This is a genomic window from Isoptericola halotolerans (genome assembly GCF_045689585.1).
GTDB lineage: Bacteria > Actinomycetota > Actinomycetes > Actinomycetales > Cellulomonadaceae > Isoptericola > Isoptericola halotolerans_B.
Genome location: NZ_CP140108.1, coordinates 618,394 through 1,526,405, shown reverse-complemented (window position 1 = coordinate 1,526,405; position 908,012 = coordinate 618,394). Strand labels below are relative to the sequence as shown.

The following is a 908,012-nucleotide window of genomic DNA, read 5'->3' as shown; positions in this document are numbered from 1 at the left end:
GCCGCGAGGGGGTCCTCGAGGTGCGCGTGGCGGGCGAGGTGTCGCTCGACCAGGCGGCGTCCGCGTACGACCGGCGGACGGCGGGCGGTCAGAGGGGGCGGTGGCTCCTCGTACCCTGACGGCACACGCCCTAGGCTGCCGTCCATGGAGTGGCTCGCCGCGACGCTGCCCGTCGCCGACCTCGCCCGCACCGCTGTCGAGGCGCTGCGCTCCGCAGCGCGCCGTGCCGGGGCGCACGGGCCCTTGGTCGAGGCTCCGCTCGACCCGGCGCGGGTGGCTGCGGCGTTCACCTCCGACCGCCTGCTGCGGATCGACGGCGAGCCCTGGGCCGGCTTCGCACCCCACTCCGGGTTCTTCGCCACGGCCGACGGCTGGGTCCGCACGCACGCCAACTACCCGCACCACCGCGCCCGCCTGCTGCGGCTCCTCGACCTGCCCGACGGCGCCTCGCGCGACGACCTCGCGACCCGCCTCGCGCGGTCGCCCGCCCAGGACGTCGAGGACGCGGCGGCCGACGCCGGGGCGGTCGCGGTCCGGGTGCGCACCGAGGACGAGTGGCGGACGAGCGCGCCCGGCCGGGCTGCCGCCGTCGGCCCTCTCGTCGCGACGACCGTGCGGGCGGACGGCCGGGCCGTCCGCGCCACGGGCAGCCCCCTGCACGGGGCACGGGTGCTGGACCTCACCCGAGTGATCGCCGGACCCGTCGGGACCCGCACGCTCGCGCTGCTCGGCGCCGACGTGCTGCGCGTCGACCCGCCGGAGCCCGCCGAGATCGAGGCCCAGCACCTCGACACCGGGCAGGGGAAGCGGTCGACGCTGCTCGACCTGCGCCGCCACGACGACCACGCCCGCGCCCAGGAGCTCCTCGACGCCGCGGACGTGCTGGCCACCGGCTACCGGCCGGGCGCGATCGAGGCCCACGGCCTGCGGCTGCCGCCCGGCGTGGTGCACGCCCGCGTCTCGGCCTGGGGACCGGGCGGCCCGTGGGCGGGACGCCGCGGGTTCGACTCGATCGTGCAGGCGGCGAGCGGCATCGCCCTGCTGGAGTCCCCCGACGGCGCCACTCCGGGCGCGCTGCCCGCGCAGGCCCTCGACCACGCCACCGGATACCTGCTCGCCGCGGGCGTCGTCGACGCCCTCGCCGCGCGGTCCCGGGACGGCGCGGGCCGGGACGTGGCGGTCTCCCTCGCCCGCACGGCCGCCCGGCTCCTGGACGCGCCCGGCCGGGAGCCGGACCACCCGCCGGCCGCGCTGCCGCCGTCGGGCACCACCGTCGCTCACGGCCGGGTGCGGTCCGCGCGGCCGGCGCTGCCGGTCGACGACCACCCCGCGCCGTCGCGCCCCTGGGGCGGCGACCCGCCACGCTGGTGAGTCAGAGGTGGTCGAGCCGCTGCAGGATGGCGCCCTCGCGCAGCGCCCACGGGCAGACCTCGACCTCGTCGACGCCCAGGGCGGCCATCGCCTCCTGCGCGACGACCGCACCCGCCACGATCTGCAGCGCCCGGCCCGGGCCGATGCCCGGCAGCACGGTGCGGTCCGCCGAGGACAGCTTCGCCAGGCGGGGCTCCCAGTCCGCCAGGTGGTCGTGGCGCATCCGCCAGCGCTCCCCGGTGCCCATGACCTGGCGCGGCATCCCGGCGAGCCGGGCCAGGGACCGGAACGTCTTGGAGGTGGCCACCGCGTGGTCGGGCGCGGGCGCACCGGCGACGGGGCCGACGGCGTCGCGCAGCACCGACCGCGCGTGCTTGCGCAGCTTCTCCACGTCGTCGGGCTTCGGCGGGTCCGCGTCGAGGAGGAAACGTCGCGTCATGCGCCCGGCGCCCAGGGGGAGGGACAGGGCGGCGTCGGGTGTCTCGTCCACCCCGGTGGCGATCTCGAGGGAACCGCCCCCGATGTCCAGCAGCAGGAGCCGGCCGGCGCCCCAGCCGTACCAGCGCCGCGCCGCCAGGAAGGTCAGCCGCGCCTCCTCGTCGCCCGCGAGCACCTCGATGGGCACGCCCGCGCGCTTCTCCAGGTCGGCCAGCACCTCGGTCCCGTTGGTCGCCTCGCGCAGGGCGGACGTCGCCAGCGCCATCGTCTGCTCGATGCCGTGCTCGCGCCCGGCGGCCGCCGCGGCCTCGACGGCCCGGCGCAGCTCCTTGACGCCGGTCTTCGAGATCGAGCCGTCGGGCTCGAGGTAGCGCATCAGCCGCACCGTGGTCTTGTGGCTGGCCTGCGGCACCGGCCGCGCTCCTGCCCGGGCGTCCATGACGAGCAGGTGGACGGTGTTGGAGCCGATGTCGATCACGCCGAGTCGCATGGCGTCACCCTAGGCCGAACGGTGCCGAACAGGAGCTTGGGCCCGCTATGGCACTCCATAGCGGGCCCAAGCTCCTGTTCGGCACCGAGGGGTCAGGCGAGCGCCTTCGACTTCAGCGCCTCGAACTCCTCCGGCGTGATCGTGCCGTCGTCGAGCAGCTTCTTCGCCGAGGCGATGTGGTCCGCCGGCGAACCCGCGACCGTCTTGATGTAGTCGTCCGTTGCCGCCTTGGCGTCCTGCGCCGCCGCGATGTTCCGCTCGGCCATGCCGCGGCCCCGCGCGATGAGGTAGACGAGGGCCGTGATCATCGGCAGGAAGATCAGCAGGACGACCCACAGGGCCTTCCACCAGCCGTTGAGATGCCGGTCCCGGAAGAGGTCCGAGAGGATCTGGAACAGGACGATGAGGTACGCCATGAACAGGAAGATCCAGAGGAGGAACCAGACATAGCTCCAGAAATCATCCATCGTGCCCAACCTTTCGCGCCGGTGAGGAGTTTCTCCAGGCCGCATGAGCAGTGCCTGGATGCCCACGCTATCCACGAACGCACAGATCGGCCCGATATAGACCGACAAAGACTCAGTCGGTCACCGGAACAGCACGAAGGGCGCGCTCCGCACCCCTGACGACTGCCGCCTCGGCCGCCCGCGCCTCGGCCAGCGCCGTCGCACGGACCGCGACGATGCGGTCGTGGAGCGCGGCGTGCACCCGGCGGCGCACCGAACGGGCGATCTCGTCATGGTCCGATGCGGTGGGCACCTGCCCGTGCGGCGCCAGCTCGGCCGACAGCCGCGCCAGGGCGTCACCGACCTCGACGGCGACCTCCCGCTCCGCCTCGTCCAGCAGCTCGACGACGGCGGCGTCGGCCGCCCGTCCCATCCGGGTCTCCTCGAAGAGCGCCGCGGCGTCCCGCACCATCGCCCGCGCCTGGTCGACCACGACCCGTTCGGTCGCCGGGGCGTGCGTGGTGAGCGAGGCCAGGTCGTACAGCAGGACACCCTCGACGTCCGCCACCGACGGCTCCACGTCGCGGTGCAGCGCCAGGTCGAGGATCACCAGGGCGTCGGGCTCGGGCTCGTCGCCCGCCCGTGCGGCGGCCCGGTCGCGCGCGCGGGCCACGGAGGCCGCGTCGAGCACGTACGCGAGCGAGGCCTCCGCTCCGGGCACCACCTCCGCCGTCGGGCCGGGAGCCCGACGCCGGGCACCGGAGCAGGACACCACCAGGTCGGTGTCGCCGAGCGCCTCGACGAGCGACTCCGTGTCCACGCCGACCGCGCCCGTGCCGTGCGACGCCGCGAAGGACTGGGCCCGCCCCGACTGCGAGTACACGCGGATGTCGTTGCAGCCACGAGCCCGCAGCGCGGCCACGGCCGCTCCCGCGTAGGCACCGGTGCCGATGATGACCGCCCGCGACAGCGGGTACGGACGCATCGAGCGGCCGGCGAGGTCGAGCCCGACCGCCACCAGCGAGCGCCCGGCGCCGCCCAGCGCCGTCGAGCGACCGATCCGCTTCGAGGTGCGGGACGCCGTCTGGAAGAGCAGCTCGAGGGTCTTGGAGGTGGTGCCGTCCGCCCGCGACTCGGCCAGCGCCCGCTTCACCTGCCCGGCGATCTCCCGCTCCCCCACGACCATCGAGTCCAGGCCGGACGCGACGGCGAACAGGTGCTCGGCGACCTCGGTGCCGGACCGCACCGTGAAGGAGGCCGCGGCCGCCTCCGGCGTCACGCCGGAGGACTCCGCGACCAGCTCGGCGACGTGCCGGGTCGCGTGCCGCACGGTGTCCCCGTCCAGGGGTGCGTCGACGTCGAGGTAGAGCTCGAACCGGTTGCAGGTCGAGATCACCACGGTGCCCTGCACGGGACGGCAGGAGCCCACGACGGTGCGGCCCACGGACAGCGAGCCGGTGGACAGGCGCTCGAGGGCGTCGAGGTCCAGCTCGTGGTGGGACGCGGTGAGGGAGAGGAGAACCACAGTGCCCCCACTTTATGATCCGTGCCCACTCGGGGCAGAATCGTGGACCGTGACATCCACCACGGCGAACGTCAGCAACCTGCCCGCCTCCCACCCTCTGGCCGACGGGCGCACGGCGACGTCCTCGCTGGTCACCGCGCTGCGGGGGAGCCGCCCCGAGCGCACCCCTGCCTGGTTCATGCGGCAGGCGGGCCGGTCGCTGCCCGAGTACCGCGAGGTGCGACAGGGTGTCGGGATGCTGGAGTCCTGCCTGCGCCCGGACCTCGCCGCCGAGATCACGCTACAGCCCGTGCGGAGGCACGGCGTCGACGCGGCCATCTACTTCAGCGACATCGTCGTGCCCCTCAAGCTGGCCGGGGTGGGCGTCGAGATAACCTCCGGCGTCGGGCCGGTCATGGACCGGCCGTACCGCACGGCCGACGACGTCGACGAGCTGGTCGCCCGCGGCCTCGACGACGACGCCCTGGCCCCGATCGCGGAGGCCGTGGCCCGGACCGTCGAGGAGCTGGGCACGACGCCGCTCATCGGGTTCGGCGGCGCACCGTTCACCCTGGCCGCCTACCTCGTCGAGGGGCGCCCGAGCCGCGACCACCTCGCCGCACGCACCCTCATGCACGCCGACCCGGAGACGTGGCGCCGCCTGACGGAGTGGACCGCGGACCTCACGGGACGCTTCCTGCGCACCCAGGTCCTCGCCGGGGCGAGCGCCGTCCAGCTCTTCGACTCCTGGGCCGGTTCCCTGTCGCTCGCCGACTACCTGCAGCACGTGGCGCCGTCGTCCACCCGCGCCCTGCGGCACGTCGCCGACCTCCCGGCACCGGGCATCCACTTCGGCACGGGCACCGGGCACCTGCTGCCCGCCATGCGCGACGTGCTGCGCGACGCCGGCGTGACGCACCCCACGGTGGGGGTCGACTACCGCACGCCGCTCGACGACGCGACGGCGCTGCTCGGCGGCGACGTCCCCGTCCAGGGCAACATCGACCCGGCGCTGCTCGGGGCCCCCTGGCCGGCCCTGGAGGCGCACGTGCGCGACGTCGTCGAGCGGGGCCGCGCGGCGCCCGGCCACGTGGTCAACCTCGGCCACGGGGTGCCGCCCAGCACCGATCCGACCGTGCTCACGCGCGTCGTCGAGCTCGTCCACTCGCTGTGAGCCAGCAGGTCGACGCCGTCGTCGTCGGCGGCGGGATCGGCGGCCTGGTCGCCGCCCGCACGCTCATCGAGCGTGGTCTGCGCACCGTCGTCCTCGAGGCCTCCACCCGGCTCGGCGGCCCGGTGCGCGGCGGCGCGTTCGAGTCGCTGCCGCGCGTGCCGATCGACCTGGGGGCCGAGTCCTTCGCGGCGCGCGGCACCGCCGTCGGCGAGCTGGCCGACGAGCTGGGCCTCGACGTCGTCGAACCGGCCGCCGTGTCCGCCTGGGGGTACGCCGCCGGGCAGGCGTTCCCGCTGCCGAGGGCCGGCGTGCTCGGCATCCCCGCCGTGCCCTGGGCGCCCGACGTCCGCCGGGCCATCGGCTGGGCGGGCGTGGCCCGTGCGTCCCTCGACCGCGTGCTGCCACGGTCCGTCGGGGCGGGCGCGGACGACCTCGGCTCGCTGGCGCGCGCCCGGCTCGGCGTGCGCGCGACCGAGCGCCTCGTCGCCCCCGTCGCCACCGGCGTGCACTCGGCCCCGCTCGACCGGCTCGCCGTCGCGGCCGTCGCCCCCGGCCTGCGCGACCGGCTCGCCGTGGAGGGGTCGCTCACCCGCGCCGTGGGCGCCCTGCGCGCGGCAGCGCCGGCCGGTTCAGCCGTGCGCGGGATCGACGGCGGCATGCACGCCGTCGTCGAGGCCCTGGCCGGGCAGATCGCGGCGAGCGCCGAGTTCTGGACCGACACCCCCGTCACCGACGCGACCGGCCCCATCCACACCACGCTGCGGCTCGGCCAGGAGGTCGTGGGCGTCGAGCGGTCCGACGACGGCGGATGGGTCGTGCGCTCGCGGGCCACCGCCGCGGGGGTCGCCGGGGGCCGCGGGTCGCTGCACACGGTGACGGCTCCGCGGCTGGTGGTGACCACGCCCGCCGTCGGGCCGCTGCTGGAGCCCTGGACCGGCGTCGTCCCCGCGCCGGAGCCGGGGGCCGACGTCTGGCTCGTGACGCTGCTGCTGGACGCGCCCGAGCTGGACGAGGCGCCCCGCGGGTCGGGGATGCTCGTCGCGCCGGACGCGACCGCCGACGCCGGGAGGATCCGGGCCAAGGCGCTCACGCACTCCACCGCCAAGTGGCCGTGGCTGGCCGCCCGGGTGCGCGCCGCCGCCGGGGACGGGATGCACGTGGTGCGGCTGTCGTACGGTCGCCTCGGGGAGGAGACCCGCCCGCCGGACGCCGCGGAGGCCGCCCGGGACGCCTCCGCCCTGCTGGGCGTCCCGGTCACCGACCGGGTGCGCGACCACCTGCGGCAGCGGTGGGACGGTGCCCTGCCCCCGCCGACCCCCGCCTACCGGGCGGACGTCACCGCGCTCAGCGCCGCCGTCGGGCAGGTGCCCGGCCTCGCAGTGACGGGAGGCTGGGTGGCCGGCACGGGGCTGGCCGCGATCGTGGCGCACGCCCAGGCAGCCGTCGAGGGACTGTGAGCCGGCAGCCATGTCCGCCGCCACGCTCGCCGAGCTCGGGATCGTCGTCGGCCGACTCGCTCCTCAGCACGCCCGCCGGCTCGACGAACTGCTGGCCGAGTGGCAGGTCGAGATCGTCCCGCTCACCGCCTCCCAGGCGAGGATCGCGCGGGACGCCTACCGGGACTTCGGCAAGGGCACGGGACATCCCGCACGCCTGAACCTGGGCGACTGCTTCACGTACGCCCTGACGGCCGAGCGTCACGACGAGCTGCTGTCCGTCGGGGACGAATTCACGCACACCGGGGTGCGGTCGGCGCTCACCGGCCCCTGACCGCCTCGGCCCGCCCTTCCGTGGGCACCGGGAACACTTCTGCGAGGTCGCGCGTTGGACCCACGTCCAATCGTACGACGTACGAAATGAGGTCCCGTGCCCGACGCGGTCCGCACAGAGCAGCAGATCCTCGACGCCGCGTGGCAGCGCCGCGCCGGCCTGATCGCCGACATCGACGCCACGCTCGCCGCCGCCCGGGGGGACGACGACACGTCCCGCGCGCGCCTCGGACGCCTGCGCCAGCGCCGCGCGGAGCTGCAGCACGCCGAGGCGGGGCTCGTCTTCGGCCGGATCGACGGCGACGACGACGTCGTGCGTCACCTCGGCCGTGTCGGTCTGCCCGGGGACGACGGCGACGACCCGCTCGTCGTCGACTGGCGGGCGCCCGCGGCCCGCCCCTTCTACACCGCCACCCCGAGAGACCCGCAAGGGCTGCGGCGCCGTCGACACATCCGCACCCGCGGGCCGGAGGTCGTCGGGGTCGACGACGAACCGCTCGGCGACGTCTTCGGCACGACCCTCGACGACGCGGACGGCCTCGTCGGCGAGGGAGCGCTGCTCGCGGCCCTCGACGAACGTCGGACCGGACGCATGGGCACCGCCGTCGCCACGCTCCAGCGTGAGCAGGACGACGTGGTGCGTGCCGACGCTCGCACGCCGCTCGTCGTGCAGGGCGGCCCCGGCACCGGCAAGACCGTCGTCGCCCTGCATCGCGTGGCCTACCTGCTGTTCACCTACCCCCACCTCGCCGAGCGTGGCGTCCTGGTCCTCGGCCCGTCGACCCGGTTCCTCGACTACATCGGCCAGGTGCTGCCGGCGCTCGGCGAGACGGCCGTCGTCTCCGCCACCTGCGACACCCTGGTCCCCGGCATCCGCCCCACGCGGCCCGAGACCCGCGACACCGCCGAGATCAAGGGCCGCGCGCTCTGGCAGGCAGCCCTCACGCGGTACGTCGAGGCTCTCGTGCCCTTCGACGACGACCTCGACGTGACGTTCGAGGGTGAGCGCTGCACGCTGACCGCGGCCGACGTCGCCGCCGCGGTCCGCGCCGCCCGCTCCGGCGGCCACAGCTACCACCGGGCGCGGCGTCTCGCCGTCGAACGCGTCCACGACCTGCTCGCCGACGCCGTCGCAGCCCGGCAGGCCGAGCTCCTCGCCCGCGCCGAGGAGGGGTTCGAGGACGTGCTGGGCCGCGTCGACGCCTCCCTGGCGACGGCGGACGACCGCGCGGCCCCCACCGGCGCGAGCGGGTCCGACGTCGACGGCACCTTCTCGTCCGACGAGCTCGCCGCGCTCCGGACCCGGATCGCCGCCGACCGCGGCGTCGCCTCGACCCTCGAGCGCTGGTGGCCGCGTCGCGAACCCGCCGACGAGCTCGCCACGCTGCTGGGCGACGCCGACCTGCTGCGCCGCGTCGCGCCGGAGCTCAGCCCCGCCGAGGCCGACGTCGTCACCTCGGCAGCGCCGCCATCAGACACCCGGACCGGGCCCTGGGCGAGCAGCGACGTCCCGCTCCTCGACGCCCTCGCCGAGCTCCTGGGCGACAGCGACGACCCCGACGGCCGGGCCACCGGGCAGGGCGACTTCGTCGCGGACCGCGCGGCGGCCCGTCGCGACTGGGTCTACGGTCACGTCGTCGTCGACGAGGCCCAGGAGCTCTCCCCGATGCAGTGGCACATGGTGGTGCGGCGCTGCCCCACCCGGTCGATCACCTCCGTGGGCGACATCGACCAGGCCGAGTCCGTGCACCGCCACACCGACTGGGCCGACGCCGTCGGCGACGCGCTCGGCGAGCGGTGGCGGCGTGCCGACCTGACGATCTGCTACCGCACGCCCCGCGAGGTCATGGACCTCACCGCGCCCGTGCTCCGGGCCGCCGGCAGTCGCAACGACCCACCACGCGCCGTCCGCTCCTCCGGTGTCGCGCCGTGGTCGCGCGAGGTATCGGCGAGCGAGCTCCCGGACGCGGTGCGGTCGGCCGTGGAAGGTATGCGGGCGCGGTACGACGGCGGGACCGTCGGCGTCGTCGCCCCCGCCGGCCGCGTCTCCGTGCTCGCCGCCTCCCTGGCCGGCGCCACGCCGGTGCCGGAGGCGCCCGTGCTGACCGCAGCGGACGCCAAGGGCCTCGAGTGGGACGCGACCGTCGTCGTCGACCCCGCCGGGATCGCGGCCGGACCGCGCGGGTGGAACGCGCTGTACGTCGCACTCACCCGGTGCACGCAAGAGCTCGGGCAGATCAGCGTGACGTGATCGCCGCCACCGGGACGCCCCCGGCCCGACGACGCACCACGCACATGCGTGACAATGGACGGGTGACCACCCCCGCACCAGCACCCTTGCGCCTCGGCACCCGCGGCAGCGCGCTGGCGACCACCCAGTCCGGGATCGTCGCGCGCCGCCTCGAGGAGCTCCTCGACCGGCCCGTCGAGCTCGTCCGGATCAAGACCGAGGGCGACGTCAAGACGGGCTCGCTGGCATCGCTCGGCGGCACCGGCGTGTTCGTCACCGCGCTGCGCGACGCGCTCGGCACCGGCCGGTGCGACCTCGCGGTGCACTCCCTCAAGGACCTGCCGACCACGCCCCCGCCCGGCCTGACGTACGTCACCCCGGAGCGCGAGGACCCCCGCGACGCGCTGTGCGCCCGCGACGGCCTCACCCTGGACACCCTGCCGCGCAACGGTCGGGTCGGTACCGGGTCGCCGCGCCGCGCCGCCCAGCTGCAGGCCGCCCGCCCCGATCTGGAGATCGTCGACATCCGCGGCAACGTCGAGACGCGGCTCGCCCGCGCGCTCGGCCCCGACGCCGACCTCGACGCCGTCGTGCTCGCCTTCGCCGGGCTCACCCGCCTGCGCCGCACCGAGGTGGTCAGCGAGGTGCTCGACCCGCTGGTCGTCGCCCCTGCGCCCGGCCAGGGTGCGCTCGCCGTCGAGGCACGCAGCACCGACCTCGCCCCGGGGGGCAGCGCGGCCGACGGCACGGTGCCCAGCACCGCGCTCGCCGACGCCTTCGCCGCGCTCGACCACCGGCCCACGCGCCTCGCCACCACCGCCGAGCGCGCCGTCCTCGCCCGCCTCGAGGCCGGCTGCGCCGCCCCCATCGGGGCCTACGCGCGGCTGGAGGAAGGAGCGCTGGCGCTCTCCGCCGTCGTCGCCTCCCTGGACGGCACGGAGCAGCTCAAGCACACCGCACGCGTCGAGATCTCCCCCACGCTCGCGGTCACCGCCGCCGACGACGCCGCCCGCGCCCTGGGGGTCCGGGTCGCCGAGCGGCTGCTCGCCGACGGCGCCGCCCGCCTCGCCCCCCTCTCCCCCGCCGAGCCCGCACCGCCGGAGCCCAGCCGGGCGCCCACCGGGACGGACGACCCGGAGGGCGCGTGACCGACCTGACGGGGCGGACCGTCCTGCTGCCGCGCTCCCCCGGGCGCGCCGCCGGGCTCGAGGCCCTCCTGCGGCACGCCGGCGCCGAGGTGACCGTCGCCCCCGTGATCGAGCGGGCACCGGCCGACGACCCCGAGGCGCTCGCGACCGCCGTCGCCGACGTCGTGGCCGGCCGGTACACCTGGGTGGTGATCACCAGCGTCAACGCCGTCGACGCGCTCGCTGCGGCTGCCCGCGCCCCGCTGGCCGACGCGCCCGTCCGGTGGGCCGCCGTCGGACCGGCGACCGTCCGGGCCCTGGCCGCAGCCGGCATCACCGCCGAGCTCGTCCCCGACGAGGCCACGGCCGACAGCCTCGTCTCGGCGTTCGCGGCACCCTCCGGGCCGGCCCGGGTCCTGCTGCCGCTCGGCGACCTCGCCCGGCCGACGCTGCGCGACGGCCTCGCCGCGCTCGGCTGGCAGCCCGACGTCGTCACCGCCTACCGCACCGTGCGCTCCGACCTGCCGGACGACGTCGCCCGCCGCCGCTACGACGTCGTCGTCGTGACCTCCGGTTCCGTCGCCCGCGAGATCGCGGCGCAGCACGGCACCGTGACCCCGGTCGTCGCGATCGGCCGGCCGTCCGCCGAGGCCGCCCACGCGGCCGGGCTCACGGTCGCCGCCGTGGCCGACCACCCCACCGACGCCGCGATCGCGGCCGCCGTCACCACCGCTTGCGAAGGAGCGCCATGAGCACCTCCGGCATCGTCTACCGCCCTCGCCGGCTGCGGACCACACCACGGATGCGACGGCTCGTCGCCGAGCACCGCCTGCACCCGGCGGACCTCGTGCTGCCGCTGTTCGTCAAGGAGGGCATCGACGCACCCGTCCCGATCTCCTCCATGCCCGGGCAGGTGCAGCACACCGAGGCCACCCTGCACGACGCCGTCGCGGCGGCGGCGCGCGCCGGCGTGGGCGGCGTCATGCTCTTCGGCATCCCCGCCGTGCGCGACGCCCTCGGCACCCAGGCCGCGGCGGCGGACGGCATCCTGCAGCGCGGCACCCGGATCGCCCGGGAGGCGGTCGCCGCGGTCGAGGCGGAGATCGGTCGCCCCGGCCCCGTCGTCATGGTCGACACCTGCCTGGACGAGTTCACCGACCATGGGCACTGCGGCGTCCTCGACAGCGACGGGACGGTGGACAACGACGCCACGCTCGAGCGGTACGCGGCGATGGCCGTCGCCCAGGCGAAGGCCGGCGCGGACGTCGTCTCGCCGTCGGGCATGATGGACGGGCAGGTCGCCATGATCCGCGACGCGCTCGACGACGCGGGCTTCGAGTCCGTGAGCATCCTCGCGTACAGCGCGAAGTACGCCAGCGCGTTCTACGGCCCGTTCCGCGAGGCCGTCGACTCGGCGCTGCTGGGCGACCGGCGCACCTACCAGATGGACGCCGCCAACGCCCGCGAGGGGCTGCGCGAGGCGGACCTGGACATCGCCGAGGGCGCGGACATGGTCATGGTCAAGCCCGCCGGCTCCTTCCTCGACGTGCTGCGCGGCGTCGCCGACCGCTCCGACGTGCCCGTGGCGGCCTACCAGGTCTCCGGGGAGTACGCGATGATCGAGGCGGCGGCCGCGAACGGCTGGATCGACCGGAAGGCCGCGGTGCTGGAGTCGGTGCTCGGCATCAAGCGCGCGGGGGCCGACGTCATCCTCACCTACTGGGCGCTCGAGATCGCTGAGTGGCTGGACTGACTCGAGCCCCGGTCCACCACGCACGCCGCAGCAACCCCACGGAAGGACGACGATGACGGACACGGCAGGCTTCGGCCACATCGAGACGGCGCTGGTGACCAGCACGCCCCCGGCCGACAACCACGAGGCGTTCCTGCGCGCGCAGGGCGCCATCCCGGGCGGGGTCAACTCCCCGGTGCGGGCCTACGGGTCGGTCGGTGGCGACCCGCGCTTCCTGGCGTCGGCACGGGGCGCGTACGTCACCGACGTGGCGGGGCGCGAGTACGTCGACCTCGTGGGGTCCTGGGGTCCGGCCCTGCTGGGCCACGCGCACCCCGAGGTGGTCGCCGCCGTGCAGGAGGCCGCCGCCCGGGGCCTGTCGTTCGGCGCGCCCACGGTGGGCGAGATCGAGCTCGCCGAGGAGGTCCGACGGCGGGTCCCCGCGGCGGAGCGTGTCCGCCTGGTGTCCACGGGCACCGAGGCGACGATGACGGCGATCCGGCTCGCGCGCGGCGTGACCGGCCGGCCGCTCGTGATCAAGTTCGCCGGCTGCTACCACGGGCACGTCGACGCGCTGCTCGCCGAGGCCGGGTCCGGCGTCGCGACGCTGTCGATGCCGGGCACCGCCGGCGTCACCGAGGCCTCCGCGGCCGAGACGCTCGTGCTCCCGTACAACGACCTGGGCGCCGTCGAGGCGGCCTTCGCCGAGCACGGCGACCGGATCGCCGCGGTCATCACCGAGGCCGCACCCGCCAACATGGGGGTGGTGCCGCCGTCGGACGGCTTCAACGCCGGGCTGCGCCGGATCACCGCCGAGCACGGTGCGCTGCTGGTCCTCGACGAGGTGCTCACCGGGTTCCGCGTCAGCGAGGCCGGGTACTGGGGCCTCGAGAACACCGGGCGGGCCGCCGAGGACGTCTGGACGCCGGACCTGTTCACGTTCGGCAAGGTCGTCGGCGGCGGGATGCCGGTGGCCGCGCTCGGCGGGCCGGCCGCGATCATGGACCAGCTCGCGCCGAGCGGCCCAGTGTACCAGGCGGGCACCCTGTCGGGGAACCCGGTGGCGGTGGCTGCCGGCCTGACGACGCTGCGACTCGCCGACGACGCCGTGTACGCGCGGGTGTCCGAGGTGGCGTCCGCCGTCTCCGGCGCGCTGCACGAGGCGCTGGACGCCGAGGGTGTGCCGCACCGGGTCCAGAGCGTCGGTTCGCTCTTCTCCGTGTTCTTCGGCGAGGGCGCCGCACGCGACGGGGTCGCCTCGTACGCGGACGCCCAGGCGCAGGACGTGTCCCGGCACGGCCCGTTCTTCCACGCCATGCTCGACGCCGGGGTCAACCTGCCGCCGTCGGTGTTCGAGGCCTGGTTCTGCTCGGCGGCGCACGACGACACCGCCGTGAACCGGATCCTCGACGCCCTGCCGGCCGGCGCACGGGCGGCTGCCGCAGCGACCTCCTGAGCGTCCCGCGGTCCCGGCCCCGGTGGCCACGAGGCTGACCGTCGGGCCGCGGCATTACGCGGCTCACCCGCCGGGGTCAGTGACGCCGGGCGGACTTCGCGCTTCAATGGGTCGGGCACTGGCACCGGTCGCGTCGTCGATCGAGACAGGCCGGCAGGTGCCGACGACGACACCGGAGGTGCGTATGAACAAGGCAGAGCTCGTGGCGGCCGTCGCAGAGCGCGCGGACAGCAGCCCGACCGAGGCCCGCAAGCACGTCGACGCCGTGCTCGAGTCGATCGTCGACGGCGTCGCGGGGGGCGAGCGCGTCTCGCTCGTCGGTTTCGGCACGTTCGACAGCACGTCGCGCGCCGCCCGGACCGCCCGGAACCCGCGCACGGGGGCCTCCGTCGAGGTGCCGGCCGCCGTGGTGCCCCGGTTCCGGATCGGTACCGCGTTCAAGGCCAAGGTCGCCGCGGCGGACGGCCCGACGGCGGCGCGCACGCCGGGCACGGCGCGCCGGCCGGTCCCGACCGCGACCGACGAGGCGCCGACGGTGCAGTCCACGAAGGTCGCCCAGGCCGCAGACGACGGCACGGCGTCCGGCGGGAAGAAGAAGACGTCGAAGAAGGACGCCGGGAAGGGCTCGAAGGGGAGCCCGAAGAACGGGTCCAAGAAGGACAAGAAGAAGTCGAAGAAGGGCAAGAAGCCCAAGAAGAAGTGAGGCGGGTCCGGGCTCGCGGCCCGGACCGGCGCCTCTCGTTCAGCGGCCCGCGCGCGCCTCGGTCAGCAGCCGGACGGCCTTCGGGCCGACGCCGTGCAGGTCCAGCAGCTCGTCGAGCGCGGCGGGCAGGTCGTCGAGCGTGCGGTAGCCGGCATGCCGCAGCGCGCCTGTCGCCGGGCGCCCGATGCGCACACCGTCGAACACCGGGCCCGCGTCGTCGTCGGCCATCTCGTCCTCCGTCGTCCTGCCCGCCCCTGCCTGCCCGCCGTCCGGTTCGCCTGCCCCCAGGCTAGCGCCCACCTCTTGACAATGTACCCCCCGGGGGTATGGTGGCGCCATGACCGAGACCGCAGAGCACGAGCACGTCGCGTCGCCCGGGCCGCACGACGGCCCGCACGGCTACGCCAGCGACAAGGCGGCGTACCTCAAGCGCATGCGTCGCATCGAGGGACAGGTGCGCGGGATCGCGCGCATGATCGACGAGGACGTCTACTGCATCGACATCCTCACGCAGGTGTCCGCCGTGACGAAGGCGCTGCAGTCGGTCAGCCTCGCGCTGGTCGAGGACCACCTCGGGCACTGCGTCGTCGACGCGGCCCGCGAGTCCGACGACGCCGGGGCCGCCAAGGTCAAGGAGGCGTCCGCCGCGATCGGCCGCCTCGTCCGCAGCTGACCATCACCGGACGAAGGAGCACCACCATGAGCACCGTCACCACGCTGGGCGTCACCGGCATGACCTGCGGCAACTGCGTCGCCCACGTCACCAGCGAGCTCGAGTCCGTGGACGGCGTCGAGCACGTGAGCATCGTGCTCGCGGCCGGCGGCGAGTCCGAGGCCACCGTCTTCTCCGACGAGCCTCTCGACGAGCAGGCCCTGCGCGACGCGGTCGACGAGGCCGGCTACGCCGTCGCGTCGCTCACCGTGCAGCCGAACGCGCTGCGGGAGCAGCACGCCGAGCAGGCCCCGGCCCGCCAGCAGGCCCACGACGACGCCGCGCGCCGCTTCGGCGCCGACGAGTAACGACCCTCCCCCGCGGACCGCCTGCCGACCCACGGTCCGACGCCCCGCCGTCGGACCGTACAGACACTCCGCGCCGCGCCGGCCCGACCGGCGCCCCGACCCCCGACGGCCTCCACCACGGCCCGTCGCCGGTGACCTCCGCCGTACCGCACCATCCTGGAGTCACCCATGAACACCACCCCCAGCTCCTCCCCCGCCCCGGCCGTGCCGCAGGCCGAGGTCGACCTCGCGATCCAGGGCATGACGTGCGCCTCGTGCGTCGCCCGGGTCGAGAAGAAGCTCACGCGGCTGCCCGGCGTCGAAGCCACCGTGAACCTGCCGCTCGAGAGCGCGCACGTGCGCCGTCCCGACGGCGTCACCGACGCCGATCTCGTGCAGGCCGTCGCCGCGGCCGGCTACACCGCGTCCGTCACCCGGTCGCGCGCTGCGGCGCCCGTCGACGAGACCCCGTCCACGCACGACGCGCACGAGCACACGGGCACCGACGAGCACGACGGCGCCGGCGAGCACGACGAACACTCCGGCGGCCACGTGCACACCGAGTACCGCGGCGACGACCTGCGCCGACGGCTCCGCGTCGCGGCCGTCCTCACCGTGCCCGTCGTGCTGCTCTCGATGGTCCCCGCGCTGCAGTTCGCCGGCTGGCAGTGGGTCGTCGCGGCCCTGGCCCTGCCCGTGGTCACCTGGGGCGCCTGGCCGTTCCACGCCGCGGCGGCACGCGCCGCCCGGCACGGCGCCTCGACGATGGACACCCTCGTCTCGATCGGCGTGATCGCGGCGACCCTGTGGTCGCTCTGGGCGCTGCTGCTCGGCGGCGCCGGCGAGATCGGCATGACGATGCGCTTCGCGCTGCTGCCGTCCGGGGAGCACGGGGCCACCCCCGAGCTCTACTTCGAGGTCGCCGCCGTCGTGACGACGTTCCTGCTGGCCGGGCGCTACGCCGAGCACCGTTCCAAGCGGCGCGCGGGCGACGCGCTGCGATCGCTGCTCGAGCTCGGCGCCAAGGAGGCCGAGCGGGTCTCCGCGGGGCCCGACGGCGCCCCCACCCGCCGCGACGACGGCGCCCTGGTCACCGAGCGGGTGGCCGTCGCCGCGCTGCGCCCCGGCGACCTGTTCGCGGTGCGGCCGGGCGAGAAGATCGCCACCGACGGCGAGGTGGTCGAGGGCTCGTCCGCCGTCGACACCTCTCTGCTGACCGGCGAGCCGGTCCCCGTGGACGTCGCCCCGGGCGACCCTGTCACGGGCGCCACCGTCAACAGCTCCGGGCACCTGCTGGTCCGTGCCACCCGCGTCGGCGAGGAGACCACGCTCGCGCAGATCGGACGGCTGGTGTCGCGGGCGCAGACCGGCAAGGCGCCGGTGCAGCGGCTCGCGGACCGCATCTCGGCGGTGTTCGTGCCGATCGTCCTGGTGCTCGCGGTCCTGACGCTCGCCGGCTGGCTGCTCGCCGGGGCGGACGTCCAGCTCGCGTTCACGGCGGCGGTGGCGGTGCTGATCATCGCCTGCCCGTGCGCGCTGGGGCTCGCGACCCCGACGGCGCTGCTGGTCGGCACCGGGCGCGGTGCCCAGCTCGGCGTGCTCATCAAGGGACCGGAGGTCCTGGAGTCCACCCGTCGCGTCGACACCGTGGTGCTCGACAAGACCGGCACGGTGACCCAGGGCGCGATGGCCCTCGAGAGCGTGGAGCCGACCGGGGGCGTGTCCGCGGAAGAGGCGCTGCGGTACGCGGCCGTCGTGGAGGCCCGCAGCGAGCACCCGATCGCGCAGGCGATCGCCTCCTCCGAGCTGTCAGAACCTCGTGGCGCTGTACAGCGTGCTGGTTCTGACAGGTCCGTGGGGACCGGCGCCGACGGCGTCAGCATCGGCGCGCTGCAGGTGTTCGACTTCCGCTCCACGCCCGGCGGCGGTGTGGAGGCCGTCGTCCGGTCGGCCCACTCGGGGCTCGGCGCCGGCAGCACCGGGCTCGGTGCGCGGCGGGTCACGGTCGGGCGCCTGACCTGGCTCGACGACGCGGGCGTGCGCGTGCCGGACGACGTGCGCGACGCCGTCGGACGCGCCGAGGACGACGGGGCGACCGCCGTCGTCGTCGCCTGGGACGGGACCGCGCGCGCGGCGCTCGTGCTGCGCGACCCGGTCAAGCCGACCTCCGCCGAGGCCGTCGCCGAGCTGCGCGAGCTCGGGCTGCGCCCGGTGATGCTCACGGGCGACTCCGAGGGAGCGGCCCGGGCCGCGGCCGCCGCGGTGGGCATCGACGAGGTGATCTCCCGCGTCCTGCCCGCTGACAAGGCGGACGTCGTGGCTCGGCTCCAGGCAGATGGCCGGACGGTGGCGATGGTCGGCGACGGCGTGAACGACGCCGCGGCGCTGGCCACCGCGGACCTCGGGCTCGCGATGGGGACCGGCACGGACGTGGCCATCGAGGCGAGCGATATCACGCTCGTGCGGGGCGACCTGCGGGCGGCGTCGACCGCCGTCCGGCTCTCCCGGCGGACGCTGCGCGTCATCAAGCAGAACCTGTTCTGGGCGTTCGCGTACAACGTGGCGGCGATCCCGCTGGCGGCCGCGGGGCTGCTGAACCCGATGATCGCCGGGGCGGCGATGGCGGCGTCGTCGGTCATCGTGGTGACGAACTCGCTGCGGCTGCGCCGCGCCGGCTGACCCTCACCCCGCTCAGCGTCGTGGGTATGAGATCTCCCGTTCTCGCGAGCGAGAACGGGAGATCTCGTACCCACAGCGCAGGGCGAGCGGCCAGGAGGTCAGCGGAAGCGACGACCCTCGTCGCGTCGGTAGGCCCAGGCCGCCAGCACGGCGAAGACGACGGTCCACCCGAGGAGCACCGACCACGCCCACGGGTTGGCCTCCATGCCGGTGAGCGCCTGCACCAGCAGGTCACGTCCGGCGCGCGTGGGCGTGAGCTGGGACAGGGTGTCCAGCCACGCCGGGAACATCATCGGCGGCAGGAACAGCCCGCCGGCGAACGCCAGCGGGAACAGGATCACCTGGACGACCGGCAGGGCCGCCTTGGCCGTCAGCGAGTAGCCGATCCCCATGCCCAGCAGCACGAACGGCACCGACGTCAGCAGGATCATGCCGATCCCGGCCGCCAGCTCCGGCGCGGTGACCGCGGCGTCCGTGAACAGCCACGCCACCACGATCAGCGGGGCCAGGCCGAACAGCGTGAAGATCCCCCCGTTGCCCACGCGTGCCACCATGCGCGGCCCCGGCCCGGCCGGCAACGACCGCACGAACGGGTCGAACGGCAGCGCGCGGTCCTCCGCCACCCCGAGCCCGTAGGTGAACAGGCTCGCGGAGCACACACCGAACAGGGCGAGCCCCGCCACGGCCATCGTGGCGAACGCCGGGTTGCCCGCGACCTCCGGCTGCGGCACCACGAAGAACGCCATCGCCAGGGCGGGGAACAGTGCGTTGCCGATGACGGCCATCGGGATCCGTACCGTCTCGAGGAACTGGAACCTCAGGTGCAGCCACGCCAGGCGGACAGCGCTCACGGTCCGCGGCGCGGTGCCCGACGACGTCGAGTCGGGTGAGGTGGTGTGCAGGGTGGTCATCGGGCCGCTCCTTCCATCGGTGCCGGCACGTCGGTGTCGACCATCTCCGCGAACGCCTCCTCGAGGCTGGCGCCCCGGATCTCCAGGTCGCGGAAGTCGACGTCGGCGCTCACCAGGTCACGGACCAGGGCGTCGGCGTCGGGGGTGAACAACGACTGCCGGGCACCGATACCCGGCCCGGTCGCCCGCTCGGTACGGACGACGCCGGGCCACGCGGACAGGTCGGCGGCGCAGGTCAGCACCACGCGCCGCAGCGCGACCCGGTCGAGGATCGCGTCGAGCGTGTCGTCGGCGCGCACCACGCCGTGATCGATGACCACGACACGTTCGGCGAGCGCCTGGACCTCCTCGAGGTAGTGGCTCGTCAGCAGCACGGTGCCGCCGTCGGCGTGGTAACGGCGGATCGCGTCCCACAGCGCCTGACGGGCCGAGACGTCCAGCCCGGTGGTCGGCTCGTCGAGCAGCACCACACGCGGCCTGCCGACCAGCGACAGCGCGACGGCGAGCCGCCGCTTCTGCCCGCCGGAGAGCGCACCGGTCTGCTTGCGGGCCATCTCGGTGAGCCCGAACTGCTCCAGCAGCTCCGCCGTCGGGACCGGGTGGGGGAAGTGCCCGCCGACGAAGTCGACGACCTCCCCCACCCGCAGGGTCGCGGGCAGCCCGGTCTCCTGCGGGGTGATCCCCAGGCCGATCCGGCTGGCGGCGTCCCGCGGGTCGCCGCCCAGCAGGCGCACGGTCCCACGGTCGGGCTTGCGCTGGCCGCTGATCAGCGACAGCAGGGTGGACTTGCCGGCGCCGTTGGGGCCGAGGAGCCCCACGAGCTCGCCGGGTCCGACGTCGAGGGAGACGTCGTCGAGCGCGACCACGTCCCCGAATCTCCGGGTGACGCCGTCGACGGTGATGACGGTCATGCTCCTGGTCCCTTCAGCAGTGCGGTGAGGGTGGTCGTGTAGTCCTCGAAGGCGCGCCGGCCGTCCGTGGTCAGCGCGAGGTAGGTGACGGGCTTGCGCCCGGCGTGCGCCTTGGAGACGCGGACGTAGCCGGCGTCCTCGAGCTTGCGCACGTGGGTGGAAAGGTTGCCCGCGGTCATGCCGAGCAGCTTCTGCAGCCGGGGGAAGACGATCTCGTCGCCCGCCGGCAGCGCGGCCAGCGTCGAGACGACCCGCAGCCGCGCCGGAGCGTGGATGACGGTGTCGAGCTCAGTCATCGCTGGGCCCCGGCCCGACGGCGGAGGGCACGTCGGCCGCTCGGCCGCGGCGCCGTCGGCGGGCGACGAGGACGGCCTCGACGGCGCACATGACGAGGAACCCGCCTCCGCCGGCGCACGCCATGACGAGGTAGGTGGCGGGCATCCCGGCGACGGTGGCGACACCGCCGGTGAGCAGGATCCACAGGCCGAGCACGTAGAGGCGGTTGTCGCCGAAGAACGTGCCGCCGGCGAGGTACATGAGGCCGACGACGACGCACGCGAGGGCGTTGGCCACCAGGCCGATCACCTCGTCGGACGCCCCGGCGCGGGCGATGCCGCTGATGACGAACGGGTACGCGAGGAACCCGAGGGTCCAGGACCAGCCGTACATCATGCCGAGGCGAGCGCTGGGCCCGCGGGTGCCGGCACCGCGGGTGACGCTGTGCACGATCGTGATCGCGACGGCGGCGGCGAGCAGGGCGAAGAACGCGGTGAAGGCGAGACCGCTCGGCGAGCCGCCGCCCGACGGGACGCTCCTCCACAGCAGGAGGTAGCCGACGACCCACGCCACGCCCCACACGAGGTACAGCAGCCGGCCGTCGGGCTCGGTCGCGGCCCGGGCGTGCCGCTGGGACTCCTCGATGAGGCGCAGGGACTCGGCAGGGCCGAGCGCCGGGTCCTCCGCCGCCGGTGCGTCGCCGTCGTCGTGCTCGTGCGTCGCCATCAGGTTGCCTCTCTCGGTGCCTGCCATATGGTTTGCGCTGCAAACTTGTTTGTAGGCTCCCACAGGTGCGTCACGGGGCACAACCCCTGCGACCGGCGGGCGGTTCGCCTAGCGTGCGAACACACCGACGAGACGTCCACCGCCGAGGGAGTCCGGCATGGAGCTGCCGTTGTTGTACGCCACGATCGGCGTGGCGAGCGTCGTCCTGGCCCTGCTGAGCCGCCGGCTGCGATCGCTGCCCGTGACCGAACCGCTCGTCGGCCTCGTGCTCGGGATCGTGCTGGCCCGGGCCGGGATCCTGGGCGGCTCGGGCGCCCTCGGCTGGACCGAGGCGCAGCGCGACACCCTCCTGCTCGAGTCGTCCCGCCTCCTGCTCGCCGCCTCCGTCATGGCCGCGGCGCTGCGCTTCTCCACCGGAACGCTCCGTGACCTGGTGCGGCCGGTCGCCTGGATGCTGCTCGTCGTCATGCCCCTCGCCGCGGTGATCTCCGGCGCGCTCTCGCTGACCCTCGGACTGCCCCTCGCTCTCGCGGCCGTGGTCGGCGCCTGCCTGAGCCCCACGGACCCCGTGCTCGCCGCCTCCGTGGTGACCGGCGACGTCGCCGAGAAGTCCCTGCCGCAGCGACTGCGCGCGCTGCTCACGGCGGAGAGCGGCGCCAACGACGGCCTCGCCCTCCCGCTCGTCGCGATCGCCGCCTCGCTCGCCCTGACGGCGCGACACCCGGGCGAGGAGGCCCTCCACCTCGCCTGGCAGGTCCTCGGTGCCGTCGCCATCGGCGTCGTCGCGGGCGTCGCCACCGCTGCGGGACGACGGCGCGCCTCACGCGAGCACGACCTCGCGGCCGGCCCGAGGCTCGTGCTCACCCTGCTCCTCGCGCTCGCCACCCTGGGGCTCGCCCGGCTCGCGGGCACCGACGGCGTGCTCGCGATCTTCGTCGCCGGTGTCGCCTACGGCGCGCGCACGGACCGCTCGACGCGCGAGGAGCAGGACATGGTCGACGAGGCCGTGAACCGGTACGCCGTCGTCCCGTTCTTCGCCGTCGTAGGGGCGGCGCTGCCGTGGGCGGACTGGGCTGCGCTCGGGCCGCCCCTCGCGCTCGTCGCCGTCGGGATCCTGCTCCTGCGCCGGCTGCCGACGGTGCTGCTGATGGCGCCGGCGCTCGGGCTGGACCGCCGGGAGGCCGCGTTCGCGGGGTGGTTCGGACCCATGGGGGTCTCGGCCGTGTTCTCCGTCTTCCACGCCCGTGACCAGGGGGTGGACGACCCCCGGCTGGTCGCCGTCGGGATGTTCCTGGTCGCGTGCAGCACGGTGGTGCACGGCACGACGGCGGCGCCGTTCGTGCGCCTCTTCGCCCGAGTGGCTGGCTCGCGATCGCCGTAAGGTGATATCACTTTGCTATGGACGATGCAGGGGCCACCGGGCCGCGAGGAGGAAACCGTGCCAGAGACCGCCCAGCCCGTGCAGGAATCCGTCGCCGGTGAGCCCACAGGCCGACCCGTCGGCCACGCCGGCACCCGCGTCGACGTCACGGAACGGGAGGCGTGGTCGCTCGGCTCCGGTGGCGCCGTGCTGGGCGTGCTCCTCGCCGTCGCGCTGGTCGGCCTCGGCATCGTCACGATCGTCGCCGCGGGGCCCGCCGGGGTGGTCCCCGGCGTGCTGCTCACCGCGGTCGGCGTCCTGCTCCTGACCGGCGTCTCCGTCGTCAGCCCGGGCGAGACGCTCGTCGTCCAGCTCTTCGGCCGCTACCTCGGCACCGTGCGGCGCACCGGGCTCGTCCTCGCCGTGCCGGTCACCACCCGGTCCACGGTGTCCGTGCGCGTGCGCAACTTCGAGACCAGCGAGCTCAAGGTCAACGACGCCGACGGCAACCCGATCAACATCGCGACCATCGTGGTCTGGCAGGTCGCCGACACCGCCCGGGCGAGCTTCGCCGTCGAGGACTACGACGACTTCGTGGTGGTGCAGTCCGAGTCCGCGCTGCGGCACGTCGCCATGTCCCACCCGTACGACGGCGGCGACGGCGTCGAGTCGCTGCGCGGCGCCACCGAGCTCGTCTCCGACGAGATCGCCGCCGAGGTCGCCGAGCGGGTGGCCGTGGCCGGCATCGAGGTCGTCGAGGCCCGCATCTCGCACCTGGCCTACGCCCCCGAGATCGCCCAGGCCATGCTCCAGCGCCAGCAGGCCGGCGCGATCATCGCCGCCCGCGAGCGGATCGTCGACGGCGCGGTCTCCATGGTCGAGACGGCGCTGAACCGTCTCGAGGCCGAGGACGTCGTCACCCTCGACGACGAGCGCCGCGCCACCATGGTCTCCAACCTGCTCGTCGTCCTGTGCGGCGAGAGCCGTGCCACCCCGGTCGTCAACGCGGGGTCCCTGTACCAGTGACGGCCTCCCCGGACGCTCCCTCGGGCGGGGACGACCCGCCCGAGGGCTCCGGCGCGCCCGGGGCGGTGCCGCCGTCGAGCGCACGACGACCGTCCCGCAAGCAGGTGCTCCTGCGGCTCGACCCGGCGGTCCACACGGCGCTCGCCCGGTGGGCGGCGGACGACCTGCGCAGCGTCAACGCCCAGATCGACCTGCTGCTACGGCGCGCGCTCCACGACGCCGGCCGGCTGCCGCGCGACGTGCGGCCCCCGAGGCGGCCCGGCCGTCCGCCGTCGGACCCGGAGTCCTGAGCCCCGGCTCCACCCCGTCGCCGTGGGTATGAGATCTCCCGTCCTCCATCCGCGAGAACGGGAGATCTCATACCCACAGCGGTGTGCGCGCCTACGCTGGACGGCGTGCCCGACTCCACCACCCCGGCCGTGACCACCCGATGGGCCGCACCCGACCCGGCCGCCCCGGCACGTACCCGGCACGCACGCCGCCGGACGGGTGCCGAGATCTGGATCGTCCTCGGCCTGAGCCTGGGCCAGAGCGCCGTCTACGCCGTCGTCAACATCGTGGCCCGGCTGACGGCCGAGACCGCGCTGGCCGACCAGAGCGCCACGCTCAACGCGTCCCGCTCGCCGCGCCCGTACCTCGACCTGGTCTACCAGCTCCTCGGCATCGCGTTCGCGCTCCTCCCCGTGGCGCTGGCGGTGTACCTCCTCAGCGCACGGGGCCCCGGCACCCTGCGCCGCGTCGGGCTCGACGCCGCCCGGCCCGGCCGTGACACCGCCTGGGGGTTCGCCCTGGCCGCCGCCATCGGCATCCCCGGCCTGGCGTTCTACGCGCTCGGGCGCGCCCTCGGCATCACGGTCAGCGTCGAGGCCAGCGCGCTGAACGCCGCCTGGTGGACCGTCCCCGTGCTGATCCTCGCCGCGCTGCAGAACGGCCTCCTCGAGGAGGTGATCGCCGTGGCATACCTCACCGAGCGCACCACCGACCTCGGCTGGACGCGCCTGCAGATCATCGTCGCGAGCTCGCTCCTGCGCGGCTCGTACCACCTCTACCAGGGGATCGGGCCGTTCCTCGGCAACGTCGTGATGGGCGTCGTCTTCTCGTGGTTCTACACGTCCCGCTGGGGGCGGCACCGCGTGCTGCCCCTCGTCCTCGCGCACACCCTGCTCGACGTCGTCGCGTTCGTCGGGTACGCGCTGGTGCCCACCGAGTGGCGCGCGGCGCTCGGGATCACCTGACCCCTCGCACCGCGCGCCGCCCGGTCACAGGCCGCGCAACGCCTCGCGCCGCTCGGCCTGGGCCACCGGGTCCGGCACCGGCAGCGACGCGAGCAGCCGCCGCGTGTAGTCCTCCCGCGGCGCACCGAGCACCTCGGCGCCCGTCCCCTCCTCCACGAGCCGGCCGCGGTACAGCACCGCGATCCGGTCCGCGAGCAGGTCCACGACGGCGAGGTCGTGCGAGACGAACAGGCACGCGAACCCCAGCTGCGCCTGCAGGTCGGCGAACAGCTCGAGCACCTTCGCCTGGACCGAGACGTCGAGCGCCGACGTCGGCTCGTCCGCCACGAGCAGCTCCGGGTCGAGCGCCAGCGCCCGGGCCAACGACGCCCGCTGGCGCTGCCCGCCCGACAGCTCGTGCGGGTAGCGGTCGCCGTACGAACGTGGCAGCTGCACCGCCTCGAGCAGCTCGTCGACGCGGCCGCGCGCCTCCTCGGGCGAGGAAGCCCGCCCGTGCACCACCAACGGCTCGGCCACGCACTCGGCGACGGTCAGCAGCGGGTTGAACGACGTGCCCGGGTCCTGGAACACGAACCCGAGCCGCGGCCGCATCGCCCGCAGACCACGCGACCGGGTGCCGTTCATCTGCGTCCCGAGCACCTCCAGCGACCCGCCCGACACCGGCGTCAGCCCGGCGATCGCGCGGGCGATCGTCGTCTTGCCGGAGCCGGACTCCCCCACCAGCCCGAGCACCTCGCCCGGCCGGATGTCGAACGACACGTCGTCGACGGCGGTGAAGCCGGGCTGGCGGAACCGGCCCGGGTACCTGACGGTCAGCCCGGCGGCCCGGACCACCGGTTCGCCCCCGGCCCAGCCGTCGGGCCGCTGCGCCAACCGGGTGGCCGCCCGAGCCGTCCCTTCGCCCACGCGCGGGACCGACTTGAGCAGCGCCCGGGTGTACTCCGCCTGCGGGTTCTCGAACAGGTCCGTCACCGCGGCCTGCTCGACCACCTTGCCCTGGTACATGACCGCCACGCGGTCCGCCAGGTCGGCCACCACACCCATGTTGTGCGTGATGAGCACGATCGCCGTGCCGGTCTCGTCCCGCAGCCGCCGCAGCAGCTCCAGGATCTCGGCCTGCACCGTGACGTCGAGCGCGGTGGTCGGCTCGTCCGCCACGATGATCCCCGGGTCCAGCACGAGGGCCATCGCGATGACGATGCGCTGCTTCTGCCCGCCGGAGAACTGGTGCGGGTAGTGGTCGACCCGCCGCTCCGGGTCCGGGATGCCGACGCGACCCAGCACCTCGACCGCCCGACGGCGTGCCTCCTTGCGGGAGACCTTGCCGTGGGCGCGCAGGCCCTCGATGATCTGCCACCCGACGGTGTAGACCGGATTGAGCGCCGAGGACGGCTCCTGGAAGACCATCGCGACGTCGGTGCCCCGCACCTCGCGCAGCCGCTTGCCCGAGACGGCCACGACGTCGGTGCGACGCCCCCCGTGGCCGGTCAGGACGACGGCACCCCGCGTCGTCGCCGTCTCGGGCAGCAGCCCGAGGATCGTCTTCGCGGTGACGGTCTTGCCGGAACCCGACTCGCCGACGATCGCCAGGACCTCGCCGGACGCGACGTCGAGGCTCACGCCGTCGACGGCCCGCACCGGGCCGGCGTCGGTGGCGAAGGAGACCGCCAGGTCGTCGATCCGGGCGACGGGCTCCGCCCGGCCGTCGTGGGTCTCGCTCGTGGTGGTCACTTCTCGTCCTCCTTCTCCACGGAGGTCTCGGCGACCTCGCCCGCGACCTCCGACGACGCGGTCCGCGAGCGCAACCGCGGGTCGGCGAGGTCGTTGAGCGACTCGCCGACGAGCGTCATGCCCATGGCCGCCGTGACGATCGCCAGGCCGGGGAACAGTGCCGTCCACCAGATGCCGGAGGTGACGTCCGCGACCGACCGTTGCAGGTCGTAGCCCCACTCGGCCGCCGCCGTCGGCTCGATCCCGAACCCGAGGAACCCGAGCCCGGCGAGCGTGAGGATCGCCTCCGAGGCGTTGAGGGTGACGATGAGCGGCAGGGTGCGGGTCGAGTTGCGCAGCACGTGGCGCGTCATGATGCGCCACGGGCCGGTGCCCAGAACGCGGGCGGAGTCGACGAACGCCTCCGCCTTGATCCGCACCACCTCGGCGCGCACCACCCGGAAGTATTGGGGGATGAACACCACCGTGATGGACAGCGCGGCGGCGAGGATGCCGCCCCACATGCTCGACTGCCCGCCGGAGATGACGATGGCGAGCAGGATCGCGAGCAGCAGCGAGGGGAATGCGTAGACGGCGTCCGCGACGAGCACGAGGACGCGGTCCAGCCACCCGCCGAAGTACCCGGACACGAGCCCGAGCAGCACGCCCACGACGATCGAGGACACCACCGCGACGATCACGACGAGCAGCGCGGTCTGGGCGCCCCAGATCACGCGGGAGAGCACGTCGTACCCGCCGACCGTGGTGCCGAACCAGTGCTCGGCCGACGGTGGCTGCTGCGCGCCGAAGGCCTCGTCACCGGACCGCAGCTGCGACCAGCCGTAGGGCGCGATCCACCGCGACAGCACCGCGGTGAGGACGAACACGGCCGTGAGTATCAGGCCCGCGACGAGCATGAACCGCTGCAGCCCGACGCTCTGCCGGAGCTGGTGCACCACGGGCAGCCTCTTGAACCAGGCACCACGCCCGCGCAGGTGCTCGGGGGTCGCGTCGGACGCGCCGACGCCGGCGACTTCTGGAGCGGTCATCAGTACCTCACCCTCGGGTCGACCAGGGCCGCGATGATGTCGACCAGGAAGTTCGTCACGGCGACCACCACGGCCATGAGCACGACGATGCCCTGCACCGCCACGAAGTCACGGGCCTGCAGGTACTCGGCGAGCTGGAAGCCCAGGCCGCGCCACTCGAACGTGGTCTCGGTGAGCACCGCCCCGACGAGCAGCATCGCGATCTGCATGCCGGCCACCGTGATGATCGGGATCAGGGCCGGTCGCCAGGCGTGCGTGCGGACCAGGCGGCTCTCGCCGACCCCGCGCGAGCGGGCGGCGTCGATGTACTCGCGGCCCAGCGTGCCGATCATGTTGGTGCGGACCAGCCGGAGGAACACCCCGGCGGTGAGCAGGCCGAGGGCGAGCGCCGGCAGCGCGGCGTGCGAGAGCACGTCGAGCAGGACGGCGGGATTCCCGGTCTGGAAGGCGTCGATCAGCATGAAGCCCGAGTCGGCGTCGGCCATGCGCATCTCGATCTCGCCCGCCGTCGACACCCTGCCGGCCACGGGGAACCACCCGAGCCACACGGAGAAGACGAGCTTGAGCAGCAGGCCGGCGAAGAACACCGGCGTGGCATAGGCGAGGATCGCGAGGACCCGGAGCACGGCGTCGGGGTAGCGGTCACGGAAGTAGCCACTGAGCATGCCGAACGGGACCCCGAGCACCACCGCGACGAGCACCGCGTACGCGGACAGCTCCAGCGTGGCGGCGCCGTAGGTGGTGAGGATCTCGGTCACCGGGCGGTTGTCGCTGATGGTGGTGCCGAGGTCGCCGGTGAAGACGCCCGTCAGGTACTCCCAGTACTGCACGAGGATCGGCCGGTCGTAGCCGGCGGCCGCGATGCGCTCCGCGAGCTGGTCGGGCGTGAGACGACCGCCGAGGGCGGCCGTGATCGGGTCACCGGTGCTGCGCATGAGCACGAACACGGTGGTGACCAGGATGAAGACGGTGGGGATGATCAGCAGGAAGCGCACCAGGACGTAGCGTCCCAGTGCGCTCCCTGCCGCCGGTGAGGCAGCCACGTGCGGTGAACCTGTCCCGTCAGCCCTTGGCCAGTGCCGCGTAGCGGAACTTGAAGGACGCGTCGAGCGTGTCCTCGGCACCGGTGACGTCAGCACCGACGACGGCGACCTGTGCGCCCTGGAGGTACGGCACCGTGGACAGGTCCTGCGCCACGGTGTCCTGGATCTCCTCGATGACGGCGGTGCGCTCGTCCGGGTCGGTCGTGACCCGCTGCTCGCTGATCAGGTCGTCCACCTCGGGGTTCGAGTAGTGGTTGACCAGGAAGTTCTCCTCGGCGAAGAACGGCGAGAGGTAGTTGTCCGCGTCCGAGTAGTCCGGGAACCAGCCGAGCTGGTAGGCCGGGTAGACGTCGGCCGTGCGGTCCTCGCTGTACTGGACCCACTCGGTGGTCTGCAGGTCGACGGCGAACAGGCCGGACGACTCGAGCTGGTCCTTGATGAGGGCGTACTCGTCGCCCGAGGACGGACCGTAGTGGTCGTTGGAGTACTGCAGGCTCAGGCTGACCGGCGTCTCCACGCCCGCGTCGGCGAGCACCTGCTCCGCGGCGGCGGCGTCCGGGCCACCGGCCCCGTCGCCGTAGAGCTCCTTGAGGGACTCGGTCGCGCCGGTCAGGCCTGCCGGGACGTAGGAGTACAGCGGCGTGTAGGTGCCCTTGTAGACCTGCTCGGAGATCGCCTCGCGGTCGATGAGGTGGGCGACCGCCTGACGCACCGCGAGCGCGCTGTCCTCGTCGGCCTCCGGCTGGGCGGCGCCGTACGGCTGGGTGTCGAAGTTGAACACGATGTAGCGGATCTCCCCGCCCGGGCCCTCGACGACCTTGACGTTCTCGTCGCCCTGGAGGTCCTCGACGTCGGTCGACGACAGCGAGCGGAACGCCACGTCGACGGCGCCCTGCTGCACCTCGAGCTTGAGGTTCGAGGCGTCGGCGAAGTACTTCACGTTGATCGCCGGGGTCTCGGCCGGGCCGAGCAGACCCTGGTAGCCGTCGTACGCCTCGTAGGTGACCAGCTCGTTCAGGGTGTAGCTCGTGATGGCGTACTGGCCGGCGAACGCGTTGCCGTCGACGATCTCCTGGTCGGAGGTGAGCTCGTCGGCGGAGAAGACGTCCTCGTCGACGATCGGGCCGGCCGGGGACGACAGGATCTGCGGGAACGTCTGGTCGTTCTCGCTCTTGAGGTGGAAGATCACGGTGGTGTCGTCGACGACCTCGGTGCTCTCCAGGTTGCCCAGCAGGGAGGACGGGCCGTTGTCGGCGGCGATCGCGGTCTGCCGGTCGAAGCTGAACTTCACGTCCGAGGCGGTCAGGTCGTTGCCGTTGGCCCACTTCAGGCCGGGCTTGAGCGTGACCGTGTACTCGGTGGGCGCGGTGAACTCCGCGGACTCCGCGATGTCGGGTTCGACGTCAGGGCTCCCGTACGGGGTGTTCATCAGGAACGGGTAGACCTGGTTCATGACGGCGAACGAGCCGTTGTCGTACGAGCCGGCCGGGTCGATCGTCGTGATCTTGTCGGTCGTGCCGATGGTCAGCGCCTCGGCGCCGCCGCCGCCCTCGCCGTCGGCCGTGTCGGCGTCGCCCGACCCGCCGCCGCCGCACGCCGCGAGCAGGAGGGTGGCGGTCGCCACCCCCGCAGCCACGGACAGGCCGCGACGGTTCCCTCGAATGGTCCTCATGTGTGGTCTCCTCCTCGGTGCGGCCGCGGTTCGTCGCGGGCACGGTGCGGAGATGTCTAGCAGCCGCTCGTGTCGGACAGATCACGTGGATGTGTCATGTCCGGCACTCCCGCCACGACGCGGTACTTGTTGCGGGCACACTACTCCTCAGGCAGCCGTGGTCTCGACCGGCCCGGAGCGGCTCGGCCACCTAGACTCGCGAGCATGTCCCGAGCGCGTGAGGAGGCCTCCGCGAGCCGCCCTGCACCACGCCCGGTCGTGCACGAGGTCGGTTCGTTCACCGCCGAGGACCCCGCCCCGCCGACCGGTGCGCTGCGCGCCCTGTTCGTGGCGGGGGACGCGCCCGACCGGGACACCGGGCTGGTCCGCGTCGTCGACAACCCCGAACAACGGGTCCGCAACCCCTCCGACCTGCTCGGGCTGGTCCTCAGCGCCCTCGGGGTCGCCCTCGTCCTGGTGCTCTCCGTCGTCGCGCACGGCACCACGGAGGGCGTCACGCAGGACGTCCGCGCCTTCAACACCCTCCTGGGTGAGCTGCTCGTCTTCCCCGTCGCGCTCCTCGAGGGCCTGGTCACGCTCATCGTGCCGGTCGCGGTCCTCCTCGAGCTCGGGATGCGCCGGCTCGGGCGGCAGGTCGTCGAGTCGATCATGGCGGCCACCCTCGGTCTGGTGCTCGGCGTGCTCGCCCTGCTGACTCTCTCCTGGCTCGGCAGCGACGAGCTCGTCCGCACCCTGTCGGTCTTCCGCAACGGGTCCTGGACGATCACGATCCCCGGCTACGTGTCCGCCATCGCCGGCCTGCTCACCACCGCGGGGCCGCGCACCCGCCGTCGGACGGTGCGGTGGTCCTGGAACCTGCTCTACGTCGCCCTCGTCGTCGCCCTCATCACCGGCCAGGCCGCGCTGCCCGGGGTGCTGGTGGCGCTGCTGCTGGGCCGGATCGCCGGGCAGACCGTCCAGTACGCCTCCGGCGTGCGCTCCGAGCGCGCCTACGGCGGGGACCTCGTCACCGCCGTCCGGCACGCCGGGTTCCGGCCCACCGCGCTCGTGCGGGTGCGGGGCGTGTCCGCGCGGGTGGAGCACACCGACGACGGCGACGGCGACGACGACCGCGACCACGGCGACGACCACGGCGACGGCCGCAGCCACGACGACCACCGCTCGGCGCTGCCCGACGACACCGTCACGCACGTCGACGCCGCCGGTGAGGTCACCGGCCGCACCACGCTGCGCGCGATGCTGCGCCACCGTGGCCGGCCCGGCGCGCGGGGCAGCCGGGGCGAGCCCGCCGGTGCCGAGCTGCCGTCCTCGGGCGCGCTCGCCGACCCCGCCACCGTGGCCCTCACCCGCGCCGGCGACACCCGCGTGTACGCGATGTTCACCCCTGACGCCGACCGGCGCGACGTCGTCGTGCTCGACGGCGACCGGCACGTGGTGGGCATGCTGACGCGGGCCTGGCGGGCGCTGCGCCTCCGGGGCCTGGAGGGCCGCGCGCAGGTGTCGCTCAAGGCCGTCGCCGAACGGACGGCCCTGCTCACCTACGCGGCGACGGCCGCGGGGGTGCGCACCCCGCGCCTGCTGGGTGTCGGCGAGGCCGCCGACTCGATCGTGCTGGTCACGGAGCACGCCGAGGGTGCGGTCTCGTGGCGGGACCTGTCCGACGAGGACCTCGACGGCCCCGGCGGCGACGAGATCCTCGCCGCTGCCTGGGGCCAGCTCCGCCGCGCCCACGCCGCCGGGCTGACGCACCACGCGCTCACCCCCGACGTGCTGCTGGTCGGCCACGACGACGACGGCAGGCCGCAGGTCTGGCTCACCGGCTGGGAGCAGGGCGAGATCGCCTCCACGGCACTGGGGCGGCGCCTCGACCTCACCCAGCTGCTCGCGCTGCTCGCGCTGCGCGTGGGCGCCTCGCGCGCCGTCGCCTCCGCGGTGCGGGCCCTGCCCGACGCCGACGTGACCGCCGTCGGGCCGCTCCTGCAGTCCGTCGCCCTGCCGCCGTCGACCCGTGTCGCGGTCCGCCAGCACAAGGGGCTGCTGGACGCGCTGCGGCAGGCGCTGGTCGAACGGCTGCCCGAGGTGAGCGTCCAGCCGCAGAACATCACCCGGTTCGGCGCGCGCACCGTCATCATGCTCACGCTGTTCCTCGTCGTGATCACCGCGCTGGTGACCAGCATGAACCTCGACGAGATCACGGCGGCCGTCGGCCAGGCGAACCCGTGGTGGATCGTGGTCGCGTTCTGCCTCGGCGCGGTGACGTGGTTCGGCGCGGCGCTGACGTTCGTGGCGTTCTCCCCCCAGCGGCTGCCGCTGTGGCGGGCGACCCTGACGCAGATGGCGGGCTCGTTCGTGTCGCTCGCCGCGCCGGCCGGGATCGGGCCCGCGGCGCTGAACCTGCGCATGCTCACGCGGCGCGGGGTCACGATGCCCATGGCCGTCGCCACCGTGGCGCTCGTCCAGGCGTCGCAGTTCGTCGTCACGATCGTCCTGCTGGTGGTGCTGTCGATCTTCACCGGGTCCGGCGGCCTCATCGACCTGCCGTCGATCACCGTGCTGCTCGCGATCGCCGGCGTCGCCGTCGCCGTGCTGGCGACCCTCCTCGTCCCCGCCGTGCGCCGGTGGGTGTGGGAGAAGACGCGCCCGACGCTGGAGCAGGTGTGGCCCCGGCTGTCGCAGATGCTGGGCCAGCCGGACCGGCTGGCCCTGGGGATCGGCGGCAACGTCATCATGTCGCTCGGGTACGTGCTGGCGTTCGACGCGTCGCTGGCGGCGTTCGGCCAGTCGCTCCGCCTCATCGACGTCGCGGTGATCTACCTGGTCGGCAACGCCCTGGGCGCCCTCGTCCCCACGCCGGGCGGCCTGGGCGGCGTCGAGGCGGCGCTCACCGCGGGGCTCACCGCGGCAGGCATCCCGGCGTCGATCGCGCTGTCCACGACCATCCTGTTCCGCCTGGTCACGTACTGGGGGCGCGTGCCGTTCGGGTGGGCGGCCATGCGGTTCCTGGAACGCAAGGGCGACCTCTGAGGGAGACCTCTCACAGGTCCCGCAGCGTGGTTGCGCACAGGCGGTCCACGCGAGGGATCAAGCGGTCACGGAGGCCGGATCCGCGATGAGGCTCGACCGCTCGGTCCAGCGCGTCGGGGATCGTTTGCGACAACTCGCGCACGATGCCGTGGACATGGTCCGGGTCGAGCCGTGCCTGCGAGGAGAACTTGTCCCAGTGACGGCCGGTGACACGCCCGAACCTCTTCTCACCACCGATCCCCATCGCCGCTCGGTGGAGCTCGTGATCCTGCCTCGTCGGTTCGTACGGCAGTCCGGACGCCACGTCGTACAGCGGCGCGAGTCGCACCTGGGAACCGGCCAGCAGGACGGAGCAGTTCTTGGCATGAGCGTCCGGTGCGCCGACGAGGTAGTTGAAGACCAGGGCGCGGACGAACCTGTCGATGTCTGTCGCGGAGTCCGTCGCGGTCTCGCGGATCAACCGGACGACGTCGACGGCTGTCGGTCCACCACTGGCCTCGTACCTGCGGTGCGGATAGACGGAGAGCGCCTGGCAGATGTCCTCCTGGTGGACACGGATGACGCGGCCCTCTGCGTCGCGGCGGCGGTCATAGCGGGTGACCACGAGGGCGGGCACACCGTCGAACTCGAGGACCTCGCTCGGTGCGACACGAAGTCCGACGAACGCCGCTGCACGAAGACAGACGTGCTCGTTCAATGCTTGATCCTGGTAGCCCGCGACCCCGGGCTTGACGATGTGGGTCGAAGGTTCGGCTCCCGTGGCCTCGAACCACGATCCGTCCCGACGGACGAGAGCGAACTCGCTCTGCGCTCCGGCGAGGGACCACCGTTCACCACCGACCGCCCACCCGGCGGCATCACCGGCCAGCGCTCGAAGACGGGCGCCGATCTCGCCTTCGGAGAGGGGCACGACATCACCCTTGTTGCGTCCAGCGTCCCCTTCGGGCACGAACTCCACCGCGCCCGCGCAGTCACGCCCCATGTGCTCGAGGAGCGCGAACGGGTTGCTCGCACTGACGTCCCACTGCGCGCCCCAGCGTCCACGCACCGAAGCGTCGTCCGGCAGGAGCCCCAGGAGGTAGGGGTCGACCTGCCGCCCCGGGTACTCCCTGCCGCCCCGGGTACTCCCTGCCACCCACCGGCATCGCCAACGAGAGCGGCGTCGCCCCAGGGCGGTCGTCGTAGTCGGGCCGGTAGGCGAACCGGTGCGCACTCGAGCCGGTCTGTTCCAGACTGCCGATCGTCCGGTCGTAGAGCCGCACGTCGAGTCGACGGCTCACAGCTCGTCCGTCATCTCGTCGAACGTGTCGAGCGTGAACTCACCGGCCGAGTGCTCGGCAGGGTCGAGGGACAGCTCGAGGGCCCGTACGACCGAGAGGATCAACCCGATCTCTCCGGAAACGTTGCCGTTCGAGATGCGGGACAGGGTCCGCCTGGCGATTCCGGCCTGGCGCGCCAGCTCGTCCTGGCTCAGTCCGCGGTGCCGCCGGGCCGCTCGACCTGTGCAAGTACGCTCACATTTCGCCGTGTGAGCGTACGCTTCCATCCGGTCGCGAACAGAAGGACGACAAAGGGCCCGGCCTCCGCGACAGAGCGGAACCGGGCCCTTTGCCAGGCCGACCGAGGTCAGCGGGACGTCACTTGGCGACGGCCTTCTTCAGCAGCGAACCGGCGCTGATCTTCACGCCGTAGCCCGCCGGGATCTGGATCTCCTCACCGGTGCGCGGGTTGCGGCCGGTACGGGCGGCACGCTCGACGCGCTCCACCGACAGCAGGCCCGTGAGCTTCACGGCCTCGCCCTGGCCGAGCGACTCGATGAGCACCTCCTGCAGGGCGTTGAGCGCAGCCTCGGCGTCCGACTTGGTCAGGTCGGCCTTGGCGGCGATGGCCGAGGCGAGCTCGGACTTGTTCAGCGACATGTGAATCCCTTCTCCGGATCACGACGTACGAGACCCGCACGTCGTCACGTTCTCGGTCGGTCCGGCGCGAACCGGTGGACCGGGAACACACTAAGGAACATCCGCAGGTTCCTGCGACTTTTGCGCCCTTCGGCGTGGCTCGCGGACCCTGGCGGACGGTTCGTTCAGGCCTGCGGACCGTCCCGTGGCTCCTGCCCGGTGGTCTCGTGCAGGCGACGGCGCGACCGCAGCACCGTCATGGCGGCGACGCCGATCAGCGCCACCAGAGCGGCACCGTAGACCAGCGGCATGGCCCCGGTCGAACCGTCGGCGCCCTCGTCGCCGACGGGCTCTGTCGCGGACGGCGACGGTTCCGGGGCGGCCCCGAGCCCCTGGGCCTCACCCGACTCCTCGAGCTCCGCCTCCGCCGAGGCGGCCTCGCCGGGTTCGTCGGTGGGTCCGGACTCCTCCGGCGACGGCGCGGCCGGCGCGGCCACCTCGTAGGCGAGCTCTCCCTCGATCGGGTGCCCGTCGGAGGAGACGACGCGCCACTGCACGCGGTACTCGCCGCCGGCGTCGGGGGTGTCGAACGTCGCGGTGACCTGCTCGCCCTCGATCGCCACGTCCGCGTCGACGTCGCCGTCGGGCGTCGCGAGCCGCACCTGCGTGCCGTCCGCGATGATCTCGGCGCTGTACGTCAGCGTGACCTCCCCGACCGGCGCGTCGAGCTCGTCGCCGTCGGCCGGGTCGGAGGAGACGAGCTGGTCGTGCGCACCGGCCGAGGACGCACCGAGGATGCTCACCGCGGTGCCACCGACCGCCGTCAGCAGCATGGCCAGGGCCACGATCGCCGCGACGACGCGGCCACGGTTCTTGCGCACGGGGGTCCAGTCCGGGCCGGAGGCGGACGGCCGCCGGCCGGAGGGTCGGGAGTCGGGGCGGGAGCCCTCGGGTGTCTGCGCCACGGAGCGACCATATCCGTGCCGCGCCGCCTCCGACGAACACTCGGGGCGCGACGTCGGGCACACTCGGGGTGTGGACTTCCGCAACGCCTATGCCCACGGGTTCGCCCGCGTCGCCGCGTGCACCGTGCCCGTGTCCGTCGCCGACCCCGCCGCGAACGCCGCCGCGATCCTCGCCGAGGCACGCGCCTGCCACGACGACGGCGTCGCCGTGGCGGTCTTCCCCGAGCTCTCCGTGTCGGGGTACGCGCTGGACGACCTCCACCTGGCCGACACCCTCCTGGAGGCCGTCGGGGACGCGCTCGCGCAGATCGTCGAGGCCAGCACCGACCTGCGCCCGCTGCTCGTGGTGGGCGCCCCGGTCGAGGTGGACGGGCGCGTGCTGAACTGCGCCGTCGTCGTCCAGGGCGGCCGGGTGCTCGGCGTCGCCCCGAAGTCGTACCTGCCGACCTACCGGGAGTTCTACGAGCACCGCTGGTTCGCCCCCGGCGCCGACCGCCGCGGCGGCACCGTCCGGCTGCCGTTCGCCGACGACGACGTCCCGTTCGGCCCGGACCTGCTGTTCCGCGCCGCGGACGTCGCCGGGCTCACCGTGCACGTCGAGGTGTGCGAGGACATGTGGGTGCCGGTGCCGCCGTCCGCCGAGGCGGCCCTGGCCGGCGCCACCGTCCTGCTCAACCTGTCGGCCAGCCCGATCACCATCGCGCGGGCCGAGGACCGGCGCCTCATGGTCCGCTCGGCCTCGTCGCGCTGTCTCGCCGCCTACGTCTACGCGGCCGCGGCGCAGGGCGAGTCCACCACCGACCTGTCCTGGGACGGGCAGACGATGGTCTACGAGGCCGGCGACCTGCTGGCCGAGACCGAACGGTTCCCCGACGGGCCCCGCCGCGCCGTCGCGGACGTCGACCTCGACCGGCTGCGGCAGGACCGGTTGCGGCAGGGCACGTTCGACGACAACCGCCGCGCCCTGGACGACGGGGCCCGCGGCTTCCGGACCGTCGAGTGGGAGGTGCGCCCGCCGTCGGGCGACCTCGGCCTGCGCCGTGCGGTGGACCGGTTCCCGTTCGTGCCCGACGACGCCGCTCGCCTCGCGCTCGACTGCTACGAGGCGTACAACATCCAGGTCACGGGCCTGGAGAAGCGGCTGTCGGCGATCGGGCAGCCGAAGGTCGTCATCGGCGTCAGCGGAGGGCTGGACTCGACGCAGGCGCTCGTCGTCGCCGCCAAGGCCATGGACCGGCTCGGACGGCCGCGCACGGACATCCACGCGATCACCATGCCGGGCTTCGCCACGTCGGCGGAGACGAAGGACCGTGCCACCCGTCTGGCGACCGCCCTGGGCGTGCGGTTCGAGGAGCTGGACATCCGGCCCGCCGCCACGCAGATGCTGCGCGACCTCGACCACCCCGCCGGCGACGGCGAACCCGTGTACGACGTGACGTTCGAGAACGTCCAGGCGGGGCTGCGCACCGACTACCTGTTCCGGCTCGCGAACCACCGCGGCGGGATCGTGCTGGGCACGGGCGACCTCTCCGAGCTGGCGCTGGGCTGGTGCACGTACGGGGTGGGCGACCAGATGTCGCACTACGCCGTCAACACCGGTGTGCCCAAGACCCTGATCCAGCACCTCATCCGCTGGGTGGCCGACTCCGGAGACTTCCCCGCCGAGGTGGGCGACGTGCTGCGCGAGATCGTCGTGCAGGAGATCAGCCCCGAGCTCGTGCCCGTCGCGGCCGGCGAGGCACCGCAGTCCACCGAGGCCGCCGTCGGGCCGTACGCCCTGCAGGACTTCACCCTGTACTGGACGCTGCGGCACGGGCTGCGGCCGAGCAAGATCGCGTTCCTCACCTGGCACGCCTGGCGGGACGCGTCGGTCGGCGCCTGGCCGCCGAGCTACCCGCACGACGAGCGGTCCACCTACGACCTCGCGACGATCCGGCGCTGGATGCTCGTGTTCTTCCTGCGGTTCTTCGGCTCGCAGTTCAAGCGGTCGGCGCTGCCCAACGGGCCCAAGGTGTCACCCGGCGGCACCATGTCGCCGCGCGGCGACTGGCGGATGCCGTCCGACGCGTCACCCGCGGCCTGGCTGCGCGAGATCGAGGAGAACGTCCCGGAGGCCTGACCGGCGCACGGCAGAGCTCAGGCGGTACCGGTGGTCCGCCGGCGGGCGCGGCGGTACCCGACGACCGCCGCGAGCGCCAGCAGCGCCGTCGCGGTCAACGACACCGCGGCCGAGACGACGGCGATCGTGCGCGTCACCTCGTCGCCGGTGACGCTCTCCACGTCGCGCACGGCCATGACCGTCTCGACGTCGGCAGGATCGTGCAGGACGTCGAACGTCCCGGCATAGGGACCGCTGTCCACCGGACGCCATGCGCCGGACAGCTCCGCGCCGACCGACGCCGGTGCCAGGTCGGAGGCCGCGACGGTCGCTCCGTCGATCCGGAGCCGACGGTCGCCCCCGGGCAGGGCGACCCACGCCTCGACCGCGCGCTCCCGGCCGCCCGACCCCTCGGCGTCGTCGGCGGTGGTGGCCTCCCCGTGGGTGGCGAGGTGCTGGGCGGTCACGACGGTGGAGCCCGCGTCCCCGGCGACGAACGCGCCGCCGACAGCCAGGACGAGACCCACGCACACCGGCAGCAGCACCCGCCACGGAAGTGCGTCGTCGTCGACCGACATGCCACCTCCCGCCGTCCGGTCCGACGGGGCATCATGGCATGTCATGACCTCCACCACGCGGCCCGGCACCCCGGGCACCACCTGCAGCTCCGTCGCCGTCACGAACGGCTACGTCGTCCCCGTCGTCGGGGACCCGATCGACGGCGGCACCGTGCTCGTCGAGGACGGCGTCATCACGGCCGTCGGCACTGACGTGACCGTGCCCGACGGCGTCCGCACCGTCGACGCCGGCGGCCGCTGGGTGCTGCCGGGCTTCGTCGAGTCGCACGGGCACGTCGGCATCCACGAGGAGGCCGAGGGCTGGGCCGGCGACGACACCAACGAGAAGACCGCCCCGGACGGCGCCCACCTGCGGGCGCTCGACGCGATCAACATCGAGGACGAGGGGTTCCGTGACGCGCTCGCGGGCGGCGTCACCTCGGTGGTGGTCAAGCCGGGGTCGGCCAACCCGATCGGCGGGCAGACCGTGGCGATCAAGACCTGGGGCGGTCGCACCGTCGACGAGCAGCTCCTCTCCGAGTCCGTCTCGGTGAAGTCCGCGCTCGGGGAGAACCCCAAGCGCGTCTACGGCGACCGGCAGAAGCTGCCCGCCACGCGCCAGGGTGTCGCGGCCGTCATCCGGCAGGCGTTCCTCGACGCGCAGCACTACGCGGCCGCGCGCGCCGCGGCCGCGACGAAGGGCGAGCCGTTCGCCCGGGACCTCGGCAAGGAGACGCTGGCGCGCGTGCTCGACGGCGAGCTCGTCTGGGACCAGCACGTGCACCGTGCGGACGACATCGCGACCGCGCTGCGTCTCGCGGACGAGTTCGGCTACCGGCTCGTGATCAACCACGGCACGGACGGCGCGGCGGTCGCCGACGTGCTGGCCGAGCGGGACGTCCCGGTGATCTTCGGCCCGATGTTCACCACCCGCAGCAAGGTCGAGCTGCGGAATCGCGCGATCTCGGGCCTGGCACGTCTCGCCGAGGCCGGCGTCCGGGTCGCCATCACCACCGACCACCCCGTGGTGCCGGTCAACTTCCTGGTGCACCAGGCCTCGCTGGCCGTGAAGGAAGGCCTCGACCGGCAGGTGGCGCTGGAGGCGCTGACGGTGAACCCGGCGGCGTTCCTCGGGCTGGACGACCGCGTCGGGGCGCTGCGGGCGGGGCTGGACGGCGACGTCGTCGTCTGGTCCGGCGACCCGCTGGACGTGACGTCGCGGGCCGAGCAGGTCTTCGTCACGGGCACGGAGGTCTACGCGTGGGACGCCGCGGCCGACGGCGGACGGGGGGCCGCGCGCGTGACCGAGCGTGCCGCACGGTTCGCCGGCGCGTGAGGCTCGGCACAGTCGGCCGCCCCCGCTTGCCTGCTCGGGGCAACCCGTAGTCGAATCGTTCCGGCCCCTCCGCTCTCGCCGCTACCGCGGCGATCTCCGCGGCGCCGCATCCCACGGCCCGCGCCGGCCCGGACATCCCCCGGGCCGGTCATCGAGACCTCCCCGACCCGGGAGATCTCGGCGGAGACGGAAGGGTCCGCGCAGTGAGCGACCGGTGAGCGGGTCGGCGGTCCCGACCGCCGACCCGCTCACCACGTGCCGGTCGGACCTGCTCACCGTCCCGCGAGGAACTCTCCCATCAACGGGCCCGCCGTCGTCGACCCGTACTCGCCGTCCTCGACGAACACCGCCACCGCGAGGTCGTCCGCGACGGCGAGCATCCACGCGTGCTGCCGCGAACCGTCCCCGTACTGGGCCGTGCCCGTCTTGGCCCCCACGACGTCCGGGATGTCACCGAGCTCCGACGCGCTGCCCTCGCTCACCACGCCACCCATCAGCCCGAGCAGGTCCTCGGCCTCGGTGGCGGTCAGCCCGTCGCCCGCCGGACCGTCGGCGGCAGCGCTCGCGCTCGCCGACGGCGACGCGTCCGTCCCGGCCGACGGCGACGCGCCCTCCTCGGGCTCGCCGTCGGCGTCGCGGACGAGCCGCGGCTCCACCCGCTCCCCGGCGGCGACGCTCGCCGCGACCGTCGCCATGCCCAGCGGGGAGGCGAGCACCTCGCCCTGACCGATCGCCGACTCGGCGTGCCCCGTCCGCGAGGCCTCGTCGGGCACCGAGCCCGAGAACCCCGCGTCCGTCGCCGGACCGAGGCCCAGGTCGGCGGCGGCGGTGACCAGGTCCGCCTGGTCGACCTGCTCGGCCGCGCCGATGAAGGCCGTGTTGCACGAGTGCGCGAACGCCGTCGCGAAGGAGACCTCGCCGGTGGCCGACGCCGGGTAGCCGGGGACGTTGGAGTAGGTCCGGCCGTCCACCGTGATCTCCTCCGGGCAGTCGACGGTGTCCTCGGGGAACGTGTCCGCACGCAGCAGCGCCAGGGCGGTGGCCACCTTGAACGTGGACCCGGGCGCGTACTGGCCCAGCGTCGCCGTCGACCATCCCTCGCTGCCCGGACCGCTCGCCGCGGCGAGCACGTCACCGGTGGACGGCCGGATCGCGACCAGCGCGCTCGGCGACCCCACAGAGCCGAGCACGTCCTCGGCGAGCACCTGCAGGGCGGGGTCGAACGTCGTCTCCAGGTCGGCGCCGTCGGTGGCCTCGACCCGGAACAGCTCGCGCGGCTCCTCGCCGGCCTCCGCGTCGCCCTCGGACGGCACCACCCGCACCACCAGCCCGTCCTCGCCGCGGAGGTGCTCGTCGTACTGCTGCTGCAGCCCGGACAGCCCGACCACGTCGCCGGCCTCGACGGCACCCTCCGACTCCTCGATGACCTCCGCCGTGGCCTCCCCGGCCCGCCCGAGGACGGGCGCCGCGAACGACGACGTCGGCGCGAGCTCCATCGTGTCGGCGACCACGTTGACGCCGTCGACGCTGCGCGCGTCGTCGACCGAGAAGGCGATGCCCGGGTCCTCCTGGCGGACGGTGATCGCCTCGACGAAGGCCTTGTCGCCCGCGGCGGCGACACGCGCCACGTAGTCGTCGGGCTGGGTCCAGATCATCTCGCCGAGCTGGCGCGCCCGGGGCTCCCACTCCTCCGGCTCGATGAACGTCTTGTCGATGCCGACGCGCCACACGTCCCGCTCGGTCACCAGCGGCGCGCCGTCGATGTCGACGACGTCCCCGCGGCCGGGTCGCAGCGTCTCGATCTGGAGCCGTTCCCCCGCCGCGAGCTCCGGCACGGCGAGGTCCGTGTCCCACTGCGTCTCCCAGGCCCCGGTCTCCTCGGAGTCCTCGGGCGGTGGCGCCCAGACCAGCTCGGTCGTCGTCGTGTACTCCCAGGTCTGCTCCTCGGTGAGCGGCCACGACCACGCCAGCGTCACGTCGGCGCGCGGCGGCGCGTCGTCGGACTCCTCGGCCTCGGTGACCTCGGCGACGGTCACGACGGGCTCGGCACCCGCCGCCTCGGCGGCCTCCACCAGGGGTTCGGTCACCTCCACCAGGTGCGCCTGCGGGTCCGCGGAGGTATCGGTCGCGAGCGGCACGGAGGTCAGGTCGCCGGCGGACAGCGCCGCGGCGAGGACGTCGGCCGCCTCGGACGGCGGCGGCCGGTCAGGACCTGTGCAGGCCGCGAGGGCCAGCAGGGCGGCAGGGGCGAGCAGGGCGGTCACGGTGAACGATGTCCGACGGCGCACGGTCGCGAGCGTAGCGTGCCCCTCAACCGCGGGCGGGTGAATATTCGCCGATATCTGGCCCTTCCGGACTTCAAGGGAGGCGCTGACCGGTACGGTCTCTTGTGGCCAGTGTCGGCGTAGACGTGCAGGCATGCGGCGCATCCCCACGACGACGACGCGTCCACGATGCCCTGCTGTCCCACGCCGGAGCACGACAGCGGACAGGGATCGAGGACACGCATGGGATTCATCAAGGCCTTCGCGGGCGCGCTCGGCGGGACCTTCGCCGACCAGTGGAAGGACTTCCTCGTCCCGCCGTCCGGGCTGGCGCCGACGGCAGCGATCTTCCCCGCCGTCGCCCGCGGCCAGAACGCCGGCCGGGGGGCGAACACCCAGGCCTCCGAGCACATCATCACCAACGGCTCGCGCATCGTCGTGCCCGAGGGCTACGCGCTCGTGACGTTCCAGGACGGCGAGCTGACGGGCTTCGTGGGAGAGCCGGGCGGGTTCGTCTTCACGTCGGACGACCAGAACGCGGCGTCGGTCTTCGCCGGCGACGGTCTCGTCAGCTCGACGGTGAAGACGTCGTGGGAGCGGTTCAGGTTCGGTGGTCAGCCCGCCTCCCAGCAGCTCGCCTTCTACGTGAACCTCAAGGAGATCCCGAACAACCGGTTCGGGACCCAGTCGGAGATCTACTGGGACGACGCGTACCTGCGCGCCCAGGTCGGCGCGATCACGCGTGGCAGTTATTCCCTGCGCATCGTGGACCCGATCCTCCTCATCAAGAGCTTCGTGCCGCTGAGCTATCTGGGCCACGACGCGAGGGTCTTCGACTTCGGCGACCTCGACAACGACGCCGCGAGCCAGCTCTTCAACGAGCTCGTCGGTTCGCTGGCCGCGGCGTTCTCGCACTACACGAACGACCCTGCCCAGGGGAACCGCATCGCGCGCATCCAGGGCGACGCGGTCGGGTTCGCGCAGTCGCTGAGCCACGCCGTGGAGGAGGGCTACCGCTGGACGTCCGACCGTGGGCTGAGCATCGTCAAGGTGGCGCTGCAGGCGATCGAGTACGACGAGGACACGCGCAAGCTGCTCTCCGACGTCAAGAAGGCCGACGCGCTGGGCGGTGCCCGCGGCAACTCGTTCATGCAGCAGGCCGCGGCACGGGGGTTCCAGGCGGCCGGGGAGAACCCGGACGGCGGGGCCGCCGGCATGGCCTTCCTCGGCATGGGCATGAACGCCGCGGGAGGTGCCGTGGGCGGCCTCCAGCAGCCGGCGACGCCGGGCTACCCGCAGCAGGGCACGCCGCAGGCGCCACCCCCTGAGCCGACAGCGCCCGAGGAGGAGGATCCGATGGCGAAGCTCACGCGGTTCAAGGCGATGCTCGACGCGGGGCTGATCACCCAGGACGACTACGACGCCGCCAAGAAGAAGGCCCTCGGGCTGTAGGGGATGGTGGAGATGACGGGAACGGGACAGGCCGACGGGGCTCCGCGGGTCATCCGGACCGACGCGGAGACCGCCGACGGTCTGAGCAAGTGCTCACGGTGCGGGGCGACGCAGATCGCGCTGAACATCGGCACCGGCATGCTGCGGTGCAGCTTCTGCCGGCACGAGTGGTCGACGCCCGGCGCCAACGAGGCCTTCGGGCTCGACGAGGGGGTCGGTGACCTCACCGGGATCACGATGGGCTCGGGCTCGGCGGACCTCGTGCCGACGGCCGAGGTCGTGCTGACGTTCAAGTGCAGCGCGTGCGGTGCCGAGATCGTCGTCGACACCGCCAGCAGCACCCAGGCGCGGTGCCACTGGTGCCGCAACAAGCTGTCGGTGAACCAGCAGGTGCCCAACGGCGCCGTGCCCGACATGGTGCTGCCGTTCAGCCTGCCGAAGGAGAAGGCCGTCGAGCAGATCGCGCGGTTCGTGCGCAAGCGACGGTTCTTCGCGCACCCCCGGTTCCGCGAGGAGTTCAACCCGGAGAACGTCCTCGGCGCCTACCTGCCGTACATGGTCGTGGACGTCAACGCCCACGCGTCGTTCAGCGGGCAGGGCGAGCACCAGACCCGCCGGTACTCCGTGAAGGTGAGCGAGGACCGCTCGGAGACGCGCTACGACGCCGACCTGTACGACGTCGGACGGGACTTCGACCTCGAGGTCCACGACCTCGCCGTCGTCTCGTCGCGAGAGCGCCTCGACCAGCGGTCGGGCACCTCCAACAACGTCATCAACGCGATCCGGCCGTTCGACCTGGAGAACGCGGTCACCTACGACTCCAACTACCTGGCGGGGTTCACCTCCGAACGCCGCGACACCGACGTGGCCGACCTGGCGCCGATCGTCGACGCGCAGTCGACGGACGTGGCCCGCCACGTCGCCGACGACACCCTGGGCTTCTACGGCCGTGGTGTGCGGTGGGACGACGAGCGGCTCACCGTGAAGGGGCAGCGCTGGGTGTCGGCCTACCTGCCCGTGTGGCTGTACAGCTACCACCAGACGAAGCGCGACGGCGAGCCGATGGTGCACTACGTGGCGGTCAACGGCCGCACCGGCGCGGTCATGGGAAGCGTGCCGATCAACTATCCCCGGCTGCTGCTCACCTCGGCCGCCGTCGAGGTCCTCGGGATCGTCGTCGGCACCATCGTCCTCGCGCTCGGAGCACTCTCGTGACCTACCTCAGCACGGCGACGACGCTCGCCACGGGCTCCGACGGCGACTGGTCGGGCATCGGGCTGCTCTTCTACGCCGCCGGGTTCCTGTTCTTCGCCGCCAACTACCTCCGGTACCGCAACACCGACAAGCGGTACCGTCACGAGTCCCGTACCCGGACGGAGACGAGCGACCTCCGTGCTCGCGACGACTACGTCCGGTCCCTCCAGGGCCTGCGCAGCTCCACGATGCGGGGCGCGAACCATCGGACGGTCTCCGGGGCGCTGAACGGGACGGCCCGCCTCGCCGAGTCGGTTCCGGGTGGCGTCCGGCGTCTCCTCCGGTCCGGGCGGCACGGGTCCGGCTGACGGTTCCGCGGACGGCTCGCGCGTGGCCTCCGGGCGAGCGGTCTGGCAGGCTGCAGGCGTGCCTTCCACGTCCCGCCGCGTCGCGGCGGTCCTCGCCGCGACGGTCGCCACCCTGGGGACGACGACGACGGTCGCGGCCGAGCCTCCGCCCGGCGGTCCGCTCGTCCCGTCCTGGCACCGCCCGCTGCCGGAGGCGACCACGATCACCGGCTGGTCCGCGACGGCGACCCGACCGGCCACCGAGCGGTGGACGGACCTGGTGGCCGTCGCCCCGGCCCGCGGTCGCGAGGTGAGCCTCCAGCAGGAGGCGGACGGCAGCTGGGTGACCCGCGAGACGCTCACCCTCGCCCGGACCGAGGTGGACGTGGCCGAGGTGGGCCTCACCCGGCACCGGACGCACGCACCGGTCACCCGGTGGCGGCTCGCCGTCGCCGGGAGCGAGACGGCCGTGCCCGCCGTCAGCGCGACCAAGGTCGTGAAGACCACGTGGGAGCCGGGCACCCGCCCGCAGGACACCACCGTGCTGGTGAACAAGCGCAACCCCGTGACCCCTGCCGCGTGGGAGCCCGACCGGCTGGTGCGGCCGGCCATGGACACCGTGGGATCGCGCGTGCGGCTCCGCCCGGTGGCGGCCGACGCCCTGACCGCGCTCGCGGAGGACGCCCGGGAAGCCACCGGGCAGAGGCTGGTCCTCGTCTCGGGATACCGCTCGGCCCGCTACCAGGAACGGCTCTACGAGCGGTACGTCCGTCAGCACGGCGAGGCGGCCGCCGACCGCTTCTCGGCACGTGGCCGCCACTCCGAGCACCAGACGGGCCTCGCGGCCGACGTGACCCAGGCGGGGGTGCCGTTCACGCGCTTCGGGGGCACGCCGTCGTCGGAATGGGTGGCGGCGCACGCCTGGCGCCACGGGTTCGTGGTGCGCTACACCGAGGGGACCGAGGACGTCACCGGCTACTCGCCGGAACCGTGGCACCTGCGCTACGTCGGGCCGGACCTGGCGGCGTACGTGCACCACAGCGGGCTCACGCTCGAGGAGGCGCTCGGCGCCGAGGCCGCACCCGACTACCTCGGCTGACGCTACCTCGGCGCGAGCCGCGCTACCTCGGCTGACGCGGCGCTACCTCGGCGCGAGGGCCGGGGCGAGGCGGTCCACCGCCGCGGTGAGCGTCTCCGCCGACGCCGCCAGGTTGAGCCGCAGGCGGCCGCCGCCCCCGGTGCCGAAGTGCCGCCCGTCGCCGAGCGCGACCCGTGCCGTGCGCAGCACGTGGTGGTGCGGGTCGGCGCCGTCGGGCACCGCGTCCCGCACGTCCAGCCACATCAGGTAGGTCCCCCCGGCGGGATGGACCCGCACGGCGGGGGCGTGCTCGGCCAGCAGCCGCGTGACCAGCTCCCGGTTCCGCACGATCCCCGCCCGCAGGGCGTCCAGCCACGCGTCGCCCTCGGTGTACGCGGCGGCGTGCGCGAGCACCGCGAGGTGGTTGACGGCGTGACCCGCGATCTCGGGGATGCGCCGCAGGTCGTCGGCCGCCGCCGGTCCGCCCACCGCCGTCGCGGCCCGCAGCCCCGCGAGGTTGAACGCCTTCGACGCCGAGTGCACCGCGATCGCGCTCTCGCTGCCCGCCACCGTGAGCAACGGGGCGAAAGGTGTGCCGCCGTCGGGCGAGAGGTCGGCGAACGTGAAGGGTGCGTGGATCTCGTCGACCACCACGCGGACGCCGTAGCGGTCCGCGAGCGCCAGCACCGCCTCGAGCTCGGCGCGCGTATGGACCGTGCCGGTCGGGTTGTGCGGGCTGCACAGCAGCAGCACGGCCCGGCGGCCGGAGCCCGGTCCGCGGCCGTGCCCCGAGGTGCCCGTCGCGACCTTGAACGCCGCCTCGAGCGTGCCGAGGTCCAGGCGGCCGGCCGCGTCCAGCGGGGCCTCCACCACCTGGCGGCCCTCGTTGCGGCTGTACGCGTAGAACGGCTGGTAGACGGGCGGCGTGACGACGACGGCGTCGCCCGGCCCCGTCAGCACCCGCAGGATCTCGACGATCGCGACCATGACGTCCGGCAGGGTGCGGCTCGTGGCCACGTCGGGCGTCCAGCCCCAGCGCCGCTCGGCGAACGGCGCGAGCGCGGCGGCGTACCCCGTGCCGTGGTCGTAGCCGGTGTCGCCGAGCTCGAGCGCGCGAGTGATCGCGGCGACGAGGAAGGGCGCCTGCGGCACGTCCATCTCGGCGACGAACAGCGGCAGCACGTCGTCGGGGTACGCCCGCCACTTCACGGAGGTCCGACGGCGCAGGTCGTCCAGGGAGAGATGGTCCAGGGGGTTCTCGGTCACCCTCCCGTGTCTACCAGAACCTCCCCGCGGAGCACCCTCCCGCCAGCGGCTCAGCGGCTCAGCGGCTCAGCGGCTCAGCGGCTCAGCGACTCAGACCGTCGCGGGCCGGACGACCTCCGCCCACTGCTCGGCGCGCAGCTCCCCGGCGCGGGCCTCGAGCCCCGCCCACGACCGGGCGTCGTGGATCGTGGCCTCGAGCAGCTCGCGGAGCCGGGCGTCACGGTCGGGCACGTACGCCTCGCTGATGCCCTGCACCGCCGTCGACACCACGGACGGTGCGGCGTCGCGCACGAATCGCTTCGGCTTGACGTGCGTGCCCGCGCAGAAGCGGCGTGCCCACTCGGCCGTCTGGGGCGTCGCCGCCAACGCGGCCTCGCTCTCCGGGCCCAGCGTGCCGTCCGGGCGACCGTCGAGCACGTCGAGCATGCGCTCGGCCCCGAAGACGGCGACCGCGAGCGTCTGCTGGCGGTCGGCCGGGGAGACGGGCAGCGCGGCCCGGGCCGCCCGCAGCGCGATGTGCACGTCCCACCGTGGGTCGTCGCTCGTCAGGCCGATGACCGACGGGATCATCGTCGACAGGCGCGGCCGTGCGGCGTCGGACGTCAGGTCGTTGACCGCCCGCGCCAGCATCGCCAGCAGCGGATGCGTGCACTGCGGATGGTCGCTCCAGCGCTCCCCGGCGAGGAAGGACGCGAGCTCCATGAAGCACGCACCCTTCTTCGGGTTGCGGTGCTTTCCCCGCCCCAGCATGGGCAGGGCGTCGAACGTTCCAGCGGTTCCCACCACGAGTCCACCCCCGTATCGGTTCCTGCCCCCAGTGTGCGCGCGGTGTGACGTAGGTCGCAACGGCTGGCGGGAACCGGCGATCTCGGCCCCGACGACGCGGCCGTCGGCCGGGTGACTCGTGATCGCGCGGATCGGGGCCATACTGGGTCAGTGCCCGAGACGCAGGTCCTGGGTCCGCTGCTCCGTGGCGCCCCGGACGAGTCCATCGCCGACGAGGTGTTCGACCGCATCGTGCGGCTCGTCCACCGCAACCTGGGCGTGCCCTCAGCCTGCTTCGTCGTCCTCGGCGACGGGCTCCAGCTGCTTCCCGGAGCCGTGGGGATGCCCGACCCGATCCAGCAGGACCGGAGGACGCGGCTCGCCCAGCCCGCGACCTCCTTCGTCGTGGCCCAGCGCTCCGCCTTCGTGGTGGACGACACGGAGGACGACCCCCGGTTCGAGCGGCGGTTCATGGCACAGGAGCTCCGCGCCCGCGCCGTCGCCGGCTACCCGGTGGAGGACGGGAGGGGCACGGTCGTCGGCGCCCTGTGGGCGATCGACACCGCACCGCGGCGATGGACCGACGACGACCTCGCGACCCTCGGCGACCTCGCCGCGGCCTGCACCGGCGAGCTGCGGCTGCGCGCCGAGCGCGAACGCGCCCGGCGCGCCGAGCAGGTCGCGTTCCGGGCCCACCAGCGCGCCCAGTTCCTGCTCGGGCTCTCCGAGCAGTTCGCGGGGGTCACCACCCTCGAGGAGGTCGAGGAGACCATCGCCCAGGTGGTCGGCACCGGTATGGGGGCGCGCTGGTGCTCGCTGGCCCTCGTCGACGCCGACCGTCGGCACCTGCGCTACGTCACGGTGGGGCACCAGGAGCCCGGGTTCCCCGACGCCATGCGCTCGACCCGGCTCGACTCCCCCCGCCCGGACACCGCCGTCGTCCGCGAGCGCCGCACGCTCTTCTACCGCGACCAGGAGGAGATGAGCGAGGCCTACCCGGCGATGGCGTCGGTCGGGCTGATGTCCGCCGGCGCGCGCTCCTTCCTGCCGGTCATGACCGACGACGACGTGATCGGCGTGGTCATCTGCGTGTGGGAGGAGACCCGCGAGCACGACGCGGGCACCGCCGCGCTGGAGACCACCCTCAGCCGGTACGTGGCCATGTCGCTGGAGCGGGTGGCGCTGCTCGAGGCCCGACGGCGGGTGGCGACGACGCTGCAGGAGTCCCTGCTCTCCGACGCCCCGGACGTCGCGCACCTGGACATCGCGACCACGTACGCCCCGGCCGCGCGCACCGACCAGGTGGGCGGAGACTGGTACGACGCCGTGGTCCGCGACGACCGCACCGCCGTGCTGACCATCGGCGACGTCACCGGCCACGACGTGAACGCCGCCGCCCAGATGGGCCAGCTCCGCTCCATGCTGCGGGCGCTCGCGTGGAGCCACGACGAGTCGCCGGCAGCGCTGCTGTCCCGCCTCGACCGCGCCAACGCCACGCTGGGGCCGCAGGCGCTGGCGACCGCCGTCGTCGTGCGCCTCGACCACGACGAGCACCCCCAGGGCGACACCGGGCCCGACGGCACCGCCGAGCGCGGATACACGCTCACGTGGTCCGACGCCGGGCACCCGCACCCCCTGGTGCTGCGCCGCGACGGGACGGTCGAGCAGCTCGACGCCCGCACCGACATGCTGCTCGGCATCGATCCCGGGGTCGAGCGCCACGACCACGTCACCCGCCTGCTGCCCGGCGACACCCTGCTGCTGTACACGGACGGGCTGGTGGAGCGGCGGGGCGTCATGGTCACGGACCGCGTGCGCGACCTCGTCCAGGCGCTCGCCGACGCCCACGGGGAGGCGACGGCGGCCCTGCCGCGCGCCCTGGTGCGGCGGCTCGTGGGCCGCAGCCAGCGGGACGACGTCGCCGTGCTGGCGGCGCGGGCGCGCGTCCCGGCGCCGTCGGGGCCGCCCGGCGAGGACGGTCCGGCGACCGCCGAGCGCAAGGTGGCCGAGGACCTGAGCGACCTCGGGCCGGCCCGCCGGTGGGTCGACGACGTGCTCGAGTCCTGCGACGTGGACGCCGAGCAGCGACGCACGGCGATGCTGCTCGCCAGCGAGATCCTCACCAACGCCCTGGAGCACGGTGCCGGACCGATCGTCGCGACCGTCGAGGTGGACGACCGCCGCCTGCGCGTCGGGGTGCGGGACGGCTGCACCCGCCCGCCCGTGCTGCGCGCACCGCAGCCGCAGGACCTGTCCGGCCGCGGCGTCCAGTTCCTGGAGAAGCTGGCCTCCCGGTGGGGGGTCCAGCAGCACCAGGTGGGTGACGTGGTCGGGCGGCACGCGGCCGTCGGGGCCGGCAAGACGGTGTGGTTCGAGATCGACCGCACCGCCCGCCCGCTGACCGGCACGGTGCCGGTGGTGCGGCGTTCGTCGCCGGCCACCAGCTCGGTGCCGCTCGTCGAGCGGGTGCTGCCGTGGACGCGCGACGAGGCCCGCCGCCGGCGGACCTGAACCGTGCCGCGCGGGTGTCGGAGCCTCGTCCTACCGTGGGAGGCATGACGCAGACCGTCACGGACCTCGGGGGTTCGCCCGACGTGGGCGCCCGGCTCGAGGTGTACCGCCGGGAGCTGACCGGCTACTGCTACCGGATGCTCGGCGGCGCCGGGGACGCCGACGACGCCGTGCAGGAGACGATGCTGCGCGCGTGGCGTGCGTTCGACCGGTTCGAAGGGCGTTCGTCGCTGCGGTCCTGGCTGTACCGGATCGCGACGAACGTGTGCTTCGACGCCCTGGCGGCGTCCAAGCGGCGCGAGCGCCCGATGGGGATCGGCGGCCCCCAGCCGGCCGAGATCGAGTACTTCGGCGACACCCTGGCCGAGGAGCGCTGGGTCGAGCCGGTGCCCGACGACGCCGTCCTGCCGCGCGAGGGGGACCCGGCCGAGATGGCGATCGGCCGCGAGTCGGTGCGGCTCGCGTTCGTCGCCGCGCTGCAGCACCTGCCGCCGCGGCAACGGGCGGTGCTCCTGCTGCGCGAGGTGCTGCGCTGGTCGGCGGCCGAGACCGCGACCCTCCTCGGCACGACGGTCGCCTCGGTGAACAGCGCGCTGCAGCGCGCCCGCGCCACCCTCGGGGACCGTGCCCTGGACCGTGACGAGAGTCGGTGGGGGACGGTCGACGACGACCTGCTGGAGCGGTACCTGGACGCGTTCGAGCGGTACGACATGGAGGCGCTCGTCGGCCTGCTGCGCGAGGACGCCGTGCTCAACATGCCGCCGTACACGCTGTGGGTCTCGGGCCCCCGCGAGATCGCGCGCTGGATGCTCGGGCCGGGCCACGAGTGCCGCGGCTCGCGGTGCCTGCGCGTGCGCGCCAACGGCTCGATGGCGTTCGGGCAGTACCGGCCGGACCCGGGCGGCGGGTGGACCCCGTGGGGTCTGGTGGTGCTGGAGGACGACGGCGCCGGTCACGTCACGGGCATCACGACGTTCCTCGACACGGCGACGTGGTTCCCCCGGTTCGGCCTGCCGGACCGGCTGCCCACCGCGCCCGCGCGGTGACAGTGGCACCTGGCAGGCTGGGGTCATGCGCCTGATGCTGCTGGACACCGCGTCGCTGTACTTCCGGGCCTTCTTCGGGCTGCCGGACTCCCTCCGCTCGCCCGACGGCCGGCCCGTCAACGCGGTGCGCGGCCTGCTCGACATGATCGCGTTCCTCGTCACCGAGCACCGGCCGGACCGGCTCGTGGCCTGCTGGGACGACGACTGGCGGCCCGCGTTCCGGGTCGCGGCGATCCCGTCGTACAAGGAGCACCGCGTCGCCGAGCGGCGCGACGACGGCCCGGACGTCGAGGAGGTCCCCGACGGTCTCGTGCCTCAGGTTCCCGTCATCGTGGAGGTGCTGGCCGCGCTCGGCATCGCACGGGTCGGGGCCCCCGGTTTCGAGGCCGACGACGTGATCGGCACGCTGGTCGCCCGCGAGCTCGCCGCCGTGCCCGACGGTGGAGCTGCGGCCACGCCGGCGGGCACCGGACCACAGGTCGCGGTGGTCACCGGCGACCGCGACCTCTTCCAGCTCGTGGACGACGCCGCCGGGGTGGCGATCCTCTACCCGGCGCGCGGGGTGCGCGACCCCGACGTGGTGGACCAGGCGCTGCTGGCGGAGAAGTACGGCGTACCGACCGGCGCCGCCTACGCCGAGATGGCGGTCCTGCGCGGCGACCCCTCCGACGGTCTGCCGGGGGTGCGCGGCGTCGGGGAGAAGACGGCCGCCAAGCTGCTGGCGACGTTCGGCTCCCTCGACGAGGTCCTGGCAGCGGCCTCGGCGGGCGCGCCGGGGATCACCCCGTCCCAGCGCACCAAGATCGCGGAGGCCGCCGACTACCTCGCCGTGGCGCCCGGTGTCGTGCAGGTCGCCGCCGACGCCCCCGTGGGGTCGTTCGACGACGCCCTGCCGAGCGGTCCGGCGGACCCGGCGGCTCTCGACGCCCTCGCCGAGCGCTGGGGCATCCGCTCCAGCGTCGACCGGGTGCTCACGGCGCTCGCCGCGCGTTGAGCACCGCCGTCGGCGCCGTCAGGACGGACGCAGGGCAGCGGCAGCGCCGGCCGCGACCTCGGGGTCGGTGACCTCGTAGCCGACGTCTCCGCCGCCACCCGGCCCGCCGTCGTCGGCCACCGTGCGCTTGGCGGACAGGTGCACGGCGCTCACACCCGTGGCCCGCAGCATGGGGATGTCCTCGACGCGGACGCCGCCACCGGCCATGACGTGCACGGCGCCGTCGAGCTGGGTCCGGGCGTGCTCGGCGCACGAGCGCAGCTGACCGAGACCGTCGGCGCACCGAGCGGCGCCGCCTGAGGTGAGCACCCGCGTCGCTCCGGCCGACGCGAGCACGTCGAGCGCGGCCAGCGGGTCGGCGAGCTGGTCGAACGCCCGGTGGAACGTCACCTCGGCGCCCCGCGCCGCGCCGACGAGCGCCCGCAGCGCCACGGCGTCCACCGTCCCGGACCGGGTCAGCGCGCCGACGACGACGCCGCTCGCCCCGGCGCGCACGGCCGCCTCGACCTCACGCACCTGGACGTCGAGCTCTCCCGGCGCGAGCACGAACCCGCCGGGCCGCGGGCGCACCAGCACGTGGACCTCGACGGCGGAGCCCGACGGCGGAGCGGCGGCGCGCTCGACCGCGGCGGCCAGCAGGCCGGGGCCCGGCGTCACGCCACCGGTCGCGCCCAGCGCGGTGCACAGCTCCACCCGTCGTGCGCCGACGGACGCCGCGACGTCCACGCCGGCGACGTCCTGGACCGCCAGCTCGAGCGCGACCGCGGCGTCCGACACCATCACCATCAGCCCGTGTTCTGCAGGCCGGCGCTCACACCGTTGACCGTGAGCAGCAGCAGGTGACGCCAGCGGTCCTTGTACCCGCCGTCGACCCACTCGCCGTCGTCCACGGCGAGGCCCTCGCTCGCGCCCTGGGTGCGCAGCGCCCGCAGCGCACGGACCTGGAGCAGCGAGAGCGCGTCGACGTACGGCGACCGGAGCTGGACGGCCCGGCCCAGCACGCGACGGCTGGCGAGCGGCCACTCGTTGCCCGTGATCTTGAGGACCCACTCGCGCGTGAGGCGCAGCTCGTCGAGGACCATCGCGGCGAGGTCGTCGCGGTCGCCGAGTGACAGGTACTTCTGCGCGATGCGCTCGTCGGTCTTGGCGAGCGACATCTCGATGTTGTCGAGCAGCGTGCCGAAAAGCGGCCACTCGCGGTATGCGGCCCGCAGCTCCTCCAGGTCACCGAACTCGCGCAGCGCCGTCCCCAGGCCGTACCAGCCGGCGAGGTTGATGCGCGCCTGCGACCAGGAGAACACCCACGGGATCGCGCGCAGGTCGTCGAGGGAGTTCACCGACAGGCCACGCTTGGCGGGACGGGAGCCGATCGGCAGCAGGCCGACCTCCTCCAGCGGGGTGACCTCGGCGAACCACTGCGGGAAGCCGTCGGACTTCACCAGCTCGTGGAACCGGGCCCGCGACGTCCCGTCCAGGGAGGAGGCGAGCGCCGAGAACCGCTCCGCCGTGGTGGCGTTGCGCTTCTCCGTCGACGGCGCCGAGGCCAGCAGCGTCGCCGCCGCCACCTGCTCGATGTGGCGCGCCGCGATGGTCGGGTCGCCGTACCGGGCCAGGATGACCTCGCCCTGCTCGGTGAGCTTGAAGCGGCCGTCCACCGAGTGCGGCGGCTGCGCGAGCACGGCCCGGTTCGCGGGGCCGCCCCCACGACCGAGCGCGCCGCCGCGGCCGTGGAACTGCGTCAGCGTGAGGTCGTGCCGCTGCGCCCACTCCGCGATGCGCGACTGGGCCGAGTGCAGGGCCAGGGTCGCCGCGACCGGCCCGACGTCCTTCGAGGAGTCGGAGTACCCGAGCATGACCTCGACGCGACGCCCGTTCTCCGCGAGGCGCTTCTGCACCTGCGGCATCTCGAGCATCGCCTCGAGGATGTCGACCGAGTTCTCCAGGTCCGCGAACGTCTCGAACAGCGGGATCGCGTCGATGACCGGCGTGTCGTCGGTTCCCTCGAAGGCCAGCTCGGCGAGCTGGTAGACGGCCGCCATGTGCTCCGGGGCCTGGGTGAACGACACGATGTAGCGGCGGGCGGCCCGCTCGCCGAAGCGCTTCTGCACGGCGCCGAGGGCACGGAAGGTGTCGAGCACCTCGCGGGTGCGGTCGCTCAGCTCGCCGTGCACCCCCTTCTCCGCGATCTCCTCCAGGGCACCGGCGTGCACCTGGGAGTGCTGGCGCACCTCGATCTCGGCGAGGTGGAACCCGAAGGTCTGCACCTGCCACACGAGCTTCTGGAGGTCGCCGAACGCCGCGCGCTGGGCACCGGCCTCCACGAGCGAGGACTGCACGACGCGCAGGTCGGCCTCGAGCTCCTCGGGACGCTGGTAGGCGAGATCCGCGTCCCGGGTACGCGTGGCCGCGATGCGGCCCGCGATGGCGAGGACCGCGGCACGGTGCGGCTCGTTCGGCGAGTCCGCCGCCGCCGACGTGGTGAGGTCGTCCGAGAGCTGGCGGATCCGCTGCCACAGGGCCTTGAGCTCCGCCGACGCCGGCGTGCTCGCCTCCTCGAGGGTCAGCTTGCGACCGGTCGCGCGGGCGGCCTGCTCCAGCGCGGTCAGCGCGTGCTCGGCGGCGAGCGTGGCTGCCTGGCGGGTGACCTCGGCGGTCACGTTGGGGTTGCCGTCGCGGTCGCCGCCGATCCAGGACCCCAGGTAGACGAACGGCTTGGCGATCGGTGCGCGGGCACCGGCCTCGCCGTCGAGCAGCCAGTCGTCCAGCCGGCGGTACACGTCGGGGAAGGTGCTGAACATCGTGGCGTCGAAGACGCCCATGGCGGTCTTGACCTCGTCCAGGACCCGGGGCTTCGACGCCCGGATCGGGGAGGTGCGCCACATCGTGTCGATCTCGGCGAGCATGCGGCGCTCGTTCTCGGTGCGCGAGGTGCCGCCCGGACGCATCGTGTCGCGCTCCGCGAGGAGAGTCGAGATGCGGCGCACGGCACCGGAGACCGCGCGGCGGCGGGCCTCGGTCGGGTGCGCCGTCAGCACGGGGCGGAACTCCAGCTCGCCGAGCCGGCGCACGGCCTCCTCCCGGCCGACCTCTTCGGTCAGCTGGGTGAACGCCGCGGGCAGCGACTCCTCGATCGCGGCACCCGACTCGCTCTCGCGCTGGTGCAGCACGCGCACGCGGTGGTACTCCTCGGCGAGGTTCGCCAGGTGGAAGTAGCACGTGAACGCCCGGGCGACCTGCTCGGCACGCTCCAGGCTGAACCCCGCCACGACATCAGCGGCCTCCGCCAGGCTGACACCGCCGTCGTCCACCCCGTAGGCGCGGATGGTCAGCTCGCGCAGGCGCTCGACGTCGTCGAGCAGGTCCTGCCCGCCGGCCTCGCGCAGCACGGTGCCGAGCAGCCCGCCGAGGAGGCGGATGTCGTCGCGCAACGGGTCGGGCATCTCGTGCCGGGCGACGACGCGCTCGATGGCGCCCGTGCTCGGGCTCTGCTGTCCGTAGTTGTCGCTCACGCCCTAGAGACTAAGCCGAACCCCGCTTGAGACATAGTTTGCGTCCGGGGTGCGGACCGCCCGGCCGCGCCCCGGCTCAGACGTCGGCGGAGGCCAGCGGCGCCCTGGCACCCACGACGGCGATCTCCACGCGGGCGACGTCGGCCAGCGCGACCGCGGACGCGGCCCGCAGCCCGGCGGCGCGCTCCCCGGAGGATCCCCACGTGGCCGCGACCGTGCGGGTCCCGTCCCGGTCGACGACCACCAGCTCGTAGGTCACCGGCTCGCACTTCTCCGGCGGCGCGGACCCGTAGCGGCAGCTCCACTCCATGAGGGTGCACCACGGCCGGGAGGTGGCCACCAGGCTCGCGCGGACGCGGCGACGGCGAGGAGCGACCTCCGACGCGCCCGCGAGCGGCGGGCCGAGCGTGCGAGCGCGTCCGCGGGACGACGCCGGCCGGCGGCACGGGGGGCGGCGTCTCGCCCGCCAGCGCCTCGGCCTCGTCGGGCGGGAGGGCGCCGAGCAGTCCGGGCAGGCCGGCGACCTGACCGACCGCCTCGCGGCAGGCGTCGCAGCCGGCGGGGTGCGCCTCGTACTCGCGGCGGTCGGCGGGGCCGAGCGCTCCCAGGACGTAGGCGGTCCTCGTGCACCCGGTAGCCGGCGTACGAGCCGGACGCGACGACCCAGTCGCCGTCCACGTCGGCGACACCGTCCACGTCGGCGAGCGCGGGCTCGGAGGCCGTGAGCGTCGGGGCGTCGTCCGCCACGCTGTTCGCCCAGTCGGCGTACAGCCCGGGGCCGAGGACCACCGCCACCTTCACCGCTGTCCGCACGCTGCCCACCTCGTCCCTGCTCGTCACTGCTCGTCGGCTCGACGCCGCCCGGGTCGGAGGGCGCCTGATGCCCCCACGACCCCGGGAGGGACCATGCGACGCACAGTCCGGACCACCACCACCGCGCTCGCCGCCGTGGCCGCGCTCGCCGCCTTCTCGGCGTGCGGCGACCCCGAGGAGCCAGCGGCGCGGGACACCACCGGCACGACCGAGGAGTCCATGGAGGCCCCGCCGACGGGCGAGGCCGTGCTCGCCACGGCGGACAGCGAGCTGGGGGGAGATCGTCGTCGACGGCGAGGGGATGACCGCCTACCACTTCGCCTCCGAGGAGCCCGGCTCGGGCATGAGCACCTGCGAGGGCGACTGCCTCACGAGCTGGCCGCCGGTCCACGCCGGGATCGACGAGCCACCGGTCGAGGGCGTCACGGCCGAGGTGAGCACCATCACCGGGAACGACGGCGAGCCGCAGGTGACGCTCGACGGCCGGCCCGTCTACCTGTTCGCCGGAGACTCACACGGCAGCTCGGTCATGCGCCTGCGGGAGCGTAGGCCCCCTGCCAGACCGTGTCGAACGGGGTGTGCGCGGCCACGCGTCCACGGATCCCCTGGGTGACGACGTCCTTGGCGGTGCGCACCGCCGTCTCGACGTCGGCGCCCTTCGCGAGCTCGGCCGTGATCGCCGCGGCGAACGTGCAGCCGGCGCCCGCGACGCGCTCCTCGCCGATCTTCGGGGCGCGCAGCACGGTGACGTGCTCGCCGTCGAACAGGACGTCGACGGCGTCGGGCCCGGGGAGCTCCGCGCCGCCCTTGGCCGCCACGTACCGCTTGCCGTCGCCCCCGGTGGTGTCGAGCTGGGCGTGGATCCGGCGGGCCGCCTCGACGAGGTCGTCGACCGACTCCACGGCGTCCATGCCGGCGAGCGTCCTGGCCTCGAAGAGGTTCGGGGTGACCACGGTGGCGAGGGGCAGCACCTGGGCGCGCAACGCCGTGTCCGTGTCCAGGGCGGCGCCCGGCTCCTGGCCCTTGCAGATCAGCACCGGGTCGAGCACGACGTGCCGCCACGGGCGCGAGGCCAGCGACCGTGCGACGACGTCGATCGTGGCCGGGGTGCCGAGCATGCCGACCTTCACCACGTCGAGGTCGTAGGTGGCCGTGGCCGCTTCGAACTGGTCGGCGATGACCTGCGGGTCGACCGGGACGAACCGGTGCCCCCAGTCGTTCGCCGGGTCGAAGGACACGATGCAGGTCAGCGTGCCGAGGCCGTACGCACCGAGCTGCTGGAACGTCTTCAGGTCCGCCTGGATGCCGGCGCCGCCGGTGGCCTCGGAACCGGCGACGACGTACGCGAGCGGTGGTGTGCTGGGCATGTCTCCCAGCCTACGACGACCGTCTCAGAGCGTGCCGAGCAGGCGTGCCCGGGCGTCCGCGCGCTCGGCGTCGGAGATCCGTCCGGACGCGTGCAGCCGGTCGAGGTGCTCCAGGCGGGCCTCCACGGCCTGGCCCCCGACGGGTGCCGCAGCACGGCGGCGCACGGAGACCACGCCCCACGCGACGACCGCGAGGATGCCGGCCAGCGACAGGAGGAGGACGGCGGACCAGGCGAGGTCGTAGGTGGCGGGCAGGAAGACGTCGATGCCGGGCGCGGACAGCCGTTCCACGGTCGCCGCACCGGCGAGCGACAGCGCCAGCAGGGCTCGCAGCATCAGGCAGCCCTCCCAGGCTCTTCGTCGTCGGCCTCCAGGAATCTAGCAGCCTCGTGCCCGGGGCCGCCACACATCTGGCCGGTCGGCGGCGTCGGACCCTCCTCGTACGCTGGTGCCCATGAGCCTGCAGATCGGTGCCCACGTGAGCCTCACCGACACCGTCGCGGAGGCGGCGGCGATCGGTGCGGACGTCGTCCAGGTGTTCGTCTCGGACCCGAAGGCGTGGAAGGTGCCGCCGCTCGAGGAGGGCGAGGCGGAGACGTTCCGCGCGGCGACGGCGGCGGCAGGGCTGGATGTCTACGTGCACGCCCCGTACGTCATCAACGTGGCCTCCACGAACAACCGCATCCGGATCCCGAGCCGCAAGCTGCTGCAGCAGGTCATGACCCGCGCCGGGGAGATCGGCGCCCGGGGCGTGGTGGTGCACGGCGGGCACGTGACGGCCAAGGACGAACCGGCCAAGGGGTTCGACAACTGGCGGAAGGCGATCGACGCGCTGGAGACCGACGTCCCCGTCCTCGTCGAGAACACCGCCGGCGGCGACCACTCGATGGCGCGGCGCCTGGAGCGGATCGAGCAGCTGTGGACCGCCGTGCAGCAGGCCGACGGCGGGGAGGGCGTGGGGTTCACGCTCGACACGTGCCACGCCTGGGCGGGCGGGATCGACCTGGTCACCGCTGTCGCGGAGGTCCGGGCGATCACCGGGCGCATCGACCTGGTGCACGCCAACGACTCGCGCGACGACGCCGGTTCCGGCGCCGACCGCCACACCAACTTCGGTGCGGGGAACATCCCGCCGGAGCTCCTCGTGGGTGTGGTGCGCGAGGCCGGCGCACCGGTGATCTGCGAGACCAAGGGCGACGTCGGCACCGACATCGCCTGGCTGCGCGAACGTCTCTGAGCACCACCCATCGGCCGACCCTGTGGACGGCCGCCGCGCGGGGACGCCAGGGCGCGACACTGCTGCCATGCGGAGATTCTTCGATGTCCCCGACCTCGAGCCGGTCGTCGACGTGGACGACGGTGAGGGCGGCCCGGAGGGCGGTCGCGGAGCGACCGGTCGCGCGCGTCCACGACCCGCTCCCCGGATGACGCGGGACGGGCTCAGCCGAGTGGCCGCCGGTGCGGTGCGCCTCGAGAGCGCACGGCGCGGCCTGTCCCAGCAGCAGCTCGCGATCGAGCTCGGGCTCTCGCGCACGGCGGTCTCGGCCCGGTTCCGGGAGCGCGTCCCGTGGACCCTCGACGAGATCGGCCGCCTGGCGCAGCTCTTCGGCTGCCGCGTGGTCGACCTGGTCAGCGAGGCGCCCGACCGCAACGGTCGGATCGCCTGGTAGGGCGACTCCCTGCCGAAGATCGCGACGCACCAGAACGAAGGTGTCCGGTGAACAGCAATGCCGATACGGATCGCGCACGCCGCTCACGCTGTGCGTGATGCTCACGCACAGCGTGATTCGTGCGCGCTGCGATGGCGCGGTTTTCGCCAGCCGGACACGTCCGATCTCGACGGCCGGCTCTCTGCCGTGGAGGAGGACGCCTGGTCTACGCGCCTCCCGGTCCGGCGTCGTGGATCGCGATGGCGGCCTGCACACGGTTGGCCGCCCCGAGCTTGTCGAGGATCCGCGAGACGTGCGTCTTGACCGTCGGCACGCTCATGTAGAGCTCCGCCGCGATCTCGGCGTTCGCCAGCCCGCGGGCGAGCACCGCCGCGACCTCCCGCTCCCGGTCGGTCAGGGACGCCATGCGGTGCCGCGCGGTGTCCCGATCGGTGCCGTCCCGCCCGACGGTCCGCTGCGAGACCTTCGCGATGAGCTGGTCCATCACCGACGGGGACAGCGTCGGTTCGCCCGCGGCGGCTGCCCGGACCGCCGCGACCAGCCGGTCGGGCGGCGTGTCCTTGAGCAAGAACCCCGCCGCCCCGGCGCGCAGCGCCTGCAGCACCATGTCGTCGGTGTCGAACGTGGTCAGCACGATGACGCGCGACGCACCGTCGTCCTGGGACAGGAGGCGCGTCGCCTCGATGCCGTCGGTACCCGGCATGCGGATGTCCATGAGCACCACGTCGGGCCGCTCCCTCCGGACCACCGCGACGCCCTCGTCCCCGTCACCCGCGTCCGCGACCACGTCCACCTCGGCCGCGCCGCCGAGGATCAGCCGGAGACCGGCACGCACGAGCGGGTCGTCGTCGACCAGGACGACGGAGATGCGCTGAGTCATGCGTCCCACGGTAGCCAGGCCCGCACCACGAACCGGCCCTCCGCCTCGTGGGCGATCAGCGAACCACCCGCCAGCTCGGCGCGCTCGGTCAGCCCCAGCAGCCCGAGACCCGACGGGGGCGCAGCGGGCGCGCCTCGTGCGTCGACGACCGTCGGGTTCGTCACCGTCACCCACAGCCCCTGGCCACGAGCGCCCCGCAGCACCACCGACGCCGGCAGTCCCGGTGCATGCTTGCGGACGTTCGTCAGCGTCTCCTGGACGATCCGGTAGGCGGTGCGGGAGACCGCCGTCGGCAGCGCCTCCGGTTCCGTCACCCGGTCCACCAGCCGGACCGACGTCCCGGCGTCCGACGCCGCCCGGGCCAGCGCCGGCAGCTCCGCCAGCGTCGGCTGCGGACGCTCCGGCGCCCCTGGCCCGGTGGAGCCGACCGGGGCGCCGTCCGGCGCCGGCCCGTCGAGCCCGCGCAGCACACCGAGCACCTCGCGCAGCTCGCCGAGGGCCTCGTGCGCGCTGTCGCGCACCAGCGCGGCCGACTCGGCGACCTGCTCGGGCGGCAGGTCGGTCCGGTAGGCGAGCGCCCCGGCGTGCATGGCCACCAGGGACATGCGGTGCGCGAGCACGTCGTGCATCTCCCGCGCGATGAGCGCCCGTTCGTTCGCGCGCGCCTGCGCGACCCGGCTCGCCTGCTCCCGTTCCGCCGTCGCGAGCCGCTCGTGCAGGCCGGCGAGGTACTCGCGCCGCAGCCCGATGTACGCCCCGATCCACACCATCAGGGAGTAGAGGACCACACCGCCACCGAGCGTGACGGGCCAGCCCATCTGCTCCACCGGCGGGTAGAGCCGTTCGTACGTCCAGCCACCGACGACGAACACGGCTCCGACCGCGACGATGCGCCACCACCGACGGTGCGTCGCCAACGAGACCACGGCCAGCGTGATCGGCCCGACGGCGAACACCGACACCGCGCTGGCGGCGGTGACGAGCAGGGCGACCGTCGTCGGCCACCGGCGGCGCAGCAGCACGAGCCCGCAGCAGACCAGCCCCACCAGGAGGTCGAGGGCGATCTGCGCCTCCGGGACCTCCTGGTGCGCCGCCTCGGCCTCGACGAGCATGCCGCCGAGCGCCACCAGGCTGAACGCGAGCGCCACCGCCAGCCGCCACGTCTCGCCCCACACCCGGCGCCATGCCGCCCGCCGGCTCCCCAGCGGCTCGGGGCGGTACGGGACGGCGCCGTGCGGGTCGTCGGGGTCGGTGAGCACCTGCCGAGCGTAGGTCCGCACGCCCGGCCGGGCATCCGCCGTCGGGCGCTCGCGGACCGGCCCCGAGGTCCGCCGAAAGGATGACCCGGCACCTCCGTCCGGCGGTGCATCCCCTCCTTGCGGGCGATGTGCTGCCCGGGCGCGGGGCGCGAGGGTGGACCCATGATCACCGTGGAGCACCTGACCAAGAGGTACGGGCCCGTCCTGGCCGTGAACGACGTGTCGTTCACGGCCGAGCCGGGACTCGTCACCGGCTTCCTCGGGCCGAACGGCGCCGGGAAGTCGACCGCCATGCGCATGATGACCGGGCTGACGCCGCCGACCAGCGGCACGGCCCGCATCCTCGGCAAGCCGTACGGCGCGCTCGCCAACCCCGGTCGACGCGTCGGGGTGCTGCTCGACGCCTCCGCCCAGCACGCCGGCCGCACCGGTCGCGAGACCCTCGCGCTCTCCGCCCTCCTCACGGGTGTGGGCCGTCACCGCGTCGACGAGGTCCTCGACCTCGTCGGGCTCACCCCGTCCGAGGCCGGCCGCCGGGTGCGCACCTACTCCCTGGGGATGCGGCAGCGGCTCGGCCTCGCGGGCGCCCTGCTCGGCGAGCCCGACGTGCTGATCCTCGACGAGCCGGCCAACGGCCTGGACCCCGCCGGCATCCGCTGGATGCGCGACCTGCTGCGCGACTTCGCCACGGACGGCGGCACCGTGCTGCTGTCCTCGCACCTGCTGTCCGAGATCGAGCACGTCGCCGACCGGCTCGTCGTCATCGGGCGCGGCAAGATCGTCGCCGAGGGCACCAAGGACGAGCTGCTGCGCGCCGCCGGGACGTTCGTCCGGTCCACCGACGACGCCGCGCTCGACGCCGCGCTCCAGCAGGCCGGGATCGACCGGGAGCGTCAGTCCGGCGGCGGGTTCACCACCACCGCCGACGCCGAGCACGTGGCCCGCACCGCGATGGCCGCGGGAGTGCTCGTCACCGAGCTGCGCGACACGCAGTCCCGCGGGCTCGAGGAGCTGTTCCTCGAGCTCACGGCCGCCGACGCCCGAGAGCAGGTGTCCGCATGAGCACCGTCCAGCAGACCGCGCCCGCCACCCGGAGCGCCACCCTCAAGCCGGTCCCGTTCACCCGGCTCACGGCCTACGAGTGGCGCAAGCAGCTCGACACGCGCGCCGTGCGCTGGCTGTTCATCATCATCGCGATCCTGACGGCCGGCGTGCTGGCCATCACCGCGCTCGTCGGGGACGGCAACGTCTCGTTCGAGATGTTCGTGTCGAACACCTCGGCACCGCTGGCGATGCTGCTTCCCGTCGTCGCCATCCTCGCCACGACCGCGGAGTGGTCCCAGCGCACCGGTCTGACGACCTTCACGCTGGAGCCGCGGCGCCTGCGCGTCGTGTGGGCGAAGCTCGTCACCGCCGTCGGGTCCGGGCTGGCGTTCTTCGTCGTCGCGATGGTGATCGCGGCGGTGGCTCACCTGGTGGTGATCGCCTACCGCGACGCCGACGCCGACTGGGGCCTCGGCGCCCTCACCGCGGGCATGGCCCTGATGATGGCGATCTGGATGGTCCAGGGCGTCGCGTTCGGCCTCGCGCTGCAGAGCACCCCGGCGGCGATCGTCCTCTACCTCGTCATCCCGACCATCATGGCCCCGCTGACGATGCTCGTGCAGTCGTGGGCCGACGTGTGGCCCTGGATCGACCTGCAGACGGCGAGCATGCCCGTCGTGACGGGTGAGTCGATGGGTGGCGAGCAGTGGGCACAGCTCGTCGTGACCACGGCGATCTGGGTCGGCCTGCCGCTGCTGGTCGGCATCCTGCGGGTGCAGCGCGGCGAGATCAAGACCGCCTGAGCCACCAGCACCGCCTGGCACCCGCAGCCCCGGGTCGGAGGTCCCCAGGGATCGTCCCGCCGGGGCGACGGGGGCCGTCGACGGAGGGGGTTCGGAGTGGTTCCGGGGGTCTACCCGCACTCCCGGGCGCGCTCGCTATCCGACCGGGACCAGCGCGATCTCCGCGGGCGTCGTCAGGAGGGTCCAGGCCGACGGCGGACGCCGGGACGCGGTGCGCGGCTCGAGCGGTCGCCGGGGTGCGGGCCCGCGGACGTCGGCGCCGGCGAGCCGGCCGAGGTCGAGCCCGGTGAGCGTCTCGACGTCCGCGACCGGCACCTGGAACGCCCGGTACGGGCCGAGCGGCGGGACGTGGCCGACGGCGAGCGCCCGGCCGGTCGCCGTGCTCAGCTCGGCGTCCGTGAGCTGGGGCGTCTGGTCGAGCACGAACGCCGCGGACCGCAGTGCCGGCGGGACACCCGGCGTGCCGCCGTCGGGCCGGGTGCCGCCGTCGGGCGACGTCCAGGCGACGACCTTCCAGAACTGCCGGGGGATCGCCACCCCGCGGTAGACAGGGTCGGAGGCGAGGAACACGCACCCGGTCTGGACCACCAGCCGGTGCCGCCGGGCACCCGCGTACGCCAGCACGTGGTCCTCGAGCCCGTTCCACAGCTCCTTCGACTGGTTGAACTCGTCGACCTGCGGGGCGGCGTTGGGGTAGACGAAGGTCGCCTCGCCGGCCTCACGCGCCTCGGGGCCCCACATGGGGTCGAGGCGACGCACCAGGTGCCCCCGGTCGAGCGGGTTGTGGCGGTAGAGCTCGTTGCCCGCCTGCTCCTCGGGAGGGGCCTGGGGGTCGAGCCGCCACGAGCCCGTGCGCGGGAGCGACCGCAGACGGTCGCCGTCGACGGCGCAGACGGTGGCGGCGGCGAGCCGGCGCACAGGGTCGAGCAGGATGCTGAAGTGCGGGTGGTCGAGACGTCGGAGCTCGCGGTCGGCGGCGGGCAGCGGGACGTGGAGGGCGGGGTCGGTGCCGAGGAACTGGGCGTCGTAGCCGGTCACGGGTCGAGCCAACCACGTCCCTACGACGTGGTGAAGCCGGCGAGGCCCGCGGGCCACCAGCGCAGCAGGTGCCCGTCCACGGCGACGTCCACGCCCCACCCCTCCTCCGGCAGGTCCTCCGCCCACAGGGTCTCCCCCGTGGCCGCGTCGACGGCCAGCCACCGCGAGACCACCTCCGTGGCGGTGTAGGTCGGCACCACGAGCGCGATCACCGTGCCGTCGGTGAAGACCGACTGCACCTGTCCGCTCCGGCCGTCGGTCAGCGCCGCGTACGGTTCCAGCAGGTCGTCGCGCACCCACCGCACCTCGCCCGTGCCGAGGTCGAGGCCCAGCACGCGGTCACGCTCGTCCAGGACGACGGCGGTCGCACCGGCCCGGGCGAGGTAGGAGGTGGTCTCGACCTCGGCCGACCAGCCCGTCGACCCGTCCGGCCCGACGGTGCGCGTCCCGTCGGCGTCCGCCACCAGCCGCCGGTCGTCCGGCCGCCCGTCCGTGGCGCGCGGGTCCAGCAGCCGGCCCTCGACCGTGTAGCCGTACGCGCCCGCGGCGTCCAGCACCTGGAACTCCCACGCGGACCGGCCCCACGCCCCCGCGGAGACCGCGAACCCGCCGTCCGCGAGCGGCCGCACCCGCCGGACCACCTCGTCACCGGTGTCCTTCAGCCCCGTCAGGTCGAGACGCTCGCCCTCCGGCGTGAAGTACGCCAGCACCCCGCAGCCCGAGAAGCCGACCAACCGGCCGCTGACCATGTGCTCGACGTCGCCGCGCCGGTCGAGCTGCGCGTGCCGGCCGCCGGTGGACCAGCGCACGCACTGGCCCGAGTCCAGGACGGCCCCGAACGGCACGGCCTCCGACCACCGCTCGGCGCCGGTGACGGCGTCCGTGGCCCGCACCTCGAGGTCGTACCCCTCGTCGATGTCCCCCACGACGGTGAGGTTGGTCATCGGGTCGCCCCGCAGCTCGACGTCGACGTCCCCGGGGTCGCCGACCCACGCCGCGGTCAGCACGCTGCCGTCCGGTCCCGGCACCACGACGTCGTGCTCGCCGACGACGGCTCGGTGCCCCAGCACGGTGCCGTCCGGGTCGACGGTGGTCACCATCACCTCCCCCGACACGGACCGCCCGACGCAGACCACCTGCGCCGTCGAGGTCAGCTCGACCGCCTCCCCCCAGAACGCCAGCCCCGGGCCGCAGGTCGCCGCCCGGTCGAGCAGGTCCACGGCCCAGCGCTGCTGTCCCGTGGTCAGGTCGATGCCGAGCAGCTCGTCGTCGCGGTGGACGGCCGCGACGCCCCCGGCCACCGCGACGAGACCGCCCAGCGTCCGGGCCCCGTCCTCGCCCTCCAGCCGCCACTGCTCGGACGGTGGCGCGCTCAGGTCGAGGACCCCGCCGGCGGCGGCGCGCAGCTCCGCGGACCGCTGCCGGTCCATGACGCCGTCGACCACCACGGTGGTCGCGAGCAGGCTGGCGGCCACCACGACGGCGCCGAACCGGGCCCGTCGCGGCAGCCCGCGCCAGCGGCGGCCCGCCCGGGTCAGCGCTCCGGGCGGTCGGCGCGGTGGCGCCGGTGGTGGTGGTGGCGGGTCCAGCTCCGGGGGGAGGGTCCCGGCCGCAGGGGACCCAGCGGCCTCGGTGCCGTCGTCGGGCACGAGGTCGAACGTGTAGGCCCCCTCGGGGGCACGACGCCGTCGCCCCACCCTTCGACGTTAGCGCGGAGCGAGCGTGCTCACCGAGAGAAGACCGGGCTCGCCTGGGCGCTCGGAGGCGCCCTGCTGCAGCAGGACGAGATGTCCGTCGACGGCCCAGAGGTGCGACCTGGCCGGGAGCGGCGCCTGGGTGACCGCACCGCTGCCGAGGTCCACGGTGATCAGCTCCCCGGTGAGCTCGTCCGCGCTCGTCTCCGTCGCGTGCCTCGTCACCGCGACCGCGATCCGCTCACCGTCCGTCACGGCCGAGCCCAGCTGGACGAGCTCCTGCCTCTCCAGGGCGCGCACCGTGGTCCGCCACCGCTCAGCGCCGTCCTGCACGTCGAGGGCCACCAGGTCGTCGTCCGTGTGCACGACCGCCGTCCCGCCGGCCTGCGCCACCACCCGGGCGTGGGGCAGCTCTCGCTGCCAGAGCTCCGATCCGTCGGCGTCCAGACCGACGACCCGTCCCGGACGGGTCGCCAGGACGACTCCGCCGTCGATCTCGAGGGCCGCCATGGGGAGCGCGATCGCCGTGCGCGGGCTGTCGATCAGGACGCTGCCGTCGTCCGCCAGGAGCACCGAGCCGCCCGGCACGTGCTCGTCCGACACGAGATGACCGCCACCCGGGAAGGGCGCGACCGCCGACACGGCGGACGTCAGGCTTCCCTCCAGGTGCTCGGTGAACGACGTGCCGTCGGCGGACGCAGCACCGCCGACGTCGCACCACTGGTAGCTGACGACAGACGGGGAGGAGACGAGCGAGCGGTCGAACTCGATCGCCACCCGGTACGGCGCGGCCGGGTCGAACGCGCCGGGCCAGCCCGACTCCTCCAGGTTCCAGATGAAGCCGCACTCGTCCAACGCGCCCGCGGGCGGGCTCGTCGGCACCTCGAACCGCACCACACCGGTCACCGCGTCCTCCACGTGCACCGACGCCTCCCCCGGCTCGACGTCCTCGAGGACCGCACGCGCCGCCGACTCCGTCGCGTGGTCGCGGACGGCCGGCATTCCGGTGTCGTGGTCCACCACGAGGAGCCCGCCGTCCGCGGCGGGCAGGACGTCGTGGTGCTCGCCCCCGTGCTCCGTGGCCGGGAGCTCCCGGCGACCGACGACGTCGCCCGCCGCGTCGAGGACGGTCACGGTCCGCTCGTCGGCAGGACCGTGCAGGCACGTCACCAGCTCGCTCGGCATCGCCCACTCGACGCTGACGTCCGGCCGGGGCGTGGGACCGCAGGACGGGTCCGGTCCGAGGTCCGCACGCCACCGCTCCGTGCCGGACGCCGCGTCCCGGGCGACGACGGCATGGCCGTCCATCAGCACGAGGCCGCCGTCCGGGAGCACCGCGCTGATGCCCCTGACATCGTCCGCACGCCACACCTCGGCCAGCTCGCCGTCGAGCGAGAGCACACCGCCCGGGGCCGCCCGCAGCCGCTCGTCGTGGGCGTGCGACACGAGTGCGACCGTCGTGGCGGCGCCGCCGACGAGCAGCAGGGCAGCACCGCCCGCCACGCCGGCCACCCGTCGCCGCTGCCGTCGATCCGCACGACGCCACCGGTCGACGCCACGCTGCCACCACCCGGAGTGCGGGTCCGGGCGTGGCGAGGTGCCGTCGTCGTGCTCGTCCTGCTCCGCGGTGATGTCGAAGGACACCACGGCGCGGTCCTCTCGTCGCGCGCCCCTCACGAGGTCGGTCCCAGCCCGACGAGGACAGCGTCGGAGACCTGGACACCGTCGGCGATCATGTATTCCTCGTCGACGCCCAGCAGGTGGCCGTCCACGGAGAAGACCTCTCCGTCCAGCGCGCCGTGGCTCGTGCGCCAGAGCTCGACGCCGTCGCCCAGGTCGAGGGCGACGAGCTCGGTCGACTCCGCTCCCTGCACGGCAAGGAGGGCGACCGCCCCGTCCGTGGCTGCACCAGCCCACCCGTAGGTACCGACCGCGCCGTCAATGGTCCAACGCACCTTCCCCGTGTCGAGATCGACGGCGTCGAACGTCCCGTCCGCATCGTTCTGGACGACGGCCACGCCGTCGGCGCGGACCACGACCCTCCCCGTCCGGGTGTCGGAGCTCCACAGCTCCTCGCCGGCGGTGTCGTACGCCGTGATCCCGCCGCGCCCGACGAGCCACGGCCCGTCGGTGCTGTCGACCGCCACGGGATCGAGGACGAAGCCCGGCAGCGTGAAGCCGTCCTCCCCGTCCGCAGCCGGCACGACCGACCCGGCGTCGGTCGCCAGGTACGTCTCGCCGTCCACCGTCGGGGACGGGAAGCCGTCGACCACCGTGCCGTCCGCGGCCAGCGTCGTCGACGCGCCGTTGCAGACCGAGAGGTACGTGGCCGTCGTGGTGACACCGACCGACGAGACCAGCCACCGCACGGGCTCCCCGCCGGGGCCGTCGTCGGCCTCGCACCGCGCGACCTCGTGCGCCGTCCGCAGGGCGATGGTCGCCTCCCCCCGCAGCTCCCCCGTGAGGGCGTCCTCGACACGCAGCGACGGATCCTCCCAGGTGCCTGCTGCCCGACCGTCGGCGAGGGCGTCGGCGGCCTCCTGCGGGTCGAGCTCGGGGAGCACCTCGTCGACGTGGTCGAAGACGTAGACGCCGCCGTCTGCGGCGGGCCCCATCTCCGGCGGGCCGTCGACCGTGGCGGCGTACGGCAGCCTCGCCGGACCCAGCTCGTGGCGCCACACCTCGCTGCCGTCGGCGACGTCGACACCGAGCAGGTCGGTGCCGTCCTGCGTGACGACGACACCACCCGGGAACACGGCGAGCACCCCCGCGTCGGTCTCGACCCGCCAGGTCTCGGTCACCGGTTCCGACAGGTCCGCCACCCCGCCGGGCAGCGCGGCCATGCGCTCGGCGTGGGCCGCCTCGGCCCGGGCGTCCACGACGGCGACCCCCGCCACCGTGACCGCGACGACGACGGCCGCCCCGCTGACGACGCCGACCCGCAGTCGCCGCGGCATGCCTCGCCACCGCTCGCGGAGCGGCCGGGCGACCCGGGTGGCGAACCACACGGGCGGCGGGTCGACCGGGCCGTCGGTCGGCAGGCCCGCAGAGCCGTCCGGCGCGTCCGCCCAGCCACCGTCGCCGAGATCGCCGTCGTCGGGGCTGAGGTCGATCTGCAGCGGGTCACGGTCACGTCGTCGAGCCATGCGGGCAATCTATCCTCCATGATTGCCCCAAGAAAGATCACGCCTCGGCGCGCAGCGCCTGCTTCCACGAGATGCGTCCGCCGGTCTGCATGAGCGCCCCGCGGAACGCCCGCTCGGAGACCAGCAGCGCCAGCACCGCGAACGCCGCCAGGATCAGCAGCGAGACCACCGGCTCCCACCACGTCGTGTCGCCCGAGAGCACCCGCGCCGGCATCGCCACCACGTTCGCGATCGGCACGTACGACAGCACGGTGAGGAACGAGCCCGAGGCCGAGAACGTCAGGAAGTAGACGCCCATCACGATCATCGTCATCGGCGTCGACGTGTACTGCAGGTCCTCGGACCGGCTGGCCAGCGCCCCCGCCACCGCGTACAGCGCGGCCAGCGCGAGGAAGCCCACCGCGAAGAACACGACGAACCAGATGAGCGACGTCGACAGCGCGGGCAGCGCGATCGCGACGGGGCTGGCGACCACGGCCGCGAGCCCCACGCCGGCGAACAGCAGGTTCTGCCCCACGGCGATCACCGAGCTGCCCAGGATCTTGCCCGCCAGCAGCTGCCGCAGCGGCACCGCCGTCGCGATGATCTCGACCAGCCGCGACTGCTTCTCCTCGACGACCGAGCTCGCGATCATCATCCCCGAGCCGATCGCGCCGGCGAAGAAGAGGAACGACAGGGCGAAGCTCGCGAAGAACAGGGTCTGCTCGCCCATGGCCTCCGGGTCGAGCGCCTCGGTGGTCAGCGCGGCCCCCTCCGACAGCTCCGCCAAGGAGGCCCCGGCCGCCTCGGCGTTCGCCGCCAGGACCTCCTGCTCGACGGCGGTGCCCAGCAGCCGGGAGACGGTGCCGTCCGGCTGCCCCTCACCGGCCAGCACCCAGCCGTCGTCGCCCGGGTGCAGCCACACGTCCGCGTCGCCCGCGGACAGCGCGGTGCGGGCGGCGTCGTCGTCGGCCACCTCGAGCACCTCGAGCTCGGTGCCGTCGTCCTCGGCCGCGGCGAGCTCGGCGGCGGTGGCCGCCGACGCGACCGCCGTGGTGTCGCTGCCCGCCACCGCGACGGTGTACGTGTCGACCCGGCTCGACTGCCAGGTGAAGAAGGCCGCGAGCGCCGCGATCACCGCGAGGGAGACCAGGAGGCCGATGACGAACGCCTTGTTCATCACCCGCGTGACGATCTCCCGCTGCGCGACGAGGAGCCACGCGCCGCGGGTGCTGTCGTCCTGCGGCTCGTGGGCCGGTGCGCTCGGCGGACGCCGGGTCAGGGTGGTCATGCCGTCACCTCACGGTAGATCTGGGCCAGGGAAGGCCGGACGGGACTGAGCTCGCGGACCAGGCCGCGTTCGAGCGCGGTGGCGAGCAGCCGCTGGGCCGTGGCGTCGTCGGCGAGCTCGACCAGCGCCGTCGGACCGTCCACGTCGACGGCGTGCACGCCCGGGACGCCGCGCACCCAGCCGGCGTCGGCGTCGAGGACCAGGCGGTGCCGCAGCGTGCCCGCCTCCTGCAGCTCGGTGGGCGTGCCGTCGGCGACGACCTGCCCCGTGCGCAGGATGACCAGGCGTTCGCACAGGCGCTCGACCAGGTCGAGCTGGTGCGAGCTGAACAGCACCGGGACCCCGCGGGCGGTGTGCTCGCGCAGCAGGTCCACCATGCCGTCGACGGCGGCCGGGTCGAGGCCGGAGAACGGCTCGTCGAGGATGAGGGCCCGCGGCCGGCCCATGAGCGCGGCGGTGATCTGCACCCGCTGCTGGTTGCCCAGGCTGAGCTTCTCGACGTGGTCCTTGGCACGGTCGGCGAGGCCGAGCCGCTCCAGGTGCTCCATCGCCTCGGCCCGCGCGGTGACGGCCGGGATGCCCCGCAGCCGCGCGAGGTAGACGAGCTGGTCGAGCGCGGGCTGCTTCGGGTAGAGGCCCCGTTCCTCGGGCATGTACCCGAAGGAGCGGCGGTCCGCGCGGGTGACGGGCGAGCCGCCGAAGCGCACCTCGCCGGACGTGATGGCCAGGACGCCCATCATCATCCGCATGGTGGTGGTCTTGCCGGCCCCGTTGGAGCCGACGAACCCGGTGAGCAGGCCCCCGCGGGCCGTGAAGGAGACGGCGTCGACGGCGCGGCGGTCGCCGAACGTTCTGGTCAGGTCGTGGACCTCGAGCGTGGTCATGTCACCGACGCTACGGCGGACCGCCCCGCGGCGGATCCCCCCAGCGGCGGAACCTTCCGCTCCCCCGCACGGCGGACCGCCGTCGCGCTCGATCACTCATCACGCACCGATGGGTGAGCCTCCGCTACGCCGGTCCGTGACGCCGTCGCGCTCGGTCGCCCATCGGGCGACGATGCGTGAGTCTCCGCCACGTCGGTTGCCGACCCTGTGGACAGGCGGCGAACTCGCACGCGATCCGGGGTTCGATGGACGGCATGCCCAGCCGCCCTCTCCTCGTCCCCGACGCCGTCAGGTTCTTCGCCGGGAGCCAGGAGGGTCTCGTCTCCGCGCGGCAGTGCCGGCAGGCCGGCCTGACCGGTCAGCAGGTGCACCGGCTGGTGGCGGCCGGACGGTGGTCCCGGGTGCTGCGCGGCGTGTACGACACCGGCGAACCCGGTGATCTCGGCCTCGACGGGCACGACCGTCGCCGCCGGCGGGCGGCGGTGCTCGGACCTCTCGCGTACCCTGGGTCGATCGCGACGGGCGTCGCCGCCCTCGTGCTGCACGGCGTTCAGGGCGCACCCCGGCTGGTGACACCCGAGGTGACGTTCCCCGACGGCAGCCCGCGAGGTGGCGCCGGCCCCGTGGTGGTCCGGAGGACTCCCCTGCGACGACATGCCGCACCGTTCGGAGTCCCCTGCGCCGTCGTGGAGGACGCCCTCGTCCAGGCCGTCCCGACCGTGGGGAGATCACATGCCGTCGCCCTCATGGACTCCGCGCGACAGCGCCGCACGCTCGGGAGGGCCGCCTTCGAACGAGCGGCCGACCGGGCTCGTCGACGCCCCGGTGGCCTCGCGCGGGCCGGCTGGTGGCGGTCGAGCGACCCGCGTGCCGAGTCGCCGGCCGAGACCTGGGCACGACTGAGCTGCATCGACGCCGGCTTCGGGCCGGACCTGCTGCAGCTGCCGGTGGACGACGCCGCCGGGCGCGAGGTCGCGCGCGTCGACCTGGCATGGCTGCTGCCGGACGGCGGAGCCCTGCTCACCGAGATCGACGGGGAGGCCGTCCACGGGACGCTGGCAGCGCTGCACCGTGACCGCGAGCGCCAGAACCGGATCGTGGGGCGACGGACGATCGTGCAGCGTTTCACCGGCTCCGAGGCGTGGGACGGCACGGTCGCCGCACGGGTCGGGGAGGTCCTCACCGCCGAGCGGTGGCACCCGCAGGCGCCGCCGGCGGGCTTCCGGCTCCGTCTGCAGGCGTAGCGCACGATCACGCTTCACCGGCCGACGGGTGACCTTCCGCGACGCCGGTCCGTGGCACCGTCGCCCTCGGTCACCCATCACGCACCGATGCGTGAGCCTCCGCTACGCCAGACCGTGGCGGTGGACGTAGACCACCGCCTGCACCCGGTCTCGCAGGTGCAGCTTCGACAGCACGCTGGACACGTGCGTCTTGACCGTGGCCTCGCCGAGGAACAGCTCCGCCGCGATCTCGGCGTTCGACATCCCCTGCCCCACGTGGACCAGCACCTCCCGCTCCCGAGGCGTCAGGAGCTCGGCCCCCGGGGCCGACGGCGGCAGCCCGGGCGGTGGCGAGCCCACCGGCGGGCCGGCGGGCGAGTCGGCCGACGACGTCGACACCATGCGGTCCACCACCCTGCGCGTCACCTGCGGCGACAGGAGGGCCTGCCCGTCGGCGACCGTGCGCACCGCCTCGACCAGGTGCTCGGCGTCGGAGTTCTTCAGCAGGAACCCGGACGCCCCGGCCGCCAGGGCGTCGAAGACGTACTCGTCGGTGTCGAACGTGGTCAGGACGAGCACCCGGGACAGGTCCTCGGCGACGACCTGCCGGGTCGCCTCGATCCCGTCCATGACCGGCATCTGCACGTCCATGAGGACGACGTCGGGCCGCAGCTCGCGGGCGGCCTCGACGGCCCGGGCGCCGTCGGGGGACTCCCCGACCACCTCGAGGTCGTCCTCCACCGAGAGGATGAACCGGAAGCCCGAGCGCACCAGCGCCTGGTCGTCCACCAGCAGGACCGTCGTCATGGCCCCTCCACGGGCATCGGCAGGCGCACGCGCACACGGTACCCGCCGGTCACCCGCGGCCCGATCTCCGCCAACCCGTGGTGCGTGGCGACCCGCTCGCGGATGCCGACCAGCCCCAGGCCGGAGCCCGAGGAACCCGGCCGGGCACGGCCGTCGTCGACCACCTCGACCTCGGCGTACCCGCCCCGGAACCGGCGGTCGTCGGCGACCGGCCGCCGGTCGACCCGCACGGTGACTCCCGCCGCGCGCGCCGTGGAGTGCTTGCGGACGTTCGCCAGCGCCTCCTGAGCGGTCCGGTACAGGCTCAGGCCCAACGCCCCGGGCACGGATCCCTCGGCCCCCACGGGCTCCGCCACCAGCGTGTAGGACACGTCGAGCCCGTCGTCCGCGTCGACCAGCCGGCCGATGTCGGCGACACCCGGCTCGGGCGACCGGTCCTCGCCGGCCGCCGTGCCGCCGTCGTCCCCGATGTCCCGCAGCGTGCCGACCAGGCCGCGCATCTGCTCGACGGCGTCGCGCGACGCGGACTCGATCGTGGCGAGCGGCACCTGGGGGTCCTGCGTCCCGGCGTCGCCCTTGGCCAGCAGGCGCCGTGCGGCCGCCGCCTGGATGCCGATGACCGACACGTGGTGCGCGACGACGTCGTGCAGCTCGCGCGCGATGCGCAGCCGCTCGGTGACGACGGCACGGCGGCCCAGCTCGGCGGCCTGCCGCTCGATGGTGGCGGCCTGCTCGGCGAGCTGGGCCCGGCGCCGCGCGGCGTGCCAGGTCACCTGGCCGAGCGCGATGGCCCCGAGGAAGTAGGCGATGTTCGTCAGCCAGGTCTGGGCGACCATCGCGTCGAGCGGAGACAGGAAGCCCGGCGGGTCCGCGAGCAGACCCTCGCTCTCGGCGTACTCCTGCATGCCGGAGCTGACGGCCATCTGCCAGAACAGCCAGCCGAACATCGCGACCAGGCAGGCTGTGACCACGATGAGCATCGCGCGCCGGTCACGCGCCCAGGCCACGGCCGTGTACAGCGTCATGAAGTACACCACCTGCAGCACCTGGCTCATCGCCACGACCGGCACCGTCAGGCCGACCAGCAGGAAGTGCGCGTAGACCACGGCGAGCACCGCCAGGGGGTAGCGGCGACGGACCACGAGCGGCAGCGCGCCCGCCCCCGACAGCACGTAGAGCAGCCAGGCGGGGTGGTCGCCGGCCTGGACGAGGTAGCCGGCCGAGCGGGACAGCTCCATGCCGACCACCGCGAGGACGGTGAGGGTCAGCCCGAGCCACACGTCGTGGCGGTAGGAGGCGCGGGGGTCGGCGGGGGAACGCTCGAAGTCGTCGTCGACGCCGAACCACTCGGAGATCACGTCGGCGGGGCGGGCACGGAGCATCTGCTCAGCGTAGGGAGTCCCCGGCCGATCGGGATCCGTCGCACGACGGAGACGACGGGCCGGCAGCGTGCGCGGACCGGCGGCGTGCCAACCTGAGGGCATGACGAGCTTCTGGATCTGCCGCACCTGCGCCGTCGAGCACTCGACGCAGCCCGAGGTGTGCGCGATCTGCGCGGACGAGCGCCAGTGGGTACCGGCGTCGGGCCAGGCCTGGAGGACGCTCGACGAGCTGGCGGCCGAGGGCCAGCACGTCGAGGTCCACGAGCTGGAGCCGGACCTGTTCGCGCTGCAGACCACGCCGGGCGTGGGTATCGGTCAGCAGTCCAAGCTGCTCCGCACCCCGGCGGGGTCGCTGCTGTGGGACCCGTTGGGCTTCGTGGACGACGACGGCGCCGCGGCCGTGCGTGACCTGGCCGGCCCCGCGGGGGTCGTCGCCGTCGTGGCGAGCCATCCGCACATGTTCGGGGTGCAGGTCGAGTGGAGCCGACGGCTCGGGGACGGCGGCCCGGTCCCGGTCCTCGTCGCGGAGGCCGACGCCGGCTGGGTCGCGCGTCCGGACGCCGCGATCGAGACATGGTCCGGCGCGCGGGAGGTGCTGCCCGGGGTGACGCTGAGCCAGCCGGGCGGGCACTTCCCGGGCTCCGCCGTCGTCCACTGGGCCGACGGTGCCGACGGACGGGGCGTGCTGCTCTCCGGCGACACGATCTTCGCCAACCCCGACCGCACGTCGGTGAGCTTCATGCGCAGCTACCCGAACCGCATCCCGCTCTCGGGTGCGGTGGCGCTGCGGGTCGCCGGGCACGTGGCCCGGCGACCCTTCGAGCGGATGTACAACAACTTCGACGGCGTGATCCCCGCCGACGCGCGTGCCGTCGTGCTGCGGTCGGCACGACGGCACGCGGCGTGGGTGCGCGGGGACTTCGACCATCTCACGTGACCGTGGCCCCCGGCGGTGTCCGGGGCGAGACGTCAGTGGTCGTGGTCCTCGTGGTCCTCGTCCTCGTCCTCGTGACCCTCTTCCTCGTGGTCGTGCTCCTCGTCCTCGTGCGCCTCGTGCTCCTCGGGCTCGACCGGGGGCTGGCCGAGAGCGCCGGAGATCTCGTTCGGCGTGACGCCGAGCTCACCGCTGGCCCAGACCTCGCCGTCGACGACGTCGACGGCGTGGACCGAGTCGTTCGCGGGATCGGTCACGTAGACCGAGCCGTCGAGCGTGAGGACGGCCGGGCGCGGCTCCTGCCACTCCATCGGCTCCTCCCACTCGTCGACCACCGGGATCGATGCGGTGATCTCCGCCGTCTCCGGGTCGATCACCTGCAGGTCCCCGTCCGTGGTGAGCACGAGCGCCTCGCCGTCGTCGCCACGGGCGATCGACCGGAAGCTGTAGGACGCCGGCAGCTCGACGAGCTCGATGCTCGCGTCGCGGGTGTCGATCAGGCTGACCGTGGTGGGCCGCTCGAGCTCCGCGTCCGGGTCCGTCTTGTAGTCGCCGAGCATGATCGGTGACGCCTCGCTGCCGGCCTGGTTGCCGATGCGGGAGTAGTCGTCCGGGGTCTCGACCTTGGTGATCTCGCCGTCGGCGTAGACCAGCGCGCCGTCCTCGCAGCCGACGACGACCGCCTCGTCCGCGGCGACGGCCTCGCCGTGCACCCCGGGGCACTCGTCGCTCGCGGCGATCTCCTCGCCGTCGGCGTCGAGCACGCGGATGCCGGTGCGCTCGTCCTCGTCGCCCTCGGTGACCAGCAGCGAACCGTCGCTCAGCGGCACGGCGACGCCGTGGTGGGCCTCGGGGAGCTGGACCTCCTCGACACCCTCCTGGGTGGCGATCTCGGCGGAGCCGACGAGCTGGATCAGACCGGTACCGTCGTCGAAGAGCGCCGTGGTGTCGTCGTGGACGACCGCGTGGCCGGGGGTCTCGGCGGCGTACACGACGTCGGTGAGCTCCGGCGTCGTCGTGAAGTAGTGGAAGTGGTCACCGTGCCCCTGCCCGTAGGTCCCGGTGTCGAGCACCTGGAACCCGCCGGTCGTGGAGACGAGCACGTGCTGACCGTCCCCGGCGGCGTTCAGGCGGTTGAAGCCGGCGAGCTCGAAGTCGGCGACCTCCTCGAGCGTCTGGGCGTCGACCACCTTGATGCCGCCGTCGTAGGTGACGGCGAGGCGAGGGGTGCGCCCCTGCATCTCGGTGGCGGCCTCCTCGGTCGCCTCGTCCGTGGACTGCTCGGTGGACTCGGTGGCGTCGGCGGCGGGCTCGTCGGACTCGGTGCCGCAGGCCGCGAGGAGCGCGAGGGGTAGTGCGAGAGCGAGCGCCGTGCCGGCGCGAGAACGGGTGTTCATGGCTGATGTCTTTCCATCTCTGTCGGGCGCAGCACGGGACGGCCGGCTCCGGGGGCTTCCTGTCGAACTAGAATGAGAACCGTTCGCAGTCAGCGCCAGTTTGCCACGAGCGATAACGGTTATCAACTTCGTTGGTATCCCGGGCGTCGACCTTCAGTCGAGGGCACGCTGCCAGCGCCCGGCGGCCAGGCTCACGATCAGCGCCACGAAGACCACCAGGTACACCTGCCCGACGATCGCCTCACTCGTCGCGAGCAGCCGCCCCGGCGGCGTCACCGCCGCCAGGTCGCCGTACCCGAGCGTCGTGATCGTGGTGAGGCTGAAGTACATGAAGGAGGTCGTCGACTCCTCGGCGCCGAAGAACGGCTCGGTCGAGTAGGCGTCGACCGTGAGGAACGCGTAGTAGTAGGCGAGCGCGATGAGCAGGTACGCGGAGACCGCGCCGAGCAGCGTCGCCAGCGTCACGACCCGGTGGCGCACCAGCCGCCGGGCGACCACCACTGGAGCGAAGGCCGCGATCAGGAGCAGCAGCGGCGGCGCCGACGTCACCGAGTCCGGGGTCTCCAGGAGCAGAACCACCACGAGGGACAGGACGAGCAGCGCGCCGAGGAAGGCGTAGGCCCGACGGCGCCACCTCGTGCGCAGCCCCGAGGCCCGCAGCGCGAGCCCGAGCGTCGCCCCCACCGTCAGCGTCGTCACCAGACCGGCGATCTGGGCGCTCACCTGGCCCGTCGCCCCCCGGATGTCGACGAGGGACAGCAACGCCACGGTCAGCGCCACCAGGACGAGCAGCAGCCCGAACCGGTCCACCCAGCGCGAGCGCGGGTCGATGTAGGGGTCGTCCTCCGGCACCGGCTGGTGCCGGCGCGAGAAGAAGCTGCGCGGTCCGTCAGGACGCGCCGGCTCCTGGTCGGCGGGGCTGGTCACGGTCGCTCCTGCACGCGGTCCTCCACGGGTGGGTTCGACCCCATCGTGGCCGAGTCTGCGTCCGGGCGCGCGCCCTGTGCCGCAGCGAGCGCCTCACCGCCGGGCACGGTGATCGCGGCGATCGCCGTCGTGATCGGGATCGCCAGCACCAGACCGATCGACCCCACGAGGGTGCGGACCACCTCCTCGGCGATCTCTCCCGAGGTGATGGTCATCAGCGGCGACTGGTCGAGCATCCACACCGTCAGCAGCAGCGGCAGCGCCGCTCCGACGTAGGCGAACGCGATCGTGTAGACCGTCGAGGCGATGTGGTCGCGGCCGATCCGCATGGCGCGCGCGAACAGCGCTCGGCGCGGCGCGGTCGGTGCGAGCGAACGCAGCTCCCACACCGCCGAGGCCTGCGTGATCGTCACGTCGTTGAGCACACCCATCCCCGCCAGCACCAGTCCGCACAGCGCGATCCCGCGCAGGTCCACGGACGGTGCGATGATCGTCAGGTTCTGCGCCAGCTCGTCCGACGCCCCCGTGATGTGCGCCGCTCCCGTCGCCCACGCCCCGATCCCCGCCGTGAGCGCCAGCCCGGCCAGGGTGCCCAGCAGCGCGACCGTGGTCCGCGCCGTGAGCCCGTGCGCGAGGTACAGCACCGCCAGCATGACCGCCGACGACGTCACGAGGGCCACCATGAGCGCACTCTCGCCGGCGAGCAGCGCCGGGAACGTGAACCCGACGAACACCGCGAACGCCACCGCCAGGCCGGCGATCGCCGCGAGCCCTCGCCATCGCGCGACCAGCAGCACCACCAGCGCGTACGCCGCCGCCAGGAGACCGAAGGGCACGTCACGCTGGTGATCCATGAAGACGTACGGCGTCACGGTGTCCGCGAAGTCGCCGATGTAGAGGGCCGTCACGCGGTCGCCGGGCGCCAGCTCGAACCGCGGGTCGGCCTGCATGCCGGAGGTCGCGCCGTCGGGCAGGCGGATCTCCACGTCCCCGGCGGTCGCGTCCTCCATGGTGGGCCACGAGTCGTCGCCCGTCTCCTCCAGCGGCCCGACGACGGTGACCGGCACGAGCTCGCTGCCCTCGACGACGACAGGGATCCGCTCGGGGATCTCGGCCGAGGACGGCCAGAGCGACCACAGGCCGAACGCCGTGGCGACCAGCGCGGGCAGCACCAGCAGCGCCAGGACGAGGCGGGTGCGGGGCGGGGCCGGCGGGACCGGCCCGCCGTGGGAGTGTCCGTGCACGTCGGGCAGGCTGTGCTGCGCGGCGTGGCGTGCGGAGCGGCGGGTCGAGACGTCGGTCACGGTGCGATGCTCCCACCGCCGAGTGGCCGAGCCCTGCAGACCGCGCCGCCTCGCCTCTCCCCCACCTGTCAGAACGTGGCGCGGGCATGGCGCGCCCTGGTCCTGACAACTCTCGGACCCCCCGAGTTGTCAGAACGTGGTGCACGTGTTCCCGCTCCACGTTCTGACAACTCAGAGTCATAGACTCCCGAGGTGACCGCGCCAGCTCCCGTGCCCTCCCCCTCGCCCGGCAGCTCGGCCGGGACCGTGGTCGGCGTCGGTGCCGCCGTCGTCGGCGGTCTCGGCGCCGCGGTCCAGACCCGCGTGAACGGGTCGCTCGCCGAGCACGTCGGCAGCGGCTTCGGCGCGGCGGTGATCTCGTTCGGCTCCGGCCTGCTGTGGCTGACGATCGCGGTGGCCTGCTGGCCCGCCGCCCGGGCCGCCGTCGGACGCGTCGTGTCCGCGCTGCGCGAGCACCGGCTGCGCCGGTGGGAGGTGCTCGGCGGGACCGCGGGCGGCTTCTACGTCGCCGCCCAGGGGCTGACCGCCGCGACCCTCGGCGTCGCGCTGTTCATGGTCGCCGTGGTGGCGGGGCAGTCGACCAGCTCGCTGCTCGTGGACCGGATCGGGCTGGCGCCGGGCGGCGTGCGGCTCATCACCCTCGGCCGGGCGCTCGGACCGCTCCTGACCGTCGTCGCCGTGGCGGTGGCCGTGTCCGGGTCGATCGGGACCGTGCCGTCGGTAGGCCTGGCGGTCATCCCCTTCCTTGCGGGCGCGTTCCAGTCGTGGCAGCAGGCCATGAACGGCCGCGTGCGGGCAGTGGCCGCGGTGCCCGGCGACCGGTTCGCCGGGGTCGCCGCCGCCACGTTCGGCAACTTCGTCGTCGGCACGGTGGCACTGGCGGCGGCGTTCGGCGTGTCCGTCCTGGTCGTCGGGTGGCCGACCGGCACGCTGCCCACCGCGTGGCCGCTCGACCTGGTGCTCTACTCCGGTGGCCTGCTCGGGATCGTGTTCATCGCCATCCAGGCCGCCGTCGTCCACCGCATCGGCGTGCTGCTGCTGGCGCTCGGCATGATCGCCGGGCAGATCGTCGGTGCGCTCGTGCTCGACGTCGTCGTCCCCGGCGTCGCGCCCCCGGGGCCCGCGATGTACGCGGGTGCGACCCTGACGCTGCTGGCCGTGGCCGTCCCCGTCGTCGAGTCGCGCCTGGTGCGCCGCCGGCGCTGACAGCGCTGACAGCGCTGACGAGGGTCTCCGGTCTCGACGTGCAAGAAGGCGGCCTGCCCGGCACGGTGAGGACACCGACACGAAGGAGGACCCATGCAGAGCGTCACCCAGTTCATCGACGTCGACGTCCCGGTCACCACCGCGTACAACCAGTGGACGCAGTTCGAGGACTTCCCCCACTTCATGGAGGGCGTGGAAGAGGTCCGCCAGCTCACCGACACCAGCACGCACTGGGTCACGAAGGTCGGCGGCTCGGAGCACGAGTTCGACGCCGAGATCACCGAGCAGCACCCGAACGAGCGGGTCGCCTGGAGCAGCACCACCGGCCCGGACCACGCCGGGGTCGTGACCTTCCACCGGCTGAGCGACGTCCAGACCCGGGTCACCGTCCAGATGGACTGGGAACCGGAGAACGCCAAGGAGAAGGTCGGCGCAGCCCTCAACTTCGACGACCGCCGCGTGCAGGGCGATCTGGAGAGGTTCAAGTCGTTCATCGAGTCGCGAGGTGCCGAGACCGGCGGCTGGCGCGGCGACGTGAGCTGACCCCCGCGCCGCACGGCGGCCGGTCGACCCCCTCGCGACGCGGGACGGGCCGGCCGGCCGCCGTCGTGCTGCCCGCCCGGTGCGAGTCGGCGGGGTTCACGGAAGGTTTGACGAGTCACCAGGAGCAGTTCGCCGGATGTTCCCCGGGGAGTCCCAGGGTGTGAACGCGCCCGTCCGGGCGTGTTCCCCCTCGACAGGAGACTCCCGTGCCTCTCACGCCCCGCGGCCGTCCGGCCCAGGTCGGCGCCCTCACGGCCCTCAGCGGTCTGCTGACCGCCGGGATCCTCGCCGTCGGCGCGCCCGCCGCCTCGGCCACCGGCCCGGCGCCGACGGCGACCAGCGCGGCCGACGACGAGCTCGCCTCCCGCTTCACGCTCGCCGTCCTGCCCGACACCCAGTTCTACTCGCGGTACGCCGCCGACCAGTTCGTGCCGCGCTACGGCGACGACCCGTTCCACACCCAGACCACGTGGCTCGCCGAGCACCAGGACGAGCTCGACATCCCGTTCGTCGCGCACCTGGGCGACGTCGTGGACCGCGCCGGCGTGGCCGGTGAGTGGGAGGTCGCCGACCGGGCGATGTCCGCGCTCGAGGACGGCGCCCTGCCGTACTCGGTGCTGCCGGGCAACCACGACGTGCTGAACTCGAACGACGCGCTGACCGACGTCGACTACGACCTCGACGCCGAGCCGTTCCTGACGTGGTTCGGTCCCGAGCGCGCCGCCGCCCAGGCCACCTACGGGGGCTCGGACCCGACCGGCCTGAACCAGTACCACGTCTTCGAGGCCGAGGGGCAGGAGTTCATGGTCCTGGCTCTCACCTGGCGTGCCTCCGACCAGACGATCGCGTGGGCCGACCAGGTCATGGCCGAGCACCCCGACGTGCCCGTCGTCCTGACCACCCACTCGATGCTGGCCATCGGCAGCGACGCCACCTCCCCGCAGAACACCGCCTACGGCGAGAAGCTGTGGGACGAGCTCGTCCGCTCGAACGACCAGATCTTCCTCACCCTCAACGGCCACTTCCACGGCGCCACCCGGCAGACGCGGACCAACGACGCCGGGAACGACGTCACGCAGGTGCTCATCGACTACCAGATGGCCTACGACGGCGGGAACGGCTACCTCGGGCTGTTCGAGTTCGACCTCACCCACGACCGCATCGAGGTCCAGACCGCCTCGCCGTGGGTGGTCGCCAAGGACCCCGAGGTGCTCACCGCGTACGACCAGCCGTTCCTGGAGGGCGAGCACCAGCAGTACACGATCGACATCGACTTCGCCGAGCGGTTCGGTGGCTTCGACCCGGACTTCGCGGCCGGTGACGCGGACCAGCCGTCGCTCTCGCAGCGCGCCCGGGACATCCTCCTCGACGGTTTCGAGGGCACCGACCCGATCACCACCGAGCCTCCCACCTCCCGCGACGACTACCCGCAGGTCGACGGCACGCTCGCGCACTGGCGCTTCGGCGGGCAGGGCACCGGGGTCGTGGACGCCGAGACGGTCGTGCCCGACGTCGCCGGCGGCGCCGACCTGACCCGCGCGAGCAGCACCGAGAGCGGGTCGAGCACGGCCGAGCCCTCCGACGTCGTCCTCAGCGACGACGCCGCTCCCCTGTCGGCCGACGGCGCCGCCGTCTGCTTCGCGAACGCCGACAGGACCACGGGCCGGCTCAGCGACCTGCGCACCGCGGCCGACGCCGCGGTGAACGACGCGCAGCTCGCCGACGGGTACACCATCGAGACGTTCCTCAAGATCGACGGCAGCTTCACCGAGGACGCCAACGCCTGGATGAAGGCGGTCGTGCGGTCCGGGAACCGGTCGCGGCTCGACGGCATGCCCTGGTCCCGCTGGGACTACACGGCCTCCCCGGTGGCGCTCGGGCTGTCGAACCTCAAGGAGCTCCAGTGGACCGAGGTGCCGGTCGAGACCACCAAGGGTGACCGCACGTCGTGGTCCGGCGAGATCATCGTCGACCGTTGGGTGCACGTCGCGCTCGTCAACGACCCGGCCGACGAGTCCACGACGATGTACGTCGACGGCGCACCCGTCCTGCGCAACGCCACCGACACGCTCGGGCACAGCCTCGAGGAGGACATGCCCTGGCTGTTCGGCACCGACTGGGTCGACGACCGGGCCACCAACGGGTGGAACGGCTGCATCGGCGAGACCCGCGTCGTCGACCACCCGACCGGTCCGGAGCAGTGGCTGACCGCCCGCGCGGCCGAGCCGGCGCCGGCCGCCTGGGACGCCGGCACCGTGTACGACGAGGGCGACCGCGTGACGCACGACGGCGCCGTCTTCGAGGCGTCCTGGTGGACCCGCGACCAGACGCCCGGCGCCTCGGCGTACGGCCCGTGGCAGGAGATCGCGACGACCGACGACGGCACCGCGGTCTGGACGCCGTCGCGCATCTTCACCGCCGGCGACGTCGTCGTGCACGACGGCGTCGAGTTCACCGCGCGCTGGTGGACCCGGAACCAGGAGCCCGGCGCCTCCTCGTGGGGTCCGTGGGAACCGACGGCCTGACCGCTCCGGCGCCACGGCACCCGCCGTCCGGTCCTGCGGGTCCGGGCCGCGGGCGCCGTGGCAGAATCCGGGGATGGTCGCGAACCCCGACGGGCAGTCGCTCGCGGACGCGGGTCTCGACCGACCGGGAGCCGACCCGTCGTTCGACCGCTTCGCCCGCCTCGTCAGCCGCCACCTCGGCGTCTCCACCGCCCTGGTGACGTTCGTCGTCAGCGACACCCAGCTCTACCCGGGGGCGCTCGGTCTGCCCGAGCCGCTGCAGACGACGCGGCGCTCCGCCTTCCCGCACTCGATGTGCGCCGAGGTCGTGCACGCGGGCGGGCCGCTCACCTACACCGACCTGACGGCGGTACCGGGCGAGCCTGCCCGCGACCTCGTGGTGAACCTCGGCATCCGGGCCTACGCGGGGTTCCCCGTGTTCGACCGGGAGGGCAGCGCCGTCGGCACCGTCTGCGCGTTGGACGCCCTGCCGCACGAGTGGACGCGCACCGACCTCGACACGCTCGCGGACCTCGCCGAGGCGTGCTCGGCCGAGATCCGGCTGCGCCAGGAACGCCGACGGGCGCAGGAGCTGCAGGAGGTCGCGCTCCGGGCCGGCCGCCGCACCCAGCTCCTGCTCGACCTGACCGACCGGTTCTCGCGCGCGACGACGCTCGCCGACCTCGTCGTGGCCGTCGAGCGCGCCTCCTCCGCCGTCGGGGTGGCCTGGTCGGGCCTCGGGCTGCTCGACGCCACCGGCACGTCGGTGCACGTCGTCAGCGAGCTCGACGGGGTGCCGTTCCCGGCCCGCCTGCGGCTCGACGACCCGCTGCCCGGACCGCACGCCCTGCGCAGCCGCACGCCCGTCTACGTCCCGGACGGCCGCACGCTGCTGCGGGACTGGCCCGCGATGTCCCGGTGGGTCCGGCCCGAGGACGGCGCCCTGGCGTTCCTCCCCCTCGTCGCCGACGACACCGTGCGGGGCCTCGTCGCGCTCGCCTGGCGCGACCCGCAGGAGGTCGACGCCGACACGCGCGAGACCTGCGCCGCCCTGGCGGCGTGCGTGGCCACGGGCCTGGACCGCGTGCACGTGCTCGAGGACCGGCACCGCGTCGCGGCCACCCTGCAGGCCGCGATGCTCACCGAGCTCCCCGCGACGGCCGACCTCGAGCTGGCGGCCACCTACTCGACCGCGACACGGACGGACCGGGTCGGCGGCGACTGGTACGACGCCGTCGTGCGCGACGACCACACGGTGCTCATGATCGGGGACGTCACCGGGCACGACATGCAGGCCGCGGCCCGCATGGGCCAGCTCCGCTCGATGCTGCGCACCCTGGCCTGGAGCCAGGACATCTCGCCCGCCGCGCTGCTGCGCCAGCTCGACCACGCCAACCACGGCTTGGCCCTGGAGGCGAGCGCGACGGTCCTGGTGGTCCGGCTCTGCCGGCGGTCCGACCCGCCGGCCCTGAGCTGGTCCTCGGCCGGGCACCCGCCCCCGCTCGTGCTGCGGGCGGACGGGTCCGTGACGGAGCTCGCCGGCCGGCCGGACCTCCTGCTCGGGATCGACCCCGGCGCCGTCCGGGCGGACCACGCGACGCGGCTCGGTCCGGGCGACACGCTCGTGCTGCACACCGACGGGCTCGTCGAGACGCGGACCAGCACCTACTCCCACCGCGCCGCCGCGCTCCGGGCCGCGCTGGCGGAGCTGGGGGACCGGCCGACGGCGCAGCTCCCGCGGGCGCTCGTCGAACGGATGGTGCCGGGTTCGCAGCGCGACGACGTCGCCGTGCTCGCGGCGCGCGTCCGGCGACGGGCCCGGGTCGGCGCGCCGCATCTGGTGGACGCGACGGGCGTGGCGGACGCGACCGGCGCTACGGCGCGGTGACGAAGACGTCGAGCAGCTCGGGGTGGTGCCCGTGCACGAGCACCGCGAAGACGACCGCGTCGAACAGCAGGTGCACGGCCAGGACGTAGGACAGCGACTTGTAGCGCGCGAAGATCCAGCCCTGCACCAGCGCGAACGGGATGGTCAGCACGGGGCCCCACTCGCGGTACCCGAGCTCCCACAGGAACGACACGAAGACCACCGCCTGCAGCACGTTGGCCACCTGCACCGGGAAGTGCCGGCACAGCAGCGCGAAGACGGTGCAGATGAAGAACAGCTCGTCCCAGAGCCCGACGGCGTTCACCCCGACGAACAGCCGGGCGATCGAGCCCTCGGCCTCCAGCGGGGGCCAGTTGAGGTACGCCCCGGACCCGAGGAAGTACGGTGGCAGGATGAGGTAGCCGATCACCACGACGGCGCCGAGGTAGACCCACTGCCCCCGGGTCCAGCGCCGTCCCGTGGCGACCGGGAAGCGCACCGCGCCCGCGCCGTCGTCGTCCCGCAGGACGAACCGCGACAGCGCCCAGGGCACGAGGACCGCCAGCGACAGCGCGACGGTGAACCGCGTCATCCCCGCGTCCGAGAGGTCGGCCGCGAGCGGGATCGCCGAGACGATCGCCATGCCGGCGGCGATGAGCGCCAGGTGCTTGCCCAGCGCCCGGTCCACCAGCAGCCCCAGGACGACGCCGGCCACGAGCGGCAGGTAGCCCAGCGGTCGGACGTGCACGGCGAACAGCAGGACCGCGGAACCGCAGACGAGCACGGCGGCGGTGTAGCGGGCGACCATGAACAGGCACCCTACCGACGGCGGGGTCGGAGTGTCGTCAACCACGACGCACTCACCCACGCCTGGGCCCCGTCCGGCAGCGCGACCGGCTCGCCCCGGGCCAGCCGTCGCCCCCACGACATCACCTGGTCGTGCTCCGGACAGCCCGGTCGGCCGCCGCTGCCGCCGCCCTCGGGCGACCACGTGCCGTGCCAGTGCCGCCCCCGCATGACCACCACCCCGCCCAACGCCTCGAGGATCGTCTCGTCGACGCCGTCCAGCACATCCTCCGACCCGACGTCGCACGCGTCGCAGCCGCAGTCGGGCATCCGCCCCAGCTCGACGTCGGGCTCGGCCATGCTGACGACGACGGCAGGGACGTCCGCGTCGTCACCGTCGCGTTCCAGCAGCAGCAGGGGCAGCGTGCCCGGCCGCCGCGGGACGAGCCGCACCCCACGGTCGAAACGGTCGCTGAGGACATCGGCCCCGGCCGGGCCCGCGTCGACGTCCGGCAGGTCGCCCAGCACCTCGGCCCAGGCCCGGGCTCGGAGCGCGGCGACGCGGTAGCGCTGCGGGTCCGTCACCCGCGAGCACTCCTCCGGGGCCGCCTCACGGGCCGCGTGGGGGTCGGGCCACGACGGCGGGGCGGCGCGCTCGTACACGGCGTCCACCCGTGCTGTCAGGCCCGAGAGATCCACGCGTCGATCATAGGGACGACGTCGCGCTCCCGGATCCGCCGGAGCCGGGCGTCGCCGTGGCCGTGCCCGGGCGCCGGCGACGTGCCCGCCACAGCGGCCACCCGACGGCGGTGGCTGCCACGAGCACCACGACGGCGAGCAGCGACCACGGCACCGCCCAGCCGGAGGTCTCGCCGGCCGCGACCGCTGTCTGCCCTCCGCCGATCCCGACGACGACGCCGTCGACCCGCACGTCGGCACCGACCCGGACCATCGGCCGGACGCCGGCCAGCTCCACGGTCCGCTCGACGACGGAGCCCGGCAGGATCTCCTCGAGCTCGCCGCCCGCGGTGCGCGGTGCGGTGCGGTGGGCGGGGTCAGCCCGCGGTGCCGGGGTGAGCCTCGCCCAGCTCGACGAAGACGGCACGGTTGAGGCGGAAGGCCTCCTGCGCCTCCGCGACGGCGGCAGCGACGCCCACGGCGTCGAGGGCGAGCCCGTCGAGGCGCTCGCGGTACACGTCCTTGAACGGCTTGGTCTTCGGGATCTGGGGGAAGTCGTAGAACTCCAGGCCGGCGTCGCCCATGCCGTAGTGCCGCTGCATCATGCGCTGGACGATCTGCCCGCCGGACAGGTCCCCGAGATAGCGCGTGTAGGCGTGCGCGGCATACTCCGGCAGGCGGGTGCCGACGGCACGCAGGCGCTCGACGTAGGCACGCGTGGCCGGCAGGGTGCGGACCTCGCTGCGCCACGACGGACCGTAGAGGTGCGCGAGGTCACGCTCGATGGCGGGCACACGCGTCAGCTCGTCGAAGACGAGGGTCGCCCCGCGGACGTCGCGCCGGACGACCGCGCTCGCCTCTTCCAGCGCCCTGTAGACCACCAGCTGCTGCGCGGCGAGGTCGGCGTAGGCGGCCACGTCGAGCCCCCCGGACATCAGCCGGGACACGAACCCCTCGGACTCCGCGTCCTGGTGCTCGGCGCGGGTACCTTCGCGCAGCAGCACCGACAACGGGGCCTCGGGCGCGAGGGTGGACATGACGGCCTCCTGGGGTCGTGACGACCTGACAGAACGTCAGGACGTCGCCACCGTACCATCAGCGGTTAGGCTTGCCTACCCTTTCTTTCCGTCGAGGGGGCAGCGTTCAGGAGCGCGCGACGGCGACGATTCCCAGCACGGCACCCCAGAAGACCAGCGCGACACCCAGGGCGATCACCAGCCCGTGCGCGCCGGTCGACTCCGACCGGCGCGCCGTCCAGATCGCGCGCCCCGCGACGGCCGCGCCCAGCACGACCAGACCTGTCCCCCACCAGAGCATGGGCCCCATGGTGCGCGAAAATGGTTGCCCGTGCACCCTGGGCGCTATGCCCGGTTGGTCCCGGTCGACCCTGGGCGTCGTCACCTGCCCGACACACGCTCGAATGTTGCTTGCATCACACAAGCCGTATGTTGCTGATCGACCCCCGACATCGGGACCGCCACACCGCGGTGGCTCCGGTCGGGAGTCTCGTTCGACGGACCGAGACGAAGGGTGCGCTCACATGCGCTTACGGAACCACCAGTCCAGACTCCGGCTCGCCGCCATCACCTCAGGCGCCGCGCTGGTCATCACCTCTCTCACCGCCACGGGAGCCGGCGCCGCGCCGGACCCGGACGACCTCAGCCTCACGGAGGCCCAACCGACCGCGACGTCGCGGGAGGACGGCCCCAAGGCTCCCACCAGCGCGCTCGTCGAGACGCCGAAGAAGCTGCTCTCGCTGAGCTCGAGCAAGAAGGTCCCCGTCCTGGTCAAGTACGACTACGACGCCGTGGCCTCCTACGACGGCTCCATCCCGGAGTACGACGCCACCAGCCCGGCCGTCACCGGCGAGCCGCTGGCGAAGGACGCACCCGCGGAGAAGCGCTACCGCGGCTACGTGAAGAAGCAGGAGCGCTCGATCACCGCCGACGTCACCGCCGCGGTCCCCGACACCGAGGTCGTGGACAGCTTCGACGTCGTCTACGGCGGCGTCGCCGCCCTCGTCCCCGGTGACGAGATCCCGGCGCTGCTCGACGTCCCCGGCGTCGTGGCCGTGCAGGAGAACACCCTCGAGAAGCCGCTGACGGACTCCAGCACCGACTTCATCGACGCGCCCGCCGCCTACGCGGAGCTGGGCACCACGTCGGAGGCCGGCGACGGGCTCGTGCTCGGCAACATCGACACCGGCCTCTGGCCCGAGCACCCGTCCTTCGCCGACGACGGCAACCTCAGCGAGTACGACGGCCCGACCGTGGCCTGCAACTACGGCGACAACCCGCTGACCCCCGAGGACGACCCGTTCGAGTGCAACGACAAGCTGATCGGCGGCTACTCGTTCACCGACCTGTACGACCTGCTCGACCCGGAGGGGTACCTCTACGAGGGCACCGCGCGGGACGCGGAGGGCCACGGCTCGCACACGTCCGGCACCACGGCGGGCAACGTCGTCGAGGACGTCCAGACCATAGGGCCCGAGCTCGAGCGGATCCAGGGCGTCGCCCCTGGCGCGAAGATCATCGAGTACAAGGCGCTCGGCCCGGGCGGCGGCTACACCTCCGACCTGGTCGCCGCGGTGGAGCAGGCGGTCCTGGACGACGTCGACGCGATCAACTACTCGATCTCCGGCGGCAGCACCGTCACCGACCCGATCGAGATCGCCTTCCTCAACGCCTACGACGCCGGCGTCTTCGTCGCGGCGTCGGCAGGCAACGCCGGCCCCGGCGCGGCCACGGCCAACCACGTGAGCCCGTGGGTCACCACGGTCGCCGCGTCGACGCAGACGCGCGAGTTCAGCTCGACGCTCACGCTGACGGCCGACGACGGTTCCACGTTCACCGCCGACGGGGCCTCCATCGTGGAGGGGGTCGAGGAGCCGCTGCCCGTCGTGCACGCCTCGGAGGCCCCCTACTCCGACCCGATGTGCCTCGAACCGGCACCCGAGGGCATGTTCGAGGGCATGGTCGTGCTCTGCGAGCGGGGCCAGAACGCGCGCGTGCTCAAGGGCTACAACGTGCTGCAGGGCGACGCCGCGGGCATGGTCCTGTACAACCCGGCGCTCGCCGACGTCGCGACCGACAACCACTACCTGCCGGCGCTGCACCTCGCGGACGGCACCGAGATGATGGCCTGGTACGGCGAGCACTCGGGCGTCACCGCGACGTTCACCGACGGCGCACCGTCCGAGGGCCAGGGCGACGTGGTGGCGGCGTTCTCCTCCCGTGGCCCGGCCGGCCCGTTCATCAAGCCGGACATCACCGCGCCCGGCGTCCAGGTCCTGGCGGCCATGACGCCGACGCCGGAGGTCCCCGAGAGCGGCCCGTCCGGCCAGTACTACCAGGCGATCAACGGCACCTCGATGTCGTCGCCGCACGTCGCCGGCGTGGGCCTGCTGCTCCAGGCGGCGAACCCGGACTGGACGCCCGGCCAGATCAAGTCCGCCATCATGACGCAGTCGACCACCGACGTCGTCAAGGAGGACCTCACCAGCCCGGCCGACCCGTTCGACGTGGGTGCGGGGCGCGTCGACGTCGGCGAGTCCCTGACACCGCCGTTCACGATCAGCGACACCACGGAGAACTTCGCGGCGCTGACCACGGACCCGGTGCACGCGGTGGACCTCAACATCCCGTCGATCAACGCACCGACGCTGCCCGGGCGGCTGACCACCACGCGCACGCTCGAGAACACCTCGGGCCGCACGCTCGTGGTGCACCCGCGGGCGGAGACACCGGAGGGCACGAAGATCTCGTTCAGCCCCCGGATCGCGACCGTGCGGCCGGGCAGGAGCGTGGACTTCGACATCACGATCACCGACACCTCGGCCAGCGGCGAGCAGAAGTTCGCCGAGATCACGTTCCGCACCCAGCGGGGCGACGGGCACCTCCCGGTGGCGTTCGTGCCCACGCAGGGCAACGTGGCGCTGACGCAGTCCTGCGAGGAGGAGTCGATCCACTTCAAGGACGACGTGACCTGCACGGTCACCGCGTCCAACGAGTCGTTCAACGAGCAGTCGGTGTCCGCCACGACTACCGGTGAGCGGGCGCTGCGAGGCAAGCACACGGAGACGGCGACCCTCGCGGCCGCCGAGCTCGGCGTGCCGAGCGTCGACGTGCTCGACGGTTCGGGGTTCCTGGACCTCGAGGACTTCGGCATCTCGCCGGAGTCCTTCGGCGACGAGACCCTGACGACCTACGACGTGCCGGCCTACGAGTACAACGGCCGCACGTACACCTCGCTCGGCGTCGACTCCAACGGCTACCTCGTGGCCGGCGGCGGGACGTCGGAGGACAACAACTGCTGCGACCTGCCCGGCGGCGCGTCGTCGGCGCGCCCCAACTCGGTGCTGGCACCGTTCTGGACGGACCTCAACAGCGAGGCCGGCGACGGCACCGCGGCCGAGGGCGTGCGGATCGGCAGCCTCACCGACGGGGCGAACAGCTGGCTGGTGGTCCAGTGGGACATGTACGTCTGGGGCACCCAGGACGCCCGCTCGTTCCAGGTGTGGATCGGCACCAACGGTGACCAGGACATCACCTTCGACTACGCGGACGCGATGGCGAGCCCGGGCATGGCGTTCCTCGTCGGGGCGGAGAACGCCGCGGGTGACGGCGACATGGTCGCCGAGCTGCCGGACGGCAGCACCCAGGTGGTCACCTCGACCGATCCGACGCCGGGCGGGAGCCTCACGTACGACGTGACGCTTCCCGCCAAGCGGCCCGGCAAGGGCGTGGTGCACACCGAGCTGGTCGCCGACGAGGTGCCCGGCACCACGATCGTCGACACCCCGGTGCGGGTGACGGTGTTCAAGCACCGCGACTGACCCGCGGTAGGGGGTGCGGCGGCCTCGTCGCCCGGGTTGTTCCCGGGTCGGCGGGGCCGCCGTCGTCTCCCCATGGTCCCTGAGCCACCTCAGACCGGTGCGAGCCACCTCAGACCCCGCGTCTGAGGTACCCGGGCCCCGAAGGACTGGGCGACCGGACGATCCGCCGCACCCCACCTCAGCACGAGTGTGGGTCGTGCCGGAACGACCGGCGGCACGGCGAAGGGACAGATCATGCACCTGCAGGGACCCGCCTGGGAAGCAGAGCTGGCGTACCGTCGCGAGCGTGCGGCGCTCGCCTACGGGGCACCGACGGCCTGGACCCGGTTCCGGGAGTGGCGAGCGGCTCGCCGTTCGCTGCGGGCCGGCGAGCTGGCCGCCCGGACGCGCGACGCCGTCGAGCGCTTCGCCGACACGATCGACACCGTCTCGGACCGCACCGACGCCAGGGCGTGGGAGGCACGCGTCACCCGGCGGGCCGGCGAGATCGAGGCCGGCCTGGCGGCGCTGCGGTCCGCGCAGGACCACGCCCGCCGGGCCGCGTGACGGCGGCAGTTCGCTCGGCCGGTGTCGGCGCCAGGTGGGACGATGCGCAGGTGCGCCGGTCGTCCCAGATCCCCCTCATCGCCCGCGAGGACCAGGTCGCCGGATTCCGCCGGTCGTTCGACCGGGCGGCGTCCGGCGAGCCGGGAGCGCTCCTCGTCGGTGGTGACGCCGGTGTGGGCAAGACCCGGCTGGTGACCCACCTGGCCGCCACGGCCGAGCAGGCCGGCGGTCGCGTCGTCGTCGCGCACTGCGTCGACCTCGGCGAGATCGGCATCCCCTACCTGCCGTTCACCGAAGCCCTGGGACACCTGCAGCACTCGACCGACGACGACGTCGCGTCCCGCGTGGCCGAGGTCGTCGCCGGCCGCCCCGCCCTCGCGCGGCTCCTCGATCCCGCCGGCCGCCCGACCGCCCAGGGCGACCAGCACGACGAGCGCCTGCCCCTGCTCGACGGCATGGCGAGCGCACTCGCCACCGCCGGCCGGCCCGGGGCCCCGCTGGTCCTCGTCATCGAGGACCTCCACTGGGCGGACCCCTCCACGCGCGACGTGCTGCGCTTCCTCGTGACCCGCCTGCGCACCGAGCACCTGCTGCTCGTGCTCACGTACCGCAGCGACGACGTCGACCGCCGCCATCCCCTGCGGCCGCTCCTGGCCGAGCTGCACCGCTCCGGGCGCGTGGAGCACGTCGAGCTGGAGCCGTTCACCGCCGACGAGCTGCGTGCCTTCACCACCGCGCTCAACGACGGCCCGCTGCCCGACGACGACTTCGGCGAGGTGCAGCGCCGCTCGGAGGGCAACGCGTTCTTCGCCGAGGAGCTCGTCGCCGCGGGGATGGCCACCGGCACGCTTCCCTGGTCGCTCGCCGACGTGCTGCACGCCCGCATGCAGGACCTGGACCCGGGCGTGCAGCAGCTCGTGCGGCTCGCGTCGGTCGCCGGTCGTCAGGTGCGAGAGGACCTGCTGCGCGCCGCCGCGCAACGGACGCCCGGGCTCGAGGAGCCGGCGGCGGCCGCCGGCGCGCTGCGCGACGCCGTCGCCCACCAGGTCCTCGCCGTCGAGGGCCCGCACCTCGCGTTCCGCCACGCCCTGCTCGCCGAGGCCCTCTACCTCGACCTGCTGCCGGGCGAGCGCGCCGCGATGCACCTGTCCTACCTCACGGCGCTGGTCGACTCCCCCGCCCTGGGCTCCGCCGCCGAGCGCGCGCACCATGCCCAGCAGGGCCACGACCTGCCGACGGCGCTCGTCGCCTCCTACGACGCGGCCGAGTGCGCCCGCAACTTCCTGGCACCCACGGAGGAGCTGCGTCACCTCGAGCAGGTGCTGTCCCTGTGGGACTCCGTGCCCGACGCCGCCGCCCGCGTCCGGGCGGACCACGTCGAGGTCGCGCTCGACGCCGCCGCCGCGGCCTGGCGCAGCGGCCAGCCGAGCCGCGCCGTCCAGCTCACACGCGGCGCGATCGACTCGCTCCACGACGACCCGCAGCGGCAGGCGAGCCTGCGGCACGTGCTGGCCCGCTACCTCCTCGACGTCGAGGAGGACGTGAGCGAGGCCGTCCACCAGACCGACCTCGCGCTCGACGTGCTCCCGGCAGACCCGACGGAGGACCTCGCCTCGACGCTCGCCGTCCGCGGTCGCCTGGAGATGAACCGCGACCACGACGACGACGCCCGCGCCTTCCTGGAGCGCGCGGTCGACGTGGCCCACCGGGCACGGGCACCGCACGCCGAGGCCGACGCCCTGGCCTCGCTGGCGGTGATCGAGGTCGGCGACCCCGAGACGGCGGCCGGGCTCATCGAGTCGGCCATGCACCGCGCCGTCGACGCCGGGAGCCTCGGCGCCGAGATGCGGTGCCGGTACAACCTCGCCACCACCTGGTACTACGCCGGCCGGCTGGAGCTGGCGGACGACCTGCTGCGCCAGGCGCTGGCCCGCGCGGAGGAGACGGGCACGACCCGGAGCTCCACGGGCATCTCGATGCGGATGATCGCCGAGCTGCTCCGCTACGTGCGGGGCGACCTCACGGCGGCACCACCCCGGGCGGGGGTCCCGGCTCTCGAGGCCATGGTGCTCGAGAGCGCCGGCCTGTACGCCGCGGTCGCCCGCGGCGACGACCAGGTGCTCGACCGGACGGCGGCGCTGCGGGCCGACTGGGACGTCGACGGGTTCGTCGCGCTCATCTCCGGCGGGTGCCGGATCGACGCCCTCACCTTCGCGGGCCGGTACGACGAGGCGGTCGAGCTGGCGGCGACCGTCGTCGAGCACCTCGGCGCGGTGTGGAGCACCTACTTCCTCGGGCGGATCTGGATCTCCGCCCTCGCGCTGGCGGCCCTGGCCGACGCCGCGGAGGAGTCCCTCGGCGGCGACGACGCCCGCCAGGCAGAGCGCCGGGCGGCGGGTGACGAGCTGCTCGCGGTGGCTCGCGAGACAGCGGAACGCGGCCGTCCCCGCGGCGGCGTGCTCGGGCCGGAGGGCCGCGCGTGGCTGCGCCGGGCCGCGGCGGAGCACGCGCGTCTCGCCGCGGCGACGGACCGCACGCCCGCCGACCCGGCACTCTGGGAGGCCGCGGTCTGCGAGTTCTCCTACGGGTACCGCTACGAGGTCGCGCGATGCCGCTTCCGCTGGGCCCAGGCGCTGCGGGCGGCCGGGGAGCGCGCGGCGGCCGAGCTGGAGAGCCTCGAGGCCCTGCGCGAGGCGCAGGAGATGGGCGCCCGCCCGCTCGCCGACGCGGTGCTCGCCTGGGCCCGGCGAGCCCGTGTCCCGGTCCCCGGCGCGCGTCACGAGACGTCGACCCTCACCGATCGCGAGGAGCAGGTCCTGACCCTCGTCGCCCAGGGCCTGTCGAACCGGCAGATCGGCGAGCGGCTCTACATCTCCACCAAGACGGTGAGCGTCCACGTGTCCAACGTTCTCGCCAAGCTCGGGGTCTCGGGCCGGGCGGAAGCCGTCGCCGTGGCCACCCGTCGCGGCCTGCTGGTGGTCTGACCCCCGACCCGGCGAAGGAGCCCCATGAACACCCTGCCCGACACGAAGCAGATGCTGCTGCACCACCTGCACGAGGTCCGCGAGTCGCTCCTGTGGAAGACGGAGGGCCTCTCGGAGCGTGAGCTGCGGATGCCACGCACCGCCACCGGGACCAACCTCCTCGGGCTGATCAAGCACGCGGCGAGCATCGAGAGCGGCTACTTCGGGGAGGTCTTCGGGCGGCCCTGGCCGACGCCGGAGGAGGTGCCCTCGGAGGCCCAGCTCGACGACGACCCGAACGCGGACTTCTACGCGACGGCCGAGGAGTCCGCCGCGCAGATCATCGACCTCTACCGCCGCGTCGCCGTGTTCGCCGACACCACCATCGCCGAGCTGCCGCTCGACGCTCCCGGCCGCGTGCCGTGGTGGGGCGAACGGGGCGACGTCACGCTGGAGCGGATCATCGTGCACGTGATCTACGACCTGAGCCGGCACGCCGGCCACGCCGACATCCTGCGCGAGGAGGCCGACGGCGCCGTCGGCCTGATCCCGCGCGCCACCAACATCCCCGACATCGACCAGGGCGCGTACGTGACGAAGCTCCGCGCGCTCGCCGAGCGGTTCCCCGGCTGACCCGCGGGACAATGGTCCGGTGCAGTGCCCTCACTACGACGCCGGCCGGTGCCGTTCGTGCACCCTGATCCAGGTCGACCGGCCCACGCAGGTGGCCGGCAAGGAGGCGCACGTCCGGGAGCTGCTCGCGGCATACGACGACGTCACCTGGCTGCCGGCCGTCACCGGCGCCGAGAGCGGCTTTCGCAACAAGGCCAAGATGGTGGTCACCGGCACCATCGATGAGCCGGTGCTCGGGATCGTCGGCCCGCCCGGACCGTACGCCGGGCAGAGCGTCGACCTCACGGACTGCGGTCTCTACCCACCCGCCCTCCAGGCGGCGTTCGGGCCGCTGGCCGAGCTGGTCACCCGCGCCCGGCTCCAGCCGTACGACCTGTCACCCTCGGCGGAGGACGGTGGAGCGCCCGGCGCCCCGCGCCGCCGCCGCAAGGTGACCCCCCGTGACGCCGCCCGCCGCGGCGAGCTCAAGCACGTCCTGGTGACGCTCTCCCCCGACGGCGAGCTGATGGTCCGCCTCGTGCTGCGCTCCACCGAGGCGGTGGCGCGGATCCGCAAGCACCTGCCCTGGCTCCACGCCACGCTGCCGGGCCTGGCGGTGCTCAGCGTCAACGTCCAGCCCGTGCACGCCGCGGTGCTCGAGGGCGAGCAGGAGATCGTGCTCACCGACCGCGAGACCCTGCCGATGCGCGTCGACGGCATCACGCTGCACCTGCGCCCGCAGAGCTTCTTCCAGACCAACACCGAGGTCGCCGCCGCCCTGTACCGGCAGGCCCGGGGATGGGTGGACGAGGCGGCCCCGGCCTCGTTGTGGGACCTGTACTGCGGGGTCGGCGGGTTCGCGCTGCACTGCGCCGCGCCCGGTCGGTCGGTGACCGGGATCGAGATCTCGGCGGAGGCCGTGGCGTCGGCGTCCACGACGGCGGGCGAGCTGGCCGCGCTGCCGCCGGACGCCGTCGTCGGCGGGCACGACGCCGCGTGGTGGCGCGCCGCGATGGCGGACGCGCGGTTCTCGGCGACAGACGCGACCGGGTTCGCGCTCGGGACGGACGCCGATCCCGAGCTGGTGGTCGTCAACCCGCCGCGACGCGGGATCGGGCCTGACCTCGCGCACCGCCTGGAGGCCTCGGACGCGCGGCACGTGCTGTACTCGAGCTGCCACGCCACGACGCTCGCCCGCGACCTGGCCGCGATGCCGTCGCTGCGGCCCCGGCGGGCGGTGCTGCTCGACATGTTCCCGCAGACGGACCACTTCGAGGTGCTGGTCCTCCTCGAGCGCGAGGTAGCGCAGCCCGGCGCGAGGTAGCGCGTCAGCCGCGGTCCCACAGCACGAGCTCCACGCCGGGATCGGTGCCCGGCTCGCCACGCACCGTCACGTCGATCCCGCCCGGTCGCCAGCTCGCGGTCCAGACCCGCCAGTAGCCCGTCCAGCCGAACTCGGCCTTGGTCTTCCTGCTCGTCGGTGTGACGGTCACGATCTCGGCGCCGTCGGTCGGCACCACCCGGAACCACCCGATGCCCTCGACGGTGACGCTCACGGTGACCTCCACCGGCGTGGGCTGGGGTTCCGGCTCGGGCTCGGGCTCCGGCTCCGGCTCGGGTTCCGGCTCGGGCGCGGGGTCCGTCGGTGGTGTCGAGCCGGAGTCCGGGTCGGTGTCCGGGTCGGCCGGCGGGGTCTCTGGCCCGGTGCCCGGCGTCGGCTCCGTCGGCTGCGTCTCCGGCCCGGTCGGCTCCGGCTCGGTCGGCTCCTGCTGAGGCGTCGAGGGTTGCTCCGGCGGCTGCTCGTCGTCCGGCGTGGTCTGCGGGTCCGGTGCGGGTCCCGGCTCCCAGACGGTCTGTGCCGGAGGGTCGCCCGCCTCCTCGGTGGGCGCCGGGGTCGGTTCGTCCGACGGTTCCGCGGGGTCGTCGGAGGGCGTCGGTTCCGCCGGGGACGGCGTCGGGACAGGTGACGGCGTGTCCGTCGCGGCCGGGGGCTCCTCCGCGACCACGGGCGGCGGCTCCTGCGGAGACGAGCCGGTGCCCGTGCCTCCCACGAGAGCGGCCGCGGCCACCGCCACGGCGGCGACCCCCACACCGGCGGCGATACCGGCCGGCCGGCCGAACACCTGCCGCAGGCCTCGCGTGACCCACTCGCCCCCCGCCGTCAGGGTGGCACCGGCGGCGCCCCACCAGGCGACCAGCCCGGTGCCGGACGACGCCGCACCGGACGCGCCGATCACGACCGGCCAGGACGTCCCCACGGCGAGACCGCCCAGCAGCAGCGGAGCGGTGTCACGCAGCGCCCACGCGGCGTGACGGACGTCGATGAAGGCACGCATGCAGCCCGCGCACGCGAACAGGTGGTCCTCGAGCAGCTGCCGTCGCCCGGCGCCGAGGTGGTGGCGGACGTAGTCGTGCAACGCCCCCCGCGTCTCCATGCAGACCTGCTGGCCGGCTCCGCGCGCGTGCGCCGCCGTGAGAGCCCGGGCCAGCCGGTCCTCGGCGGCGCGCAGCCGGCGGGCCGCCGCCCGGGCGTGCACGCCCAGCTCGCGCGCCACGACGTCCATCGTCCGGCCGAGCACGTGCCGGTCCCACAGGAGCCGCTGGTCGTCGTGCGGCAACGTCGCCAGCGCCGTCCGGACGACGTCCTGGTCGCCGCTCCCCCGCGTCCCGGGGCCGCGCTCGGCCGCGCCGTCGTCGGAGGCCTCCACCGCGGCGAGCATGCGCCGGACGGCATCGTCGCTCGCGGGACTGCTCGACGCGGTCGAACCGTCGTCGCTCGCGGTCATGCGGTCCCTCGTTCCGTGCCGTCACCTGGGCGGTGGCACGACGCGGAGCGCTGTGCCGGCGTCATTGGGGCAGCGGGCGGGCCCCGGGCGGAAATCACCCGCCCGGGGCCACCGGAGGTGCCGTCCGTCGCCGGCCTACGGCTGCGGCGTCAGCACCTGCGCCGCCACGAGCGACCACAGGTCCTTGGGGTCCGTCGGCTCGGCGATCAGGTCGACCTGCTGGAGCAGCCCGCGGGTCGCGGGGTCCGCGAGCACGGCCGCGTGGACGTGGCGCAGCGCGGACCAGTCCTCGACGGCGAAGCCGACGGAGTCGAACACGGTGACCTGGTCGGGGCTCGTGCGACCCGGCGCGTCGCCGGTGAGGATCTCCCACAGCTCGGTGACCGCGGAGTCCGGCGGGAGCTGCTGGATCTCGCCCTCGATCCGGGTCTGCGGCTCGTACTCCACGACGACGGCGGTCCCCGGCGCCGTGAGGATGCTCGCCTCGAGCTCGGTCTTGCCGGGGCAGTCGCCGCCGATGGCGTTGATGTGCACGCCCGGAGCGGCGTCGGCGAGCATCTCGCTGGTGAGCACGGTGGCGTTGCGCTTGTCGGCGGTGCAGGTGGTGATGACGTCGGCGCCCCGGACGGCGTCGGCCGCGCTGGTGGCCTCGTGCACCTCGAAGCCGAGGCCGCGGGCGTTGCGGACGAGCTTCTCGCGCGCGGCCGGGTCGACGTCCCAGGCCCGCACGTGGGTGATGCCGAGCGCGGTCCGCATACCCAGCGCCTGGAACTCCGCCTGCGTGCCGGTACCGAGCAGGGCGAGCGTGCGCGCGTCCGGCCGGGCGAGGGTCCTGGCGGCGAGGGCCGACGTGGCCGCGGTGCGCAGCGCGGTGAGCAGCGTCATCTCGGCGAGGAACGTCGGGTAGCCGTTGTGCACGTCGGCGAGCACGCCGAACGCGGTGACGGTCTGGAACCCCCGCGCCGGGTTGACCGGGTGCCCGTTGACGTACTTGAAGCCGTACGTGACGCCGTCGGACGTGGGCATGAGCTCGATGACGCCCTCGGCGGAGTGCGAGGCGACGCGGGGACGCTTGTCGAGCTCGGGCCAGCGGCGGAAGTCCGTCGCGAGGGCGTCGGTGAGCTCGGCGATGATCCGCTCGGGGCCGCGCGCGGCGATCCACCGGGCGGTGGCGGCCACGTCCAGCAGGTCCACGGTGGTCATGGTCAGGCCTCCTTCGCGGCGGACGGGACGGGGTGCAGGGAGGGCCGGAGCTCGAGCGTGCAGCACTTCACCGAGCCGCCGCCCTTGAGCAGCTCGGACAGGTCGATGCCGACGGGCTCGTAGCCGCGCTCGCGCAGGGCGGCGTGCATGCCGGTGGCGCGGTCGGTGAGGAACACGTGCCGACCGTCGCTGACGGCGTTGAGGCCGAGCACGGCGGCGTCCGCCTCGGTGGCCTCGATCGCGTCGGGGTACCGCTCGCGCAGCACCGCCCGGGACTCCGGGGTGAAAGCGGCCGGGAAGTAGGCGATCTCGGCGCGGTCGCCACCGTCGGGCGCGCTGCCGGCGGTACTGAGCACCGCCAGCGCCGTGTCGAGGTGGTAGAAGCGCGGGTCGACGAGCTCGAGCGTGAGGACCTCGACGCCGAGCTTGTCCGCCACCTCGGCGTGCGCGCTGCGCGTGGTGCGGAAGCCGGTGCCGGCGAGCATGACCTCGCCGTCCCAGAGCAGGTCACCCTCGCCCTCGTTACGCTCGACCGCCTGGCCGAGGCTGGTCATCCCGCGGGCGGAGCCTGCGTCGCGGAGCCACGCCTCGTAGGCCTCACCCTCGGGCTGGCGCTCGGGGAACGTGAACCGGGCGGCGAGAGCCTTGCCGCCGACGACGACGCCGCCGTTGGCCGCGTAGACCATGTCCGGCAGGCCGGGGACGGGAGAGATGACGTCGACGGTGTGACCCCGGGTCTCGTAGGCCGCCTTGAGGGCCTGCCACTGGACGACGGCGTACCCGGCGTCGACCGGCACGGTGACGTCCATCCAGGGGTTGATCGCGTAGACCACGTCGAAGTGGACGGGCGGGCACATGAGGAAGTGGCGCGGGGTCGCGGTGCGGTCCGTGGGCGTCGCGGTGGTCTCGGGCAGCGGCGCGGGCGCCGCGGGAGCGGCGGAAGGTGTGATCAACGTCATGCGGCGACGGTAGGGGGCGAGCCGTTGCCCCGGATGCTCCGAATCCTGCGCATTCATGGGCACTCTTGCAGGATTCGATACCCTGTTCACAACGAATCACCACACCGACACCGAGGACGGGTCGTGGACGCCACCAACCGGAAGATCGTGGGCCTGCTGCTGCGCGACGGGCGCGCCTCCTACGCGGAGATCGGGGAGGCCGTGGGCCTGTCGGCACCGGCGGTGAAGCGACGGGTGGACCGCATGCAGGCCCGCGGCGAGATCTCCGGGTTCACCGTGCGGGTCTCCCCCGAGCAGCTCGGCTGGCGCATCGAGGCCTACGTCGAGGTGTTCTGCCGCGGCAACATCTCCCCCGCCGCGCTGGAACGGGACTTCGGCTCCATCCCCGAGGTGGTGCGCGTGGACACCGTCACCGGCGAGGCGGACGCGCTGGTGCAGATCATGGCGGACTCGATGGCCGACGTGGAACGCATCGTGGAGTCGTTCCGGGTGGGCGCGCGGGTGGACAAGACGCGCACGGCGATCGTCATGTCCCGGGTGATCGACCGCCCGGCCCGCGCCGACGCGGGGTCGGCGTGACGGTCCGCCGCGGACCCGTCCCGGCGTCCGCGGCGCTGCTCACCGCCGTGGCCCTCGGGGCGGCGGCGGGTTGCGCCCCGGCGGGGGTGCCCGACGACGTCGCCTCGAGCCTGCGGGTCGAGGTCCGCCAGGACCGCACCCAGTACGCCGCCGGCACCGCGAAGCTGCACGTGACCAACGGCTCCGCCGAGACGCTCGCACTCCTGGCAGGACGTCTGCAGGCCGACGGGTTCGGCCCGAGCAGCCTGGACGACTCCCATCGCGCCCGCACCCTGCGGCCGGGCGGCTCGCACGACGTGCGCATCGTGCTCGGCGAGGTGGACTGCACCACCGGGCCTCCGCCGTCGGGCACCCCGGGTGGGGACGACGGCGCGGGGGCCGTCCCGGCGAGCGTGACGGTCGCGCTCGGCGAGGCCGACACGCCCGGCACGCCGGCCGAGGTGGCGCTCACCGCGACCGATCCGCACGGACGCCTCGCCGCGGTGCACACCCAGGAGTGCACCCGGCGGCTCGTGGCGTCCGGGGCCACGCTGCGGGTGCTCCCGGACCTCGGGACCGAGCGGCGCCGCGACGACCTGGTGCTGCTGCTGCGCGTCCGGGTCGAGCCGGTGCCCGGCGGGCCGGCGGTCGAGGTGGAGCGGATCACGGGCACCACGCTCATGACCCCCGCCGACGGCTCCGAGGCCTGGACGGGCGACGCCGTGGTGCCGGACGGCGCGGGCGACATCACCCTCGACGTCGTCCCGCGGCGGTGCGACCCGCACGCCGTGGCCGAGGACAAGCGGGGCACCTTCACGCCGGTCCTGACCATGGTGGACGGCGTGGAGCAGCCGCTGCTGCACCTCCCGCTGCCGGAGGCGGCGCAGCCGGCGTTCTTCGACTACGTCAGCCGGGCCTGCGCGTGGGACCGGGACGACGCGCGCCCGGGGCGCTTCCTCGACCGGACCGATCGAGGAAGCGCCCCGGGCGCTCGTCCGCTGGTCGAGATCAGCCGGTGAGCTGCCAGGGGCCCCACGGCGAGTCGCCGGGCTCCTGGTTCCGCGTCCACCACTGCGCCTCGAAGGTGGCGCCGTCGTGCTCGACGACGTCACCGGCGGTGAACACCCGCGAGGAGGTCCACACGGCGGTGCCGTCGGCGGTCGCGGCGATCTCCTGCCACGAGCCCCACGGAGAGGCGCCCGGGGTCTCGGTGGTCCACCACATCGCCTCGAAGGTGGCGCCCTCGTGCTCGACCACGTCACCCGCGGTGTAGGGCTTGCCGGGCGTCCAGTCCGGCTTGCCACCCTTGGCCTGCACCTCGCCGACGACGGCCTCGGTGCCCGTGGCCTCGCCGACCAGCGTGAGCGTGCCCGCCTGCTTCTTCGGCAGCCGCAGGTCCACCGACGCGGTGCCGACCTCGTCGTACGGGTCGGAGCCGACCGTGCTGTCCACGGCGAACCGGCCGATCTCCTCGCCGTCGAGCTGGACGACCAGCTCGTCGTCGGTCACGTCCGCCTCGGTGGACATCGACCAGGAGGAGACGTCGAACGCCGTCTTCTTGCCGGCCTTCAGCTCCTCGTTGGCGGTGAACGACACGCCGACGGCACGCTGGCTCGCGTCGACCGCGAGCGGCTCGTCGGCGGCGTGCTCCGCCATGTAGTCGACGAACGCCGTCAGGTCGATCTTGCCGGTGTCACGGGCGTCGGCGCCCTCGGCGAAGACCCGGAAGTTGTCCCCACCGGCAGCCAGGAACGAGTTCACCGTGACCGAGTACGAGGCGTCGAGGTCGATCGCCTCACCGTCGAGCCACATGCCGGTGATCCGGTCGCCCTCGGCGAGCGCCGGGTCGTAGGTGTACGTGAAGCCCTCGGAGACGCCGAGCCGCAGGAACGGCCGCGACGGCACCTCGCCCGACGCGTCGCGCTGCCACTGCTGCTCCAGCGCCGTCTTGACCTGCTCGCCCGTCAGGTCCATGTTGACCAGCGTGTTGGCGAACGGCTGCACGGCCGCGGCCTGCTGGTAGGTGACGGTCCGGGGGAAGTCGGTGCCGGCCTCGCCGGTCAGGTCCGCCCGCAGGCCACCGGGGTTCATGAAGGCGATCTGCGCCGAGCCGGCCTCCTCGGCCTCGGTCGCCCACCGCTGCACCTCGGCGACGAAGTTGCCGAGCGTCGACTCGCCGCCCCGGTTCTCGGTGCGCATGGGGTTCCCGTCGGCGTCGGTCGCCGTGAGCTGCGCACGGTTGAGCACTCCGGCGATCTCGCCCAGCGGCTCGGCACCGAGCTCGTCGGCGACGTCGACGGCGTCGGCGACGATCTGCTCCACCTCGGGGTCGGCCGGGTAGTTGCCGATGAGCGGCAGCACGGCGGACTCGAGCCCGAGCACGTCGCCCGACTCGGGGTCCATCGTGAAGACGAGCTGGTTGAGGTTGACGCCGTACTCGCCCCCGGAGACGACCGGTCGCTCGGTGACCGGACGATCGGCCCAGGCGTCGACCGGGACACGGCAGTCGTACTCGAGGTGCGTGTGGCCCGAGACGATGGCGTCGACGTCGCCGTCGACGCCCGTGACGATCTCGCCGAAGGACCCCTCGGTGATCTCCGCGCAGTCGTCGGTGGCCGCGCCCTCGTGCACGAGCGCCACCACGAGGTCCACGCCCTGCGCGCGCAGCACGTCCGCCTCGTCGTTCACCGCGTCGGTGATGTCCGTGAACTCCAGGCCCTCGATCCCGTCGGGGCTCACGAGCGACGGCATGTCCTCGGTGAGCGCACCGACGAACCCGACCTCGACGCCGCCGACCTCGGTCACCCAGGACGGCGGGGTCGCGTGCTCCCCGGTCTCGGCGTCGATGATGTTCGCCGCGATGTACGGCCACTCGGCCCCGCCGTACGGGTTCTCCTCGGCGTCGTACGGCGCCGAGACCCGGTTCACCAGGTCGTCGTAGCCGCCGTCGAGCTCGTGGTTGCCGACCGCCGAGACGTCGAGGCCCGCAGCGTTGAAGGCGTCGATCGTCGGCTTGTCCTGCTGGATGAAGGACTCGAACGTGGACGCGCCGATGAGGTCGCCGGCCGACGCGAAGATCGTGTTCGGGTTCTCGGTCCGCAGCTGGTCGACCGCTCCGGCCAGGACGGCGGCCCCGGCGGCCCCGCCGTAGGAGTCCTCGAGGATGCGGCCGTGGAAGTCGTTCGTCTGGAGGATCTGGATGTCGACCGGGTCGGCGGCCTGGGCGGGCAGCGCACCGACGGTGACGACACCCGCGAGCGCGAGGCCGAGCGTGGTCGCCCCGGCCACCTGCTTGCGCATGGTGTGCATGTGTGATTTCTCCCACTGATCGAGATGGATGGAATCACAGTAGCCAGCGCCGCCGCCGTGCGGGCACCGCACGGGTAACGATCCGGGAAACTACGGACGACGCTCCGGGGCACCGGGGATCTGCGCCGGCGCGCTCAGGTGACCGGTCCGCCGCAGCCACCACTCGGCGAGCAGCGTGGTCAGGGGCGGGACGGCGGCGGCCAGCGCCACGAGGGTGCGCCAGATCCCCCAGCGGTGCCTGACGGCCACGATCAGCGCGACGATCCCGTAGGCCACGAACGCCCCGCCGTGCAGCCGCCCGAACAACCAGACCCCCGCCTCGGTGGTCTCGGTGACGTACTTGAGGAACATCCCCACCAGCAGACCCACCCACGTGAAGGCCTCGAACCAGGCGACGACGGCGTAGAGCCGGCCGAGCCCGGACAGCGGGGGCTTCCCGGCGGGTCGTGCCGTGGCGGGTCGTGCCGGGGCGGGCCGGGGGTCGGCGGGCGCAGTCATGCGAGGGGTCCTTCCGGGACGGGTGGGATCGCCGGGTCCAACGCTCCACCCGGTGTCCCGGTTCCCGGCGTGCCGGTCAGCGCTGCGCCGCCGGCCGCACCACGATCTCGTTGACGTCGACGTCGGCGGGCTGCGCGACGGCGAAGGCGACGGCCCGCGCGACGGCGTCCGCCGGGATGCTCGCCGCCCGGTAGGTCTCCATCACCGAGGCGGCGAGCGGGTCCGTGATGTGGTCCGCCAGCTCGCTCGCCACGACCCCCGGAGAGACGGTGCTGACCCGGATGCTCGGGTCCGACTCCTGCCGCAGCCCTTCGGTCAGCGCCCAGGCCGCGTACTTGGTGGCGGAGTACACCGCGGAGGTGGGGACGACCTCGTGGGCGCCGATGGAGGCGACGGTCACCACGTGCCCGCCGCCCTGGGCGCGGAAGTGCGGCAGGACTGCCGCGACGCCGTGCAGGAGCCCGCGGACGTTGACGTCGAGCATGCGGTCCCACTCGTCGACCAGCAGCGCGTCGAGCCGGGACAGGAGCATGACGCCGGCGTTGCCGACCAGGACGTCGAGGCGGCCGCGGTCGGCGACCACGGTGTCCACCAGGGCGCTGACCGCGCTGCGGTCGGTCACGTCGAGGCCGCGGGCCTCGGCACTGTGACCGCGGTCGCGCAGCTCGGTCACCACCGCGTCGAGCCGGTCGGTGCGCCGGGCGGTCAGGACCACGTGGTGGCCGTCCGCGGCGAGACGGCGGGCGGTCGCCTCGCCGATCCCGCTGCTGGCCCCGGTCACGAGGACGGTCTTGCCGGTCGAGGTCTCGGGCGTGCTCGTCGTGCTCGTCGCGTTCGTCGTGCTCGTCGTGTTCGTCGTCATGCCGTCGACCCTTCTCGTCGCCCGCCGGCCCCGGAAGGACGTGCCGTGCCTGGGAGCGGCACACCCTCCCTCGCAGGTCCGCCCCGACCTAGCATCGGGACCATGGCCTCGACCCCGCTCGGCGACTACCTCCGCGGCCGGCGCGCCCGCGTGACCCCGCAGGCGGCCGGGGTGCCGGTCGTGGGGGTGCGCCGCGTGCCGGGCCTGCGGCGCGAGGAGGTCGCGATGCTGGCCGGGATGAGCGTCGACTACTACGTCCGCCTCGAGCAGGGCCGCGAGCGCCACCCGTCGGCGCAGGTGCTGGACGCGCTGAGCCAGGTCCTGCAGCTCGACGACGACGCCCGGCTGCACCTGTACCGGGTCGCCGGCCTCTCCCCCGCCCCGGGACGGGTGTCGCTGCCCGAGCGGGTCGACCCCGGGCTGGCCGACCTGCTGGACCGGTGGCCGGACACCCCCGCGATCGTCGTCGGACGTGCCTACGACGTGCTGGCCACCAACGCCCTGGCCGGCGCGCTCTTCGACGGCTTCGAGGACGGTGCGAACCTGGTCCTCACGGTGTTCCTCGATCCCACGGCACGCACGTTCTACCCGGACTGGGACGACGTCGCGAACAGGACGGTCGCGGGCTTCCGGCTCCTGCACGGGGCCTTCCCCCACGACCCCCGGATCCGCGAGGTGCTACGCACCGTGGCGGCGCAGAGCACCGAGTTCGCCGACCGGTGGGCACGCCACGACGCGCGCGGCAAGGGGCACGGCCCCAAGCGTCTCCACCACCCGGACGTCGGCGGCCTGACGCTGCGGATGCAGGCCTTCGACGTCCCCTCGAGCCCTGGCCAGCAGCTCGTGGTCTACCACGCCGACGACGGGTCGAGCGCGGAGGCCTTGCGGTTGCTGGGGTCGCTCGCCGCCACCCGCAGCGCGTCACGGGCCCCGGTCCCGCCGGGCCGGCCGGCGTCGGACGGTCTGCCATGATTCCCCGGTGAGCGAGAGCGGAGCACGACGACGGTGGTGGCTGCTGGGTGGCCTGGGGACGGTCGTGGTGGCGCTCGGCGGACGACTACGACGTCCGCGGGGTGGACGTGTCCGCCTACCAGGGCGAGATCGACTGGCCGGTGCTGGCGGGCCAGGACCTCGACTTCGCGTTCGTCAAGGCGACCGAGGGGTCGAGCCGCGTGGACGAACGGTTCGCCGCGAACTGGACCGGTGCGCAGGAGACGGGCCTGCTGGTGGGCGCGTACCACTTCCTCAGCTTCGAGAGCCCGGGCGAGAGCCAGGCGGCGCACCTGATCGAGCAGGTGCCGGCCACGCAGGGCACGCTGCCGCCGGTGGTCGACGTCGAGTACTACGGGGACTTCGCGGCGGACCCGCCGTCGGTGGAGGACCTGCGCGGCATCCTGGACCCGATGCTCGCCGCGCTCGAGGAGCACTACGGCGCCGTGCCGATCATCTACACCACCCAGGAGGTGCGCAGCCGCTACCTGGGCGAGGACGACGACCGCTACCCGCTGTGGATCCGGTCGGTGGCGCTCGCTCCCGAGGTGCCGCGCCGCGACCGGGAGTTCTGGCAGTACTCCGACCGTGACGTGTCCGACGGCACGCTGGACGACCTGCGCGCGATGACGCTCGGCTGAGCCTGAGCCGTCCCGCCGCCCGCTCAGCGGGCGAGCGCGGCCGTCAGCTCCGCCGTCGTGGTCATGGGCCGGTCGCACACGAACCCGCGGCACACGTACGCGGCCGGGCCGCCGTCGACGAGGGGCCGGTCCGCCAGGAGCGGCACACCCTCGGCGTCGGGGGGTCCGTGGACGACGACGGTGCCCGCGGTGGCCGTGCGGCGCGCGGTCCGCGCGAGGTCGGCCGCTCCGGCGCCGCTGCCGACCACCGCGACCTGCAGCGGCCCGGCCGCCAGGGCCTCGGCGGCGGCGAGCGCCCAGCCGGCGAAGCGCGGCGCCTGCCGGGCGAGCGCCCCGGAAGCCTCCACGGCGGCCTCGGCGGCGGCGCGGTGCCGCGCCGAGCCGGTCAGCGCGGCGTAGGAGACGAGCGCGGCGGCCAGCGCCGACTGTCCCGACGGCTCGGGTCCGTCGCTGGGGTCGCGGGGCCGCACCACGAGCCGCTCCGCGTCGTCGGCGACGTCGAAGAAGCCGCCTCCTCGCGGATCGCTGAAGTGGTCCAGCGCCACGTCGAGCACCTCGCCGGCAGTCGTGAGCCAGCTCGCCTCTCCCGTGGCCTGGTGCAGGGCGAGCAGCCCTTCGGCGAGGTCGCCGTGGTCGGCGGCCACCGCAGCCGGGGCACCGACGACGCCGTCCCGCGACGCGCGCCGAAGCCGCCCGTCGACGACGTGCCGGTCGAGCAGCAGCTCCGCACACTCCCGGGCCGCGCGCACCCAGGCGTCCTGCTCGAGGAGCACCCCGGCGTCGGCGAGCGCCGCGACCGCGAGCCCGTTCCACGCGGTGACGACCTTGTCGTCCCGGGCGGGCTGGGGGCGCTGCTCCCGCGCGGCGTGGAGCCGGGCACGGACGTCCGCCCACCAGGCGGGATCAGGGTCCTCGGGCAGCTGGAGCGTCGAGGTCCCGCCCTCGAAGGTACCCGCCTGGGTGACCGCGAGGACCTCCGCGGCCCGGGCGCCGTCGTCGTCCCCGAGCACGTCGCGCAGCTGCGCGGGCGTCCAGGCGTAGGTGAGGCCCTCCACACTGTGTCCGTCGACCACCGTGTCGGCGTCGAGGGCGGAGGCGAAGCCGCCCTCGGCCGTGCGCAGGTCCCGCAGCAGGAACTCCGCGGTCTCGCGGGCCACGCGCTCGGCGAGCGGCGACCCGGTCGCCCGCCACAGGTGGGCGTAGACGCGCAGGAGCTGGGCGTTGTCGTAGAGCATCTTCTCGAAGTGCGGCACCACCCAGCGCGCGTCCACGGAGTACCGCGCGAACCCGCCGGCGAGCTGGTCGTAGATCCCGCCGCGCGCCATCGCCTCGCACGTCCGCTCGACCAGCGCGAGGGCGGCATCGTCGCCCGTGCGGGCGTGGTGGCGCAGCAGGTGCTTGAGCGTCATCGAGGGCGGGAACTTCGGCGCCCCGCCGAACCCGCCGTGGACCCGGTCCGCGTCACGCGCGACGGCGGACACGGCCCCGGCGAGCGCCGCGTCGTCGAGGGGTGCACCCGGCAGCGGTCCCGTCGTGCGGGCGATCGCCGCGGTCACGGCGGCGCCGTGCTGCACGACGGCGTCGCGCCCGTCCGCCCACGCGTCACGGACCGCGCCGAGCACCCCGAGGAAGTGCTCGCGAGGGAAGTAGGTGCCGCAGTGGAAGGCCTCGCCGTCCGGTGTGAGGAACGCCGTCATGGGCCAGCCGCCCTGGCCCGTCATGGCCTGGGTGGCCGCCATGTAGACGGAGTCGACGTCGGGTCGCTCCTCCCGGTCGACCTTGATCGGCACGAACGCGTCGTTGATCACCTGCGCGACCTCGTCGTCCTCGAACGACTCGTGCGCCATGACGTGGCACCAGTGGCAGGCGGCGTACCCGACCGACAGCAGCACGGGGACGTCGCGGCGCCGGGCCTCGGCGAACGCGTCGTCGCCCCACTGCCACCAGTCCACCGGGTTGTCGGCGTGCTGGCGCAGGTACGGGGAGGTGGCGGTGCGCAGACGGTCAGCCATGGTGCCAGCGTGTCACGGCACCCGGTGTCCGGGTCGGCCGGGGTGGCTACGCGGACGCGGCGCCGCGGACGCCGCGGGCGAGGTAGACGGTGTTGCTCGACTCGCCGCCGGTGAGCAGGTTCGCGAAGGGCACCGGGTGCGACGAACGCTCGGCGAACACCTGTTCCGACTCGGCCTCGAACGCGGCGTCGGGCGGGTCGTCCGACCAGAGCGCGAACACACCGTCGTCGGTCAGGTGGCGGGCCATCGCGCGCAGGCCGGCCGCGTCGTAGAACGCGGCGTGGCTCGGGTGGAGCACGTGGCGGGGGCTGTGGTCGATGTCGAGCAGGATCGCGTCATACCGGACCTGCGGCTCCTCGCGCATCCGGTGGAAGAAGTCGCCCTGGACGAGCCGGCAGCGCGGGTCGGAGGCGAGCCCGGCGACGTCCGGCAACAGCTCACGCCGGTGCCAGTCCAGCACCGGGCCGGAGTACTCGACCACCGTCACCTCACCGACCCGCGGGTCGGTGAGCGCCGCCTGCGCGGTGTAGCCGAGCCCGAGGCCACCGACCAGCACGCGCAGCGCGGCCCCGTCCGGCGCGGTGAGCCGGTCCAGGGCGAGGGTGGCGAGCTCGCGCTCGGCCACCGTGAAGAGGCTCGACATGAGGTACTCGTCGCCCAGGCGGACCTCGTAGACGTCCTGCCGCGCGGCCGGGTCGTACCGACGGCGCAGGCTGATGTCCCCCATCGGCGTCGGCTGGAAGTCGAGCTCCTCGAATCGCAGCGGCATGGCTCAGGGTCTCACGCGGCTCCTGACCTCGATCACGCTCCAGTGACGACAGGTCTTCGAGTGTGCAGATCGAGGGTTACCGCAGTGCGTGAACGGCTCCCGCACAGCGATCGGTGATCACGTCCGACGTGATTCTCACGCTGTGCGTGATTCGGGACTGCCCAGGCATCATCGATCACGCCCTGCGGGAACCTCCGTTTGCCTCACGGACAACCGTGGCGGGCCGATCCCGCCGGACGTCGCGGCGGGCCGCGGGCGTCGGCCCTTGCGTCGTCGGCGCTCAGGCCGGCTGGCCGCCCTCCCAGGCACGCGCGCCGATCACGGGGCGACCGGCGGTGTAGTCCTGACGCATCATCGGCGAGGAGATCATCATGTCCGCCGTGGTGACGTTGCACGCCATCGGCACGTTCCACACGGCCGCGAGCCGCAGCAGCGCCTTGACGTCCGGGTCGTGGGGCTGCGCCTCGAGCGGGTCCCAGAAGAAGATCAGCATGTCGATGAGCCCCTCGGCGATCTTCGCGCCGATCTGCTGGTCGCCGCCCACCGGACCGGAGAGCAGCCGGTGGACCGGCAGCCCCAGCTCGAACTCGAGCATGGTGCCGGTGGTGCCGGTCGCCCAGAGCTCGTGCCCGGACAGGGTGCCCCGGTTGAACTCGGCCCAGCGCAGGAGCTCGACCTTCTTGTTGTCGTGCGCCACGAGGGCGATGCTGTGCCGAACGGTGTCCATGGAGCGCTCCTCACCCGGGCGCGGTCACACCCGTCTGGCGGCCATGCTTCCACGCCCGGCCCCGATCGATCGCAGGGTGCGCAGGGCCGAGCCGGGTTAGGGTTCGTCACCGTGACCGAGGCGACCCCACCCCAGCCTGCTCTCCTGCCCGTCAGGACGAGCCGCCTCGTGCTGCGCACGTACCAGGAGGACGACCTCGAGCCGCTGCTGGACTACTACGCGAATCCCGAGGTGGCCCGGTTCCTGCTCGAGGAGCCGTGGACGCGCGAGGTGGCCGAGACCCAGCTCGCGCTGCGCCGGCAGCGCACGGGCATCGACGGCCCCGCGTCCGCCCTGGCACTGGTCGTCGAGCACGAGGGCACCGTCGTCGGCGACATCGCCCTGTGGACGACCGGGGACACCGTGTCCCGCGGAGAGGTCGGCTGGGCGTTCCACCCCGGCCACGGCGGCCGCGGGTTCGCGACGGAGGCGCTGCGCTCCCTGCTCGGCATCGCGTTCGACCGGTACCGGATGCACCGGGTGGTCGCCCAGCTCGACGCCCGCAACGAACCGTCGGCCCGCCTGTGCGAGCGGGTGGGGATGCAGCGCGAGGGTCGGCTGCGCGCGGACTGGTGGTCCAAGGGCGAGTGGACCGACACCCTGGTGTACGGGATGCTCGCCCGGGAGTGGCAGCGGCCCTGAGAGGCAGCGCAAGGCCCGGTCAGGGGTAGACCTGCACCTCGCCGCCGTCCACGAACAGCTCGCTACCGGTGATGAAGCTGGACTGGTCAGAGGCCAGGAAGAGCACGGCGTTGGCGATCTCGGCAGGATCAGCGGTGCGGCCCAGGGGCGTGCTGCTGGCCATGTCGTCGAGCAGCGCGTGTTCCTGTCCCGAGTTCTTGGCAAGGCCGCGGAGCCCGGGGGTGTCGGTGGGACCGGGCACCACGGTGTTGACCCGTAGGCCGCGGGGCGCGAGCTCAGCGGCCCATACTCGGCTGAACTGCCTCAATGCTGCCTTCGTGGCGGAGTAGACGCCGAAGCCCACGACGCCGCGGCGTGCCGAGCTGGAGCCGGTGAGCACGATGCTCCCGCCGCTGTTCAGCAGCGGCAGCGCCTTCTGGACGGTGAAGACGGTGCCTCGAACGTTGATCCCGAAAGTGCGGTCGAAGGCCTCGGGGGTCAGTGAGTCCAAGGGCTGATCCGCCTCGCCCCCACCGGCGTTCGCGAAGAGGACGTCGAGCCGCTTCCCGTCGTCGGCGATCCGTTCGAACAGCTTGTCGAGGTCATCCAGGTCGGAGACGTCGTTCTGGATCGCCGTCGCCCGGTCGCCCAACACTCGGGCGGCAGCTTCGAGCTCCTGTTTGCGGCGCCCGGTGAGGTAGACGTGCGCGCCCTCGGCGACGAAGCGCTCGGCGGTGGCGAGCCCGATGCCGGTGCTCGCGCCGGTCACCAGGGCGGTCTTGTCGGTCAGCTGTCTCATGAGTGTTCGTCCTCTCTGCGGGGTGCGTCGAACCGAGGCAGGTGCCGTTCGGTCACCACACCTCACCGCGGTTCTTGACGGGTCGGTCCACAATAAGCATGGTGGACCAATCGGTCAAGAACTTCTAGGATGGGGACATGGCAAGGCCACGACAGTTCGACGAGGACGCGGTACTCCGCGCGGTGTGCGACCAGTTCTGGGACGCGGGCTACGCGGCAACGTCGCTGCAGGACCTCATGCGGGTCAGCAACCTGGGCAAGGGCAGCCTCTATGCCGCCTTCGGGGACAAGCACGAGCTGTTCCTGCGGGTGCTGCGCCGGTACGTCGCCTCGCTCGACCGCATGCTGCGCCGGTCGATCGACTCAGCACCGAACGCGGTCGAGGCGCTGCGTTCCTTCGTCATGATGCCGGTAGGTGACCCCGAAGGCGTGGCCGCCCGGCGCGGCTGCCTGCTCGCCAACAGCACCACGGAGCTGGCTGCCGCCGACCCCGTCGTCGCTGCCGAAGCGCGACAGGCCTACGAGGGGATGACGGCCGTGCTCGCCGACGGCGTGCGCCGCGCGCAGGCCCAGGGCGACATGGGGACCTCCGCCGACCCGGTCGGCACGGCCAGGGCACTCCTGGCCGCACAGCAAGGCCTGACCTTCATGGGACGCACCGGGATGGACGTCACCACGCTCGAGGCGACGGCCCGCTCGCTGGCGGCCCGGCTACTGCCTGCTTGAGGACCCCGGAGCCATGATCTGGATCGCCCCCGCCTGGCAACTCCGCCGCTGGCTCGCTGACTGAGCTCACCGACAGGCTCTGACCGCGGGCTGTCGACGGACGGCGCGTCGATCGTCCTCGCCGCACGGTCGGGGTTCACCCGGAGCCTCGTCGATGAGGCCAGCAGCGACCCTGCCGTGCACCTGGCGCCGGTCGAGGACGTCCTCGCGCCCTGACGCCGACGTGGTGAACCATGTCCCCATGGACGACGCCGCACGCTGCCCCTGCCTGACCGGTCTGCCGTACGGCGAGTGCTGCGGACCGCTGCACGCGGGTGTACGGACGGCCGGGACCGCGGAGACGCTCATGCGCTCGCGGTACGCCGCCTTCGCCGTCGGCGACGCCTCGTATCTTCTGCGGACGTGGCACCCGACGACGCGGCCGTCCGTCCTGGAGCTGGACCCGGAGCAGCAGTGGCGCCGGCTCGACGTCCTGTCCACGCTGGGCGGCGGCCCTTTCGACGACGACGGCGAGGTGGAGTTCGTCGCGACGTTCCGGTCGGCGGTGGGTGCGGGTGCGGGTTCGGGTTCGGGTTCGGGTGCGGGTTCGGGGGGAGGCCCGGCGGCCGGACGCGGGCGGCTGCACGAGAAGAGCCGGTTCGTGCGTGAGGGCGGCCGGTGGTTCTACGTGGACGGGGACGTCACCGGGTGATCTGCGGGGCGATGGGTAGTTCTGTCCATGGACGTCCCTTCCGGCACGGCCGGTCGCTCGGTACGGTCGGCATCCCGCCACCGACTACTTCCAGGGGGACACCTTCGTGACCGACCAGCCGCCGCAGCCTCAGCCCGGAGCACCTGCAGACCCGCCGTCTGACCAGAACCCCACCGAGCCGGCTGGGACTGCAGCGGCCGCGGCGCCCGCTGAGACCGCCGCGCCGGCCGAGCCCGCAGAGCCCACGGGGCCCGCGCGGCGCTCGCGCAAGGGCCTGGTGATCGGCGGCTCGGTCGCCGCCGGAGTCCTGCTCCTGGGCGGGGCCGGTGCCGCCGCCTACGCCATGCTGGACGGCGGTGGCGCTCAGCCGGAGGCGGCGCTGCCCGCCTCCACGATCGGGTACGTGCGCGTGGACCTCGACCCGTCGGCCGAGCAGAAGATCAACCTGCTGCGCCTGGCGGACCGCCTGCCCGACTTCTCCGAGGACCTGGGCGTCGAGGTCACCGAGGACTCGGACCTCAAGCAGGTCATCGTCGACGCGCTCGTCGCGAACGGCGAGTGCGAGGTCGACTACGACGCCGACGTCGCCCCGTGGATCGGTGACCGCACCGCGCTCGCCGCGGTCCCCGGCGTCGACGGCGAGCCCCAGCCGGTCTGGGTGCTGGCCGTCACCGACGAGGACGCCGCCCGCCCTGCGCTCGAGTCGGGCCTGGGCTGCGGCGAGGCCCTCGACGCCGGCCAGCTCGCCTTCACCGAGGGCTACGCGCTCATCACCGACGGCACGGCCGCGGCCGACGTCGTGGCCGACGCCGAGGAGAGCTCGCTCGCGGACGACGAGGTCTTCACCGCGGACATGGAGGCGCTCGGCGACGCGGGGCTCGTGTCGTTCTGGGCCGACGCCGAGGCCGCCCTCGACTGGTCGCTCGACGCGGTTCCCGAGCTGACCGAGGGCGCGCTGGCCGAGAGCGACCTGGAGGACCTGGAATCCCTCACCACCATGGCCGGCGCCCTGCGCGCCAACCCCGACGGGATCGAGCTGGAGACTCTCTCTGCCGGCGACGAGGCCGTCCTCGCGCCGTACCGGGCGACCGGCACCTCGGTGACGGCGGCCCTGCCGGACACCACGCTGGCGGCGATCTCCGGCTCCACCGCTCCCGGCGCCGTCGACGACGCGTGGGAGCAGTTCCGCGAGCTGTACGACTCCATGGCGACCCTCGGGGGCGGGGCGCTCGGCGGCGAGGCACTGATGCCGGGCACCGAGGACGCCGCCGCGACGCCTGCCGAGGTGGACCCGGAGATGCACGACTACTGCGTCCAGGCCGCGTACGACACCTTCGGTCTCACGGAGGACGCGCTCACCGCCGACGACGAGATGCTGGTCGACATCTTCGTGGACTCCTGCACCGGCGCGTCGGCGGACGTGTCGGCCACCGCCACCGACGACCCCTGGGGCGGGGCCGGCCAGCCCGACCTGGACGGCATCGTGGCGCTGCTCGAGGACGAGTACGGCATCCGGCTGCCCGACGACCTGGTGACGCTCGCCGGCGAGCAGATCGCGATCGCCGTCGACTCCCGCGGCCTCGACTCGCTGGACACGGTGGCGGGCATGTCCGACGTCTCCGTGGGCGTGCGCACCGTCGGGGACACCGCGGCCCTCGAGGACCTCGCCGGCCGCATCGATGGCCTGCTGACCGACTCCGGCACGGACCCGCTGACGACCTCGCCGGCCGACGACGGGTTCGTGTTCGCGACGAACGACGCGTACGCCACCGAGATCGCCGCGGACGGCGGCCTCGGCTCCACGGACGCCTACCGCAGCGTCGTCAGCCCCGAGGACGCGAGCGGCGTGCTGTACGTCGACCTCGACCTGCTGACGGACGTGCTGCGTCCCGTGCTGGAGTCGGACCCGGAAGCCCTCGGCTACCTCGAGCCGCTGCGCGCGGCGGGCATGACCACCAGCGCCGACGACACGCACGCGAGGGCGACGTTCCGCGTCAGCTTCGACTGACGTCGTCACCGGCCGGTCGTGGAGCGGTCCCGCGAGGGGCCGCTCCACGGCCCGGCTCGCTGGGAGACACTGGTCCCATGGGCAGAGCCCTGGAGACCGACTACCTCGTCATCGGCGCGGGGGCCGCCGGCATGGCGTTCACCGACGCGGTGCTGGACCACAGCGACGCGCACGTGACGCTCGTCGACCGGCGTGACGCCGTCGGCGGCCACTGGCGCGACGCCTATCCCTTCGTCCGACTGCACCAGGCGTCGCCGTTCTACGGGGTGGCGTCGACGCCGTTCGGCGGGGCGATCCAGACGTCCGGTCCGGAGGCCGGCCTGCACGAGCGCGCCACCGGCGCCGAGGTCTGCGACTACTACGAGCGCGTGCTGCGCGAGCGGTTCGAGCCCAGCGGGCGCTTCACGTTCCTCGGCGACCATGACGTGTCCGACGGCGGACGAGTGGTCGCGCTCGGTCCCGGCGTCGAGCGGGACGTGCGCGTCCGGCGGCGCGTCGTGGACGCCCGGTACCTGTCGCCGCGCATCCCCGCGCTGGAGCCGCCGCCGTTCGAGGTGTCCGACGGCGTCACCTGCGTGCCCGTGGGTGAGCTGCCGTTCGTGGCGGAGTCGGCCAGGTCGTTCGTGGTGGTCGGGTCGGGGAAGACCGCGACCGACGCGATCGTCTGGCTGCTGGGGCGCGGGGTGTCGCCCGAGGAGGTGTGCTGGGTGCGGCCGCGCGACCCCTGGATGCTCGACCGGGCCGTGGTGCAGCCTGACCCGGCGGTCTTCCTGGGGATGGCTGCGTCGATGATGGAGGCGGGGGCCGCGGCGTCCTCGGTGGACGAGTTCTTCCTGCGCCTCGAGGACGACGGCGTGATGCTCCGGGTCGACCGGGACGTGGTGCCGACCATGGCGCGGGTGCCGACGCTGGCACGGTGGGAGCTCGAGCTGCTGCGGACCGTGGAGAACGTGGTGCGGCTCGGGCACGTGCGGCGGGTGTCGCCGGGGCTGGTGTCGCTCGACCGCGGGGACCTGCGGATCGGGGCAGGCGCCGTCGTCGTGCACTGTGCTGCTGAAGGGCTGCGGCAGCGGCCGGCCGTGCCCATCTGGTCCGACGGACGCATGGTGCTGCAGCCCGTGCGGGCCGGGTTCCCGTGCTTCGGGGCGGCGCTGGCGGGGTACGTCGAGGCGACGCGGCCGGCGTGGAGCGATGCGGACCTGAACGCGCTGTGCCCCTCCACCCCGCTGTTCTCGACTCCGTCCGAGTGGGTCGGCGTCCAGGCAGCCGGAGCCGTGGCGACGGCGGCCTACATGGCCGAGCCGGACGTCGCCGCGTGGTCGCACTCGACGCCGCTCAACCCGACGCGGGTGACTGACGTTGATCGGGGGCGCGGTGAGGTGGTGGAGGCTGTCGGGCGGCTGAAGGTCGTGTCGGAGGCCGGGGTGCAGGGGTTGGAGCGGCTCGGCCGAATGTGAGGAGTGGGTCGGCGATCGCTGCGGATCGGCGACGCTCCGCGTGCAGAACGGCGAAACATGGCCTGCAGATCGGCGAGAACTGATGTGCAAAACGGCAAGATGCGATTCCAACGCCTACGCGGCCCGGGCTCCATCGGCGTCGTTCCGCGGCCCTCGAGACCCGCCGCGCCACTGGCTCCGGCCCTTGTCACTATGTCTTAATCATTGCGTCATCCGTGCGCGTCGTGACACTATGATTAAGTCATTGTGTCACGCGGGGAGCGGATCGTGCCCACCATCTACCGAACGCCCGAGACCGACCTCGAGGACACCGGAGTCATCGCCGAGATCCAGGACCTCCGCGACTCCCTCGCGCTGATGCTCCGCACGCCGCGCCGCTGGACGAACGGTATGCGCCGAACCACCCAGGCGCGCGCCATCCAAGGGTCCAACACGATCGAGGGCTACACCGTGTCGGACCAGGACGCTCTGGCAGCTGTGGACGACGAGCCTCCCCTGACAGCAGACCAGCGCACCTGGTCAGAGATCCTCGGCTACCGCCGCATGATGACGTACATCCTGAGGATGGCGCCCGAGCCCGGATTCGTCGTGGACTCCCAGACCTTGCGGTCGCTGCACTTCATGCTGATGGAGCACGACCTGTCGGTCGATCCTGGACGGTTCCGGCCTGGATCGATCTACGTCCGTGACGACGTGGCCGACGTGACGGTCTACGAGGGGCCACCTGCCGAGGTCGTGGCGGACCTGGTCGATGAACTCGTGGGCTCGTTGCGCACGGACGGAACCGACACCCTGGTCGATGCGGCCATGGCACACCTCAACCTGGTCATGATCCACCCGTTCAAGGACGGCAACGGCCGGATGGCTCGCGCGCTGCAGACGCTGGTGCTCGCCCAGGACCGCGTGCTCGAACCGACGTTCTCCAGCATCGAGGAATGGCTCGGCAGCAACACCGACGACTACTACCGCGTCCTGGCGGTCACCGGCGCCGGCGCATGGAACCCCCAGAACGACGCCGGCTTGTGGATCAAGTTCAGCCTCCGTGCCCACCACATGCAGGCCCAGACGTTGCAGCGCCGGTTCGACGAGGCCGACCGGACATGGGTGGCGCTCGACGAGCTCATCGCGCAGTTCAGCCTGCAGCCCCGCGTCGCCGACGCTCTGTTCGACGCCGTCCGCGGGCTACGGGTCGTCCGCCCTACCTATGTGAAGCAGAGCGGGGTCGAGGAGCAGACGGCGAGCCGTGACCTGCGAGGGCTCGTCTCGGCGGGTCTGCTCGAAGCCCACGGGCAGACGCGGGGCCGCTACTACACGGCGAGCGGGGCGCTGCGGGATCTCGGGGAGGAGATCAGGGCTGACCGGCCGGCGCTCGTCGACCCTTATCCGTGGTTGATCGGGGAACTGCGGCGGCAGGCTGCGCGGCACAGCTGACGATATCTCCAGCTCACGGGGCGCGACGCTGGTGATCGCATGAGCTGACCCATCCGGTCGCCCAGATGACGCTGGGCACATGATCGACTCCATCAACCACTACGCCGTCCACGTCGGAGTCCACTACACCCAAGTCGGCGGCGCTCTACGGGCACTTCGCGAGGCCGGTGAGGTCGCAGCGGCCGAAGGCGACGGCTGGTCCGCCTGGGGCGAGGCGCTCGGCGACGACGTGAACGACGCGACAACCTTCCACATCATCATCGAGACGACGAGCGTCGTCCGGACGCTACGGCATATGGTCACGATGGGCGTGAACCTCATGGAACTCGGAGATCGTGGCCACGCCGAGCCAGGGACCGTCGCCGTCATCACCGAGATGCATGACCACGCCGAAGACATCGCGCAGCTCGCTGAGGGGCTGCTGGCGCTCTTCACGATCGACTGGATTCGTGTCGACGAGCGCGATCACGCAGGAGGCGTCTCCCGGCCGTAGCCGAAGATATGCACGCTCAGGACGTCGATTTCACGGCGCTCATCCCCGAAGAAGGCGCCCAGACGCTGAACCACTCGAGGGAACGGCTTGTCACGGGCGGAACCGTTTTGATTCCAGTTCGCCATGGGAACCACGAGGAACAAGTGCTGCGCATCCGGCGCCACGTGAGTCTTCCACAGGTCCTTGAGGTCATGGTTGTTGAGCGTCGTCCCCCCGCGCTCCACTTCGGCAAGGATGCCGCGCCCGTCGTCCAGGCGAAAGAAGAAGTCTGGTCGCGCTCGCGTGACGAGACCGTCTTGCGGAGTAAGCACCACCTCCTGGCCGAACCTGAGGTGGCCGCAGAGTAATTCGGCGACAACATCTTGCACGTCCTTGCTCTGGGCACCGTGTACGTGGATCAGATCGATGTCGGCGGCGCGCTGGGTCAGATGGCCCCGCAACTGGCACGCGAGGCCATCGACTGTCGTCAGTTCGCGTTGCTCGGCTGCCGTCAGGTGCGCTCGGGCGTAGCGCTTGTACGGGATCGGCATGACGCGCAGCTTCGCAGAAGCCCGGCAGCTTGACCAGCGTCCCGACCGGGCGCGCACGCGGCTGGGCGGAGCGTCGCTTCGGCCGTCTGGCTGCCCGCGCGGAGCCAACCCAGTCCTCAAAGCGACCGTCATGGATGCTGTGAGCCCCAGGCTCTACCCCGGCTGGCTGGTGCAGTCTGGCGGGGCACCCCGCGCACGAGCCTGCTGATCTCTCCTGCAACCTCTGCGGGTTCTTCGTGTTCCCAGAATCGCGCAACAGTCCAGCCAGCCGCCCTGAGGCGCGCGTTGGTGTCCAGGTCCCGTCTGCGGTTCGTCTCGACCTTCTTCGCCCAGTAGCTTTCGTTGGTCCGCGCAACCGTGTGGTGGACCGGGCAGCCATGCCAGTAGCACCCGTCAACGAAGACGGCCACATGTGCTCGTCCGAACACCAGGTCGGCGCGACGATTCAAGTCCGCTAGCGGGCGGGCGTCGACCCGGTAGCGGAGCCCGAGCGCATGAACAGCCCGCCGCACGGCCAGCTCGGGACCGGTGTCACGCCCACGGTTGGCCTGCATCCCACGGCGGACTCCGGGGGACGACGCCCACGAGTCAGTGTCCACAGTTCATTCTCACAACGAGATCGCGACGTCGACCAACTCGTCGTAGTCCCGCAGCCGGCGCTGCTCGACGAGGCGCTGGAAGGTCCCTACGGTGCGCCTCGACGACTTGTCATGTTTGCCGCCGTAGACGGACTCGATAGCCAGTGTCAAAGCAGGAAGATCGAGGTGGTATACGCAGTCGACATCACCGGACCCACCGCCGAGCAGATTGAGCATGTAGGGCCGTGGTTCCATCGTGACCGCAGCGAAGTGCGGCATGCGCCCGCGGCGCAGTGCAGAGAGCTTCGCGCCTTGAGACCTGCAGTCCTGTGCCCGGTCGGTGCGTAGCGACCACTTGAGGGACAGCCCAATCTCGAGCTCTGGCAACCTGCCGTACTGCGCATCCGCAACGGTGACGTCCAAGTTCAGCAGAGACTCAGTTCCCATCTCATAGACGACTCGACGCCGGTCGTCGACCTCCGCTGCCACCGCTGCTTCGACGTCGTCGATCATCGCCGAGGCGCGCCGAACGCTCGCTGGCGGGCCGGTGACGCGCCGGGTGACCTCTAGGGTCAGCCGCTTCCAGGCCTTGAGATACCCCTTTGAAGGTTCGATTGCGAGTTCGTTCAGCGCCCCGACATGCCTGTACTGCTGGAACTCGTTGAGCGCCTGCTCGGGTTGCACTCTGTGGAGCACTCCGACGGCCCGTACCCGTTCGCGTAGATCGTCGGCGACCTTGGTGGCGAAGGGCAGCCCGGTCTCGTCCTGCCCCTGGGCGTCATGAGGGACGCCCAGGGCCTCGAAGAGCGCGATGCCCAGGGCGACCGAGTCCTTCTTGGATCGGTCTGAGGTGTTCGGCTTTCCGTGGTCGCGGTATCCGCACAGGTCCTTCGCGAACGATGCTGGCACGCGACGACCGTAGCGGATCCAACGACGGACCTGCCCGGCAGTGTGAGAGCCGCGACCCGGCGAGGGTCCCGCGGATGTCAGCGGCCGACCATATGATCACGCCATGACGAAGCCCACGATGATCGACCTGTTCGCCGGCTGCGGTGGGATGACCCTCGGGTTTGCTGACGAGGGCTTCGTCCCGGTGCTCGCCGTCGAGTGGGACCGATCCGCGGCAGCGACCTACGCGGCGAACTTCGGCGAGGAGCACGTCATCGCTGGTGACATCGCGGGGGTCCGTGACGTGGTGATCCCTCCAGCGGACCTGATGATTGGCGGGCCGCCCTGCCAGGGCTTCTCCAACCTCGGGTTGAAGCGCCTCGACGACCCGCGCAACCAGCTTTGGCGCGAGTACATGCGGTTCATCATGAAGGCCAGGCCGCAGGTCTTCGTCATCGAAAACGTCGACAGGTTCAGCAAGAGTCCAGAGTTCCAGATGCTCACGGACGAGGTTGAGAGGGGCATGCTCAAAAACTACGAACTCTCGTTCGGTGTCCTCAATGCTGCCGACTTCGGGGTAGCTCAGCGCCGACGCCGAACGATCGTCATCGGCTCCCGCGTGGGGAAGATCGAGCTTCCGTCACCTACCCACGCTCGGAGCCCCGAGCCTGGATCGGGCCTCATGCCTTGGCGTACTGTGCGCGACAGGATCGGGGGCTTGCCCACTCGGCCGGGTTCGACAGAGCTGCCCGAGTCTGTGACCGAATTCTTCGGTGAGGCAATGCCGGGCGTATTCAAGGGACTCGATATCCATTTCCGTCGCGACCCTCGTCCGCTCTCGCTCGAGAGGTATTCATACGTTCCGCCGGGCGGTGGACGGTTCGATGTGCCAACCGAGCTTCTCCCGCGTTGCTGGCGCGAGAAGCCGACGGGGACTACCGACGTCATGGGTCGTATGCGCTGGGACTTCCCATCGCATACGATTCGAACCGAGTTCTTCAAGCCCGAGAAAGGGTCGTACCTGCACCCGCAGTGGGTTCCGGATCAGCGGCGGAGAGACGACGATCGGATCTTCATCAAGGGGGACCCGAACCTCTCGGTTGACCGGGTAGTCACCCACTTCGAGGCGAGCCTCCTCCAGGACTTCCCTGAGGACTACCAGTGGGTCGGATCGAAGATCGCGATTGCGAAGCAGATCGGCAATGCAGTGCCGTCCGGGCTTGCGCGCGCGATCGCTCGTCAAGTGAGACCGTACATCGCCTGATGTACTACCACGCTGCGAGCGTGGGTGCCAGTTCGGCATACGACTTGAGTCGTCCTTGTTCGACACATTCGCGCCAGGCATCCTGCTGCTCTCGGTTACCCACTTCGGCGACCGCGTGGTCAAGAGCATCGAACGCAAGATGATAGGTCGCGTCCACCTCTCCGGTGCCTCGCGCAATCGACGCGAGCCTCGTTGGAAGGGGCTCCGCCGTCAGCGTGACGAGATGCGGCTGGCGGCCGCGACGATGACGAATCATCTGGCCGAACTCGTGCCGGATGTTCTGGACCCGATCTGACCGGATGGTCCACTTGCAGGAAACGACGGCATGGAGGAACGTTTCGACCGCGGAACCACCCGCCACCGCATCCGCCGACGATGACGCGATTCCGACCGTGACGTCGGGCTTGATCAAGTAGTCCATGCCAATCGTGACCCGCAGCTCTGGCTGAGACCTCACCAGACGGTCAAGAGCGTCCAGGTGCCGGTACTGCTCGAACCTGGAGATCAAGGTGCCGCACTCGACGGCCCAGGATCGCTCGGACGTTGCAGCATTCAGGCGCGCCGATAGATCGTCGCGCGTCATCTGCTCGAGCGCCGCGCCCGGATCTCGAGGGACGTCGGAAGCTCTCCCCCGGGCTACGCCAAGGTTGTCTATGACAGCGGCTGCCAGCGTCATCGAGGTGGCACTGGCGGTGTCGGCCGTGTTGGGAACCAGTCGTCCACGGGCCTCCTTCCACCCGAGGAGCTGGGTGGCAAACGATGCAGTCACGCGTGGACCGTACCTCCCCACGAGCTTCCCCCGCGCTTTGGCATGCGGTCTCGTGAGGCCACTTCGTTGTTGTGATCGCCGAGCTCGGCAGGACCGGGCCACACGCGACTCGCCACGATCGCGAGGAAGGCGCCCCGAGCATCGATCTCCGCCTCGTTCCAGTCTTCGACGGCGGCGATCCCCTTGTTGATCACGATTGCGCCCTGTTTCGCGAACTCCGGCCGCTTCGACTCCCACCCGCTATTCGATACGTCAAGATTGAAGGCCTGGGTGACGACGGTCAGGTTGCCCAGGCGATCCAATGACTGGCGGCGCTGCTGCACACGCTGGACGCTCTCGGCATCACTCGCCTCGGGATCGATCGACTTGCCGTCGGAGCCCCAAAGCGGCCAGTGCGCCTTCCAGCTACGCGGCAGCACATGTTCGATCTGGAGACCTTCGTACGCAATGGAGACGGGCGGTTCGTGCGGGTCCTCCAAGCGGATCTGCTCGTCGATCGCCCTGAAGAGAACGCGGATCCGATACTGCGCGACGGCGTTGTAGAACGGCCGGGTGAGGAACGCCGCGTGAACGTCCTCGTCGGTCGGCCAGGCCAGTACGCCATCTTGGAGTGCAGCGACCACAGCGTCGGCGACGTTCGCTCCGGCTACTCTCGCGGCCTGAGCCGCCCGCAGCACCCGCGCGAGGTGCGTTCCGTAGCCACGCGTCTGCCAGCCCACGTAAGAGCGCCGGAGCGCCCACGACTCCACGGCGCGGACAGCACGGACCTCGTCATCGAGGCTGATCGCGTCCGACGGTGTGATCCGCAGCCACGCGAGCAGCGGGATCGCGGTGGTGATCTCGAGGGCGTTGATCCGTTCGTACGGCGTGCGCAAGCGCGGATCGATGACCTCCGCGCCGTAGATGGCACGGTACGCCGTCGCGTATGCACTGAGCTCTCGGAGAACCTGCTCAGTGTCGGGTGCGCCGGGACCGTTCAAGTACTCCCGCGCCTGGCGATAGAGGTGGCTGACGTTCGCCTCGTAGCCCGAGACGCCGGTGAGCCAGACCGACAACAGCACGTCGCGACGTCCCCGAGCTGCGTGACCTCGACCGACCACCGCCTTCCACCAGTCGTCGTCAAAGTGCGCCCAGTACTCGTCGTACAGCCGGTCGACGTCGTCGTCAGCGAGCTCACCACGAAGGAACAGGAGGTTCTTGACCAGATCGATTGGAGCCAGCGGCGTCTGGCGACCATTGAGCACCTCGAAGATGACCTGGGCGTCGTCGTTGTCATCGAGGTCGATGACCACGAGCTTGAACAGGCTCGACAACGAGTCCGCAAATGCCTGGAGCCGCAGATGGTCCGGCTCGCCGGCGTCATTGCGCGCACCCTCTCGCACTGCCTCGGCGAAGAACCGGCGTGCCTGCAAATAGAGGTGGTCGACGCTCCCGGAATAGGCCGGGACGTCGTCCTGCATCGCGACCGGCCAGACCTCTCGATCTCGCCGGCGCGGCCAAAGTTTGTGTACCTCCTCGGGCGACTCCACGACGTCGTCGGGGTTGAAGAGCATGCGGCGTACCGACTTGCGGCGATCCGACCCGGTTTCCTGCAGAACGTCGAGCAGTCCGCGGACCAAGAGTTGTATCGTCGTCAACCGCTGCTGCCCATCGATGACGGACCGCAGGGCGACCCCTCCCGTGGCGAACGGGAGACTTGCACAAACGATCGCCCCCATGAAGTGGGGGGTTACATCCTGCTCCTTGTTTTTCAGCGCGGAAGAGCTGCCGTCTTGATGGGATCGAGCATCGAGCAATTTGTCCGCAGTGCTCTCGAGATCCTCGTACAGGAGTCTCCATTGACCTTCCAACGTCCACTCGTAGTCCCGCTGGAATGTCGGGATGATGTACCGACGCTCGGGTTTGAGGATCTCCTGCAGCGGGTAGGTCTTGGCGTCCATGCGTCTCCTTTAGATCGTCGACCGCCATGTTGCCAGAGGCTCTCGACCACGCCCGCGGTCGATGGCGGGTGAAATCACCTCGGAGCTGAGTGCCCGACGGCAGGGGTCGTCGTCGAATACGTCGTGCAGTCGGGCGCGGGGATCGACGGAGTAAGCGCCACGGTCGGTTCCTTCGTGTCCGGGCCATCGTCGGGCGTGGCGCACCAGGGTGCACCGGGCCTACGACGACTTCGCTTGTCCTCGCGCCGGTCGGCGCGTGGCCGGTCTTCCTCCTGGGGCAGCGTGCGCGAGGGGCGCGGTTGCCGGACCGGCACGCGGAGGGCGTGTTGCCGGTCACTCGTGAACTCCGACGGACCGTGCACAACCAACGGCGCCGCTCGCCACAGCCCGGCGTCGGCCCCGGCGCTCCTCACCAGGGCCGACGCGGCGGCACCACCCGCGCACGAGGTCACTCCACCGAGACCTCGACACCGCCGGAGAACATCGAGTCGTGGAGTTCGAGCGTCGCTGCGCTGGCATCGGCAGGCAGGTCGAACACGACCACGCCGTCCACGGAGTTGCCCGGGTTGATCTCGTTGAGGAAGCTGTTCGAGTCGTCGAGGTAGATCGCCGCCCCGGTGTCGGCGGAGTGGGTGCGCCCCTTGGTGTCGACGAGCTTCTGCGAGTCCCCGTCGAAGTACTGCGCCTCGTCGCCGATGTTCTCCACCGTCACGTGCACCAGCAGGAACCGCCCCTGGGCCTTCTCGTTGAGGAAGTCGTCGCCGATCTGCTGGACGTCATCCTCCAGCTCGGTGACGGTGAACTCGAACTTGCCGTCGCGCACGGGGTCGCCCAGACCGGGCAGGTCCGCGGGCGCGGGCTCCCCCGCCGCAGCGTCCTCCGCCGCAGCGTTCTCGGCCGCGGCTTCCTCGTCGTCCGCCCCATCGTCGTCGGCCGGCACGTCCGCCGCCGTCTCCTCCACGACCGTCACGTCGTCGGCCACCGTCGACTCATCCTCGCCGCCCAGCGCCGCACCGACGATCGCGACCCCTACCAGCACACCGAGACCGGTGAGCACCTTGTGTCGGGCGAACCAGTTCTTGCGCTTCTCGGGCGCGGGGGGCGGCGGCGTCCAGCCCTGCGGCGCCTGGCCGTACGGCGGCTGGGGGCCCGACAGCGGCTGCTGGCCGTACGGCGTGGCACCACCGGGCGCGGCACCGCCGGGCGGCGGGCCGAAGGACGAGGGCTGCTGCTGCGACGGGTCGGGCTGCTGCATGGACATGATGTCTCCTGCGGGTCGGGCGGGATACGAACGGCACGATCCTGCGCCGCACCACCCTGGCCACGGATCCCCCGATCAGGTCGGCCCACCGAGCCGAACGGTGGAGCCCGCACCGCCGGAGCGACCCGGACAGCGGACGCCGGGGTCGGGGGCTTCTCGTACGCTCACCGCATGCACCCGCCATCGCCTCCTCCCCCGCCCGGCGGTCCGCCGCCCGGGTACGGCGGCGGTTGGACCGGACACGGCGCCCCACCACCGCTCCCGCCGCCCGGGCCGCACCCGACCGCGCCACCGGTCGCCCCGCACCGGCCCGCGCGTCGGCGGGGACGCACCCTCGGGAACGTGCTCGGCACGGTCGGGGCCGCCGTCGTCGCCTGGTCCTGCGCGATGACCGGCTGGGCCATGGTCCCGTCGGATACCCCGACAGGCTCACAGCTGGCGGCAGATCTCCTGTGGTTCTGCGTCGCCGCCGGTGTCGCGGCGTCGATGGTGTGGCGCCAGCGCTACCCCGTCGTGGTGTGTCTCGCGACGGCGGCGGTCGGGATCGTGAGCCCGCTCGGTGCGGTCGCCCCGCTGATCGCCCTGCCCTGGGTCATTGCCCGCACCGACTGGCGTCGCAGTCTGCTGTGCGGCGCCGCCACCGCGGCCGCGCTGGTCGCCACGTTCTGGCGTGACGGCTCACGCACCGCGGAGAACGTCATCTTCTCGGCGACCTTCGAGGACGGCGGCCCGATGACGTACATGTCGCCCCTCGGCTACACGATCCTCGGGGCGCTCGTGCTCGGTCTCTCCGTCGGCGTCGGACTCCTGCGTCACCGGGCCACCCGCGCCGACGCCGACGCCGACGCCGCGCGCGCGGTGGCCGCTACCGAGGCCGGCCGGGCCGCCACCTGGCAGCAGCAGTCGCAGTCGCTGCAGACCGAGCTCTCCCGCCAGGAGGAACGCGACCTCATCGCCCGGGAGATGCACGACACGGTCGCCCACCAGCTCTCGCTGATGTCGCTGCAGGCCTCGGTCCTCGAGGTGTCGTCCGACGACGGCGAGGTCGGGGACGTTGCCCGGTCGATGCGGGCGTCGGCGCACCACGCGCTGGAGGAGATGCGCACGCTCATCACGTCGCTGCGGGAGGGCGCGGACGACTACGGCGCCCGCTCGTGGTCGCTCGACGACCTCGGCGACCTGCTCGACTCGGCTCGGGAACGCGGCGTCGACCTGGTCGCGACCGTCTTCGTCTCCGACGGGGACTCCGCGCCGGCGACGCTCACCCGCACGGTGTACCGGGTGGTCCAGGAGTCGCTGACGAACGCCGCCAAGCACGCCCCCGGCTCCCGGGTCGCGGTGAACGTCCGGGCCCGGCCGGGGGACGGCATCGACATCTCGGTGCGCAACCCTCCGACGTCGGCACCCGCCTCCGACGCGGTGCCGGGCAGCGGTTCCGGGATCCTCGGGATGCGCGAACGGTGCGAGGCGCTCGACGGCACCTTCGACGCCGGCCGGCAGGACGACGGCACGTTCCTGGTGAGTGCCCACCTGCCGTGGGCACCGACCCTGTAGGCCGTTCCGTGGGCGGGCATCGGCGATGTCGCAGGTGGGCGCTAGGGTCGACGTCGTGGTCAGGGTGCTGGTCGTCGACGACGACGCGATGGTGCGGAGCTTCCTCCGGCAGATCCTGACGAAGCGCGGGGTCGACGTGGTCGCGGAGGCGTCCGACGGCGACGAGGTGGTGCCGGCCGTCCAGGCGCACCACCCGGATGTCGTGCTCATGGACCTGCGCATGGAGCGCTTGGACGGGGTGCGCGCCACGGCGGCCGTCGTCGCGCTGCCGGACCCGCCCGGCGTCGTCGCCATGACGTCGTTCGACACCGAGTCCACGATCCTCGACGCCGTGCACGCCGGTGCCGCTGGCTTCCTCGCCAAGAACGCCGGGCCCGACGAGCTCGTCGCCGCCGTCCAGGCGGTGGCCTCCGGCGACGGCGCGCTGTCACCCCGCGCGGCCCGCGTGGTGATGGAGCAGGTGGCGGCGGCCCCGACGGCGCGTGGGCGGCGCGAGGCACAAGAGATGCTGTCCCGGCTCACCGACCGTGAGCTGGAGATCGCCCGCTGCGTGGCCGAGGGCCTGTCCAACATCGACATCGCAGCCCGGTTGTTCGTGGGCGAGGCGACGGTGAAGACCCACTTGAGCAAGGCCTGCCAGAAGCTGGGCGTGAACCGGGTCCGCCTGGCGCTGATCGTCGACCGCGCGGGAGAGTTCTCACTCTGAGCCCCCAGCTATCGGCTCATGCCCTCCGGCCATCTCCACAGCATCGCGATGGGCAACGCGTGGATCCGGTCGTCGATACGGAATGCCGCCGGCCCGGTGTGGAACACCACTCCACGCCGGAAGCGCTCTCCGACGCGCTCCTGCATCCATCGCAGGTGCCGTGCGTCCTTCTCTCCGACGCGTGCGGACGCCTTCACCTCTATGCCGAGAATGTCGCCGTTACGCGCCTCGATCACCAGGTCGACCTCGTGCTCACCTCCACGGTCGCGGAGGTGGGACATCGAGAGGCTAGGTGACGACAGACCAAGCATCGGTCGGATCTGTGCTGCGACGAAGGATTCGACGATGCGACCCAACAGATCACCTGAACCGAGGACGCCATCTGCGTCGACCCCGATCAACGAGGCGGCCAACGCTGTGTCGGTGATGTGGAACTTCGGCGACTTGACCAACCGGGTGAAGCGGTTGGAGTGCCATGCAGGGAGTCGTTCGACGACCCTGAGATCCTCCAACAGGTCCAGATGTGCCCGCGCGGTTCGCGCGTCCACTCCTGCCGCCTGGGCGAGATTCGCCTCGTTCGGCGTGCCGGCCGTGTTGTGTGCCACGGCCGCGAGCAAGGCCGCGAGACGCTCCGGAGATCGGATGTCCGCGATCTCGGCCGCGTCCCGATAGACGAGCTCTCCTCGGTACCCGTCGAGCCACGCGGACCGGGCACGCCGAGAGAGGCCGACAGCTTCCGGGAAGCCTCCCTCGAGGGCCGCCTCGACATAGTCCACGACGCTCGGTGCGCCGGGCATCGTCCACGTCGGCAGGTCGGCACCGCTCACCAGATGCCGCAGGAGGTCCTCCCCGGTCGATCCGGCCCGCTCAGCAACCGTCAGGCCGTACATCTGAACCCGTATGACGCGTCCGGTGCCTGCCCACTGGCCGACAGAGCGCCGTGCACGGACACTGCCTGTCAAGAGGAATCGGCCGCCCCCTGTCCCGGAGTCCACGGCACGTTTGACGGCACCGAGGACCTCCGGCACCACCTGCCACTCGTCGATCAGAACCGGAGGCTTCTGGACGCCCAGCAGCGCGTCCGGATCCGCACGCAGCGAATCAGCCTGCAGGGGCTGGTCGAGACGCAGCACCGACGCCGATCGCCGGAGGGCTGTCGTCGTCTTTCCACACCCTCGCGGCCCGACGAGCATGATCGCGGGGAGCTCTGCGAACAGGTCGTCGAGCACGTCGTCAACCAGTCGCGGCGTGTACGCGGCCATGCTCACCTCCTGACTGATGCGTCTTGTGCCGGATCGTGAGTGTCGCTTCTGCCGGTATTCAAATGCTCTTTCTGCCGGCCTTCTGGTGTCCTTCCTGCCGGCTGTCACCGAGTCTCGCCCGCCGGGGGCACGCGGCGCACTGTTCACTCTCGGTTGAGACGGGCGTCACAGGTGAGCGCTAGCGTGACGCCATGACGATGCGACGCCGCACCTCCCTGTCCGCCGCCACGGCGCTCGCCGTGGCCCTGTCGGCGCTCGCGCCGGCCGCCGCCGGCCACCCGGGCCAGGGACACGGCCCCGGCAAGGGCCACAGCCACGCCCACGGCCAGGACGAGACCCTCCGCGTCGCGACCTACAACCTGTCGCTCAACCGCGCCACGGAGGGCGAGCTGCGGGCTGACCTCGCCACGGGTGACGACGCGCAGGCGGCGACGGTCGCCGAGGTCATCCAGCGCGCGGACCCGGACGTCGTGCTGCTCAACGAGTTCGACTTCGACGCCGCGGGCACCGCCGTCGACCTCTTCCGCGAGAACTACCTGGAGGTCGGTCAGGGCGGTGCGGACCCGGTGACCTACCGCTTCGCCTACTCCGCGCCGTCGAACACCGGGGTCCCGAGCGGGTTCGACCTCAACAACGACGGCACGGTCGGCGGTGGTGACGACGCCTTCGGCTTCGGCCAGTTCCCCGGGCAGTACGGCATGGTCGTGCTCTCGAAGTACCCGATCGCCACGGAGCGCGTCCGCACGTTCCAGCACTTCCTGTGGAAGGACATGCCGGGCGCGCTCCTGCCGGACGACCCGAGCACGTCCGAGCCCGCCGACTGGTTCAGCGACGAGGAGCTCGAGGTGGTCCGCCTGTCCAGCAAGTCGCACTGGGACGTCCCCGTCCGGGTCGGGCGCACGACCGTGCACGTGCTCGCCTCGCACCCCACGCCGCCGACCTTCGACGGCCCCGAGGACCGCAACGGCCGCCGCAACCACGACGAGATCCGCTTCTGGGCGGACTACGTCACCCCCGGCAAGGCCTCGCGCTACATCGAGGACGACGACGGCGGCCGCGGCGGCCTGCACCCCGGCGCGCCCTTCGTGATCCTCGGCGACCAGAACGCCGACCCGCACGACGGCGACTCCTACGACGTCGCGATCGACCAGCTCCTGGAGCACCGGCGCATCGAGGACCCGCTGCCGACGTCAGCCGGTGCCGTCGAGGCCGCAGCACTGCAGGGCGGCGCGAACCTCGCCCACACGGGCGACCCGGCGCTCGACACCGCCGACTTCGCCGACACCGCACCGGGCAACCTGCGCGCCGACTACGTGCTGCCGTCGAAGCACCGGCTCCGGGTCCAGGACGCCGGGGTGTTCTGGCCCACGCTGGAGGACCCGTCGTCCGCGCTGACCGGCACCTACCCGTTCCCGAGCAGCGACCACCGGCTGGTCTGGGTCGACGTGTCGGTCTGACGCGCGTCGATCCAGTACCGTCGCCGGGGAGGCGTACCCTCGGCCGAGCGGATGTCCTGCAGCACACCGCCGCACGCCTCGATGACGGCGGCGGACCCGACGTTGTCGTCGTCGCACGTCACCAAGATCTGCTTCACACCGGCCTCGGCGAGCCGCGCCACGGAGTGCCGGAGCATCTCGGTCGCGTACCCCCGACGGCGGTGCTCCGGCGCCACGGCGTACCCGACGTGCCCGCCGACCTCGCGCAGGAAGTCGGTGAGCGAGTACCGGATCGAGACGCGCCCCACCGGCACGCCGTCGACCTCGGCGACGAGGAAGTCCGCGCGGACCCTCCCGGGCGGCAGGTCGGTCCCGGCGGCCTCACGGCGCAGCTGCTCGAGCATCTCGTCCCAGGTGCCCTCGGCCAGCAGGAACGTGAACCCCTCGGCCTCGAGCTCGGCGTGCATGCGGCACAGAACGGACTCGTCGTCAGGACGCGGTGGACGGAAGTTCATCGGCATCCTCGGATTCTGCCGAACGCCACCCGCCGACGCACCTGATTTCCGTGGTCTGGCGGAGAGCGTCGGGCCGGTCGGCCCCGCCCGGCAGGCCTCCGCCGACGTCGGCACCGGGTGCGCTGCAGGTCGCGACTGCCTAGGGTTGTGCTGACCGGACGGAGTAGGCGATGGGACGTGCGAGCACCGCCGTCGGACGACGACGCGCGGCCCCCGTGACGGTGCGCACGGTCGTCGGGTCAGACGGCACGACGCGGACTCACCATGTCGACGGCCGTCTCGCCCATCTGGAGGCGACCCCCACGGACAGCCTTCCCCAGGTGTGGAACGGGCGTTGGCACCGCAAGGCACGCAGCGCCGATCGCACCAACCCGGTAGCCCGGCGCCAGCAGGCCCTGGCCCGCTGGCTCGGCGTGCTGTTCGCCGTGGGTTCCGTGCTGTTCATCGTGGGCGGTCCGCTCTCGCTCGCCGGGGCGAGCCAGGGGACCACGCTCGACCTCCTCGGGTCGATCCTGTTCTCGGTCGGTGCGGTCACGGCACTCCTCGAGGCCGTCGGGGCCGGCCGCGCCGTCGGGGCCGGTGGCTGGTGGCGCACCGTGGCGGGCAAGGCGTCGCTCATCCAGCTCGTCGCCGCGGGAGTCGTCTTCCAGACCTCCACGATCGCGGCCCAGCTCGGAGCGACCGGAGCGGCGGCCTTCTGGACGGTGTGGTGCCCGAGCGTGCTGGGTGGTGTCGGGTTCGTCTGGTCGGGTCTGCTATACCTCGCCGAGGCACGGCCCGCGCACGACCTCGGCACCCGGGTCGCGGCGGTGAACCTCGTGGGCAGCTGGCTGTTCCTGGTGTCGGCCCTGCCCGGGCTGGTCGACCCGGATCTCGGCGAGCGGTGGGCGGACGTGGCCGTCAACGTCGGCTACACGGTCGGGTCGGTGATGTTCCTGGTGGGCGGCATCGGCGCCGTCGTCGAGGTGTCCCGGCCCCTCCCCGCCGCCGGCAGCCGGTTCCCTGCTCCCCCGCCGGACATCCCGGCGCGCTGACGGACACCGGTCGAGCCTCAGTCCGCCGTCCCGCCGTAGTGCGCGGCCAGCCTCCGCATCCCCTCGTCGATGCTCACCGCCGGGCGCCATCCGAGCTCGGCGTGAACGGCCCGCTGGTCGAACCAGTGGGCGGTGGACAGCTGCTCGGCGAGGAACCGGGTCATCGGCGGCTCGTCGGCACCGGGGCGCACCCGCCAGACGGCCTCGATCACGCCGCCGGCCGTGCGGGCCAGCCCCGCGGGCACGCGCCACCGCGGCGGCTCCACTCCGCCGGCCCGGCAGATGCCGCTGAGCAGGTCCGCCACCGTGCGCGGCTCGCCGTTGGTCAGCACGTACGCACGCCCGCGCACCACCGAGGCGCTGTCGTCCAGGCGGTCGAGGGCCGCGACGATGCCGTCCGCCGCGTTGTCCAGGTAGGTCGTGTCGATGAGGGCGGCACCGTGGCCCAGCAGCGGCAGCCTCCCGGACGACGCGCGGTCGATGACCCGCTCGATCAGCTGGGTGTCACCCGGCCCCCACACGACGTGCGGCCGCACCGCCACGACACGGAAGTCTCCGCCGTTCCGCGACAGCGCCAGCAGCTCCGCGGCCGCCTTGGTGCGCGCGTACTCGCCGCGCGCACGCTGCGGGTCGGCCGGCTCCGCGCCGACCCCCATCAGGGAGGCCCCTGCGTGCGCCACCGACGGCGAGGACACCTGCACGAACCGCCGCACGCCCGCCCGCTCGGCGGCGTCCAGCAGCGTCCGCGTCCCTTCGACGTTGACGGCGGCGAACTCCGCGGGGTCCCCCGTCAGCGACACCTTCGCGGCGAGGTGCACGACGGCGTCGACCCCGTCCAGCGCCCGGACCACGGCCCCCGGGGCGGTCACCGACCCCGTCACGTCCTGCGCCCCGGCCACGCCGGACGGACGACGCTGCAGGGTCCGCACCGCTTCACCGCGCGCCACGAGGGCCCGCGCCACCGAACCGCCGAGGAGGCCCGACGCGCCGGTGACCAGCACCGTCACGGCGCGCTCACCCGGCCGCCGGCGAGCACGCCCGACGCCCAGGCGGCCAGCCGCGCCCGGTCGATCTTGGAGTTGTGCCGCACGTCGGTCGGCATCTGGGGCACCACGAGCACCGCAGCGAGCGCCACCGTCGACGCCGCCCGCACGGCCGCGTCGAGACCGACGGGCGCGAGCCCCGGACGCCGCACGCTCTCGACCAGCTCGACCACCGCGACCGCCTGCTGCACGCCCGCCGGCCCGACGCCGACCACGGCCGCCCGGCGCACCGCCTCGACCCGCTCGATCGACTGCTCCGGACCCACCGGTGCGAGGGGCCCGTCGGCCGTGGTCAGCACGTGCGCGAGCCGCCCCTCGATCCACAGCCGCCCCTCGGCGTCCAGGTGCCCGACGTCCCCGGTGCGGTGCCAGCGCCCGGGCGGGGTGTCCCGCTCGGCGGCCCGGTCGGTGAGCCACAGCCGGTCGTAGCGCTCCTTGAGGTGCGGTGCGCGCACCAGCACCTCGCCGAGCACCCCGCGCACCTCCGGGCCCGACGACGGAGCCCCGGTCGCCGCGCCGTCGTCGTCCAGCGCGCTGATGGTCACCCCACCGGCGGCGCCGTCCGCGAAGGGCCGGCCGACGCACACGCCGTCGTCGGGCGCGTCGGAGACCTCTCGGATGCCGTCGAGGTCGATGTCGGTGACCAGGAGGCACTCCGTCATCCCGTACGGGGTGTGGGCGCTGGCGGCCGGCATCAGCGACTGCGCCGACCCGAGCAGCTCGGCGCTGATCGGCGCCCCCGTGGACAGGAAGGTCTCCACGCGCTCGAGCGCGGTCCGGTCGGCGGCCTGCAGCGACCCCGCGGTGGCGATGACGTTGAGGATCGCCGCCGGGGACAGGAACACGATGCGCGCGTCCGACGCCCGCACGGCGTCAGCCACCGCCCGGGCGGTGAGGGTGCGCGGCGCGGACACGTCCATGTCCGGGGTCACGGAGCGGGTGCCGAGCGCGGGCCCCAGCAGCGCGAACGGGGCGAACCCGGTGACGAGCCCCGACACGGGACGCACGGCGTAGTGCTCGGCCAGCACGTCCCGCAGCGCCGAGAGCTGACCGTGCGTGTACACGACGCCCTTGGCGGGGCCGGTCGACCCGGAGGTGAACAGCACCGCGGCCGGGTCCTGGGGTCCCGGTTCGGCGGGGAGGCCGAGCCCTTCACCGGCCCGGGCGACGTCGACCAGCTCGTGCTCCACGCCGAGCGCCCGGCGCGTCACGACGTCGAGCGGGTCGGCCGCGATCCGCACCCCCGGCCAGCCGCACGCCCGTGCGGCCGCCAGCGCCTTCGTCTGCCCGACCAGGTACTGCGGCCAGGCGCCCCGCTGGGCGCGGGTCAGGCCACGGACGCCGAGGCCGGCGTCGGCCACGACCACGACCGCGCCGATGCGCAGGCAGGCGTAGACGAGGGCGGTCAGCGTCGGTCCGGGCCGGACCAGCAGCGAGACCCGGTCCCCGCGGCGCACCCCGATCGAGTGCAGGCCGGCGGCGATGCGCCGCACCTGGCGGTCGAGGGCCTGCCAGCTCACGGCCGCCGGACCGGTGCGGGACATGTCGAGCACGGCGGCCTCGGTGCGTGTCGCGTCGTCGGCGGCGCGCTCGTCCAGCCCCGCCCACATCGGCCGGGACCCGCTGCCCGACGGCGGGGCGGCCGGCCCGGACGCAGCGGAGGTGCGGTCGGGCGAGTCGCGCGCCGAACCCAGCCAGTCCAGCACCGGGCCCGCGTAGTCGACGTCCTCCGCGACCAGGTGCCCGGCGCCCTCGAACCGGTGCACCCGGGCGTGCGGGAGCCGGCGGACCAGGTCGTCGAGGTACCGGTCGGAGAACACGGGGTCGCGCGGTCCCCACAGCAGCAGCGCCGGGACGTCCAGCCCCGCCACGCCGGCCGCGATCCGGTCCAGCTCCGGCCGGCTCGGGTGCGACGCCGACGCCGGGATGTCCGCGACGAACCCCTCGATCCCGGCACGGTCGTCGGCGGTCCGGTACGGCAGCCGGTAGGCGTCCGCGACATCGGCCGCCAGCCGCGGGTGAGCCAGCGCCAGGGTCGTCTCCAGGAACGCGCGGGTCGTGCTCGTCCCCAGCCGGTGCACCGGCGGGGCGAGCGCCAGCCGCAGCGGCGCCGGCACCGCCACCCCGTCGGGCTGGTGCACCGCGGTGTTGAGCAGGGCGACACCCGCCAGGAGCTCGGGGTGGTCCACGGCCCAGCCGAGGGACACCACGCCGCCCCAGTCGTGCCCGAGCGTCACCACCGGGCCGTCCAGGCCGAGCGCGTCGGTGAACGCCCCGAGGTCGGCCACCCGTTCGGGCAGGCCGCGGAACCGCCCGGAGCGGGCGGACAGACCCATCTCGAGCTGGTCGACGGCGACCACCCGCCACGCGTCCGGCACCCCGCCCGGCCGCTCACCGGTCGCGGCTGCCTCCTCGACCGCCCGGTCCGTGGCCAGGGTCACGAGGTCCCGCCACAGGTACGACCACGTCGGGTTGCCGTGGACGGCCAGGACCGTACCCACCGGCTCGATGCCGCGCGCGGACAGCTCCGGCCCGTTGTCGAGGTAGTGCCACTCGTCGCCACCGGCGGCGCTCGCCGGGGTACCGCCGTCGGACAACGCACCACGCGCCGGGGTACCGCCGTCCGGCACGCGCAGCACATGGCTGAACCGGGGGTCGAGGCCGGGCAACCCCGGCGGAACCGTCCCGGCTCCCGAGCTCACCACGCGAGCTCCATCATCGCCGTGTTGATGCCGGAGCCGACGCCCATGAGCAGCACGCGGTCGCCGGCCGTCAGCGAGTCCTGCTCCTCGACCAGCGTGAGCGGCACGGAGGCCGGCCCCACGTTGCCCAGGTGGCCGAACGTGGTCGGTACCGCCGACCGGTCCAGGCCCACGGCCTCCACGATCGCGTTCGTGTGCACGCGCGAGACCTGGTGGGTGATGTAGCGGTCCATCCCGCCCCAGCTCCAGTCCGCCGTCGCGTCCTTCCAGGCGTCGACCACCAGCTCCAGGCCACCCTCGAGCAGCCCCTGGGCGTCCGTGAACATGCCCTCCGTGCTGCCCACGCACAACAGGTGGTGCTGCGTCGCGGCACGGGTCACCCCGCCCAGGACCCGGTGCCCCTCGGGGTGCTCGTCCGCCCGGCCCAGCACCGCCGCCGCGGAGCCCGAGCCGAGGGTCAGCGAGGCGAACTCGGCCATGAAGTCCTCGCGGCCGACGCCGTCGCGCAGCAGCCGCTCCACCGTCACGTCCTGGATGTCGTCCGCGTCCTCGCCGGCGACCACCACCGCGTACCGCACGTGGCCCGACTCGATCATCCCTGCGGCGATGCTCATGCCGTTGATGAAGCCCAGGCAGGCGTTCGCCACGTCGAAGTTCACCGCCGAGCTCGGCAGCCCCAGCCCGTGGTGCAGCCCGACCGCCACCGACGGCTCCAGATGCTTGCGCGTCACGGACGTGTTGATGAGCAGCCCGACGTCGTCCGGTTCCACACCCGCGATGCCGAGCGCCTCGACGCCGGCCGCCACGGTCGCGGCGTTCGCGTCCTCGTCCGGACCCCAGTTGCGCCGCTCCTCGACGCCCGCGACCCGCTCGAGGAGCGTCGTCGGCAGCTTGAGGCGCGTCAGCGCAGGCGCGAGGCGGGCCTGGACGTCGGCCGAGGTCGTGACCCGCGAGGGCAGCCGGCTCGTCACGGAGAGCAGCGCGACGTTGCCGAACCTGGTGGTGGCGTTTCCAGACACTCGAGCTCCAGACATCCGGTCACCCACAGGGCCGGAACGACGACGGTTCACCGGTCCCTCGAGACGGGTCCGGCCTGGCGGGCGTGGCGACACCCGTCCTCGAGGTTATGACGCTCGGCGGCAGCCCGCCGTTCCGCAACCGGAGTGTGGACCTCGCCACGTTCCGGGACGGCCGCCGCTGGTGCCTACCCTGAGCGGGTGACCAGTCTTCCCCCGTTCGCCTCCGACAACTACGCCGGCACCCATCCCGAGGTCCTCGCCGCGATCACCGCGGCGAACGACGGGTTCGCCGTCGCCTACGGTGACGACCCCTGGACCGCGCGCCTCGATACCCGCGTGCGCGAGGTGTTCGGTGCCGGTGCCCTCGCGTTCCCGCTGATCAACGGCACCGGCGCGAACGTCGTCTCGCTCATGGCGCTGTCCGAGCGGTGGGGCGGCGTGGTGACCTCCGACGTCGCGCACGTCAACACCGACGAGAACGGTGCGCCGGAGCGGGTCGGCGGGCTCAAGTTGCTGCCGTGCCCGTCCACCGACGGTCGGATCGAGCCGTTCCACGTGGAACGGTGGGCCGGGCAGCGGCACGACGTGCACCGGGCGCACCCCGGCGTGCTGTCGCTCACCCAGTCGACCGAGCTCGGCACCGTCTACTCCGTGGCGGCTCTGCGGAGGCTGGCGGAGACCGCGCACGGGCTGGGCATGGCCGTGCACGTCGACGGGTCGCGGCTGGCCAACGCCGCCGCCGCGCTCGGCTGCTCCCTGCGCGCGCTCACCACCGACCTCGGCGTGGACGTCGTCTCGCTCGGCGCCGCCAAGATCGGCGGCATGATCGGCGAGGCCGCCGTCGTGCTCGGGCCGTCCGACGCGCCGGTGGTGCCCGGGTCCGGGTACGACGGCGGTGCGTGGCGTGCGGCCGCAGCGGCACGAGTCCCGTACCTGCGCAAGGCGACGATGCAGCTCGCCTCCAAGACCCGGTTCGTCTCCGCGCAGCTCCTCGCGCTGCTCGGCGAGCCCGGCACGCCGGTGGGTGCGGGCACCGCCACGGAGCCGGTGACCGCGGAGGCGACGGCAGCGACCGCCGTCGAACCGCTGTGGTGGCGCAACGCCGCCCACGCCAACGCGATGGCTGCCCGCCTGCGTGACGGCCTGCACACGGCCGGCGTGCTCGACCCTGCGTCCACCGAGGCGCACGCGCCCGCGGCGGGTGGCGGCGTGCGCGTCACGCGGCCCGTCGAGGCGAACGCGGTGTTCGCGACGCTCCCCCGCGTGACGGCCGACCGCTTGCGGGAGCAGGCCCGGTTCTACGACTGGGCGCCCGGCGAGACGTCCGACCGCGTCGAGGTGCGTTGGATGTGCTCGTGGGACACCCCGGCCGAGGCGGTGGACGCCTTCGTGGCCGCCGTCGCCGACGCCCTCCCGTGACGTTTTGCCGATGTCGGTAGAACGGTTCGAGGTCGGTAGTGCGCACTGCCGACCTCGCCACGAATTACCGACGTCGGTAGTTCGGGTCGAGGTCACGACGGCATCGGGAGTCTCGGGTCGATCCGCGCGGCACGGCGGACCTCGGGAGGGAACGCCGCCAACAGCTTGCGCGTCGCCCGCACCGAGCCGTCCTTCGCGGTGAGACGCAGGGGACGGATACCGGTGGCCGCCGTGATCGCATCGTCACGGACCTTCTCCGCGAAGCGCGCCTCGTCCGCGTCGTAGTCTGCCCCGAGGGCGCCGTCGACATACTTGACCTTGCCGTCGAACTCGACCAGCACGCCGTGCGCGGGCCAGCCGAGATCCACGCGGTAGAGCCCCTCGGCAGTGTCCACCGGCAGTTGCGTGCGCGGGCGAGGAAGGCCGGCACGCGCGCCGAGGTACCGGACGAAGGTCTCCCAGGCCGACTCGGCCCCCGGGTCGGCCAGCTCGAGGAGATGCCGCGCGACCGCGCGACCCCGCTGCTTGTTCCTGCGCTCGACGACCTCTCGCACCCGTTCCTTCGCCAGGCCGCTCGCCAGCGCACCATCGAGCAGGACCAGTCCGTCCAGCGGGGGCATCGTCCGGAGGCAGTCGGCAACCGTCTCCGCCCGGCCGGTCACCGGGAGTCCGTCGACAGTCACCACGGCCGGTGGCAACGGTCGCCGACGGACGATGTCCCGGGCGGCGGCGGCGCTGGCCCGGTATGCCTGGAGCACGTGGACCTTCGTCGGAGTGCGCCAGCACCGCATGCCCCGCACGAGTGCCGCGCTGTCGTGGCTGAAGACGTGCTCGGCCCGCAGCTGCAGGTGGACGGCGCGGACGCGATCGAGCGCTCGTCCGCGCTCCGCGACGGCACGCGGGTCGGTGTTCGGCTCCTTCACCCGGTAGGCACCGCGCCGGAGCCGTTCGATGGAGCCGTCCTGGAGTGCTTCGCGAAGCTGGAGCCGGTGGTGCTCGCGGGCGATGAGGATCTCTGTCGTCATGACGGCACCCTGATCGGTCCGGCGCGGCCGCCGCCCCACGCCTTCGCCGATCTGGGGATCACGGCCGACTGGGGGTGGCGAGGGGGCGCTGCCCTGCCTCCGTGCGGCCGACGATCCACTCCCCGGCTCGCCGTTTTGCCGATGTCGGTAGTTCGTGGCGAGGTCGGCAGTGCGCACTGCCGACCTCGCCACGAACTACCGACATCGGCAAAACGGCACCGGAGGGACGGAGGGACGGGCGAGCGGGGGCGGCCGTGGATTCGGCCTCGTCATGGGGCCCGCGTTACCGTCGTGCTGACAGGCCGCGACGGGGCGGCCCGCCCGAGCACGACCCCAGGAGCCGCCATGACCGAACACACCGACGGGTTCACCGCCACCGCGTCGACCCACGTCGCCGAGCCGCCGGAACGAGTCTGGGCCGAGCTCATGCACCCGGGCGCGCAGTGGATGCTGGGCGCCAACATCGAGACGGACTTCCGTCCGGGCAGCCCGGTGACCTTCGAGGGACACTTCTTCGGCCGCCAGTTCGCGGACAAGGGCGAGATCGTCGCCGTCGACCGGCCGCACCTGCTGCACCTCACCCACTTCTCTCCGCTCGGCGAGCTCCCCGACGTCCCGGAGAGCTACCACGACATCCGCATCACCCTGACGGCCGACGACGGCGGCACGCTGGTCACGGTGGTGCAGGGCAACATCGACACGGCCGAGCACGCCCACCGCTCCGAGCAGCACTGGCGCGAGGCGCTGTCCACGCTCGCGCACCGGGACTCCGCACCGACCTCCGGCCCGTGAGGCGCACCCGGGCGACGGTCGTCGTCGCGCTGACCTGCGCGACACTGGCGGCCTGCAGCGGCCCGGGCCCGTCGTCACCGACCCCGGAGCCGGCCCCGGAGCGATCCGCCACCGGCGGCACCGGTGCGCCACCGCCGTCGGGCAGCACGGGCGCCACCACGCAGTCCGGCAGCCCGTCGCCACGTCCGTCCGCCACCGCGTCCGACGACGGCACCCCGGCACCGCGGGACGCGGCAGCCGGGTGGAGCGTCGAGCGCAAGGTGGGCCAGCTCCTCGTGGCGGGGACCCCGGCAGACTCCGCGACCGTCAGCGACGCGACCCGCACGGCGATCGAGGATCACCAGGTGGGCAACGTGTTCCTGCACGGTCGCAGCGAGGCGGGCGTCGACGCGACCCGGTCGCTGGTGGCCTCGATGACGGACCTGGCCCCCGGCGACGCACCTCCGATGCTCGTCGCGACCGACCAGGAGGGCGGGAGCGTGCAGGTGCTGCGCGGCCCGGGCTTCTCGGAGCTGCCGGCGGCGACGGAGCAGGCCGGGTGGGAGCCCGCGGCGCTCGAGGAGGCCGCGACCGGCTGGGCCGCCGAGCTCGCGGATGCGGGGGTGAACCTCAACCTGGCGCCCGTGATGGACCTCGTCCCCGCCGACAACCAGCAGGCGAACGCCCCGATCGGCTACTTCTCGCGCAACTACGGCAACACGGCGCAGTCCGTGGTGCGCTCCGCGACGGCGTTCTCCGCGGGCATGCAGGCCTCCGGGGTGGAGCCGGTGATCAAGCACTTCCCCGGGCTCGGGCACGTCACCCAGAACACGGACACCACGGAGCACGTCACGGACGACACGGTGACCGCGGGATCCGCGTCGGTCGAGGTGTTCGCCGAGGGCATCGACGCCGGGGCTCGGTTCGTCATGCTCTCGAACGCCGTGTACACCCGGATCGACCCGGAGAACCCGGCGACGTTCTCTCCGGCGGTGGTCGACCTCCTGCGCGACGACCTGGGGTTCGACGGGGTGGTGATGACCGACGACGTCTCCGCGGCCGCCGCGGTGGAGGGCCTCGCTCCCGCCGAGCGTGCCGTCGAGGCCGTGGCCGCCGGGGCGGACCTGGTGCTGGCGTCCGCCGACCCGACCGTCGTCCCGGCGATGGCGGAGGCCCTGGTCGCGCGCGCCGAGCAGGACCCGGCCTTCGCGGGCCAGGTCGACGAGGCCGTCGCCCGGGTGCTGGCGTCGAAGGCCGAGCTGCCCTAGCTCTCCAGGTACACCCAGCGCCCGGCGCCCGGCGGTCACCGGCGCCCGGCCACCCGGTGGGCTCCTAGCTGTGCCCGCCCGCCGCGAGGAACACCAGCCCGGCGGCGACCGCCCCGACCACGGTACCGAAGCACAGCAGGGCACCGACCATCCGCCACGGCGAGGGCCGCGCGATGACGACCGGTCCCCTGCCGTCCCGCGGGGCGCGCGAGCTGCGGCGCGGCGACTCGGCGGTGCCGGCGACGAGCCGCAGGCCCAGGGCGAACAGCGCGGGGATGCCCGCACCGACGACGACGCCGGCCACGACGACCTGGCCGAGCGAGCTCCACTCGATGAGTCCGTTCATGGCTGCTCTCCGTCCGTGCCGGTGGTGTTCGTGCGCGTCGCCGAGATCGCCGGGGCCACGGAGGCGGCCAGGCGCTCCTCGACGACGGGGCCGACCTGCGGGTCGCCGACCTCGCCGGTGGTGGCCACGGTCGTCCGCAGCCGGGCGCCCTCGGCCTCGTCCCACTCCTCGTTGACGTTGCTGTGGTCGACGGGCTGACGGCGCGACGCGACCCAGATGGTCACGGAGGTGCCGACGAGCAGCGCGAAGACGAGGAACGTGCCGAAGAACCCACCGATGACGTGCTGGATCCAGAAGCAGACCGCGCCGACGAGGCCGGCGGCGGGGAGGGTGAGGCCCCAGGCGGCGAGCATCCGGCCCGCGACGCCCCACCGCACCGTGGCGCCGGGCATGCCGACGCCCGAGCCGAGGATCGACCCGGTGGCGACGTGCGTCGTCGACAGCGAGAAGCCGAAGTGGCTGGACAGCAGGATGACCGCGGCGGAGGATGTCTCGGCGGCCATGCCCTGGCGGCTGTCGATCTCGACCAGGCCCTTGCCGAGGGTGCGGATGATGCGCCAGCCGCCCAGGTAGGTGCCGAGCGCCATGAAGAACGCGCAGGACAGGATCACCCAGAACGGCACGCTGGAGTCCGCGGGGACCGCGCCGGCGGTGATGAGGGCCAGCAGGATGATGCCCATCGACTTCTGGGCGTCGTTGGTGCCGTGCGCCAGGGAGACGAGCGAGGCCGACCCGACCTGCCCCCACCGGAAGCCGCGGCTGGTCACCTCCTGCGCCACGCCGCGGGTCAGCCGCGCGACCAGGTAGGTGCCGAGGCCGGCCACCCCGATCGCGATGACGGGGGCCAGCAGGGCGGGCAGCAGCACCTTGGACAGCACCCCGGACCAGATGACGCCGGACGTGCCCGCCGCGGCGAGGACGGAGCCGATGACTCCGCCGACGAGCGCGTGGGACGAGCTGGACGGTAGTCCGAAGAGCCAGGTGAGGAGGTTCCAGACGATGCCGCCCACCAGGCCGGCGAACACCACCTCGAGGCTGATGGCGCCGGCGTCGACGAGCCCCTTGGCGATGGTCGCGGCGACGGCCAGGGACAGGAAGGCCCCGGCCATGTTCAGCACGGCGGACAGGAGCACCGCCGTCTTCGGGCGCAGGGCCCGGGTCGCGATGGACGTCGCCATGGCGTTGCCGGTGTCGTGGAAACCGTTCGTGAAGTCGAAGGCCAGCGCGGTCACGACGACGAGCACGAGGAGGAGTGTCTCGGTCACGGGACCATGGTCGCGCCCGCTCCGGGGCGATTCCGGACGTCGAGTGTCTTCCGGGTGAACTGTTCGACCAGAGTTCACCTGATGTTCACTCACGGTTCGAGTGTCGGCCGCGCGGGTCGAACGCGAGCGTCAGCTCCCCGGGCGGAGCAGCGGCGGGTTGAGGACGGCGGGGAGGACCGCGGGATCGCCCTGCTCGGCCGCGGGCCGCACCACCGGGCGGACCGCGCGGTACAGGGCCGCCGGGCGACCGGCACCGCCGGACGTCGAGCACCCGGTCGCCTCGAGCAGCCCGGGGGTGCCGAGCGCCTTGCGCGAGAAGTTGCGCGGGTCGAGCGCGACGCCCCAGACCGCCTCGTAGACGCGGCGCAGCTCGGCGACGGTGAACTCCGGGCCGCAGAAGGCGGTCGCGAGCGGGGAGTACTCCAGCTTGGCCCGCGCCCTCTCGACGCCGTCGGCGAGGATCCGGGCGTGGTCGAAGGCGAGCGGCGGCCCGCCGTCGAGCAGGTCCGCGACGGGGTGCACGTTCTGGTTCCGCCCGCGGACGTCGGTCCTCAGCGAGGTCCCGGTCGACGACCAGGAGCTGCCCGTCTTCTTCCACGCCACCACCGCCGACCACCAGGACGTCACGGTCCAGGCGAACGTCACCTACCGCTTCACCGACCCGGTCACCGCCTCGCAGCGGCTCGACTTCGCCGTCGACCCGCACGACGGCGCCACCAGCACCTCGGGCCGGGACCAGGTCACCACCATCGTGGGGCAGCTCGCACAGAGCCGCGCCGCCGTCGTCCTGGCCACGATGAGCCTGGACGAGTCGATGACGGCGGGCGTGCCGCGCGTGCGCACCCTGCTCACCGACGTGCTGCCCGCCGACCCCCGCCTCACCGCCACCGGGCTGACCGTCATCGGCGTCCAGGTGCTGGCGGTCCGCCCCGAGAAGGACGTCGAGCGCGCCCTGCAGACCCCCGCCCGCGAGCACGTCCAGGCGGAGGCCGACCGGGCCACCTACGAACGGCGCGCCCTCGCCGTCGAGCGGGAGCGCGCCATCGCCGAGAACGAGCTCGCGAGCAAGATCGAGCTCGCCACCCGCCGCGAGCGCCTCGTCGCCCAGGAGGGGGCCAACGCCCGCCGCGAGGCCGAGGAGCAGGCCGCGGCCGCCCTCGTCGAGACGCGGTCCGACGCCGAGCGCTCGCGCCTGACGAGCGAGGCGCAGGCCGAGTCGGTGCGCACCGTCGGCGAGGCCGAGGCCGCCGCCGAGCGCGTACGGATGGAGGTCTACCGCGAGGCCGGGCAGGGCACCCTGGTGGCGCTCGCCCTGCGGGACGCCGCCCGCTCGCTGCCCGACGTCGAGCACCTCACCGTCACGCCCGACCTGCTGACCGGCGCCCTCGGCTCGCTCGTCGCCGCGACCCGACCCGCCGGGGAGGCGTGATGCTGCGCCGACGTGCCGTCGTCGTGCACCGACGCACCGAGCTCGACGACCTGCTGGACCGGCACGGCACCCGCGGCCAGGCCGAGTTCTTCCTGCGTGGCCGGGGACGGGGCCTGGCCGAGGTGCAGGCGCGGCACGACGCGCTCGCTGCCGCCCGGGACGCCGTCGTCGGCGCGCTGCCGCCCGGGTGGGCCCGCGCCGACGTCGAGCGGGCGGACCTGCCGCGGTTCCTCGTCGCCCCGGAGGACGTCGTCGTGGTCGTCGGCCAGGACGGGCTGGTGGCCAACGTCGCCAAGTACCTGCGCGGGCAGCCCGTGCTCGGGGTCGACCCCGAGCCGGGGACGAACGCCGGCGTGCTCGTGCGGCACACGGTGGCCGCGGCGACGGCGCTCCTGCGCGGCCTCACGGGCGACGCGACGGGCGACCGGGCGGACGTCGCCGCCTCGGCGCCCGACCCTTCCGCGCGGCTGGCCGTGGACGTCCTCACCACCGTGCACGCAGAGCTCGACGACGGCCAGCACCTGACCGCGCTCAACGAGGTGTTCGTCGGTCACCCGACCCACCAGAGCGCCCGGTACACGCTGCGGTGCGCGGCCGGCTCGGAGCACCAGTCGTCGTCCGGCCTGCTCGTCGCCACGGGGACGGGTGCCACCGGCTGGTGGGCGTCGCTGGCGCACGACCGCGGCGGACGGCGCGCGCCCGGCCGGTCGGACGGGCGCCTCGGCTGGTTCGTCCGCGAGGCCTGGCCCTCCCCGGCCACCGGCGTGCGGTGCAACGAGGGGAGCGTGGAACCCAGCGACGACGTCGCCCTCACCGTCGCGTCCGACCGTCTCGTCGTGTTCGGCGACGGCATGGAGGACGACCGGCTCGTCGCAGCCTGGGGACAGACGGTGACCGTGCGCGCGGGGGACGAACCGTTGCGGCTCGTGCGGCCCTGACGCCGCGAGCGCCTCAGGACCCGTCGGCGAGCCCGAGCACGTCCAGCGTCCAGGCGTGCTCGAACGCGATCTCCTCCCAGCGGGCGTAGCGTCCCGACACGCCCCCGTGCCCGGCCGACATCTCGATCTTGAGCAGCGCCGGTGCCCCGGCGGCCCGCAGCCGGGCCACCCACTTGGCCGGCTCCACGTACAGCACGCGCGTGTCGTGCAACGACGTGACCGCGAGGATGCGCGGGTAGTGCGAGGCGTCGTCGGGCACGTTCTCGTACGGGCTGTACGAGCGCATGTACGCGTACACCTCCGGGTCGGCGAGCGGGTTGCCCCACTCCTCCCACTCCACGACCGTCAGCGGCAGCGACGGGTCGAGGATCGAGGTCAGCGCGTCGACGAACGGCACCCCGGCGAGCACGCCCGCGAACATCTCCGGGGCCAGGTTCGCGACCGCGCCCATCAGGAGCCCGCCGGCGCTGCCGCCGTCGGCCACCATGCGCTCCGGGGTGGTCCACCCCGTGCCGACCAGGTGCCGGGCGCACGCCACGAAGTCGGTGAACGTGTTGCGCTTGTGCTCCAGGCGCCCCTGCTCGTACCAGGTGCGGCCCATCTCGCCGCCGCCGCGCACGTGCGCGACGGCGAACACGACCCCGCGGTCGAGCAGCGACAGGCGCGGCACGCTGAAGTAGGGGTCCATGCTGATCTCGTAGGCGCCGTAGCCGTACAGCAGCAGCGGTGCCGGGTCGGCGCCGGTGCCCGCCGCGTCCAACGTCACCGCGTCGCGCTTCCAGACCAGCGAGATCGGCACGCGGGTGCCGTCCTCGGCGGTCGCCCACTCCCGGCTCTGGGCGTAGTCGCCGGGGTCGTAGCCACCGAGCACCTCCTGGCGCTTGCGCACGACACGCTCGCCGGTGGCCAGGTCGATGTCGTAGACGGTGGTCGGCGTGACGAACGAGGTGCCGTGCACGCGCAGCGCGGGTGTCGCGAACTCGGGGTTGGCAGCCAGCGCCGCGGAGTGCAGCGGCTCGTCGAACTCGAGCTCACGGGCGGTCCACGGTACGCCCGGCACGAGCCCGTCGAGCGCGACGACGGCGACGCGCGGGGTGGCGTCGCGGCGCACGCCGAGCACCACGTGCGTGGCGAACGCGTCGACCGACTCCAGCCGCACGTCCGGGTCGTGGGGGACGACGACGGCGGCGTCGGCCGGGTCCGCCGGTCCGGCGCCGGCGGCAGGCACGTCCGCCGCGACCAGCTCGAAGTTCTGCGCGCCGTCGTCGTGCAGGATCAGCAGCGCCTGCCCGCGGCCGGGGAGCACGGCCGGCTCGACCGTGTACTCGACACCCTCCCGGCGCTCCCACACCACGCGGAACTCGCCCGCGGCGTCGTCGGACTCCAGGAGCCAGGACTCGCTGGTGTTCTTGGAGCCCAGCTCGATCTGCACGAAGCGGCCGTCGCGCGAGAGCCCCGCCCCGACCCAGAACCGCTCGTCCGGCTCCTCGAACACCAGGACGTCGTCGGCGGCAGGGGTGCCGACGACGTGCCGCCAGACCCGGTACGGCCGCCACGCCTCGTCGACCGTGGAGTAGAACACGTGGCGCCCGTCCGGGGTGATGACCGCACCCGGGAACGCCTCCTCGATCACGTCGGGCAGGTCCTCGCCCGTGATCAGGTCACGCACGCGCACCGTGTACCGCTCGTCGCCCGTGGTGTCCACGGCGTAGACGAGGCGGCCCCCGTCGCCTGAGAGCGCGAAGGAGCCGAGCGAGAAGAAGTCGTGCCCCGCCGCGGCGGCGTTCTGGTCCAGCAGGAGCTGCTCACCGGCCGGCACCTCGCCAGGGGCGAGCGACGGCGGGGTCCAGTCGTCCGGACCGGTGACCGGCACGCGGGCGTGGATCGGGTACTGCTGGCCCTCGACGGTGCGCACGTAGTACCAGTACGCGCCCTGGCGGGCCGGCACGGACAGGTCCGTCTCGAGGGTGCGGTCCTTGATCTCGGCGAAGACCTGCTCGCGCAACGGCGCCAGGTGGGCGAGCCGGTCCCGGGTCCACGCGTTCTCGGCCTCGAGGTGGGCGATCACCTCGGGGTCCTCCTTGGCGCGCAGCCACTCGTAGTCGTCGACGAACGTGTGGCCGTGATGGGTCCGCTCGACCGGGCGGCGGTCCGCGGCCGGGGCGGAGACCGGGACGGCGGCCGGGACCGGCCGCGGCTCCGCGGTCGTCGGGGTGGCGGGGGCGGCGGTCTCGTCCGCCGCGGCGGACAGGGCGCGGGTGACGTCGTCAGGCACCCGCCCAGCGTACGGCGCGAGGCGAACAGCGACGGTGGACCCCCGGCGTCGGGCCCGGAGCGCTCGCGGGTCACGGCTCTGCAACAGTTTGCGATCCGTGCACGCCGAGATCCGCACGTCTGGCCCGATATCGCCCGCTCCTGGAACACGGCCGTGATCCAGGAGTGTCGTCCAGGTCACACCACGCCGCTACACTTCCCGCACGTTCGCACCGCGTGTCGGTCAATGGGGGCTTCAGCATGCCTACATGACCGTGCGGTGCGTCGCCGTCCCGGGGGTGACCCCGGACCTGACCATGACCCGACGGAGGACCCGTCCGATGACAGCGGACCGACCCACCATCACGAGCCGATGGAGCCGCCTCCTGGCGGCGCTCGCGCTCGTGCTCCTACCGGCGATGCTTGTCGCACCACCAGCGACGGCGAGCACCGACGACAGCCCCTGCGAGCCCGACGACGGAACAGCCTGCATCGCGGTGCTCGTGCTGAACGCGGACAACGACCGCCTCGGCGACGTGGCCGTGACCGTGGCCGGCGGCGGCTTCACCGCCGAGCTGACCACCCCGGCCGACGGTCCCGCGACCGTCGCCGCACCGGAGGTCGGCACGTACACGGTGACCATCGACCCGGCCACGCTGCCCGCCGACCAGCAGCTGCCCGAGGGGGCGGAGACCGAGCTCACCGTCACCGCGCAGACGGGAGCCACGGCCCGGGCGGCGTTCCGCGTCGGACCCGGCGTCGAGGCACCGGCCACACCGACCGACGACGGCGGCGCTGACGGCGCCGAGGGGGAGCCGGCCGTCCCGGACGACGGCGAGGGGGTCGGGGCCGCGCCGGAGGGCGACGCCTCCGAGCGGGCGCTCACCTTCGCCCAGGTGTGGCAGCAGATCGGTTCGGGGCTCCGCTTCGGCCTTCTCCTGGCGCTCGCGTCCATCGGGCTGAACCTCGTGTTCGGCACCACCGGGTTGTCCAACTTCGCGCACGGCGAGCAGTTCGCGCTCGGCGCTGCGGTCGGATTCATCACCATCAACCAGATGGGCATGTCGATCTGGGTCGGCGGCCTCCTGACCCTGGCGATCTGCGCCTTCACGGGCTTCGCACAGGACTCCGCCATCTGGCGTCCGCTGCGCAAGCGCAACGTGCCGGTGATGCAGCTGATGATCGTGTCGATCGGTCTCTCGATCACCCTGCAGTACGTCATCCAGCTGATGATCGGCGGCGGGTCCGAGCGCATCCTGTCCCGGAACCCGCAGCCCCTGACGATCGCGGGCATCACGCTCAGCACCGCGTCGTGGCTCTCCATGGTCGTCGCTCTCGTGTGCGTCCTGGGCATCGCGTGGTTCCTCACCCGCACCCGCATCGGGCGGGCCACCCGCGCCGTGTCGGACAACCCCGCCCTGGCCTCGGCCACCGGCATCGACCCCGACAAGATCATCCGCATCGTGTGGGTCATGGCCACCGGCTTCGCAGCGCTGGCCGGCCTGATGTGGGGCGTCTCCTTCGGCTCGTTCAACTGGCAGCTCGGTGTCCAGCTCCTGCTGCTCATGTTCGCCGCGGTGACGCTCGGCGGGCTCGGCACGGCTCTCGGCGCGTTCGTCGGGTCGTTGCTCATCGGGCAGGTCGTCGAGCTGTCCAACCTCTTCATCCCCAGCGACCTGCGGTACGCCTCGGCGCTGGTGATCCTCATCCTCGTCCTGCTGTTCAGGCCGCAGGGGATTCTCGGCCGCCGCGAGCGGATCGGCTGAAGGGAAACCCATCATGGAAGAATTCCTCCGCATCCTCACGCAGTCGCTGGGCGAGCTCCTCGCCCCGACGACAGCCGCCTACGCGATGGCCGCCATCGGCCTCAACCTGCACTTCGGGTACACCGGACTGCTCAACATGGGCCAGGCAGGCTTCATGCTGCTCGGCGCCTACGGGTTCGGCATCACGCTCACGTCGGGCGGGTCGTTCTGGCTCGCCCTGCTGGTCGCCATCGCCGCCGGGGTGCTGTTCGCCCTCATCCTCGGCATGCCGACACTGCAGCTACGCGGTGACTATCTGGCGATCGTCACCATCTCCGCCGCGGAGATCGTCCGCTGGTTCGGCCGCTCCACCCTCTGGCAGGAGTGGACCGGTGGCGCCTCCGGCCTCCAGGGTCGCTACTACAAGGAACCGTTCCAGGAGCTATCGTTCCTGCCGGACGGGCGGTGGGCGCTCGGGCCCCTCGAGTACATCAACACCGGCTCCGACTCCTGGTGGACGCGCATCGTCGCCTGGGGGCTCGTGGCCCTCGTGCTCGTGTTCGTGTGGCTCATCACCCGCAGCCCGTGGGGCCGCGTCCTCAAGGGCATCCGCGAGGACGAGGACGCCGTGCGCGCCCTCGGCAAGAACGTCTACTCCTACAAGCTGCAGGCGCTGGTCATCGGTGGCGCCATCGGGGCGCTCGGTGGCGTGATCTTCGCGCTGCCCGCGGCGATCGTGCCCGACTCCATGGGTCGCACCATGACGTTCTTCGTCTGGACGATCCTGCTGCTCGGTGGCGCCGCCACCGTGTTCGGTCCCGTCCTGGGATCGATGATCTTCTTCGCGGCCTACATGTTCATGCGCACCGGCATGCGGGCGCTGGCCGAGAACACCGGCGTGGGCGAGGTCATCACGACCACCAACGTCGAGCAGATCGGCGGCATGCTCGTCGGTGTGACCCTGATGCTGCTGGTCATCTTCCGACCACAGGGCATCCTCGGGAACAAGAAGGAGCTGGCGTTCAATGTCCGTTGACGAGACCGCGACCGGCGCAGCCGACGTGCTGCGCTCCGTCGAGCACGTCCCCGGCGCGGCCAAGCCGAACCCCTTGCTCGTGGCCGACCACGTCACCCGCCGGTTCGGCGGCATGACGGCCGTCGACGTCGACCACCTCGAGGTGCAGGAGGGCGTCATCACCGCCCTGATCGGGCCCAACGGTGCCGGCAAGACCACGCTGTTCAACCTGCTCACCGGGTTCGACCGCCCCAACACGGGCGAGTGGAGCTTCCAGGGGAGGTCGCTGACCGGCAAGAGCGGCGCCGCCGTGGCGAAGGCCGGCATGGTCCGCACGTTCCAGCTCACCAAGGCGCTGTCGCGCCTCACGGTGCTGCAGAACATGCTCCTGGCCTCGCCGTCGAACCCCGGGGAGAAGCTCGCGCTCTCCTGGCTGCCCTTCCTGTGGAAGAAGCACGAGGCCGAGACCACCGAGAAGGCGATGGAGATCCTCGCCCGGTTCCAGCTCGACGCCAAGGCGGCCGACTACGCCGGTTCGCTCTCCGGCGGTCAGCGCAAGCTGCTGGAGATGGCCCGGGCGCTGATGACGGACCCGACGATCATCATGCTCGACGAGCCGATGGCCGGGGTGAACCCTGCCCTGGTGCAGTCCCTGCTGGGCCACGTCCAGGCGCTGCGCGACGAGGGCATGACCGTGCTGTTCGTGGAGCACGACATGCATGCCGTGCGCCACATCTCGGACTGGGTCGTCGTCATGGCCGAGGGACGGATCGTGGCGGAAGGGCCACCCGGCAGCGTCATGAAGGACCAGGCGGTGGTGGACGCCTACCTCGGCGCCCACCACGACACGGACCTCGGGGACGATTCCCTGCTGGATCCCGAGATCCTGGCCCGGCTCGAGGCAGAGGAGGAGAAGCGATGAGCACCACCGCCACGGCCCCCGGGGAGAAGATGTCGGCCGCCGGTGTCCCCCAGAAGGACCTGCTGCTGCACGCGGACAACTTGATCGCCGGCTACATCCCCGGGGTCAACATCCTCAACGGCTGCTCGCTCGAGGTCGCCAAGGGCGAGCTGGTCGGCATCATCGGCCCCAACGGGGCCGGCAAGTCGACGCTGCTCAAGGCGCTCTTCGGCCTGGTGAAGATCCACTCCGGCACCGTCACGCTGAAGGGCCGGGACATCACCGGGATGAAGGCGAACCAGCTCGTCGCGAACGGCGTCGGGTTCGTCCCCCAGAACAACAACGTGTTCCCCTCGCTGACGGTCGAGGAGAACATGCGGATGGGGACCTACCTCCGACCGAAGATCTTCGCCGAGCGCTGGTCGTTCATCGGAGACCTGTTCCCCGTCCTGCACGACCGCCGGACACAGCGCGCGGGCGCGATGTCCGGCGGTGAGCGGCAGATGGTCGCCATGGCACGGGCCCTCATGATGAACCCGTCCGTGCTGCTGCTGGACGAGCCGTCCGCCGGGCTGTCCCCCGTGCGCCAGGACGAGACGTTCCTGCGCACGCGCATGATCAACAAGGCCGGTGTGTCCGTGATCATGGTCGAGCAGAACGCCCGCCGCTGCCTGCAGATCTGCGACCGCGGCTACGTCCTCGACCAGGGCACGGACGCGTACACCGGTACCGGCCGGGAGCTCCAGGCCGATCCCAAGGTCATCTCGCTGTACCTCGGCACCCTCGCCGAGGACGTCGACGACGCCGCGGTCGCCGCTGACGCCGCGGAAGCGGCCGAGGCGGCCGAGGCGGCCGACACGGACGCGAAGGCCAGGGCGGACGCGAAGGCCAAGGTCGACGCGGACGCGGACGTCGTGGCCAAGGACGAGCACGGCATCTGACAGGGCGTCGGGCACGACGTCCGACACTGACGACGACGGCGGGCGACCCGGATGACCGGGTCGCCCGCCGTCGTCGTCCGTCCGGCGCGAGGTAGCGCGAGGCAGCCCGAAGTAGCGCTGCCCCGGCGCGAGGTAGCGCTGCCCCGACGCGAGGTAGCGCTGCCGGACGCGAGGTAGCGCTGCCCCATGCGAGGTAGTAGCGGACGCCCTCCCCCGCATCACCGGCTCCCGAGCCTGTCCACAGCCGACGAGCGTCCACGTCCCGGCCGACGGCGGCTCCGTGCGCATTTCCGGAGCGGCAGAGTCGTCGCCATGACAGTCGCACCCCACGCGGCCTCGATCCGCCGGATCTCCCACATCCTCACGACCATGGGTGCCCCCGGCTCGCCGCTTCGCTCCATGATGAGCGCCGACGTCAACGACCCACCACGGGTTCCGGTACCGGCGAGCACGGAGCACGCCGACCCGGCGGTCGTGGCGGCGCGCGTCGAGAGCGGCGAGCTCTTCGCGACCCGCGGCGGGGTGATCCCCGACCTGCCGGCCGAGGAGTCGTCACCGTACTCCCGGGAGATCCTTCGCGTGGCCGGCACGCTGGCTGCCAACGTTCGCGGCATGTTCTGGTTCAGTCACGCCACCGCTGCCCACCTGCACGGCGCCTGGACGTACGCGACCCCGCTGCTGGTGCACGTGACGCACGACTTCCACCCGCACGTCGCGCGGAGCACGGAGCCGCTGGTGCGCCGCCATCACACCCGGCTACGCCCGCGCGAACGGACCGTCGCCGCCGGCGTTCCGGTGACGTCGCCCGAGCGCACGCTCGTCGACTGCCTCCGGACGCTGCCCGCCGCGGGTGCCCTCGTCGTCGCCGACTCCCTGTTCCGGCGCGGTGCCGACCCGACCGAGGTGTCGAGGATCATGAGCGCCTCGAGGGGCAAGCGGGGGATCGTCCAGGCGCGCCGGCTCCTCGAAGTCTGCGACCCACGCTCCGGATCTCCGGGCGAGACGGCCACCCGGCTCGTCGCCATCGACGAGGGGCTGCCACGGCCGGAGTGCCAGATGGAAGTGACGACACCAACGACGACGCGGTTCGTAGATCTCGGTTGGCCCGACATCGGCGTCGGCGTGGAGTTCGACGGGGCGGTCAAGTATTCCGGAGGGGAGTACGGGGACCGGGAGGACGTTCTGCTGGCGCAGCGGCTCCGCCATGACGAGCTCACGGCTACAGGCCTCACCCTCCTGCGCGCAGGGTGGCACGATCTCTCCGACCCGCTCACCCTCGGTCGCCGCATGACCGTCGCCTACTACACCGCGCGGCGCGCGCGAGGCGTCACGTAGCGCTACCTCGCACCGGGTAGCGCTACCTCGCACCGGGTAGCGCTACCTCGCACCGGGTAGCGCTACCTCGCGCCCAGTCGGGGGACGACGGTGGCCCGGTCACCGCGAGGATGACCGGGCCGTCGTCGTCCGACCTCGCCGACCTTGCGGTCAACGGCGAGGCGTCACTCGATCGAACCCTCGATCTCACGCACGAACGAGTACTCGTTGGAGTCGTCGTACGAGTAGATACCGATGAACGCGGACGACGGGTCGTTCGCCTCGTTGAGCGGACCGGTGCCCGACACGCCCTGGTAGTCGATCTCCTCGCCGGCATCGAGCGCGGCGACCGCGTCCTCGAAAGTGGACACCTCGGTGCCGCCCTCCGACCCGGACACGGCGCGGATGTTGTCGGCGATGGTCCGGCCGTCGGTGGCGCCGCCCTTCACCGCGGCGAGCGCGGCGAGCATGGTGGCGTCGTAGGACTCGGCGGAGTACGAGTAGTCGGCCAGCTCGCCGCCCTCGTTGTCCGCGTACCAGGTGTTGAGGCGCTCCTTGAAGTCGTCCTCCGCCTGGGCGCCGGGCAGCGTGCCCTGGACGCCGGCCAGCGTGCCCTCGTCGAACTGGTCGCCGTAGTTGGACAGGTTGCCGTCGCAGAAGTACGTGGTGCCGTCGAACTCCCAGCCCTGGGCCACGAGCTCGTTGACGATCGCCACCGTCTCCTCGAACGCGATGATGACGATCGCGTCCGGCTCGGCGGCGAGCGCGGCCGTCACCTGGGCGCCGAAGTTCGTCTCACCGGGAGGGAACTCCTCGCCGGCGCCGCCCGCACCGTAGACGACCGAGCCACCGCCGGCCTCGATGGCCGACTGCGTGTGGTCGCGCAGGCCGGTCCCGTACGCCTCGTTCTGGACGAGCATCGCGACGTCCATGTGACCGTCATCGAGGATCAGCGAGCCGAGCGCCGCGCCCTGGACGGTGTCCGGCGGGGCGGTGCGGGCGAAGAAGTCGCCGTACCCGGAGAGGTCGGCGGCGGTGTTCGCAGGCGAGATCTGCATGACCTCGGCCTCGGCGAACGTGTCGACGACCGAGAGCGAGACGCCGGACGAGGCGGCTCCGATGACGGCGGACACGCCGTTGCTGATGAGGTCGGTGGCCGTCGAGCTGGCGACGGACGGGTCCGTCGTGTCCCCGGAGTCGCCCCACTCGACCGTGACGTCGTTGCCGAGGACGCCGCCGGCGGCGTTGATGTCCTCGATGGCGAGGCCGACGCCTGCGATCTCGGGCGGGCCGAGGAACGCCAGGGTGCCGGTGACAGGCAGGATCGTGCCGATGGAGAGCGGCTCGGCATCGCTCGCCCCCTCCTCCGCCATCTCCTCGCCGGTCGACTCGCCCTCGGGCTCGCCGTCGGAGGCGCAGGCCGCGAGGCCCAGGCTGAGGACTGCGGCAAAGGCGATGCCCTTGGCAGCCGTCATGCGTCGATTCATGTGCTTCCCCTTCGGGGTCGGACTTCCTACGGCCACTCAATGCCGCATGTAGTGGCGCTGAACCTAACTCGATTGTGTGACGCACATGTGTCAGATCCGCCACATCGCCGGGATCGTGACGAACCTGTTATGTGTCTCACATTCGAGCCGGCCACCCGTCCCTGCCGCCCGCGCGCCGAGCCGCCCGTCAGGCCCGGAGCTGGGTGAAGACGGCGGTCTCCGGGTCGGCGCCGGTCCGTCCCCGCACGCCGGCCTCGAGCTCGACGGCGGCCATCTGGGCGTCGTCGAGCTCGAAGGAGAAAAGGAGAAGACGTCGATGTTGCCTGCCTGGCGCTGCGCGGAGAGCGACTTCGGGATGACGACGACCCCCTGCTGGACCTCCCAGCGCAGCACCACCTGTGCGGGCGTCACGCCGAGCTCGGTGGCGATCTCCGTGACGGCTGGAGCGTCGAGATCCGCGCCCCGACCGAGCGGCGAGCACGCCTCGACGGCGACACCGTGCCGACGGCACGCCGCCTGCACGTCCGCCTGCTGGAAGGTGGGGTGCACCTCGATCTGGTTGACCGCCGGCACGACCTGCGACGCGCTGACCAGGCGGTCGAGGTGGTCGGGCAGGAAGCTGGACACGCCGATCGCCCGCACGGCGCCGTCGTCGAGCAGCTTCTCGAAGGCCCGCCAGGTGTCGACGTAGAGGTCCTTGCTCGGCACCGGCCAGTGGATGAGGTAGAGGTCCACGACGTCGAGCCCGAGAGCACGCCGCGAGCTGTCGAACGCCCGCAGGGTCGCCTCGTACCCCTGGTCCCCGTTGCGCAGCTTGGTGGTGACGAAGAGCTCGTCGCGCGGCACCCCCGAGGATCGCAGTGCGGCGCCCACCCCGTCCTCGTTGTCGTAGCCCGCCGCCGTGTCGACGTGGCGGTACCCGACCTCGAACGCCTGCTCCACGTGCGCCTGCGTGCCGTCGTCGGGAACCTGGAAGCTTCCCAGGCCCACCTGGGGGATCTCGACACCGTTGTTCAGGGTGATACTGGGAACAGTCATGCACGACATCGTGTCTTGTGCTGGTGCGATGGCGCGCGCTCGCGTACCGTTGGTGCTGTTGCAGTGTGTTGCTCGTACCGGGACGGTTCGCCGTCCTGCGTCGGCGCGGACGCGTCGTCAGGATTGACGCGGTCCGTCGGCGGACCTTGGACTCTCAAGATCAAGAGTTGGCGACGAACACCGTGATGTGCGCCCCCGACAAGCGGGGACGCCGACTCTTGAAGGAGTACCCATGGCCACCGGGACCGTGAAGTGGTTCAACAGCGAGAAGGGCTACGGCTTCATCGCCCCCGAGGACGGCACCGCTGACGTGTTCGTCCACTTCTCCGCCATCCAGTCGCAGGGCTACCGCTCGCTGGACGAGGAGCAGAAGGTCGAGTTCGACGTCACGCAGGGCCCGAAGGGTCCGCAGGCGGAGAACGTTCGCCCGGTCTGATCGACCGAGTGACGGTCGCCTGACGGCGGCCCACCTCGAACGGACGGCCCGTCCCCGTCGCCTCACGGCGGCAGGGACGGGCCGTTCGTCGTTCCCGGCGCCGTCCGGTCTACGTCGCGGCCCGGGAACCGTGGCGGTGCACCGGACGTTCTCGGGACATGGGCTTCCTCGACCGACTTCTCGGCAGGTCACGCGACGAACGTTCCGACGTCCCCGGCATGACGCGCGGCAGCGCGCCGCGCGTGCACCGGTCCCCCGCCTGGACCTCTCCGGGAGGGACATACCAGCAGCCGACGACGGCGCAGCCCGCCCCGTCGCGCCCGGGCACCGCGAGCGGTGTGCCCGGGGCGGCACGCACTCCCGACGACGTGGCGGTGGACCGCTACCGGTACCTGTTGCGGACGGCACCGCCGGACGCCGTCGAGCAGGCCCACGCCGAGGCCTTCGCCCAGCTCACCCCGGAGCAGCGCCGGCAGGTGCTCGCAGAGGTCGGCGCCTCGGTCCCTGCCTCCGAGCGCGCCACGTCCGACGACCCGCGGTCGCTGGCCCGGATGGCGACCCGTGCGGAGATGCGCAACCCCGGCACCCTGGAGCAGACGTTCCGCGGCCAGGGCGGCGGAACCGGCGCGCCCGGCTTCGGCGCCATGGTCGGTTCCAGCCTGCTCGGCACGGTGGCCGGTGTGGTGATCGGTTCCGCCGTGGCGAACGCCCTGTTCGGCCCGATGTTCGGTGACCCGACGACCCCGGTCGCCGAGGACGCCGCAGCGGCCGACGGCGGGGAGGCGGGTGCCGCCGACGCAGGTGGCGACGCCGGTGCCGATGCCGGTGCAGCCGACGCCGGGGCCGACGCCGGCGGTGACGAGGGCCTCTTCGGCGGGATGTTCGGTGGTGACGGCGGCGGCTTCTTCGGCGGCGACGGCGGCGGGTTCGACGGCGGGTTCGACATCTGACCCGCTATCTCGCGGGCTCCAGGAGGCGGAGGAAGGCGCCGAGCTGCTCCAGGTCGCGCACCGACGTCGGCAGGTAGTCCGTCAGCCGCGGTGACCGGATCACGACCGCGCACCACTGGCCGCGCGAGACCGCGACGTTGACGCGGTTCCGGCTCAGGAGGAACCCCATGCCGCGCGGTACGTCCTCCGGGGAGGACGCCGCCATGGAGAGGATCGCCACGGGAGCCTCCTGTCCCTGGAACTTGTCCACGGTGCCCACCGGGACGCCCTCGAGCCCGACGGACTCCAGGGCACGCCGGACCGCCCAGACCTGCGCGTTGTAGGCGGCGACCACGATGACGTCCGCCGGCTCGACCGACCGCCCGACGGCGCCGGGCGCGTCGACCCAGGTCCGGCCGAGCACCGCGCGCACCTGCCGCACCACCTCGTCGGCTTCCTCCGCGGACGAGACGGCGCGGCCCTCGTGCGGGACGAGCACCTCGTGCACACCGGGCTCGACACCGGCCAACGCCCGGCCGTGCGCGGTCGCGTGGGCGTGCAGCCGCCCGTCGTACGCGAGGTCCGACACACCGGCGCAGAGCGTCGGGTGCATGCGCCGGGAGGCGGGCAGGAAGTACCCGAGCCCCTCGGGCAGGGTCTCGTGCCCGTCGGCCAACCACCCGAGCGCGGAGCCCGCGACCGCCGGGTCCGGATGCGTCCCCTGCGACACCTGCGGCAGCTGCTGAGGGTCGCCGAGGAGCAACAGCCTCGAGGCCGCCCGAGCGACCGCGATGGTGTTCGCGACGGCGAACTGACCCGCCTCGTCGACGACGAGCAGGTCCAGCTCGCCCTCCGGCCACCGCTCGTGCGCGAAGTCCCACGCCGTGCCGCCCAGGACGCACCCGTCACCGCCGTCCCGGGCCGTCGCGGCGAGCTTCTGCAACGCGTCGGGTGGCATCGGCTGCCAGGGCACGTCGTCCGGGTCGCCGGCGGACGACTTCTTGGCGACCTGCTCGGACGGCACACCGGCACGGAGCACCCCGCGGAGCAGGTTGCCCACCACGGCGTGCGACTGCGCGACGACGCCGACGCGCCAGCCGCTGCCCACGAGCGCGGCGACGACGTGCGACGCCAGGTACGTCTTGCCGGTCCCGGGCGGCCCCTGGACCGCGAGGTAGGACCGGTCGAGGCGACGGACCGCCTCCTCGACGGCCGCCACGACGTCGGGCTCCCCGTCGTCACCCACGACCGGTACCGGGAGCCCGCCGACGACGCGGGGCGCCCGTCGCTGCAGCAGGTCGGTCATGGGCCCGGCGGGCAGACGGTCGGCCGGCTGCGTCCCGTGCTCGGCTCCCGCACGCCATGCCTCGAGGGCCGCCGATGCCGCCTCCGCGGTCGCCCGCTCCTGCGGGCCCGCCCGCACGAACCCGTTGATAGACAGGGCCGACGGGGCGTCCGCGTGCGGCTCGTGGCCGCGGCCCACCGCCTCCCGGACGGTGAACACGTCGCGCTCGCGTCCGCCGTCGGCCACCCGGCGCACGCCGGTGATCTCGACCTTGTCGTGGCACCCGCGCACCGCGCGGGGGCCGATCTCCCCCACCACCTCGGGCCCTGGGGCCTCGTACAGCAGGAAGGCCCCCGCGCCGACCCGCAGCTCGGAGCCCTCGACCGGCGGGCACGCCAGCTCGAGGACGCGGGCGGGCGTCTTCCGGCCCGGTTCGACCTCCCAGTCGCGCACCACCCGGCAGCTCTCGACCACCGAGGCCGACCTCCGGCCGGGCCACTCGTCGGGCGGCAGCTCGAGACGGGCGTAGTGCGCGTGCCAGAACGGCTTGCCCTCCCGCCGGTGGTACCCGACCGCCGCCCCGAGCAGGCTCAGCGCGCGGGCGGCCGCGGCCTCCTGCGGGGTGTGCGGGTGGGCGTGCTCGACGGCAGCCCGCACGTCGGCCTCGAGCTGGTCGCGGGCCGCCCGCGCCTCGTCGACCGCGATCTCCTCGGGCACGGCCAACGGCGCGGCCACCGCGACCTCCACGCGACCGACCACCTGGTCGTGGGCCCACCGCAACCAGTCGAGCAGCCGCAGGGTGGAGAGGCAGTCGTACCGGTTGTACTCCAGGATCTCCCCGCGCCGGGAGGCCGCCTCGTCCTGCGCACCGGCCGCGACGAGGTCGCAGTACTCCGCGTACTCCACCACCGACGTGGCGGCGTCGGTGACCCCGGACCGCGCGGCGTCCTCCCCCATGTACAGGGGCTCGAGCTTCTTGATCGACCGCGAACGGTGCGAGATGCGCAGCCCGGACCGGACCGTCGCGTACAGGTCCACGAGGACCCCGGCCCGCAGGAGCTCGTCGACCTCCTCCTCGTAGACGCCGTGCCGGGCAGCGATGGACAGCAGGTGGGTGCGCTCGTAGGCGGCGTAGTGGTAGACGTGCATGTCCGGCCAGCGACGGCGCCGCTCGGCCATCTCGTCCACGAACTCCACGAGGGCGCGCGCCTCGTCGGCCAGCGAGTCCGCCCACAGCGCGTGGAACGCCGGCCGGCCCTCGTCGTCCAGGTCCCGCGTGACCCAGCCGAAGAGGTAGTCGATGCCCGACGCCGCGGGCGCCGCCACGCCGTCGTCGGGCGTCCACAGCGGGTCCCCCTCGAAGTCGAAGAAGACGTCGCCCGCGCTGGGCGGAGGCAGCCGCTCGACGGGCCGCGGGTCCGTCAGCGCCCAGCGCAGCTCGTCCGGGCCGTCGTCGGTCTCGATCTTCACCGCCCCGTGCCCGGGCTCGGTGCCGAGCTGCAGCCCGGCCTGGAGCCGCAGCCCGGCGAACCGGTCGGCGCTCATCCCGGCAGGCGCCTCGGTCGCGGCGGCCAGCGCCTCCCTCGTGGTGATGCCGGCGTCGCCGAGCCGCGCCCGCTGCGAGGCATGCACCCCGGCGACGAGGAGCACGTCGGAGTGCGCCTCTGCGGCCGCCGCGCAGTCGGAGCACTGCCCCAGCCGCCGGCAGGCGGTGTGCCCCGGGGCGTCCCACTCGACCGGCGCACCACGGCCGACGTGCCGTTCGACGATCTCGAGCAGACGGTCCCGGCGTGCGCGGAACACCGGCAGCACCTCGGCCAGCAGGTGGTCGGTGCGCTCACCCGTGCCGAGCACCAGGTGGGCGTGCTCGGTGGGATCGATCCCGGCGGACAGGAGCTGGTCGGCGTAGGCCGCGAGCTGCAGCACGGCCCGGACCTTCTCGCGGCGTGCCAGCTTGGTGTCCCACACGGCGTAACGGAGACCGCCGTCGCGCACCAGGAAGTCCGCGCGCACGTGGAAGCGGCCGTCGAAGAACGACGCCTGGTAGACGACGTCGGCGCCTCTCTCGAGCGCGGCGAGCGTGCGGTCGTGCGCCGCGGCGAGGTCATCGACGTCCGTCCGGCGCGGCGCCTCGATCGCGGCCACACCGCCCGGACCGTCCCCCGAGGACCAGCCGAAACGTTCGACGAGCTCGCCGAGCACGGCGCGTTCGTGGGACTCCCCCATGGCGGCCGTACGCTCGAGCATCTCGTCCGGAGCTCGGACCCGGCCGGGTGCCCTGCCGAGCACCTCGTCGAGGCGACGCAGGAGCGCGTGCTCGCACTCCGCGGCGACGACCAGGTCGCTCGCCGAGTGCACGAGCCGCAGTTCCGCGGCTCTCGTGGGCGGCGGGCCACCACCCTCGACGTCGTTCAGCAGGAACATGTCACAGGTCTATCAGCGCCCTCCGACATGGACCTCGGGCCGCGCGTCCGCCATAGTAGGGCCCGCGCGATCACGAAGGAGCTCCATGTCCGTGCGGTTCAACCCCCCTCCAGGCTGGCAGGTGCCACCGGGATTCCGGCCCGAGGCCGGCTGGTCGCCCGACCCCGCGTGGCCTCCGGCACCGCCGGGGTGGGAGTACTGGGTCGAGGAACCGGCGGCGCCCGCCCCCTCGTACGCCCCGGCCTCCGCACCGGCGGCTCCTGCCGCACCCCGGCCGTCGGAGGACGTGGGTGCGACGACGGTGCTCGCCCCGGTCACGTCGTCACCGGCCTCCGCACCGGCGCCCACCGTCCCCCCGGCGGTGCACCGCCCGGCCGACCCGGCGCCCGCACCACCGCCACCACCGGCGACGCGACCCGCCGGCCCGCCCGCGCCGTCGTCGGGCCCGGCGCACCCGACGGAGCAGGCGACGACGCCGGTGCCTCCCCCGGGCCGTGCCCAGCAGACACGCAGCACGACGGATCCCACGGAACGCCCCGCCCGCAAGCGCCGTCCCCCGACCATGCTGGTCGCGGGGGTGGCCGTCGCGTGCCTGGCGCTCGGCATCATCGTCGGGGCCGTGTTCTCGATGGGCCAGACGTCCGACGCCCGCCAGGCCGTCGCCGACGCCGACCGTGAGATCGAGGCCGCCCGGGCCCTCGAGGAGCAGCTCGAGGCCGACCGCACCGCGCTCGACGAGCGCAGCGACGCCCTCGACACCCGCGAGAACGAGCTCAAGGAGCGCGAGGCGGCGGTCGACGACCGGGACGCGGAGCTCACGAACCGCGAGAACCAGATCGCCGAGGCCGAGGAGCAGCGCCAGCAGGAGGAGCAGCAGCAACAGCAGGAGCAGAACCAGGGCCAGCAGGGCGACGGCAGCTGGTGGCACTGGGACTGCCAGAGTGCCCGGGACTCCGGGGCGGCGCCGATCCAGCAGGGTCAGCCCGGCTACCGCAACGGCCTCGACCCCAACGGCAACGGCGTCGCCTGCGAGCCCGGGGAGTAGCTTCCGATCTCGGGGTGGTCCCCGATGCCCGACCGCGGTGCCCGCCCGTACGGTGAGCACGTGGTCGACGTCCTCGGGGCCCAGCTCTACGCCTGGTCCGCCCTCATCGCGCTGCTGCTGTTCGCCCTGTTCGTCCGCCGGGCTCCGCGGCAGGGCGCGGCGCACCCGTCGCTGTCTGCGGATCCTGCGCGTCCTGGCCCAGCACGGGCTGGCGCGGTTCCTGCGGTGGACCAGGTGGTGGTGCGCGGCGTGTTCCACGTGGACCTGCACCCCGGCAACCTGCTCGTGGACGACGACGGCACCCTGGCGATGCTCGACCTGGGCTCGGTGGGCCGCCTCGGCTCCCGGGCGCGGGGCCAGCTCGCGCTGCTGCTCGCGGCGCTGCCGACGGCGGACTCGGTGGCCGTCACCGACGCGCTGCTCGAGGTGGTGGACCGCCCGGACGTGGTGGACGAGCACCGCATCGAGCAGGAGGTCGGGGAGATCCTCGCGCGGTTCGCCGGGCCAGGGGCCACGCAGGCGGCACCCGCCATGGCGGCGCTGTTCCAGCTCGTGGCACGGCACCGGCTCGGCATCCCGCCGCAGGTGGCAGCCGCCTTCCGCACCCTCGCCACCCTCGAGGGCACGCTGCAGGTCGTCTCCGCTGGGTACGACCTGGTCGACGGCGCCCGGCGGTACGCCGGCAGGGCGGCGGCCCGCGCCACCTCGCCGGGCACGGTCCGCGCGAGCCTCGAGTCGGAGCTGGCCACGCTGGTCCCGGTGCTGCGTCGCCTGCCCCGCCGCATCGACCGCATCACGACGCCGTCGAGCACGGCCGGCTCCAGGTGAACGTGCGGCTCCTCGCCGATCCCGCCGACCGGCGGTTCGTCACCCGGCTGTGGCACCAGGCGCTGCTCGTCGTGCTCGCGTGCACCGCCGGCCTGATGTCCGTGGCCCTCTACCTCGCGGCACCCGGCCCGATGGTGACCGACGACGTCGGCGTCTTCCACGTGCTGGCGACCGCGCTGCTCGCCGGCTCGGTCATCCTTGTCATGCGGCTGCTCGTGGTGATCTTCCGCGGCAGCGACGACGAGGGACCCGGCTGACCGGCGAGGTCAGACGCCCACCAGGTCGGAGCCGACCACGGCCAGCGCACCGAACAGCACGCCCCACAGGACGATCGACACGATCTGCCAGCCGATGACGGCGTTGCGCGACGCGCCGAACGAGACCATGGCCGCGGCGGTGATCTGGCTGGGCAGCACGGTCTGGCCGAGCAGGCTCACCCCGGGGACCCCGAAACGGTCGAACCGCTCGCGGAGCTTGGCGCGGCGCGGCGAGTCCGGCTTGCCGCGCCGCGTGACGGCGGCGGTCCGCACCCGGGACGTGGTCAGGACGAAGATCAGCATGGAGATCACGTTGCCGACGACGGCGGCCGCGACCGCGACCACGGGGTTCAGCCCGGCGAGGACGCCGAGCACCGAGCCCGTGTAGGACTCGACGAACGGGATCGCCCCGGCGAGCATCACCCCCACCCACTGCAGCAGCGGCGGCAGGGACTCGGTGAAGCTCTGCAGGTTCTCGATCATCGGGTGCTCCCAGGTCGTGGCGTTCGGACGTGATCCCATCCTCGGGGCGCCCGCGCGCGATGAGCAGTGCCTGGACGCACCGGTTCACGTGGCCCTCTCACGGTTGCGGGATGACATCCGTCATGCCACCGGCACCGGAGCCCTCAGGCCGCCTGGAGTCAGCCCGTGACCCGGGAAGCCGGGTCCCTCCATGGGTCCACCGTCTCGACGCCGGCGTCGGCGAAGTGCCGCATGTTGCGTGTGGCCACCACCGCGTCACAACTCCGGGCGACGGCGGCGATGATCGCGTCGAGGTCGCCGCTCGGCCGACCGGCAGCCTCCTGCTGGTGCCGCACGGCGGCGTACTCGACAGCGGCGTGCTCGTCGAAGGGCAGCACACGGTCGTGGAACCGCTCGGCCAGGATCGCGAGCACGGCCGCCTCCAGGGCGTCCCGGCGTCGCCCCGCCGGCAGCCGTGCCAGGCCGAAGAGCAGCTCGCCCACGACCACCGACGTCGTCCAGAGATCCTCGTGCTCTCGCAGCCACGCCATCACCCGGACGTCCGGTTCCCTGCGCGTGAGCTCGGAGATCACCGTGGTGTCGACGAGGTACCTCACCGGCCGAGCTGCGCGGGCGGTCGCGACGGGGATGCAGCGCGGTCCGGGATCCAGTCGTCGTCCCAGCCCGGGTCGTCATGGACCGGGGCGAGCAGGGCGCGCGCGCGCTCGATCCAGTCCTCGCCGCGCCTGCCCGAGGCATGCGCGCCGCCCGAGGGAGGTTGCCAGGACAGATCGACACCGGTCGCCGACACGCCCCGTGCCAAGATGTCGCGCGCCTCGGCCTCCATGGACCGGTGATGCTCCTTCGCCTGGTCCCTGATCCGCGCGTGCAACGCGTCTTCGAGCCCACGCACCGTGATGGTCTTGGTCATCGCGTCCTCCGTCGTGACAGCACGATGCTAGCACTCGGGATCTGACGAGGTGGTGACGGTTCCCCTCCCGGATCCCCCGAGGAGAGCTGGACGGCAGGCCGCCGCCCTACGCTGGGCGCATGGTCCGGGTCCTCGTGGTCGACGACGACACCACCGTCGCCGACGTGGTGGTGGCGTACCTGCAGCGCGCGGGGATGACGGCGGAGCACGCCGCGGACGGCAGCACCGCCCTCGCCGCCGCCTCCTCCCGGCCGCCGGACGCCGTCGTCCTCGACCTCATGCTCCCGGGGCTGGACGGGCTCGAGGTGTGCCGCCACCTGCGGGCGGACCGCCCGGGCCTGCCCGTGGTCATGCTCACCGCCCGCGGCGAGGAGGACGACCGGATCGCCGGGCTCGAGACCGGTGCGGACGACTACGTGACCAAGCCGTTCAGCCCCCGCGAGCTCACCCTGCGGGTGCAGTCGGTCCTGCGTCGCGCCGGCGCCGTCGCGGCCGGGCTCTCCCCGACCGGTCCCGGGACCACGCCCGCGCCGTCGTCGGGCCTCCTGCGCGACGGCGACCTCACCCTCGACGGCGCCGCGCACCGGGTGCTGCGCGACGGCGCGGAGCTCGCGCTCACCGCCCGGGAGTTCGACCTGCTCGCCTGGTTCCTCGCGCGGCCCGGGCAGGTGCACGACCGCGAGTCGCTGCTGCGCGAGGTGTGGGGCTGGGAGTACGGCGACCGCTCCACCGTGACGGTCCACGTGCGGCGGCTGCGGGAGAAGGTCGAGGCCGACCCCTCGCGACCGGTCCGGCTGGTGACGGTGTTCGGCGTCGGGTACCGCTGGGACTCCGGCGGCACCGAAGGCTCCGGGAGCCCGCGATGACGCCCCTCGCGGGCGTCGGCCTGGCCGCCGGGGTCGCGGCCGCCGTGGGCGCGCTGGGCGCGGCGGCCGTCGTCGCGGTCGGACGACGGCGGCCGGCGGCCGCGGCGGTGCTCGCGCCCCTGGTGGTGGTCGCCTCGGTCGCCGCGGGCGTCTACGCGAGCGCGCGGGCGATGTTCCTCTCGGAGGCCGACTCGGCGACGGTCCTCTGGCTGCTCCTCGCGACGGTGCCGGTGGCGCTCGGCGTCGGGGCGGCGCTCGGCGTCCGCACGCACCGCATCGCCACCGAGCGGACCGCGGCGCTCGCCGCCCGGGAGCGCGACCGGGAGGTCGAGGAGCACCGGCGCGAGCTCGTCGCCTGGGTGTCGCACGACCTGCGCACCCCGCTGGCCGCGGTGCGCGCCCTGACCGAGGCGATGGAGGACGGTGTCACCCCGCCCGCCGACGCCGCCACGGGGATCCTCGCCGAGAACCGCCGGATGAGCGACATGGTGGACGACCTCCTGGCCCTGTCCCGCCTGCAGTCGGGCACGCTGCGGCTGCGCCGCGAGCCGACGGACGTGGGTGACCTGGCCTCCGACGCGCTGGCCGCCGCAGGCCCGGTCGCCGACGGCGCCGGCGTCCACCTGACCGGGGACGTCGCCGAGGGGACCGTCGCCGCCGTGGACGCCCGGGAGGTCGCCCGCGCGCTGGGGAACCTCGTGGGCAACGCGGTGCGGCACACCTCGCCGGGCGGCACCGTGCGCGTGCGGGTGGAGCGCGGACCGGCGGACGACGTCGTCGTGCACGTCACCGACGGGTGCGACGGCATCCCCGAGCACGACCTGCCCCGGATCTTCGAGGCGGGGTGGCGGGGGACCACGGCCCGGACACCGGGATCCGGAGGTGCGGGCCTCGGGCTGTCCATCGTGCGGTCCGTCGCGGAGGCGCACGGCGGCCGCGTCGAGGTGGGCAACGTGACGCTGCCCGACGGCGGACGTGGCTGCCGCTTCATGCTCACCCTGCCCCGCTAGGGCTTGGCGGCCCGGGGCGGGCGGGCCGGGTGCGCCCCGCCTACCCGACCGGGACCTGCGCCGTCGTCCCGTCGGCGTACGTCACCTCGGCGGTCGTGCCCAGGGCCGAGCCGCCGGGAGCCCAGACGGCCCACCAGCCCTCGGAGACCGTGGCCTCCACCCGCTCGCCCGAGGTGAGCGTGAGCTCCACCGCCGCGACCTCGTCGCCCGCCTGGCCGAACGCCGATGTCAATGCACCCTCGGTGCCGTCGACCTCCGACCAGGTGGCCGTCCCGTCGGCCCGGGTGGTCAGCTCGCGCGCGCCGGGAGCGGGCAGCTCGGGAACCACGGCGCTCGACGTCACGACCTGGGGCTCTCCCCCGTCGCCGTCCGCGGTGACGAAGCACTCGCCGTACGCGTCCTCGCCCGCCACGACCACGTAGGTGTAGTCGCCCCGCAGGTCCGTCAGGACGGGGGCGACCGCGACCTCCTGGACGTCGGGGCCGTCCGGACCCTCCACGATCTCGGTGACCGTGCCGCCGCACGGCTCGCTGCGCTGCGCGGCCTCCGCCTCGTCGACGTCGACCGGCACCGGCACCCAGGAGGCGTAGGCCGCCGGGGAGTCGATCGTGACCGTGGTGACCACCACCGCCACGGCGACGGCGGCCGCGGCCCCGGCGACGGTCGCCGCACGGCGGGGACGCCGGGCGGGTCGACGCTCACCGGCCGGCGCGACCCGCGGCTGCGCGAGGATCTCGGCCAGGGCGTCGTCGTCGGCGCTGCCGGGTGCCCGCAGCTCGCGGGCCGGGTCGAGCGCGGCGAGCTCGGCCAGCATCGGGGACCTCATCGCGCCTCCTGGAGCTTCTGCAGAACCTCCGCCGTCTCGCTCGGCACTTCCGAGAACGCGAGCAGACGCTTGCGGGCGCGGGCGAGGCGCACCGAGAACGTGGTGGCCCGACAGCCGAGCACCTGTGCCGCCTCCACGGACGTCAGCCCGTCCCAGGCGACCAGGGCGATGACCTCGCGGTCGCCGTCGGAGAGCAGCTCCCACGCCTGGCGCAGGTCGGTGCGCTCCGCGGCGACCTCGTCGGTGCCCTCGTGCGCCGGCTCGGGCTGCTGCTCGAGCCGGACGTTGAGCGCCCGCCACCGGCCCTGCGTGCGCAGGTGCGTCGCGAGCACGTTGCGCGCCACCGTGAACATCCACGGGCGGGACTCGGCACCCTGCGGCACCTCGTCGAGCCGGCGCCACGCCACCAGGAAGCTCTCCGAGACGACGTCGTCGACCAGCTCAGGTGCCACCCGGCGCGCGACGAAGCGCGTGACCTGCTCGTGGTGCTCGACCCACAGCCCGGTCAGTCGCTCCTGCGCCTCGGCGTCGTCCACGCTCCGCAACCTTCCACCCATCACCCTGTTCATTGCCGGCAGGGACCCGATCGCTACACCGTAAGGGACGATCTGTTGCACCAGGCAGCCCGGCCGGTACGCTCGCACCCAACTCGGGCACGCGAAACCACCACCCGACACGCCGACACCGGCCCCGAGCGACGACGCTCGGGATGACGCTCGACAGGGCGAGGAGAACGACATGAGCCGCAGCACGTCCCCCCGGCCCACTGCCCGGCGCCGCACCGCCGTGTGCCTCGGCGCCGCGGCCCTGGTGCTCGGTCTGGCCGTCGCACCGACGTCCAGCGCCGTCGCGGCCGCCGAGCCGGAGAACCTGCCCGGCGTCCCGGACCGCGGCAGCCCCGCGGACGTCTGGGAGGCCTGGGCCGCCGACGAGCGCGCCGAGGCCGACGCCACCGACTGGGACGCGGACGCCGCCGCCCGCGGGTGCACGGTCGAGGAGGTGCAGGTCGTGGACGAGGTCGACGCCGACTACAACCGGGCCATGGGCGCCCCGGCCGACCTCGCCACGCACCGCGTGGAGCTCGTGGAGGACTGCTCGTCGGCGGAGGCGGAGCGCCTCATGGGTGCCGAGCAGGAGGCGTCGACCGACGTCTCCACGCTCGCGCTGTCGAGCGGGACGTCGTGCCGCTCGACGCACGGGCCTGGCACCGCCTGCGTGTACAAGAGCAGCGGGCGGATCTACGCCTCGTGGAAGTACCGCGGCTCGGGCAGCGTCAGCGGGTTCCTGCGGATCTACCAGATCCCGTCCTCGTCCTCGTCCTGCTACCGCGGCAGCACCTGGCTCACCGGCCCCTCGCGGTCGTGGAGCAGCGGGATGACGCGCAGCATCTCCAAGACGAAGACCACGACCACCGGCTACTCCGCGCACATCTGGAAGAAGGTCACGTTCGGGCACACCGACTGGGGCTCGGCCTGCTCGAAGCTCTGACCCGCGAGATCGCGGATCAGAGGACGTGCGCGAGGAACTCCTGCAGCCGCGGCTCGCTCGGGTGGTCCAGCACCTGGGCGGGCGGCCCGTGCTCGACGACGGCCCCGTCGTCCATGAACACCACGTGGTCGGCGACCTCCCGGGCGAAGCCGATCTCGTGCGTGACCACGACCATCGTCATGCCCGACGCCGCGAGATCCTTCATCACCGCCAGCACCTCCCCCACCAGCTCGGGGTCCAGCGCCGAGGTCGGCTCGTCGAAGAGCATGGTCTCCGGGTCCATCGCCAGGGCCCGCGCGATGGCCACCCGCTGCTGCTGACCGCCGGAGAGCTGAGCCGGGTAGTGGTCCACCCGGTCGGCGAGCCCGACCTGGTCGAGCAGCTCCGTCGCCCGGGCACGGGCGTCCCGCTTCGACAGCCCGCGCACCTGGACGGGCGCCTCCATCACGTTCTCCAGCGCCGTCATGTGCCCGAACAGGTGGAAGCGCTGGAACACCATCCCGATCCGTGAGCGCTGCGCGGCGATCCGGGCCGGGTGCAGCCGGTGCAGCACGCCCCGGGCGTCCTCGCGGTAGCCCAGGAGCTCGCCGTCGACGTGGACCGAGCCCGCCGTGATCTCCTCGAGCTCGTTGAGGCAGCGCAGCAGCGTGGACTTGCCCGAGCCCGACGGCCCCAGGACCACGGTCACCGAGCCGCGTGGCACGGCGAGGTCGACGCCGCGGAGCACGTGCAGGGCGTCGGCGCCGTGACCGAACGCCTTGTGGACGCCGCGGGCCTCGATCATGGGACGGTCGGCGACGGAGGGGGCGGGGGTCGGCCGGTCGTCGGTCACGGGGTCACCTCGGCAAACGGGTCGTCACGGGTGGTGCCGGCCGCGCGGATCGCGGCCTGCCGGCTCGGGCGCCCGTGGCGCCGTCGGCCCCTCCGCCGGCGCGAGGAGCCGTCGACGCCGCGTCCGTAGTACTGCTCCAGGTAGTGCTGACCGACCATGAGGACGGACGTGATGAGCAGGTACCACAGCGCCGCGACGATGAGCAGCGGGATGGGTTCGAACGTCCGCGACCCGATGGCGCTGGTGGCGTAGGTGATCTCCAGGGTGAACGGCACGGCGACCACCAGGGAGGTCGTCTTGAGCATGGAGATCGTCTCGTTGCCGGTGGGCGGCACGATGACGCGCATCGCCTGCGGCAGCACGACGCGCCGCATGATCGTGCGCTCCTTCATCCCGAGCGCCCGGGCGGCCTCGGCCTGCCCGACGTCGACCGAGCCGAGACCTGCCCGCACGATCTCGGCGAGGTAGGCGGCCTCGTTGAGCGCCAGCCCGACGAGGGCCGCCCAGAACGCGGTGATGACGGTGCGGGTGTCGAAGACCAGCAGCTCCGGCCCGAACGGCACACCGAGGCTGAGCCGGGGGTACAGGACGGAGATCAGGCCCCAGAACACGAGCTGGGTGTAGATCGGGGTGCCGCGGAAGAACCAGATGTACGTCCACGACACCCACCGCATGACCGGGTTGTCGCTGCGGCGCATCGTGGCGAGCAGGACGGCCAGCACCACGGCGATCGCCATCGAGCCGAAGGTGAGCACGAGCGTCCAGCCCACCCCTCGCACGACGTTGACGTCGCGCAGGTACAGCCAGACGGTGTCCCACCGGAAGTTCGAGTTGGTGACGAGCGCGTTGACGGCCATCGCGGCGAGCACCAGCACGACCGCCCCGGAGACCCACCGCCCCGGGCGAGGCACGGGGCGGGCGCGCAGCGGTGCGGGGACGGCGGGCGGCGCCGCCGCGGAGGTCGATCCGGCCTGAGGGAGCTCGGTCATCTCAGACACCCGGGTCGAGCTCGGCGGTCGTCAGCGCACCGTCCGCGTTGCCCCACCCCTCGAGGATCTCCGCGAGCGTGCCGTCGTCCATGAGCTGCTGCAGCGCACCCTGGACGGCCTCGGCGAGCTCCGGGTCCTCGTGGGAGACGACGGCGCCGTAGGGCGCCGCGTCGGTGATGTCGCCGAGCGTCTCGATCGAGCCGTCGGCCTGGGACACGGCGTAGGCGGTGACCGGGGAGTCGGCGTACATCGCCTGGACCTTGCCACCGGCCAGGTTGGTGGTCACGTCCGCCTGCGAGTCGTACGGCAGGACCTCGACCGGCTCGTCACCGGCGGACTCGCAGTCGGCGGAGACGTTCTCGAGCTCGCCCTGCTGAACGGTCCCGGTCTGCACACCGACGACGACGCCGCACAGGTCGGCCGGGTCGATCCCGTCGGGGTTGCCGGCCGCCACCGCGAGCTGGGAACCGGCGTCGAAGTAGCTGACCATGTGCACGACCTGGAGGCGGTCGGCGTCGATGGTGAACCCGGAGATCCCCACCTCGTACTTGGTGCCGACCGCCGGGATGATCGCGTCGAACGTGGACGGCTCCACCGCGGACTCGAGCCCGAGGGTCGCGGCGACCGCGGCGGCGATGTCCACGTCGAACCCGACCGGGGTGACGCCGTCGGGCGCGACGAACTCCGCGGGCGCGTAGGAGAGCTCCGCGCCGACGGTGAGCACGCCGTCCTCGGCGACGTCGTCGGGCACGAGCGCGGCGAGCTCGGGGTCCGCCTCGATGCCCGAGACGTCGAAGCCCTGGGTCGCCTCGGACGCGTCATCGGTGCTGCCGGCGGGGCTGCCCGAGGTCGAGCCCAGGTCCTGCGAGGCGGTGGTGCAGCCGGCGAGCAGCGCGACGACGGCGAGCGCGGACAGGGACAGGGCGGGGCGAGCACGCATCACGGTCTCCGGGGGTCGTAGGAGGGGAGGACGCCCGGACCAGGTGAGGTCGATCGGCGTCTATGCAGGAGTATGCATACCTATTCCCTCGAGGGCCAAACCGCCGGGGCATGACGTGCGTCACGCCCGTCACCGGCGCGCGGAAATGCCGATGTCGGTAGTTCGTGTCGAGGTCGGCAGTGCGCACTGCCGACCTCGACACGAACTACCGACATCGGCAGAACGGTCAGAGCAGGAGCGGAGGCCTACGTGTCGTGCTCGATGACCCCCGCGTCCTCGCGGTGGTCGTCCTCACCGCCGGCGGGCAGGTCGTGACGCTCGGGGTGCGCCCGCAGCGCCACGATGCTGACGATCAGACCTCCCCAGATGATCACCATGGCGACGGCCATCATGAGGATCGCTTCGGTGCTCATTGCTGGGCCTCCTTCGACGGGCTGGCGGTATCGATCGGCGGGTAGGGAGGCCACGCCGTGAACGCCTCACGGCCGCGCCAGCGCGGCAGGGAGAAGAGGATCGCGCCGAGGAACAGCAGGGCGACGGAGCCCCAGCCCGCGATCAGCAGGTACGTGGTGTCGTAACCCTCGTACGGCTCGCCGATCCGTGTGATGACGTACTGCACGAGCATCACGATCAGCATCACGGGCACGATCGCGCCCACGCAGGCGTACCACCAGCGGCCCACCGACGTCGTCGACACCGCGTTGAGGTGGAAACGCAGCTCCGGGCCCCCGCGGTAGAACCAGATCACGAAGACGCACATGAAGATCGCCGAGGCGACGATGCCGATGTTGTTGACGAAGGCGTCCACCGTGTCGAGCAGGATCAGGCCCGTCGTGGTGCTGAAGCCGAGCACCGAGACCACCCCGAGCACCAGACCGAGCCCGATCGTCGCGGCCCGGCGGGACAGCGCGAACTTCTCCTGCAGGGCTGCGGAGACCACCTGCAGGATCGACACCAGGGACGTGAAGCCCGCCATCACCAGGGACCCGAAGAACAGCGCGCCGAAGAACGCGCCCCCGGGCATCTCGGTGACGATCGTCGGGAAGGTCACGAACGCCAGGAGGACACCCTGGAAGTTGAGGTCGGCGACCGTCACACCCTGCTGCGAGGCCAGGAACCCGAGCGCGGAGAACACCCCGATGCCGGCGAGCAGCTCGAACCCGGAGTTCGAGAACGCCACGACCAGTCCCGGACCGGTCATGTTCGAGCGCCGGCGGCGGTACGAGGCGTAGGTGATCATGATGCCGAACGCGACGGACAGGGAGAAGAAGATCTGGCCGTAGGCCGCGATCCATACCGACGGGTCGCCCAGGGCGCTCCAGTCCGGCGTGAACAGCACGTCGAGCCCGTCGACCGCACCCTCGAGGAAGAGCGAGCGCACCACCAGGATGCCGAACGCGACGATCAGCAGCGGGATGAAGATGACGTTGGCCCGCTGGACGCCCTTGACCACACCGGCCGCCAGCACGGCGATCACGGCGACCCAGACGAGGACCAGCGGGATGAGGACGGCGGCGACGAAGTCGAAGGTGAGCCACGGGTCCGCGCCTCCGACGTCGGCGAGCTGCAGGTGCTCCCCGACGAAGAACGCCGCCGCGTCGTCACCCCAGTCCAGGCCGAACGAGTACACGAAGAAGCTGGCCGCCCAGGCGACCACCGCCGCGTAGTAGACGGCGATGAGCACGCAGATCATCACCTGGAACCAGCCGACGCTCTCCAGCCACCCCTTGACCCGACGGAACGCCTGGGGCGCGCCACCGCGGAACCGGTGGCCCAGCGCGTAGTCGAGGTAGAGGATCGGGATGCCCGCCGTCAGCAGCGCGACGAGGTAGGGGACCATGAAGGCACCCCCGCCGTTCTCGTACGCCACACCGGGAAAGCGCCAGATGTTGCCCAGGCCCACCGCCGAGCCGATCGCCGACAGGATGAAACCCACCTGTCCGGTGAACGCCTCACGTGGCGCCGCCGTGTTGTTCGCTGTACTCACGAGTCCCACACCCTCCGCGTCGATCACCGTCGAGTCAAACCGCGTCACCTGCGATCATGGGTGATGCGGCCCCCGCAGGCAACGGCTCGGCCGTGCCCGCGTCGGCAGAACCGGTGCCCGCGCCGCGGACGCGCCTCAGGAGAGGAGCCGGGCGAGGTAGCCGCCCTGCAGGCGCGCGCCCGGGTCGAAGCGCTCGGCGAGCGCCCGGAAGTCACCGAACCGCGGGTACAGCCCGCGCAGGTCCACCGGGTCGATCGCGAACAGCTTGCCCCAGTGCGGGCGGGCTCCGAGCGGCAGCAACGCGTCCTCGAGAGCGGGCAGCACGGCCGCGACCTCGGTGTACCGCTGGTGCCAGGTGAAGTGCAGGGCCACGGAGTCCTCGGGGAACGGGCTGAGCCACAGGTCGTCGGCGGCGACGGTGCGGATCTCGCAGGTCTGCAGCAACGGGGCGACCTGGGGCGCGAGACGCCGGACCCCCTCGATCGCCGCGACGGCGTGGCGGCGCGGCAGCAGGTACTCGGTCTGGAGCTCGGCGCCGGACGACGGGGTGAACTCCAGGCGGAAGTGGCTCAGCCGTTCGTGCCACGGCCCGGCGGCGCCGAGCTGCTCGGTGCAGGCGGCCGGGTCGACGCCGGGCAGCGGGTGCACCGGGACGGAGGCCCAGCTCAGGTCGGCGACGGGTGCCGGACGCTCGCCCGCACCGGCCGGCACCAGGGACTTGAACAGCGCGTGCCGGACGGTCGGCTCGTCCCAGCTCGTGAAGAGGCTGACGGAGTAGGCCGCGCCGGTGAGCGCGTCGAAGGAACCGAGCACGGTGTCCCACGGCACGTCGACGGCGACGTCCTGGCGCACGTCGAAGGTGGGCACGGTCGTCAGCTCGACGCGCGTCACGATCCCCAGGGCGCCGAGCGACACGACGGCGCCGGGGAACACCTCCGGGTCGTCCTCGCGCGTGACGCGGCGCAGCTCGCCCGCCGTCGTCATGATCTCGAGGCCGACGACGGCGCTCGCCAGGGAGGGGTTGTCGTTGCCGGACCCGTGGGTCGCCGTGGCGACGGCGCCGGCGACCGAGATGTGCGGCAGCGACGCGAGGCTGCCCAGGGCTCGGCCCTGGAGCTGCAGCGCACGCGAGAGCTCGCCGTAGCGCAGTCCGGCGTTGACCGAGACGACGCCCGTCTCGGGGTCGAGGTCGGCCGCCGGTCGCCCGTCGTCGAGCCGGTCGACCTGGATCTGCGTGCCGGTGGTGTCGGCGATGTCGTTGAACGAGTGCCGTGAGCCCAGGGGCCGCACGGGACCGGCGGCGGCAAGCACCTCGGCGAGCTCGTCGAGAGTGGCCGGTCGCGCGAGCGCCTGCGCCGCGTACTGAAGGTTCCCTGCCCAGTTCTGCACGCGCCTAGCCTGCCACGCCGCCGGCCAGGTACACCGCCAACCGGGTCGCGGCGTCACGGACGGCGTCGAGCTCGGCCGGTTCCGGCACACGCTGCCACTGCAGCTCGAGGTCGCCCCCGGCCGGCGGCCGCGCCGGCCAGCGCCACCGCGCGGCGAGCAGCCCGTCCACGGCGACGGTGTGCACGAAGGCGCCGACGCGGCCGGGCTCCGACGCCCGCGGCTCGGTGACGACGCCTCGCGTCTCCCCGTAGGAGGAGATCAGCTCGTCGTAGCCGCACAGCAGGTCCACCACCGGGCCCGACGGCGACACCGCGGCCCGCTGCGCCCCGTCGCGCCGTGCCGTGGCCCGGTCTGTCGTGGCGGCGTCGTGCACCGCGGGCGTGCTGACGAGCGTGAGCCCCTCGAGGTCGCCAGCCCCGGGGACCGCGACCGCCTCGCCGGCGTCGAGCAGGTCGGCGAGTCCGCCCCGCAGCTCGGTGAGCGTCAGCCCGCTCCACCGGCCGAGGTCCTTGACCGTCGCGTACGCCCGGCCCGGCAGGTAGCGCCGCCACAGCTCCCGGACCGCCGCCTGCCGGTCGAACCGGCTGCCGAGCGTCCCGTACCCGGCAGGGACGCGCGCGTCGAAGGCCGCGTACGTGTGGTATCCCTCCGCCGTCGGACCGCTGACGACGACCCGGCGCAGCTCGGCGTGCATGAGGACATGGGTGACGGTGATGCCGGGCGCGTCCGCCGCGACGAGGCCGCGTGCGACGAGCGTGGCGGTGAGCTCCGCGCGGCTCCGCGGCCCGGCGGTCACCTCGTCGGCGACGGCGTCGATCGCGGCGGAGGGGTCGGCGAGCCCCCACTGCTTCTCGGTCGAGGCCATGGTGCGTGCGACGCGGGCTGCGGTGAGCTCGAGGAGCCAGCGGGCGTCGTCGGGCCGCACGAGGTGCCAGGTGGGCCGCAGGACGTGGGTCCGCAGGAACTGTCCGCCATCGAGGTCCGCGAGGGCCTCCGACTCACCGGGGCGGGCGATCGGCGCGAGCCGTCCGGCCAGACCCCAGAGCGTGGGGCGCAGCTCCTGGCCCTGGACGGCGAGCAGGTGCCCGACGGCGGAGGGGACGTCGGGCAGGCCGGGCTCGCGCAGGTGCTGGGCCCGCAGCCGGGCGCTGCGGGCCGTGGCGGCGTCGACGTGCAACTCTCCCCCTCGGTCGGCCTGACCCGTCGTTGCTGCGGGCTCGTCGCTGTGGGTATGAGATCTACGTTCTGGACGGATCCAGAACAGGAGATTTCATACCCACAGCAACGACGGGTCAGGCCCCTGCGGGCTGCTCCTCACGGAGCACCGAGATGCGCCCCGACATCCCGACCATGTCGAGGACCTCGGTGACCGCCTCGGAGGGCTCGTAGAGGTGCACCGGCGAGCCGGTCTCCTGCCCGAGCATGTAGATCTGCAGGATGAACGCGACGCCTGACGAATCGAGGAACGTCACGTCGCGGACGTCCAGGACGATCGGGGTCACGGCGCGCCGCGCGACGACGGTGGACATCGCGTCGCTCGCCGCCTCGCGCAGGGCGGCGTCCACCTCGCCCCAGAGGGTGAGATAGGTCCCGTCGTCCTGGTGCTGGCACGAGATGCCTGAACCAGGGTCCGGTTCGAGTTCCGTGGTGCGGTCGGTATCCATGGGGTGTCAGGGCTCCCGTAGTGCCGTCGGCGGCCGAGCGTGGCTCTCCTCCCCCGACGAAGGCCACGGGGTCGAGTGTTCACCCGTCTCGTTGATTCGTCCAGTGGAGGATCTCGATCGTCACACGAGATTCATGCCCCGGACGGTGGGTCCGGCTCCGTGACGTCGGCGACCTGCGCCCCGAGGACACGCACCAGATCGTCGGCGTCCAGCGTCGCCGCCACCCCGGGAGCACCCGCGCCGATCGACACCTGCCCCGACCCGGGGATCGAGCCGTCGGCGACCACCGGCCACCGGGTCAGGGCCCCGAACGGGGTGATCGTGCCGCGCACGTACCCCGTGACCTCCCGGGCCACGTCGGCGTCCGGCATGGACAGCCGGTTGACCCCGAGGAACGCACGGAGCCGGGCCCAGTGGATGGCGCGACCGCCCGGGACGAGCACGAACAGGAAATCACCCTCGCCACGGCGGACCACGAGCGTCTTGAGCACCTGGTGCGGGGAGAGCCCACGAGCAGCGGCGGCCTCTGCCAACGACCCGACCCGGCCGTGCCGGGTGACCTCGAACGCGATCCCCGACGCCTCCAGACCTCGCCGCGCCCGTTCCTCGGTCTCGGACCCGGTCATGGTCGCTCGACCGGGAGGCGGCGTCGGGTCACTTCCCGTCCGCCGGCTCGCCGTCGGGGTCCTCCGGGTCCTCCTCCTTGGCGTCGTCGAGGCCCAGCAGGCGGTTGACGATGCTGCGCTCGGCTTCGTCATCCTCGGGGTCCTTCGACGGATCGTCCGTCGGCTCCGAGGACGTGCTGGGCGACGGGCTCGGCGTCGGATCCTCCGTGAGTTCCTCCGTGGGGTCCGTCGTGGGCTCCTCGCTCGGCTCGTCCGTGGGGTCCGTCGTGGGCTCCTCGCTCGGCTCGTCCGTGGGGTCCGTCGTGGGCTCCTCGCTCGGCTCGTCCGTGGGGTCCGTCGTGGGCTCCTCGCTCGGCTCGTCCGTCGGGTCCGCCGTGGGCGGGCTCGGCGTCGGAGTCTTCGAAGGTGCCGGTTCCGGGCTCGGCTTCTTGCCGCCGTTCCCAGGCGTCTTCGACCCGCCGTCGTCGTTGGTGCCGTCCTTCTTGCCGTCAGACTTCTTGTCAGTCTTCTTACCGTCAGACTTCTTGTCAGTCTTCTTACCGTCAGACTTCTTGTCAGTCTTCTTACCGTCGGACTTCTCGTCCTTCTTGCCGTCGGCCTTCTTCGTGTCGGCCGGCGTCGCCTCGTCCTGACCGCCTCCGGACGACCCGTTGCCGTCCGACGAGCTTCCGGACGTCTCGAAGTCCGCCGTCGAGGTGGCGCGGTCCGGCACCGGCCCGGCGGCGAAGAACTCGAAGTGCCAGGGCTCGGGCTTGCGGCCGTCCGGTCGCGCCCAGGTCGGGTTGTCCCAGCCGTAGTCGGGCCCGTGGACCCGGAGCCAGGCGTACTCGGCGGAGGTGCCGCCCGAGATCGGGTGGGAGAGGTCGACCGCGAGCCCCCACCCGTGGTTCGACGTCCCGGGCACCGCGGCCAGGTGCGGCTTCGCCGCCCGGACGGCGACCTGCGAGTCGTACGAACGGTACGAGTCGGTGAGAGGGATGTTGGTGCCGAAGCGGTCGCGGTACGCCTCGTTGAGCTTCTCGAACTGCACGGCGGCGTCGCAGCGGAGCATGTGACCCGGTGCCCACGGGACGTCGCACAGTACGGAGGCCGGGATCCGGCCGTTGCCGTATCCGGCCGTCGAGCCCGCGTGCTGGTCCACGACCGCACGGAGCGCCGCGGACAACGAGGCGGTCGCGGCGTCCAGCGGCTGGCCGTCGGCCGTGACCGGCGTGCCGTCGCTCAGCACGAACGTCCCGTCCTCCAGCTCGGTCACCGCCGGGCGCACGTCGACGACGTATGTCGCCGACGCCGGGTCCAGGAGCGTGGCGAGCCGCGTCGCCGCCACGACGACGTCGTCGAACGTCACCGCCGCGTGCGCGTGCCCGTGCTCCTCACCCTCGGCGGCCACAGGCGAGTCGGCGTCCGCCGTCGGGGCGTCCTCGCCCCGCTCGTCCGCAGCGGGGTGGTCCACAGCGGGGTCGTCCACAGCCGAGTCGTCCGCGACCAGGTCGTCCGCAGCGGGCTCGTCCGGCCCGCCGGTGGAGGCGTCGTGCTCGTACGGGCGCGCGACCGGCAGCGTTCCGTCGTCCGCGAGCAGCTCGTCCAGGGTGGGGAGCTCGAGGCTCGGGACCTCGACGGGCTCGACCGGCTCGAGGTCCGCCGTCGCCCGCGGCCCGTCGCCGTCCTCGTCACCAGCGGCACCGTCGCCGTCCTCGCCACCGTCGTCGGCCGGGTCCTGGTACTCGATCTCGGGCGCGCCGAGCTCGCTCTGGTCCTGCGGCCGCACCGAACCCGCGTCGGCCTGGTCGGGGTCCTCGGCCGGGTCGGCCTGCGCCGGTGGTCGCAGGTCCTCGTCACCGAGACCGTCCGTGTCGACGATCTCCTCGACGTCGTCCTCGGGTGCGCCGGCCGTCCCGGGGTCCGGCGCCTCCTCGACGACGTCGTCGCGGTGGTCACCGAGGCCCGGACGTGGGGCGAGGGACGCCTCCTGCTGGGCGACGTAGATGGTCAGGAGCGATCCGAGCTCGGCGGCGGCCTGCTGCACCTCGGGATCGAGCGAGCGCCCCGCCTCGATCGCGGCGAGCTCGGCACGCTCGATGACGTCGAGCACCTCGCCGACCGTCCTGGGGCCCGTGGGCGACGACGCACCGATGACGCCCACGACCACCGGCTCCGGCTCCACCGGCGCGGCGAACGCGGGATGCTCGGTGAACTCGTTCCACGGGACGTCGGCCATGGATCCGGCCATGATGCCCGCGGCGAGCGCGAAGGCCGCCGATCCGGCACCCAGGGTTCGCAGCACCGGGTGGATCCGTGAGGAGGACGGGGCACGCTCCGAGGAGCCGTCGTCGACGCCGTCGCGTCCGCCCAGGTCGCCATTCTTGTCGAGCGCCACGTGAACCCCTCTGCCAGCTGCTGTGCTGCCTTCCGCATCCTCGCACATGCAGGTGCCCCGATGCTCCCGGCAACTCCCCCTGTGGACAACTGTGCGGCACGAGTTCACGGCGCGCCACCCGTCGTGCGTGTTCTCACCCCGACGTCACCCGGCCGGCGCCGGGGCACACTGGGTGTCATGACCGGATCCCCGACGACGATCCCGCGGATCGACCTGAACAGCGACCTCGGCGAGGGCTTCGGACGCTGGAGCCTGGGCGACGACGACAGCATGCTCGCCGTCGTCTCGAGCGCGAACGTGGCGTGCGGGTTCCACGCCGGCGATCCCCTCACGATGTGGCGCACCGTGCGGGGCGCGGTCGCGCACGGGGTGACGGTCGGGGCGCACGTCGGCTACCGGGACCTCGCCGGGTTCGGGCGCCGCGCGCTGGACGTGCCTTCCGATGAGCTGCGCGCCGACGTGGTCTACCAGCTCGGTGCGCTGCGTGCCGTCGCCGCGGCGGAGGGGACACGGCTCCGGTACGTCAAGCCGCACGGGGCGCTGTACAACACCTCCGCGACGGACGAGCGGGTCGCGGAGGACGTCGCCGCCGCGGTCGCCGCCGTCGACCCGACGCTCGTGCTGCTGGGCCTGCCGGGCAGCGTCGCGCTGGCCGCGGGGGCCCAGGCCGGTCTGGCCACCGCCACGGAGGCGTTCGCCGACCGCGCCTACACCCCGTCCGGGACCCTCGTGCCCCGCGGCGAGCCGGGCGCGGTGCTCGACGACGCCGAGGAGGTCGCCGCCCGCACGCTGCGACTCGTGGTCTCCGGCCTGGTCACGGCGGTGGACGGGACGGACGTCCCGGTGCGGGCGGACTCGGTGTGCGTCCACGGCGACACCCCGGGCGCCGTGGCGATGGCGCGCCGGGTGCGCAGCCTCCTCGCGGAGGAGGGCGTGGCGCTGCGCTCCTTCGTCGAGGACGCATGACCGGGGGCTCCGACGACGCGACGCAGCCCGGTCGCTCCCGTCGCCCCGTGCGGGTGCTCGTCGCGCGCGACGACGCGCTCCTGGTGGAGGTCGCCGACCTGGCGGCTGCCGTCGCGCTGCACCGGTCGCTGGCCACCGAGCCGGTGCCCGGCGCCGGACAGCCCGTGCCGGGGGCACGCACCGTCCTCGTGCCGTTCGACCCCTGGGTGGTGCCGGCCGCGACGCTCGCCGACGAGCTGCGCGTCCGGGCCGGGGTGCCGCCGTCGGGCACGGAACGGCCGGGACGCCGGGTGGAGGTCCCGACGGTGTACGACGGCGCCGACCTGGACGACGTCGCGGCGCACCTCGGGTGGAGCGCGGCGGAGGTGGTGCGGCGGCACACGGCCGCACGCTGGACGGTCGGGTTCGTGGGGTTCGCCCCGGGGTTCGGCTACCTGGTCGGCGACGACCCGGGGCTGGTGGTCCCCCGCCGGGCGACCCCGCGCACGCGCGTCCCCGCGGGGGCCGTGGCGCTCGCGGGCGAGTACTCGGGCGTCTACCCGCGCGAGAGCCCCGGCGGGTGGCAGCTCGTGGGGCGGACCGACGTCGCCACCTGGGACCTGCGCCGCGACCCGCCGGCCCTGTGGGTGCCGGGCGACGAGGTGCGGTTCGTGGAGGTGCGGGAGTCGGTGCGCGGCGCCGGGCCTCCGTTCGGCATTTCCGGCGTCGTTCGGCAGTCCGTCCTGCCGAACGACGCCGGAAGTGCCGAACGCGACGGGCTGGAGGTGGCCGGACCCGGGCTGCAGACGCTGGTGCAGGACCTCGGCCGCCCGGGGCACGCCGACCTCGGGGTCACGGCGTCCGGGGCCGCCGACCCGCGCAGCCTGCGCGCGGCGAACCGCGCCGTCGGCAACCCGGCCGGCTCGGCCTGCCTGGAGACGCTCGGCGGGCTGCGGCTCCGGGCCCGCGGGGCCGGCGTCGTCGCCGTCACCGGCGCGCCGGGCACCCTCCAGGTGGTGCCCGACGGCGGTGGCCCGGTCCGCGAGCCGGCGCCCGGCACGGCGTTCGCCCTGACCGACGGCGACGAGATGACGGTCGGGCCGCCGGCTCGCGGGCTGCGACGCTACGTCGCGCTGCGCGGCGGACCCGACGTGCCGGCCGTCCTCGGCTCCCGCTCCACCGACGTCCTCTCCGGGCTCGGACCCGACCCCCTGCGTCCCCGCACGTTCCTGCCCGCCGCGACGACGACGTCGGGCACCGTCGCCGCCGGAGACTCCGGCGCACCCGACCCGCAGCACCTGCCCGCCCCGGGCGAGACCCTGACCGTCCACGTGACGCTCGGGCCCCGCGACGACTGGTTCACCGCCGACTCCCTGCGGCTGCTGACCACCCAGTCCTGGGAGGTGACGGCTCGCTCCGACCGGGTGGGGCTCCGCCTGACCGGCGACGCCCCGCTGGAACGCCGGCCCGCCGTCCGGGGCGCCGAGCTGCCCAGCGAGGCCTGCGTCACCGGCGCCCTGCAGGTCCCGCCGGACGGTCTGCCCGTCCTCCTCCTCGCCGACCACCCCGTCACCGGCGGTTATCCCGTGGTGGCCGCGGTGACGTCGTCGGACGTCTGGCGCCTCGGCCAGGTCCCGCCCGGCGCACGGCTGCGCCTGCGTGTGACGTGAGTGTGCGCAAGATCTCCACCAACTCTGTGGTGGCGACCACACACAGATCACCGGATCCCAGGCAGAATCGGGCCATGACGTCAACGACGACCAGCACCTCGACCGGTCGAGCACCGGGCCGCGCCGCCGCGGCCGGCCTGCTCGCCGTCACCCTCACCCTCGGGGCGTGCTCCGTCCCGAACGACGTCGAGCAGTACATCGCCGACGCGCAGGTGCAGGCCGAGACCCTCGACGCCGATCTTCAACAGCTCGCGGACCAGACCTCCGAGCTCACCTCAGGACTCGGGGAGGACGTCACGCACGCCGTCGACTCAGCACAGGCCGCCACCGACGAGGCGCTCATCGCGCTCGACAAGGCCGCGGAGTCCTCGGACAGCGCGGTCGTGGCGCTCGCGGACGCCCAGGTCGCGCTCGAGGCCGCCTCGGCGGAGCTGAACCACGTCATCGAGCATGCGGACACCACGCCCGAGGTCGCCACGGCGCTCACCGAGCTCCAGGAGCAGATCAACGCGCTGCGCGGCCAGACGGAGAACGCGGGCGAGTAGCGCTCAGGCGAGCCACTCCCGGGCCGCGGCGACCAGCAGGTCCACGCCCCGCTCCAGCGTCGGCTCGGGCACCGGGGCGAAGAACGGCGAGTGGTTCGGCGCGACCGCCTCCGGCAGGTTGCCCATGCTCGCCGTCGACGGGTCGAAACCCTCGAACAGCGCGGCGTCGAACCCGCCGACGAACCAGTAGACGAGCGGGACGCCGGCCCGGGTCGCGAGCACGCCGACGTCCTCCGAACCGGCCACCGGCGGCAGCTCCACGACGACGGGCCGCCCGCCCGCGGCCTCGACCCGCTCCCGCCCGGACTCCAGCGCGCGCTCCGTGTGCCTGGGCGTTCGGCGCCGGCCCGCACGTCCTCGGGCTCCAGTTCCACCTGGAGGCCGACCACACGCAGATCGAGCGGTGGTTGGTCGGGCACGCCCACGAGCTCGCGTCCGCACGCATCGACCCCGGCCGTGTCCGTGCGGACGCCGCCGCGCACGGCCCCCGGCTCGCCGAGGCCGCGGAGCGAGTGTTCGCACGCTGGCTCGACGGGATCCCGCAGACGTCTCAGTCGAAGTAGCCGGGCACGTCGATCGGGCCGCCCGCCGCCTCGAACTCTGCCTCCACGGCCGCGCGCAGGGCCGGGTCGCAGAGGTAGTCGAGGGCGACCTGGGCGAGCCCCGCGGCGCCGTCGACGGCGGCCCGCTCGGCGTCCGGCCCGCCCGCCGCCGCCGCGAACGCCTCGGTGTGCAGCGCCACGGAGGGGCCGGAGACCTGGATCAACGGGTGGATGCCCGGCACCCGGAAGCTGACGTTGCCGAAGTCCGTCGACGCCGCCAGCGTCTCGGAGACCACCCCGCCCGGCAGCACGTCGCGGCCCCGCGCCTCCTGGGCCGCCACCCACCGCCTGGTGAGCGCCTGGTTGGTGCGCACCGGCAGGGACGGGTGCGCGCCGTCGTCCCAGTCGATCCGCACCTCGGTGCCCGTCATGAGCGCCGCACCCCGGGCGACGTCGTCCAGGCGGCGGGACAGGTCGCGCAGGGTGTCCGGGTACTTGGAGCGGGCGTAGAGGTGCATCACCGCGCGCTCGGTGATGATGCTGGGCCGCGTGCCGCCCTCGACGATCGTGGCGTGCACACGGTCCGACGGCGGCATCTGCTGCCGCAGCAGCCCGATGCCCTGGTAGGCCAGGTTCGCCGCGTCCAGGGCGTTGCGCCCCATGAACGGTTGCGCCGACGCGTGCGCCGCCCGTCCCGTGAAGGTCCAGGTCAGCAGCCGACGGCCGAGCCAGACCTGGTCCGCGACGTCCACGCCGTACGGATGCACCATGATCGCGGCGTCGACGTCGTCGAACGCCCCGGCGCGAGCCATGACCTCCTTGCCGCTGTGCCCCTCCTCGGCCGGCGTGCCGAGCAGCACCACCCGGCCCGACGGCGCGTCCGGGCCGGTCATCACCCCGTGCAGCGCGAGGAACGCCCCCACGCCGGCGGCCGCGATGACGTTGTGACCGCAGGCGTGCCCGATCCCCGGCAGGGCGTCGTACTCGGCGCAGATCGCGATCGTCGGACCGCCGGCCGGACCGGGACCCGCCAGCTCCGCCCGGAACGCGGTCTCGGCGCCGTGCACCCCGAGCTCCGCCTCGATGCCGTGCCGCGCGAGGAGGTCCACGAGCAGGCGGGCGCTCTCGTGCTCCTGGAAGGCGGTCTCCGGGTGGGCGTGCAGGGTCTGCACGACCCGCACCAGGTCGGGGCCGAGGGCGGCGGCCGCCGTCTCCACCGCGGCCCGCAGCGCGGGCGGAGCCCCGCCGTCGCCCACCGGGACGGGCCGCGCGGCCTGCGCCGCGAGAGCGACACGACGGCGTTCCTCCGTCTCCTCGACGACGTGGTCGAGGTACGCGGTGCTAGGCGGGGGCAGTCCATCCACAGGCATGCCGTCATCGTACGGATCCGTCGGCAGGCGAGGGTGCCCGCCGTCCGGGACGCCCGGAACCCTGTTGCCGGTCCGGCAACGTCGTTTCCGCTGCGCGACCCGCCGGTGGAGCATGGCACCGTCCGCACGCTCAGGAGGCCCGATGTCCCGCGAAGTCCGTCTGCTCGACGACGTCCGACCGGACGAGTCCGACCACGAGTTCCTGCCCGGCATGTCCCGCGACTGGCTGATGCCCTGGTACGACCTCACCGCCCGCTTCCGGGGCCTCGGCCGCCTGTACCGCCGCACGGTCGAGCTCGCGCAGATCGGGCCTGGCGAGCGGGTGCTCGACGTCGGCTGCGGCACCGGCAACCTGTCGCGCGAGGTGCTGCGCGCCGCCCCGGACGCCACCGTCACCGGGCTCGACCCCGACGGCGACTCGCTGCGCCGCGCGGCCCGCAAGCTCCGCCGTCGCCGGCGTGGTGAGGTCACGCTGGTGCGCGGGTTCGCCCACCGCCTGCCCGTGCCGGACGCCAGCCAGGACCACGTCGTCTCGTCCCTGGCGCTGCACCACGTGCCGGCCGAGGAGAAGGAGCGCCTCGCCGCGGAGATCACGCGGGTGCTGCGGCCGGTAGGGCGGGTGACCGTCGCGGACTTCGGCGGGGACCACGCGAGCGCCCACGGTCACGGGCGCGAGAGCTCAGGGCACCGCCACGACAGCAGCGCCCACGGCGAGCACGGCGCCCGTCGGCCCGGGGACCACCGGCACCGGCCGGGAGCGCCCGGGCGACAGCCCGGGCACGGACCGGGCAGCGGCACCCACGACGCCGACAACGCCGACGGCGGGATCGAGCGGCTGCTCACGGCGGCCGGTCTGGCGGACGCACGCACGCTGGAGCGGATGTCGCTGCTCGGCGACTCGGTGGTGTTCGTGCAGGCCCGACGCCCCTGACGGGCCGTGCCTCAGCCGCCGTCCGGCGGGGCGAACTGCGACAGCACGAGCACGGCGCCCTGGGGGTCGCGGACCTCCGCCTCCCGGGTCCACTCCGTCTCGGCGGAGGAGAGCACGGTCGCGCCCGCGCTCTCGGCCGCCGCGACGGCGACGTCCCGGTCCGCGACGGCGAACGCGACCGACCACCGGGCCGGGCCGTCGTCCTCGACGACCCCGGCGACCGCGTCCGCGAACCCCGGTGGCGCGAACGCCTGCCGCTCGAAGATGTCGGGGTCCGACGTGGCGGCCAGGTGCTCGCCGTAGCCGGGGACGCGAGCCATGCCCACCGCCAGCTCCGGGTCGACCTCCCAGCCCAGCACCGGCCCGTAGAACGCGAGCGCAGCCGTCGCGTCTGGTGTGCGCAGGTTGCTGAAGTTCCACGTGCCGGGGGCGTTGACCGTCTGCGCGCCGAGCCGGGTCCCCGCCTCCCACAACCTGCTGGGGGCTCCTTGCGGGTCGCGGATCCGCGCCATCCGGCCGGCGGGCCGGTCGGGCGGACCCACCGTCTCCGGCCCGGTCTCGACCACGCCCCCGGACGCCGCGACGCGCGCGGAAGCCGTCACGACGTCGTCCACCGCCAGGTAGGTGTTCCAGGCGAGCGCGCCGCCAGCGGGGACGTCGGGGGTCGCGACGGCGGCGACCGCCGTGGCGTCCGTCCCGTCGAGCGACGCGACGACGTAGCGGCCCGGCACACCGGGTGGCAGCATCTCCGTGAAGGTCCAGCCGAACAGCGCGCCGTAGAACGCGAGCGCCGCGTCCACGTCCGGCGGCTCGAGGTCGATCCAGCACGGCACGCCGTGCGGGTAGGTGTGCGGTGTCATCGCCATGGACCCATGGTGCCGCGCGCCACCGACAGGCCGTCAGTCCGGGTCGGTCGGGTCCAGCGGCTGGTCGTGGTCGAGGTTGACGGTGCCGCGCCGCCAGTAACCGGAGATCGCGAGCTGGTCCGGGCGCGCACCCGCCTCGTGACGCAGGTACCGGCGCACGGGAACCAGCTCGCCGGCCTCGCCGAGCGCGACGAGGAGCTCGCCCTCGTCCGGGCCGCCCAGCGAGCGCACGGCCTCCTCGAGCTGACCGGGGCCGTCGGTGCGGTACAGGATCTCGACGTCGGCGTGGCCCAGCTCGGCCTCCACGAACGACTCGTCGACGTCGTCGCCGATCTCCACGACCGCCGTCACGCGGACGTCCGGCCCGACGGCCTCGACCCAGCGCGCCGCGGCGGGCAGCCCGGTCTCGTCGACGACGACGGTCAGCCGCTCGACGCCCTCCGGCACGGCGACGCTCGCCCCCGGCCCCACGAGCACCACCTCGTCGCCGACGGCGGCGCGCGACGCCCAGGCCGAGGCCGGGCCCTCGTCGCCGTGCAGCACCCAGTCGACGTCCACCTCGGCCACGCCGTCCACGGTGCGCCGTGCTCGCACCGTGAGCTCGCGCGAGATCGACACGACGCCCGTGGGTCGCTGGATCCCGCCGTCGGGGGCGACTGTCGGCGCGTGCAGCTCACCGGTGGCCGGGTCGGGCAGGAAGACCTTCACGTGGTCCTCGGGCCCCGGGGACCGCAGCGCCGCGAGCGACGACGCCGCGACCGGGTCCGCGCCGTCGGGGTCCCGGAACGTGGTGCGCACCATCGAGCCGGTGAGCCGGCGGACGGCGTGCACGCGCACACGACGGGGGACGAGGTCGAACGAGGTGCGAGATCGGGTGAACACCTCTCGATCCCATCACGGCCGGTCGTCCCCGCGGAAGGGCGGCCCTGGTGCGCAGGACCCGCGTCCGGGACACTGGGCGCATGACCGATCCGTACCAACCGCCCCAGCCGTCCTCGACGCCCGGCGGGGAACCTGCCCCCGGGCAGCAGGGTTCCGAGCAGCCGCAGGGCCCGTCGCAGCCCGCGCCCGGGTACGGCCAGCAGTCAGGCGCCCAGCCGGGTTACCAGCAGCCCGGCCCCCCGCCGGGTTCCTCCCAGCAGCCGGGCTACCAGCAGCCCGGCTATCCGCCGGCCGGGTACCAGCAGCCGGGGTACCCGCCGCCGTATCCCCCGGACCCACCGGGCAAGACGATGGGGATCATCGGCTTCGTGCTGGCGTTCGTCATCGCACCGGCGGGCATCGTCGTCTCCGCGATGGCGCTGTCGGAGTCGAAGAAGGCCGGCTACGACAACGTCCTCGGCAAGTGGGGGCTGTGGCTGTCGATCATCTTCACGTCGCTGTGCGTGCTCGTCGTGCTCGCGTACGTCGTGTTCGCCATCGCGCTGTTCGGCACGGTGGCGACGAGCGTCAACTACTGACCCACGGCTCGCGGACGGGCGGCGCCCGGAGAACCGGACGCCGCCCGTCGCCGTGACGACCCCTCAGCCGAAGAAGACCCGCAGGTCCGCCACGACGTCGTCCGGCACCTCGAGGGCGGCGAAGTGGCCGCCCCGCGGGAACTCGGACCAGTGCTCGATGCGGGCGTTGTCACGCTCGGCGAGGCTGCGGATCGTCTGGAAGTCGTCGGCGAAGACGGCCACCCCGATCCGGCCGGTGCTGACGGGACTCGCCTGCGCGCGCTGCTCGGCGTGGTACTGACGCACCGCCGTCGCGTAGGAGCTGGTCAGCCAGTACAGGGTCGCCTGGGCCAGCACCTGCTCGGGCCGCACCAGCGACGTGCCGTTGCCGAAGCTCTCGAAGAGCTCGTGGTAGGCCAGCACCGCGACCGGCGAGTCCGCGAGACCCGCGGCGATCGTCTGCGGCCGCGACGCGTTCATGGTGTTGTAGGCGCCCACCGACTGGAACCACCGCATGTGCTCCAGCGCCGCGAACTCCCGCGGACCGAAGGAGTCCATCTCGCCCTCGGCCCCGGAGGGGAACGAGAACAGCTGGAGCACGTGCGCCCCGAGGAACCCCTCCGGGTCGACGACGGCGAGCTCCCGGCCGACGAGGGCGCCGTTGTCGCTGCCGTGCACCCCGTACGCGTCGTAGCCGAGCGCGCGCATGAGGGTGTCGTAGCCCTGCGCGACCTGCGCCGTCGTCCAGCTCTCGCCCACCAGCGGCGTCGAGAAGCCGAACCCGGGCACGGACGGGATCACCAGGTGGAAGGCGTCCTCGGCCCAGCCGCCGTGGGCGACCGGGTCGACCAGCGGGTCGATCATGTCGAGGAAGTCGAGCACGGAGCCCGGGTAGGTGTGGGCGAGCAGCAGCGGCGTCGCGTCGGCGTGCGGGGAGCGGACGTGCAGGAAGTGGATCGGCTGGCCGTCGATCTCGGTGCGGAAGCCCGGGTAGGCCGCCAGTCGGGCCTCGACGGCGCGCCAGTCGAAGTCCTTCCACCGTTCGACCATGTCGCGCAGGTAGGACTCCGGCGTGCCGTACTCCCACGAGTCGCCAGGTGCGGCGGGGGCGAAGCGGGTGCGATCGAGGCGCTCGTGGAGGTCGTCCAGGTCCGGCTGCGGGACCTCGACGGCGAAGGGGCGGATCGTGAGCTGAGCGGTGGTGTCCATGGCGGTTCTCCCGGTGTCGGCGCGGGGCTCGTGCCCCGCTGCTGTCTCCGACACTAGAAGGGGTTCAGGAACGTTTCGATCCGGTATTCTGAGCCGGTCGCGACGATGTCGGAGGAACCTCATGACGGCCACCTCGGCCCGCCTGCTCGCGCTGCTCGGCCTGCTCCAGTCCCGCCCGGACTGGAGCGGTCCCGAGCTCGCCGGACGCCTCGGTGTCACCGACCGCACCGTCCGCCACGACGTCGCGCGGCTGCGCGACCTCGGCTACCCCGTCGACTCGGTGCGCGGTCCCGGCGGCCGGTACCGGCTCGGTGCCGGCGCACGCCTGCCCCCGCTCCTGCTGGACGACGCCGAGGCCGTGGCCGTCGCCGTCGGCCTCCGCTCCGCGACGGGGACCGCCGGGTTCGAGGAGTCCGGGCAGTCCGCCCTGACCAAGCTGGAGCAGGTCATGCCGGACCGCCTGCGACGCCGGCTCGCCGCCCTGCGCTCGGCCAGCACGGCCGGTCCCGCCAACACCGACTCGGACGTCGATGACCCTCCGGTCGATCCCGACACCCTGACCGCCGTCGCCGACGCGATCCGCGACCGCCAGGGGCTGCGGGTCTTCTACCAGGGCGAACCCCTCGAGCTCGAGCCGTACCACCTCGTCGCGTGGCAGCGGCGGTGGTTCCTGGTCGCCCGTGACGTCTCGGGCGCGGGCTGGGCCCCGTACCGCGTCGACTGGCTGGAGCTGCGCACCCCTGGCGGGCGGCGCTTCGCCCCGGCACCGTTCCCGGGCGACCTCACCGAGTTCGTGGTCCGCGAGGTCGCCCGGACCGGCTGGGCCGTGCACGCCCGCATCGTCGTCGACGCCACGGCCGAGGACGTGCTCGCCCGCATCAACCCGGCGGTCGGCACGGTCGAGGCGCTGCCGGACGGGCGGTCGGTGCTGGTGACCGGCGGTGACAGCGTCGAGACCGTCGCCGTGTGGAGCGGCATGCTCGGGTTCGACTTCCACGTCACCGAGCCGCCGGAGCTGGTCGAGCACGTGCGCGTCCTGGCCGGTCGCTACGCGCGGGCGGTGGCCGGCGCCGGCTGACGAGACGGGTCCCGGCGCGTCACCAGCCAGACCGCCCCCGCGCACAGCAGCGCGCCTGGAACGGCGAGCAGCCCCGGGACCTGGCCGAGCTGCAGCGCGGCCCACAGCGCGGTGACCGGCGGCGTGAGGTACAGCAGGGCGCTCACGGTCTGCGGTCCGCGACGTCGCAGCACCAGGAAGTAGCACCCGTACCCGCCGACCGTCGACAGGACGACCACCCACACCACGGCCGCCCAGAACCCCGGGGCACCCGCGGGCGGGGAGATCTGACCGGTCGCGGCGGCGAGGCCGACGAGGGCCGCGCCCGCCGCGAGGGTGTGCAGGGCCAGGTCGCCGACGACGTCCCCGCCGGCGGGCGCACGACGCTCGAGGAGCGTGCCCACGGACAGCGAGAGCATGCCGCCGAGCGGCAGCAGGTACACCCACCCCGGCGCCGCTCCCTGACCCAGGTCGCCGAGGACGACGAGCAGCACGCCGGCCAGCCCGACGACCAGCCCGACGCGCTGACCCGACGTCGTGCGCTCACCCCACACCGCCTGCGCCAGCACGGCGACCACCAGGGGCTGCAGCGCGGCGACGAGGGCCGCCGTGCCGGCGTCGACACCCAGCGCGACGCCGCCGACGATGCCGCCCAGGTAGCCGGCCTGGGTCAGCAGTCCGACGACGACGGCGTGGCGCGCGCGCCGACGGGTCATGCGGCGTCGTCGCCCGGCCAGCACGGTGAGGAGCACGAGGGCCAGCGCCCCGGCGAGCAGGTACCGCCAGGCGAGCAGGGTCAGCGGAGAGGCGTCGCGCGTGCCCAGGTCCGCTCCGACGAACCCGGAGCTCCAGAACACGACCAGTCCGACGGCCGCCAGGGTGTCTCGTCTCATGGCGTCGACATAACCATACCGGTCTGTATACTCGCAGTCCCCTCTTTCCCCACCCGCGGAGGTCACGATGACGACCGCCCTCGAGCCCCCGACCCCCGTCTTCAGCGAGCCGGAGCTCACCCCCGCCGGCCACAGCCTCCTCGACGCCGCCAGCGAGCTCTTCTACGCCCGCGGCATCCGCGCCGTCGGCGTCGACCTCGTCGCCCTCGAGGCGGGGACGACGAAGAAGACGCTCTACGACCGCTTCGGCTCCAAGGACCGGCTCGTCGCGCAGTACCTCACCCGCCGCGGCGCCCGCTGGCAGCACCATGTCCTCGAGCTGCTCGCGGCCCGACCCGACCCCCGACGACGCGTGCTGACCGTCTTCGACGCCCTGGAGGAGTGGCACGCCGGTCAGGACCGCGGGTGCGCCTTCGTCAACGCGTACGCCGAGGTGGGCGCCGGCGACGACGCGACCCGCGACGTCGTCCGCCGCGAGAAGGAGTGGATGCGCCGGCTCTTCGTCGCCCTCGCCGCCGGTGCGGGCCTCCCCGCGCCCGAGGCGACCGGCGCCTCCCTGCACCTCGTCTACGAGGGGACGTTGGTCCTCTCGACGGCCGGTGGCCGCCCGTCCGCGCTGACCGAGGCCCGCGCCACGGTCGAGGCAGTCCTGGCGGCGCCGGCGCCCACCGCCGAACGAGCGTGCGAGGACTGCGAGAATGAGGGGTCGTGAGCACTGAGCCATCCCCCGCCCCGCAGCCCGCCGACGACGGCGGTGCGCGCGGCGACCGCCCGGAGCGCCGCAGCGGTGACCAGCAGGGCGGGCAGCGCACCGGCCAGGACGGCACCCGACGACGGCGCGGCCGCGGGGCGCGGAAGTCCGGCGCGGCGCGGAACGGCGGCAACCCGAAGGGCGGGACCCGGGACGGTGCCGCGCGAGCCGGCCGCGGCCCGGCACGGGTGAGCCGCGACCAGCTCGACCGGGCAGCGGCGGCGCGGGCCGCCGTCGTCGTCCCGCACATCACCTACCCCGAGCAGCTCCCCGTCTCTGCGCGGCGCGAGGACATCGCCGCCGCGATCGAGAAGCACCAGGTGGTGGTCGTCGCGGGCGAGACCGGCTCGGGCAAGACGACGCAGCTGCCCAAGATCCTCCTCGACCTCGGCCGAGGCCGGAAGGGCCAGATCGGGCACACGCAGCCGCGGCGCATCGCGGCACGGTCGGTCGCCGAACGGGTCAACGAGGAGATCAACGGAGCTCGGCCCCAGCCTCTCGGCGGGGTCGTCGGCTACCAGGTGCGGTTCACCGACACCTCGAGCGCGGACACCCTGGTCAAGGTCATGACCGACGGCATCCTGCTCGCGCAGATCCAGCGCGACCCGGAGCTGCTCGCCTACGACACGATCATCATCGACGAGGCGCACGAGCGGTCGCTCAACATCGACTTCCTGCTCGGGTACCTGTCCCGGCTGCTGCCGCGCCGCCCCGACCTCAAGCTGATCATCACCTCCGCGACGATCGACTCCGAACGGTTCGCGGCACACTTCTCACCGGCCTCTCTGGAGCGTTGGGCCGCAGCGGAGCGGAGGGTGGAGGCCGAGCGCAGCGAGGCATCCGCCGGCAGCGGCGCGCAGGCGCAGAGCGACCAGAAGGATCGTGCGCCGGTCATCGAGGTCACCGGGCGCACCTACCCCGTGGAGATCCGGTACCGGCCGCTGTCGCCGGACACGGACCCGGGCAAGCCTCAGAAGCGCAAGGGCGAGGAGAAGGACCTCGTCACCGGGATCGTCGAGGCCTGCGACGAGCTCATGCGGGAGGGGCCCGGCGACATCCTCGTGTTCCTCTCCGGCGAGCGGGAGATCCACGACGCCGCCGACGCCCTCGAGGGCCACCTCAAGGAGCGCGCCCGCGACCCGAAGCACCCGCAGCACGTCGAGATCCTGCCGCTGTACTCGCGGCTGTCCGCCGCCGAGCAGCACCGCGTGTTCCAGCAGCACTCGTCGCGACGCATCGTGCTGTCCACGAACGTCGCCGAGACGTCGCTGACCGTGCCCGGCATCCACTACGTCGTCGACCCGGGCACCGCGCGCATCTCGCGCTACTCCAAGGCCACCAAGGTGCAGCGCCTGCCGATCGAGCCGATCTCGCAGGCCTCGGCGAACCAGCGGTCCGGCCGCTCCGGCCGCGTCGCCGACGGCGTCGCCATCCGCCTCTACGCCCAGGACGACTTCGAGAGCCGGCCCGAGTTCACCGAGCCCGAGATCCTGCGGACCTCGCTCGCGTCGGTGCTGCTGCAGATGATCTCGGTCGGCGTCGTCACCACGCCCGACGACGTCGCGAAGTTCCCGTTCGTCGAGCCCCCGGACACGCGCGCCGTGCGCGACGGCGTCCAGCTGCTCACCGAGCTCGGCGCGCTCTCGCTGCAGGAGCGCGGCGGCAGCGGGACGAGAGAGACGCGGCTGACCGACGTCGGCCGTACCCTCGCGCAGCTCCCCATGGACCCGCGCCTGGCCCGCATGATCATCGAGGGCGCCAAGCACGGCGTCGCCCGCGAGGTCGCGATCATCGCCGCCGCGTTGTCCATCCAGGACCCGCGCGAACGCCCGGCGGAGTCCCGGCCGCAGGCCGACCAGATGCACGCCCGGTTCACCGACCCGACGTCGGACTTCCTCACCTACCTCAACCTGTGGGAGTACCTGCGCTCCCAGCAGCGCGCGATGGGCTCCTCGGCGTTCCGGCGCACCTGCCGGGCCGAGTACATCAACTTCCTGCGGGTGCGCGAGTGGCAGGACGTCGTCGCCCAGCTCCGGCAGATGTCCGGCCCGCTGGGCATCGACCTGTCTCGCCCCGCGCGCGAGGCGCAGCCCGCCGACCCCGAGAACCCGGACGACTGGCGGCGCGCCTGGGACGGCGACACCGTCCACCGGTCGCTGCTCGCCGGGCTGCTCTCCCAGGTCGGCATGCAGGAGACCAGCGAGGTCAAGGCGTCCTCCGTGGCGCACCTGCGCGGCGAGACCCGTGCCCGAGCGCTGCGGCAGGCCGCCAAGCGTGCCCGCAACGAGTACCTCGGCGCGCGCGGCGCACGGTTCGCCATCTTCCCCGGGTCGCCGCTGAGCAAGAAGCCGCCCGCCTGGATCATGGCCGGCGAGCTCGTGGAGACCTCCCGGCTGTGGGCCCGCGACGTCGCCCGCATCCAGCCCGAGTGGGCCGAGGAGCTCGCCGGCGACCTCGCCAAGCGCACCTACGCCGACCCGCACTGGTCCACCAAGCAGGGCGCCGCCATGGCCACCGAGAAGGTGCTGCTCTACGGCGTACCGATCGTGGCGGACCGCAAGGTGCTGTTCGGGAGGATCGATCCGGTGGGCGCCCGAGAGCTGTTCATCCGCCACGCCCTCGTCGAGGGCAGGTGGACCACCCACCACCGGTTCTTCGCCGAGAACCGCCGCCTGCTCGCCGAGGCCGAGGAGCTCGAGGCCCGCTCCCGCCAGCGCGGGCTCGTCGCCAGCGAGGACGACCTCTTCGCGTTCTACGACGAGCGCGTGCCGGCGTCGGTGGTCAGCGCCCGCCACTTCGACTCATGGTGGAAGAAGGCCCGCCACGACGACCCCGACCTGCTGACCTTCACGCTCGACCAGCTCGTCGATTCTGCCGACACCGCTGCGCTCCCCGAGATGTTCCCCGAGTCGTGGACGCAGGGCGACGTCGCCCTGCCGCTCACCTACCAGTTCCAGCCCGGCACCGACGCCGACGGCGTCACCGTCCACATCCCGCTGTCCATCCTCAACCGGGTCGCGCCCGAGGGTTTCGACTGGATGGTCCCCGGGCTGCTCGACGAGCTCTGCGTCGCCACCATCCGCTCGCTGCCCAAGGCGGTGCGGCGCGAGCTGGTCCCCGCGCCCGACGTCGGGGCCGCCGTCGCGCACTGGCTGCGGGAGAACACGCCCACATGGGAGGACATGACGCGGGCCGGTGACATGGCGTCGCCGTTCCACGTCGAGTTCTCGCGCGCCGTACGCGCGCTGCGCGACGTCGTCATCCCCGACGACGTGTGGGACGCCGAGCGCGTCGAGCGGCTGCCTGCCCACCTGCGCATGGCGTTCCGGGTCGAGGAAGCCTCCGGCGCGGCGGGTTCGACCGGCTCATCATCGCGCGACGGGCAGGGGCGCAGCCCCGGCAAGATGGGGCGGGTGAAGCGACCTGCTCCCGTACCGCTCGACGAGTCGAGGGACCTGCTGTCGCTGCAGAAGCGGTTGGCTCCGCAGGCGGAGGCAGCAGTGCGGGCGGCGGTGAAGGGAGCTGTGGGGGTCGCGCTCGAAGAGGCGGCGCGGGCAGCGTCTGCGTCGGGTTCGGGGCCGTCGGGGTCGAGTGCGGCAGCCGGTCCGACGTCGGACACGCCCGGGCGTCCATCCGCCTCGGTCGTTCCTCCCTCGGCTCCCGCCAGGCCCAGCCAGCCGGGGCTTTCGTCCGACGCCGGACCGGCCGCCTCCGCTGCGTCGTCCCCATCCGCTGACTCCCGCCCGGGTCATGGCGTCATCGTGGCGGAGGAGACGGGGCTGTCGACGTGGCCTTCCGTGCCTGGTGGGGAGCTGCCTCGGGTGGTGTCGACCGACCTCGGGGGCGGGGTCGTGGTGCAGGGGTACCCCGCCTTGGTCGAGGAGCCGGGTGCGAAGCGCGACGCGAAGACCGGTTCCTCGGTGGCGTTGCGGGTGCTGGCCGATGCGGCCGCGCAGGACGTGGCGCACGAGCGCGGGGTGCGGCGGCTGCTGCTCACAGAGACCGCGCTGGCGACCGCGCGCATCACGTCGCGATGGTCCTCGAAGCAGTCGCTGACGCTCGCGGCGGCGCCGCACCGCAACACCGAGGCGCTCGTCGCCGACCTCCAGCTCGCTGCCGTCATCGCGCTGACCAGTTCCGACGAGCTGAAGGCTCCCGGGACGCCCACCGGTGGACCGGTCGCTGTACAGATTCGGGATGCCGAGACGTACAAGGAGTCCGTCGCGTTCGTGCGGCAGCACCTGGAGGACGAGGTGCACCGGATCGTCGGTCACGTGGTGGCCGCGCTCAGCGCGTGGCGGACAGTCGAGGGCGAGGTGCGGGCGTCGTCGTCCCTCGCGCTGCTCAACACGCTGCAGGACATCCGCGACCACGTGGCCGGGCTGATACACGACGGGTTCGTGTCCGCCACGCCACCGCGACGGGTGCCGCACCTCGTGCGGTACCTGCGGGCGGCGTCGTACCGCCTGGAGAAGGCGCAGTCGAACCCGCACCGGGACGCCGAGCTCGCCTGGAAGGTGCACGACGTCACCGAGGCGTACGAGCGGGCGCGGGCCGCGTACGCCTCCGGGGCGGCCGACCCCGCGCGGGAGGCCGAGCTCGCCGAGGTGCGCTGGCTGCTCGAGGAGCTGCGGGTGTCGCTGTTCGCGCAGCAGCTCGGCACCGACGGCGCGGTGAGCGAGAAGCGGATCCGCAAGATCCTGAACCCCGGCGGTTGGTGATTCCGTTCGGCACTTCCCGCTCCGTTCGGCAGCTTGAACTGCCGAACGGAGCACGAGGTGCCGAACGAGCGCCTACCGTCCCCACCCAGCCGACCTCACGGAGACATCTCGATGCCCGACCCGCTCGGAGACCTGCTCTGGCTCACCCCGACCGAGGCGCTCGCCGTCGTCCTCGCCACGACCGGCATGTACCTCGCGATGATGCTGCTGGTGCGGGTGATCGGGCAGCGGATGCTCGGCGCGATGTCGAACTACGACCTCGTGGCGATCATCGCGTTCGGGGCCATCCTGGGGCGGGCGGCGCTGGGCGACGTCGCCGTGCTGGGCGGCGGGCTGGTGGCGATGCTGACGCTCGTCGCCCTGCAGTCGGTCGCCGGGGCACTGATCGTGCGGCCGCTCGGCGCCCGGGCGATCACGACCCGGCCCATCGTGCTCATGGCCGACGGTCGCGTGCTGGAGGACCAGCTGCGCCGCGCGCACGTGGCCGGCACCGAGCTGGCCTCCCAGCTGCGGCTCGCGGGCGTCCACCGGCACGACGACGTCGCGGTCGCCCTGCTCGAACCGACGGGCGCGATCAGCGTCCTGCGGCGGGGGACGCCGGTCGACGCCGAGCTGCTGGAGGACGTCATCGGCGCCCACCTGGTCCCGGAGCACCTCCTGGGGCAGCACGGCTAGCGTGATCCGCAGCCCGTGCACTGACCCTCAGCGTGGCCCAGGGTCGGATCCGGGGATCGCCGGATACCGGACCACCGCCGTCGTGCCTAGTGTCGAAGCATGAGCAATCCTCAGACCGTCCAGCAGCCCCGCAAGCTCTACCGCCCCGGCAACGGCCGCGTGATCGGCGGTGTCTGCGCCGGCATCGCCGACTACTTCGGCTGGAGCCGGGGAGTCGTGCGCCTCCTGACGGCGCTCTCGATCCTCATCCCCGGGCCCCAGTTCGTCGCCTACATCGTGTTCTGGATCCTCATGCCGGACGAGCGCAAGGCCTACGGGGCCTGAGCGCTCGTCAGCGGAGTTCCGTGGGGGGCACCGCGTCCATGTCGGTGAAGTCCTGGTTCTCCCCCGCCATGGCCCACACGAACGCGTACGACGACGTCCCCACGCCCGAGTGCACCGACCAGCTCGGGGAGATGACCGCCTGCCGGTCCGCGACCACCAGGTGCCGCGTCTCGGTCGGCTCGCCGCACAGGTGCAGCACCCGGGCGTCGGCGTCGAGGTCGAAGTACAGGTAGCACTCGGTGCGCCGGTCGTGGGTGTGCGCGGGCATCGTGTTCCACATGGAACCGTCGTGCAGCCGCGTGACACCCATGACCACCTGGCAGGACTGCACGCCCTTCGCGTGCACGACCTGCTCCAGCGACCGCCGGTTCGACGTCACCTGGTCGCCCAGCTCGAGGGTGTTCCCGTCGCCGGGGAGGTTCAGCACGGTGGGGTACGAGGTGTGCGCCGGGGCGCTGAACAGGTAGAACGCGGCACCCTCGCCGGCGAACGACACGTCGCGGGTCCCGCTGCCGATGTACAGCACGGCGCAGTTCGGCAGCTCGTACGTCTCGCCGTCGGCCGTCACCGTGCCGGTCGACCCGACGTTGACGATCCCGACCTCCCGCCGCTGCAGGAAGTAGTCGGCGCGCAGCTCGGCCGGGTTCGGCAGGGCGACGGGCTCGTCCCCGGGAAGCACTCCACCGATCACGATGCGGTCGTGGTGGGTGTAGACGGTCCGGGCCTCGCCGGGGACGAAGAGGTCCTCGACGAGGAACCGGTCGCGCAGGCCCTGGGTGGTCAGGCCGGGGACCTCGGTCGGGTTGGTGGCGTAGCGCTGTTCCATGGGTGGTGCTCCGATCGGTCGTTCGGGTCAGGTCGGCGGTCGGTGCCTCAGCGCACGAGCCAGCCGCCGTCGACGGGGACGACGGCGCCGTGCACGTACGCGGAGGCGGGCGAGGCGAGGTAGACGAAGAGGCCCGCGAGGTCCTCGGGAGTCCCCCACCGGCCGGCGGGGATGCGCGCCGAGATCGACTGCTCACGCGCCTCGTCCGCCCGGATGGGTGCGGTGTTGTCGGTGGCCATGTAGCCGGGGGCGACGGCGTTGACGTTGACGCCACGACCCGCCCACTCGTTGGCGAGCGCCTTGGTCAGGCCCACGACGGCGTGCTTGGACGCCGCGTATCCCGGTACGAGGATGCCGCCCTGGAACGAGAGCATCGAGGCGACGTTGACGATCGAGCCGGCGCCCCGCTCGAGCATCCCCCGGCCCACGGCCCGCGACAGGTGGAACACGGCGTCGAGGTTCACGGTGAGGACGGTGTCCCAGTCCTCGGCGGGGTGCTCGGACGCCGGGGCGCGACGGATGGTCCCCGCGTTGTTGACGAGCACGTCCACCGGGCCCAGGCCCGCCTCGATCTCCGCCACGGCCGAGTCGAGCTCCGCCGGTGTCGCGGTGGCCAGGTCGCGCCGCACGCTGAGCACCCGCCGGCCGAGAGCCTCGATGCGGGCGACGGTCGCGGTGGGCTCGCTGCGGTCCAGCAGCGCGACGTCGGCGCCCGCCTCCGCGAGCGCCACGGCGGCCCCCTGGCCGAGCCCGCGGCTGGTGCCGGTGACCAGCGCCACCTTCCCGTCGAGCCGGAACTGGTCGAGGATCATGCGTTCTCTCCGTCCGCGCCGGCGTCGGCCCGCGTGGCGGGCCACCACGGCGAGACCCAGTCGGGCAGCGTGAGGCGGGTCAGCGCCTCGAGGTAGTAGTAGTCGCCCCACAGGCAGCCCTCGTCGACACCCTTGCCCTTGGGGGCGTCGTAGACGGCGTGCAGCAGCAGCGCGTCCGCGGCGGCGGCGTCGGCCGGGGTGTATCCGGCGACGAGCGCGGTGAGCATCTCCCGCCCGGCGGCCTCGTAGCGCGCCGCCCGCTCGGTGTCCTGCGAGACGGAGGCGAGCTCGAGCAGCCCGCAGGCCGCGATGGCCGCCGACGACGAGTCGCGCGGCGCGTCGGAGCCGTCGCCGTAGACGAGGTCCCAGAACGGCACCCCGTCGGTCGGCAGGTGGGCGAGGAAGTAGTCGGCGCAGCGCTCGGACGCCCGCAGCGAATCCGGGTCCCCCGAGGTGCGGTGGTGCAGGGCGAACCCGTAGATGCCCCACGCCTGGCCGCGGGACCAGCAGGAGTCGTCGCCCGCGCCCTGCTCGGTGGCACCGCGCAGCGGCTCGCCGGACTCCGGGTCCCAGTAGAAGGTGTGGAACGTGGAGTCGTCGTCGCGCAGCAGGTGGGTGCGCACCTGGGCCACGTGCCGGTCGACCACGTCCGCGTACCGCCGGTCACCGGTGGTCTCGGTGGCCCACGTCAGCAGCGGCATGTTCATGAGGCTGTCGACGATGGTGCGCCCGCGCTGCGCCGGGTCGGACAGGTCTCCCCAGGCCTGGATGATGCCGGCCGAGGGCAGGACCCTCGTCAGGAGGTGGTCCGCCGCGGCCAGCGCAGCGTCCCGGGCCGCCTCGTCCCCCGCCAGCCGCCACGCGTTGACGCACGACAGCGTGTACAGGAACCCGAGGTCGTGGGTGTCCAGGTCCTCCCCCGCGTGCACCCGCCGGGCGAAGTCGGCGGCGTGCCGCAGCGCCGAGGCACGCAGCTCCTCGTCGCCGGTGAGCTCGACGGCGAGCCACTGCATCCCGGGCCAGAAGCTGGTGGTCCAGTCGCGGTTGGCTCCCTCCGCGAACTCGTCCGTGGCCGGGCGCAACGGGTAACGGTCGTCCCGCGTCGTGGAGTCGGGGTACAGCGCGCCGAAGGCCGTGGCGTTGCGCCGCACCGTCGCCACGGCGGCGGCGACGGCTCCCGGGAGGACGGCCGGCAGGGCGCGTGCGGCTCCGGGCGGCGGGTCGGTGGGCGCCGTGGCGCGCACGTCGGTGGAGGACATGGGTCGATCTCGCTTTCCGGCGCACCGTGGTGCGCCTTCGGGATGGTTCAGGAGGCGGCGTCGGACGCGAGCCGGGGACCGCCGTCGGTCACGACGGACCGCAGCGCGAACCGGCACCCGCCCCAGACGACGAAGAGCAGCGGGGCGGCGACGAACCCCAGGCCGACGGCGGGCCGCGTGGCGACGATGCCGGCGAGGAGGCCCAGCACGGCCAGGGCGGAGAGGCTGAGGTACCAGCGACGCACGGCCAGGTACAGGCTGGTGCGCAGCAGGTCCCGCAGCCGGACGCCCGGCAGCTCGGGCACGGCCGCGAGCGCCACGACGGCGGTGAGCACCGTCAGGACGATGAGGGTGACGAAGACGGGGATCGCCGCCGCGCCGATGCGGGCGCCCCACACGGCGGCGACGTCGACCGCGAGGACGACGACGGCGGCGCTGGTCGTCGCACCGATCGCCAGCGCCCGCCGGGCGTGGCGGCGGTAGGCGCGCCAGAAGGTGCGCACCGCCGTCGTCGACCCGTCGGCCGACAGCGCGGCGAAGACGGCGAACGCGGCGACCAGGGCGGGCGCGACGAGCGGGGAGAGCATCGCGAGCGCCGGCCAGGACACGGTCGGGTCCGTGGCGAGCAGCAGCACGAGGACCGGCAGGCAGGCCACGACGAGCATCGCGTTGGTCGCCAGCCCGACGTACACGGTGCCGAACACCGTCTCGTACGTCTCCTGGCCGACGAGCCGACGGCGCCGCTCGGGGCGAGGGCTCGTCGCGCTCGTCCTGTGGCCCTCTGGGCTGAGCGCTGCCGTCATCCCTTGACCCCCGCCGTCGCGATGCCCTGCACGAAGAACTTCTGCCCGAACAGGAAGATCACGGCGATCGGCAGGACGGAGATGACCGAGCCCGCCATGATGAGCGCGTGCTCCGCGTTGTACTGCCCGACGAACGTCTGCAGGCCGAGCTGCAGCGTCCACAGGTCGGGGCTGCGCAGGTAGATCAGCGGCCCCAGGTAGTCGTTCCACGTGTTGACGAAGGTCAGCAGCGTCAGGCTGGCGATGGCCGGGGTCGACAGCGGCAGGATGATCCGCCGCCAGATGCCGTACTCGCTCATCCCGTCGATCCGGGCGGCCTCGCTGAGCGACTCGGGGATGGACTCGTAGTACTGCTTCATGAGGAACACGCCGAACGCGCTGAAGGTCTGCAGCGCCAGGATCGACCAGAGCGTGTTGGAGAGCCCGACGTTCGAGAGCATGACGAACTGCGGGATCATGTACGCCTGCCACGGCACGGCGATCGTGGCCACGTAGAGCAGGAACAGCGCGTCACGGCCCGGGAACCGCATCTTGGAGAACCCGTAGGCCGCGAAGCTCCCGGTCAGCACCTGCAGGAACGTCACGCCCACCGACAGGACCAGGGTGTTCTTGATCCACGTCGTCATGTCGGACTTGGCCCAGATGTCGAGGTAGTTCTGCCACACGAACGGGTCGGGGATCCACTGCAACGGCACCGTGAAGACCTGGTTGTTCTCCTTCAGCGAGGAGATCACCATCCACACGAACGGCAGCAGGATCCCGGCGGCGGCCACCGCCAGCGCGGTGTAGCCGGCCACGCGGGACACCTGGCGTCGCCACCGTGCCCGCACCTGGGCGGGCCGCAGCGGCGTGGCCGACGGGTCGACGGACGGGGAGACGGCAGCCATCAGGCGTCCCTCCTTCGGTTCCAGAGGAACTGGACGATCGTCACGGCGATGCAGAGGAAGAACAGCGTCACCGCGACGGCGGACGCGTACCCGAACTGGTTCTCCTCGAAGCCCTTGGCGTAGATGAACTGGCTCAGCACCAGCGTCGACTGCCCGGGGCCGCCGTCGGTCATGACGAGGATGAGGTCGAAGACCTTGAGGCTGTTGATCGTCAGGATCACGGTGACGAAGAACAAGGTGGGGCGCAGGCACGGGAGCGTGACGTTCCAGAACCGGGACCACGGCCCGGCACCGTCGACACGCGCCGCCTCGTAGAGCTCGGGGGGCACCGTCTGCAGCCCCGCGAGCAGGAGCAGCATGTAGTAGCCCATCTCGCGCCACACGCCGACGATGATCACCGCGGGCATCGAGGAGTCGGCCGACGTGGTCCAGCCGGGCGGGTCGTCGACCCCCAGGAAGGTCAGGAACTGGTTGATCGGCCCGTACTCCGGGCTGAACAGCATGTTCCACACCACCGCGATCGCCACGATCGACGTGATGTACGGGAAGAACGCGACCGTGCGGAAGAACGCGACACCGCGCAGCTTGCGGTTGAGCAGCAGCGCCAGGCACATCGACGCCACCAGCGTGGCCGGGATGTGCACGGCCGAGTAGTAGATCGTGTTCCACAGCGCGGTGCGGTAGCTGGGGTCGCCGACCAGCCGGGTGAAGTTGTCGAGGCCGACCCACTCGGCGCCGCCGAACACGTTCCACTCCGTCAGGGACAGGTAGAACAGCGTCACCACGGGGATGAGGGTCAGCAGCGCGAACCCGACGAAGTTCGGCAGGATGAAGCTCCACCCGATGAGGGTGTTGCGCCGCTTGAGCCGGCTGCCCGGCCGGCGTCGGCGGGGGCCAGTCGGCGCACCCGGAAGGGCACCTGGGGGACCGCTGGTGCGGTCGTCGACGGCGGTGGTCGCCATGGGGGACTCCTGTGTCTCGGCGGGCGTACCCCGATGGTGCCGCGGTCGTCGCGGCACCATCGGGAGGTGCACCTGGTGGTCGGTTCACCGCGCTGCGTCGGCGGGCCTGCCTGTCTCAGCCGACCTCGGCCGTGAAACGTTCCTCGGCAGCGGACAGGGCGTCGGCCACGGACGACGACTCGGACATGATCTCCGAGTGCGCGTCCCCCAAGATGTTCTGGATGGCGGCGGTGTCGGGGTCGACCGGGTTCTCCGGAACGGTGTCGTGGGTCGCGAACGCGAACCTCGACAGCTCGTCGGTGGGCACACCGTCCAGGCCGAAGTACGTGTCGATGACGCCGTCACTCAGCAAGGCAGGCGTGATGCCGATCTCGGCGAGCGCCGTCGCGCCGCCCTCACCGGCGGCGAAGGACAGGAAGTCCTTGGCCGCGGCGACCTTGCCCTCGTCGATGGCCGCGTTGACGCCCAGGCCGGTGGGGTCGCCGAACGTCACCGGGGTGGCGTCCATGCCGGTGGTCGAGGAGTCCACCTGCGGGATCGGCGCCATGCCCCAGTTGAACTCGTCGGCGTCGCCCGACTCCTGCTGCGCGAGGAGCGTGGCGACGTACCAGGACCCCATCGGCATCATGGCGGCCTGCTGGGTGCCGAACTGCGCCTGGTAGGTGAGCTGGTTCGTCGTGACCGTGCCATAGTCGACCTGGTCACCGCTGTCCTGCAGGTCGACGGCGCGGTCGTAGAACGGCTTGAGGTAGCCGAAGTCGCCGCTGGTCAGATCTGCCCCATCGGTCTGGGCGAGGGCCAAGCCCTGCACCACCGACTGCCACGCGTGCTGATAGGTGCCGAAGGCGTCGCTGGCCCCCTCGAGACCGCTGGTGAGGTCCTGCGCGGCGGTCGTGTAGTCGTCCCAGGTCCACGAGCCGTCCGGCTCGTCGACGCCGGCCTGCTCGAAGAGGTCCTCGTTGTAGTACAGGATCCAGGAGTCCTGCCGGTAGGGCACGGCCCAGCTGGTGCCGTCGATCTCGTAGGATCCCGTGCCGCCGGTGACCGGGTCGAGGTTCTCCGCGACGTCGCTGACGTCCAGGAGCTGACCGCCCTCCTGATAGCTCGTCAGGTTCTTCAGGATCTTGAGGGGGTAGATGTCCGGCGCCGCGCCGGCGGCGAGGTCGGCAGTGAGCTGGGTGTCGTACTCGGCGGCGTCGTACTCGGCGAGCTCGACGGTGACGTCGGGGTTCTCCTCGTGGTAGGCGTCCGCCAGCTGCTGGAACTCCGGCGTGGTGGACAGGCTCCACCCGGCCATCGTGAGGGTGACGGGCTCGCCGGAGACGGCGACCGCGTCGTCGCTCCCGCCCGTGCCTCCGCCGTTGCTGCAGGCCGTCAGGGCCAGAGCGACCGCGACAGCTGCACCGGCAGCGGTGGGTATCGTGCGCTTCATCGCTGTTCTCTCCTTCGAGTGGACGGCCCTTCGTCGGGCCGTCGTGACAGGGGTCGTACGGGTCAGACCAGTCGCGTCGTCGTGGTGACGCCGTCGGGCCAGCGGACGACGGCGTCGGTGCCGTCGAGCGTGCAGGTGGCGGGTTGCTCCGCCGCCGGGTCGGGAGTCGTGCGCCGCAGAGTCAGCAGGGCGGCGAGCCAGCGGCCCGGTTCGACCGCGCCGTCGAGGGACGGCACCCGGGCCCCGTCGCCGAGCGGGCTGGCGCCGTCGCGGGTCGCGGTGCCGCCGGTCCAGCTCCCGACCAGCGGTGCCAGCCGGGAGTCCAGCCCGTCGCCGTCGACGGTGGGCCAGCCGGTGAGTCGCAGCGCGACGGGGGCCGCGCCCTCGCGCACGTCCTCGACGCGCACGCACCGCACCTCCCAGGGCCCGCGCACCATCGAGACGGTGGTCAGGGTGCCGGCGGGCGTCGTCGCGCCGCGGCGTCCGGAGCCGTGGTCGCGCTGACCCGGCTCGGGGTCGAGCCAGCGGGCATGGGCGCGAGAGGCCGCGACCCCCACGGCTGCAGCGGCGTCGCCCTCGACCTGCGGGGCGCGGAGCACCTCGAACCCGGCCCGGTGGGAGGCGTTTCCGGCGGCGTCGAGGAGGGTCACGGACTGCTCGGCGGGCGAGGCCCAGCTCTCCTCATCCAGCCAAGGGCTGGTGGCGGTCGAGTAGCCGAGTCGGGCGTACAGCGGCGAGTCGCCGACGTCGTCGCCGGGCAGGGCATGGTCGGTGCCGTGGTTGACGACCCGCACGACGCCGTCGGCCAGCGTGCCGCTGACGATCCAGCCGGGCGCGGCGATCGCCCGCAGGACGTCGGCCTCCTGGACGGGCAGCGGCTCGGCCGGTGCGGTCCAGGCGGGGTGGTCGGCGGGCAGCGCGAGCCCGAGCATCCCTTTGCTCGCCCAGTACGGCGAGCCGGGCCCCGAGTAGGACTGCGCGATCCGCGGCCAGGCGTGGTGCCAGCCGAGGGTGAGCAGGCCGTCGTCGTCGGGGGCGCCGTGTGAGGCGAAGTGCCCGACGACGGCGGAGGCGGCGTGGCGCAGCCGGCCCGGCGAGTGCGTGGGGACCTCGGCCATCGCGCCGACCCAGAACGGCGCGGCGGCGGCGAAGCGGTAGGTCAGTGACCGGCCCTGGAGGAGCGGCGACCCTTCGCCGCCGACCAGGGCGAGCGCGTCGTGCAGGAAGCGGTCGAGCCGTTCGGCGTCCTGCGCGCGACGCGTCGCGGCGAGGTCCTCGGCTCCGGCCATCCGTGCCCACAGTGTCGGGTACAGGTGCAGCGCCCAGCCGTTGTAGTGGTCGTAGGAACGATCGGCGCCGTCGGCGAGCCAGCCGTCGGCACGGACGTAGCTGTCGTGCGTGGCCAGGTCCGCGCGCATCTCGTTGAGCGAGCAGGGGCCGCCGACCGACCGGAGAAAGGTCTGCACCACGAGGCGGAACCAGACCCAGTTGTTGCGCGGGTAGGTGTCGTCGCCGACGGCCTCGACGAGGTAGTCCACGACCTGCTCCTGGACGCGGGCGTCGAGACGGTCCCAGATCCAGGGGCGGGTCATGTCGAGCATCAGCGCGATCGAGGCGGCCTCGACCTTGGCCTGGCCGTGCTCGGACAGCCGCCGCCAGCGCTCGGGCGACGACGGTTCGGTACCGGTGGCGATCCCGGCGGCGAACCGCTCGGCGTACCCGTGCGGGTCCTCGCCGCGCTCCCCCACGAGCCGGAACCCGGCGAGCAGGAACGTACGGGCGAAGCCTTCGAGGCCATCGATCGCCCGGCCGTAGCCCCCCTCGACACCGGGCAACGTCACGAGTGCGCCGCCCGGGGAGGTGAAGGGGGACACGGCGGCCAGCAACCGGTCCGCGTGAGCGGCCCACTGGTCCCGGGAAAGCTCACCAGCCCTGTAGGCGGGTGACAGCGTCGTCGGCTCGGTCATCTCGTCCTCGTCGTCGCAGCGGGATCGCCGACGGTGGCGATCGTGATCGGTCATCCATGACCGATCACGTTCGAAGTAAATAGGTCGCATTCTCGCTGTGTCAACCATGTTGCTGTACTGTGATGATCGTTTCCGATCGTTTCGCTGCTGGAACTGATCCCGATGCCGATCTCGATGAGGAGAGATGGGGACCGACCGTCGCACCGGGCCGCTCGCCGCGGCCCTCGCCCCGAACCTGCGCCGCACCGCCGCAGCCGTCGCAGCCCGCGCCGCCCGCGACCTCGGCGCCGTCCTGGCCACCGTGGCCGACCCGCACCTCGACCTTGCGGCCGGTGACGTCGTCGCCCAGATCGCCTGGACCGACCACGTGCTCGGCGACCTCCTCGAGGTCCGCCACCCCGGGCGGCGCGCCGTCGTCTGCCCCCTCGACGGGGCACCGTCGCTCGAGCTGACCGGGCCCGTCGACGTCACCGCCACCACCGCCGAGCGGGAGCCGGACGACCCGATGCTGCGCGACGTCCGGGGTGCCCGGCTGACCCGGCTCGACCTGGACGTCACCGCACGACGCTCGCTTCGGGTGCGGGTCGCGCGGACCGGCCCGACCTCGGCGCCCGCACCCCAGGAGGTCCGGTGACCTCCGAGTCCCCGCGGGGCCCGCTGCCCGCCGAAAGGCGGGCGCACCTGCTCGACGTGCTCGACCGCGACGGCGTCGTCCGCGTCGCCGACCTGACCACCGAGCTCGACGTCACCGCGGTCACCGTCCGCCGGGACATCGCCCGCCTCGAACGCGAGGGCCGCCTCACGCGGGTGCACGGCGGCGCTGTCACTAGCGGCCCCGGTCCGGCCTCGCGGCTCACCGACCGTGGGAGCGACGACGACGGCGCCCCCACTCGGCGCACAGTGCCCCACGCCGCCACGATCGGCGTGCTCGCGCCCTCGCTCGACTACTACTGGCCCGGCGTGGTGCGCGGCATGGAGGCCGAGGCCCGCCGGCACGGCCTGCGCATCATGCTGCGCGGGTCCTCCTACCACACCGCCGACGAACGACCCGCGCTGCGCCACCTCGTCGAGGTCGACGGGGTCCGCGGCCTCATCTGCGCGCCCCGGATGGACAGCCCGACGGCGGGCGACGTCGTCGACTGGCTGGCCGTTTCGGGCGTCCCCCACGTCCTGGTCGAACGGGAGGCCACCCACGGTCCGTACCGTGCCCCTCTCGAGGCCGTGGTCTCCGACCATGCGGCCGGCGCGCTCGTGGCCGTCCACCACCTGGCCGGCTTGGGGCACCGCCGCGTCGGTCTCGTGCTCTCCCGCGAGTCGCCGACCTCGCGCAAGATCGCCGCAGGCTGGCGGGCCGCCTGCCACGAGCTGGGCCTCAAGCACTTCGAGCGGCTCGCTCCCGACCGCAACCGGCCCGAGTTCTCCAACGTGGTCGACGAGGTGGTCGACACCGCCCTCACCTCCGGGGTGACAGGGCTGCTCGTGCACTCCGACCCGGAGGCGTCCGGCGTCGCCCAGCGCGCGATGGACCGTGGCCTCTCCGTACCCGGGGACCTGTCGATCGTCGCCTACGACGACGAGGTCGCGAACCTGTTCAGCCCGGCGATGACGGCCGTGCGGCCACCGCGCGACGCCGTCGGGCACGCTGCCGTGGACCTGCTGGTGAAACGGCTCGCCGACCCGGCCCGGCCCGGCCACCGCACGGCGATCAGCCCGCGGCTCATGGTCCGCGAGTCCACAGGTCCCGTGCGCCGCTGAGTGCCCCCGTGCCCCCGTGCCGCTGTGCCCCTGTGCCGCGTCAGGGGGTCAGCGCACGTCAGCCGGCGGTCAGCTCCCAGAGACCCCCCGCGGCGACGATCTCGGTGTCGGCGGCGGGCTGCTCCTCCGCCGCGGCGGGCCCGGCCGCTACGGCCCCGGCGGGCGAAGCCGCGAGCAGTCCCGAGACGGCGGCCCGTGGCACGTCGTGGTCTCATGGTGATCCTGCCCCGTTGAAGGACCGGCAGCGGTCCGCTTCGACCGCGCCGGAGCCCGCTCGGCTGGGAGATCGCTCCTGATCACTCAGTCCCGATCCGAACAGGTTCATTCGAGATCTCGGGTGGCCCGAGGTGCACTACCCACAGAAGGGTCCGGTCCGCTCACAACCGGTCGTCGGCACGTCCGCGCGGACGTGGGACGCTGTCGGACACCGACCGAGGAGGACGAGTGAGTTCCGGGACCGACCATCGCTCCACGCTGCCCGCCGAGCGCCGTGCACGCCTGCTCGCCGCGCTGCACCGGGACGGCGTCGTCCGCGTCGCCGACCTCACGGCCGAGCTCGACGTGACCGCGGTGACCGTGCGCCGCGACATCGTCCAGCTCGAGCAGGAGGGCCTGCTGCGGCGGGTGCACGGCGGCGCGGTCCCGACCGGGGGCGACGCGAGCGACCCGGTCGGCACGACCGACTCGACGGGCACGACCGGAACGACCGAGGCGCCCGCGCCGAGCAGCGACGCGCGTAGCGGGCCCGCGGGCGCCGTCGGCATCCTCGTCCCGTCCCTCGACTACTACTGGCCCGGCGTCGTCCGCGGCATGGAGGCCGAGGCCCGGCAGCACGGCCTGCGCGTGGTGCTGCGCGGGTCGTCCTACGAGGCCGACGACGAGCGACCCGCCCTGGAGCGCCTCGCGCAGATCGAGAACGTGCGCGGGCTGGTCGTCGCCCCCCGCGTCGACGGGAGCCGCTGCGCCGAGGTCGCGCGGTGGCTCGTGGACTCCGAGATCCCGCACGTGCTCGTGGAGCGGGAGGCGACGCTCGGACCGCACCGTGAGGTCCTGGAGTCCGTCGTCTCGGACCACGCGCTCGGCGCCCTCATGGCCGTCCACCACCTCGCGGGTCTGGGGCACCGCCGCGTCGGCCTGGTGCTGTCCCGGGAATCACCGACGTCGCGCAAGGTCGCCGCGGGCTGGCGCGCGGCCTGCGCCGACCTGGGGCTGACGAGCGAGGAGCACTTCGAGCGGCTCGCCCCCGACCGGCTCTCGCCCGAGTTCCCCGGCGTCGTGGACGACGTCGTCGCCACGGTGGTGCGCTCGGGGACGACGGCGCTGCTCGTCCACGCGGACGCGGAGGCGTCGATCGTGGCCCAGCGGGCCATGGAGAGCGGCCTGGCCGTCCCGGGCGACCTGTCCGTCGTCGCCTACGACGACGAGGTGGCAGGCTTGTTCAGCCCGGCCATGACGGCCGTGCGGCCGCCACGGGACGCCGTCGGACGCGCCGCCGTGGACCTGCTCGCCAAGCGCGTCGCCGATCCCGACCGCCCCGTGCACCGCACCGCGATCAGCCCGCAGCTCATCGTCCGCGAGTCGACCGGCCCCGCCCCGGGGGAACCTCCGAGCCGCTAACGTCGGAGGGGAACGCGCAGGACGCACCCGCCGACCACCGCGAGGAGCACCGATGGACATCGACCTCGAGCACGGCGACCTCACCGCCTCCACGACCGATGCGATCGTCAACGCCGCGAACTCCACGTTGCTCGGCGGCGGCGGGGTCGACGGCGCCATCCATGCCGCCGCCGGCCCCCGGCTGCTCGACGCCTGCCGCGAGCTGCGCCGGAGCACCCTGCCCGACGGCCTCGGGGTCGGTGACGCCGTCGTGACCCCGGGCTTCGACCTCCCGGCGGCGTGGGTCGTCCACACCGTCGGCCCGAACCGGCACCGGGGCGAGACCGACCCGGCGCTGCTGGCCTCGTGCTTCACGGCGTCGCTGGCGGCCGCGGCGGACGCGAAGGCACGCAGCGTCGCGTTCCCCGCGGTGAGCGCGGGGGCGTACGGCTGGGCCGTCGAGGACGTCGCCCGCGTGGCCGTCGACGCCGTCCGGACCTGGGACGCGGAGAACCCGGCCGCGGTCGACGAGGTCCGGTTCGTACTGTTCAGCGCTCCGGCGCTGGCGGCGTTCGAGGAGGGGTGCGGGCGCTGAACCCCACCCCGAGCAGGCCGTGGCCCGCCCGGGGCGCGCCGCTGTGGCGCCGTCCTGTTGCCCGTGAAAACATGCGCACCATCGCGCAGGGGGCACCTGACGAGAGATGGAGCACACGTGCGACGAGCAGTCATCACCGGGATCGGGGCGGTCTCGCCCCTCGGACTGACGGCAACCGAGACCTGGACGAGCATGCGCCGCGGGGTCGACGGGGTGACAGCACTCAAGGAACCCTGGGCGGAGGGGCTGCCCGTGCACGTCGCCGCCCGCGTCGACGACGCCTTCGCGGACGCCCTGACGGTGCGCGAGGTGCGCCGGATGGACCGCGTCGCCCAGCTGACCCTCGTCGCCGGCCGTGCGGCCTGGGCCGACGCCGGCAGCCCGGAGATCGAGCCCGAGCGCCTCGGCGTCGCCGTCGGGACCGCAAACGGTGGGTACGGCACCACGCTGGCCCAGCACGCGCTGCTCGACGAGCGCGGGCACCGGGCGGTGTCCCCGCACGCGGTGACCATGGTGATGGCGAACAGCCCGGCGGCCTGGCTGTCGATCGACCTCGCCGCGAAGGCGGGGGCGCGGGCACCGGTGACGGCGTGCGCTGCGGGCTCCGAGGCGATCGGGACGGGCCGGCAGGCGATCCTCGCCGGCGAGGCCGACATGTACGTGTGCGGCGGGGTGGAGGCGAGCGTCCTCGACCTGGTGGTCTCGGCGTTCTCGCGTGCCCGGGCGATGTCCACGCAGACCGACCCTGCGTCGGCGTCACGCCCCTTCGACGCCGAGCGGGACGGCTTCGTCATGGGCGAGGGCAGCGCGATGGTCGTCCTGGAGGAGGAGTCGCACGCCCGCGCCCGCGGAGCACGGATCCTCGGGGCGGTCGAGGGCTTCTCCCTCACCTCCGACGCGCACGACATCGTCGGTGGCGAGCCCCGGAACCAGGCCCGCACCATCGAGCTGGCGCTGCGCTCGGCCGGGCTGACGCCGTCGGACGTCGGGCTGGTGCACGCCCACGCGACCTCGACGCCGGCCGGCGACCTCAACGAGGTGCGGGCGTTGCGCTCGGTGGGGGTGGGCGCCCCGGTGACGGCGACGAAGGCCTCGACCGGGCACCTGCTCGGCGGGTCCGGCCCGCTCGGGGCGCTGGCGGCGCTGGGGGCCATGCGCGACGGCGTCGTGCCGCCGACGCTGCACACCTCCACGCTGGACCCGGAGGCGGACCTGGACGTCGTCACCGAGGCGCGGACGACGACGGCGGAGGTCGCCCTGGTCGACGCGTTCGGGTTCGGGGGGCACTCAGCCGCGCTGGTGCTGACCCGCTCCTGAGCTCCCCGGAACCCCCGTGCCGCTGTGGGTATGAGATCTCCGAAGAACTCGCGTCGAGATCCGGAGATTTCATACCCACAGCGGCACGGGTGGCGGTTCAGGGGTTCCGCCAGGGCGGTCAGCCGGTGGTCAGCTCCCACGGACCCCACGCCGAGGCACCCGGCTCCTGGTTCCGCGTCCACCACTGGGCGGTGTACGTCTCGCCGTCGTGCTCCACGACGTCACCCGCGACGAAGATCCGCGACTCGGTCCACACCGCGGTGCCGTCGTCCGTCGAGGCGATCTCCTGCCACGACCCCCACGGCGACGACCCCGGCTCGGCGTCCCGCGTCCACCACGTCGCCTCGAACACCGCACCCTCGTGCATCACCCGGTCACCCGCGGTGTACACCGTCGAGGCGTCCCACACCGGGTGCTCCGGCGCGACCTCGACCGGTGCCGCGAGCGGCGAGACGGTGATCCGGTCGACGATCGGCGCCCACTGCGAGCGCAGCAGGTAGTCGGCCGGCCAGGTCTCGGAGGCAGAGGTCTCGCCGTCCCAGTTCGGCACCTCCTCGGCACGCAGGGCGATCGTGTTCTCGCCCCGAGTACAGGATCACGAGGTTGAACGGGATGCCCAGCCAGATGTTCGCGATCGTCACCGACAGCAGCGCCGTGTCGGGGGAGGTGAGCCAGTTGATCTGCTCGCCGCCGAACGCGGTGATCACCGAGTTGACGATGCCGTTCTCGCTGTTGAGCATCCAGGCCCAGGTCGAGGCCGACACGATCAGCGGAAGCAGCCACGGGACCAGGAACATCGCGCGCAGGGTGCTGGACAGCCGGAAGCTCGACCGGAAGAACACGGCCAGCGCGAGGCCGATCGTGAACTGGAAGGCGATCGACCCGAACATGAACACGAAGGTGTTCCGCAGGGCCGTGGGGAACGTCGAGGAGCTGAAGACGTCGACGTAGTTCTGCAGCCCGACGAACTCGGCGTCGCCCTGCACGAACGCACGGATCGTGTAGTCGTGCACGGACAGGTCGATGTTGCGCCACAACGGGTAGGCGTAGAAGAGCACGAGGTACACCAGGAGCGGTGCGGCGAAGCCCACCGCGGCCCACTGGCTCGAGCTCAGCGTCCGTCGGCGCCGGCCGCCGGGCGGCGCGGCGGGCGTGGTGCCCGCCGCGCCGCGCGGCGCTCCGCGCGACCCGACGTCTGCCGGGGTGCTGGTCATGAGAGGTCCTTCTCGACGGTCGCGCTCAGGACGAGCGCGGGTGGTGTGGCTGAGGGGCGGGGGCCCGTCAGCTCGTGGCGGCCTCGGCCTCGGACTGCGCGGTCTCGAGCGCCTCCTGCGGGGTGGCCGCACCGGACAGCGCGTTCTGCACGGCGGTCCACAGCGCCTCGGAGATCAGCGGGTAGTCGGTCCCGAGACCGTCGCTGGTGCGGCCCTCGGCGCTCTGCACGGCCTCGACCCAGGGGGTGAGATCGGGGTCCCCAGCACTCTCCGTGAGCAGCTGCTCCTGGCCCTCCGCCGTCGGCGGGATGTAGTACGCGAAGGTGTTCGCCGTCTCGACGAAGCCCTCCGGCGTCGTCATGCACTCGACGACCTGGCGGGTCACGTCGTAGCGAGCCGTGTCCTCCTGGACGGGCGCGACGATGAACTCGCCGCCGGTCGGCGCGGGGGCCACGCCACCGTCCTTGCCCGGGAGCTGGACGAGGCCGGTCTCGAACTCGGCCTCGGCCGCGCTGTTGACCTGCCAGGTGCCGTTCTCCGCGAAGGCGAAGTCACCGGTGAGGACCTCCTCCCACACCGTGTTCTGCGAGTTGTTGATGACGGTGTTGGGCGCGTAGCCCTCGTCCAGCCAGCCCTTCCACAGCTCGAGGGCCTCGACGGCCTCCGGGGAGGACAGGTCGGTGAGGTCGGCGCCGGAGCCCCAGAACCACGGGAGGAACTGGAACGAGCCCTCCTCGGTGCCGATGCCCGCGAAGGTGATGCCCTCGTGGCCGGCGTCGGTGACCTGCGCGAGCGCGGCGGTCAGCGAGTCCCAGTCGGTGATCGACGCCGGGTCGACGCCGGCGTCCTCGAGGACCTCGGCGTTGTAGTACAGCGAGAGCGTGTTGGCGCCGATGGGGATGCCGTACGCGCTGCCGTCCACGACGCCTGCGTCGAGCAGGTTCTGGTCGATCGCGGAGGTGTCCAGGCCGAACTCCTCGACCGTGGTCAGCATGCCGGTGTCAGCGAGCGTGGACACCGGACCCGTCGTCGGACGAGCAGGCGCCGAGGACTCCGACGAGGGCGAGGGCCGCTGTGGCCGAGAGGGCGGTGCGGCGGCGGGTGACGGGAATCATGTGTTCCTCCTTGAACGGAAAGGCGCGTCGAATCGGTTCGATGATGGGCGGCGAGAGAGCCACCCGGAAGGTGGTGCAGAGAATCAGTCCCCTCGCGGGGGTGCTGTGCTCCCCCGGTCGACCAGCTCGGGCGAGACGAACCGGACGACGTGCGGTTCGTCGGGGCCCGCCTGCCCCTCGATGCGCCGGACCAGCTCACGCACGGCCATGCGGCCGAGCCGGTCGGGCGCGCTCTCGATCGAGGAGTACGGCAGGGAGAACGTGCGGGCGAACTCGTCCGAGTAGCGCCCGACGACGGACAGGTCGGCCGGCGCCGTGAGCGTGCGCTCGTGGAGAACGGTCGGCAGCGCGGCGGCGGCGGCCTCGTTGTTGACGAGCAGCCCGGTGGCGTGGGGGTAGGCGTCCAGCAGACCGTGCAGGTCGCGACCGACCTCCGGCTGGTGCGCCGAGCCGAACTCGGCGTGCAGGGTGATGCCCCGCGTGCGCGCCGCCTCGACCGCGGCGTTCTGCAGGCGCCACACGTAGGCACCGCCCCGCTCGACGACGCGCTCGGGCTGCGAGACGAGCAGCAGCTCGCGGTGCCCGAGCCGGTGCAGGTGGTCCACCATGAGTCGGCCCGCGTCCTCGAAGTCGAGGTCGAAGACGTCGACGCCGGTGCAGTCGGCGGGCAGACCGACGAGCGCGCCGGGCTGGGGCGCCTCGCGCAGGATCGGCAGGCGGTCGTCGTGCTCGGCGACGTTGAGCAGCACGATCCCGTCGACCATCCGGGAGTTCGTCATCCGCCGCAGGGCGCTGCGGCCGTCGGCCTCCGTGGACAGCAGGATGTCGTAGCCGAGCTCGCGGGCCGTGTTCGAGACGCCGAGCATGTACTGCAGCATCGCGGGGGCGAACTCGTCCTCGAGGAACTGGGCGAGCAGCCCGACGACTCGGGTCTGGGAGGTGGCGAGGGCACGGGCACCGGCGTTCGGCGTGTACCCGAGGTCGCGGACGGCGGCCTCGACCCGGCGACGGACGTCGGCCGAGATGGTGCGCTTGCCGGACAGCGCGTACGACGCCGTGCTGCGCGAGACTCCCGCCACACGAGCGACGTCCCCGATGGTGGCCACCGTGCCTCCTCGACCTCGTCGTCTGAACTCTTATACGCGAACCGGTTCGACGGTACATCGCCCCACCTCGGTCACGCAAGGGTGAGGATATGGCTTGTTCCCGCCAGCAATTATTCTCTGTCATCGAACCGATTCGCGCCTCCTGTCCCGCTGTGGGTGGACGACACGCCGCTGGGTCGGTAGGCCCGGCGGCGTGTCGTCCACCCACAGCGGGAGGGTCGTTGTCGGCCTGTGGACAACCGGCGCCGCGTGTCGGTCCCCTCCGTCAGGCTGTGGGGATGACCCAGGAGACGACGACGGCCCCCGGCGCCCGATGCTTCGGCGACGGCGTTCCGCTCTACGCCGAGTACCACGACGCCGAGTGGGGACGTCCCGTGCACGGCGAGGCGGAGCTGCTCGAACGGATCGCCCTCGAGGGGTTCCAGTCCGGCCTGTCGTGGCTGACGATCCTGCGCAAGCGTGACGCGTTCCGCGAGGTCTTCGCAGGGTTCGACCCGGAGCGCGTGGCCGCCATGACGCCCGACGACGTCGAGCGGCTGCTGGGCGACGCCCGGATCGTGCGCAACCGCGCCAAGATCGAGGCCACGATCGCGAACGGGCGCGCGGTCCTGGCGCTGCACGAGTCCGGACGCACCCTCGACGAGCTCTTCTGGTCCTTCGCCCCTCCGCCCCGCGCCGAGCGGATCGCCACCTGGCAGGACGCCCCCGCCGCCACGGACGAGTCGAAGGCGCTCGCCAAGGCGCTCAAGTCAGAGGGCTTCCGGTTCTTCGGCCCGACGACGGCGTACGCGGCCATGCAGGCGTGCGGACTGGTGGACGACCACCTCGCCACGTGCCCGTCCGTCGCGGGGAGGTCACCGGCCGGCTACTGACGGCGTCACCGCTGCCACCGCGGATCGTGCGCCGCGTCCGGGTAGGGCGTCGGGCAGCCGTCCTCGGGGGCGTCGGGACGAAGCTCGAAGTGCCACGACTCGTTGCCATAGGTCTGGCACAGGCCGTAGGCGTCGCCATGCCGGGAGAGCCAGTCGATGGCGTCGTCGGGCGTGATGTCGACCGCTTCGCCGATGACGTGCGTCGACGTCTCCGCCGTCGCCACCCACCGGGCGGCCTCCTCCGCGGAGCCGTGCTCGTCGACCGCCTGCTCGCGCAGGTGGTTCTGGTAGGCGGTGGAGCGCCTTCCGATGCTGATCCAGAGGGTGTACTCGTCGTCCGCGGCGTCGGCCGTGGCCTGCCGGAGGGCGGAGAGAAGGTCAGCATCGAGACGGGCGACCCCGGGGAGGTCCTCGTCGAAGGCGGTTGCGCCAGACGGCAGCACGCCGTCCGCCGCGTCCGGCTCAGTGAATCGCCCTGGGTCTGATGGAGGCTCTGGTCATTTGATTCCGACCAGGGCTTCGTGGCCCTGCTGCTTAGCGTAGAACTTCCCTTCGAACTCGACGGGTGGCAGGTCGCCGAGGTAGCCGTGCGGCCGTCGGTGGTTGTGCCAGTGGACCCGCCCCAGCGTCGCGAGCTCGACGTCCTCCACGGTCCGCCAGGGCCCGGACCTAGCAGGCCCGCGGATGAGCTCGGCCTTGTAGTAGCCGTTCACGGTCTCGGCCAGCGCGTTACCGTACGAGTCGCCGACGGTCCCGATCAATGGCGTCGCACCGATCTCGGCGAGCCGCTCGCCGTAGCGCAGGCTCGTGAACTGGGCTCCGGCGTCCGAGTGACACCGCAGCCCGGTCAGGCGGGTGCCACGAGACCAGCGGGCCATCTCGATCGCGTCCAGGACCATCTCGGTGCGCATGTGCCCGGCAACGCGCCAGCCGACGATCGTCCGCGAGAACGCGTCGATGATGAAGCACACGTAGGACATGCCGGCGAACGTGGGCACGTAGGTCAGGTCCGTGACCCACAGCTGGTTCGGGGCCGTCGCGGTGAAGTCCCGCCTGACGAGGTCCGGGTGTCGCGCCGAGGCCGGGTCCGGGCGAGTGGTGCGCACCCGCTTCGTCCTGACCGCACCCTGGATCCCGAGGCCGCGCATGAGGCGGGCGACCTGGTCACGACCGACGTCATGCCCGGCCCTGCGTGCCGCCTTCCACAGCTTCCTCGCCCCGTAGACCCGGTAGTTGTCGTCCCACAGGGTGCGTAGCACCGGGCCCAGCTCGGCGTCCCGGACCGCACGCGCCGAGGGCGGGCGAGCCTTGGCGGCGTAGTAGGTGCTCACAGCCACCTTCACCCCTGCTGCGCTCAGCACGGTGCAGATGGACTCGACTGTGAGACGCACGCCGTCGATGACGTCGCCGCGGTTGGCGTCGATGAACGCCACTACCTCCTGTGCTGGCGGTCGAGCTCCGCCCCGAAGAAACTTGCGCCCACCGCTTGAATCCGCCATCTCGTTCGCCCGCCGCAGCTCCCGGTTCTCCGGCTCGAGCTCCCGGATCCGCCGCGCCTCCGCAGTGGTCATCCCGGGCGCGTGACCGACATCGATCTCGGCCTGCTTGACCCACTGGCGCACCGACTCCACCCCGTAGCCCAGCTGCGTCGCGACCCGCTGCACCGTGCCGTGCTCGGTCCCCGGCTCCGCCCGCAGGGTCCGCACCATCCGCACCGCGGCGGCCTTCTCCTCATCCGAGTACCGCCGCGTCTGCGGCTTGCCCGGCGTCTGCTCCTTCGGCCTGGCTCCATCCTCGATTCCAAGGTCACGAGCCTCCAACAAACCCAGGGCGATTCACTCTGCGGCTGGGCCATGCCCTCCCGGCACATCGAGGGTTCGTACACCAGGGTCAGGCGTCAACGACCATGGCTCGTGATCGGCGTCCCACGTCCCGTGAGCGGGGTGAGGAGGGCGGCGGTGAGCATCAGTCCGGCGAGGAGCCCGAAGGTGCTGGTGTAGCCGCCGAGCCATCTGGCGAGGAGGGCACCGGCCGCGGGTGCGACAGCGAGGGCAAGGGTGGCCGGAGCGCTGATGACTCCGTAGAGCAGACCAAACCCCCTGATACCCCAGCGGTCCGAGACCGCGGTGGCTTCGAGCAGGGTGAAGGCGCCCCGAGCGGCACCGAGCACGATGGTGGCGGCGAAGATTGCAACGACCGGTGCGGCGACGGCGCTGGTCACGGCGATGGCGAGCGCGCCGAGGGCGAGGATGAGCACGGTGCGCCAGACGACGCTGGTGTGCTTGTGCAGGGTGCCGTAGCCGATGCGGCCGAGCAGCTGCCCCGCCCCGCACAAGCCGAGGGCCCAGGCGGCAGTGGTGGTGTCCATGCCGCGGCCGGTCAGCAGTGGTACGAGGAAGAAGGTGGCGGCGAAAAGCGCGAATGTCGCCAGAGCCAGCACGGCGGCGAGCGCGATGAACGAGCTCGAGCGCAGCACGGATCTCGTCGTCGGTGAGGTCGGCGTGGCACTCTTGGCTGCGGCTCGGTCCCGTCGTGCGCGCTCGGACGGCCAGGGGAGGTTGAGGCCGATGGCGTGTGCGGGAATGGTGACGGCGCACATGACGGCCCCGAGAACGAAATAGGTGTCGCGCCAGGTCAAGTGCTCGGCTAGAACGGCGGTGAGCGGCGCGAAGATGGTGCTGGCCAGTCCGGCGACGAGGGTCAACGTGGTGAGGGCCTGAACTCGTCGGTCGCCGTACCAGGCGGTGAGCGCGGCGAAGGCGGGCTTGTAGAAGACGCATGCCTGGGCGACCCCGGCGAGCGCCCACGCAGCAAAGAACCACAGCGGGGTCGGAGCCAGTGCGATGGCGGCGACCGAGGCGGCCGCGAGGACCGAACCGACGGTCATGACCAGGCGCGGGCCGCGGCGGTCGAGCAGCCGCCCAGCCGGTACACCGGCAAGGGCCGACACAGCCAGGCCGGTCGAGAACGCGCCGGTGACTGTCGTGGCGGACCAGCCTGTGTCGGCGGTGATGGCGGTGTTGAGGACAGGGAAGGCATAGAAGAGCACGCCCCAGCTCATGATCTGCGTGGCGCACAGGGTGATCAGCGCGGCCCGCGGAGAGCGGTCGCGCCGATCACCCTGGCCGACGGCGTTCGAGCCCACCTGGTGCCTACACGAGGCCGGTGTGGAAGCCTGCAGCGTAGGCGGCCAGTGGCGCCATGATGTGACCGGCATCGGCGCCGACGCCGCGCAGAGTGTTGGAAGCGAAGGAGCGCTGGAACTCGAGGCCGACATAGGCCAGGCCGGGGCGGGTGGTGGAGATGCCTCCAGTGTGCCGGGGCGCGCCCGTCTCGTCGAGGGCACCGAGCCCGGAGAGGTAGCCGAGGTTCGGGCGGTAGCCGGTGGCGAGCAGGACCGTGTCAACCCTCTCGCGGGTGCCGTCGGCCCACAGGACGCCGTGCGCGTCGAATCCGGTGAACAGAGGGCGGCGATCCAGCACGCCGGCGTCAAAACTCTTGCGGTAGCCGCCGATGTCGAGGACGAGGCCACCCGTGATGAACGGGGCGAACCACTCCACCGGGAGATGATCGAATCCGGCGGTGAGGAAGTGGTGGAGGTCGCGACCGTCGCGGCGCTGGTCGACCAGGTTGATCGGCTGGCGCGTGGCGAGGGTGACCGTGGCGACCTGGGCGAGTTCGTGGCCGACCTGGACCGCCGAGTTGCCACCACCGACGACGATCACGCGCTGACCCACGTACGGTTCCGGGTTGCGGTAGTCGGCCACGTGCAGCACGTTCCCGGTGAATTCGTTCCGGCCAGGCAAGGTCGGCAGATGCGGGGTGCCGAACGATCCGCTGGCAGCGACCACGCCGACCGCCTCGATCGCCTCGCCGGTCGCGGTGTGGACGACGTACCCGTGCTCTGCAGGCTCGACATCGGCGACACGGGTGTTGGTGCGGACCTCGACGTCGATGCTTGCAGAGAACCCCTCAATATAGTCGGCGATGACGTCGCGTCCGGGATAGTCGTCGGGGTCGGCCTCGATGGGACGGTGGCCAGGGATGGCGCTGAAGCGGGCCGGGGAGAACAGGCGGAGGCTGTCGTAGTAGTTCGGCCACGAGCCGGTCGCACGGGGACCGGCTTCCAGGACGAGCGGGGTCAGTCCGGCGTCGCGTGCGGCGCGCGCGGCGGTGAGGCCGGACTGTCCGGCACCGATGATCACGAGCGGTCGATGTATGAAGGCCATGGCGGCGATCGTATCGTAACAACGCGAAATGACGAACTGATGGCGGGTTGGCGGATCCACGGTGCATCCTTGAGGCATGACTTCAGCGACCGGGCCGCTCGATGCAGAGGTGCAGGCCTTTCTCAAGGCGCTGGCCAGCCAGAAGCGCCAGGACATCATGTTCCTGTTCCAGGGCGACACAGAGCTGACCGTCGGACAGGTCGCCGAGCGCCTCGACCTGGCACAGTCGGCGACATCGGCACATCTGGCGACGCTGCGCGACGCCGGCATCCTCGTCTCGCGCCGGGAGTGGAAGACGGTGTACTACCTCGCCAACCCGAACGGGATCTTGCGCGGCATCGACGGGCTCCGCGACTACCTCATGGCCTGCTGTCCCCCCAAGCGAGCACCGGAGGGCGCCTGCACGTCCACCTCAACCCCAAGACGTGCCTCGGAAGCGGCATGTGAGCTGCAGTTTCGGCCGGGCGACATGATCGACTGAGCGCCGGCATCAGAGGCCTGCCCGGTCGCCAGGCGTTCCGGGGACATCACCGTCGGCCGATCGCCCACTCGTCCGCGCGAGTGGGCAGCCGCCAGGCCCTCGCGGGTGCGTTCGCCGACCTGGTCGGCATCCATCTGGTCGCGTGCCGCGAACATGTGCATGACGTCGTCGACCTCGGCCAGAAGCGCGAGGACCGGTCGGTCGCCTCGCCGGCCCTACGCCACCTCGACGCGCAGTGTTGCGCCCCGGGTCTGATGGAGGCTCTGGTGTGTCCCGCGTTCCGTGGAGGCGGATTACTGGATTCTTGTGCCACCTGACCCTGGAGGAGGGGCCTCGTGGGACGTCGTGGGTATCCGCCGGAGTTCCGGCGCAAGGTGTTGGACCTGCTCGAGTCGGGCCGCAAGGTCGCGGACGTGGCGCGAGATCGGGAGATCAGCGATCAGCGATCAGCGATCAGCGATCAGCGATCAGCGATCAGACGATCTACTCCTGGCGGCGCCAGGACCGCATCGACAAGGGCCTGGAACCGGGCCTGACCAGTGGGGAGAAGGCCGAGCTGACCGCCGCGAAGAAGCGGATCGCCGAACTGGAGACCGAACTGGCGATCCATCGGCGTGCGAGCGAGCTGCTGGGGAAGGTGGTGCCCCCAAACGGCGGTTCGAAGCGATCGCGGTGATGGCCGGTGAAGGGCTGCCGGTCCAGCCCGCGGTGCGGGCCCTCGGCTGCTCGGAGTCGGGCTACTACGCCTCGCTGGTGCGGGCACCCTCGGCCCGCCGGGTGCGGCACGCGCTGCTGACCGAGACCATCCGCACCATCCACACCGCCTCCCGAGGCGTCTATGGCGCCCGGCGGGTTCATGCCGAGCTGACCAAGGGCCACGGCGTCCAGGTCTGGCACCCCGCCGTGGAGATGCTCATGGCCCGTGCCGGCCTCAAGGGCATGGGCGGGCGCCCGAAGTGGCGTCGAGCCCGCCCGGACCTGATCTCCACCGATCTCGTCGACCGGCAGTTCGCCCGCGAGAGGGTCGACGAGCTGTGGGTCACCGACGCCCGCCGTGCACCCGACCAGGGAGGGCAAGGTGTACTGCACCGTCGTGCTCGATGTGTGCTCGCGGCGAGTGGTCGGGTGGTCGATCGACTCCTCACCGACAGCCGCCCTGGTCACCAACGCACTCGGCATGGCGATCGAGAACCGCCGGCCACCGGCCGGGACGATCATTCACTCCGACCACGGCGTTCAATTCGGCTCCTGGGCCTTCACCACCCGGGCCAAGGAGTCCGGCCTGGTGCCGTCGATGGGATCGATCGGCGACTGCTACGACAATGCCGTCATCGAGAGCTTCTGGTCGCGCATGCAGGTCGAGCTCTTGGATCGACGTCGCTGGCGCACCCGCCTGGAGCTCGCCAACGCGATCCTCGAGTACCTCGAGATCTTCCACAACCGCCAGCGCCGGCACTCCGCCCTCGGCTGGCTGACACCCGTAGAGTTCGAGAACGCAGCAACGATCACCGTGGCCTAGATTCCAGCAATCTGACTCCACGGAAGCCGGGGCACACCAGTTCCGCGCCCTGGCCACCCGATACACCAAACGCGCCGCCTACTACCGCTCCGAACTCACCATCGCCGCGATCCTTCTCTGGCTCCGCGATTCACCGGACACGCCCTAGCCGCCGACGTCTCCGGGCGCCACCTCGTGACCGGCACGACCGTGCGTGCGGCGCTCCTGCTTCATGCGCGCCTCGGCCAGGTGCCGCACGCCACCGGCCAGCTCGTCCCGCGCCGCCCGCTCGTGCTCGCGGAACGCGTGCCAGTACCCGTCGTCGTAGTCCTCGACGATCTGGAAGGTCCACCTGCCGGCGATGACGTTGCGCCCGACGAGGTCCTCGGTGATCCGGCGGGCGACGTCGTCGTGGCCGGCCTCGCGCAGCTTGTCCACGGCGTCCCCGAGGGCGAGGTCGGCCTCGCCCGTGAGCTGGTGGAACGTGTAGAGGTGGCCGCGAGCGCGCTCCACGGTCTCGAGCGCCTCGCTCAGCATGCCGAGGGCCTCGACGGTCGCGTCCGAGACGCCGGCGGGTGTCCGGTGGTCGCCGTCCGGCAGGTCGATGTCGCTCATCGCTGCATGCTAGGCAGCCCGCGCGCCGCTCACCCGTCGGAGCGGTCGTCCGCACGCCCGGCGCGACGCAGCGCCGACCAGGCACCCGTCGACCACAGCGCGGCGGCGATCAGCACCGCCTGGAACGGCAGGCGCGCCAGCCGCTTGGCGTCGGTGTCGAGGCCGAACCCGTCCTTGCTCTCGAGCCACTGCGCCACGTTGCCGGGGAAGATCACCACGAAGAACGCGGCCGCGACCAGACCGACGGCCACCTTCCACCGCGAGAGCACCACCAGCGACCCGCCGATCGCGATCTCGACCACGCCGGACGCGAGCACGGTGACGTCCTCGTCGACCGGGAACCAGCCCGGCACCTGGGCCTGGAACTCGTCGCGCGCCACGGTGAGGTGCGAGACGCCCGCGCCCACGAGCATCAGGCCGAGCACGATCCGGGCCAGCGTGCGCGGCAGCGACGTGCGGGGCGACGGCCGTGTGAGCACGGAGAGGTCCATGCGAGTGATCGTCGCACCGTGCGCCCGTGCCCGCTACCTGGTCTGATGTCCGCATGATGACCGAGACCCCGCACCCGTCGCAGCGCCCGCACCTGGCGGCGGTGGTCGAGGACCGCTTCTACGAGGCGGCGGGCTGGCTGCTGCGCCGCGTCGGCTGGCGGCCTCGGATCGAGACGTACTCGGGGTACGGGTCCCCGCGCAGGGTGCGGGTCCTCGCGAGGGTGCTGCTGGCACCGCCCGGCCGTGTCGCCGCGGACAACGCCTACCGCGCCGGGCGCCGAGGGTTTCGGCACTACCTGACGGTGCCTGCGCCGCACCGGCGGGTCCTGGTCCGGGTCGGAGGCGTCCACCAGGTCGTGCGCAGCGACCGGGCGGGCTATGTCGACGTCCAGGTGGACCTGCCGGCCGCCCTGCCGCTGCCGCCGGGCTGGCAGCGCGCCCGGCTGAGCGACGCCGGGGCACCGTCGGACTCGGGGCGCGCGGCCGAGCCGACGGACCCTCCGGCGCTGGAGCACACCGCCGACGCCCCGCTGCTGATCGTCGGCGACGAGACCCGGTTCGGCGTGGTGAGCGACATCGACGACACGACGATGATCACGTCGGTGCCACGCCCGCTGCTCGCGGCGTGGAACACGTTCGTCCGCCACTCCAGCAAGCGGCGGGCCGTGCCGGGGATGCCCGCGCTCTACCGACGGCTCCGAGTGGCCCACCCGGAGAGCCCGTTCGTCTACCTCTCGACGGGTGCGTGGAACACGGCGGCCACGCTGCGGGCCTTCCTCGCCCGGAACGCCTACCCCCCGGGCCCGTTGCTCCTCACCGACTGGGGTCCCACGATGACCGGGTGGTTCCGCAGCGGTCAGACGCACAAGAACGCCAGCCTCGACCTGCTCATGTCCTGGTTCCCGGACGTGCGCTGGCTGCTGGTGGGCGACGACGGTCAGCACGACACCGGCATCTACGCGCGCACCGTCGAACGACGTCCGAGCCAGGTCGCGGCGGTCGCCATCCGCCGCCTCAACCCTGCCGAGCATGTCCTCGCGGGCAACCCGCCGGACGGCGGAGCGGCGGCCGGGCCCGAGGAGTCGGAGCTCGAGGGCTGCGGCGAACGAGCCGCCGTGCCCACCGTCACCGGGGCCGACGGCTCGGAGCTGGCCCGCCGGTTGGCGGAGGTCCCCGGCCTGCTCGGCCCCTGATCTGGCGGGGGCGAGCGAGCCCGGATGCGAAGGGGCCGTCCTGGACGGAACCTGGGAGTACACGTCAAGGAGCGACGTGCTGGTCACCCGAGCATCCTGCGATCAGGAGGACACCATGACCGCCGTACCTGCCGGAAACTCCACCGCGCACCGCGACCGCCCCGCACGGGGCGTGCACCAGTACCTCGCGCTCGTCATCGGCATCGTCTACCTGCTCGTCGGAGCGGTCGGATTCGCGATCACGGGGTTCGACGGCTGGACGGTGCACGACCACTCGCAGACCCTGCTCGTCTTCGCGATCAACCCGCTGCACAACGTGGTGCACCTGCTCATCGGACTGCTCGGCGTGCTGCTGTGGAGCCGCCCGGCAAGCGCCAGGACGTATGGCTGGATCCTTGCGATCGGCTACGGTGCGGCCTTCGTCTACGGCCTGATCGTGGTGAACGACCCCGACACGAACATCCTGAACATCAACGCCGCGGACAACGTCCTGCACGCCGGGAGCACCGTGGCGGGCCTGGCGATCGCCCTGTGGCCTGCGCCTCGCGACCGCGCGACGGCGACCACGGCCACCACCCGTCCGGACGCGCGGTAGGGGCGCTCCCTACCGACGCCCCCGACCCGCCGCCGAGGGCGGTCGCGAGCACTTCGCGCTGCCTCAGCGCAGCTCGTAGAACCGCCAGAAGCCGAAGTCCTGGATCGGCAGCTCGTCGACGCTCGTGAACCCGGCATCGCGGGCGAACCGCTCCACGACGTCACGCCGGATCACCGTCCCGGTGCCCACGCTGCCGGGATGGCTGAGGCTGTCCGGGAGGCAGCACAGCGTGCTGAACCCGTACAGCGCCCGCTGGACGAGGTCGGCGGGCGCGGTGAGCACGTCGTCGGCAGCCTCGTCCATGACGACGACCGTCCCACCGTCGGCCAGCGACCTCCGCACCGCGGCGAGCACCTCAACGGGGTACGGCATGTCGTGCAGGCACTCGAAGAGGAACACGACGTCGTACGGGCCGCCCCCGATGTCCTCGCCGGCGCTGTGCACCATCTCGACGTTCTGGACCCCCGCCTCGGCCGCACGAGCGCGGGCACGCTCCACCGACGGCGCGTCGATGTCGACGCCCACCACCCTCGCGTCGGGATAGGCACGAGCCAGGGCGATCGTCGACCACCCGTACCCGCACCCGACGTCCGCCACCGCCACGCCGGGGCGGCTGAGCGTCCCGTGCAGGTGCGGCACGGCGGCGAGCTCACCGGGAAGCACCTGCTCGAACCACGGCCGGTTCATGTCGGCCTGTCCGCCGCGCGCATCGTCGCCGAGCTGCTCCCACGAGACGCCGCCACCGTCGCGGTACGCCGCGGCCAGCGCGGGAAGCTGGATCGCCGACGCCGACACGAGCCGGACGAAGGGCGCCAGGAAGTCGGTGGAGCGCGGGTCGGTGAAGACCGCGGCGCCCTCGGCGTCGAGCCTGAACCGCCGTGCGTCGTCGTCCGCGCCGGCGTCGATCGTCAGGAAGCCGGCGGCGGCCTGCTGCTCGCACCACTCCCGGGCGTAGCGGGCGTCGCTGCGCGTCCGCCGGGCGAGCTCGGCCGGCGTGAGCGGACCGGCGGCGGCCAGCTCCCCGTACCAGCCGAGGCGGTCGCCGAGATAGATCGACAGGCCCTCCATCATCGCGACCCCGGTCTCGAACACACGGTCCGCCAGGGGTGGTGTGGTCTCCATCTCTCGATGGTGCCCCGGCACGGGCGGAGCTGACCGGGACCAGCGGGTGAAATCGGCTGTCCGCGCGTTCTCACCCGTCAGGCCGGGTAGGTCACCACACCACCCGGGCCCACCGACGGCGTCGCGCCCCAGCGCCCCAGCTCGTGCGGCTGCGGGCGGCCGCCGTTCAGGAGGTGCACCACCCGCCAGCCGCGCGCCGTCAACGTGTTGGCGACGAGCAGGCGGTGGCAGCGCCAGGGCATCGGCTCGCCGCACAGGACGGCGACGCGGCTCTCACGGGCCAGGGCGGCGAGACGGGCCAGGCCGGACTCGTACTCCGGCGTCAGGGTGTGGTCGGCGTAGTTCTTGAAGCTGGTGTTCTGCCACCCGGCGTTGAGCTCCGGGTCGACGTCCCGCTGCTTCGGCCGGCGGCCGGCGAGCTCGGTGAGGTGCTGGTACCCGATGTCGGCGTCCGCGAGCCAGTCGGTCATCTCCTCGGCGTCGAACTGCGGGCTGCGGCGCGACCCGGGCATCCGGCGCACGTCGGCCACCAGCTCCACGCCGGCGCTCCCCAGGGTCTCGAGGAACTCCTCGCGCGGGCAGGTCCAGTGCCCGACCGTCCAGATCTCGCCCGACGCGTCCAACGGCGACCTCCTCATGCTGCGGCCACCTCATCGTAGGTCGGCGCCGGGCCGTTCAGCCCCGCCCGCACGCCGGGCAGGGACCACGACGACGCAGCCAGTAGGCGTAGGCCGCCGCTCCGAGCGCGAGCGACCACACCGGCCACAGGAACGCCGGCCCGGCGGCGCCCCACGTCTCGGCGTCCAGGCCCAGCAACCCCTCGGACAGACCGAGGACGATCATCGAGATCCCGGCGGGCAGCACGGCCACGGCCACGACGGTCGCGGGGACGACGGCGAGTCCCACGGGGACCTGCGTCCCGGCGAGGCCGAGAATCCAGCGCGGGAAGACGTCACCCCACCGCTGGTAGAGGCCGAGGGTGAGCACCGCGCCGAGGAGGGCGAACGTGCCGAGGCCGATCGGGCCGAGGAGGTCCACCTCGCGCATCGACTCGACGGACTCCCGGGAGAAGCCCAGCGGGATGCCGAGCGCCCATGCGATGCGGGTCAGGCCGTAGAAGGCCGGGATCGCCGCGGCCACGAGCGCCGCGATCTTGCCCCAGCGCGCCGCAGCGTCGGGCGTCGTCCAGGCCGGGTCGGCGCCGTCGTGCCGGCGGCCACAGCGTTCGCACGCCCACCGGCTGCGGCGGGCGGAGCGCACCGCCGCGACGGCGAGGAGCACCGCGCCGCACAGCACGGCCGTCTGGAGCAGGAAGTCCGGTGCCACGTAGTGGTCGAGGGAGGCGCGCACCTCGGCGTTGAACAGCGACATCACAAGGATCGCGGGCAGGTAGCCGAGCCCGGCCAGGACGGTGGCGTCGACCAGCAGGACGGCGCATAGCAGCACGACGACGGTGCCGACGGCGACGACGACGCGTGGTCCGCGCGCGGCGGACCGGCCCCAGCGCATCCAGGCGGCGAGCGCGGAACCGACGGCCGCGAACGCTGCGACGCCGGTGGTCAGCGTCTCGACCGGGACGTCCCGGAGCAGGCCGTGGTCGAGCGCCTCGGGGGCCACCACGGCCGAGCCCACGGCCCGGAGGTGGAGGAGCGCGAGGAGGAGACCGGCCGCCCACCAGACGACGGCGCGGGTCTCGGCGCGGCGGGGTGCCCGGTCGCCACGCGACGTCCGGCCGGCCGGTGGTGACGAGTGCGGAGCTTCGTGTGTGGTCATGCCACGAGCCTCGCTGCCCGCGACGGCGGCCGGATCCCCCGCCGCGACCAGGTCCCTCACCCGTGCGGGGGAACGTCAGCCGGTGCGCACGAACCCCGACGTGTAGGCGCGCACCACGGCCTGCGTCCGATCGCGCACGCCGAGCTTGCCCAGCACGTTGCCCACGTGCGTCCGCACCGTCTCGACGCCGAGGTACAGCTCCGCGGCGATCTCCGCGTTGGACATCCCGTCCGCCATGAGGCGCAGCACCTCGCCCTCGCGCTCGGTGAGCCGCGCGGAGGCCAGGGCGTCGCCCGACGGCGGACGGCCGGCGGCGAGCCGGCGCACCGCGTCCGGGAACAGCAGCGAGTCGCCCCGTGCGGCGAGCCGCACGGCCTGCGCGATCTCCTCCGGCCAGGCCCGTTTGAGCAGGAACCCCTGGGCGCCGGCCTGCAGGGCGTCGAGCACGTGGTCGTCGTTCTCGAACGTCGTCAGCACGAGCACGCGCGGCGCCGGCGCCGGACGTGACGGGTCGAGCAGGGCGCGGGTGGCGGCGATACCGTCCACGCGCGGCATCCGCACGTCCATCAGCACCACGTCCGGTCGGGTGTCGGCGACGAGCTGCAGCACGCCCGACCCGTCCTCGGCCTCGCCGACCACGGACAGCCCGGGCTCGGCGTCGAGCACCACGCGCAGCCCGGCCCGCACGAGGGGCTCGTCGTCGACGATCGCGACACGGACGCGACCGTCGTCGGGCACAGCGTCGAGCACCGCGTCGTCGGGAAGGTTCACGCGCCCGATCCTCGCGCACCCAGCGGGAGCCCCGCCCGCACGACCCACCGGTGCGCACCGTCGGGTCCTGCCGACAGCTCGCCGTCGAGGAGCCGCACCCGGTCGGCCATGCCGGTCAGACCGTGCCCGCCCGCGGGCCGGTCGGGCTGCAGGTCCGGCGCCGGGGCGCTCCCGTCGGCCGCGGACCCGGTGCGCAGCGGGTTGCCGACGGCGATCTCCAGCACGTGCCCGGGCACCGTCAGGTGCACGTCCACCGCAGCGCCGGGCGCGTGCCGGACGGCGTTGGTGAGCGCCTCCTGCACGATGCGGTAGGCCTCGCGGGACACGGCCGACGGGACGACCGACCGGAGCGCGTCCGGGTCGGTCGACAGGGTGACCTCCGTGCCCGCGTGCCGTGCGTCCGTCACCAGGTCGGCCACGTGGCGCAGGTCTCTGACGGGACCGGCGGGAGCAGCCGGTGTCGACGGTGCTGTCGTCGGCCCGCCCGCGGCCGGGCGGGTCGGCGCTCCGGACGCCGCACGCAGCAGGCCGAGCACGTGGTCGAGGTCGGCCATCGCCGCGCGCCCGGTCTCCTCCACGGCGGCGAGCGCACGCCGGGCCGCCGCGGGGTCGGTGTCCACCTGACGCGCGGCCGCGGCTGCCTGCAGCGTGGTGATCGTCAGCGCGTGCCCCACCGAGTCGTGCAGCTCGCGGGCGAGCCTGCCACGCTCCGCGGCCCGGCGGGCGTCGGCCTCGAGCTCGGCGATGCGAGCCGACTGGTCCGGGCCGAGCAGCGGGACGGCAGCCTGTCGCAGCACCCGGCGGGCGAGCGCCACCAGGTACGGCAGGGCGATCAGCAGGACGACCGCGAGGGCCAGCCAGGCCACCGGGCTGTCGCCGAACGGCGCCACGCCGCGCGGGAACGAGCGGTCCTCCCCGGCCGCGGACAGCACGAGCTGGGTGGCCACCGGGACGGCGACGAGGAGCCCCACGGTGACGGCGGCGCCGAGCGCCAGGTGCAGGGTGAACCAGGCGGCTCCCCGCCACCGCGTCGCGGCGCTCGGCGTGCCGGACGGTTCCGGCAGGTCGCGCGGGTCCACGTCGAGGAACGTGCGCACGGCCAGCACCTGCAGCGTGCGCACCGTCGCGAGGAACGGCGGCGCTCCGACGATCGCGAGGGTCACGAGCGCCAGCACCACCACTGCCGCGCGGGGGACGTCCGTAGAGGCGAACATCTGCATGAACCCGGCCACCAGCGTCAGGTACGCCCCGGCGAGGACACCACCGATGACGAGGTAGATCCCGGCACGCACGGTGGACCCGGCCACGAGCGGTCCGACGGCGCGCCGCACGCCGGGGTGCCGCCGTCGGCCCGTCGCTGTCCCCACCATGCCCGCCAGTCTGCCGAGCGGACGGCCGCCGCGCTTCCCCCGCCCGGGGGAAACCGCCGCTCGCCAGGTCCGGCGTGCCGTCAGGCGGCGAGCTCCTGGCCGCTCATGCGATGGATCGAGGTCATGACCTCGTCGGTGAGCCGGCGCCGCGCCTGGGCGGGCCGGGTCCCCGCCTCGATCTGCCGGGAGGGGTCGATGGGCGGGCCGAAGTCGACGCGGATGCCGCGCGCCGGGCGAGGCAGCCGCTTGCCGACGGGCTGGACCTTGTCCGTCCCCCGCAGCGCGACGGGTACGACGGGTGCTGTCCCGGCCAGCGCGAGCCACGCGACCCCGGTGTGCCCCTTCTGCAGACGTCCGTCTCGCGACCGGGTGCCCTCCGGGTAGATGCCGAACGCGTCGCCGCGCTGCAGCACGTGCAGGGCGTCCTCGAGGGAGCGCTGGCCGGCCCGCGGGTCGTCGCGGTCGACGGGGATGTGCCCCATGGTGGTGAAGAACCAGCGCGACACCCGCCCCTTGAGGCCGCGGCCGGTCCAGTACTCCGCCTTGGCGATGAAGGTGACGTGCCGCGGCACCACGAGCGGCAGGATGATCGAGTCGATGAACGACAGGTGGTTGCTCGCGATGATGACCGGACCGCGCCGGGGGACGTTGTGCAGGCCGCTGACCTGGGGACGCAGGAACACGTAGACCAGGAGCGACAGCACGAGCTTGAGGATGCGGTACGTCACCGGCTCATCATCCCTCAGGCGAGGGTGACGAGGTAGTCCTCGGCGTCGTCGTCCCAGGCGAGGCTGACGGCGTCGGCTGCCGCCGCGGCCTTGCAGAACTGCAGGAACCCGCCGTACCCGAGGGCCTTCTCCGAGAAGTCGGGGCGGCGCTTGCGCACGTGGTTCTTCAGACCGGACAGCGCGGCGGTACCGCCGGCCTCCTGGACCACGGCGCGCAGCAGGTCGAACGCCTTGGCGCTGTCGGGCTGCTCGGGGAGCTCGACGACGGGGTCGCCGGACGAGGGGCCCTCGGTGAGCACGACGACGTCCCGGTCGGCGAGATAGCGCAGGAACTCCCCGAAGGTGCGGAAGCCGTAGTCGGACTCGCTGAACGTGGGCTCCTTGCGCACGAGGGTGCGCTTGAGCTGGGAGGCCGTCACCGAGCCGGACGCCGACCCCTGCAGGCCGGCGAGGGTCTGGGCGACCTTGACCTCCATGGTGGGCGGCTCGCCGACGGGCGCGTCGTCGTCCTCGTCGTTCGCCGGCTCGGGCGCGCGGTCGGGCACGTCGACCGGTTCGGGCAGCGTGATCTCGGGCTTCTTGCGTCGCGTCCTGCCGCCCGACGACGGCGCGGCGGGGACAGCGTCGTCGGCGGGGGCGGCGTCGTCGGCCGGTGCGCTGTCGGTGACCGGGGCGGCCTTGGCCCGGCTGGCGCTGGTGCCCGCGGTCCGAGTGCCTGCGGACCGGCCGGAACCACCGGAGCGCTTCGAGGAGCTCTTCTTCGGCCGTGCCTCGCTCTCGTCGGGCACCTCGACGCCTTCGAGCCGGTCGTAGAAGAGGAACTCGTCGCAGGCGGACGGCAGCAGGCGGGAGGTGGACTTCTCGACCCCGACGCCGATGACGCGCTTGTCGAGCTCGCGCAGCTTGTGCACGAGCGGGGAGAAGTCCGAATCGCCTGTACACATGACGAAGGTCGAGATGTACTCACGCTCGAACGCCATCTCGATGGCGTCGACCACCATCTTGATGTCGGCGGCGTTCTTGCGGGACGCCCCCATGCGCTGCGGCATCTCGATGAGCTCGACCTGGTGACGGGTCAGCATCCGGCGGTCCTCGTCGAAGTACGACCAGTCCGCGTACGCGCGCCGCGTCACCACCCGGCCGCGCACCGCGAGGGCGTCCGCGATCGGCTGGAAGTCGAACTGCATCCCGCCCAGGTGCTCCCGGGCGCCGAGCGCGAGGTTCTCGTAGTCGAGGAAGACGGCAAGGCGCTCTTCGGTGTCCATGCCCGCCAGCCTACGTCCCGCACTGCCGAACGTCCGGGTCGAGGGCAGTACGGCGCCCAGGACGTGCCGAACCCGAACGTTCGGCGCCTGGCGGTCGATCTCACCATCCGGTCGCGCTTGTCCACAGGATGAACCGTGCGTAGAGTCGACGCCGAAGCCATCCAGAGCGGCCGAGAGTCCTGGCTCGACGACGCCGCAGCAACCCGTTCTCCGACGGAAGCCTCCCGAGGACGAAGGTGCTCAACTCCAGGCCCGATGGAGTGACGCATGGTCGCAGAGGCATACCCGCACGTCCCGGCACGACGCCACCGCCCGACGGTGAGCTTCGAGCTCATGCCGCCGCGGCGGCCCGACGCCGCACCCAGGTTCTGGGAGACGGCGCGTCGGCTGGTCGCCGCGAGCCCCGAGTTCGTCTCGGTGACCTACGGCGCCGGCGGCGGGGACCGCGCCACGGCGCGCCAGGTCGTGGCGACCCTGCTGGCAGGCACCCCCGTGCTGCCGGTCGCGCACCTGACCTGCGTGGGAGCCTCGCGCGAGGACGTGTCCGCCGTCGTCGACGAGTTCCTCGAGGCCGGCGTCCGCTCGTTCCTCGCCCTGCGGGGCGACCCGCCGCGGGACCAGCCCGACTGGCGCCCGCCGGCGGACGGCGTGCACTCCTCCATCGAGCTCGTCGCCCTGCTGCGCGAGGTCGAGGCCCAGCGGTGCGCCGCCGACCCGGCTGCCGCCGTCCGCGGCGCGGCACGTCCGCTGACCGTCGCGGTCGCCACCTTCCCCGACGGCAACCGCCAGGCGAGGACCACGCGCACCCAGGAGGTGCAGCGGCTGCTGGAGAAGCAGCAGGCGGGCGCGTCGTTCGCCATCACCCAGCTGTTCTACGCCGCGGACAGCTACACCGACTTCGTCGCCGAGGCCCGCGCGGCCGGCGTGACGATCCCGATCCTCGCCGGGCTGATGCCCACGACCGAGCCCCGCCGGCTCCGTCGTGTCGAGGAGCTCACCGGCGTCCCCGCGCCCCAGCACCTGCTGGACGCGCTGGACGCCCTGCCGGACCCCGAGGCGCAGCACGCGTACGGGACCGCGTACGCCGTCGAGCTCGCCCAGCGTGTGCTCGACGCGGGCGCGCCCGGCCTGCACGTGTACACGTTCAACAAGTACCGACCCGCTCTGGACCTGCTCGAGGGTGTTCACCTCGGCGGTCGGACGTCGCACGACGTCCCTGACCTGGCCAGAAGGCCGCTGGTACCGGGCATCCCGACCGAGGCTCCCGCCGTCTGACACGGTGCCGAGCAGGAAGTTGCACCCGCTATGCCTGATGAATCCGGGCACAACCTCCTGGTCGGCGACGGACGACGCGGGAAACCGACACCTGGAGTGCTCATGACCACCACGACCGACCTTCCGCACCCCGCCTTCCCCGGCGGCACCATCCTCGGCTACCCCCGCATCGGCCGGCGCCGTGAGCTCAAGCGCGCCGTCGAGGCGTTCTGGGCCGGTCGCACCGACGCCGTCGACCTCGAGGTCACGGCCGGCGCGCTGCGCCGCGAGACGCTGCGGCGCCTTGTCGCGCTCGGGCTGAACCCCGAGGACGGTTCCGTCCCGGGCTCGTTCTCGTTCTACGACCAGGTCCTGGACGTGGTCGCGCTGCTCGGCGCCGTGCCGGACCGCTTCCGCGACCTGATCGACGGCGAGGACGGCTCGCTCGACCTGGACGGCTACTTCACCGTCGCCCGCGGGCGCGGCGAGGACGCGCCGCTCGAGATGACCAAGTGGTTCGACACGAACTACCACTACCTGGTCCCCGAGATCAGCGAGACCACCCCGATCTCGTTCGCCGACCACCGCATCGTGCGGGAGTTCGCCGAGGCCAAGGAGGCCGGCGTCACGACGCGTCCGGTGCTCGTGGGTCCCGTGACCTTCCTCGCGCTGTCGAAGGCCGCGGAGGACGCCGGCGAGGGCTTCCACCCCCTCGACCGGCTCGACGACGTCGTCGCCGCGTACGCCGAGCTGCTCCGGGCGCTGGCCGCCGTCGGCGTGCCGTGGGTACAGCTGGACGAGCCCGTCCTCGTCTCCGACACCGTCGACGCACCGGCCGAGCGGGTCGACGCGGCGATCACCACCGCCTACCGCGCGCTGGCGACCGACCTCGCCGCCCGGTCCGCCGACGACGCCCTCGACACCGCGGCCGAGCGTCCGGCCATCCTCGTGGCCACCCCCTTCGGCGGGCTGGCGACCGGCGCTCCCGAGGGCTCCTCCGACGGCGCGGCGCACCGTGACGGTCTGGCCCTGCTCGCCGCCACGGACGTGGACGCCATCGCGATCGACCTGGTCAAGGGCGCCGTCCCGACCAGTTCCGGACCGCACGGGACCGTGCCCGGACTGGAGACGAAGACCCTCGTGGCGGGCGTCGTCGACGGGCACAACGTGTGGCGCGCCGACCTCGCCGCCCGGTTCGACCGCCTCGTCTCGTTGCGGCCGCTGGGTGCGGGTGCGCTCACCGTCGGCACCTCGACGTCGCTGCTGCACGTGCCCCACGACGTGGACGACGAGACGTGGGAGGGGCCGTCCGCCGACCGGGCCGGACGGACCCCCGAGCTGCGCCGGTGGCTCGCCTTCGCCGACCAGAAGGTCCGCGAGGTGACCGTGCTGGCCCGCGCCGCGACCGACGGTCCGGACGCCGTGCGCGAGGAGCTCGACGCGGCGCGGGCGGCGGTGGCCGAGCGCGCCGCCGCGCCGGGCGTCGTCGTCACCGAGGTCCGGGACCGCCTGACCGCGCTCACCGAGGGCGACTTCGCCCGCGGCGGGCACGACGAGCGGGTCGCCGCGCAGCGCGAGCGGCTCGGCCTGCCCCCGCTGCCGACCACGACGATCGGCTCGTTCCCGCAGACCTCGGACATCCGCAGGGCACGGTCCGACTGGGCGAAGGGCGAGCTCGACGACGCGGCGTACACCGCGGCGATGCGGGCGGAGATCGCACGCGTGGTCACGCTCCAGGAGGAGATCGGGCTCGACGTGCTGGTGCACGGCGAGCCGGAGCGCAACGACATGGTCCAGTACTTCGCGGAGCTGCTGGACGGGTTCGCGACGACGGACCTGGGCTGGGTGCAGTCGTACGGTTCGCGCTGCGTGCGCCCGCCGATCCTGTGGGGAGACGTCACCCGACCGGCACCGATGACGGTGGAGTGGACCCGCTACGCCCAGTCGCTCACCGCCCAGCCGGTCAAGGGCATGCTGACCGGCCCGGTGACGATCCTCGCGTGGTCGTTCGTGCGGGACGACCAGCCGCTGGCGGCCACGGCGAACCAGGTGGCGCTGGCCCTGCGCGACGAGGTGCGTGACCTCGAGGCCGCGGGGACCGCCGTCGTGCAGGTGGACGAGCCGGCCCTGCGCGAGCTGCTGCCGCTGCGCCGGGTCGACCAGCCCGCGTACCTGGCGTGGTCGGTCGGCTCGTTCCGGCTGGCGACGGCCGGGGCGGCGGCCTCGACGCAGGTGCACACCCACCTGTGCTACTCGGAGTTCGGCGAGGTCATCGGGGCGATCGACGGCCTCGACGCGGACGTGACGTCGATCGAGGCGGCACGCTCGCGCATGGAGGTCGTCCCGGAGCTGCACGCCGCGGGGTACGCGCGGGGCGTCGGACCCGGCGTCTACGACATCCACTCCCCCCGGGTGCCGTCCGTGGACGAGGTCACCGAGCTGCTCCGGCTCGCGGTGGGCGCCATCGACCCGGCCGTGGTGTGGGTGAACCCCGACTGCGGGCTCAAGACCCGCGGGTACGCCGAGGTGGAGCCCTCGCTCCGGAACCTCGTCGAGGCGGCCCGGACGGTGCGCGCCGGCCTCTGAGCCGCGTGAGCACGGCCGTGGCCCCGGGCGGTGAGCGACATCTCATCGCTCGGGGCAACGGCCGTGTGCCACCATGGTGGGTGGTCCTGCCGCACGGAGGACCAGCAGATCGGTACGAGGAGCGAGAGATGCAGCGCGTCGTCGCGGGGAGCGGGGTGGCCGTCGAGGCCTGCTCAGGCAACCCGTCGAACCCGGCCGCCTGCCGCTGATCCGATGTCGGACCGCGTGAGGGTGGCCGGGCTCTGCCCTGCCCACCCTCGCTCCAGGAAGCCGACCCATGAATCCCCTCACCGAACCCCAGATCCGCGCGTCCCTCGTCAACGCCACCCGCAGCGAACGGCAGCGGATGATCGTCCCCGGTCTGGCGGAGCTCCGCTGGGACCGCCTCGACTACCTCGGCTGGCGCGACCGCAAGCAGCCCCTGGCCGCGTACGCGGTCGCGGAGGTCGACGGTGAACCCGTCGGCATCATCCTGCGCGCACCGGGGACCAGCAGCCGCCGGGCGGCGATGTGCGCCTGGTGCGAGGACGTCGGCGACGGCGACGACACGTCCCTCTACGTGGCCCGGCGGGCCGGTGCGCCCGGCCGCAAGGGCAACACGATCGGCACCCTGATCTGCACGGACTTCCGCTGCTCGCGCAACGTCCGGCGTCGGCCCACCCTGGCCGAGGCGGGAGCCGACGACGACGACGCGCGCGCCGTCGTCGTCGAGCGCCGCATCGCGGGCCTGCGCGAACGCAGCCGCCGGTTCCTCGACGAGGTGCGCAGCACCGCCTGACGGGTGCCAGGAGATGCGCCTCCACCGTCTGGCCGGGGCCACGGTCCCGGCCAGACGGTGATCGAACCTGAGCCCGGGGTCCTCGACGCGTACTGGGAGGACGGCGCCGCCTCGGGCGGCCGCATCACCGACCACGCCGCGTGGAACACCAAGTGGTCCGCCGTGACGTCGCAGTACGGCTCGAACGGCCTCGTGTACTTCGAGCCGATGAACGAGCCGCACGGCTACAGCTCGACCGCGTGGCGTGACGTCGCAGCCGACTGGCTCGACCACCACTACTCGGCCGTGCCGAGCCGGGTCCTCATCGGCGGGACCGGGTACAGCCAGGACCTGCGTGACCTGTGCGCCGACTCCCGGTTCGCCGACACGCTGTTCTCCTTCCACCACTACGCGTTCATGTACGGCAGCAACACCTACGACGGCTGGGTGGATCATGTCCGGTACGGGCTCGGCGACTGCGCCTCGCGGGCCGTCGTGACCGCTCTCGGCGCACCGATGAACGACGGCCGCGACTATGCCGACGCCGGCAGCACGGACAACTTCGTGCGCCACGTCCGCGCGGTGACCCAGGTCATGCGGGACGAGGGGATGGGTGCGACCTACTGGCCGGCTCTCGGCGGCAAGCCGGGCACCATCGGCTACGACTGGTACTCGATGTACGCGAAGAGCGGCGACGGCACCGGTCTCGACCTGACGCTGCGCAACCAGACCGGCGCGGACCGGCTGCGGTACGGGTGGGGCGACGACGTCTCGGGCGGCGGACCGGGCGGCGGACCCGACGGCACGGTGACCCAGATCGTCAGCGAGGCGTCCGGCAAGTGCGTGGACGTGGTCTCCGCCTCCACGGCGAACGCCGCCGAGGTGGTGCAGTACACCTGCGGCAGCGGCACCAACCAGCAGTGGGAGCGCCGGGACGCGGGGAGCCGCTACGAGCTCGTGGCCCGCCACTCCGGGAAGTGCCTCGACCTGCCGAGCGGGTCGACGGCGAACGGCACCCGGCTGCAGCAGTACGACTGCTGGGGTGCCGCCAACCAGCGCTGGGACGTGTGACCTCCGGCGCGAGGTGTTCGCTCAGAGCGAAACGACGCCTCTTGGCACTCTGCGGGCGAGAGTGCTAAATCATGAGGTGTAGCCAGGCGACGCCGGACGGACCGGCGCGCTGATCGCGGTCGGGGCCGCAGGTTGCGGCCCTCGTCGAGGAGGTGATGCGCGATGGCTACCTACTGGGACCCGTTCCAGGAGATGGATCGACTCTTCGGGTCGCTCGCCACGTCGCGGAACGCACCGGCCATGCCGATGGACCTGTTCCGCGAGGGTGACCACTACGTCCTCGCCGTCGACCTGCCCGGCATCGACCCCGGCAGCATCGACGTCTCGTGCGAGGACCGCACGCTGACCATCCGGGCCGAGCGCACGCCGCGGTCGGGCGAGGGGCAGTGGCTCCTGCGCGAGCGCACCTCCGGGACCGTGGCACGGCAGCTCACGCTGGGCCGAGGGCTGGCGCTCGACCGGATCAGCGCCTCGTACGCCGACGGCGTCCTGACGCTGACGATCCCCGTGGCCGAGGACGCGAAGCCGCGGCGGATCGAGGTCAGCCACGAGTCCGGCCGCGAGGCGATCGAGGCCGGCTGAGTGCCGCGTCGCCCCGTCGCGACGCTTGTCCGGTCGGTGCCGGTGGGGGCGCTCAGCCCCTGCTGGCGCCGACCATCGGCAGGCCGAACGCGATCGACGCGGCCACGATGCCCCCGCCGAACACGTACGGCGCGATCGCGGGGTCGGCCGTGGCGCCGACACCGATGAGGACCAGGCCGCCGAGGAACAGCACGAACGAGACGATCACTCGGCCGAGCATCGCGCCCGGGGCGTCGTTCTGCGGGGCCGGGTTCACCTTGAAGTCGCTCATGGGGCCAGCCTAGCCCGAGCGGCTCACGGCAGCCGCGGGCGCCGGACGGCGGCGCCGGCACGCGCCGGGTCGAGCTCGAGCGGGCTCACGAGCACCGCCGGGCCGCGCCGCAGCAGCCCGTCGGTCAGCGGCGTGCAGCGCACCCCGCCCCGTCCTCGCATCGCGGCGTGCACGCCCGGGGCCAGCATCCGGTCCATCCAGGCGCACGGGTGCGCGGGGCGGCCGGCGCGCAGCGTCACGGAGTCGTCCCCGGTCCGGATCGTCAGGTCGTACCCGACCAGAGGGGCCAGCTCGGCACCGCGCAGGACCACGTTGCGCCGCGTGAGCACCTGATCGAGCGGCCCCGTGCCGAGCTCGTGCGCGATCTCCTCCAGCGCCTCGGCCGCGAAGAGGGTCACCGCGGCGTCCATGTGGGCGGCCTTGCCGAAGAACCGGTCACCCACCAGCCCCTTGCCCGCCACGACCTGGGCCGTGTCAGGGAACGACGTCAGCACGTCCGCCGCGCCGTCCCGGGGGCGACCGAAGTAGGTGTGCTCCGGCGACACGAGCAGGTGCTCGATCTCGACCGGGTACTCGAACGCCGCCATCGCCCGAGTCTGGCACCCCGCCCCGCTCGCTGCGCAGCCACGCCGAGGACTGGCTCGCGACCCGCCCTCGCTGTGGGTGCACGACACGCCACGTGGCCGAAGGCCCGGGCGGCGTGTCGTGCACCCACAGCGAGGGGGCGGCTAGCGAGGGGTGAGCCCGGCGGCGAGCGCCTCGACGATGCGGACGTCACCGTCGAGCCAGTCGACGTCCCACAGGGTGCCGGCATCCAGCCAGCGCAGCTCGTCGTGCTCGACGAGAGGCTCCGGCTCTCCGGAGCGCAGCGTGGCGAACCACAGCCGCAGGACGTGGCGTTCGGTGATGATCCATCCGCCGTCGTCCGGGCCGCGCAGCTCCTCGCCGAGCGTGACCGTGACGCCCAGCTCCTCGCGCAGCTCGCGGTGCAACGCCTCGTGCGGCTCCTCCCCCGGCTCGGCCTTGCCGCCGGGAAACTCCCACCGGCGTGCGATCTCGGCCGGACGGGAACGGCGGGCGGCGAGCAGCCGCGCGGGCCGTTCGAGCGAGTCGACGATGGCGGCGGCCACGACAAGACGACGGGTCATGGCCGCGAGTCTGCCATCCGGCCCGACGGCGCGGCCCTTCCGTCCGGCCCTGAAGAGACGTGTGCCCCGCCACCAACATCCCCCGAGTGGTGGCGGGGCCAGAGGTCGTCAACCGGTCAGGGCGTGCGCATCCCAGCGGTCCGTGCCCAGGCGACGGCGTCCGCCCGGGTCGAGACCCCGAGCTTGCGGTAGACGCTGCGCACCTGCGACTTGACCGTGTTCCGCGTGACGAACAGCTTGCTCGCGATCTGCTCGAGGGTGACTTCCTCGGACAGGTTGGACAGCACGACCTGCTCACGGATCGTCAGGCCTGGGTCGAGGACCGGACGGTCCATCTCGATTGCACTCATCGCTCTTCCTCCACGACGGCCGCCGATCGCCACGATCGACTTGGGGATCTGCCGTCACGTATGGAGAGTGGGCACGAGCGATTTCATGACGCGCACCACACGAAGCAGGTGAGGGCAACCTGACCCGGAGCGCTTCCACGACCCCCGCGGAGGCACTTTCGTCGGGACATCTCCGCAGGCCAGCGGGCTGCCGCGGGATTGCGCAAGGCAACCGACAGCCCAATGTCACGATTCGGTCACGGTTGTCAACCGGCGTGCTGGGAGTACTCCTCCGCGGACAGCAGCTGCCCGGTCCCGGTCACGTCGACCTTGAACAGCCACCCCTCCGTGAAGGGCGCCGAGTTCACCACCGCCGGGTCGTCGATCGCGGCCTGGTTGACCTCGACGACCGTCCCGGAGACGGGCGAGTACAGCTCGGAGACGGACTTGGTGGACTCGATCTCGCCGACGACGGTGCCCGCCTCGATGGTCGCGCCCACCTCGGGCAGCTCGAGGTAGACGACGTCGCCGAGCGCGTCGGCGGCGACGGAGGTGACGCCCACCGTCGCGGGGGTCGCGCCGTCGACCCACTCGTGCTCGACGGAGTAGCGCAGGTTGTCAGGGAAGTCGGCCATGGTGGTGCTCCTGTCGTGGGTTGGGCTCGCTAGATTCTGTCGGACGGCGGCGCGGCGCGCCCGCTCCGGAGGCTCAGCCGCGGTCGCGGCGGTAGAAGGGCAGCGGGACGACGACGAACGGTTCCGCCCTCCCCCGCACGTCGACCGCCAGCTCGGTCCCCTCGGCGGAGACCTCCGGCGTCACGTAGGCCATCGCGACCGGGTGCCCCAGGGTCGGCGACGGTGCGCCGGAGGTCACGGTGCCCACCTGGGCGCCCGGGGCACCGTCGGCACCGGCCCGCACCACGGCGTACCCCGCCCGGGCGGGCCGCCGCGCCGTCCCGCGCAGCCCCACCAGCACGCGGGCCGGCGCGCTCTCCCGCCGGGCCTCGAGCGCGGCGCGGCCCACGAACTCGACCGGGGTGCCGTCGTCGGACGCCTTGTCGAGTTTGACGACGCGTCCCATCCCCGCGTCGTACGGCGTCGTGGTGGTGTCGAGCTCGTGGCCGTACAGGGGCATCCCGGCCTCGAGGCGCAGCGAGTCCCGGGCCGAGAGCCCGGCCGGCACGAGGCCGTGGGGCTCGCCCGCCGCCAGGAGAGCACGCCACAGGGACACGGCACGTGCCGCGTCGACCCAGATCTCGAAGCCGTCCTCCCCCGTGTAGCCGGTGCGGGCCACCAGGACGCGTTCGTCGCCGAACCGCATCCCCAGGCACGCGTAGTACCTCAGCTCGTCGAACGCGGTGCCGCCGGAGATCTCGGCGTCCTCCGCGAGGACCTCCCGGACGATCTCCTCGGCCCGCGGGCCCTGCACGGCGATCAGCGCCTCGTCCGCCGAGACGTCGCGCACCCGGGCGTCGAACCCGGCGACCCGCTCGAGCAGCGCCCCGAGCACCGTCGCGGCGTTCGCGGCGTTCGCCACGACGAAGAACTCCTCGTCACCGGTGCGGTAGACGATCAGGTCGTCCAGCACTCCCCCGTCGGCGGCGCAGATCATCGTGTAGCGGGCGCGCATCCGGCGCAGCGCGGAGAAGCTGCCGACCAGCGCGTGGTCCAGGAACCGTGCCGCCTCGAGGCCGGTGACGCTGATCCCGCCCATGTGCGACAGGTCGAACAGACCGGCAGCCTCGCGCACGGCGCGGTGCTCGGCCAGGTCCGACGTGTACCGCAGCGGCATGAGCCAGCCGCCGAAGTCCGTCATCGACGCTCCGAGCGCCTCGTGCTCGGCGTGCAGCGGTGTCTTCTTCTCGGTCATGGGGTCCTCAGCTCTCACCGAGAGTCTCGGCGTAGGCGTCGATCGGCGGGCAGGAGCACTGCAGGTTGCGGTCGCCGTGGGCCTGGTCGATCCGGCGCACCGGGGGCCAGTACTTCGCGCGGCGCAGGCTCGCCACGGGATAGGCGCCCTGCTCGCGGCCGTAGGGGCGGTCCCAGTCGCCGCCGAGCAGCGACGCCGCGGTGTGGGGGGCGTGCCGCAGCGGGGAGTCCTCGACCGCCCAGCGTCCCGCGGCGACGGCGTCGATCTCGCCCCGGATGGCGACCATCGCCTCCACGAACCGGTCGAGCTCGGCGACGTCCTCGGACTCGGTGGGCTCCACCATGAGGGTCCCCGGGACCGGGAACGCCATCGTGGGGGCGTGGAAGCCGAAGTCGACGAGGCGCTTGGCCACGTCGTCGACGGTGACGCCGGTCTCCGAGGTGATCTGACGCAGGTCGAGGATGCACTCGTGGGCCACCAGGCCGTGCGCGCCGGTGTAGAGCACCGGGTAGTGGCCGGCGAGCCGGGAGGCGACGTAGTTCGCGGTGAGCACGGCGTTCTGCGTGGCCGCCGTGAGCCCGTCGGGGCCCATGAGCGCGAGATAGGCGTAGGAGATCGGCAGGATGCCGGCCGAGCCGTGCGGGGCCGCCGAGACGGGCGGCACTCCCCCGGGCCCGCTCGCGTTGCCCGTGCCCGACGGCGTGGGGTCGCCCGGCAGGAACGGCGCCAGGTGCTCCGCGACGGCCACCGGTCCGACGCCGGGACCACCACCGCCGTGCGGGATGCAGAACGTCTTGTGCAGGTTGAGGTGCGAGACGTCGCCGCCGAACCGGCCCGGCCGGGCCAGACCGACGAGCGCGTTGAGGTTCGCCCCATCGATGTACACCTGACCGCCCGCATCATGTACGGCGGCGCACACCTCGCGGACGTGCTCCTCGTACACGCCGTGCGTGGACGGGTAGGTGATCATGATCCCCGCCACCTGCTCGCCGTGCTGCGCGAGCTTCGCGTGCAGGTCGTCGAGCTGGATCTCGCCGTCGTCCGCGGTGGCCACGACCACGACCCGCAGCCCGGCCAGCGCGGCGGAGGCGGCGTTGGTGCCGTGGGCCGAGGCGGGGATGAGCACCAGGTCGCGCGACTCCTGTCCCCGCGAGGCGTGGTACGCCCGGATGGCGAGCAGGCCGGCGAGCTCACCCTGCGAGCCGGCGTTGGGCTGGACCGACACCGCGGCGTACCCGGTGATCTCGGCGAGCTGCGCCTCGAGGGTCCCGACCAGCTCCACGTAGCCCTGCGCCTGGTCGACGGGTACGTAGGGGTGCAGGTCCGCGAAGCCCGGCCAGCTGATGGGCTCCATCTCCGCGGTCGCGTTGAGCTTCATGGTGCACGAGCCCAGCGGGATCATGGTGCGGTCCAGCGCCAGGTCCTTGTCGCTCAGGGCGCGCAGGTAGCGCAGCATCGCCGTCTCCGACCGGTGCTGGTGGAACACGGGGTGCTGCAGGTAGTCCGTGCCGCGCAGGAGCGCGTCGCCGAGGCCGATCTCCTCGGCCGCGTCGGCCGGTGCCGCGTCGAGCAGTTGCAGCAGGGCGGCGACGTCCGCCTCGGTCGTGGTCTCGTCGCAAGCGATCTGTACATGATCCGGGTCCGCGACGTACAGATTGTAGCCCTCCTCGGCCGCCGCCGCACCGACCGCCTCCGCGCGCCCCGGTACCGCGACGCGCACGGTGTCGAAGAACGCTTCGTGGACCACCGGGGCGCCCGCGGCGCGCAGACCACCGGCGAGCGCCACGGCCCGGCCGTGCACCCGCTCGCCGATCGCGCGCAGGCCCCCGGGGCCGTGGTAGACGGCGTACATCGACGCCACGATGGCCAGCAGGGCCTGCGCCGTGCAGATGTTCGACGTCGCCCGCTCGCGGCGGATGTGCTGCTCCCGCGTCGCCAGGGCGAGCCGGTAGCCCACCGCGCCGTCCGCGTCGACGGAGACGCCGACGAGCCGCCCCGGCAGCTGGCGCTCCAGCCCCTTGCGCACCGCCATGTACGCCGCGTGCGGCCCGCCGTAGAACAGGGGCACCCCGAACCGCTGCGCCGACCCCACGGCGATGTCGGCACCGAGCTCGCCGGGGGAGACCAGCATCGTCAGCGCCAGCGGGTCGGTGGCCATCGTGACCAGCGCACCGCGGTCCTTGGCCTCCGCGACGACCCCCCGCGCGTCGAGCACCCGGCCCGAGGCTCCCGTCTGCTGCACCACCACGCCGACGAGGTCGCCCGTCGGCAGGACGCCGCCGGCTGCCTCGAACGCGGCGAGACCCGCCTCCAGGCCGTCGTCGAGCGCGACGACGACGACGGGCAGGCCGACCGCCTCGGCGCGGCCCTGCGTCACCGCGAGCGACTGGCCGAACAGCTCGGCGTCCAGCACCACGTACCCCTGCTTGGCGCGCGACGCCCGCCACATGAGGGCCACGGCCTCGGCGACGGCGGTCGCCTCGTCCAGCAGGGAGGCACCCGCGATCTCGAGACCGGTGAGGTCCTCGACGACCTGCTGGAAGTTGAGCAGCGCCTCCAGGCGGCCCTGGGAGATCTCCGGCTGGTACGGCGTGTACGCGGTGTACCAGGCGGGCGACTCAAGCACGTTGCGACGGATGACCGGGGGAGTGATGGTCGGGTAGTACCCGAGGCCGATCATCTGGCGCTTGACCTGGTTCTTCGCGGCGACCGCGCGCAGGTGGTCCAGCACCTCCGCCTCGCTGCGGGCGGGCGGCAGGTCGAGCGGCTCCCGCTCGCGGATCGACGCGGGGACCGCGGCGTCGACCAGGGCGTCGAGGTCGGCGTACCCGAGCTGGTCGAGCATCGCCGTCGTCTCGGTCCCGCGCGGGCCGATGTGCCGGTCGGCGAAGACGTCCGGGTCGAAGGGGGAGTGGGTCACGAGGAGCGCTCCGAGGGTCGGTGGACGAGGACCCTCCCCGCTCTGTCATGGGACCTGAGAGTTTTGCCGGTCCGCCTGTACGGGGCGCGCCGACTTGCACCGTCGGTGGGCCGTCCGCCCGCGGGGCGTCCGACCACTTTTCAGAGTTGCCTCGCCGCGACGGTACAGGGGCCTGAGAGATTCCCGGGGAGGGTTTGCTCCTTCGGCGCCGGCCGGGGCCGAGCTCTCCCGTCGCGGTTCGAGCGGCTGTTCGGTTGTCCGCGCAGTCTACCGCCGAGGTAGCGCTCCCCAGCGCGAGGTAGCGCAGTCTGGCGCTACCTCGGCCCGACGAGCGCTACCTCGGCCCGACGAGCGCTACCTCGGCGGGGCTCAGGCCAGCTCGAGCTGGCGCGCGACGTCGACCATCGCGTCGACGACGGCCCGCACGGCCGGGCCCGGCTCGTGCCGGGTGGCCCGGTGCCGCACGATGACCCGGCGTGAACCGAGACCGGGCATCGCCACGACGTCGACGCCGTCGGGCACCTCGCCGCTCTCGACGGCGAGCGCCGGGAGCATGGCGATGCCCTGGCCCGAAGCGACGAGCGCCAGCGCGGTGTCGAAGTCGAAGTAGGCGTGGCGGGCCTCGATGGTGGTGCCCAGCGTGCGCCCGAGCCGGCGCAGGGCGCGGTCGGCGGCCGTCCCGCCGAGGGCCCCGACCCAGGGCATGTCCCGCAGGTCGTCGAGCCGTTCGGGGGTCGGCAGGGACACGGGCACCACGAGCCGCCAGGGCTCGTCGAGCAGCGGGACGTCGTGGGCGCCACGAGGTGCGGGGGCGTCGACGTCGCCGTCGTGCTCGAGCAGGACGACGTCGAGGTCGCCGGCGCGCAGCATCCGCACGGACTCGGCCGGTTCGTGCTCGCGGACGTCGATCGTGACCCCGGGGTGCTCCTCGGCGAGCGGCCCGAGCAGGGGAGCGACGACCGCGCGGATCGCCGACTGGAAGGCGCCGACCTTCACCGTCCCGGTGACGCCCTCGCCGAGGTTCGCGATCTCCTGGCGGGCCTCCAGGAGCTCGGCCTCGATGCGTTCGGCGACGTCGGCGAGCACTCGGCCCGCGGGTGTCAGGGTGACGCCGCGCGGCCCTCTGTCCAGCACCGGGAAGCCCTCCTCGGCCTCCAGACGAGCGATTTGCTGGGACACGGCAGAGGGCGTCACATGCAAAAGATCTGCCGCGGCGAGGACGCCGCCGGCGCGGTGCACGGCAAGGAGGAAGGCAAGCCTTCGTGGGTCGGTGGCCATGTAGCGATGCTAAGCGCCATCTGCAGAAAGATTCAATTGTGCTGAACGTGTTTCGTGTCGCAGCATTGACCCCGGCGCCCGTCAGAGTCACTGGTCCGAGGCCGGCGCCATCCCACCCGAAACCCCCGTGAGGAGGCTCGTATGTTGCCGTACCTGTTGTCCGTGGTCACCGCTCTCGGTTGGGTCGGCGCCATCGTCGGCCTCGTCGCCTACTTCCAGGTGTCCCGAGGTCGCTGGGCACCCAACTCCATCCAGTTCCAGGCCGCCAACCTCTGCGCGACCTCGATGCTGTTCCTCGTCGCCGCCGTCCACGGCGTGTGGCCGTCGGTCGCCGCGAACGTCGCCTGGATGGTCATCGGGGCGCAGGCCGTCCTCATGATCGTCCGCGCCCGCCGCGACACCCGCCGACGGGCCCAGTACGAGGAGCAGGCGTACACCGAGCCGGCGGAGCCCGTCGACCACCTCACGGTGCGCACGCCGCTCGCCGTCCGCTGACCCTCCGCCCGCTCAGAGGGTCGCCTGCCAGGCCACGATCCGGTCGACGGCGCGCGTCACGACGTCCGGGGCCGCGGCGAAGGACAACCGCACCCAGTCGCGGCCCCGCTCGCCGTCGAAGTCCGTCCCCGGCGTGATCGCGACGTCGGCCTCGGCCAGCAGGCGCGAGCAGTACGTCACCGAGTCCAGGCCGAACCGGGACACGTTCCCGTACAGGTAGAAGGCGCCGTCGGCCGGGGCCACCGGCCGCCACCCGAGCTCGTCCACCCGGTCGAGCAGCGCGGTGCGAGACGTCGCGTAGCGCTCGACGTTCTCGGCCGCGGCCGCGTAGCCCGCGGCCGAGAACGCCGCGATCCCCGCGTGCTGCGCCAGGGCCGGGGGAGAGAGGGCGACGTTCCCGGCCAGGGCGTCGACCGGCCCGACCAGCTCGTCGGGCAGCACCAGCCACCCGAGCCGCCACCCCGTCATCGCCCAGTACTTCGAGAAGGAGTTGACGACGACGGCGCCCCGGTCGGTGTGCACGGCCGCGGTCGCCTGCTGGACGTCCTGGCTGTACGCGATGCCGTGGTAGATCTCGTCACTGATCAACCGCACCTCGTGCTCGTCGCACCAGCGCGCGACGGCGTCGAGCTCGGCCGGGGCGATCATCGTCCCGGTCGGGTTCGCCGGGGAGGCCACCATCACGCCGTCGAGCCCACCCCCGTAGTACGCCTCCATGAGCTGCGAGACGGTGGGCTGGTAGCGGGTCTCCGGCCCGCAGTCGAGCTCGACCACCTCGCAGCCGAGCGCGGCGAGGATGTTCTTGTAGGCCGGGTAGCCGGGGCGGGCCAGCGCGACGCGGTCGCCGACGTCGAACGCCGCGAGGAACGCGAGCACGAACCCGCCGCTCGACCCGGTCGTCACGGCGATCCGGGCGGGGTCCACCTCGACGTCGTACCAGCGCGCGTAGTGCCCGGCGATCTCGGCGCGCAACGCCGGGACCCCGCGGGCCTCGGTGTACCCGAGGTCCGCCCGGCGCAGCAGGTCCGCCGCCCGTTCGCGCACCACCTCGGCGGCGCCCGCGGACGGCTCGCCGGCACACAGGTTGAGCACGTCGTGGCCGGCGGCCCGGCGCGCGTTGGCCGCCGCGAGCACCTCCATGACGGCGAAGGGCGGGACGTGGCTGCGGCGCGAGACCTTCATGGGGACCATGATGCCGTGACGACCACGCTCACGACGCCGGCCGTCACCCGGCTCGACGAGATCACCACGACGCTGAGCGGGTGGCAGACCGCCGGCCGGCCGGGGTTCCTGCATCCCGGGGACCTCGGGTGGCACTCGACGGTCACCGTCCGAGAGGTCGGCCGCGACCTGACGACCGGTCGCGTCCTTCCCTCCGGGACGGTGACCGTCGAGGCCCGCGGCGCGCTCGCGTTGCGGGCGCGTCTCCGCGCCCAGGGGTGGGACGAGGACGAACCCTGGACGCCGCTCCGGCTCGACCTGCGCACCCCTGTCCGCACCGGTCCCCGCGACGCGGTGCTGCGGGTCGAGGAGGTCGGCCCCGACGCGGCAGCGGAATGGACGGCGGTGCACCGGTCCGCGTTCCGGAGGACGACGCCGAGCGCCGGGGAGAGCCGGGCGCTCGTCCGCCGGTGGACCACGATGGCCACGGCCCCGTTCGCGCACCTCGCCCACCACCTCGTCGGCTACGACGCCACGGACCGACCCGTAGCGGTCACCACCGTCTGGACCGCCGGCGGGGGGCGTCCCGGCCTCGTCGAACCGATGGGAGTGCACCGCGACCATCACGGCCACGGCTACGGCACGGCCGTCACCCTCGCCGGTGCGCGCGTCCTGCAGCAGCACGGCGCCTCTGCCGCAGCCGTCGTCGCCGAGAACTCCAACACCGGCGCCCTCGCCACCTACCTCGCCGCCGGGTTCACCGCGGACGAACCCGTCGCCGACCTCACGCGCAGCTCGCACCTCGCCTGACGACGTCGGTGCTGGAGGTTCTCGGTGGGACGGGCACGGTGACCGCCGGTGCGGGGCACGTCCTGCCCGCCAACGGTGCATTCGGTAGCGTGAGTCCCATGGATGCCCACTTCCATGAGCGCCCGGACGCCGGCACTCGCCCGACCGAGCAGGATCCCGCGCGCCGGGCCGCGCAGTACCGCATCGACCGCGAGGTCGCCCGCGACCAGAACCTGGGGACCGATGAGTCGGGGACCGGTGCGGCGCAGACCGGCGATGCGTCGACCGATCGGGACGCTGCCGACGAGGCGCAGCCCCGACGCCGGATGGACGACCGAGCCCTGTGGGTGGACACGGTCGTCGACCAGGCGATCCGCCGTGGCGAGTTCGACGACCTGCCGCTGCAGGGCAAGCCGCTGCCCGGCATCGGCGGGACGCAGGACCCCGACTGGTGGCTGAAGAACATGGTCGAACGCGAGCAGATCACCGGCGTCCTGCCCGCGGCGCAGCTCCGCGCGGAGCACTCGGCCATGGACGAGACGCTGGACCGCGAGCACGACGAGCAACGCGTCCGCGAGATCGTCGCGGACTTCAACGCGCGGGTGATCGACGCACGCCGGCAGCTCACCGGCGGCCCGCCGGTCGTGACGCCCACGCGCGACGTCGAGCGGGAGGTCTCCCGCTGGCGTCAGCGCCGTCTGTAGCCTCGCCCCCATGACCTGCACCGTCGCCGACCTCATGGCCCGCACGGAGTCGACCCTCGGCCTGCGGGCCCGCCCGACGACGGTGGACGGCCTCGACGCGGGCGACCCGTCCGCCGTCGTGCGCGGCATCGCCGTGACGACCCTCGCGACGCTCGACGTCCTCGACCGTGCCGTGGCGGCCGGCGCGAACGTCGTCGTGACGCACGAACCGCTCTTCTACGACCACCAGGGCGCCGCGACGCCGGAGCTGGTGCGCGAGGAGGACCCCGTGCACGCCGCGAAGGCCGCGCTGCTCGCCGAGCACGGCCTGGTCGTGTGGCGCGTGCACGACGCCTGGCACGACCGCCGTCCCGACGGCATCGACGAGGGCACCGCCCGCGCGCTCGGCTGGACGCTGGACGCCGAGGCCGCGTCCCGCGGGCTGGCGTGCTGCGACGTCGACCCGACGACGGTGTCCGCGCTCGCCGGGCACGTGGCCGCGGCGCTCGGTTCGACGCAGGCGCGGTACCTGGGCGACCCGCACCGCACGGTCCGGCGGGTCGGGCTCGACCTGGGCTTCCGCGGGTTCGCCCGCAACCGTGCGCTGCTGCGGGCGGCGGAGGTGGACGCCGTCGTGGTGGGCGAGGCGCACGAGTGGGAGACCGGTGCCTACGCCGCGGACCTCGCGCGGCTCGACGGCACGGGGCTCGTCGTGGCCGGGCACCTGCCCAGCGAGCAGGCCGGGATGCGCCTCTTCGCCGACCGGCTGCGTGCCGTCGCGCCAGGGCTGCCGGTGACGTTCCTCCCCACCCCGGACCTCTTCGTCGCGGTGTGAGGCGGGTCCGCCCGGTCGCGCCGCGTCGGCGCGCGGCCTACGTTTCCGGCATGCACCCTGCCGTTCCCCCACCCGGGCCGACGCCCGCCGGGCCGACGCCGACCGGGCCGACGCCGACCGGGCCTGCCCCGGTCGAGGGCTGGGTGCCCGACGTCCTGGACGGCTTCGAGCAGCGCTCCCTCGCCCTGGACCCGGACTTCGAGGGCGAGGTCGTGACGACGCTGGTCCGACGGCGCCGCGGCGCCCCGCTGCCGGACGACGCGGGCGTGGACGTGCTGTACGTCCACGGCTGGACGGACTACTTCTTCCAGACGCACCTCGCCGACTTCTGGGAGGGCCTCGGCGTCCGGTTCCACGCGCTCGACCTGCGCAAGTACGGTCGGAGCCTGCGGCCCCACCACACCCCCGGGTTCGTCACCAGCCTGCGCACCTACGACGAGGACATCGAGGCGGCCCTGGCCGAGATGGGGCACGGACCGCGGCGGAGCACGGATCGCCGGCTGGTCCTCATGGGCCACTCCACCGGCGGGCTCGTCCTCTGCCTGTGGGCGCACCACCGGCCGGGTCGCACCGACGCGCTCGTCCTGAACAGCCCGTGGCTCGAGTTCCAGACGCGCAAGGTCGGTCGGCTCGTGCTCGAGCCGAGCATCCGGGCCCAGGCCGCGATCGCCCCGCGCAGCCAGCTGGTGAACCTCGACCTCGGGTTCTACGCGCGATCCATCTCGGCGCGGCACGACGGCGCGTGGCAGATCGACAGCGCGTGGCGGCCCGACGCGGGGTGGCGCGCCACGCCGGCCTGGCTGGCGGCGATCTTCTCCGGGCACGACCGGGTCGCGCGCGGCCTGTCGATCGACGTGCCGATCCTCGTGCTGCTCTCGGCCCGCTCGACGCCACCGGTGCGCTGGAGCGAGGACATGATGCGCACGGACACGGTGCTCGACGTGGTCGGCATCGCCGCCCGGGTGCCGCAGCTCGGCCGCGTCACCACGCTCGCCCGCGTCGAGGGGGCGCTGCACGACGTGACGCTGTCGGCTCCCGAGGTGCGGGACGTCGTCTGGTTCGAGACGGAGCGCTGGTTCCGCGCCTACGTGCGCCCTCGCCCTGCCCCGGAGCCGGCACCGGAGCGACGCGGCTGGCGGCGCTGGCTCCCCGGACGCGCCGGCCGCGGCTAGCGGGCGCGGCTGGCGGCGCGGACGTGCTCGACGACGCCGTCGGCCGCCGCCTCGATCTCGGCGAGGCAGACCTCGAAGCCGTCCTGGTCGCCGTACCAGGGGTCGTCGACGTCGAGCACGGACTCGTCGCCGCCCGCGGGGACGGTGGGAGCGGTGGGGTCGAAGGACCTGTACATCCGGATGTCGACATCTGTACCGTCTGCGAGCACCCGCAGCGCCTGGGCGTGCCGAGCGGTCATGGCCAGCACCAGGTCCCGCTCGGCGAGCTGGTCCGCACGCACCTGACGGGCGCGGTGACCGTCGCCCGTCGGATAGCCGTGCGCCGCGAGGACCCGGCGCGCCCGGGGGTCGACGGGGTTGCCGTCCTCCTCGTCGCTGACGCCGGTCGAGTCGACCACGACCTCGTCGAGGCCCGCGGCCGCGAGCCGGTCGCGCAGCACGACCTGGGCCATGGGGGAGCGGCAGATGTTGCCGGTGCAGACGGTCATCACGCGCAAGGTCTCGGAGCTCACCGCCACATGCTCGCAGACTCGCCGGCGCGATTCGCCGTCGTGGCTCGCCCACCAGACCGCGCGGCCCGGCGGGCACACACGTAGCGTTGCTGCATGAGATGGTCTGCAGACGGTCTGATCGCGGTGACCGGCGCCTCCGGGCGGCTGGGCTCTCGCCTCGCGTTCCGGCTGGCGGCCGAGGGTGCGCACCAGCGACTGGTGCTCCGCGACCGCTCTCGCGTGCCGCGGCTCGGTGACGGCCGCCTGCTGCCGGAGTGCGAGGTCGCGACGGCCGACGGCTACGAGGACGCCGCCGGGATGCGCGCGGCGTTCGACGGCGTACGGACCGTGTTCCTCGTCAGCGCCCGCGAGTCCGCCGCCCGGGTGGCCCTGCACACCGCGACCATCGACGCTGCCGTCGCCGCCGGCGTCGAACGGCTGGTGTACATCTCGTTCGTCGGCGCCGCACCGGACGCCACGTTCACGTTCGCGCGGGACCACTGGGCGACGGAGGAGCACCTACGCCGCAGCGGGCTGCGGTGGACGGTGCTGCGCGACAACCTGTACCACCAGGCGCTCGCGAGCTTCGTGGGCGACGACGACGTCATCCGGGGCCCGGCGGGTGACGGACGCGTGGCCTCGGTGGCGCACGACGACGTCGCGGACGTCGCGACCGCCGTCCTGCTCGACGAGGACCCGCGCCGGCACGACGGCGTCACGTACGACGTGACGGGGCCGATCGCGCTGAGCCTGACGGAGGTGGCGGCGCTGCTCACCCTGGCGACCGGGCGGCAGATCACCTATCACCCCGAGTCCGTCGAGGAGGCGTTCGCGTCCCGGGCCGGGCTCGGCGCCTCGGACGTCGAGCTCACCGGCTGGGTCTCGTCGTACACGGCCATCGCGGCGGGTGAGCTCGCGCACGTGTCGCACGACGTCTCCCGGTTGGTCGGGCGCCCGGCGCGCTCCTTCGACCAGTGGATCGACGACTACCCGCGCGAGTGGCAGCACCTCCTGCGGGGCGACCAGGCCGGGCCGGGTTGAGACCGGCCCCGAAATTCCCTTGGCACGTCCCGCCGTCGGGCATAGCGTCGGGGTACGTCGAAAGGAGGTGATCCGAGAAGTGAAGACTCTTCGGACCAGCGAGGTGGTCACGGGCTGAGACCCGTGACCACCGGGACCCGCGGGTGCCGTGCCATCGTCCAGCACGGCGGGAGACCACTCCACCCCGCGGGTTCTTCTACGCCCGGTCGCAGTAGTCGATGGCGTCGGCCGCGACGTACTCGGTGACGGGGTCGGGCGAGGAGGCGCAGTCCGCCGCACCGACCTCGACCTCGTCGAACGAGGTGACGGCCGCGTCGACCGCGTCGCTGCCGTCGCCACAGGTGAGCGTGACGTTCTCGGTCGTCCGTTCGGCGAAGGCGTAGAGCACGTACGTGCCCTTCTCGACGTCCGCCAGAAGCTCCTCGGACTCGTCGACCTGCGGTGCCTCGGCCACGTCGAGGAGCCCGCCCTCGACGGCGTCGCGCACCATCGCCTGCTGGTTGTCCGTCGCACCGGACGCCGCGACCGCGCCGGCGGCCTCCCCGCGGCCCCACTCGTCGCGCATCGTCGTGGAGCCGTCGGCGGCGACGCGGACGACCGCCACCGCCGTGTAGATGTCCTCGGAGTCGACCGACCCCTCGGCCGTGAGGGCCACGCCGTCACCGCAGCTGCTCTCCGCTGCCGGTGCGGTGTCGGCCGCGGCGCTCGGGGACGCCTCGCCTCCCGCTCCGGCATCGTCGGCACCCGCGCAGCCCGCAAGCAGCAGCGCCGTGCAGCCCGCCGTCGTCATCGCCCACCGTCGTCGGCTGATCATGAAACCTCCCGCGTCGTCGCGTGTCGCAGCGCAACCTACCGGACGGAAAGCGCTTCACGACAGGATGAAGTCCTCTGGGGGGCAACGATTCGGCAACGGTGTGACACCTGTCACCCCTTGAGCCCCGAGTGCGCCAGCCCCTGCACGAACTGGCGCTGCGCGACGAGGAACACCGCCAGCACCGGGATCACCGTGAGCGTCGTCGCGGCGAGCTGGACGTTCCACATCGGCCCGCCGTACGCGTCCACGTACTGCGTCAGCGCCTGCGGCAGGGTGAAGTTCTCCCGGCTCGACAGGTACACGATCGGTTCGAGGTAGAGGTTCCAGGACTTGAGGAAGGTGAAGATCGCCACGGCGGCCACCGCCGGCCGGGCCAGGGGGAACGCGATCCGCCAGAAGATGCCCCACCGGCCCAGCCCGTCCATGCGACCGGCCTCCTCGAGCTCGCGCGGCAGCCCGAGGAAGAACTGCCGCATGATGAACGTGGCCAGCACGCTCGGCGCCCCGAAGATCGGCACCACGATCAGCGGCCAGTGCGTGTCGATCAGCCCGAGGGAGTTGACCATGCGGAACAGCGGCACGATCGTCACCTCGGCCGGCACCAGCATCCCCGCCAGCACCAGGACGAAGAGCGCGTTGGCGCCCGGGAACGAGATCCGGGCGAACGCGTAGCCGGCCAGCGACGCCACCAGGATCGTCCCGGCGGTCACCAGCGCCGCGATGTACAGGCTGTTCCAGTACTGCTGCGCGAACGGCTGCAGCGCGAACACGTCGCCGTACGCGCCCCAGGACACGTCCTGCGGCCACAGCGTGGGCGGGACGCGCAGGATCTCGCTCATCGGCTTCAGGCTCGACGTCGCCATCCACCAGGTGGGGAAGACGAACGGGACGCTCAGCACCACCAGCAGTGCGACGAGCAGGCCCCGGGCCAGACGCGGCCGACGGCGGCGCGCGACCGGCAGGTCGCCCACGGCCGGCAGGCCACCGCGTCGCGGCAGCCCCCCGCCGTCCGGGGGGTCGTCGGTCGCCGGGCCGGCGACCGGGGCGGACGTGACGTCAGACCTCATCGTGGACCCACCTCTTCCGCGTGCGCCACTGGATCAGGGTCAGCACCAGGACGATGACGAACAGGAGCACGGAGACCGCGCTCGCATAACCGAACTCGTTGAACTGGAAGGCCTGCTGGTACAGGTAGTAGACGAGCACCGTGGTCGAGGTGCCGGGCCCGCCGCCGGTGAGCACGTCGATCTGGGCGAACACCTCGAGCGACCCCACGACGGTGAGGATCGACACCAGCAGCACCGTCGGGCTGATGAGCGGCAGCGTGATCGAGCGGAACCTCCGCCACGCACCGGCACCGTCGATGCGGGCCGCCTCCTGGACCTCCTCCGGGACGCTCTGCAGCGCGGCGAGGAACAGGATCATGTTGAGGCCCACGTTCTTGAAGACCTGCACCACGATCACGGCTAGCATCGCCGTCGGTCCGCTGCGCAGCCAGTTCGGGCCGTCGACGCCGAGCATCGCGAGGAACCCGTTGATGCCGCCGTCGTCCTGCAGCAGGAAGCTCCACACGATCGTCCAGGCCACCAGCGAGACCACGACCGGCGAGAAGAAGAACGTGCGGAACGTCGTCGTTCCCGGCAGCTTCTGGTCGAGGAGCACCGCGAGGAGCAGGGCGAGGGACACGTTGAGGACCACCAGGCCCACGGAGAACCAGAGGCTGGCGACCAGCGAGTCGTGCAGGCCGGGGTCGGCGAGCATCCGCTCGTAGTTCTCGGTACCTCTGAAGGTGAACGTGCCGGCGAGCACGTTCCACTCGTGCAGGGAGTACCAGACGACGGTGAGCAGCGGCACGATGACGAACACGACCGTGCCCAGCACCTGCGGGGCCACCATGGCGTACCCCACCATGCGGTCACGCTGCGCCGCGGAGCCGCGGGTGCGCGCCGTGTGCACCCGCGGCCGCGCGGCGACCGGCGTCGAGGTCATGAGCCCGCCAGGATCGGGTCGATCGACGCGCACACGTCCGCCAGCACCGCCTCGACGTCGGCGTCCGGCGTCCACAACGGGTCCAGACCGGCACGAACCGTCTCCTGCAGCTTCGCGAAGCTCGGGTGCGCGGGCTTCGTGACGGCGTCGGCGATGCCGTCCACGACGACCGCCTGCAGCTGCTCCTCGCTGAGGAGCGGGTTCGCGGCTCCCAGGACGTCGGCCGTCAGGAGCGACTCGCGCGGCGGCGGGAAGTAGGTCGCCAGCTGCTCGGCGTTCTCCGGGTTGGTGAACCACGCCAGGAAGTCCGCGGCGTCGTCGGGGTGCTCGCCCTGGGCGAAGACGCCGATGCCCGCCTGACCGATGACGTTCTGACGGCCCTGCGGACCGGCGGGGAGCGGCACGACGTCCCAGGCGAAGCTCTCGTCGAGCGCCGAGGCGCGCGAGATCTGCGTGATCGTCATCGCGGCGTCGCCGGCGAAGAAGTCGGCAGTCGTGCCCGGACCGGGCATCGCGCCGTCGTCGAACGTCGAGTCGTGGATCCAGGTCATCGCGTCGACCATGGCGGGGTCCGTGAAGGTGCAGGTGGCCCCGTCGGCACTCCACGGGGCGGCGTCCCAGCCGTCCCAGACCGTCGACAGGTTCTCCCACACCTTGTAGTCGAAGTCGCGCACCACGAGACCCTGCTTGCCGGAATCCTCGGCGGCCGCCGCGGCGGCGTCGCGGGCGGCGTCGTACGTCCACTCCCCGGAGGCCACGAGGTCCGTGGGCGCGGGCTGGCCGGCCGCCTCCAGCTGGTCGGTGTTGACGAACATCGCGAACGGGCTGTTCGAGAACGGGTAGGCGTAGAGCGCCTCGTCCTGCTGCCACAGTGCCAGCGAGCTGTCGAGCAGGTCGTCGTAGGCGTACCCCTCGGTGCCCTCGAGGACCGGCCGCACGTCGACCAGCGCGCCGCTCTCGACGAACTCGGGGGCGTAGCTCTCGAGGATCCAGGCCAGGTCGGGGGCGTTGCCGCCGGCGAGGCGTGTGGTGAGCGACGTCGTGTAGTCGTCGAAGGGGATCGCCTCGAACGTCACCTCGGAGACCAGGTCGGGATGCTCGGCGACGTAGGCGTCGGCGATGGACTGGAACAGTGCGAGCTGTGCCTCGTCGGCCGTCCAGACGGTCATCGTCAGGGGCACCGGCTCGCCCGGCGCCTCGGGCTCGCCGGCCGTCTCCGGGTCGGACGAGCCGCAGGCCGTCAGGGCCAGGATCGCCGCTGTCGCGGTGGCCGCGGCGAGGCCGCGGCGTCGGGTGGTGTGCATCAGTGCTCCTTCGAACTGGATGGGCGGTGGGGGTGCTGCGTCAGTACGGGTGCGCGCCGTCGGCCCAGCGGATCTCGACCCCGGCGGCGACGAGCTCCCCCTGGAGGTCGGCGAGCAGGTCGGGCTTGGCGTGCACGTCGTGCGGGCGCACGCCGCGCTCGGTGCAGAACGCCGCGAGGTGCCCGGCGACCTCGCCCACGTTCCATTCCACGGGGTGCAGGCGGTAGCAGCCGTTGGTGATGTGCGTGGTGCCGATGTTCTTCGCGGCGGCCAGCAGGTTGGTGGTGCGCTCGGGCAGCAGCGCGCCGAGCGGGATCTCGAACGGGGTGGACGGCACGTCGATGTAGGTGTCGCCGCCGGTGGAGGGGTGCAGGTCGATGCGGTACATGCCCACGCCCACGCTGTCCTCGTAGCGGGTGGCGCCGCGGTCCCCGCGCACGGCGTAGGAGACGTCGTTCTCCGTCACCGTGGTGACCGCGCGGATCCGCCGGCCCTCGCGGTGGTAGGCCGCCTGGGCGAGCCCGTCGGTGGTGCCCATGACGTCGGGCCGCAGGCGCAGACCCGGGAATCCCGTGCCGCCGTCGGGCCGCGGGGCCTCCGTCTGCATCCAGTAGAGCATCGAGAGGCTGAGCTGCCGGGCGTCCTCGATCCGTGCGAGCTCCACGTCGCGCGGGACGTCGAGCACCGGCTCGAGGAAGTAGTCGATGGCCGGCCAGTTCACCAGGCAGACGTCGCCGGCGAACGCGCCGGGCTCGAACTGGTCGCGCGCGAGGATGCGACGGAACGTCCACAGGTTGCCGTCGCCGGGGTTGCGGGACTGGTCCGCCACGACCGCGCCCGCGTCGTCGCCCGGGTCCGGCGTGAAGCTGCGCACGTCCATGTCGAGCGTGCGCGGGTTGGGCGCGTGCCAGGAGAGCATCCGCTCGCCGTTCCACGGGCCGGGCCGGTAGGAGCTCCAGAAGTCGTACCGCTCGGGGCGGTCGATCGTGTGGTCGCCGTCGGTGTGCTCGACGGCGAAGCACACGCTCAGCGCCTGCACGTTCTGCGGCTGCGCCGTCGCCGGGGCGCTCGGCTCGCCGGTGGCCTCCCGCGACTCGAACCCGGTGACGTACGCGGTGCCCGTCAGAGGCAGCAGCTCGCCGGTCTCCGTGGCGTCGAGCACGTAGCCCGCGGTCACCGTGGTCCGCGAGCCGTCGAGCACGGACTCCAGCGTCACGGCACGCACCGTGTCGCCGTCGGTGTCGGCCGCGACCGGACGGACGCGCTCCAGCAGCGTGAGGCGGCCCGAGGCGCGAGCCGGCAGCAGCATCTCCTCGAGGACGCCGACGGCGACGCGCGGCTCGTGGCACAGCTTCGACACCCAGCCCGCGCCGGGGTTGAGGTCCTCGCGGGCCCGGGCTGCCGCCGTCAGCGGGTACCGGCGCCGGTACACGTCCCGGACGCCGTCGCGCACCGCGCGGTAGCGACGAGTGACGCCGAAGTCCTCCACCCAGGGGTGCTCGTCCGGCGGGACGCCCTGGGACGTGAGCTGGCCGCCGATCCACGGGTGCTCCTCGGTGAGCACGACGCGGGCGCCGCGCTCGGTGGCGGCGAGGGCTGCGGCGACGCCGCCCAGACCGCCGCCGACGACGAGGACGTCGGTGGTGAGGTCGGTCTCGGTAGTGGGCACGGGTGCGGTCCGATCTGTCGAGGGGTGGGTCACGGGACGAGGGAGTCGGGGGTCGGGAGCGCGTCGCGCGGGGCCGGCGCCGCGACGGTGGCGCCGTCGACCTCCGAGCACTCCAGGAGGCGGTGCAGCTCGTCGTCGGGGACGTCCTCGCCCGCGACGAGCCGGGACAGGAGCAGGAGCGCCCGGGCACCCATCTCCTCGCGGGGGATCGCGTACCCCGACCACTGCTGCGGGCGCCGCAGCCGGTGGTGGGGCTGGCCGAGCAGGAGGACCGAGACGTCACGGGGGACGTCGAGCCCGCGCCGGGCGAGCGCGTCGTGCAGCTCCTCCGGGTCGCGCTCGGGGGAGAGGACGACGGCACTGAGCTCCTGCTCGACGACCGCCGCGACGATCTCGTCCGGCTCCTCCTCCGGCACGAGGCGTGCGCCGAGGCCGGCGTCGCGCAGCGCGTCGCGGTAGCCCTCCCAGCGGTCGGTGGTCGGCTGGTCGGTGCCCATCGCCCCGACGTAGCCGATCCGGCGGTGGCCGAGCGCGACGAGCCGTTCGACCACGCGGCGGGTGGCGCCGGTGTAGTCGGCACCCACGTAGGGGAGCCGACCGCCCTCGCTGGACCGCTTGCCGATGAAGGCGAACGGGTAGTTGGTGTCCAGCAGGTGCTGCAGCTCGCTGCGGTCCTCGTGCTGCCCGAGCAGGAGGCAGCCGTCCGCGATGCCGAGGCGCTGCCAGCCGTCCCGGGTGAGACGGCGTCGGCCCTCGACCACCCGGGCGCTGGTGAAGAGCAGGATGTCGATGCCGAGCTGCTCGGCGGCGTGCTCGATCCCGACGAGGAACGGGCCGTAGAAGTCCCGGCCGCCGCCGGGGAACGTCGCCTCGTACGTGAAGACGCCGATGATCTGGTTGCGCCCGCCCGCGAGCCGCTGGGCCACCGGGTTGGCGGAGTAGCCGGTGATGCGGATCGCGTCGAGGACCCGCTGGCGGGTCTCCGCGCTGAGGCGGACCCCGGCGGGCAACCGGTCGTTCAGCACGAACGACACGGTGGCCTGGCTGACGCCGGCCATGGCGGCGACGTCGGCCTGGGTGATGCGACGCTTCGGCATCCGATCCTCCTCGATCCGGCGACTGTGACGTGATCGAGAGTCTGCCCGGGCCGGGGAGTCGGCAACAAGGCGATTATGCGCATTATTATCGCGCCGACGAAAGGGCCCTCAGCCGCATGCTGCTGCGGCTGAGGGCCCTTCCTGGCGCATTATCCGGGCCGACGGTTCACCCGCGGGCGCACTCTCCCGCGTCCTGCCACGGACCCCACGGCGACGCTTCCGGCTCCTGGTCCCGGGTCCACCATGCCGCGGACCAGCGGTGACCGGCGTGCACGACGACGTCACCCGCCTCGTGCACGGCGCTCGCCGTCCACGCCTCGCCGCAGTCCGAGGTGGCACCCTTCTCGGCCCACGGCCCGTGCACGCTCGCCCCCGGCACGTCACCGCGGGTCCACCAGAGCGCCTCCCACGCGGCGCCGTCGTGCGCGACCGTCGCGCCGTCGTCGTACACCGCGGTGGCGTCCCAGGTGCGGGCGTCGCACGCGGCCGACTCCTCCGGCGTCGGCGTCCACCGGAACCAGTCGAAGGCCGCCTCGATCTCGGGGGCCGACGTGGCACCACGCAGGGCCGAGACCCCGACGCCCGTCGGCGCGAGCTCGGCCAGCGGGACCGGACGGCCGACCGTCGCGAACTCCTGCCCGTCCGTCGAGGCCGCGGCGAGCACGTTCGTCCCGTCGCTCGTCAGCCGGAGCCAGACCGTCGTCCCGGTGCCGGCCGGGACCGGCGGTGTGTCGATCGAGGCGTTGCGCTCGGAGCCGTCCTGCCGCCAGATGTACGAGAAGCGCAGCCCGTTGGAACCGAACCCGTAGTCGACCTTCGCGTACGTGTCGCCCGCGGTGTGCAGGATCAGGCCGGCCTGCTGGTAGCGGGCAGTCGGGTCGACGTCCACCTCCGTGGTGACCTCCCAGGGTCCGTCCGGGACGGTCTGCACCGGGAACGCCGCCCCCGCCACGCCCGAGCGGTACGTCGGGACCGTCAGCGCGCCGTCGGCCACCTCGTGCCGCGCACCGTCGGGGTTCACGACGTCCCACCGCTCGCCGAGGCCGCCGCCGTCGAACTCGTCCGACGCCGCACCGCTGCACTGCTCGCGCAGCGGGTCCGGGTCGGGCGGCGTGGGCTCCACCCTGGTCGCGTACGCGATGGTGGCACCGAGCCGGTCCCCGGACTCGTAGAACAGGTACGTGTCCTCATCGTCCGCGACGATCTCCGGGGCGGCCACGCGGCCGACGTCGTCCCCGACGCCGGAGGCCCGGTGCAGGACCTGCTGCGGTCCGATCTCGGTCACCGCCGGGTCGATCGTGCGGGCATAGGTGACGCCCGACGAGCCGTGGTAGGTGACGTAGTCCTGCCCCTGCCAGGTGAACAGGTTGCCGCCGGAGACGTTCTGCCCGGTCTCGGCGTCCGGGACGACGACGGGGTCCGGCCGCACGTCCCAGCTCTTGCCGTCCACCGACTCCGCCATCTTGATGCGGCGGACGTCGTCGGTGCGGTTCTGCATGTAGAACATGCCCCACCGGTACGCCGAGTCCGGGTCGGGGTGCGTGAAGACCCGGGCGTACGACGTCTCGGTGGTGCCCGCGCCGCCGTCGGCGTTCGTCACCGCGACCCCCGAGTCGTCGAACGTGACGCCGTCGTCCGACGAGGCCCAGCGGGTCGTGGAGTTGCTCCCGTGGAAGTACAGCAGCACCTGCCCGGTGACCTCGTCCCAGACGGCGTCCGGCGACGAGACGTGCGGGACCTGGCCGTAGTACGGCGGCCACTCGTTGGTGACGAGCGGGTTCGCCGCGTACTCGGTCCACGGTCCCTCGAGGGAGTCCGCGTACATCAGGGAGATGCCGCCCGGGTCGTCGTGCGGGGCGTAGTACAGGTACCACTCGCCGAGCGGGTCGGTGAGGTGCTCGCCCGCGGGGAAGATGCTCGGGAAGATGAACTCGTCCGTCGGGTTGTAGATCATCGCGTCCTTGTCGATGACCCGGCCCGAGAACGCGAACTCGGGCAGCGGCGGCTCGTCGTCGGCCTCGGTCGTGGCGGCTGCGGCTGCCGGGGCCGCTGCGGCGGACGACGGCGCCACGAGAGCGCCGAGGGTCAGTACCGCTGCGGTGGCGAACGCCGCCGGTCGGCGGCCTCCGGGGGATCGTCTGCGTCTCACGTTGACCTCCGTCGGTGAGCCCGACGGCGTCGTCACCGACGGGCGCCGGGACCCGCCCGGCACCGGCAGTCTCCGGAGGCCGCGCGACTCAGGTCAACGAGATGATGCGCATTATTAGCGGGTGAACGGGTTCGACCGGTCGATCGTCGAGTCGGGGCTCGCGCTGTTCGCACCCGTGCCGGCGTCCGACCCGGCGTCGGACGACGCGGTGCGCTGCGCCCCACGGATCACCCGCAGGAACGCGATACCGGTGCCCGCCACGCACACGGCGATCACCACCAGGAAGACGCTGAACGGGATGACGTCCAGCGCAAGGAGGATCACCGCCGTGCCCAGGAGCGCGCCCTCGACCAGCGCGATCGTCAGGAAGCTCCGGGTCAGGGTGGACGAGGAGCCGGTCGAAGCCTTGTCAGCGTTCATGTCCCGAGCCTATGGCGTCGCCACGCCGCACGACGAGACCCTCCGACGTGGGCTACCCGCCCAGGACCACCAGCAGGTACGCCACGACAGCCATCAGCACGAGCGCGGCGAGCGCGGTGATCCGGTCGGAGCGCGACCCCCAGAACTGCACGACGAACGCCACGAGGAACCACACCGTGACGACGGACAGCGCGCTGCGAGGGTTGGCGAAGAACGCGTAGAGCGCCACCTCCGCGACGAGGAACATGGCTGCCCCGACCGGCACCGCGGTCGTGTTCCACGGGGCCGGTGTGCGTGCGTCGGTCATCCATCACTTCAGAGGTCGGGACAGGGTCCTGCTGTGAAGAAGTGGAAGTGCTGACCATTCGTCAGGATCGCGATCCGCGCGTTCGTGGTGGCGAAGTATCGGAACAGCTGCGACGCGTGATGGAGGGTGAGCGGGGAACCCACCGTCTTTGCCTCGATGAGGATCTGCACCTCGCCGTCGGTGACGATGGCGTAGTCGATCTTCTCGCCACGCTTCGTGCCGACGTCCGCCGTGAACTCGGGGATGACCTCGTTCGGGTCGAAGACGTCGTAGCCCAGGACCAACGAGATGAATCTTGAATTCTTGCCAGGGCTCGGCCCAGGGCTTGGCCAGGGACGAGTCAGGGAAGGCCCCGATGCGGCCCGCCGGTGCGGACTAGATGAATGGAGCCATGAACCCGCCCGCACCGGCCGCGGTCACGGACCGCCGCCGGGCCTGGAGCCTCACCGTCACGTCGCTCGCCATCGCAGCGATCGCCGTCACGCCCTATCTCACGACCTCCCTCGACGCGCTGGCCGCGGAGGACTCCGGGCTCGCCCGGGGATACGTCGACGAGCCGGTGGTCATCCTGATCGCCTTCTACACCCACGTGATGGCGGGCGGGACCGCCCTGCTCCTCAGCCCGTGGCAGCTCTGGCCCGGGCTGCGCCGTCGGCGACCGGGTCTGCACCGCTGGTCGGGGCGCGTGATCCTGTCCGCCATCGCCGTCGCCGGATTGTCCGGGCTGGTCCTGGCGCCGGTCAACCAGGCCGGCGCGGTGGGGACGCTCGGCTTCGGAGCGCTGGGCGTCCTGTGGCTCTGGACGTCGTGGCAGGGCTACCGCGCGATCCGGGCGCACGACGTCGAGCAGCACCGGGAGTGGATGACGCGCGCGTTCGCGCTGACGTTCGCCGCGGTGACGCTGCGGGTATGGACGGGTGCGCTGGTCGGCGCGCAGGAGCTGGCGCTGGGGGAGTCGTTCGACGCCGAGACGGCGTTCGTGCGCTCCTACGCGTGGGTGCCGTTCCTGTGCTGGGTGCCCAACCTCGTGGTCGCGGAATGGCTGGTGCGCCGACGCCGCAGGCGGGGCCACGCGGAACCTGACCGGTCCCACGCGGCCCCGCCCGCGGACGAGGCTGCCGCTACTACCCGAACGTGACGTCGAGCGACCCGTCGGCCGCGAACGACCAGGCCAGGTCACCGACGTACTGGCCGCACGCCGATCCGTTCGAGCCGTCCCAGAAAGAGTTCCCGCCCGCGTCGGTGCCGAGGTAGCGGTCGGTGGACCCGCTGTCGCAGGAGACGTTCCCGCTGAACACGGAGGAACCGCCGTCGAAGTTGAAGTTCCGCTCCTCGTTGCCGATCGACACGTTCCCGGTGACCGACATCGAACCGAGGTTCCGGTTGTACGTGAACCCGTGCTTGCCGTTGTCCACCGCGTACGAGTCGCGCACGACGTGGTCGACGGGGATGTCCTCGCCGCCGAGCTTGAAGCCGTTGCGGTCGCCGTTGCCGGCCTGGGATCCGTCCGACAGCGTGCCGTTCTCGAACGCCAGCGAGCTCTCGATGGTCACCTCGCCGATCGGCCCCGTCTCGGACTTGGTGTACAGGTCCCAGCCGTCGTCGATGTTGTGGTGCGCCACCGTGTCGCGGAAGACGTTCCCCGGCCCGGAGGTGAGCTTCGCGGCGAAGCCGTCGGCGTCCTCGCCGTCCGAGTCGGCGTTGTCGTGCGACTCGCTGCTGACGACGAGGTTGTACGACGGCCACTGGTCCGACGGCGCCCCCGCGATCAGGCGGGAGAGCTGCAGCCCGGTGTCGTGGTTGTAGCGGGTCACGACGCGCTCGATGACGTTGTGGTCGCCGCCGAGCAGGATGCCGTTGTCCCCGGCGTGCTGGACGACGATCCCGTAGACGTGCCAGTAGTTGCCGCCGATGGCGAGACCGCGGTTCGAGGAGTCCTCCGCCTGGGCGGAGAAGTCGAGCACCGGCGTCTCGCCCGGATAGGCGGACAGCAGCGTCCGGTCGCCCGGGAGGCCGTCGTTGCCGGGCTCGATGGTCACGGTGTCGGCCAGGTCATAGGTGCCGCCGCGCAGGAAGACCTCACCACCCGGGTTCACCCGGTCGATCGCCGCGGTGAGGGTGGTGGGGTCGCTCTCCGTCCCGGAGGCACCGGAGGAACCGCCCGGTGCCACGTAGATGGTGTCAGCGCCCGGCTGGGGCTCGTCGGTCGGATCCGGGTCCGGCTCGTCGGTCGGGTCCGGGTCCGGCGTCGGGTCGGTGCCGGGGTCTCCGGCGTAGGTCTCGAACTCGCCGACGCGGGGGGTGCCGCTCGAGGACGTGATGACGAAGTCGATCTTGCTGAGCGACGTCGTCGGGATGTCGATCACGCCCGCGCCGCTGCCGGTCGCCAGCACCTGGTCGTTGTCGTGGTTGACGACCTGCCACGAGTCGATGTTGCCCACGGCTCCCGCGGCCTCGCGGATGTTGATCGAGGACACGGTGGTGTCGGTGCCCCACTTGACCGAGATGCGGCCGGTCGAGCTCGACGGCGACCAGTAGCTGCTCATGTCGCCGTCACGCACGTTGCCGTAGCTGGTGCCGCTGGCCTTGCTCGAACCGTCCGAGCCCGCTCCGATACTGAGGTTCTCGCCGGTGGGCGGGTCCGTCGGGTCCGGGTCGGGAGTGGGGTCCGGGTTCTGCGGCGAGCACGATCCGTCCGAGACCTGGAGCCCCTTGTTCGCGCCGGCGGTGGCGGCGAGCAGGTTCGGGACGCACTGGGCGTCGTCGAGCTGGTACGAGTACGGCACGACCACCGAGGTGGTCGACGTCGGGTTCGGCCCGGCCGGGTGGTTGTCGCTGTCGTCCGAGGTCCAGGTGATGTTGTCCCAGATGTTGCCGCTGACCTCCCAGGTGCCCATGTCGTCCGTGTAGAACGTGCCGAGCGGGTCCTTGGAGTCCTCGAAGTAGTTGTTCTCGACCAGCGCCTCCGCGCCCAGCCGGGAGTTGATGCCCGACTTCACCAGCCCCACGAAGTGGTTGTTGTAGGAGTGCGCGGTCCCGGCCCGCAGCAGCGGCGTGCGCGAGTCGATGTTCTCGTAGAGGTTGTGGTGGTAGGTGACGGGACCGTTGCCGGTGTCGCCGTCGCTGGAGCCCACGAGGCCACCACGCCCGGAGTTGCGCAGGATCGAGTACGACAGCGTCACGTGCGTCGTGTCCGCCTTCATGTCGAACAGCGCGTCGTAGCCGGACGACTCGCCGCCGGAGGCCTCGAGCGTGAGGTGGTCGGCCCAGACGTTGCTGACGTCGCTCTCCATGCCGATGGCGTCGCCGCCGTTGGACGTCGGAGAGCCGGACTTCTTGACGTTCCGCACGTGCAGGTTCTGCAGGATGATGTTGTCCGCCGAGCGGACGTGGATGCCGAGCTCGTCGAACAGGGCGCCGCTGCCCACGCCGACCAGCGTGACGTTGCTGATCTCCTTGAGCTCGATCTTGTCGTCGGCGGTGTTGCAGCTGTCCCCGGACACCTTGCTGGTGTTGCCGTGGTCGATGGTGCCCTCGACCTCGATGATGATCGGGGTGTCGCTGCTGGCACGGGAGCACAGCGCCTGGTGGATCTCGGTCCCGGTGCTGGCTCTGACGGTCTGTCCGCCGGCGCCGCCGGTGGTCCCGCCGTTCTGGGTGGCGAATCCTGTGGCACTGCCGGTCGCGGCCTGCGCGTCCGTCATCCACAGGGCGGTCATGCCCATCGTGGCGGCCAGGGCCAGCGTGGCCCCTCCCGCCGTGAGCCGTCTTGCGGCTGTCGTTCTCATCGTTGCCTCACTTCGTCATCGAAATCGGGCATGCGGTTGCGGTGGTGCGACGCGTCATGGTCCGACGGCGACCGCTTCGTCGCGGTGGCCGTCGGGTGCCGCGCTGCCTCATCGAAGAGCCCCTGTCGTGCTGCCGCTTCGTCGATGAGGCGGCAGCACCCGGATGAGACCAGTCCCATCGGGAACCGATTTCTCACCCTAGAGACCGGTTTCCCAGCGCGCAAGTTCACCCGCGCTTTCATCCGCTACCAAGTTGCGCAGCCTCGCGATCTCCGGTCAGCCGAGCGCGAGCAGCCAGTCCAGGGCGACCGCCAGCGCACCCAGGACGCTGACGTGGCCGTCGCGCGGCCGGAGCCACAGCTCGCCCGCCGGCAACCCGTCGAGCAGCTGCTCACCGTGATGCTGCGGGATGACCCTGTCCTCGCCGCCCTGCACCACGAGGACCGGCACCGCGACGTCCGCGAGCGCCGTCCCCCACGGGCGGACGTACGCGACGTCGTCGTCCACCGCACCACCCGGCCACTCCTGGCCGGCGCGCACGGCGTCGTCGGCCATCCCGGCGAACCATCGCTCGGTGCCGTCGTACGGGGCGACGCCCGCGAGGGTCACCGCGCCGCGCACGACGTCGGGGCGCGACCCGGCCAGGGCGAGAGCGTGCGGTCCGCCGCCGGAGGCGCCGACGGCGTAGCACGAGCTCACGCCGAGCACGGTGAGCGCATGGCTCACGTCGGCCGCGGCGTCGGCCACGGACCTGCCCGGTACGCGCGTCGACTCGCCGTAGCCGGCGCGGGCGGGGGAGAGCACACGCAGCCCGCGCGCCGCGGCCGCCCCGACCACGGGCGCCAGCAGAGCACCGGACTGCGGCGTGCCGTGGTGCCAGACGACGGTCGGCGCGTCGGCTTCGTCCGGGCCGGTGTCGTGGACCACGAGGGTGCGTTCGTCAGGGAGGTCGATCACGTGCGACCGGTGGTGGGGTTCGACCGCCTTCTTCACCCCGTCAGTCTCGTGGCAGGCTCCCTCGTGACGGGCCGGGCACGCCGGCCCCGACGCACCTCCTCGAGGGTGTGTCGGCTCCGACCACCGAGGGGAACGTCGATGCCGCATCCCGTCCGCTGGGGCCTGGCCGCCTGCGTCGCCCTGAGCCTCACCGCCTGCACGGCGACCTCCGGGGAGCAGCCGCCGACGGCCGCGACCACACCCGGCACCACGCCGAGCCCGACCGTCGCGAGCCCGTCGCCCGCTCCCGCCGTCGACCACGCCCTGGCGGACCTCGAGGACGAGCTCGACGCCCGCATCGGGGTCGCCGCCCTCGACACGGGCACCGACGAGACCGTCGAGCATCGCGCGGACGAACGCTGGGGCTACGCGTCCACGGTCAAGGTGTTCGTGGTCGCCGAGCTGCTGCGCACCACCACCGCCGAGCAGCGCGCCGAGCAGGTGACCTGGTCGCAGGAGGACGTGGACGCCGCCGGCTACGCGCCGGTCACCGGCGACCACGTCGACGGCGGTCTCACGCTCGACGAGCTGGCCGAGGCGGCCGTCCGGGACAGCGACAACGCGGCGACCAACATCCTGTTCGAGCACATCGGCGGACCCGAGGGTCTCCGCGCGGCGTTCGAGCGACTCGGCGACAGGACGACCGAACCGGCACGCACCGAGCCCGACCTGAACACCGTCGAGCCCGGCAGCACGGCCGACACGACCACGCCTGCCGCGTTCACGGCGGACCTCGACGCGGTCCTGCACGGCGGGCGGCTCGACCCGCAGGACGTCGATCGGCTGGTCGAGTGGATGACGGGCAACGCGACGGGCGACGCTCTGGTCCGCGCGGGCGCCCCCGACGGCTGGACGGTCGCCGACAAGTCCGGTGGCGCAGGCGCGCTCCGCCACGACGTCGCCGTCGTCACGCCTCCGGGTCGCGAACCGATCGTGCTGACGGTCCTCACCGAGCGCGAGGACGCCGACGCCGGCTCCGCCGACGCGCTCGTCGAACAGGTCGCGGCGACCGTCCTGGACCGGTTCCGCTAGCAGCCCGGCTCTCGACGGGGCGACGTGCCGGGGCCGTCCGGTGTCGCGCGCAGCTCCCTGCTCAGGGCGACCGGGGGACGACGGCGGTGGTCCTGCTGGTCGACGCGGCGCGCACCGCACTCCGCGCACCGGACGTAGAGGATGCGGCCGGACGAGACCGGGTGGCTGGACTCCACGAGCCAGCCGTGCTCGTGCGCGGACGAGTGGACGGTGCGGAGGTGCTCGCCGTGGGTCTCGGTCGTCGTCATGCCCTCCAGCGTGGTGTCATGGTCTTGTGCATCTCAACCCTTACGGCGAGTACGCGGTCCTCCTCGCCGCGTCGCTGGCCGACGACTGGCCCGCCGACCGCGCCGGCATCGAGGCCCGTGCGCGCGACTTCGGCATGACGATGGCGTTCCCCGTCGCGTCCGACGACCACCCTCGGACACGGCGTGTCATCGACGACTGGCTCGGCGTCGTCGACGCCCGCGACGACGCCGAGAGGGCGCTCCTGCTCAACGCCCAGATGGCGGCCGCCGCGGCCTACCCCCGGCTCACCGACCACGACGACGAGGGCTGGCACCTGCACTACCGCGACGAGGACCAGTCGTTGCCCCACGTGCTCCATGCCGTCATCAGCGTCGGCACGGCCCTGCACCTCACCACCCGGGGCATGCATCGCCTGCGCCGGTGCGCCGCCGGGGACGAACCGGGGGACCCGTGCCGCGCCGTCGTCGTCGACGTCACCCGCAACGGTCGCCGGCGCTACTGCTCCGTGCGCTGCGCCAACCGGTCGGCGGTGCGACGCCACCGGGCGCGCATCACGGCTTGAGCAGGGGCCCCGAGCAGGGAGAGGACCGGATGCTCGACCCGGTTTGAGGAGCCCTTGAGGTCCCACATCCGGCGGTTCCCGTGCGCTCCGGGCAACCGCCCACTACCGTGGCGGGATGAGCGCTGGACCGACACCGGGCCGACCCGGCCACGACGTCGGCCGCGAGCGCACCGCAGTCATCGTCGAGGACGACGCCGAGATCCGCTCGCTGCTGGACGAGGTGCTCACCCAGGCCGGGTTCGTCACGTACACGGCCGTGGACGGGATCAGCGGTGTCGAGCTGGTGACCCGGACCGACCCCTTGGTGACGACGCTCGACGTCTCGCTGCCCGACATCGACGGGTTCGAGGTGTGTCGCCGCATCCGCGCCGTGTCGAACACGTTCGTCGTCATGCTCACCGCCCGCACCGACGAGATCGACGCCCTGATGGGTCTCGACGCCGGGGCGGACGACTACCAGACCAAGCCGTTCCGGCCCCGCGAGCTGCGCGCCCGCATCGAGGCCATCCTGCGCCGGCAGCGTCGCGACGCCCCACCGGGAGCTGCCGGCGCGGCCAGCCCGGCGGCACCTCCGGGACCGACCGTGCCGACCCCCGTGCTGCCCGACGGCTCCGACCCGGCGGCGCCGACCACCGCCGTCGGGCTGCTCGTCGACACCGCGGGACGCACGGTCAGCGTGGAGGGGTCGGAGGTCCATCTCACCCGCTCCGAGTTCGACCTGCTGGCCGCGCTCGCCCGCGCTCCCGGACGTGTCCTGGCCAAGGACACCCTGGTCCGCGTGCTGTGGGGCGACGAGTACGACGCCGGTACGCCCGTGACGCCGGCCGACCGGCGCAGCATCGAGGTCCACATGGCGAACCTGCGCCGCAAGATCGGGGACGACCCGTCCGCACCCCGGTGGATCCGCACCGTGCGCGGGGTGGGCTACCGCTTCGACCAGCGAGCCTGACCGAGAGCGGCCCGCACCAGGGCGGCGGCCGTCTGCGCCTCGTCCACCAGGTCACGCGCCAGGCTGCGCGCTGACGTCACGTCGTCGTCGCCCCGCACCTCGTCCAGCGCCGCCTGGCACCGCCACGCCGTCCGGGCGAAGTCGTCCAGACCCAGCATCACCGCCGAGCTGCGCAACGTCAGCAACCGCACGCGTGCCGACTCCCGATCCCCCCGGGCGAGGGCCCGGCGGCACGACGTGAGCCGGCGGGGCAGCAGCTCGAGCCAGATCGTGGCGAACCGGTCCACGGCCGCCTCGTCGCCGTCGAGCTCGTCGACGAGGTCCTGCCAGGCGCGCGCCACCGCGGCGACCGGCTCCGGGCCGATCATGCCCGCTCCCCGGTCGGCTCGTCCCGCACGGCCCCTCCGCGCGTCGGCAACGAGCGCTGCGGGGGCAGGACGGTCATGGCGGGCTCCAGGATCGATCGGCTTCATCACCTTCGATCGTGGGGAACCGACCTCGCGGCGGACTGCCGATCTCGGCAGGAACCGCTCAGGATTTCCTCAAGACGGGCGCACCACCGGGCCGGTGGAGCCGTCGTCCTCAGGGGCGCAGGGCGTCGACCGACTCGCGCAGCCGGTCGACGGCGGCGGGCACGCGGTCGGCGGCGCCGTCGAGGAGCACGGACTCGAGGTGCAGCGCGGCAGCCGCGAGCTCGTCGTCGCCGAACGTCCCCGCCGAACCCGCCATCGAGTGGCACAGCAGCGCGGCCTCCTCGCGGGCCTCGCCGTCCCGCCCGGCCTGCCCCCGCGGCGCCGGTCCCAGCAGCACCAGGACGCGCTCCGCGCGGGCGAGGTTGCGCCGCCGGGCGTCTCCCGCGAGCCGCGCCACGGCGTCGTCCATCGCGCGGTCGTCCGCCCGGCCGTCGTCCGCGCGCCGCTCCCCGCTCACGCGTCCCACCCGAGGACGTCAGCGAGCCGGCTCGGCAGCCCGAGCGGGTCGAAGGGCTTGGTGATCACCCCGACCGCGCCCAGGCCGTCCAGGCGCCGGATCTCCTGCGCGCCGACCTTCGCCGTGAGGAACACGACGGGCACGTCGCGCAGCACGTCGATGGTGCGCATCTGCGCGAGCACGGTCGGGCCGTCCAGCGTGGGCATCATGACGTCCAGGAGGACAGCGTCGGGCCGCAACCGGCGGGCCAGCTCGACGCCGTCGGCCCCGTCCGCGGCCGTCTGCACGTCGTGCCCCCCGACGGCGGACAACGACAGCGCCGCCACCTCCCGGATCGAGGGGTCGTCGTCGACGACCACCACGCACCGTCCGCTCGTTCCCACGCTCACCGGCCCCCGCCCCGTGTCAGGATCTCGACGACCGTACCGCGGGACGACGGACGGTGCCCGTCGCCCCGGGCCACCACCGGACGAACAGCGTCGTCGGCGCCGGTCACCTACGCTCGGCCCATGAGTGACGCGCACCGCGCTGCGGCACGAGCGCACAGGGTGTTCCTGCGCTGGTGCTGGGCCGGCGGGGGAGCACTGCTGGCGCTCGCCGTCGTGCTCTCGGGGCCGTTCGAGACGGCGGTGCGCGAGCTGGTGTCCCAGGTCGCGCTCGGCGCCGCCGCGGTCCTGGCCTCCGTGAGCTGCGCCTGGCGCGCCGCCCGTGCGACAGGTCGACGACGCCGCGCCTGGGGAGCGCTGTCCCTCGGCGGCGCCGTCGGGCTGCTCGGGAACGTCTACGCCGGGCTCGTGGGCGACCCGGCCACCGGCGACGCCGCCTATCTCGCGGCACTCGTGCTCGGCGTCGTCGGGCTCGCCCTGTTCCCCACGGTGCGGCCACGGGGCCGGGACATCGTGCGCATGCTGCTCGACAGCACGGTGGTGGGCGGGTCGGTGCTGTACATCGCGGTGTTCGCCGTCGTCGTCGGTCAGCAGGAGTGGTCCGCCCAGCCTGCGATCAGCGCCTACGCCCTGCCGGTGGTGGACGCGCTGCTGGCCACGCTCGCGGTGCTCGTCATGACACGCTCTCCCGCCGCCGAGCGCGTCCCGCTGGTCCTCGTCGGGAGCGGGTTCGTCCTGTACGCCGTCGCCGACGTCGCCTTCGCGCTGCTCTCCGCCGGCGGCTCCTTCTCCTTCGGCACCCCCGTCGACCTCGGCTGGATCGGTGGGTACCTCGCCATCGCCGTCGCCGCCCGGCACCCTGCCGCCTCCGGGAGCCCGGTCGGCGCCCAGCGCAGCGACGGATCGCCTGTGCTCGGGACCGTCGTCACGTTCAGCCTCTTCCTCGCGGCGGCGCTGGTCCGCGTGGTCCAGTCGAACGAGGTGTTCCCGTGGGCGGCGGACACCCTGTGGGCCGCGGTGCTGGTCGCGGTCGTGGCGCGGCAGATCCTCGTCGTCGTGGACAACGAGTCGCTGCGCCACGGCCTGGAGCAGCGGGTGCAGGACCGGACCGCCCAGCTGCGCGCCCTCGCCGGTGAACGGGAACGCACGCTCGAGTCCGTCGCGGACGGCATCTACGGCGTCGACGCCGAGGGCCGGCTGACCTTCGTCAACGCGGCCGGGTCCCGCACTCTCGGCGCGACGCCGGCCGACCTGGTCGGCCTGGACGCGCACGCCACCTTCCACGCGCCCACCGCGGACGGGACCCCGTACCCGGTCGCGGGCTGCTACATCACCGAGGCCGTACGTGACGGCGTCACCAGCACCGGCGAGCAGGACGTCTACCGGCGGGTCGACGGCAAGGAGGTACCGGTCGAGGTCACCGCCAGCCCGCTGCGCGACGACGGCGCGATCCGCGGTGCGGTGGTCGTCTTCCGCGACATCACCGAGCGCCGGGAGATGGAGCGCATCAAGGACGAGTTCGTCTCCGTGGTCAGCCACGAGCTGCGCACCCCCCTGACGTCGATCCGCGGCGCCCTGGGTCTGCTGGACTCCGGCGTGCTCGGGAGCGACCCCGAGCGGGCACGACGGATGGTCCACATCGCCCTGACCAGCAGCGAGCGCCTCGGCCGGCTGGTCGACGACATCCTCGACATCGAGCGGATGGCGGCGGGCTCCACGCCGCTCGACCTGGCTGACCACCCGGTGGACGCGCTCGTCGAGGCCGCCGTGGAACAGGTCGCCGTCCTTGCCGACACGGCGACCGTCACGCTGGAGAACGAGCGCTCCGCGGAGGTCGTGAACGCCGACGCCGACCGCATCGTGCAGACGCTGGTCAACCTGCTGTCGAACGCCGTCAAGTTCTCCCCGCCCGGAGCGGTCGTGCGCACCAGCGTCGTCCCCGTCGGCGACATGGTCGAGGTGCGCATCGACGACCAGGGACGCGGGATCCCCCCGGACAAGCTGGAGACGGTGTTCCGCCGGTTCGAGCAGGTCGACACGTCCGACGCCCGCGAGCGCGGCGGCACCGGGCTCGGCCTGCCGATCGCGCGCGGCATCGTCGAACGCCACGGCGGCCGGATCTGGGCGGTCAGCGACGGCGAGGGGACGGGGTCGAGCCTGCGGTTCACCCTGCGCCGCGTCAGTCCGGGAGCCGCCCCGCCGCACCATCCCGCCGACGGCGGCACGGTGGCCGGCAGGAAGAGCTCGCCCGACGTCCTGGCCGCGTCGGCGCGCACGGCGGCCGGCTCCTCGGGCCCGTTCCCGAACCGGCACCCGGCACCCGTGGACGACGGCGAGGCGGCCCGGCCCCGCGTCGTCGTCGTCGACGACGACCCCTACGTCGTGGACGTGCTGTGCACGCTGCTCGAGGAGCGCGGCTACGCCGTCGTGGGCACGACCGACGGCGACGCGGCGGTCGAGACGGTCGCCGCGGAGCATCCTGCCGCGATCGTCCTCGACCTGGCCATGCCGGGCACGGACGGTGCCGAGGTGCTGGCCCGGTTGCGACGCACGGCGGCCACGGCGCAGGTCCCCGTGGTCGTGGTCTCCGGGACGGACCCGGCCGGGGCGCGCCGTGCCGCCGCCCTGGCGGACGGGTGGCTGGTCAAGCCCGTCGACCCGCACCAGCTCGTCGCCACCGTGCGAGACGTCGCCCGCCGCCGGCCGCACCACGCGAGCGTCCTGGTCGTGGAGGACGACGACGACCTGCGCGGCGTCGTCGCGGAGGTGCTCGAGAACGGCGGTCTCGTCGTCACGCAGGCACGCACCGTCGGCGAGGCGCGGGCCGCGCTGACCGCCGTCCCGCCGGACATCGTGGTGCTCGACCTGGGCCTCCCGGACGGCTCCGGCCACGACGTCGTCGCCGACCTGCGCAGCGACGGGCGGCTGCGGGAGGTGCCGATCGTGGTCTACTCCGGCGCCCCGGTCGGAGCGGGAGAGATCGAGGGCCTCCCACCAGGCCGTACCGTCGTCCTCGCCAAGGAGCACGCGGCGCCCGACGCCCTCCTGCGGCAGGTCCTCGACCTCCTGGACGTCGTCGCCGGCCGGGCCGGCACCGTGCAACCCGTCACCCGAACCCCGAGGAACCCATGAGCGAGCCCTTGACCATCCGCGTCAGCACCGGCACCGGCACCGGCCGGACCACCCTCGCGGCCTTCGACGCCGCCCTGGTGGCCGCCGGCGTCGGCGACTTCAACCTCGTCCGGCTGAGCTCCGTCATCCCGCCCGGCAGCAGGGTCCTCGAGGTGGACGGCCCCGACCAGCTGCCCGGGGAGCACGGCGACGCCCTGTACTGCGTGTACGCCGAGGCGCACGCCTCCCTGCCGGGGCACGAGGCGTGGGCGGGCGTCGGCTGGTCCCTGCACGACGACGGCAGCGGCGCGGGGCTGTTCGTCGAGCACGAGGGACCCTCCCACGAGCAGGTCGCCACCGACCTCGTCCACAGCCTCGAGGACCTGTCCGCGGCCCGCGGCAACGCGTATCACCCGGAGGGCCGGCGGATCGCCGGCATCACGTGCGAGTCGTTGCCCGTGTGCGCCGTCGTCGTCTCGACGTTCCGGCGCGCCGGGTGGGAGGAGCTGGGCGATGCCCGCTGAGGTCACGTTCGAGACGACCGTGGGCGGCGAGGTCGTCGAACGCTTCTGGCAGCTCTACCTCGAGGCCTTCGAACCCCTGCGCACCCGCGCCGCCGCCCGTCACGTGCTGCACCGCGAGGAGTTCGACGAGGAGCTGGCCGACCCGCGCGTGCTCAAGCTCCTCGCCCACGACGACGGCGGCACCGCGGTCGGGATGACCACGCTCGCCACCGACCTCGCCGCCGTGCCGTGGGTCAGCCCCGAGTTCTACGCCGCCCGGTACCCGGAGCACGCCGCCCGCGGCGCCGTCTGGTACATCGGCTTCACGCTGGCGCACCCCGGCCGCCGCGCCACCCGCACCTTCATGGACATGATCGACGCGCTCGTCGCCCACCTCGCCGAGCACCGGGTCGTGTGCGCGTACGACGTGTCCCGCTTCAACGACGACGGCCTGCGGTTCGCGGACAACCTGCGCCGCCATCTCGAGCGCACGCAGGACGTCACGGTCGAGACGGTGGACCGCCAGACGTACTACGCGACGACGTTCCACTGACGGGCACCTGACCGGGACGTCACCGCAGGAGGAACTCGCGGACGACGGCCGCGAACATCTCCGGGTCCGTCTGGTCGGCGACGTGCTGGTGACCGTCCAGCGTCACCAGCTCGCTGTCGGGGACGGACGCGGCCGCCGCGCGGACCTTCCACCGCACCTCCTGCCCGCGCTCTACGCGGGGAACGCGAGTCGGGTGCTCGGGCTCGCGCAGTGAGGACCGCTCGCGGTCAGCGACCCTCGAGCATCTCGCGCACCGGAGCGGCGATCCGGGCCAGGGCGGCGCCGAGCAGACGCTGCTGCGCGACGGTGAGCGGGTCGACAACCAGGCTCCGCACCTGCTCGACGTGGCCCGGAGCGCTGTCCACGACCTTCTGGTAGCCGGCGTCGGTCAAGGTCGCCAAGGTGTAGCGGCCGTTGTCCGGGTCGGGCCTCCGGCTGACCCACGCATGCCCCTCGAAGCGGACCATCACCTTGGACAGTCGGGGCAGCGTGCTGTTGGTCTCGGCGGCCAGGTCGCTGAGTCGCATCGTGAGCGCCTCGCTCATCGACAGCCGGGCCAGCACGTGGTACTCGAAGTTCGATATCCCTGCGTCCCGCTGCAGCTGACGATCCAACAACGCCGGCAGGCCGATGGCGACGGTCAACAGGTCGTGCCATGCCTTCTGCTGGTCGTCGTCGAGCCATCGGGGCGCATCGCTCATGGCCGCATCGTACGTGCCTCCGCGTCGTGCGACACCACCCCGTGACTTGCCTCGGCAAGTCTGCGACTCCTCTTCGGGGTTGCCTAGGCAAGCGTCGAACGATGGTCGCGAGCCTGGCCACCGGGACCGGTCCACCATCCGGCGTGGGCCACCAGAACCACCAGGAGGAGAGCTGACGTGAAGGCCATCCGCTACCACGAGTACGGGACGACCGAGGTGCTGCGGCAGGAGGAGGTGGATCGACCCTCCCCTGGCCCCGGGCAGGTGCTCGTCAAGGTGACGTCCACCTCGTTCAACCCCGTCGACGACCACATCCGCCTCGGCGTGCTCGCCGAGGCCATCCCCGCCCTGCTGCCGATCACGCCGGGACTCGACCTGGCCGCCACTGCCCCGACCTCCGTCCCCCTGGCCGATGCCGCGGCGCTCCCGCTGACCGGGCTCGCCGCCCGGCAGGCCGTGATCGAGCTCGCCGAGGTCCGGCCCGGCCAGACGGTGCTGGTCAACGGTGCCGGTGGCGCGGTGGGCAGCATCGTCGTCCAGCTCGCCGCCGACGTCGGCGCGCACGTGACGGCTGTCGACGCGCCCCGGCACGCCGGACGCCTCCGCCGGTACGGCGCTGAGAACGTTGTCGGGCCGCTCGACCTCGACGCCGGTCCCGCCGCAGTCGATGGTCCGTTCGACGTCGTGATCAACCACGTGCGCCTGGCGCCGGAAGGGCTGGCCGCATTGACCGCCTACGTCGCCGACGGCGGGATCGCCGTCAGCTCCGCGGGGCCGGTGCCGGCCGACGAGGAGCGTTCGGTGCGCACGGCGTGCGTGTGGGTCGCCTCCGACGGATCCCACCTGGCCGACCTCGTCGCGCGGGTGGACGGGAACCGCCTCGCGGTCCATGTCGTCGACCGTCGACCGCTGGCACACCTGCCGGCCGTCCATGCCGAGTCCGCCGCTGGCACGCTCGTCGGCAAGACGGTCATCACCGTGCCCTGAACGCCGCCCGCGCGCGCAGAGGGCCGGTGGGGGACAGCTCGGCTCGGTCGGCGCGTGATCAGGCTGGTCGCACCCGACCCTCGCGCGCGGCCGGCCTGCCTATGCTCGACCCATGGCACTGGAGTGGGAACAGATCATCGTCGACTCGTCCGACCCCGTCGACCTCGGGCGCTGGTGGGCCGAGGCTCTCGGCTGGGTCGTGGTCGACGAGACCGAGGAGATCATCGAGATCCGGCCTGCGCCGGACCAGATGCCAGGACTGCTCTTCGTCCCCGTGCCGGAAGGCAAGACGTCGAAGAACCGGCTCCACCCTGACTTCCGCCCCGACGACCAGGAGGCCGAGGTCGCCCGGCTGCTCTCCCTCGGTGCCCGGCGCGCCGACACCGTGCAGGACGAGCAGTCCTGGGTGACCCTCCTCGACCCGGAGGGCAACGAGTTCTGCGTCCTGGGTGCGCGGACGAGCTGAGCGCGGACCGGGCAGTCACCAGTGCAGTTCAGTGATGCTCACGGCAGTTCAGCGAGTCGACCCGTCATCTCGTCGTGCAGCGGTCCCCTCCGTCCGGTGCGGCGACCGGACGTATCCGACGGCCCCGACAGCTGTGACGAGGACAGCCGCGACGGCGAGGGTGAACGCGAGTGCCAGGTTGCCGCTCCGCATCTGCGCGTCTGACGCGTACCCCTCGACGATCGCAGCAGCTCCCGCCGCAACGAGGAGGCAACCGCCGAGGATCATGAGCAGCGTCCACCGTCGGCGTGCGCTCGACTTCTTCGTCACGGGTGACATCGTGGCAGCAACACCTGCGCGAAGCCACCTGCCATCGCCGCGACCGCGACCGCGAAGACCAAGAGCACAAGGGGCGCCAGACAGATGCCTGGCCACCCGGCAGCGTGCCTGACCTCGCACGACGGCGGACACCCCACCGATCGCACTCGTGCCTGCCGCACTGCCGACTCGTGTGCCAGCCCGATTCCGTGCCGGAGCGACTCACCGAAGAATGGATATCGCAGACATCCCCTGAGACGAAGGATCCTCATGTCCGGCACCATCTCCCGCCGGTCGCTGAGCTCGCCCCTGTCCGCCCTCGCTCTCCTGGCCCTGGCAGCGGGCGCCGTCACTGCCTGCACCGGTCCGCAGGCCGCGTCCGAACCCGAGGCTTCGCGGTCCGCCTCGCCCGAGACCGGCCAGCCGGTGGGGGCGACGCGGCACATGATCGACAACGGCGGTCACGACCTCGCGTTCTACGTTACGCAGGGAACCGGCCCCACCAACGTCCTCGACTCCGGCGGCGGTGAGGACTCTTCCTACTGGAAGGACCTCGTCCCAGAGTTGCACGAGGCCACCGGCGCTACGGTCATCACCTACGACCGGGCCGGGCTCGGCCAGAGCGACGCCGTGCCCGGCCCGTGGCAGGTCGAGAGCGCCGTCAGCGACCTCGAGTCCGGCCTCGAGCAGCTGGGGGTCACTGACGACGTGACCCTGGTGTTCCACTCCCAGGCCGGCCAGATCGCGACATGCCTCGCGCAGGAAAACCCGGCGCTGCTCTCCGGTGCGGTCCTGGTCGACGCCAACCTGCCCCCCTTCTTCACCGACGAGCGGATCGAACGCCTGGTGGCCTTCAGCCAGCCTCAGCTCGACGCGGCGAAGGAGGACCCGGACGACCCGCAGAACCGCCAGCTCCTGTCCACCGCAGAGAGCTTCGTCGCGACCAGTACCGCCTTCCACCGGGCGACCTGGCCGGACACGGTCCCGGCGACGGTCATCGTCTCGGAGAAGACGCCGTTCGACGGATCCCCGGAGGATGTCCAGCGATGGAAGGGCGCCGCAGAGTCGTTTGTGCAGGCCGGCCCGCACCGCACGCTGATCGCCGCCGACGACAGCTCGCACGACGTCGCGAAGGACCGCCCCGACCTCGTGCTGGAGGAGACCGAGAACATGGTCGCCGCCCAGCGCTGACCCCATCAGGCGGAACATCCCGGGACTGGCAGTCGGCGTGCCACCCCTCGATGGTTCGCAGCGATGCCTGGATCTCTCTGGCAGAGAGCGTGGCCCACCGCCGCCGGGTGTGAACAGCCGCTGCGAGCTACGGTCGATGAGCGTGGGTTCGGCGACGGAGGGACGAGACGATGGATGAGCACGAGATCCTGATAGTCGGCGGCGGCAACGCGGGAGTCTCGTTGGCCGCGAAGCTGCTCCGTCAGGGTGTGCGAGACGTTGCCCTGGTGGAATCCCAAGCCATGCATCGCTATCGGCCGCTGCTCAACTATGTCGGCGGCGGACAGGCCACCATGGCTTCGCTGGAGAGGCCGGCGTCCCACGTCGTCCCGGACGGGTGCACGTGGATCAAGGACCGCGTGGTGTCGGTCGACCCGAGCCGGCCGAGCGTGCTGACCGCGGACGGCCGGCGGATCGGATGTAGGCAGCTGGTCGTTTGCCCTGGTCTCGAGGAGGACTGGGACGCCGTCCCCGGCATGGCCGATGCCTATCGGGCAGGCTGGGCGGGATCGACCTTCGACGTGGAGTCCGCTCCGCACGTGTGGCCCGCGCTCCGGAGGCTCTCCCGGGGCCGAGTGCTCTTCACCGTGCCGCCGGAGCCTGCTCCGTGCGGCGCGACCGCCCTGAAACCTCTCACCCTGGCGTGCGACCGCTGGCGACGCCGCGGCGTCCTGCAGGACCTCGACGTCCAGCTCATCCTGCCGCGGCAGTCCCCGCTCGGCGTGCCCAGGGCGGACCGGGTGCTGGAGAGCGAGCTGTCGTCGTACGGCGTGCAGGTGGTGCGAAACGCCCACGTCACAGGCCTCGACGACCACCGGGTCACCGTGACCAGCGGCGGACAGGCACAAGAGATCGACGACGTGGCGTTCGCGCACGTGGTGCCCCACTACCGAGCGCCTCGATGGGTCGTGGAGAGCGGCCTCGCCGGTTCCGCCGCGGCCGGACTGGTGGACGTCGACCCGCTCACGCTGCGCCACCGACGACACCCTGCGGTGTGGTCGCTCGGGGACGTCGCCGACGTCGCTACCCGGCCCTCGGGCGGTGCGCTGCGCAAGCAGGTGGGCGTGCTGGCCCACAACCTCACCGCTGACGACGAGGCGTCGATGCAGCAGTACGACGGCTATACGGTGATGCCGATAACCGTCGGCCGTCGCCGGCTCATGCTCGTGGAGGTCAACCGTGACGGCAGGCCTGCTCCCTCGAGGCGGTTCCCGGACCTGGTCCGACCCCGGCGGGCAACCTGGGCGTTCGATCGTTACGTCCTCCCGAAGATCTACTACCGGCGCATCTTGAGGGGCAAGGTCTGAAGGGCCTCGCGGTCGCTCTGCGGACGAACTTTGACGACCTCGAGATCGCCGCGGCCGAGTGCATCGACTGGTCGACCACCGGCGCCCCGCCCGGGCGGACAGGACGCGACCTGGTGGTGGATCCGAGACCGGCTTCACAACGCCTACCGTCTCCTGGCCCCGCTCAACACAGAGGACGTCCTGCTCACCCGCCTCGGCCCGAGCACTGGCAGCCAACACAGCCCACCACCGTTCTCGACGACGACCAGCAGGAACCCGCACGGCGCAGTACCTCGCTCTCCAGCTCCAGCAGCCGCACACGCTTGCGCGCCTCACGAAGCTCAGCCGACTCGGACGCAGCCACGCCGAGCTTGGCGCCGTCTTCGACATCAACCTGGCGCAGCCAGTTGCGTCGGCACGACTCAGAGATCCCGAAGTCATTCGCGACCTTCTTGATCGGAGCCTCGCCGCGACGGATGATCGCCACGACGTCGTCGCGGAACTCTTTGGGGAGTCTGTGCACGCGACACGTCCTCCCAGCAGCACCCGCAGGCACCACAGGTCACGCGCGATGAGGATCGGGATCACGACCAGGGTCAGTCGCGTGCCCACGAACCCGAAGACGGCGATGACCGCGATCACCGCAAGAACCTGCAGCGGCAGCGTGCCGACACGACCCGACGCGCCGGACCACAGCCGCGACGCTCCACCTTCGACCTGCACCACATGCCCGGCGCGGGGTTCCGTCTCGTGACTCGGGCGCGATGGGCGCCGTGCACGCGGCCGAAACGACCCATTCGTCAGTCTCCTGGTATTCGTCCCGGCGATCGCCGGACGCCGCGACACAACGGCGTGGAAGAGCCGGCGCACCGACGGATCGCGCCGAGACCACAACGTCCGGCTGCGGCTGTCCCGCTTGAGGCATGCGCCGGCAAGAAGTGCGGAGGGCCTCGGCCGCCAAAGTAGTACAGCGACGGTCCGCAGCGCGGCGGGCGGACGGACTCCCTACAGGGCGTTCAGCCCGCACCGATAGCCCGATCCACCCGCCGCCGGGACCTTCAGGACCGCTATCGGGTCTGCGTCCCCTTCTCGGCCTCGTCCGGAGCATCCGTGCTGCTCACGGGCAGCTTCGGCTGCCAGGTGAAGCCCACCAAGCCCACGACGATGATGCCAACCAGCCCGACGGCCCACCACGCTCCGAGCAGAGAATCGACGGCGTGGATGATGATCGCCGGGACGATCACGTCCGGGAGAGAGAACCCGAGCCCTGTTGCCCCGAGTGCACTCAGGTCGCCGAAGACCTCGAACTTGTACGCAGCACTGATGAGAATCCAGCCGAGGAAACCCCAGAGAAAGCCCCCTGCCCAGGCCCCTCGACGCCCACCCGTGGCGTTGCCGAAGATCGCCGCCGCACCGCAGGCGAAGAACGCAACGATCATGCTGGGGATCGGGACCGGCCACCCGACGGCGGCGAGCAGAGCCATGCCGGCCACCTGACCGACGACACCCGAGATCAACCCGATGACGAGAGCGTTGGGAGCGAAGGGGAAGATCACCGGCACGTCGAGGGCCGGCTTGGCGCTGGGAATGACACGGCGCGCAATCCCCTCGAAGGCGGGAACGATCTCCGCGATCAGCATCCGCACCCCGTAGAGCATGATCAACATGCCCGCGGCGAAACCGAGCGCAGCCATCATCGTGAACACGAGCCAGTTCTGGCCGCCCGAGATATCTTCGGTAAACGTCTGCATTCCGGCCTGCGACAGTGCACCCAATGCGGCCGTGAATGCCACCACAAACATCACAATGGTGGTCGACACGGCTACATCGCGAAAGAAGTTGAGCTTGGTAGGCACCTTAATGTCTTCAGTGCTCTTGCTAGGGTCGCCGATCAATTTTCCGACGCCCGCCGCAGCCATGTTCAACAGCGTCTGCCCGTGCCCGAAAGCAACGTCGTCCCGCCCGGTGATCTTGCGCATCACCGGCTGCGCAAGTGCGGGCGCGAACGTCATGTAGGCACCGTCGACGATCGAAGCCATGACGACGGTGAGCACGTCGCCGAGCCCGAGGCTGTGGAACACAATCGCAAACCCGCCCGCATGCACCCAGATCATGTGGCCGGTCAGGTACACGTACCTGGCACTCGTCACCCTCGCGAGAAGCAGGTGAAAAGCGTAGCCGAATAGCAGCGTCAGGCCGATCAGCATTCCAATTCGCTCGACATCCACCGTCTGGACGGCGCTCACGACCGCCTCGTCGAACGTAGCGAACGTCGTGACGCGACCGGTCGGCAACGCCTGTTCGAACATGGCCTGGATCGGGTCGAGCGCGTTAATCAGGACCGTGATTCCGCCCGCGATGACGAGCAGACTGAGTGTGGTCTTAATAGTACCCGAAACCGTATCCCCCAACGATTTCCGCTGAGCCAGCAGCCCGATGAGTGCAATAAATCCAATGATGATTGCTGGCACTTGGACGAGTTCGAGCAAGAAGTTGAGGACGCCCATTTACGTTCTCCTATGCGTAATTGCATGCGAACTTTGAACGCCGCATGACGGGAACCGACCCAGCGATAGTCCGGGTCAATCCGCTTCGGGAAAGGTAGTCAGGATTCGCTCGACGAGTACGGTCGACGTCGGCGCCGGAGTGGCGGGAGATCTGTCAGCTCGAGAATGAGCGAACAGCATCGAGGACCTTCGTGTTGACCTCGTCGCGGTCGACGAGGTTGTCGATCAGGATGACATGCTGAGCCGCCCCTTCGGACACCTGGTCCGCCATGTCCCGAGGGGCGACGACGATGTCGGCATGCATCGACTTGAAGGAGGCAAGATCGACCGGGTCGACACTGGCCTGGACCCCCTCGTCCGCGACGAGCTGGCGCACCTGCATCGCCAGCATCATGCTCGTACCGAATCCCATGCCACAGACAGTTGCGATCTTCATGATGAGCTCCTCGATTGGTTGATCTGGTCGTTGGTGGCTGTCAGGCCACGACGCAGCAAGATCTCATGAGCCGCGTCGTCGCTCTGGGCTGCTCGCAGCTCGGCAAGGGTCTGGCTGTCCTGGATGACTGTGACTATCTGCTGCAACGCCTGGAGGTGCGCCTGCTTGTCGAGTGCGGCGAAGGCGATCACGACGTCGACCGGGTCGTTGGTCGTGTGACCGAACTCGACCGGCTCCGCAAGCGTGATGATGGAGACCCCCGGTTCGAGGACACCGGCTTCCGGCCGGGCATGGGGCATCGCGACACCAGGTGCAACAACGATGTACGGACCGATGTCGCGCACCGCATCCTTCATGGCGGAGACGTAGGCTTCGGTGCACTGCCCGCCGCGGATCAGTAGTTCTCCTGCGGTGTCTACCGACGCCTGCCACGTGGGAGCGTCGACCTTGGCCCGTACGCGCTCGCGGGGCGCCAACGGAATTTTCCCTGAGATTGTTTCGTTCGTGTCACTCACTGTTCGTCCTCCTCGACGGCGGCGCTCGGTACATACATACGCAGGTCGTCGATCGTTGCGGAGCCCTCGTAGTAGTTGATGTGCGGGTCACCGATGATGAAGTTGTCCGGATATGCCGACCCCTCCGGCCACTGCTCCTTGCTGTAGCTACCAAAAGGTCCTGAGAAGGTCAGCGTCGAGTTGAACGCCCCGTCGTACTCGTCCGAAGTCTGGTTGTAATGCCAGATAGGCTTGCCGTCCTGGACAAAGTTGCGGTGGTAGCGGAACTTTGTGGGACCGACCCCTGCGAAGTCGCCAGCCATCTCAACGGTGTACCCGGACGAAGTGCGCTCGATAGCAAATTCGTAGGTCGCGTCGGGCATGAGTTCTGGCTGGACCTCTGCCGCCGAAACGATAGTCGCCTCGGAGTCGGAGCCGTCCTTGACCCCACACTCGGTCGGCATGATGAATTCGTTGTAGCCCATCGTCGGGTCTCTGAATCGCGAACCGTCGAAGAAGATCGAGTTGATCCCGTTGGCGGACGTCTGGTCGTACGGGATCGTTTCGCCGCTGTCGGGGTCGCAGGCCGCGTAGGAGCTCGACCATGATCCGTTGACGCTGTAGGAGTCCATGCCCACCTTGCGGTGATTGTGGATGAAGACGTTGTTGTGCGGCGCCGGGTCGTCGTAGTCCATGATCGCCAGGAAGTAGTACCCGTTCTCGGCCCGTACGTCGCCGAAGTTGCTGTTGCACCGCGCAGCGTCGCCGGAGAAGTCACCGGATCGCATCCACGGCCAGTTGGTGTTGCAGCCCTCGGAGCTGTACCCGTTGGTCCCACCGTTGTACTCCCACGAGCCGTTGCGTTTTCCCCCGAAGTCGAGAGTCTTGAGCGTGTACTCGATGCGGTACTCCGAAGGCAGATCCTCGGTGCTACGGACGATGGCTCCGCTGCCTTGGCCAGTCTCCAGCCGTCCGGAGGGCTCTCCGGCGACGTCGACGTTGTTCAGGCTGGCGGAACCGTCAGGCGTGCCGTCCTTGTCGTAGTCGCGGGTAGCCAGCTCGGCGGTGAGCCACCCATGGTCGCCGAAGGCGACCCGCTTCCGCAGGACGTCCGCGGCGTCGAGCTGCCGTTCGAAGTCGTCGCCACCCTGGACGGCGTAGAACTCACCGTCGTCGTCAAGATGATCCACGTGCCACGGGCTTTTGTCGCCGTGCGGGTCGATGACCCAGGGCTCGTCATCGATGGGCAACGGCTCGTTGAACGACTCGGAGTACATCAACTCCCAGCCCGGCTGCCGTACCACATCGGGGTCGTTGCGCTCTTCTGAGGTCGACGCACCTTCCTGGCCGTTCGACGCCTTCGACCTGTCGTCGACGATCGCCAGAGTGGTCGCGGCTGCGCCGACGACCACCAACGACACGGCGGCAGCTCGCTTGGTCTTGCGGGAGATTGCTCGATCCATTCCAACTCCCTGCTTGCGAGTGATCAAGGTTGCATTCGATCAAACAGTAGTGATCACGTGGATGTCAATGGTTCGGATGTCACGCCTGTGATGCGGTCATGCCTCGGTGAGCGTGCTTGCGCCCTCGACCGCGGGTCCGCGGCAGCCAGTTGCCTAGGAGGCGTCGCTGCTCTGCAGCGACGCCTCGGGGGCCGTCGACGGCGCCGCGAGGAGCCTCAACAAGCGTTCGACCTCGTCCGCCACGGCGGTGCGACCAGCGCCGAGGTAACCCCGTGGGTCACCACGCCGACCCGTCGTGATGGCCTCGAGCACCGCCTGTGTCATCTGCAGGTTGAGGTGCGTAGCGATGTTGATCTTCCGCATGCCGGCGGCGACGGCCGCTTGCAAGCCGTCGTCTGGCACCCCCGAGGAACCGTGGAGTACCAGTGGTACCGGCACGTCGGCCGCGATCTCTCGGATCAACGGCTCGTCCAGCCGGGCGTCACGGGTCTCCATGGCGTGCGACGAACCGACAGCCACTGCGAGCGAGTCGACGGCAGTGGTCTCTACGAATCGAGCCGCCTCGACTGGTTTGGTCCGGACGCCGGGTGCGTGCACGCCGTCCTTGCCTCCGACCTCCCCGAGCTCAGCCTCGATCGACGCGCCACGCTCGTGGCACCAGAGCGCCATCGCCGCCGTCTCTCCGACGTTGTCGTCGTGCGGCAGGCGCGAGGCGTCGAACATGACCGATCCGATGCCGAGGTCGACGGCACGACGCACAAGACTCTGGTCCGTCGCATGATCCAGGTGGACGCTGACAGGTGCACTGGACTCTTCGGCTATGCGCAGGCAGGCGAGAGCCAGAGGGGCGATGCTGCCGTGATACTGGATGGTGTTCTCGGAAATCTGCAGCACAACCGGACGCCGAGCCGCCTCGGCGCCGGCGACGATAGCTTCCGCGTGTTCGAGCGCGATGACGTTCATCGCGCCGAGTCCGGTGCCATCGGCCTCGACGCGGGCAAGCAGTTCCTCCATGGGCACGTGGGGCATGCGGTTACCTTTCGCTGCGAATGTGGTTGATACGTTCGGCCTGCAGCTGGTGGGACAAGGACCGCCTGGTGGCCAGGTCGATCTCACCCGCCGCGGGCACGACGACGGCTGCGGCTGACGTAGCGACGGCCCTGGTGAGAATTTCGGGCCAAGCGAGCTGCTCGGTGAGAGCGGAAGCGATAGCGGCCACCGCGGCATCGCCGGCTCCGGTGGGGTTGCCCTCGAGAGCCCTCAAGGGCCTGACCCGCCACGTCGCGTCGGCGTCGCTGGCGATCATTCCCTCGGCTCCGAGCGTGACGACGACGGGGGCTCCGGTGGTCGCCGCTAGCTCGCGCGACGCTTCGACGACGCCGGCACTTTCATCGCGCGCACCGAGGAGCCGCTCTAGTTCATCTCGGTTGGGGGTGAGAATTGCTTTCGCGTTCTGAGAAGCGTGCAAGAGGGCTTCTCCGTCGAGATCGAGGATGACCGGAACCGACTCCTTGCATGCCAGGTGGGCAAGCGTCGTCGGCAGCGCAGGGTCGGTCTGCGGCGCAAGACTTCCGGAGACGACGAGGGCCGTCGCGTTGCGAAGCTGTCGTTCGACGACGCCGATCAAGTCGTTCTCGCTGTTCGGTGGGCAGGCATACCCCGGCTCCCACAGGGAGGTCACCTGGCGGTCATCGTGGACAACGAGGGTCTGGCGAGTCTGGGCTAACGACTCGACGAACTCCGCGTCGACGTCCAGTTCTTCCAGCAGGCGGTTGAAACCCGGCCCGGCGAATCCTGTGGCGAGCGTAGGGCGACGCAGCTGGTGCAGCACTCGAGAGACGTTCACGCCCTTGCCGCCCGGGTACCGGAGTACCCCGCTGACTCGGTGCACGTCTCCTGGTTCCAGGCGGGACAGTCGGTAGGTGACGTCGATCGCAGGGTTGAGCGTGACGGTGAGGATCACGAGACCCACCTGCCCCTGCGCATCACGTGACGCACGTCCAGGTCATCGTCGAGTCGCAGCAGGTCGGCTCGGGCACCCTCGACGATGCTCCCGATCGGGGGCTCGCAACCGCGCCCAGCGGGATTGATTAGTTCTGCCGGGGTCTCGGTCGCCGCCTTGACTGCCGTGGTGAGGTCGGCTCCCGCGCAACTCACCAGGCGGCGCACGGCGTCCGCGAGGTGAATCGTGCTGCCGGCGATCGATATCGACTTGCCGTCGACGACGATCTCCGCAGCTCCTTCGGTCACTCGGACGTCCTGGGGCCCGAGTCGATAGGTTCCATCAGGCATACCTGCCGCGGCCATCGCATCGCTGATGAGCACGATCTGCCCAGCCGGGAGAAGAGTGAGGACGAGCCGGGCGGTGACGTCGTCGAGATGGGTGCCGTCGACGATCAGCTCGACTCGCGCGCTACGATCGACAGCGGCCGTCAGTGCAGCCGCGACAGGGCCTGGTGCGCGGTGATGAAGTGGCGGCATGCCATTGAACAAGTGCGTCGCGAGCCCGCGAATGCCTTGTGACCTGCCTCGCCGAAGCGCGATGTCTGCCGTTGCCGCGTCGCATGAGGTGTGCCCGATGGATGCGGTGATCCGGCATTCGTGCAGAACGTCGATGACGTCCAAGGCACCCGGTAGTTCTGGTGCGAGCGTCACTGCTATGAGGTGCCCGCGTCCGGCGTCGATCATCTCTTTCGTGAACCCGACGTCGGGGGCCCGCAGGTGCACAGGATCCTGTGCTCCACATCGGCTGGTACTGAGGAAGGGGCCCTCGACGAGGACACCTGCGACCTCACCGCGGTCTGCCGCCTCGGCAGCCGTCTCGATAGCCGCCAGCATTCGGTCACTGGTGTCGGTGACCAGGCCGGCAACCACCGAGGTCGTTCCCCGCCGCAGGTGGTGGTCCGCCGCTGCGGCGGTCTCCTCTGGTACCGCACTGGTGAACGATGCGCCGCCGCCCCCATGACAGTGGAGGTCAACGTATCCCGGCACGACGACCCCTGATCGGGGAACTCCTTCGTCGCCGGGACCTGCGGGGCGCACCTCAGCGATCCGTTCTGAGACGACGGTGACTATCCCGTCGTCGATCACTCCGCGCGGTGTGACGACGCGCCCACGCACCGCCTGATCGGGCCTCGTGCCGCTGGGCGGACGAACATTCTCGCCGGTCTCCATCCCTCACTCACTCACCTGAAGCGAGGATCACCGAGCGGGACAGGTTCCGCGGCTCGTCCGGGTTGAGGTGACGTCGAAGCGCCAGCTCCAGACTGAGACGGTGGACTCTCACCAGTTCGGCCAACGGATCTTTCCCATTGTCGACGAAGTGGGCTCCAGTAGCGGCGACGTCATCAGCCAAGCCGGGCACCGGCTCCCCAAGAGCCCACACCACACGGCCCGGGGCGCTGACGCTCAAGGGGCCGTGCCGGTACTCCATCATCGGGTAGGACTCGGTCCACTGCTGGGCGGCTTCACGCAACTTCAGTGCGGCTTCGTTCGCCAGGCCGACGCTCCACCCCCGTCCGACGAAGGTGAACTGCTCGGCCTCCAGCAGCGTTTGCCAGTTGCCGGGTTCGCCCTCCAATGCTTCCTGCGCGTCAGCCGCAGCAACCTGCAGGTCCTCGCCGAGGTGCGCACGAAGCAGCGCGAGCGTGGTGGTGGCGAAACGGGTCTGCACGACCGAGGCCTCGTCGAACTTGGGCGTGAGGATCACTTCCGCCAACTCGGTGACCGGCGACCCAGCCGTCGCCGTGATGACGGTGACCGGCACGCGGTCGCGAATATCGGCAAGAAGGTCAACGATCTCCGTCGTCGTACCCGACCTCGTGATCGCCAGCACCCGGTCGTAGGGGCGGTCGAGCCGCGCTTCGGTAGGGGTCCACGCGTCGGTCAGGCCGAGCCCCGCCTCTTCGCGGAGGCAGGCGTATGCCTGCGCCATGTAGAGCGAGGTCCCGCAACCGACCACGGCCACACGCTCACCGGCCGCGGGCAGCAGCAGTTGGTGACGGTCGACCTCACTGGCTGCAGACAACCAATCGGTGGGCTGAGTGGCGATCTCAACCTCGAGGTGGGTCTTGCGCACGGGAGCGGTCATCTTTCCTCCAGTCATGGGCGGCCTGCCCGAACCTTGATCCGTTTGCTCGAACCTGCTGCAGGTCGAGCCGGAACGAGCAGGTTCACGCAGCAGTAGATGGCAGGCTAGCCCACGATGCTCATTCGTGCACATCCGCTTGACATTTCGATCACCTCTCTGCAGAGTAGCGCCACTCGTTCCGCTACCTGAGGAGAACCAGATGCCCAGCCTGGCCACCACATACTTCGATGCCGCGATCGACCTCCTGGAACGGCTTCGCGACGAAGAGGTCGACCCGATCGACGAGGTCGGTGCCATCGTCGGACGGGCACTACGTACCGGCGGGCGTCTGTTCGCCTTCGGCTGCTCGCACTCTTCGCTACCGGTGCAAGACATCGTCTACCGCGCCGGCGGTCTCATGCTCGTCAACCCCATCTACGGGCCCGGCATCGCTGCGCTGGACACCCGGCCGACGACGCTCGGCACCGACATCGAGAAGCTGCCCGGGTATGCCAAAGCCCTCCTGGACAACTCGCCGCTGCGCGAAGGCGACGTCCTGATCGTCGTGTCCGTGTCCGGGCGCAACGCGGTGCCCATCGAGATCGCCCAGCTCGCCGCGGAACGCGGTGCCACCGTGGTCGCCGTGACGTCACACGAGTACACCGACGCCGTTGAGTCGCGCCACCCGTCAGGCAAGAAGATGAAGGACTTCGCGCACCACGTGCTCGACAACAAGGTCCAGGCCGGCGACGCCGTGCTGTCCCTGCCCCAGGTTCCGCAGCGGTTCTGCGCATTGTCCGGGGTCACCAGCACCGCGCTGCTGCACGCGCTCGTTGCGGCCATCATCACGGATCTCGTCGACCACGGAGAGACGCCGCCGGTCTTCCTCGCTGCCAACGTCGACGGCGGAGCCGAATGGAACGCCGAGCACCTGGCCAAGAACGCCGACCGGATCAACTACCTGTGAACCCGGCCGCCCCCAGTCCCGAACCCACACGCGTCGTCGTCCGAGGAAGTGGCGTCAGTGCGGGCGTCGGCGTCGGGCCGGTCGTACGCATGGCCGAGCCCGTCGCCGAGCCTGCCCACGAGACTCTGCCCCCGCAAGACGTCGACGTGCAATCCGCACTGCTTCAGCTTGCCGCCGCTATCGAAGGCGTCGAGGAGGAACTGCAAGAGCGCGCACGGACCGCGAGCGGAGAAGCCCGAGACATCCTGCACGCGACCGCAGCGATGGCTCGTGACTCCACGCTGCGTCAGCGCGCGGAACAGCTGATCGAGACGGGTGCTTCGCCGCAGTCCGCCGTGTGGCGCGCTTGCGGCTGGATCACCGACGTGTTCGCTGACCTCGAGGGTGTCGTCGCGCAACGGGTGCGCGACATCCAGGACGTTCGCGACAGACTGGTCAGCGCACTCGACGGACGTCCTGCTCCGGGAGTGCCGCACCGCCGCGAGCCCTTCGTTCTTGTCGCTTACGATCTGTCCCCGGCGGACACTGCGACCTTGGCCCCGGCCCAGATCGCGGCCCTCGTGACGTCGTCGGGAGGGCCCACGAGCCACACTGCGATCTTGGCGAGGTCGCTCGGCATCCCCGCCGTCGTCGCTGCACCTGAAGTCGCCGCGCTGGCGGACGAAGCGGTCGTCCTCGTCGACGGCGATCGAGGGTCGGTCGTCGCTAACCCGGCACCCGAGGAGATTGCACGGTCCTCCGAGCGAGCGAACCTCGACGCGGTCTTCGAGGGCACCCCCGCGACGGCGGACGGCCACAGGGTCCACCTGCTCGCGAACGTCGGAGACGCCGAGGCAGCCAAGGGATTCGTGCATGGAGGGGCCGAAGGGATCGGTCTGTTCCGCACCGAAGTGTGCTTCCTCAACCGCACGTCTCGGCCGGGCGTCGCCGAACAGGTCGACCTCTACCAGTCGGTGCTGTCCACGGCCGGCACCGGGAGAGTCGTCGTACGCACACTTGACGCGGGTGCCGACAAGCCCATGGCCTTCCTGCCCCACAAAGCCGAACCGAATCCCGCCTTGGGAGTGCGGGGATACCGCATGGCCCGCGCCGTCGAAGGAGTTCTCGAAGACCAACTCGCTGCGATTGCCCAGGCGGGGCAGGGCTCTCCAGCCGACGTCTGGGTGATGGCACCTATGATCTCTACTCCCGCCGAAGCGCACGACTTCGCTACGACGGCACGGCAGCGTCCGGGCATCTCGCAGGTCGGAGTCATGATCGAGGTCCCCTCGGCGGCCCTTTGTGCCGACGAGATCCTCAACGCTTGCGACTTCGTCTCCATCGGCACCAACGACCTCGCCCAGTACACGATGGCTGCCGACCGGGAGCTCGGCGACGTCGCGGCACTCAACGACCCCTGGCAGCCCGCCGTCCTGCGCCTCGTTCAGCTCGTCGCCGACGCAGGCACCCGTGCGGCGAAGCCCGTCGGAGTATGCGGCGAGGCGGCGTCCGACCCCATACTGGCTTGCGTGCTGGTCGGCATGGGCGTGACCTCCCTGTCGATGACACCACGTGCTGTCTCCCCCGTCGCCAGGCGACTCCAGGAGGTCAGTATCGACCAGTGCCGGCAGATGGCTGCGCTGGCCCTGGCCGCCAATTCTCCTACGAACGCCCGTGACTACGCTGAGCGTGCCTTCAACGCCTACATGAACACAGAGCAAAAGACCGAGAGCGAGGACTGATAGTCATGGTGGAGAAGCGCGTGATCGTAACAAACACCGAGGGTTTGCATGCCCGCCCGGCGACTGATTTTGCCGATTTAGCGGGCCGTCAGCCCGTCGTCGTCACCATTCGCAAGGACGGATCAGCCTCTCAGCAGGCCGACAGCGTTCTGGGACTGATGATGCTGGGAGTGGCCTGCGGCGACGCGGTCACCCTGAGCGCAGAGGGCGAGGGGGCCGAGCAAGCGATCACCCAGCTCGCTTCACTCCTCGACGGCGCGCACTAGTGCGAATCGGCCAACCGCAGGCGCGCAGCAGCTCAGTCACACGGCGTTTGGTATCTTCGACTCGGTTTCGCGGGGCGCACGGAACCGTGTCCGAGTGGGTTGACGAGCAGGAGCGATGATGCGATACGAGCGACTCAATGCCTTGCTCGAGTTGCTGGCCGACCGCGGTCACATGAGCGTCGAGCAACTTGCCAAGGACCTCGACGTGTCCACGGCAACTATTCGGCGCGACCTCGACCATCTGTCCGGTCAGCAGTTACTGATTCGGACGCGAGGCGGAGCGGTCGCTTCGAACGTCGCCGATCTCCCAATTCGATACAAGTCAGCCCGGCACGCGACCGAGAAGGAGCGAATTGGAGTACTCGCCGCCAGCGAACTCGTCGAGCCCGGGATGGTGGTCGGCATCAACGGCGGAACCACGACCAGCGAGGTAGCTCGAGCAATCGCGCGACGCAGCGACCTCGCTGACAGACAGGACGGCGAACGAGTCACCGTGGTGACCAACGCGGTGAACATCGCCAACGAGCTCACAGTGCGCCAGCACATCAAACTGGTCGTGGTCGGCGGTGTGGCAAGGCCGCAGTCCTACGAGCTCGTGGGGCCTCTGGCACATGCGACCATCGCACAGCTCAACCTCGACCTCGCCATCCTCGGAGTCGACGGGATCGCACCCCGGCCCGGTGCGACGACACACGACGAAGACGAAGCGAGCATCAACGCCGCCCTCGCGTCACGAGCGCCCCGCGTAGCAGTGGTCGCAGACGGCTCCAAAGTCGGCAGGGCAGCATTCGCCAGCATCTGCCCCCTCAACGCAATCGACGTCTTGATCACGGACACTTCCGCGAGCACCCAAGCGATCGCGCAGATCAACGACAACGGTGTCCGAGTTCTGACCGCGTGACTGCTGCGCCCCGGGTTCGGTGGAGGCTCTGGTGTGCCTCCAACAGACCCCGGACGATTCACTGGCTGGCAACAGATGACGCTCGCAGACGGCTCGACAAGCGCATCCTGGACCGCCTCCACGCCCTGAGTGCCATGACCGCTCAGGGCGTGGTGATCGATCATGACCACACACTGTGGGTCGACGCCGGCACCGGCGAGATCGCCCCGTGCACGTCCACTTGCCCCGCGGTGACGTTGACGCCCGAAGACGTCCACACCGCGATCGTCCAGGCGGGCCTACCCAAGACCTTCTTCAGAACGCCCTCGGTCGCCATCGATGGCACCGACGTGGAGTCCTACCATCCCGCGTTCCAACACGACGCACTCCCCGCCGACGGGAGTATCTGCGCAGACCCGGACGCGGGCTGGGTCAAGCGGAGGGCCACCCATCGCAGGCCCACCGAGTTCTGCGCCGGCTACGAGCTTCACCTGGCCACCTACGTCCCCCAGATCGACGGCGAGCAGCTGCCCGTGCTGTGTGCCGGCATGGCGCTGCGCCCCGGCGTCACCGACCGCAACGGAGCAGCCCTCGCCCTCGTCCACGCCGTCATGAACCACGGCCCGGTCCGCGAAGCGCTCTTCGACCGGGGCTTCACGATGGCCAAGGGTGAGAATTTTGCCCGGCCCCTACGCATCCTCGGCATCGACGTCGTCCTCGACCTGCACACGACCCAGCGTGGATGCCGTCCCGGCCCCGTCCCTGGCACCTTGTGGATCGGCGGCAGCCTCTACTCCGACGCGATCCCGGAGAACCTGCGACGCATCGACCCGCCCCGCATCGGTCAGACCGCCGCTGAGAGGGCCCGGATCCGCGAGCTGTTCGACGCCCGCGAGGCCTACCGTTTCACCCCGCACAGCCGGCACAACGAGACGCTGGGCACCCAGCGGTACAAGGGCCCCGCCCTGGCGGGCCACGTGCGCTGCCCCAACACGCCAGCATCCATGCGTCGCAGCCACGCCTTGCCGACCACGACGTGCGCACCCGGCTCCGAGTGCGGCTGCGGCATCACCCCGACGGTGCCCGACACCCTGCACCAGAAGGACCGGCAACGCCTGCCCTGGCAGTCGACCGCCTGGTCCCGCTCGTACCACCGCCGCAACCGCGTCGAGAACCTCAACTCCCGCATCCGCGTCCACGACGCAGACGTCAACCACGGCTTCATCCAGGTCCGCGGACTGAACCCCACCGCCCTGCTGCTCGCCTTCGCCCTGACGGCCTACAACACTCGCGAGCTGCACCGCTGGTACGTCGCTGCAGGCCTCGCTGAGCCGTGGCAAGTCGAGCTCGGCGAACCACCCGACGAGCGCCCCGTCGGCTACACCACCCGCTCACGCAGCGTCCGCCGACGAGGACCACCCGGCCAGGCCGGCACCACCAGCCACAACCAGACCACCTGACCCACCGGCACCCGCCGTCCGGACCAGCACGCCCTGAACCCGGCCCCGAGCCACCGCAAGACCCCATCCGACGCCTCCAACGCCGTCGGACCGTCCTCCGAGCCTGCATCGGCCCCACGCCCGCCGGCCAGCCGGCCGCACGAACCGCCCAGAAACGACAAAAGTCCCGGCCGGTGAACCCGGCCGGGACTTTTCGAAACTGCACCGCTCTCGAAACCGAGAACGGCCACAAGTGCGCGAGGGGGGAGTTGAACCCCCACGCCCTCTCGGGCACACGGACCTGAACCGTGCGCGTCTGCCTATTCCGCCACTCGCGCTTGCCGTAGGAGATTAGCACGCACCATCGCCCGGATCCCAACCCGATCGACCATCGGCCGCAGGGACCTGCGTCACAGTCCCGGACCCCGCACGCTCGCCAGGAGCTCGTCGTGAACCGCACCAGGACGTCGGGCGTGACCGGGCTGTGACCGGGCGTGCCACCTCTACCCGAGGGATTCGCACGAAATCCACAGGTTTCCGGGCGCGGGTGGTGCGCCCCTGCCTACGATCTGGATAGTCTGCCCGCGACAGGCACGGGTGGACGAGAGGAGGTGGCATGGGAGCGCTGGACCGCTTCGAGAAGAGCGTGGAACGACTGATGAACAACGCGTTCGCCAAGGTCGGGCGCGGCGGCGAGGTCAAGGCGGTGGAGCTGGCGAGCCGGCTGCGCCGCGAGATCGACGACCGTGCCGCCGTCGTCGGCCACGACCGGACGGTCGCGCCGAACGAGTTCACCATCGAGCTGAGCCCGAACGACTTCGGGCAGGTGCAGTCGTGGGGTGCGGAGACGCTCGCGGACGAGCTCGCGACGAACCTCACCGAGTACGCCGCGTCGCAGCACTACGCCTTCGTGGGACCGGTGAGCGTGTCGTTCGAGAACCACGAGGAGCTGTCGGGCGGCCGTTTCCAGCTGCGTTCGGCCACGGTCCGCGGCAACGTCGCTCCGGCGACGAACCCGGCGCCGAGCACCCGCCACCCCCTCATCGACATCGACGGGCAGCGCTACCTGCTGACCGGCCCCGTGACGGTCATCGGCCGTGACGCGGAGGCCGACATCGTCGTCGACGACCCCGGCGTCTCGCGCCGCCACCTCGAGATCCGGGTCGCGCCCGAGGGTGTGGTCGCGACGGACCTCGGGTCCACCAACGGCCTGTTCGTCGAGGGGCACCAGGTGCCCGCGGCGACGCTCCTGGACGGCAACACCATGACCATCGGCCGGACCCGGATCATGTTCTGGACCGGCACGTCGGCCGGCCGCCCCAACGAGGACTGGTGATCGACCGAGGATGAGCGAGCTGACGTTCACCCTGCTGCGGCTGGGATACCTGGTGCTGCTCTGGGTGTTCGTGCTCTCAGCCGTCGCGGTCCTGCGCCGCGACCTCGCCCTGCGCTCCCCCCGCTCGCGCAAGCGCCCCGACGACGGCGGCACACCCTCGGCAGCACCCGCGGCGGCGGGCAGCGGCTCGCCCCCGCCGCGCAGCTCCGGCCCCTCGCGACTGGTCGTCACGGCCGGCCCGCTGAGCGGGACGACGCTGCCGCTGTCGACGTCGTCGATCCTCATCGGCCGGGCACCGAGCTGCACCCTGGTCCTGGACGACGACTACTCTTCGTCGCGACACGCCCGCATCTTCCCGCAGGGGGACCAGTGGTACGTCGAGGACCTCGGCTCGACGAACGGCACCTTCATCGGCGACCAGCAGGTGACCTCCCCGATCCACCTCGCCCCGGGGGTCGGCGTGCAGATCGGCCGCTCCGTCGTCGAGCTGCAGGGGTGACGCCCTCGTGACCCTCGCCCTGAGGTACGCCGCGCGCTCCGACATCGGGCTGGTGCGGCAGAACAACCAGGACTCGGCCTACGCGGGCCCCAACCTCCTGGTCGTGGCCGACGGCATGGGCGGACATGCGGGGGGCGACGTGGCCTCCAGCCTCGCGATCGCCGCCCTCGCACCTCTCGACCGTTCGGAGCACGGCCCGCAGGAGGCCCTGGCCGACCTGGAGCGGACCGTCGAGCAGGCCCGTCAGGACCTGGTGCACGCCTCGGAGGTGGATCCAGATCTCGCGGGGATGGGCACCACGGTGACCGCCTTGCTGCGCTCCGGCAACACCCTGGCGATGGCGCACCTGGGCGACTCGCGCGCCTACCTGCTGCGCGACGGCTCCCTCAACCAGGTGACGGTGGACCACACGTTCGTCCAGCACCTGGTCGACACGGGCCGCATCTCGCCGGACGAGGCGGAGACGCACCCGCAGCGCAACGTCGTCATGCGGGTCCTCGGCGACTTCGACGTCGACCTCACGCCCGACATGTCGGTGCGGGAGGCCCGCCCCGGCGACCGTTGGCTGCTCTGCTCGGACGGGCTGTCGGGCTTCGTGCCGATCGAGCAGATCACCGAGGTGCTCGCCGAGTGCGAGTCGCCCGAGGAGGCTGCGGACCTGCTGGTCACCCTCGCGATGACCGCCGGCAGCACGGACAACATCACCGTCGTCGTCGCCGACGTCGTGGACCCCGACGAGGACGACGCCGATCCCCCGACGACGTCGACGCAGGTGGTCGGTGCGGCCGCCGCCGAGATGGCGCCCGAGCTGGCGCGGCCCGCGCCGGAGACCCCTGCCGACGGCCCCCGCGACGACGACGAGGAGGACGACGAAGACGAGGACGACGGCGATGCCCGTCCCCGCCGCCGGCGCCCCTGGATCGGCGTGCTCGTCACCCTCCTCGTGCTCGGTGGTCTCGGCTACGGCGCCTGGTGGGCGTACGGCTGGACGCAGGAGCAGTTCTACGTCGGCGTCGCGGACGGCCAGGTCGCCGTCTACCAGGGCATCCCGCAGAGCGCGGGACCTCTTGAGCTCTCCGAGCCGGTCGAGCTGACGGGCACTCCCGTCGACGAGCTCCCGGCGTACTGGAGCGAGCGCCTCGACGGCACGATCCGCGCGTCCTCGCAGGCCGAGGCCCGCGAGCGTGCCGACAGCCTGATCGACCAGGCGCTCCCCACCCCCACCCCTTCTCCCACACCGGAGCCGAGCGGCACCCCGTCGCCGTCGGCCACCCCCTCCGCCACCCCGTCGTCGAGCCCGGCCGCGGGTTCCGGCGCCAGCCCCGAGCCCACCGACGAGGAGGCCGAGGCGTGACGTCCCAGACCTCCGCGGTCGAGCCTCGGCAGCGCCGTCCGCTGCGGCTCGCCGAGGTGTTCCTGCTGATCCTGGCGCTGGCCGGGGGCGTCGGCGGCTTCGCGATGGTCGGCCTGTCGATCCGCGGCGAGCTGCCGGACCAGTTCTGGTTCCGCAGCATGCTGCTCGCCGCGACGGCGCTGGTGGCCCACATCGTGCTGCGGCTTCGCGCGCCCTGGGCCGACCAGGTGATCCTGCCGGCGGTCGTGCTCCTCAACGGTATCGGCCTGTCGATGATCTGGCGTCTCGAGATCTCCGACGCCGCCGGGATGGCTCCGGCGGACGCCGCCGGCAACATGCAGGCGACGCTGCTCGGCGCCATCATCGCCTTCGCGCTGCTGTGGGTCCTCAAGGACCACCGCTGGCTGCGCCGCTACACGTACACCGCCATGGTGGTCGGCCTGCTGCTCATCGCGCTGCCGCTGATCCCCGGGCTCGGCACGGAGATCAACGGCGCGCGGATCTGGATCAACGTCGGCAGCTTCTCCCTGCAGCCCGCCGAGTTCGCCAAGATCGCGTTCGCCGTCTTCTTCGCCGGCTACCTGGTCACGAACCGGGACACGCTCGCGCTCGCCGGCCCCAAGGTCTTCGGTCTGCAGCTCCCGCGCTTGCGCGACCTCGGCCCGATCCTGCTCATCTGGGCCGCGTCGCTCGCCGTCCTCGTCCTGCAGCGCGACCTCGGGACCTCGCTGCTGTTCTTCGGCCTGTTCGTCGCCATGCTGTACCAGGCGACGGCCCGCTCGAGCTGGATCGTGCTCGGCCTCACCCTGTTCGCCGCGGGCGCCGTCGCCGCGGCGCAGCTGTTCCCGCACGTCGGGGCGCGCATCGACGTGTGGCTGCACCCGTTCGACGCGTCGCAGTACGACAGGGACCCTGGCGGGTCCTACCAGCTCGTCCAGGGGCAGTTCTCGATGGCGAACGGCGGGCTGTTCGGCACCGGGTGGGGCGAGGGGCGCCCGTTCCAGATCCCGTACGCCTTCTCGGACTTCATCTACGCGGCCCTCGGCGAGGAGCTCGGCCTGACCGGTCTCACGGCGGTCATCCTGTGCTACCTGCTCATCGTGCAGCGCGGCCTGAAGTCGGCGCTGAGCGTGCGCGACGGCTTCGGCAAGCTGCTCGCCGGTGGTCTCGCGTTCGCGATGGCCCTCCAGGTGTTCGTGGTGGTCGGGGGGATCACCCGGATCATCCCGCTGACAGGCCTGACCTTGCCGTTCATGGCGCAGGGCGGCTCCTCGCTGCTCGCCAACTGGATCGTCATCGCGCTGCTGCTGCGGATCTCCGACAGCGCCCGGCGGCCGTCCGACCTCCCCGTGCGCGGCCAGGTGTCGGTGGGGCCGCCGGCACCGGAGCCGGAACCGATCCTCGTCGGTTCCGGGTCCGACGGCGGCACCCCGGCCGACGGGACGCCCGCGGCCGGCACGGCGGCGGCGGGCAACCTGCCGCGACGGCGGGTCGCGGACCGCGCACCCGGCGAGGACACCAGCACCGCCGGCTCGGCACCCACCGAGCACATCAGCACCGAGGATCCACAGCACCGAGGAGGTGAGCGCTCATGAACACGACCACCCGTCGCCTGGCCGGGATCGTCATGGTCATGTTCCTCGCCCTCCTCGTCTCCACGACGTGGATCCAGTTCTTCGCGGCGGACCGGCTCAACAGCGACCCCCGCAACGCCCGCGCGCTGTACGCGCAGTTCGGCACCGACCGCGGCCCGATCGTCGTCGACGGCGACGCCGTGGCCAGCTCCGTGCCGGTCGACGACGAGTGGAACTACCAGCGCGAGTACGCCCGGGGGCGGCTCTACGCCCCCCTGACCGGCTACTACTCCCTGGTGAGCGGCACGTCCGGCATCGAGCGCGCGGAGAACGACTTCCTCGCCGGCTCGGCCGACGCCCTGTGGGTGGAGCGCGTCCAGAACCTGCTGACCGGCTCCGACCCGCAGGGATCGTCCGTCGAGCTGACCATCGACGCGGCCGCCCAGCAGGCCGCCTGGGACGCGCTCGGCGACCAGCGGGGCGCCGTCGTCGCGCTGGAGCCGTCCACCGGCAAGATCCTCGCGATGGTCTCGAAGCCGACGTTCGACCCGAACGACCTGGCGGTCCACGACACGGGCGCCGCCAACCAGGCGTACCTCGATCTGCTGAACGACGAGGACAAGCCCCTGACCAGCCGTGCCACCGCCACCCACTACCCGCCCGGGTCCACGTTCAAGCTGGTCACCGCAGCCGCAGCGCTGGAGAGCGGCGACTACGACGAGACCACGGTGATCGACGCGCCGGTGACGTACACGTTGCCGGGAACCCGCACGGACCTGCCCAACTACGGCGGAGAGGCCTGCGCGCCCAGCGGCGAGCAGTCCCTCGCCGACGCCCTGCGCATCTCCTGCAACACGGCGTTCGCGAAGCTCGGCGTCGACCTGGGGGCGGACGCGCTGGCCGAGCAGTCCGCCGACTTCGGGTTCGGCGAGGCGCTGGACGTGCCGTTCACGGCGGTCGCGAGCTCCTACCCCGACCCGGACGAGCTCACCCCGGACCGGGTGGCGCTGTCGGCGATCGGCCAGGGCGACGACAAGGTCACGCCCCTGCAGGTCGCGATGATCTCGGCGGCGATCGCGAACGGCGGCGAGGTCATGGCGCCGTACTCGGTCGACACGATCCGGGACGCGGAGCTCGAGGTCGTCTCCGAGACCCGCGAGTCGAGCCTCGGTGACGCGGTCTCGGAGGACACCGCCTCGCAGCTCACGGACATGATGGTGTCCGTGGTCGAGAACGGTTCCGGTACCGCGGCCCAGATCCCCGGTCTCACCGTGGCCGGCAAGACGGGGACCGCCCAGACCACCTCCGAGGTCCCGCCGCACGCCTGGTTCACCGGGTTCGCGCCGGCCGACGACCCGCAGGTGGCGGTCGCCGTCGTCGTCGAGCAGGGCGGTTCCATGGGCTCCGAGGCGACGGGCGGACGGGTCGCGGCGCCCATCGCGAAGGCCGTCATCGAGGCGGTGCTCAACGGATGAGACCCTCGATCGGGCTCGCCCTGGGGGAGCGCTACCGCCTCACCCGCCAGATCGCCGTCGGCGGCATGGGCGAGGTCTGGGTGGCCGACGACGGCTACCTGGGCCGCGACGTCGCCGTGAAGGTGCTGCGCGAGGAGTTCACGGGCAACGAGGACTTCCTCAAGCGGCTGCGCACCGAGGCGCGCAACAGCGCCGCGCTGTCGCACCCCAACATCGCGCAGATGTACGACTACGGCGAGCAGGACGGTGCCGGGTTCCTCGTCATGGAGCTGGTGCTCGGCGAGCCGCTCGCGGACCTCCTCGAGCGTGAACCTGTCGTCGCGCCGCGCAAGCTGCTCCCGATCCTGTCGGCGACCGCGCGCGGCCTGCACCACGCCCACCGCACGAAGGTGGTCCACCGGGACGTCAAGCCGGGCAACATCCTGCTGGAGCACGACGGCCGCGGGGTGAAGATCACCGACTTCGGCGTCTCGCTGGCCGCCAACCAGGCGACGATGACGGCGACGGGCATGGTCATGGGCACGGCCCAGTACCTCTCGCCGGAGCAGGCCGTCGGTCAGCCCGCGACGGCAGCCTCGGACCTGTACGCGCTCGGGATCGTCGCCTACGAGGCGACGGCGGGCAAGCGCCCGTTCACGGGGTCGACGCCGGTGGACATCGCCGTCGCGCACGTGAACAACGCGGTGCCGCCGCTGCCGTCCACCGTCCACCCCGGGCTCAACGACGTCATCATGCGGATGCTGGCGAAGGACCCCAACAAGCGGCCGACGTCCGGCGCCGCACTGGCCGACGAGCTCGACGCGCTGGCCCGGGAGATCGCCGAGGACCCGCTCGGCGCCCGCTCCCGCGCCGCTCGCCGGGCTGCCCGTGGCGGCCGCCCCGCACCCGTCCGTCACGCCCGGCCCGACGACGTGCCCCCGGCCCGGTCGCCCGACCCGGTGCCGCCGTCCGGGCAGCCTGGCTCCGCGCCGTCGTCGTCCACGCCGGACCTGCCCGACCCGGTGGCGCCCCGCACCTACCCGGCTCGCCGCGACCTACGGTCGGGCGGGACCTCGCGGCCGACCCCTCCGCAGGGAGGGACGCGGGCCGCGGCACGCGACGGCACCGCCCGCAGCGACGCCACCCGGACGACGGCCTCCCACCCGTCGCGCGCGTCCTCCAAGCCCGTGCGCAGCTCCACGACGACGGGACAACGCCTCGGCCCGCTCGGTCGCCTCTCCTGGCCGCTGCTGGCCCTGCTGGGGCTGCTCGGCGTGCTGCTCGTCGCGACGCTCCTGAGCGGGGAGCGCGGCGGCGACGGCGACGACGCCGCGCTCCCCGCCCTCGCCGCCGCCGTGCTCGTGACACGACCCACGCGCCTGCGGGCGATGACCGAACCCGATTCTGGGATGATGCTCCCGGACCCGTCGCGCCCCGTCGGTGCGACAACGACCCAGAAGGACGTCTGAGTGGTGGACAACACGCCCCGAGTACTCGCGGGCCGGTACGAGGTCGGTGAGCTCATCGGCCGCGGTGGCATGGCTGAGGTGCACATCGGTCACGACACGCGCCTCGGCCGCACCGTCGCGATCAAGGTGCTGCGCTCCGACCTCGCGCGCGACCCGTCGTTCCTCGCCCGGTTCCGGCGCGAGGCGCAGTCGGCCGCCGCGCTCAACCACCCGGCGATCGTCGCCGTCTACGACACGGGGGAGGACACCTCCACCGACGCAACGGGACAGTCTGTCCACATCCCGTTCATCGTCATGGAGTACGTCGAGGGGCACACGGTCCGCGACATCCTCGCCGACGGCGCCGCGGTGCCGATCGAGGAGGCCGTGGAGATCACGGTCGGCATCCTCAGCGCGCTCGAGTACTCCCACCACGCCGGGATCGTGCACCGCGACATCAAGCCCGCCAACGTCATGATCACGCCCACGGGCGCGGTCAAGGTGATGGACTTCGGCATCGCGCGCGCGATGGCGGACTCCGCGGCGACGATGACGCAGGGCCAGGCCGTCATCGGCACCGCGCAGTACCTGTCGCCCGAGCAGGCCCGCGGCGAGCAGGTCGACGCCCGCAGCGACCTGTACTCCACGGGCTGCGTCCTCTTCGAGCTGCTCACCGGCCGGCCGCCGTTCGTCGGCGACTCCGCCGTGGCCCTCGCCTACCAGCACGTGGGCCAGGAGCCGCAGCGTCCCAGCGAGATCGCCAACGACGTCCCCGAGGTGCTCGACCGGATCACCCTGCGCTCGCTCACGAAGGACCGCGACCACCGCTACTCGTCGGCCGGCGAGTTCCGCTCCGACCTCGAGGCCGCCATGCGCGGCGGCAACGTCATGGCCCCCGCGCTCGGTGCGGCCGGTGCCGGCGCGGCCGCCGGGTACGCCGCGACCCAGGTCCTGGGCGACCCGCAGGGCACCCAGGTCATGTCCCCGGCCGGGGAGCCGTCCCCCTGGGGTCAGACCGGCCTGCCGGCGGACCAGACGGCGGTCGGCACGGCCACCGAGCCCGACGACGAGGGCAAGGGCAGCCGCAGGTGGCTCCTGTGGACGCTGATCGGCGTCGGCGTGCTGGCCCTCGCGGCGATCCTGTTCTTCTGGCTCAGCAGCGGTGAGGAGGAACCCACCCTCGTCGCCGTGCCGGAGCTGTCCGCGAACATGAGCCCGACGGAGGCAAAACGCCTCGTCGAGGGCGCGGGCCTCGTGTACTCCGAGCGCGTCGACGACGAGTCCGACGAGCCGGAGAACACTCTCACCCGGTCCGACCCCGCCAGCGGCGAGCAGGTGGAGGAGGGCACCCAGGTGCTCGTCTTCTTCTCCGGCGGCCCAGACACCTTCGGCATGCCCGACCTCACCGGGATGAGTCAGGAACAGGCCGAGAGCGAGCTGGCAGACGCCGAACTGGAGCTGGGAGGCGTCGAGGAGCAGGCCAGCTCGAGCGTCGACGGGGGCGACGTCATCTCGTCCGACCCCGGTCCCAACGAGGCCGTCACCCCGGGTGACTCGGTCACCCTCGTCGTCTCCAACGGCCAGGTCGAGCTGCCGGACCTCCTCGGGATGTCGGAGGAGGACGCCAAGGCCACGCTCGAAGAGCTCGGGCTCAGCCATGGCACCAGCAGCGAGCCGGTCCAGGACCCGAACGACGTCGGCCGCGTGGTGGACCAGTCGCCGCAGCCGGGCACGATCGACAGCGGCAGCACGGTGGAGCTCACCATCGGCGAGGAGCCCGAGGCCGAGACCGTCAGCGTCCCGGAGGTCAGGGGCATGACCGCGGACGAGGCCGAGAACGCGCTGGGCGGCCAGTCCAACCTCAACCCGATCCAGCGCACCGAGTCGTCGGCCGACTACTGCCCAGGCTTCGTGAGCAACCAGGACCCGCCGGCCGGCACCGAGCTGGAGGTGGGGTCGGACGTCACGATCACGATCTCCACGGGCGCCGAGGGCCAGGACTGCAGCGCCGGCGAGGCCACGCCGGCCCCGCCGCAGGACGACGAGGAGCCGGGGCTCGGCCTCGGTGGCGGCGACGACGAGGGCGAGAACCCCGGCGACGAGGGCTGAGGAACTTCACCCGCGGCGGGCTGAGGCCCCATCCGAGCGGCGCCGTCCTACCCGGGGCGGCGCCGCTCGGCCGTGGTACGGGCGCTGCTCAGCCCTGGTGGACGAGCGGTGCCATCCCGGCGGACCGTTCCACGGCCCCGGTGTCACCGCAGACCGTGAGCCAGTTGGCGAGCAGCCGGTGCCCGCCCTCGGTCAGCACCGACTCGGGGTGGAACTGCACCCCGTGCAGCGGCAGGTCGCGGTGCTGGACACCCATGACCACCCCGCCCGCCGTCGTGCAGGTGACCTCCAGCTCCGCGGGCACCGTCTGCGGCTCCACGGCCAGCGAGTGGTAGCGCGTCGCCGTGAACGGTGACCCCAGGCCGTCGAGGACGCCGACCCCCTGGTGCTCGACCTCGCTCGTCTTGCCGTGCATGAGCTCGGCGGCGTGCGACACGGTCGCGCCGTAGACCTCGGCCAGCGCCTGGTGCCCCAGGCAGACCCCCAGCATCGGCGTCTCGGAGCGGGCGCACGCGCGGATCACGTCCTCGGACGATCCTGCCAGCTGCGGTGTGCCGGGACCCGGCGAGACGAGGACACCGTCGAAGGGCGTGCCGTCGTCGTGCCAGAACCGGCCGGCGGCGTCGGGCTCGGGCACCGCGTCGTTGCGGACCACGGTGGTGCGGGCCCCGAGCTGGTCGAGGTACCCGACGATCGTGTAGACGAAGGAGTCGTAGTTGTCGACGACGAGGATGGAGGTCATGGGTGCGCCTCGACGGTGTTGTCGTTGATGGGGACGTAGGTGGACAACCAGGGGAAGACCCACTCGAAGCAGACCCACACGAGGGCCACGAACATCACGAGCAGGAACAGCACCCGGAACCACGCGGGTCCTGGGAGGATACGCCACAGTCCGCCGTACATCAGGCCTCTCCGTCGTCGGTGCCGCGGACCTCGACCCCGGCCTCGATCAGCTCGATGGGGGTGCCCTCCTCCACGGGAGCCCAGTAGTCCAGCTCGCCGTGGACGATGTACCGCTGGGCGGCGGAGTACATCGGGTGGCATGCCGTGAGCGTGAGGATCCGCTCGGTCAGCTCCGGCACCGGCTCGCCGGCCTGCAGACCGGGCACGGGCGCGATGACGTCGACCTGGTTCGGCCAGACGATCTCGTCCGTCGTCTTGCGGTAGACGTACCAGTTGTCGGCGGTGCGGAACACGAGGGCGTCGCCCTCCTGGAGGTCCGCGACCTGGTGGTAGGGCTTGCCGTAGGTGGTGCGGTGACCGGCCGTGGCGAAGTTGCCGACGTCGCCGGGCATCGCGGTACCGGGGTAGTGCCCCGCGCCGAGCCGGTCGAGCACCCGGGCCTTGTCGACGCCTTGCGCGACCGGGGTGACGTAGTCGGCACCCCAGCGCGGGACGTACAGCTCCGCGAACACCGTCTCGTCCGCCGGCTCGTCCATCACCGGCGGGTCCTCGCGGTGCTCGCTCGCGATCGCCGGGCCGTTCTCGGTGGCGTCCTCCACGGCGGGCGGTTCCGGCCAGTCCAGCTCGGCGAGCACCTGGGTGTGGACCCGCTCGGCCTGGACGTCGGTCCACCACAGCTGCCACACGACGAACAGCCCCAGGAGCACGCCGGCGGTGATGAGCAGCTCGCCGAATACCCCGACGACGGCGCTCACCGGACCCCCGCGGCGACGCGGACGCACGTGCCTCACGAGAACACGTCCGTTCCGTCGGGGACGCTGGCGTACCGCAGCTCCTTGCCCCCGGTGTAGGCGGGCATCTCGATCAGGTCGTGCTGCTCGACCGCGTAGCCGAGGCCGATCCAGTCGACGTACTGCTGGTAGATCGCCATCCCGGGGGATGCCTCGAGAGCGGCCCGCAGATCCTCGGGGTCGCCGATCGCCTCGATGACGTACGGGGGGGAGAACACCTTGCCGTGCAGCAGCAGGATGTTGCCGGAGCACCGGAAGGCGCTCGTCGAGGTCACCCGCTCGCCCTGGAGCGTCATCGACTCCGCACCGCCGGCCCACAGGGCGTTGATGACGTGCTGCACGTCCTGCTGGTGCACGACCAGGTGGTCCGGGCGGACGTCCGGGTTGTCGAGCGCGGAGATCGGTGCGTCCTCGAGCGCGACGCTCACGCCCTCGCCGGCGGCCGGCCATGCGCCGGTGACGACAGACTCGCGGGCCCGCAGCGCGGGGTCGCGCCGCGGGACGTCGACGTCGACCTGTGCGCTGAGGCGCGCCACCTCGTCGTCGAGGGTGCTCGCCTGCTCGGACAGCTCCTCCACGCGGGACGACTCCGCGGCGACGACCGACGCGAGGTCGCCCGCGTGCCGGCTCTCCTGACCGTCGGCGAGCCGGGCGCTGGCCGTGAAGAGCACGCCGGACAGGGCGAGCACGCACGCGACGGAGATGCCCGAACGAAGCCGTGGCGACATCGCGATCCCCCTCCTGGTGCCGATCCGGTACGACTGGCCACTACGCTAGACGAAAAACCCGTCGTCGGCGGTCGAGGACGATCCTCGGACGTCGCAGAGCACCCTGACAGGAGTCAGCCCGTGTCCGAGTCGCAGCCTGCCAAGAAGAAGTCCGACACCGGTGCGGACCCGGCCGCCCGGAAGTCGTCGGCCAACCCGCGCTGGCTCGTGCCCACGATGCTCGGCCTCATGCTCGCCGGGCTGGCCTGGATCGTCACCTACTACCTGACGAGCCAGAACCTCGGGCTGCCGGTGCCGCAGCTCGGCAACTGGAACCTCCTGGTCGGCTTCGTCCTCATCATCGCCGGGTTCTCCCTGACCACACGCTGGAAGTAGTCCGGCTGTACAAGTTCCACCGGTGTCATTCCACACCTGTGCATATCTCTGGGGATAACTCGTACGTGCCGGTTCAGAACAGCGCGAGGTAGCTCACCGACGAGTACTTCCACACCGACAGGGCGACGAGGACGACGCCGACGGCGGTCGGCAGCGCCCAGCCGACGATCCTCTGCCTCTCCCGTGGTGCGGCCGCGTACCCGGCACCGATCGCCAGGCCGACGACGAGCCCGCCGACGTGCGCCTGCCACGCGATGTTCGGGACCAGGAACGGCAGCGCCATGTTGAGGGCGATGAGCACGACGATCTGCCCGGCGTTGCGTCCCATCCGGCGCAGCACCGGGATGATGGCGCCGAAGAGGCCGAAGACGGCCCCCGAGGCACCGACGACGCCGGTGTACCAGCTCGGGTCGAGCGGGTCGGCGAGCAGCAGCACGCCCACCGAACCGCCCAGCGCCGCGAGCAGGTACAGGGCGAGGAACCGGCCCCGTCCGAACGCCTGCTCGAGGAACGGCCCCACGAGCCACAGCGCGTACATGTTGAACAGGATGTGCAGCGGTGTGGTGGAGTGCAGGAAGGCCGCCGTGAGGAACCTCCACGGCTCGTCCTGGCCGACCGACGGCGCGAAGATCCACTGGTCGGTCCAGGCGCCCGCCGTGGTGAGCTGCAGGACCCAGCTCACCACGCAGATCCCGATGATCGTCAGGGTGACGACGGGTCGCCCCCCGCGCACGGTCGCCCCGAACACGGTCCGGGCGCTCCTCGTGGTCCGGGCCGACTGCGCGACGCAGTCCACGCACTGGATGCCGACCGCGGCCGGCCGCTGGCACTCGGGACAGGTCGGCCGGCCGCAGCGCTGGCACCGCACGTGCGCCACCCGGTCCGGGTGGCGCGGGCAGACGGGGGGAGCGTCGCCCGCGGGATCCGCGGGCGGCTGCTGCGGCGTGCTGATGGTGCGCCCCTCAGTCCTCGATGGTGACGCGCTCGATGACGATGTCCTCGACCGGGCGGTCGCCCGGGCGGACCTTCGTCGAGCCGATGGCGTCGACGACGGCGCGCGACTCGTCGTCGGCGACCTTGCCGAAGATGGTGTGCTTGCCGTTGAGCCAGGAGGTCTCGGTCGTGGTGATGAAGAACTGCGAGCCGTTGGTGCCCTCGGTCTCGCCCGTCACCGGGTTGCGGCGCTTGCCGGCGTTCGCCATGGCGAGGAGGTACTTCTGGTCGAAGACGAGCTCCGGGTGGATCTCGTCGTCGAACGTGTAGCCGGGGCCGCCCGTGCCGGTACCCAGGGGGTCGCCGCCCTGCACCATGAAGTTGTCGATGACGCGGTGGAAGATGACGCCGTCGTAGAGCGGGTCGTTGCGCTCGGCGCCCGTGCGGGGGTCGGTCCAGGTCTTGGTGCCCTGGGCGAGGCCCGTGAAGTTCGCGACGGTCTTCGGCGCGTGGTTCGGGAACAGCTCGAGGCGGATGTCACCGGCGGAGGTGTGGAGAGTTGCGAACATGCGCCCATCCTCTCACCGCGGGCCCGGATGGTCGCCACCGGGCGTGTACCGGTGCGACCGTGCGCGACGAGTGGCAGAGTGGGCGCATGGTGCAGACCCCGAAGATCGACTCCGCCAAGGTGAAGGACTCTGCCGCGGAGGTCACGGCCGCTCTCGTCGGCGCGGGATCCCGTGCCGCTGACAGCGCCAAGGACGCCGCGGGACAGGCCAAGGACTGGGCCTCGCCGCGCGTGGACTCGTTCGTCGAGTGGCTCCGGCCACGCGTCGAGCTGGCGTGGAACGAGAGCGTCCAGGCCGCCGCGCCCCGTGTCGAGCAGGCCGCCGGCAGGACCGGCCCGCTCGTCGACAGCGCCCACGACAAGATCGTGGACGAGTACCTGCCGAAGATCGTCGACGTGTTCAACGAGGCGGCGTCCCGCGCCGCCCTGACGACGGAAGAGGCCGCGAAGGCCGCGAAGAAGGCGGCCAAGGCCGCGGAGAAGTCCGCCCGCAAGGTGCAGCGCCGGTCCCGCCGTCGCAAGACGTTCGTGTGGACGGTGGTCATCGGCGGTGCGGCCGCCGCGGGCTACGCGTTCTACCGCCGGGCGCAGCCGCAGAACGACCCGTGGGCCGAGCCCTGGGAGCAGTCCACCGCCCCCGACTTCGACGGCGTGGCCCGTGATGCGCGGCACGTCGTCGGCGACGCGGCCGAGGCCGTGGGGGAGGCGGCCGGTGCCGCCGTCGCCAAGGGCAAGGAGGCGACGGAGAAGCTGTCCGGCCGGGCGTCCGAGGTGAAGGACGACGTCTCCGAGGCCGTGCAGGACGCCAAGGAGAAGACGGCGTCCCGGGCGTCCCGAGCCCGGAAGTCGACCGCCGGCGCGGCCAAGGACGCGGTGGACGACTCCGCCGAGTCCGCCAAGAAGGCCACCGACGCCGCGCAGAAGAAGGCCGACGAGGCCGTCGACGCGGCGGACGATGCCGCCAAGAAGGCGACCGACGACAAGAAGTAGCTCGCGACACCAGTCCGAGCAGACGAGAGCCTCCGCCCTCCCGGGGCGGGGGCTCTCGTGCTGAGGGACCGTCAGCGGCCGAGTCACCGCCTGGTGTGCGCGTCCGCCGGGAGGAAGGTCTCGAGGTGCAGCCCCTCGAGTGCTCCATCGGTGGCGGTGGTGAGCTGAGTCGATGTACTGAAGAACCGCAGCGTGTCGTCACCGTCGACGAGGTCCAGCGAGACGACCGGTCCGGACACCGGTAGCTCGCTGCCGATCTCCCCGAGAAAACCGCGGATCTCGTCGACCAGGCGGTGGAGGCGCGGGGCGTTGGTCCGTTCGGCGCGGCGCGACACCTGGTGCCACAGAAGGCCCGCCCACCGGTCGACGTCTCGGAGCCGAGGGGCCAGGCCTTCGGGGTGCAGGCAGAGCCGGACGACGTTGATCGGTGGCTCGAGCAGGTCCGCAGCGCAGCCGCTCAGCAGGGCATCCACGGCGGCGTTGGCCTCGACGACGTCCCAGTGGTCGTCGAGCAGCAGCGCCGGGTAGGGCAGGTGTGCGGTGAGCAGCTCGCGCAGGCTGTGGAGCACCGGACCGAGAGCCGGGTCGTCGAGCCGCCGGTCGTCGTAGCGAGGGGCGTGCCCGGCGAGCACCAGCAGCCGGTTCCGGTCCCGGATCGGCAGGTCGAGATGGTCGCTGAGCTGGACGAGCATCGACGCCGAGGGTCGCGCTCTCCCGGTCTCCACCCGCGAGAGGTGCCGCGTGCTGACCGTGGACCGGTCCGACAACGCCTGCTGGCTCAGGCGGCGGTGCTCGCGCCACGACCGCAGCAGGGTGCCGGCGTGCGCAGTCTCGCGGGCGTCGGTCATCGTTCGAGGATACGGGCGTGGTGGGCCATGACCTCGGAGGTCATGGCCAGGGCGAGCATCCGGCACCAGTCTGGTACCGCAGGCACCAGACACTCGGCACGGAGGAGGACGACCATGGACGACGCTGGACACCAGCCCGCTGCGGGACCGCTGGGCTACGCGATCGCCTACCTGACCGACGTCGAGATGGGGGCGGAGAGCATCGCGTACGTCGAGCAGATCGAGGACACGTTCGCTCCGTTCGGAGGTGAGTGGCTCGTGCACGGCACCCGGCCCGTCGCCGTCGAGGGCGACGTCCCCGGCGACGTCGTCATCATCGGCTTCCCGTCCCCGGGCGCGGCCGCGGAGTGGTACCGGTCGCCGGCGTACCAGGACCTCGTCGGCCTGCGAACCGGTCACTCCCGATCGACCGTCGCGCTGCTCTCCGGGTGGCCGAGAACTACCGCGCCTCGGACACCGCCGACCGGCTCCGGGCCGCGCTGGCAGGCCGCGAGGCTCCGCAGGCTCCCGGCTCCTGAGCGGCGACCAATCGTTCATGCTGCGGCGGTTTCATCGCCCGGGGAAAGCGCCTGCCCGAGGATCGGTGAATGCCGTCGGAGCCGGCCTCGACCTCACGCTCGACGCCGAGGGTTCACGGTCGGGCGCGGAGGCGAGATTCACCGGGAGCGGCTACCTCGACATCCCGATCAACCGGCCCGGCACCGGCTACTCCGCCAACGACACCAGCGTGGGTGACCTGGACGGCGACGGCGACGCCTCGATCGCTATGAAGACCGCCGACGGCACGCGCGACCGCCAGGGGGACGTGATCGGCAGCGGTGGCGCCGACCACCGCAACTCGGGCGGCTACGTCCTGTCCGGCCCCGAGTACCTGACTGTCTTCGACGGGCGCACCGGCGCCGCGGTCGACACCGTCGACTACCAGCCGCCGCGCGGCGACGTCTCGAGCTGGGGCGACTGCTACGGCAACCGGGTCGACCGCTTCCTCGCCGGGACCGCCTACCTCGACGGGTCGGGCCCGTCCATGATCTTCGCGCGGGGCTACTACACCCGCTCGGTCGTCTGGGCGGTCGACTTCGACGGGCAGAACCTGTCCACCCGGTGGATCTTCGACTCCGACGACCGGGGTTCGCAGTACCGCGGTAGGGCGCCCACAGCCTGTCCATCGCCGACCTCGACGGCGACGGGCGCCAGGACGTCGTCGACGGCGCGATGGCGATCGACGCGGACGGCGACCCGCTGTGGAACACCCGCATGGGCCACGGCGACGCGCTGCACGTCTCCGACTTCGTGCCCGGCCGTCCGGGCCAGGAGGTGTACATGCCCCACGAGAGCAGCAGCGCCCCGTCCTCCAGCCCCGTCGGCGCGGACGGCACGGTCCTGTTCCAGACGAGCCCCGACGGCGACAACGGCCGCGGCGTCGCCGCGAACGTCACCGCTGCCAACCCCGGCGGCGAGTTCTGGTCGTCGAACGTGTCGGGGCTGCGCAACGCCTCCGGGAGCACCGTGGGCTCCAAGCCGAGCTCGGCGAACTTCCTGGCCTGGTGGGACGGGGACGGCGAACGCGAGCTGCTCGACGGCACCCCCGTGGACGACTACGACGACGGTCGCCTGCTCACCGCTTCCGGCGTCGGCACGAACAACGGCACCAAGTCGAACCCGGCCCTGTCGGGCGACCTGGTCGGCGACTGGCGTGAGGAGGTCGTCTGGCGCACGAGCGACTCGTCGGCGCTCCGCATCTACGCCACGCCCTCCGTGACGGACCTGCGGATACCCACGCTCATGCACGACCCGCAGTACCGCGTGGCGATCGCCTGGCAGAACACCGGCTACAACCAGCCGCCGCACCCCAGCTTCCACATCGGCAGCGAGGTCAGCAGCTGCCCCTGGCCGGACATCCACACCCCTTAGTCGCGGGTTCCGCGACGAAGGCCGCTGACCCCGTGGGGTCAGCGGCCTTCGTCAGGTGTGGTGGAGCCAGGGGGACTCGAACCCCCAACCCCCTGCTTGCAAAGCAGGTGCGCTACCAATTGCGCCATGGCCCCGGGAGGCGATCAGTCGAGGGAGTCGGTGACCTCGGTCCACAGGTCACGGTCGGCGGAGTCTGCCGAGACCCGGCGCCAGACGAGGTATCCCGCCGCGGCGGCGAGCAGGACGACGAACAGCTTCTTCATGCTGGACCTCCGCGTCTGCCAGGGAGTGGGGCTAGGAGGACTTGAACCTCCGACCTCTTCCTTATCAGGGAAGCGCTCTAACCGTCTGAGCTATAGCCCCTCCGCACGCGTCCGAAGAACGCGTGCAGCACGGAACATTACCGCACCGGGCGCTCCGCGCCCAAACCACGACGGGACCGTCAGGGTGTGACGTCCGTCGCGGCCTGCCGCGCCTCAGTCGTCGGTGAGGGTCAGGTGCACGCCCCCGACCAACGCCGCGGTGATGTTGTACAGGATCGCTATGATGGTGGCGATCGCCGTGAACAACACCATGTTCACCAGCGCGATGAGCGTCGACAGGGAGATCATGCGCTCGAACTCCACGAACTGCATGATGTCGATCGTCTGCGGCCCCATCGTCTCGATGAGGAACTCCTGGATGGTCGAGAACGTGCCGAGCGAGTTCAGCGAGTACCAGACCACAGCGGTCGCGACGACGATCATGATCCCGATCGCGACGGACAGCAGGAACGCGAGCTTCATGATCGACCACGGGTCGATGCGCGAGACGGACAACCGGACGCGACGGGGGCTGCCGATCTCGGCCGGCGACGCCGCCGACTGCACGCCCGGCTGGGCACCGCCACCGTACTGCGCGCCGGCCGGGGGAGCGGCCTCGGCGGTGCCGTGGACGCCGCCCGCCGAGTAGTGCATCTCGGGCCGCGGGCCGCTCTGGGAGGAGCCCGCCGTCGGCTGGGGTGCGCCCGGCGCGGTGGCGACGTCGGGCGCCTCGGACCCGGTGCTCGACGACGCCGAGGCGGCCGACTGAACCTTCTTGGCGGCGCTGCGCGCCGCGGCGAGCGCGGCTGCCGCGGCCTTGACCGCGCCGTTCTTCTCGGCGGTGCCGTTCGCGGGCGCCGCGCCGTTCGTCGCCGCTGCGCCGTTGGCTGGCGCCGTGCCGTCGGTGGGTGCTGCACCGTTCGCCCCGGCCTCGGTCGAGGCGTCTCCCTGCGCCCCGGCGGACGACGTCGACGCGGCGTCGGCGGACGTCTTGGCACCGGTGGCCGACGTCGCGCCGTTCTTCTCCGGCGTCGTCGGCGCTGCCGGCACGGGCGGCATCTGCTGCGTGCTCTCCGCAGCGTCCGTCGTCGTCCCTGCCCGTCCCGCCGTGTTGTCGCTGGCCATCAGATGTTCCCGTCTCCGGTCTCGTCCTGCTCGGGCGTGGTCGCCGCAGCGGCCCCGGCCGGGCCGCCGTCAGCGGCCTCTTCTTCCACGCTAACCGACACCACGTCCTCGCGACGCTCGACGTTCCGCGCGACGGCGATGATGCGGTCCTTCTTGTCGGGCTTGGCGAAGGTGACGCCCTGGGTCGTGCGACCCGTCAGGTTGACCTCGTCCACGCGCGACCGGACGATCTTGCCACGCTCCATGATCACCAGAACCTCGGTGTCGGCGTCCGTCACCAGGGCCCCCACAAGGTCTCCACGAGCCTCGACCAGGTTGGCGACCTTGATGCCGTAACCGTTGCGCCCCTGGATCCGGTAGTCGTCGATGCGGGTGCGCTTGGCGAAGCCGCCCTCGGTGACGACGAACAGGTCGGTGCCCGGGGTGACGACGTCGGCGTTGAGCAGCTCGTCGCCCTCGCGGAACTTCATGCCGGTCACGCCGGACGTCGCGCGGCCCATCGGGCGGAGCGTGTCGTCGTCGGCGGGGAAGCGGATCGACTGGCCCTTGCGCGAGACGAGGATGAGCTCGTCGTCGGCGTTCACCAGCCGGGCGGCCACGAGCTCGTCGGGGGTGCCGTCGTCGTCCTGGCGCAGGTTGATCGCGATGAGACCGCCGCTGCGCGGCGAGTCGTAGTCGCTCAGGCGGGTCTTCTTGACCAGCCCCCGGCGCGTGGCGAGCAGCAGGTACTCCGCGGCGTCGTAGTCGCGGACGGCGAGCACCTGGGCGATCTTCTCGTCGGGCTGCATCGCCAGCAGGTTCGCGACGTGCTGGCCCTTGGCGTCTCGCGCCTGCTCGGGCAGCTCGTAGCCCTTGACCCGGTAGACCCGCCCGGCGTCAGTGAAGAACAGCAGCCAGTGGTGGGTCGTGGTGACGAAGAAGTGGTCGACGATGTCGTCCTGGCGCAGCGTGGCGCCGCGCACGCCCTTCCCGCCGCGCCGCTGAGCCCGGTAGGAGTCGGTGCGGGTGCGCTTGGCGTAGCCGCCGTGCGTGATCGTGACGACCACGTCCTCCTCGGGGATGAGGTCCTCGATCGACATGTCGCCGTCGTAGGGGAGGATCGTGGTGCGGCGCTCGTCGCCCCACCGTTCGGTGACCTCGTCCAGCTCCGTGGCGACGATCTCGCGCTGGCGCGCCGGCTTGGCGAGGATGTCCTCGTACTCGAGGATCTCGGCCTTGAGCTTGGCGTGCTCGTCGAGGATCTGCTGCCGCTCGAGGGCCGCGAGCCGGCGGAGCTGCAGCGCGAGGATCGCGTTCGCCTGTGTCTCGTCGATCCCGAGCAGCTCCATGAGGCCGGACCGCGCCTGGTCGGCGTCGGGGGAGCGGCGGATGAGGGCGATGACGGCGTCGAGCGCGTCGAGGGCGCGCAGGTAGCCCTCGTAGATGTGGATCTTGTCCTGCGCCTCGCGCAGCAGGTAGGCGGTGCGTCGGCGCACGACCTCGATCTGGTGCTGCGTCCAGTGCCGGACGAACGCGTCGAGGCTCAGGGTGCGGGGCACCTCGTCGACGAGCGCGAGCATGTTGGCGCTGAAGTTGTCCTGCAGCTGGGTGTGCTTGTACAGGTTGTTCAGCACGACCTTCGCGACGGCGTCCCGCTTGAGCACGATGACCAGGCGCTGGCCGGTGCGCCCCGACGTCTCGTCGCGGATGTCCGCGATGCCGGCGACCTTGCCGTCGTTGACGAGGTCGGCGATCTTCGTGGCGAGGTTGTCCGGGTTCACCATGTACGGCAGCTCGGTGATGACCAGGCAGATCCGGTTCTGGATCTCCTCGACGTTCACCACGGCGCGCATCGTGATCGAGCCGCGGCCCGTCCGGTACGCCTCCTCGATGCCCTTGGTCCCCAGGATCTGGGCGCCCGACGGGAAGTCCGGCCCCTTGATCCGCTGCAGGAGCGCCGCCAGCAGCTCCTCCTTGGACGCGTCCGGGTTGGCCAGGTGCCAGCGGACGCCCTCGGCCACCTCGCGCAGGTTGTGCGGGGGGATGTTGGTGGCCATGCCGACGGCGATGCCCGCCGAGCCGTTGACCAGCAGGTTCGGGATCCGCGAGGGCAGGACCACCGGCTCCTGGGTCCGGCCGTCGTAGTTGTCCTGGAAGTCGACCGTGTCCTTGTCGATGTCCCGGACCATCTCGAGCGCCAGCGGGGCCATGCGGCACTCGGTGTACCGCGGGGCGGCCGCCGGGTCGTTGCCCGGGGAGCCGAAGTTCCCCTGCCCGGCGACGAGCGGGTACCGCAGCACCCAGTCCTGGACCAGGCGGACCAGGGTGTCGTAGATGGCCGTGTCGCCGTGCGGGTGGAACTTGCCCATGACGTCGCCGACGACGCGCGAGCACTTCGAGAAAGCGCGGTCCGGCCGGTAGCCCCCGTCGTACATCGCGTAGAGCACACGGCGGTGCACCGGCTTGAGGCCGTCACGCACGTCGGGCAGCGCTCGGCCGACGATGACGCTCATCGCGTAGTCAAGGTAGGAGCGCTGCATCTCGAGCTGCAGGTCCACCTGCTCGACCCGCCCGTGCTGGATCGCGGCCAGCGTGACGTCGTCGCCTGCCGGCACCTCCGCGGGGCCGTCGTTCTCGGGGCCGGGTGTCTCGTCCGTCACCGTGTCTCCGTTTCCTCCTGCGCCGCCCGGGCGCGGGTCCTGCCTCGATCAGTCCTGAAAGTTCTGTACAACTGCGCGCACATCGCGTGTACGCGCAGCTCCGGTCAGATGTCGAGGAACCGGACGTCCTTGGCGTTGCGCTGGATGAAGCTGCGCCGGGACTCGACGTCCTCGCCCATCAGCACCGAGAAGATCTCGTCCGCCGCGGCGGCGTCGTCGATGGTGACCTGCATCAACGTACGGTGCTCGGGGTCCATCGTGGTGTCCCAGAGCTCCGTGTAGTCCATCTCGCCGAGACCCTTGTAGCGCTGGATCCCGTTCTCCTTGGGGATCCGCTTGCCCGCGGCGATGCCCTGCTCGAGGAACGCGTCGCGCTCCCGGTCGGAGTACACGTAGTCGTGCGGGGCGTTGGTCCACTTGAGCCTGTACAGCGGCGGCTGCGCGAGGTACACGTGTCCCTGCTCGATGAGCGGGCGCATGTAGCGGAACAGCAGCGTCAGCAGGAGCGTGCAGATGTGCTGGCCGTCGACGTCGGCGTCGGCCATCAGCACGATCTTGTGGTACCGCAGCTTGGCGATGTCGAAGTCCTCGCCGATGCCGGTGCCGAAGGCCGTGATCAGCGCCTGCACCTCCGCGTTGGACAGCGCCTTGTCCAGGCGCGCCCGCTCCACGTTGAGGATCTTGCCGCGCAGCGGCAGGATCGCCTGGTGGTGCGGGTCGCGGCCACGCACCGCCGAACCGCCGGCGGAGTCACCCTCGACGATGTAGATCTCGCACGCCTCGGGACGGTTCGACTGGCAGTCCTTGAGCTTGCCGGGCATGCCGCCCGAGCTGAGGATCCCCTTGCGCCGCGTCGCCTCGCGCGCCTTGCGGGCCGCGATCCGCGCCTGCGACGCCGAGATGGCCTTGCGGATGATGTCGCGCGCCTCGTTCGGGTGGGAGTCGAACCAGTCGATCATCTTCTCGCGCACGACCCGCTGCACGAACGTCTTCGCCTCGGTGTTCCCGAGCTTCGTCTTGGTCTGGCCCTCGAACTGCGGCTCGCCCAGCTTGACGCTCAGCACGGCGGTGAGACCCTCGCGGATGTCGTCACCCGTGAGGTTCTCGTCCTTCTCCTTGAGGATCGCCTTGTCCCGGGCGTAGGAGTTGACCAGGCTCGTCATCGCCGCACGGAACCCCTCCTCGTGCGTGCCGCCCTCCGTCGTCGAGATCGTGTTGGCGAACGTGTGCACCGACTCGCTGTAGGAGCTGGTCCACTGCATCGCGACCTCGAGCGAGATCGTCGCCGTGGTGTCCTCCGACTCGATGTCGATGATCTCCGGGTGGATGATCTCCGACCGCTTCGCCGCGTTGATGTGCTTGACGTAGTCAATGAGGCCGTCGTCGTACTTGTACGTGACGGTCCGCACCGCACCGCCGTCCGACTCGGCGTCGTGCACCTCGTCGTCGGGGGACGCGGCGGCCGCGGCCGCTGCTGCCGCGTCCTCGTCGTCGAGCGCCGCCACCACCGCGGTGGTGTCCAGCGCCCCGGTGATCTCGTCCGGACCGGAGACGTGCTCGGCGCGCTCGTCGGTCAGCGTGATCCGCAGGCCCTTGTTGAGGAACGCGTACTGCTGGAACCGCGACCGGAGCGTCTCGAAGTCGTAGTCCGTCGTCTCGAAGATCGTGCCGTCGGCCCAGAACGTCTGGGTCGTGCCCGTCGCGTCCGTCGCCTCGAGCCGCTGCAGCTCGCCCACCGGCTCCCCGCCGTCGGCGAACTCCTGGCGCCACGCGTACCCGTCGCGACGCACCTCGGTGACGACCCGCGAGGAGAGCGCGTTGACGACGGAGATGCCCACGCCGTGCAGGCCACCGGAGACGGCGTAGCCGCCGCCCCCGAACTTGCCGCCCGCGTGCAGGATCGTCATGACGACCTCGACCGTGGGACGACCCTCCGTCGGGTGCATCGCCACCGGGATCCCGCGACCGTTGTCGACGACGCGGACGCCGCCGTCGGCCAGCAGGGTCACGTCGATCGTGTCCGCGTGGCCCGCCAACGCCTCGTCGACCGAGTTGTCCACGACCTCGTACACGAGGTGGTGCAACCCTCGCGCGCCGGTGGACCCGATGTACATGCCGGGTCGCTTGCGTACTGCCTCGAGACCCTCGAGGACGGTGATGTTCCCGGCGTCGTAGCTGCCGTCGGATCGCTGAGCCACAGGCTGGAGCACTCCTCGTCGTCCAGGCACGCGACGGTGTCCCGGACCGAGGTCCGGGCCGCAGCACGAGGACAGGCACGGGTGTGCCGGCTGCGGGTCGGTGCCGTGCGCCGCCGGGAGACCGTCGGGGCCCGAGCGGTCGACGACCGGCCTGGCACCTCACGGACAGGTCGGTCGGGTCGAACGTCGCGAGCCCGGATCACCACCCGGGGACACCCGCCCAGTCTACCGGAGATCCGCAGGAAATCGCGGCCACCAGGCTCTGGCGCGTGTGCCGTGCCACACGTTGTCCACAGGTTTCTCCACACCGCCCGGGACGCCGGTCAGCCGAACGTGTCGCCGGGCCCCGGGCCCCGCACCGAGCGGCGCCCCCGGCGGAAGCTCGGGCCCGCCGGACCGAGCACCGTCACCTTCTCCACGACGCCCTCGCCGACCTCCTCGTCGAGGCGGCGCATGAGGGTCGGGACCAGCAGACGCACCTGCGTCGCCCACGCCGTGGAGTCGGCGCGCACCACGAGCACCTTGTCCTCGAACGTCTCGGGCGTGCAGTGGTCCGCCACCTGGTCGCCCACCACCTCGCGCCAGCGGCCGATCACCCCGCCGACGGAGACCTCCTCGTGCCATCCCTTGTCCCGCAGCAGGCGGGCCACCACGTCGGAGACCAGGCGCGGGTCCCGCGCGTTCGGGCCCTTGCCGGGGTCCCTGCGCGGCTCGGCCAGCGCCGAACGGCGCGACGGCGACCCCGGACGCAGGCCTTTGGCCCGCGCGGCCGCCTTCGCCCGGTTGAGAGCCTCCCGGGCGACCTCCGCCGGCGGTGTCAGCTCCGTCCGCTCGACGATCGGCCGCGGGTCGCGCTCCCGGGGGAGACCTGGCAGGTCCTCGTCGTCCGCGCGCCTGCCGTCGGCACCGTCCTCAGACACGCCGCACCCGTCCGGGCGTGACCTCGAACCGGGCACCCATCAGCCGCTCCGGCACGTCCTGCGGGACCGCGGCCGTCACGAGCACCTGGCGGGCCTCGGCCACGAGCTCGGCCAGGCGTTCCCGGCGGCGGACGTCGAGCTCGGCGAAGACGTCGTCGAGGATGAGGACGGGGTCCGCGTCCGACCCGTGGTCCGGGTCCCAGAACACGCCGGCGGTCTCGATCGGCTCCGTGCCCCCTCCGAGCAGCCGGAAGGCGGCCAGCCGCAGCGCGAGCGCTACCGACCACGACTCCCCGTGGCTGGCGTACCCCTTCGCGGGGAGGTCGCCCAGGGCGAGGAGCAGGTCGTCCCGGTGCGGGCCCACCAGGCTCTGGCCCCGCTCGATCTCCTGCGGACGCTGCTCCTCGATCGCCGCGGCCAGGAGCTTCTCGAGCTCCTCCGGCGCGGCAGGGACCGGCGGCGCCGCGGGCGCCTCGGCACGGTCCGGGTCGTCCGGGAGCACCGCCGAGCGGTACCGGACCCGGGCCACGCTGTCCGCGTCGCTGACCTGCTCGTACGCGGTCGCCACCAGCGGCTCGAGCGCACGGACGAGCGCCGTCCGCCACGCCAGCACCTGGCCGCCGAGCTGAGCCGCCCGGGCGTCCCAGACCTCCAGCGCCGACAGGTCCGGGTGGCGGCCCGCGGCCCGGTGGCCGCGCAGCGACTTCAGCAGCGCGGACCGCTGGCGGACCACCCGCTCGTAGTCGGACAGCACCCCCGCGGCACGGGGGAGGAGCTGGACGACGAGCTGGTCGAGGAACCGGCGACGCCCGTCGGGGTCGCCCTTGACGAGCGCCAGGTCCTCCGGGGCGAACAGCACGGTGCGGAGGATCCCCAGCACGTCGCGCGCACGGCCGAGCTGGCCGCGGTTGACCCGGGCGCGGTTCGCCTTGCCGGCCGTGATCTCGAGCTCCACGGTCGAGGCGCGCTCACCGCGGACCACCCGGGTGCGCACGACGGCGCGCTCGGCACCCGCTCGCACGAGCGGGGTGTCGTTCGCGACCCGGTGGCTCCCGAGCGTCGCCACGTACCCCAGCGCCTCGACCAGGTTCGTCTTGCCGCGTCCGTTGCGACCGACGAAGGCGTTGGGGCCGGGCTCGAGCTCGACGTCGACGGCCTCGTAGGAGCGGAAGTCGAGCAGGGACAGGTGCGAGACGTACATGACTCCAGTGTCGCGCGGGCTACTCGGCCGAGGGCTTCGTCGCGTGCCCGCCGAACTGCTGGCGCAGCGCCGCGACCGCCTTCATGGCCGGGGAGTCGTCCTGGCGCGAGGCGAAACGGGAGAACAGCGCGGCGGAGATCACCGGCAGCGGCACGGCGTTGTCGATCGCCTCGTCGACCGTCCACCGGCCCTCGCCCGAGTCCGCGACCCAGTCGTCGATGGCCTCCAGCCGCGGGTCCTCCTCGAGCGCCTTCACCATCAGGTCGAGCAGCCACGAGCGCACGACGGTGCCACGCTTCCAGGCCCTCATCGTGCCGTGGACGTCCGTGACGACGTCGGACTTCGCCGACAGCAGCTCGTAGCCCTCGGCGTAGGCCTGCATGAGCCCGTACTCGATGCCGTTGTGGACCATCTTCGCGAAGTGGCCGGCACCGACGTTGCCCGCGTGCACGAAACCCTCGTCGCGCGGGCCCTCCGGCCGCAGGGCGTCGAAGACCGGCATGAGCAGCTCGACGTGGGCGGCGTCGCCGCCGCACATCAGGCCGTAGCCGTTCTCCAGGCCCCAGATACCCCCGGACACCCCGACGTCGACGTAGCCGATGCCCCGGTCGGCCAGCTCGGCGGCCCGCGCCTGGTCCTCCGGGTAGTGGGAGTTGCCGCCCTCGACGACGACGTCACCGTCCCCGAGGAGCCCACCGAGCTCCTGGACGACGCCTCGCGTCGGGTCGCCGGCGGGCACCATGACCCACACCACGCGTCGCGGACCGGGCAGCGCCTCGACCAGCGCGGCGAGGCTCTCGACGTCGGACACCTCGGGACGGGGGTCGTAGCCCGTCACCTCGATGCCGGCACGGCGCAGGCGCTCGCGCATGTTGTTGCCCATCTTGCCCAGACCGACCAGACCCATGTGGCTGACCATGTGGAACCTCCGAGGTGGCGTCGCAGCGAGCGTACGGGCCGGGCCGTCCCGGCGCGCGGCGACCGGGACGGCCCGGCCTCAGGACGAGAAGCGGATGGGGACGAGCAGGTAGCGGTATGCCGAGGAGTCCTCGCCGTCCAGCGACTCCTGGCCGGTGAACTCGACCGGCTTGTTCGGGTGGGTGAACGACATCCGCACGAAGTCGGTGCCCAGGGCGCCGAGCCCGTCCAGCAGGAACTGCGGGTTGAAGGCCACCTGGATGTCCTCCCCGACCAGCACGGCCTCCAGAGCCTCGGACGCCTGGGCGTCGTCCCCCTGGCCGGCGTCGAGCACGACCTGGCCCTCGGAGAAGGCGAGGCGGATCGGGGTGTTGCGCTCGGCGACGAGCGAGACGCGCTTGGCGGCATCGATGAGCGCCTGGGTGGGGACGACGGCGTGGATCGGCGTCGCGTCCGGGAACAGCCGGCGCACGGCGGGGTAGTCGCCGTCGACCAGCTGGGACGTGGTGTGCCGGCCGCCGGCCTCGAACCCGATGAGGTCCACGCCCTCGCCGGTGGACAGCCCGACGTTGACCTGCCCGCCGGCGGTGCCGAGCGACTTCGCGACGTCGTTGAGGGTGCGGGCACGCACCAGCGCCACCGCCGAGTAACCCGGGGTGGCGGGGGTCCAGGTGAGCTCGCGCAGCGCGAGGCGGTAGCGGTCGGTCGCGAGGAGCGTGATGCGTTCTCCCTCGATCTCCATCCGCACACCGGTCAGCAGCGGCAGGGTGTCGTCCCGGCTCGCGGCCACGCTCACCTGTGCGACGGCGTGGGTGAGGGCGTCGCCGGTGACGGTCCCGGAGAGCTCGGGCATCGAGGGCAGGGCCGGGTAGTCCTCGACGGGCATCGTCAGGAGGGTGAATCGGGACGCCCCGCAGGTCAGGGCGACCTTGTTGCCCTCGAGGGTGACGTCCACCGGCTTGTTCGGCAGAGCGCGCGAGATCTCCGCGAGCAGGCGTCCGGAGACGAGCACGGTGCCGTCCTCCGACACCTCGGCAGGGATCTCGGAGCGGGCGGAGACCTCGTAGTCGAAGCTCGCCAGGCCGATCGTGCCCGCGGTGCTCGCCTCGATGCGCACCCCTGCCAGGACCGGGGCCGGGGGCCTGGTGGGGAGGGTGCGGGCCGTCCAAGTCACGGCCTCGGCCAGGACGTCGCGTTCAACCCGGAACTTCATCCCACTCCTCAGTGTTCTCGTGCGGTGCGACGACATGCCTGGCAGCAGCGTCGTCGTCCGTGCAAACCCTACCGTGCCGGGGCCCGGCAGGACGGATGCCAGGTTCTGCTCGACCGCCCGTCGAAGGCGTGTGGATCCCCTCTGAAGAGAAATCCCGTTCATCGTCGTCGTAGGGGTTGTGGATCATGGGGAAAAGCGGTGTCTTGGCAGGTCAGAGCGGTCGTCTGCCTGTGGAGGGACCTGGGGGCCGACCTGTGGGCAACTCGGTGCCCCTGTGGGCGACGGATTCTGTCCCCACAGGCGTCCACCGTTCGGCTGCCGTTCATCCACCGGTTCTGCGGCGTGTTCCACAGGCATCCACAGATTTGTCCACAGGTGTGCATCGCCATTTCGGGCAGAGTGGACAAGTTGTCCACCGATCACGTCCACAGGATGGGGACGGAGCACCCGAGACGGCGGTCTGACGGGCTCCGGGCTGTGGGAAACCCTGTGAACTCCAGTTCTCCACAGGCCTGTGGAGATGTGGATCAACCGCGGTGCTGCTGCTTGATGCGGCTCGTCAGCTCCGTGACCTGGTTGTACGTCGAGCGGCGCTCCGCCATCTGCCCGGCGATCTTCTTGTTCGCGTGCATGACGGTCGTGTGGTCCCTGCCACCGAACTGCTGGCCGATCTTGGGCAGCGACAGGTCGGTCAGCTCGCGGCACAGGTACATCGCGATCTGGCGGGCGGTCACCAGCACGCGCGACCTCGACGTCCCGCACAGGTCGTCGATCGTCAGGCCGAAGTAGGCGGCCGTCTGGGCGATCACCATCGCCGGCGTGATCTCCGTGGCCTGGTCGTCGTCGGTGATGAGATCCTTGAGCACGATCTCGGTCAGCGCGAGGTCGACCTGCTGCTTGTTGAGGTTGGCGAACGCCGTCACGCGGATGAGGGCGCCCTCGAGCTCACGGATGTTCGTCGAGATCCGCGAGCCGATGTAGCTCAGCACCTCCGCGGGGACGTCCAGGCGTTCGCTCGCGGCCTTCTTGCGCAGGATGGCGATCCGCGTCTCGAGGTCCGGGGGCTGGACGTCGGTGATGAGGCCCCACTCGAACCGCGACCGCAGCCGGTCCTCGAACCCGTCGAGCTGCTTGGGCGGCACGTCGGAGGTGATCACGACCTGCTTGTCCGCGTTGTGCAGCGCGTTGAACGTGTGGAAGAACTCCTCCATCGTCTGTTCCTTGCCCTGCAGGAACTGGATGTCGTCGATGAGGAGCACGTCCACGTCGCGGTAGCGGCGCTGGAAGGCCCCGGTACGGCCCTCCCCGATGCTGTTGATGAAGTCGTTGGTGAACTCCTCGGAGTTCACGTACCGCACGCGCACGTGCGGGTAGAGGTTGTGCGCGTAGTGACCGATCGCGTGCAGCAGGTGGGTCTTGCCCAGGCCGGAGTCACCGTAGATGAAGAGCGGGTTGTAGGCCTTGGCCGGCGCCTCGGCGACGGCGACGGCGGCCGCGTGGGCGAACCGGTTGGACGATCCGATGACGAAGGTCTCGAAGATGTACTTCGGGTTGAGCCGGGTGGGTTCGGCCGCTTCCTTGCGCGCCGGGGGAGCAGGACGCACCACCTCGGCACGATCGTGGCCGGTCTCCGGCTCCTCTGGCGGCGGGGTGTAGTCCTGCGTGGGGCCGGTCAGGGACTCGTGGCTCAGCTCGGGGTCGACGGTGATGCCGAAGCGGATGTCGCGACCGAGGGTCGAGGACATCGCCGAGACGAGCTGGTCCCGCACGCTGGTCTCGAGATAGTTCCGTGTCTGCTCGTGGGGGACCGCGATGAAGACCGTGTCCTCGAGGATCGCCATCGGCTTGGCGAGCTTGATGAAGGCCAGCTGGCGCTGCGTCATGTCCGATCGCGCCTCGAGCGTCGCCAGCGTCTGTGCCCAGACCTCGGTGATGTTGGTGTCGGGCTGGGGCACGGCTGTTCCTCCGGGCGGGGCGTCGTCAGGTGGTGGCGGTCGTCGGCAGTGTCCACACAGTTTTCCACACCCTGTGGAACCTGTGGACATCGGTGTGGACGACGACGGCGACCGGTCCTGCGTGTCGCCACCGTCACGCCGGGCACAGTTGACCTGACAGGGTCCGACGGCGTAACGTCAGACAGCCGTTCCAGGTACTTTCGCGCGCCCTCCTGCGGGTGAGCAGCCTCGGGTCGGCCCGGTCGTCACACTGCCTGTGCGGGCGTCGACCTGCAACCTGACCGACATCGTCGAGGACCTGACGGTGTGCCTCCCCGACGTTTCTTGGAGTACCTCGTGAGCAAGCGGACCTTCCAGCCGAACAACCGCCGTCGTGCCAAGACCCACGGCTTCCGGCTGCGCATGCGCACCCGTGCCGGCCGCGCGATCCTGGCGAACCGCCGTCGCAAGGGCCGCACCGAGCTCGCTGCCTGAGCCGTGCTCCCTGCGGCGCGTCGCATGCGCCGCTCCTTCGACTTCGAACGAGCGGTGCGCGGTGGCGCGCGCGCAGGGCGCTCGACCGTCGTCGTCCACCTGGCCCGTACGCCCGACCGGGTGGACGGGCCTCTCGTGGGTCTGGTCGTGTCGAAGGCGGTCGGCAACGCCGTGCACCGCAACCTTGTGAAGCGCCGGCTGCGGGGGGCTGCAGCCGCGCACGTGGACGAGCTCCCCACCGACGCGCTCGTGGTCCTGCGCGCCCTGCCGGCGGCGGCGGAGGCGGACTACGCGCGTCTCGAGCGCGACGTCGGACGAGGGATGCACAAGGCCCTCGCGCGCGCGACGGAGCGTGTCCGATGAACGGATCCTTCCTCGGCCGTAGCCGGGACCTGCTCAGTGCCGTGCCCACGGCCGTGCTGGTCGGTGCCATCCGTGTCTACCAGGCCGTGGTCTCGCCGATGACCGGCCCGACCTGCAAGTACTACCCCTCCTGCTCGCAGTACGCCCTCGTCGCCGTGCGCACGCACGGGCCGCTGCGGGGGGCCGGTCTCGCCCTCTGGCGGATCCTGCGGTGCAACCCGTGGAGCCTCGGCGGCGTCGACGACGTCCCGCCTGCTCGGGTTCGCGAGCACCGAGGCGCCCGCACGCACTGACTCTCCCCGGGAGCGCGCCACCCGGGACCCGCTTTCCGACAGAGGAGACAAATGGGCTTCTTCGACACCATCCTGTTCCCGATCCAATGGGTCGTGGCCTGGATCATGTACGGGTCCCACCAGCTGTTCACCACCCTGGGATTCCAGGACGGCCCGGGCTTCGCCTGGGTGCTGTCGATCGTCGCTCTGGTGATCGTCATCCGGATCCTTCTGATTCCGCTGTTCTTCAAGCAGATCAAGGCTTCTCGTGGCATGCAGATGATGCAGCCCGAGCTGCAGGCGATCCAGAAGAAGTACAAGAACAAGAAGGATCCGTCGTCCCGTGAGGCCATGGGCCGCGAGACGATGGAGCTGTACCGCAAGCACGGCACGAACCCGATGGCGTCGTGCCTGCCGATCCTGCTGCAGTCCCCGATCTTCTTCGCGCTGTTCCGGGTGCTCTACAACCTGCAGCCGATCGCGGACGGCACGCAGGACCCGATCGGTCCGATCGACGCGTCGGTGGCCGCGGACATCGAGCACTCCTCCCTGTTCGGAGCGCAGCTGTCCGACGTGTTCATGCAGACGGACGACTGGGGCGCACGCATCACGATCCTCGTGCTGATCGTCGCCATGAGCGCCACGACGTTCTTCACGCAGCGCCAGCTGACGATGAAGAACATGCCGAAGGCCGCCCTCGAGGGCCCGATGGCGAACACGCAGAAGATGATGCTGTACGTCCTGCCGCTCATCTTCCTCATCTCGGGCGTGAACTTCCCGGTCGGTGTGCTGATCTACTGGACCATCACGAACCTGTGGTCGATGGGCCAGCAGTTCTACACGATCAAGCGCATGCCGGCTCCCGGGTCGGAGGCCGAGCGCGCCCTCAAGGAGAAGCAGGCCGCGAAGGCTGCGAAGAAGGGGATCGTGGAGGAGGAGCCGACGGAGATCGAGCCGCCGAAGCCGACCGGTCAGCGGCAGCAGCCCGTGCGGAAGAACCGCCAGAAGAGGAAGAAGTGAGGTCTGCCATGACGAGCGACACCACGCCGGACAGCAAGACGCTGGTCGCGCGCCTCGAGGAGGAGGGCGAGGTCGCAGCCGACTACCTCGAGGAGCTGCTCGATATCGCCGACCTGGACGGCGACATCGACCTGGACATCCGGCACGACCGTGCGGCGGTCGAGGTCGTGTCGGAGGACTCGCCGCGCTCGTTGGACGCGCTCGTCGGCCAGGACGGGGAGGTCCTCGAGGCGTTGCAGGACCTGACCCGGCTCGCCGTCCAGGCCAGGACGGGGGAGCGCAGCCGGCTCATGCTCGACGTGGGGGGCTTTCGGGCCGCGAAGCGTGCGGAGCTGGAGGACCTCGCCACCGAAGCGATCCAACAGATCCGGGACAGCGGCAGCACCGTGGAGCTGGCACCGATGAACGCCTTCGAGCGGAAGGTGGTGCACGACGCCGTCGCCGCGGCGGGCCTGGTCTCCGACTCGGCGGGCACCGAGCCGCACCGGCACGTCGTCGTGCACCCAGCCGCCGCCGAGGCTGCCGGCGACTGAGGGATGTCCGCGTGACGGGGCCCGTTGTTTCACGTGAAACAACGGGCCTCTTCGCGTTCCGGGAGTGGTGTGGACGTCGAGGCGGCGTCCCTGTGCAGATGACAGGATGGTAGACATGGTGGAGACGGACGACATGATCGGCACGAGCGCCGCGGTGCGCGCGTACTTCGGGGAGCACTACGAGGCGATCTCCCGGTTCCACGCGCGTCTCCGCGACGAGGGGGAGCTCCGAGGCCTGATCGGTCCTCGCGAGGTCGACCGGTTGTGGGAGCGACACATCCTCAACTCAGCGGCCGTGGTGCCGTTCCTGGCGGGCGCTACCTCGGTCGCCGACATCGGGTCGGGCGCAGGGCTCCCGGGCGTCGTCATCGCGATCCTCCGTCCGGACGCGACCGTGCATCTGATCGAGCCGATGGAGCGGCGGACGACGTGGCTCGACGAGGTCGTGGCGGACCTGGGGTTGCGGAACGTCGAGGTCAAGCGTGGGCGCGCGGAGGAGTACGACGGCGCGCTCGAGGTCGATGCCGTGACGTCGCGCGCCGTGGCGGCGCTGTCCAAGCTGGCACGGATCAGCCTGCCGCTGGTTCGGTCAGGCGGTGAGCTGGTGGTGCTCAAGGGCCGCAACGTCGATCGTGAGATCGAGCCGGCGCGCAAGGTGCTCCGGAAGCTCACCGTCGGAGAACCGGAGATCCTCGAGGGTGGGACGGTCGACGGCGTCGAGTCGACGACCATCCTGCGGATGCGCCGCCGCTGAGGAGCGAGCCGCAACCCTCCTGCCCGGCGCGTGCGGGTGGTGTTTCACGTGAAACATCTCGGCGTGCAGCGGCGCGCGGCAGCGATCCGGGTCGGTCGGCAGCAGCCGAGTGTCAGCGGCCTCCGCACCCGTCAGAGGCCGTAGAGTGAGCGCGGAACTGCATCGACGTGCGACGCGACGTGGAGGAACGATCCGTGAGCATGAACGCCGACCACCCGGACACTTCGTCGGGGACTGGTGGCTGGACCTCTCCCGAGAGCCGCCCCGACGACGTTTCACGTGAAACATCGAACGCGGGCTGGGTTGCCTCGACGCCGGATGACCGCGACCACCACCGCGAGGCACTCAAGTCGTCGGTGCCCGAGGTGGACGAGGACACGCCGCTGGCCGCCCAGCTGGCGCTGGACGCTCGCCGACGGATCGAGCTGGACGGCCGGCGCTTCCCGCGGCCGGAGAGTACCCGGATCATCACCGTCGCGAACCAGAAGGGCGGCGTCGGCAAGACGACGACGACGGTCAACGTGGCGGCCGGTCTGGCGCGTGCCGGGCTCAAGGTGCTGGTCATCGACAACGACCCCCAGGGCAACGCCTCGACCGCACTCGGTCTCGAGCACCGGGCCGGGACGCCGTCGATCTACGAGGTGCTGGTCGAGAACGAACCGATCGAGTCCGCCGTGCAGGCGTGCCCCGACGTCGACGGACTCTGGGGCGTGCCGGCGACCATCGATCTGTCGGGTGCCGAGATCGAGCTCGTCTCGCTCGTCTCTCGCGAGACGCGGCTGCGCAAGGCCCTCGACCGGTACCTGGAGGACCGCGTCTCCCGGGGGGAGGAGCGGATCGACTACGTGTTCGTCGACTGCCCGCCGAGCCTCGGTCTCCTCACCGTGAACGCGTTCGTCACGGGCCGGGAGGTGCTCATCCCGATCCAGTGCGAGTACTACGCCCTGGAGGGCCTCAGTCAGCTCCTCAAGACGATCGAGCTCATCAAGGCGCACCTCAATCCGGAGCTCGTGGTCTCGACGATCCTCCTCACGATGTACGACGGGCGGACCAACCTGGCTCAGCAGGTCGCGGCCGAGGTCCGGCAGCACTTCCCGGACCAGACGTTGCGGACCACGGTCCCGCGCTCGGTGCGGATCTCCGAAGCGCCGTCGTACGGACAGACCGTCATGACGTACGACCCCGGGTCGACGGGTGCGCTGGCCTACCTGGAGGCCGCACGCGAGATGGCCGAGCACACTGTTGAGCGCGCTGACCTGCGATGACGCGCGTAGCATCGTGGCAGCACCGTGGACCAGGACGGGCCGCGGGCAGGGATGACCACCCGGGTGCGACCGGACGACACGAGGTCCCCCCGACACTCGGACGGAACCAGGAGGCTGGTGGATCATGAGCCAGAAGAAGCGAGGGCTGGGCCGCGGACTCGGCGCGCTCATCCCGCAGGGCCCGCCGCAGGAGAAGCCGGTCGATGTCTTCTTCCCGCAGCGCGACGAGGGCCAGGACTCGCCGGGCGCCGTCATGACGGCCGACGAGGAGAGCCACGACGCCGACGGCGGCGCGTCAAACGGGGCGCCGGGTGCGGACCGGACGGCACGACGTTCGGCCTCGTGGGACTCCGCGATCGCCGGTGGTCGGCTGAGCATCAACGGGGGGAGCCGGCCGGGCGACGACGGGACCGACCCTGTCGCTGCGCTGGCCGGACTCGCCGATCGCTGGGAGGCCGAGTCGAGCGGTGCCGCCGGCACCGACCAGACCATGGTCGGCACGATCGAGATCACGGAGCGGGATGCTCCCGAGGACCTCGCCTCAGCCACCGAGACGGCGGGGGAGCCAGACCGCTCCACGGCGGCTCCTGCGCACGGGACCGACGCGGACTCGGCGGAGGACGACGGTCTCGTGCCCGTGCCCGGCGCGCGGTTCGCGGAGGTGCCGGTCGACCAGATCCGACCGAACACCCGGCAGCCTCGGACGGTCTTCGACGAAGGAGAGCTCGACGAGCTCGTCGACTCCATCGGCGAGATCGGCGTACTGCAACCCATCGTCGTTCGACCTGACCCCGACGCCTCCGACGGCTTCGAGCTCATCATGGGCGAGCGCCGGTGGCGCGCGGCGCAAGAGGCCGGACTCGCGACGATCCCGGCGATCATCCGCTCGACCGACGACTCGGACATGCTGCGGGACGCGCTGCTGGAGAACCTCCACCGAGCGGCCCTCAACCCGCTGGAGGAAGCTGCGGCGTATCGGCAGCTCCTGGACGACTTCGGCTGTACGCACGAGGAGCTGGCGGCGCGCATCGCGCGCTCGCGACCCCAGATCTCCAACACGCTGCGCCTGCTCAAGCTGCCACCTCTGGTTCAGCGGCGGGTCGCGGCCGGCGTTCTCTCAGCCGGGCATGCGCGTGCGCTCCTAGGGTTGACCGACGGGGCGGAGATCGAGCGGCTCGCCCAGCGGATCGTGTCGGAAGGGCTCTCCGTCCGCGCCACGGAGGAGGTCGTCGCGCTGATCACCGAGGGCTCGGAAGAGAAGTCGGCTCCCCGCGCGCCGCGCGCCGGTCAGCGGAGCGAGGCGATGGACGAGCTGGCGATGCGGCTCTCCGACCGGTTCGAGACGCGCGTGAAGGTGAACCTCGGCAAGACCAAGGGCAAGGTGACGGTCGAGTTCGCCTCGGTCGAAGATCTCAACCGCATCCTGTCCGTGATGGCACCGGAGGACCCGGGCTTCGGTCCGAGCTGAGTCGGCTCAGCAAGCGAAGGCCCGGCATGTTCCACGTGAAACACGCCGGGCCTTCGTCTCTCTGCACGGAGCTGCGTCCCGAATCCTCGTGCCGCGACAGTCCAGTGCCGACGCGGGGCCGTGTTTCACGTGAAACACGCGCCACCGGCGAACAGGTCGAGGCTCGCCCGCTGGTCCTGTTTCACGTGAAACACCGCTGCAGCACCAGTGTGCCGACAGGGCCCCGTAGACGACGACGGCGGCACCGGTCGTGAGAACCGGTGCCGCCGTCGTCGGGTAGATGAGGAGAGGACTCCTCAGGAGAGGATGCCGTCGATCTCCTCGGCGAGCGCACGCTTGGGACGCGCGCCGATGATCGACTTGACGACCTCGCCCCCGGAGAAGACGTTGAGCGTGGGAATCGACGTGATGCCGTAGGCCATCGTCGTGGCCTGGTTGGCGTCGGTGTCGAGCTTGACGATCTTCACCTTGCCGTCGTACTCCTCGGAGAGCTCCTCGAGGATGGGGGCAACCATGCGGCACGGGCCGCACCAGGTCGCCCAGAAGTCGACGAGGACGGGTACGTCGGACTCGAGAACCTCGGACTGGAAGGTGTCGTCGGTGACGGCGACAGTAGGCATGGACGCTCCTTCGATGTGCGTGCGGGGTGGTCAGACGGCGTCGAGAGCAGCCGGAAGCTGCTCGGGGTCGGGCGCGGTGTCCAGGTCGGCCAGCTCGGAGAGGTAGCCCTGGGCGTCGAGCGCCGCGGCGCAACCCGACCCGGCGGCCGTGATCGCCTGGCGGTAGGTGTGGTCGACCAGGTCGCCGCACGCGAAGACGCCCGGGACGTTGGTGCGCGTGGATCGCCCTTCGGCAAGGACGTAGCCCTCGTCGTCCAGGTCGACCTGACCGGCCAGGAGCTCGCTGCGGGGATCGTGGCCGATCGCCACGAACAGCCCGGTGACGTCGAGGTCTCGCTCCGTGCCGGTGACGGTGTCGCGCAGACGCACGCCCGCGACCTTGCCCTCACCCTGGATGCCGACGACCTCGCTGTTCCAGGCGAAGTCGATCTTCGGGTCGGCGAGGGCCCGGTCCGCCATGATCTTGGAGGCACGCAGACCGTCACGTCGATGAATGATCGTGACCTTCGCGGCAAAGCGGGTCAAGAAGGTCGCCTCCTCCATCGCGGAGTCGCCGCCGCCGACGACGGCGATGTGCTGGTCACGGAAGAAGAACCCGTCGCACGTGGCACACCAGGAGACGCCTCGTCCCGAGAGCTGCTTCTCCTCGGGCAGCCCGAGCTCGCGGTACGCGGAACCCGTGGCGAGGATGACGCTTCGGGAGCGGAACGTCTCGCCGCCACCGGTGATGACGGTCTTGACGTCACCCGTGAGCTCCAGCGTCTCGGCGTCGTCCCAGAGCACGCGGGCACCGAACTTCTCCGCCTGCTCACGCATGGCGTCCATGAGGTCGGGTCCCTGGATCCCGGGCGGGAAGCCCGGGAAGTTCTCGACCTCGGTGGTGTTCATCAGGGCACCGCCCGCGGTGACGGACCCCGCGACGACCACCGGCGCCAGGCCCGCTCGGGCGGCGTAGATCGCGGCGGTGTAGCCGGCGGGGCCGGAACCGACGATGACGATGTCGTGCACGGCGGCGTCCGGGCTGGCCGGGGGCGTCGGCTGGTCGCTCACATCTACTCCTGCGTCTCGATTCATGGCCGGTGCGGACCGGCATCTGGTGTCAACATCACCGGTCTCGGCAATGTTCCAGGGTCAGGACAGCGTGATCTCGTTGAGCTCGAGGCGGTAGCGGTCGGCCTCGTCGGTGCCCGGGAGCTCGGTGATCCACAGCACGAGCGAGTCCACGATGACCGGCTCGTCGAGCTCGATCGTGGTCTCCTCGGAGAAGGAACCCTCGGCCAGCAGGTCCCCGCCGGTCGGGTCGTCGAGGCTGGTCGAGCGGAGCTGCCACGCGCCGCCCTCGCCGTTGGTGCTCAGGTCGACCTGGGAGACGGGAGCGGGATCCCGGAGCTGGACACCGTAGCCGGCGCCCTCCTTGAACCCACCCCAGGCCGGGTTGTTGTGGTAGGTCAACGTGAACCAGAACGTCGACGGGTCGGCGTCGTAGGCGAGCTCGACCGCCTCGGGGTGCTCCCCGTCGCCCGCCGGGTCGAGCTGCTCGCCCGACTCGATGATCGGCCGCACCTCGGGCTCCTCGGTCTCGGTGGGCTCGGGATCCGCGGTGTCGCCCTCCGTGCCGGTCTCCTCCCCGGAGCCCTCGGTCGCCTCCTGGGACGTCTGGGCCTCGGGCGGGGGTTCGGTGCTGATCGGGGTGAAGGCCTGCGTCATCGCCCAGATGGCCGCAAGCACGACACCGACCAGCAGCACGCCCAGGACGATCGGTGTGGGGTTGACGCCACGCTTCTTCGGGGCGGCCGTGGAGGCGAAGCCTCCGGTGCTGGGGCTCGCCTCCGACGGGGGGACGCCGGGGCCGGCGGCCGGGGCCTGGCCGTACGCGCCGTTCGGTGAGTACCCGTCGGCTCCGGGCTGCCCAGGCTGCCCGGGCGGCGGGACCGGGGGCTGCGGCGGGACCGGCGGCTGCCCGTAGGCGGCGGTCTGACCGTACGGCGCGGCCGGTCCGGGAGGCGGGGGGACCGCTCCGTGGGCGGTCTGCTGCCCGTAGGCAGCACCCGCCGCCGCGCCCCCGGCGGCACCGAAGGCGCCGGCACGGGCGATGCGTCCGGTGGACGGCCGGCGCACCGGCGGAGCCGGGGGAGGGGTGCCGGGGCGCGAGCCGGGTCCGGCGGGGCTACCGGCTCCCAGCACCGACGACCTGACGGGACGTTCCGGCGGAGGCTGGACGAACTGGGGCAGAGCGGCCACGACGGACACCTGCCCCCACGGTTCCAGGGCGGCGACGACCTCGGCCGGGTCGGCGGGAGCCTCGCCCGCGTCGGAGAACGTGCGGCGGACCAGACCGTCGATCTCCGGGTCGACGTGCGGCACGAGCTCCGAGACCGGTGCGACGGCGCCGCCCGGACCGGTGCGGGCCGAGAGGGGGCGGACCGCGTCGGGAGCGATCCACGGCACCTCGAGGCTGTCGGCCGCCCACCGAGCGGTGAGCGCGTAGTAGCCGAGCGCCACCAGACCGCGAGCGTCCGAGGCTGCGGCGTCGGCGTCGGACGGCTCGATACCGGCGAGGCCGGCGTCGATGCCGAGACCGGTGACGACGACCCGGTGCCCGTCGACGCGGACGGCGTCGGGACGCAGCGCGCAGTGGTGCACGCCCCGCTGCCGGGCGGTCTCGAGGGCGGTCGCCGCCTCGCCCATGAGGGCGCGGGCCTGCTGGGCGTCGACGAGTCCGCGCGAGACGATCTCGGTCAGGGTCTCGCCGGCGAACGGCTCGGTGATGACGTAGGCGCGCTCGCCGGCACCCAGGTCGGCGGACCCGACGTCGAGCACGCGGCAGAGGCGAGCGTCGGCGACGAGGGCGGCGCGGCGCGCGGCGTCGAGCGCCGCTGCCGCCTGGGGGCCGTCGACGAAGGTGACGCGGACGGGCCGGTCGAGGATCTGGTCGTGTGCCTCCCAGGCTTCCGCCGACGCCAGGTCCGTGCTGGCAGGCCGGGTGAGCCGATAGCGATCGACCATGACGGTCCCGGGCTGGACGGTGCTCACCTGGACGCCTCCGTAGGGGTGTGGTGGGGGAGTGGGCTCCGGCCCGACGAGCCGGTGGTCCGTTCCATCGGACCATGGTAGAGGTCCGCGACCGTCATCCGCCGCTCCTGCCGACGCGGCGCAGGATCGGGGCGAGCGCGTCGTCGAGCTCTCGTACGCGCAGCAGCTTCAGCAGCCCGAGGTACACGACGGCCATCGTGGCGCCGGCCGCGGCGGTCACGAGGACGGCGTACGGCCACGACGACGACGCGGTGCCGTCCATGAGGTGGACGACGAGCCAGCCGAGGGCACCGGCGACGACGGCGGACAGGGCGGCGCGGACGTACAGGCGCAGCACACGGTGCCCGTCCATGCCGTGCAGCTTGCGGCTCATGCCTCGCACGCGCAGGAGGAGCGAGACCCACGTCGACAGGGCGAACGCACCACCGGCGGCGATCGCCCAGGCCGTGACCGGGAGCGTCACGGTGGCGGCCCACAGCGCGGCCACCAGGGAGACCGTCGCGATGATCTGGATGACGAACACGCTGCGGCCGTCCTCGAAGGCGAAGTACATGCGACGCACCAGCACGGTGGCACCGAGGGCGATGGCCCCGACCGCCATCGCCCGCAGCACGGGCGCCACCGCCTCGACCTGGACCTCCGAGGCGGACGGGAGCAACGCCTTGGTCAGGGGGAAGGCGAGCACGACGAGCGCGGTCGCGGAGAACACCGAGAACACGCCGGCCGAGCGCAGTCCGAGCGACATGTCGCGCCGCACGCCCGGGAGGTCGCCGGCGGTGACCGCCGCGCTCATCCGGGGGAACAGCACGGTGACGATGGAGACCACCACGATCGAGTGCGGCAGCAGGTAGATCGTCATCGCGTTGGTGTAGGCCGCGTTGCCGGCGGCCACCTCGCCGGCGGCGACGCCCGACTGTCCGGCGGCGCCGACGACGTTGGTCAGGTAGATGACACCGAGCTGCTCGAGCAGGACGGCGCCGACCGTCCATCCGACGACCTTGCCCGCCGACCGCAGGCCGATGCCGCGCAGGCCCAGCCGGAAGCCCCAGCGGAACCCCGCCCGGCGCAGCGCGGGGACGAGGATGAGCGACTGCGCGGCGATGCCGAGGGTGGCGGTACCGGCCAGCAGGACGGTCTGCAGCGTGGTCCACCCCCCGACGTCGGTGATGCCCTCGGCGGGCGCGTCACCGAAGAGCAGCAGGAACGCACCGAACCCGATCAGGGAGACCACGTTGTTGGCGACCGGCGCCCATCCGTACGCCGCGAACCTCCCGTGGGCGCTGAGTACCTGACCGAGCAGGGTGTAGAGCCCGTAGAAGAAGAGCTGCGGCAGGCACCAGTAGGCGAAGACGACGGCGAGCTGGCGCGCCTCGGGCGTCCAGCTGTCGCTGAGGGTCATGACGTGCACGACGGCGGGGGCCGCCGCGACGAGGACGATCGTCCCGGAGAGCAGGCCCAGACCCGAGATGGTCAGCAGCTTGTCGAGCCGCTCCCGGGCGTTCGGCGCCTGCATCGACTTCATGATCTGCGGCACCAGGACGGCCTGGAGGAACCCGGCCGAGATGAGGGCGAACAGCATGTTCGGCAGCTTGTTGGCGATGTCGAACGCGTTGGCCGCGGTGCCGACGGTACCGACGCACGCCACCAGCAGCATGGTGCGCACCAGTCCCGACGCGCGCGACGCCGTCGTGCCCAGGGACATGGCGAGCGACCCGCGACCCAGGCTGGCCTTGCGGACCCCGGGCTCGGGGTGGTCGGCGGTCATGCCTCGGGATCCTCCGGTGTGGGCGGTGTCGGTCGATGGGCGGGCGTCTCCTGCGTGATGGCGCTCTCCGCGTCCTCGGCGGTGGTGCGGCTGTCGGAGCGGCCCCGTCGGACGGTACGCCAGATACCCGCGACGAACAGCAGACCCACCGCGACGGCCATCACCGAGGTGCCGACGGTCTCCCAGCCGGCGCGGACCTGGACGGCGAACTCGGTCGGGGCGGTGACCGGGGCCCCGCTCGGTGCGAGGACCTGCACCTCCAGGTCCACGTCGCCGGAGCCGATGGCGCGGACCCGCACCTCGGCGTCGCGCGACTCCCCGGCGGGGACGACGACGGTCGGTGACGTCTCGACGATGAGGCGCGGGTCGTCGGGCTTCAGGGTCACCGTCACGGTCGCGTCGGTGGGCAGGTCGTTACGCACGCGGACCGGCAGGTTCCCGGTGTCGCTGATGAGCAGCACGTCGGCGCGGCCGATCACCCGGATCCCGGAGAGGAGCTGGTCGGCGTTCTCCGCGGCGAGGGCGGCCGCGGCCGCGCGGCCGTCCGGGTCGTCGCGGTAGGCCACCGCGAGCGGGGCGACGAGGTCCCGGTCGACGGCGGCCGTCAGCTCGGCGGGGTCGGTCGCGACCGTGGCGAACGCCATGAGGTCGTCGAGCGTGTCGACCAGGCTCCGCACGACGCCGGGTCGCAGCTCGGCGTCGTCGACAACCCGCTCCTCGAGCACGGCGCGCGGCGCACCGGCCGGTTCCTCGTCGAGAACCGCGGTGAACGGCACGGTGTCCACCCACTCCTGGTCGGCGAGGGCGGAGGTGACGGCCGCGTAGGTATCGACGTCCGGGGACCAGCCGCGCGGCATCGCCGCGACGGCGGAGACCCGCGTGCCGGACTCGGCCGCCGTGGTGGCGAGCACCGCCGTGTCGGCGAGCAGCCGCTGGGTGGCGGCCGCCGTCGTGGTCGCGCGGTCCGGGGACGTGCTCGCCGCGAGGGCGCCGCCCAGGGAGTCGTCGGCGACGACCACGGGCACGTCGCCGGCAGCGGTCGCCACGGTGTCGACGGCGGACGCCACCACGCCCACGGTGGGCTCGAGACCGTCGGTGACCAGGACCCGTTGCGCTCCGGTCGAGCGCGCGGCGGCCAGTGTCTCGAGGTCGACGGTGCCCTGGGGCCAGGAGATCGGGACGCCCCACCCGCTCGGCACGGACCAGGAGCCGGGCAGCAGCCCCGCCGACTCGGTCGCCGCCCGCAGGCCGCTGGGTTGCACGCCGGCGTGGGCCAGTGCGGCCAGGTCGGTGTCGTACGGGGGGAGGGTGACGACGTCGGCGGCCCCGGGCCGTTCGAGCCGCGCGGCCCAGGACGCGAGCTCGGGGTCGCCGGAGGTGGCCGCCGTCGCGACCATCGACGGGTCGACGGCGAGCGAGAGGCCGGCCTCGCCGGCCGCTGAGAGCAGCCGGTCGGCGGCCCCGCCCTCTTCTGTACTGTCGAACAGGGCTGCGTTGTACAACTCGGGGTCGGCCGGGTCCAGGGTCGGCCCGGTCATCGGGGCGACCACCGCGAGGGACACCGGCGCCGGGGCGCTGCGTCCCGACCCGCCGTCCGGGTCGTACATCAGGAACGAGTGCAGCACGTCGATGGTGCCACCGTCGTCCACCACCTCCACCGAGAGCTGGCGGGGGCCCCACGCCGCGTCGTCGCCCAGCTGGAGCGTGGAGATCCTCAGCTCGAAGGTCACCTCCACGGACTCGCCGTCCGGGACGTCGTCCACGGGAAGGCTGAGCTGGCGTGCCGCGGTGCGCGACGAGCCGTCGTCCGCCCAGCTCGTCACGGCGGCCCGCGTCGAGACCTCGCGCCAGCCGACCCCCAGGTCGGCGCGCACGCCCGTCAGTCGCTCCCCGGAGTCGTTGGTGACGCGGACCGTCACGTCCTGGGTGCCGTCCGGTCCCACCACCGTGGGCGTCATGTCGACGATCTCCACCGTGACGCCGTCGTCCTCCGCGGCGACCGCCCGACCGTGCAGGGACGGCGCCGTCACGAGCGTGGCGCACACCAGCAGGGCGCACACGACGACGGCGAGGGCGCGGGGCAGTGCCGCCGCTGCGCGGGGGAGGATCACGCGGTGGCCCTCACTCGACGAGGTCGGGTCGGTGGGCGAGCGCATGGATCGCCGCCACGGCGAGACGCTGCTCGTTCGGGTAGGCGAGCCGCTCCGGGAGCTCGGTGAGGAGTACCCAGCAGGCGTCCTCGGCCTCACCGTCGGGGTCCCCGGCCGCGGAGATCACGCCGCCCTCGGAGCGCAGCAGGAAGTGGTGGACCACCTTGTGGACGCGGCGGTCCTCCCCGCTGAACCAGTAGTCGATCATGCCGAGCTCGCCGCGGATCGTCCCGACGATGCCGGTCTCCTCCCGGATCTCGCGGACCGCGGCCTCCTCGGGCGTCTCGACGCCCTCGAGGTGACCTTTCGGCAGGCACATCTCGAGCCGCCCCCCGCGGTTGCGGCGCAGGATCACGGCGGCACGGTGCCCCGAGGCGTGCCGGTCCACGACGAGACCGCCCGCGGAGGTCTCGTCCACCACCGGGAGATGACCGGCCGGGGAGGACCCGGCGCCGGCCGGCACCTGGCTGCCGTGCACGCGGGCAGGGTCGACCCGCAGGGGGTGTCCGCCGGGCGGGACGGGCACCGGCACGGGCGGACGCCCGTCGGGAGCGCCTGGCGCCGGTGCCGCAGAAGACATGGCCATACCCTACCGAGTTCGTCAGGGCATCCGGACGTCCCACCCGTTGCAGCACCTCCCCGGTCACAGGATTCACAATCAGGGCAAATCGTACGCCTTCAGTCCTGGCCGGTGACCGTCGACGCGGGAGCTGCGCCGATCTGGGAGGATGGGACGTCGTGTCGACCCCTGCGAACCCCGCCCCCGCCCAGCTGCTGAGCCAGGCCCTGGACGTGCTCACCCGGATGGCCCCCGCGGCCCTCGAGCTCGGCGAGACGTTCGCCGCCGCCGGGCACGAGCTGGCGCTCGTCGGAGGCCCGGTCCGGGACGCGTTCCTGGGCCGCGCGAGCGCCGACCTCGACTTCGCGACGTCAGCGTCCCCCGACGAGACGCAGCGCCTCCTCGCCCGCTGGGGCGACGCGCACTGGGACATCGGCAAGGAGTTCGGCACCATCGGCGCGCGCCGTTCCGCGAGCGGCCCCGACGGTGCCGGGGACGTCGTGGTCGAGGTCACGACGTACCGCACCGACGAGTACGACCCCACCTCGCGCAAGCCGGTCGTGGCGTTCGGAGACTCGCTCGACGGCGACCTCTCCCGTCGTGACCTCACTGTCAACGCCATGGCCGTCCGGCTGCCCGACCTGACGTTCGTCGACCCGTTCGGCGGGCTCACCGACCTCGCCGCGCAGGTCCTGCGCACGCCGATCGTCCCCGAGCGTTCCTTCGACGACGACCCGCTGCGCATGCTGCGCGCCGCACGGTTCGCCGCCCAGCTCGGGTTCACCGTCGAGCCGGCCACCCGTGCGGCGATCGTGGACATGGCACCGCGGCTCGACATCGTCTCCGCCGAGCGGGTCCAGGCCGAGCTGTCCAAGCTGCTGTGCGCCCCGGACCCCCGGGCCGGGCTCGAGGTGCTGGTCGACACCGGCATGGCCGACCGCGTGCTGCCCGAGCTGCCCGCGCTGCGGCTCGAGATCGACGAGCACCACCGGCACAAGGACGTCTACGAGCACTCGCTCATCGTGCTCGACCAGGCCATCGCCCAGGAGACCGGGCCCGACGGTGCCGTCCCGGCACCCGACCTCGTGCTGCGCCTGGCGGCGCTCCTGCACGACGTCGGCAAGCCGCCTACCCGCCGGTTCGAGCCGGGTGGCGGGGTCAGCTTCCACCACCACGAGGTGGTCGGGGCCAAGATGGTCGCCAAGCGGCTGCGGGCGCTGAAGTTCGAGAAGCAGGTCGTCAAGGACGTCGCCCGCCTCGTCGAGCTGCACCTGCGGTTCCACGGGTACGGCGACGGCGCCTGGAGCGACTCCGCGGTGCGTCGCTACGTCACCGACGCCGGGCCCCTGCTGGAGCGTCTGCACCGGCTGACGCGGGCCGACTGCACGACCCGCAACCGTCGGAAGGCCAAGCGGCTCGCCGATGCGTACACCGACCTCGAGGAGCGGATCGCCCGCCTGCGCGAGCAGGAGGAGATCGACTCCATCCGGCCCGACCTGGACGGGACGCAGATCATGGCGGTCCTCGGCATCCCGCCGGGCCGTGACGTCGGTGCCGCCTACCAGCACCTGCTGGCGCTGCGCATGGAGCACGGGCCGCTCGGCGAGGAGCGCGCGACGGCGGAGCTCACCGCGTGGTGGGAGGCCCGCCAGGGCTGAGCGGGCCTCCTGGTCGTCAGTGCCCGGCGACCTCGGCCGGCGTGTCCGACTTCCGCAGCCGGGTAGCCAGGACGAGCGCGCCGACGACGACGACGGCCGCCACCGTGAAGGCGAGCTGCGCGCCGCCGGCCGTGGCCTCCGCGGCCGTGGCGCCCTCGTCGAGCAGCGACACCTTGCGCAGGGTCAGCAGCGCGACGAACAGCGCCGTGCCGGCCGCCCCCGCGAGCTGCTGGACCGTCGTGACCGCGGCGGAGCCGTGCGAGTACAGGGACGGCTTGAGCCCCGCCAGGGCCGACGTGAACGTCGGGGTGAAGATGAACGCCAGGCCCAAACTGAGGACGAGGTGGCCCAGCACCACCCACCACATCGGCGACGTCGGCGACAGGTTCGCGAACAGCAGCATCGCGACGCCGACGGCTGTGACGCCGGGGACCGCGAGCGGCCGCGGACCGACCCGGTCGTAGAGGCGGCCGACCACCGGTCCGAGCAGACCCATCAGCAGACCACCCGGCAGCATGAGCAGACCGCTGGTCAGGGCGTCGAGGCCCATCGCCTCCTGCAGGACGAGCGGCAGACCGATGATCATGCCGAACATCGCGATCATGCTCACCGCCATCACCGACAGGCCCACGCCGAAGCCCCGGGCACGGAAGACCCGCAGGTCGAGCAGCGCCGCGTCGGTCCGCTGCAGCACGAGCTGCCGCCACACGAAGAGCGCCAGGACCGCAGCACCGCCGACCAGCGGGACCGCCGGCGACACCGGCATGGCGTGCTGCGCCGCCTCGCCCAGCGCCGACAGCCCGTAGACGAGACCGCCGAACGCGCCCGCCGCGAGCAGCAGGGACGGCGGGTCGAGGCGGGTCTGGGCCCGGTCGGCGACGTCGCGGACGAGCAGCGCACCGAGGAGCAGCGCCACGGCGGCGATCGGGAGGACCACCCAGAAGACCTCGCGCCAGCCGAACGCCGTCACGATGCCGCCCGAGACGGTGGGCCCGAGCGCCGGGGCGACGGCGATCACCAGCGAGACGTTGCCCATCACGCGACCACGACGGTGCGGCGGGACCGTGCTCATCACCGTCGTCATCAGCAGCGGCATCATGATCGCGGTGCCGGAGGCCTGTACCACCCGCGCGGCGACGAGCAGCCCGAAGACCGGGGCGATCGCCGCGAGGAACGTGCCCGTGGTGAACAGGGACATCGCCAGGATGAACGCGCCGCGGGTGCCGAGGCGCTGCAGCAGCCACCCGGTGGCCGGGATGACGACAGCCATCGTGAGCAGGAACCCGGTGGTCAGCCACTGCCCCGAGGACTCCGTGATGTCGAACTCGTCCATGACCGAGGGCAGCGCGACGCCCATCGTGGTCTCGTTGAGGATCACGACGAACGCGGACACCAGGAGCAGCGCGATGACCCGGACGTGCTCGCGGGGAAGCCGCTCGGCGGCGGCCGAGCTCGGACCGGGCGGAACCTCGGTGGTGCGTGCGGACATGTGTCCCCTCCGGTTCGTCGAATGTGGCGACCGCGGGCGACGCTGCGCACGGACAGACCCGTCAGATCAAGCAGTCACCAGGTTGCGATATTCCGCCAGGGGATGCGACCTGTTTTCCGCGACGGACTCATCGGTCGGTCGTGCCGGGGCTGGCCGGCACGTCTCCGGTCTCGGCCGTGGGGACGTTGCGCACGACGAGGATGCAGGTGTCGTCCTCGGTGTCGCCGTCGGCGCAGACCTCGACGATCGCGTCGCGGACACCGACGGCGTCCATGCCCGTCTCGATCTCGCCCGCGCGGCGGTGCAGGTCCGCGAGCTGGAGGCGCAGCGAGCGGTCGCGTCGCTCCACGAGACCGTCGGTGAAGAGCAGCAGGGAGTCGCCCGCCCGCAGACGGGCCACGGACTCGGGGAGCTCCTCACCGATCGTCGGTGCGCCGACCGGCGTCGTGAGCGCCCCGTCGAGAAGCTCGACGGTGCCGTCGCGACGCAGGAGGAGCGGTGCCGGGTGGCCGGCCCGCGTGTACGTGACCTGGCGCGTCCCCTCCTCGTCCGGCGGGTCGAGGAGGGCGAAGACGCACGTCGCCATGTCGGCCATGCCGAGACCGCGCACCAGGTCGTCCATCCCGGTGACCACCTCGGACGGCGACCGGCCGGACCACGCCTCGGACCTCAGCACGGAGCGGAGCTGCCCCATCGACGCCGCCGCGCGGATGTCGTGGCCGACGACGTCACCCACCGACACGGCGACCTGGCCGCTCGGCAGCGGGACGACGTCGTACCAGTCACCGCCCACGTCCGCGCCGACCGACGCCGGGACGTACAGCGCCGCGCAGTCGAGACCGGGGGCCTCGACGATCTCGGGCAGCATGCTGCGCTGGAGGGTGACGGCCGCATCGTGCTCGCGGCGGTAGAGGCGGGCGTTGTCCAGGGCCAGGCCGGACCGCGCGCCGAGCGCGACGATGTCGTGGACGTCGTCGGGCGAGAAGGCGTCGACGTCGTCGGTGCTGACCACGACCAGCACGCCGATGACGCGGTCCCGGCCACGCAGCGGGACGACGATCGCCGAGCCCAGGCCGAGTCGCCGGAGCGCGGCCAGCTCGTCCGGCGTCGTCCGCGACGGCAGGACATCGACGTCGACGGCGAACGGGGCGGGGACGGTGTTCCCGTCCGCGGCGAGCATGTCGCTGATCTCGGGTGACTCGAACGCCCAACGCTGGGACCGTTCGAGCAGGGCGACGTCCCCGGCGCGGGCCGCGTCGCGGGCCGCGACGTGCACGAGACGCGGCCGGTCCTGGTCGTCGACCACCACGACCGCGCACCAGCTGCCGAAGTGCGGAGCGACGAGGTCGGGCAGCAGCGCGGCGCCCGCCTCCTCGTCGAAGAGGCTGACGAGCGCCTGGGTGATGCCCGCCAGCAGCGACAGCCGCTCGTTCTGCCGCTGGACGACGTCCAGCTCGAGCGCGCGTCGGCGGTCGTCGTGCACCCGGTCGGTGACGTCCGTCTGGATGCCGACGCGGTGGGTGACCTCCCCGGCCTCGTCAAGCACCGGGGAGATCACCACCTGGTTCCAGAACGGCGTGCCGTCCTTGCGGTAGTTCAGCAGCGTCTCGCCCACCGCCTCGCCGTCCTCGAGCGCCGACCGGATGCGCCGTGCCGAGGCGGGGTCCGTCCCCGCACCCTGGAGGAACCGGCAGTTGCGCCCGATCACCTCGTCCGCGGCGTAGCCGGTCGCCCGCGTGAACGCTGGGTTGACCCAGATCAGCGGGTCGTCGGGCAGCGACGGGTCGGAGATCGTGAAGCTCAGGTGGCTCGCGACGGCGGCGCGCATCTGCAGGCCGTCGGGCGGGGCAACGGGCCCGGCACCCTCCTGCAGTCCCGCGACCGGCAGCAGCACGACGACGGCACGGCCCGAGAGGCCCTCCGGGGCGCCGGTGAGCGGCAGGCCGACCGCCCAGGAGACGGTGTCGTCGCCCGCGCGGGTGGAGCGCAGCGCGATCCCGCGACCGTCGCGCAGAGACGCCAGGACCGCCTCGGCGGCCGGTGTCTCCTGGTCGGACAACGGGACGACGCCCGCTGCGGCGCACCAGGAGGCGAAGGAGACCGGCAGCCCCAGACCGCGCACCAGCCGCGTGGCGACCGGGTTGGCGTCCACCACCTGCTGGGCCATCGTGTCGATCAGGAGCACGGCGCTGCCGGTCGGTACCCGCGTGGTGTCCGTGACCGTCGGCAGCAGGGTTCCCGCCGTGTCGAGGAGCGACTCGGAGGTCGACGAGTTCAGGTCGTCCATGCTGTTCATCCCTCGCCCCGGTCCTGGCCGACGACGCGGCACCCTCCTGTGAGTGCTCATCATCCGGTGTGCGGCGGCGGCTGTCCAGCCTGGCCCGCACAGGAGAGTGCGTCGAGGTCAGGGCCGCGCGGGCCGCGCGGGCCAGGGGCCGGGTGCGACGTCGCGTGGCGCGCGTGCACCGCAGAACCACATCAGCGCCGCCACCCCCACGTACGCCAGCGCGAGGAGGACGAACAGCCCGCGGGACCATCCGTCGTCGGGCACCGCGAACGCCGCGAGCACGGCGGCACCGACGAACGCGGCGTTGTACATCACGTCGTAGAACGCGAAGGCGCGACCTCGGTAGTCGTCGTGCGTGTCACGCTGCACGATCGTGTCGACGGCGATCTTGGCGCTCTGCGCGGCGAGCCCGAGCAGGCCCGCGCCCACCAGGACGACCGTGCGCGTCGGCGCCGTCGCCAGCAGCAGCTGCGACGCGGCGGCCAGCAGCAGCATGCACACGATCCACCCCTGCGGTCCCGTGCGCCGCGACAGCACCGGCGTGACCAGCACCGCGCCGGCGCCGCCGATCCCCGTCATCGCGATCACCAGGGCGAAGTTCGCCAGCCCGGCCGACGTGTCACCCGGCTCGGCGAGCAGGTTGCGCGAGATCAGGATCGCCGCGATGAACACCACCCCGTACAGGAACCGGTGCGCGGCCATGACGAGCAGCCCCTGGCCCGGCGTGCGCCGTGCGACCAGGTAGCGGGCACCGTCCACCAGACCCCGCGCGACCGCCACCAGCTCGGCGCCCAGCTTCCCCCGGGTCGGGTGCTCCGGACCGAGCTGGTCACGGCCCAGCCGCAACGCCAGGAGCGCGGCGACGCCGAAGACGACCGCCGCGCACACCAGTGCCGCCGCGTCGTGCATCCGCCCCGGCGGCAGCCCGAGACCGAGGACGAAACCCACCCCGCCGCCGAGGAACACCGCACCCGCGCCCAGCGTCGGGGTCAGCGAGTTCGCCGTGAGCAGCAACGGGCCGTCGACGACCCGGGGGAGGCCCGCGCTGAGCGCCGCCAGCAGGAAACGGTTCACGCTCAGGGCCGCCAGGCCGAGGACCACGACCCACACCGCACCCGCGCCGCCGAGGCCACCGGCCAGCATCACGGCCGCCATCGCGCCCGTCAGGACCAGCCGGACCGCGTTGCCGACCACGAGCACCTGGCGCCGACGCCACCGGTCCAGCAGGACGCCCGCGAACGGACCGACCAGCGTGAACGGGGCCAGCATGACCGCGAACGCCGCCGCGACCCCCGCGGCCGTGCCGGCGCGCTCCGGGGAGAAGAACAGCAGCGAGGCCAGACCGACCTGGAACATGCCGTCACCGGCCTGCGAGACCAGCCGGACGGCGAAGAGTCGTCGGAACCCCGGTAGCCGCAGCAGGGCGACCAGGTCCCGCCCGGTCTCGGTGATGGCTCCCACGCGTGCAGCCTTTCACGTCGGCGAAGCGCTGGTCTGCGCGGGGTAGCGCTGGGGTGCGCGGGGTAGCGCTCCAGCCCTCGGAAGCCGAGCGTGCCCGACGGCGGAGGTACCGCCGTCGGGCACGGATGCGCTACGTCGTGCTGGGGTGCGCTACCTCGGCGCGACCTGCGCTCGCGGGCTCGCAAGCTCGCTCCGGACTATCGCTCCATCTGGATGGTCGCGATCGTCCTGCACTCGCAGGCTCGCTCCGGACTATCGCTCCATCTGGATGGTCGCGATCGTCCTGCACTCGCAGGCTCGCTCCGGACTATCGCTCCATCTGGATGGTCGCGATCGTCCTGCACTCGCAAGCTCGCTCCGGACTATCGCTCCACGTCACCGCGGATGAAGGCCTCGAGATGCCGGCGGCCCTCGGTGTCCTCCATCTGCACGGGCGGCGACTTCATGAAGTAGGTCGACGCGGACAGGATCGGGCCGCCGGTGCCGCGGTCCTTCGCGATCTTCGCGGCACGGATGGCGTCGATGATGATGCCCGCCGAGTTGGGGGAGTCCCACACCTCGAGCTTGTACTCGAGGCTGATCGGGGCCTCGCCGAACGCGCGACCCTCGAGGCGCACGTACGCCCACTTGCGGTCGTCGAGCCACGCCACGTAGTCCGACGGCCCGATGTGGACGTTGCGGTCCTCCGTCTTGCCACCGAGCGCGCCGGTGAGGTTGGAGGTCACGGCCTGGGTCTTGGAGACCTTCTTGGATTCAAGACGGTCGCGCTGCAGCATGTTCTTGAAGTCCATGTTGCCGCCGACGTTGAGCTGGTACGTACGGTCCAGCACCACGCCACGGTCCTCGAACAGCTTGGCGAGCACGCGGTGCGTGATCGTCGCGCCGACCTGCGACTTGATGTCGTCGCCGACGATCGGCACGCCGGCGTCCTCGAACTTCTTCGCCCACTCGGGATCGGAGGCGATGAACACTGGCAGCGCGTTGACGAACGCCACACCGGCGTCGATGGCGCACTGGGCGTAGAACTTGTCGGCCTCCTCGGAGCCCACCGGCAGGTAGGACACGAGGACGTCGACGCGAGCGTCCTTCAACGACTGCACGACGTCGACCGGCTCGCCGTCCGACTCGTCGATCGTCGCGGCGTAGTAGTCGCCGAGACCGTCGAGCGTCGGGCCACGCTGGACCATGACGCCCGTGGGCGGCACGTCCGCGATCTTGATGGTGTTGTTCTCCGAGGCGTGGATCGCCTCGGCCAGGTCGAAGCCGACCTTCTTCGCGTCGACGTCGAACGCCGCCACGAACTCGAGGTCGCGCACGTGGTACTCACCGAACTGCACGTGCATGAGACCCGGGACGGTGTCTGACGGGTCGGCGTCTCGGTAGTAGTGCACACCCTGGACCAGGGACGATGCACAGTTTCCGACGCCGACGATGGCAACGCGGACGGAGGTCATCCTCGCTCCTTGTTTCTCGGGGCCGGGACGTCGTGCGTCCCGACGGTCTTGTCGCGGCTGCTCGCGCGGTCGCGCTCGGTAATGATGAGCCCGTCGAGCCAGCGCACCTCGCGCTCGACCTGCTCCAGCCCGTGCCGTTGCAGCTCGAGCGTGTACTCGTCGAGCCGTTCCCGGGTCCGGGCTGCGGACTCCCGGACCGCCTCCAACCGTTCCGTCAGCCGGGTGCGCCGGCCCTCGAGGATGCGGAGGCGGGTCTCGGCGTCCGTCTGCGCGAACAGCGCGAACCGGACGTCGAAGCTCTCGTCCTCCCAGGCCGCGGGGCCGGAGGAGGCGAGAGTGGTCTGGAGGTGCTCCTTGCCGTCGGCAGTAAGCCGGTACACGATACGCCCGCGACGCCCGGTGAGGGGCTTCGTGCCCGACGACGGACGGCCGCTGGCGCTCGACGCGCCGGCTCGGGCGGTGGCCCGCACGGCGGTGGTCGGGTCCGGGTCGACCGTCTCGATCAACCCCCGTGTCACCAGCGACTTCAGCGCCGGGTAGAGGGTGCCGTAGGAGAAGGCCCGGAAGGACCCCAGGAGCAGGTTGAGCCGCTTGCGCAGCTCGTAGCCGTGCAGCGGCGCGGAGCTGAGCAGCCCCAGGATGGCCGTCTCGAGGACGTTCGAGCGACTGCGCACCTTGCTGCCCTCCTCCGCGTCGTCCGGCACGTGCCGGACCCGTCACCGGGTCCGGCTGCTGACTCGTTGTATCGAGTCGATACATCGTGAGGATAGGACCTACCGGCCGGTGCGAGCAACGGGACGCGGGTGTCCGCTGTCGGACACGTAGATGTGAAGGCCTCGTGGAGCCCGCCGGAGGGGGATGGGGACGGTCGGCGAGGAACCGCGTCAGACCGGGCCGAGCCTGGACAGGCTCGTAGGTCGATCCCCTAGTCTTCCCTGTGGTCACTCGTGCCCGTGGGGGCGGGACGGCTCCGAGGACTCCGCTATCGAAAGGCAGGGACGTGGCGAGCAAGGGCAGGCGTCGCTTCTGGAACTACCCCCGCCGGGGCAAGAACCCGGTGCAGCGGTGGCTGCCCTCGTGGCGTGTCGTCGTGGGGTGCATGCTGGGCTGCGTCGCCCTCGGCGCAGGGGTCTTCTTCGCCGCCTGGACGTCGACCGAGATCCCGGACAACCTCGACGACGTCAACCACCAGGCCACCACCGTCTACTACGGCAACGGCAACGAGATCGGCTCCTACTCGACGATCAAGCGCGAGATCGTCGACTACGAGACTCTGCCCTCCTACGTGGGCGACGCGGTCGTCGCCTCGGAGAACGCCTCGTTCTGGACCGACCCCGGTGTGGACATGAAGGGCATGGCGCGCGCGCTGTGGACCAACCTGACGGGCAGCGGCGGGACGCAGGGTGGGTCCACGCTCACGCAGCAGTACGTGGAGCGCTACTACCTGGGCAGCACCACGGACATCCTGGGCAAGGCGCAGGAGGGCATCATCGCCCTCAAGATCGCCCGGAACCAGTCCAAGGAGCTGGTGCTGGACCGCTACCTCAACACGATCTACTTCGGCCGAGGTGCGTACGGCGTCCAGGCGGCAGCGCAGGAGTACTTCGGCAAGGACGCCGTCGACCTGACCTACTCCGAGTCGGCGATGCTGGCCGGCATCATCCCCTCCCCGGTGAACTACGACCCCTCCGTGCAGCCCGACGTCACGCAGAAGCGGTGGGAACGCAGCATCGACCGCATGGCCGACCAGGGCTACATCACCGAGGAGGAGCGGCAGTCCGCCGAGTTCCCCGAGTTCGTGGAGAAGGAGGAGAACTCGAACAGCCTCGGTGGCCAGAAGGGCTACATCATGAAGGCCGTCAAGGATGAGCTGCTGAAGAACGGCCTGACCGAGGAGGAGATCGAGACCAAGGGTCTGCAGATCTACACCACGATCAAGCCGAAGCTGCAGCGCGAGGCTCGCGACATCGTCAAGGACCTGCCGGACGACGCCAGCAAGAAGATCCGCGCCTCGATCGTCTCGATCGACCCGTCGAGCGGCGAGGTCGTCGCTCTCTACGGCGGCAAGAACTACATCAAGCAGTCGCTCAACACTGCGACGGACGACACCGTGCAGGCCGGCTCGACGTTCAAACCCTTCACGCTCATCGGCGCCCTCGAGAAGGGGCACGAGCTCACCGAGACGTTCGACGGGAACTCGCCCGGGCACCTCGACCCGGAGGACCCCACACGTGAGTGGCCCACGAACTTCGGCCTGCACAGCTACGGACAGATCGACCTGGTGAAGGCGACCGCCAACTCGGTCAACACGGCCTATGCCGCGCTCAACATCGAGGTGGGGCCGGAGAAGACGGTCGACGTCGCGCACCGTCTCGGGATTCGCGAGGAGACCGAGATCGATGCAGTTCCGGCCAACGTGCTCGGCACCGCGGCGGTGTACCCGGTCGATCTGGCCTCCGCCTACGCGACGATCGCCGCGGAGGGCTACCGCGTCGAGCCGCACGTCGTCGACCGTGTGGAGCACCGCGACGGGTCGCTGCGCTGGGAGCCGGAGTCGACCCCCACGCAGCAGTTCGAGCGGGACGTGATGATCGAGGCCACGTACGCGATGACCCAGGTGGTCGAGCAAGGATCGGGGCGTGCCGCGCTGGAGCTCACCGGACCCGACGGGACCCGACGCCCGGTGGCCGGCAAGACCGGTACGTCGAACGACAACGTGACGGCCTGGTTCGCCGGCTTCACCCCTCAGCTCGCCACCGTGGTCAACCTGCGCCAGTACAAGAACGTCGACGTCGAGGAGGGCATCCTCGGCGGTTCTGAACCGATCGACACGTTCGGCGGGTACGACGAGATCACCGGCAGCACCTGGCCGGCCGAGGCGTGGACCGACTTCATGCAGGTCGCGCTCGACGGCCAGGAGGTCGAGGAGTTCCCCGCGTACACGCCACCGCGTCCGTCCTACTCGCCGAGCCCCACGCCGTCGGAGTCCCCGGAGGTCGAGTGGGTCGAGCTGCCGGGCAACCTCGTCGGGATGGACGTCGCCCAGGCGACGACCCTGCTCCAGGGGATGGACCTCAAGGTGTCGACGGCAGCCATCGACGACGAGTCCCCCAAGGGCACCGTGGTGGAGGTGCGCAACGGCGGTGGGCGGATCCCGACCGGTTCGACCATCACGCTGGTGGTCTCCACCGGCCAGTCCGCCGAACCCGAGACGGTGGCGGTGCCCAACGTCGCCGGCCAGGCGCGCACCGCCGCGGAGCAGCAGCTCCGGCGGGTCGGCCTCTCGCCGGGCGTCGCCGAGGAGTTCAGCGACCGGCCGCGCGGCGAGGTCATCGGGACGAGCCCGGGTGCCGGTACCGAGGTGGAACCCGGCGCGACGGTGACGCTCGTCGTCTCGCGGGGACCCGAGGAGACGCAGGAGCCCGAGCCCGAACCCACGGCGTCGGACGGCGAAGGCGATGACGACGACGGCGGCGGCGGCAACGGCGCTGACGGCAACGGCGCCGAGGGCAACGGCGCCGACGGAGCCGACGGCGGGTGACCGACGACACCGTCGAGCCCGCCGGCTCGGGTTCCCGCCGAGGTGCTCGGAACGGTACTCTGGTGGACTGGCCGTGCCTTCGACAGGCGCGGCCGACGCACGCAAGAACCCTCCTGCCACGGACAGACCGTGGCCGCTGAGACCAGAGGAGGTGGGTTGAACACATGCGTCAGTACGAACTGATGGTGATCCTGGACCCGGAGGTCGAGGAGCGCACCGTGGCCCCGTCGCTCGAGAAGCTGCTCACGGTCGTCAAGACCGATGGCGGCACCGTCGACAACGTGGACATCTGGGGCCGTCGCCGTATGGCCTACGAGATCAACAAGCGGGCCGAGGGCATCTACGCCGTCGTCGACTTCACGTCGACGCCGGACACCGCGAAGGAGCTGGACCGCCAGCTCGGCCTGAACGAGGCCGTGCTGCGCACCAAGATCCTGCGCCCCGCCGCTCGCTGAATCCGCTGAACCGAGACACCCCCGGTCCCGTGCGGTCCTCCTGTGGGAGGCTCGTGGTGGGATCTTCCCTGGACATCGAGTACAGCCGAATCTCGCGGACGAACGAAGGAGCTTGGCATGGCTGGTGAGACCGTCATCACGGTCGTCGGAAACCTGACTGCGGACCCGGAGCTGCGCTTCACCCCGTCGGGTGCTGCCGTTGCCAACTTCACGATCGCGTCCACGCCGCGCACGTTCGACAGGCAGTCGAACGAGTGGAAGGACGGGGAGGCGCTGTTCCTGCGCTGCTCCATCTGGCGTGAGGCCGCGGAGAACGTCGCCGAGTCGCTGACGAAGGGCATGCGCGTCATCGCGCAGGGCCGTCTGACGCAGCGGTCGTACGAGACCCGCGAGGGCGAGAAGCGGACCGTCGTGGAGCTGCAGGTGGACGAGATCGGCCCGGCCCTGAGGTTCGCCTCGGCGAAGGTCACTCGTGCCCAGCGCTCCGGTGGCGGCGGCTTCGGTGGTGGCGGGGGCTACGGCGGCAACGCCGGTGGCCCCGGTGGCCAGCCCGGCGGTGGCCAGGGTGGCGGTTTCGGTTCCTCCGGCGGCGGTCAGCAGCAGAACGACCCCTGGGCCACGGCCGGCCCGGCGTCGTCCGGCGGCGGGTTCTCGGACGAGCCCCCGTTCTGATCGCCGCTCACCCCCAGATCAACCCTTGTCCCGGCGGTACGCACCGCCCGGGACGATCCTGAGTAAGGAGCACTCACCATGGCCAAGCCTGTGGTGCGCAAGCCGAAGAAGAAGGCCAACCCGCTGAAGGCGGCGAAGGTCGAGACGGTGGACTACAAGGACACCGCTCTGCTGCGCAAGTTCATCTCCGACCGTGGCAAGATCCGCGCCCGCCGGGTCACCGGCGTCTCCGTCCAGGAGCAGCGCCAGATCGCCAAGGCCGTCAAGAACGCCCGCGAGATGGCTCTCCTGCCGTACTCGTCGTCGGCCCGCTGACCGGAAAGGATCCAGATCATGGCAAAGCTGATCCTGACCCATGAGGTCACCGGTCTCGGTGAGCCCGGGGACGTCGTCGAGGTGAAGGACGGGTACGCCCGTAACTTCCTCATCCCGCGTTCGCTCGCCACCCCGTGGACCAAGGGCGCCGAGACCCAGGTCTCTGCGATCCGCAAGGCCCGCAAGTCCCGCGAGATCGCCACGCGCGAGGACGCCGAGGCCGCTGCGGCCTCGATCCAGTCGAAGGCGTACACCATCGAGGCGCACGCCGGCGCCGCCGGTCGTCTCTTCGGTGCGGTCACGACGGCCGACATCGCCGCCGCGGTGCAGTCCGCCGGTGGCCCGTCGGTCGACAAGCGCAAGATCGAGATCGGCCAGCCGATCAAGTCGACCGGTGTCCACACCGTGTCGATCCGGCTCCACCCCGAGGTGTCGGCCAAGATCGAGCTCGAGGTCGTCGCCGGCTGACGCCGGTTCGATCGCCTGAAGGCCCCGGTCCACTCGCTCAGCGAGCAGACCGGGGCCTTCTGCGTGCGGGGGCGCCGCGCATGTTCGGCACTTCGTGCTTTGTTCGGCAGTTCCAACTGCCGAACGTGACTCAAGGTGCCGGACGCGATCGGGCCTGTGGATAGCGGACTCGTGATTCGGGGCGCTGGGCCAGGCTGTGAGCATGCCGTCCGAGATCCTCGTGGCCCGTGAGCACCTGCCGACCGCGCTGCGCACCGCGCGCCGGGCCGGCGAGATCGAGCGGATCCGACGCGGCGCCTACCGCGTGGTCCCGGACGACGGCAGCGGCCGGCCCGACACCTGGTCGGCGGCGCGCCGGCTCCAGGTCGACCGGGCGCGTGCCCTGGGCCGCCAGCTCCGGACGGCGCACTGGTTCAGCCACCAGACGGCGGCGATGCTGCACGGCCTGCCGCTGTGGCGGCTGCCGTCCGAGACTCATCTGCTGCAGACCTATCGGGCGTCGTCCCGTGCGGCGGCGGACGTGCGCCGGCACTTCGTCGAGGTGCGGCCGCCCGACGGTGGCGAGGTGCTCGGTCTGCCGGTCACCACCCTCGAACGGACCGTGGCCGACTGCGCGACGACGCTGCCCCCGCTCGACGCCCTGGTCGTCGCCGACGCCGCCCTGGCGCGGGGGCTCGACCGTGACCGCACCGTGCAGCTCGTGCGGGCGCGCTCGCGCGGGGCGCGGCGGGCGCTCCTCGTCCTCGACCTGGCGGACCCCGGTGCCGAGAGTCCGTGGGAGTCGTGGCTGCGCTACGTGGGGCACTGGGCGGGTCTGCCGCGTCCGCGCACGCAGGTGCCCGTGAGCACGGCGATCGGCGATTTCCGCGTGGACCTGGGCTGGGAGGACCACGGGGTGCTCGCCGAGTTCGACGGTCTCGTGAAGTACCGGGCCGGCGCGCTCGGCCCGGACCACGACCCGGACCGCGCGCGGATCGCGGAGAAGCGCCGGTCCGACGCGATCGCCGAGTCCACCGGCACGCGGCCGCTCCACGTGACGTCCCGGGACGCACCCGACCCGCAGGCCGTGGCGGACCGCCTGCTGGCGCGCTTCCCTGCCGACGTGCGGCGTGCGGTACGCAGGAATCCGCTGCTTCCCCGGCCGCGTTGAGCCCGGCACCCCTGGCGCGTTCGGCAGTTCGTGCCTCGTTCGGCAGCTCCAACTGCCGAACGTAACTCAAGATGCCGAATGGGCACCGCCGTCAGACGCCGATCACCATCCAGTGGTCGCCGCGGGCCCGCAGTCCCGTGGTGAGGGCACGGGCCAGCATGAACACCCCGGCGAACGCCGCCCACAGCCAGGCGAGCCCGACGACACCCTCGGGTGCCCAGGCGCGGACCGCCAACGCGCACGGCACGTAGAGGACCAGCGTGAGCATGCCGGCCCACGCGAGATAGCGGCCGTCACCGGCCCCGATGAGGACACCGTCGAGCACGAACACCCAGCCCGCCATCGGCATGAAGACCCCGCACACGACCAGGCCCACGGTGATAGCGACCCGGACGTCCGGGTCGGGGGAGAACAACGGCGCGATCCACCACGAGGACACCGCCAGCACGACGCCGATGGTCGCCCCGGCGCCGACACCCCACTGCAGGCATCGCCGCAGCACGGCACGCACACGTTCGACGTCGCCGGAGCCGAGCCCGTGACCGACCAGCGCCTGGGCCGCGATCGCCAGGGCGTCGAGGGCGAACGCCGCCAGCCCCCACAGGCTGTTGATCACCTGGTGCCCGGCGAGAGCCACCGCACCGAGCGACGTCGCGGTCCACACCGTCAGCAGGATCGCGAGGCGCAGCGAGACGGTACGGACGAACAGCGGGGCACCGGCGACGGCGTTGGCCCAGATCCCGGCACGGTGCGGCCGCAGCGACGCCTCCCGGGTGCGGGCCCCGGCGACCACGACGGCGGTGAGCACGACCGCCATCAGCAGCTGCGCCGTCGTCGTCGCCAGGGCGGAACCGGCGATGCCCATCCCGACGCCGTAGACGAGGGCGACCGAACCCACCGCGTTGAGGACCGCACCGCCCGAGGCCACCCACAGGGGGGTGCGGGTGTCCTGCAGGCCGCGCAGCACGCCCGTGGTCGCCAGGACCAGGAGCATCCCGGGGAGCCCGGGGGCGGACCACCGCAGGTAGGTCGTGGCGTGCAGGGCGACGTCGTCGGAGGCGCCCATCGACGTGACGGCCCACGGCGCGGCGATCCACAGGAAGGCCGCGAGGACGACGCCGAGACCCAGGGCGAGCCACATGCCGTCGACGCCGGACTGGAGCGCCTCGCGGTCGTGCCCGGCGCCGAGGCGGCGCGCCACGGCGGCGGTGGTCGCGTAGGCGAGGAACACGCACAGCCCGACGAGGGTGATGAGGAGCGTCGACGCGAGCGAGAGGCCGGCGAGCTGGGCCGTGCCGAGGTGGCCGACGACGGCGCTGTCGACGAGAACGAACAGCGGCTCCGCGACGAGCGCACCGAGGGCGGGCCAGGCGAGCGCGAGGATCTCGCGGTCGATGCGGCGCAACTCACCCCACCTTTCTTCTCTCCACAGCCTGGGTACGGCGTCGATGCAGGTCAGGGGCCGATGCAGAGTTGTACACAGGAGATGTCCCCAGTTGTGCACAGGGTTGTCCACCACCGGTGCACAGGCCTGGGCAGTCTTCCACAACCCTGTCCACAGTTGTGTCCACAGTGTCTTTTGCGTGGCGTCCCGGGCGCGCCTAGCGTCGTCCCGGGTGTCAGAGGTGGACTGTAGAACAAGGTCGTGAGGACCGGTCGAGCTGCCCGGCTCGGGTGTGGCGCCGGTGGGAGCCGGGGGAGGTGGAGACATGTCGATCGAGGAGCTCGAAGCGGACTACGCGCCGTCACGAGGAGGCTTCGACCGCACCCCTCCGCAGGACATCGACGCCGAGATGAGCGTGCTCGGCGGCATGTTGCTTTCCAAGGACGCGATCGCCGACGTCGTCGAGCAGATCCGCGGCAACGACTTCTACCGCCCGGTGCACGAGTCGATCTATGACGCGATCATCGACCTGTACGGCCGCGGTGAGCCGGCCGACGCGATCACCGTGGTCGCCGAGCTCACCAAGCGCGGCGAGATCGGGCGGATCGGGGGCGCCTCCTACATCCATGACCTCATGGCCGGGGTGCCCACGGCGGCCAACGCCGGCTACTACGCGCGCATCGTGCAGGAACGGGCCGTGCTCCGGCGACTCGTCGAGGCCGGGACCAAGATCGTCCAGCTCGGGTACGCGACCGACGGCGGCGACGTCGACGCGGTCGTCAACAACGCCCAGGCCGAGATCTACGCCGTCACCGAGCGCAAGACGTCCGAGGACTATGCGCCGCTCGCCGACATCATCGGCGGAGCGATGGACGAGATCGAGGCCGCGGGGAACCGTGGCGAGGGCATGACCGGGGTTCCCACCGGGTTCGCCGACCTCGACCGGCTCACGAACGGGCTGCACCCCGGGCAGATGGTCGTCGTCGCGGCGCGACCCGCCATGGGCAAGGCGCTCGCCCTCGACACCCCGCTGCCGACGCCGACCGGTTGGACCACGATGGGCGACGTCGCCGTCGGGGACGAGCTGATCGCTGCCGACGGGACGCCGACGCGAGTGGTGCGGGCGACCGAGGTCATGACCGGCCGGCCCTGCTACGAGGTGGTGTTCGACGACGGCACGACCATCGTCGCGGACGCGTGGCACGAGTGGGTGACGAGCACTCGCGCCCAGAGGCGGAAGGTGCGTGCTGGAACCGCGCCCGAGAGCTCGATCCACACGACGGAGGACATCCTTGGATCGCTCCGTTGCGCCACGGCTGACGGACGTGCGAATCACTCTGTTGCAACAACCACTGCACTCCAGTTGCCGGAGGCCGACCTCCCGCTAGACCCGTACGTTCTCGGGGTGTGGCTGGGTGACGGACACCTGGCGTCCGCGCGGTTCACCTCGGAGGACCCGGAGATCGCGATGCGGATCGAAGGACTCGGGTACGTGGTGGGGGAGCGCAAGAGCGCTCCCGGCTCGGCTCGGCTCTACCAGATTCGGCTGCAGCCGGACGAGCCGATCGCAGAACGTAAGTGTGTCGTCTGCGGCACCGCCTTCACGCCGCGTACGTCACAGGTCAAGACGTGCGGTCGTTCGTGCGGCGGCCGTGCCACGACGGTCTCGAACCCGACCGCGCAACCCACGTGTCCTGATTGCGGTGAGCCGAGCTCCGGTCACCGTCGATGCATGGAGTGCCACCAGCGACGAGGGTCGGTTGCCGGGATCCTCCGCGAGCTCGGCGTGCTCGGAAGCAAGCACGTGCCGCCCGCGTACCTGCGAGCGTCCGAAGCTCAGCGTAGGGCGCTGCTCGCCGGATTGCTCGACACTGACGGCACGGTGAACCGGACCGGTAGCCCCCAGATAGCTCTCACTGACAGGCGCCTCGCCGAGAGTGTGCGCGAACTTATCCATAGCCTGGGCTATCGCACTGGTTGGTGGGAGAAAAAGGTGCCAGGGCGGCACCCCGAGTCTTCTACCGCTCTCACCGTCACCTTCACGACGGATGACGATGTGTTCTGGCTGGAGCGAAAGCGCCTGGTCCACAAGGAGCGTCGCCGCCGCTCCACTGCCAAGCTGACGTCTCGCTTCGTCGTGGCCGTTCGCCCGTTGCCTTCTGTTGCCGTGCGTTGTGTTGAGGTCGATCACCCCGACCACCTGTACCTCGCGTCGCGTTCCATGGTGCCGACGCACAACTCCACGCTGGCTATCGACATCGCGCGGTCGGCGTCCATCAAGCACCAGAAGACGTCCGTCGTCTTCTCGCTGGAGATGAGCCGCAACGAGATCACGATGCGCCTGCTCTCCGCCGAGGCGCGTGTGCACCTGCAGAAGCTGCGCAACGGCTCGCTCGGTGACGACGACTGGCAGAAGCTCGCTAAGGTCATGGGCAAGGTGTCCGAGGCTCCGCTGTTCATCGACGACTCGCCCAACATGTCGCTGACCGAGATCCGCGCCAAGTGCCGGCGACTCAAGCAGAAGCACGACCTCGAGCTGGTGGTCATCGACTACCTGCAGCTCATGACGTCAGGCAAGAAGGTCGAGTCGCGCCAGCAGGAAGTCTCCGAGTTCTCGCGAGCGCTGAAGTTGCTGGCGAAGGAGATCGAAGTTCCTGTGATTGCGCTGTCGCAGCTGAACCGTGGTCCGGAGCAGCGACAGGACAAGAAACCGGCGATGTCGGACCTTCGTGAGTCGGGCTCGATTGAGCAAGATGCCGACATGGTCATTCTTCTTCACCGCGAAGATGCTTATGAGAAGGAATCGCCACGAGCTGGTGAGGCGGACCTGATCGTGGCGAAACACCGTAATGGTCCGACCGACACAATTACTGTGGCATTCCAGGGGCACTACTCCCGGTTCGTTGACATGCAGGTATGAGGCCATTTTTGTCGACGTGCAGCCTAGATTGCAAGATCCTCCATGTTTGTTACAAGGCCCCTCGGTGCGTGACGCTGGGCGGGCAGCTGTCGGCGTGGTGTGCGAGCGGTGGGTGCTCGGTGGCTCATGGCGGAACGGCAGCGTGAAGCGGGTCGACCGGAGCGAGGACTCAATGCGGGGTGACACTGGACCGTGCCTGCCTTTGACCCGGCGGAGCCGACTCCGCCGTTCGACTTCGTCCTGATGCAGAACGGGTCCGTAAATCTCTACTGGGATCTCGCGGTACTCGATGATGCGTGCACCAGGCTGTCGGCGCTCGGCTACCGCGTCGTCCGCATCGAGGCTGACGCATGGTGCGACGCGGCGTCCATGTTCGACGCCCTTGCCGTGGCGCTGGACTTCCCCGACTACTCGGGCAGGAACTTCGACGCTCTGAACGACTGCCTGTCCGACGTGGCAGCTGGGGATTTTGGCGCGCCCGCCGATGCCACGGGTCTCGCGCTCGTGCTGACCGGCTACGACTCCTTCGCCGCGGCGGATCCCGTCGCAGCCCAGACCCTGGCTGGGTGCTTCGCGGACCAGTCGCGGACCGCCCTGTTGTTCGGCCGCCGGTTGGTTTGTCTGCTCCAGAGTGGCGATCCGCGCTTCGCGCTTGCTCCGGTCGGTGCACGGGCCGCCTCCTGGAACCCAGCAGAGTGGTCGGACTCTCAGCGCGAAGTCTGAGCTGAGCGCTTACGGCGAAACTCCCTCTTGAGCCACCGATGCCTGCGCTGCCATACTGATCAAGGCCGCGTGTACTCAGCGCAGCGGTCGCGCCAGGGCTCCCAGTCAGGGCCCGCATGGTGATGCGGGGCCCGACCAACCCTGCTGATCGGATTGACCACCCGGATGAGTGGATCTACGGATCCAGTGATTCGAGTGATGTCAGTTCGAGAGCAGGTGAGGGGCATGACGGAACGCAAGACTGGATCGGTGGTGATCCGGACGGGTCGCCCGTCGACGCGCGATCGCGTCTATGCAGTCGATGACGTTGTCCGTTTCGACGCGCGCATCCCTGCCCTGCTGGCGAAGCGTCTCTACGACGCCGCACATGAATCGGGCCGTCCCGTGACGGCAGTGCACGCAGACCTCTTGGCGAAGGCTCTCGACGATGTCGATGGAGCCGCGATGGGCTGATCGCTTCGGCGCAGGACGCCGAACACGCGGCGGGTCCAGGAGCTGGAACTCCTGGACCCGATCGCCTCGCTGCAGCGGACCTACACCTCCGCTGATCTCGAAACACCCACCGCTCATTTGGGGGTACCTCTATGTCTCCAGCACGTCCAGAATTGGTTCACCCCAATGGCTCTGCGCCAGGCCGACGGCGGGCGCGACGGTCTGCGCCGTGACGAGACTGGACAGCTCCTGATCTACCAGGTCAAGTGGTCGGTAAACGGCAGGGAGAAGAACCCGGTCTCATGGCTCGAGCAGGTCGTGCGGGACGAGGAGGACAGCCTGCGCCGTCTCGCCGCAGAAGGAGTCCGCCAGACCTGATCTGCTCCTCGTCGAGCTCGTGCCCTGATGCGACCTCGCCGGCGTTCTTCACGCGCAAGCGGCTGACGACGGTCACCACGAAGGTCCTGCAGTCCGGGTCCTACCAGGCGGTGGACTCCTGGTCACTGGCGCACACGTTCCCCGACCCGGGTGACTCGGAGGACCCGATCCTGTGGCTGGACAAGATCACCCACTCGGGCAAGGTCGGCGGCACGACGACGCTGCCGGCGGTGGACTTCGGTGGCGTGCAGATGGCCAACCGAGTCGACCCGTCGGGCACCTTCATGCCGATGAACAGGTTCCGGCTGGCCACGATCCGCTCGGACTCCGGGGCGATGACCACGGTCACCTACTCGGGCGAGGACTGCACCACCGGCGACCTGCCCTCGGATCCGGCGACGAACACCCGCCGCTGCTTCCCGGTGCGCTGGACGCCTGAAGGGTTGACCGAACCGATCACCGAGTACTTCCACAAGTACCTGGTCACCGCTGTGGTCGACGACCCGCGCGGGTTACTGCCCGAGCAGGTCGAGACGACGTACGACTACATCGGCGGTGCCGCGTGGCGCTACAACGACGACCCGATGGTCAAGAAGAAGTACCGCACCTGGGGACAGTTCCGCGGATACGCCACGGTCGACGTCACCGAAGGGGAAGCGGGTAGCTCGACGCCGGGCCGCACCCGAACCCGGTACTTCCGCGGCATGGACGGTGACCGCGACACCTCGGGCGGGACGAAGTCCAAGAGTGTCGACGGCATCACCGATCGTGATCAGTTCGCCGGGATGGTGCGCGAGCAGATCACCTACAACGGCACCGGGTCCACGGTCGTGGAGAAGGTCGCCAACACCCCGTGGCGTTCGTCGCTGAAGGCGACCGACGCTGACGGGCGCAAGGCCTACCAGGCGGGCACCAGGGAGATCGTGACCACCACGGTCGCACCGAACCTGCCGGGCGGGCAGCGGGTGACCAAGAAGGTCAACACCTTCGACAGCTACGGCATGATCACCCACGTCGACGACCTCGGCGACACCAGCACCTCGGCCGACAACGAGTGCACCCGCATCACCTACAACCGCAACACGACCAAGCACATCATCAATGCCGTGCAGCGCACCGAGACCGTCGCGGTCAAGTGCGCCACCACGCCCTCGCGGCCGGCCGACGTCATCTCGGACACCCGAGACTGGTTCGACGGCTCCGGGTATGGCACAGCACCGACAAAGGGCCTGGTCACTCGCTCCGAGATGCTCAAGGCATACTCTGGCAGCACGCCCGCCTACGTCCCGGCCGCGCGGACCACATATGACGCGCTCGGCCGCGTCACGTCGGTCAAGGACGTCCTGGACCGCACCGCCAGCACCACTTACACCCCTGCCGGGGCAGGAGCGGTCACGTCGGTCCAGACCATGAGCCCCGACCCTGACGGGTCGGGGCCGCTGAGCGCGCACGTGACCACCACGGACATGAACCCGGCATGGGGTGTGCCCGTGAAGGTCACCGACCCCAACGGGAAGGTCACCCAGGCGACGTACGACGCGCTCGGGCGCCTTGCCAAGGTGTGGAAGCCGGGCCGGGACAAGGGCTCTGACACCCCGCACGTCGAGTACTCCTATACGGTGCGCGCTAGCGGCAACAACGCGGTCACGACCAAGTCGTCGGACGCGAACAACAACTACCGCACCTCGGTGGCGATCTACGACAGACTACTGCGCGAGCGGCAGACCCAGAGCGACGGCGCCAACCGCAACACCGGCGGCCGGGTCATCACCGGCACCGTGTACGACTCACGCGGGCTGGTGGAGTACGAGATCGCCGAGTGGGCCACGAGCGGGGCGCCGGCGACCACGGCAGTGGCTGCCACCGCTGCCGTGCCGACCCGCACACACTTCGACTACGACGGCGCCGGACGCGTCACCGATGAGATCTTCGAGGTCAACGAGGTCGAGCAGTGGCGCACGACCACCAGCTACGGCGGTGACCGAGTCACGGTCGACCCCCCGGCCGGCGGCACCCCGACCACCTCGATCTCCGATGCCCGCGGACGCACCACCACGCTGCGTCAGTACCTTGGAGGATCGCCCAGCGGTTCCCACCAGGACACCAGCTACGACTACGACAAGACCGGCAACCTCACCGAGGTCAGCGACGTCGAGGGCAACGAGTGGACGTATGAGTTCGACTTGCTTGGCCGTCAGATCGAGGCGACCGACCCGGACAAGGGCACCACGACGTCCACGTTCGACGACGCCGGACAGACGCTGACGACCACCGACGCGCGCGGTGAGACCCTCGCCTACGTCTACGACAACCTGGGACGCAAGACCGAGCGGCGCACCGGCTCGGCCACGGGCGACCTGCTGGCCTCCTGGGAGTACGACACCGTCGCCAAGGGTCAGGTGACCTCGAGCACCCGGCACGTCGGCTCGGCCAAGTACGTCACCGAGGTCACGTCGTACGACGACGCCTACCGCCCATCCGGGCAGAGCGTGACTCTGCCCTCGGCCGAAGGAGCCCTGGCCGGCACCTACTCGGCGAGCCTGCACTACACCGACTCGGGCCACTACCGCGGGGCCGCACTGCCAGACCTGGCGAACCTCAACGCCGAGAACGTCGTGACCTACTACGACGAGGCCGGCATGGCCGAATGGATGTCCGGCGGGGGGCGGCAAGGGCGTCTACGTCGCGACCACCCGATACACCTCGACCGGCCAGATCGAGGCGATGGACCTGGGCAACACCCGCTCCTTCGTCGTGACCAACGACTACGACCCCGGCACCCGCCGGCTGACCAGCATCAGCCTGGATCAGGAAGGCGTCTCCGGCACCGACCTGGCCGCGAGCTACACCTACGACGACGCCGGCAACGTCACCCGCATCAACAACAACCCCACCGCCACCGGCGCCCCGGCACGCGACACCCAATGCTTCGACTACGACGGGCTGCGCCGACTGACCTCGGCCTGGACCCCGTCCACCGGCTCATGCGTTACCACCAAGTCCGTGGCGGGGCTCGGCGGGCCGGCCAAGTACTGGACCGACTACACCTACGACCCCATCGGCAACCGCACCCAGGTCACCGAGCACACCACCTCTGGTGCCACCACGGCGGACTACACCTACCCCGCCGCCGGGCAAGCTCGACCCCACGCGGTCACCGAGGTCACCCAAGGCAGTGATGTCAGCACCTACACATACGACGAAGCTGGCAACACCACCGAGCGAGACCTCACAGGACAGACCGCACAGACCCTGACCTGGGACCCCGAGGGCGAGCTGACCGAGGTCACCCAATCGGGCAAGGCTGCGGCGAGCTTCGTCTACACCGCCGACGGTGACCGACTGATCCGCAAGCAGGACGACACCACGACGGCCTATCTACCTGGCGGACAGGAGCTCACCCTGACGCCCGGTGGTACCAAGAAGGCGACGCGCTACTACTCCTTCGCCGGCCAGACCGTCGCCGTGCGCGACGGCACCTCCATGGACGACGTGTCCACCCTGGTCGGGGACCACCACGGCACCGCCGGACTGTCCATCACCAACGTCAGCGCCACCACCACACACCGCTACAGCACACCGTTCGGCGACACCCGCGGCACCACCCCCGCCACATGGACCGGCGACCACGGCTTCCTCGACAAACCCGAAGACACCACCGGCCTGACCGCCATCGGAGCCCGCTACTACGACCCTGACCTGGGCAGGTTCATCTCCGTTGATCCGGTCATGGACCCTTCGGACCCCCAGCAGTGGCACGGATACGCCTATTCGAACAACAACCCGTCACTTGGTCCGACCCCACAGGGATGTGGTGGGAAGCCCTCCCGGTCGACAACCGCGTCAAGGCCGGTCCTGTCACTGCGTCGCGGGACTCCGCAGATGGTCTCCTCGGCGGGCCTTCATGCCGCTACGCGTCCTGCGACGGGCTCGCAAATGGTGGTGAATTCGAAGACCCCTACTTCAGCAACGGAGCTGGCTACGAACTCCAGCAAGCCGTAACCAAGGCGCGCAACACTCGCTTCAATGAAGAACTAACACCTGGCACCCTGGAGACCTTGGCTGACATTGCTCAGGCTCAGGCATATACCGCACCGCAATGGGTGCACACGGGACTCGACACAGTTGGATTGGTGCCAGGTGTGGGCGAGCCGACTGATCTCGTCAACTGTCTCCTTTACGGGGCAGGCGGCGACACGACCAACGCCGGAATCTCATGTGGCGGCGCGGTCACGGGCATCGGATCTGCGGCCACCGGTGGAAGACTCATTGCCAAGACTGGTGCCGACGCTGCGCTCGGCAATATGCCCGCGCTTCCCAAGGAGCTCGCCGGAGGAAAAGCCGAGGTTGTCATCTATAAAGGAATCGATGACAGCGGAACCGAGGTCTATGCCGGAATCACCAACAACTTCGAAAAGCGATCGTATCAGCATCGCGACCGAGACTTCACTCCCGCGAAGATTAGCGACGAACTTCTTACGCGTGGCGAGGCTCGTTCAGTCGAGCAAGCGCTCATTGTCCGCGCCCGAGAGGGCGGGCTGAACTATCAGAATAAGAGAAACGAAATATCGCCGAAGCACGATTACTACCTCGACGCTGTAGTATGGGGAGAATCATGGCTCCAGCAGAGAGGGTTGTAGTGGTAGACACTCGCACCAACCTCAAGGTCCTCAAGCCGTCGCGCAAGAAGGTTCGGCGTGGCGACATGTTCCGCATGCAACTTCCGGATAACACCTACCTGTTTGGCAGGGTGATCGGCACGCCGGAAGACACTGACGCGCCACTAATCGGGCCTATATACTTCATATACATCTACTCCTACCGGTCCACCACAGGAGAATTGCCTGAGCCTGGCCATTTGAGCCCCAGTGCACTGCTGATCGCACCAGTATTCACCAACAGGCTAGCTTGGACCGATGGCGTATTTGAGACTATTTGGTCTGCAATGCTAACCGACGAGGATAAACTCAATCAGCACTGCTTCTGGACTTCCAATCCTGATCGCTACTACGACGAATTCGGGAATGAGTTGGCGGAACGCTCGGAGCCATGCGCGTTACTTGGCGTGACAAGCTATAGGACAATCGACGACCGCATCAGCAAGGCGCTTGGCATTCCGCCCTTCACGGGGCGGGGCTGACTTAACCTGACGTCCGCGAGGGATTTGATGTACCTCGGTTGCCACTAAACTTGGAGCATTTGACCCTCCTATCGCTGAAGCCAATTCGCCTGCATCTGCCCAGGCACCACCCGATGGCGATGCTCTCGCGCACGAAGCCGGCGACGACCGGCTCCGCCGAGAGGCTGCAATCCTCGCCGCGACCATGGGACGTCTCGAGAATGCCCGTGTCATCGCCCGAGCGCTCGGAGATCCGTTCGTTACCCACACTGTCGAGGGCTGGTCAGCGTTCATCGACGAGGACCTCGAGCGGGCCGAGGCAGCGTGGCTGAACGCATGGGCCAACGCACCCGACGACACCGCTCGGCTCCAGACCGCCTCGTCGCTGGCGCCCCTTGGGCGGAGCCTGCCGGACCTCGGCACACTGCCGGATGGCTACGGCCAAGCAATTGAACGGATCCGCACCGTTTACGACGTCATGAGTGCTTCCGACCCTGACATGACACTGCTGCGGGCCCGAGCCTCGGATTCAGAGGAGCTCACTGTCTTCCTCGCGGAGCACCTCATCGCCCAGGACGAGCCGATCCAAGCCGCCGGAGTGCTTGAGGCTGGCGCTGCTCGATGGAACCACGCCCTGATGATGAAGATGGCCGCGTTGCGGTACCTGGCAGCCGGCTCCTACCAGAAAGCGTACGACGTCGCTGCGACCGCTCTGTCAATGGGGGGTAAGGCGTGGGCCGGCCGAGTCGAGTGCCTGTCCGTCCAGTTCAACGCCCTTGAGTCCCTCGGCGAATTCCAACGCTCGCTACCGCTCGCCCGCGAGATGGCCGCCATAGCTCCGGAGAACCTCACGATCCGCTGGGCCCTGGTCCGCGCCGGGAAGGGTCCCGACGCCTGGGCAGCGCTGACCTACAACGGGAAGGCGGCAGAACCCCGCAACGCCGATGATGCCCGGACCTGGGTCGGGCTCGCCGCCGAGAACGACGACAGCGTCGAGTTCATCCAGCGTTCCCTGGAAATGATGAGCACATGGCAGGACGAGCCCGATCTGGTTGGCGCCTTCCTCATTCAGATCTACTCCGGGCTCCAGCGCCACGAACGCGACGTCGCCGAAGCCGACCTCGCCGAACTTCACAAGGCCACCAACGAATTCACCGAGGCACATCCCGACAACGCAGTCTTCAGGAAGTTCACCCTCGACGAGGACGACCTCCTGGGCTCGGCCGATCCCGTGCGTGACCTCGGGGCGGACGCCGACCTCGACAACGTCAACTCCGTCACCAGCGACGACGTACCGGCCCGGGGAGATCCCGGATCCCCACCCGGATCACCACCCCGGGTAGGGTGCCTGCGCCTCGGACCGCCGCTGCGGGAAGGCCGCGACCGTGAGGCGACGCAGTCCGGTCGCGAGCACGCGGTGGGCGCAGAACCCTCCCGCTCGGACCCTCGAAGTCGTCACGTCGACGGTCACGACCCGGCCGGGCGCCTCGAGCAAGCGGGTGAACGTCGAGCCGGTCGGCGGCGCCCCGTCCGGCTCGGCGCCCGGACCGGTGTCTGGCTGCGTCCGTCGTCGCACCTGCCTGACCACGTCCGGGTCCAGACCGTACTGCACGTGGCACATCGGGTCGATCATGCGGCGACGATCGGCGAAGGCCGCACCGTAGTGTCGCTGCGGGTCGTGCGCCGCCAGGCCGGCCACGCCTCCGTTCCCCAGCTCAGGGGCACGCCGGATCAGGCTGTCCGGCCGCGCCAGGTCGCTCGCGGAGGCATGCTGGACCAACGCCTCCCAGACGGCGCCCTCGGCCGCGACGGCGGGGTCCTCGTGGCACGCGTACCCGAGCGCGACGACGTCCTGCTCCCGGTCGTCGGCGACGGCCAGCCGCACGGGGACGCCGGACGGCGACGGGACGGCGAGGACGCGGAGCGCCACCGGGGCGTCGTCGTCGCGCACCTGCGGCGGCAGCGCGACGTCGCGCAGGGCAGGCCCGTCGTCGTACCACCAGCGGGCCACGGCGTCCTGGGCAAGCAGCCGCCCCGCGGCCCGGTCCAGCGCCTCGCTCCGGTCCTGGCCCGCCTCGAGGCCGACCAGGTTGTGCCCGTTCGTCGCCGCCAGCCCGACGAGCCTGCTGGCGAGGTAGCCGGCGTGCACGAGGCTGAACGGGACCCAGCAGGGCGCCGTCGTCGCACCGAGGTGCTCGGTGCCCTGCAGCCACCAGGTCGGGGCACCGGGCGCGACCGGGCGGAAGGGGAAGCCGGGCAGGGTCTGCAGTGCTGGGTCGTGCGGCCGCCACTCCCGGACGCCGAGCAGTCGCTCCCCGGCATCGCGCAGCTCGCGGTCCGTCGCCCGGCGCAGCTCGCCCTGGCCGAGCCAGGCCCCGCACAGGTGCGCCAGACCGGACAGCACCGCGGCACGCTCGGCGTCCTGCCCGTCGAGCGCCCCGGCCGGGGCGAGGAGGTCGGGCTGCCACCGTGGGTCGACGCTCGCCAGGGTGGGCAGCTCGGCGTGCAGGTGCACGAAGGCCCGCGGGGCCCGCGCGTCCGGCGCCCGGCGCACCACCCGGCGGAGCAGCCCCGTCACCGGGTCGACGGTGGGTGGCGGCTCGACGACGTGCGGCTCCCAGCCGCCGGAGGTCCAGCGTTCGAGCACGCCGGGGGCGGGACCGGTCTCGGACGCGTCTGACGGCGGGGCGTGCCGTGGCGCCGCGGGTTTGGCGTGGACGACACGCACCGGGTCCTCGACGAGCGCCTCCGCCTGGTCCGCGTCGGCGATCGTCGCGCGCAGGACGGCGGACACCGTCCCGGCGAGCGCCGCGGCCCCACCCGCACGCAGGCGGAGGCGGTAGGTCGCGCCGGCGAACGGCCAGCGGACCACCCGCCCCGGTGTACCGCCTGCGCTGTCCGTGCGGTAGGCACCGTCGGCGCCGTCCCCGTCGAGCGCGGCCGCGATGCGCTCCAGGTGTCGCACGCTCGTGGCGACCTCGTCGGTGCCCACCGGAGGTCCGGCAGGCGCGGCGGCACCACCACGGTCCGCGAGGGTGGCGAGCGCGGACCGTGCCGCCTCGCCGTCGAGGTCGTGCGGGCCGACGTCGAGCACCCACCGCCGGCCGTCGTCCCGGGCGACGACCACCCGGTCGTCGCCCAGCCGGTGCACCGCCAGGCTCATGCGTGCGGGACCGGGAAGACGTTCAGCTCGGACTCTGCCAGCGCCGTCGTCCGCCAGCCGAGCTCCACCGCGAGGTCCTGCACGCGGCGTCCGCCGAGGAACGGGAACGCCGCCGGGGCGTTGCCGACCGTGCCGGGCACGATCGCCCGCACGACCCGCATGCCGGTGGAGGCGACGTCGGGGGAGGTGATGTCGACGACGACCACCTCGTGCCCCGCGGCCTCCAGGGCGGCCTGGTAGGCGGCCGGCGTGCGCTCGGTCAGGGACGGCGTGTCGGCGAGGGTGCGGGTGACGGGCCGCTCCAGCAGGGGCGCCACCCGGGCGACGGCGCGCGGGTCGAGGTGCACCTGCTGCTGGACCATGAGGTCGTCGCAGTCGCGCATGTCCGCGCGGTAGGAGTCGAGGTACCGGCGGTCGGCGCGCCACGGCTTGAACGAGCGGCTGTTCAGCTCGCCGCGTCGCATGGCGTCCCAGTGGGCGCCGTCGGCCCGCAGCAGGTCGCGGCTGCCTTCCTGCAGCGTGCAGGCCTCCGTCCAGGCCTTCGACGCCGCCGCCTCGGGGGTGTCCCGGCAGGCGAACCCGACGTTGACGAGCGTGTCGACGTCGTTGTGCAGCACGCCCGCGGCGACCGGCACGCCGAACTCGTTGTCCAGCATGACCAGGCTGGGCCGCTGTCCGTGCTCGGCCGGGACGTCGTCCCAGACGTGCGCGAGGTCACCGGGGTCGGTCGCGTCGATCGGGTGGGCGTTGAGCCACCACACCATGGTCACGTGGCGCTCGATGATCTCCTCGAGCGCGGAGGTGACCGCGTAGTCCAGGCTGGGCCCGGCGGCGATGCCCGCGAAGGGGCAGAAGTTGGTCACCGGGGCGGCGGAGTACCCGGCCGTGAACCAGTTGACGTACACCATGCTGGCGGGCACGAGGAGCTCCTCGCCGGTGGTCAGCGACCGCCCGGGCACCCAGTGCATCGCCAGGTCGGGCGCCATCCGGACGAACGGGAACCCCGGCGTGTCGTACTGCGCGTCGGAGTAGAGCACCAGCGACGCCGGGTCGAGGGCTCGCGTGCTGCGCCGGCGCAGGTTCGTGTAGCTGTCGAACGTGACCGGCAGCGTGTCGAGCAGGTTGCCGCAGTACCGTTCGGCGGCCTCGCCGACGGCGCTGGCCCGGGCCTGCACCGGATCACCGAACGCCGACCCCTGGCAGGAGGTGTTGTTGGCCCAGCGCGAGACACGACGCATGTTGCACACGTCGCTCTGGGCGGTCGCCAGCGACGGCGGGAGGCTGGGGTGGTGCGTGACGTCCCGGGTCCGTTGCACCAGGCCGGTCACCGGGTCGACGAGATCGTCGATCGTGTGCGGCCGCGAGCCGCTGAGCACGCGCGCGGGCAGCGGCAGCACCGGGTGCACGCTCACCGTGCCGTCGGCGGCGATCTGCCAGACCTGGTCGCCCACGGGGTCGCGTGGCGGGCCGTCGAGCCCCGCGCCACCGGGCTCGTCGGCGTCCCGCGGGGCCTCGTCGCGTCCCCGCGAGGCCAGCAGCGCCAGGGCGGTGCGCAGCGCGTCGCCGAGATGCCGGGGTGGGCTGCCGGCGTCGCCCCCGACGGCGGGCGACCGCAGCGCGCGGTGGGCCTCGGCGTCGTAGGCGGCGGCGGTGCGCCGGTCGGCGAGGTCCTCGTAGCTCGCGCCGAGACCGGGTTCGACGAAGGGGCCGAGCCAGATGACGGACCGCGTCACCTCGAGGGCGACCCACGGGGTGCGGGCGTCCGAGCAGAGCCGGTCCAGGGCGACGAGCGTGGCGTCGTCGCCGCCACGGACGGCGTACACGAGGAGCTCGCCGGTGCGGAAGGCCCGGTGGACCACCCGTTGCCACTCGGTCGCGGGCACGGCGCGGACCGGGAGGTCCGGCAGGTCGGCCGCACCGACGGCCTGGAGGGCGGCGACGACGTCCGGGTCGCCGGCCAGCAGCAGGTCACCGGGCCGGGCGTCCGCCCCGTCGAGGTCGTCGTCCGCGGGCGGGTGCTCGCCCAGGTCGACGCCGCGTGCACTGCTGGGGGTGAACGCGCCGTCGCGGTCCAGCACCTCTCGCAGCACGGCCGTGGCTTCTTCCCAGCCCTCCGGCAGGGCGGGGCTGGGCTGCCCGGTGGCCCAGGCGTCGATGATCTGCAGCACCTGGCCCGCCGGGACGTCGAGCACGAACGACGATCCGGCGGGCGTGGTGACGAGGCAGCGGTCCGCCGGCAGCGGGCGGACCTCCACGCGGGGGGTGAGGGTGACCGAGGGGGACGGCACGGGCGGGGTCCTTTCGGGGGCGGACGGCGGGGACGACGGCGCGGGACGGGCGGGGCGGTTGCCCCCGGCACGCGGCCGGGGGCAACCTTCACCTGGTCAGGACCAGGCGAACGCGGTCGAGACGTGACCGTGGTTGTTGGCGTTCGGGGCCAGGATCTGGTCCTCGGACCGCTCCGTCGCCACCTCGACGAGGGTGATCGTCTTCATGGGTGATCGTTCCTTCCTTCTTCTCGGGACGAGCCGACCGGGACGGCCGGCTCGGGTTCACCGGCGACGCTCTGAGCGAGCAGGCGCCGGTAGCTGGGTGAGCTCTGCAGCAGCTCGGTGTGGCGGCCGTCGGCGACGATGCGGCCGTCGGCGAGCAGCACGACCCGGTCGGCACGCCGGATCGTGGAGATGCGGTGGGCGATGACGAGCGTGGTGCGGCGCCATCTCGCGACGGTGTCGGCGAGGTCCTGCTCGCCGACGGCGTCGAGGTGCGCGGAGGCCTCGTCGAGGACGAGGACGGCCGGGTCCCGCAGGAGCGCCTGTGCGACGGACAGGCGCTGGCGCTGCCCGCCCGACAGGGTCGAGCCGCGGTCGCCCAGGGGTGTGTCGAGGCCGTCGGGCCTGCCACGGAGCGTCTCGGCGAGGCCGGCGTCGTCGAGCGCCCGCCACAGGTCGGCGTCGGTGGCCGTGGGGGTGGCGAGCAGCAGGTTGCTGCGGACGGTGCCGCGGAAGACGAACGGGTGCTGCGACACCAGCGCGACCCGGCGGCGCAGCTCGTCGGCGGGCAGGGAGTCGATGCGGCGTCCGTCGAGCAGGATCTGACCGGCCTGCGGCTCCCACAGGCGGGTGAGCAGCCGGGCGACGGTGGTCTTGCCGGCCCCGGAGCCGCCCACGACGGCGAGGTGCTGGCCCGCCTCGACCTTCAGGTCGAGGCCGTCGAGCACGACCGGCCCGTCGGCGTAGGCGAAGCGCACGCTGCTGAGGTGCAGGTGCCCGCGGGGGGACGACGGCGGGTCCGCGGACGCGCCGGGCACGTCGTCCCCGGCCCGGGCCGCGTCCGGCTCGGCCGCGGCGGGACCGGCCGAGGCCCTCGCCCGGTCGCCCTCGTCGACGAGGTCGAGCACCCGCTGCGCCGCGGCGGACATCTCGCCGAGGCGTTGCACCATGGCGAAGGCGCCGGCCGCGGGAGCGACCGCTGCGGCGACCAGCACCGTCGCCGGCGGGATCAGCACGGGGGCGAGCTCCCCGGCGAGGGAACCCTGCACGAGGGAGGCGAGGAACAGCAGGCTGGTGGCCGCCACCACGAGGTCCGCGAGAGCCGACTCGCCGGCGGAGCGCAGGGCGAACCGGAGCTTCGCGGCCTGGACCGCACGGGTGCCGGCCAGCACCTGGGCGCGGTGGTGTCGCGTCAGGTCGAGCGCGGCCAGCTCGCGCCGCGCCTGCGCCCCCTCGAAGGCGACGGCCTGCAGGCTGCCGAGCTCCCGGCGGATCGCCGTGCCCTGGCGTCGCTGCAGGCCCGCGAACAGCCAGGGGACTGCGAGCAGGAGCCCCACGCCGACGGTGACGATCAGGCCGCGCGGACCCACCATGGCCACCAGCGCCACCGAGACGAGCGCCGGGGAGACGACGGCGTTGACGCCCGCGCCGAGGGTGTGGGCGTAGAACCACTCCAGGGTCTCGACGTCGTTCATCGCCGTCCCGGCGACCTCGCCCGCCCGGCGTCGTCCCGACCGCGCCGGGACGATCTGCTCCACCGCGTCGTAGACCCGCACGCGCAGCGCGTCGATCACGCGGTAGGCGAGCACGTGGCTGAGCCAGGACTCCACCCAGGTCAGGACGGCGACGGCGACCACGGTGGCCAGCAGCGCGACCAGCAGCACCCCCACCGGCGACGTGGACGTGGACGAGGACGTCACGAGCGCGGCGACGGCGGTGCTGATCCCGGCGGCGGCGGCCGTGGCCAGCTGGAACCCGGTCATCGCGGCGGTCGAGCGCAGGAACAGCGAGCCTTCTCCGCGCACCTCACCGAGCAGGCGCAGGACGGGTCCTAGCAGGGTGCCGGTCGTGCCGGTCGTGGGTGCGGCGCTCATGCGGCGATCCCCTCGGTCTGGGCGGCGTGGAGCCGCGCGAAGAGGCCGTCGGCAGCGACCAGCTCGTCGTAGGTGCCGTCCTCCACGACGCGGCCCCCGTCGAGCACCACGATCCGGTCCGCGTCACGGACCGCGCCCAGGCGGTGGGCGATGATCAGCAGGGTCCCGGCGTCGTCCGCGCCGCGCAGCGCGGTGAGCAGGCGGCGCTCGCGGTCCGCGTCGAGGGCGGAGGACGCCTCGTCGAGGACCAGCACGGGCGAGCGGCGCAGCAGCGCCCGGGCGATCGCCACGCGTTGGCGCTGACCGCCCGAGAGCAGGCCTCCACCCTCGCCGACGGGGGCGTCGAGGCCGGCACCGGCGGGTCCGACGAGCTCCGCGGCCTGCGCCTGCCCCAGCGCGGCGGCGAGCTCGGCGTCGTCGGCCGCAGGGGCCACGACCGTCAGGTTGTCGCGGACGGTGCCCGCGAACAGGACGGGGTCCTGGGAGACGAGCGTGACCGGGGGCACGCCGTCGGCGGCGCGCACGGCGACAGTTCCGGACTCGGGTGCGAGGAGACCGAGGACGAGGTTTGCGACGGTCGACTTGCCGGCGCCGGACGGGCCGACGACCGCCGTCGTCGACCCGGACCGCACGCGCAGGGTGAGGCCGTCCACGGCGGGCTCTTCGGCACCGGGGTAGCGGACCCGGACGTCGACCATCTCGACGGCGGCCTCCGGGTCCTGCGGGGCACCGATGGCCGTGCCGGTCGGGCGCGGGCGTGACGCTGCCGCCTGCGCCGGGTCAGCAAGCTGGTCCAGCAGCCGGGAGCCCGCCGAGACGCCGAGGTAGCCGGCGTGCCAGTGGTTGGCCAGGTCCCGGAACGGGCGGAACACCTCGAACCCGATGAGCGTCACCGCGAACAGGGAGGGTGCGGCCAGCTCGCCGGTCGTGACGCGCAGGACGCCGACGGAGAGCACCAGCGCCGGGCCGGCGACGAGGAGGAACCCGGTGAGGCCGGACTCTGCCAGGGACAAGCGCAGCTGGTGCAGGGTGGACCGCAGCAGGCGTGCGCTGCCCGCGACGAGCTCCTCGCGTCGTCGGCCCGAGGCGCCGAGCAGCTTGAGCGTCTCCATCCCGCGCATCGAGTCCACGACGTCGGCGTGCATCCCGGCGTACGCGTCCCAGTGGTCGTCCCCGCGCGACCGCAGCGCCCGGTCCCACAGTCGGGGCAGGAGCGGCACGACGGCGGCGGTCAGCCCGGCGACCAGCCCGACCACGGGGTCGATCGCGACCAGGATCGCCACGGTGGCCGCGGCCGTGGCGGCCGTGACGAGCACCTGGGGCACGTAGCGGGTGACGTAGGGCTCGAGGTTCTCCACGCCGTCGACCAGCAGGGAGTGGCGCCCGCCGAGGTTCTCGGTGGGGCGGGCGAACGGGCCGCGGGCGGCGTCGGCGTCGAGCAGGGCCGCGCGCAGCCGGCGCTTGGTCCGGCCGGCGACGGCGTGGGCGCACAGCTCGCGCAGCGCGGTGGCGGCGGGCCGGAGCAGGAGCGCCGTGGCGAGGAGCGCGAACGGGCACGTCAGCGCGGCGAGATCCTGGCCCGCCAGGATCCCGGCGAACAGGCGCGACATGGCGATCGCCTGGGCGATCGCCAGGGCGCTGAGAACGAGCCCGACGACGGCGCAGAGCAGCTGGCCACCGGCGACGGACCGGGTGAGGCGGAGGAGGCGGAGGTGGATCATCCAACCCTGCTATCGTGAGACTGAGAATCGTTCCCAACTTCGGACGGAGTCCTTTGTACACGATCGACCGTGGTGCGGGCCACAGATGACGGTGACCGAGACCTCGTTGGCGGCGGCGGCCGGGGCGACACGCCGACGGCACGGCGCGCTGCTGACCGTGCTGGTCGTGGCCCTGGCCGGCGTGTCGGTGGTCGCCGTCGGGATCGGCCCCGTCACGATCCCGCCGTCCGTCGTGACCGACGTCGTGCTGGGCCACCTGGGCCTGCGCGACCCCGGCGGGACGACGGCCACGCACGACTCGATCGTCTGGCTGATCCGGGTGCCCCGCGTGATCCTGGGCGCCGCCGTCGGGGCTGCGCTCGCCACCGCAGGCGTCGTCATCCAGGCGCTGGTGCGCAACCCGCTCGCCGACCCCTACCTGCTGGGCATCTCCTCCGGGGCCTCGGTCGGCGCGGCCGCCAGCATCCTGTTCGGCGTCGGGGGAGGGGTGCTCGCCCTGACGGGCAGCGCGTTCGTCGGTGCGCTGCTCGCCATCGTCCTCGTGCTCTCGGTGGCCCGGATCGGTGGCCGGCTGATCACGTCCCGGCTGGTGTTCGCCGGGATCGCCGTCGGCTTCGCCCTGACCGCGCTGACCAACTTCCTCGTGTTCGCCAGCGAGTCCCGCGAGGGCGCCCGCGCGGTGATGTTCTGGACCCTCGGATCCCTCGCGCAGTCACGCTGGTCCGCGGTGCCCCTGGCCGTGCTCGCCGTCCTGGCCGGCGTGGTGATCTTCGTCGGCTGGGCACGGCGCCTGGACGCGCTCACCATCGGCGACGACACGGCGCTCGCGCTGGGCACCCACCCGGCGCGGTTCCGGTCCGCCGCGGTCGTCGTGGTCAGTCTCGTCGTGGCGGTCGCGGTCTCCGTCTCCGGGCTGATCGGGTTCGTCGGCCTCGTGGTCCCGCACATCGCGCGACGCCTCGTCGGCGGCAACCACCGGATCGTGCTCCCGGTGTCCGCGCTCCTCGGCGCCCTGCTCCTCGTCTGCGCCGACGCGCTGGCCCGGACCGCCTTCGCCCCCCGTGAGCTGCCGCTCGGCATCCTCACCGCGCTGATCGGCACCCCGCTGCTCATCGCGCTCGTCCGCTCGTCCCTCACCCGCTGAGGACGTACCCACCCAGAACGGAGACCCTCATGTCCCCTGCCACCCTCCGCCGCCGCGGGCCTGCCGTGCTCGGCGCGCTCGCTCTGACCACGCTCGCCGCCTGCTCGACGGACGCCGATGCCTCCGCGGGCAGCGACAGCACCGACGCTGCCTCGGCGTCCGCGGCTCCCGGGAGCACCGCCACCGAGTACCCGCTGACCGTCCAGAACTGTGGCGAGGAGCTCGAGATCACCACGGCACCGCAGGCGGTGCTCACCGTCGGCACCTCTGCCGTCGCGCTGCTCGACGCGGCGGGAGCCTCGGACCGGATCGTGGCGCGTGCCGGCGAGTTCGGCGCGGAGCTGCCGGCCGACCTGGCCGACCCGCCGACCGAGGCACCCGTCCTCGATCCGTTCGACCCGACCATCGAGGTGATCGTCGGGGCCGAGGCGGACATCATCGTCGGCTACGGGCTCTTCAACGCGGCGGTCGAGGACGTCGAAGCAGCCGGCCTGACCAACGTCGTCATCGACGGCGAGTGCAGCCACGACGCAGCGCTGACCGAGAAGACCGACTTCGAGGCGGTCTTCGACGACGTCGAGCGGCTCGCGACCGTGTTCGACACCCAGGAGCAGGCCGCGCAGAACGTCGAGGCCCTGCGCGCCGAGCTCGACGACCTGACCGCCTCGGCCGGTGAGCGGACGGTCGCCGACGAGACCGCCGCCGTCGTCTACTACTTCTCCGACGAGGCCACGATGTCCGCCCGCGGCGGCCAGGGCATCGCCGACGACGTGCTCGCCCGGGCCGGGTTCGAGAACGTCTACGGCGACGAACCTTCCGTCTACCTGGAGGCGAACGTCGAGACGCTGCTCGACGCCGACCCCGACGTCGTCGTGCTGGCGTACGGCCTCTACGGGGAGAGCTACGACGACGCCCTGGCCACGTTCCTGGGCGAGCCCGGCGCCGAGGACCTCTCCGCCGTCCAGGAGAACCGCGTCGTCGGCGTGCCCGCCGCCGACCTCGCGCCGGACCCGGGCGCGGTGCGAGGTCTCGAGGCGGTGCTCGAGGGCACCGGCGCGCTGGAGGGGTGACGCCCTCGTGATCGGCACGCGAGGGCTGACCGTCCGGTACGGCCGGACGGTCGCCGTGGCGGACGCCGACCTGGTGGCCGCCGACGGCCGCACGCTCGGTCTCATCGGGCCCAACGGCTCCGGCAAGTCGACCATGCTGCGCACCATCCTCGGGGCGATCGACGGCGAGGGGACGGTGACCGTCGACGACGACCTCGTGCGCGACCTGACGCCGCGGCAGCGAGCCGACCGGATCGCCGTGGTCGCGCAGGAGGAGCCCAGCGGACTGCCGTCCACCGCCTGGGACTCGGTGCTGCTCGGCCGGTCGGCCCGCATGTCGGGCTGGAGCCGCTACCGGCCCGACGACGAACGCGCGGCGCAGCAGGCGATGGACCGGGCCGGCGTGACCCACCTGGCGCACCGCCACGTCGACGACCTGTCTGGCGGTGAGCGGCAGCGGGTGCTCATCGCCCGCGCGCTCGCCCAGGGTTCCACCCACCTGCTGCTCGACGAGCCCACGAACCACCTCGACGTGCGGTACCAGCACGAGATCCTCGGCCTCGTCCACGGTCTCCCCCTGACCACCGTCACGGTCCTGCACGACCTCAACCTGGCAGCGCGCTACTGCGACGAGCTCGTGCTGCTGCACGGCGGACACGTGGTGGCGGCGGGGGCGCCCGCCGACGTGCTGGTGCCGGAGTTGCTCGAGCCGGTGTACGAGATCTCCGTCCGCCGGCTCGACGTCGACGGCGTGCCGCAGCTCGTGTTCGGGCTCGGCGCACCACGGCCGCAGGACCGGTGGTGACGCCCCGGTGCGGTGCGGCTCCGGTCCGCAGGTCTGGTGCCCGCCGACGTGTCGTCGCCCGGACCGGGGCCCGCCCGCACTAGCGTCGACACGTCCGGAACCTGCCGGACCGACGAGTGGGAGGACGAACGATGGGTCTCTTCGGCCGCCGGGCAGCGCGCCACGACCGTCGCCCGGTCGGGGCGGACCGCGTCGCGGGTCGCGCCCCCGCCCAGCACGAGGCGCACGGGGCGTCCAGGCTCTGGTCGGACGGGTTCGGCCGCGTGGGGACGCGGTCGCTGCAGGTCCTCGCGGTGATCGCGGTCGTCGCGGTGCTCGGGTTCGTGGGCACCCGGCTCACCCTGGTCGTGATCCCCGTGCTCATCGCGCTCGTCCTGGCGGCGGCGATCTCCCCGCTCGTCTCGCTCCTGCGCCGTCGTGGCGTGCCGTCGCTGCTCGCGACGTGGATCTCGCTCCTGGCGCTGGTCGCCCTGCTGGCGGCGGTCGTGTGGCTGGTCGTGCGGGCCGTCGTCGACCAGTGGGACGAGCTCCAGCGCCAGGCCCTCGACGGGTTCGAGTCCCTGCAGTCCTCCGTCCAGGGCCTGCCGTTCGAGATCTCCGAGGAGCAGATCACCTCGGTGCAGGAGTCCGCCGCGGGACTGCTGCAGTCCAGCGCGGTGGGGTCGGGGGCCATCGCGGGCGTCTCCCAGACCGCCGACTTCGTCACCGGCTTCTTCATCATGATCGTCGTCCTGTTCTTCTTCCTCAAGGACGGCCCGGCGATGTGGGAGTTCCTGCTGCGGCCGTTCGAGGGGCGGGCCCACGAACGTGGGTGGCGCGTCGGCACCGCCACCGTGAGCACGCTCGGTGGGTACGTGCGGGGCACGGCGATCATCGCGGTCGTCGACGCGATCGGCATCGGCATCGGCCTCGCGATCATGGGCGTGCCCCTCGTCGTCCCGCTGTCGGTGCTGGTCTTCCTGCTGGCCTTCATCCCGCTGGTCGGTGCCACGCTCGCGGGCATCCTGGCGGCCCTGGTCGCGCTGGTCGCCGTCGGGCCGGTCGAGGCGCTCGTCGTCGTCGGGATCGTCGTCGCCGTGAACCAGCTGGAGGGCACGTTCCTCCAGCCCGTGGTCATGGGTCGGACGCTGCGCCTGCACCCGCTGGTCATCCTGTTCGCCCTGACCGCCGGCACGGTGCTCGTCGGCATCACCGGCGCCGTGCTCGCCGTGCCGATCGCGGCATCGATCTGGCGCGCCATCCAGGTGTGGGACGGTCCGGACCTGCCGGCACGCTTCGCCCGGCAGAAGCGCGCCGAAGAGGTGTGACCAGCGGTCGACCGCCGGCCCACGGGAGACGGTGCACGCGGAGGGAGGGGTGACGTGAGCTCGGCGAGCGTCCCCCCGAAGAGGCGGCGTCGCCAGAGGCGTCCGCCCTCGGTGACGATCGCGGACGTCGCCCGGGCGGCCGCCGTGTCGACGGCCACGGTGTCCAACGTGATCAACGACGTGCCGCGGATGTCGCAGGAGACGCGGCAGCGCGTCCTGCAGGTGATGGACGACCTGGGCTACCGGCCCGACCCCACCGCGCGGAACCTGCGCGCCGGGCGCACCGACGTCGTCGGCCTGCTCGTGCCGGAGCTCGACCGGCCGTACTTCGGTCAGCTGGCGACGGCGATCGCCGACGGCGTCGAGGCCCGCGGCCGGCGCCTCGTGCTGCAGCGGTCCGGGACCGGCGCGAAGGAGGTCGAGGCGGCAGCGTTCGCCCGGCTGCGGATGTACGACGCGGTGATCATCAGCGTGGTGGGCCTCGACGCGGCCGAGCTGGAGCGGCTGAACTTCACCACGCCCGTGGTGCTGGTGGGGGAGCGGCCCGTGTCGCGCGGGTTCGACCACGTGATGATGGACAACGTCGCGGGGGCGCGCCTGGCGGTCGACCACCTGCTGGCGGGCGGTGCCCGGCGGGTGGCGCTCCTGGGCGGGGGTCCGGGGGACGACCCGCGGGGCATGGTCGCCCAGCGGTACCGCGGCTGGCGGCAGGCGCATGAGGTCCGGGGCGTCACGGCCGACCCGCGCCTCGTGATGACGGTCGATGCGCTCGACCTCGAGGGCGGCCGGCAGGCGGTCCACGAGCTGACGCGGGTCGGCGTGCCGTTCGACGGTGTCTTCGCCGTCACCGACGTCGTGGCCTTCGGCGCGCTGCGGGGCCTGGCGGAGCTCGGGCTACGGGTGCCCGACGACGTCCAGGTGGTGGGGTTCGACGACATCCTGGAGAGCCGGTACTGCGTCCCGTCGCTCACCACCGTCGACGCGGGGCGCGACGCGATCGCGGCCGCCGTGCTCGACCTGCTGGACGTCCGCATGCGACAGGAGCGGAAGAGCGCCGCGGGGACGCCCGGTGACGATCGGATGGCTCCGCGGGAGATCGTGGTGCCGGCGACGTTGGTCCACCGCGAGTCCACCCGCGGCTGATCTCGCCGTCGGCGGCGCGACTCTTGACAGAGCCTCCCCGGCAGTTAATCGTTACATCTACGGTTGCGCGCAGCGCCGTGCGTACCCGGCCGCCGCCGTCCGACGAAAGGTACTCATGAGCACCGTCCGCGCCGTCATCGACCTCGACCTGCCCGGCCCGCGCATCTCGCGGCACGTCTACGGGCACTTCGCCGAGCATCTGGGCCGGTGCATCTACGGGGGCTTCTACGTCGGCGAGGACTCCGACGTCCCGAACGAGCGCGGCATCCGCACCGACGTCGTCGAGGCGCTGCGGGCGCTGAGCATCCCGAACCTGCGCTGGCCGGGCGGGTGCTTCGCCGACGACTACCACTGGCGCGACGGCATCGGCCCGCGCGACGAGCGCCCGCGGATGGTCAACTCGCACTGGGGCGACGTCGTCGAGGACAACTCGTTCGGCACGCACGAGTTCATGGACCTGTGCGAGCTGCTCGGCACCGACGCCTACATCTCGGGCAACGTGGGCTCCGGCTCGGTGGCCGAGATGAGCGAGTGGATCGAGTACCTGACGCGCGCCGACGACTCGCCGATGGCGGACCTGCGACGCCGCAACGGCCGCGACGAGCCGTGGAAGGTGCCGTTCTTCGGCATCGGCAACGAGGCGTGGGGCTGCGGCGGCAACCTGCGCGTGGAGCAGTTCGCGTCGCTGGCGCGCCAGTACTCCACCTACGTGCGCGACCACGCGGGCAACGAGGTGTACCGGATCGCGGCGGGGGCCTCGGACGGCGACCTGCACTGGACCGAGGTCCTCATGCAGTCGTTCGACGCGCTCGACCGCCATGACGACGCCGGCACCCCGGCCGCTCCGTTCCAGGCCGTCTCGCTGCACTACTACACGATGACCGGGCCGTGGGCGGACAAGGGCTCGGCGACCGAGTTCAGCCAGGACGAGTGGTACCTCGCCCTGGAACGGGCCGGGCACATGGAGCAGCTGCTGACCCGGCACGGGCAGGTCATGGACCGCTACGACCCGCATCGGCGCGTGGGCCTCGCGGTGGACGAGTGGGGTACCTGGTGGAACGTGGAGCCCGGCACCGACCCAGGGTTCCTGTACCAGCAGAACACCCTGCGCGACGCGCTGGTGGCCAGCGTCCACTTCGACGCGTTCCACCGGCACGCCGACCGGGTGGTGATGGCGAACATCGCCCAGACCGTCAACGTGCTGCAGGCGATGCTGCTCACCGACCCGGAGTCCGGCGCGCTGGTCAGGACCCCGAGCTACCACGTGTTCGAGATGAACACAGGCCACCACGACGCCGACTCGCTCGACGTGCACCTGCAGGGCGTGCCCACCCGGTCCCGCGAGAAGGGCGAGCTGCCGCTGGTCTCGTCGTCGGCGTCGACCCGTGGCGACACCGCGCTGGTCTCGCTGTCCAACCTCGACGCCGACGCCGAGCGCACGGTCGTGCTCGACCTGCGCGGCCGCGACGTCGTCGGCCACCACGCCCGCGTCCTGACCGCCCCCGAGCTCGCGACGCACAACACCCCCGACGCGCCCGACGCCGTCGCGCCGGTCACGCTGGACGCCGTGCGCCCGCACGAGCGCGGCCTCGAGGTCACCCTCCCGGCGCACTCGTACACGACGGTCACCCTGGACCTGGCGGGAGCGGACGAGGCCTGATCACCGCACGGGGCCGCACGCTCCCCAGTAGCGGATTCATATAGTTGGGATGCGGTTGCTAGAAGTTGTATAACTCCCCATGCTGGGCCGCCGACCGCAGCTCCTCTCATGGGAGCCCTGCTGCTCTTCGGGACCCGCGATGCTCTCGCACGGTTCGTGCCCACGCATGAGGCCTTCCGAACGGGCTCTGCGCGAGGCCGTCGCCAACGCCCTCGTGCACCGGGACTTCACCATGACGCCCCCGACTTCTCCCGGAGCACGTCGGACGCCGTCGTCGTCACAATTCCCACCTGCGCGGCAGACGCATCACTCGCCCGATTCGTGTTCGAGCAGGAGTCGAGCCGGGGAACTCCCTTCCCGCTCGCTGATCTCCAGGTGCTGCACGAGCTCCGCCGGGAAGGTGCCCACGGGCGAATCACGCGCGGCATCACCGCGGAGCTCTGTGCGATTGCGCCCGCCGACGACCTTCGTCCGGTCGCCGGGGCACGAGCCCGGGGCTCTCATCTTCTCCTCAGAATCACCTGTCAGACTGCCTCGTCAGCCCGACAGGAGGAGCAGGATGTCCAAGCTCTCGAAGGCGTTCTCCCTGGCCGAGAAGGCGTACGACGCGCACCAGTCGTCGTCGCGAGGCTCTGGTCCCACCACGCGGTCCGGGTCGTCGGACTGGCGCTCGATGCTGGAGAGCGCCGTCGGTGGCGGCTCCCGTCCGTCGGCCGGGCCCTCCCGCCCGGCGCCCGCCCCGTCGTCGTCCGCAGGGACTCCCCGCACGAACGTCCCCGACGCGGACCGGCAGGCCATCGCCCGCTACGACTACCTGATGCGCACGGCCGAACCGCACGAGGTCGAGCAGGTCCATGCCGAAGCGTTCGAGCGCCTCACCCCGCAGCAGCGCGAGGCGGTGCTGCAGCGCATGCGGGCCGACCTGCCGGTGAACGAGCAGCCGCGGTCGGCGAGCGTGGCCGACCTGTCCCGTGCCGCCGGCCGGTCCGAGGCCCGTCGGCCGGGGTCGATGCGCTCGGTCCTCGCCAAGGCCGGTACGGGTGGGGCGGTGGCGGGTGCCGCCGTCGGCGCCGTCGGGCTCCTGGGGGTGGTCGCGGCCGGTGCCGCGGTGAGCAGCGTCGCCGGGCCGCTCCTGGCGGACGCGGCGGACCTCGGCGTCGACCTCGACTCGCTGGCCTCCGGCATCGGCGACCAGGTCTCCGAGGCCGGCCAGTCGCTGTCCGACCTCGCGGGCGGGTTCGACGTGCGCGACCTGTTCTGACGCGAGCGGCTCACGATCCCTCGACCAGCAGGTCGACGGTGACGAGCACGTAGTCCTCCTCGCGCAGGTCGTCGATGATCTTCGGCACGGCGTCCACGGTGGTCGAGTGGATGTCGTGCAGGAGCACGTTGCTGCCGTCCTGCACCTGGTTCGCCACCCGTCGGCGGATCTCCCGCGCGTCGCGGGACTCCCAGTCCCGGCTGTCGAGGCTCCACAGGACGACGTCGAGGCCGGTGCGCGTCGCGAGCGACCGGACGCGGCCGTCGACGTCGCCGTACGGGGGGCGCAGCAGGAACGGGGTGAACCCGGTGGCGTCGGTGACGGCGTCCTGGGTGCGCCGCAGCTCGTCGCGCACCTCGGCGTCGTCGAGGGTCGTGAGCTGCGGGTGGTTCCAGGTGTGGTTGGCCACCAGGTGCCCGCCGTCGACGACGGCCTGCGCGACCTCGGGCCGGGCGGCGACGTTGTCGCCCACCAGGAAGAAGGTGGCGGGGGCGTCCTTGCGCTCGAGGATCCGCAGCAGCCGCCGGGTGTCCGCCACCGGGCCGTCGTCGAAGGTCAGCGCGACGCACCTGTCCACCCGGCAGTCGACGCCGTCGTCCCGGGCGTCCGCGCGGCGCTCGTCGACGATCTGGTCCAGTCGGTCCGCCCACAGCGACTCCGTGGTGCCGAGCAGCGTGTCGCGCAGGGCGACGGCCTCGTCCGGGTCGACGGCCGCGACCCCGGCGTCGAGGACCGTCTCGGCCTCGGCCACCGCCTCCTCGAGCGGTCGGAGCGCGCCCGCCCCGACGTCCCCCTCGAGGTCGGTCGCGGCGTCTGCCGCCTCGGTGGCGGCGGTCCGGAGCTCGTCGTGGGCCCACTGCCGGCGGGCCTCGACGACGGCGTCGCGCGCCTCGGTCACGTCGTCCGCCGCGGCGTCGAGGTCGGCGGGTGCCGGGTCGGAGCTCTCGACCACCTCGACCTGCACCCGCGGCAACGTCTGCGGACGGAACGGGTTCGGCCGGGTGACCTCCTCCACGGTGCGCGTCGTGACGGGGTAGGTCACCTCGGCGTCGCGGAGCCTCTCGGCCTCGTCGAGCGTGTCGGCGAGCGGTGCGCGGACGGCGTCGTCGGGCACCTGGCCCTCGCTGTCCGCGAGCACCGGCCGGGCCGCCTCGATCACGTCGTCGAGGGCATCGAGGCTCGCGGTGTAGTCGGCCTCGGCGCGGGCGCGGGACGTCTCGGCCTCCTGGGTGACGCGGGCCACCTCGGCCTCGTGCTCCGCCACGGCGTCGACCCAGGCCCGGTGCTCGAGCACGCCGACGACGACGGCGCCCGCCGCGAGGGTGAGGACGACCGCCCCCGCGATCCACCACGCCACACGGCTGCCCCGGCCGGGCGGGCGTGCCGCCGGCAGCTGTTCAGGGTCGGGTCCCGACGTGCTCACAGGGCGATTCTCTGGCGTCCGAGCCGTTCGGGCCAGCCCGGACCTGTCACGGCACGAGCGTGGACTCCCAGTGCCACGGCTCGGGCTTGGACCCACCGGGCTGCGCCCAGTCCGGGTTGACCCAGCCGAGGGCGGGCGCATGCTCGTGGAGCCAGGTACCACGCTCGCCGGCGTAGGTCTCCGGGCAGAGGTCGACGGCGAGGCCCCAGCCGTGGTTCGAGGTCCCCGGCGTGGCGGCCAGGTACCCCTTGGCGGCCTTCGTGGCGACCTGCTGGTCGTAGGAGCGGTAGCCGTCGGTGATGCACATCGGCTCGCCGAACCGTGCGGTGTAGAGGTCGTTCAGCTCGACCAGCGAGCGGGCGACGTCGGCGCGGACGAGCACGGCGCCGTCCCACGGTGCGCAGAGCTGGTCGCCGGGCAACCGCCCGTTCGACCAGCCGCCCTGGACGGGGGTCTCGCACCCCGGCGGGTTCTCCGGCGTGGGCTCCGGGGCGGGCTGGATGGCGCGGTCCTTGCGGGGGACGCGCTCGTCCGTGCGGGACACGGCCAGGTCCCGGTCCACCGTCACCGCGGGCGCCTGCCGCGCCGCCCGCGTGGCGGCCGCCCCCGGAACGGCCGGTGCTGCCTGGACTGCCGGGGCCGCCGGCGCGGCGGGTGCGGTCGGGGCCGCCTGGGCGACGGGTGCCGGCGCTCGCGTGGTCGTCGCGCCGTCGTCGGTGGTCGTGGTGCGGACGACCGGTCCGGCCTCGGCCAGGTAGGTGCCGCCGGTGGCGATCACGAGGGCGGCGGCCGCGGTCAGGGACAGCGTGGCCCGGGGTGCCGCGGAAGAGCGTCGCCGGGGCTTCTCGGCGACGTGGCGCCCGCGGACGGGGTCGCGCCGGGACCGACGGGTGCCGGTCGGGGAAGGGCCCTGCTGTGCGTGCTTCATGCTGCCGGTCCTGAGGTCCGGCGGTGGTCCTGTCGCGCGGCTGCGCGCGGGCAGGGGTCGTTCATCGGTGCTCTCCTGACGCCTGCGGGGTTAGCTGTCGGGTTCGGGTCGGAGACTGACCCGGCCGGCGGGGCCGGCTTCACCCCGAGGGCGCTCGTGACGCCCATGAAGTGGGTCCCCCGTCCCTGTCTGGTCCTGGGGCAGCGGATGGAGACAGGGCTCGGCGGCCCATCCGTGCACCTCGCGGGCGCGAGGTGAGGCGACCATATCCCCTGCGTGCGTGATTGTCACGAATCTGTAACGGTGGGGTCAGTGCCGTCGAACCGCCGTCGAACAGCGCCCGTCCGCTCCCTGCCGGGGCCGGTCCGGGAGCGTGACGGGGGTCTCTCTTGACCTCAACGATGGTCGAGGTCCTACGGTCGAGTTCCACCCCGCCACGGAAGGACGGATCCACGATGACCGGCTACACGCTGCCTGACCTGCCCTACGACTACAGCGCGCTCGAGCCGCACATCAGCGGCAAGATCATGGAGCTGCACCACGACAAGCACCACGCCGCCTACGTCGCGGGGGCGAACACGGCGCTGGAGAAGCTGGCCGAGGCCCGCGAGTCCGGCGACCTCGCCACGGTGAACCTCCACGAGAAGAACCTCGCGTTCCACCTCGGCGGGCACACCAACCACACCATCTTCTGGCACAACCTCTCGCCCGAGGGCGGCGGCGAGCCCGACGGTGAGCTGGCCGAGGCCATCAAGGACCAGTTCGGCTCCTTCGCCGCCTTCCAGGCCCACTTCGCCGCCACCGCGACCGGCATCCAGGGCTCCGGCTGGGCCGTGCTCGGCTGGGACTCCCTCGGACAGAAGCTGCTGATCTTCCAGCTCTTCGACCAGCAGGCCAACGTCCCGGCCGGCATCGTCCCGCTGCTCATGCTCGACATGTGGGAGCACGCCTTCTACCTCGACTACCTCAACGTCAAGGCCGACTACGTCAAGGCGTTCTGGAACATCGCCAACTGGCGCGACGTCGCCGCCCGCCTCGACCGCGCCCGCACCCAGACCGCAGGCCTCATCGTCCCCGCCTGAGCCACCGCCACCGCACGGACACGAGCGTCTCTGCCCGTCCCGGATCACTTGCTGATCCCGGACGGGCAGAGACGCTCTCGCGCGTCCGCCGTCGGGTGGTGGACGGGGCTTTCCGGCCGGTGCGAGGATCCGGCCATGAAGACGACGTTCCCGGCACCGGACGCACCGTCGCCGTGGCCGTCGCCGACGTCACCGATGCCGTCGCCCGGCCGTGGGCGTCCCGGCCCGTTCCCGCGAGGACGCTCGCGCGCCTCCTGGTGGAACCGGGTGCTGGCGGTGCTGCTCGACTCGGCCCTCGTGTCGTCCGTCGCGTGGTTCGCGACCGGCAGCGCGCCGTCGTTCGCGGCCTTGCCGACGTGGGGCGCGCAGGACCCACCGCTGGCGCCGGAATCCACCGTGTGGGTGGGGTGGACGATGCTCGGGCTCGCGGTGCTGCAGGCCTACACCGGCGCGACGCCGGGCAAGAGGGTGGCACGGATCGCGGTGGTCGACGCCGGGTCGGGCCGCCCGATCGGCCTGCTCGGCACCGTGCTGCGCTGGCTGGCGCACTTCCTCGACGCGATCCTCATGCTCGGCTACCTGCGCGCGGCCTGGCACCCGGAGGGCCGGACCTTCGCCGACTCCCTGCTGGGGACGGTGGTCCAGCACACCGTCCGGCCACGGCCGCACCGGTGGGTCGCGTGGTGCCGGCAACAGCGTGACCGGCACGCTCCGTGGCTGCGGTGGCCTCCCGTGGTGACCAGCACCGTCGCGCTGGTGGTGTGCGCGGCCGCGGCGGCCGGGAGCCTGACGGCTGGCGGTGGCTCCGCGGAGAGCGCGGCGGACGCGACGACGTCGTGCGTCAGCACCGGGCCCTTCGCGGCGACGGCGATGGTCAGCAGCTCGGTGTCCAGCTCGTGGGAGTCCCGGCTGGGCGTCGAGCGGACGACGGAGCAGTCCTGGCGGGTCGCCGCGGGGTGGTCGACCGGCCTCGGCCTGGACGCCACGGACAACCCGGACGTGACGGTGGGCGAGGCGGTGCTGAGCGTGCGGTCGGCGGACGGGCGGACGTACGCCGCCGCCTCGCCCTCCGACGAAGGTGAGGATCCGCTGTGGTGGTCGATGCCCGACCAGGTCGCCGCGACGGATCTCGAGGCGCCGGAGGACGTCTCGGGCTGGGACGCCCGCGTCGTGCTGCTCGACGACGACGGCGAGGCCCTCGCCGAGTGCACGGCGCCGGTCCCCGCCGTCGAGGCGGTCGGAAGCCCCTGATCTCGGTCCGAGCCGACCACGAGCGTCTCTGTTCGTCAGGAATCAGCGGTCGAATCCTGACGAACAGAGACGCTCGTGGCGGGCGAGGTCAGAGGCCGGCTTCGGCCAGTCCTCGCTGCCAGTCGGCCAGGTCCTCGATCTTGTCCTCGAGGACCTCGCCGGCGTCGTCGTCGCGCACGAGGGCGTCGGCGAGCCTCGCCGTCGTGCGGAGGGTGATGGCTGCCTTCCACGGCTTGTCCGCCTCGGCCGCGTCCTGGGCACGGTCGAGCTTGCGGTCGATGAGCCGGACGGCGACCCGGTCACGAGCCGTGTCGGTCGGCAGCTCCTCGACCAGGGCGTCGACCTCGGACCAGGTGACGCAGTTGCCGCCGCCCTCGACGGCGCCCGCCGTCCACTGGACGCCGCGCAGCACCGAGGTGAGGAAGGTCGGGTCCGACCAGGACTCGTCGACGTGGCCCGCGCCCTGGTGCCAGGAACGGCCGCCCTCGAAGTTCTGGCACCAGGCGATCGGGTGGTCCTCACCCATGGTGCCGCCGGAGTAGGTCGACTCGTCCAGGGTCATCAGCACGTGCACGTCGCCCCGCGGGTTGAGCGTGTAGTTGTACCACTCGTCCCAGCGCTCCCACTCGAGCGGGACGCCCTGCATGGAGGGGTGGGCGGGGCTCTCGACGCGCATGGTGGCGGTCTGCTGCTGCGGGTGTCCGGCGAACCGCGCCCCGCCGCCGATGAGCTGGGTGAACCAGCTCGAGGTGTGCATCGTGTCGGTGGCGGCGTGGATACCGACGACGCCGCCACCGCCGTGCACGTAGCCCTGCAGCGCGGTGAGCTCGGCGTCGTCGAGCAGCCGCGGCTGGTCGGGGTCGAGGTTGTTGGTGTTGTCCACAGGGGAGACGAACACGATCGAGTCGTACTGGGACAGGTCCTGCGCCGAGGTGAACGGCGTGGAGCCCATCGTGAGATCGGGCTGGCCGGGGGAGCCGGGCCCCCACCACCCGCCGGAGTCGTTCGGCGGGTCCCACACGTCGACGTCGAAGCCGTGCTCGGCGCCGAGGTCGATGAGCGCGTGGGTGGTCTCGTCGATGTGGGAGTGGCGGAACCCGAGGGTCTTGCCGACGACGAGGACCTCGTCGAGGTCGCCGCCACCGGTATCGGCCGTGGCCGGCGCGGCGGCCGCGACCAACCCGACGGTGGTGGCCGTCGCGGTGGCCAGGGCGAGTGCACAACGGGTCGTGGACGTTCGGCTGCTCATGACGCTCCTTCGCGCATGGTCCATTCGTTGACCCGTTCAACTTAACCCGGGCCGAGGCGTTATGGCTAGGACCTGGCAGAAGTTGGCGGTTCTGCGGCAGAAGCGCTGACCGCTCAGCTGGCCCTGCGGCGGTACGCCGCGATCGCCGCGGCGTAGCCGACAGCGAGGATGCCGACCAGCCAGGCGAGCGCCACCCAGATGTCCGTACCGACCGGCTCCTGGGCGAACAGTGCGCGGATCGTGTCGACGATGGACGTCACGGGCTGGTTCTCGGCGAACCAGGCGACCGGGCCGGGCATCGTGCCGGTCGGCACGAACGCCGAGCTGATGAACGGCAGGAAGATGAGCGGGTAGCTGAACGCGCTCGCACCGTCCACGGTCTTCGCCGACAGCCCGGCGATGACGGCGAGCCAGGTGAGGGCCAGCGTGAACAGGGCCAGGATGCCGACCACGGCGAGCCACGCGCCCACGGACGCACCGGTCCGGAATCCCAGCAGCAGCGCGACGCCGATCACGATGACGATCGAGGCCAGGTTGGCGACCAGCGACGTGAGCACATGGCCCCACAGCACGCTCGACCGGGCGATCGGCATGGACTGGAAGCGCTCGAAGATGCCGCCCTGCATGTCGAGGAACAGCCGGTACGCGGTGTACGCGACGCCGGACGCGATCGTGATGAGCAGGATGCCGGGAAGCATGTAGTTGACGTAGGACTCGTCGGACCCCGTGTCGATCGCGCCGCCGAACACGTACACGAACAGCAGCATCAGGGCGATGGGCGTCACCGCGGTCGTGATGATCGTGTCGGGGCTGCGGCTGATGTGGCGCAAGGACCGTCCGGTGAGGACGCGGGTGTCGGTGAGGACGTGGGTGGTCATCAGGATTCCTTTCCAGCATCGGTGCCGACCAGGGCGAGGAAGACGTCCTCGAGGGACGGCTGCTTCTCGACGTACTCGACCTTGGCGGGGGGCAGGAGCCGCTTGAGCTCGGCGAGGGTCCCGGTCTGGATGATCGTGCCCTCGTGCAGGATGGCGATGCGGTCGGCGAGCTGTTCGGCCTCGTCGAGGTACTGCGTGGTGAGCAGGACGGTGGTGCCGCCCTCGGCGAGCTTCCGCACGCCCTGCCAGACGTCGATCCGTGCCTGCGGGTCCAGGCCGGTGGTGGGCTCGTCGAGAAAGACGATCGGCGGGTCGCCGATCAGGCTCATGGCGATGTCGAGCCGGCGCCGCATGCCTCCCGAGTACGTGCCCGCCCGGCGGTCGGCGGCGTCCGTGAGCGAGAAGCGGGCGAGCAGGTCGTCGGCGATCGCCCGCGGGTCGTCCAGATGGCGCAGCCGGGCGACGAGGACGAGGTTCTCGCGTCCGGTGAGGATCTCGTCGACGGCGGCGAACTGGCCCGTGAGGCTGATGGACTCGCGCACGTCGCCGGGCTTCGCAGTGACGTCGAAGCCGTGCACGGTCGCGGTGCCGTCGTCGGCCTTCAGGAGCGTCGCGAGGATCCGCACGAGCGTGGTCTTGCCGGCGCCGTTCGAGCCGAGCAGGGCGAAGATGCTCCCCGGCTCGACGTCGAGGTCGACACCGCGCAGCACGTGCAGGTCCTTGAAGGACTTCTGGACACCCCGCACGCGGATGGCGGACTGGCGGGACTGGTCGTGAGTCATGGCTGGGTCTCCGTCTCAGGGGCGGTCTCAGGGCCGGCGGACGACGACATCGCCATAGCCGGTGCTGGCGTGGATCTCGGCCGTCGCCTCGTCGTCGAGGGGACCTTCGGTGGGGGTGAGCTGGTTGCGTACGGAGCCGTGCTCGGAGCCGACGTCGAGGTAGGCGGCGGTGCCCTCGGGCACCCCCACCTCGATCGAGCCGTACGACGTGGCGAGCGTGACGTCGCCCGACTCCAGGCGGCCGACGCGGACGCTGCCGTGGGCCCCCTTGGCGGTGAGGCTGCCGCGCACGTGGTGCACGTCGATGTCCCCGTTGGCTCCCTGGATGCCCAGCGAGCCGGAGACGGACCCGACCACGGTGGTGCCGTTGGTCGCGCGGATCGTGCCGTCTCCCCGGACCTCGTCCACCCGGACGGACCCGGTGGCCACCTTGACGGTGAGCGGGCCGTGGGCGCGCCCGACCGCGACCGAGCCGGCCGCGACCTTGGCATCGAGCCTGTCGACCTCGTCGATGCGGACGTCGCCGGCCGAGACCGCGATGCTGACGGTGCCGAAGGGACCCTCGGAGAAGAGTGTGCCGGTCTTGCCGCGCAGGTCGGACCCGGAGGGCACCTCGACCGTGATGTCCGCGGTGCCGGCCGCGAACGGCAGGACCCACTGCTTCCAGGATCCCGGGTAGGTGATCGAGATCGTGTCGCCGTCGCGCTCGACGCGCACCTCCTCGGCGGCGCGCACGGATCCCGACTTGCCCGGCGTGGTGGGGAGCACGGTGACGACGACGTCGTCGCGCTCGGAGGCGACGACGTGCAGGTTCGCGAACGGCACGTCGACGACGACGGGGACGGGGTGGGGGGCGGGGAAAGTGGGCATGTCGGAGCTCCCGAGGTGGTGTCAGTATGGTGTCAGAGCGGTGAGTGGCTGGGACGTGGGGCGTGGTACTCCGGTGGCGCTGCGCTCAGCGGACCCAGCCGGTGGCCCGGCTGGTGCCGCGGTGTGCCCTGGCCTGCGCTGCTGGGCGGCCGGTGGACTGCTCGAGAGCGCCGGCGACGGCCCGCACGAGCCAGGTGTTGACGGAGACGCCCTCGCGGGCCGCGGCGGACTCGACCCGGGACTTGAGGTGGTCGGGGAGCCGCAGGGTGGTGCGGGTGGTGGCGCCGCCGTCAGGGTCGGTGCCCGGCGTTGACGCCGGTGGGACGGCCGCTGGCGCGCGGATCTCGGTACCGACCGGGGTCGCCGGGGCGTCGACGACGAACTCCGGCGAGCCGCTGCGCAGCCGGACGTCGACCGAGCCGGGGGCGATCTCGGCGGAGATCTCGCCGGCGGCGTCGGAGAGCGCCTCGAGCAGCACGAGTCGAGCGGCGGAGTCGAGCGGCGCGGTGAGGCGGGAGGCGATCTCGCGGGCCTCGTCGCTGCCCGCGGAGGCGGCGGTCCGGAGCTGCTGCTGCAGCTGGTCGATGTAGCGGGTCAGATCCATGACCCCACTATGACACCACAGTGGTGTCACCGCAAGAGCCGTGGTGTCGCACGAGGGACCGAAGCAGCCTGGTCCGAACTGCGTAGGATCTCCCCCGTGCGCACAGGACCTTGGGTCGTCCTCATGACCGGACCGCCGGGATCGGGCAAGTCCACGACGGCCGCAGCCTTCGCGCGTTCCTCCGGGGCCGCGCTGCTGGACCAGGACTCGATGACGAACCCGCTGGTCGACGTCGTCGCGGACCTCGTCGGCGCCGATGACTACGCGGACCCGCGGCTGGCGACGCTGGTCCGGGAAGCTCGCTACTCCTGTGTCCTGCGGGCTGCCGGTGACTGTGCCCGGGCGGGGGTGCCTTCGGTGCTGGTCGCCCCGTTCAGCGCGGAACGGGCCGACGTCGCTGCCTGGGACCGCCTGGCCAACGAGGTCGCCAGCGTCGGCGGTCGACCGGTGCTGGCGTGGTTGCGTATCGCCCCCGAGGAGCTCGCGCGACGGTTGCTCGAACGCCGTGCGGCGCGGGACGCCGGCAAGACGGCGGACGTGGGGTCGTACGTCGCGGGACTCGACCTGGACGCACCCGTGGGGCCCTACGTGGAGCTCGATGCGTCGATGTCCGTGGAGGCCCAGGTCGCCCGGCTCGAGGCGACGCTCAGGAGTTCCCGTTAGCCGCTCGGCGCGCGCGCCGGATGAGTTTTCGCCGACCCGTTGACAACCTTGTCATGCATGTCGCATGGTGGTGCTCGCAGGTGATGACAACGATGACATCCGAAAGGCGCGACGCATGAGGTTCAAGGTTCTCCGTGGTGGGGCGAGGTCGACCGACGGTCGTGCCGTACGGCTCCACGGTGGTGTCCGGGCATGACGCTGACCCGGGGAGCCACGCTCAAGGACGTCGCCGAGCTGGCGAACGTGAGCATCAAGACGGCGTCGCGCGTCCTCAACGACGACCCGGCCGTGGCCACAGCCACCCGAGCCGCTGTCACCGCTGCGATGCAGGCGCTCGACTACCAGCCTGACCCTGCTGCACGGTCGTTGCGCGCGGGCAAGGACCGCATGGTCGGCGTCGTCATCGACAGCGTCGGGGACGTGTTCTTCTCCCAGCTCGTCGCTCAGATCGAGTCGACGCTCGACGCGGCCGGTTACCGGGTGCTGATCGCGTCGAGCAACCGTGACGAGCAGCGAGAGCGGGACCTCGTCCAGGGCCTCGTCCAGCGGCGGTGCGCCGGCGTCATCGTCGCGCCGATCGCGAGGGACTCGCTCGAGGGTGTTCCGCTCCGGGACGCCCCGGTCGTCTTCGTCGACCGCATCGGTGACCTCCCCGGAGCCCAGTCGGTCGTGTCCGACGACTTCGGCTTCGGCCGGACGGCGACGCGGCACCTGGTCGATCACGGTCACCGACGGATCGCCCTGGTCAGCGACGCCCCGGTGGTCGAGACCACGCGCCGGCGCCACGAGGGCTATCGCGCCGCGATGATCGAGGCTGGTCACGACGTGGACGAGCGTCTGGTCCGGGACAGCTGCAGCGACCGGTCGGACGTCATGCGTGCCATCAGCGCGCTGATGGCACTCGACGAGCCGCCGACCGCCGTGATCTCGACGAACACCCGGCTCTCGCTGGGCGTCGTCCCGGCGGTGCGCCAGCACGGACGGACGGACCTGGCCCTGGTGGCCATCGGCGACTTCGACATGGCGGAGAGCCTGTCGCCGGCGATCACGGTGATCGACCACTCGCCGGAGGCGGTGGGAGCGGCCGCCGCGGAGGCGATGCTGGCGAGCCTCGACGACCCGGCCCGCACCCCCGACGACCCCATCGTGACGGTCCCGGCCCGGCTCATCCCGCGCGGCTCCGGCGAGCTGTGGCCCTGAACCCGGTTCAGCTCCCGTCACACGGACTCAACGACGAGCAACCTAGGAGGAAGCATGGCTCCCGCAGGAACGAGGCACGGTCCGACAGGAACCTGTGCGCGACGACGGACGGGGCTCGCATGAACACGCAGCCCGTCTACGAGGCCCGAGACGTCGTCCGGAGCTATGGCTCCGTGAAGGCGCTGCAGGGCGCCAACTTCGACGTGCGGCCCGGGGAGGTCTCCTCCCTCATCGGCGACAACGGGGCGGGCAAGTCGACGCTCGTGCGGATCCTCGCCGGGGTCGAGCAGCCCGACTCCGGCGAGCTGCGGTTCGAGGGCGAGCGGACGGTGCTCGGCAGCCCGACCGACGCGCGTCGCCGCGGGGTCGAGACCGTCTTCCAGGACCTCGCTCTCGCCAACCACCTGGACCCGATCCAGAACATGTACCTCGGGCGGGAGCGGATGAGGCCGGGCATCCTCGGGAAGCTCGGGTTCATGGAGCGCTCGGCGATGCGTGCCGCCGGCCGGGAGGCCTTCGAGGATCTCGGTGCCACGGTGCGCAACTACACCGGGCCGGTCGGGGGGATGTCCGGGGGGCAGCGCCAGGCGATCGCCGTCGCACGGGCTGCCGCCTGGGCGCGCAACCTGATCTTCCTGGACGAGCCCACCGCTGCTCTCGGCGTCGTGCAGACGCGGGGCGTGCTGGACCTGATCCGCCGGATCCGGGACCGCGGCATCGCCGTCGTCCTCATCAGTCATTCGATGCCGCACGTGCTCGAGGTCTCCGACCGGGTGCACGTCATGCGCCAGGGCCGTCGTGCCGCGGTGTACGAGGCGGCGCAGACAAGTGTCGAGGAGCTCGTCGGTGCCATGACCGGCGCGCTCGACGGGAAGGAGGTGGCATGATGGTCCAGGAGTCCGTCAGGCCGGCGCCCGCCGCGGCGGTCGTCGACCGGGTGCCGTTCACCACGAGGCTCAGGTCGATGGCCAAGGCCCAGGCGATGCAGATCGTGCTGGTGTGGCTGGGCATCGTCGTGCTGTTCAGCCTCATGAGTCCCGAAGCTTTCTTCGATCCCAACAACTTCCGCAACATCGCGATCAGCGTGGCCATCCTCGCGGTGCTCGGTGTAGGGACCACCTTCATCATCGTCACCGGCGGGATCGACCTCTCGATGGGTTCGATCCTCGTCTTCAGCGGTGTCGTGTCATCGATGTCAATGGGTATGGTCGGCGGCGGTCAGGGCTGGGGCTCCGCGGCTGTCGGCATCGGTGTCGCCCTGCTGTCGGGCCTCTGCTGGGGGCTGCTCAACGGCTTCTTCGTCGCCAAGGCGAAGGTCCCGCCGATGATCGTGACGCTCGGCACCTTCGGCGCCGCGCTCGGCCTGGCACAGGTCCTCACCGGTGGGATCGACCGCCGCGAGGTGCCGGACGTCCTCGTGGACACGATCGGCTTCGGTGAGATCTTCGGTGTCCCCGGCCTCGTGGTCGTCGCGGTGTGCGTGGTCGTCCTCGGCATCGTGCTGCTGCGCCGGACGCGGTTCGGCCTGCACACCTCGGCCGTCGGCTCCAACGCGGAGGCGTGCCGGCGAGTCGGCATCAACGTCGACCGCCAGCTCATCAAGGTGTACGCGTTCGCCGGTCTGCTCGCCGGGCTGGCGGGCATCCTCAATCTCACGTTCTTCCGCTCGACCACGATCGCCGGGCACAGCCTGACGAACCTCGACGTCATCGCGGGCGTCGTCATCGGTGGGACGAGCCTCTTCGGCGGCATCGGCACGGTCTTCGGCACGGTCATCGGGCTCCTGATCCCGGCCACGCTGCGCAACGGCTTCGTGATCCTCGGGGTCGAGCCGTACTGGCAGCAGGTGGTCGTCGGTGCCTTCCTCATCCTGGCGGTCTACGCCGACCAGGTCCGGCGCGCCCGAGCCGTCCGTGGCGGCTCTGGTTCGCGCAAGCTCTCCCGCTTGTTCACCACCCATCGAAAGGACTCATAGATGCGTCCCCCGAAGATCATCCTGCCCGCCGCTGCCGCCCTGCTCCTGACGGTCAGCGCCTGCTCCTCCGGCTCGGAAGCCGCCTCGGTCTCCGGGGCGTCCGGTACGGACGGCTCCGAGTCGCTCGAGCTGGCGTTCGTCCAGGGAGTCATCGGCGACAACTTCTACATCTCGATGGAGTGCGGCGTGCGAGCCGCCGCCGAGGAGATCGGTGGGATCGAGGTGAGCGTCCAGGGCCCGCAGAAGTGGGACCCGGCGCTCCAGCAGCCCATCGTGGCCTCGGTCGCGGCCACCAGCCCCGACGGCATCCTCATCGCCCCGAACGACGTCAGCGCTCTGCAACGCCCGCTCGAGGACGCTGCCGAGGGCAGCGAGGTGGTGCTCGTCGACACGACGATCGAGGACCCGTCCATCGCCGTCTCCGAGATCGCGTCCGACAACGTCGGGGGCGGTGCCGCAGCCTTCGAGGCGATCACCTCGCTCGTCCCGGACGGCGGCAAGGTCCTCGTGATCGACAACCAGCCCGGCATCTCGACCTCCGACGACCGCGTCAAGGGCTTCGAGGAGGCGGTCGCGGCCGACACGAGCTTCGAGTACGTCGGCGTCCAGTACGCGCAGAACCAGCCGGCGCGTGCGGCGGACATCGTGACCTCGACGTTGCAGCGCTACCCCGACCTGAAGGCGATCTTCGCGACCAACCTCTTCAGCGCGGAGGGTGCGGCGACCGGCATCGAGCAGGCCGGCGCCACCGGGGAGGTGCAGGTCGTGGGCTTCGACGCCGGCCCCGCCCAGGTGGAGGCGCTCGAGGACGGCACCGTCCAGGCGATCATCGCCCAGCAGCCCTACGACATCGGCTACCAGGGCGTCGAGCAGGCGGTCGCAGCGATCCGTGGCGAGGCCACGGAGAGCAAGATCCAGACCGGGTTCTCGATCCTCACCGCGGAGGACCTGGCCACCGAGGAGGGGCAGGCAGCGCTCTACGCGTCGACCTGCTGATCCCGCCCGACGTCGGCACGCCGCTCCGCTCTGGGCCGAGCGGCGTGCCGACCCTGCCCGCAGCGCGCCGCGAGCGCCCTGGTGAAGGAGCTGAAGTCTGTGCACAGTCTGGTCGCCGGGATCGATCTCGGCAGCACCGGGATCAAGGTCCTCGTCGCTGACGGGGACGGCCGCACCCTGCTGGTGCGGCAGCGACCGACCCCGTGGGTCGGTGGTCCGGCCGGGACGACCGACATGCTCGCCGAGGACCTCGTCACGACGGTCCACACCCTGCTCGAGGACGTGTCCGCCGCCCTCGTGGAGGAGACCGGCCTCGCAGCCCCGCGCATCGAGGCCCTCGCCGTGGCAGGGATGGGTGAGACGGGGTTCGTGGTCGCCGACGACGGCACGGTCCTCAGCCCGGGGATCGCCTGGTTCGACCCGCGTGGCCGGGCGCAGGTCGATGCGCTCCCGGAGGCGATGCGGTCCCGGTTCGCCGGCCGCACCGGTCTCCCGTGGGGCGTCCAGGTCACGCTGGCCAAGCTGTTGCACCTGCGCGACGGCGGAGTCCCGCTGGCCGGGTCGCGGTGGGTGAACCTGCCCGAGTACATCGTCCACGTGCTCGGTGGTCGACTGGTCGCCGAGCGCTCGCTCACCTCGCGGACAGGTCTCGTCGACCAGGACTCGGGGGAGCCGTGGGGCGAGGCGCTCGAGCTCCTCGGGGTCGGGCCGGACTTCCTGCCCGAGCTCGTGGAACCGGGCACGCCCCTGGGGGAGACGACCTGGGCCCGTGTCCCCGAGGCGTTCCGCGGTGCCCGACTCACCGTGGCGGGCCACGACCACCTCGTGGCGGCCGTCTCCGGCGGCCTCGTCGCCGGGGACGCCTATCACGTCTCGATGGGAACGGCCGAGGTGCTGCTGCGGGTCGTCGACGGCCCGCTGACCTTCGACGTCCGGCGCAGGCTGGGCGATGCGCTGATCAACTGCGTGCACCACGTGGTGCCCGGGCAGCACGTCCTGGTCGCCGGCGTGAAGACGGGGCTGCTCATGCGCCGTGCGCTCCAGCTCTTCGGGATCGACGGCGCCGAGCAGCGCGAGGCCCTCGACGCCCAGGTCATGGGGCTCGGCACACGCTCAGGCCTCGCCCCCGGGGCCGTGCAGGTCTCGGGCGCGCGGAACGACGACGGCGTGCTGAGGCTGGCCGTGCGCGCCGACGGCGTGACACCGGCCGAGGCGTTCGTGGCCGTGCTCCGGCACGGCAACGACGAGATCCGGGACCTGGTCGCGGTCATGGACCGCGAGCTCGCACCAGCGACCTCGACGTTGCTCTCGGGCGGCTGGACGGGCATGGAGTCCGTGCGCGCGGTGCGCGCCGAGGTGCTCCCCGGCCTGCAGGTGTCCGACCGCACGCAGGACACCGCGCACGGCGCGGCGGGCTTCGCCTCCCGCCTGCTCACGGCACAGGCCGTCGAGCTCACCGACTGAACCAACCACCACAGGGAGACGACGATGAAGAACCAGCTCACCACTCTCGAGCGCCGTGCCATGTCCTCGATCTGCACGCCCGACGGCTCGATGCTCATCGTGGCGGCCGACCAGCGCAACGGGATGAAGGCCGTGATGAACTGCCCCGACGGCCCGGTCGCGATCTCGACCCGGCAGCTCGCCGATGCGAAGGCCGACCTCGTGACCTACCTCGGCAACCACGCGCCGGCGATCCTCCTGGACCCGGAGGTCGCGCTCCCGCAGATCGTGGACGACGGTGTGCTCGGCCGCAGCACCGCTCTGGTGGTCGGCATGGACGCGTCGGGCTTCGAGACCGTCGACGGGCTCCGGTACACCCGGTTCGTGGAGGGTGTCACGCCGCGCACGGTCCGCGAGCTCGGCGGGGCCGTCGCCAAGATGCTCTGGTACGTGCGCACCGACCGCCAGGACGCCGGGTCGCGCGTCGCGCAGGAGATCCGCGAGCTCGTCGAGGCCTGCGCCCGCGAGGGACTGCTCCTCATCGTCGAGATCCTGACCTACCGGCTCGAGGGCGAGACGGAGGAGGAGTACGCCGCGGCCTTCCCGTCCCTCGTCGCCGACGCGGCGGCGCTCGCCGTCGACTGCGGGGCGAAGGTCCTCAAGCTGCCGTACCCCGGCTCGCCGGAGGGCTGCGACGCCGTCACGGCTGCGGCGGCCGGTGTCCCCTGGGCGGTGCTGTCGGCGGGCGTCGACCACGCGACGTTCATCGGCCAGGTGCGCACCGCGGTCGCCCACGGTGCGTCGGGGGCGATGGCAGGCCGGTCGCTCTGGAAGGACAGCCTGGCGATGACGACGCCGGAGCGTGCCGAGAAGCTGACGGAGCTGTCGCAGCCCCGGCTCGCCGAGCTGCGTGAGGCCGTGACGGTCCGGAGCGAGGCCGCAGCGGCCTGACCGGTGGTGCGCGTGCCGCTCCCGGGGACACGGGCGCGGCACGCGCCTCATCGTGGGTGCCGGGGGCCCGCGGGTCGGCAGGAGTCGCGTTCGATCAGCACCGACGGCACCGTCGTCCGTCGGCGGAAGCGCCGTCGGGGGTGGGCCTGGCGTTCGATCACCCGGGCCGCTGCCAGCTCGCCCACCAGGCGCGGCTGCTGGTCGAGGACGGTGACGGACGGGACCAGCGAGTCGGCGAGCGGGAAGTCGCCGAACGAGACCACGGCGAGCCCGAGCGACCGGATCCGGGGTGCGAGCGCCTGGGTGCACCGGGCGTTGGAGCTGACGACGGCCGTCGGTGGGTCGTCGAGTGCCAGGAGGTCGTCGATCGCCCCGTCCACGCCTCCGGGGGTGGAGTCGGCCATCGCCACCAGCTCCGGGCGGACAACCGCACCGGCCTGCGAGAGCGCCTGCTGGTAACCCGTCAGGCGCTCCGCGGTGGTGGACAGCCGGTGGGTGTCGCCCAGGAAGGCGATCCGGCGGTGGCCGTGGCCGAGGAGGTGCTCGGTGAGCACGGCCGCACCGCCGGCGTCGTCGGTGGTGAACGAGTCCGCGGCGAGCCGCGTGGGCAGGCGGTCGACGACCACCAGCGGGGTCGAGGCCGACCAGGGCCTCAGGTACGACTGCTCCTCGGACACGGGCGCGAGCACGAGACCGCTCAGGCGACGGCTCAGCAGGGCCTCGACGCGTTCGCGCTCCTCGGCAGGGTCCGCGCCGGTGCCGGCGACGATCGTGAGCATGCCGTGGAGTGCCGCGGTTCGGTCGACGTGGTGCACGATCGAGGCGAAGTACGGGTCCTCGATGCTGGGGACGACGACGCCCATCACGCGGGAACGGCCTTCCCGGAACGTGGTCGCGAGCGCGTTCGGCACGTACCCGAGACGACCGATGGCCTCCTGGACGCGCTGCCGGGTCTCGGCGGTGACGTGGGCGTCGCCGTTGTGGACGCGCGAGACGGTCTTGACGGACACGCGTGCCTCGCGCGCGACGTCCCGCATGCTCACCACGGGGACATCCTCGCACCCGTCCCGACCGGCGGGCTCACCGGCAGGTGTACCCACCGTCCACCGGCAGGTGGGCACCCGTGATCATCGCCGCGCCGTCGCCCAGGAGGAAGACCACCGGGGCCGAGACCTCCTCCTGCGTGGCCCAGCGCCCCAGCGGCATCTGGTCGAGGAAGGGCCCGCCGACGTCCGGGCGACCCCAGTAGAACTCGGACATCTCCGTCATGACGACCGTCGGGTGAACGGAGTTGACCCGGATGCCGTGGGGACCGAGCTCCAGTGCGCTGACCCGCGTGATCGAGTCGACGGCGGCCTTGGACGCCCCGTACGACACGTGGTTCGGGAGAGCCACGAGGGATGCCTGGCTGGAGACGTTGACGATCGAGCCTCCCTGGCTGAGCCGGATCATGCTCCGCGCCGCGTACTTGGTCACCAGCAGCGTGCCGCGTGCGTTGACGGCGACGACCTTGTCGAAGACGTCGACGTCGGTGTCCATCGGCGTGGCGATCTCGCCGCCGAACCCGTGGCACGCCACCACCCCCCAGAGGTCGAAGTCCTCCAGCGCGGCGGCGACCTCGTCCTCCGAGGTGACGTCGAAGGTCAGCGACCGGCAGCCGGTCTCGGCGGTGATCTCCTCGATCGAGCTCTCGGTGCGACCGCTGGCGACGACGTCGGCGCCCGCCGCCACGAGGTCGCGCACGATGGCGCCTCCGATCCCTCCGCCTGCACCGGTCACCAGCACGGTCCTGCCGTCGAGCCTGTTCATCGCGTCGTCCTCTCGTCGTGGTCGGTGCGCCGATCCTGCCACAGGACCGTCGACATGTCACCGGTGTCATCGATGACCGTTGACACCGGTGTCATCGCGCCATAGCGTGCGTGCTGCGGCCCGTTGCACCCGCTCGGCGCCCGCGTACAGGGAGGTGCACCGATGGACGCCACGACATCCACCGCTCCGGCGGTCGACGAGCCGCTCGAACGTCTCGTCCGCCGTGCGGCGGCACTGGCGGCACGAGGCGGCCGCACGATGCTGGGCATCACCGGAGCCCCGGGCGCCGGCAAGTCGACGGTGTGCGAGGGGCTGGCGCGCGAGCTCGGTGACGCCGTCGCCGTCGTCGGGATGGACGGGTTCCACCTGGCCGACGACGTGCTCGCGACGCGGGGGAGCCTGGGACGCAAGGGCGCGCCGGACACCTTCGACGTCGCCGGGTACGTCGCGCTGCTCGAGCGGCTGCGCCGGCACGACGAGGCCGTCGTGTACGCCCCGCGCTTCGACCGTGGGCTCGAGGCCTCGATCGGCGGGGCGGTCCCCGTCCCCGCCGAGGTCCCGCTCGTGGTGACCGAGGGCAACTACCTGCTCGGGATCGACGGCGGGTGGCAACGCGTGCGTCCGCTCCTGGACGCGGTGTGGTTTCTCGAGGTCCCGGCGCGCGAACGCACGGCCAGGCTCGTGGCCCGCCGGGTCTCCCACGGGCACGCGACGGGACCGGCCCGGGACTGGGTGCACACCGTCGACGAGGGGAACGCGAGGGTCGTCACCGCGGGTCGTCACCGCGCAGACCTCGTCGTGCGCCTCACCGGGCAGCGCGAGGGGGCCCGGGCATGACCCGCCTCGGACCGCGCGACGTCGACCGGGTGCGGGACGGGGTCACCGTCCCCCGCTACGACCGCGCGGCCACGCGGGTAGGGATCGTCCACTTCGGGGTCGGCGGATTCCACCGTGCGCACCAGGCGGGGTACGTCGACGACATCCTCGCCCGGGGCGAGCTCGACTGGGGGATCTGCGGTGTCGGCCTGCTGCCGGGAGACGCCGCGGTCGCCGCGGTCGCGACCGAGCAGGCCGGTCTCTACTCGCACGTGACCGTCGCGCCCGACGGCGCGGAGTCCGCGCGCGTGGTCGGCAGTCTCGTGCGCTACCTCTACGGACCGTCGGACCAGTCGGCGGTCCAGCGGGTGCTGCGAGAACCCGCTACCCGGATCGTCTCGCTGACCGTGACCGAGGGCGGTTACGGCATCGACGACACCACGGGCCGCTTCTCGCCCCGGGACCCGGCGACCCTGCACGACCTCGCGGGTCTGGAGACCGGAGCGGAACCCACCAGCATGCTCGGGCACCTCGCGATCGCCCTGGGCGCCCGGCGCGCCGACGGCGTCGCACCGTTCACCGTGGTCTCCTGCGACAACATCCAGGGCAACGGGCACGTCGCCCGGGCGGCCCTCACAGCGTTCGCTCGCGCGATCGATCCGGAGCTCGCCGACTGGATCGCCGCCCACGTCGCCTTCCCCTGCTCGATGGTCGACCGGATCACCCCGGTCCCGACCGACCGGTCGCGATCGCGGGCCGCCGAGCTGATCGGGCTCGACGACCCTTGGGCCATCACCTCCGAGAGCTTCGCGCAGTGGGTGATCGAGGACTCCTTCACCACGGGGCGCCCCGGGCTCGAGGCGGTCGGCGTCGAGCTCGTCGACGACGTCGAGCCCTTCGAACGGATGAAGCTCCGGCTGTTGAACGCCGGCCACCAGGTGCTGGGCCACCTCGGCCTGCTGGCGGGCTTCACCTGGGTGCACGAGGCGTGCCGGGACGCGTCGCTCGCCGCGTTCCTGCGCCGCTACTGGCGCACGGAAGCGGTCCCGACCCTGGGCGAGGTGCCGGGGACGGATCTCGACGCGTACTGCGACCAGCTGATGGTCCGCTTCCAGAGCGACGCCGTGCAGGACACCCTCGGCCGGCAGGTGGTCGACGCCTCCGAGCGGCTGCCGAAGTTCCTCGTCCCCGTGCTCCGCGAGCAGCTGCACGGCGGCGGCCCGATCGACTGCTGCGTGCTGGTGCTCGCCGCCTGGGGTCTCCGCCTGGGACGTGAGGACGCCGAGGACCCCACGCCGGACCAGCACGGTGCGGCGCTCCGTGCCGCAGCACGCCGCGAGGAGCACGAACCGGGCGCACTGCTCTCCTTCGCTCCCACCTTCGGCGATCTCGGCCAGGACCCGCGGGTGGTCGCGGCGTACACGTCAGCGCGTGATGCGTTGGTGTCGCGAGGTGCTGCCGAGGTCCTGAGCAGCTTCTCGGCAGCGCCGGCCGCCGACGAACGGCGGGCGGCCCGGGGCCCTCGGGGCTGACTGCAGGTTCCCTCGTGCGAACCCACAGCGTTCCTGGGCAGGATGACGACGCGTCAGACCTGACGGACGAACGAGGGGAGCACCTGTGGACCTGGGCATCGAAGGGCGCGTCGTCGTCGTCACCGGAGCGGACTCCGGCATCGGCCTCGCGAGCGCGCACGAGCTGCTGCGCGAGGGCGCGCGGGTCGTCCTGACCGACACGGACGCGGACCGGGTCCGCGCGGCGGCCGAGTCGCTGGACGTGCCGCGGGACTCGTGGGCGGCGGTCGGCGCGGATCTCACGCGGCCCGACGACGTCGCCGCGCTGGTGCGTGCCACCGAGGAGGCGTTCGGCCCGGCGGGCATCCTGGTGCACTCGGCGGGGATCCACGGGGCGCAGGGGTTGTTCCACGAGATCGACGACGACGGCTGACTCGAGACGCTCCAGGTGGACCTGCTCGCCGCAGTGCGCACGGTGCGGGCGCTGCTGCCGGGCATGCGGGCCGCCGGGTGGGGCCGCGTCGTGCTGGTCTCGTCCGAGGACGGGGTGCAGCCGTACGTCGACGAGCTGCCGTACAGCGCGTCGAAGGCGGCGATCCTCAACCTCACCAAGGGGCTGTCCAAGACGTACGGCCGCGAGGGCGTGCTGGTCAACGCCGTCTCGCCGGCCTTCGTCGAGACGCCCATGACCGACGAGATGATGGACGCCCGCGCCGCCGATCTCGGCGTCGACCGGGACGAGGCGATCCGCAGCTTCCTGGCCGAGGAACGGCCCTTCATCGAGCGGGACCACCGGGGAAGGCCCGAGGAGGTCGCCGCGGTGGTCGCGCTGCTCTGCTCCGCACGCGCGAGCTACGTCGTCGGCTCGAACTACCGGGTCGACGGCGGCTCGGTCGCCACGATCTGAGGAGGCCACCATGGCGAAGGGCCACTACGACTACCTGCTGCTCGGCGGCGGCATGGCCTCGGACGCCGCGGCGCGCGGCATCCGGGAGGTCGACCCGGCCGGCACGATCGGGATCGTCGGTCGAGAGGCGACCGAGCCCGTGACCCGCCCGGCGCTGTCGAAGAAGCTGTGGACGGACCCCGACTTCTCCTTCGAGCAGGTCTGGACGGGCACGGCCGAGGACACCGGGGCGGACATGCTGCTCGGCGAGACCGTCGTCGCGCTCGACACGGACCGCCGCACGGTGCGCACCGCGTCGGGGCGGGAGATCGGCTACGTCAGGGCGCTGGTCGCGACGAGCGGCACGCCCGCGTCGCTCGACATCCATGACTCCCACGCCTCGGGCCGGGTCATCCCGTTCCGCAGCGTGCGCGACTACGAGCGGCTGCGCGGGCTCACCTCGCACGGCAGCCCGCACGTCGTGGTGGTGGGCGGCAGCTACATCGTCACCGAGCTGGCGGCCGGGCTCACCGAGACCGACGCCCAGGTGACCCTCGTGTTCACGCAGGACACGCTACTGGACCAGATGCTGCCTGCCGACCTCGCCGGCCGCGTGGAGCTGTGGTTCCGCACCCACGGGGTGGAGCTCGTGCGCGGGACCGGGGCGACGGGCGGCGAGGTCCAGGGACCTGACGGGCCGGTCCGCCTCACGCTCTCGTCCGGCGACCAGATCGAGGCCGACGTCGTCGTCCTGGGGCTGGGCATCTCGCTCGAGACCGGCTTCGCCGCCGAGGCCGGGCTGGAGACGGTCGACGACGGCGGGATCGTCGTCGACGCGCACCTGCGGTCGAGCGACCCGGCGGTGTGGGCGGCAGGCGACGTCGCGCGCTACCCGGACCCGGTGCTGGGCGCCCGACGGGTCGAGCACGTGGACCACGCGACGTCCTCCGGCCGCTCCGCCGGCCGCGACATGGCGGGTGCGGGCGAGCCCTACACGCACACGCCCTTCTACTATTCGGTGCTGTTCGGCGTGCGCTACGAGGCGGTCGGCACCCTCGAATCGTCGCTCGAGATCGTCGTGGACCGCCAAGGACCCGTCGACGACCCCTCGGCGCGCGTCGTCGCCAACTACGTGGAGCGGGAGGCCGACGGCGCCAGCACGGCGCGGGTGCACGGCGTCCTGCTGTGGGGCGTCGAGGAGGGCACCGACGCGACCGACGCGGCGCGCGAGGTGCTGGCCGCCGGGCCGGTCGACGTCGACACGCTCCCCGGGCGGGTCCGGCTGGGCTGACGGACGCCGCGGGCCCGGGCCGGACCTGGTCCTGTCCGGGTCGATCAGTCCTCGGGAGTGACCGTCCGGGCCGAGCCCTGGTGCCGTGCGAGGAGTGCGGCCCCGTCGGCGACCGCCACGTGCGAGAGCGGCGCGCGCGACGGGTCCGTGCTGCACAAGCCGAGAGCAGCGAGGTAGGACGCCTGCTGCGGGGCGCCCTCGCTGCGCTCGAGCTGGGGCAGGCCGACGTCGTGGAGCGCCAGCCGCGACGGTACGGGCAGCGTGCCGCCGGACCGTGCCACGGCAGGCGGGCCGTCGGCGGAAGCAAGGACGAGGTCGCTCGGAGGGGCGAGCAGACCGGTACCGGCCGCCTTGAGGACAGCTTCCCGGCGGACCCAGGAGCGAGTGAGGGACATCGGCGTCCAGCCTCCGGCCGGCCGCTCCCCGGGGGGGACGGTACCGATGACGGCGTCGAGGTGTCGCTCGACCCTGGCGACGGACTCGACGTCCACGCCGACGGAGACGGTGCCCTGCGGGGCCGCAGTGACGATTGCGACGAGCACCCATGAGCCGGCATGCGAGATCGAGAAGGACGGGCCGCCAGCGACGTACGGTCTCCCCGGCGCCGGACCGTCGGTTGCCCCGATTCTCAGGTCGACCGACCTGCCGGGGGCACCGAGCACCTCTCCGAGACCCGCACGGACGAGGGCTCGGGCCGTCGTAAATCGCTCGCGGTCGGAGCGCCGCCGGTATGTGCTCGCCCTGCTCACCTCGATCGATGACAGGAGGCCGCCGCCGCTGTTGATCGGGAGCGGCGGCGCGTACCAGACGGTGACCTCGGTCTCGTCGGGCCGGCGGGAGCTCACCTCGACAACGCGACGGCTCGGCGAACGTCTGGCTACCGCTTGGTGATCGTGACCTTGACGCTGTCGCCGATGTCCTTGCCGAGGCGCTTGCGCACCTTCGCGTTCAGCGACACCATGTGCCCGCCCGTCCCCGTGACCATCGCCCCGACGTTCTCGAGCTCGACGTCGTCGACCGTCGCGTCGACCTTGACCGTCTTGCCGGTGCCGAAGAACTCAGCCGAATCGGGGATCTCGACGCAGCTCCACGTGTCTCCCTTGACGTCGACGCCGATCGTGGTCTCGAAAGTCAGCTGCTCTGCACTCATGAGGGACACGGTATCGGTCCTGACCTGGCCTGACATCCGCTGGCTTGCGGGCCGACCGCGGTCTCGACGTCGCCCGGACGCCGGGGGCAACTCAGGAGACCGCCTGCCGGAGGGCCGTTGAGATGCTCAAGCTCTCACGGCGCGGCGCAAGCTCGGAGGGCAGCGATGACACACGCAACGACCGCAGGGCAGGACGCTGTCCCGCGCGGCCGACTCACCCGCGCGATCCGGCGCCACCACACGGCGTGCTTGACCGTGTTCGCCGCGCTGCGCGCCGAGGCCGCCGCCGGGACGGCGGTCCTCCTGGCCGCGGGCGTCCTCACTGCCATAGGTCCCGGTGCGTGAGACGAGCTTCGCGCCTCCATGCCTCGGACCGGCCGTCCGGCCGTCCGATCATCCCACCGACCTGACGAGAGTGAGACATGGAAACCTCTGCAGCGCCTCTTCCAGCGACCGCCCCCGAACCTGACCCCGCCCCGAGACCGAGGATCGTCCTCGGCGCCGTCGCGTCCGTCGCCGTCGGCTTCCTGATCACCGTGTTCTGGTCGTACGAGTTCGTGGACGACGTGGTGGGTGGCGCCATCACGGGCCTCTTCCTGGGCGCGGACCACGCTGCCGACCCTGGCCTCGTCGGCGCGCTCGCGTTCGCGACCGTCGCCGGCCTGGCCGGCACCTTCACCGCCTGCAACATCGCGTGCTTCGCGTCGGTCGGTCCCCTCGCCGCCGAGGCGGGGTCCGCGGCGCTGTCCCGGACCGCGCTCGTCCGTCACGCTGCCACGCAGCTGGGGTGGCTCGCCCTCGGCATGTGCCTCGTCGCCGCCACCTACGGTGCGGTGGTCGTCGCGCTCGGCGAGCGCTCGTTGATGCTCAGCGACGCGACGTTCGGCGGTCTGCCGGCCCGCCTGCTCCAGGCCTCCGTCATCAACGTCGCCCTCGGAGTGGGGCTCGTCTACGTCGCCGTGCGGTACCTGAGAGGCAACCCCCTGCGCGGCCGTGTCGGGATCCTCGGGCTCGGTACCCTCCTCGGCCTCCTCGTCGTCGGCCGGCCCTTCCCCATGTTCCGGGAGGTCCTCCAGGCAGCGGTCGAGTCGAACCCGTTCGCCGGCGTCGGCATGCTGGTACTCGTCGTGATCGGCAACGTGGCGATCGTCGCGGTCCTCTACCTGGGGTTCGTCGCTGCGGCCGGTCCGGCCCTCCAGCGCTACGTGGGCCGGCACCAGGGCGCGGTCCTGCGTGTCGGCGGCTATCTGCTGCTGGCGCTGGCGGCGTTCTCCGTCGCGTACTGGGGGTTGCGCGTCCCCGCCATGTTCGGCGTCGGGTGGTTCCCGGCCGTGTAGGCGAGGGCCGTGCACCAGTGCTGCCGAGACCCGCCCGCCCCGGCGGGTCTCGGCAGTGGTGGGCGGTCAGCCGCAGTCGTAGAGCGCGGAGTCGCCGTAGCTGGGGATGGGCAGGTCGTCGGTGGGCGAGAACTCCGTCCCGCCGTACTCCGCGGGAGGTACGAGCTCACAGCTCGCCTGGACCCAGTCGACCCGTTCCTGGGCCTCGACCCCGCCCATGCCCGCGATGCCCCCGACCCGGCCCGCACCGGGTGCGGCCGACAGCACGAAGCGGAGGGTCCCCGACTCCTTCCAGTCGTCGAGGGTCTCCACCGTCGGGACCGGGTCCGCCCCGAGGAACCCGCCCATCCCCGCGACGACCACGTCGCTGTCGAGGATGAACTCGGAGGAGGCGAGGCCGCCGCCCTCCGTCAGCAGCGGTAGCGCCGCGCCGTCGGCACGGGCACGCACGTGGGCCAGCACGGCAGCGTTCTCGGCAGACATCGTGCTGCCGGCGAATCCTCCGGCGCGCACCGGACCTGTGTGCTCGGGGTCGGTCAGGGCCGCCAGCTCGTCGGGGATCTCCGTCGGTGACGGGCCCTCGTCGAACGGCACAGGCGGCATGGGGAGCCGGGCCAGGTCGACCGGGACGAGCACGCCGTCGCGCATCGACTCGAAGCGCTCGTTCACGGGCCCGGCCTTCGGGAAGCCTCCCGACGACGGGGACATCGCTGCCGACGCGACCGACCAGGAGACGGCGCCGACAAGGACCGTGGCGACGACGGCGACGAGGCCCGTCCCCGACCTCCTCGAGCGTGGCAGGGCGAGCGCTGCGAGTGTGGCCAGCGCCAGGCCGGCGGCGACCCAACCGACCCAGCCGTGCCAGGAGGGGTACCGGCCGGACAGCACGATCGCGGTGACCGCTGTGGAGACGACCCCGGCGACCAGCACCGCCAGTGCGCGCCGGTCGCCGTCGCGCTGGGCGTCCCAGAGCCTGACGAGTCCTGCCCCGGCCACTGCACCGACGGCGGGCACCAGCAGGGAGACGTAGTACGGGTTGAAGATCCCCTGGGTGAAGCTGAGCACGGTGAAGCTGGTGACGAGCCACCCGCCCCACAGGACCCACCCACCGGTGGGAGGGTCCGGTGCCCACGGCTCCGCGTGCCAGGCGCGCAGATAAGCTCCGGCGCCCACGTACGCGAGGACGACGGCGCACAACGGGAGCAACCACGCGATCTGCCCGCCGGTCTCCACCGAGAACAGGCGCCCCAGGCCGGCCTCGCCGCCGAAGAGCCCGACGACCGACAGCGGTACGTTGAGGCCCGAACCGCCGGCCGCCTGGCCCGAGCCGAACAACGCCCCGAAGCCGTTGTACCCGAAGACGAGCTCGAACGCGCTGTCCGAGACGGTGCCTCCCATGTACGGCTTCTCGCCCGGCCACAGGTCGCGCAGCGCCGACCACGAGAACGACACCAGCAGGAGCACGGCGAAGGCCCGGACCAGGTCACCGATCCGCGTACGCACGGAAGCACCTGCGACGCCGAAGACGACCGCCCCGGCGAACGCCGGCAGGACGATCCAGGCCTCCAGCATCTTGGTGTTGAATCCCAGTCCGATGAGGACGGCCGCGCCCACGAGCCAGGCGCGCCGCCGGCGGTCGGTGTCCTGTCGCAGGCCGTGCGTCAACGCCCAGGCGGCGAGGACGAGGAAGAGGATCAGCAGCGTGTCGGTGTTGTTGTGGCGGTTGAGCACGACCGTCACCGGAGAGAACGCCATGACCGCCGCGGCGATCAGCGCAGCACGCTCTCCTGCCCACAGGCGGACCGCCCGGTGCAGCACGAAGACGGTCAGGACTCCGGCGAGCACCTGGGGGAGGAACAGACCCCAGTCGTCGAACCCGAGCACCGAGGCGCTCGCGGCCTGCACCCACAGTGCCAGCGGCGGCTTGTCGACCGATACCATCCCAGCGGGGTCGGCAGCACCGAACAGGAAGTTCGTCGGGCTCTGCAGCATCGATCTGACTGCAGCGGCGTAGTACGTGTTCCCGAGGTCGGCCTCGGAGATCCTCCACGAGTACATCAGGGCCGCAGCGAGACAGATCAGGGCCAGGACGACCCTGCTCCCGATGTCGCGCGGTGCCAGAGGGCCGGCGGCCTCCGGAGGACGTACCCGGTCGGGCGGGGTCAGAACGGCGGCCATCGTGGTCCCTTCGTCGTCGCTGTCGCGCTCACGTTCCCAATCACGGGGAACCCGGCCAACTCCCTGGTTGCCGGACGGCCGGGGCGCACGGCGACAGCACACGAGAAGAACGCGCGCGGTGCCCGCAGTCCTACGGTGATGCCGAATCCCGACACACCGCTCGGGCAGCAGACACGGGAGGTCCGATGAATTCCGCAACGACCGTCGAGGAGCGGGGCCCGCTACCGCTCGACGCCGACTACGCCGCTGAGCGCGACCTCCCCGTGGAGCTCGTCACCTCCGCGGACGGCACCCGCATCGCGTACGAGAGGTCCGGTACCGGCCGACCCGTCGTCATCGTCGGTGGCGGCCTGAACGACCGCGCCATGTTCCGTCCGATGGCCGGGATCATGGCCGAGCGCTTCACCGTCTACAACTACGACCGACGCGGGCGGGGGGACAGCGATCTGGGGGACCCGGACGCGTGGACGCTCGACACGGAGGTCGAGGACCTGCGGGCGGTCATCGAGGCCGTCGGCGAGCCCTGCGACGTCTTCGGCAACTGCACGGGCGCGATGGTCGCGATCGAGGGGGCGGCAGCGGGTCTCGACATCCGGCGCATGGCCCTCTACGAGCCGCCCTACCGGTCGCCGGAGGCGACGACCGAGCAGCTCGCCGCGATCCGCCGGCTCATCGACGAGGAGCGCCGCGGCGAGATCGTGGAGATGTTCGGCCGCGACATCGTCGGGTTCATCAGCCCGGAGAAGATGGAGTACTTCAAGCAGCATCCCGCGTGGGCGGCTTTCGAGTCGATGGCCTACTCGGCGTACTACGACGCCATCATCAGCCGCGACCACACCGGGATCCCGTTCGAGAAGCTCCCCGACGTCCAGGTCCCGACGGTCGTCATGCGCGGTGACGTCGGTGACGGCGGGATCCACGACGCCTGCGTCCAGATCGCCGACGGCATCCCCGAGGCGCAGCTCCTCACGATGAGGGGCTGTGACCACCTCCTGGACCAGGCGGCCTGGTCCAGGTACGTGATGGCTTTCCTCGAGAACTCCTGACGACCCGGCCCGACCCGCTGGCCGGCACCCGCCGCCGGTGCCGCCCGGCAGGCGGTCGCCTGCTGGGCGGCACCGCGCACCGTCAGGTCTGCGTCGTGACCCGGACCGGGATGTGTTCCCAGGCCCTGAGGGTGTTGTTGGGCCGGGGCACGGCGTCGCCGGCCGGCTCCATCGTCTCGATCCGCCGTGCCATCGCCGTCAGCAGCGCCTCCGCCTCGAGTCGAGCGAAGCTCTGACCGAGGCACGCGTGCAGTCCGGTGCCGAACCCGACGTGCCCCGCGGGGTCGCGGGTCACGTCGAAGGCGTCCGGGTCGTTCCACCGCCGGGGGTCGCGGTTGGCGGCACCGAGCAGCACCATGATCTTCTCGTGGGCGCCGATCGCGGTGCCGGCCAGGGTCACGCCGCGGGTCGTGGTGCGGAAGAACGACTGCACGGGAGTCGACCACCGGAGCGCCTCGTCGAGGGCCCGACGTCGTACCCCCTCGTCCTGACGGACCAGCTCCCACTGCTCAGGGTGGTTCGCCAGCGCGTAGAGGAGCGAACCGAGAGCGTGGACGGTCGTGTTCACCCCGGCTGCGAACAAGGACCGCACGACATCGGGTGCCTGCTCCGCCGTGATCTCCCCGCGGTCCGCGGCGGCCCAGATCATCTCACCGAGCCCACCCGGTTCCAGCGCCTCACGTCGGCAGCTCTCGTTCACCCACTCCGAGTGGCGCCTCGCGGCGGGACCTGCTTCCCGCACCAACGCGTTGCGCGGGCCGAAGGCGTTGAAGAGGAAGTCGCTGAAGGCCATGAGCCGGTGCCGGTCGCCCTGGGCGATACCGACGGCGTTCGGGAAGGCCTCGAGCGGGAAGGCCATGGCGAGCTCCGCCAGCGCGTCGAAGGTCGTGGTGCGTCCGAGCAGACGGTCGACCAGCGTCTCTGCGTCCGCGAACCAGTCCTCGCGGAGCGTTCGCTGGGTCCGCGGGCCCAGGATGTCTGCCAGCACCCGGTGCGGTGCGTCGTGGTGCGGAGGGTCGGCCTCGAGAAGGATGCTCTTCTGGCGCCAGGGCTTGCTGGTGGCGAAGTTCGACAGACCGACCCCGTGCGTCGAACCGAAGTCCTGCCAGTTGCGCAGCACGCTCGTCACGTGCTCGTGGCGCCCCGTCGCATAGCAGTCGTACCGGGCGAGCCGGACCACGTCGGCCGTCTCGCGCACCGCCACCTGGAACGTGGTCGGGTCGACGGTGCCGGCCTCGCCGTACGGGTCGGAGTCGATGGCCGGGACGGTCTCGGGTCGTGCCAGGGCGGATGACATCGGTACCTCGCTCACAGGTCCAGCACCACGAGCCCCTCACGGGCCCGGGACACGCAGGGGAACATCACGCCGACGTCGCCGTCGGCGAGGATGGTGTCGCGGTGGTCCACCTCTCCGTGGAGCACCGGGGTCTCGCAGGCCCCGCACGATCCCGCGCGGCACGACGACAGGATGTCGACCCCGGCGGTCTGGATCGCCTCGAGCAGCGAGGTCCTGCGCGGGACGGTGATCGTCGCACCGGTACGCCGGAGCTCGGCTGTGAACGGCTCGTCGGTCTCGAGCGCCTTCGGACGGGCGAACGCCTCCGTCCGGAGGGTGTAGTCCGGCCACGACCGGGCGAGATCTTCGAGGACGTCGCTCATGTCGGCGGGCCCGCACGCGTACACCCGCGCACCGTCCGTCAGGGGACCGACGGCCTCGGCAAGGTCCGGGCGGCCGTGGTCGCTCGTCGTGTGCACCTCCACGTGCTCCGCACGGGGCCCCGTCAGCAGGTCGTCCACGTAAGGCATCGAGGCAATGTCCCGCCCGATGTACAAGAGCCGGAACGGGATGTCGAGGCCTGCCGCAGCCTGGATCATCGGCAGGAACGGGGTGATCCCGATACCGCCGGCGACGAAGACGTAGCTCGTGGCAGGGACAAGAGGGAACGAGTTGCGAGGTGTTCCCACGCCCACGACGTCACCCACCCGGAGCACGTCATGGAGGTAGGCGGAACCGCCCGTCCCGTCGACGTCGCGCCGCACCGCGACCGTGTACGTGCAGGGATCCCACCGGTCACCGCAGAGGCTGTAGGGCCGCACCATGCCGTTCGGCAGCGTCAGCGCCACGTGCGCGCCGGGCGTCCAGTCGGAGAGACGCCCGAGGTCGGGTCGGCGGAGCGTCAGCTCGACAGCGTCGACCGCGAGCTGCCGTCTCTCGACCACGTCGAGCTTTCCTGCGCCGATGTGCATGGGAACGTCCGAGGTCCGAGTCGGGGTTGAGGAGGAACCTCACCGACGGTAGGTGGCCACCCGGCCGGAGACTTCTCGCGACTTGCGTCGAGGATCGGCTCGAAGCGGCGCAAGCCAGGAGACGGCAGGACGGCGGGGGACCTCTAGCGTCACGGCATGGCCGGCACGGGGACTCCCAGGCGCGCCACGAGGAACCCTGTGGTGGGATCGTCCACGACCGTGCCCACCGAAGTCACCGGAACGAGGTCCGTCTCACCAAGGTGAGCGGTCCGGAGGAAACACAGATGGCATCCCGTCAGAAGGCCACAGTCCACCCGCCCGGCACCGACCCCCGACGCTGGAAGGCGCTCTTCGTCCTGTCCGCGCTCCAGTTCATGATCCTGCTTGACATGACCATCGTGAACGTCGCGCTCCCGGCGATCGAGGACGGTATGGCGTTCGACCAGACCGGACTGACCTGGGTCGTGAACGGCTACGCCCTCGCGGCCGGCTCGCTGCTCATCCTCGGCGGCCGTCTCGCCGACTACTACGGGCGCCGCCGACTGCTGATCATCGGCGTCGTCGTCTTCGCCGTGTCCTCCGCGTTGTGCGGGCTCGCGACGCACCCGGCGATGATGATCGTGGGGCGGTTCGGCCAGGGTGCCGCCGAGGCCCTCGCCGCGCCGGCCTCGCTCGGGCTGATCGCACTGCTGTTCACCGACGCCAAGGAACGCTCCAAGGCCCTCGGGATCTGGGGCGGCCTCGTCGCACTCGGTGGCACCCTCGGGTACGTGTTCTCCGGCCTGCTGACGAACTTCACGTCGTGGCGCTGGATCTTCCTCATCAACCTGCCGGTGGCGCTCATCGCGCTCGTGGCGATTCCTGCACTGCTCGACGAGTCCCGGGCCACCGAGAAGCGGGGCAAGCTCGACGTCTGGGGTGCCGTGACCTCGACCACCGGCCTGATCGCGATCGTCTACGGGCTGCTGCAGGCGGCAGAGAACCCCTGGGGCTCGGGGGCCGTGGTCCTCCCGGTCGTGGCAGGGATCGCGCTGATCCTGACCATGCTCGTCATCGAGCGTCGCGTCGCGGACCCCCTTCTCCCTCGAGGGTTCTTCCACAACCGCACACGGTCGGTCGTCAACTTCACGAGTCTGTTCTTCATGGCGGCCTTCATCGGGTACACGTTCATGCTGACGCTCTTCGAGCAGGACGTCCTCGGCTACAGCCCGCTCCAGAGCGGGCTCGGATACCTGCCGCTCGGCATCGGCATCGGGATCGGCATCGGCGCGTCGTCCGTTCTCGTCCCCAAGATCGGCGTGAAGCCGGTCGTCGTCGCAGGGTTCATCGGGGCCGGTGTGGGACTCGGGCTCACGAGCTTCGTGTCCACCGAGAGCTCGTACCTTCTCGGGATCCTGCCCGGCATGCTCGTCTTCGCCGTCTTCGCCGGTGCCACCATGCCGGCCGCGACCAACGCTGCGCTGCACGGTGTCACGAAGCAGGACTCCGGTCTCGCGTCGGGGGTGCAGAGCACCGCGCAGCAGATCGGGGGTGCGCTCGGCCTGGCCGTGCTGGTCACGTTCGCCACGCGCCGGTTCCTCAGCGACGTCACCGCGGGAGAACCGGTGGAGGTCGCGATGACCAACGGATTCACCCTGGGCTTCACGATCGGTGCCGTCCTGATGCTGGTGGGCGGCGTGCTGCTCGCGATCTTCCTCGAGCGCGTCGACGGAGCTCTGCGCGACCCGATGGTCGAGGGCGTCGAGGCCGAGGTCGCGAACATGACGGGCGACGAGGCCCCGAGGCCATGAGGATCGCGGTCACCGGGGCTGACGGGTTCATCGGCTCGCACCTCGTCGAAGGGCTCGTCCGCTCCGGGGCCGATGTCGTCGCACTCGCGCAGTACAACTCGACGGGCGCCTGGGGCTGGCTCGAAGACCTCCCCGCCGACGTCCTCGACAGTGTCCGCGTCGTCCTCGGCGACCTGCGGGACGCCGAGGTGATCGGACAGGCGCTCGCCTCCGCCGAGGTCGTGTATCACCTCGGGGCACTGATCGCCGTCCCTTACTCCTTCCACGCGCCTCGCTCGTACGTGGAGACGAACGTCCTCGGCACCCAGAACGTCCTGGACGCGATCCGCCGCCACGGGGGCCGCCTCGTGCACACCTCCACGAGCGAGGTGTACGGAAGCGCCGTCACGGTCCCCATCGCCGAGGACCACCCGCTGCAGGCGCAGTCGCCCTACGCCGCGACCAAGATCGCCGCAGACAAGCTCGTCGAGTCCTACGTCGCGGCCTTCGACGTGCACGCCGTCACCATCCGTCCCTTCAACACGTTCGGACCACGCCAGTCAGCACGAGCGTTCATCCCCACCGTCATGTCGCAGGCCATGACGGGTCGGACCTCCCTCTCCCTCGGGTCCTTGGCGCCACGCAGGGACCTGATGTTCGTCGGTGACACGGTGGCCGCGTTCCAGGCGGTCGGCGCCCTTGCCGCCGACCGCTGGAACGGCGCCACCCTGAATGCCGGGACCGGGACCTCGTGGCCCATGAGCCGGGTCGTCGACGAGATCGCCCGGGTGGTCGGCGTCGACCTGGACGTCGTCGCGGACCCGTCGCGTGTCCGGCCGGCGGCCGCCGAGGTCCAGCACCTCGAGTGCGACAGCACCCGGCTGCGGAACGCGACCGGGTGGCAGCCCCGGGTGACGCTCCGGGAAGGGCTGGAGACGACGCGCGACTGGATGGCCGATTCTCGTCGCCTCCTGTCGTACAAGCCGGACCTGTACCAGCTGTGAGTCGCTCGTCTCCTCGTGGAAAGGCCGATGAGATGGAAGCAGTGATCCTGGCCGGCGGTCGAGGGGTCCGCCTGCGCCCGTACACCACCCGGCTCCCCAAGCCGCTCGTGCCCATCGGGGAGGACCACGCGATCCTCGAGATCGTGCTCCATCAGCTCGCTTACCAAGGGTTCAGCAAGGTGACCCTGGCGATCGGCCACTTCGGCCACCTGATCAGGTCCTTCGTCGGGGATGGCAGGCGGTGGGGGCTCGACGTCGTCTACATCAACGAGTTCCAGCCGCTGGGCACGCTCGGGCCTGTCGTCGGCGCCCGCGACACGCTGCCGGAGAACTTCCTCGTCATGAACGGTGACGTGCTGACCGACATCGACACGAGGAGCCTCCTGCGTGCGCACGTCGCCAACGCCGCCCCGCTGACGGTCGCGACGTACCGGAGGCAGGTCAAGGTCGACCTCGGGGTGATCGAGGCGGACCAGGGCAGCATCGTCGACTTCATCGAGAAGCCGACCTACGACTACCGCGTGTCGATGGGGGTCTACGCCGTGTCGCGCGAGGCGCTGGCCCGGTACGGGCTGGGCGAGGCGCTCGGCTTCGACCGCTTCATCCTCGACCTCATCCGGGCCGGGCGGAACCCGTCGGAGTTCGTCCACGAGGGGTACTGGCTCGACATCGGCCGACCGGACGACTACGACCGCGCCAACGAAGAGTTCGGCCGCATGCGCAGCTCGCTCCTCAAGGGCGCGTGATGCGCGCCGTCGTGGTCGGCTCGACGGGCTTCGTCGGGGGGCACGTCCGCACTGGGCTGGCTCGCCGAGGCTGGCACGTGGCCGCCCTCGACCGCTCGAGCCTCCCGGACGGCGACATCGTCCGGGCGCTCGCGGGCATGATCGCGGTGTCCCCGCCGGACCTGGTCGTCAACTGCACCGGTGCGACGTCCGGGTCCCGGACCGCGCTGTACCGGTCGAACGCCGACCTGGCACGGGACCTGGCCTGCGCCGTCGCGGCGGCGGGCCGCCGGCCGAGGCTGGTGCACATCGGTTCGGCCGCGGAGTACGGGGCCGCATCCGGCTCCAGACCGTGCGCCGAGGTCGACGAGGCCATCCCGCTGACGGACTACGGCAGGTCGAAGCTCGAGGGCACTCGCCGCGTCCTGGCTGCGGTGCCGTCCGCGACGGTGCTCCGGGCCACCACGGTGATCGGCGCCGGGTGCGGTGGGTTCGTGGGTGCGGTCTGTCGGCAGATCGCGGCCGGCGCGCCGGACGGGACCGTGGCGGTCGGGTCGCTGGCGGCGGCGCGAGATCTCGTCGACGTGGACGACCTCGTCGCTGCGGTCGACTCCGTGGCACGTGCGCCGGCCGTCCACGGCGGTATCTACAACGTCGGCACCGGGGTGGCCGTCGAGCTCGATCTGGTCGTCGCGCGTGTCCGGGCCGTCACCGGGTTCCGCGGCCGCGTCGTCACGGGTCGCGTCCCTGGGTCAGGCCGGTCCGCGGCGGTCGTGAGCCAGTGCTCCGACATCGGCAAAATCGCGCGCGACGTCGGGTGGGCGCCCGTGACGCCCCTCGATGCGTCGATCAGAGCGGTCTGGGACCAGGCGTGCGCGAGCACGCGGACGCACGTCGACCGAGGAGGAAGAGCATGCCCGTCGCACTCGTCACCGGTGCCAACCGCGGGATCGGCCGTGCCACCGCGATCCGGCTGGCCGACCGCGGCTACGACGTCGTCGTCGCCGCACGGAGGCTGAGCGACGCGCACGCCGCGGTGGACTCATGGGCGCCCTCGCAGGGCCGTGTCCTGCCGGTACGCCTCGACGTCACCCGGCCGGAGGACGCCAGGGCCGCCGCGGACCTCGTCGAGGACGAGCTGGGCGGTCTGGACGTGCTCGTCAACAACGCCGGTGTCCTCCCTGAGGAGCGTCCGGGGCACCCTCGCGGGCGGCTCGACGTCGTCTCGTTCGACGAGGCGGTCCGCACCAACCTCCTGGGTGCCGTGCACGTGACCGACGCGTTCCTCCGGTTGCTCCGCGAGAGCTCTCAGGGTCGGATCGTCAACGTGTCCACGAGCTTGTCGTCAATGTCCCACCAGACAGATCCGGACTCGCCCTACTTCGCCACGGCCTGGCCCGGTTACCAGGCGTCGAAGGCCGGGCTCAACTCGTTCACGGTGTCGCTGGCGAAGCTGCTCAGCGGGACGTGCATCAAGGTCACCGCCGTGTGCCCTGGGTTCGTGCGGACCGAACTGACGCCAGGCAACGCCCGGGCGCGCCGGACGGTCGACGAGGGCGCCGATGTCGTCCTGCGGGCGGCCACGCTCGCCGACGACGCACCCTCCGGCCAGTTCATCGACGCGCGGGCCACGGTGCCCTGGTAGTGGTGGCACCGTCGGGGGGCCCGGCCCGGCGGGTGGCGTGCAGCGTCCAGCGGGCACGATTGTTCCCCAGGTTCACCGGCAGGCGTCGAACGTCGAAGCCGAACGCGCCGACGTCCCGCGCCAGGTCCGCGAAGGAGTAGGACACGAGCCCGTGGTCGCGGCGGGTGCGCGCGTAGGTGGTCGTCGGCAGGGTCGCGAGCCGCGCCAGCGCGGTGCCGAGGAACCGTCCCCGGCCGGCGAAGCGCACGAGCTGCCAGACGTCGGCCAAGGTCGACGTGCGAGGACTGATGAGGTCGCCGACGAGGAGGACGCCACGGGGCGGGAGCAGGCGGGCGGCGGCCGCCAGGAAGGCCGTGACCTCCGGGGCCGTCAGGTACTGGAGCACCGAGTGGGCCAGGACCAGGTCGACGGAGCCGGCCGGCAGCGCCCCGAGGCCTCGCGGCCCGATCACGGCCACCCCCGGGCTGTGCCGGAACGTCGTGGTGAGGTGCGCCCGGATTGCCGGGGCCGCCTCGCACAGGATCAGGTGCCGGGACGTGGTCAGGACGGTCTGTGCGTGCAGCGCGTCGCCCGGTCCGTAGTCCAGGACGACGCCGCCCGGTGGCAGGTGCGCACGGAGGCTGGCCGCCAGGGCCGCGAAGTGCGCCGCCTTGTGGTCCCCGCCGAAGTACGCGCGCTGCCCGCGGTCCCACTCGTCCAACCAGGGTGTTGTCCGGATCTCGGCCATGACGGCAGCCAACGTCACCCGGAGGGCCGCGGCAACTCCCGGGCAGCGGCGCGCGGCTCCCACCCGCAGACCATGAGTCGTCCGCCTTCGAGCCCCTGGGTAGCGTCGCCACGCGACCGAACGGGAGGGCCGATGACGCCACCGACGAAAGCACCGACAGTCGACGTGGTGGTGCCCGCGTACAACGAGGCAGACGTGCTGGACGCCAACGTCCGGGTGTTGCACGCCTACCTGTCGCGCGCGCTGCCCTGCACTTTCGCGATCACGATCGCCGAGAGCGGCAGCTCGGACGGCACTCCATCCGTGGCGGACGAGCTCTGCCGGCAGCTCGACGGTGTCCGCGTGCTCTCCGACCCTGCTCGGGGTCGCGGGCTCGCGCTGCGGAACGCGTGGACCTCCAGCGATGCCGTCGTGGTCGCGTACATCGACGCCGACCTGTCCATCGGCCTGGACGCCTTTCTGCCACTGCTGTCACCCCTCCTGTCCGGTGACAGCGACGTCAGCGTGGGGAGCCGGCACCTTCGTGGCTCACGCGTCGAACGGTCGGTGCACCGAGCCCTGCTGTCCCGTTCGCTCAACCTGCTGCTCCGGGTCGTGCTCGGTGCGCGCTTCAGCGACGCGCAGTGCGGGTTCAAGGCGGGTCGCCGCGACGCGCTCGTGCAGGTCATGGAGGACGTGCAGGCCGACCACTGGTTCTTCGACACGGAGCTCCTCGTGCTCGCGCAGGCTGCCGGTCTGCGGATCCGGGAGGTCCCGGTCGACTGCCTGGACGACCCGAGCTCCTCCGTCGACGTGCTCCCGACGGTGGGCAGCTTCCTCCGCGAGATCGTCCGGATGGTTCGGAGCGGCCGAGCGCCGGGCGTGCACCACGAGAGGACGGTCGGTGCCTGACCGGGTGGTGGCCGGCGCGTGGCGGCTTCCGTTCGTCCGGTTCGCCGTCGTGGGTGCCGTCACCGGTGCCATCCACCTGGGCGGGTTCGTCCTGCTGCGGACGTGGTGGGAGCCCGTCGTGGCGAACGCCGTCGCACTGACCGTCGCCACCGTCGTCAACACGGAGGGGAACCGGCGCATCTCCTTCACCGAGGAGAGGTCCGAGCCCGTCTGGCGGCAGCACGTCAAGGCGGCGGTGGCACTGCTGGCGAGCCTCGCCGTCGCCGCGGTCGCCTTCTCGGCTCTCGACCCGGGCCACCGGGTGCTCGAGGTGGCCGTGGTCGTGGGCGCCGACGCCACGTCGATCCTGGTCCGCTATCTGCTGCTCCGGCACTGGGTGTTCCCGCCGACCCGAGGAGGCGTCCTTGCTCGACCTGATCATCACGGCTGACGACTTCGGCATCAGCGAGGGCATCAGCCGGGGCATCCTGGCATCGCACGAGCGGGGGATCGTCACGGCCGCATCGGTGATGGCGAACGGCCGCGCTCTGCGACGCGTCGTCGGTGAGGCCGCCGATCACCCGCGGCTGGCGCTCGGGGCGCACCTGGTGTTCGTGGGCGAGGACCCACCGCTGCTCACCCGCAGGGAGGTCCCGACCCTCGTCGACCGGTCCGGAGCCCTGCCGGCGTCGTGGCGGCACCTCGCCGCACGCGTGCTGGCGGGTCGCGTGGACCCGGACGACGTCCGCGCTGAGGGTCGGGCCCAGCTCGACCTGCTCCGGCACGACCTCGGGCTGAACCTGACGCACGTCAACACCCACCAGCACGTGCACCTCCTGCCGGCGGTGGCACACGTCGTCATCGACCTGACGCTCGACGCCGGGGTCGGCTACGTGCGTGTGCCCTCGACGCGGTCGAGGTCACCGCGCGCCTCGGTGATCCGCCGGTGGAGCCGGCGCCTCGGCGCGGCCGCCGGTCGGGCCGGGCTCTCGACGAACGACGCGTTCGCAGGGCTCGACGAGGCAGGTCGTCTGACGACGGCCGACGTGCTCGGAGCCGTCGCCGGCTCCGGGCACGTCGGTGTCCTGGAGATCAACTGCCATCCCGGGCTCCCGACGTCCCAGGACCGCGAGCGCTACCGGTGGGACTACGCATGGGAGCGCGAGGTGCGTGCGCTCACCGACCCCGGGCTCCTGGACGCGATCCGCCGCGGAAGGGCCAGGCTCGCGCGGCCCGGACGAGACTCCCGCGTGTGATCGCACACCAGGAGAAATCCGGGCCGCACGGCCCACCTAGCATCCGAGGCATGAGCAACGACACCGGTCGTGCCACCGCCTCCGCGCAGGCGGTGTGGTTCGACATCTCCAGCCGCGACCCGCAGCAGACCCACGACTTCTACAGCCGGCTCTTCGGGTGGGACGTCCACCCGATGGACGGTGACGACTATGCCGTCGTCACCGCCGGTGACCAGCCGCCGTCCGGCGGGATCGGCCGAGCCTCCGACAGCTCGCCCTACGTCGGCCTCGTCCCCTACTTCCCCGTCGCGGACCTCGGGCTCGCGCTCGAGCGCGCGACGACGCTCGGCGCAACCGTCGTCATGGATCCCACGCCGACACCGATGGGGAAGATCGCCGCTGTCCGCGACCTCGAGGGCAACACCGTCGGGCTCAAGGAGTCCTGAACCACGACGGCCGACGACGGCCTCGTCCGACCGTCCCCGGCAGACGTCGGGGAGCACGTCCCGCCACACCGGGGCTGCGAGCACAGCGGCCCCGCCATCGCAAACGCAACGGAAGGCAAGGTCCCATGACTTCGACCGAAGCACCCGCGTGCCCGTACGTCCTCGACCCTCAGGGCCTCGACACGCACGGCGAGACACGTCACCTGCGTGAGCAGGGTCCGATCGCGCGCGTCGAGCTCCCCGACGGGGTGCTGGCATGGTCCGTGCACGACCACGACGTCGCCAAGGAGATGATGGGCAACCAGGAGCTGTTCTCCAAGGACCCGCGGCGCAACTGGCCCGACTTCATGGACGGCCGGATCTCCGACGGCTGGCCGCTCATCACGTGGGCCGCGATGAACACACTCGCGACCAACGACGGCGCCGACCACTCCCGCCTGCGCAAGCTCCTCCTGCAGGCGTTCACCGGACGCCGGGTCGAGCTCATGCGAGGTCACATCGAGAAGCGCGTCACCGAGCTCCTCGACGGCATGGAGGCCGCCGGGCGTGACGGGGACGTCGTCGACCTCCGCGGCATGTTCTGCATGGAGCTGCCGACCCAGCTCATGTGCGACCTCTTCGGCGTGCCGGACGACCGCCGCGCGGACGTCCTGGCGGGCGGCCACAAGAACGTCGAGACCACGTTGAGCAACGAGGAGGCCGAGGCCAACCTCGGGCAGTGGCAGGACGCGATCGCCGAGCTCGTCCAGTACAAGAAGGCCCACCCCGGTGACGACCTCACCTCCGGCCTCATCGCGGCCAAGGAAGAGGACGGGTCCCGCCTGTCGGACGACGAGATGATCGGTACCCTGCACCTGCTGCTCGGTGCCGGATCCGAGACACTCGTCAACGGCCTGGCCCACTCGCTGCTCCACGTCCTCGAGGACGCAGAGCTGCGCCAGGGTCTTCGGGAGGGCACCGTCTCGTGGGACGACGTCTTCGACGAGACCCTTCGTGTCGAGTCCCCGGTCGCCCACCTGCCGTTTCGCTTCGCGGTCGAGGACTGCGAGATCGGCGGTGTGCAGATGAAGCGCGGGGACGTCATCCTCGTCGACTTCGCCGGGGTGGGTCGTGACCCGGCCGTCCACGGGGAGACCGCCGACGTGTTCGACGTCGACCGCGAGAACAAGCAGCACCTGTCGTTCGGTTTCGGCGTCCACTACTGCCTCGGCGCGCGGCTCGCCACGCTCGCCGCGAAGATCGGCCTGCCCGCCGTCATGGAGCGCTTCCCCGACATGGAGCTGGTCACGCCGCGTGAGGAGCTGGAGCCGCAGGGCAGCTTCGTCGTCAACGGCTACGCACGGATCCCGGTGCGGCTGGGGCTGCAGGTCGGCGCGCCGGCCTGACCGGACCGACGACCGACCCGGAGGGGGCGCACGCCAGGGCGTGCGCCCCCTCCGCTGGTCCCCGGGTCCGCCGGGCCGTTCCCCGGACGCGCCGCTCGCTACCTGCGCGGGACACCGGCTCCGGCGGCGTCCCGCAGCAGCCGGGCAGCGTTGACCGGGTTGCGGATCATGGTCCCGTGGTCGCCCCGGACCATGCTCCCCGAGGACCCGGGGCCCCCGAGCGTCGTCCAGGCCTCGACGTCGTCGCGGCCCGCGAGCGGGTCACGGGTGCCCGCGACGGCGATCACCGGACACCGCAGGGCGAAGTCACGTGCGGGGACGATGGACTCGGCGACGCGGGAGTCCGCCCGCCACACCGACATGAACAGCGCCACCATCCACTCGTCGTCGAGCACCTCGGCGGGCGCGATCCCGAGCCGACGGAACCGTGCGACGAACTCCTCGTCCGAGAGGTCGGCGATGCCGGAGTGGTCCCACCGGTCGGGCGAGGCGGCGCCGCCCACGACCAGGGCGCGGACCTGGCCGCCGCCGGCCTCGACCCGACGGGCCATGTCTGCGGCCATCATGCCACCGAGGCTGTACCCGAAGAGGACGAGGCCGTCCGGCTCCCGGTGCTCGAGCTCGGTGGCGAGCTGACCCCACAGGTCGTCCGACAGCGCGGAGAACGTCGTGTGGGCAGGCTCCCGGTGGCGCCGGTCGCGCCCGGGGAGCTCCGGGACGTGCGTGTGGTGCCCGGCCAGCATGGGGAGCAGTGTCCGGTAGCTGCCCACACCACCACCGCCGTACGGGTAGAGGGCGAACCACGCGGGCTCGGGTGCCGCTGCCTCGCGCGCCGTCAACTCATGGGCTGCTGTCATCGTGCGCCTACTTCTCCCGGGTTGCGGTGCTGGGGCGAGGTGCTGTGCGTGGAACGTCGCGGTGCGGCGAAGAGATCGCCCAGCGCGGCCTCGTACTCGGCGAGGGTGCCGGTCACCGCGTGCGCACGTGCACGTGTCCTCGGGGCGTGGAGCAGGCGGTTGACGACGCGCCGGAGCGAGGTCCGGAGGAGCTCGGCGTCGGCGGGGTGCGTCCCGCGGAGCTGCGTGACCCGGCGCACCTCGTCCTCGACGACTTCGGTCGCCCGGGCGCCCAGGGCCTCGAGCAGGGGACCGGCGGCCGCGGCGCGGCGCGCACGTTCCCACTCGTCGGCATCGGCCACGGCGACGGCGTCGACGGCTGTGTCCCTCGCCCGGCCGCCGGCCGGACCGAGGTCGTGGAGACCGACGCGGTGGACGCTCGGGAGCCGGGCGACGTCGGCCGACACGTCCCGAGGGCGGGCCAGGTCGACGTATACCTGGGGGCGTCCGTCGCGGGAGCGTGCTGCCGCCCGGGCCGCCGTGAGGTCGACCACCGGCGTCGGCGAGGACGTCGCCGAGACGATCACGTCCGCCTCTGCGAGGGCCTCGGTCAGAGGGCCTGAGGCGACGCGGCCGCCTACCTCGTCGGCGAGGGCTTGGGCACGGAGAAGCGTCCGGTTCCGGATCACCACGTTCGCGTGGTGGCGCGCCGCTGCCCGCGCCGCGTCCCTGCCGACGATGCCGGCCCCCAGCACCAGCACGTCGACCGCGGGCCCGACCCGGACGTGCGCCCCGGCGGCCTGCAGCGCGCACTCCGCGAGCCCTGAGCCGGCGCCGGCGCCGGCGAGGGCACGGATCCGCCGACTGGTCCGCAAGGACTGCTGGACGAGGGTGTTGAGCTCGGCGTCGAGGAAGCCGTGGCGCTGTGCCCGGTTGAGGGCACCGCGGACCTGGTCGACGACGTGGGTCTCGCCCGGCGTCACCGACCGTCGCCCGCCGACGACGGCGAACAGGTGTGCGGCTGCGGCAGCGCCGCTCCGGGCGTGCAGCGCCCCGGCGCACGCGGATCGCGCGGACCCGACGGCGGAGGTCCAGGCCCTCTCGACCGCGGTCGCGGCGAGCCGGCAGTCCTCGGTGGACACGTAGACCTCCGTGCGCTGGCAGGTGCTGAGCACGAACGCCCCGTCCACCGTTCCGGAGGACTGCAGCGCCCGGCAGAGGTGCTCTTCGGCGGAGGTGTCGAGCGCGAGGACGTCGAGGAGCTCCTCGGTGGCCGACCCGAGGTCGGCACCGACCAGCAGCACCGTCACCGGTCCTGCCCTCCGGCCGGGGCGAGCTCGACGACGGCCATGTACCGGCTGCCCGGCACGAGGTGCGTCCGGACGAGCTCCAGGTCCGCACGCGCGGCGAGGTCCGCGAGCTCGCCCACCCCACGCTCCTTGCCGCCGGTGTAGGCGAGCATCCGCAGGTCCATCCGGGGGTCGACGGACTCGCCGTCGTGCCCCACGGCCTCGATGACGAGCAACCGGTCCGTGGCGGTCGTCGCGGCACGGCAGTTCCGCAGGATGCGCAGGCAGCTCTCGTCGTCCCAGTCGTGGAGGACGGCCGACAGGACGTAGGCGTCGCCACGCGTGGGGAGCGGCTCGAAGAACGACCCGACCGCCACGTCCACCCGTTCGCGCAGGCCCGCCGAGTCGAACGCCGCCCGCGCCCGGGCCGCCGGCTCGTCCAGCTCGACGAGGACGCCGTGGAGGCCGGGGTGGGCGCGCAGGATCGTCGCCAGCAGAGCGCCGTTGCCGCCGGCGACATCGACGACCGTGCGGTGCCGAGCCCACGGGTACGCATCGACGATCTCCGCGTCGTCCGCCTCCACGTGCCGTTGCATGAGGGTGTCGAACGACGTCCGCAGGGTCGGGTCGGAGCCGAGGTCGTCCCAGAAGTCCTGACCGTACCGGGCCCGGTACGCCGAACCTCCCGTCGTGATCGTGTGCATCAGCTCGACGAACGCGAGGTCCCCTCGCCCGACGCTCCCGCGGATGTCCAGCCAGTCCCGCTTGCCTGCCGGGTGGTCCGACCTCAGCTGTCCACCGAGCTCCGTCAGGTCGAACGCTCCTGAGGACGAGCGGTGGAGCAGCCCGAGCCAGACCCAGTGCAGCAGGAGCCGTTCGAGCGCAGGGGCGAAGGCGTCGCAGCGGACAGCGATCGACTCGGCGGTGGTCGCCCCCGCGGCGACGTGGTCGGCCACCCCGAGCGTGGCGCCGACCCTGATGGACATGGGCGTGGCGAGGTCTGCCATCGCCCTCAGTCCTGGTCCCTGCGTCATGGGCGCTCCTTGCTCCCGTTGAGTTTCTCGACCTGCTTCCCGGTCGCTGTGGACGCTAGGGCGCGACCGGGGGATCAACAAGGCTCGGCGGGGGACGGCGCAACCGGGGAGACCTCGGGATCGTCGACGCGGGCGTGCTCCCGGCAGTCGCGAACGGCGGCCGCCCGGGCGGCCTCGGCGCGGAGGCGGCGTCTGTCGATCTTGCCGATGCCCGTGAGCGGCAGGGACGCCACGTCGAACACCTGCTTCGGCACCTTGAAGCGAGACAGGCCCACCGCTTCCAGGTGCTGCACGACCTCGCTGTGCCCGACCGGACGACCGTCGCGCCCGACGACGAACGCGCACACCTCCTCGCCGTAGGTGCGGTGCGGCATCGCGACGACCGCACAGTCCTCGACCCCGGAGAGGCAGCGGAGCAGGTCCTCCACCTCGTCGGCTGCGACCTTCTCGCCGCCGCGGTTGATGGTGTCGCCGGTGCGCCCCTTCACCACGATGCGGCCGTCCGGTCGCCGGACAACCAGGTCTCCCGTGACGTACCACCCGTCGGGGGTGAACGCGCGCCGGTTCACGTCGGGCGACCGGTAGTAGCCGCGCACCGTGTACGGGCCACGGGTGGTCAGCGTCCCCACCTCCCCGTCCGGGAGCGGGGCGCCGTCGTCGTCCACCACCCGGAGCTCGTCGAAGGGGCTGATCGGCCGGCCCTGCGTCCGGCGGCGGACATCGAGCGGGTCGCCGATCCTGGTCATGCACGTCAGCCCCTCGGACATGCCGTAGACCTGCTGGACGACACACCCGGTGTGCCGCTCTGCCGCGTCGGCGAGCGAGGGCGCGAGGTGCGCGGCCCCGCTCTGCACGAGGACGAACGACGGCGCGGCGTCGGGGTGCTCGTCGAGGTGTTCGACCCAGCGCTGGAGGATGGCGGGGACGACGCTCGTGGCCGTTGCCCGGTGCCGGACGGCGAGCGTCAGGGCGGTCTCCGGGGCCGGGGACGGGCAGAGCACGACCGTCCCGCCCGCGACGAGGGTCCCCAGGACGCCGGGACCGGTGTTGGCGAAGCCGTGACCCACGGGCAGCACGACCAGGTACCGGCTCGACCGGTCGAACCGGCTCGCCGCGCAGGCCGCGCGCAGCATGTGCCCGAGGTCGTTGTGGGTGCGTGGCACGACCTTCGACGCGCCGGTCGTCCCGCCGGAGGGGATCAGCACCGCGACGTCGTCCGCCGAGGCCGGACCGTCCTGGACCAGAGGCAGTGACTGCCCGGCCCCCCGCGCGAGCCGGGCGAACGGGACCGAGCCCGGGAACCGGGGTGCGCCCACGACGACCACGTGGTCGAGGGACGGCACCTGGTCGCGCACGTGGTGACCCAGCGCCTCGTAGTCGAAGCCCCGGTAGGTGCCCATCGTCACGAGCGCGCGGGCGTCGCAGTGGCCGGCGAACGCCGTCAGCTCGTGCTCGCGGTGCTGCGGCAGCGCCCAGACCGGCACCGTCCCGGCCGCGAAGCAGGCCAGCGTGGTCAGCACGGCCTCGGCGCGGTTGGGCAGCTGGACGACGACGCGGTCGCCGACGTCCAGCACGCCGCGCAGCCCGGCCGCGAGCGCCTCCACCTCCACGACGAGCTCGGCATAGGTCCAGGACCGGTCGCCGTCCACCAGGGCCTCGCGCGTGGCGCAGCATGTCGCGGCGTCGATCAGCAGCTCGAACAGCCGCACGTCGTCCCACGCCCCGTCGCGGCGGTAGGACCGGGCCAGCTGCGTGGGCCATCCGGGTGCGTCCTGCACCGGCAGGTCGACGGTCATGGGGAAGACCTCCTCGGTCCGGTTCATCGCACGTCATGAGGTGCGTTCGGCGTCCTCGTGTCGCGAGACTCGAGACAAGCGACTCGAACCTATGGAGCCGCGGGGCCGGTGGAGTCTTCGGAGTTGCTGGTAGCAGCCCTGCTCCGGCAACGGGCACGGACGGAAGGGACAGGTCCTTGAGCCATCGTCAGGACAACGAGAACGCCATCGCGATCGTGGGGATGAGCTGCCGGTTCGCCCCGAACCTCGACACGCCTGCGGCACTGTGGGACTTCCTCATGGAGTCCCGGACGGCGGTCCGGCCGATGCCGGAGAAGCGGTGGCGCGCCTACGCGGACGCGTCGCCGGAGGCCACGGCGGTACTGCGCGCCACGACGCTGCTCGGCTCCTACCTGGACGACATCGAGGGGTTCGATGCCGAGTTCTTCGGCATCACCCCGAAGGAGGCCGCCTACCTGGATCCGCAGCAGCGGTTCATGCTGGAGCTGACGTGGGAGGCCCTGGTCGACGCGGGCATCCCTCCGACGTCGTTGCGCGGCTCGGACGCGGCGGTCTACGCCGCCGTCAACTCCACGGACTACGGCCGTCGTCTGCTCGAGGACATGACGCGTACCGGTCCTTACGCGGTCAACGGGACCACGGACTACGGGATCGCCAACCGGGTCTCCTACTTCCTGGACACCCGCGGTCCCAGCATGGCGGTGAACACGGCGTGCGCCGCCACCCTGACTGCCGTGCACGTCGCCTGCCAGGCCCTGCGTGGCGACGAGACGTCGGTCGCGATCGTCGGGGGGCTCAACATCATCTCCACGCCGGCCCTGAACGTCGCGCTGGAGGGAGCGGGTGCGCTGGCCCCGGACGGGCGCAGCAAGGCCTACGACGACGACGCCGACGGCTACGGGCGCGGCGAGGGTGCCGGTGTGCTCGTGCTCAAACGTCTGGCGGACGCGCAGCGCGACGGTGACCGGGTGCTCGCGCTCCTGCGTGGCAGCGGGGTCTTCCAGGACGGGCACTCCGACGGCATGATGGCGCCCAACGCGGACGCCCAGGCCCACATGCTCCGGACCGTCTACGCCCGTGCTGGCGTCGATCCCACCACCGTCGGGTACGTCGAGGCCCACGGCACGGGCACTCCCACGGGGGACGCAGCCGAGCTCGCCGCGCTCTCGCAGGTGATCGGTGCCGCCCGGGAGGAGCCCTGCCTCGTCGGCTCGATCAAGCCGAACATCGGTCACGTCGAGGGCGGCTCCGGCATGGCCGGCATCATGAAGGTCGTCCTGGCGCTCCGGCACGGCGTCATCCCACCGAGCCTGCACACGCGTGCCACCACCAGGACCGAGTGGGGCAGCAACGGGCTGCGGCTGGCCGCCGAGCCGACCGGCTGGGCGCCCGGCACCACGCCCCGCCGTGCCGGGGTCTCGAACTACGGCGTGGGCGGCACCATCGCGCACGTCGTCCTCGAGGAGGCGCCCCGGCGCCCGGTCGCGGCTGCGGTCGCCCAGGGCGCACGGCCGGTGCTCGTCCCGCTCTCGTCGGCCACCCGTGCCGGGGTCCGGGACCTCGCGGATCGGACGGGTGCCTGGCTCGCCCGGCACGCACCGGAGCTGGACGACGTCGCCGACACGCTGTGTTCGCGCAGGTCCCACCTTCCCGAGCGGACGGCGGTCGTCGCCGCCGACGTGGCCGGTCTGGTGGACGGGCTCGCCGCGGCGTCGGGCGGCGGGACGAGCCCGGACGTGATCACCGGCCGAGTGGTGCCGGGGAGCGAGAACGGCGCCGTCTGGGTCTTCTCGGGGCACGGGTCGCAGTGGGAGGGGATGGGCCAGGACCTCCTCGACGTCGACCACGCCTTCACGGGCGTGATCGACAGCCTCGGCGACGTGTTCACCGACGAGCTCGGGTGGAGCCCGCGGGAGCTCCTCGAGCAGGGCGGGCCGTGGACCACCCCGCAGGTGCAGGCCCTCACGTTCGCGGTCCAGGCGGCCCTGGCGGCGACCTGGCGCGCCCACGACCTGGAGCCGGCTGCGGTGATCGGGCACTCCGTGGGTGAGATCGCCGCGGCGCACACCGCCGGGGCGCTGGACCTGGACGACGCCGCGCGCTTCGCCTGCCGGCGTGCCCGTGCGTTGGGGAAGGTCGCCGGCAACGGCGCGATGGCGATGGCGGGCCTCGGGTTCGCCGAGACGAGCGAGCGGCTGGCCGGCGTGGACGGTGTGGTCGCCGCGATCGCGGCCGGTCCGCGGTCCACCGTGATCTCCGGGGAGGCGGACTCGGTGGCCGCGGTCGTCCGCGACTGGGAGGCCGACGGCGTCCCGATCCGTGCCGTCGCCACCGACGTCGCCTTCCACAGCCCGGAGGTCGACGACGTCCTGGCGGAGGTCGTGGAGGCGGCCGGTGACCTCGGGCCACGGCGCGCTGTGGTCTCCCTGTACAGCACGACCCTGGAGGACCCGCGCGACGAGGCGGTCCGCGACGCGGGCTACTGGGGCCGCAACCTGCGCGCCCCGGTGCGGTTCGCCGCGGCGGTCGACGCCGCCCTCGACGACGGCTTCCGCGTCTTCCTCGAGGTCTCCACCCACCCTGTCGTCTCCCACTCCGTGATGGAGGTCGCGCAGCACCGCGACGAGGAGGTCGCGGCCGTCGGCACCGTGCGCCGCGGCGCCGGCGCCCCCGGAGACGTGCTCCGCACCGCGGGCCGGCTCTACTGCGCCGGCGTGGTGCCCGCCTGGTCAGCCGACCGCACCCGGGAGCCGCTCGGTCTTCCCGGCGCCTCCTGGCAGCACCGGCCTTACTGGCTCTTCGAGGAGTCGGCGCAGGGACGGGGCGGCGCCGGGCACGACCCCGCCGCGCACGACCTGCTCGGCGGCAGCCACGCCGTGGGCGGCGTGCCCGCACGGCACGTCTGGCAGACCCGGCTGGACCTGGCGAGCCGGCCGTACCCGCTCGACCACGCCCTCGACGGGGTCGAGGTCACGCCGGCCGCCTCGATCCTCAACTCGTTCCTCAAGGCGTCCGACGCGGCCGGGGACGTCGTCCTGCGCAACATCGTGCTCCGGACACCGCTGGCCGTGGAGCCGCCGCGCACGGTACAGGTCGTCCGCGAGGGCCAGGGCATGGCGCTCTCCTCGAGGGTCGCGGACGACGACAGCGGCTCGGACGACAGCTGGATCCTGCACGCGAGCGCCGTGGTCGAGCCCGCGCGGAAAGGTCTCGCCGGGACGATCGACGCCGCCGGGCTCCGGTCGCGGCTCCCGCTGGGGGACTGGCAACGGCTCGACGAGATGTTCCACAACATGGGCGTGGGCGGCTACGCGTTCCCGTGGGGCCTGGACGACCTGCACCGGTCCGACGACGAGCAGCTGGCGGTGCTGACGCTCGTCGACGACACCGACATCGACGCGGCTGCATCCTGGGCCCACGTCATCGACGGGGCGCTGACGATCAGCGCGACGCTCGTCACACCGGTCGACGCGCAGAGCCTGTGGATGTCGCGGGCCATCGAAGACGTCTCCGTCGTCGGGGAGCCGCCGGCCCGTATCGTCGTCCACACCCGCCGCTCCCCAGGGTCGCCGCACGACAGCGTCGACGTCGACGTCGCCGGCAGCGACGGGCGGGTCGTCGCCCGCGTGCACGGCCTCGCGTTCAGCTCGGTCGAGAAGGCGGAGGCGGCCAACCCCCAGGAGCTGGTGCACGAGGTCGTGTGGCGCGAGCCGGACGTGCCGTTCGGGACGGCGACGCCCGCGTGCGTCGCCGTCGTCGGCGACGGGCCCCGGGCGGCCGGCGTTGCCGACGCCCTGAACCGGGCGGGAGCGACGGCGAGCGTCACCACCGGGCCCGCGGCTGCCGACGTCGTCGTCGTGGTGGCCGCTCCCTCGACCATCACCTCGGCGGACTCCGCGGTCGGACTCACCCAGCGCACGGCGGAAGCCGTGCTGGGCAGCATGGACCTCGCTCCGGAGGGCACGTCCCCACGGGTGTGGCTCCTGACCGAGGGCGTGCGCGAGCCCCGCGGCGTCGACCAGGTCGCGCAGGCGGCCGCGTGGGGCCTGGGCCGGATCATCGCCGGTGAGCACCCGGAGGTCTGGGGCGGCGTCGTGGACGTCTCCTCGGTCGACGACGCCGCGGGCGCGGCGCTCGCGGCCGTGCTGGAGGGGGCGGCCGGGCAGGAGGACGTGATCCACGTGGCCAGCGACGGGACGGTCACCGTTCCGCGCCTCGCACGGATCACCCGGTCCGCCGACCGGGAGCCCCTACGATGCTCGCCGGGGGGGTCGGTGCTCATCACCGGCGGGCTCGGTGCCCTGGGGCTCGAGGCGGCCCAGTGGCTCGTCGGCCGCGGCGCCCGCCGTCTCGTGCTCGTGGGCCGGCGCGGCCTGCCCCCGCGCCAGGACTGGGCAGGCCTCGCGGACCCCGACCAGCGGCGCGCGGCCGAGGCTGTGGAGGCACTCGAGGCCGCCGGGGTGTCCGTGCAGGTGAGGTCGCTGGACGTGACGGACCCGGTAGCCGTCCGATCGTTCGTGGACGCGCACGACGCCGACAACCCGCCGATCACCGGGATCGTCCACGCTGCCGGCGGTGTCGACGACGCCCTGGTGGACGACATGACGATCGAGGGGGTCCGGCACGTCCTCGGCGCGAAGTCGCTGGGTGCCTGGGCGCTGCACGAGGCGTTCCCGCCGGGAACCGTGGACTTCTTCGTCGCGTTCTCGTCCTGCGGGCAGCTCGCCCGCCTCTCAGGCCAGGGGGCGTACGCCGCGGCGAACTCGTTCCTCGACGCGCTCGTCCAGGCCCGCGCGAACGCCGGCGAGGACGGCGCGGTGTCCCTGGCGTGGACCTCGTGGCGCGGGCTCGGCCTCTCCGCCGAGCTCACGACCACCATGGTCGAGGGGAACATGCGTGGGCTCGACGCCGTCTCGGCGAGCGAGGCGCTGCAGGCGTGGACGTTCGCCGACCGGTTCACCGGTGCCTACAAGGCCGTCCTCAGGAGCGTGCCGATCTCGCCGGGGCTCCCCGTGCCACCGATGTTCCGCGAGCTGGAGCACGATGGCGTCTTGGTCGAGGACCCGGACGTCTACCGGCTCGATCCCGCGCTGGCACCGGACCTGGCGCGTGCCGAGGTCACCGACGTCGTGCACTCCGTGGTGGCCGCCGAGCTGCGCCTGGAGAAGGAGGACCTCGGACACCGGCGTCCCCTCGTCGAGCTCGGCGTCGACTCGATCATGGCCGTCGCGTTGCGAGCACGGTTGCAGCGGCGCTTCGCGCTGGACTTCCCGCCCACGATCCTCTGGGCGAAGCCCACGGTGCACGACCTCGGTGAGTTCGTCCACGCGTCCCTGGACACCGTGGAGGAGGTCCTGGAGCGCGACGACGAACCGCACGAGCTGGCTGCCCCGCCCCTGGCGGGTTGACCGACGACCACCGCACGATCCGCAGAACCGGAAAGGACGTGACCATGACCGCCACCGCCGCACACGAGACCGACGCCGCCATGCCCGAGGAGTGGGCGCCGCTCGCCGACGTCCCTCGTCAGATCATCGAGGCCTGGGCAGCCCACGACGCCGACGCCTTCGCCGAGGTGTTCACCGAGGACGGCACCATGATCCTGCCGGGTGCCTTCGCCACGGGCAGGACCGCCATCAGGGAGTTCATGGAGCGGGCGTTCACCGGCCCCTACCAGGGCACCCAGGTGGTCGGTGCGCCCTTCCAGGTGCGCCGCCTGAGCGACGACATCGTGCTCATGCTGACGGACGGGGGTGTCGTGAAGGCCGGATCCGAGACCGTCGCGGACACCGCCGCCGTCCGCGCCTCCTGGCTGCTCGTCCGTCGCGACCAAGGGTGGAAGCTGGCCGCCTATCAGAACAGTCCTCGCAATTGAGCGAGGTCGACCCCGGCGTCGGACCGGTCGTGCTCCAGGGAGGACGGCCGGTCCGTACGCCTGCCGGCGGCGCACCCGGCGAGCGGCTCACCGACTTCGGGAGGCAGGTCGCCGGACGCCCCGCACTCGTCTACCGCCCCCGTTCCGCCACCGAGCTCACCGACGCGATCGCCGAGGCGACGGCGTGGGGGCACCGGGTCGTGCCGCGGGGGCTGGGCCACAGCGTCGACGGGCAGACCGTCGTCGACGGCTCGGCCCTGATCGACCTGAGCGGGCTGCGCCGCGTGCACCGCGTGACGGACACCTGGATCAGGGTGGACGCCGGCGCGACCTGGCGAGACGTTCTCGACGCGACGTTACCGCGCCGTCGTGCGCCCGTCGTGGTGCCCGACTACCTCGGCCTGACGGTCGGCGGCACCCTCTCCGTGGGCGGGATCAGCGGGGCCAGCCACCGGTTCGGGACGGCCGCCGACCACGTCCTGCGCGCCACGGTGCTCGACGTGCACGGGCACTCCCACGACCTCATCGTCGGGGACCCGCTCCTCGACCGGGTGCTCTGCGGGCACGGGCGCCACGGCGTCCTCGTCGCCGTCGACCTGGAGCTGCACGCGGTCCCGCGCCGGGTGCGGCGTTCGGACATCGTCACCAGGACGCTGCAGGACCATACGGACGTCCAGCGCAACCTGCTCACGGCCGGCTCCGTGCACTGGCTCGAGGGGTTCGCCGTCCGGGGCGTGGACGGGCTGCCGACCTTCACCACGCGCCTGTCCCGCTTCGAGGAGCTCGGTGGTCCGGACCTCGCGATGGATCGGACGCGGGGCTGGTCGGACGTGGGTGAGTTCTACGCGCGGGCGGACGGGACCGTCGCCGGCGAGCGCGCCGTCGGCCGGTGGCAGCACCACGCGCACCCCCGGTTGCAGTCGATCCTCCCGCTCGAGGCGGGACGCGGCGTCGTGGAAGACCTGCTCGCCCGCAGCCACGCCGACCTCCTGGGCCCCGGCGGTGCGGTCATGATCTACGTGACGGTCGCGGCCGCGCTGAAGCGCCTCGCGGTGCGGGGCGACCAGGGCGGGTACGCGCTCGTCGTCGGGTGGCAGCGGACGGCCCCACGGGACGACCTCGACACCCTTCGACGGATGCAGGCGGCGAACCGGCGTGTCGTCGAGCTCACCCGGGAGCTCGGTGGCGTGCTCTACGGTGCGGTCGTCGGTCGAGCCGTCGCGGGGGGAGGCGAGAGCGGGGCAGATGAGGAGTTGAAAGACGAGGGGTAGTGCGCGATCGTCGTGGCAACCGACGGACGACGGAGAGACGCGATGCGCCTGACGCCGATGCCTGCCCGCCTCACCACCGCCCGTCGAGACCTGCTGGTGGTGTCCGTCAGGCTCCGCACCGCCGTCCTGGTTCTCCGGGAGGCCCGTCCGAAGGTCCTGGCGATCGGGGGGGTCCGGTTCCTGTCCGGCGCCCTCCTCAGCGGTGGCCTGGTGCTCTCGCCGCACACGCTCGTCGGACTGCTGGCCTGGATCCTGATGACGGTCGCCGTCTACGTGCTCAACGGGGTGACCGACGTCGACACCGACCGGGTCAACGGCTCCCGGCGCCCTGTCGCCTCAGGCCGGTTGACCGTCCGGGCCGCTCGGCGGGCGGTCTGGGTCTGCGGGGTGGCGGCTCTCGGCCTGGGTCTGGTCGTCTCGTGGTTCCTGGTGCTCCATCTGGCCGTCGCACTGGCTCTCGGGGTCCGGTACTCGTCCGGCGCGAAGCCGGCCAAGGCCAGCTCACCAGCCGCGTTCGTGGTGGTCGTCGTGGGCGGGCTGGTCACGTACCACGCCGGCCTCGTCGCGTCCGGAGGGAGGGTCACGGCCCCCTTCGTCGTCTTCGCCGTCTGCCTCTCCCTCTGGATGGGCGTCGGTTCCCTCGTGAAGGATCTTCCCGACGTCGACGGGGATCGTGCCGCGAACCGGTTCACGTTGGCCGTGAGCCGGGGCCCCGACGTGGCCGCGGACGTCGCCGCCGTCGCGGCAGCGACGATCGCGGCAGCCATGGCGTGGGCCGCCTTCGGGCCGTTGCCGCTCGCCGAGCTCCTCCGGTGGCCGTCGGTCGTGCTCTGCCTGGGCACGCTGATCCTCGTGGTGACGTGCGTTACGGTGTCGCTGCGCGCACGTTGGCCGTACCGGGCCTTCATGTACACCCAGTTCGCAGCTCACGGACCACTGCTGCAGCTCTAGCGAGAGATCCACGGGGAGATGTTGTTAGGAGCGGATGACGCCGTCGGCCTGGCCGAGCTACGCGACTACGTCGATCGGTACCGACGAGAGATCCTCGCCACCTACACGGACCGCCTCCGCGCCGAGGACAACCCGCTCGGGCGGTTGGGCGAGGACGAGCTGCATCGTGTCGTCGGACCGTTGCTCGAGGTGCTCGTGCGTGCGGGCGTCGCTACGGACCCGGTGGGTGAGGAGGTCGGCCGGTCGCGCGCGATCCAGCGGATGAACCCGGTGTACTCGTTGCAGGGTGCCTCGATGCTGCACGACATCGTCGCCGACGTGATCGTGCGTGGATCGGTCGAGCTGGGCAGCCAGGGGCCGCACCTCGCACGTCTTCTGCGGGACCTGTCCGAGGTGATCCTCCGGAGGGTCGGAGACGCGGCGATCCCGTACGCGGGTGTCCTCCTGCAGCAGATCAGCGACGCGCACGTGGCGGAACGGCACCGCATCGCCCGCGACCTGCACGACCGTTCGGCCCACGCGCTGGCCCTCGCTTTCCAGCAGCTCGAGATCCGCCGCATCTGCGTCCGCCACGGTGACAGCGCCGGCGCGGACGAGTGCCTGTCGGTGCTCCAGTCCCAGCTGCAGGATGCCTCGAGGATGATCCGGGACCTCGCGCAGGACCTGGGGAGCAGCCACACCACGGAGGGCCTCGCACCGGCCCTGCGCGAGTACGTCGACTGCCACGGAGCGGGGCGTGTCAACCTCGAGATCGCCGATCCGGAGCAAGTCGCCTCCGTTCCACCGTGGGTGCGCGAGCAAGCGTTCCTGTCGATCCGGGAAGCCACGCGCAACGCCCTGCTGCACTCAGGGTCCGACGCCATCACCATCAGGATCGGGATCCGGTACAGCAATCTCGTGGCCGTGGTCCGCGACCACGGCACCGGCCTGTCCGACGTCTCCGCGGTGCGAGCACGGACGAAGCCGATGTCATCGGGAACCGGCCTCCGGTCGATGATCGAACGGGTGGAACAGCTCGGCGGGTCGGCGGTCATCGAGTCCGCGCCGGCCTCCGGCACGACCGTCGAGCTCGTCGTGCCGCTGCCATGAGCTCGTCGAACGGCGGTATCAGGGTGGTCGTCGCCGACGACCACGTCGTCTTCGCCGAGGGGCTGAGGTACATCCTGGAGGACGCCGGCTTCGCCGTCGTCGGGGTGGCAGGAGACTGTCGCGCCGCCGCGGTGCTCGTCCGGGACCAGCAGCCAGACCTCGCGGTCCTGGACGTGCACATGCCGGGGGGGTCTGCCACGGCGCTCGTACGCCGGGTCAAGGAGGACAGCCCGAGCACACGCATCGCGATGCTCTCGATGCAGGCCTCGTCGCGCCGTGTCGCCGAGCTCGAGGATCTCGGCATCGCCGCCTACCTGTCGAAGGTCGTCGACGCGGCCACGTTGTGCTCGGTGCTGACCGCCGCCGTCCACAGCTCAGGTGGCGGGACGATCCGCGTCGTCCCCGGAGTGGTGGACGCTCCGCACCCGCCCGTGGCCCTCCGGGCCGGGGACCGTGAGCTCCTGGAGCACATCGCGGCCGGGCGGAGCAACAAGTGGATCGCCCGGGAGCTCTTCGTCTCGGAGGCGACGGTGAAGCGGCGCCTCGCGGAGGTCTACCGCGAGCTCGGTGCGTCGACCCGAGCCGGCGCGATCAGTCGCGCCCACCAGCTCGGTCTCATACGGCACGACCACGGCACGCCATGACCTCGTCGCGACGCCCGGGGGGCGTGGCCAGCCGATGGCGTGCCGCGGAGCGCGGCTAGGCGGCGAGCGCGGCCCGGAACTGCCGCAGGTCCGCCACGAACGTGTGGGGAACCTCCATGGGGGCGAAGTGTCCACCGTCGTGCTCGGCCCAGTGCACGAGCCTGCGGAAACCTGGCTCGGCGAGCGTGCGGATCGGCGGGGCGGGGTCCTCGCGATAGACCCCCACGCCGAACGGCTTCTCCTGGACCGGCGGGGGCGGCGGAGGGACAGGGGACGTGGGGAGCAGCGCGGCGTTGTCCGCGTAGAAGTGTGCGGCCGAACCTGCCGTCTGCGTGTACCAGTAGATCGAGGCGTGCGTCAGGATCTGCTCGACGGAGAGGGCTCCCGGGCCACCCGACCATGCGTGGTACTTCTCCACGAGCCAGGCCAGCAGGCCGACGGGCGAGTCGGTGAGCGCATAGGCGAGCGTCTGCGGCCGCGTCGCCTGGAGGGCCATGTAGGCGGAACCCTCCGTCATGAACGCGCCGAGCCGCTCGATCCGCGCGAGGCTCGTCGGGTCCAGGGAGGCGACGACGCCGGGGTCGTCCGGCGGCGGGGGCGTCACGAGGAAGTTGACGTGTCCTGCCTCTGCAGCGGGGTCCGTCGCGAGGAGCGTCTGCGTGATCCAGGCGCCCAGATCGCCCCCCTGGGCGATGTACCGCTCGTATCCGAGCCGATCCATGAGCTGCGCCCACGCGCCGGCCACCCGGGGGATGGTCCAGCCGCCGGCGGCCGGCTTGGCCGAGAAGCCGAAGCCGGGAATGTCGGGAAGCACGACGTGGAACGCGTCCTGCGGGCTGCCGCCGTGGGCCGTCGGGTCCGTCATCGCGTCGATCACGTCGATGAAGTCCGCCGCGCTGCCGGGCCAGCCGTGCGTGAGAACGATGGGGGTGGCGTCCTCGTGAGGGGAGCGGACGTGGAAGAAGTGCACCCGCACCCCGTCGATCTCCTCGACGAACTGCGGAAAGGCGTTGAGCCGGGCTTCGACGGCACGCCAGTCGAGCTCGAGCCAGCGCTGGGCCAGATCCCTGACGCTGCTCACCACGGGTCCGCGCTGTCCCGGGGTCTGGTGCTCGTCGAGCCGGCCGTCGTCGGGCCACCGCACGGCCCCCAGACGGGTTCGGAGGTCGTCGACGGCCGCGTCGGGAATGTCGATGGTGAACTTTTCCATCCCAGGCTCCTGAGTTCGAGGGTGGGTGCCGCGCACGGGCCGGTGCCATGAGCGGGCTCGTGCCAGGCACGCTAGGGCTTCCGGGGGCGCGCTGGGAACGGCCCGTATCGACCTGAGCAGCCTGGAAGTTCCGGCTGTCGGCGACGGCGCACGTCATGAGAGTCGGCGGCGGGGGTGACCGGGCACCGTGGGGCGGTCAGCACGTCCTACTGCCCGGGAGGTCTCATGTCCGCCACCAGCCACGCGGTCGTCGTCGGGGGAAGCATCGCCGGTCTGCTCACCGCGCGCGTCCTCGCCGACCACGCCGACCAGGTCACCGTCCTCGAGCGGGATCTGACCGACGTGACCGATGTCCGCCGTGCCGTACCCCAGGGGCATCACATCCACGCGCTCCTCGCCCGGGGACACGAGATCCTGGAGGACCTTCTGCCCGGGTTCACCGGCGACCTCCTCGGACTCGGCGTGCCGATCCTGGACTTCGGCACGAGTGTCGCGTGGCACCGTGGCCCGGCGAGGTTCCAGCAGGGGCCTGCTGACATGATGTGCGTCGCCGCCGGCCGGCCGCTCCTCGAGAGCTACGTGCGGCGTCGTGTGCTCGAGCTGCCGAACGTCGCCCTCGAGCACGCCGATGTCGAGGGGCTGCTGCTCGACGCGACCGGACGCACCGTGGTCGGGGTACGGACGGCGGACGGGCGTCTCGACGCCGACCTGGTGGTCGACGCCGCCGGCCGCGCGAGCCGGATGGACGCCTGGCTCGAGAGCCTCGGCTGCGGCACGGTCACCGACGAGTCCATCCAGATGGACCTCGTCTACACGAGCTGCGGGTTCGAGACCGCCCCGGATTTCGACCCGATCGGGGAGAACATCGCCATCGTCTCGACGATGACGCCGGAGCTGCCGCGAGGCATGATCTACGCGCGCCTGACCGACCGCTACGCCCTCTCCCTCAACGGGCTCGGCAAGCATGCGCCGCCGCGGGACTGGGCGTCGTTCGTCGAGTTCGCGAGGTCGCTCCCGGTGCCGGACGTCCACCGGTCGGTCCTGTCCGCCCGGAGGATCGAGGACCCGCACTCCTTCCGCTTCCCGGCGAGCACGCGCAAGCGGTACGAGCGACTGGCCGGAATGCCCGAGGGCCTCGCCGTCGTCGGTGACGCCTTCGCTCGGTTCAACCCCGTGTACGCGCAGGGCATGACCGTCGCTGCCATGGCCGCGCTCCGGCTGCGCACGCACCTCGAGGCCGGCGGACGGCTGGACGCGCGGCTCTTCGCCCGCCAGCTCAGCCGGGTCGTGGACACCCCGTGGACGCTCGCCGCCGGGGGCGACCTGGGGTTCCCGACCGTGCGCGGCCGGCGGACCGTCGCCACCAGCATGGCGAACCGGTACGTCACCCAGGTGCAACGTGGCGCGACGAAGGACCCGGTCGTCGCCAAGGCGTTCCTGCGGGTCGCCGGCCTGCTGGAGGAGCCGACGAGCCTGTTCAGGCCGGGGATCGTCGCCCGGTCGCTGGCGGCCTGACCCGACAGGGTCAGGCCCGAGGACCCATCGGGTCACGTCCTGACCCTCGCGGGCCAAAGGGTGCGTTTCGAATTTCCCACTCCCTGGTCACCACCCATCGTCGTTCGCAGGGGGCTCTTGACACCGGTTCGACCGACTGAGAGGCCAAGACATGACCGTCGGAACACTGCACCAGGGACGCGAAGGACTCCGGCCGACCCGGCCGGAGCTGGTGGTGGCACGCCCGACCGCGGCGCTGCCAGACCCTGACGAGGAGGCTTCGAACATCGGGGCGGCGGTCGACCAGGCGGTCCTCGCGATGCGGGCCGACCTCTTCTGCGGCGCCGGCATCGCGGACATCGCGAGCCAGACGTTCTACAGCAAGTTCCACTTCACGCGGGAGTTCTCACGGATCGTCGGCACGACTCCCCGTCGGTTCCTGGCTGCGCTCCGGATGGAGCGAGCGAGCCAGATGCTCCTGACGACGGACCTGTCGATCGCTGACGCGGGCACGATGGTCGGCTACTCCAGCGTCGGCACGTTCAGCACGCGATTCTCGGCGCTGGTGGGGATGTCCCCCCGGCAGTGGCGAACGTGCGGCGGCCGGCCGCCCGCGCTCGAGACGATCGAGGGAACCGGCTCCGGACATCTCCGTGGTCAGGTCGCGCTCGGACCGGGCGCGGCGACCTCCGACTGCGACATCTTCGTGGGCGCCTTCGAGGACAGCATCGTGCAGGGTCCGCCGGTCGCCGCGGCCAGGCTCGACGGAGCGGGCGGCTTCCACCTCGCCGGGCTGCCGGAGGGGAGGTGGACCGTCGTCGTCCTCGGACGCGTGGCCCACCGAGGGGTCGGGGCCCACGTCGAGTGGCTGCGGGCGACATCCGTGATGCAGGTCTTCGCAGACCAGGGCACGAGGCAGCTACCCACGCGGTTCCGGCTCCGGCCGGAGCGGCCGATCGACCCGCCGGTGCTCCTCGGTGGGACGCACGCCGAGCCTGCGTCGGTGCCGCAGGCCCAGCGCAACCGGGAATACCCGCTGGACATGGTCCTGCGCCACCGTTGAGCACATCGCCACGAAGGTGGCTCGCACGGTCTGCCGCGTATTGCACCACGACGCCTCGAAGGAGCTCCTGTGCCGTCCTTGAAGTCATTCGCCGCACCGGTCGCGGCACTGGCCGTCGCCGCCGTCGCCTGGTTGCCGTGGCAGCCGGGGCCGACGGCCGAGGCCGCCGGGAGTGCGGCGGAGGGGATCTCCTTCACGACGCACGACCTGCCGGACTCCGCCGGGAACCAGGAGCAGCGTCCGGTCGCGCCGGCGCTCGAGCACATCCAGCCCTGGATCTCCGCCGTCGGCGCCTCGGTCGGTTCTCTCGACCTGCGCGGGCTCGGGCGTCCGGGGGACGCGTGCCTCACCGATCCCCGCGACGACACCCTGAAGGTCTTCCCGGTCCCTGGCAGCGGCGGCCCGCAGTTCGAGCCGTTCGAGCTGCGGCCTGACGGCCTGCGCTACGACGCGACGATGGCACCTATCGGGTGCGTCCCCACCGATGTCGACCAGGACGGGCGTCCCGACGTCGTGGTCTACTACTGGGGCCGCTCGCCGGTGATCTTCCTGAACACCGGGCCCGGGACCGGTGACCCGTCCGCCGACTGGTTCACCCCCGTCGAGCTGGTCGAACCGATGCAGGTGTGGAACTCGACCGCGTTGAACATCGCCGACGTCGACGGTGACGGCGTCCTCGACATCGCGGTCGGCAACTACTTCCCGGACGGCAGCCGGGTGCTGGACCCGACGGCGGACGACGACCCGCGCATGCAGATGCAGCACTCGATGGGCAACGCGCAGAACGCCGGTGAGAACCGGCTCTTCCTCGGGGCGGGCACCGACGCCGACGGCGTCCCGCGGTTCACCGACGTCTCCGAGAGGTGGCCCCAGGACTCCGCGAAGGCCTGGACCCTGGCGCTCGGCCTGCAGGACCTGTCCGGCAACGGCCTGCCGGACGTGTACGTCGCCAACGACTTCGGTCCCGATCAGCTGCTGGTGAACGCGTCCGTCCCGGGCGACGTGCGGTTCAGGGAGGTGCGCGGCGACCGTGACCTCACGACGGCCCGCTCGAAGGTGCTGGGCCACGGTTCGTTCAAGGGCATGGGGGTGGCGTACTCCTACGCACCTGGTGCCGACCTGCCCAGCATCCACGTCAGCAACATCACGACGACATGGGGCCTGCAAGAAGGAAACTTTGCCTTCTATCCGACCGGTCCGGGCTCAGACCTGCTCGAGGGCCGGCTCCCGTACGAGGACCGCGCCGCGGACGTGAACCTCGCCGTGAGCGGCTGGTCCTGGGACATCAAGCCGATCGACCCGACCAACTCCGGGCGCGACGGGTTCGTGCAGGCCACGGGCATGATCGTCGGCACCGAGGAGCTCTGGCCCCGGCTCCAGGAGATGGCGATGGGCAACGACCAGATCCTGTCCTCCCCGACGTCCTGGATGCGCATCGGCCCCGACGCCGACATCTCCGGTGACGAGCCCAACCGCCTCTGGGTCCCCGTCGGGGACGCGTACGCGGACGTCGGGTCGAGCGTCCCGTTCGACGATCGCACGGCCAGCCGCGGGTTCTCCGTCGCCGACGTCGACGGCGACGGTCGTCAGGACGTCATCGTCGCGAACCAGTGGGCCCGCTCCCAGGTGCACATCAACACGAGTGTGTCGGAGCACCCCAGCGTCACTCTGTCCGTCACGCGGCAGGCAGAGCACGGCCCCACGCCCGTGATCGGCGCCGTCGTCACGGTCGAGGGCCCCGGCTACTCCCGGACAGCGCAGCTGTACCCGGCCAACGGGCACTCGGGCGTCTCGGGTACAGAGCTCCACTTCGCCCTCCCCGGCGACGCCGTGTCGGACGCGAGCGCGACCGTCCGATGGGTCGACGCGGACGGCCAGCACTCCACGACGTTCGCCCTCACCGAGGGCGCCCAAGAGCTGAGGATCGATCGATGACCGACACCACGACCCCCACCCGGGGCAGGAGCGACGAGCTGGTGCTGGACGAGGCCCCGCCCCCGGCAGCACCACCACCCGCCACCGCGCCGCCGGCCGCCCCGGCACCGGGTGGCGCACCCCAGCGCGACCCCCGCAAGGCCGCGCTGCTGCGCTTCGCGATCTCGATCACCGCACTGACCGTCGTCGGGCACGTGTTCCTCGGATTCGAGCAGGCACCGATCGTCCCCATCGCGGCCGTCCTCGTCGCCTATGCGTGCAGCATCGGCCTCGAGCTCGTCGACTCGTGGGCACGGGGGACCAGGGCGGGGTACGCCGGTGGGCCCGAGGAGATGCTCTACTTCCTGCTGCCGGCGCACATCGCGGCTCTGGCGTGCGCGATGCTGATCTACGGGCAGAACCTGGGTGTCTACCTGTTCGCGGTGGTCGTCGCCGTCGGGTCGAAGTACCTCTTCAGGCTCCGTGTCAAGGGGCGCCTGCGCCACTACCTGAACCCGTCGAACTTCGGCATCTGCGTGACGCTCGTGCTGATGCCGACGGTCGGCTTCGTGCCGCCCTACATGTTCCTCAACAACACCGACACGTTCTTCGACTGGCTGATCCCGGTAGCCGTCCTCTCGGCCGGGACGCTGCTGAACTCGAAGCTGACCAAGCGCATGCCGCTCATCGCGGCCTGGGTCGGGGGGTACGCCGCCCAGGCGGTGATCCGGGACGTGTTCTTCGACGACAACGGCTGGGCGGCGCTCGGCATGATGACCGGGGTCGCGTTCGTGCTGTTCACCAACTACATGATCACCGACCCGGGGACGACGCCGACAGAACCCTGGCGGCAGGTGGTGTTCGGTCTCACCACCGCCGCGGTGTACGGCGCCCTGATCGTCCTGGGCGTCGCGTACGCGATCTTCTTCGCCCTGGTGATCACGTGCGCCCTGCGCGGCCTCGCCCTGAAGGTGGGCGACATCCGCCGGACCCGCGCCGGTGCGGTCGGAGCCGTGGCGTGACGGCCCGGGGAGCGGTGCTGGGTCACGCGGCAACCCGGCTCCGCACCGCTCGGTCCCGCGTGATGACACCCTCGCGGAGCCAGGTGGACCCTCGACGCCGAGGGTTCCAGCCATGGGTGGGGGGCAGCAGCATCGTCGAACCAGTGGGCAACGCCTTCCTCGACGGCTTCGAGACCGCCTGTCGCCGGCCCACCCCCGCCGCCGTCCTCGAAGAGCTGGCGCGGACGCCGGAGCAGTGGCGCGGGTTCGCGGCGGAGGGCGCCGCCATGGCCACCACCGTCCGGTCGCGTCTCGAGCCGTGGAACCGGGGTGTCCTCGACGAGCTGCTCCGGCGCGGCGACGAGCACACCTACCTCATGCACGTCGGCGTGGGGTGGGCGATGGCACGGCTGCCGAGGCGGTGGTGGCCGGACGTCGTCGGCCTCGACCGGGCCATGGTCCCGCTGGTTCTCGACGGGTTCGCGTTCCACGAAGTGTTCTTCTCCACGCGCAAGGTCCTCGACGCCCGTTCGACGGGCTTCCCGCTCGATGCCTGGCCAGGTGGCGCGCGGTCGGCGACGCAGCATCTCGCGCAGGGCGTCGGACGCGGCCTGTGGTTCGTTGCCGGAGGGTCAGAGGACAGTCTGGCCACGCTCGTCGGTCGCTTCGCCGAGGACCAGCACGCGTCGTTGTGGGCAGGGGTCGGCCTGGCGATGACCTATGCAGGCGGGCGTGACGCGGACGGTCTGCGAGCCGTGCTGGACGCTGCCGGCAGGCATCGTGCCTGGGTGCGTCAGGGGTGCGCGTTCGCGGTGGAGGCCCGCGCGCGGGCGTCGACGACGACGGCGCACACACGCCTGGCCGCCGAGGTCCTCTGTGGCCGGACGGTCGACGACGTCGTCTCGGTCGTCGACCGTCATCGCCCGCGCGTCCCGCGTGGCGGACCGGGCAACTGGCTCGCTTACGAGGGCTGGCGCGTGGGGTTGGCCGGTGAGCTGGGCGATGGCTGACACCGCGCGCACGCTCGGGCCGGTCGAGACCGCCGGGGCTCTCGCCGCGCTCACCGGTGGAGCTAGGGTCGAGCACCTCGAGAGGCTCGCCGCGGCGCACCGGAACGGGTGCGTGATGAGGCTGCCGACGGGCCGGGTGCTCGTCACGTGCGACCCCTCGACGGTCAAGCACGTCCTGGTCGACCGGGCGGACCGGTACATCAAGGGGATGGGGCAGCTCCACGCACGGGAGATCATCGGCGACGGACTGCTCACTGCCGAGGGCGAGTCGTGGAAGGCGCAGCGCAGCGCCGCCAGGCCGTACCTGCGTGCCCGAGCCGTCCAGGAACGACTGCCGCACGTCGTCGAGGCCGCCCACGAGGCTGCTGACCGTCTCGGAGCCGCCGACTGGCGGCGCGTCGACCTGACGGTCGACCTGGCGTCCTACACGCTCACCTGCCTGGCACGCACCTTCGGATTCGGGGTACCCGACGGTCGACGCGTCCACGAGGCGTTCGACGTGATCCAGGACGAGGCGATCTTTCGCGCGGTCACGCAGGGTGCCGTCCCGACGTGGCTGCGTCCGCGGCGGGCGGCGGCCGTCGCCGCGGCGCTCGACGTCCTCCGCGCCGAGGCCTCGGCGGCCCTGGCGGGGACCGGGAGGACAGATGCCTGGTCGGGCATGGAGGGCATGATGTCGCTCTTCCTGGCCGGCTACGAGACGACCGCCAGCACGCTGGGCTGGGCTGCGGGCTTCGTCGCGCACGACGACGCACTGCAGGACGAGCTCGCCGCAGAGGGAGCGCGGATCTCTGACGCCGGCGTCGCGACGTTGGGGGACCTCGCCTCGCTCACCGTGGCGAACGCCGTGTTCCAGGACACCCTGCGGCTGCGTCCGCCCGTCTGGCTGATCAGCCGGCGGGCCGTCGCCGCGGACGTCGTCGCGGGCGTGAGCCTGCGTCCCGGCGACGAGGTGCTGCTCCTGCCCGGCGCGGCGACGCCTGACCGTTCCTTCGAGCCGCGTCGGGCCGCGGCCGGTCACGGGCCCTCGAACCCCTTCGCGTTCGGCGCTGGCCCGCGGTCGTGCCCGGGCGTGTCGCTCGCCGCGATGGAGGGCGCCGTCTGGCTGGCGGTCGTCGCGAGCAGGGTGCGGCTGCGCCCGGGCTCGCCGACGACGCCGCGTCCGCGGGCGCGCATGTCCCAGGCACCGGCTGGGGGCGCTGTCGTCGAGGCCCGTTCTCGCACCACGTCCGACCAGGTCCGGCCCACGGCAAGGAGCAGCGCATGAGACCTACCGACCCCATCGACCGACCACGGGTCGCGCCCCGCGGCGAGCGGCCCACGCTCACCCCCACGCAGACCACGGCGCTCGAGGCCTACGCGGACACGGTCGTGCCCGGGTGTCGCCGGCACGACGACGACATCGCGGTCGCCGGGGTGAGCGACACCCCGGGCGCCGTCGAGGCGGGCGCGCTCGAGGTGCTGACCGATCCCGCGACGGGCATCGAGGACGGCATCGGGGAGATGGCCGACCTGCTCGACGAGCGGGCGGTCTCTTGGGCGTCGTCGGACGGCATCTCCGGCGTCTCGCGGTTCGCCGACCTGGCGTACCAGGACCGCCGACGCCTCGTCGCCGCGCTCACGGCACAGGACGAGCCTGCCCACGAGCTGTGGTTCCTCGTCGCGCTGTTCGCGACCATGGCCTACGACAGCGCACCGCACCTCGAGACCGCCGAGGCGGTCGCCACCGGCGCGCCGGGACTGACGGCGATGGGTTTCGCGCCCCCGACCGACGGCCGCTGGCAAGCGAGCGACCCCACGTACTCGGTGCCCATGGCCCGGGTCCACCCTGCGACCGACCCGAGGACAGGAAGCATCGCGTGAGCGACATCGAAGAGTTCGACGCCGTCGTCGTCGGCAGCGGCTTCGGCGGCTCCATCCCGGCGTTCCACCTCGCCCGAGGAGGTGCCAGCGTCCTCGTCCTCGAACGGGGCCCCCGACTCTCCGCGGACGAGTTCGACCAGTCCTTGCGGTTCGGGTCGTCGTCGACGCGCATCTTCGACTTCACGGCCGGCGACGGCATGAGCGTGCTCGCCGGGAACTGCGTGGGCGGGGGCAGCGTCGTGTACTTCGCCGCCATGCCGCGCGCACCGCAGTTCGTGTTCGACCGGACCGGTGCCGCCGGACAGCGCCTGTGGCCCGACGAGGTCGACCGGGGCAGCCTCGACCCGTGGTACGACCGGGTCGCCGAGGCCTTGCCGATCAGCACCCACGACTGGGACGAGGTGAGCAAGCCGGGCGGTCTGTGGGCCGCGATCTGCGACCACGGGGGCAGGACCGCGAACCCCCTGCCCTCCGCCGTCGACACGAGCCGGTGCACGAGCTGCAACTGGATGATGTCCGGCTGCGTCGAGGACGCCAAGCGCTCGCTCCTGACCAACTACATCCCGGCGGCTGAGGAGCACGGCGCACAGATCCGGCCACTCCACGAGGTCCAGACGGTGGAACGGGCGCCGGACGGCGGCTACGTCGTCTCGTACTCCCTGGTCGACCCCGTCGACTACCGGCTCACGACGGGGCACGGGAAGGTCCGCGCGCGGGTGGTGGTTCTCGCGGCCGGGGCCGCGGCGACCCCCGTCATCCTCCAGCGTTCCGAGCCCCTGCTCGGGACGATGCCGGACGCCGTCGGCAAGTACTTCTCGGGCAACGGCGAGCGCATCAACGTGGCCGTCATCGACGAGGACGCCGTCCGAGACCTCCTCCCCGAGGGCGCCACGGCCGGCGATCGGCCCTACGGGGCGTTCCAGGTCGGTCGGGGGCCCGTGGTCGCCACCTGGGACCGGGTCGACGGGAGCCTGCCGGAGCACGAACGGTTCGCCATCGAGCAGCTCTACTTCCCACCCGGTCTCGGGACGATCCTCGCCCAGGCCCGCACGGCGGACGGTCTGCCGGGATGGTTCGGCCTGGAGAAGAAGGAGCTGCTCCACCGCTGGCGGAACTGGATGATGCTGTTCGAGCTCGTGGAGGACGACAACGAGGGCGAGTTCGGCGCGCCGCCGCCGTCCGGCAACGCGGTGCGGCTGTCTCAGCAGCTCCTCGGCCGGGGCACGCTGCGCTACCGCCCCCACGCGTCGACCGTGGCGGCCTGGCGGCGGGCCGACGAGACGATCAAGGAGCTGATCGAGAAGCCCGGGCTCGGCACCGTCGACCCGTGGACGAACGACCTCGTCGGTGCCTACACCGTGCATCCGCTCGGATCGTGCCGTATCGGTGCCGACCCGGCGTCGAGCGCACTCGACCACACGCACGAGCTGCGCGGCCACGAGGGCATCTTCGTGACCGACGGTTCGGCCGTCCCGACCGCCCTGACGGTGAACCCTTCCAACACCATCGCCGCTCTCGCCGAGCGCGCCGTCCCCTTCGTGATCGACCGACTCGTGCAGCGCGGCGCGGACGTCGCCTACGAGGCGGAGCTGCCCACCCGACGTCCCGTCCCCGCCTGAGGAGCCGACATGCAGTTCACCTTCAGCCAGCCGATCCCGCTGCCGCCGGCGCAGGTCGTCGCGCACATGTGCGAGGAGGCGTTCCAGGCGGAGAAGGCCGCACGCCTGGGCGCCCGGGACTTCGGCATGTCTCGCGAGGAGCTCACGACGGGCACGACCGTGCGGACGGAACGTCGGTTGCCGACCGTCGGGCTGCCGGAGTTCGTGAAGGCTCTCGTGCGTCCCGTCATGGTCGTCGTCGAGACCGAGCGGTGGGAGCACCCCGACGACGACGGCCGGCAGGGTGGTGCGTTCGAGATCGACGTCGACGGTGCGCCCGTGCGGTTCCGCGGGCATGTGGGCGTCGACCCCGCCGAGGGAGGTTCACGGCTCACGTTCGACGGGACCCTGTCGTCCACCGTCCCGCTGTTCCGCGACAGGGTCGAGGAGGCGTCGGCCGCGTTGGTCCGCGAGACCATGGAGATCGAGTGCGCGCTGCTCGAGGAGCGGTCCCGGGACGGGAGCGCTCCGCAGGCGGCCGGGGCCTGATGTCGGTGCGGTGCGCCCCTCAGGCCACCGCACCGACCGACGTGAGCTCCCGCCGGATCGCCCGGCGCCACCGTTCGTAGGCCGGCGTCGTCCCCTCGTCCTCCAGGACGGCGCAGCCGTCGGCGAGCTCGGCGAGGTGCGCGGGGGACAACCCCGTCAGGGCGGTCGTGGCGGCTCGTGTGTGCTCCGGGACCGTGCCGGACCCGTGCCGTGCCATGGCGGCCAGGGCCGCACCGAGGCGCACGTCCGACGCGTGCGGGCCGGCCAGCCGCGCCAGCGACCCGTAGTCGACGTCGGCGGTGGGGCCGGCGAACGTGGCGGCGAGCCCGACGCCGGCCCACACGTCGGCGCGCCGTTCCGGGGCGAACGTGTCGACGGTCGCGGCGGCGTGCGCCGGACGGGCGCCGTCGACGAACCAGACGGCCCGCCCCATCCCCTGGTCGACCGCACGGCCGAAGTAGCCGGGCGCGCCGAGGAACGGCCACGGGCGGGGCCGGGCGCCCGTCCCCACCCACCGGTGCCGGTGGAAGTAGGCGAGGTCGAACCCGTAGCCGTCGACGGCGAGCCACGACAGCGTGGGGTGGTAGCCGTCGAGATCGAGGTCGGGCAGGCCGCGGGACCAGAGCCGGCGGGGCAGCCGGGCCAGCGCGAAGCCGATGCCGATGTACGCCAGCAGGTGGTGCGGACGCGCCGGTCCCTCGATCAGCTGCCGCGTCCGTGCCCCTCCGGCGGTCGCGTCCAGGATCGTCGTGGCCATCACCGCCCCTTCGAACCCGAACCCGCGCAGCGGCTCGTCCATCAGGTCCACGCGCGCCGCGACGTCGGCCGGGGTGCTGGACTCGAGCGCCGACTCGAAGCCGACGACGACGGCCCGGGGGATCTGGTCGAGCGCCTTGCGGGCCGGTAGGTCCGCCCCCGGGAACCCCAGGCACGAGGCGGTGACGGAGGAGATCGTCGGAGCGACTGCCAGCCTGAGCGCACCGGTGAACGAGAAGGACATCGCGTCTCCTGAGGTCGGTGGATGCTGCCGCGACCCTAGGCGGCCACACGGGCGGGGGCCACGCCCCCGAGACCATCCCGCACGTGGGAAGGTGCCGGTCGGCGCACCCCGGGCGCCGCGGCGCCGACGGGCAATCAGGGAGAACTGCGCACCGCACCCCGGGTCGATGCTGGGGCTCGATCAGCAGTCCCGTGGTGGTTGCCGAGTCACCACCCGAGAGATGGAGCGATTCCAGTGACGTCCCAGCGCATCGCCATAGTGGGAGTCGGTCTGCGGTACCCGGACGCCGCGACCCCGGACGAGCTGTGGACCAACGTCCTCGCCGGGAGGCGCGCGTTCCGGACCATGCCGGCCGAGCGCACCAACCTGGCCGACTACTGGGACCCGGACCCGTCGGCACCGGACAAGTTCTACGCCGGCAAGGCCGCCGTGCTGCGGGACTACGAGTTCGACCGGGTGCGGAGGATGATCTCCGCGCGGACCATGACCTCCACGGACATGACGCACTGGCTCGCCCTGGACGTCGCGGCCGACGCGTTGCGTGCGGCGGGGTTCGAGGACGGGGAGGGCCTGCCGCGGGAGTCCACCGCCGTCGTCCTGGGGAACACCCTGACAGGGGAGTTCTCGCGGGCGAACGTGATGCGCCTGCGCTGGCCCTACGTCCGGCGGACCGTGTCCGCCCAGCTCGAGGAGCGGGGCTGGGCGACCGAGGAGATCGACACGTTCGTCAGCGACCTGGAGCAGGTGTACAAGGCGCCGTTCCCGGCCGCCAACGAGGACATGCTCGCCGGTGGGCTCGCCAACACCATCGCCGGTCGCCTCTGCAACTACTTCGACCTGGGTGGTGGCGGCTACACCGTCGACGGTGCCTGCTCGTCCTCGCTGCTCTCGGTGATCAACGCGGCGAACGCCCTGCGGTCCGGCGACGCCGACGTCGTCCTGGCCGGGGGCGTCGACCTCTCCATCGACCCCTTCGAGCTGGTCGGCTTCAGCAAGACCGGTGCCCTCGCGACGTCCGAGATGCGGGTGTACGACCGAGGCTCCAACGGGTTCTGGCCCGGCGAGGGATGCGGCATCGTCGTCCTGATGCGTGAGGGCGACGCCCGCGCCCAGGGCCGCCCGGTGCTCGCGTGCCTCACCGGCTGGGGGATGTCGTCCGACGGCAAGGGCGGGATCACCCGGCCCGAGGAGAGCGGGCACCGCCGGGCGCTCGCCAACGCCTACGCACGCGCCGGCTACGAGGCCTCGACCGTCTCCTACTTCGAGGGGCACGGCACCGGGACCGCCGTCGGCGACGCCACGGAGATCGCCGCCCTCGCCTCGACCCGTGAAGGGGTGGACGACCCGTGGCCGGCGGCGCTCGGCTCGATCAAGGCGAACATCGGTCATACCAAGGCGGCCGCCGGGGTGGCGGGTCTCATCAAGGCCGCCCTGTCCGTGCACCACCAGGTCGTCCCGCCCGTGAGCGGCCACGTGGAGCCGCACCCCCTGCTGGCCGAGAACGCGCACGCGATCCACGTGCCGACGCAGGCGGGGTCCTACCACCCCGGGGTGCCCGTGCGGGCCGGGGTGTCGGCCATGGGGTTCGGCGGGATCAACACGCACATCGCGCTGGAGGGCCCCGAGGCACCGGCCCCGACCGGGTCGGCGGTCACGGCCGACCCGGTCCGGCTCGTGTCCGGCCGCCAGGACGCCGAGCTCCTGCTGTTCTCCGCCGCGAGCCTCGAGGCGCTCGTCGACGACGTCCGCGAGGTCGCCCGCACGCTCGGGCGCGCCGCGATGTGCGAGCTCACCGACATGGCCGTCCACCTCCAGCAGCGCGGAGTGGTGGACGGGTATCGCGTCGCGGTGGTCGCCCGTCACCCGGAGGAGGCCGTCGCGCGCCTGACCCGCGCCGTCGACCACCTCACCGGGACCGGCACCGCGCCGGGGCGGCTCGTGCGGGTCGACGAGGGGACGTGGTGCGGGTACGGCACGGAGCCGGGGCGGCTGGCGTTCGCGTTCCCCGGTCAGGGCGCCGGGCACGGACACCTCGGGCACGCGGTGCGCAGGTTCTGCCCCGAGGACGTGGACGACCCGGACGACGCGGCGGACGGCACCGCGGGACTGCAGCCCCGCGTGGTGCGCAGGTCCCTCCAGGGCCTCGCGGCGCTCGCCCGGCTCGGGGTCGAGGCCGAGACCGCGATAGGGCACAGCCTCGGCGAGATCACCGCACTGGCGTGGGCTGGCGCGCTCACCGACGGCCAGGCGCTCGAGCTGGCCCGCGTCCGCGGGCGCGCCATGTTCGAGGAGATCCCCCGGGACGGCGCGATGGCAGTCGTCAGCGCCGGCGCCGACCGCACGCGCCTGTTCCTGGAGGGGACCGACGCCGAGATCTCCGGGTACAACGCACCGGCCCTGACCGTGGTCGCGGGCTCGCGGACCGACGTGGACCTCGTCGTCGCCGCGGCCGGCCGCGCGGGAGCGGGGGTCACCGTGCTGGACGTCGAGCACGCTTTCCACACCTCGTGGTGCAGCGGGGCGGCAGCGGTGCTGCGTGAGCACCTCGCGGGAACGAGCCTCGGACCGCTGCGGCGTGACGTCGTCTCGCCGTCGTTGGCTGCGGCGCTCCCGGTCGACCACGACCTCCGGTCGTTCCTCGTCGACCAGATCACCCGGCCCGTCCGGTTCAGCGACGCGACCAAGCTGCTCAGTGGCCACGACCTCGTCGTGGAGGTAGGGCCGGGACGTACCGTCGGCGGGCTGGTGGCGGCCAACCTGCCGACCGTCCCCGCGGTGAGCGTCGACACGGACGCCGGGTCGCTCGCCCCGTTCCTGGACGCCGTCGCCGCCACCTGGGCGCTCGGGCAGCAGATCGCCACCGACGCACTCGTCGACGGACGCGCGTACCGGCCGCTGGAGCCGGGGCAGACGATGACCTTCCTCGCCAACCCCTGCGAGCAGGCACCGGAGCTCGGGTTCGTCCCGACGGAGCCACGACCGGAGGTCGACGCCGGGGAAGAGGTCGGGCCGGCCGGCCAGGGAGCGACGACCCTCGACGTGCTGCTGGCCGTCGTGGCCGAGAAGGTCGACCTGCCCCTGACGGTCCTCGGGCCCCGGACGAGTCCGCTCGACGACCTGCACCTGTCGTCGATCACGGTCGCGCAGATCACGAACGAGGTCGTCCGCTCGCTGGGCCGAGGGCCGCTGAGCGGCGTCCCGTCGTTCGCGACGTCGTCACTCGGCGACATCGCGACGATGATCGACGAGATGGCCGACGTGGCCGTCCCGGTCGAGAAGGCGGCCGGTGCCGGGCCCTGGGTCCGGACGTTCGGTGAGGAGTGGCGCACCGAGGACCTGCTTCCCGCCCCGGCACCCCGGGAGCCCGGCGCCTGGATCCTCGTCGGCGGACCCGCCGACGCCGTGGCCCGAGGGGTCCGGGACCAGCTCGTCGAGCTCTCCGGCGTCGAGACGGGCGTGCTCGTGAGCACCGCGGGCCACGGTCCTGAGGCCGGCGCGGAAGCGATCGAGGCCATGATCGCCGCGCTCGACGACGCCGGAAGCGTCCCGCTCGTCGTCCTGCAGCGTGGCGAGCACGGAGCGGCCGCAGCAGCCCGATCCCTGTACCTCGAGCAGATGTCGCCCCGGGTGACGGTGCTGCACCTGCCGCCCGGCCCGGCCGGCCTCGACGGGGCGCTCGCGGACTCCGTGGCCGCCGACGTGGCGCGCAACCAGGGGTTCGCCGAGGTCACCTACACGGCCGACGGCACCCGGGTGCACCGGACGTGGTCCGCGCTCGACCTGGCGCCTTCGCCGGAGAGCTACCTCGGGGACGGGGACGTGCTGCTCGTGACCGGTGGCGGCAAGGGGATCACCGCCGAGTCGGCGCTCCGGATCGCCGAGGGGTCCGGCTGCCGGCTGATGCTCCTGGGCCGGGCGCCCTCGACCGACCCCGCGGTGTCCGCCACGATCGAGCGGGCCCGGTCGGCCGGCGTCGAGCACGTCTACGTCAGCGCTGACGTCACTGACGCCGCGGACGTCGCCCGAGCCGTACGGACGGGCGTCGAGGCCATCGGACCGGTCACCGCGGTGCTGCACGGAGCCGGTACCAACGAGCCGTCGCGTGCGAAGGACCTCACCCGTGACCAGCTGGACCGGACCATCGCCCCGAAGGTGCACGGGCTGCGGAACGTCCTCGCGTGCGTCGACGTCTCGCGGCTACGGCTGCTGGTCGCGTTCGGCAGCATCATCGGCCGGGCGGGTCTGGAGGGCGAGGTCCACTACGCCACGGCGAACGACTGGCTGACGGAGGAGGTCCTGGCGTTCGAGCGCGCCCACCCGCACGTCAGGGTGCGCGCGGTCGAGTGGTCGGTCTGGTCGGGCGCCGGGATGGGGGAACGGCTCGGGGTGCTCGAGTCGCTGCGCCAGCGCGGCATCGAGCCGATCCCGGCCGACTGGGGAGTCGCGCTCGTCAGCTCCTTGGTCGACGACGCCACGCTCCCGTCGCTCGTGGTCGTCGCCGGACGGACCGGCTCGTTCGCGACGATGCGGCACACGCCGCGCGAGGTGCCGCTGCTGAGGTTCCTCGAGCAGCCGCAGGTCCACTACGCCGGCGTGGAGCTGGTCGTCGATGCGGAGCTCGCCGCCGGGGCCGACCTGTACCTGCCGGACCACATGCTCGACGGCGAGATGATCTTCCCGGCCGTCATGGGCATGGAGGCGATGGCGCAGGCCGCGGTGGCGCTGCGGCCCGCGCTGCGGGACGGGCTCGCCTTCACGCAGCTCGCCTTCGAACGGCCCGTCGTGGTCCCTGCGGACCGCTCGGAGACGATCCGGGTCGCTGCACTCGTCGAGGACGACACCGTCCGAGTCGTGGTCCGCACGTCGTCCACCCGGTTCGCCGTCGACCACTTCAGCGCTGTCCTCACGCCGCCGCCCCCGCCTACGGCGGGCGACGGCCCCGAGCCGTACGGGCCGGCTCTCCTGGCGCTGGACCCGGGGCGCGACCTGTACGGACCGCTCATGTTCCAGGGGCCCCGGTTCCAGCAGGTGCGCGGCTACCGGGTGGCTCTCGCCCGCAGGTCGGTCGCGGAGCTGAGCACCCGGCGGGGCGCGGAGTGGTTCTCGCTCGTCCACCCGCCGGAGCTCGTCCTGGCGGCGCCCGGGACCCGGGACGCGATGATGCACGCCGTCCAGTGCTGCGTCCCGGACGCCGTCCTGCTTCCCGAGGCCGTGGACCTCGTCGTCCCCGCCCTGGCAACCGACGGCCGCGACGTGGTGTCGGTGGCACGCGAGGTGAGCCACGACGGCGACTCGTACACCTACGGGCTGGCCTGCTTCGACCAGGCTGGCCCTGTCGAACGGTGGTCCGGGCTGCGCCTCCGCGCCGTACGGCGGCGGCCTCCGCGCACGGTGCACTGGAACCCGGCGATGACCGGCCCGTACCTGCAGCGCCAGGCCGAGGAGCTGTTCGGGGCGGGGATCGAGGTCGTCGTCGAGCCGCACGCCCCGACCGACTCGGGGAGCCGCGCCGACCACCGTGCCGTCACGGACCGGGCGCTGGCCCGCCTCCGGCCGCACGACCCGGTGCGGCGACGCGAGGACGGCCGGCTCTTCCTCAGCTCCGCCACGGAGGTGTCCTCGTCCCACCACGCCGAGTTCACGGTGGCCGTCGCCGGACCGGGGCGCGTGACCTGCGACACCGAGGCGGTCGTCGAGCGGTCCGACGGCACGTGGGAGGACCTCCTCGGCGCCGAGTGGCCCCTGGCCCAGGAGATCGCCACGTCCACCGACGACGACCTGCACGAGGCGGCCTCCCGGGTGTGGGGGGCGATGGAGTGCGTCCGCAAGGCGGGCCACGCCTCGATCCGGCTGGCGCTGACGTCGACCACCGACGATCGCGTGGTGATCGGTGCGGGTCCCTACCGGATCGCCACCTGGGTTCTGCCCATCGGAGGGTCGAGCACGATGTTCGCACTACTTGGAGGTCGCTGATGTCGTCCCGCTACTACGAGATCCGTCACGTCGTCGGTTTCGAGGAGACCAACCTCGTGGGGAACGTCTACTACGTCAACTACCTGCGCTGGCAGGGGCGCTGCCGGGAGATGTTCCTCAAGGACGAGGCGCCCACCGTCCTGCGAGAGGTCCAGGAGGACCTCAAGCTCTTCACCCTGAAGGTCGAGTGCGAGTTCTTCAGCGAGCTGGCGGCCTTCGACGAGATCGCGATCAGGATGAGCCTCGTCGAGCTCGGGCCGAGCAGGATCGACTTCAGCTTCGACTACGTCAAGCTCGAGGGAGGCGTCGAGACCCTCGTCGGCAAGGGTCGGCAGAAGATCGTCTGCATGCGCGGCCCCAACCAGAACACCGTTCCGAGCCGGGTGCCGGCCGACCTGGTGGCCGCGCTCGAGCCCTACCGTGCCGCACCGACGCCGGAGGCGGTCTGACGTGCACCAGGTGACCCCCACGAGGCTCCGGAGGGTGATGTCGCGCTTTGCGACCGGCGTCACCGTGTTCACGACGTGCGGCGAGCACGCTCACGCCATGACCGCGAACGCGTTCACGTCGCTGTCGTGCGAACCGCCGCTGGTGCTCGGGTGCGTCGCGGAGACCGCGCGGATGCACGACCTGCTGGCGCCGGGCTCGTGCCTGGGGGTCTCGATCCTGGCCGACGACCAGGAGCCGATCGCCCGCCACTTCGCGGACCGCGCGAGGCCGCGCGGCTGGCGCCAGTTCGGTGACCTCTCGTGGTGGTGCGGTCAGGGCACCGGGGTGCCGCTGCTCGCTGGGGCGACGGCATGGCTCGAGTGCGAGGTCGCGGACGTCTACCCCGGTGGGGACCACGCCATCGTCGTCGCCCGGGTGCTCGGCTGCGGTGAGGGTGTCCCCGGTGCCCTCACCTTCTTCGACGGCGGGTTCGGCCGGCTGGGCGCGCCAGAGCCCGTACCGACGACGTTCCAGGCTTCCGGCGTCGCCTGAGGGCCTCCCACGCGGTGCGGCGATCGTCCGTCGCCACGCCGCACGGGAGGCCCTCCGATAGCGGGGTCGTGCCTTACCCCGCGCCGGGCCCCGTGGCCGCGATCGCGCCGGCGACGACGGTGACCTGGTGGGGGACGGGGCCCGCGACGAGGACGTCGCGCAGGCTGCGCCGGAACTCGGCGAACTCGGGCAGCTCGCCGAGAACCTCCTCGACCGCCGGGTCGACGACATGGACGAACGTGCCTGTCCCCGCGACGTGCGTCGACAGATAGGTCCCGGCGTGCCCGCGGGCCTCGAGCGCCGCGACGACGGCCCGGACGACCACCTTGTTCGCCTCGACCGCATCCTCGCGGACCTCGTACCTCATGGCTCTCAGCACGGCGTCTCCTCTGGTCGGAGCGGGCTCTGCTGCCGACGTCGTGGGGATAGGCACGGTCAGGCGATCTCGGCGCGACGCCCGAGCGCCTCGCGGCCCGTGCCCGCCGGGCCCCGGTAGGCCTGCGCGACGTCGAGGTAGCCCCACGCCTCCGGTCCGATGGCGTGCAGCACCAGGTCCTCGGGGTGTCGACGGCGTGAAGCCAGCAGCGCCAGATCGACCGCCTCGCCGCACACGATGTTGGGCGCGTGAGGGTCGCCGACGTCGATGGTCTCACCCGAGGGGAGGCTGACGGCGAACCGGAAGTCGCTCCGCGGCGGGTCGATCTCGCGGGCCTGGTAGCCGAACGGGATGGTTCGGTGGATGAACGGGACCAGGTGGCGGACGCGGTCCGTCCGGACGATCTCGGCGCCGACCGTGTCCGCGACGTCCTGGCCGTGCGCGAACAGCTCGAGCATGCCGGCCGCTGTCAGTACGGCCGTGGGCAGCGGGTTGACGAGCCACGGGACGACCTCGTCCGGTCGGCGCGAGCGCAGCGCGCGCTCGACGTCGCCGACAGCGGCGTCGAACCGCCCCAGCACGTCGGCGGGCGTTCCCCCGTTGAACAATGCCAGCGCGTGGTTCACCGCGGTGTCGAAACCGACCTCGGCGGCCGGTGCCGTCATCTCGGCGAACCGGTCGGCGTCCGAGGCAGCCGCGGCGGCGAGGTTGAACACGAACGCGAGGTGCGCGACCTGGTCGCGCACGCGCCACGGCTCGGCCGGGGTGATCAGCTCCCACTGGTCGTCGTCGAGCGGGGCGACGAGGTCGCGAAGCGTCGCGGACTCAAGCAGGAAGTCGTCGAGGATCTCGTGAGTGGACGTCATGGCCTGACCTCTCTTCGCAGTGACGGTTCCTTGGCCAGTCAACACACGTGGTCACACGGCGACATCTCTCGGGGTGCTGTCCGCATGCAGTGAGCCTGCTGGTCGAGGGGTGCCCGGGGCTAGTCTTGCTCGGGACGTGGCGTGCGGGTGGGAGGGTGAGGCGTGTGGGAATCGTGGCGCAGGACTGGTCCGACCTGCCGGACCCCGACCGGTGGGGAGACCTCGCGGACCGGGACCCGGACCAGCGCGAGGCCGTGCGCTCGTACCGAGGCGCCAGGATGATTCTCCTGGCGCTCGACGGCGAGGACCGGTTCACCGTCCCCCACTACGTGAGGACCGCCGCACGAGGCTTCAAGGATGACCTCGGACACCAGGTCGCGACCTGCCTCGCCCCGCTTCTCGACCGTCCCAGTGGGTCCGTGGACCGTTCGGGCTCCGGGGGCGTCCTGGCCGAGGTGGCCCACATCGCCGACGCGGTGGCCACCGTCGTCGGGCCACACGTCCGGACGGGCCCGGCGCGTGGTGCGGTGCTCCTCGGCGATGCAGCCCTGGCGGGCAGCTACGGCGAGGGAGCCGAGAAGCACGCCTCGGCGGCCAGGCGGTGGCTGCTGGGCGTCGGGATCTGTGCCGCGACGGTCGCGGGCGTCGTCGCCTGGCTGCTGCTCGGGGGCGGCGCGACCGACACCGAGGTGGACGGGTGGGGCCGACTCGCCGTCACGCTCGCACCGGAGATGCTGGCGACCGCGCTCCTGATCTTCGCGATCTCGTTCTGCGCACGCGGCTATCGCGCGCACAGGAGTGCGCAGACGGTGTACGAGCGACGTATGGCCGACGTCAACACCTACGTGGCGTTGTGCTCCTCGGTACCCGAAGGTGTCGAGGGGCGTGCAGCGATCCTCACCGAGCTCGCGCGAGCCGTCTTGTCGCGCGACGAGGACGGCACCTCCTCCGCGCCGCCCGGCGGTGACGCCACCGCCGTCGAACACATGACGAGGCAGCCTCGTCGGCCTGTCGACACCGGGAAGGGGTGAGGATGCGGATCTCCGAGCTGTCCGACGTCACCGGGGTCCCGGTGGCGACGGTCAAGTACTACCTGCGAGCGGGCCTCCTGACTCCCGGCGAGACCGTGAACGCCCGTGAGTTCGCGTACGAGGAGCATCACGTCTCGCGCCTGCGACTGATCCGTGGACTGATCCACGTCCTCGGTGCGTCGATCACCCAGGTGCGCGACGTGCTGTCGATCATCGACGCTCCCGGCCTGGCCCCCTTGGAGGCGATGGGCAAGGCGACATCAGCGCTCCCGGCAGTCGGCGAGAACGGTGACGAGCCGAGCGCGGCGGAGCCGCACCGCGCGATCGGGCTGCTCCAGCACCTCGACTTCCGCTTCGAGCCGGACGCGTCCACGGTCCGCCAGCTCGACGCGGCGCTGGAGGTCGCGGAGAACGCCGGCATCACTCTCGACGACGAGCAGATCGCCGTCTACGGCGAGGCCGCTCGCCGGATCGCCAGGGCCGACTTCGCGCGCATCCCGTGGCAGGACGTGGAGCTCGCGACCACCTTCGCCGTTCTCGGCACCGCGCTGTACGAGCCCCTACTGCTCGGCCTCCGGCGCCTGGCGCACCACGAGCTCGGCCTCGATCTCGAGTCGGAGCACGCGGCGTCCGGCGGGGCGGTGCCAGACGAGGGATGACGGGGAAGGGCCGGGTCATTCCGTCCGACGGCGCAGCGCCCGCGCCTCGGCGACGGCATCGTCCCGCTTGGCGGCCTTCTTGTCGCTGGCGCGCGTGTCGCGCGGCGGGAGCTGGATGGTCTCCTCGGCGGCGATGCCGCCCTGCAGCTCACGGCTGCGTTCCATCTCGGCGTCGAGCTCCGCACCGAACAGCAGGGCCAGGTTGGTGATCCACAGCCACAGCAGGAACACGATGACGCTACCGAGGGTGCCGTACGTCGACCCGTAGCTGCCGAAGTTGGCGACGTAGAACCCGAACGCGGCCGAGGCCAGCGCCCAGATGACGATCGCGACGGCCGCACCGACGCTGACCCATCGGAACTTCGGCTGCTTGACGTTCGGCGTCGAGTGGTAGAGCAGCGCGATCACGATGACGACGAGCAGCAGCGCGACGGGCCACTTGGCGATGTTCCAGACCGTCAGCGCGACGTCGCTGAGCCCGACGGCGCTGCCGACGGCGGAGGCGACCGGCCCGGACAGCACCAGGCTGGCGACGACCAGGATCACCAGGAGGAGGACGACGGCGGTGATCACCAGCATGACCGGGCGCAGCTTCCAGATCGGACGGCCCTCCTCGACCTCGTACACGCGGTTCATCGCGCGGCTGAAGGCGGTGACGTACCCGGAGGCGGACCACAGGGCCAGCGCGACACCGAGGATCAGGGCGAGGCCCGCACCGGTGGAGTTCGCGGCGTTCTCGACGAGCGGCTGGACGATCGACAGCGTCTCCTCGGGCAGGAAGTCGGAGACGGTGTTCATCACCGAGCTCACCGCCGCCTCGGCGTCGGCGACCAGCCCGAGCACGGAGATGAGGGCGAGGAGAGCCGGCGCGGACGCCAGCACCGCGTAGTAGGTGAGGGCGGCGGCGAGGTCGGTGCACTGGTCGTCGCTGAACTCGCGGAACGCTCCCTTGAGCGCGAGCTTCCAGTGCGGTCCCTTCATATCGGGCGGGGAGTCGGGCTTGCTGGAGTCGCGGTGCGTCCGATCTGTGCGCGACTCGTCGGTGTCAGCCATCGGCCCTCCAGGTGTCGTCGGTCCTGCTACCAGGCTCTGCGTCGCCGCGGATGTCCGCAACGCGAGATCGCCGCAGCGCCACGTCCCAGCGCGCGCGGCGAGACCTTGTCGGTGCCTACGGTGGTCCGGAACCTCGACGGGACGGAGGTCCTGATGACAGAGGGTGCCGACGACCGGGCGCACCGGCCGGAGCCGGAGCCGGGACAGGACAGCGAGACGGACGTGCAGCCGGGGGACACCCCGCCGGCCGCGGGCCAGATGAGCGCTCCGCAGGGCCACGACGAGCAGGGTCCGCGCCGCGCCACGCCCTGGGTGTGGCTCGTGGCGATCGGGCTGGTGGTGGACCGGTACGTCGCCATGACGCGCGCGACGCAGCGGCTCGTGGTGCTCACCGGCGGCTGAGGCCCGGGTGCGCCGCCAGCGCCTCGGCGAGTACCCGGCCCTCGGCACCAGCCGGCGGTGAGATGCCGAGCAGCGCGGCCACGGTGGGCGCGACGTCGACGTGCCGGGGGTCCGACGGCGCCCGGCCCGGCGCGATCCCGGCACCGGCCAGCGCGAACGCCACCTGCAGCTCGGCACGTGTCCCGTGCCGGCCGGCGGCGCGGCGGGGCGTGGAACCGAACGACCAGCCGGGCCGCGGCTCGACGACGAGCTCGCCGTAGCGGGGGCTCATCCGCATCCGGGCCTGCTCGTCCTTGCCGTGGACGGCCCGCACCTGCGGGAGCGCCTCGAGCGCCGCGCGGATCGCCGCGACGGCTCCGCGGTCGCCGGCCGCGCGGCCGATCAGGTGCAGGCTCGCGACCCCGCCGACGACGGCGACGACGTCGGTCCGGCGTCGGGGCGTCTCCCCGGGACGCAGGACCTCAGCCCGGTACCCGGCCCGTCTGATCGCGGTGCGGGCCGCCCGGCCGAAGCCCCGGTCGAACGTCCTCATGCCGTGGTCGCCCAGCAGCACGAACGCGGTGCGGGCGGCGATGCCGGCGTCCTCGACGGCCGCCACGAGGCGGCCCACCTGCGCGTCGATGGTCTGCAGCGCGGCCGGGATGCCGGGGTGCCGGTCGCCGCCCGCGTGGCCGAGGGCGTCGAGGACGTCGCAGTACACCGCGAGGAGCTGCGGCAGCCTGCTCAGGGTCGCGGGCCTGCCCGCGCTGTCGACGGGCTCACCGCGCAGCACCGCGACCGCGTCGTCGACACGGCGCGCGCAGTCGCCTCCCGGCCGGGTGTACAGGCCGTCGGGATCGCCGAACGCGGTGCCGTGGCCCTGCAGCACGGGCCACTGGACGCACAGCACGGTGCCGCCCTGCTCGCGCACGGCCTCCGCCAGGGTGGGCACGGCGACGTCGCGCTGCTGCCCACGGGCGACGCGGCCCTCCGGGTCGTACCAGAACGCGGAGTTGAGGTGCCGGTCCGGCCAGGCGCCGGTGGCGATCGAGGTCCACGACGGGTTGGTGATGCTCGGCATCACGCCCGTCCCGGTGGTGAGGCTCCCGCGGCGCAGGAGGGCGTCCAGGTGCGGCGTCGGCAGGCTGTCGAGCAGGGGGACGTAGCCGGCGTCGAACCCGTCCAGGGCGAGGAGCACGACGTGGTCGGCCCTCGGCTCGGGTGCGGCGGTCGGGTCCATGCCGTCCATGGTCCTCGGACCGGCGCTCTCCGGCACGGCGCTACGGCGACACGGCGGCTCAGGCGACGAGCAGGCCGACGCCGCAGGCGCCGAGGCCCGCGACGAGGAGAGCAGCCCCTGCCCAGAGCAGCACGATGAACCGGTTGGGCCGCGTACGACCTGCGCCGACGGCGGACAGGAAGAAGCCGGCCGGCATGAGGATCGCGGCGACCAGCACCCCGGAGCGGGAGAGCCACTGCCAACCGCCGCTCAGCGAGGACGCCTCGGTGAGCAGCAGGCAGACCAGGCCGAGGATGATGAGCACCCCGGCGTGGGCGTGGCCGGCGCGGAAGAACGCCTGCTGGAACGGGGTGACCGGCACCGTGCCGCGGGCGACCTTGGTGAGGAAGAACCCGCCGCTGGCGACAGCGGTCGTGGCGAGCAGGACGACGCCTGCGGTGAGGCGGGCGAGGTCGGACAGCTCGATCATGGCGTACCTCCGGGATCGGCGAGTTTTCTCACACTGTTATCTAACGCTGTTATCTAACAGTGTGAGGAAACTGCGCGCAAGGCCCTACGATGCCTCCATGCCCCGACCGCGAGTCCATGACGAGGCCGTGCGCCGCCGGCTGCTGGAAACGGCGTCCGCCGCCGTGGCCGAGCACGGCACCGCCGGGTTGTCGCTGCGCTCCGTCGCTGCGGCTGCCGGAACCACGACGGCGGCGGTCTACGCGCTCTTCGGCGGCCGCGACGAGCTCGTCCAGGCCGTGGTCGACGAGGGCTTCGGCCGGTTCGCCGCCCACCTCGCCGCGGTCGACCGCACCGACGACCCGGCGGCCGACCTCCTCGCCCTCGGGGTGGCCTACCGGGCCAACGCCCGGGAGAACCCGCACTTCTACCGCGTGATGTTCGCCGGTCGGCCGGAGGGCGTGCCGCCTGACCGTGCGGAGCCCACTTTCGACGTCCTCGTCGCGGGTGTGGCGCGCGCCACCGGGTCCACCCCCGAGGAGGCGACGGTCCGGGCGGGACGGCTCTGGGGCTACGTCCACGGTCTCGTCATGCTGGAGCTCGGAGGCTTCCTGCCGCACGACGGCGACGAGGCGTATGCGGCCGCGCTGTGGGCGGGCCGCTCGATCATCAGGGACTGAGGCACGGCCGGCCGCTTCCCCGCCCGGGCCGCGACGTCGGCCGGGGCCTCGTGGCAGGATGAGAACCCTTCTCATGTAGTCCGCCGGGCTCCGCTCGTCACGAAGGGAACCGATGCGCAGCGACTCCCGCAAGGTGCCCGTGGTCGTCCTGGCCGGGCACCTGGGCGCCGGCAAGACCACGCTGCTCAACCACCTGCTGACCCGGCCCGGTGCGCAGGTCGGCGTGGTCGTCAACGACTTCGGGGACATCGCCGTCGACGCCGGCCTGGTCACCGGGCAGATCGACGAGCCCGCCGCGATCTCCGGCGGGTGCCTGTGCTGCCTGCCGGACGCCGGGGGTCTCGACGACGCGCTGGAGGTCCTCACCGCACCACGCCGGGGCCTCGACGCCGTCATCGTCGAGGCCAGCGGGATCGCCGACCCGGTCACGCTGGCCCGGCTCGTCCGGTTCAGCGGCGTCGAGCGGGTGCGCCCTGGCGGCGTGGTCGACGTCGTCGACGCCGTCGAGCACTTCGACACCGTGGACACCGGCGCGGACCCGCCGGTCCGCCACGGCGCGGCCGGCCTCGTCGCGGTGAACAAGCTCGACCTGCTGGCACCGGACGAGCGCGAGGCCAGGTTCACCCGTGTCCGTGACCGGGTGCTCCGACGCAACCCCCGGGCGCACGTGGTGGCGACGGACCACGGCCGCATCGACCCCGACCTCGTCTACGACGCCGCACAGGACGTCGACCCGCCCGACCAGCTCCCGCTCGCCGCGCTGCTGCGCGGGTCCCGGACGCAGGACCACGTGCACGCCGACGCCGTGAGCGTCCCGGCGCACGGCCCGGTCAGCGCCAGCCGGCTCGTCGACCTCCTGGAGCTGCCGCCGGCCGGTGGTGTCTACCGGATCAAGGGGCGGGTCGCCGTGCGCACCACCCGCGACGTGCGCACGTACCTGGTGAACGTCGTCGGACGGTCGGTGCACGTCGCGACCTCGGTCCCGTCGCCCGGAGTGGAGGGCCTGGTCGCGATCGGGATGCACCTGGACGTCGCCGCCGTCCGCGAACGGGTCACCGACGCGCTGGCGACGAGCGACGTCCCCGACGCGCGAGGGTTCTCGCGGCTGCAGAGGCACCGCCGGCTCAGCCGTTGACCGTCGGCGGGGCCGGGAACGATGCTGCGCCTGCGGCGCGCGTCGGGCAAGATGTGACCGGTCGTGAAGCAGCCGCGGCCGCTCGAGCAGTCAGCGAGGGTGACCGTGAACGACCAATTGACTCATGGCGGCGTCCGCATCGACCCGTCCCGTGCACACTGGGTGATGTGGGGCGAGATCGACGGAGCCGTCCAGCAGCAGGTGGAGGCCGAGGTGGCCGACCACCTTCGCCGGACGGGCGAAGAAACCCTCACGGTGGACCTCGCCGGAGTGGCGTTCATCGACTCGGGAGGCCTGCGCCTGCTCTGCACCGCGGCGGAGGCGAAGCCGACGCCGCCGCGCCTGGTCGGCGCTCCGACGAAGGTCGTCGACCTGCTGAGGATCACCGGCGTCGATACGCTGTTCGTCCTCGACACCTGAGGAGGACGAACGTGGTGCACCAGACTCTTCCCGAGGCGCGATCTCCCCGAGGGTTCCGTGAGGTGCGTTCCTGGCCCCTGCTGGCGGTCGACGAGCTGGCAGGAATCCGCGACGACCTCGGCGCCGTGATACCCGGGAGGCCGGGGACGAGACTGGAGGGCGTGCCGGAGTCCGTGATGTTGGTCGCCAGCGAGCTGGCGACCAACGCACTGAGCTATGCGGGCGAACCAGCACTCGTGCGGCTGTCGGCGCGGGACGGCGAGTACCTGCTCGAGGTGGTCGACCGGGCGACCGACCGCGTGCCCGAGCGGGTCGCGGACCGTCCCTCGGGCCAGGGAGGTTTCGGCCTGCTGCTCGCCGCCCGGCTGGCCGACACGATCGGGTGGTTCCGCACGGCGACCGCCAAGCATGTCTGGGCCCGGTTCACCGTGCGCTGCGGCGTGCACACCCGCGACCAGGCCGAGCCGGCCGTCTGACCGACCCGGTGCGGACCTCCCGCACCCGCCCTCACGACGGCCGTCGCGATCGGTCTGCCGGTCCCGGCGGCGGGGCTGCGTGCACGGCCGACCCGTCCTAGCGTCGGAGCATGAGCCACAAGAACGACGGAACCCGTCGCGAGGCAGCCGGCAGCAAGAGCGCCAAGATCCTCTACCGTCCCTTCGGCCTCGCCGGGTCGATCGTCGGCGGCATCGTGGCGGGGCAGGTGTTCCGGCAGGTTTACAAGCGGGTGGCCCCCGGCCACCCGGACGATCCGCCGACGCCGCTGCAGTCGGAGTACCCGCTCAAGGAGATCGTCCTCGCCTCGCTGCTGCAGGGCGCCGTCTTCTCCGTGGTCAAGGCCCTCATCGACCGTGGCGGCGCGCGCGCCTTCCAGCGGTGGACGGGGGAGTGGCCGGGCGACTGACGCAGCGGGTCGCGGCACCGCCCGGGCGGGATAGGTTGCTGGTGATGCGTCACCCCTCCACCTCGCCCGACGGACCGATCACCCGGGTACCGGGCATGCGCGCCCTGCTGACCATGTCCGCGCTCGGGTTCGCCGGCTATGCGCTCCTCCTGCCCGTCGCTCCGCTGTGGGCGGTGCACGGCGGCGCGGACTCCGGCGGGGCGGGGCTCGTCAACGCCGTCCTCATGCTGGCCACGGTGCTGACCCAGACGATGATGCCGACCGCGCTGCGGCGCGTCGGCTGGCGCCCCACGATGGTCGCCGGCGTGCTGCTGCTGGGCCTGCCCTCCGCGCTGTTCGTGCTGACCGACGCGCTGCCATGGCTGCTCGTGCTCTCGGCCGTGCGGGGGATGGGGTTCGCCGTCCTCACGGTCTGCGGGTCGAGCGCCGTGGCCGCTCTCGTGGACGGGCCGCGGCACGGTCGGGCGATCGGCCTGTACGGGTTGTCGATCGCCATCCCGCAGCTCCTGCTGGTGCCGGGCTCCGCCTGGATCGCCGAGACGCTCGACTTCCCCGTCGTGTTCGCCCTCGGGGCGCTGCCGGCGCTCGCCGCCCCGGCGGCGGCCGTGCTGGGGCGCCGCCTGCAACAGGTCGAGGCCGAGCACGACGAGCACGACGTCGCGGAGAAGAGCGGACCCGCGAGCGCCCGCCGGCGCGGCCTGCTCGGCCTCGCGCTGCCGTCCCTCGTCCTGCTGGCGGTCACCACGCCGGGCGGGGCGCTGCTGACCTTCACCCCGCAGTTCGCCGGCAGCGTCGCGGTGGCCGTGGTGGGCCTGCTCGGGTTCACGGCGGCGACGGCGTTCTCGCGCTGGGCGGTGGGTGGCCCGGCGGACCGGCACGGCCCGCGGGCCTTCCTGGCGCCGCTCCTCGGCCTGTGCGCGGCCGGGCTCGTCGTCTGCGCCTGGGCGATCGCCGACGGCGGTCCACGTGCGGTCGCCCTGGTGCTCGGGATGACGGTCGTGGGCCTGTCCTACGGCAGCCTGCAGAACCTCACGCTGGTGGAGGCGTTCGCCGCGGTGCCGCGCCGCTCCCACCCGACCGCCAGCACGGTGTGGAACATCGGGTTCGACGCGGGCACCGGCCTCGGGTCGCTCGTCGTCGGGTTCGTCGCGGCGGGCACGAGCTTCGCCGCCGGCCTCGCGACGACGGCCGTCCTGTGCGTGGTGGTGGCGATCGCGGTCCTCGTGGCGAACGGGACTCGCGACCGGACGGGCCGGACGGCATGAGCGCCGACTGGCTCGCCGTCGTCGGCTCCGTCGTGGTGTGCGCCTTCTGGACGACGTGGTTCGCGGTGTCGCTGCGCACCGACCGCCGCCGGCTGCGCGACGGGTTCCCCCTCATCGCGTCCGTGTACTCCGCCGGGGGCGTGCTGGCACAGCTGGCGGCGCTCGTGCCGCACGGCAGGGTGCCGACGAGGACCGGCCCGAGGGGTTGGCGATGGCGGAGTGGCTGGTGGCCGAGGGTGTTCCGCGCGACGTGATCCTCGTCGAGGACCGCGCCCGCACCACGCGGGAGAACCTGGCCCTCGGGTGCGCGCTGCTCGACGACGCGGGACTCACCGGTCCCTACCTGGTGGCGACGAACAGCTACCACGCACCGCGGGCCGCCATGGAGGCGATGGACCTGGGGCTCGACGTCCACGCGATCGGTGCGCCGACGGCGGGGTACTTCTACCCCAGCGCGTACCTGCGCGAGTTCGTGGCCGTGCTGCGCCGCCGGCCGGCCGTCCACGTCGTGGTGGTAACGGGCATCGTCCTCGTGAGCGGCCTCGCGAGCGTCCTGACCGTCCTCGGGACGTAGCGGGTCCCTGGCCGTCAAGCCGTCCGGGCGCCGAGCCAGGGTTCGAGGACGTCCCTGCTGCCGAGCCAGCGCAGCCCGCCGTCGTCGACCTCCGCACCGGTGGTGAGCGCCTCGCCGAACGCGTCCAGGATGCGGTCGCGGACCATCCGGGACTCGTCCGGGTCGCCCGCTCCGACGACGAGGATGCGGGTCACGGGCGGTCGGTTGCCGGCGACCTCCTGCCAGGTGCCGAGGTCGGCGACGCACAGGGCTCCGCCGGCGCCGTCCCACAGGCACACCGAGTCCGGGCGGTCCGGGACGTGGAAGACGCCGCGGCTGCGGACGGGCCCGGTGCCCAGGTGCTCGATCTGCTCGAGGAGGCGCTCGGGGTGGAAGGGGCGCCGGGACTTCAGCAGCAGGCTCCAGCTGCGGTCCTGCGGGTCCGTCGCCGCCTGGCGCCCGCGGCGGGCACCGAGCGGGTGGGCCCGGCCCTCGGCGGCGACCGTGTCGTGGCTGCGGGCGGCGAGCTGGGCGACGTCGAGCTCGTGCACGCCGTCGATGCGCTGGCTGTCGCCGGCGCGCAGGCGGTCGACCAGCCCGGCGCCGGTGGGATCGTCGCCGGTGGTGACGACGACGTCCACCTGCTCGAGCTGGGCGGCGAGCGCCTCGCCGAGCGGTCGCTCGTCGTCCTCGGTCAGGGCGAGTCCACGCTCGTCCACGAGGTCGTCGCCGAGGAGGTCGGACTCGACCCGGTCGAGGTCGACGACGGCCGTGGTGGCGGTGAACCGCAACGACTCGAGGATCTCGCCGCGGGCGGTGTAGGTGGCCAGCGCGCGGGCGACGGGCAGCGGCTCTGCGGTCACGGGCAGGGCGAGGACGAGGTCCGTCCAGCGACCGCTCTCGGCGAGCCGCGCGAGCGTGGGCACGGCGTCCTCGCGGACGCTGCAGGACACGCAGGCGTGCTCCAGCTCGACGGTGACGTCCTCGACCACGCCGGTCGCGTCGACGACCACGCGGCGCAGCGCGTCGTCGTCAGGCAGCAGGTCGTGGCGGACGACGACGGCGCCCGGCGACGTGAGCGTCAGGCTCGCGGCGGTGGTGTCGCGCAGGACGGGGTCGGTGCTCACGAGCACGCTGAGCGCGGGCAGGTGGGCGTTCGCGGGCTGGTCCGGTCGGGAATGCACAGCGCCTCCTCGTGTTGAGAATGATAATCGTCTCTGGCACACTCTAGCCCCTAGATGAGAAGTGTTCTCAAAGCGTCGCCCTGTCGCAGGACGTCGCGCCGGAAAGGAAGCCATGTCCGCCCGCTGTCAGGTGCTCGGCACCGTCCCGGGGTTCGGCCACTCGATCTCGCACTCGCACGTGCGGACCAAGCGGCGGTTCAACCCCAACATCCAGAAGAAGCGCTACTGGGTCCCGTCCCTCGGTCGCACCGTCACCCTCCGTGTGAGTGCCAAGGGCATCAAGACGATCGACCGTGACGGCATCGACGTCGTCGTCGCTCGGATCCTGGCACGAGGGGAGAAGGTCTGATGGCATCCAAGGCTGACCTGCGTCCGATCATCAAGCTGCGCTCCACCGCGGGCACCGGCTTCACGTACGTGACGCGCAAGAACCGCCGCAACAGCCCTGACCGGCTGGTGCTGCGCAAGTACGACCCCGTCGTGCGCCGGCACGTCGAGTTCAAGGAGACCCGCTGATGGCCAAGAAGTCGAAGATCGCCGCGAACGAGCGGCGGCGCGAGGTCGTCGCCCGGTACGCCGAGCGGCGCGCCGAGCTGAAGCGGGTCGTCGCGTCGCCGTCGTCCACGCACGAGGAGCGCGCCACCGCCGTGCTGGAGCTGCAGCGCCAGCCGCGCGACGCCAGCGCCACCAGGGTCCGCAACCGTGACGCGGCCGACGGACGCCCCCGCGGCTACGTCGGCAAGTTCGGGCTCTCCCGCATCCGGATGCGTCAGATGGCGCACCGCGGCGAGCTGCCCGGCGTGACCAAGTCAAGTTGGTGAGGGAGACCATGAAGAAGGACATCCACCCGACCTACGGGCCGGTCGTGTTCCGCGACACCAGCGCGGGGTTCGCGTTCCTGACGCGATCGACCCTGGCCGGCGAGACGCCGTCGGGCCCCGGGCGCCCAGCCCGCACGATCGAGTGGGAGGACGGCAGCACCTACCCGGTGATCGACGTCGACATCTCGAGCGCGAGCCACCCGTTCTGGACGGGCGCCGCGCGCGTCGTGGACACCGCGGGTCGCGTCGAGAAGTTCCGCCGCCGCTACGGCGCCGGTGCTGCCGGCGCCGGCGCGGACCGAGGTGCGCGATGAAGGTCCGCGCCTCCCTGCGATCCCTGAAGGACAAGCCCGGCGCCAAGGTCGTCCGGCGCCGTGGCAAGACCTACGTCATCAACAAGCAGAACCCGCGCTGGAAGGCGCGCCAAGGCTGAGGAGCACCCATGGCAGTCCCGAAGCGCAAGATGTCCCGCTCACGCACCCGCAGCCGCCGGGCGCAGTGGAAGGCCGTCGAGCCGGCCCTCGTGCCGGTCGTGGTCGGCGGGGAACGGGTCCAGGTGCCGCCGCGTCTCGCCCGTGCGGTGCGGGAGGGGCGGATCGACCCCCGCTGACGGCGACGGCCCCCTGACCCCGGTCAGGGGGCTATCGTCGTCTGGTGGTCGACGGAGACCGGTCCCGGCTCGTCGCCCGGAGCCAGGAGCTGCGCCGTGTCCACGGCCGTCTTCGCAAGGCCCTTCACGTCACCCGCGCCGCACTGGCCGAGGGCGCTCCCGGCGAGGCCGCCACCCGTGACCTGCTGCTGTACTGCCACGGCTTCTGCGCCCTGGACCTGGACGCCGACCAGGGCGAGGTGCTCGGGCCGCTCTGGCCGTGCCGACCCGGCGGGCGCCGCCCGCCGTGGTGCAGCGAGGCCGGACCCGCCCTAGGTTGGGAAAGACCCGACGACCAGGAGGTTCAGCCATGACCGCAGGCGGCATCATCACGGCCATCATCATCGGGGCCATCATCGGCGCGCTCGGACGGCTGGTGGTCCGCGGACGTCAGAACATCTCGATCATCGCGACGATCCTCGTCGGCATCGTGGCCGCGCTGGTGGGCACGTGGATCGCGAGCCTGATCGGAGTCGAGGACACGGGCGGCATCGACTGGATCGAGCTGGCCTTCCAGATCGGCCTGGCCGCGATCGGCGTCTCCCTCGTGGCAGGCACCTCCGGCAGGAAGGCGTGACCGATGAGCATGACGACCACCGACCACCAGGAGATCCGCTCGTGGGTCGAGGCGCACGACGGCGTGCCCGGCCTGATCGACGCCTCCGGGCTGGGTGACGCCCGTCCCGTCCCGGCCGTCGTCTTCCCGCAGGACGACAGCACCTCGGGCCCCCGTCCGGTCGGCTGGGACGAGTGGTTCGAGGTGTTCGACGCCTCGGGCCTGGCGTTCCGCCACACGGCCGGCGGCCCGCAGGACTCGCCGCCCGTGTACGAGCTGCTCAACCCGTCGACGTAGCGGCTCCGGCACCGGGCGAGCGGATCCACCGGTGAGTCCTACCGCACCGCCGGGGGTGCGGTGGAGTCCCGGACGACCAGGGCGTGGTCGGTCGGCTTGCGGCGCGGGCGTGCCGCGGCGGGCCGGAGGGCGAGCTCGAACGCGGTCGAGCCCATCTCCGACATGGGCAGCCGCGCGGTGGTGAGCGCGGGCGCGAGGTCCTGGGCGACCTGGATGTCGTCGAAACCGGTCACCGACATGTCGCGCGGGACGGCCAGACCACGCTCCCGCAGGACCGACAGGACACCCGTCGCCATCGCGTCGTTGAGGGCGAGGACGGCGGTGGTGGAGGGATGGCGCTCGAGCACCTGGGCGGTGGCCTGCTGGCCGCCCTCGCGGGTGAAGGGCCCGTAGACCACGGGCAGCTCGCCGGGGTCGAGGCCGGCCGCGTCGAGGGCGCTGCGGATCCCCCGCAGCCGGTCGGCCACCGTGTTCAGGTGGCGGGGCCCGGCGACGACGGCGAGCCGGCGGTGCCCCAGCCCGAGAACGTGCGCCGCGACGCTGGCCGCCGCGGCGCTGTTGTCCGGGAGCACGGCGTCGCAGCGCACGTGGTGGCGCCCGATGACGACGGCCCGGCCGCCGGCGTGCTGGTACGCCTCGAGCTCCCGCGCGACATCGTTCTCCATCGCGGGGTCGACGTACCCCGAGCCCGCGACGACGATCGCGCCGACCCGGTGCGCCCGCATGAGGCGGAGCTGTGCCGCCTCGGCCCGCGCGTCGCGCTCCGTGTGGCTGATCTGTACGCTCCACCCCTGCGCGGCGGCCGCGCTGATGACACCGCTCGCGATCTCCGAGAAGTACGGGTCGCCGATCTCGTACACGAGCAGCCCGGCGACGGACGTCGCGCCCCCGGCCAGCGTGCGGGCGTGCGGGTTGGGCACGTAGCCCAGGGTCGCGGCGACCTCCCGGACGTGCGCGGCGACGACCGCCGAGACGCCGTCGCGCCCGGACAGCGACCGGGAGGCGGTGGCGATCGACACCCCGGCCCGCTCCGCCACGTCGACGAGCCGGGGCTGCGGGCGCTCGCCCGCGCCGTCGGGCCTAGGCACCCCGGCCTCGCAGGCGTCGCGACGATCGAGCGTTGATGGGGTCGATGATCACCCGGACGTGACGCTTGCCACATTTCATCTCTGTAGCGTACGGTGATGAAAGCGCTTACCGGAAGCGCTTACGCACATTGGTCGCTCAGACGGCTGCTCACTACGACGAAGTAGGGAGATGTACCCATGTCCACACGGTTGTACCCACGGACCACCCGCCCCACCGCCAGGCGCCGCGCTCTCGCGGCCGCCGCCGGGTTCGCCGCCACAGCCCTGGTGGCCGCAGGCTGCTCCGGCGGCGCGTCGGGCGAGTCCGGCGAGGGGGAGGGCGAGACGGACGACCCGATCGTCGTCGGCATCTCCCTGCCGCTCACCGGCGACTTCTCCGAACCCGGCAAGGGCGTGCAGCGCGGGTACGAGGCCTGGGCGCAGTTCGTCAACGAGGACGGCGGGCTGCTCGGGCGCCAGGTCGAGCTGAAGATCCTCGACGACCAGTCCAGCGCCGACCGCGTGGTCCAGGACTACGAGGCGCTCATCGCCCAGGACGAGGTCGACCTCGTGTTCGGCCCGTTCTCCACCCGGCTCGTGGTCCCCAGCGCCCGGGTCGCCGAGGAGTACGGGATGCTCTTCGTCGAACCCGCCGGCGCCGCTTCCGAGGTCTTCGAGCAGGGGTTCGGGAACCTCTTCTACGCCGCCCCGGCCGTCGCGGGCGACCACTACGACTACCTCGCCGAGTACGTCCTCGACATGCCCGAGGGCGAACGTCCCGAGACCGTCGCGGTCGCCTCGATGGACGACCCGTTCGCCCAGGGCACGGCCTACGGGCTGCGCGACAAGCTCGCCGACGGCGGGCTCGAGATCGTGGTCGACGAGGTCTATCCGCCCAACACGACGGACTTCTCACCCATCGCCGCGAAGATCGACGACTCCGGGGCGGACATGGTCATCGGTGGCACGCAGTACCAGGACGCCGTGAACCTCATCGTCGCGCTCCAGCAGCTCGACTACCAGCCGGAGCTCGCCGCGTTCTCGACCGCCCCGACCAACCCCGAGTTCGCCTCCGCGATCGGTGACAAGACCGAGGGGATCCTCTCGCCGACCGGCTACACGGAGACCGCGAGCTACGAGTCGAACGTCGACTTCGTCGAGCGGTACACCGGGCTGCACGGGAACCCGCCGGGCGAGGACGAGGCGAACGCCTACACGACGGGCCAGGTGGTGGCCGCGGCCGTCGAGGCGGTCGGCTGCGCCGAGCAGGGCGAGTGCCAGCAGGAGCTGGTGTCGTGGCTGCACTCGAACGAGGTCGACACCGTCGTGGGGCCGCTGAGCTGGGACGAGACAGGCAAGCCGCAGGGCGCCCACCTCATCCAGCAGTACGTCGACGGCGAGATCCAGATCGTCCTGCCGCAGGACGCCATGGAGGCCGAGCTCGTCTTCCCGAAGCCGGAGTGGTGAGTCGGTGACCGGGACGCTCCTCTTCCAGAGCCTCGTGCTGGGCGTGCTGCTGGGAGGGCTCTACGCCCTCCTGGCAGCGGGCCTGACCCTGTACTTCGGCGTGATGCGCGTGGTGATGATCGCCCACTCGGCCTTCCTCATCCTGGCCGCCTACCTGGCCTGGTACTTCCACGAGCAGACCGGCATGGACCCCTTGCTGTCGCTGGTCGTCACGGTGCCGCTGTTCTTCGCGGTGGGCGTCGGCATGCAACGGCTGCTCATCACGCGGCTCCGGCCGGTGACGCTGACCATGATGTCGGTGCTGCTGACCTTCGCCGTCGCGCTCTTCATCGAGGGCATGATCGGGTTCGTCTGGGGCGGGACGCAGCGCCGGATCCAGCTGCCCTACTCGGGTGACAGCATCGAGTTCTTCGGTGCGCAGGTCGCCGTGGTCAAGCTCGTCGCGTTCGGGCTCGCTGCGCTGTCCCTCGGGCTGCTGTACCTGCTGCTGAAGCGCAGCCGGTTCGGGCAGGCGCTCCGGGCGACCATCCAGCACCAGGACGCTGCCCAGCTCGTCGGCATCCGCACCGACCGGGTGGCGGGGTACGGGTTCGGCCTCGGCCTCGCGACCGCGGCCATCGGCGGCACGGCGCTGTCGCTCGACGCGACGATCTACCCGTCGCTGCACTGGCACTGGATCGGTCCGCTCATGGCGATCATCGTCGTCGGCGGTCTGGGGTCGATCCCCGGCGCCGCGGTCGCCGCCATGGTGCTCGGCATCGGCCAGAGCATGCTCCAGGTGCCCCTCGGCACCACGTGGGCGCAGACCATCTTCTACGTCGCCCTCTTCGCGACGTTGATGCTGCGGCCCCAGGGATTCTTCGGAGGTCGCCTTGCCCAACGCTTCTGACACCCGGCCCGCCCAGCGCACCACCACCCGTCCGGCGGCCGGCGTCCCGGCCCCGCGACGGCGCACGGGACGGCTGGTGCGGATCGCCGCGCTCGTCGTCGGCGCTGTGCTGGTCCTCGCCTTCCCCACGATGGCGCCCAACGCCTACATCCTGTCCGCCGGCATCGTGGTGCTCAGCTACGCGTGCACCGCGACCGCCTGGAACTTCATGGGCGGGTTCACCGGCTACGTCTCGCTCGGTCATGCGGCCTTCTTCGGCCTCGGGGCCTACGGCACCGGCCTGCTGATCCGCGACGTCGGGCTGTCGAGCTTCGTCGCCTGGGTCGTCGCGGGAGCGCTCGTCCTCCTCGTGACGATCCCCGTGGGCATCGCGGCGCTGCGCGTCCGCGGGGCGTCGTTCGTCATCGTGTCCATCGCGTTCGTCCTGATCCTCCTGCTGGTCTTCCAGGCGTGGGGTTCCTTCACCGGGGGTTCGGACGGTCTCGTCGTCCCGCGCCCCTTCCCCGACCTGCTCCGTCCCGAGCACCACCAGGTCTTCTTCTACCTCTTCGCCGCCCTCCTGGCGGTCATGCTGGTGGCCTGGTGGGCGATCGACCGGTCGCGTTTCGGCACCGGCCTCAAGGCCGTGCGGGAGGACGAGGACAAGGCACAGTCCCTGGGCGTGCCGACGCGCAACTACAAGCTGGTCGCCTACGTCGTCTCGGCGACCTTCACCGGTCTCGCCGGGGGCATGTACGCGCTCTGGTTCGGCGACCTCGACCCGATCTTCCAGTTCTCCATCATGCTCGGCGCCTACATGGTGCTCATGGCACTGCTCGGTGGCGTCCGGCACCTGTTCGGGCCGTTGCTCGGCGCGATCGTCGTCGGCACCGGGCTGGAGTACTTCAAGCTCGAGTTCGGCGACACCCAGTTCCACCTCGTGGCGACGGCGCTGCTGCTCGGGATCGTCGTGCTGTTCATGCCGGACGGCATCATCCCGGCGGTCAGCGCCCTGTTCAAGCGGTTCGGTCCGCAGGACTCCTCCATCCGGGAGGAGACGGCCGCCGAGCTCCTCGAGCGCAACCGGGTGGCTGCCGGCGGCGCCGCCGAGGACGACGGCGCCGGTCCGGGCGGCACGACGCCGGGCACCACGAGGCCGGGCACCCATCCCACCGCCACCGAGGAGGACGGCCGATGACCACCGCCGCACCGCCCCGCACGCGCAACCTCGAGACCGTCGGGCTCACGAAGTCCTTCGGCGGCGTGCACGCCGTGCGGGACGCCACCGTGACGTTCCACCACGGCAAGATCAACGCCCTCATCGGGCCGAACGGGTCCGGGAAGACGACGTTCTTCAACTGCGTGACCGGCATGATCAAGCCGGACGCCGGCACGGTCACGTTCCACGGGCACGACATCACCCGCAAGGCGCCGCACCGGATCGCCCGGGCGGGGATCGGGCGCAGCTTCCAGCTCTGCCGGATCTTCCCCCGCATGACCGTGCTGGACAACATGCTGGTGGCCGTCCGCCGCTCCCGGATGCGCGAGCTGCTCCACGGGGCGCGCAACCCGGAGGAGATCGACAAGGCCCGCGCCCTCCTCACCCGGGTCGGCATCGACCACCTGGAGAACATCGAGGCACGCAACCTGTCCTACGGCCAGCAGAAGCTCCTCGAGCTCGCCGGGGTCCTCATGGGCGACCCCGACACGATCATGCTCGACGAGCCGGCGGGCGGGGTGAACCCGGCGCTCATCGGCCGGATCGCCACGCTGGTCCAGGAGCTCAACGCCGAGGGGCGCACGTTCCTCGTCGTCGAGCACAACATGGAGCTGGTCATGGGCCTGTCCGACCACGTCATCGTGTTCGACCGGGGCCGGCCCATCGCCGAGGGCACGCCCGCCGTCGTGCAGTCCGACCCGCGAGTCCTGGAGGCCTACCTTGGTGTCTGATCAGACCCCCGACGGGGGGACGGAGCTCCTGCTGGAGCTGGACGACATCCAGGCCGGCTACGGCCGCGCCGCGATGGTGCTGCGAGGGCTGACCATCAAGGTCCCGGCCTCGACGGTCGTGTGCCTCGTCGGCCCGAACGGGGCCGGCAAGTCGACCGTGCTGAAGGTCGCGAGCGGCCTGCTGAAGCCGCGGTCGGGTCGCGTCCTGGTGGGGGGCCAGGACGTCACCGGGCAGGGGCCGCAGGAGATGCTCTCCACCGGCCTGGCGCACGTCCTCCAGGGACACAGCGTCTTCCGCGAGATGACCGTGGCGGAGAACGTCATGCTCGGGGCCTACACGGTCCGCGACAAGGAGAAGGTCGCGGAGCGGGTGGCGTTCGTGCAGGACCTCTTCCCCATCGTCGGCGAGCGGTGGAAGCAGCTCGCCGGCCTGCTGTCCGGAGGGCAGCAGAAGCAGGTCGAGTTCGCGCGCTCGCTCATGGTCAGCCCGCGGGTGGTGCTCCTCGACGAACCGTCGATGGGGCTCGACCCCAAGACCACGGCGACGGTGTTCGAGCAGGTCGTGCGCATGCGGGACGCCGGCGTCGCCGTGCTCCTCGTGGAGCAGAACGCGCGCCGGGCGCTCGAGACGGCCGACATCGGCTGCGTGCTCGACCTCGGGCGCGTCCACATCACCGGGCCGGCGCCGGAGCTGCTCGCCGACCCGCAGCTCTCGGAGCTCTACCTCGGCGGCCGGGCGTCGGCGACGAGCGGCGACGGCGCCGCCCGTACCGCGCGCTGACCTCGTCCGCCGCGTACCACCCGTACCTCCCACCGGTGCCCGGTCCCGACCGGGCACCGGTGGGACGAGCCACCACCAGTGTCCGCCGGACGACGTGCCGCGCCGCGGCGGGTGGCAGGACAGCAGTCGGCACAGACCTGATCGACAACGACGTTGAGAGGTGACCCGATGCACCAGCGCACCACACGACCGCCGGTCGACCGGCGGAGCACCACCGAGCACAGACGCTCGCACCCCGCACGCACGGCCGCGGCGGCCGTGGCCGCCGCGCTCGTCGGGACCGTCCTGGTGAGCACGCCCTCCGTGGCGGCCGACCCCGTACCGTTCACCGCGCTGCTCGACTTCGAGCAGTACGAACGCAGCACCCTGGACGGGCAGGACGGCTGGACCGCGTCCACCGCACCGCGCGTCGTCGCCGACCCGCTCGACGCCAACAACCAGGTCCTCGAGTCGGTGGGCGGGGGCCAGCGGGCCTACCGCGCCATCCCGCCGATCGCCGACGGCGACACCGGGACGCTGTTCTTCCGGTTCCTGCGCAGCGGCAGCGTCGACACGTCGTTCGGCATCACCGACGTCGACGCGCCGGCGGACTACCCGAACAGCCGCGCCTACGTGAACAACCAGAACAGCGACGTCATGCTCGTCCGGGACGGCGGCGCCTTCCGCCCGGTCGGCACGTGGTCGCGCGACACCTGGCAGTGCGTGTGGATCGTCGCCGACAACGCCGCGGACGAGGTCACGGTCTACAGCCAGGGCGGACCCTACGAGGAGATCACCCGCCTGCCGGAGGGCGCCGAGCAGCAGTTCGACTTCCGGGAGAACGTCACCGGGGCGCTCGACAGGTTCTTCTGGATCAACGGCTCGAACAGCGCGGGACGCCTCCTGCTCGACGACGTCGCGGTCGACGACTCCGGCGAGAACCTCGCCATCGCGACGGAGAACCCGGGCGACTGCGCCGCCGGCGGGACCGTGCCGGACGCGCCGCTCGTCAACCCGCTGCCCGACCCCACGCCGTCGAGGCTGGGCATCGAGGTCACCGAGCTCGCCCGGCTGCCGGAGTCGCAGACGACCCCCGCGACCGCGGACCAGCGCTTGGTGCGGCACAACCGGATCACGCACCTCGACGAGGTGCCCGACGGGTCCGGCCGTCTCGCGGTACCGGACATGAACGCGAGCCTCTACCTGGTCGACGAGGAGACCGGCGAGCACGTCGAGTACCTGAACGTCCGTGACGAGTTCGTCGACAACTTCCACAACCACGCGGGTCTCGGGACCGGGTTCGGGTTCGTCGAGTTCCACCCCGAGTTCGCCGACAACGGCCTGTTCTACACCGTGCACACCGAGTCGGGCAGCGCGCTGACCGAGGACACCCCGGACTTCCCGGCGTTCGGGGGCACGAACTATCACAGCGTCATCACGGAGTGGACGGCGACCGACCCGGCGGCCGAGACGTTCGAGGGCACGAGCCGCGAGCTGATGCGCGTGCCGTTCGCCGGCCGGGTGCACACCGTCCAGCAGCTCGCGTTCAACCCCACCGTGGCACCGGGCGACCCCGACCACGGGATGCTGTACATCCTGGTGGGCGACGGTGGCAACGGCGTCGGCAACGGCAACCCGCAGGACCTGTCGACGCCGCAGGGCAAGATGTTCCGGATCGACCCGTCCGGGGACGACAGCGCGAACGGCCGCTACGGCGTGCCGGCCGACAACCCGTTCGTCGACACCCCCGGGGCGCTGGGCGAGATCTACGCCGTCGGCATGCGGGACCCGCACCGCATCAGCTGGGACCCCGAGGGCGACCACGCGATGTACCTCGGGCACATCGGCGAGTGGCAGGTGGAGTCCGTCTACGAGGTCGAGGCCGGCGACAACTTCGGCTGGTCCGAGCGCGAAGGGCCCTTCGTCGCCGAGAACCGCCAGATCTTCCCGCTGCCGGCCGACGACGCCGAGCAGTTCGAGTTCACGTACCCGGTCGCGGCCTACGACCACAACCGCGACCCCGGCCAGACCGGGGACGCGGGCGTGGCGCTCAACGGCGGCTTCGTCTACCGCGGCGAGATCCCCGAGCTGCGGGGGCGGTACCTGTTCACCGACCTCGTGCGCGGCTGGGTGCTGTCCACGCAGGCCGACGAGATGCAGCGCAACGACGGCGACCTGGAGGACCTCGCCGAGATCGAGCAGCTGCGGGTGTTCCACGACGGCGAGGAGACGACGTTCCAGGACCTCGTCGGGGACCGGCGCGTCGACCTGCGGTTCGGCGCCGACGCCGACGGCGAGCTCTACCTGGTCTCGAAGGCCGACGGGAAGATCTGGAAGGTGACCGGCGCCCGGCAGGTCGGGGCCTCGTCACCGTTCGCCCTGCCCGAGCTCGCGCCGCACCTCGTCGCGCACTACGACTTCGACCACCCGGTCGCGGGCGCTGCGACGTGGGAGGACGACCAGGGCTGGTCGGGCACGGACATCGAGCTGGTCAACGGCGGCACCGAGATGCGCGTCGCGGACCGGGCGTACCCCGGTGCCGGGGAGGCGCTGCAGACCCAGCAGATGAGCCCGCGGACCCCGTCGAACGACGACTGGAAGGCAGGTGTGTACGACGCTGACGGCGTGGACACGCTGGACGCGTTCGCGGGGACCGACGAGGCGGCCGTCATGGGCTGGTTCAAGCCGACCGGTGACCACCCGGCGCTCAACTCCGGCTCGACGAACCCGGAGGACCGGTACAACGCGGTCGGCCTGGCCGGCGTCCTGACCGGGACGTCCGACGGCCACGCCGTGCGTGCGTTGCTCGAGGTCATCACCGTCGACGGCGAGCTGAGGCTCGTCGCTCTCGGCCGTCGCGTCGACGGGGCCGGCTCGTGGACGTACGCGGCCGACCTGCCGTGGCAGGACATCCTCCAGAAGGGCCGCTGGGTCCACCTCGCCGCGACGTTCGACTTCGCGGGCGGGGAGATGAAGCTGTTCATGGACGGCGAGGAGCTCGAGGGCGACTACACGGCGTCGAACAGCTGGGGCGCGGGTTCCACGTCCCCGACCGACCCGGCGGGCATCAAGATCGGCGGCAGCTACCCGCAGAACACCCGGGAGGCCAACCCGTTCACCGGTCGGATGGACGACCTGATGCTCCTCGACGTCGCGCCGACGACCGAGCAGGTCGCGGCCCAGTACGAGCTGTTCGGCGCCACCGATCCGGAGCCGCCGGCCGAGCCGTCCTGCACGCCTGCCGGGCAGGAGATCACCGACGTGATGTCCGCGGAGGACTGGGCGCCGCGCACGCCGTCCAAGTGGGCGTTCCCCGGTGACGAGGTGGTGCTCACCGAGCCAGGGACGAACCCGAACGACGGTATCCGCCGCCCGTTCGAGTACGCCGTCCTCACCGAGGGGCCGGAGCTCGGGTCGTTCGACCTGTCAGGCCAGGTCCGGCTCGACGCCCCGGCGTCGCTGAACAACCGCGACGTGATCGTGGTGTTCGGTTGGCAGTCGGACACGGAGTACTACTACGCGCACCTCTCGCAGGACAACACGATCTACGCCCACAACGGGATCTTCAAGGTGGACGGTGCCGACCGGGAGCGGATCGACGACAAGTGGGACGGCACCGTCGGTGCGCCACCGGCCGTCACCGACGAGGAGTGGCACGACGTCCGCGTCGTGCGGTGCGTGGACAGCGGTGACGTCGCGGTCTACGTCGACGGGCTCGAGGACCCGCTGCTGACGGCGAACGACTCGACGTTCTCCGAGGGTCGGGTGGGCTTCGGATCGTTCGACAACACCGGCCGGATCCGCGAGCTGACGGTCACGAGCACCCCGACCGACACGACCGGCCCCACGGTGACCGTCAAGGAGGGGGGTGAGTTCACCACCGGCGTCGAGGGCGCCTACAGCATGGTGTCGTTCAAGCTGCACGACGCCGGGAAGGTCGACGGGCTGACCCTGAACGGGGTGGAGAAGGACCTGACGGACGCCGTCTGGTCCGACCTCAACTTCGTCGAGCCTGGCGTCTTCGGTGCCGTCGAGGGGGAGAACACCCTCGTGGTCCGGGACGTCGCCGGGAACACCACCACGGTGACGTTCGTCCTCGACGGCACCGCACCGGAGGCCACCGTGAAGGAGGGGGGCCGGTACACCGTCGGAGGCGACCCGAACTACCGCAAGGTGTCGTTCAAGCTCTACGACGCCGGGAAGGTCGACGGGCTGACGCTGAACGGGGTGGAGAAGGACCTGACGGACAACGTGTGGTCGGACCTGAACGGCGTGAAGCCCGGAAAGTTCGGGGCGGTCAGGGGGGAGAACACCCTCGTGGTGCGGGACGTCGCGGGGAACACCACCACGGTGACGTTCACGCTCGGGAGCTGAGGCCCGAGCCGATCGCCTGGGGGAGCCCCTGGCCGTCCACGGAGGGCCAGGGGTTCTCGGGCGCCATGCCGTCAGCTCCCGGAGGGCGGCCCGCCGAGCTCGGTGCGGGTGGTCAGGTCGAGGACGGCGAATCCGTGCCCCTCGAGGTGCACGGCGTCGGCCTCGAGGCGGCCGCCGCGGGACAGCAGCGGTGTCGCGGCGCCGGCGCCGGGAAGGTGTTGAACCACGGGCGTGCGACCGGGGTTGAGCACGACGGCGAGGCTGCCGCCGCGCAGGTAGGCCATCGGGTAGCCGGTGGCCAGCACCTCGACCGGGGACCCGACGTCGAGCCGGCGGTCCCGGTGTCGCAAGGTGATCAGCTCGCGCACGAGATGCAGCAGCGAGTCGGGGTCGGCGACCTGGTCGGCCACCGTCGGACGGTCGGGCTGGGGGTCCGTCGGCAGGTACGACGACGTCCAGGGAGCGCCCGGGCCCCAGGGCTCGGCCGACAGGTCGCCCCACTGCATGGGTGTGCGCGAGCCGGCGCGGTCGTAGGTCGGCCCGAGCCGGCTGCCCTCGCGCGTCGGTGTCCCTGGGACGTAGCGCATGCCGATCTCGTCGCCGTAGTACAGCGAGGGCATGGCAGGCCAGGTCATGACGAGCACGTGTGCGGCGCGCGCCTGCTCGGCGTCCCGTGCGCCGGCGACGAGGCGTGTGAAGTCGTGGTTCGACGTCGGGAGACCGACCACGCCGCCCCGACCGGCGGTGGTGATGGCCTCGTCGGCCGCCGTCCACGCCGCCACGAACGCCGCGGCGTCTCCCCGGGCCTCGGCGTCGGCCCACGCGGGCACGTCGCCCCAGGTGGGCTGGGTGGTGCCGGCGCCGTTGTTCCACAGCGAGCGCAGCGGCAGGCCGTCGTCGTCCCCGCCGAACTGGAGCAGGAAGTCGGCGTGGAACCCTGCGGGGACTGCGACCTTCGGGTCGCCCCACTCGCTGATCAGGACCCGTCCGGGGTACGAGCGGTCGAGCCAGTCACGCGTCTCGCGCCACAGGCGGCGCGTCTCGACGAGCCCGGGGTCGTCCTTGACGAGCGAGGCCGCCATGTCGACGCGGAAGCCGGCGACGCCACGGTCGAACCAGAACGCCATGATCTCGCGCAGTGCGGCCCGGTTGGCCTGCGGGCCGGGGGCGTCGACGGGCTGTCGCCACGGCTCGGCCGGGTCGAGGCGGGCGTACCCGAAGTTGAGGGCGGGCTGCACGGGGAAGAAGTTGGGGCGGTAGTAGCCGCCGCGTCGGCCGGCACCGGGCTCGAAGCCGTCGACGGGGACGTCGCTCCACACGTACCTGTCGTCGTCCGGGTCGTCGATCGCCGCGCGGAACCAGGGGTGCTGGTCCGACGTGTGGCCGGCCACGAGGTCGAGCAGGACGGCGATGCCGCGGCGTGCCGCCTCCTCGGTGAGGTGCTCGAGGTCGGCGTTGGTGCCGTACCGCGGCGCGATGCGCAGGAAGTCGGCGACGTCGTAGCCGGCGTCGGCGAACGGGGAGACGAAGCAGGGGCTGAGCCAGATCGCGTCGACCCCGAGCCAGGTCAGGTAGTCCAGGCGGTCGGCGATGCCACGCAGGTCGCCGATGCCGTCGCCGTCGGCGTCCGCGAAGCTCTGCGGGTAGATCTGGTACAGCACCGTCCGGTCGAGGCGGTCCGCCAGGTCCGTGACCTGACCGCTGCTGCGGGGTTCCGGGTTCGTGCCGGCCATCGTGCGTGCTCCTTCCTCGGCGCTGATCGCGCCCTCTGTCGTCGCGCCGGGCGGTCCCCGGGAGGCGCGCCTCCCGGGGACCGCCCGCCAGCGGCGGACCGCCGTCGTCACCGACCGTGCGACGGAACCCGATCGGAGGCGGTGAACTCCTCCATCTCCATCAGGGGACGCAGCGAGTCCTCGACCGCGCCGTCGGAGACGTAGCCGCGGACCGAGTCGTCGGCCAGCGCGTTGCCGAGCGCGGCCATGATCATGCCCTGGTCGAGCGCGAGGTAGCGCTCGGAGACCTGCCCGGAGCGCACCGCGACGGCGTCGTAGAACCCGCCCGGACCGTAGGCGTCGAAGTCGCGGGCGATCTTGCGCAGGTTCTTGACCGCCTCCTGCGGGGCGTACCGCAGCGCGAGGAACGAGGCGTGCGGGGTGACGACGCCGTCGCCGTACTCCGTGGGTGCCTCGGAACCCTCCCGGCAGCCCTCGTACGGCTGGTCCACCGAGGTGCGCTCCTGGTCCGAGGTGTACCCGGGACCGTCCATGCCGAGCTGGTCGACGCCGTACTCGCGGTAGCCCCCGGCCGGGTCGTTCGACGGCGAGAAGCCCCAGTAGCCGTAGTCGGCCTCCTGCAGCCCGTGCTCGATCTGCCCCTGCACGTACAGCGGGTGGTTGACGGCCCAGGAGTCCGGGCCCCACTCCTCTTCGGGCACGAACAGCGGCACCATGAGCGCCTCGAACATGCTGCCGCCCCAGGTCGGCACGATGTCCATGCCGCGGTAGGGCAGCGTGCCCTCGAAGACGTCCACACCCAGGTAGCTCTCCCACTGCCCGGACGCGTTCGTCTCCGTCCACGACCAGTCGCAGGTCGGCTCGAAGGTGCGGGCCGGGCCGAAGTAGTGCTCGGCCGGGATCTGTCCCTCGGCGATCCCCAGGTAGGACGCGATGCGCGGCTCGGTGTTGAACGCGCCGTAGTGGTGGCCGGTGTACCAGACGTCGGTGCCCATGCCGCAGTAGTCGTCCGCGGGCAGGTTCGGGTCGTCCTGGTCGGTGTCCCAGAACCCGCCACGGATCTGGTTGACCTCCGGGTCGTAGAAGCAGCCGAAGTCCATCTGCTTGCGCACCGCGTCCGCCTCGTCCGCCAGCGACGGCTCGGCGTGCGCGGCCAGCAGCAGCCCGGTGGCCAGCCAGCCGTTGTCCACGCTGGACAGGAACGGCTCGACCGGGTCGTCCTCGCCCAGCTCGTCGAGCTTGGCGCCCGTGGCCGGGTCGTACCAGTTGTAGAACATGCCGCTCGCGTCGTGCTTCTCCAGCTCGGCCACCGACTCCAACGTCGTGGCCATGCGGTCGCGGGCCTCGTCGTCCTCGATCAGCCCGGTGTCACGGGCGACGACCGTGCTCCACAGGTAGGCGCCGATGTTGGTCGGTGACGTGTACCCGCCACGGCTGTCGGGGCTGAGGTCGCCGCCGATGTTGTCGTCAGGCAGGCCGGTCGAGTCCACCACGAGGGCCTCGAACGAGGTCCACGTGTCCTCGGCCCAGTGCCGGAGCTGGCCGGGCGGTGCGCCGCGGGGCGGGGCCGGGCGGTCGCTGGCGCTCGCCGGGATCATGGCGGTCGCGGCGAGCGCCACTCCGGTGACTGCCAGCGCGGCCACGGTGCTTCGTCGTCTGGTCATGGGTCGTCTCCTCAACGTCGTCGTCGTGCGAAACGTGCGGGGTGCCGCCACCGGGTGCGGTGGCGGCACCCTCTCCCGGGCGCCGGTCAGACGGCCGGGAGGCTTCCGGTGCGAGCCACCTCCCCGAGCCAGGCGAGGCTCGGCTTGGCAGTGCGCACGAACGTGCTCCGGTCGACGGCGATCAGCCCGAAGGTCGGGCGGAAGCCGGACATCCACTCGTAGTTGTCGAGCAGCGACCAGTGCAGATAGCCCTCGACCCGGCAGCCGTTCTCCATGGCGCGGGCCATGGAGGCCAGGGCGTCACGGGTGTAGTCGATGCGGCGGGCGTCGTCATCGGTGGCCATGCCGTTCTCGGTGACGAGCATGGGCACGCCGCCGGTGATGCGGTGGGAGTACTCCAGGGCCTCGCCGAGGGCCTGCGGGTAGTACTCCCACCCGGTCAGGGTGCGCTCGACGTCGTCGCCGAACGGCACGGGCTCGCCGTCGGGCCCGATGATCGTGCGCAGGTAGCTCTGCACGCCGACGAAGTCGTCGTCGCGGGCCACCTCGAGGAAGAAGTCCTCGCGTGGGTAGGCGTACGCGTCACGCGCCTCGTCCGCCCCGGGGGCGGCCTGGAACACCTGGTTGGCGATGGACCAGCCCGCGCGCACGTGTCCGAGCCCGTGGAGGAGCTCGACGGCGCGGCGGTGGGCCTTGGCCTGGACCTCGGACGCCTCCTGGTCGGGGGCGGCCAGCCCGGCGGCGTCGAGGTTGGTGCGGCGGCTCGCGCCCAGCATCATCGAGGTGATGTTGGGCTCGTTGATGGTGACGACCTGGTCGACGTCGTCGAGGATCGTCGCGACCGTCTCGACGTACCGGGTGTAGGTGTCCACGGCGTCCGGGGCCAGCCATCCGCCGCGCTCCGCGAACCAGCGCGGCAACGTGAAGTGCAGCAGGGTGACGATCGGCGTGACGCCGGCGGCCAGGCAGGTGTCGATCATGCGGCGGTAGTGGTCGAGCTGGGCGCGGGAGACCTCCCCCTCGGCGGGTTCGATGCGCGCCCACTCCACGGAGAAGCGGTAGGCGTTCAGGCCGGCGCCGGCCAGCAGGCCGATGTCCTCGCCGTAGCGGTGGTAGCTGTCGACGGCGTCGCCGGAGCTCTCGGCGCACAGGGTGCCGGGCTGGTGCTCCTTGGCCCACCAGTCGCTGTTGACGTTGCCGCCCTCGATCTGGTGAGCCGCCGTGGAGGCGCCCCAGCGGAAGTCGGGGGCGGCGGGCAGCGTGATCGCGTGGGTCACGGGGGTGCTCCTTACTTGATGCCGGTGGTGGCGATGCCCTGGATGATGCGGCGCTGCAGCACGAGGAAGACGACGAGGATCGGCGTGACGATGACGGTCGCGCCGGCGAGCAGCAGCCCGTACTGCACGGTGTTCTGGCCGGTGGAGTACAGGGCGAGGGCGACGGGCAGGGTGTACATGTCGGCGGACTGGACCGCCACGAGCGGCCACAGGAAGTTGTTCCAGGACCCGAGGAAGGTCAGGATCCCGAGCGTGGCCAGCGCCGGGCCGGTCTGCGGCAGCACGATGCGGAAGAAGGTGCGGAACTCGCCGGCACCGTCGACCCGCGCGGCGTCCAGCAGCTCGTCGGGGATGTCGAGCATGAACTGGCGCATGAGGAACACCCCGAACGGGGCGGCGAGGAACGGCAGGATGAGCGCCGCGTAGGTGTTGATCAGGTCGAGGTTGGCCACCAGGACGAACAGCGGCACGAAGGTGATGGTGCCGGGCACCATGAGGGTGGCCATGATCAGCAGGAAGAGTGCCCTGCGGCCGGGGAAGTCGATCTTGGCCAGCGCGTAGCCGACCATCGCGCTGAACAGGACCGCCCCGACGGTCACGGCGAGCGCCACGATCACGGAGTTCAGGAAGAACTGCGGGAAGTTCAGCCGGTCGAAGAGCGCGGTGTAGTTCTCCAGCGTCACGTCCTGCGGGATGAGCGTCGGTGGGAACTGGCGGATCTCGCCCTCGGGCTTGACCGACGACAGGACCATCCAGATCAGGGGGCCGAGCGAGGCGACGAGCCCCACGAGCAGCGCGCCGTTGAGCAGCAGCGCGCGAGGGGTGAACAGGCGACGTCGATCACCGCGCGTGTGCTGCTCGGATGCGGCGTCCGGCGCGGCGTCGGTCGCCGCCGGGGGCAGGGGTGTGGTGGTCACGGGTGCTCCTCTCGCTGCCCGGTCAGTTCTTGGGCCGCAGCAGGCGGAACTGGGCGAAGGACAGGATCGCGATGGCGACGAACAGCAGGTAGCTCATCGCGGCGGACAGGCCGTAGTCGCCGAACCCGAACTGGTTGTAGATCTCGTAGGCCACGGAGTTGGTGGCACCGAGCGGGCCTCCCTGGGTCATGACGAACGGTTCCTCGAAGAACTGCAGGTAGGCGATGCCGGTCATCACGGCGCAGAACAGCAGCGTCGGGCGCAGCAGGGGGACGGTCACGGACCGGAAGGTGCGCACCGCTCCGGCACCGTCGAGGGCCGACGCCTCGTACAGGTCCTTGGGGATGCCCTGCAGCCCGGCCAGGAGAATGACCATGGAGAAGCCGAGGTTGCGCCAGACGGCGAGCATGATGAGAGACGGCATCGCCCAGGTGGGGTCGGTGAGCCAGTCGGGCCCCTCGATCCCCACGGCGCCGAGCACGGTGTTGACGAGCCCGAAGTCGGGCTGCAGCAGGAAGCGCCAGACGACGGCGACCGCGACGATCGAGGTCACCACCGGGGCGTAGAACCCGACGCGGAACACCGACCGGAACCAGGTGAGACCCGAGTTGAGCAGCGCGGCGAGCAGCAGCGCGATGCCGAGGGTGAGGGGCATCGCCACCCCCACGAAGTAGACGGTGTTGCCGGCGGCCTGCTGGAACTGCGGGTCGGTGACCGCCGTGACGAAGTTGTCGAGGCCGAGGAAGTTCACCGCCAGCGGGGACCGGAGGTCGGCGCCGCGCATGTCGGTGAACGCCATGTACAGCGAGGCGCCCACCGGCAGGATCATGAAGACGGCGAACAGGACGGTGAACGGCAGCGCGAACCCCCAGGCCGCGTAGCCGCGCCGGCGGCGTCGGGCGCTCTCCGGGCGGCGGCCACGCGTCGCGGGACGACCGGAGACCGGTCGGGCCTCGGTGCTCTGGGCCACGGCTCAGCCCAGCCCGGTGCCGACGGAGTCGGCGGCGTCCTGCATCTGCTGGGCGGCCTCGGCGGGCTCGAGCTGGCCGTTCACGACCTGCTCGATGATGAGGTTCAGCTCGTGCTCGATCTCGGACCAGGTGGGCAGTGCCGGTGTGGAGCGGGCGGTCTCGAGCGCCTCGCCGTAGACGACGAGCGACTCGTCGCCGGCCAGCGTCTCGTCGTCCCAGGAGGCCTGGACGGCGGGCAGGTCGTGGGAGATCTCGAACCAGTCGACCTGGACGTCGGGTTCGGTGGCGAACTCGACGAACTTCCAGGCGGCGTCGGGGTTGGCGGCCTCGGCGGTCACGGCGAGGTTGGAGCCGCCGATGAACGAGGCGGCCTGCTCGTCGGCGGGCAGGGCGGTGACGGCGAACTTGTCCGCGAAGTCGTCACCCGCGGTGGTGAGCAGGTTCGAGCGCTCCCACGGTCCCGACACGAACGCGCCGAGCTCGCCGTCGATGAAGTCCTGGACCTTCTCGTCCTCGACGAGGCTCTGCGGGGCCAGCCCGTCGGCCATGAAGGAGGAGTAGTAGCCGAGCGCCTCGACCTGGGCGTCGTCCGCGAGCGTGAACTCGCCGGCGTCGTCCATGATCTCGCCGCCGGCCTGCCAGTAGAAGGGGAAGTACATGAGCGCGGTGCCCTCGCCGTTGGTCTGCAGAGCGATGCCGTGCTCGGCGCCCGCGTCCTGCATCCCGGCGGCGAACGCCGTGAGCTCGTCCCAGCTCTGCGGCTCGTCGACGCCGGCCTGCTCGGCGAGATCGGTGCGGTAGTACAGGACCCGGGTCTCGACGTACCAGGGGACGCCGTAGGAGGTGCCGTCGACGACGGTGGTCTCCCAGGCGCCCGGGAAGAAGGCCGACGAGTCGATGCTGTCGGGCGTCTCGGCCAGCCCGTCCAGCTCGACGAACCCGCTCATCAGGGTGGTGCCGGCCTGCAGGACGTCAGGGACCTCGCCGGTGGCCATCGCGGTGTTGATCTTCTGGACCGCGGAGTCCCAGGGCACGGGCGTGACCTCGACGGTGACGTCGGGGTTGTCGGCCTCGAACTGCTCGGCCAGCTCGGGCAGGAGCTCGCCCTCGGTGCCCATGGCCCAGACCTCGACGGTGCCGGAGGCGGGGCCCTCGGAGATCTCGGTGTCGGTCCCGCTGTCGGAACCGGCCGAACCGGTGTCGTCGTCGTCGCGTCCGCAGGCCGTCAGCCCGAGCGTGAGGACGAGTGTCGAGGCGGTCGCCGCGGCGGCGCGGCGTGCGGTGCTGTTCACGGTCACTCCTTTGTCGATCCGTCGAAATTTCGGAACGTGATCTCGAAATTGCTCGGCGACAATAGAGCGCCGAGGAGGTCATGTCAACGACGGAACCGCGACTGAGGTAGCATCCGGGTTTCGGAAACGGTCGAAGAAGGAGGAGGCATGGCGGCCGAGAAACCGGACGTGCCGCTCGCCGTCGTGGCCGCCGAGGCCGGGGTCTCGGTGCCGACGGTGTCGAAGGTGCTCAACTCCCGCACGGACGTCGCCGGCGCGACTCGCGAGCGGGTCGCCGCCGTCCTGCACCGCCACGGCTTCACGCTGCGTCCGCGGCGTCGGCGCGCCACCGGGATGATCGACGTCCGGATCGTCGACCTGGAGGGGACGTGGTCCGAGGCGGTGGTCCGCGGTGCCGTCGCCGGAGGGCGCCGCCTGGGCCTGGACGTCGTCCTCGCCGTCGAACCCGACCCCGACGACTGCAGCGCCTGGGTGCGGCATGCGCTCGAACGTGGCACGGACGGGCTGGTCAGCGTCGTCGCGGTGCCCGACGCCGGTGCCCGGCGCGCGCTCGCCGACTCCGCGACGCCGCTCGTCGTCGTCGACCCGCGGCAGCGACCGCCGGAGGGCATGCTGTCCGTCAGCGCGACCAACTTCCAGGGCGGGCTGGAGGCCACGGCGCACCTGCTGTCCTTGGGTCACCGCCGCATCGCCACCATCACGGGCGCGCTGGAGCAGGACAACGCTATCGCCCGTCTGGCCGGATACCGTGCCGCCCTGCTCCAGGCACGGGTCGAGGTCGACGACGACCTCGTCGTGGACGGCCCCTACGGCGTGACGGCCGGGTACGACGGGGTGCAGCGGCTGCTGGCCCTGGCCGACCCCCCCACCGCGATCTTCACCAGCAGCGACGACACCGCGCTCGGGGCGCTGCACGCCCTGCGGGAGAAGGGGCTCGCGGTGCCCGACGACGTCTCGCTCGTCGGGTTCGACGACCTGCCCGTGGCGCCGTGGATCGATCCCCCGCTGACCACCGTCCGGCAGCCGCTCGCCGAGATGGGCGCCACCGCCGTCGACCTGGTGCACCGGGCGCGCAGCGGCAGCGGGCACACGCTGCGCACCGAGCTCGCGACGAGCCTCGTGGTGCGGGAGTCCACGGCGTCGCCGAGGCACTGAGGACGCGACGACGCCGCCGGGTGCGAGCCTGCTGGCTGCACCCGACGGCGTCGGATCCTGGTCAGGTCAGATCAGGAGTGGGTGACGTCGAGCTGGTAGAGGGTGGCTTGGCCGTAGTTGGAGTCGTTGCAGGGTGAGGAGTTGTCGCAGTTGGCCTGGGTGTAGGCGCCGGCCTTGAAGTAGTTCTCGTCGTCGTCGCTGTCGATCGTGGTCTGGAGTTCTCCGTTGTAGTAGACCTTGATCTCGCCGTCGGCGGCGACGAACTTGCCTTCGAAGACGGTGTTGAGCTGGTAGTCGTCGGTGATGAGGTGGTGGTGGGAGTCGTCGCCGTCGGTGACGTAGAGCTCGGTGCCTTCGAGGCGGAAGACGGTGACGTCGTCGCCGCCGCCGTGGATCTGGGCGCCGACCAGGTGCGGCTTGTCCTCGGGCAGGTGGTTGAAGGCGGTGCGGAAGGTCATGGTGTGGGTGCCGGAGGTGGTGGACCAGGAGGCTTGTTCGGTGCCGCCGTCGGTCATCTCGCGCAGCTCGGAGCGGGGGTAGCCCGATCCGGAGGTGGTGACTCCGTCGACGGGTGCGCGGAACTGGATGCCGGTGCACTTGTCGTTGACCTGGAACCAGGGTGCTTCGGAGAAGTCCTCGAGGTCGGGCTGCTTGATCTCGGTGGGGGAGTTGTCCGAGCCGGTGGGTAGGGTGACCTTCCAGTTCTCCAGGTCGACCTGCTGGGCCGGGTAGTCACACTGGTCGCCGGGGCCGGTGGTCTCGGTGGGCTCCGGTGACGGGGTCGGTTCGGGGTCCGGCGTCTCGGTGGGCTCGGGGTCCGGCGTCTCGGTGGAGTCGGAGTGGGTGACGTCGAGCTGGTAGAGGGTGGCTTGGCCGTAGTTGGAGTCGTTGCAGGGTGAGGAGTTGTCGCAGTTGGCCTGGGTGTAGGCGCCGGCCTTGAAGTAGTTCTCGTCGTCGTCGCTGTCGATCGTGGTCTGGAGTTCTCCGTTGTAGTAGACCTTGATCTCGCCGTCGGCGGCGACGAACTTGCCTTCGAAGACGGTGTTGAGCTGGTAGTCGTCGGTGATGAGGTGGTGGTGGGAGTCGTCGCCGTCGGTGACGTAGAGCTCGGTGCCTTCGAGGCGGAAGACGGTGACGTCGTCGCCGCCGCCGTGGATCTGGGCGCCGACCAGGTGCGGCTTGTCCTCGGGCAGGTGGTTGAAGGCGGTGCGGAAGGTCATGGTGTGGGTGCCGGAGGTGGTGGACCAGGAGGCTTGTTCGGTGCCGCCGTCGGTCATCTCGCGCAGCTCGGAGCGGGGGTAGCCCGATCCGGAGGTGGTGACTCCGTCGACGGGTGCGCGGAACTGGATGCCGGTGCACTTGTCGTTGACCTGGAACCAGGGTGCTTCGGAGAAGTCCTCGAGGTCGGGCTGCTTGATCTCGGTGGGGGAGTTGTCCGAGCCGGTGGGTAGGGTGACCTTCCAGTTCTCCAGGTCGACCTGCTGGGCCGGATAGTCGCAGGGGTCGGCAGCCGTGGCGGCGGCGACGGCCACGATCGAGCTGGCGGCGAACACCGTCCCGGCCACCAGAGCGGCTGCGAGGCCGTGCTTGCGGGGGAATCTCATCGTCGTGCGTGTCCTTTCGGGGAGCGCCCTGGTCAAGGGTTCGTCCGTGGTAGCGCCCGTCGGCCCGACCCGTCGGCCGGCCCTGGACTGCTCGCCGCGTGGTGGGGAGGGTTGCCCGCACCGGTGACGACCACCGCGCCGCCGGGACGATGCGAGGGGGTACCTCGCCTCGGTGGCGCCGTAGCGTCCGACGCCCGGCAGTGCATGGATACACCTGAGATCTCGGCTCTGAAGTTATCGGTGCCCCGACACACTGTCAATGCTCTACAAGGCTGTGAACAGCACTCTTATTCGGATGACTGAGCAGCGGGTCCTGGTCTCGCGAGGCGAGTGTGCGGCTCTGAGTCGCCGAAGAGCTGCCAGCAGGTAAATCGATGCATCCGCATAGATGGAGGCGCGATGCAGGGCCCGGGACTCTCGACAGAGAGTCCCGGGCCCTGCGCCCTCCGCCCCGTCCCCGCTCTGCATCGACCGGGACGGGTGTCAGCTCGGGTGGGGTCAGGAGTGCTTGACCTGGAGCTTGTAGAGGGTGGCTTGGCCGTAGTTGGAGCTGCTGCAGGGCGAGGAGTTGCCGCAGTTGGCCTGCGTGTAGGCGCCGGCCTTGAAGTAGTTGCCGGACTTCGCGTGGTCGATCGTGGTCTGGAGCACTCCGTTGTAGTAGACCTCGATCTCGCCGTCGCTGACGACGAACTTGCCCTCGAACACCTGGTGCATCTGGTAGTTGCTGGTCACGAGCTTGTGGTGGGTGTCGTTGCCCTTGGTGATGTAGAGGTTGTCGCCCTCCACGCGGAACACCGTGACGTCGTCGTCACCGTCGTGGATCTGCCCGACGACGACGTGCGGCTTGTCCTCGGGCAGGTGGTTGACGGCCGTGCGGAACGTCATGGTGTGGGTGCCGGACGTCGAGGACCAGGCGGCCCGCTCGGTCCCGCCGTCGGTCATCTCGCGCAGCTCGGAGCGGGGGTAGCCCGAGCCCGAGGTGGTCACCCCGTTGACCGCGGCGCGGAACTGGATGCCGGTGCACTTGCTGTTCACCTGGAACCACGGCGCGACCGAGAAGTCTTCGAGGTCGGGCTGCTTGATCTCCGTGGGGGAGTTGCCCGAACCGGTCGGCAGGGTGACCTTCCAGTTCTCCAGGTCGACCTGCTGGGCCGGGTAGTCGCACGGGTCGGCGGCGGTCGCGCTGCCGATGCCGCCCAGCTGGGCGGCGACGAAGACGGTCGTGGCGAGCATGGTGGCCGCGAGGCCGTGCTTGCGGTGGAGTCTCATGATGGTGCGGTTCCTCTCGGATGGTCGCCCTGGACGTCTGAGGTCGTTCGCCGTCGGCGGTCGTCGGAAGGCGTGCCCGTCGGCACGTCTCCGCCATGTCGTCGTTGACGTGGTGGGGAGGGCTCGCCCGCACCCATGACGACCTCTGCACTGCCGGAGCCGCCGAGCAAAGCTCCCTTCGTCGGCGAGGAGGACGGCTCCGTCCTGATGGCCACACGGTGGTGCATCGCTGCACCAGAGATCTCACTAGTGAACCTAAGCGTGCCTGGGCGAACTGTCAACCGGATAAGCGATTGTCCGCCAGGCTCAGCATGACATGCCTGTTCAGGGCGCTGTACATGGCGCTCGTCATGCGATCTTGATCGCTAGCGGTGAGTGTGCAGTGGGACCGACGAACGGTGAAACGTTGCATCGACGCCCTGAAGCGACTTGCCGTCAGAACGTGCCTATCGGTGTCAAGAATCGATTCTTTGCCCTAATGTCGCAGGTGTGCGCCACCGCCGCAGCGTTGCGGTCGGCACCGGTGAAGCACCGCGCATGCCGGGCGCGCACCGGAGCGTAACGAGAGAAAGGTCGACGATGACCCGAACGAGACCGATCAGAGCGGTGGCCTCGCTGGCCTCCGCGACGCTGATCGCCACCACGCTGACCGTGGCAGTCCCCGGCGCAGCGGCCGCTACCGTCCCGCAGGCCGGGGACACCCCCGTCGAGATCGATCAGACCGACGAGCCCGACAACCTGGTCATGCTGACCGCCGGGAGCGCCGAACGCTCGGACACGATGCCGGTGGTGTCCTCGCCCCGTCCCAAGTACGGCTACGTCACCGGCTTCGAGACGGCCGACGACTACCTGCGGTGGGAGGTCAGGACCCCGGCCGCGGCCGAGTTCGCCACCACGCTGCAGATGAACCCCGGCGCCCCCGACCAGTCGTTCGTCGTCGAGGTCGACGGCGAGGACTTCCCCGTCACGGTGGACGACGACGGCTGGCAACGGGTGGACGCCGGGAGCATCCGACTGCCCGCCGGGTCCTCCACCATCACGATGCGTCGCGACAGCCTGTCGGGGACCGCCGAGGTCAAGAGCCTCGAGCTGATGCGGTCCGACCTGGTGGCCGGGTACGAGCAGCGGGTGGCGGACTACCGGGAGGCGGGGGCCGCGACGGCCACGGACCTCTCCGAGGACGGCTACGGGATCATGTTCCAGTACGGCCCGTGGGGCTACCCCGTCAGTGGCGACACGGCGAAGTCGATCGACGACCAGGCGGCGGACTTCGACGTCCCCGCCTTCGTGGACATGATCGAGAGCACCGGCGCGCAGTACGTCATCTGGTCCGCCACCTGGTGGACCTACGAGATGAACGCGCCGATCTCCGCGGTGGACGACGCCGTCGGGCACGGTGGCCGGACCTCGGAACGAGACCTCATCGGCGACGTCGCCGCGGCCCTCGACGAGGTGGGCATCGACTTCCACCTCTACTACCACACGGGACAGGACAGCCACCTGGGGTGGGGGAGCACCGACTGGTGGCAGGCGCAGGACTGGCCCGGCAGCTTCTCGGACACCGGGCTCGGTGCCCGGGAGACGTTCTTCGACCACTGGAAGGCCGTCGTCGGCGAGATGGGGGAGCGCTACGGCGACCTGCTCAAGGGTTGGTTCTTCGACGACGGGCGTGCCTACTACCCGGGTCGGATGGAGGAGCTCGCCGAGGCCGCCCGGGCGGGCAACCCCGAACGGGTCATCTCCTACAACAACGCCAACGCGTCGCTGGTGACCGAGTTCCAGGACGTCTCCTTCGGTGAGCACTGTCGTGCCGACGACGCCGAGATCGGTGGGGACGGCAGCTACGTCCGAGGCGCCGAGGTCGGGCAGCAGGGTCACTGCATGTACAAGCTCGACTCGGCCTGGGGAGTCTCCGCCCCGGACCAGACGACTGCACAGCGCTTCTCGGCCCAGGGTGCCTACGACTTGATCCGGGCGAACTCGGCACGCGGCGTGGCCACGTCCCTGGACATCATGATGTGGGAGGACGGGACCATCGACCCGGACACCCTCGACGTGCTGCACGAGCTCAAGGACCTGCGGGACGACGGGACCACGGACCTGTGCGGCCCGGACTGCACGCGCCTGAACAACACCGACCCGTCGATCACCTACACCGGCGACTGGGAGGTCTCGTCCGGCCGGGGCAACGGCGACTACCTCGACGACCTCAGCTACACCGACGACGCGGACGACTCGTTCAGCTTCACGTTCACGGGCACCGGGGTCACCCTCTACATGCCACGGGCGGGCAACTACTCCAGCTTCGACGTGACCGTCGACGGCGTAGAGCAGGGGACGTACGACGCGGACGCCGACTCCTACCTCGCCCAGCAGGCCACGTACAGCATCGACGGCCTCGCCCACGGCGAGCACACCGTCACGGCCACCCGGGCCGGAGCGCAGTGGTTCCAGCTCGACTACATCGAGTACCGCACGAGCTGCGTGGGGTGCACCACGGTCAACAACTCCGACCCGTCCATCTCCTACACGGGCGACTGGGAGGTCTCGGACGGTCGCACCCTGGGTGACTTCGAGGGCGACCTCGCGTACAGCGAGACGGTCGGCGACTCGTTCAGCTACACGTTCACCGGCACCGGAGTGACCGTCTACATGCCCCGGTACGTCAACTACGGCGACTTCGCCGTCGAGCTCGACGGCGAGGACCAGGGCGTCCACGACGCGGTCGGAGACACCTACACCCCGCAGTCGCCCACCTACTCCGTCGAAGGGCTGGGCCACGGCGAGCACACACTCACCGTGACCATGCTCGACGGACGGTGGTTCCAGCTGGACTACCTCGCCTACCGCGGCTGCGACGGCTGCGCGACCGACACGACGGCGCCCGTCGTCGAGACCGTCGTCGGCTCCGACGGCACCCGCACCGAGGGGTGGTGGACCGACGCGGTCACCGTCACCGTCTCCGCGGTGGACGGCGGACCCGGCGACGTCACGCTGGAGCACCGCCGTGCCGACGAGCCGTGGTCCGAGTACACCGGTCCGCTCACCGTCGAGGCCGACGGGGAGCACCAGATCGAGATCCGGGCGACCGATGCGGCCGGCAACGTCTCGGACGTGGAGCGGGTCGCCGTCGCGAAGGACGCGACCGCCCCCGAGACCACGGCGAGCGTGGAGGCGGTCTCCGACGGCCGGGAGGTGACGCTGACCGCCGTGGACGCGCACTCCGGCGTGGCGACGACGGAGTACGCCGTGGACGGTGGTGACTGGACCGCCTACGACGGTCCCGTCCTCGTGTCCGGCGGCGGGGCCCACGACGTGCAGTTCCGGTCGGCGGACGTGGCCGGTAACACCGAGGTGACACGGTCGATCGGGCTGGAGCCGACCGCCCCGGAGGGCACCTACGGCGACGGCTGGTACAAGGAGACCCGGAGCCACCAGGGCGTCAAGGTCTCGGTGCGGGTCCAGTGCTCCGGGCACGACACGGCGGCGATCGGCTTCTACGTCACGACCGGGCAGGACCCGGGTTCCCCGTACACCGCGACGATCGAGGAGAACCGCAAGTACCCGGGTGGCCGGACGGCACCGATCGTCCCGGACGAGCCGCAGTACCTGTGGCTCGACTCCCAGCGCACCAACCGGCCCGCCGGCGAGGTCACCGTCCACCTCGAGCAGGGGGCCGAGGGAGACCCGGCGCAGGACGCGACCCTCGTCTTCGACCGTCCCCGGGTGATGTGCCACCAGGGCGGCGTCGTCGCGCCCTGAGGAAGCAGGGTGGCTGCCGCGTCGCAGCGGACGCGGCAGCCACCCGGGCCGGCCTACTCCTTGACGCCGCCCGCCGAGATGCCTCGCGTGACGTACCGGAACGCGAAGACGATGATCAGCAGGGCCGGGAGGGCCAGCAGGACCAGTGCCGCGTAGTACAGGGACGACTCCGCGGGTGTCGGCGCGAACGCGCTGCGGATCGTCTGTACGGCCTGGGCCGCCGTCGTCTGTTCGGGTGACTGCAGCAGCAACGAGGGGAACACGAAGTCCTGGATCGACCACATGACGCACAGGGCGCCCAGATTGACCAGGGTGCCGCGGACCAGCGGCAGCACGACGTGCCAGAAGATCCGGAAGTGGCCCGCCCGGTCGAGCTTGGCCGCCTCCGACAGCGACCGCGGGATCTCGTCCATCCTGTTGCGCAGCAGCAGGACGGCGAACGGAAGCGTGAGCGCCGCCTCGGGCAGCGCGACGGCCAGCGCGGTGTCGAAGATCTGCAGGGTCCCGGTCAGGAAGTAGACCGGAACGATGATGGCGGTCGCCGGGACGGCCAGGAACAGCAGCACCCCGTAGTAGGCCGTCTCCCGGCCGAAGAACGGGATCTGGGAGAAGGCGTAGGCGGCGAGGGACCCGGCCGCGCACACGAAGAAGGCGTGCATCGCGGCGACGATCGCGCTGTTGACGAAGGTCTGCGGGATATACACCCCGTTGAAGTCCCGGGTGAGCACCTCCAGGTAGTTCGCCGGACCGCCGACCTGGATCGACAGGTGCACGGCGTTGACGAGCGGCACCGCGAAGAATGCCGCGAACGCGACCAGGAACGCGTAGATGAGGACTCGTTCGACCTTGCGGACGTGGATCGGCAGCGAGTCCTGGTCGATGGCGGTGGCCTTAGTGGGCACGTCGCATCCCTCGCTTCCGCACGATGATCTGCACGATGGAGATGGTGAGCGCGCAGACCAGCACGATGATCGAGGCCGCCGCGGCGTAGCCCACGCGGTCGGCACCGAGGGTCGCGCCGTAGATGTAGGTTCCCGTGATGTCGGTCCGACCGCCGGGCTGGCCGCCGGTGGAGAAGTAGATGATGTCGAACGCTCGGAAGCTGCCGAGGAGCACCGAGAGCATGACCGTCACGTGCGTCGCCCGGAGCAGCGGCGACAGGATGATGCGGTACATCTGCCAGACGTTGACGCCGTCGATCGTGGCGGCCTCGATGATCTCGGTGTTCACCTGGGCGACGTCGGTCGTGTAGTACATGATCGGCAGCCCGATCATGTAGGTCAGCAGGATGAGGACGGCGATGTAAGCGGCCGTGGGGTCGCCCAGCCAGTCCTGGGTGAGGAAGTCCAGGCCGAGCGCGCGCAGACCTTCGTTGATCGCGCCGTCGTCGGACTCCAGCATGCGTCCGAACACCGTGGCGAACAGTGACAACGGGATCAGCGACGGCAGGAGGAACAGCGTGTAGTAGACGCGACGGCCGCGGATCCCCGAGGCCAGCATCATGGCGAGCACGAACCCGAGAGTCATCGCGACGAGCACGGCGAAGAGCCCGAACCCGATGGTGTTGAGCAGGGATCGGACGAAGGCCGGGTCGGTGGCGACGAGCCGGAAGTTCTCCCAGCCGACGTCCACCGCGTTCGTGAAGGTCAGTCCCACGGTCTGGGTGCTGACCTTGCCCAGGAAACCGAAGCTGAAGAGGTAGTAGAGGGCATAGAAGACGATGAGGGGCAGGAGGAAGACCGCGGCGGTCCCGGCGGTGCGCCAGCGGTCCCGTCCCACCCGGCGGTGGGCCTCCTGCGCCGAGGCGCGGCGGACGGACTGCCGCGCCTCGGTGCGAGGGGTCGTGCCGAGCGTCACGTCACTCGTCTCCGTGGGGGTATCGACCGGACGTCCACTCGTCCTGCATGTGCTGCGCGGCTTCTTCCGGCGTCTGCGTCCCGCGCAGGACGTCGAGGATGGCGTTGCCCTCGACCTGGTTGAGGAAGTCCTGCTGGCTGTCGCGCATCGACGTCGGGTTGGCGATGACCTCGGCGGCCCGGTCGAACCCGTCGACCGCGGCCTCGCTGGTCAGCACCGAGTCGGGCAGCTCGAAGCCGGTGAGGGACGGGACGAGGACCAGGTCCTTCGCCCAGACGTCGGCTCCGGTGTCGCTGACCATGAACTCGACGAAGGCGCTGGCGGCCTCGACGTTGGTGGAGCTCGAGGGGATCGCCAGGCCACCCTCGGTGAGCGACCGCGCGGCCGGCTCGCCCCCGGCCTCGACGACCGGGAGAGGCATGGCGCCGACGTCCTCGACGCCGATCCCGTTCGCCTCGCGGTAGTCCTGCGACAGCAGGGAGTTCTGCCACGAACCGTCGATCAGGAAGGCCGCTTCTCCGGAGGAGAACAGCTCACTGGGGCGCGAGCCCTGCAGGCCGAGGACGTCGGTGCTGATGGTCCCGTCGTCGAACAGCGACTTGTAGGCGGCCAGGCCGTCGACGAGCGCATCCTGGGTCCACTCGCCGTCGCCGTGGATGATGTCGTCGGACAGTCCAGGGGCGGTCTGCTCGGCGATGCCGAACAGCATCTCCTCCTGCCACCACGGCTCGCCGGTGAAGACGACGGGCATGACGTCGGGGTGGGTCTCGGTGATGGCCTGGACGGCCTCGTTCCACTCGTCGGCGGTCTCCGGCACCTCGGCGCCGGAGGACTCGAGCAGGTCGGCGTTGTAGTAGACGATGGGGCTCCCGATGGAGCCCATGGGGACGGAGTAGAGGACGTCGTCGGAGGCGACGGCGGCCGTCTGCTCGACCATGGCGGGGTCCACGCCGTCGAGCCAGTCGCCGGCCCAGTCGTCGACCGGGCGCAGGTGATCCTTGACGGAGTTCGTCATGGCCGACACCTGGACGCCGACGACGTCGAGCGACTCTCCGCCGCTCAGCGCCAGCGGCAGCTGCTGCTGGTAGTCGGCGTTCTCGAAGGTGCGCAGCTCGATCGTGATGTTCGGGTTCTCCGCCTCGAACGCCTCGACGGCTGCCTCGAGGGTGGCCTGCGGGGGGAACCACGTCCAGTAGCTGAGCTCGACCGGACCGTCGTCGGTGGCGGTCTGCTCCGTCTCCTCCGACGTGTCGGCGCCGCCGACCCCGCCGCTGTTGCCGCAGGCTGCCAGGAGTGCCAGCGCTCCCACGGCCGCGGTGCCGCCGAGCAGGCTTCGTCTCGCCCTCATCGTCCGTCCCTTCCACGTCTTCGTGTCCGACGCGCGGTGCTCCTGGAGGAGCTGCGACTGTGCCACAACGCGTCTCTTGAATGGTCGGATGTCTGTGTGGCGCCTGTCAACCCTGGCCGGGGTCACAGAACGGCATCGCCTCGCCATGCCGCGAGGAACCGATTCTTCAGGCTCTCAAGGCGTCAACTCCGTCGCGACCGGGACATCAAAGGTCCAATCTTTGAGGTCCTAGTCGGCGTGACGAACTCTCTCGGACCACCAGGCGTGTCGGCAGGACCTGATGCCGGACCTCGCTCACCTCGCCGCGGATCCGCTCCACCAGCATGCGGGTCGCACGGGCGCCGAGGTCGTACGCGGGTTGTTCGACGACGGTCATCGGGGGGTCGATCAGGGGGGCCCACGGGGTGTCGTCGAACGTCACCAGGCCGACGTCCGTCCCGGGCCGCAGCGATCGACGGTCCAGCTCGGCGAGGACCCCGAGGGCCATCTGCTCGTTGGAGACGAGCAGGGCGTCCGGCGCCGTCCCGTCGAGCAGCTTCGCTGCCGCGGTCGCACCGCCCCCGCGGTCGTACGTGCCGTGGGCGAGCAGGGGTTCGATGCCAGCGGCCCGCACCGCCTCCCGGTAGCCGTCCGCGCGCCAGCGCGCCGTCTGGACGTCGGGCGGCCCTGCGCAGCAGGCCGGGCGCGTCCAGCCCGACCGGAGCAGATGCTCCGTCGCCTCGCGGGCACCCGAGCGCGAATCGGTGATGATGGAGTCGATCTCGGCGTCGAGCCTGCGGTCGATCGCCACGATCGGTATCCCCGCCTCGCGCAGCGCCCCGCCGTCCGCGTCGTGGCGGTGCGGTGAGATGAGGGCGCCGGCCACCTGCTGGGCGACGGCGATCTCCATGTACAACGACTCCTTGCCGTCGTCCTCGTCCGAGTTGCACAGGATGAGGGACAGTCCGGACTCGCGGGCGACGTCCTCGACGCCACGGGTCACGGCGGTGCAGAAGTGGTTGCCCACGTCGGGGATGATCAGCGCGATCACGTCGGTGGAGCGCTTGCGCAGGCTTCGTGCCACCCGGTTCGGACGGTAACCGAGCCGCGCGGCGGCGAGCCCGATGCGTTCCCGGTACTCCTCGGTCACCGTCGGATCCCCGTTGAGCGCGCGCGAGACGGTCGACGGCGCGACGCCGGCCTCCCGGGCGACGTCCACGATCTTGGCCATCGCCACGTGCGCTCCCTCGTCACCGTCGACCGGCCGGTCGTCGTCAGCCAGCCCATGCTACTGGCGTCCGTGGTGCACAGTGTCGTGGGCGCGCGGTCGGACGCACGAGGGCCCGGGCCCCGCGGCATGCGGGACCCGGGCCCTTCGAGGTGGTGGCCGGCGTCAGCTCGGGACGACGGTGCCCTTCCACTCGTACTTGCGGTTGGGCTCGTCGATCGGCGTCCGGGCCAGGTGGTTGGTGTAGTTCGACATCACCTTCTGGGAGATGCCGAGCACGATCTCGAGCACCTGCCGCTGGGTGAATCCGGCGTCGAGGAAGGTCTGGACGGTGGCGTCGTCGACCTCGCCACGCTCACGGACCATGGCCAGGGTGAACGTGCGCAGCGCCTCGAGGCGGGGCTCGTGCAGCGGCGTGCCGTCACGCAGCGCGTCGATGATCTCGTCGTCGACGCCCATGCCCTTGGCGATCGCCGTGTGGGCGGGCACGCAGTAGTGGCAGGAGTGCTCGACGTTGATCGACTGCCAGACGACCGTGATCTCGTCGGCGTCGAAGCTGGTGGAGCTCTGGAAGAGGCCGTGGAGCTTCTGGTAGCCCTCGAGCAGGCCGGGGGCCTCGGCCATCACCGCGTGGAGTCCGGGGACGCGCCCGAAGTTCTGCTTCGAGGTGGCCAGCAGCTCCTGGCTCTCGGCCGGAGCGGTGTTCTCGTCGTGCAGCGTGAAGTCGACCATGGGGTTCTCCTTGTCGTCTGTGCCTGCGGTCCTCCATTGTGTACTGATCGGTACCTAATAACGCAAGTGCGCGCGGTGTGCGGTGGATCTCCCGGTCCGCACGCCCCTCGGCGGCTCCGGCGCTCGTAGAATGGACGGATGGGCACTCAGGAGAAGGCCCCCGCCGGCCGCCCCCGGTCGTTCGACGAGGAGGACGTCCTCGCCGAGCTCACGGCGCTCTTCTGGCGACAGGGCTACGGACAGACCTCGATGACCGACCTCGTGGCGGCCAGCGGGGTCCACAAGCCGAGCCTGTACCGGACGTTCGGCAGCAAGGAAGAGCTCTTCGCGACGGTGCTGCGGCGTTACCTGCGCGAGCGGATGGAGATGTTCGCCGCCCTGGTCGATCGGTCCGGGCCCGGCGTCGGCGGCGTCCATCGGTTCCTGGACCTCCTCGGCGCTGACGCGGAATCCGAACGCGGCCGCGACGGCTGCCTCATGGTGATGGCGTCCAACGAGCTGCGCGGCACGTTGCCGGGCTACGACTTCGGCGCCGACTACCGGCTGCGGATGCACGACGTGCTCGGCACCCTCGTGCAGCGCACCCTGCCGGGCACGCCGGACGACGACGCGGTGCTGCGGCTCCGGACCGACCTGCTCACGACCCACCTGCTCGGTCTGCACGTCGTCATGCGGTCCGGGGCGCCGCCCGAGGAGATCAGGCGCTACCTCGCCGCCATGCACCACGTCGTCGACACCTGGTGACCGACGGCTACTCGACCGTCACTCCGGCGCCGTCGTCGATCTGCGTGTCCTGGCGGTTGCCCCGGATCTTGTTGTCCGTGAGCCGGACGTCCTGGCCGGCGTCGATCCGGACGCCGCCGGTGTTCGCCACCACGAGGTTCTGCTCGAGCACCACGTCGGTGGGCATGCCGCTCGCGTGACCGTCGTCGCCCGGGTCCTCGGCGAGGTGGATGCCCCAGAACCCGTCGGCCCGGTTGGCCAGCACGGTGTTGTGCTGCACCACGGTTCCCGGGGCGTTGCGCACCTCGATGCCGGAGCGCACGTGGTCGCCGCGACCACGGGTGATCACGTTGCGCTCCACCAGGGTGTCGGGGGTGCCGAGGATCAGCAGGATGCCCTCACGGTTGTTCTGCAGCACGTTGCTGTGTATCCAGTTCCCCGGACCCGCGGCGTCGTGCTGCGTGGCCGTGCCGCCGGTGTTGCCGAGCGCGATCCCCGCGGCCTGCACGTCGGTGACCTTGTTGTACCGGATCTCGTTGAGGTACTCGTCCTCGCCGTGCATGTCGATGGCGTCCAGCACGCCGCCGTCGATGGTGTTGCGCGCGACGAGGTTGTTGTGGGTCCAGTACTGCAGCAGGATGCTGTGGCGCAGGTGCGTGCCGTCGAACTCGTTGTCGACGACCACGTTGTGCCGGGAGTCGTCGGTGTACGCGTAGCGGTCCTTGCCGGCGGTGCCCTGGATGGAGATGCCGTAGCCGTTGCCGCCGCCGCCGACGCTGGTGGCTTCGCGGAAGGTGCTGCCCCGCACGGTGACCTCGCGGCTCTTCTCGATGCGCACACCCATCTTCTGGAAGCGCTCGATCACGACGTCCTCGACGAGCACCTGCTGGCTCGCCCGGGAACCGAGGTTCGCCACGACGATCCCGTAGGCGGGACCGCCACCGGCGGCGTCGTCCTGGTGGTCGGTCGGCAGCGGGCCGTCGTACGTCGAGCTCACCGTCAGGTCGCTGATCCGGACGTCCTGGACGCCGTAGCCGCGCAGCACCTTGCCGGACTGCGTCTCGGGGGTGAACGCCGAGGTCAGGACGGTGCCGTCGCCGTCGCCGCGCAGGTCGACACCGCTGCGCAGCGCCACGTGGGTGGTCGGGTCGGCGGCCTCGGTGCTCTGCAGGTCGTACGTGCCCTCGGGCAGGTAGACCTCGTCGCCGGGCTGGGCGTCGGCGAGAGCGGCGCGGATCGCTGCGGCGTCGTCACCCGACTGCGGGGCGGGGTCGGCGCCGTGGTCACGGACGTCGATGGTCCGGCCGGTCGCCTCGCCGGGCTCCTGGGGTCGGAACCGGTCACCTGCGGGGGTGACCAGTCCGGGCTCGGTCCAGGGCTTCGCGTCCGGGTCGGGGGTCGGAAGGAGCCCGGAGAGGTCGTCGACGACGGCGCCGTCCGGGTTCGGCGGGTACACGCGGATCTCGGTGACGCTGTTCCAGCCCGAGACGCTGTTGCCGAGACCGAGGTAGCGCACGTAGCGGGCCTCGGAGCCGCTGGTCGCGTCACCGCCCAGGACGACCGGTTCGAGGTTCGACGATGTTCCCGAGCTGGCCTGGTCCTGGGCGGCGGGCTGCCAGGTCGACCCGTCGGTCGAGGTCTCGACCTCGTACAGGGACTCCCGCTGCTCACCCTTGTGCCACGCGATGCCCAGGTAGCCGACCGATCTGACCTCACCCAGGTCGAGCACGAGCCACTGGGGCTCCTCGGGGCTCTCGGTCAGGGACGACCAGCGGGTCGCCGGGTCGTCGTCGACGGCGAACTCGGGCAGGTTGCCGTCGCTGCTCAGGGCGCGGACCGACTCGACGGTCCAGTGGTCGGGTGCGTCGGTCGCCTCCGCGGGCGGCGGGGCGGTGGCAGCGGTGGTGTGGTCGGTCGTGGTGGCCGCGGCGGGGCCCCCGAGACCGATGCCGAGGACGGCCACGAGCAGGGCGGCCACGGACTGTGGTGCAACGATTCGCCATTGGATCATGGTCAGACTCTGGCACCGACGGCGCGCCAGAGCAAGAGTCGAGGGTGATTCTCTCCGAAGTATGGGTCGCGCTGGAGCGTCCTGAGATGTAACGATGCACCGAGGAACCGGGCAGCGACGATCTTCGGGGCGCAGGGCCGTGCTACCGCGTGACGGGTTCGCTGCCGGTCAGGCGGTCGAGCTCGTCCCGGCGGGGGAGGACCTCCCAGTCCCCGTCCCCGGTGCAGGCGTACGCGCCGACGGCGGCCGCGGTGGTCAGGGCCGTCGGGACGTCCCGTCCCGCGATCCGGTCGGCGAGGAACCCGGCCACGAACGCGTCCCCGGCACCGACCGTGTCCCGTACCTCGACCGGGACGCCCGGCGCGGAGAACATGCCGTCCTCGGTCGCGGCGACGGCGCCGTCCGGTCCGCGCTTCACGACGGCGGTCCGTGCGCCGAGGGCGTGCAGCTCGCGGGCGGCGGCGTCGGCGTCGTTCCCGCTGCACCCGAGCAGCGCTGCCTCGTCCAGGCCGGCGAAGACCACCGCGCAGCGCGGCACGATGCGGGCGTAGACGTCCCGGGCCGCTTCGGGCGTCCAGAGCGACGAGCGGTAGTTCAGGTCGAACGAGAGCGGCACGCCGAACTTCTCGGCGCGTTCCACGAGTTCCAGCGTGAGTTCGAGCGCCGACGACGAGAGCGCGGGGGTGATACCGGTCAGGTGCACCGTCGCAGCCGACCGGACCGCCTCGTCGGGCACGTCACCCGGGGCGAGGCGGGACCCGGCGCTCCCGGCCCGGTAGTACCAGATGCGGGTCTCCATGGTGGAGCGACGCTCCTTGAGCATCAGCCCCGTCGGGGCTTCGTCGTCGCGCAGGCAGGTCGTCGCGACGTCCTCGCCGCGCAGCAGTCGCTCGACCAGATCACCCGCCGAGTCGGTGCCGATGCGCCCGATCCAGGCCGACGGAGCGCCCAGCCGGCGCAGGCCGATCGCCACGTTGCTCTCCGCGCCGCCCATGCCGAGCGACATGAGGGTGCTGTGCCGGAGCGGCTCCGGGCGGGTGCTGCCGACGAGCACCATGGTCTCGCCGACCGTCAGGACCGGAGCGGACGGCGGACTCATCGAGGCGCGACCACGCGCTGACGCTGCGAGCCCAGGCCGTCGATGCCCAGCTCCACGATGTCACCGGGCTGCAGCCACTGCGGGTCGGCCATCCCGTTGGCCACCCCCGGCGGTGTGCCCGTGTTCACCACGTCACCAGGTTCGAGCACCATGTACTGGCTCAGATGACACAGGATCTCGTACGGGTCGAACACCATGGTGGCGGTGCTGCCCGTCTGGCGGCGGGTCCCGGAGACGTCCAGCCACATGCCCAGCGCGGAGACGTCGTCGATCTCGTCGGGCGTGACCAGCCAGGGACCGCAGGGGTTGAACGTCTCGGCCGACTTGCCCTTGAGGATCTGTCCGCCGTGGTCGTCCTGGAAGGCGCGTTCGCTGACGTCGTGGCACACCACGAAACCGGCGACGTGCTCGCGCGCCTGCTCGGGACCGTCGAGATAGCTCGCCCGGCGGCCGACCACCACGCCCAGCTCGACCTCCCAGTCGAGGCGGCTGAAACCGCGAGGCGCGCGGACGTCGTCGTGCGGCCCGACCAAGGTGTTCGGGGACTTCGAGAACACCAGCGGCAGCTCGGGCACGTCCGCCCCGATCTCCTCGGCGTGGTCCCGGTAGTTCAGGCCGACGCACAGGATCTGGTGCGGACGGGCCACCGGGGCGCCGATCCGGCGGTCGCCGAGGGGTGCTGCCCGGCCCGCGGCGACGCGGTCCTCGACGTGCTCGCCCAGCCAGGCCAGGCCGCCGGGCAACGTCGTGGCGTCGACGTCGGCCAGCAGGTCGCTCACGTCGACGTAGGCGTCGGGTCCGACGACGACGGCGGGCCGTTCCCGGCCGGGCGAGCCCAGACGGACGATCCTCATCGGAGCACCCCGTCCTCGCTGGTGGAATCTGTGGGCGCGAGGGCGGCAGGGGCGGCAGTGGACTCACGCACGACCAGCTCCGGGCGCAGCAGCACCGAGCGGCCGGGCTCGCGGTCGTCCTCCTTGAGCGCCTCGTCGAGGCTGAGGGACGCCATCCGCGCGATGGGCTGGCGCACCGAGGTCAGCGGCGGGTCGTACAGCTCGGCCAGGATGATGTCGTCGAACCCGACCACCGAGACGTCCGTGCCGACGTGCAAGCCCTGGTCGCGCAGGCCGCGGCAGAACCCGAGCGCCGTCATGTCGTTGATCGCGACGATCCCGGTGGGGGCTTCCGTCGAACCGGAGAACAGGTCGTGGGCGGCCTGGCGTCCCACCTGCGCGGCCTCCACGTCCCCGAACGGGGCACCGTCGCCCGCGGTCCACGTCGGCATCGCGCCGGGGTCGAGACCGACGGCCTCGAGCGCTGTGCAGAAGCCGCGGAACCGGCCGGTCCGGTTCACCGCGGCCAGCGAGCCGGAGACGAAGGTCAGCCGCTCGTGACCGAGCTCGGTCAGGTGGGACGTCGCGAGGAATCCGCCGACGTGGTTGTTGATGCTGACGCTGACGACGTCCTCCGGGTCACCGGCTTGGGCCGGACGGTCGAAGGTCACCAGGCGCAGGCCGCGCCGGACGATGTCGGCGAGATGGTCGAGCGTCGGCAGGGAGGAGCACAGGACGATGCCGCGGACACCGTCCTCCCAGAGCTCCTCGACGTAGCGGCGCTCGCGGTCCGGGTCGCGCTCGCTGTTGCAGAGGAGCACGTTGCATCCCGCGGCCAGGGCTGCGACCTCGAGCTCGCGGGCGAACGCGCCCCAGAAGGGGTTGCCGACGGAGGGCACGATGAGACCGACGGTCTGCGTGCGCCCGGTCCGCAGCTGGCGCGCGGCACGGTTCGGGCGGTAGCCGAGGTCGGCGATCGCCCGTTCGATGCGGTCCTTGGTCGCCGGCACCATCCGGTTCGTCCGGCCGTTCAACAGGTTCGAGACCGTGCTGGGAGAGACCCCTGCGGTGGCTGCGACCTGCTGGATCGTCACGCGTGCCACGCTTCCTCCAACGTCATCGGTGGTGCACGATCTGTGCATCGTTGCAGTCATCCTAGCCGAGATCAGGCCGATGGCTGGACGGACGCGGTTCGAAAGTCGTGACTGCTGCGCAGCCGACCGGGAGTTGACGCGGGTGCCTCGATGTGCCTAGTTTTGTGCATCGTTACACCGGCATCGTCGCCACGGCGGAGTCGTCCGACACCAGCCGACCGCACAACGTGAAGGATCAACGATGATCATCAAGAGTCAGAACCGCCGACGGTTCACGGGCGCCGCAGCCCTCGCCGCCGTCGCGTTGAGCATCACCGCCTGCAGCTCGGGCACGACCACGGACACCGCTGGCGGGGACGGAGGCGAGGTCTCCGGCGACATCACGCTGCTCACCCCGATCTTCGAAGGAACCGATGGTCAGCAGCTCCTCGAGGACGAGCTCCTGCCGCAGTTCTACGAGGAGTACCCGGACGTCACGGTGTCCGTGGACTACACCACCTACGGCAACCTCAACGAGAAGCTCACCACCGCCGCCGTCTCCGGCGCGGTGCCGGACGTCATGATGATGGGTGTCGGCTGGATCGAGGGCTTCGCCGACCGTGGGCTGCTGGCGGACCTCAGCGAGCTCGGGCTCACCGAGGACCAGCTGCTGGAGACCTACACGCCGGCGATCGTCGACGCCGGCACGTGGGACGGCGGCGTCTACGGCGTGCCCATCATGCTCGACACCCGGTACGGCGTCGCCAACATGGAGCTGCTCGAGGAGGCCGGCTACGACTCCCCGCCGTCGTCCTGGGACGAGCTCGTCGAGATCGCCGAGACCTTGACGGTCCGAGCCGACGACGGGACGCTCGAGCGGGCCGGCTTCGACATGCTCTCCCTCGACCCGCGACAGGCCTTCGAGACGATGCTCTTCTCCGCCGGTGGGGACCTGTTCAACGAAGACGTGACAGAGCCGGCCTTCAACGGTCCGGAGGGTGTCTCAGCACTGCAGCTCATGACCGACCTCATCAACGAGCACGAGGTCGAGGACATCGGCTACTCCTCCCCGGACGCCGCCGTCAACCCGCTGCTCAACGGCCGCGCCGCGATGGGCATCGCCCACAACAACCTGTGGACGCAGGGTCTCGAGGCCGACCCCGAGGCGCTGGACAAGCTCGAGCCCTTCGTGATCGAAGGTGAGGGGTCCGGCATGTTCTTCGGCGGGACGTTCGCCACCCGCTCGGCCACCTCGCAGAGCCCGGAGGCCGCCCAGGCCTTCCTCGAGTTCCTGGCCAGCCCCGGGCCCGCCCTGGCCGCCAACGAGCAGCGCGGCAACGTGCCCGCACTGACCGAGCTGCTCGACAGCGACTACGTGGAGTCCAACCGGTTCGTCCAGTTCTCCATGGAGAACCTCGAGGTCGCGAAGCGTGAGGGCGGCCCCGCCGAGTGGCTCGAGGTGCGCGGCGACTTCGCTCCCGCCGTCGAAGCGGCGCTCCTCGGCCAGTCGGAGCCCCAGGTCGCGCTCGACGAGCTCGCGGGGCTCGTCGAGACCGCGATGGACCGGTAGCACCGACCCCTCTCGGAGCGTCGGGCAGTCCTCGCGGAGGCCCGACGCTCCTCGGAAGAAGTAGGAACCATGTCACGCACCGAGACCCCACCAGGGGCAGCGCTCGCCTCGCGGGCACCAGCGCCCGTCCGGCGCCACAAGTACTCGCCCGCGGAGCGCAAGCTGCGACGGACGGGATGGCTGATGGTGACGCCGGCTCTCCTGCACATCGGCCTGTGGACCGCCATCCCGGTGGTCGCCACGTTCGCGCTCGGGTTCACGGACTACAACGTGTTCTCACCGCCGCGATGGATCGGCCTGCAGAACTATGTCGAGATCGCCCAGGACCCCGTCTTCCTCAAGGCGACCTGGAACACCATCGTCTACACCTTCTGGACCGTGCCGGTCTCGATGGCCATCGCGCTGGTGATCGCCGTCGCGCTCAACCAGGGCCTGCGCTTGCAGAAGTGGTACCGGACGGCGTTCTTCCTGCCGCAGGTCACGGCGACCGTCGCGATCGCCATGGTCTGGTTGTGGATCTTCAACCCGCAGCAGGGGCTCCTCAACGCCTTCCTGGGCCTCTTCGGCATCCCCGGCCAGGCCTGGCTCGCCGACCCCGACTGGGCGCTGTGGGCCGTCATCCTCGTCGGCGCCTGGCAGGGCATCGGTATCAAGATGCTCATCTACATCGCGGCGCTGCAGAACATCGACGGCTCCCTCTACGAGGCGGCCTCGGTCGACGGTGCGTCCACCGTCCGCAAGTTCTTCGCCATCACGGTGCCGATGCTCAAGCCGGCCACGTTCTTCGTGCTGGTCATCTCCATCATCAACGCGTTCCAGGTGTTCGACCAGATCTACGTGCTCACCAACGGCGGTCCCGCCAACGCGACCACGATGATGACCTACGAGGTCTACCGGTCCGCGTTCGAGGAGTTCCGCATGGGCATGGCCTCGGCGCAGTCGGTCGTCCTGTTCGTCTTCCTGCTCTTCATGACGCTCGTCGGTCGACGGGCCACCCGAGAGGACCACTGATGGCTCTCCTCGCCCCCCGGTCCACCACCGGCCCCACGAGGTCCGGACCTCCTCCCCGCCTGAACCAGTCGTCCGTGCGCCGGCGCAACAAGATCGTCCTGCACGCGCTGCTGATCCTCGGTTCGATCACGATGGTGATCCCGTTCGTCTGGATGCTGTTCACCTCGGTGAAGTCGCCGGCGGAGCTGGCACAGTTCCCGCCGACGTTCTTCCCGCAGGAGTGGCACTGGTCGAACTATGCCGAGGCGCTGGACGCCGCCCCGTTCGACAAGTACTTCCGCAACAGCCTGATCATCGCGACGGGGCACACCCTCATCACGCTGGTCGTCGGGTCGATGGCGGGCTACGCCCTGGCACGCATCCGGTTCCGCGGCCGGGAGATCGTGTTCCTGTCCATGGTGGCGATGCTGATGATCCCCACCTACACGAAGATCGTCCCGCAGTTCCTCATCGTGAAGTTCATGCCGCTCTTCGGCGGCAACGACATCCTCGGCCAGGGCGGGAGCGGCTGGCTCGACTCCTGGTGGGCGCTGCTCATCCCGGGTGGGCTCAGCGCCATGTCGATCTTCCTGTTCCGGCAGTTCTACCTGACGCTGCCCAAGGAGCTCGAGGAGGCGGCGCGGCTCGACGGCCTCGGCGAGTTCCGCATCTTCGCGCAGATCTACACACCGCTGATGAAGCCTGCGGTGGCGACGGTCGCGCTGCTCACCTTCCAGGAGAGCTGGAACAACTTCCTGTGGCCGCTGCTCGTCACCAGCTCCGACGACCTACGGGTCATCCAGGTCGGTCTGGCGGTCTTCCAGCAGCTCGAGAGCACCGCGTGGCAGTACCTGATGGCCGGGACGACGCTGGCGACCGTCCCCATGGTGCTGCTGTTCGTCCTGGCGCAGAAATACTTCATCCAAGGATTCACGAACTCGGGCATCAAGTGAGCCCGACGACCGACGAAAGAGGAAACATGCAGCACGTACTCAACGGGCGCTCCGCGCTCGTCACCGGTGGTGGCCACGGGATCGGCGCCGCACTCGCCCTCGGGCTCGCCGAGGCAGGCGCTGACGTCGCGGTCCACTACGCGCACAGCGGCGACGCCGCGGCGACCGTCGTCGACAAGATCACGGGTATGGGCCGGCGCGCCGTCGCCGTCCAGGGAGACCTCACCGACCCCGAGGCCGCACGGGCCGTCGTCGCGACCGCCGCGGGTGAGCTCGGTGGCCTGGACGTCCTCGTCAACAACGCCGGTCACCTGGTCGGTCGAGCGACGGTGGCCGAGATGACCGACGAGCACTGGGCCCAGGTCTGGAACGTCAACGTCTCGAGCGTGTTCTACGTGACGCGCGCCGCCGTCGAGCACCTCAAGGCCAGCGACGCCGGTCGGGTCGTGACGATGGCGTCCCTCGCTGCGGAGAACGGCGGCGGTCCGGGATCGGTCGCGTACGCCGCGGCGAAGGCGGGCGTGGTCGGGTTCACCCGAGGGCTGGCCAAGGAGCTGGCCGGGGACGGGATCACCGTCAACGCGCTCGCACCCGGCTTCATCGGGGACACGCCGTTCCACGACGCCTTCACCCCGCCGGAGGCCCAGGCGAACATCGTCTCGGGCATCCCGCTGGGTCGGGCGGGTTCCGTCGACGACGTCGCGGCGGTGACGACGTTCCTCGCGTCGGACGCCGCCGGCTACATCACCGGGCAGGTCATGGACATCAACGGAGGGCTCAACTTCCGATGACCACGGTCCCCCCAGGGCTGGGCGGCTGGTGGCACGACTACGTGTGCCCCACGCACGGCACCGAGCTCGTCGGCGTGGAGGGCAGCGGTCACCGGTGCTCCCGAGGGTGCACCGTGACCGGGCCCCGCGTCGACGGCGCCCGGAGCGTGCTCGACCACCAGGCGTGCGCGAGAGAGATCCGGCTGCTCGCCCGCCGGGCCGCCAGCACGGGGTCGGGCACCGACCGGGACCGCGCGCTGTCCCTGCTCTCCGACTACGCCGACGTCTACGCCGGAGCGGTCGGTCCGGGCTGGAGCGAGGCCGCGGAGCCCTGGATGCTCCGGGGGCGGCTCTTCTCCCAGGCGCTGACCGAGGCGCAGTGGGCGGTCCAGATCGCCGACGCCGTGATCCTGTGCGGACGGGACGCGGCCGGACCAGGGGTCGTCACGATGCTGGAGGACCTGCTGGCGACGTTCGAGCAGGCGTACGCGATCCTCGTCGACGAGCGCCAGGACGAGCGCAACAACTATACGGCGTGGCTCGGGGCCGCCGGGGCCCTCGTGGCGCAAGCGCTGGAGGCGCCCGCCACCGTGACGGGACTGTGGCGGGAACGGGTGCTGCAGCACGTCGGCCTCGCGGTCCGCGACGACGGCTGGGAGTGGGAGGCGTCGGTCTACTACCACCTCTTCGTCCTCCGGGCCTACCTGCTGGCGCTCCGTGGCGCGGTGCCGACGGACCTCCCGCCGGCGACGACGGCGCGGCTGGCGGCCATGGTCCGGGTGCTCGCCGAGGTGGCGGCGCCGGACGGCCGTCTACCAGCGTTGCACGACGGCCCCTACGAGCGGGTCCCCGCGCACCGCGAGGTGCTCGAGGTCGCCGAGCTCGCCCGCGGACTCGTCAGCCCGACGGGTCTGGACACCGTGGAACGTTTCGCGCGTGAGCGTCTCGGTGACGCTGACGACGGCCTCGAGCCGTTGCTGTCCGGCTGGTTCGTCGGCGCCCCCGTGCAGGTCCCGGCGCCGTCCCGGGCAAGTGTGCTCTTCCCAGACGTCGGCTACGCCGTCCTGCGCGACGACGATGACACGTTCCAGGCGATCCTCGACGCGGGCCCGCACGGAGGCTCCCACGGGCATCTCGACAAGCTGGCCGTGTACCTGTACGGGGCCGCCCCGTGGCAGCCGGGGCCCGGGGTGCCGCCGTATGCGAGCCCGCTGCGACGGGGCTACTACGCCCGCACCGTCGCGCACCCGACGGTACGCGTCGACGGGCAGGACCAGGACGAGGCGACCGGGAAGATCGCGGGTTGGGACCCGGACGCCGGCACCTTGACGGCGACGGCCGAGCCGGTCGCCGGAGTCCGGGTACGGCGCAGCCTGCGCCTGTCGGCCGGGTGTCTGGTCGACGTCGTGACGGTCGAGTGCGGCAGCCCGCGGGAGGTGTCTCTGGCGTTGCGTCCCGCTGTCGGTCTCGAGGTACTGACCACGGCAGACGGTGCGGAGACGACGTGGAGGGCGGCCGACGGCACCGTCCTGCGGGGCTTCCACGCCGCTTCCGTGCCCGCGTCCCTCGTCGCTGCGCCCGGTCGCGGTCCGTCCGACGACCCGGCCCGGCCTCTCACCGTGGCCGACTGGACCGCGACGGGCGACCGGGTCGTGCTCGCCTCGCTCTACCACCAGGGGCCGCGCCCGCCGTCCCCTGTCACGATCGCCTTCGCGCCCGACGGCGGCGCGATCTTCCATCTGACCACCCCCGACGGGGACTCGACGATCGAGGTATCACCATGACCGAACCCCTGCTCATCGCCGGACGTGAGGATTCCCTGCGGGCCGAGCTCCGCGACGTGCGCAGCGCACAGTTCCGCCGGCTGGTCGACGAGTGCGAACGCCTGACCTCGCTGGAGCTCCCGGAGGAACACCCGCTGGCCTCGATCACCTACCTGGGCGCGGGCGCCGCGAACCTGGCGCTCGCGCACCGTCTGACGGGCCAGTCGCACTACCTGGACGAGCTGCGTCGCTGGCTGACCCCGGCGCTGTCGTTCCCGCACTGGGGTCGGGCGAACCTGCCCGACCACGACCTCGACGCCGGGTGGTTGCTGCACGGCCTCGGGCTCGCCTACTCGTGGGCGGGCAGCGCGCTGGAGCCGCACGAGCGTGCGGCGCTGCGCGACAAGCTGATCCTCCAGGGCACCCGGCTGTACGACTACGCCGTCGAGTCGGAGGGGGGATGGTGGTCGTCGTCGTACTGGCAGAACCACAACTGGATCTGCTACGCGGGCCTCGCGACGGCGGGGTACGCCCTGCGGGACGACCACGAACCCGCGCACGAGTGGACCGAGCGCGCCAAGGAGAACTTCGCCACGGTGCTGCGGATGCTCCCCGAGGACGGTTCCAACAACGAGGGTGTCGTCTACTGGCGCTACGGCGTGCCGTGGCTGGTCAGCTACCTGGACGTGCTGAAGTCCACCGAGGGTCTCGACTGGTTCGTGGACAGCGACTACCTCCGGGAGACCTTCTGGTATCGCCTCTACCAGGCGGCCCCGGACCTCGAACGGATCGTCGACCACGGTGACTGTCACGACCGGCGCAGCGGTCACCCGGTGGCGATGTACTACAAGCTGGCCGCGGAGTACCGGATCCCGCAGTGCCAGTGGCTCGCGGACAAGGTGGCCGACGAGTTCTTCTGGCGCGAGGCCTACGAGTCCGGCGTGCGGCCGGGGGTCCGGGCCGAGGCGTACCAGGAGCTGCTCTGGTTCGACCCGACGGCTCCGTCGGAGGGTCCCGAGCAGCTGCCGACGAACCGGTGGTTCACCGACCTCGGGCTCGTGGTCGGTCGCACGTCGTGGGAGCCGGACGCCGTCATGGTCTCGTTCAAGGCGTCGCCGGGCGGCGGGCACAAGGCCTGGGACACGTCGCACCGCATCAAGCGTGAGACCGGGTGGACGACGCTGAACGCCGGCCACCACCACCCCGACGCCGGCACGTTCGCGCTGCTCGGTCACGGTGCCTACCTCGCGCTCGACGAGGGCTACTCCTCGCGCAAGCGCACCGAGCACCACAACGCCGTCCTGGTGGACGGCAACGGGTTCGTCAACGAGGACCGCTACCACGTCTTCGAGAACCTGGCCGAGGAGTACGAGGCGCACATCGTCACCGCGACCCTGACCGACGGCTGGGTGCACGCGGTCAGCGAGACCTCGGCCATGTACGACCGGGCGCTCGGCGTCACCCGGGCTCGGCGCCACCTGGTTCTCACGCCGGGCGGCACCGTGGTGCTGCTGGACGACCTGCGGTCCGAGGCGCCCCGCACCTGGACGTGGCTGCTGCAGACCGAGCACGCCGCACGACCCGAGGGCGCGGGGGAGTGGCTCGCCGAGGCAGGCACCGGCTGTCTGCTCGTCACGGCGCTCGACGACGTGACCGACACGGACGTGGTGCCCACCCCCGTGCACGCCAACCCGACGTCGTCGACTCCCAGCCTGGCCATCGAGAAGGTCCAGCACACGCTGCGCCGGTCGACCGCTCCGACGGAGCGAGGACGGTTCGTCACCGTGCTCGAGCCGCGCGCCTGGGACGACACCGGGCGGTCGCGGGTCACGGTCGACGAGTCCGACGGGACCTACACCGTCCAGGTGTCTCGCGACGGCCGCACCGAGACGGTCGTCCTGTCGCTGGAGCTCGAGTCGCCGGTGGCGGCGCCTGACAGCGCCACCGGACGAGGGTTCGCCGGCCGGGTGTCGGTGGCTGCGACGGCGGGCGTGTCCGCGTGAGCGCGGCGACGGCGCCCCGACGGCGGACGGGCGGGTGGGAAGCAGCGACGCTGCGTGCCCTGATGTATCCCGCCAACATCGTGCTCGGTGGCGTCGTCGCCTTCCTCCTCGCGCTTCCCCTGGTCACCGCGCTGCCGGTGGCCGTCGCGCTCGGCCGGTCGCTCTCGACGTGGCACGTCGAGTCCGACGACGCCGTGGTGACCAACCTGCTGCGTGAGCTCCGGGCGACCTGGCGGCGTACCTGGCGGCTCGGCGTCGCCGTCGGCATCGCGCTGTTCCTCCTGGCCGCCGACGTGCTGTTCCTCCTTTCGCGGCTCGGGACACCCTCCGAAGGGCTCGCCGTCGTCGTGGGCGGGGCGACCCTCCCCGTCGCGTGCGTCGTCGTGCTCGCCGCCCTGCTGGTGCCCGTGGCCGCCGCCCGGGACCGGCAGGGTGACGTGCGGGCGTGGCTGACGGATGCGCTCGGCATCGCGACGGGCACTCCGGCTCGCACCGCGGCGATCTTTCTGCTGACCTGCGGGATCGTCGCGACGTGCATCGCCCTTCCCACCCTCGCGCCCTTCGTCCTGATGTCCCTGCCCCTCGACCTCGCGGTGCGGGCCTGGCCCGCGCTCCCGGCCGCGGGTGGTGCGGGAACCGGCACCTCCGGCGACGGCGAGTGAGACGCCGCGGGGCCGGCGCAGGCGGCGGCGCCCTGTGGGTGCTCTATGGCGACACGCTGACGATGGCCGTCGGCTTCTACATGCTGGTGCCCCTGCTGGCCTACCACTTCCTGCAGGACCTCGGGCTGACGATCGCCCTGGTCGGTGCGCTCACGGCCCTGCGCTCGGCAGCACAGAACGGCATCATGCCGATCTCCGGCTGGGTCGCCGATCGCATCGGCTACCGGCGAGCGATCGCCGGTGGCGTGCTCGTCCGCGCGGCAGGGTTTGCCGTGCTGGGCTCGGTCTCGAGCGTGCCGCTCCTGGTGGCGGGCTCCGTGCTCACCGGGCTGGGGGGCGCCCTGTTCCACCCTGCGAGCTATGCGGCGTACACGGCGTTGGCCGTCGGGCGCGACGCGGTGCGGGTCTACTCGACGCGCGAGCTCTTCTCGAACGTCGGGTTCGTCATCGGACCGATGCTCGGTGGTCTGCTGGCCGGGGTGGACTTCCAGTGGGTGGCCTTCTCGTCGGCCGCCCTGTTCCTCGGAGCCTTCGTGCTCACCGTGGTGGGACTGCCCGCCGGGCTGGCGCCCACGGGTGGCCGGCCGGCGCGGTTCGGTGAGGCGCTGAAGGACCGGGTCTTCCTGCGCTACTGCCTGCTGGCGGCGACGCTGTGGTTCCTGGTGTCCCAGCTCTACCTCGTGGTGCCGGTCCGGGCGAGCGACGTGCTCCCGGGAGCCATCGGCGTGGGACTCGTCTACACGGCTGCTGCCGTCTTCATGGTGCTGGTCATGCTCCCCCTGACCGGCTTCGTCTCCCGGCGCCTGGTGCCGCGCCGGATCCTCGCGCTCGGCGCCCTCTCGCTGGGGAGCGGGATCGCCGTCATGGGTCTGTGGGGCACCGTGGCAGGGCTCGTCGCCGGGGTGCTGCTCTTCACGGTGGGGCAGATGCTCTCCCAGCCGGTGATGAACGCCGTCGTCTCCGACTTCGCCGACGGTGGTGCGGTCGCGTCCTACTTCGGAGCACTGGGCCTCGCTCAGGCTGCGGGTGGCGTGGCCGGGAACCTGGTAGGCGGTGCGCTGTACTCGGTGGCAGGTGCCGGCGGCCCGCACGCGCAGCTCGTCTGGTACGTGTTTGCCGCCTGCGGTGCGACGGTGGCCCTCTTGTTCTGGAAGGTGGGTCCGCAGACCGGTGGTGCGGCACGAGAGGAGCACTGACCGTCACCCGCCGGGAGCCGACCCGGGTGGCGCAGGACGACGGCTGCCGCACCTCCGCTCGGGTGGTGCTCAGCCCGTCGGGCGCAGCACCGCTGCGAGGGCGCTGCCGTCCAGGTCGGCGAGCAGCTCCGCGACGTCCGTGCGGATCTCGACGGCGCCCGCCTCGGTCAGCTCGTGCGCGCCGACCCCGCCGCTGAGGACGCCGATGCACGGCACGCCGGCGCGCTCCGCGGCGATGACGTCCCAGACGGAGTCGCCCAGGAACACGGCCTCGGACGGCTCGACGCCGGCTGTCCGGAGCGCCACCTGCACGAGCTCCGGCTCCGGCTTGGAGGCCTCGACGTCCTGGGACGACGTCACCGCATGGAGCACGTCCTCCACGTCGAGCAGCTCCCGCAGCCGCTCGAGCTGCTCGAGCGAGGCGGACGTCGCCAGCACCGGGCGCGCTCCGCGCGCGGCGATCTCACGGACGAGCTCTCGGGCGCCGTCGAACACGCGCATGCGGTCGGCCGACGCGGCCTCGTGCCGTGAGTGGGCCTGCTCGACCTCGTCCGCGGCCCCGGGCGGCAGGTCGACGCCGCAGAGCGAGGCGACGCGGGGGACCAGCTGGTGCCCGGCCATCCCGACGGTCCGGTGGACCCGCCAGGCGTCGACCTCGAAGCCGACGTCGCGGAAGGAGCGCACCCAGGCCTCGACCTGGACGTAGTTCGAGTCGACGAGCGTCCCGTCGATGTCGAGCAGCACGGCACCAGCGGGCTGTCCAGAGCGAGTCATCTGTCGATCCTCCAGTCCGAACGGTGCCGTCGCCACTTCGAGCGGCCCTCGGGCGGTCCCGGCGACCCTCGCACCAGGATGACCTGGCGTACGGCCCGGGACCAGCCGTGGCCGCCGGGCAGCCCCCGCTCCCACGCTTCGACGACCTCCCGGCATGCGGTGTCGTCGTCGGCGACGACGACCAGGTTTCCGTCGTGGTCGCTGTACTGGACCTCGACGTTCACGCCGGCGTCCCCGAGCAGCCGGGCCAGGGTGCCGAGCTGGCCGGGGGTGTCCTGGTCGAGCCGGGTCACGACCACGTCGCGCACGACGGCCGGGCCGAGCCCGGCCGAGGCGACAGCGTCCAGAGCTGTTGCGCCGTCGTCCACGAGGTAGTGCGCCACCGCCCTTTCACCGTGCGCGACGACGCCACCTCCTTCGAGGCTGACGCCTGCGCGGCCGAGCGCCTCCCCGAGGTCGGCGAGCGCACCGGGCCGGTGGGGCAGCTCGACCCTGAGGTCCTGCCGCGGCCTGCTCACGGCGTCACCACCGTCGTCTCGACGACCACCGGGACGGACAAGGAGCCCGCGACGTAGCACTCCCGGTGCGCCTGCACGGCGAGCTGGAGTACCCGAGCGGGGGAGACGTCGGCGCCGACCGTGACCGTCGGGTGCAGCCGGACCTCGCCGAGGCGCACGGGCCGCGCGGTCAGGTCGAGGTGGCTCGTCGCGTCGTCGTGGTACACCAGCACCTCGACGCTCGCCCGTGCCGCCGCGCCGAGGAAGGACAGCATCTGGCAGGAGGACGCCGCCATGACGACGAGCTGCTCCGGGTTGAGGCGTTCCGGGTTCCCGCGGAAAGCGGGGTCGGCGCTCAGGGGGACCGCCGTCGTCGGGGGGTCGGTGGTGCCGACGTGGTCGCGGGAGTACGACCGGATCCCGTCGGCCGTCGAACCGGTCCAGTGCAACGAGGTGGCGTAACGATGTGCGGTCATGCTCCGCACGCTAGGCACGGGACGCTTCGGCGGACGCCGGAACGGGGGCGTCGTAGCGTGGTGCCGTGAGCAGGGACCGGGACTTCACCGCCGTCGGCCGGGCCCTGGCCGCGCCAGCGCGCTCCGTGTTCCTCAACCTGCTCCTGGACGGCACGCGGCGGCCCGCCGGTGAGCTGGCGCGGGCGGCCGGCGTCCACGCCTCCACCGCGTCGGACCACCTGGCGGTGCTGCTCGGCGCCGGGCTCGTGCGGTGCGAGGCCCACGGCCGATATCGCTACTACGTCCTCGCCGGGCCGCACGTCGGCGCCGCTCTCGAGGCCCTCGGCGCGCTGGCGGCTCCCGCCCCCGTCGTCGGCTACCGGCCCACCCGGCACGCGCACTACCTCGCCCGTGCACGATTCTGCTACGACCATCTGGCCGGGCGCCTCGGCATCGCGCTCGCTGACGCCTGGACCGGGAGAGGGTGGCTGGCCGGACGTGACGAGCTCACCCTCACCGACGCCGGCGCCGACGGGCTGCAGGCCACCGGCGTCGACGTCGACGGCGCGATCAGGGCCCGCCGGCCCACGACCCGTGCCTGCCTCGACTGGACCGAACGGCGACCGCACCTCGCCGGGGCACTGGGTGCCGCCGTCGGGCGACGATTCCTCGAGGCAGGCTGGGTGGCGCGGCACCGCTCGGGTCGGGGCCTCGACCTGACCGAGAGCGGGACGGCGATGCTCCAGGAGGCGTGGGGCGTCCGGCTCGCCGAGCCCGCCTGACGCGACCCGGTCACTCGCCGGCGCGGCGCCGCCACCGCACGAGCGCGCATCGACTCGCCGCGATCATGCTGCCTCTCGGTGCATGACACAGACCGGCCGTCGCGGATCGTCGAGCGCGTCGACGCGGGGTTCGAGCGTATGGCCGCCGGGCTCGCGGGTGGCGGCGATCGGGGTGCCGTGCCGGTCGCGGAACTCCCAGCGGCCGTGTCGCCAGCGCATCGTGACGCCCTGTCCGTCGACCCGGTCGTGATGGTGCCAGCACAGCAGCGCCCCGTTGTCGACGCTGGTGCTCCCGCCGTCCGCCCAGTGGGTGACGGCGTGGTGGACCTCGCACCGGTTCGGTGGTTCCTGGTACCCGGGCCAGGTGCAGTGTCGGTCCCGGGCGACCACGGCCCGGCGCAGCTGCCCGGCGACGGTCCGGCGACTTCGTCCGACGTCCAGGACCTGACTGTCCGGTCCGAAGACGATCCGGGACAGCTCGCTGTCGCAGGCGAGCCGGCGCAGGAGCGACGAGGGCAGCGGGCCGCGCCCGTCCGCGAAGGTCGGGAGGGCGTCGCCGGTGGGGATGTCGTCGTCCGTGCCGCCGTCGTCCGCACCGAGGATCCGGTGCGGGTCGAGGCCGGGGCTGCTCAGCGTCGCGGTGGTGGAGGCGGAGACGTCGGCCTCGGCAGCCTCGTCGGAGGCGGCGAGCGCCGCGTGCAGCTCCGTGAGGCTGACGGTGACGTTCAGATGCGGCCGGACGGACGCGCCGGTGCCCACGGCAGCGTTGTCCAGGGCGATCCGGGCCAGATCGGCGATGCCCTGGGCGCGCCGCTGGGTGGAGGTGCGGTTCTCGGCGGCGGGTGCACCGACGACGCTGTCGAGCGCCGTGCGCACGGCCTGTCTGTGCTCCTCGGTGAGGAATCCGGCCACGTGGTAGCCGTCCCAGGTGGGCGAGACCTCCAAGAACTCCTTCTCGCGGGCACGGGAGTACCCGCGCTCGTCGGACTCGGGGTCCGCGACGTGCGCGAACCGGCGCACCATGCGGCGGAAGGGTCCGCCAGGGCGTCACGGCGGGCCTGCGAGGTCGGGGCGATGTCCACCATCGCTCGCACGTGGTCCGCCCTGACCGTTCCTTCCGCGGCCGCGAGGGCGGTTGCCGGCAGGGCGTCGCGGAGGGTCTTTGCCGTGCGCACCTCGCGGCGCGCGGTGGCGAGCGTGACGTCCTGCGTCCGGGACAACCAGTGGGCGAAAGACCGGGACCCGTCGATCGCCCACGTCCCGGCGTCGTCGAGATCCGTGAGCAGTCGGAGGCGGACCACGCCGAGGCGTTCTTCGATCGTCCGGAGCCGGGCGGTCAGCTCCGTCAGGGTGCCGACGTCCTCGCCGGCCGCGACGCCGTGGCCGCGAGGGAGTCGACGGCGGACTCGATCTCGGCGAGCAGTCCGAGCGTGTCGCGCCGAGTCGTCATCGTCGCTCCCCATGGCCGTCTCGGTGGGTTCCTGTTCCCTTGCGGGCACCGCCAATGCTATCGAACATGTGTTCGTCCCACCAGGGCAGGATGGATTTCTTCCCCTTCTGTGGACAGTCCCGAGCGTCCACAGGTCCGCCGCACCCTCGGTGCCCGCCGGGCGAGCCACGGCGACCGGCTCTGTGCCGCGACCCCAGGATCAGCGCCGCGTCAGCCGGACCACGGGGATCCGCCGGTCGGTCTTGCGCTCGTAGCCGGCGAACTGCTTCGCGGACTTTGTGATCCGCTCCCACGCGACGGCGCGGTCCTCGCCCTGCAGCTCGGTGGCGGTGACCGGGATCGTCTCGCCGCCGATCTCGATGGTGACGTCGTCGGGGTGGGCGGCGACGTTGCGGTACCAGCCAGGGTTCGACGCGTCCCCGCCGGCGGACGCGACGACGAGCCAGGCGTCGCCGTCGCGGAACCAGGCCAGCGGGGTGGAGCGGGGCTCGCCGCTCGTGCGGCCCGGGGCGGTGAGCACCAGGAGGTTCATCCCCAGCGTGCTTCCGGACGCACGCCGGGCGCGCCAGGCGGCGAACGTGTTCGTCAGCCGCATGAGGGGACCGCGGGGCATCCCTGCGCCGTACGTGCCCTGCGGGTGGGTGAAAGACATCGGCTCTCCCGGTCGTCGGTGACGGCGTGCTCCGTCGAGGTTACGCCGAACAGCTCGGCGTCACTGCAGCGCGAAGCCGCCGTCCGTGGTGAGCCGCTGACCCACCACCCACGACCCCGCCGGGCTCACCAGCCACCCGATGAGGCGGGCCGGGTCGGTCGGCTCGCCCCAACGCCCGAACGGTGTCGCCGCCCGCAGCTCCTCCAGCTCCGCCAGCGGGCGGTCCGTCGTCCCGGGGTCGAGGTAGCCGGTGTTCACCGGGCCAGGGTTCACGGTGTTGAGGACGATGCCGAGCTCGAGCAGCTCGGCCGCCACCGTGGCGGTCACCCCGGCCAGCGCCGCCTTCGACGTCGCGTAGGCGACCTCCCCACGCATCGGTCCGCCCTCCTGGCCCGACGTCATCCACACGACCTTCGGCGCGGTGGCCGGGTCCGACGGCGCGGCGCGGCGCAGGCGTTCGCCGGGACGCGTCGTCGTGCCCGGTGCGGCGGCGACGTGCTGCTGCGCGAACCGGCGGGTGAGGAGCAACGAGGACCGGGCGTTCGTCTCCCAGAACGCGTCCAGGGTGGCGGCGGACATGTCGAGGATCGAGCCGTCGCCGCCGCTGCGCGCGTGGTTGCACACCAGGACGTCCACGGAACCGGTGAGCGCCCGGGCGGCGTCGAACAGCTCGTCCACCTGGGCGGGGTCGCGCAGGTCGGCGCTCGCGGACCCGGAGACGGCGTCGCCCCGCAGCGCCGCACGGACGCCGGAGCGCACGGCGGCGAGATCGTCGGCGCCCCACGGCTGATCGGCGTCGTGCGGGGCGTAGTGGTGCGTGAAGACGCTCGCCCCGAGCCCGGCGAGCTCGCGGGCGACGGCGTAGCCGATGCCCTTCCGGCGGGAGACGCCGGTGACGAGCGCCGTGCGGCCGGCGAGCGGAAGGTCGTGGTGGGTCATGCCCGCGACGGTAGCGGCGAGGGTCGACCCGGGGCCCGCAGATTTCGGTCGGGCAGCAGGCCGTCACCCACGCTCCGGCGGCCGCCCGCCGTCGGGTCCGAGCCCCTCACCCGCCGACCAGGGCCTCGCCCAGCGGCGTGCGCACGTGCACGACGCGGGCGCCCTCCCGGCGGGAGTCGACGAGCCGCGCCGCCGCCAGCCGCGACAGGTGGTGGGACGCGGTCGAGACGGCGAGCCCCTGCGCGGCCGCGACCTCGCTGGTCGACAGCGGCGCACGCAGGGCGAGGAGCACCCCGGCACGGCCGGCACCGAGCAGGCCGGCGAGCGCCCGTGTCGGGTCGGCCGCGGCGTCGGCCCATCGCTCCGACACCCCCAGCGCCGGGTAGAACAGGGTCGGCTGCGCCGGCGGTTCGGTCACGACGGCGCAGCGCGGCGCCATGACGGAGGGCGTCAGGACGAGTCCGCTGCCCGCGCAGTCGAGCACCTCGCCGTGCAGCCGGAGCCGGACGTGCACGGCGTGCGAGTCCCAGGTCACCGCGCCGTTCAGCGTGTCGACCATCGCCGCGAGGCCGTGCGTGGTCGTCCGGCGCGAGCGCACGCCGATGTCGGCTCGCAGGAGCCGCTCGAGCTGTGGCCAGTACGGGGCGAGGACGGCGTCCCACACCTGCTGCCAGGCGTCGGCCACGGCGGACCGGGTGCGCGGGAGGTCGTCGGCCAGGGCGCGCAGCAGCCGCTGCTCGGTGCCGCTGGTGCGGGCGACACGCTTGTGCAGGTCCACGCGCATCGGTTCGAGCGCGGTCTCGCGCAGCCGCTCGACCTCCTCCGCGGGCCCGAGGTCCCAGCCGGGCGTGGACGTGAGGAAGTCCGGCATGTAGCCGTCCGGACCGACGAGGAGCCGGAGCAGCTCGACAGCGCGTGCCGGGGCGCGCCGTCGCGCCTGCCGCAGCCAGCCCCACTGCAGCGGGTGGTACTGCGGACGGCCCAGCACCCGCACGGCGTGCGCGAGCTCGTGGCCCGGCGAGATGCCGAACCGGATCGCGGAGAGGTCGTCCGGCGTGAGCCGGAACTCGACCACGTTTCGATGCACGTCGAAACTCTAGGCGTCTGCCGGTGAGCGCACGAGGCTGGGCCCACCTCGACCGCACGGGTCGAGCGCACCCGACGGAGGAGTCATGGCCACGGTCGTCAGCGCGGAGTCCCTCCGCATCCCGGGTTCGAGGACGTTGCGCTTCGAGGGGCGCGACCACGGGTCGGGAGTCTCGTTCTTCCTCGTCACGAACGAGCCGGGCCAGGGGCCCGGACTGCACCGCCACCCGTACACCGAGACGTGGTCCGTCCTGGAGGGCGAGGCCATGATCGCCATCGGCGACGAGACGGTCGTCGCCCGGGCAGGCGACACCGCCGTCGTGCAGCCTGGTGTCTGGCACGGCTTCACCAGCACCGGCACCGGCGTGCTGCGCATGATCTGCGTCCACGCGTCCGCCACGATGATCCAGGAGAACCGCTGATGTCCTTCCAGGCCTACCTCGACGCCGTCGAGACGAAGACCGGGCTGACCCCGCGCCAGCTCGTCGATGCCGCCGCCGAGCAGGGGTTCGGCACCGGCAGCAAGGCCACGCCGGTCGTGAAGTGGCTCAAGGAGACGTACGGGCTCGGCCACGGCCACGCGATGGCCGTCACCCATGTCATCACCAAGGGTGACCGCATCAGCAGCAAGCACGTCGGCTCCGCCGGCGCCCACCGGGACGCGAGCGACCGGCTGTGGCTCGACGGGAAGGACACCCGGCCCGCCGACTGGTGACACGGCGCCGCCGGGCCGCCGTGCCTACGGGTCGGGGAACGACCCGCTGCCGAAGAGGATCCGGCGCGCGGCAGCCCGGCCGGGCGGCGTGCGCAGCAGGGCGACCCCGGCGGTCGCGACGGCGGGCGTGCGCACCATCGACAACCCACGGCGCATCGTGAGCCGGCCGCGGAACCGGGCACGCAGCGCCGCGCCGTCGTACCGGCGCAGCGCGTCCCGCCGTCCCGTCCGCAGGGCGGCGTCCAGCACGTCGACGGCGTGCTCGGACAGTCGCAGGCACGGGTCCAGCCCGCCCGCGGTCAGGGGTGAGACGGCGCCGGCGGCGTCGCCGACGAGGAGCCCGTGCGGGCTCGCGATCCGGCGCAGCAGCCCGCCGACGGGGATCGGACCGCCCCGGCGCTCGACCTGGTCGGCCGCACCAACGGAGTCGGCCGCACCAACGGCGCCTGCCGCCGTGCCGCCGGCGCCTGTCGCGGTGCCGCCGTCGTCGCGCGGTCCACCGTCGGGCCGCGCGACGCCGACGAGCCCGGGAGCCGACGCTGCGAACTCGCGCAACGCCTGGCGCATCCCGCGCGGGTACCGGTCGGCGTAGCCGGCGACGCCCACGTGGACGTGCTCGCCGTCGTCGAGCACCCAGGCGAGGTAGCCGGGCGCCAGGCGAGGGTCGACGACGCAGTGGAACGCGGGCACGACGTCGCGGCGGGGCGCGGGGTAGACCTCCTCGGCGCCGACGAGGAGCTCGGTGTTGCGGTCGAGGTCGAGCTCGCGGGCGACGGCCGACCGGGCGCCGTCGGCCCCGACGACGAACCGCGCGCGGACCCGGGCCGGGCCGTCCGGGCCGTGCAGCACATGGTGCCCGCCGTGTCGTCCGGCGTACCGGGCGCCGAGCAGGAGGCGCACCCCGGCCGCGGCCGCCGCACGCGCCTGCGTCACGTACAGCGGCGCCATGTCGCCCACGCGGTACTCGTCGCGGGCGCTGTCGAGCACGACGGGACGGCGGTGCGAGGGCGGGTAGAGCACCATGCGCCGGATCGCGGGGCCGAGGTGCTCGGGCGGCAGGTCGAAGTCCTCCAGCGTGCGGCGCACGAAGATCCCGGTGGTGCGCACGGTGCCGTCCAGGCGGGTGCGGCGCTCGGCGAGCACGACGTCGTGACCGCGCCGGGCGAGCTGGGTGGCGGTGTGCAGGCCGGCGAGCCCGGCGCCGACGACGAGCACGTCCGTGGCGGGCAGGCGTCCGGTGAGCACGCCTCAGGCCTCCGTCTCGCCGTCGGACGGGTCGTCGAGGGGCGGGGCGTCGTCGTCGACCCACTCGAGGAGGTCGCCGGGCTGGCACTCCAGGACGCGGCACATCGCCTCCAGCGTCGAGAAGCGCACGGCCTTGGCGCGACCGTTCTTCAGCACGGCCACGTTGGCGGGCGTGAGGCCGACGCGCTCGGCGAACTCGCCGACGCTCATCTTGCGGCGGGCGAGCTCCACGTCGATCCGGACGACGATCGGCATCAGATCACCTCGTCCATGTCGCTGCGCAGCGCCGTCGCCTGCCCGAGCAGCGCGCGCAGCACCACCATGAGGAGCCCGACGGCGGCGCCCACCAGGAGCACGACGAGCAGCAGGGCGGCGATGCCGGAGAGGCCCTCCGCGGCCGCGACCAGCACGCAGGCGACGAGCACGAGCGTCCAGGCGACGGCGACGGCCCCGAGGATGAGGTCGACCCATCCCCGGGAACGCTCGGAGAAGATCTGGTCGTCGCGGACCATGGCCAGCAGCCGCCACGCGCACACGAGCACCACCTGCACGCAGGCGAGGACGACGATGGTGAGGGCGAGCAGGGGCCAGCGCAGCGGGTCGAGGTCGGGGCTCTGCTCGGCCATCCGGCCGAAGACCGCCGGCAGCACGGCGACCTGTGCGCCGACCAGCGTCACGAAGACGGCGGCGAGCAGGACGCGCAGGGGGACGACGAGGCGAGAGGTCCGAGTCATGGAGCGAGACTCGCGCGGCGTCTATCGAAAGTCAATAGGAAGCGACCGTTCTTCGATGTCTTCACGAGGACGACACCGGACCTGTGCGCCGGCCGCGGGGAGCGGTGCCCAGCGGCTGGTGCTCCCGGACGGAGCGCAGATTCCGGCAGGTGGACATCTTCGGCCAGGACCCGTGCACGGGCAGCCCCGTGGCGGGCAGCCGCGCCCGGTTCACAGCACCGTCGCGAGCTGTTCCAGCGCGGCGAGCGGGTCAGGACCGGCGGGCATGAGCACGTTGGACGTGACCCCCGCCGCCGTCAGGTCGTCGATCCGTGCGCGGACCTGGGCGGGCGTCCCGGCGAGCGCGAGCTGCTGCACCCACTCCGCGGGCAGTCGCTCGGCGAACTCCTCTCGTGTGGCGCAGTCAGCCCGCAGCGCCGCGAACTCCGCCGCGAACGGCAGCGGTGCCAGGTGCGGCGCCCAGTCCGGCTCCCCGATCCACTCGAGGCCTGGCCGCGCCGTGGCGATGGCGACGCCCGGGTCCGGGTCGACAGCAGCGAGGTTGTAGGCGACGACCCGGTGCGCGTCCTGGGCCGCGATCCGCTCGCGCGCCGCGACCACGTACTCGGGCGTGACCGGCTCGGCCAGCACGGTGCCGTCCGCCACCTGCCCCGATGCCGCCAGGGACCGCGGCCCACGGACACCGAGCAGCAGCGGCGGCGAGGTCTCGGGCAGCGACGACGGTTCCAGCCGCACGTCCTCGAGACGAGCGCCCGCGACCGTGCCGTTCAGGGTGTCGCCGCCCAGGAGTGCCCGCACCCCTTGCGTGTACTCGCTCAGGAACGTCAGCGGTCGTTCCGGCCGGCAACCGGCCTGCCGCATCCGGCCCGGCATGCCGTGCCCGATCCCGACGGCGACCCTCCCGGGGAAGAGCTGGGCGAGCGTCGCGATCTCCATCGCTGCGAAGGCGACGTTGCGGGACGCTCGGGCAGGATCCCGAGACCGACACCGATGCTCTCGGACCCGGCCAGGACGGCCCCGGCCTGGGAGAAGCCGCCGCGGAAACCGAGGTCCTCGACGACCCACAGCTCGTCGAACCCGAGGCGCTCGGCCGTCCGGGCGTAGCCCAGCACCTGGTGCGCGGGAAGGTCACGCGGGAGCATCACGCCGATGCTCGATGGCGAAGTCATGGAGCATGACTACCAGAGCGCTCGTCGACGAGCGCGATCGACGCGTCAGAACTCCTCGTAGACCGCCGGGTCCTGGTCGTTGTTGCGCCCGTCGGCCCGGGCGAGCGAGGCGATGGCGTCCATGTCGTCGTCGCTGAGCGTGAGGTTCACGGCGTCCAGGTTCTGGCGCTGCCGCTCGGGCGCGGTCGCCTTCGGCAGCGGCAGGACGCCGAGCCGCGCGTGCCACGCCAGGATCACCTCGGGGACGCTGAGGCCGCGGGCGTCGGCGATGCCCACCAGCACCGGGTCCTGGAGCATCTCGTCGGCCCGGCCGATCGGGCTCCACGCCTCGGTGACGATGCCGAGGGAGGCGTCGTAGGCGCGCTGCTCCTCCTGCGGGAAGTAGGGGTGCAGCTCGACCTGGTTCACCGCGGGGACGACGCCCGTGGCCTCGACCAGCCGGTCGATGTGCTCGGGCAGGAAGTTCGACACGCCGATCGCGCGGACCAGGCCGCGCCCGCGGGCCTCGATCAGCGCCTCCCACGCCTCGACGTACCGGCCCTGGGAGGGGTTCGGCCAGTGGACCAGGTACAGGTCCAGGTGTTCCAGCCCGGTGCGGTAGACGCTCTCCTGGACCGCTTCGAGCGCGGCGTCGTGGGCGTGGTGCCGACCCGGCAGCTTGGAGGTCACGATCACCTCGTCGCGGGGCACACCGCTGCCCCGCACGGCGGTGCCCACCGCCCCCTCGTTCTCGTAGTTGAACGCCGAGTCGACCAGCCGGTAGCCGGCCCGCAGGGCGCTCGCGACGGTCCGGGCGCCGTGCTGCCCCTTCAGCATCGCGGTGCCGAAGCCGATCCGGGGCAGGTCCAGGCCGTCGGTGGGGGTGGTGCGGGGCATCGGTCCTCCTCGGGGCGGGGTTGCTCTCCTGGCGACCGTACGCAGGGAGCCTCCTCGTCGCGCGAGCGGGCCGGGGCGGCACCCGGCGGGGCAGGTCAGGTGAGCCGGCGCACCACGAGCGACTGGGCCAGCCGACCGAACGCGCCGTCGGCGTCGTGCAGGACGGCGGAGGTCACCCCGGTGCCCCCGGCGCCGAACGTCACGGTGGTGTCCAGGCCGAGCCAGCCGCCGGCGGGCGCGCGGAACAGGTGCGCGGTGAGGTCGACGTTGGGGAAGGCGACGGCCCGGGGGTCGGCGCGCACCGTCATCCCGTTCGCCACGTCGAAGAGGCCGACCGTCCGGGCCAGCGTGCCTACCTCCTCGTCGTCGAGGAGCGGGACGTCCGTGCGCACCCACACCCGGCCGCGGCCGGGTGTCTCCAGGGCGCGGCGCACGTCGACCGAGGCGACGAACCCGCCGGGCCAGTCCGTCGTCGGGTCCCAGGCGGGCGTGTCCTCGGGGCCGGGCACGGGGTCGGGCACGCCGTCCTCCAGCGCGACCGTGGCGGAGGCGGCGGTGAGCCAGGCGCGCAGCGTGGCGACCCGTCGGCCGCCGCAGCGCACCTCGGCCTCGACGAGCTCGACGCCGCGGCCGGGTCGGAGCACCTGCACGGCGGTCTCCATCGGCGCGAGCGGGTACGGGCCCCACACGTCGAACGACAGCCGGGCGAGGGTGAGGTCGTCCCGGCCGCGCGCGACGCGATCGGTCTCGACCAGGTGCGTGAGCAGGCCGACCGTCGGGGCGACGTGCTGCTCGGCGGTGTTCCAGGCGCCGCCGACGGCGGGGGTGGGGTCGAACGTCGTGGCGCCGGTGCGTCGGAAGTAGCTCATAGCCGTCATCCTGGCAGGACGCCGACGAGGCCCAGCCTCCCTCCCGCGTTACATACAGGCGATGTATCATTCATGCCATGAGTCATCACCCGGGTGCGTCGCACGTGCCGCGTTCCGGCGCCACGAACGCGCTGCAGGGTCACCTGGACGCCGTCCGACGGCGGGGCACCGGCCGCATCGTCGCGCTGCGGGGAAGGCGGCAGGTCGGGAAGTCCACGCTGGTGGAGAGCTTCATCGAGTCGATCGACGTGCCGAGCGTCTTCGTGCCGGGGGTCTACGGGTCCGCGCTCAGCCGGCAGCTCCACGACGCGACGCGGGCGATCAGCGAGTCCCGCCGCCCGCTGCCCGACGCCGAGCTGTTGACCCAGTCGCCGGCGACATCCTGGCGGGAGTGGTTCGGTCGGCTCGCCGTGGCTGCGCGGTCGGGACCGGTCGTCGCGGTGCTCGACGAGTTCCCCTGGATGGTCGACGGCGACCCCACGCTCGAGGGGGAGCTCCAGGCACAGTGGGACCGCGTGCTGGAGAGGCTTCCCGTCCTGCTCGTCGTCATCGGGTCCGACGTCGCGATGATGGAGCGGCTCGCGACGCACGGGCGGCCGCTGTTCGGACGGCTACGTCCCTGTGTCGTCAAACCGCTCGACCCCGCGGAGGTCGCGACGGCCCTTCCCGGGCGCAGCGCCTTCGACGTGTTCGACGCGTACCTGGTCACCGGTGGCTACCCGCGGCTCGTCACCGACCTGGCCGACCACGGTGGCGACGTTGAGGCCTACACCCGGGCGTCGCTGACCGATCCCTACAGTCCGCTCGTCGCCACGGCACGGCTGACCCTCGATGCCGAGTTTCCCGATGCTCCCGCCGCGTACCGGGTGCTCGGTGCCATCGGGTCCGACGACACCGCGAACCCAGGATTCACCGACGTCCTGTCCGCCATCCAGGACGGTGCGGAGCGCAAGGCGCTGGAGACGGCGACGACGCGTGCGCTGAAGACCCTCACCGAGACCAAGGGCCTGGTCGAGCGGGAGCTCCCCGCCTGGGCGCCGCCGTCGAGCCGCCTGCGTCGGTACCGCGTGACGGACCCCTACCTGAGGTTCTGGTTCCGCTATGTCGAGCGCCGCGTCGAGCAGATCGCCCGGGGCAGGGCCGACCTCGCCGTGGCGGCGTTCGACCGCGACTGGCCGAGCTGGCGCGGGCGGAGCGTCGAGCCCGTCGTCCGGGAGTCGCTCACGCGCCTCGCCCGGTCCGACGACTCGCTCGCCGACGTGGAGGAGGTGCACCCCTGGTGGACCCGGGACGGACGGGTGGAGGTCGACGTCGTGGCCGCGACGGCCACCCGCACGGCCGTCGTCGGCTCGGTGAAGTGGCGCCGGGAGGTCGGGCTGACCGACCGCGAGGTCCGAGCGCTCGCGGTCGCGGCCGGACGGGTACCACGCAGCGAGGATGCGCAGCTGGCCGCCATCACCCCGTCCGGCGAGCCGGCCGCGGGGGCCGGGCTGGCGTACGGGGCCGAGGACCTGCTCGCCGCCTGGCGGCACTGAGCGCGCGACCCGTACCGTCGGGGCGTGCCGACCATGCCGACCGACGCCACCGACGACATCGCTGTCCGCCCCGCCTGGATCGAACGCGGCGGACGGCCCTGGTTCCCCGTCACCGGCGAGGTCCACTTCTCCCGGGTACCGCGCGAGCGCTGGTCGGAGGTGCTGGGCCACGCCCGGGCCGGCGGGCTGACGTCCATCGCCACGTACGTCTTCTGGCAGGCGCACGAGCCGACGCCGGGCGACCTCCGGTGGGACGGGAACCTGGACCTGCGGGCGTTCGTCGAGCTCGCGGGTGCGCACGGGCTGGAGGTCGTGGTCCGGCTCGGGCCGTGGTCGCACGGGGAGGCCCGGCACGGCGGGTTCCCGGACTGGCTCGTCGAGCGGGACCTCGCGCTGCGCACCGACGACCCGGCCTACCTCGACCTGGTCCGGCGGTTCTACGGCGCGACGGTCGCGCAGCTCACGGGGCTCACGCACGCCGACGACGGCGGCCCCGTCGTCGGCGCCCAGATCGAGAACGAGCTCTACGACCAGCCCGGACACCTCGCGACCCTGCGGACCATCGCCGAGGACGCCGGGCTGCACCTGCGCCTGTGGACGGCCACCGGCTGGGGCGGGGCTCAGCTGCCGGGGTCGCTGCTGCCCGTGTACAGCGCGTACGCCGACGGCTTCTGGGCGGAGGCCGACGACGAGTGGCCCCCGTGGTCGCAGGTCCACTTCCGCTACTCCCCGGTGCGCGACGACCTCGGCACGGGCGCCGACGTGCGCGAGGCCCTCGACGGCGTCGCGACGCACGACGGCGTCGCAGCGGACGGCGGCGTTCCGGCGGGCGAGGTGCCCGACCCGGGCACGCCGTTCATCACGTGCGAGCTCGGCGGCGGGATGCACGTCGCCTACCACCGCCGCCCCCTCGTGCAGCCCGCCGACGTGGCGGCGCTCGCGCTGGCCAAGATCGGCAGCGGCTCCGTCTGGCAGGGCTACTACGTGTACGCGGGCGGCACGCAGCGCACGGGGCCGCACGGCACGGAGCAGGAGTCGCAGGCCACCGACTACCCGAACGACGTCCCGACCCGCACCTACGACTTCGGGGCTCCCGTCGGTGAGCACCAGCAGGTCCGGGCGCACCACCACCTGCTGCGCCGGCAGCACCTGTGGCTCGCCGACGACGGCGCGGCGCTCGCCGCGATGCCCGCCACCGTCGGCGGCGGCAGCGACGACCCCGACGAGCTGCGGTGGGCCGTGCGCTCCGACGGGCGCCGCGGATACCTGTTCGTCACCACCTACCAGCCCGCGCGCGCGCCGCTGCCCCCGCAGCCCGGGGTCCAGCTCGACGTCGCGTTCGAGGACGGCCCGGTCACCGTCCCCACGCGGCCGGTCGACCTCCCGGCCGGGGTGTCGGTCGTCTGGCCGTTGCGCCACCCGCTCGCCGACGGCGTGGTCCTGCGCAGCGCCACGGCACAGCTCGTCACGCGGCTCGACGGCGCGCCGGCGGTAGCCGAGGGGGGCGACCGAGGCGTCGTCGTCCTCGCGGCGACCGACGGCGTCCCCGTCGAGCTGGTCCTCGACGGCGAGGTCGCCGCCGCCGGCCCGGTCACGGCGCGGGCCGACGACGGCGCCACCGTCGTCACGCTGGACGCGCCGCCGGGACCGGGCACGGTCGTCGACCTGCCCGGCGTGCGCGTGCTGGTGCTCGACGACGCCACCGCCGACCGGCTCTACCGGCTCGACGTGGCCGGGCGTGAACGCCTCGTGCTGGCCGACGCCCCGGTGCACGCGGTGGACGGCGAGCTCGTCGTGCACGCCGTGTCACCGCACGTCAGGATCTCGATGCTGCCCGGCACGGACCTCAAGGACGCGGCGCTCACGAGCGACGGCGGGACCGCCACCGTGGCACCGGCGGACGGCCCGGGCGGACCGTGGAGCACGTGGGCGCTGCACCTGCCGGCGGCCGGCACCCACGGGCTCGCGGTCGAGCCCCACCCCGTGGCGCCGGCGCCGCCCGCCCCCGTGCGCGGGGGACCGGCGGACCGGCTGAGCGCACCCACCGACTTCTCCGGCGCGGCCCACGTGCACCTGGAGGTCCCTGCCGTGGCGCTCGCCGACGTCGACCGCACGCTGCTGCGCCTCGACTGGACCGGCGACGTCGGGCGCGCCGTCGTGGGCGGCGAGGTGATCAGCGACCACTTCTGGCACGGCCGGACGTGGGACGTCGACCTCACACCCTGGCGGGAGCAGGTCGCCCGGGACGGGCTGACGCTCGAGCTGCTGCCCTGGCGAGGTGCGACGGGCGTCTGGGTCGACCCGTCGGTGCGGTCCGTGCGCGACGGGATCACCGTCGGCTCGGCGCGCGTGGTGCGGGTGGCCCGGGCCGTGCTGTCGTTCGCGGACGACGTCAGGCGCTGACGAGCGCCTCGTCGACCGCGCCGAGGAAGTCGTCGAGGTCCTTCGGCGTCCTCGACGTGATCAGCCTGCGGCCCTGCGCGGTGCACACGACGACGGACTCGTCGCGCCACTCCTGGGCTCCCGCATTGCGGACGTCGGTCCGCAGCGACGGGTAGGACGTGAGCGTCTTGCCCGCCACCACGTCGGCCTCGACCAGCGCCCACGGGCCGTGGCAGATGGCGGCGACCGGCCGGCTGGACTCGGTGAACGACCGCACGATGCGCGTGGTCGCCGCCTCCAGCCGCAGCGAGTCGGCGTTGAGGGTGCCGCCCGGCACGAGCAGCAGGTCGAAGCCCTCCGGGTCGACGTCGTCGAGGGTGACGTCGACGGGCACGGTGCGGCCCGGGTCCTTGTCGTCCACGAGGGTGGCGACGTCGTCGGTCGTCGTGGCCGCCACCGTCACGACGGCGCCGCGCTCGCGCAGGTGGTCGAGCGGGACGACGAGCTCGTCCTGCTCGACGCCGTAGTTGGTCACGATGGCCAGGACGGTCCGTCCGGTGAGGTCGTGGTCAGCCATGGTGGCTCCTTCCGTCAGGGTCTGCTGTCGGGGTCGCCCACCGTAGGCACGCCCCCGCACCGACGCACGCCGGCCCGTGGCGTGCGTCGGTGCGGCCGGTCAGAGGCGCCGGCGGTGACGGGAAGCGGCCCAGCCGCCACCGACCCCGGCGCCGACGGACGCCACGGCCAGCGCCGCGACGAGCGGCCCCATCGGGACGGACGGTGGCGCCGCCGGAGCGGGCGGCGCGGACAGCATCGACGAGGTCGCCACCAGCATCGGCGCCGGGTGGGCGCCGGAGCCGTCGGTGTCGGCCCAGTCGTACGAGTCGCCCGACGTGCACTCCTGCACGGCCGGGAACACGAACGACTGCCCGGCCGTGCCGACCATCCGGACGTCGACGGTGAGCTCGGTCACCTCGCCGTCCGCGACCGGCTCGCCCGCCCAGCGGACCTGGTCGGGGGTGACGTCGACGGTCCAGCCGTCGGGCGCCACCGCGGCCAGGGCCTCGACGCCCTCGGGCATCGTGACCTGCACGGCGTCGGTCGGTGCGCCGTCGCAGCCGTGGTCGAACACGAACGTCACCGCGGAGGTGCCGTCGTCGCGGGGCTCGACACGGTCCACGGAGACGTGCGCCGCGGCCGACGTGGCGGGCAGCAGGACGACGGCGGTCACCGCGGCCGCGAGCGCGGCACGGCGACCCACCCGCTGCGGGGCGTTCACGGCGTCACCTCCACGGGGATCTCGACGATCGGGTTGGCGTACTTGGACGTCCGCACGCTGACCTCCAGGACCCACTCGCCGGCGACCGGCAGGTCGATCGTCGCCTCGTACGTCCCGGGGCCGGTCTCGACCAGTGGCCGTTCCAGCGGTCCGAGCGACGGGTCGGCGAGCGTGGCGGACAGCTCCGGGTCCGCGACCGGTTCCAGGGGCGCGCCGTCGGCGTCCAGGAGCTCGATCTCCACCGAGCTCACGCCCACCCGTGCCGGAGTGACGTGCGCCCGCAGCGTTCCCTCGTCGAGGTCCCGGGCGACCTCGACCGCGGCCGGCGTCGTGGCGGCCTCGGCCGGCGGCGCCTCGGGGGACTGCGAGACGAGCACGCCCGTCACGGCGAGGACGAGCCCGAGGAGCGCGGCCTCTACGGTGACCGTCCGGCGGAGCTGGCGTCGCACGCCCGCGCTCCCGGTGCCGTGCGATCCTGCCGGCGCCCCGCCGTCGCGGGTGACGAGCGGCACCAGCCGGTAGTGGTTCCACGCGGCGATCAGGACGACGTAGAGCACCGCCCACGTCTTGGTCAGCAGGGCGAGGCCGTACGACGTCGTCCACAGGGCGTCGAGCGTGCCGAGGATGCGCCAGGCCAGGACCACTCCCGTCAGGGCGAGCGCGACGAGGAGCCAGGCACCGAGCGTCGAGAAGCGCGACACGGTGCGCGCGGCGCGTCCCGGGTCGACCGGGCTCGACGGGGCCAGGACGAGCGCGAGCCCGACGACACCGCCCAGCCACACCGCTGCCGTCACGACGTGCAGCACGTCCGAGGGCACGACGAGCCACACGGGCCCGGCCGTCCGGGTGTGCCCGACGAGGGCGAGCGACCCCACCGCCAGCACCGCGGCACCGAGGGAGACCCCTGCCGGCCAGGCCGCACGCTGGTCCCGTCCGGCGCGGGCGGCGAACGCCGTCGCGACGCCCAGGCCGGCGAGGCCGATCGCCGAGGCGACGGCGGTCTCGGAGGTGGCGCTCGCTGTCCACGTGCCCGGGTCGGCCAGTGCGCCCCACCCCCCACCGGCCTGCCACGCCGTGGTGGTCGGCGCGAGGAGCACGGCCGCGACCGCGGCCCCCGTCAGGGCGACGTACCGCACCCGCTGGAGCCGACGGCGCAGCGCCGGTGCCGCTCCCGGCGAGACGTGGAGCACGAGCAGCTCGAAGACGACGAGACCGGCCCCGAGGAGGGTGCCCGCGAAGAGCGCCGTCTGGACGACCGTGCGCGCGCCGGCCAGGGTGGTCGACGACGCCCGGGCGCCCGGGTCGGTCGAGGTCGCGCCGGCGGTGTCCGCGCTCGGCTCGCCGACGGAGAACGAGAACGCACCGGCGACCGGATGGGAATCGAGCGAGATGACCCGCCAGCTGACGACCCAGGTGCCCTGCCCGAGCTCGTCGTCGGGGGTGATGACGACGCTGCTGTCGGTGGCCGCCACCTGGACGTCCACGGCGTCGCCCGCCGGGGACAGCAGGGTGGTGCCCTCCGGGACGGCCTGGACCGGTTCGTTGAACGACAGCGTCAGCTGCTCGGGAGCCGTGTCAAGCACCGTCCCGTCCTGCGGGTCGGTGCCCTCCAGGACGGCGTGCGCCGCGGCCGGGCCGCCCGCGAGGAACGCGAGCAGGATCCCGGCCGCGGCCACGAGCACGGCCGGCAGCACACGCCGTCGTGCCGAGGTGTGCATGCTCGGGTCAGGCCTGCCGCGACCGGGTGCGCAGCAGGGCGACGAGGCCCAGGACCGCACCGATCGCACCGAGCCCGAGCGCCGCCCACGTCACGGCGGAGGTCCCGGCGCCGTCGGTACCGGCCGAGGCGTCCGCGGCGCTCGCCGTGCCCGTTCCCGAGGTGTCCGCCTCGGAGCTCCCCGCGTCGTCGGCCACGTCCTCGGTCGTCTCGTCCGCGGCGTCGTCACCGTGCCCGTCGCCGTCCGCGGCCGTGACCTCGATCAGCGGCGCCGGCATGTCGAGGCCGTGCGGGTCCTGCCCGTCCTCGGCGACCTGTACCCAGGCCGCCTCGCCGTCGGGGCAGGTCTGGACCGTGGGGAGAACGAGCGTGCCCGGCTCGTCGGGGAGCTTGACCGAGAGCTCGAACGCGGCGCGCAGGTCGGCGGGCAGCGGCGTGTCGGTGGTGTAGACCACCTCGGCGACGCGCTCGGTGCGCTGGCCGCCGTGGCCGTCGTCCTCCGGCTCGTCGAGCTCGACCATGACCTTCTCGACGTCCCAGCCCGCGTGGACGGTCGGGGTGACGGTGGCGATCTCCTCGGGGATCTGGATGGCGACCTCGGTGGTGGGGGAGGTGTCGCAGCCGTGCGGGACCCCGAACGTCAGCAGTGCGTACGCGCCGGCCGACGTCGTGTCCGGCGTCACGGTGACGTGGGCCGACGCGGAGCCGGCTCCGGCCAGGACGAGCCCGGCGGTGAGGGTGAGCGCGCCGGCGGCGCGCAAGGTCTTTCGCATGTCATGCCTTTCGGAGGAAGGGGAGGCTCCGCGCGCGGGGACGACGGTGTGCCGCGGGCGCGCAGGAGCGGGACGCGGTGGTCCGGCGTCCGGTGCAGGTGTCAGGCGATGACGGGTGGTGCGCGTCCCCGGACGGCGCCGCGCCAGCGGCTGCGGGGCGGCACCGAGAGGTCGGGGGCGGCCGGGCGGGCCGCACGGGCCGCCACGACGCGGCGGCCGTCCGCGGGGATGCGGTGGCTGCACCAGCGCCACAGGCGCCACAGCAGTGCTTCGCCGTACCTCAGGGCGACGGCGAGCACGAGGTCCGCCACGACGTGCGCGGCGACCATCGTGGCGGGCGACATCGCGCCGTGGTGCGCGTGCGCCGCCATCTCGCCGGCGGAGGTCAGGGCGGCCGCTCGTTCGAAGGCGACGTGCAGCAGCACCTGGCCGACGGCCAGGGCACCCAGCATCCCCGGCAGCCGGAGCTCGCGTCGCGACAGGGGATGGGCGGCGACGGCCGTCAGCGCCACCAGCACGAGGAGGAGGGCCGTCCCGGGGCTCGAACCGCCGGCGGCGACGTGCGCGCCGAGCGAGGGCAGCACGATCGCCGCGGCGAGCAACAGCGTCCGCGCCGCGCGCAGGGTGCCCGTCCCCGGTGATCTCATCGCGCCGAGCCTAGCGGAGCCCCTGGCGGAGACGTCGACCGGCCCGGCGGGCAGGCCGCACCACCGCGGGTCCGGGCGCTGGCGGTGTGGACCACGGTGGCCGGGCGCGGCAGGATGGAACGGAAGCCGACGAGCGGAGAGTCTGATGGAAACACCGAAGAAGACCCGCACGAAGCGCGGGGGACCCCCCTCGCTGTTCAAGATGGTGATGTTCGCGCTGGTCGTGGCGGCCGTCACCAAGGAGCTGCAGAAGGACCCGGAGGACCGGGAGTGGCACGGCACGGTCGCCGGGTTCGTGCCCTACGAGTTCCGCGTGCCCACGATCGAGCGCTTCAAGGAACGAGTGTGGGACCCGGAGGGGCAGCACCTCCTGAGCCCGCACGTGTTCGGTGTCGGCTGGACGGTGAACGTCGGCCGCGTCGTCACCGTCGTGCGCGAGAAGCTGGCGGACTGACCACCCGGCTGCGCACGCCGTCCCCGTGCTGACCCTGCTGGCGGCGCTGCCCATCGTCGCGATCCTCGTGCTGATGGTGGCGGCCCGGTGGTCCGCTGCGGCTGCCGGTGCGGCGGCGGCCGCCGGCACGGTGGTGCTGGCGCTGACCGCCTTCGGGTTCGGCGGCGCCGACGTCGCCTTCGGCCCGGTCGAGGGCGTCGTGGGCGTCCTGGCCCGGGCCGCCTGGGTGGCGCTGACGGTGATGCTGATCATCGGCCCGGCGCTCGGCATCCACCACCTGCAGCAGCGCACCGGTGCCACGTCGGCACTGGAGGCCGGGCTCGCCCGCATCACCCCGGACCCGCGCGTGGCGGCGCTGCTCATCGTCTGGTTCTTCTGCCTGCTCATCGAGGGCGCCGCGGGGTTCGGCACGCCGGTCGCGCTGGCGGCGCCGTTCCTTGTCGCCGCGGGCTTCCGGCCGGTGACCGCCGTCGTCGGCGCCATGGTGGGGCACGCGTCGGCGGTGCCGTTCGCGGCCGTCGGGACGCCCACGCTCGCGCAGCTCGCGATCGTCGACTACCCGGCGCGCGAGCTGGCGTGGGCGGTCGCGCCCTACATGGTCGTGAGCGGGCTCGTGCTGGCGTTCGTCGTCGCGCGGCTGGTCGGCACCCTGGTCCCCACGGCAGGCCCGCCGTGGCGGTGGATGGCGGTCGCGTACGTCGCCTTCTTCGTCCCCAACCTCCTCATCGCCCGGTTCGTCGGGCCGGAGCTGCCGTCGCTGGTGGGGGCGATCGTCGGCGCGGGCGTCTTCGTGCTGGTGGTGCGCGCCGTGGTCCGACGCCGGTCGCTGGTGCCCGCGGACGACGGCGCCTCGTCCGGGGGCGGGGCCACCCCGGCGCCCGTCGGGGTGCCGGTGCGGTCGGCCCCGACGATGACCTTCCTGGCGGCGACAGCGCCCTACCTGGTGCTCGTCGTGCTGGTCCTCGTCACCCGGCTGGTGGTGCCCGTGCGCGAGGCCGCCCGGTCCGTCGTGTGGCGGTGGGAGGTCTTCGGCCACTTCTCCGAGAGCATCGAGCCGCTCTACCACCCGGGGCTGCTGCTGGCGCTGTCGTTCGTCGCCGGGGCGCTCTGGCAGCGGGCGGCCGCCACGGACATGGGGCTCGCCTTCCGGCGGGCGACGCTGCAGGTGGTGCCCGTGTTCGTCGCGCTGCTGGCGATGGTGACGGTGGCGTTCACCATGTCCGAGGCGGGCATGACCACGCAGCTCGCGACGGCTGCGGCCGGGGCCGGGGTGCTGTGGCCGGTGCTGTCCCCCTTCGTGGGAGCGCTCGGCACCTTCATGACGGGCTCCGCCACGGCGTCGAACATCCTGTTCACCGAGTTCCAGGACCAGACCGCCCTCGCCGCGGACCTCGACCCCGTGCCGCTGCTCGGCGCGCAGGGCGCCGGCGCCGCGATCGGCAACATCGTCTGCCCGCACAACGTGGTCGCGGCGGCGGCCACCGTGGGTCTCGGCGGCCGCGAGGGCCAGGTGCTCCGGCAGGCCCTGCCTGTGGCGGCGGTCTGCCTGGCACTGATCGGCGCGATGGCCTGGATCGTCGTCTGACGGGCGGTGGGCCAGCGGTCGCGGCCGTCGCTCCCGCGATGCCTCCGTCACCGCGCACCACGGTGCGGCGACCGCTACCGTCGGGCCTGGAAGTCGGCCCCACCCGGGGCCCACCCGCCGAGCCTCGTCCGGCCGGCGACGGACGGAGGCCTCGTGGGTGCAGCGATCGGTCAGTCCCTCCCGGTGGCGGTGGGTGTGCTCATCAGCCCCCTGCCGATCGTGGCGGTCGTGCTCATGCTGGTGAGCGGGAGGGCCAGGGCCAACGCGTTCGCCTTCCTGACCGGTTGGTTCGTCGCGCTGGCGGTCGTCGTCGCGCTCGTCGCGACGCTCGCCGGCGCGGCTCCGGAGTCCGGCGAGGCGCCGGCGTGGGCGAGCTGGCTCGAGATCGTCCTCGGTGCAGGCCTGCTGCTGCTGGCGGCGAAGAGCTGGCGGGGACGGCCTCGCGCCGGGGAGGCGCCGACCGCACCGACCTGGATGGCCGCCATCGACGGCTTCACCCCCGCCAAGGCTCTGGGGCTGGCCGTCCTGCTCGGTGTCGTCAACCCGAAGAATCTCCTGCTGGTGGTCTCCGGCGGGACCGCGATCGCCACGGCGGCCGGGGGTGACACGAGCGCGCAGTTCGTGGCGTCGGTCGTCTTCGCCGTCGTGGCGAGCATCGGGGTGGCGGCGCCCGTCGTCATCTACCTGTCGACGGGCGAGCGTGCCGCCCGGCTGCTCGACGAGCTCAAGACGTGGATGATCCAGCAGAACGCCACGATCATGGCCGTCCTGCTGCTCGTCCTCGGCGCCAAGATGATCGGCGACGGCATCTCGGCCCTCTGATGCCAGTGCAGCTCTGTACCGCCGGACCGCCGTCGTCCCCGACGACGGCGGCCTCACCGTCGTGTACGCGACGCAGCGTCCCGAGGGCGTGCCCGAGGAGAACTGGTTGCCCACCACCGGCGACGGCGAGCGCTTCATCGCGATTCTGCGGTGCTACCTGCACCGTGCCGAGGTGTGCAGCGGGGCGTGGGCGCCGCCCCCGCTCGTCGCCGACACCCGGTGAGATGCAAGCAGCCGGACCCAGGCCCTGGGCGACCTCGTCCGCAGGCCTCAGCCGGGCGCCGGGCCGGTCGACCCGCGCACGACGAGCCGGGTCGGCAGGGCGACGTCCTGGTCCGACGGCGGCACGCCCGTCTCGTCGGCGCCGCCCGTCCCGTCGAGGATGCCCAGCAGCTGCGCGGCGGCCCGGGCACCGAGCTCCTCGGCGGGCACCGCGACGGTGGTGAGCGCCGGCGTGGTGAGGTCGGCGCCGAAGATGTCGTCGTGCCCCACGAGGCTCAGGTCGCCGGGTACCCGCACACCGGTCTCGGCGAGGCGGTCCAGCGCGCCGAACGCGACGAGGTCGTTGTAGGCGAGCAGGGCGGAGGCTCCCGCGCCCCGGGCGGTGTCCGCGGCGGCCGGGCCGGCGTCGCGCCGCGGCGCGTGGTGGCCCAGGTCGCTGAACCGCACACCGAGGCGTGCACAGGTCTCGACGACGGCGCGGCGTCGCCGTTCGTCGGACCACGAGGTCGACGGTCCGCCGGCGTAGGCGACGTGCCGGTGGCCGTGCCGTGCCAGGTGCTCGACCGCCGCCTCGACCCCCTCGGTGCCGGTCGTGACGGCCGGGACCGCGGCGTCGGCCGCCTCCCGGTTGATCACCACGAGCGGGACCCGCCGTGCCCACCCGGCCAGCACGGCGCGGTCGAGGCGCGACGCCGCGAGCACGATGCCGTCCACCCGGCCCGCCAACGCCTCCAGCACCTGCTCCTCGGACCGGGGCTCCTCCTCGACGTCGGCGACCACCTGCACCACGTCGTGGGCGCGCAGGTGGCGCGTCGAGCCGCGGACGAGCGACATGAAGAACGGGTTGGTGAGGTCGGGCACGACGAGCGCGACCGTGCCGGAGTGGCCGGAGCGGACCTGGCGGGCGGCGACGCTGGGCACGTACCCGAGCTCGTCGGCGGCCTGCTGGACGCGCGTCGTCGTCGGGGGACTCGCCCGCCCGGGACGGTGCAGGGCGCGGGAGGCCGTGGACACCGAGACTCCCGCACGCTCGGCGACGTCGGCGAGCGTGGCCCGGCGGGTCATGAGCCGGCCGCCGGGTCGACGGACCGCGACTCGACCCACCGGGCGTCGACCGGCGGCCGTTCGTCGCCGAGCGTGAGGTAGAGCCGGTCGACCCGCAGCCCGGCCTTCCGGGCCAGCACGGAGAGCACGTGCCGGCCGGCCGTCAGCTCGACATCCATGAGCTCGTGCCACACCCACGCCTGGGCGGTCCCGAAGCTGAACATCTCCCCGCCGCAGAACTGCTCCTCGGGCGGCAGCGGAGTACCGTCCACCGCGAGGGTCAGGGCGTCGTCGGTGTCGGCGTCGAACTTCACCAGCACCCACACGGCGTATTTGGCGGGCCGGGGGACCTGGACGCGCAGGTGCAGGCCGGGAGCGAGGTGCGGGTCGTCCCAGCGGCGGCCGGGGGCGTCGACGTGCATCGCGAGCCCCGTGCGCCCGTCGGTCTCCGCCTGGGTGTGCGTCCAGCCCACCACCGGCTCGTCGGTGCTCGGCGTGGTCCACGCCCCGGGTCCCTGGCGCAGCGTGCGCTCCACCTCCAGGGCGAGCACGCCGCCGTCGGCCACCGCGACGCCGCTCGAGAGCTGGGCGAGCACGTCCTTCGTGCCGTCCGGGGCGGGCCCGTACCGTTCGGGGCCGAGCTGCGGCTGGGCCACGACCTCGTTCCGCGTGAAGGTGGTGGGGGTCGACCAGTACGCGCGCGGCACGAACACCGCCTGGTGCGGGGGGACCTCGTCGGGCAGCACGCCGTAGAGGTTCCGCGCGACCCGCTCCAGCGCGTCCAGGTCCACCGCCGCCGGGTCCGGGTCCTCCGGCCAGGACACGGGCCGGCCGGCGCGCGCCGACGACGGCGGAGGCAGTGCCCCGCTGCGACGTTCGCCGGTCCACAGCACGAGGGAGGACAGCGCGAACCGCGCGTCGACGACGTGCAGGCGCACGGTGTGCGCCCCGGCGGTGAGGAACGGCAGCCGGAGCGTCAGCCGCTCGACGTTCTCCACCACGGCGCGCTCCCACGCGCCGCGGTGCTCGTCCGTGGTGGGCGACTCGACCACGACCGCGGGCTGGTCGTCCACGGACACCCCGACGCGCAGGCGGCCGGTGGAGTCCAGGCCGGGGAACCGGAACAGCTCCAGCAGGTGGGCGCCCGCGGTCTCGAGGTGCACGCGGAAGCCCACCGTGCCGCCGTCGGGCAGCCGAGCCGGGTCGGCGCTCGCGGGCCGGCCGTGCGCCTCGAGCAGGCCGCCGCCGCCGCGGCCGAGGCCGGGGACCACGACCCACGAGCTCTCCGCGGTGTCGTGCCGCTCGTCGGGGGAGTCGGCCCGCAGCGAGACGTAGCCGTCGGCCTCCAGAGCGCACCCGTCCTCGGGTGCCGAGCCGTCGGGGCCGGCGGGGCGGCGGGTCCGCACCGGGACGACGACGGTGCTGCCGTCGGACTCGCAGCGCACCACGATCTCGCCCGCCCGGTCGGCGGCGTCCTGCGGCACGCGGACGGGGATCCGGCGCTCGGTGTCGACGGTGAACCGAGCGGCCCTCGAGGCGCCCAGCTCGATCCACGGGTCGGCCTCGACGGTGACCTCGATGGGCCCGGCACCGGTGGTGAACACCTCGATCCACTTCGACCGGGTGCCGTGGGCCGCGAAGCCGAGGGCGGGAGCGTCGCCGGGCAGCTCCTCGCCCCACACGACGACGCCGAGTCCCGGCTCACCGACCTGCAGGGCCGGTCGGCCGGGCGGGAACAGTGCGGTGGCCGGGGGCGGGAAGTCCTCCGGCGTCATGATCCCGTCCCACTTCCCGCCGGACATGACGGTGTTGTACGCGCGGATCATGGCGCGCCTGTACCCGTCGAACGTCCGGGACAGGGCGAGGTGGTGGTCGGCGGCGGCCATCTTGCCCTGGGCGTAGGCGAGCGCCGAGCGGTCGGCGTGCACGAACTGGGCGTTGGTCAGGTACGAGGCGTGCACCCGCAGGCCGACGAGCTGGAGGAACGCGTCCCGCTCCGCCACGGGCAGCCCGGCCCAGACGGCCGACACCTCCTCGGCCAGGTGCCGCAGGCGGTCGAGCCGCCGGGCGGCCTCGTCGCCGTCCGCCGTCTGCGAGAAGGCCCGGGCGGACAGGTGCTCGATCTTGCGCACGTCGGTGAGCTGGGCGAACTCCTCGACGACCGGCCCGATCCGCGCGCCGATGCCGCCGGAGAACGACCGGTCGAGCCACTCGCGGGTCCACGCCGAGACGTCGGACGTCGTCGCTGGGGCCCGGTGCGTGCCCCCCTCCTCGCGGCTCTCCACGGGCCCCTCCTCGCGGCCGACCTCCCACGCGTACCGGAGGAAGAACTCGGTGTCCTGCTCGAGCGGCTTGAGGGCACCGACGTTGTCCACCCACAGGGTGCGGATGCCCCGGTCCCAGGCGGTGCGCAGCTCGTTCTTCATGTGCGCGAGAGGCATCGAGGAGATGAACAGGTAGCTGCGCGCCGGGGGCGACCAGTACGACGAGTGGTAGTACAGCCCGTGGCCGCCCCGCCGCCGTCGTTCGTCCTCGTCGGGGAACCGGCGGACGTGCCCGAAGCTGTCGTCGGACCAGATGAGCGTGACGTCGTCGGGGATCTCGACGCCGTCGTCGTAGAGCGGCAGCACCTCCTTGTACGGGACGAAGCACTGCAGCTCGCCGGCGGCGCGCTCGGCACCGAGCTCGTCCGCCAGGAGCGCTCGCTGGTCGTCGATCAGCCGGTTCAGGAGCGTGACGCGCGCGCGGTGCTTCTCGTCCGGCGAGAGGTCGGCGTCCTGGTCGATCCGGGAGGTGACGAACCCGGTGTCGTGGATGCCGCGCATGCCGACGGTCCAGCCGACCTCGTAGTCGGCGTTCTGCTGGATGCTCTCCCGCCAGTACTGGCGCAGCAGGTCGCGGTTGGCGCCCTCGATCGAGTAGTCGTACTCGACGTGCTGGCCGGCCCGGGCCTGCTCGGCGGCCCAGGGAGCCCACTCGTGCTCGTTGGAGCGCAGCAGCATGTCACAGTGGCTGGTGCCGATGACGATGCCGGACTCGTGCGCGAGCCGGCCGTTCTCCGGGTCCGCGTTGAACGCGTTGACGTGCATCGCGGGCCACAGGTAGTTGCCCTTGAGGCGCAGGACGAGCTCGAACACGTGGGCGTAGAGGGTCGGGCCGATGGTGCCGTCGGGGGTGTGCTTCCGTGCCCAGGCGTCGAGCTCCTCCTCGTCGTTGAGGAAGATGCCGCGGTAGCGCACCGACGGCCGGTCGGCGTGATCGGCGTCCCGGGCGACGGTGAGGTGCTCGCGCTCGCGGACCGGCACGTCGGCGAACCAGTGCCACGGGGAGACGCCCGCGCGCTCGCACAGGTCGTAGACGCCGAAGACGGTGCCGCGCCGGTCGGCGCCCACGATCCAGAGCTGGTCGCCGACCGCCCGGACGAGGAACGCCTCCCACGCCGGGGTGCCGTCCTCGTCGAGGAGCGCGGCGACGTCGAGGCGACCGTCGGCGACGGCGGCGTCGACCAGGCGGCTCGTGCCGAGCGTGCCGACGACGACGGTGGCGCCGTCTGCGTGCTCGCCCTGCTCCACCGTGGCCCCGGGGCAGACGCGGCCGAGGTCGTCGACGAGGTGGCCGGCGGCGCGGAGCACGGCGGTGGGCTCGTCCGGGTCGACGGCGACCGTCGTCGTGGTGCCGGGCGCGGCCAGCACGGTGCCGTCGCGGTCGTCGATGACGTAGCTCATGTGACGACCCTAGGATGCAAACGTTTGTCGGTCCAGCACGCGCTGCTCTGTTTGACCTGGAGCAGGCGCCGTGACAACGTTTGCCGTCAGCGACGAAGCGGAGGATGACGATGGAGCACACCTGGCGCTGGTTCGGGCCGCGCGACCCGATCACGTTGGCGGACGTCCGCCAGACCGGGGCGACCGGTGTCGTGACGGCGCTGCACGACGTCCCCAACGGCGAGGTGTGGACCGTCGAGGCGATCGCCGAGCGCAGCGAGATGATCGAGGCCGCGGGACTGCGCTGGTCCGTCGTGGAGAGCATCCCCGTGCACGACGACGTCAAGCGCCGCGCGCCGGGCTACGAGCGGTGGCTCGAGACGTACGCCCAGAGCGTGCGCAACGTGGCGGCCTGCGGCATCGACGTCGTCTGCTACAACTTCATGCCGGTCCTGGACTGGGTCCGCACGGACCTGGCCTACCCGCTGCCCGACGGCGCGCTGGCGCTGCGGTTCGACCAGGACGCCTTCGCCGCGTTCGACCTGTTCCTGCTCCAGCGGGACGGGGCCGAGGACGACTACACGGACGCCGAGGTCGAGCGGGCGCGCCGGCACCTCGACGCCATGACGCCTCCCGAGGTCGACCGGCTCGTCGCGACCGTCTCCGCCGGGCTCCCGGGCTCCGAGGAGACGTGGACGCTCGACGGGCTGCGCGCCGAGCTCGCCGCCTACGCCGAGGTGGACGAGGAGTCCCTGCGCGCGGCGCTCGTCGAGTTCCTCGAGGCGATCGTCCCCGTCGCCGAGGAGTGCGGCGTGCGCCTCGGCATCCACCCCGACGACCCGCCACGCCCCGTGCTCGGCCTGCCGCGGATCATGTCCACCGCCGCGGACGCGCGCTGGCTGCTCGACGCCGTGCCCAGCACGACCAGCGGGCTCACGTTCTGCACCGGCTCCTTCGGCGTCCGGCCCGAGAACGACCTCGTCGCGATGGTGGACGAGCTCGCCCCCCGTATCCACTTCGCGCACCTGCGCTCCACCCGTCGCGAGGCCGACCCGCGCACCTTCCACGAGGCGCACCACCTGGGCGGTGACGTCGACATGATCGGTGTGATCGAGGCGCTCGTGCGTGAGGAGCGGCGTCGCGAGGAGCACGGCGGTGCCCGGATCCCGATGCGGCCGGACCACGGTCATCTGCTGCTGGCCGAGCAGGCCTCCGAGCGCGCGTCCGCCGTGCCCGGCTATTCCCTGGTCGGGCGGCTCAAGGGGCTGGCCGAGCTGCGCGGCGTCGAGCTGGCGGTGCGGCAGCAGCGCTGACCTCGCCGCCGAGCGGTGTTCCGGAGGCGCGGACCAGCGGTTCCACGTCCGCGTACGCGTCGGCCTGCTCGGCGGGGCTGGTCGTGTCCCAGACGCGCGCGGTTCCCGGGGCGTCGGTCCAGGCGGTCCACCCGGGGTCGAGCGTGCGGACGAACGCCGTCGCCGCGCCGTGCACGTCGTCGGCCAGGTGCTGCGGGGGGTCGTCCCCGGCGATGGCGTCGACCCCTGGCGCTCCGAGGGCGTCGAAGAAGAACGGCACGTCGAGGCAGTGCAGCGCGATGCCGTGCGTCGGGGACGGCCAGGAGAACCGGTAGGCCCAGGTCCGTGCGGGGCCGGCCGCGTCGCCGCGGGCCCGGGCGATCTGCACCACATCGCGCCGGAACACCATGTCGGTGACGAACCTGCCGAGGAGCCGTGTCGTGCCCTGTGCACGCAGCGCGGCGTTCGCGGCGAGGTAGGCGCGCCGCCGGGCGCGGGGAACCTTCAGCAGGGTCAGTGCGAGGCTCGGCGGGATCCACCGGAGCAACCGCCGGCTGCCGTCGAGCACCATCGAGAACTCGTCGTCGGCCGTACCGAGCACGAGCGGCTTGTCGGCACCGACCCCGGCGCGGAGCGATGCGCGCGTGGCCCGGGGGACGAGGTCACCGTCGACCACCGGACCGAACGTCGCCCCCTGGTTCAGCTCCTCGCGGGCTAGCACGAGCAGCCCGCTCCCGGTGGGCCGACCCGCCGCCTCCTGCAGATCGCGGAGGCGCTCCTCCGGGACGGTCCGGAACCCGTCGAGCGTCGGAGCGACTCCCGCTGCCTCGGCCAGCCGCCGCGCGATCCCGCGGGCACGCTCGTCGGGGACGTCGGCGAGGGCGCTGGACAGACACCACGCGGCGCGGAACAGGTGCTGGGCCGCGGGCATCCCGAGCAAGGTGAGCACCGCACCACCGCCGGCCGACTGGCCGGCGATCGTCACCCGGTCCGGATCGCCACCGAACGCCGCGATGTTCTGCTGCACCCATTCCAGAGCGAGGATCCAGTCGCGCACGCCCCGGTTCGACGGAGCGCCGTCGATCCATCCGAAGCCGTCGAAGCCGAGCCGGTACGACAGCGTCACGGTGACGACGCCGTCGCGCGCGAACCCTGCGCCGTCGTACCAGGGGCTCGCCGGCGAGCCCGAGGTGTAGCCGCCGCCGTGGACGTAGACGAGCACGGGCAGGCGCGCGCCGACGCCAGGGTCCGGGGTGAAGACGTTGACGTTCAGGGTGGCGTCGCCAGGGACGGACGGTTCGGGGATGAGCGTGATGCCGGTGTCCCCACGTTGTGGCGTCGGGCCGAACGCGGTCGTGTCGCGCACACCGTCCCACCCCGGGTGCGGCACGGGTGCCGCGAGACGACGGTCACCCGTCGGAGGTGCGGCGTAGGGGATGCCGAGGAACTCGGCCAGCGGCGCGCCGGTGTCTCCCCGCCATGTTCCACGCACGCGGCCGCCGCGCGTGGCGACCTCGGGATGTGTGCTCGCCACGGAGGCCCCCCTCGTCGTCCGACGAGGTCAGCGTATGCGGAGACCGTCGGCTTCCACCTCCGCGCCCCGGTCGAGGACGATGATCTCGGCGTCCTCGTCGAGACGCCGTGCCCGGGCGGCGGCGCTCATGCCGCCGCCGACCCCACCCACGATGACGATCTCATGCGGTCGACGTTAATACCCCTGGGGGTATTTGTCGAACCGCCTGGTCACGCGTTCGTGCGCACCACCATCTTGCCGACGTTGCCGCCGCGCATCATGTCCAGGAAGGCCTGCGGTGCGTTCTCGATGCCGTCGACGACGGTCTCGTCGTAGGAGATCCTGCCCTCGGAGAACCAGCCCGACATGAGTTCCTGGAACCGGGGGGCGTGGTCCATGTAGCTCGGCAGCGTGAAGCCCTGGAGCGTCAGGCTCCGCGTGACGATGTTGGCCAGGTTGTCCGGCCCGGGCGTGCGCTCGGTGTCGTTGTACTGCGAGATCGCGCCGCACAGGGCGACGCGCCCACCGGTGTTCATGCGGTCCAGCGCCGCCTCCAGGTGGTCGCCGCCGACGTTGTCGAAGAACACGTCGACGCCGTCGGAGGTGACCTCGCGCAGCTGGCGCCGCACCGGGGCGTCCTTGTAGTTGAACGCGGCGTCGTACCCGTACTTGCCGGTCAGCAGCTCGACCTTCTCGGCCGATCCGGCGGACCCGACCACGCGACCCGCGCCGAGGAGGCGCGCGATCTGTCCGACGGCGGTGCCCACGGCCCCCGCCGCGCCGGAGACGAACACGGTGTCGCCCTCGCGGAGTCCCGCGACGGCGGCGAGGCCGACGTAGGCGGTGAGCCCGGTCATGCCGAAGATGCCGAGGTAGAGGGACAGCGGTGCCCCCGGGATCTCGGGGACGACCCGGAAGCCGCGGGCGTCCTCCTGGACGACGTCACGCCAGCCGTACTGGTGCTGGACCGCCGCGCCGACCGGGACGTCGTCGGACGTGGACTCGACGACCCGGCCGACGGCCGCGCCGGTCATGGTCTCGCCGAGCGCGAAGGGCGGGACGTAGCTCTTGGCGTCGTTCATGCGGCCCCGCATGTACGGGTCGACGGAGACGAACTCGTTGACGACGCGCACCTGGCCGGGCTCGAGGTCGCCGTAGGTCACCTGGACGGTGCGGAAGGTGTCCTCGGTGGGCCAGCCGGTGGGACGGGCGGCGAGCTGGACCTGGGTGGACGTGACGTCGGACATGGTGAACCTGCCTTGCTTCGAGGTCGGGTGGGACGAACGTCTCAGAGGAGGAGGCCCGTCGCGAGCGCGACGACGGCGAGCAGCGGCACGACGCCCTGCTTCAGCGCCGCGCCGCGCTTGCCGGGCGACGACAGGAGCAGCACCAGGGCGGCGGCCGCCATCGAACCCGTGCCGGCGAGCGTGAGGGCCGTGCCGGCGGCGTCGAGCCCCGAGCCTTCGGTGCCGGCCGCGGCCAGCACGATGCCGACGGCCGTGACGACCGCGAGGAAGAGGTTGTAGAAGCCCTGGTTGAAGGCCAGCTCGCGGGTCGCGGCGGCCTCCTGCTCGGTGGTGCCGAACACGGCGCGCGCACGCGTGGTCCAGACGACCGACTCCAGCCAGAAGATGTAGACGTGGAGGGCTGCGGCCAGCGCTGCCAGGACGAGTCCGGCGACGGTCATCGGGTGCTCCCTGCTCGGGTGGTGCGGCGGGACGACTTCTGAAACGATCGGTTCACAATCTATACTGCAACGATCGTTCCAACAACCGGAGGCGCGCGATGGGCAGGGTGCAGGCGTTCGAGACCGATCGCGTGGTGCGGGCAGCGCTCGGCGTGTTCTGGCGCTCCGGCTTCGAGGCGGCGTCCGTCCCGGCGCTCGAGGAGGCGACCGGGCTGAACCGGTCGAGCATCTACCATGCGTTCGGGTCCAAGCGAGGGCTCTTCGACGCGGCCGTGCAGACCTACCTCGACGACGTCGTCCGGCCCCGGCTGCGGCCGCTGCTCGCCGACCCGGTCGCCCCGGACGCCGTCGTGGACTACTTCACGGGGCTGCGTGACGCGCTCGCACGCACCGGCGAGATCCAGGCGGACAGCGGCTGCCTGCTCGTCAACACCTCCGGCGCGCCGATCTCCCGGGACGAGGCGGTGCGCCGGACCGTGGCCGACTACCGGGCAGAGCTCCGCGCGGCGCTGGGCCGCGGCGTCGACGCCCGGTACCCGGAGCGCGACCGTGCCGAGCGCGACCGGCTGGCGGACCTGTGCACCTCGCTGGTGGTCAGCGCCTTCGCGCTCGTCCGTGTCGACCCGGACGGTGCGACCGGCTCGCTGGACAGCGCGCTGGCGCTGCTCGAGGCCGACACGGGCGCCTGAGCAAGATCCACGAGCGTCCCTGTTCGTCAGGAATCAGCACCGGATTCCTGACGAACAGAGACGCTCGTGGCGGGTGCCCCTGGCTGAGCGGACCCCGCGAGCAGTAGACGGGGCATTCTCTGCCCGAATTCGGGCAGATTCTGGACACTCGTGCTCGAGGAGCGCATGATGAACCGGTGACCGATGCCGACCTCGTCTCCCGCGTGGCCCTGACGACGGGCCTGAGCCCGTCCGAGGCCGCGCGCGTGGTCGACGACGTCATCGCCTGGTACGCCGAACCGGTGGAGGACGTCGTCCGACGCCGGCACGCGGCCTTGCAGGCAGCGGGCCACCGCAACGCCGAGATCTACGCGCGCATCGCCGCGGAGCTGCGCGAGCGCGTCGTGGCGGCGCCGGACCTCACCGAGCGCCAGGTCCGCCGGCTCGTCTACGGATAGGCAGCAGGCGCTCGCCCGCAGCCACTCCTCCGTCCCTCTCATCCCTCTCTCAGCCAGGAGCACCCAGCACATGTGCGGAATCGTCGGCTACGTCGGCCCCCAGCAGGCAGCACCCGTCCTCGTCGAGGGCCTGACGCGTCTGGAGTACCGCGGCTACGACTCGGCCGGGATCGCCGTGCTCAACCCGCGCTCGACGGCGCACCCCTCGCGCGTCGTCCGCGCCCAGGGCCGTGTCCGCGACCTCGAGGCCGCCCTGCCCGCGCGCCTGGCCGGCACCACCGGCATCGGCCACACCCGGTGGGCCACCCACGGCGAGCCGAGCGAGCGCAACGCCCACCCGCACACCTCCGCCGACGGCCGCGTGCACGTGGTCCACAACGGCATCATCGACAACTTCGCGACGCTGCGCAGCCGGCTGGCCGACGACGGCGTCGAGCTGACCTCCGACACGGACACCGAGGTGGTCGCCCACCTCGTGGCGCGCGAGCTCGCGACCGGGCTGACCCTGGAGGACGCGGTGCGTGCCGCCGTCGGGCAGATCGTGGGGACCTACGCGCTGGCCGTGCTGGACACCCAGTCCCCCGAGCGGGTGGTCGTGGCCCGCAACGGCTCGCCGCTGCTGCTCGGTGTGGGTGACGGCGAGATGTTCGTCGCCTCGGACCCCGCCGCGATCGTGCGGCACACCAGCCAGGTCGTGCTGCTCGACGACGGCGACTTCGCCACCGTCACCGCGGGTGGCTTCCACAGCTTCACCGACGACGAGGCGCGCACGGCGCGGGCCGCCGTCACCATCGACCTCACGGTCGAGGAGCTGGAGCTCGGCGGGCACGACCACTTCATGCACAAGGAGATCCACGAGCAGCCGGAGTCCGTCGAGCGGATGCTCACCGGCCGCCTCGACGACCGCTTCGGCACCGCCAAGCTCGCCGGCCTCAACCTTGAGCCGCGCGACCTGCGCCGCTTCGAGCGCGTCAAGGTGCTCGGCTGCGGGTCCGCCTACTACGTCGGTCAGCTCGGCGCCTCGATGATCGAGGACCTGGCGCGCATCCCCGCCGACGCCGAGCCCGCCAGCGAGTTCCGGTACCGCAACCCCATCATCGAGCCGAGCACGCTCTACGTGGTCGTCAGCCAGTCCGGCGAGACCGCCGACACGCTCTTCGCCGTCCGCGAGGTGCAGCGCAAGGGCGGCACCGTCGTCGGCCTCGTCAACGCCGTGGGCTCGTCCATCGCCCGGGAGGTCGACGGCGGGATCTACCTGCACGCGGGCCCCGAGGTCGCGGTCGCCTCCACCAAGGCGCTGACGCACATGTCCATCGGCTTCGCGCTGCTGGCGCTCACGCTCGGGCGGGTGCACGACCTGTCGTTCGCCGACGGCCGGCGCATCATCGCCGGGTTGCGGGCGATCCCCGGCCAGATCGCCGAGATCCTGGCAGGCGAGGAGGAGCTCGCCGCTGCCGCGCAGGAGCTCTCGACGGCTCCGAGCCTGTTCTTCGTGGGTCGCGTGCGCGGCTACCCCGTCGCGCGCGAGGGGGCCCAGAAGTTCAAGGAGATCACCTACCGGCACGCCGAGGCGTACCCGACGAGCGAGCTCAAGCACGGCCCGCTCGCCCTCATCAGCCCCGAGCTGCCGTCCGTGGCGATCATCCCGGACGACGACCTCGTGGAGCGCAACATCACCGCGGCGCAGGAGATCCGCGCCCGCGGTGGGGCCGTGGTCGCGATCACCCACCCGGGCGTCGAGCTGGGCACCGCGGCGACCGCGCGCATCGAGGTGCCGCGCAACGAGGTCGAGCTGGACCCGATCCTCCTGACCGTCCCCACCCAGCTCCTCGGCTACCACGCGGCGGTGGCGCTGGGTGAGGACGTCGACCGCCCGCGCAACCTCGCGAAGTCCGTCACCGTGGAGTGAGGCGCGGGACGCCGCGCCCCGCCGGTCGCGACGGGGCGCGGTCCTGAACTATAGTTTCGGTATGCCGAAACTCTGGACACGGGTCACCGGATCAGCCGCGATGCTGCTGGGGGCGAGCGTGCTCGCCGCCTGCACGCCCTCGGCCGGGGGCGTGCCCGCCGACGACCGCCCCGTCGTGCTGACCACCTTCACCGTGCTCGGCGACATCGCCGAGAACGTCGCGGGCGACCGCCTGCGGGTCGAGTCGATCACCAAGGTCGGCGCCGAGATCCACGGGTACGAGCCCACGCCGGGGGACGTCCGCAAGGCGTCCGACGCCGACCTGATCCTCGACAACGGCCTCAATCTCGAGGCGTGGTTCGGCCAGTTCGTGCAGGACGTCGACGCCGAGCACGTCGTCGTGTCCGACGGCGTCGAGGTGCTCGACATCGCGGAGGACGCCTACGCCGGCACGCCGAACCCGCACGCGTGGATGAGCCCGCTCAACGTCCAGACGTACGTCGACAACATGGCCGACGCGTTCGCCGAGCTCGCGCCCGAGCACGCGGACGACTTCGCAGCCAACGCGGAGGCGTACCGCACGGAGCTGCAGACCGTGCAGGACGAGCTCGTCGCCGAGCTCGAGTCCCTGCCCGCCGAGCAGCGGGCCCTGGTCACCTGCGAGGGAGCGTTCTCCTACCTCGCCCGTGACGCCGGCCTGACCGAGCAGTACCTGTGGGCCGTCAACGCCGAGCAGCAGGCCACCCCGCAGCAGGTCGCCGACGTCATCGAGTTCGTCGAGGCGAACGACGTGCCCGCCGTGTTCTGCGAGTCCACGGTGTCCGACGCCGCGATGCAGCAGGTCGTCGAGGCCACGGGGACGACCTTCGGCGGCACGCTGTACGTCGACTCCCTCTCCGAGGCGGACGGGCCGGTGCCCACCTACCTCGACCTGGTCCGCCACGACGCGGACCTGATCGTCGCCGGGCTGACCGGCCAGGCCACGGACGCGTCCGGCTCGTGAGCGTGATCGAGGTCGACGCCCTCACCGTCCGGTACGGCGACGTGCTCGCCCTGGACGGCGTGGACCTGCGCATCGGCGCGGGGACGGTGTGCGGGCTCGTAGGGATGAACGGTTCCGGCAAGTCCACGCTGTTCAAGGCCGTCATGGGCATGGTCGACGTGACGCACGGCAGCGTCCGGGTCGACGGCGGCACCCCGGCCCGCGCCCGGCGCCGCGGTGCGGTCGGGTACGTCCCGCAGGCCGAGGCGGTCGACTGGGGGTTCCCGGTCTCTGTGCGCGACGTGGTGATGACCGGCCGCTACGGGCACCTCGGGATCACGCGACGCCCCCGCGCGGCGGACCGGGCCGCCGTCGGCGAGGCACTGGAGCGCGTCGGGCTCGTCGACCTGGCCGACCGGCAGATCGGCCGGCTCTCCGGCGGGCAGCGCAAGCGCGCCTTTGTCGCCCGCGGCATCGCGCAGGACGCCCGGGTCCTGCTGCTCGACGAGCCGTTCGCCGGGGTGGACAAGCGGTCCGAGTCGACGCTGGTGCGGCTGCTGCGCGAGCTCGCCGCCGACGGCCGGACCGTCGTGGTCTCCTCGCACGACCTGCACGCGCTGCCCCGGCTGGCCGACGAGGCCGTCCTGCTGCTGCGGCGGGTCCTCTTCCACGGCCCGGTCGGCGAGGCGCTGCAGCCCGACAACCTGGCGCGCACCTTCGGCCTCGACGTCGGCCCGGACGCACGCCTGGACGTGCATCCGGACCTGCTCGGCGGTGACGCCGGATGAGCCCTCTGGATCTGCTCCTCGAGCCGCTGTCCTACGACTTCATGGTCCGCGCGTTCGTCACCACCACGATCGCCGCCGTCGTGGCCGCGCTGCTGTCCTGCTGGCTGGTGCTCATCGGCTGGTCGCTCATGGGCGACGCCGTCTCGCACGCGGTGCTCCCCGGCGTGGTGCTCGCCTACGTCGTCGGGGCGCCGTTCGCCCTCGGCGCGCTGGTGTTCGGCGGGCTGGCGGTGGTGCTGATCGGCGCCGTGCGCGACTCCGGGCGGGTCAAGGAGGACGCGGCGATCGGCATCGTGTTCACCACCCTCTTCGCCCTCGGGCTCGTGCTCGTCTCGGTGACGCCCAGCCAGACCGACCTGAGCCACATCATCTTCGGCAACGTGCTGGGCGTGTCCTCGGCCGAGCTGGTGCAGGTGGCCGTGCTCGCCGTCGTCGGCTCGGCCGTGCTGCTCGTGAAACGGCGCGACCTGGTGCTGTTCGCGTTCGACCCCACGCACGCCCACGCGATCGGGCTGTCCACGCGGTGGCTCAGCGCGCTGCTGCTCGGCGTGCTCGCGCTCACCGCCGTGGTGACGCTGCAGGTCGTCGGCGTGATCCTCGTGGTGGCCATGCTCATCATCCCGGGCGCGACGGCGTCGCTGCTCACCGACCGGTTCGGCCGGATGCTCGTGCTCGCGCCGCTGATCTCGGCCGTGTGCTCGATCACCGGGATCTACCTGTCGTACTGGCTGGACGCGGCGTCGGGCGGCCTGGTCGTGCTGGTGCAGGGCGCGGTGTTCGCCGTCGTGCTGCTGACGAGCCCGCGGTACGGGCCGCTGCGGCGGTGGCACCGGCGCCGCGTCCGCTAGCCGATCGGCTCGCACAAGCCTGGAGTGCGCGGACCTCCGGCTGCTGCGAGGATCACCGCGACGGAGGCAGGACAAGGCTGAGGCGGTGGCATGACGGAGCGGTCGACGGCGGGAACGAGCGCCGCTCACGGCGTCCACTCCGAGGTGGGCAGGCTGCGCAAGGTGCTGGTGTGCGCGCCGGGCCTGGCGCACGAGCGCCTGACGCCGAGCACCTCCGACGACCTGCTGTTCGACGACGTCATGTGGGTGGAGGCCGCCCAGCGCGACCACCAGGACTTCGTGGACAAGCTCACGCACCGGGGCGTCGAGGTGGTGGAGCTGCACGATCTGCTGACCGAGACCATGTCGATCCCCGAGGCTCGCGACTGGCTCCTGGACCGCAAGGTGGTGCCGAACCGGGTGGGTCTGGGAATGGTGGACGGTACCCGCGCCTACCTCGACTCGCTGACGCCGCACGGGCTGGCGCGGTTCCTGGTGGGCGGACTCTCGACGGCGGACCTGCCCGGCGACTACCGCACGGGCTACGCCTCGCTCGCCCAGCAGGCGCCCGACGCCCGCGAGTACCTGCTGCCGCCGCTGCCGAACACCCTGTACACGCGGGACACGACGTGCTGGGTCTACGGCGGTCTGACGCTCAACCCGCTCTACTGGCCGGCCCGCAAGGACGAGACGCTCCTGATGAAGGCGGTCTACTCCTTCCACCCGGAGTACCGGGACGCGACCGTGTGGTGGGGCGACCCGGAGCTGGACTGGGGCCAGGCCACGCTCGAGGGCGGCGACGTCATGCCGGTGGGATCGGGTGTCGTCCTGGTCGGCATGAGCGAGCGCACGTCGCGGCAGGCCATCACCCAGCTCGCGAAGGCGCTGTTCGACGGCGGGGCGGCGCACCAGGTGGTGGTGGCCGGGATGCCGCGGCTGCGGGCGGCGATGCACCTGGACACGGTGTTCACGTTCGCGGACCGGGACCTCGTCACCGTGCACCCGACGATCGTCGACAACATCCGCCCTTACGTGCTGCGCCCGACCGACCGCTCGCCCGGGGTGCAGGTCACCGACCGCGGTGGCACCCCGTTCGTCGACGTCGTCGCGCACGCCATGGGGCTGGACCGGTTGCGGGTGGTCGAGACGGCCGGCGACGTCTACGCCTCGGAGCGTCAGCAGTGGGACTCGGGCAACAACGCCGTCGCGCTCGAACCGGGTGTCGTGTTCACCTACGACCGCAACACCCAGACGAACGCCGCGCTGCGCCGCGAGGGGGTCGAGGTCATCACGATCGTCGGCGCCGAGCTCGGACGGGGGCGCGGCGGCGGCCACTGCATGACCTGCCCGATCGTCCGCGACCCGCTCGACTGAGCCGTGCCGGAGCAGTGGACCTGGCCTGCGGCCGTCGGCGTGCTCCTGGGCGTCGTCGCGTTCGTGACGCTGCTGGTGCCCGTGCTGGTGGTGCAGCAGCGACGGTATGGCCGGGAGACGGCCGGGCCGTCCCTGGCCGCCACCCTGCGCAGCACCGCGACCTTGCAGGTGGTCTTCAACGTGCTGCTCTTCGTGCCGTGGGGAGTGCTCGCGCGCCGCTTCCTGGGCTGAGGCGTCGCGATGTCGACCGCGTCGGCGCTGGCGGCGTCGCTCCTGATCGAGCTCACCCAGTACACGGGGATCTACGGTCTCATCGGGTGCTCGTACCGGGTGGCCGACGTGGACGACGTGCTGACCAACACCCTCGGCGGTCTGCTGGGTGCGCTCATGGCGCCGCTGGTGCTGCGGTGGATGCCGCAGCCGCGCGAGCTCGCCGGCAGCCGGCTCGACCCACGGCCGGTCACGGTCTGGCGCCGATGGCTGGGCATGGTGGTCGACCTGTTCGCGGTGTCCGCGCTCGCGGGGGCCCGACGGCGCAGGCCGCCTCGTGCGGGGCACGCTCGACCGGCGGGTGGCCCGGGGCTACGTGGAGCTGGGCCTCTACGGGGTGCTCGAGGTCGTCGCAGCGGTCCCGGGCGGTGACGGGACCGGCTGGGCGCGTCTCGGCACCTCGGTGATCGTGCTGGCCGCCGGCGTCGGCGTGCTCGCCACCCGCGACCGGCGTGGCCTGTCGTGCGTGCTGACCGGTGCGCGCATGGTCGACGAGCGCTCGCCCGCGCGCGTCGCGGGCTCGGCTACTCCTGGAAGGCCGCCGCGAACTCCGCCGAGGGGTCGATCGGCTGGATGACGTCCACCAGGACGCCGTCCGGCGCCTCGACGATGAAGTGCCGCTGCCCGAAGTCCTCGTCGCGCAGCGGCAGCACGGGCTCGAGGCCGAGCTCGTCGACCAGCCGTTGGTGCTCGGCGTCGGCGTCCTCGACCTCCAGGTTGAGCAGCAGGCCCTGCACGGGGCGGCCGAAGCCGGCGGGCACCGTCGGGTGGTCGGGGTCGAGCAGCGCCAGCTCGAAGGCGCCGCGGCGCAGGCTGACGTACCAGTCGGCCTCGAAGGTGGTCTCGAAGCCGAGCACCCGGCGGTAGAAGTCGGCGGCGGCGCCGACGTCGGTGGACATGAGCACGGGGTAGAAGCTGGTCACGGACATGGTTCCTCGTTCCTCCGGCGGCGGCGCGGGTTACATACACTGCGTATGTCAACCACTATACATACGTTGTGTATGTCAGGAGGGGCCATGCCTCGTGCCAGTGCTGCGGCAGCAGCGGAGACCGCCCGCCGTCTCGTCGAGATCGCCGCCGACCTCTTCGCCGAGCGGGGGTACGCCGCCGTCGCGCTCGACGACGTCGCCACCGCGGGCGGCGTCACGCGCGGCGCCGTGTACCACCACTACGGCAGCAAGGCGGGGCTGTTCCGCGCCGTCGCGTCCCACCTGCAGGACGAGGTCGCGACCGCCCTGGTCGCGGCGGCGGACGACGCCGACGGGCCGTCCGGCCGGTTGCGTGCCGGCAGCCATGCGTTCCTCGACGCCGTCACGTCGCCACGGACGGTGCGCATCCTGCTCGTCGACGCTCCCGCCGTCATCGGCTGGCAGGAGTGGCGCGCCCTCGACGCCGCGGCCTCGGCCGTGCACCTGCGCGAGGCCCTGGCAGACGCCGGGGTCGCACCCGAGCTGCTCGACGCGCTGACAGCCCAGCTCTCGGGCGCGATGAACGAGGCCGCCCTGTGGCTCGTGGACCACGACGGCGAGCCGCGCGCGCGAGAGGCCGCCCACCGCGCGCTGGACGTGCTGCTCGACGCGGTCATGCCGTCGGCGTGAGGTAGGCGAACGATCTCCGCGACGGTTGGTCGAACTTCCACCCTGCCGCCAGGGTCTACCCCTTCCTGAGACCCGGTCCAGCGTCACCGCCTGATGACCCGCGACACCTAGCGGGGCGGGTTGCCGATCGTGGGCTTGCTGCTGTCGAGCGTCGGCAGGTCGGACGTGAGCGGGCGGACCCATGCGCCTGTCTCTGGCGAACGGACGTCGACGAGTTCATACATCCGCAACAGGTCGCTGCTGAGGTTCCGAGCGAACACCGGCTCGTGGTGGGCCATCCGGTTGCGCAGCTTGCGGATGGCTTCGAGGTCGCCGTCGACGCGGCCACGGAGCCCGGCGGAGTCTCCGCTCACGCCGGTGAACGCCGAGAGGATGTGCGGGCTCCCAGCGCCGCTCGTCAGGGCGCCTGGTGAACATCTTCTGCCAGAACGCGAACTTCAGGTCGGCGATGGTCTTCCCCGTCTGACCCCGATGACGCCGAACCTCGAGGTCCGTCAGGCATGCGGCCCGCGATCCATCCCGAACTCCTTCTGCCGTCGCCGGCGGAAGGATGTGGTGGCGTCGGGTGGCTGGCCCGAGGGAACCGGGTGTGCCCGGTCAGCTCGTACCGGGTTGTGCGACCCAAGGGCAGCGGGCGCCGACGAGCCGGCACGTGACCGCGACCGTCGCCGCCAGCGCGGCCACCACGGCGACGACCAGGCCGGCCGTTCCGGGCAGCTCCTGGACCAGGACGAACACGCCCATGACCAGGACGAACCAGCCGAAGCCACGCCGCAGCGCCGCCTCGGGCACCTTGTCGCTCAAGCGGGCGCCGACAAGGGAGCCGACCACGGCGGCCGCGGTCACGGCGGCCACGAGCCCCCAGTCGAGGGACACCGAGGTGAGGTAGCCGGCCAGGCCGGCAAACGACTTCATTCCGATGACCAGCAACGAGGTCCCCACGGCGACGGACATGGGCAGCCCGCCGAGCAGGACGAGCGCGGGAACGACCAGGAATCCGCCGCCGGCGCCGACCAGGCCGGTGACGAGCCCGACGACGAGCCCGTCGAGGATGGTGCGGCCGATCTTGAGCGTGCCGTCGTGCTCCGGGGCCTTGCCGCCGCGCCGCCCGCGGATCATGGCGGCTGCTGTGGCGACCATCATGGCCGCGAACGCGATCATCAGGATCGTGCCGGGGATGTGTCCGCCGACCAGGCCGCCGGCGAAGGCGCCGGCCATTCCGGCGGCCCCGAAGACCAGCCCGGTCCGCCACTGCACGTTGCCGCGGCGGGCGTGGGCGAGCATGCTCGTCACCGAGGTCACCCCGACCACCAGCAGCGAGGCTGCGATGGCCTCCTTGGGCGGGAAGCCCGCTACGTAGGTGAGCAGCGGAACCGTGAGGATGGACCCTCCTCCACCTAGCAGGCCGAGGGAGATGCCCACCACCACGGCCAGCAGCAGCACCACGATCGTCGTGAGGTCCATGGCCGTCCCTGCTCGCTCAGGCGGCCCGCGTCGCGACGGCCTGCGGCGCGACCGGGATCGACCGGATGGTGTTCTCGACCGTCGGGCTGACCTCGGTGCGGTTCCACGGCATCTTCGACAGCGCTGCCGCCATCGCGCAGGAGTTCGACAGTGCCGAGTAGGTCAGTCCGGCACCGATCGCTCCGGCCAGGTAGCCGACCCGCGGATGGATCAGCTTGCTGCCGACGAAGCCGGCGAGCACGAGCGACCCGGCGGCCATGCGGACCTGGCGGTCCATGGCCCAGCGCTGCGCGCCGCGCACGACGGTACCGCCGGCGGACTCGTAGGCGGCGATCCCGCCGGCGAGCACCTCGGCGCCAGCCAGGCCGACGGCCGTCAGCCGGTCCTGCGCCTGCCCGGCGCGGACGCCGGACTGGCAGACCAGCACGACGCGGCCGCCGAGCCGGCCGGCCAGGTCGTGGGTGTGCTCGGACAGCAGCGGCAGCGGGACGTTGTACGAGCCGCGGATGTGCACGGACTCGAACTCTGCCGGGGTGCGCACGTCGATGAGGGTCAGCTCGTCGTCAGCCAGACGCCGCTTGAGCTCGCCGGGCTCGACGCTCGTGTTGGAGGTGCTCATGGGTGTGGGTGCCTTTCGTCGGGCGGGTCGGGACGCTGTCACGCGGAGGCGGCAGCAGGCTGGGACAGCTTCTGGGTCTTCCACCCCGCATAGCTGTCCTCGAGCTCGACGACGTCGTACCCGGCGCGCCGCAGGGCGCTGGCGGCCACGGCGTTGCGCACGCCGGACTGGCAGTACGTGACGATGGTGCCGTCGTCGGGCAGCTGGTCCAGGTGCCACAGCACACGGCCGGCGCTCAGCTGCTCGGAGCCCGGGATGTGGCCCGCGGTGTGCTCGGACTTGTTGCGCACATCGAGCAGCATCGTCGCATCGGCGGAGTCCAGCTCGGCCGGAGCCACGACGGCGGGCTTGGTCATCGGCAGGCCGTCGAGCTCGGGCGTGTACCCGGCCACGGTGTCGATACCGACGCGTACGAGGTGGTCGCGCATCGTCTCGGCGTACTCCTGGTCCGGTGCGAGCAGCACGAGCGGCCGGGACTCCTTCTCCGGGTCGTACACCCAGGCGCTGAAGCTAGCGGCCTTGGCGATGCCGGGGACGTTGAGGCTGCGCTCGACGGTACCGGTGTGCACGGCGTGCTGGTCACGGGTGTCGACGAAGATCACCTCGTCCGCACCGAGACGGCGCGCCAGGTCGGCGTTCTCGAATGCACCGAGCGGGGCGAGCGGGCCGAGCAGCGCGGGGCCGTCCTTGTTCTCGCGCTTCATCCGCGCGAAGTACGCGTGTGCGTCGGGCTGACCGTCGAGCAGCTCGTCGATGAAGCCCTGCTCGTCGTCCTCCCGCACGTACGGCGCCCACCAGGCGTTGAGACGCTCGTAGCCGACCGAGGAGGACGGCAGGGCGCCGAGGGCCTTGCCGCAGGCGCTGCCGGCGCCGTGGGCGGGGAAGACCTGGACGTGGTCGCCGAGGTTCAGGAACTCGTCGCGCAGGGAGGCGAAGAGCTGGCGTGCGCCCTCGAATCGGGTGTCGACGCCACCAGCGGCCTCGTCGAGCAGGTCGGGGCGGCCGAGGTCACCGGCGAAGACGAAGTCACCGGTCAGGGCATAGCCCGGGCCGTCGCTGAAGGCGCCGTCGGTCACCAGCAGCATGAGGTGCTCGGGCGTGTGGCCGGGGGTGTGGCGGGCCTCGATCGTGATGTTGCCGATCGAGATCGCCTCGCCGTGGTGCAGACGGTCGGCCTCGAAGCCGTACTGCCAGTCCTGGCCACCCTCGCCGGAGACGTAGACGTCGGCACCGGTCGTGGCGGCGAGCTCGCGCGTGCCGGAGAGGTAGTCGGCGTGGATGTGGGTCTCGGTGACCGCCACGATGCGCATGCCGTGCCGACGCGCGAGGTCGAGGTACTCGGCGACGTCACGGCGGGCGTCGACCACGACGGCCTCACCCTTCGCCTGGCAACCGATGAAGTAGCTCGCCTGGGCGAGGTCCTCGTCGTAGATCCGTTCGAGCAGCATGAAGGTCCTCTCCTTGAGATCGGTTCCGCGATGCGGTGACTCCACCCTGACATATACCCCCCAGGGTATGCAACATCGAGCCAAGGCGTTCATCGTGGACTGCCGTGCCGCGCACCAGGGCGCGGACCGGCCGTCGAGCTCGTCCAGGCGAATCAGGCAGGGAGGAGTGCGCCGCCCTGCAGCTCGGCCGTGGGGCGGGAGCTGGACGAGCAGGCATGCATGGGACAGCTCGGCAGCACCGCGTGGTGCGCCGAGGACGAGTGCCAGCGGGCGTACATCCCGATCAGCAGGTGCTGGTACATGTGGGCTGGGAACGAGCCGGCGGTGAAGGGCGACAGGGTCGGCGCGGTCGCCAGGACCCAGCAGGGCGATGCCGGCCAGGAAGCTGGCCGCGCGCACTGCTGCGACCGGCAGTACCACCACGTCTGCACACCGAGTTCGGTCTCGTGCAGGTGGGGGCGTGTCTCGCCAGTGTCACGGTCGTGGCCTACGGCCCGCCGGTGAACCAGGTCCTCATGGCCCACCACGTGCCCGTCGCGGCACGTCAGCGCTTGAACAGCCTGGTCAGGAAGGAGTCCGAGGCGGGCTCGTCCGTATGGCCTTCACACCGTTCAGTCCGGGGCACGCCCCGCATGACCTCGTCGACGTGCTGGCCACAGCCGGCCCACGTCGTCTTGCCGCACTTCTTGCAGCTCACAGCTCTACACATGTGTGATCCTCCTCGGGTTGAGGTCATCAGCATACCCATGGGGGTATGATGAACTCATGACCGACGGCACGCCAGGCCGGTACGCGCCACCCCGAAGCCCCGCCCCGTACGCCTGGGTCCGTCGTCGCGCTGAGGGGTCGAGCCGCCCCTTACCCGCTCCGCGGATTCCCTCGCGCGCAGTGCGGAACAGATTCGAGTGACACGACGTTGGATACCCGACCGGGTGTTTGAGGAGGAGGAGTTCGTATGACGACCGTGAGCCTGAGCGCCGACACGTTCGGCGACACCATCCGCACCGATGGCATCGTCCTTGTCGACTGGTGGGCCGCCTGGTGCGGCCCGTGCCGGATGTTCGCCCCGGTGTTCGAGCAGGCATCCACCCAGCACGAGGACATCGTCTTCGCCAAGGTGGACACCGAAGCCGAGCAGCAGCTAGCAGCGCAGGCTGGGATCGCCTCGATCCCGACACTGATGGCCTTCCGCGACGGCATCCTGGTCTTCTCCGAGCCCGGGTCCCTGCCTGCTGCCGCGCTGGAACAGGTCGTCAAGGGCGTGCGCGACCTGAACATGGACCAGGTTCGTGCCGAGCTCGCCGCCCAGCAGACCGAGGCGGCCCGATGAGCTACGGCATCAGCATCACCGTCGAGCGCCCGTTCGACCAGGCGGTCTCCGCGGTCCGCGACGTACTTGCCAACCAGGGCTTCGGCATCCTGACCGAGATCGACCTGGCCGCCACCCTGCAGAAGAAGCTTGGCGTCGAGATGCCCCCGCAAGTCATCCTCGGGGCATGCAACCCGCCGCTCGCACACCAGGCACTACAGGCCGAGGAATCTATCGGGCTGCTCCTGCCGTGCAACGTCACCGTTCGCGCCATCGGCCGCGATCAGGTCGTGGTCGAAGCGCTCGACCCGCGGGCAATGATCGACATCACCGGCAACGCCCGGCTCGCTCCGGTCGCCGACGAGGCCACCGGCAGGCTGCGCGCGGCCCTGAGCGAGCTCGAATCCGCGTGACGCCCAGCACACAACTTCAGATACCGGCCGGGGTAGGTTTGGCCGAACACACCGAGGGGAGCAAGGACGTGGAGCTCGACGCGAGCGAGATGGGCAAGGTCGTCAACCGGCTCAAGCGGGCACAGGGCCAGCTGACCGCCGTCGTGCGCATGATCGAGGAAGGTCAGGACTGTGAGCCCGTGGTCACCCAGCTCTCCGCCGTGTCCAAGGCCCTGGACCGTGCCGGCTTCGCCATCATCGCCTCCGGCATGAAGCAGTGCCTGCGCGACCCCGACAACGAGGACACTCTCGACGTCGAAAAGCTGCAGAAGCTCTTCCTGTCCCTGGCCTGAGTCGAGGCAATGCTCCAACGAACCCAGAGCGTTCGATCAGTCGAACGGGATGGGCACCCCAGCGTCACGCAGCCGCCCTTCTGTGAGGGCGGTCAGCCGGGCCGCGACCGGGGACTGGCGCTCGCGGTGGTTGTTGATCAGCTGGTAGCGGATGGAAGCACGGGACCACGCCTGCATCGACCGTGTTCGAGGATCGCCCAGCAGGTCGGGACGATTCAGGAAGTGGTCAGCCATCGCGGACGCGAGCTCCTCGATCCGCGGGTCGTCCAGCGCCCATGCCTCGGCCTCGACGCCGCACCGCGTCAGCTCGACGAATCGGGCATCGGCGAGGCGTAGCTCGAGCTGAGCGAGGAAACCGTCGAATCCTTCGGGAATCAGTGCGCGGACAAGCACGAGGGCTTCCCTCTGGCCGGCGATGTACTCGGGCCGGAAGCCGAGTTCGGGCAGCCGTTCGAGGACTGCGCACGCCCGGTCGGGTAGCAGCGCCCGGTCGCCGGCCAGCCGGTGGAGGTTGTCGCGCCGTGCAGCCAGGTCGTCGATCTGATCGGAGAGGCGTCGCTCGACGTCGTCGAGAGCGGCGGCGAACCGCTCGGGGTCGGCGTCCAGCATGGGTGCGATCTCGGCCAGCGGCACGCCGGCGGTCGCCAACGTGCGGACCTGCACCAGGCGCAGCAGATCCTCGGACCCGTATCGCCGGTAGCCGGATCTGTCGCGGCCAGGTTCCTCGACGAGCCCCTGCCGGTGGTAGTGCCGCACGGTCTTCACCGTGACGCAAGCGAAGGCCGCGGCCTGGCTGATCGTGAGCCCCCGGGCCGGGTGTGTCATGTGCTCACTGTGCCTGACGGCCGATTGTGGCGACCTCCCTGACTGCTCTGGCAACGGCCGGCGAGTCCTTGCGCAGGATCGAGCCATGGTTGCTCGCCACCTTCGCGCTCACCGTGAGGTTCGGGTTGCGGGCCAGCAGTGGATCGAGGCTGGCCCGCATCTGCTCTTGCAGATCGTCACGGCTGCCCAGCGCCTCCCCGGAGGCGATGACGTACCGCACTGGCACCGTCAGCCCCATGAGGACCGGCTCCAGCGCAGCATGGAGCTTGTGGGACTCGATGGCGAGGTCGGCATGCTGCTCGGCCGAGAACCGGGCGGCAAGGCCGAGCGGGCGGGCCACCGGCATCATCGGCTTCATCCGCCGGAACACCCTCCGGATCTCGTTGTGGCCTGCCTCGTGGGTCCAGCCGGCCGGATACGGGCCGTCCGCACCGACCACGCCTGCGGTGCGGCCCGGGTTTCTGCTCGCCCAGTGCACGCCCAGCAGCGCCCCATACGACCAGCCCACCAGCAGGACGCGGTCCACTCCGCGCGCAGAGAGCACGGCGTCGATGTCGCGGAGGCACGCCTCGAACGAGTAGTCGGCTGCCTGCTTCGACCGGCCTCGCGCCCTCTCGTCGAAGGTGATGTGCCGCCAGCTGGGCCCGAGGTCGTCGACTACGCGCCGCCAGTGCCTCTGCGATGCGTACGAACCGTTGAGGTACACCACAGGGAGGCCGGGGCCACCGGCGTCCCTGACGGCCAGTGCGGTGTCGTCGATCGGAACCATGCCGGTCCACTTGCGCGTCGACACGGGATGGCTTGGGTGCAGGGGGTTCCGGGCGTGACCTGTCGAGTTCAGAGAGTTCATAGGGTCACCGTCCACCCCTCCCTCGGGTCAAGGTCAACGCGGCTGACTCTAGCCGCGGCTCCTCCGCCGGTCACCGTGCAGGCGTGGCTGTTGCGAGTCGTGACGTTGGCGACGCTGGGCCGGGTGTGACGAAGGGGCAGGCCCTGGCGGCAGGATGGAGGTGCGACCAACCGTCTTGCCGAGAGAAGGACCTACCCCTTCGTGACTCCCGCTAGTGCGCCGCGGGTCTGCCCCGGGACTCCGCGACCGCCTCATGGCCCGCGCCGAGTGCGACGGTGCGCCACGCGTGCGCCGGAGAAGCCTCTGACGAGCGGGTTGCACCGAGACTCTCACCTCGCCGTCCTGCGACCGAGCAGAAGGTTGCCAACATTTGCTTGACAGCAAACAAAAGTCGCGTAGTGTGCGCGATATGGTCAATGATGACGCTGTCCGAGCACCACGGCGTACCGGCATCTGGTTCATCGGCGCCCGCGGTTCGGTCGCCACCACCGCGACGGTCGGGGCCCTCGCGCTCGCCCGGGGCCGTGCCCCGGTGACCGGGCTGGTCACCGAGCTGGAGGAGATCGCCCGAGCCGGCCTGCCGCCCCTCGACGGAATGGTGATCGGTGGGCACGACCTCGCCGGAAGCATGGTCGACCGGGCCCAGGAGCTGGCGCGGGCCGGTGTGGTGCCCCCGGAGACCGTGACCTCCGTGCTCGACGACCTCGCCGTCGTCGACGGCCGTGTCCGCCCGGGCGCCACCACCACCGACGGCTTCGCCGAGCGCGCCACCACCGACCGCCTCGAGCAGGACCTGCGCGCCTTCCGGGTGGAGCACGACCTCGACGACGTCGTCGTCATCGACGTCTCCAGCACCGAGCCGCCGTCACCGGAGGCCGCCCGCCTCGGCTCGCTCGCCGAGCTCGACCGTGCGCTCGACGCCGGGACCGCGCCGCTGCCGCCGTCGTCGCTCTACGCCTACGCCGCCTTCCGGGCCGGGTGCCCGTTCGTCGAGTTCACGCCGTCCACGGGCCCGCACGTACCGGCCCTCGCCGAGCTCGCCAAGGCCCAGCACCTGCCCTGGGCAGGCCGCGACGGCAAGACCGGCGAGACCCTGCTGAAGACGGCGCTCGCACCGATGTTCGCGACGCGCGCCCTCGCGGTGCGGTCGTGGTCGGCGTTCAACATCCTGGGCGGCGGCGACGGCCGCACCCTCGCGGACCCCGCGGCCGCCGCGAGCAAGACCGCCACGAAGGCCATGGCGCTCGAGGCGATCCTCGGCTACCCCGTCGACGGGCCGGTGCGCATCGACCACGTCGCGGACATGGGCGACTGGAAGACCGCCTGGGACCACGTGTCGTTCGAGGGATTCCTCGGCACGCGCATGCGCATGCAGGTCACCTGGGAAGGGTGCGACTCGGCGCTGGCGGCCCCGCTGGTCCTCGACCTCGCCCGGCTCGTGGCCCGGGCGCACGAGACCGGCCGCACCGGACCCGTCGCCGAGCTCGGGTTCTTCTTCAAGGAGCCGCTCGGGGGGACCGCGCACGCCCTGGGAGACCAGTGGCAGGCCTTGACGCGGTGGTGTTCCGAGCTGGGCGACGCCTCGACCGGTACGGGCGGCAGCGCCGCATGAGATGGCGTGACCTCGCCGAGCTGGTCCGGCTCCCCGCCGCGCTCACCGTCCCCGGTGACACCCTCGTCGGGGCGGCGGCGGCCGGCTGGCCCAGCGGGCGCCGCACCGCCGCGCTGCCGTTCGCCTCGGCCGCCCTGTACTGGGCGGGCATGGCTCTCAACGACTGGTCGGACCGCGACCTCGACGCCGTCGAGCGCCCGGAACGTCCGATCCCGTCGGGCCGGGTCCGGGCGGACGAGGCCCTGGCGGTCGCCGCCGGCCTGACCGGAGCGGGCCTCGCGTGCGCCGCGGTGGCCGGCCGCCGGCCGCTCGCCGTCGCGACGGCCCTCGCCGCCGCCGTCTGGACCTACGACGTCGCGGCCAAGTCGACGCCGGCCGGCCCGGTCGTCATGGCCTCGACCCGGTTCCTCGACGTCATGATGGGAGCCGGCGGCCACCGGGCCGCTCTCGGTCCGGCTGCGGCCCTGGGCGCTCACACGCTCGCGGTCACCGCCGTCTCGCGCGGCGAGGTGCACGGCTCCACGACGGGCACCGCCCGCGCCGCGGCGGCGACCACCGGGGCCGTCGCGGTCGCCGTCGCGGCCGACGCCGTCGTCGGCTCGCCCCGACGTGCCGCCCGGGACGGGTCCCGGGCGTGGCCGCACCAGCTCGCCGGGTCCGTCCTCGCGGCGTCGTACACGGCGGCGGTGCTGCCGGCCCAGCTCGACGTGGTCCGGTCGCCCGACGCCGGCAACGCACGCCGGGCGACCGGGGTCGGCATCCGGGGCATGGTCCCGCTCCAGGCGGCCCTGCTCGCCGGACGGGGCGCCGTCGTCGGCGCGCTCGGCGTCCTGGCGGTCGTGCCGCTGGCCAAGCTGGGCGCCCGGGTGGTGAGCCCGACGTGATCACCCTCGCCTACGGCACCAACGGCCTCGCCGACCACCGCATCGAGGACGCTCTCGCCCTCCTCGCCGAGCACGGGTACGGCGGGGTCGCGCTGACGCTCGACCACATGCACCTGGACCCGCTGGCGCCCGGGCTCGCGGCCCGGACCGCGCACGTGCGGGGGCTGCTGGAGCGATACGGGCTGCGGGTGGTCGTGGAGACCGGGGCCCGCTACGTCCTCGAACCGCGCCGCAAGCACGAGCCGACGCTGCTCTCCGACGTCGGCCACGAGCGCCGCCTCGACCTGCTGCGCACCGCCGTCGACGTCGCCGCGGACCTGGGTTCGCCCGCCGTGCACCTGTGGTCCGGGGTGCTGCCCGCGAGCACCACGTCCGAGATCGGCCGCGCCCGGCTGCGCGCAGGGCTGGAACAGCTGCTGCCGGTCGCCGAGGCCGCCGGCGTGGTGCTGGCGTTCGAGCCCGAGCCGGGGATGCTCGTCGAACGGGTCGACGACGTCCTCGCCCTGCGGGCCGAACTCGGTGACCCGGACGCCCTGCGGCTCACCGTGGACGTCGGGCACCTCACGTGCGTCGAGGACGAGCCGGGGCCGGACGTGATCCGGCGCGCGGGCGCCCTGGTCGCGCACGTCCAGGTGGACGACATGGTCCGCGGCGTGCACGAGCACCTCGAGCTCGGCACGGGGGAGGTGGACCTCCCCGCCGTCCTGGCGGCGCTGCACGAGACGGGGTTCGACGGTCTGGCTGCCGTCGAGCTGCCCCGCGACTCGCATGCCGCCGCCCGCCTCGTCCCGTCGAGCGCCGCGGCGATCCGTGCCGCCGCACGTGCCGCCGACATCCCTCTCGCGCCGTCGACCAGGAGGTTGGTCCCGCAATGATCACCGATATCGACGCCCAGCTCCTGCTCGGCAGCGAGCAGGAGGCGCGGCTCCGCCCGCTCGTCGCCGCCGTGCGGGCCGACCCCGCGACCCTCGCCCGCCACGTCGCCCGCGCCGCCCGCGTCGTCGGGCGCGGGCCCGGCCCGTACGGCCGCCGCGTCGAGGACGTCGCCCGGTCGCGGCTGCTGCTCGCCGCCTGCGAGACGGTCGGCCCGGAGGGGGCCGCCGACGTCGTGGCCGCGCAGTACACGACCGGCGACGCCGACGAGCGACGGGCGGTGCTCCTCGCGCTGCCCGCCCTGGACGCCACCGCCGCGATCGGTGCCGCCGCCGTACCCGTCGTCCTCGACGCCCTGCGGACCAACGACACCCGGCTGGTCGCCGCCGCCATGGGCCCGTACGCCGTCGCGCACCTCCCCGCCGACGACTGGCGCCACGGCGTGCTCAAGTGCCTGTTCACCGGGGTCCCGCTGGCGGCCGTCGCCGATCTGCACGCCCGCCGGGACGGCGAGCTCGACCGCATGGTGCGCGCCTTCGCCGAGGAACGGCGGGCCGCCGGGCGCGACGTCCCCGACGACGCCGTGCGCCTGCTCGCCGCCCCCTGACGGACCGCCGCCAGCCACCTCGACCGACCCGACAACCCCGCCCCCCGACCGCCGCGCATCATCGCGGACCGACCCGAGGAGAGTGCCGTGCGCATCTTCGACCCGCACATCCACATGACCTCCCGGACCACCGACGACTACGAGGCGATGCACGCCGCGGGGGTGCGCGCCGTCGTCGAGCCGGCCTTCTGGCTGGGTCAGCCCCGCACGTCGGTCGGCTCGTTCGTCGACTACTTCGACGGGCTCATCGGCTGGGAGAGGTTCCGTGCCGCGCAGTTCGGCATCGCCCACCACGCGACCATCGCCCTGAACCCGAAGGAGGCGAACGACCCACGCTGCCTCGCGGTGCTCGACGTGCTGCCGCGCTACCTCGAGAAGGACGGCGTCGTCGCGGTCGGCGAGGTCGGCTTCGACTCCATGACGGACGCCGAGGAGCAGGTGATGGTGCGCCAGCTCGAGCTCGCCGGGGAGCACGACCTGCCGGTGATGGTGCACACCCCGCACCGGGACAAGGTGGCCGGCACCCGCCGCACGCTGGAGATCGTGCGCCAGGTGGGTCTGCCGGCCGAGCGGGTGCTCGTCGACCACCTCAACGAGAAGACCATCGACCTGGTGGACGACGCCGGGTGCTGGGCCGGGTTCTCCGTCTACCCGGACACGAAGATGGACGAGGACCGGATGGTCGCGATCCTCGACCGGCGCGGGCTCGACCGGGTGCTGGTCAACTCGGCGGCCGACTGGGGTCGCTCCGACCCGCTGAAGACCTACCGCACCGGGCAGGCGATGCTGGCCGGAGGCTACGGCGACGACGACGTCGACCGCGTGCTCTGGCGCAACCCCGTCGCGTTCTACGGCCAGAGCGGGCGGCTGCTGCTCGACGACGGCTCCCTCGATGCCACCGTCGGCGCCTCCGCTGCGGACTTCGCGGGCAACACGCTGCAGCGCGGCGAGCCGCTCGCACCCGCCGCGCCGCCCGCCCCGGCCGGAGCGCGGACCTCGGGCGCGGAGGGCTGAGCCGTGCGCCTGCGACACCCCGACGGATCGCTCCTGCACATCTCCTACGGGACCAACGTCCACCCGGCGCAGGACGTGGACGGGCTGGTCGAACAGGTGCGCCGGTTCGCCGGACCCGTCCGGCGACGGATCGGCGCGGACCGCCTCGGGCTCGGGCTGTGGCTCCCGGCCGAGGCCACGCGCCACCTCGCCGCGGACCCCTCCGCCGTCGACCTGCTGCGCAAGGCGCTCGACCACGAGGGTCTGGAGGTCGTCACCGTCAACGCCTTCCCGTACGGCAACTTCCACGCCCCCGTGGTCAAGAAGGCCGTCTACCGGCCGGACTGGACGCAGGACGAGCGGCTCGGCTACACCCTCGACTGCGCCCGGGTGCTCACCCGGCTCCTGCCCGACGACGTCGCCCGCGGCAGCATCAGCACCCTTCCCCTGGGGTGGCGCGACCCGTGGGACGACGTCCGTGCGGCAGCCGCCCGCGAGCGTGTCGACCGCCTCGCGGAGGGCCTCGCGGACCTGGAGGAGCGGACCGGCCGGACGGTGCGGGTCGCGTTCGAGCCGGAGCCGGGCTGCGTCGCCGAGACGGCCGCCGGGGTCGCGGAGCACCTGCGCGGCATCGACACCGACCGTCTCGGTGCCTGTCTCGACCTGTGCCACCTGGCGACCGAGTTCGAGGAACCGGCCGCGGCGCTCGCGGCGCTCGACGAGGCAGGCCTGCCGGTGGTCAAGACGCAGGTCTCGGCGGCGCTGCACTGCGAGGACCCGCGTGACCCGGCCGCGCTCGCGGCGCTGGAGGAGTTCGCGGAGGCCCGGTTCCTGCACCAGGTGCGCGAGCGTCGCGCCGGCGCCGAGACCACCGTCGACCGCCGGGACGACCTGCCGGACGCGCTGGGCCGGGTCTACGGCACCGCCGGGCTGCCCGGCGACGGACCGTGGCGCGTCCACGTGCACGTGCCGCTGCACGCCACGCCCCGACCGCCGCTGCGCAGCACCCGGGACGTGCTGACCGGCGCGCTGGACCTGCTCGTCGGCGGCGCGCACCCGGTGGTGGACCACCTGGAGACCGAGACGTACACCTGGTCGGTGCTGCCCGACCACCTGCGCCCGCACGACGACGACGGCCTCGTGGCCGGGATCGCGGCGGAGCTGGACTGGACCCGGTCGCAGCTCGTCGACCGGGGGATGGAGGTTCTGTGAGCCGGATGCTGGTGCTCGACGTCGTCGGGCTGACCCCTCGTCTGCTGGAGCACATGCCGCGCCTGCGCGCGCTGGCGGCGGGCGGCCGCCAGGCGGAGCTCGGCACGGTGCTGCCCGCGGTGACCTGCACGGTGCAGTCGACGTTCCTGACGGGCCTGATGCCCCGGGACCACGGCATCGTGGCCAACGGCTGGTACTTCCGCGACCTCGGTGAGCCGCTTCTGTGGCGGCAGCACCACCGGCTCGTCGAGGGGGAGAAGGTCTGGGAGACCATCCGGCGCGAGCAGCCGGGCTACCGGGTCGCGAATGTGTGCTGGTGGTACGCGATGGGCTCGACGACGGACACGACGATCACCCCGCGTCCCGTCTACCGAGCCGACGGCCGCAAGGAGCCGGACTGCTGGACGTGGCCGCCGTCGCTGCACGACGAGCTGGAGGCGGAGCTCGGTCCCTTCCCGCTGTTCACCTACTGGGGGCCGACGGCGGGGATCGCGTCCTCGCGGTGGATCGTCGCGGCGGCCCGGAAGCTGTTGCCGGACCACGACATGACGCTCGTGTACGTGCCGCACATGGACTACGACCTGCAGCGGTTCGGCCCGGACGGCCCGGAGGCGGTGGCGGCGGCCCGCGCGGTGGACGAGGTCCTGGCCCCGCTGCTGGACGACGCCGAGCGGACGGGGACGACCGTCGTCGCGCTGAGCGAGTACGGGATCACGGCCGCGCGCCGGCCGGTGGACGTCAACCGGGCCCTGCGCCGGGCGGGGATGCTGCACGTGCACACGAACGACACGGGGGAGCTCCTCGACCCGTGGACGTCGCGGGCGTTCGCCGTGGCCGACCACCAGGTGGCGCACGTGTACGTCCGCTCCGACGACGACGTGGCGGAGGTGGCCGAGCTGCTGGGCAGCCTGCCGGGGGTCGCGGAGGTGCTGGACGCCGACGGCCGCGCTGCCCACGGCCTGGACCACGAGCGCTCGGGGGGCCTGGTGCTCGTGGCGGAGCCGGACGCCTGGTTCACGTACTACTACTGGCTCGACGACGACCGGGCGCCGGACTTCGCGCGGTCGGTGGAGATCCACAAGAAGCCGGGGTTCGACCCGGCGGAGCTGTTCTGGGACCCGCAGGACCGGTGGGTGAAGGCCCGTGCCCTGCTGCACGTGCTGCGCAAGAAGACAGGTCTGCGCTCGACGATGCGGGTGGTCCCGCTCGACCCGTCGCCGGTGGGCGGGACGCACGGCCGGCTGCCGGCCGACCCGGCGGACGGCCCGGTGCTGATCTGCTCGGTGCCCGACGCGGTGCCTGGCGCGGCCCCGGGAGGTGGGCCGGGACGTCTCGAGGCGACCGAGGTGCGCGACCTGCTGCTCAGGCTGTCGCGGCAGCCGAGCCCGGTGCGGTGACGGCGTCGTCGCCGACGAGGAGGGCGGGCTCGGCGAAGGCGTGCTCGATGGCGGCGTGGGCGCCGCCGAGGACGCCGGCCCGAGGTCCCGCGATGCTCGTCACCACGCGCAGGTGCTGGGTCGCCAGGGGCAGCGAGCGGGAGTAGACGACCTCGCGGATCCCGGCGATGAGGTGCTCGCCGGCCCGTGACATGGACCCGCCGACGACGACGGCGGAGGGGTTGAGGAGGCTGACGCAGCCGGCGAGCACGGCGCCGATGGACCGTCCTGCCTCCCGGACGGCCGCGGCGGCCCGCAGGTCTCCCTGCCGGACCAGGTCGACGACGTCGTTGGTGCTGCGGGCCGGGACACCCTGCTCGGTGAGGCGGGCGGCGACGGCCGCCCCGCCGGCGATGGCCTCGAGGCAGCCGGTGTTCCCGCAGGTGCACGGCACGGCGTCGGCGCCCGGGACGGCGATGTGCCCGAGGTCGCCCGCGCTGCCCTGGGCGCCCCGGTGGATGCGGCCGTCGGCCACTATCCCGGAACCGACGCCGGTCGCGACCTTGACGTAGAGCAGGTGGTCGAGCTCCGGCAGGGCGGTGGCGTGCTCGCCGAGGGCCATGAGGTTCACGTCGTTGTCGACGAGGACGGCGACCCTGCCGAGGCGGTGTCGGAGCGCTCCCACCACGTCGGTGCCGTCCCAGCCCGGCATGATCGGTGGCTTGGTGGGGCGACCGGTGCGGTGGTCGACGGGTCCGGGGAGCCCGACGCCGACGCCGACGACGTCGCCGAGCGGGCGTCCGAGGTCGGCGACGAGCTGGGTGAGCAGGGCGGCGACGTGGTCGAGCACGACGTCCGGGCCGTCGGAGATGCGGAGGAGCTCGAGCTCGCCGGCGAGCTCGCGACCGGCGAGGTCGGTGACGGCGACGCGGGCGTGGGTGGCGCCGAGGTCGACGCCGGCGACCACCCGGGAGCCGGGGGCGAGCGCGAACATCGCGGCCGGCCGACCACCGGTGGACTCGGCACCGCCGACGGGGGCGACCAGACCGATGCGAAGGAGCTCGTCGATGCGCGCCGCGATCGTCGACCGCGAGAGGCCTGCGGTGCGCGCGAGCTCCGCGCGCGTGCGGTACCGCCCGTCGCGCAGGAGCTGGAGGACGGCACCGAGCTCGGGTGCCGGGACGGACGCCATCTGACGAGTCAACCACATTTCCGGCAACCTTCGCGGGAAGTTGTGCTTTTCCGTGCCAACTTTTGCTTCACGAATGACAGAAGTCGGTTAGGGTCGTCCCATGGTCAGGGAGGACCGCGCAGCACTGCCGCTGCCGAACAGACGTCGCGAGCCCGAGGGGACGGGTCTCGTGACTCACCGTGGGCGGACGGGCCCCGCCCGCGACGCGGCGAGCCCCACGGAGCGCATGACGCACGCCGGTGACGGGTGCGAGGGCTCGGCGCCCGTCACCACCTGTCACGGCACAGGACGGCAGGACCCGTGCCGCAGATCTCGGACGTGAGGAACCCCGCCAGGACCAGGTCCCGTCGTGCGAGCGACGGGGGTCCGGCGGGGCGTCCACGTACCGCATCCCAGGAAGGAGAATGCGATGGTCAAGTCTAGACGTTCCCGGTTCGCCGTAGCGTTGGCGACGGTGTGCGCGTTGGCCGTGCCGGCAGCGGCCGCGGCGCACGACGGTGTGGACCACGGATCGGAGGAGGGTGCCGAGGCGGCGCTCGACTGGTCCAACTACGAGAAGATCCTGCTCACCAAGAACACCGGTGAACCCGTCGGCATGGCCGTCATGCCGGACGGCAGCGTGCTGCACACCGCCCGTGACGGCGTGATCCGGCACACCGACCCCTCGACCGGTGTCACCGCCGAGGTCAACCAGGTGGACGTGTACGCCAACTCCGAGGACGGCATGCAGGCGATCGCCCTCGCGCCCGACTTCGAGGAGTCCGGCTGGGTGTACATGTTCTACGCCCCCCGGGTCATGGAGGGTGAGGGATACCCGGAGACGACGCCGTCCGGCTCGGCGCCGAACCAGCTCCCCGCGGGTGAGGACGAGTCGTACTGGGACCGGTGGAAGGGGTACAACCAGCTCTCGCGCGTGCAGTGGGACGCCGGGGCCGGCGCCCTGGACATGAGCACCGAGCAGAAGATCCTGCAGGTCGAGGTCCAGCGCGGCCAGTGCTGCCACGTCGGTGGTGACATCGACTTCGACGCCGACGGCAACGTCTACGTCTCCACCGGTGACAACACCCCCGCCGGCACGCCGGGGGCCAACGGGTTCGCGCCGATCAACAACGCCCCGGGCATGAACCCCGGGTTCGACGCGCGGCGCGGTGCCGGCAGCACCGACGACCTCCGGGGCGCGATCCTGCGCATCCACGTCGAGGAGGACGGCAGCTACACGATCCCGGAGGGGAACCTCTTCGAACCCGGCACCGCGGGGACCCGGCCCGAGCTCTTCGTCATGGGCCTGCGCAACCCGTTCCGCATCGACGTCGACGAGACGACGGGCGCGGTCAGCTGGGGCGACTACGGCCCCGACTCCGGGGTCGCCAGCGACGAACGCGGGCCGATGGGCTACGTCGAGTGGCAGAGCACGACGACGCCGCTCAACGGCGGCTGGCCGTACTGCCACGGCCCCAACACCAACTACAACGAGTGGGACTACGCCACCGAGTCGCCGGGCGAGTGGTTCGACTGCGAGGCCGGCGCCGAGAACAACTCCACCTGGAACACCGGTCTCGACGTCCTGCCGCCCGCGACGGCGCCGCAGGTGTACTACGGCGACAACCCCGGCGACCAGCCGTTCGACGAGTTCGTGGAGTTCGACGCCCAGGGCGGGCAGGGCCCGATGGGCGGCCCGGTCCTCGACTTCGACCCGGAGGGTCCGGACACGCAGTGGCCGGAGTACTGGGACGGCAAGGCGTTCATGTACGAGTTCTCGCAGGACTACATCGCCGCGCTGACCCTGCCCGACCCCGACGGTCCGGTCGAGCACGTCGAGCACGTGCTGCCGAACGCCGCGCTGACGGACAACGTGCAGGCCATCACCGACGGCCCGATCGACATGGAGTTCGGACCGGACGGCTCGCTCTACATCCTCGACTACGGCAACGGCTTCTTCCGGCAGAACCCGGAGGCCGGCCTGTACCGGATCGACTACGCCGAGGGCAACAAGGCGCCGACGGCGGTCATCGGGGCCGACCCGGTATCGTCGTCCGAGGCGCCGCTGACCGTGAACCTCGACGGCACCGGGTCGACCGACCCCGAGGGCGAGGATCTGACCTACGAGTGGGACCTCGACGGCGACGGGACCTTCGACGAGTCGGGGGCCGAGGTCACGACGACCTACACCGAGCTCGGCCAGTACACGGTCCGGCTGCGGGTCACCGACCCGGCGGGCCGCCAGGGCCTGACCTCCCGGCAGATCACGGTGGGCAACACGGCGCCGACGCTCACGGCCGACCACCCGTCCGACGGCGGGTTCTTCGCCTGGGGCGACGCGGTGCCGTACGCGTTCAGCACCTCGGACCCGGAGGACGGCGACGAGACGGTCTGCTCGGAGCTGTCCTGGACCTTCGGTCTCGGTCACGACACGCACGCCCACCCGGAGGTGCTCGGCAGCGGGTGCGCGGGGGCGTGGGCCACGCCGGGCGACGCCCCGGAGCACGGCGCGACCGAGAAGCTCTACGGCGTCGTGGTGGCGAACTACACCGACCAGGGCAACGGGGACATCCCACCGGCCACGTCGGAGGTGTCGTTGCTGCTGAACACCTTCACCCAGGAGGCGCAGCACGCCGACACCCTGTCCGGTGTGGAGGTCGTCGCCGACGACACGGCCGGCGGCCTGGCGAAGGTCGTCTCGTTCGACGCAGGTGACCACCTCGCCTGGGACCCGGCGAACTTCACCGGGATCGAGGGTGTCGAGGTCCGCGGTGCGGGCTCGGGCACGATCGAGCTGCGCTGGGGTGCGGCCGACGCCGAGCCGTTCGCCACGGCCGGCCTGGACTCGACCGGCTGGTCCACCGTGGCCGCCGACGTGTCCGCGTTCCCCGAGGGCACGGGCGAGCTGTTCGTCACCTCCACGGGCGGCGTGGACCTCGACACGCTGGTCTTCGACGGTCCGGGCGTCACCGACGTCACGGCGCCGGAGGTCACGGCCACGCTCGACCCGGCGGAGCCCACCGGGGAGAACGGCTGGTACACCGGCCCGGTCGAGCTGGCGCTGTCCGCGACGGACGACGGCCAGATCGGCGACGGCGAGGTCTCGTACGACGACGGCGGGACGTGGGAGAGCGTTCGTCACCCGTGGACCGGTGCCCTGCAACCGGTCACGCTCGACGACGACGGCACCCACGAGGTCCTCTACCGGGCCACCGACACCGGCGGCAACGTCTCCGAGGTCGGCTCGGTGACCGTGTCGATCGACGCCACGGCCCCCGAGGTCGCGGTGACCGGCGTCGAGGAGGGTGACGAGCACGGGTCGTCCGCCACGCTCGACCTCGGGGTCGAGGCGAGCGACGCGACCTCCGGGGTGGCGGCGTCGGGCCTCACGCTCGACGGCGAGCCCGTCGAGGCGGGCGAGCTCGACGTGGCAGCCCTCGACCTGGGTGACCACGAGGTCGTCGCCAGCGCGACCGACGAGGCTGGGCACACGACTGAGGTCGTCGTGACGTTCACGGTCACGACCTCGGTCGATGACCTGGGCGCTCACGTGGCCCGGCTGGCCGGGGCCGGGGAGCTCTCCCGGTCCGAGTCGGCACGCCTGTCCGCGTTCCTCGGCCAGGCCGAGCGGCACGCGGGCGCCGGCCGGGACCAGCAGGCGGTGTCCGCGCTGCAGCGGTTCGTCGCCGCCACCGACGAGGTGCTGATCCGCGACGCCGAGGCACTGATCGACCAGCTCGGCTGACCAGTCGGCGGGGCGGGGCCGCACGGCCCCGCCCCGCCACCGGGCGGCGACGCCGCCCCCCGCCACACACCGCAACACCCCCGCAACATCGCTGTTGCCACACCGAGGAGAATCGCTGTGAACATCCACCAGACCCGCCGCACGATCGCCACGACCGCCGCCGGCAGCCTGCTCGCCGCCGGCCTGATGGCCGGCGCCCCGGCCGCCGCCGTGCCGGACCACCCCCACGAGGACGACCGCCCCGGCCAGGGGCAGGGGCGCACCGTCCCGGTGAGCAGGGTTTCCATCCAGCTCTACTCCTACTGGGGCTGGCAGAGCGAGATCGGCGTCGAGGCGCTGCTCGACGAGGTCTCCGACATCGGCTACCGGAACGTCGAGCCGTTCGGCGGCTCCTACGGCGACTACTCCGCCTCGGAGTACCGCGACCTGCTGAAGTCGTACCACCTGAAGAGCCCCACGTCCCACGGCGGCACGAACGAGGCCACGTTCGACCAGACGCTGGCCGACGCCAAGGACCGCGGTCAGAAGTACGTGGGCTCGGGCGGCTTCGCGGCCCCGGGGATCGGCGGCGGCTACGAGAACGTGATCGCGACGGCCGAGACGATGAACCGGCTCGGCGAGCAGTCGGTCGAGAACGGCACCGGCAAGTTCTTCGGGCACAACCACCAGTCCGAGTTCACGACCCAGTACACCGACCCGGACACGGGCGAGATGAAGAGCGCCTGGGAGATCCTCGTCGAGAACACCGACCCGCGCTACGTGACCTTCCAGCTCGACACCTTCTGGGCCGCCGACGCCGGGGTCGACGCCGTCGCCCTCCTGGAGGAGCACGGAGACCGCGTCGAGCTCCTGCACATCAAGGACGGCGACCTCAACGGCGACGCCCGGGGCATCCCCGGTGACGTCGGCGAGGGCGACATGGAGTGGGGCCCGATCCTGCGCGCTGCCCACGGGCACGTGAAGCTCTACGTGGTCGAGCGTGACGGCGCGCCGAACAGCGCCGAGTTCGCCGAGGACAGCTTCGAGTTCCTCACGAACTTCCGCTACTGACGGCGGACGTCTCGCTGAGAGCGCAGGGCCCCGACCGGCCTGGGGGGAGGCCGGTCGGGGCCCCGCGCCGTCGTGCGCACGGAATACCCTCGCCCGCCCCGAGGTTCGGACTGTCGGACCGGCACACCTGACGCGAGGAGACCCGCATGCCCAGCACCAGCATCGACGCCCTCGCCTCTGCGCCCGTCGCGCAGCTGCTGACGAGCGACGGTCCCGGGCCGGGTGCGCCCGCCTGGGTCGTCTCCCTCGGGCACGAGCTCTACGTCCGGTCCGCCCCCGGCCTCGGCGGCACCTGGCCCGGTGGCGGCCGTGCACGGGTCCGGGTGGCGGGAGCCGAGCACCCCGTGACGTTGGCGGAGGTCGCGCCGGAGGTGCACGACCTGCTCGACGACGCCTACCGGGCCACGTACGGCCGCTGCGGTCCGGACAAGGTCTCGGCGCTGGTGTCCGACGGCGCGGCGGCCGCGACGTTCCGCCTCAGCCCGCGGCGCGCGACCCTGTGGGAGCGCACGGTGCCGCTGCTCGACGCCGCCGAGTCCTGGTGGCGGCGGCTGCGGGCCCCCGCGACCGACCGGACGTCCGAGGCGCTCTGCCCGAGCTGCTGACCGCGGCGGGCGGCCCGCGAGGCCGTCAGTCGGTGAGCCGGCGGACGTCGTCCGCGGGAAGCTTGTCCCACCAGTGGCGGTAGCGGCGGTAGACCGCGGGATCGCGGTCGGCGAGGAACACGCGCAGCGCCGCAGCCTCCGCCTCCAGCGCCGACCACGCCGCCCGGGGGAGCGGCTCGAACGCGGCGGCGTCGATCCCCTCGTCCGTGGCCCGCCAGACCCCGACGACCCGCCCGTCGACCAGCAGCATCGGCAGCGTGTCGCCGTTGCGACGGATCACGTGCGCGCGGTGGGCTTCCGGGAGGATCCGGCGGCGGTCGCGGTGGGCCAGCGCGACGCTGTCCCACATCCCGAGCAGACGGGCCGGCGCCGGCGTCTCCGGGTCGGGGCGCGGCGCGTCCGGGAGGTCGAGCAGCTCGGTCCCGTCGGGCCCTTCGGCCACCACCAGATCGTCGCGCAGGGCCGCCACGGCCGGCCCCGTGAACCGTCGCCGCAGCATCGTGAACTGCGCGAAGTCGGCCTCCGACGCCGGCCCGAAGGCGGCGAGGTAGCGCCGCAGCAGGTGCACGGTCGCCGGATCGTCGCCGGACGGCGCGCTGTTCGCCGCCGTGGGTGCCCCCGACCGGTAACGCCGGGCACGGGGCGAGTAGGACCACGGCGGACCGGTCGGCACGTGGTGCAGCGGGGCGAGCGTCCGCAGCGCGAACCAGGCGGCGGGCGCCCGCTCCTCGTCGAGGAGCCGGCCGAGCTCGCCGAGGATCTCGTCCTGCGTGCGCGGCTCGGCCGTGAACGCGAGCAGCGCGTCGCGGACCTCGTCGGCCTGCGAGGCCGTCAGCCGGGCCGGTGCGAACCGCCGGTCGCCCAGCCGTGACCTCCGCAGGGGATCGGTGACGGCTCGGTGGAACGGGGCCCAGTCGTCGCGGTGCACCGCGTGCAGCGTGATCCGCACGAGCGTGGCGCGCACGACGGCGCCGCTGGCGAAGGCCTCGTCCAGGTCGGCCGGGTCGAACCCGGCGACCCGGTTCCAGAGCGCGAGGTACGGGGACGCCGGCTCCTGGGCCTGGAGCACCGCGATCCGCCGCACGGCCGCGGGCACCGGGACGTCCTCGCGGCCGAGCAGGAGCTGGCGGGCGAGGGTGGCACGGCCGAGGGCGGTCTCCGAGAGCTGCACCGGTCGAGCATCCTGCCTGTGGACAGGCCCGGGCAAGCCCTGCCGACAGCCCTGCCGGCAGGCCTGCCGTCAGCCCCGCCGTCGGGTCCGCCGGGACGGCTCGGCGTCGTCCCCGGCGTCCAGGGCCTCCAACGCCGCGATGAGCGTCTGGGCGTCGTGCGAGCCGCGGTGGCGGGTGCCGTCGAGGAAGAACGTCGGCGTCCCGCGGGCGCCGCTCGCCCGCGCGCTGACGGCGTGATCCTGCACCCGCGCGTGCAGGGCGTCGTCGGCGAGGTCGGCGTCGAACTGGTCCAGGTCCAGGCCGAGCTCCTGCGCGTAGCCGCGTAGGCCCTCGCCCTCGAGCCGGTCCTGGTGGGCGAACAGCAGGTCGTGCATCTCCCAGAACCGTCCCTGGCGGTCGGCGGCCTCGGCGGCGACGGCGGCCAGGTGGGCCCGCGGGTGCACGTCGTCGAGCGGCAGGTGCCGCACCACGTAGCGGATGCGGTCGCCGAAGTGGTCGCGCAGGTCCCGCCACATCCCGGTCGCCCGGGCGCAGAACGGGCACTCGAAGTCGAGGTACTCCACCACGGTGTGCGGGGCGTCGGGGTCGCCGCGCACGTGGTCGTGGCGCAGGTCGACCGGCGGGTCGAGCACGACCGGCAGGTCGGCGCTCTCCTCACCCCAGCGCACGCGCGCCGTCGCGAAGATGCCCCAGGCCAGCAGCGACGCGACGACGAGGGCGAGGAGCACGCCGACGGTCGCCGCCTGGGCCTGCGACGCGTCGTCGAACGCAAGGTCCACGACGAGCAGGGAGACGGTGAACCCGATACCGGACAGCGCCGCCCCCCCGAGCACGCTGCCGGGCCCCACGCCGTCGGGCAGGGTGCCGAGGCGCAGCCGGACTGCCGCCCACGTCCCCAGGCCGATGCCCACCAGCTTGCCCAGCACGAGGCCGGCGACGACACCCCAGGTGATCGACGACCCCAGCGCGTCGCCGAGCGCCCCGCCGCGCAGGTCGATGCCGGCGTTCGCCAGCGCGAACAGCGGGACGACGACGAGCGTCACCGGGGCGTTCAGCGCCAGGTGGAGGCGGTGGTTCACCGAGATGGAGCGGGCGAGGCCGACGTTGACCTCGCGGGCGACGTCCGCGCTGGGGGACTGCCAGTAGGCGCGGTACAGGCTCTTGGTCCGCACGACGTCGACGCGCCGGGTCAGGGCGGCGGGCACCAGGAGGCCGGCGAGCATGCCGGCGATCGAGGGGTGGATGCCGGCCTGCACGGTCGCGCCCCACAGCACGACCACCACCAGCACGTACGGGGTGCTGCGCCACTCGCGCATCCGGCCGAGCAGCCAGAGCGCGCCGAGGCAGGCCAGGGCGATGAGCAGGGGACCGACCCGGACCTCGTCGGAGTAGACGACGCCGATGATCGTCACGGCGAGGAAGTCGTCCACCACCGACAGGGTGAGCAGGAAGACGCGGAGCTGGTTCGACATCGCCGGGCCGACCAGCGCGAGCACGCCGAGCAGGAACGCCGTGTCGGTGCCGACGACGACGCCCCACCCCTCGGGCGCCTTGCGGCCGGCTACCGCGAGATAGATCAGCGCGGGGGCCACGACGCCGGCGATCCCGGCCACCAGGGGCACCAGACGCTGGCTGCGTCGGCGCAACGAGCCGATCGAGAGCTCCTGGCGGACCTCCAGGCCGACGACGAAGAAGAACAGCACCATGAGGCCGTCGTTGACCCAGTGGTGCAGGTCCATGTCGAACGCGAGCTCGCCGATGTCGACGTCGATCGGCGTCGCCCACAGCTGCTCGTACAGCCCGGACAGCGGCGAGTTGGCCCACACGAGGGCGAGCGCGGTGACGCCCAGCAGCAGCAGGGCGGCACCGGAGTCGGAGCGCAGGCGTTCGGCGATCCTCATGAGCCGCAACCTCCCCTCGACGGCACTGAGGAGCCTATGCCCGGCGGCGGCGGTCGGCGCGCCGTCACGTCGCGGGACGACGAGGGGCCCGGGCCACGGTCGCCGTGCCCGGGGCTTTCCGGGGCACGACCACCGTGGCTCAGGCCGCGAAGAGCGTCTCGAGCACCTGGACGACCCCGTGCTCGGCGTTGCTCGGCGCACGGTACCGGGCGTGCGCCAGGACGTCGGGGTGGGCACCCGACATCGCGAACGACCACTCGGCGGCGTCGAGCATCTCGATGTCGTTGAGGTAGTCGCCGAACACCATCGTCTGCGCGGGGGTCACCCCGAGCTCCGCCTGGAGCCGTCGCAGGGCGCGGCCCTTGTCGACGCCGGTGGGCATGACGTCGATCCAGTGCGGACTGGACACCACGACCTGGTGGGTGGCTCGCAGGTGCACGAGCACGGGGAGCGTGCCGGTGGCCGAATCGACGCCGTCGTACACGGCGACCTTGAGGACGTCGTCGTCGACGGCGAGCAGGTCCTCGACCACCTCCAGCTCGCGGTAGTATGTGCGGATGTGGTCGACGAACGCGACGTCGCCCCGCTCGACGTAGGCACTCCGCTTGCCAGCCAGCACGGCGCCACCGTCCCGGCTGGTCCTCAGCCCGCGGACAGCGTGGACGGCGGCGGTGACGCCGTCGCGGGTGAGCGTCTCGGACGACACCTCGGCCCCGCCCCGTGTGACGAGCGTGCCGTTCTCGGCGATGACCACCAGCTCGTCGTGTCCGGGCGTCCTCCCGGGCGGGAACGCCGCGGCGATGGTGGCGTGCTGGCGTCCGGAGGCGGGGACGAACGTGATGCCGAGGTCGTGCATCCGCTTCAGCAACGGCCACAGACCGTCGGGGACCGCGCCCTCGGCGTCGAGGAGGGTGCCGTCCATGTCGGTCACGACGAGGCGCACCTGGTCAGGGCGGGGGAGCGAGGGCAACGGCATGGGTCCATGATCAGCCGGGTACCGGGGCCTGCGCAGCGTCGTCCCAGCTGTGATCTCCACCATTGCGGCGAGAGGATCCGTTGCAGAGCTCGTTCTCAGGGTGCTGGACGTACGTCCCGACGGTGTTGCCCGTTCTGAAGCTGCAGACGAGTCGTGAGCCCACCTGCGTCGCGAGGGTCGAGGATCACCTTCCAACCGTGCCGGCGGGCGATGGTCGAGATGATCGTGAGCCCGAGTCCGTGATGGTCCTCCTCGTTCGACGGAGCGTCTGCGACACGTTCGAACGGCTGCAGGATGCGTTCCACCGCGTCGAGAGGGACGGGGTCGCCGTCGTTGGCGATCTCCAGGGCCCTCTCGCCTACCAGCGCTTCGACCTGCAGCAGGCCTCCGCGACGGTTGTGTGCGACGCCGTTGTGTATCAGGTTCCTGATCAGCGTGCGGGCGAGTGCCGCGTCGCCCGTGACGATCAGGGGTGCCAGCCTCTGGTTCAGCCTCAGCGACGCGGCCGCGATCGCCGGCGCCGCCGCATCGAGCTCCTCCCGCACCACGTCGGAGAGGTCGAACTCTGAGCTCTCCAGCGCAGCACCTTGGGACTGCGCGAGCGAGAGCAACCCCGAGACCATCGTCTCGTTGTGCCGGTTCTGCTCGAGGAGCTGATCGCGCACGCGCTCCCGGTCCTCGGGTGACGGATCGTCGAGGCCGATCTCCAGGAGCGCGCGTTGCACCGCCAGCGGCGTCCGCAGCTCGTGGGACGCGAAGGCGACGAATCGCACCTGCGCGGCGAAGGATTCCTCCAACCTCCCCAGGAGCTCGTCGAATGCGAGCGCGAGCCGCGTGAGCTCGTCATTCGGGCCGTCGAGCCCAATCCGGGCATCGAGTGTGTCCGCATCGATCGTCTCGGCCCTGCGCATCATCTGGTTCAGAGGGCGCAGCGCGGCGCCTGCCGCGGCCCAGCCGACGGCGCCTGCCAGGAGTGCCGCGATGCCCACTGCCGCCGCAGAGACTGTCCATTGCCTGGCCGCGAACTGTTCAGCGATGTTCTCGACCAGATCCGCGGGCGGTGGGTCTCCCGTCGCTCCCGCAGGGCCGCCGGTCGTGGCGCCTGCTCCTGACATCGACGGGAACGCAGGCGGCGCGGAGCCGGTGTCCTGTGATCCGTCGGCGACGAGCTGGATCATGAGCGGACTCTGCGTGACGGCAGCGACCGCGACGAGCGCGGTGGCGGTGATCGCTGCGGAGGCGACGGCGAACGTGATCGCCGTCCGCACCCGGAGAGAGACGCGTCTCATCCGGTGAGGTCTTTCATGCGATAGCCGCGTCCGTGGACGGTCTCGATCGGATCCGGTGCGCCGAGCTTGGTCCGGACCTTGCTGACCGTGACGCGCACTGCGTTGGTGAAGGGATCGGTCGCGGCATCCCAGACCTTCTCGAGGAGCTCCTCGTGGCTGACGATGCGGTCCGCCGACTGCAGCAGGTGGGCGAGGAGCATCAGCTCCTTGGGAGTGAGTGCCAGATCTCGGCCGTCACGGGTGGCGATGGCTCTGGCGATGTCGACGAGGATGCCGTCATGCTCGAGCAAGGTCGCGGCCGCCGTGCTCGGACGGCGGGCGAGCGCCCGGACTCGAGCGACGAGCTCCGCGTAGTCGAACGGTTTGCCGAGGTAGTCGTCCGCGCCGAGCTCCAGGCCGGCCACGCGCTCTCGAGTGCCGCTCTGGGCCGTCAGCATGAGTACACGGGTCGTCGAACCCTCCTGCACGAGCCTGCGCATGACCTCGTCCCCGTGCGTTCCCGGAAGGTCACGATCGAGGACGACGACGTCGTACTGGTTCGCGCTCAGCGCCTCGTCGGCATGGTCACCGCGGTAGACGACGTCGACTGCCATGCTCTGCCTGCTCAAACCTCGAGCGATCATGTCGGCGAGAGTGTGCTCGTCCTCGGCAACCAGTACGCGCATTCAGGCTCCTTCTGTCCACCCTGTCGAGGCGAGTGTATGCGTCGGTACCTTTCCGCGATGTTAATGCGCGCGCACCGCTGCAGAAAGGTCGCGTCGGTTCTGATGAGTGGTGTCGGTGCGAGCCTGCGTCGACGACTCGTGGAAAGGGACCATGATGCTGAAGCCGGAAAGCTGCGCCCTGCGTCGGGCGGCGTGTGCTGGGACGCTCGCGTGGCTGCTCGCCGCAGTGCTCACCGGATGCGCCACGGAAGCCGACGACGGGACCCCTGGTCGGGACGGTGGCGGCGCGAGCGATGTCGCTCAGGTCGGGTCGTGCCTCCGTGATGCCGGGTTCGAGGTGGATGACGACGCTCTCGTCGCCGGGGTGCTCGCGCCCCCGGACGGCGCGGATCCCGCGGAGTACGAGACGGTGCTCAGGGAGTGCGCGGAAGGCACAGCACTCGCCCTGGAGGACGCCCCGTCCGGCGAGGAGCTCGCGACGATCCAGGCGCAGCTCCTCGAGTACGTGACCTGCCTCCGGGAGCTCGGTTACACCGACATCCCAGATCCGGTCAACGGCGAAATAGACCTGCCGAAGCAGTACACGAGTACCGACCCGTCGAACACTTTCCCCGCAGACGCTGAGAAGTGCCAGTACGCCTTCGACACGTCTGATGCTCACGACGGCGAGTCGTGAGAGTGCGTGCAAGGATCGTCGTCGCACTCTGCGGTGGACTTCTCCTCTCGGCGGCGGGTGCCGGCGCGTGGCTGTGGAGCAGCAATTCGGCGGTGCCGAGCTCGGACGATCCGCCGCCCCGCACCGTCGAGGTGACGAGAGATGATCTCGCGGACGTCACCACCTACCGTGCCACCGTGTCTTTCGGCGAGGCGGAGGAGATCCCACCTCCCGCGGCAGGGACATATACAAGGCTCCCGGCGCCGGGCGACGTGGTGAAGGCAGGGGAGGAGCTGTACAGGATCGACGAGCAGGCTGTGTACGCCATGCCAGGGAAGGTTCCTGTCTACCGCGTCCTCGAGTACGGCGCCGAAGGAAGAGATGTGCGCCAGCTGAAGGACGAGTTGCGCGAACTCGGGTACGAGCTCGCGAGCGACGACGACGAGTTCGACTGGGAGACACGACAAGCGGTGCTGCAGTGGCAGTCCGACCATGGACGTGAGCAGACAGGACGGCTCGGGAAAGAGGACATCACCTTCCTTCCCGCGGAGGTCCGCGTCGACGAGGTCCTCGCGCGCACCGGCGATACCGGGGACGCCGTCCCCTTCACTTTTACCGGGAACGCGCCGCTCGTCTCCGCGAGCCTGACCGCCGACCAGGCTCGTCGTCTCGCCGCCGGCGTAGGCGATCGGGTCACGCTGGCCGTCGACGGCGAAGAGGTCCCAGGTGCGGTCGACGCTGTGGTCGCGGCCGAGGACGGCTCAGCCACGGTCTTCGCCTCGTCCACGACGACGGACGTGCCTGCCGGTGCGAGCGTCGAGCTCAGCACGGTCGGTGAGACGCGCACGGATGTGCTGATCGTGCCCGTGGTGGCCGTCGTGGTGAGTGCGGACGGTCATGCCGTGAGCGTGCTCCGCGACGACGAGATCGTCGATGTCCCGGTGGTGCTGGGGCTGCTGGCCGACGGGGACGTCGAGATCACCTCGGACGACATCTCGGAAGGCGACCTCGTCGTGGTGCCGTCATGAGCGCTGTCGAGCTGCGGAACGGGACGAAGTTCTACGGCTCGTATCGGGCGCTCGATGACGTCACGATGCGAGTGGGGACAGGCGAGTTCGTAGCCGTCGTGGGGCCCAGCGGGAGCGGGAAGACCACGCTGCTCCATGCCCTCGGCACCCTTGATCGCCTCGACAGCGGAACCCTCACGGTCGCCGGTCGCCGTGTCGCGGAGCTCGACGACGACGCACTGGCCAGGCTCCGTGCTGAGCACATCGGCTTCGTCTTCCAGAGCTTTCATCTGGCCGCCGGGCTCACGGCCGTCGAGAACGTGGCAGAGGGCCTCGTGTACGCGGGAGCTCGCCCTGGCGCCCGGCGGGAACGAGCGCGCGCGGCGCTCGAACGCGTCGGCCTGGCGCCCCGTATGCACCACCGTTCGCACGAGCTGTCGGGAGGAGAGAAGCAGCGCGTCGCGATCGCGCGCGCGATCGTCGGTGTTCCGGCGGTCGTCCTTGCCGACGAGCCGACCGGTGCGCTCGATACGATGACAGGGGAGCACATCTTCCAGCTTCTGCGCGACCTCAACTCCCTGGGAACCACCATCGTGGTGATCACCCACGATCGGGCTCTCGCCGCTCGATTCGACCGCCGGATCATGATCCGTGACGGACGAACCCAGCTCGAGGATTCACCGCACGCCCCGGACGGGAACGGCCAGCGATCATGACGCGGCCGCTTCGCACCTCGGACCTGCTACGCCTCGGCGTCGTCGGGCTGCGCACCCGCCCGCTGCGGGTCGTGCTGTCTGCGCTCGGAATCGCGATCGGCATCGGGGCGATGGTGGCCGTCGTCGGCATCTCCTCCTCCTCCCAGGCACGTTCGCAGACACTGCTCGATGGCATCGGCACCAATGTCGTGGCCATCGAGGGAGTGGCCCCAGGAGGGGAGGCGGCAGCACCCCTCCCCGACACGACCATCGGATCGCTGACACGCAGGGACGACGTCGAGAGCGCCGCCGCCGTCAGCCGCATCGTCGACATCGGCGTGTATCGAAGTGACCTGGTGGAGCCGAATGCGACCGGGGGGATCGTCGCGACCTCCGTCCAGGGAAACCTTCTTCGCACCTTGCGCGGCGAGGTCGCGGGTGGGCGATGGCTGCTCGAGGGCGGGGGCGCGTCGCCGGCCGAGGTCGTTCTGGGAGCCTCGGCCGCCGCCACCTTGGGAATCGACGAGGTGGGACCAGAGACCGTCGTGTGGATGGACGGACGCCGGATCGCCGTGGTCGGAATCCTGGAACCGCTTCCCCTGGCACCGGAACTGGACCTGAGCGCCTTCGTGAGCGATGCGCTCGCAGACGACCTGGCGGTGGACCTTCCGGCGGATCGCGCGTGGGCGCGGGTCGACCCCGAGAGCGTCGAGACGACGTCCACGTTCCTGGCTGGCACCATCGCGCCGCTCGAACCGGGAACCGTCGCCACGGGACAGCCCTCCGACGCGCTCGTCGCTCAGGAGGCGAGCGAAGCGTCCTTCACCGGACTGCTGGTCGGAATCGGGGGCGTCGCGCTCCTGGTGGGCGGCATCGGCGTCGCCAACACGATGGTGATCTCGGTGTTGGAAAGACGACACGAGATCGGGATGCGTCGCGCGATCGGCGCTCGTCGCAGGGACATCCGTCGGCAGTTCCTGATCGAGTCGCTCCTGCTGTCGCTGCTCGGCGGGACCGCGGGGGTGCTCGTCGGGGGTGCGATCACCACCGGGTACGCGGTGCTCAAGGGGTGGCCCGTCGCGATCCCGATCTGGGCGGTGGTCGGTGCGATCGCCTCGACGCTGGTGATCGGCGGCCTGAGCGGGATCTGGCCCGCCACGCGAGCCGCGCGCACATCTCCGACCGTCGCTCTCTCGACGGCATAGGCGTGGACACCTTCCTTGGACCAGCGACACGTCCGCGGTGCGCTCCCGCCTGTCCAGCTTGGGCTCCCCGGTCCCCGCGCCCCGCTCCCGACCGCTGCGTGGGCGGTCGGGAGCCCGGCAGGGCCCTCAGACCCCCGTCGGGGGCCGGAAGGTGTGGGTCAGGCGTCGAGCACCAGCGCGATGACGACGGGCTCGCGGCGCGACGTGCGGGCCAGGGAGCGCCCGACGGCGCCCGCGAGCCGCTTCTCGAGCTCCTCGCCCTCGGTGACGCCCCGCTCGGCGGCGTCGACGAGCGCCTTCTTCAGTGCGCCGGTGGCGGCTTCGAGGCTCTCCGGGCTCTGCACGAACCCGCGGTGCAGGTACTCCGGCGGCTCCGCGAGCTCGGTCGTGCCCGGCTTCAGCAGGACGAGCACGGTCAGCACGCCGCCGGCGCTCAGCTGCCGGCGTTCGGCGAGCGTCTCCTCGGTCGCGTGCCCCACGGTCTGGCCGTCGACGTAGACCAGGTCGGCCTGGACCTGGCCGACGATGCGTGCCGTCCCGTCGGCGAGGTCGACGACGGCACCGTCGCGGGTGATCAGCACCCGGTCGGGCTCGACGCCGGTCCGCTCGGCGAGGGCGCCGTTGGCGTGCAGGTGCTTGGGCTCGCCGTGCACCGGCATCACGTTGCGCGGCTTGAGGATGTTGTAGCAGTACACGAGCTCGCCGGCGCTGGCGTGGCCGGAGACGTGCACCCGGGCGTTGCCCTTGTGGACCACGTTGGCGCCCAGGTCGGTCAGCTTGTTGATGATCCCGTAGATCGCGTTCTCGTTGCCCGGGATGAGCGAGCTGGCCAGCAGCACGGTGTCGCCCTCGCTGACGCTCACCTCGTGCGACTCGTTGGCCATCCGCGACAGGGCGGCCATGGGCTCGCCCTGGGACCCGGTGCAGATCAGGGTCACCTTGTCGGGTGCCATACCCCGGGTCTTCTTGTAGTCGACCACCAGGCCGCGCGGCACGGTGAGGTAGCCGAGGTCCCGGGCGATCCGCATGTTGCGGATCATCGAGCGCCCCACGAAGGCCACCTTGCGGCCGCGCGCGTGCGAGGCGTCGAGCACCTGCTGGATCCGGTGCACGTGGCTCGCGAAGCTGGAGACGATGACCCGGCCGGGCGTCGTCGCGAAGACCTGCTCGATCGCCGGGACCAGGTCGCTCTCGGAGATCGTGAAGCCGGGGACCTCGGCGTTGGTGGAGTCCACCAGCAGCAGGTCGAGGCCCTCCTCGCCGATCCGCCCGAACGCCCGCAGGTCGGTCAGCCGGCCGTCGAGGGGGAACTGGTCCATCCGGAAGTCGCCCGTGTGCAGCACGCTGCCGCCGGCGGTGCGGATGGCGACGGCCAGCCCGTCCGGGATCGAGTGGTTGACCGCGACGAACTCGAGGTCGAAGGGACCGGCCTGGTGCCGGTCGCCCGCCTCGACGTGGCGGAACACCGGCGTGATGCGGTGCTCCTTGAGCTTGGCGTCCACGAACGCCAGGGTCAGCTCGGAGGCGACGACGGGGATGTCGGGGCGGTGCTTGAGCAGGTACGGCACGCCGCCGATGTGGTCCTCGTGGCCGTGCGTGAGGACGATCGCCTCGATGTCGTCCATCCGGTCGGCGATGCTCGTGAAGTCGGGGAGGATGACGTCCACGCCCGGCTGCGTCTCCTCGGGGAACAGCACCCCGCAGTCGACGACCAGGAGGCGGCCGTCCTGCTCGAAGACCGTCATGTTGCGGCCGATCTCCCCGATGCCGCCCAGCGGCGTGATGCGCAGGGCACCCCGCGGGAGTCGTGGTGGGCGGCCGAGGTCGCGGGGCGCAGTGTGCATGTCGTCCTTCCGCACGGTGGTCCGTGTCGATGGTCCGGTGCCTCGCGGCGTGCTGCGCACGCCGCGAGGCCCGTCATGGGCGGGCCCTCGTGAGAGGTGCCCTGAGGTCTAGTGTCCCCCGCCGAGCCGTCCGGCGAGCAGGTCGAGCCGCGCGGTGGTGTCCGCGTTGGCGCCGACGATCGTCACCGTCTTGCCCTTGGCCTCGTACTTGGTACGGACGGCGTCGAGGCTGGCCACCGTGGAGGCGTCCCAGACGTGGGCCTTGGTCATGTCGATGACGATGTCCTGCGGGTCGCCCGAGTAGTCGAACTGGTAGACGAGGTCGTTCGACGAGGCGAAGAAGAGCTCGCCCTCGACGGCGTAGACACGTTGGTCGTCCTCGTCGGACGCGTCGAGGCGGGTCACGGTGGTGAAGTGTGCCACGCGCTGGGCGAAGAGCACCATCGCGACGAGGACGCCGACGGCGACACCGTACGCCAGGTTGTGGGTCCAGACGGTGACGACCACGGTCGAGAGCATGACGGCGGTCTCCGACCTGGGCATCCGGCGCAGCGTGTCGAGCCGGACCGAGTGCCAGTCGAACGTGCCGACCGCCACCATGATCATGACGGCGACGAGCGCGGCCATGGGGATGATCGCGACGACGTCCCCGAGCCCGACGACGAGGATCAGCAGGAACACGCCGGCCAGGAACGTCGAGATGCGGGTGCGCGCTCCGGAGGCCTTCACGTTGATCATCGTCTGACCGATCATCGCGCAGCCGCCCATGCCGCCGAAGAACCCGGTGACGACGTTGGCGGCGCCCTGGCCCCATGCCTCGCGGGTCTTGTTGGAGTGGGTGTCGGTGACGTCGTCGACCAGCTTGGCGGTCAGCAGGGACTCGAGGATGCCCACCAGCGCCATGGCGAGCGCGAACGGCGCGATGATCTGGAGGGTCTCCAGGGTGAACGGCACGTCCGGGACGAGCAGGGACGGCAGCGACTCGGGCAGCTCGCCCTCGTCGCCGACGGTCGGGACGTTGAGCGCCGCGGTGACGGTCGCGGCCGTCAGCAGCACGATCGCCACCAGCGGGGCCGGGACCACCTTGGTCCACCGCGGCAGCAGCACCATGATGACCAGACCGACGATGACCAGGCCGTAGATCCACCAGCGGTTGCCGGCGGTCACCTTGTCGCCGAACAGGTGCGGGAGCTGGGAGGTGAAGATGAGGACCGCCAGGGCGTTGACGAAGCCGACCATCACCGAGCGCGGGATGAACCGCATGAGCTTGGCCACGCCGAGGACGCCGAGCACCACCTGGAGGACGCCCGCGAGGATGACCGTCGCAATGAGGTAGTCGACGCCGTAGTCGCGGGCGACGGGGGCGACGACCAGGGCGATGGCGCCGGTGGCCGCGGAGATCATGGCGGGGCGGCCGCCGAGGAACGCGATGGAGACCGCCATCGTGAACGACGCGAAGAGCCCGAGCCGAGGGTCGACCCCCGCGATGATCGAGAAGGCGATCGCCTCGGGGATGAGCGCCAGGGCGACGACGAGGCCGGCCAGGACCTCGGTCTTGAGGATCCGGGGCGACTTCAGCGCCGCCAGCACGGAGTAGGTCTGGCTCGCCTCCGGTGCGCCGGTGACCGGCCGCGGCGTGGGAGCGGGATCTGACAGGGGCATGCGGGAGTCGTTCGACACGCAGCTTCCTTCGGTTCGGCGGACGCGGGCGCCCGGGGACCAGGTCACGGGACTCAGGTCGGGATGGACAGGTCTGAGGCACGCGACGCTGCGTACGAGAAGGGTGGGTGGCGTCGGCCCTCCGTGAGCGCGGGCACGCCGGAGGGCCGAGTCGTGCAGAACTCTACCCTAACGTCAAGGCAGGTTTGTGTCGTCCCGCGTGCTGGACGGAGAGACGTCCGAGGGGGTGTCGAGCAGGTCCGCTCGCGGCTCGGGGGCGACGGCGGCCCAGACAGCCACGGCGACCGGCAGGAGCGCGCTGACCAGCAGGACCGGCGTGTAGGTGCCGACCCGGTCGAACACCGCCGCGAACAGCAACGGGCCGCAGGCCGTCCCGCCGACGTTGATCGACGCGACCAGGCCTCGGATCGACCCGATGTGCCGGGTGCCGAAGCAACGCGGCAGCGTCGCGGCCTCGACGGTGCGGATCATGTCGGCCGCGATGCCGAGCAGCGTCCCGAAGACGATGGCTGCCCAGCCGGGTGTGACATGGGTGCCTCACCAGAGGGCGGCCGCCAGCGAGAGCATGGAGGCGACCGTCGTCCACCGCGGGGGGAAGCGGTCGATGAGGTACCCGGTCACCAGGGTGGCCAGGAGCCCGGCGACCGTCTGGGGGATGAAGTTCGCCGCGGCCTCGGCCGCGGTGAGGCCGCGGGCGGTGAGCAGGCTGATCTGGTGGAATGCCACGGCCGTGGTGAGGAGACCGGAGACCGCGACCGCGCTGGCGATCAGCCAGAACGCGGGATGCCGGACGACCTGGGACCGGGTCAGGCCGCCAGGCTGTGGTGGCGGGCTGCCGTCGTGCGGCGGGGCCGCGCCGTCGGGTCGCTGACCGAGCCGTTCGGGTCGGTCCCGCATCGCGATCAGCGCGAGGGGCAGGACGACGGCCCAGACGGCGAGACCTTCGACCAGCCAGGCCGTGCGCCACCCGTGCTCGGCCATCAGGCCCTCCAGCAGCAGCGGGGTCATCGAGATGCCCACGGCGCCGACCGCACCCACGAGCCCCGTGACCAGGCCGCGTCGGCGGTCGAACCACAGCGCCACCACCGTCGTGGCGGTGAGCCCCAGGGCACCCTGCCCGGCCATGCGCACCCCGACGAACCCTGCGGTGAGACCGACGATCGAGCTGACGGCGGACAGCGCCACGAGGACGCCGCCGAACACCAGCCCGACCAGCGCCATGGTGCGTCGCACCCCGAAGCGGTCGAGGGCCCGGCCGATCCACGGCAGGGCCACCGCCCCGGCGAGGGTGCCGAGCAGGTAGGCCGTCGAGACCGCCGAGCGTGACATCCCGAGCTCGGCGATCAGGGGGTCGATGAACAGCGAGATGCCGACCGTCTGCCCGGGGCCGGTCATGGCCAGGGCGATCGCGGCGTAGGCGGCGACGTGCCAGCCGTAGAAGCCGCCCGGGGACAGTGCGCCGGGACGGGAGGTGCGTGATCTCAGGAGAGCTCCGGGCGGTTCAGGCGGCCCCGCCGCCGACGAGCGGGACGAGCGAGACGTCGGGGTGCGCCCGCTCGAAGGCACGGGCGTGCCACACGTCGCGCAGGAGGGCCAGGCGCTCGCCGTCGCGGCGGCGAGCCACCTCGGCGCCCGTGTAGCTCGCCACGGCCGGGGCGTCCTCCGGCTCGATGTGCCGGGCCACCGAGAGGGCCAGCGGCTCGAGGGTCATCGGCGCCGAGAACTCGTGCTCCATCCGGAACGTCGCGACCTCGAACTGCAGGGGCCCGACGGCGGCCAGCACGGGGCTGGCGTCCCCGCGCAGGTCGGAGACCAGCACCTGGACCACGCCCTCCTGCTCGAGCTGGGCCATGCCCTTGCGGAACTGCTTGGACCGCCCGGGGTCCGACGCTCGCGCGACGGCGAAGTGCTCGGGCTCGAACGCCGGCATCGGGGGGAAGCGCACGGCGGGGCCGGACGGCTCGTGGACGGTGTCGCCGACCGCGAGGGCCCCGGCGTTGACGAGCCCGACGACGTCACCCGGGTAGGCGTCCTCGACCGTGGAACGTTCCCGGCCGAAGACGGACAACGCGTACTTCGTCGCGAACGGGCGACCGGTGCGCTCGTGGGTGACCGTCATGCCCCGCTCGAAGCGTCCCGAGCAGACCCGCAGGTAGGCGACGTGGTCGCGGTGCTTGGGGTCCATGCCGGCCTGCATCTTGAACACGAACCCGCTGAACGGTGCGTCCACGGGGCGGTCACCGCCGTCGACGGCCGGCCGGGCGGACGGGGCGGGTGCGAGGTCGACGACGACGTCGAGGAGCCGGCGGACGCCGATGTTGGACAGTGCCGCGCCGAACAGCAGCGGCGTCGTCGCGCCGGTGCGGAACGTGGCCGGGTCGACGGGGTCCAGCAGCCCGACGCCGTCGACCGCCTCGGTGTAGTCGTCGTCGAGCTCGGCGGCCGCCTGGTCGGCGTCGAGGGTCCGTTCCTCGGCGATCGAGGCGCCGCCGGGAGCGCGACGGTAGGTCGTCACCCGGCCGTCCTGGCTGTCGAGGAGGCCCAGGAACCGCCCCGCCTCGCCGACGGGCCAGTTGACCGGTGTCGGGTGCAGGCCGATGCGCTCCTGGAGCTCGTCGCAGAGCTCGAGGACCTCGCGCCCGGGGCGGTCCCACTTGTTGACGAACGTGATGACGGGGACGCCGCGGCGACGGCAGACCTCGAAGAGCTTGAGCGTCTGCGGCTCCAGGCCCTTGGCCGCGTCGAGCAGCATCACGGCGGCGTCGACGGCGGTGAGGACGCGGTAGGTGTCCTCGGAGAAGTCGGCGTGACCGGGGGTGTCCAGCAGGTTGACGACCACGTCGCGGTACACGAACTGCAGCGCGGCGGAGGTGATCGAGATGCCGCGCTTCTGCTCCATCTCGAGCCAGTCGGACACGACGCCGGACCGGTCGCCCTTGCCGTGCACCGCGCCCGCCTGGTCGATCGCGTGCGCGTGCAGCGCGAGCGCCTCGGTGAGCGTGGACTTGCCGGCGTCCGGGTGGGAGATCACGGCGATGCTGCGCCGTCGGGCCGCCTGGGCGGTGACCGACGTGCTGTCGGTGGTGAGGGTCGTCATCGGGCCCGGCTCACCACCCGGCGCTGGGCGCGCAGCTCGCGGCGCAGGTTGCCGGCGAACTCCTCGGCGCTCTCCAGCCGGTCCCGCAGGCTGCGGCAGCGTTCCTCCGCCGCGGCCTCGAACAGGGCCAGGCGCTCCAACGTCTCCTCGCGGCGGTCGGGGCCGAGGTCGCCGCGCTCCAGCTCGTCGAGCGTGGTGAGCAGCTCGCGCATCTCGTCGAGGGAGAAGTCCAGGGGCTTCATGCGCTTGACGAGCATCAGCCGGGCGATGTCCGACTCCGTGTAGAGCCGGAACCCGCCGTGCGACCGCGCGGACGGGATGACGAGGCCGACCTCCTCGTAGTAGCGGATCGTGCGCAGCGAGAGGCCGGTGCGCTCCGCCACCTCACCGATCTGCTTGTGGTCCATGCCCATGACTCTCCGTTCGACCCGTCTACCCTACCGTCGCGGGAGGGTGTCGTCGTACGCGGCCCTCGGCTTCGGCGCTACGGTCGGGAACCATGGCACTGCAGCTGGTCCAGGTGAGCATCAAGGCCCGCGACGAGACGGCGGTCGGCCGATTCTGGGCCGAGGCCCTCGGCTGGTCGCGCGCCTCGTCGCGCTCGGTGCCACGCCGGCCGACATCGGCCAGAGGGATGTGTTGTGGACGGTCCTGGCCGACCCGGAGGGCAACGTCTTCTGCGTGCTGGAGCCCCGTGACCTCTACCGGGCCACCGGGCCACCGGGCCGATCGCCGCCGTCGTCGTCGACTGCGCCGACCCGCGGGCCCTCGCACGGTTCTGGGGCGAGGTTACCGTCTGGGCCCTGCACGACGCCTCCGACGACCACGCCCGGCTGAACGAGCTGGGTGCCACCGACGTGGACGTGGGCCAGGGCGACGTGCCCTGGGTCTGCCTCGCGGACCCGGAGGGCAACGACTTCTGCGTGCTCGGCCGCGGCTGACGCGGCCGAGCACCTACAGTGAAGTCGTGCCGTCCCGCCCGCAGCAGCCTGCCCGCCCCGTGACGGACCCCGTCGTGCTGGAGGACCTGACGCCGGGCGGCGTCGAGGACCTCGTCCCGGGTGCGGATCTCGACGGTGTCGAGATCAGGGACGTCCGGCTCGACCGGGTGGAGCTGCGCGGGGCCCGCGCCGACGTCTCGCGCCTCGACGGGCTGCGTGCCGACGAGGCCGACCTGCGCCACCTCACGCTGACCGAGGTCGTGCTCTCCCGCGCGGACGTCCCCGTCGTGCAGGGCATGCGGACCCGCTGGCGCGACGTCGAGGTGCGCGACGCCCGCATCGGCTCCGGCGAGCTCTACGAGTCCGTGTGGCAGTCGGTGCACCTCGTCGGCTGCAAGCTGGGCTTCGTCAACCTGCGGGGCGCCACGCTGCAGGACGTCGTGCTCACCGACTGCACCGTCGACGAGCTCGACCTGGTCCATGCCCGGGCTACGCGCGTCGCCTTCGAGCGGAGCCGCGTGCGGCGCCTCGACGTGCAGGCCTCCACCCTGCAGGACGTCGACCTGCGCGGCGCCGAGCTGAGCGAGCTGGTCGGCACCGACGCGCTGCGCGGGACCACGATCACCCCGGACCAGCTCGCACAGCTCGCGCCCGTCCTGGCCGCCAACCTGGGCATCGACGTCGTGGACTGAGCAGGGCCGTCGCCTCGATCTCACCCGGTGCGCCGGCGGTCCGGCCCGTGGCTCCGTCTATCGGTGGGGCGTTCGCTCGGCTACCGTCGGACCGTGCAGCTGCTGGTCGTGGAGGACAACGAGCACGTCGCCGGCGCGCTGGTCTCCGTCCTGGGCAAGCACGGGTACGAGGTGATCCGCGCCGCCGACGGCGGGAGCGCGCTCGACGCTCTGAACCCGCGCACCGACCTCGTGCTGCTCGACCTCGCCCTGCCGGACATGGACGGGTTCGAGGTCTGCCGACGGATCCGCAAGGTCTCGGACACCCCGATCATCATGGTGACCGCCCGCACGCAGCTCGAGTCGAGGGTGCGGGGGCTCGAGCTCGGCGCCGACGACTACGTGACCAAGCCGTACGACATCCGCGAGGTCCTCGCCCGCATCGACGCCGTGCTGCGTCGGGGAAGGTCGCGGGAGTGGGACGGCCGGGCCGACGTCGCTCGCATCGACGTCGGGGAGGTGCAGGTCGACCTCGCCGCCCGGGTGGTGCGCCGCACCGGTGGCGCCGTGGTCTCCCTGACCCGCAAGGAGTACGACCTGCTCGCGCTGCTGGTGCGCCACCGCGGCACGGTGCTCGCCCGCGAACGGATCCTGCGCGAGGTCTGGGGGTCGAGCTGGAAGGGTCTGGGCCGCACCCTCGAGGTGCACGTCGCCTCGCTGCGCCGCAAGCTCGGTGAGCCCGCCGTCGTGGAGACCGTGCGGGGCGTCGGGTACCGCGTCGGGCAGGACTGACGTGCGCAGCCGGCTCGCCGCGATCGTCTACGTCCCCCTCGCCCTGGTGATCCTGCTGCTCGGGATGCTCTACGCGGCCAGCGTCACGCGGGCGCACCAGCAGGAGGTCTTCCTCGACCGGCTGCGGGACGTGACCTACCTGGTGCTGCCCGCCCGCCAGGCGATCGTCGCCGACGACCCCTCGCTCGTCGCCGGAGACCTCGCACGGTACCGGGAGGTCTACGGCATCAGCGCCGCCGTCGTGGACCAGTCCGGTGCGACGCTCGTGGCGGAGGACCTGCAGGTGCACGACTACGCGGAGCGCCACGCGGCGCTCGCCGGGCGCCGGGCCGAGATGCGCGAGGCGTTCTGGCCGTGGGACGCCCAGCGGATCGTGGTCGCCGAGCCGCTGTTCGACGGCGGCGACCTGGTCGGCGCGCTCGTGACGGCGTCGGACGCCGGCGGCGTGCAGCGGGCGATCTGGCAGAGCTGGGCCCTGCTGGGCGCGGGCGGCGTCGTCGTCGCGCTCCTGGCGCTCGTCCTCGCCGACCGGACCGCAGGGTGGCTCCTGCGTCCCGTCCGCGCCGTCGACCAGGCGATGGAGAAGATGGGCGGCGGCCGCCTCGACGAGCGCATCCCCCCGTCGACGGGGCCGCCCGAGCTGCAGCAGGTCGTGACCCGGTTCAACGAGATGGCCGAACGGGTGGAGCACCTCATGCGGCGGCAGCAGGAGTTCGTGGCCAACGCCTCCCACGAGCTGCGCAACCCGCTCAACGCCCTGATGCTCCGGGTCGAGTCCCTCGCGCTGACCGTGCCGCCCGAGGATGCCGACGAGGTGGCGCACGTGCGGGCCGAGGCGGAGCGCATGGCCGAGATCCTCGACGCGCTGCTCCTCCTCGCGGACGGCGGCAGCATGGGCGTGGCTCAGCCGGTGGACGTGGCCGACGTCGTCGCCCGCCGCGTGGAGGGGCGCCGGCTGCTCGACCCGGACCGGGAGCTCCGCCTCGCGAGGCCCGGGGGAGAGGTGCTGGGGCTGGTCGACCCGACGGCGCTGGAGAGTGCGCTCGACACGGTGGTCGACAACGCGGTCAAGTTCGCGCCGGCGCACGAGCTGGTGGACGTGGCGGTGGTCCGCGGTACCGGGACGGTGGAGGTCAGCGTGCGCGACCGGGGTCCCGGGGTGCCGAGCGAGCAGCTCGACCGGCTCACCGAGAGGTTCTGGCGCAGCCCGGGACACAGCTCCGTGAAGGGGTCCGGCCTGGGTCTCGCGATCGCCTCGGAGCTGATGACGGCGGCCGGTGGCGGTCTGCGGCTGGAGCTCCCCGACGACGGCGGGCTGCTGGTCCGGCTGCAGGTCCCGGCCTGGACGGAGGACTGATGCGTCGGACGGTCGCGGGCGTGCTGTCGTCGCTGTGCCTGGCCGCGCTCCTCGCGGGGTGCGTGGGCGGGGCCGGCGACCCGTGGGAGAGCGACCCCTGGGAGGGGGAGCGCCCGGAGCGCCTCACGATCGCGACCGGCGGGACGAGCGGGATCTACCACGGGTACGGCCAGGAGCTCGCCGCCGTGCTCGAGGAACGGTACGGGATCGAGACGGAGGTGCTCACGACCGGCGGCTCGGTGGACAACCTGCAACTGCTGGCCGACGGGGCCGCGGACGTGGCGTTCAGCGCGGCGGACGCGGTGACGGACGCCGTCGACGGCGCGGGGGACTTCGACGAGCCGGTCGAGGTGCAGGCGCTCGCTCGCGTCTACGACGATTTCGCGCACCTGGTGGTGCCGGCCGACTCCGACGTCGAGGACCTGGGCGACCTGCGGGGCCTGCGGGTGTCGCTCGGGGCGCCCCGCTCCGGCACCTCCCTGATCGCCGGGCGGGTGCTCCAGGCGGCGGACGTCCCGGCGAGCGACCTGCGGGTCGCCGAGCTCGGCATCACCGAGTCGGTCGCCGCCCTGCGCAGCGGGAGCCTCGACGCGGTGTTCTGGTCCGGCGGCCTGAAGACCCCCGGGATCGTCGAGCTCGCCGAGGAGATGCCGATCCGGCTGATCCCCCTGGCTGGGGTGGTCGACGAGCTGCGCCGGATCCACGGGCGGGGGTACCGCCACGGGGTCGTCCCGGAGGGGATCTACGGCGTCACCGAGAACGTCGAGACGCTGGCCGTGCCCAACATCCTCGTGGCGGGGCCGGGACTCCCCGACGCCGTGGCGCACGGTCTGGTCCAGACGGCCTTCGACGCTCGCGCCGAGATCGCCGCGAGCGTGCCGTCGGCGGCGCTCCTGGAACGGTCCCGCGCCATCTACACCGATCCGGCCGACCTGCAGCCGGGCGCGTTGCGGTACTACCGGGAGACCAAACCCTGAGCCGGGGGCGTCAGCGGGGCACGGCCGCCGAGTGGGGCGGGACGAGCCGCAGCCGGTGACCGACGCCGCCGCGCCAGGGGGTCTCGGGGGTGACCGTCGACGGGTAGCCGCGCGGGTGCTGCTGCTGCCAGCGCCAGTGGTCCCGGCAGATCTCGGCGAGGTCCCGGGTGGCGGTCCAGCCCAGCTCGTCGGCGGCCCGCACGGTCGAGGCGACGGCGGTCGGGACCGTCCCGGGCGCTGCGGGCAGCAGGCGGTACGGGATGCGGTGGCCGGTCACCTCCTCGAAGGTGCCGAGCACCTCGCGCACGCTGGTGGCGCGGCCGGTGCCGAGGTTCCACGTCTGCACGGACGGCACCGGCCGCACGGACGGCACGGCCCGTTCGACCGGCAGCCTCCCCGACCGGTCGAGGGCGTCGAGGGCGGCGACGTGCCCGGCGGCGACGTCGGCGACGTGCACGTAGTCGCGCACCGGCGTCCCGTCAGCGGTGGGCAGGTCGGCGCCGAGGACGTCGATGCGCTCGCGAGTGCCGAGCACCACCTCGCCGATCCGGGTCAGCAGGCTCGACGGCGCCCCGTTACGGTCCTCGCCGAGCCGGCCCGACGGGTGCGCCCCGACGGTGTTGAAGCACCGCACGACGCCGGCGCGGAGCGCGGACCCGGCCGCCACGACGTCCTGCAGGAGGTGCTCGTCCGTGGCCAGGGTGCGGCCGAGCGGCGAGACCGGCGCGAGCGGGTCGTCCTCGGCCAGCACGGCGGTGCTCTCGGCCCCGCGGCTGCCGTAGACGGCGGCGTTCGACGACAGGACGAGGCGGGCGACGCCGTACCAGGTCATGCAGCGCAGCAGCGTGAAGGTGGTCGTCAGGTTGGTCTCGTAGGCGTCGAGCGGCCGGTCCGCGCACTCGGTGGCGGAGCGCAGCCCGGCCACGTGGACGACGGCGTCGACGGCGGCGGTCGCGAAGACGCGTTCCATCGCGTCGATGTCCGCGACGTCGGCCGTGTGCGTGCGTGCCCGACGACCGGTGACGGCTTCGACGCGGGCGAGCGACGCCGGTGTGCCGCGCGAGAAGTCGTCGACCACGTCGACCTCGTGGCCGGCCTCGACCAGTGCCAGGACGACATGGGAACCGAGGTAGCCGGCGCCACCGGTGACCAGGACCCGCATCTGACACACCTCGCATGCGTTGCGTTGCTGTCGCCGGACATGATCCTGGCGCGGGCCCGTACGGCACCAGGTCAGTTGAGGTAGTCAAGAGCATCTCGCGCACGATCATGTGACGTGTGCCACGCTGCTGCCATGCTGAGACTGCTGGCCCGGACCGCCGTCTTCCTGCTCGCCGTCGCCGTCGGGATGCTCCTGACCGACTGGGCGTTCGCCGTGCTCGACTGGCAGACGTTCGAGATCGTCTGGAGCAACCCGCTCGCGTTCGTGGTCGCCGTCGTCGTGTTCGCGGTCGCGCAGGCGGTGCTCACGCCGTTCTTCGCGAAGGTGGCCCGCAACAACGCCCCGGCCATGCTCGGCGCCGTCGGCCTGGTCACCACCTATGTGGCGCTGCTCGTCGCCGTCCTCGTGGCGCCGGACGGTCTGGAGATCTCCGGGTGGTTGGGCTGGGTGGTCGGCCCGGTCATCGTGTGGATCGTGACGTTGCTGGCCAACTTCCTGCTGCCGGCGGTACTGCTGAAGAACGTCGTCGAGAAGCGCCGCCAGGCGTCCGACGGCTGACCGGCAGTCTCAGAGCTGCTGGCGCACGCCCGCGGCCCGAGCGATGCCTTCGACCTGCTCCTCGAGGTCGTCACGCAACGGCTTGACCCCGTCGCCGCGCCGCAGCACCGGGAGCTGGAGCGGGTGGTCGGCCTCCTCGAGCACGAAGCCGAGGGCGACGTAGAGCGCGAGGAGCGCGAGGACCAGTCCGAGGACGCCTGCGGTGACCTCCCAACCGCCGGACCCCGTGAGCTCGGCGACGCCGGTCAGCGCGAAGCGGACCGCGGAGCCGACCATGACGGCGGCGGCGAGGACCTTGCCGTGCGCGGCCGACGCCGGCACCAGGAGGGTGAGGGCAGCCGTCAGCAGGAGCACGCCCACGGCGGGGCTCGACGTCCCGGGCGGCGAGGTGAGGGTCGCGGCGGCGAGCATGGCCCACACCCCGGAGACCATCGCCATCCCCGTCCCGGCGATGGGATCGCGGGCGCCGAAACCGACGACCGCGGCGAGCGACTGCAGCGGGACGGTGAGCACCAGCACGGCCAGCGCCACCGTGCTCTCCTCCTCGGGTCCGAGGAGGCCCAGCTGCAGGCAGCTGAACCCGATCGTGGCCACGGCCAGAGCCATGAAGCCCAGGGGCAGGGGGTTTCCGCTCGGGCGGAGGACGATCCGCGTCATCTGGAGGGCTTCGCTGCGCTGGCGCTGCGCGCCGGGTGGTTCGCTCATCCGCCCACACAACACGATGCGTGCCCTGCGCACCAGGCAGGAGCTCGGAGTGGCCGCGCCGTCAGGGCGCGGCGGTGCTGGCGCGCTCCACGAGCCGGGTCGGCACGAGCGTGCGGCCGCGGGGCGTGGAGTGGTCCGCCATCTGCCGCAGCACACCCGCGACGCACAACCGGCCCACCTCGGCGAAGTCCTGGTGCACGGTCGTCAGGGGTGGCAGGAACGCCACGGCGTCGGGCAGGTCGTCGAAGCCGACCACGCTGACGTCCTGGGGCACCTTGCGGCCCGCCTCGGCGAGCGCCCGCAGCAGCCCGAGCGCCATCTGGTCGTTGGCCGCGAACACGGCGGTCGCACCCGTGCGGGCGATCTGCCGCCCGGCCTCGTAGCCCGACGCCGCGGACCAGTCCCCGCGGTACACCTCCGGGACCTCCCGGCCGGCCTCGCGCAGCGTCCGACGCCAGGCGTCCTCGCGGCGCTGGGCGGAGAAGGACTCGGAGGGCCCGGCGAGGTGCACCACGGTGGGGTGCCCGCGGTCGAGCAGGTGCTCGACCGCGGCACGGGTGCCGGCGGCCTGGTCGGTGTCGACGACGGCGTAGCGGTCCCCGGCGTCCGAGTCCGCGACCACGACGGGCACGTCGGTGGGCAGCGAGATGCTGGCGGCGTCGAGCAGGTGCACCTCCATCAGGAGGATCACCGCGTCGACGGCGAGCTCGCCCATCCTGGTGAACGCGCCGTTGACGCCGTCCTGGGTGGGCGCCGCGACGGGGATGACGGTGATGGCGTAGCCCTCGGCCGCGGCCGACGTCGCGATGGCGTCCAGGGTCCGCACGTTCCCGGTCGTGGACAGCGAGAAGAGGATGACCCCGATGGTGCGGAACCGGCCCGAGCGCAGCGCGCGGGCCGCGCTGTTGGGCCGGTAGCCCAGCTCGCGCATGGCGGCCAGCACCTGCTCGCGCGTGGTGTCGACGACGCCCGGGTGTCCGTTGGAGACTCGCGAGACGGTCTGCGACGAGACGCCGGCGCGCCGCGCGACGTCCGCCATCGAGACGCGCTGGGGTCGCCCCGGGAGGTTCCGGTCGGTCAAGAGTCCTCCGATCAGGTCACGGTTCGGTCTCGGGCGGCGTCGGGGTTGACGTACGCGATCGACCGATGCACGATCACCCTAGTCCATGTTTACGTGAACATCGGGAACCCTCTCGTGCGATGTTGACGTGAACATCACCGTGAGCCCAAGGAAGCAGATGACGACGACGTCCCCACCGGTCGCGGCGACGCCCCCGCCCGTCGCCCACCGCCGCAGCCGACGGCGATGGACGGGCTGGATGTTCGTCGGCCCCTTCATGCTCGTGTTCGGGCTCGTGTTCCTCGCCCCGATCGCGTACTCGCTGTACCTGTCGGTGTTCCGCACCCAGATGGTCGGCGGCACCACGTTCGTCGGGCTGGAGAACTACGCCCGCGCCATGCAGGACCCCCAGTTCTGGGAGGGCCTGGGCCGGGTGAGCCTGTTCCTCGTCGTGCAGGTGCCGATCATGCTCGGCATCGCGCTGCTCGTGGCACTGGCCATCGACTCCGGCCGGCTCTACGGCAAGAGCTTCTTCCGGATCTCGATCTTCATGCCCTACGCGGTGCCCGCCGTCGTCGCCTCGCTCATGTGGGGCTTCATGTACGGCACCCGGTTCGGCCTGGTCGGCAACCTCAACGACCTGCTCGGCGTCTCGCTGCCCGACCCGCTGTCGCCCGACCTCGTGCTGGCCTCGATCGGCAACATCGTGACCTGGGAGTTCGTCGGCTACAACATGCTGATCTTCTACGCGGCGCTGCGCGTCGTCCCGCACTCGCTCTACGAGGCCGCGGAGATCGACGGCGCGACGCAGTGGCAGGTCGTCCGCGCGATCAAGATCCCCGCCATTCGCGGTGCGCTGGTCATCGCCACGATCTTCTCGATCATCGGCAGCTTCCAGCTCTTCAACGAGCCGAGCATCCTGCAGTCGCTCGCACCCAACGCGATCACGACGTCGTTCACCCCGAACCTCTACGCCTACTCGCTGTCCTTCTCCGGGCAGCAGTACAACTACTCCGCGACCGTCGCCATCATCATGGGCCTGATCACGATGGTGATCGCCTACGTGGTGCAGCTGCGCGGCATGCGCAAGGAGGCGTGACCGCCGTGACCACCGCCACCACCGCGACCGCCTCCTCCGCCCGGAGGGCGCGCCTGAGGACCCGCACCGTCAACAAGCACAGCGTGGACCGGCCTCGCCGCAGCCCGCTGCTCACCGTGCTGACCGCCGTCGTCCTGCTCTACTCGCTGGTCCCCCTGGCCTGGCTGCTCGTCAACTCCACCAAGACCCAGGGCGACCTGTTCTCCTCGTTCGGCCTGTGGTTCGGCGACTCGTTCGCGCTCTGGGACAACGTCGTGGCCACGCTCACCTACGACGACGGCGTGTTCGTGCGCTGGCTCGCCAACACGCTGCTCTACGTCGTGGTGGGTGCCGGCGGGGCCACGTTCCTGGCCATCCTCGGCGGCTACGCCCTCGCGAAGTTCGACTTCCCGGGCAAGCGCGGCGTGTTCGCCGTCGTCATCGGTGCCGTGGCCGTCCCCGGCACGGCCCTCGCCGTGCCGACGTTCCTCATGTTCAGCCAGATGGGCCTGACGAACACGCCGTGGGCGGTCATCATCCCGTCGCTGATCTCGCCGTTCGGGCTCTACCTCATGTGGACGTTCGCCATCGGGGCGATCCCGACCGAGCTGCTCGAGGCGGCGCGCATCGACGGCGCCGGGGAGTTCCGCACGTTCTTCCGGGTCAGCCTGCCGCTGCTCGCCCCGGGCATCGTCACCGTCCTGCTGTTCACCATGGTGGCCACCTGGAACAACTACTTCCTGCCGCTGATCATGCTGCGCGACAGCGACTGGTACCCGCTGACCCTCGGCCTGAACGCCTGGAACGCGCAGGCCGCGACCGCCGGCGGCGAGGCGATCTTCCACCTCGTCATCACCGGCTCGCTCCTGACCATCCTGCCGCTCGTGGCGGCGTTCCTCGTGCTGCAGCGCTACTGGCAGTCCGGGCTCGCCGCCGGGAGCGTCAAGGAATGACCTGACCGACGTCCGGCCGGCGGCACCACCGATGGCACCGCCGACCGCCCGACCGAACCGTTCCGACAACGAAGTGAGGACCTGAGATGACTGCACGAACGAATGCCCGCGCGGGCCGTGCGCTCCGCGCCACCGCCGTCGCCGGCGTCGTGGCCCTGGGCCTGACCGCCTGCGGGGGCGGCGAGACCGACTCCGGCGAGGCCGCCCAGGACGCGGACCCGGCGCTGGAGGAGGGCGGGGAGATCACCGTCTGGGCGTGGGACCCCACGCTGGAGTCGGTGGCCGCCGACTTCGAGGCGGAGCACCCGGGCGTCACCGTCAACCTGGAGAACGTCGGGACCGGCAACGACCAGTACACCGCGCTGCAGAACGCTATCGCCGCCGGTGACGGCGTCCCCGACGTCGCACAGATCGAGTTCTACGCGCTGCCCCAGTTCGCCCTCTCCGAGGCCCTCGCGGACCTCACCGCCTACGGGGCGGACGAGCTCGACGGCACCTTCACACCCGGACCGTGGGGTGCGGTGCAGCAGCAGGGCGGCGTCTACGCCCTGCCCACCGACTCCGGACCGATGGCGCTGTTCTACAACGAGCGGGTCTTCGACGAGCACGGCATCGACGTCCCCACCACGTGGGACGAGTACGTCGAGGCCGCCCGTGCCCTGCAGGAGGCGGACCCGGACGCCTACCTCACCAACGACGTCGGCGACGCCGGCTTCACCACCTCGATGATCTGGCAGGCCGGCGGGCGGCCCTACCAGGTCGACGGGACCGACGTCACGGTCGACTTCACCGACGAGGGCTCCCAGCAGTTCGCCTCCACCTGGCAGACCATGCTCGACGAGGAGCTCGTGGCCCCGGTCGGCTCGTGGAGCGACGAGTGGTACCAGGGCCTGGCCGACGGCTCGATCGCCTCGTTGGTGATCGGCGCCTGGATGCGCGGCAACCTCGAGTCCTCGGTGCCGGACGCCTCCGGCGACTGGGCCGTGGCCCCGATGCCGCAGTGGGAGAGCGGTGAGCAGGTCACCGCGGAGAACGGTGGCAGCTCGCTGGCCATCCCTGCCGCGAGCGAGAACGCCGACCTCGCCTGGTCCTTCCTCGAGTACGCGACCGTCGGGGAAGGCATCGCCACCCGGGTCGACGAGGGTGCCTTCCCGGCGACCGTCGCCGAGCTCGAGGACCCCGTGTTCCGCGAGCAGGAGTTCGAGTACTTCGGCGGCCAGGCCGTCAACGACGTGCTGGCCGAGTCGTCGTCGCAGGTCGCCGAGGGCTGGCAGTACCTGCCGTTCCAGGTCTACGCCAACTCGATCTTCAACGACACGGTCGGCCAGGCGTACGTCTCCGGCACGACGCTGACCGACGGTCTGGCCACGTGGCAGGAGCAGACCGTCACCTACGGCAACGACCAGGGCTTCACCGTCAACCCGTGACGCCCGTCCTCTGAGCCCCGGTGGGGACGGCGAGCGCCGTCCCCACCGGTACCACGCGCACACCAGGTACCCCCGCACACCCCGCACGTCCAGGAGCCTTCATGACCGACGTCCCCCGCCTGCTCGCGGGCCCCGAGACGACCCGCCCCGCACGCCTCGGGTACGGCGCCGACTACAACCCGGACCAGTGGCCGCGCGAGGTGTGGGCCGAGGACGCCCGGCTCATGCGGGCCGCCGGCGTCAACGTCGTGTCCGTGGCGATCTTCTCCTGGGCGCGCCTGCAGCCGGCGCCGGACCGGTGGGACCTCGACTGGCTCGACGAGGTCATGGACCTCATGCACGCCCACGACATCTCCGTCGACCTCGCCACCGCCACCGCGTCCCCGCCGCCGTGGCTGACCACCCTGCACCCCGAGATCCTGCCGGTGACGCGCACGGGGGAGACCCTGTGGCCGGGCGGCCGCCAGCAGTGGCGTCCCACCTCGCCGGTGTTCCGCCGCTACGCGCTCGCGCTGGTCGAGAAGCTGGCCGAGCGGTACGCCGAGCACCCGGCGCTCGCGGCCTGGCACGTCAGCAACGAGCTCGGCTGTCACAACGTCGAGGACTACTCCGACGACGCCGCCCGCGCGTTCCGCACCTGGCTCACCGTGCGCTACGGCACCCTCGACCGGCTCAACGAGGCGTGGGGCACCGCCTTCTGGTCCCAGCGCTACACCGACTGGGAGCAGATCCTGCCGCCGCGGCTCGCGGCGTCGTACCCGAACCCGACGCAGCAGCTCGACTTCAAGCGGTTCTCGTCCGACGCGCTGGTGGAGCACCTGCGCGCCGAGCGGGAGGTGCTGCGCCGGATCACGCCGGACGTGCCCATCACCACGAACTTCATGGTGATGGGCGAGACCAAGGGCATGGACTACGCCTCCTGGGCGCCCGAGATCGACTTCGTCTCCAACGACCACTACCTGCAGCCCGGCCCGCAGGGCCGTGAGGAGATGTCCTTCTCGGCGAACCTGACCAGCGGTGTCGCGGGCGGGCGCCCCTGGTTCCTCATGGAGCACTCCACCAGCGCCGTGAACTGGCAGCCGGTGAACGTGCCGAAGCGACCGGGCGAGCTGGCCCGGGACTCCCTGACGCACGTCGCCCACGGCGCCGACGCCGTCTGCTTCTTCCAGTGGCGCCAGTCCGCCGCGGGCGCGGAGAAGTACCACTCGGCGATGGTGCCGCACGCCGGGGAGGAATCGGCGCTGTTCCGCGACGTGGTCGCCCTCGGCCGCACCCTCGGCGACCTCGCGCCCGTCGTCGGTGCGGAGCGGGCGCCGGCCCGCGCCGCGATCCTCTTCGACTGGGACTCCTGGTGGGCGTCGGAGCTGGACTCGCACCCCACCGAGGCGCTGCGCTACCGCGCCGAGGCGCTGGACTGGTACCACGCGTTCCTCGACGCGGGGGTGCGCGCCGACGTCGTCCCCGTGGCCGGGCTGGAGGACGGCCGTACGGACCTCGGCCACTACGACGTGGTCGTGGCCCCGGTGCTGCACGTGGTCCCGGCGGCCCTGGCCGAGCGGCTCTCGCGCTGGGTCGAGGCCGGTGGCCACCTGGTCACCACCTACTTCTCCGGCATCGTCGACGCCGACGACCACGTGTGGCTGGGCGGCTACCCGGGCGCCCTGCGCGACCTCCTCGGGCTGCGCATCGAGGAGCTCAACCCGCTGCGCGACGGCGAACGCGTGCGGCTCGACGACGGCTCGACGGGCACGCTGTGGACCGACCGCATCGACGTGCTGCCGGGCACCGACGTGCTGGCGACCTATCTCGACGGGCAGCAGGCCGGGCGACCGGCCGTCACCCGGCGGACGGTGGGGCACGGGTCGGCCGCCTACGTCTCGACCCGGCTCGGTGCGGCAGGCCTCCGGCCGCTGCTCGAGCGGCTGCTCGCCGCCGCCGGCGTGACGAGCGAGCTGCCCGCGCCGCTGCGTGGGCGCGTCGAGCTCACCGTGCGTCGCACCGCCGACGAGGAGTTCTGGTTCCACGTGAACCGCACCGACGAGCCGCTGGGGCTCGCCGGCCTCGACGGCAAGGTGCTCGTCAGCACCACGCCGCACGACGGCGAGGGCACGGCCGCTCGTCCGTCCGGCGAGGCCGCGGCCGACACGCTGGCGCCCCGCGGCGTCGTCGTGCTGCGCCGTCCGCGCGCCTGACCTGGGCGAACGACCGCACGAGCTGCACGACCGGACCATCTCGGACCATCGCACCGACGCGAGAGGAAGGCTCACCGATGAGCACCTGGCAGGACACCGCGCCACCGCCCCGAGCGGTACGCACCCGGCGCACGGTCGCGTCCCTGACCGGCGGCCTCCTGGTCGCCGGTCTGGCGACGGCGCCCGCGACGGCGGCCCCGGACACGGCCCCGGGCGCGACGACGGCAGCGGCACCGAGCGCGACGGCGGCGCCGGCCGCCGACGTCACCGTCCGTCCCGACCCGTCCTACGCCGGCCAGCCGTTCGAGGGCTGGGGGACCAGCCTCGTCTGGTTCGCGAACGCCACCGGCGACTACCCGGACGAGATCCGGGGCCGGCTCGCCGACATGGTCTTCGGCGACGGAGGCCTGAACCTCAACATCGCCCGGTACAACGTGGGCGGCGGCAACGCGCCCGACGTGCCGGACTACCTGCGGGCGGGCGGCGCCGTCGACGGCTGGTGGAACGCTCCCGAGGGCACCACGCGCGACGACGTCGACTGGTGGGACGCCGATGACCCCGCCGACTGGGACCCCGACGCGGACGCCACGCAGCGCTGGTGGGTCGACCGGATCAAGGACGACGTGACGCACTGGGAGACGTTCTCCAACTCCCCGCCGTGGTTCATGACGGAGTCCGGCTACGTCTCGGGCAGCTTCGACGCCGGGAAGGACCAGCTCAAGCCGGAGAGCGTCGACGACTTCGCCAGGTACATGGTGGGCGTCACCGAGCGGCTCGAGGACGCGCACGGCATCGACGTGGACACGATCGACCCGTTCAACGAGCCCAACACCGACTACTGGGGCACCCAGCTCGGCGCGGACGGCAACCCCACCGGGGGCCGGCAGGAGGGCGCTCACATGGGGCCCGCGCTGCAGCAGCAGGTGATCCCGGCGCTGGCCTCCGCGCTGCAGGGGGCGGGGACGGACGCCGTGATCTCGGCGATGGACGAGACCAACCCGGGCCGGTTCGCGAGCAACTGGAACGCGTACTCGCCCGAGGTCCGGGACCTGGTGGCCCAGCTCAACGTCCACACGTACGGCACCGGTCAGCGCACCACGGTGCGCGACATCGCCAAGGGTGAAGACAAGCCCCTGTGGATGAGCGAGGTCGGCGGGTCGTGGAGCAGCACCGGCCAGGACTTCGAGTCGATGGAGTCCGGTCTGGGCAGCGCCCAGCACATCGTCGACGACCTGCGTGAGCTGGAGCCGTCCGCCTGGGTGTTCTGGCAGCCGGTGGAGGACTACGACAACATGGCGCCCGGCGGCGAGAGCCCCGAGGGCGGCAACTGGGGCGAGATCCAGATCCCGTTCTCCTGCACGGCCGAGGACACGCTGGAGACCTGCCCGATCTACACCAACACGAAGTACTGGGTCACCCAGAACTTCACGCACTTCATCACGCCGGGCGACCGGCTGATCGGTGCGGACGACCCGAGCAGCACCGCGGCCGTCTCCGCCTCCGGCGACCGGGCCGCCGTCGTGCACGTCAACGACGCGACCTCCGCGCGCACGGTCGCGCTCGACCTGTCCGGCTTCGGCGAGGTGGCTGCGGGTGCCACCGTCACCCCGGTGATCACCGACGTGGACGGCTACCTCGTCGAGGGCGACCCCGTTCCCGTCGAGGCCGACGGCGCGGCGAGCGCCACGCTGACGGTGCCGGCCGAGTCCGTGACGACCTTCGTCGTCGACGGCGTCTCGGGCGTGGCCGACGGCGCTCCGCTGGCCCAGGACGGGCACGTCTTCCGGATCGACGGCGTGCAGTCCGACCGGTCGCTGGCCCCGGCCGGCGACGGGGTGCAGATCGCCACCGACGGCCCCGCCGCGGCGGACCAGCTGTGGACGCTCACGGACCTCGGCGCCCCGGAGGGCTCGGGCACCCACCGCACGCGCTACGCGGTGACGAACGTGTCCACGGGCCAGCAGCTCGCCGTCGACGCCGACACCTCCGCCGTGCTGGTCGGGGCGCCGGCCGACCCGGCCGATGCCCCCGAGGCCGCGCGCTGGATCCTGTCGACCCCGGGCGACGGCACGTACACGCTGGTCAACGCCTCGTCGGGCACGCTGCTCGAGGTGGGCGGTCAGGCCACCGCCGACGGCTCGCCGGTGGGCACCTACCTGGCGAACTCCGGTGCGAACCAGCGGTGGGAGATCGTCGACGAGACGCTCCTCGCCACCGCGCCGGTGGACGTCTTCACGACGCCGGGCACGGCCCCGGAGCTTCCGGGGACCGTCACGCCCGTCTACCCCGACGGCGCTCGTGCCGCCCTGCCGGTCACGTGGGACGTGCCGGGTGACGACGCGTGGGCCGAGCCGGGCACCGTGGAGGTGACCGGCACGGTGGCGAACCCGGCCGGCGGCACGGTCGCCGCGACCGCGAGCGTCACGGTCGACGTGCTCGCCTCCACCCGCACGGCCTCGGCCTCCACCTACGCCGGCGGGGAGCCGGCGTTGCCCGCCACGGTGACCGCCGTGACGGCCGGCGGCGTCGACGTGGAGCGCGCGGTCACCTGGCAGCTGGCGGCCGACGGCGTCTACGACGAGATCGGTGTCGTGCAGCTCTCCGGGACCGCCGACGCCGGGGCGGGTGGCACGCTGCCCGCCACCGTGCGCGTCCTGGTCACCGAGCCCGGCGAGGCGAACGCCGCGACGGCCGACGGCACCACGGTCGAGGCGACGTACACCGAGCCGGGCTACCCGGCCGAGCGGGTGGTGAACGGCGACGTGGACGACAAGGGCTGGTCCAGCTGGCGGTCCGGCGACAAGAACCCGTCGGACACGCTCACCGTGACCCTGGCGGAGCCGCGGGACGTCACCGGCGTGGACGTGTCCTTCTACGTCGACGGCTCGCACCGCAGCTGGGCGCGGAGCCTCCAGGTCGAGGCCCGCGTCGACGGCGCGTGGCAGCCCGTGGGGGACCCGGTCGAGCCCGAGGCCGGTGCCGAGCCGGTGCAGGTCGGGGCGGACGTGCGCACCGACGCCGTCCGGGTGGTCATGACCGCCCACGAGGCCACGCACCTGGTCGTCAGCGAGATCGAGGTGCTGGCGAAGGTCGCCGGCGACCCCTCACCCGTGTGGGATGCGGACGCGACCTACACCGCCGGTGACGAGGTGTTCCACGACGGCTCGTACCACGTGGCGCAGTGGTGGACCCGCGACGAGCCGGGCAGCAGCGTCTGGGGCTCGTGGCAGGAGACCGTCCGCGCCGCCTCGGGCGACGCCCTGTGGACGCCGTCACGCGTCTTCACCGCCGGCGACGTCGTCGTGCACGACGGCGAGACGTACGTCGCGCGGTGGTGGACCCGTCACCAGGAGCCCGGCGACCCGCGCGGACCCTGGGCCGCCGCAGGCTGAGAGCGCGCCGCCGAGCAGGAGCCTGGGCCCGCATTCACCCTCGAAAGCGGGCCCAGGTTCCTGTTCGGCATCGGTACGGTCGCGGTGTGAGCAGCAGCGGGAGCGTCGGGATCGTCGGGGGCGGCATCGTCGGCCTCGCCGTCGCCCGAGAGGTCCTGCGGCGGCGCCCGGGCACCCGGGTCGTCGTCCTGGAGGCCGAGGACCGTCTGGGCGCGCACCAGACGGGTCACAACTCCGGCGTGGTGCACGCGGGCATCTACTACCGGCCGGTACTACCGGCCGGGCAGCCTCAAGGCGCGGCTGTGCGCCCGCGGGCGCGACCTGCTGCGGGAGTACTGCGCCGAGCACGGCCTGCCGTACGACGAGGTCGGCAAGCTCGTCGTGGCGGTCGACGGCTCGGAGCGCGGCCGGTTCGACGCCCTCGAGCGGACCGCCCGCCAGAACGGGGTGCCCGGGCTGCGCCGCCTCGGTGGCGCGGAGATCGCCGACGTCGAGCCGCACGCCGTCGGGGTCGCCGCCCTGCACTCGCCTCGCACCGCCATCACGGACTTCGTGGCCGTGTGCGTCCAGCTCGGTCGCGACGTCGAGGCGGCCGGCGGGCAGGTGCGGCTCGGCGCGCGGGTGACCGGCATCGCACGGTCGCACGGCCGGGTCGTGGTCACCTGCGCGGACGAGCGGCACACCGTGGACCGGCTCGTCGTGTGCGGCGGTCTGCAGTCCGACCGCCTCGCCGGGCTGGTGGGCGGCGCCCGCTGCCCCGTCATCGTCCCGTTCCGCGGTGAGTACCTGACGGTCCGCCCGGTCCGGCGGGACCTGGTGCGCGGCATGGTCTACCCGGTGCCCGACCCCCGCTACCCGTTCCTGGGCGTGCACTTCACCCGGACGGTGACCGGCGACCTGGAGGTCGGGCCCAACGCCGTCCTCGCCCTGGACCGCGGCGCCTACCGGCGGTTCGCGGTCAGCCCCCGCGACACGGCCGCCGTGCTCGCCTGGCCGGGCTTCTGGCGGATGGCCGCCCGGCACTGGCGCACCGGCGCGCGGGAGGTGTACGGCTCCGCCGTGACGGCGGCGTACCTGCGGGCGGCCCGGCGCTACGTCCCCGAGATCGGCGGCGACGACGTCGTGCGCGGGCGGGCAGGCCTGCGCGCCCAGGCCGTCGAGCGCGACGGCTCCCTTGGTGGACGACTTCGCCATCGAGACGTCCGACGGCGTCACGTGCCTGCGGAACGCGCCCTCGCCCGCGGCGACGTCGAGCCTCGCGATCGCCGAGCACGTGGTCGACCGTGTCGACGGGTGAACACCGGTTCCGCGAGATCCGGCCCCGCCAGGGCCTGACCGGCGCTGATAATCTCACCGCGTGATGAGCCATGCCTGAGGCGACGGTGACGATCCACGACGTCGCGCGACACGCCGGGGTGTCGGCGGCGACGGTCTCGAACTACTTCAACTGGCCGGACAAGCTCTCGGACCGCACCAAGACCCGCGTCCACACGTCGGTGACCGAGCTGGGGTTCGTGCCGAACATGCCCGCGCGTCAGCTGCGCCGGCAGCGCAGCGGGATCGTGGGGCTCAGCGTCGTCAACGCCTCGAACCCTTTCTTCGCGGGGATCGCGACGGCGGTGGAGCAGGTCGCCGAGGACGCGGCGCTGTCGGTCGTGGTCGGGTCCTCGCACGAGTCGGCCGACCGCCAGGAGAAGTTCCTGACCCTGTTCGAGCAGCTCCGCTTCGACGGGGTCGTCGTGGCGCCGTCGGACGACGAGCTCGAGCCGCTGCGCCAGCGCCGCGACCGCGGTACCCCGGTCGTGCTGGTGGACCACGAGGACCCGGACGGCCGGCTCTCCTCGGTGTCGCTGGACCACCGCGAGGGCGGGCGGATCGCCGCCGAGCACCTCGTCACCGCGGGGCGCACCCGGTTGCTCTTCGCCGGCGGCCCCGAGGGTGTCCGGCAGGTCGCGCGGCGGCTGGAGGGCTGCCGTGAGGTGGTCTCCGGCATCGACGGCGTCCGGCTCGAGGTGGCCCGTTCGGCCGACCTGGACCTCGTCGACGGCGAGGAGATGGGTCGGTGGCTCGCCGGGCTCGACCCGGCGGAGCGCCCCGACGCGGTGTTCGCCGGGAACGACCTGCACGCCATCGGCCTGGTCAACGCGCTGGTGGCGGGTGTCGTGCGGGTGCCCGAGGACGTCGCCGTGGTCGGGTACGACGACATCCCGTTCGCCGCGCGAGCGGCCGTCCCGCTGACCACTGTGCGGCAGCCGATCGCCGAGATGGGACGTGCGGCCGCCCGGCTGCTGCTGGACGAGATCAGCGAGCCCGGCCGCGAGCCGAGGGACGTCGTCTTCCCTCCGGAGCTCGTGGTGCGCGGGTCCGCGCCCTGACGCTCTACGCGCGCGAAGACACGCGTGAGTCTGCGGCTTGGCTGCGGGCGGACGCCTTGCTGCGCTGCGGCCCCACCCTGCGCCGCGCCTCCGCCTCACGCGTGTCTTCGCACGCGTGAGTCTGCGGCTTGGCTGCGGGCGGACGCCTTGCTGCGCTGCGGCCCCACCCTGCGCCGCGCCTCCGCCTCACGCGTGTCTTCGCACGCGTGAGTCTGCGGCTTGGCTGCGGGCGGACGCCTTGCTGCGCTGCGGCCCCACCCTGCGCCGCGCCTCCGCCTCACGCGTGTCTTCGCACGCGTGAGTCTGCGGCTTGGCTGCGGGCGGACGCCTTGCTGCGCTGCGGCCCCACCCTGCGCCGCGCCTCCGCCTCACGCGTGGGTGGGGTGCTCGTGGTCCGGGTGCGTGTACGGCTCCACCTGGAACGTGGTGTGCTCCACCCCGAAGTGCTCGGCGACGCAGTCCTGCAGCTCGTCGAGGATGCGCCCTGCGTGCCCGTCCTGGAAGCACCCCGTGTCCACGACCACGTGGGCGGAGAGCTGGGGCAGACCCGTCGCGATGAGCGAGGCGTGCACGTCGTGGATCTCGCGGACGTGGTCGACCCGCAGCAGGTGCGTCCGCACCTCGTCGAGGTCGAGACCTGCCGGGGTGGACTCCAGCAGCACGGCCCCGGTCTCGCGCAGCAGCCGCACGGCCCGCGGCACGATGAGCGCACCGATCACGAGCGCCGCCACGGTGTCGGCGTACTGCCAGCCGGTCGTGGTGATGATGACGGCGGCGACGATGACGGCCAGGGAACCGAGGGCGTCGTTGAGCACCTCCAGGAAGGCGGCGCGCAGGTTGAGGTTCGCGGTCCGGCGCGAGGCCAGCACGGCCAGCGCGGCCACGTTGCCGACGAGCCCGATGACGCCGAAGACGACCAGCTCGCCGCCCGGGATCTCGGGGGGCTCCTGCAGCCGCCGCACCGCCTCGACGAGCACGAAGACGCCGACGGCGAGCAGCACGGCCGCCTGGGCGAGCGCGGCCAGCGCCTCCGCACGCCGGTAGCCCCAGGTGCGCCGCGCCGTCGGCGGCCGCAGCGCGACGTGCGCCGCGAAGAGTGCGAGGCCGAGCCCGCCCGCGTCGACGAGCAGGTGTGCGGTGTCGACCAGCAGGGCGAGGCTGCCGGTCAGGACGGCGCCCACCACCTGCGCGACGACGATCGTGGCCGTGATGCCGAAGGCGACCGCGAGGCGGCCCCGGTGACCACCGTCGGGTGGCGCGTGGCTGTGACCTGCGCCCATCAGTCGTGGTCCTCGACGAGCTCGCCCTCCCAGGCCTCGAGCCCCTCGTGCACGGCGAACGCCGCGACGACGAACCCGGCGACGGGGTCGATCCACGCCTGGCCCGTCCACCAGAAGGCGAGCAGGCCGGCGAGCGTCGCCACCGACAACCAGACGCAGACCCGCGTCTCGGCGGCGTCCGCGAGGACGAGCGGGTCGCCGAGCGCCCGGCCGACCCGGTACTTCGCGGCGGCGAGCACCGGCATGACGACGAGCGAGGCGATCAGCACCCCGAGGGCGACGGGCGAGGTCTCCGGCACGGCCCCGGAGACGAGCGCGCGGACGCCCTCGACGGTGACCCACGCGGCGAGCAGGAAGAACGTGGCGGCGACGGCACGCAGGGTGCGGTGCTCGCGGCGGAGCTCGGCCGGGTCGGTCTCGGTGGGATCGGGCCCGGCCTGGCCGGGTGTGGTGCCGCGCCGGAGGCGCGCTGCCAGGCGCATCGCCACGAGCACGGCGGCGGCGGTCTCGATGCCCGAGTCGATGCCGAACCCGATGACGGAGACCAGCCCGGCGGCGATGCCGGCACCGATCGCGACGACGCCCTCGACCACGTTGTAGCCGATGGTCAGGCGGGCCAGGCGCAGCCCGCGCCGGGTGAGCGCGGTGGTGGTCGTGGCGGCGTCGGCGGCGGGGCTCATGCCGCGACCTCGCCCGCCGCGCCCTCGCCCTGGGCGCCCGTCGCGGGGCCGGTCGCGCAGGTGCAGTCGGGCCCGCAGCAGTCGGGCTCGACGATCAGGGTGAGGCGCAGGAGGTCGCCGAGGGCGTGACCCAGGTGCGGGTCGCAGAGCCGGTACTCGGTCCGGCGCCCGTCACGGTGGGCGGTCACGAGCCCGCAGCCGCGCAGGCAGGCGAGCTGGTTGGACATGACCTGACGGGAGACGCCGAGGGCGTCGGCGAGGTCGGCGGGGTAGGCGGGCGCGTCGCGCAGGGCCAGCAGGATGCGCGCTCGGGTGGGGTCGCCGAGCGCGTGGCCGAGCCGGGCGAGGGCGGCCGTGTGGGTGAGCGTCACCGGGTCCATGGGCGTAACAGTACACAATGCACTGTATTCAGGGAAACGTGTACCAGTTCCGGTGCGCCTGCGGCACGCACCCGCTATCGCCGGCGGGTGCCCGCGCCTCGCCCTCTCGCCGCGCTCGCCGTCGCCGTCGCGGCGGCGCTCTGCCTGACGGCCTGCGAATCCCCCGCCGACCTGGCCGAGCCCGCGCGGTCGGAGAGTCCGGCCGATCCCGCAGCGACGACGTACGCATGGTCGAGGACCGGCAGTACACGGGCTCCGAGCTGTCGACGTGCCTGGCAGCGCTGTTCCAGGCCTGGGGCTCGGGTCGCGAGTACATGGACGACGGCACCACCACCGGTGACGTCGAGTTCGTCTACACCGAGGACGTGCGCTCCTTCGACGTGGTGCTGCACGGCGACGCCACCGGACGCCTCCGCGTGGTCGGCGAGGACTCCTGGTTCGACGGCGGCGCCGGATGGCAGCCGGACGAGGTGATGGGGCCGCTGTACGCCGTGCTGTCGAGCCCGGAGGCGCTGTTCGAGGTCGTCGCACCGGACTCCACCTGGACCGTGCAGGGCGAGCGGGAGCTCCTCACCCTGCCGAGCGGTGACGACGTCGAGGCGTGGGCGGTGGTGCTCGACGAGGGCTACGACCTCGGTGACGTCTCGGTCGAGGAGTGGACCCTGTGGTTCGCCGACGACGTCACCCCGGTCGGCAACAGCGGCACGTCGTCCGTCTGGGGGACCAGCGCCACGTCGACCCAGATCTTCTACGACCTGGGCGCCGACATCGTCATCGAGCCGCCGGCCTGACCCGTCAGTCGGGCGGGCGCTGGAGGTGACGGCGCAGCTCGCGGCGGGCGCGGTGCAGCCGTGACTTCACGGTGCCCACCGGCACGTGCAGGCGCAGCGCGACCTCGGCGTCGGGCAGGTCGTCGACCAGGGCGAGCCGCGCGACCTGGCGCTCGAGCGGGCCGAGCAGCGCGAGGGCGTCGCCGAGCGCGATCCGGTCCGCGACGGACGCGGCGTGGTCGGGGGCGATCAGCGTCTCGGGCGCCGCGGTGGCCGCGGTGCGGTGCAGCAGGCGGTCCTGGCGCAGGCAGCGCCGGCGCTCGTTCGCGCAGAGCCGGGTGGCCACGGCGCGGAGCCAGGGCCAGGCGGTGGTCTCGACGTGCACGGCCCGCCGCCGGCGCCAGAAGGTGTGGAAGACGTCCCCGACGACGGCCGTCGGGTCCGCGCTCGCGACGCCCCGCAGCTGAGCGGTCACCCAGCGCAGGACGCGGCGGTGGTAGCGGCCGAACAGTGCGGCGAACGCCTGCTCGTCGTCGGTGCGCACCCGCGCCCACAGCTCAGGATCCGTCGCCTCGGAACGCATGGCGGACCTCCCGTCGACGGCTCCTCGCGACCCCGTGCACCCTCAGCCTGCAGCGGAGGGCGACGGAGCGCAAGGCGGTCGCTGACCTTCGGGTAGGTCAATCGGTGGTCAGCGCGGGCGGAGCCCGTCCAGGAGCGAGGGCCAGAGGCGTTCCAGCCGGTCGACGAGGTCGCCGGGATCGGGGAGCCGCCGGGCGAGCTCCTGCATCCCCAGGAACGTCGCGACCAGGTGCCAGGCGAGCGAGTCGACGTCGATGTCGGTCCGCACCTCGCCCGCCCCCACCGCGCGGTCGAGGCAGCGGCGGACGACGCCGATCCAGCTCGCGAAGGGGTCGGGCAGACCCTCCGCCGCACCCTGGGCGGTCAGGCGTGCGGCGGCGCGCAGGGCGACGTCGTCCCGGAACCGTCGGGCCGCCTCCGCCGAGAGGCGTTCGAGGGCGTCGAGGCCGGTCAGGCCGTCGTCGTCGATCGCGCGGACGATCGGTTCCCAGGCGGACGACCCGGAGCGGACGACCTCGGCGGCGAGCTCGGCCTTCGACGGGAAGTGGAAGTACACGGACCCTTTGGTCAGTCCGAGGCGGTCGGCGATGTGCGCGACAGAGGTCGCGGAATAGCCGTTGGCGTCGAACTCCTCGGCGGCGGTGTGCAGGATCGCCGCTCGGGTCGCTGCCTTCTGTCGTTGTCGTGATGTTGCGGCCACCGATGATTCCTTCGCTGCCGGCCGGTGCCGGAACGCCTGGTATCGCGGCGTTCCTCACTGGACGGTAGCGCGATCGGAATGGCGGGTCGTCCGGGCGCGCGGAGGGATAGGGGAATGTGTGCGCGGAATTCTTCGGGCGATTGACGCGACAATCCTCTTTCACTGACCCGACAGAAGGTCAGTCAATGCCCGAGACGCACCTCGCCGCGGGCGACGACCGCCCTGTTCTGCAGCACCGAGACCTCGACCGCATCGGTGGCTGCCGTCGCGTAGACCTCCGGGCGGGGCGTGTACTCCACGAACCGGTCGATCCCCATCGAGACGCCGACCGCGGGGCGTCCTGGACGGAGCAGGTCCGCGGCGCGCAGCGCCGTCGCCACGAGCGTGTGCCCCGAGAGCCGGTCGAGCGTGGGGTCGACCTGCCACGGGTCGTCCGACTCCCACCCGATCCGGCCGAGCAGCCGGTCGCCGTCCTGCTGCAGGACGCTGACCGGCGACTCGTCGTGCCGGACGGGGGCGGACCCCGCCGGCGGTGCGCTGCCGCGCACGAGGGGGTACGTCAGCGGGTCGATGCACTGGACCGAGCCGCTGCCGTGCGCGATCTCCCGGGATCCCGCCCGCACGGTGACCGACGCGTCGAAGGCCGTCGTGGTCCCGCGCCGGACGCGCCGGGAGTGCACCCTGGCGAACGCCGTCGCGCCGAGCGTCCCGCCTTCCGGCAGCGCCGGTGGTCGGCCCGTCCACCGGAACCCGATCCGCCGCATGCTCAGGTGATGGTCAAGGGGCACGCCCAGGCACTCCCGGGCCAGTGTCACACCCACGTGCCGCACCAGCTCCAGGCCCACCAGGAGCGGGACGGGCTCGCCGGTCGGGAGTCCGGCACGTGCGGTGACACGCACGCCCAGGTGCCAGGCATCCGTGCCGGCCGCCGACGGGCTCCCCACCCGCACCGGTCCCGGTTCGGCCCCACCCGCCGCGCTCAAGATCCCCATGCTCCGGAATGTCCGGCACGAGCGGATCGGTTCACGCCGACCCCGGCCGCACCAGTCCCGACTCGTAGGCCAGCACGACCAGCGCGGCCCGGTCACGCGCCTCCAGTCGGGCCAGCAACCGGCTCACGTACGTCCGCGCGGTCGCGGGGGAGAGGTAGAGCTCGGCGGCGATCTCCGCGTTCGTCAGCCCGCGGCCGACGGCGGCGAGCACCTCGCGCTCACGGTCGGACAGCGCGTCGAGCGGGGAGGTGGCCGACGGCGGCGGGCCGGCCACCACGGCGCGCATGACTCTCGCGGTCACCGCGGGCGAGAGCAGGGAGTCCCCGGCGGCGACGGTGCGGACCGCCGCCCGCAGGTCCGCCGGCGCGACGTCCTTGAGCAGGTACCCGGCGGCTCCCGCCCGGATCGCCGCGAAGACGTGCTCGTCCTCGTCGAAGGTGGTCAGCACGAGGACCCGCACGCCCCGCAGCGCCGGGTCGGCGACGATCCCCCGGGTCGCCTCGATCCCGTCCATGCGAGGCATGCGCACGTCCATGAGCACGACGTCGGGCACGGTCCGCCGGACCAGGGCGAGCCCGTCCCGTCCGTCCGCGGCCTCGCCCACCACCTCGATGTCACCGTCGCGCTCGGCGAGCGGGCGCAGTCCGGCACGGACGAGCTCCTGGTCGTCGACCAGCGCGAGGCGGATCACGCGTCAGTCCTCCAGCCGCGCCGGGAGGTCCGCGACGACGCGGAAGCCGCCGTCCGGCGTGTCCGTGGCCCGCAACGACCCGCCCAGCAGCACCGCCCGCTCGGCCATCCCGGCGATCCCCGCGCCGGCCGCCGCCCGCGCACCCGCCCCCGTGCCGTCGTCGGACACGGTGAGGCGCAACCGTCCGTCCGCGACGGCGAGCCGCACGAGCGCGGACCGTGCGCCCGAGTGACGGAGCACGTTCGTCAGCGACTCCTGGACGATCCGGTAGGCCGCGGCGTCGACCGTCGCGTCGATCGAGCCCGCCGGGACGTCGACCCGGGTCGAGACCCGGACCCCGCTGGCCCGCACCGGTTCGACCAGCGCGGCCAGACCCGCCGGCCCGGTCGCCGCGGGCAGCGTGTCACGGTGCGTGACCTGCGCCGTCGGAGCGGGCACGTCGGTGTGGTGCAGCGGTCGGCGCAGCACCCGCACCGTTGCGCGCAGCTCGTGCAGGGTGCCCGACGTCGCGTCGCGGACGTGACGCAGCGCCGTGCGGACGGCGTCGTCGTCGCGCCCCACGGCCTCCGTGGCGACGCCGGTGTGCAGGGCGACGACGGACAGGTTGTGCCCGACGACGTCGTGCAGGTCGCGGGCGATGCGCATCCGCTCGTGCTGCAACCGCTGGTCGGCAGCCCGAGCCTGCTCGGCCGCCGTCAGGGCACGGACCTCCTCCGTGTGCGCCCGGGCCTCGCCGGTCAGCCGCACCGCGACCCCCAGGGCGACGGCGGCCGCGACGAGCGCCACGTTGGTGACCAGGTCGTAGACCGTCAGCGCGGCCGACGGGTCGTCGTCGTCCGTCACGCGGAAGAACGTCGCCACGACGATGAGGACGGCGCCCGCGCCGACCGCCCAACGGGTGCGACCCTGCCCGGCGGCGGCGTAGAGGGCCGCGACCGCGGGCAGCGCCATGCCGATCGGGGCGAAGCCGAGCGCGTAGTAGGCGAAGACGGCCAGGACCGTCGCCACCAGCATCAGCACCGGGGCACGACGGCGGAGCAGGACCAGCGCACCGAACCCGGCGGCGAAGAGGTACGCGACCGGCCCGTGCTCGTCGAGCCCGCCCACTGCTGCGCCGCGCGCCGGCGACCCGGCGCCGTCGGCCGCGACGACGACGGCGATCACCAGCGCCGTCGCGAGCGCCAGCACGACGTCCGGCACCCACGGCGACGGCGCGGTGGCACGCGCACCGGCGTCGTCGTCGACTGCGCGGGCGATCCTGGGCACGAGCCCCAGCGTAGGTCGGCGGGGCACGGCTCGCCCTTCCCCCCGGGGCTGCTCAGGGGTTCTCAGGGTGAGGTGTCGCCCCGGGGCGACACCAGGTGACGCTCCCGGGCCGATGTGGGCGGGCGGGTGTGCCCGGGAGCGTAGGACGCATGACAGCACAGCACCCTTCCCAGCACTCCACGCGGCCGACCGAGGGCGTCCGATGGCCCCTCGTCGCCGGTCTCGCCGCGATGGCCCTCCTCTGGCCGCTCACCGGGCTCCTCGGCGTCGGCTCGGGGCCGGGGCGCGCGTTCGCCATCATCGGGATCACCGCGGTGGTGTGGATCGGCGTGGTCGGTTTCGGCCGGGTCGCCCGCCCCGTGCTCACCCTCACCCTCACCGGCGTCGCCTTCGGGATCGTCGCCACCGTGACGTCGATGCTCCTCGGCGGGCCGGGCATGCTCGGCGACGGCGCCGCCCCGTGGACCGTGGTCCCGGCGCTCGCGATGGACGCCTTCTGGGGCTTCGTCGCCGGCCTGCTCGCGCTCGCGGTCCAGCGTGCACTGGCCGGGTCGGGCCGATGACCGCACGACGCTGCGGGTGCGCGACACGCCGCTACGTCGCCCGGGGTCACGGCGTGTCGTGCACCCACAGCGTCGGGGTGGTGGCAGCGGTCCTTCTCGCCGCTGGGTGCGGCGCGATCCCCGGCTCGGTGACTTCGGTGGACGACGTCGCGTTCGACCAGCGGCTCGCAATTCCGCCCCTCGCGGAGTCCGAGGTGGTCGACGGCGTGCGCACGTTCTCGCTGACCGCGCAGGAGGGGACGACGTCGTTCGCGCCGGCCATCGACGGCGAGACCGAGACCTGGGGCTTCGACGGGGCGCACCTCGGCCCGACGCTGCGGGCAGAACGCGGCGAGCGGGTCGCGGTCGACGTCGCCAACGACCTGGGCGAGGCCACCAGCGTGCACTGGCACGGCATGCACCTGCCGGCCGCGATGGACGGCGGGCCGCACCAGGAGATCGAACCCGGCGGCACCTGGCACCCCACCTGGGAGATCGACCAGGCCGGTGCCACGCTCTGGTACCACCCGCACCCGCACGGCGAGACGGAGGAGCACGTCTACCGCGGCCTGGCCGGGATGTTCATCCTCGACGACGACGCGACCCGGGCGGCAGACCTCCCGTCCGAGTACGGCGTCGACGACGTCCCCGTGATCGTCCAGGACAAGGTGTTCGACGACGAGGGGCAGCTCGAGCTGACCGACGACGGCGGGGAGCCGGGCACGCTCGGCAGCGTGGTCATGGCGAACGGCACCGTGGGCGCCTACCAGGAGGTGACGACCGAGCGCGTGCGGCTGCGGCTGCTCAACGGCTCGACCGCGCGGAGCTACACCTTCGGGTTCCCGGATCGCCCGTTCGACCTCGTCGCCACCGACGGCGGTCTGCTGGAGGCGCCGCTGGAGCTCGACCACGTGCGGCTCGCGCCCGGCGAGCGGGCCGAGGTGGTGGTGGAGATGGAGCCGGGGGAGACAACCCGGCTGGCCTCCACCGACACGGACCTCGGGAGCGTGGCCGCACCGTTCGCGATGGGCGGCAACGACGCGTTCGACGTCCTCGAGCTCCGGGCCGCCGGCGAGCTCGCGCCGTCCCCGGAGCCCGCGTGGGAGCCGTCGCGGCACGCGGAGGCGGACGCCCTCGACCCGGCCGCGGCGACCGTGACCCGCACCTTCGAGCTCGACGAACGCCGTATCAACGGCGAGCGGATGGACATGGGCCGCATCGACGAGGTCGCGACCGTCGGGGACACCGAGGTCTGGGAGGTGCGCAGCACCGTGCCGATGCCGCACAGCTTCCACGTCCATGACGTGCAGTTCCGCGTCCTGTCGATCGACGGCGACGCGCCGCCGCCCGAGCTCGCCGCGCTGAAGGACACCGTCTATCTGGAGCCGCGACGCACCTACCGGCTGCTCCTCCGGTTCGAGGACTACACCGACGAGGCGGTGCCGTACATGTACCACTGCCACATGTTGCGCCACGAGGACGAGGGGATGATGGGTCAGTTCCTCGTCGTGGCACCCGGGTCCGAGGCGAGGCCCGGTCCCGTCCGTGGCAGCCACTGATCCCCACCCACAGCGGGGAGCTGGGGCTGGGTGGCATCATCGCGGCGTGCCCCGACTGAGCAGCCCCGACCTCGACCTCGCGGCGCTCGCCGCCGCGGTGCAGCCCCGACCTCGACGTGCCCGTCGTCGGAGCACGGCTCCGGCAGTGGGAGCGGCGACGCGCCGGCCGTCCGCCAGGTCTATGCCGACCCGGCCGTCCAGCACTGGCACCGCGTAGCGACCAAGGCCGGCTTCCACGCCGAGGCGACGCTGCGCGCGTCGGTGCTGCACGTCGACGGGTGGCACGACATGCACCAGCACGCGCGGTTCGCCGTCCACTGACCCCGACCCGCTCGCTGTGGGTGCACGACACGCCGCTGGCCCGGGCGCCGTGGCGCCGTGTCGTGCACCCACAGCGGGGGCGCCCTGTCAGGACAGCGAGCGGATCCGCACGTCGCGGAAGGACACGACGTCGGGCGCCGAGCCGTGCGCCTGCAGCCCGACGTACCCGCTCAGGCCACGGCTGCTGGAGTCCGGGTCGTTCGGCCGACCGGGGAACGGCAGCCCGGGCACGTTCTCGAACTCGTTGATGACCACGCCGTTGCGGAGGACCGTGTAGTGCTGGCCGACGACGCGGATCTCGAGGTCGTTCCACGTGCCCTTCGGCGTCGGCATGGCCTGAGCGAGGTCCAGGTCGGCGAAGCCATAGATCGACCCGGTCTTGCGGGGGTCGTTGGACCCGGTCTCGGGTGAGTCGTTGATCTGGATCTCGTGACCGCAGTTGACCGCGATCCACGACAGGTTGCCGGTCTCGCTGCCGTTGAACGTCGTCGGGCACCCCTCGACCGGACGCCACAGCTCGGGGAACCGCACCTGCACCCCGCTGTTCCCGCGCAGGTCGCCCGGGGCGTCGTCGCGGAACTTCAGCCGGAGCGAGAAGTCCGTGTACTCCTCGTGCGGGTACCAGAGCGTCCCGAAGCCGCCGTCGGCTCCCACGCGGCTGCGGATCGACCCGTCGTCGACGTGGTCGAACCCGCCGTCGCCGGCGTAAGCCCAGGCGGCGAACGACTCCTGCGTCCCGTCGAACAGCGGCTCGTACCCGGTGACCGTGCCGACCTCGGACCGCGCGGCGGCCGAGGTGAGCGTGCGGGCGTCGGTGCGCGAGAGCTCGCCGTCGGCGACGAGGTCCTTGCTGACCTGCGTCACGTGTGCCACGAACCGTCCGTGGTTCTCCCACGCGCGCTCGTCGTCGAGCACGTCGTTGAGAGTGCAGCCGCCGGCGAGCGTCGCGTTCTCGACACCGGTGTCGGCGTCGAGGAAGACGACCGTCGGCCGGGAGTCCGGGGCGGTGCACGTCGGGTCGTCGTCCGCCGTGGGTGGTGCCGCACAGGCGGGGGCGGCCAGGCCGAACGTGGCGAGGACGGCGGCGGCCGTGACGGACAGCCGCGCGACCGTCGAGCGGGTGGGGTGGGCGATCGACATCGTTGTCTCCTCCGTGGTGAGCGCACCGCTCGGGAGTGCGAACGAGCCCCGAGCAACCGTGCTTCGCACCCTAGGTGCTCCGGGGCGCCCGCGCACGGAGCACCGGCCGCTTCCCCCGACCGTGGGACCGGTCCGGCGGATCCGCCCGGACCTTGGCGGCGACCTGGGCGACCAGCGCGTCGACGTGCAGCTCGGCGGGGACGGCGGAATCGTCCGGGGCGAGCGTCGCGAGCAGGACCACGGTCCCGGAGACCGCCGTCATCACCACGGTGACGCGTTGCCGAGCACCTGTCTCCGGGTCGGTCTCCAGGGCGGTGAAGCCGGCATAGCCCTTCTGGCCGGTGGACCGGTCGCGTTCGCCGTAGTCCTGCCAGCCAGGCGCCAGCCAGCCCCCGTCACCGCGGGTGTGCTCCCCGATCCGGCGCAGGGAGGTCAGCTCGACCCCGGCCGCCGCGGCGTGGTCCAGCACCCGGGCCGGCCAGTGGTCGCCCGTGAGCGACCCGGCGTAGATCTTGCCGACGGGGTGCGGCGCCGGGTCCCGGGCGTCCGGGGTGAAGACGCTGGTGTAGACCGACACCGACCCGTGACGCGCACCGGAGACGGCGGTGACGACGTCGGCACCCCCGTCCGGGGACAGGCCGCGCGTCAGGAAGTGGCTGCCGAGGTAGTGCAGGCCGGGCAGCAGGTGCGGGACCGGCTCGTGCGGTGCGGACGGCCCGATCCAGGCGGGGTCGACGGCGATCTCCTCGGCGCCCGACGGCAGGTCCGCCACCGTCAGGGCCCAGTCGCCGGGATGCCATCGTTCGCGCAGCGCCTGCTGGATGGTTCCGCCCCAGGTCAGCGCCCCGAGCACGAGGGCGAAGAGTGCCGCGGTGGCGGCGGGTACGACGACCTCGCCCCGCCACGCGCCGCGCGGCCGTCGGAACGTCGGACTGCTCACGTCAGCTCTCCCAGCTCGCGTCGGAGGTCGGCGTTGAGGGCGTAGGTGCTGTCGAACACGCCCTGCATGTTGTCGGAGTCCGGCGCGAGCCGTTCGGTGGCGCGCTCGACCTCGTCGTCGGGGACACCCTGCGCGGTGAGCTGTTCGCCGATCGCCTCGTGGAAGCGCGCCGTCACCCACTCCCGCACGTCCGGTTCGCTCGCGAGCACCTGCTCGCGAGCGTCCGCGACGCCGTCGGGCAGCAGAGGAGGCAGCAGTGCGCTCGCGCCCGTCGCCGCGAGCGAGGTGCCGGCCCTTGCGGGCGTGGTCGCGAGACTCAGACCGGAGGTGAACCAGGTGGCGGTCGCCTCCGCGGCGTCGCGCTCGGCGCGGGCGAGCATGATCGGACCCGAGCTGACCGCTCCGAGGACCGCCGCCCCGTCGCGGGTGGCACCCTCGGCGAGCGCCTCGGCGTCGGCGCTGCCGCGCCCCTCGGCCGTCACCTCGACGACGGCGTCGTCCAGGTACGTGTCGACCCGGTCCAGCCAGACGCTCGCGGAGACGTCGGTCGCCGACGTCGCGGCGATGACGTCCCGGAACGCGAAGGCGTCCAGGTGCGGTTGGACGAGCTCGGCGTGCTCCCCGGTGCCCTCGGCGAGCTGGGGGGTCCCCAGCAGGCCGGGCTCCGGCCGGTCCGTCCCGTGCGTCTGCCACTGCACGGCGTCACCGGCCGAGACCAGGTACGGCGCGTAGGCGTCGGCGACGTTTCGGCTCGCCACGTCCGAGACCGGGTAGGGGCCGGCCAGCAGGCCGTCCGGCGCGACGAGCTCCTGGGTCGCGGCCGAGGAGAGCAGCGCGGCCCGGCGCTGCCGGTCGATGTCGTCGGTCCGGGTCCCCGCGCCGACCGCGGCGGCGAGCAGGCCGGTGACCGCGGCTCCGCCGTCCGGCCAGCCGTCGGTCGGTGTCGTGCCGAACCAGACGTGGGCTCGTGCCAGGGTCTCGTCACCGCCGCGCGGGGCCAGCTGTTGCAGCGCCGCGTCCGGGTCGGCGGCCAGACCGTCGGCGATCGCGACCGTCAGCAGCCCCGTGGCGACCAGGTCGGCCTCGACGCCGTCGGTCTGCTGACGACGTTCGACCAGCGCGTCGGCGGCACCTGCGTGCAGCGCGACCGGCAGGGGCGGCGCCAGGAGGGCCGCGGCCAGGTCCGCGCGGTCGCCGAGCTCGACGAACGAGTCCGGCAGCTCGTCCACCAGCGAGTGGCCGAACGTCTCCAGCTCGGTCGGCGAGGCGCTGCGCGCCCAGGACCGGAGCCCGTCGCGCAGGGCGGTCTCGACGTCGTCGTCGACGGGCGTCACCCGGATCGCGGCGTAGAGCTCGGCCGGTGTGACACCTTCCCAGAAGGCGGTCCACAGGGCGGGGTCGTCGCCGGCGGCGCGGAGCGCGGCGAAGAGGTCGGCCCGGGCGGCGTCGTGCGCCTCGCGGGGACCGTCCGGCGAGACATGGCGGACGAGCCCGGCCAGCTCCTGACCGCGGTGCCAGGAGTCGGCGAAGGTCTGCGGGTCGGTGCCGGCGGATGCCGCGAGGCGCACGGCACGGACGTGCGCGAGCCCCGCCAGCCGCGGCGCCGCCTGTCGTGAGGCGGTCTCCTTCGCGTCCCGGGCCCGGCGCCACCGCGCCTCGGCGGCGGTGACGTCGGCGTTCGCCCGCTCCGCGCGCTCGCGAGCGAGCCAGACGAGGTGCACACCGTCGGGGTGCCGAGGATCGAGAGGGTCGCCGACGATGCGCCAGGCGGTCGCCTCGTCGTCCGCGGCGCGCTCCGCGCGGAGGAGGGCCTCGTCGCGGGCCGTGATCGCCCCCCGCGCGTCCTGCTGCTCACCGCCGAGGGAGCGGGCGCGGCCGGCGAGCGCCCGCGATGACGCGTCGAGCACGTCGGCGCACAGCTCGGCCTCGGCGCGGAGCTCCGCGAGGAGCTGCCGGGCCGCGTCCACCGCCGCGGACCGGTGCCCCTCCAGGGCGCGCTCGATCCTGGCGAGCCCCGCACGGGTCTCGACCAGCGCCGAGGCAGCGCGGGCCGCCGTCGACGACAGCTGGTCGAGCTCACCGGGTGACCCGTTGAGCGGCAGGAACTCCTCGTCGTGCATCAGCGAGCCCTGTCCGCGCCCGTGACGGCGCCGGCCAGTCCCTGCGCCGTGACCGTCTCCGCCACCTCGAAGGTCGCGGCCGCCCGGCTCATCCGGTCCGCGTGCGTCTCGAGGGTCGCGACGAGGGTGCGGTGCACGGGGGTCCAGGCGTCGAGCAACGCACGGATCGACTCGGCGAGCACCGGCTCGCCCGCGGCGTGCCCGGCGCGCGGAGCACCGACGTGCTCCGCGCTGGCACCGGACAGCAGGCTCGTGGCGTCCCGTGCGCGGGCCGCCAGCGCGGCGAGGTCGGCGGGATCGAGGTCGAGTCGGGGCATGTCCACGGACGCTAGCCGGGAGGCCGGCACGACCGGTGCGGTCGCCCACAGGCCTGTGGACGAGCGCACTCGCCGGAGGACCGCAGTCGGTGCCGGTCAGTCCCACCACAGGCGGTACCAGTGGTCGGCGTCGGCACCGCCGTCCGGCGCTGGTCCGGAGCCACCGCCGGGACCGTCGCGCAGTCCCCACCCCCACCAGGGGACGACCTCGTGGGGCGGGACGGCGGCGTCGTCCACGCCCAGCCCCACCACGAACCGGTAGAGCTCGTCGCACTGGCACCCGGGGCTGTGGTGCCCGCCCACGGCGAACTCGTGGTCGCACCGCACCAGCACCCCCTCGACGGTGATCCGCTCGTCGCACCGACCGGGCCCCACCACGTAGCCGTGGGCGCGCAGACGGTCGGGGTGCGCGACGACGGCACCGAGCACTGCGCCGATCGTCGGTCCGTCGTTCTGCCGCTCGCGGGCGAGGTAGTCGGCGGGCAGGCGCTGCATCAGGTCGGCGGCGACCCCGGCGTCCAGGTCGACGAAACGGTAGAACGACGACGCGCCCAGCGCGTCCGGCACGAGCACCGGTTCGAGGGCGTCGTCGAGCCCTGCGCGACGCATCCACCCGTGCCGGTCGTCGCACCAGAAGTGGGTCGCGGACGCCGCCGTGGCCCGGTGCTCCTCGAGCTGCCAGGCGGTGGTCAGGTCGACGGGCTCGGGCGAGGTGAACCGGTGGCGGGGCAGGACGGGTCGGTCGGACGGTGCGGCGGGTGCTGGCACAGGATCCTCCACGGGGCGGGCGGGCGGGTGACGGACGGCCACCGTCGCGCGGACCGCCCGACCGCCGTCGTGCGGGGGACCGGACCTGTGGAAACCTGGAAAGGTGGTCGGCCGCGGCGTGTTGCGCCACGGGAGAACGACCGTGACAACGAGCCCAGGAAGGCGCATCCTCGACACTGATGAGCGACACCACCATGCGGCCCGAGCCGCGTACCTACCCGCAGACCCCGACGGACGAACCGGTCAGCGACGAGATCCTGGTGGTCCATCTCAAGCGCGGCGGCGACGTGCGGAGCGAGTACTTCCGGCCGCCCGAGCTGGTGAGCCACGACGTCGGCGACGGCGTGCTCGCCGTCACCCTCGCCCCGGACGGCGAGAACCCCGGCCGGACACGCCACTTCCCCCTGACGGAGATCGCCGAGTACGTCCTCGAGGCGCCGAGCGCGGCCTACGAGGCGGCGTTCGACGCGTGGACCCAGGCCACGTTCGGCGTCGACGCCGGCACCTACCGCTCGATGCGTGACACCACCAAGGGCGTCACCATGGCCGAGAACATGCGCCGCCAGATCGCCGAGGGGCTCGGCGTCGACCCCGACGCCGTGCACTTCGGCGGGTCCTTCACCATCGACGACGACGAGGACTGGGAAGGCTCGCCCGACGACGAGTAGCGATGAGTTCGGGGCCGCCCGCCCGTCTACCCGGCATGACGACCGAGTCCCGCAGCCTGGACGTACCAGGCGCCGTCCTGACCTACGACATCCACCTGCCGGAGCGTGACGGCGGCTGTCCGCCGCTGTTCGTGCTCGGCAACCCGATGGAGGCGGACGGCTTCGCCCAGCTCGTCGCCGAGGTCGGCGACCGCGCGGTGGTCACCTACGACCCGCGTGGCACCGCACGGTCCACCTTCGAGGACGCCGCCGGCGTGGGCGTCGAGGACCACGCGGCGGACCTGCACGCCGTCGCCCGGGCGGTGGACCGGGGGCCGTTCGACGTCCTCGGGTCCTCCGGCGGTGGCGTCACGGCGCTGGCCTGGGCGGTGGCCCACCCCGAGGACGTGCGGTGCCTCGTCTCCCACGAGCCGCCGCTGACCTCGCTGCTGGAGGACCGGGACGTCGCCGTCCGCGCCCAGGCGGACATCGTGGCGACCTACGACGCCTCCGGGTTCGGGCCGGCGATGGCGAAGTTCCTGCGGCTGATCTTCCAGACGGAGCCGCTCACGGAGGAGTTCCTGGCCCAGCCGGACCCCGACCCCGCGCAGTTCGGCCTGCCGGCCGAGGACGACGGCCGCCGGGACGACCTCATGCTCGGCCGGTCCCTGGCCACGATGCCGCTGTGGGAGCCCCCGCTGGACGTGCTGCGGGAGCGCCGGTCCGACGGCGGGCCGCGGGTGCTGCCCGCCGTCGGCGCGGCCTCTCCGCCCGGTGCGCTCGCCACCCGCGGTGCCACCGCGCTCGCCGAGGCGCTCGGCACCCGCCCGGTCGTGTTCCCCGGGGACCACGGCGGGTTCGCACGCACGGAGTGGAACCCGGACAACGACCCGGCGGCGTTCTGGGCGCGGCTGCGCGAGGTCCTCGCTTGCTGACGTCCCGGGGTGTCTCGTGTGGCTCGGCGTGGAGCCGGTCGATCACCGTGCGGACGTCCTCGACGAGCGCGGCGGCGAGGTCCGCCGTGAACGCCTCGCGGACGACGATGCGCAGCACCGCGACGTCCTGGGCGTCGGCGGGCATCGTGGACGCCGGCATCCGCCAGCCGAAGCGGCGCAGCTCGTCGGAGACGCGGAAGACCGTGAACGGTGAGCTGCACGGCGGTGTCGCGCAGCTGTTCCACGATCTTGGTGTAGCCGTCGCGCCCGAGCCGGACGAAGTTGTCGTACTGCGCGATCACCTGGTTCCCCGGCGGGAGAAGTTCAGGGTGAACGTCGGCATGTCGCCACCCAGGTAGTTCACGGGGAAGACGAGGTCCTCGGGCAGGTCGTCTGCCCCTCGCCACCCCACGAACCCCACGCCGGGGAGGTCAGGCCGTACTTGTGGCCGGAGACGTTGATCGACCTCACCTGGGGCAGCGGCGTCGGTACGGCGTCGACGCCAGCGCCACTTCATCGCCAGCCCGCCCAGCATGACGGCCTCGCTCGACCCGATCGTGGAGACGGATCATCACGGACTCCGAACCTGCGCGGACTGTTCGTGTGCACCCTGCACCCGCGCGGTGCGACCCGCGACCCGGACCGGATGCGGGATCATGGGTCCCCCGACGTCGAGACCCACAGGAGGTGGCCGAGGCATGACCGCGATCGTGGTCGTCGGCTCCGTCAACGCCGACCTCGTCACGCGCGTCCCCGCGCACCCCGCACCCGGGGAGACCGTGCTGGCCGACGGCATGACCGTGCTGCCCGGCGGCAAGGGCGCGAACCAGGCCGTGGTCGCCGCCCGCCTCGGCGGTGACGTCGCTCTCGTCGGCGCGGTCGGCACGGACGCGTTCGCCGCCGCCGCGCTCCCCGGGCTGCGCCGTGCGGGGGTCGACCTGGCCGCGGTCGCGACGGTGCCCGGCCCCTCCGGCGTCGCACTCGTCTGCGTCGACGACGACGGCGAGAACGCCATCGTCGTCGTCCCCGGGGCGAACGGGTCGGTCGACGCGGCCGCCGTGGAACGTCACGCCGAGCTCGTCGCGGACGCCGCCGTCGTCGTCGTGCAGGGCGAGATCCCCGTGGCCGGGACCGACGCCGCCGCACGCGCCGCGACCGGCCGGCTGCTGCTCAACCTCGCCCCCGTCGTGCCGGTCGGCCGCGAGACGCTGGCGCTCGCCGACCCTCTGGTGGTCAACGCGGGCGAGGCGTGGCGGCTGCTCACCGAGGCGGGGCGCCCCGTCCCCGAGGGCGAGCCCTTCGCCGTCGTGGCCGGGCTGCGCGACCTCGGGCCGCGCTCGGTCGTGATGACCCTGGGCGGCGCCGGCGCCGTGGTCCTGGACGGGGACGACGACGGACCGGTCGTCGTGCCGTCGCCGACGGTGGACGCCGTGGACACCACGGGCGCTGGTGACGCGTTCGTCGGTGCGCTGGCCTGGGGGCTCGCCGGTGGCGAACCGCTGGTGGACGCGGTGCGCACGGCGGTACGGGTCGGGGCGTTCTCCGTGACCGCGCACGGCGCCCAGCCGTCGTTCCCGACGGCGACCGACACGTTGCCGGGCTGAGGTCCGCCGCGTCGGGCGGTGGCGACGACGGCCACCGCCCCGGTCAGCCGCCCGGGGTCACCGCACCGTCGATGAGGTCGACGAGGTACTCCTCCTCGTCGCCGGCGGACGTGAGCACGGAGACCTTCCAGTGAGCCACTCCGCCGTCCGTCTCGAGCTCGGCGTCCTCCAGCGTGCCGCCGGACTCGCCGACGACCCGCTGGATCGCCTCGGGCAGCCCGACGCTCGCGGCGTCGAGGGCCGCCCGGTCGTCGTCGTCCAGGTCATCCGTCTCGGTGCCGAGGACCTGCCCACCGGTGCCGTCGACGGAGGCCACGACGGTCTCGTCGCCCAGTGCGACGTCGACCTCCCACGACGACCCCTCGTCGTCGTCGCCGATCGCGTAGGCGGCGCCCTCGACCTCTGCCTCGGCGGTCGCGACGGCGGCGAGCGCGGTCGTCGTGCGGTCACCGAGCGCTTCGGACCCTGCGTCGGACCCGCCGCCGTCGTCCGTGCCGGCACCGCCGTCGGCACCGTCGTCGTCCTCGCCGGCCGCGTCACCGGTCGCGGCGTCCGCCTCGTCCGTGGGGTCCGCGGAGGCCGACCCCGGGTCGACGGGGGTCTCGGCCGTCGGCGGGTCGTCCGAGCAGGCGGTCAGCGTGAGGCCGAGCATCAGGGCGAGGGCGATCCCGGCCGGCCGGGTGCGTCGGAGCGTCATGGGGCCATCGTGGCGGTCTTGCGACGTCGACGCACACCCGTCTGAGGTGCGGCCGGTCCCGGCACTTCGGCGGGATACTGGTCCCATGACCACGGCTGGGCACCCGCTGGAGCGGTTGCGTGCGCGGGTCGGCGACGCGCTCTTCCTCAAGGTCGCCGGCCCGGACGGTCATGCCGCTCGGGACCGGATCCACCTCACGCCGGGTCCGCGGTGGTTCGCTGCGGGAAGCCCGGTCCGGCGGGTGCACGCCGACACCGCGACGTTCGTCGGCGGCCTGCGAGCCTTGCTCCTGCAGTCGCTGCACCCGCTCGCGATGGCGGGGGTCGCCGGTCACTCCGGCTACCGGGGAGACCCGTGGGGCCGCCTGGCCCGGACGTCGACGTTCCTGGCCACCACGACGTTCGCCACGGCCGACGACGCCCAGGCGATGATCGACCGGGTGCGGGCGGTGCACGAGCGCGTGCGGGGCAAGGCTCCTGACGGACGCCCGTACCGCGCGAGCGACCCGCACCTGCTGTCCTGGGTGCACGTCGCCGAGGCGGACTCGTTCCTGGCGGCCCACCAGCGCTACGGCGAGCGCCCGCTGACGCCGGCCGAGGCCGACGAGTACGTCGCCCAGTCGGGGCGGGTCGCCCGGGCGCTCGGCGCCGTCGTCGTCCCGGAGACGGTGGCCGAGCTGCGGGACGTCCTGGACGCGTACCGGCCGGAGCTGGTGGCGGGCCCGGAAGCGCTCGACACCGCGCGGTTCCTGCTGCGGGAGCCGCCGCTGCCCTGGCCGGTCCGACCGCCGTACCGGTTGCTGGCCGCCGGTGCGGTCTCGCTCCTGCCGGTCTGGGCGCGTGACGAGCTGGGTCTCGGTGGCTGGTTCGACCGCACCTGCGGTGGGCCCGCGGGATCGCTCGCCGTGCGCGCGATCCGGTGGGGTCTGGGACCGGCCGAGAGCCGGGACCGCTGGGGCGAGAACGCCTGAGCAGGCTCGCTCGCGTCTCACCATGTGGGATGCGTCGCGGTGCGGCCGTGCGCGCCGCGACGGCCCGCCGGCAGGGTTACGGTGAAGTGGTCAGCACCGGTCGGGGGCTTCCTGACCGATGACGATCCGTCCCGGACGGGCATGCCGCTCCGCGCCGTCGCCGTCCGCCGCCGATGTCGACGACGGGCCGATGCCGTGTCCTCCTGCCCGCCGAGGCGCCGTGCGAAGGAGGGATGGCAGATGATGTTCGACGGCAAGGTGGCCCTGGTGACCGGCGGCGGCTCGGGTATCGGCGAGGCGATCAGCAAGGACCTGGCGCGGGCCGGGGCGAAGGTGGTCGTCACCGACATCAAGCTCGAGTCCGCCCAGCGCGTGGTGGACGAGATCGAGTCCCGCGGCGGGTCGGCCGCGGCCGTGCAGCAGGACACCGCGAGCAAGGGCGACGCGGAGAAGGTCGTCGCGTTCGCCACGGAGACCTTCGGCGGGCTGCACCTGGCGGTGAACAACGCCGGGATCGGTGGTCAGCAGGCGCCGGCGGGCGAGGTGGACCTGGACGACTGGGACCGCGTGATCGACATCAACCTCAACGGCGTCCTCTACGGCATGCGCGCCCAGATCCCGGCGATGCTGTCCCAGGGGGCCGCCGAGAGCGCGATCGTCAACATGGCTTCCATCCACGGCACCGTCGCGGCGATCAACAACGGTGCCTACACGGCGGCCAAGCACGGCGTCGTGGGGATCACCAAGAACGCCGCGGCCGAGTACGGCCCGCAGGGCCTGCGCATCAACGCCGTCGGCCCCGGGTACATCGAGACGCCGCTCGTCGAGTCCAGTCTTCCCGCGGAGGCGCGGCAGGCCCTGGAGGGCAAGCACGTCCTCGGGCGGCTGGGCGAGCCCGAGGAGGTCGCCACCGTGGTGCGGTTCCTGCTCTCCGGCGATGCCTCGTTCGTCACGGGCGCGTACTGGCTCGTGGACGGTGGCTACACCGCCGTCTGACGCCTGCGCGTCCACGAGCCCGCCCCGCCATCTCCCGTTCACCCAGGCGTCGCGCGATCGTCATCCGGTCGAAGCGTCGATGCCACACCGCCCCGCGAGGATCGGTGGACCCGGCCCGCAGGGATGCGGACGCCGGGTCGCCGACGTCGTGGGGAGGCGCCATGGGGACCGTCCGGGTCGAGAAGCGCAAGCCGTGCGGGAGCGTGCGCCGCACGTGGCGGACCGAGACGCTCGGTGCCGACGTGTGGGGCGACTGGTTCTCGGTGCCGGAGGACGGCGGGGTCCTGCTGCTGCCCGTGGCGGACCCGTGGGTCGCCTGGTTCCGCACCGACAGATCGCTCCGCGTGGACGTCGCCACCACCGTGGTGGCCGCCGCGCCGGTGAGCTCCTTCGTCGACCTGGACGTCGACGTCGAGCGGGACCCCGACGGCACGGTGCGGCTGCTCGACGCCGACGACCTGCTCGACCGCGCACCGACCTATCCCCGGGCGTGGGTGGAGCTGGCCTGGGAGGCGTGGCGCGACGTCGAGCGCGACGTCACGACCCGGGCGGAGCCCTTCGGGGCGGCGTCGGACCGCTGGCTCCAGCGTGCCGCCGACGCGGGGCAGCTGCCTCGGGACGCCGTCCCGGTCTGACCCGGCCCCGACGGCTCTCGCGCCGCGGGCGAACGGGCACGATGGGTGCCAGCCTGGGCCGATGGCCGAACGTCAACGCTCGGTGTCGGCCCTGTGGGGCGACCGGCTGGGCCGTCCCGCGACGCGAGCGGCGCAGGTGCTGCTGCTCCTCGCGCTGGTCGCCCGCGTCGTCTTCGCGCTGACGCGGCTGTCTCTGCTCGTCATCCCGCTGCTCATCGCGCTGATCCTCGCCGCGGCCCTGGCCCCGCTGGTGCGGTTCCTCAAGGACCGGGGTGGCCCCTGCTGCTCGCGACCTGGGCCACGCTGCTCGGCGGGCTCGTCCTCCTGTCCCTGGTGCTGTGGCTGGTCGGCAACCAGTTCGGCGACGAGTGGCCGACGCTGGTCGAGGAGGCGGGCCGGGGTGTGGAAGAGCTCGAGCAGATCGTCACCGGACCGCTCGGCATCGGGCCCGACCAGCTCGAGTCGATCCGGCAGTCGGCCACGGAGGCGCTCACCAGCGACCGGGTGCAGTCCGGTGCGATCCGCGGTGCGACCGTCGCCGTCGAGCCGGTCGCCGGGCTGCTCCTCGGCCTGGTCGTGCTGTTCTTCCTGCTCAAGGACGGCCGGCGCATCTTCACGTTCTTCCTGACGCTGCTGGCCCGGAGACCCGGCGACGGGCCGTCCAGGTCGGGGACCGCTCGGTCGAGGTGCTCGGCGGGTACCTCCGGGGAACCGCCATCGTCGCGACGGTCGACGCGGTCGCCATCGGGATCGGGCTGCTCGTCGTCGGGGTGCCGCTCGCGCTGCCGCTGGCGGTGGTCGTGTTCCTCGGCGCCTTCGTCCCGCTGGTCGGTGCGGTCGTCGCCGGCGCCCTGGTGGCACTGGTCGCCCTGGTGACGAACGGGCCGGTGGCGGCGCTCGTCGTCGTCGCGATCGTGGTCGCCGTGAACCAGCTCGAGGGCGACCTGCTGGCCCCGCTCGTCATGGGCAAGGTCCTGTCGCTGCACCCCCTGGCGGTGCTGTCGGCCCTGACGGCCGGCACGATCCTCGCCGGGATCGTCGGCACCCTGCTGGCGGTCCCGATCGCGGCCGTCGCCTGGGCGGCGGTCAAGGAGTGGAACGCGACCGCGCCGCCGGGGGACGAGCTGGTGCCGAGCAGCCCGCCAGGACGACGGCTGAGGCCTTGCGGTTGACGCGGCGTCAACCTCTATCGTCGTGGACATGACCCGTTCCATCCAGGACGTCGCCCGCCTCGCCGGCGTCTCGAGCCGCACCCTGCGTCACTACGACCAGATCGGTCTCCTGCCGCCGTCGGGCACGGGCAGCGGCGGGCTGCGCCACTACGACGACGGCGCGATCCGTCGTCTGCAGCGCATCCTGCTGCTGCGCGAGGTCGGCCTCCGGCTGACCGAGATCGCCGACGTCCTGGACGCCCAGACCGATGAGGTCGCCGCCCTGCGCGGCCACCTCGACGTGCTGCGCGACGAGCGCGGCCGGATCGACCGGCAGATCGACTCGGTGGAACGGACCCTGACCGCACTGGAGAAGAGGAGGCCGATCATGGCCGAGAAGATGCTCGACGGATTCGACCACACGCAGTACCGGGACGAGGTGACCGAACGCTGGGGGGCCGACGCCTACGCGACGTCCGACGCCTGGTGGCGCCGGCTGGGCAGCGAGGGGCAGGCCGAGTTCAAGGCCCGCCTCGAGGACCTCAACGGCGCCTGGGCGGCGGCGGCCGGGCGAGGTGTCGACCCGACGTCGGACGAGGCGCAGGCGCTCGCCGCCCGCCACGTCGAGTGGCTCGGTTCCGTCCCGGGCACTCCCGGGTCCGACGCCGGACGCCCGCCGAAGGAGTACGTCGTCGGCCTCGCCGAGATGTACGTGGCGGACGAGCGGTTCGCCGCGAACTACGGGAGCACCGACGGCGCGACGTTCGTCCGCGACGCGCTGGTGGCCTATGCCGAGCGTGAGCTGTAGGCGCACCCGCCTGCGTTGTTCGGCAGTTCCAGCTCCGTTCGGTCGTTCGAGGTGCCGAACGGGACAGGGACTGCCGAACGCCGCCGCCTGCCCGGTGCCACACTGGCCCGATGAGCGAGAACTGGGCCGCGCAGCGCACCGAGGCCGCCCGGGAGCACGCCGCCCGGCTGGCCGCCCGGCAGGACGCCGAGCACCACCGCGCCGAGGAGATGCTGGACCGGTTCGTCCGCGCCGCACGGGACGCCGGGCTCGAGCCTGGCCCGCTGCAGGTCAAGGGGTACGGCGGTCGCGGCACGGCCCGGACCGTGCTGCGCGGGTGGTACCTGCGCACCGACCGGACCGCGGCGGTCTCGACCGACGGGAACTTCTACGTGCTCACCGCGCCGCTGACCCTGCTCGACCGGGTGCGCGGCGTGCGGCCGGAGCCGAAGCGGCCGCCCCTGGTGCTCGGCGCCGGCGGCAAGGACGGCGACTCCATCGACCTCGACGTCGCGCTGGAACGCCTGCTGCCCGGGTGGCGCGACCCGCTCTGACGCTCGTCAGGTCAGGTCGGCACCGTGTGGCCGCTGCGCTGCCGGAACGCCTCGACGAGGGCCTCGGCGTCGCCGACCTGGTCGAGGTGGATCACCACCGGGGACCCGTACCGTTCGTGCTGCTTCAGCGCCTCGCCCTCGGCGCTGCGGTAGAACCTCGCCCGCAACGGGTTCGTGGCCCTTCGGGCGATATCCCGTGGGTGGTGCACCCGGACCACGAGGCGCCGGGCGCCGTCCTCGTCGTCGGGACGCAGCCCCACGACCTCGGCCCAGCGGACCCGTCCGACGTCGACGCCGAGGTTCGCCGCCGGAAGCCGGAGGCGTCGACGGACACGGCGGAGCCGCTCGGCAGGTGATGGTGCGGCATGGTTCCGAACAGGTGTGCCAGCCACCCTGCGCCGACGACCAGCAGGCACAGGGACGCGACCATCGGCTCCCACGCGCTGTCGCCGGTGATGACGCCGTCGAAGCCTCCGGCCGTGAGGATGCTCAGCAAGACGGTCAGCACGACGGCGCCCGCGACGGGCAGCGTCCACCCGACGACGGCGAGGGCTTTCTTCCGGGCCGTGTGCCGGGCAGGTCGGGCGGCGTGCAGGGTCTCCACCGCGCCGTCGCCCGTCCCGGTCGTGCGGACCCCGAACCGGGCGAACGCGTCGACGAGCTCCTCCTCCGACGCCGCGAGGCAGGTCAGGTCGACGAGCAGCGGCGTACCGTGCTGCGCGATGCGCGACCGCGCCTCGGGCGCCGTGTCCCGGCCCCGCTGGGGGACGGCCAGCCGCTGCGGCTCCCGGACGTGCACGGCGAGCCGCGGGCCGTCGTCGTGCACGACCTCGACCGAGGTGACCTGGCTCCACCATCTGGACGCGACGGGATCGGCCTCGGGAGCGTTGCTGGCCATGGCAGTCGGGAGTCCTCTCGTCGGGGGTGGGAGGCCGGTTGCGCACGCCAGGTGCGGTGATCAGCGCTCGAGCGTCAGCCCGGCAGCGACGACCCCCGCGACCCGCGGCGAGGCCAGGTACCCGGTCCAGGTGCCGTCGCCACGTCGGACGGCGGCCGCATGGTGCCACGGTGCGGCGTTGCGGACGGACATCGCCTCGACGACAGGTGAGCCCGCGGGCAGCGGGAACGTCCAGGGCGTCAGGTCGTGCAGGGCGAGCAGGTCCCGCGGGTCGCGGGCGTTCACCCATCGCCCGACGGCCGGCCAGGTGAGCGAGCTGCTCGCCTCCACGCCCGAGCGGACCGCCTCGATCGCCAGGGGCGACCCGAGAGTGAGGAGCAGCGGCACGTCCCACCGGCGGGCCTCTGCCCGTCGCAGCACGTCGTAGGCGATGACCGAACCGAGGGAGTGCGCCACCACGACCACGGGTTCGTCGGTCGGCAGCACCGCGGCGAGCCCCGTGACGACGGCGGCGCGCGCCTCGTCGTCGTGCAGGTAGGTGTGCACGTCCCGGGTCAGCAGGAGCACCACCGCACCGCTCAGCCCGGGCACGTACCGGTCGATCGCCGCGAGCGCGGCGACCAGGGAACGGGCGATCGCGTCGGCGACCGAGTCTCCGAGCCGGACGGTGGTGCCCTCCTCCGGTCCGACGGCGGTGCTCGCCTCGGCCGGCACGCCGGCGCCGGCGAGCACCTCCCGGGCGACCGCGAGCGTGAACCGTGCCTCGCCCGCGGTCAGTCGGTGGAGGGCGCCCGCGGCGCCGGGGCTGTCGGCGACGTAGACGGACACCGGCGCACGTGCGCTGTCCCCGGGCGGGCTCAGCGTGTCGCCGTAGTAGACGAAGGTGGCGTCGTCGTCGGTGAGCCGGAGCGGCGACCCGGCGGAGGCCAGACCGGAGTTGAGGGCGTCGAGCCAGCGTGACTCGAACCCCTCGGGGTCGAGGCCGTCGGCGTCCCGGCCGTGGAGCAGCACGAGCCGGGTCATGGGGCCACCAGCGCGCGCACCTCGTCGGCGCACCCCCAGCTCAGCGTGACCCCGGCACCGCCGTGCCCGTAGCAGTGCACCACCCGGCCCTCCCTCTCGACCCGGACCGACGGCCGCGCCGGCCGGAGCCCGACGGCGTGCCGCAGCACGCGGGCCTCGCGCACCTCCGGCACCAGCCGGGATGCCCGGTCGAGGATGTCCGCGGCGGTGTCCGCGGACGGCGTCCGGTCCCAGGCGCCGACGTCGTCCGTCCCGCCGACCACCACCTCGCCGAGGCGGGGAACCACGTACGTCGGTCCGCCGGCGTCCAGCCACCAGCGGTCCAGCCCCCACTGCTCCAGGACGACGGTCTGGCCGCGCGCGGGACGCACGGTGTCGTCGCCGGTCAGCTCTCGCGCGCCGAGACCTGTGGTGTTCACGACGACGTCACCGTCGTCGGGAAGCGCGTCCAGGTCGTCCACCGTCCCCTGCATGACCGTGCCGCCCAGCGCCGCCGCCCGGTCGGCGAGCCAGCCGAGGTAGACCGGCATGTCGACCACGGGAGAGGAGAAGGTCCAGCCCGCGCGGTACGACGGCGGAACCTGGTCCGTGCGCGTCAGCTCCGGGACGGCGTCGCGCCACCAGGGGTCGGGCGGCGTCTCGGCGAAGACCTCCGTGCCGGGGCGCATCCGCACGCCGGACCCGGGGTCCGCTGCGGAGAGGTCCGCGAACGCGGTGAACGTCCGCGCCGACCAGGCGGTCACCCTCTCCTGCGAGCCGGCGGCACTGTCCGGCGAGAAGGCGAGGTACGGGTACCAGAGCGCGGCGGCGACCGCCGACGTGGTGTCCGGCGGCAGCTCACGCGCCAGGATCTCGACCTGATGGCCGGCCTCCAGGAGCCGGACGGCGCAGCTCAGGCCCAGGACACCGGCACCGACGACGATCACGCGCGACATGCGCCGGAGTCTGCCAGATCGGCATCGAGTCCTAGTCGAGCGGACGGAGGATCCGGTGGAGGAACTGCTTCGTCCGCTCCTCGCGCGGGTGGGTGAAGAGCTGCGCGGGCGCGCCCCGCTCGGCGACGACGCCGCCGTCGAGGAACAGCACCTCGTCCGCGACCTCGCGGGCGAACTGGAGCTCGTGGGTGACGACCACCATCGTCCAGCCCTCCTCGGCGAGGCTCTTCATGACGTGCAGCACCTCGCCGACGAGCTCGGGGTCCAGGGCGGAGGTCGGCTCGTCGAAGAGCAGGAGGTCGGGCTGCAGGGCCAGCGCCCGCACGATGCCGACGCGCTGCTGCTGCCCGCCGGACAGCTCGCGCGGGTACGCGTCGCGCTTCTCGGCGAGCCCCACCCGGGACAGCAGGTCGAGGGCCCGTGAATCGGCATCGGCCCGGGTGACCTTGCGCACCTGGACGGGACCCTCGGTGACGTTCTGCAGCACCGTCTTGTGCGGGAACAGGTTGTGGTGCTGGAACACCATGGCCGACCGGTCGCGGGCCGCGAACCGCTGGGCCGGCGGGACCGGGCGGGAGAAGTCGATCTCGGGGCCGCCGTCGAACGCCAGGGTCCCGGCGTCGGGCATCTCGAGGCCGTTGAGCGAGCGCAGCATGGTCGTCTTGCCGGACCCGCTGGGGCCGATGAGCGCGACCACCTGGCCCGGGCGCACGTCCAGGTCGACGCCGCGCAGCACGTGGTTGTCCCCGAACGACTTGTGGATGCCGCGGGCGGACATCAGGGGCTCAGACATACTGCTCCAGCTTCTTCTCGATCCGGTCCTGCCCGAACGACAGCACGGTGCAGATGATCCAGTAGATGACCGCCGCCTCGGCGTAGATCACCAGGAACTCGGTCGTGGACGCCGCGATCTCCTGGGCCTTGCGGAACAGCTCGGTCACGAGGATGAGCGAGGCGAGCGAGGAGTCCTTCACGAGCGAGATGAACGTGTTGGACAGCGGGGGCACGCTCACCCGCGCGGCCTGCGGCAGGATGATGCGCCGCAGCGTCCTGGCGTGCGACATGCCGACCACGTAGCCGGCCTCCCACTGCCCCTTCGGCACGGAGAGGATCGCGGCGCGGATGACCTCGGCCGCGTACCCGCCCACGTTGAGGGAGAACGCGATGACGGCGCTCGGCCACGGGTCGATCGTCACGCCGAGGGTGGGCAGCCCGTAGAAGATCACGAAGAGCTGCACCAGCAGCGGGGTGCCGCGGATGATCGAGACGTAGACGCGCCCGATGCCGGACAGGACGCGGCGGGAGGACAGCCGCAGCAGCGCGACGCCCAGCGCGAGGACCAGCCCGCACGCGAACGACACGAGGGACAGCGGGACCGTCCCGAGGATCGCGTCGCGCCACATCGGCCACCACGAGCCGGCTATGAGCTGGACGTCCATGTGCTCACCTCACCATCGGCGCGCCCGTGGAGGACGACGGCGCGCGGGAGACGTGCGGGAGCGCCGGCACCCGCGGGGCACCGGCGCTCGTGCGCAACGGTTCAGAGGACTTACTCGGAGACGTCCTCGCCGAAGTACTTCATGGAGAGCTCGGCCAGCTCGCCCTCAGCCCGCAGCTCGTCGAGGGCACCGTCGATCGCCTCGGCCAGCGCCGCGCGCTCCGGGGTGACGACGAACCCGGACTCCGAGGTCTCCTCGGTCTCCGCCGCGATCTCGATCGGCGCGTCGGGGTGCTCGTTGAGGTAGTCGAGCACCGTCAGGGAGTCGTTGATGGTGGCGTCGACCCGCCCCTGCTCGATGAGGGCGACGGACTGGGCCCAGCCCTCGACGGCCTCGATCTGGGCGCCGGACTCCTCGGCGAGGGTGCGCCAGTTGCTGGTGAGCGACTGCGCGGTGGTCTTGCCGTCCAGGTCGGCGAAGCTCGAGATCGAGGTGTCACCCTCGGGCACCACGACGACGCCGCGCGAGACGGTGTACGGCTGGGAGAACTCGTACTTCTCGACCCGCTCCGGCGTCATCGAGACCTGGTTCGCGATGGTGTCGACGCGACCCGCGTCGAGCCCGGCGAAGATGGCGTCCCACTGGGTCTCCGCGAACTCGATCTCGAGCCCGAGCTTCTCGGCGACGGCCTCGGCCACCTCGACGTCGTACCCCACCAGCTCGCCGGAGGCGTCGTGGAAGGTGAACGGCCGGTAGGTGCCCTCCGTGGCGACGGTCAGCGTGCCGTCGTCGACCAGGTTCAGGTCCGACCCGGCGTCTGCGCCGTCGGAACCGTCACCGGAACCCCCGCAGGCCGCGAGCGCCAGGGCGGTGAGGGTGGCGGTGGCGGTGGCGAGCAGGGCGCGGTGGCGTCGCATGGATGATCTCCTGTGTCGTGGTGCCCGGCGGTGGGTGTGCCGAGGGCGCGGGGTGTGACCGTCCCATCGAAGGTGTCGATGGATCACATCGACGGTCACGATGTCCAGCCGGTCCAACAGCCTGCCACGCGGGTCGCATTCCCGCTGTGAGCGGTGCCACTGCCGGTCCGCCGGGGCGCACGCAGAGGATCCGCGCTCGGAGGCGTGGCAGGCTGGCCCGATGAGCACCGACGTCACCGCCCTGATCGCCGAGGTCGAGTCCGCCGAGCGCGAGCTCGTCCTGTCCCGCTTCACGCACGACGACGCGTGGCGGCTCGGCTGCCTGCTGGTCGAGCTGGCGACCGAGCGGGACCTGCCGGTGACGATCGACGTGCGCAAGGGCACCCAGCAGGTGTTCCACGCGGCGCGGGAGGGCACGACGGCGGACAACGACTCGTGGGTGGAGCGCAAGGTGCGCGTCGTGTACCGCTTCGGGGCGTCGTCGTACCTCGTGGGCCTGCGCGCCCGCGCCCAGGGACGCGACTTCAACGAGATCCACCAGCTCCCGCTGCAGGAGTACGCGGCGCACGGCGGCGCGTTCCCGGTCCGGGTCGAGGGTGTCGGCGTGGTGGGGGTCGCGACCGTGTCCGGGCTCGCGCAGGGCGACGACCACGCCCTCGTCGTGGAGGCTCTGCGGGGCTTCGTGCCGACCGCCTGACGGCACCACCGGGCCTGGCACCCCGCCCGCTCGCATACGGTGTGCGGGTGAGTGTGATCCTGCGCAACGCCCGCCGGGCGGGCCGGTTCGACGCCCCCGTGGACGTGCTGCTCGACGGCGGCCGGATCGTCGCCGTCGTCCCGGCCGGGTCCACCGTGCCCGGCGACCGGGAGGCCCCCGGTCAGACCGTCGACCTCGACGGCCGGGTGCTGGTCCCGGGCCTGTGGGACGCGCACACCCACCTGACCCAGTGGGCGCTCGTGCGCCACCGGCTGGACGTCTCGGAGGCGACCAGCCCCGAGCACGCCGCGGTGCTCGTGCGCGCCCGGGTGCACGGGGCGACCACGCCGCTGCCGCCGGACCAGCCCCTGGTGGGGTACGGGTTCCGCTGGGCGGCGTGGGACACCGAGCCCACGGTCGCCCACCTGGACGACGCCGTCGGCGACGTCCCCGTCATCCTGCTGTCCGGGGACCTGCACAGCGCCTGGGCGAACACCGCCGGGCTGCACTACCTGGGCATCACCGGCCACCCCACGGGCCTGCTCCGCGAGGAGGAGTGGATGCCCGCCAGCCCGCGCATCGTCACCGTGGACGACGACGTCGCGGACGGCATGGTGGTCGACGCCGCCCGGGCGGCGGCCCGCCGCGGCGTGGTCGGCGTGGTCGACTTCGAGGTCGCCGACAACCTGCGGGTCTGGCGGCGCCGGGTGGCGCGCGGTTGGGGCGGGCTGCGGGTCCGCGCCGGGGTGTGGGAGCAGTACCTCGACGACGTGCTCGCCGCCGGGCTGGCGCACGGCGACGCGCTGGCCGACGGTGCCGAGGGTGCCGACGGCGCTCGTCTGGTGACCCAGGGCCCGCTGAAGGTGATCAGCGACGGGTCGCTGAACACCCTGACGGCCTACTGCTTCGACGAGTACGCCGGCATGACCGGCCCGGACGCGCACGGCACGCTGAACATCGCGACCGACCAGCTCGCCCCGCTCATGTCCCGCGCGCACGCGGCTGGGCTGCGCTGCGCGATCCACGCCATCGGCGACGCCGCGAACGCCCTCGCCCTGGACGCGTTCGCGGCGTCCGGGGCCCGGGGATCGATCGAGCACGCCCAGCTCCTGCAGCCCGACGACGTCGCACGGTTCGCCGTGCTGGGGATCACGGCCAGCGTGCAGCCCGAGCACGCGATGGACGACCGCGACGTGGCCGAGGAGCTGTGGCCCCACCGCACCGACCGGGCGTTCCCGCTCGCGGAGCTGCGGCGCGCGGGCGTCCCGCTCGCCCTCGGCTCCGACGCCCCGGTCGCCCCGCTCGACCCGTGGGCGGCGATCGCGGCGGCCGTCACCCGGTCCCGCGACGGGCGCGAGCCGTGGCACCCGGAGCAGAGCATCGACCTGCGCACCGCCCTGGAGGCGTCGACGGACGGGAGGTCCCTGGCGCTCGACGTGGGCGGCCCGGCGGACCTCGCCGTCCTGGACGTCGACCCGCTCGACGTCGACCCGTCGGGCCTGCGGCAGATGCCCGTCGCGGGCACGCTCGTCGCGGGGGAATGGACGCACCGTGGGTTCTGAGCCGCGACCTTCGCCGGCGGGCAGCCACGCCGACGCCGAGGCCCGCCTGCGCTCGCGGCTCGCGGAGGTCGAGGCCCGGATCACCGCCCAGCGCGCCGTCGTGGACGGCATCGTCGCCTCGGTGCGCGGCGAGAACGTCGACGACGAGCACGACCCGGAAGGGGCGACGCTCGCCTGGGAGCGGCAGCAGGCCGCGGCGCTGGCCGCGGAGGCCGCCGTCGAGCGCGACGAGCTCCGCGCCGCGCTCGACCGGGTCGGCGCCGGGACCTACGGGTTCTGCGAGGTGTGCGGGCGGGCCATCCCGGCCGGGCGCCTGGAGGTACGGCCGGCCGCGACCCGCTGCGTCGAGCACGCACGCTGAGGGACGTCAGCGCGGCTCCGCCAGCATCCCGCGCCACGCGGTGCGGACCGCCTCGCGGCACCGCTCGATCGCGTCGGGATCGGTGAGGGACACCCCGCGCACGACGTACTGGTAGTAGAAGACCCCGTTGACGAGGTCGATGCTCGACTCGACGTCGAGGTCGTCGCGCAGCTCACCGCGGTCGATGCCGGCGCGCAGCACGGCCACCAGCGCCGAGCGGCGCCGCGCCACGTGGGAGCGCCAGTACGCCTGGGCGATGCGTCGGTCCGACATCGCCAGCCGCAACCGCAGCCGGAACCGGCGCTCCGGGTAGTCGCGCCCGGCCGGGTGCGCCGTGGGGGAGAGCGCCGCCAGCAGGTTCTCCAGCAGGTCGCCCTCGGTCGAGATCTCGTACGGCTCGCGCCCCTGGTCGAGGGCTGCCGCCACCAGGTCCGGCAGGGAGGGCCAGCGCCGGTAGATCGCCGCGCGGCTGACCCCGCTGACCTCGACGACCCGGGACACCGTGATGTCCTCGCCTCGATCCAGCAGCGCGACGGCGGCGGTGAGGATGCGCTCGTCGTGCCCGGCGGCGCGGGGTCTCCCGGGCCGCCGGACGGGCGGGGCCGCCGGCACCGGGAGCGTGGCCGACGCCGTCACGCGACGCCCGTCGCCGGGACCAGGGCGCGCTCGCGGAGCCGGTCGACGAGCCCGTCGGTCAGCCCGGCCGCCCGCAGCGGGGCGAGGGGGTCGCCGTGCCGCTCGACGAGGGCGGCGAGCAGCTCGCGCATCGGGGCCGGCGAGAACGTGGTGCGGGTCGCGGCACGGGCCGCCGCCTCGAGGTCGACCCCGAACCGGGCCAGCAACGGGGCCATGACGGGGGCGAGCCGTCGCTGGATCGCCGCCGAGCTCTCGCCGGTGCGGGCGTAGTCGGCGACGACCGCCTCCTCGTCTGCCCCGAGGGTGAGCAGCAGCGCCGCGGCGAGCACACCGGTGCGGTCCTGGCCCGCGGCGCAGTGGAAGGCGACCGTGCCGGGGGAGTACGCGACGACGGCGAGCGCGGTGACGATCTGTGCGGCCGCACCCTCGTACATGCGCAGGTACAGGGCCCCGAACCGCGACTGGTCGAGCAGGTCGGCCGGGTCTCCGCCCGGGGCGGCGTCTCCGGTCGTCGCGGCGTGGCCGATGTTCGCCAGGAACGGCACGTGGTGGTAGGTCACCTGCGGCCGTGCGGCCAGCACGCCGCGTCCGGTCAGCGCGAGCTCGTCGGCCGAGCGCAGGTCGATCACGGCGCGCAGCCCGTCGGCCACGAGGGCCTCCGCGGTCGCCGCGTCCGCCGTGGACAGGTCGTCGGCCCGCAGCACGACGCCGGGGCGGACGACGCCGCCGGCGACGGCGGTCCCGCCGAGGTCGCGCAGGTTCACGGGGGCGGACAGCGTGAGCGGGACGGCCGCCGTCGCGCTCGTGGCGTCCGGTGCGACGTCCGGCGCGGTGGTGGCGGCAGCGGTCTCGAGCGTGGTCACGTGATCTTCCTCCGGATGACGGCGCTGGCCTGGTCGATGGCCGTGACCAGCACGATGATGCAGATGACGATCGCGGACAGGTGCCCGTAGTCGTACATCTTCATGGCGGTGGTGAGCTCGAGGCCGATGCCGCCCGCGCCGACCATCCCCAGGATGGTCGCGCCGCGGACGTTGCCCTCGAACAGCAGGAGCGTGTAGGAGACGAGCAGGGGGCCGGCCTGCGGGAGGATCCCGTACTGGACGACCTGCCGGCGGGACGCGCCCACGGCTTCCATCGCGGTGACCGGGCCGGTGTCCACCGACTCCATGGCCTCGGCGAAGACCTTGCCGATGGACCCGACGGAGCCGATCGTCATCGCGAGGATGCCGGCGAACGGGCCGAGCCCGACGGCCGAGACGAACATCAGGGCGAACACCAGGTCGGGCAGCGACCGGATGACGTTCATCGTCCAGCGGGCCGGGTAGTAGACCCACCGCGGCGCGATGTTCGACGACGCGGCGAACGCCATGAGCAGCGACAGCACGGCACCCAGCACGGTGCCGACGACCGCCATCTGCAGCGTCTCGACGAGCTGGTCGACGATCACGTCGAGCTTGTCCCAGCTGGGCGGGAACATCCGTGTGAGGAACTCGGTCATGTTGGCCGCACCCTCGCCGAGCTGGGCGACGTCGAACTCCGCGCCGACGGCGGACCAGTACAGGACGGCGAGCGCGACCGGGACGCCGAGCAGGAACCGGGCGCGCGGGACGGTGAAGGCCCGTTCGAGACGGTCGCGCTCGGCCGCCGTCAGCGGCTGCGCGGCGTGCTCGTGGTGCCCGCTGCCCTGTGGGCGCGGGCGCGTGTCAGTGCTGCTCATCGGTGGGCTCCTCGATCCCGTCGTAGACGACGGCGAGCGCGTCGGCGTCCAGGGACGCGGTCGGTGCGGACACGAGCACCTCGCCGTGGCGCAGCCCGACGACGCGGTCGGAGTGCTCCAGCGCGAGCGGCAGCACGTGCAGGCTCACCAGCACGGGGATGCCGTCCTCCCGGGCGATCTCCCGCAGCAGGGCGAGCACGGTGTGCGACATCTTCGGATCGAGGGACGCCACCGGTTCGTCGGCGAGGACGACCTGGGGCTGCTGCATCAGGGCCCGGGCGATCGCCACGCGCTGCTGCTGCCCGCCGGACAGGGTCCGGGCCTGGACGTTCGCCTTGTGCGCGATCCCGACGCGGTCGAGCAGGGCCATGGCCCGCTGCCGGTGCGCGGAGCCGAAGCCGCCCACCCAGTTGAGCGGACCGGCGTCGTGCAGCCCGCCCGCGAGCACGTTGGTGAGCACCGACAGACGGCCGACGAGGTTGAACTGCTGGAAGACCTGCCCGACGTCGGCACGCACCTGCCGCAGCTCGCCCCGGCGCAGGCGGGTCATGTCGTGGCCGACGACGTCGACGCTGCCGTCGACGATCGGTGCGAAGCCGGTCAGGGAACGCATCAGGGTCGACTTGCCCGAGCCGGACGACCCGAGCAGGGCGACGGTCTCTCCCGGTCCCAGGTCGAGGTCGACGCCGTCGAGCACGACGGGACCGTCGCCGTAGGCGACGCGCAGGCCGGACACGGAGACCAGCGACGTCGCCGCAACGGGTCCCACGGTGCTCCCCGGCGGCCCGGAGGTGGGTGCGAGGGTCGTCGTCACGGTCAGCCCAGGTCCGAGATGTCGACGTCGGCGATCGCGGCGATGTCGACGAACGGCTGGAAGATGTCGTCACCGGGCTCGAGGACCGGCTCGGTGCCCTGCATGGCCTCGAGCATCGCGCCGAGCTCGTCGGCGTTCTCCTCGACGAAGATCGTCGGCAGCGCCTCGAGCAGCTCGGCGCGCTTGTCCTCGGCGAGCTGCTCGTCGGCGAGCACCGTGACGGCGACGGGCATCGAGGCGCTGACCCCGATGGAGCGGGTGTCGCCCTCCTCGAAGGGGAACATCGGGTCGCCGAGCCCGGCCATGGTCGGGAAGATCGTCGAGGTGCAGGCCACGTCCACCTGGCCCTCGGCGAGCGCGATGAAGGACATGTCGTGACCGCCGGAGAACATCGGGGTGTAGTCCGCGTCCGCCTCGAGACCGGCCTCGTGCAGCATCGCGGTGGGCATGAAGTACCCCGAGCTGGACGCCGGGTCGGCGAACGCCACCACCGTCTCGGGCGTGACGTCCTCCAGGGACCGCAGCTCCGAGTCGTCCATCACCAGGCAGGTCGACACCGGCTCGTCGTTGCCGGGCCAGGCGACCAGGGAGTCGACCTCGCCGGTGTTGACGGCCAGCGCGGACGGGAACCCGCTCATGAAGCCGATGTCGACGTGGTGGTTGCGCAGCGCCTCCACGACGGCGGTGTAGTCCGGCACGTCGACGATCTCCACCTCCCGCCCGGTCTCGGCGGTGACGAGCTCCGCGAAGGCCTCGATCGGGTTCTCGGCGCCGGGGTCGTCGCCCAGCGGGGTCGTGGCGAACGTGATCGGGGCGTCGGGGTCCGACGGCGCGACGGACGGCCCGTCGCCGGCCTCCGCGGAGCCGGAGCAGCCGGCGAGCAGGGCGGCCCCGAGGCCGAGGACACCGAGGGCAGGAAGGGTGCGGGAGCGCATGGTCGTTCCTTTCGGGCGGAGGGCGGCTCGCCGGGACGAGTTCCGCGACCGGCGATACCGGTATCCGACCCGGTCGAGGTGACGGCGAATTGCGAGACCGCCGTACCTGGAACCGACGAGGTGGTGAACATCCGGTGCGACGGCGCCGTGGCAGCATGGCCGGATGCAGGTCCGCCCCGTGACGTTCGACGGTGCCGTCGTGCACGTCGTCGGACGAGTGGCGGCCCGGCCGGGCGACCGTCCCGTGCGGGTGCTGGTCGACGGGCACCCGTCCACCACGCCCGCCGTGTTCGCCGACGCGCTGGTCGCGCCCCTGCGGGTCGCCGGGCGGCCCGTCGGGCGGGTGCACGTCGACGACTTCCTGCGGCCACCGTCGTTGCGGCTGGAGCAGGGCCACCACGACCCCGACGCGCTGCTGGACGAGCGGATCGACGTCGGCGGCCTCAACCGCGAGGTGCTCCGCGCCGTCGTCGGCCGGGGCCGGTACCTGCCCACCCTGCGGGACCCGGGTTCCGGGCGGTCGACCCGTGCGGCGTACGAGCCGCTGGCGCGCGGTGCGGTCGTCGTGGTCGACGGGTCGCTGGCCCTCGGCCGGGGGCTGGACGTCGACGTCACCGTCCACCTGGCGCTGCAGGCGGCGACGAAGACCCGCCGGACGCCTCTCGAGGAGGCCTGGACGCTCGCCGCGTACAGCCGCTACCGGCGCGAGGCCGCTCCCGAGCGGACCGCCGACGTCGTCGTGCGCCTCGACCACCCGGACCGGCCGGCCCTGGTGGAGCGCTGACGGTTCGCCCAGATGTGAGCATCGCCGACCTGCGTGATGGTCGGATCAGGTCAGGAAGCGGCCGCGGGAGATCGACACCTCTCCGGCGCGCTCGACCGCCGCCGGGACCGTGCCGGCTCCCTCCGTCCGAACGCCCCCGAGGGGCGGAACGGAGGCAATCATGAGTGACACGTCCTACCCGCCGAGGCCGGGCACCGCCCCGACGACCGGCCTGCCGCCCGCAGCACCGGGCGGAACCGCCGCGGGCGACGACAGCACGGCAGGCGGCGCCCGCGAGCGTGCCTCGCAGACGGCGTCGCACGCTGCCGACGCCGGCCGCGACGTCGCCCACGAGGCGCAGGAGCGAGCGGGGGAGGTCGCGCACGAGGCGGCCGACCGCGCCAAGGACCTGTGGAGCCAGGCGCAGGGCCAGGCGTCCTCCCAGGCCTCGCACCAGCAGGGACGGCTGGCCGACGGGCTGCGCCACCTCGGCAACGAGCTGGACGAGATGAGTCGCACCAGCCCCGACCCCGGGTACGCGAGCGGGGCCGCCGGTCGGGGCTCGCACGCCGCCAACCAGCTCGCGGACTGGTTCGAGCAGCGCGAGCCGGGTGACGTCCTGCACGAGGTCGAGGACTTCGCGCGACGGCGCCCCGGCGCGTTCATCGCGATCGCGGCCGGCGCCGGTCTCGTCGCCGGTCGCCTGCTCCGTGGCGCCAAGGAGGCGAAGGACGGTGCGACGGCGGGCTCGTCGCGCACGACGGGAGGTGTCTCCGATGTCGACCGACCCTGACGCGCACCGACTCGGCGAGTCCGCCCGGACGGCGCCCGAGCGGACGTCCACCGGTGTCCTCGGCGGCTCGACGGAGCGACCCGGCACGGGCGAGCGAAGTCTCGGCGAGCTGGTCTCCGAGGTGACTCAGGACCTCTCGACGCTCGTGCGCCAGGAGATCGAGCTGGCCAAGGCCGAAGCCACCGAGTCCGCCAAGAACGCGGGCAAGGGCGCCGGCATGTTCGCCGGCGCCGGCTACGGCGCCGGGATGGCCGTCTTCTTCCTCTCGGTGGCGCTGTGGTGGGCGCTCGGCACCCTCATGGGCCTGGGCTGGTCCGCGCTGGTCGTGGCGGCCCTGTGGGCCGTCGTCGCCGGCGTGCTCGCACTCGTCGGCCGCAAGGAGATCCAGCGCGCGCAAGGCCTTCCCCGCACCACCGACTCCCTGAAGAAGATCCCCCACGCACTCCGAGCACACGAGGAGAGGAACCGATGAGCACCCACGACCCGGACCAGGTCCGCGCCGACATCGAACGCACGCGCCGCGAGCTGAGCGAGGACGTCGACACGCTCGGCGAGCACGTCCGGCCGAGCTCGGTCGCCCACCGTCAGACCGACCGCGCCAAGGCGGGGGTGAACCGCCTGCGAGACCGCGTCATGGGCTCCGCGAAGTCCTCGGGCCATCAGGCGGGCGACTCGGTGAAGAACGCTACGAGCACCGTGGGCGACAAGGTCGGCGGAGCCCCCCGGGCGGTGAAGGAGCAGACGCAGGGCAACCCGCTCGCCGTGGGGGCCGTGGCCTTCGGGCTGGGCCTCCTGGCCGCCTCGATGCTGCCGGCCACCCGCCAGGAGACGGAGGTCGCCACGAGGGTCAAGGAAGCCGCCGAGCCGCTCGTGGAGGACGCTCAGGAGGCGGGCAGCAGCATGGCGGAGGACCTGCGCGGCACCGCGCAGGAGCACGGCCAGGGCCTCAAGGAGTCCGCGACGGAAGCCGGCCGTGACGTCGCCGGGCACGGCAAGGAGTCCGCCCAGGACGTCGCCGGCGAGGCGCGGGGCGGCTCCTCCGGCACCTGAGCGGCCGCGGTCTCGCGGGGCGGTCGGGGCTCGCGTCCGGCGCCGATGAGGACGATCATGCTGCCCAGCGCCGTCGAACCGGTGGCGGGCCCGAGGAGGAAGCATGATCGTCGCACCGTTCGGCCGCTTCACCGAGGGGCGCGTCCCCGACCCCGGCGTCGCGGCGCTGTTCACCCGCGAGAACCGGTGGCAGGCCCGGCTCGACGTCGAGGCTGCGCTGGCGCTCGCGGAGGCGGACGCGGGCCTCATCCCCCAGGAGTCCGCGCGCGCGATCGCGCTGACCGCCCGCATCGAGAAGCTCGACATCAAGCGGGTCCTCGCCGCGACGGCGGAGGCCAGCCACCCGCTGGTACCGCTCATCGAGGAGTTCGCCCGCGCCGTCGGCTCCAAGCACGGCGGCTGGGTGCACTGGGGCGCGACCACCCAGAACATCACCCAGACCGCCGACGTCCTGGTGCTGCGGGACGCCCACCGGTTGCTCCTGGGCCAGCTCTCCCGGGTGCTGCGCTCGGCCGCGGGGCTCGCCGAGCGCTCCGCCGGGCTGCCGATGGCCGGCCGCACGCACTCGCAGCACGCCGTCCCCGTGACGTTCGGGTTCAAGGTCGCGGTGTGGATCGACCAGCTCGTGGCGCACACCGAACGGCTGGAACGTCTCGACGACCGGTTGTTCTGCGTCCTCATGGGTGGCGCGGCCGGCACGTTCGCCTCGTTCGGCGACGCGGGCCGGATCATCGAGGCCGGGGTGGCGCACCGGCTCGGCCTGCACCCCATGCGTGTGCCGTCGCGTGCGGTCAACGACGGGATCGTGGAGCTCGTCCTCGTGCTCGCCCAGCTCGCGGGCACGGTCGGCAAGGTCGCCAAGGACGTCTACGCACTCATGCAGCCCGAGTTCGCGGAGGCGTTCGAGCCGGTCCCCGAGGGCACCGTCGGGTCGTCGACCATGCCGCACAAGCGCAATCCGCAGCTCGCGCTCGACCTGCTGACCATGTCCGCCGAGCTGCGGGCGCTCGCGGCCCCGGCCCTGGAGTCGATGCTCCACGACCAGGAGGCCAACGGGGCGATGACGGCGCTGCTCGAGGACGTCGCGGCCTCTGCCGCGGTGCTGGCCGGCGACATGCTCGCCCGGCTCGACGTCATCGTGGGGGGACTGGAGCTGGACCCGGCCCGGATGCGCGACAACATCAGCCTCTCGGCGGGCATGATCGGTTCGGAGTCGTTGATGCTGGCCCTCGGCGAGAAGATCGGGCGTCAGAAGGCGCACGACGTCGTGTTCGAGGTCGCGCAGGCGGCGGCGACGAGCGGCACGCCCTTCGTGGAGATGCTGCTCGCCGATCCCGTGGTGTCCGGGGCGTTCGGGCGGTCCGAGCTCCGCGACCTCATCGATCCCGCGGCGTACCTCGGGCTGAGCACGCAGATCGCCGGCGAGCTCGCTCGGTGCGCGGTCGAGACGGCCGGACGGCTCGACGCGCTGCCCGAGCGTGCACCGCTGATGACCCGGTGACCTGCGCGTCTGCTGTTGCACGGGCCGGCGTGACACGCCAGAGTGGTGCCCGTCACAACTTCGTCCGACGAGAGCAAGGGGCAGGGACAGCCGGATGGCAGGGGTCAGGGGGAGCACGGGGGCGTCGAGCCTCCGCCGTTGGACCCTGCGTGCTGCCGGGGCCGCCCTCGGCACGGCGGTGACCGGCCTGGTGCTGGCGACCGGCGCTGCCGCCGACGACGGCGGTGACCGCGAGCGATCCGGGCGTGGTCTGCTCGCCGGTGTGGTCGAGTCCGCCACGGAGCGCGTGACCGACCCGCTGCTGGACGGCGTCGGCGAGACCGCTGAGACGGTGACGAAGCCTGTCGATGATGCCGTCAAGAAGGTCACGGATCGGGACCGCGAGAAGCCGGCCGAGAAGCCCACCCAGGAGCCGGCCGAGAAGCCTGCGGACAAGCCGGAGAAGCCGGCCGAAAAGCCGTCGGAGGAGCCGGCCGAAAAGCCGTCGGGCACCACGGAGCAGCCGGCGGAAGGGCACATCGAGAAGCCCGCCGAGAAGTCCGAGCGTGAGCCTGCGGAGGACTCGGCGCCCGACGAGCGCCCGACGGAGCCGCCCGCGGACCGTCCCGCCGGCGAGCGCGAGGGGACCACGGGCGGACCTGCCGACGCCTCGGCCGACGAGAAGGTCGAGGACGGTGCCACGGGTGCTGCTGACGAGCCTGAGGCCGGCGCGGACCCGAGCGGGGAGCCGGGTGCTCCCGAGAACACCCAGGGTCCGGTGCCCGGTCTGGTGGAGACCGTGTCAGGTGACGTCCTGCTGCCGGTCACGGAGACCGTCGGGGGCGTCCTCGGTGCCGTGGTCGCTCCCGTGGCGCCCCACTGCCAGGAGTCTCCCGAGGCGGAGCCGGCGCAGGACGCCGGACCGCCGGGCGACCTGACCGGGGCGGCCGACGACGCGGGGGGCGAGGACGCGGAAGATCCGCCCGCGGATCCCGCCCCGGACGGCCGGCCCGAGGACCCGGGCGGGGGCGTCCTCGACGCGGTCGTCCGGCCGGTCACGGACGGGCTCGACCCGGTCACGGAGGCCGCGGGTGACGTCGTCGAGGGCGTCACGGGACCGGTGAGCGAGCCGGTCCGACCCGTCACGGGGGCCGTCGGCGAGACCGTCCGTCCGGTCACCGAGGCGCTGAGCCCGGTGCTCGAGCCCGTCGGCTCCCTGGTGGGTGCCGTGACCGAGGTGCTCGAACCGGTCGTGGAGCCTGTTGCCGACGTGGTGGAGCCCGTCCTGCGTCCGGTGCGGGACGCCACGGCGCCCGTGGTGGGCAGCGTGGTCCCGGTCGTCGAGGTCCTCGACCCGGTGCTCGACCCGGTGGTCCGCCCCGTCATGGGCGTCCTGGACCCCGTGCTCGATCCGGTCGCCGACGCTGTCTCGCCGGTGCTGAAGCCGGTCGTCGACCTGGTCGACCCCGCCGTCCGCCCGGTGATCGAGGTGGTCGACCCGATCCTCGACCCCGTCATCGACCCGGTGGTCGACGGCCTCGTACCGCCGGTGACCGGCGCGCCCGACGGCGGCCCCGACGACGGGAACGGCGGCGCGCCACCGGCGCCCGGCCCGGGACCGTCCTCGACGCCGGCGGCACCGGGCGTCCCGGGGCCGCCGGTCCCGGCAGCTTCCGCGGTGACCGCTGCGGAGCCCACGGTGACGACGGCACTGCGTGCCGTGGCGCCGGACACCGCGCCGGTCGCGGCCACCGGGACGATCGGCACGGCTGCAGCCCGGTCGGTCGCGGTCCCGGCCCCGACCGGTTCGTCGGCCGTGGACGCCGGCCCCGAGACCGACGCCACCGCGTTGGCGACCTCTGACGGTGGTGCCGCACCGACGGCGACCGGCGCCGTCGGAGGGTCCTCCTCCAGCTCCGCGCGCGGAGCTGCGAGCACCGGCGACGTCGCCGCGCAGCTCGCCGCCGCCGCGCGTGCCGACGGCAGCCACTGGCTGCTGCCGGCCCACGAAGCCTGCGCACCGCTCCCGGTGCCCGACTTCGAGATCTCCGTCTCTCCTGCCTGACGTGGCCGCGTCGCGCCTCTGAGCGCGTCATGCCGCGGGTGGCCGCTCTGCCGCCTGCTCCCACGTCACACGGCAGGAGAACAACCATGCGTACGAACGCGCGACGAGTGCTGCACGCAGCGCTCGTCACAGGTGGCCTGGTGGTCGCCGGGGCCTGGACGGCCCACGCAGCGGAGGGCGACGTCGTCGACGTCGAGATCGGCGAGGACACCTCGGTCGACCTGAACCTCGAAGACGTGTCGGAGGAGCTGTCGGACGCTTCTCTGGACACTCCCGTCGACCTCCCCGAGGTCGACACCGAACCGGTCGAGGCAGTCGTCGACGACCTCGTCGGCGAGGACGGACCGGTGGACGACCTGCTCGGGGCGGACGAGCCGAGCGGGACCACGACCGACGACGTGGTCGACGCCGTCGCCGAGGACGTCAGCCAGACGGTCGACGACGCCGCGTCCGGTGACGTCGAGGCGGTCGTGGACGACGTGGTGGCCGAGGACGGCCTGGTCGACGACGTGCTGGAGGACGGCGGTGCGGATGCCGTGGTCGAGGAGGTCGTGGAGACCACGGGTGCGGTCGACGAGGTGCTCGGGACGGACGGGGCGGTCGAGGAGACCGCGTCGGACGTCGTCGGTGAGGACGGGCTGGTCGACGACGTCGTGGGTGCCGACGAGCCCGAGGAGGGCGTCACTGACGATGTCGTCGAGGAGCTGCTGGGCGACGTGGACTCCACGGTGGACAGCGCGCTCGAGGGCGACCTCGACGGTGTGGTCCGCGACGTGCTCGACGAGGACGGCGTGGTGGACGACCTGCTCGAGGACGGCGGTGCGGACACGGTCCTCGTCGACGTCGTGGACACCACGGGTGCCGTCGACGAGCTGCTCGGCACCGACGGTGAGGTCGAGGACCTGGTCGGTGGGCTCATCGGTGAGGACGGGCTGGTCGACGACGTCGTCGGTCCGGACGATCCGGAGGAGGGCCTCACGGACGGCCTGCTCGACGAGCTCCGCAACGACCTGAACGAGACGGTCACGGAGCTGCTCGAGCCGGACCTGGTCGGCGTCGTCGACAGCGTCCTGGCCGAGGACGGCCTCGTGGACGACGTGCTGGAGAACGGTACGAGCGAAGATCCCGGCGACGGCGAAGGTCCCGGCGACGGCGAAGGTCCCGGCGACGGCGAAGGTCCCGGTGACGGTGACGGTGACGGTGACGGTGACGGTGACGGTGACGGTGACGGTGACGGCACCGACGGCACCGACGGCACCGACGGTGCTGACGGGTCCGGCACCACCGGCGTCGGCACCACGGGCACCGGCTCGGGGGCCGCACCGGGCCCCGTTCCGTCCGGTGGCGTGACGGCGACCGACTCGGGCGGGGGCCCGAGCGTGTCGGCGGCTGCGTCGTCGGCCGGGACGTCCACCACGTCGACCGCCGGCACGGCGCTGGCGGCGACCGGTGCGACCTCGGGGACGCTCGGCCTCCTGGCCGCTCTGCTGGTCGTGACGGGGACGGCCCTCGTCGCACGACGCCGCCGGGTGGGTGCCGGTGACACGGTCACCGCGCCGCCCCTCGGCTGACCCGACCTGCCGCTGAGGCGGTGCGGTCGTGGGGCGTCGCAGGGGGACGGCCCACGACCGTGCTGCCGCAGCGGTCGCAGGACCGGGATCCCACGAGGTAGGGAGCCGTTCGCGGTTCCCCACGCGTGCCCGGTTCGCCCGGGAGGGTGTGCCGACGTCAGGTGCGGGCGGGGGCCCGTGCCGTCGAGCAGCCCGTCCCGGGGAGGAGGCCGTGCCTGCGGGCACCGGCCTCCCTCAGACGGTGCGGTCGTGGGGCGTCGCAGGGGGACGACCCACGACCGCACCGTCTGCTCGCCGACCGGTCTGCGGCGGGATCAGACCAGGGCGCGGAGGTCGACGGTGAGGTTCTCGACCGCGCCGGGGACGAGCGCGTAGTAGGACCAGCGGCCGCGCTGGGAGCGGGTGAGCAGCCCGGCGTCGACGAGGATCTTCAGGTGGTGGCTGACGGTCGGCTGGCTGAGCCCGACGGGTGCGGTGAGGTCGCAGACGCAGGCCTCGCCGTCCGGTGACGTGGCGACGGTGGACAGCAGGCGGACGCGGGTGGGGTCGCCGAGCGCCTTGAACACCTGCGCGAAACGCTGCGCCTCCTCGGCGTCGACGGCGGCGCGCAGCGGCGTGCAGCACGTCTCGGCCGCGGGGGGTCCCGACGCGAGGGGGAGCAAGGTCGTCATCCCTCCATCTTGCCACGCATCGAAGTCTATGGATACGTTGATCCCGACACATTGACGTTCTTCGATGAGGGAGTAGGCATGGAGACGAAGACGCAGCACCCGGTCGTGGTGATCGGCGCGGGCCCCGTGGGGCTCGCCGCCGCGGCGCACCTGCTGGAGCGCGGACTGGAACCGCTCGTGCTCGAGGCGGGTGACGGCCCGGGCGCCGCCGTCGCCGACTGGGGTCACGTGCGGCTCTTCTCCCCGTGGCGTTACTGCGTGGACGCGGCCGCCCGTCGGCTGCTCGAGGCGGACAGCACCTGGCGCGAGCCCGACCTCGACACGCTCCCCACGGGTGCGGAACTCGTCCGTGACTACCTGACCCCGCTCGCCGCGACGCCCGCGCTGCGTGACCGGATCCGCTACGGCACCCGCGTCACGGCCGTCGCGCGCGACGGGGCGGACCGCACCCGTTCCCTCGGCCGCGAGCGCCGCCCCTGGCTCGTGCGGACGGAGTCCGACGGCGGCACGCGCGACCTGCGGGCCGCTGCCGTCCTCGACGCATCGGGTACCTACGGCCGGCCGAACCCCCTCGGCGCCAGCGGGCTCCCGGCGATCGGCGAGCCCGAGGCGGCGGCCTTCCTCGCCGGGCCGCTCCCCGACGTGCTCGGCCGCGACCGCGACCGGTTCGCCGGTCGCCGGGTGCTGGTGGTGGGCATGGGGCACTCCGCGGCGAACACGCTGCTCGCCCTGACGCACCTGGCGGACGAGGAGCCGGGCACGGAGGTCGTGTGGGCGATCCGCGGCGGGTCGCCGCGCCGCCTGTTCGGCGGGGGCACCGACGACGAGCTCCCGGCCCGCGGCCTGCTGGGTACGCGGCTGCGCGAGGCGGTCGACGCGGGCCGCCTCGAGCTGTGGACGCGGGTGGGGATCGAGCATCTGGAGGCGACCGACGGCCGTCTCCGGGTCTCCGGGACCGGGCGCGCACCGGGCGAGCGTGCCGAGGGGCCGTTCGACGCCGTCGTCGACGTGGTCTCGGCCGCGACCGGCTTCCGTCCCGACCTCGACATGCTGCGCGAGGTCCGGCTCGACCTGGACGACGTCGTGGAGGCGCCGGCACGGCTGGCGCCCCTCATCGACCCGAACCTGCACTCGTGCGGCACCGTCTCGCCGCACGGCGAGAGCGTCCTCTCGCACCCCGACGAGGGCTTCTACCTCGTGGGGATGAAGTCCTACGGGCGGGCGCCGACCTTCCTGCTCGCCACGGGCTACGAGCAGGTCCGCTCGGTGGCCGCCGCGCTGGCCGGCGACCGCGCCGCGGCCGACGCCGTCGAGCTCGAGCTGCCCGAGACCGGCGTCTGCTCCACCGACGTGGCCGACGACGGCGAGACTGCCGGGGCGTGCTGCGGCGGGTCGGCCGAACCGCAGCTCGTCAGCCTGGGAGTCGGCGCGCCCGCAGGCGCCCCGGCGGTCGGGTTCGCCACCGGGGTCCTGCACGGCCGCTCGGGCGACGACTGACGGCCAGCGCGCAGGACGCGGCGGTGGACGGCGGCGGCGCTCGCCGCTGTCGCCGTCGTCGTCCTGGCGCTCGCCGCGTGCGCCGCCGGGCCGTACCCGGCCCTCGACATCGGCGCCGCCGTGGGTTGACGGGTGGGCGCCCGATCCCGCAACGATAGATGGTGATCGATTGGTCACGCTGTCGCGGGGCGGCGTTCACCGACTGTTCACATAGACCGCGTTCTATCTATCTCGTCCGACAGGAAACCGGGCGGGTCGAGTCCCGCCCCAGCAGACGGGATCACAGACGTGCTCAAGAACCACAAGCGTGCAGCAGCATTGATCGGCGCAACCGGCCTGGCGCTGTCTCTCGCCGCCTGCGGCGGCTCCGACACACCCGGCGACGAGGCCGCGAACGGCGCCGGGGGCGGCGAGAACGGCGAGGCGATGGCCGGATCGGTCGTCATCGACGGGTCGTCGACGGTCGCCCCCAACACCGAGGTGGCCGCCGAGCTCTTCGGCGAGGAGCAGCCGGACGTCCGCGTGTCGGTCGGCGTCTCCGGCACCGGTGGCGGCTTCGAGAAGTTCTGCAACGGTGAGACCGACATCTCCGAGGCCTCCCGGCCGATCAAGGAGGACGAGGCGCAGCGCTGCGAGGAGAACGGCATCTCCTACGCCGAGCTCGGGATCGCCAACGACGGTCTGGCCGTCGCGGTGAACCCCGCGAACGACTGGGCGCAGTGCCTGACCATCGAAGAGGTCAGCTCGATGTGGCGGCCCGACGGCCCGGTCGACTCCTGGGCGGACGTCCGCGACGGTTTCCCCGACGAGCCGATCACCCTCTACGGCCCGGGCTCCGACTCCGGCACCTTCGACTTCTTCACCGAGGAGGTCAACGGTGAGAGCGGCGCGATCCGCGCCGACTACAACGACATCGGTGAGGACGACTTCGGCGCTGTGCAGGGGGTCGAGGGTGCGACCGGTGCGACGGCCTTCATCCCGCTGTCCTTCGTCGAGGAGGCCGGGGACGCCGTGCGTGCCGTCGAGATCGAGAACGAGGACGGCGAGTGCATCGCGCCGTCGCTCGACACCGTCATGGACGGGACGTACAACCCGCTGGGTCGGCAGCTCTACGTCTACCCGAGCGACACCGGGCTCGAGAAGCCCGAGGTCCAGGCGTTCCTCGAGTTCTACATCCTCAACCAGGCGCAGATCGCCGAGGAGGCCGGCTTCATCCCGCTGAACGAGGACCAGGAGCAGGTCGCGGGCGACGCGCTCGCCGAGCTGGTCGGCTGATGCGTCCCGCCGGCCCGGGACCCGTCGGGTGCCGGGCCGGCGGTCACGTCCGTCCTCGCCCGTCCACGAAAGAGCAGGTCGCATGACAACCGTCTCGGGTCTGACCGAGCCGCCCTCGGTCGAACCGCCCCTCTCGCTGGAGTCCTCGAGCCGCCGCATCGGGGAGAAGCTGATCGCCGTCTGGCTCTTCTGCGCGGCCGGGCTCGCCGTGCTCATCACCGTGGGGATCGTCCTGGCGATCATCGGCCCGGCGATCGAGTTCTTCCGCGAGGTGCCGTTCTCGCGGTTCTTCTCCGCGGAGCCCTGGGCACCTAACTTCGTGCCCGACGGGTTCGGCGTCTACAACATCCTCGCTGGTACCGCCGCGATCGTGCTGTACTCCTGCGTCATCGCGCTGCCGGCAGGCCTGGGCGCCGCGATCTACCTCAACGAGTACGCGAGCCACCGGGCGAGGCAGGTCCTCAAGCCGGTCCTCGAGGTTCTCGAAGGCATCCCGACGGTCGTCTACGGTCTCTTCGCCCTGGCCTTCGTCGCACCGGTCCTGCAGTCGGTCTGGCCCGAGTTCCTGCCGGGAAAGCTGGGGGAACCTCCTGGCTTCCAGTTCGTGCTCAGTGCGGGGGTCGTCCTCGGGATCATGATCATCCCGACGGTGGCATCCGTCTCCCAGGACTCGATGAGCGCCATCCCGAGCGGGCTGCGCGAAGCTGCCTACGGCCTCGGCAGCACCAGGATGCAGGTGGCGACGAAGGTCGTCGTACCGTCCTCGTTCTCCGGGATCGTCGCCTCCTTCGTGCTGGGGCTCTCCCGAGCTGTCGGCGAGACCATGGTCGTCCTCATGGCGGCCGGTGCGATCGCCAACCTGACGCTCTGGCCCAACGACCCGGTGCTCACCATGACGGCCTTCATCGGGCGCACGGCGACCGGCGACGTCTCCACCGGGACGATCACCTATTACACCGTGTTCGCCGTCGCCGCACTGCTGTTCGTCATCACGCTGCTCGTCAACATGATCAGCATCGCCCTGGTCCGTAAGTTTCGAGAGGTCTACGAATGAGACAGTCCGGCCGTACCCGGATCGCGGTCGACGCTGCTCGCGTCGACACGACGTCGCTGCAGCGGCGGGGCATCGACGTCAAGGGAGAGCTGTTCCGAGCGGTCCTCCTCCTGTGCATCGTCGTCGCCGTCGTCATGCTGGCCACGCTCCTGGTCTACGTGACGATCGCCGGGTGGCCGCGCCTCGACTCGAATCTCTTCACCCAGATGCCCTCGACCCGCGACCCCGAGACGTCAGGGTTTCTGCCGGCCATCGTCGGCACGATCTACGTCATGGTCGGGGTGCTGGTCACCACCGTGCCCATCGGCGTGAGCGCGGCGGTCTATCTCGAGGAGTACGCCGACCCGGACAAGTGGTACAACCGTCTGATCGAGATCAACATCCAGAATCTCGCTGCGGTCCCCTCCATCGTGTTCGGCATCCTCGGGCTGGCGTTCATCGTCCGCGGACCGTGGGGGCTCGGATTCGTGGCCTTCGCCGGTTCGCTGACCCTGATGATGATGGTGCTGCCCACGGTGATCATCGCCTCGCGGGAGGCGATCCGCGGGGTCCCCAGCACGCTGCGACAGGCGTCGTTGGGACTCGGCGCGACACGGTGGCAGACCGTTTCCCGCCAGATCCTGCCCGTGTCGTTGCCCGGCATCCTCACCGGGACGATCCTTGCGATGTCTCGCGCCATCGGTGAGACGGCACCGCTGCTCCTCGTCGGGGCGACGACGTTCGTGCGGTTCCTTCCCGAGGGCTTCTTCGAGGGCGCCTACTCGGTGATCACCGTCCAGATCTTCCAGTGGGCCATGCGCCCGCAGGACGAGTTCCGGACCCTGGCCGCGGCCGGATCCATCGTGCTGGTGGTCCTGCTCCTGCTGATGAACTCCGTCGCGATCTGGCTGCGCAACAAGTACAGCCGAGCGTACTGACCCCGATGACCGTCCGGAAGAAGGATCCCGAGATGACTGACCAGGCAACACACGCCGTCGCGACCACGAGCGGCAGTGCGCAGGGCGCGTCCGCCGTCGCACCGGTGTTCGCGACGCAGGACCTCAACGTGCACTACGGCGACTTCCACGCCGTGACCGACGTGACGATGGACTTTCAGAGGAACGAGATCACTGCGCTCATCGGCCCCTCCGGGTGCGGCAAGTCGACCGTGCTGCGCTGCTTGAACCGGATGAACGACCTTGTCCCGGTGGCGCGGGTGTCGGGTGAGGTGCGCTACCACGGCATCGAGCTCTACGGGCCGAAGATCGATCCGATCGAGGTGCGGCGTCGGATCGGCATGGTCTTCCAGAAGGCGAACCCGTTCCCCAAGTCGATCTACGACAACATCGCCTACGGGCCACGGGTGACCGGGATGAAGGTCGAGAGCATGGACGACCTCGTCGAGGAGACGCTCCGGCGCGCGGCGCTGTGGGACGAGGTCAAGGACAAGCTGAAGCAGAACGCCTACGGCCTCTCGGGCGGCCAGCAGCAGCGGCTGTGCATCGCACGGGCGATCGCGACCAACCCGGACGTCGTCCTCATGGACGAGCCCTGCTCGGCCCTGGACCCGATCGCCACCCTGCGGATCGAGGAACTGATGGCGGAGCTGCGGGAGCGCTACACGATCATCATCGTGACGCACAACATGCAGCAGGCCGCCAGGGTCTCGGACCGCACCGCCTTCTTCACCGTGACGGTCAACGAGACCACCGGTGACCGGACGGGCGGGCTCGTCGAGTTCGACTCGACCGCGACGATCTTCGAGAACCCGTCCGACCAGCGGACCGAGGGCTACATCTCCGGGCGGTTCGGGTGACCACCATGGCGATCGCTGAACCGTCGATCGTCCACGGCACCATGGACACCGTCGTGCTCGTCGACCCTGCTGTCGAGGACGGAGACCAGCTCGGTGCGGGGATGCGTGAACGGGGCGTCGCCTTGCAGACGTTCACGGACCCGCTGCTGGCGATCGCGCGGCTCGGGAGGGAGCCCGCCCAGGCGGTCGTCGTCGCTGCCCGGCTCGGCACACGGATCTCCGCCCAGGTGGCGGGGATCGTCCGCGACGAGTTCTCGCTGCCGGTCCTGCTGGCCTACGACGGTGCTGACGTCGACCTCATCGGGCCCGCTATCCTGGCCGGTGCGCAACCGCTCGTCCATCTGCCGTACGACCCGGCCGAGCTGGCTGCCGCTGTCCGCCAGGTCCGGCCGGTGCGCCCGGCACCTGCCGTGGTGCGTGCCGGAGAGCTCCTCCTCGACCCGGCAAGCTATGACGCACAGCTCGCGGGGCGCGGCATCGACCTGACGATGCTCGAGTTCGAGGTGCTCTTCGACCTGGCCTCACGGCAGGACCACGTCGTCTCTCGGGCCGACCTGGTCGCACGGTGGCCGGAGTCGTCGGACCCGGACGAGAAGCTCATCGGCATCGTCGCCCGCTTGCGACGCAAGCTCGAGGCGCTGGATCGTGCCGGTGCCATCCACACAGTTCGTGGCGTCGGCTACCGGTTGGAGTCCTGGGTGTTCCGTCCTGCGCGACCGTGAGCGACCGTTCGGCCGTCGCTCTACGCCTCAGCCTGCGGGACGTACCAGCTCGTTGAGCAGGTCCTGCACCCGGGCCGTGATGTCGTCGACGATCCGGCGGATCTCTGCGGCGGACCGGCCGACCGGGTCGACGATCGGCCAGTCGCGGTACTGCCGACCGGGCACCACCGGGCATGCATCTCCGCAGCCGAGCGTCACGACCACTCCGGAAGCCCTGACCACCTCGTCGGTGAGAGGTCGAGGCAGCTCGGTGAGCTGATCGATCCCGCGTCGTGCCAGCTCGTACCGGACCGCCGGGTCGATCTGTGACCAGGGTCTCGTCCCGGCGGTCCGAACCCGGACGCGGTCTCCTGCCGCGGCGCGGAGCACCGCGGCAGCGATCTGGGAACGGCCGGAGTTGTGGACGCAGACGAAGAGCACGGCGCGGTCCGGGCCGAGCGCCCCGCTTCCGACAGGTGCGACGAGGGCTGCGAGCCGCTCGGAGGCGAAGCGCGCCGTCAGCGCCGGCAGGTGTTGGCGCACCCGAGCGCGCGACGCGAGGAGGTCGTAGCTGTCGGCCACGAATCGGGCGACGGTCTCGGGCGCCAGGACGTGCGCGTAGTCCTCCGAGAGGTCGCTCGTGATACGTGCCAGCAGCCGAGCGTGGTCTGTCGGGTCGACCGGGCCCGGGTGCTTCGCCGTGGGTACGGCAAGGGTCGCCCCGCCGAACCGCACCAGCGCGTCGGGCGTCGGCCGGAACGCGGTCTCGCCACCTTGACCTTCCAGCGGAGCGACCAGTCCGACCTCAGCCATGGCCTCCAGATGAGCGCGAAGAACCTCTGTGTCCCCGTCCGGCCCGGCGAGGAGCCGAGCTGTCGGCTGTCCCGACGGGTCGGTGATCACCAGCGAGAGGATGCGCAGGCGATCTGGATCCGACATCGCCACGACCTGACGGAGGCGCAGCTTTTCGTGCTCGTCGTGAGGGTTCATCGAGCGCCTCGTCGGGCTGGTGACGGACGAGACTTCACCGGAGCAGGTCGCCGACGGCGTCGAGGCGCGCGGGGTCGATCGCGTACCAGACCTCGCGCCCTTCTGGTCGTCGGTTGAGGATTCCCGCCTCTCTCATCACTTTCACATGGTGCGAGACGGTCGGTTGTCGTAGCCCCAGTGCTCGCGTCAGGTCGGAGACCCGTGCCGCGCCATCGGGTGACGCCCGCAGGATGCCGAGGATCTGCAGCCGGGTGGGATCCGAGACGACGCGCAGCACAGCAGCCGTGGATTCGGCCAGCTCTCGGCTGAGAGTGAGCCGGAGCCCGGGGGTGGGTGCCGAGGCGGAGCCGTGGGCTGGCTCTGCGGGCACCGGACTCATGACGGAAGCATAGCCCGCCTTCGATGTGTTCAGCCGCGTGATCCCATGATCGGGCGCTGATCCCGGGCTTTCTCTCAGGAAGTGGACGGCGAGTAGACCCGTAAGGGACCATAGGTAGGATGTATCGCACAGACTCGTCGAGGAGGAGGTCACCCGTGCCCGGACACGACGTCGTGGACGCCCACCACCACCTGTGGGCGCGGGCGCGCACGCCCCAGGACTGGATCGACCCCGAGACGATGGCGGCGATCGACGCCGACTTCGCACCGGCGGACCTGCCCGCCGTCGACCACGGCGTCTCGACGACCGTCGTGGTGCAGACCGCCAGCCGTTGGGCGGAGTCCGAGGAGCTGCTCGCGCAATGTGGTTCGGCCGCGGGACGTGCGGCCGGTCTGGCCGGCGCGGTGGTCTGGGCCGACCTGCACGCCGACGACCTGACGGCGCGGCTGGACGCACTGCGTGCCGGCCGCGGAGGGACGCACCTCGTCGGCGTGCGGACCATGGTCCAGGCCGAACCCGACCCCGCCTACCTCGATCGCGAGGACGTGCGACGGGGCGTCGCCGCCGTCGGGGCCGCCGGGCTGCCGTTCGACCTGGTGCTGCACGATGGGCAGATCCCGGCCGCGGCACGACTGGCCGCCGCGCTGCCGGAGGTGATGTTCGTGCTCGACCACCTCGGTAAACCCCGTCTCGACCGGTACGCCGACGGCACCGGAGATGCTCTGGACGCCTGGCGCAGCGACCTTGCCGCCCTGGCCGCGCGCCCGAACGTCGTCGCGAAGCTGTCCGGCCTCGTCACCGAGGCGCACTGGGAGTCCTGGACCACCGACGACCTGCGACCGGCCGTCGACCACGCGTTGTCCACCTTCGGGCCGGACCGGCTGATGTTCGGCTCGGACTGGCCCGTCTGCCTGCTGGCCAGCGGCTACGGCCGCTGGCTCGGCGCCGCTCGGGAGCTGCTCGCGCCGCTGGGCGACGCCGAGCAGGACGCGATCTGGGCCGGGACGGCCCGCCGCGTCTACTCCCTGCCCCCGCACCCGAAGGAGAACCCGTCGTGACCACCAGCACCCCAGCCCTCGAGCTCGACGGCGTCCGTGCCGTCGTCACGGGCGGCGCGTCCGGCATCGGTGCCGCGATCGCGACCGCCATGCTCGCCCGTGGCGCGCGCGTGACCTCGATCGACCGGTCCACGGACGGCGTCCCCGAGGGTGCGCACGCCGAGGTCGCCGACGTCACCGACGACGCGGCGGTCCGCCGCGCGATCGACGGCGCCGCGGCCGCCATGGACGGTATCGACGTGGTGGTCAACAACGCGGGGATCGGGGCGCAGGGCACCGTCGCCGACAACGACGACGCCGAGTGGCTGCGGGTCCTCGACGTCAACGTGCTGGGAATCGTCCGCGTCACTCGCGCCGCGCTGCCGTACCTGCAGACCTCCGAGCGTGCCGCCGTCGTCAACACCTGCTCGATCGCGGCGTGGACGGGGCTGCCGGCACGCGCGCTGTACTCCGCGTCCAAGGGCGCGGTGCAGTCGCTCACGCTCGCCATGGCGGCCGACCACGTCCGCGAGGGGATCCGCGTCAACTGCGTCAACCCCGGGACCGTCGATACGCCGTGGGTCGGTCGGCTGCTCGACCAGGCCGACGACCCTGCCGCCGAACGCGCCGCGCTCGAGGCGCGACAGCCCACCGGCCGGCTGGTCAGTCCCGAGGCCGTGGCGCACGCCGTGTGCTACCTCGCCAGCCCGCTCGCCGCGGCCACCACGGGTGAGGCGCTGGCCGTCGACGGCGGGATGCACGGCCTGCGGGTGCGCCCGCGGAGCGACTCATGACGGCGCCCGTCCTGCCCACGCGCCAGGTGCGCGACACCTCGGTCCGGCTGACCTCCCTCGGCTACGGCGCCGCGCAGGCCGGCAACCTCTATCGCCCCAGCACCGACGCCGAGACGGCCGACGCCTTCGAGACCGCGTGGGACCTCGGGATCCGCTACTTCGACACCGCCCCGCACTACGGACTCGGTCTCTCCGAGCGCCGCCTCGGCACCGCCCTGCGGCACCGGCCCCGCGACGAGTTCGTCGTGTCCACCAAGGTGGGCAGGATCCTGGCGCCGTCGCCCGGCACGGCGCACCTGAAGGACACCGAGGGTTTCGACGTGCCCGCCGAGACCCGGCGGGTGTGGGACTTCTCCCGCGACGGCGTGCTGCGCTCGCTCGAGGCCAGCCTGCAGCGCACCGGACTGGACCGCATCGACGTCGTCTACCTGCACGACCCCGACGAGCACTGGGAGTCCGCGTCCCGCGAGGCCGTGCCCGCACTCGTCGAGCTGCGCGAGCAGGGCGTCGTCGGGGCCATCGGCGCGGGGATGAACCAGTCCGCGATGCTGGCCCGGTTCGTCCGGGAGGCTGACGTCGACGTCGTGATGTGCGCCGGACGGTTCACCCTCCTGGAACAGCCCGCGCTCGACGACCTGTTGCCGGCCGCCACCGAGCGTGACGTCGCCGTCGTCGTCGCCGGCGTCTACAACTCCGGGCTGCTCGCCCGCGAGGTCCCGCCCGACGACGCCACCTACGACTACACGCAGGCGCCCGCCGATCTGATCGACCGCACCCGGCGCATCGCCGCCGAGTGCACCGAGCACGGCACCACGCTGCCCGCCGCCGCGCTGGCCTACGTGCGGGCGCACCCCGCGGTCGCCAGCACCGTCATCGGCGTGCGCAACCCCGACCAGGTGCGTCAGGCTGAAGAACGGCACTCCGCCGTCGTCCCCGACGAGCTCTGGACGGCGCTCGTCGAGCAGGGCCTCCTCGCCGAGGCCGCCGCCCCGGCCGCCCTGCGCTGACTTCCGAACCCACCACCGATCGACCACGAGGACACTGATGCACCTGCTCCGCCTGGGCCCTGCCGGCCAGGAGACCCCCGCCGTCGTCGAGAACGGCACCACCTACGACCTGCGTCCGATCACCGCGGAGATCGACGGCGACTTCCTCGCCGCGGACGGTGTGGCCGCCGTGCGTGCCGCACTCGCCGACGGGTCCCTGCCCGAGCTGACCGGCGCCGACGACCTGCGCCGCGGCGCCCCGGTGGCCCGCCCGACCGCCGTGATCTGCATCGGGCAGAACTACGCCGCGCACGCCGCGGAGTCGGGGGCGCAGCCGCCGACCGCCCCGATCGTGTTCTTCAAGCACCCGAACACCGTGGTCGGCCCCGACGACACCGTCCCTGTCCCGCCGGGATCCGAGAAGCTGGACTACGAGGTCGAGCTCGGCGTCGTGATCGGACGGCGTGCCAGCCGTGTCGCGTCACCGCAGGAGGCCATGGAGCACGTCGCCGGATACACCGTGGTCGACGACGTCAGCGAGCGCTCGTGGCAGATCGACGAGTCGTTGGGCCAGTGGTCCAAGGGCAAGTGCGGGCCGGCGTTCGCCCCGACCGGTCCGGCGCTCGTACCGGCCGACGAGCTGGACGCCGACGGTCTGCAGCTGAGGTCCTGGGTCAACGGCGAACCCCGCCAGGACTCGACGACGGCCGACATGATCTTCGGCGTGGCCGCCATCGTCCACGACCTCTCGCAGTACATGGACCTGGAGCCGGGCGACCTGATCTGCACCGGCACGCCGGAGGGCGTCGCCTTCTCGGGCCGGTTCGACTACCTGCGTGACGGCGACGTCGTGGAGGTCGAGATCGAGGGCATCGGTCGGCAGCGGCACGCGGTCGGGGACGCCTGAGGCCCGCGGGCGCGGCGCCGGAGTCCTGCATGCGGACGGCGTCGTGCTCGGCCGGGGTCAGGCGCCGTCGACGGGGAGCTCGGGCAGGGACTCCTCCACGCCGAGCAGGTGGTTGGCCATCCGGATCCGGGCGGCCTCCGGGTCGCCCGCGGCCAGGGCGCGCCAGACGGCGCGGTGCTCGCCGTGGGTGCGTTCTTCGGCACCCTCCTCGTGCAGGCCGCGCCACAGGCGTTCGCGCACGGTGCGGGTCGCCAGCGACTCGATCAGCGCCGCCATGACCGGGTTGCCCGTGTGCGCGGCGATGATCCGGTGGAACGCGATGTCGGCCTCGATGAATCCCTCGTGGTCGACGTCCGGCTGGCACAGGATGTGCTCCACCTGATCCAGGACGTCGCGCGCCTCGGCGAGCGCTTCGGGGGTGATGCGGGTGGCGGCCAGGGCCGCGGCCTCCGTCTCGAGCACGCGGCGCACGCCGTGGAACGGCCGGGCGCTGCCGTCGCCCTGAAGGTCGACGACGAACCCCATGGGGGAGAGCAGGCGGGCCGGGTCCAGGCTCGTGACATAGGTGCCGTCACCCTGGCGGGTGTCGACGATGCCCAGGATCGACAGCGCCCGGACCCCCTCGCGCAGGGACCCGCGCGAGACGTCGAGGGTCTCGGCGAGCTCCTTCTCCACGGGGAGACGGTCGCCGGGGCCCAGCTCCCCGTCGAGGATCATGCGTTTGATGCCGTCGACGACCTGGTCCGTGCGAGACATGCCTGCAGTATTCCTCACCGGGGTGCGGCGGATGCCCAGTACTCCCCGTCGGGGAACCGGAACCGCGCCACCGAGGCCTCGTACATCTGCGTGGAGTAGCCCGGACGCGACGGCAGCACGTAGCCGCTGCCGGCACCGGTGTCCGTGACGACGCAGGGGTCGGTGAAGTGCTCGTGCAGGTGGTCCACGAACTCCGTCACGCGGCCCTCCAGATCGCCGGCGATCGCGACGTAGTCGAGCACGGAGATGTGCTGGACCATCTCGCAGAGCCCGACGCCTCCGGCGTGGGGGCACACCGGCACGCCGAACTTGGCCGCGAGGAGCAGCACGGCGACGATCTCGTTGATGCTGGCGAGGCGGCCGGTGTCGAGCTGGCAGAAGTCGATGGCCCCGGCCTGCATGAACTGCTTGAACATGACCCGGTTGTGGCAGTGCTCGCCGGTGGCGACACCGGTGGGGGCGACGGCGCGGCGGATCTCGGCGTGCCCGAGCACGTCGTCGGGGGAGGTCGGCTCCTCGATCCACAGCGGGTCGAACGGCTTGAGGGCGTCCATCCACTCGATGGCCTGAGGGACGTCCCACACCTGGTTGGCGTCGATCATGAGCTTGCGGTCGGGGCCGATGACACGGCGGGCGATCGACAGTCGACGGATGTCGTCGTCGAGATCGGCGCCGACCTTGAGCTTGATGTGTCCGTAGCCCTCGTCGACGGCCTCCTGGCACAGACGCTCCAGCTTGTCGTCGCCGTAGCCCAGCCAGCCGGCCGACGTCGTGTACACCGGGTACCCGGTGCGTTCCAGGTGGGCGATGCGCTCGGCCTTGGTGGCCGCCTTGGCCTCCAGGAGGGCGATGGCCTCGTCTGCGGTGAGGGCGTCGGAGAGGTAGCGCAGATCGGCGACGGCGACGAGCTCGGCGGGTTCCATGTCCGCGAGCAGGCGCCAGAGGGGCTTGTCCGCCCGGCGGGCAACCAGGTCCCAGGCGGCGTTGAGGACGGCCGCGAGCGAGAGGTGGACGACACCCTTCTCGGGGCCCAGCCAGCGCATCTGGGAGTCCGACGTCAGGGACCGGTAGACGCCACCCATGTCGGCGGCGACCTCGTCGACGTCGCGGCCCACGAGCTCCGCGGCCTGCTGCCGGGCGGCCTCGGCCACGATGTCGTTGCCGCGGCCGATGGTGAACGTCAGGCCGTAGCCGGCCAGCGGTTCGCCGTGGGCGTCGATGCTGTCGGTGCGGAGGACGACGTAGGCCGCGGAGTAGTCCGCGTCCTTGTTCATCGCGTCCGAGCCGTCCTTGTCGAGCGACGTCGGGAAACGGACGTCCTCGATCTCGACGCTGGTGATCTTCGCCATGGTTTCCTCGCTCGTCCCCGCTTGCCCGCAGAATACATCAGATGACTTGATCACCGTAGAAGAGTGACGGTCGCGCGGTCAAGCCTGCATCCGACCCAGAGCTCCCGTTGCACGTCGCCTGATGCTCGACAGGGCGGCGAGACCCACTCGATGACGCTCATGAATGATTGGATCATTGCCGCACGAGTCGGGCTGCGCGTGCGCGTGGACGGCGGAGCCGGCCGACGGTCGCTCAGGGCCCCGCGAGTCGCCAGAACCGCGAACACAGAGATCGCTGCGGCAAGCGTGATCCCGCCGCTCGGCAGAGCGCCCGGGGACGGCGGTGCGCGCCGCCATCTCCTTCGAGGCGCTCGACGGCGGGGATCGATGGTTCGGGACGGGACGGTCGCACGTTCTTGGTCTGTCCAGGATCATGTCGACGCCGACGGGTGACGGAAACAATGGAAAGGGCTTGCCGAGGAATCTGGGCGGCAGTAGCGTCGGCGCTGAGCGGGTGCCGATGCCCGCCGGGGAGTGAATGCGATGAAGCAGTTACGAACTGGTCGCGCCCGTCGCGCGATCGCGTCGTCGACAGCGGCGACGATGACCGTGGGGCTCGCGGTGGCAGTCCTGCCATCGGCGGTCGCCGACCAGCCCGAGAGCGAGACCACCACGCTCGCGCCGACCGCCGACCTCTTCGTCCAGGGAGGTGATGCCCAGATCACGGAGTCTCTGGTCGCCGGCCGCGGTCGTGAGACCCTCATGCGGTTCGACCTGAGCGAGGTGCCCGATGACGCCGTCGTCACCACGGCAGACCTCGACCTGACGAAGTACCACGGTTCCGGCAACACGATCGTCGTCAGTGACGTCGTCGGCGCCTGGGACGACACCGTGTCACGGGACACGATGCCCGAGCTCGGCGCCGAGCTCGGACGCGGTGACGTGCCGAGCGGCCGGGCGGAGGTCACCTTCGACCTGGCCGAGGCCGTCGCCGAAGCGGTCGCCGCCGGGCAGGACGACTTCGACCTCCACCTGGACCAGCTGGGGGAGTGGGCCTCGGAGTTCCGCTCCACGCGCTACGGCGCCGAGGGCGACCGTCCGGTGCTGTCGGTCACCACCATGACCACCGACGCCTTGGTCGCGGCCGACGCCGAGGAGCTCGCCTCGCTGGTGAGGAATCCCGTCTACACCGACATCGAGCTGCCCGGCACGGGTGAGCACGGGTCGGAGCTGACGTGGACGAGCAGCAACCCCGATGTCGTGGCGGCCGACGGCACGATCACGCGCCCGACCACCGCGGAGGACGCCACCGCGGTCCTGACCGCCGAGGTCACCTACGGCGACTCGAGCACGACGGCGGAGATCGAGGTCGTGGTGCGCGGCACGTACGACGTCGAACCGCAGCATCCGCAGATCCTCGCCAGCACCGAGACCGACGAGCGGCTCGACGACCTGGTGGCGAACCACGACTGGGCGGCCGAGTCGTTCGATGCGATCGTCGACAAGATCGAGCCGCACGCTGACCGCCATCAGACGGACCCCGACTGGATCCTGTCGAGAATGGCTATGTTCTGGACCGAGGGTGAGCGGTACACGCAGGTGTACATCAAGGATCAGCGTTTCGATCACGCCGAGGGCGACGCACCGGTGCCGACGCTGCGTTTCCCCGCGATGCGCATCTGGAACGACAACAAGAACGCTCCGCTCGAGGACCGTCTGCCGTACAGCGAGGACGGGTCCATGATCAACCAGCACGGCGAGGTGGTCCCCTATGAGGAGACCGGCCACATGATCCGCGGCAACAACGAGGAGATCCTGTCCCTCGCAGAAGAGGCTGCGTTCCTGTACCACGTGACCGGCGAGGAGAAGTACGCCGAGTTCGGTGCCGACATCTACTGGCAGTGGCTCCTGGGCGTCTACTACATGAACCCTGCCCTCGACCCGGGTGAGTCGATGGGAGGGCCCGGAGGCTACGAGCCGGGCGGCAACCTCGGTTACTACGACTACGAGGTCATCCACGACCCGATGGGCGGTCAGGCCGCCATCGTCTACGACTACCTGTTCGACTATCTGCAGGAGAACCCGGATCCGCACCTGGAGGTCATCGGCGAGGACATGGTCGACGTGTCCAGCGAGGTCTTCAAGCGGTTCATCGACATCGGGTTCGTGCGCGGGGCGAAGCAGTCCAACTGGAACGTCAACGGATGGAAGTGCATCCTCGACGCGGTCCTCGCCCTCGAGCCGAACGACTACTACGCCGACGGCAGGGGGCGCGAGCACTACCTGCACTACTACACGACGGAGACCACGCAGTACCACAACGCGCTGCCCGACATCCTGCTCGAGTACGACCAGACCACCGGCCTGTGGCCGGAGTCGCCGGGGTACGCCTCGGGGATGGTCGAGGCGTTGCTCGACTTCGCCGCGCCGATCTACAACAACGGGATCGACACCATCGGGGAGAACCCGATGCTTGAGAAGGCCGCTCTCGCGGTCGGCTCGTGGCTGGACGACCGGGGCACGCTGGTCGTCTTCGGTGACGGTCGCGGCGGACAGCCCAGCTACTCGCCGTTCGAGCGGCTGAACTGGTACTACCAGGAGATCGGCGACACCGAGGGTGCCACCATGGTCTCGACGGTCATCCACAACGCCATCGAGGCAGGGCTGTACGAGCGGTCCTCGATGTCCTACCTCGACCTGATGTACTCGGCGCCGCTGGTCGAGCCGTCCGACGGCAGCGCGGACATGACACAGACCGCCTACTCGCCGCACCACCGTCACCTCGTGCAGCGCAACGGTCAGGGCGCGGACACGGCGCTCATGGCCACCGTGTACGGGGGATACGACGGCGAGCAGCACCTGACGGCGAACGGCCTGGCCGCGCAGATCTACGGCAAGGGGTGGGCGACCGGCCCCCAGGCCAAGTCGTACGAGTCGTACTGGTCGGACGACATCACGTACTCCCGCCACGAGGCCGGTGCCAACACGGTCGTGCCCGGCTACCACCACGGGGAGATCACGGTCAACGCCCTCGACCCCGCGGTGCCGGACGACGGGCTCACGAACGTCGAGTCCGTGTCGCCGTGGAACTCGTTCAGCGACGTCTCGGCGAACGACCACCGCCGACATCTCGCCATCGTGCGGACCTCGCCGACGACGGGCTACTACGTCGATGTGTTCCGCGCCGACCAGGAGGACTCCGACTACATCTGGCACAGCCTCGGCGACCGCGTCGAGCTGACCGGGGCGGAGGGCGAAGCACTCGAACCTGCCGCTGCGGACGACCTCGGTTCACCCGTGCCGACGTACCGGTTCTTCAGCGACCCGGCCAAGGTCGCCTACGACGACGACGTGCGCGCCCGGTGGACCGTCGACGACGGCGTGTCCGACGGCGTGGACCTGGTCACGGACATGTGGATGGCCGGGGGTGCGGACCGCGAGGTCTTCACCGTGACCGCGCCACCCACCACGGCCCGCGACAACATCACACCGGGCAACGTCAACGCCCACGACGACCCGACCGACGCGGTGATCGTGCGCCAGAACGGCGCCAACGCCGCCGAGACGCCGTTCGCAGCCGTGTTCGAGTCGACCGGGTCGGACGAGCTCAGCATCACGGACGTGGACGAGTTCGGCGACGCGGCCGGCTTCACCGGTCTGGAGGTCCTCAGCGCGGACCTGGACGGTCGGACCGACCGCGTGTTCACCAGCACCGACAGCGGTACGGTCCAGCCCGTCGAGGGAGCCGAGTTCGCCGGCCTGTACGGCGTGCACTCCACCGACGACGACGGCTTCGTGAGCCTGTACCTCGGTTCGGGCACCCAGCTGGTCGACGGTGGCACGGGCGTCACGCTCGACGAGTCCGGTGCGGCATGGTTGAACACCACCGAGGACGGCTACACCTACACCGCGACCCAGCCGGGGACGCTCCGGCTGCCGCTGGCCACCGACGATGGCGAACCGTCCGTCGAGATCGATGCCGGTGATGGCTGGACGTCCGTGGAGTCGACCGTCGACGGTGGCGACCTGCTGGTCGACGTGCCGGCCGGCGAGGAGCTGAAGCTCCGCGTCACCGCTGCGGAGCCGGTGCAGGACACGGTGCGTCCGGTGGTGGAGCTGGTGTCGCCGTCGTCGTCGGGTCCGTTGGCGGGGTTGTCGGTGCGGGTGGATGCGACGGATGAGTCGGGTCTGGAGCGGATCGTGGCGAACATCTATCGCGATGGTGAGCTCGTCAAGAGCACGCAGTCGGCGGTGGCTGATGGCGCCACGTCGGGTTCGCACACGGCTGAGGTGTCGTTGCCGGACGGGGACTACGTGCTGAAGTTCAACGCTCATGATCTGGCCGGGAACGTCTCGAGGACGGGTCGGGTGGAGTTCACCATCGACGCGACTGCCCCGCGGGTGACGGTCAAGGATGGTGAGCGGTTCACCGTGGGTGGTCCGGACTCGTTCGAGAAGGTCAGCTTCAAGTTGTTCGATGCCGGGCTGGTTGATCGGGTCGAGGTCAACGGTGTGGTCAAGGACTTGTCGGACAACCGGTGGTCGGACGTGAACTTCCTGGTGCCGGGCACGTTCGGTGCCGTGCAGGGGGCCAACGTGCTGGAGGTGTTCGACGTGGCGGGCAACTCCGCCACGGTGGAGTTCACGCTGGGCTGACCTGGCCGACCCGGCGTCGGGCGTCCTCGTCCCGAGACTCACGGGTCCCGGGACGAGGACGCCCGGCCCGGGGCCTGGCGAGCCGAGCTGGTCGGAGAAGAAGTGCTGCAGTCCGCGGTTCGATCAGTCAGGGCGACGCGGCGACGGCTGCTCACCGCGGTGCGGTATGCGCCGACGTCGCCATGCATCGAGGACGTGGCGCTTCATCGTCTCGGACGCCTCGTTCTCATCGCCGCCAGCGACCGCGGCAAAGATCTTCTCGTGCTCGGCCAGGGTCACGTGCAAGTTCTCGCTCGGATCGATGCCGTGGTACCGGGCGCTCGACAGCGCTCGTCGGAAGAGGATCCGGGCGATCGACTCGGCCAGACGATTGCCGGACTGAGCCATCATGGTCTGATGGAAAGCGGCATCGGCCGCACGGAAGGCCGTCTCGTCGTCCAGGCTCGACCGCATCTCGAGCAGGTGCCCCTCGAGCTCGGAGAGCTGCGGCGCGGTCCTGCGCATCGCCGCTTCGCCCGCCATCACCGACTCGAGCTGAGCCCGGACGACGCTCAGCTCGTCCAGGACGCCCAGCGTGTCGTCGTGCTTGATCAAGGACGACAGGATCACCTGGTCGAGGATGTTCCACGAGCTCGTGGGGTTGACCGAGGTCCCGCGCCCTCGCGCGATAGTGACGAGCCCTTTCTCTTCGAGTCGCTTGACCGACTCTCGGATGACGGTCCTGCTGACGCCGAAACTCTCGATGAGCGAGCTTTCCGGTGGTAGCAAGGTTCCTGGCTGCAGTCGCCCCGCCACGATCGAGTCGACGAGCGCATCGACGACCGCCACCCCGAGCATGGGTGCCGGCTGGTTCTTGGCAGCGAAGAGGGGTCCGAAGAGCTCGCTCTCCGCCGCCGCAGGGGAAGGCTCCGTCATGCCGTGAGCCTAATGGCGGCACCGGCGGACGTAAAACGTATGATCTCTCCTGGAGACTGGACATCAGACGTCATACGTCCTACGGTGGGCGCTGGCTATGGCGCTGGTCACAGTCGACCATCATCGGATCAAGGAGGACCCCATGTCCATGACATCCCCGAAGCGAGTGCGAAGCCGCACCTCGCGGCGGCTCGCGGCACTCGTGTCCACCCCGCTCCTGCTCGCTGTCACTGCCTGCGGGGCATCTGCGGACGGCGGCGAAGATGCCGCGGACAGCTCTGGCGAGACCGGCAAGCTCGTGGTGTGGGACTGGAAGTCGGGCGACCCCACGGCCCAGAACTACTTCGACGCAGCACGGGCCGACTTCGAGGCCAAGTACCCCGACGTCGAGGTCGAGTACGTCGCGCAGCCGTTCGACAACTACTACACGCTGCTCGGCACCGCGATGGAGTCGGAGTCCGGCCCCGACGTCGTCATGTTCAACGGCGGCGCCCAGATCCGCGACCGGGTCGACAGCCTCCTCCCGCTCGACGACTACGTCGGCGACTCTGCGACCCGCCTCACCGGTTGGTCCTCCTTCCAGACGGACGGGGCCACCTACGGCGTGCCCATCACCCTCCAGGGCCACCCCTTCTACTACAACAAGGCGGTCTACGAGGCGGCGGGTCTCGACCCCGAGACCCCGCCGGCCACCTACGACGAGCTGACCGCCGCCTGCGAGGCGATCGCCGAGACGGACAACGACTGCTTCGCCCTGGGCAACAAGGAGGGCATCGGCATCGAGTTCCACCTTTCGGCGTACGGCGTCGGCGTGTTCTCGACCGAGCAGTACGACGCCTGGCTCGACGGTGACCGTGACTGGACGAGCCCCGAGGTGAAGCAGATCTTCCAGATGTGGGCCGATCAGAACGAGGACGGCTGGTACAACGACGGCGTGAACTCCACCGCTATGTTCATGGACCAGTTCACGAAGTTCCAGGGCGGGACAGCTGGGAACACCATCGGTCTCATCTCGGACGTCGCCCACTGGAAGAGCTTCGACGAGTTCCTCGGCGAGGATCTCGGCGTCTTCACACCGCCGCAGGTTACCGACGAGGGCGGATCCTTCCTGCCGGCCGACGGAGGCATCGGGTACGCGGTGACCGACTGGACCGCCGACCCCGACCTCGCCTACGAGCTCGTGGAGAGCCTGTCCAGCACCGACGCCCTGACGGCGTTCTACAACGACGCCGGCGCCATCGCCTCCGACACCACCATCGACGCGTCCGACTCCGGCATCGGGGCGGCGGACGAGATCGTCTCGTGGCTCCCCGAATCCCGTCCGGTACTGCACAGCGCCCTGTCCGCGGAGACGCTCGAGCTGATGCACCGCCTGTCGCAGCAGCTCGTCGACGGCGACGTCACGGTGGACGAGACCCTCGAGCAGCTGGCGGCTTCGGACCAGTGAGCGACTCCGTGGCCAGCGCCTACCCCCGGACCAAGAGCAGGACCATGGCACGAGCGTCGAGCAGGCAGCACGTCCGGCCGACCAGCACCCGCACGACGGCCAGCCGAGGCCGCCGGCGGCGTCGCTGGACCGAAGACAGGTGGATGCCGTTCGTCCTCGTCGCGCCCGCGCTGCTCGTCGTCGTCCTGCTGCGGATCGTGCCGCTCATCATGGGAGCTAGCTACTCGCTCACCGGGGACGGCGAGGCCAACGGAGCGTTCGTCGGGCTCGAGAACTATCGAGAGCTCTTCAGCGACGAGCTGTTCCTGACCGCCATCAAGAACGTCGGTCTGCTGTTCCTCGCTCTGCCCGTCGCGGTGGCGGTGCCCGGACTCCTGGCGACCTTCCTCTACCTGAAGGTCCCCGGGCACCGCCTCTACCGCAGCGTGTACTTCGTCCCGGTCGTCCTGTCCCCGGTCATCATCGGCGCCATCTTCAACGTCGTCCTGTCCTTCGACGGTCCCGCCAACCAGTTCCTGCAGGTCGTCGGCGCCGAACCGATCGATTGGCTCGGCGACTCCACCTTCGCGATGTGGACGGTCATCGGCGTGCACATCTGGGCGACCTTCGGTATGGCCCTGGTCATCTTCATGGCCGGGTTCGCCACCGTCGACCAGTCTCTGCTCGACGCGGCGCGGACCGACGGGGCGAACCTGCTCCAGACGATCCGGCACGTCATCATCCCCGAGCTCAGCCAGACGATCCAGTTCGTGTTCATCACGACCATGATCGGCATGCTCACCAACATGTTCGGGCTGCTCTACATCATGACCGCTGGAGGACCCGGCGGCGCCACCTACCTGCCCGAGCTCTACATCTGGGTCCAGCAGGGACAGATGAACCGCCCGGCACTCGCCTCCGCAGCGTCGATGGTGCTGTTCGCCCTGATGCTCGTCGTCGGGCTCCTGCAGATCCGTCTCATCAAGCGTGCCACGAAGGAGGGCTGAGGAGATGCTCAACCGCGGATTCAGCCGCTGGATCATCGCCGCGCCCATGGTGCTCCTGGCGATCGCGACGATCTACCCGCTGCTCTTCACCCTGAACGTCTCGCAGAAGACCCGTCAGGAGTACGTCCTGGACCGGTTCGGCCTGACCGACACCGTCGGTCTGGACAACTTCCAGGCCGCGTGGCAGGGCTCGGGCCTCGGGACCTACGCCGTGAACTCCACGATCGTCACGGTCGGCGCCGTCGCCGCCCTGCTGGTCCTGGGGTCGATGGCAGGCTTCGCCTTCAGCCAGCTGACGTTCCGGGGCAGCAACTTCATGTTCCTGATCGTGCTGAGCGCACTGCTCATCCCTTTCCAGGTCATCATGGTGCCGTTCTTCCGGGTGCTGGGCACCACGGGCCTGCTCGACACCCACCTGGGTCTGATCCTCGCCTACACGGCGCAGTTCCTCCCCTTCACCGTCTACCTGATGACCAGCTACTACTCGCGGATCCCGCACGAGATCGTCGAGGCTGCGCGGGTCGACGGGTCCACGACGCTCGGGGTCTACGCACGACTCATGCTGCCTCTGGGCCGTCCCGCGCTGCTGTCGGTGGGTATCCTCAACGCGCTCTTCTGCTGGAACGACGTGCTGATCTCCCTGCTCGTCATGCAGAGCCAGGACAACCGCACGCTCATGGTCGGCGTGACGGCGCTGCGTGGCCAGTACAGCGACAACATCCCGCTGTTCGCCGCCGGCGTGATCCTCGCCGCGCTCCCGATGCTGATCATCTATCTCATCTTCCAGAAGCAGATCACCGAGGGCGTCACCGCCGGGTCGACGAAGGGCTGATCTGATGCGCATCACCGGATATCGCACCCTGACCACCCTGCATCGCTGGGGCCGGCCGGTCGGCGACGTGAACGGATTCGTCGAGTCCGGCGTCACCGCCGTCCCGATCGTCCTCCTGGAGACCTCCTGCGGACTGACGGGTGTCGGCCTGGGAGCCCAGAACGGCCTCGAGGTCGTCTACCCTGCCCTCGACGGGCAGGACCCGCGTGCCGTCCAAGGACTCTACGACCGGATGTTGGCCTGGGTCTTCAAGGCAGGCCATTCCGGTGCGACCTTCGGGGCTATCGGGGCCCTCGACATGGCGCTGTGGGACCTCAAGGCCAAAGCCGCTGGTGAACCGCTGTGGCGCTTGCTCGGTGCTCGTGACCACGTCGTCCCCGCCTATGCCTCGGGCCTTGACGGCCCGCTCGACGACGATCGGCTGCTCGACGTGCAACAGCCGTTCGCCGAACGCGGGTTCGGCGCGGTCAAGCTCAAGGGCGGCCTCGACGTCGACACCGACATCCGCCGTCTCGAAGCCGTGCGTGACCTCTATGCGCGGGAGTCCGGACGTGCGCCGACTCTGATGCTCGACGCCAACGAGAGCTGGTCCCGCAAGGAAGCGATCCGACACGTCCGTCGTATCGAGGACCGTCTGCCGCTGGCCTGGATCGAGGAACCGGTTCGACGTTGGGACGTCGAGGGCCACGCGCACGTGGTCCGCTCCGTGGACGCCGCCGTCGCGACGGGGGAGAACCTGACCGGGCTCGAGCACTTCCGACCGTTGCTGCAGCACGGCGCGGTCGACGTGGTCCAGACCGGCAGCGTGTGGGGCATCACCCACTTCCTGCGTGTGGCCGGACTTGCTCATGCCTTCGACCTCCCGGTCAGCCCGGTCGCCTACAACACCAACCCGATCGCCCACGCCGCCGCCGTCGTCCCGAACCATCTCGCGACGGAGGTCCAAGACCTCGGGTTCCCCGTGGGGCTGGCCGTCGACCAGTCGTTCGAGGACGGGCAGATCGTGCTGGGCAGGTCCGCTGGTCTCGGCATCGAGGTGGACGAGGCCGCGGTGCTCGCCCTGGGTGAACAGGCCGACTGGGGGCTCGCGGGAGGCCCGCACGTTCGCCCTCGCAGGGCCGGCCACCGACTCATCGCCCCCGAGCCGCATCTCTTCGCGCGCCGCCGCACGCCATCGGTGCCGGACGTCGCGCCGTCGCCCGACCGTGTGGATCGAGTGCGGGCTGATGCGTCGCCCAGCCACCTGGCGGCCGACGACCGATCCGAGTGGAGCCGGTGACGGGGAGGTCGCACCTGACCCAGTCCGTCGAGAGAGGGCTCAGGCGACGAGAGAGCGCCGCCCTTGGCATCAGACGTCATACGTCCTATAACATAGGCCTCCCGTTGCATGGACGCACGGGGATGCCGACCGGATCAAAGGAGACTCCGTGAAGTCGTTCGACGATGATGTCCGACCCCGTCGACAAGTGCCGAGACTCGCCAGCGGCATCGCCACCGCCCTTGTGGCTGGCAGTCTGATCGCCCCGGCATCGGCTGCGACGCCGGCGCCGGACCTCACTCTCTGGACGTCGCCGGACGGATCCGGCGACGCGTGCAGCGAGGCGACCCCGTGCGCCCTGGGCACTGCTCACGAGATCGTTGCCCGGGAAGCGGCGTCGGGCATCGACGCCGTCGTCTCCGTGGGTGACGGCGTGTACCGGTTGACCGAACCCCTTCGGTTCACCGCCGCCGACGGCGGGCAGGACGGCGGTACCGTGTCGTGGCAGGCCGCCCCCGACGCCCAGCCCGTGTTCTCCGGATCGACACCGGTGACGGGGTGGAGTGTCGCTGATGCTGACGCTGGCGTCTACGTGGCCGACGTGGACGGCTCCTTCCGTTCCCGTCAGCTCTACGTCGACGGTGAGGTGGCGCAGCGGGCCAAGCTCGTGGTCTCCCGGGATCAGGTCGAGCTCACCCCGGACGGCATCAGGCTCACCGCCCCCGATCTCGTGGCCGAGCTCGCTGCGGTGGACGACGAGTGGTTGGACCTCGGTGGCATCCAGAACTTCACGCACCGCTACTCGCCGGTGGAGTCCGTCGACGGGGACTTCGTGACGATGTCTCAGCCTGCCTGGGACAACAACACCTACGGTTGGGACACTCTTCAGCGGCCGTTCCGTGCCGACGAGCTCGCGTTCGAGAACGCCCGCGAGTTCATCGACGAAGCCGGTGAGTGGTACCTCGACGCCGACGCGGGCCAGCTGTACTACAAGCCCGCGGCCGGTGCCGACATCACCGAGTCGACGGTCGAGCTTCCCCGGCTCGAGGAGCTCGTGCAGGTCGCCGGCACGCTCGACGAGCCGGTGACGGACCTGTCGTTCTCCGGCATCACCTTCACCGGGACGTCGTGGCTCGGCGCCAGCGACGGCTATGCCAGTCAGCAGACCGGCGCATACATCGGCGAGCGCCAGCCGGAACGGGACGAGGACATCACGCCCGACGACGGAGAGATCTTCGAGGCGTTCAACGACTGCGCCCGCGGCTGCACCCAGTTCGAGGCCAGCCGCAAGGGCTGGAACATGATCCCGTCGGCCGCGCGGGTCTCGGCGGCGTCCAGGGTAACCTTCGCGGACAACACCTTCGTCAACCTCGGCTCGGGCGGGCTCGGGATCGGCAACGACGGCGGCGCCACCGGTGACGACGCCGTGCTCGCCGCCCAGGACGTCACCGTCACGCGCAACGTGTTCACCCGGAGCGCGGCCGGCGGCGTGCTCGTCGGCGGTGTGCGGCCCGACGCCCACCACCCCTCCGACGAGCGGATGACCGTCAAGGACATCACGGTCACCAACAACGTCGTCACTGATTCCGCAGAGGTCTTCCGCGACCATGCGGGCATCTTCGCGACGTACGTCGACGGCCTGACGATCGCGGACAACGAGGTCACCGAGATGCCGTACACCGGCATCGCCGCCGGCTACGGCTGGGGCATGTGGGACGTCGGGGGGAACCCCGAGTACCACGACCGCGGTGCTTTCCGGTACTACGATCCGTACGACACTCCGACGACGTCGCAGGACGTCGTCATCGAGGAGAACTACCTCTACGACGTCATGCAGTCGATGCGCGACGGCGGCTGCATCTACACGCTGTCGGCGATGCCGGGCTCGCGCATCGACCGCAACTACTGCGACACAGCGTCGCACGCGTTCGCGATCTACAACGACGAGGGTTCACAGGGCATCACCGAGGACCGGAACGTCTTCGTCGACGTGAACCGATACCTGCAGGTGAACGGTCAGAACGGGAACAGCTCCTGCTGCATCTCCATGACCAACACCTACACCGACAACGGCAACGCCCACTTCCAGGCCCATCGCGACCAGTCGGTCACGGGCACGGTCGACATCAGCGGCCAGTGGCCGGTGGCGGCGACCCGCCTCGCGTACGACGCTGGGCTCGAGCACGGCCTGCGCACCGCACCTGACGCGCGCCGTTCGGCTCTGGGGGCGTTCCTGAGCGCCTCGGAGCCCAGCCCGACCGCCGGCGAGACGTTCACTGTCGCGGCCGAGCTCGCCAACGTCGACCAGGCCGGTGTGCTCGGCATCACCGACCTCTCGATCGAGAACACGCTCGGTTGGGAGATGACCCCCACCAGGGAGGTCCCGGCGTCGATCGCGGCGAACGAGTCCGTGGAGCTCGTCTGGGAGGTCGCTGTGCCCGAGGGCGCATCCTTCGTCGAGTCGACGACCGTCGAGCTCGAGATCTCCTCCCGGCTCGGCGACGTCGACTTCCACGACGTGCGTAGCATGACGGTGTCGCTGTCAGCACCGAACGTGCCGCCGATCACCGAGGAGCTGGCGACGTTCACGAACACCGACGCGACGTTCACCCAGGGCGACGGGACGTACTCAGTGTCCGGGGCCGGGACGGACATGTTCGAGGGCTTCGGGATCGTGGAGGACCAGTACGGTGCGTTCTACCAGCCCGACAGCGCCGGTCGGGAGTCGGTGTCGACGGTGCGCGTGGCCGAGTACGACGACCGGGTGCGCAACAGCAAGGCCGCCCTGGTGCTGCGCAACGACATCACCCGGCCGGGTGCCTCCACAGGCTACGTCGTGCTCGCCGCGCAGGCGGAGAGCGGTGCGACGCTGTTCGCCGACTCTGACGGTGACGGCTTTGTCGACGACTACCAGCCTGCGGGAGAAGGCAAGATCGAACCCGTGTTCCTGCGCCTGGCGCGGGTCGACTCCACCGTCACGGGATACGTCTCCGACGACGGTGAGTCATGGCAACAGGTCGGCGACCCGGTGACATTGGTCGACGGTGACGAGATGCTGGACGTCGGGCTCACCTACGTCTCGGCGAAACCGGGCACCGTCGGTACGGCCAGCTTCGACAACTTCACGATCCACAACGCCGACGCTCCGGTGGATTCGGTGCGTCCGGTGGCCGAGCTGGTGAGGTCGACGCAGTCGGCGGTGGCTGATGGCGCCACGTCGGGTTCGCACACGGCTGAGGTGTCGTTGCCGGACGGGCAGTACTCGATGAAGTACAACGCCCAGGACCTGGCGGGCAACATCGCTCGCACGGGTCGGGTGGAGTTCACCATCGACGCGACGGCCCCGCGGGTGACGGTCAAGGATGGTGAGCGGTTCACCGTGGGTGGTCCGGACTCGTTCGAGAAGGTCAGCTTCAAGTTGTTCGATGCCGGGCTGGTTGATCGGGTCGAGGTCAACGGTGTGGTCAAGGATTTGTCGGACAACCGGTGGTCGGACGTGAACTTCCTGGTGCCGGGCACGTTCGGTGCCGTGCAGGGGGCCAACGTGCTGGAGGTGTTCGACGTGGCGGGCAACTCCTCCACGGTGGAGTTCACCCTGAGCTGACCAGACCGCACCTGCTGCGACGGCGCTGCCTTCCGCTCCCGGAACGGGGACCGAAGAGCAGTGCCGTCCTGCGCGAGGGCTCGGGATCCTGCATTCTCAGGCGGCAGCGAAGTGTAGGCTGGCGTGGATCGCAACATCCCACCTCTAGATGTCAGCAAGAGGGTGGGGCTCGCTGGGCGCCGCCCGACGGGTGGGTCGCAGTCTGGGGAGGCGGCACGAAAGATCCCATCAATCTCTTGACACTCTCCATGCCCACTTGTAGTTTCAGGAACCGGCCGTTCCTTGGCGCCGATCGACGCTGACGTCACTCGATGGGGAGTACTCGATGACCTCCGAAGCAACCACGCTTCCACCGGTCGCCGACCGGTCCGACCCGCTGCTCAGCATCCACGGGGCGAGCAAGGGGTTCCCCGGCGTGCAGGCCCTCGGCGCCGTCGACCTCGAGCTCGACCACGGCAAGGTGCTCGCCCTGGTCGGTGAGAACGGAGCCGGCAAGTCGACGCTGATGAAGCTGCTGTCCGGCATCTACACCCCGGACGCCGGTCAGTTCTTCCTGCGGGGCGAACCGTTCCTCCCCGAGTCGCCGCGGCACGCGCAGGAGCTCGGGATCAGCATCATCCACCAGGAACTCAACTTGATGCCGGACCTCACGGTCGCCCAGAACGTCTTCATCGGTCGCGAGCCGCGGCGCGCCGGAGTGCTCTTCGACCGTCGACTGCGCCGCGACACCCAGGAACTGCTGGACCGCCTCGAGCTGGACCTCGACCCTGACGCGCGGGTCGGCGACCTCCCGGTGGCGCGCCAGCAGATGGTGGAGATCGCCAAGGCGCTCAGCTACGACGCCCGGGTGCTCATCATGGATGAGCCGACGGCGGCACTGAACGAGGCCGAGGTCGCCACGTTGTTCACCATGATCCGGCGGTTCGTGACCCCCAGGACCGGCGTCATCTACATCTCGCACCGCATGCAGGAACTCGCACAGATCGCCGACGACGTCAGCGTGCTCCGCGACGGCGAGAATGCCGGCGATCGACAGATCGCGGAGACGTCGGACCGCGAGATCATCTCCCTCATGGTCGGCCGGACCATCGACGTCGAGCAGCGTCCCCAGCCGTCCGACCCCGGCCGGACTCTGCTCTCCGTCAAGAACCTCAGCACCCAGCACCTGCTGCACGACATCTCCTTCGAGGCCCGCGCCGGTGAGATCCTCGGGTTCTCCGGGCTCATGGGCGCAGGCCGCACCGAGCTGGCCCGGGCCATCATCGGCGCCGACCCGATCACCGCCGGCACCGTCGAGATCCATGGCACCGCGGTCCGGGCCACCTCACCCGCCGCCACGTCGAAGCGAGGCCTCGGCTACCTGTCCGAGGACCGCAAGAAGCTCGGGGTGCTGGTGGGCCGTGATGTGCGCGAGAACATCGCCCTGCCGTCGCTGCCCTCGTTCCTCAAAGGTCCCGTCGTGGACGTCAAGGAGATGGATGCCGTCGCGCGGGACCACATCGGTGCGCTGCGGATCAAGACGCCTTCCACCACCCAGGAGGTAGGCAACCTCTCGGGAGGGAATCAGCAGAAGGTCGGGATCGCGAAGTGGCTCCAGCGGGACTGCGACGTCCTGATCTTCGACGAGCCCACCCGCGGCATCGACGTCGGGGCCAAGGAAGAGATCTACGCGCTCCTCAACCGCCTGGCGGTCGAGGGCAAAGCCATCATGGTCATCTCCTCCGACCTTCCGGAGGTGCTCCGGGTGGCGCACCGCATCGCCGTGATGTGCGAAGGGCGCCTGACCGCCGTCGTCCCCAACGAGGAGGCGACCCAGGAGAACCTCATGGCGTACGCCACCGACACCACCACAGGGGTGAACCAGTGACCGACACGAAGACCGCATCCACACCACCGCCGAGCGGAACGCTTGCCGCACAGCACGACGGCGGACTGCGGAGCCGGCTGCGCGGATCGCTTCAGCAGTTGCTCGCATTCGCCAGCCTGATCGTCATCATGCTCGTGTTCTCCCTGATGAGCCCGCACTTCTTCACGGTCAACAACATGGTCAGCATTCTCACGGCCGCGACGGTCACGGGAATCCTGGCACTGGGCACCACGTTCGTGATCATCACCGGCGGGATCGACCTGTCGATCGGTACGGGCATGATCCTCTGCGGCGTCATGACCGGTGTGTTCCTCACCAGCTGGGGATGGCCGCTCTGGGCGGGGATCCTCGGAGCCATCGCGTTCGGTGCTCTGATCGGATTCATCAACGGGTTCAACGTGGCGATCCTGGGTATCCCACCCTTCATCGCCACGCTGGGAATGATGCTCATCGCGTCGGGTCTGTCGTTGGTCGTCTCGGGCACCAGCCCCATCTACTTCCCCGACACGCCGGCGTTCGGCGACATCATGAACCTGCCGATCATCCCCGGGACACGTTTCCCGCTCGGCGTCGCCATCTTCATCGCGACCATGCTGATCGCCGGGTTCGTCCTCTCCAAGACGGTCGTCGGCCGCTACGCCTTCTCCATCGGCAGCAACGAGGACGCGACGTCCCTCTCCGGTGTCAACGTGAAGCGCTGGAAGATCCTCATCTACACGATGTCCGGTCTGTTCGTCGGCCTCGCCGGCGTGCTCTCCGCCTCCCGGCTCAGCTCCGCGCAACCCACCGGTGGGCTGGGCCTGGAGCTCGAGGCGATCGCCGCCGTCATCATCGGCGGGACGTCGCTGGCCGGCGGCAAGGGCTCGATCGTCGGCACCGTCATCGGTGCACTGATCATGGCCGTGCTCACCAACGGTCTGCGCATCATCTCGGTCCCGCAGGAATGGCAGTCCATCGCCGTGGGCATCGTCATCCTCGTGGCCGTCTACCTCGACATGCTGCGACGCCGAGCAGCCACGTAGAGCCCATCCGACCACTCGAACCTCATCCACCCACGATTCACGACGGAGTGCCTCATGCGAAACAAGCGATTCTTCAGGGCGGCGGCCGGCTTCGCCGCCACAGCCCTCCTGGTCGCCGGCTGCGCCGGTGACACCGAGAGCGACGACGCCGCCGGCGGCGAGGGTGACGGCGGCGAGCAGCCGTACGTCGCCCTCATCTCGAAGGGCTTCCAGCACCAGTTCTGGCAGGCCGTCAAGGACGGGGCCGACCAGGCCGGCGAGGAGTTCGACGTCGAGGTGACCTTCGAGGGTCCCGACACCGAGTCCGACGTCGACCAGCAGGTCCAGATGCTGCAGGTCGCGCTCGACAAGAGCCCGGACGCCATCGGCGTCGCCGCCCTGGACAGCCAGGCCGTCGCGCCGCTGCTCGACCAGGCGCAGTCGCAGGAGATCCCGGTCATCGCGTTCGACTCGGGCGTCGACAGCGACATCCCCGAAGCGACCGCCGCGACCGACAACCTCGCGGCCGCGGGCGAGGCCGCGAAGCAGATGGCCGACGCGATCGGCAACAGCGGCAAGGTCGCCATGGTCGTCCACGACCAGACCTCGCTGACGGGTCAGCAGCGCCGTGACGGCTTCGTCGAGTACATGGAGTCGAACGAGCCCGACATCGAGATCGTCGACATCCAGTACGGCGGTGGCGACCAGGCGCAGTCCGCCGACCTCGCCAAGGCCATGATCTCGGCCAACCCGGACCTCGCCGGGATCTACGGATCCAACGAGGGCTCCGCGATCGGAGTCGTCCAGGCGGTCGACGAGCTGGGTCTGTCCGGTGACGACCTGACGATCGTCGGTTTCGACTCCGGAGCGGCACAGATCGAAGCCATCACCGACGGATCGATGCTCGGTGCGATCACCCAGAACCCGGTCGGCATCGGCTACGAGACCGTGAAGGCCGCCGTCGAGGCCATGGAGGGCGAGGAGCTCCCCGAGACCATCGACACCGGCTACTACTGGTACACCGCCGACAACATCGACGACGAAGAGATCCAGGCCGTCCTCTACGAGTGACCCGGGCCGGGCCGGGCCGGGCCGGTGCGGGGCCGGACCGGCCCCGCACCGCCGCGTCCGCCCACCAGCGGCCCCGGAAGCAGCACGTCCCGAACCTTGTCCAACGACGTCACAAGGGAGAAGCAGTCTTGATGGCTCACCAGGAAAAGTCCGGCGCCGGAGGTCTGCGGCGTCGCCATGACTCACCACGACGATCCCTCGCCTTCGGGCTTGCAGCGATCATGGCCGTCCCCGTCTCCGGTCTGGCGATCGCGCCGGCCGCGGCGGCGGATCAGGTTCCGACCGCCGTCGAGGAGGCTGACCGCGACCGTATCGACGGCCCGCCGGACACCGTCTGGTTCGACGAACCGTTGCCGACGAGCGGCGACGAGCACCGCAACTGGCAGCAGCGCGCCCTCCCCATCGGCAACGGAGCGATGGGGGCCGTCGTGTACGGCGGTGTCACCGATGAACAGATCCAGCTCAACGAGAAGTCCCTGTGGACGGGCGGTCCAGGAGCCGAGGGCGGCTACAACTACGGCAACTGGACCGACGACCGCGGCCCCGAGACCATCGATCACGTGCGCGACCTCATCGCCGACTCGCCCACGGGAGGCATCTCTCCCGGGGAGGCTTCGTCGATCCTCGGGCACAACAAGGTGAACTTCGGGTCCTACCAGACGTTCGGCGACCTGCACCTGACCATGGACGGCATCGGTGAGGCCACCGACTACCGCCGCCAGCTCGACATCGGTGACTCCCTGGTGACGACGTCGTTCACCGCGGACGGGACCGACTACACGCGCGAGTACTTCGCCTCGGGCGCCGACGACGTGATCGTCGTGCGGCTCACGGCGGACGGGCCGGGCAAGATCGGGTTCGACGCCGCCATCGAGCTGACCGAGGACCGCAGCGACGTCGTGCAGACCGCCGAGAACGGCCGGCTCACGACGTCGGGCAGCCTGACGAACAACGGGCTGCGTTTCGAGTCCCAGATCCAGGTGCTCAACGAGGGCGGCACCGTCACCGACGGTGACGGCTCGGTGAGTGTGGCGGACGCCGACGCGGTGACCCTCGTGTTCAGCGCGGCGACCGACTACTCGACCGAGTACTCCGACGACTACCGCAACGGCGTGGACCCGCACGAGCCCGTCACGGCCGCCGTCGACGCCGCGGCAGCCAGGTCGTACGACGACCTGCTCGAGCGACATCAGGCCGACTACCGCGAGCTCTTCGACCGCGCCACGCTCGACCTCGCCGGCAGCGAGCTTCCGGACATCCCCACCGACGCCCTGCTCGACGAGTACCGCGGGGAGATCGACACCGAGAGCGCGCTGGCGCTGGAGTCGCTCTACTTCCAGTACGGCCGCTACCTGCTGATCTCCTCGAGCCGGCCGGGTTCCCTGCCGGCCAACCTGCAGGGCGTGTGGAACCGGATCGACGACCCGCCGTGGGACGCCGACTACCACGTCAACATCAACATGCAGATGAACTACTGGCCGGCGGAGACGACCAACCTCAGCGAGCTCGCGAACCCGATGTTCGACTACGTCGACTCGCTGGTCGAGCCGGGCACCGTCACGGCCACCGAGATGTACGGCACCGACGGTTGGGTGGTCGGCAACGAGACCAACCCGTACGGGTTCACCGGCCTGCACCGCTTCCCGACGTCGTTCTGGCACCCGGATGCGGCGGCTTGGCTGGCGCAGCACTACTGGCAGCACTACCTCTTCACGCAGGACGAGGAGTTCCTCGCCGAGCGTGCCTACCCGATGCTGAAGTCCGTCACCGAGTTCTGGATCGACTTCCTCGTCGAGGACACCGACGGCACCTACGTGGTCAGCCCGAGCTTCTCGCCGGAGCAGGGTGAGTTCACGGCCGGAGCGTCGATGGCCCAGCAGGTCGTCACCGAGGTGCTGTCCTCCGCGGTCGTCGCGGCGGACCTTGTCGGCGAGACCGACACGACGTACCTGACCGATCTCGAGGAGAAGCTGGACGGCGTCTACCCCGGTCTCGGGATCGGGTCCTGGGGGCAGCTCAAGGAGTGGAAGATCGAGCAGGAGCTCGACAATCCCGACAACCAGCACCGGCACGTCTCGCACCTGTACGCGCTCTTCCCTGGAAGTGCCGTGTCCCCGGCCGAGACGCCCGAGTTCGCCGAGGCCGCCGAGGTCTCCCTCAACGCGCGGGGCGACGGCGGTACCGGCTGGTCGAAGGCCTGGAAGATCAACTTCTGGGCGCGGCTCCTGGACGGCGACCGAGCGCACCAGCTCCTCGAGGAGAAGCTGGTGCACTCCACGCTCGACAACCTGTGGGGTGACCACCCGCCCTTCCAGATCGACGGGAACTTCGGCGTGACGTCCGGCGTCGCGGAGATGCTGTTGCAGAGCCAGGCCGGCCGCATCGACGTGCTGCCCGCGCTCCCCTCGTCCTGGCCGGAGGGCTCCTACCAGGGGCTGAAGGCACGCGGTGATGTCGAGGTCGATGCCTCGTGGGAGAACGGATCAGCCCGCGAGATCCGGCTCACGCCGGCGAACGACGGCGAGCTCCGCGTCGCGAACGCCATGGTCCGGTCCGGCATGTTCACGCTGGAGGACGCCGACGGCAACGCTGTCGAGCACACCGTGGAGGACGACGTGGTCGTCTTCGACGGCATCGCGGAAACCACCTACGTCCTCTCGGCCAACGCGGCGCTGTCGATCAGCACCGCGGACTCGGCCCAGACCGGCGACGAGATCCCGGTGACCGTCCGTGTCGACGCCTTGGGTGACGAGGCCGTCCCGGGCTCGAGCGTCGTCGTGACGGTCCCTGACGAGACGGCGTCGGGGCTGCCCGACTGGGCCGTCGAGCCGGAGACTCTCGACTTCGATCCCGTCGAGGCGGGCGAGAGCGCCGAGCAGACGGTCATGGTGACCGTGGGACCGGGCGACGACGACGGGCGGTCGGACATCTCGGCCACCCTGACCGTCGGTGAGGCGTCGATCGACGCCTCGACGTCGATCGAGGTGAAGCCTCCGCCGCCGTGCACCGTGCCGGCGGAGGACGACGTGCTCGTGGCCTGGAACCTCGGTGAGGACGGCGACGGCGACCAGTCCGGGTACGGCAGGGACTGGCGCGTCGAAGGGTCGGAGCCCGTCGTGAGCGAGGGGCCGACCGGCTCGGCGCAGGAGCTCGGCACGGACGGCTATGTCACCAGCGTCGACGAGTTCCCGCTGGGATACCTCCAGCAGTCCACCTGGGCCGGTGAGTTCAAGATCGACTCCGGACAGGGTGGGTGGCGGCGACTGATCGACCACCGGTCGGCCACCAGCGACAGCGACGGGGTCATGATCGACACGACCCGGTCGAACAACATCCGCATCATCACGGCCGGCGTCGTCACCACGACGGATGCCGTGGTCCCTACGGACGAGTGGTTCGAGCTCGTGGTCACGTTCTCGACGGACGGAGTGGTCACCGTGTACGTCGACGGTGAGCAGGTCGCGACCGAGACGATCGCGGGGTACGAGGCGGCCAACGCCTGCACCTCGCGCACGCTACACATCGGTGCCAACCGTGAGGGCAAGGAACAGCAGCGCGGTGGCGTGGATCGCCTGGCGATCTTCGGCAAGGCTCTCTCTGCCGAGGAGGTCGCGAACTGGCAGGCGCTCGCGTTCGAGGACGCCGAGGCGCCGGTGGACACGGTGCGTCCGGTGGCAGAGCTGGTGTCGCCGTCGTCGTCGGGTCCGTTGGCGGGGTTGTCGGTGCGGGTGGATGCGACGGATGAGTCGGGTCTGGAGCGGATCGTGGCGAACATCTATCGCGATGGTGAGCTCGTCAAGAGCACGCAGTCGGCGGTGGCTGATGGCGCCACGTCGGGTTCGCACACGGCTGAGGTGTCGTTGCCGGACGGGGACTACGTGCTGAAGTTCAACGCTCATGATCTGGCCGGGAACGTCTCGAGGACGGGTCGGGTGGAGTTCACCATCGACGCGACTGCCCCGCGGGTGACGGTCAAGGATGGTGAGCGGTTCACCGTGGGTGGTCCGGACTCGTTCGAGAAGGTCAGCTTCAAGTTGTTCGATGCCGGGCTGGTTGATCGGGTCGAGGTCAACGGTGTGGTCAAGGATTTGTCGGACAACCGGTGGTCGGACGTGAACTTCCTGGTGCCGGGCACGTTCGGTGCCGTGCAGGGGGCCAACGTGCTGGAGGTGTTCGACGTGGCGGGCAACTCCGCCACGGTGGAGTTCACCCTGAGCTGACCAGACCGCACCTTCTGCGACGGCGCTGCCCTCCGTTCCCTGATCCAGGCAACGGAGGGCAGCGCCTTGTCGTCTCTATCGAGCCGCACGACGGGAAAGCATGGGATGACCGTCACAGGAGACGTCCGATGTTGATCCTCAGATTCCTCCGACGGGAAGTCGCTGACGGGCCTAGATGCCTTGACACGCACAGGCCGTGCGGATCTACTGAGGTTTAGACATCCGATGTATCGACGCTGGCATCGGATCTTTCACAGCTCAAGGAGGAACTGTGCTAGCCAGAGTCCAGAGCACGCTGGCCATCGGCGTGGCGCTCGCTACCGCAGGTGCCGGCTTGTCGTTCGCTCCGGCCCCACCGGGACCGGAGCCGGTGAGTCTCGTCGCCGACTCGACGAAGGGTGCGACCGAGTTGCGGCTCTGGTACGACGAGCCTGCCCCCGACACCGACGGCGGCTGGGCCGACCGGTCTCTTGCCATGGGTAACGGGTACATGGGCGTCAACCTCTTCGGCGGCACCGAGACGGAGCGCCTGCAGATCACGGAGAACAGCCTCTACGACTCGATCGAGGGCGGTGGACAGAGGCCCGGTGGACTCAACAGCTTCGCGGAGGTCTACCTGGACTTCGGCCACAAGGGGACCAGCGACTACGAGCGTGAACTCGTCCTGGACGAGGGCGTTTCCCGTGTTCAGTACACGCACGACGGCGTCGACTACTCGCGGGAGTACTTCACCAGCTATCCCGACAAGGTGCTGGCGATGCGCCTCAGCGCATCTGAAGCAGGCGAGCTCTCCTTCACGCTCCGTCCCACCATCCCGTTCCTGAGGGAGTACCGCAACGAACCCGGTGACAACCGGGGCAAGAGCGGAACGGTGGTGGCTGCCGACGACACCATCACGATGTCCGGTGTGATGGAGTACTACGGCGTCGAGTTCGAAGGACAGTTCAAGGTCATCCCCGACGGCGGTTCCTTGGAAGCGAACAACGACGGGGCCGGCGGCAACGGAACGATCACCGTGACCGACGCGGACAGTGCCACCGTTCTCTTCGCCGCCGGGACGAACTACGAGTTCGATCCCCAGGTAGTCCTCGAGACGGACCGGCTCGACAAGCTCGAGGGCTTCCCCCACCCGCACGACAAGGTGACGGGGTACCTCGCCGAGGCGGCGTCGAAGAACTATGAGGAGCTCCTCGCGGCACACCAGGACGACTACACCGAGCTCTACGACCGGATGAGCCTCGACCTCGGTAGCGAACAACCTGCCATGCCCACGGACGACCTGGTCGACGCCTACCGCGAAGGCACGCCCAGTACGTACCTCGAAGAGCTGGCCTTCCAGTTCGGGCGGTACATGCTGATCTCCTCGTCGAGGGCGGGTACGTTGCCGCCGACGCTCCAGGGAATCTGGAACGTCTACGAGAATCCGCCGTGGGGATCGCGCTACTTGCACGATCTGAATCTTGAGATGGCGTACTCGCCGGCTTTTCCCACCAACATGCCTGAGCTGTTCGAGTCCTACACCGGCTTCTTCGAGGCGTTCGAGCCGAGGCAGCAAGAGTACGCAACGCAGTACATCGACCAATACAACCCGGATCAGCTGGATCCGGGCGGCGACAACGGTTGGTCGGGGCCCTTCTGGGCAGCGCCGTACGACGTCCCGGGCAAGTCAGCCGTGGCCGGGTTCGGGACGGGCGGCTGGATCAGCCTGATGTTCTGGGACTACTACGACTACACGCAGGACGAACAGATCCTCGAAGACACCGTCTACCCGACGCTCTACGGTCAGGCCAACTTCATGTCGAGGTTCGTCCAGGAGCACGACGGGTACCTGCTGGCGAACCCGTCGTCGTCCCCGGAGCAGCGTCCCCGGAACACGATCGGGACGACGTTCGATCAGCAGATGATCTACGAGACTCACCTCAACACGCTGAAGGCGGCCGAGATCCTCGGCCGGTCCGACAGTCGCCTGAGCACGCTGGACGACCAGCTCCCGCTCCTCGACCCGATCCAGGTCGGCGCGTCGGGCCAGATCAAGGAGTTTCGCGAGGAGGAATACTACGGCGAGTTCGGGGATCCAGAACACCGCCACATCTCGCACCTCCTCGGTATGTCGCCGGGGCAGTTGATCTCGAGCGACACGCCGGCCTGGCTGGACGCTGCCGAGGTGAGCCTGGAGGGTCGCGGCGCCGACAGCGGCATCGGTTGGGCGCAGGCGAAGCGGATCAGCCTCTGGGCGAAGGTCCAGGACGGGAACGAGGCCTACAGCTACTACCAGGACCTCCTCCAGAACCACTTCATGCACAACCTGTTCAACAACCACCGGTTGAGCGGCGTGCTGTTCCAGGCCGACGGGAACTATGGCGCGACGGCCGGCGTGGCCGACATGCTGCTGCAGAGCCACGATGACGTCGTGTCACCGTTGCCCGCCCTTCCCGACGAGTGGTCGGAAGGCAACTTCGAGGGCATGCTCGCGCGCGGCAACTTCGAGGTGTCGGCTGCGTGGTCGGGGGGCCATGCCGACCAGTTCGACGTCCTCGCCAAGTCCGGGGGGACTCTCACGCTGGACTACCCCAACATCGCAGACGCCGTGGTGCAGACCGCTGATGGACAACCCGTGGAGGTCGTGGCCGACGGGAATGACCTCATACACGTCGAGACTGTTTCGGGCCAGACCTTGACCGTCACCGACATCCCCCCCGCGGCCCATGTCTCGGCGCCCGTCGACCTGACGATCGTGGACGACCAGCGGGACGAGGTCGAACTGTCCTGGACGCCCAGCCCGGAAGCGGAGTCCTACATGCTCTACCGTGCCGTCGGTAGCGCGCCGGACTACGAGACAGTCGCCACCGACATCACGCAGACCGCCTTCACCTATGCGGCCGCCGATCTCGACGAGATCGACCAGATGACGTTGCGGGTCGTCGCGGTGTCGCCGGACGGGCGTCAGAGCGACGGTGCGACGACGGTGCGACTGCTGCCCGAGGAGGAGGCCGTGGACGACCGTCCGATCTATACGGGAACCGCGTCCCAGTCTTCGACGCGATTCGGTGGGGTCCCTGAGCTCGCGCTCGACGGTGACACCAGTGAGGACACGCACAGCCACACGGACTTCGAGGATCAGCCGTGGTGGCAGGTGGACCTGGGCGAGGTGCGACAGATCGATGAGATCAAGATCTGGAACCGTACCAAGCCCGTCCCGGCGCAGCGTACGAAGGAGTTCTACGTGCTCGTCTCGGACGAGCCGTTCGTCTCGGGATCGTTGGACGACGTGTTGGCTCAGCCGGGCGTCGATGCCACGTACTACGAGGAGGTGCCCGATCCGACGGCGTCGTTCGACATCGACCGCGGCGCTCGGTACGTGCGGGTCCAGTTGACCGGAGTCAACGAGGGCACCAGCGTCGCGCTCCACCTGGCCGAGGTGCAGATCTTCGGCCCGACGGACGACGAGGCGCCGCAGGATTCGGTGCGTCCGGTGGCCGAGCTGGTGTCGCCGTCGTCGTCGGGTCCGTTGGCGGAGTTGTCGGTGCGGGTGGATGCGACGGATGAGTCGGGTCTGGAGCGGATCGTGGCGAACATCTATCGCGATGGTGAGCTCGTCAAGAGCACGCAGTCGGCGGTGGCTGATGGCGCCACGTCGGGTTCGCACACGGCTGAGGTGTCGTTGCCGGACGGGGACTACGTGCTGAAGTTCAACGCTCATGATCTGGCCGGGAACGTCTCGAGGACGGGTCGGGTGGAGTTCACCATCGACGCGACTGCCCCGCGGGTGACGGTCAAGGATGGTGAGCGGTTCACCGTGGGTGGTCCGGACTCGTTCGAGAAGGTCAGCTTCAAGTTGTTCGATGCCGGGCTGGTTGATCGGGTCGAGGTCAACGGTGTGGTCAAGGACTTGTCGGACAACCGGTGGTCGGACGTGAACTTCCTGGTGCCGGGCACGTTCGGTGCCGTGCAGGGGGCCAACGTGCTGGAGGTGTTCGACGTGGCGGGCAACTCCTCCACGGTGGAGTTCACCCTGAACTGAACCCACGGCCCGTGAACCACTCGACGATGACCGAAGAAAGTCGATTCAGAAACGAACAAGGGAGTTCGCGCAATGATCTCGTCAGCTTCATCCATGCGGGGAAACCCGGGGCCCAGACGGCGCCTCTGGCGATCCACCGCAGGTGCGGGCCTCGCCGCGCTGGCACTGTCGTCCTTCACCGCAGTTCCTGCACAGGCCGACGACGCAGTCACGGTGCACGTCTCGCCGGACGGTGACGACACCGCCGACGGAGGGTCCGCCACGGAGTCGGTACGAACGCTCGTCCGAGCAAGAGAGCTCGCGCGTGAGGCCCTACCAGGTGGCGTACCCGTCACGGTGGAGCTCGCGGAGGGTGACTACTACCTCGACGAGACGCTCACGCTCAGCAATGACGACTCGGGAAGCGCGGATGCCCCGGTGCGCTGGGTCGGCGCCGGCGAGGGCGCCACGATCAACGGAGGGCGGCAGCTGGCAGGGACGTGGGCCCCGAGTGCCGATGATCCCGACGTCATGGTGACCGACGTGCCGGCAGGGATCGACTTCGACGAGCTCTTCGTCGACGAGTCCCGACAGGTGATGGCGCGTTTCCCGAACTTCAACGAGGCTGCGAACCGCCTCGAGGGAACGACGACAATGGCCACGCTCAACTCCCGAGCAGAGGACTGGGCGGACCCGACGACGGGATACGTCCGGGCGATGCACTGCCGCGACTGGGGGAGTGTGTCGTTCACGGTCGAGGGGTACGGGAGCGACGGGCTGCAGCTCGACTTCGTGGGGGACAACAACCGCCCCCAGAACTGCGACGAAGAACGCCCCATGGATGCCAACGCCGTGTTGGTGGAAAACGTCCGCGAGGAGCTCGACGCGACGAACGAGTGGTATCTCGATCGTGACGCAGGCAAACTCTACCTCCGGCCTGCTGCGGATATCGACCTCAACGAGGCGACGGTGGAAGTCGGCGAGCTCGACGAGCTCGTCGTCCTGGAAGGGGCGTCCGCAGAGGACCCCCTCCACGACATCTCGTTCGAGAATCTGTCCTTCGAGCGCACGCATCGCACACTCTTCAACAACACCTTCGAGGGGCTGTCGCGCGGTGACTGGTCGGTGGTCCGCAAGGGCGCGCTCACGATCCGGAACACCCGAGACGTCTCCGTCACCGAATCCGAGTTCACTGCGCTCGGAGGCAATGCTATTTTCCTGGACGGTCATAACGACCGCACCGAGATCCTGGCGAACACCTTTGTGGACAACGGTGCCACCGATGTGCACGTCGTCGGGTCTCCCGCTGCGGTGCGGGACTACGCGGGCAACTACTTCATCACCCCGGACATCACCGATCTGGAAGCCGGGCCGCAGACCGAGGATTACCCGCGCGACGTTCTCATCGAGGGCAACGTCATGAGCAACCACGGTCGCTACGAGAAGCAGACCTCGTCGGTCAACATCTCGATGGCGCTCGACATCACGGTCCGCGGCAACTCGCTGTCGAACAGTCCGCGAGCCTGCCTCAACTTCTCGGACACGACCTGGGGTGGTCACCTCATCCAGGACAATGACATCTTCGACTGCGTGAACGAGACGGGGGACAACGGCTCGATCAACGCCTGGGGGCGCAGTCGTTTCTGGCAGACGGGGGCGAGGAACAACTCGTTCGCGAGCTTGGCGGATGGCGTGACCTTCATGGGCAACGCCGGAGGAGAGCTGACGGCAGAGCAGGCGCGTGAGATCGCGAAGCTCGACACGATCAAGCCCATCGTCATCGACCACAACCGGTTCTGGCACGACGGTGACTGGGCGATCGACCTGGATGACGGTTCGTCGAACTTCGTCATGACCAACAACGTGCTGCTGAAGGGTGGTGTCAAGCTCCGCGACGGATTTGACCGGACGCTGCGGAACAACGTGATCCTCGACGGGACGACGTTCGAACAGGTGAGCTACCAGCCGAACGGTGACGAGATCCACCGCAACATCACCCTCGGCGAACGCCCGTATCACAACGTGAATAATGTTCCGGCCCTCGCTGAGTACGACATCGACAACAACCTCTTCTGGAACGCGGGAGCCGAGGTCAACATCAGGCCGCGTCCGGGAGTGAACGAGCAGCTCTCAGCGGATGGCGAGACGCTCAATACTGGGACCACCTGGTACGCCGACGGGATGGACCGCAACTCGGTCGTGGCCGACCCGGACTTCACGAGCGACGACCCTGCCGGCGACTACGACTTCACGGTCTCCGCCGCGTCGCCCGCGGTGGCGCTGGGATACACGAACATTCCTATGACAGGCTTCGGGGTGCCGGGTGCTCCGCTGCTCCCGGCCGCCGTCCTGCCTTCGGGTTCGAATGAGGTCGATCCTGTCGAGGTGCGACGCCGCCAGTTCGCCGGAAAGCTCTGGGGCGCTGACGTCGATAACATCACGACGCTTGCCGAACAGTCGTCCTATGCCATTTCTGACTCGAAGGGCGTGCGGTTCGTCGCGGTCCCGGACGGCAGCGTTGCCGCGGAAGCAGGGCTGCAGGTCGACGACCTGGTCCGGACGATCAACGGGGTGGAGGTCACGGAGCAGCGCAACTCGTTCTGGCAGGAGTACAACACGCTCCCCGCAGGGGAACCGATTACTCTTGACGTGCGCAGGGGGTCCACCGATGCGACCGTCTCGCTGACCAAGCCGACCGAGCCGGAGCTGCTGAACAACACGTCGGGTGTGGTCTACCGGACGGCGACGCCGGCAACCGAAGAGACCTGGCTCTGGCGCGATCTGACGAGCGGTGGCAGGGGTGCTTGGCTCCAGGACATCGACGCGACACAGAACCACGGTGACTCGTGGGAGCTGACCTTCCACGGCACGGGCATCGACGTGATCTCGCAGATCAACAAGGACCTCGGTGATGTCGACATCACTATCGATGGCGAGTTCTCCACGACTCAGTCGTTCCACAACCCGACGCGCGTACACCAGCAGACGGTGCTCTCGGTCAGTGACCTGGCTCCCGGCGTGCACACGATCGGCGGAACCATGAAGTCCGGCAGCTACATGATCGTCGACGGCTTCCGAACGCACCCGGCGTCGGAGCCGGTGCAGGACACGGTGCGTCCGGTGGTGGAGCTGGTGTCGCCGTCGTCGTCGGGTCCGTTGGCGGGGTTGTCGGTGCGGGTGGATGCGACGGATGAGTCGGGTCTGGAGCGGATCGTGGCGAACATCTATCGCGATGGTGAGCTCGTCAAGAGCACGCAGTCGGCGGTGGCTGATGGCGCCACGTCGGGTTCGCACACGGCTGAGGTGTCGTTGCCGGACGGGGACTACGTGCTGAAGTTCAACGCTCATGATCTGGCCGGGAACGTCTCGAGGACGGGTCGGGTGGAGTTCACCATCGACGCGACTGCCCCGCGGGTGACGGTCAAGGATGGTGAGCGGTTCACCGTGGGTGGTCCGGACTCGTTCGAGAAGGTCAGCTTCAAGTTGTTCGATGCCGGGCTGGTTGATCGGGTCGAGGTCAACGGTGTGGTCAAGGACTTGTCGGACAACCGGTGGTCGGACGTGAACTTCCTGGTGCCGGGCACGTTCGGTGCCGTGCAGGGGGCCAACGTGCTGGAGGTGTTCGACGTGGCGGGCAACTCCTCCACGGTGGAGTTCACGCTGGGCTGACCTGGCCGACCCGGCGTCGGGCGTCCTCGTCCCGAGACCCACGGGTCCCGGGACGAGGACGCCCGACGTGCGTGGGCAGAGCCACGTGAAGGAGAACCGATGAGCACGAAGCAAGCACCCGCGCGGGTGACGGTGTGGAACGAGAACTGGCACGAACAGCACGAGGAGCACGTGGCCGCGATCTACCCCGACGGCATCCACGGTGCCGTGGCCGACGGCCTCCGGGCCGAGCTGGGTGAGGCCGTCGTCGTCCGCACCGCCACGCTCGACGACCCCGAGCACGGTCTGAGCGATGAGGTGCTCGCCGACACCGACGTGCTGATGTGGTGGGGCCACGCGCGGCACGGTGATGTCGCCGACGACGTGGTGGACCGTGTCATCGAGCGCGTGCACGCCGGGATGGGTCTGGTGGTGCTGCACTCCGGGCACTACTCCAAGCCGTTCGTCCGGCTGATGGGCACCACCTGCTCCTTGCACTGGCGTTCGGCGGACGACCGGGAGCTCGTGTGGACGGTGGGTCCGACCCATCCGATCGCGCAGGGGGTGCCGCACCCGATCGTCATCGATCAGCAGGAGATGTATGGCGAGCAGTTCGACATCCCTGCGGCCGACGATCTGGTGTTCCTGAGCACGTTCACCGGCGGCGAGGTGTTCCGTAGCGGTTGCACCTACCGGCGGGGCAACGGCCGGATCTTCTACTGCAGCCCGGGTGACCAGGACTATCCCGTCTACCACCAGCCCGACATCCGTCGGGTGCTGGCCAACGGCGTGGTGTGGGCGCGTCCGGTGGGATCGCAGGGGGTGCCGGAGCTCCTGGAGAGCCACACCGGCTGGTTCGAGAACGGGGGCCGGCATGACGGCCGCGGGGTACTTCGCGCCGGTGACCGGTGCGGCGCCGGTGCGGATCGTGCTGGTGGGTGTCGGCGTGATGGGACGGCGCTGGTTGGAGGTGGTCGAGTCACACCCGGACGCCGAGCTCGTGGGTGTGGTCGACCTGGACGCCGACGCAGCGGCGTCTGCGGCAGCCTCGGCGCACGGTGAGGTCGCCTCGGGGGCCGACCTGGGTGAGGTGGCGCTGCGGACGGCGGCCGACGCCGTGGTCAACGTGACGAGCGTGGCCGCGCACCATCCGGTGACGACCCAGGCGTTGGAGGCAGGACTGGCGGTGCTGGGCGAGAAGCCGTTGGCGGCCGATCTTGCGCATGCGGCCGATCTGGCCGTGCAGGCGCGGCGTCATGGTCGGCTGTTCATGGTGAGCCAGTCGCGCCGGTACCACCGGGGGCTGCACACGCTGCGGGCGGCCACGGCAGGTCTGGGTCCGGTCGCGGACGCGACCGCGATGATGTTCCGGGCGCCGCGGTTCGACGGCTTCCGCGTCGAGATGGACAGTCCGCTGATCGTGGACATGGCGATCCACGCGTTCGACGGCGCCCGGTTCGTCCTGTACCAGGACCCGGTGGCGGTCTACGCCGAGGAGCACAATCCGCAGTGGAGCTGGTACCGCGGCGCGGCGAGCGCCACGGCGATCTTCACGATGTCCGGCGGCGCCTGGTTCACGCTCACCGGAAGCTGGTGCACCCCGGGGATACCGACGTCGTGGAACGGGCAGTGGCGTGTGAACGCCCGCGACGGTGCCGCCGTCTGGGACGGCGAAGGGACCGTCCGTACGGGGCGGGACGAGGAACCCGGTGACGGGGTCGCCATCGGCACGACGCCGGAACGTGAGGACATCGCGGGTGCTCTGGACGCGTTCCTGGTGGCGTTGCGCAGCGGGACGACGCCGGACGGTGACGTGGGCGAGAACATCGCGTCGTTGGCGATGGTCACCGGTGCCGTGGAGTCGGCGCGCACCGGGCAGCGCGTGGATCTGGTCCGCATGCTCGACGAGGCGCGGCGCAGCGCGGCAGGCGCCTGAGCGGCCGGTCGACCGCGGCCACGAGCAGTAGCAGCGAACGATCTGAAGCAGGGATACCGCTTGCCCCCCGTCGGCCAGCGGTGCTCGCCGATCCGACGGGATCGGCGAGAACCGTGCTGAGCAGCGAAAACACTCGGCAGTCAGAGGATTGATGTGGACATCGCTGCGCCGTCCGCCACCCCGATGCATGCTTGCCTCGATTGACAACCGGTAACGCGTCGGTAACGTTGATAGCGCTTACCAAGGTGTGTCGATTCCTTGGCGATGACGCCGGGAGCCGGAGCCCGACGGGCCTATGAGTCAGCCTGCGGGTACTCGTCCTTCGGGCGGGAGCACCTGTCCGTCGCGATCGAAGGAGATCAACCATGGCGCTACGAACCATCCGCCGGCCCCGCCCTGGGCCCGGCGACGGCAGACCAAGACGTTCGCGGCCCTCGAGAGCTGCGGGCACCATGCGTCGTTCCGCGGCAGGGGCAGTCACCGCGAGCCTCGTGCTCTCGCTCTTCTCCACCGTGCCTGCCCAGGCAGGACCGGGGGAGACGTCGGAAGGTGCTGACAACCTGCCCGATGGAATCGTCGACCGCGTCGATCTCGGCGACACGGCGTCGGAGTCGGCGCACGGGTTCCGTGGGGAGTCCACGCAGGCCGTCACCGGAGCCAAGGACAGGACCGCGCGGGAGGCCCTGCCGACCGAGGCGCAGAGCGACCGTCTCGGCGACCAGAGCTTCACCGTCGACGTCGACCCGGTGAACCAGAACCATGTCTCCCTGGTCTACTGGGGTGAGGACGCTTCCCGGGACAGCACAGTGCTTCTCGTCGACGGGGAGTACGTCACCTACGGCAAGGTGGGCGACTACCAGGCATCCAACGTCGGTACCCAGGGAGGCCTGCCGGGCAGGTACTTCGCGACCACCACGCTGCTGCCGCTGAGCACCACGCAGGGTCGCGACGAGGTGCGGATCACGGTCCGTACGAAGCGTTCGGACGAGTCGACGACCCCGTCGCGGAAGTACTACGAGGCCGTGGTGCACACCGAGGCGGCGTTGCCGGGCGACGTCGTCGACCCCGATGCCGAGGTGCCCGCCGCGGGGCCGGCACCAGGGCTGCCTCCCGAGGAGCAGCAGGCGAAGATCGACTCGTACCGCGAGAAGCAGCTGACCCGCTTCACGGAGCTGTCGCAGAAGGTCGACGCCTCGTCGACGGCACGCATGGACATCGCGAAGTACCAGAACGAGCTGCGGTGGTACGCCGAGTCCCTGACGCAGTCCTGGTCGCCGGCGGAGACCGTCGCCGAGAAGCGGGACGCTCTGGACCGGATCTTCGCGACCATCGACCAGTACACCACCGACTACTACGGCGACGTGCGCAGCCTGGGGTCGGGCGGCCACCAGTCCGACTGGGGCGGCTACTACGCCGAGCTGGGCGAGGCGCTCTACATCGTGGAGAACCTCATCGCCGACGACGACGTGCTCGGTCAGGAGGCCTTCGAGCAGCTCCTCGAGGAGCCCTTCGAGACCGGGACCACCGACGGGCCGAACTCGATCGCCTCGGTGGACTGGGAGGGCGGAGCGCTCACCCGGGGCGAGGCCTGGGAGCGCGTGCTGAAGGCGAACTTCGACTTCGCCCGCTCGCGGCTCTCCTACATCTCCAACCAGGTCCACTACACCTACGAGGGCGCGTGGCGCGCCCACGAGGGCCTGCGGGTCATCGGGTCGGACTTCTACGAGGGCAAGGACCGCAGCCACCGGATCCTGCGTGAGATCTGGGGTGTCGAACCGTTCCTCGGTGAGGAGGTGCTGGTCGGACCCGACGGCGAGGACCTCGACCTGTACCACTCGCTGTTCAACCACGATCGCACGGCGGAGTACACCGACGACTACCTCCAGATCGTCATGCGAGGGCTCGCGCAGAGCGAGCTCGACGACGACGGCGAGATCGTGCGCCGCGCCCCGTACGGCGAGCACCACTTCTCGTTGACCGGCGACAAGGCGCTCTTCCGCGAGAACCGCTACGTCGGGGCCTACGGCGAGACCGGCAGCTGGATCCCGACCTACTTCTGGCGCACCTGGGGGCACGCCGGTGACGAGGAGCTGAACGCCGACCTGCTGCGTCAGGCGTTGCGCAACCTGCACGCCCGAGGTCAGACCCGCTACCAGGGCATGACCGATGACGGGCATCGGGTCATGGTCATGGACCAGGTCGTCGACGACCGGAACCTGGCCTACCCCGGCAAGACGGCCTACGGCACGGAGGTCGGGCAGAACCTGGGGCTCCTGTACGCCTCCCTCGAGCAGCACATGGCCGAGAACGCCGAGATGTACTCGGGCGAGGAGTGGGACGAGTACTGGGAGTACGCCCGCGAGGCCACCGGATTCGTCCAGCAGCAGCTCGTCGACGGACAGTACTTCCAGCACTTCTCCAGCACGATCGGCACCCAGAGCTTCAACAAGGACCTGCGCGTCCCGGAGACCTGGGAGTGGATCACCCAGGGGCGTGCGCAGGATCCTCGGTTCGAGTCGAACGCTGCCGGGGTCGTCCTTCCGGACACCGACCTCGAGCTCTACTCCGATGGCGAGCTGGACCGTCTCGGCGTCGCGCGCGACGACCTGGACGAGCCGACGGCATGGGTCGACATCGACAACCTGTTCGTGACCTTCCGCGACGGAGACACGTCGGTCACGGGGTCGCTCGCGATGCAGAACTACGGCTGGGCGGGGAACGGGCGCCTCCACGTCCGTCAGCCCGGCTGGTCGCAGAACGTGCAGGTGCGCACCGAGGGGACGTTCGAGTACCGCACGGTCGACGTGCGACCGTCCTCGATGAACCAGCCCATCGTCGTCGACCAGGACGCCGGCACCACCGCCCCACCGTTCGCCCAGGGCGGGGAGCTGATCCCCATCACGTATCAGCCCGGCGTGGGGGAGGTGCAGCGCGACAACTACATGGCGGACACCCCGTACTCGGCCTATCCCGACGTGATCAGCACGAGCTACGGATCGTGGTTCGTGGCCATGAACACCACTCGCGAGGAGTACGGCAACGCCGCCACGCACGACGTCGCCGTACCCGCCGGGACGCCGGACGAGGTCGAGGACCTCGTCAGCGGCCGGACCGTGCGGGTGACCGGCCCTGAGAACGGGCGCACCGTGCGGCTCGAGCCCGGCCGGTCGGTGGTCCTGCGGATCGACGACGCGGATGCCGTGCAGCCGGCCCCCGAACGGGTCGATGCCGCGGTCGCCTCGGCGGGCGCCACCTCGGTGGCACTGAGCTGGAACCCGTCCGCGGGTGCGCAGACCTACGACGTCTGGCGGGCCAAGGACGACGGCAAGGGCGAGCCGACGCGCGTGGCCCGTCGCCTGACGAGCACGTCCTGGATCGACGACAAGGCGGAGCGCAGCGAGCGCGAGTACACCGTGGTGGCCGTCGGGCCCGCCGGGGACGAGGCCGAGCCGTCGAACCCCGTGACGTCCGCGGCGCACGGTCAGCGTGTGGGGCGCGACTGGCAGCAGACGAGCATCGGTGAGACGGACCGGGTCAAGGCCCGGTTCGCGCGGGGTGACGCTCGGATCGAGGTGGACGACGCCGACGGGTTCGCCGGCGGCGACGACTTCAAGCTCGAGGAGCGCCTCCGCCCGGACTCCCTGGGGCAGCTCTCGCGCCTGACGAACGGTGCGACGTCGGTGTCCGGGAAGGTCGTGGACCCGCAGGGCTCCTTCTCCGGCGTCGTGATGCGCGACTCGTTGGACGCCGTCGCGCGCTACGTCGCGCTGGGTGCCGATGAGGACGGCGATCTGGAGCTTCGGGTCCGGGAGCTGGACAGCCGGGTGAACCTGTCCGGGAATCCGGGGCAGGACGGCGAACAGGGCCAGGTCGTGTCCCCCGGGGTGTACGAGCTGGACGCCACGCTCGCCGACACTCCGTACCTGCGGCTCGACCGCGACGTCCGGACCCAGCGCGTGGTCGCCTACGTCTCGGCCGACGGCCAGGACTGGGAGCGCGTGGTGGAGAAGTCGTTCGTCTCGACCGACACCCTGCACGCCGGGGCGGTCACGGCGGGGTCGGTGCACGTGGAGGATCTGCGCGTCAGCCCGCTCCACCCGAAGCGCTTGCGCGTGGACGTCGAGCGAGCCGACGAAGAGATCGGGCTGCGGTGGAGCCGGCCGCAGGGCGCCGCGGAGTTCGCCGTCTACCGCACCGAGGACCCGGAGGTCGCGAAGACCGACCCGGCCGACGGCGGGTGGGAGATCGTCGAGGAGTCGACGCTCGAGTCCGGGGTCGACCAGCCGGTGCCGAGCACGGCGCTCTCCTACGAGGTGGTGGCACGCGACGCCTCCGGCGCGGTGCACTCGTCCGCCTCGGTCGAGGTGGCGGGGTCGTGACGGCATGACCTGACGGGCCCGAGACGAGGGCCCCGGGACCGGACGGGCTGTGCAGCCGCACCGGTCCCGGGGCCCTCATGTCTGCCTGGGGCGTGCTGTCAGGCCACCTCGTCGATCAGGGTGACGGCCCAGGCGGGCAGCGTGAGCTCGGCCGAGAGGCCGTCGTCGCCGGCGACGAGCTCGGTCGTGGCCAGCGTCTGACCGTGCTCGGTGAGCGCGGTGACGTCGTCGCGGCTCAGATTCACCGGGGAGCCGAGTGCGTGCCAGGCGGACACGACGTCTCCTGATGCGGGGGAGACCGTCTCGACGCGGAACCGGGTGCCGGGGGCGACGCCGTCGACCTGGAGTCGGACGGTGCGGGCGGAACCGGTCGCCAGGGTCCGGTCGGCGTGCTCACGGGTGTCGATCGAGGCGGGTACCGACTGCGTCACCTCGGCCGGGTAGTGGTAGAGCACGGCGCTGAGTCGCCGGTCCTCTCCATGACGGGTGACGACGCCGACGTCGGTGCGAGCGAGGAGCTCGTCGCCGAGCGCGGCCAGGAACCGGTAGCCGTGGTACGTGGGCTTGGGGATGCCGTGGTGGTTCAGCATGCCGAAACCACCGTGGAACGGCAGCTGGCCGCCACCGGCCTCCTCGAAGATGTCGGTGAACGTCCAGTACGACAGCGAGTCGACCAGGCCGATGGAGTCGAGGTTGGCCTTGACCACGTAGGTGGCGGCCTGGGGGTAGTCGTGGGTCCGGTCGCGCGAGCTGGACGACGACGACCACTCGGTCAGGTGGATCTCGGCGTCGGGGAAGGGGCTCTCGTCGACGATGCGGCGCAGCAGCCGCAGGTCGGTCGCGGTGGCGTCGACCCCGCGGGTCAGTCGTGCTCCCTGACCGTGCTCGTCGAACGCCCAGTCGGTGGGGTAGGGGTGCGTGGAGACGAAGTCGACGGGCAGGCCGTCACGGTGGGCGACGTCGAGGAAGTCGAGGAGCCACACGGGTTGCCAGTCGAGTTCGTCCAGGTCGGCGGCGGACAGGGTGTCGGCCTGCGCCGAGGTGTCCTCGGTCTCACCGTCGAACCGCGTGTCGGGCACGAAGTTGCTGGTGGCGGGCCCGCCCACGCGGAGCCGGGGGTCCACGGCCTTCACAGCTCGCGCGGCACGTCGGTACATGTCGATGTACTGCGACCTGGTGCCGCGGAAGAAGGGGCGCAGATTCGGTTCGTTCCAGACCTCGTAGTACCAGGTACGGATCTCGTCGATCCCGTACCGGTCGCGCCAGTGCTCGACGGTGCGGGCGACGAGCTGTTCCCACTTGTCGAGATCGGTGGGCGGCGAGCCGTGGGCGCCCCACCAGAACGCGGTGGCCGTCTCGGTGGCGATCTCGCGCGGCATGAAGCCGAGCTCGACGAAGGGCCGGATACCGGCGTCCAGGAGCGCGTCGAACAGGACGTCGACGTACTGGAAGGAGGGTTCGACGACTCCGTCGGCGTTCTCGCGGTAGACGAACATGTCGTCGTGGAACAGTCCGTGGAAGCGCACGTAGCGGAAGTTGTGGACGTCGACGACCTCACGGAGCTGGTGCTGCCAGTCGGCCCGGAGCCCTTCGTTGGCCCGTCCGGCACCCACCACGAGGTTCCAGTGGTGGGCGAAGCGCTCGCCGGTTCCGTCCGCGGTGGCGCGGAGATCGACCATGATCAGATGTCCTATCTTTGACGGTGCCTTGTCTCGGTCCGGGCGGGAGCCTGCGCCGCGGGAGCGCGGTTTGCTGCCGGAGACATCCCATGTCTACCATGCCGCCATGAGCACAGTCACCGCGCGACGCAGCGCGCGACCGAACGTCGTGCTGATCCTGGCCGACGACATGGGGTGGGGCGATCTCGGCTGCTACGGCGCCACCGCGATCCCCACGCCGCGCATGGACGCGATGGCGCGCGACGGGGTGCGGTTCGACGACGCCCACTCCTCCTCGGCGGTGTGCACGCCGAGCCGCTACTCGATCGTGACCGGCCGCTACGCGTGGCGCAGCCCGCTCAAGCAGCACGTGCTGCACAGCCACGCGCCCGCCATCATCGAGCCCGCGCGACCCACCGTCGCCTCGGAGCTGCGTGAGCGCGGCTACTCCACCGGCGTGTTCGGCAAGTGGCACCTGGGGCTCGACTGGACCCGCAAGGACGGCACCCGCGTCACCGCGTTCGGCGCGGACGCCGACGACGACATCCTGGACAAGCCCGACCAGTACCCGGCCGACGAGATCGACTACACGCGGCCCTTCGCGGGTGGGCCCTGCGACCTCGGGTTCGACCGCTACTTCGGCATCGCCGGCTCGCTCAACATGCCGCCGTCGGCCTTCCTCTCCCAGGACCGCGTCGTCGGCGTCCCCGACCGGCCGCGCGACGTCTACGAGTCCGGGATGAACCCCGGCCTGAAGACCGAGGGCTGGCGCGACGACGAGGCGGACGTCCGGTTCACCCAGGAGGCCGTCAGCTGGCTCACCGAGCAGGCCGACGCCGACCAGCCGTTCTTCCTGTTCCTGTCCACCGCCGCCCCGCACCGGCCCTGCGTGCCCCCGGAACGGTTCCAGGGAATGTCCCGGGCGGGGAGGCGCGGCGACGCGGTCTGCCTGGTCGACTGGATGGTCGGGCAGATCGACGACGCCCTGGCCGAGACCGGCGTCGCCGACGACACCGTCGTCATCATCACCAGCGACAACGGCGCACCCATGGTGTTCCCCGACGACGGCGACGTCGTCGACCACCGGCCCAACGGCCCCTACCGCGGCCAGAAGGGCGACATCTGGGACGGCGGCCACCGCGAACCGCTCATCGTGCGCTGGCCCGCCGGCCTCGCCGCCGGCCAGGTGCGCGAGGACCTGGTGTGCCTGACCGACCTGTACCCGACCATCCTGGCCGCAGCAGGGCTCGAACCGACGCCGGGAGCGGCCGAGGACGCCGTCGACATCCTGTCGCGCCTCGACAGCCCGGAACCGACGCCCCGCGGAGTGCCCGTGGTGCACCATTCCATGCGCGGCGCCTTCGGTCTGCGCATGGACCGGTACAAGGTCAACTTCTGCACCGAGTCCGGTGGTGGCTTCAGCGCCATGGTGCGCGACGACGGCACCTTCTACGGGGCGGACGCCCCGGTGGGGCGGATCTACGACCTCGAGACGGATCCGGCCGAGACCACCGACCTGTGGGACAGCCGACCAGACCTCGCGGCCGCCGCCCACGCCGCCTTGCGCGACCTCACGGCCGGCGCGGACACCGGATTCGCGCACGACGTCGTGCCCGAACCCACCGGATGAGCGCAGCGGCCGTCCACGGACACGTCGCCGACGGATACGCGGAGGTCGCCGAGGCGTTCGCCGCCACGCTCGTCGACACCGATCGTTGCGGCGCGGCGCTGTCGGTCTGGCAGGACGGCCAGGAGGTCGTCGACGTCTGGGCCGGGACGGCCGACGGCCGCACCGGACGGCCGTGGACGCAGCACACCCCCGCGATCGCCTTCTCGGCGAGCAAGAGCGTCGCCGCCCTGGTCGTCGCGATGCTCGTCCAGGACGGCGAGGTCTCGTACGACCAACCCGTCGCCGAGATCTGGCCCGAGTTCGCCGTCCACGGCAAGGGCAGCGTGACCGTGGGTGACCTGCTCGCCCACCGCGCCGGGCTCTCCGCACCCCCCGGGCCGCTCGACCGCGAGGTCGTGCTCGACAGCCGCGCCTGGGCCGAGACGATCGCGCAGCAGGAGCCCCTGTGGGACCCCGGCACCGCGCACGCTTACCACGCCCTCACCCTGGGCCCCCTGGTGGCGGAGATCGTGCGCCGCGTCACCGGGACCGAGCTCGCCGACGTCGTCCGTGAACGCGTCGCGACACCGCTCGACGCCGCGACCACGTTCGCCCCCACCGCCGGAGCCGTGACCACCGCCTCCGGACTCGCGCGCATCCTGTCTGCCGTCGTCACCCCCACGCGGGGCGTGCACCTGCTCGACGGCGAGACGGTCGCCGCCGTGTGCAGGCCCCGGTCCTCGGGGCACTGGGCCTTCCCGGCCCCCCCCGGCCCGTACCCCGTCTGGGGCGCCGGGATGCAGGTGGTCTCCGAGGTGCTCCCCGGCCTGTCGCCGTCGTCGTTCGGGCACGGCGGCGCCGGAGGGCAGGTGGCGCTCGCAGACCCTGAACGCCGGACCGGTATGGCCTACGTCCGCAACCGCATGGACAGCGAGGGGCCCGGGCCTGGCCTGACGGCAGCGCTCAGGGCAAAGATCCGATCTTAAAGCCAAGAAGGTGGGTCAGAATCACCCACAACGAGGCGTTAGGTCGTTTGACAGCCTTAATCATCCCATGTTTCATGGTTTCTCGACTGATCATCGACCGAGATGACGTAGCGCAGTGATGCAGAGGTAGGTAGTCGAGGCCGACTACCTCGACGACGAAAGAAGAGGCAATGAAGCTCATCGGAAGAACGTCCATGCCTCGAGGCAAGGCGGCAGGAGTGCTCGGCGGTGCCTCCGTCGCCGCCCTGATGCTCACGGGCTGCTCGGGCCCCGGCGACAGCAGCGACGGCACGACGACGATCGTCGTCCAGCAGCAAGCCAACTGGACGTCGATGATGGAGGTCCTCGTTCCCGCGTTCGAGGAGGCGCACCCCGACATCAGCGTCGAGCTGTCGACGATCGACCAGGACACGCGCAGCTCGACCAACACGCAGATCATCGCGGGCAACAACCCGCCTGACATCGCGCTGGTCTCCGGCAACTCGCCGGTCTACCTCGAGACTGTCGAGAACGACCAGCTGCTCGACGTCTCCGACGTGTGGGCGGCGGCGGACCTCGACGAGCGCTACGACGCCGAGACCGCTGAGGCACTCCAGTACGGAGAGACCCCGTACCTGGTCGGCATCGCCGGGATCAACTACGACATCGTCTACTACAACCAGCAGATCTTCGACGAGCTCGGGCTGGAAGCTCCGGCCGACCACCGTCTCGACAGTGACGAAGAGCTCTTCGAGCTCGTCGACGCGGTACGCGCCGCGGGCTATGACCCGCTCGCGGTCGGTGGCGCGGACCCCTTCCAGTGGGCGTGGCAGGTGAGCCAGGTCCTGCAGAGCTACGCCACGCCGGACGAGATCGCCAACTATCTGACGTCGTGGAACGCTGACGTCGAGCCGACCGTGGCGTACACCGACCCGCCCTTCGTCGACACGGTCCAGCGGATCCAGGACTGGGCCGACGCAGGCCTCTACCAGGACGGATATCTCGGCCAGGACTACGACGCCGCGCAGGGTCTGTTCTTCCAGGGGCAGGCCGCGATGCTCCTCGGCGGGAACTTCACGGCCGGAGCGATCAACGATGCCGGCGCCGGGTTCGACTACGGCTGGTTCCTGCTTCCGTCCGGCAGCGAGGAGCGTCCTTCACAGCTCATGACCTACCTCGGGGAAGCGATGGCCATCCCCGCCGGAGCCGAGAACCCCGATGAGGCGAAGCTCTTCCTGGAGTTCTGGATGTCGAACGACATGCAGGCCGACGCCGTCGCCAACTCCGGGTTCGCCCTGCCGTCCGTCAACAGCCTCGACATCGACGACCTGCCCGGTGTGACCGGCGTCGTCAGCGAGCTCGTCGAGGACGCGGGTGAGAACGGTGCACCCATCGGGTGGGGCTCCGCGACGCCGGGAGCCTTCGCGCAGCAGCCCCTCGGTACCGACATCGCCGCGATGCTGTCGGGTCAGATGACCGTCGACGAGGTCGCCCAGGCGCAGCAGGCACGTCTCGACGAGACGCGGGCCGAGTAAAACTTCGATTCGGGGTGGGCGCTGCCAGCGCCCACCCCGAGACGGGCGGGTACTGATGTCAACCACCGTGAACACCACAGCGCAGCATGCGGCGCCGGCGAAGAGCCGGCAGCGCTCACACGTCGACAGGACGCCGCGTATCGCCTGGCTCATGATTCTCCCTGCCGTCGCCCTGATGGTGGCCTTCTACGTCGTGCCGACGGCTCAAGCGGTCCGGATGAGCTTCTCCGACTGGGGCGGGATCGGAGAGATCACGTTCGACGGGCTCGGGAACTACGTCGACGTGCTGACCGGCTCGCAGCTCTACGAGTCGCTGTGGATCACCATCGTGTTCGCCTCCTTCTCGGCTTTCGGGAGGGTGGCGATCGCGACGCTCCTGGCGGCGGCGATCAGCCACGGGGTCCGTGGTTCGAAGTTCTACCGGATCATCTGGTTCATCCCGGCGGTGGCGCCGTCGGCTGCCGTCGCGGTGTACTGGTCCACCGCCTTCCAGCCGGGCGTCGGGACCTTCAACGCGGTCCTGGGGCTCTTCGGCCTCGACGACCGCACCGCGTTTCTCGCGGATCCGGCGACGGCACTCTTCCCGATCATCTTCGTCGACATCTGGGTCGGCGTCGGATTCGCGTTCCTGCTGATCCTGGGATCGATGGAGCAGGTCCCGGTGTCGGTCTACGAGGCAGCCCGGATCGACGGTGCCAGTCGAGTACGCCAGTTCTTCTCGATGACCCTGCCCCTGATCCGCCCGGTGCTGGTCGTCGTGACGATCCTCCAGCTGGTCTGGGCGTTCAACAACTTCACGATCGTCTGGGGGATGACGCAAGGAGGGCCTGGTTCGGCGACGACGACGCTGCCGGTCCTCGTGTACCGGGAAGCATTCGTCGAGGGGGACTACGGTACGGCGACAACGGTCGCAGTGCTCTCCGGCATCGTGCTGATGGTCGTCGGTTTCTTTGCCATGCGTTTCAACCAGTCGGAGCAGAAGTGATGAAGAAAGTCCAAGCTGTCGCGGCTCAGTTCCCACTGGTCCTCTGGACCGTCATCACGATCGTCCCGTTCGTGTTTCTCATGCTGCTCTCTTTCCGCAGCCAGAAAGACATCTTCGCCTATCCGCTCGGGTTCGGTGGTGACTTCACGCTCGAGAACTTCGTGGTGGCGTGGAACGGCCCGTCGGGCGGAGCCGGCCTCTCGGTCTACTTCACCAACACCCTGGTCGTCGCGGTGTGCGGCCTGGTGGTGAACCTGGGGGCCGGACTGCCCGGTTCATATTTCTCCACGCTGCTGCCGGAGCGGGTCCGGGGCATCTTCCTGAAGGTGTTCCTGGTGGGAACCATCGTGCCCATCGTGCTGCTGGTCGTGCCCTACTTCCAGATCTTCGACATGCTCTACCTGACGAGCAACCCCGTCGCGCTGGGAGTCACCTACGGGGTGCTCTCGCTGCCGACCACCATCCTCGTGCTGCACTCCTTCTTCATCGACTTTCCGTCCGAGCTCACCGAGGCCGCGTCCATCGACGGGCTCGGACGATGGTCGTCGTTCTGGAGGATCGTGGTCCCGTTGTCGATCGGGCCGATGGTCGGTGTCGGTCTCCTGGTCCTCGTCTTCATGTGGGGCGAGGCACAGCTGGGCATCGTGCTCCTCCAGGAGTCGAGCTCGCAGACGGTGCCGGTGGGCCTGCTGGGGTTCCGGGGAATGTTCTACACGTCCCTGGGGCCGATCTTCGCCGGACTGGCCCTCGCGTCGGTGCCGATCGTCGTGGTCTACCTGATCCTGCACCGCCACATCACGAAGGGAATCGCACTGGGCGGGGTGTTCCGATGACGGGGCGGGGCGGGCAGGTCGCCAGGCCGAACGTCGTCCTGGTGTACATGGACGACATGACGCACTGGTCGCTGCGCAGCGACCAGGTGCACACACCGCACCTGGACCGTCTGCGGCGTCGGGGGACCACGTTCACCCACGCGTTCAACCAGGGGTCGCTCGAACCGGCGGTGTGCGTGCCGGCGCGGCGGATGCTGTTGACAGGGTTGACGCTGTTCGACGCGACACCGCGGTTCGGCGAGGTGCAGAGGCTCGGTGCCGCGCTGTCGGAGGCGGGCTACGACACGTTCTTCACCGGCAAGTGGCACAACGAGCCCGAGGCGTTGCCGCAGGACTACGAGACGGTGGGTCCGTGGGCGGGCGGCATGCTGGGCACGCTGGACGGTGAGGACGAGGCTTACGGGCGCCCGCGCCGTGACGACCGGTGGGACCCGGCCGACGACGCACGCGGAGGGCACTGGATGACGTTGCCCGACGGGCGGGTCCAGCACTCGTCACAGCGGTGGACAGAGGCGGCGCTGTCGCACCTGGCGGGTATGGACGGCACCCGGCCGGTCTTCCTCCACGTGGCTTACCACGCGCCGCACGACCCGCGGCAGGCCCCGCGCGAGTTCCTCGAGCGTTATCCGCTCGAGGAGGTGGCCGTACCGCCGAACGCGTTGCCGCGCCACCCGTTCGACAACGGCGTGCTCGACATCCGTGACGAGCTCCTCGCCCCGCACCCGCGCACCGCCGACGCCGTCCGGCTGCACCGCCGCGAGTACTTCGCGATGCTCACGCACGTCGACGAGCAGATCGGCCGCCTCCTGGACGAGGTCGACCGGCTCGAGGCCGAGGGGCGGCCCACCTACGTGGTGTTCTCCGGGGACCACGGGTTGGCCCTGGGCGAGCACGGTCTGCTGGGCAAGCAGAACGTGTACGACCACAGCACCCGGGTGCCGCTCGTCGTCGCCGGGCCGTCGGTGCCGGCCGGCGCGGTGCGTGACGCGCCGGTCTACTCGGGGAGCATCTACGCCACGGTCTGCGACCTCGTGCGTGTGGAACCGCCGTCGCACCTGCACTTCCCGTCGCTCGCCGCAGCGTTGTCCGACGACGGAGCGCAGGACGGGGCCGGTCGCGGCGGCGACCAGGACATCTTCACCGCCTACGGGCCGGACCAGCGTTCGCTGCGCCGGGGCCGCTGGAAGCTCATCCGGTACGCCGAGGCGCAGCACGACCAGCTCTTCGACGTCGACGCGGACCCGTGGGAGACGCGGAACCTCATCGCGCACGCCGACCTGGCCGGCGTCGTGGACGAGCTGGCGGGCGCCCTGACCCGCGAGCAGCGACGGCTGGGCGACCCGGCCCTCGCATCCGGCTGAACCGACATCCCTCAGTACCGTGGTCCCCACCCGGACCGGATTGGACACAAGATGCGCCACCCCGCGGAGTCGCTCACCGGCGAGCCGTACCTCCCGCACCGCTCGGTGCACCTGGACTTCCACACCTCGCCGCTCATCACCCCGATCGCGCAGGAGTTCGACCCCGAGGAGTTCGCGGCGCGGTTCGCGCGGCTCGGCGTCGACTCGGTGACGCTGTTCGCCAAGTGCCACCACGGCCGGCTCTACTACGACACGGCGCGCGAGGAGCGGCATCCGGGGCTGGGCGGTCTCGACCTGCTCCGGTCGCAGGTCGACGCGCTGCGACCGCTGGGCATCCGCACGCCGATCTACGTCAGCGTGCTCTTCGACGAGCACGCCGCCACCACGCACCCCGAGTGGGTCGCCCTCGACGCGGACGGCGAGCCGGTGCGCGTCCACCCGGACGGTGTGCCGGGCTGGCGGATCCTCGACATGACGAGCGACTACCGCCACTACCTGGCCGACCAGGTGACGGACGTCCTGGAGCATTTTGACGACGCCGACGGGTTCTTCTTCGACATCTGCTTCGACCAGCCGGGGTTCACCCCGACCGCCCGGGCCGCGGCATCGGCGGCGGGGTTCGACCCGGACACCGCGGCCGGGCGTCTCGATGCTTCGCGCGCCGTCTCGCACGACTACATGGCGCGGCTGCGCGACATGGTCGCCGGCCGGGGGCACGACGGCGTGCCGCGCAGCGTGTTCTTCAACTCGCGGCCGCGGCTGCTGCTGGCCGACGAGCTCGGGTTCAGCACGCACGACGAGATCGAGGCGCTGCCGACCGGTGGGTGGGGGTACGCGTACGCCCCGACCGTCGCCCGCAGCGTCCTGCCGATCCAGCCGCGCGCGATGGGAATGACGGGCCGGTTCTTCGGCAGCTGGGGCGACAGCGGGAGCCTGCACCCCGAGGCAGCCCTGGCCTACGAGTCGTTGCAGATGGTCTCGCTGGGTATCGGGATCAGCATCGGCGACTCCCTGCCGCCGGCGGGACGGTCGCACGACGCCGTCACCGACCGTCTCGAACGGACCTTCCGGGCGGTCCGCGACGTGCAGGAGGTCACCGCGGGGGCCGAGCGCGTGGCCGAGGTCGCCGTCGTGCGCCCGCCGGGGGTGGGGGACGGCGAGGTCATGGACGCCGACGCGCCCGGTGCGGGTGAGCTGGCGGCGCTGCGGCTGCTGGCTGCGCGCGGTCTCGACTTCGACTTCGTCGCCCCCAGGGACGACCTGGCCGACCAGCTCGCCGGCTACCGCGCCGTCGTCGTGCTCGCCGGCGTCGGTCTGGACGACGCGGCGGTGCGGGCGTTGACCGCGCACGTGGCGGCGGGCGGTTCGCTGATGGTCTCGGGGCTGCCGCAGGACGCGGACGTCCTCGCGTCCCTGACAGGGCTGGAGGCGACCGGCGAGCCGGCCCACCGGCGTGAGTTCGTGCGCCCCGTGCCCGCCACGAGCGCGATGGCGGACTTCGACCACGTCCTGCCCGGCGGCGTGCCGCGGGTGCGGACCACGGACGACGTCCAGGTGCTCGCCACGGTGACCGAGCCGTACTTCGACCGGACCGGCGAGCGGTTCAGCGGGCACGAGTACACCCCGGCCGGCTGGCCGACGGAGCACCCGGCGGTGGTCGTGCGGGGCCGGGTCGCGACGTCGGCCTTCCCGTTGCTGGAGGCGTACGGCTCCACGGGCGTCCCGGAGCTCGCCGAGCTCGCGGCCGTCGCTCTCGCCGGCGTCCACCCGCGTCCCGCACTGCGGGTCGACGGCGCGGCGCACCTGGAGGCCACGCTGCAGCGTCGGGGGACGACGTCGTTCGTGCACCTGCTCAGCTACCTCCCGTCCCGCCGGACCCAGGCGGACGTGGAGACGGTGCTGGACCCGGTGCCCGCGGTCGACGTCGAGGTGGCGGTGCGGGTCGACGGCGTGGAACCGCGCCGGGTGCGCACGCTCGCGGGCGCCGATCTCCCCTTCGAGGTCACGGACGGCTATGTTCGCTGCACCGTGTCGTTCGACGCCGGGCACTGCCTCGTCGTCGTGGAGGGGGAGTAGCGAGCATGTCGCAGACCGACAACGCGATCGACGCCATCAAGCGGATGATCCAGCTCGGCGAGCTGCGTCCGGGGGACCGGCTGCCCCCGGAGCGCGAGCTCGGCGAGCGGCTGGGCGTGTCCCGCAACTCGCTGCGCGAAGCGGTGAAGTCGCTCGAGACCATCAACGTGCTGGCCGTGCGGCGCGGCGACGGCACCTACGTCACGAGCCTCGAACCAAGTCTGCTGCTGGAGGGGATCGGGTTCCTCGTGGACATCCACGACGACGCCACCCTGCTGGAGATGTTCGGGGTCCGGCGCATCCTCGAGTCGGCCGCCGCGCGCTCCGCGGCCATCCGGGCCACCCCGGACCTGATCGAGCACCTCGAAGCGATCGCCGAGAGCTCGAAGGACGCCACGAGCGTCGACAACCTGGTCGACCACGACACGGAGTTCCACCGGGTGATCGCGTCGGCGGCCGCCAACCGCTACCTGTCCGGGATGCTCGACACGCTCTCGAGCAGCACGGTCCGGGCACGGGTGTGGCGCGGGCTGGCCCAGGGCGGTTCGGTGGAGCGGACCCTGGCCGAGCACCGCGCGATCCTCGACGCCGTGCGGGCCGGTGACCCGGACCTTGCCGCCGCGCTGATGACGGCGCACATCGCCGGTGTCGAGTCATGGCTGCGCGGTGCCTCACGGTGGCACCCCGACCAGGACGACGGCGACGACGACAAGGGGAGTGCAGATGACGACGTCTGAGAACGGCGCGGACGTCCGGCGCATCGCGTCCGTGATCGGGCTGCCGCCGGAGAACCGCGAGGCCTACGAGCGCTACCACGGTGACGCATGGGCCGGTGTGCTCGCCGCGCTGCGCCGTCACCAGGTACGCAACTACTCCATCTACCGGTACGGCGACCTGCTCTTCTCCTACCTCGAGTACGTCGGGGACGACTACGAGGCGGACATGGCCGGGATCGCCGCCGACCCGGTGACGCAGGAGTGGTGGTCCGTGGTGAACCCGTTGCAGCGCCCTCTGGACGACCGCGCCGAGGGCGAGTGGTGGCACGAGATCCCGGAGATCTTCCACGCCGACTGACGTCGCGCCGACGACGCTCGCTCGCTAGGCCGGTGCGCCGGCGTGACGGGACCGTTCGACGTCGTCGAACCAGGTGCGGACCGCGTCGCTCATGGTCCGGACCCGCTCGGGGTGCGCGGCGGCGAGGTCCGTGGTCTCACGCGGGTCGGCTTCGAGGTCGAACAGCAGCGGGGCGACGTGGTCGGGACGCGGCACCTGCGGATACGGCGTGGTGTCGATCGTCGTCGGTGGTGTGGTCTTGATCTCCACGTCCCGCCGGGCGTCCTGCGGGGTGACGTCCAGCGATCCGGGCCAGTCGGGCCACACGATCTTCCAGCGGCCGTCGCGCATGGCGCAGTTGGACTCCCGTTCCGGGACGTACCGGGTCCACTGCCAGAACCGCGCCCCGGGGTCGGTCCCCTCGCCCCGCAGCCGGTCCCAGGCGCTGGAACCGTCGAGCTCCCGGTCGCCGGCCACCCCCACGCCGGCGGCCGCGGCGAGGGTAGGACGCCAGTCGACGAAGTGGACCAGGTCGCTGGACTCGATCCCGGTCGGCAGGCCGTCCGGCCAGCGCATGATCAGCGGGACCCGGATGCCGCCCTCGAAGACGTGGGTCTTGGACCCGCGCATGCCGACGTTGAACCGGTGGGTGGCGTTCTCCCCGACGCCGTTGGCCTCGGGGCCGTTGTCGCTGGTGAACAGGACGATCGTGTGGTCGGCCAGCCCGAGGCGGTCCACCTCGGCCAGCAGACGCTCGACCCCCTCGTCGACCATGGCGAGCATGGCGTAGATGGTGGCCACGGCGCGGGTGCGTCCCGGGGCGAGGAACCGTTGGACGAGGTGTTCGGGCGCCTGGAGCGGATAGTGGGGGGCGTTGTAGGCCAGGTGGAGGAAGAACGGCTCGCTGCGGTGGCGGCGCACGAAGTCGACCGCCTCGGTGGTGAGGACCTCGGTGAGGTGGCGTCCGTCGGGGCCGACCATGGTGCCGCCGCTCTCGATGCGCCAGTCCCAGTAGTCGCGCCAGCCGCCCTGGAACCCGGTGAACTCGTCGAACCCGCGTCCCCGTGGGTGGTAGGCGGCGTCGAACGCGCCGTTGTGCCACTTGCCGACGAGGCCCGTGGCGTAGCCGCCGGCGCGCAGGTCGTCGGCCAGGGTGGTCTCGCCGACGCCGAGCCGGTCGAGTCCGCGCGCCTCGGTGGTGTCGATGACGCCCGTGCGGTGCGGGTACCGGCCGGTCAGCAGTGCCGCGCGGGCGGGGGCGCAGACCGGGGACCCGGAGTAGTGCTGGCGCAGGTGGACCCCCTCCTCGACGAGGGCGTCGAGGCGAGGCGTCGAGGACGCGCCGGTGTTCTCGCAGGAGAGGTCTCCCACTCCCATGTCGTCGACGACGATCTGGATGATGTTGGGCCGGGTGGGCATCGTTGCTCCTCGGGTGCCTGGCGGTGCGTGCGGCCCTCAGGATGGCACATTCTGAGATCGACGGTAAGCGATTACCTCTGAGCGGGACGGCTGCCCCACGTCCGCCAGGCGATCTCGACCAGCACCCCACCCAGGAGGACCACGCCGAACGTGGGGTAGGTGACGGCCAGCAGGGCCGCGGCAGCGGCGGCGGCGAGGGCGACGACGCTCCGGAAAGGTGCGCCGGCGACCAGCCGGACCGCCTCGACCACAGCGGTGCGGAACGTGGGGCTGCGGGTCATCGCGGTGGGCAGGGCGAGGGTCAGCAGCGCCGCACTGGACGCGATGACCAGCACCAGGGCGATCATGGCGACGCCGACGGCTGCGGGTGCGGCGATCCAGAAGGCCACCGCGACGTAGCTGGACACGCCGATCGCCAGGGCGACCGGAGCGACGAACCAGGCCCGGCGGAACCGGGAGCGCACCCCCGCGACGAGCGTCCTGGCCGGGTTGGAGGGGTAACCAGGGTCGACGGCGGCCCGTGCCTCCATCGCTGCTGCGGCGGCAGGTGCGGCCGTGACCAGGGGGAGCGACAGCACCAGGAGCAGCAACGAGATCGTCAGGAGGTCGCCGGCGACCGTGAAGACCCCGAGCAAGGTCGGTCGCGGGCGTCGTCGGTCCGGGGTGTCGGAAGCATCCACGGCGCCAGTGTCTCATCACGAAACGGAAACAGAGGTTGACGAACGGTACGCGCTTTCCGTAGCGTGTCCCGTACCAGACCACGTCACAAGGAGGTTCTCGTGGGCACACGCAAGAAGGCCATGGCGGCTGTTGCGGCGATCAGCGCGACCGCGCTGACGCTCGCCGGATGCTCGGGCGGCGCAGACGCCGGTTCCGAGGAAGAAGCCACCGAAGCCACGGGCACCTTGCGTGTCCTGACCCCGGGCTACCCGGCCTCGAACGAGGGGACGGCAGCGTTCGACGCCGTCGTCGAGGCGTTCCAGGAGGAATACCCCAACGTCGAGGTCGAGCCCGACTTCGCCACCTTCGGCAACCTGAACGAGAAGATCTCCACCTCGCTGGCCAGCGGCCAGCCCTACGACGTGCTCGTCACCGGTATCGGTTGGGTCCCGCCCTTCGCGTCGCAGGGGGCCTTCCTCGACCTCGCCGAGTTCGGCGTCGACGACCAGGTGGTCTCCGACGCGACGACGCCCGCCGCGCTGCCGGCCGTCACGTACGAGGACAGCGTCTATGCCTGGCCCCTCATCATGGGCGCCAAGCCCGCTGCGCTCAGCAGGTCGGCGTTCGAGGAGGCCGGGCTCGACCCGAACTCGCCGCCGGAGACGCTCGACGAGCTGATGTCCATGGCCGAGGAGCTCACCGAGTACGACGACAACGGCACCGTCACCCGCGCAGGCTTCGACTTCTGGGGCGTCGCCTACCGCCACGTGTTCACCACGCTGCTCGGAGCGCTCGGCCACGACCTGTACGAGAGCGGCGAGCCCGGGTTTGCCAACCCCGAGGGTGAGGAAGCGCTCGACTGGATGGTCGACGCCATCAATGACTCCCACGTCACCGAGTACGGTCTCGAGTCGGCCTCGGGCGCCCCGCTGATGTACACGGGCGAAGCGGCGATGGGGCTCGTCGGGGGCTACATCGACTGCGAGGAGGTCGGCCAGGAGGTCTGTGACGACCTGGTGTTCTTCAACATCACTGACGAGAGCCCCGCGCTGTTCACCGGTGGTCAGGTCGCCTCGATCGGTGCGGGCACCGACCTCCCGGACGCTTCCTGGGCCTTCATCGAAGCCATGTCGACGCCTGAGGCAGAGGCCGCGATGGCCGCCATGAACTTCGCGGTCCCGGCCGTCGCCGGCTCCGCGGAGTCCGACGTCGTCACGAGCAACCCGGCGAGCACGTTCGTCTACGAGAACCTCGACAACGTGGTCTTCGAGGGTGGCGCGGCGAACTGGCTGGACCTGCGCGACACCTTCATCACCGAGCTGGAGAGGGCGCTGCTCGAGCAGGCTTCCTCCACCGAGGCGCTCGAGGACCTGGCCGCCCGATCAGAATGAGCTCAGCCGCCTGAGGCGCGCGGGGCCGGCCGGCCTGCCCGGCCCGGGGCCCCGCGCGCCTCAGGCGCCCACAGAAGGAGGCTCTCGATGTCGAAGAGCATGCACACCACGGCCGGGTCGGCCGAGCCGACCGCGCCTCACGAGAAGCCAGGACCGCGGCGTCGGCGCGGAACGAACGGCATGATCCGCGCGCAGCGGCGCGCGGGCCTGGTGATGATGGCACCGGCCATGCTCAACGTCACGGTCTTCCTCGGCGTCCCCCTGGTGCTGGCGTTCGTCCTCAGCTTCACCGACTACGGGTTCTTCGCACCGCCGACGTTCATCGGTCTCGAGAACTACACGGAGATGTTCGCGGACGCGGACTTCCAGATCTCCGTCGTCAACACGGTCATCTATACGCTCCTGGTCGTCCCGTTCGCCATGGGGCTCGCGCTCATCGTGGCGCTCGCACTCAACATGCCGATCCGTGGCCGCGGCGTCTACCGAGTCATGTTCTACGTCCCTGTCGTGACGGCCACAGTATCGGTGGCGACCGTCTGGCTGTGGATCCTCAACCCGACCTTCGGGCTCGCCAACCAGATCCTCGGCCTGTTCGGGCTGCCGCCGTCCCAATGGCTCACCGACCCGGACACCGCGCTGGGGAGCCTGGCGATGATCGGCATCTGGCAGGGCCTCGGGACGAAGATGGTGATCTACCTGGCCGCACTGCAGGGCGTCAACCCTGCCCTGGTCGAGGCGGCCCGCCTCGACGGGGCGAACCGGTGGCAGGTCTTCCGGCACATCACGTGGCCCTCGCTCGGCCCGGCGCACTTCTTCGTGTTCATCACCTCGATCATCGCGTCGTTCCAGGTGTTCGACCTCGTCTACGTGACGACGGAGGGCGGCCCTGCGAACGCTACCCGGGTGCTGGTCTACGACATCTACGAGAACGCGTTCGGTGCCCTCGACCTCGGGTACGCCTCGGCAGAGTCGGTGTTCATGTTCGCCCTGATGGCGGTCTTCATCGCCGCCGGACTGCGGCTGCAGAGGAGCAAGTCTGATGACAACTGAAGTCACCCAGCACCGGAGTGCTGTCAAGAGATCTCTGCGGCCCAGGGCGGGCCGGGCGGTGTTCTACGCCGTGCTCTCGCTGGCCGCCTTCGCGATGGTCGTGCCGTTCCTCTGGATGGTGCTGACGTCGTTGAAATCGTCAGCGGAGGTCAACAGCTTCACCTGGCTCCCGACGGAGCTGCACTGGGAGAACTACTCCGACGCGATGAGCGCGGCCCCGTTCCTCACCTACTTCCGCAACAGCTTCGTCCTGGCCATCTCCCAGACGCTGCTGGCCATCGTGTTCGCGACCGCTGCGGGCTACGCCCTGGCCAAGCTGCCCATCCCGGGAAAGAAGTACCTCCTGTGGTACGTCATCGCCCTGTTGATGGTGCCCTTCCAGGTCGTGATCGTGCCGTTGTTCCTGGTGGTCAAGTCGATTCCGCTCGCCGGCGGCAACGACATCCTCGGCCAGGGCGGCAGTGGCTGGCTGGACACCTGGTGGGGCCTGATCGTCCCGCTGGCGATGGGGCCGCTGTTCATCTTCCTGTCGCGACAGTTCTTCACATCGCTGCCGAGCGAGCTCGCCGAGGCCGCGCGGATCGACGGGGTGAGCGAGTACGGAATCTTCGGCCGCATCATGCTGCCGATGGTCAAGCCAGCTCTCGTCACGATCGCCGTCTTCCAGATCGAAGCGGCATGGAACAGCTTCCTGTGGCCGCTGATCGTGACCAGCTCGCCAGACCTGCGGCCCCTCCAGCTGGGCCTGGCGATCTTCTCCCAGGACGAGCTCAACGTGCAGTGGAACTACCTCATGGCTGGGGCGACGCTCGCCACGGTGCCGATGATCATCCTCTTCATCGTGGCGCAGAAGTACTTCGTGCAGGGCCTGGCGAGCTCGGGTCTCAAGGGATGACGCGCATCGAACTGCCAGGTTCTTCCACCGCCGTGCAACCCGCCCTCGAGCGGACAGGTGCGACGTCCGTGCTCGGTCGGTACGCCCTCGCCATGTCCTCCGACGACCTGGCGCGGCGGCTGTTCGGTCCGGAGCTCGAGCTGCTGCGCGATGTGCCGGGGACGGCGCTCCTCCCCGTGGCGTCGTCGTTCGACGACGCCACGCTCGACCGCCTCGCGGAAGTCGACGTGCTCGTGACCGGATGGGGTACCCCGAAGGTCACGGCCGAGGTCCTGGAGCGGGTGCCGCGGCTGTCCACGGTCATCCATGCCGGCGGCAGCACCGAGTCCGTGATCGACCCGGAGGTGCGGCCGCGGCTTCAGAGGTCGAACGCGGGGGCGGTCAACGCGATCCCGGTCGCCGAGTTCTCGCTCGCGATGATCCTGCTCGCCTGCAAGCAGGCGTTCGCCTCGCAGCGGATCTACCGGCAGCGCCGCACACGCATCGATCGGGAGGAGACGTTCCCGGACGCGGGAGTCTTCGGCCAGACGGTCGGCCTCGTCGGTGCCTCGCGCATCGGGCGCCGCACCCTGGAGCTGCTGCGTCCGTTCTCGCTGCAGGTCCTGCTCGCCGATCCGTTCGTGTCGGCGCAGGAGGCCGCTGAGCTGGGGGCCGAGAAGGTGTCGTTGCCCGAGCTGCTCGGCCGCAGCGACGTCGTCTCGATCCACGCACCGCTGAACGACGCGACGCGCGGGATGATCGGTGCGGACGAGCTGGCACGGATGCGCGACGGCAGCACGCTGCTCAACACCGCCCGGGGCGGGATCGTCGACCTGCCCGCGTTGGAGGGCGAGCTGGTCTCCGGCCGGCTCGAGGCGATCCTCGACGTGACGGACCCGTTCGAGCCGCTGCCCGCGGACTCGCCGCTGTGGGAGTGCGAGAACGTGATCGTCACACCGCACGTGGCGGGGTCGATGGGCACGGAGCTGCAGCGCATGGGTGCCCATGTGGCCGCGGAGCTCGGTCGTGCGCTGCGCGGGGAGCCGCTCGCGGTGAGCGAGTCGTCCGCGGGCCGCTGAGCCGGTGCGGAGCGTTCCCTGGCCGACCAAGGCCCCAGGGGCCGGGAGTGATCGAGTTCCCGGTCCTCGGGGCCTCCGTCGTGCCGGCGGCATCCCCGCCGTCCGCTCAGGGCCGCGGGGCGGGAGCCATGTGCCGGTCCGGGGTGCTCTCGCGCACCACGACGTGCCCCTGGATGACGCTGGTCCGTGGTTCTGCCGGGCGGTCGCTCAGCGCCAGTCGGAGCGCTTCGGTGGCCACGTCGTCCCAGGGCAGGTGCACCGTCGTCAGCCCGGGAGTGACGTCCCGCAGCGCCTTGATGTCGTCGAACCCTGCGACGGCCACCCCCTGACCACGGGCGCCGGCGTCGCGCAGCAGCGTGAGCGCACCGAGCGCCATGGAGTCGTTGACGGCGAAGATCGCGTCGAGGCGGATGCCGCGGCGCAGGAGGTCACCGGCGGCGGCGTAGGCGGCGTCACGGCTGAAGTCGCCGGTGACGATGCGGTCGGCGGACAGCTCGACACCGCACGACGCGAGCCCTTCGACGAACCCCTGGGTGCGGTCGCGCTGGGTGAGCCCGTTGGCGTACCCGGCGAGGATCGCGAAGTGCTCGTACCCGAGACCGACGAGCTCCCGGGCGAGCTCTCGGGCGCCTTCACGATTGGCGTACGCGACCGTGTCGAACGGGAGGCCCGGCTGGGTGATCAGGACTACTCGGCCACCGTCGGCCTCGTAGCGCTGCAGGGCGGTCACCAGGTCCGGGGTGCCGCGGTCGTCGATGTGGCGACCGCCCATGGTCATCAGGATCTGGGTACGTTGTCCGCGGGCCGCGTCCACCTCGCGGACCAGGTCATGGGCGGCCGTCCCGGCGACGACGAGGTTGATGGGCAGCCCCTCGCGGTGCGCCGCGGCGACCATGCCGGCGACCATGGGGTTCGCGTAGTCCTGCGGCATGGCCTTGAGCAGCAAGGTCACGCCACGGCTGTGTCCGCGGGCGACCGCCTGGGCGGCGAGGTTGGTGGTGTAGCCGAGCTCCTCGGCGGCGGCGAGCACCCGCGCACGGTTGCTGTCACGCACCGATCGGCTGCTCGGGTTCAGCGCCCTCGAGGCGGTGGCGGTCGACACTCCCGCGTGCCGGGCGACATCGACCAGCCGAGGGGAACGATGCTCCATCGTCTGTCGTCCTTTCCTGACGTCGGTGCGTACTGCAAGCGCTTGCCAACTGTACCGTTTCTTGCCATGCTCGGGTCCTGCCGCGCCGGGGCGAGCGTCCGCGTCTGGACCCGCACAGCGTGGCAGACGATCCGGGCCCGAGGAGAGATCTCATGAGCACCGAGACACGTTTCCCCCGGTCCGTGTACGCCGTGGGGGATGAACCGGACCCCCGGTTCAGCCTGGCCAACGAGCGCACCTACCTTGCCTGGGTGCGGACTGCCCTCGCCATGTTCGCCGCCGGTGTGGCGTTGGAGGCGCTGGAGGTCCCGGTCGACGCCGGATTTCGGCTCGCGTCCGCCGGCGTCTTCGTCCTGCTGGGTCTGTTGGCCCTGGTCCAGGCGTGGCGTGGGTGGGTGCGCACGGAACGGGCGTTGCGTCAGAACCGTAGCCTGCCCGGCCCCTCGATCGGCGTGCTGGTCGGGTCGGGAGCCGGTGTCGCCATGCTGCTGCTGGTCGCCGGGGTGTTCGTGTGACGGTGCCGGATGCGCCGTACGGCCCCGGGCTCCAGCCCGAACGGACGTTGCTCGCCTGGCGCCGCACGTGCCTGGCGTTCGGCGTCGCGGTGGCGGTGGCGGTGCGGTTCGCCGGAGGGGTGCTGGGTCCCTGGATCGCCGTGCTGGGTGCCGTCGGGCTGGCCACGGTGGTGGCGGCCTACCTCGTGGGGGCCCGGCGCTACCGCGATGTCCATCGCCGCCTGGCAGCGGGTGGCCGCCTCCCGGTGGACGGGGCTGCCCTGGGGCTGCTGACGGCGACCGGGTGGATCGTCGGAGTTGCCAGCGCGGTGTTCGTGGCAGGAGTGTGGTGGAGATGACGGCACGACACGGAGCGGGCGGGGCGACGGCTGACCTGGTGCGCGTGGACGGTGCGGCCTTCCGCATGGGTTCCGAGCGGTTCTATCCCGAAGAGGGACCGGTGCTCGAGGTGACGGTCGAGCCGTTCGAGATCGCTCGGACCGCGGTGACCAACGCCCAGTTCACCAGGTTCGTGGCGGACACGGGACACGTCACCACGGCGGAGCGTCCTTTGGATCCTGCGCAGATGCCGGGGCTCGACCCGTCGATGCTGGAGCCGGGTTCTCTGGTGTTCACCCCGACGTCAGGACCGGTGGACCTGCGGGACTGGCAGCAGTGGTGGCGGTGGCAGCCGGGAGCGTGCTGGCACCGGCCCGCCGGACCGGGGTCGTCGCTCGAAGGGCTCGACGACCACCCCGTCGTGCAGGTCTCGTTCGACGACGCAGTCGCCTATGCCGACTGGGCGGGGCTGAGGCTGCCCACCGAGGCCGAGTGGGAGCTGGCCGCCCGCGGGGGACTCGACGGGGCGACCTTCACGTGGGGCGAGGAGGCGCAGGACGGCCTGCGGGCCAACACCTGGCAGGGCAGCTTCCCCTACCGGAACACGGGCGCCGGAACCGGCCGCTGGGTCGGGACCTCGCCCGTGGGGGCGTTCCCGCCCAACGGGTTCGGGCTGTCCGACATGGCCGGCAACGTCTGGGAGTGGACCACGAGCCTGTGGAGCCCCGGCCACCGGCACGCCGCGAACCTCCTGGCCGCCGAGGAACCGGCTCACGCCTGCACCTGTGGGTGCAGCCCGGGGCGGGGCCGCACCGTCGAGGTCTCGGGACGGCCACCGCAGCAGCGGGTGCTCAAGGGCGGCTCCCACCTGTGCGCCCCCGAGTACTGCCTGCGTTACCGGCCCGCCGCCCGGTCGCCGCAGACGCCGGACTCCGCGACCACCCACCTCGGTTTCCGGTGCGCACGCTGAGCCTGAGCCGTGTCAGCCCCGGCGCTGTCCGGCTCTCCGCCGCAGCCTCGCCCACCGCACCAGCAGCCCGGCGGCGAACACGCACGCGCCGGCGAGGACCGCCGCGACCGGCAGGGTCACCACCAGGACGAGGCAGGCCACCAGCCCGAACACCTGCAGCGCCCGCGGGTAGAGCCGGTCCGTGCCCGTCTGGGTGAACGCCGCGGCGTTGGCGACCGCGTAGTACAGCAGCACCCCGACGCTCGAGAACCCGATCGCGCCGCGCAGGTCCACCGCGAGCACGAGCACGACCACGACGACGGCGAGCGCCACCTCGGCCCGGTGCGGCACCCGGAACCGTGGGTGCACGGCCGACGACCATCGCGGCAGGTCGCCCTCGCGGGCCATCGCCAGCGACGTCCGTCCGATGCCTGCCACGAGCGCCAGCAGCGCCCCCAGCGAGGCCGCGGCCGCACCGACCCGGACGACGGTCCCCGCCCAGGCCGAGTCCTCGACCGCGACCGCCAGCGGCGCCGTCGTGCCCGCGACGCCGTCCAGGCCCAGGGTGCCGAGCAGAGTCACCGCCACCACGGCGTAGACGACGACGGCGCCCGCGAGTGCCAGCAGGATCGCCCGGGGGATCGTACGGCGCGGGTCGCGCACCTCCTCACCCATCGTGGCGATGCGCGCGTACCCGGCGAACGCGAAGAACAGCAGCCCGGCGGCCTGGAGCACGCCGTAGGCCGCGGACCAGCCGGTGCCGTCGCTGACGGTCGCCGCACCGTCGGCCCCGAACGACGCACCGTGACCGTCGGACCAGGCCACGGCGGTCCAGGTCGCCAGCGACAGCAGCACCAGTGCGACGATCCAGCGGGTCAGCCGGGCCGTGCGTGTCACCCCGCGGTAGTTGACCGCGGCGAGGGCGACGACGGCGCCGGCGGCGACGGGTCGCTCCCACCCCGGTGGCGCCGCGTAGGCGGCGAAGGTCAGCGCCATCGCCGCGCAGCTCGCCGTCTTGCCGACGACGAACCCCCAACCGGCGAGGTAGCCCCACCAGTCGCCGAGGCGCTCGCGGCCGTAGACGTAGGTGCCGCCGGCCACCGGGTACTGCGCGGCGAGCTGCGCCGACGACGTCGCGTTGGCGTACGCGACGAGGGCGGCCAGCGCGAGCGCGCCGAGCAGCGCCCACCCGGTGCCCGCGGGCAGCACGGCGACGGCGGCGGGACCGAAGGCGGCGAAGACGCCGGCGCCGACCATCGATCCGAGCCCGATCGCGACGGCGTCCTTCGTGCCCAGGCGACGGGCGAGCTGTGTCACGGGAAGCTCCTCGATGAGTTGTCAGAGTGTGAGGAGTACATGCCGGCTCCTGGTTCTGTCAGCTCGCGAGGCCGCGGGAGCTGTCAGAACCAGGAGCCGGCATACGCGCGGCTCAGTCTGACAACTCGGGACGGGAGGTGACGAAGCGCTGGTAGGTCTTGTTGCCGCCGGAGAGGTTGGCCACGTCGCCGAAGCCGAGGAGGCGCAGCACGTTCTGCCCCGCGTTGCCGGTGACGCCCTTGTTGCAGTACGTCACCGTCGGCAGCGTCGGGTCGAGCTCGCCGGCCCGCGCCCGCAGCTCCGCCAGGGGGATGTGCACGGAGTCGTCCACGGCCGACTTCGCCCGATCCTTGGCCGAGCGGACGTCGACCACCTGGATGTTCTCGCCGTCGCCGCGGCGGCGGGCGAGCTCGGCCGCGGAGACCAGCGGCGTCCGTCCGCTGATCGCGCCGTCGAGCGCCATGCCGGTGTAGTGCACCGGGTCCTTGGTGGTGGCGTAGGTCGGGGCGTAGGCGAGGTCGAGATGGAAGAGGTCCTCGGCCTTCGCGCCGAACGTGATCGCGGTGGCGAGCACGTCGATCCGCTTGTCGACGCCGGACGGCCCGACGGCCTGCGCGCCGAGGAGCCGCCCGGTGCCGCGGTCCGCCACCGCCTTGATCAGCATCTCCTGCCCGCCCAGGTAGGCGGGGCGGTCCGGCTTGATGTTGTGCACCACGACGGGGTCGAACCCGGCCTCGCGGGCCCGGTCCTCGGTGAGCCCGGTCTGCGCGACGGCGAGGTCGAAGACCCTCACGATCGAGGTGCCGAGGATCCCGCGGTGCTCCAGGTCGCCGCCGGTGAGCGCGTCCCCGGCGATGCGTCCCGTCTTGTTGGCGGTCGATCCCAGCGGCACCCACGCGGGCTCGCCGGTGATCAGGTCGTAGCTCTCGGCCACGTCCCCGACGGCCCACACGTGCTCGACGTCGGTGCGGCCCTGTCGGTCCACGGCGATCGCGCCGGTCTTCCCGACGGCCACGCCGGCGGCGTGGGCGAGGTCGAGGTTCGGTCGCACGCCCACGGCGACGACCACGAGCCCTGCGTCGAGGGTGCGCTCCGTCCCGCCGTCGGCCACGCGCACGGCCCGCACGGCGTGACGTCCACCGTCCTGCGAGGCGTCGTCCGTCTCGATCGCGGTGACCCGCGCACCGGTGACCAGCTCGACGCCGTGGCTGCGGAGCTCGTCGTCCACCAGCCCGGCGACGTCGGCGTCCAGGCGAGGCATCGCGTGCTCGGCCAGCTCGACCACGGTGACGTCGATGCCGCGCCCGGTGAGCTGCTCGGCCGTCTCGAGCCCGATGTAGCCGGCACCGACGACGACCGCCCGGTCGACGCCGCGCCCCTCGATCCACGACCGCACGCCTCGCGCGTCGGAGGGGTTGCGCAGCGTGAAGACGCCGTCGGCGTCCACGCCGGGCAGCGGCGGGACGACGGGGGAGACCCCGGTGGCCAGCACGAGCTCGTCGTAGTCGTCGGTGAACGTCTCACCGGTGGCCAGGTCGCGGACGGTGACCGTCCGTGCCCCGGGGTCCGCGCCGGTGACCTCGTGCCCGGTGCGCACGTCGATGCCGTACCGCTTCGCGAACCAGGCGGCGTCGCGCGGGGTCAGCTCGTCGATGGTCTCGACCTCGCCGCCCAGGTAGTACGGCAGCCCGCAGCCCGAGTAGGAGATGTCGTGGTCGCGTTCGTAGACCACGATCTTCGCGTCCTCGCTGCCGCGCCGCGCCTTCGCCGCCGCGGAGGTCCCGGCGGCCACGGAGCCGACGACGACGATCTTCGGCCGGACGTCGTTCATGCCACCACCTCGACGTCCAGGGAGGCGAGGAGGTCGCGTACCCGCCGCTCGATCTCGTCGCGGATCGGGCGGACGGCCTCGATGCCCTGGCCGGCCGGGTCGTCGAGCTGCCAGTCCTCGTAGCGTTTGCCGGGATAGATCGGGCAGGCGTCCCCGCAGCCCATGGTGATGACGACGTCGGAGGCCTGGACGGCCTCGTCGGTGAGGACCTTCGGCTCCTCGGCGCGCAGGTCGATGCCGCGCTCCAGCATCGCCGCGACGGCGACGGAGTTGATCGAGTCCTTCGGTGCGGACCCGGCGGAGCGGACCTCGACGTCGTCGCCGCCGAGCGAGCGCAGGAACCCGGCGGCCATCTGGGACCGGCCGGCGTTGTGGACGCAGACGAACAGGACGGAAGCTGGTGCGGGCACGGAGGGTCCTCTCAGAGGTGGGGGCGGTCGGGCAGCAGGTCGGCGAGCAGTGCGCGCACACGCCGGTCGATCTCGTCGCGGACGGCCCGCGCCCCCCGCTCCGAGGCGAGCGCAGGGTCGCCGACCACCCAGTCCTCGTAGCGCTTGCCGGGCAGCACGGGACAGGAGTCGCCGCAGCCCATGGTGACGACGACGTCGGCGGCGCGCACGGCGTCGTCGGTCAGGGGCTTGGGGAACGTCAGGGGGTGCTCGGCGCCGCCGGTGTCGTCGATGATCTCGGCCAGCAGTGGCCGGACGGTGTCGTGGACGTCGGTGGCCGGGACGGACCCGGCCGAGCGCACCACCACCCGGTCGCCGGCGTAGCGGTGCAGGAGGGCCGCGGCGAGCTGGGAGCGTCCGGCGTTGCCGACGCAGACGAACAGCACCTGCGGCGGGTGGGACGTCCCGCTCCCAGGCCCGCTGCCCGTGAGCGCCTCGACCTCCCGGGACTTCACCGTGTCGACCAGGCGCTGGCGGGCGAAGTGCTCGGTGAGCGCGACGAGGTGCACCGTCATCCCGCCGCGGCGGGCGAGCGCGGTGTACGACTCGCGCACCACGCGGAGCGCCTCGGCCTCGTCGGTCCCCGGGACCCGGCGGGCCAGCGAGACCGCGAGGCTCTCGAGCTCGCGCTGGACGTCCTCGAGCCCGTGCATCGCCGTGTCCCGCGCCGTGCCCGGGGTGCCCGGTGCCTGCGCGACGCTCACGGCCGCGGGGGCGAACCGGTCGAGCAGCGTGGTCACGGCTCCGCGGTACCCGGGCGCCACCCGGTACCAGACCCACGTGCCGCGCCGTTGCGACGTGAGGATGCTGACGTCGCGCAGCACCTTGAGGTGATGGGACACGGTGGGCTGGGACACGTCGGCGAGCTCGGCGAGGTCGCACACGCAGGCCTCGCCGTCGGGCGAGGTGATGATGGCCGACAGCATGCGCAGGCGCAGCGGGTCGGCGAGCGCCTTGAGCGCCGCGGCGACGGCGTCCGCCGTCTGCGGGCCGATGGCGTGCTCGGATGCGGCCTGTGCGGGGGCGCAGTCGAGTGACTTCTGGTCGTCGAGCGCGGGGATGAGGGTGGTCATGGTCGGGTCTCCTGCCGGGCTTCCGCCGACGTCGTCGTCGGCACGGTGGCCACCCTGGGGTCGACGCCGAACCAGCGGCGACCGACCCACAGGCTGACGTAGACGAGGCCCACGAGGACGGGGACCTCGATGAGCGGCCCGACGACGCCGGCGAGGGCCTCGCCGGACGTGGCGCCGAAGGTCGCGACGGCGACGGCGATGGCGAGCTCGAAGTTGTTGCCCGCGGCGGTGAACGCCAGCGTGGTGGTCCGGGCGTAGCCGAGGCCGAGGGCCTTGCCCGTGACCATCCCGATGCTCCACATCAGCCCGAAGTACACGAGCAGCGGCAGCGCGATGCGGGCGACGTCACCGGGGTGGGAGGACACCTGCTCACCCTGCAAGGCGAAGAGCAGCACGATGGTGAACAGCAGGCCGTACAGCGCCCAGGGGCCGATGCGGGGGACGAAGCGCTCCTCGTACCAGTCGCGTCCCCGGGTCCGCTCGCCGATCCAGCGCGACGCGAAGCCGGCGACGAGCGGGATGCCGAGGAAGACGAGCACGTTGAGGGCGATCTGGCCGATGGAGACGTCGAGCCCGGCGGTGTCGAGGCCCAGCCAGCCCGGCAGGATCGTCAGGTAGAAGTACCCGAGCAGGGAGAACATGACGACCTGGAACACGGAGTTGACCGCGACCAGCACGGCGGCCGCCTCCCGGTCGCCGCAGGCGAGGTCGTTCCAGATGACGACCATCGCGATGCACCGGGCCAGCCCCACGATGATGAGCCCCGTGCGGTACTCGGGCAGGTCGGGCAGGAAGACCCAGGCGAGGGCGAACATCAGGGCGGGGCCGACCAGCCAGTTCAGCACGAGGGAGCTGGCGAGGAGACGGCGGTCTCCGGTCACCGCGGCGACGCGGTCGTAGCGGACCTTGGCCAGCACCGGGTACATCATCACCAGCAGCCCCAGCGCGATCGGCAGGGAGATGCCGCCGACCTCCATCGCCTCGAGGACGTCGCCCAGCACGGGGACGAACCGGCCGAGCAGCAGCCCGCCGACCATCGCCAGGCCGATCCAGAGCGGCAACCAGCGGTCGAGGGCGGAAAGGCGGGTGGGCGCCTCGGCGGCGGGGGACATGGTTCTCCTGACGTGGCTGATTCGATCAGCATCAATATAGACGAAGTTCGATACAGGAGCCAGCCTGCTTGCCCCTTGCGGACGGGTTGAACACGCGTTTAGTCTATTGAACATGAGTTCAGCCGAGCCAGGACGAGCGATGCCGGAGGGCGCCTCGTCGACCGGGCGTCCGCCGTCGGACGGGAGCACGCGCGACCGCATCCGCGACGTCGCCGTGCTGCGATTCGCCAGCTCCGGCTTCGACACGTCCGTGCGCTCGATCGCCGCGGACGCCGGGGTGAGCGCCGCGCTCGTCATCCACCACTTCGGCTCCAAGGACGGTCTGCACCGCGCCTGCGACGACTACGTGCTGCGGTGGATCGTGGGCGCCAAGCGGCAGAACATGGGCAAGGCCACCAACGGGCAGCTCCTGCAGGTGATGGCCGAGGTCGACGACTTCGCGCCGCTGCTGGGCTACGCCGTGCGGTCGCTGCAGGCCGGCGGCGAGGTCGCCCGCGCCTTCGTGCAGCACATGATCGACGACGCCCAGGTCTACACGCGCGAGGCGGTGGCCGACGGGATCGTCAAGCCCAGCCTCGACGAAGACGCCCGGGTGCGCTACCTCACCCTGTCTGCCCTGGGCACCCTGCTGCTCTCGCTCACCCTCGACCCGCCGGACGACCCGGAGGACTTCGGGGCCAACGTCCGCGCCTTCATGACCAGGCAGTACCTGCCCATGATCGAGCTCTTCACCCAGGGATTCCTCACCAGCCGGCGCATGCTCGACGACTACCTGCTGTACGTCGGCGACCCGCCGTCGGACGGCGCTCACCCCGCCGCCACCGACACCGACACCGACGAAGAGGAACCATGACCACCACGGCAGCGGGCACCTCGCCCGCCATCGAGATCCACGACCTGCACAAGCACTTCGGGCCCACCCGCGCGCTCGACGGTCTCGACCTGACCGTCGACCACGGCCAGGTCGCCGGCTTCCTCGGCCCGAACGGCGCCGGGAAGTCCACCGCCATCCGCGTGCTCCTCGGCCTGCTGCGCGCCACCTCCGGCAGCGCCCGCCTGCTCGGCGGCAACCCCTGGTCCGACGCCGTGTCCCTGCACCGGCGGCTGGCCTACGTCCCGGGCGACGTCAGCCTGTGGCCGAACCTGTCCGGCGGCGAGTCGATCGACTACCTCGCCCGGCTGCGCGGCACGCCCGACAAGCGGCGCAAGAAGGAGCTGCTGGAGGCGTTCGAGCTCGACCCCACCAAGAAGACCCGCACCTACTCCAAGGGCAACCGGCAGAAGGTCGCTCTCGTGTCGGCGTTCATGTCCGACGTCGACCTGCTCGTCCTGGACGAGCCGACCTCCGGGCTCGACCCGCTCATGGAGGCCGTCTTCACCGAGCACGTCCGCCAGGCCAAGGACCGCGGCACCTCGGTGCTGCTGTCGAGCCACATCCTGTCCGAGGTCGAGAAGGTGTGCGACACCGTGACGATCATCCGGGCGGGACGAGCCGTGGAGTCCGGCACGCTCGACGAGCTGCGTCACCTGACCCGTTCGAGCGTCACCACCGTGGTCTCCGGCGACCCCGACGCCCTCGTCGGCCTGCCGGGCGTGCACGATGTCGCCACCGTCACCACCGAGGAGGGCACCCGGGTGACGTTCGACGTCGACAACACCGAGATGGCGGGGCTGCTCACCACGCTGAGCGGGTTGGGCGTGCAGAGCTTCACCGCGGCGCCACCGTCGCTGGAGGAGCTGTTCATGCGGCACTACGGCGACGACGTCGCGGACGGTGCCGACGGTCCCGACGGCGGGCCTGCCTCGCAGGTCGACGACGGCGGCGCGGGCGGCGAGACGTCCGGCCGGCGTTCCCGGGCACGCAGCGAGGCGGGCACGCGATGACCGCCACCCTGGACCGCCCCGCCCCGGCGGTGACGACGTCGTCGGGCGGCTCGACGCTGACCGGCACGGGGCGGATGATCCGGTTCGTCCTGCGCCGCGACCGCGTGCGCCTGACGGTGTGGACCCTGTCGCTCGTCGCCTTCTACGCCTATTTCACGTTCGCCCTCGGCCTCATGGCCGAGACGGAGGGGGCGCTGCAGGCGCGTGCCGCGCTCATGGAGACGCCGTCCGGGATCGTCATGGGCGGGCCCGGCTACGGCACCGACGACTACACCGTCGGTGCGGCGATGGCGAACGAGGGCACCGTGTGGGTGGTGCTGGCGCTCGCGATCATGAGCATCCTGCACGTCGTGCGCCACACGCGTGCCGAGGAGGAGTCCAGCCGGTCGGAGCTCGTCCGCGCCAACCCGGTCGGCCGGCACGCCCCGGCGGTCGCCGCCGTCGTCACGCTGTTCGTCGTCAACGCCGTCATCGCGGTCGTCTCGGCGTTCGCGATGACCGGGACGGGCGGCAGCGAGGAGCTGCCGCTGGCCGACTCCCTCGGGATGACCGTCGGCGCGGGCCTGAGCGCGATGGTCTTCGGCGCGATCGCCCTCGTGTTCTGCCAGCTCTCCGAGCACGCGCGAGGCGCCACCGGGCTGAGCATGGCCGCCTTCGGTGCTGCGTTCGTGGTCCAGGTGGCGGGGAACCTGCGCGAGGTGCCCGGCGGCACCACGCTGTCGTGGGTCTCGCCGATCGCGTGGGCGCAGCAGACGCGTGCCTTCGTGGACCTGCGGTGGTGGCCGGTGGGGCTCAGCGTCGTGACGATCGTCGTGCTGCTCTGGTTCGCCTCGGTCCTGGCGTCCCGACGCGACTTCGGCGGCGGCATGATCGCTGGCCGTCAGGGCCGCGCGGAAGCCCGGGCGAGCCTGCGTGGACCGCTCGCGCTCGCGTGGGTCCAGCAGCGGACGGCGCTGATGTGGAGCTGCCTCGGCCTGGGCCTGATGTGGCTGGCGTCGGGAACCCTCATCCCGGAGATCGGCGACATGATCGGCGACCTCCTGACGGACAACCCGGCGATGCAGGCCATCTTCGGCGAGGACACGACCCAGTTCGAGGCGGCGTTCCTCGGGGCGATCATGCTCTACGGCGCCCTGTGCGCCGCCGCGTACGCCATCGTCATGGGGCTGCGCCCCAAGGCGGAGGAGACGTCGGCGCGTGCCGAGATCACGCTGTCCGCCCCGGTCTCCCGCGGCAGGTGGCTGGGTGCCCAGCTCGTCGTCGCGGGTCTCGGCACCGTCGTGCTGCTCGCGGTGGGTGTCTACGCGCTCTGGGCCGGTGCGGCCTCCGTCGGCGTGACCGAGCCCGGGCTCGGCACCTACACGGGGGTGCTCGCCGCCTACGCCCCGGCCGTGCTCGTCTACCTGGGGCTGACTGCCGCGCTGTACGCCTGGGTGCCGCGGGCGGCGGCCGCCGGCTGGGCGCTGCTGGCGTACACCTTCGTGGTCGGGATGTTCGGCGGCCTCATCGAGGACCTGCCGGAGGCGGCCCGCTGGGTCTCGCCGTTCCACTGGGTGCCGGAGGCGTTCGTCGCCGACTTCGACCCCGGGTCATTCGTGGGGCTCAGCGCCGTCGCGGTGGTGTTGTTCGTCCTGGCGTTCGTCGGGTTCCGGCGGCGCGACCTGCACTCGACGTGACCCCTCGGGACCGTCAACCGGCCATCGCGCGGGCAGTGGCGGCCAGGACCGCGCGGCGGGGGAGCACGCGGGTGGCAGCGCCCAGGAGCCGGTTGGCGGTCCCCGAGACGACCATCGACGGTGGCCGACGACGATCGAGCGCCCGGAAGAGCGTGTCGACCACCTGGTCCGCCGTCTGGAACCGCCCGACGACCGGTTCCTCGGACCCGACCACGTCGAAGAACTCCGTCCTCGTCGAGCCGGGGCACAGGGCGATCGCGTGCACGCCGGATCCGCGCAGCTCGACCGAGAGCGCCTCGGTGAGGCTCAGGACGAACGCCTTGCTCGCCCCGTAGGCGGCCATGTGCGGCACGGGCTGCAGGGCAGCCGTGCTGGCGACGTTGACGACGGCGCCGGAACCGACCGCGAGCAGGTGTGGCAGCATCCCGCGGGTCAGCGTGGTGAGGGCCCCGACGTTGAGCGCGATCATCTGCTCGAGGCGGTCCGGGTCGGTGTCCACCACGTCGCCGTAGGTGCCGAAGCCGGCGTTGTTGACGAGGGTGCCGACCCGCAGGTCGCGCTCGCGGACGGTGTCGAGCACGTGCTGCCGACCCTCGCTGGTGGCGAGGTCGGCGGCGACGGTGGAGGCGGTGATCTCGTGCTCGGTCTGCAGCCGGTCGGCGAGCGCGGTGAGGCGGTCGCCGCGACGTGCGACGAGGAGCAGGTCGGCGCCGCGGGCTGCGAGGCGCGCGGCGACGACCGCGCCGATGCCTGCGCCCGCTCCCGTGACGACCGCGGTGGATCCGGTGAACGTGATGGCCATGGTGACCTCCTGGTCGGGCGGGACCCGAATGTAGGCACCGCCTACAGAAGTTGTCAACGACCACATCGCGCTAGACTCGACGGCGTGGCACCCGCACCGGACTCCTCCTACTACCACGGGAACCTGCGCAGCGCCCTGCTGGCCCGAGCGGAGGAGGTGCTGGCGGCCGACGGCGTGGACAGCCTCTCGCTGCGCGGCCTGGCACGTGACCTCGGCGTCAGCCACGGCGCGCCGGCGCGACACTTCCAGGACCGGCAGTCGCTGCTGGACGCGCTCGCGCTGAGCGGCGTCCAGCGCCTCGACGCCGCGCTCGCCGCGTGCGCCGCGTGCGCCGGCGACTGGTCGCGCCGTCTGCGCGAGCTCGCCCGGGCCTACGTCACCTTTGCCACGGCGAACCCTGCCCTGCTCGCCGTGATGTACGACGTCAAGCACCATCCCGACGCCAGCACCGCCCTGCGCGTCGAGGCCTCGCGGGGGATCGCCATCCTGGCCGACGTGCTCCGCGACGGCCAGCAGGTCGGAAAGGTCGCCGCGGGCGACCCGCACGAGCTGGCGCTGGTGCTGTTCGCCGCCGTCCACGGCGTCGCCCAGCTCGGGATCGGCGACCTGCTGGACGGCGCGGCGACGGACGACGTGCTCGACGCCACCCTGGCCCTGTACGGCCGCGGTCTCGCCGTCGGGCCGGGTGGCGTCGAGGCGACCGGTTAGCGTTCTCTGGTGACGACCTCACCCGACCCTGAGCGCACCCCCGCCCCGACAGGGGCCGCCGAACCGCTCGCCCACGGCCTGCGTCCGCGGCACCTGACGATGATGGGCCTCGGCTCCGCGATCGGAGCGGGGCTGTTCCTCGGTTCCGGCGAGGCGATCGCGACCGCCGGGCCGGCAGTGCTCGTCAGCTACGCCATCGCCGGCGCGATCGTGGTGGCCGTGATGCGGATGCTTGCCGAGATGGCGTCCGCGCTGCCCGCGTCGGGATCGTTCTCGGTCTACGCCGAGGTGGCGCTCGGCCGGTGGGCCGGCTTCCTCCTGGGCTGGCTGTACTGGTTCATGCTCATCATGGTGCTGGGCGTCGAGGTCACCGGTGTCGCCGAGATCGTCGCCGGCTGGTGGCCCGCCGTGCCGCAGTGGGCGGTCGCGGGCGCCGTCGTCGCCGTCTTCGGAGCGATCAACCTGATCGGTGTGCGGCAGTTCGGCGAGGCCGAGTTCTGGTTCGCCCTGATCAAGGTCGCCGCCATCGTGGCGTTCCTCGCCGTGGGCGTGCTCATCGTGCTGGGGGTGATCCCCGTGGCGGGCAGCGTCCTCGGCGACTGGGCCGCGCACGGCGGTTTCGCCCCTGCCGGGGTGGCCGGCGTCGCGGCGGGGCTGCTCGCCGTGGCGTTCGCGTTCGGCGGCATCGAGATCGTGGCGATCGCGGCCGCCGAGGCCCGCGACCCCCGCGACGCCGTGGCGCGCGCCACCCGCACGATCCTGTGGCGCATCCTGTTCTTCTACCTCGGTTCCGTCGCGATCATCGTGGCGCTGCTCCCGTGGGACGACGCCGACGCCCTGACCTCCCCGTTCGTCGCCGTCCTGGAGATGGCCGGGTTCGGCGGCGCGGCGCGGCTCATGGAGGTGGTGGTGGTCCTGGCCCTGCTCAGCGCCTTCAACGCGCAGGTGTACGGCACGTCGCGGATGCTGTTCTCCCTGGGCGAGCGCCGCGACGCCCCGGCGCCGACCACGCGGGTGTCGCGGCGCGAGGTGCCCTGGGTGGCGGTCCTGGTCTCGGTGTTCTTCGGCGTGGTCGCCGTGCTGCTCAACTGGCTGCTGCCCGAGGCGCTGCTCTCCGTGCTGCTCAACGCCGTCGGCTCCGCGCTGTTCGTCGTCTGGCTGCTCATCACGCTCTCGCAGCTCCGGCTGCGGCCACGTCTGGAGGCCGACGCCGCCCGTGCCGGCGAGCCGATGCGCCTGCGGATGTGGGGCTACCCCTGGTTGACCTGGGTCACGCTGGTGGCCCTCGTCGGCCTGGCCGCGCTCATGCTGTCCGACGACGCGGCGCGCGCCCAGCTCGCCGCCACGGCGGGCCTGGTGCTCGTCATCCTCGGCGCGTTCCTCGTGCGCCGGCCGTTCGCGCGGCGGCACGGGTGGGACGATGTCCGCCATGGGTGAGCTCCTCGCGGTGTGCCGCGTCCACCAGCTGTTGCCCGACGCCGGGACGGTGGGGATCACGGCGATCGACAAGCGGCCCGTCGAGGGACGGGTCAAGGTGGGGCCCTTCGGCCTCTACGCCGACGTCCAGGCGGACCGGGCCGACCACGGGGGTCTCGACCAGGCCGTGTACGCCTACGCCGCCGAAGACGCCGCCTTCTGGGAGCCGGAGCTCGACCGCGAGGTGGTGCCGGGCCTGTTCGGGGAGAACCTGCGGACCCGGGGGCTCGCCGTGTCCGGGGCGCTGATCGGGGAGCGGTGGCGGATCGGGTCGACCGTGCTCGAGGTGACGCAGCCGCGCACGCCGTGCGCCACGTTCGCGCGCCGCCTCGGGTCGCCGCCCCGCTGGGTGCGCCGGTTCACCGAGGCCGACCGCACGGGTGCCTACCTGCGGGTCGTCGAGACCGGGGAGCTCGGCGCGGGCGACGCTGTCGAGGTGGTGTCCCGCCCGTCGCACGGCGTGTCGGTGGCGGACTGGTACGGCACCTGGAGCGCCGGTGCTCCGGCGTTCGGCGAGGCGGCGCGGCTGGCGCGCGCCCTGCGAGACGCCGCCGACGACGGGGCGTTGCGGCTCAGCGACGACATGGACGTGCGCGTCACCAAGGCGCTGTCGCGCTGAGCGGGTCCGACCGGGTCGGCCCTCTCCGCCGCATCCGACCTGGTCACCAGCTCGACCTGACGCAGGTACCTCTTGCACACCCAGGCGGCCTTCGCTAGGGTCGAACACATGTTCGAAGACGACGCTTCCCACCCGGCGCGGCACGCCGTCGGGTCTCGTCGTGCACGAACCTCCGGGCCCGGGACGGATGGTGCCCCGTCCGTCCCGGGTCGCCCGGACTCTTCCCGCGCTCGCCCGGCCCCTTCCCGTCCGGGTTCCGGCGCTCGACCGGGGTCGCCGGTCGCCGAGCTGCTCGACGACGGTGGTACCGGGCTCGAGCGCGAGCTCGCCGACCTCCTCGCGGTCCGCGTCGGCGCGGCGCACCCGTACGCCGCGTTCGAGCTGCACTCTGCCGAGGGCGCCGGTGCTACCGGCTCCGGTGTGCCGGTCGTCGACCCTGGCCTCGTCCCTGACCTCGACGCACTGCTCGCGCACGCCCCGGGGCCGCCGCTCGCGGCCGCGCTGACGGGCCTCGAGGTGGCGGACCTCGACGACTCCTCCCTTGTCGAGCTCCTGGCGGCGTGGGAACGGCTGGCCGCGTGGGCGCAGGCGGGTTCCGCGGCGGCGCTCGGCGAGCTGCTGCAACGGACCCTCGGGTCGTCCCGGCACGAGTTCGTCGTCGACGAGGTCTCCGCGAGGCTGGGGCTGAGCAGGCACGCCGCCGCGCAGCACGTCACGGTGGCGCACGGCGCGCCCGCGATCCCCGAGGTGGCGGACGCGATGGCGTCGGGAGCGGCCGACCGGCGCAAGGCCGAGGTGCTGGTCTCGACAGGTCGGCTCGACGACGCCCGACGGCGTGAGATCGTCCGTGCGCTCCGCCCCGATCTCGAGCACCTCACGGTCCGGCAGATCCGCGACCGTCTGCGTCGGGCCGAGATCGACGCAGACCCGGAGGGTGCCGCCGAACGTCACGTGGCGGCACGCCGCACAAGATCGGTGGTGCTGGAGCCCGTCGACGACGCGATGGCCTACGTGACGGCGTACCTCCCGGCCGACGACGCCGCGCGCGTCTTCGCGGCGATCGACGGGGCGGGTGTGGCGATGCACAGGATCTCGGGGGAGCCGCGACGCCTCGACGAGTGCCGGGCCGACGCGATGGTCGGGCTCCTCACCGGTACCGTGCGGTTCGCCGACGCCGCGCCCACCCATGCCGCGGAGCCCGCCGAGGCCGCGGAGCGCACCGCCGCAGCTGCGCGGGTCTCGGCACCGTACCGGGCGCCCGTCCAGGTCACGATCGCGGCCTCGACCCTGCTCGGGACCGACGACCTCCCGGCGATCCTCGCCGGGTACGGCCCGATCCCGGCACCGATGGCGCGCACCCTCGCGACCGACCCGGAGGTCACGTGGCAACGGATCCTCACGGACCCGGTGACGGGCGTGCTCACGGACCGCTCGTCGCGGGCGTACCGGCCGAGCCCACGGCTCCGCGCCGCGGTGCTGGCCCGGGACGCCACGTGCACCTTCCCGGGGTGCGGCGTCCCCGCGGTCCGCGGCGACCTCGACCATGTCGTGCCCTTCGACCCCGCGTGCGACGGTCCGCAGACCCACGGCGACAACCTGCACGTGCTGTGCCGCACGCACCACCGGGCGAAGACGGTCGGAGGCTGGGCGGTAGCCCGTGACCCGGCCTCGGGGACCAGTACCTGGACGTCGCCGACAGGGCACCGGTACGCGCCCGCGGCGCACCGGACCGACCCTGCGCGCTCCCCACGCCCTGCGGTGGCCGTCACCGATCGTCCACCGCCCTTCTGAGCCCGCCCGGCGCCCGGGCGTGCCAGGATGGACCGATGGAGACGCACACCCCCGTCACGGCCGACCACGTCGTGACCTGCGACGACGCCGGCAACAAGATCGGTACCGTCGCGCGGGCCGAGGTCCACACCGCCGACACACCGCTGCACCTCGCGTTCTCCTGCTACCTGCTGGACGACGCCGGGAACCTGCTGGTCACCCGGCGCGCACTGGCCAAGAAGACCTGGCCGGGGGTCTGGACGAACTCGTTCTGCGGGCACCTGCGATGGACGGAGACCGCGGAGGACTCGCTGGTCCGGCACGCCGCGCACGAGCTGGGTACCGAGGTGCGGGACGTCGAGGTGGCGCTGCCCGACTTCCGGTACCGCGCCGTCGACGCCACCGGCGTCGTCGAGAACGAGATCTGCCCGGTCTACGTCGCCCACGTCGTCGGGCAGCTGGCCCCCCATCCCGACGAGGTCTCCGAGCACGTCTGGGCACCGGTCGACCAGGTCCGTGCGGCCGTCGAGGCGACGCCGTGGGCGTTCAGCCCGTGGATGGTGCGCCAGCTCTCCGAGATCCCGCGCCGGCAGCTCGCCTGAGGCTCGGAGCACCTGAGGCTCAGCGCACCTGAGGCTCAGCGCACCCGTCGGCGCGGTTCACGTGGCGGCCACTCGCCGGCGTCGGACCCGTCGTCGGCGGTGAAGAGCAGCTCCTGCAGCTGCCGGTGCACGTCCTCGACGTCCGGGACGTCGTGCAGCACCATGCCCTGCTTCTCCGTCGCGTCGGAGACCACCAGGGTCCCGCAACCGAACAGCCGGTCGACGAGACCCTTCTCCATCGCGACGTCGTTGATGCGGTACAGGGGGATGTCGCGGCCCACGCGGGTGACCAGCCCGGAGCGCATGGCGATCCGCTGGTTGGTCACGGAGAACGAGGTGGTGTGCCACTTCAGCCACGGCAGGAACACCCAGACCGCCGCGACGAGCGCCAGCACGCCGAGTCCGATCCAGCGGCCGGCCCCCTCGGGGACCAGGGCCATGACGGCGACCGCGCCGACGAGGACGCCGAGCAGCACGACGCCCGGCCACACGAGGGCCTTCGGGTGCTCACGCAGCTCCATGACGACGTGCTCGCCGTCGGTGAGGTTCTTCTCGCTCAGCGCCATGGCGTCATCCTGCCACCAGGTTCCACGCCTCGATCGACTCCAGCCCGTGCGAGGTGCCGAGCGCGCAGATCGCCGCGGTGCCCAGCTCGAGGCGTGCCCCGAACACCGGGTCGACGTCCAGCCACGCCGTGGCCAGCACGCGCAGCAGGTGCCCGTGCGCGACGACGAGGACGGTGCCGCCGTCGTCGAGCATGGGACGTGCCCGGTCGACGAACCGGTCGGCGCGCCGGCGGACGTCCGCGAGGGACTCGCCGGGGCCGGCGTCGCCGCCCGGCAGCACCTGCACGCCGTCGCGGAAGATGTCGTAGTCGCGGCCGATGATCTCCGAGATCTCGGCGGAGGTGCGGCCCTCGACCGGGCCGTAGTCCCACTCGGCGAGGTCCGGGTCGTCGACGGCCTCCGTGAAGCCCGCGAGCTCGGCCGTGCGCCGGGCACGCAGGAGCGGCGAGCAGTACACCACCGCGGGTTCGAGGCCGGCCAGGCGGCGCCCGGCGTCCCGGGCCTCCCGCTCCCCGGCGGTGGTCAGAGGCAGGTCGGTCCGGCCCGTGTGCTTGCCGGCGGCCGACCAGGTGGTCTCGCCGTGCCGGAGCAGGACGAGGCGGGGCGTGTCCGTGTGCGGCAGGTCCATGGTCCGATGGTCTCGCAGACTCGGCCGGATCGTGGAGGGAGTCGCGCCGGTCCGTCCCGATCTGGCATTCTTCACACGCTCGACACAACTCGACACCCACCAACCCCGACGCTCGGAGCTCAGCGTGCTCGTCTTCGTCCTCATCGGTGCGGCCGGCCTCCTGCTGCTCCTGCTCTCGCTCGTCGTCGGCGAGCTCCTCGACCTGGGGGACGGCGCCCTGTCCGGGACGTCGCTGGGGGTCGGCGCCGTCGTGTTCGGGGCCGTGGGGTCCATCGTGACCGTCAACGGGCTGCCGGTGTGGGTGGCCTACGCGGCGTCCGTCGTCGTGGGGCTGCTCGCCGCGGCGGTCGCCCAGCTCATGATCCGTCGCCTCAGCGCCACCGAGGACAACGCGAACGTCTCTCTCGTGGGTGTTCAGGGGACCGCCGTCACGGACATCACCCAGGCGTCCGGCGAGGTGTCGCTGGACGCGGTGAGCGAGCTCGAGCGTCGCCTCGCCTGGTCGCTCGAACCGATCGCCGAGGGCACGCGCGTCGTCGTGCTCGAGCACCAGCCCAACAGCGTGCGCGTCGGGCCGTACCGGCCCGAGGCGTAGTCAGCGCCCACCCCTCCCGGAAGGAGCCGCGCTCCGGCGCGCACCATGAACGACTCCAGCTTCGTGACCACCGTCTCGGTGGTCGCCATCGTCATCGCGTTCCTCGCGGTGGGGATCTTCGTCGCCCAGCGCATCCGGCGGGTGCCGCCGAACCAGGCCCTCGTCATCGTCGGCCGCGGTGCCGGCCGCAAGGACGTCTCCGGGCAGAAGGTCGTCATCGGCGGCCGTACGTTCGTCTGGCCGATCCTGCAGCAGGGCTTCGCGATCTCCCTGGAGCAGCGCCAGATCGGTATGACCGTCGAGGGCGTCGACGCCAACCGCATCAAGATCGCCATCAAGGCGTCGATCAACTTCAAGGTCCGCGGCGACGAGGAAGGGGTGCGTCGTGCGGCGCAGCGCTTCCTGTCCCAGCAGGAGCTCCTCACCGAGATCATCGCGGAGTCCCTCGAGGGGTCGCTGCGCTCCATCGTCGGCGACATGTCGATCGAGGAGATCATCTCGGACCGCAAGGGCCTGTCCGACCGGGTCGTCGAGTCCACCAAGAAGGACCTCGCCGAGCAGGGCCTCCAGGTCGACATCCTCAACATCTCCGACATCTCGACGCCGGGGTCCGACTACCTCGCCAACCTCGGCCGCGCCGAGTCGGCACGCGCCCGTCAGGTCGCCGAGGTCTCCGAGGCCGAGGCGCAGCGCGCGTCGGAGTTCGCGGTGATCGAGGCCGCCGAGCAGATCGCCGAGCGGCAGAAGGCCCTCGACCTCAAGAAGGCGGCCATCAAGGCCGAGACCGACAGGGCACAGGCCGAGGCCGACGCGTCCGGTCAGCTCGCCCGCGCCGAGCAGGACCGCGTCGTCGCGCAGCAGGAGCGCGAGGCGCTCTCGGAGAAGGCGCGCGTGGAGCAGGAGCGCCTCGACATCGAGGTCCGCAAGCCGGCCGAGGCCAAGGCGTACGCCGAGGTCCAGGAGGCCACCGCGCGGCGTGACTCGGAGAACGCCGCCACCGAGGCGGAGGCGTTCAAGCGCAAGACGATCGCCGAGGCGAACAAGACGGCCGCGATCCAGGACGCCGAGGCCGCCGCCGAGTCGGTCCGCCGTGCCGGTGAGGCCGACCGTGACCGCCAGGTCGCGCAGGCCGAGGGTATCCGGGCCGAGGGTGAGGCCCGTGCGGCCGCCATCGAGGCCGAGGGCCGCGCCGAGGCCGCCGCCACGGACGCCAAGGCCATCGCGCTCGAGAAGTACGGCGAGGCCGCCCTCGTGCAGGAGCTCATCGAGCGTCTGCCCGAGATCGTCCGCGCCGCGGCGGAGCCGATCGGCAGCATCCAGGGCATGACCGTCATCTCGACCGACGGCGCGTCCGCGATCACGAAGAACGTCAGCAGCGTCCTCGGCGAGGGTCAGGCCGTCGTCAAGGAGCTGACCGGCGTCGACATCAACCAGCTCATCGCCGGCATCGCGAACCGGGACGGCGGGGCCCAGGCGGTCTCCAGCTCCAGCGGTGCGGGGAGCAACGGCTCGTCCAGCTGACACCACGACGGAGGGCCCGCACGATCCCGACGGATCGTGCGGGCCCTCCGTCGTCAGTCGAACAGCGTGTCGAGCTCCCAGCCTGGTCCGGACGTCGCGGAGCCTCGTGACCGGTCGCTCCCGGCGGAGGGGACCCCGACCGGCTCCGGGTCCCGTACCGGGGGGCCGGGCGTGGCGTGCTCGCGCTGCTCCCGACGGGGCAGACCGGCGTCCTCGGCGTCCAGGAGGAGACCCTCGACGGCCCCGCGCCCGGCGTCCCAGTCGTCGGCGGCCAGCCGGGCGAGCTCCTGGGCGCGCTGCATGAAGGGGCTGTCGACATGTCCGCGCACCCAGCGGAAGCGCACCGGGCCGCCGCGGTCGACGATCGCACGGTCGAGAGCCTGCACCAGCTCGAGATGCTGCACCGGCCCCCCGGAGGCTGTCCGCCAGCCGTGCGCCTTCCAGCCCTCCAGCCACTCGGAGGCGCACCGGATCGCGTACTGCGACGCCGACTCGACCAGCAGCGGCTCCTCGCCGGGATGAGCGTCGACGGCGTGACGCAGCGCGGTCAGGTCGGCGACCTGCGTGGTGCCGTCGACGGCACCACCGGAGTCGAAGCGGCCGGAGTCATGGGCGACCCACGCCCACCCGATCGCGCCGCCCGAGTCGCTCGGGCTGGAGCCGTCGGTGCTGACAATGATCACGCCGGTGTCCCTCGGTGTTCCTCGGTGTCCACGGAGTCCGTCGCCGTGGAGGGCGACGGGGAACATTGTGCCCTGCCCCGGTGACATCCCGGTGAATCCCCAGCATACGGATCGCCGAAACCCGGTCCGTGGACTGCCGGAACCGCGCGTGTCCGCACCCCGGAACCCCGCTGGCCGCGCCCCGGAACCCGCTGTCCGCCGTCGGCGGGGATCATGGTGCCCATGGACGCCGCCACGCCCACCCCCGACCGCACCCCGGCCGCCGTCCGGCGGTGGCGCCGCTACCTGGCGGCCGAGCGCGCCGAGGCCGCCGTGTACCGCGACCTCGCGTCCCGCCGCACCGGCGAGGAGCGCGAGATCCTCCTGGCCCTCGCCACCGCGGAGAAGCGCCACGAGCAGCACTGGCTCGACCTGCTCGGCGACGACGTCGGCATGCCGCTGCAGGGGGACCCCCGCACCCGGTTCCTCGCCTTCCTCGCGCGCCGGTTCGGCGGGGTCTTCGTCCTCGCCCTCGTCCAGCGCGCCGAGTCCCGGTCGGTCTACGGCCGCGAGGAGTTCGCGACCGCCCAGATGGCCGCCGACGAACAGATCCACGAGGAGGTCGTGCGCAGCCTCGCCACCCGCGGGCGCAACCGCCTCTCCGGGACCTTCCGGGCCGCCGTCTTCGGTGCCAACGACGGTCTCGTGTCCAACCTCGCCCTCGTGCTCGGGATCGGGGCGTCCGGTGTCGCGACCGGGACGATCCTGGTCACCGGTGTCGCCGGGCTGCTTGCCGGCGCGCTGTCGATGGGCGCGGGGGAGTACGTCTCGGTGCGTTCGCAGCGCGAGCTGCTCGAGGCGTCGACACCCGACCCGGAGGCCTCCGACGCCCTGCCGCACCTCGACGTCGACGCCAACGAGCTCGCGCTCGTCTACCGGGCGCGGGGGCTGGACGCCGACGCCGCGCAGGTCCGTGCCGACGCCGTGCTCGCACGGCTCGGCGCCACCGGCGTGACCGAGAGCCTCGACACCGACGCCGAGGGTCACGAGCGCTCGGACACGCACGAGACGCACGGCACCGCCTGGGGCGCGGCGGTCTCGAGCTTCTGCTTCTTCGCCTCCGGCGCGATCGTCCCGGTGCTGCCCTACCTCCTCGGCATGTCGGGCGCCGCGGCTGTCCTCGCCGCGTGCCTGCTGGTGGGCGTCTGCCTGGCCGCGACGGGGGCCGTGACCGGCCTGCTGTCGGGCACCTCGCCGGTCACCCGGGCGCTGCGTCAGCTCGCCATCGGCTTCGGCGCCGCCGGGGTCACCTATGCGTTGGGACTGGCGTTCGGCACCTCCGTGGCCTGACGGGCGCGACGGGCGTCCCGGCCGTGCGCTGGCGTCCACGACCGTCCGTCACCAGGATGGGGGAGATGAACGCCCCTCGCCCCGCCGTGTCCGTCCGCGACGACAGCTCGCGCCGTGTCTTCCTCGCCCTGCTCGACGACGGCACGGAGGCTGGCGGCGCCTACTACCGGCGGCGCGACGGCGTCGTGACGTTCACCCACACCGAGGTCACCCCGGACCTCGAGGGACAGGGTGTGGGCTCGACGCTCGCCGCCGGGGCGCTGGACCAGGTGCGGGCGGCCGGCGAGCGGATCGTCGCCCTGTGCCCGTTCATCGAGGCATACGTCGACCGGCACCCGGAGTACCAGGACCTGCGCGCCTGAGCCGGACGGCTCAGGCCAGGGCGTCGCCGACCACCTGCCTGGCCGCCGCCTGCACCTCGGCCAGGTGGTCAGCGGAGACGAAGGACTCGGCGTAGATCTTGTAGACGTCCTCCGTGCCGGACGGTCGCGCCGCGAACCACGCGTCCGACGTCGTCACCTTCAGCCCGCCGACCTTCGCCCCGTTGCCCGGTGCCTCCGTCAGCTTCGCGGTGATCTCGGAGCCGGCGAGCGTGGTCGAGGAGACCTGCTCCGGCGAGAGCGCGGCCAGCCGGGCCTTCTCCTCGCGGGAGGCCGGGGCGTCGACGCGGGCGTACCAGGACTCGCCGTGCTCGGCGACCAGGTCCGCGTGGTGCTCCGACGGGGACCTGCCCGTGGTCGCGAGGATCTCCGCGGCCAGGAGGGCGAGCAGCAGACCGTCCTTGTCCGTGGACCACACCCGGCCGTCGGTGCGCAGGAACGACGCCCCGGCGGACTCCTCGCCGCCGAAGCCGATCCCGCCCTCCAGCAGCCCGGGCACGAACCACTTGAACCCGACCGGGACCTCCGTCAGGGTGCGGCCGAGCCCCGCGGCCACCCGGTCGATGAGCGCCGAGGACACCAGCGTCTTGCCGATCGCGGCCCCGGCCGGCCACTGCGGGCGCGCGCCGCCGTACAGGTAGCCGATCGCCACCGCGAGGTAGTGGTTCGGGTTCATCAGCCCGGCGTCCGGGGTGACGATGCCGTGCCGGTCGGCGTCGGCGTCGTTCCCCGTGGCGACGTCGAAGGGCGCGGCCCCGCCGTCGGCCCGCATGGTCGCCACGAGCGAGGCCATCGCGTGCGGGGACGAGCAGTCCATGCGGATCTTGCCGTCCCAGTCCAGGGTCATGAACGACCAGCGCGGGTCGACCCGCGGGTTCACGACCGTCAGGTCCAGGCCGTAGCGCTCGCCGATCGCCCCCCAGTACTCCACGGAGGCGCCGCCCAGGGGGTCGGCGCCGATGCGCACGCCGGACTCGCGGACGGCGTCCAGGTCGAGCACGTGGGCGAGGTCGTCGACGTACGTCGACAGGTAGTCGTGCTTGTGCGTCGTCGCGGCGGCCAGCGCCGTCTCGAGCGAGACGCGGTGGATGCGCGACAGGCCGCCCTCGCGCAGCAGCCGGTTCGCGCGGTCCGCGATCCAGCCGGTCGCGTCCGAGCCGGCCGGGCCGCCGTGCGGCGGGTTGTACTTGAACCCGCCGTCGCGCGGCGGGTTGTGCGACGGCGTCACGACGATCCCGTCCGCGAGCCCCGGCCCCGAGGTGCGCACGCCCTCGTCCGACGTCGCGCCGTTGTGCAGCAGGATCGACTGCGAGACGGCGGGCGTCGGCGTGAAGGAGTCCCGGGCGTCGACCATCACCGTGACGCCCGCGCCGGCGAGCACCTCCAGCGCCGTCTGCCAGGCCGGCATCGACAGCGCGTGCGTGTCGCGGCCGATGAACAGCGGGCCGTCGGTGCCCTGCGCCGCCCGGTACTCGACGATCGCCTGGGTGATCGCCGCGATGTGCGCCTCGTTGAACGCCACGTCCAGGCTCGAGCCACGGTGGCCCGACGTGCCGAACACGACCTGCTGCGCGGGGTCGTCCACGTCGGGCTTGCGGTCGTAGTAGGCGGCGACCACCTGGTCGACGTCGATGAGGTCCTGGTCCTGGGCCGGCTGGCCTGCGCGCTCGTGCATGTCTCGATACTGCCAGGCGGGACGGGGTGTGTCTCCCCCCGCTGGGAAGAGCGGACGACCTGGTCGACGAGCATCCCTAGGAGGTCGGACCACCTCGTGAGAGGAGCAGCGCGGTGATGTGCAGCCCGGTCCCCACGGCCGCGACGACGACATGTGGTGTCCGGACGTGCGGGAGGTGCTCGGCAAGAGTCACCGGGTACGTGGCGCTGGTCATGTTGCCGTGCTCCGCGAGCGTGTCCGGGTAGGCGCCCGGCCGGACGGCGTCGGCCCAGTGGTCGAGCAGGGCGCGCGAGCCCTGGTGCGTGATGAGTGTGACGTCCTGGGCCCGGACGCCGTATCGCTCCAGCAGCTCGCGCACGACGGTGGGGACGCCGTCTCGCAGGTAGTCGTAGAGATCGATGTCCATGTGGTAGGTCGGACGGGGGACGCCGGACCCGTGGCGCGGGCGGAGCGCCATGGTCATGCGCTCGTAGTCCTTCCCTCGGGTGTGCGTCACCGAGCCCACGGCGGCGAACCCCGCACCGGGACCGAGCAGGGCGGCGCCCGCGGCGTCGGACGCGGCCACCGCGTACTCCTGCGTGGGGTCGACGTTCCGTGTCCAGCCGGACCCCGCGACGACGAGCGCGTGCCGGCACCCTCCCGCCGTCGCGGACTCGGTGGCCTGCAGGAGGCCGACGACGAAGTTCGAGAACTCGCTGTTGATCGGCACGACGAGCGCGTCCGGGCGCAGCCCGATCCGTTCGTGCACCCGATAGAGAGGGTTCGGTGTCGGGTAGCGCGCCACGGAGACGTACCCGTACAGCCGGTCCACGGCGTCGGCAGCGACACCTGCCCGCGCGAGTGCGTCGAGACATGCGTCGACCGAGAGGTCCTCGGCCTCTTCTCCGCCGACAAGGACATGACGACGGCCCACCCCCGTGAACCGCTCCGACGGGTCGCTCGCGGCCTCCTGGTCCGTGGGTGGGAACGCGGTCCCGCAGCCGAGCAGGACCGTCGAGCCCGGCGCCGTCACCCGCCCACCTTCAGCGTCTCGGCCCGCGCCCTGAGCGACCAGGCGACCTCGTCGGGGTCCACGCGGACATCGAGCACGACCGGCCCCGTCGGCGGCGTGTCGTCGAGCACCTCGTCGAGGGCTGCCTCGAGATCCGCCGCCGTACGCACCACCGCGGCTCGGGCGCCGAAGCCCAGCGCGACGGTGGCCACGTCGATGGGCGCCGCGTACATCGAGCCGACGGCACGGGAGAACATCAGCTCCTGCAGGTTGGCCACCATGGCGTTGCCCGCGTTGTTGAGCACCACCCACACGCCACCGATCCCCAGCTCCGCGGCGGTGTGGATCTCCGGGCACGTCATGGCGAACGCAGCATCGCCCACGACGGCGACGACCGGGCGGTCCGGGCGTGCCAGTGCGACACCCACCGCGGCCGGCACCGTGTAGCCCATGCAACCGACGTTCAGCGAGCAGTAGACCTCACGTCCGGCGCCGGCGCGGTAGTGCTCACCGATCCAGCTGAGCGAGTTGCCGTTGTCGATCAGCAGGAGCGTGTCGTCCGGCAGGCGACGGTCGAGCACGCGGGCGACCTGCGAACCTTGCAGCACGTCGGAGTCCGGCGAGTGCTCGGCCGTGGCCTCCGCCGAGCGCGTCACGGATCCCTCCACCGAGGACGTCGGCCTGACGATCCCGCGCGCGTCGAGCTCGTCAGCCAGGGCGTGGAGCAGCAGTGCGACATCGGACTGCACCAGATGGTCGGCTCTCATCGCTCGGCCGAGCTGACGTCGGTCCACGTCCACCTGCCAGACGGTGCGGTTCTTGACGAGACGCTCGTCCCAGCCGACCGTGGAGACCTCGCCGAGCGAGCTGCCCAGCACGAGCAGCAGGTCGACCTCGTCGTCCAGGACCGCGTCGGGCGTGTGCGGACTCATCCCGTACGTCCCGTAGACCCCGAGCGAGAGCGGGTGCCGCTCGGGGAAGGCGCTCTTGCCCTTCATCGTCGTCGCGACGGCCATGCTGAGCCGTTCCGCGACGTCGACGAGACCAGCCTCCGACCGGGCGTTCTTGGCTCCCTGACCTGCCAGCACGAGCGGCCGGCGCGCGGAGAGGATGGCCTCGGCGAGCTCTCGGACGGCGGCAGGGTCCGGGTGCGGCGGGGACGTTTCAGGGCTGCCGGCGACGTCCGCCCGGGGCGCGGGACCGGCCAGGACGTCGGCCGGCAGCGCCAGGTGTGCCGTACCGGGCACGGGCGACGTCGCGGCGGTGATCGCTCGGAGTGTCAGGAACTCGAGCTGTCGGGTGTCGGTGACGAGTGCCGACAGCTTGGTGACGGACCGGAACATGTCCACGAGGTCCGCGCTCCAGTCGCCGCCGCTCGAGTCCTGCAGCGCTCCACGACCGAACAACGGGACAGGGACCTGGCCGGCGAGCAGCAGGACTGGTGCGCCGTCGCTCGTGGCGCTCGCCGCTGCCGTCACCGCGTGCATCGTGCCCGGTCCGGAGCTGACGCAGGCGACTCCGAGACCTCCGCCCGCCTGCGCGAACCCCTCGGCCATGAAGACCGCACCCTCCTCGTGCTTCGCCAGGACGAACTCGAGGTCCGGGTGGCTGTCGACACGTTCGAGCAGCGAGAGGAGTGGTCCACCGGGGACGCCGAAGAGACGGCGGACCCCGGCACGGGCGAGGAGGTCGAGGAGCAGGTCAGCGCCGGTCCAGTTCATCGTCGTCTCCAGCGGTGGCGGTGGCGGGCTACGGTGACGGAGTTCTGCGTTTCCTCAGCTCGTCGGTTCGCCCCCCGGACCGACTCGCACAGCGAGTGTGCCGGAGAGACGCCGGGACCGCACTCGGAGCTCTGACCTGCCCGTCAGCGGTGGCGCCGGGCGTCGACCGGCCGCCTGGTCCAGGGTCCGGTGCGCGTCCGATGGCCCGCGACCCCGGATGTCAGTACGGTCGGACGGTGAATCTCGCCTCGCGCCTGCTCCGCACCCGCTGGCTGGTCCGCGCGCCGATCACGCTCTTCCGCGCGGGCCTCGGGTTCGTCCTCGGCCCGCGGTTCCTCATGCTCCAGCACCGCGGTCGCCTCAGCGGCGCGGCGCGGTACGTCGTGCTCGAGGTGACGGACCGGCCCGCGCCGGACCGGATCGTCGTCGTCTCCGGCATGGGGCCGACGGCGCAGTGGTACCGCAACGTCCTGGTCGAGGCGCGGGTCCTCGTCTCGACCGGGACCCGCCGGGACGTCCGCGCGCTCGCCCACGTGCTCCCGCCCGACGAGGCGGCCGCCGTCCTGGACCGCTACGCGCGCGAGCGCCCCGGTCCGTGGGCGGCGCTCCGGCCGGTCCTGACCGAGTGGGCCGCGCCGCTGGCGGCCGCCGGTGGCGCGGAGCGGTGGGAGCACGTGGTCCCCGTGGTGGAGCTGCAGCTGCTGGACTGACCTCAGGCGGTGGCGCGGTCGGGGTCGCCGAGCGGCCGGCGCACGGCACGGGCGACCCCCACGAGCACGCCGAGGGCCACGACGACGACCAGCAGCCCGACGGCGGTACCCGCCCCCAGTGCGACCGCCACGTAGCCTGCCAGCGCGGCCAGGCCGGCGGCGCCCGCGTACGGGAGCTGGGTCAGCACGTGCGTGATGACGTCGGAGCCGGCGCCCGTGGAGGACAGGATCGTGGTGTCGGAGATCGGCGACGCGTGGTCGCCGAGCACGGCGCCGGCCAGGACGGCGCCCAGGGCGGGCAGGAGGAGGTCGGTCTCGCCGACGGTGTTCATGATCCCGCCGACCAGGGGCAGCAGCAGTGCGAAGGACCCCCAGGAGGTCCCGGTGGCGAACGCCATCGCGGCCGCGAGGACGAAGATCACCGGTATCAGCCAGCTCGCCGCGAGGTCCGTGTCCTCGACCAGGCCGCCCAGGTAGGCGCCGGTCCCGAGCTGGTCGATGAGGCCGGTGAGCATCCAGGCGAGGACCAGGATGCTCACGGCCGGCCACATCGACCGGACGCCCTCGACCCACCCGCGGCCGAAGTCCCGACCGGAGAAGCGGGGGTTCGGCGAGGTGTAGCGCAGGTAGTAGTAGACGGCGGCCACCAGCCCGAGCAGCCCGCCGACCATGAGGGCGGCGCTGGTGTCGGTCTCGGCGAGGATGTCGACCACCGACCAGCTCCCGGCAGCCGCGTACCCGGTCCAGACGATGCCGGCCAGCACGCCGACGACGAGCAGGATGAACGGGACGAACAGGGCGCGCCGCGCGCCGGGCTCGTGCACCGGCAGGTCGTCCGAGAGCTGGCCGGGGACGGTGGCGTCCTCGGCGAAGGTGCGGCCGTCGGTGACGGCCCGGTGCTCCTCGCGGCGCATCGGTCCGACGTCGAGCCGCAGGACGACGGCGAGCCACACCATCAGCACCGCCGCGATCGCGTAGTAGTTCGCGGCGGCCGCGCCGAGGAAGGCCTGCACGCTCGAGGTGGTCAGGGCGGACGCCGCGACGATCGGCGCGAGGAGGCCCATGATGTAGGCGCCCCAGCTCGAGAACGGCGCCAGGACGGCGACGGGCGCGGACGTCGAGTCGATGAGGTAGGCGAGCTTGGCGCGCGACACACGGTGCCGGTCGGTCACCGGGCGGGAGACCTGCCCGACGGCGAGCGCGTTGAAGTAGTCGTCGATGAAGATGACGATCCCCATCACCGCCGGCAGCACCTGAGCGCCGCGGCGGGTGCGGATGCGCTCCACGGCCCAGTCGGCGAACGCCTTCGTGCCGCCGGACATCATGATGAACGCCGCGATGACGCCGAGCAGCAGCGTGAAGGCCAGGATGTACACGTACCAGGTGTTGACCGCGCCGTCGGTCCAGAAGATCACGGCGAACGAGTCCCACACGAGGCGCGCCGTCTCCAGCGGGTCGAGGTCCGCGACGAGGAGCGCGGCGACGAGGATCCCGGTCCCGAGGCTGATGATCACCTTGCGGGTGATCACCACCAGGGCGATGGCGACCACCGGTGGCAGCAGCGTCAGGGCCGGGTAGCTCTCGAGCATGGGGTCCGGCCGTCAGCCGGCGTCGAACCGGCGCCCGTCCGCCTGGTCGCTCTTCTCGTGGCCGTCGTCGTCCGGCGGTGGGGCGTCGGCGAACCGCGGGTCCGTCACCGTGGTGTCGCGTCGTACGAGCTCCAGGGCGAAGGCGCTCGGCGGGACACGGGGGTCGCGCTCGGGTGCGTGCGTGGTCATGGCGATGCTCCTTCCGTCGTCTGCCACCGTAGGCGCGGTGGGCCGCGTCTGCGCGCTGTGCACTTCGACGCGCGGGATCGGGCGCGCCGTCCTACGGTGATGTGCGCGAGCAACAGTTCTCGCCCTGACCGGCACGGAGGCTGGCGCCATGGGAACGACTCGACGCAGGGTGGTCACGCTGTTGCTGGCGGCCGCCACCACTCTCGGGCTGGCGCTGACGGGCGTCGGTGTCGCGGTCCCGGCGCAGGCAGCCACCACGGTCGCCGCGCCGCTCAAGGACCGGACGTACGTGCTGTCCTCCTACTACGGACCGCGGTGCATGCCGGTCCGGGGGTCCTCGACCTACCACCTCGGGCAGGACTTCGGGGCGTCCTCGGGCACCGATGTCCGTGCGGTCGCCGCGGGGACCGTCTCGCGCGCCGGCGCGGTCCGGGGCTTCGGTCAGTGGGTCGTGATCGACCACCGGATCGGCGGCACGACGTTCTCCTCGCTGTACGCCCACGTCATCGACGGCGACGGGCGGGTCAAGAAGGGGCAGAAGGTCAAGAAGGGGCAGCACATCGCCGACGTCGGGTCGACCGGCACGTCGACCTCCCCGCACCTGCACCTGGAGGTGTGGCGGGGCGGCTACCCGGACGGGAAGGCGGTGGACCCGCTGAGCTTCCTCAAGAGCCGCGGGATCGACCTCACCCAGCGGTCGACGCGCAACTACGCGCGCTCCGTGCCGTCGTCCTGCAAGTACTTCACGGCCGACGAGGTCAACCTCCGCAGCGGGCCGGGGACGGGCTACCGCGTGCTGCGCACCCTGCAGCCGAACGTGGTGCTGCGGGCCGAGCCGGGCGACGGCTCCGGCGTCTGGCGCAAGGTCACCCGGTCGGGGCGGACGGGCTGGGTGCACCGCGACTACGTCTCGCCCGGCTACACGTCGCAGGGGACGCGCTACACGCTCACGTCGCTCAACATGCGCGCCAAGTCGTCGACGTCGTCCAAGGTCCGGCGCACGATCCCCGCCGACGCCAAGGTCACCATGCTGCGCGAGGTCAAGGGGTCCTGGCAGCGGATCCGCTACGGCGGGAAGAACGGCTGGGTCTCCGCGCGGTACATCTCCGACACCCGCGACGGCGCGCAGGTGGTCCGCAAGACGTCCGGCAAGACCTACTCGTGGGTGGACACGACCAAGCTCCAGCTGCGCAAGGGGCCCTCGACGTCGACGTCGAAGGTGCGGACGCTCCGGCGCGACCAGCGCGTCCAGCACCTCGCCACGATGAGGAACGGCTGGCTGAAGGTCAGGCACGGCGCGAAGACGGGCTACGTCGCCACGCGGTACCTGACCTCCGACAAGCCGTAGACGAGGTCAGCGGGCGGCGGCCGGAAGGTCCAGGCCGTTGACCTGCGCGACGGTCTCCGCGTAGCGGCCGTCGATCTCGGCCCGTCGCATGAAATGCACGTCCTCGACGAGGATCTCGTGCGCGTCCGGGTCCGCCGCGAGCAGCGCCACCACCTCGTCGGCGAAGGCGTCCAGCGGGAGTGCTCCAGGATGCTTCTCGAGGATCGGCGTCAGCGAGGTGGACACGGCCGGCGGGACGATCTCGACGACCTGGACGCCCAGCGGTTCGAGCTGGAGCCGTAGCCCCTCCGAGAGGCTGTGGATCGCGGCCTTCGTCGCGTTGTACGTCGGCGTGAGCGCGAGGGGGACGTGCGCCAGCCCGGAGGAGACGGTGACGAACGCGGCGCCCGGCCGCGTCTGCAGGTGCTCGGTGAACGCGGCGAGCAGGCGGAGCGGCCCGAGCAGGTTCGTGGTGACGACCTGCTCCGCCGCGTCGAGCGTCGTCGGAGAGCTCCAGTCCTCCGCCGGCATGATGCCCGCCATCGCGACGACGACGTCCAGGTCCGGGTGGCGGTCGAGCACGGCGCGGGCCGCGGCCTCGATGCTCGTCGGGTCCGTGGTGTCGATCTCGACGGTGTCGATGCCGGGGTGCTCGGCCGCGATCGCGGTGAGCCGCTCGGTGCGGCGCCCGCCCACGATCACGGTGCTGCCGGCCGCGTGCAGTCGCTGCGCGAGAGCCAGGCCGATGCCGCTCGTCGCGCCGGGGATGAAGACGGTGCTGTGCGTGATGTCCATGCCTCCACGGTGCGCGCGGCACCGCGGCGGCGGGAGAGGACCCCTCGTCGGGGGACCGACGATCCCTGGATGAGCCCTGGCGCCCCGGGGTGCCGCCGCCGGACCATGGTGGGCATGGACCGAGTCGCGCTCGCCGCCTTCCTCCGCCGCCGCCGTGAGACCGTGCAGCCCGCGGACGTCGGGCTCACCGTCGGTGCCCGACGGCGCACGGCCGGCCTGCGCCGGGAGGAGGTCGCCGCGCTCGCAGCCATGTCCGTCGACTACTACACCCGGCTCGAGCAGCAGCGCGGCCCGCAGCCGAGCGAGCAGATGCTCGCGTCGATCGCCCGGGCTCTGCGGCTGACCGGGGACGAGGCCGACTACCTGTTCCGCGTGGCCGGACGTGGCACGCCCGACCGCATCGTCTGCCACCCCCACGTGGCGCCCGCCCTGCAGCGGGTGTTCGACCGGCTCCAGGACACCCCCGCGGTGATCATGTCCTGCGTCGGTGAGGCGCTCGTCGCCAACCACCTCGCCGTCGCCCTGTTCGGCGACCACTCCCAGGCCCGCGGCTGGGAGCGCAGCGAGTTCTACCGGTGGTTCACCGACCCCACGAGCCGGGCGATCTACCCCGCCGCGGACCGGGACCGCCACGGGCGGGCCGTCGTCGCGAACCTGCGCGCCGCCGTCGGCCTCGTCGGGACCGACTCGCCCGCCGGGGAGCTGGTCCGCGCCCTGCAGGCGGTCAGCCCCGAGTTCGTCGAGCTCTGGGAGCGGCACGAGGTCGCGCGGCGGTACGAGGACCACAAGGTGCTCGTGCACCCGGAGGTCGGCCCGATCGAGCTCGACTGCCAGGTGCTGTTCACCCAGGACCAGACCCAGTCGCTCCTGGTGCTCACTGCCGCGCCGCGCTCCGCCGACGCCGAGAAGCTGGCGCTGCTGTCCGTCGTCGGGCAGCAGGAGATGACCCGCTCGCGCTGACCGGGTCCGCCGAGCGTCAGTCCAGGTAGTCCTCGACCAGCCGCGCCGCGATGCCGGTGTACGCGGCCGGGGTGAGCTCGGCGAGGCGCGCGGCGACGTCGTCCGGCAGGCCGAGGCCGGCGACGAACTCCCGCATCCGCTCGCCGTCGACGCGCTGGCCGCGGGTGAGCTCCTTGAGCCGCTCGTAGGGGTTCTCCATGCCCTCGACGCCCGCGACGGAGGCGGCGCGCATCGCGGACTGGACCGGCTCGCCGAGCACCTCCCAGTTGTGGTCGAGGTCGTCGGCCATGAGGTCGACGTTGACGGCGAGGGCCTTCAGCCCACGGCGCACGTTGTCGATGGCGAGCAGCGAGTGGCCGAACGCCGGGCCGATGTTGCGCTGCGTGGTGGAGTCCGTGAGGTCGCGCTGCAGGCGGCTGGTGACCAGCGTGGCGGACAGCGTGTCCAGCAGGGAGCAGGAGATCTCGAGGTTCGCCTCGGCGTTCTCGAACCGGATCGGGTTGACCTTGTGCGGCATCGTCGAGGAGCCGGTGGCGCCCGCGACGGGGATCTGCGTGAAGAACCCGAGCGAGATGTACGTCCACACGTCCGTGGCGAGGTTGTGCAGGATCCGGTTGAAGCGTGCCACGTCGGCGTAGACCTCGGCCTGCCAGTCGTGCGACTCGATCTGCGTGGTGAGCGGGTTCCACGTCAGGCCCAGGTGCTCGACGAACGCCCGCGAGACGGCCGGCCAGTCCGCGCCCGGCACCGCGACGGTGTGCGCGCCGTAGGTGCCGGTGGCGCCGTTGAGCTTGCCGAGGAACTCCGCGCCGGCGATCCGGCGGAGCTGGCGGCGCAGCCGGTGCGCGAGCACCGCGACCTCCTTGCCCATCGTCGTCGGCGTCGCGGGCTGGCCGTGCGTGCGGCTCAGCATCGGCACGTCCGCGTGCTCGCGTGCCATCTCCGCGAGCTGGTCGGTCAGCGCCTCGGCCGCGGGCAGCCACACGTCGACGACGGCGCCGCGCACCATCAGCGCGTAGCTGAGGTTGTTGATGTCCTCGCTCGTGCAGGCGAAGTGCACCAGCTCGCTCGCGGCCGGCAGGTTCGTGTCGCCCAGCTCGTCGGGGGCGGCGGCGATGCGGCGCTTGATGAAGTACTCGACGGCCTTGACGTCGTGCACCGTCTCACGCTCGATGGCGCCGAGCTCCGCGATCTGGTCCGCACCGAAGGTCGCCGGGATCTGGCGCAGGTAGGCGACCTCCGCGTCCGACAGCGTGGGAGCGCCGGGCACCACGGGGCCCGGCGCGGCGGCCGTCCCGTTGCACAGCACGACGAGCCACTCGACCTCGACGTGGATGCGGGCCCGGTTGAGCGCGGCCTCGCTGAGGTGGTCCACGAGCGGGGCGACCGCACCGCGGTACCGGCCGTCGAGCGGCCCGAGGGCGATCGGCGGGGTGACGTCGGCGAGGTTCACCCGGTTCTGGTCGGTCGTCGGTGCGGGCTGCGGCTTGGAGGTCACGCCCGGCATTCTCCCACGGTGGCGGTCAGGCGAGCAGCGGGTACGCCCCGCGGACGACGCCGTGCGGGTCGCGGGCGCGCTTGAGGTCCTGGAGCCGGGCCATGCTGTCCGGGGCGAACGCCGCCGCGGCCCGCTCTCCGGGCGCGAGGAACGACGTCGGCTTGCGTCCGCTCGTCACCGTGCGGAGCTCACCGGGCAGTGCGGCCAGGCGGTGCCCGACGGCGTCGGAGAGCTCCGGGGAGAAAGCCAGGCCGAAGGCGTACAGAAGGTACGGCTCGGTCAGTGCGCCCAGGGCTCCGGCGTCCGGCCCGGGCGTCGCGAGCGCTCCGCCGAGGTGCCGCAGCTGCAGGAGCAGCAGCGGTGCGACGGGCTCGGTGAACAGCGCGGTGACGGCGTCGTCGTCGATGCCCGTGAGCAGCTCGGCGCGGGATCGGCCGGCCGCCGGCTCGGTCGGGTCGTCGGTGATGGCACCGACGTCGGCGAGGGCGACGGGGCCGACGGCGTGGGCGAGGGCCCCACCCACGGTGCCGAACGGGCGCAGGGCCTTCGCGGCCGACGGCGGGTCGCCGAGGTGCGCGACGTGCACGACGACGACGGGCGGCGCGCCGGGTGCCTCGACGCGGGTGAGCCACAGGCTGGTCTCCCGCGGGGCGGCTGCCGTGGCGGTGCGGTAGGCGTCCAGCACCGCGGCGGTGGTGGGGCCGTCGGCGGGCCACACGATGCGCCCCCCGGTCAGCGCCGGAACCGGGACGAGGTCGAGCTCGAGTGAGGTGACGACGGCGAGGTCGCCCCCGCCGCCGCGCAGTGCCCAGAAGAGCTCCGGGTCGGAGTCGGCGGTCACGCGGCGGGCCGCGCCGTCGGTGTCCACGACGTCCAGGCTCCGCACGTGGTCGGCGGCGAGGCCGTGCGCGCGGGAGAACCAACCGAGCCCGCCGCCGAGCGTGTAGCCCGTCACGCCCACGCCCGGTGCGCTGCCGAGCAGGCCCGTGAGCCCGTGCGGGGCGGCCTGCGCCCGTACGGCGGCCCACGTCGCGCCGGCGCCGACCCGTGCGGTGCGGGCGACGGGGTCGACCTCCACGCTGTCGAGCCGGCCGGTGCGCAGCAGGACCGTGCCGACGACGTCGCCCGTCGCCCCGTGCCCGGTGGACTGGGCGGTGACGGACAGTCCCGCCGCCCGGGCCTGGCGGACCGTCGTGGCGACGTCGGCGGCGTCCGCGGCCTCGACGACGGCTGCGACCGGCTGGCTCACCGCCAGGTTCCAGGGGGTGGCGGCCCGGGCGAAGCCGGGCTCACCGGGTAGGTGGAGCTGCCCGGTCAGGGAGGCGGCGAACGTGGTGGGCAGTGTCAGGGAGGTCATCTCGTGCTCCTGTGTCGACTATCACGTGTCGGTGTCGGCGGCCCGTGGTTCGGTAGGCACCGGCAGCGGTTGCTGCCACCCCTCTGACACGGGCGAGCCGAGGTGTGTGACACGTGAGCGCAGATGTCCTGGCCGAGCACTTCGAGTCCCGTCGCGCACACCTGCGGTCGGTCGCCTACCGGGTGCTGGGATCGACGGCTGACGCCGACGACGCCGTGCAGGAGGCATGGTTGCGGGCGCACGCTGCCGGAGCCGGCGGAGTGGACAACGTGGGTGGGTGGCTCACCACGATCGTGGCCCGGGTGTCGCTCAACCTGCTGCGCTCGCGCACGTCGCGGCGAGAGGTGGACTGGCGGACGCACGTGCCGGACCCGCTGGTCGAACCGATCGACGACCCCGAGGGGCGGGCGGTCGCGCACGACGAGGTGGGGACCGCACTCCTCGTCGTGCTCGACAGGCTGGCCCCGGCCGAACGGGTGGCGTTCGTGCTGCACGACCAGTTCGCCGTCCCGTTCGACGACGTCGCACTCGTCGTCGACCGGTCCGTGGCCGCGACCCGCCAGCTGGCGAGCCGCGCGCGCCGCAAGGTGCGTGACGAGGTGCCGGTGCAGGACGATCCCCCGCGCCGGCGCGAGGTCGTCGCGGCCTACCTGGCGGCGTCGCAGGCGGGCGACTTCGACAGGTTGCTCGCACTGCTGGACCCCGACGTGACGGCGCGGCTCGACGCCGGTGCGGCAGGGAGGTCGCAGCTCCGCCGCGGCGCCGCCGACGTGGCGTCCCAGGCCGCCCTCTACTTCGGTGTCGCGCAGTTCTCGCGGCTGGTGCTCGTCAACGGCTCGCCGGGCCTGGCCACGGTGCTCGCCGGCGGCGAGGTCATGTCCGTGCTGGCCTTCACGGTGCGCCACGGACGGGTCGTGCGGATCGACATCCTGTCCGACCGGGAGCGCCTCCGCGCCGTGGGGTGACGCTGTCCACCGGTGGCCGCCGTCCACAGGTGGTCGGGGCTGCCACCGCGGCCGCCGCGGGCTCCGCCTAGCGTCCCGCGCATGCTGCTGCCCACCTCCGACGTCGCGCAGGCCGCCGCCCGGCTCCGGGCCGCGCGGACCGCGCTCGACGACGCCGCCGCGCTGCTCGTCCGTGCCGCCCTGCTCGACTGGGGATCGCCGGCGGGTGACCGCTGCCGGACCGCCGTCGACGAGCTCCGCCGCGCGCTCGGCGTCGACGCCACGACCCTCGACCAGGCCGTCCGGGTCGCCGACGCCTGCGAGCTGCCGTGAGCCGCGACCCGCGCGAGACGCTCGTCGTGGTCGGTGGGCGGCCCGTGACGCAGGTCGACGCGACGGCGATCCGGGTGGCGGCCCGGTGGCTCGCCGCCGCCGCCGAGGACCTGCGGGTGGCGGCCGCGACGTCGGCGTCCGCCAGGTCCGCCCTCGACCGCGACCTGTGGACCCCCGTCCACCTCGGGGTCACGGACCCGTCCCGGGACGGACGGGTGCGGTGGGCACGGGCGCTCGCCGACGACGCCGCGGCGGCGCTCGCGCTGCGCGCCGACACCTGCGCGAGCCTGGAGCGACGTCTGCTCCTCGCCGCCGGACTGTACGAGCACGCCGAGTCGGCCACCGAGCAGGTCGTCGGGGCGGGGGTCACGGTCGTGACCGGCACGCTCGGGCTCGCGGTCACGTCCGTCGTCGCCGACCCCGTCCTGGGTTTCCCTCTGCGGCTGGTCGGGCGGTCCGGTCTGCTCGGCGTCGCCGCGCAGGCCGACGACCCCGACGCCCCGCGCGCCGCGCCGGCGACCGCCCCCGACGTCGCACCGGGTGACGGCGCGGGGATCGGCGGAGGGTTGGTGCGCGGGCTGTCCCCGTACGTGGACGAGGCCGTCCTCGGCGGCGGCGTGGGTGTCGCCGCCGGAGCACCGCTCGCCTCCGGCACGGACCTCTCGGTCACCGGCGGTGCGCGGGTGCTCTCCGACGCCGTCCGGAGCGCGCTGCCCGACGTCGAGGTCACCGTCGAACCGCTGGACCCCGGCGCCTTCACCGGTGGCGTCCCGGCGTGGCAGGGGTCGTGCGCCGGGGACGTCGGAGAGGCCCTGGCCCGGTCGGCGGACCTCTACGCGCACGGCAGCGGCATCCCGGGGCGGCCCGCGCCCGGACCGCCGCCGGGCACGATCGCCGTCCAGCAGGTCGCGCACGACGACGGGACGACGAGCTGGACCGTGCTGATCCCGGGGACCCAGGAGCTGCTGTCGCCCGAGAACCCTTTCGACGTCGCCACCGACCTCGACCTGATGGCACAGCAGACGGCGGACGTGGCGGTGGCCGTGGAGCAGGCGCTCGCCGACGCCGGAGCCGGCCCCGGGGAGCCCGTCGTGCTGGTCGGCCACTCGCTGGGCGGCATCGCGGCGACGTCGCTCGCGGCGTCATCGGCCTTCCGTCGCCGGCACCCGGTCGGGGGGCTGGTCACGGCGGGGGCACCGACGGCGACGTTCCGGGTGCCCCGCGGGGTGCCGGCGCTGCACCTGGAGAACACCGAGGAGCTCGTCTCCTCGCTCGACGGCCGGTCGGCGGCCGAGGCCGAGGTGGGACCGGACCGCGTGGTCGTGGGCCGCGACCTGGCCGGATCCGACGACCCGCGCGACCGGACGGCGTCGGGCAGAGTGCCCGAGGCGCACTCGATGTCCACCCATCTGCGCACCCTGGAGCAGGTGGAGTCGGTCCGGAACGTCCAGGTGGACGGCGTGGTCGCTCCGATCGAGGCGCTCCTGGACGGGGAACGCGCCGAGACCACGTTCTACGCGGTCCGGCGCGTCCCCGGCGAGGAGTGAGGAGGCCGGGGGTCAGTCCCGCTTGCCGGGGACGACCCAGCCGATGACCGTCTGCAGGACCGCGAGGATCAGCGCGATCCACAGGTACCACCAGAAGCCCCCGTGGATCTCGAGTCCCCAGTCGCCCAGCCACGCCTGGCTGGTCAGCCAGGACGTGATCCACAGCATGAGGGCGTTGATCAGCAGGTAGAACAGCCCCAGCGTGAGGACGAGCAGCGGCAACGAGATGAGGGACACGATCGGCTTCACGATCATGCTGACCAGGGAGAAGATCGTCGCCACGCCCAGGATGACGAGGACCCGCCCCAGCGTGTCGTCGCCGCCGTAGATCTCGAGGTTGTCGAAGATCAGGTCACCGATCCAGAGCGCGAGCGCCGTCACGATGATCCGTGCGATGAGGTTCATGACGGCATCGTGGCACGGGCGGGCGTCCACGGGAACAACCGCGGTGCCATGATCAGCGCATGGCCTCGATCATGAGGACCGCCATGCCGTTCGCCGGGCACGCCCGGCCGATCCGCGCGGTCGCGGCCGAGCTGGTCCGCCGCGGTCGCGGCCGAGCTGGTCCGCCGCGGCCACGACGTGCGGGTGTACACCGGCCGCGCCGACGCATCGATGTTCGACGACGTCGGGGCGCGCGGCGTGCCCTGGCAGGTCGCGCCGGACTTCGACGAGCGCGACCTCGCCGCGACCTTCCCACGCATGCGGGGGCGCAAGGGCTCGCGCAGGTCGTGACGAACCTGCGCGAGCTGTTCCCCGGGACGGCCGTCGCCCAGCAGACCGACCTGCTGGCGCTCGCGCACGCCGAACCGTGGGACCTGCTGGTCGGCGACCCGATGGCACTGGGCACCCGGCTGGCGCGCCGAACGGCTCGCGGCCGACGGCGCGGGCGCACCCTGGGCGACCGTCTCACCGATCGCGTACTGGCCGCCCGGGCTCTCGTGCGCCCCTACGAGCGGGTGCGCCGGGAGGCGGGGCTCGGGCCGGGCCAGGAGTCGCGACGTCAGGTGGCATCCTTGACGGCTGTGAGTCCTGCTGCCGGAGTTCCCTCGTCGCCCGTCGTCCCGCTGCGCGCCGCCGTCGCGGCCCTTCCCGCCTACGTGCCGGGAGCCCGCCCGTCCGGGCGGGCGTACAAGCTCTCCTCCAACGAGAACCCGTACCCGCCGCTGCCGTCCGTGCTCGCGGCGATCCAGACGGCCGCCGCCGAGGTGAACCGCTACCCGGACATGTACGCCGTGGAGCTCGTCGAGACGATCGCCGGGCACGTCGGGCTGCCCGCCGACCAGGTCGTCGTGGGCAACGGGTCCGTCGCGGTGCTGCAGCACGTGCTCGAGGCGGTCCTGGAGCCGGGCGACGAGGTCGTCTTCCCGTGGCGCTCCTTCGAGGCCTACCCCATCATCACGGCCGTCAGCGGGGGCACGGCCGTGACGATCCCGGTCACGGCCGACGGGCGCCTCGACCTGCCGGCGATGGCCGCCGCCGTCACCGAGCGCACCCGCGCCGTGCTGGTGTGCACGCCCAACAACCCCACCGGCCCGGTCGTGCACGCCGACGAGCTGGAGGCGCTCCTGGCGTCCGTGCGGCGGGACGTGCTCGTCGTCGTCGACGAGGCCTACCTCGAGTTCGTGCGCGACGACGACGCCCCCGACGGTCTCGACGTGCTGCGCCGCCACCCGAACGTCGTCGTGCTGCGCACCCTGTCCAAGGCGTACGGGCTCGCGGGCCTGCGTGTCGGGTACGCCCTGGCGGATCCGCGGCTCGCCGCCGGCATCCGGGCGACGTCCACGCCGTTCGGGGTGAACCACCTCGCCCAGCGCGCGGGGATCGCCGCGCTGCAGCCGCCGGCCCTGGCCGAGATGACCGAGCACGTCGAGGCGATCGTCGCCGAGCGCACCCGGGTCGCGGACGGCCTGCGGGAGCAGGGTCGGGACGTGCCGGACACCCAGGCGAACTTCGTGTGGCTCGGCCTGGGGGAGCGGACGGCGGAGCTGGCGGCGCAGGCGGCCGCGGCCGGTGTGCTGGTGCGCCCGTTCGCGGGCGACGGCATGCGCGTCAGCATCGGCGAGGTCGCGGCGAACGACGCGTTCCTGGCACTGGCCGCTGCCTGGCGCTGAAGCTGCGCAGCGAGGTCACGGGCCGAGCAGGGCCGCAGGGATCACGGCGACGCCGTCCTGGCGTCGATAGGCGTGCCTCCCCGTGGTCACCAGCACCAGGTCGGCTACGCGACCGCCGAGCTGTTCTGTGACCAGGCCGGCGTCGGGTCGAGCAACCAGAGCCCCGAGAGCGCTTCGCGATAGACCCCGGTCGTCCTCTTGGCAGGTTTGTCGCCGTGGTTCGGTGTCGCTGCGTCGAGGATCTCGCTGTACTTGGCGACCGAGGAGCTGGCCGCGGCGTAGGCAGCCAACCAGGCGCGCAGCGCCTCTGGGCGACGGACGGGGTACCCCTGCTCCGGGAACTCCCGCTCGACGATGTTCGCCAGGTACGTGTCCAGGGCCGCCCGGCGGAGACGAGCCGTCGGTGCGCGCCGGACGGCCGGTATGCCCGAGGTCACGATCTCTTCGACGTAGTCACCCAGGACGACATCGGTCTCGCCACCGATCTCCGCCCGTCCCTGGAGCAGGTCGCCCGGGCTGACGGTCGGCGCCTCGAGCCCGCGTTCGAAGAGGCTCATCGGTCGCATGCGCAGACCGATGATGCGCGCTGCCCCCGGAGTGGACTGCCGTCCCGCGGGGAGCGGTACTGCCGGTCAGGAGGAGCCGACCAGGTTCCGCCCCGGCGTCGACGGCGCGGCGGACGTGATCCCAGGACTCGGGCCACCGTTGCCACTCGTCGCCTCGACGTGGGGGTGGAGCTCGTCCAGCAGGTCGTCGGCGATCTGGCGGGCGTAGTCCGAGACTTCACACAGGTTCTAGTGTTCTGTGCACACAGTGGGAGTGCCCCGCTCAGCGCGGCAGGTTGCGCAGGTTGGAGCGGGCCATGGACATGACCTCGCCCATCCCGCCGCCGAGGATCTCCTTGGTCATGGCGGTGGCGAACCCGCGGATCTGCCCGGACGTGATCGACGGCGGGATCGACAGCGCGTTCGGGTCGGTCATGACCTCCACGAGCGCCGGTCCGGGGGCGTCCAGGTGCTCGGCGAGCGCCTTGCGCAGGTCCTTCGGCTTCTCGACGCGCTGCGACGGGATCCCGACGGCGGCAGCGATCGCCGTGTAGTCCACCTCCGGGGAGTCGGTGCCGTGCGACGGCAGCCCCTCCACGAGCATCTCCAGCTTCACCATGCCGAGCGACGAGTTGTTGAAGACGACGATCTTGACCGGCAGGTCGTAGGCGCGGACCGTGATCAGCTCGCCGAGCAGCATGGACAGCCCGCCGTCCCCGGCCAGCGCGACCACCTGGCGGTCGGGCTGGGCGAAGGACGCCCCGATGGCGTGCGGGAGGGCGTTGGCCATCGAGCCGTGGATGAACGAGCCGATGACTCGCCGTCGTCCGTTGGGCGTGAGGTAGCGCGCCGCCCAGACGTTGTTCATGCCGGTGTCCACGGTGAACACGGCGTCGTCGGCGGCGGTCTCGTCGAGCTGCACGGCCGCGTACTCGGGGTGGATGGGCGTGTGCTTCTCCACCTTGCGCGTGTACGCGCCGACCACCTTGGTCATGGTCTCGGCGTGCTTGTCCACCATGCGGCGCAGGAACTTGCGGTTCGACTTGCGCTGCACGAGCGGGTTGAGCAGGCGCAGCGTCTCGGCGACGTCGCCGTGCACCGGCAGGTCCAGGCGGGTGCGCCGGCCCAGGTGGGAGGCGTCGATGTCGATCTGAGCCGTGGGGACGCCCGCGGGCAGGAACGACTCGTACGGGAAGTCGGTCCCCACCAGGATCAACAGGTCCGCCCCGAACACCGCCTGGTGGCACGAGCCGTAGCCGAGCAGCCCCGACATCCCGACGTCGTGGGGGTTGTCGTACTGGATGATCTCCTTGCCCCGCAGCGAGTGACCGACCGGCGCGGCGGCGAGGTCGGCGAGCTGGAGGACCTCGTCCCGGGCCTCGCGGGCTCCCGCCCCGACGAACAGCGTCACCTTCTCGGCGTCGTTGATCGCCCGGGCCAGGGCGGTGACGTCCGCCTCGTTCGGCAGCACGCGCGCCGGGCACGCCCCCGGGATGAGGATCGGCGCGTCGTCGTCCGGTACCTGCTCGTCGGCGACGTCGCCCGGCAGCGTGAGGACGGCGACACCCGGCTCGGCCAGCGCGTGCTGGATCGCCGAGCGGGTGACGCGGGGCAGCTGGGCGGCCGTGGAGATCATCTCGGAGAACACCGACGCCTCGTTGAAGAGGCGGCCCGGGTGGGTCTCCTGGAAGAACTGGGTGCCGATCTCGGCGCTCGGGATGTGGGACGCGATGGCCAGCACCGGCAGCTTCGACCGGTTCGCGTCGTACAGGCCGTTGATGAGGTGCAGGTTGCCGGGGCCGCACGAGCCGGCGCACACCGCCAGCCTCCCCGTGACCTCGGCCTCCGCGGCCGCGGCGAACGCGGCCGCCTCCTCGTGGCGCACGTGCACCCAGGAGATGCCCTCGGTGCGGCGGACCGCGTCGACGACCGGGTTGAGGGAGTCCCCGACGATCCCGTAGATCCGTTCGACGCCGGCGGCGACGAGCTGGTCGACGAGGTGTTCAGCGACGGTACGAGCCATGACGAGGACCTCCAGGGTGCGGGTGCCGGTCCCTTGCGATGCTGCCCCAGGTGGCTCGTCGGTGCGCGACGAGAGGACGTGTCACCGGTCACCACCCTGGCGTGCGCGGCAGCCCGCCCCTACGGTCGAACCATGCGCGAAGCGATGATCGACGAGCTCCTGGCGATCGACGACCGGCTCGCGCGCGGTGGCGACACCGCCACGGTCGTCTACCGGTTCACCGGACGCCGCGGCGCGGACACGTACACCGCGACCCTGGCCAGCACGTACGTACCGTCCGACGACGGCTGGCGGCTCCTGGTGCACCAGCACACGCCGGACTGACACCGGCCGGGCCGGCGCGGTCGTCAGCCGCGCAACGCGTCCGGCACGGGCGTCTCGCCCCCGCGGAACCGGACGAACCGGCCGACGGTCAGGGGCTCGCGCAGGGTGTCCGCCACCACCTGGGCGACGTCCGCCCGGGGGACGGCAGAGTCCTCGCCTCGGGCCAGCTTCACGCCGTCGGCGACGCGTTCGACGCGGCCGGTCGGGGCGTCGTCGGTGAGGCTGCCCGGGCCGAGGATCGTCCAGTCCAGGGCGGTGCCGCGCAGGTGGTCGTCGGCCGCGAGCTTGGCGTCCGCGTAGGCGAAGAAGCTGGAGTCCTCGGGGATCCCGTGGTCCGGGACGGACCCGATCCAGGAGACCATCACGTAGCGGGACACACCGGCGCTCGCGGCGGCGTCCATCGAGCGGATCGCGGCGTCCCGGTCGACGGCGTAGGTGCGGTCGGGGTTGCCGCCCCCGGCGCCCGCGGACCACACGACCGCGTCGGCGCCCCGGAGCGCGGCCGCGATCTCCTCGGCGCTCGCGTGCTCGACGTCGAGCAGCAGCGGCTCGGCGCCCAGGCCCCGCACCTCGTCGAGCTGTTCCGGCTTGCGGACCGCGCCGACGACGTCGTCCCCGTCCCTCGCGAGCAGGGGCAGCAGGTGGCGTGCGACCTTGCCGAGCGCGCCGATGACGACGACCTTCATGAGAACCTCCGGGATTCTGGGTTCGGGCGGACGCTCCCACCGTGGCCTACGTCGGCGCCGGACGCCAGCGCGGAGGTCAGGGCCGCTCGTGCCGAGCCTGGACGGCCCGGGCCTGCACCGCCCAGGCGTCGGCGACCGGGCCCAGGTGGGCGAGCTTGTCGGGGTTCATGACCCCGCGGAACGTCTGGATGTGCCCGTCCAGCACGTCCAGGGCCATCACGGCGAGGAGCTGCCCGTCCGCGGTGGAGATCACCATGCCCGGCTGGTGGTTGACCTCGTGCTGCTCGATCACCAGGTCGGCGGCCGACAGCATCTCGGCGAAGGCGTGGAAGGCCCGGGTGACCTTCTCCCGGCCGGCGACGGGGCGGGGGAAGGCCGGTGCCTTGCCGCCGCCGTCGCCGATCACCTGGACGTCGGCGGCAAGGAGCTCGGTGAGGCCGTCGACGTCCCCCTCCCGGAAGGCCTCGATGAACCGGGCGGCGAGCTCCTCGCGCTCGCGGCGGTCGGCGTCGAACCGTGGGCGGCCCTCGGCCATGTGCCGACGTGCCCGGGAGGCGAGCTGACGGCAGGCCGGTTCGGAGCGCTCCACCGTGGCGGCGATCTCGGTGAAGTCGAGCCCGAAGACCTCGCGCAGCACGAAGACGGCCCGTTCCAGCGGGCTGAGCCGTTCGAGCAGCACCAGGGCCGCCATGGACACCGAGTCGGCGAGCTCGGCGGACCGGGCAGGGTCCTCGTACGGGTCGTCGACCAGGGGCTCGGGGAACCAGGTCCCCGGGTACGCCTCGCGGCGGACCCGCGCCGAGCGCAGCACGTCGATCGAGATCCGCGTGACCACGGCGGACAGGAACGACTTGACCGACGTCGGCTCCGCCGCCGTGCCCTCGTAGCGCAACCAGGTCTCCTGCACGGCGTCCTCGGCCTCGCTCACGCTGCCCAGGATCCGGTAGGCGATGGCGAAGAGCAGCGGTCGCAGCGCGGTGAACTCCTCGGTGCGCGACATCTGCTCAGCCTGCCACCGACGCCTGGACGGGGCTGGGCGTGCGCCCGGAGCCGGGCCAGCGGATCGCGCCCGGCGCGCGGCGCGCGAACCCGATCGCCGACACCACGCCACGTACCTGGAACCTCTTCGCCGCGACGGCGCCGCGGCCGGTCAGCGCACGGTCGGTGGCGACGTCGTCGCGGTCGGTGAGCTGGAGCACGGCGGCCTGGCCGCCGATGCTGACGCAGCGCCCCTGGAACCCGAGGTCCAGCGGTGCGGCGCCGCCGTGGGGGGCCGTGCCGAGGGCCTCGGCGGACAGCACGTCGGCGGCGTGCGCACCCGAGGGGAACGCGAACTGGCACGACATGCTGTACCGGCCGCCGTGGGGCGCGACCGTGTGACCGGTGTCGCCGACGGCCAGCACCTGGGGGTGGGAGACCGACTGCAGCGCATCGTCGGTGAGGACCGCCCCGGCCCGGTCGACGGCGAGACCCGACTCGCGGGCGAGCGGCGGCGCGGCGAACCCGCCGCACCAGACGGTGAGGTCCGACGGGACCTCGGCGCCGTCGTCGAGCGTCAGCCGGTCGCGCTCGAGCGCCTGCACGCGCGCGCCCCCGAGCGCCTCGACGCCGAGCCGGCGCAGGCTCGCGCGGACATGGTCGGCGGCCTTGGTGCCGAACCAGCCGCCGACCTCGCCCGAGGTGACCAGGCGGACCATGAGGTCGGGGCGGGACCCGGCCAGCTCGCCGACGGTCTCCAGCCCGGTGAACCCGCCGCCGACGACGGTGACGTCCGCCCCGGCGGGCAGGCGCGCGAACGCGTGCCGCAGCCGTTCGGCGGACTCCAGGTCCGCGACCCCGTGGGCGTGCTCGCCGCCGGGGACCGGCACCGGCTCGGTGGTGCTGCCCGTGGCGAGGACGACCCGGTCGAACCCGATGGTGCGCGAGCCGTCCGGCCCGGAGACGGTGGCCCGGCCGGCGTCGGCGTCGAGGGCGGTGACCCAACCCTCGACGAACGTGACGTCGGACCCCAGCATCCGAAGGATGCCGGGCGCGGAGACCCGCCGACCGGTGGCGACCTGGTGCAGGCGCAGGCGGTTGACGAACGTCGGCCGGGGGTTGACGACCGTGATGCGTACCCGGCCGCGGGATCGCCCCGCGAGCCGGACCGCCGCCATGCCGCCGGCGAACCCGGCACCGACGATCAGGACGTGGTTGCTCGGTGTGGTGGGTGTCGTGTGTGTCGTGTGTGTGCTCATACCCACGGGACGAGGCGACAGCCGCGGGTGTGACATCGGCGGGTCAGCCGGTGGCTCGGTCGCCCATCGCCCGCACGGCGTCCGCCGGGCTGTCGCCCTCCAGGAACCGTGCGCCGGGGCCCAGGGCGGCGGCGCGGTCGGCCGGGTTCTGGAGCATGCACCGCTCCAGCGACAGGCAGCCGCAGCCGATGCAGGAGTCGAGCTGGTCGCGCAGCCGTTCGATGGCGGCGATGCGCGCGTCGAGCAGGGGGCGCCACGAGCGGGAGAGCCGGGTCCAGTCCTCGGCGGTGGGGGTGCGGGCCTCGGGCAGGGTCGCGAGGGCCTCGCGGATCTCGTCCAGCGTGAGCCCCACCCGGGAGGCCGTGCGGATGAACGCGACCCGCCGCAGGGTCGTGCGTTCGTAGCGTCGCTGGTTGCCGGCGGTGCGCCGCGACGTGATCAGCCCGAGCGACTCGTAGTAGCGCAGTCCCGACGGCGCGACCCCGCTGCGCCGGGACACGTCGCCGATGGTCAGGTAGCGCTCGATCGACACGGCAGTCCTCCTAGGGTTGACCTCAAGTTCACTTGAACTTACACGATCGGAGCATGACCACGACGACGGTCCCACCCGACGTGACCGCCCTCGTCGCCCGCGTCACCGGCGACGAGAAGCACGACCCCAGCGCCCACTCGATCCTCGACGTCGTCTGGGTGCTGCACGTCGGCGTGCCCCGGGATGCCGAGCTGCGCCGCTACGGCACGCCGCGCGACCACGCCGCCGCCCATGGCCTCGACGCGGCCGGCGTCCGACGGCAGGTGAAGGCGCTGCTGGGCTGAGCGACGTAGCGGAGGGTCACGCATCGTCGGTGGAAGCGTGGCTTTCCCCGACGCGGCCCGTCTCCGGCGTAGCGGACAGCTACGCATCAGTCGGTGAAGCGTGAACTTCCACGACGTCGCGCCGCCGCGACTGGCCCTTCCGGCTCAGGCGGCGTCCGGGGCGGCGTCGCGCACTGCCAGGCCGTCCAGATCGGGGACGACCCAACCGTGCTCGTCCCGCCGCAGGGACAGGACGGCGACGACGGTCTCGCGGTCCATCGAGAACGGGCCGCCGATGCGCGGGGCGGCCGCGCCGTCCGGCCCGGCGCCGGGCTCCCAGCGCACAGGGACCTCTTGGTCGTCGAGCGCGGCCTCGTCGAGGACGGCGAGGACGAGCGGTTCGGAGGCGTCGCCGTACACGTCGCGCAGGACCAGCGGGAGGCCAGCCGCCGTCGTGGCGTGGATGAAGCCGGTGTCGTCGTAGAGCGTGCTGCGCGTGGCGACGTCGTACTCCCCGAACCGCTGGCACGCCTCCCAGTCGTCGCTGAAGGACACGTGCAGCAGTCGTGTGGTGGTCATCGCTCCTCCTTGGCATCAATGAAACGGCAACGTATCATTGTGCGGGTGAAGATCGAGGCGCGGACGGCGCGGACCCCGACGAGACCAGGGCCCGGTCGGCCACGGCGCGGGGAGGTCGATGCGCGGCGTGCGGAGATCCTCGATGCGGCGACCGGTCTGTTCGCCTCCCGTGGGCTCGCCGGCACGACGATCGAGGCAGTCGCGGCGCAGGTCGGTGCCACCAAGCGGACCGTCTACCGCCACTTCACCGACAAGACCGGACTCTTCGTCGCCGCCGTGGAACGGCTGCACGAGCACGAGCAGGAAGAGCTGCACGCCGGTACCGGGCTGGAGGAGGTTGCCGCACGGATCGTGCACACGCTGCACGGCGACGACGCGGTGACGCTGCACCGGCTCGTCGTCGCGGAGGCGCAGCAACACCCGGGCCTCGCGGAGGCGTTCTTCGAGCGCGGACCCGCCGCCTCCATCACGGCGCTCGCTCAGATCCTCGACGCCCGGAGCGGCGCCGACGCCGATCGCGCTGACGCCCTGTACACCCTGCTGCTGGGGGAGCGGCACCGCCGCCGGCTGCTGGGCCTGGAGCTGGCGCCCTCCAAGCAGGAGGCGCTGGAGCACGCGAGGCGCGCGATCCGCATCGTCCTGGGCGATGTCTAGGCCCACTACGACGTGAAGAACGTGGATCAAGGCTTCCGATCTGATCCACCTTCCGCGCGGATCGTGCGCAGCGCGTCACGCAGCACGGTGGCCGACGGCGGCGCGTACCCGAGCACGATGCCGTTGAGCTCCAGACCGGACCCCGGCACGACGTAGTTCTGCAGGTCGGCGACCCGCACGCCGCGGCCCGCCAGCCGTGCGACCAGGTCCGCCGCCGGGGTGCGATCGAGCTCCAGGACCGCGTGCAGCCCGCCGTCGAGCGCGCGGACCCGCACACCGGGCACGCCGGCGAACGTCTCGGCCACCATCCGGCGCTTGGTCCGGTAGTCGCGGCGGCAGCGGGCGACGTGGCGCCGCAGCGCCCCGGTGGCGATGAGGTGGGCCAGCGCGTGCTGGGTCACGCTCGCCACGGTGGCACCTCGATCCGAGCGTGCCGCGAGGATCTCCGCCCCGACCGGGGTACCGCCGTCGGGCACCACGACGTAGCCGCACCGCAGGCGGGGGTCGAGCACCTTGGAGAACGACCCGACGTGCACGACGACGCCACCGGCGTCGAGCGCGGCGAGGGCCGGCAGCGGGGCGCCGCGATGCCGGAACTCCGAGTCGTAGTCGTCCTCGACCACGAGGACGCCCTCGGCGGACGCCCACGCCAGCAGCCCGTGCCGCCGTGCCACGGGCATCGCGCCGCCCAACGGGTACTGGTGGCTCGGCGTGACCAGGACGGCGTCGAGGCGCTCGCGGGCGTGCACGGCCCGCAGCGCGGCGAGGTCCATGCCCTGGTCGGTGACCGGCACGGGGACGACGTCGCCGCCCGCGGACTGCGCTGCCCGGCGGCCCGAGCGGTAGCCCGGGTTCTCCACCGCGACCCGCGGGGCGGTGTCCGGGCCGGACCGTCGGGCGGCCGCCTCGACCACCAGGGAGATCGCCTCGGTGGTACCGGCCGTGACGACGACGCGCCCGGCGTCCGGCGCGAAGCCCCGGCTCAGCGCGAGCTGGTTGGCGATCTGGGCGCGCAGCACCGGTTCGCCCGTCGGGTCGGGGTAGGCGGCCACCAGCGGCTGGGCGGCCGCGTGCCGCCACGCCGCCCGCCGGTCCCGCTCCGAGACCGCCGCGACGGACGGGACGCCGGGCGTCAGGTCGACGACGGCGGGCGGCGCCGTCGGGCCCGTCGCGGTGGTCCGGGCGGAGCACGTGGGTGCCGGCTCGGCGGGCGGCCCCGTGAGCGTCGCGGCGACCCGGGGCACGGTGCCGTGGCGCAGCACCACGTAGCCCTCGCCGTCCAGCTGCTCGTAGGCGGCGGTCACCGTGCCCCGGGCGAGTCCCAGCTCGGTGGCGAGCGCGCGGGTGGAGGGCAGCGCGTCGCCCTCGGTCAGCCGACCGTCGTGGACCATGCCGCGGACCAGGTCGGCGACGTGGGCCACCTTGGTCCGCCGCGGGCGGCCGGGCAGGGTGCCGTCGTCGGGCATCGAAGTGGTCCATCCGTCGAGGTCGGGACTGGACTACACGGTAGTCCAGCAGCGTCCCTACGGTCGGTGCGTGACCACCGAGACCACCGAGACCACCGAGACCACCGAGACCGCCGTGCACCCCGCCGCACCCGCCACCTGCCCGAGCATGACCGTGGGCCGCAAGCCCGACCGTCAGACCGACGACCCCGCCGTCCTCGACCGCATCCTCGCCGACGGCTTCCTCGCCCACGTGGCGATGGTGCGCGACGGCTACCCCGTCGTGCTGCCCTACCTGTACGCCGTCGGCGACCTCGGTGACGGGCTCGGCCGCCGCCTGCTGCTGCACGGGTCCACGGGCGGCGGGCTGTTCCTCGACGCCGGGGTCGAGGGCGTGCCCGTCTCGGTGGCGGTCTCCCACCTCGACGGGCTGGTCTACGCCCGGTCGCTGAACGACAGCTCCGCCGACTACCGGTCCGCGATGGTCGTCGGGCGTGCCACCGTCGTCCCGCGCGAGCTGCGCGTCGAGGCGCTGTGGCAGATCGGAGACCACCTCATGCCGGGGCGCCGCGCCGAGGTGCGGGAGACGACCGCCAAGGAGGTCGCCGCCACGCAGGTGCTCCAGGTGCCCCTCGACCGGGTGAGCGTGAAGACCCGCACGGGCGGCGTCGGTGAACGGTCGGACGACGGCGAGGACCACGACGTCTGGGCGGGGGTGCTGCCGCTGGCCGTGCGGGCCGGGGTCCCCGTGCCCAGCGGACTGTCGGCCGAGGCGGCCGTCGCGCCGTCGGTGGCGGCGCTGGGCGCCCGCCTCGGATGACCCGCCGCGGACGCCCCCAGGGCCACCGGTCGCCGATTGGCTGTTCGCGCGGGCCCGTCCGAGCGGCGAAGATGGGGCGGTGCGCACCATTCGACAGAGCCAGAAGCTCCGCGGCGTCCGCTACGACGTCCGAGGTCCCATCCTCACCGAGGCCCAGCGCCTCGAGGCCGAGGGCCACCGCATCCTCAAGCTGAACATCGGCAACACGGCACCGTTCGGCTTCGAGGCACCGGAGGCGATCCTCGCCGACGTCGTCCACCACCTGCCCGAGGCGCAGGGGTACAGCGACTCCCGCGGCATCTACGAGGCGCGCACCGCGGTCGCCCAGTACTACCAGTCGCGCGGGCTGCGGGACACCATGGTCGACGACGTGTTCATCGGCAACGGCGTCTCCGAGCTCATCTCGATGGTGCTGCAGGCGTTCGTCGACGACGGCAACGAGATCCTCGTGCCGGCGCCCGACTACCCCCTGTGGACGGGTGCCGTCACGCTCACCGGCGGCACGCCCGTGCACTACGCGTGCGACGAGGCGGACGGGTGGATGCCCGACCTGGCGGACATCGAGTCGAAGATCACCGAGAACACGCACGCCCTGGTGATCATCAACCCGAACAACCCCACCGGCGCCGTCTACAGCGAGGAGATGGTCGAGGCGCTCGTCGACATCGCGCGGCGCCACGACCTCGTCGTCCTGGCCGACGAGATCTACGAGAAGATCCTCTACGACGACGCCGTGCACCACCACGCCGCGACCGCCGCCCGCGACGACGTGCTGTGCCTGACCTTCAGCGGACTGTCGAAGGCCTACCGGGTGTGCGGCTACCGGGCCGGGTGGGTGATGATCTCGGGGCCGAAGGAGACGGCGGCCGAGTTCCTCGAGGGGCTCACGCTGCTCGCCAACATGCGCATGTGCTCCAACGTCCCCGCGCAGCACGCGATCCAGACCGCCCTCGGCGGCTACCAGTCGATCGACGAGCTCATCGTGCCCGGCGGGCGGTTCTACGAGCAGACCATGCTCGCCGACCGGCTGCTCAACGAGATCCCCGGGGTGTCCTCCGTGCGACCCCGCGGCGCGCTCTACTGCTTCCCCCGCCTCGACCCGGACGTCTACGCGATCGACGACGACCAGGACTTCGTCATCGACCTGCTGCGCGCCAAGAAGATCCTCGTCACGCACGGGACCGGGTTCAACTGGACGGCGCCCGACCACTTCCGGCTGGTGACCCTGCCCGACGTCGAGGTCCTCGAGGAGGCGATCGGCCGGATCGCGGAGTTCCTGGCCACTCGGCGGTAGGCGGGCCGTACCGCGGCGGACGACGCCGTGTCGGACGTCGCCCTTGACCCCGACGCGACGTCATAGTTCTCACTGGTCCCATGAGACTCGTACCCGTCGCCTACCTCGCGTCCTACACGCTGTCCCTGCTGGGCAACTCCGTCGCCGGGATCGCGCTGCCGCTGATCGTGCTCCAGACGACCGGGAGCGTGCTGGGGATGGGGGCGCTCGCCGCGGCGACCGCCGTCCCCGCGGTGCTCGCTGGCCTCTTCATGGGCGTGATGATCGACCGGATCAACCGGCGCACGTCCTCGGTGGCCACCGACCTCGTCTCCGCGGCGGCCGTCGCCGCCCTGCCGGTCGTCGACCTGGTCACCGGGCTGAACCTCGGCTGGTTCATCCTGTTCGGGATCATCGGGTCCGTCGGCGACGTGCCGGGCCTGACCGCGCGGGACGCCCTCCTGCCCGCGATCGTGCGGCACGGCAACATCTCCGCGGAACGGCTGATGGGCCTGCGGGAGAGCCTGGGCGCGGTGGCGATGCTGATCGGCCCGGCGGCGGCCGGCACCCTCATGGTGCTGTTCGACGGATCCACGGTGCTGTGGATCACCGCGGGGACGTCGCTGCTCGCCGCGCTGCTCACCCTCCTCGTCCCGCACCGGGTCGGTGACATCACCCGCGACCTCCCCGAGGTCGAGGCGGACGCCGTGCCGGCGAGCGGCTGGGCCCAGCTGCGGGAGGGCTGGCGCGTGCTGTTCCGCAGCCGGTTCCTGATGATGACCACCCTGCTCAGCATCGTCTCGGTGGTGGTGCTCGCCGCGCTGCAGGGCCTGGTCCTGCCGGTCCACTTCACGCTCGCCGACCAGCCGGGCACGCTCGGGTACGTCCTGACGGCCCTGGCGGCGGGGACGCTCCTCGGCGGTGGCACCTACGCGTTGCTGGGTGCGCGAGGGCGACGCCGGTGGTGGTTCGTCGCCGGGGTCGTCGGGACCACCGTGGGCTTCGCCGGCGTCGCCACGCTCGCCTCGGTGTGGGTGGTGTTCGCCGGTGCGTTCGTCGTCGGGCTGTCCAGCGGGCTGTTCAGCAGCCTCGTCGGGGTGCTGATGATCGAACGGATCCCCGAGCAGATGCGTGGCCGCGTCATGGGGACGCAGAACTCGATGATGACCGCCGGGCCGCCGCTCGGGATCGTCGGCGCGGCCGTCGTCACCGAGCTCGCCAGCCTGGAGGCGGCAGCGGTCGCGCTCGCGGGCGTGTGGTCGGTCGCCGCGGTGATCGGGTTGGCTGCACGGTCGCTGCGTAGCCTGGAACCCACGGAGGAGTCGGAGGCGCGGATGGTGACGACCGGTGCGTAGCAGCGAGCTGGCCCGGCTCGCCGGGGTGTCGGTGCGGACGTTGCGCCACTACCACCAGACGGGCGTCCTCGACGAACCTGCGCGGGGGAGCAACGGTTACCGCCGCTACGACGTGCACGACCTGGTGCGTGTCCTGCGGATCCGGCGCCTGGCGGCGCTCGGGGTCCCGCTCGCGCAGGTGCCGGCCCTGCTCGAGGAGGCGGAGAGCGGTGGCCCGGCGGCCGACTCCGGACAGCTCCTGGACGAGCTGGACCGTGAGCTGGCCGACCAGATGGACCGTCTCTCCCGTCAGCGGGAGGTGATCGCGCAGCTTCGCGACCACCACGCAGCACCTGACCTGCCACCGGAGCTGGCGCCCTTCTTCCGCGCCTCTTCGTCGGTGGGCGTCCTGGCGAGGATCGACCGCGACCAGACGGTCCTGCTGGCCCACCTGGCCGGCGAGGAGGGGATGCCCCACCTCACCAGGCTCTACGAACGGCTCGGCGACGCCCTCCTCGCGGCGCGGGGGAGCGACCTGTCGGAGCGGTTCGACCGGCTCGGCCCCGACAGCTCGGACGCGGAGGTCACGGCCCTGGTCGACGACTTCCTGGAGGTCTACGGTCCGGTCGTCGACGAGCTCGAAGCCGCGCAGCTCCCGCTCGACCTGGGCGGGACGGAGGAGTACTTCACCGAGTTCACTGACACGCTGCTCAACGAGCAGCAGCTGCGGGCCTTCAAGCTCCTGGAGGCCGGGCTCCTGAGGCGGACCACCGGAAACAGGGTTGCCGTCGATCCGCCAGCGGTGGCACCCTCGAAGCCGTCCCCGCGGGCAGGCCGCGTGTGAGAGGGGGCGGACGGAAGGAAGCACGGTGACGGACACGGACGGCGGTCCCACGACCCCGCGCTGACCCCTGCACGCCCGCACCCGGACCGGTGCGTCTCCTGGCGGCTGGACGACGTCGGCGCACGCCGCAGCGTCCCCCGGAGCACCTGTGCCCTCCACTCCCGCCGTCGTCCTGCACGACCTCACCTTCTCCTGGCCCGACGGGGCCACCCCGATCGCCGGCGTGTCCGGCGCCTTCACCGCGGGCCGCACCGGCCTGGTCGGCCTCAACGGCACGGGCAAGTCCACCCTGCTGCGCCTGGTCGCCGGACGGCTGGCGCCCACCACCGGTGCGGTCGCCGTCACCGGCACCACCGACTACCTGCCGCAGCGGGTCACCCTCGACACGGACGCGACCGTCGCCGACCTGCTCGGCGTGCGGCGCGTGATCGACGCCGTGCGCGCCATCGCCGACGGCGACTTCCGTCCCGAGCTGTTCGACGTCGTCGGCGCCGACGGCTGGGACCTGGAGGAGCGCGCGGTCGCCGCCCTGGCTGCGGCCGACGTGCTCGCCGGGTCCCCGGCCGGTTCGCCGGGCGGCGGCGTGCTCGACCGTCGTGTCGGCACGCTGTCCGGCGGCGAGGCGGTGCTGACGGCCGTCACCGGCGTCCGGCTGCGCGGCGCCGACGTCGCGCTGCTCGACGAACCGACGAACAACCTCGACGGGGCGGCGCGCGAACGGCTGCACGAGCTTGTCCGGACCTGGAGAGGAGCACTGGTGGTCGTCTCGCACGACCGTGAGCTGCTCGAGCTCGTCGACTCCACCGCGGAGCTGCGCACGGGCAGCCTCACCACGTTCGGCGGTACCTACGGCCAGTACGAGGAGTGGGTGGCGGTGCAGCAGGAGGCCGCGCGCTCGGCCCTCCGGGACGCCGAGCAGACGCTGCGCCGGGAGAAGCGGCAACGCATCGAGACCCAGGAACGCATCGCGCACTCCGAGCGGCAGGGCCGCAAGGACGCCGCCGACCGCAAGTACGTCGAGGCGGTGATCAACGACCGGCGCAACGCCGCGCAGAAGTCGCAGGGCTCCCGGCGCGGTGCGGCCGCCGACGCGGAGGCTCGTGCGCGTGCCGCCGTCGCGACCGCGGGACGCGCCGTGCGCGACGACGACCGCATCGTCGTCGATCTCCCGGACCCCGACGTCCCCGCGGGACGTCGCCTCGCCGTGCTGCGCGGGACCGACGGCCGCGAGACCGTGCTCGCCGGACCCGTGCGCGTCGCCCTGACCGGACCGAACGGCGTCGGCAAGACGACGTTGCTCGAACAGCTCGTCGGGGCCGGCGCACCCGGCCCGGACGTCGTCGGGTCCGTCGGGGCCGGGTCCGACGGCGTCACCCGGGCCTCGGCGCAGCGTCTCACGGACCGCGTCGGCTACCTGCCGCAGCGGCTCGACGGGCTCGACGACGCCGCGACGGTGCTCGACGAGGTCCGCCGCGGCGCCCCGCACGTGCCGCCCGGGGAGCTGCGCAACCGGCTGGCGCGGTTCCTCGTGCGCGGCGACCAGGTCGACCGGCCGGTGCGTACCCTCTCGGGCGGTGAGCGGTTCCGGGTGGCGCTGACGGGCGTGCTGCTGGCCGACCCGCCGGCCCAGCTCCTCGTGCTGGACGAGCCCACCAACAACCTCGACCTCGCCAGCACCGACCAGCTCGTGCAGGCGCTCTCCTTCTACCGGGGCGGGCTGATGGTCGTCAGCCACGACCGGGGGTTCCTCGACCGGATCGGGCTGACGGCGGAGCTGGCGCTGGGCACGGGCGGGGCGCTGACGGAGGTTGCGCGCTGACCGTGCCCCGGTCGCGAAAGACCGGCTCCTGGTCTCCAGCCCGGCGGCAACTTGACCTCAACCAAGGTCGAGGTGCTGTAGTCGGTTCGCGAAAGTGTGCAGGAGAATACCGAAAGGGCAGCTCGATGAATTCATCCTCGACCAGCACGTCCGACGAAGCGTCGCCCGGCATGGCCGGCATGGCATTAAGCGCACCGTCGGTTCTCACGCTTCCGGTGGTTCTGGTCGGTGTCGCGCTGGTGGCGATGTCGATTTCTGGCACTGCGATCGCCCTGCCGAACATCGGCGCAGACCTCGAAGCCACAGGTTCGGCGCTGAACTGGGTGGTCGCAGGCTACAACCTGGCCTTCGCTGCCATGACTCTCGTCGCCGGTGCGGCAGCAGATCGTGCAGGTCGGCGTCGAATCTTCATTGTTGCGTCCGGGGTGTTCTCCGTCGGGTTCCTCGCCACTGCGTGGGCGCAGTCGATTTTGATGCTCGACATCGCACGAGTCGTCGCGGGTATCGGCGGAGCCGGGGTGATGGCAGCGGGGGGAGCGCTGCTTGCCTCGAGCTATTCAGGTGCTGCCAGAAACCGAGCATTCGCCTTCATGGGAACCATGGCAGGTGTCGGCATCGCTGTCGGGCCGACAATCGTCGGGGGTTTGATCTCGGTAGCAGGGTGGCGGGGAAGCTTCGTCGCATTCGCGGTTCTGGGCGCACTGGTCGCGTGCGGTGCTGGTCGTCTCCAAGAGTCACGCGTTGACGGCAGTCCCACGGACTGGATCGGCAGCGTACTTTCTGTCGCAGCTCTCGGTGCGTTCATGCTCGCACTCCTCGAAGGTCCAGAGCTCGGCTGGAGTCACCCATTGACCTGGGGCGCATTCGCTGCAGGCGCCGCAGCAGCCATCGCCTTCGCTGTCTCGCAACGCCGCAGCAGCGCACCGATCTTGGCTCCCGAGCTGGTGGGCCAACGCGACTTCATGGGGTGGTGCCTCGCAACTCTGACCACGTCGATCGGATTTCTCGGCGTGCTCGTGTTCATGCCCACCTACCTGCAGGCCGCCGCAGGCAGCACGCCCGCAACAGCGGGGCTGATCATGCTGCTACTGACGGCGCCGGTGCTCATCACCCCGGTTCTCGCTGTCGCCCTGGTCAACCGCGGTGTCTCAGCACGAGTTCTCATCCTGGCCGCGCTGGCACTGGTCGTCGTCGGCAACTTCGGTCTCCTACTCTTGACCCCGGAGAACACCATCGTGCTGATCGCGACCCCCCTGCTACTCATCGGGATCGGCATGGGAACATCTTTCGGCATCACCGACGGTCAGGCGATGGCTCTCGTGCCGCCGCGGCTCGTCGGCACAGCCGCCGGATTCCTCAACACTCTGCGGGGTGCGGCGGAAGCGCTCGTCATCGCGGTGTTCAGTGCATTGCTCGTCGGGCTCCTCACGACTCAGCTCGCCGAAGCCGGTCGCGCGTCACGAGTTGCAGCCGGTGATCTCGTCTCCAGCGGAGGCCCCGAGCCTCAGCGCGAGATCGAAGCCCTCACCTCCGCTTGGCACTTCACGCAGATCGTTGTCGGTGCCGCTTGTCTTCTCCTGTCCATCACTGTAGCCATGCTTCTCATGTCCCGTTCTCATCGACCCGTGACGATAGAGGGCAGCGAAGGTGTCCGAGAATTCAGATGAACTCCGAGCGCCGGAACTTCCTGCTCACCTGTCGGATGGACTCGCCTTGGGTGTGCTCATGTGGATGGGCGCGGTGGGTTGCTCGGACTGCGGGGTCGTGGCCTCGCGGGACGACGCCGATGATTCCCGTCGCGCGGTCGTGACGAGCCTCGGGGTGGACGAGCACGCGTGGCATCTCGTAGACCCGAGGGCCCTCGGCTTGAGGGAGCGGACCGGGATGGTCGACGAAGCCCGGAACCCTACCGAGGAACTGCCAGCTCGCCTGACCTGTGCGATAAACGCCGACGATGCCCACGGGGAGGCGTTCGTCGCCTGGCAGCGCACCCAGCTGCTACAGGCCGCGTACCGGTCCCGAGGCCCGGTCGGCGAAGAGCCCGGATGACCGTGATCACGTGCTCGACCCTTGCGCGACGTCTGATTTCCGCCAGCCTGTCGACGGGGACATTCCTAGACTCGGTTCATGACCCAGACGCATCAAGTAATCGAGCCACGCGTCATGTATTTTGGCACACCTGTGGTGCTGATCAGCACCACGAACGAGGACGGCTCCACCAATCTTGCGCCGATGTCGTCGGTATGGTGGGTGGGTACCTCGTGCATGCTGGGCCTCGACGCTACCTCGCAGACGACGATGAACCTCGAACGCACGGGCGAGCTCGTCCTCAACCTCCCTAGCTCGGAGATGGTCGGCGCCGTCGACCGCATGGCCAGGTACACGGGCACTCCGGTCGTCCCCAGGCACAAGGCAGCGATCGGCTATGAGTTCCTCGCTGACAAGTTCTCTATCTCCGGCCTGTCCGCGACACCCGCTGACGAAGTGATGCCGGCGCGCGTGGACGAGTGTCCGATCCAGCTCGAGGCGCACGTGGCGGGCATCCATCCGTTCGGAGGCGATGACTCGGTGGTCGCGGTGGAGGCGCGAGTCGTCAGGACGCATGTGCTCCCGGAGCTCCTCATCGACGGCTCGGACCGCCATCTGGATCCCGATCGTTGGGATCCGCTGATCATGAAGTTCACGCATTTCTACGGGGGCGGCCGGAACTTGCGTGGATCACGGCTCGCCGATGCTTGGGGAATTCCAAGAGACGACTCACAGCTCGACCGGTCCTCGGTGGGCGGCGTGGCCGACCTGCACTCGAAGAGTGTGGTGGACCCTGCTCGTGCCATCGACCGTGGCTAGGTGTTGCGGGTCATGACGTCGGTGACGCCGGTCGGTGGTTTCGCGGCGGGGGCTGGTTCCCGACGGCGGTGTGGGGCCGACGGTAGGTGCAGTGCAGGTTCCCGATGGCGTGTGGTGGGCGCAAGGGGCTCTGCGGACTCATCAGCGCTGACCCGGGGCGCCGGCCCGAAGGCGCCTCGGTGCGGCGTGCACCGGCTCGCCTCATCTCGCGCCGGCACGTGACCGTCGGTCACGCTGCGTCTTCGAGGTTTGGTCTCCATGGACCGGGACTCGTGTGGCCCGAGGGCTGGTGGCGCTTCATGCCCCACGGGTTGGAGGAAACCTCTAAAGGGTGGCCGCGAGCGTTGGCCGCCGCACCGGGAGCCAGGACGGGGTGCCCACAACCTACGCTTGCGTAGGCTACGAAGGCGTAGGTTCGGCACCCGCCCGAGACTCGGGCACCGGACCTGGACCCGGCGCAGCCGCCCGGCAGGGAAGGAGACCGTGTGAACCCGGAAGAGGCACGTCGCCCCGAGACGACTCGAGGTGTGGCAGCGGACGAGAACCTCGTCCAGCTCGTCGCCGAGGACGGCAGCCGCACCGACGACCCGCGGGCCGCCGCCTACCGTGACCGGGCGGCCCACCTCGGCACAGACGAGCTGCGTGAGCTGTACCGCGACATGGTGCTCACCCGCCGGTTCGACGACGAGTCGACCGCCCTGCAACGCCAGGGAGAGCTCGGCTTGTACCCGCAGGGCCGCGGCCAGGAGGCAGCCCAGGTCGGCTCCGCGCGGGCGCTGCGCCCGCAGGACTTCGTCTTCCCCTCCTACCGCGAGCACGGGGTGCTGCAGGTGCGCGGCGTCGACCCGGTGGACCGGTTGCGCCTCTACCGCGGCACGGACCACGGCGGCTGGGACCCCGCCGAGCACAACGTGCAGCTCAACACCCTCGTGCTCGGCTCGCAGACGCTGCACGCCACCGGCTACGCGCTCGGGGTGCAGCGGGACGGGCTCGTCGGCACCGGGGACGCGGAGCGCGACACCGCCGTCGTGACGTACTTCGGCGACGGTGCCTCCAGCCAGGGCGACGTCAACGAGGCGCTGGTCTTCGCGGCGGTCAACAACGCGCCCGTCATCTTCTTCTGCCAGAACAACCAGTGGGCGATCTCGGAGCCGACCTCGCGCCAGACCCGGGTGCCGCTGTCCCAGCGCGGCGAGGGCTTCGGCATCCCCGGCGTCCGCGTCGACGGCAACGACGTCCTGGCCTCGTACGCGGTGATGGACGAGGCGCTCGAACGCGCCCGCACCGGCGGGGGGCCCACGTTCGTCGAGGCGTACACCTACCGCATGGGGGCGCACACGACGTCGGACGACCCGACGCGCTACCGCGAGCGTGCCGAGGAGCAGGAGTGGGCGCTGCGTGACCCGATCGACCGGCTCGCCGCCCTGCTGCGCGCCGAGGACCGCTGGGACGACGTCTGGGCGGCCCGCGTCGAGGCGGACGCGGACGCCCTGGCCGAGCGGCTGCGAGCCGACGTCCGGGCGATCGAGGACCCGGCGCCGTCGTCGATGTTCGACCACGTCTACGCGACGCCGCAGGCCCAGGTAGAGGCCGAGCGGGCGTGGTTCACGAGGTATCAGGACGAGGCGCAGCACGAGCCGGACAGCAGCATGGAGGCCGCCCGATGAGCACGCAGACGATGCCCCTCGCGAAGGCCCTGACCGCCGGGCTGCGTGCCGCGCTGGACGGCGACGACAAGGTCATGGTCATGGGGGAGGACGTCGGCCGCCTCGGTGGCGTCTTCCGTATCACCGACGGCCTGCAGAAGGACTTCGGCGAGCACCGCGTCGTGGACACGCCCCTCGCGGAGTCGGGGATCGTCGGCACGGCCATCGGGCTGGCGATGCGCGGCTACCGGCCGATCTGCGAGATCCAGTTCGACGGTTTCGTCTTTCCCGCCTACGACCAGATCACCACCCAGCTCGCCAGGTTCCACTACCGCTCCCAGGGCCGTCTCCAGGTCCCCGTGGTCATCCGCATCCCCTACGGCGGCGGCATCGGCGCGATCGAGCACCACTCCGAGTCGCCCGAGGCGCTGTTCGCCCACACCCCCGGTCTGCGCGTCGTCTCGCCGGCGACGCCGCAGGACGCCTACGACATGATCCGCGCCGCCGTCGTCTCGCCCGACCCGGTGCTGTTCTTCGAGCCCAAGGGCCGCTACTGGTCCAAGGGCGAGGTGGACCTGAGCAGCCCCGTGCCGTCCTGGGAGGGCGAGGCCGGCGCCGACGGCGGTACCCCGGACCCGCTGGGCACCGCGCGGATCGCCCGCGCCGGCACCGACGTGACGCTGGTCGCGTACGGGCCGACCGTCGCCACGGCCCTCGGGGCGGCCGACGCGCTGGCCGTCGAGGGCACCAGCGCCGAGGTGGTCGACCTGCGCTCGCTCTCCCCGCTCGACGTCCCCACCGTCGTCGGCTCCGTCCGTCGAACCGGGCGCTGCGTCGTCGTGCACGAGGCCCCGACGTTCTTCGGGGCGGGCGCCGAGCTCGCCGCCCGGGTGACCGAGGAGTGCTTCTACTCCCTCGAGGCTCCCGTCCTGCGTGTCGGTGGCTTCCACACGCCGTATCCGGTGGCGAAGATCGAGCACGACTACCTGCCGAGCGTCGACCGCGTCTGCGACGCCGTCGACCGGGCGCTGTCCCACTGAGCGGCCCGAGATCCCGAGGAGCACGATGAGCAACCAGCGCTTCCCCCTCCCGGACGTCGGTGAGGGGCTGACCGAGGCCGAGATCGTCGAGTGGAAGGTCGCCGTGGGCGACACCGTCGCGGTCAACGACGTCCTCGTCGAGATCGAGACCGCCAAGTCCCTGGTCGAGCTGCCGTCGCCGTTCGCCGGCACCGTCGTGGCACTGCTCGCCGAGGAAGGCACCACCGTCGACGTCGGTACGCCGATCATCGAGGTCGGCGCGGCCGCGCCCGAGTTGTCAGACTCTCGCAAGGAGATGCCCGCACGAGAGCCTGACAGCTCGGCAGCGGGATCAGGCTCCGGATCGGTGCTGGTGGGCTACGGCACGGGCGACGACGGTGCCGCGCCGCGCCGCCGCCGTCGTCGGTCCGCGACCGTCCCCGAGCTGTCAGAACCTGGTGCGGCGACACTCGCGCGAGAGTCTGACAGCTCGCGGGAGCCGGGAGGAATAGCCCAGGCGATGGTCAGCGTGCCCGCCGCCGCGCCGTCGGGCACGACCCCGGCGACCCGGGTGCGGGTGCTCGCCAAGCCGCCGGTGCGCAAGCTCGCCAAGGACCTCGGTGTCGACCTGGCGTCCGTGAAGCCGACCGGCCCGGGCGGCATCGTCACGCGCGAGGACGTGGTGGCGCGTGCCGAGGCCGCCGCGCCGCGCACGCTCGCGACCTACGCCGACGACGACCAGCCGTGGCTCGCCAGCGGGTCGGTCACCGACGACGGCCGGCAGACGCGCGTGCCGGTGAAGTCCGTGCGCAAGCGGACCGCCGAGGCGATGGTGGCCAGCGCGTTCACCGCCCCGCACGTCACCGTGTTCCGCACCGTGGACGTCACCCGGACGATGAAGCTCGTCGAGAAGCTCAAGGGCGACAAGGAGTTCGCGGACGTGCGGGTCACGCCGCTGCTGATCGCCGCCAAGGCGGTGCTGCTGGCGATCAAGCGGCACCCCGAGATCAACGCGAGCTGGGACGACGACGCCCGCGAGATCGTCTACAAGCACTACGTGAACCTGGGCATCGCCGCGGCGACCCCGCGAGGCCTCGTGGTGCCGAACGTCAAGGACGCGCACCGGCACGGCCTCCTCCCGCTCGCCCAGGCGCTGGGTGAGCTCACGGCCACCGCGCGCGCCGGGCGGACCACCCCGACGGACATGTCCGACGGCACGTTCACCATCACCAACGTGGGGGTCTTCGGCATCGACACCGGCACGCCGATCCTCAACCCGGGGGAGGCTGGCATCCTCGCGTTCGGCGCGATCCGCCAGCAGCCGTGGGTGCACAAGGGCAAGATCAAGCCGCGCTGGGTCACGCAGCTCGCGCTGAGCTTCGACCACCGGCTGGTCGACGGCGAGCTCGGGTCGCGCTTCTTGTCCGACGTCGCACGCGTGCTGGAGGATCCTGCCCGCGGGCTGGTCTGGGCCTGAGACCTTCGTCGCACCGGGCGGTGCAGAGGAAGACACGCCGGTGGCAGGGTGGCGGTTCGGGCGGCTGCGCATGCTAAGACGGCGGAGCCCGCGGCGCTGGTGAGAGCCGGTGCCGGGGCGCCCCGTCCCTCCCCTCTCTGGAGAACCTTGATGCGCTCTGCCCGCTCGACGACCACCTTCGCCCTGAGCTGTGCCCTCGTGCTCGCCCTCGCCGCCTGCGGGTCGGGTGACGAGGCGGGCACCACCGACGCCGCTCCCTCCGCCGAGGCCTCTGCCGACACCGACACCGAGGGCTCGGCCGACGAGGAGGCCTCCGAGACCGACGAGACCGAGGAGGGCTCCGAGACCGACGAGGTCGCGGCGGAGGAGCCGGCCGACGAGGCTGCCGCCGGCACCGGGACCGAGCCCGAGTGGGCCAACCCGCTGACCACGCCCGGCGAGGAGATCACCTCGTTCACGGTGGGCGACGTGCGCGTCGACGTCTACGAGGTCGGCGTCATCCAGGCGCCCAAGGACGGCCTGTTCGTCGACCCGGAGAAGAACGAGCCGATCATCGCCGAGGGGGACGACATCGTGTTCCTCAACTATGTGATCACCAACGAGGGCGACGCGATCGACCTCGGCTCCAGCCTCGTGAACGTCAGCGCCCGCTACGACGACTGGCCGTACATGCAGGGCATGGACACGATCACCGGCGCCGACCTCTACGCCGAGCAGGAGGTCAACGACTCCGGTACGCACGCGACCGCGTTCCGCGACCCGTCGGTGTACCCGTTCGAGTCCGGGCAGTCGTACTCCGTGGGCACCAACTTCCACCACCAGGCGGACTCGCCGATCACGTTCGAGGCCACCGTCACGCCGGTGGACGAGAACGGCGACCTGCTGCACGACGACCGAGTCGAGGGTGAGGGCACGGCCACCATCTCCTGACGCCCTGCCGCGAGACCGACCCCACCCGGTCGGTCTCGCGGCGGCGACGGACGTCCCCCCGGAGGCCGTGGCGGCCACCGACGGCGCGGCCGTCGACCGTGTCCAGCACGACGTCGACGTATCGGCGACCGGGTGAGGGGGGCGCGTCCGGTCTGACGGCGGTCTCAACCCACCGACGCACCACCCAGGAGCGGAGGGTACCTACTCCGGTTCGGCCTGCTGGTGCGCCGCGACAGGGCGGACACGGGGCGAGCTTCCCCGTGTCCGCCCTTCCTGCTGCTGTGCGGGCTGGTTGGTGAGGTCGGATCGTGACTTGAGGACGCTGATCACCGTGTCGATGAGGACGAACGCAGCGAGGGTGTATCCCACGAGCGGGATGAACAGGCCGATCGTGATGGCGGCGGCGAGCACCGCAGCGACACCCCACCACGGGGCGCTGCGTAGTGCACCGCGTCGGGGTGCGGGCCCGCCGAGCCCTCGCGGTTCGCGGGTGGGGCGTCGCTTCCACCACATGAGGTAGCCGAGCACGACCATGGCACCGATGCCTGCGGCGAGCAGGACGAGGACGAGCTGGTTGGGCAGGCCGAACATGAGGCCCATGTGCAGGGCGATGCCCCAGCTGCTGAGCTTGGCCATGAGCGGGAACGTGTCGACGTCGGACCGGTCGGTGACCTGGAGCGTGGTGCCGTCGATCGCGACGGAGTCGCCCGCGGTGGGGTAGCTGCGCTTGATCTCCCGGACCACCCACGCGGAGCCGGACTCGGTGGGGGGCTTGATCTCGGTCGGGGCCGCGTCGATGTTGACGCGTTGCGCGATGGCGTACACCGAGTCGAATGCGGCGGGGCTCAGGGCGTCCGACGGCACGGCGGGCGCGGCGTCGTGGTCGTGGTGGGCTCCGTCCGAGGTGGCGGGAGAGGCACCGAGGTCGGTCTCCAGCGCCGGTGTCTCCCAGCCGGCGGCGGTGCGCAGGCTCGAGATGTTCGCCCCCGCGAGCTGGGACCACGTCATGCCGGTGGCGGAGAGGAACAGTGCGCCCAGGAGCACCCAGGTCCCGAGAGATGTGTGCATCGACAGGTAGCGCCGGTAACCGGTGTGCTTCAGGTTCGGCCGGATCATGTCCTTCTTCCGGCGGGTCCTTCGGATCCTCGAGATCCACATCGCGGCCCCAGCCAGTGCGACGATCCACAGCCACGAGGCGGCGAGCTCGCTGTAGAAGCGCCCGGCGTCACCGAGGTGGAGGGTGCGGTGCAGGTTGGAGATCCAGGTGCGCAGCGGCAGCGAGCCGCTGGTGCCGTACACGGTGAGGTCGCCGCGGACCTCGCCGGTGCCTGGATCGACGAAGATGCCGCGGGTCTCGCTGGAGCCCAGCGAGTCGTCGGCGAACATCACGCGGGTGGTGTCGCCGGGCTCGGGAGCGGGACGAACCGCGGTCGGGATCGCGTCGGTGGCCGCGAACCGCTGGGCGGCCGCTACCTGTTCGCCCAGGCTGAGTGTCGTGGCGGTGGCGGGTGCGTGCAGCTCGTCGTCGTAGACGATCTGCTCGAACGTCGGGGCCAGTGCGTAGAGTGCGCCGCTCGTCGCGGCGACGAGGATGAAGGGCCCGACCAGCAGGCCGGCGTAGAAGTGCAGGCGCCGCATCAGGTCGCCGAACCAGGGACGGTTGCGGCGCGGCGCGGGTCCGCCGTCGTCGGTGGGAGGTCGGGTGGTCGGGTCGGTCAGGGTGTGGGTCATGAGGTCTGCTCTCAGGTGAGGAGCGTCTCGCCCACGTATCCGCCGTCTGCGCACCCGGGGGGCACGGCGAAGACGGCGGAGCCGACGGGGACGGTCCACTCGTTGAGGAGGTCGAGCTGGTCGAGGCGCCGTTGGATGGGCGTGAACTGGGCGTCCACGTCGGCCTGGAAGGACACGAAGATCAGCCCGGCATCGGAGACGCGGTCGGCGGTGGCTCCGTCTTCGTAGTTGTAGGCGCGGCGGAAGATGCGCTGCCCGGGGTCCTCGGGACGGGCGCGGCGCACGTGCGAGAACTCGGGGATGACGGGAAAGCCGATGGCGGTGGTCGCCTCGAAGTCGGGCTCGTCGTGCTCATCCGTGCCGGTCAGCGGCGCCCCGTTCGACAGGGTCCGGCCGACGGACTGCTCTCGCCCGCCTCGGTCGAGCTCGTCCCACTTGTCGAGGTCCATGCGGATGCGGCGCACCACCATGCTCGTGCCTCCGGCGAGCCAACCGTCGTGCTGGGTCCACACGACGCGGTCGAACTCGGCCGTGCCGGGCGACGGGTTGGACGTTCCGTCGACCTGCCCGAACAGGTTGCGCATCGTGGTGCCGGGCTTGACCGAGCCGTACGCGCGCCGGAAGCCCTGTTGGGTCCAGCGCACGCTCGCGAAGCTGCGGGTGTCTTTGAGCAGCATCCGGGTGGCGTGCGCCACGGTGAGCGGATCGTCGGCGGCGATCTGGATCAGCAGGTCACCGTCGGACAGCTCGGGCTGCAGCCGGTCGACGCTGAACGCCGGCAGGGGCCCCAGCCACGCCGGGGCGGCACCCTTCGCTCGTACCACGAATCGCGGGCCGAAGGCGAACGTCACGGTCAGGCGGGCCGGCGTGACGGCGAGCTCCGGCTCGGAGTCCGCCAGTGCTGGCTCCCCCTGGGTGAGGCGGGCCGCGTCGTCGGACAGGATGCGCATCATGCGGCGCATCGCCTCGCGGTCGGTGCCCTCGTGCAGGTCGAGCGCCACGAAGACACCGTGCGCCTGCGCGTCGGTGTCGATACCGGCCTGGTGGGCGCCGTAGAACGGGACCGTCGACTCGCCGTTCATCGGCGCGGCGGCCGGGACGGGCTGCGCGGGCCGGTCGGCGTTCAGCACCGTGTCGGCGCCGATCGCGGCGGCCGCGCCGACGCCGGCGACAGCTCCCCCGAGGAGGAACTGCCGCCGGGTCGACCCGGCCCGACCTGTGCGCGCGCCCCTGCCGGGCGCCGCCATCAGTGGTCCATGTCCGTCTCGGAGTCGGACCCACCCATGTCCATCTCCGAGTCGTTGTCGTCGCCGTTCTGGTAGTTCTCGTTGGCGCCGGAGTAGTCCTTGACCGGTGCCGTGAACTCGTACGTCGAGTCGTCCGAGAACGTCAGGGTGAACGTGACCTCCTCGCCCGCCTGCAGCGGGTCGGTGAGGTCCATGAGCATGATGTGGTTACCACCGGGCTCCAGGTCCAGCTCTTGGCCGGCGGGGATGACGAAGCCGCCCTCGACCTCGCGCATCACCATCTCGCCGGCGTCGTTCTCGACCGTTTCGTGCAGCTCCAGGGCGGAGGACGCCTCGGTCGTGGCGGACACGACGGTGGCGTCCGCGGAGCCGTTGTGGACGAGCTCGCCGAACGCGGCGGTCATGCCGGAGTCGGCGGCCTTGACCCACGCGTCGTTGATGGTGACGGAATCGCCGGCGGGCGCGGCCGACGTCTCGGACGCAGCCGCGCCGTCGTCGGAGGTGGAGCAGCCGACGAGGGCGAGGGAGGCCGCGGCGAGGACGACGCCGAGGCGTGCGGGGGTGGTGTGGTGACGAAGGGTCACGAGAGTGCCTTTCAGGATCGGTCCGACGACGAGGGGTCCTGCCCCTGGTCGTCGTCGCCGTCCGCACGGTGGCGGCGGCGCAACAGCTGGACGATGGTGAGCAGGGCGAGCGCGACCAGTGCGCCGCCCGCTCCGACGAGGGCCGCTCGTGGCAGCCCCTCGCTCTCCTGCGCGGTCTGGTCCTGCGAGTTCTGCGAGCTCGGCCCTGCCTGGTCGGCGTCCGTCGAAACGTCTGACGACGGCGACGGCGACCTTGCCGGGTCAGCACCCGTCTCGTCCGGCCCGCCGTCTCCGACGACGAACCGGACGACCCCCTGGATGGGGTGACCGTCGGACGACACGACGCGCCAACGCACCTCGTAGTCGCCGTCAGGCATACCGGGCTCGAGCTGTGTCAAGACGACCGGACCGTCGACGCTGGGCGGCGAGACCGCCCAGTCCTCGTCGGACCCGTCGGCGACGACGACGGCGGCACCCACGTCCATGATGTCGGCGCTGTACTCCAACGACACGGTCGTCGGCGCACCGTCGAGACGTGCGTCGGACTCCGGGTCGCTCGAGATCAGCTGGTCGTGGCTGGTCGCGGTGGGCGCCGTCGCGAGCATCGCGACGACAGCCACGGCGACCCCTGCCACGACAGGGCGGGTTCGGGGCATGACGAAACCTCTCCTCGGACGCGCAGAGGCGTCAGCGCGACCCGCCGCCACGAGGGACGCGGGCCGGCGCGGGAGCGTGCAGGGCAGCACCCGGCCAGCATGCTGCCGACCAGGATGCAGAGCTCAGACCGCGAGGAGGTAAGGAGGACCCCGCCGCGACACCGGCGACCGCTGCGGGGCGGGATGGGTGGGCCGGTCGTTCGCTGCAACGGCGACCGCCTGGCTCCGAACACCAGGAACGAGGACGTGCACGCCGGCGACCTGGCGAGGAAGCCTGCGGCCGATCGCACGGCCCGCGGCCTGACGAATGCGCAACACCATGAGCTCGCCGCGATACAGCACCCCGACCGTGACCAGAGCGGCGACGCCATGCCAGGCCCACATCATGGGCGACGCGTGCACCATCTCCATCGTGGGACCGGTCGCCGCCGACAGCACCCCTTGGCCGTGCGCGGCGTGACCGTGCATGTCGGCAGCAGCCGGAGCGCGACCTGCTGGCGTCGTGCCCAGCACGAACAGCAGGTGGAACAACAGCTGGCTCACCGCGACCGATGCCGAAAGGCGCCACAACGACAACCCGCGGCCGGCCAGCGCGGTACACACCTGGAGCGAGAACACCAACGGCAGGACGATGCCGGGCCAGCCGGGCATCTGCCCGCCGCCCGCAAGGTGGCACACCAGCGCAACCAGCGTGGCCGAGGACGCAGCAAGACCACCGCGCAGCAGACGCGCGGGTCCTCGACGCTCGGCAGAACTCATCGACAGGCTCACCGCTCACGGGGACGAAGGGGCGGCGGCCCCGGCCACGGCCGCCGCGTCACGCACCCTATCCTCCGCCCCGATCGAGGGCCACCCTGGTCGGCGACCGGCTCGGTCGCGAGGCGCCTCGCGGCTGCCGAGCTCGAGCGCGCGGCAGATCGACGCGCGAGAGAACGGTGCTGAGGGACAGGCCCCCACGAGCCACGTCTCACACCGGGGTCGTCGAACACGCCGTCGGGCCAGCCTTAGGCTGGACGGGTGGCCCAGACCAGACCGACCTCGCGCCCTGCCGCGGTGGCGGCGTCCCGCCCGTGGTGGGTCGTCGCCGCCGGGCCGGGCGCCGTCGTCGCCGCGATCCTGGCGCTGCTCGTGGCGGGGTCCTTCTCGGGAGCATTCGAGGCCCTGGGGACGTTCTCGGACCCCGGAGCCGTCGCCCGCTGGGGGTCGCCGCTCGCGACCGTCGTGGCGGAGCTCGGCGTCTCGGTGACGCTCGGCAGTCTGTTCGCCGCGGTGTGCCTCGTGCCGCCGGGCCGGGCGCAGGCCCGCCTGCTCGACGTCGCGGGCTGGGCCGCCGCGGTGTGGGCCGTCGCCGCGGTGGTCGAGCTCGTGCTGCAGTACGCGGTCGTCTCGGCGCTGTCGCCGACGGCGGGCAACTTCGGGGCGGGGCTGGCCCAGTTCGTCGCCGACGTGGAGCTCGGCCAGATCTCGGTCGCGATCGTGGCGCTCGCCGCGCTCACCTCCGGGCTCGCGCTTGCCGTCCGTGGTGCGGCCGCCGCCCTGTGGACGGCGCTGCTGCCCGTGGCGGCCCTGACGCTGCAGTCGACGACCGGGCACGCCGCCGGCGCGGCCGACCACTTCCTCGCGGTCGGGGCGATGTGGTTGCACCTGCTCGGCGCCGCCCTGTGGGTCGGCGGCCTCGCGGCCCTGGTCGTGCTGGTGCTGCTCCGGGACGACGGCGTCACGGCCGCGGCGGTGGCGCGCTACTCACCCGTCGCGGCCTGGTGCCTGGTGACGGTGGGCGTCTCCGGCGTCGCGAACTCGTGGATCCGCATGGAGGGGGTCGACGACCTGGCCACGCGGTACGGCGTGCTGGTGCTCGTCAAGGCGGCACTGACGGCGGCCCTCGGGGTGCTCGGCTGGGCGCACCGGAGCTGGATCATCGGCCGGCTGGACAGCGCCCCGCGCAAGGGCACCGGCCTCGTGCGGCGGCTGTTCTGGCAGCTCCTCGCCGTCGAGCTGCTGGTCATCGGCGCGGTCTCCGGGGTGGCGGTCGCGCTCGGGTCGACGGCGCCGCCCGTGCCGGACGAGGTGCCGGTCGACGCCTCGCCCGCCTACCAGCTCACCGGCTACCCGCTGCCGCCCGAACCCACCGCCTCCCGGTGGCTCACGGAGTGGGCCGTCGAGCCGATCCTCGCCTTCGCCTGCGTCGCGGGGGTCGTGATGTACCTGCGCTGGGTGCGACGGCTGCGACGCCGCGGGGACCGGTGGCCGCTGGGCCGCACGGTCTCGTGGTGCGCGGGCATGGTGGTGATGATCTGGACCACCAACGGCGCGCCGACCGTGTACGGGCACGTCGTCTTCAGCGGTCACATGGTCCAGCACATGACCCTGGCGATGCTGGTGCCGCTGCTCCTCGTGCTGGCGGCGCCGGTGACGCTGCTGCTGCGCGCGGTGCCCGCCCGCAAGGACGGGTCGCGGGGGCCGCGCGAGTGGGTGCTGGCGCTCGTGCACTCGCGGGTGGGCGAGCTGCTGGCCCGACCGGTGGTCGCGGCGGTGCTGTTCGCGGGCGGGATGATCGCCTTCTACTTCACGCCGCTGTTCGAGTTCGCCCTGACGAACCACCTCGGGCACCTGTGGATGATCGTCCACTTCACGCTCGTGGGGTACCTCTTCGCGAACGCCCTGGTCGGCATCGACCCCGGCCCGCAGCGGCCCAGCTACCCGATGCGCCTGGTGCTGCTGTTCGCCACGATGGTGTTCCACGCGTTCTTCGGCGTCGTGCTCACCACGGGCACGTCGCTGCTGGTGGCCGACTGGTACGGCAACATGGGCCGCGAGTGGGGGCTGAGCGCCATCGAGGACCAGCAGCGCGGCGGTGGGATCGCCTGGGGGATCGGCGAGCTGCCGACGCTGGCGCTGGCGATCGTCGTCGCGCTCCAGTGGACCCGCTCGGACGAGCGCGAGGCCCGGCGCCGCGACCGTCAGGCCGAGCGGGACGGCGACGCCGAGCTGACCGCCTACAACGACATGCTGGCGCGCATGGCCGAGCGGGACGAGCCCGCCGGGCGCTGACCCGCGACCCCGTCAGAGCAGCGCGTCGAGCACGCGGGGCGCGAGGCCGAGCGCCGTCGTCGTCGCCAGCCCGTCCGCGACCGTCACCGTGCGGACGCCCGGCAGGGGCTCGGTCACGACGAACGGGTCGTCGCTGCCGTGGCCCGGGGTGCGCACCACCTCCGTGACCGACCACCGGTTGCGGACCACGGGCCGCTCGGTGCCGAGCAGCGTCGCCGTCTCGCGCAGCAGCAGCTCGTCGACCTCCTCGGAGCGACCCGTCGCGTCCGCGGGGGCACGTCCGTCGCCGACGACGACGGAACCGTCGGGCTGGGCGGTGAGCGTCAGGTGGATCTCGGCTGCGAGCAGGTCGGGGTGCCGCGCGCGCAGCCGTTCACGGACCTCGCCGAGCGCACGGCTGTGCAGGTAGGCGGTGTCCCGCAGGAGCGTGCTGGCCCCGATGAGCACGGGGCCGGTCGCCAGCCGCTCGGCGGCGGGGGCGCCCTCGGGCAGGGGGGAGGTGACCCGCAGCATCTGGCGACGGACGGGCAGCAGCCGGTCGCCGACGTCGCCGAAGAGCTGGCCGACGTCGTGGCCCACGGCGACGACGACCCGCTTGGCGACGACCTCGCCCCGGGAGGTGCGCACGAGAGTGCAGCCGCTGCCGGCGTCGAAGGTCTGCGCGGCCGTCGACCAGGCGACGTGCACCTGGGGGCGGCCTGTGAGCCAGTCGGCCGTGATGCCGAGCGCGGAGGCCGGCTCCACCCGCAGGTCCAGGGGCAGGAACGCTCCGCCGGCGGCGTCCTGCACGGGCGTGCGGTCCGCGACCTGCGGCCCGGTCAGCAGCGTGGCGTCGCCGGCCCGGGCGGCGACCAGGTCGTCCAGCACGGCGAGCTCGTCGGTGTGCCGCGCGACGACGACCGCCCCGCTCTCCCGCACGCCGAAGCCCGCCTCCCGGCCGACCTTGAGCCACCGTTCGCGGGACGCCAGCGCACAGGCGAGCGCGGTCGAGTCCTGGGTGGTGATCGCGAGGTGGCCGCCGCGTCGCGCGGTGTTGCCGACCGGACGGGGGGCGGCGTCGACCACGAGCACCGAGAGGCCGCGCGCCTGCGCCTCGACGGCGTGCGCCAACCCGACCGCGCCCGCCCCGACGACGGCGAGGTCGACCTTGGCGGGGAGCGGTGGCAGGGCGCTGTCGTGGTTCACGTCCAGAATCTGCCTGAGCGGGTGGCCGCCGTTCAAGGCGGAAGTGGCCTGTGGACAAGGTGTTCGGCCAGTGTTCACCTACGGTTCCTCCCGGCGTTCCCGCAGGGTCGCGCCGCCCCGTCGCGGGGATATCTCTGGGGCTGCCGCGGATGGTTGTGGTAGACCCGTCTGCGTGACCCAGGACACTCCGGCGGCGACCCCGCCCACCCCGTTCCACGACCTCGACGCCTACCTCGCGCTCGGCCGCCTCGGCGGGCTGGCGCTGAGCCCCGACGGCACCCGGCTGGTGACGTCCGTGCAGGCCCTCGACCACCGGCGCACGGGGTACGTGTCGTCGCTGTGGGAGGTCGACCCCGCCGGCGACCGACCGGCTCGGCGCCTGACCAGGAGCGCCAAGGGCGAGTCCGCCGCGACGTTCACCGCCCGGGGCGACCTGCTGTTCACCTCCGCCCGGCCCGACCCCGACGGCGCACCGGACGACGACGCCCGCGCCGCCCTGTGGATGCTGCCGGCCGACGGTGGCGAGGCACGGGTCGTCGCGACGGCTCCGGGTGGCGTCGGTGGCGTGCGCCCCGCGCGGTCCGCCGACGTCGTGTCGGTCACGGTGCCCGTTCTGCCGTCCGCCGCGGACCTCACCGAGGACGCAGCCCTGCGCCAGGCCCGCAAGGACCTCGAGGTGGACGCGATCTGGCACACGGGCTACCCCGTGCGGCACTGGGACCACGACCTCGGCCCGGACGCGGACCGCCGCTACGTGCTGACGCTCGACGGTCTGGCCGAGGGTGAGCGGGCCGACCTGCGCCAGATCACGGGGGCGGGCCGACAGCTCGACGAGGCCGACGCCGCGCTCTCGCCCGACGGCGCGACCCTGGTGACCGGCTGGACCGTCGACGACCCGGGGGCCGCACGCCGCGAGACGCTCGTGGCGATCGACACGGCGACGGGTGAGCGGCGCACACTGGTCGACGACCCGGACGCCGACGTCGGCTCGCCGGTCGTGTCGCCCGACGGGCGCTGGGTCGCCTACGTGACCTCGACGGTCACCTCGCCGTCCGACCCGCCGGTGGTGCGCACGGGGCTGGTGCCGCTGGACGGCGGCGGCGATCCCGAGGTGCTGGCCGACGACTGGGACCGCTGGCCCACGTCGCTGACCTGGCTCCCCGACTCCGCGGGCCTGCTGATCACGGCGGACGACGACGGCCGCGGACCGGTCTTCCTGCTCACCTTCGACGGCGCCCCGGGCGAGGGCTCCGTGACCGTCGAGCAGGTGACGGCCGACGACGCGACGTTCACCGACGTCCGCGTCGCACCGGACGGTGCGGCGGTCTACGCGCTGCGCACGTCCTACGCCGCGCCGTCGGAGCCGGTCCGGATCGACCTGCGCGGCTTCCTCGCGTCCGGCGCGCCGGGCGAGCGTGCGGCGCTGCCCGCCGTCGTGCTCCCGTCGCCCGCGCCGGCGCCGGAGCTGCCGGGCACGCTCACCGAGGTGGAGACGACGGCGGCCGACGGCGCGCGGGTGCGGGCCTGGCTGGCGCTGCCGGCCGGGGCGTCGGCGTCGGACCCGGCACCGCTGCTGCTGTGGATCCACGGGGGGCCGCTGAGCTCGTGGAACGCCTGGTCGTGGCGCTGGAACCCGTGGATCATGGTGGCCCGCGGCTACGGGGTGCTGCTGCCGGACCCGGCGCTGTCGACCGGGTGCGGGCAGGAGTTCGTGCGGCGCGGCTGGGGCGCGTGGGGCGACAAGCCCTACACCGACCTGCTGGCGATCACCGACGCCGCGGAGGCGCTCGACGAGATCGATGCCTCGCGGACCGCGGCGATGGGCGGGTCGTTCGGCGGCTACATGGCCAACTGGGTGGCGGGGCACACGGACCGGTTCCGCGCGATCGTCACCCACGCCTCGCTGTGGGCGCTCGACCAGTTCGGGCCGACGACGGACCACGCCTACTACTGGGCGCGCGAGATGACGCCGGAGATGGCTGCGGCGCACAGCCCGCACCGGTACGTCGGGGACATCCGCACGCCGATGCTGGTGGTGCACGGCGACAAGGACTACCGGGTGCCGATCGGCGAGGGGCTGCGGCTGTGGCGTCAGCTCCTGGCGGACTCGGGTCTACCCGCGGCCGACGACGGCACGACGGTGCACCGGTTCCTGTACTTCCCGACCGAGAACCACTGGGTGCTCTCGCCGCAGCACGCGAAGGTCTGGTACGCGGGGGTGCTGGCGTTCCTGGCCGAGCACGTGCTGGACGTCCCGGCGGGGGAGGGGGACCGGGTGCTGCCGGCGACGCTCGGCTGACGGTCGAGTCTGCTCATATGTGATCAGCCGATTCGCTCATCTGTTACGTTGGGATCCCAGGACCCCACGGAGCAAGGACGCGCCATGACAGCACTCACCGACGAGACCGTGCAGACCCTCCGAGGCTCCGCCGGGGCCGAGTCGCTCGCCGTGCCGACCTACGACCGGTCCGCTCTCCGCGCCGGCATCGTGCACGTGGGGGTGGGCGGGTTCCACCGGGCGCACCAGGCGATGTACCTCGACCGGCTGATGGCCCAGGGCGAGGCGCTCGACTGGGCGATCTGCGGGGTCGGGGTGCTGCCCCACGACGTGCGGATGCGCGACGCGCTGCGCTCCCAGGGCGGGCTGTACACCCTGGTGCTCAAGCACCCGGACGGGACGCTCGAGGGGCGCGTGATCGGGTCGGTCGTGGACTTCCTGCTCGCGCCGGACGACCCGGAGGCGGTCATCGAGAAGATGGCCTCGCCCGAGATCCGCATCGTCTCGCTCACCGTCACCGAGGGTGGCTACAACGTCCACCCGGTGACCGGGGAGTTCGACGAGTCGGACCCGGCCGTGCAGGCCGACCTCGCGCCTGGTGCTGTGCCCACCACGTCCTTCGGTCTGGTGGTCGAGGCGCTGCGCCGGCGTCGGGACCGGGGCGTCGCGCCGTTCACGGTGATGAGCTGCGACAACATCCAGGGCAACGGCGAGGTCGCGCACCGCATGTTCGGCGCGTTCGCGCGGCTCAAGGACCCGGAGCTGGGGGCGTGGATCGAGGAGCACGTCCCGTTCCCCAACTCGATGGTCGACCGCATCACCCCGGTCACCACGGACGATGACCGCGCGATGGTCGCCGAGCGGTTCGGCGTCGACGACGCCTGGCCCGTGGTCGCCGAACCCTTCACCCAGTGGGTGCTCGAGGACCGCTTCGCCGACGGCCGCCCGCCGCTGGAGGAGGTCGGCGTCCAGGTGGTCGACGACGTCGAGCCCTACGAGCTCATGAAGCTGCGGCTGCTCAACGCGAGCCACCAGGCGCTGTGCTACCTCGGGTACCTCACCGGCTACCGCTACGCCCACGAGGTCTGCGCCGACCAGACGTTCGTGCGGTTCCTGCTCGACTACATGGAGCGGGAGGCGACGCCCACGCTGCAACCGGTCCCCGGCATCGACCTCGACGACTACCGGCGCACGCTCATCGAGCGGTTCGCCAACCCCGCGGTGCGGGACACGCTCGCGCGGCTGTGCGCCGAGTCCTCCGACCGGATCCCGAAGTGGCTGCTGCCGGTGGTGCGGGAGAACCTGGCCGACGGCGGCGAGATCCACCGGGCGGCCGCCGTCGTCGCCGCCTGGGCGCGCTACGACGAGGGCGTCGACGAGCAGGGCGAGCCGATCGAGGTCGTGGACCGCCTGGCGGGCCGGCTCCGGGCCGCCGCGGCGCGGCACGGGGAGGACCCGCTCGCGTTCCTGCGCGACCGCGAGCTGTTCGGCGACCTCGTGGACGACCAGCGCTTCACGGCCGCCTACCTCGCGGCGCTGGAGTCCCTGCACCGCGAGGGCGCCCGGGCGACGGTCGAGCGTCTGGTGGGCTGAGCCTCCTCATAAAGATTGATAGAACGACCATTATCCGTGTGAGTGGTGCTCACAGCGATCATTGGAGCACCCGTGGCTACTCGACCTCTCTCACTCCGCGTTCGCCGGTCCGCGGCTCAGCTGGGCGAGCACGTGAGCACGTGGCGCAAGCTGCAGGGACTGACCGCGGAGCAGCTCGCGGAGCGCGCGGGGATCAACCGGGGCACTCTTCGTCGGCTCGAGCACGGCGACCCCGCCGTGGGGAGCGGCGTGCTCCTGTCCGTCCTTCGTGCACTGGGGCAGCTCGACCGTGTCGTCGAGGCGCTCGACCCCTACGAGACCGACCTCGGGCGGGCGCGGGCTGACGAGTCCCTGCCGCAGCGGGTGCGCCGATGAGCCGAGCAGGAGTCGTCCAGATCGACGTCCGCGTGGAGCTGTCTGGCGACACTGTTCGGGCGGGCACCGCGTACATCACCGAGTGGCGTGGCACCACGTCCACGTCGTTCGTCTACGACCCCACGTACCTCGGGCGGCGCGACGCGTTCAGCATCAGTCCTGATCTGCCGGTGGCCGTCTCACGCCACCAGGTGGCAGGTCTGCCGGGCGCCGTCGCCGACACCGCGCCGGACCGGTGGGGGCGCAACCTGATCGACAAGCAGGTCCGGTACCGTGCGCGGGACGACCACGCGCCCGCGACAATCCGTGAGGTCGACTACCTGCTCGGCGTGGCCGACCTGACCCGGCAGGACGCGCTCCGGTACACGACCGCCGATGATGTCGACTTCCTCGCACCAGACCCGCACGTCCCGCGGCTCATCGAGCTGCCGAGGCTGATGCGTGCCGCCGAGAGCGTGGCCAGCGACAGCGACGACCTTGCCGAGGTCGAGCTGCTCCTCGACGCCGGGACCGGTTCCCTCGGTGGGGCGCGGCCCAAGGCGTCCGTCCGCGACGGTCACCAGCTGCAGATCGCGAAGTTCCCGCACCCGGGTGACCGTTGGGACGTCATGGCCTGGGAGATGACCATGCTCGACCTCGCCGAGCAGGCCGGCATCCGTGTACCGGGGCGTCGTCTCCTCACGGTCGACGGCCGGTCGGTCCTGGTCCTGGACCGGTTCGACCGGGACGGACGAGGACGCCGACTCGCCTATGCGAGCGCGATGTCCTTGGTCGGCGGCGTCGACGGCGCATCGTTCGACTACCTGGAGGTCGCCGAGTCGCTCGCGACCCACGGGAGCGACGTGACGGCCGACCTGCGCGAGCTCTGGCTGCGCGCGCTGTTCTTCACGACGGTCAACAACACCGATGATCACCTGCGGAACCACGGCTTCCTTCACACGCGTGGCGGATGGCGCTTGGCGCCGGCCTTCGACGTCAACCCCGACCTGTACGACCGTGCTCCGGCCACCTCGATCGGCTTCGTCAGCGCGGATCGGGTGAGCCGCTTCGAGGCGCTGATCGACGTGGCTGCCGAGTTCGGCATGTCGGCCGCGGATGCCGGTGATGCGATGGATGTCGTGGCCGCGGTCGTCGACCGGTGGCGCGAGGCAGCGGCCCGGAACGGGATCGGGGAGCGCGAGCTGCAGCAGTTCAGGGATGTCTTCGACTCCGGCACGCGGCTCGTCCGCGAGGTGCGTGCCTCGACCCGGAGCGCCTAGCACCCCTCCTGTCACCCCGTCCGGCGGGCTGCCTTCCGTGGGTAGGGCGTCTCCCGGCTCTCCTGCTGGAAGCGATGGTGGAAGTCGCCCACCACCGCGGCGACGGGCGCGTCGCGCGCGAGGATCGTCGCGACCGTCGCGGGGGCGTCCTCCGGGAGGTCCCCCTGGGCGCAGGCGCGCACGAACGCCCGCCGTTCGTCGCCCTGGTACCCGTACATCGCGACGGCCAGCCAGTTCACCAGGTACGTCGCGGCATAGTCCCGGTCGTAGGCCGCGTGCTCGTCGACGAACGCGATCTCCTCCGTCGCGAGGTCGAAGCGCGAGGAGATCGCCAACCCGTAGTCGGCGAGGTAGAGCCGGTGGCCGTCGGTCAGGATGTTCTCGAAGTGGGTGTCCAGGTGCAGCAACCCGCGGCCGTTCATGAACGACACGCCTGCGCTCAGCTCGTCGTCCACCCAGGCGAGGGCCTGCTCGTCGGCCTCGCCGCCGGCGTCCATCCGGGCGCTCAGCCAGTCGTGCAGGGTCTGCGGGATGTGCTCCAGGAACAGCAGCAGGCTCGCGGACGACCCCTGCAGGTCCTCGATCCGCCGGCGCACCGCCGGTCCGCCACCCCAGTAGGTGACGGCCCGGTCCACGTCGACCGGCTCCTCGGGCAGCGGGTGGCCCGCGTCCGGGAGGACTCGCCAGTGGTGCATCAGGGGAAAGCCCTCGTGGTCGCCCGCGATCACCCAGCCCGTGGTCATGGTGTGCACGGCGAGCTCGCGCCAGGCGCCCCACCCCGGACCGCCGATGGTGCCGATGCCGTAGTGGCAGAAGCTCGGCAGCCCGAACAGGTTCGCCGTGGAGCGGACGTGCTCCGGTCGCCGCTCGAGGTCGGTCAGGCGCACCTGCTTGACGAAGACCGGCGTGCCGTCGACGTCCAGCCGGAGGGTCTCTCCGCCGATGCCGGCACCGATCGGCACGGCGGCGTCGACGAGCTCGCGCAGCCGGTGGTCGCTGCACAGCGACAGCGCGGTGGCGACGGCGCCGTGGGTGGCCAGGCGAGCGCCTCGGGTCCTGTCGGCCGTGGTCACGGCGTGCCGGCGGGCGGGTCCGCCAGCAGGCGCTCGAGCTCGACGGCGGCAGCGTCGTCCATGACGAGCACGGAGGCGATCCCGCCCAGGACGGCACCGCGCAGCCCGGCGGCGGCCTCGGTGCCGTAGCCGATCGCGATCACCTCGGGGGTGCGGACGAGCTGGTCGAGCGTGACGCCCACGACCCGGGCGTCCAGCGGCGTGACGACGGCTCGGCCACGGGAGTCGAAGAGCCGCCCGGAGCACTCCGCGACGGCGCCGTTCTCGGTCGCGGCGCGTCGTTCGGCGTCGGTCACCTGGGGGTGGACGGTCGACCCGGTGGAGTTCCACGCCCCGATCGACACGACGGCGAGGTCGAGGCGGTCGGCCCGGTCGAGCGCCGCCGCGATCTCCGGCTGGTGCCGCATCCCTGCTGCCGTGGCCGGGTCGCCGACGAGCAGGGGGGACCAGACCGGCCAGGTGCGCACGCCCTCCATGCTGGTGAAGCGCTGGATGAGCTCGAGCGAGTTGCCGCTGCCGTGCACCGGGAGCGCACCGACGAGCTGGACGACGTCGCAGGGCGGCAGCGTCCCGAGCGTGCGGACCGCCGCCTCGATGGTCCGGGACCACGAGACCCCGACGGTCGTGCCGGCGCGGACCCGGGCGGCGACGATGCGTGCCAGCTCGCGGGCGAGCAGGTCGCGGGTGCTGTCCCGGTCGGCGCCCCCCGGGACGATCACGACCTCGTGCGCGCCGAGGCGTTCGGCCAGGAGCCGCGCGCGCCCCGCGTCGAGGTGGGCCGGCGCCGCGATCTCGATCTGCACCACACCGCTCTCCCGGGCCTCGGTGAGCAGGCGGGCGACCTGGAAGCGGGAGATCCCGCGGTGCTTGGAGATCTCCACCTTGGACCGACCGTCGAGGTAGTAGTCGGTGCTCACCTCGACGAGGAGGCGGAGGTGGTCGGGATCGGTCACGGGTCCTCGTCTCTCCTCGCGGCGACGCTGGGCGAGAGTTTGAGCGGATGGCCTTGCTCACGTGAGCATATCGGACTATGGTCGCTTCAGATGAGCAGCAAGGTTGCTCTCAGATGAGCGAACCGTCTCGACGTGAGGACAACGATGTTCCGACCATCCGGCGCGCGACGCCGACCTGACCGACGGACAGCGCCCGGTGCCGTCGCCGCGGCCACGGCGGTCGCCCTCGGACTCGCCGGGTGTGCCGGCGCAGGTGCCGTCGGCGGCGACGGTGAGCAGATCGTCGTCGCGATCGTCTCCAACCCGCAGATGCAGGACGCCATCTCCCTGCAGGACCACTTCCGTGCCGAGCACCCCGGCATCGACGTCCGGTTCGTCAGCCTCCCGGAGAACGAGGCGCGGGCGAAGATCACCGCGTCCGTCGCGACGGGCGGCGGCGAGTTCGACGTCGTGATGATCTCCAACTACGAGACGCCGATGTGGGCCGAGAACGGCTGGATCGAGAACCTCCAGCCGTACGCCGACGCCACCGAGGGCTACGAGCCCGACGACTTCGTGCCCAGCGTCCGGGAGGCCCTGTCGGTGGACGGAGACCTCTACTCGGTGCCGTTCTACGGGGAGTCGTCGTTCCTCGCCTACCGCCAGGACGTGTTCGACGAACGGGGCCTGGAGATGCCCGAGCGTCCCACGTGGGACGACGTCCGCGACCTCGCCGCCGAGCTGCACGACCCGGCCCGGGACTTCTCGGGCGTCTGCCTGCGCGGGCTGGCCGGCTGGGGCGAGGTCATGGCCCCGATGGGCACCGCCATCAACACCTTCGGCGGGCGCTGGTTCGACGAGGGCTGGAACGCCCGCCTCGACAGCCCCGAGGTCCGCGAGGCGGTCGAGACGTACGTCGACACGGTCCAGCGGTACGGGCAGCCCGGGGCCGCGACCTCCGGGTTCGGTGACTGCCTCACCCGGTTCTCCCAGGGCAACGCGGCCATGTGGTACGACGCGACCTCGATGGTCTCCAGCGTCGAGGACCCGGCGTCGTCGAACGTCGCCGGCGACGTCGGCTACGCCCCGGCCCCCGTCAGCGAGACGGACGCGGCCGGGTGGCTCTACTCCTGGTCGCTGGCGATCCCGTCGACGTCCGAGCACAAGGACGCGGCGTGGGACTTCGTGTCCTGGATGACCGACCAGGACTACATCGAGCTCGTGGGCGAGGAGCTGTCCTGGGAGCGGGTGCCGCCGGGGAGCCGGCTGTCCACCTACGAGCTGCCCGAGTACGCCGAGGTCTCCGCGGCCTACGCCGACGCCACGTTGCGCTCGATGGGCGAGGCGACCCAGGACAACACGATGGTCGAACCCGTCCCGTACCCGGGCATCCAGTTCGTGGGCATCCCGGAGTTCCAGGATCTCGGCACGCGGGTCGGCCAGCAGATGTCGGCCGCGATCGCGGGGCAGCAGACCGTCACCGAGGCGCTCGAGCAGTCCCAGTCCTACGCCGAGACCGTCGCCGAGACCTATCGGGACGAGGCCGACGCCGCAGCCACCACCGACGGAGGCTCCTGATGACCACGCTCACGACCCAGGCGGCGAGCGCGCGCCGCGCGCAGGAGCAGCGCGCCGCGCGCGCCGAGCACACGATGAGCCGCGCCGAGCGCTGGCGCCGCCGGGGACCGCTGCTGCCGGCGCTGCTCTTCACGATCGTCGTCACGCAGATCCCGTTCCTCGTGACGATCTGGTACTCGCTGCACTCGCGCAACCTGCTGCGCCCCGACTCCGACCTGTTCGTCGGGTTCGCCAACTACGGGGACATCGTCGGCGACTCGACGTTCCGCGGCGCGGCGGTGAACTCGGTCGTCATCACGCTGGGGTGCGTGCTGGTCGCGATGGCCCTGGGCATCGTGCTCGCGCTGCTCCTCGACCGGCCGTTCCGCGGGCGGGGCGTGGCCCGGACGTTGCTCATCACCCCGTTCCTCATCATGCCCGTCGCGAGCTCGGTGCTCTGGTCGATGGCGATGCTCAACCCGACGTACGGCCTGTTCAACTGGACGCTGGGCCTCGTCGGGATCGACCCGGTGGACTGGACGTCGACGTACCCGATCGTCGCGATCCTCATGGCGCTCGTGTGGCAGTGGACGCCGTTCATGATGCTGCTCGTCCTCGCCGGCCTGCAGGCGCAGCCGAAGGACGTCCTCGAGGCGGCGGCGGTCGACGGCGCCGGCCCGTGGCGCACGTTCACGTGGATCACGATGCCGCACCTGCGCCGCTACGTGGAGCTGGGCGTGCTGCTCGGGATCATCTACGTGGTCAACACGTTCGACCAGATCTACCTCATGACGGCGGGCGGGCCCGGCACGGCGAGCGCCAACCTGCCCTTCTACATCTACCAGCGCGCGTTCCTCGGCTTCGACGTGGGCCAGGCCGCCGCGATGGGTGTGGTCGTCGTGATCGCGACGATCTTCGTCGCGATGGCCGCGCTGCGCCTCATCTTCCGCAGCTTCGACGTCAAGGAGCTCTCATGACCACCACCGCACCGGCCCCGACCTCCTCACGGCCCGCCGCGCCCGGCGGTGCGCGGCGTCCCCGCCGTCGGACCACGGGCACGCTCCTGACGGCTCTCACGTGGATCCTGGCCATCGGGTTCTTCTTCCCCGTCGCCTGGATGGCGATGACGGCCTTCAAGCAGGAGAGCCAGGCGTCGTCGAACCCGCCCACGTTCTTCTTCGAGCCCACGCTCGACCAGTTCCGCGCCGTCGTCGGCGAGTCGGGCACCTACGTCGCGAACTCCCTCATCGCGACCGGGTTCTCGACGCTGCTGGTGCTGCTGCTGGGGATCCCGGCCGCCTACGCCCTGTCGATCCGGCCGGTGGAGAAGGTCGGCGACGTGCTGTTCTTCTTCATCTCGACGAAGATGCTGCCGGTCGTGGCGGTCATCGTCCCGATCTACGTCATCGCGGGCCAGCTGAAGGTCCTGGACAACATCTGGACCCTGGTGGTGCTCTACACGGCGATGAACCTGCCGATCGCCGTGTGGATGATGCGCTCGTTCCTCCAGGAGGTGCCCGCCGAGGTCCTCGAGGCGGCGTCGGTCGACGGTGCGGGGCTGCTGCGGACCATGCGCTCCGTCCTGCTGCCGATGGTCGCGCCGGGCATCGCCGCGACCGCGCTCATCTGCGTGATCTTCGCGTGGAACGAGTTCTTCTTCGCGCTGAACCTCACCGCCTCGCAGGCGGCCACCGTGCCGCTGTTCATCGTCTCGACGATGACGAGCGAGGGTCTGTTCCTCGCCCGGCTGTGCGCCGCGGCCCTGCTGGCCTCGTTGCCGGTCATCATTGCCGGGTGGATCGCTCAGAAGCAGCTCGTGCGCGGTCTGTCGATGGGCGCCATCAAGTAGCCGACCGGTCCTCCCGCGGGGCGAGGAGCAGGTCGACGAGGGCCTCGAGGCGACGGGCGGGCGCAGGCGCGGGTTCGTCCGCGCCGCCCGTCGACCGTTCGAGGAGGTCCGTCCGCCCGGCGGCGTCCTCGGCGGACATCAGCAGGTCGACGGCCGTGGGCATGTCCACGACGAACCGGAGCCCCAGGCCGTCGAGGATACGGTCGAGCACGGCCCCCACCTCGTCCCTGATCCGGCGGTGCTCGGTCAGGTACAGGTCAGCCACGGCGGGGTCGCGCAGGGCGAGGAGCTCGAACTCGGCGGCCACCAGGCACCACTGCCGGCGCGCGCCGCCGTCGGGCCGGACGGCCGCCATGACGGTGCCCAGGGAGGCGCGGAACCCCTCCGGCGTGGCCAGGCTGTCGGCGTCGAGCGTCTCGACGGCCTGCTCGAGCGCCCGGAGCTGACGCTTGGCGTCGCGCTGCATGAGCGCGAGGAACAGCTCCTCCTTGGAGGCGAAGTTGGAGTAGAACGCGCCGCGGGTGAAACCGGCCGCCTCGCAGACGGCCTCGATGGAGGTCGCCTGCATCCCGACCTCGGCGAACACGTCGAGCGCCGCGTCGAGCAGACGCTCCCGGGTGCGCTCGCGGCGCGGGGAACGCACGCTGGTGGCGTGCTCGGTGGTGGTCACGGCGGGGCCTCCTCGGTCTGGCGGTAGGTCCACTCTAGCCAGTACACCGCTGTATCGGATACGTTTCTGTATCGGATACAGTGCCGTATCGGATCGCTCGTCGATCGACCACCCGTCCCCCGGCACCCGGGAGCATCCTGTGTCCTCCGTCCTGTACTCGCTCGGCCGCTGGGCCGTGGGCGCGCGCCGCCTCGTCGTCATGGCCTGGCTCGGGATCCTCGTGGTCACCGGCGCGGGCGGCGCCTTCGTCTTCCAGGGGTTCGACAACTCCATCACCATCCCGGGCACGGAGTCCCAGCAGGCGCTCGATCAGCTCTCCGCGACGTTCCCCGAGGTGAGCGGCTCCTCCGCCCAGGTGGTCGTCGTCGCGCCCGACGGCACCTCCGTCCAGGACGACGCGGTCCGCGGCCCCGTCGAGGACGCCGCCGACGAGATCGCCGACCTCGACGAGGTCGCCGCCGTCGCGACGCCCTACGACGAGCAGGCCGCGTCCCCGGTCAGCGACGACGACACGGCCGCGATCGTCACCGTCCAGCTCGACGGCGACTCGATGTCGGTCAGCGACGCCACCAAGGACGACCTCACCGAGATCACCGACGAGCTCGCGACGGCGCTGCCCGCCGGGTCCCAGGCCGAGCTCGGCGGCGAGCTCTTCGCGACCGAGCTGCCGCACCTGAGCATCGTCGAGGTCGTCGGCGTCGTGGTCGCCCTCATCGTGCTGCTGTTCACCCTGGGCTCGTTCGTCGCCGCCGGGTTGCCCCTCGTCAACGCGCTGCTCGGCGTCGGCGTGTCGATGCTGCTGCTCCTCGCCGCCACGGTGTTCGGGCCGATCAACTCCACCACGCCCATGCTCGGGCTGATGCTGGGGCTCGCCGTCGGCATCGACTACGCCCTGTTCATCGTCTCCCGGCACCAGGAACAGCTCCGTGACGGGCTCGACGTGCGCGAGTCCGTCGCCCGGGCGACCGCGACGGCGGGGTCGGCCGTGATCTTCGCCGGCCTCACCGTGATGATCGCCCTCGTCGGCCTCGGCGTCGCCGGCATCCCCTTCCTCAGCGTGATGGGCGTCGCCGCGGCCGCCGCCGTCGGCATCGCCGTGCTCGTCTCCCTCACTCTGCTGCCCGCGCTGCTCGCGATGGCCGGCGACCGGCTCCGTCCTCGCCCGCGGAAGCGCCGCGCCTCGCGCCGCGCCTCGCGCCGCGCGGAGCGAGCCGGCCAGGAGACGGCGCCCGACGGCGGCACCGAGCACAACAGGTTCTTCGCGGGCTGGGTCCGCGGCGTCACGAAGGCCCCGGTCGCCACGGTCGCGATCGTCGTGGTCGCGCTCGGCGCGCTCACGCTCCCGGCGGCGAACCTGCGCCTCGCGCTGCCCGACGCCGGGTCGCTGCCCGAGGACTCCTCGGCCCGCCAGACGTACGACCTGGTCAGCGATCACTTCGGCGACGGGTTCAACGGGCCGCTCATCGTCACGGGCTCGATCATCACCAGCACCGACCCGGTCGGGCTCATGGACGACCTCGCCGCGGAGATCGAGGACCTGCCCGGCGTCGCGGACGTCCCTCTGGCCACCCCGAACCCGTCGGCGGACACCGGCATCATCCAGGTGGTGCCCGAAGGCGCGCCGGACTCCGAGGAGACCAAGGCGCTCGTCGCCGAGATCCGGTCCCTGCACGACCACTTCCTCGACGAGTACGGCGTCGACCTGGCCGTCACGGGGTTCACCGCCGTCGGCATCGACGTCTCGGACAAGCTCGGCGACGCCCTCGTGCCCTTCGGGCTCGTCGTCGTCGGCCTGTCGCTGCTCCTGCTGACCATGGTGTTCCGCTCGGTCTGGGTCCCGGTCAAGGCGACGCTCGGTTACCTGCTGAGCGTCGGCGCCGCGTTCGGCGCGGTCACGCTCGTCTTCGAGGACGGCGTGTTCGCCGAGGCATTGAACGTCACCCGGCTCGGCCCGGTGATCAGCTTCATGCCGATCATCCTCATGGGTGTGCTGTTCGGGCTCGCCATGGACTACGAGGTGTTCCTCGTCTCGCGCATCCGTGAGGACTACGTGCACAACGGCGGCCGGGCACGCCAGGCGATCCTCACCGGCTTCCAGGGGTCCGCCAAGGTCGTCACCGCGGCCGCGATCATCATGTTCAGCGTCTTCGTCGCGTTCGTGCCGGAGGGCGACATGACGCTCAAGCCCATCGCCCTCGGGCTCGCCGTCGGTGTCGCCGTCGACGCGTTCGTCGTCCGGATGGTGCTCGTGCCCGCGGTCCTCGCGCTGCTCGGCGACAAGGCGTGGTGGATGCCCCGCTGGCTGGACCGTGCCCTGCCGACCTTCGACGTCGAGGGCGAGGGTCTCGCCAAGGAGCTGCGGCTCGCCGCGTGGCCCGGCGACCGCCCCGACGGCCGGGCCGACGCCGTCGTGGTCCGCGACCTCGAGGTCGCCGGCCCCCGAGGACCCGGTCGGGGTGAGCCCCCGCTCGTCGGCCCGGTGAGCGTCCGCGTGCCCGACGGCGGCACCCTCGCCGTCCACGGCGACGCGGCCGCACCGGTGAACGCGTTCCTGCTGGCCGTCGCCGGCCGGCTGCACCCCGACGCCGGCGTGGCCAAGGTCGCCGGCCTGGTGCTGCCCGAGCGCGCACCGGCGGTCCGCTCCCGCGTCGCCGTGGTCGACGCGGTCCAGGAGGACGGCGACCCGGCCGGTGCGGTCACCGCCGCCGTGCGGCAGGGCGCCACGATCGTCGTCGTCGACCGCACCGACGTCGTCGCCGACCGGCCCGCTCGCGCGGCCCTCGCCACGGCCCTGTCCGGGGCGCACGCCGCCGGCGCCACGCTGCTGGTGGGAGCCACCGGCGTCGTCGCCACCGACCTGCTGCCCGCCGACACCGCCGTCCTCGACGTCGGTGCCGGGTGGGGCGCCGCCGCGACGTTGCACGGCGGTGACGAGCCACCACCGGTGCCCGAGCACGACCCGACCGGCGGCACGCCGCACGCCGGACCCACCGAGACCACCGACGCCACCACCGAGGAGGTGCGGGCATGAACCGCGTCACGCAGAACCCCTGGACGATCGCGCTCGTCGCGCTCCTGCCCGTCCTGGTGCTCGGCATCCTGCTCGCGGCGCTGTGGAACCCCATGGACCGCCTCGACACCGTGCCGGCCGCCATCGTCAACGAGGACGAGCCCGTCGAGGTGGACGGCCAGACGGCGCCCCTCGGGCGGCAGCTCGCCGCCGGGCTCGTGGACGGCGGCACCGAGGACGCGGAGGGCTCCGACGTCAACTACGACTGGACGATCACCGACGCCGAGCACGCCTCCGACGGGCTCGCCGACGGCACCTACGCCGCCGTCGTCACCATCCCCGAGGACTTCTCCGCGGCGGCGACGTCGTTCGGCTCCGAGGACGCCGACGACGCCCGCCAGGCGACGATCGACATCGCCACGCCGCCCGGCGGCCGCGTGGTCGACGACGCGCTCGCCCGGGTCGTGGCCACGACCGCGACCTCGGTCATGGGCTCGACCCTCACGGAGACCTACGTCGACAACGTCCTCGTCGGCTTCAACACGCTCTCCGAGGGGATCGGCGAGGCCGCCGACGGCGCCGGCGAGCTCGCCTCCGGGGCGGGCGACGCGGCGTCCGGTGCGGGCGACCTGTCCGACGGCGCGGGGCAGCTCGCCGACGGTGCGGGCGAGTACGCCGCGGGCGTGGGTGAGGCGGCGTCGGGCGCGGACGAGCTCGCCGGTGGCGCCAGCCAGTACGCCGCCGGGGTGGGCGAGGCCGCCACCGGTGCAGACCAGCTCGCCGACGGTGCCGGCGAGCTGGCCGGTGGTGTCGCCGGCCTGGCCGACGGCGCCCGGTCGCTGTCCGACGGCGCCCAGCAGGTTGCCGACGGTGCGACCGGCCTGGCGGACGGTGCGCAGGAGAGCGCCGCCGGTGCCGGGCAGCTGGCCGGTGGTGCGAGCGACCTCGCGGACGGCGTCGACCGTGTCGCCGGAGGTGCGGACGAGCTCGCGGCGGGCCTCCAGCAGCTCGCCGAGCGGGCCGGCGGGTTGCCCGAGCAGACCAGGACCTCCGCCGACACGGTGCAGGGGCTCGCCGACGGGCTCGCCTTCGCGATGGCGTGCGAAGCAGACCCGAGCACGCCCGGCTGCGAGCAGGCGCCCTCCGTCGGCGACATCCAGTCGGGCCTGCAAGAGCTGGCGACCGGCATGGAACAGGGCGTCGGAACGCCGGGCAGCGCGACGAGCGACCCGACCGGCTCCTATGCGCTGACCGAGGGGATCGCCGCGCTGAGCGCCGGTGCCGACGAGCTGGCGGCGGGCACCGTCGGCCTGGCGACGGGCGCGGACGAGCTCGCGACGGGGAACGAAGGCCTCGCGGACGGCCTCGACGAGCTCGCGTCGGGTGCGGACCAGGTCGCCACGGGGGCGTCCGGGGTGGCCGACGGCGCCTCTGAGCTGGCGGGCGGTGCCGGACAGCTCGCCACGGGGGCGTCCGGGGTGGCGGACGGGGCCTCCGGGCTCTCGGACGGCGTCTCCCGGCTCGACACCGGTGCGCAGGGGCTGGCCACGGGTGTCTCGCAGTTCGCCGCCGGGGTCGACCAGCTCGACGCGGGGGCCCAGGAGCTGGCCACGGGCACGGACGGGCTCGCGGACGGGGCCTCCGGGCTGGCGGACGGCGTCGACCAGCTCGCGACGGGCACCGACGACCTCGCCGACGGCCTCGTCGAGGCCCAGGAGGGCATCCCGACGTACTCCGACGGCGAGCGGGAGAACCTCGCGAGCGTGGTGTCGGACCCGGTGGCCGCACCCGGCGTCGACGACCTGTCGACGGGTGCGACGGGCCCGCTGTTCGCCGTCGTCGCGCTGTGGCTCGGGGCTCTCGGCCTGCTCACGATCTTCCCACCCGTCGCGGCCCGCGCGCTCGGGTCGACGCGGTCCGCCCTGCGGCTGACGCTCGGCGCCCTCGCGGTTCCGGCCGCGGTCGGTGCGGGCACCGGTGCCGTCGTCGGCGCGATCATCGCCGGGGTCGAGGGCCTGTCACCGGTCGGCTGGGTCGGCTCGATCCTGCTCGGCGCACTCGTCTCCGTGGGCTTCGTCGCCGTCCACCTGGGCTTCCTGGCCTGGCTGGGGAACGTGGGCCGGGGCATCAGCCTGCTCATCGCGGTGCTCATGATCGGCACCGGCGTGGTGGCCACCGTGCCCGACGTCCTCGTCTCGGTCGCGGACGCCCTGCCGACCGGGGCGGCCCGGGACGCGCTCGCCGCCGCCGTCCTGCCCGACGTCGGTGGCCTCGGCGGGGCGACGACCGTGGTGGTGCTGTGGGGGCTCGTCGGACTCGGCCTCGGTGTCGGGGCTGCCGCGCGAGCGCGCCGGACCCGGGTCGCCGCGCTGCTGCGCGCCTGACCTCAGCAGTGCGTGCGCGGATGCTCCGTGACGAGCTGCCGCGCATGCACGCTGCCGTCGCCCGTGGCGTCGTGCCACCGGGCCACCAGGGCAGCGTCGGCCTGCCAGCGCGCACCCTTGTCCAGGTGAGCGACCTGACGGTAGGCCAGGAGCGCCGCGAGGTCGTGGCTCAGGGCCCAGTCGACCGCGGAGCGGACGTCGTCCATCGTCGGATTCCTCATCACTTGCTTGAGAGGGACGAGGTGGCGTTTCGTGACGCGGACCGGGTGAACTTTCTCGTCTGACGTGGATTCACCCGCCCGGCGTGCCGGACGGCTGCCGCCCGCCCGGGCACGACAGACTCCCACCATGGACCTCACGCATGCCCGCGAGACGAAGGCGCAGCTCGCCGACTACGCCCGTGACCTGGCTGAACGCTACGGGGCGGCGGTCGGTGCGCTGTCGGCCGACGGGGGCGCCGACATCGCCGTCCGCGCCCCGACGCTCGCGATCGGCATCGCCCCGGCCGCCGGTACCGGGGAGTACGAGATCGCCGTGCGCTACCGGCTCGGGGTGCCGGCGGCCCGCGCCGTCGTGCGCAAGGTGGTCGCGGAGGCGGGCGAGGCTCCGGACGTGCGCCGCACCGGCCGGATCCGCCGGCTCGGACCGGGGCGCCGGGGGAGCGTGCGGGCGGACGTCCTGCAGCCGCAGCCGCCGGTCGCCACTGCCCAGGCCGTCGGGGAGACGGGCCGGGTCCGCCCGTTGCGCCCCGGGGTGTCGGTCGCGCACGTCGACGTGACGGCAGGAACGCTCGGCGGGTTCGTCGTCGCGGCGGACGGCGCCGACCCTGGTCCGGGGACGTCGCCGGCTGCGGGCGCCCCGGTCTTGCCGGGCGGGCCGGACGCGCTGTACGTGCTGTCGAACCGTCACGTGCTCGACGGCGTCCCGGGCGACGGCGTCCTGCAGCCTGGACCGGCGGACGGCGGGACGGACCCCGACGACCGTGTCGGCACGGTGGCCGCCGTCGTGCCCCTCGCCCGCGGTGAGCGCGCCTCGGTCGACGCGGCGCTCGCCCTGCTCGACGACCCGCAGGTGGACCTGGACTACCCGGTGGGCCGCATCACGACGACGGCGGCCGCGGTGCCGGGCGACACGGTCGAGAAGATCGGTCGCACCACCGGGCACACGCACGGCCGCGTCTCCGCGATCGAGATGGACGACGTGCTCGTCGGGTACGGCCCGGAGCTCGGGGTGCTCGCGTTCGACGGCCAGGTCGAGGTCGAGTCGACCTCGACCGGGCCGTTCTCCCGCGGCGGTGACTCCGGGTCGCTCGTGTACCGGTCCGACGGCGTCGCGCTCGGGCTGCTGTTCGCCGGCTCGGAGACCGGGGGGACGGGCGGGACCGGGCTGACCTACGTCAACCCGATCGACACGGTGCTCGACGCGCTGGGCGTGCGGCTGCGCTGATCGCGCCCACGGCTCCCCGGGCCGCTCATGCCCACCGGGGCACGGGGGAGCGGGCCTCGCCCAGCGGCACGAACACGCTGTACCGGTCGCCGCGGTAGCTGAACCTGGAGTGGATGAGCGGGACGTCCTCGGCGTACGTGCGGCGTTCGATGCGCATGACGGCGTGGGTCGTTCCCATCGCCAGCAGCCGGCGTTCGTCGGCGGTCGCGTCCGCCGCCGTGATGGTCTCCTCCCCACCCGTCGGGACGTGGCCGCGGTCGCGCAGCGCCTGGTCCAGGGACTCCGGTACGCCCTCGTCGAGGAGGTCCGGGGCGAGGGCGGCCGGGATCCAGGCGTCCTCCACGGCCCACGGCTCGCCGTCGGCGGTGCGGACCCGCAGCACGCGGTGGGCGGGGTCCCCGACGGCGAGCGCCAGCAGCTCCGCGACGGCGGCGGGGCACGGGGTGGTGCGAGCCTCCAGCACGTGGGAGGCCGGCGTCATGCCGCGGCGGCGCACCTCCTCGCCGAACGTCGTCAGCCGCATCTCCAGGTCGGCACGCGGTGGTGCGACGAACGTGCCGCGCCCCTGCGAGCGTTCGAGGACACCTTCGATGACGAGCGCGTCGATCGCCTGGCGCACGGTGGTGCGCGAGACGCCGAGCTGCCGGGTCAGGGCGCGTTCCGACGGGACGGCGTCGCCGACGGCGAGCTCCCGGGCGACGAGGTCGGCCAGGTGGGAGCGGACGGCGAGGTACTTGTGCGCCATCGACGTCTCAGCCGTCGACCTGGAGCAACGGTTCGCCGGCGGCGACGACGGTGCCGGCGGCGGCGACGAGGTGCACCGACTCCGGAGCGGCCTCGAGCACGACGACGGGGCACACGGCGGCGAGCCCGGCGGCGCGGACCGCCTCGGGGTCCCACTCGACGAGCGGGTCGCCGGCGCGGACCGTGGCCCCCTCGGTGACGCGGACCGAGAACCCCTCGCCGGCCAGGCGCACGGTGTCGACGCCGAGGTGGACGAGCACGGCGGGCCCGTCCGGCACCTGCACCACGCAGGCGTGCGGGTGCAGCTTGACCACCGTGCCGTCGACGGGGGAGAGCGCGGTACGGCCCACCGGTTCCACGGCGGTGCCCGGGCCGACCATCCCCTCGGCGAAGACGGGGTCGGGGACGTCGGCGACGGGGACGACGGTCCCGCTGACGGGGGAGCGGACGGAGAGGGGCATCGGACTCCTGGAGGTAGCGACCTGCGGCGTGCCGGATATTGACACAGGGTGCCGCATCGGCCACTGTGCGAGCCAATGGTCTCGTGCGCACGCCGGACGGCGCGGCGCCGGGCGGACGGAGGTCACGGTCGATGAGCACGACCCTCACCGGTGCGCCGGTCAGCCCCGGGCGGGCGGCAGGCCCGGCCGTCACGATGCCCGACCCCGTGCCGGAGCCGCGCACCACCCGGCTGGCGAGCGCCGACGTCGAGACCGCCGTCGAGCACCTGGCCGCTGCGGCGGCGACCGTGCGGGACGACCTGACGGAGCGTGCCGGGCACGTGACGGGGACCGCGGCCGACCTCCTGGCGGTGACGGCCGCGATCGCCGCCGACCCCTCGCTCGCGGCCGACGCCGAGCGTCTGGTCCGCGCCGACCGGCTGACGCCGGAGCGGGCGATCTGGGACGCGGCGCGCGCCCTGGTCAAACAGCTCGAGAAGCTGGGCCCGCCGCTGTCCGAACGGTCCCGGGACGTGCGGGACGTGCGGGACCGGATCGTCGCCGAGCTCATCGGGGTGCGGCCGCCCGGCGTGCCGCGCCCGGACCACCCGTTCGTGCTCGTCGCGGACGACCTCGCCCCGGCTGACACCGCGACGCTCGACCCCGACGTCGTGCTGGGCGTGGTCACCAGCGGCGGCGGCCCCACCTCGCACACCGCGATCCTCGCGCGCGCGCTGGGGATCCCGGCCGTCGTGGCGGTCCGGGGCGCCGAGAAGATCCAGGACGGGGAGACGGTGCTGCTCGACGGCGGGGCGGGCGTCGTGGTGCGCGACCCGGACCCGGAGACGGTGGCCGCCGCGCAGCAGCGCGAGGCCGCGCGCCGAGTGTTCGACGGGCGTGGTCGCACCGCGGACGGCACCCGCGTCGAGCTGCTCGCCAACGTGGCCGACCCGGCGGGGGCGCAGGCCGCGATCGAGGCGTCGGCGGAGGGCGTGGGCCTGTTCCGCACGGAGTTCTGCTTCCTCGGACGCAGCACCGAGCCGGCGGTCTCCGAGCAGGTGGCCGCCTACCGTCGTGTCCTCGCGGCGTTCCCCGACCGCAAGGTCGTCGTCCGGACCCTCGACGCGGGCGCCGACAAGCCGCTGCCGTTCGTCACGTCCGACGGCGAGCCCAACCCAGCGCTCGGCGTCCGGGGCCTGCGCACGGCGGCGACGCGCCCCGGCGTGCTGGACCGCCAGCTCCAGGCGATCGCCGTGGCGGCCGAGGCGGAGAACGCCGAGGTGTGGGTGATGGCGCCCATGGTCGCCACGGCGGCCGAGACGGCGGAGTTCGTCGGCGCCTGCGCCCGGCACGGGCTGGACACGGCGGGCGTGATGATCGAGGTGCCGGCGGCGGCGCTGCGCTCGGCGGACATCTTCGCCCGGGCTGCGTTCGGCAGCCTCGGCACCAACGACCTCATCCAGTACACGCTCGCCGCGGACCGCATGCTCGGCGAGCTCGCGGGGCTCTCGACGCCGTGGCAGCCGGCCGTGCTGGAGCTCGTGCGGCTCTCCTGCGAGGGCGCCGCCGCGCACGGCCGACCCATGGGGGTGTGCGGCGAGGCGGCCGCGGACGCGACGCTCGCACCGGTGCTGGTAGGGCTCGGCGTGCGGTCGCTGTCGATGACCCCGCGTGCGCTGGCGGACGTCGCGGCGGTGCTGGCCCGGGTGACGGTGGAGGAGTGCGAGGAGCTCGCCCGGGTCGCGCTGGCCGAGCACGACCCGGTCGCGGCCCGCAACGCCGTGCGGGACGCGATCCGGCCGGTCCTCACCGACCTGGGTCTGTGAGGAACGCCTCCAGGGCGTCGAGCGCGCTGCGGGCGCGGTCCGTCTCGGCCTGAGGCGCGCCGTCGGGCACCTCGACGGCGAGCGTGACCCGCGTCCCGGCGTCGGCGCCGAGCGTCATGACCGCGAGGATGCTCGCGGCGTCGACCGGAGGGCTCCCGTCCCGGGAGATGCGGACGGCGACGGGCTGGTCGGCGGCGAGGCGGGCGAAGAGCGCGGCGGGGCGTGCGTGCAGACCCTCGGGGATCGCGACCACGGCGTGGCGTTCCATGACGACATCCTGCCCGACGAAGGTCCGTTCCACCGCCGTGCGCGCGTACCTGGTGACGTCGAGCGAACGTGAACCTTGAGGATTCCTCGACCCGATGGGCGTCCTCGGCGACCGGATCGGCCGATCTACGGCGTCACGGAGCGTTCCTACGGAGTGGGCGCGCCGAACCACCTCGCCAGGGCGTCGGCGAGGCGGCGCTGGTCGGACCCGGCCCAGGTGATGTGCCCGTCCGGACGGAGGAGGACGGCGGGCTCGTCGAGCTCGTCGCTGGTGCCGGCGACGAGCTCGACCCGGTCCGACCAGCCGTCGACGGTCAGCGCGCCCGTCTGGTCGAGGAGCAGCCCGCGTCCGTCGTGCATGTGCTCGTAGAGACGCTCGCCGTCGAGGTGGACGTCGCGTTGGCGGGTGCCGAGGCGGGCGGGCCCGTCGCCGAGGTCGTAGCGGACACCGAGGGCAGTGATCTTCTCGATCAGGTGCCGGCTCACCTCCTCGAATTCCATCAGCTCGGTGAGCAGGCGACGGACGGCCTGGGGCCCTGGTTCGGTGGAGAGCAGGGTGGACTGGGCCCGGGTGTTGGTGAGCACGTCAGCCGCGACGGGGTGTCTCTCTGTGTGATAGCTGTCCAGCAGTCCGTCGGGAGCCCAGCCATCGAGGGTGGCGGCGAGCTTCCAGCCGAGGTTGAACGCGTCCTGGATGCCGAGGTTGAGGCCCTGCCCGCCCAAGGGCGGATGTACGTGCGCGGCGTCACCGGCGAGGAGCACGCGTCCGCTGCGGTAGCGCTCGGCCAGCCGCGTGGCGTCGCCGAACCGGGAGAGCCAGCGCGGGGAGTGCACGCCGAAGTCGGTGCCGGCGACGGCCCGCAGCTGCCGGCGGACCTCGTCGAGCGTCGGGGGAGCGGTACGGTCCTCGGCGACGTCGGCGGCGGGCACGACGACGCGGTGCAGCACGTCGCCGGACGGCCCGACGCCGAACCCACGCTGGGTCTCGCGGACCTCGGCGACGACCGCGGCCACCTCCTCCGCCGGCGCGGTCACCTCCATCTCGCCCGTCAGCCACTCGGCGGTGGGCGGCTCTCCCGGGAAGGCGACGCCCAGGAGCCGGCGCACCGTGCTCCGCCCTCCGTCGCAGCCGACCACGTAGCGGGCTCGCACCTGGCTGCCGTCGGCCAGGTCCACCGTGACGCCGTCGTCGTCCTGCGCCAGGCCGACCACCTCGCAGCCGCGGCGGATCTCGGCGCCGAGCTCGATGGCCCGTTCGGTCAGGAGCCGGTCGGTGAGCGGCTGGGGGATGCCGAGGACGTAGCCGTGCGCCGTGTCGAGCGGAGCGGGCCACGGCTTGTCGATCCCGGCGAAGTGCCCGGCGCCCGGGAACTGCCGCCCGTGGGCCAGGAACCGGTCGAGCAGCCCGCGCTGGTCAAGGATCTCGATGCTCCGCACGTGCAGCCCGAGCGATCGCACCTGCGGCGTCGGCTCGGTGTCCTTCTCGAGGACGGTCACCCGGGCCTCGTGCAGCCGTAGCTCGCTCGCCAGCATCATCCCGGTCGGTCCGCCGCCGACGACGATGACGTCGATCATGTGGTCCCCCTGTTCGTCGAGGCGACCATGGTCAGGCCTCAGGGGGGCCTTGCGGCAAGACCGGGGGTGGGCCATATCCTGAAGGTGGCAGGAACGCGTCAGGCTGCCGCGTGGTCGATGGCGAGCTCGACGCCGTCGAGCAGCCGGTCGAGGGTGGCGTCGAAGGAGGCGTGCCCGGTGTCGAAGCCCCCGGCCTCCCAGACGCGGGTCATCGTGGGGTAGCGGTCGGGGTCGAAGTAGGTGCTCCAGAACGTGGACATCGACTCCCAGTAGTCGTCGTTGCTCAGCCCGGACTCCGAGCCCTCGGACTGCTCGGCCACGGAGGCGCGCGCGACGCCGCGCACGTAGGTGTCCACGAGCCCGATGACCTCGACCACCTGGGCGGCGGGCAGGCCTGCGCCGACGAGCACCCGCAGGCCGGCCTCCTCGGCGTCGAGCACGTGCGGGGCCAGGGGGAGCCGCCACATGTTGGTCTGCAGGATCCACGGGTGCCGCAGGTAGAGGTCGCGGTGCTCGCGGGCGTACCGGGACATGGCGGCGCGCCACGCCTGGTCGGCGACGGGCAGGTCGAGCTCGGCGAACGCGCGGTCGATCATGAGGTCGATCAGCTCGGTGCGCCCCGGGACGTAGGTGTAGAGGGTCATGGCGCCGACGCCGAGGTGGGCGGCGACCTTGCGCATGGACAGCCCGTCCAGCCCGGCCTCGCGGACGACGGCGGTCCCGGCGTCGACGACCTCGTCGAGGCTGAGCCTGGCCCTGCGGCCGCGGGCGGAGGGCTGCGGCGGGTCCCACAGCAGGGCGAGACGGCGCTCGCTGTCGGCGGGCGCGGACGTCGGCAGGCTGCTCGTCATGATTCCTCTGTCGGGGTTCCTCGGCATTCTCGTACAGTGTATGCTCAATCCGCTCCACCATTCCGGTACAACGTACGAGAGGCGGGTCGAGATGATCCGAGCGAGGGGTCTGACCAAGACCTTCACGCGAGGCAAGGAGACGGTCGAGGCGGTCAAGGGGATCGACGTCGACGTGTCCGAGGGCGAGCTCGTCGCGTTCCTCGGTCCCAACGGGGCGGGCAAGTCCACCACCCTGCGGATGCTGACGTCCCTGCTGCAGCCCACCGCCGGCACCGCCACGGTGGCCGGGTACGACGTCGGCACCCATCCCGCGCAGGTGCGCGCCCGCCTCGGCTTCATCGGGCAGGGCAACGGCGGCGGCTTCAGCTACCAGGTCCGCGACGAGCTGCACAACCAGGGGAGGTTCTACGGGCTCGCGCCGGCCGAGTACAAGCGCCGGGCCGCCGAGCTCGTCGAGGCCCTCGAGCTCGGCGGGCTCGAGAAGCGGACCGTCCAGTCGCTCTCCGGTGGCCAGCGCCGGCGGCTCGACGTCGCCCTCGGCCTGATGAACCACCCGCCGCTGCTGTTCCTCGACGAGCCGAGCACCGGGCTCGACCCGCACGCGCGAGCCAACCTGTGGGACCACATCGTCGCGATGCGGGAGCGGTACGGCATGACGATCGTGCTCACCACCCACTACCTCGAGGAGGCCGACGACATGGCCGAGCGCGTCGTCGTCATCGACCACGGCGAGATCGTCGCCGACGCCCGCCCCGACGTGCTCAAGCGCGAGCACGCCGACGACGTCCTCACGCTCACCGTGCGCGGCGGCTCGGCCGACGCCGTCGGCGCGGCGCTCGCCGCCGTCGTCGGGCGCGACGCGCCGCACCCCGGTGAGGTGACCGTGTCCGACGGCGGCACACCGGACGGGTCCGACGGGCTGCGGGTCCGGGTGGCCACGTCGCACGGGTCCGACCGGCTCCCCGAGGCGATCGAGGCCCTGCGCACCGCCGGCCTGTTCACGACGTCGGCGACCTCCCAGCAGGCCAGCCTCGACGACGTCTTCCTCAACCTGACCGGCCGGAGCCTGCGCGAGGACTCGACGATGCAGCAGGCGGCCCGCCGAGAGGACGCAGCATGAGCACCCGGACCGAGGCGACCGGCGTCGCCACGCAGGAGGAGGCCCGCATCGTGGTGCGGACCGGGCCCGGCAAGTTCGTGGCCGACACCGGCGCGGTCTTCACCCGCGAGATCCTGCTGATGCTGCGCGACCCGTTCACGCTCATCTTCTCGCTGCTGCAACCGTTGGTGTTCCTCGGGCTGTTCGCACCGCTGCTCACCGGGACGTTCGGCGGGACCGGGATGTCCACGGCGGACACGCTGCAGTGGTTCGTGCCGGGCGTGATCGTCATGATCTCGCTGTTCGGCACGTCCATGACCGGTTCCAACCTGCTGTACGAGCTGATGACCGGCTCCTACGAGCGGGTGCTCGCGACGCCGCTCGACCGGTCGGCCATCCTGGTGGGCCGCGCGCTCAAGGAGTTCGCCCCGCTGGTGGTCCAGGGGCTGCTCATCGCGGTGCTGTGCCTGCCGTTCGGGTTCCGGTTCAACCCGCTGCACGCCGTGGCCGCGCTGGTGCTGCTGGGCATCTTCGGCGTCGGGGTCGGGGCGTTGTCCTACGCGCTGGGGCTGGCGGCCAGGAACCGCGAGTGGCTGTTCTGGGGCGTGCAGCAGGCCCTGATCTTCCCGCTGCTCATCCTGTCGGGGATGATGCTGCCGCTCGAGGCCGGTCCCGGGTGGATGCAGGTCGCGGCGCGCTTCAACCCGCTGACGTACATCGTCGACGCCGAGCGGGCGCTCTTCGCCGGGGACGTCACCGACCCCGTGGTGCTGTGGGGGCTGGTCGCCGCTGCGGTGACGTGCGCGGGCGGGCTCCTCGTCGGGATCCGCACCACCCGCCACGCCACCTGACCCACCCACCCCGATCGCTGTGGGTATGAGATCTCCCGCCTCGAACGGGGTCGAGGCAGGAGATCTCATACCCACAGCGATCGGGGCCGGCGGTGGCCGGTCGAGGCGTCAGCGGCCGGTGTTGTTCATCTCGTCCGGGTGCGAGCCGATGCGCTCGCCCCGGTCGAGGGCGGTGATGTCCGCCATGTCGGCCTGCGACAGCTCGAAGTCGAACAGCCGGAAGTTCTCCTCGATGCGGGCGGGCGTCACCGACTTGGGGAAGATGACGTCACCCCGCTGCACGTGCCAGCGCAGCACCACCTGGGCCGGCGTCCGGTCGAGGTTCTCGGCGATCCGCACCACGGTCGGGTCCTCGAGCACCTGCCCCCGGCCGAGCGGCGACCACGCCTCCGTGACGATGCCGTGCTCGGTGTCCACCGCGCGGACGTCCTCGTTGCCCAGCCACGGGTGGACCTCGACCTGGTTGACGGCCGGCACCACGGTGGTCTCGTCCATCAGCCGGCGCAGGTGGTGCGGCTGGAAGTTCGACACGCCGATGGCGCGCGCCCGACCCGAGCGGTAGATCTCCTCCAGGGCACCCCACGCCTCGACGTACCGGTCGACGGCGGGCAGCGGCCAGTGGATCAGGAACAGGTCGACGTGGTCGAGCTGCAGCTCCTCCAGCGTGCGGTCGAAGGCCGCCAGGGCGTCGTCGTGGGCGTGGAAGGCGTTGTTGAGCTTGCTCGTGACGAAGAGGTCGTCACGGTCGAGCCCGGAAGCGGCCAGCGCCTCGCCGACGCCGCGCTCGTTGCGGTACATCTGCGCGGTGTCGATGTGGCGGTAGCCCACCTCCAACGCGGTCGCCACCACCTCGCGCGTCCGGTCCGGGGGGACCTGGAAGACGCCGAAGCCGAGCTGGGGGATCTGCACGCCGTTGTTGAGGGGGAGGGACGGGATCGACTCGTTGCTCATCCACCCATCCTGCCCACACCGGCGAGCCTGGTGCGAGCGTGACGCACGTCGCGGCGTGCGGGGCCGGGTCGGGGGCACAATGGAAGAACACCGGGAGGTGTCCGATGGTCACGAGGGACGAGGCACGATCCGCCAAGAGCACCCTGCGCGAGACGCTCGAGCAGGTCGACGGCGTGTGCGGCGTCGGGCTCACGCAGCGCGGGGACAGCCACGACTGGGTGCTGCAGGTCAACGTGCAGAGCCTCAGCGCCCGCAAGGACGTGCCGCCCGACGTCGACGGCGTGCCGGTGCGTGTCCACGTGGTGGGCGCCGTCGAGGCGCTCTGAGCGCTTCCCCGGGCTCCGGCGTCCGGCTCAGGTCACCATCAGGACACCGCATCCACTCCGTGGTCCGCGCGGAAGGCCGCCACGATGCCGTCGGTGTCGCCCCCCTCGTCCAGGAACTGGTCGTCGAGCACCCGTGTGAGCTCGTCGAGGGCCTCCTCGAGGACGTCGCCCAGCCGGCGGACGTCCTGGTGCGCCGACCGGCCGGCGGCATCGATCAGGGCCTGCGCATGGACGATCGTGTCGGCCAGCGACGTCGACGGGTCCTGGTCCCGGAAGTAGTAGGTCTCGGCGTACTGGATCAGGTCGACGTGCACCTGCCCGACCTGCTGGGCGACGCCCTCGACCAGCAGCGCCGCGGTGGTCGTCTCCATCGAGGGCACGGCGTCCACGGCGCCGCTGCGGTGCAACGTCATGAGACGTAGCGCGAGCACGCGCCGGCGGGTCAGCGCCGGGTAGACCTGCAGCACCCAGGAGACGGCCGCGGTAAGCAGGGCGAAGCCGAGGAGCCCCTCGATCGGCGTGGCGACCCGTAGCCACGGCGCCAGCGGCGTGATGTCGCCGTAGCCCAGGGTCGTGAGCGAGACGAGAGAGAGGTAGAGGGCGTCGACCACGCTGCCGCCCGACGCGGGGTCCGCACCGGCCGCGTAGAGAAAGCGCTCCGGCATCCAGGGCACGAAGATCAGCGCCCAGCCCAGCACCATGAGGACGCCCCAGCCGCCGATCGCCGCGACCATGGCCGCCGCGCCGCTGAGACGGCGGCCGTACGTGCCCAGGTGCCGCGACGCGATCCAGACGGCGTGCATGAGGGTCTTGCTGAGACGGCCCTGACCCGTGGGGTGCCACAACGTGTGGAAGACGTCCCACATCACGATCAGGACGAGCGCGGCCCCCGCCCCGGTCAGTGCCCAGCTCATCGGTGGGTGCCGGACGTTCCACCGGCCGCCGTCACGAGCTTTCCTCCCGCGCCCTGCGGCTCTCCCGGTCCGAGGGCCCCGCCTCAGCCTTGGGCTGCCAGTGGTCGCCGACCTTCTCGTGGGTGTGCTTCAGCGACGCGTACGCGACCCGGTGCGCGCGCTCCTCGTCGTCGTACTCGTCCATCGCGGAGTCGTACGCCTTCGCGAACGTGCGCTGCGCCTTGTCGTCGGAGCGCTGCAGGGTCGAGGGCAGCTCGCTCTGGCGGGCGTCGCCCCGTGGGGTGGTCTTCGGCATGGCGGGACCTCCTTCCTCCCGATCCCTACCGTGCGTCAGCGTGCGGGCGTTCGCAGGCCGGCGGCGTGGGGGGGGGGAGCCCCGTGGCGCAACGGACGTCCGGGGGCAGGCAACGTATGTTGGGATCGTGGACGTGGACGTGGACGAACACGGACCAGCCGGTCGACGCAGGACCTGTTCAAGCTCGCGTCTACCGAGCCTTGGGGTGGACCCGCAGCGGGCACCACCTCGAGATCATCTTCATCTCCCCCCTACTACGGTGGTGGATACCTCGTGATCCACGCCATGCCTTACCCAAGGCGGTGATCGACGTGGCACGGAACCTGGAAGAACTGATCGCGTACGGCGGGGAGCTTGCCGAGGGGTCAGCGACCGGAGCACGTTTCGCGAGCCGTCGACCCGCAGCAGGGCGGCCCTCGCTGCGATGCGGCGGTCGTATGCGGAGCGTGATCTACGCCGAGCTGTCGTCGAAGCCAAGCGCGAGGGCCTGTCGTGGGAGCGGCTGGGCGCGATCCTCGGCGTCTCGGGCGAAGCGGTACTCGAAGGCCGTGGTCGAGGAGCAGGCGACGCCCCCAGTCCTGAACGTGAACTTCGTGCCATCGCCCAAGGCCGCTTCGCGGCCGCACGCGGACGGGCCTTCGGAAGCTCTGTCCGCGCTCTTCCCTCGTCTTGACGCCGACAACTTGGGTCGGGTACGCGAAGTCCTGCTCTCGTTGCATCATGAGGCGCAAGGGGCCGAGGCGGAGAGGTTCGAGGAGAGCTTGAACCGGCTCCTTGAGGACGCCTGAACGCGTACGGCGAAGGGCCGGCCGCGGATCCCGCGTCGCCAGAAGCTCGTGGGTTTCGAAGTTCACGGAGTCCGGAGCAGAATGCTCTGGTGACTTCCTCGTCCCGCCTGCCCCGCGTCCGAGCCTCCGAACTGGTCGGCCGAGGCTGGTTGAACACCGGCGGCCGGGACCTCACGCTGGCCGAGCTGCGCGGCCGTGTCGTCGTCCTCGACTTCTGGACCTTCTGCTGCCTCAACTGCCTGCACGTCCTGGACGAGCTGCGCGAGCTCGAGGAGAACCACCGCGACGAGCTCGTCATCGTCGGTGTGCACTCCCCGAAGTTCGCGCACGAGGCGGACCCGGACGCCCTGGCTGCCGCCGTCGAGCGGTACGACGTGCGCCACCCCGTGCTCGACGACCCGGAGCTGACGACTTGGGACGCCTACACGGCCCGCGCCTGGCCCACGCTCGTGGTCGTGGACCCCGAGGGATACGTGGTGGCGCAGATGGCGGGGGAGGGCCACGCGTCGGCGATCGCGGCCCTGGTGCGCGACCTGGTCACGGAGCACGAGGCCAAGGGCACCCTGCACCGCGGGGACGACCCGTACGTCCCGCCGGCGCCCGAGCCCAGCACCCTGCGCTTCCCGGCGAAGGCGGTCGAGCTGCCGGGCGGGAACCTGCTCGTCGCGGACGCCGGTCATCACTCGCTCGCCGAGCTGGCGCCCGACGGCGAGACGTTGGTCCGACGCATCGGCTCCGGTGAGCGGGGGCTCGTCGACGGCGGGCCGGGCGGCGGCGCGCAGGACGCCCGGTTCAGCGAGCCGAACGGGCTGTGCCTGGTGCCGGCGGAGCTGCGGTCCCGCCTCGGCTACGACGTGCTCGTGGCCGACACCGTCAACCACGCCCTGCGGGGCGTACATCTCGGCACCGGGCAGGTGTACACCGTCGCGGGGACCGGCCGGCAGCACATGGTCGGCGGGCCGGAGAACGTCGAGGTCCCCGGCGAGGGTCGGCGTGCTCACGCGCCCGGGGACGAGGACCCGGCCACCCGGGTCAACCTCTCCTCGCCCTGGGACGTCGCCTGGTCCGAGCCCCTCGGTGCGTTCGTCGTCGCGATGGCGGGCAACCACACGCTGTGGGCGTTCGACCCCGCACGGGCATCGATCCGGTTGCTCGCCGGCACGATGAACGAGGGGCTCGAGGACGGCCCGGGGAGCACCGCGTGGTTCGCCCAGCCGTCCGGTCTCGCGCCGTCGCTCGACGCCGGCGGGCACGCCGACGGCGGGTTCTGGCTCGCCGACGCCGAGACGTCCGCCCTGCGGCACGTCGCACCGGACGGTGCCGCCGACGTCGAGGTGCGGACCGCCGTCGGGCAGGGTCTGTTCGACTTCGGCCACCGGGACGGCCCGGCCGCCGACGCGCTGCTGCAGCACCCCCTGGGTGTCGCCACGCTCCCGGACGGGTCCGTCGTCGTCGCCGACACTTACAACGGCGCGCTGCGCCGGCACAACCCGGCCACCGGCGAGGTCACCACCCTGGCCACCGGGCTCGCCGAGCCGAGCGACGTCGTCGTGCAGGCCGACACCGACGGTCGCAGCGTCCACCTGCTCGTCGTCGAGTCGGCGGCCCACCGCCTGACCCGGATCGCCCTGCCCGCCGACCTCGCCGGCGAGGTGCTCGACGGCGGCGCGCACCGCGTCGCCCGCACACCCACCGACATCGGTGCCGGGACGCTGCACCTGGACGTGCCGTTCACCCCCGCGCCGGGACAAAAGCTCGACGACCGGTTCGGGCCCTCCACCGAGCTCCGCGTCAGCGCGACACCGCCCGGGCTGCTGCTCGACGGGGCGGGCGACGGCACCGGCCTGACCCGCACCCTGCGGCTCGATCCCGACGTGCTCGAGGGCGTGCTGCACGTGACCGCGAAGGCCGCCTCCTGCGACGAGGTGCCGCTCGGCCCCGACGGCGCACCGGACCCGGACGTCTTCCCGGCCTGCCACCTCGCCCAGCAGGACTGGGGCGTGCCGGTGCGTGTCACGCCCGAGGGCAGCACCACCCTGACGCTCCCGCTGCGGGGCTGACCGGGCGGCCGCTCAGGCCCCGAGCTCGTCGAGCATCCGCTCGAGGTTGCCACGAGCGGTCGCCGCGTACCCGGCGACCCAGTCCCCGGCGTAGGCGCGCGGCACGATCTCGACGACGAGCAGGCACGCGAAGTAGGCCCGGTACAGGCGCAGCCGCGCCCAGGCGTCCGGGTCGCCGGCACCGGGTGTCCCGTCCCCGAGGCCGAGATCGCCGCCGGCTTCCCGGTACCCGGCCAGCACGTGCGGGTCGACGGCGCCCGCCCCGAGCTGGTCGGCACCGACCAGCTCGAAGACCGGGTCGCCCCACAGGGCCCGCTCGGCGTCGACGACAGCGGCCAGGTCGTGGTGATCGACGTCGAGCAGGACGTTGCCGGGCCACAGGTCGGCGTGCACGAGGCGCGGCGTGGTGACGACCGCCAGCACGTCCCGGTGGGCGCCGACAGCGGCACGCAGGCGGTCGTGCGGCAGCGTCACTCCCCAGCGCTCCGCGTCCTCGACCACCGCCTCGACCATCGCCGAGAAGGCGTCGGGCCACGTCGTCCGGCTCAGCCCGGACTCCGGCGCGGGATATCCGAAGCGGTCGCCCGTGAGGCGGTGCAGGCGGGCCATGAACCCGCCCAGCTCGTGCCGCGCCCGGTGCGTCGTCGCCGCGTCCAGGTCCAGCCCTTCCCAGAGGACCCCGGGCACGTGCTCGGTCACGACGACGTCGCCGTCGACGTGCTCCCGGCTGCGGTCCACCCGCAGCAGCGCGGGCACGGGCAGGCCGGCGCGGTGCGCACGGCGGTAGACGTCGGCCTCCGTCCCGGAGATCCCGTGCTCGTACCGCAGCATCCGGCCGGTGTCGGCGCCGGTGACCTTGACGACCACCAGCCGTCCGTCGGCGAGGGTGACGCGCAGGACGGTGGCGAACATCCCGCCTGCGAGCGTCTCGACCTCGTGGACGGCCCCGACGGCCGCCAGCACGGCGGAGACCTGGTCGTCGGTGACGGCGGTCTTGGTCAGCACCCGCCGAGCCTAGCGGCGGGCCGACGCACCGGGTAGGTCCGGGTCAGGCGAGACCGCACTGCCGGGCGACCACCGCCGCCTGCATGCGCGACGGCACCTGCAGCTTGGTGAGCACCCGGGACACGTGGGTCTTCGTCGTGGCCTCGGAGATGACGAGCTCGGCGGAGATGTCCTGGTTCGACAGCCCTCGACCCAGGGCGGCGAGCACGTCGACCTCCCGGCGTGTCAGGTCGTCGAGCCGCGGGTCGGCGCCGGCGCCGGGGCCGGGCGGCGGTGCACCGGGGCCGGGCGGCGGTGCGGCGGGGGACGACGGCGGCGGTGCGGGCTCGCCGAGCCGCGCGAGCACGCGCCGGGTCACCTCGGGCGCGAGCACCCCGTCGCCCGCCGCGACCTGGCGCACGGCGCGCAGCAGGTCGGCCGGCTCGGCGGACTTGAGCAGGAACCCGGCCGCCCCGGCGTCGAGGGCTCCGTGGACGTACTCGTCGAGGTCGAACGTCGTGAGCACGAGGACGTCCGCCAGCCCCTCCGCGGCGATGATCCGGGTCGCCTCGACGCCGTCCGTGCCGGGCATCCGCAGGTCCATGAGCACGACGTCGGGACGCAGCGCCCGCGTGTTGGTGACGGCGGCGTCCCCGTCGGCCGCCTCGGCGACGACCTCGACGTCGTCGGCCGCCTCCAGCAGCAGGCGCAGGCCCGCACGGATGGCGGAGTGGTCGTCGGCGAGCAGCACGCGGACGGGTCGGCTCCTCGGCACGGTCATACGACCTCCTCACCCACGGGCAGACCGGCCTCGACCTGCCAGGCGCCGTCCGCCGTCGGCCCGGCGGTGAACGTCCCGCCGAGGCCCTCGGCACGCTCGCGCATGGTGATCAGCCCGGTGCCCGCGCTGAGCGGCCCCTCCCCTCGCTGTGGGTGCACGACGCACCGCTGACCTGCGTGATCCGACGGCGCGTCGTGCACCCACAGCGAAGGGAGGGGGTTGCTGACTCGCAGGGTCAGCCCGGCGCCGTCGTCGATAGCGACCGTCACAGGTTCTCCGGGGGCGTGCTTGCGGGCGTTGGTCAGCGCTTCCTGGGCGATCCGGTGCAGGGCCTGACCGACGGCGGCGGGGACGGACCGCTCGGTGACCTGCTGCGGGTCGTGGACCGTGACGTCGTCACCGGCGGAACGCGCCGACCGCACCAGCTCGCCGAGGCCGTCGAGGCGCCCTGGAGCAACGAGCGGCTCCTGCGGGACGTCGGCGCGCAGCAGCTCGATCATCGACCGCATCTCGGTGAGCGAGGCGACCGAGCTCTCGCGCACCTGCTCCAGGGCGGTGCGGTCCCGCTGCGGGTCGAGCGGCAGGGCGAGCGCCGCGCCGGAGTGGATCGCGATGGAGGAGAGGTGCGACGCGATGACGTCGTGCAGGTCGCGGGCCATCGCCGCGCGCTCGGCCTGGACGGCCTCGTGGCGGTCCAGAGCGGCGATGCGGGCGAGGTCGGCGGCGCGCTCGCGCTCCAGCTCCGCCGCCCGGGCGGCCTCGTCGGCGCGCGCTCGCTCGAGCTCCGCGAGCTCGGCCTTCTGCCGCACGTTGTCCGCCCACCACATCGGCATCACGACGACCGCGCCCATCTGCAGACCGGCGAACACGAAGTAGCGCAGCTCCTGGCTGGCCTCCCCGGCGGCGACCGCGACGGCGAGCGTGAGCGTCGCCGCGGCCGTCCACAACCAGGTGCGCGCCGTGCGGCCGGTCCGCAGGACGGCCTCGAACAGCAGCTCCCACAGCACCACGAGGAGGATCGCCAGGCTGCCGCCCCACACGAGGTCCACGGACACGACGACGAGACCTGCGCCGAGCGCGAGCAGCGGGTGCGTGCGCTTGGCGAGGAGCACCACGCAGCCGACGGCGAGCAGCGCGACGCGCCACCACGGCTCCGGCTCGACCGATCCCAGCGGGCCGACCTCCGAGACGAGGTCGACCAGGCCGACGCCCAGCAGCACGATGCCGAGGACGAAGGCCGCGACGGCGCCGAGAACGTCCGCGAGCAGGTTCTCGCCGGTCCACGCCCGCAGGAGCCCGCGCGGGCGGGGGCTCGGGGCGGGCGGGGTCTTGGTGCTCACGGACCCATCCCAGCACAGGGCGTCGGGTCGCGGATCGGCGGAAAGATGTACGGCCGCGTGCCGGGCGTCCGCGTCCCGGCCGCGAGGATCATCCGTCCGGCCGACGCCGCCGGGCCGTTGACCGGGCGATGCTCGGGGCATGGACCTCCCCGTGGATCTCGTCGCGACCGAGGGTGGGCTGGTCGCGATGGCCGGCGTGCTCGTCGTGCTCGCACTCGTGGACTCGACCAGCTTCGGCACCCTGCTCGTCCCCGTCTGGCTGCTGCTCGCCCCGGGCCGCGTGCGGGCCGGGCGGGTGCTCGCCTACCTCGGCACGGTCGCGGTCGCCTACCTCCTGATCGGTGTCGCGGTGCTGCTCGGTGCCGGTGCGGTGCTGGAGCGGTACGGCGACGTGCTGGAGTCGCGACCGGTGCTGCTGGTCCAGCTCGTGCTCGGGATCGGTCTGCTGGTGCTCAGCTTCCGGTTCGACGGCAAGCGGTCCGCACGCCGGGCCGAGAAGGACGGCGGGCGGCCCGGCCGGCTGGTGCGGTGGCGCGAACGCGCGCTCGACCTCGACCCCGGCACCTCGTCGCCGGTGCTGCCGCTCATGGGGCTGGCGCTCGGCGCGGTGACGCTCGAGGTGGCCACGATGCTGCCGTACCTCGCGGCGATCGGCCTGCTGACGGCGTCGGACCTCGCGACGCCGGTGACGGTGGGGGTCCTGGCGCTGTACTGCGTCGTGATGGTGCTGCCGGCGCTGCTGCTGCTCGTGGCCCGCTGGGCGGCGGCCCGCCGGGTCGACCCGTGGTTGCGCCGGCTGGAGCGGTGGCTCTCGAAGAACGCCGCCGAGATGACGGGCTGGGTCCTGGGCATCGTGGGTGTGCTGCTCATGCTCGACGCGTTCGGGCGCCTGGGCTGGACGGGCTGAGCCGTCCGGGACGAGGGACGGCCGGTGGGGGGCAGGGCCGGCGAGCGATACTCTCCGGTGGTACCCGCACCCGTCCGGAGAGGCCCCTCGTGTCCGACCAGCCGCCGCCCCCCGACCCGCAGCAGTCGCCCTCGGGTGAGCCGTACCAGCAGCCGTACCAGCCGCCGTACCAGCAGCAGCCGCCCGCGCAGCAGCCCTCCCCGTACCAGCAGCAGCCGGGGTACCAGCCGTACCAGCAGCAGCCGGGGTACCAGCCGTACCAGCAGTACGGCTACGTCGACCCGAACGCGAGGTCGCGGATCGCGGCGGGTCTGCTGGGCATCTTCCTCGGCTCGCTGGGCATCCACCGCTTCTACCTCGGGTACACCGGGCTCGGCCTGACGATGCTGCTGATCACGGTCCTGTCGCTGGGGTTCCTGTCCTGGGCCGTCGCGATCTGGGGCCTGATCGAGGGGATCCTCTACCTGACCGACAAGACGGGCAGCTTCTCCCGCGACGCCAAGGGCGTGCCGCTGCGCGACTGAGTCAGCCGAGCCGGGCCGGCAGCTCGTGCAGGCTGTCGACGACGTCGACGCGCGCGGCCTCTGGCCGGGCGGCGTGCAGGTAGCCCCACGGGCCGCGACGGATCAGCACCGGCCGCATCCCGGCGTCGGCGGCCGGCAGGACGTCGTTGTCGAGCCGGTCGCCCACGTAGGCGATCTCCGACGGCCGGACCCCGGTGAGGTCGGCGACCCGCGCGAAGAACACCGGGTCGGGCTTCTCCACACCCCACTCGTCGGACGTGCGGATGCTGTCGACGGGCAGGTCCATGGACTCGAGCGCCCGGCGGGCCTGGGGCGGCTGGTTGCCGGCGACGACGACGGCGTACCCGGCGTCGCGCAGGGCGGCCAGGGCGGGACGCACGTCGTCGTAGAGGTCGTCGGCGTCGAAGTTCTCGCGCAGGTCGTCCGGGTCGTCGACGGCCCAGCGGGTGATCTCGGCGGGCAGGTCGATGCCGGGCCGGGCGAGCTCGAACGCGTGCTCCAGGGGACGGTCGGTGGCGGCGCAGGCGCCGATCAGTCCGAGGAAGGTTCCGCGGGGGACGCCGAGGCGGTCCGCCCACCGGGAGAAGATGCGGGTCTCGTCGATCAGGGTCTCGCCGACGTCGAAGACCACCGCGCTCACCATGGGACGAGCCTATCCACACCTGCTGCGCGGGCAGGGGCGCGCACGGGTAGCGTGATCAGCAGACGTCCAGATCTCGGCCGTAGGGTGAGAGACATGACCGAACCGGCGATCCCCGTGACGCTTTCCACAGCGTCGGTCTATCCGCGCCGTGCCGCCTTCGCCTTCGAGTCCGCCGCCGAGATCGGCTACGACGGCGTCGAGGTGATGGTCTGGTCGGACCCGGCGACCCAGGACCCGCAGGCGCTCTCGCGGCTCGCGGCCGACACCGGCATGCCCATCCGCTCCATCCACGCCCCGACGCTGCTGGTCAGTCAACGGGTGTGGGGGCGGTCGCCCGCCGACAAGCTCGCCAAGGCGGTGGACATGGCCGGCGAGCTGGGGGCGCGGACCGTCGTCGTGCACCCGCCGTTCCGCTGGCAGTACCGCTACGCGCGCAGCTTCGAGGAGCAGGTGCGCGAGCTCAACGCCTCCAGCCCGGTGACCGTCGCGGTGGAGAACATGTACCCGTGGCGCCCGCACTCGCGCCTCGACCGGGAGCTCAAGGCCTACCTGCCCGGCTGGGACCCCATGGAGCACGGCTACGACGCCGTCACGCTCGACCTGTCGCACGCCGCCATCGCGCAGCAGGACGGCTTGAGCCTGCTCCAGGAGTTCGGCGACCGGCTGCGGCACGTGCACCTGGCGGACGGCACGTTCAACGCCCGCGACGAGCACCTGGTGCCCGGTCGCGGTGACATGCACTGCGACAAGGTGCTGACCGAGCTGGTGCGTTCGGGGTTCGACGGGGACGTCGTGCTGGAGATCTCGACCCGCAAGGCGTACGACGCGCACGAGCGGCACACCGACCTCGTGGCGGGCCTCGAGTTCGCGCGGGCCTACCTGTCGCCGGAACCGGTCCCGTACACACCGCCGCCGCCGGAGCACCGCCACCGTCCCGCGGACGCCTGGGAGCCGGAGCACCCGGGCATCGACAGCCCGTGAGCCCCTGAGCCGGCTCAGGCGGCCAGGACGGGCCGGGCGCCGACGGCCCGCAGCACGAACGTCTCGGCGGCGCTGATGGCGCGCTCGCGGGCGGGTGGCTCCTCGGGGATGAGCCGGCCGGAGAGGCACGCGTTCACGAGCTGCACGGTCGGCTCGATGTCCTGCCGGGGGAAGGAGCCGACGGCGATGCCGTCGTGGAGGATCCGCTTGAGGATCGACTCCACGATCTCCGCGTGCTCGCGCAGCCGTGCCTGGGTGGACCGGGACAGGACGGTGCGCAGGTCCGGGCCGGGCGCCAGGTGGAAGACCCGCGCGAGCTGGGCCTGCTGGCGGATGTAGGTGCGCAGCTGCTCGACGGGGTCGTCCACACCGGCGAGCGCTCGCTCGAGCGTCAGGGCGTACTGCTCGGTCTCGTGGGTGATGAAGCCCAGGAGCAGCGACTCCTTGTCGGAGAAGTGGTTGTAGACCGCGGTGCGGCCCACGCCGGCGGCCGTCGCGATGTCGGCCAGCGTGATCGTGTCGAACCCTCGCTCGGCCATGAGCGTGGACAACGCCGTGAACAGCTTGTGCCGAGTCATCTGGCGGTGCTCGTGCAAACTCTTGCCGATGATCTTGGGCATGCTGACATCATAGGCATCCAGCGTCAGGACGCGGGCCGCTATCCTCGCCGCTGTGACTGATGACACCGGAGCGCAGGCCCAGGACCGCAGCGGTGACGTGGTGCCGGACACCAAGGACTGGACGTGGGTCGTGGACCGCCGCTGCCCCGAGTGCGGCTTCGACCCGACGGCGGTCGACCCGCTCGCCGTCGGCGCCGCCGTCCGGGCGACGGTGCCCGCCTGGCAGGCCGTGCTCGCGCGGCCGGAGGTCCGCCGTCGGCCGGCGCCCGGTGTGTGGTCGCCGCTGGAGTACGGGGCCCACGTCCGTGACGTCTTCCGGGTCTTCGACGAACGGCTCGAGCTCATGCTGCGCACCGACGGCGCCGAGTTCGCGAACTGGGACCAGGACGCGGCGGCCGTCGAGGGCCGGTACGGCGAGTCCGACCCGGACGCCGTCGCCGGCGAGCTGGCCGATGCCGGCGAGGCCGTCGCGCGCCGGTTCGACACGGTGCGCGCCGACCAGCTCGAGCGGGTGGGGAAGCGTTCGAACGGGTCGACGTTCACGGTGCGCACCTTCGGGCGGTACTTCCTGCACGACGTCGAGCACCACCTCCACGACGTCGGCGTCTGAGCCCGCGCACCCGCCGTAACGAGCCGGAAACACGCGGGCCTGATGGCGCGTGGCGGAGAGGAGTACCTTGCGCCACATGTCGTACGTGCAGACGCTCGTCCCGCCGGAGCACGCGTCGAACCATGTGCTCGTCGTCCCCGACTCGTGGGGTCCAGCGCGGGTCCGGGGCCTCGCCGACGCCTGGTTCCCGGACGTGCACTGGCTCAAGGAGCCGCAGTCGGACACCGAGCCGCGTCCGATGGCGGGCGCGCGGTTCCGCGGCATGGCCACCGAGGCGTCGCGGCCGCCCGGTCCAGGCGTGCTGGGGGTCGGCGCCCAGCACGGGGCGGCCGGACCGTTCCCCGTGCCGGAGGCGCTGTCGCCCCAGGTCGGCCTGAGCGGTCCGGCGGCGGCCTACGCGCTCGGTCGCGTGGACGGCATGTTCGACGCGCGGGCGGGCCGGCCCGCGACCACGGACGACCGCGACGGCATCTCCCGGGCGTTCGCGGCCGGGCTGCCGGAGGGCGAGGAGCTCCGGCTCGTGCAGTGGGGCGTCGCGGTGGCGCGCAAGGCCGGGGGCGTGCTGCTCGCCGACGGCCGCCAGCTGCTGCACCCGGACCCCGCGGGCGCCGTCGACCTCGCGCTGTACGCCGCGCACCCGGTGGGGAGCGGCGATCTCCTCGGGCTGCTGCGCTCGCTCGTCGCGACCGCGGAGGTCGAGGTGGAGGAGACCGCCGCCGACGGCACGACCCGCTGCCGGCTCGTGGCGCGCACCCCGTACGACGGCGTGATCCTGGTCGAGGCGGAGCGGGTCGACCGGGTGCCCCGTGCGATGGCGGGACTCGACTGGCGCGAGTACGGGCCGCACGCGTACCGGGTCTCGTGGGTGCCGCAGGACGCCTACGAGCTGGAGCTCGAGCGGCCGTCGGGGGTCCATGTGATCGCCCGGGCCCGGATGCGGGCGATGGTGGCCCGGCTGGCGCTCCTGCTGCACGCGAGGGCCGGCGGCACGATCGTCGACGACGGCGCGTTCCTGGCGACGGTGGCCGAGGTCGAGCGGCGCACCGACGACCAGCGGACGACGGCACGCGCCTGGATCTGACGGGTCACAGCGATGTTGTCCACAGGGTTGTGGAGCAATCCGTGACCGTCCGCTCCGGACGCCGGTGCTGGTGAACGCAGGATTCGCGGCGACGACGGCGGTCGTCGTCCCGTCGGCGGGCCGACCTCGCGAGGCGCTCCCAGCCGCGGAATCTCGCGGATCGACTCCGTTACCACGGTGTTCCCGGCCACGACAACTCGGGGGCACCACCGGTGGCGGGGTGGTACGCGGCGCGCCCACGGTGGCGTGTCGTCCACAGATTTCGTCCACAGGGGTGTGGACGGTGTGGGGATTCCGGGCGTCCCGCTGTGGACGAACCTGCGACCGAGAATCCGCGGCCTCGGACCTCTTGCAGTCGACCCGCAGCAGGTCTAGAAACGTGCCTAACGGTCTCGGCGAGAGGTGCTCAGGATCACGTCGATCACGGTCGACGGGGTCCGTCGGACAGCCCGCCGGGGCGAAGGTCGACCGGAGAACGACGGACCGATCCGTACCGAGTGCGGGCCGCGGGTGACGACGCGGGTGTTCGGCGGGGCCGGAAGACCACCCGCGTCCGGGATCCTACGGAGAACGGGCCGGTCAGGGCGACGACGCACCAGGCCCGGACCGACCCGGTGGGAGACCCGGGGCTGTGACGTCGACACAGCACCCCGACTGCGATCGCCGGGGACCGCGGCGATGCCGAGGCCCCCGGCCGCCCCGGGGGCCTCGGCCGTACCTGGGAGCGCGACCGCGCGTAGCCTCGGGCCCATGAGCAACCTCGAGACCCGTCCGGCCGAGCAGGTCTGCGCGCCGGGCACCGCAGCCCCCGACGTCGAGCTGCTGGGTCCCCGGGACGTCCCGCTCGGCGGGCCCCGCGCGATGTCGGTGCGTCGCACGCTCCCGCAGCGGCAGCGCTCCCTGATCGGCGCGTGGTGCTTCTGCGACCACTACGGGCCGGACGACGTCTCGACGTCCGCCGGGATGCAGGTCCCGCCCCACCCGCACATCGGCCTGCAGACCGTGAGCTGGTTGTTCGCCGGCGAGATCCTGCACCGGGACTCCGTCGGGTCGCTGCAGACCGTGCGGCCGGGAGAGCTCAACCTCATGACGGCGGGCCGGGGCATCTCGCACTCGGAGGAGTCGCCGGAGCCGAGCGCAGGGCGTCCGAGGCCGCCGACGCTGCACGGCGTCCAGCTGTGGACCGTGCTGCCGCTCGACGCGAAGGACACCGCACCGAGCTTCGAGCACCACGGCGACCTGCCCGCCGTCGTGCGGGACGGTGCGCGGGTGCAGGTGTTCCTCGGTGCGCTGCGGGTCGCCGGGCAGGAGCTGGCGTCGCCGGCGCGCACGTTCACCCCGCTGGTCGGCGCCCAGATCGACCTCGAGCCCGAGGCGTCGGTGGTGCTCGAGGTGGACCCCGGCCACGAGCACGGCCTGCTCGTCGACGACGGCGACGCGCGCCTGGAGGACGGCGAGGTCGACGCCGACACCCTGGCGTACGTCGCACCCGGGCGTTCCCGGGTGACCGTGTCCGCCGGTGCGCGGCCGGTGCGCGCCGTCCTCATCGGTGGAGAGCCGTTCGGTGAGGACGTCGTCATGTGGTGGAACTTCGTGGGGCGCACCTACGAGGAGGTCGTCGAGGCGCGCGCCGCCTGGACGGCACAGCTCGCCGACGCCGACGACGGCGGTGCGACGTTCGTGCCGGACGCCGCCGCCCGCCGCTTCGGGCAGGTCGAGGGCTACGCGGGCGGGCCGCTGCGCGCCCCCGCCCTCCCGGACGTCCGGCTGCGACCCCGCCGACGCCCGGGCCGTTGACGCCCGTCAGGGGAACGTGATGCGGAGCTTCGCGTTCTTCTTGCCCTGGGCGATGTTGACGACCTTGATCTTCATCCCGCCGCCGCGGGTGGTGAACGTCTGTCCCTCCCACATGTTCGAGCGGCGGTTCGACTCCCGGCCCATCGGCACGACGAGGTGCTCGCCCGGGTACGCCCACGTGGAGCGGCTGCCCGCGACCCGGCTGACGGTGATGCCGTACCGCACCGTGTAGTCGGAGCTCGCCCGGTAGGGCAGGCGCGTGTACGGGTACCGCACCCCGGGTTCCTTGCGGCGCAGCTCGATGAAGTACACCTCGCCGGTGCGCGGGTCCCGGGCGCGGACGAGGGTGGGGCGCTTCGTGTCCCGGTGCCGTGCCGTGAGCAGGACCGTCCGGTTGCCGCCCTTGGCCCCGACGAACCGCTGCTCGGAGCTCGGCAGGACGCCGAGCCGTCGCTTCTGCGCGCCCGACAGCGCCGGGATGCCCTGGGCGGCGAACTCGCCGCCCATCAGGTCGAGCGGGTCGAGCCCTTCGGCCGCCCCGCACCGCGAGCTGCGGAAGCTGCCGTCGTTCTTCCCCTCGCACCAGCCGACGCCGGAGTGCTCGAGGCCCATGTTGTGCGCCAGCTCGTGCGCCAGCGTGGCCACGCCCTTCTCGTACTGGTTGTGGTCCCACCGGTCGCCGGAGCGGTAGCCGTCCAGCCCCCCGAACAGGGAGAACGTCCATCCGCCGGGGGAGTTGCGCCCGGCCTTCGACGGCATGGAGGCGAGGCCGACCTTCCCGTCGCAGGTGTCGCCGTACCTCGACCCGCCGGCGTAGTCGCCGGTGCGGTACGGGTAGAGGACGACGAGGTGCGCACGGCGGTCGGGCCCGCGGTCGTCCGCCGAGTACCACCGCTTGCCGTAGTGCTTGGCACCGCCCCGCTTGACTTGCTTGAGCACCTGCTTCGTGGTGCGGCACGCCCCGTCGCCGGTGTTGATCCGGCGGACCTTCCCCGAGCGGACGAACGTGACCCGCCCGCGCGACTGCTTCGACCAGTACGCCGAGGTCTCGCGCAGGAGCCGGTCGACGTCGGAGTTCCGGACCCATTTCTTGACGTGCTTCTTCGGGACGTTCTTCGGTGTCGCCACGACGATCTGCACGGTGTGCGTCTTCGTGCTCGTGCGCGCCGCCGTCGAGAGGGCGCGCGTGCCGTCGTTGGCGGACGACCGGCCGAACCGGGACGAGTCGACCTCGGACTCCCAGGTCACGGGATGGCCGCCGTGCGGCTCACGCACGTCCGGGGCCGCTGCGGCGGACAGCGCGTCGACCGCGAGCAGCGCGCCCACGGCGACGGCGACGATGGGAAGACGAAAAGACATATCGGGCCCCCGAGCCGATCGACATCGATAGGTCGGAGCGTATCGACGAAAGGGGAAATGTGCCCGGCGAAAACAATGCCCCTTTCGTCCAGAAAACGAATATCAAGGGCGCCTCGATTGCTCCGCGCCCTCAGTGCCGCCGTCGGACGATCACGGGCAGCACCGCCCACAGGAAGAGCAGCAGCACGGCGCAGCCGCCCCCGACGACGAGGCCGGCCGTCCGGTCCAGGACGACGTCGAAGACCAGCAGTGCGGTGCAGGACAGCGCGACGGCGAGCAGGACCAGAGCGGCGCGCGTCATCCGGTCACCGACCGTCACGACCGGCTGCTTCAGGTGCTTGCGGAAGAGTGCCCGGTGGATCGCCACCGGCGCGACGAACAGGCCGGTGGCCACGATGCAGGTCAGCAGGTCGACGAGGTAGACGTTGCGCTGGAAGGTGTCGAGGTCCTGGAAGCGGGACTGGAACGGCAGGATGAGCAGGAACCCGGTGAGGATCTGGACACCGGTCTGCATGACCCGCAGCTCCTGCAGCAGCTCGACCCAGTTGCGGTCCGAGCGTTCCTCCAGCGTCTCCTCCCGGCCGTGCTCCGGCCGCTCCGGCATCCCGGCGGTGTCCGTCATCGCCCCTCCTCCGCGACTGCTGATGGGCACCTCATCGTGCCATCGGCGCCGACACGCCGCACCGGTGACCGGGCCCGGGGGCGCCCCTCGTCGAGCGCGAAGCGTAGGGTGAAGGGTGCCGTGAGTTCGCCAGCGGCCCGCACCGACAGGAGTGCCACATGGGCGGCCTCGGCATCACCTCGTGCCCGCTGAGGGACCAGGTCGACCCGCGCGCCCTGCGGTTCGCCGCCGGCGCGACGGCCTTCGTGCTCGCCGCGGTGCTGCTCACCATCGGTCCCGCTCGCCCCCTCGCCCTCGGGCTGCTCGCCTCCCAGGTCGCCGTGTTCGGTCTCACCGCGTTCGTCAGCGTGCAGTGGTCCGTGTGGGCACAGCTCTTCGCGCGCGTCGTCTGGCCCCGGATCGGCGCGGCGACGAGGCTGGAGGATGCACGTCCGGCGCGCTTCGCCCAGCTCCTCGGCTGCGTGCTCACCGTCGCGGCACTCGGGGGCTTCATCCTCGGCGCCGACGGCGCGGCGCGCGGCCTGGTCGCTGTCGTCGTCGCCGCGGCCGCCGTCGACGCCGCAACGGGATGGTGCGCGGGGTGCGCGATCTACCGGCTGGTTCGTCGCAGGCGGTCGCCCGCCGGGTGAGGTGCCCGGTCCGGGGCGGACGGGGGCCACCGGTGGGACGACGAAGGGCCCGGCCGTCGTGGCCAGGCCCTCGTGCGGTGGAGCGGGTGACGGGAATCGAACCCGCGCTGTCAGCTTGGGAAGCTGAAGTTCTACCATTGAACTACACCCGCACGTCCGTCATCACCGGCCGACAAGGACCGTCGCGACGATGTGCGTGCCGATCATACCCAACACCCCGCCCCAGGCCGAAACCGGGCCGCAACCAGGCCGGGAACCGGGCATCGGCGGGACCGCGGTGCACGCCGGGGAAGGGCCGACTACCGTGTCCCCGTGCTGCTCTCCGACCGCGACATCCGTGCCGAGCTCGACGCCGGGCGCGTCGGCCTGGACCCCTACGACCCGGCGATGGTGCAGCCGTCGAGCATCGACGTCCGCCTGGACCGGTTCTTCCGGCTGTTCGACAACCACCGGTACCCGTTCATCGACCCGTCGCAGGAGCAGCCGGAGCTGACGCGGCTGGTGGAGGTCGACGCGGGGGAGCCGCTGGTGCTGCACCCGGGGGAGTTCGTCCTGGGTTCCACCTACGAGGCCGTCTCGCTGCCCGACGACGTCGCCGCACGGCTGGAGGGCAAGTCGAGCCTCGGGCGTCTCGGGCTGCTCACGCACAGCACCGCCGGCTTCATCGACCCCGGTTTCTCGGGCCACGTCACCCTCGAGCTGAGCAACGTGGCGACCCTGCCGATCACGCTGTGGCCGGGGATGAAGATCGGCCAGCTGTGCTTCTTCCGGCTGTCCTCGCCGGCGGAGCACCCGTACGGCTCGGAGCGCTACGGTTCGCGCTACCAGGGCCAGCGCGGCCCGACGGCGAGCCGGTCCTGGCAGTCCTTCCACCGCTCGGACGTATGAGCGCGTCCTCCCGGGGTGGCCGACGTCGGTACGCTCGGTCCCGCCGCGCGGGGTCGACCAGCCACGACGCGGCGCCCCGGTCCCGGAAGGAGCTCCGCCAGATGGCCAAGCAGTCGTCACCGTCCCTGCCCCTGCTGCCGCGTGCGACCACGCAGGGGCACCAGGCGCGCCACCTGCTGGCCGTGCCCGCCGACGTCGAGGTCGACGAGGCGGAGGTGCTCGCCATGTCCCGGTTCTCGGGGGCCCGCTGGGACGTGGCACCGGCGTCCCTGCTCGGCGCGGACCTGCCCGCGGGTCGCATCGCCGGGCCGGGGGAGCCCGGCGTGCTCCGGTTGACCCGGCACAGCCACGTGCACGGCCCGTACGCACCGAAGGGGGACGGCTTCGAGCTCGGTCTGCCCGGCAGCACAGCCATGGTGTTCGACGTCGTCACGCCGCGCGAGCGCTGGGCCGACGCACCGCCCCCGGGTGGTGGTGACCGCGACGGGCTGGCGAGGTCCTTCCCCGCGGGGCTGCCGAACCGTGAGGAGGAGCGCGTCGTGGCGTGGCTCGTCGCGGCGGCCCGGCGCCTCGGGGGCTCCGCCCGGCTCGACGTCGCCGCGCTGTGGGACCCGGCGGAGGCCGCTCGACGGGACGCCGGTGCCGGCGTCGTGCTGACGCCCGACCCGGGTGCCGCCGTCGACCTCACCGTCTGGTCGGACATCTGGCTGGACCCGCAGGCCGCGCACCGGGTCCTGCAGGAGGTGCACCCGCGGGTGGTCCTCGCGACCGAGGGCGCCGACTACCAGGGCCCCCCGGCCGGGATCGCCGAGAAGCCACTCTACCCGGGCGAGAAGATGGACCCGGAGGTGCGGCGGGCGCTGCACGCCCAGGCCGACGAGATCGACATCGCCGCGCTCCAGGAACCGGTGGTGCTCGACGGGTACGGGCTGACGATCGACCTCGGCCACGACGGCTACGTCACCGTGGAGGTCTCCGGCGACGAGGTCCTGCCCCTCCTCGTCAAGGAGCTGCCGTGGGCCGCCGGGGGCGCGATCTGCTACCGCGTGGTGTGGGACCCGCCGGACCAGCACGAGGCGCAGCGGGAGTTCCCGCAGCCGGCGCTCGTGGTGGCGCGCAAGCGGGCCGCGGACCTCGTGGGCCGGGTGGCCGCGGCCATCCAGAGCGCCGTGGGCGGCGAGATCGCCGACGAGTCCGAGTTCCTGCTGGCCCCCGAGGACCTGTAGCCCGGACCGTCCATCGCCGACCGGCCTGATCGGAGGTCCGGCGATACAGTGAAGCCCCGCCCCGCCCCCGGACGGACGGAGTGTCGTGCTGCCGGTCCTGCTGCTCACCTTCGTGCTGGCGCTCGCCGCGCCGGCACTGGTCGCCTGGCTGGGCCGACGTGCGTTCTGGGTGCTGGCGCTGGGCCCGGCCGCAGCGGCCGCGTACGCGCTGGCCGCCACGGAGCGGGTCGCCGCCGGCGACCTGCCCGTCTCGACCACCCCGTGGGTGCCGGGACTCGACCTGTCGATCACCCTGCGCCTCGACTCGCTCTCGTGGCTGATGCTCCTCGTCGTCGGGGGAGTGGGCGCGCTCGTGCTGATCTACTGCAGCGCCTACTTCTCGCGAGACGCGGAGGGCACCGGCCGGTTCGCCGCGGTCCTGACAGCCTTCGCCGGGGCGATGATCGGCGTCGTCACCGCGGACGACCTGCTGCTCCTGTTCGTGTTCTGGGAGCTGACGACCGTCTTCTCGTACCTGCTGATCGGCCACTACGCCGATCGCAAGACCTCCCGCCGGGCCGCGATGCAGGCGATCGTCGTCACGACCGCCGGTGGCCTCGCGATGCTGGTCGGCCTCGTCGTGCTCGGGGTCTCCACCGGCTCGTGGCGCATCTCGGAGGTCGTGCCGGACCCGCCCACCGGGACCGCCGCCGTCGTGGCCACCGTGTGCCTGCTCGCCGGTGCCGCGACGAAGGCGGCGCTCATCCCGTTCCACTTCTGGCTCCCCGCGGCGATGGTGGCGCCGACGCCGGTGTCCGCCTACCTGCACGCCGCGGCCATGGTGAAGGCGGGCGTCTACCTCGTGGCGCGGTTCGCGCCCGGGTTCGCCGAGCTGGCCGTGTGGCGGTGGCTGGTGCTGGTGATGGGCGCGGGCACCCTGCTGCTCGGCGGCTACCGGGCGCTGCGCCAGCACGACCTCAAGCTCGTCCTGGCCTTCGGCACGGTCTCCCAGCTCGGCCTCATCGTGCTGCTGGTGGGCCTGGAGAGCCGGGCGGTCGCGCTCGCGGGGCTCGCCATGCTGGGGGCGCACGCGATGTTCAAGGGTGCGCTCTTCCTGGTGGCCGGCGCGGTGGACGTCGCCACGGGCACCCGTGACCTGCGCAGGCTCTCCGGTCTGTGGCGCACCATGCCCGTGGCCGCCACGGCGGCCGCGCTCGCCACGGCCTCCATGATCGGGCTGCCCCCGTTGGCGGGATACGTGGCGAAGGAGGCGGCGCTGGAGGGACTCTGGCACGACGCGACGCACGGTGGCGGCACGGTGGTCGTGGCCGCCCTCGTCGCCGTCGTCGTCGGCTCCGTCCTCACCGTCGCCTACAGCCTGCGGTTCCTCTGGGGCGCGTTCGCGACCAAGTCGGCGGCCGACGGCGGAGCGGCCGAGGCGACGCCGGTCCGGCGGCGCTCCTGGTTGCTCGTCCTGCCCCCGCTGGTCCTGGGCCTCCTCGGGCTGGTCGCGGGTCTGACGCCGTCGACGGGGGAACGCGTCCTCGGCCCCTACGCCGAGACGTACCCGGCCGGCGAGCCCGGGCACCTCGTGCTGTGGGGCGGCCTGACGCCGGCGCTGGGCCTGTCGGTGCTGGTGCTGGCCGGTGGCGCGGTGCTGTTCTGGAAGCGGCAGCGGGTCGAGCTCCTGCAGGACCTCGCCTGGTCGCCGCGCGCCGCGGACCTCGTCTACCGCCGGGCGATGCGCCGCCTCGACGACGTGGCGGCGGACGTCACGGGCGCGACCCAGCGCGGCTCCCTGCCCGTCTACCTGGGCATCATCCTCGTCGTCCTGGCGGTGGCGCCGGGCGCGGTGATCGCCACCGGCCTGCTGACCGGCACCACCGTGGCGCCCGCCGCCGTCGGCTGGGACCGGCCGGCGCAGGCAGCCGTGGTGGCCGTCGTCGTGGCGGCCGCGATCCTCGCCGCCCGCGCCAGGCGCCGGCTCAAGGCCGTGGTGCTGGTGGGCGTGGCCGGGTACGCCAACGCCGGCCTCTTCGTCCTGCACGGGGCCCCGGACCTGGCCCTGACCCAGGTGCTGACCGAGACGGTCACGCTCGTCATCCTCGTGCTGGTGCTGCGCCGGATGCCGACGTACTTCTCCGACCGGCCGCTGGCGGCCAGCCGCTGGGTGCGGCTGGTCCTCGCGGTCGTCACCGGCGTGGTGATGATGGCGCTGACGTTCGCGGCGCCGCTGGCCCGGGTGGCCACCCCGATCAGCGTCGACTTCCCCGAGGAGGCCGTGGAGTTCGGTGGTGGCCACAACATCGTCAACGTCACGCTGGTCGACATCCGGTCGTGGGACACCGTCGGCGAGATCTCGGTGATCCTCGTCGCGGCCACCGGGGTCGCCTCGATGGTCTTCCTGCGGCAGCGCAGCGGCGAGGTGCTCCGGCTCTCCCGGGCCGACGGCGAGGGACTCGCCCCGGACGGGCACACGCGGGACGTGTGGATCGCCGCCGGACGCACCGTGTCACCGGCCCGGCGCTCCGTCATGTTCGAGGTGGTCACACGACTGATCTTCCACGCCATGGTCGTGGTCGCGCTGTTCCTCCTGTTCAGCGGCCACAACGCGCCCGGAGGCGGATTCGCCGCGGGGCTGATGGTGGGGATCGCGCTGGCCGTGCGCTACCTGGCGGGCGGCGGCTACGAGCTGGGCGAGGCCCTCCCGGTGCAGCCGGGCGTGCTGCTCGGTTCCGGGCTCTTCCTCTCCGCGGGCGTCGGGCTCGCCGCGCTGCTGACCGGCAACGAGGTGCTCGAGAGCGTGATCGTCGATCTCCACGTGCCCGTGCTCGGCAAGATCCACCTCGTGACCTCGCTGTTCTTCGACGTCGGGGTGATGCTCGTGGTGGTCGGTCTCGTCCTCGACCTGCTGCGCACGCTCGGCGCGGAGATCGACCGGCAGAGCACCGTCCCGTCCGGAGCCGGACCGTCGCAGGGGGAGTCCCGATGATCGTCCTCGAGAACACTCCCTCGGCCGTCCTGCTCCTCGCGGTGGGCGTGCTGTGCGGTGCCGGGGTGTACCTGGTGCTGGACCGGCCGCTCACGCGGGTGCTGCTGGGGATCGTCCTGCTGAGCAACGGCGCAAACCTGATGCTCCTCGTCGCCGGCGGCCGGGCGGGGGCGTCGCCCGTGGTGGGCAACGCCCCGCAGGACGTGCGGATGAGCGACCCGCTGGCCCAGGCGATGATCCTCACGGCGATCGTCATCACGCTCGCCCTGACGTCGTTCGTGCTGGCCCTCGCGTACCGCTCGTGGCAGCTGCACGGCCACGACGAGGTCGCCGACGACGTGGAGGACCGGCGCGTCGCCCGGCAGGCGGCCATCAACGCACCCGCGTACGTGGACGACGACGCCGCCGAGACGGGCGAGACGCTCGACGAGGAGGCGGCCGCCGTCTACGACCAGGTCGTCGAGGCGGCCGAGCGCCGGCGTGCGCGGGACGAGCGGGACGCCGGCCGGCCCCAGGACGGTTCGCCATGATCGACACCGCCGCGCTCTGGTCCGTGCAGACCCTGGTCCCGCTGCCCGTGCTCCTGCCGCTGTTCGCCGCAGGGCTCACCCTCGCCCTGCACCGGTACGCGAACGTGCAGCGGGTCATCAGCGTCGCCGCGCTGTCGGTGACCACCGCGTCCTCCGCGGTGCTCATGGTGGCGGCGGACGACGGGCCGGTGGTCGTGGACGTCGGCGGCTGGGCCGCCCCCGTCGGCATCGCGCTCGTCGCGGACCGGCTCTCCGCGCTCATGCTGACGGTCAGCGGCGTCATGCTGCTGTGCGTCCTGCTCTACTCCCTCGGGCAGGGCATCCCCGAGGGGGAGGACGCGCCCCGGGACCGCCGCGTCGGCGGGACCATCCCGGTGGCGATCTTCCACCCCACGTACCTGGTGCTCGCCGCCGGCGTCGCCAACGCGTTCCTCACCGGGGACCTGTTCAACCTCTACGTCGGCTTCGAGATCCTGCTCGCGGCGTCGTCCGTGCTGCTCACCCTCGGCGGGACGGCGGAGCGGGTACGGGCAGGGTCCGTGTACATCGTCGTCACCTTGATGTCGTCGCTGCTCTTCCTCACGGCGATCGCGCTGATCTACTCGGCGACGGGCACGGTCAACATGGCGCAGCTCGCGGAGCGCCTGCCGGACATCGACCCCACGGTGCGGCTGGCGCTGCAGCTCCTGCTCCTCCTGGCGTTCGGCATCAAGGCCGCGATCTTCCCCCTGGCCGCCTGGCTGCCCGACTCGTACCCGACGGCACCCGCCCCGGTGACCGCCGTCTTCGCCGGCCTGCTCACCAAGGTGGGGGTCTACTCGATCCTGCGGACCCAGACGCTGCTGTTCCCCGACAACGACGTGGTCGACCAGGTGCTGATGGGTCTCGCGCTGGCCACGATGCTCGTCGGCATCCTCGGTGCCGTCGCGCAGAACGACGTGAAACGGCTGCTGTCCTTCACCCTGGTCAGTCACATCGGCTACATGATCTTCGGTGTCGCGCTCGCCTCCGAGGCCGGGACCGCCGCCGCCATCTTCTACGTCGTGCACCACATCTCCGTCCAGACGGCGCTGTTCCTGGTGGTGGGTCTCGTGGAGTGGCGGGGCGGGTCGACGTCGCTGGACCGGCTGGGCGGCCTGGCCCGCCTCGCCCCCGTCCTGGCGGTCCTGTTCTTCGTCCCCGCGATGAACCTCGCAGGCATCCCACCGTTCTCGGGGTTCCTGGGCAAGGTCGGGCTGGTCACCGAAGGGGTCCGCGACGGGTCGGGCCTCGCCTGGGCGCTCGTCGTGGGGTCCGTCGCCACGTCGCTGCTCACCCTCTACGCCGTCGTGAAGGCCTGGAACAAGGCGTTCTGGCAGGAGGCGCCGTCCGGCGTCGCCCGCGACGTCTCCCTGCCTCGCGGCCTCGTGCTGCCGGCTGGTGCGCTCGTCGCCTTCGGCCTCACGCTGACCGTGGTCGCCGGCCCCCTCTACGGCTACGCGGAGCGGGCCGCCCGCACCTCGATGGACGGGTTCACCTACGTCAACGCCGTCTATCCCGGCGGGTCGGAGCGCGGCACGGGCGAGTCGGTGGAGGTCTCCGAGGAGGAGGTGGGGTCCCCATGACGGACCAGCCGCGTCGTCGCGCCGACATCCTGCGGCGGCTGGTGCGCCGGCCGGCAACCCAGTGGCCAGCCGTCGGCCTGCTCACCGCCGTCTGGGTGCTGCTGTGGGGCGACCTGTCGTGGGCCAACGTGATCGCGGGCGCGCTGCTCGCCGTCGTCGTCGTGGTGGCGTTCCCGCTGCCGCCGGTCAAGGCGGACGCCGCGTTCCGGCTCGTGCCGTTCTGCCGGCTCGCCGGGAGGTTCGTCACGGACCTGGTCGTCGCCTCGGTCCAGGTGGCCTGGACCGCGCTGCGCCCCGGCCCCGCGCCCCAGGGGGCGATCGTGCGGGTGCAGCTGCGCAACCCCGACGACGTCTTCCTCACGCTCACGTCGGTGCTCGCCACGCTCGTCCCCGGGACGCTGGCGGTGGAGACGAGCCGGCGGACCGGCCGGGTGTTCGTGCACGTGCTCGACATCGAGGGGTTCGGCGGCGCCGAGGGCGTGCGCCGCAGCACCCAGGAGCTCGAGGAGCGGGTGCTGCGGGCGCTCGCGGGTGACGCGGTCCTCGAGCGTTACGGCCTCGCCGGCCCGGCTCCGGAGCGTGGGGAGGTGCAGACCTGATGGTCGTGGTGGTCGTGGTGGCGGCGGTGCTGGTGGCCGCAGCGGCCCTGATGGCGCTGGTGCGGGTCGAGCGCGGGCCCTCGATGCTCGACCGTGCGCTCGGGCTTGACCTGCTCACCGTGAGCCTGGTGTGCGCGATCGCCATCGAGGCCGTCTGGTCGCGACGCACGGAGACCGTGCCCATCCTCCTGGCGCTCTCCCTGGTGGGGTTCGTCGGCTCGGTGGTCATCGCCCGCTTCGGCGTCCGGCAGCACGAGTCCCAGGGTTCCGGCCGGTCCCCGGAGCCCGACGAGGCCCCGGAGCCCGCCGCGCCGTCGGAGCCCGGTGCGGAGCCCGGGGGCGGCACCACGGACGAGGGGGGACGCGCATGACCGAGGTCGACGCCGGCACCTGGACGACGGTCGCGGACGTCGCCGCGGCGCTGTGCCTGCTGCTCGGCGCCTTCCTGACGTTCGCGGCCGGCGTCGGGGTCATCCGGTTCCCCACGCTGCTCGACCGGATGCACGTCGTGACCAAGCCGCAGGTGCTCGGCCTCCTGCTGCTCCTGCTGGCCCTCGCGCTACGGGTCCGGAGCTGGTCGGCGGTCTCGATGCTGGTGCTGGTCGCGGTCTTCCAGCTCGCGACCGCGCCCGTCGCGGCCCACCTGGTCAGCCGGGCCGGGTTCCGCACCGGCAAGGTGGACGAGGCGGTGCTGCGACCCAACGAGATGGCCGGCCCCCAGGACGCCCCCGACGACGCCGACGACGAGGCAGGTACCGACGAGGCGGACGACGCAGGACCGGTGGCGACCGAGCATCCCGGCGAGCCGGACCACCCGGGACCGAGCGCGCCCGGGCGCACCCTGGACGACGACCCGGCCGGGTGGCCCGGGGACCCATGAGGGTCGGTCAGGCCACGGCACGTTCGCGAGCCAGCAGCGACTCCTTGATCGGCAGCCCGTAGCGGAACCCGCCGAGCGTCCCGTCGCTGCGCAGCACCCGGTGGCACGGCACGAACAGGGCGGCGGCGTTGCGGGCGCAGGCCCCCGCGGCGGCGCGCACGGCGGCCGGCCGGCCGGTCCGCTCGGCGTACTCGGTGTAGGTGACCGGGTCCCCGGCGGGGACGTCGCGCAGCACCTCCCACGCGTGCTGCCGGTACGGTCCGGAGCGCTGGCGCACCGGCACCTGGCCGACGGCGGTCACCTCGCCCGCGTAGTAGGCCCGCACGGCGGCGGCCGGCCGCGACACGTCGGAGGCGGACACCGCCACGGCGGCGACGGCACCGTCGGGCCGCAGGTCGGGGTGGATCAGCGCGAGCAGGGACGCGACGTCGTCGGTCCAGCCCGAGGCGAGGACGACGCCGTCGTCGGCGACGATCGTGAAGAGACCGTCCGGGGTGTCGACGGTGGTGGCGGAGGTCATGGGGTGGTCCTTCCGGTGAGGGCGGCACGCCAGACGTGCCGGGCGGCGTAGGAGCGCCAGGGCGCCCAGGTGGCGGCGCGCTCGGCGAGCGCGCGGGGATCGTCGGGGAGGCCGAGCGCACGGGCGCCGGCGCGCAGGGCGACGTCACCGGTCAGCCAGGTGTCCGGGTGGCCGAGCACCCGCAGCGCGACGTAGCCGGAGGTCCACGGTCCGATCCCGGGGCGGGCCTCGAGCTCGGTGCGCAACGTGCCGGCGTCGGCACCGACCCCGACGGTGAGCGTGCCGTCGGCGAGCGCCCGGGCCGTCGCGACGACCGTGCCACGCTGCCGGGCGGGCAGCGCGAGGTGGGTGCCGTCGTCGTCGGCGACCTGCTCCGCGGTGGGGAACAGGCGTGTCAGGCCGGGCAGCCGGGAGGTGTAGGGCGTGCTGGCGGCCGCGGCGAGCCGGCCGAGGTGGGTGCGCGCCGCGGGCACGGAGATCTGCTGGCCGACGATGGCGCGGACGGCGAGCTCGTGCGGGTCGGTGGTGCCGGGCACGCGGGTGCCGGGCGTGGCGGCGACGCTCGCGGCGAGGACGGGGTCCACGCTCAGCGCCGTGTCCACCGCGACGGGGTCCGCGTCGAGGTCGAGCAGGCGGCGCACCCGCGCGACGGCGGTGGCGACGTCCTGCAGCGACGCCAACTCCAGGTGCAGCGCGACCGTCCCGGGGCCGACGGCGGAGCCGGCGCGGACCTGCACCGCACCCGGGCCGTGGGGCAGCAGGAGGGTGCGCGCGTACGTCGCGTCGGACCCGTCCGTCGTGGCGGTCTCGACGCCGTCGACGGCCCGGGCGGCCAGGTAGTCGACGGTGCCGACGGCGTCGAAGGGTTCGCGCACCGGCAGGGTCAGGTCGAGGTGCACCGGGGCGGCCGGGTCGCGGGGGGCGGTGGTGCCGACCGTCTCGGTGGGAGGTCGGTGGCGTCGGGCGCGCAGCGCGCTCGGGGTGGTGGCGAAGACCTCCCGCACCGTGTCGTTGAGCTGGCGGATGCTGCCGAAGCCTGCGGCGAACGCGACGTCGGCCACGGCCAGGTCGGTGCTGGTCAGCAACGTGCGGGCCGTCTGCGCGCGATGGGCGCGCGCCAGCGTGAGCGGGCCGGCCCCGAGGTCGTCACGCAGCACCCGGTGGACGTGCCGGGAGCTGTACCCGAGGCGGCTCGCGAGGCCGTCGACGCCCTCGCGGTCCACGACGCCGTCGGCGACGAGCTGCATCGCCCGGCCCGCGAGGTCCCCGCGCAGGTCCCAGGCCGGCGTTCCAGGCGTGGCCTCGGGCAGGCACCGCTTGCAGGCCCGGTAGCCGGCGTCGTGTGCGGCGGCGCTCGTGACGTAGAAGGTGACGTTCTGGCGCAGCGGGGTGCGCGCCGGGCACGACGGCCGGCAGTAGATGCCGGTGGTGCGCACGGCGGTGAAGAACTGCCCGTCGAACCGGGCGTCGCGGGCGGCGATCGCCCGGTAGCGCTCCGTGAACACGTCTGGGGTCATGACCTCATCGTCGCGCGCGCCGGGGTGTGTGGGCTAGCGGGAATCAGACACGACGGTGGCCCCTTTTGCCGATGTCGGTAGTTCGTGTCGAGGTCGGCAGTGCGCACTGCCGACCTCGACACGAACTACCGACATCGGCAAAACGGCTTGCCGGGAGTCGGCTCAGACCGAGGCGTCGAGCCAGCCGACGACGGCGTCCAGGAACTCGTCGCGGGCCGGCGCGGGGGAGAGCGCCAGGTCGTGGGCCCCGCCGTGGATCGTCATGTAGCTGACGTCGTCGCCGAGCACCGGGGCCACCGCGCGCATGTGCTCCACGTCCAGCACGCTGTCGGTGGTGAGGTGCTCGTCGCGGCTGGACCGGTCGGAGGAGAGCACGAGCACCGGGACGTCCAGGTCGAGCCCGCGGGCGAGCCGCCGCTGGGATCGCAGCACGGACCGCAGCCACGCCGCGCGCACAGCGAAGGGCTCGTGCCACTTCCATGCCGGGTCGAACTCCCACTCGCCGCCGTGCTCGGCGTGCAGCGCGAGGGCGTAGTCCGCGACGAGGTGGCTCACGACGGCTCGCGGAGCCACGGGCGCGACGGCCTCCACCATCGCCGTCGCCGCCCAGCGGGTGGCGGTCGGCTTGTTGAGCAGGAACCAGGGGCTGTTGAGCACCACGGCGTCGGTCCGGCCCGGCCGCGCCGCGGCCCACAGCGGGACGACCAGGCCGCCCGTGGAGTGACCCTGGGCGATCAGCCGCTCGTGCCCGGCGTCCCGGACGACGGCGGCGGCCGCGTCCAGGTCCTGCGCGTAGACGGCGATGTCCCGCACCTGGTTCGGGTCGTGCCCGGCGGCCACGTGCGCGTCCCAGGAGCGTCCGTGCCCGCGCAGGTCGAGGGCGTAGAACGCGTACCCCGCGGCGGCGAACCGCCGGGCGACGTGCGGGTGGAAGAAGTAGTCCACGAACCCGTGGACCGCGAGGACCGCACCGCGTGCCGGCCGGCCGTCGGGCGCGACCGAGGGCGTGTACCGCACGAGGGTGGCCTCGGCGCCGGCGGGCAGCGGAAGGGTGCGGGCCTCGAACCCGTCGCCCAGCAGGTCAGGGCGCCAGTCTGTCGGCCCGGCGGTCTGCCCCGTGGTCGGCCCCGCGTCCGTCGAGGAGGAGGGCGGGTTCGCGTGGCCGGGTGGGGGTGTCATCCCGCCGAGCCTACTCAGCGGGTCTCGTCCGGGCGCCCGTCGTCGGGTGCACCCGGGGCGTCCGGCCGGTCCGGCGCCGGGTGCGGTGGCTCCGTCGGCTGCGGGGAGGCGAGCGGCGGCCGGCCCGGCGTGGCGACAGGCGGCTGACCCAGCGGCGGCGCGGGCTGGGGCTGCGTGCCGCCCGGCGTGTACGGGTTCGGCACCGGCGTCCCACCGGGAGAGGCGGCGTCGCCCGTCGCGCCCGTGGCGGTCGTCGCGGTCGGGGTGCCGGTCCTCTCCGCGGTCTCGGACCGGCGGTTGCTGCGCACCACGAGGAAGACGACGAGCGCGATGACGGCGAGGCCGACGACGACGCCGACGACCCACCACGGGAAGCCGCCCCCGAGGCCGCCGCTGCTGGCCTCGCCGCGCGCGAAGATCTCGGTGCTCTCGCCCATCGCGGGCCGCCACTCGACGGTGCTGCCCTCCACGGTGCCGTTCGTCTCGACGACCTCGCCGGGGAAGGTGACGGCGATGCGCACGTCGAAGCTGTCGGCGACGCCGGGGGGCAGCGAGCTCATCTGACCGGTGTCGTCGGTCATGTCCATCGTGCCCTGGACCACGTACTCGTCCCCGTCGCGCGTGATCGACAGCTCGTCGGTCCCGGTGCCGGAGAGCTCCTCCAGCGGCATGTCGGCGAACGTGACCGTCGTGCCGGTGTACTCGCCGTCGGCGTAGGGCTCCTGGGACGAACCCTCCGGCAGGTCGCTGGCGACCTCGTCACCGGCCTGGTCCCACAGCTCCTGCGGGTCCATGCCCATGGTCTCGGCGAGCTGGTCCGAGAACGCCACCGTCATCGCCCCCGAGACGGTGTCGTCCTCGGAGAGGTTCAGGTCCATGTCGAGCTTCATGCACCCGGCGAGGGCGAGCAGCCCCACGGCAGCGAGCACGGCGACGACGGCGGCGCGGAGGCGGCGACGGCCTCGGGTCGATGTCTGCACGGGTCCAGCATCCCCCAGGACGCCGGCCACGGCACCTGCTGCGGCGGGTGCTCCGACGAGGGTCGTGCGAAGCAAGGTTGAGTGGAATAGACTCAACTTTGCGGAGGTTGATCCCAGCGGACCAACCCTGAGCGGAACCGGAGGATCCATGGACACCAAGTTCACGACGATGTCGCAGCAGGCCATCGGCGACGCCGTCCAGTCGGCGTCGGCGGCCGGCAACCCCCAGCTCGAGCCGGCCCACCTGCTCGCCGCCCTGCTGCAGCAGACGGGCGGCGTCGCCGTCGGGCTGCTGGAGGCCGTGGGCGCGAACTCGCAGCAGGTCGGCCAGAAGGTGCGTGCCGCCCTCGTCGCCCTGCCCACCGTCACCGGCGACGGCGTCGCCCAGCCCTCGCCGTCGCGGGCCATGCAGGCCGTCCTGACCGGAGCCGCCCAGGAGGCCGAGGCGCTCGGCGACGAGTACGTCTCGACCGAGCACCTGCTCATCGCGACCGCCACCGGGCAGTCCGCCGCCGCGCAGGCGCTGACGGCCGCAGGCGCCACCGCCGACGCCCTGCGCACCGCCCTGCCCGCCGTGCGCGGCTCCGGCCGCGTCACGAGCCCGAACCCGGAGGGGACGTACAAGGCGCTCGAGCAGTACGGCACCGACCTCACGGCCCAGGCGCGCGACGGCCGGCTCGACCCGGTCATCGGCCGCGACGCCGAGATCCGCCGCGTCGTGCAGGTGCTGTCGCGCCGCACCAAGAACAACCCGGTGCTTATCGGCGAGCCCGGCGTCGGCAAGACCGCCGTCGTCGAGGGCCTCGCCCAGCGCATCGTCGCCGGGGACGTGCCCACCTCGCTGCAGGGCAAGCGGCTCGTCGCGCTCGACCTCGCCGGCATGGTGGCGGGCGCCAAGTACCGTGGCGAGTTCGAGGAGCGCCTCAAGGCCGTCCTCGAGGAGATCGCCTCCTCCGACGGCGAGGTCGTCACCTTCATCGACGAGCTGCACACCGTCGTCGGGGCAGGGGCCGGTTCCGAGGGGGCCATGGATGCCGGCAACATGCTCAAGCCCATGCTCGCCCGGGGCGAGCTGCGGATGGTGGGCGCGACCACGCTCGACGAGTTCCGGGAGAACATCGAGAAGGACCCGGCCCTCGAGCGCCGCTTCCAGCAGGTGTTCGTCGGCGAGCCGTCCGTCGAGGACACCGTCGCGATCCTGCGCGGGCTCAAGGAGCGGTACGAGGCGCACCACAAGGTCACCATCGCCGACTCCGCCCTCGTGGCGGCCGCGGCGCTGTCCGACCGGTACATCACCGGCCGTCAGCTCCCCGACAAGGCGATCGACCTCGTCGACGAGGCCGCCAGCCGGCTGCGCATGGAGATGGACTCCTCGCCGGTCGAGATCGACGAGCTCCAGCGGGCCGTCACCCGCCTCGAGATGGAGGAGGTCGTCCTCAAGGACAACGAGGGCTCGGCCGACGCCGCGTCGCGCGCCCGGCTCGAGAAGCTGCGTGCCGACCTCGCGGACCGCCGCGAGGAGCTGGCCGCCCTGACCGCCCGCTGGGAGTCGGAGAAGGCCGGCCACAACCGTGTCGGCGACCTGCGCGCCCGCATCGACGAGCTGCGCACCGAGGCGGACAGGCTGCAGCGCGACGGCGACCTCGAGGCCGCCGCCCGGCTGCTGTACGGGGAGATCCCGTCCGTGGAGCGTGAGCTCGCCGACGCGGAGCAGGCCGAGGCCGACGCCGTCGCCGCGGACGTCGTCGCCGCGGAGACCGACGAGGGGGGCACGCAGCGGGAGGCGCCGATGATCGCCGACAAGGTCGGCGCCGACGAGATCGCCGAGGTGGTCTCCGCCTGGACCGGCATCCCCGCCGGGCGGATGCTGCAGGGCGAGACCGAGAAGCTCCTCGACATGGAGGACGTGCTGGGTCAGCGGCTCATCGGGCAGACCGGCGCCGTGCGGGCCGTGTCGGACGCCGTCCGTCGCTCGCGGGCCGGCGTCGCCGACCCCGACCGCCCGACCGGCTCGTTCCTGTTCCTGGGTCCCACCGGTGTCGGCAAGACCGAGCTCGCCAAGTCGCTCGCGGAGTTCCTCTTCGACGACGAGCGGGCGATGGTCCGCGTCGACATGTCCGAGTACTCGGAGAAGCACAGCGTCGCCCGCCTGGTCGGCGCCCCGCCGGGGTACGTCGGTTACGAGGAGGGTGGCCAGCTCACCGAGGCCGTCCGCCGTCGGCCCTACTCCGTGGTGCTGCTCGACGAGGTGGAGAAGGCCCACCCCGAGGTCTTCGACATCCTCCTGCAGGTGCTCGACGACGGCCGTCTGACCGACGGCCAGGGCCGCACCGTCGACTTCCGCAACACCATCCTGGTGCTGACGTCGAACCTGGGTTCGCAGTTCCTCGTGGACCCGACGCTCGACGACGCCACGAAGCGGGAGAACGTCCTCACGGCCGTGCGGACGGCGTTCAAGCCGGAGTTCCTCAACCGGCTCGACGACGTCGTCGTCTTCGACGCGCTCTCGCTCGCCGAGCTGGGGCGGATCGTGGACCTGCAGGTCGCCGCGTTCGCGGCACGGCTCGCGGACCGGCAGATCACGCTGTCGGTGACCGACGCCGCCCGCGAGTGGCTGGCCCTGGAGGGGTTCGACCCCGCGTACGGCGCGCGGCCGCTGCGGCGCCTGGTGCAGCGGGAGATCGGCGACCGGCTCGCCCGGCAGCTGCTGTCCGGGGACGTGGCCGACGGCGACCGGGTCGTCGTCGACCGCGACCCGGAGGGCGCGGGGCTGACCGTCGCCCCCGAGGTGCTCAACGCCTGATCGCGGACCATCCGTGGCGCGTCGGCGCCGGCCGCTCAGCGCCCGGCGGCCGCGACGCCGTGCTCGAACGCCCACACGACGAGCTGCACACGGTCACGGGTGCCGGTCTTCGTCATGATCCGGCCCAGGTGCGACTTCACCGTGCTGGCCTCGAGGACGAGCGCGGCGGCGATCTCCGCGTTCGACGAGCCCCGGCAGAGCCGGGCGACGATCTCGTGCTCGCGCGCCGTGAGCAGGCTCGCCGCGTCCGTGTCCCGGGCGGCGGGCGCGCGGCGGCGGGCGAACTCGTCGATGACCCGGCGGGTCAGCGAGGAGTCCACCAGCCCGTCGCCGGACGCCACGCGGCGGACCGCGTCGACCAGGACCTCCGGTTCGGCGTCCTTGAGAAGGAATCCGCTGGCGCCCGCCTCGAGCGCGCCGAACACGTAGTCGTCGAGGTCGAACGTGCTCACCACGAGCACGGGGACGGCGTCGGCGACGCCCGGCCCGGCGAGCGCGCGCGTCGCCGTGATGCCGTCGCCGCCGGGCATGCGTACGTCCATGCAGACGACGTCGGGACGCAGCTCGCGGGCGACCTCGATCGCCCGCGTGCCGCTCGACGCCTCGCCGACGACGTCGATCCCCTCGCTGCCCAGGATCACCGCGAACCCGGCACGCACGACCGCCTGGTCGTCCACCAGCACGACCCGGGTCACGACGCCCCCTGCCCGGCGACCGGGACCGCGAGCCGTACCCGCCACGCGCCGTCGGGCGTGGTGCCGGCCTCCAGGCTGCCGCCGACCAGCGCGGCACGCTCCGTCATGCCGATGACGCCGTGCCCCGGTGTCGCAGTTCTCGGCCGGTCGTCGGACCGGCCGGCGACCCCGCTGCCCACCGCGACCCGGTTGCGCACGGTGAGCACCAGCTCGGCCGGCCGGTGGTCGAGCACGACGCCCACGGGCTGTCCCGGCGCGTGCCGGCGCGCGTTCGCGAGCGACTCCTGCAGGACGCGGTAGACGGTGCGCTGGGCGTTCGCCGGGAGCTCGGCCGCTCGCCCCCGCACCTCGTGGCGGATCTCGGTCCCTGTCGACCGGGCGAGCTCGAGGAGCGCCGGCAGGTCGTCGAGCACGGGCTGCGGGGCGTCCCCGTCCCGGGCGTCCCGGGCGTCGTGGCCCGTCGGACCGTCGTCGGAGCGCAGGAGCCCGACGACGAGGCGCAGGTCGTCCAGCGTCGACCGTCCCTGGGCGCGGATCCAGCGCAGCGACTCGCGGGCCCGGTCCGGGTCCGTCCCGACGAGGCGTTCCGCCGCGGCCGCCTGCACCACGATCCCCGACAGGTGGTGCGCGGCGACGTCGTGCAGCTCGCGGGCCATGCGTCCGCGCTCCTCGAGCACCGCCTGGGCGGCTCGGGCCTCGCGTTCCCGCTCGGCCTGGGTCACCCGCTCGCGCAGCTGCGCCTCGAGTTCGCGACGCGTACCGACGTACGCCCCGACGAGGGCGGCGGCGACGTACGCCAGCACCGCCGAGAGCAGCCCGGTCCAGAGCTGGGACGCGACGGTGCCGGCGCCCGGCACCTGGGCCGGCAGCGGACCGGTGAGCGCGAAGGCGAGCAGGGTCTGGACGACGCCGGCTCCGGCCGCGACCCAGGGCGCCACGCGCCGTGGGACGTAGGCGCCGACCGAGTAGGCCGCCACGAGGGTGGCAGGCGTCTGGAAGGACATCAGCGGGGGCAGCACCGCCACGAGGGCGACCTGACCTGCCGTGGTGAGGACCAGGCACAGCAGCGGCGACCGACGACGCACCGTCAGCAGCGTCGCCTGCCCGAGGATGACGGCGACCACCGCGAGGCGGGCGCCGGCCGGGCGTTCACCGACGGCGTCCTGGGCGACCAGGGGGAGCACCTCGTCGATCGTGACCTGCTCGACCACGAGGAACAGCGCGACGGTCATCACCCCGACCGCGGCGCCCAGGAGGGCGTCGCGGCGCAGGGTGGTCGTGGCGGCGAGACGCGCGCGCAGAGAGCCGATCACCGGTGCTGCCTCCCGTCGGTCGCTGCGCCGAGGCTACGTCAGGTCCCGGCGCCGGAACATCACCGCGCCGCCGCCGAGCACGACGACGACCCAGACGGCGAGGCCGGCCAGGGCTGCTCCTGCCCCGAACGCGGCGCTCCCGCCCAGGAGGCCGGACGCCCCCTGGCCCGTGGACGCGAGCGACCCGAGCGTCAGCGGCAGCCACGACATCGCCGACGACGTCCCACCGGAGAGCAGCGCCACGGTCGCCTGGACGAGCGGCTCGACGAACGCCGCCCCCACGACGACGACGATCGCCGCCACCTGGCCGCGGACGAGCACGCCCACGCCGAGGCCGAGCCACGCGAGCGCGACCAGCACGCACAGCCCGCGCACCCAGGTGGCCAGGGCGTCGGCGCCGCTGATCGCGAGCCCGGCCCCCGGCGTCGTCGCGATCGCCACGGCGAGACCCAGTGCGCCGACGACCGCGAGGGCGACACCGATCACCAGCGCAGCGACCGCCGTCGCACCGGCCTTGCCGAGCAGCACCCGGGCGCGGGACGGGACGACGAGAGCGGTCGGGACGACGCCACCGGTGCGGAAGTCCGTGGTCCCCGCGAGCACGCCGAGGATCAGCAGGCAGAGCGTCGCGACCCCGACCGACCCCGCCCCGGAGGGTCCGTTGCCCAGCAGGTCGAGCATGCCGCGCTGGACGGAGGCGGAACCGAGGTCGGTCATCGCGGTCAGGTCGGGCACCAGGTCGGTGGCGATCTCGGACGACGTGCCGCCGAGGCCACCGAGGCGGTCGGCCAGGCGAGGCAGGAGGAGGGTCGTGGACTGGACGAGCACGGCGCCGGCGACGGCGACGATGCCGACCACCCACGGGGCACGGGTGGAACGCAGCTTGAGCAGCTCAGCGAGGAACATCAACGCACTCCTTCGGTCGCAGCGGTGAGGTCGAGGTAGACGTCCTCGAGGGGGTTGTCCCGGGCCAGCTCGTCGAGCGGGCCGGCCGTGATGACCCGGCCCTGGCCGAGCACCACGACGTCGTCGGCCACCTGCGTCACCTCGGAGAGCACGTGGCTGGCGAGCAGCACCGCGCCGCCGTCGTCCGCGAACCCGCGCAGGAGCTCGCGCAGCCAGCGCATGCCGGCCGGGTCGAGACCGTTGGCGGGCTCGTCGAGGACGAGGATCGCCGGGTCGCCGAGGAGGGCGGCGGCGAGACCCAGCCGCTGGCGCATGCCGAGCGAGTAGGTCCGCACGCGGCGGTCCGCGGCCGGCGTCATCCCGACGAGCGCCAGGACGTCGTCGACCCTGCGCCCGGGCAGGTCTGCGGCCAGCGCGAGGATGCGCAGGTGGTCGCGGCCGGTCCGGCCCGGGTGCAGACCGCCGGCGTCGAGCAGGGCGCCCACCGTGCGGGCGGGGTCGTCGAGGTCGCCGTAGCGGCGACCCTGGACGAGCGCCTGGCCGGCGGTCGGCGCGGCCAGGCCGAGCAGGACGTGCAGCGTGGTCGTCTTGCCGGCGCCGTTCGGGCCGAGGAGCCCGACGACGCGTCCCGGCTCGACGGTGAAGCCGACGTCGTGGACGGCGTCGAACGGGCCGTACGACTTGCGCAGTCCCGTGATCTGGATGGCGGGCACGTGTTCCCCTCTCGTGGAGCGCGCCGGTGGCGGCGCGACGTATCCAGCCTGTCCGGTGCGACGTCGTCGTCGCTTCCGGCGGGAGGGGGAACCTGGGTTACGACCTTTGGTGGAACGCCGAACAGGAACCTGGGCCCGCATTCACGGAGGAATACGGGCCCAGGTTCCTGTTCGGCGGTGCGGGTGGTGTCAGATGCGGACGAACGTCGGGTTGTCCTGCCACATCCTGCGCTTCACGACGCCGACGCCCGGGCGGGCCGACTCGATGATCTTGCCGTTGCCGGCGTAGATCGAGACGTGGCCGGGCGTGTAGACGATGTCTCCCGGTCGGGCGTTGCTGCGCGAGACCTTCTTGCCGGCGTTGCGCTGCCCCGACGTCGTGCGCGGCAGCTTCTTGCCGGTGGCCTTCTGGTAGACGTACGAGGTGAAGCCCGAGCAGTCGAAGCCCGACGACGGGCGGGTGCCGCCGTACGTGTACCGGTGGCCGACGTAGCGGTTGGCCACCTTGACGACCTTCGCGCCGCCGGTCTGCTTCGCCTTCATCGTGATGGTGCGGTAGCGCTTGGCCTTGACCAGGCCCGTGGACCGGGCCGGGACCACGGTCAGGCGGATCCGGTTCTTGCCGACGTCGTAGCGCTTCAGGACCGGCTTCATGCGCACGATGCCGTTCTTGTTGAGCTTCTTGACGTTGACCTTCTTGCCGTCGACGAAGAGGCGGACGCGGCCCTTGACCGGCTCGCCGTGCTTGGTGGCGTGGACGGTGAAGCGGGGGCGGGTCTTGCCCTTGCCCTGCTTCGCGACCTTGCGGGACACGGAGACCTTGACGGCAGGCTTGGTCTTCTTGGCAGCGACGATGCTCTGCCCGGCGGTCGACAGGGTGGTCGGCGTGGCCGAGGCCGTCGTGGACGGGGCGGCCGAGGCCGTGGCGGCACCGGCGACGAGGGTCCCGCCCGCGAGCGCGGCGGAGAGCGTGATCGCGACGACGGAGCGTCGCAGGCGCGGTGCGCCGGCGTCCTGCGGGCGCGCAGGGCTGTGCTGGGTGATGGACATGGGTACCTCTCCAGCCTGCGAGATGAGCTGTCGGATGAGGCCGAGAAGTGATGGCCCGCCGTCGTGGGACGGCTTAACCCCGAGGTCGGAACGAGTCCGGCCGAAGAACGTGGTTCTCCCGCTGCTGCCGTGGGTTCGGTGATGCCGGACCACCGGCAGCACTGGGCTTGTGGTCCGACCGTTCACCCCGGAGACGGGGTGACCCGGGCACGCTAGCCCGCGCCGGCAACAGATCACAATCAGGTCACGGTGCGTTCTCGGGGCTCTTCGCGGAGAACTTGTGAAGGAGTCCGGCCGCCGGTGCATGCCGGATTCTTCGGCCCCATCGGTTCTTGCCGGGGCAGAACAGGTCAGAGCGACCGGGTGAAATTCCGGGATCGCCGGATCCTTGCGGAGGTCGGACGGGCCCGCGCAAGGCGTTCACGCAGGTCGCGCGGCGACCTTCACATCTCTCGTGACGGCGGTCACTCCAGGAGGGTCCCCGTGCGCGGTGCGTCCCCGGCGGCGAGGCACAGGCCGGCACGGTCGCCCTCCTCCCAGGACTGCTCGCTCGGCGTCCACACGACCCACCTCAGGTCGTCCCCGGCGCCCGCCTCCTCGGCCTGCGGGCCCAGCAGCTCCGGACCGCACGCGCGGGACGCGCGAGCGGTCAGGGTCTCGGCGCCCGGCCAGATCTCGTCAGCGGCCGAGTCGTGGCGGCCGAGGACCTGCGCGACGTGCCCGTCCCCGCACGGCACCACCTCGACGGTCGCGACGGCGGACCCCTCCGGCAGCACGGCCACGCACGACCCGAGGACGAGCTGCACGGCGTTGACCTGCCGCGGCTCGTCGACGTCCGCCGCCACGGGCGCCCAGGCCTGCTCGTGCGCCCGGTCCACCGCCCACGCGCCGCCGGCGGCCACGGCGACCACCAGGACGATCACGCCCAGCACGGAGACCACCCACGCCCGGGCCCGACGCCGCGCCGCCGCGCGCTCCGCCGCGGTCGGGCCGCCCGGGGCGCCCCACCGGGCACCGAAGGCGGCCGGGTCGTCGGCAGCCACGCCGGGGACCTGCTCCGGCGCGGACGCCGCGCGCGCGGGCGGCCCGCCGGGTCCTGGCATCCCGACGTCGGCCGGGACGCGGTCCGGCGCGGGGCCCGTCCCCGGACCGGGGGAGACGAACTGCGGGTCCTCGGGACGGTCGGGCACGTCGGTCATGGGCACCAACCTATCGGCGCGACGGCGAGGGGTCGGCGAGGTCGAGGACCACGGGGACGTGGTCGCTCGCACCCTTGCCCTTGCGCTCGTCGCGGTCGATCGTCACCGCGCGGACCCGCTCGCGCAGGGCCGGCGAGGCGTAGGCGAAGTCGATCCGCAGCCCCTTGTTCCGCGGGAAGGCGAGCTGCTGGTAGTCCCAGTACGTGTACGTGTGCTCGGCGGGCACGTGCTCCCGGGTCACCTCGGTGTACCCGACGTCCTCAAAGGCTGCGAAGGCAGCGCGCTCCGCCGGCGAGACGTGCGTGTGCCCGTCGAACGCCGCCGGGTCCCAGACGTCGGTGTCGCGCGGGATGACGTTCCAGTCGCCGAGGAGCGCGACGGGAGCCGAGCGGTCCGCCGCGAGCCAGCTCGCGGCGTCGGCCCGCAGACCCTCGAGCCAGGCGAGCTTGTACGGGTAGTGGGGGTCGGTCAAGGACCGGCCGTGCGGCACGTAGAGGGACCACACGCGCACCCCGCCGCACGTCGCCCCGAGGGCGCGGGCCTCCACGCGGGGCTCCTGGTCGGGCTTGCCGAACGCCGGCTGGCCGACGAACGACGACTCGACGTCCGCCAGTCCCACCCGCGACACGATCGCGACACCGTTCCACTGGTGGTAGCCGGTGTGGGCGACCTCGTAGCCGGCCGCCTCGAAGGCGGCGAGAGGCACCTGGTCGTCCCGGCACTTCGTCTCCTGGATGGCGAGCACGTCGGTGCCCGAGCGTTCCAGGAAGGCCAGCACCCGGTCCAGCCGGGTCCGCAGGGAGTTGACGTTCCACGTGGCGATCCGCACGGGCGCCACGGTACCGGCGACCGTCAGTCCCACGTGGCGGTGTCCGGGTCGACGCCGTGCGCCCGGGCGTTCGCGTCGACCACCTCGCGCAGCCATGCGGTCAGGCCGGGCCGGCGCGCGTCGTGGTGGGCGGCGAAGTCGGCGTCGTCGGCGTACATGCGCCCGATCAGCACGTGCCGGCCGTGGGTGACGTCGAAGTAGGCGCCGAGCGACGCGCGGTGCCGCTCGGCGAGCGCGTCCGCCTCGTCGCCGCCGGGAACGACGCCCCGGCCCATGGCGTCGGAGAGCGCGGCGAGGGTCGCGTCGGCCTCCGCCGCGATCTCCCGCCACTCCTCGGCGGTACGCTCTGCCGCCCGCTCGGCGAACTGCGCCCACTGGTCGGTGTCGCCCCACCGTTCCCGAGCCCCGGCCGCCCACGACGGCTGCCACTCGTCGCCGAACAGTGCGACCTGGTCCTCGGGCGACAGCAGGACGCCGCGCTCGCGTGCCTCGATCAGGCGGTCGAGGGCGCCGACCGCCTGCTCCAGGCGGTGCAGGCGCTCGCGGACCAGCTCCCGCTGGCGGCGCAGGGACGCATCCGCACCCGCCGGGGCGTCGAGCAGCGAGCCGATCTCGTCGAGAGGTACGTCGAGCTCGCGGTACAGGACCACGCGGTGCGCGTGTGCCATGTCCGCCGCCGTGTAGAGACGGTAGCCGGCGGACGTGCGCGAGGACGGCTGCACCAGGCCGACCGCGTCCCAGTGGTGCAGCGTGCGCACGGTGACGCCGACGGCGCGGGCCGCGGCGCCGACGGTCAGACCGCCGGCGCCGGTGTGGTGTCGGGACGGCATGGCGTCCAGTGTGCCCAGCTCCTCGGCGGTGGCGCCCGACGGGTCAGCCCTCAGGGCCGAAGCCCAGCTCGTCACGCACGTGCTGTGCCTCCGCGCTCGACGCGTCCCAGGGGCGGGCGGCGGTCATGACCACCCGGGTCCGCTCCGGCGTCACGACCACCAGGTCGACGGTGCCCCAGGGCTGCAGGTCAGGGCCGGTCGTGGAGCCCGGCACGAGCTCCTCGCACGCGACAGCGATCTCGTCCACCTGGTCCAGTACGCACGAGAAGCTCACGCTCAGCGGAACCGGCCCGGTCGCCGGCGGGGCGGGCACGAGCAGGACGTCCTGGAAAGCCCAGCGTCGCAGGTGCACCAACGTGCCCGGCGCGGAGAAGAGCTCGAAGAAGCCGAGGCCGCGCACCCAGAACTCGGTCGTCGCGTCCAGGTCGTCGGTCGGCACGGTGACGAACATGGGCATGCCGTAGATGCCGCGGAAGAGCTCGGGCGCCTGCACACCGGGAAAGGGCTGCGGCACGGGGCTGACGGAGAAGGCGGGGAAGGTGTCGGTCATGCGGCCAGCCTCAGGCCTGACGTCGCGTGAGGGTCAAGGCCGCGGGGCCCGCGCCTGCTCGCGGGCACCCGACCGGTCGGGTGCCCGGCGATGCACGGGACCCTCTAGAGTGCGGTCATGGGAACCGCGCTCGTCACCGGTGCTACCGCTGGCCTCGGACTGGAGTTCGCCTGGCAGCTCGCCACCGCGCGCCACGACCTCGTGCTCGTGGCCCGCACCACCGAGCGCCTCGACCAGGTGGCGGGACAGATCCGCGCCGCCGCCGGCGTGCAGGTGGAGGTCCTGGCGGCGGACCTGTCCGTGCCCGACGACGTCGCCCGGGTCGCCGAGCGCCTGGCGGTGACGGGGGACGAGCCGGACGACGGACGGCGCCCCGTCGGGCTGCTGGTCAACAACGCCGGGTTCGCCACGGCTCAACGGTTCGTCGGCGGGGCCGTCGGGGCCGAGCTGCGGGCGGTGGACGTGATGGTCCGCGCCGTCGTCCAGCTCACGCACGCCGCCGTCGGGCAGATGACCTCCCGGGGGCGCGGCGCCGTCCTCAACGTGGCATCGGTGGCGGCGCTGACCACGGGTGGCACCTACGCGGCCGCCAAGGCCTACGTGCGGTCGTTCACCGAGGGGCTCACCGTCGACCTGCGGGGCACCGGGGTCACGGCCACCGTGCTGTGCCCCGGCTTCGTGCGCACGGAGTTCCACGAGCGCGCCGGGCTCGACACAGCGTCCATCCCGTCGGCCGGCTGGCTGGACGCTCCGACGGTGGTGGCGCAGGCGCTCGCCGACGTCCGCCGCGGCGTCGTCATCTCGACGCCGTCCCTGCGGTACAAGGCGGGGTCGGCGCTGCTGAGGATCCTCCCGCGCCCTGCCGTCCGGGCGATCGGCCACTACCGCTGACGGGGCCTCAGTCCCGGGCCGCGCGCTCCGCGGCCAGGCGCGCCGCCTCGGCCTCGGCCCGGCGGGCCACCTGCTCGGCCTTCTCCAGCTCGCGCAGCCACTTGCGGGCCTCCCGCACCTTCCGCTCGGCCTCCTTGCGCTTCGTCGCAGCCTTCTTGACCTTCGCGTCCGAGGCGTAGGCGTGCACGACGGCGGTGGCCTCGGCGGTCACGACGTCGTCGGGCGGCTCGTGCGCCGGACCGGTGCTGTCGGAGGTCCCGTCCCCACCGGCGTGCCGCGCGATGAACGCAGCCACGCCGTCGAGGGTGCGTTCGAGACCCCAGGCGACGTCGTCGACCTCGTCGACCTCGTCGAGCTCGGGGACCTCGGGGACGTACGTGCCCCGCTCGACGAGGGGACGCAGGTACGGGAAGCGGACCTCGTCGACGAGCACGCGCAGCGTGTCGGCGATGCCGTTCGCGTCGTACGTGCCGTCGGTCTGGTCGGCGGCGCGCAGCAGGTCCCGGCCGAGCAGTGCGGCGTTGCGCGTGTAGCCGTTGACCAGCAGGATCGCGGCGACCTTCTCTCCGTCGGCGAGCGCCGTGGAGCGCAGCGCACGCAGGCCGGCGTCGGCGGCGCGGAGGTTGTTCGGGGTCATGGGCGCCCCGGTGATCGGGATGTCCAGGACCCAGGGGTGGTTGCGGTAGAGCGCCAGCGTGAACAGTGCCCACTCGCGCAGCTCGGCCCGCCACTCGGCGGGTTCGTGCGCGGGCGGGAACTCGACGTCGAACGCGACCTCCTGCATGAGCAGCAGCAGGTCGTCCTTGCTGGTGACGTACCGGTACAGCGACATCGTGGTGAAGCCGAGGCTCTTGGCCACGCGAGCCATCGAGACGCCGGCCAGTCCCTCGGCGTCGGCGATCTCGACGGCGGCCTCGACGATCCGCTCGGTGCTCAGCTCGCGCCGGGGGACCTTCTCGGGGCGTTCGGCGACCCCCCAGGCGAGCGCGAGGCGAGGTGGCAGCTCGGGCACGTCCGTCGCGTCGATCATGTGCCCATCATCCCCGACCGGTCGTCGTTGCCGCGCCGGGGACGTCGTCGTGGCCTTGCACGGTCAGCGTGCGGTGCGCCGACCGTAGAGCACCGACCCGCTGACGAGGCTCGCCAGGAGGAACGCGAGGAGCCAGGCGAGCGCGGTGAGGAGCGTGGCGGCCTCGAGCGTGCCCATGAGCAGGCCGCGCACGGTCTCGATGATCGAGGTGAACGGCTGGTGCTCGGCGAAGCCGTGCAACCAGTCGGGCATGGTCTCCACCGGCACGAACCCGGAGCTGAGGTAGGGGATGAAGAGGAAGATCATGTTGACGGACTGCGAGCTGTCGACGCTCAGCACCAGGCCGAGCACGGTGCTGATCCAGGTGAAGGTCACGACGGCGAGCGCCGCGAAGCCGAGGAACCCGATCCAGCCGGCCGGTCCGGCGTCGGGCCGGAACCCGAGCGCGAGCGCGGCGAGCACGACGACGACGGCGGACGCGAGGTTCCGCACGACGCTGGCGATGACGTGGCCCCACAGGACCGCCGGGGAGAAGATCGGCAGCGTCTTGAAGCGGTCGATGGTGCCTGTGCTCATGTCCTGGGCGACGCCGACGGCGGCCGTCGCGGAGTTCATGCCGAGGCACATGATGAGCACGCCGGGGACCACGTAGTCGATGTAGTCGCCGCTGCCGCCGCTGATCGCGCCGCCGAAGATGACGACGAAGACGACCATGATCAGCACGGGCAGGGCGAACGCGGTGATGAGCCCGTCGACGGAGCGCAGGCTGCGGCGCGCCTCCCGCCGCGCCATCGTGGCGACGTCGCGCAGCGGGGCGCCGCGGGCCCTGGAGGGCCGGAGGGTCGAGGGGGTGGACGGTCGGGCCTGGACGGTGGTGGTCATGACTGCTTCTCCGGTGCGGTGGGGGTGCGCGGGTGGTGGCCGGGTTCGGTCAGGGCGAGGAAGACGTCGTCGAGCGTCGGCTTGACGACGCTCACGCCGGAGACGGCGAGGCCGCCGGCGTCGGCCCGCTCGAGCACGTCACGGATCGTCCGGACGGGCTCGGTGCTGGCGATGGTCAGAGCGAGGGACTTGTGGTCCGTCTCGGCGCCGTCGACGCCGGGCAGGTCGGCGAGGGCGAGGTCCCGGGCGGTGGCGAGGCTCGTCGCGTCGTCGAACGTCACGCGCACGTGCTCGCCGGAGACCAGGGTCTTGAGCTGGGTGGCGGTGCCGCGGGCGGCGATCCGGCCGTCGGCGAGCACGGCGATGGTGTCGGCGAGCCGGTCGGCCTCCTCCAGGTACTGGGTGGTGAGCAGGATCGTCGTGCCGTCGGCCGCCAGGGTGCGCACCACCTCCCACAGCTGCGCGCGGGACGCCGGGTCGAGCCCGGTGGTCGGCTCGTCGAGGACGAGGACCTCCGGGTCGGCCACCAGGCTGATCGCCAGGTCGAGCCGGCGTCGCATCCCGCCGGAGTACGTCGACACCTTGCGGCGGGCGGCGTCGACGAGGTCGAAGCGTTCCAGCACCTCGGCCGCCCGACGGCGGACGGCGCGCCGGGGGAGGTGGGCGAGGTCGGCCATCATGACGAGGTTCTCCTCGCCGGTCTGGAACTCGTCGACCGACGCGTACTGCCCGGTCAGGGAGATGCTGCGCCGCACGGTGGTGGCCTGACGCACGACGTCGGCGCCGGCGATGACGGCGGTGCCGCCGTCGGGGCGCACGAGCGTGGTGAGGATGTTCACGGTGGTGGTCTTGCCCGCGCCGTTGGGGCCGAGCAGGGCGAAGATCTCGCCGCGCCTGACGTCGAGGTCGACGTCGCGCAGGACCTGGTGCTGCCCGTAGGCCTTGCGCAGCCCGCGGACCTCGATCATCGGGTCGTTCATGGCGACTCCTTTGTGTGTGTATGGCACACACGAGCGTATGGCATACACGATGCGTAGGCAATACACATCCGCCCGCGGGTGCCCTCCGGCGCGGTCGCCCCGGCTACCCTGGTGCCGTGACTTCCGCCGACTTCTCTCCCACCCCCCGCGAACAGCTGCTCGAGCTCGTCAAGGAGCTCGCCGTCGTGCACGGGAAGGTGACGCTGTCGTCCGGCAAGGAGGCCGACTACTACGTCGACCTGCGCCGGATCACGCTGCACCATCGCGCCGCGCCGCTGGTCGGGCACGTGCTGCTGGACCACCTGGAGGAGGTCGGGCTCGGCACGGCCGAGGTCGACGCCGTCGGCGGCCTCACGCTCGGTGCCGACCCGATCGCCGACGCGCTCCTGCACGCCGCGGCGTCGCGCGGGCAGGAGCTCGACGCGTTCGTCGTGCGCAAGTCCGCCAAGACCCACGGCATGCAGCGGCAGATCGAGGGACCGGACGTCGCCGGCCGTCGCGTCGTCGTCCTGGAGGACACCACCACGACGGGCGGCTCGCCCATCACCGCCATCGAGGCGCTGCGCGCCGCGGGTGCCGAGGTGCTCGGCTGCGCCACGATCGTCGACCGCGCCACGGGCGCGGGGGAGAAGATCGAGGCTCTCGGGGTGCCGTACCACCACCTCTTCGGCCTGGCCGACCTCGGTCTGGCGTGAGCTCGGCACGTCGCCCCGGGTTCGCGCCGTTCGCGGCCCCGCTCCTGGTCTCCGTCGCGGGCGGCGTCCTCGTCGTGCTCGGCCTCGTCGAGACGTGGGTCGTCGTCGCGGCCGGGATGCTCGTGGCCGTCGCCGTCGGGTGGTGGTATCAGCGCGCGCTGCGCCGCTGGCATGTCCGCAGCGCCGAGGAGCTCGCGGCCCTCGAGGCCACCGGACGGTGGACCGCGTACAGCCTGCCGGACCGGCCGGACGCGCCGGACGAGGCGCGGTCGTTCCCGAAGCGCGCACCTCTCGACACCACGGTCGGGCACACGTACGGCCAGCTGCTGGCCGCTCGCGCGGACCGTCGGCAGGTGTGGAGCCTCGAGCTGGGGGTGCAGCGGCGCTCCGTCGGCACCTCGCACGACGGGCGCCCGGCCGAGCCGATGACCTCGTCCGACCCCTTCCACGTCGTGCTGACGCACCTGGACCGCGGGTTCGGGCAGGTGGACGTCCGGGCGCCCGGGCCGGCCGACCGGTGGCGCCCGGACGTCGAGGTGGGAGTGCCCGGCTTCGACGAGAAGTTCGTCGTCCGCAGCGAGAGCGAGCGCACGGCCCGCCAGTGGCTGGCGTCGGGCACCGGCGCGGAGCTGGCCCGCGAAGGCGCCGGGGTGCTGCACGGCGGGACGCTGAGGCTCGACGGGCGCACGCTCCTGTGGTGGCGCGCGGGCCACGCCGACCTCGACGTGCTCGACGACGTCGCCCAGGTCGTCGGACGGGCCGCCTCGTACCTGCCGCGGTGAGCGCCCGCGCAGCGGTGCCTCAGACGCGGGCGACGAGGTCCGCGATCGAGTCGACCACGTGCGAGGGTCGGAACGGGTGGTGGTCCACCTCGTCCTTCGCCGTGGAGCCCGTGAGCACCAGGAACGTCTCCAGGCCCGCCTCGATGCCGGCGACGACGTCGGTGTCCATGCGGTCGCCCACCATCGCCGTCGTCTCCGAGTGCGCGTCGATCCGGTTGAGCGCCGAGCGGAACATCATCGGGTTCGGCTTGCCGACGTAGTACGGGGAACGTCCCGTCGCGGCCGTGATCATCGCCGCGACCGCGCCGGTGGCGGGCAGCGGCCCCTCGGTGGACGGGCCGGTCGTGTCCGGGTTCGTCGCGATGAACCGCGCCCCGCCCTTGATGAGGCGGATCGCCTTGGTGATCGCCTCGAACGAGTACGTGCGGGTCTCGCCGAGCACCACGTAGTCGGGGTCGGTCTCCGTGAGCGTGTACCCGGCGGCGTGCAGGGCCGTCGTCAGGCCCGCCTCGCCGATGGCGTACGCCGACCCGCCCGGCACCTGGTCGGCGAGGAACTTCGCGGTCGCCAGGGCCGACGTCCAGATCGCCTCCTCCGGCACCTCGAGCCCGGAGCGGGCCAGCCGGGCCGACAGGTCGCGCGCCGTGAAGATCGAGTTGTTGGTCAGCACCAGGAAGGGTCGTCCCGCGTCGCGCAGCGCCGCGATGAACTCCGCCGCGCCGGGGATCGCCTGTCCCTCGTGCACGAGGACGCCGTCCATGTCCGTCAGCCAGCACTCGATCGTCCGTCCGCTCATGCGCACACGCTATCGCCAGCGGCGCCCGTCGGGGTCGTAGGCTTCGCAGCGTGACCGACGAGCCTCAGGACACGACCCACTCCGGCGCCGTGCGTCGCCACGCCGCGCCCTCGCAAGGCACGTCCTGGCGAGCCGCGCCGGGCCTCGCCGTCCGCGGCGGGCTGGTGGGCATGGCCGAGTCGGTCCCAGGCATCTCCGGGGGCACCGTCGCGCTGGTGACCGGCCTGTACGACCGTCTCCTGGGTGCCGCGAGCCAGGTGGTGCACGTCGGGCGTGAGCTGGTGCAGGGGATCGCCCAGGGGCGTGGCCTGCGCCCGGCGGCCCGTGCGGTGCGCGCTGTCGACGGTCGGTTCCTGCTGCCGGTCCTCGTGGGGATGGCCGTGGTCCTGCTCGTCTCGTTGAGCACCATCGCCCCGCTGCTGGAGGAGAACCCCGTCCCGGTGCGGTCGGTGTTCTTCGGCATGATCGCCGTCTCCGTGATCGTGCCGCTGCGCATGATGCCGGACCGGTTCCGCCTCCAGGACCTCGGGCTCCTCCTGGCAGCCGCGGTCGTGGGGTTCTTCCTGGTCGGGCTGCCGCCCGCCGGTGTGACCGACCCGTCGCTCTGGTACGTCGCCGGGGGTGCGGCGATCGCCATCAACGCGCTGGTGCTGCCCGGGGTGTCGGGGTCGACGCTGCTGGTGGTGCTCGGTCTGTACATCCCGGTCCAGCAGGCCGTGGAGGACCGCGACCTGGCGTTCGTCGGGGCGTTCGCGGCCGGCGCGATCATCGGGCTCGCCTCCTTCGTCAAGCTCCTGCACTGGCTGCTCGACCACCGCCGGCAGGTCACGATGGCCGTGCTCGCAGGTCTCATGATCGGCTCCCTGCGGGCGCTGTGGCCCTGGCAGGACGCCGAGGGCGGCCTGCTCGCGCCACCCGACGGCGGGGCCGCCGTCGGGCCGCTCATGCTCGCCGTCGCGGGTGCCGCCGTCGTCGGCGCGGCGATCTGGTGGGAGGCCGTGCGGAGCGACGAGCATGCGTGACGCCGGCGCCGGCGGCGCGGAGGTCGGTGCCGAGGAGGTCGGCGTCGGCCCGTGGCCGGGCGAGCCGCCGGACGACCCCCGCTACGACCCGGAGCTGCTCGCCCAGGGCGACCGCCGCAACGTCGCCGACCGGTACCGGTACTGGACGGTCGAGGCGGTCCGCGCCGACCTCGATGCCCGTCGGCCGCCGGACCGGTTCCTGCACGTCGCCATCGAGAACTGGGCGCACGACCTCAACATCGGTTCGGTGGTGCGCACGGCCAACGCCTTCAACGTCGCCGGGGTGCACGTCGTGGGCCGACGGCGGTGGAACCGCCGCGGAGCGATGGTCACCGACCGCTACCTGCACGTGCACCACCACCCGGACGCGGAGGCGTTCGCCGCGTGGGCGGCCGGCGTCGACGGCGGTGCCGGGCTGCCCGTCGTGGGGGTGGACAACGTGCCGGGCTCCGTCCCCCTGGAGCACCGAGCGCTGCCCGCCCGGTGCGTGCTGCTGTTCGGCCAGGAGTCCAGCGGGCTGACGCCCGAGGCCCAGGCGGAGTGCGACGTCGTCGTCCACATCACGCAGCACGGCTCCACACGCTCGCTGAACGCCGGCGCGGCGGCCGCCATCGCGATGCACACCTGGGCGCTGCAGCACGTGTGACCGCGGCGACCGTCTCGCTCTGCGGGCCCGGATGTGACGCCCATGACCCGGTCGTGAGAAAATCTGGATGCATGTGGGCCCAGGAGGCCGCCAGCCACCAGCGAGGGTGTGTCGCCGCCCGCCTGCGTTCCTCGTACGTTCCCTCATTGGAGTACCGCAGATGCCTATCGCAACCCCCGAGGTCTACGCCGAGATGATCGACCGGGCGAAGGCCGGCAAGTTCGCCTACCCCGCCGTCAACATCACGTCGTCGCAGACCGTCACCGCCGCGCTCCAGGGCTTCGCCGAGGCGGAGTCGGACGGCATCATCCAGGTCTCCGTGGGCGGCGGCGAGTACGCCTCGGGCGCCACGATCAAGGACCGCGTCACCGGCTCGCTGGCCCTCGCCGCGTACGCCGCCGAGGTCGCGAAGAACTACCCCGTCAACATCGCGATCCACACCGACCACTGCGTCAAGAAGAACCTCGAGTCCTGGGTCCGTCCGCTGCTCGCCCTCGAGGCGGAGCAGGTCAAGGCCGGCAAGAACCCGACCTTCCAGTCGCACATGTTCGACGGCTCGGACATCCCGCTGGAGGAGAACCTCGTCATCGCCGAGGAGCTGCTCGAGCTCTCGCAGGCCGCGCGCACCATCCTCGAGGTCGAGATCGGCGTCGTCGGTGGCGAGGAGGACGGCCACGAGGCCGAGATCAACGAGAAGCTGTACACGACGGTCGAGGACGGTCTCGCCACGGTCCGCGCCCTCGGCGCCGGTGAGAAGGGCCGCTACCTGACGGCGCTCACGTTCGGCAACGTGCACGGCGTCTACAAGCCGGGTGCCGTCAAGCTGCGTCCGGAGATCCTCGCGGAGATCCAGCAGGCCGTCGGTGCCGAGATCGGCAAGGAGAACCCGTTCGACCTCGTGTTCCACGGTGGTTCGGGCTCCACGGCCGAGGAGGTCGCCACGGCGGTCGACAACGGCGTCATCAAGATGAACATCGACACGGACACTCAGTACGCGTTCTCGCGTCCCGTCGCCGGTCACTTCTTCACGAACTACGACGGCGTCCTGAAGGTGGACGGCGAGGTCGGCAACAAGAAGGCCTACGACCCGCGCGCCTGGGGCAAGCTGGCCGAGGCCGGCATGGCCGCCCGCATCGTCGAGGCCTGCCAGTGGCTGCGCTCGGCCGGCCACAAGATGTGATCGTCGCCTGATGTGCGCAGTGCCCCTCCACCGTGACGGTCGAGGGGCACTGTTGGTCTGCGGGTCCGGTCAGCGAGGACCCGCCGTGGTGATGTCGAGGTCGACGCCCGGGTCCTCGTCGACGATCTCGAGCAGCTCGCCGATCCGGGTGACGTCGAGCAGGAACCGCACCGTCGGCGGTGCGCGCAGCACCCGGACCTTGTGCGGGCTGCGCGACGCCAGCCGGGCCAGGAAGGCCACGCCGGAGGAGTCCATGAACGTGACGTGGTGCGCGTCGAGCTCGACGGGCAGGCCGGAGGCCTCGGCGTCGGAGATCGCCTCGCCGAGCTCGGCGCTGACGTCGGCGTCGATCTCGCCCGAGAGGACGACGCGTGCCCGGGAGGTGCCCACGATGACGTGGATGCTCGCGGGGTCGCCGATCTGGGGCGCCGTGGGGGCAGCGCCGTCCCCGTTCTCGGGGGTGCCCGGCGTCGTGTTCGATCCGTCCTGCACGGTGCTCCTTCCTCGAGCTGCTCGCTCTGCTCAGGTCTCAGCGGACACCAATCTACGGTTGAATGTGCAGCGAATGCACCAACTTCGCCGGGACGCGCGGGAAAAGGAGGGCTGATGACCGATTTGCCCCATCCTCTCGCCTCCACGGCGCACGTTTCCGGCGAGGACCTCGCGCTCGCCCTCACCACGACGACGGTCCCAGCGTTCATCACCGGGCCGTGGGAGTCCGGCATGCCGGTGATCTGGGTCAACGAGGCGTTCGAGCGCCTCGTGGGCGTCGGCGCCGAGGACCTGCGGCTGCTGGGTCCGCACCCCCTCCTCGCGCTCGTCGAGGACGACCCGAACCGGGCCGCGGCGCAGGCCGACCTGGCGGCCGGACGGGCGATGCGCCGGATCGTCAGCGCACGCAAGCGCGACGGCGGCGTGAGCTGGCTGCAGGTGGACGTCACGCCGATGCCGCACTCCGACGGGGCGGAGATGCGCTGGGTCGGCGTGACCACGGACGTCTCGGAGTACGTCGACCAGCAGGCCGCGCAGCTCGCCTCCCTGGAGGTGGAGCGCCGCCAGCGGGCGGACCTCGACCTGATCGCCCAGACGACGGAGCTCCTCGGCGACCTCGAGTACCCGTTCGCGCTGCGCGACATCGCTGACCTCCTGCGGTCGCTCGTCCCGTGGAGCGGCTTCTACCTCAACGACGACGGCCTGCAGCACGCCGAGGGTGTCGACGTCGCCTCGCCGCCGACGGGTCGTGGCCGTCGGCACACCCGCTACGTCCCGGAGACCTGGCCCGGCGACCTCGAGGCGCTCGACGGAGGGACCCCGCCCGACGGCGCGGCCCCGGACGGGAACGCTCCCAGCGTCGCGGCCGGCTCGTCGCCCGACCGGGTCCAGGAGCTCCTCGACGGTGTGGTCGACGGCCCCGTGCGGCTCGACCTCGGCGGGGACTACGGTCCGCACTCGGCCTCCGGCTGGCTGCGGCGGGATCTCGTGCGGCGCGTCGTCGAGGAGTCCGGCGTCGTGCCGCGCTCCGTCGTCGTCCACGCGGTCGCCGGACGACGGCGGGTCCTCGGGCTGCTCGTCACCTGGCACGGCGACGCCGCCCGCGGGCCGGGCGCGGGGGAGGACGGCTGGTCGGAGCCCGGGCCCGAGCACATCTTCACGGTGGTCGAGGTGGTCGCGCGCCGGGCGGGGACCGCCATCGACAACGCCCGGTTGTACGCCCGCGAGCACCGCCTCGCCGAGGCGCTGCAGCGCGCCATGCTCCCTGAGCAGGCCGACGTGACCGGGCTCGACGTCTGGACCTACTACGCCCCCAACGCGGAGCACGCCCAGGTCGGCGGGGACTGGTACGACGTGCTGCAGATCTCCGAGGGCACCGTCGGGATGGTGATCGGCGACGTCGTCGGGCACGACGTCGAGGCCGCCGCCGCGATGGGCCAGCTGCGGTCCGTGGTCCGGGCCTACGCCTACGAGCTGACGACCCCGGGCACCGTGCTCGACCGGGTCGACCAGCTCGTCACGGGCATGCGGGTGCCGCGCCCGGCCTCGATGGTCTACGCCACCCTGCACCACGTGGCCGACGACGACTCCTGGTCGGTGGAGTACACACGCGCGGGCCATCTGCCGCCGCTGCTGCTGCGGGACGGCGACGTCCGTCTCCTGTCCGGTGCCGGCGGGTCGCTGGTCGGCTTCGGCACCGCGGCGCGCACGACGGGGCGCGAGGTGTTGCACCGTGGCGACGTGCTGCTGTTCTACACCGACGGTCTCATCGAGCGTCGCGACCGGTCGCTGAAGGTCGGCCTGGACACGCTGGTCGAGATGTCCGGCCGCATCACCGCGCGGGACGCGGCCGGCGTGGGCGAGGAGCTGCTCTCCCGGCTCGCCGACTCCCCGGAGGACGACGTCGCGATCGTCGTCGTCAGGGTGCCGGACCCCGTCGAGGACGCCCGGATCACGGCGCTGAGCCCCCGGTCGCGCCGATGGCTGCTGCCGAGCGAGCCGGCGTCGATCGGTCGTGCCCGGCACGCGGTGCTGCGCACGTGCCAGGCGTGGGGGCTGCCGGAGTCGGCCGCGGCCGAGCTGGTCGTCTCGGAGCTCGTGGCCAACGGCGTGCTGCACGGCTGGGGGAACATCGCGCTGCGCCTGTTCGACACCGGCGACGGGCTGCGCATCGAGGTCGAGGACGCGAACCCGGCGCCGCCGGTCGCCACCGACGGCCACCCGAACCGGGTCGGTGGTTTCGGCATGCAGATCGTCGAGCGGCTGGCCGACTGGGGCTGGCGGCCGGCGGGCTCCGGGAAGCTGGTGTGGGCCAAGCTGCGGCCCCAGCCGATGCCGTCCGAGGAGCCCGCCGCCGTCACCGGGTAGAGCGGGCTCAGGTCAGCGAGCGCACCTCGCCCACGGAGGTGCCGGCCTCCACGAGGAACGTCGCGCAGCGGTCGGCCTCCGCGTCCTCGCCGATGCGGTCCGCCGCACGGGACAGGGCGAGCAGGGAGCGCAGGAAGCCCTGGTTCGGCAGGTGGTCGGCGGGGATGGGGCCCTGACCCCGCCATCCGGCACGTCGCAGGGCGTCGAGCCCGCGGTGGTAGCCGGTCCGGGCGTGGGCGTAGGCCGTGACGGCGTGCACGACGTCGTCGCCGCCGTCGAGCGTCTGCTCGGCCAGCACCGCCCACACGAGGCTCGACGCGGGGTGCGCCGCGGCGACCTGGGCCGGGGGCTGCCCTTCGGCGAGGGCGGTGCGGGCGGCGGCGTGCTCGTCCGGCAGGTACGTCGGCGCCGGGCCGCCGAGAAGGTTCTGCACGGGCTCAGGTGAACTCATGTCGACCATTGTCCCAGGCGACGGGTCGGCTGCACGCGGTCGCGGTCGACACTCGTTCGGCGCGTCGTCATGCTGCGGACGCGGGTAGTCTCGTGCGCATGATCGAGATCGCGACGTCCTCGACGACGACGACGCTCGTGATCGCCGGTGATCTCGACCTCGCCGAACGGGACCAGTTCCCCGAGATCGCGGCGCGGGTCGTCGGCCTGCGGCGCCAGCTGCTGGTGATCGACATGTGCCGGGTGACGTTCATGGACTCCACCGGCGCGGCGTTCCTCATCTCGTTGGCCGACTCGGGGCGCAAGCGCGGTGGGGCGACGGTGCTGCGCGGTGCCGACGAGCGCGACCTGTTCGTGCTGGAGGTCTGTGGTGCCCTCGACCTGTTCCGGGTCGACCACGACCACCACTGCGAGCAGTCCGACACCGGCACGGGGGCGACGCCGGTGCAGCTCCCGCAGCGCCACCGGCCCTCCTGACCCGCCGTCAGGTCATGGCCGGGTAAACTCTGCCGAGGCCCGGCGGCAGCCCCCGGGCCCACCGATCTCACGAGGAGAGTTGATCCATGCCAGCCGTGGTGCTCGTCGGCGCCCAGTGGGGCGATGAGGGCAAGGGGAAGGCGACCGATCTCCTCGGAGACCGCGTCGACTACGTGGTGAAGTTCAACGGCGGCAACAACGCCGGGCACACCGTCGTCATCGGGGACGAGAAGTACGCCCTGCACCTGCTCCCGTCCGGGATCCTGTCGCCCGGGGTCACGCCGGTCATCTCGAACGGCGTCGTGGTGGACATCGAGGTCCTCTTCGAGGAGCTCGACGGCCTGATCGAGCGCGGCGTGGACGTCTCCCGCCTGCTCGTCTCGCAGGGCGCGCACGTCATCGCGGGCTACCACCGGACCGTCGACAAGGTCACCGAGCGCTTCCTGGGCAAGCGACGGATCGGCACCACGGGCCGCGGCATCGGCCCCGCCTACGCGGACAAGATCAACCGCGTCGGCCTGCGCGTCGCGGACCTCTTCGACGAGAAGATCCTCGCCGAGAAGATCGAGGGTGCGCTCGACCAGAAGAACCACCTGCTCGTGAAGGTCTACAACCGCCGCGCGATCGGTGTGCAGGAGACCGTCGACGAGCTGCTCCAGTACGCCGAGCGGCTGCAGCCGATGGTGGCCGACACCGGCCTCGCCCTGAACCAGGCGCTGGACCGCGGCGAGACCGTCCTGTTCGAGGGCGGTCAGGCCACGATGCTGGACGTGGACCACGGCACCTACCCGTTCGTCACGTCGTCGAACGCGACGGCCGGCGGTGCGGTGACCGGGTCGGGCGTCGGTCCCACCCGCGTCGACTCGGTGATCGGTGTGGTCAAGGCCTACACGACCCGCGTCGGCGAGGGGCCGTTCCCCACGGAGCTCTTCGACGACAAGGGCGCCTACCTGCAGAAGGCCGGCGGGGAGTTCGGTGTGACCACTGGCCGTGCCCGCCGCTGCGGCTGGTACGACGCCGTCATCTCCCGCTACGCGGCACGCGTCAACGGGCTGACCGACCTGGTGCTGACCAAGCTGGACGTGCTCACCGGCCTCGAGAAGGTCCCGGTCTGCGTCGCCTACGACGTCGACGGCGAGCGGTACGACGAGATGCCGATCGACCAGACGGCGTTCCACCACGCGAAGCCGATCTACGAGGAGCTCGACGGCTGGTGGGAGGACATCTCGCAGTGCCGCACGTTCGAGGACCTGCCGGTCAACGCCCAGCGCTACGTACGCCGGCTGGAGGAGATCTCCGGCTGCCGCGTCTCCGCGATCGGCGTGGGCCCGCGGCGCGACGAGATCATCCCGATCCACGACCTGGTGCACCCGCGGGCCTGAGGGCGGACGCCGCAACCGGGAGGTGGTGGTCAGCGACTGCCGGCCACGGGGCCGAGGAGCCCGTCGAGGATCTGCTCCGTGCCGGCGGCGGCTGCCTCGGGGGATGCCACCTGGGCGGTGACCATCGCGCCGTCGTAGGTGAGCAGCAGCGCGCTGACCAGTGACGGCTGCGGGGCGAGGCCGCCGCGGTCGAGCTGGCCGGCGAGGGTCGTCGCGAAGCGTTCGCGGTGGCGGGTGACGGCGTGCCGGACGGGGTGCTCCGGCGACGGGTACTCGGCGGCGGCGTTGATGAACGGGCAGCCGTGGAACGCGGTCCCGGCCGCGTCCTGCCAGATGCCGTCGAAGATCGGGGTGATGCGGGTGCGGGCTGTGCCGTGGGCGTCCCGGAGGCGTGCGTGCAGCGACTCGTGGAACGTGGCGCTGCGTTGGTCGAGGTACGCGACGACGAGGTCGTCCTTGCCGCCGAAGTGGTGGTAGAGCGAGGCCTTGGCCGCCCCCGCCGTGGCCAGGATGCGGTCGATGCCCACCGCATGGATGCCGTCGGCGTAGAACAGCTGGTCCGCCGCCGTGAGGAGTCGGGTGCGGACGTCGGGGACCGGGCTGGTCCGCGGGAGGTTCATCGCGCCGAGGATACCGGCGTTGCCGTCGCGCGGCAGGCGAGACGCGGAATAGACAGATCGGTCTGTCTGTTGGTTCCAGGTGAACGCCCCACCGGGGGGCGGACACACGAAGGGACTTCCCATGACGCACCAGGCCGCCATCGTCATCCTCACCGACTTCGCGGCGGACAGCGCCGCCGTCTACCGGGCGCTCGGCACGGCCCAGGAGTTCGTCCAGGCGGGAGACGACGTCAAGATCGTCTTCGACGGTTCGGGGGTGGACTCCCTCGCAGCCATCGCCGCGCCGGAGCACCAGCTCCACGACCTCCTCGAGTCGCTGCGCGACCAGGTCGCCGGAGCCTGCGGGTTCTGCGCGAAGGCGCACGAGGCCGCCACGGCGATCACCGAGGCCGGCTACCCGCTGCTCACGGACAACAAGGGGCACGCCAGCCTCCGCGACCTCGTGGTCGAGGGCCGCACGGTGCTCACCTTCTGAGTCGTCGGGCACCCGCACCGACGCCACGACGGCGGCCACCCAGTGCCGGGTGGCCGCCGACGTCCGTGCCGGCATCACGCCGTGGTGCAGGCGGCTCCGTCGATCGTGAAGGACGACGGTGCAGCCCCGCCGCCGTTCACCTGCAGCCCCAGCGTGCGCGACCCGCCCGCGGGCAGCGCCGCGTCCCAGGCGGACGGCCGGGCCGTGATCGTCGACCCGGACTGCGACCAGTCCGCCGACCAGCCGTTGGCCAGGGACTGCCCGGCGGGCGCCTCGAACTCCAGCACCCAGCCGTCCCAGGCCTCCGCGGACCCGTTGGTCACCGTGACGTCCGCGGTGTAGCCGGTGCTCCAACGGTTGGCGTCGTCGAACGCCACGGTGCAGGAGCCGTCACCGCCGTCGTCCGCCGACGTGGTCACGGCGACCGGGTCGGAGGCCGCCGAGGTGTTGCCCGACCCGTCCAGGGCGCGGACGGCGAACGAGTAGTCGGTGCCGGCCTCGAGGCCGGAGACCGTGTGCCCTGGGTTCGACGTAGAGCCGACGACGTCGCCGGTGCCCGTGTCGACCACCTCGTAGCGGGCCACGCGGGTGTCGTCGGTCGACGCCGTCCAGGTGAGCTCCGCGGACGTCGCCGTCACCTCACCGGCGGCCACGTCCTGCGGGGCCGTCGGCGGCGTCGTGTCGCCCTCGCTGCCGAGAGCGGCCTCCGACAGCGAGATGCCGGTGGTCGAGTCCACGCCACCGAGCGGGACCTGGTGGTCCAGCGAGACGTACTTGCCGTCCTCCTGCCACAGGGCGGGCTCGAGGAGCGCGTACTTCTCCTCGTCCCAGGTCTCCCAGTCGTTGAGGAGCAGACCGCCGGTGTCGCCCGAGTTCGGGTTGATGGTCCAGAAGGTGTGGTGCAGGCCGTAGTCGACGATGGCGTCCCGCAACGCTTCGAGCCACTTCTCGTTGGGGCCGTCGTCGAGGAACCCGCCCCACTCGCCGATCAGCAGCGGTGACGTGTCCTCCTTGTGCAGGTAGAGCCAGTTGGGGTCCCAGACGTCCGCCTCGAGGGAGTCGCGGTCCCAGTCGTCGCCCTCGAACCACGGCTGCTCGTGGACCAGCGGGCCGTAGTCGTGCGGCGAGTACATGATCTGGTCGTCGAGCGCCCCGCCGACCTCGACCGGATGGTCGGCCGCGCCGCGCAGGTTGCCGCCCCACCAGTTGAAGTAGTAGTCGTCCTCGTCCTGGGAGGCCCAGTCCTGCCCGTCGCGCGGGTAGACCTCGATGCCCTCGACGAGGATGAGGAGGTTCGGGTTGATGGCCAGGATCTTCTCGGCCGCGGTCTCGGCGACGTGCTTCCAGTTGTCCGGGTCGGTCGAGTCGTCCCACTTGGCCCGGGGGTCCTGCTTGTGGGTGCCGTGCGGCTCGTTCTGGAGGTCCGCGCCGATGATCGTGTCGTCGTCCGCGTACTCCTCGGCGAACCACTCCCAGCCCGCGTAGAAGTCCTCGCTGGACACCGAGTCCGTGTACCACATCGGGGCGAAGTGGCCGGAGTTGTCGGCCTCGGCGCTGTGGACGTCGACGAGCACCTTGAGGCCGTACTGCTCACACAGCCCGAGCCAGTAGTCGAAGACCTCCTTGTTGTCCATCCCGGTCAGCTCCGGGTTCGCGAAGGTGTTGACGTTCGGCATGATCGCCTCGCCGTTCTTCCACTCCACGAGGAGCTCGGTCGAGACGGGGACCCGGACCAGGTTGATGCCGCGTTCGGCCATGTCCCGCGTGATGTTCTCGATGTTGCCGCTCCACAGGCCGTGGAAGACCCGCTCCGAGGCGTTGAACCCGAACCAGTTGGCCCCGGTCATCCAGACCTCGTTGCCGTCGGCGTCGACCACCTGGTTGCCGTTCGTGGTCAGCCAGTCGTCGCCAGCGGCCGAAGGGGAGACGATGGTGGCGGCCGGGGCGGCGGCGATCGGAGTTGCGGCAACTGCCGGGACCGCGACCGCGGCGGCCAGTGCGAGTCCGGCGGTAGCAGCACCGGCGCGCCGGGGGGAGACCCGGCTCCGGGGGATCGGTGACTTCACAGAACATCTCCATCGGTGTCGTGCGCGGTGCGCGTCGTGACGGGCCCCGTCGGGCCCGGTGTGATCCGCTCGAACGTCGCATCCCGAGCGGCGCCGTTGAAGGTTCCGAAAGGTTTAGGCAGGTCCGCAGGACGGCCGGCCCTCGGTCGGAACCGGAGCGGACACCCGCCCCGCGGGAGCTCCCGGCCATTTACACTCAGATCCCGTGAAGATCCTCGTCGTCGGGAACGGTGCTCGCGAGCACGCCATCGTCCACTCCCTCGCCGCGGAGCCGGCTGTCGGCGCCGCGCACGAGCTGCACGCCGCGGCCGGCAACCCCGGCATGCGGGCGCAGGCCGAGCTGCACGCGGTCGACGCGAACGACGGCGCAGCGGTCGCCGCGTTGGCGACGTCGCTGGGGGCGGACCTCGTCGTCGTGGGGCCGGAGGCGCCGCTGGTCGCCGGGGTCGCCGACGCCGTGCGGGACGCGGGGGTGCCGGTGTTCGGGCCGTCCGCGGAGGCGGCCCGCCTGGAGGGGTCGAAGGCCTTCGCCAAGGAGGTCATGGCCACCGCCAACGTGCCGACCGCGATGGCCCACGTGTGCACCACGCTCGACGAGGTGACCGCGGCCCTGGACGCCTTCGGGCCGCCGTTCGTCGTCAAGGACGACGGGCTGGCCGCCGGCAAGGGCGTGGTGGTGACCACCGACCGGGACGCCGCCGTCGAGCACGCGCGGGCCTCCCTGGCTGCGCGGGGCGACGCGGGCACCGTGGTGATCGAGGAGTACCTGGATGGCCCCGAGGTCTCCCTGTTCTGCCTGTGCGACGGCGCCACGGTGGTGCCGATGGTGCCCGCCCAGGACTTCAAGCGGGTCGGCGACGACGACGCCGGCCCCAACACGGGCGGCATGGGCGCCTACACCCCGCTCGACTGGGCCCCGGCCGGGCTCGTCGGCGAGGTGGTCGACCGCATCGCCCAGCCCACCGTCGACGAGATGGCGCGCCGCGGCACCCCGTTCACCGGCGTGCTGTACGTGGGGCTCGCGCTCACCTCGCGCGGCACCCGCGTGGTCGAGTTCAACGTGCGGTTCGGCGACCCGGAGATCCAGGCCGTGCTCGCGCGGCTGCGCACGCCGCTGTCGGGCGTGCTGCTGGCCGCGGCCCAGGGGCGGCTCGCCGAGATCGAACCGCTGAACTGGTCCGACGACGCGGTCGTGAACGTCGTGGTGGCGTCGCAGGGCTACCCGGAGTCGCCCCGCAAGGGCGACCCGATCGGCGGGATCGACGCCGCGGCCGCGCTCGACGGCGTGCACGTGCTGCACGCGGGCACCGCGGTGTCCGACGGCGCGCTCGTCAGCGCGGGCGGTCGCGTCCTGTCCGTGGTGGGACGGGGCGACGACCTCGCGGCGGCCCGGGCGGCGTCCTACGCGGGGGTCGCCCTGGTCGACCTGCCGGGCTCGCACCACCGCACCGACATCGCCCTGGCGGCCGAGCGCGGCGACGTCGTCGTCCCCTGAGCCGGGGCGTGACGCCGGTCCGTCGCCGCTCCGTGCCGCTCGAAATTCCGGTCCCCGGTGACTCGGTTATCCGGATCTAGCGGCCTCGGTTCTCCGGTTCCGCATGGCTCGATCCTCAGGTTTCCTGGCTGGACGAGCCCGCCACCGTCGGACACTGGCGGACGAGCGACGACATCGAGGTCGACCTCGTCGTCGAGCTGGACGACGGACGGGTCGTCGCTTTCGAGGTCAAGTCCGCAGAACGTGTGGCAGGCAAGGACTTCGCCGGACTGCGGACCTTGCGTGATCGCGTGGGCAAGAGGTTCGTCGCCGCAGTCGCGCTCGGCATGGGGCAGCGCTCGTACACCTACGACCGTCTGCACGGCATGCCGATCGACCGCCTGTGGAGGACGGTAGGCGAGTGAACGGGCCTCTCACGATCTGCTCGGCCAGTCCGACGGCGGGGTGAGAGACTGTGCGCCGTGACCGACGCGCGCCCCACCTCGACGCCCGAGACGCCCGACGCCTTCGCCGGCGGCCCGCTCGACCTGCCCGGCTGGCGGCACGTCTACTCCGGCAAGGTCCGCGACCTGTACGAGCCGGACCTGCCCGCGCTCGGCGGGGTGCACCCGCTGGGCGACGTCGTCCTGGTCGTCGCGTCCGACCGGGTCTCGGCCTACGACCACGTGCTGACCCCGGGCATCCCTGACAAGGGTGTGGTGCTCACCCAGCTCAGCCTGTGGTGGTTCGACCAGCTCGCCGACCTGGTGGACAACCACGTCGTGTCGGTCGAGCCGTCCGCCGAGCCGGGCGACGGCCTGGTGCCCGACGTCGTCGCGGGACGCGCGATGGTCTGCCGCCGCCTCGAGATGTTCCCTGTCGAGTGCGTCGCCCGCGGCTACCTCACCGGGTCCGGGCTCGCGGAGTACCGCACGAACGGCCAGGTCACGGGGATCCCGCTGCCCGCCGGTCTCGTGGACGGCTCCCGCCTGCCAGAACCGATCTTCACCCCGGCCACCAAGGCCGCGGTGGGGGAGCACGACGAGAACGTGTCGTTCGACGAGGTGGCGCGCCGGATCGGCGGCGAGGACGCCGCTCGCCTGCGCGACCTGACGCTCGCGGTCTACCGCCGCGCCGAGGAGGTCGCGCGGGAGCGTGGCGTGATCCTCGCCGACACCAAGCTCGAGTTCGGCGTGGTGCCCGACGGCGGCACCCGGTCCGACGGCGGAGCCTCGGCCGGGCGGATCGTCCTCGGTGACGAGGTGCTCACCCCGGACAGCTCACGCTTCTGGCCCGCGGACTCGTGGGAGCCGGGGCGCGCTCAGCCGAGCTTCGACAAGCAGTTCGTGCGGGACTGGCTCACCTCGGACGCCTCGGGCTGGGACCGCGCGTCCGGCGCCGAACCGCCGGAGCTTCCCGGCGACGTCGTGCGCCGCACCCGTGACCGCTACCTCGAGGCGTACGAGCGGATCACGGGCGCGTCGCTGCGCTGACGGCCGTCGGGGGCGGGAGTCGTCAGAGGCCCGTGCCGGCGACGCTGCCCGCCTCGAGCGGGCTGCCGTCCATGGTGGCCGCCGAGCAGAGCAGCAGCCGGTCGCCGAGGGTCCACGACGCCTCGGTGGGGTAGAAGTAGATGGCGTCGAGCGCCGAGTCGGCGTACTCGATGCCGATGTAGCTCGAGAACGCGTCCATGCACAGCGTCTCGATCTCCCCGAGCACCGCGTCGTCACCGGGGTACTCCGCGCCGTCCATCTGCTCCACGGCGATGACCTCGGCGCCGTGCGCGGCCGAGCAGTCGGCCGGGGACATCGGTTCGCCGCTGGTGAGGTCCGCCGGCGGGTCGAAGCAGTCCCCGACGGCCATGTCGAGGCCCATGGACTGCTGGTACGACTGGTTGAAGCCGTCCTCGAAGCCCTCCTGGAAGCTGTCCTGGAACTCGTCGGTGTTGAAGAGCCACACGAAGAACACGACGAAGAGCGTCCAGGCGATCGTCCCCAGCACGCCCAGCACGATGCCGGCGACGGCGAGGCCCTTGCCGGACCGCCCGGACTTCTTGACGCGCACGAGCCCGGCGATGCCGAGCCCGACGGCGACGAGCGCCAGGCCCAGGATGCCGGTCACCAGCGACGCGATGGCGACGCCGTCCGTGCCGGCGGGCCGCGGGGCCTCGTAGGGGGAGGGTCCTCCGGGTCCCGGAGCAGGGGGCTGCCCCGGGCCGTACGGGGACGTGTACGGGGAGGCGTACGGCGAGGCGGCGGGCGTCCCGCCCTGGTGCGGTGCCGGGCCGGCAGTGCCGTCCGTCGGCCGGTAGGGGTCGGGCGAGGAGGTCGACGTCACGGGGTTCTCCAGTTGTGTGTGGTTCTCGCGTCGGGCACCGACCCTAGCGTCGACCACGGGTGTCGCGGGAGCCCTTGTCCGCGCACGAGCGCGTGCGTGACGGCGGGTAGACTGACCGCGGAATCCCGCCGTCGTGCTCCCGCCCGTCTCGCGCGCCTCGCGTCGTACCGCTCGCGTGGACCGGGATCCCGGAGCGACGGCCCGTGCAGAGCCCCTGAGGAGCCCGAAGTGGGACGCGTCGTCGTCGAGGTCATGCCCAAGCCCGAGATCCTGGACCCCCAGGGCAAGGCCGTGGTCGGGGCGCTGCCGCGCCTCGGTTTCACGCAGTTCTCCGGTGTCCGTCAGGGCAAGCGGTTCGAGCTCGAGGTCGGCGGCGAGGTGACGCCCGAGGTGCTCGCGGCGGCCCGCCAGGCCGCGGAGACGCTGCTGTCCAACCCCGTCATCGAAGACGTCGTGCGCGTCGCCGACGCCTCGGAGGAGTCCGCCGGGGTGTCCGCCTGATGAGCGCCGGCACGGTCGACAAGACGCTCGACGGCGCCCGGATCGGCGTCATCACGTTTCCGGGCACGCTCGACGACCGGGACGCCGCCCGTGCGGTCCGTCTGGCCGGCGGCGAGCCCGTGTCCCTGTTCCACGCCGACGGTGACCTGCAGGGCGTCGACGCCGTCGTGCTTCCCGGCGGCTTCTCGTACGGTGACTACCTGCGCGCCGGGGCGATCAGCCGTTTCGCTCCCGCGATGGACGCCCTCGTGGACGCCGCGAAGGGCGGCATGCCGGTGCTCGGCATCTGCAACGGCTTCCAGGTGCTCACCGAGGCGCACCTGCTGCCCGGGTCGATGATCAAGAACGACCACCTGCACTTCGTCTGCCGCGAGCAGGTCCTCGCCGTGGAGAACACCGACACGGCGTGGACGAACCGGTACTCCACCGGCCAGCACATCACGATCCCGCTGAAGAACCAGGACGGTCAGTTCGTCGCCGACGAGCGCACCCTCGACGAGCTCGAGGCCGAGGGCCGCGTCGTCTTCCGCTACGTCGGGACGAACCCGAACGGGTCGCGCCGCGACATCGCGGGGATCACGAACGCGGCGGGCAACGTCGTCGGGCTCATGCCCCACCCGGAGCACGCCGTCGAGGCGGGCTTCGGGCCGGACGGCGCCGCCGGCCCGCGCACCGGTACCGACGGTCTCGGGTTCTTCACGTCGGTGCTGGCCACCCTCGTCCGCGCATGAACGCGAGGAGCCCCCGCGGAGGTGTGCCGAGGGACGAGGTGTGCCGCAGCGAGGCACCGCAGGGTTCGTGCCAGGAGTGCACCGCATGAACGCGAGGAGCCCCCGCGGAGGTGTGCCGAGGGACGAGGTGTGCCGCAGCGAGGCACCGCAGGGTTCGTGCCAGGAGTGCACCGCATGACGGCGGAGGTCTGCGCCGGCACGGCGGAGATCGTCGAGGTGCCCTGGGGCGATCCCGACGCCGCCGCGCTGCGTGCGGAGGCGGTCGCGGACCTCGGGCGCCGCTACGGCGGGGACGAGGACGCGAAGGAGGTCATCGACCCGGCGAGCATCGTCGTGACCCTCCTGGCCCGGGTCGATGGCGTCGCGGTCGGCTGCGGCAGCATCCGGGACGTCTCGGGCACCGACGACGGCCGCGGCCGCGGCGCCACTCATCCTGCCGCGACCGGCGAGGTCAAGCGGGTCTACGTGCTCGACGGTCACCGTGGTCGGGGCCTCGCACGGCAGCTCATGGCGGGTCTGGAGCGGGCCGCGCGCCAGGCCGGGTTCCGCCGCCTCGTGCTCGAGACCGGGACGGCGCAGCCGGAGGCGTTGGCCCTGTACGCCGCGCTCGACTACGTACCGGTCGAGTCCTACGGGCGGTACGCCGCCGAGGCCGACCAGCGCTGCTTCGGCAAGGACCTCTGACCCACTCGTTCGGCAGTATCAGCTTCGTTCGGCAGCTTGAGGTGCCGAACGTGACACGAACTGCCGAACGCAGCGCCTGGAGCGGCGGTGCTCAGGCGTGCAGCAGCGGGCGCACCTCGCGGCCGAGGAACGCAGCGAACGCCGCCAGGTCCGGTTCGTCCGCGACCGGCTGGATCGCCACGGCGGTGGCACCGGCGTCCACGAGCCCTCGGACCGCGGCGGCGATCGAGGCGGCGTCGCCGGCCGCGCCGACCCCGCGCCCCGGCTCGGCACCCCACTGCGGAAGCTCGGCGTCGAGCCGTTCCCGAGCCTGCGGGCCCGTCGTGGCGATGAGCGTGGCGTGCACGTCGGTCAGCTCCCGGCCGGCCCCCTCGGCCGCACGACGAGCGGTCGCGACGGAACCACGGACGTCGTCGGGGGTCAGCGCGTTGGCGAGGATGAGCCCGTCACCGAGCTCGCCGACGAGCGCCAGCGACCGCGGGCCCACGCCGCCGAGCCACAGGGGGACGGGCTCCGTCGGCGGCCAGTCGAGCCGGACGGCGTCCAGCGAGACGTAGCGGCCCGACGTCGTGACCTCGTCCCCGGCGAGCAGCCGCCGCAGCGCGTCGGTGTGCTCGCGCAGCAACGTCAGCGGTGACGAGACCCGCACCCCTGCCTGCCCCATCCACTCCTGGACGCCGTGCCCGACCCCGGGGACGAACCGCCCCGGGAACGAGCGGGCCAGGGTCGCGATCTCCATGGCCGTGATCGCGGTGCTGCGCAGCGGGACGGGCATCAGGCCGAGGCCGACCCGGATCCGGTCGGTCCAGGCGAGCGCCGCCGCCGTCGCGGCCAGACCGCTCTGCTTGAAGCAGTCCTCCCACACCCACAGGTCGTCGAGCCCCGCGTCCTCCGCTGCGGTCGCCAGCGCGCGCAGCGTCTCGGGTGCGTGCGTGGGGACGTGGGCGATGCCCAGACGAACGGCGGTGGTCATGCGCCCATCGTGCCGCACGTCTCCGACGGTGGCTCTCAGCCGTCGGTGCGGGGAGGGGTGCGCAGGTAGGCCAGCTGCGCCGCGACCGACTGCCGGGCGGCCCCCAGCACCGAGGGGGCGACGTCCGCGTACACGTTCGCGACGACGTCGTCGACCGAGGCATCTGGGCCGAGCCCGTCGAGGGCCGCCCGCACCTGGGCCAGGCGTTCGTGGCGGTGCGCGCGGTAGGCCCGGACCGCCGCACCGAGGCCGGCGATCTCCGGACCGTGCGCGGGCAGGCCGAGGCGGCCCTCGCCCAGCCGTTCCAGGGTGTCGAGGCTCGCGAGATAGTCGCCCAGCGACCCGTCGGGCTCGCCGATCACCGTGGTGCCCCGCCCGAGCACCGTGTCCCCGGTCAGGACCACGGGCTCCGTGCCGTCCGTGAGCACGACGAACGACACGGAGTCGGCGGTGTGCCCCGGGGTCGCGACGACCTCGATGCGCAGCCCCGCGGCCTCGATCACCTCGCCTCCGCGCAGGGGTTCCGCGCCGTGGCAGTGGTCGGGGTCCGCAGCCCGGACGGGAGCACCGGTCAGCGCACGGAGCCGCACGGAGCCGGCGGTGTGGTCCGCGTGGCGATGGGTGATCAGCACCAGCTCCACCGGTGCCGCGGCCAGCGCGCCGAGGTGCGCCTCGTCGTCGGGCCCCGGGTCCACCACGACGGCACGTGCTGCGCCCGGTGCGCGCAGCACGTACGAGCGCGTGCCCTCCAGCGTCATCGGCCCGGGGTTGTCCGCGCGGCGTACGGACACCGACGGGGTCAGGGACTTCACTGGCCGGTCTCCGCCGCCAGCAGCTCCAGCGTCTGCGCCCGTCCGGGCGTCGCGTCCAGCGGCTCGGAGGCGTAGGTGCCCGCGACGGGCACGACCATCACCTCGTCGACGCCGTGGCGCTCGGCGAGACGGCGGACCTCCGCGCCGGCGTCGTCCGGCGTGCCGATGAGCCACCGGCCACGCATGTCCTCGACCATCTGCTGACCGAGCCCGTCCAGCGGCGTCGCCAGCGCCTCCTCGACGGTCTCCGCGCGCCCCATCGGGCGGCCGGTCCGCAGCCGTGCCATCGCCCGGAGCTGAGGCAGCGACCGCTCGTGCGCCTCCTCCCGGGTCGGGGCCACGACGGCGTTCACCGTGAGGAAGGTGCGCGGCCGCGGGTGCTCGGCCGACGGCCGGTAGCCGTCGCGGTACAGCGCCAGCACCTGGTCGATCCCCGCCCCGGAGAAGTGGTTCGCGAACACGTACGGCAGCCCCAGCTCGGCCGCCAGGCGTGCCGAGTAGTCGCTGGACCCGAGCAGCCACAGGGTGGGGGCCGCGGCGGCGGCCGGTGTCGCCCGGACGTCGTAGACCTTGCCGTCGGTCAGCCGGAGCTGGGCGCCGTCGGGCGACATGAGCGCCAGGATGTTCTGCACGTGCTCGGGGAACCGGTCGACGTCCGACGTCGGGCCGGACGAGCGCAGCAGCGCCGTGACCACGGGGTCGCTGCCCGGCGCCCGGCCGATGCCCAGGTCGACGCGGCCCGGCGCCAGGGCCTCGAGCGCGGCGAACTGCTCGGCCACCACCAGCGGGGCGTGGTTCGGCAGCATCACACCACCCGAACCGACCCGGATCCGTGCGGTGCGGGCGGCGGCCGCGGCGATCATCACCGGCGGGGTCGACGCCGCGACGGCGGCCATGTTGTGGTGCTCGGCGAACCAGTAGCGCTCGTAGCCGAGCTCGTCGGCGCGCTCCACCAGCGACATCGACGAGGCGAGCGCCTGCGCGCTGGACTGCCCGGAGCGGACCGGCACGAGGTCCAGGACGGAGAGTGCGGGAGAGGTAGTCATCGCTGGAGGCAACCCGGCGTGGCGGCGGAATCTTCCGCCGTCCGACCGTGACCTGTCACTCGCCGCGACCCCTTCAGTCGCGCAGGACGGCGGTGGCCTCGACCTCCACGATCTGGTCGGGGTAGCCGAGCACGGTCACGCCCAGCAGCGTGCTGGGGACGTCGTGGTCGCCGAACGCCGCCCGCACCACGTTCCAGACCGCCACCAGGTCGGCCTGCTCGGAGGACGCCACCAGCACCCGCGTGAACGCCACGTCCGTGAGGCCGGCACCGGCGTCCGCGAGGGCCTGGCGCAGGTTCGCCACGACCTGGTGGGCCTGTGCGACCGGGTCCCCGGGCGCGACGGTGCGCCCCTCGGTGTCGAGCGGGCAGGCACCGGCCAGGTGGACCAGCCGGGTGCCCGCGGGCACGACCGAGGCGTAGGCGTAGTCGACGGTGTCGGTGAGGGTGGCGGAACGGACGAGGCGCACGGAGGGCATCGCCGCATCCTCGCACCCTGTGGACCGGTCCGCCGAGGGCATTTCTCGTGGTGTGGTGCGCGGCTCACGAGGGCAGCGGGTCGCGCAGCCCGCTCGCACGGCGGACGGGGCGGACGACGGCGGCACGGACGGCGTCGGCGGTGCCGAGCACGCGCACGTGCTCGCTCGCCCGGGTGACGGCCGTGTAGAGCAGCTCGCGGGTGAGCAGCGGCGACGTCGGCGGGGGCAGGACGAGCGAGACCCGGCGGAACTGGCTGCCCTGCGCGCGGTGGACGGTCATGGCGTGGACCGTCTCGACCGGCGGCAGCCGGTGGGTACGGACCCGCAGGGGGTCGCGCGGGTCGCCGAACGCCGCGACGACCCCGTCGCCGTCGGCCACGACGACGCCGGTGTCCCCGTTGTAGAGGCCCACCTCGGCGTCGTTGCTGGTCACCAGCAGCGGGCGTCCCGCGACCCACGGTCCCGACGCGCTCGGCCGGTCGGCCCCGGTGGCCTCTTCGACCCACGCCTCGACCTGCCCGGCCCAGCGCGCGACGCCGACCGGCCCGCGCCGGTGCGCGACCATCACCCGGTGCCGGGACAGCGCCTCCAGCGCGCGCCGCGGGTCGCCGTCGCGGGCGGCGGCCACGAGCAGCCGGCCCGCCTCGACGGCGTCGGCGTGCACACCGTGGACGTCGTCCTCGGTGAGCCGGTCGGTGTCCGCCTCGACCAGCTCCACACCGCCGGTCCCGGCGCGCAGGACGGCGAGCGCCGCGTCGGCGTCCCCGGCGCGGACGGCGCTCGCGAGCGGCAGGATCGCCGAGTGCTCCTGCTGCCGGTAGACGGTCGCCAGCCCGACGACGCCGTTGCGCAGCCGGTCGGGCTCGGCGCCGGTCAGCGGTACGTCGCCGGTGCCGTCGAGCGCGGGTGTGGCGGACGCCGTCACGGTGCGGACCGTCTCGACCGCGGGGGCGCCGTCGATCGACGGTCGGTGCACGAGGTCGCCGAGCACGGCACCCGCCTCCACGGACGCGAGCTGGTCCGGGTCGCCGACCAGGACGAGTCGTGCGTCCGGACGCAGGGCCTCCAGCAGGCGGGCCATGAGCGACAGCGGGACCATCGAGGTCTCGTCCACGACCACCACGTCGTGCGGCAGGTGGTGGGCGGCGTCGTGCCGGAACCGGGTGGCGCTGCGATACCCGAGCAGCCGGTGGACGGTCGTGGCGACCGGCGCCCCGGTGCGCTCCCGGTCGTCGGGGCCGAGCCCGGAGACGACCTCGCGCACGGCCTCCTGCAGGCGTGCCGCCGCCTTGCCCGTCGGTGCGGCGAGGGCGACCCGGAGCGGTCGGGCCTCGGTGCCGAGGTCGACGTCCGAGCCGGCGCCCGATCCGGTGCCCGCGACGTCGTGGACGACGGCGAGCAGGCGCGCGACCGTCGTCGTCTTGCCCGTGCCCGGCCCGCCCGTCAGCACCGTGACCCGCCGTCGGGCCGCGTGCGCGGCAGCGAGCCGCTGGCGGGTGTCGCCGCCCGACGGGAAGAGCCGCGCCAGCGCCGTCGCGAGCCGTTCGGCGGGCACGTCGAACGGCTCCGCCCGGACCCGCTCGTCGATGCGGTCCCGCACGGTGAGCTCGTCGCGCCAGTACCGGTCCAGGTAGAGCCGCCCGCCGACCCACCGCACCGGTCGGGCCGCCGGGCCGTCCACCCCCGCCGCCACCAGCGGGCTCGTCTCGATCGCCGCCACCCAGGCGTCGTGCTCCGGCCACGGCGGCACCGCAGGGCCGGCTTCCCCGGCGGCCGAGACCGTGTCCGCGGCGGCCGGGCCTGCGTCCGACGTCGCCGGCCGGGCGGTGGCGCCGTCGTCCTCGGGGCGAGCGAGGGCGGCGAGCTCCGTCGCGTCGTCGAGGCGCACGCACACCGAGCCACCGCGCAGAGCGCGCACGGCGAGCGCGACGGCGAGCAGCACCCGCTCGTCCGTCTCGCCGGTGAGGCGCCCGAGACGCGTGGCGACGTGGACGTCGGTCGACGCGACGATCCCGGCGGCGTTGAGATCGCCCAGCAGTCCGGTCGCGCCGACGGCGAGGCGGACGTCGCCGCCCACGGTGGTCTCCGTGGTCATGCGGCCTCCTCGGTGCTCGCGGTGCCCCGGTCCAGCAGGTCGGACAGGGCGGGCACGAGCCCGGCCGGCGGCACCCAGGCCACCACGCCGTGCGGAGCGCCGTCGGGCCCGACGGGGGTGGCCGGGCCGCACATGCCACGCACGAACAGGTAGAGCCCGCCGCCCAGGTGGACGTCCGGGTCGTAGCCCGGCAGCCGCCAGCGCAGGTAGCGGTGCAGGCCCACCAGGTACAGCACGAGCTGGAGCGGGTAGTGGGCGCCGAGCATCGCGTCGACCGTCGCCGCGGGCCGGTAGTCGGCCGCGGTGAGCGGGGCGTCGGGCACGCCGAGCCGGTTCGTCTTGTAGTCCACGACGAGGAACCGCGGCGTCCCGTCCGGGCCGGCCACCCGCAGGACGGCGTCGATCGACCCGGTGAGGTAGCCGCGCAGCGCCGGTGGGTGCGGGTCCGCGGCGGCGAGCGCGACGAGCATCTCCGGGTAGGCGGCGAACGGGTCGTCGCCGCCGAGGTGCCGGTCCAGCAGCGCAGCGACGTCGGCCAGCCCCGCGCCGTGTCCTGCACCGTGGACCGTGCCGTGCCGGTCGCCCCCGGCGAGCGGCAGCTCGAACTCGAGCTCGGCGAGCCGGTCGCGGGGGTGGACGTCGGCGAGCGTGGCGCCCGCGGCGAGCGGTCCCAGCGGCGTGCGCGCGACGACGGCGAGCGCGGCGGCGAGGCGGGCGGGGTCCGCGTCGGGGAGCCGGGACGCGGCCGACGCCCGGGTGCAGTGCGCGAGCAGCTCTGCGTCGAGGTCGGGGGCGGCCGTGTCCACGTGCTCCAGGATCTCGTGCACGAGCGTGCCGAACGTCGCGCCGGCCGGCAGACCGGACATCGGCGAGGGCAGGTCGGCACCCGCCCCGGCCGCCGGGCCGTCCGGCGTCCCGACGGGCAGCACGTCGTCCGCCCGCTCCGTGGGCTCGTCCTCCACGCCCACGCCCACGTCCTCCGGCTCCGACGTGACCCCGGCCGCCGCCGACACCCCCGCCGGTCCGCCGGCCGCGAACCCGTGGCCGGCCGGGCCGTGGTGAGCTCCCGCCGTGAGGGCCGTGTACGACGACCGCCGCCACGACGCGTCCGGCAGCCGGTCCAGGGTGGACACCGCGAGCGTCGGCAGGTGCCGGACGGGTGGCTGCCAGCGCCTGGTCGACGGGTCGGCGGGCACCTCCTCCACGGACACGGTGCCGCCGGACCGCGCGGCGACGGCGTCGAAGGCCGCCCGGGCCTCGTCGTCCCGCATCTGCCGCGTGGTCGCGTGCCTCTCCGGCTCCCCTTCCAGCAGCCGCTCGGCGAGCAGCACCCGTGTCAGGGCGCCCCGGGCGGAGCTGGCCTTGGAGGGCGCCCAGTGCGCGACCACCTGGTGGCGGGCGCGGGTGAGCGCCACGTAGAGCAGGCGCAGGTCCTCGCCGGCCTCCTCGGCGCGGCCGCGGTCGAGGGCCGCGTCGTAGCCGGGCGACGCGGGCCCCCCGACGTGCAGGGTGCGCCGGCCGTGCTCGTCGTGGAAGCGCAGCACGTCGGGCGACGACGGCACCCAGCGGTCCCACGCGTAGGGCACGTAGACGACGCCGAACTCGAGGCCCTTGCTGGCGTGCACCGTGACGACCTGCACCGCCGCGGCGTCGGTCTCCAGCCGACGGCTGCGCTCCTCGTCGAAGTCGCCCTGCGCCTCGGCGATGCGTCGGCGCAGCCAGGCGGTGAGCGCCTGCGGGCCCAGCCCCTCGGCCAGCGCGGCGGAGTGCAGCACCTCGCCGACGTGCCGCAGGTCGGTGAGCTGCCGCTCGCCGGTGGTGAGCCGCAGCAGCCGTTCGGCAAGGCCCTCGCGGGTCACGGCCTCGTGCAGCGCCGCGACACCCCGCGTGGCGAGCAGCCGCGACCAGCGGCGCACCGTGTCGGACAGCCCGTCGTGCGCGGCGTCGTCCGCCCCCGCGAGCCGGGCCGCGTCCCAGCCGACGAACGGCGTCAGCGCCAGCGCGGCGGCGCGGCCGTGCGCCCCCGGCTGCTCCAGGGCGTCCAGCAGCGTCAGCCAGTCGCGGGCCGCGGGCGTCGCGAACACGCTCGACAGCCCGGACACCACCGCCGGGACACCCCGGTCGGTGAGCGCCTGGCGCACGAGCTCGGCCTGCACGTTGGTCCGGGTCAGCACCGCGACGTCCCGGGGCTCCAGCGCACGACGCGCCGGGCCGTCAGCGACCGTGCCCTCACCGGCCGGGCCGTGACCGACCGGGACGCCGTCGGCCGCATCGTCGATCAGGTCGAGGCCCAGCCGTGCGACGACGTCGGCCGCGACGTCCTGTGCGACGTGGGCTCGCGGCGTGCCGACCGCCGGCACCGAGCCGGCCTTGAGCCCGAGCGACCTGCTGGTCACGTGCCGCAGCCGTAGCGGCGCGCTGCCGTCGAACCGCGAGCCGTGCGCCGCCTCGACCGTCCGCACGACGATCCGCGGATCGCCGAGCGCGACGTCGCCGAGCAGCGTGTGCAGGGCATCGAGCAACGGCCCGTCGCTGCGGTACGACGTGCCGAGCGTGGCCACCGTCGTGGCGGCCTCCCGCGCGTCGAGGTAGGCGACGACGTCGGCCCCGCGGAACGCGTAGATCGCCTGCTTGGGGTCGCCGATGAGCACGAGCGGGCGGTGGTCGTGGAACGCGGTGCGCAGGATCTCCCACTGGACGGGATCGGTGTCCTGGAACTCGTCCACCATGACGACCGCGTACCGCGAGCGGATGCGCTCGGCCGCCGTCGGGCCGTGCTCCGGGTCGGCCAGGGTGTCGCGCAGCAGCACCAGCAGGTCGTCGTAGTCCAGGAGGTGCTGGGCCCGCTTGCGCCGCAGCGTCTCGGTGCGGGTGTCCAGGGCGACGCGGTGCCGCAGCGCGCCCGCCGACGTCGGCTCGCCACCGCCCGGCTCCTCGGGGACGAGCCGCGCCTGGTGGTCGCTGACCGCCGCACGCCCGACCTCGCCCGCCAGCGTCGGGGTGAGTGCCGGGTGGGACTCGTCCGCGAACCGGCGCACGTACAGGTCGTCGGCCACCTCGCGCACGAGGTCGGCGACGTCCGGGACGAACGTGGCGGCCGGGTCGACGTCCGCCGTGATGCCGAGCGCCACGAGCATCTGCTGGCAGAATCCGTGCGTCGTCGTGATGGTCGCCGCGTCGAGCTGGGACAGCGCGACCGTGAGCCGGCGGCGGCGGCGGTCCAGCTCGTCGGCGTCGACGGCGGCCAGCAGGGCCACGAGCGGGTCCGCGTCGGACGCCGGGTCGTCGGCGCGCAGCGCACGCTCGGTCCGGACCAGGCGGTCGCGCACGCGGTCCCGCAGCTCGGACGTCGCGGCGCGACCGAAGGTGACCAGCATGAGGTCGCGCAGCTCCGCGACGCCCTCGGCCACGTACCGCGTCGCCAGCGCCGCGATGGTGAACGTCTTGCCCGTCCCGGCGCTCGCCTCCAGCACCGTCGTGCCCTGCGGGAGCGGCCCGTGCACGTCGAAGATCATGCGGTCCCCTTCTCCTCGCGCTCCAGCAGAGGCTCCCAGACTCGGCGCGCGAGCGCCCCGAAGCGGGTGGTCTCGTCGGGCCGTGCGCGGCGGTCGTCGTCGGTCGGCGTCCCGACGAAGGTCGCGAGCGCGACGCCGGAGCCCCAGCAGAGCACGTGGTACGGGTCGTTCTTCTCGAACCCGCCGCCCCAGGTGTAGCGCGCCTGACCGAGCGCGGCGGCGGCGTCCACCGCACCCCGGTCGCGCGCGACGGCGTAGGCGTGCGAGGTCTCCGGGGGCAGCGGCAGCGGGCTGCGGGCGGCCTCGGCGCGCAGCCGCACGAGGTCGTCGAGCAGTCGCACCGCGTCGGCATGGTCCGGGCCGACGACCCGGCTCCACGCGGCGCGCGGAGCGGAGACGGGCGCGCGACCGATCGTGCCGGTCTCCCACGCCGTGCCGGGGTGCGCGGCGGCCAGGGCGAGGACCTGCACCCAGGAGCGCAGCCGGTGCTTGGGGCCCAGCTTCGAGTACTCGGCGCGCACCACGCGGTCGCCGTGGACGCCCGGCACGGTACCGACCACGGTGACGCCCGACGGCAGCACCGCGGTGACGTCCACCGAGCGTGCCGCCGCCGTGGACATCGCGGCCGACGCCGTCGCGTGGACCGGTTGCACACGCTGGAACACGTTCGACAGCGCGGCGTGCCCGAGGCGCCGCGGCGGGAGCTGACCGCGCCGCCACTCCGCGTGGAAGGCCTGCTGCGGGTCGGCACCCGCCAGGGTGCGGGTGAGGATGCGGTCTCCGGCACCCCACGCGACCAGCGGGTCGGGAGCCAGGGGAAGACGGTCGTCCACCTCGTCCGCGTCCTGGGTGAGCCGCACGCCCAGGCTCCGCGTGACGAACCAGCGCACCGGGTGCTCCAGCACGGCGACGAGGTCGTCGAGGTCGACGTCGGCCCCGCCGGGCGGGTCGACGGCCAGCGGCTCGGTGACGAGCAGGCCCGGTGTCGCGCGGCCGGTCCGGCCGGCCACCGCACCGGCGAGCGCGGCGGTGTCGTGGCTGAACGGGCCGGACGTGCCCAGCGCACCGGCCACGAAGCTGGGCTCGCCGACCGCCTGCAGCGGGTGGTGCACCACCACGTGCTCGCGTGCCGGCCCGCCGCCCGGGGCGACGGCGAGCCGGTCGAGCGTGTCCAGCAGCTCCGCGACGGGCACGGCCGGCGGCCGGGACGCACCTGTGCGCTCGTCCGCCCCCGTGTGCAGGACCACCAGGTGCTCGCCGGTCGCCCCCAGGGCGTCGAGGAAGATCTGCCGGTCCTCGGTGCGCGGGTCCCGTTCCCCGACGCACGCGTCGCGGGCGAGCAGGTCGTCGCCGTCCGGGGAGGTGGACCGCGGGAACACGGTGTCGTCCATGCCGAGGAGGCAGACCACCCGGTGCGGGACGGCCCGCATCGGTTCCAGTGAGCACACCGTCAGCGCGCCCGTGCGGAAGCCGGACCGGGTCGGACGACCCGCCAGCCGGTCGGCGAGCAGCGCGCGCACGTCCTCCAGCGCGAGCCGGGAGCCCCCGTGGGCCTCTCCCGACGCCCGCACGCCCGCGAGGACCCGTCGCGCCTGGGTCGTCTGCCAGGCGTCGTCCGGCGCCGGGTCCGTCAGAAGGGTCACTGCACGGTCCAGGGTGTCCAACCAGGCTCCCAGGGGCCGCACGCCCGCGAGCTCGGCGAGCAGCTCGGTAAGACGCGCGACGAGCTCACTGAACCGGCCCACCACCTCGACGTCCGTCGACCCGACGTCGTCCAGCGGCAGCGCGGGCCCCACGTAGCGGGACTCCTCCTCCGCCATCGCGACACCGAGCAGGACCCGGTCGAGCGCCGCGTCCCACGTGCCCTGCCGCACCCGCGGGTCGATGCCGAACCGTTCGCGCCGGGCGCCGTCCTCGCCCCAGCGCACCCCCACCTCCACGGCCCAGCGGCGCCACCGGTCGAGGTCGTCGTCGGTGTGCCGGAACCGGCGTCGCACCGGGGCGGACGCCGCGAGGTCGAGCACCTCGGACGCCGTCACCCGGCCGTCCGCCAGCCGCAGCAGCGTGGACAGCACGGCCAGCACCGGGTTCACCGCACCCGCTCCGCGGTCCGCGAGGCTCACGCGCAGGCGCTGGCCGGGGTGGACGCTGGCGGCACCGTCCGGGGCC

General features: G+C 72.4%; 834 protein-coding genes, 4 tRNA genes, 12 pseudogenes and 5 riboswitches (2 of these 855 only partly in view). Of the genes and pseudogenes, 447 read left to right on the top strand and 403 right to left on the bottom strand.

Annotated elements, in window-relative coordinates; translation table 11 throughout:
- Both UQW22_RS07185 and UQW22_RS07180 read left to right on the top strand, forming a co-directional pair.
- A protein-coding gene (locus UQW22_RS07185) for an alcohol dehydrogenase catalytic domain-containing protein (protein ID WP_407320229.1) crosses the window boundary here: on the top strand, positions 1–119 show its 3' portion. 775 nt of this gene lie to the left of the window's left edge; only the last 119 of its 894 coding nucleotides appear in the window; the start codon falls outside the window, past its left edge; its stop codon occupies positions 117–119.
- A gap of 25 nt (positions 120–144) precedes the next feature.
- Positions 145–1,371, top strand: coding sequence for a CoA transferase (locus tag UQW22_RS07180; protein WP_407320228.1), 1,227 nt, complete (start codon positions 145–147; stop codon positions 1,369–1,371).
- Between the two features lies 1 nt (position 1,372).
- Here the strand turns inward: UQW22_RS07180 and UQW22_RS07175 are convergent, their stop codons facing one another.
- The 3 genes from UQW22_RS07175 to UQW22_RS07165 form a co-directional block, all read right to left on the bottom strand.
- On the bottom strand, positions 1,373–2,299 hold the full coding sequence (locus UQW22_RS07175; RefSeq protein WP_407320227.1) for a Ppx/GppA phosphatase family protein: 927 nt from the start codon (positions 2,297–2,299) through the stop codon (positions 1,373–1,375).
- 92 nt (positions 2,300–2,391) lie between these two features.
- Positions 2,392–2,766, bottom strand: coding sequence for an SHOCT domain-containing protein (locus UQW22_RS07170; protein ID WP_407320226.1), 375 nt, complete (start codon positions 2,764–2,766; stop codon positions 2,392–2,394).
- A 112-nt stretch (positions 2,767–2,878) separates the two neighbouring features.
- A complete protein-coding gene (locus UQW22_RS07165) occupies positions 2,879–4,270 on the bottom strand; it encodes a glutamyl-tRNA reductase (protein WP_407320225.1) in 1,392 nt (463 codons plus the stop codon).
- A gap of 49 nt (positions 4,271–4,319) precedes the next feature.
- On the opposite strand from UQW22_RS07165, the gene hemE reads away from it, so the two are divergent.
- The 9 genes from hemE to UQW22_RS07120 all read left to right on the top strand — a co-directional run bounded on the left by hemE (position 4,320) and on the right by UQW22_RS07120 (position 14,440).
- Positions 4,320–5,423 (top strand): uroporphyrinogen decarboxylase, encoded by a 1,104-nt coding sequence (gene hemE, locus UQW22_RS07160; RefSeq protein ID WP_407320224.1) that lies wholly within the window; start codon positions 4,320–4,322, stop codon positions 5,421–5,423.
- Positions 5,420–6,880, top strand: coding sequence for a protoporphyrinogen/coproporphyrinogen oxidase (locus UQW22_RS07155; RefSeq protein ID WP_407320223.1), 1,461 nt, complete (start codon positions 5,420–5,422; stop codon positions 6,878–6,880). Before hemE ends, UQW22_RS07155 begins: the two co-directional genes overlap by 4 nt.
- 10 nt (positions 6,881–6,890) lie before the next feature.
- A complete protein-coding gene (locus UQW22_RS07150; protein WP_407320222.1) occupies positions 6,891–7,193 on the top strand; it encodes a type II toxin-antitoxin system VapC family toxin in 303 nt (100 codons plus the stop codon).
- A 96-nt stretch (positions 7,194–7,289) separates the two neighbouring features.
- Positions 7,290–9,443 (top strand): HelD family protein, encoded by a 2,154-nt coding sequence (locus UQW22_RS07145; RefSeq protein ID WP_407320221.1) that lies wholly within the window; start codon positions 7,290–7,292, stop codon positions 9,441–9,443.
- 44 nt (positions 9,444–9,487) lie between these two features.
- On the top strand, positions 9,488–10,570 hold the full coding sequence (gene hemC, locus UQW22_RS07140) for a hydroxymethylbilane synthase (RefSeq protein ID WP_407320220.1): 1,083 nt from the start codon (positions 9,488–9,490) through the stop codon (positions 10,568–10,570).
- Positions 10,567–11,301, top strand: a complete 735-nt coding sequence (locus UQW22_RS07135) for a uroporphyrinogen-III synthase (protein ID WP_407320219.1) — start codon at positions 10,567–10,569, stop codon at positions 11,299–11,301. Before hemC ends, UQW22_RS07135 begins: the two co-directional genes overlap by 4 nt.
- Positions 11,298–12,302 carry a porphobilinogen synthase gene (gene hemB / locus UQW22_RS07130; RefSeq protein WP_407320218.1) on the top strand — a complete coding sequence of 335 codons (1,005 nt, stop codon included), beginning with the start codon at positions 11,298–11,300 and terminating at the stop codon, positions 12,300–12,302. Before UQW22_RS07135 ends, hemB begins: the two co-directional genes overlap by 4 nt.
- A gap of 52 nt (positions 12,303–12,354) precedes the next feature.
- Positions 12,355–13,737, top strand: a complete 1,383-nt coding sequence (hemL, locus tag UQW22_RS07125) for a glutamate-1-semialdehyde 2,1-aminomutase (protein WP_407320217.1) — start codon at positions 12,355–12,357, stop codon at positions 13,735–13,737.
- Between the two features lie 184 nt (positions 13,738–13,921).
- The gene (locus UQW22_RS07120; RefSeq protein WP_407320216.1) at positions 13,922–14,440 is read left to right on the top strand and encodes an HU family DNA-binding protein; all 519 of its coding nucleotides are present in this window, start codon (positions 13,922–13,924) and stop codon (positions 14,438–14,440) included.
- A gap of 39 nt (positions 14,441–14,479) precedes the next feature.
- Here UQW22_RS07120 and UQW22_RS07115 read toward each other — a convergent pair whose 3' ends face one another.
- Complete coding sequence (locus UQW22_RS07115; protein ID WP_407320215.1) at positions 14,480–14,668, bottom strand: helix-hairpin-helix domain-containing protein; 189 nt, start codon at positions 14,666–14,668, stop codon at positions 14,480–14,482.
- A gap of 109 nt (positions 14,669–14,777) precedes the next feature.
- Between UQW22_RS07115 and UQW22_RS07110 the strand changes: the two genes are divergently transcribed.
- From UQW22_RS07110 to UQW22_RS07100, 3 genes are all read left to right on the top strand, one after another.
- Entirely contained in the window at positions 14,778–15,113 is a 336-nt protein-coding gene (locus UQW22_RS07110) for a metal-sensitive transcriptional regulator (RefSeq protein ID WP_407320214.1), read from the top strand.
- A 26-nt stretch (positions 15,114–15,139) separates the two neighbouring features.
- Positions 15,140–15,460 (top strand): heavy-metal-associated domain-containing protein, encoded by a 321-nt coding sequence (locus UQW22_RS07105; protein ID WP_407320213.1) that lies wholly within the window; start codon positions 15,140–15,142, stop codon positions 15,458–15,460.
- Between the two features lie 168 nt (positions 15,461–15,628).
- Positions 15,629–18,118 carry a heavy metal translocating P-type ATPase gene (locus tag UQW22_RS07100; protein WP_407320212.1) on the top strand — a complete coding sequence of 830 codons (2,490 nt, stop codon included), beginning with the start codon at positions 15,629–15,631 and terminating at the stop codon, positions 18,116–18,118.
- Between the two features lie 98 nt (positions 18,119–18,216).
- Here UQW22_RS07100 and UQW22_RS07095 read toward each other — a convergent pair whose 3' ends face one another.
- The 4 genes from UQW22_RS07095 to UQW22_RS07080 are packed head-to-tail and all read right to left on the bottom strand — an operon-like array spanning position 18,217 to position 20,942.
- Positions 18,217–19,029, bottom strand: a complete 813-nt coding sequence (locus UQW22_RS07095; protein ID WP_407320211.1) for an ABC transporter permease — start codon at positions 19,027–19,029, stop codon at positions 18,217–18,219.
- Positions 19,026–19,940 carry an ABC transporter ATP-binding protein gene (locus tag UQW22_RS07090; RefSeq protein WP_407320210.1) on the bottom strand — a complete coding sequence of 305 codons (915 nt, stop codon included), beginning with the start codon at positions 19,938–19,940 and terminating at the stop codon, positions 19,026–19,028. The genes UQW22_RS07095 and UQW22_RS07090 overlap by 4 nt, the downstream gene beginning before the upstream one ends.
- A complete protein-coding gene (locus UQW22_RS07085) occupies positions 19,937–20,236 on the bottom strand; it encodes a transcriptional regulator (RefSeq protein WP_407320209.1) in 300 nt (99 codons plus the stop codon). The genes UQW22_RS07090 and UQW22_RS07085 overlap by 4 nt, the downstream gene beginning before the upstream one ends.
- The gene (locus UQW22_RS07080; RefSeq protein WP_407320208.1) at positions 20,229–20,942 is read right to left on the bottom strand and encodes a hypothetical protein; all 714 of its coding nucleotides are present in this window, start codon (positions 20,940–20,942) and stop codon (positions 20,229–20,231) included. The genes UQW22_RS07085 and UQW22_RS07080 overlap by 8 nt, the downstream gene beginning before the upstream one ends.
- Before the next feature lie 157 nt (positions 20,943–21,099).
- Here UQW22_RS07080 and UQW22_RS07075 point away from each other — a divergent pair, with 157 nt between their 5' ends.
- The 4 genes from UQW22_RS07075 (at position 21,100) to UQW22_RS07060 (ending at position 24,563) form a co-directional block, all read left to right on the top strand.
- Positions 21,100–22,323 (top strand): cation:proton antiporter, encoded by a 1,224-nt coding sequence (locus UQW22_RS07075; RefSeq protein WP_407320207.1) that lies wholly within the window; start codon positions 21,100–21,102, stop codon positions 22,321–22,323.
- A 57-nt stretch (positions 22,324–22,380) separates the two neighbouring features.
- The gene (locus tag UQW22_RS07070; RefSeq protein WP_407320206.1) at positions 22,381–23,328 is read left to right on the top strand and encodes an SPFH domain-containing protein; all 948 of its coding nucleotides are present in this window, start codon (positions 22,381–22,383) and stop codon (positions 23,326–23,328) included.
- On the top strand, positions 23,325–23,618 hold the full coding sequence (locus UQW22_RS07065; RefSeq protein ID WP_407320205.1) for a hypothetical protein: 294 nt from the start codon (positions 23,325–23,327) through the stop codon (positions 23,616–23,618). The genes UQW22_RS07070 and UQW22_RS07065 overlap by 4 nt, the downstream gene beginning before the upstream one ends.
- A 105-nt stretch (positions 23,619–23,723) precedes the next feature.
- The gene (locus tag UQW22_RS07060) at positions 23,724–24,563 is read left to right on the top strand and encodes a CPBP family intramembrane glutamic endopeptidase (protein WP_407320204.1); all 840 of its coding nucleotides are present in this window, start codon (positions 23,724–23,726) and stop codon (positions 24,561–24,563) included.
- 24 nt (positions 24,564–24,587) lie between these two features.
- Here UQW22_RS07060 and UQW22_RS07055 read toward each other — a convergent pair whose 3' ends face one another.
- From UQW22_RS07055 to UQW22_RS07040, 4 genes are read right to left on the bottom strand one after another with little or no spacing between them, the layout of a single operon-like run.
- The gene (locus UQW22_RS07055) at positions 24,588–26,294 is read right to left on the bottom strand and encodes a dipeptide ABC transporter ATP-binding protein (protein ID WP_407320203.1); all 1,707 of its coding nucleotides are present in this window, start codon (positions 26,292–26,294) and stop codon (positions 24,588–24,590) included.
- Positions 26,291–27,322 (bottom strand): ABC transporter permease, encoded by a 1,032-nt coding sequence (locus UQW22_RS07050; RefSeq protein ID WP_407320202.1) that lies wholly within the window; start codon positions 27,320–27,322, stop codon positions 26,291–26,293. The genes UQW22_RS07055 and UQW22_RS07050 overlap by 4 nt, the downstream gene beginning before the upstream one ends.
- Positions 27,322–28,365, bottom strand: coding sequence for an ABC transporter permease (locus tag UQW22_RS07045; RefSeq protein WP_407320201.1), 1,044 nt, complete (start codon positions 28,363–28,365; stop codon positions 27,322–27,324). The genes UQW22_RS07050 and UQW22_RS07045 overlap by 1 nt, the downstream gene beginning before the upstream one ends.
- Before the next feature lie 19 nt (positions 28,366–28,384).
- Entirely contained in the window at positions 28,385–30,037 is a 1,653-nt protein-coding gene (locus UQW22_RS07040; protein ID WP_407320200.1) for an ABC transporter substrate-binding protein, read from the bottom strand.
- Positions 30,038–30,241: 204 nt separating this feature from the next.
- Between UQW22_RS07040 and UQW22_RS07035 the strand changes: the two genes are divergently transcribed.
- On the top strand, positions 30,242–33,061 hold the full coding sequence (locus tag UQW22_RS07035; protein WP_407320199.1) for a flippase-like domain-containing protein: 2,820 nt from the start codon (positions 30,242–30,244) through the stop codon (positions 33,059–33,061).
- A gap of 10 nt (positions 33,062–33,071) precedes the next feature.
- Here UQW22_RS07035 and UQW22_RS07030 read toward each other — a convergent pair whose 3' ends face one another.
- The 5 genes and pseudogenes from UQW22_RS07030 to UQW22_RS07010 all read right to left on the bottom strand — a co-directional run bounded on the left by UQW22_RS07030 (position 33,072) and on the right by UQW22_RS07010 (position 35,924).
- Positions 33,072–34,196 (bottom strand): type II toxin-antitoxin system HipA family toxin, encoded by a 1,125-nt coding sequence (locus tag UQW22_RS07030; RefSeq protein ID WP_407320198.1) that lies wholly within the window; start codon positions 34,194–34,196, stop codon positions 33,072–33,074.
- Between the two features lie 52 nt (positions 34,197–34,248).
- Positions 34,249–34,323: pseudogene (locus tag UQW22_RS07025) on the bottom strand (hypothetical protein); the annotation flags it as partial.
- 14 nt (positions 34,324–34,337) lie between these two features.
- The gene (locus UQW22_RS07020; RefSeq protein WP_407320197.1) at positions 34,338–34,607 is read right to left on the bottom strand and encodes a helix-turn-helix transcriptional regulator; all 270 of its coding nucleotides are present in this window, start codon (positions 34,605–34,607) and stop codon (positions 34,338–34,340) included.
- Positions 34,608–34,698: 91 nt separating this feature from the next.
- Positions 34,699–34,980: an HU family DNA-binding protein gene (locus tag UQW22_RS07015; protein WP_407320196.1), complete on the bottom strand. Its 282-nt coding sequence runs from the start codon at positions 34,978–34,980 to the stop codon at positions 34,699–34,701.
- Positions 34,981–35,144: 164 nt separating this feature from the next.
- Positions 35,145–35,924 (bottom strand): copper resistance protein CopC, encoded by a 780-nt coding sequence (locus tag UQW22_RS07010; protein WP_407320195.1) that lies wholly within the window; start codon positions 35,922–35,924, stop codon positions 35,145–35,147.
- 70 nt (positions 35,925–35,994) lie between these two features.
- Between UQW22_RS07010 and UQW22_RS07005 the strand changes: the two genes are divergently transcribed.
- Positions 35,995–38,043 (top strand): NAD(+) synthase, encoded by a 2,049-nt coding sequence (locus tag UQW22_RS07005; protein ID WP_407320194.1) that lies wholly within the window; start codon positions 35,995–35,997, stop codon positions 38,041–38,043.
- A 17-nt stretch (positions 38,044–38,060) separates the two neighbouring features.
- Here the strand turns inward: UQW22_RS07005 and UQW22_RS07000 are convergent, their stop codons facing one another.
- Positions 38,061–38,600, bottom strand: a complete 540-nt coding sequence (locus UQW22_RS07000) for a hypothetical protein (protein ID WP_407320193.1) — start codon at positions 38,598–38,600, stop codon at positions 38,061–38,063.
- A 43-nt stretch (positions 38,601–38,643) separates the two neighbouring features.
- On the opposite strand from UQW22_RS07000, the gene UQW22_RS06995 reads away from it, so the two are divergent.
- Positions 38,644–39,915 carry an amidohydrolase gene (locus tag UQW22_RS06995; RefSeq protein WP_407320192.1) on the top strand — a complete coding sequence of 424 codons (1,272 nt, stop codon included), beginning with the start codon at positions 38,644–38,646 and terminating at the stop codon, positions 39,913–39,915.
- Positions 39,916–40,187: 272 nt separating this feature from the next.
- On the opposite strand, the gene UQW22_RS06990 is transcribed toward UQW22_RS06995, so the two are convergent.
- Entirely contained in the window at positions 40,188–42,203 is a 2,016-nt protein-coding gene (locus UQW22_RS06990) for a penicillin-binding transpeptidase domain-containing protein (RefSeq protein WP_407320191.1), read from the bottom strand.
- Between the two features lie 219 nt (positions 42,204–42,422).
- Between UQW22_RS06990 and UQW22_RS06985 the strand changes: the two genes are divergently transcribed.
- Genes UQW22_RS06985 through UQW22_RS06970 form a run of 4 tightly spaced genes read left to right on the top strand, consistent with a single transcriptional unit; the run spans position 42,423 to position 46,271 of the window.
- Entirely contained in the window at positions 42,423–43,631 is a 1,209-nt protein-coding gene (locus UQW22_RS06985) for an SPFH domain-containing protein (RefSeq protein WP_407320190.1), read from the top strand.
- A 12-nt stretch (positions 43,632–43,643) separates the two neighbouring features.
- Positions 43,644–44,846 (top strand): TFIIB-type zinc ribbon-containing protein, encoded by a 1,203-nt coding sequence (locus UQW22_RS06980; protein ID WP_407320189.1) that lies wholly within the window; start codon positions 43,644–43,646, stop codon positions 44,844–44,846.
- Complete coding sequence (locus tag UQW22_RS06975) at positions 44,843–45,193, top strand: hypothetical protein (RefSeq protein ID WP_407320188.1); 351 nt, start codon at positions 44,843–44,845, stop codon at positions 45,191–45,193. The genes UQW22_RS06980 and UQW22_RS06975 overlap by 4 nt, the downstream gene beginning before the upstream one ends.
- Positions 45,194–45,251: 58 nt before the next feature.
- A complete protein-coding gene (locus UQW22_RS06970; protein WP_407320187.1) occupies positions 45,252–46,271 on the top strand; it encodes a M15 family metallopeptidase in 1,020 nt (339 codons plus the stop codon).
- Between the two features lie 42 nt (positions 46,272–46,313).
- Here UQW22_RS06970 and UQW22_RS06965 read toward each other — a convergent pair whose 3' ends face one another.
- Together UQW22_RS06965 and UQW22_RS06960 are read right to left on the bottom strand one after the other, a co-directional pair.
- The gene (locus tag UQW22_RS06965; protein ID WP_407320186.1) at positions 46,314–47,516 is read right to left on the bottom strand and encodes a MalY/PatB family protein; all 1,203 of its coding nucleotides are present in this window, start codon (positions 47,514–47,516) and stop codon (positions 46,314–46,316) included.
- Between the two features lie 90 nt (positions 47,517–47,606).
- Entirely contained in the window at positions 47,607–48,299 is a 693-nt protein-coding gene (locus UQW22_RS06960; protein WP_407320185.1) for a hypothetical protein, read from the bottom strand.
- Between the two features lie 153 nt (positions 48,300–48,452).
- Between UQW22_RS06960 and UQW22_RS06955 the strand changes: the two genes are divergently transcribed.
- The 3 genes from UQW22_RS06955 to UQW22_RS06945 are packed head-to-tail and all read left to right on the top strand — an operon-like array spanning position 48,453 to position 52,832.
- Positions 48,453–50,792 carry a SpoIIE family protein phosphatase gene (locus UQW22_RS06955; protein ID WP_407320184.1) on the top strand — a complete coding sequence of 780 codons (2,340 nt, stop codon included), beginning with the start codon at positions 48,453–48,455 and terminating at the stop codon, positions 50,790–50,792.
- 44 nt (positions 50,793–50,836) lie between these two features.
- Entirely contained in the window at positions 50,837–51,838 is a 1,002-nt protein-coding gene (locus tag UQW22_RS06950) for a sigma-70 family RNA polymerase sigma factor (protein WP_407320183.1), read from the top strand.
- A 25-nt stretch (positions 51,839–51,863) separates the two neighbouring features.
- The gene (locus UQW22_RS06945) at positions 51,864–52,832 is read left to right on the top strand and encodes a 5'-3' exonuclease H3TH domain-containing protein (protein ID WP_407320182.1); all 969 of its coding nucleotides are present in this window, start codon (positions 51,864–51,866) and stop codon (positions 52,830–52,832) included.
- An 18-nt stretch (positions 52,833–52,850) separates the two neighbouring features.
- Here the strand turns inward: UQW22_RS06945 and UQW22_RS06940 are convergent, their stop codons facing one another.
- The 3 genes from UQW22_RS06940 to UQW22_RS06930 form a co-directional block, all read right to left on the bottom strand.
- Entirely contained in the window at positions 52,851–53,612 is a 762-nt protein-coding gene (locus UQW22_RS06940; protein WP_407320743.1) for a copper homeostasis protein CutC, read from the bottom strand.
- A gap of 5 nt (positions 53,613–53,617) precedes the next feature.
- The gene (locus UQW22_RS06935) at positions 53,618–56,272 is read right to left on the bottom strand and encodes a phosphoenolpyruvate carboxylase (RefSeq protein ID WP_407320742.1); all 2,655 of its coding nucleotides are present in this window, start codon (positions 56,270–56,272) and stop codon (positions 53,618–53,620) included.
- A 145-nt stretch (positions 56,273–56,417) separates the two neighbouring features.
- Positions 56,418–56,681 (bottom strand): hypothetical protein, encoded by a 264-nt coding sequence (locus UQW22_RS06930; RefSeq protein ID WP_407320181.1) that lies wholly within the window; start codon positions 56,679–56,681, stop codon positions 56,418–56,420.
- A 540-nt stretch (positions 56,682–57,221) separates the two neighbouring features.
- Between UQW22_RS06930 and UQW22_RS06925 the strand changes: the two genes are divergently transcribed.
- The gene (locus UQW22_RS06925) at positions 57,222–57,767 is read left to right on the top strand and encodes a hypothetical protein (RefSeq protein WP_407320740.1); all 546 of its coding nucleotides are present in this window, start codon (positions 57,222–57,224) and stop codon (positions 57,765–57,767) included.
- On the opposite strand, the gene UQW22_RS06920 is transcribed toward UQW22_RS06925, so the two are convergent.
- Together UQW22_RS06920 and UQW22_RS06915 are read right to left on the bottom strand one after the other, a co-directional pair.
- Entirely contained in the window at positions 57,682–58,521 is an 840-nt protein-coding gene (locus tag UQW22_RS06920) for a hydroxymethylpyrimidine/phosphomethylpyrimidine kinase (RefSeq protein WP_407320180.1), read from the bottom strand. The two genes, UQW22_RS06925 and UQW22_RS06920, sit on opposite strands and share 86 nt — an antisense overlap.
- A gap of 24 nt (positions 58,522–58,545) precedes the next feature.
- Positions 58,546–58,857: a hypothetical protein gene (locus UQW22_RS06915; RefSeq protein ID WP_407320179.1), complete on the bottom strand. Its 312-nt coding sequence runs from the start codon at positions 58,855–58,857 to the stop codon at positions 58,546–58,548.
- A gap of 118 nt (positions 58,858–58,975) precedes the next feature.
- Here UQW22_RS06915 and UQW22_RS06910 point away from each other — a divergent pair, with 118 nt between their 5' ends.
- Both UQW22_RS06910 and UQW22_RS06905 read left to right on the top strand, forming a co-directional pair.
- Complete coding sequence (locus tag UQW22_RS06910) at positions 58,976–59,758, top strand: deoxyribonuclease IV (RefSeq protein WP_407320178.1); 783 nt, start codon at positions 58,976–58,978, stop codon at positions 59,756–59,758.
- 67 nt (positions 59,759–59,825) lie between these two features.
- The gene (locus tag UQW22_RS06905; protein WP_407320177.1) at positions 59,826–60,191 is read left to right on the top strand and encodes a helix-turn-helix domain-containing protein; all 366 of its coding nucleotides are present in this window, start codon (positions 59,826–59,828) and stop codon (positions 60,189–60,191) included.
- Between the two features lie 205 nt (positions 60,192–60,396).
- On the opposite strand, the gene UQW22_RS06900 is transcribed toward UQW22_RS06905, so the two are convergent.
- Together UQW22_RS06900 and UQW22_RS06895 are read right to left on the bottom strand one after the other, a co-directional pair.
- Positions 60,397–61,071 (bottom strand): response regulator, encoded by a 675-nt coding sequence (locus tag UQW22_RS06900; RefSeq protein ID WP_407320176.1) that lies wholly within the window; start codon positions 61,069–61,071, stop codon positions 60,397–60,399.
- A complete protein-coding gene (locus UQW22_RS06895) occupies positions 61,068–62,330 on the bottom strand; it encodes a sensor histidine kinase (protein ID WP_407320175.1) in 1,263 nt (420 codons plus the stop codon). The genes UQW22_RS06900 and UQW22_RS06895 overlap by 4 nt, the downstream gene beginning before the upstream one ends.
- Positions 62,331–62,492: 162 nt before the next feature.
- Between UQW22_RS06895 and UQW22_RS06890 the strand changes: the two genes are divergently transcribed.
- Both UQW22_RS06890 and UQW22_RS06885 read left to right on the top strand, forming a co-directional pair.
- Complete coding sequence (locus UQW22_RS06890; RefSeq protein ID WP_407320174.1) at positions 62,493–63,392, top strand: ABC transporter ATP-binding protein; 900 nt, start codon at positions 62,493–62,495, stop codon at positions 63,390–63,392.
- Positions 63,389–64,177 (top strand): ABC transporter permease, encoded by a 789-nt coding sequence (locus tag UQW22_RS06885; RefSeq protein WP_407320173.1) that lies wholly within the window; start codon positions 63,389–63,391, stop codon positions 64,175–64,177. The genes UQW22_RS06890 and UQW22_RS06885 overlap by 4 nt, the downstream gene beginning before the upstream one ends.
- Positions 64,178–64,312: 135 nt before the next feature.
- Here the strand turns inward: UQW22_RS06885 and UQW22_RS06880 are convergent, their stop codons facing one another.
- Genes UQW22_RS06880 through UQW22_RS06855 form a run of 6 tightly spaced genes read right to left on the bottom strand, consistent with a single transcriptional unit; the run spans position 64,313 to position 72,209 of the window.
- The gene (locus tag UQW22_RS06880) at positions 64,313–65,215 is read right to left on the bottom strand and encodes a DNA/RNA non-specific endonuclease (RefSeq protein WP_407320172.1); all 903 of its coding nucleotides are present in this window, start codon (positions 65,213–65,215) and stop codon (positions 64,313–64,315) included.
- A gap of 20 nt (positions 65,216–65,235) precedes the next feature.
- The gene (locus tag UQW22_RS06875; protein ID WP_407320171.1) at positions 65,236–66,912 is read right to left on the bottom strand and encodes a hypothetical protein; all 1,677 of its coding nucleotides are present in this window, start codon (positions 66,910–66,912) and stop codon (positions 65,236–65,238) included.
- Between the two features lie 9 nt (positions 66,913–66,921).
- Positions 66,922–68,556, bottom strand: a complete 1,635-nt coding sequence (locus UQW22_RS06870) for a PQQ-binding-like beta-propeller repeat protein (RefSeq protein WP_407320170.1) — start codon at positions 68,554–68,556, stop codon at positions 66,922–66,924.
- Between the two features lie 26 nt (positions 68,557–68,582).
- Entirely contained in the window at positions 68,583–70,055 is a 1,473-nt protein-coding gene (locus UQW22_RS06865; RefSeq protein WP_407320169.1) for a PQQ-binding-like beta-propeller repeat protein, read from the bottom strand.
- Between the two features lie 37 nt (positions 70,056–70,092).
- The gene (locus tag UQW22_RS06860; RefSeq protein ID WP_407320168.1) at positions 70,093–71,325 is read right to left on the bottom strand and encodes an ABC transporter permease; all 1,233 of its coding nucleotides are present in this window, start codon (positions 71,323–71,325) and stop codon (positions 70,093–70,095) included.
- Positions 71,322–72,209 carry an ABC transporter ATP-binding protein gene (locus UQW22_RS06855; RefSeq protein ID WP_407320167.1) on the bottom strand — a complete coding sequence of 296 codons (888 nt, stop codon included), beginning with the start codon at positions 72,207–72,209 and terminating at the stop codon, positions 71,322–71,324. Before UQW22_RS06855 ends, UQW22_RS06860 begins: the two co-directional genes overlap by 4 nt.
- A 254-nt stretch (positions 72,210–72,463) precedes the next feature.
- On the opposite strand from UQW22_RS06855, the gene UQW22_RS06850 reads away from it, so the two are divergent.
- Positions 72,464–73,453, top strand: a complete 990-nt coding sequence (locus tag UQW22_RS06850; RefSeq protein ID WP_407320166.1) for a type IV toxin-antitoxin system AbiEi family antitoxin domain-containing protein — start codon at positions 72,464–72,466, stop codon at positions 73,451–73,453.
- Between the two features lie 102 nt (positions 73,454–73,555).
- On the opposite strand, the gene UQW22_RS06845 is transcribed toward UQW22_RS06850, so the two are convergent.
- Together UQW22_RS06845 and UQW22_RS06840 are read right to left on the bottom strand one after the other, a co-directional pair.
- The gene (locus tag UQW22_RS06845) at positions 73,556–74,239 is read right to left on the bottom strand and encodes a response regulator (RefSeq protein WP_407320165.1); all 684 of its coding nucleotides are present in this window, start codon (positions 74,237–74,239) and stop codon (positions 73,556–73,558) included.
- A complete protein-coding gene (locus tag UQW22_RS06840; RefSeq protein WP_407320164.1) occupies positions 74,236–75,621 on the bottom strand; it encodes a sensor histidine kinase in 1,386 nt (461 codons plus the stop codon). The genes UQW22_RS06845 and UQW22_RS06840 overlap by 4 nt, the downstream gene beginning before the upstream one ends.
- Before the next feature lie 100 nt (positions 75,622–75,721).
- Between UQW22_RS06840 and UQW22_RS06835 the strand changes: the two genes are divergently transcribed.
- A complete protein-coding gene (locus UQW22_RS06835) occupies positions 75,722–76,558 on the top strand; it encodes a hydrolase (RefSeq protein ID WP_407320163.1) in 837 nt (278 codons plus the stop codon).
- 32 nt (positions 76,559–76,590) lie between these two features.
- Here UQW22_RS06835 and aztD read toward each other — a convergent pair whose 3' ends face one another.
- From aztD to UQW22_RS06820, 3 genes are all read right to left on the bottom strand, one after another.
- On the bottom strand, positions 76,591–77,952 hold the full coding sequence (gene aztD / locus UQW22_RS06830; protein WP_407320162.1) for a zinc metallochaperone AztD: 1,362 nt from the start codon (positions 77,950–77,952) through the stop codon (positions 76,591–76,593).
- A gap of 153 nt (positions 77,953–78,105) precedes the next feature.
- Positions 78,106–78,879, bottom strand: a complete 774-nt coding sequence (locus UQW22_RS06825) for a potassium channel family protein (RefSeq protein WP_407320161.1) — start codon at positions 78,877–78,879, stop codon at positions 78,106–78,108.
- Positions 78,876–80,183 (bottom strand): YibE/F family protein, encoded by a 1,308-nt coding sequence (locus UQW22_RS06820; RefSeq protein ID WP_407320160.1) that lies wholly within the window; start codon positions 80,181–80,183, stop codon positions 78,876–78,878. The genes UQW22_RS06825 and UQW22_RS06820 overlap by 4 nt, the downstream gene beginning before the upstream one ends.
- A 192-nt stretch (positions 80,184–80,375) precedes the next feature.
- On the opposite strand from UQW22_RS06820, the gene UQW22_RS06815 reads away from it, so the two are divergent.
- The 4 genes from UQW22_RS06815 to UQW22_RS06800 all read left to right on the top strand — a co-directional run bounded on the left by UQW22_RS06815 (position 80,376) and on the right by UQW22_RS06800 (position 86,324).
- The gene (locus UQW22_RS06815) at positions 80,376–81,389 is read left to right on the top strand and encodes a DMT family transporter (protein ID WP_407320159.1); all 1,014 of its coding nucleotides are present in this window, start codon (positions 80,376–80,378) and stop codon (positions 81,387–81,389) included.
- 93 nt (positions 81,390–81,482) lie between these two features.
- Positions 81,483–81,932, top strand: a complete 450-nt coding sequence (locus UQW22_RS06810) for an SRPBCC family protein (RefSeq protein WP_407320157.1) — start codon at positions 81,483–81,485, stop codon at positions 81,930–81,932.
- A gap of 206 nt (positions 81,933–82,138) precedes the next feature.
- Positions 82,139–84,457: a carbohydrate-binding protein gene (locus UQW22_RS06805; RefSeq protein WP_407320155.1), complete on the top strand. Its 2,319-nt coding sequence runs from the start codon at positions 82,139–82,141 to the stop codon at positions 84,455–84,457.
- Between the two features lie 73 nt (positions 84,458–84,530).
- Positions 84,531–86,324 (top strand): SpoIIE family protein phosphatase, encoded by a 1,794-nt coding sequence (locus UQW22_RS06800; RefSeq protein ID WP_407320154.1) that lies wholly within the window; start codon positions 84,531–84,533, stop codon positions 86,322–86,324.
- Here the strand turns inward: UQW22_RS06800 and UQW22_RS06795 are convergent.
- From UQW22_RS06795 to UQW22_RS06775, 5 genes are all read right to left on the bottom strand, one after another.
- Complete coding sequence (locus UQW22_RS06795; RefSeq protein ID WP_407320153.1) at positions 86,311–87,111, bottom strand: CPBP family intramembrane glutamic endopeptidase; 801 nt, start codon at positions 87,109–87,111, stop codon at positions 86,311–86,313. The two genes, UQW22_RS06800 and UQW22_RS06795, sit on opposite strands and share 14 nt — an antisense overlap.
- 11 nt (positions 87,112–87,122) lie before the next feature.
- Positions 87,123–87,788: a DUF6226 family protein gene (locus UQW22_RS06790; protein WP_407320151.1), complete on the bottom strand. Its 666-nt coding sequence runs from the start codon at positions 87,786–87,788 to the stop codon at positions 87,123–87,125.
- A 7-nt stretch (positions 87,789–87,795) separates the two neighbouring features.
- A complete protein-coding gene (locus UQW22_RS06785; protein ID WP_407320150.1) occupies positions 87,796–88,194 on the bottom strand; it encodes a hypothetical protein in 399 nt (132 codons plus the stop codon).
- Complete coding sequence (locus tag UQW22_RS06780; RefSeq protein ID WP_407320149.1) at positions 88,145–88,804, bottom strand: heme oxygenase (biliverdin-producing); 660 nt, start codon at positions 88,802–88,804, stop codon at positions 88,145–88,147. The genes UQW22_RS06785 and UQW22_RS06780 overlap by 50 nt, the downstream gene beginning before the upstream one ends.
- Positions 88,805–88,910: 106 nt before the next feature.
- A complete protein-coding gene (locus UQW22_RS06775) occupies positions 88,911–89,084 on the bottom strand; it encodes a hypothetical protein (protein ID WP_407320147.1) in 174 nt (57 codons plus the stop codon).
- 223 nt (positions 89,085–89,307) lie between these two features.
- On the opposite strand from UQW22_RS06775, the gene UQW22_RS06770 reads away from it, so the two are divergent.
- The 5 genes from UQW22_RS06770 (at position 89,308) to rlmC (ending at position 98,049) form a co-directional block, all read left to right on the top strand.
- Positions 89,308–92,604, top strand: a complete 3,297-nt coding sequence (locus UQW22_RS06770; RefSeq protein WP_407320146.1) for a S8 family serine peptidase — start codon at positions 89,308–89,310, stop codon at positions 92,602–92,604.
- Positions 92,605–92,838: 234 nt separating this feature from the next.
- A complete protein-coding gene (locus tag UQW22_RS06765; protein ID WP_407320144.1) occupies positions 92,839–93,150 on the top strand; it encodes a hypothetical protein in 312 nt (103 codons plus the stop codon).
- Between the two features lie 50 nt (positions 93,151–93,200).
- Positions 93,201–96,134, top strand: a complete 2,934-nt coding sequence (locus tag UQW22_RS06760; RefSeq protein WP_407320143.1) for an AAA family ATPase — start codon at positions 93,201–93,203, stop codon at positions 96,132–96,134.
- 24 nt (positions 96,135–96,158) lie between these two features.
- Entirely contained in the window at positions 96,159–96,746 is a 588-nt protein-coding gene (locus tag UQW22_RS06755; protein WP_407320141.1) for a DinB family protein, read from the top strand.
- A gap of 19 nt (positions 96,747–96,765) precedes the next feature.
- Positions 96,766–98,049 (top strand): 23S rRNA (uracil(747)-C(5))-methyltransferase RlmC, encoded by a 1,284-nt coding sequence (gene rlmC / locus UQW22_RS06750; RefSeq protein WP_407320140.1) that lies wholly within the window; start codon positions 96,766–96,768, stop codon positions 98,047–98,049.
- 4 nt (positions 98,050–98,053) lie between these two features.
- Here rlmC and UQW22_RS06745 read toward each other — a convergent pair whose 3' ends face one another.
- From UQW22_RS06745 to ddaH, 3 genes are all read right to left on the bottom strand, one after another.
- Positions 98,054–99,511 carry a hypothetical protein gene (locus tag UQW22_RS06745; protein WP_407320138.1) on the bottom strand — a complete coding sequence of 486 codons (1,458 nt, stop codon included), beginning with the start codon at positions 99,509–99,511 and terminating at the stop codon, positions 98,054–98,056.
- Between the two features lie 135 nt (positions 99,512–99,646).
- Positions 99,647–100,714 (bottom strand): ornithine cyclodeaminase, encoded by a 1,068-nt coding sequence (locus tag UQW22_RS06740; protein WP_407320137.1) that lies wholly within the window; start codon positions 100,712–100,714, stop codon positions 99,647–99,649.
- A gap of 2 nt (positions 100,715–100,716) precedes the next feature.
- Positions 100,717–101,673 (bottom strand): dimethylargininase, encoded by a 957-nt coding sequence (gene ddaH / locus UQW22_RS06735; protein WP_407320135.1) that lies wholly within the window; start codon positions 101,671–101,673, stop codon positions 100,717–100,719.
- A 123-nt stretch (positions 101,674–101,796) separates the two neighbouring features.
- Here ddaH and UQW22_RS06730 point away from each other — a divergent pair, with 123 nt between their 5' ends.
- Positions 101,797–102,252, top strand: coding sequence for an Lrp/AsnC family transcriptional regulator (locus UQW22_RS06730; protein ID WP_407320134.1), 456 nt, complete (start codon positions 101,797–101,799; stop codon positions 102,250–102,252).
- Positions 102,249–103,250: a hypothetical protein gene (locus tag UQW22_RS06725; RefSeq protein WP_407320133.1), complete on the top strand. Its 1,002-nt coding sequence runs from the start codon at positions 102,249–102,251 to the stop codon at positions 103,248–103,250. The genes UQW22_RS06730 and UQW22_RS06725 overlap by 4 nt, the downstream gene beginning before the upstream one ends.
- On the opposite strand, the gene UQW22_RS06720 is transcribed toward UQW22_RS06725, so the two are convergent.
- The 3 genes from UQW22_RS06720 to UQW22_RS06710 all read right to left on the bottom strand — a co-directional run bounded on the left by UQW22_RS06720 (position 103,240) and on the right by UQW22_RS06710 (position 106,900).
- Positions 103,240–105,540 (bottom strand): 5'-nucleotidase C-terminal domain-containing protein, encoded by a 2,301-nt coding sequence (locus tag UQW22_RS06720; protein ID WP_407320132.1) that lies wholly within the window; start codon positions 105,538–105,540, stop codon positions 103,240–103,242. The genes UQW22_RS06725 and UQW22_RS06720 overlap by 11 nt on opposite strands.
- 90 nt (positions 105,541–105,630) lie before the next feature.
- Positions 105,631–106,038, bottom strand: coding sequence for a DUF3817 domain-containing protein (locus UQW22_RS06715; protein WP_407320131.1), 408 nt, complete (start codon positions 106,036–106,038; stop codon positions 105,631–105,633).
- Positions 106,039–106,114: 76 nt separating this feature from the next.
- Positions 106,115–106,900 (bottom strand): SDR family oxidoreductase, encoded by a 786-nt coding sequence (locus UQW22_RS06710; RefSeq protein WP_407320130.1) that lies wholly within the window; start codon positions 106,898–106,900, stop codon positions 106,115–106,117.
- A 102-nt stretch (positions 106,901–107,002) separates the two neighbouring features.
- Here UQW22_RS06710 and UQW22_RS06705 point away from each other — a divergent pair, with 102 nt between their 5' ends.
- Positions 107,003–107,872, top strand: a complete 870-nt coding sequence (locus UQW22_RS06705; protein ID WP_407320129.1) for a helix-turn-helix transcriptional regulator — start codon at positions 107,003–107,005, stop codon at positions 107,870–107,872.
- Positions 107,873–107,919: 47 nt separating this feature from the next.
- Positions 107,920–108,531 (top strand): GH25 family lysozyme, encoded by a 612-nt coding sequence (locus UQW22_RS06700; RefSeq protein ID WP_407320128.1) that lies wholly within the window; start codon positions 107,920–107,922, stop codon positions 108,529–108,531.
- A gap of 23 nt (positions 108,532–108,554) precedes the next feature.
- Here UQW22_RS06700 and UQW22_RS06695 read toward each other — a convergent pair whose 3' ends face one another.
- From UQW22_RS06695 to UQW22_RS06685, 3 genes are all read right to left on the bottom strand, one after another.
- On the bottom strand, positions 108,555–110,543 hold the full coding sequence (locus UQW22_RS06695) for a thioredoxin domain-containing protein (protein WP_407320127.1): 1,989 nt from the start codon (positions 110,541–110,543) through the stop codon (positions 108,555–108,557).
- 46 nt (positions 110,544–110,589) lie between these two features.
- Positions 110,590–111,312, bottom strand: a complete 723-nt coding sequence (locus UQW22_RS06690) for a spermidine synthase (protein ID WP_407320126.1) — start codon at positions 111,310–111,312, stop codon at positions 110,590–110,592.
- A 280-nt stretch (positions 111,313–111,592) separates the two neighbouring features.
- The gene (locus UQW22_RS06685) at positions 111,593–112,039 is read right to left on the bottom strand and encodes a methylglyoxal synthase (RefSeq protein ID WP_407320125.1); all 447 of its coding nucleotides are present in this window, start codon (positions 112,037–112,039) and stop codon (positions 111,593–111,595) included.
- A gap of 111 nt (positions 112,040–112,150) precedes the next feature.
- On the opposite strand from UQW22_RS06685, the gene UQW22_RS06680 reads away from it, so the two are divergent.
- Entirely contained in the window at positions 112,151–112,720 is a 570-nt protein-coding gene (locus UQW22_RS06680; RefSeq protein WP_407320124.1) for a GNAT family N-acetyltransferase, read from the top strand.
- A gap of 19 nt (positions 112,721–112,739) precedes the next feature.
- Here UQW22_RS06680 and UQW22_RS06675 read toward each other — a convergent pair whose 3' ends face one another.
- On the bottom strand, positions 112,740–113,498 hold the full coding sequence (locus UQW22_RS06675; protein WP_407320123.1) for an SDR family NAD(P)-dependent oxidoreductase: 759 nt from the start codon (positions 113,496–113,498) through the stop codon (positions 112,740–112,742).
- A 137-nt stretch (positions 113,499–113,635) separates the two neighbouring features.
- Here UQW22_RS06675 and UQW22_RS06670 point away from each other — a divergent pair, with 137 nt between their 5' ends.
- From UQW22_RS06670 to UQW22_RS06645, 6 genes are all read left to right on the top strand, one after another.
- A complete protein-coding gene (locus UQW22_RS06670) occupies positions 113,636–114,223 on the top strand; it encodes a TetR/AcrR family transcriptional regulator (protein ID WP_407320122.1) in 588 nt (195 codons plus the stop codon).
- A 241-nt stretch (positions 114,224–114,464) separates the two neighbouring features.
- Complete coding sequence (locus UQW22_RS06665) at positions 114,465–114,914, top strand: YchJ family protein (protein ID WP_407320121.1); 450 nt, start codon at positions 114,465–114,467, stop codon at positions 114,912–114,914.
- Between the two features lie 106 nt (positions 114,915–115,020).
- On the top strand, positions 115,021–116,922 hold the full coding sequence (locus tag UQW22_RS06660) for a DUF3352 domain-containing protein (RefSeq protein WP_407320120.1): 1,902 nt from the start codon (positions 115,021–115,023) through the stop codon (positions 116,920–116,922).
- A gap of 77 nt (positions 116,923–116,999) precedes the next feature.
- A complete protein-coding gene (locus tag UQW22_RS06655) occupies positions 117,000–118,379 on the top strand; it encodes an NAD(P)-binding protein (protein ID WP_407320119.1) in 1,380 nt (459 codons plus the stop codon).
- Positions 118,380–118,646: 267 nt separating this feature from the next.
- Positions 118,647–119,810 carry a Fic family protein gene (locus UQW22_RS06650; protein WP_407320118.1) on the top strand — a complete coding sequence of 388 codons (1,164 nt, stop codon included), beginning with the start codon at positions 118,647–118,649 and terminating at the stop codon, positions 119,808–119,810.
- A 79-nt stretch (positions 119,811–119,889) separates the two neighbouring features.
- A complete protein-coding gene (locus tag UQW22_RS06645) occupies positions 119,890–120,303 on the top strand; it encodes a hypothetical protein (RefSeq protein ID WP_407320117.1) in 414 nt (137 codons plus the stop codon).
- Here UQW22_RS06645 and UQW22_RS06640 read toward each other — a convergent pair.
- From UQW22_RS06640 to UQW22_RS06630, 3 genes are all read right to left on the bottom strand, one after another.
- Positions 120,276–120,833 (bottom strand): hypothetical protein, encoded by a 558-nt coding sequence (locus UQW22_RS06640; RefSeq protein WP_407320116.1) that lies wholly within the window; start codon positions 120,831–120,833, stop codon positions 120,276–120,278. The two genes, UQW22_RS06645 and UQW22_RS06640, sit on opposite strands and share 28 nt — an antisense overlap.
- A 128-nt stretch (positions 120,834–120,961) precedes the next feature.
- The gene (locus UQW22_RS06635; RefSeq protein ID WP_407320115.1) at positions 120,962–121,387 is read right to left on the bottom strand and encodes a very short patch repair endonuclease; all 426 of its coding nucleotides are present in this window, start codon (positions 121,385–121,387) and stop codon (positions 120,962–120,964) included.
- Positions 121,388–121,441: 54 nt separating this feature from the next.
- Positions 121,442–122,320 carry an NgoMIV family type II restriction endonuclease gene (locus UQW22_RS06630; RefSeq protein ID WP_407320114.1) on the bottom strand — a complete coding sequence of 293 codons (879 nt, stop codon included), beginning with the start codon at positions 122,318–122,320 and terminating at the stop codon, positions 121,442–121,444.
- Between the two features lie 103 nt (positions 122,321–122,423).
- Between UQW22_RS06630 and UQW22_RS06625 the strand changes: the two genes are divergently transcribed.
- Entirely contained in the window at positions 122,424–123,563 is a 1,140-nt protein-coding gene (locus UQW22_RS06625; RefSeq protein WP_407320113.1) for a DNA cytosine methyltransferase, read from the top strand.
- A 4-nt stretch (positions 123,564–123,567) separates the two neighbouring features.
- Here the strand turns inward: UQW22_RS06625 and UQW22_RS06620 are convergent, their stop codons facing one another.
- The 3 genes from UQW22_RS06620 to UQW22_RS06610 all read right to left on the bottom strand — a co-directional run bounded on the left by UQW22_RS06620 (position 123,568) and on the right by UQW22_RS06610 (position 127,533).
- A complete protein-coding gene (locus tag UQW22_RS06620) occupies positions 123,568–124,332 on the bottom strand; it encodes an NgoMIV family type II restriction endonuclease (RefSeq protein ID WP_407320112.1) in 765 nt (254 codons plus the stop codon).
- Entirely contained in the window at positions 124,329–126,272 is a 1,944-nt protein-coding gene (locus UQW22_RS06615) for a DUF262 domain-containing protein (RefSeq protein WP_407320111.1), read from the bottom strand. The genes UQW22_RS06620 and UQW22_RS06615 overlap by 4 nt, the downstream gene beginning before the upstream one ends.
- Before the next feature lie 227 nt (positions 126,273–126,499).
- A riboswitch (SAM riboswitch) is annotated at positions 126,500–126,617 on the bottom strand.
- Positions 126,618–126,720: 103 nt separating this feature from the next.
- Positions 126,721–127,533: a DUF4352 domain-containing protein gene (locus UQW22_RS06610; RefSeq protein ID WP_407320110.1), complete on the bottom strand. Its 813-nt coding sequence runs from the start codon at positions 127,531–127,533 to the stop codon at positions 126,721–126,723.
- 342 nt (positions 127,534–127,875) lie between these two features.
- On the opposite strand from UQW22_RS06610, the gene UQW22_RS06605 reads away from it, so the two are divergent.
- Together UQW22_RS06605 and UQW22_RS06600 are read left to right on the top strand one after the other, a co-directional pair.
- Positions 127,876–129,087 carry a sensor histidine kinase gene (locus UQW22_RS06605; RefSeq protein ID WP_407320109.1) on the top strand — a complete coding sequence of 404 codons (1,212 nt, stop codon included), beginning with the start codon at positions 127,876–127,878 and terminating at the stop codon, positions 129,085–129,087.
- 55 nt (positions 129,088–129,142) lie between these two features.
- Positions 129,143–129,793, top strand: a complete 651-nt coding sequence (locus UQW22_RS06600) for a response regulator (RefSeq protein ID WP_407320108.1) — start codon at positions 129,143–129,145, stop codon at positions 129,791–129,793.
- Between the two features lie 8 nt (positions 129,794–129,801).
- Here UQW22_RS06600 and UQW22_RS06595 read toward each other — a convergent pair whose 3' ends face one another.
- On the bottom strand, positions 129,802–131,055 hold the full coding sequence (locus UQW22_RS06595) for an ATP-binding protein (RefSeq protein WP_407320107.1): 1,254 nt from the start codon (positions 131,053–131,055) through the stop codon (positions 129,802–129,804).
- A 191-nt stretch (positions 131,056–131,246) separates the two neighbouring features.
- On the opposite strand from UQW22_RS06595, the gene UQW22_RS06590 reads away from it, so the two are divergent.
- Positions 131,247–132,512 (top strand): endonuclease/exonuclease/phosphatase family protein, encoded by a 1,266-nt coding sequence (locus tag UQW22_RS06590; RefSeq protein ID WP_407320106.1) that lies wholly within the window; start codon positions 131,247–131,249, stop codon positions 132,510–132,512.
- Here the strand turns inward: UQW22_RS06590 and UQW22_RS06585 are convergent.
- A complete protein-coding gene (locus tag UQW22_RS06585) occupies positions 132,458–133,012 on the bottom strand; it encodes a GNAT family N-acetyltransferase (protein WP_407320105.1) in 555 nt (184 codons plus the stop codon). The two genes, UQW22_RS06590 and UQW22_RS06585, sit on opposite strands and share 55 nt — an antisense overlap.
- A gap of 164 nt (positions 133,013–133,176) precedes the next feature.
- Here UQW22_RS06585 and UQW22_RS06580 point away from each other — a divergent pair, with 164 nt between their 5' ends.
- The gene (locus UQW22_RS06580) at positions 133,177–134,040 is read left to right on the top strand and encodes a hypothetical protein (protein WP_407320104.1); all 864 of its coding nucleotides are present in this window, start codon (positions 133,177–133,179) and stop codon (positions 134,038–134,040) included.
- 17 nt (positions 134,041–134,057) lie between these two features.
- On the opposite strand, the gene UQW22_RS06575 is transcribed toward UQW22_RS06580, so the two are convergent.
- The 3 genes from UQW22_RS06575 to UQW22_RS06565 are packed head-to-tail and all read right to left on the bottom strand — an operon-like array spanning position 134,058 to position 138,804.
- Positions 134,058–135,047: an NAD-dependent epimerase/dehydratase family protein gene (locus tag UQW22_RS06575; protein ID WP_407320103.1), complete on the bottom strand. Its 990-nt coding sequence runs from the start codon at positions 135,045–135,047 to the stop codon at positions 134,058–134,060.
- Positions 135,044–137,788 carry an alpha/beta fold hydrolase gene (locus UQW22_RS06570; protein WP_407320102.1) on the bottom strand — a complete coding sequence of 915 codons (2,745 nt, stop codon included), beginning with the start codon at positions 137,786–137,788 and terminating at the stop codon, positions 135,044–135,046. Before UQW22_RS06570 ends, UQW22_RS06575 begins: the two co-directional genes overlap by 4 nt.
- Positions 137,782–138,804 (bottom strand): 3-oxoacyl-ACP synthase III, encoded by a 1,023-nt coding sequence (locus tag UQW22_RS06565; RefSeq protein ID WP_407320101.1) that lies wholly within the window; start codon positions 138,802–138,804, stop codon positions 137,782–137,784. The genes UQW22_RS06570 and UQW22_RS06565 overlap by 7 nt, the downstream gene beginning before the upstream one ends.
- Before the next feature lie 198 nt (positions 138,805–139,002).
- Between UQW22_RS06565 and UQW22_RS06560 the strand changes: the two genes are divergently transcribed.
- Positions 139,003–140,223 carry a threonine aldolase family protein gene (locus tag UQW22_RS06560; RefSeq protein WP_407320100.1) on the top strand — a complete coding sequence of 407 codons (1,221 nt, stop codon included), beginning with the start codon at positions 139,003–139,005 and terminating at the stop codon, positions 140,221–140,223.
- 92 nt (positions 140,224–140,315) lie between these two features.
- Here UQW22_RS06560 and UQW22_RS06555 read toward each other — a convergent pair whose 3' ends face one another.
- A complete protein-coding gene (locus UQW22_RS06555; protein ID WP_407320099.1) occupies positions 140,316–141,248 on the bottom strand; it encodes a hypothetical protein in 933 nt (310 codons plus the stop codon).
- A 345-nt stretch (positions 141,249–141,593) separates the two neighbouring features.
- Here UQW22_RS06555 and UQW22_RS06550 point away from each other — a divergent pair, with 345 nt between their 5' ends.
- Together UQW22_RS06550 and UQW22_RS06545 are read left to right on the top strand one after the other, a co-directional pair.
- Positions 141,594–142,040: an SRPBCC domain-containing protein gene (locus UQW22_RS06550; RefSeq protein WP_407320098.1), complete on the top strand. Its 447-nt coding sequence runs from the start codon at positions 141,594–141,596 to the stop codon at positions 142,038–142,040.
- A complete protein-coding gene (locus tag UQW22_RS06545) occupies positions 142,037–143,287 on the top strand; it encodes a glycoside hydrolase family 3 N-terminal domain-containing protein (protein ID WP_407320097.1) in 1,251 nt (416 codons plus the stop codon). The genes UQW22_RS06550 and UQW22_RS06545 overlap by 4 nt, the downstream gene beginning before the upstream one ends.
- A 64-nt stretch (positions 143,288–143,351) precedes the next feature.
- Here the strand turns inward: UQW22_RS06545 and UQW22_RS06540 are convergent, their stop codons facing one another.
- The 3 genes from UQW22_RS06540 to UQW22_RS06530 form a co-directional block, all read right to left on the bottom strand.
- A complete protein-coding gene (locus UQW22_RS06540; RefSeq protein ID WP_407320096.1) occupies positions 143,352–143,633 on the bottom strand; it encodes a hypothetical protein in 282 nt (93 codons plus the stop codon).
- Complete coding sequence (locus tag UQW22_RS06535; protein ID WP_407320095.1) at positions 143,630–144,898, bottom strand: inorganic phosphate transporter; 1,269 nt, start codon at positions 144,896–144,898, stop codon at positions 143,630–143,632. The genes UQW22_RS06540 and UQW22_RS06535 overlap by 4 nt, the downstream gene beginning before the upstream one ends.
- Positions 144,899–145,027: 129 nt before the next feature.
- A complete protein-coding gene (locus tag UQW22_RS06530) occupies positions 145,028–145,543 on the bottom strand; it encodes an NUDIX hydrolase (protein WP_407320094.1) in 516 nt (171 codons plus the stop codon).
- Here UQW22_RS06530 and UQW22_RS06525 point away from each other — a divergent pair.
- Positions 145,479–146,327: an SPFH domain-containing protein gene (locus UQW22_RS06525; RefSeq protein ID WP_407320737.1), complete on the top strand. Its 849-nt coding sequence runs from the start codon at positions 145,479–145,481 to the stop codon at positions 146,325–146,327. The two genes, UQW22_RS06530 and UQW22_RS06525, sit on opposite strands and share 65 nt — an antisense overlap.
- Positions 146,327–147,265, top strand: coding sequence for a hypothetical protein (locus tag UQW22_RS06520; protein WP_407320093.1), 939 nt, complete (start codon positions 146,327–146,329; stop codon positions 147,263–147,265). The genes UQW22_RS06525 and UQW22_RS06520 overlap by 1 nt, the downstream gene beginning before the upstream one ends.
- Positions 147,266–147,278: 13 nt before the next feature.
- Here the strand turns inward: UQW22_RS06520 and UQW22_RS06515 are convergent, their stop codons facing one another.
- A complete protein-coding gene (locus tag UQW22_RS06515; protein ID WP_407320092.1) occupies positions 147,279–149,540 on the bottom strand; it encodes a S9 family peptidase in 2,262 nt (753 codons plus the stop codon).
- Positions 149,541–149,859: 319 nt separating this feature from the next.
- Between UQW22_RS06515 and UQW22_RS06510 the strand changes: the two genes are divergently transcribed.
- The 5 genes from UQW22_RS06510 to UQW22_RS06490 all read left to right on the top strand — a co-directional run bounded on the left by UQW22_RS06510 (position 149,860) and on the right by UQW22_RS06490 (position 155,455).
- Positions 149,860–151,284, top strand: a complete 1,425-nt coding sequence (locus UQW22_RS06510) for an ABC transporter permease subunit (RefSeq protein ID WP_407320091.1) — start codon at positions 149,860–149,862, stop codon at positions 151,282–151,284.
- A 13-nt stretch (positions 151,285–151,297) separates the two neighbouring features.
- On the top strand, positions 151,298–152,299 hold the full coding sequence (locus UQW22_RS06505; protein WP_407320090.1) for a branched-chain amino acid ABC transporter permease: 1,002 nt from the start codon (positions 151,298–151,300) through the stop codon (positions 152,297–152,299).
- Positions 152,289–153,200, top strand: a complete 912-nt coding sequence (locus UQW22_RS06500; protein WP_407320089.1) for an ABC transporter ATP-binding protein — start codon at positions 152,289–152,291, stop codon at positions 153,198–153,200. Before UQW22_RS06505 ends, UQW22_RS06500 begins: the two co-directional genes overlap by 11 nt.
- A gap of 29 nt (positions 153,201–153,229) precedes the next feature.
- On the top strand, positions 153,230–154,120 hold the full coding sequence (locus tag UQW22_RS06495; protein WP_407320735.1) for an ABC transporter ATP-binding protein: 891 nt from the start codon (positions 153,230–153,232) through the stop codon (positions 154,118–154,120).
- Between the two features lie 312 nt (positions 154,121–154,432).
- The gene (locus tag UQW22_RS06490; protein WP_407320088.1) at positions 154,433–155,455 is read left to right on the top strand and encodes a hypothetical protein; all 1,023 of its coding nucleotides are present in this window, start codon (positions 154,433–154,435) and stop codon (positions 155,453–155,455) included.
- A gap of 164 nt (positions 155,456–155,619) precedes the next feature.
- On the opposite strand, the gene UQW22_RS06485 is transcribed toward UQW22_RS06490, so the two are convergent.
- Both UQW22_RS06485 and UQW22_RS06480 read right to left on the bottom strand, forming a co-directional pair.
- Entirely contained in the window at positions 155,620–156,921 is a 1,302-nt protein-coding gene (locus UQW22_RS06485) for an ABC transporter substrate-binding protein (RefSeq protein ID WP_407320087.1), read from the bottom strand.
- A 187-nt stretch (positions 156,922–157,108) separates the two neighbouring features.
- Positions 157,109–157,959 (bottom strand): annotated as a pseudogene (locus UQW22_RS06480) (aldo/keto reductase).
- Between the two features lie 232 nt (positions 157,960–158,191).
- Between UQW22_RS06480 and UQW22_RS06475 the strand changes: the two are divergent.
- A complete protein-coding gene (locus UQW22_RS06475) occupies positions 158,192–158,395 on the top strand; it encodes a cold-shock protein (RefSeq protein WP_407320086.1) in 204 nt (67 codons plus the stop codon).
- 218 nt (positions 158,396–158,613) lie between these two features.
- A complete protein-coding gene (locus UQW22_RS06470) occupies positions 158,614–159,345 on the top strand; it encodes a hypothetical protein (RefSeq protein ID WP_407320085.1) in 732 nt (243 codons plus the stop codon).
- 4 nt (positions 159,346–159,349) lie between these two features.
- Here the strand turns inward: UQW22_RS06470 and UQW22_RS06465 are convergent, their stop codons facing one another.
- On the bottom strand, positions 159,350–163,033 hold the full coding sequence (locus UQW22_RS06465; protein WP_407320084.1) for a TM0106 family RecB-like putative nuclease: 3,684 nt from the start codon (positions 163,031–163,033) through the stop codon (positions 159,350–159,352).
- An 85-nt stretch (positions 163,034–163,118) separates the two neighbouring features.
- Between UQW22_RS06465 and UQW22_RS06460 the strand changes: the two genes are divergently transcribed.
- Genes UQW22_RS06460 through UQW22_RS06450 form a run of 3 tightly spaced genes read left to right on the top strand, consistent with a single transcriptional unit; the run spans position 163,119 to position 165,163 of the window.
- On the top strand, positions 163,119–164,078 hold the full coding sequence (locus UQW22_RS06460) for an excalibur calcium-binding domain-containing protein (RefSeq protein WP_407320083.1): 960 nt from the start codon (positions 163,119–163,121) through the stop codon (positions 164,076–164,078).
- A gap of 24 nt (positions 164,079–164,102) precedes the next feature.
- Positions 164,103–164,906, top strand: a complete 804-nt coding sequence (locus UQW22_RS06455; protein ID WP_407320082.1) for an AarF/UbiB family protein — start codon at positions 164,103–164,105, stop codon at positions 164,904–164,906.
- Positions 164,903–165,163: a hypothetical protein gene (locus UQW22_RS06450; protein WP_407320081.1), complete on the top strand. Its 261-nt coding sequence runs from the start codon at positions 164,903–164,905 to the stop codon at positions 165,161–165,163. Before UQW22_RS06455 ends, UQW22_RS06450 begins: the two co-directional genes overlap by 4 nt.
- Before the next feature lie 9 nt (positions 165,164–165,172).
- Here the strand turns inward: UQW22_RS06450 and UQW22_RS06445 are convergent, their stop codons facing one another.
- The 3 genes from UQW22_RS06445 to UQW22_RS06435 all read right to left on the bottom strand — a co-directional run bounded on the left by UQW22_RS06445 (position 165,173) and on the right by UQW22_RS06435 (position 166,556).
- Positions 165,173–165,646, bottom strand: coding sequence for a hypothetical protein (locus UQW22_RS06445; protein ID WP_407320080.1), 474 nt, complete (start codon positions 165,644–165,646; stop codon positions 165,173–165,175).
- Positions 165,647–165,804: 158 nt separating this feature from the next.
- On the bottom strand, positions 165,805–166,242 hold the full coding sequence (locus UQW22_RS06440; RefSeq protein ID WP_407320079.1) for a type II toxin-antitoxin system VapC family toxin: 438 nt from the start codon (positions 166,240–166,242) through the stop codon (positions 165,805–165,807).
- Positions 166,239–166,556: a FitA-like ribbon-helix-helix domain-containing protein gene (locus UQW22_RS06435; protein WP_407320078.1), complete on the bottom strand. Its 318-nt coding sequence runs from the start codon at positions 166,554–166,556 to the stop codon at positions 166,239–166,241. Before UQW22_RS06435 ends, UQW22_RS06440 begins: the two co-directional genes overlap by 4 nt.
- A gap of 119 nt (positions 166,557–166,675) precedes the next feature.
- On the opposite strand from UQW22_RS06435, the gene UQW22_RS06430 reads away from it, so the two are divergent.
- The gene (locus UQW22_RS06430) at positions 166,676–167,422 is read left to right on the top strand and encodes a response regulator transcription factor (protein WP_407320077.1); all 747 of its coding nucleotides are present in this window, start codon (positions 166,676–166,678) and stop codon (positions 167,420–167,422) included.
- A complete protein-coding gene (locus UQW22_RS06425; protein WP_407320076.1) occupies positions 167,419–168,432 on the top strand; it encodes a sensor histidine kinase in 1,014 nt (337 codons plus the stop codon). Before UQW22_RS06430 ends, UQW22_RS06425 begins: the two co-directional genes overlap by 4 nt.
- Positions 168,433–168,472: 40 nt before the next feature.
- On the opposite strand, the gene UQW22_RS06420 is transcribed toward UQW22_RS06425, so the two are convergent.
- Together UQW22_RS06420 and UQW22_RS06415 are read right to left on the bottom strand one after the other, a co-directional pair.
- Complete coding sequence (locus UQW22_RS06420; protein WP_407320075.1) at positions 168,473–169,258, bottom strand: hypothetical protein; 786 nt, start codon at positions 169,256–169,258, stop codon at positions 168,473–168,475.
- Complete coding sequence (locus tag UQW22_RS06415) at positions 169,255–169,794, bottom strand: RNA polymerase sigma factor (protein WP_407320074.1); 540 nt, start codon at positions 169,792–169,794, stop codon at positions 169,255–169,257. Before UQW22_RS06415 ends, UQW22_RS06420 begins: the two co-directional genes overlap by 4 nt.
- Before the next feature lie 202 nt (positions 169,795–169,996).
- Between UQW22_RS06415 and UQW22_RS06410 the strand changes: the two genes are divergently transcribed.
- The gene (locus tag UQW22_RS06410) at positions 169,997–170,746 is read left to right on the top strand and encodes a hypothetical protein (protein WP_407320073.1); all 750 of its coding nucleotides are present in this window, start codon (positions 169,997–169,999) and stop codon (positions 170,744–170,746) included.
- A 16-nt stretch (positions 170,747–170,762) separates the two neighbouring features.
- On the opposite strand, the gene UQW22_RS06405 is transcribed toward UQW22_RS06410, so the two are convergent.
- The 10 genes from UQW22_RS06405 to UQW22_RS06360 all read right to left on the bottom strand — a co-directional run bounded on the left by UQW22_RS06405 (position 170,763) and on the right by UQW22_RS06360 (position 181,550).
- Complete coding sequence (locus UQW22_RS06405; protein WP_407320734.1) at positions 170,763–171,530, bottom strand: amino acid ABC transporter ATP-binding protein; 768 nt, start codon at positions 171,528–171,530, stop codon at positions 170,763–170,765.
- A 44-nt stretch (positions 171,531–171,574) separates the two neighbouring features.
- A complete protein-coding gene (locus UQW22_RS06400; protein WP_407320072.1) occupies positions 171,575–172,567 on the bottom strand; it encodes an amino acid ABC transporter permease in 993 nt (330 codons plus the stop codon).
- A 1-nt stretch (position 172,568) separates the two neighbouring features.
- Positions 172,569–173,507, bottom strand: a complete 939-nt coding sequence (locus UQW22_RS06395; RefSeq protein WP_407320071.1) for a transporter substrate-binding domain-containing protein — start codon at positions 173,505–173,507, stop codon at positions 172,569–172,571.
- A 245-nt stretch (positions 173,508–173,752) separates the two neighbouring features.
- A complete protein-coding gene (locus tag UQW22_RS06390) occupies positions 173,753–173,920 on the bottom strand; it encodes a methionine/alanine import family NSS transporter small subunit (protein WP_407320070.1) in 168 nt (55 codons plus the stop codon).
- Entirely contained in the window at positions 173,917–175,494 is a 1,578-nt protein-coding gene (locus tag UQW22_RS06385; RefSeq protein ID WP_407320069.1) for a sodium-dependent transporter, read from the bottom strand. The genes UQW22_RS06390 and UQW22_RS06385 overlap by 4 nt, the downstream gene beginning before the upstream one ends.
- A 135-nt stretch (positions 175,495–175,629) precedes the next feature.
- Complete coding sequence (locus UQW22_RS06380) at positions 175,630–176,883, bottom strand: FAD-binding protein (RefSeq protein WP_407320068.1); 1,254 nt, start codon at positions 176,881–176,883, stop codon at positions 175,630–175,632.
- 4 nt (positions 176,884–176,887) lie between these two features.
- Positions 176,888–178,060, bottom strand: coding sequence for a winged helix DNA-binding domain-containing protein (locus UQW22_RS06375; RefSeq protein ID WP_407320067.1), 1,173 nt, complete (start codon positions 178,058–178,060; stop codon positions 176,888–176,890).
- Between the two features lie 115 nt (positions 178,061–178,175).
- Entirely contained in the window at positions 178,176–178,547 is a 372-nt protein-coding gene (locus UQW22_RS06370; RefSeq protein ID WP_407320066.1) for an STAS domain-containing protein, read from the bottom strand.
- Positions 178,548–178,678: 131 nt separating this feature from the next.
- Positions 178,679–179,173: an aminoacyl-tRNA deacylase gene (locus UQW22_RS06365; protein ID WP_407320065.1), complete on the bottom strand. Its 495-nt coding sequence runs from the start codon at positions 179,171–179,173 to the stop codon at positions 178,679–178,681.
- Positions 179,174–179,201: 28 nt separating this feature from the next.
- On the bottom strand, positions 179,202–181,550 hold the full coding sequence (locus UQW22_RS06360; protein ID WP_407320064.1) for a D-alanyl-D-alanine carboxypeptidase family protein: 2,349 nt from the start codon (positions 181,548–181,550) through the stop codon (positions 179,202–179,204).
- 177 nt (positions 181,551–181,727) lie between these two features.
- Here UQW22_RS06360 and UQW22_RS06355 point away from each other — a divergent pair, with 177 nt between their 5' ends.
- The 3 genes from UQW22_RS06355 (at position 181,728) to UQW22_RS06345 (ending at position 184,710) form a co-directional block, all read left to right on the top strand.
- Positions 181,728–182,516, top strand: a complete 789-nt coding sequence (locus UQW22_RS06355) for a LamB/YcsF family protein (protein WP_407320063.1) — start codon at positions 181,728–181,730, stop codon at positions 182,514–182,516.
- Complete coding sequence (locus UQW22_RS06350; RefSeq protein ID WP_407320062.1) at positions 182,513–184,165, top strand: carboxyltransferase domain-containing protein; 1,653 nt, start codon at positions 182,513–182,515, stop codon at positions 184,163–184,165. Before UQW22_RS06355 ends, UQW22_RS06350 begins: the two co-directional genes overlap by 4 nt.
- Positions 184,166–184,239: 74 nt before the next feature.
- Positions 184,240–184,710, top strand: coding sequence for a hypothetical protein (locus tag UQW22_RS06345; protein ID WP_407320061.1), 471 nt, complete (start codon positions 184,240–184,242; stop codon positions 184,708–184,710).
- Between the two features lie 3 nt (positions 184,711–184,713).
- Here the strand turns inward: UQW22_RS06345 and UQW22_RS06340 are convergent, their stop codons facing one another.
- Positions 184,714–184,956 carry a hypothetical protein gene (locus UQW22_RS06340; RefSeq protein ID WP_407320060.1) on the bottom strand — a complete coding sequence of 81 codons (243 nt, stop codon included), beginning with the start codon at positions 184,954–184,956 and terminating at the stop codon, positions 184,714–184,716.
- Positions 184,957–185,117: 161 nt separating this feature from the next.
- Here UQW22_RS06340 and UQW22_RS06335 point away from each other — a divergent pair, with 161 nt between their 5' ends.
- Complete coding sequence (locus UQW22_RS06335; protein ID WP_407320059.1) at positions 185,118–185,273, top strand: hypothetical protein; 156 nt, start codon at positions 185,118–185,120, stop codon at positions 185,271–185,273.
- Here UQW22_RS06335 and UQW22_RS06330 read toward each other — a convergent pair.
- Positions 185,261–186,622 carry a M20 family metallopeptidase gene (locus tag UQW22_RS06330; protein WP_407320058.1) on the bottom strand — a complete coding sequence of 454 codons (1,362 nt, stop codon included), beginning with the start codon at positions 186,620–186,622 and terminating at the stop codon, positions 185,261–185,263. The two genes, UQW22_RS06335 and UQW22_RS06330, sit on opposite strands and share 13 nt — an antisense overlap.
- A 142-nt stretch (positions 186,623–186,764) precedes the next feature.
- On the opposite strand from UQW22_RS06330, the gene UQW22_RS06325 reads away from it, so the two are divergent.
- Positions 186,765–187,553: a class I SAM-dependent methyltransferase gene (locus UQW22_RS06325; protein WP_407320057.1), complete on the top strand. Its 789-nt coding sequence runs from the start codon at positions 186,765–186,767 to the stop codon at positions 187,551–187,553.
- An 11-nt stretch (positions 187,554–187,564) separates the two neighbouring features.
- Here the strand turns inward: UQW22_RS06325 and UQW22_RS06320 are convergent, their stop codons facing one another.
- Positions 187,565–188,419, bottom strand: coding sequence for a VOC family protein (locus UQW22_RS06320; RefSeq protein ID WP_407320056.1), 855 nt, complete (start codon positions 188,417–188,419; stop codon positions 187,565–187,567).
- Positions 188,420–188,452: 33 nt separating this feature from the next.
- Positions 188,453–189,301 carry a siderophore-interacting protein gene (locus tag UQW22_RS06315; protein WP_407320055.1) on the bottom strand — a complete coding sequence of 283 codons (849 nt, stop codon included), beginning with the start codon at positions 189,299–189,301 and terminating at the stop codon, positions 188,453–188,455.
- Positions 189,302–189,381: 80 nt separating this feature from the next.
- On the opposite strand from UQW22_RS06315, the gene UQW22_RS06310 reads away from it, so the two are divergent.
- Complete coding sequence (locus UQW22_RS06310) at positions 189,382–189,879, top strand: hypothetical protein (protein WP_407320054.1); 498 nt, start codon at positions 189,382–189,384, stop codon at positions 189,877–189,879.
- 63 nt (positions 189,880–189,942) lie between these two features.
- Here the strand turns inward: UQW22_RS06310 and UQW22_RS06305 are convergent, their stop codons facing one another.
- Positions 189,943–191,067, bottom strand: coding sequence for an epoxide hydrolase family protein (locus UQW22_RS06305; RefSeq protein WP_407320053.1), 1,125 nt, complete (start codon positions 191,065–191,067; stop codon positions 189,943–189,945).
- Positions 191,068–191,188: 121 nt separating this feature from the next.
- Between UQW22_RS06305 and UQW22_RS06300 the strand changes: the two genes are divergently transcribed.
- Positions 191,189–192,145, top strand: a complete 957-nt coding sequence (locus UQW22_RS06300; protein WP_407320052.1) for a helix-turn-helix transcriptional regulator — start codon at positions 191,189–191,191, stop codon at positions 192,143–192,145.
- On the opposite strand, the gene UQW22_RS06295 is transcribed toward UQW22_RS06300, so the two are convergent.
- Complete coding sequence (locus tag UQW22_RS06295; RefSeq protein WP_407320051.1) at positions 192,115–193,017, bottom strand: DMT family transporter; 903 nt, start codon at positions 193,015–193,017, stop codon at positions 192,115–192,117. The two genes, UQW22_RS06300 and UQW22_RS06295, sit on opposite strands and share 31 nt — an antisense overlap.
- Positions 193,018–193,084: 67 nt before the next feature.
- On the opposite strand from UQW22_RS06295, the gene UQW22_RS06290 reads away from it, so the two are divergent.
- The 4 genes from UQW22_RS06290 to UQW22_RS06275 all read left to right on the top strand — a co-directional run bounded on the left by UQW22_RS06290 (position 193,085) and on the right by UQW22_RS06275 (position 199,488).
- Entirely contained in the window at positions 193,085–193,729 is a 645-nt protein-coding gene (locus tag UQW22_RS06290; protein ID WP_407320050.1) for a TetR/AcrR family transcriptional regulator, read from the top strand.
- Positions 193,726–198,489 (top strand): ATP-dependent RNA helicase HrpA, encoded by a 4,764-nt coding sequence (hrpA, locus tag UQW22_RS06285; RefSeq protein ID WP_407320049.1) that lies wholly within the window; start codon positions 193,726–193,728, stop codon positions 198,487–198,489. The genes UQW22_RS06290 and hrpA overlap by 4 nt, the downstream gene beginning before the upstream one ends.
- A 111-nt stretch (positions 198,490–198,600) precedes the next feature.
- Entirely contained in the window at positions 198,601–199,164 is a 564-nt protein-coding gene (locus UQW22_RS06280) for a DUF421 domain-containing protein (RefSeq protein ID WP_407320048.1), read from the top strand.
- 99 nt (positions 199,165–199,263) lie between these two features.
- Positions 199,264–199,488 carry a PspC domain-containing protein gene (locus UQW22_RS06275; protein WP_407320047.1) on the top strand — a complete coding sequence of 75 codons (225 nt, stop codon included), beginning with the start codon at positions 199,264–199,266 and terminating at the stop codon, positions 199,486–199,488.
- Between the two features lie 7 nt (positions 199,489–199,495).
- Here UQW22_RS06275 and kduI read toward each other — a convergent pair whose 3' ends face one another.
- The 8 genes from kduI to UQW22_RS06235 all read right to left on the bottom strand — a co-directional run bounded on the left by kduI (position 199,496) and on the right by UQW22_RS06235 (position 208,436).
- Positions 199,496–200,314: a 5-dehydro-4-deoxy-D-glucuronate isomerase gene (kduI, locus tag UQW22_RS06270; protein ID WP_407320046.1), complete on the bottom strand. Its 819-nt coding sequence runs from the start codon at positions 200,312–200,314 to the stop codon at positions 199,496–199,498.
- 47 nt (positions 200,315–200,361) lie between these two features.
- Positions 200,362–201,126 carry a 2-dehydro-3-deoxy-D-gluconate 5-dehydrogenase KduD gene (gene kduD / locus UQW22_RS06265; RefSeq protein WP_407320045.1) on the bottom strand — a complete coding sequence of 255 codons (765 nt, stop codon included), beginning with the start codon at positions 201,124–201,126 and terminating at the stop codon, positions 200,362–200,364.
- Entirely contained in the window at positions 201,123–202,385 is a 1,263-nt protein-coding gene (locus UQW22_RS06260) for a glycoside hydrolase family 88 protein (RefSeq protein WP_407320044.1), read from the bottom strand. Before UQW22_RS06260 ends, kduD begins: the two co-directional genes overlap by 4 nt.
- 47 nt (positions 202,386–202,432) lie before the next feature.
- Positions 202,433–203,188, bottom strand: coding sequence for a ferredoxin-NADPH reductase (locus tag UQW22_RS06255; RefSeq protein WP_407320043.1), 756 nt, complete (start codon positions 203,186–203,188; stop codon positions 202,433–202,435).
- Entirely contained in the window at positions 203,185–204,075 is an 891-nt protein-coding gene (locus UQW22_RS06250) for a carbohydrate ABC transporter permease (RefSeq protein WP_407320042.1), read from the bottom strand. The genes UQW22_RS06255 and UQW22_RS06250 overlap by 4 nt, the downstream gene beginning before the upstream one ends.
- Positions 204,075–205,037, bottom strand: coding sequence for a carbohydrate ABC transporter permease (locus tag UQW22_RS06245; RefSeq protein WP_407320041.1), 963 nt, complete (start codon positions 205,035–205,037; stop codon positions 204,075–204,077). Before UQW22_RS06245 ends, UQW22_RS06250 begins: the two co-directional genes overlap by 1 nt.
- A gap of 115 nt (positions 205,038–205,152) precedes the next feature.
- On the bottom strand, positions 205,153–206,469 hold the full coding sequence (locus UQW22_RS06240; RefSeq protein ID WP_407320040.1) for an extracellular solute-binding protein: 1,317 nt from the start codon (positions 206,467–206,469) through the stop codon (positions 205,153–205,155).
- A gap of 62 nt (positions 206,470–206,531) precedes the next feature.
- Positions 206,532–208,436 carry a DUF2264 domain-containing protein gene (locus UQW22_RS06235; RefSeq protein WP_407320039.1) on the bottom strand — a complete coding sequence of 635 codons (1,905 nt, stop codon included), beginning with the start codon at positions 208,434–208,436 and terminating at the stop codon, positions 206,532–206,534.
- A 184-nt stretch (positions 208,437–208,620) separates the two neighbouring features.
- On the opposite strand from UQW22_RS06235, the gene UQW22_RS06230 reads away from it, so the two are divergent.
- Both UQW22_RS06230 and UQW22_RS06225 read left to right on the top strand, forming a co-directional pair.
- Positions 208,621–209,070, top strand: coding sequence for a hypothetical protein (locus UQW22_RS06230; RefSeq protein ID WP_407320038.1), 450 nt, complete (start codon positions 208,621–208,623; stop codon positions 209,068–209,070).
- Positions 209,067–210,191 carry a substrate-binding domain-containing protein gene (locus UQW22_RS06225; protein WP_407320037.1) on the top strand — a complete coding sequence of 375 codons (1,125 nt, stop codon included), beginning with the start codon at positions 209,067–209,069 and terminating at the stop codon, positions 210,189–210,191. The genes UQW22_RS06230 and UQW22_RS06225 overlap by 4 nt, the downstream gene beginning before the upstream one ends.
- Before the next feature lie 58 nt (positions 210,192–210,249).
- On the opposite strand, the gene UQW22_RS06220 is transcribed toward UQW22_RS06225, so the two are convergent.
- Complete coding sequence (locus UQW22_RS06220) at positions 210,250–210,393, bottom strand: hypothetical protein (protein ID WP_407320036.1); 144 nt, start codon at positions 210,391–210,393, stop codon at positions 210,250–210,252.
- Between the two features lie 242 nt (positions 210,394–210,635).
- On the opposite strand from UQW22_RS06220, the gene UQW22_RS06215 reads away from it, so the two are divergent.
- The 3 genes from UQW22_RS06215 to UQW22_RS06205 all read left to right on the top strand — a co-directional run bounded on the left by UQW22_RS06215 (position 210,636) and on the right by UQW22_RS06205 (position 213,699).
- Positions 210,636–211,808 carry a substrate-binding domain-containing protein gene (locus UQW22_RS06215; protein ID WP_407320035.1) on the top strand — a complete coding sequence of 391 codons (1,173 nt, stop codon included), beginning with the start codon at positions 210,636–210,638 and terminating at the stop codon, positions 211,806–211,808.
- Between the two features lie 52 nt (positions 211,809–211,860).
- Positions 211,861–212,382 carry an O-acetyl-ADP-ribose deacetylase gene (locus tag UQW22_RS06210; RefSeq protein WP_407320034.1) on the top strand — a complete coding sequence of 174 codons (522 nt, stop codon included), beginning with the start codon at positions 211,861–211,863 and terminating at the stop codon, positions 212,380–212,382.
- A 117-nt stretch (positions 212,383–212,499) separates the two neighbouring features.
- Complete coding sequence (locus UQW22_RS06205) at positions 212,500–213,699, top strand: beta-ketoacyl-[acyl-carrier-protein] synthase family protein (protein WP_407320033.1); 1,200 nt, start codon at positions 212,500–212,502, stop codon at positions 213,697–213,699.
- 118 nt (positions 213,700–213,817) lie between these two features.
- Here the strand turns inward: UQW22_RS06205 and UQW22_RS06200 are convergent, their stop codons facing one another.
- The 4 genes from UQW22_RS06200 to UQW22_RS06185 all read right to left on the bottom strand — a co-directional run bounded on the left by UQW22_RS06200 (position 213,818) and on the right by UQW22_RS06185 (position 217,134).
- Positions 213,818–214,090 carry a carbohydrate-binding protein gene (locus UQW22_RS06200; RefSeq protein ID WP_407320032.1) on the bottom strand — a complete coding sequence of 91 codons (273 nt, stop codon included), beginning with the start codon at positions 214,088–214,090 and terminating at the stop codon, positions 213,818–213,820.
- Positions 214,074–214,913: a carbohydrate ABC transporter permease gene (locus UQW22_RS06195; protein ID WP_407320031.1), complete on the bottom strand. Its 840-nt coding sequence runs from the start codon at positions 214,911–214,913 to the stop codon at positions 214,074–214,076. Before UQW22_RS06195 ends, UQW22_RS06200 begins: the two co-directional genes overlap by 17 nt.
- Positions 214,914–214,980: 67 nt before the next feature.
- The gene (locus UQW22_RS06190; protein ID WP_407320030.1) at positions 214,981–215,931 is read right to left on the bottom strand and encodes an extracellular solute-binding protein; all 951 of its coding nucleotides are present in this window, start codon (positions 215,929–215,931) and stop codon (positions 214,981–214,983) included.
- A gap of 180 nt (positions 215,932–216,111) precedes the next feature.
- Positions 216,112–217,134 carry a LacI family DNA-binding transcriptional regulator gene (locus UQW22_RS06185; protein WP_407320029.1) on the bottom strand — a complete coding sequence of 341 codons (1,023 nt, stop codon included), beginning with the start codon at positions 217,132–217,134 and terminating at the stop codon, positions 216,112–216,114.
- Positions 217,135–217,412: 278 nt separating this feature from the next.
- On the opposite strand from UQW22_RS06185, the gene UQW22_RS06180 reads away from it, so the two are divergent.
- Positions 217,413–218,006, top strand: a complete 594-nt coding sequence (locus UQW22_RS06180) for a DNA-3-methyladenine glycosylase I (RefSeq protein WP_407320028.1) — start codon at positions 217,413–217,415, stop codon at positions 218,004–218,006.
- A 5-nt stretch (positions 218,007–218,011) separates the two neighbouring features.
- Here the strand turns inward: UQW22_RS06180 and UQW22_RS06175 are convergent, their stop codons facing one another.
- The 4 genes from UQW22_RS06175 to UQW22_RS06160 all read right to left on the bottom strand — a co-directional run bounded on the left by UQW22_RS06175 (position 218,012) and on the right by UQW22_RS06160 (position 222,295).
- Entirely contained in the window at positions 218,012–218,449 is a 438-nt protein-coding gene (locus UQW22_RS06175; RefSeq protein ID WP_407320027.1) for a D-alanyl-D-alanine carboxypeptidase family protein, read from the bottom strand.
- A gap of 54 nt (positions 218,450–218,503) precedes the next feature.
- Complete coding sequence (locus UQW22_RS06170; protein ID WP_407320733.1) at positions 218,504–219,805, bottom strand: IS3 family transposase; 1,302 nt, start codon at positions 219,803–219,805, stop codon at positions 218,504–218,506.
- A gap of 98 nt (positions 219,806–219,903) precedes the next feature.
- Positions 219,904–221,151, bottom strand: coding sequence for an MFS transporter (locus UQW22_RS06165; protein ID WP_407320026.1), 1,248 nt, complete (start codon positions 221,149–221,151; stop codon positions 219,904–219,906).
- A gap of 7 nt (positions 221,152–221,158) precedes the next feature.
- A complete protein-coding gene (locus UQW22_RS06160; RefSeq protein WP_407320025.1) occupies positions 221,159–222,295 on the bottom strand; it encodes a flavin-containing monooxygenase in 1,137 nt (378 codons plus the stop codon).
- 16 nt (positions 222,296–222,311) lie between these two features.
- Here UQW22_RS06160 and UQW22_RS06155 point away from each other — a divergent pair, with 16 nt between their 5' ends.
- Both UQW22_RS06155 and UQW22_RS06150 read left to right on the top strand, forming a co-directional pair.
- Positions 222,312–222,716: an ArsR/SmtB family transcription factor gene (locus UQW22_RS06155; RefSeq protein ID WP_407320024.1), complete on the top strand. Its 405-nt coding sequence runs from the start codon at positions 222,312–222,314 to the stop codon at positions 222,714–222,716.
- Positions 222,717–223,051: 335 nt separating this feature from the next.
- Positions 223,052–224,235, top strand: a pseudogene (locus UQW22_RS06150) (IS3 family transposase).
- A 144-nt stretch (positions 224,236–224,379) separates the two neighbouring features.
- Here the strand turns inward: UQW22_RS06150 and UQW22_RS06145 are convergent.
- Both UQW22_RS06145 and UQW22_RS06140 read right to left on the bottom strand, forming a co-directional pair.
- A complete protein-coding gene (locus UQW22_RS06145; protein ID WP_407320023.1) occupies positions 224,380–224,829 on the bottom strand; it encodes a hypothetical protein in 450 nt (149 codons plus the stop codon).
- Between the two features lie 29 nt (positions 224,830–224,858).
- Complete coding sequence (locus UQW22_RS06140; RefSeq protein ID WP_407320022.1) at positions 224,859–225,320, bottom strand: hypothetical protein; 462 nt, start codon at positions 225,318–225,320, stop codon at positions 224,859–224,861.
- A gap of 53 nt (positions 225,321–225,373) precedes the next feature.
- On the opposite strand from UQW22_RS06140, the gene UQW22_RS06135 reads away from it, so the two are divergent.
- Positions 225,374–226,513: an App1 family protein gene (locus tag UQW22_RS06135; protein ID WP_407320021.1), complete on the top strand. Its 1,140-nt coding sequence runs from the start codon at positions 225,374–225,376 to the stop codon at positions 226,511–226,513.
- A gap of 115 nt (positions 226,514–226,628) precedes the next feature.
- Complete coding sequence (locus UQW22_RS06130; protein WP_407320020.1) at positions 226,629–227,108, top strand: DUF4383 domain-containing protein; 480 nt, start codon at positions 226,629–226,631, stop codon at positions 227,106–227,108.
- A 63-nt stretch (positions 227,109–227,171) separates the two neighbouring features.
- On the opposite strand, the gene UQW22_RS06125 is transcribed toward UQW22_RS06130, so the two are convergent.
- From UQW22_RS06125 to UQW22_RS06095, 7 genes are all read right to left on the bottom strand, one after another.
- Positions 227,172–228,230 carry a class I SAM-dependent methyltransferase gene (locus UQW22_RS06125; RefSeq protein ID WP_407320019.1) on the bottom strand — a complete coding sequence of 353 codons (1,059 nt, stop codon included), beginning with the start codon at positions 228,228–228,230 and terminating at the stop codon, positions 227,172–227,174.
- Positions 228,231–228,307: 77 nt separating this feature from the next.
- Positions 228,308–228,868, bottom strand: coding sequence for a DUF488 family protein (locus UQW22_RS06120; RefSeq protein WP_407320018.1), 561 nt, complete (start codon positions 228,866–228,868; stop codon positions 228,308–228,310).
- Between the two features lie 37 nt (positions 228,869–228,905).
- A complete protein-coding gene (locus tag UQW22_RS06115; RefSeq protein WP_407320017.1) occupies positions 228,906–230,003 on the bottom strand; it encodes a hypothetical protein in 1,098 nt (365 codons plus the stop codon).
- 75 nt (positions 230,004–230,078) lie between these two features.
- A complete protein-coding gene (locus tag UQW22_RS06110) occupies positions 230,079–230,774 on the bottom strand; it encodes a response regulator (protein WP_407320016.1) in 696 nt (231 codons plus the stop codon).
- On the bottom strand, positions 230,771–232,144 hold the full coding sequence (locus tag UQW22_RS06105; RefSeq protein WP_407320015.1) for a sensor histidine kinase: 1,374 nt from the start codon (positions 232,142–232,144) through the stop codon (positions 230,771–230,773). Before UQW22_RS06105 ends, UQW22_RS06110 begins: the two co-directional genes overlap by 4 nt.
- 80 nt (positions 232,145–232,224) lie before the next feature.
- The gene (locus UQW22_RS06100; RefSeq protein WP_407320014.1) at positions 232,225–232,872 is read right to left on the bottom strand and encodes a lysophospholipid acyltransferase family protein; all 648 of its coding nucleotides are present in this window, start codon (positions 232,870–232,872) and stop codon (positions 232,225–232,227) included.
- A gap of 14 nt (positions 232,873–232,886) precedes the next feature.
- Positions 232,887–234,137, bottom strand: a complete 1,251-nt coding sequence (locus UQW22_RS06095; RefSeq protein WP_407320013.1) for an NYN domain-containing protein — start codon at positions 234,135–234,137, stop codon at positions 232,887–232,889.
- Between the two features lie 154 nt (positions 234,138–234,291).
- Positions 234,292–234,399: riboswitch (SAM riboswitch) on the top strand.
- 5 nt (positions 234,400–234,404) lie between these two features.
- Here UQW22_RS06095 and UQW22_RS06090 point away from each other — a divergent pair.
- The 5 genes from UQW22_RS06090 to UQW22_RS06070 all read left to right on the top strand — a co-directional run bounded on the left by UQW22_RS06090 (position 234,405) and on the right by UQW22_RS06070 (position 240,387).
- Complete coding sequence (locus tag UQW22_RS06090) at positions 234,405–235,412, top strand: methylenetetrahydrofolate reductase (RefSeq protein WP_407320012.1); 1,008 nt, start codon at positions 234,405–234,407, stop codon at positions 235,410–235,412.
- Positions 235,413–235,514: 102 nt separating this feature from the next.
- The gene (gene metE / locus UQW22_RS06085; RefSeq protein WP_407320011.1) at positions 235,515–237,977 is read left to right on the top strand and encodes a 5-methyltetrahydropteroyltriglutamate--homocysteine S-methyltransferase; all 2,463 of its coding nucleotides are present in this window, start codon (positions 235,515–235,517) and stop codon (positions 237,975–237,977) included.
- 277 nt (positions 237,978–238,254) lie between these two features.
- Positions 238,255–238,755 carry an FBP domain-containing protein gene (locus tag UQW22_RS06080; protein WP_407320010.1) on the top strand — a complete coding sequence of 167 codons (501 nt, stop codon included), beginning with the start codon at positions 238,255–238,257 and terminating at the stop codon, positions 238,753–238,755.
- Positions 238,756–238,812: 57 nt separating this feature from the next.
- The gene (locus UQW22_RS06075) at positions 238,813–239,805 is read left to right on the top strand and encodes an RICIN domain-containing protein (protein ID WP_407320009.1); all 993 of its coding nucleotides are present in this window, start codon (positions 238,813–238,815) and stop codon (positions 239,803–239,805) included.
- 162 nt (positions 239,806–239,967) lie between these two features.
- Positions 239,968–240,387, top strand: coding sequence for an Hsp20/alpha crystallin family protein (locus UQW22_RS06070; protein WP_407320008.1), 420 nt, complete (start codon positions 239,968–239,970; stop codon positions 240,385–240,387).
- 52 nt (positions 240,388–240,439) lie between these two features.
- Here UQW22_RS06070 and UQW22_RS06065 read toward each other — a convergent pair whose 3' ends face one another.
- The 8 genes from UQW22_RS06065 to UQW22_RS06030 form a co-directional block, all read right to left on the bottom strand.
- A complete protein-coding gene (locus UQW22_RS06065; protein ID WP_407320007.1) occupies positions 240,440–240,658 on the bottom strand; it encodes a hypothetical protein in 219 nt (72 codons plus the stop codon).
- A 23-nt stretch (positions 240,659–240,681) separates the two neighbouring features.
- The gene (locus UQW22_RS06060) at positions 240,682–241,245 is read right to left on the bottom strand and encodes an MOSC domain-containing protein (protein ID WP_407320006.1); all 564 of its coding nucleotides are present in this window, start codon (positions 241,243–241,245) and stop codon (positions 240,682–240,684) included.
- Between the two features lie 141 nt (positions 241,246–241,386).
- Entirely contained in the window at positions 241,387–241,806 is a 420-nt protein-coding gene (locus UQW22_RS06055) for a (deoxy)nucleoside triphosphate pyrophosphohydrolase (protein WP_407320005.1), read from the bottom strand.
- A gap of 116 nt (positions 241,807–241,922) precedes the next feature.
- Complete coding sequence (locus UQW22_RS06050; RefSeq protein WP_407320004.1) at positions 241,923–242,156, bottom strand: LuxR C-terminal-related transcriptional regulator; 234 nt, start codon at positions 242,154–242,156, stop codon at positions 241,923–241,925.
- A gap of 245 nt (positions 242,157–242,401) precedes the next feature.
- The gene (gene gcvH, locus UQW22_RS06045) at positions 242,402–242,770 is read right to left on the bottom strand and encodes a glycine cleavage system protein GcvH (protein ID WP_407320003.1); all 369 of its coding nucleotides are present in this window, start codon (positions 242,768–242,770) and stop codon (positions 242,402–242,404) included.
- Positions 242,771–242,843: 73 nt separating this feature from the next.
- Positions 242,844–244,004: a glycine cleavage system aminomethyltransferase GcvT gene (gene gcvT / locus UQW22_RS06040; RefSeq protein WP_407320002.1), complete on the bottom strand. Its 1,161-nt coding sequence runs from the start codon at positions 244,002–244,004 to the stop codon at positions 242,844–242,846.
- Between the two features lie 7 nt (positions 244,005–244,011).
- The gene (gcvP, locus tag UQW22_RS06035; protein ID WP_407320001.1) at positions 244,012–246,924 is read right to left on the bottom strand and encodes an aminomethyl-transferring glycine dehydrogenase; all 2,913 of its coding nucleotides are present in this window, start codon (positions 246,922–246,924) and stop codon (positions 244,012–244,014) included.
- Positions 246,925–247,074: 150 nt separating this feature from the next.
- Positions 247,075–247,165, bottom strand: a riboswitch (glycine riboswitch).
- Between the two features lie 128 nt (positions 247,166–247,293).
- The gene (locus UQW22_RS06030) at positions 247,294–248,202 is read right to left on the bottom strand and encodes a LysR family transcriptional regulator (protein WP_407320000.1); all 909 of its coding nucleotides are present in this window, start codon (positions 248,200–248,202) and stop codon (positions 247,294–247,296) included.
- 141 nt (positions 248,203–248,343) lie between these two features.
- Between UQW22_RS06030 and UQW22_RS06025 the strand changes: the two genes are divergently transcribed.
- Entirely contained in the window at positions 248,344–248,697 is a 354-nt protein-coding gene (locus UQW22_RS06025; RefSeq protein ID WP_407319999.1) for a hypothetical protein, read from the top strand.
- Positions 248,698–248,709: 12 nt separating this feature from the next.
- Here UQW22_RS06025 and UQW22_RS06020 read toward each other — a convergent pair whose 3' ends face one another.
- On the bottom strand, positions 248,710–249,879 hold the full coding sequence (locus UQW22_RS06020; protein WP_407319998.1) for a pyridoxal phosphate-dependent aminotransferase: 1,170 nt from the start codon (positions 249,877–249,879) through the stop codon (positions 248,710–248,712).
- 15 nt (positions 249,880–249,894) lie between these two features.
- Here UQW22_RS06020 and UQW22_RS06015 point away from each other — a divergent pair, with 15 nt between their 5' ends.
- From UQW22_RS06015 to UQW22_RS06000, 4 genes are all read left to right on the top strand, one after another.
- Complete coding sequence (locus tag UQW22_RS06015; RefSeq protein ID WP_407319997.1) at positions 249,895–250,668, top strand: GNAT family N-acetyltransferase; 774 nt, start codon at positions 249,895–249,897, stop codon at positions 250,666–250,668.
- 98 nt (positions 250,669–250,766) lie between these two features.
- A complete protein-coding gene (locus UQW22_RS06010) occupies positions 250,767–251,351 on the top strand; it encodes a DnaJ family domain-containing protein (protein WP_407319996.1) in 585 nt (194 codons plus the stop codon).
- A gap of 10 nt (positions 251,352–251,361) precedes the next feature.
- On the top strand, positions 251,362–252,165 hold the full coding sequence (locus tag UQW22_RS06005; protein ID WP_407319995.1) for a Nif3-like dinuclear metal center hexameric protein: 804 nt from the start codon (positions 251,362–251,364) through the stop codon (positions 252,163–252,165).
- Positions 252,166–252,215: 50 nt separating this feature from the next.
- Positions 252,216–253,337 (top strand): alpha/beta hydrolase, encoded by a 1,122-nt coding sequence (locus tag UQW22_RS06000; RefSeq protein WP_407319994.1) that lies wholly within the window; start codon positions 252,216–252,218, stop codon positions 253,335–253,337.
- On the opposite strand, the gene UQW22_RS05995 is transcribed toward UQW22_RS06000, so the two are convergent.
- The gene (locus tag UQW22_RS05995; RefSeq protein ID WP_407320732.1) at positions 253,334–253,825 is read right to left on the bottom strand and encodes a low molecular weight protein-tyrosine-phosphatase; all 492 of its coding nucleotides are present in this window, start codon (positions 253,823–253,825) and stop codon (positions 253,334–253,336) included. The genes UQW22_RS06000 and UQW22_RS05995 overlap by 4 nt on opposite strands.
- A gap of 117 nt (positions 253,826–253,942) precedes the next feature.
- Between UQW22_RS05995 and UQW22_RS05990 the strand changes: the two genes are divergently transcribed.
- Positions 253,943–254,869 (top strand): SDR family oxidoreductase, encoded by a 927-nt coding sequence (locus tag UQW22_RS05990; protein WP_407319993.1) that lies wholly within the window; start codon positions 253,943–253,945, stop codon positions 254,867–254,869.
- A 196-nt stretch (positions 254,870–255,065) separates the two neighbouring features.
- Here UQW22_RS05990 and UQW22_RS05985 read toward each other — a convergent pair whose 3' ends face one another.
- The 10 genes and pseudogenes from UQW22_RS05985 to UQW22_RS05940 all read right to left on the bottom strand — a co-directional run.
- On the bottom strand, positions 255,066–255,683 hold the full coding sequence (locus UQW22_RS05985) for a hypothetical protein (protein ID WP_407319992.1): 618 nt from the start codon (positions 255,681–255,683) through the stop codon (positions 255,066–255,068).
- Between the two features lie 110 nt (positions 255,684–255,793).
- Positions 255,794–256,750, bottom strand: a complete 957-nt coding sequence (locus UQW22_RS05980; protein ID WP_407319991.1) for a carbohydrate ABC transporter permease — start codon at positions 256,748–256,750, stop codon at positions 255,794–255,796.
- Entirely contained in the window at positions 256,740–257,672 is a 933-nt protein-coding gene (locus UQW22_RS05975) for a carbohydrate ABC transporter permease (RefSeq protein WP_407319990.1), read from the bottom strand. Before UQW22_RS05975 ends, UQW22_RS05980 begins: the two co-directional genes overlap by 11 nt.
- Positions 257,669–258,976 carry an ABC transporter substrate-binding protein gene (locus UQW22_RS05970; protein ID WP_407319989.1) on the bottom strand — a complete coding sequence of 436 codons (1,308 nt, stop codon included), beginning with the start codon at positions 258,974–258,976 and terminating at the stop codon, positions 257,669–257,671. The genes UQW22_RS05975 and UQW22_RS05970 overlap by 4 nt, the downstream gene beginning before the upstream one ends.
- A gap of 40 nt (positions 258,977–259,016) precedes the next feature.
- A complete protein-coding gene (locus tag UQW22_RS05965) occupies positions 259,017–260,645 on the bottom strand; it encodes an FAD-dependent oxidoreductase (protein ID WP_407319988.1) in 1,629 nt (542 codons plus the stop codon).
- 29 nt (positions 260,646–260,674) lie between these two features.
- Entirely contained in the window at positions 260,675–261,742 is a 1,068-nt protein-coding gene (locus UQW22_RS05960) for a LacI family DNA-binding transcriptional regulator (RefSeq protein WP_407319987.1), read from the bottom strand.
- Between the two features lie 166 nt (positions 261,743–261,908).
- Positions 261,909–263,891: a DUF1349 domain-containing protein gene (locus UQW22_RS05955; RefSeq protein ID WP_407319986.1), complete on the bottom strand. Its 1,983-nt coding sequence runs from the start codon at positions 263,889–263,891 to the stop codon at positions 261,909–261,911.
- Positions 263,892–264,005: 114 nt separating this feature from the next.
- On the bottom strand, positions 264,006–264,311 hold the full coding sequence (locus UQW22_RS05950) for a hypothetical protein (protein WP_407319985.1): 306 nt from the start codon (positions 264,309–264,311) through the stop codon (positions 264,006–264,008).
- A 52-nt stretch (positions 264,312–264,363) separates the two neighbouring features.
- The gene (locus UQW22_RS05945) at positions 264,364–264,618 is read right to left on the bottom strand and encodes a hypothetical protein (protein ID WP_407319984.1); all 255 of its coding nucleotides are present in this window, start codon (positions 264,616–264,618) and stop codon (positions 264,364–264,366) included.
- Between the two features lie 14 nt (positions 264,619–264,632).
- Positions 264,633–264,911: pseudogene (locus tag UQW22_RS05940) on the bottom strand (type I restriction enzyme HsdR N-terminal domain-containing protein); the annotation flags it as partial.
- Positions 264,912–265,009: 98 nt separating this feature from the next.
- On the opposite strand from UQW22_RS05940, the gene UQW22_RS05935 reads away from it, so the two are divergent.
- On the top strand, positions 265,010–265,756 hold the full coding sequence (locus UQW22_RS05935; protein WP_407319983.1) for a DUF2306 domain-containing protein: 747 nt from the start codon (positions 265,010–265,012) through the stop codon (positions 265,754–265,756).
- Here UQW22_RS05935 and UQW22_RS05930 read toward each other — a convergent pair.
- On the bottom strand, positions 265,743–268,406 hold the full coding sequence (locus UQW22_RS05930; RefSeq protein ID WP_407319982.1) for a polysaccharide lyase family 1 protein: 2,664 nt from the start codon (positions 268,404–268,406) through the stop codon (positions 265,743–265,745). The genes UQW22_RS05935 and UQW22_RS05930 overlap by 14 nt on opposite strands.
- A 276-nt stretch (positions 268,407–268,682) precedes the next feature.
- The gene (locus UQW22_RS05925) at positions 268,683–269,399 is read right to left on the bottom strand and encodes an alpha/beta fold hydrolase (protein WP_407319981.1); all 717 of its coding nucleotides are present in this window, start codon (positions 269,397–269,399) and stop codon (positions 268,683–268,685) included.
- Positions 269,400–269,501: 102 nt separating this feature from the next.
- On the opposite strand from UQW22_RS05925, the gene bla reads away from it, so the two are divergent.
- Entirely contained in the window at positions 269,502–270,434 is a 933-nt protein-coding gene (gene bla, locus UQW22_RS05920; RefSeq protein ID WP_407319980.1) for a class A beta-lactamase, read from the top strand.
- Here bla and UQW22_RS05915 read toward each other — a convergent pair.
- On the bottom strand, positions 270,431–270,682 hold the full coding sequence (locus tag UQW22_RS05915) for a hypothetical protein (RefSeq protein WP_407319979.1): 252 nt from the start codon (positions 270,680–270,682) through the stop codon (positions 270,431–270,433). The two genes, bla and UQW22_RS05915, sit on opposite strands and share 4 nt — an antisense overlap.
- Before the next feature lie 26 nt (positions 270,683–270,708).
- Here UQW22_RS05915 and UQW22_RS05910 point away from each other — a divergent pair, with 26 nt between their 5' ends.
- Together UQW22_RS05910 and UQW22_RS05905 are read left to right on the top strand one after the other, a co-directional pair.
- Positions 270,709–271,245, top strand: a complete 537-nt coding sequence (locus tag UQW22_RS05910; protein WP_407319978.1) for a CGNR zinc finger domain-containing protein — start codon at positions 270,709–270,711, stop codon at positions 271,243–271,245.
- 115 nt (positions 271,246–271,360) lie between these two features.
- Entirely contained in the window at positions 271,361–272,194 is an 834-nt protein-coding gene (locus UQW22_RS05905; protein ID WP_407319977.1) for a response regulator, read from the top strand.
- On the opposite strand, the gene UQW22_RS05900 is transcribed toward UQW22_RS05905, so the two are convergent.
- The 3 genes from UQW22_RS05900 to UQW22_RS05890 all read right to left on the bottom strand — a co-directional run bounded on the left by UQW22_RS05900 (position 272,170) and on the right by UQW22_RS05890 (position 273,486).
- On the bottom strand, positions 272,170–272,562 hold the full coding sequence (locus UQW22_RS05900) for an Hpt domain-containing protein (protein ID WP_407319976.1): 393 nt from the start codon (positions 272,560–272,562) through the stop codon (positions 272,170–272,172). The genes UQW22_RS05905 and UQW22_RS05900 overlap by 25 nt on opposite strands.
- Before the next feature lie 214 nt (positions 272,563–272,776).
- Entirely contained in the window at positions 272,777–273,124 is a 348-nt protein-coding gene (locus UQW22_RS05895; protein WP_407319975.1) for an Hpt domain-containing protein, read from the bottom strand.
- Entirely contained in the window at positions 273,121–273,486 is a 366-nt protein-coding gene (locus UQW22_RS05890) for a response regulator (protein WP_407319974.1), read from the bottom strand. Before UQW22_RS05890 ends, UQW22_RS05895 begins: the two co-directional genes overlap by 4 nt.
- Before the next feature lie 147 nt (positions 273,487–273,633).
- On the opposite strand from UQW22_RS05890, the gene UQW22_RS05885 reads away from it, so the two are divergent.
- The 3 genes from UQW22_RS05885 to UQW22_RS05875 are packed head-to-tail and all read left to right on the top strand — an operon-like array spanning position 273,634 to position 277,677.
- Positions 273,634–276,642: a response regulator gene (locus UQW22_RS05885; protein WP_407319973.1), complete on the top strand. Its 3,009-nt coding sequence runs from the start codon at positions 273,634–273,636 to the stop codon at positions 276,640–276,642.
- Positions 276,639–277,145 (top strand): pyruvoyl-dependent arginine decarboxylase, encoded by a 507-nt coding sequence (locus UQW22_RS05880; protein ID WP_407319972.1) that lies wholly within the window; start codon positions 276,639–276,641, stop codon positions 277,143–277,145. Before UQW22_RS05885 ends, UQW22_RS05880 begins: the two co-directional genes overlap by 4 nt.
- On the top strand, positions 277,135–277,677 hold the full coding sequence (locus UQW22_RS05875) for a hypothetical protein (RefSeq protein WP_407319971.1): 543 nt from the start codon (positions 277,135–277,137) through the stop codon (positions 277,675–277,677). Before UQW22_RS05880 ends, UQW22_RS05875 begins: the two co-directional genes overlap by 11 nt.
- A gap of 19 nt (positions 277,678–277,696) precedes the next feature.
- On the opposite strand, the gene UQW22_RS05870 is transcribed toward UQW22_RS05875, so the two are convergent.
- Together UQW22_RS05870 and UQW22_RS05865 are read right to left on the bottom strand one after the other, a co-directional pair.
- On the bottom strand, positions 277,697–277,834 hold the full coding sequence (locus UQW22_RS05870) for an alpha/beta fold hydrolase (RefSeq protein WP_407319970.1): 138 nt from the start codon (positions 277,832–277,834) through the stop codon (positions 277,697–277,699).
- A 70-nt stretch (positions 277,835–277,904) separates the two neighbouring features.
- On the bottom strand, positions 277,905–278,378 hold the full coding sequence (locus tag UQW22_RS05865; RefSeq protein WP_407319969.1) for a MarR family winged helix-turn-helix transcriptional regulator: 474 nt from the start codon (positions 278,376–278,378) through the stop codon (positions 277,905–277,907).
- A 177-nt stretch (positions 278,379–278,555) separates the two neighbouring features.
- On the opposite strand from UQW22_RS05865, the gene UQW22_RS05860 reads away from it, so the two are divergent.
- The 4 genes from UQW22_RS05860 (at position 278,556) to UQW22_RS05845 (ending at position 282,665) form a co-directional block, all read left to right on the top strand.
- Positions 278,556–279,365 (top strand): NADP-dependent oxidoreductase, encoded by an 810-nt coding sequence (locus tag UQW22_RS05860; RefSeq protein WP_407319968.1) that lies wholly within the window; start codon positions 278,556–278,558, stop codon positions 279,363–279,365.
- Between the two features lie 112 nt (positions 279,366–279,477).
- A complete protein-coding gene (locus UQW22_RS05855) occupies positions 279,478–279,831 on the top strand; it encodes a VOC family protein (protein WP_407319967.1) in 354 nt (117 codons plus the stop codon).
- Positions 279,832–280,398: 567 nt separating this feature from the next.
- Positions 280,399–281,319 (top strand): alpha/beta fold hydrolase, encoded by a 921-nt coding sequence (locus UQW22_RS05850; RefSeq protein ID WP_407319966.1) that lies wholly within the window; start codon positions 280,399–280,401, stop codon positions 281,317–281,319.
- A gap of 170 nt (positions 281,320–281,489) precedes the next feature.
- Entirely contained in the window at positions 281,490–282,665 is a 1,176-nt protein-coding gene (locus UQW22_RS05845; RefSeq protein WP_407319965.1) for an FAD-dependent oxidoreductase, read from the top strand.
- A gap of 184 nt (positions 282,666–282,849) precedes the next feature.
- Here UQW22_RS05845 and UQW22_RS05840 read toward each other — a convergent pair whose 3' ends face one another.
- The 9 genes from UQW22_RS05840 to UQW22_RS05800 all read right to left on the bottom strand — a co-directional run bounded on the left by UQW22_RS05840 (position 282,850) and on the right by UQW22_RS05800 (position 291,634).
- Positions 282,850–283,167 carry a transposase gene (locus UQW22_RS05840; RefSeq protein WP_407319964.1) on the bottom strand — a complete coding sequence of 106 codons (318 nt, stop codon included), beginning with the start codon at positions 283,165–283,167 and terminating at the stop codon, positions 282,850–282,852.
- Positions 283,168–283,711: 544 nt separating this feature from the next.
- On the bottom strand, positions 283,712–285,151 hold the full coding sequence (locus UQW22_RS05835) for a PTS ascorbate transporter subunit IIC (protein WP_407319963.1): 1,440 nt from the start codon (positions 285,149–285,151) through the stop codon (positions 283,712–283,714).
- Between the two features lie 154 nt (positions 285,152–285,305).
- A complete protein-coding gene (locus UQW22_RS05830; RefSeq protein WP_407319962.1) occupies positions 285,306–285,587 on the bottom strand; it encodes a PTS sugar transporter subunit IIB in 282 nt (93 codons plus the stop codon).
- The gene (locus UQW22_RS05825) at positions 285,584–286,102 is read right to left on the bottom strand and encodes a PTS sugar transporter subunit IIA (protein ID WP_407319961.1); all 519 of its coding nucleotides are present in this window, start codon (positions 286,100–286,102) and stop codon (positions 285,584–285,586) included. The genes UQW22_RS05830 and UQW22_RS05825 overlap by 4 nt, the downstream gene beginning before the upstream one ends.
- Positions 286,099–287,544, bottom strand: a complete 1,446-nt coding sequence (locus UQW22_RS05820) for a hypothetical protein (RefSeq protein WP_407319960.1) — start codon at positions 287,542–287,544, stop codon at positions 286,099–286,101. Before UQW22_RS05820 ends, UQW22_RS05825 begins: the two co-directional genes overlap by 4 nt.
- A gap of 153 nt (positions 287,545–287,697) precedes the next feature.
- Positions 287,698–288,573: a class II fructose-bisphosphate aldolase gene (locus UQW22_RS05815; RefSeq protein WP_407319959.1), complete on the bottom strand. Its 876-nt coding sequence runs from the start codon at positions 288,571–288,573 to the stop codon at positions 287,698–287,700.
- Between the two features lie 4 nt (positions 288,574–288,577).
- Positions 288,578–289,507: a 1-phosphofructokinase family hexose kinase gene (locus UQW22_RS05810; protein WP_407319958.1), complete on the bottom strand. Its 930-nt coding sequence runs from the start codon at positions 289,505–289,507 to the stop codon at positions 288,578–288,580.
- The gene (locus UQW22_RS05805) at positions 289,504–290,718 is read right to left on the bottom strand and encodes an N-acetylglucosamine-6-phosphate deacetylase (RefSeq protein ID WP_407319957.1); all 1,215 of its coding nucleotides are present in this window, start codon (positions 290,716–290,718) and stop codon (positions 289,504–289,506) included. Before UQW22_RS05805 ends, UQW22_RS05810 begins: the two co-directional genes overlap by 4 nt.
- 7 nt (positions 290,719–290,725) lie before the next feature.
- Positions 290,726–291,634, bottom strand: a complete 909-nt coding sequence (locus tag UQW22_RS05800; RefSeq protein ID WP_407319956.1) for an SIS domain-containing protein — start codon at positions 291,632–291,634, stop codon at positions 290,726–290,728.
- A gap of 124 nt (positions 291,635–291,758) precedes the next feature.
- Between UQW22_RS05800 and UQW22_RS05795 the strand changes: the two genes are divergently transcribed.
- The 5 genes from UQW22_RS05795 (at position 291,759) to UQW22_RS05775 (ending at position 296,907) form a co-directional block, all read left to right on the top strand.
- A complete protein-coding gene (locus UQW22_RS05795) occupies positions 291,759–292,580 on the top strand; it encodes a sugar isomerase domain-containing protein (RefSeq protein WP_407319955.1) in 822 nt (273 codons plus the stop codon).
- The gene (gene ptsP, locus UQW22_RS05790; protein ID WP_407319954.1) at positions 292,529–294,301 is read left to right on the top strand and encodes a phosphoenolpyruvate--protein phosphotransferase; all 1,773 of its coding nucleotides are present in this window, start codon (positions 292,529–292,531) and stop codon (positions 294,299–294,301) included. The genes UQW22_RS05795 and ptsP (UQW22_RS05790) overlap by 52 nt, the downstream gene beginning before the upstream one ends.
- 5 nt (positions 294,302–294,306) lie before the next feature.
- Positions 294,307–294,567: an HPr family phosphocarrier protein gene (locus UQW22_RS05785; protein WP_407319953.1), complete on the top strand. Its 261-nt coding sequence runs from the start codon at positions 294,307–294,309 to the stop codon at positions 294,565–294,567.
- A gap of 115 nt (positions 294,568–294,682) precedes the next feature.
- Positions 294,683–295,468, top strand: coding sequence for a DeoR/GlpR family DNA-binding transcription regulator (locus UQW22_RS05780; RefSeq protein WP_407319952.1), 786 nt, complete (start codon positions 294,683–294,685; stop codon positions 295,466–295,468).
- 134 nt (positions 295,469–295,602) lie between these two features.
- A complete protein-coding gene (locus UQW22_RS05775; RefSeq protein ID WP_407319951.1) occupies positions 295,603–296,907 on the top strand; it encodes a hypothetical protein in 1,305 nt (434 codons plus the stop codon).
- Positions 296,908–297,140: 233 nt separating this feature from the next.
- Here UQW22_RS05775 and UQW22_RS05770 read toward each other — a convergent pair.
- A tRNA-Leu gene (locus tag UQW22_RS05770) sits at positions 297,141–297,224 on the bottom strand.
- A gap of 278 nt (positions 297,225–297,502) precedes the next feature.
- Between UQW22_RS05770 and UQW22_RS05765 the strand changes: the two genes are divergently transcribed.
- The 7 genes from UQW22_RS05765 to pknB are packed head-to-tail and all read left to right on the top strand — an operon-like array spanning position 297,503 to position 306,660.
- Positions 297,503–298,222, top strand: coding sequence for an FhaA domain-containing protein (locus UQW22_RS05765; RefSeq protein WP_407319950.1), 720 nt, complete (start codon positions 297,503–297,505; stop codon positions 298,220–298,222).
- Positions 298,223–298,232: 10 nt separating this feature from the next.
- Positions 298,233–298,721 carry an FHA domain-containing protein gene (locus UQW22_RS05760; protein WP_407319949.1) on the top strand — a complete coding sequence of 163 codons (489 nt, stop codon included), beginning with the start codon at positions 298,233–298,235 and terminating at the stop codon, positions 298,719–298,721.
- A 7-nt stretch (positions 298,722–298,728) separates the two neighbouring features.
- The gene (locus tag UQW22_RS05755; RefSeq protein WP_407319948.1) at positions 298,729–300,075 is read left to right on the top strand and encodes a Stp1/IreP family PP2C-type Ser/Thr phosphatase; all 1,347 of its coding nucleotides are present in this window, start codon (positions 298,729–298,731) and stop codon (positions 300,073–300,075) included.
- The gene (locus UQW22_RS05750) at positions 300,072–301,670 is read left to right on the top strand and encodes an FtsW/RodA/SpoVE family cell cycle protein (RefSeq protein ID WP_407319947.1); all 1,599 of its coding nucleotides are present in this window, start codon (positions 300,072–300,074) and stop codon (positions 301,668–301,670) included. The genes UQW22_RS05755 and UQW22_RS05750 overlap by 4 nt, the downstream gene beginning before the upstream one ends.
- Entirely contained in the window at positions 301,667–303,124 is a 1,458-nt protein-coding gene (locus UQW22_RS05745) for a peptidoglycan D,D-transpeptidase FtsI family protein (protein WP_407319946.1), read from the top strand. Before UQW22_RS05750 ends, UQW22_RS05745 begins: the two co-directional genes overlap by 4 nt.
- Positions 303,121–304,572, top strand: a complete 1,452-nt coding sequence (locus UQW22_RS05740; protein WP_407319945.1) for a protein kinase domain-containing protein — start codon at positions 303,121–303,123, stop codon at positions 304,570–304,572. The genes UQW22_RS05745 and UQW22_RS05740 overlap by 4 nt, the downstream gene beginning before the upstream one ends.
- Positions 304,573–306,660, top strand: a complete 2,088-nt coding sequence (gene pknB, locus UQW22_RS05735; protein WP_407319944.1) for a Stk1 family PASTA domain-containing Ser/Thr kinase — start codon at positions 304,573–304,575, stop codon at positions 306,658–306,660. It abuts the gene before it with no gap.
- An 88-nt stretch (positions 306,661–306,748) separates the two neighbouring features.
- Here the strand turns inward: pknB and UQW22_RS05730 are convergent, their stop codons facing one another.
- The 4 genes from UQW22_RS05730 to UQW22_RS05715 are packed head-to-tail and all read right to left on the bottom strand — an operon-like array spanning position 306,749 to position 309,082.
- Positions 306,749–307,402: an aminodeoxychorismate/anthranilate synthase component II gene (locus tag UQW22_RS05730; protein WP_407319943.1), complete on the bottom strand. Its 654-nt coding sequence runs from the start codon at positions 307,400–307,402 to the stop codon at positions 306,749–306,751.
- Positions 307,399–307,563: a hypothetical protein gene (locus UQW22_RS05725; protein ID WP_407319942.1), complete on the bottom strand. Its 165-nt coding sequence runs from the start codon at positions 307,561–307,563 to the stop codon at positions 307,399–307,401. Before UQW22_RS05725 ends, UQW22_RS05730 begins: the two co-directional genes overlap by 4 nt.
- Positions 307,563–308,318: a class E sortase gene (locus UQW22_RS05720; protein ID WP_407319941.1), complete on the bottom strand. Its 756-nt coding sequence runs from the start codon at positions 308,316–308,318 to the stop codon at positions 307,563–307,565. Before UQW22_RS05720 ends, UQW22_RS05725 begins: the two co-directional genes overlap by 1 nt.
- 32 nt (positions 308,319–308,350) lie before the next feature.
- Complete coding sequence (locus UQW22_RS05715; RefSeq protein WP_407319940.1) at positions 308,351–309,082, bottom strand: DUF881 domain-containing protein; 732 nt, start codon at positions 309,080–309,082, stop codon at positions 308,351–308,353.
- 120 nt (positions 309,083–309,202) lie between these two features.
- Between UQW22_RS05715 and UQW22_RS05710 the strand changes: the two genes are divergently transcribed.
- Positions 309,203–309,457, top strand: a complete 255-nt coding sequence (locus UQW22_RS05710) for a cell division protein CrgA (RefSeq protein ID WP_407319939.1) — start codon at positions 309,203–309,205, stop codon at positions 309,455–309,457.
- A gap of 73 nt (positions 309,458–309,530) precedes the next feature.
- On the opposite strand, the gene UQW22_RS05705 is transcribed toward UQW22_RS05710, so the two are convergent.
- Both UQW22_RS05705 and UQW22_RS05700 read right to left on the bottom strand, forming a co-directional pair.
- Entirely contained in the window at positions 309,531–310,205 is a 675-nt protein-coding gene (locus UQW22_RS05705; RefSeq protein WP_407319938.1) for a rhomboid family intramembrane serine protease, read from the bottom strand.
- A gap of 214 nt (positions 310,206–310,419) precedes the next feature.
- Positions 310,420–310,959 (bottom strand): peptidylprolyl isomerase, encoded by a 540-nt coding sequence (locus UQW22_RS05700; protein ID WP_407319937.1) that lies wholly within the window; start codon positions 310,957–310,959, stop codon positions 310,420–310,422.
- A gap of 86 nt (positions 310,960–311,045) precedes the next feature.
- Between UQW22_RS05700 and UQW22_RS05695 the strand changes: the two genes are divergently transcribed.
- The gene (locus UQW22_RS05695) at positions 311,046–311,948 is read left to right on the top strand and encodes a hypothetical protein (RefSeq protein WP_407319936.1); all 903 of its coding nucleotides are present in this window, start codon (positions 311,046–311,048) and stop codon (positions 311,946–311,948) included.
- An 83-nt stretch (positions 311,949–312,031) separates the two neighbouring features.
- Here the strand turns inward: UQW22_RS05695 and UQW22_RS05690 are convergent, their stop codons facing one another.
- Positions 312,032–312,796, bottom strand: coding sequence for a helix-turn-helix domain-containing protein (locus UQW22_RS05690; protein ID WP_407319935.1), 765 nt, complete (start codon positions 312,794–312,796; stop codon positions 312,032–312,034).
- Between the two features lie 27 nt (positions 312,797–312,823).
- On the opposite strand from UQW22_RS05690, the pseudogene UQW22_RS05685 reads away from it, so the two are divergent.
- Both UQW22_RS05685 and UQW22_RS05680 read left to right on the top strand, forming a co-directional pair.
- Positions 312,824–313,165: pseudogene (locus UQW22_RS05685) on the top strand (DUF1330 domain-containing protein); the annotation flags it as partial.
- A gap of 166 nt (positions 313,166–313,331) precedes the next feature.
- Positions 313,332–314,707, top strand: a pseudogene (locus UQW22_RS05680) (hypothetical protein).
- A gap of 58 nt (positions 314,708–314,765) precedes the next feature.
- Here the strand turns inward: UQW22_RS05680 and UQW22_RS05675 are convergent.
- The 11 genes from UQW22_RS05675 to dnaA all read right to left on the bottom strand — a co-directional run bounded on the left by UQW22_RS05675 (position 314,766) and on the right by dnaA (position 327,178).
- Positions 314,766–314,841: transfer RNA gene (locus UQW22_RS05675), tRNA-Ala, on the bottom strand.
- A gap of 9 nt (positions 314,842–314,850) precedes the next feature.
- Positions 314,851–314,970, bottom strand: coding sequence for a DLW-39 family protein (locus UQW22_RS05670; RefSeq protein ID WP_277213898.1), 120 nt, complete (start codon positions 314,968–314,970; stop codon positions 314,851–314,853).
- Between the two features lie 26 nt (positions 314,971–314,996).
- Positions 314,997–315,070 (bottom strand) — tRNA-Ile (locus UQW22_RS05665).
- A 113-nt stretch (positions 315,071–315,183) separates the two neighbouring features.
- Positions 315,184–316,134, bottom strand: coding sequence for a DUF3566 domain-containing protein (locus UQW22_RS05660; protein ID WP_407319934.1), 951 nt, complete (start codon positions 316,132–316,134; stop codon positions 315,184–315,186).
- A complete protein-coding gene (gene gyrA, locus UQW22_RS05655; protein WP_407319933.1) occupies positions 316,134–318,773 on the bottom strand; it encodes a DNA gyrase subunit A in 2,640 nt (879 codons plus the stop codon). The genes UQW22_RS05660 and gyrA overlap by 1 nt, the downstream gene beginning before the upstream one ends.
- A gap of 104 nt (positions 318,774–318,877) precedes the next feature.
- Positions 318,878–320,971, bottom strand: a complete 2,094-nt coding sequence (gene gyrB / locus UQW22_RS05650; protein ID WP_407319932.1) for a DNA topoisomerase (ATP-hydrolyzing) subunit B — start codon at positions 320,969–320,971, stop codon at positions 318,878–318,880.
- 323 nt (positions 320,972–321,294) lie between these two features.
- Positions 321,295–321,810 carry a DUF721 domain-containing protein gene (locus UQW22_RS05645; RefSeq protein ID WP_407320731.1) on the bottom strand — a complete coding sequence of 172 codons (516 nt, stop codon included), beginning with the start codon at positions 321,808–321,810 and terminating at the stop codon, positions 321,295–321,297.
- Positions 321,811–321,883: 73 nt separating this feature from the next.
- Complete coding sequence (gene recF / locus UQW22_RS05640) at positions 321,884–323,092, bottom strand: DNA replication/repair protein RecF (protein ID WP_407319931.1); 1,209 nt, start codon at positions 323,090–323,092, stop codon at positions 321,884–321,886.
- A gap of 19 nt (positions 323,093–323,111) precedes the next feature.
- Complete coding sequence (gnd, locus tag UQW22_RS05635; protein ID WP_407319930.1) at positions 323,112–324,011, bottom strand: phosphogluconate dehydrogenase (NAD(+)-dependent, decarboxylating); 900 nt, start codon at positions 324,009–324,011, stop codon at positions 323,112–323,114.
- Between the two features lie 78 nt (positions 324,012–324,089).
- On the bottom strand, positions 324,090–325,223 hold the full coding sequence (gene dnaN, locus UQW22_RS05630; protein WP_407319929.1) for a DNA polymerase III subunit beta: 1,134 nt from the start codon (positions 325,221–325,223) through the stop codon (positions 324,090–324,092).
- Positions 325,224–325,750: 527 nt separating this feature from the next.
- Positions 325,751–327,178, bottom strand: a complete 1,428-nt coding sequence (gene dnaA / locus UQW22_RS05625; protein ID WP_407319928.1) for a chromosomal replication initiator protein DnaA — start codon at positions 327,176–327,178, stop codon at positions 325,751–325,753.
- Between the two features lie 336 nt (positions 327,179–327,514).
- Here dnaA and rpmH point away from each other — a divergent pair, with 336 nt between their 5' ends.
- The 8 genes from rpmH (at position 327,515) to UQW22_RS05585 (ending at position 333,327) form a co-directional block, all read left to right on the top strand.
- On the top strand, positions 327,515–327,652 hold the full coding sequence (gene rpmH / locus UQW22_RS05620; protein WP_106265963.1) for a 50S ribosomal protein L34: 138 nt from the start codon (positions 327,515–327,517) through the stop codon (positions 327,650–327,652).
- Between the two features lie 3 nt (positions 327,653–327,655).
- Positions 327,656–328,015, top strand: coding sequence for a ribonuclease P protein component (gene rnpA, locus UQW22_RS05615; protein WP_407319927.1), 360 nt, complete (start codon positions 327,656–327,658; stop codon positions 328,013–328,015).
- Positions 328,012–328,308: a membrane protein insertion efficiency factor YidD gene (gene yidD, locus UQW22_RS05610; protein ID WP_407319926.1), complete on the top strand. Its 297-nt coding sequence runs from the start codon at positions 328,012–328,014 to the stop codon at positions 328,306–328,308. The genes rnpA and yidD overlap by 4 nt, the downstream gene beginning before the upstream one ends.
- Before the next feature lie 51 nt (positions 328,309–328,359).
- A complete protein-coding gene (gene yidC, locus UQW22_RS05605) occupies positions 328,360–329,307 on the top strand; it encodes a membrane protein insertase YidC (protein WP_407319925.1) in 948 nt (315 codons plus the stop codon).
- 8 nt (positions 329,308–329,315) lie between these two features.
- Complete coding sequence (locus UQW22_RS05600) at positions 329,316–329,840, top strand: protein jag (protein WP_407319924.1); 525 nt, start codon at positions 329,316–329,318, stop codon at positions 329,838–329,840.
- A gap of 115 nt (positions 329,841–329,955) precedes the next feature.
- Positions 329,956–330,594, top strand: a complete 639-nt coding sequence (rsmG, locus tag UQW22_RS05595) for a 16S rRNA (guanine(527)-N(7))-methyltransferase RsmG (protein ID WP_407319923.1) — start codon at positions 329,956–329,958, stop codon at positions 330,592–330,594.
- Between the two features lie 200 nt (positions 330,595–330,794).
- Entirely contained in the window at positions 330,795–331,859 is a 1,065-nt protein-coding gene (locus UQW22_RS05590; protein ID WP_407320730.1) for a ParA family protein, read from the top strand.
- Positions 331,860–331,983: 124 nt separating this feature from the next.
- A complete protein-coding gene (locus UQW22_RS05585) occupies positions 331,984–333,327 on the top strand; it encodes a ParB/RepB/Spo0J family partition protein (protein WP_407319922.1) in 1,344 nt (447 codons plus the stop codon).
- A gap of 296 nt (positions 333,328–333,623) precedes the next feature.
- Here UQW22_RS05585 and trxA (UQW22_RS05580) read toward each other — a convergent pair whose 3' ends face one another.
- The 6 genes from trxA (UQW22_RS05580) to UQW22_RS05555 form a co-directional block, all read right to left on the bottom strand.
- A complete protein-coding gene (gene trxA, locus UQW22_RS05580; RefSeq protein ID WP_407319921.1) occupies positions 333,624–333,947 on the bottom strand; it encodes a thioredoxin in 324 nt (107 codons plus the stop codon).
- A 30-nt stretch (positions 333,948–333,977) separates the two neighbouring features.
- Positions 333,978–334,997: a thioredoxin-disulfide reductase gene (gene trxB, locus UQW22_RS05575; protein WP_407319920.1), complete on the bottom strand. Its 1,020-nt coding sequence runs from the start codon at positions 334,995–334,997 to the stop codon at positions 333,978–333,980.
- Positions 334,998–335,078: 81 nt separating this feature from the next.
- The gene (locus UQW22_RS05570; protein WP_407319919.1) at positions 335,079–336,980 is read right to left on the bottom strand and encodes a hypothetical protein; all 1,902 of its coding nucleotides are present in this window, start codon (positions 336,978–336,980) and stop codon (positions 335,079–335,081) included.
- Positions 336,981–337,074: 94 nt separating this feature from the next.
- Complete coding sequence (murJ, locus tag UQW22_RS05565; RefSeq protein ID WP_407319918.1) at positions 337,075–338,745, bottom strand: murein biosynthesis integral membrane protein MurJ; 1,671 nt, start codon at positions 338,743–338,745, stop codon at positions 337,075–337,077.
- Entirely contained in the window at positions 338,742–340,856 is a 2,115-nt protein-coding gene (locus UQW22_RS05560; protein WP_407319917.1) for a DUF6049 family protein, read from the bottom strand. The genes murJ and UQW22_RS05560 overlap by 4 nt, the downstream gene beginning before the upstream one ends.
- Before the next feature lie 10 nt (positions 340,857–340,866).
- Positions 340,867–341,475 (bottom strand): NUDIX hydrolase, encoded by a 609-nt coding sequence (locus UQW22_RS05555; RefSeq protein WP_407319916.1) that lies wholly within the window; start codon positions 341,473–341,475, stop codon positions 340,867–340,869.
- A gap of 158 nt (positions 341,476–341,633) precedes the next feature.
- Between UQW22_RS05555 and UQW22_RS05550 the strand changes: the two genes are divergently transcribed.
- Positions 341,634–343,112, top strand: coding sequence for a CCA tRNA nucleotidyltransferase (locus UQW22_RS05550; RefSeq protein WP_407319915.1), 1,479 nt, complete (start codon positions 341,634–341,636; stop codon positions 343,110–343,112).
- A gap of 16 nt (positions 343,113–343,128) precedes the next feature.
- Here UQW22_RS05550 and UQW22_RS05545 read toward each other — a convergent pair whose 3' ends face one another.
- From UQW22_RS05545 to UQW22_RS05525, 5 genes are all read right to left on the bottom strand, one after another.
- The gene (locus UQW22_RS05545) at positions 343,129–344,601 is read right to left on the bottom strand and encodes an MDR family MFS transporter (protein WP_407319913.1); all 1,473 of its coding nucleotides are present in this window, start codon (positions 344,599–344,601) and stop codon (positions 343,129–343,131) included.
- Between the two features lie 127 nt (positions 344,602–344,728).
- The gene (locus UQW22_RS05540) at positions 344,729–346,888 is read right to left on the bottom strand and encodes a SpoIIE family protein phosphatase (protein ID WP_407319912.1); all 2,160 of its coding nucleotides are present in this window, start codon (positions 346,886–346,888) and stop codon (positions 344,729–344,731) included.
- Positions 346,889–347,005: 117 nt separating this feature from the next.
- On the bottom strand, positions 347,006–348,349 hold the full coding sequence (locus tag UQW22_RS05535; RefSeq protein ID WP_407319910.1) for an MFS transporter: 1,344 nt from the start codon (positions 348,347–348,349) through the stop codon (positions 347,006–347,008).
- Between the two features lie 362 nt (positions 348,350–348,711).
- Positions 348,712–349,803, bottom strand: coding sequence for an inositol-3-phosphate synthase (locus tag UQW22_RS05530; RefSeq protein WP_407319909.1), 1,092 nt, complete (start codon positions 349,801–349,803; stop codon positions 348,712–348,714).
- On the bottom strand, positions 349,800–350,477 hold the full coding sequence (locus UQW22_RS05525; protein WP_407320729.1) for a helix-turn-helix transcriptional regulator: 678 nt from the start codon (positions 350,475–350,477) through the stop codon (positions 349,800–349,802). Before UQW22_RS05525 ends, UQW22_RS05530 begins: the two co-directional genes overlap by 4 nt.
- Positions 350,478–350,803: 326 nt before the next feature.
- On the opposite strand from UQW22_RS05525, the gene UQW22_RS05520 reads away from it, so the two are divergent.
- The 6 genes from UQW22_RS05520 to UQW22_RS05495 all read left to right on the top strand — a co-directional run bounded on the left by UQW22_RS05520 (position 350,804) and on the right by UQW22_RS05495 (position 356,404).
- Complete coding sequence (locus UQW22_RS05520) at positions 350,804–353,344, top strand: transglycosylase domain-containing protein (RefSeq protein WP_407319907.1); 2,541 nt, start codon at positions 350,804–350,806, stop codon at positions 353,342–353,344.
- A gap of 164 nt (positions 353,345–353,508) precedes the next feature.
- A complete protein-coding gene (gene rpsF, locus UQW22_RS05515) occupies positions 353,509–353,799 on the top strand; it encodes a 30S ribosomal protein S6 (protein WP_407319906.1) in 291 nt (96 codons plus the stop codon).
- A gap of 117 nt (positions 353,800–353,916) precedes the next feature.
- The gene (locus UQW22_RS05510; RefSeq protein WP_407319905.1) at positions 353,917–354,471 is read left to right on the top strand and encodes a single-stranded DNA-binding protein; all 555 of its coding nucleotides are present in this window, start codon (positions 353,917–353,919) and stop codon (positions 354,469–354,471) included.
- Between the two features lie 78 nt (positions 354,472–354,549).
- On the top strand, positions 354,550–354,786 hold the full coding sequence (gene rpsR, locus UQW22_RS05505) for a 30S ribosomal protein S18 (RefSeq protein ID WP_106265817.1): 237 nt from the start codon (positions 354,550–354,552) through the stop codon (positions 354,784–354,786).
- Positions 354,787–354,804: 18 nt separating this feature from the next.
- Complete coding sequence (gene rplI, locus UQW22_RS05500; protein ID WP_407319904.1) at positions 354,805–355,254, top strand: 50S ribosomal protein L9; 450 nt, start codon at positions 354,805–354,807, stop codon at positions 355,252–355,254.
- Between the two features lie 202 nt (positions 355,255–355,456).
- Positions 355,457–356,404, top strand: a complete 948-nt coding sequence (locus UQW22_RS05495) for a hypothetical protein (RefSeq protein ID WP_407319903.1) — start codon at positions 355,457–355,459, stop codon at positions 356,402–356,404.
- A 91-nt stretch (positions 356,405–356,495) separates the two neighbouring features.
- Here the strand turns inward: UQW22_RS05495 and UQW22_RS05490 are convergent, their stop codons facing one another.
- Entirely contained in the window at positions 356,496–357,809 is a 1,314-nt protein-coding gene (locus UQW22_RS05490; protein WP_407319901.1) for an MATE family efflux transporter, read from the bottom strand.
- 304 nt (positions 357,810–358,113) lie between these two features.
- Here UQW22_RS05490 and dnaB point away from each other — a divergent pair, with 304 nt between their 5' ends.
- The 8 genes from dnaB to UQW22_RS05450 all read left to right on the top strand — a co-directional run bounded on the left by dnaB (position 358,114) and on the right by UQW22_RS05450 (position 367,381).
- Positions 358,114–360,708 carry a replicative DNA helicase gene (dnaB, locus tag UQW22_RS05485; protein WP_407319899.1) on the top strand — a complete coding sequence of 865 codons (2,595 nt, stop codon included), beginning with the start codon at positions 358,114–358,116 and terminating at the stop codon, positions 360,706–360,708.
- Between the two features lie 192 nt (positions 360,709–360,900).
- Complete coding sequence (locus UQW22_RS05480) at positions 360,901–361,431, top strand: barstar family protein (RefSeq protein ID WP_407319898.1); 531 nt, start codon at positions 360,901–360,903, stop codon at positions 361,429–361,431.
- 225 nt (positions 361,432–361,656) lie between these two features.
- Positions 361,657–361,884 carry a mechanosensitive ion channel protein MscS gene (locus UQW22_RS05475; protein ID WP_407319897.1) on the top strand — a complete coding sequence of 76 codons (228 nt, stop codon included), beginning with the start codon at positions 361,657–361,659 and terminating at the stop codon, positions 361,882–361,884.
- A gap of 165 nt (positions 361,885–362,049) precedes the next feature.
- The gene (locus UQW22_RS05470) at positions 362,050–362,241 is read left to right on the top strand and encodes a hypothetical protein (protein ID WP_407319896.1); all 192 of its coding nucleotides are present in this window, start codon (positions 362,050–362,052) and stop codon (positions 362,239–362,241) included.
- A gap of 110 nt (positions 362,242–362,351) precedes the next feature.
- Positions 362,352–365,420, top strand: coding sequence for a hypothetical protein (locus UQW22_RS05465; protein WP_407319895.1), 3,069 nt, complete (start codon positions 362,352–362,354; stop codon positions 365,418–365,420).
- 304 nt (positions 365,421–365,724) lie between these two features.
- Positions 365,725–366,243: an RHS repeat-associated core domain-containing protein gene (locus UQW22_RS05460; RefSeq protein WP_407320728.1), complete on the top strand. Its 519-nt coding sequence runs from the start codon at positions 365,725–365,727 to the stop codon at positions 366,241–366,243.
- A gap of 56 nt (positions 366,244–366,299) precedes the next feature.
- Positions 366,300–366,881 (top strand): hypothetical protein, encoded by a 582-nt coding sequence (locus UQW22_RS05455; protein WP_407319894.1) that lies wholly within the window; start codon positions 366,300–366,302, stop codon positions 366,879–366,881.
- A complete protein-coding gene (locus UQW22_RS05450) occupies positions 366,857–367,381 on the top strand; it encodes an immunity 26/phosphotriesterase HocA family protein (protein WP_407319893.1) in 525 nt (174 codons plus the stop codon). The genes UQW22_RS05455 and UQW22_RS05450 overlap by 25 nt, the downstream gene beginning before the upstream one ends.
- Before the next feature lie 784 nt (positions 367,382–368,165).
- On the opposite strand, the gene UQW22_RS05445 is transcribed toward UQW22_RS05450, so the two are convergent.
- The 5 genes from UQW22_RS05445 to UQW22_RS05425 all read right to left on the bottom strand — a co-directional run bounded on the left by UQW22_RS05445 (position 368,166) and on the right by UQW22_RS05425 (position 376,610).
- The gene (locus UQW22_RS05445; RefSeq protein WP_407319892.1) at positions 368,166–368,495 is read right to left on the bottom strand and encodes a hypothetical protein; all 330 of its coding nucleotides are present in this window, start codon (positions 368,493–368,495) and stop codon (positions 368,166–368,168) included.
- A 192-nt stretch (positions 368,496–368,687) separates the two neighbouring features.
- Entirely contained in the window at positions 368,688–370,523 is a 1,836-nt protein-coding gene (locus UQW22_RS05440) for a YcaO-like family protein (RefSeq protein WP_407319891.1), read from the bottom strand.
- Entirely contained in the window at positions 370,520–372,811 is a 2,292-nt protein-coding gene (locus tag UQW22_RS05435) for a YcaO-like family protein (protein WP_407319890.1), read from the bottom strand. Before UQW22_RS05435 ends, UQW22_RS05440 begins: the two co-directional genes overlap by 4 nt.
- 203 nt (positions 372,812–373,014) lie before the next feature.
- Positions 373,015–374,889 (bottom strand): ABC transporter ATP-binding protein, encoded by a 1,875-nt coding sequence (locus tag UQW22_RS05430; RefSeq protein ID WP_407319889.1) that lies wholly within the window; start codon positions 374,887–374,889, stop codon positions 373,015–373,017.
- Positions 374,886–376,610, bottom strand: a complete 1,725-nt coding sequence (locus tag UQW22_RS05425) for an ATP-binding cassette domain-containing protein (RefSeq protein WP_407319888.1) — start codon at positions 376,608–376,610, stop codon at positions 374,886–374,888. The genes UQW22_RS05430 and UQW22_RS05425 overlap by 4 nt, the downstream gene beginning before the upstream one ends.
- An 85-nt stretch (positions 376,611–376,695) precedes the next feature.
- Between UQW22_RS05425 and UQW22_RS05420 the strand changes: the two genes are divergently transcribed.
- The 7 genes from UQW22_RS05420 to UQW22_RS05390 all read left to right on the top strand — a co-directional run bounded on the left by UQW22_RS05420 (position 376,696) and on the right by UQW22_RS05390 (position 384,979).
- Positions 376,696–377,754 (top strand): FecCD family ABC transporter permease, encoded by a 1,059-nt coding sequence (locus UQW22_RS05420; protein ID WP_407319886.1) that lies wholly within the window; start codon positions 376,696–376,698, stop codon positions 377,752–377,754.
- A gap of 29 nt (positions 377,755–377,783) precedes the next feature.
- Complete coding sequence (locus tag UQW22_RS05415) at positions 377,784–378,824, top strand: ABC transporter substrate-binding protein (protein WP_407319885.1); 1,041 nt, start codon at positions 377,784–377,786, stop codon at positions 378,822–378,824.
- Positions 378,825–378,831: 7 nt separating this feature from the next.
- Positions 378,832–379,608 (top strand): ABC transporter ATP-binding protein, encoded by a 777-nt coding sequence (locus UQW22_RS05410; protein WP_407319883.1) that lies wholly within the window; start codon positions 378,832–378,834, stop codon positions 379,606–379,608.
- A gap of 131 nt (positions 379,609–379,739) precedes the next feature.
- Positions 379,740–380,915: an AI-2E family transporter gene (locus tag UQW22_RS05405; RefSeq protein ID WP_407319882.1), complete on the top strand. Its 1,176-nt coding sequence runs from the start codon at positions 379,740–379,742 to the stop codon at positions 380,913–380,915.
- Between the two features lie 111 nt (positions 380,916–381,026).
- The gene (locus UQW22_RS05400; RefSeq protein ID WP_407319880.1) at positions 381,027–382,058 is read left to right on the top strand and encodes a LacI family DNA-binding transcriptional regulator; all 1,032 of its coding nucleotides are present in this window, start codon (positions 381,027–381,029) and stop codon (positions 382,056–382,058) included.
- Positions 382,059–382,173: 115 nt separating this feature from the next.
- Complete coding sequence (locus UQW22_RS05395) at positions 382,174–383,718, top strand: alpha-N-arabinofuranosidase (RefSeq protein ID WP_407319879.1); 1,545 nt, start codon at positions 382,174–382,176, stop codon at positions 383,716–383,718.
- Positions 383,719–384,277: 559 nt separating this feature from the next.
- Positions 384,278–384,979, top strand: coding sequence for a cation-transporting ATPase (locus tag UQW22_RS05390; RefSeq protein WP_407319878.1), 702 nt, complete (start codon positions 384,278–384,280; stop codon positions 384,977–384,979).
- Positions 384,980–384,989: 10 nt separating this feature from the next.
- On the opposite strand, the gene UQW22_RS05385 is transcribed toward UQW22_RS05390, so the two are convergent.
- Both UQW22_RS05385 and UQW22_RS05380 read right to left on the bottom strand, forming a co-directional pair.
- A complete protein-coding gene (locus UQW22_RS05385) occupies positions 384,990–386,402 on the bottom strand; it encodes a polysaccharide deacetylase family protein (protein ID WP_407319876.1) in 1,413 nt (470 codons plus the stop codon).
- Positions 386,403–386,448: 46 nt separating this feature from the next.
- A complete protein-coding gene (locus tag UQW22_RS05380) occupies positions 386,449–387,330 on the bottom strand; it encodes a M15 family metallopeptidase (protein ID WP_407319875.1) in 882 nt (293 codons plus the stop codon).
- A gap of 65 nt (positions 387,331–387,395) precedes the next feature.
- A riboswitch (cyclic di-AMP (ydaO/yuaA leader) is annotated at positions 387,396–387,546 on the bottom strand.
- Positions 387,547–387,785: 239 nt separating this feature from the next.
- Here UQW22_RS05380 and UQW22_RS05375 point away from each other — a divergent pair.
- Both UQW22_RS05375 and UQW22_RS05370 read left to right on the top strand, forming a co-directional pair.
- Positions 387,786–388,412: a superoxide dismutase gene (locus UQW22_RS05375; protein ID WP_407319874.1), complete on the top strand. Its 627-nt coding sequence runs from the start codon at positions 387,786–387,788 to the stop codon at positions 388,410–388,412.
- A 135-nt stretch (positions 388,413–388,547) separates the two neighbouring features.
- The gene (locus UQW22_RS05370; protein ID WP_407319872.1) at positions 388,548–389,663 is read left to right on the top strand and encodes an RDD family protein; all 1,116 of its coding nucleotides are present in this window, start codon (positions 388,548–388,550) and stop codon (positions 389,661–389,663) included.
- A gap of 88 nt (positions 389,664–389,751) precedes the next feature.
- Here UQW22_RS05370 and UQW22_RS05365 read toward each other — a convergent pair whose 3' ends face one another.
- From UQW22_RS05365 to UQW22_RS05345, 5 genes are all read right to left on the bottom strand, one after another.
- Complete coding sequence (locus UQW22_RS05365) at positions 389,752–390,912, bottom strand: ThuA domain-containing protein (protein ID WP_407319870.1); 1,161 nt, start codon at positions 390,910–390,912, stop codon at positions 389,752–389,754.
- A gap of 113 nt (positions 390,913–391,025) precedes the next feature.
- Positions 391,026–391,790 carry an ABC transporter permease gene (locus tag UQW22_RS05360; protein WP_407319868.1) on the bottom strand — a complete coding sequence of 255 codons (765 nt, stop codon included), beginning with the start codon at positions 391,788–391,790 and terminating at the stop codon, positions 391,026–391,028.
- Positions 391,790–392,572, bottom strand: a complete 783-nt coding sequence (locus UQW22_RS05355) for an ABC transporter ATP-binding protein (protein ID WP_407319867.1) — start codon at positions 392,570–392,572, stop codon at positions 391,790–391,792. Before UQW22_RS05355 ends, UQW22_RS05360 begins: the two co-directional genes overlap by 1 nt.
- 27 nt (positions 392,573–392,599) lie before the next feature.
- Positions 392,600–393,442 (bottom strand): DUF4097 family beta strand repeat-containing protein, encoded by an 843-nt coding sequence (locus UQW22_RS05350; protein WP_407319865.1) that lies wholly within the window; start codon positions 393,440–393,442, stop codon positions 392,600–392,602.
- 85 nt (positions 393,443–393,527) lie between these two features.
- Positions 393,528–394,046, bottom strand: a complete 519-nt coding sequence (locus tag UQW22_RS05345; protein ID WP_407319864.1) for a histidine kinase — start codon at positions 394,044–394,046, stop codon at positions 393,528–393,530.
- Between the two features lie 96 nt (positions 394,047–394,142).
- Between UQW22_RS05345 and UQW22_RS05340 the strand changes: the two genes are divergently transcribed.
- The 7 genes from UQW22_RS05340 to UQW22_RS05310 all read left to right on the top strand — a co-directional run bounded on the left by UQW22_RS05340 (position 394,143) and on the right by UQW22_RS05310 (position 401,274).
- Positions 394,143–394,709: an AAA family ATPase gene (locus UQW22_RS05340; protein ID WP_407319862.1), complete on the top strand. Its 567-nt coding sequence runs from the start codon at positions 394,143–394,145 to the stop codon at positions 394,707–394,709.
- 192 nt (positions 394,710–394,901) lie between these two features.
- The gene (locus UQW22_RS05335) at positions 394,902–395,909 is read left to right on the top strand and encodes a LacI family DNA-binding transcriptional regulator (RefSeq protein WP_407319861.1); all 1,008 of its coding nucleotides are present in this window, start codon (positions 394,902–394,904) and stop codon (positions 395,907–395,909) included.
- 119 nt (positions 395,910–396,028) lie between these two features.
- Positions 396,029–396,796 carry an ATP-binding cassette domain-containing protein gene (locus UQW22_RS05330; protein ID WP_407319859.1) on the top strand — a complete coding sequence of 256 codons (768 nt, stop codon included), beginning with the start codon at positions 396,029–396,031 and terminating at the stop codon, positions 396,794–396,796.
- The gene (locus tag UQW22_RS05325; protein ID WP_407319858.1) at positions 396,793–397,884 is read left to right on the top strand and encodes an ABC transporter permease; all 1,092 of its coding nucleotides are present in this window, start codon (positions 396,793–396,795) and stop codon (positions 397,882–397,884) included. The genes UQW22_RS05330 and UQW22_RS05325 overlap by 4 nt, the downstream gene beginning before the upstream one ends.
- A complete protein-coding gene (locus UQW22_RS05320) occupies positions 397,885–398,880 on the top strand; it encodes an ABC transporter substrate-binding protein (RefSeq protein ID WP_407319856.1) in 996 nt (331 codons plus the stop codon).
- 99 nt (positions 398,881–398,979) lie between these two features.
- Entirely contained in the window at positions 398,980–400,344 is a 1,365-nt protein-coding gene (locus UQW22_RS05315; protein WP_407319854.1) for an L-fuculokinase, read from the top strand.
- Positions 400,345–400,368: 24 nt separating this feature from the next.
- Complete coding sequence (locus tag UQW22_RS05310; RefSeq protein WP_407319852.1) at positions 400,369–401,274, top strand: hypothetical protein; 906 nt, start codon at positions 400,369–400,371, stop codon at positions 401,272–401,274.
- A 47-nt stretch (positions 401,275–401,321) separates the two neighbouring features.
- Here the strand turns inward: UQW22_RS05310 and UQW22_RS05305 are convergent, their stop codons facing one another.
- Both UQW22_RS05305 and UQW22_RS05300 read right to left on the bottom strand, forming a co-directional pair.
- Positions 401,322–402,311, bottom strand: coding sequence for a LacI family DNA-binding transcriptional regulator (locus UQW22_RS05305; protein WP_407320727.1), 990 nt, complete (start codon positions 402,309–402,311; stop codon positions 401,322–401,324).
- A gap of 43 nt (positions 402,312–402,354) precedes the next feature.
- On the bottom strand, positions 402,355–403,083 hold the full coding sequence (locus UQW22_RS05300) for an SDR family oxidoreductase (RefSeq protein WP_407319850.1): 729 nt from the start codon (positions 403,081–403,083) through the stop codon (positions 402,355–402,357).
- Between the two features lie 162 nt (positions 403,084–403,245).
- Between UQW22_RS05300 and UQW22_RS05295 the strand changes: the two genes are divergently transcribed.
- The 4 genes and pseudogenes from UQW22_RS05295 (at position 403,246) to UQW22_RS05280 (ending at position 407,587) form a co-directional block, all read left to right on the top strand.
- A complete protein-coding gene (locus UQW22_RS05295; RefSeq protein WP_407319848.1) occupies positions 403,246–403,920 on the top strand; it encodes a nucleoside/nucleotide kinase family protein in 675 nt (224 codons plus the stop codon).
- The gene (locus UQW22_RS05290) at positions 403,917–405,431 is read left to right on the top strand and encodes a mannitol dehydrogenase family protein (RefSeq protein ID WP_407319846.1); all 1,515 of its coding nucleotides are present in this window, start codon (positions 403,917–403,919) and stop codon (positions 405,429–405,431) included. Before UQW22_RS05295 ends, UQW22_RS05290 begins: the two co-directional genes overlap by 4 nt.
- Before the next feature lie 85 nt (positions 405,432–405,516).
- Positions 405,517–406,317: pseudogene (locus tag UQW22_RS05285) on the top strand (SDR family NAD(P)-dependent oxidoreductase).
- 10 nt (positions 406,318–406,327) lie between these two features.
- Complete coding sequence (locus UQW22_RS05280; protein ID WP_407319844.1) at positions 406,328–407,587, top strand: NAD(P)/FAD-dependent oxidoreductase; 1,260 nt, start codon at positions 406,328–406,330, stop codon at positions 407,585–407,587.
- 44 nt (positions 407,588–407,631) lie between these two features.
- Here UQW22_RS05280 and UQW22_RS05275 read toward each other — a convergent pair whose 3' ends face one another.
- On the bottom strand, positions 407,632–408,129 hold the full coding sequence (locus UQW22_RS05275; RefSeq protein ID WP_407319843.1) for a 4'-phosphopantetheinyl transferase superfamily protein: 498 nt from the start codon (positions 408,127–408,129) through the stop codon (positions 407,632–407,634).
- Between the two features lie 335 nt (positions 408,130–408,464).
- Positions 408,465–408,737, bottom strand: a complete 273-nt coding sequence (locus tag UQW22_RS05270; RefSeq protein ID WP_407319841.1) for a DUF1905 domain-containing protein — start codon at positions 408,735–408,737, stop codon at positions 408,465–408,467.
- A 165-nt stretch (positions 408,738–408,902) separates the two neighbouring features.
- On the opposite strand from UQW22_RS05270, the gene UQW22_RS05265 reads away from it, so the two are divergent.
- The gene (locus tag UQW22_RS05265) at positions 408,903–409,082 is read left to right on the top strand and encodes a hypothetical protein (protein WP_407319840.1); all 180 of its coding nucleotides are present in this window, start codon (positions 408,903–408,905) and stop codon (positions 409,080–409,082) included.
- A 77-nt stretch (positions 409,083–409,159) separates the two neighbouring features.
- Positions 409,160–410,074 carry a hypothetical protein gene (locus tag UQW22_RS05260; protein ID WP_407319838.1) on the top strand — a complete coding sequence of 305 codons (915 nt, stop codon included), beginning with the start codon at positions 409,160–409,162 and terminating at the stop codon, positions 410,072–410,074.
- 66 nt (positions 410,075–410,140) lie between these two features.
- On the opposite strand, the gene UQW22_RS05255 is transcribed toward UQW22_RS05260, so the two are convergent.
- On the bottom strand, positions 410,141–412,252 hold the full coding sequence (locus UQW22_RS05255; protein ID WP_407319836.1) for an ArnT family glycosyltransferase: 2,112 nt from the start codon (positions 412,250–412,252) through the stop codon (positions 410,141–410,143).
- 185 nt (positions 412,253–412,437) lie between these two features.
- On the opposite strand from UQW22_RS05255, the gene UQW22_RS05250 reads away from it, so the two are divergent.
- Entirely contained in the window at positions 412,438–413,298 is an 861-nt protein-coding gene (locus UQW22_RS05250) for an alpha/beta fold hydrolase (RefSeq protein WP_407319835.1), read from the top strand.
- 82 nt (positions 413,299–413,380) lie between these two features.
- Here UQW22_RS05250 and UQW22_RS05245 read toward each other — a convergent pair whose 3' ends face one another.
- Both UQW22_RS05245 and UQW22_RS05240 read right to left on the bottom strand, forming a co-directional pair.
- Positions 413,381–414,595 (bottom strand): cytochrome P450, encoded by a 1,215-nt coding sequence (locus UQW22_RS05245; protein WP_407319833.1) that lies wholly within the window; start codon positions 414,593–414,595, stop codon positions 413,381–413,383.
- An 11-nt stretch (positions 414,596–414,606) separates the two neighbouring features.
- Positions 414,607–415,545 carry a PDR/VanB family oxidoreductase gene (locus UQW22_RS05240; protein ID WP_407319831.1) on the bottom strand — a complete coding sequence of 313 codons (939 nt, stop codon included), beginning with the start codon at positions 415,543–415,545 and terminating at the stop codon, positions 414,607–414,609.
- 284 nt (positions 415,546–415,829) lie between these two features.
- On the opposite strand from UQW22_RS05240, the gene UQW22_RS05235 reads away from it, so the two are divergent.
- The 5 genes from UQW22_RS05235 to UQW22_RS05215 are packed head-to-tail and all read left to right on the top strand — an operon-like array spanning position 415,830 to position 420,688.
- On the top strand, positions 415,830–417,335 hold the full coding sequence (locus tag UQW22_RS05235; RefSeq protein ID WP_407319830.1) for an MFS transporter: 1,506 nt from the start codon (positions 415,830–415,832) through the stop codon (positions 417,333–417,335).
- Positions 417,332–418,318 carry a GDP-mannose 4,6-dehydratase gene (locus UQW22_RS05230; RefSeq protein WP_407319828.1) on the top strand — a complete coding sequence of 329 codons (987 nt, stop codon included), beginning with the start codon at positions 417,332–417,334 and terminating at the stop codon, positions 418,316–418,318. Before UQW22_RS05235 ends, UQW22_RS05230 begins: the two co-directional genes overlap by 4 nt.
- Before the next feature lie 32 nt (positions 418,319–418,350).
- The gene (locus UQW22_RS05225; RefSeq protein WP_407319826.1) at positions 418,351–419,064 is read left to right on the top strand and encodes a sugar phosphate nucleotidyltransferase; all 714 of its coding nucleotides are present in this window, start codon (positions 418,351–418,353) and stop codon (positions 419,062–419,064) included.
- Positions 419,064–420,062 carry an NAD-dependent epimerase/dehydratase family protein gene (locus UQW22_RS05220; RefSeq protein WP_407319824.1) on the top strand — a complete coding sequence of 333 codons (999 nt, stop codon included), beginning with the start codon at positions 419,064–419,066 and terminating at the stop codon, positions 420,060–420,062. Before UQW22_RS05225 ends, UQW22_RS05220 begins: the two co-directional genes overlap by 1 nt.
- Positions 419,957–420,688 carry an SDR family NAD(P)-dependent oxidoreductase gene (locus tag UQW22_RS05215; RefSeq protein WP_407319823.1) on the top strand — a complete coding sequence of 244 codons (732 nt, stop codon included), beginning with the start codon at positions 419,957–419,959 and terminating at the stop codon, positions 420,686–420,688. The genes UQW22_RS05220 and UQW22_RS05215 overlap by 106 nt, the downstream gene beginning before the upstream one ends.
- Here the strand turns inward: UQW22_RS05215 and UQW22_RS05210 are convergent.
- Positions 420,657–421,415, bottom strand: a complete 759-nt coding sequence (locus UQW22_RS05210) for a methyltransferase domain-containing protein (protein ID WP_407319821.1) — start codon at positions 421,413–421,415, stop codon at positions 420,657–420,659. The genes UQW22_RS05215 and UQW22_RS05210 overlap by 32 nt on opposite strands.
- A 132-nt stretch (positions 421,416–421,547) precedes the next feature.
- Here UQW22_RS05210 and UQW22_RS05205 point away from each other — a divergent pair, with 132 nt between their 5' ends.
- The 5 genes from UQW22_RS05205 to UQW22_RS05185 all read left to right on the top strand — a co-directional run bounded on the left by UQW22_RS05205 (position 421,548) and on the right by UQW22_RS05185 (position 425,351).
- Positions 421,548–422,306, top strand: coding sequence for a glycosyltransferase (locus tag UQW22_RS05205; protein ID WP_407319819.1), 759 nt, complete (start codon positions 421,548–421,550; stop codon positions 422,304–422,306).
- Positions 422,299–422,736 carry a GtrA family protein gene (locus UQW22_RS05200; protein ID WP_407319818.1) on the top strand — a complete coding sequence of 146 codons (438 nt, stop codon included), beginning with the start codon at positions 422,299–422,301 and terminating at the stop codon, positions 422,734–422,736. The genes UQW22_RS05205 and UQW22_RS05200 overlap by 8 nt, the downstream gene beginning before the upstream one ends.
- Complete coding sequence (locus UQW22_RS05195; protein ID WP_407319817.1) at positions 422,711–423,541, top strand: carbohydrate deacetylase; 831 nt, start codon at positions 422,711–422,713, stop codon at positions 423,539–423,541. The genes UQW22_RS05200 and UQW22_RS05195 overlap by 26 nt, the downstream gene beginning before the upstream one ends.
- A gap of 50 nt (positions 423,542–423,591) precedes the next feature.
- Positions 423,592–423,966: a VOC family protein gene (locus tag UQW22_RS05190; RefSeq protein WP_407319815.1), complete on the top strand. Its 375-nt coding sequence runs from the start codon at positions 423,592–423,594 to the stop codon at positions 423,964–423,966.
- A 125-nt stretch (positions 423,967–424,091) separates the two neighbouring features.
- Positions 424,092–425,351: a cytochrome P450 gene (locus tag UQW22_RS05185; protein WP_407319813.1), complete on the top strand. Its 1,260-nt coding sequence runs from the start codon at positions 424,092–424,094 to the stop codon at positions 425,349–425,351.
- Positions 425,352–425,449: 98 nt separating this feature from the next.
- On the opposite strand, the gene UQW22_RS05180 is transcribed toward UQW22_RS05185, so the two are convergent.
- The 4 genes from UQW22_RS05180 to UQW22_RS05165 all read right to left on the bottom strand — a co-directional run bounded on the left by UQW22_RS05180 (position 425,450) and on the right by UQW22_RS05165 (position 430,333).
- Positions 425,450–426,208, bottom strand: a complete 759-nt coding sequence (locus UQW22_RS05180) for a thioesterase II family protein (RefSeq protein ID WP_407319812.1) — start codon at positions 426,206–426,208, stop codon at positions 425,450–425,452.
- On the bottom strand, positions 426,205–427,497 hold the full coding sequence (locus UQW22_RS05175) for an NAD(P)-binding domain-containing protein (protein ID WP_407319811.1): 1,293 nt from the start codon (positions 427,495–427,497) through the stop codon (positions 426,205–426,207). Before UQW22_RS05175 ends, UQW22_RS05180 begins: the two co-directional genes overlap by 4 nt.
- Complete coding sequence (locus UQW22_RS05170) at positions 427,494–428,510, bottom strand: methyltransferase (protein WP_407319810.1); 1,017 nt, start codon at positions 428,508–428,510, stop codon at positions 427,494–427,496. Before UQW22_RS05170 ends, UQW22_RS05175 begins: the two co-directional genes overlap by 4 nt.
- Before the next feature lie 74 nt (positions 428,511–428,584).
- Positions 428,585–430,333, bottom strand: coding sequence for a (2,3-dihydroxybenzoyl)adenylate synthase (locus UQW22_RS05165; RefSeq protein ID WP_407319809.1), 1,749 nt, complete (start codon positions 430,331–430,333; stop codon positions 428,585–428,587).
- Between the two features lie 149 nt (positions 430,334–430,482).
- Here UQW22_RS05165 and UQW22_RS05160 point away from each other — a divergent pair, with 149 nt between their 5' ends.
- Genes UQW22_RS05160 through UQW22_RS05135 form a run of 6 tightly spaced genes read left to right on the top strand, consistent with a single transcriptional unit; the run spans position 430,483 to position 440,136 of the window.
- A complete protein-coding gene (locus tag UQW22_RS05160; protein ID WP_407319808.1) occupies positions 430,483–435,714 on the top strand; it encodes a beta-ketoacyl synthase N-terminal-like domain-containing protein in 5,232 nt (1,743 codons plus the stop codon).
- 44 nt (positions 435,715–435,758) lie between these two features.
- Positions 435,759–436,181, top strand: coding sequence for an SgcJ/EcaC family oxidoreductase (locus UQW22_RS05155; protein ID WP_407319807.1), 423 nt, complete (start codon positions 435,759–435,761; stop codon positions 436,179–436,181).
- On the top strand, positions 436,178–437,452 hold the full coding sequence (locus UQW22_RS05150; protein WP_407319806.1) for an FAD-binding protein: 1,275 nt from the start codon (positions 436,178–436,180) through the stop codon (positions 437,450–437,452). The genes UQW22_RS05155 and UQW22_RS05150 overlap by 4 nt, the downstream gene beginning before the upstream one ends.
- Before the next feature lie 42 nt (positions 437,453–437,494).
- Complete coding sequence (locus tag UQW22_RS05145; RefSeq protein WP_407319805.1) at positions 437,495–438,403, top strand: UbiA family prenyltransferase; 909 nt, start codon at positions 437,495–437,497, stop codon at positions 438,401–438,403.
- Positions 438,404–438,421: 18 nt separating this feature from the next.
- Positions 438,422–439,492 (top strand): sensor histidine kinase, encoded by a 1,071-nt coding sequence (locus UQW22_RS05140; protein ID WP_407319804.1) that lies wholly within the window; start codon positions 438,422–438,424, stop codon positions 439,490–439,492.
- Entirely contained in the window at positions 439,489–440,136 is a 648-nt protein-coding gene (locus tag UQW22_RS05135) for a response regulator (RefSeq protein WP_407319803.1), read from the top strand. Before UQW22_RS05140 ends, UQW22_RS05135 begins: the two co-directional genes overlap by 4 nt.
- 55 nt (positions 440,137–440,191) lie before the next feature.
- Here the strand turns inward: UQW22_RS05135 and UQW22_RS05130 are convergent, their stop codons facing one another.
- A complete protein-coding gene (locus tag UQW22_RS05130; protein WP_407319802.1) occupies positions 440,192–441,346 on the bottom strand; it encodes an epoxide hydrolase family protein in 1,155 nt (384 codons plus the stop codon).
- Positions 441,347–441,571: 225 nt separating this feature from the next.
- On the opposite strand from UQW22_RS05130, the gene UQW22_RS05125 reads away from it, so the two are divergent.
- The 9 genes from UQW22_RS05125 (at position 441,572) to UQW22_RS05085 (ending at position 451,838) form a co-directional block, all read left to right on the top strand.
- Positions 441,572–442,861 (top strand): FAD-dependent oxidoreductase, encoded by a 1,290-nt coding sequence (locus UQW22_RS05125; protein ID WP_407319801.1) that lies wholly within the window; start codon positions 441,572–441,574, stop codon positions 442,859–442,861.
- A 151-nt stretch (positions 442,862–443,012) separates the two neighbouring features.
- Entirely contained in the window at positions 443,013–443,903 is an 891-nt protein-coding gene (locus UQW22_RS05120; RefSeq protein ID WP_407319800.1) for a helix-turn-helix transcriptional regulator, read from the top strand.
- Between the two features lie 78 nt (positions 443,904–443,981).
- Positions 443,982–445,838 carry a CRTAC1 family protein gene (locus UQW22_RS05115; protein WP_407319799.1) on the top strand — a complete coding sequence of 619 codons (1,857 nt, stop codon included), beginning with the start codon at positions 443,982–443,984 and terminating at the stop codon, positions 445,836–445,838.
- Positions 445,835–446,839 (top strand): enediyne biosynthesis protein UnbU, encoded by a 1,005-nt coding sequence (locus UQW22_RS05110; RefSeq protein ID WP_407319798.1) that lies wholly within the window; start codon positions 445,835–445,837, stop codon positions 446,837–446,839. The genes UQW22_RS05115 and UQW22_RS05110 overlap by 4 nt, the downstream gene beginning before the upstream one ends.
- Positions 446,761–447,828, top strand: a complete 1,068-nt coding sequence (locus UQW22_RS05105; RefSeq protein ID WP_407319797.1) for a DUF1702 family protein — start codon at positions 446,761–446,763, stop codon at positions 447,826–447,828. Before UQW22_RS05110 ends, UQW22_RS05105 begins: the two co-directional genes overlap by 79 nt.
- Positions 447,821–449,095, top strand: a complete 1,275-nt coding sequence (locus UQW22_RS05100) for a cytochrome P450 (RefSeq protein ID WP_407319796.1) — start codon at positions 447,821–447,823, stop codon at positions 449,093–449,095. Before UQW22_RS05105 ends, UQW22_RS05100 begins: the two co-directional genes overlap by 8 nt.
- The gene (locus tag UQW22_RS05095) at positions 449,092–449,691 is read left to right on the top strand and encodes a DUF5987 family protein (RefSeq protein ID WP_407319795.1); all 600 of its coding nucleotides are present in this window, start codon (positions 449,092–449,094) and stop codon (positions 449,689–449,691) included. The genes UQW22_RS05100 and UQW22_RS05095 overlap by 4 nt, the downstream gene beginning before the upstream one ends.
- A complete protein-coding gene (locus UQW22_RS05090) occupies positions 449,688–451,310 on the top strand; it encodes a GMC family oxidoreductase N-terminal domain-containing protein (RefSeq protein ID WP_407319794.1) in 1,623 nt (540 codons plus the stop codon). The genes UQW22_RS05095 and UQW22_RS05090 overlap by 4 nt, the downstream gene beginning before the upstream one ends.
- 9 nt (positions 451,311–451,319) lie before the next feature.
- Positions 451,320–451,838 carry a DUF2505 domain-containing protein gene (locus UQW22_RS05085; RefSeq protein ID WP_407319793.1) on the top strand — a complete coding sequence of 173 codons (519 nt, stop codon included), beginning with the start codon at positions 451,320–451,322 and terminating at the stop codon, positions 451,836–451,838.
- A 19-nt stretch (positions 451,839–451,857) separates the two neighbouring features.
- On the opposite strand, the gene UQW22_RS05080 is transcribed toward UQW22_RS05085, so the two are convergent.
- Positions 451,858–452,838, bottom strand: coding sequence for a DUF1702 family protein (locus UQW22_RS05080; protein WP_407319792.1), 981 nt, complete (start codon positions 452,836–452,838; stop codon positions 451,858–451,860).
- A 234-nt stretch (positions 452,839–453,072) separates the two neighbouring features.
- Between UQW22_RS05080 and UQW22_RS05075 the strand changes: the two genes are divergently transcribed.
- The 3 genes from UQW22_RS05075 to UQW22_RS05065 are packed head-to-tail and all read left to right on the top strand — an operon-like array spanning position 453,073 to position 459,792.
- On the top strand, positions 453,073–458,811 hold the full coding sequence (locus tag UQW22_RS05075) for an SDR family NAD(P)-dependent oxidoreductase (protein WP_407319791.1): 5,739 nt from the start codon (positions 453,073–453,075) through the stop codon (positions 458,809–458,811).
- Positions 458,811–459,260 carry an acyl-CoA thioesterase gene (locus UQW22_RS05070; RefSeq protein ID WP_407319790.1) on the top strand — a complete coding sequence of 150 codons (450 nt, stop codon included), beginning with the start codon at positions 458,811–458,813 and terminating at the stop codon, positions 459,258–459,260. The genes UQW22_RS05075 and UQW22_RS05070 overlap by 1 nt, the downstream gene beginning before the upstream one ends.
- Positions 459,261–459,297: 37 nt before the next feature.
- A complete protein-coding gene (locus tag UQW22_RS05065) occupies positions 459,298–459,792 on the top strand; it encodes a flavin reductase family protein (protein ID WP_407319789.1) in 495 nt (164 codons plus the stop codon).
- A gap of 73 nt (positions 459,793–459,865) precedes the next feature.
- Here UQW22_RS05065 and UQW22_RS05060 read toward each other — a convergent pair whose 3' ends face one another.
- Both UQW22_RS05060 and UQW22_RS05055 read right to left on the bottom strand, forming a co-directional pair.
- Positions 459,866–460,171: a hypothetical protein gene (locus UQW22_RS05060; RefSeq protein WP_407319788.1), complete on the bottom strand. Its 306-nt coding sequence runs from the start codon at positions 460,169–460,171 to the stop codon at positions 459,866–459,868.
- A 56-nt stretch (positions 460,172–460,227) separates the two neighbouring features.
- On the bottom strand, positions 460,228–461,034 hold the full coding sequence (locus UQW22_RS05055; RefSeq protein WP_407319787.1) for a maleylpyruvate isomerase family mycothiol-dependent enzyme: 807 nt from the start codon (positions 461,032–461,034) through the stop codon (positions 460,228–460,230).
- A 164-nt stretch (positions 461,035–461,198) separates the two neighbouring features.
- Here UQW22_RS05055 and UQW22_RS05050 point away from each other — a divergent pair, with 164 nt between their 5' ends.
- Positions 461,199–462,065: a hypothetical protein gene (locus tag UQW22_RS05050; RefSeq protein ID WP_407319786.1), complete on the top strand. Its 867-nt coding sequence runs from the start codon at positions 461,199–461,201 to the stop codon at positions 462,063–462,065.
- 2 nt (positions 462,066–462,067) lie between these two features.
- A complete protein-coding gene (locus UQW22_RS05045) occupies positions 462,068–462,724 on the top strand; it encodes a MerR family transcriptional regulator (RefSeq protein ID WP_407319785.1) in 657 nt (218 codons plus the stop codon).
- Positions 462,725–462,739: 15 nt separating this feature from the next.
- Here the strand turns inward: UQW22_RS05045 and UQW22_RS05040 are convergent, their stop codons facing one another.
- The gene (locus UQW22_RS05040) at positions 462,740–463,777 is read right to left on the bottom strand and encodes a YihY/virulence factor BrkB family protein (RefSeq protein WP_407319784.1); all 1,038 of its coding nucleotides are present in this window, start codon (positions 463,775–463,777) and stop codon (positions 462,740–462,742) included.
- 153 nt (positions 463,778–463,930) lie between these two features.
- Between UQW22_RS05040 and UQW22_RS05035 the strand changes: the two genes are divergently transcribed.
- Positions 463,931–464,179, top strand: a complete 249-nt coding sequence (locus tag UQW22_RS05035) for a DUF6480 family protein (RefSeq protein ID WP_407319783.1) — start codon at positions 463,931–463,933, stop codon at positions 464,177–464,179.
- Here UQW22_RS05035 and UQW22_RS05030 read toward each other — a convergent pair.
- Together UQW22_RS05030 and UQW22_RS05025 are read right to left on the bottom strand one after the other, a co-directional pair.
- Positions 464,166–465,398, bottom strand: coding sequence for an alkaline phosphatase family protein (locus tag UQW22_RS05030; protein WP_407319782.1), 1,233 nt, complete (start codon positions 465,396–465,398; stop codon positions 464,166–464,168). The genes UQW22_RS05035 and UQW22_RS05030 overlap by 14 nt on opposite strands.
- Positions 465,399–465,456: 58 nt before the next feature.
- Positions 465,457–465,867, bottom strand: a complete 411-nt coding sequence (locus UQW22_RS05025; protein ID WP_407319781.1) for a hypothetical protein — start codon at positions 465,865–465,867, stop codon at positions 465,457–465,459.
- 97 nt (positions 465,868–465,964) lie between these two features.
- On the opposite strand from UQW22_RS05025, the gene UQW22_RS05020 reads away from it, so the two are divergent.
- The 7 genes from UQW22_RS05020 (at position 465,965) to UQW22_RS04990 (ending at position 470,823) form a co-directional block, all read left to right on the top strand.
- On the top strand, positions 465,965–466,525 hold the full coding sequence (locus tag UQW22_RS05020) for a TetR/AcrR family transcriptional regulator (protein ID WP_407319780.1): 561 nt from the start codon (positions 465,965–465,967) through the stop codon (positions 466,523–466,525).
- 112 nt (positions 466,526–466,637) lie between these two features.
- A complete protein-coding gene (locus UQW22_RS05015; RefSeq protein WP_407319779.1) occupies positions 466,638–467,660 on the top strand; it encodes a CobW family GTP-binding protein in 1,023 nt (340 codons plus the stop codon).
- A gap of 99 nt (positions 467,661–467,759) precedes the next feature.
- On the top strand, positions 467,760–468,080 hold the full coding sequence (locus UQW22_RS05010; protein ID WP_407319778.1) for an STAS domain-containing protein: 321 nt from the start codon (positions 467,760–467,762) through the stop codon (positions 468,078–468,080).
- 62 nt (positions 468,081–468,142) lie between these two features.
- On the top strand, positions 468,143–468,556 hold the full coding sequence (locus tag UQW22_RS05005) for an ATP-binding protein (RefSeq protein ID WP_407319777.1): 414 nt from the start codon (positions 468,143–468,145) through the stop codon (positions 468,554–468,556).
- A 110-nt stretch (positions 468,557–468,666) separates the two neighbouring features.
- Positions 468,667–468,984: a DUF4235 domain-containing protein gene (locus UQW22_RS05000; protein WP_407319776.1), complete on the top strand. Its 318-nt coding sequence runs from the start codon at positions 468,667–468,669 to the stop codon at positions 468,982–468,984.
- Between the two features lie 44 nt (positions 468,985–469,028).
- Entirely contained in the window at positions 469,029–470,249 is a 1,221-nt protein-coding gene (locus tag UQW22_RS04995; protein WP_407319775.1) for an MFS transporter, read from the top strand.
- Positions 470,250–470,286: 37 nt separating this feature from the next.
- Positions 470,287–470,823 (top strand): YdcF family protein, encoded by a 537-nt coding sequence (locus UQW22_RS04990; RefSeq protein ID WP_407319774.1) that lies wholly within the window; start codon positions 470,287–470,289, stop codon positions 470,821–470,823.
- 14 nt (positions 470,824–470,837) lie between these two features.
- Here the strand turns inward: UQW22_RS04990 and UQW22_RS04985 are convergent, their stop codons facing one another.
- Complete coding sequence (locus UQW22_RS04985; RefSeq protein ID WP_407319773.1) at positions 470,838–471,986, bottom strand: GTP-binding protein; 1,149 nt, start codon at positions 471,984–471,986, stop codon at positions 470,838–470,840.
- 112 nt (positions 471,987–472,098) lie between these two features.
- Between UQW22_RS04985 and rpmB the strand changes: the two genes are divergently transcribed.
- From rpmB to UQW22_RS04940, 9 genes are read left to right on the top strand one after another with little or no spacing between them, the layout of a single operon-like run.
- Entirely contained in the window at positions 472,099–472,335 is a 237-nt protein-coding gene (gene rpmB, locus UQW22_RS04980) for a 50S ribosomal protein L28 (RefSeq protein ID WP_171781800.1), read from the top strand.
- The gene (gene rpmG / locus UQW22_RS04975) at positions 472,335–472,502 is read left to right on the top strand and encodes a 50S ribosomal protein L33 (RefSeq protein ID WP_407319772.1); all 168 of its coding nucleotides are present in this window, start codon (positions 472,335–472,337) and stop codon (positions 472,500–472,502) included. Before rpmB ends, rpmG begins: the two co-directional genes overlap by 1 nt.
- Positions 472,502–472,807, top strand: coding sequence for a 30S ribosomal protein S14 (gene rpsN, locus UQW22_RS04970; RefSeq protein WP_407319771.1), 306 nt, complete (start codon positions 472,502–472,504; stop codon positions 472,805–472,807). Before rpmG ends, rpsN begins: the two co-directional genes overlap by 1 nt.
- Positions 472,808–472,815: 8 nt before the next feature.
- Positions 472,816–473,121 carry a type B 50S ribosomal protein L31 gene (locus UQW22_RS04965; RefSeq protein ID WP_407319770.1) on the top strand — a complete coding sequence of 102 codons (306 nt, stop codon included), beginning with the start codon at positions 472,816–472,818 and terminating at the stop codon, positions 473,119–473,121.
- Positions 473,118–473,240: a type B 50S ribosomal protein L36 gene (ykgO, locus tag UQW22_RS04960; protein ID WP_171781804.1), complete on the top strand. Its 123-nt coding sequence runs from the start codon at positions 473,118–473,120 to the stop codon at positions 473,238–473,240. Before UQW22_RS04965 ends, ykgO begins: the two co-directional genes overlap by 4 nt.
- A 9-nt stretch (positions 473,241–473,249) precedes the next feature.
- Positions 473,250–473,417: a 50S ribosomal protein L32 gene (gene rpmF / locus UQW22_RS04955; protein ID WP_407319769.1), complete on the top strand. Its 168-nt coding sequence runs from the start codon at positions 473,250–473,252 to the stop codon at positions 473,415–473,417.
- Positions 473,418–473,461: 44 nt separating this feature from the next.
- The gene (locus UQW22_RS04950) at positions 473,462–473,770 is read left to right on the top strand and encodes a hypothetical protein (protein WP_407319768.1); all 309 of its coding nucleotides are present in this window, start codon (positions 473,462–473,464) and stop codon (positions 473,768–473,770) included.
- Complete coding sequence (locus UQW22_RS04945) at positions 473,767–474,033, top strand: GlsB/YeaQ/YmgE family stress response membrane protein (protein ID WP_407319767.1); 267 nt, start codon at positions 473,767–473,769, stop codon at positions 474,031–474,033. The genes UQW22_RS04950 and UQW22_RS04945 overlap by 4 nt, the downstream gene beginning before the upstream one ends.
- A 3-nt stretch (positions 474,034–474,036) precedes the next feature.
- The gene (locus UQW22_RS04940; RefSeq protein WP_407319766.1) at positions 474,037–474,309 is read left to right on the top strand and encodes a hypothetical protein; all 273 of its coding nucleotides are present in this window, start codon (positions 474,037–474,039) and stop codon (positions 474,307–474,309) included.
- Between the two features lie 38 nt (positions 474,310–474,347).
- On the opposite strand, the gene UQW22_RS04935 is transcribed toward UQW22_RS04940, so the two are convergent.
- Complete coding sequence (locus UQW22_RS04935) at positions 474,348–475,397, bottom strand: LacI family DNA-binding transcriptional regulator (protein WP_407319765.1); 1,050 nt, start codon at positions 475,395–475,397, stop codon at positions 474,348–474,350.
- A 177-nt stretch (positions 475,398–475,574) separates the two neighbouring features.
- On the opposite strand from UQW22_RS04935, the gene UQW22_RS04930 reads away from it, so the two are divergent.
- The 6 genes from UQW22_RS04930 to UQW22_RS04905 all read left to right on the top strand — a co-directional run bounded on the left by UQW22_RS04930 (position 475,575) and on the right by UQW22_RS04905 (position 484,795).
- Positions 475,575–476,843, top strand: coding sequence for an amino acid ABC transporter substrate-binding protein (locus UQW22_RS04930; protein ID WP_407319764.1), 1,269 nt, complete (start codon positions 475,575–475,577; stop codon positions 476,841–476,843).
- 4 nt (positions 476,844–476,847) lie between these two features.
- Entirely contained in the window at positions 476,848–477,732 is an 885-nt protein-coding gene (locus UQW22_RS04925) for a branched-chain amino acid ABC transporter permease (protein WP_407319763.1), read from the top strand.
- The gene (locus UQW22_RS04920) at positions 477,716–478,909 is read left to right on the top strand and encodes a branched-chain amino acid ABC transporter permease (protein WP_407319762.1); all 1,194 of its coding nucleotides are present in this window, start codon (positions 477,716–477,718) and stop codon (positions 478,907–478,909) included. Before UQW22_RS04925 ends, UQW22_RS04920 begins: the two co-directional genes overlap by 17 nt.
- Positions 478,906–479,661 (top strand): ABC transporter ATP-binding protein, encoded by a 756-nt coding sequence (locus tag UQW22_RS04915; protein WP_407319761.1) that lies wholly within the window; start codon positions 478,906–478,908, stop codon positions 479,659–479,661. The genes UQW22_RS04920 and UQW22_RS04915 overlap by 4 nt, the downstream gene beginning before the upstream one ends.
- Positions 479,654–480,442 carry an ABC transporter ATP-binding protein gene (locus UQW22_RS04910; protein ID WP_407319760.1) on the top strand — a complete coding sequence of 263 codons (789 nt, stop codon included), beginning with the start codon at positions 479,654–479,656 and terminating at the stop codon, positions 480,440–480,442. Before UQW22_RS04915 ends, UQW22_RS04910 begins: the two co-directional genes overlap by 8 nt.
- Positions 480,443–480,610: 168 nt before the next feature.
- Entirely contained in the window at positions 480,611–484,795 is a 4,185-nt protein-coding gene (locus tag UQW22_RS04905) for a PQQ-dependent sugar dehydrogenase (protein ID WP_407319759.1), read from the top strand.
- Between the two features lie 71 nt (positions 484,796–484,866).
- Here UQW22_RS04905 and UQW22_RS04900 read toward each other — a convergent pair whose 3' ends face one another.
- The 6 genes from UQW22_RS04900 to UQW22_RS04875 form a co-directional block, all read right to left on the bottom strand.
- On the bottom strand, positions 484,867–486,528 hold the full coding sequence (locus tag UQW22_RS04900) for an alpha-amylase family glycosyl hydrolase (protein ID WP_407319758.1): 1,662 nt from the start codon (positions 486,526–486,528) through the stop codon (positions 484,867–484,869).
- Between the two features lie 107 nt (positions 486,529–486,635).
- Positions 486,636–488,192 carry a glucoamylase family protein gene (locus UQW22_RS04895; RefSeq protein WP_407319757.1) on the bottom strand — a complete coding sequence of 519 codons (1,557 nt, stop codon included), beginning with the start codon at positions 488,190–488,192 and terminating at the stop codon, positions 486,636–486,638.
- Between the two features lie 86 nt (positions 488,193–488,278).
- Positions 488,279–489,469: a glycoside hydrolase family 1 protein gene (locus tag UQW22_RS04890; protein WP_407319756.1), complete on the bottom strand. Its 1,191-nt coding sequence runs from the start codon at positions 489,467–489,469 to the stop codon at positions 488,279–488,281.
- Positions 489,470–489,480: 11 nt separating this feature from the next.
- Positions 489,481–490,386: a carbohydrate ABC transporter permease gene (locus UQW22_RS04885; protein WP_407319755.1), complete on the bottom strand. Its 906-nt coding sequence runs from the start codon at positions 490,384–490,386 to the stop codon at positions 489,481–489,483.
- 22 nt (positions 490,387–490,408) lie between these two features.
- The gene (locus tag UQW22_RS04880; protein WP_407319754.1) at positions 490,409–491,356 is read right to left on the bottom strand and encodes a carbohydrate ABC transporter permease; all 948 of its coding nucleotides are present in this window, start codon (positions 491,354–491,356) and stop codon (positions 490,409–490,411) included.
- Between the two features lie 3 nt (positions 491,357–491,359).
- Entirely contained in the window at positions 491,360–492,649 is a 1,290-nt protein-coding gene (locus tag UQW22_RS04875) for an extracellular solute-binding protein (protein WP_407319753.1), read from the bottom strand.
- Positions 492,650–492,796: 147 nt separating this feature from the next.
- On the opposite strand from UQW22_RS04875, the gene UQW22_RS04870 reads away from it, so the two are divergent.
- Entirely contained in the window at positions 492,797–493,804 is a 1,008-nt protein-coding gene (locus UQW22_RS04870; RefSeq protein WP_407319752.1) for a LacI family DNA-binding transcriptional regulator, read from the top strand.
- A gap of 71 nt (positions 493,805–493,875) precedes the next feature.
- Here the strand turns inward: UQW22_RS04870 and UQW22_RS04865 are convergent, their stop codons facing one another.
- Entirely contained in the window at positions 493,876–495,408 is a 1,533-nt protein-coding gene (locus tag UQW22_RS04865; protein ID WP_407319751.1) for a polysaccharide lyase family 7 protein, read from the bottom strand.
- Positions 495,409–495,906: 498 nt separating this feature from the next.
- Positions 495,907–496,677 (bottom strand): polysaccharide lyase family 7 protein, encoded by a 771-nt coding sequence (locus UQW22_RS04860; protein ID WP_407319750.1) that lies wholly within the window; start codon positions 496,675–496,677, stop codon positions 495,907–495,909.
- A gap of 579 nt (positions 496,678–497,256) precedes the next feature.
- Between UQW22_RS04860 and UQW22_RS04855 the strand changes: the two genes are divergently transcribed.
- Entirely contained in the window at positions 497,257–500,439 is a 3,183-nt protein-coding gene (locus tag UQW22_RS04855) for an OmpL47-type beta-barrel domain-containing protein (protein ID WP_407319749.1), read from the top strand.
- A gap of 53 nt (positions 500,440–500,492) precedes the next feature.
- Here the strand turns inward: UQW22_RS04855 and UQW22_RS04850 are convergent, their stop codons facing one another.
- From UQW22_RS04850 to UQW22_RS04830, 5 genes are all read right to left on the bottom strand, one after another.
- Complete coding sequence (locus UQW22_RS04850) at positions 500,493–501,341, bottom strand: carbohydrate ABC transporter permease (RefSeq protein ID WP_407319748.1); 849 nt, start codon at positions 501,339–501,341, stop codon at positions 500,493–500,495.
- Positions 501,331–502,296 (bottom strand): carbohydrate ABC transporter permease, encoded by a 966-nt coding sequence (locus UQW22_RS04845; protein WP_407319747.1) that lies wholly within the window; start codon positions 502,294–502,296, stop codon positions 501,331–501,333. The genes UQW22_RS04850 and UQW22_RS04845 overlap by 11 nt, the downstream gene beginning before the upstream one ends.
- A gap of 1 nt (position 502,297) precedes the next feature.
- Entirely contained in the window at positions 502,298–503,644 is a 1,347-nt protein-coding gene (locus UQW22_RS04840; RefSeq protein WP_407319746.1) for an ABC transporter substrate-binding protein, read from the bottom strand.
- A gap of 205 nt (positions 503,645–503,849) precedes the next feature.
- The gene (locus tag UQW22_RS04835) at positions 503,850–504,854 is read right to left on the bottom strand and encodes a LacI family DNA-binding transcriptional regulator (RefSeq protein ID WP_407320726.1); all 1,005 of its coding nucleotides are present in this window, start codon (positions 504,852–504,854) and stop codon (positions 503,850–503,852) included.
- A gap of 162 nt (positions 504,855–505,016) precedes the next feature.
- Positions 505,017–505,583: a carboxymuconolactone decarboxylase family protein gene (locus tag UQW22_RS04830; RefSeq protein WP_407319745.1), complete on the bottom strand. Its 567-nt coding sequence runs from the start codon at positions 505,581–505,583 to the stop codon at positions 505,017–505,019.
- A gap of 138 nt (positions 505,584–505,721) precedes the next feature.
- On the opposite strand from UQW22_RS04830, the gene UQW22_RS04825 reads away from it, so the two are divergent.
- Positions 505,722–506,327, top strand: a complete 606-nt coding sequence (locus tag UQW22_RS04825; protein ID WP_407319744.1) for a TetR/AcrR family transcriptional regulator — start codon at positions 505,722–505,724, stop codon at positions 506,325–506,327.
- A gap of 7 nt (positions 506,328–506,334) precedes the next feature.
- Here the strand turns inward: UQW22_RS04825 and UQW22_RS04820 are convergent, their stop codons facing one another.
- The 4 genes from UQW22_RS04820 to UQW22_RS04805 all read right to left on the bottom strand — a co-directional run bounded on the left by UQW22_RS04820 (position 506,335) and on the right by UQW22_RS04805 (position 511,343).
- Positions 506,335–508,317: a right-handed parallel beta-helix repeat-containing protein gene (locus tag UQW22_RS04820; protein ID WP_407319743.1), complete on the bottom strand. Its 1,983-nt coding sequence runs from the start codon at positions 508,315–508,317 to the stop codon at positions 506,335–506,337.
- 142 nt (positions 508,318–508,459) lie between these two features.
- Entirely contained in the window at positions 508,460–509,416 is a 957-nt protein-coding gene (locus UQW22_RS04815) for a sugar kinase (RefSeq protein ID WP_407319742.1), read from the bottom strand.
- Positions 509,413–510,270: a fumarylacetoacetate hydrolase family protein gene (locus UQW22_RS04810; RefSeq protein WP_407319741.1), complete on the bottom strand. Its 858-nt coding sequence runs from the start codon at positions 510,268–510,270 to the stop codon at positions 509,413–509,415. The genes UQW22_RS04815 and UQW22_RS04810 overlap by 4 nt, the downstream gene beginning before the upstream one ends.
- Positions 510,267–511,343: a LacI family DNA-binding transcriptional regulator gene (locus UQW22_RS04805; RefSeq protein WP_407319740.1), complete on the bottom strand. Its 1,077-nt coding sequence runs from the start codon at positions 511,341–511,343 to the stop codon at positions 510,267–510,269. Before UQW22_RS04805 ends, UQW22_RS04810 begins: the two co-directional genes overlap by 4 nt.
- A gap of 241 nt (positions 511,344–511,584) precedes the next feature.
- Between UQW22_RS04805 and UQW22_RS04800 the strand changes: the two genes are divergently transcribed.
- The 8 genes from UQW22_RS04800 to UQW22_RS04765 all read left to right on the top strand — a co-directional run bounded on the left by UQW22_RS04800 (position 511,585) and on the right by UQW22_RS04765 (position 521,229).
- On the top strand, positions 511,585–512,892 hold the full coding sequence (locus UQW22_RS04800) for an ABC transporter substrate-binding protein (RefSeq protein ID WP_407319739.1): 1,308 nt from the start codon (positions 511,585–511,587) through the stop codon (positions 512,890–512,892).
- Between the two features lie 69 nt (positions 512,893–512,961).
- Positions 512,962–513,903 carry a carbohydrate ABC transporter permease gene (locus tag UQW22_RS04795; RefSeq protein WP_407319738.1) on the top strand — a complete coding sequence of 314 codons (942 nt, stop codon included), beginning with the start codon at positions 512,962–512,964 and terminating at the stop codon, positions 513,901–513,903.
- Positions 513,903–514,835 carry a carbohydrate ABC transporter permease gene (locus tag UQW22_RS04790; protein ID WP_407319737.1) on the top strand — a complete coding sequence of 311 codons (933 nt, stop codon included), beginning with the start codon at positions 513,903–513,905 and terminating at the stop codon, positions 514,833–514,835. Before UQW22_RS04795 ends, UQW22_RS04790 begins: the two co-directional genes overlap by 1 nt.
- Positions 514,836–514,861: 26 nt before the next feature.
- Positions 514,862–515,626 carry an SDR family NAD(P)-dependent oxidoreductase gene (locus tag UQW22_RS04785; protein WP_407319736.1) on the top strand — a complete coding sequence of 255 codons (765 nt, stop codon included), beginning with the start codon at positions 514,862–514,864 and terminating at the stop codon, positions 515,624–515,626.
- Positions 515,623–517,389 carry a heparinase II/III family protein gene (locus tag UQW22_RS04780; protein WP_407319735.1) on the top strand — a complete coding sequence of 589 codons (1,767 nt, stop codon included), beginning with the start codon at positions 515,623–515,625 and terminating at the stop codon, positions 517,387–517,389. Before UQW22_RS04785 ends, UQW22_RS04780 begins: the two co-directional genes overlap by 4 nt.
- Complete coding sequence (locus UQW22_RS04775; RefSeq protein WP_407319734.1) at positions 517,386–519,371, top strand: DUF4962 domain-containing protein; 1,986 nt, start codon at positions 517,386–517,388, stop codon at positions 519,369–519,371. The genes UQW22_RS04780 and UQW22_RS04775 overlap by 4 nt, the downstream gene beginning before the upstream one ends.
- On the top strand, positions 519,368–520,033 hold the full coding sequence (locus UQW22_RS04770; RefSeq protein WP_407319733.1) for a hypothetical protein: 666 nt from the start codon (positions 519,368–519,370) through the stop codon (positions 520,031–520,033). Before UQW22_RS04775 ends, UQW22_RS04770 begins: the two co-directional genes overlap by 4 nt.
- Positions 520,030–521,229 (top strand): MFS transporter, encoded by a 1,200-nt coding sequence (locus tag UQW22_RS04765; RefSeq protein WP_407319732.1) that lies wholly within the window; start codon positions 520,030–520,032, stop codon positions 521,227–521,229. Before UQW22_RS04770 ends, UQW22_RS04765 begins: the two co-directional genes overlap by 4 nt.
- A 69-nt stretch (positions 521,230–521,298) precedes the next feature.
- Here the strand turns inward: UQW22_RS04765 and UQW22_RS04760 are convergent, their stop codons facing one another.
- Genes UQW22_RS04760 through UQW22_RS04750 form a run of 3 tightly spaced genes read right to left on the bottom strand, consistent with a single transcriptional unit; the run spans position 521,299 to position 522,976 of the window.
- The gene (locus tag UQW22_RS04760) at positions 521,299–522,003 is read right to left on the bottom strand and encodes an HAD family hydrolase (RefSeq protein WP_407319731.1); all 705 of its coding nucleotides are present in this window, start codon (positions 522,001–522,003) and stop codon (positions 521,299–521,301) included.
- Positions 522,000–522,521, bottom strand: coding sequence for a hypothetical protein (locus tag UQW22_RS04755; protein WP_407319730.1), 522 nt, complete (start codon positions 522,519–522,521; stop codon positions 522,000–522,002). Before UQW22_RS04755 ends, UQW22_RS04760 begins: the two co-directional genes overlap by 4 nt.
- On the bottom strand, positions 522,518–522,976 hold the full coding sequence (locus UQW22_RS04750; RefSeq protein ID WP_407319729.1) for an OsmC family protein: 459 nt from the start codon (positions 522,974–522,976) through the stop codon (positions 522,518–522,520). Before UQW22_RS04750 ends, UQW22_RS04755 begins: the two co-directional genes overlap by 4 nt.
- Positions 522,977–523,041: 65 nt before the next feature.
- Here UQW22_RS04750 and UQW22_RS04745 point away from each other — a divergent pair, with 65 nt between their 5' ends.
- The gene (locus tag UQW22_RS04745) at positions 523,042–523,737 is read left to right on the top strand and encodes an ArsR/SmtB family transcription factor (RefSeq protein ID WP_407319728.1); all 696 of its coding nucleotides are present in this window, start codon (positions 523,042–523,044) and stop codon (positions 523,735–523,737) included.
- 63 nt (positions 523,738–523,800) lie between these two features.
- On the opposite strand, the gene UQW22_RS04740 is transcribed toward UQW22_RS04745, so the two are convergent.
- The 5 genes and pseudogenes from UQW22_RS04740 to UQW22_RS04720 all read right to left on the bottom strand — a co-directional run bounded on the left by UQW22_RS04740 (position 523,801) and on the right by UQW22_RS04720 (position 527,865).
- Complete coding sequence (locus UQW22_RS04740; protein WP_407319727.1) at positions 523,801–524,760, bottom strand: DUF222 domain-containing protein; 960 nt, start codon at positions 524,758–524,760, stop codon at positions 523,801–523,803.
- 110 nt (positions 524,761–524,870) lie between these two features.
- Positions 524,871–525,038 (bottom strand): annotated as a pseudogene (locus UQW22_RS04735) (HNH endonuclease); the annotation flags it as partial.
- Between the two features lie 348 nt (positions 525,039–525,386).
- Positions 525,387–525,839 carry a nitroreductase/quinone reductase family protein gene (locus UQW22_RS04730; protein WP_407319726.1) on the bottom strand — a complete coding sequence of 151 codons (453 nt, stop codon included), beginning with the start codon at positions 525,837–525,839 and terminating at the stop codon, positions 525,387–525,389.
- Between the two features lie 60 nt (positions 525,840–525,899).
- Positions 525,900–526,778 (bottom strand): SDR family oxidoreductase, encoded by an 879-nt coding sequence (locus tag UQW22_RS04725; protein ID WP_407319725.1) that lies wholly within the window; start codon positions 526,776–526,778, stop codon positions 525,900–525,902.
- Between the two features lie 106 nt (positions 526,779–526,884).
- Positions 526,885–527,865, bottom strand: coding sequence for an ArsR/SmtB family transcription factor (locus UQW22_RS04720; protein WP_407319724.1), 981 nt, complete (start codon positions 527,863–527,865; stop codon positions 526,885–526,887).
- Positions 527,866–527,950: 85 nt separating this feature from the next.
- Here UQW22_RS04720 and UQW22_RS04715 point away from each other — a divergent pair, with 85 nt between their 5' ends.
- On the top strand, positions 527,951–528,286 hold the full coding sequence (locus tag UQW22_RS04715) for a cupin domain-containing protein (RefSeq protein ID WP_407319723.1): 336 nt from the start codon (positions 527,951–527,953) through the stop codon (positions 528,284–528,286).
- A complete protein-coding gene (locus tag UQW22_RS04710; RefSeq protein WP_407319722.1) occupies positions 528,286–528,579 on the top strand; it encodes a DUF4287 domain-containing protein in 294 nt (97 codons plus the stop codon). The genes UQW22_RS04715 and UQW22_RS04710 overlap by 1 nt, the downstream gene beginning before the upstream one ends.
- Before the next feature lie 24 nt (positions 528,580–528,603).
- Here UQW22_RS04710 and UQW22_RS04705 read toward each other — a convergent pair whose 3' ends face one another.
- The 7 genes from UQW22_RS04705 to UQW22_RS04675 all read right to left on the bottom strand — a co-directional run bounded on the left by UQW22_RS04705 (position 528,604) and on the right by UQW22_RS04675 (position 533,472).
- Positions 528,604–529,824, bottom strand: a complete 1,221-nt coding sequence (locus tag UQW22_RS04705) for an NAD(P)/FAD-dependent oxidoreductase (RefSeq protein ID WP_407319721.1) — start codon at positions 529,822–529,824, stop codon at positions 528,604–528,606.
- A gap of 3 nt (positions 529,825–529,827) precedes the next feature.
- Entirely contained in the window at positions 529,828–530,079 is a 252-nt protein-coding gene (locus tag UQW22_RS04700) for a helix-turn-helix domain-containing protein (protein WP_407319720.1), read from the bottom strand.
- Positions 530,079–530,558, bottom strand: coding sequence for a DUF2975 domain-containing protein (locus UQW22_RS04695; RefSeq protein ID WP_407319719.1), 480 nt, complete (start codon positions 530,556–530,558; stop codon positions 530,079–530,081). The genes UQW22_RS04700 and UQW22_RS04695 overlap by 1 nt, the downstream gene beginning before the upstream one ends.
- A 210-nt stretch (positions 530,559–530,768) precedes the next feature.
- Positions 530,769–531,494, bottom strand: coding sequence for an LLM class flavin-dependent oxidoreductase (locus UQW22_RS04690; protein WP_407319718.1), 726 nt, complete (start codon positions 531,492–531,494; stop codon positions 530,769–530,771).
- The gene (locus UQW22_RS04685; RefSeq protein ID WP_407320725.1) at positions 531,383–531,700 is read right to left on the bottom strand and encodes an LLM class flavin-dependent oxidoreductase; all 318 of its coding nucleotides are present in this window, start codon (positions 531,698–531,700) and stop codon (positions 531,383–531,385) included. Before UQW22_RS04685 ends, UQW22_RS04690 begins: the two co-directional genes overlap by 112 nt.
- A gap of 72 nt (positions 531,701–531,772) precedes the next feature.
- Positions 531,773–532,603 carry an aldo/keto reductase gene (locus UQW22_RS04680; RefSeq protein ID WP_407319717.1) on the bottom strand — a complete coding sequence of 277 codons (831 nt, stop codon included), beginning with the start codon at positions 532,601–532,603 and terminating at the stop codon, positions 531,773–531,775.
- Between the two features lie 95 nt (positions 532,604–532,698).
- A complete protein-coding gene (locus tag UQW22_RS04675) occupies positions 532,699–533,472 on the bottom strand; it encodes a thioesterase family protein (RefSeq protein ID WP_407319716.1) in 774 nt (257 codons plus the stop codon).
- Between the two features lie 77 nt (positions 533,473–533,549).
- Here UQW22_RS04675 and UQW22_RS04670 point away from each other — a divergent pair, with 77 nt between their 5' ends.
- Together UQW22_RS04670 and UQW22_RS04665 are read left to right on the top strand one after the other, a co-directional pair.
- Positions 533,550–535,007, top strand: coding sequence for an ATP-binding protein (locus UQW22_RS04670; protein ID WP_407319715.1), 1,458 nt, complete (start codon positions 533,550–533,552; stop codon positions 535,005–535,007).
- A gap of 33 nt (positions 535,008–535,040) precedes the next feature.
- Positions 535,041–537,410 (top strand): beta-galactosidase, encoded by a 2,370-nt coding sequence (locus UQW22_RS04665; RefSeq protein WP_407320724.1) that lies wholly within the window; start codon positions 535,041–535,043, stop codon positions 537,408–537,410.
- On the opposite strand, the gene UQW22_RS04660 is transcribed toward UQW22_RS04665, so the two are convergent.
- The 5 genes from UQW22_RS04660 to UQW22_RS04640 form a co-directional block, all read right to left on the bottom strand.
- Positions 537,400–537,966, bottom strand: a complete 567-nt coding sequence (locus UQW22_RS04660; protein WP_407319714.1) for a DJ-1/PfpI/YhbO family deglycase/protease — start codon at positions 537,964–537,966, stop codon at positions 537,400–537,402. The genes UQW22_RS04665 and UQW22_RS04660 overlap by 11 nt on opposite strands.
- Before the next feature lie 99 nt (positions 537,967–538,065).
- Complete coding sequence (locus UQW22_RS04655) at positions 538,066–538,668, bottom strand: DUF1775 domain-containing protein (protein ID WP_407319713.1); 603 nt, start codon at positions 538,666–538,668, stop codon at positions 538,066–538,068.
- Positions 538,665–540,386, bottom strand: a complete 1,722-nt coding sequence (locus tag UQW22_RS04650; protein WP_407319712.1) for a copper resistance protein CopC — start codon at positions 540,384–540,386, stop codon at positions 538,665–538,667. Before UQW22_RS04650 ends, UQW22_RS04655 begins: the two co-directional genes overlap by 4 nt.
- A 7-nt stretch (positions 540,387–540,393) precedes the next feature.
- Complete coding sequence (locus UQW22_RS04645; protein WP_407319711.1) at positions 540,394–541,158, bottom strand: YcnI family protein; 765 nt, start codon at positions 541,156–541,158, stop codon at positions 540,394–540,396.
- 101 nt (positions 541,159–541,259) lie between these two features.
- Entirely contained in the window at positions 541,260–541,805 is a 546-nt protein-coding gene (locus UQW22_RS04640; RefSeq protein WP_407319710.1) for a hypothetical protein, read from the bottom strand.
- Positions 541,806–541,950: 145 nt separating this feature from the next.
- Here UQW22_RS04640 and UQW22_RS04635 point away from each other — a divergent pair, with 145 nt between their 5' ends.
- The 4 genes from UQW22_RS04635 to UQW22_RS04620 all read left to right on the top strand — a co-directional run bounded on the left by UQW22_RS04635 (position 541,951) and on the right by UQW22_RS04620 (position 544,889).
- Entirely contained in the window at positions 541,951–542,259 is a 309-nt protein-coding gene (locus tag UQW22_RS04635; RefSeq protein WP_407319709.1) for a DUF5808 domain-containing protein, read from the top strand.
- 25 nt (positions 542,260–542,284) lie between these two features.
- The gene (locus UQW22_RS04630; RefSeq protein WP_407319708.1) at positions 542,285–543,844 is read left to right on the top strand and encodes an L-lactate permease; all 1,560 of its coding nucleotides are present in this window, start codon (positions 542,285–542,287) and stop codon (positions 543,842–543,844) included.
- Between the two features lie 153 nt (positions 543,845–543,997).
- Positions 543,998–544,666, top strand: a complete 669-nt coding sequence (locus tag UQW22_RS04625; protein ID WP_407319707.1) for a GAP family protein — start codon at positions 543,998–544,000, stop codon at positions 544,664–544,666.
- 13 nt (positions 544,667–544,679) lie between these two features.
- Entirely contained in the window at positions 544,680–544,889 is a 210-nt protein-coding gene (locus tag UQW22_RS04620) for a DUF1214 domain-containing protein (protein ID WP_407320723.1), read from the top strand.
- Between the two features lie 47 nt (positions 544,890–544,936).
- On the opposite strand, the gene UQW22_RS04615 is transcribed toward UQW22_RS04620, so the two are convergent.
- On the bottom strand, positions 544,937–545,953 hold the full coding sequence (locus tag UQW22_RS04615; RefSeq protein ID WP_407319706.1) for a LacI family DNA-binding transcriptional regulator: 1,017 nt from the start codon (positions 545,951–545,953) through the stop codon (positions 544,937–544,939).
- Positions 545,950–549,657 carry a glycosyl hydrolase 115 family protein gene (locus UQW22_RS04610; RefSeq protein WP_407319705.1) on the bottom strand — a complete coding sequence of 1,236 codons (3,708 nt, stop codon included), beginning with the start codon at positions 549,655–549,657 and terminating at the stop codon, positions 545,950–545,952. The genes UQW22_RS04615 and UQW22_RS04610 overlap by 4 nt, the downstream gene beginning before the upstream one ends.
- Before the next feature lie 104 nt (positions 549,658–549,761).
- On the opposite strand from UQW22_RS04610, the gene uxuA reads away from it, so the two are divergent.
- Entirely contained in the window at positions 549,762–550,949 is a 1,188-nt protein-coding gene (gene uxuA, locus UQW22_RS04605; RefSeq protein ID WP_407319704.1) for a mannonate dehydratase, read from the top strand.
- On the opposite strand, the gene UQW22_RS04600 is transcribed toward uxuA, so the two are convergent.
- The 3 genes from UQW22_RS04600 to UQW22_RS04590 all read right to left on the bottom strand — a co-directional run bounded on the left by UQW22_RS04600 (position 550,894) and on the right by UQW22_RS04590 (position 554,128).
- Entirely contained in the window at positions 550,894–552,462 is a 1,569-nt protein-coding gene (locus UQW22_RS04600; RefSeq protein ID WP_407319703.1) for a carboxylesterase/lipase family protein, read from the bottom strand. The two genes, uxuA and UQW22_RS04600, sit on opposite strands and share 56 nt — an antisense overlap.
- A 209-nt stretch (positions 552,463–552,671) precedes the next feature.
- Positions 552,672–553,688, bottom strand: a complete 1,017-nt coding sequence (locus tag UQW22_RS04595) for an NADP-dependent oxidoreductase (RefSeq protein WP_407319702.1) — start codon at positions 553,686–553,688, stop codon at positions 552,672–552,674.
- Between the two features lie 41 nt (positions 553,689–553,729).
- Complete coding sequence (locus UQW22_RS04590) at positions 553,730–554,128, bottom strand: DUF1304 domain-containing protein (RefSeq protein WP_407319701.1); 399 nt, start codon at positions 554,126–554,128, stop codon at positions 553,730–553,732.
- Positions 554,129–554,226: 98 nt separating this feature from the next.
- Here UQW22_RS04590 and UQW22_RS04585 point away from each other — a divergent pair, with 98 nt between their 5' ends.
- The 9 genes from UQW22_RS04585 (at position 554,227) to UQW22_RS04545 (ending at position 561,776) form a co-directional block, all read left to right on the top strand.
- Positions 554,227–554,817, top strand: a complete 591-nt coding sequence (locus UQW22_RS04585; RefSeq protein ID WP_407319700.1) for a TetR/AcrR family transcriptional regulator — start codon at positions 554,227–554,229, stop codon at positions 554,815–554,817.
- Positions 554,818–554,993: 176 nt separating this feature from the next.
- Complete coding sequence (locus UQW22_RS04580) at positions 554,994–555,254, top strand: hypothetical protein (RefSeq protein ID WP_407319699.1); 261 nt, start codon at positions 554,994–554,996, stop codon at positions 555,252–555,254.
- 70 nt (positions 555,255–555,324) lie between these two features.
- On the top strand, positions 555,325–557,163 hold the full coding sequence (glmS, locus tag UQW22_RS04575) for a glutamine--fructose-6-phosphate transaminase (isomerizing) (RefSeq protein WP_407319698.1): 1,839 nt from the start codon (positions 555,325–555,327) through the stop codon (positions 557,161–557,163).
- Positions 557,164–557,224: 61 nt separating this feature from the next.
- Entirely contained in the window at positions 557,225–558,166 is a 942-nt protein-coding gene (locus UQW22_RS04570) for a metal ABC transporter substrate-binding protein (protein ID WP_407319697.1), read from the top strand.
- Entirely contained in the window at positions 558,163–558,933 is a 771-nt protein-coding gene (locus UQW22_RS04565) for a metal ABC transporter ATP-binding protein (RefSeq protein ID WP_407319696.1), read from the top strand. The genes UQW22_RS04570 and UQW22_RS04565 overlap by 4 nt, the downstream gene beginning before the upstream one ends.
- The gene (locus UQW22_RS04560) at positions 558,930–559,781 is read left to right on the top strand and encodes a metal ABC transporter permease (protein ID WP_407319695.1); all 852 of its coding nucleotides are present in this window, start codon (positions 558,930–558,932) and stop codon (positions 559,779–559,781) included. The genes UQW22_RS04565 and UQW22_RS04560 overlap by 4 nt, the downstream gene beginning before the upstream one ends.
- A 90-nt stretch (positions 559,782–559,871) precedes the next feature.
- The gene (locus UQW22_RS04555) at positions 559,872–561,134 is read left to right on the top strand and encodes an arginine deiminase (protein WP_407319694.1); all 1,263 of its coding nucleotides are present in this window, start codon (positions 559,872–559,874) and stop codon (positions 561,132–561,134) included.
- 3 nt (positions 561,135–561,137) lie between these two features.
- Positions 561,138–561,365 carry a hypothetical protein gene (locus UQW22_RS04550; RefSeq protein WP_407319693.1) on the top strand — a complete coding sequence of 76 codons (228 nt, stop codon included), beginning with the start codon at positions 561,138–561,140 and terminating at the stop codon, positions 561,363–561,365.
- Positions 561,366–561,374: 9 nt separating this feature from the next.
- The gene (locus UQW22_RS04545) at positions 561,375–561,776 is read left to right on the top strand and encodes a VanZ family protein (RefSeq protein WP_407319692.1); all 402 of its coding nucleotides are present in this window, start codon (positions 561,375–561,377) and stop codon (positions 561,774–561,776) included.
- Positions 561,777–561,928: 152 nt separating this feature from the next.
- Here UQW22_RS04545 and UQW22_RS04540 read toward each other — a convergent pair whose 3' ends face one another.
- Positions 561,929–562,333 (bottom strand): VOC family protein, encoded by a 405-nt coding sequence (locus tag UQW22_RS04540; protein WP_407319691.1) that lies wholly within the window; start codon positions 562,331–562,333, stop codon positions 561,929–561,931.
- 87 nt (positions 562,334–562,420) lie between these two features.
- Between UQW22_RS04540 and UQW22_RS04535 the strand changes: the two genes are divergently transcribed.
- Entirely contained in the window at positions 562,421–563,002 is a 582-nt protein-coding gene (locus UQW22_RS04535) for a TetR family transcriptional regulator (protein ID WP_407319690.1), read from the top strand.
- A gap of 107 nt (positions 563,003–563,109) precedes the next feature.
- On the opposite strand, the gene UQW22_RS04530 is transcribed toward UQW22_RS04535, so the two are convergent.
- The 5 genes from UQW22_RS04530 to UQW22_RS04510 form a co-directional block, all read right to left on the bottom strand.
- Complete coding sequence (locus UQW22_RS04530) at positions 563,110–563,355, bottom strand: hypothetical protein (protein WP_407319689.1); 246 nt, start codon at positions 563,353–563,355, stop codon at positions 563,110–563,112.
- A 244-nt stretch (positions 563,356–563,599) separates the two neighbouring features.
- Entirely contained in the window at positions 563,600–564,466 is an 867-nt protein-coding gene (locus UQW22_RS04525) for a sulfite exporter TauE/SafE family protein (protein ID WP_407319688.1), read from the bottom strand.
- Between the two features lie 16 nt (positions 564,467–564,482).
- On the bottom strand, positions 564,483–565,085 hold the full coding sequence (locus UQW22_RS04520) for a rhodanese-like domain-containing protein (RefSeq protein ID WP_407319687.1): 603 nt from the start codon (positions 565,083–565,085) through the stop codon (positions 564,483–564,485).
- A 38-nt stretch (positions 565,086–565,123) separates the two neighbouring features.
- Positions 565,124–566,533 (bottom strand): rhodanese-like domain-containing protein, encoded by a 1,410-nt coding sequence (locus UQW22_RS04515; protein ID WP_407319686.1) that lies wholly within the window; start codon positions 566,531–566,533, stop codon positions 565,124–565,126.
- Between the two features lie 152 nt (positions 566,534–566,685).
- Positions 566,686–566,835 carry a hypothetical protein gene (locus UQW22_RS04510; RefSeq protein WP_407319685.1) on the bottom strand — a complete coding sequence of 50 codons (150 nt, stop codon included), beginning with the start codon at positions 566,833–566,835 and terminating at the stop codon, positions 566,686–566,688.
- 653 nt (positions 566,836–567,488) lie between these two features.
- On the opposite strand from UQW22_RS04510, the gene trxA (UQW22_RS04505) reads away from it, so the two are divergent.
- From trxA (UQW22_RS04505) to UQW22_RS04495, 3 genes are all read left to right on the top strand, one after another.
- Complete coding sequence (gene trxA, locus UQW22_RS04505; protein WP_407319684.1) at positions 567,489–567,863, top strand: thioredoxin; 375 nt, start codon at positions 567,489–567,491, stop codon at positions 567,861–567,863.
- Positions 567,860–568,255, top strand: coding sequence for a DUF302 domain-containing protein (locus tag UQW22_RS04500; protein ID WP_407319683.1), 396 nt, complete (start codon positions 567,860–567,862; stop codon positions 568,253–568,255). The genes trxA (UQW22_RS04505) and UQW22_RS04500 overlap by 4 nt, the downstream gene beginning before the upstream one ends.
- Before the next feature lie 68 nt (positions 568,256–568,323).
- Positions 568,324–568,587: a metal-sensitive transcriptional regulator gene (locus UQW22_RS04495; RefSeq protein WP_407319682.1), complete on the top strand. Its 264-nt coding sequence runs from the start codon at positions 568,324–568,326 to the stop codon at positions 568,585–568,587.
- Between the two features lie 36 nt (positions 568,588–568,623).
- On the opposite strand, the gene UQW22_RS04490 is transcribed toward UQW22_RS04495, so the two are convergent.
- The gene (locus UQW22_RS04490; protein ID WP_407320722.1) at positions 568,624–569,412 is read right to left on the bottom strand and encodes a MerR family transcriptional regulator; all 789 of its coding nucleotides are present in this window, start codon (positions 569,410–569,412) and stop codon (positions 568,624–568,626) included.
- 4 nt (positions 569,413–569,416) lie between these two features.
- Positions 569,417–570,262 carry an alpha/beta fold hydrolase gene (locus tag UQW22_RS04485; RefSeq protein WP_407319681.1) on the bottom strand — a complete coding sequence of 282 codons (846 nt, stop codon included), beginning with the start codon at positions 570,260–570,262 and terminating at the stop codon, positions 569,417–569,419.
- Between the two features lie 409 nt (positions 570,263–570,671).
- Between UQW22_RS04485 and UQW22_RS04480 the strand changes: the two genes are divergently transcribed.
- The 7 genes from UQW22_RS04480 (at position 570,672) to UQW22_RS04450 (ending at position 577,840) form a co-directional block, all read left to right on the top strand.
- Positions 570,672–571,874 carry an inositol-3-phosphate synthase gene (locus tag UQW22_RS04480; RefSeq protein WP_407319680.1) on the top strand — a complete coding sequence of 401 codons (1,203 nt, stop codon included), beginning with the start codon at positions 570,672–570,674 and terminating at the stop codon, positions 571,872–571,874.
- Entirely contained in the window at positions 571,871–572,758 is an 888-nt protein-coding gene (locus UQW22_RS04475) for an SCO3242 family prenyltransferase (RefSeq protein ID WP_407319679.1), read from the top strand. The genes UQW22_RS04480 and UQW22_RS04475 overlap by 4 nt, the downstream gene beginning before the upstream one ends.
- Positions 572,755–573,633 (top strand): sugar phosphate isomerase/epimerase family protein, encoded by an 879-nt coding sequence (locus UQW22_RS04470; protein WP_407319678.1) that lies wholly within the window; start codon positions 572,755–572,757, stop codon positions 573,631–573,633. Before UQW22_RS04475 ends, UQW22_RS04470 begins: the two co-directional genes overlap by 4 nt.
- The gene (locus UQW22_RS04465; protein ID WP_407319677.1) at positions 573,630–574,238 is read left to right on the top strand and encodes an EboA domain-containing protein; all 609 of its coding nucleotides are present in this window, start codon (positions 573,630–573,632) and stop codon (positions 574,236–574,238) included. The genes UQW22_RS04470 and UQW22_RS04465 overlap by 4 nt, the downstream gene beginning before the upstream one ends.
- A gap of 87 nt (positions 574,239–574,325) precedes the next feature.
- Entirely contained in the window at positions 574,326–575,252 is a 927-nt protein-coding gene (locus tag UQW22_RS04460; protein ID WP_407319676.1) for a TatD family hydrolase, read from the top strand.
- Positions 575,253–575,255: 3 nt separating this feature from the next.
- Entirely contained in the window at positions 575,256–576,443 is a 1,188-nt protein-coding gene (gene eboE / locus UQW22_RS04455) for a metabolite traffic protein EboE (RefSeq protein ID WP_407319675.1), read from the top strand.
- 5 nt (positions 576,444–576,448) lie between these two features.
- Complete coding sequence (locus tag UQW22_RS04450; RefSeq protein ID WP_407320721.1) at positions 576,449–577,840, top strand: alkaline phosphatase family protein; 1,392 nt, start codon at positions 576,449–576,451, stop codon at positions 577,838–577,840.
- On the opposite strand, the gene UQW22_RS04445 is transcribed toward UQW22_RS04450, so the two are convergent.
- Complete coding sequence (locus UQW22_RS04445) at positions 577,806–579,011, bottom strand: ROK family transcriptional regulator (protein WP_407319674.1); 1,206 nt, start codon at positions 579,009–579,011, stop codon at positions 577,806–577,808. The genes UQW22_RS04450 and UQW22_RS04445 overlap by 35 nt on opposite strands.
- Positions 579,012–579,420: 409 nt before the next feature.
- Here UQW22_RS04445 and UQW22_RS04440 point away from each other — a divergent pair, with 409 nt between their 5' ends.
- The 3 genes from UQW22_RS04440 to UQW22_RS04430 all read left to right on the top strand — a co-directional run bounded on the left by UQW22_RS04440 (position 579,421) and on the right by UQW22_RS04430 (position 584,390).
- Entirely contained in the window at positions 579,421–582,735 is a 3,315-nt protein-coding gene (locus UQW22_RS04440; RefSeq protein ID WP_407319673.1) for a PQQ-dependent sugar dehydrogenase, read from the top strand.
- A 117-nt stretch (positions 582,736–582,852) separates the two neighbouring features.
- On the top strand, positions 582,853–583,785 hold the full coding sequence (locus tag UQW22_RS04435; protein WP_407319672.1) for a sugar phosphate isomerase/epimerase family protein: 933 nt from the start codon (positions 582,853–582,855) through the stop codon (positions 583,783–583,785).
- A 146-nt stretch (positions 583,786–583,931) separates the two neighbouring features.
- Positions 583,932–584,390 (top strand): DUF2255 family protein, encoded by a 459-nt coding sequence (locus UQW22_RS04430; protein ID WP_407319671.1) that lies wholly within the window; start codon positions 583,932–583,934, stop codon positions 584,388–584,390.
- A gap of 25 nt (positions 584,391–584,415) precedes the next feature.
- Here the strand turns inward: UQW22_RS04430 and UQW22_RS04425 are convergent, their stop codons facing one another.
- The 5 genes from UQW22_RS04425 to UQW22_RS04405 form a co-directional block, all read right to left on the bottom strand.
- A complete protein-coding gene (locus tag UQW22_RS04425) occupies positions 584,416–585,561 on the bottom strand; it encodes a winged helix DNA-binding domain-containing protein (RefSeq protein ID WP_407319670.1) in 1,146 nt (381 codons plus the stop codon).
- A gap of 69 nt (positions 585,562–585,630) precedes the next feature.
- A complete protein-coding gene (gene nhaA / locus UQW22_RS04420) occupies positions 585,631–587,463 on the bottom strand; it encodes a Na+/H+ antiporter NhaA (RefSeq protein ID WP_407319669.1) in 1,833 nt (610 codons plus the stop codon).
- A gap of 139 nt (positions 587,464–587,602) precedes the next feature.
- Positions 587,603–588,439, bottom strand: a complete 837-nt coding sequence (locus UQW22_RS04415) for a Cof-type HAD-IIB family hydrolase (protein WP_407319668.1) — start codon at positions 588,437–588,439, stop codon at positions 587,603–587,605.
- Positions 588,440–588,534: 95 nt separating this feature from the next.
- On the bottom strand, positions 588,535–589,728 hold the full coding sequence (locus UQW22_RS04410) for a sensor histidine kinase (RefSeq protein ID WP_407319667.1): 1,194 nt from the start codon (positions 589,726–589,728) through the stop codon (positions 588,535–588,537).
- Entirely contained in the window at positions 589,725–590,393 is a 669-nt protein-coding gene (locus tag UQW22_RS04405) for a response regulator transcription factor (RefSeq protein ID WP_407319666.1), read from the bottom strand. The genes UQW22_RS04410 and UQW22_RS04405 overlap by 4 nt, the downstream gene beginning before the upstream one ends.
- A 151-nt stretch (positions 590,394–590,544) precedes the next feature.
- On the opposite strand from UQW22_RS04405, the gene UQW22_RS04400 reads away from it, so the two are divergent.
- The 4 genes from UQW22_RS04400 to UQW22_RS04385 all read left to right on the top strand — a co-directional run bounded on the left by UQW22_RS04400 (position 590,545) and on the right by UQW22_RS04385 (position 593,955).
- Positions 590,545–591,069 (top strand): hypothetical protein, encoded by a 525-nt coding sequence (locus UQW22_RS04400; protein ID WP_407319665.1) that lies wholly within the window; start codon positions 590,545–590,547, stop codon positions 591,067–591,069.
- 176 nt (positions 591,070–591,245) lie between these two features.
- The gene (locus UQW22_RS04395; protein ID WP_407319664.1) at positions 591,246–592,076 is read left to right on the top strand and encodes a peptidoglycan-binding protein; all 831 of its coding nucleotides are present in this window, start codon (positions 591,246–591,248) and stop codon (positions 592,074–592,076) included.
- Positions 592,073–592,771: an ABC transporter ATP-binding protein gene (locus tag UQW22_RS04390; protein ID WP_407319663.1), complete on the top strand. Its 699-nt coding sequence runs from the start codon at positions 592,073–592,075 to the stop codon at positions 592,769–592,771. The genes UQW22_RS04395 and UQW22_RS04390 overlap by 4 nt, the downstream gene beginning before the upstream one ends.
- Positions 592,768–593,955: an ABC transporter permease gene (locus UQW22_RS04385; protein ID WP_407319662.1), complete on the top strand. Its 1,188-nt coding sequence runs from the start codon at positions 592,768–592,770 to the stop codon at positions 593,953–593,955. Before UQW22_RS04390 ends, UQW22_RS04385 begins: the two co-directional genes overlap by 4 nt.
- A 158-nt stretch (positions 593,956–594,113) precedes the next feature.
- On the opposite strand, the gene UQW22_RS04380 is transcribed toward UQW22_RS04385, so the two are convergent.
- From UQW22_RS04380 to UQW22_RS04355, 6 genes are all read right to left on the bottom strand, one after another.
- A complete protein-coding gene (locus tag UQW22_RS04380; RefSeq protein ID WP_407319661.1) occupies positions 594,114–595,799 on the bottom strand; it encodes a ribonuclease J in 1,686 nt (561 codons plus the stop codon).
- A gap of 108 nt (positions 595,800–595,907) precedes the next feature.
- Positions 595,908–597,461, bottom strand: a complete 1,554-nt coding sequence (locus UQW22_RS04375) for a SulP family inorganic anion transporter (protein WP_407320720.1) — start codon at positions 597,459–597,461, stop codon at positions 595,908–595,910.
- A gap of 192 nt (positions 597,462–597,653) precedes the next feature.
- Entirely contained in the window at positions 597,654–597,950 is a 297-nt protein-coding gene (locus tag UQW22_RS04370) for a hypothetical protein (protein WP_407319660.1), read from the bottom strand.
- Between the two features lie 66 nt (positions 597,951–598,016).
- Entirely contained in the window at positions 598,017–598,874 is an 858-nt protein-coding gene (locus tag UQW22_RS04365) for an MFS transporter (RefSeq protein ID WP_407319659.1), read from the bottom strand.
- Between the two features lie 106 nt (positions 598,875–598,980).
- Positions 598,981–600,576 (bottom strand): peptide chain release factor 3, encoded by a 1,596-nt coding sequence (locus UQW22_RS04360; RefSeq protein ID WP_407319658.1) that lies wholly within the window; start codon positions 600,574–600,576, stop codon positions 598,981–598,983.
- Positions 600,573–600,989: a MerR family transcriptional regulator gene (locus UQW22_RS04355; protein WP_407319657.1), complete on the bottom strand. Its 417-nt coding sequence runs from the start codon at positions 600,987–600,989 to the stop codon at positions 600,573–600,575. Before UQW22_RS04355 ends, UQW22_RS04360 begins: the two co-directional genes overlap by 4 nt.
- Between UQW22_RS04355 and UQW22_RS04350 the strand changes: the two are divergent.
- The 6 genes and pseudogenes from UQW22_RS04350 to UQW22_RS04325 all read left to right on the top strand — a co-directional run.
- Positions 600,982–601,212, top strand: a pseudogene (locus tag UQW22_RS04350) (hypothetical protein); the annotation flags it as partial. The gene UQW22_RS04355 and the pseudogene UQW22_RS04350 sit on opposite strands and share 8 nt — an antisense overlap.
- Positions 601,213–601,304: 92 nt before the next feature.
- Positions 601,305–601,517, top strand: a complete 213-nt coding sequence (locus UQW22_RS04345; protein WP_407320719.1) for a VOC family protein — start codon at positions 601,305–601,307, stop codon at positions 601,515–601,517.
- Positions 601,518–601,543: 26 nt separating this feature from the next.
- Positions 601,544–602,209, top strand: a complete 666-nt coding sequence (locus UQW22_RS04340; protein WP_407319656.1) for a pentapeptide repeat-containing protein — start codon at positions 601,544–601,546, stop codon at positions 602,207–602,209.
- Positions 602,210–602,302: 93 nt separating this feature from the next.
- Positions 602,303–602,980 (top strand): response regulator transcription factor, encoded by a 678-nt coding sequence (locus UQW22_RS04335; RefSeq protein ID WP_407319655.1) that lies wholly within the window; start codon positions 602,303–602,305, stop codon positions 602,978–602,980.
- 1 nt (position 602,981) lies between these two features.
- Positions 602,982–604,337 carry an ATP-binding protein gene (locus tag UQW22_RS04330; RefSeq protein ID WP_407319654.1) on the top strand — a complete coding sequence of 452 codons (1,356 nt, stop codon included), beginning with the start codon at positions 602,982–602,984 and terminating at the stop codon, positions 604,335–604,337.
- Entirely contained in the window at positions 604,337–605,314 is a 978-nt protein-coding gene (locus UQW22_RS04325) for a TAXI family TRAP transporter solute-binding subunit (protein WP_407319653.1), read from the top strand. Before UQW22_RS04330 ends, UQW22_RS04325 begins: the two co-directional genes overlap by 1 nt.
- 10 nt (positions 605,315–605,324) lie before the next feature.
- Here UQW22_RS04325 and galE read toward each other — a convergent pair whose 3' ends face one another.
- Complete coding sequence (galE, locus tag UQW22_RS04320) at positions 605,325–606,476, bottom strand: UDP-glucose 4-epimerase GalE (RefSeq protein ID WP_407319652.1); 1,152 nt, start codon at positions 606,474–606,476, stop codon at positions 605,325–605,327.
- A 132-nt stretch (positions 606,477–606,608) separates the two neighbouring features.
- Here galE and UQW22_RS04315 point away from each other — a divergent pair, with 132 nt between their 5' ends.
- Positions 606,609–607,034 carry a hypothetical protein gene (locus UQW22_RS04315; RefSeq protein WP_407319651.1) on the top strand — a complete coding sequence of 142 codons (426 nt, stop codon included), beginning with the start codon at positions 606,609–606,611 and terminating at the stop codon, positions 607,032–607,034.
- 9 nt (positions 607,035–607,043) lie between these two features.
- On the opposite strand, the gene UQW22_RS04310 is transcribed toward UQW22_RS04315, so the two are convergent.
- Both UQW22_RS04310 and UQW22_RS04305 read right to left on the bottom strand, forming a co-directional pair.
- The gene (locus UQW22_RS04310) at positions 607,044–607,739 is read right to left on the bottom strand and encodes a GPR1/FUN34/YaaH family transporter (RefSeq protein WP_407319650.1); all 696 of its coding nucleotides are present in this window, start codon (positions 607,737–607,739) and stop codon (positions 607,044–607,046) included.
- Between the two features lie 61 nt (positions 607,740–607,800).
- The gene (locus tag UQW22_RS04305) at positions 607,801–608,820 is read right to left on the bottom strand and encodes a LacI family DNA-binding transcriptional regulator (RefSeq protein ID WP_407319649.1); all 1,020 of its coding nucleotides are present in this window, start codon (positions 608,818–608,820) and stop codon (positions 607,801–607,803) included.
- Positions 608,821–608,977: 157 nt separating this feature from the next.
- On the opposite strand from UQW22_RS04305, the gene UQW22_RS04300 reads away from it, so the two are divergent.
- The 8 genes and pseudogenes from UQW22_RS04300 (at position 608,978) to UQW22_RS04265 (ending at position 620,216) form a co-directional block, all read left to right on the top strand.
- A complete protein-coding gene (locus UQW22_RS04300) occupies positions 608,978–609,898 on the top strand; it encodes a carbohydrate ABC transporter permease (protein WP_407319648.1) in 921 nt (306 codons plus the stop codon).
- A 53-nt stretch (positions 609,899–609,951) separates the two neighbouring features.
- Positions 609,952–610,830, top strand: coding sequence for a carbohydrate ABC transporter permease (locus UQW22_RS04295; RefSeq protein ID WP_407320717.1), 879 nt, complete (start codon positions 609,952–609,954; stop codon positions 610,828–610,830).
- Between the two features lie 86 nt (positions 610,831–610,916).
- Positions 610,917–612,257: an ABC transporter substrate-binding protein gene (locus UQW22_RS04290; protein WP_407319647.1), complete on the top strand. Its 1,341-nt coding sequence runs from the start codon at positions 610,917–610,919 to the stop codon at positions 612,255–612,257.
- 101 nt (positions 612,258–612,358) lie between these two features.
- Positions 612,359–614,449, top strand: coding sequence for a beta-galactosidase (locus UQW22_RS04285; protein ID WP_407319646.1), 2,091 nt, complete (start codon positions 612,359–612,361; stop codon positions 614,447–614,449).
- A gap of 77 nt (positions 614,450–614,526) precedes the next feature.
- Positions 614,527–617,841 (top strand): RICIN domain-containing protein, encoded by a 3,315-nt coding sequence (locus tag UQW22_RS04280; protein WP_407319645.1) that lies wholly within the window; start codon positions 614,527–614,529, stop codon positions 617,839–617,841.
- Positions 617,781–618,011 (top strand): annotated as a pseudogene (locus UQW22_RS04275) (hypothetical protein); the annotation flags it as partial. The gene UQW22_RS04280 and the pseudogene UQW22_RS04275, both read left to right, overlap by 61 nt.
- Positions 618,012–618,141: 130 nt before the next feature.
- The gene (gene lhgO, locus UQW22_RS04270) at positions 618,142–619,176 is read left to right on the top strand and encodes an L-2-hydroxyglutarate oxidase (protein ID WP_407320715.1); all 1,035 of its coding nucleotides are present in this window, start codon (positions 618,142–618,144) and stop codon (positions 619,174–619,176) included.
- Positions 619,177–619,208: 32 nt separating this feature from the next.
- A complete protein-coding gene (locus UQW22_RS04265) occupies positions 619,209–620,216 on the top strand; it encodes a LacI family DNA-binding transcriptional regulator (protein ID WP_407319644.1) in 1,008 nt (335 codons plus the stop codon).
- 368 nt (positions 620,217–620,584) lie between these two features.
- Here UQW22_RS04265 and UQW22_RS04260 read toward each other — a convergent pair whose 3' ends face one another.
- The 3 genes from UQW22_RS04260 to UQW22_RS04250 are packed head-to-tail and all read right to left on the bottom strand — an operon-like array spanning position 620,585 to position 622,556.
- Positions 620,585–621,496, bottom strand: coding sequence for a cation diffusion facilitator family transporter (locus UQW22_RS04260; RefSeq protein WP_407319643.1), 912 nt, complete (start codon positions 621,494–621,496; stop codon positions 620,585–620,587).
- On the bottom strand, positions 621,496–622,176 hold the full coding sequence (locus UQW22_RS04255; protein WP_407319642.1) for a cation diffusion facilitator family transporter: 681 nt from the start codon (positions 622,174–622,176) through the stop codon (positions 621,496–621,498). Before UQW22_RS04255 ends, UQW22_RS04260 begins: the two co-directional genes overlap by 1 nt.
- The gene (locus UQW22_RS04250; RefSeq protein WP_407319641.1) at positions 622,173–622,556 is read right to left on the bottom strand and encodes an ArsR/SmtB family transcription factor; all 384 of its coding nucleotides are present in this window, start codon (positions 622,554–622,556) and stop codon (positions 622,173–622,175) included. The genes UQW22_RS04255 and UQW22_RS04250 overlap by 4 nt, the downstream gene beginning before the upstream one ends.
- 227 nt (positions 622,557–622,783) lie before the next feature.
- Between UQW22_RS04250 and UQW22_RS04245 the strand changes: the two genes are divergently transcribed.
- Positions 622,784–623,347, top strand: coding sequence for a hypothetical protein (locus tag UQW22_RS04245; protein WP_407319640.1), 564 nt, complete (start codon positions 622,784–622,786; stop codon positions 623,345–623,347).
- Between the two features lie 4 nt (positions 623,348–623,351).
- Here UQW22_RS04245 and UQW22_RS04240 read toward each other — a convergent pair whose 3' ends face one another.
- From UQW22_RS04240 to UQW22_RS04220, 5 genes are all read right to left on the bottom strand, one after another.
- A complete protein-coding gene (locus UQW22_RS04240) occupies positions 623,352–623,909 on the bottom strand; it encodes an RNA polymerase sigma factor (RefSeq protein WP_407319639.1) in 558 nt (185 codons plus the stop codon).
- A 108-nt stretch (positions 623,910–624,017) separates the two neighbouring features.
- Positions 624,018–624,608 (bottom strand): ScbR family autoregulator-binding transcription factor, encoded by a 591-nt coding sequence (locus tag UQW22_RS04235; protein ID WP_407319638.1) that lies wholly within the window; start codon positions 624,606–624,608, stop codon positions 624,018–624,020.
- A 182-nt stretch (positions 624,609–624,790) separates the two neighbouring features.
- Positions 624,791–625,600 carry a hypothetical protein gene (locus tag UQW22_RS04230; protein ID WP_407319637.1) on the bottom strand — a complete coding sequence of 270 codons (810 nt, stop codon included), beginning with the start codon at positions 625,598–625,600 and terminating at the stop codon, positions 624,791–624,793.
- 31 nt (positions 625,601–625,631) lie between these two features.
- Entirely contained in the window at positions 625,632–626,291 is a 660-nt protein-coding gene (locus UQW22_RS04225; RefSeq protein ID WP_407319636.1) for a response regulator, read from the bottom strand.
- A 3-nt stretch (positions 626,292–626,294) separates the two neighbouring features.
- A complete protein-coding gene (locus UQW22_RS04220) occupies positions 626,295–627,557 on the bottom strand; it encodes a sensor histidine kinase (protein WP_407319635.1) in 1,263 nt (420 codons plus the stop codon).
- 149 nt (positions 627,558–627,706) lie between these two features.
- Between UQW22_RS04220 and UQW22_RS04215 the strand changes: the two genes are divergently transcribed.
- Positions 627,707–628,120, top strand: coding sequence for a hypothetical protein (locus UQW22_RS04215; protein WP_407319634.1), 414 nt, complete (start codon positions 627,707–627,709; stop codon positions 628,118–628,120).
- An 80-nt stretch (positions 628,121–628,200) separates the two neighbouring features.
- Complete coding sequence (locus tag UQW22_RS04210; protein ID WP_407319633.1) at positions 628,201–629,658, top strand: multicopper oxidase family protein; 1,458 nt, start codon at positions 628,201–628,203, stop codon at positions 629,656–629,658.
- 408 nt (positions 629,659–630,066) lie between these two features.
- On the opposite strand, the gene UQW22_RS04205 is transcribed toward UQW22_RS04210, so the two are convergent.
- The 5 genes from UQW22_RS04205 to UQW22_RS04185 form a co-directional block, all read right to left on the bottom strand.
- A complete protein-coding gene (locus tag UQW22_RS04205; RefSeq protein ID WP_407319632.1) occupies positions 630,067–631,119 on the bottom strand; it encodes a DUF1080 domain-containing protein in 1,053 nt (350 codons plus the stop codon).
- A gap of 70 nt (positions 631,120–631,189) precedes the next feature.
- A complete protein-coding gene (locus UQW22_RS04200; protein WP_407319631.1) occupies positions 631,190–632,059 on the bottom strand; it encodes a hypothetical protein in 870 nt (289 codons plus the stop codon).
- On the bottom strand, positions 632,056–634,179 hold the full coding sequence (locus tag UQW22_RS04195; RefSeq protein ID WP_407319630.1) for a hypothetical protein: 2,124 nt from the start codon (positions 634,177–634,179) through the stop codon (positions 632,056–632,058). Before UQW22_RS04195 ends, UQW22_RS04200 begins: the two co-directional genes overlap by 4 nt.
- Positions 634,179–634,496: a hypothetical protein gene (locus tag UQW22_RS04190; protein WP_407319629.1), complete on the bottom strand. Its 318-nt coding sequence runs from the start codon at positions 634,494–634,496 to the stop codon at positions 634,179–634,181. The genes UQW22_RS04195 and UQW22_RS04190 overlap by 1 nt, the downstream gene beginning before the upstream one ends.
- Positions 634,497–634,592: 96 nt before the next feature.
- Positions 634,593–635,264, bottom strand: a complete 672-nt coding sequence (locus tag UQW22_RS04185) for a hypothetical protein (protein ID WP_407319628.1) — start codon at positions 635,262–635,264, stop codon at positions 634,593–634,595.
- Positions 635,265–635,443: 179 nt separating this feature from the next.
- Here UQW22_RS04185 and UQW22_RS04180 point away from each other — a divergent pair, with 179 nt between their 5' ends.
- The 4 genes from UQW22_RS04180 to UQW22_RS04165 all read left to right on the top strand — a co-directional run bounded on the left by UQW22_RS04180 (position 635,444) and on the right by UQW22_RS04165 (position 638,450).
- Positions 635,444–635,932 (top strand): hypothetical protein, encoded by a 489-nt coding sequence (locus UQW22_RS04180; RefSeq protein WP_407319627.1) that lies wholly within the window; start codon positions 635,444–635,446, stop codon positions 635,930–635,932.
- A gap of 35 nt (positions 635,933–635,967) precedes the next feature.
- The gene (locus tag UQW22_RS04175) at positions 635,968–636,846 is read left to right on the top strand and encodes an alpha/beta fold hydrolase (protein WP_407319626.1); all 879 of its coding nucleotides are present in this window, start codon (positions 635,968–635,970) and stop codon (positions 636,844–636,846) included.
- An 86-nt stretch (positions 636,847–636,932) separates the two neighbouring features.
- Positions 636,933–637,205, top strand: a complete 273-nt coding sequence (locus tag UQW22_RS04170) for a hypothetical protein (protein ID WP_407319625.1) — start codon at positions 636,933–636,935, stop codon at positions 637,203–637,205.
- Positions 637,206–637,544: 339 nt separating this feature from the next.
- Positions 637,545–638,450, top strand: a complete 906-nt coding sequence (locus tag UQW22_RS04165) for a ribokinase (protein WP_407319624.1) — start codon at positions 637,545–637,547, stop codon at positions 638,448–638,450.
- A 43-nt stretch (positions 638,451–638,493) separates the two neighbouring features.
- Here UQW22_RS04165 and UQW22_RS04160 read toward each other — a convergent pair whose 3' ends face one another.
- A complete protein-coding gene (locus UQW22_RS04160; RefSeq protein WP_407319623.1) occupies positions 638,494–639,147 on the bottom strand; it encodes a PepSY domain-containing protein in 654 nt (217 codons plus the stop codon).
- Between the two features lie 85 nt (positions 639,148–639,232).
- Between UQW22_RS04160 and UQW22_RS04155 the strand changes: the two genes are divergently transcribed.
- The 6 genes from UQW22_RS04155 to UQW22_RS04130 all read left to right on the top strand — a co-directional run bounded on the left by UQW22_RS04155 (position 639,233) and on the right by UQW22_RS04130 (position 644,240).
- Complete coding sequence (locus UQW22_RS04155) at positions 639,233–640,117, top strand: oxygenase MpaB family protein (RefSeq protein WP_407319622.1); 885 nt, start codon at positions 639,233–639,235, stop codon at positions 640,115–640,117.
- A 240-nt stretch (positions 640,118–640,357) separates the two neighbouring features.
- The gene (locus tag UQW22_RS04150) at positions 640,358–641,113 is read left to right on the top strand and encodes an SDR family NAD(P)-dependent oxidoreductase (protein ID WP_407319621.1); all 756 of its coding nucleotides are present in this window, start codon (positions 640,358–640,360) and stop codon (positions 641,111–641,113) included.
- Positions 641,114–641,274: 161 nt separating this feature from the next.
- On the top strand, positions 641,275–641,748 hold the full coding sequence (locus tag UQW22_RS04145) for a hypothetical protein (RefSeq protein WP_407319620.1): 474 nt from the start codon (positions 641,275–641,277) through the stop codon (positions 641,746–641,748).
- Positions 641,749–642,434: 686 nt separating this feature from the next.
- Entirely contained in the window at positions 642,435–642,920 is a 486-nt protein-coding gene (locus UQW22_RS04140; protein WP_407319619.1) for an AI-2E family transporter, read from the top strand.
- Between the two features lie 28 nt (positions 642,921–642,948).
- Complete coding sequence (locus tag UQW22_RS04135; protein ID WP_407319618.1) at positions 642,949–643,707, top strand: MerR family transcriptional regulator; 759 nt, start codon at positions 642,949–642,951, stop codon at positions 643,705–643,707.
- 110 nt (positions 643,708–643,817) lie between these two features.
- The gene (locus UQW22_RS04130; RefSeq protein ID WP_407319617.1) at positions 643,818–644,240 is read left to right on the top strand and encodes a hypothetical protein; all 423 of its coding nucleotides are present in this window, start codon (positions 643,818–643,820) and stop codon (positions 644,238–644,240) included.
- Positions 644,241–644,251: 11 nt separating this feature from the next.
- Here UQW22_RS04130 and UQW22_RS04125 read toward each other — a convergent pair whose 3' ends face one another.
- The 7 genes from UQW22_RS04125 to UQW22_RS04095 form a co-directional block, all read right to left on the bottom strand.
- On the bottom strand, positions 644,252–644,407 hold the full coding sequence (locus UQW22_RS04125; RefSeq protein ID WP_407319616.1) for a hypothetical protein: 156 nt from the start codon (positions 644,405–644,407) through the stop codon (positions 644,252–644,254).
- Complete coding sequence (locus tag UQW22_RS04120) at positions 644,365–645,138, bottom strand: hypothetical protein (RefSeq protein ID WP_407319615.1); 774 nt, start codon at positions 645,136–645,138, stop codon at positions 644,365–644,367. Before UQW22_RS04120 ends, UQW22_RS04125 begins: the two co-directional genes overlap by 43 nt.
- Before the next feature lie 60 nt (positions 645,139–645,198).
- The gene (locus UQW22_RS04115; RefSeq protein ID WP_407319614.1) at positions 645,199–646,161 is read right to left on the bottom strand and encodes a hypothetical protein; all 963 of its coding nucleotides are present in this window, start codon (positions 646,159–646,161) and stop codon (positions 645,199–645,201) included.
- Entirely contained in the window at positions 646,158–647,096 is a 939-nt protein-coding gene (locus UQW22_RS04110) for an FAD-dependent oxidoreductase (RefSeq protein ID WP_407319613.1), read from the bottom strand. Before UQW22_RS04110 ends, UQW22_RS04115 begins: the two co-directional genes overlap by 4 nt.
- A gap of 31 nt (positions 647,097–647,127) precedes the next feature.
- Positions 647,128–647,889, bottom strand: a complete 762-nt coding sequence (locus UQW22_RS04105) for an amino acid ABC transporter ATP-binding protein (RefSeq protein WP_407319612.1) — start codon at positions 647,887–647,889, stop codon at positions 647,128–647,130.
- Positions 647,882–648,535, bottom strand: coding sequence for an amino acid ABC transporter permease (locus tag UQW22_RS04100; RefSeq protein WP_407319611.1), 654 nt, complete (start codon positions 648,533–648,535; stop codon positions 647,882–647,884). The genes UQW22_RS04105 and UQW22_RS04100 overlap by 8 nt, the downstream gene beginning before the upstream one ends.
- A gap of 110 nt (positions 648,536–648,645) precedes the next feature.
- Positions 648,646–649,452: an amino acid ABC transporter substrate-binding protein gene (locus UQW22_RS04095; RefSeq protein ID WP_407319610.1), complete on the bottom strand. Its 807-nt coding sequence runs from the start codon at positions 649,450–649,452 to the stop codon at positions 648,646–648,648.
- 220 nt (positions 649,453–649,672) lie between these two features.
- Between UQW22_RS04095 and UQW22_RS04090 the strand changes: the two genes are divergently transcribed.
- The 3 genes from UQW22_RS04090 to UQW22_RS04080 are packed head-to-tail and all read left to right on the top strand — an operon-like array spanning position 649,673 to position 652,072.
- A complete protein-coding gene (locus tag UQW22_RS04090) occupies positions 649,673–650,149 on the top strand; it encodes a heme-degrading domain-containing protein (RefSeq protein ID WP_407319609.1) in 477 nt (158 codons plus the stop codon).
- Positions 650,150–650,196: 47 nt separating this feature from the next.
- Complete coding sequence (locus UQW22_RS04085; RefSeq protein WP_407319608.1) at positions 650,197–651,711, top strand: amidohydrolase; 1,515 nt, start codon at positions 650,197–650,199, stop codon at positions 651,709–651,711.
- A complete protein-coding gene (locus UQW22_RS04080) occupies positions 651,701–652,072 on the top strand; it encodes a TraR/DksA family transcriptional regulator (protein WP_407319607.1) in 372 nt (123 codons plus the stop codon). The genes UQW22_RS04085 and UQW22_RS04080 overlap by 11 nt, the downstream gene beginning before the upstream one ends.
- A 6-nt stretch (positions 652,073–652,078) precedes the next feature.
- Here UQW22_RS04080 and UQW22_RS04075 read toward each other — a convergent pair whose 3' ends face one another.
- The 5 genes from UQW22_RS04075 to phnD are packed head-to-tail and all read right to left on the bottom strand — an operon-like array spanning position 652,079 to position 656,177.
- Positions 652,079–652,708, bottom strand: coding sequence for a TetR/AcrR family transcriptional regulator C-terminal ligand-binding domain-containing protein (locus tag UQW22_RS04075; RefSeq protein ID WP_407319606.1), 630 nt, complete (start codon positions 652,706–652,708; stop codon positions 652,079–652,081).
- The gene (locus UQW22_RS04070) at positions 652,705–653,571 is read right to left on the bottom strand and encodes a tyrosine-protein phosphatase (RefSeq protein WP_407319605.1); all 867 of its coding nucleotides are present in this window, start codon (positions 653,569–653,571) and stop codon (positions 652,705–652,707) included. Before UQW22_RS04070 ends, UQW22_RS04075 begins: the two co-directional genes overlap by 4 nt.
- Positions 653,568–654,428, bottom strand: coding sequence for a phosphonate ABC transporter, permease protein PhnE (gene phnE, locus UQW22_RS04065; RefSeq protein ID WP_407319604.1), 861 nt, complete (start codon positions 654,426–654,428; stop codon positions 653,568–653,570). Before phnE ends, UQW22_RS04070 begins: the two co-directional genes overlap by 4 nt.
- Positions 654,415–655,197 (bottom strand): phosphonate ABC transporter ATP-binding protein, encoded by a 783-nt coding sequence (locus UQW22_RS04060; protein WP_407319603.1) that lies wholly within the window; start codon positions 655,195–655,197, stop codon positions 654,415–654,417. Before UQW22_RS04060 ends, phnE begins: the two co-directional genes overlap by 14 nt.
- 47 nt (positions 655,198–655,244) lie before the next feature.
- On the bottom strand, positions 655,245–656,177 hold the full coding sequence (gene phnD, locus UQW22_RS04055) for a phosphate/phosphite/phosphonate ABC transporter substrate-binding protein (RefSeq protein WP_407319602.1): 933 nt from the start codon (positions 656,175–656,177) through the stop codon (positions 655,245–655,247).
- A 163-nt stretch (positions 656,178–656,340) separates the two neighbouring features.
- Here phnD and UQW22_RS04050 point away from each other — a divergent pair, with 163 nt between their 5' ends.
- From UQW22_RS04050 to UQW22_RS04020, 7 genes are all read left to right on the top strand, one after another.
- Positions 656,341–656,961 (top strand): uridine kinase, encoded by a 621-nt coding sequence (locus UQW22_RS04050; RefSeq protein ID WP_407319601.1) that lies wholly within the window; start codon positions 656,341–656,343, stop codon positions 656,959–656,961.
- Positions 656,962–657,121: 160 nt separating this feature from the next.
- Positions 657,122–657,733, top strand: a complete 612-nt coding sequence (locus UQW22_RS04045) for a hypothetical protein (RefSeq protein ID WP_407319600.1) — start codon at positions 657,122–657,124, stop codon at positions 657,731–657,733.
- The gene (locus tag UQW22_RS04040) at positions 657,717–658,205 is read left to right on the top strand and encodes a phage holin family protein (protein WP_407319599.1); all 489 of its coding nucleotides are present in this window, start codon (positions 657,717–657,719) and stop codon (positions 658,203–658,205) included. Before UQW22_RS04045 ends, UQW22_RS04040 begins: the two co-directional genes overlap by 17 nt.
- Positions 658,202–658,783, top strand: a complete 582-nt coding sequence (locus tag UQW22_RS04035) for a DUF3618 domain-containing protein (protein ID WP_407319598.1) — start codon at positions 658,202–658,204, stop codon at positions 658,781–658,783. The genes UQW22_RS04040 and UQW22_RS04035 overlap by 4 nt, the downstream gene beginning before the upstream one ends.
- A gap of 103 nt (positions 658,784–658,886) precedes the next feature.
- Positions 658,887–660,284, top strand: coding sequence for an adenylosuccinate lyase family protein (locus tag UQW22_RS04030; protein ID WP_407319597.1), 1,398 nt, complete (start codon positions 658,887–658,889; stop codon positions 660,282–660,284).
- A 94-nt stretch (positions 660,285–660,378) separates the two neighbouring features.
- A complete protein-coding gene (locus UQW22_RS04025) occupies positions 660,379–662,328 on the top strand; it encodes a hypothetical protein (protein ID WP_407319596.1) in 1,950 nt (649 codons plus the stop codon).
- An 86-nt stretch (positions 662,329–662,414) separates the two neighbouring features.
- The gene (locus UQW22_RS04020; protein WP_407319595.1) at positions 662,415–663,899 is read left to right on the top strand and encodes a hypothetical protein; all 1,485 of its coding nucleotides are present in this window, start codon (positions 662,415–662,417) and stop codon (positions 663,897–663,899) included.
- Between the two features lie 314 nt (positions 663,900–664,213).
- Here the strand turns inward: UQW22_RS04020 and UQW22_RS04015 are convergent, their stop codons facing one another.
- Positions 664,214–664,570 (bottom strand): ArsR/SmtB family transcription factor, encoded by a 357-nt coding sequence (locus tag UQW22_RS04015; RefSeq protein WP_407319594.1) that lies wholly within the window; start codon positions 664,568–664,570, stop codon positions 664,214–664,216.
- Positions 664,571–664,648: 78 nt separating this feature from the next.
- Between UQW22_RS04015 and UQW22_RS04010 the strand changes: the two genes are divergently transcribed.
- The 6 genes from UQW22_RS04010 (at position 664,649) to UQW22_RS03985 (ending at position 670,913) form a co-directional block, all read left to right on the top strand.
- Positions 664,649–666,067 (top strand): FAD-dependent oxidoreductase, encoded by a 1,419-nt coding sequence (locus UQW22_RS04010; protein ID WP_407319593.1) that lies wholly within the window; start codon positions 664,649–664,651, stop codon positions 666,065–666,067.
- Between the two features lie 288 nt (positions 666,068–666,355).
- Positions 666,356–667,342 carry a PstS family phosphate ABC transporter substrate-binding protein gene (locus UQW22_RS04005; RefSeq protein WP_407319592.1) on the top strand — a complete coding sequence of 329 codons (987 nt, stop codon included), beginning with the start codon at positions 666,356–666,358 and terminating at the stop codon, positions 667,340–667,342.
- 82 nt (positions 667,343–667,424) lie between these two features.
- The gene (pstC, locus tag UQW22_RS04000; RefSeq protein ID WP_407319591.1) at positions 667,425–668,396 is read left to right on the top strand and encodes a phosphate ABC transporter permease subunit PstC; all 972 of its coding nucleotides are present in this window, start codon (positions 667,425–667,427) and stop codon (positions 668,394–668,396) included.
- Positions 668,393–669,313, top strand: coding sequence for a phosphate ABC transporter permease PstA (pstA, locus tag UQW22_RS03995; protein ID WP_407319590.1), 921 nt, complete (start codon positions 668,393–668,395; stop codon positions 669,311–669,313). Before pstC ends, pstA begins: the two co-directional genes overlap by 4 nt.
- Positions 669,314–669,345: 32 nt before the next feature.
- Positions 669,346–670,191 (top strand): phosphate ABC transporter ATP-binding protein PstB, encoded by an 846-nt coding sequence (gene pstB / locus UQW22_RS03990; RefSeq protein WP_407319589.1) that lies wholly within the window; start codon positions 669,346–669,348, stop codon positions 670,189–670,191.
- 5 nt (positions 670,192–670,196) lie between these two features.
- Positions 670,197–670,913 carry a winged-helix domain-containing protein gene (locus UQW22_RS03985; RefSeq protein ID WP_407319588.1) on the top strand — a complete coding sequence of 239 codons (717 nt, stop codon included), beginning with the start codon at positions 670,197–670,199 and terminating at the stop codon, positions 670,911–670,913.
- Positions 670,914–670,940: 27 nt separating this feature from the next.
- Here the strand turns inward: UQW22_RS03985 and UQW22_RS03980 are convergent, their stop codons facing one another.
- Complete coding sequence (locus tag UQW22_RS03980; RefSeq protein WP_407319587.1) at positions 670,941–671,882, bottom strand: three-helix bundle dimerization domain-containing protein; 942 nt, start codon at positions 671,880–671,882, stop codon at positions 670,941–670,943.
- Positions 671,883–671,916: 34 nt separating this feature from the next.
- Entirely contained in the window at positions 671,917–672,261 is a 345-nt protein-coding gene (locus UQW22_RS03975) for an ArsR/SmtB family transcription factor (RefSeq protein ID WP_407319586.1), read from the bottom strand.
- A 155-nt stretch (positions 672,262–672,416) separates the two neighbouring features.
- Between UQW22_RS03975 and UQW22_RS03970 the strand changes: the two genes are divergently transcribed.
- Genes UQW22_RS03970 through UQW22_RS03955 form a run of 4 tightly spaced genes read left to right on the top strand, consistent with a single transcriptional unit; the run spans position 672,417 to position 675,985 of the window.
- Entirely contained in the window at positions 672,417–673,319 is a 903-nt protein-coding gene (locus UQW22_RS03970; protein ID WP_407319585.1) for an amidohydrolase family protein, read from the top strand.
- Positions 673,316–674,092: an SDR family NAD(P)-dependent oxidoreductase gene (locus tag UQW22_RS03965; RefSeq protein WP_407319584.1), complete on the top strand. Its 777-nt coding sequence runs from the start codon at positions 673,316–673,318 to the stop codon at positions 674,090–674,092. The genes UQW22_RS03970 and UQW22_RS03965 overlap by 4 nt, the downstream gene beginning before the upstream one ends.
- Positions 674,089–675,099 (top strand): aldo/keto reductase, encoded by a 1,011-nt coding sequence (locus tag UQW22_RS03960; RefSeq protein WP_407319583.1) that lies wholly within the window; start codon positions 674,089–674,091, stop codon positions 675,097–675,099. The genes UQW22_RS03965 and UQW22_RS03960 overlap by 4 nt, the downstream gene beginning before the upstream one ends.
- A 37-nt stretch (positions 675,100–675,136) precedes the next feature.
- Positions 675,137–675,985, top strand: a complete 849-nt coding sequence (locus UQW22_RS03955; RefSeq protein ID WP_407319582.1) for a fumarylacetoacetate hydrolase family protein — start codon at positions 675,137–675,139, stop codon at positions 675,983–675,985.
- A 57-nt stretch (positions 675,986–676,042) separates the two neighbouring features.
- On the opposite strand, the gene UQW22_RS03950 is transcribed toward UQW22_RS03955, so the two are convergent.
- Positions 676,043–676,741, bottom strand: a complete 699-nt coding sequence (locus tag UQW22_RS03950; protein WP_407319581.1) for a FadR/GntR family transcriptional regulator — start codon at positions 676,739–676,741, stop codon at positions 676,043–676,045.
- A 14-nt stretch (positions 676,742–676,755) separates the two neighbouring features.
- Entirely contained in the window at positions 676,756–678,090 is a 1,335-nt protein-coding gene (locus tag UQW22_RS03945) for an enolase C-terminal domain-like protein (RefSeq protein ID WP_407319580.1), read from the bottom strand.
- Between the two features lie 522 nt (positions 678,091–678,612).
- On the opposite strand from UQW22_RS03945, the gene UQW22_RS03940 reads away from it, so the two are divergent.
- Entirely contained in the window at positions 678,613–682,725 is a 4,113-nt protein-coding gene (locus tag UQW22_RS03940; RefSeq protein ID WP_407319578.1) for an immunoglobulin-like domain-containing protein, read from the top strand.
- Positions 682,726–682,848: 123 nt separating this feature from the next.
- Here the strand turns inward: UQW22_RS03940 and UQW22_RS03935 are convergent, their stop codons facing one another.
- The gene (locus tag UQW22_RS03935; RefSeq protein WP_407319577.1) at positions 682,849–683,640 is read right to left on the bottom strand and encodes a FadR/GntR family transcriptional regulator; all 792 of its coding nucleotides are present in this window, start codon (positions 683,638–683,640) and stop codon (positions 682,849–682,851) included.
- A 142-nt stretch (positions 683,641–683,782) separates the two neighbouring features.
- Here UQW22_RS03935 and UQW22_RS03930 point away from each other — a divergent pair, with 142 nt between their 5' ends.
- From UQW22_RS03930 to UQW22_RS03865, 14 genes and pseudogenes are all read left to right on the top strand, one after another.
- Positions 683,783–685,087: an ABC transporter substrate-binding protein gene (locus UQW22_RS03930; protein ID WP_407319575.1), complete on the top strand. Its 1,305-nt coding sequence runs from the start codon at positions 683,783–683,785 to the stop codon at positions 685,085–685,087.
- A gap of 143 nt (positions 685,088–685,230) precedes the next feature.
- Complete coding sequence (locus UQW22_RS03925; RefSeq protein ID WP_407319573.1) at positions 685,231–686,073, top strand: carbohydrate ABC transporter permease; 843 nt, start codon at positions 685,231–685,233, stop codon at positions 686,071–686,073.
- A gap of 4 nt (positions 686,074–686,077) precedes the next feature.
- Positions 686,078–686,905: a carbohydrate ABC transporter permease gene (locus UQW22_RS03920; protein ID WP_407319572.1), complete on the top strand. Its 828-nt coding sequence runs from the start codon at positions 686,078–686,080 to the stop codon at positions 686,903–686,905.
- 4 nt (positions 686,906–686,909) lie between these two features.
- On the top strand, positions 686,910–688,184 hold the full coding sequence (locus UQW22_RS03915) for a mandelate racemase/muconate lactonizing enzyme family protein (RefSeq protein ID WP_407319570.1): 1,275 nt from the start codon (positions 686,910–686,912) through the stop codon (positions 688,182–688,184).
- Positions 688,185–688,332: 148 nt separating this feature from the next.
- The gene (locus UQW22_RS03910; protein ID WP_407319568.1) at positions 688,333–691,767 is read left to right on the top strand and encodes a hypothetical protein; all 3,435 of its coding nucleotides are present in this window, start codon (positions 688,333–688,335) and stop codon (positions 691,765–691,767) included.
- Between the two features lie 325 nt (positions 691,768–692,092).
- Positions 692,093–693,634: a sugar ABC transporter ATP-binding protein gene (locus UQW22_RS03905; protein WP_407319566.1), complete on the top strand. Its 1,542-nt coding sequence runs from the start codon at positions 692,093–692,095 to the stop codon at positions 693,632–693,634.
- A 98-nt stretch (positions 693,635–693,732) separates the two neighbouring features.
- Positions 693,733–694,656 carry an ABC transporter permease gene (locus UQW22_RS03900; RefSeq protein ID WP_407319564.1) on the top strand — a complete coding sequence of 308 codons (924 nt, stop codon included), beginning with the start codon at positions 693,733–693,735 and terminating at the stop codon, positions 694,654–694,656.
- 54 nt (positions 694,657–694,710) lie between these two features.
- Positions 694,711–695,706 (top strand): ABC transporter substrate-binding protein, encoded by a 996-nt coding sequence (locus UQW22_RS03895; protein WP_407319562.1) that lies wholly within the window; start codon positions 694,711–694,713, stop codon positions 695,704–695,706.
- A 131-nt stretch (positions 695,707–695,837) separates the two neighbouring features.
- A complete protein-coding gene (locus UQW22_RS03890) occupies positions 695,838–699,926 on the top strand; it encodes a glycosyl hydrolase family 95 catalytic domain-containing protein (protein ID WP_407319560.1) in 4,089 nt (1,362 codons plus the stop codon).
- Between the two features lie 370 nt (positions 699,927–700,296).
- Positions 700,297–703,947, top strand: a complete 3,651-nt coding sequence (locus UQW22_RS03885) for a glycosyl hydrolase family 95 catalytic domain-containing protein (RefSeq protein ID WP_407319559.1) — start codon at positions 700,297–700,299, stop codon at positions 703,945–703,947.
- 336 nt (positions 703,948–704,283) lie between these two features.
- A complete protein-coding gene (locus UQW22_RS03880) occupies positions 704,284–707,595 on the top strand; it encodes a PDZ domain-containing protein (RefSeq protein WP_407319558.1) in 3,312 nt (1,103 codons plus the stop codon).
- Between the two features lie 99 nt (positions 707,596–707,694).
- A pseudogene (locus tag UQW22_RS03875) lies at positions 707,695–708,456 on the top strand (ThuA domain-containing protein); the annotation flags it as partial.
- Positions 708,449–709,510: a Gfo/Idh/MocA family protein gene (locus UQW22_RS03870; RefSeq protein WP_407319556.1), complete on the top strand. Its 1,062-nt coding sequence runs from the start codon at positions 708,449–708,451 to the stop codon at positions 709,508–709,510. The pseudogene UQW22_RS03875 and the gene UQW22_RS03870, both read left to right, overlap by 8 nt.
- Positions 709,511–709,962: 452 nt before the next feature.
- Positions 709,963–713,889 (top strand): hypothetical protein, encoded by a 3,927-nt coding sequence (locus UQW22_RS03865; protein ID WP_407319554.1) that lies wholly within the window; start codon positions 709,963–709,965, stop codon positions 713,887–713,889.
- Between the two features lie 98 nt (positions 713,890–713,987).
- On the opposite strand, the gene UQW22_RS03860 is transcribed toward UQW22_RS03865, so the two are convergent.
- Positions 713,988–715,568, bottom strand: coding sequence for a GH39 family glycosyl hydrolase (locus UQW22_RS03860; protein ID WP_407319552.1), 1,581 nt, complete (start codon positions 715,566–715,568; stop codon positions 713,988–713,990).
- A gap of 106 nt (positions 715,569–715,674) precedes the next feature.
- Here UQW22_RS03860 and UQW22_RS03855 point away from each other — a divergent pair, with 106 nt between their 5' ends.
- The 9 genes from UQW22_RS03855 to UQW22_RS03815 all read left to right on the top strand — a co-directional run bounded on the left by UQW22_RS03855 (position 715,675) and on the right by UQW22_RS03815 (position 725,985).
- The gene (locus UQW22_RS03855; RefSeq protein ID WP_407319551.1) at positions 715,675–717,177 is read left to right on the top strand and encodes an arylsulfatase; all 1,503 of its coding nucleotides are present in this window, start codon (positions 715,675–715,677) and stop codon (positions 717,175–717,177) included.
- Positions 717,174–718,142, top strand: a complete 969-nt coding sequence (locus tag UQW22_RS03850; protein WP_407319550.1) for a serine hydrolase domain-containing protein — start codon at positions 717,174–717,176, stop codon at positions 718,140–718,142. The genes UQW22_RS03855 and UQW22_RS03850 overlap by 4 nt, the downstream gene beginning before the upstream one ends.
- Before the next feature lie 194 nt (positions 718,143–718,336).
- Positions 718,337–719,656, top strand: a complete 1,320-nt coding sequence (locus UQW22_RS03845) for an ABC transporter substrate-binding protein (RefSeq protein ID WP_407319549.1) — start codon at positions 718,337–718,339, stop codon at positions 719,654–719,656.
- Between the two features lie 151 nt (positions 719,657–719,807).
- A complete protein-coding gene (locus UQW22_RS03840; RefSeq protein WP_407319548.1) occupies positions 719,808–720,641 on the top strand; it encodes a carbohydrate ABC transporter permease in 834 nt (277 codons plus the stop codon).
- Positions 720,641–721,474, top strand: a complete 834-nt coding sequence (locus tag UQW22_RS03835) for a carbohydrate ABC transporter permease (RefSeq protein WP_407319547.1) — start codon at positions 720,641–720,643, stop codon at positions 721,472–721,474. The genes UQW22_RS03840 and UQW22_RS03835 overlap by 1 nt, the downstream gene beginning before the upstream one ends.
- Entirely contained in the window at positions 721,471–722,835 is a 1,365-nt protein-coding gene (locus UQW22_RS03830) for a sulfatase-like hydrolase/transferase (protein ID WP_407319546.1), read from the top strand. The genes UQW22_RS03835 and UQW22_RS03830 overlap by 4 nt, the downstream gene beginning before the upstream one ends.
- Positions 722,836–722,886: 51 nt before the next feature.
- Entirely contained in the window at positions 722,887–724,911 is a 2,025-nt protein-coding gene (locus tag UQW22_RS03825; RefSeq protein ID WP_407319544.1) for a hypothetical protein, read from the top strand.
- A gap of 5 nt (positions 724,912–724,916) precedes the next feature.
- Complete coding sequence (locus tag UQW22_RS03820; RefSeq protein WP_407319542.1) at positions 724,917–725,648, top strand: FadR/GntR family transcriptional regulator; 732 nt, start codon at positions 724,917–724,919, stop codon at positions 725,646–725,648.
- Positions 725,635–725,985, top strand: a complete 351-nt coding sequence (locus tag UQW22_RS03815) for an L-rhamnose mutarotase (protein WP_407319540.1) — start codon at positions 725,635–725,637, stop codon at positions 725,983–725,985. The genes UQW22_RS03820 and UQW22_RS03815 overlap by 14 nt, the downstream gene beginning before the upstream one ends.
- A gap of 24 nt (positions 725,986–726,009) precedes the next feature.
- Here the strand turns inward: UQW22_RS03815 and UQW22_RS03810 are convergent, their stop codons facing one another.
- Positions 726,010–727,383: a sulfatase-like hydrolase/transferase gene (locus UQW22_RS03810; RefSeq protein ID WP_407319539.1), complete on the bottom strand. Its 1,374-nt coding sequence runs from the start codon at positions 727,381–727,383 to the stop codon at positions 726,010–726,012.
- A gap of 71 nt (positions 727,384–727,454) precedes the next feature.
- Complete coding sequence (locus UQW22_RS03805; protein ID WP_407319537.1) at positions 727,455–728,063, bottom strand: hypothetical protein; 609 nt, start codon at positions 728,061–728,063, stop codon at positions 727,455–727,457.
- A gap of 99 nt (positions 728,064–728,162) precedes the next feature.
- Between UQW22_RS03805 and UQW22_RS03800 the strand changes: the two genes are divergently transcribed.
- The 4 genes from UQW22_RS03800 (at position 728,163) to UQW22_RS03785 (ending at position 732,437) form a co-directional block, all read left to right on the top strand.
- Positions 728,163–729,434, top strand: a complete 1,272-nt coding sequence (locus UQW22_RS03800; protein WP_407319536.1) for an extracellular solute-binding protein — start codon at positions 728,163–728,165, stop codon at positions 729,432–729,434.
- A gap of 87 nt (positions 729,435–729,521) precedes the next feature.
- Positions 729,522–730,484 carry a carbohydrate ABC transporter permease gene (locus UQW22_RS03795; protein WP_407319535.1) on the top strand — a complete coding sequence of 321 codons (963 nt, stop codon included), beginning with the start codon at positions 729,522–729,524 and terminating at the stop codon, positions 730,482–730,484.
- A complete protein-coding gene (locus UQW22_RS03790; RefSeq protein WP_407319534.1) occupies positions 730,474–731,379 on the top strand; it encodes a carbohydrate ABC transporter permease in 906 nt (301 codons plus the stop codon). Before UQW22_RS03795 ends, UQW22_RS03790 begins: the two co-directional genes overlap by 11 nt.
- A 92-nt stretch (positions 731,380–731,471) precedes the next feature.
- Positions 731,472–732,437 (top strand): hydroxyacid dehydrogenase, encoded by a 966-nt coding sequence (locus UQW22_RS03785; RefSeq protein WP_407319533.1) that lies wholly within the window; start codon positions 731,472–731,474, stop codon positions 732,435–732,437.
- A gap of 106 nt (positions 732,438–732,543) precedes the next feature.
- On the opposite strand, the gene UQW22_RS03780 is transcribed toward UQW22_RS03785, so the two are convergent.
- The gene (locus tag UQW22_RS03780; RefSeq protein ID WP_407319532.1) at positions 732,544–733,587 is read right to left on the bottom strand and encodes a LacI family DNA-binding transcriptional regulator; all 1,044 of its coding nucleotides are present in this window, start codon (positions 733,585–733,587) and stop codon (positions 732,544–732,546) included.
- Positions 733,588–733,739: 152 nt separating this feature from the next.
- On the opposite strand from UQW22_RS03780, the gene UQW22_RS03775 reads away from it, so the two are divergent.
- Genes UQW22_RS03775 through UQW22_RS03765 form a run of 3 tightly spaced genes read left to right on the top strand, consistent with a single transcriptional unit; the run spans position 733,740 to position 735,390 of the window.
- Positions 733,740–734,102, top strand: a complete 363-nt coding sequence (locus tag UQW22_RS03775; RefSeq protein WP_407319531.1) for a YidH family protein — start codon at positions 733,740–733,742, stop codon at positions 734,100–734,102.
- Positions 734,099–734,440 (top strand): DUF202 domain-containing protein, encoded by a 342-nt coding sequence (locus tag UQW22_RS03770; RefSeq protein ID WP_407319530.1) that lies wholly within the window; start codon positions 734,099–734,101, stop codon positions 734,438–734,440. The genes UQW22_RS03775 and UQW22_RS03770 overlap by 4 nt, the downstream gene beginning before the upstream one ends.
- Positions 734,437–735,390 (top strand): formylglycine-generating enzyme family protein, encoded by a 954-nt coding sequence (locus UQW22_RS03765; protein ID WP_407319529.1) that lies wholly within the window; start codon positions 734,437–734,439, stop codon positions 735,388–735,390. Before UQW22_RS03770 ends, UQW22_RS03765 begins: the two co-directional genes overlap by 4 nt.
- A 12-nt stretch (positions 735,391–735,402) precedes the next feature.
- On the opposite strand, the gene UQW22_RS03760 is transcribed toward UQW22_RS03765, so the two are convergent.
- From UQW22_RS03760 to arsB, 5 genes are all read right to left on the bottom strand, one after another.
- Positions 735,403–736,686: an APC family permease gene (locus UQW22_RS03760; protein WP_407319528.1), complete on the bottom strand. Its 1,284-nt coding sequence runs from the start codon at positions 736,684–736,686 to the stop codon at positions 735,403–735,405.
- Positions 736,687–736,798: 112 nt separating this feature from the next.
- Positions 736,799–738,517 (bottom strand): FAD-dependent oxidoreductase, encoded by a 1,719-nt coding sequence (locus UQW22_RS03755; protein ID WP_407319527.1) that lies wholly within the window; start codon positions 738,515–738,517, stop codon positions 736,799–736,801.
- Complete coding sequence (locus UQW22_RS03750) at positions 738,514–738,927, bottom strand: arsenate reductase ArsC (protein WP_407319526.1); 414 nt, start codon at positions 738,925–738,927, stop codon at positions 738,514–738,516. The genes UQW22_RS03755 and UQW22_RS03750 overlap by 4 nt, the downstream gene beginning before the upstream one ends.
- Positions 738,928–738,938: 11 nt before the next feature.
- Positions 738,939–740,039, bottom strand: coding sequence for a metalloregulator ArsR/SmtB family transcription factor (locus tag UQW22_RS03745; RefSeq protein ID WP_407319524.1), 1,101 nt, complete (start codon positions 740,037–740,039; stop codon positions 738,939–738,941).
- Positions 740,036–741,151, bottom strand: a complete 1,116-nt coding sequence (arsB, locus tag UQW22_RS03740) for an ACR3 family arsenite efflux transporter (protein WP_407319522.1) — start codon at positions 741,149–741,151, stop codon at positions 740,036–740,038. Before arsB ends, UQW22_RS03745 begins: the two co-directional genes overlap by 4 nt.
- 112 nt (positions 741,152–741,263) lie before the next feature.
- On the opposite strand from arsB, the gene UQW22_RS03735 reads away from it, so the two are divergent.
- Genes UQW22_RS03735 through UQW22_RS03725 form a run of 3 tightly spaced genes read left to right on the top strand, consistent with a single transcriptional unit; the run spans position 741,264 to position 744,711 of the window.
- On the top strand, positions 741,264–742,004 hold the full coding sequence (locus tag UQW22_RS03735) for a TetR family transcriptional regulator (protein ID WP_407319520.1): 741 nt from the start codon (positions 741,264–741,266) through the stop codon (positions 742,002–742,004).
- Positions 742,001–743,035 carry an ATP-binding cassette domain-containing protein gene (locus UQW22_RS03730; protein ID WP_407319518.1) on the top strand — a complete coding sequence of 345 codons (1,035 nt, stop codon included), beginning with the start codon at positions 742,001–742,003 and terminating at the stop codon, positions 743,033–743,035. Before UQW22_RS03735 ends, UQW22_RS03730 begins: the two co-directional genes overlap by 4 nt.
- Positions 743,032–744,711 carry an ABC transporter permease gene (locus UQW22_RS03725; RefSeq protein ID WP_407319517.1) on the top strand — a complete coding sequence of 560 codons (1,680 nt, stop codon included), beginning with the start codon at positions 743,032–743,034 and terminating at the stop codon, positions 744,709–744,711. Before UQW22_RS03730 ends, UQW22_RS03725 begins: the two co-directional genes overlap by 4 nt.
- A gap of 13 nt (positions 744,712–744,724) precedes the next feature.
- Here UQW22_RS03725 and UQW22_RS03720 read toward each other — a convergent pair whose 3' ends face one another.
- A complete protein-coding gene (locus UQW22_RS03720) occupies positions 744,725–745,513 on the bottom strand; it encodes an SDR family NAD(P)-dependent oxidoreductase (protein ID WP_407319515.1) in 789 nt (262 codons plus the stop codon).
- Positions 745,514–745,597: 84 nt separating this feature from the next.
- Here UQW22_RS03720 and UQW22_RS03715 point away from each other — a divergent pair, with 84 nt between their 5' ends.
- The 5 genes from UQW22_RS03715 to idi all read left to right on the top strand — a co-directional run bounded on the left by UQW22_RS03715 (position 745,598) and on the right by idi (position 750,688).
- Positions 745,598–746,221 carry a TetR/AcrR family transcriptional regulator gene (locus UQW22_RS03715; RefSeq protein WP_407319513.1) on the top strand — a complete coding sequence of 208 codons (624 nt, stop codon included), beginning with the start codon at positions 745,598–745,600 and terminating at the stop codon, positions 746,219–746,221.
- Positions 746,222–746,230: 9 nt separating this feature from the next.
- Positions 746,231–747,658 carry an amino acid permease gene (locus tag UQW22_RS03710; RefSeq protein ID WP_407319512.1) on the top strand — a complete coding sequence of 476 codons (1,428 nt, stop codon included), beginning with the start codon at positions 746,231–746,233 and terminating at the stop codon, positions 747,656–747,658.
- Positions 747,651–748,316 carry an MOSC domain-containing protein gene (locus UQW22_RS03705; protein ID WP_407319510.1) on the top strand — a complete coding sequence of 222 codons (666 nt, stop codon included), beginning with the start codon at positions 747,651–747,653 and terminating at the stop codon, positions 748,314–748,316. Before UQW22_RS03710 ends, UQW22_RS03705 begins: the two co-directional genes overlap by 8 nt.
- A gap of 108 nt (positions 748,317–748,424) precedes the next feature.
- Positions 748,425–750,107 carry an HNH endonuclease gene (locus tag UQW22_RS03700; RefSeq protein ID WP_407319509.1) on the top strand — a complete coding sequence of 561 codons (1,683 nt, stop codon included), beginning with the start codon at positions 748,425–748,427 and terminating at the stop codon, positions 750,105–750,107.
- Positions 750,108–750,142: 35 nt separating this feature from the next.
- Positions 750,143–750,688, top strand: coding sequence for an isopentenyl-diphosphate Delta-isomerase (idi, locus tag UQW22_RS03695; RefSeq protein WP_407319507.1), 546 nt, complete (start codon positions 750,143–750,145; stop codon positions 750,686–750,688).
- Positions 750,689–750,723: 35 nt separating this feature from the next.
- Here the strand turns inward: idi and UQW22_RS03690 are convergent, their stop codons facing one another.
- Entirely contained in the window at positions 750,724–751,254 is a 531-nt protein-coding gene (locus UQW22_RS03690) for a PH domain-containing protein (protein ID WP_407319505.1), read from the bottom strand.
- A gap of 4 nt (positions 751,255–751,258) precedes the next feature.
- On the bottom strand, positions 751,259–751,882 hold the full coding sequence (locus tag UQW22_RS03685) for a histidine phosphatase family protein (protein ID WP_407319503.1): 624 nt from the start codon (positions 751,880–751,882) through the stop codon (positions 751,259–751,261).
- 124 nt (positions 751,883–752,006) lie between these two features.
- On the opposite strand from UQW22_RS03685, the gene UQW22_RS03680 reads away from it, so the two are divergent.
- Both UQW22_RS03680 and UQW22_RS03675 read left to right on the top strand, forming a co-directional pair.
- Positions 752,007–752,477 (top strand): hypothetical protein, encoded by a 471-nt coding sequence (locus tag UQW22_RS03680; protein ID WP_407319501.1) that lies wholly within the window; start codon positions 752,007–752,009, stop codon positions 752,475–752,477.
- A 45-nt stretch (positions 752,478–752,522) separates the two neighbouring features.
- Complete coding sequence (locus UQW22_RS03675) at positions 752,523–753,998, top strand: flotillin family protein (RefSeq protein WP_407319500.1); 1,476 nt, start codon at positions 752,523–752,525, stop codon at positions 753,996–753,998.
- 53 nt (positions 753,999–754,051) lie between these two features.
- On the opposite strand, the gene UQW22_RS03670 is transcribed toward UQW22_RS03675, so the two are convergent.
- Positions 754,052–754,681, bottom strand: a complete 630-nt coding sequence (locus tag UQW22_RS03670; protein ID WP_407319498.1) for an RNase H family protein — start codon at positions 754,679–754,681, stop codon at positions 754,052–754,054.
- 222 nt (positions 754,682–754,903) lie between these two features.
- Between UQW22_RS03670 and UQW22_RS03665 the strand changes: the two genes are divergently transcribed.
- Positions 754,904–756,010, top strand: a complete 1,107-nt coding sequence (locus UQW22_RS03665) for a VIT1/CCC1 transporter family protein (protein ID WP_407319497.1) — start codon at positions 754,904–754,906, stop codon at positions 756,008–756,010.
- A gap of 65 nt (positions 756,011–756,075) precedes the next feature.
- Complete coding sequence (locus UQW22_RS03660) at positions 756,076–756,372, top strand: GNAT family N-acetyltransferase (RefSeq protein WP_407319495.1); 297 nt, start codon at positions 756,076–756,078, stop codon at positions 756,370–756,372.
- Between the two features lie 10 nt (positions 756,373–756,382).
- Here UQW22_RS03660 and pgm read toward each other — a convergent pair whose 3' ends face one another.
- The 3 genes from pgm to UQW22_RS03645 form a co-directional block, all read right to left on the bottom strand.
- Complete coding sequence (gene pgm / locus UQW22_RS03655; RefSeq protein WP_407319493.1) at positions 756,383–758,065, bottom strand: phosphoglucomutase (alpha-D-glucose-1,6-bisphosphate-dependent); 1,683 nt, start codon at positions 758,063–758,065, stop codon at positions 756,383–756,385.
- A 76-nt stretch (positions 758,066–758,141) separates the two neighbouring features.
- Complete coding sequence (locus UQW22_RS03650; RefSeq protein WP_407319491.1) at positions 758,142–759,077, bottom strand: 3-oxoacyl-[acyl-carrier-protein] synthase III C-terminal domain-containing protein; 936 nt, start codon at positions 759,075–759,077, stop codon at positions 758,142–758,144.
- Positions 759,074–760,777: a thiamine pyrophosphate-binding protein gene (locus tag UQW22_RS03645; RefSeq protein WP_407319489.1), complete on the bottom strand. Its 1,704-nt coding sequence runs from the start codon at positions 760,775–760,777 to the stop codon at positions 759,074–759,076. The genes UQW22_RS03650 and UQW22_RS03645 overlap by 4 nt, the downstream gene beginning before the upstream one ends.
- Before the next feature lie 236 nt (positions 760,778–761,013).
- Here UQW22_RS03645 and UQW22_RS03640 point away from each other — a divergent pair, with 236 nt between their 5' ends.
- Positions 761,014–761,487 (top strand): nitroreductase family deazaflavin-dependent oxidoreductase, encoded by a 474-nt coding sequence (locus tag UQW22_RS03640; RefSeq protein ID WP_407319487.1) that lies wholly within the window; start codon positions 761,014–761,016, stop codon positions 761,485–761,487.
- Positions 761,488–761,489: 2 nt separating this feature from the next.
- Here the strand turns inward: UQW22_RS03640 and UQW22_RS03635 are convergent, their stop codons facing one another.
- Both UQW22_RS03635 and UQW22_RS03630 read right to left on the bottom strand, forming a co-directional pair.
- On the bottom strand, positions 761,490–763,076 hold the full coding sequence (locus tag UQW22_RS03635; protein WP_407319485.1) for a Na+/H+ antiporter NhaC family protein: 1,587 nt from the start codon (positions 763,074–763,076) through the stop codon (positions 761,490–761,492).
- 12 nt (positions 763,077–763,088) lie between these two features.
- Positions 763,089–763,265, bottom strand: coding sequence for a hypothetical protein (locus tag UQW22_RS03630; protein ID WP_407319484.1), 177 nt, complete (start codon positions 763,263–763,265; stop codon positions 763,089–763,091).
- A gap of 148 nt (positions 763,266–763,413) precedes the next feature.
- On the opposite strand from UQW22_RS03630, the gene UQW22_RS03625 reads away from it, so the two are divergent.
- Positions 763,414–764,613 carry an SH3 domain-containing protein gene (locus UQW22_RS03625; RefSeq protein ID WP_407319482.1) on the top strand — a complete coding sequence of 400 codons (1,200 nt, stop codon included), beginning with the start codon at positions 763,414–763,416 and terminating at the stop codon, positions 764,611–764,613.
- A gap of 6 nt (positions 764,614–764,619) precedes the next feature.
- Here the strand turns inward: UQW22_RS03625 and UQW22_RS03620 are convergent, their stop codons facing one another.
- Entirely contained in the window at positions 764,620–765,387 is a 768-nt protein-coding gene (locus UQW22_RS03620; RefSeq protein ID WP_407319481.1) for an SDR family oxidoreductase, read from the bottom strand.
- 114 nt (positions 765,388–765,501) lie between these two features.
- Here UQW22_RS03620 and UQW22_RS03615 point away from each other — a divergent pair, with 114 nt between their 5' ends.
- Complete coding sequence (locus UQW22_RS03615; protein WP_407319480.1) at positions 765,502–766,347, top strand: helix-turn-helix transcriptional regulator; 846 nt, start codon at positions 765,502–765,504, stop codon at positions 766,345–766,347.
- Between the two features lie 16 nt (positions 766,348–766,363).
- Here UQW22_RS03615 and purB read toward each other — a convergent pair whose 3' ends face one another.
- Both purB and UQW22_RS03605 read right to left on the bottom strand, forming a co-directional pair.
- The gene (gene purB / locus UQW22_RS03610; RefSeq protein WP_407319478.1) at positions 766,364–767,854 is read right to left on the bottom strand and encodes an adenylosuccinate lyase; all 1,491 of its coding nucleotides are present in this window, start codon (positions 767,852–767,854) and stop codon (positions 766,364–766,366) included.
- A 16-nt stretch (positions 767,855–767,870) separates the two neighbouring features.
- Positions 767,871–769,202 (bottom strand): FAD-binding oxidoreductase, encoded by a 1,332-nt coding sequence (locus tag UQW22_RS03605; protein ID WP_407319477.1) that lies wholly within the window; start codon positions 769,200–769,202, stop codon positions 767,871–767,873.
- Positions 769,203–769,315: 113 nt separating this feature from the next.
- Between UQW22_RS03605 and UQW22_RS03600 the strand changes: the two genes are divergently transcribed.
- From UQW22_RS03600 to UQW22_RS03590, 3 genes are all read left to right on the top strand, one after another.
- Complete coding sequence (locus UQW22_RS03600; RefSeq protein ID WP_407319476.1) at positions 769,316–770,167, top strand: sigma-70 family RNA polymerase sigma factor; 852 nt, start codon at positions 769,316–769,318, stop codon at positions 770,165–770,167.
- Between the two features lie 81 nt (positions 770,168–770,248).
- Entirely contained in the window at positions 770,249–770,479 is a 231-nt protein-coding gene (locus tag UQW22_RS03595; RefSeq protein WP_407319475.1) for a hypothetical protein, read from the top strand.
- Positions 770,476–772,026, top strand: coding sequence for a hypothetical protein (locus tag UQW22_RS03590; protein WP_407319474.1), 1,551 nt, complete (start codon positions 770,476–770,478; stop codon positions 772,024–772,026). The genes UQW22_RS03595 and UQW22_RS03590 overlap by 4 nt, the downstream gene beginning before the upstream one ends.
- A 12-nt stretch (positions 772,027–772,038) precedes the next feature.
- Here UQW22_RS03590 and UQW22_RS03585 read toward each other — a convergent pair whose 3' ends face one another.
- Complete coding sequence (locus UQW22_RS03585; RefSeq protein WP_407319473.1) at positions 772,039–772,431, bottom strand: phage holin family protein; 393 nt, start codon at positions 772,429–772,431, stop codon at positions 772,039–772,041.
- Between the two features lie 183 nt (positions 772,432–772,614).
- Between UQW22_RS03585 and UQW22_RS03580 the strand changes: the two genes are divergently transcribed.
- Entirely contained in the window at positions 772,615–772,761 is a 147-nt protein-coding gene (locus tag UQW22_RS03580; RefSeq protein WP_407319472.1) for a hypothetical protein, read from the top strand.
- 290 nt (positions 772,762–773,051) lie between these two features.
- Positions 773,052–774,140 carry a histidinol-phosphate transaminase gene (hisC, locus tag UQW22_RS03575; protein WP_407320713.1) on the top strand — a complete coding sequence of 363 codons (1,089 nt, stop codon included), beginning with the start codon at positions 773,052–773,054 and terminating at the stop codon, positions 774,138–774,140.
- Positions 774,141–774,244: 104 nt separating this feature from the next.
- On the opposite strand, the gene UQW22_RS03570 is transcribed toward hisC, so the two are convergent.
- Both UQW22_RS03570 and UQW22_RS03565 read right to left on the bottom strand, forming a co-directional pair.
- The gene (locus UQW22_RS03570; RefSeq protein WP_407319471.1) at positions 774,245–774,697 is read right to left on the bottom strand and encodes a hypothetical protein; all 453 of its coding nucleotides are present in this window, start codon (positions 774,695–774,697) and stop codon (positions 774,245–774,247) included.
- Between the two features lie 271 nt (positions 774,698–774,968).
- Positions 774,969–776,708, bottom strand: a complete 1,740-nt coding sequence (locus UQW22_RS03565; RefSeq protein WP_407319470.1) for a pyruvate dehydrogenase — start codon at positions 776,706–776,708, stop codon at positions 774,969–774,971.
- A 132-nt stretch (positions 776,709–776,840) separates the two neighbouring features.
- Here UQW22_RS03565 and UQW22_RS03560 point away from each other — a divergent pair, with 132 nt between their 5' ends.
- Complete coding sequence (locus UQW22_RS03560; protein WP_407319469.1) at positions 776,841–777,032, top strand: hypothetical protein; 192 nt, start codon at positions 776,841–776,843, stop codon at positions 777,030–777,032.
- Between the two features lie 23 nt (positions 777,033–777,055).
- Here the strand turns inward: UQW22_RS03560 and UQW22_RS03555 are convergent, their stop codons facing one another.
- From UQW22_RS03555 to soxR, 4 genes are all read right to left on the bottom strand, one after another.
- Positions 777,056–777,718, bottom strand: coding sequence for an SDR family oxidoreductase (locus tag UQW22_RS03555; protein ID WP_407319468.1), 663 nt, complete (start codon positions 777,716–777,718; stop codon positions 777,056–777,058).
- Between the two features lie 76 nt (positions 777,719–777,794).
- A complete protein-coding gene (locus tag UQW22_RS03550) occupies positions 777,795–778,718 on the bottom strand; it encodes an RNA polymerase sigma-70 factor (protein ID WP_407319467.1) in 924 nt (307 codons plus the stop codon).
- Positions 778,719–778,722: 4 nt separating this feature from the next.
- The gene (locus UQW22_RS03545; protein WP_407319466.1) at positions 778,723–779,955 is read right to left on the bottom strand and encodes an NAD(P)/FAD-dependent oxidoreductase; all 1,233 of its coding nucleotides are present in this window, start codon (positions 779,953–779,955) and stop codon (positions 778,723–778,725) included.
- Between the two features lie 43 nt (positions 779,956–779,998).
- The gene (gene soxR / locus UQW22_RS03540) at positions 779,999–780,487 is read right to left on the bottom strand and encodes a redox-sensitive transcriptional activator SoxR (RefSeq protein WP_407319465.1); all 489 of its coding nucleotides are present in this window, start codon (positions 780,485–780,487) and stop codon (positions 779,999–780,001) included.
- Positions 780,488–780,540: 53 nt separating this feature from the next.
- Here soxR and UQW22_RS03535 point away from each other — a divergent pair, with 53 nt between their 5' ends.
- Entirely contained in the window at positions 780,541–780,771 is a 231-nt protein-coding gene (locus tag UQW22_RS03535; RefSeq protein WP_407319464.1) for a hypothetical protein, read from the top strand.
- A 144-nt stretch (positions 780,772–780,915) separates the two neighbouring features.
- On the opposite strand, the gene UQW22_RS03530 is transcribed toward UQW22_RS03535, so the two are convergent.
- A complete protein-coding gene (locus UQW22_RS03530) occupies positions 780,916–781,329 on the bottom strand; it encodes a DUF952 domain-containing protein (protein WP_407319463.1) in 414 nt (137 codons plus the stop codon).
- Positions 781,330–781,374: 45 nt separating this feature from the next.
- On the opposite strand from UQW22_RS03530, the gene UQW22_RS03525 reads away from it, so the two are divergent.
- Positions 781,375–781,983: a TetR/AcrR family transcriptional regulator gene (locus UQW22_RS03525; protein ID WP_407319462.1), complete on the top strand. Its 609-nt coding sequence runs from the start codon at positions 781,375–781,377 to the stop codon at positions 781,981–781,983.
- Between the two features lie 26 nt (positions 781,984–782,009).
- Here the strand turns inward: UQW22_RS03525 and UQW22_RS03520 are convergent, their stop codons facing one another.
- Positions 782,010–783,449 (bottom strand): PLP-dependent aminotransferase family protein, encoded by a 1,440-nt coding sequence (locus tag UQW22_RS03520; protein WP_407319461.1) that lies wholly within the window; start codon positions 783,447–783,449, stop codon positions 782,010–782,012.
- 70 nt (positions 783,450–783,519) lie between these two features.
- Here UQW22_RS03520 and UQW22_RS03515 point away from each other — a divergent pair, with 70 nt between their 5' ends.
- The 12 genes from UQW22_RS03515 to UQW22_RS03460 all read left to right on the top strand — a co-directional run bounded on the left by UQW22_RS03515 (position 783,520) and on the right by UQW22_RS03460 (position 797,437).
- The gene (locus tag UQW22_RS03515; protein WP_407319460.1) at positions 783,520–784,248 is read left to right on the top strand and encodes a pyridoxamine 5'-phosphate oxidase family protein; all 729 of its coding nucleotides are present in this window, start codon (positions 783,520–783,522) and stop codon (positions 784,246–784,248) included.
- Between the two features lie 79 nt (positions 784,249–784,327).
- On the top strand, positions 784,328–785,542 hold the full coding sequence (locus tag UQW22_RS03510; protein WP_407319459.1) for a pyridoxal phosphate-dependent aminotransferase: 1,215 nt from the start codon (positions 784,328–784,330) through the stop codon (positions 785,540–785,542).
- A gap of 80 nt (positions 785,543–785,622) precedes the next feature.
- On the top strand, positions 785,623–786,876 hold the full coding sequence (locus UQW22_RS03505; RefSeq protein ID WP_407319458.1) for an MFS transporter: 1,254 nt from the start codon (positions 785,623–785,625) through the stop codon (positions 786,874–786,876).
- The gene (locus UQW22_RS03500; protein WP_407319457.1) at positions 786,869–787,699 is read left to right on the top strand and encodes a MerR family transcriptional regulator; all 831 of its coding nucleotides are present in this window, start codon (positions 786,869–786,871) and stop codon (positions 787,697–787,699) included. Before UQW22_RS03505 ends, UQW22_RS03500 begins: the two co-directional genes overlap by 8 nt.
- A 148-nt stretch (positions 787,700–787,847) precedes the next feature.
- Positions 787,848–789,518: an ABC-F family ATP-binding cassette domain-containing protein gene (locus UQW22_RS03495; RefSeq protein WP_407319456.1), complete on the top strand. Its 1,671-nt coding sequence runs from the start codon at positions 787,848–787,850 to the stop codon at positions 789,516–789,518.
- A 125-nt stretch (positions 789,519–789,643) separates the two neighbouring features.
- A complete protein-coding gene (locus UQW22_RS03490) occupies positions 789,644–791,185 on the top strand; it encodes an MFS transporter (RefSeq protein ID WP_407319455.1) in 1,542 nt (513 codons plus the stop codon).
- A gap of 46 nt (positions 791,186–791,231) precedes the next feature.
- Positions 791,232–791,567, top strand: coding sequence for a hypothetical protein (locus UQW22_RS03485; RefSeq protein WP_407319454.1), 336 nt, complete (start codon positions 791,232–791,234; stop codon positions 791,565–791,567).
- A 78-nt stretch (positions 791,568–791,645) separates the two neighbouring features.
- Positions 791,646–792,365 (top strand): flavin reductase family protein, encoded by a 720-nt coding sequence (locus tag UQW22_RS03480; protein ID WP_407319453.1) that lies wholly within the window; start codon positions 791,646–791,648, stop codon positions 792,363–792,365.
- Positions 792,366–792,892: 527 nt separating this feature from the next.
- A complete protein-coding gene (gene pdhA / locus UQW22_RS03475) occupies positions 792,893–794,032 on the top strand; it encodes a pyruvate dehydrogenase (acetyl-transferring) E1 component subunit alpha (protein ID WP_407319452.1) in 1,140 nt (379 codons plus the stop codon).
- Positions 794,029–795,051 (top strand): alpha-ketoacid dehydrogenase subunit beta, encoded by a 1,023-nt coding sequence (locus UQW22_RS03470; protein ID WP_407319451.1) that lies wholly within the window; start codon positions 794,029–794,031, stop codon positions 795,049–795,051. The genes pdhA and UQW22_RS03470 overlap by 4 nt, the downstream gene beginning before the upstream one ends.
- A gap of 25 nt (positions 795,052–795,076) precedes the next feature.
- Positions 795,077–796,507, top strand: coding sequence for a dihydrolipoamide acetyltransferase family protein (locus UQW22_RS03465; protein ID WP_407319450.1), 1,431 nt, complete (start codon positions 795,077–795,079; stop codon positions 796,505–796,507).
- A gap of 150 nt (positions 796,508–796,657) precedes the next feature.
- Positions 796,658–797,437 carry a hypothetical protein gene (locus UQW22_RS03460; protein ID WP_407319449.1) on the top strand — a complete coding sequence of 260 codons (780 nt, stop codon included), beginning with the start codon at positions 796,658–796,660 and terminating at the stop codon, positions 797,435–797,437.
- A gap of 201 nt (positions 797,438–797,638) precedes the next feature.
- Here the strand turns inward: UQW22_RS03460 and UQW22_RS03455 are convergent, their stop codons facing one another.
- From UQW22_RS03455 to UQW22_RS03435, 5 genes are all read right to left on the bottom strand, one after another.
- A complete protein-coding gene (locus UQW22_RS03455) occupies positions 797,639–799,168 on the bottom strand; it encodes a PepSY-associated TM helix domain-containing protein (protein WP_407319448.1) in 1,530 nt (509 codons plus the stop codon).
- Positions 799,169–799,179: 11 nt separating this feature from the next.
- Entirely contained in the window at positions 799,180–800,415 is a 1,236-nt protein-coding gene (locus tag UQW22_RS03450) for a Dyp-type peroxidase (protein ID WP_407319447.1), read from the bottom strand.
- Entirely contained in the window at positions 800,415–800,999 is a 585-nt protein-coding gene (locus tag UQW22_RS03445; protein WP_407319446.1) for a copper chaperone PCu(A)C, read from the bottom strand. The genes UQW22_RS03450 and UQW22_RS03445 overlap by 1 nt, the downstream gene beginning before the upstream one ends.
- Before the next feature lie 11 nt (positions 801,000–801,010).
- The gene (locus tag UQW22_RS03440) at positions 801,011–801,655 is read right to left on the bottom strand and encodes a copper resistance protein CopC (protein ID WP_407319445.1); all 645 of its coding nucleotides are present in this window, start codon (positions 801,653–801,655) and stop codon (positions 801,011–801,013) included.
- Between the two features lie 123 nt (positions 801,656–801,778).
- Positions 801,779–802,414, bottom strand: coding sequence for a hypothetical protein (locus tag UQW22_RS03435; protein WP_407319444.1), 636 nt, complete (start codon positions 802,412–802,414; stop codon positions 801,779–801,781).
- A 258-nt stretch (positions 802,415–802,672) separates the two neighbouring features.
- Between UQW22_RS03435 and UQW22_RS03430 the strand changes: the two genes are divergently transcribed.
- A complete protein-coding gene (locus UQW22_RS03430) occupies positions 802,673–804,706 on the top strand; it encodes a cytochrome c oxidase assembly protein (protein WP_407319443.1) in 2,034 nt (677 codons plus the stop codon).
- 12 nt (positions 804,707–804,718) lie between these two features.
- Here the strand turns inward: UQW22_RS03430 and UQW22_RS03425 are convergent, their stop codons facing one another.
- Entirely contained in the window at positions 804,719–805,891 is a 1,173-nt protein-coding gene (locus UQW22_RS03425; protein WP_407319442.1) for an FAD-dependent oxidoreductase, read from the bottom strand.
- 172 nt (positions 805,892–806,063) lie between these two features.
- Between UQW22_RS03425 and UQW22_RS03420 the strand changes: the two genes are divergently transcribed.
- The 4 genes from UQW22_RS03420 to UQW22_RS03405 all read left to right on the top strand — a co-directional run bounded on the left by UQW22_RS03420 (position 806,064) and on the right by UQW22_RS03405 (position 811,396).
- Positions 806,064–808,190, top strand: coding sequence for an alpha/beta fold hydrolase (locus UQW22_RS03420; RefSeq protein WP_407319441.1), 2,127 nt, complete (start codon positions 806,064–806,066; stop codon positions 808,188–808,190).
- A gap of 84 nt (positions 808,191–808,274) precedes the next feature.
- Complete coding sequence (locus UQW22_RS03415) at positions 808,275–809,762, top strand: mannitol dehydrogenase family protein (RefSeq protein ID WP_407319440.1); 1,488 nt, start codon at positions 808,275–808,277, stop codon at positions 809,760–809,762.
- 42 nt (positions 809,763–809,804) lie between these two features.
- The gene (locus UQW22_RS03410; RefSeq protein WP_407319439.1) at positions 809,805–810,137 is read left to right on the top strand and encodes a helix-turn-helix domain-containing protein; all 333 of its coding nucleotides are present in this window, start codon (positions 809,805–809,807) and stop codon (positions 810,135–810,137) included.
- On the top strand, positions 810,134–811,396 hold the full coding sequence (locus UQW22_RS03405; protein WP_407319438.1) for a type II toxin-antitoxin system HipA family toxin: 1,263 nt from the start codon (positions 810,134–810,136) through the stop codon (positions 811,394–811,396). Before UQW22_RS03410 ends, UQW22_RS03405 begins: the two co-directional genes overlap by 4 nt.
- Before the next feature lie 11 nt (positions 811,397–811,407).
- Here UQW22_RS03405 and UQW22_RS03400 read toward each other — a convergent pair whose 3' ends face one another.
- Both UQW22_RS03400 and UQW22_RS03395 read right to left on the bottom strand, forming a co-directional pair.
- On the bottom strand, positions 811,408–812,469 hold the full coding sequence (locus tag UQW22_RS03400; RefSeq protein ID WP_407319437.1) for a protein kinase family protein: 1,062 nt from the start codon (positions 812,467–812,469) through the stop codon (positions 811,408–811,410).
- Complete coding sequence (locus UQW22_RS03395) at positions 812,466–813,422, bottom strand: sugar-binding transcriptional regulator (RefSeq protein WP_407319436.1); 957 nt, start codon at positions 813,420–813,422, stop codon at positions 812,466–812,468. The genes UQW22_RS03400 and UQW22_RS03395 overlap by 4 nt, the downstream gene beginning before the upstream one ends.
- Before the next feature lie 144 nt (positions 813,423–813,566).
- On the opposite strand from UQW22_RS03395, the gene UQW22_RS03390 reads away from it, so the two are divergent.
- Genes UQW22_RS03390 through UQW22_RS03380 form a run of 3 tightly spaced genes read left to right on the top strand, consistent with a single transcriptional unit; the run spans position 813,567 to position 816,807 of the window.
- Complete coding sequence (locus UQW22_RS03390; RefSeq protein WP_407319435.1) at positions 813,567–814,979, top strand: ABC transporter substrate-binding protein; 1,413 nt, start codon at positions 813,567–813,569, stop codon at positions 814,977–814,979.
- Positions 814,979–815,935, top strand: a complete 957-nt coding sequence (locus UQW22_RS03385; RefSeq protein ID WP_407319434.1) for a carbohydrate ABC transporter permease — start codon at positions 814,979–814,981, stop codon at positions 815,933–815,935. The genes UQW22_RS03390 and UQW22_RS03385 overlap by 1 nt, the downstream gene beginning before the upstream one ends.
- Positions 815,932–816,807, top strand: a complete 876-nt coding sequence (locus UQW22_RS03380) for a carbohydrate ABC transporter permease (RefSeq protein WP_407319433.1) — start codon at positions 815,932–815,934, stop codon at positions 816,805–816,807. Before UQW22_RS03385 ends, UQW22_RS03380 begins: the two co-directional genes overlap by 4 nt.
- On the opposite strand, the gene UQW22_RS03375 is transcribed toward UQW22_RS03380, so the two are convergent.
- The gene (locus tag UQW22_RS03375) at positions 816,800–817,477 is read right to left on the bottom strand and encodes a TetR/AcrR family transcriptional regulator (protein ID WP_407319432.1); all 678 of its coding nucleotides are present in this window, start codon (positions 817,475–817,477) and stop codon (positions 816,800–816,802) included. The genes UQW22_RS03380 and UQW22_RS03375 overlap by 8 nt on opposite strands.
- 139 nt (positions 817,478–817,616) lie before the next feature.
- Here UQW22_RS03375 and UQW22_RS03370 point away from each other — a divergent pair, with 139 nt between their 5' ends.
- Entirely contained in the window at positions 817,617–820,508 is a 2,892-nt protein-coding gene (locus tag UQW22_RS03370) for an MMPL family transporter (RefSeq protein ID WP_407319431.1), read from the top strand.
- On the top strand, positions 820,505–822,871 hold the full coding sequence (locus tag UQW22_RS03365; RefSeq protein ID WP_407319430.1) for a YhgE/Pip family protein: 2,367 nt from the start codon (positions 820,505–820,507) through the stop codon (positions 822,869–822,871). Before UQW22_RS03370 ends, UQW22_RS03365 begins: the two co-directional genes overlap by 4 nt.
- Positions 822,872–822,873: 2 nt before the next feature.
- On the opposite strand, the gene UQW22_RS03360 is transcribed toward UQW22_RS03365, so the two are convergent.
- The gene (locus tag UQW22_RS03360; protein WP_407319429.1) at positions 822,874–823,077 is read right to left on the bottom strand and encodes a hypothetical protein; all 204 of its coding nucleotides are present in this window, start codon (positions 823,075–823,077) and stop codon (positions 822,874–822,876) included.
- 142 nt (positions 823,078–823,219) lie between these two features.
- On the opposite strand from UQW22_RS03360, the gene UQW22_RS03355 reads away from it, so the two are divergent.
- Positions 823,220–824,317, top strand: a complete 1,098-nt coding sequence (locus tag UQW22_RS03355; protein WP_407319428.1) for a hypothetical protein — start codon at positions 823,220–823,222, stop codon at positions 824,315–824,317.
- A 25-nt stretch (positions 824,318–824,342) separates the two neighbouring features.
- Here the strand turns inward: UQW22_RS03355 and UQW22_RS03350 are convergent, their stop codons facing one another.
- The gene (locus tag UQW22_RS03350; protein ID WP_407319427.1) at positions 824,343–825,062 is read right to left on the bottom strand and encodes a GntR family transcriptional regulator; all 720 of its coding nucleotides are present in this window, start codon (positions 825,060–825,062) and stop codon (positions 824,343–824,345) included.
- Positions 825,063–825,069: 7 nt separating this feature from the next.
- A complete protein-coding gene (locus UQW22_RS03345) occupies positions 825,070–825,522 on the bottom strand; it encodes a PTS glucose transporter subunit IIA (RefSeq protein ID WP_407319426.1) in 453 nt (150 codons plus the stop codon).
- Between the two features lie 131 nt (positions 825,523–825,653).
- Between UQW22_RS03345 and ptsP (UQW22_RS03340) the strand changes: the two genes are divergently transcribed.
- Positions 825,654–827,327: a phosphoenolpyruvate--protein phosphotransferase gene (ptsP, locus tag UQW22_RS03340; RefSeq protein ID WP_407319425.1), complete on the top strand. Its 1,674-nt coding sequence runs from the start codon at positions 825,654–825,656 to the stop codon at positions 827,325–827,327.
- Here ptsP (UQW22_RS03340) and UQW22_RS03335 read toward each other — a convergent pair.
- The 3 genes from UQW22_RS03335 to UQW22_RS03325 form a co-directional block, all read right to left on the bottom strand.
- Positions 827,308–827,595, bottom strand: a complete 288-nt coding sequence (locus UQW22_RS03335; protein ID WP_407319424.1) for an HPr family phosphocarrier protein — start codon at positions 827,593–827,595, stop codon at positions 827,308–827,310. The genes ptsP (UQW22_RS03340) and UQW22_RS03335 overlap by 20 nt on opposite strands.
- Positions 827,596–827,741: 146 nt before the next feature.
- Positions 827,742–829,169 carry a rifampin monooxygenase gene (gene rox / locus UQW22_RS03330; RefSeq protein ID WP_407319423.1) on the bottom strand — a complete coding sequence of 476 codons (1,428 nt, stop codon included), beginning with the start codon at positions 829,167–829,169 and terminating at the stop codon, positions 827,742–827,744.
- 98 nt (positions 829,170–829,267) lie between these two features.
- On the bottom strand, positions 829,268–830,020 hold the full coding sequence (locus UQW22_RS03325) for a TetR/AcrR family transcriptional regulator C-terminal domain-containing protein (RefSeq protein ID WP_407319422.1): 753 nt from the start codon (positions 830,018–830,020) through the stop codon (positions 829,268–829,270).
- A gap of 91 nt (positions 830,021–830,111) precedes the next feature.
- On the opposite strand from UQW22_RS03325, the gene UQW22_RS03320 reads away from it, so the two are divergent.
- Both UQW22_RS03320 and UQW22_RS03315 read left to right on the top strand, forming a co-directional pair.
- The gene (locus UQW22_RS03320) at positions 830,112–831,140 is read left to right on the top strand and encodes an ABC transporter ATP-binding protein (RefSeq protein ID WP_407319421.1); all 1,029 of its coding nucleotides are present in this window, start codon (positions 830,112–830,114) and stop codon (positions 831,138–831,140) included.
- On the top strand, positions 831,137–831,970 hold the full coding sequence (locus tag UQW22_RS03315; protein ID WP_407319420.1) for an ABC transporter permease: 834 nt from the start codon (positions 831,137–831,139) through the stop codon (positions 831,968–831,970). Before UQW22_RS03320 ends, UQW22_RS03315 begins: the two co-directional genes overlap by 4 nt.
- Before the next feature lie 108 nt (positions 831,971–832,078).
- Here the strand turns inward: UQW22_RS03315 and UQW22_RS03310 are convergent, their stop codons facing one another.
- A complete protein-coding gene (locus UQW22_RS03310; protein WP_407319419.1) occupies positions 832,079–832,921 on the bottom strand; it encodes an aldo/keto reductase in 843 nt (280 codons plus the stop codon).
- A 104-nt stretch (positions 832,922–833,025) separates the two neighbouring features.
- On the opposite strand from UQW22_RS03310, the gene UQW22_RS03305 reads away from it, so the two are divergent.
- Complete coding sequence (locus UQW22_RS03305) at positions 833,026–833,247, top strand: hypothetical protein (RefSeq protein WP_407319418.1); 222 nt, start codon at positions 833,026–833,028, stop codon at positions 833,245–833,247.
- A gap of 38 nt (positions 833,248–833,285) precedes the next feature.
- Here the strand turns inward: UQW22_RS03305 and UQW22_RS03300 are convergent, their stop codons facing one another.
- Positions 833,286–834,161, bottom strand: a complete 876-nt coding sequence (locus UQW22_RS03300) for a potassium channel family protein (protein WP_407319417.1) — start codon at positions 834,159–834,161, stop codon at positions 833,286–833,288.
- A gap of 31 nt (positions 834,162–834,192) precedes the next feature.
- Entirely contained in the window at positions 834,193–834,456 is a 264-nt protein-coding gene (locus UQW22_RS03295) for a ChaB family protein (RefSeq protein WP_407319416.1), read from the bottom strand.
- A gap of 446 nt (positions 834,457–834,902) precedes the next feature.
- Between UQW22_RS03295 and UQW22_RS03290 the strand changes: the two genes are divergently transcribed.
- Both UQW22_RS03290 and UQW22_RS03285 read left to right on the top strand, forming a co-directional pair.
- On the top strand, positions 834,903–835,244 hold the full coding sequence (locus tag UQW22_RS03290) for a hypothetical protein (RefSeq protein WP_407319415.1): 342 nt from the start codon (positions 834,903–834,905) through the stop codon (positions 835,242–835,244).
- A gap of 89 nt (positions 835,245–835,333) precedes the next feature.
- Complete coding sequence (locus tag UQW22_RS03285; protein WP_407319414.1) at positions 835,334–837,304, top strand: NHL domain-containing thioredoxin family protein; 1,971 nt, start codon at positions 835,334–835,336, stop codon at positions 837,302–837,304.
- A gap of 12 nt (positions 837,305–837,316) precedes the next feature.
- Here UQW22_RS03285 and UQW22_RS03280 read toward each other — a convergent pair whose 3' ends face one another.
- The 3 genes from UQW22_RS03280 to UQW22_RS03270 are packed head-to-tail and all read right to left on the bottom strand — an operon-like array spanning position 837,317 to position 840,409.
- Positions 837,317–838,309: a phosphotransferase family protein gene (locus UQW22_RS03280; protein ID WP_407319413.1), complete on the bottom strand. Its 993-nt coding sequence runs from the start codon at positions 838,307–838,309 to the stop codon at positions 837,317–837,319.
- A gap of 43 nt (positions 838,310–838,352) precedes the next feature.
- Positions 838,353–839,069, bottom strand: coding sequence for a response regulator (locus UQW22_RS03275; RefSeq protein WP_407319412.1), 717 nt, complete (start codon positions 839,067–839,069; stop codon positions 838,353–838,355).
- Positions 839,066–840,409 (bottom strand): sensor histidine kinase, encoded by a 1,344-nt coding sequence (locus UQW22_RS03270; RefSeq protein WP_407319411.1) that lies wholly within the window; start codon positions 840,407–840,409, stop codon positions 839,066–839,068. Before UQW22_RS03270 ends, UQW22_RS03275 begins: the two co-directional genes overlap by 4 nt.
- Before the next feature lie 139 nt (positions 840,410–840,548).
- Between UQW22_RS03270 and UQW22_RS03265 the strand changes: the two genes are divergently transcribed.
- Positions 840,549–841,316 (top strand): GAP family protein, encoded by a 768-nt coding sequence (locus tag UQW22_RS03265; RefSeq protein WP_407319410.1) that lies wholly within the window; start codon positions 840,549–840,551, stop codon positions 841,314–841,316.
- A gap of 89 nt (positions 841,317–841,405) precedes the next feature.
- Positions 841,406–841,840 (top strand): TM2 domain-containing protein, encoded by a 435-nt coding sequence (locus UQW22_RS03260; protein ID WP_407319409.1) that lies wholly within the window; start codon positions 841,406–841,408, stop codon positions 841,838–841,840.
- Between the two features lies 1 nt (position 841,841).
- Here the strand turns inward: UQW22_RS03260 and UQW22_RS03255 are convergent, their stop codons facing one another.
- A complete protein-coding gene (locus tag UQW22_RS03255; RefSeq protein ID WP_407319408.1) occupies positions 841,842–842,483 on the bottom strand; it encodes an HAD family hydrolase in 642 nt (213 codons plus the stop codon).
- 93 nt (positions 842,484–842,576) lie between these two features.
- Between UQW22_RS03255 and UQW22_RS03250 the strand changes: the two genes are divergently transcribed.
- On the top strand, positions 842,577–843,464 hold the full coding sequence (locus UQW22_RS03250; protein ID WP_407319407.1) for a sugar phosphate isomerase/epimerase family protein: 888 nt from the start codon (positions 842,577–842,579) through the stop codon (positions 843,462–843,464).
- A 14-nt stretch (positions 843,465–843,478) separates the two neighbouring features.
- Here UQW22_RS03250 and UQW22_RS03245 read toward each other — a convergent pair whose 3' ends face one another.
- Entirely contained in the window at positions 843,479–844,084 is a 606-nt protein-coding gene (locus UQW22_RS03245; RefSeq protein WP_407319406.1) for a TetR/AcrR family transcriptional regulator, read from the bottom strand.
- A gap of 52 nt (positions 844,085–844,136) precedes the next feature.
- On the opposite strand from UQW22_RS03245, the gene UQW22_RS03240 reads away from it, so the two are divergent.
- From UQW22_RS03240 to UQW22_RS03230, 3 genes are all read left to right on the top strand, one after another.
- Positions 844,137–844,694 carry a DinB family protein gene (locus UQW22_RS03240; RefSeq protein WP_407319405.1) on the top strand — a complete coding sequence of 186 codons (558 nt, stop codon included), beginning with the start codon at positions 844,137–844,139 and terminating at the stop codon, positions 844,692–844,694.
- Between the two features lie 76 nt (positions 844,695–844,770).
- The gene (locus tag UQW22_RS03235) at positions 844,771–845,775 is read left to right on the top strand and encodes a hypothetical protein (protein WP_407319404.1); all 1,005 of its coding nucleotides are present in this window, start codon (positions 844,771–844,773) and stop codon (positions 845,773–845,775) included.
- Positions 845,776–846,525: 750 nt separating this feature from the next.
- The gene (locus UQW22_RS03230; protein WP_407319403.1) at positions 846,526–847,572 is read left to right on the top strand and encodes a pirin family protein; all 1,047 of its coding nucleotides are present in this window, start codon (positions 846,526–846,528) and stop codon (positions 847,570–847,572) included.
- Between the two features lie 6 nt (positions 847,573–847,578).
- On the opposite strand, the gene UQW22_RS03225 is transcribed toward UQW22_RS03230, so the two are convergent.
- Both UQW22_RS03225 and UQW22_RS03220 read right to left on the bottom strand, forming a co-directional pair.
- Complete coding sequence (locus UQW22_RS03225) at positions 847,579–848,931, bottom strand: hypothetical protein (protein WP_407319402.1); 1,353 nt, start codon at positions 848,929–848,931, stop codon at positions 847,579–847,581.
- Between the two features lie 130 nt (positions 848,932–849,061).
- Positions 849,062–849,553, bottom strand: a complete 492-nt coding sequence (locus UQW22_RS03220) for a DUF6328 family protein (RefSeq protein ID WP_407319401.1) — start codon at positions 849,551–849,553, stop codon at positions 849,062–849,064.
- A gap of 158 nt (positions 849,554–849,711) precedes the next feature.
- Between UQW22_RS03220 and UQW22_RS03215 the strand changes: the two genes are divergently transcribed.
- Positions 849,712–850,182 carry a DUF4395 domain-containing protein gene (locus tag UQW22_RS03215; RefSeq protein ID WP_407319400.1) on the top strand — a complete coding sequence of 157 codons (471 nt, stop codon included), beginning with the start codon at positions 849,712–849,714 and terminating at the stop codon, positions 850,180–850,182.
- A gap of 78 nt (positions 850,183–850,260) precedes the next feature.
- Here UQW22_RS03215 and UQW22_RS03210 read toward each other — a convergent pair.
- Positions 850,261–850,334: transfer RNA gene (locus UQW22_RS03210), tRNA-Gly, on the bottom strand.
- A 160-nt stretch (positions 850,335–850,494) separates the two neighbouring features.
- Between UQW22_RS03210 and dcd the strand changes: the two genes are divergently transcribed.
- From dcd to mnhG, 8 genes are all read left to right on the top strand, one after another.
- Positions 850,495–851,070, top strand: a complete 576-nt coding sequence (gene dcd / locus UQW22_RS03205; protein ID WP_407319399.1) for a dCTP deaminase — start codon at positions 850,495–850,497, stop codon at positions 851,068–851,070.
- A 101-nt stretch (positions 851,071–851,171) separates the two neighbouring features.
- The gene (locus tag UQW22_RS03200) at positions 851,172–852,296 is read left to right on the top strand and encodes a hypothetical protein (RefSeq protein WP_407319398.1); all 1,125 of its coding nucleotides are present in this window, start codon (positions 851,172–851,174) and stop codon (positions 852,294–852,296) included.
- Between the two features lie 85 nt (positions 852,297–852,381).
- Positions 852,382–855,267, top strand: a complete 2,886-nt coding sequence (locus tag UQW22_RS03195; protein ID WP_407319397.1) for a Na+/H+ antiporter subunit A — start codon at positions 852,382–852,384, stop codon at positions 855,265–855,267.
- The gene (locus UQW22_RS03190; protein ID WP_407319396.1) at positions 855,264–855,797 is read left to right on the top strand and encodes a Na(+)/H(+) antiporter subunit C; all 534 of its coding nucleotides are present in this window, start codon (positions 855,264–855,266) and stop codon (positions 855,795–855,797) included. The genes UQW22_RS03195 and UQW22_RS03190 overlap by 4 nt, the downstream gene beginning before the upstream one ends.
- Positions 855,794–857,401: a Na+/H+ antiporter subunit D gene (locus UQW22_RS03185; RefSeq protein WP_407319395.1), complete on the top strand. Its 1,608-nt coding sequence runs from the start codon at positions 855,794–855,796 to the stop codon at positions 857,399–857,401. Before UQW22_RS03190 ends, UQW22_RS03185 begins: the two co-directional genes overlap by 4 nt.
- Positions 857,398–858,000: a Na+/H+ antiporter subunit E gene (locus tag UQW22_RS03180; RefSeq protein ID WP_407319394.1), complete on the top strand. Its 603-nt coding sequence runs from the start codon at positions 857,398–857,400 to the stop codon at positions 857,998–858,000. The genes UQW22_RS03185 and UQW22_RS03180 overlap by 4 nt, the downstream gene beginning before the upstream one ends.
- Positions 858,000–858,371, top strand: coding sequence for a monovalent cation/H+ antiporter complex subunit F (locus tag UQW22_RS03175; protein WP_407319393.1), 372 nt, complete (start codon positions 858,000–858,002; stop codon positions 858,369–858,371). Before UQW22_RS03180 ends, UQW22_RS03175 begins: the two co-directional genes overlap by 1 nt.
- Complete coding sequence (mnhG, locus tag UQW22_RS03170) at positions 858,368–858,880, top strand: monovalent cation/H(+) antiporter subunit G (protein WP_407319392.1); 513 nt, start codon at positions 858,368–858,370, stop codon at positions 858,878–858,880. Before UQW22_RS03175 ends, mnhG begins: the two co-directional genes overlap by 4 nt.
- A 7-nt stretch (positions 858,881–858,887) precedes the next feature.
- Here the strand turns inward: mnhG and UQW22_RS03165 are convergent, their stop codons facing one another.
- From UQW22_RS03165 to UQW22_RS03150, 4 genes are all read right to left on the bottom strand, one after another.
- Entirely contained in the window at positions 858,888–859,400 is a 513-nt protein-coding gene (locus UQW22_RS03165) for a methylated-DNA--[protein]-cysteine S-methyltransferase (RefSeq protein ID WP_407319391.1), read from the bottom strand.
- Positions 859,397–860,917: an AlkA N-terminal domain-containing protein gene (locus UQW22_RS03160; RefSeq protein ID WP_407319390.1), complete on the bottom strand. Its 1,521-nt coding sequence runs from the start codon at positions 860,915–860,917 to the stop codon at positions 859,397–859,399. The genes UQW22_RS03165 and UQW22_RS03160 overlap by 4 nt, the downstream gene beginning before the upstream one ends.
- 162 nt (positions 860,918–861,079) lie before the next feature.
- Complete coding sequence (locus UQW22_RS03155) at positions 861,080–862,096, bottom strand: alpha/beta hydrolase (RefSeq protein WP_407319389.1); 1,017 nt, start codon at positions 862,094–862,096, stop codon at positions 861,080–861,082.
- Between the two features lie 14 nt (positions 862,097–862,110).
- Positions 862,111–863,076, bottom strand: a complete 966-nt coding sequence (locus tag UQW22_RS03150; protein ID WP_407319388.1) for an LppM family (lipo)protein — start codon at positions 863,074–863,076, stop codon at positions 862,111–862,113.
- Between the two features lie 148 nt (positions 863,077–863,224).
- Between UQW22_RS03150 and clpB the strand changes: the two genes are divergently transcribed.
- Entirely contained in the window at positions 863,225–865,879 is a 2,655-nt protein-coding gene (clpB, locus tag UQW22_RS03145; RefSeq protein ID WP_407319387.1) for an ATP-dependent chaperone ClpB, read from the top strand.
- Positions 865,880–865,914: 35 nt separating this feature from the next.
- On the opposite strand, the gene UQW22_RS03140 is transcribed toward clpB, so the two are convergent.
- The 9 genes from UQW22_RS03140 to UQW22_RS03100 form a co-directional block, all read right to left on the bottom strand.
- Positions 865,915–866,574, bottom strand: a complete 660-nt coding sequence (locus UQW22_RS03140) for a response regulator (RefSeq protein ID WP_407319386.1) — start codon at positions 866,572–866,574, stop codon at positions 865,915–865,917.
- Positions 866,571–867,887, bottom strand: coding sequence for a sensor histidine kinase (locus UQW22_RS03135; protein ID WP_407319385.1), 1,317 nt, complete (start codon positions 867,885–867,887; stop codon positions 866,571–866,573). The genes UQW22_RS03140 and UQW22_RS03135 overlap by 4 nt, the downstream gene beginning before the upstream one ends.
- A 33-nt stretch (positions 867,888–867,920) precedes the next feature.
- The gene (locus tag UQW22_RS03130; protein WP_407319384.1) at positions 867,921–868,793 is read right to left on the bottom strand and encodes a hypothetical protein; all 873 of its coding nucleotides are present in this window, start codon (positions 868,791–868,793) and stop codon (positions 867,921–867,923) included.
- Positions 868,793–869,506 (bottom strand): ABC transporter ATP-binding protein, encoded by a 714-nt coding sequence (locus tag UQW22_RS03125; protein ID WP_407319383.1) that lies wholly within the window; start codon positions 869,504–869,506, stop codon positions 868,793–868,795. The genes UQW22_RS03130 and UQW22_RS03125 overlap by 1 nt, the downstream gene beginning before the upstream one ends.
- Before the next feature lie 189 nt (positions 869,507–869,695).
- A complete protein-coding gene (locus UQW22_RS03120) occupies positions 869,696–870,556 on the bottom strand; it encodes a C40 family peptidase (protein WP_407319382.1) in 861 nt (286 codons plus the stop codon).
- 1 nt (position 870,557) lies between these two features.
- Positions 870,558–870,707, bottom strand: a riboswitch (cyclic di-AMP (ydaO/yuaA leader).
- A 313-nt stretch (positions 870,708–871,020) separates the two neighbouring features.
- Positions 871,021–871,755, bottom strand: coding sequence for a septum formation family protein (locus UQW22_RS03115; RefSeq protein WP_407319381.1), 735 nt, complete (start codon positions 871,753–871,755; stop codon positions 871,021–871,023).
- Between the two features lie 10 nt (positions 871,756–871,765).
- Entirely contained in the window at positions 871,766–872,584 is an 819-nt protein-coding gene (locus UQW22_RS03110) for an exodeoxyribonuclease III (protein ID WP_407319380.1), read from the bottom strand.
- Positions 872,585–872,607: 23 nt separating this feature from the next.
- A complete protein-coding gene (locus UQW22_RS03105; RefSeq protein WP_407319379.1) occupies positions 872,608–873,414 on the bottom strand; it encodes a MerR family transcriptional regulator in 807 nt (268 codons plus the stop codon).
- Positions 873,415–873,457: 43 nt separating this feature from the next.
- A complete protein-coding gene (locus UQW22_RS03100) occupies positions 873,458–873,964 on the bottom strand; it encodes a VOC family protein (RefSeq protein ID WP_407319378.1) in 507 nt (168 codons plus the stop codon).
- A 117-nt stretch (positions 873,965–874,081) separates the two neighbouring features.
- On the opposite strand from UQW22_RS03100, the gene UQW22_RS03095 reads away from it, so the two are divergent.
- Complete coding sequence (locus UQW22_RS03095) at positions 874,082–874,855, top strand: SDR family NAD(P)-dependent oxidoreductase (RefSeq protein ID WP_407319377.1); 774 nt, start codon at positions 874,082–874,084, stop codon at positions 874,853–874,855.
- Between the two features lie 7 nt (positions 874,856–874,862).
- Here the strand turns inward: UQW22_RS03095 and UQW22_RS03090 are convergent, their stop codons facing one another.
- From UQW22_RS03090 to UQW22_RS03080, 3 genes are all read right to left on the bottom strand, one after another.
- Positions 874,863–875,885 (bottom strand): TetR/AcrR family transcriptional regulator, encoded by a 1,023-nt coding sequence (locus tag UQW22_RS03090; protein ID WP_407319376.1) that lies wholly within the window; start codon positions 875,883–875,885, stop codon positions 874,863–874,865.
- Positions 875,886–875,948: 63 nt separating this feature from the next.
- Positions 875,949–876,767, bottom strand: a complete 819-nt coding sequence (locus UQW22_RS03085) for an ABC transporter permease (RefSeq protein ID WP_407319375.1) — start codon at positions 876,765–876,767, stop codon at positions 875,949–875,951.
- The gene (locus UQW22_RS03080) at positions 876,764–877,747 is read right to left on the bottom strand and encodes an ATP-binding cassette domain-containing protein (protein ID WP_407319374.1); all 984 of its coding nucleotides are present in this window, start codon (positions 877,745–877,747) and stop codon (positions 876,764–876,766) included. Before UQW22_RS03080 ends, UQW22_RS03085 begins: the two co-directional genes overlap by 4 nt.
- 116 nt (positions 877,748–877,863) lie before the next feature.
- On the opposite strand from UQW22_RS03080, the gene pyrE reads away from it, so the two are divergent.
- The gene (pyrE, locus tag UQW22_RS03075; protein WP_407319373.1) at positions 877,864–878,442 is read left to right on the top strand and encodes an orotate phosphoribosyltransferase; all 579 of its coding nucleotides are present in this window, start codon (positions 877,864–877,866) and stop codon (positions 878,440–878,442) included.
- The gene (locus tag UQW22_RS03070; protein WP_407319372.1) at positions 878,439–879,224 is read left to right on the top strand and encodes a hypothetical protein; all 786 of its coding nucleotides are present in this window, start codon (positions 878,439–878,441) and stop codon (positions 879,222–879,224) included. Before pyrE ends, UQW22_RS03070 begins: the two co-directional genes overlap by 4 nt.
- 19 nt (positions 879,225–879,243) lie before the next feature.
- Here UQW22_RS03070 and UQW22_RS03065 read toward each other — a convergent pair whose 3' ends face one another.
- Positions 879,244–880,020, bottom strand: a complete 777-nt coding sequence (locus tag UQW22_RS03065; protein WP_407319371.1) for an HAD-IIA family hydrolase — start codon at positions 880,018–880,020, stop codon at positions 879,244–879,246.
- Between the two features lie 50 nt (positions 880,021–880,070).
- Between UQW22_RS03065 and UQW22_RS03060 the strand changes: the two genes are divergently transcribed.
- The 3 genes from UQW22_RS03060 (at position 880,071) to fbaA (ending at position 882,868) form a co-directional block, all read left to right on the top strand.
- Positions 880,071–881,042 carry a DUF368 domain-containing protein gene (locus UQW22_RS03060; protein WP_407319370.1) on the top strand — a complete coding sequence of 324 codons (972 nt, stop codon included), beginning with the start codon at positions 880,071–880,073 and terminating at the stop codon, positions 881,040–881,042.
- On the top strand, positions 881,035–881,688 hold the full coding sequence (locus UQW22_RS03055; protein ID WP_407319369.1) for a TrmH family RNA methyltransferase: 654 nt from the start codon (positions 881,035–881,037) through the stop codon (positions 881,686–881,688). The genes UQW22_RS03060 and UQW22_RS03055 overlap by 8 nt, the downstream gene beginning before the upstream one ends.
- A gap of 160 nt (positions 881,689–881,848) precedes the next feature.
- Entirely contained in the window at positions 881,849–882,868 is a 1,020-nt protein-coding gene (gene fbaA / locus UQW22_RS03050) for a class II fructose-bisphosphate aldolase (RefSeq protein ID WP_407319368.1), read from the top strand.
- Positions 882,869–882,937: 69 nt separating this feature from the next.
- Here fbaA and UQW22_RS03045 read toward each other — a convergent pair whose 3' ends face one another.
- On the bottom strand, positions 882,938–883,360 hold the full coding sequence (locus tag UQW22_RS03045; RefSeq protein WP_407319367.1) for an STAS domain-containing protein: 423 nt from the start codon (positions 883,358–883,360) through the stop codon (positions 882,938–882,940).
- Positions 883,361–883,474: 114 nt separating this feature from the next.
- Between UQW22_RS03045 and UQW22_RS03040 the strand changes: the two genes are divergently transcribed.
- Positions 883,475–885,727, top strand: a complete 2,253-nt coding sequence (locus tag UQW22_RS03040) for a SpoIIE family protein phosphatase (protein WP_407319366.1) — start codon at positions 883,475–883,477, stop codon at positions 885,725–885,727.
- A 7-nt stretch (positions 885,728–885,734) separates the two neighbouring features.
- On the opposite strand, the gene UQW22_RS03035 is transcribed toward UQW22_RS03040, so the two are convergent.
- Positions 885,735–886,178 (bottom strand): DUF3151 domain-containing protein, encoded by a 444-nt coding sequence (locus UQW22_RS03035; protein ID WP_407319365.1) that lies wholly within the window; start codon positions 886,176–886,178, stop codon positions 885,735–885,737.
- Positions 886,179–886,276: 98 nt separating this feature from the next.
- On the opposite strand from UQW22_RS03035, the gene UQW22_RS03030 reads away from it, so the two are divergent.
- Together UQW22_RS03030 and UQW22_RS03025 are read left to right on the top strand one after the other, a co-directional pair.
- Positions 886,277–886,654 carry an STAS domain-containing protein gene (locus UQW22_RS03030; protein ID WP_407319364.1) on the top strand — a complete coding sequence of 126 codons (378 nt, stop codon included), beginning with the start codon at positions 886,277–886,279 and terminating at the stop codon, positions 886,652–886,654.
- Positions 886,655–886,740: 86 nt separating this feature from the next.
- Positions 886,741–888,036, top strand: a complete 1,296-nt coding sequence (locus UQW22_RS03025) for an adenylosuccinate synthase (protein ID WP_407319363.1) — start codon at positions 886,741–886,743, stop codon at positions 888,034–888,036.
- 29 nt (positions 888,037–888,065) lie between these two features.
- On the opposite strand, the gene UQW22_RS03020 is transcribed toward UQW22_RS03025, so the two are convergent.
- The gene (locus UQW22_RS03020; RefSeq protein WP_407319362.1) at positions 888,066–888,656 is read right to left on the bottom strand and encodes a TetR/AcrR family transcriptional regulator; all 591 of its coding nucleotides are present in this window, start codon (positions 888,654–888,656) and stop codon (positions 888,066–888,068) included.
- 121 nt (positions 888,657–888,777) lie between these two features.
- Here UQW22_RS03020 and UQW22_RS03015 point away from each other — a divergent pair, with 121 nt between their 5' ends.
- Entirely contained in the window at positions 888,778–889,131 is a 354-nt protein-coding gene (locus tag UQW22_RS03015) for a sulfur reduction protein DsrE (RefSeq protein ID WP_407319361.1), read from the top strand.
- Positions 889,132–889,205: 74 nt separating this feature from the next.
- Here UQW22_RS03015 and UQW22_RS03010 read toward each other — a convergent pair whose 3' ends face one another.
- Positions 889,206–891,197: a cellulase family glycosylhydrolase gene (locus tag UQW22_RS03010; protein ID WP_407319360.1), complete on the bottom strand. Its 1,992-nt coding sequence runs from the start codon at positions 891,195–891,197 to the stop codon at positions 889,206–889,208.
- Positions 891,198–891,402: 205 nt separating this feature from the next.
- Between UQW22_RS03010 and purD the strand changes: the two genes are divergently transcribed.
- From purD to UQW22_RS02995, 3 genes and pseudogenes are all read left to right on the top strand, one after another.
- On the top strand, positions 891,403–892,692 hold the full coding sequence (purD, locus tag UQW22_RS03005) for a phosphoribosylamine--glycine ligase (protein WP_407319359.1): 1,290 nt from the start codon (positions 891,403–891,405) through the stop codon (positions 892,690–892,692).
- Between the two features lie 128 nt (positions 892,693–892,820).
- Positions 892,821–892,916: pseudogene (locus UQW22_RS03000) on the top strand (hypothetical protein); the annotation flags it as partial.
- 237 nt (positions 892,917–893,153) lie between these two features.
- The gene (locus UQW22_RS02995) at positions 893,154–894,164 is read left to right on the top strand and encodes a phosphoribosylaminoimidazolesuccinocarboxamide synthase (protein ID WP_407319358.1); all 1,011 of its coding nucleotides are present in this window, start codon (positions 893,154–893,156) and stop codon (positions 894,162–894,164) included.
- 22 nt (positions 894,165–894,186) lie between these two features.
- Here UQW22_RS02995 and UQW22_RS02990 read toward each other — a convergent pair whose 3' ends face one another.
- Positions 894,187–895,008 (bottom strand): DUF4190 domain-containing protein, encoded by an 822-nt coding sequence (locus tag UQW22_RS02990; protein WP_407319357.1) that lies wholly within the window; start codon positions 895,006–895,008, stop codon positions 894,187–894,189.
- A gap of 228 nt (positions 895,009–895,236) precedes the next feature.
- Between UQW22_RS02990 and purS the strand changes: the two genes are divergently transcribed.
- The 3 genes from purS (at position 895,237) to UQW22_RS02975 (ending at position 896,924) form a co-directional block, all read left to right on the top strand.
- On the top strand, positions 895,237–895,509 hold the full coding sequence (gene purS, locus UQW22_RS02985) for a phosphoribosylformylglycinamidine synthase subunit PurS (RefSeq protein WP_407319356.1): 273 nt from the start codon (positions 895,237–895,239) through the stop codon (positions 895,507–895,509).
- Complete coding sequence (gene purQ, locus UQW22_RS02980; RefSeq protein ID WP_407319355.1) at positions 895,509–896,240, top strand: phosphoribosylformylglycinamidine synthase subunit PurQ; 732 nt, start codon at positions 895,509–895,511, stop codon at positions 896,238–896,240. The genes purS and purQ overlap by 1 nt, the downstream gene beginning before the upstream one ends.
- 174 nt (positions 896,241–896,414) lie before the next feature.
- Entirely contained in the window at positions 896,415–896,924 is a 510-nt protein-coding gene (locus UQW22_RS02975) for a GNAT family N-acetyltransferase (RefSeq protein WP_407319354.1), read from the top strand.
- A 91-nt stretch (positions 896,925–897,015) separates the two neighbouring features.
- Here the strand turns inward: UQW22_RS02975 and UQW22_RS02970 are convergent, their stop codons facing one another.
- The 7 genes from UQW22_RS02970 to recC all read right to left on the bottom strand — a co-directional run.
- A complete protein-coding gene (locus tag UQW22_RS02970; protein ID WP_407319353.1) occupies positions 897,016–897,897 on the bottom strand; it encodes an LLM class flavin-dependent oxidoreductase in 882 nt (293 codons plus the stop codon).
- Between the two features lie 35 nt (positions 897,898–897,932).
- Complete coding sequence (locus UQW22_RS02965) at positions 897,933–898,655, bottom strand: MBL fold metallo-hydrolase (protein ID WP_407320712.1); 723 nt, start codon at positions 898,653–898,655, stop codon at positions 897,933–897,935.
- 50 nt (positions 898,656–898,705) lie between these two features.
- Positions 898,706–899,755: an LLM class flavin-dependent oxidoreductase gene (locus tag UQW22_RS02960; RefSeq protein WP_407319352.1), complete on the bottom strand. Its 1,050-nt coding sequence runs from the start codon at positions 899,753–899,755 to the stop codon at positions 898,706–898,708.
- A gap of 73 nt (positions 899,756–899,828) precedes the next feature.
- Entirely contained in the window at positions 899,829–900,233 is a 405-nt protein-coding gene (locus UQW22_RS02955) for a Rid family hydrolase (protein WP_407319351.1), read from the bottom strand.
- Between the two features lie 64 nt (positions 900,234–900,297).
- Positions 900,298–902,328, bottom strand: a complete 2,031-nt coding sequence (gene recD / locus UQW22_RS02950; protein WP_407319350.1) for an exodeoxyribonuclease V subunit alpha — start codon at positions 902,326–902,328, stop codon at positions 900,298–900,300.
- Positions 902,325–905,843 carry a UvrD-helicase domain-containing protein gene (locus tag UQW22_RS02945; protein WP_407319349.1) on the bottom strand — a complete coding sequence of 1,173 codons (3,519 nt, stop codon included), beginning with the start codon at positions 905,841–905,843 and terminating at the stop codon, positions 902,325–902,327. Before UQW22_RS02945 ends, recD begins: the two co-directional genes overlap by 4 nt.
- Positions 905,840–908,012, bottom strand: the 3' portion of a protein-coding gene (recC, locus tag UQW22_RS02940) for an exodeoxyribonuclease V subunit gamma (protein WP_407319348.1). Its footprint extends 1,208 nt past the window's final position; the window shows 2,173 of its 3,381 coding nt (coding positions 1,209–3,381); its start codon lies beyond the right edge, outside the window — the gene reads right to left on this strand; it ends in the stop codon at positions 905,840–905,842. Before recC ends, UQW22_RS02945 begins: the two co-directional genes overlap by 4 nt.

What these genes read in the sequence shown, in the direction of transcription:
- UQW22_RS07180 (WP_407320228.1), top strand. Translation starts at nt 145, where the DNA reads ATGGAGTGGCTCGCCGCGACGCTGCCCGTCGCCGACCTCGCCCGCACC.
- UQW22_RS07175 (WP_407320227.1), bottom strand. Translation starts at nt 2,299, where the DNA reads ATGCGACTCGGCGTGATCGACATCGGCTCCAACACCGTCCACCTGCTC.
- UQW22_RS07170 (WP_407320226.1), bottom strand. Translation starts at nt 2,766, where the DNA reads ATGGATGATTTCTGGAGCTATGTCTGGTTCCTCCTCTGGATCTTCCTG.
- UQW22_RS07150 (WP_407320222.1), top strand. Translation starts at nt 6,891, where the DNA reads ATGTCCGCCGCCACGCTCGCCGAGCTCGGGATCGTCGTCGGCCGACTC.
- hemC (WP_407320220.1), top strand. Translation starts at nt 9,488, where the DNA reads ATGCGTGACAATGGACGGGTGACCACCCCCGCACCAGCACCCTTGCGC.
- hemB (WP_407320218.1), top strand. Translation starts at nt 11,298, where the DNA reads ATGAGCACCTCCGGCATCGTCTACCGCCCTCGCCGGCTGCGGACCACA.
- hemL (WP_407320217.1), top strand. Translation starts at nt 12,355, where the DNA reads ATGACGGACACGGCAGGCTTCGGCCACATCGAGACGGCGCTGGTGACC.
- UQW22_RS07120 (WP_407320216.1), top strand. Translation starts at nt 13,922, where the DNA reads ATGAACAAGGCAGAGCTCGTGGCGGCCGTCGCAGAGCGCGCGGACAGC.
- UQW22_RS07115 (WP_407320215.1), bottom strand. Translation starts at nt 14,668, where the DNA reads ATGGCCGACGACGACGCGGGCCCGGTGTTCGACGGTGTGCGCATCGGG.
- UQW22_RS07110 (WP_407320214.1), top strand. Translation starts at nt 14,778, where the DNA reads ATGACCGAGACCGCAGAGCACGAGCACGTCGCGTCGCCCGGGCCGCAC.
- UQW22_RS07105 (WP_407320213.1), top strand. Translation starts at nt 15,140, where the DNA reads ATGAGCACCGTCACCACGCTGGGCGTCACCGGCATGACCTGCGGCAAC.
- UQW22_RS07100 (WP_407320212.1), top strand. Translation starts at nt 15,629, where the DNA reads ATGAACACCACCCCCAGCTCCTCCCCCGCCCCGGCCGTGCCGCAGGCC.
- UQW22_RS07095 (WP_407320211.1), bottom strand. Translation starts at nt 19,029, where the DNA reads ATGACCACCCTGCACACCACCTCACCCGACTCGACGTCGTCGGGCACC.
- UQW22_RS07090 (WP_407320210.1), bottom strand. Translation starts at nt 19,940, where the DNA reads ATGACCGTCATCACCGTCGACGGCGTCACCCGGAGATTCGGGGACGTG.
- UQW22_RS07085 (WP_407320209.1), bottom strand. Translation starts at nt 20,236, where the DNA reads ATGACTGAGCTCGACACCGTCATCCACGCTCCGGCGCGGCTGCGGGTC.
- UQW22_RS07080 (WP_407320208.1), bottom strand. Translation starts at nt 20,942, where the DNA reads ATGGCGACGCACGAGCACGACGACGGCGACGCACCGGCGGCGGAGGAC.
- UQW22_RS07075 (WP_407320207.1), top strand. Translation starts at nt 21,100, where the DNA reads ATGGAGCTGCCGTTGTTGTACGCCACGATCGGCGTGGCGAGCGTCGTC.
- UQW22_RS07050 (WP_407320202.1), bottom strand. Translation starts at nt 27,322, where the DNA reads ATGACCGCTCCAGAAGTCGCCGGCGTCGGCGCGTCCGACGCGACCCCC.
- UQW22_RS07040 (WP_407320200.1), bottom strand. Translation starts at nt 30,037, where the DNA reads ATGAGGACCATTCGAGGGAACCGTCGCGGCCTGTCCGTGGCTGCGGGG.
- UQW22_RS07035 (WP_407320199.1), top strand. Translation starts at nt 30,242, where the DNA reads ATGTCCCGAGCGCGTGAGGAGGCCTCCGCGAGCCGCCCTGCACCACGC.
- UQW22_RS07020 (WP_407320197.1), bottom strand. Translation starts at nt 34,607, where the DNA reads ATGGAAGCGTACGCTCACACGGCGAAATGTGAGCGTACTTGCACAGGT.
- UQW22_RS07015 (WP_407320196.1), bottom strand. Translation starts at nt 34,980, where the DNA reads ATGTCGCTGAACAAGTCCGAGCTCGCCTCGGCCATCGCCGCCAAGGCC.
- UQW22_RS07000 (WP_407320193.1), bottom strand. Translation starts at nt 38,600, where the DNA reads ATGTCGGTCGACGACGACGCACTTCCGTGGCGGGTGCTGCTGCCGGTG.
- UQW22_RS06995 (WP_407320192.1), top strand. Translation starts at nt 38,644, where the DNA reads ATGACCTCCACCACGCGGCCCGGCACCCCGGGCACCACCTGCAGCTCC.
- UQW22_RS06985 (WP_407320190.1), top strand. Translation starts at nt 42,423, where the DNA reads ATGGGATTCATCAAGGCCTTCGCGGGCGCGCTCGGCGGGACCTTCGCC.
- UQW22_RS06980 (WP_407320189.1), top strand. Translation starts at nt 43,644, where the DNA reads ATGACGGGAACGGGACAGGCCGACGGGGCTCCGCGGGTCATCCGGACC.
- UQW22_RS06950 (WP_407320183.1), top strand. Translation starts at nt 50,837, where the DNA reads ATGACGCAGACCGTCACGGACCTCGGGGGTTCGCCCGACGTGGGCGCC.
- UQW22_RS06945 (WP_407320182.1), top strand. Translation starts at nt 51,864, where the DNA reads ATGCGCCTGATGCTGCTGGACACCGCGTCGCTGTACTTCCGGGCCTTC.
- UQW22_RS06940 (WP_407320743.1), bottom strand. Translation starts at nt 53,612, where the DNA reads ATGGTGTCGGACGCCGCGGTCGCGCTCGAGCTGGCGGTCCAGGACGTC.
- UQW22_RS06935 (WP_407320742.1), bottom strand. Translation starts at nt 56,272, where the DNA reads ATGCCCGACCCGTTGCGCGACGACATCCGCCTCCTCGGCGGGCTGCTC.
- UQW22_RS06925 (WP_407320740.1), top strand. Translation starts at nt 57,222, where the DNA reads ATGCCCCCACGACCCCGGGAGGGACCATGCGACGCACAGTCCGGACCA.
- UQW22_RS06920 (WP_407320180.1), bottom strand. Translation starts at nt 58,521, where the DNA reads ATGCCCAGCACACCACCGCTCGCGTACGTCGTCGCCGGTTCCGAGGCC.
- UQW22_RS06915 (WP_407320179.1), bottom strand. Translation starts at nt 58,857, where the DNA reads ATGCTGCGAGCCCTGCTGGCGCTGTCGCTCGCCGGTGCGGCGACCGTG.
- UQW22_RS06910 (WP_407320178.1), top strand. Translation starts at nt 58,976, where the DNA reads ATGAGCCTGCAGATCGGTGCCCACGTGAGCCTCACCGACACCGTCGCG.
- UQW22_RS06905 (WP_407320177.1), top strand. Translation starts at nt 59,826, where the DNA reads ATGCGGAGATTCTTCGATGTCCCCGACCTCGAGCCGGTCGTCGACGTG.
- UQW22_RS06900 (WP_407320176.1), bottom strand. Translation starts at nt 61,071, where the DNA reads ATGACTCAGCGCATCTCCGTCGTCCTGGTCGACGACGACCCGCTCGTG.
- UQW22_RS06890 (WP_407320174.1), top strand. Translation starts at nt 62,493, where the DNA reads ATGATCACCGTGGAGCACCTGACCAAGAGGTACGGGCCCGTCCTGGCC.
- UQW22_RS06885 (WP_407320173.1), top strand. Translation starts at nt 63,389, where the DNA reads ATGAGCACCGTCCAGCAGACCGCGCCCGCCACCCGGAGCGCCACCCTC.
- UQW22_RS06865 (WP_407320169.1), bottom strand. Translation starts at nt 70,055, where the DNA reads ATGGCTCGACGACGTGACCGTGACCCGCTGCAGATCGACCTCAGCCCC.
- UQW22_RS06860 (WP_407320168.1), bottom strand. Translation starts at nt 71,325, where the DNA reads ATGACCACCCTGACCCGGCGTCCGCCGAGCGCACCGGCCCACGAGCCG.
- UQW22_RS06855 (WP_407320167.1), bottom strand. Translation starts at nt 72,209, where the DNA reads ATGACCACGCTCGAGGTCCACGACCTGACCAGAACGTTCGGCGACCGC.
- UQW22_RS06850 (WP_407320166.1), top strand. Translation starts at nt 72,464, where the DNA reads ATGCCCAGCCGCCCTCTCCTCGTCCCCGACGCCGTCAGGTTCTTCGCC.
- UQW22_RS06845 (WP_407320165.1), bottom strand. Translation starts at nt 74,239, where the DNA reads ATGACGACGGTCCTGCTGGTGGACGACCAGGCGCTGGTGCGCTCGGGC.
- UQW22_RS06840 (WP_407320164.1), bottom strand. Translation starts at nt 75,621, where the DNA reads ATGCTCCGTGCCCGCCCCGCCGACGTGATCTCCGAGTGGTTCGGCGTC.
- UQW22_RS06835 (WP_407320163.1), top strand. Translation starts at nt 75,722, where the DNA reads ATGACGAGCTTCTGGATCTGCCGCACCTGCGCCGTCGAGCACTCGACG.
- aztD (WP_407320162.1), bottom strand. Translation starts at nt 77,952, where the DNA reads ATGAACACCCGTTCTCGCGCCGGCACGGCGCTCGCTCTCGCACTACCC.
- UQW22_RS06810 (WP_407320157.1), top strand. Translation starts at nt 81,483, where the DNA reads ATGCAGAGCGTCACCCAGTTCATCGACGTCGACGTCCCGGTCACCACC.
- UQW22_RS06800 (WP_407320154.1), top strand. Translation starts at nt 84,531, where the DNA reads ATGGTCGCGAACCCCGACGGGCAGTCGCTCGCGGACGCGGGTCTCGAC.
- UQW22_RS06795 (WP_407320153.1), bottom strand. Translation starts at nt 87,111, where the DNA reads ATGGTCGCCCGCTACACCGCCGCCGTGCTCGTCTGCGGTTCCGCGGTC.
- UQW22_RS06780 (WP_407320149.1), bottom strand. Translation starts at nt 88,804, where the DNA reads ATGTCCACCCTCGCGCCCGAGGCCCCGTTGTCGGTGCTGCTGCGCGAA.
- UQW22_RS06775 (WP_407320147.1), bottom strand. Translation starts at nt 89,084, where the DNA reads ATGCTCTGGTGGGGGACAGGTCTGGTCGTGCTGGGCGCGGCCGTCGCG.
- UQW22_RS06770 (WP_407320146.1), top strand. Translation starts at nt 89,308, where the DNA reads ATGCGCTTACGGAACCACCAGTCCAGACTCCGGCTCGCCGCCATCACC.
- UQW22_RS06765 (WP_407320144.1), top strand. Translation starts at nt 92,839, where the DNA reads ATGCACCTGCAGGGACCCGCCTGGGAAGCAGAGCTGGCGTACCGTCGC.
- UQW22_RS06755 (WP_407320141.1), top strand. Translation starts at nt 96,159, where the DNA reads ATGAACACCCTGCCCGACACGAAGCAGATGCTGCTGCACCACCTGCAC.
- UQW22_RS06745 (WP_407320138.1), bottom strand. Translation starts at nt 99,511, where the DNA reads ATGACCGCGAGCGACGACGGTTCGACCGCGTCGAGCAGTCCCGCGAGC.
- UQW22_RS06740 (WP_407320137.1), bottom strand. Translation starts at nt 100,714, where the DNA reads ATGACCACCGTGGACCTGCTGGACGTGGCCGCCACCGCCCGGTGGATC.
- ddaH (WP_407320135.1), bottom strand. Translation starts at nt 101,673, where the DNA reads ATGACGTTGATCACACCTTCCGCCGCTCCCGCGGCGCCCGCGCCGCTG.
- UQW22_RS06720 (WP_407320132.1), bottom strand. Translation starts at nt 105,540, where the DNA reads ATGCACACCATGCGCAAGCAGGTGGCCGGGGCGACCACGCTCGGCCTC.
- UQW22_RS06715 (WP_407320131.1), bottom strand. Translation starts at nt 106,038, where the DNA reads ATGACTGCGCCCGCCGACCCCCGGCCCGCCCCGGCACGACCCGCCACG.
- UQW22_RS06710 (WP_407320130.1), bottom strand. Translation starts at nt 106,900, where the DNA reads ATGACGACGAACACGACGAGCACGACGAACGCGACGAGCACGACGAGC.
- UQW22_RS06705 (WP_407320129.1), top strand. Translation starts at nt 107,003, where the DNA reads ATGGCCTCGACCCCGCTCGGCGACTACCTCCGCGGCCGGCGCGCCCGC.
- UQW22_RS06695 (WP_407320127.1), bottom strand. Translation starts at nt 110,543, where the DNA reads ATGGCTGACCGTCTGCGCACCGCCACCTCCCCGTACCTGCGCCAGCAC.
- UQW22_RS06690 (WP_407320126.1), bottom strand. Translation starts at nt 111,312, where the DNA reads ATGCCGCTGCGATTCGAGGAGCTCGACTTCCAGCCGACGCCGATGGGG.
- UQW22_RS06685 (WP_407320125.1), bottom strand. Translation starts at nt 112,039, where the DNA reads ATGGACACCGTTCGGCACAGCATCGCCCTCGTGGCGCACGACAACAAG.
- UQW22_RS06675 (WP_407320123.1), bottom strand. Translation starts at nt 113,498, where the DNA reads ATGAGACAGCTGACCGACAAGACCGCCCTGGTGACCGGCGCGAGCACC.
- UQW22_RS06670 (WP_407320122.1), top strand. Translation starts at nt 113,636, where the DNA reads ATGGCAAGGCCACGACAGTTCGACGAGGACGCGGTACTCCGCGCGGTG.
- UQW22_RS06665 (WP_407320121.1), top strand. Translation starts at nt 114,465, where the DNA reads ATGGACGACGCCGCACGCTGCCCCTGCCTGACCGGTCTGCCGTACGGC.
- UQW22_RS06655 (WP_407320119.1), top strand. Translation starts at nt 117,000, where the DNA reads ATGGGCAGAGCCCTGGAGACCGACTACCTCGTCATCGGCGCGGGGGCC.
- UQW22_RS06645 (WP_407320117.1), top strand. Translation starts at nt 119,890, where the DNA reads ATGATCGACTCCATCAACCACTACGCCGTCCACGTCGGAGTCCACTAC.
- UQW22_RS06640 (WP_407320116.1), bottom strand. Translation starts at nt 120,833, where the DNA reads ATGCCGATCCCGTACAAGCGCTACGCCCGAGCGCACCTGACGGCAGCC.
- UQW22_RS06635 (WP_407320115.1), bottom strand. Translation starts at nt 121,387, where the DNA reads ATGCAGGCCAACCGTGGGCGTGACACCGGTCCCGAGCTGGCCGTGCGG.
- UQW22_RS06625 (WP_407320113.1), top strand. Translation starts at nt 122,424, where the DNA reads ATGACGAAGCCCACGATGATCGACCTGTTCGCCGGCTGCGGTGGGATG.
- UQW22_RS06615 (WP_407320111.1), bottom strand. Translation starts at nt 126,272, where the DNA reads ATGGACGCCAAGACCTACCCGCTGCAGGAGATCCTCAAACCCGAGCGT.
- UQW22_RS06610 (WP_407320110.1), bottom strand. Translation starts at nt 127,533, where the DNA reads ATGTCCATGCAGCAGCCCGACCCGTCGCAGCAGCAGCCCTCGTCCTTC.
- UQW22_RS06595 (WP_407320107.1), bottom strand. Translation starts at nt 131,055, where the DNA reads ATGGCCGCGTACACGCCGCGACTGGTTGACGACGTGCTCGACGACCTG.
- UQW22_RS06590 (WP_407320106.1), top strand. Translation starts at nt 131,247, where the DNA reads ATGACGATGCGACGCCGCACCTCCCTGTCCGCCGCCACGGCGCTCGCC.
- UQW22_RS06585 (WP_407320105.1), bottom strand. Translation starts at nt 133,012, where the DNA reads ATGCCGATGAACTTCCGTCCACCGCGTCCTGACGACGAGTCCGTTCTG.
- UQW22_RS06580 (WP_407320104.1), top strand. Translation starts at nt 133,177, where the DNA reads ATGGGACGTGCGAGCACCGCCGTCGGACGACGACGCGCGGCCCCCGTG.
- UQW22_RS06555 (WP_407320099.1), bottom strand. Translation starts at nt 141,248, where the DNA reads ATGACGACAGAGATCCTCATCGCCCGCGAGCACCACCGGCTCCAGCTT.
- UQW22_RS06550 (WP_407320098.1), top strand. Translation starts at nt 141,594, where the DNA reads ATGACCGAACACACCGACGGGTTCACCGCCACCGCGTCGACCCACGTC.
- UQW22_RS06540 (WP_407320096.1), bottom strand. Translation starts at nt 143,633, where the DNA reads ATGAACGGACTCATCGAGTGGAGCTCGCTCGGCCAGGTCGTCGTGGCC.
- UQW22_RS06520 (WP_407320093.1), top strand. Translation starts at nt 146,327, where the DNA reads ATGCTGCGCCGACGTGCCGTCGTCGTGCACCGACGCACCGAGCTCGAC.
- UQW22_RS06510 (WP_407320091.1), top strand. Translation starts at nt 149,860, where the DNA reads ATGACAGCGGACCGACCCACCATCACGAGCCGATGGAGCCGCCTCCTG.
- UQW22_RS06505 (WP_407320090.1), top strand. Translation starts at nt 151,298, where the DNA reads ATGGAAGAATTCCTCCGCATCCTCACGCAGTCGCTGGGCGAGCTCCTC.
- UQW22_RS06500 (WP_407320089.1), top strand. Translation starts at nt 152,289, where the DNA reads ATGTCCGTTGACGAGACCGCGACCGGCGCAGCCGACGTGCTGCGCTCC.
- UQW22_RS06495 (WP_407320735.1), top strand. Translation starts at nt 153,230, where the DNA reads ATGTCGGCCGCCGGTGTCCCCCAGAAGGACCTGCTGCTGCACGCGGAC.
- UQW22_RS06490 (WP_407320088.1), top strand. Translation starts at nt 154,433, where the DNA reads ATGACAGTCGCACCCCACGCGGCCTCGATCCGCCGGATCTCCCACATC.
- UQW22_RS06485 (WP_407320087.1), bottom strand. Translation starts at nt 156,921, where the DNA reads ATGAATCGACGCATGACGGCTGCCAAGGGCATCGCCTTTGCCGCAGTC.
- UQW22_RS06475 (WP_407320086.1), top strand. Translation starts at nt 158,192, where the DNA reads ATGGCCACCGGGACCGTGAAGTGGTTCAACAGCGAGAAGGGCTACGGC.
- UQW22_RS06470 (WP_407320085.1), top strand. Translation starts at nt 158,614, where the DNA reads ATGACGCGCGGCAGCGCGCCGCGCGTGCACCGGTCCCCCGCCTGGACC.
- UQW22_RS06465 (WP_407320084.1), bottom strand. Translation starts at nt 163,033, where the DNA reads ATGTTCCTGCTGAACGACGTCGAGGGTGGTGGCCCGCCGCCCACGAGA.
- UQW22_RS06460 (WP_407320083.1), top strand. Translation starts at nt 163,119, where the DNA reads ATGTCCGTGCGGTTCAACCCCCCTCCAGGCTGGCAGGTGCCACCGGGA.
- UQW22_RS06455 (WP_407320082.1), top strand. Translation starts at nt 164,103, where the DNA reads ATGCCCGACCGCGGTGCCCGCCCGTACGGTGAGCACGTGGTCGACGTC.
- UQW22_RS06445 (WP_407320080.1), bottom strand. Translation starts at nt 165,646, where the DNA reads ATGATCGAGAACCTGCAGAGCTTCACCGAGTCCCTGCCGCCGCTGCTG.
- UQW22_RS06435 (WP_407320078.1), bottom strand. Translation starts at nt 166,556, where the DNA reads ATGACCAAGACCATCACGGTGCGTGGGCTCGAAGACGCGTTGCACGCG.
- UQW22_RS06430 (WP_407320077.1), top strand. Translation starts at nt 166,676, where the DNA reads ATGGTCCGGGTCCTCGTGGTCGACGACGACACCACCGTCGCCGACGTG.
- UQW22_RS06425 (WP_407320076.1), top strand. Translation starts at nt 167,419, where the DNA reads ATGACGCCCCTCGCGGGCGTCGGCCTGGCCGCCGGGGTCGCGGCCGCC.
- UQW22_RS06420 (WP_407320075.1), bottom strand. Translation starts at nt 169,258, where the DNA reads ATGAGGTCCCCGATGCTGGCCGAGCTCGCCGCGCTCGACCCGGCCCGC.
- UQW22_RS06410 (WP_407320073.1), top strand. Translation starts at nt 169,997, where the DNA reads ATGAGCCGCAGCACGTCCCCCCGGCCCACTGCCCGGCGCCGCACCGCC.
- UQW22_RS06405 (WP_407320734.1), bottom strand. Translation starts at nt 171,530, where the DNA reads ATGATCGAGGCCCGCGGCGTCCACAAGGCGTTCGGTCACGGCGCCGAC.
- UQW22_RS06400 (WP_407320072.1), bottom strand. Translation starts at nt 172,567, where the DNA reads ATGACCGAGCTCCCTCAGGCCGGATCGACCTCCGCGGCGGCGCCGCCC.
- UQW22_RS06395 (WP_407320071.1), bottom strand. Translation starts at nt 173,507, where the DNA reads ATGCGTGCTCGCCCCGCCCTGTCCCTGTCCGCGCTCGCCGTCGTCGCG.
- UQW22_RS06390 (WP_407320070.1), bottom strand. Translation starts at nt 173,920, where the DNA reads ATGAGCACCGAAGCGATCCTCATGATGGCCGTCGCCATGGTGATCATC.
- UQW22_RS06370 (WP_407320066.1), bottom strand. Translation starts at nt 178,547, where the DNA reads ATGGATACCGACCGCACCACGGAACTCGAACCGGACCCTGGTTCAGGC.
- UQW22_RS06365 (WP_407320065.1), bottom strand. Translation starts at nt 179,173, where the DNA reads ATGACCGGGTCCGAGACCGAGGAACGGGCGCGGCGAGGTCTGGAGGCG.
- UQW22_RS06355 (WP_407320063.1), top strand. Translation starts at nt 181,728, where the DNA reads ATGACCGGATCCCCGACGACGATCCCGCGGATCGACCTGAACAGCGAC.
- UQW22_RS06350 (WP_407320062.1), top strand. Translation starts at nt 182,513, where the DNA reads ATGACCGGGGGCTCCGACGACGCGACGCAGCCCGGTCGCTCCCGTCGC.
- UQW22_RS06345 (WP_407320061.1), top strand. Translation starts at nt 184,240, where the DNA reads ATGACGTCAACGACGACCAGCACCTCGACCGGTCGAGCACCGGGCCGC.
- UQW22_RS06330 (WP_407320058.1), bottom strand. Translation starts at nt 186,622, where the DNA reads ATGCCTGTGGATGGACTGCCCCCGCCTAGCACCGCGTACCTCGACCAC.
- UQW22_RS06325 (WP_407320057.1), top strand. Translation starts at nt 186,765, where the DNA reads ATGTCCCGCGAAGTCCGTCTGCTCGACGACGTCCGACCGGACGAGTCC.
- UQW22_RS06320 (WP_407320056.1), bottom strand. Translation starts at nt 188,419, where the DNA reads ATGGCGATGACACCGCACACCTACCCGCACGGCGTGCCGTGCTGGATC.
- UQW22_RS06310 (WP_407320054.1), top strand. Translation starts at nt 189,382, where the DNA reads ATGACCGATCCGTACCAACCGCCCCAGCCGTCCTCGACGCCCGGCGGG.
- UQW22_RS06305 (WP_407320053.1), bottom strand. Translation starts at nt 191,067, where the DNA reads ATGGACACCACCGCTCAGCTCACGATCCGCCCCTTCGCCGTCGAGGTC.
- UQW22_RS06300 (WP_407320052.1), top strand. Translation starts at nt 191,189, where the DNA reads ATGACGGCCACCTCGGCCCGCCTGCTCGCGCTGCTCGGCCTGCTCCAG.
- UQW22_RS06295 (WP_407320051.1), bottom strand. Translation starts at nt 193,017, where the DNA reads ATGAGACGAGACACCCTGGCGGCCGTCGGACTGGTCGTGTTCTGGAGC.
- UQW22_RS06290 (WP_407320050.1), top strand. Translation starts at nt 193,085, where the DNA reads ATGACGACCGCCCTCGAGCCCCCGACCCCCGTCTTCAGCGAGCCGGAG.
- UQW22_RS06280 (WP_407320048.1), top strand. Translation starts at nt 198,601, where the DNA reads ATGCCCGACCCGCTCGGAGACCTGCTCTGGCTCACCCCGACCGAGGCG.
- UQW22_RS06275 (WP_407320047.1), top strand. Translation starts at nt 199,264, where the DNA reads ATGAGCAATCCTCAGACCGTCCAGCAGCCCCGCAAGCTCTACCGCCCC.
- kduI (WP_407320046.1), bottom strand. Translation starts at nt 200,314, where the DNA reads ATGGAACAGCGCTACGCCACCAACCCGACCGAGGTCCCCGGCCTGACC.
- kduD (WP_407320045.1), bottom strand. Translation starts at nt 201,126, where the DNA reads ATGATCCTCGACCAGTTCCGGCTCGACGGGAAGGTGGCGCTGGTCACC.
- UQW22_RS06260 (WP_407320044.1), bottom strand. Translation starts at nt 202,385, where the DNA reads ATGTCCTCCACCGACGTGCGCGCCACGGCGCCCACCGACCCGCCGCCC.
- UQW22_RS06255 (WP_407320043.1), bottom strand. Translation starts at nt 203,188, where the DNA reads ATGACGGCAGCGCTCAGCCCAGAGGGCCACAGGACGAGCGCGACGAGC.
- UQW22_RS06250 (WP_407320042.1), bottom strand. Translation starts at nt 204,075, where the DNA reads ATGGCTGCCGTCTCCCCGTCCGTCGACCCGTCGGCCACGCCGCTGCGG.
- UQW22_RS06245 (WP_407320041.1), bottom strand. Translation starts at nt 205,037, where the DNA reads ATGGCGACCACCGCCGTCGACGACCGCACCAGCGGTCCCCCAGGTGCC.
- UQW22_RS06240 (WP_407320040.1), bottom strand. Translation starts at nt 206,469, where the DNA reads ATGAAGCGCACGATACCCACCGCTGCCGGTGCAGCTGTCGCGGTCGCT.
- UQW22_RS06235 (WP_407320039.1), bottom strand. Translation starts at nt 208,436, where the DNA reads ATGACCGAGCCGACGACGCTGTCACCCGCCTACAGGGCTGGTGAGCTT.
- UQW22_RS06230 (WP_407320038.1), top strand. Translation starts at nt 208,621, where the DNA reads ATGGGGACCGACCGTCGCACCGGGCCGCTCGCCGCGGCCCTCGCCCCG.
- UQW22_RS06210 (WP_407320034.1), top strand. Translation starts at nt 211,861, where the DNA reads ATGGACATCGACCTCGAGCACGGCGACCTCACCGCCTCCACGACCGAT.
- UQW22_RS06195 (WP_407320031.1), bottom strand. Translation starts at nt 214,913, where the DNA reads ATGACCAGCACCCCGGCAGACGTCGGGTCGCGCGGAGCGCCGCGCGGC.
- UQW22_RS06180 (WP_407320028.1), top strand. Translation starts at nt 217,413, where the DNA reads ATGACCCAGGAGACGACGACGGCCCCCGGCGCCCGATGCTTCGGCGAC.
- UQW22_RS06155 (WP_407320024.1), top strand. Translation starts at nt 222,312, where the DNA reads ATGACTTCAGCGACCGGGCCGCTCGATGCAGAGGTGCAGGCCTTTCTC.
- UQW22_RS06145 (WP_407320023.1), bottom strand. Translation starts at nt 224,829, where the DNA reads ATGAGCGACATCGACCTGCCGGACGGCGACCACCGGACACCCGCCGGC.
- UQW22_RS06140 (WP_407320022.1), bottom strand. Translation starts at nt 225,320, where the DNA reads ATGGACCTCTCCGTGCTCACACGGCCGTCGCCCCGCACGTCGCTGCCG.
- UQW22_RS06135 (WP_407320021.1), top strand. Translation starts at nt 225,374, where the DNA reads ATGATGACCGAGACCCCGCACCCGTCGCAGCGCCCGCACCTGGCGGCG.
- UQW22_RS06130 (WP_407320020.1), top strand. Translation starts at nt 226,629, where the DNA reads ATGACCGCCGTACCTGCCGGAAACTCCACCGCGCACCGCGACCGCCCC.
- UQW22_RS06125 (WP_407320019.1), bottom strand. Translation starts at nt 228,230, where the DNA reads ATGGAGACCACACCACCCCTGGCGGACCGTGTGTTCGAGACCGGGGTC.
- UQW22_RS06120 (WP_407320018.1), bottom strand. Translation starts at nt 228,868, where the DNA reads ATGAGGAGGTCGCCGTTGGACGCGTCGGGCGAGATCTGGACGGTCGGG.
- UQW22_RS06115 (WP_407320017.1), bottom strand. Translation starts at nt 230,003, where the DNA reads ATGACCACACACGAAGCTCCGCACTCGTCACCACCGGCCGGCCGGACG.
- UQW22_RS06105 (WP_407320015.1), bottom strand. Translation starts at nt 232,144, where the DNA reads ATGGTGGGGACAGCGACGGGCCGACGGCGGCACCCCGGCGTGCGGCGC.
- UQW22_RS06095 (WP_407320013.1), bottom strand. Translation starts at nt 234,137, where the DNA reads ATGGACACCGAAGAGCGCCTTGCCGTCTTCCTCGACTACGAGAACCTC.
- UQW22_RS06090 (WP_407320012.1), top strand. Translation starts at nt 234,405, where the DNA reads ATGGTCGCAGAGGCATACCCGCACGTCCCGGCACGACGCCACCGCCCG.
- metE (WP_407320011.1), top strand. Translation starts at nt 235,515, where the DNA reads ATGACCACCACGACCGACCTTCCGCACCCCGCCTTCCCCGGCGGCACC.
- UQW22_RS06080 (WP_407320010.1), top strand. Translation starts at nt 238,255, where the DNA reads ATGAATCCCCTCACCGAACCCCAGATCCGCGCGTCCCTCGTCAACGCC.
- UQW22_RS06070 (WP_407320008.1), top strand. Translation starts at nt 239,968, where the DNA reads ATGGCTACCTACTGGGACCCGTTCCAGGAGATGGATCGACTCTTCGGG.
- UQW22_RS06065 (WP_407320007.1), bottom strand. Translation starts at nt 240,658, where the DNA reads ATGAGCGACTTCAAGGTGAACCCGGCCCCGCAGAACGACGCCCCGGGC.
- UQW22_RS06060 (WP_407320006.1), bottom strand. Translation starts at nt 241,245, where the DNA reads ATGGCGGCGTTCGAGTACCCGGTCGAGATCGAGCACCTGCTCGTGTCG.
- UQW22_RS06055 (WP_407320005.1), bottom strand. Translation starts at nt 241,806, where the DNA reads ATGACCCGTCGTCTTGTCGTGGCCGCCGCCATCGTCGACTCGCTCGAA.
- UQW22_RS06050 (WP_407320004.1), bottom strand. Translation starts at nt 242,156, where the DNA reads ATGAGTGCAATCGAGATGGACCGTCCGGTCCTCGACCCAGGCCTGACG.
- gcvH (WP_407320003.1), bottom strand. Translation starts at nt 242,770, where the DNA reads ATGGCCGACTTCCCTGACAACCTGCGCTACTCCGTCGAGCACGAGTGG.
- gcvT (WP_407320002.1), bottom strand. Translation starts at nt 244,004, where the DNA reads ATGACCGAGAAGAAGACACCGCTGCACGCCGAGCACGAGGCGCTCGGA.
- UQW22_RS06030 (WP_407320000.1), bottom strand. Translation starts at nt 248,202, where the DNA reads ATGGCCACCGACCCACGAAGGCTTGCCTTCCTCCTTGCCGTGCACCGC.
- UQW22_RS06025 (WP_407319999.1), top strand. Translation starts at nt 248,344, where the DNA reads ATGTTGCCGTACCTGTTGTCCGTGGTCACCGCTCTCGGTTGGGTCGGC.
- UQW22_RS06020 (WP_407319998.1), bottom strand. Translation starts at nt 249,879, where the DNA reads ATGAAGGTCTCGCGCCGCAGCCACGTCCCGCCCTTCGCCGTCATGGAG.
- UQW22_RS06010 (WP_407319996.1), top strand. Translation starts at nt 250,767, where the DNA reads ATGGATGCCCACTTCCATGAGCGCCCGGACGCCGGCACTCGCCCGACC.
- UQW22_RS06005 (WP_407319995.1), top strand. Translation starts at nt 251,362, where the DNA reads ATGACCTGCACCGTCGCCGACCTCATGGCCCGCACGGAGTCGACCCTC.
- UQW22_RS06000 (WP_407319994.1), top strand. Translation starts at nt 252,216, where the DNA reads ATGCACCCTGCCGTTCCCCCACCCGGGCCGACGCCCGCCGGGCCGACG.
- UQW22_RS05995 (WP_407320732.1), bottom strand. Translation starts at nt 253,825, where the DNA reads ATGACCGTCTGCACCGGCAACATCTGCCGCTCCCCCATGGCCCAGGTC.
- UQW22_RS05990 (WP_407319993.1), top strand. Translation starts at nt 253,943, where the DNA reads ATGAGATGGTCTGCAGACGGTCTGATCGCGGTGACCGGCGCCTCCGGG.
- UQW22_RS05985 (WP_407319992.1), bottom strand. Translation starts at nt 255,683, where the DNA reads ATGATCAGCCGACGACGGTGGGCGATGACGACGGCGGGCTGCACGGCG.
- UQW22_RS05980 (WP_407319991.1), bottom strand. Translation starts at nt 256,750, where the DNA reads ATGAGGTCTGACGTCACGTCCGCCCCGGTCGCCGGCCCGGCGACCGAC.
- UQW22_RS05975 (WP_407319990.1), bottom strand. Translation starts at nt 257,672, where the DNA reads ATGACCTCGACGCCGGTCGCCGCGCGGCCGCGGGTGCACACGGCGCGC.
- UQW22_RS05970 (WP_407319989.1), bottom strand. Translation starts at nt 258,976, where the DNA reads ATGCACACCACCCGACGCCGCGGCCTCGCCGCGGCCACCGCGACAGCG.
- UQW22_RS05960 (WP_407319987.1), bottom strand. Translation starts at nt 261,742, where the DNA reads ATGCCGAAGCGTCGCATCACCCAGGCCGACGTCGCCGCCATGGCCGGC.
- UQW22_RS05950 (WP_407319985.1), bottom strand. Translation starts at nt 264,311, where the DNA reads ATGAACGCTGACAAGGCTTCGACCGGCTCCTCGTCCACCCTGACCCGG.
- UQW22_RS05945 (WP_407319984.1), bottom strand. Translation starts at nt 264,618, where the DNA reads ATGACCGACGCACGCACACCGGCCCCGTGGAACACGACCGCGGTGCCG.
- UQW22_RS05935 (WP_407319983.1), top strand. Translation starts at nt 265,010, where the DNA reads ATGAACCCGCCCGCACCGGCCGCGGTCACGGACCGCCGCCGGGCCTGG.
- UQW22_RS05930 (WP_407319982.1), bottom strand. Translation starts at nt 268,406, where the DNA reads ATGAGAACGACAGCCGCAAGACGGCTCACGGCGGGAGGGGCCACGCTG.
- bla (WP_407319980.1), top strand. Translation starts at nt 269,502, where the DNA reads ATGCCGCATCCCGTCCGCTGGGGCCTGGCCGCCTGCGTCGCCCTGAGC.
- UQW22_RS05915 (WP_407319979.1), bottom strand. Translation starts at nt 270,682, where the DNA reads ATGACGACGACCGAGACCCACGGCGAGCACCTCCGCACCGTCCACTCG.
- UQW22_RS05905 (WP_407319977.1), top strand. Translation starts at nt 271,361, where the DNA reads ATGAGCGCTGGACCGACACCGGGCCGACCCGGCCACGACGTCGGCCGC.
- UQW22_RS05900 (WP_407319976.1), bottom strand. Translation starts at nt 272,562, where the DNA reads ATGATCGGCCCGGAGCCGGTCGCCGCGGTGGCGCGCGCCTGGCAGGAC.
- UQW22_RS05885 (WP_407319973.1), top strand. Translation starts at nt 273,634, where the DNA reads ATGAGTGACGCGCACCGCGCTGCGGCACGAGCGCACAGGGTGTTCCTG.
- UQW22_RS05880 (WP_407319972.1), top strand. Translation starts at nt 276,639, where the DNA reads ATGAGCGAGCCCTTGACCATCCGCGTCAGCACCGGCACCGGCACCGGC.
- UQW22_RS05875 (WP_407319971.1), top strand. Translation starts at nt 277,135, where the DNA reads ATGCCCGCTGAGGTCACGTTCGAGACGACCGTGGGCGGCGAGGTCGTC.
- UQW22_RS05865 (WP_407319969.1), bottom strand. Translation starts at nt 278,378, where the DNA reads ATGAGCGATGCGCCCCGATGGCTCGACGACGACCAGCAGAAGGCATGG.
- UQW22_RS05855 (WP_407319967.1), top strand. Translation starts at nt 279,478, where the DNA reads ATGGCACTGGAGTGGGAACAGATCATCGTCGACTCGTCCGACCCCGTC.
- UQW22_RS05850 (WP_407319966.1), top strand. Translation starts at nt 280,399, where the DNA reads ATGTCCGGCACCATCTCCCGCCGGTCGCTGAGCTCGCCCCTGTCCGCC.
- UQW22_RS05845 (WP_407319965.1), top strand. Translation starts at nt 281,490, where the DNA reads ATGGATGAGCACGAGATCCTGATAGTCGGCGGCGGCAACGCGGGAGTC.
- UQW22_RS05835 (WP_407319963.1), bottom strand. Translation starts at nt 285,151, where the DNA reads ATGGGCGTCCTCAACTTCTTGCTCGAACTCGTCCAAGTGCCAGCAATC.
- UQW22_RS05830 (WP_407319962.1), bottom strand. Translation starts at nt 285,587, where the DNA reads ATGAAGATCGCAACTGTCTGTGGCATGGGATTCGGTACGAGCATGATG.
- UQW22_RS05820 (WP_407319960.1), bottom strand. Translation starts at nt 287,544, where the DNA reads ATGGATCGAGCAATCTCCCGCAAGACCAAGCGAGCTGCCGCCGTGTCG.
- UQW22_RS05815 (WP_407319959.1), bottom strand. Translation starts at nt 288,573, where the DNA reads ATGCCCCACGTGCCCATGGAGGAACTGCTTGCCCGCGTCGAGGCCGAT.
- UQW22_RS05805 (WP_407319957.1), bottom strand. Translation starts at nt 290,718, where the DNA reads ATGGAGACCGGCGAGAATGTTCGTCCGCCCAGCGGCACGAGGCCCGAT.
- UQW22_RS05800 (WP_407319956.1), bottom strand. Translation starts at nt 291,634, where the DNA reads ATGACCGCTCCCGTGCGCAAGACCCACCTCGAGGTTGAGATCGCCACT.
- ptsP (WP_407319954.1), top strand. Translation starts at nt 292,529, where the DNA reads ATGGAACGCCGAGCACCTGGCCAAGAACGCCGACCGGATCAACTACCT.
- UQW22_RS05785 (WP_407319953.1), top strand. Translation starts at nt 294,307, where the DNA reads ATGGTGGAGAAGCGCGTGATCGTAACAAACACCGAGGGTTTGCATGCC.
- UQW22_RS05780 (WP_407319952.1), top strand. Translation starts at nt 294,683, where the DNA reads ATGATGCGATACGAGCGACTCAATGCCTTGCTCGAGTTGCTGGCCGAC.
- UQW22_RS05775 (WP_407319951.1), top strand. Translation starts at nt 295,603, where the DNA reads ATGACCGCTCAGGGCGTGGTGATCGATCATGACCACACACTGTGGGTC.
- UQW22_RS05765 (WP_407319950.1), top strand. Translation starts at nt 297,503, where the DNA reads ATGGGAGCGCTGGACCGCTTCGAGAAGAGCGTGGAACGACTGATGAAC.
- UQW22_RS05760 (WP_407319949.1), top strand. Translation starts at nt 298,233, where the DNA reads ATGAGCGAGCTGACGTTCACCCTGCTGCGGCTGGGATACCTGGTGCTG.
- UQW22_RS05745 (WP_407319946.1), top strand. Translation starts at nt 301,667, where the DNA reads ATGAACACGACCACCCGTCGCCTGGCCGGGATCGTCATGGTCATGTTC.
- UQW22_RS05740 (WP_407319945.1), top strand. Translation starts at nt 303,121, where the DNA reads ATGAGACCCTCGATCGGGCTCGCCCTGGGGGAGCGCTACCGCCTCACC.
- UQW22_RS05730 (WP_407319943.1), bottom strand. Translation starts at nt 307,402, where the DNA reads ATGACCTCCATCCTCGTCGTCGACAACTACGACTCCTTCGTCTACACG.
- UQW22_RS05725 (WP_407319942.1), bottom strand. Translation starts at nt 307,563, where the DNA reads ATGTACGGCGGACTGTGGCGTATCCTCCCAGGACCCGCGTGGTTCCGG.
- UQW22_RS05715 (WP_407319940.1), bottom strand. Translation starts at nt 309,082, where the DNA reads ATGTCGCCACGGCTTCGTTCGGGCATCTCCGTCGCGTGCGTGCTCGCC.
- UQW22_RS05700 (WP_407319937.1), bottom strand. Translation starts at nt 310,959, where the DNA reads ATGTTCGCAACTCTCCACACCTCCGCCGGTGACATCCGCCTCGAGCTG.
- UQW22_RS05695 (WP_407319936.1), top strand. Translation starts at nt 311,046, where the DNA reads ATGGTGCAGACCCCGAAGATCGACTCCGCCAAGGTGAAGGACTCTGCC.
- UQW22_RS05690 (WP_407319935.1), bottom strand. Translation starts at nt 312,796, where the DNA reads ATGACCGACGCCCGCGAGACTGCGCACGCCGGCACCCTGCTGCGGTCG.
- UQW22_RS05670 (WP_277213898.1), bottom strand. Translation starts at nt 314,970, where the DNA reads ATGAAGAAGCTGTTCGTCGTCCTGCTCGCCGCCGCGGCGGGATACCTC.
- UQW22_RS05660 (WP_407319934.1), bottom strand. Translation starts at nt 316,134, where the DNA reads ATGGCCAGCGACAACACGGCGGGACGGGCAGGGACGACGACGGACGCT.
- recF (WP_407319931.1), bottom strand. Translation starts at nt 323,092, where the DNA reads ATGTACGTCTCGCACCTGTCCCTGCTCGACTTCCGCTCCTACGAGGCC.
- gnd (WP_407319930.1), bottom strand. Translation starts at nt 324,011, where the DNA reads ATGGTCAGCCACATGGGTCTGGTCGGTCTGGGCAAGATGGGCAACAAC.
- dnaN (WP_407319929.1), bottom strand. Translation starts at nt 325,223, where the DNA reads ATGAAGTTCCGGGTTGAACGCGACGTCCTGGCCGAGGCCGTGACTTGG.
- yidD (WP_407319926.1), top strand. Translation starts at nt 328,012, where the DNA reads ATGAACGGATCCTTCCTCGGCCGTAGCCGGGACCTGCTCAGTGCCGTG.
- yidC (WP_407319925.1), top strand. Translation starts at nt 328,360, where the DNA reads ATGGGCTTCTTCGACACCATCCTGTTCCCGATCCAATGGGTCGTGGCC.
- UQW22_RS05600 (WP_407319924.1), top strand. Translation starts at nt 329,316, where the DNA reads ATGACGAGCGACACCACGCCGGACAGCAAGACGCTGGTCGCGCGCCTC.
- rsmG (WP_407319923.1), top strand. Translation starts at nt 329,956, where the DNA reads ATGGTGGAGACGGACGACATGATCGGCACGAGCGCCGCGGTGCGCGCG.
- UQW22_RS05590 (WP_407320730.1), top strand. Translation starts at nt 330,795, where the DNA reads ATGAACGCCGACCACCCGGACACTTCGTCGGGGACTGGTGGCTGGACC.
- UQW22_RS05585 (WP_407319922.1), top strand. Translation starts at nt 331,984, where the DNA reads ATGAGCCAGAAGAAGCGAGGGCTGGGCCGCGGACTCGGCGCGCTCATC.
- trxA (WP_407319921.1), bottom strand. Translation starts at nt 333,947, where the DNA reads ATGCCTACTGTCGCCGTCACCGACGACACCTTCCAGTCCGAGGTTCTC.
- murJ (WP_407319918.1), bottom strand. Translation starts at nt 338,745, where the DNA reads ATGACCGCCGACCACCCCGAGCCCGGGGTCCGCAAGGCCAGCCTGGGT.
- UQW22_RS05555 (WP_407319916.1), bottom strand. Translation starts at nt 341,475, where the DNA reads ATGTCTTCTGCGGCACCGGCGCCAGGCGCTCCCGACGGGCGTCCGCCC.
- UQW22_RS05545 (WP_407319913.1), bottom strand. Translation starts at nt 344,601, where the DNA reads ATGTCCGCACGCACCACCGAGGTTCCGCCCGGTCCGAGCTCGGCCGCC.
- UQW22_RS05540 (WP_407319912.1), bottom strand. Translation starts at nt 346,888, where the DNA reads ATGGACGACCTGAACTCGTCGACCTCCGAGTCGCTCCTCGACACGGCG.
- UQW22_RS05530 (WP_407319909.1), bottom strand. Translation starts at nt 349,803, where the DNA reads ATGACCTCCGTCCGCGTTGCCATCGTCGGCGTCGGAAACTGTGCATCG.
- rpsF (WP_407319906.1), top strand. Translation starts at nt 353,509, where the DNA reads ATGCGTCAGTACGAACTGATGGTGATCCTGGACCCGGAGGTCGAGGAG.
- UQW22_RS05510 (WP_407319905.1), top strand. Translation starts at nt 353,917, where the DNA reads ATGGCTGGTGAGACCGTCATCACGGTCGTCGGAAACCTGACTGCGGAC.
- rpsR (WP_106265817.1), top strand. Translation starts at nt 354,550, where the DNA reads ATGGCCAAGCCTGTGGTGCGCAAGCCGAAGAAGAAGGCCAACCCGCTG.
- rplI (WP_407319904.1), top strand. Translation starts at nt 354,805, where the DNA reads ATGGCAAAGCTGATCCTGACCCATGAGGTCACCGGTCTCGGTGAGCCC.
- UQW22_RS05495 (WP_407319903.1), top strand. Translation starts at nt 355,457, where the DNA reads ATGCCGTCCGAGATCCTCGTGGCCCGTGAGCACCTGCCGACCGCGCTG.
- dnaB (WP_407319899.1), top strand. Translation starts at nt 358,114, where the DNA reads ATGTCGATCGAGGAGCTCGAAGCGGACTACGCGCCGTCACGAGGAGGC.
- UQW22_RS05475 (WP_407319897.1), top strand. Translation starts at nt 361,657, where the DNA reads ATGACGGAACGCAAGACTGGATCGGTGGTGATCCGGACGGGTCGCCCG.
- UQW22_RS05470 (WP_407319896.1), top strand. Translation starts at nt 362,050, where the DNA reads ATGGCTCTGCGCCAGGCCGACGGCGGGCGCGACGGTCTGCGCCGTGAC.
- UQW22_RS05460 (WP_407320728.1), top strand. Translation starts at nt 365,725, where the DNA reads ATGGACGACGTGTCCACCCTGGTCGGGGACCACCACGGCACCGCCGGA.
- UQW22_RS05450 (WP_407319893.1), top strand. Translation starts at nt 366,857, where the DNA reads ATGGCTCCAGCAGAGAGGGTTGTAGTGGTAGACACTCGCACCAACCTC.
- UQW22_RS05440 (WP_407319891.1), bottom strand. Translation starts at nt 370,523, where the DNA reads ATGAGCCTGGCGGTGCACCGGCTGGGCGACGACCGGGTGGTCGTCGCC.
- UQW22_RS05430 (WP_407319889.1), bottom strand. Translation starts at nt 374,889, where the DNA reads ATGAGCGCCGCACCCACGACCGGCACGACCGGCACCCTGCTAGGACCC.
- UQW22_RS05425 (WP_407319888.1), bottom strand. Translation starts at nt 376,610, where the DNA reads ATGATCCACCTCCGCCTCCTCCGCCTCACCCGGTCCGTCGCCGGTGGC.
- UQW22_RS05420 (WP_407319886.1), top strand. Translation starts at nt 376,696, where the DNA reads ATGACGGTGACCGAGACCTCGTTGGCGGCGGCGGCCGGGGCGACACGC.
- UQW22_RS05415 (WP_407319885.1), top strand. Translation starts at nt 377,784, where the DNA reads ATGTCCCCTGCCACCCTCCGCCGCCGCGGGCCTGCCGTGCTCGGCGCG.
- UQW22_RS05405 (WP_407319882.1), top strand. Translation starts at nt 379,740, where the DNA reads ATGGGTCTCTTCGGCCGCCGGGCAGCGCGCCACGACCGTCGCCCGGTC.
- UQW22_RS05395 (WP_407319879.1), top strand. Translation starts at nt 382,174, where the DNA reads ATGAGCACCGTCCGCGCCGTCATCGACCTCGACCTGCCCGGCCCGCGC.
- UQW22_RS05390 (WP_407319878.1), top strand. Translation starts at nt 384,278, where the DNA reads ATGTCCAAGCTCTCGAAGGCGTTCTCCCTGGCCGAGAAGGCGTACGAC.
- UQW22_RS05380 (WP_407319875.1), bottom strand. Translation starts at nt 387,330, where the DNA reads ATGAAGCACGCACAGCAGGGCCCTTCCCCGACCGGCACCCGTCGGTCC.
- UQW22_RS05375 (WP_407319874.1), top strand. Translation starts at nt 387,786, where the DNA reads ATGACCGGCTACACGCTGCCTGACCTGCCCTACGACTACAGCGCGCTC.
- UQW22_RS05370 (WP_407319872.1), top strand. Translation starts at nt 388,548, where the DNA reads ATGAAGACGACGTTCCCGGCACCGGACGCACCGTCGCCGTGGCCGTCG.
- UQW22_RS05365 (WP_407319870.1), bottom strand. Translation starts at nt 390,912, where the DNA reads ATGAGCAGCCGAACGTCCACGACCCGTTGTGCACTCGCCCTGGCCACC.
- UQW22_RS05360 (WP_407319868.1), bottom strand. Translation starts at nt 391,790, where the DNA reads ATGACCACCCACGTCCTCACCGACACCCGCGTCCTCACCGGACGGTCC.
- UQW22_RS05355 (WP_407319867.1), bottom strand. Translation starts at nt 392,572, where the DNA reads ATGACTCACGACCAGTCCCGCCAGTCCGCCATCCGCGTGCGGGGTGTC.
- UQW22_RS05350 (WP_407319865.1), bottom strand. Translation starts at nt 393,442, where the DNA reads ATGCCCACTTTCCCCGCCCCCCACCCCGTCCCCGTCGTCGTCGACGTG.
- UQW22_RS05345 (WP_407319864.1), bottom strand. Translation starts at nt 394,046, where the DNA reads ATGGATCTGACCCGCTACATCGACCAGCTGCAGCAGCAGCTCCGGACC.
- UQW22_RS05335 (WP_407319861.1), top strand. Translation starts at nt 394,902, where the DNA reads ATGACGCTGACCCGGGGAGCCACGCTCAAGGACGTCGCCGAGCTGGCG.
- UQW22_RS05330 (WP_407319859.1), top strand. Translation starts at nt 396,029, where the DNA reads ATGAACACGCAGCCCGTCTACGAGGCCCGAGACGTCGTCCGGAGCTAT.
- UQW22_RS05325 (WP_407319858.1), top strand. Translation starts at nt 396,793, where the DNA reads ATGATGGTCCAGGAGTCCGTCAGGCCGGCGCCCGCCGCGGCGGTCGTC.
- UQW22_RS05320 (WP_407319856.1), top strand. Translation starts at nt 397,885, where the DNA reads ATGCGTCCCCCGAAGATCATCCTGCCCGCCGCTGCCGCCCTGCTCCTG.
- UQW22_RS05310 (WP_407319852.1), top strand. Translation starts at nt 400,369, where the DNA reads ATGAAGAACCAGCTCACCACTCTCGAGCGCCGTGCCATGTCCTCGATC.
- UQW22_RS05305 (WP_407320727.1), bottom strand. Translation starts at nt 402,311, where the DNA reads ATGCGGGACGTCGCGCGCGAGGCACGCGTGTCCGTCAAGACCGTCTCG.
- UQW22_RS05300 (WP_407319850.1), bottom strand. Translation starts at nt 403,083, where the DNA reads ATGAACAGGCTCGACGGCAGGACCGTGCTGGTGACCGGTGCAGGCGGA.
- UQW22_RS05295 (WP_407319848.1), top strand. Translation starts at nt 403,246, where the DNA reads ATGGACGCCACGACATCCACCGCTCCGGCGGTCGACGAGCCGCTCGAA.
- UQW22_RS05290 (WP_407319846.1), top strand. Translation starts at nt 403,917, where the DNA reads ATGACCCGCCTCGGACCGCGCGACGTCGACCGGGTGCGGGACGGGGTC.
- UQW22_RS05280 (WP_407319844.1), top strand. Translation starts at nt 406,328, where the DNA reads ATGGCGAAGGGCCACTACGACTACCTGCTGCTCGGCGGCGGCATGGCC.
- UQW22_RS05270 (WP_407319841.1), bottom strand. Translation starts at nt 408,737, where the DNA reads ATGAGTGCAGAGCAGCTGACTTTCGAGACCACGATCGGCGTCGACGTC.
- UQW22_RS05265 (WP_407319840.1), top strand. Translation starts at nt 408,903, where the DNA reads ATGACACACGCAACGACCGCAGGGCAGGACGCTGTCCCGCGCGGCCGA.
- UQW22_RS05260 (WP_407319838.1), top strand. Translation starts at nt 409,160, where the DNA reads ATGGAAACCTCTGCAGCGCCTCTTCCAGCGACCGCCCCCGAACCTGAC.
- UQW22_RS05255 (WP_407319836.1), bottom strand. Translation starts at nt 412,252, where the DNA reads ATGGCCGCCGTTCTGACCCCGCCCGACCGGGTACGTCCTCCGGAGGCC.
- UQW22_RS05250 (WP_407319835.1), top strand. Translation starts at nt 412,438, where the DNA reads ATGAATTCCGCAACGACCGTCGAGGAGCGGGGCCCGCTACCGCTCGAC.
- UQW22_RS05245 (WP_407319833.1), bottom strand. Translation starts at nt 414,595, where the DNA reads ATGTCATCCGCCCTGGCACGACCCGAGACCGTCCCGGCCATCGACTCC.
- UQW22_RS05240 (WP_407319831.1), bottom strand. Translation starts at nt 415,545, where the DNA reads ATGCACATCGGCGCAGGAAAGCTCGACGTGGTCGAGAGACGGCAGCTC.
- UQW22_RS05235 (WP_407319830.1), top strand. Translation starts at nt 415,830, where the DNA reads ATGGCATCCCGTCAGAAGGCCACAGTCCACCCGCCCGGCACCGACCCC.
- UQW22_RS05230 (WP_407319828.1), top strand. Translation starts at nt 417,332, where the DNA reads ATGAGGATCGCGGTCACCGGGGCTGACGGGTTCATCGGCTCGCACCTC.
- UQW22_RS05225 (WP_407319826.1), top strand. Translation starts at nt 418,351, where the DNA reads ATGGAAGCAGTGATCCTGGCCGGCGGTCGAGGGGTCCGCCTGCGCCCG.
- UQW22_RS05220 (WP_407319824.1), top strand. Translation starts at nt 419,064, where the DNA reads ATGCGCGCCGTCGTGGTCGGCTCGACGGGCTTCGTCGGGGGGCACGTC.
- UQW22_RS05215 (WP_407319823.1), top strand. Translation starts at nt 419,957, where the DNA reads ATGCCCGTCGCACTCGTCACCGGTGCCAACCGCGGGATCGGCCGTGCC.
- UQW22_RS05210 (WP_407319821.1), bottom strand. Translation starts at nt 421,415, where the DNA reads ATGGCCGAGATCCGGACAACACCCTGGTTGGACGAGTGGGACCGCGGG.
- UQW22_RS05205 (WP_407319819.1), top strand. Translation starts at nt 421,548, where the DNA reads ATGACGCCACCGACGAAAGCACCGACAGTCGACGTGGTGGTGCCCGCG.
- UQW22_RS05190 (WP_407319815.1), top strand. Translation starts at nt 423,592, where the DNA reads ATGAGCAACGACACCGGTCGTGCCACCGCCTCCGCGCAGGCGGTGTGG.
- UQW22_RS05185 (WP_407319813.1), top strand. Translation starts at nt 424,092, where the DNA reads ATGACTTCGACCGAAGCACCCGCGTGCCCGTACGTCCTCGACCCTCAG.
- UQW22_RS05180 (WP_407319812.1), bottom strand. Translation starts at nt 426,208, where the DNA reads ATGACAGCAGCCCATGAGTTGACGGCGCGCGAGGCAGCGGCACCCGAG.
- UQW22_RS05170 (WP_407319810.1), bottom strand. Translation starts at nt 428,510, where the DNA reads ATGACGCAGGGACCAGGACTGAGGGCGATGGCAGACCTCGCCACGCCC.
- UQW22_RS05165 (WP_407319809.1), bottom strand. Translation starts at nt 430,333, where the DNA reads ATGAACCGGACCGAGGAGGTCTTCCCCATGACCGTCGACCTGCCGGTG.
- UQW22_RS05155 (WP_407319807.1), top strand. Translation starts at nt 435,759, where the DNA reads ATGACCGCCACCGCCGCACACGAGACCGACGCCGCCATGCCCGAGGAG.
- UQW22_RS05145 (WP_407319805.1), top strand. Translation starts at nt 437,495, where the DNA reads ATGCGCCTGACGCCGATGCCTGCCCGCCTCACCACCGCCCGTCGAGAC.
- UQW22_RS05140 (WP_407319804.1), top strand. Translation starts at nt 438,422, where the DNA reads ATGTTGTTAGGAGCGGATGACGCCGTCGGCCTGGCCGAGCTACGCGAC.
- UQW22_RS05135 (WP_407319803.1), top strand. Translation starts at nt 439,489, where the DNA reads ATGAGCTCGTCGAACGGCGGTATCAGGGTGGTCGTCGCCGACGACCAC.
- UQW22_RS05130 (WP_407319802.1), bottom strand. Translation starts at nt 441,346, where the DNA reads ATGGAAAAGTTCACCATCGACATTCCCGACGCGGCCGTCGACGACCTC.
- UQW22_RS05125 (WP_407319801.1), top strand. Translation starts at nt 441,572, where the DNA reads ATGTCCGCCACCAGCCACGCGGTCGTCGTCGGGGGAAGCATCGCCGGT.
- UQW22_RS05120 (WP_407319800.1), top strand. Translation starts at nt 443,013, where the DNA reads ATGACCGTCGGAACACTGCACCAGGGACGCGAAGGACTCCGGCCGACC.
- UQW22_RS05110 (WP_407319798.1), top strand. Translation starts at nt 445,835, where the DNA reads ATGACCGACACCACGACCCCCACCCGGGGCAGGAGCGACGAGCTGGTG.
- UQW22_RS05100 (WP_407319796.1), top strand. Translation starts at nt 447,821, where the DNA reads ATGGCTGACACCGCGCGCACGCTCGGGCCGGTCGAGACCGCCGGGGCT.
- UQW22_RS05095 (WP_407319795.1), top strand. Translation starts at nt 449,092, where the DNA reads ATGAGACCTACCGACCCCATCGACCGACCACGGGTCGCGCCCCGCGGC.
- UQW22_RS05085 (WP_407319793.1), top strand. Translation starts at nt 451,320, where the DNA reads ATGCAGTTCACCTTCAGCCAGCCGATCCCGCTGCCGCCGGCGCAGGTC.
- UQW22_RS05080 (WP_407319792.1), bottom strand. Translation starts at nt 452,838, where the DNA reads ATGTCCTTCTCGTTCACCGGTGCGCTCAGGCTGGCAGTCGCTCCGACG.
- UQW22_RS05070 (WP_407319790.1), top strand. Translation starts at nt 458,811, where the DNA reads ATGTCGTCCCGCTACTACGAGATCCGTCACGTCGTCGGTTTCGAGGAG.
- UQW22_RS05065 (WP_407319789.1), top strand. Translation starts at nt 459,298, where the DNA reads ATGTCGCGCTTTGCGACCGGCGTCACCGTGTTCACGACGTGCGGCGAG.
- UQW22_RS05055 (WP_407319787.1), bottom strand. Translation starts at nt 461,034, where the DNA reads ATGACGTCCACTCACGAGATCCTCGACGACTTCCTGCTTGAGTCCGCG.
- UQW22_RS05045 (WP_407319785.1), top strand. Translation starts at nt 462,068, where the DNA reads ATGCGGATCTCCGAGCTGTCCGACGTCACCGGGGTCCCGGTGGCGACG.
- UQW22_RS05040 (WP_407319784.1), bottom strand. Translation starts at nt 463,777, where the DNA reads ATGGCTGACACCGACGAGTCGCGCACAGATCGGACGCACCGCGACTCC.
- UQW22_RS05035 (WP_407319783.1), top strand. Translation starts at nt 463,931, where the DNA reads ATGACAGAGGGTGCCGACGACCGGGCGCACCGGCCGGAGCCGGAGCCG.
- UQW22_RS05030 (WP_407319782.1), bottom strand. Translation starts at nt 465,398, where the DNA reads ATGGACCCGACCGCCGCACCCGAGCCGAGGGCCGACCACGTCGTGCTC.
- UQW22_RS05025 (WP_407319781.1), bottom strand. Translation starts at nt 465,867, where the DNA reads ATGATCGAGCTGTCCGACCTCGCCCGCCTCACCGCAGGCGTCGTCCTG.
- UQW22_RS05020 (WP_407319780.1), top strand. Translation starts at nt 465,965, where the DNA reads ATGCCCCGACCGCGAGTCCATGACGAGGCCGTGCGCCGCCGGCTGCTG.
- UQW22_RS05015 (WP_407319779.1), top strand. Translation starts at nt 466,638, where the DNA reads ATGCGCAGCGACTCCCGCAAGGTGCCCGTGGTCGTCCTGGCCGGGCAC.
- UQW22_RS05000 (WP_407319776.1), top strand. Translation starts at nt 468,667, where the DNA reads ATGAGCCACAAGAACGACGGAACCCGTCGCGAGGCAGCCGGCAGCAAG.
- UQW22_RS04995 (WP_407319775.1), top strand. Translation starts at nt 469,029, where the DNA reads ATGCGTCACCCCTCCACCTCGCCCGACGGACCGATCACCCGGGTACCG.
- rpmB (WP_171781800.1), top strand. Translation starts at nt 472,099, where the DNA reads ATGTCCGCCCGCTGTCAGGTGCTCGGCACCGTCCCGGGGTTCGGCCAC.
- rpmG (WP_407319772.1), top strand. Translation starts at nt 472,335, where the DNA reads ATGGCATCCAAGGCTGACCTGCGTCCGATCATCAAGCTGCGCTCCACC.
- rpsN (WP_407319771.1), top strand. Translation starts at nt 472,502, where the DNA reads ATGGCCAAGAAGTCGAAGATCGCCGCGAACGAGCGGCGGCGCGAGGTC.
- UQW22_RS04965 (WP_407319770.1), top strand. Translation starts at nt 472,816, where the DNA reads ATGAAGAAGGACATCCACCCGACCTACGGGCCGGTCGTGTTCCGCGAC.
- ykgO (WP_171781804.1), top strand. Translation starts at nt 473,118, where the DNA reads ATGAAGGTCCGCGCCTCCCTGCGATCCCTGAAGGACAAGCCCGGCGCC.
- rpmF (WP_407319769.1), top strand. Translation starts at nt 473,250, where the DNA reads ATGGCAGTCCCGAAGCGCAAGATGTCCCGCTCACGCACCCGCAGCCGC.
- UQW22_RS04945 (WP_407319767.1), top strand. Translation starts at nt 473,767, where the DNA reads ATGACCGCAGGCGGCATCATCACGGCCATCATCATCGGGGCCATCATC.
- UQW22_RS04940 (WP_407319766.1), top strand. Translation starts at nt 474,037, where the DNA reads ATGAGCATGACGACCACCGACCACCAGGAGATCCGCTCGTGGGTCGAG.
- UQW22_RS04930 (WP_407319764.1), top strand. Translation starts at nt 475,575, where the DNA reads ATGTCCACACGGTTGTACCCACGGACCACCCGCCCCACCGCCAGGCGC.
- UQW22_RS04915 (WP_407319761.1), top strand. Translation starts at nt 478,906, where the DNA reads ATGACCACCGCCGCACCGCCCCGCACGCGCAACCTCGAGACCGTCGGG.
- UQW22_RS04905 (WP_407319759.1), top strand. Translation starts at nt 480,611, where the DNA reads ATGCACCAGCGCACCACACGACCGCCGGTCGACCGGCGGAGCACCACC.
- UQW22_RS04900 (WP_407319758.1), bottom strand. Translation starts at nt 486,528, where the DNA reads ATGGCCGGCACGAACCCGGAACCCCGCAGCAGCGGTCAGGTCACGGAC.
- UQW22_RS04895 (WP_407319757.1), bottom strand. Translation starts at nt 488,192, where the DNA reads ATGACCAGACGACGAAGCACCGTGGCCGCGCTGGCAGTCACCGGAGTG.
- UQW22_RS04870 (WP_407319752.1), top strand. Translation starts at nt 492,797, where the DNA reads ATGGCGGCCGAGAAACCGGACGTGCCGCTCGCCGTCGTGGCCGCCGAG.
- UQW22_RS04865 (WP_407319751.1), bottom strand. Translation starts at nt 495,408, where the DNA reads ATGAGATTCCCCCGCAAGCACGGCCTCGCAGCCGCTCTGGTGGCCGGG.
- UQW22_RS04860 (WP_407319750.1), bottom strand. Translation starts at nt 496,677, where the DNA reads ATGAGACTCCACCGCAAGCACGGCCTCGCGGCCACCATGCTCGCCACG.
- UQW22_RS04855 (WP_407319749.1), top strand. Translation starts at nt 497,257, where the DNA reads ATGACCCGAACGAGACCGATCAGAGCGGTGGCCTCGCTGGCCTCCGCG.
- UQW22_RS04840 (WP_407319746.1), bottom strand. Translation starts at nt 503,644, where the DNA reads ATGAGGGCGAGACGAAGCCTGCTCGGCGGCACCGCGGCCGTGGGAGCG.
- UQW22_RS04835 (WP_407320726.1), bottom strand. Translation starts at nt 504,854, where the DNA reads ATGGCCAAGATCGTGGACGTCGCCCGGGAGGCCGGCGTCGCGCCGTCG.
- UQW22_RS04830 (WP_407319745.1), bottom strand. Translation starts at nt 505,583, where the DNA reads ATGGTCGACTTCACGCTGCACGACGAGAACACCGCTCCGGCCGAGAGC.
- UQW22_RS04825 (WP_407319744.1), top strand. Translation starts at nt 505,722, where the DNA reads ATGGGCACTCAGGAGAAGGCCCCCGCCGGCCGCCCCCGGTCGTTCGAC.
- UQW22_RS04820 (WP_407319743.1), bottom strand. Translation starts at nt 508,317, where the DNA reads ATGATCCAATGGCGAATCGTTGCACCACAGTCCGTGGCCGCCCTGCTC.
- UQW22_RS04815 (WP_407319742.1), bottom strand. Translation starts at nt 509,416, where the DNA reads ATGAGTCCGCCGTCCGCTCCGGTCCTGACGGTCGGCGAGACCATGGTG.
- UQW22_RS04810 (WP_407319741.1), bottom strand. Translation starts at nt 510,270, where the DNA reads ATGAGGATCGTCCGTCTGGGCTCGCCCGGCCGGGAACGGCCCGCCGTC.
- UQW22_RS04800 (WP_407319739.1), top strand. Translation starts at nt 511,585, where the DNA reads ATGATCATCAAGAGTCAGAACCGCCGACGGTTCACGGGCGCCGCAGCC.
- UQW22_RS04795 (WP_407319738.1), top strand. Translation starts at nt 512,962, where the DNA reads ATGTCACGCACCGAGACCCCACCAGGGGCAGCGCTCGCCTCGCGGGCA.
- UQW22_RS04790 (WP_407319737.1), top strand. Translation starts at nt 513,903, where the DNA reads ATGGCTCTCCTCGCCCCCCGGTCCACCACCGGCCCCACGAGGTCCGGA.
- UQW22_RS04785 (WP_407319736.1), top strand. Translation starts at nt 514,862, where the DNA reads ATGCAGCACGTACTCAACGGGCGCTCCGCGCTCGTCACCGGTGGTGGC.
- UQW22_RS04780 (WP_407319735.1), top strand. Translation starts at nt 515,623, where the DNA reads ATGACCACGGTCCCCCCAGGGCTGGGCGGCTGGTGGCACGACTACGTG.
- UQW22_RS04775 (WP_407319734.1), top strand. Translation starts at nt 517,386, where the DNA reads ATGACCGAACCCCTGCTCATCGCCGGACGTGAGGATTCCCTGCGGGCC.
- UQW22_RS04760 (WP_407319731.1), bottom strand. Translation starts at nt 522,003, where the DNA reads ATGACTCGCTCTGGACAGCCCGCTGGTGCCGTGCTGCTCGACATCGAC.
- UQW22_RS04750 (WP_407319729.1), bottom strand. Translation starts at nt 522,976, where the DNA reads ATGACCGCACATCGTTACGCCACCTCGTTGCACTGGACCGGTTCGACG.
- UQW22_RS04740 (WP_407319727.1), bottom strand. Translation starts at nt 524,760, where the DNA reads ATGGTGCGCCGGTTCGCGCACGTCGCGGACCCCGAGTCCGACGAGCGC.
- UQW22_RS04730 (WP_407319726.1), bottom strand. Translation starts at nt 525,839, where the DNA reads ATGTCTTTCACCCACCCGCAGGGCACGTACGGCGCAGGGATGCCCCGC.
- UQW22_RS04725 (WP_407319725.1), bottom strand. Translation starts at nt 526,778, where the DNA reads ATGACCCACCACGACCTTCCGCTCGCCGGCCGCACGGCGCTCGTCACC.
- UQW22_RS04715 (WP_407319723.1), top strand. Translation starts at nt 527,951, where the DNA reads ATGGCCACGGTCGTCAGCGCGGAGTCCCTCCGCATCCCGGGTTCGAGG.
- UQW22_RS04710 (WP_407319722.1), top strand. Translation starts at nt 528,286, where the DNA reads ATGTCCTTCCAGGCCTACCTCGACGCCGTCGAGACGAAGACCGGGCTG.
- UQW22_RS04700 (WP_407319720.1), bottom strand. Translation starts at nt 530,079, where the DNA reads ATGCCGATCGTCGTCCGGATCGACGTGGAGCTCGCCCGCCGCAAGATG.
- UQW22_RS04695 (WP_407319719.1), bottom strand. Translation starts at nt 530,558, where the DNA reads ATGACTCGGACCTCTCGCCTCGTCGTCCCCCTGCGCGTCCTGCTCGCC.
- UQW22_RS04690 (WP_407319718.1), bottom strand. Translation starts at nt 531,494, where the DNA reads ATGGAGATCGCGACGCTCGCCCAGCTCTTCCCCGGGAGGGTCGCCGTC.
- UQW22_RS04685 (WP_407320725.1), bottom strand. Translation starts at nt 531,700, where the DNA reads ATGCTCCCGCGTGACCTTCCCGCGCACCAGGTGCTGGGCTACGCCCGG.
- UQW22_RS04680 (WP_407319717.1), bottom strand. Translation starts at nt 532,603, where the DNA reads ATGCCCCGCACCACCCCCACCGACGGCCTGGACCTGCCCCGGATCGGC.
- UQW22_RS04675 (WP_407319716.1), bottom strand. Translation starts at nt 533,472, where the DNA reads ATGAGCTACTTCCGACGCACCGGCGCCACGACGTTCGACCCCACCCCC.
- UQW22_RS04670 (WP_407319715.1), top strand. Translation starts at nt 533,550, where the DNA reads ATGAGTCATCACCCGGGTGCGTCGCACGTGCCGCGTTCCGGCGCCACG.
- UQW22_RS04665 (WP_407320724.1), top strand. Translation starts at nt 535,041, where the DNA reads ATGCCGACCGACGCCACCGACGACATCGCTGTCCGCCCCGCCTGGATC.
- UQW22_RS04660 (WP_407319714.1), bottom strand. Translation starts at nt 537,966, where the DNA reads ATGGCTGACCACGACCTCACCGGACGGACCGTCCTGGCCATCGTGACC.
- UQW22_RS04650 (WP_407319712.1), bottom strand. Translation starts at nt 540,386, where the DNA reads ATGCACACCTCGGCACGACGGCGTGTGCTGCCGGCCGTGCTCGTGGCC.
- UQW22_RS04645 (WP_407319711.1), bottom strand. Translation starts at nt 541,158, where the DNA reads ATGCGAAAGACCTTGCGCGCCGCCGGCGCGCTCACCCTCACCGCCGGG.
- UQW22_RS04640 (WP_407319710.1), bottom strand. Translation starts at nt 541,805, where the DNA reads ATGAGATCACCGGGGACGGGCACCCTGCGCGCGGCGCGGACGCTGTTG.
- UQW22_RS04635 (WP_407319709.1), top strand. Translation starts at nt 541,951, where the DNA reads ATGGAAACACCGAAGAAGACCCGCACGAAGCGCGGGGGACCCCCCTCG.
- UQW22_RS04615 (WP_407319706.1), bottom strand. Translation starts at nt 545,953, where the DNA reads ATGACCCGCCGGGCCACGCTCGCCGACGTCGCCGAGCGTGCGGGAGTC.
- UQW22_RS04610 (WP_407319705.1), bottom strand. Translation starts at nt 549,657, where the DNA reads ATGAGCTACGTCATCGACGACCGCGACGGCACCGTGCTGGCCGCGCCC.
- uxuA (WP_407319704.1), top strand. Translation starts at nt 549,762, where the DNA reads ATGACGATGGAGCACACCTGGCGCTGGTTCGGGCCGCGCGACCCGATC.
- UQW22_RS04595 (WP_407319702.1), bottom strand. Translation starts at nt 553,688, where the DNA reads ATGTCCGACGTCACGTCCACCCAGGTCCAGCTCGCCGCCCGTCCCACC.
- UQW22_RS04590 (WP_407319701.1), bottom strand. Translation starts at nt 554,128, where the DNA reads ATGACCGTCGCCGGACTCGTCCTGGCAGCGCTGGCCGCAGCCCTCCAC.
- UQW22_RS04585 (WP_407319700.1), top strand. Translation starts at nt 554,227, where the DNA reads ATGGGCAGGGTGCAGGCGTTCGAGACCGATCGCGTGGTGCGGGCAGCG.
- glmS (WP_407319698.1), top strand. Translation starts at nt 555,325, where the DNA reads ATGTGCGGAATCGTCGGCTACGTCGGCCCCCAGCAGGCAGCACCCGTC.
- UQW22_RS04570 (WP_407319697.1), top strand. Translation starts at nt 557,225, where the DNA reads ATGCCGAAACTCTGGACACGGGTCACCGGATCAGCCGCGATGCTGCTG.
- UQW22_RS04560 (WP_407319695.1), top strand. Translation starts at nt 558,930, where the DNA reads ATGAGCCCTCTGGATCTGCTCCTCGAGCCGCTGTCCTACGACTTCATG.
- UQW22_RS04555 (WP_407319694.1), top strand. Translation starts at nt 559,872, where the DNA reads ATGACGGAGCGGTCGACGGCGGGAACGAGCGCCGCTCACGGCGTCCAC.
- UQW22_RS04545 (WP_407319692.1), top strand. Translation starts at nt 561,375, where the DNA reads ATGTCGACCGCGTCGGCGCTGGCGGCGTCGCTCCTGATCGAGCTCACC.
- UQW22_RS04540 (WP_407319691.1), bottom strand. Translation starts at nt 562,333, where the DNA reads ATGTCCGTGACCAGCTTCTACCCCGTGCTCATGTCCACCGACGTCGGC.
- UQW22_RS04535 (WP_407319690.1), top strand. Translation starts at nt 562,421, where the DNA reads ATGCCTCGTGCCAGTGCTGCGGCAGCAGCGGAGACCGCCCGCCGTCTC.
- UQW22_RS04525 (WP_407319688.1), bottom strand. Translation starts at nt 564,466, where the DNA reads ATGGACCTCACGACGATCGTGGTGCTGCTGCTGGCCGTGGTGGTGGGC.
- UQW22_RS04520 (WP_407319687.1), bottom strand. Translation starts at nt 565,085, where the DNA reads ATGAGCACCTCCAACACGAGCGTCGAGCCCGGCGAGCTCAAGCGGCGT.
- UQW22_RS04515 (WP_407319686.1), bottom strand. Translation starts at nt 566,533, where the DNA reads ATGCTGCTCGAACGGATCTACGACGAGGACCTCGCCCAGGCGAGCTAC.
- UQW22_RS04510 (WP_407319685.1), bottom strand. Translation starts at nt 566,835, where the DNA reads ATGTACCAGCACCTGCTGATCGGGATGTACGCCCGCTGGCACTCGTCC.
- trxA (WP_407319684.1), top strand. Translation starts at nt 567,489, where the DNA reads ATGACGACCGTGAGCCTGAGCGCCGACACGTTCGGCGACACCATCCGC.
- UQW22_RS04500 (WP_407319683.1), top strand. Translation starts at nt 567,860, where the DNA reads ATGAGCTACGGCATCAGCATCACCGTCGAGCGCCCGTTCGACCAGGCG.
- UQW22_RS04490 (WP_407320722.1), bottom strand. Translation starts at nt 569,412, where the DNA reads ATGACACACCCGGCCCGGGGGCTCACGATCAGCCAGGCCGCGGCCTTC.
- UQW22_RS04485 (WP_407319681.1), bottom strand. Translation starts at nt 570,262, where the DNA reads ATGAACTCTCTGAACTCGACAGGTCACGCCCGGAACCCCCTGCACCCA.
- UQW22_RS04480 (WP_407319680.1), top strand. Translation starts at nt 570,672, where the DNA reads ATGGTCAATGATGACGCTGTCCGAGCACCACGGCGTACCGGCATCTGG.
- UQW22_RS04475 (WP_407319679.1), top strand. Translation starts at nt 571,871, where the DNA reads ATGAGATGGCGTGACCTCGCCGAGCTGGTCCGGCTCCCCGCCGCGCTC.
- UQW22_RS04465 (WP_407319677.1), top strand. Translation starts at nt 573,630, where the DNA reads ATGATCACCGATATCGACGCCCAGCTCCTGCTCGGCAGCGAGCAGGAG.
- UQW22_RS04450 (WP_407320721.1), top strand. Translation starts at nt 576,449, where the DNA reads ATGCTGGTGCTCGACGTCGTCGGGCTGACCCCTCGTCTGCTGGAGCAC.
- UQW22_RS04445 (WP_407319674.1), bottom strand. Translation starts at nt 579,011, where the DNA reads ATGGCGTCCGTCCCGGCACCCGAGCTCGGTGCCGTCCTCCAGCTCCTG.
- UQW22_RS04440 (WP_407319673.1), top strand. Translation starts at nt 579,421, where the DNA reads ATGGTCAAGTCTAGACGTTCCCGGTTCGCCGTAGCGTTGGCGACGGTG.
- UQW22_RS04430 (WP_407319671.1), top strand. Translation starts at nt 583,932, where the DNA reads ATGCCCAGCACCAGCATCGACGCCCTCGCCTCTGCGCCCGTCGCGCAG.
- nhaA (WP_407319669.1), bottom strand. Translation starts at nt 587,463, where the DNA reads ATGAGGATCGCCGAACGCCTGCGCTCCGACTCCGGTGCCGCCCTGCTG.
- UQW22_RS04415 (WP_407319668.1), bottom strand. Translation starts at nt 588,439, where the DNA reads ATGCCGTTGCCCTCGCTCCCCCGCCCTGACCAGGTGCGCCTCGTCGTG.
- UQW22_RS04410 (WP_407319667.1), bottom strand. Translation starts at nt 589,728, where the DNA reads ATGAGACGCGTCTCTCTCCGGGTGCGGACGGCGATCACGTTCGCCGTC.
- UQW22_RS04405 (WP_407319666.1), bottom strand. Translation starts at nt 590,393, where the DNA reads ATGCGCGTACTGGTTGCCGAGGACGAGCACACTCTCGCCGACATGATC.
- UQW22_RS04400 (WP_407319665.1), top strand. Translation starts at nt 590,545, where the DNA reads ATGATGCTGAAGCCGGAAAGCTGCGCCCTGCGTCGGGCGGCGTGTGCT.
- UQW22_RS04390 (WP_407319663.1), top strand. Translation starts at nt 592,073, where the DNA reads ATGAGCGCTGTCGAGCTGCGGAACGGGACGAAGTTCTACGGCTCGTAT.
- UQW22_RS04385 (WP_407319662.1), top strand. Translation starts at nt 592,768, where the DNA reads ATGACGCGGCCGCTTCGCACCTCGGACCTGCTACGCCTCGGCGTCGTC.
- UQW22_RS04380 (WP_407319661.1), bottom strand. Translation starts at nt 595,799, where the DNA reads ATGCACACTGCGCCCCGCGACCTCGGCCGCCCACCACGACTCCCGCGG.
- UQW22_RS04375 (WP_407320720.1), bottom strand. Translation starts at nt 597,461, where the DNA reads ATGCCCCTGTCAGATCCCGCTCCCACGCCGCGGCCGGTCACCGGCGCA.
- UQW22_RS04370 (WP_407319660.1), bottom strand. Translation starts at nt 597,950, where the DNA reads ATGATCCGCACCGTCGAGGCCGCGACGCTGCCGCGTTGCTTCGGCACC.
- UQW22_RS04365 (WP_407319659.1), bottom strand. Translation starts at nt 598,874, where the DNA reads ATGACCGGCCCCGGGCAGACGGTCGGCATCTCGCTGTTCATCGACCCC.
- UQW22_RS04360 (WP_407319658.1), bottom strand. Translation starts at nt 600,576, where the DNA reads ATGACGACCCTCACCACCGACAGCACGTCGGTCACCGCCCAGGCGGCC.
- UQW22_RS04355 (WP_407319657.1), bottom strand. Translation starts at nt 600,989, where the DNA reads ATGGGCATGGACCACAAGCAGATCGGTGAGGTGGCGGAGCGCACCGGC.
- UQW22_RS04325 (WP_407319653.1), top strand. Translation starts at nt 604,337, where the DNA reads ATGCGTCGGACGGTCGCGGGCGTGCTGTCGTCGCTGTGCCTGGCCGCG.
- galE (WP_407319652.1), bottom strand. Translation starts at nt 606,476, where the DNA reads ATGCGGGTCCTGGTCACCGGTGGCGCCGGCTACCTCGGTTCCCATGTC.
- UQW22_RS04315 (WP_407319651.1), top strand. Translation starts at nt 606,609, where the DNA reads ATGCTGAGACTGCTGGCCCGGACCGCCGTCTTCCTGCTCGCCGTCGCC.
- UQW22_RS04310 (WP_407319650.1), bottom strand. Translation starts at nt 607,739, where the DNA reads ATGAGCGAACCACCCGGCGCGCAGCGCCAGCGCAGCGAAGCCCTCCAG.
- UQW22_RS04300 (WP_407319648.1), top strand. Translation starts at nt 608,978, where the DNA reads ATGACGACGACGTCCCCACCGGTCGCGGCGACGCCCCCGCCCGTCGCC.
- UQW22_RS04290 (WP_407319647.1), top strand. Translation starts at nt 610,917, where the DNA reads ATGACTGCACGAACGAATGCCCGCGCGGGCCGTGCGCTCCGCGCCACC.
- UQW22_RS04285 (WP_407319646.1), top strand. Translation starts at nt 612,359, where the DNA reads ATGACCGACGTCCCCCGCCTGCTCGCGGGCCCCGAGACGACCCGCCCC.
- UQW22_RS04280 (WP_407319645.1), top strand. Translation starts at nt 614,527, where the DNA reads ATGAGCACCTGGCAGGACACCGCGCCACCGCCCCGAGCGGTACGCACC.
- UQW22_RS04265 (WP_407319644.1), top strand. Translation starts at nt 619,209, where the DNA reads ATGCCTGAGGCGACGGTGACGATCCACGACGTCGCGCGACACGCCGGG.
- UQW22_RS04260 (WP_407319643.1), bottom strand. Translation starts at nt 621,496, where the DNA reads ATGGGCGCAGGTCACAGCCACGCGCCACCCGACGGTGGTCACCGGGGC.
- UQW22_RS04255 (WP_407319642.1), bottom strand. Translation starts at nt 622,176, where the DNA reads ATGAGCCCCGCCGCCGACGCCGCCACGACCACCACCGCGCTCACCCGG.
- UQW22_RS04250 (WP_407319641.1), bottom strand. Translation starts at nt 622,556, where the DNA reads ATGGACCCGGTGACGCTCACCCACACGGCCGCCCTCGCCCGGCTCGGC.
- UQW22_RS04245 (WP_407319640.1), top strand. Translation starts at nt 622,784, where the DNA reads ATGGTCGAGGACCGGCAGTACACGGGCTCCGAGCTGTCGACGTGCCTG.
- UQW22_RS04240 (WP_407319639.1), bottom strand. Translation starts at nt 623,909, where the DNA reads ATGCGTTCCGAGGCGACGGATCCTGAGCTGTGGGCGCGGGTGCGCACC.
- UQW22_RS04230 (WP_407319637.1), bottom strand. Translation starts at nt 625,600, where the DNA reads ATGGGGATCTTGAGCGCGGCGGGTGGGGCCGAACCGGGACCGGTGCGG.
- UQW22_RS04215 (WP_407319634.1), top strand. Translation starts at nt 627,707, where the DNA reads ATGACAGCACAGCACCCTTCCCAGCACTCCACGCGGCCGACCGAGGGC.
- UQW22_RS04205 (WP_407319632.1), bottom strand. Translation starts at nt 631,119, where the DNA reads ATGTCGATCGCCCACCCCACCCGCTCGACGGTCGCGCGGCTGTCCGTC.
- UQW22_RS04195 (WP_407319630.1), bottom strand. Translation starts at nt 634,179, where the DNA reads ATGCACGACGAGGAGTTCCTGCCGCTCAACGGGTCACCCGGTGAGCTC.
- UQW22_RS04190 (WP_407319629.1), bottom strand. Translation starts at nt 634,496, where the DNA reads ATGCCCCGACTCGACCTCGATCCCGCCGACCTCGCCGCGCTGGCGGCC.
- UQW22_RS04180 (WP_407319627.1), top strand. Translation starts at nt 635,444, where the DNA reads ATGAGCGACACCACCATGCGGCCCGAGCCGCGTACCTACCCGCAGACC.
- UQW22_RS04175 (WP_407319626.1), top strand. Translation starts at nt 635,968, where the DNA reads ATGACGACCGAGTCCCGCAGCCTGGACGTACCAGGCGCCGTCCTGACC.
- UQW22_RS04165 (WP_407319624.1), top strand. Translation starts at nt 637,545, where the DNA reads ATGACCGCGATCGTGGTCGTCGGCTCCGTCAACGCCGACCTCGTCACG.
- UQW22_RS04160 (WP_407319623.1), bottom strand. Translation starts at nt 639,147, where the DNA reads ATGACGCTCCGACGCACCCGGCCGGCCGGGATCGCCCTCGCCCTGATG.
- UQW22_RS04155 (WP_407319622.1), top strand. Translation starts at nt 639,233, where the DNA reads ATGACCACGGCTGGGCACCCGCTGGAGCGGTTGCGTGCGCGGGTCGGC.
- UQW22_RS04150 (WP_407319621.1), top strand. Translation starts at nt 640,358, where the DNA reads ATGATGTTCGACGGCAAGGTGGCCCTGGTGACCGGCGGCGGCTCGGGT.
- UQW22_RS04145 (WP_407319620.1), top strand. Translation starts at nt 641,275, where the DNA reads ATGGGGACCGTCCGGGTCGAGAAGCGCAAGCCGTGCGGGAGCGTGCGC.
- UQW22_RS04135 (WP_407319618.1), top strand. Translation starts at nt 642,949, where the DNA reads ATGACCCGTTCCATCCAGGACGTCGCCCGCCTCGCCGGCGTCTCGAGC.
- UQW22_RS04130 (WP_407319617.1), top strand. Translation starts at nt 643,818, where the DNA reads ATGAGCGAGAACTGGGCCGCGCAGCGCACCGAGGCCGCCCGGGAGCAC.
- UQW22_RS04120 (WP_407319615.1), bottom strand. Translation starts at nt 645,138, where the DNA reads ATGGCCAGCAACGCTCCCGAGGCCGATCCCGTCGCGTCCAGATGGTGG.
- UQW22_RS04115 (WP_407319614.1), bottom strand. Translation starts at nt 646,161, where the DNA reads ATGACCCGGCTCGTGCTGCTCCACGGCCGGGACGCCGACGGCCTCGAC.
- UQW22_RS04110 (WP_407319613.1), bottom strand. Translation starts at nt 647,096, where the DNA reads ATGTCGCGCGTGATCGTCGTCGGTGCCGGTGTCCTGGGCCTGAGCTGC.
- UQW22_RS04105 (WP_407319612.1), bottom strand. Translation starts at nt 647,889, where the DNA reads ATGTCTGAGCCCCTGATGTCCGCCCGCGGCATCCACAAGTCGTTCGGG.
- UQW22_RS04100 (WP_407319611.1), bottom strand. Translation starts at nt 648,535, where the DNA reads ATGGACGTCCAGCTCATAGCCGGCTCGTGGTGGCCGATGTGGCGCGAC.
- UQW22_RS04095 (WP_407319610.1), bottom strand. Translation starts at nt 649,452, where the DNA reads ATGCGACGCCACCGCGCCCTGCTCGCCACCGCCACCGCCACCCTCACC.
- UQW22_RS04090 (WP_407319609.1), top strand. Translation starts at nt 649,673, where the DNA reads ATGAGCACCGACGTCACCGCCCTGATCGCCGAGGTCGAGTCCGCCGAG.
- phnE (WP_407319604.1), bottom strand. Translation starts at nt 654,428, where the DNA reads ATGAGCAGCACTGACACGCGCCCGCGCCCACAGGGCAGCGGGCACCAC.
- phnD (WP_407319602.1), bottom strand. Translation starts at nt 656,177, where the DNA reads ATGCGCTCCCGCACCCTTCCTGCCCTCGGTGTCCTCGGCCTCGGGGCC.
- UQW22_RS04050 (WP_407319601.1), top strand. Translation starts at nt 656,341, where the DNA reads ATGCAGGTCCGCCCCGTGACGTTCGACGGTGCCGTCGTGCACGTCGTC.
- UQW22_RS04045 (WP_407319600.1), top strand. Translation starts at nt 657,122, where the DNA reads ATGAGTGACACGTCCTACCCGCCGAGGCCGGGCACCGCCCCGACGACC.
- UQW22_RS04040 (WP_407319599.1), top strand. Translation starts at nt 657,717, where the DNA reads ATGTCGACCGACCCTGACGCGCACCGACTCGGCGAGTCCGCCCGGACG.
- UQW22_RS04035 (WP_407319598.1), top strand. Translation starts at nt 658,202, where the DNA reads ATGAGCACCCACGACCCGGACCAGGTCCGCGCCGACATCGAACGCACG.
- UQW22_RS04030 (WP_407319597.1), top strand. Translation starts at nt 658,887, where the DNA reads ATGATCGTCGCACCGTTCGGCCGCTTCACCGAGGGGCGCGTCCCCGAC.
- UQW22_RS04025 (WP_407319596.1), top strand. Translation starts at nt 660,379, where the DNA reads ATGGCAGGGGTCAGGGGGAGCACGGGGGCGTCGAGCCTCCGCCGTTGG.
- UQW22_RS04020 (WP_407319595.1), top strand. Translation starts at nt 662,415, where the DNA reads ATGCGTACGAACGCGCGACGAGTGCTGCACGCAGCGCTCGTCACAGGT.
- UQW22_RS04015 (WP_407319594.1), bottom strand. Translation starts at nt 664,570, where the DNA reads ATGACGACCTTGCTCCCCCTCGCGTCGGGACCCCCCGCGGCCGAGACG.
- UQW22_RS04010 (WP_407319593.1), top strand. Translation starts at nt 664,649, where the DNA reads ATGGAGACGAAGACGCAGCACCCGGTCGTGGTGATCGGCGCGGGCCCC.
- pstC (WP_407319591.1), top strand. Translation starts at nt 667,425, where the DNA reads ATGACAACCGTCTCGGGTCTGACCGAGCCGCCCTCGGTCGAACCGCCC.
- pstA (WP_407319590.1), top strand. Translation starts at nt 668,393, where the DNA reads ATGAGACAGTCCGGCCGTACCCGGATCGCGGTCGACGCTGCTCGCGTC.
- pstB (WP_407319589.1), top strand. Translation starts at nt 669,346, where the DNA reads ATGACTGACCAGGCAACACACGCCGTCGCGACCACGAGCGGCAGTGCG.
- UQW22_RS03985 (WP_407319588.1), top strand. Translation starts at nt 670,197, where the DNA reads ATGGCGATCGCTGAACCGTCGATCGTCCACGGCACCATGGACACCGTC.
- UQW22_RS03980 (WP_407319587.1), bottom strand. Translation starts at nt 671,882, where the DNA reads ATGAACCCTCACGACGAGCACGAAAAGCTGCGCCTCCGTCAGGTCGTG.
- UQW22_RS03975 (WP_407319586.1), bottom strand. Translation starts at nt 672,261, where the DNA reads ATGAGTCCGGTGCCCGCAGAGCCAGCCCACGGCTCCGCCTCGGCACCC.
- UQW22_RS03960 (WP_407319583.1), top strand. Translation starts at nt 674,089, where the DNA reads ATGACGGCGCCCGTCCTGCCCACGCGCCAGGTGCGCGACACCTCGGTC.
- UQW22_RS03955 (WP_407319582.1), top strand. Translation starts at nt 675,137, where the DNA reads ATGCACCTGCTCCGCCTGGGCCCTGCCGGCCAGGAGACCCCCGCCGTC.
- UQW22_RS03950 (WP_407319581.1), bottom strand. Translation starts at nt 676,741, where the DNA reads ATGTCTCGCACGGACCAGGTCGTCGACGGCATCAAACGCATGATCCTC.
- UQW22_RS03945 (WP_407319580.1), bottom strand. Translation starts at nt 678,090, where the DNA reads ATGGCGAAGATCACCAGCGTCGAGATCGAGGACGTCCGTTTCCCGACG.
- UQW22_RS03940 (WP_407319578.1), top strand. Translation starts at nt 678,613, where the DNA reads ATGAAGCAGTTACGAACTGGTCGCGCCCGTCGCGCGATCGCGTCGTCG.
- UQW22_RS03935 (WP_407319577.1), bottom strand. Translation starts at nt 683,640, where the DNA reads ATGACGGAGCCTTCCCCTGCGGCGGCGGAGAGCGAGCTCTTCGGACCC.
- UQW22_RS03930 (WP_407319575.1), top strand. Translation starts at nt 683,783, where the DNA reads ATGTCCATGACATCCCCGAAGCGAGTGCGAAGCCGCACCTCGCGGCGG.
- UQW22_RS03925 (WP_407319573.1), top strand. Translation starts at nt 685,231, where the DNA reads ATGCCGTTCGTCCTCGTCGCGCCCGCGCTGCTCGTCGTCGTCCTGCTG.
- UQW22_RS03920 (WP_407319572.1), top strand. Translation starts at nt 686,078, where the DNA reads ATGCTCAACCGCGGATTCAGCCGCTGGATCATCGCCGCGCCCATGGTG.
- UQW22_RS03915 (WP_407319570.1), top strand. Translation starts at nt 686,910, where the DNA reads ATGCGCATCACCGGATATCGCACCCTGACCACCCTGCATCGCTGGGGC.
- UQW22_RS03905 (WP_407319566.1), top strand. Translation starts at nt 692,093, where the DNA reads ATGACCTCCGAAGCAACCACGCTTCCACCGGTCGCCGACCGGTCCGAC.
- UQW22_RS03895 (WP_407319562.1), top strand. Translation starts at nt 694,711, where the DNA reads ATGCGAAACAAGCGATTCTTCAGGGCGGCGGCCGGCTTCGCCGCCACA.
- UQW22_RS03890 (WP_407319560.1), top strand. Translation starts at nt 695,838, where the DNA reads ATGGCTCACCAGGAAAAGTCCGGCGCCGGAGGTCTGCGGCGTCGCCAT.
- UQW22_RS03870 (WP_407319556.1), top strand. Translation starts at nt 708,449, where the DNA reads ATGACGGCCGCGGGGTACTTCGCGCCGGTGACCGGTGCGGCGCCGGTG.
- UQW22_RS03865 (WP_407319554.1), top strand. Translation starts at nt 709,963, where the DNA reads ATGCGTCGTTCCGCGGCAGGGGCAGTCACCGCGAGCCTCGTGCTCTCG.
- UQW22_RS03860 (WP_407319552.1), bottom strand. Translation starts at nt 715,568, where the DNA reads ATGGTCGATCTCCGCGCCACCGCGGACGGAACCGGCGAGCGCTTCGCC.
- UQW22_RS03855 (WP_407319551.1), top strand. Translation starts at nt 715,675, where the DNA reads ATGAGCACAGTCACCGCGCGACGCAGCGCGCGACCGAACGTCGTGCTG.
- UQW22_RS03850 (WP_407319550.1), top strand. Translation starts at nt 717,174, where the DNA reads ATGAGCGCAGCGGCCGTCCACGGACACGTCGCCGACGGATACGCGGAG.
- UQW22_RS03845 (WP_407319549.1), top strand. Translation starts at nt 718,337, where the DNA reads ATGCCTCGAGGCAAGGCGGCAGGAGTGCTCGGCGGTGCCTCCGTCGCC.
- UQW22_RS03840 (WP_407319548.1), top strand. Translation starts at nt 719,808, where the DNA reads ATGATTCTCCCTGCCGTCGCCCTGATGGTGGCCTTCTACGTCGTGCCG.
- UQW22_RS03835 (WP_407319547.1), top strand. Translation starts at nt 720,641, where the DNA reads ATGAAGAAAGTCCAAGCTGTCGCGGCTCAGTTCCCACTGGTCCTCTGG.
- UQW22_RS03830 (WP_407319546.1), top strand. Translation starts at nt 721,471, where the DNA reads ATGACGGGGCGGGGCGGGCAGGTCGCCAGGCCGAACGTCGTCCTGGTG.
- UQW22_RS03825 (WP_407319544.1), top strand. Translation starts at nt 722,887, where the DNA reads ATGCGCCACCCCGCGGAGTCGCTCACCGGCGAGCCGTACCTCCCGCAC.
- UQW22_RS03820 (WP_407319542.1), top strand. Translation starts at nt 724,917, where the DNA reads ATGTCGCAGACCGACAACGCGATCGACGCCATCAAGCGGATGATCCAG.
- UQW22_RS03815 (WP_407319540.1), top strand. Translation starts at nt 725,635, where the DNA reads ATGACGACGTCTGAGAACGGCGCGGACGTCCGGCGCATCGCGTCCGTG.
- UQW22_RS03810 (WP_407319539.1), bottom strand. Translation starts at nt 727,383, where the DNA reads ATGCCCACCCGGCCCAACATCATCCAGATCGTCGTCGACGACATGGGA.
- UQW22_RS03795 (WP_407319535.1), top strand. Translation starts at nt 729,522, where the DNA reads ATGTCGAAGAGCATGCACACCACGGCCGGGTCGGCCGAGCCGACCGCG.
- UQW22_RS03790 (WP_407319534.1), top strand. Translation starts at nt 730,474, where the DNA reads ATGACAACTGAAGTCACCCAGCACCGGAGTGCTGTCAAGAGATCTCTG.
- UQW22_RS03785 (WP_407319533.1), top strand. Translation starts at nt 731,472, where the DNA reads ATGTCCTCCGACGACCTGGCGCGGCGGCTGTTCGGTCCGGAGCTCGAG.
- UQW22_RS03780 (WP_407319532.1), bottom strand. Translation starts at nt 733,587, where the DNA reads ATGGAGCATCGTTCCCCTCGGCTGGTCGATGTCGCCCGGCACGCGGGA.
- UQW22_RS03775 (WP_407319531.1), top strand. Translation starts at nt 733,740, where the DNA reads ATGAGCACCGAGACACGTTTCCCCCGGTCCGTGTACGCCGTGGGGGAT.
- UQW22_RS03765 (WP_407319529.1), top strand. Translation starts at nt 734,437, where the DNA reads ATGACGGCACGACACGGAGCGGGCGGGGCGACGGCTGACCTGGTGCGC.
- UQW22_RS03755 (WP_407319527.1), bottom strand. Translation starts at nt 738,517, where the DNA reads ATGAACGACGTCCGGCCGAAGATCGTCGTCGTCGGCTCCGTGGCCGCC.
- UQW22_RS03745 (WP_407319524.1), bottom strand. Translation starts at nt 740,039, where the DNA reads ATGACCACCCTCATCCCCGCGCTCGACGACCAGAAGTCACTCGACTGC.
- arsB (WP_407319522.1), bottom strand. Translation starts at nt 741,151, where the DNA reads ATGTCCCCCGCCGCCGAGGCGCCCACCCGCCTTTCCGCCCTCGACCGC.
- UQW22_RS03735 (WP_407319520.1), top strand. Translation starts at nt 741,264, where the DNA reads ATGAGTTCAGCCGAGCCAGGACGAGCGATGCCGGAGGGCGCCTCGTCG.
- UQW22_RS03730 (WP_407319518.1), top strand. Translation starts at nt 742,001, where the DNA reads ATGACCACCACGGCAGCGGGCACCTCGCCCGCCATCGAGATCCACGAC.
- UQW22_RS03725 (WP_407319517.1), top strand. Translation starts at nt 743,032, where the DNA reads ATGACCGCCACCCTGGACCGCCCCGCCCCGGCGGTGACGACGTCGTCG.
- UQW22_RS03720 (WP_407319515.1), bottom strand. Translation starts at nt 745,513, where the DNA reads ATGGCCATCACGTTCACCGGATCCACCGCGGTCGTCACGGGAGCGGGC.
- UQW22_RS03705 (WP_407319510.1), top strand. Translation starts at nt 747,651, where the DNA reads ATGGGTGAGCTCCTCGCGGTGTGCCGCGTCCACCAGCTGTTGCCCGAC.
- UQW22_RS03700 (WP_407319509.1), top strand. Translation starts at nt 748,425, where the DNA reads ATGTTCGAAGACGACGCTTCCCACCCGGCGCGGCACGCCGTCGGGTCT.
- idi (WP_407319507.1), top strand. Translation starts at nt 750,143, where the DNA reads ATGGAGACGCACACCCCCGTCACGGCCGACCACGTCGTGACCTGCGAC.
- UQW22_RS03690 (WP_407319505.1), bottom strand. Translation starts at nt 751,254, where the DNA reads ATGGCGCTGAGCGAGAAGAACCTCACCGACGGCGAGCACGTCGTCATG.
- UQW22_RS03685 (WP_407319503.1), bottom strand. Translation starts at nt 751,882, where the DNA reads ATGGACCTGCCGCACACGGACACGCCCCGCCTCGTCCTGCTCCGGCAC.
- UQW22_RS03675 (WP_407319500.1), top strand. Translation starts at nt 752,523, where the DNA reads ATGAACGACTCCAGCTTCGTGACCACCGTCTCGGTGGTCGCCATCGTC.
- UQW22_RS03665 (WP_407319497.1), top strand. Translation starts at nt 754,904, where the DNA reads ATGGACGCCGCCACGCCCACCCCCGACCGCACCCCGGCCGCCGTCCGG.
- UQW22_RS03660 (WP_407319495.1), top strand. Translation starts at nt 756,076, where the DNA reads ATGAACGCCCCTCGCCCCGCCGTGTCCGTCCGCGACGACAGCTCGCGC.
- pgm (WP_407319493.1), bottom strand. Translation starts at nt 758,065, where the DNA reads ATGCACGAGCGCGCAGGCCAGCCGGCCCAGGACCAGGACCTCATCGAC.
- UQW22_RS03645 (WP_407319489.1), bottom strand. Translation starts at nt 760,777, where the DNA reads ATGAACTGGACCGGCGCTGACCTGCTCCTCGACCTCCTCGCCCGTGCC.
- UQW22_RS03635 (WP_407319485.1), bottom strand. Translation starts at nt 763,076, where the DNA reads ATGCTCGAGAGCTACCCGGCCCTGACGCTGCTGCCACCGGTGGTCGCC.
- UQW22_RS03630 (WP_407319484.1), bottom strand. Translation starts at nt 763,265, where the DNA reads ATGACCACGCACGCACCCGAGCGCGACCCCCGTGTCCCGCCGAGCGCC.
- UQW22_RS03625 (WP_407319482.1), top strand. Translation starts at nt 763,414, where the DNA reads ATGGGAACGACTCGACGCAGGGTGGTCACGCTGTTGCTGGCGGCCGCC.
- UQW22_RS03620 (WP_407319481.1), bottom strand. Translation starts at nt 765,387, where the DNA reads ATGGACATCACGCACAGCACCGTCTTCATCCCCGGCGCGACGAGCGGC.
- UQW22_RS03615 (WP_407319480.1), top strand. Translation starts at nt 765,502, where the DNA reads ATGGACCGAGTCGCGCTCGCCGCCTTCCTCCGCCGCCGCCGTGAGACC.
- purB (WP_407319478.1), bottom strand. Translation starts at nt 767,854, where the DNA reads ATGCCGGGCGTGACCTCCAAGCCGCAGCCCGCACCGACGACCGACCAG.
- UQW22_RS03605 (WP_407319477.1), bottom strand. Translation starts at nt 769,202, where the DNA reads ATGACCTCCCTGACACTGCCCACCACGTTCGCCGCCTCCCTGACCGGG.
- UQW22_RS03595 (WP_407319475.1), top strand. Translation starts at nt 770,249, where the DNA reads ATGCTGCTGCCCACCTCCGACGTCGCGCAGGCCGCCGCCCGGCTCCGG.
- UQW22_RS03585 (WP_407319473.1), bottom strand. Translation starts at nt 772,431, where the DNA reads ATGAACCTCATCGCACGGATCATCGTGACGGCGCTCGCGCTCTGGATC.
- UQW22_RS03570 (WP_407319471.1), bottom strand. Translation starts at nt 774,697, where the DNA reads ATGAGCCTCTTCGAACGCGGGCTCGAGGCGCCGACCGTCAGCCCGGGC.
- UQW22_RS03565 (WP_407319470.1), bottom strand. Translation starts at nt 776,708, where the DNA reads ATGGCTCGTACCGTCGCTGAACACCTCGTCGACCAGCTCGTCGCCGCC.
- UQW22_RS03560 (WP_407319469.1), top strand. Translation starts at nt 776,841, where the DNA reads ATGCGCGAAGCGATGATCGACGAGCTCCTGGCGATCGACGACCGGCTC.
- UQW22_RS03555 (WP_407319468.1), bottom strand. Translation starts at nt 777,718, where the DNA reads ATGAAGGTCGTCGTCATCGGCGCGCTCGGCAAGGTCGCACGCCACCTG.
- UQW22_RS03550 (WP_407319467.1), bottom strand. Translation starts at nt 778,718, where the DNA reads ATGTCGCGCACCGAGGAGTTCACCGCGCTGCGACCGCTGCTCTTCGCC.
- UQW22_RS03545 (WP_407319466.1), bottom strand. Translation starts at nt 779,955, where the DNA reads ATGAGCACACACACGACACACACGACACCCACCACACCGAGCAACCAC.
- UQW22_RS03535 (WP_407319464.1), top strand. Translation starts at nt 780,541, where the DNA reads ATGACCACGACGACGGTCCCACCCGACGTGACCGCCCTCGTCGCCCGC.
- UQW22_RS03530 (WP_407319463.1), bottom strand. Translation starts at nt 781,329, where the DNA reads ATGACCACCACACGACTGCTGCACGTGTCCTTCAGCGACGACTGGGAG.
- UQW22_RS03520 (WP_407319461.1), bottom strand. Translation starts at nt 783,449, where the DNA reads ATGCCCGACGACGGCACCCTGCCCGGCCGCCCGCGGCGGACCAAGGTG.
- UQW22_RS03505 (WP_407319458.1), top strand. Translation starts at nt 785,623, where the DNA reads ATGAGACTCGTACCCGTCGCCTACCTCGCGTCCTACACGCTGTCCCTG.
- UQW22_RS03490 (WP_407319455.1), top strand. Translation starts at nt 789,644, where the DNA reads ATGAATTCATCCTCGACCAGCACGTCCGACGAAGCGTCGCCCGGCATG.
- UQW22_RS03480 (WP_407319453.1), top strand. Translation starts at nt 791,646, where the DNA reads ATGACCCAGACGCATCAAGTAATCGAGCCACGCGTCATGTATTTTGGC.
- UQW22_RS03470 (WP_407319451.1), top strand. Translation starts at nt 794,029, where the DNA reads ATGAGCACGCAGACGATGCCCCTCGCGAAGGCCCTGACCGCCGGGCTG.
- UQW22_RS03465 (WP_407319450.1), top strand. Translation starts at nt 795,077, where the DNA reads ATGAGCAACCAGCGCTTCCCCCTCCCGGACGTCGGTGAGGGGCTGACC.
- UQW22_RS03460 (WP_407319449.1), top strand. Translation starts at nt 796,658, where the DNA reads ATGCGCTCTGCCCGCTCGACGACCACCTTCGCCCTGAGCTGTGCCCTC.
- UQW22_RS03455 (WP_407319448.1), bottom strand. Translation starts at nt 799,168, where the DNA reads ATGACCCACACCCTGACCGACCCGACCACCCGACCTCCCACCGACGAC.
- UQW22_RS03450 (WP_407319447.1), bottom strand. Translation starts at nt 800,415, where the DNA reads ATGGCGGCGCCCGGCAGGGGCGCGCGCACAGGTCGGGCCGGGTCGACC.
- UQW22_RS03440 (WP_407319445.1), bottom strand. Translation starts at nt 801,655, where the DNA reads ATGCCCCGAACCCGCCCTGTCGTGGCAGGGGTCGCCGTGGCTGTCGTC.
- UQW22_RS03435 (WP_407319444.1), bottom strand. Translation starts at nt 802,414, where the DNA reads ATGAGTTCTGCCGAGCGTCGAGGACCCGCGCGTCTGCTGCGCGGTGGT.
- UQW22_RS03415 (WP_407319440.1), top strand. Translation starts at nt 808,275, where the DNA reads ATGACAGCACTCACCGACGAGACCGTGCAGACCCTCCGAGGCTCCGCC.
- UQW22_RS03405 (WP_407319438.1), top strand. Translation starts at nt 810,134, where the DNA reads ATGAGCCGAGCAGGAGTCGTCCAGATCGACGTCCGCGTGGAGCTGTCT.
- UQW22_RS03390 (WP_407319435.1), top strand. Translation starts at nt 813,567, where the DNA reads ATGTTCCGACCATCCGGCGCGCGACGCCGACCTGACCGACGGACAGCG.
- UQW22_RS03385 (WP_407319434.1), top strand. Translation starts at nt 814,979, where the DNA reads ATGACCACGCTCACGACCCAGGCGGCGAGCGCGCGCCGCGCGCAGGAG.
- UQW22_RS03380 (WP_407319433.1), top strand. Translation starts at nt 815,932, where the DNA reads ATGACCACCACCGCACCGGCCCCGACCTCCTCACGGCCCGCCGCGCCC.
- UQW22_RS03365 (WP_407319430.1), top strand. Translation starts at nt 820,505, where the DNA reads ATGAACCGCGTCACGCAGAACCCCTGGACGATCGCGCTCGTCGCGCTC.
- UQW22_RS03360 (WP_407319429.1), bottom strand. Translation starts at nt 823,077, where the DNA reads ATGGACGACGTCCGCTCCGCGGTCGACTGGGCCCTGAGCCACGACCTC.
- UQW22_RS03355 (WP_407319428.1), top strand. Translation starts at nt 823,220, where the DNA reads ATGGACCTCACGCATGCCCGCGAGACGAAGGCGCAGCTCGCCGACTAC.
- UQW22_RS03350 (WP_407319427.1), bottom strand. Translation starts at nt 825,062, where the DNA reads ATGGCGCACAAGTACCTCGCCGTCCGCTCCCACCTGGCCGACCTCGTC.
- UQW22_RS03345 (WP_407319426.1), bottom strand. Translation starts at nt 825,522, where the DNA reads ATGCCCCTCTCCGTCCGCTCCCCCGTCAGCGGGACCGTCGTCCCCGTC.
- ptsP (WP_407319425.1), top strand. Translation starts at nt 825,654, where the DNA reads ATGAGCACGACCCTCACCGGTGCGCCGGTCAGCCCCGGGCGGGCGGCA.
- UQW22_RS03335 (WP_407319424.1), bottom strand. Translation starts at nt 827,595, where the DNA reads ATGGAACGCCACGCCGTGGTCGCGATCCCCGAGGGTCTGCACGCACGC.
- rox (WP_407319423.1), bottom strand. Translation starts at nt 829,169, where the DNA reads ATGATCGACGTCATCGTCGTCGGCGGCGGACCGACCGGGATGATGCTG.
- UQW22_RS03325 (WP_407319422.1), bottom strand. Translation starts at nt 830,020, where the DNA reads ATGACGAGCAGCCTGCCGACGTCCGCGCCCGCCGACAGCGAGCGCCGT.
- UQW22_RS03320 (WP_407319421.1), top strand. Translation starts at nt 830,112, where the DNA reads ATGATCCGAGCGAGGGGTCTGACCAAGACCTTCACGCGAGGCAAGGAG.
- UQW22_RS03315 (WP_407319420.1), top strand. Translation starts at nt 831,137, where the DNA reads ATGAGCACCCGGACCGAGGCGACCGGCGTCGCCACGCAGGAGGAGGCC.
- UQW22_RS03310 (WP_407319419.1), bottom strand. Translation starts at nt 832,921, where the DNA reads ATGAGCAACGAGTCGATCCCGTCCCTCCCCCTCAACAACGGCGTGCAG.
- UQW22_RS03305 (WP_407319418.1), top strand. Translation starts at nt 833,026, where the DNA reads ATGGTCACGAGGGACGAGGCACGATCCGCCAAGAGCACCCTGCGCGAG.
- UQW22_RS03300 (WP_407319417.1), bottom strand. Translation starts at nt 834,161, where the DNA reads ATGAGCTGGGCACTGACCGGGGCGGGGGCCGCGCTCGTCCTGATCGTG.
- UQW22_RS03295 (WP_407319416.1), bottom strand. Translation starts at nt 834,456, where the DNA reads ATGCCGAAGACCACCCCACGGGGCGACGCCCGCCAGAGCGAGCTGCCC.
- UQW22_RS03275 (WP_407319412.1), bottom strand. Translation starts at nt 839,069, where the DNA reads ATGACCGTGCCGAGGAGCCGACCCGTCCGCGTGCTGCTCGCCGACGAC.
- UQW22_RS03265 (WP_407319410.1), top strand. Translation starts at nt 840,549, where the DNA reads ATGGACCTCCCCGTGGATCTCGTCGCGACCGAGGGTGGGCTGGTCGCG.
- UQW22_RS03255 (WP_407319408.1), bottom strand. Translation starts at nt 842,483, where the DNA reads ATGGTGAGCGCGGTGGTCTTCGACGTCGGCGAGACCCTGATCGACGAG.
- UQW22_RS03250 (WP_407319407.1), top strand. Translation starts at nt 842,577, where the DNA reads ATGACCGAACCGGCGATCCCCGTGACGCTTTCCACAGCGTCGGTCTAT.
- UQW22_RS03245 (WP_407319406.1), bottom strand. Translation starts at nt 844,084, where the DNA reads ATGCCCAAGATCATCGGCAAGAGTTTGCACGAGCACCGCCAGATGACT.
- UQW22_RS03235 (WP_407319404.1), top strand. Translation starts at nt 844,771, where the DNA reads ATGTCGTACGTGCAGACGCTCGTCCCGCCGGAGCACGCGTCGAACCAT.
- UQW22_RS03230 (WP_407319403.1), top strand. Translation starts at nt 846,526, where the DNA reads ATGAGCAACCTCGAGACCCGTCCGGCCGAGCAGGTCTGCGCGCCGGGC.
- UQW22_RS03225 (WP_407319402.1), bottom strand. Translation starts at nt 848,931, where the DNA reads ATGTCTTTTCGTCTTCCCATCGTCGCCGTCGCCGTGGGCGCGCTGCTC.
- UQW22_RS03220 (WP_407319401.1), bottom strand. Translation starts at nt 849,553, where the DNA reads ATGACGGACACCGCCGGGATGCCGGAGCGGCCGGAGCACGGCCGGGAG.
- UQW22_RS03215 (WP_407319400.1), top strand. Translation starts at nt 849,712, where the DNA reads ATGGGCGGCCTCGGCATCACCTCGTGCCCGCTGAGGGACCAGGTCGAC.
- UQW22_RS03200 (WP_407319398.1), top strand. Translation starts at nt 851,172, where the DNA reads ATGGCCAAGCAGTCGTCACCGTCCCTGCCCCTGCTGCCGCGTGCGACC.
- UQW22_RS03190 (WP_407319396.1), top strand. Translation starts at nt 855,264, where the DNA reads ATGATCGTCCTCGAGAACACTCCCTCGGCCGTCCTGCTCCTCGCGGTG.
- UQW22_RS03185 (WP_407319395.1), top strand. Translation starts at nt 855,794, where the DNA reads ATGATCGACACCGCCGCGCTCTGGTCCGTGCAGACCCTGGTCCCGCTG.
- UQW22_RS03180 (WP_407319394.1), top strand. Translation starts at nt 857,398, where the DNA reads ATGACGGACCAGCCGCGTCGTCGCGCCGACATCCTGCGGCGGCTGGTG.
- UQW22_RS03175 (WP_407319393.1), top strand. Translation starts at nt 858,000, where the DNA reads ATGGTCGTGGTGGTCGTGGTGGCGGCGGTGCTGGTGGCCGCAGCGGCC.
- mnhG (WP_407319392.1), top strand. Translation starts at nt 858,368, where the DNA reads ATGACCGAGGTCGACGCCGGCACCTGGACGACGGTCGCGGACGTCGCC.
- UQW22_RS03165 (WP_407319391.1), bottom strand. Translation starts at nt 859,400, where the DNA reads ATGACCTCCGCCACCACCGTCGACACCCCGGACGGTCTCTTCACGATC.
- UQW22_RS03160 (WP_407319390.1), bottom strand. Translation starts at nt 860,917, where the DNA reads ATGACCCCAGACGTGTTCACGGAGCGCTACCGGGCGATCGCCGCCCGC.
- UQW22_RS03155 (WP_407319389.1), bottom strand. Translation starts at nt 862,096, where the DNA reads ATGACACCCCCACCCGGCCACGCGAACCCGCCCTCCTCCTCGACGGAC.
- clpB (WP_407319387.1), top strand. Translation starts at nt 863,225, where the DNA reads ATGGACACCAAGTTCACGACGATGTCGCAGCAGGCCATCGGCGACGCC.
- UQW22_RS03130 (WP_407319384.1), bottom strand. Translation starts at nt 868,793, where the DNA reads ATGTTCCTCGCTGAGCTGCTCAAGCTGCGTTCCACCCGTGCCCCGTGG.
- UQW22_RS03120 (WP_407319382.1), bottom strand. Translation starts at nt 870,556, where the DNA reads ATGTCCATCACCCAGCACAGCCCTGCGCGCCCGCAGGACGCCGGCGCA.
- UQW22_RS03115 (WP_407319381.1), bottom strand. Translation starts at nt 871,755, where the DNA reads ATGACCGACGTGCCCGACCGTCCCGAGGACCCGCAGTTCGTCTCCCCC.
- UQW22_RS03105 (WP_407319379.1), bottom strand. Translation starts at nt 873,414, where the DNA reads ATGCCGTCCCGACACCACACCGGCGCCGGCGGTCTGACCGTCGGCGCC.
- UQW22_RS03100 (WP_407319378.1), bottom strand. Translation starts at nt 873,964, where the DNA reads ATGACCGACACCTTCCCCGCCTTCTCCGTCAGCCCCGTGCCGCAGCCC.
- UQW22_RS03095 (WP_407319377.1), top strand. Translation starts at nt 874,082, where the DNA reads ATGGGAACCGCGCTCGTCACCGGTGCTACCGCTGGCCTCGGACTGGAG.
- UQW22_RS03090 (WP_407319376.1), bottom strand. Translation starts at nt 875,885, where the DNA reads ATGATCGACGCGACGGACGTGCCCGAGCTGCCACCTCGCCTCGCGCTC.
- UQW22_RS03085 (WP_407319375.1), bottom strand. Translation starts at nt 876,767, where the DNA reads ATGACCACCACCGTCCAGGCCCGACCGTCCACCCCCTCGACCCTCCGG.
- UQW22_RS03080 (WP_407319374.1), bottom strand. Translation starts at nt 877,747, where the DNA reads ATGAACGACCCGATGATCGAGGTCCGCGGGCTGCGCAAGGCCTACGGG.
- UQW22_RS03065 (WP_407319371.1), bottom strand. Translation starts at nt 880,020, where the DNA reads ATGAGCGGACGGACGATCGAGTGCTGGCTGACGGACATGGACGGCGTC.
- UQW22_RS03055 (WP_407319369.1), top strand. Translation starts at nt 881,035, where the DNA reads ATGCGTGACGCCGGCGCCGGCGGCGCGGAGGTCGGTGCCGAGGAGGTC.
- fbaA (WP_407319368.1), top strand. Translation starts at nt 881,849, where the DNA reads ATGCCTATCGCAACCCCCGAGGTCTACGCCGAGATGATCGACCGGGCG.
- UQW22_RS03040 (WP_407319366.1), top strand. Translation starts at nt 883,475, where the DNA reads ATGACCGATTTGCCCCATCCTCTCGCCTCCACGGCGCACGTTTCCGGC.
- UQW22_RS03035 (WP_407319365.1), bottom strand. Translation starts at nt 886,178, where the DNA reads ATGAGTTCACCTGAGCCCGTGCAGAACCTTCTCGGCGGCCCGGCGCCG.
- UQW22_RS03030 (WP_407319364.1), top strand. Translation starts at nt 886,277, where the DNA reads ATGATCGAGATCGCGACGTCCTCGACGACGACGACGCTCGTGATCGCC.
- UQW22_RS03025 (WP_407319363.1), top strand. Translation starts at nt 886,741, where the DNA reads ATGCCAGCCGTGGTGCTCGTCGGCGCCCAGTGGGGCGATGAGGGCAAG.
- UQW22_RS03020 (WP_407319362.1), bottom strand. Translation starts at nt 888,656, where the DNA reads ATGAACCTCCCGCGGACCAGCCCGGTCCCCGACGTCCGCACCCGACTC.
- UQW22_RS03015 (WP_407319361.1), top strand. Translation starts at nt 888,778, where the DNA reads ATGACGCACCAGGCCGCCATCGTCATCCTCACCGACTTCGCGGCGGAC.
- purQ (WP_407319355.1), top strand. Translation starts at nt 895,509, where the DNA reads ATGAGCGCCGGCACGGTCGACAAGACGCTCGACGGCGCCCGGATCGGC.
- UQW22_RS02975 (WP_407319354.1), top strand. Translation starts at nt 896,415, where the DNA reads ATGACGGCGGAGGTCTGCGCCGGCACGGCGGAGATCGTCGAGGTGCCC.
- UQW22_RS02970 (WP_407319353.1), bottom strand. Translation starts at nt 897,897, where the DNA reads ATGACCACCGCCGTTCGTCTGGGCATCGCCCACGTCCCCACGCACGCA.
- UQW22_RS02965 (WP_407320712.1), bottom strand. Translation starts at nt 898,655, where the DNA reads ATGACGCTGGAGGGCACGCGCTCGTACGTGCTGCGCGCACCGGGCGCA.
- UQW22_RS02960 (WP_407319352.1), bottom strand. Translation starts at nt 899,755, where the DNA reads ATGACTACCTCTCCCGCACTCTCCGTCCTGGACCTCGTGCCGGTCCGC.
- UQW22_RS02955 (WP_407319351.1), bottom strand. Translation starts at nt 900,233, where the DNA reads ATGCCCTCCGTGCGCCTCGTCCGTTCCGCCACCCTCACCGACACCGTC.
- recD (WP_407319350.1), bottom strand. Translation starts at nt 902,328, where the DNA reads ATGACCACGGAGACCACCGTGGGCGGCGACGTCCGCCTCGCCGTCGGC.
- UQW22_RS02945 (WP_407319349.1), bottom strand. Translation starts at nt 905,843, where the DNA reads ATGATCTTCGACGTGCACGGGCCGCTCCCGCAGGGCACGACGGTGCTG.